We start from the raw sequence: 906,596 nt of genomic DNA on the forward strand, positions 1-906,596 counted from the left end.
GGTCGTCGCGCTGTCCTCCGGGGACTCCGGCGCCCGTGACTACCTGGCCGGCCGCTCCGACGTGGAGCTGGTCGAGTGCGGCGACGTCGCCGTCCCGGACGATGTCGACACCCCGGGGCAGCTGCGCCGCCTCGCCGGTACCTGAGCCGCAGCACCGGCCCCCGACACACGCGTGCCCCGGTCCCTCGCGGAGGGACCGGGGCATCGTCGTACCGGGATCAGGTGTTGATGACCTGGCCGGGGGTGATCAGGTGCCCGGCGCCGAGGCCCGGGTTCTTGGACAGCAGGTCCTTCCAGTTCGCGATGCCGTGCGCGGCCGCGATCTGTCCCAGGGTGTCGCCGGACTTCACCGTGTAGGTGCCGCCGGACGACGCCGCGGGGGCGCTGGCCTTCACACGCTCCGGGGCCCGGGTGCCGGTGTCGGTCTCCAGGGTCCGCGGCGTGGCGGACCCGGACGCGCCGGTCTTCGACGAGCACGACGGCCAGGCGTTCCAGCCCTGGGCGGCCAGGACCTTCTCGGCGACGGCGATCTGCTGGGCCCGGGTGGCCTGGTGCGCCGACGTGGCGTACTCGCCGCCGCCGTAGGCCTTCCAGGTGCTCGGGCTGAACTGCAGGCCGCCGTAGTAGCCGTTGCCGGTGTTCGCGGCCCAGTTCCCGGTGCTCTCGCAGTGCGCGAGCGAGTCCCAGGTGGAGTCGGTGGCGGCGTTCGCGGTGCCCACGACGGCCAGCATCGGGGCGCCGAGGACGGCACCGGCGACGGCGGTCCGGACGATCGTGCGGCCGGCGGTGCTCGGTTTACGGTGTTTCCCACGGTAACGAGGCATGGCAGGTCTCCCGCGTGACGCGACCCGAACCGCACCCGGGGAGTGGGTGCCCGTTCCGGCGGCCGGGGGAGCGGCCACCGATCCGTCTGACGATCGGCCCTGTCCCACACCGATACCTCGGGGGCCGGTGGACCGCCGGACAGGGAGCGTTGCGGCACCGGAGCCCGGCCGCATGGGGGAGTCGGCCGAGCCGGGACCGAAGGTAGGTCACGTCAGGACGACGCGAAAGTCGACGGCGACACGGCGTGGCGTCGGACGTACCGGACACATGATGTTCGGGCCCTGCGTTTGCGCAGGTGACGAGCCCCGATCACGAACGGGAAACGTTCGCGCAAACAGTGCGATCGGTTCCACAAACGTGATACAGATCACAGTCACTGGGCCATCCGGGGGCCTCGGTCCGTGCACACGGAGTGGCGGGGGCCACCCTACCGACGCCCCCCGTACTGTCGGGGTCGTGACCACCGAGCACAACCGGCCCGGCCCCGCGCTCAGCCACGTCGACGACGCCGGGGCGGCCCGGATGGTCGACGTCTCCGACAAGCGGCCCGGCCGCCGCGCCGCCGTCGCGACCGGGACCGTGCACACCACGGCCGAGGTCGTGCACCTGCTGGAGACCGACGGCCTCCCCAAGGGCGACGCGCTCGCCACCGCCCGCATCGCCGGGATCATGGGCGCCAAGCGCACCCCGGACCTCGTCCCGCTCTGCCACCCGATCGCGATCAGCGGGGTGACGCTGGACCTGACCCCGGCCACCGACGGCGACGCCGGCCGGGTCGCCATCCGCGCCGAGGTCCGCACCACCGACCGCACCGGGGTGGAGATGGAGGCGCTGACCGCGGTCGCCGTCGCCGGGCTCACCCTGCACGACATGATCAAGGCCGTGGACCCGGCCGCCGTGCTCGACGCCGTGCGCGTCGAGCGCAAGGAGGGCGGCAAGACCGGGCTGTGGGAGCGCGGGGCATGACCGCCGCGCGCACCGCCCGGGTCGTCACCGCGTCCAACCGCGCCGCGGCGGGCGTCTACACCGACCGCGGCGGGCCGCCGATCGTCGCCTGGCTGCGCGAGCGCGGCTACGACACCCCGGACCCGGTCGTCGTGCCGGACGGCGAGCCGGTCGGGCAGGCCCTGCGGGCGGCCGTCGCCGACGGGGTCGCGGTCGTCGTCACCACCGGGGGCACCGGCATCTCCCCCACCGACGCCACCCCCGAGGTCACCCGGGCCGTGCTCGACCACGAGATCCCGGGCCTGGCCGACGCGATCCGCCGCGCCGGGGAGGAGAAGGTGCCCACCGCGGTGCTCTCCCGCGGCCTGGCCGGGGTCGCGGGCCGCACCCTGATCGTCAACCTGCCCGGCTCCCCGGGCGGGGTGAAGGACGGCCTCGGCGTACTCGCCGGGGTCCTCGACCACGCGGTCGACCAGCTGCACGGAGGAGACCACCGATGACCGATCCCGCGACCACGCGGACCGCGACGGTCCTGCGTGCGGCCGTCGGCGAGGAGCCGCTCGACGTCGACGAGCACGCCCGCCTGGTCGAGCACGCCGCGGCCGGCGCGGTCGTCACCTTCGCCGGCGTCGTGCGCGACCACGACGGCGGGAAGTCGGTGCACGGGCTGGAGTACAGCGCGCACCCGACGGCCGCCCGGATCGTCGCCGAGGTCGCCGAGCAGGTGGCCGCGCACTCCCCCGGCGTCCGGGCGCTCGCGGTCAGCCACCGGGTCGGCCCGCTCGACATCGGCGAGGTCGCCCTCGCCTGCGCCGTCGCCGCCGAGCACCGCGGGCAGGCGTTCACCGCCTGCGCCGAGCTCGTCGACGAGGTGAAGCGGCTGCTGCCGGTCTGGAAGCACCAGCGGTTCGCCGACGGCTCCGACGAGTGGGTCAACTCGACCTGAGCCCGGCCGCGCACCCCCGGAACGACGGAACGGCCCGGGTCCGCCTCCCCGCGAGGGGAAGGGGACCCGGGCCGTCGTCCGCCGGGGCGGGTGCTGGGGACACCGCGCGCCCCGTGCCGTCCGTCCCGGATGGCGGTCCGGGGACGGTCGGCGGGATCAGCCGAGGTTCAGGACCTGGCCGACGCTGATCACGTTCACGTTGCCGATGCCGTTCGCGGCGGCCAGCTTCGCCACCGAGGTGCCGTGCGCGGCCGCGATCCGGCCCAGCGTGTCGCCCGACTTGACGGTGTAGCCACCAGCGGCCGGGGCGGCGGCCTTCTTCGGCGCGGCGGCGGGGGCCGACGCCTTCACACGCTTGTTGGTGTCGGCCGAGTAGCCGGTGATGCCCAGCTTCTTCGAGCAGGACGGCCACGCGCCCCAACCCTGGGCGGCCAGCACCTTCTCGGCGACGGCGATCTGCTCGGAGCGGCTGGCGTTGTACGCCGAGCCCTGGCCGCCGTAGGCGGACCAGGTGGACGGCGAGAACTGCAGCCCGCCGTGGTACCCGTTACCCGTGTTGATCGACCAGTTCCCGCCGCTCTCGCACTGGGCGAGCTGGTCCCAGACACTGTCCGGGGCGGCGTTGGCGGTACCGGCGATCGCAGCCGTCGCGCCGACCGCGACGACACCCGCCGCAGCCATGCGCAGGAGACTTCGGCCCTTGGGTCCCTTGGTCATCGTTTCGCTCCCACCGCGCCGTCCCGAGGACACGCACACTCCGCGCAGGAGGTCCCCAGGGCACAGTTGTGCCCACCGTGTCGTCGCGGGTGCGTCGATCGGGACCGGGGAGCGACGTCCATGACGCCCGCGGAGGTGGTCTCTCTCGTCCCCGTCCCGTTCCGTTTCCTCGACGGACCGGACAGCCGCGGGACGGGGGTGGTTCGGCGCGGCGGGTCCGGATGTGTGACTCGTTCAGGCGGCCGCTCCGGTGGACCGGCCGACGAGAAAGGTGAATGCGCGGAAAGAATTCGTCAATGAAGGGACCCGTGAGCGGAATCACTGTAACAACGATGTAATTATCAGATTCTCCCTAAACGCACTGGTCAACGGCTTCACATCACGGACCTATCTCGCGGTCGTGAACATTTCTGATCCGGAAGCAACTCGAACCTTCCGGGCCCCTCGTTCGTCTTCACGGGGAGGTCCCGGACCCGCCCGCGCGGTGAGGAGGGGCCCTCCTGGTGTGGCCGCGTTCACCGCTCGTCCTGCATGCTGGTTCGGTGAACGAACCCGCACCCGGCCCCGGGAGCCCGGACGAGCTCGCCGACGCGCTGCGCGCGACCGGCTACCTCGCCGACGACGGTCTCGCGACGGCGGCCTTCCTCGCCATGCGCATGAACCGTCCGCTCTTCTGCGAGGGCGAGCCGGGGACCGGTAAGACCGCGCTGGCCCAGGCACTGGCCGCCACGCTGGACGCACCGCTCATCCGCCTGCAGTGCCACGACGGTATCGACGCCGGTCAGGCCCTCTACGACTGGGACTTCCCCCGGCAGCTGCTGCACCTGCGCACCCTGGAGGCCGCGAGCGGGCGCGACGGGTTCGACCCGGACAGCGTCGAGGCCGGCCTCTACGACGAGCGCTTCCTGCTGGCCCGCCCGATCCTGCAGGCGCTGCGCACCAGCCCGTCGGTGCTGCTCATCGACGAGATCGACCGCGCCGACGACGAGTTCGAGGCCTTCTTGCTGGAGGTCCTCACCGAGCACGCGGTGACCATCCCCGAGCTCGGGGAGGTGCGCGCCGCGACGCCGCCGGTCGTCGTCCTCACCTCGAACCGGACGCGCGAGGTGCACGACGCGCTCAAGCGGCGCTGCCTCTACCTCTGGCTGGAGCACCCGAACATCGAGCGCGAGATCGAGATCCTGCACAGCAGGCTGCCCGAGGTGCCCGAGCGCCTCGCCGCGTCGGTCGCGCGGGCCGTGCAGAAGCTGCGCCACGCCGACCTGATCAAGCCCCCGGGCGTCGCGGAGACCCTGGACTGGGCCCGGGCGCTGCAGCTGATCGGTGCCCGGCACCTGGACCCGGAGTCGGCGGCGCGCACCCTCGGGGCCGTCCTCAAGTACCGGGAGGACGCCGACCGGGTCCACAAGCAGCTCGACACCCTGCTGGCGTCCTGACCCGGCCGCGATGACCGTCCCCCCGAGCCCGTCCCCGGCGGCCCCGCCACGGCCGCCTGCGGCGGAGCCCACCGGCACCACCGACGAGCTGCTGACCGGATTCGTCGGGTTCACCGAGGTCCTGCGCGCGGCGGGGGTCCCGGTCACCCAGGACCGGGTGACCGCCTACCTGCAGGCGCTCGACACCCTGGAGGTCACCGACCGCGACCAGGCGTACTGGGCCGGCCGGCTGACGCTGTGCGCCGACCCCGACGACATCGTCCGGTACGACCTGGCGTTCCCGTCCTGGTTCGAGCCGACCAGCAACCGCCCGTCGAGCAACCGCGACGACCGCCCGCCCGCACCCCCGAAGCTGGCCGCGCTGCTGCCCGGCAGCGAGGGCGGGGAGGACGACCCCGACGACACCGACGGCCCGCAGATCAAGGCCGCCGCGACCGGCGCGGAGATCCTCCGCAACCGCGACCTCGGCGAGCTCTCCCCCGCCGAGCGCGAGCACCTGCGCCGGCTGATGACCCTGCTGAAGCCGGAGCCGCCGACCCGGGCGTCGCGGCGCCGCAGGCGCAACCGGCACGGCGAGGCCGACCCGCAGCGCACGCTGCGCGCGGCGCTGCGCAACCAGGGCGAGATCTTCCGGCTGGCCCGGCGCGACACCTCGCGCCGGCCGCGCAAGGTCGTGCTGCTGATCGACGTCTCGGGGTCGATGGAGCCCTACGCGGACGCGCTGATGCGCTTCGCCCACGTCGTCGTCCGCCGCTCGCCGCGCTCGGTCGAGGCGTTCACCCTGGGCACCCGGCTCACCCGCATCACCCGTGAGCTGCGGCTGCGCGACCCCGAGCACGCGCTGCGCGCCGCGGGCAGGGCCATCCCGGACTGGTCGGGCGGCACCCGGCTGGGCGAGGTGCTGCAGGCCTTCGTCGACCGCTGGGGACGCCGCGGCGCGGCCCGGCGGGCGGTCGTGGTCGTCTTCTCCGACGGCTGGGAGCGCGGCGGCACCGAACTGCTCGGCACCCAGGCCGAGCAGCTGTCCCGGCTGGCCCACCGGCTGATCTGGGTCAACCCGCACGCGGGCAAGGACGGCTACGCCCCGGTCCAGGGGGGAATAGTCGCGGCCCTTCCGCACTTGGACGACCTGCTGGCCGGGCACAGCCTGGACACGCTGGAGAAACTGCTCGAGGTGGTGCGCAATGCGTGACGTGATCGACCAGCTCGAAGGCTGGTGGAAGAACGGTGAGCCGGCCGCGCTCGCGACGGTGGTCGGGACCTTCCGGTCCGCACCGCGCCAGCCGGGGGCATCGATGCTCGTCGGCCCGGCGGGCGAGGCCGTCGGCTCGGTCTCGGGCGGCTGCGTCGAGGGCGCGGTCTACGAGCTCGGGCAGCAGGTGCTGTCCGAGGAACGACCGGTGCTGCAGCGCTACGGCGTCTCCGACGACGACGCGTTCGCCGTCGGCCTGACCTGCGGCGGCATCCTCGACATCTTCGTGGAGAAGGTGACCCCGGAGACCTACGCACAGCTCGGCCGGATCGCCGAGGCGATCCGCGACGAGGACCCGGTCGCGGTGGCCACGGTCGTCGCGGGCCCCTCGGAGCTGCTCGGCAGGCGCCTGATCGTCTGGCCGGACCGGACCGAGGGCGGCACCGGCTCGGACCGGATCGACGACGCCGTGCGCGACGACGTCCGCGGTCTGCTCGACTCCGGCCGCAACGCGACGCTGACCTACGGCGTCCACGGCGAGCGTCGCGGGGAGGGTCTGCAGATCTTCGTCGAGTCGTTCGCGCCGCCGCCCCGCATGATCGTGTTCGGGGCGATCGACTTCGCCGCCGCGGTGGCCCGGATGGGCACCTTCCTCGGCTTCCGGGTGACCGTCTGCGACGCCCGTCCGGTGTTCGCGACCGCGAGCCGCTTCCCGGGGGCCAACGAGGTCGTCGTCGAGTGGCCGCACCGGTACCTGCAGGCCGAGGCCGACGCGGGCCGGATCGACCAGCGCACCGCGCTGTGCGTGCTCACCCACGACCCGAAGTTCGACGTGCCGCTGCTGGAGGTCGCGCTGCGACTGCCCGAGGTCGGCTACATCGGGGCGATGGGCTCGCGGCGCACCCACGACGACCGGCTCGAGCGCCTGCGCGAGCGGGGCGTGACCGAGGCCGAGATCGCGAAGATGTCGTCGCCGATCGGGCTGGACCTGGGCGCCCGCACCCCGGAGGAGACCGCGGTGTCGATCGCCGCGGAGATGATCGCCCAGCACTGGGGCGGCGAGGGCATCCGGCTGGCCGAACGCGAGGGGCCCATCCACGCGTCCTGAGTCCCTCCGCTTTCGGTCAGGACGGGGCCGGTCCGGACACCGGCCCCGACCTGCGGTCCGTTCTGCCGCCCGCCGATCGAGCAGGTCCGGGGAGGGGGTGTCCCTGTACCGTGGGCCACACGCTCGTGACCGAGCCGCTCGTCGCCGTCGTCGAGCGGCGAGTCGAAACGTGCAGCAGCAGGAGGAGGGCAACGTGGTCCTCACCGGTTCGGCCGGCTCCGTCGCCCCTGACCACGGGCACCGCGGGACCGTGCGACGGGAGACCGTTCTCGTGCTCGACGGGGAGACCGGCACGTCCGGCACCGACGAGGGCTACACCGTCCGCGCGGCCCACAGCCCGCGGGAGCCACGGCCGCGGCTGTCCAAGTTCCACGCCCCCGAGATCGTCTTCGGGCCGGACTCGCTGCCGGAGACCGCGCACGCCGCACTGCGACTCGGCGCGCGCCGCCCGTTCGTCGTCACCGACCCGGGGGTGACCGAGGCCGGGTGGCCCGCCGAGCTGCTGCGCCACCTGCGCGCCGCGGGCCTGCGCCCGCAGCTGTGGAACGAGATCACCCCGAACCCGAAGGACCACGAGATCCAGGCCGGGTTCGAGCGCTACGAGAGCTCCGGCTGCGACGTGGTGATCGGCGTCGGCGGCGGCTCGGTGATCGACGCCGCGAAGGGTGTCGCCCTGCTCGCGGCCAACGGCGGCACGATCCTCGACTACGAGGGCATCGACCGCATCGCCAACCCGATCCCGCCGCTGGTGATGGTGCCGTCGACCTCGGGCACCGGCGCCGACGTCTCCCAGTTCTGCATCATCACCGACACGGCGCGTCTCACCAAGATCACCATCATGGGCCGGGCCCTGGTCCCGGACGTCTCGGTGATCGACCCGCGGCTGCTCGTCACCATGCCGGACTGGCTCAACGCCGCGACCGGCCTGGACGCGCTCACCCACGGCATCGAGGCGTTCGTGTCACTGGCCCACGGCCCGCTGACCGACACCCACGCGCTGCACGCGGTCGCGCTCGTCCACGCCAACCTGCCGACAACGATGATCCGCCGCCACGACGACGGCCCCCGCACCGCGATGGCGCAGGCCGCGCTCGAGGCGGGCCTGGCGTTCACGAACGCGATCCTCGGCGCCACCCACGCGATGAGCCACCAGGTCGGCGGCATGCTCGACCTGCCGCACGGCCTGATCAACGGGGTGCTGCTGCCGCACGTGATCCGGTTCAACGGCTCGGCCTCCGACGCCGACGCGGCGCGCTTCGTCCCGATCGCCCAGGCCATGGGGCTGCCCGCCCGGCCGGGGATGCCCGGCGACGAGGCCGTGGACATGGTCGCGACCGAGGTCCGCAAGCTGGCCGACGAGGTCGGTGTCCCGACCGGGCTCGCCGCGATCGGGGTGCGCGAGGCCGACGTCCCGCGGCTGTCCCGGCTCACCCTCGGCGACGCCTGCCTGACCACCAACCCGCGCACGGCGAGCGTGGAGCAGATCGAGGACCTGTTCCGGGAAGCGCTGTGACGCCCGCACGGAGGCCCTCGCGGTGACCGCCGCCGCCCGCTTCCCGCGCCGCCGCACACCCGCACCGCCCTCGTCGCCGGCCGCCGGGGGCCGGGTCCGCCCCGACCTCGACCAGCTCACCGGCCTGCGGACCGGCAAGCCGTCGTTCTACCCGGAGTACCGCGAGGGGGCCGAGCGGCTGCGCCGGGTCATCCTCGCGCTGGACCGGATCTCGGCCGCGCTGGTCCGCACGATGGAGGGCTCCGAGGCGCTGGTCCGCGCGGTCGCCGACGCGGCCGCCGACCACCTGTCGGCGGACTGGGTGGTGCTCGGGCTCGTCGACGGCGAGCTGCCCGACGCCGCGCCGCGGCACGTCGTCCTCGGGCCGGACGGCGTCGAGTGGGCCGACCTGGGGTCGGTGCCCGAGCGCGTGCGCCGGCACGTGGAACGACTGCACGCCGGCGACGGCCACCACCATCACGACGACGACCCGCGCCCCCGGCACCTGCACGTCCCGATCCGGCTCGACGGCCGCACCGTCGGCGGGTTCGTCGCGTGGACGCCGCCGGAACGTCACATCGACGACACCGACCACTCGGTGCTGCGCATCCTGGCCGGTCAGACGGCGTCGGCGCTGCAGAACTGCGCGCTGCTGGAGCGGGCCGAGCGGCTGCATGCGCGCACCGCGGCCCAGGCCGAGGACCTGCGCGTCCGCAACGACGAGCTGATGCTCACCCAGCAGGCACTCGGCGCGGCCCGCCAGCGGGAGGTCCTCGACAACGAGCGGCACCGCATCGCCCGCGAGCTGCACGACAGCGTCACCCAGTACGCCCTGTCGGCCGGGATGCACATCGAGCTGTGCCGGTCGGAGATCACCGAGCCGGACCTGCTCCAGCACCTCGACACGGCCAAGGACCTGACGCGGCGCGCCGTCGAGCAGCTGCGGTCGGCGATCTACGCACTCAACGACGACGACCACGCCGACAAGGACCTGCCCTCGATGCTGCGGCAGCTGTCCACCGTGCACATGCCCGACGAGCTGCGGGTCGAGGTGACGATCGGCGGGGCCCCGGTGCCGCTGCCGCACGAGCACGAGCAGTCGCTGTTCCGGATCGCCGGCGAGGCGTTGTTCAACACGGCGATGCACGCGTCGGCCTCGCGGGCGGTGGTGCGGCTGGCCTACGCCGACGGCCGCGTCCGCCTGTCGATCTCCGACGACGGCGGCGCCTCCCCCGAGCAGATCCGCCGCACGCTGCGTGCGGCGTCGGTCCGCGGCCCCTCCGGGGAGCACCGCGGCCTCGTGAACATGGACGCCCGCGCCCGCGAGATGGGCGGGACCCTGCGGTTCCGCCGCTCGCGGATCGGTGGGCTGCAGGTGCAGGTGGACGTCCCGATCGGGACGCCGGGGAAGGAGCTCGGATGAGCAGCGGCACACGGACCGCCCCGGGAGGTCCCGGGCACGCCACCGGCGGCGCCGCCCGGGGCCGCACCGGCACGGACGCCCGCAGCGGCGGCGGACCGGATGCCCGCGGCGGGGCCGGTGTCGGCGCGCGCGGCCCCGGCCACGGCGGTGGTCACGGGGGCGGTCACGGCGGTGGTCACGGCATCCCCGGTCAGGCGGGCCCCGGGCAGGGCGGCGGGAACGCGCCGGGCGGCGGGATGCACGGGTCCGGCGGGACCGCGGCGACCCGCACCGGTCCCGGTCCCGCGGGCGTCGTGGCGCGGCCGATCCGGATCGTGCTGGTCGACGACCACTCGATCATGCGCCAGGGGCTGCGCGCGGTCCTGGAGCGCGAGGACGACCTGCGCATCGTCGGCGAGGCGGGCAGCGCACCGGAGGCGTTCGCCGCCGTCGCGACCGGCCGGCCGCAGGTGGTGCTGCTCGACCTCAAGCTGGCGTCCGGCCCGCAGACCGACGGTCTCGAGGTCTGCCGCAAGCTGTGCGCCGACCACCCCGGCATCGGGGTGCTGGTGCTGACGACCTTCGCCGAGGACCGCCTCGTCGTCGAGTCGGTGCAGGCCGGCGCCCGCGGCTACGTGGTGAAGGACGTCGACACCACCGAGCTCGTCCGCGCGATCCGCGCGGTGTCCCGTGGGGAGAGCGCGTTCGACGCCCGGTCGGCGTCGGCGATGGTGCGGTCGCTGTCCGGCGGGATGCCCGACCGGGAACGGCTGACCGACCGTGAACTGGACGTGCTCCGCCTGCTGGCCCGGGGGCTGTCCAACCGCGCGATCGGTGCCGAGCTGTTCATCTCTGAGACGACGGTCAAGTTCCACGTCGGCAACCTGATGCGCAAGCTGATGGTGTCGCGTCGTGCCGAGGCGGTCTACGCGGCCACCAAGCTCGGCCTCCTCTGACCCCGACGTCCCGGCCACCCCTCTCCGCCCGCCCTTCCTCACGTCACGGCGGCACAGCGGCACAGCGGCACAGCGTGAGGGTGCGGAACGGGCGCCGGCTCCGACCTGTCGGACGCCGGGAGGGCGGACGGGGCCACCACGTCACCCGCCGGGAACACCGGTCCGTGGGACGGCACGGGGAGCCGGCCGGTCGCCGTCGCCGCTCCGGAGTCGCACGGACAAGCCGAGCCGGACGATCCTCCGCGGGCCGCGGCCGGGCCGGACGCCGAGCAGGTGCTCCTGGACCTCGCGCTGGGCGGGACCGCGAGCCATGTCGAGACCGTCGTCCGGGCGGTCCGCCGACGCTGCGCGCCGCCGCGCGACGTCGCCGCCCGGCGTGGGGTGAGCTGGCACCACGACGTCGACGGGTCCCTGGTCGTACGGGCCCGGCTCACTCCCGAGGACGGCGCCCTCCTGGTCGCGGCGATCGAGGCCGGGGTCGCCGCCGCACGCCCGGCTCCCGCCGACCCCACCACGCCGCCCGGCGACGACGACACCGACGATCCGGCCGCACGTGAGGGCGACGGTCGGGATGGGACGGGCCCGATCCGCACGAACAGGCCCGCCGCACGGAGGAGCAGGCACCGGGCGCCGTCGTCGACACCCTGGCCGCCCGGCGGGCCGACGCCCTGCTGGACCTGGTCGTCCGCGAGCCGGGAGCGGCCGGTGGCGCGGTGGTGGAGCGGGGCGCGGCGCGGGTGACGGTCGTCGTCGACGCGGGGACCGGCACCGCGCGGCTCGCCGGCGGCCCCGAGATCGCCGCGAGCACCGCCGAGCGCCTGGCCTGCGACGCCCGGGCCCGCGTGCTGCTCACCGACCGCGCCGCGAACCGGATGTACCTCGGCCGGAGCAGGAGCCTGGCGAGCCCGGCGCAGATCGCCGCACTGACCGCCGACGGCGGCAGTTCCTGCCGGTTCCCGGGGTGCCACCACACCCGCCACCTGCACGCCCACCACGTCCGGCACTGGCTGCGGGGCGGGCCGACGGACGTCGACAACCTGGTCCTGCTCTGCTCGTTCCACCACCGGCTGGTGCACGACCACGGCTACCTTCTCCTGCGCCCACCCGGCGAGGACTGGCTGTTCCACCGGCCCGACGGCACTCCCGTCAAGGCCACGGGCAGACCGCTGGACGGCAGCGCCGAGTCCCTCGTCGAACGGAACACGCGGGCCCGGCTGCGGATCGATCGCAGCACCCTCAGCCCGGACTGGTACGGCGACCGGCTCGACCCCGAGCCGATCCTCGACGCCCTGCTCCCGCCCGGCACGACGGCTGCCGCGGCCTGAACCCCGCCGGTCCTCCGCCGGGCGGCCGAGCACGCACCCGGCCGGGAGCCGACGCGGACCGCAGCGCACCGGGCCGGCAGGAGATCGGCGCGGAACCGGCGCGAGCCAGGGCACGGACCGCGTTCCGCGGAACGCGACGTCGGCCCACCCACCCGGCATCCACGCCCGGACCGGGTCGGCGCACCCGTGACCGGCCAGGTCAGCGCGTCGCCTGGACGGTGAAGCTCAGTGGCACGTCGGGGAGGCCGTCGGTCACGTGCCACTCGCCGTCGTCGTCCTCGGCCATCCGGCCGGGCAGGGCCTCCCAGGGGACGGTCCGGTGCTCGGTGAGACCGGTCAGCGTCAGTCCCTGGTCGAGCAGCGCGGTGACGATCTCACCGAGGCCGTGGCTCCACTCGTGGGTCACGGTCGCGGTCAGGGGGCGTGCGGTGGCGACGTAGCTGCTGTCGTCGTCGAACTCCAGCGGTTCGGTCGTCTCGAACCAGGGGTGGCGGACGGCGAGGTGCTCGTCGAGGGTCCCGAGGAACGGGTGCATGTCCCGGACGAACAGCCAGCCGCCGGGCGCGAGCAGCCGGGCGACGACCGCCGCCCACCGGGTGACGCTCGGCAGCCAGCAGAGTGCGCCGATGCCGGTGTAGACCACGTCGAACCCGTGGTGCGGCAGGACCTCGTCGGCGCGCAGGACGTCGGACTCGACGTAGTCGATGTCGGCTCCGGCGCGGGCCGCGAGGGCGCGGGCCTGCTCCAGCGAGGCCGGGGAGAAGTCCAGGCCGGTGACCCGGGCGCCGAGCCGGTGCAGCGACAGCGTGTCGGTGCCGATGTGGCACTGCAGGTGCACGACGCGCAGGCCGGCGACCGGGCCGAGCCGGTCGGCGTCGAAGCGGACCACCCCGGACAGCCGTGCGGGATCGGCGACGAGCGCGTCCACGCCGTAGTCGGGGCTCTGCGCGTGCAGCGGGGCGCGGTCGTCCCAGGAGGCGCGGTTGAGCGAGAGCGAGCGGTCCACCCGCCCAGCAGAGCACGGGCGGGCCGCGGGGACGACCGGTTTCCGGCCCCGGTAGACAGGACCGATGCGCTGGTACGCCGAACGTCCCGACCGGATCGCCCGCCAGGTCGTCGCCGACGTCGTCGCGCTGCTGTGGACGGTCCTCGCCGTCACCGCCGGCGTGGCCGTGCACGACGGGCTGTCCGCGCTGCGGGGGCCCGGCGACTCGCTGGTCGTCGCGGGCGGGCGGGTCTCCGACGCCTTCACCGGGGTCGCCGGGGCGGTCGGGGCGATCCCGTTCATCGGGTCCGACCTGGCCCGCGCGCTGGATCCGGCCGCGGGGGCGGGCACCGAGCTCGTCGCGGCGGGGCGGGAGTTCGGCGACGCCGTCGGCACCCTCGCGACGGGGGCGCTGGTCGTCGTCCCGCTGGTGATGCTGCTGCCGGTGCTGCTCGGCTGGCTGCCGCTGCGGCTGCGCTACGCCCGGCGGGCCGGTGCCGCCGTCGCCGCGCGGGCCGCCGCGCCGGACCTGCTGGCCGTGCGGGCGCTGTCCCGGGTGCCGGTGTCGCGGCTGGTCCGGGTCGCGCCGGACCCGGCGGCGGCGTGGCGGTCCGGGGACCCGGCCGTCGTGGCCGCGCTGGCCGCGCTGGAGCTGTCCGACCTGGGCCTGCACGCGCACCCGCACGACTGAGCGACGGCACGACGACGACCGGGCGAGGACGCAACGACCGGGCGACGACGCGGTCTCGTTACCGACGGGCACCGCGGCGGGTGCGAAGCTGTCGACCATGCCGCTGTTCGCCCTGGAGGGCCTCTCCCCCACCGTGCACCCGGACGCCTTCGTCGCCCCGACCGCGACGCTCGTCGGGGACGTACGCGTCGAGGAGGGCGCCTCGATCTGGTACAACGCCGTGCTCCGCGCCGACCTCGGGCCGATCGTCGTGCGCGCCGGCGCCAACGTGCAGGACGGGTCGGTGCTGCACGGCGGCGACGACCCGGTCACCGAGATCGGCGAGGGCGCCACGATCGGGCACCTGTGCGTGGTGCACGGTGCCGTGATCGGGGCACGGGCGGTCGTCGGGAACGGCAGCACCGTGCAGGACGGTGCCCGGATCGGCGAGGGCGCGATGGTCGCCGCCGGGTCGACGGTCGCGCCGAACTCCGAGCTGCCCGCCGACCGGCTGATGCTCGGCTCCGCGGCGAAGGAGCGCGGCGAGCTGACCGAGCAGGCCCGCTGGTGGGTGCGGACCAACCCGGACTTCTACCGCGCCCTGGCCCGGCGGCACGCCGACGGCGTCACCCCCGCCTGAGGCCTCCCGATCGGTTCCGGCGCGTTCCGCGGAACGCGCCGGACCGTCAGTCCTCGCGTTCGGGGGAGCTCGCCTGTGCCCGGTAGCGGCGCGGGATCCGGCCGGCGTGCCGGGCGTCCCACCCCGCCTCCACCCCGCGGCGCATCGCGCGCGCCATCCGCTCCGGGTCGGCGGCGCGGGTGACCGCGGTGGCGAGCAGGACGGCGTCGCAGCCCAGCTCCATCGCCAGCGCCGCCTCGGAGGCGGTGCCGATCCCGGCGTCGAGCACGACCGGCACGCCGGCGGCGGCCACGATCATCTCGATGTTGTGCGGGTTGCGGATGCCCAGCCCGGTGCCGATCGGCGAGCCCAGCGGCATGACCGCGGCGCACCCGACCTGCTCCAGGCGACGGGCGAGGATCGGGTCGTCGTTGGTGTAGGGCAGCACGGTGAAGCCGTCGTCGACGAGCTGCTCGGCGGCGTCGAGGAGCTCGACCGGGTCGGGCAGCAGGGTCGTCTCGTCGGCGACGACCTCCAGCTTCACCAGGTCGGTCTCCATCGCCTCGCGCGCCATCCGCGCGGTGAGCACCGCCTCGGCGGCGGTCCGGCAGCCCGCGGTGTTGGGCAGCACGGCGATCCCGAGGCGGCGCAGCAGGTCCAGCAGCCCGGTCCCGCCCGCGACGTCGACGCGTCGCAGCGCCACCGTCGTCAGCTCGGTGCCGGACGCGACCAGCGCCCGCTCCAGGATCTCCAGGTTCGCGGCACCACCGGTGCCCATCACCAGCCGCGAGTCGAACAGGTGGTCGCCGAACGCGAGCTTGTCGGTCTGCACAGCCATGCTCATCCTCCCTGTACCGCGGTCAGGACCTCGACCCGCGCGCCGTCGGCGGGGCGGTGCCCGGCCCACGACGTACGCGGCACGACCTCCCCGTCGACGGCGACGGCGATCCCCCGCTCCGGCAGCCCGGCCTCGGCCAGGATCCGGGCGAGGTCGGCGCCGTCGTCGACGTCGCGGTGCTCGCCGTTCAGCACGATCCGCATCAGTGGTTCCCCTCCTCGCGTGCCCCGGCGGCGGCCGGGGCGAACCGTCGCGGGTCCGCCGCGCGGACCGGTTCCGGCACGTCGTCGCCGCGCAGCAGCGCCGCGACGGCCGCCGCGGTCACCGGTACCAGCAGCATCCCGTTGCGGCCGTGCCCGGTGGCCGCGATCAGCCCGTCGGGCCCGGTGCGCCCGATCAGCGGCAGGTTGTCCCGGCTGCCCGGTCGCAGCCCGGCGGCGGTCTCGGTCAGCGCGTACTCGGCGATCCCGGGCAGGATCCGCTCGGCGTCGCGCAGCAGGTCGCGCACCCCGCCGACGGTGACGTCGGTGTCGAAGCCGTTCTCCGCCGTCGTCGCGCCGACGACGAGGTCGCCGTACCCGGGCAGCGTCCGCGGCACGGCGTAGACCGGCCGCCCGTCGACGAGTGCCCGCACCGTCCGCGACGGCGGCGGCAGCGCCCCGGCGCGCCGGGTCAGCCGCAGGATCTCGCCCTTCACCGGGCGGACCAGCCCGTCGAGCACCGGGTGCAGCGACGACGAGTGCGCCCCCGCCGCGACGACGACCGCGTCCGCCGCGACCTCGGTCCCGTCCGCGAGCCGCACGCCGGTGACACGGGCGCCGTCGTCGAGCACGCGCGCGACCCCGCGGTCGGAGACGACGACCCCGGCCCGCCCGGCCGCGGTCGCCAGTGCGGCGAGCAGCCGCCGGTTGTCCACCGACGGGTCGTCGGGCACCGACAGGCCGCCGCGGACCTCCGGGCCCAGCGCGGGTTCGAGGCGGCGCAGCTCGCGGCCGGTCAGCCGGTGCACGTCGCGGCCGAGGGACTCCAGGTAGTCCGCGAGCGCGGTCAGCTCGGCGCGGTCCCCGGACCCGGTCGCGGCGACGACGGTGCCCTCCGGGTGCATCCCGGCGTCGGTGCCGGCGTCGGCGGACAGGGCCGCGGCGAACTCCGGCCAGCGTGCGACCGAGTCCAGCCCGAGGGCGAGCAGGTCCTCCTCGCCGGGCCAGGCCTCGGTGACCGGGGCGAGCATCCCGCCCGCCACCCAGGACGCGCCGCGACCGGGCGCCGGGTCGAACACCGTCACCGACCAGCCGTCGCGGGCCGCCGCGCGGGCGACGGACAGGCCGACGGCCCCCGCACCCGCGACGACCAGCCGTCCGGCACTCGCGCTCATCGGATCCACCTCACTCCCTGCGCCGGCATGACCCGGATCAGGTTCGACGGTCGGGACCGCGTCGCGGATCCCCTCTCAGCCCGCTGCCCGGGCTCCCGTGGTTCGTCGTCGTCCGGGGCCCAGGCTACGCCGTAGCCTGCGAGCCGTGTCCGACACCGATACCCGTCCCGGCACCGGCGACACCCGGCGCGCCCGGCTCGACGGCCTCACCGACGCCCGTCTCTACCTGTGCACCGACGCCCGCACCGCGCGCGGTGACCTGGCGGAGTTCGCCGACGCCGCGCTCGCCGGCGGGGTCGACATCGTCCAGCTGCGGGACAAGGGCGGGCCCGACGGGCCGCTGGAGGCGAGCGCCGAGCTCGCCGCACTGGAGGTGCTCGCCGACGCCTGCCGCCGGCACGGCGCGCTGCTCGCGGTGAACGACCGCGCCGACGTCGCGCTCGCCGCGGGCGCCGACGTGCTGCACCTCGGCCAGGACGACCTGCCGGTGGCGTGGGCGCGCCGGGTCGTCGGCGACGACGTGCTCATCGGCCGGTCCTCGCACAGCCCCGCCGAGACCCTGACCGCCGCCGACGAGGACGGGGTCGACTACTTCTGCGTCGGACCGTGCTGGCCGACCCCGACCAAGCCGGGACGCCCGGCACCCGGCCTGGACCTGGTGCGCACGGTCGCCGGACGGGCCCCGGCGCGGCCGTGGTTCGCGATCGGGGGCATCGACGGCGACCGCCTCGACGAGGTCCTCGACGCCGGTGCGGACCGGATCGTCGTCGTCCGGGCGATCACCGAGGCCGAGGACCCGCGCGCGGCCGCGGCGACGCTGCGGGCCCGTCTGGGCTGAGCCCGGCCCCGCGGCGCCGGGATCCGGCGCCGCGGGGACGCGGGTCAGTTCTGCGTGCCGGACCCCTGGCCCGAGCCCTGGTTGCCCGAGCCCTGGCCGCCGGAGTTCTGCCCGCCCGAGTCCTGACCCGACTGGCCGGAGCCCGGCTGCTGGGTCGGCAGGACCCGGTTCAGCCCGTCCTGCAGCGGGTTCGACGAGCCCGACCCGTCCTGACCGGAGTCCCGGTCACGGGTGCTGGTCGACGACTCCGACGTGCTGGTCCCCGACTCCTCAGTGGAGGTCGAGCTCGACGACGACGTCGACGAGTCGCCCCCGGAGCCCTCGCCCCGGTCGTTCTCCTGCTGGGCGGGGGGAGCACCGCCGCGGACGACGTTGCTCACCGAGGTCCCGGACGAGCCGGACAGCGACGAGCCCTTCACGAACTCGATGCCGGAGATCAGGAACATCGACACCGCGAAGGTGACGACGCCGAGCACCGCGGACACGATCACCGTCTTGCGGGTGACCCGGACCCGGCGGAACCGGCCGTGGCCCGCTCCGGCGGCGCGGGTGGTGCCGCCGGGTGTCTGCCACGGGTCCAGCAGCACCGTCTCCTCGCCGGTGGGCCCGGCGAGACCGTGGCCGGCACCGTTCTGCGCGGCGACCGCGGTGCCCTCGGCGACGCCCTTGCCGCGCCGGGTCGCCTTGTCCTTCAGCTCGAGCGCCTTGTCCTTGCTGACCTCGAGCGAGCGGGTGAACAGCGTGGTGGCCAGCGTCGAGATGATCGAGCCGAGCGCCGCGCCGATCACCGTGCCGACCGCGCCGAGGAACGAGCCGAGCACCGCCGTGACGATCGCCGCGCCGGCGCCGGCTGCGATCTTCGTCGGGCTGAGGTCGGCCTTGAGGCCGCTCGCCTTCGTGGTGTCCGACGAGGCGTCGCCGGAGCCGTCACCGGACCCGCCCGAGCCTCCGGACCCACCGGGCCCGTTCGGTCCACCGCCGACCGGGCCCACCGGACCGCCGGGACCGGCCGCGCGGGTCGTGTCCGACGCGGGCGGCAGCACCCGGGTGCGCGGACGCCCGCCGGGCGGGGTCCCGTCCGGCACGCCCGGCCCGGGCACGACCGGACTCACCGGACGGCCACCGGGCGGGGTCTGCGTGGTCCGGCCGCGGACGGTGCCCGAGGGCGGCTGCGGGACCCGGCCGCCGTGCGTGCGGGGCGGGTGCGCGGTGCGCTGGCGGGGCAGCCGCGGGGCGTCGGAGGCGGCCACCGGGCGACCGGTGCCGGGTCGGGGAGCGGACGGCTGGGCGGGGGGACGGGCCGGGCCGGGGACGCCACGGGGGGCGTCGCCGAAGCCGGGCTCCGGGGGGCGCTGGTGTGGCATGGCTCCTTGCAGTGATCGTCGGTGCGGCGGCTCGCCCCGGGGGAACGTCCGGGAGGCCACGATTGCGCCGGACGATCACCCGAAGTGGTGACCTTCACACGACCGAGCGAAGGTCACGGGAAGATCACGATTCTAGCGCTACCAGGTGTCAGAGTCTGTCACCGGGGGTGACGGATGCCCGGGTGATCGGCCGGCAGGGCCGTACGCAGCAACGGCCACGACACGAGCACGCTCAGCCCGACCAGCACCGGGCTCAGCACGGTCCGCGCGACACCCAGGAGCACGACCTGGTCGGCCGCCCACAACGGGAGGAACACCGACAGCCGCAGGACGTACTGCGCCACCCACGCCCACGACGCCCGCTGGTACCCACGGAGCAGGTCCGGGTCGCGCCGCCACCTCGTGCGCTGCCCCAGCAGCCCGCCGACGACGACCCCCAGCAGCGGCCACCGCACGACGATCGAGATCGCCCAGGCCAGGGCGCTGCCGACGTTGGACACGATCTGAACCAGGAAGAAGTCCGACGCCCGCCCGGTCACCAGCGCGATCCCGGCCGCGACGACGACCCCGGCCAGCCCGAACAGCACCGCCCGCGGCCGCCGGCCCCGGTACAGCCGCCACCCGGCCACGACGGCCCCCGCGACGATCGCCGCGCCGGCCCCCCAGTTGATCGGGAACGCCGACCCCGCCGCCCCCGCGACCACCCAGGCGAGCACGAACGCGACCACCGGTATCGAGGCGTCCACGGCACCGGCCCGGCCACCGAGCAGTTCGGCGAGCCTCGGGTCCTCCCGGGACGCGGTGTGCGGAGCGCGATCGGACGTCACCCCGCTAAGGGTGCCCTATCCCGCGCGCCGGGTCGACGGGATCCGATTGGCGGACAGCCCGGAACAGGGTGATCATCGGCGTAACACCGGACATCGTTGCAGTGAACAACAGACAAGGCACGCGGAGGACCGGGGACGAGAGGGGGGCCGTGCCGATGCACCAGCAGACGCACGCACAGCACCGGAGCTACGTCGCGATCGGCGACAGTTTCACCGAGGGGCTCGACGACCTCACCCCCGACGGCCGGGCCCGCGGCTGGGCCGACCGCGTCGCCGAGACCCTCGCCCACCGCCGCCCCGGCTTCGGCTACGCCAACCTCGCCGTGCGCGGGAAGGTCCTGGACCAGATCGTCGACGAGCAGATCCCGGTCGCCGAACGGATGCGCCCCGACCTGGTCACCTTCTGCGCGGGCGGCAACGACATCATCGGCTGGTCCTGCGACGTCGACGACCTCGCCGCCCGCTTCGACGCCGCGCTCGGCAGGCTGGTCGCGACCGGCGCCGAGGTGCTCATCTTCACCGGCTTCGACCTGCGCCGGATGCACCCGTTCATCCGCAGGCTGCGCGGCCGGATCGCCTGCTACAGCGAGGACATGCGGGCCGCCGCCGAACGGCACGGCTGCCGCGTCGTCGACCTGTGGGCGATGGACTGCCTCGCCGACCCGCGGGCCTGGGGGCCGGACCGGCTGCACCTGGTCCCGCACGCGCACGAGCGGGTCGCCTGGCGGGTGCTCGAGACCCTCGGCGAGCAGGCCCCGGACTGGCGTGGGCCGTGGCCGGAGCCCGAGGACGGGCCGGCACCCTGGACCGCGCGCCAGGCCGAGGACCTGCGGTGGGTCACCCACCACGTGATGCCGTACCTGCGCAGGAGGCTGCGCGGCACGCACACGTGGGACGACTACCGGCCCAAGCGCCCGGAGCTCTCACCCCTCCAAGGCGCCTGAGCGCGGGACCGCTCAGCGCACCGGGGAAAGGTCCCGGGCGGCGATGTGGGACGGCCGCGGTCGCGGGGCGGAGAACGGCGCCACACAGGCGTTCTCGACGCTGTTGAACACCAGGAAGATGTTCGAGCGTGGGTACGGGGTGATGTTGTCCCCCGACCCGTGCATGCAGTTGGAGTCGAAGAACGTGGCGCCGCCCGCCTCGCCGGTCATCATGGCGATGCCGTGGCGCTCGGCGAGCTTCGCGATCGACCCCGGGTCGGGGGTGCCGATCTCCTGCTCCGTCAGCGACGTCAGGTGGTAGTCCTCCGGCGTCTCGCCGACGCAGGACACGAACGTCCGGTGTGAGCCCGGCATGATCATCAGACAGCCGTTGAACGCGTGGTTGTCGGTCAGCGAGATCGAGCAGCTCACCGCGCGCGGGCCGGGCATGCCGTCCTCGGCGTGCCAGGTCTCGAAGTCGGAGTGCCAGAAGAAGCCCCCGCCGCCGAGCCCGGGCTTGTAGTTGATGCGGCTCTGGTGGACGTACACGTCGGAGCCGAGGATCTGACGGGCCCGCGACAGTACCCGCTCGTCGCGCACCAGCCGGCCGATCGCCTCGGAGATCCGGTGCACCTCGAAGATCGAGCGGACCTCGTCGGAGGACTTCTCGACGACGCAGCGCTCGTCGGCGCGGACCGCGGGGTCGTGGGCGAGCCGGTCCAGCTCGGCCTGGTACTCCGCGACCTCGTTGGACGTGAGCAGGTCCGGCACCTGTACGAAGCCGTCGCGCTCGTGCGCCTCCAGCTCCTGGGCGCCGAACATGCCCGCGCTCGCCCGGTCGCTCCAGACGGTGGGCTCGGCGCGGTCGATGAAGGCGGGGGTGCTGGAGACGCGGGTGGGGTAGCGGTCCGCGGTGGCGCACGCGAGACGCGGTTCGTCGTTTCCGACCGGTGCGGTCATGGACCCTCCTGTGAGTCGCTGTGGGTTTGGTGTCCCTTCGGATGGATGTCGTGTGAACGACCGCGAGGGGCGTTCCCGCTGTCACACAGCGGAAACACCCCTCGCGATGTCGATTCTGGGGACGGAGGTTCAGTCCTCCGTGATCAGCGGGTACACGCCGTTCTCGTCGTGCACCTCCCGACCGGTGACCGGCGGGTTGAAGACGCACACACACTTGATGGTGGTCTTCGGGCGGAGCTGGTGCTTCTCGTTGCCGCTCAGCACGTAGATCGAGCCCGGCTTGAGCTGGTACGTGACGTCGTTGTCCTTGTCGTAGAGCTCGCCCTCACCCTCGGTGATGAAGACGGCCTCGATGTGGTTCGCGTACCAGAAGTCGTTGACCGTCCCGGCCTGCAGGGTGGTCTCGTGGACCGAGAATCCCACCTTGTCGTTGGCGAGAACGATGCGCTTGCTGCGCCACTGCTTGTCCTCGGAGATCACGTCGCGCTCGGTGTCGGTGATCTCGTCGATGGTGCGGACGATCATGGTTGTTGATCAGCTCCCGATTACGGTCTTGACGGACTCGGCGATGATCGCAATTCCCTCGTCGAGCTCGTCGTCGGTGGTGGTGAGCGGGGCGAGGAGCTTGAGGACCTCGTCGTTCGGGCCGGCGGTCTCCAGCAGCAGCCGGTGCTCGAAGGCCTTGGCGGCCACCTTCTCGGCCAGCCCTTCGCCCTCGAACTGGATGCCCCGCGCCATCCCACGGCCCTTGGTGAACATCTCGGTGCCCTGGTTGTCACCGATGATCTTGTTGAAGGCCTCCTCGACCTTCTCGCCCTTGCGCAGGGTCTCCTTCTCCAGCGTGTCGTCGGTCCACCAGTTCCGCAGCGTGTGCGTGGCGGTGACGAACGCGGGGTTGTTGCCGCGGAACGTGCCGTTGTGCTCGCCCGGGCCCCACTGGTCGTACTCCGGCTTGATGAGCACGAGCGCCATCGGCAGCCCGTAGCCGGAGATGGACTTGGAGATGGTGACGATGTCCGGCTGGATCCCGGCGATCTCGAAGGAGAAGAACGGGCCGGTCCGGCCGCAGCCCATCTGCACGTCGTCGACGATCATGATGATGCCCTTGCGGGTGCACAGCTCGCGCAGGCCCTGCAGCCACTCGATGCGGGCCGGGTTGAGCCCGCCCTCGCCCTGCACGGTCTCGACGATCACGGCCGCCGGCTCGTTCAGGCTGGAGCCGGTGTCGTCGAGGACCTTCTCGAACCACAGGAAGTCGGGCATCTTGCCGTCGAAGTAGTTGTCGAACGGCATCGGCGTCGAGTGGACCAGCGGGATGCCCGCGCCACCGCGCTTCATCGAGTTGCCGGTCACCGACAGCGCGCCCAGCGTCATGCCGTGGAAGGCGTTGGTGAAGTTGATCAGCGCCTCCCGACCGCTGATCTTGCGCGCGAGCTTCAGCGCGGACTCGACGGCGTTGGCTCCGGTCGGGCCGGGGAACTGCACCTTGTACTGCAGGTTCCGCGGCTTGAGGATGACGTCCTCGAAGGTCTGGAGGAACTCACCCTTGGCCGAGGTGTACATGTCCAGCCCGTGGGTGATGCCGTCACGGGTCAGGTACTCGATCAGCGGCTTCTTGAGCACCTCGGGGTTGTGCCCGTAGTTCAGGGCACCCGCGCCACCGAAGAAGTCCAGGTAGGAGTGGCCGTCGACGTCGGTCAGACGGCTTCCCTTCGCCGTGTCGAAGACGACGGGCCAGTTGCGGCAGTAGCTCCGGACCTGGGACTCGAGATCCTCGAAAACGGTCATGTGTTCCCACCCTTGTCTGCTGCGATCGGGCCGATGAGATACAGGTTCTCCGGCTCGTGCTCGTCACCGAGCAGGTCGGGACCGAAGAGGTCCTCCCGCTCGATCGTCATGTCGTGGCGCTCCGCGAACTTCGTGAAGAGGCGGATCGAGGAGGCGTTGTCCGGCGTGATGGTGGTCTCCATCCGCTCGGCGCCCGCCTGGTCCCAGACGGCGTCCAGCAGCCGGCCGGCCAGACCGGCCCCGCGTGCCACCGGGTCGACGCACACCTGCCAGATGAGCAGGGCGCCGTTTTCCGGACGCAGGTAGCCGGTCACGTAGCCGACCGCGCGGCCGTCGTCGCGCCGGGCGATGACCGAGGTGCGCGCGAAGTCGCGGCACCACAGGACGTAGGCGTAGCGGGAGTTCGCGTCCAGCGTCCGCGCCTCCACCGCCAGCCGCCACATGTCCACCCCGTCCGCCGGGACCGGGGAGCCGATCTCGTACGAATGGTCACCGTCGGCGTCGGCCGCCGGCGCGGGTGCGCCGGTCGCGGCGTCCCCGTCCGGAACCGTGGACGCCCGAGGAGGAGCCTGTTCGGGAGCGGTCATGACTGGCGAGATTAGTGCCGTCGGGCGCACGTCGCAGCCGCTGACGACGGGCGGCGGCCCCCGGGGCCGTGATCCACGTGACCGGCGCCACAGCCGGGCCCGGCCCGGTGGCACCCGGTGTCCGCCCTGGAAGACACCGTGATCACCGGCCCGCCCGGACGGCGCCCGGGACCCCCGTCCGGAGCGGCCGGGGGCCCGACGTGGCGCTCACCACGCTCCGCGACCACCCGGGCGCACGTTCGGCCAATCGTGCGGATGCACTTGCATCTGCACCGCTGCGGGGTGACGATGGATACTCCGTCGAATCGTGCCCGGAGGAGCTGCCGTGTCGGTGACACCCGCCAGTACGCGCCCCGTGGCCGTGGCGACCGCGCCGGTCGAGGAGCAGACCGTCACGGTCACCTGCGCCCGCGACAGCCGCAGCCACGTCGTCGCACAGGCGGTCCTGGCCGACTCGCTCGCCGCCGGGACCGGCCACTGCACCGCGCTCTGCGGGCACGTGGTGCTGCCGGCGTCGCTGGCCTCCCCGCCCGGGGACGGGTGCCTGCTGTGTGCCGAGACCTCCGGGGCCGGGCGCCGTGCCCGCCGCCGCGGGCGGATCGGTTTCGGACGCTCGGCCCGCGCCGCCTCCTGAGCGCCGCCGCCGACCGCCGTCCACACAGCCGGTCCGTTCCCCCACCGCCGGCCGGGCCCCGACCCGCGCCGGTGGCCCCCCGACCGTCGGCTCAGCGCCCGCCGGACACGTCCAGCACGGCCCCGGTGACGTAGCTGGCCTCGTCCGACAGGAGCCAGGCGATCGCCGTCGCCACCTCGTCGGGGTGACCGGCGCGGCCCATCGGGATCGACGGCGCCATCCGTTCGATCCGCCCCGGCTCGCCGGCCCGGGCGTGGAAGTCGGTGTCGAGCAGGCCCGGCCGGACGGCCGCGACCCGGATCCCGTCCGCGGCGACCTCCTTCGCGAGCCCGACGACGAGCGCCTCGACCCCGGCCTTCGCGGCCGCGTAGTCGTTCCACTCGTCGGGCGAGCCGAGCACCGCCGCGCGGGAGGTGACGTGCACGAGCACCCCGCCCGCCCCGCCGTAGCGGGTGGACATGCGGTGCACCGCCTCGCGCGAGCACAGCAGCGCCGCGCGCAGGTTGAGCGCGACGACCTCGTCGATCCGGGCGTCGCTCATGTCCTCGAGCCGCTGCCGCGAGGGGGCACCGCCGGCGTTCGCGACCACACCGGTCAGCGGCGACGGCATGGCCGCCGCCGCGTCGAACAGCCGCTCGACGCCCTCGGTGCGGGTGACGTCGGCGGCGACCGCGTCGGCGTGCACCCCGGCCGCCCGGCACTCCGCGACGACGGCCGCGGCGTCCTCCGGTGAGGCCCGGTGCCCGACGAGGACGTCCTGGCCGCGGCCGGCCAGCAGCCGGGCGGTGGCCGCGCCGACCCCGCGGCTGGCCCCCGTCACGAGCACCGTCATGCGTCGTCCGTCCTGCGGTGTCAGGCCCGGTGGGTCTCGGGGCCGGGCTCCGGGCGGGCGGTGCCCTCCGGCGTCCCCGGCTGCCGGGTGCCGGGGTCACGGACCTCGGTGTCGGCACGGGTCGCGCCGCCGGGTCCGATCTCCCCGGGGCGCTCGTCGTCGTCGCGCAGGCCGCGCATCTCGCTCTTCAGGATCCGGCTGGACCGACCGACCGACCGCGCCATCTCCGGCAGCTTCTTCGCGCCGAACAGCAGGACCAGCACGACCAGCACGATCAACCAGTGGGTGGGGCTCATAGCTCCCATGACAGCCTCCTCGCTCGCCGACGGGATCAACGAACCATCCTCCGCCGGGGTTCCCTCTCGCAAGAACAGCCTCCCACGGCGCACGGAAACTGATCGCTCAGTCACTCACCGTTGATCCGGCGACGTCGAACGGGTTTGGATGACGGTGACACCGTGGGCGGCACCGGCGCTGCCCGGGCACGAAGGAGCTGATCCGTGCAGCCGACCGCACTCGCGGCCCCGCAGGAGCTCGACCCGGTCGACCTGACCCGCTACCCGGTGCACGAACCGGGCTCGTCCGGGTGGGAGGACGCGGTCCGCCGGGCCCGCGCCCAGCTCGCCGCCGACGGCTGCGCGGTGCTCCCCGGGTTCGTCCGGGCGTCGTGGCGGGATCGGCTGCGGACCGAGGGCGAGGCGGTCGCCCCGCTGGCGCACTACGAGACCGCCGTGGTCAACGTCTACAACACCGACCCCGACCCCTCGCTGCCCGCCGACCACCCGGCGCGGGTGCCGATGGAGCGGGGCAACGCCTTCGTCGCCCGCGACCGGATCCCGGCCGCCGCGGTGGTCCACCGCCTGTACCCGCAGCCCGCCTTCCGCGCCTTCCTCGCCGCCTGCACCGGCGTGGCCGAGCTGCACGAGCTGGCCGACCCGCTGGCCGGGCTGTGCCTGAACGTCGTCGGCGACGGCCGGTCGCACCCCTGGCACTTCGACACCAACGAGATCGCGATCAGCCTGCTCACCCGCGCGCCGGAGGCCGGTGGGGTCTTCGAGTACTGCCCGGACATCCGCAGCACCTCCTCGGAGAACACCGCCGACGTCGCCGAGGTCCTGCACGGCAGGGGCGGCGACCGCGTCCGACGGCTGGTGCTGCGCCCCGGTGACCTGCAGCTGTTCCGCGGCCGGTACTCGCTGCACCGGGTGACCGAGGTGCGCGGCGACACCGCCCGGCACACGGCGATCTTCTCCTACAGCACCCGCCCCGGGGTGGTCGGCAGCGCGGTCCGCACCCGCCAGCTGTTCGGGAGAACACTGTCCGAACACGGGGGGTCGCGCGCCGTGCGCGTCGACGGGCTGCTGGACTGATGCCCGTGACCACCACGTTCGCGGCCGACGACGACCTGCCGAAGGTGCCGCTCCCGACCCTGTCCGCCTCGGTCGACCGCTTCCTCGAGTGGTGCGCCCCGCTGCTCACCCCCGACGAGTACGCCCGCACCGAGTCCGCCGCCCGCGAGCTGCTCGCCGAGGGCGGCCCCGCGTCGGTGCTCCAGGCCGACCTCGAGCGCTTCGACGCCGGCGCCCACAGCTGGCTGGACGCGTTCTGGCCGTCGCGCTACCTGGGCCGGCGCGACCGGATCGCGCTCAACGCGAACTTCTTCTTCCTGTTCGGGCCGGGCCCGACCACCGACCCGTGCGAGCGGGCCGCGCAGCTCACCGTGGCCGCCCTCGGGCACAAGGCCGACCTCGACGCCGGGACGTTCCCGCCGCTGCTCAACCGCGACGTGGCGCAGTCGATGGACCAAAGCCGCCACATCTTCTCCACCACCCGCATCCCGGGCGACCCCCAGGACAGCGTCCGCACCCCCTACAGCGACGACTGGCCGGGCCCGTCCACCGAGCGGCACGTCGTGGTGCTGCACCGCGGCCGGATCCACCGCCTCGACGTGATCGGGCCGGACGGGGCGGCGCACACCGCCGAGGAGATCGCCGGCGCGCTGCGGGAGATCCGCGACGCCCACCCCGAGCGGGCCGCCACCGGCGACGCGGTCGGCGCGCTGACCACCCTGGCCCGCGCCGAGTGGGCCGCGGTGCGGGACCGGCTGACCGGGCTGGACCCGGCGAACGCCGAGGCCGTCGACCTCGTGGAGCGGGCGCTGCTCGCGATCTGTCTCGACGAGACCGACCCCGCCGACGAGGAGTCCGCCGCGCGGACCCTGCTGGCCGGGGACTCCGGTGACCGCTGGTTCGACAAGGCGCTGTCGATCGTGGTGCTCGCCGACGGCACCGCCGGGATCAACGTCGAGCACTGCGAGCTGGACGGCACGACCGTGCTCACCCTGGTCGACGCCATGTTCGCCGACCCGGTCGAGGTGCACGCCGAGCGGATCGGGACCCGCCCGCAGGGCGCCCCGCCGCACGGCGAGCTGCGGTTCGTCCTCGACGACGACCTGCGCGCCACCGTCACCCGCGCGCACGACGCGTTCGCGGCGTTCCTCGACGCCACCGCCACCGAGCTCGTCGCCTTCGACGACTTCGGCGCCCGCGACGCCAAGGCCCTGAAGTGCTCCCCGGACGCCTTCGTGCAGGCCTGCTACCAGGTCGCGCACCGGCGGGCCAAGGGCGTCACCGGGGCCACCTACGAGTCGATCGCGACCCGGCAGTTCCGGCGCGGCCGCACCGAGGCGATGCGGGTGATCACCCCGGAGATGGTGACCTTCGTCGACACCATGGGGGACCCGCTGGCCTCCGACGCCGACAAGGTCGACACCTTCCGGGCCGCCGCCGCGGCGCACGGCGCCCGCGCGAAGCAGTGCCAGCAGGGCGACGCGCCCGAGCAACACCTGTGGGAGCTGGACTGGATCCGGCGCCGTCGCGGGGCGGAGCTGGGCGTCACCGAGCAGCTCGCGGTGTTCGACTCCCCCGGCTGGACGATCATGCGCGACGACTGGCTGTCGACCAGCTCCGCGCCGTCGGACAACATCCGGTACTTCGGGTTCGGCTCGACCAGCTCGCGCTGCATCGGGGTGGCCTACGTCCTGCTGCCCGACCGCTTCCACGTGCACCTGTCCACCCCGGCCGACCAGGCCGAGGGGATGCACGCCTTCGCCCGGGAGCTGCGGACGGCGGTGACCGAGCTGCGGAACCTGCTTGCCTGAGCGGGTTCACTGGTGGGATGGAGCGGGTCCTCGTCACCGGCAGTTCCGGCCACCTCGGTGAGGCGCTGGTCCGCACGCTGGCCGGCGACGGGGTGCCCGTCGTCGGCCTGGACCGGCGGCCCTCGCCGTGGACCGCGGTCGTCGCGTCGCTGACCGACCGCGACGCCCTGCGGTCGGCGCTGCGCGGGGTCACCCACGTGCTGCACACCGCGACGCTGCACAAGCCGCACGTCGGCTCGCACAGCAGGCAGGACTTCGTCGACACGAACGTGTCGGGCACCCTCGCGGTGCTGGAGGAGTCCGCCGCCGCGGGGGTGCGGGGCGTGGTGTTCACGTCCTCGACCAGCGCCTTCGGCCGCGCGCTGACCCCGGCGCCGGGCGGGCCCGCGACCTGGATCGACGAGACCGTGGTCCCGCGGGTGCGCAACGTCTACGGCGCCACCAAGACCGCCGCCGAGGACCTGTGCGAGCTGGCCGCGCTGGACCCGGGGCTGCCGGTGGTGGTGCTGCGGACCTCGCGGTTCTTCCCCGAGGCCGACGACCGCGACGAGGTCCGCGCCGTCCACGACGACACCACGCTCAAGCTGGTCGAGTTCTGCCACCGGCGGGTCGACGTCGCCGACGTCGTGTCCGCGCACCTGGCCGCGGCCCGGCGGGCACCCGGGCTCGGGTTCGCCCGCTACGTGGTCAGCGCACCGACGCCGTTCCGCCGGTCCGACCTCGCCGAGCTGGGCCGCGACCCGGCCGCGGTACTGGAGCGGCGGGCCCCGGCCCTCGCCGCGCTGCTGGCCGACCGCGGCCGGCCGGTCCCGCCGGTGGACCGGGTGTACTGCCCGGACCGGGCGGTCGCCGAGCTCGGCTGGACCCCGGTCTGGGACGTCGACGCCGTCGTCGCGCGGGTGCGTGACGGCGGGCCGCCGGGCAGCCCGCTGGCCGAAGCCGTCGGGGCGAAGGGATACCACGATTCCCCGACCGGGGTGTACACCCGGTGATTTCACCTCGCCGGACCGGGTGACTGTAGGTCGTAAGGGCTAACGCCGTGGGTACGACCGGCGGTAGAGGTGACACAGCACGTGTCGCCGACCGTGACGCCGTACCCCGGAGGTCCTGCCATGACCGGCCCGCAGCACCGACCCAGCCCCGGCCCGCGCGGTGCCGACGCCGACCGCGCACGGCCGTCGCCGCGACCGCGGCACGGGTTCGACGACCACGAGTTCCCCGAGGACTCCTACCAGGGCGGCTACCCGGACCTGCGGTCGTCGCGGCCGGTGGAGCGGGCCACGCCCACCGACCCGGAGGGCTTCGGCGAGCTGTACGGCGGGACCGGTCCGCAGCCGACCGTCGGGCGGGGCGGGTACGCCGCACCGATGCGCTACGAGGGCTACGGCGCCCCCGTGCCGGCGGGCGGGTCGCAGCCGGGCGGCGACGACCCCGACGACGGCGGGTACGGCGCGTACGGCCGGGCCGCGCACCGCCAGCCCGAGGAGCCGGCCACCCCGACCCGGGCCGCCTACGGCGAGTACGGCGACCCCGAGTCCCGTGGCGGGACCGCGATCGACGGCGGGCCGCCCTACCCGGTCACCGCCGAGGAGGACGACGCCGCGCCGACCACAGTCGCGCCGGCCGCCGCAGCCCCGACCGCCGCAGCCCCGGCCGCCGCGTACGGCCGGGAGGAGCGCGCCGTCCACGGGGAGGCCGGCGGCACCGCGGTCGCCGAGCGCACTGCCCTCGGGACCGGGACCGGGACCGGGGCCGTTCCGGCGCCGCGGCCCCCGTCGGAGTCCGGCGGGCGTCGTCCGGCGACGGTGGCCGAGGCCGCCGCGGCCCGCTTCGGCGCGTCCGGCCGGACCGCCGCCCCGGCGCGGGACGAGCTCGCCGAGCGGACCGGGCCCCCGGCCCGGGCGACCGCACCGGCGGGACCGGGCGTCGAGGCGACCGGGCCGGTCACCACGGCGCACCGCCCGGCGGCCGCGGCGACCGCGGCGTCCGTACCGGCCCCGGTGACCGTGGCCAAGGACCCGACCGCGCTCACCGTGCTGCGGGTCATCACCTACGTGCTGGTGTCGCTGTCCTGCCTGGTGTTCCTGGCCTCGGCGGTCTACGGGCTCGTGATGTTCCTGGAGTTCCGCGAGGCCATGAGCACGTCACCGCTGTTCGGGGGCGGCACGCCGTTCGGGAGCTACTGACGACGCCGGGCGTGGCTCACGGCTCCGCGAGCCACGCCCAGGACAGCGGCGGGAGGTGGGCCCGCCCGCCCTCGGTGCGGACCGGCCCGTCGGAGGACAGCACCGTGTCCAGGCCGGTGACCAGGGCGGCGTCGACCGAGGCGGGCCGGTCCGCGACGTTGACCAGCCCGACGAAGCGGCCGCCGCGCGGGTGCCGCCGTGTCCATCCGAGCACGGCGGGGTCGTCGAGCTCGGGGACCTCCACCGGCGCCGACGCGTGCAGCGCGGGCAGCTCGGCCCGCACCGCGGCGAACCCGGTCAGCGCGCCGAACACCCGGCCCTCCACCGTGTCCGGGTCGTAGCGGCGGGCGAACGCGGCCTCGTCCATCGGGGGCCGGTGCATCCAGCGGTTGTCCGCGGCGCGCTCGGGGTCGGCGCGGTAGCCGGTGTCGTTGGCCAGTGCGAGCTCGTCGCCCATGTAGAGCAGGGGGATGCCGCCCCAGCCGTAGACGACGGCGTGCGCGAGCAGCAGGCGTCGCACACCCGCGTCGAGGGCGGCGGGGTCGTGGCGGGCGCGGGCGTCGTCGATGCCGCAGAGCGCCGCGGCGCTGCCGGAGATGCGGGCGTCCCCGGTGTCGGGGTCCTCCTGGAACAGGGCGCCGCGGGCGAAGCTGCCCGGGAAGCGCCCGGCGAAGAAGTCGTTGAGGAACCGCCGGTGCGACGGGCCGTCCCAGCCGACGGCGGCGGCGTCGACGTCGGAGACGGCCCAGCCGATGTCGTCGTGGCAGCGGACGTAGGTCGCCCACGCCGTCGCCGACGGGGCGGGGGTCATGCGGCGCAGCGCGTGCGCGGCGAGGCGGGCGTCGCGGGTGGCCAGGCTCGACCACAGCATCACCATGAGCTGGTTGTGGTAGGCCAGCTCGCACTCGGGGCGGTAGCGGTCGTGCGCGCCGAGGTAGCCGACGAGGTCGTCGGGCGCGACGATCGCCTCCGCCTTGAAGACCACCGCCGGGGCCGCGATCCGGGTGAGCGCGTGCAGCGCCTGCAGCACGTCGTGGGCCTCGGGCTGGTTCTGGCAGTTCGTGCCGAGTCGCTTGCCGAGGAACGGCGCCGCGTCCATCCGCAGCACCTCGACCCCGCGCCCGGCCAGGGTGAACACGGTGCCGAGCATCGCGGCGAACACCTCGGGGCAGGTCCAGTCGAGGTCCCACTGGTAGTCCCAGAACGTCGTCCACACCCAGCCGCCGTCGCCGCCGTTCGCCCCGGGCACCCAGCTGAACGATCCGGGCGCGCGGTCGGGGAAGACGTCGGGGATCGTCGCCTCCCAGGCGTCGGGCATCTCCCGGTCCGGGTAGGCGGTGTAGAAGCCGGCGTAGCGCGGGTCGCCGGCGAGCCAGCCGCGCGCCCACGGGTGCTCGGCGGCGGTGTGGTTGAGGACGAGATCCACGCACAGGCTCATCCCGCGCTCGCGCAGCGCCCCGGCGAGGGACTCCAGGTCGTCCATCGTGCCCAGCCGCGGGTCGACGGCGGTGTAGTCGGCGACGGCGTAGCCGCCGTCGTTCTCGCCGTCGCGCGGCTTGAGCAGCGGCATCAGGTGCAGGTAGCGCACGCCCAGGTCGGACAGGTGGTCCAGGCGGGTGCGGATGCCGCGCAGGGTGCCCGCGAAGCGGTCGGTGTAGGCGACGTAGCCGACGGTGCGGGGGTCCTGGAACCAGTCGCCGTCGACCTCGCGGCGGCGGTCGAGCTCGCGCAGCGCCTGCGGGCGGGCGGCCGCGGCGGCCAGCGCGGCGCGCACCAGCCGGGCGGTCAGCCCGCCCGGGTCGGCGACGGCGCCGTAGAGCGCGTCCAGCGGCAGGTGCGCGTCGGCGTACCAGCGTTCGGTGCGGGCGAGGAACCCCGCCGCCTCGACCGCGCCGAGCGCGGCGACCGCCTCCCGGGACAGCTGCGGCAGCAGGTCGTGCAGGGCGGCCCGGGCCCGGCGGCGGCGCTCGGAGTCGGGCCGGGCGCGGACGGCGTCGCCCGCAGCGGTCGTGCTGATCACCGCGCCATCCTGCCGAACCGTGCGGCCGCTGTCAGGTGCGCGCCAGCACCTCCCGCAGCCGGGCGACGAAACCGGCCGGGTCCTCCAGCCACCCGACGTGCCCGCCGGGGAACGGCTCCGGGTCCCGGCCCAGCTCCGCGGCCAGCGCCCGGGAGGTCCGGTCGCAGATCTGCCCGGCCGAGGCGGACCCGATGCCGACGACGACCCGGCGCCCGCGCAGCTGCTGCGGGTCCGGACGCCACCGGACCGTCTCGCGCATCTCGTGCAGGAAGAAGTGCCGTTCGTCGGCGGCCTGCTGCGCGGTCGCGTCGCCGTCGGTCGCGGGGAGCCCGGCGTCGTCGGCCGCGCTCGCCGGGGCGTCGTCGGGTGCCGCGCCCAACCCGGCCGACTCCAGGAACAGCGCCCAGGCCGCCGCGCCGCCCTGCTCCCGGTAGGTGCGGACGATCTGCTCGGTCGCCGCGCGGTGCTCCGCCGCGTCGGGCAGCAGCTCCTCCAGCGGCGGTTCGTGCGCGACGACGACCCCCACCAGCTCGGGGCGCTCCTGTGCCAGCGCGAGCGACACCACCGCCCCGCCGCTGGAGCCGAACAGGGTGACCGGGGCGCCGCCGACGTGCTCGACCAGCGCGGCGAGGTCCGCCGCCCGCAGCGCGACGGTGGAGTCGGTGTCCGGGTCGTCGGCGGGGCTGCGGCCGGTGCCGCGCGGGTCGAACGTGACGACGGTGTGGTCGTCGGCCATCGCGTCGGCGAGCGGGCCGAAGCCCTCGGCACCCATCGGCGAGCCGACGAGCACGAGCAGCGGGCCGGTGCCGCGGACGTCGAAGGTGATGCGGGCGTCCGGGCGGTCGAGCAGATCCGTGGTCACGACGGTCATGGGTGCCTCCTCGCGGGTGGTGTCGTGGTGTCGACCGTCGGCGGGCACCGGACTCATCGCCGTACCGTGGGAAGCACTCCGACAGAACGGACGAAGCCCCCGTGAAGACCCGCGTCGCCCCCGTGCTGGGCGTGCTCCTCGTGCTGGCCCTGCTCGCCGGCGGTCTGGCCTGGTTCGCCGGAAGCCGCGGGTTCACCTCCGACGACCTGCGCGACCTGGTCGACCCGCCCCCTCCGGAGCAGTGCGACCAGCCGGACCCGACGACGTCGGGCTGCCTCACCCCGTCCGCGCTGCGCCTGCACGACGCCCTCGTCGGGCGGTTCGGCGAGCCGGGCCCGGGGGCGCCGGTGCGGGCGGTCACGTGCTGGTCGGAGCACGCGTGGAACCCGTCGAGCGACCACCCCGCGGGCCGGGCGTGCGACGCCTTCCCCGCCCGCTACGGCGAGTTCCCCGCCGGGCAGGACCTGGAGGACGGCTGGGCGGTCGCGAACTGGGCCCGCGACAACGCCTCCGAGCTGCGGGTCCGGTACGTGATCTGGCAGGGCCGGATCTGGTACCGCGGCACCGGGGACTCCGGGGAGGGCCGGGAGAACTGGGGGCGGCCGTACAACGGCGGCGGGGTCTACGACCCGGAGGACGCCACCGGCGGGCACTTCGACCACGTCCACGTCAGCGTCCGCCGGTGAGCACCCCGCTCACAGCACGTGCTGGCCGTACATCTCCCCCAGCGGGTCGGCGATGAGCTCGATGCGGGCGCCGTCGGGGTCGCGGAAGTAGACCGAGACACCGGAGTGCACCTCGTGCTCCACCCCGGCCTCGGTGAGCCGCGCGACGAGCTCGTCCCACCGCTGCGGCTCGACGCTGATCGCCATGTGGTGCAGCCCGCCGAGGACCTCGGCGTAGGGGCCGACGTCGAGGCCCGGGAAGTCGAAGAACGCGAGCAGGTTCCCGTTGCCGATGTCGAAGAAGAAGTGCGAGGACCCCGGGTAGTCCCGGTTCTCGATCAGCTCGGTGAGCGGGAAGCCGAGGACGTCCTGGTAGAAGCGCACGGTCCGCTCGACGTCCGAGCTCACCAGGGCGGTGTGGTGCAGGCCGCGGGCGGTCGAGGCCGGCCGCTCCCCCGCGGGCTTCAGGTGGGCGGAGCGGATGCGGTCGCGGGCGGCGTCGAGGGCGGTGGTGTCGGTGGGGGTGCCGGTGTCGGTCATGGTGGTCAGCCCTTCAGCAGTGCGGTGAAGTCGGGGACGTCGTCGAACGCGTCGGTGCGGGTGGTGGCGGGCCGGGCCGCGACGGCGGACGCCAGCTCACCGGCGGCCCGCGCGACGCGGCCCTCCAGCGTGGTGCCCACCTCGGTCGCGCCCCAGTCCTCGGGCGCGGCGAACACCGCGGTCGGGACCGTCGCGGCCCGCAGGTACGCGAACAGCGGGCGCATCGCGTGCTCCAGGGCCAGCGAGTGCCGCGCCGTGCCGCCGGTCGCGGCGAGCAGCACCGGGGTGCCGGTGAGCGCGTCGCGGTCCAGGACGTCGACGAAGGTCTTGAACAGCCCGCTGTAGGACGCCGAGAAGATCGGCGTGACGGCGACGACGGCGTCCGCGGCGGCCACCGACTCCAGCACCGGCGCCAGCGCGGTGTTCGGGAAGCCGGCGACAAGGTGGTCGGCGAGGTCGCGGGCGTGCTCGCGCAGCTCCACGACCTGCACCTCGGCCCGCTCGCCCCGGTCGGCCAGTGCGGTGGTGACCGCGGTGGCGAGGCGGTCGGCCAGCAGCCGGGTCGACGACGGCGTCGACAGCCCGGCGCTGAGCACGACGATCCTGCGGGTGGTCATCACGCGACCTCCTTCTCCCGCGTCCCGGTGCTGCCGGTGTCGTCAGGGCTGCCGGTGCCCGCGGCGTCGCGGGCGGCGACCAGCGAGGCGTGGGTCGGCGCGTCCGGGACGCCCGGCGCACGCAGCGCGGCGAACTCCTTGCGCAGCACCGGCACGACCTCCTCGCCCAGCAGGTCGAGCTGCTCCAGCACGGTCTTCAGCGGCAGGCCCGCGTGGTCGATGAGGAACAGCTGGCGCTGGTAGTCGCCGACGTAGTCGCGGAAGCCCAGTGTCCGCTCGATGACCTGCTGCGGGCTGCCGACGGTCAGCGGGGTCTCGCGGGTGAAGTCCTCCAGCGAGGGCCCGTGGCCGTAGACCGGGGCGTTGTCGAAGTACGGCCGGAACTCGCGCACCGCATCCTGGCTGTTGCGGCGCATGAACACCTGGCCACCGAGGCCGACGATCGCGCGCTCGGCCGGTCCGTGACCGTGGTGCTCCCAGCGCTTGCGGTAGAACTCGACCATCCGCTTCGTGTGCGACGCCGGCCAGAAGATGTGGTTGTGGAAGAAGCCGTCGCCGTAGTACGCGGCCTGCTCGGCGATCTCGGGGCTGCGGATCGAGCCGTGCCACACGAACGGTGCGACGCCGTCGAGCGGGCGCGGGGTCGAGGTGAAGCCCTGCAGCGGGGTACGGAAGTGCCCCTCCCAGTCGACGACCTCGGTGTCCCACAGCTTCCGCAGCAGCGCGTAGTTCTCGACCGCCAGGTTCAGGCCCTGCCGGATGTCCTGGCCGAACCACGGGTAGACCGGGCCGGTGTTGCCGCGGCCGAGCATGAGGTCGACGCGGCCCCCGGCCACGTGCTGCAGCATCGCGAAGTCCTCGGCGATCTTCACCGGGTCGTTCGTGGTGATCAGCGTGGTCGAGGTGGACAGCTGCAGGGTCTCGGTGACGCCCGCGAGGTAGCCGAGCGTGGTGGTCGGCGACGAGGAGAAGAACGGCGGGTTGTGGTGCTCGCCGATCGCGAAGACGTCGAGCCCGACCTGGTCCGCGTGCTTCGCGATGGTCAGGACGTCCTGGATCCGCTGGGCCTCGGTCGGCGTGCGGCCGGTCGTCGGGTCCGGCGTGATGTCGCTGACCGTGAAGACTCCGAACTGCACGGCTTCCTCCTCTGCTCGTCGACGGACCGTTGGTTGATCCGTCATCTACATCGTGCAGCAACATAGGTGATGCGTCAACTATTCCGGTAGGGTGGGCCCCGTGACACGGTGGCTGGACGAGCGCGAGCAGGCGGCCTGGCGAGGGCTGCTCCGGATGCAGGCGCGCCTGCAGGGCGAGCTGCACCGGCGGCTGCAGGCCGGGTCGGGGCTCTCGATCACCGACTTCGACGTGCTGGTGGCGCTGACCGACCGGCCCGACGAACGGTGCCGGGTGCTGGAGCTGGCGACATCGCTGGAGTGGGAGAAGAGCAGGCTCTCCCACCACCTGGCCCGGATGCAGAAGCGCGGCCTGGTCGCCCGCGAGGAGTGCGACGACGACGGCCGCGGCAACTACGTCGTGCTCACCGGGGCGGGCCGGGCGGCGATCGAGGCCGCGGCGCCGGGGCACGTGGACACCGTGCGGGAGCTGGTCTTCGACGCGCTGTCCGACGACGACGTGGCCGCGCTGACCCGGATCACCGCCGCGGTGCAGGCCCGGCTCGACGGCCGCGACCCCGCCTGACCGGCCCGCGGCACCGGCCCACGACACCGCCCGGTCGCGTTCCGCGGAACGCGACCCGGCCCCCCGCGACGTCCGCCCGGCGCGTTCCGCGGAACGCGCGACGGCCCGCACCGGGCGTCGCCGGTACGGGCCGTCGTGAGCGTGACCACGAATAGAACAGCAGGTCAGGGCACCAGGATGGCGCGGCCCCTGACCTTCCCGGCGTCGAGGTCGTCGAGCGCGGACTGGAAGTCGTCCAGGGCGTAGGTGCTGGTGTGCAGCGTGACCCGGCCGCGGGCGGCCAGCTCCATCAGGTCGCACAGGTCGTTGTAGGACCCGACCAGGTTGCCGACCACGTTCACCTCGGCCGAGATCAGGTCGATCGTCGGGACGTCGACGTTCTCGCCGTAGCCGACGACGTGGTAGTCCCCGGCCCGCCGCGTCATCGCCAGGCCCTGGGCGGTGGAGCCGCCCTCGCCGACGAAGTCGATGACGGCCTCGGCGCCGTTCCCGCCGGTGCGCGACAGGACCTCCTCGACCTGCCCGCCGTCGGCGACGATCCCGTCGTCGGCGCCGATCTCCAGCGCCAGCTTCACCGCGTCCGGGTTGCGGTCGAGCACGACCAGCCGGGCCGGGGTCAGCGCCTTCAACACCTGGATGCCGATGTGGCCGAGCCCGCCCGCCCCGATGACGACGCAGGTGTCGCGCGGGCCCAGCCGGCGTGAGGCCTTGGCCGCGGCGTGGTAGGCGGTGAGGCCGGCGTCGGCGAGGGCGGCGACGTCGGCGGGCTGCAGCGACGGGTCCAGCTTCACGACGCTGCGCGCCGAGGTGCGCAGGTACTCCGCGTAGCCGCCGTGGGTGTCGATGCCCGGGAACGCCGAGGCGGTGCAGTGCACGTCGTCGCCGGAGCGGCAGGCGCGGCACAGGCCGCAGGTGGCGAGCGGGTGCAGGATGACGCCGTCGCCCTCGCGGACGTGGGTCACGGCCGACCCCACGGACTCGACCCAGCCCGCGTTCTCGTGGCCGATCGTGTAGGGCAGCGCGACCTGCGACTTCTCCGCCCACTGCCCCTCGAGGACGTGCAGGTCGGTGCGGCACACCCCGGCCCCGCCGATCCGGACGACGACGTCGAACGGGTCGACGACCTCCGGCTTCGGGACCTCGGTCAGCTCCATCGGCCGGTGGTAGCCGACCACCTGTACTGCTCTCACGACACGGATCCCTTCACGGACTCGGGGTAGCGGGTCTTCAGGAGCCCGCGGCAGAAGTGGGCGTTGCCCTCGATGGAGATCCGCACCGAGCGGGCCATCCGCAGCTTCAGCGGGACCTGCTCGGCCGGGTACGGGACGCCGTCGTGGCCGACCAGGACCGGCCGGTCGCCGCCGGTGGGCAGGCCGATCGCCGCGCGGCGGCGCAGCAGGGCGTCGGTGGCCGGGCCCGCGGGCAGGTCGGCCAGCGTGACGCCGTGCAGCGACTCGGGCGTCCGGTCCGGGTCGACCCGCAGCAGCCCGGTGAGCGAGCGCTCCATCGCGGCGGTGTGCGCCTTGCGCCGGAAGGTCTCGCGCAGCTCGTCGAGGTCGGACTCGGCCTCGTGCCGGAAGGTGCCCTTGTAGCCGGCGTCGGCGGCCAGCCCGGCGTTGATGAGGTCGGAGTCGTGGTGGTCGTCGAGCTCGACCACGACCTCGCCGGTCCAGTCCAGCGCGGTGAGCACGTCCTTCGCGTCCGAGCACATCAGGTACGCGAAGTTCGGCGCGCAGAACGCGGTGGGCAGGCGCAGGTGCACGGTGACCCGGTCGCCGTCGACGTCGAGGGAGCGGACGAACTCCAGGTCGGTGATCGGCTCGTCCAGCTCGGGGTCGACGACGGCGTCGAGCGCCCGGAACGCCTGGTCCGCACGCGAGGTGCGGGCGAGGGCGGGGGCGCTCACGACGCCACCGGGACCTCGGTCGGGGTCTCGTCGCGCAGCCGCAGCTCGGCGGGGACCTCGATGTCGTACATCGCCGCGGCGTTGAGACCCAGGATCTTCTTCTTCTGGGCGGTGGTCAGCGGCGCGTACTCGGACAGCTCGTCCGGGATCTCGAAGTCCACGAAGCGCTCGACCAGCCAGCGCGGGGTCCAGATCGCGTAGTCGCTGGAGAACTGGATGCGGTCCTCGCCCAGCCAGTACAGGAGCTCACCGATGATCTGGCCGAAGTACTTGGGCCGGGTGTGGATGAACGGCATCGCGACGGCCAGGCCGGCGTGCACGTTCGGCTCCTGGGTGGCGATCCAGCAGAAGTCCTCGAGGCGCGGCAGGCCGCAGTGCTCGATGACGAAGTTCAGGTCGGTGAAGTCGGTGGCGGCCTTGTCCACGTCGGCGACGTCGAACGCGTCGCGGTCCAGCGGGCGGATGGTGGGGCCCTTGTGGATGTGGATGTTGCGGATGCCCAGCTCCTGGGCCGCCTCGAAGTACTTGTAGGACCAGTAGTCGTCGAGCTTCCAGCCGCGGGACTCGCCGTGCCACTCCGCGGTGTAGAGCTTCGCGCCCTTCAGGCCGAAGCGCTTCGCGTCCTCGCGCAGCTGCCGCAGGCCCTGCTCGCCGTTGCGCGGGTCCCAGTTGTGGTTGTAGGTCAGCTTGTCCGGGTGGGCCTGCGCGAGGGCGAACGCCTCCTCGGTCCGGCCGAACCCGGCGGTGTAGAACTCGCCGAGGTGGGCGGGCTGGAAGACGGCGTGGTCGACGTGGCCGTCGGTGAACAGGTCCTTCATCAGCCGCTCGCCGCCCTGGTAGAGGTAGTCCTCGTAGGGCCAGACCTCGGACTCGGGGCTCAAGTTGCGGTGGTAGTCGTAGAAGCAGTCGATGAACTGCTTGCCGTGGATGTTGCGCTGGTTCTCCGGGCGTGCGTCCCAGAGCGCCACGTGGGCGTCCACGATGAAGTAGGACTCACCGTTCTTCGAGTACATCGTCGTCCCTCTCAGGTCGCGGCGAGGTGGTGGGCACCCCGCGACTGCGCGGGCCGGTGGGGATCCCGCGTCCGTCGGCGACGGTAGGAACGGCGGCGCCCCGGCGGTCGTGATCACCGTCTCAAGCTGAGACGAGACGGCGTCGCGACGGCGTCGCCGATGTGACACGGTCGTGAGCAGCAGGTACGAGGAGGTACGCGCGATGGGGCAGTCACTGGCTCCGGCCCGGATCTCGGCGTCCTGGGCGCGCAGCGAGACCTACGGCGCTCCCACCGAGGCGGTCGACCCGGCGTTCACCGGCGCCGTCGACGACGGCTCGCTGTTCGCCCGGTGCGGCGGCGAGGTGCTCGCCGGGCTGCACGAGGGGCTGCCGGGCGAGCCGATCTCGCTGATGCTGACCGACGCCGACGGCATCGTCGTCTCCCGGCTGTGCGACGAGCGCGCCCTGCTCGACGCGCTGGACCGCACCTACCTCGCGCCCGGGTTCGCCTTCGGCGAGCGGGAGGCGGGGACCACCGGGCTCGGTCTGGCCCTGGCCGACCGGGTCCCGTCGCTGGTCCGCGGGGACGAGCACTACTGCACCGGGCTGTGGGGCTACACCTGCGCGGCGGCCCCGGTGCTCGACCCCGTCGACGGGTCGCTGCTCGGCAGCATCAACCTCACCACCTGGTCGCAGCGCTCCGACGGTCTGCTGCTCGCGCTGGCGCGCACCGCCGCCGGGCAGACCTCGGCGCTGATGCTCGCGCACGGACGCGGCGCGAGCCCCCGGCGCGCGCCGCGCGGCGAGGTCTTCCGGGTCGCCCCGCAGCCCGTCGGCGGGACCGCGGCGCTCGGCCCGGCCTGGGCCGCCGCGCTCGACGAGGTCCGCGACGCGCTGCGCGACGGCGCCCGGGTCGGGGTGGTCGGCGAGCCCGGTGCGGGCAAGTCCGCGCTGCTCGCCGCGGCCCTGCGCACCGTCCGCCCTCGGCACCGGGTGCTGCACGCCCGCCCGCCGGCCGCCGAGGACGCGGTGTCCTGGCTGTCGCTGTGGTCCCCGGAGCTGGGCAAGGACGACACCGCGGTCATCGCGGGGCGGGTGCACGAGCTGCCCGCGCCCGTCGCGACCCGGCTGGCGGCGCTGGTCCGGTCGCTGCCGCGGGCGTCGCTGAGCGTCACCGCGGGCGGTGTCGACGGGATACCGGACGCGCTGTCACGGCTGCTCGACGTCGTCGTCGAGGTGCCGGCGCTGCGCCACCGTCCCGAGGACGTGCCGGTGCTCGCCGCGCACCTCGCCCGCGACGGCGTCACTTTCACCGACGCCGCCGCCCGCGCGCTGCGCACCTACTCCTGGCCCGGCAACGTCGAGCAGCTGCGCCGCACCGTGCGCGACGCCGCCGCCCGCAGCAGCCTCGTCGACGTGCGGCACCTGCCCCCGGAGCTGCTCGCGACCCGGTCGGGCTCGCTGACCCGGATCGAGTCGCTGGAGCGCGACGAGCTGGTCCGCTGCCTCACCGAGCACGGCATGAGCGTCACCCGGGCCGCGGAGACGCTCGGCATCAGCCGCGCGACGGCGTACCGGCGGGTGCAGCGCTACGGGATCACGACCTCCCGGTGAGACCGTTGCGGCATGATCGGTGACGTGCCGCAGACGGTCCTGGTCGCCGACGACGACCGCGCGATCCGGGAGTCCCTCGCCCGTGCCCTGGAGCTGGAGGGCTACACCGTCGTGGGTGCCGCCGACGGCGTCGAGGTCCTCACCCGGGTCCGCCGTGACCCCGTCGACGCGCTGGTGCTCGACGTGATGATGCCCGGCCTCGACGGCCTCGGGGTGTGCCGTGTGCTGCGCGCCGACGGCGACCGCACCCCGGTGCTGATGCTGACCGCGCGCGTCGAGACCCCGGACCGGGTCGCCGGGCTGGACGCCGGCGCCGACGACTACCTGCCCAAGCCCTTCGAGCTCGACGAGCTCCTGGCCCGGCTGCGCGCGCTGCTGCGCCGGGCCGCCCCGCCGGGCGACGAGCGGGGCGGCGCCCTCGCCGCGGGTGGGCTGCGGCTCGACCCGGCCGCGCGTCGCGCCTGGTGGGAGGCCACCGAGCTGACCCTGACCAAGACCGAGTTCGACCTGCTGGAGCTGCTGGTGCGCAACGTCGGCATCGTGCTCGACCACGCGGGCGTCTACCAGCGGATCTGGGGCTACGACTTCGGCGCCGACTCCAAGAACCTCGCCGTCTACATCGGCTACCTGCGGCGCAAGCTCGCCGCGGCGGGCGCCGGGGAGGTGATCCACACCGTGCGCGGGGTGGGGTACACGGTGCGCCGCGGATGACGCTCGGCACCCGGCTCGCGGTGGCGTTCGCGGTGGTCGCCGCCGTCGTCGCCGCGACGGTCGGGGTGCTCAGCTACCGCTCGGCGTCGGACCGGATCTCCGACGAGATCGACCGCAGCCTGCAGGCCACGACGACCGCGCTGGCCGGCGGACAGACCGCGGTGCTCGGCGAGCCGGTCGCCGAGCTGCCCGACCCCGACGGCCCGGGGCCCGGCATGCACGACTGGGACGACCCGCGCCAGCTCGTCGGGCGGCGGATCGGCGCCGACGGCACCGTCGTCCCGCTCGGCGGACGGGAGGTCGACCTCCCGGTGTCCGCGGCCGACCGGGCACTGGCCGCCGACCCCATGGGCGGGGAGGCGACGAGCACCGAGGTCCGGGTCGGTGACCAGACCTACCGGGTCCTCACCACCGCGGTCGGCGGCTCGGCGCTGCAGGTCGGCGTCGACGTCGACCGCTCCCGGCGGGTCCTCGCCGGGACCGCGCTGGAGATCGCGGTGGCCTCGGTCCTCGTCGCGCTGGTCGCCGCCGTGCTGGGGCGGCTGCTCGCGAGCCGGATCACCCGGCGCCTGGTCCGGCTGACCGCGCTCACCGAGCAGGTCGCCGAGTCCGGGCTGGGCGAACGCGTCGTGCCGGTGGAGGGCCGCGACGAGGTCGCCCGGCTCTCGGCGTCGGTCAACACGATGCTGCGCCGCCTCGCCGACGCCCGCGACGCCCAGGAACGCCTGGTCCAGGACGCGGCGCACGAGCTGCGCACCCCGCTGACCAGCCTGCGCACCAACGCCAGCGTGCTGCGCCGGATCGACCGGCTCCCCCCGGAGTCGCGCGAACGGCTCGTCGCCGACATCGACGGCGAGACCCGGGAGCTGGCCCGGCTGGTCGAGGAGCTGGTCGAGCTGGCGCTGGCCCGGCGCACCGACGAGCCGGAGACCGAGGTGGACCTCGCCGCCGTCGTCGGGGCGGCGGTGGAGCGCACCCGGCGGCGCACCGGGCGCACGATCACCGTCGACGACGACGGCGGCGGCGCCCCCCTGCTGCGGGGGCGGGCCTCCGGGCTGGAGCGGGCCGTGGGCAACCTGCTCGAGAACGCGGCGAAGTTCGACGCCGACCCCGACCACGTCGTCGAGGTGGAGGTGCGGGGCGGGACCGTGACGGTCGCCGACCGCGGCCCCGGCATCGACACCGGGGAGACCGAGCGGATCTTCGACCGCTTCCACCGCGCCGACGCCGCCCGCGCCCTGCCCGGCTCCGGGCTCGGACTCGCGATCGTGCGCGACGTCGCCCTCGCCCACGACGGCACCGTCTTCGCCGGCAACCGGCCCGGCGGTGGCGCCGCGGTGGGCTTCACCGTCGGCGCGCGGCGGCTCTCACCGGATTCCGACCCTTCTCATGCCGACACCTCACCGGACGCGACGAGCCTCGGAGGTACCTGACCGCCGAGCCCCCCGGGGAGCCGATGTCCACCCTCGCCGTCCGACCCGCTCCCCCACCCGCCCGGGTCGCCCCCGCCGGCCGGCGCGCCCGGCTCGACTCCCGGGTCCGTTTCGGGTCCGGGATCGCGCTCTGGGCCGCGCTCCTGCCGGTCACCTGGTGGTGGGCGGCCGGCGGCGGGCTGCGCGACCTGGGCGGCTGGGCGTCCGGGCTCACCTCGGCGGGCCGGCTGACCGGGCTGGTCGCCTCGGTCCTGCTGCTGGTGCAGGTGCTGCTCATGGCCCGGGTCCCGGTGCTGGAGCGGGCCTTCGGCCAGGACGGCCTCGCCGCCGTCCACCGCACCGTCGGGTTCGTGTCGTTCACCGGGATGCTCGCCCACATCGGGCTCGTGACCTGGGGCTACGCCGCCGGGGACCTGTTCGCCACCCCCGGCACGCTGTGGGACCTCACGTGGGACACGCCCGGGATGCTGCTCGCCGCGGCGGGCACCGCCTGCCTGGTGCTGGTCGTCGTGACCAGCGTGCGCGCCGCCCGGGTACGGCTGCGCTACGAGTCCTGGCACCTGCTGCACCTCTACGCCTACCTCGGCGCCGGGCTCGCGCTGCCGCACCAGCTGTGGACCGGGCAGGAGTTCACCGCCTCGACCGCGCGCACCGTGTTCTGGTGGGGGCTGTGGGGCGCCGCACTCGGCGCGGTGCTCCTCTGGCGCGTCGCGCTGCCGGTGGCCCGCTCGGTGCGGCACCGGATCGTGGTCACCGCGATCGTGCCCGAGGGCGACGGCAGCGTGTCCGTGCACCTGGCCGGGCACCGGCTCCACGCACTCGGCGCCCGCGCCGGACAGTTCCTGACCTGGCGCTTCCTGACCGGCAGCGGCTGGACCCGGGGCCACCCGTACTCGCTGTCGGCGGCACCGGACGGCCGCGCGCTGCGGATCACCGTCAAGGACCTCGGCGACGGCAGCGCCGCCGTGGCCGGGCTGCGTCCCGGGACCCGGGTCCTCGTCGAGGGCCCCTTCGGACGGCTGACCGCGCACGCCCGCACCGCGCCGGACGTGCTGCTCATCGGCGCCGGGGTGGGCATCACATCGCTGCGGGCGCTCGTCGAGGAGTTCGTCCACGACCCGGCGGGCCCCGGACGGGTCACCCTGGTGCACCGCTTCGCCGACGAGCCCCTGTTCGCCCGCGAGCTCACCGCCCTGTCGGCGGGCGGGCGCTGCGAGCTCGTCCCCGTCGCCGGTCCCCGTCGTCGCGACGACTCCTGGCTCGGCCACGGCGTCGGCCCGGGCGACGACCTCGCCGCGCTGCGCGCCCGGGTGCCGGACCTGGCCCACCGCGACGTCTACGTCTGCGGCCCCACCCCGTGGACCGCCCTGGTCGTGCGCACCCTCGCCGCGGGCGGCGTCCCCGCCGACCGCGTCCACGTCGAACACTTCGGATGGTGACTCCCGTGCGCCGCATCGTCGTCGGCCTCATGGCCACGCTCAGCGCCCTCACCCTGCTGTTCGGGTACCGGACCTCGACCTCCGGCCCGGAAGCCGCCGCGACCACCACACCGCTGCCCACCTCCTCCGGGACCTCCGCCCCGTCCGGGACGTCCACGACCGGCGCGGGCGCGACGACCGCGACCTCCGGCGGGACCACCGTCACCGGGGACGCCGCGCAGACCCGGTACGGACCGGTGCAGGTGCGGATCACCGTGGCCGGCGGACGGATCACCGCCGTCGACGTGCCCGAGTACCCCGACGGCGACGGCAGGGACCAGCGGATCAACGCCATGGCGGTCCCGCAGCTCGTCGACGGAACCGTCGCCGCGCAGGGCGCGGGCATCGACATGGTCAGCGGCGCGACCTACACCAGCGACGGCTACGTCACCTCGCTGCAGAGCGCGCTGGACCGGGCGGGGCTGCCGTCGTGACCGCGCCCGTCCGCCACGTCGACCACGTCATGGGGACGGCGGTGTCGCTGGCCCTGCGCGGCAGGCACACCGCCGACGCCGCCGCCCGCGACGCGTGGGCCCCCCTTCGTCGCCGACCTGCGTCACGCCGACGCCGTGTTCAGCACCTACCGCCCGGACTCCGCGGTCTCCCGGATCGGGCGCGGTGAGCTCACCGTCGCCGACGCACCGGCCGAGGTCGCCGAGGTCCTCGCGATCGGCGACGCCGCGGCCCGCGCCTCGGGCGGGGCGTTCACCGTCCGGCCGCACGGGCGGCTCGACCCCTCCGGCGTGGTGAAGGGCTGGGCCGTCGAACGTGCCTGCCGGCACCTGCGTGCCCTCGACGACACCGGCTGGTGCCTCGCCGCGGGCGGGGACCTCCAGGCCCGCGCCGCCGACGACGGGGAACCCTGGCGGATCGGGATCGAGGACCCCGCCGACCCGCGCCGGCTGGTCGCGACCGTCCCCGTCGTCGACGGCGCGGTCGCCACCTCCGGCACCGCGCACCGCGGACACCACCTCGTCGACGGCCGCACCGGCCGGGTCCCGCACGGGGTGGCCCAGGTGACGGTGCTCGACGCGTCGCTGACCCAGGCCGACGTCGACGCGACGACCGCCTACGCACTCGGGTCCGGAGCCGCGGGCTGGCTCTCCCACCGGGCCGGGCGCACCGCGCTCGTCGTCGGCGCGGACGGGGCCGCCGTCGCCGTCGCGGGCCCGCACCACCCGGACGGGTGACGCGCTCACCGGACCGGCGCTACCGGTGGCCGTGCTCACGGCCGTGGCGGGTGCTCCGGGCCTGCCGATCCCGGCCGACGGTGGGACGATCGATGTGCCGGGCAACGACGCCCCGGGAGACCCGGCGGCCGGCCCGGCCACGGACCTCGACACCGCCAGCCGACGGCGCGGTCACACCCGGTGACGAGGAGCCCGCGTCGTGCGACGACGGCGGGGCGCCCGCCGCCCGGTGCGGCACACAGGGCACCATTCGGTGTAGGACCTGATGGGAGGCGTTCGTGTTCGGACTCGCGGACACCGTGGCCGCACTGCTGGCCGCGATCCCTGCTGCGCCCGTCCGGTCGCTCCTCGTGATCGGGGTCGGGGCGTTCCTCGAGGGTCCGATCGTCACCGTCGCCGCCGCCGCGCTCGCCGGGGCCGGGCAGCTGCCCTGGTGGGGTGTGTGGCTGGCCGCGCTGGTCGCCGACGTCGTCGGGGACACCGCGCTCTACGCGCTGGGCCGCAACGGCGACCGGCCGGCCGTCGCCCGCGTACTGAACCGGCTGGGCCTGACCGAGGAGCGCCGCGAGGTGCTGACCCGCGAGGTCCACACGCACCTGCCGCGGATCGTCATCGGCGCCAAGCTCGTCGACATCGGTGCGATCCCGGCCTACCTGGCGGCCGGGCTGTCCAAGGTCGGCTACCGCCGCTTCCTGGCCTGGATCATCCCCACCACCGCGGTACGCGCCGCGGTGCTCGTCGGGATCGGCTACGCGGCCGGTGACCGGCTCGCCACCGACCTGGAGTCGCGGCCCTGGCTGCTCGTCGTCGGCGGGATCGCCGTCGGGCTGACCCTGGTCCTCGGCCGCACCGCGATCGTGCGGGCCACCGGCTCGCGACGCCGTGCCGACGCCCGGTCCTGACCGGGTCGACCCCCTCGCGCCGAACGTCCCCGACGTCCCGGGGCACCCCCGGCGTGTCGCCACACCCCGGACCACCCCCGGCGAGCACCGTCCGGGACGCACGGCCGGACCACGGGAGAGGACCACGCGGTGAGCACGTTGACCTGGGCCGAGGCGATCGTGATCGGGGCGATGCAGGGCGTCGCCGAGCTGTTCCCGGTCTCCAGCCTCGGCCACAGCATCCTGCTGCCCGCCGTCGTCGGCGGGAGCTGGGCGGCCGACCTCGACGTGAGCGCACCGCGGTCGCCGTACCTGGCGTTCGTCGTGGGGCTGCACGTGGCGACGGCACTGGCCCTGATCGTGCACTTCCGCGCCGACTGGGTGCGGATCGTGCGTGGGCTGGTGACCTCGGTGGCCCGCCGCGAGGTCCGCGACCCCGACCAGCGCCTGGCCTGGCTGCTGGTGCTCGCGACCGTCCCCGTCGGGCTGGCCGGGCTCGCACTCGACCGGGTCTTCCGCACCTACCTGGCGCTGCCCGTCCCGACCGCGCTGTTCCTCGTGCTCAACGGCGCCGTCCTGCTGGTCGTCGAGCACCTGCGGCGACGCCCCGCACCCGCCCCCGCGACGACGGCCGCCGGCGGCGGGGCCGAGCCGGGGACGGTGCTGCTCGCCACCGAGGTCGCCTCCGACCACCGCATCGCCCGGCTCCGCGTGCGTGACGTGGTGACCGTCGGCGCGGCCCAGATCGCCGCGCTGGCCCCGGGGATCAGCCGGTCGGGGTCCGCGATGACGGCCGGGCTGCTCAAGGGCCTCCCGCACGTCGACGCGGCGCGGCTGTCGTTCCTGCTCGCGACGCCGGTCATCCTGGCCGCGGGCGTGCTGAAGCTGGGCGACCTCGCCGGTCCGCTCGGGGACGGCATCCGGCCGCAGATCCTGGTGGGGAGCCTGCTGTCCGGGCTCGGGGCGTACCTGTCGGTGCGGTTCCTGTCCCGCTACTTCGAGACCCGCTCGCTGCGCCCGTTCGGGATCTACTGCGTGGTCGCCGGGCTCGGCTGCCTGCTGTGGTTCACCGTCCGCTGACGAGGAGCAGGATCGTGGTCATGAGCGACCCGTCGGCCGACCCGCACCGGCACGCCCTGGACGCCATCCGCCGCGAGCTGGACCGGCTCGGCGACGGCGGGCGCCGCATCGTGCCCGCCTGGAAGCGGGTCACCCCCGGCGAACACCGGTGGCCCGCCGCGGCGGCGATCGTCGTCGCGATCGGGCTGCAGCTGCTGCTGCCCGACCAGCTCACCCTGGTGTCGCGGTGGCTGCTGCCGTCGCTGGAGCTGGTGGTGCTGGTCGTGCTCGCGGTGGCCGGCCCGGCCCGGATGGACCTCGAGTCGGCGCTGCTGCGCGGCCTCGGGCTGGCCCTGGTCGGGCTGCTGAGCGTGGCGAACGCGGTGTCGGCGGGACTACTGGTCACCGCGATCCTCGACGGCTCCTCCGGCGGCTCGGCCGCCCCGCTGCTGGCCAGTGGGGCGGCGATCTGGCTGACCAACATCATCGCGTTCGCGGTCTGGTACTGGCAGCTCGACCGCGGCGGGCCGGCGGCGCGGGCGCACGGCCGCCGTCCCACCGCGGACTTCCTGTTCGTGCAGATGCAGAGCACCGACCCGCACGACGCCGACTGGGAGCCCCGCTTCGCCGACTACCTGTACCTGTCGTTCACCAACGCCACCGCGTTCAGCCCCACCGACGTGATGGCGCTGAGCCGGTGGGCGAAGATGCTGATGCTCGTCCAGGCGCTGGTGTCGCTGGTGACGATCGCGCTCGTCGTCTCCCGCGCCGTGAACGTCCTGGGCGGCTGAGTCCCGGGCGGAACTCAGCCTCCCAGGAGGGTCCGCAGCACCCCCGGTGCGTCCGACGGACCGGCGACCGGCGCCCACCGCGCGTTGCTGCGCGCGGCCAGCTCGGCCGCCTGCTCGTGGTCGGACTCCGGAGCCAGGATCAGCAGCTCCGGGACCCGCCGCGCCGCTGGGACCGGGTCGTGGTCGTCGGTGGCCCGGCAGTCCGAGAGCAGCACGACGATCCGCCGCTCCGCCCGCGTCCGTTCCAGCTGCGCGGTGGCCGCCCGCAACGCACCGGACAGCGCGGTCACCCCGTGCCCGCGCAGGCCCAGCACCCGGTCGACGACCGCCGACGGCGGACGGGTGGACCCGATGTCGCGCAGGACCTGGGTCTCGGCCGCGAACGACAGCACCGCGTGGTCACCGGGCGCCCGGAACGCGCAGGCCGCGGCGGTCAGCGCCGCCGCGGCGAGCCGGTCCCCGCCCATCGACCCGGACGCGTCCACCACCAGGCACAACGCGAGCGCGGGCCGCGCCCAGGTGCGCGCGGTCAGCTCGTCGAGCCCGACCGGTCGCCGCGCCGCGCGGGCCTCGGCGACCGCGCCCAGCGAGGCGTCCAGGTCCAGGTCGCCGCCGCGGTCCGCCGGGACCGCCCGCAGCCTGCCGATGCCGCGCCGGGTGACCCGGCCGGAGCGGCCGATCTCCAGCACGACCCGGCCGGCGAGCCTGCGGGCCGCCGCCCGCAGCTTCTCGTCGGTGGCCTTGCCCATGTCGATGAGCAGCGTCAGCGTCTCGTCGGGACGCTCGGCCAGCGCGGCGTCGAACGCGTCGACGTCGAGCACCCCGACCTCGGGCGAGATCTCGGTGAACCCCGGGTGGCCCGCCAGGGAGCTGCGGGCCACCGTGCGGTCCTCCGGGCGCGCACGCGGCCGGGACGGACGGGTGGAGCCGTCCGCGGGCCGGGGACCGCCCGCCGGTGGCGGGCTCAGGCTCCCCCCGACGCATCACCGCCGTCCGGTGCCTCGTCGGCGTCCTCGGCGGGTTCCCGGCCGAACTCGGCCGTGTACAGCTCGCGGACGATGTCCTCGGCGCTGCGGGAGCCGGACTCCGTGAGCCGGATCCGGCCGGACAGCGCGACCAGCGCCGCGTCCAGCCCGGCCCGCCAGTCGGTGGTCTTCCGGCCGCGCCGGGCGGCCAGCGCCGTGGTGATGCGGACGATGTCGATCGCCCCGCGTACCGAGGAGCCGACGTGCACGTCCGGGTGCTCCCGGGTCCGGCGGACCAGGGAGACGACCTTGGCCCGCCACTGCTCGTCGACCGCGGGGCCGCGCAGCGCGACGACCGCGGTCTCGTCCCCGGCGGTCTGGTAGCCCATCGCGATCCGGCAGACCCGGTCGTAGACGGCGGAGGAGATCCGGGCGGTGCCGACGGCGTCGAACGGGTTCATCGCGGCGACCAGCCGGAAGCCGCCGTGCGCGGTGATCCGGCCGAGCCGGGGAACGTGCAGCTCGCCCTCGCTCATCACGGTGATGAGGACGTTGAGGGTCTCCTCCGGGATCCGGTTGATCTCCTCGACGTAGAGCAGGGCACCGGAGCGCAGCGCCTCGGCCAGCGGGCCGTCGACGAAGGTCTCGGGGTTGTAGCCGCGCTCCAGCACCTGGGCCGGGTCGAAGTGCCCGACCAGCCGGGCCGGGGTGAGCTCGGCGTTGCCCTCGACGAACACGAACGGGAGCTCGGCCTCCTCGGCCACCGACCGCAGCAGCGTCGTCTTCCCGGTGCCCGGCGGGCCCTCCAGGACGACGTGGGCGCCGGCCTCCAGCGCCGCGACGAGGAGCTCGACCTCCCGGCCGCGGCCGACGACGGGGGTCCCCGCGGGGCCGGCCGCAGCCGGTCCCGCGGGGTTCGTGACAGACCCCATCAGTGCTCGTGGACGAGGACGCCGCGGACGTTCTTGCCCGCGAGCAGGTCGTCGTAGCCCTCGTTGACCTGCTCGAGGGTGTAGGTCCGCGTGATGATCTCGTCGAGCTTCAGGTCCCCGCTCTGGTAGAGGCCGAGGATCTTGGGGATGTCGACGGTCGGGTTGCAGTCGCCGAACAGCGAGCCCTTCACCGTCTTCTTGAACAGGGTCAGGATCGAGCCCGGCAGCTGGACGTTGGTCGTCGAGAGCTTGTTCAGGCCGGTCAGCACGACGGTGCCGCCCTTGCCGGTGTTCTCGAACGCGCCGGTGACGATCTCCTCGGTCACGATGCCCGCGGTGACGATCGTCTTGTCCGCGCCGTTGCCGTTGGTCATCGCGCGGGCCAGGTCACCGGCCTCGGCGGCGGTGGCGACGGCGTGCGTGGCGCCGAGCTCCATCGCCTTCTCGCGCTTGTTGGCCAGCGGGTCGACGGCGATGAGGTTCTTCGCGCCGGCGTAGCGGGCGCCCTGGACGGCGTTGATGCCGATGCCGCCGACGCCGGCGACGATCACCGTGTCGCCCGGCTCGACCTTCGCCGCGTTGACCGCGGAGCCCCACCCGGTGGGCACGCCGCAGCCGACGAGCACGGCCTTGTCCAGCGGGAGGTCGTCGTCGACCTTGACCACCGAGTTCTGGTGGATCGTGGAGTACTGGGAGAACGTGCCCAGCATGCACATCGCGCCGTACTGGCCCTTCGGCCCGGTGAAGGGGAAGCGCTCGCCCGGCAGGTAGCCCTCGAGGATGGTCGCGCCCATGTCGCAGATGGCCTGCTGCCCGGTCGCGCACCAGCGGCAGACCCCGCAGTTGGGGATGAACGAGCAGACGACGTGATCGCCCGGCTTCACCCGGGTGACACCCGGGCCGACGTCCTCGATGATCCCGGCGCCCTCGTGCCCGAGGACCATCGGCAGGCGCGCCTCGAGGTCGCCGTGCGCGATGTGGACGTCGGAGTGGCACAGCCCGGCGTGGGTGTAGCGGATGAGGACCTCACCCTGCTGCGGCCCGTCGAGCTCGAGCTCCTCGATCTCGATCGGCTTGCCGGCCTCGTAGACGACTGCTGCCTTGGTCTTCACGGGCACGCTCCTCTGCGCTGGTGACGTCGGTGTCGTCCCGATCCTGTCCCACCCGCGGGGGTGTGGCGTGTTCCACATGTGGACACGTGCGCACTGCCTCATACCCGGGCGGCGCTACGCCTCCGCCACGTCGAGCGCGCGCATCCGGCGGTACAGGGTGGTGCGGCTGATCCCGAGCGCCCGCGCGGCCTCGCGCTTGTTGCCGCCCGCGACCGTCAGGGCGTGCTGGATCGCGACCCGTTCGGCGCGCTCCCGGCCGCCGAGCCGGGTGGTCCGCGGGCCGGGCCGCAGGTGCTCCGGCAGGTCGTCGACGTCGATCCGGCGGGTCCCGGGCAGGTGCGCCAGCTCGGTCACGACCCGGGTCAGCTCGGTGAGGTTGCCCGGCCAGGCGTACGCGGACAGCGCCGCGACCGCGGACCGGGTCAGGATCAGCTCCCGGCCCGGCCGGACCCGCGCGGCGACGTCGGCGACCAGACCGGGCAGCTCGTCGCGGCGTTCGCGCAGCGGCGCGAGCTCGATGCGGCTCGCGCACCGGGCGACCAGCCGCGCCGCCGGGACGGGCAGCTCCCCGACCGGGCCGCAGGTGAGCACGAGACGGGTCGGGCCGGCGTCGAGCAGCGGGCGGAGCACGGCGCAGAGCTCCTCGGGCAGGACGTCCACGTCGTCGACGACGACCGCGGGCACCCCCTCCCCGACCAGCGCGGACAGCCGGGCCGCCCAGTCCCGGGACGGTCCGGTGAGGGCGTCGGTGGCCGCCAGCACGACCGGGTCGGCGATGCCGAGCAGCCGGGCCGCCTCGGTGCTGCGCCCGGTCCCGGGCTCGCCCGCGACCAGCACCGAGCGCCCGGTGGGGACCGGCCGCGCGGTGCGGCGGACCGGCTCGCGCGGCGCCGCACGGACCGGGACGAGGTGGAACAGCACGCCGTCCGCGGTGTCCGCGACGGTCTCGGCCCGCACCCGGATCCCGGCGCCGTCGGGCGCCTCCAGCACCCGGGTCAGCGGGCCGTTCTCGACGACCTCGGTCCGCAGCGTCGCGAGCAGGTCCATCCCGCCCTCGCCCAGCACGGTGACGGCGCTGCGGTTGGTCAGCACCACGTCCGAGCCGAGGACCGCGATCGGCGACGAGCGCCGCCGGGTGGCCTCCTGGAAGGCGAGGAACAGCCTGCGGTCGCCGTCGCGGGCGGTCTCGACGATCCGCTCCTCGATGTCCCGGGCGGCACGCGAGAGCAGCGGCGCGAACAGCGGGTGGGCGCGCCCGCCTACGACGGTGATGTCGAGGACGCCCTCGGTGCGGCCGCGCAGCGGGTGCCGGATCGGGTGGCCGAAGCAGCTGACGCCCTTGAGCCCGGCCAGGAAGTGCTCCTCGCCGTGGACCGCGATGCCGCGGCCGGTCTCGGCGGCCGTGCCGATCCCGTTGGTCCCCAGCACCTGCTCGTCGGCGGCCGCCCCGACCACCAGGCCGATGTCGTCGAAGGCCGAGTCGAGGGTGCGGTCGTCGCACCAGATGTCGAGGATCCGGCAGTTGCGGTCGGCGAGCTGCACCGAGAACGGCTCACCGGCGAGCTCGGCCGCCAGCGCCCGCAGCACCGGCTCCGCGGCGACGGCGAGCCGGCCGACCCGGTCGACCTCCGCGACCTCCGGCCGGTCGGCGCCCTCCGGGTCGATGCCCGCCAGCCGCGCACGCCGCCAGGACGAGGCGATGTGCTCGCGCACGCCCCCCGGGGCGGATCGGCCGACGGCTCCGTCGAAACCCATGGCGCACACCTTCCGTGACCGTGGTGACGGAGGCGACACTACCCGCGCCCGGCCGGGTCCCCGGTCGTGTGCGGGCGGGCGGGGTGCAGGATCGTCCGACATGGACCGACGCGTGCACGCGTTCACCGACGACGCCCTGGGCGACGACGACGGCGTCGCCCTCGCCGAGCGGCTGCGCCGCCGTGAGGTCGCGCCCGCCGAGCTGCGCGCCGCCGTCGCCGCGCGCGCCGCCCGGGTCGAGCCGCACCTGCACGGACTCGCCCTGGACCGCACCGCCGACCCCGTCACCGGGGACGCCGGCGGCCCGCTGGCCGGGGTGCCGACGCTGGTCAAGGACAACGTCGAGGTCCGGGGCTGGCCCGCGGGCCACGGCACCCGGGCGTTCGTCCCGGCCCCGTCGCGCGAGCACGCCGAGGTGACCCGGCAGCTGCTCGCGTGCGGGCTGGACCTGCTGGGCACGACCCGGATGCCGGAGTACGGCCTGAACGCCTCCACCGAGTTCGCCGACGCCGAGCCGACCCGCAACCCGTGGGACCCGCGCTTCTCGGCCGGCGCGTCGTCGGGCGGGGCGGCCGCGCTCGTCGCCGCCGGGGTGGTGCCGCTGGCCCACGCCAACGACGGCGGCGGCTCGATCCGCATCCCGGCCGCGGCCTGCGGGCTGGTCGGGCTCAAGCCGTCGAGGGGGCGGCTGGCGCCGAACGCGACCGGCACCCGGATGCCGATCGACCTCGTCGCCGACGGCGTGGTGTCCCGCTCGGTGCGCGACACCGCGGTGTTCCTCGGCGCCGCCGACCGCGGGCGCCGCAACCCGGCGCTGCCCCCGCTGGGCCTGGTCGAGGGCCCCGCCCGGCGACGCCTGCGGGTCGGGCTGCTGCTGGAGTCCCCCACCGGCGCGGCCGTCGACGCCGACACCCGCGAGACCGTCACCGCCGTCGCGGAGCTGCTCGCCAAGCAGGGCCACGAGGTGTCCGAGGCCGTCACCGGGGTGGGGACCCGGTTCGTCGACGACTTCCTCGACTACTGGGGGCTGCTCGCGTTCTCCGTGGTCACCGGCGGGCGGCTGCTGCACGGGCGCACCTTCGACCCGCACCGCCTCGACGGCCTGACCCACGGCCTGGCCGACCACTACCGTCGCGCGCTGGCCCGCACCCCGGTGTTCCTGCACCGGCTGCGCCGGGTCGCGGCCACCCACGCCGAGCTGTTCACCCGGCACGACGTGCTGCTCTCCCCGGTGCTCGCGCACACCCCGCCGGAGATCGGGTGGCTCGCGCCGACGGTGCCGATCGAGCAGCTCACCGCCCGGCTGCTCGACTACGTGGCGTTCACCCCGCTGGCCAACGTCGCCGGGGCGCCTGCGGTCGCGCTGCCCGCCGGGGCGACGGCCGGCGGCCTGCCGGTGGGGGTGCACCTGGAGGGCACGGTCGGCGACGAGCGGACGCTGCTGGAGCTCGCGTACGCGATCGAGGCCGACCGCCCCTGGCGGCGGATCCGGAACTGAGCCGCTCAGATGTTGCCGCGGCGCTCCTGCTCCCGCTCGATCGCCTCGAACAGCGCCTTGAAGTTGCCCTTGCCGAAGCCGAGCGAGCCGTGCCGCTCGATGAGCTCGAAGAACACCGTGGGCCGGTCCCCGACCGGCTTGGTGAAGATCTGCAGCAGGTAGCCGTCCTCGTCGCGGTCGACGAGGATCCCGCGGGACGCCAGATCCTCGATCGGCACCCGCACCGACCCGATCCGGGCCCGCAGCTCCGGGTCGGAGTAGTAGGCGTCCGGGGTGTCGAGGAACTCCACGCCGCGGGAACGCAGCACGTCGACGGTGGTGAGGATGTCGTTCGTCGCGAGCGCGAGGTGCTGGGCGCCGGGGCCGCGGTGGAAGTCCAGGTACTCGTCGATCTGGGACTTCCGCCGGCCGGGGCTGGGCTCGTTGAGCGGGAACTTCACGCGGTGGTTGCCCGACGCGACGACCTTGCTCATCAGCGCCGAGTAGTCGGTGGCGATGTCGTCGCCGATGAACTCGGCCATGTTCGTGAAGCCCATGATCCGGTGGTAGAAGTCCACCCAGGAGTCCATGCGCCCGTACTCCACGTTCCCGACGACGTGGTCGAGCGCCTGGAACAGCCGGCGCGGCGCGTCCGCGGGCCGGTCCACCGACGAGCTGCGGGCGACGTGGCCGGGCAGGTACGGGCCGGTGTAGCGGGACCGGTCGACCAGGGTGTGCCGGGTGTCGCCGTAGGTGGCGATCGCGGCGGAGCGCACGGTGCCGTGCTCGTCGGTCGTGTCGTGCGGCTCGACGAGCACGGTGGCGCCCTGGGCACGGGCGTGGGCGATGCAGCGGTCGACGTCGGGGACCTCGAGGGCGATGTCGACGATGCCGTCGCCGTGCCGGCGGTGGTGGTCGGCGACCGGGCTGTCCGGGTCGACGGCGCCACGCAGCTCGAACCGGACCGCGCCCGAGCGCAGCACGTAGGAGTGGTGGTCGCGGTTGCCGGTCTCCGGCCCGGAGTACGCGACGAGCTCCATGCCGTAGACGACCTGGTAGAGCTGCGCGGCCTGGGTGGCGTTGCCGACCGCCCAGACCACGGCGTCCCAGCCGGTGACCGGGAACGGGTCGGCGGAGTCGTCGTGCTCGACGAGGCCGACCAGGCGGTGCAGGGCGGCGGCGTCGAGGTCGGCGAGCTTCTCGGAGTCGGTGAGGATGTCCATCAGTGCTCTCCCGTCAGCGTGCGGGCGGCCAGGTCCTGCGCCGCGGTGACCGTGCTGGTGCCGTGCGTGCGGGCGTCGGCGAAGACGCCGGTCAGGGTGTCGCCGATCGCGCGGGTCCGGTCGGCGACGGCGTCGGCGCTCCAGCCGAGGACCTCGCGGCCGACCAGGTGGATGGCGCCGCCGGCGTTCGCGACGAAGTCCGGGGCGTGGACGATCCCGCGCCGGCGCAGGACCTCGGCCGCGTACGGGTCGGCGAGCAGGTTGTTCGCCGCGCCCGCGACCACCGCGGTGGGGACGGTCGCGGCGACCTCGGCGGTGATCAGCCCGCCGGTGGCGCACGGGACCAGCACGTCGCACTCGCGGGTGGTCACCGCTCCGGTGTCGACCACCTCGGCGCCCAGCTCGTCGGCGGCCGCGGCGCAGCGGGCCGGGTCGACGTCGGTGACGATCAGCTTGGCCCCGGCGTCGGCGGCGAGCCGGGCGACGTCGGCGCCGACCGCGCCGAGCCCCTGGACCAGCACCCGCAGCCCGTCGACGCCGTCGAACCCGGCCTCCGCGACTCCCGCGCGGATCGCGGCGAACACCCCGAGGGCGGTCATCGGGCCGGACGAGCCGGGCCCGCCCGCCGCGACCGAGCGGCCGAACACATGCGGGGTCAGGCCGGCGAGCACGTCCATGTCGGCCGAGCAGGTCCCGACGTCCGGGCCGGTGGTGTAGTTCCCGCCGAGCAGCTCCAGGTTGGCCGCGTGGATCTCCAGGATGCGCCGCCAGGTCGCGTCGCCGAGCTCGGCGCGCGGCGCCGGGAGCGCGATCACCGACTTGCCGCCGCCCATCGGCAGGCCCACGACGGCCATCTTCAGCGTCATCGCCCCGGCCAGGCGGCGGGCGTCGGCGACGGCGTCGGCGGGCGAGGGATAGACCATCGCGCGGGTCCCGCCCGACGCCGGGCCGAGCCGGGTCGAGTGCACCCCGATCACGAACCACGCGCCCGTCCCCCGGTCGTACCGGACCGAGGTCAGTTCGCCGTCCCACTCGGGCAGAGCCATCCCGCGCCTCCATCGCCTCGCTGGTGTGCAGCGAGGACACCCCTGACCCCGATATCTGCGCAACCGGCCCATCACGAGCTGCACATCGACGGCAGGTCACCGGGCCACAGTGCCGGTCGACCTGGACGGATCGTCCAGGAGACCGGCGTCACTCCCGGGGCCCGTCGCCCGCGTCCGTAACCTGGACCGGTGACGACCAGCGACGCCACGACGCCCGCCGACCTGCGCGGCAGGCCGCGACCGCCGGTCCACCCGCGGACCGCGCCGTCGGACCCGGCCGGGCTGGACCCCGAGCGCGCCGCGCTGCACGCCCGCATCGCGACCGGCCCGCGCCGCGCGCAGGCCCGGGTCCCGCTGGTCGACGACGCCGACCGCCTGCTCGGCCCGTTCGCGACGATGCTGTTCTCCCCGCGCATCGGCGACGCCGTGCAGCAGGTCGGCGCGGCCCTGCGCACCGACGACGACCTCCCGCCGCGGCTGCGCGAGCTGGCCGTGCTCGCCATCGCCGTGCACCACGGGTCGGCGTTCGAGTGGTCCGCGCACGAGGGCCTCGCCCGCGACACCGGGCTGTCCGGGGCACAGCTGCAGGCCCTGCTCGACGGCGGCGTCCCCGACGGCCTCGACGAGGCCGAGCGGGTCGCGCTGACCACCGTGCGGGCCCTGCTCACCCGGCACGACCTGGGCGACGGCGCCTACGCCACCGCGCTGCGGGCACTGGGCCGGGACACCCTCGCGGCGCTGGTGTGGCTGACCGGGTACTACTCGATGCTGGCCACGGCACTCGCCGTGTTCCGGCCGGAGTGAGGCCGGGTAACCCGCGTGGAGAGGGGAGGGTCGCGATGAGCACCGCACCGAGCACCGCACCGGACGGGGTGCGCGTGGCCGCGGCCATGCACACCTTCCCCAAGACCTGTGGACCGGCGACGACCGTCGCGCAGGCGTGGGCGGCGTTCGAGCGGCCCAAGGTGCACTCGCTGCTGGTCCTCGACGCCGGGCGGCTGCTCGCCGTGGTCGACCGGTCCGACCTGACCGGTGCCGGCCCGGACGAGCCCGCCGCGCCCCTCGGGACGCTCGGCGGGCGGGTGGCCCACGCCCGCGACGACCTGGCCTCGACCTGGGCGGCGATGGCCGACGCCGGGCGGCGGCGGGTCGCCGTCGTCGACGACGCCGGCCGGCTGCTCGGGCTGCTCTGCCTCAAGCGGCACGGTCGCGGGTTCTGCTCCGACGCGGGCATCCAGGCCCGGATCGACGAGCGCGCGGCGGCCCCGGACGGGCCGTGAGGCCGCCCACCGCGGGGAACACCGGCGCCGGGCCGGACGCTGGACGGGGTGACCACCTCCGACGCCGCCGTCGCCACCCGCAGTCGAGAGGACCCTCCCGGTGACCCACCCCGACGACACCGTGCTCCTGGACGGGGGCGTCGCCATGCCCCGTGTCGGGTTCGGCGTGTCCGAGTCCCGCGACGCCCGCGCCGCCGTCGCCGAGGCGCTCGCGCAGGGCTACCGCAGCATCGACACCGCCGCCGTCTACGAGAACGAGGCCGGCGTCGGCGCCTCGCTGGCCGGGTCCGGCCTGCCCCGCTCCGAGCTGTTCGTGACCACCAAGGTCTGGAACGTCGACGGCGACCGCCCCGACGCGCTGGGCGCGGCACGGCGCAGCCTGGACCGGCTGGGGCTCGACCACGTCGACCTGCTGCTCGTGCACTGGCCCAACGACGACCTCGGGCACTGCCTGTCGACCTGGGACGCGATGGAGCAGCTGCTCGCCGAGGGCCGCACCCGCGCGGTCGGGGTGTCGAACTTCCGGCCGTCGCACCTGCGTAGGCTCCGCTCGCTCGGCGGCCGGCTCCCGGCGCTCAACCAGGTCGAGCTGCACCCGCACCACCAGCAGCCGGAGCTGCGCGCGGTGCACGCCGCGCTGGGCATCGTCACCGGCGCCTGGAGCCCGCTGGGCCGCGGCGCGGTCCTCGGCGAGCCGGTCCTGGCCCGGATCGCCGACCGGCACGGCGTCACCCCCGCCCAGGTGGTCCTGCGCTGGCACCTGCAGCAGGGCACCGTCGCCGTCCCGAAGTCCGACGACCCGGGGCGCATCGCCGCCAACCGCGACCTCGCCGGGTTCGCTCTCGACCGAGCCGACCTCGACACCGTCGCCGCGCTGCACCGGGCCGACGGACGGGGCCGGATCGGCCCGGTGTCCGACCGGGTGGATCGCATCGCGTCCTGAGTGAGGTGTGTCACGTCCGCGTGAGGACGGCGGGGCGAGCATCCTCGAACGACCAGTCCATCGAGGAGGCAGTCGTGTCGTTCACCGACAAGGTCAAGAACAAGGCCGAGAACGCCGTGGGCGTCGCCAAGGAGAAGGCCGGTGCGGCCACCGGCGACCGGGAGCTCCAGGCCGAGGGCAAGGCGGAGCAGTCGAAGGCGTCGCTGAAGGACGCCGGCGAGAAGCTGAAGGACGCCGCCGGCAACGTGAAGGACGCGTTCGGCGGCTCGAAGGGCTGAGTTCGGCGGTGGCGTGACGGCGACGCACACCGCCGCGGCCCGGTCACGGCACGACGAGCACCTTGATGTCGTCGCCGGGCGCGGCGGCGAGCCGCGCGAACCCGTCGGTGACGGCGTCGGCGAGCCGGATCCGGCGTGTGACCAGGGCTCCCAGGTCCACGGTCCCCGACGCCGCGATCCGGATCGCCTCGGCGAAGTCCTCCGGGGTGTAGGCCAGGGCGCCGGTGACCGTCGGCTCGCCGAACAGCAGCAGGTTCGGGTGGAACGCGACCGGCTGCTCCCAGGCGGCGACGTTCACCACGGTGCCCCGCGGCCGCACCGCGGCCAGGACGGTGTCGAAGCTGGTCGGGGCCGCGGCGGCGTCGAACGCGGCGTCCACCCCGGTCCCGCCGGTCAGCTCGCGGACCCGCTCGCCGACGTCCTCGGTGAGCGGGTCCAGCACGGCGTCCGCGCCCAGTGCCGTCGCGGCGCGGGCCCGGGCAGGTGCCGGTTCGGCGACCAGTACTGTCGCGGCGCCGCGGGCCCGGGCCGCGACGACCGTCATCAGGCCGATCGGGCCGGCGCCCGCGACGAGCACCGTGCTCCCGGGCCCGATCCCGGACCGGGCGACCGCGTGCACCCCGGTCGCGAGCGGTTCGAGCAGTGCGCCCGTCTCGGTGTCCACCGCGTCGGGCAGCCGGTGGGCGAGGTAGGCGGGGAAGGTGTCCAGCGGGGCGAAGCCGCCCCCGCCGCCGCTGAGCCCGTGGAACCCGAGGGTGGCGCACAGCTGGGGCAGCCCGGCGGCGCAGGTCCGGCAGGTCCCGCAGCGCAGCACCGCGCTCACCGCGACGCGGTCGCCGACGCCGATGTCGCGGACCCCCTCCCCGACGGCGACGACGGTGCCCGCCAGCTCGTGGCCGAGGGTCACCGGGGCGCGCTGCCCGGTCAGCGGGTGGTCGGCGTCGACCGGGACGGCGATCGGCCCGCCCCGGTACTCGTGGATGTCGGAGCCGCAGATCCCGGCGGCCGCCACCTCGACGGTGATCTCGCCGGGTCCGGCGACCGGTTCGTCGACGTCGTCGAGCCGGACGTCGCCGCGGGCGTGCCAGCGCAGGGCCTTCACGGGGTGTCTCCTCGGTCCTCGGAACGGTGCGGGGTCGCGAACGCGCCCCGGTGGTAGAGCAGCGGCGGGTGGTCGGTCACGTCGAGGTCGCGTACGGCTCCGACGACGACGGTGTGGTCGCCGCCGTCGTGCTCGGCGTGCAGGTCGCAGTCCAGCCAGGCCGCGATCCCGGCCGGCCGCGGACGCCCGTGCGCCGAGGGCGCCCAGTCCAGGCCGGCGAACTTGTCAGTGCCGCTGCGCGACATCGCGAGCGCGACGTCCTCCTGCCCGGCGGCGAGAACGGCGACGCCGAACCCGCCCACGGCGCGGATCCGCGGCCAGGTGCTGGAGCTGCGCGCCGGGGCGAGCAGGACCAGCGGCGGGTCCAGCGACAGCGAGCTGAACGACTGGCAGGTCAGCCCGAGCGGTGCGCCGTCGGCGTCGAGTGCGGTGACCACGGTGATGCCGGAGCAGAACGCGCCGAGCACCGTGCGGAAGCGCTGCGGGTCGATGCTCATCGGGTGTCCTCCCGGCGTAGTGCGCGGCGCAGGATCTTCCCGGTCGCGGTCTTCGGGATCTCCTCGACCACCTCGACGATCCGCGGGTACTTGTAGGCGGCCATCCGCTCCCGCGACCACGCGATCAGCTCATCCGGGGACGGCGGGTCGACCACACCCGACCGGAACGCGACCACCGCCTTGACCGTCTCCCCACGCCGCTCGTCGGGCACACCCACCACCGCCGCGTCGACCACCGCCGGATGGGACAGCAACACGTCCTCCACGTCGCGCGGCCACACCTTGTAGCCGCTCGCGACGATCACGTCCTTCTTCCGGTCCACGACGTAGAACCAGCCCTCGTCGTCGACGAACCCGACGTCCCCGGTCCGCAGCCAGCCCTCGGTGAACGCCGCCGCGGTCTCCTCCGGCCGGCCCCAGTAGCCCGGCACGACCCGGGCGCCGCGCACCAGCAGCTCCCCGACACCGGAGTCGTCGGGCGCATCGATCCGCGCGACACAGTCCGGGACCGGGCGGCCCACCGACAACGCCCCCGAGCGGGGATCCACCGGGGCCCGCTCCCCCACCGGCACCGCATGCGTGGGCGAGGTCGTCTCGGTCATCCCGTAGGCGTTGTGCACGTACAGCCCGGTCGCGGCCTCGAACTCCGCGACCACCGCGGGCGCGATCGGCGCCCCACCCGAGGCGACCGCGGTGAACGAGGCGAACAGATCCCGCGGATCCGGGTCGGCCCGGCACAACGCCATCAACGCGGTGATCGCCGCGACCGTGAACGTCGGCCGGGTCACCCGCACCGCGTCGGCGACCACCACCGGGTCGAAGCGGTGGTCCAGCACCAGCGGTACCCCGGCCACCAGGGCCGCCGCGATGTGCCCGGACAGGCCGGTGACGTGGAACAACGGCGCGATCCCGAGAACCGCACCGGGTGCGGCGATCCCGTACCAGTCGCTGTAGGCGAGTCCACCGGACACCACGTTGCCGTGGGTGTTGCACGCACCCTTCGGCTTCCCCGTGGTCCCGGAGGTGTAGGTCAACACCGCCACATCACCCGGCTCCGGTGTGTGCGGCGGCGGCACCGCGCCCTCGTGCGCCGCGACCAGCGCGGCCAGGTCCCGGGTGCCCTCCGGAACCGACCGGGCATGACCGTCCGGGCGCAGCAGCGGGGCGTCGTCGTAGGGGTCGGTGGTCACCACGGTGACCACCGACGACCCCTCCACCGCGACCGCACCGTGGGTGCGGTGCAGCCCCGCCAACGCGACCAGCACCCGCGCGCCCGAGTCGTCGAGGATCAACCGGACCTCACGCGCGGTCAGCATCGGGTTCACCGCCACCGCGACGCCACCGGCCTTCCACACCGCGAGCAACGCCACCACGTACTGCGGATCGTTCTGCAGATACAACGCGACCCGGTCACCCGGGCGCAGGCCGCCGGCCAGCAACGCGACGGCGAACGCGTCCGAACGACGGTCCACCTCGGCCGCGGTGAGGTCGCGCCCGGGGCAGCGCAGCACGGGGTCGCCGGGGGTGGCGGCCGCCGTCGCGCGGAAGGCCTCGAGCACCGATGCGGGTGGTGCGGTCACGCGTTCCTCCTGGAGGGATCGGTCTGTTCGGACGACGGCCGGCCACCGGCGGCGGGCTATGATCGGACCCACACAGGGGTGTGTGGGGAGGTACGACGACGATGCGTGCCGCGGCTGCCTCGACGCTGTCCGCCGGCCAGCTCGGCCAGGTGTTCGCCGTGCTGGAGCGTGTGGACCGCGCGCACGACGTGTCCGGCTTCGCCGGCGCCACGCTGGAGGCGCTGGGCTCGGTCCTGGGCTTCCGCAACACCACGTTCTTCGTCGGCTCCACCTACAGCGGGCTGTTCCGGGACCCGGACCCGCTGCTCAACGGCCACCAGCGCACGCTGATCCGTGAGTACCGGGACCGCTGGGAACGCCACGACGTGTTCGCCCGCCCGCGGGAGGCGGCCGTCCTGCACCGCACGCACGCCGCCGCGATCGACGCCCGCGAACCGGTCGGTGCCGCCGACCGGGCCTACGTCGACTGGCTGGCCCACCACGGCCTGGGGAACCTGGCCGCGGTCCGGGTCGGGCCGGGCGGACGTGAGGCCCTGTTCGGGATCTTCGGCCCGCCCGGGACCGTGGGCCCGCAGGAGCTCGCGGTGCTGCGGCTGCTGGGCCGCCAGCTCGACGCGGTCGCCCGGCACCTGCCGGACCGGGCGGCATCCGCCGCGCCGTCGCTGCCGCCGCGGCTCGCCCAGACCGCGGACCTGGTGCGGCGCGGCATGACCAACGCGATGATCGCCCGGACGATGGAGCTGTCCGAGGACACCGTGAAGAAGTACGTCAGCCGGCTGCTGGAGCGGACCGGCGCGCAGAGCAGGACCGAGCTGGCCCTGCTGCTGCACGACGCCTGACCCGCGGGGTTCAGCCCAGCGCCGCGAACAGCGGCGCGAGCTGCGCGGTGTCGACGTACTCCTCGATCCGGGTGACCCGGCCGTCGTCGCCGGTGTGCACGACCAGCACCGCGGGCGCCCGGAACGTCGCACCGTCGGGCAGGGTGCCGCGCAGCGTGTACTGCGCGACCGACACCGGCCCGGCGTCGTGGGTGCGGACCCCGGTCATCGCGAAGTCCGGCACGACCGACCGGATGGCGCGGACCGATCCGAACGTGTCCGGCACCGTCGGCGCCTCGACCTCGTCGAAGCCGTGCCAGGTGACGGCGCCGGGAGCGAACAGGCTCTCCCCCGGGTCGAGGGTCATGAGCGCGTCGACGACGCGGGCGGCCGCGGTCACCGGGTGCGCTCCTGCTCGTACTTCTCGGTCATGTGGGCGACCGCGTCGAGCTGGGCCTTCGAGTGACCGTCGCGCATCTCCGACGCGCGGCGGGCGGCGTCGACGGTCGGCTGGGCCTGGCCCTGGAAGTGCGGGGCGACCTCACGGGCGAACAGCTCGAACGAGCGCTTCGTCGCGGCCGGGTCGGCCCAGTCCTGGCCCATCAGCAGCAGGCTGCCGAAGCCGCCCGCCTGGTCGACGAGGCGCTGCACCTGCGTACGGGCCTGGTCCGGCGTGCCGATGACGCCGATCCCGGCCTCGTTGATGAACTGGATCATCTCCTTGACGTTGTCGCCGGAGACCGCCATCTGCGGGAAGGCCGCGACCTTCTGGAAGTAGCCGAACCAGTGCTCGATGCCGTACTCGACCTCGCGGTAGGCCTGGTCGGCGGTCTCGGCGAGGTGGAACGGGCTGACCAGCCGCCAGCCGGAACGGTCGACCTCGGTGCCGGCCGCGGCGGCGCGCTCCTCCATCACGTCCCAGTGGTGGGCGAGGGCGTCGAAGCCGTCGGCGGACAGCGTCGCGCCGATGCTGAGCAGCCCGATCCCGTGCGTCCCGGCGAGGCGGGCACCGGTCGGCGAGGCGACCGCGGCGACCGCGATGTCGAACAGCGGGTCGGAGTAGGGCGCCAGCTGCAGCCGGGCGTCGAACAGCGAGTGGGTCGGGGTCTCGGCGGTGACGCTCTCCCCGCGCAGCAGACGCAGGATGATGTCGAGGTTGGTGCCGAGCAGCTCCCGGGTCTGGGTCGGGTTCAGCCCGATCATCGCCGAGTCGGTCGGCAGCGAGCCGGGCCCGACACCGAGCATCGCCCGGCCGCGGGTCATGTGGTCGAGCTGCACCATGCGGTCCGCCACCCACAGCGGGTTGTGGTACGCGATGGAGGTGACGCCGGTGCCGAGCCGGATCTGCCGGGTGCGCTGCGCGGCCGCGGCGATCATCAGCTCCGGGGACGCGTAGATCTCGCTGCCCGCGGAGTGGTGCTCGCCGAACCACGCCTCGTCGTAGCCGAGCCGGTCGAGGTACTCGATCAGCTCCAGGTCCTGCTCGAACAGCAGGGTCGGGTTGAGACCCGGGGCGTGCACGGGAGCGAGGAAGATGCCGAACTTCAGCCTGGCCATCGGAGGGGACCCTCTCGTCGGCGACGCGTCGTCGCGTCGCACCGTCGGTGACGTCGTGTGGTCACCGTGCTCCGGGCGGCCGTGGTCCGGCGAGTGCACGAAAGGGGACGCCCGGGTGTCCCCCTCGGTGCACTGTCCGGATCCGCCGGGGCGGGCTAGCGTCGGGCGCATGTACTTCCGGATCACCCCCGGCGACGTCGAGCTCGTCGACCCCGCCGACGTACGGGCCTTCCACGTCACCGCGCCGGCGGACCTGGGCGCGGATGACCTTGCGGCGACGGTGCGCGACACCGGTCTCGGCGAGGCCACCGCCGACGGCGGCCACGTCCTGGTGCGGGTCGACGCGGTCCGCAGGCTGGCCGCGGGCCGGGTCGGCCCGGGCTGGGAGGACGACCTCGCCGGGATGCTCGGCTACGCCCGCAGCAAGGGCTGGCTCTCCGACGACGGCGGCTCGGTGCGCGCTCACGTCGAGCGCACCTGAGGCACGTGCACCTTCGTGCACTTCACCGCCGGGTCCGGGTGGCCCTACCGTCGCGGTCATGACGGACTTCACGGGCAGGGTCGCCCTGGTCACCGGGGCGGCATCGGGTATCGGGGCGGCGATCACCGCGCGCCTGCACGCGGCGGGGGCGAGCGTGCTGCTCGCCGACATCGACGCCGGACGGCTCGCGGCGGGCCCGTCGGGTGAGCGGCTGCGCACCGCGGTCACCGACGTGACCCGGGCGGCCGACGTCGAGGCCGCCTGCGCCGCGGCCGTCGAGGCGTTCGGCGGGCTGGACCTGGTGTTCAACGTGGCCGGGGCCGCGCGGCTGGGCACCGTCCTGGACGGCGAGGAGGGCGACTGGCGCTCCACCGTCGACCTCGTGCTCGGCGGGACCTACCTGGGCATCCGGTACGGCGGCCGCGCGATCCGCGACACCGGCCGGGGCGGCGCGATCGTCAACGTCGCCTCGCTGAACGCGCACGTCCCGCTCTACGGCGGCAGCTCCTACGCGGCGGGCAAGGCCGGCGTAGAGATGCTGACGAAGAACGCCGCGCTGGAGCTGGCGCGCCACGGGATCCGGGTCAACGCGGTGCTGCCCGGTCTGGTGCGCACCCCGCTCACCGCGGGCTGGTTCGACGGCGGCCCGGTCGAGCAGGACTTCGCCGCCCGGATCCTCGCGGGCCGGCCCGCCGACCCGGACGAGCTCGCCGGGCCCGCCGTGTTCCTGGCCGGGCCGGACGCGTCGTACGTGAACGGGACCAGCCTCGTCGTCGACGGCGGCTGGGAGATCACCAACTACCCGGACATCTCCGCGGCCGTGCCGTCCTGACGCGGTCGCTACGGCAGCAGCGCCCGGACCCGTTCCGGGTCCGGCCCACCGGGTTCGACGACCACGACGGCGTCGTCGAAGCCCGCGTCGGCGTAGCGGAGCAGGTCCTCGCGCAGCCGGCCGAGGTCGACGCCGGCGGGCACCGGCAGCGCGTAGGCGACGGCGCGGCGTCCACCCGCGGCCCGGTAGCGGCCCAGCGCCTCCACCATCTCCGCGGGCGAGGCGCGGTAGCCCGAGGCCAGCCAGCCGTCGAAGGACCGGGCCGCCTTCTCGACGTTCGCACCCCAGGAGCCCAGCAGCAGCGGCGGCCGGGAGAGCGGCGGGTCGGCGAGCCGGGCGCGGTCGTCGCCGCCGCGTTCCAGCAGCTCACGCAGCCGGACCACGTTCTCGTCGAAGACGCGGAAACGGCTGCGGTGCTCGCGGTCGAGGGTCGCGTAGTCGTCGCGGGTGGAGCCGGGGCTGATCCCGAGGGCCAGCCGGTCCCCGCAGACGGCCTGCAGCGACAGCATCCGGTGCGCGAGCTCCGCGGGATGGTGCAGCGGGACCTGGATCGTGCCGGTCGCCAGCCCGACGCCGTCGGTGGCCCCGGCCGCGGCGGCCAGCGCCACGAACGGGTCCGGCACGAGCCGGCCGCGGCCGATGATCTCCGGCGCCCACAGGTGGGCGAAGCCGGCCCCGGTGAGGCGTCGCGCCCACGGCGCCACCGGGTACGGCGGCGCGTCGGACAGGTGCGCGAGCGTGGCCCCCAGGCGCACCGTCAGCCCTGCCGTTCGGCGGCGAAGCGCGCGTACCAGCGCAGCGCCTCGGGGTCGTCGACCGAGGCGATGTTGGCGGCCCGCTCCAGCGGGCGCCCGGCCATCAGCTTCTTGATCGGCACCTCCAGCCGCTTGCCGCTGAGCGTGTGCGGCACCGCGGGTGCCTCGACGATCTCGTCGGGCACGTGCCGCGCGGTGAGCCGGGTCCGCAGCGTCGTGACGATCTTCTCCCGGAGCGCGTAGTCGAGCGGGTGGCCCTCGGCCGGGACGACGAACAGGCCCAGCCAGTACCCGTCGTCGGGGAGGTCGACGCCGACGACCAGGGCCTCGGTGATCTCCTCCATCGTCTCCAGGACGTCGTAGAAGTCGCCGCTGCCCAGCCGCACGCCCTGCCGGTTCAGCGTGGAGTCCGAGCGGCCGTGGATGGAGACGCTGCCGTCGCCGTGCACGGTCACCCAGTCGCCGTGCCGCCAGACGCCGGGCCAGGTGTCGAAGTAGGAGTCGGTGTAGCGCTCGGCGCCGGGGTCGTTCCACAGATGCACCGGCATCGACGGCATCGGCTGGGTGACGACCAGGTCCCCGACCTCGTCGACGACCGGGTTGCCGTCGTCGTCCCACGCGGCGCAGTCGACGCCGGCCAGCCGCCCGCCGATCCGGCCCGCCCGGACCGGGGAGTACTCGTTCGCGCCGACGAAGGAGCCGGAGATGTCGGTGCCGCCGCTGGTGGAGTCGATCCGCAGGTCCGGTGAGACGTGCTCGTACAACCAGTCGTAGCCGGCCGGGGGCAGCGCGGAGCCGCTGACCATCACGTGCCGCACCCGGGACAGGTCGTGCTCGGCGCGCGGGGAGACACCGGTGTTCGCCGTCGCGGTCACCACCGCCGCCCCCATCAGGACGACGTCGGCGCCGGTCCGGGCGGCGGCCTCCCAGACCGCGCCGGGCGGGTGGCCGGGGCTGCCCTCGTAGAGCACGATGCTCGCGCCCTGGGTGAGCGCGCCGAGGTGCATGTTCCACAGCGCCCAGCCGGTGGAGGTGTAGGTGAACATGCGCTCGCCGGGCCGCAGGCCGCAGTACAGCCCGGACCACTTCAGGCCCTCGAGGGTGATGCCGCCGTGACCGTGCACGAGGCCCTTCGGCAGGCCGGTGGTGCCGGAGGTGAACAGCACCCACAGCGGGTGCGAGAACTCGACCTGCGCGAACTCCGGTTCGGCGTCGACGGCGAGCAGCTCGTCCCACGGCGTCGTGCCCTCGGGGGCGGGCCGGTCGAACACGTACGGGACGTGCACGACGTGGCGCACGGTCGGCAGCTCGGCCCGCAGCCGCGCGACGACGTCGGCGCGGTCGACCTGCCTGCCGTTCCAGTGGTAGCCGTCGGCGACGACGAGCACGGTCGGTTCGAGCTGGGCGAGCCGGCCGATGGTGCCCTCGGCGCCGAAGTCCGGTGAGCAGCACGACCAGACCGCGCCGACCGCGGCCGCGGCCAGCAACCCGATCACGGCGTGCTCGGTGTTGGGCAGGTAGGCGCAGACCCGGTCCCCGGGGCGCACCCCGGCCCGGCGCAGCCAGCCGGCGGCGGCCGCGACCGACCGGCGGAGCCCGCCCCGGGTGATCTCCCGGGCGGGCGCCCCGCCTTCCCGCACGCACACCAGGGCGGGGTCGTCGTCGGCGCCGCGGCGCAGCGCGTGCTCGGCCCAGTTCAGCCGGGCCCCGGTGAACCACCGGGTGTGGGGCATGTCGTCCGCGGTGCGGACCTGCTCCCACGGCGTCGAGAACGCGACGTCGTAGTAGTCGACGACCGAACGCCAGAACCGGTCGACGTCGGCGACCGACCACGCGTGCAGGGCGTCGTGGTCGTCGAACGGGCGGCCCTCCCGCTCGGCCAGCCAGTCGAGGTAGGCGCGCAGCGCGGACCGCTCGACGCGTTCCGCGGGCGGGGTCCAGAGGACGTCGTCGGCCATGCCGGTCACCTCTCGTGCCGTGCGGTGGCGGGCCGGCCCACCGGGGAACGGGCCCGCCACCGGCTCGTCCGTGTCAGGAGGCGAGGACCTTCGGCATGATGTCGTTCTTGATCCGCTTGAGGTCGTCGAGCGTCTTCGACACCGGGACGTCGGCGAACGGCGGCCAGATCAGCGGCATCGTCATGCCCGCCTCCTTGTACGCCTTGAGCCGGTCGGTGAGCTGCTTCTCGGTGCCCACCAGCAGGTTCGACGCGACGCCGTTGACGGTCTGGTCGACCTCCTCGTCGGTGATGACCGTCCAGATCATCGAGCAGATCTCGAGGTCCTTGGCCCGCTTCGGGCTGCCGATCTCCTCGAACTGCTCGTCGATGGCGGTGATCCACTTGGCGAGGCCCTCGGGCGAGTCCTGGATGCCGATCCAGCCGTCGAGGTCGTACTTGGTGATCCGGCGCGCCGAGCGCAGCGGGTCCTTGAGGCCGCTCATGAAGATCGGCGGGCGCGGGTCCTGCAGCGGCTTGTGCCCGAAGCCGCACGCCTCGAAGTCGGCGAACTCGCCGTGGAACTCGTAGTGGTCGGCGCTCTTGTCCCAGACGCCCTGCATGATCTCGATCGACTCGCGCACGTGCTTGTGGCGCTTCGGGAAGATGTGCGCGGCGCTCGCCGCGGCGAACTCCTCGGGCATCCAGCCGGAACCGACACCGACGTTGAGCCGGCCGCCGGAGAGGTGGTCGATGGTCGCCAGCTCCGCGGCGAGGACGCCGGGCGAGCGGAACGGCGTGTCGATGATGCTCATCCCGATACGGACCTTGGTGGTCTTCGCGGCGAGCCACGGGATCAGCGGGTAGCCCTGGAACCACTTGCCGCGCGAGGACACCGGCAGGGCGTTCGGCAGCCCGTCCATCATGCCGAACGAGTACTGCAGCTCCTGGCGGTCGGACTTCTCCGGGACGACGATCCGGTCGAGCGTCCAGACCGAGTCGAAGTCCAGGTCCTCGGCGAGCGCGGTGAGGTCCTCCAGCTCCTTGACCGTGACGAGGTCGCGGAAGTTGGGGAGGTACAGAGCGAGCTTCATGTGATGCTGCCTCCTTGCGGCATGACAGTGTCGCTAACGGGAGAGTGTGACCCTGATCTCGTTCTTCAGAACTTTACCCACAGTCGAGCGCGGAAGATCGGTCCAGATCTCGATCTGCTTGGGCGTCTTCACGGAACCGATGCGCGCCTTGACGAACGCGGCCAGTTCGCCGGTGTCGATCTCGGCACCGGGCTGGGGCTGGACCACCGCGGCGACCCGTTCGCCCCACTTCTCGTCGGGCAGGCCGACCACCGCGCAGTCCCGGACGGCGTCGTGCGCCATCAGGGCCTGCTCCACCTCGGCGGAGTACACGTTGAAGCCGCCGGTGATCACCATGTCCTTGGCGCGGTCGACGATGTGGAGGAAGCCGTCGTCGTCGAGCCGGCCGATATCGCCGGTGTGGTGCCAGCCGTGCGCGGACACCTCCGCGGTGGCCTCGGGATTGCGGTGGTAGCCGGCCATCACCAGCGAGCCGCGGACGCAGATCTCGCCGCGCTCGCCCCGCGGTACCGGGTGCCCCTGCTGGTCCAGGATCGCGACGGTGACCAGCGGTGACGGGCGCCCCGCCGAGGACAGCCGCTCGGTGTCGATGCTCCCGTCGGGCCTGCGGTGCTCGGCCGGGGACATCGTCGAGATCATCATCGGCGCCTCGGACTGGCCGAACAGCTGTGCCATCGGGCCGATCCGGGTCAGCGCCTCGGTCAGCCGGGCCACCGACATCGGGGCCGCGCCGTACCAGAAGCACTGCAGCGACGACAGGTCCGTCGCGTCGAGCGCCTCGTGGCCGAGGACCATGTAGATCAGCGTCGGCGGCAGGAACGTGTGCGTCACCCGGTGCGCCTCGATCAGCTCCAGGAACCGGCCGACGTCGGGCTTCGCCATGATCACGACCTCGCCGCCGCGGGCCATCACCGGGAAGCACAGGACGCCCGCGGCGTGGGTCAGCGGCGCCAGCGCGAGGTAGACCGGCCGCTCGTCGAACGGGTAGCTCATCAGCGTGATCGCCGACATCGTCTCGACGTTGCGGTCGGTCAGCAGCACGCCCTTCGGACGCCCGGTGGTGCCGCCGGTGCCGACCAGCGCCACGATCTCGTCGGGCGGTGCCGCCTCGGCGGACGGGTCGTCACGGGCGGCGTCGAGCCAGGCGTCGAAGGCCTCGGCACGGCCGTCCGGGCCGGGGTCACCGAGGCGCACCAGGGTGGTCAGCTGCGGGAGGTCCGGGGCGATCTCGGCGACCAGGCCGTCGAAGGAGGGCTGGTAGATCAGCGTGGTGCAGTCGAACAGGTCGAGCAGCTCGGCGGTCTCGCCCGCCGCGTTGCGCGGGTTGATCGGGCACCACACCGCGCCGGCGCGGGCGATGCCGAACACGCAGGAGAACGCGGTCGGGTCGTTCGCCGAGAGGATGCCGACCTTGTCCCCCGGCGCGACTCCGGAGCGTCGCAGCGCCCGGGCGACGGAGTGCGAGAGCTCGACGACGTCGCCGTAGGACAGCGTCCTGCCGTCGAGGGTCAGACAGGGGGCCGCGGGATCGAGGGAGGCGCCCTTGTCGAGGTAAAAGGTCAGCGACATCGCGGCTCCCCGGATCTGCACCGTTGCGGACAGCGACGACCGTGGCGGGAATCTGGACAGTTGTCAAGATTTCCTGCCCGACCGGAGTGGGGAACGCCGACGACGGACGGCCCGGGAGATCGGTCCCGGGCCGTCCGCCGTCGTGGTGCGGTGCGGGGGGTGCCTACGCCTGCCCGGTCAGCGACCCGGCCAGCGGGCCCAGCGGCGGCGCCCACTCGCGGATCTCGGCGCGGGCCACGACGCCGGCCGTGGAGAACGGGTCCGCGTCCACGATCGCCTGCACGGCGGCCCGGTCCTCGACGCGGAAGATCAGCAGGCCGCCCGGGTCCTCACCCGGGGCCCAGGCGCCGGCGACGAGCATCGTCCCGTCCTCGGCGAAGGGGCGCAGGTAGTCACGGTGGGCCGGACGCGTGGCGTCCCGGAGCTCCGTGTCGTCGGTGTAGGTGTAGATCAGCGCGAAGGTCGTGGCCACGGGGCGATCCTCGCACGACGGCGGCCACCGGTCAGCGGGCCGCGGCCGCGCGTGCCAGGTCGGCGGCCAGCCGGTCCAGCACGACCGGGATGGTGAGCGGGCTGGGTACGAGGGCGGCGAGGAAGGCGAGGTCCTCGGCCCCGTAGAGCGCGACCGCACCGGCCGTGACCGTCGGGAGCTGCCCCAGGACGGGCGTCGCCCGCAGGGACTCCGCGCTGCTCTCGGTGGTGTTGGCGACGATCACGTCGGCGTCGGCCTCCGCCGCGCGTTCCAGCGACAGGTCCGCGAAGAAGGCCCCGCCGGTGGCACGGTCCAGGGCGGCGACCCCGGGGGACGCGACGGGCCCGAGCTCGCCGATGAAGGCCACCCGGGGGTCGGCGGACAGGTAGACGAACAGGGAGTCGGCGGACCGCTCCAGGAAGGTGAACGTGAGCCCGTCCAGCTCCGGGTGCCGCTGCCGGACCGCCGCGATCCGCGCGGTGAGGGCGGCCTCGGTGCGTGCGGCGGCCGCGGACTCGCCGGTGACCGTGCCGATGAGGTCGAGCTGCCTGCGCCAGTCGACGGTCCACTCCCCGGACGACGACGCCACCGTCGGCGCGATCCGGCTCAGCTGCCGGTACATCGTGTCGTCCAGGGCGCCGTAGGTGAACAGGATGACGTCCGGCCGCAGCGCGGCGATCTTCTCCAGGTCGGCCGCGCCGTTCGGCAGGAGGGTGACCGGGCCGCGGTCGACGTGCTCACGCACCCACGGCAGGACCCCGTCGGTATCGGCGGCGGCGAAGGTCGGGAAGGTCGCCACCCCGACCGGGCGGATGCCCAGCGCGTAGACCACCTCGACGTCCGAGCTGCCCAGCGCGACGAGCCGTCGCGGCCGGGCGGGCACGGTGGTCTCGCCGAACATGTGCCGGACCGTCACCGGGAACGCCCCGTCCGCCCCCGGGCCGGCATCCGCGGGCCGCGGACCGGCCGTGCCCCCGGCGCACGCCCCGACGAGCAGGACCACTGCCAGCAGCACCGTCACCAGCACCGGACGACGAGCCCCCGACCACGGGGCCACCTGCCGACGTCGCTTCATCCAGGACTCCTCGCCACCATGGTTGACCGTTACCGGCGGCGAGATTAGTGTCGCCTAACCTCAGACGGAATGCGGTGATCCGGTCACCCGGTGCCGCGGGGAGGACACCCTCGTGGCCGGAACGCCGTATCGAGCATCGCTGCCGCAGGAGCGTCCGCCGACCGTCGGGCCGGGTCGGCCACTCCAGGGCATCCATGTGACGCGCGACACCCAGCGCGAGCCGCTGCACTTCGCGGCACACCGCCACGACGCCGACGAGCTCATGTGGGCCCGCCGGGGCCGGGTCGAACTCGGCACCGGTGCGGGACGCCCCTCGCTGCACGCCGGGCACCTGGCCTGGATCCCGGCCGGGACCGTCCACGCGGCCACCGTGTCCGCCGGCGGCGACCTGGTGTGCGCCCTGCTCGATCCCGTCCTGCGCCCGGCCGGAGACCGGTGGAGGGAACCACGGGTACTCGGGGCCGACCCCCTGGCCGGGGAGCTCCTGCTCTGGCTGCACACCGACCGGCCGGCCGCCGACAGGGTCGCGGGCCGCACCCTGCTGGGGCGGCTCCTGCTCGTGGCGGAGGAGCGGGACTGCGCCCTGCAGCTCCCCCTCGACCGGCGCGCCCGGACCGTCGCCGACGCGATCCGTCGGAACCCCGCGGACCGGCGGTCGGTCGAGGAGTGGGCCGCCCACGTCCGGACGAGCCCACGGACCCTCAACCGGATCTTCGCGTCCGAGACCGGGCTGTCACTGGGACGCTGGCGGACACGGGCGCGGGTCGACCACGCCGTCGACCTGCTGGCCGCCGGGCGGTCGGTGGACGCCGTCGCCGCCGGGGTCGGCTACGCGACGACGAGCGCCTTCATCGAGGTGTTCCACGGGATCCGCGGGGAGACACCCGCCGTGTACCGCAGACGCGTGGGCGGGAACCGGCGCTGAGCCGGTCCCCGCACCCACCGCGGGTCACTTCGCCGCGAGGCGCTCCAGGCGACGGGTGGTGGGCCAGCGGACGTTCGTCGCCCAGCCCGCCTTCTCGAAACCGCGGATGACCACGGCGGAGATGTCGATCTGCCCCTTCTTCACGCCGTGCCGGGCACAGGTCGGGTCGGCGTGGTGCAGGTTGTGCCAGGACTCGCCGCAGGACAGCAGGGCCAGCCACCAGACGTTGGCGGACCGGTCGCGCGCCGCGAAGGGTCGCTCGCCCCAGATGTGGCAGATCGAGTTGATCGACCAGGTGACGTGGTGCAGCACCGCGACGCGGACGAAGCCCGCCCAGAACAGCGCGGTCAGCGCACCCCACCAGGACATCGTGATCAGACCACCGAGCAGCGCCGGGCCGAGCAGGCTCGCGACGACGATCAGCGGGAACGCCTTGTCGACGCGCGCGATGTCGCGGTCGTCCAGCAGGTCGGGGGCGAACCGCTTCATGTTCGTGAGGTCGCGGTTGAAGATCCAGCCCAGGTGCGCGTGCCAGAAGCCCTTGACCAGGGCCATCGGGCCGGTGCCGTAGAGCCACGGCGAGTGCGGGTCGCCCTCCTTGTCGGAGAACGCGTGGTGCCGGCGGTGGTCACCGACCCAGTCGAGCACGCTGCCCTGCAGCGACAGGCTGCCCGCGATCGCCAGCGCGATCCGCAGCGGGCGCTTCGCCTTGAACGAGCCGTGGGTGAAGTACCGGTGGAACCCGACGGTGACGCCGAGGCAGCTCACGTAGTAGAAGACGACGGCCAGCACGACGTCGGTCCAGCCCAGGAAGCCCGCGCCCCACGCGAGGGGGACGGCCGCGAGCAGCGCCACGGTCGGCAGGACGACGAACAGCCCCACCAGGACCATCTCCCCCGGCGGCCGCTTCCCGTCGAGGAGGGGTGCGGGACCGCTCTTCGTAGGAGCCGGGGCCGCGTCGAGTGTTGTCATGGCTCCACCACACCGCGTGACGGGCGCCGGCACAGTGCGGCTGGCCCCCCTGTGTCGACGGGGGTATCTCCTGGACTGGGCCGTTCGCTCGATCGCGTACCCCCGAGAGCGGAACGACGCACGCCGTCAGTCGCACGTCCGCTCACCGGAGACGGCGGTGCGGGGCAGGCGTCCCGCCCGGGAGTGGCCGACGAGCGTGTCACCGGAGACGACCACGTCGTACTCGAGGTTCAGCCGCATCGGCCGGGTGACCCGCTGTCTCCAGGTGAGGCGCTCCCCCTCGGGCGTCGGGGTGCGGGCGACGTCGTCCAGCGTCGTCGTCTCGCCCGCGCCGACGGCGGTTCCGGTCAGGCCGCCGTCGGTCTCGGTGAACCGGTACTCGGCGGCGATGGTGCCGATCGGCGTCCTCATCCGCAGGTGCCAGGTCCCGGCGACGCCGCTGCTCACGCGACCCCCTCCACCGCGGCGAGGCCGGTGTTCCGCCAGGTGGTCCCCCGGCGCTCGTACTCGAACAGCGCCTCGACGGCGTGCGCGATCCGCGGGCCGAAGTCGCGTTCGAGCAGGTGGAGCCCGAGGTCGAGGCCGGAGGTGACACCGCCCGCGCTGACCAGGTCGCCGTCGTCGACGACGCGGGCACGCACGGCGGTGACGCCGGCGGCCTCCAGCAGGTCCACACCGAGGACGTGCGTGGTCGCCGTCCGGCCCTCCAGGAGCCCGGCCATGGCCAGCGCGAGCGACCCGCCGCAGACCGTCGCGACGGTGACGGCGGTGTGGTCCAGGCAGGCGCGCAGCAGCGGGGCGGCGGGCCCGGTCGCGAACCGGGACAGCAGCACGGGGATGGTGTCGATCTCGTCCGGGTCGCCGTCGACCGGGCCCGCGGCCCCGGGCACCACGACGTAGCCGGGAGCGGTCGGGTCCAGCGCCGCGGTGGCGGCGAGCGTGACGCCGGTGATCCCGGAGACGACGTCCCGGGGGCCCTCGGCGGACACGAGCCCGATGTCGAGCGCGCCGCCGAGGACGTCGCTCCCGGCGGTCAGGACCTCGTACGGGGCGATGACGTCGAGTGGGTCGAAGCCGTCGAAGAGCACGAACTGCACACGGGGGTGGGGCACGGCGGGTCCTCTCGCTGGAGCGTCCGTCGCCATCGTGCGCGCCGGCGACGGACGCGGCCACCGTCCATCCGGACATCCAGCACCTGTATCCGGCCACACGACGGCGGGCTAGCTTCGGTGCGTGTACACGGTCGTGGTGCTGGCACTGGAGGACGTGATCGCGTTCGATCTGGCCACACCGGTCGAGACGCTCGGGCGCGTGCGGCTGCCGGACGGACGACCGGGCTACCGGGTCGTCGTCGCCGGGCCGGAGCCGGAGGTCGGCGCGGGACCGCTGCGCATCGGCGTCGACGCCGGGCTCGACGAGGTGCGCCGGGCGGACCTCGTCGTGGTCCCCGGCCGCAACGACACCTCCGCGCCGACGCCGCCCGCGGTCGTCGAGGCGCTGCGTGCGGCCGCGGCCGCGGGAACCCGGCTGGCGTCGATCTGCGTCGGGGCGTTCACCCTCGCCGAGGCGGGGCTGCTCGACGGGCTGCGGGCGACCACACACTGGCTCGCCGCCGAGGAGCTCGCGCGCCGCCACCCTGCCGTCCACGTCGACGCCGACATGCTGTTCACCGACAACGGTCAGGTCCTGACGTCTGCGGGCGCGTCGGCGGGGCTCGACCTGTGCCTGCACATCGTCGAGCGCGACCACGGTGTCGCGGTGGCGGCCGACGCGGCCCGGCTGGCCGTCGCGCCCCTGCAGCGCAGCGGCGGCCAGGGCCAGTTCGTCCTGCGCAACCGCCCGACGCACCGGACCGCGACGCTGGAGGCGACCCTGGCCTGGATCGAGGAGCACGCACACCGGCCGCTCACCCTGGCCGACATCGCGGCCGCGGCCGGAACGAGCAACCGCACCCTGACACGGCGGTTCCACGCCGAGACGGGCAGAGCCCGATCCAGTGGCTCACCGGCGTCCGCGTCCGGCACGCGCAGGAGCTCCTGGAGCTCACCGACCACACCGTCGACCGGATCGCCGCGCAGGTCGGGTTCCCGTCGCCGAGCAACTTCCGCGCCCGGTTCGTCCAGACCGTCGGGGCCAACCCGGGCGCCTACCGCCGGACGTTCGGCCGAGCCTGAGCCGGCGGGTCGCCGGAGGGGTCGACGGCCCGGCCCGGTGCGGCCCGGGCCGAGGACGTCCTGAGGGTGGGGACCCTGATCCGGGAGATCCGCCGGTCCCGGTCCCGGTCCCGGTGGGCGTGCCGCGAGGTGCGGTCGACGGCGTCGTCCGGGTCCACCCGGTCCTGCTCGTCCCGGTTCCACGGGGACGTGGTTCGAGCCCGGGCGACCCGCATCCGGACCGGCCGGGCCCTGTGCCGAGGGCGTCGTCGGCGAGCAGCGCGCTCGCACCTCACGGTGGCGGAGGACCCACGCCGCACAGCTCGGACGTCGTCGCCCCCGGGGAGGGCGTCACGGACCACCCCGCCGCACCGGCTTGCACAAACGGAACCTTGTTCCGTATTATCCGGAACAAGATTCCATATCGGGCCCGCCGTGGAGCTCCCACCACCGAGACCGCCGCCCGCGCGGCATGAAGAGGACGAACCATGCAGTACCGCACACTCGGAAGAACCGGCCTGTCGGTCAGTGCGTTGGCACTGGGGACGATGAACTTCGGCCACCTGGGCCGGACCACACAGGACGACGTCGATGCCATCGTCGGCACGGCGCTGGACGCGGGGGTGAACCTGGTCGACACCGCCGACTTCTACTCGGGCGGACAGGCCGAGGAGATGCTGGGCAGGGCGCTGGCCGGGCGGCGTGACGATGTCGTACTCGCCACGAAGGCCGGGCTCCCGATGGACCGGAGCGGCCTGCGGCAGGGTGCGTCGCGCCGATGGCTGACCACCGCGCTGGAGGACAGCCTGCGCCGACTCGGCGTCGACCACGTCGACGTGTTCAAGGTGCACCGCTGGGACCCGGCCACCGGCGACGAGGAGACGCTGTCCGCGCTGACCGACCTGCAGCGCGCGGGCAAGATCCGCTACTTCGGATCCTCGACCTTCCCCGCCCACCGCATCGTCGAGGCACAGTGGGCAGCTCGCGAGCACCGCCTCGGTCGCTACACCGTCGAGGAGCCCAGCTACTCGATCCTGCAGCGCGGTATCGAGCGGGACGTCCTCCCGGTCGTCGAGCAGTACGGCATGGGCGTCACGGTCTGGAGTCCACTGTCGTCGGGCTGGCTGTCCGGCGCGGTCCGGGAGGGCCACGAGATCACCACTCACCGCTCGCAGCTCATGACAGCCCGTTTCGACGTCTCGCTGCCGCACAACCGGGCCCGCCTCGACGCCGTCGAGAAACTCGTCCCGGTCGCCGAGCAGGCAGGACTGAGCTTGATCCAGCTGGCGCTCGGGTTCGTCACCGCTCACCCTGCGGTCACCGCGGCGCTGATCGGACCGCGCACCGTCGAACACCTGACCAGCCAGCTCGCCGCGGCCGACACCGTACTGCCCGCCCACGTGCTGGACACGATCGACGACATCGTGGCCCCCGGTCTCGACCTGGCCTCCGGCGAGAAGAACGACACACCGCCCGCCCTGCTCGATGCGGGGCTACGCCGCCGCCGGTGACCGCGCTCGACCCCGGCCCCTCGCCGGGACCGTGACTCCCCCGATCCCCCCGGACCGGCTCACGGCCCGGGAGGGACCGATGGCCGGCACCCGGCACCGTGGCGAGCCGGTGCTCGTCATGGCGGCGGTGGCCCCGCTGCCGGTGCGCCTCGCGCCGTCCGCACGACGCCGGCTCGCACACGTGCCCCCTCGCGCACGTGTGCGAGCCCCCGTGACGAGCACCGCGGCCCACCGCAGCCGGTCCGCGCCCCGGGCGGGGCGGGTCAGAGCGAGGTCCAGATGGTCTCGGCGTCGATGATGCGGTTGTGCCGCCAGGTGACTGCTCGTTCCATGGCGGCGACGACACCGGCGACCGTGAGGGTCCCGAGCAGCCAGCCGGGTAGGAGCACCGGTGAGGTGAACGTCCCGAACCGGTCCGCCACCTCCGGGATCGAGGTGACCATCTCGAGCCATACGGGTGCGGCGAGGACGAGGTTGACCAGCAGGATCATCACGGCGGTGGCGGCGATCCCCCTGCTCAGACGAGGGTGGTCCCGGGTCAGGACTGCGCGCCGGTGCTCCAGGGTCCCCGGAGCCGGGGCCAGTCTGCGTTCCCGTCCGTCGGGCGTGACGAGATGGACCCGGGTGACGCCGTACAACCCGGCGTCGACCTCGATCCTCCCTCCGGGGACGGTGAAGGTGGCGGGCATCTCGGCCGTGCTGGTGCGCTGCCCGTCCCGGTAGAGCCGGGCGCGGTGGTCCTCGGTGGTGCGGGTCTCGACGGCCCAGACGGCCGGCCCGTCGGGGTCCGGCAGCGTGATCGTGTGGACGGTGCGGCTCAGTGCCTGGTGGAGTCGAACGGGTCGGAGGGCCATCGTCATCTTCTCCTGTCTGCGGGAACGGGGTCCCGAGCGGGTCAGAGGCTGCATCGGGCGTCGGCCGGCGGGGTCTCGAGGTCGAGGAGGTAGGCGTCGACCGCATCGTCGACGCAGGTGCTGCCACCCAGGAGGTAGGCGCCGTGCTGCTTGCCGTCGACGGTGAGCAGGCTCGCGCCGAGGGTTCGTGCCATGGAGACGCTGCCCTCGTAGGGCGTCGCGGGATCACCGGTGATCCCCACGACGAGCGTCTCGGGCAGGCCTTCGAGATCGGCGGGCAGCCACGGTTCGTCGCGTGTCGGCGGTGCGGGCCACGCCTCGCACTCGCTGTGATAGGTCCCCGCCGTCAGCAGGTCGATGTCGAACATCGGCGCGACGTTCCCGACCTCTCGCGCGTGCGCGGTCTGTTCCTCCGCGCTCAGGCGGGGCCAGTCCATGCAGCGCACGGCGATGTTCGTGTCGATGTCGGTGGTGTAGACGCCGTCGGCGGTGCGGCTGTAGAAGCCGTCGCGCAGGGCGAGGATCTCCTCGGCCCGCCCCGCGTCGAGCGCGGTCAGAGCGGAGATCAGCGAGGGCCAGTGGGCCTCCGCCGCCAGGCCCGCCGTGATGCCGAGGTAGACGTCCCAGACGCTCACGTCCCTGCCGTCGGCGGTGGGCGCCGGTGTCTCGACGAGCGGCGCGACGATCTCGTGCAGACGCTCGTTCGCCGCTGCGGGATCGGGGCCGAGGACACAGTCGGCCGACCGGGCGCAGAGCGCGGCGACCTCGTCGAACCGTGACTGGGAGGCGGTGAACTGGGCGAGGCGGAGCTCGCTCGGTGTCCAGTCGGGTCCGACGGCGCTGTCGAGCACGACGGCACGGACCTTGTCGGGGTGCGCGGCGAGGTACATGGCGCCGATCTCGGAGCCGTAGCTGTAGCCGAGGTAGGTCAGCCGCTCGTCGCCGAGGACCTCCCGCAGGATGTCCATGTCACGCACGACGTTCGCCGATCCGGCGTTGACGAGGTTCTCGACGCCTCCGGAGCCCTCGATGCAGCGCTGCGCGTGGTCCACCGCCTGCTCGGCGCTGGTGATGTCGTAGACGGCGCCGAACCGGGGAACATCTCCGGCGTCGTACTCCTCGTCGGTGTAGCAGTCGAGGGCCGGGGTCGACGCTCCGATCCCGCGCGGGTCGAAGCCGACGATGTCGAAGCGCTCGGCGACGGGACCGTTCTGCCACTGGGGCAGGAAGGACGCCACGAAGCTGGTGCCGGACCCGCCGGGGCCGCCGGGGTTGACCAGCAGCGATCCCTCGGCCTCTCCCCTGGCGGGGAGACGGGTGAGGGCGAGCTGTGCCCTCTCCCCCGCCGGAGCGTCGTAGTCGAGTGGGACCTCGACCGACGCGCACTCCAGTGCGGGGTTCGCGAACAGCTCGGCGTCCGCGGCGTTGGTCGCGGTGTCCGTACAGCTGCCCCAGTCCGGTTCCTGCGTCAGGTAGGCGGCCATGTCCGCCTGACCACCGGGCGCCGGCGGGGTCGTCGATGTGCAGGCCGCCAGCAGGACGACGGGGATGACGGCGATGGCCGCGGCGAGACGGGACGCGACCCGTCCCGATCGGTACGGGCGTCGGCGATACGAGGACATGTCTCTCCTGGGTCGGGTCGCAGGGTCGGCGACGGCGATGCGCGCCCGGCCGGGTCGACGACCTGCAGAGGAGGAAGGACCTGCCGGCCGTGACCGGGAGACGCCGGACGCGGATCGCTGTGGGCTCGGCGAGGACGGTGAGAGGTGGGCCCTAGTCCCTGGACGACACCGTTTCTAGCATGCGCATGCTAGAAATATAGCATGCTCATGCCATAACGGGACGATATTTTGGAGCCATGCCCAGACGCGTCGACCCGGACACCCGGCGAGCGCAGGTCGCCGACGCCGTGATCGACGAGATCGCCGCACACGGACTTCGCTCGGTGACCCTCGCGCGGATCGCCACCCGCTCAGGCCTGGCCATCGGGAGCATCCGGCACTACTTCGGCGACAACCTGAGGGAGGTCATGTCGTTCACGTTGGGGGTCCTGCTCCAGCGCGCCGAGCACCGCAACCCGCAGCTGTCCGGGGACCCGGCGAGCCGGGTCGCCGATCTGGTCGTGTTCGTCGCACCCACCAGCGAGCAGGAACGCAAGGAGAACATCGCGCTCGTCGAGTACAGGGTGATGGCGCGCACGGATCCGCAGTTCGCAGCCGAGGTCGCCACGACCTCGCTCGCGGCCGCAAAGGCGATCCGGGCACTCCTGCGCGAGGCACTCGCCGACCGCGTGATCGACGACGAGGCGCTGCACCGCGAAGCGCTCCTGCTGCTGACCCTGGTCGAAGGCTTCTCGCTCGGTTCGGCCCTGTCCTCGACCCCCCTGCAGGAGGCGGATGTCCGCGCCGTCGTGACGAACACCCTGCACCGCATAAGGGACGCCTACCCGCCTCGCCGGGAGGCACCGGTGGAGCGATCGGGGCCCTGAGCACGCCGGCGCCACCGACATCGCCGTAGCGCCACGTCATCAGGGGGCCGCGACGCCCGTCGTCCACTTTCAGCTCACGATCATCCGACTCCGCCGCCCGTACTCGTCCGGCGGCGCCGCATGCTCACCGGCCCGTGAGGCGGTTCCGGTTGGCCGCGAGGACCTCGTCCGACAGGTCGGGGGCGACGTCGGCGACCGCACGGGAGAGCAGGAGCGCGCCGACCATCTGGCTGAACAGCGCCACCGCCTGCTCCCTCGCCTCGGCCGGGGCGATCTCGGTACCGGACTCGCGGCCGTGCTCGATCACCATCTCCGCGATGGCCTCGAAGTAGCCGTCCAGGCCGCGGCGGTACTCGGCCTGCGCGGCGGCGTCGTGCCGCCCGGCGTCGGAGACGAGCGCGGCCGAGGGGCATCCGATCTCGGGGTGGTCGCGGTGCTCGGCGGCGATGTACTGGTCGACCATGCCGTGCAGGGCCGCGCGCGCCGAGCCGGCGTGCGCCGCGCGGATGGCGTCGAGCGCCGCCAGCGAGTCGACGAACCCCTGGTGCAGGACCTCGACGGCGAGGTCGCTCTTGGACGCGAAGTGGTTGTAGAAGCCGCCGTGGGTCATGCCCGCCGACTTCATCAGCCCTTCGATGCCCGTGCCGTCGATGCCGCGCAGCCGGAAACCCTCGCCCGCTGCGGCCAGGATCCGCTCGCGGTTGCGCTGCTTCTGCTCCCGTGTGACGCGGGGCACGTCGACCACCTCCCAGGCGAGAACCCGGGCGGAGTCTAGTCCGCAGTCGATGATGACCACCATCAAAACGGCCCGCCCGACTTGACGTCGCTCGCCTCCGGTCGTGTACTTATTGATGTGAGTCATCATCAAAAGGAGGTCGTCATGCGGTTCGGAACCATCGGCGCCGGAACGGTCGCGCAGGCCGTCGCCGGTCATCTGGTGGCGGCGGGGCACGCCGTGACCCTGAGCAACAGCCGCGGCCCCGGCTCGCTGCGCGATGTCGTGGCGCGGCTGGGGCCGTCGGCAGGGGCGGCGCCGGTCGACGAGGCCGCGCGGGCGGACATGGTGTTCCTGACCGTGCCGTGGCCGCGGGTCGGCGACGCACTGGCCGGGCTCCCGCCCTGGGACGGCCGCATCCTGGTGGACACGACGAACCGGATGACGGAGGCGACGGGCGTCGGTCCCGGTGCGGTGACGCCGAGCGAGCTCGTCGCGACGCTGGCCCCCGGCGCACGCGTGGTCAAGGCGTTCAACACCCTCTACGCCCGCTACATCGCCGCCGACCCCCGGCATCCGGAGGGACGGCAGCTGCTGTTCTACGCCGGCGACGACGCCGCGGCCAAGGCCTCGTTCCACGACGTCGCCGACCGCATGGGGTTCGCGCCGGTCGACGCCGGAACGCTGCGCGACGGCGGGCGGCTGATGCAGGTCGGCGGCCCGCTCTCGGCCCTGCACGCCCTGCGGCAGGACCCGGCCGGAGGAGCGCGGTGAAGGCACTCGCCTACGAACGGGCGCACCCGCTCGACGCGTTCGCCATCGACCTGGTCGACGTCGCCGAACCGCGGTTGCGCGCCGGTGACCTGCTGGTCGAGGTGCGGGCGATCGGCATCAACCCCGGTGAGGCGGCGATCCGGCGGACCCGCAGTGCGCCGCCGGGCGGCCGCGTCGTCCTCGGGTGGGAGTTCGCCGGCGTCGTCGTCGCGACCGGGCCCGCGGCCACCGGATTCGCGATCGGGGACCGGGTGATGGGCACCGGTGACATCACCCGCGACGGGAGCTGGGCCGAACGCGTTGCGGTCGACCACCGGGTCGTCGCCCCGATCGCCGACGAGCTCACGTTCGCCGACGCCGCCTCCCTGCCGATCGGCGTGCTCACCGCATGGGAGGCACTGGCCCGTGACCGCGACGCACCGCCCGCCGGTGTCGGGAGCGTCCTGGTCATCGGCAGCGCGGGCGGTGTGGGCTCGATGGCCACACAGCTGCTCGCGGCGTGGACGTCGGCGTTCGTGATCGGCACCGCGTCCCGGCCCGAGTCACGGGAGTGGGCCACCGCGATGGGGGCCGATCTCGTCGTCGACCACCACGGCGACCTCGCCGTCCAGCTGCGCGACGCCGGGATCGGCGCCGTCGACCTCGTGCTGTCCACCTCGGACACCGGCAGCCGGCTCGCCTCGATCGTCGAGCTGCTGCGCCCGTTCGGGCACCTCGCCTTCGTCGACGCGCCCGGGCGCTGGGACATGGAGGCGGTCGCCGGCAGGTCGCTGTCGCTGCACGGCGAGATGGTGTTCAGCACGATCGTCACCGGCGGCGATGCCGCTCGCCAGAGCCGGATCCTCGCCCGCGCCGCGGACGACGTCGCCGCCGGACGCCTGCGTCCGATCGGCACGACGACCCTTCGCGGACTGACCCCCGAGACCATGCGGACCGCGCACACGCTCGTCGAGAGCCGCCGGACGGTCGGCAAGACCGTGATCACTCTCTGACCCCGGCCCGTCCGGCCCGGGCCCCACCGACGGAAGGAACGACCCGACATGACACCGAACCTGCTGGACGGCGAGTACGCCCCCAGCTCCGACCCCGCCACCCGCGAACAGGTCGAGCTCTACGAGCGCACCGACGGCAGGGAGGGCGCGACCATGCTGGGCGGACCTGTCGTCATCCTGACCACCCGCGGCGCGCGGTCGGGCACGCTGCGCAAGACCGCCCTGATGCGGATCGAGCGCGGCGGCGTCTACGCCCTCGGCGCGTCGGCCGGTGGGCAGGCCCGGCACCCGGGCTGGTTCCACAACCTGATGGCCCACAACACGGCGCAGCTCCAGGACGGGGCCCGCCGAGCCCTGATGACCGCACGCATCGCCGAGGGCGCCGAGCGAGCGGACTGGCTCGCCTACGCCGACGAGCTGTACCCGTTCTTCGTCGACCTGCGCGAGCGCGCCGTCCACACCGGCGACCGCGAGGTGCCGTTGGTGCTGCTCGAACCCGTCACGGGCTGACCTGCCGACGAACCTCGCCACGGGGATCCACCGCCGGAGGTGACCGCAGGTCGGACATGGAGCCGGAGGTCGGGATCGAACCGACGACCTACCGCTTACAAGGCGGTTGCTCTACCACTGAGCTACACCGGCGGGCAGCCCCAGCCTAACCCGCCCCTCCGTCGCAACCGCTCACCCCGTCCGGCCGTCGGACGGTGCGAGGTCGGCCGACGCCCCGACGCCGGTCGGCGGCCCGCCCCTAGCCTGGTGGGCGACGCCAGACCCGCACGACGGAATGGAGGGATCGTGGCCGAGGAGACCCCGACGGCCGACCGGTTCGCACGGCGACTGCGCGGCGCGCTGCGGCGTGACGCGAAACGGCTGCTCACCCCGGGTCCGTCGACGGTGCCGATGCTCATGCTCGGCCCGCAGGTTCCCGACGACGCCCGCGTGCAGGAGGTCCTGGACCTCTGCATGCGGATCGGTGAGATCGAGCTGTCCTCCGGCGAGTCGGTCGACGAGGTCACGGCGACGATGCTGCGGCTGGCCAACCTGGCGGGCCTGCCCGCCGTCGACGTGGACATCACGTTCACCTCGATCACCATGTGCTGCCACCGGGGCAACGCCGCGCAGCCGGTGACGACGATGCGGCTGGTCCGCTACCGCACGCTCGACCTGTCCCGGCTGGCCGAGACCGAGGAGATCATCCGCGACGTCGAGGCGGGCCGGCTCGACGTGCGGGCGGCGTCGTCGAAGGTGTCGGAGGTCGTGCGGCACCCGCACCCCTACCCCCGCTGGGTGGCGACGTTCGGCTGGGCCGCGCTGGCCGCGTCGATCGCCCTGCTGCTCGGTGGCGGTCCGCTCACGGCGACGACGGCGTTCGTCACCACCGCGATCATCGACCGGATCGGCCGGATGCTGGCCCGGCGCGGGGTCGCGGCGTTCTTCCAGCAGGTGGTCGGCGGCTTCCTCGTCACCGCCTCGACGGTCGCGCTGGTGCAGCTGGAGGTGTTCCCGCCGGGCACCCGGGCGTCCTACGTCGTCGCGGCGGGCATCACGGTGCTGCTGTCCGGGCTGAGCGTGGTCTCCACCGTGCAGGACGCCCTGACCGGCTACTACCTGACCGCGGCCGCCCGCATGGTCGAGATCTCGCTGCTGTCGGCGGGGCTGCTGACCGGCGTCGTGCTGGGCCTGCAGCTCGGGCTCGCGATGGGCACCCAGATCGAGGTGTCCGGGGACCTGCCGTCCGGGCCGGGCCAGTTCGGGCTGTCGCTGGTCTCCGGTGCCCTGGCGGCCGCGTTCTACGCGCTCGCCGGGTACGCGCCACTACGGTCGCTGCCGATCGCGGGTGCGGTCGGCGCGTCGAGCTGGCTGGTCTACGGCCTGCTCACGCAGAACGCCGGCCTCGGGCAGGTGCCCGCGACCGGGGCCGCGGCGCTCGTCGTCGGCCTGGCGGCGGGTCTGCTGCGCCGGGGCACCCAGACCCCGCCGATGGTCGTCACGCTGGCCGGGGTCACCCCCCTGCTGCCCGGTCTCGCCGCCTACCGCGGCTTCTACCAGCTGGCGATCGAGGGCCCCTCCGAAGGGCTCGTGACGATCACGATCGCGCTGGCCGTCGGGCTCGCGCTGGCGGCGGGCGTCGCCCTCGGGCAGTTCGTGGCCAGCCCCCGGCGCCGTCCGGAGGACCGGCCGGGCGGAGCGGAGAACTCGCCCACCGGCGGCGCGGCCGTCGGTTCCCCGGTGTCGGACTCCACGGCCGACGGGGCCGATCCGAAGTAGGGTCGGCCGCGGGGCGAGCGTCGAGGAGGGCATGTGTCCACAGGGGAACCGGTGACCGCAGCGGATCTGGTGGTGGTGGCCAACAGGCTCCCCGTGGACCTGGAGCGGCACCCGGACGGCAGCACCACCTGGCGTCGCAGCCCGGGCGGCCTGGTCACGGCGCTGGAGCCGACCCTGCGGGCCCGGGAGGGTGCCTGGGTCGGCTGGCCCGGCGTCCCCGACGCCGAGGTCGAGCCGTTCGCCGAGGACGGCCTGTCGCTGTTCCCGGTGACGCTGACCGCGCAGGAGGTCACCGACTACTACGAGGGCTTCTCCAACGGCACGCTCTGGCCGCTCTACCACGACGTCGTCGCACCGCCGCAGTTCCACCGGCACTGGTGGCGCGCCTACACCGCGGTGAACCAGCGCTTCGCCGAGGAGGTCGCGAAGGTCGCCGCGCAGGGTGCGACGGTCTGGGTGCAGGACTACCAGCTCCAGCTCGTCCCGGGGAAGCTGCGCGAACTGCGCCCGGACCTGCGGATCGGCTTCTTCCTGCACATCCCGTTCCCGCCGGTCGAGCTGTTCCGCCAGCTCCCGTGGCGGACCCGGATCATGGAGGGCCTGCTCGGCGCGGACCTCGTCGGCTTCCACACCGACGGCGGTGTCCGCAACTTCCACTGGCTCGCCCAGGAGCTCGCCGGGGCCTCCACCGACCGCGACCCCGAGGCGCTCCACCACGGCGGACGGCGCATCCGGCTCGGCGCGTTCCCGATCTCGATCGACTCGCACCGGCTCGACGAGCTGGCCCGCACCCCCGAGGTCGAGAAGCGCGCCGCCGAGATCCGGACGGAGCTCGGGAGCCCGGAGAAGATCGTGCTGGGGGTCGACCGGCTCGACTACACCAAGGGCATCGACGTCCGGCTCCGCGCGTTCCACGAGCTCCTCGAGGAGGAGCGGGTGTCCGTCGACGACGCCGTGATGATCCAGCTGGCGACGCCGTCGCGGGAGCGGGTCGAGCACTACCAGCAGATGCGCGCCGACATCGAGCAGGCCGTCGGCCGGATCAACGGCGAGTTCGCCCGCGTCGGGCACCCGGCGGTGCACTACCTGCACCGGTCGCTGCCGCGCGAGGAGCTCGCCGCGTTCTTCCTCGCCGCCGACGTCATGCTCGTGACCCCGCTGCGCGACGGCATGAACCTCGTCGCCAAGGAGTACGTCGCCTGCCGACCCGACGACGGCGGCTGTCTCGTGCTGTCCGAGTTCGCCGGTGCCGCGATCGAGCTGACCAGCGCACTGCTGGTCAACCCGCACGACACCGACGGCGTCAAGGAGGCGCTCTACGCGGCGCTGACCATGAACGCCGAGGAGGGGCGCAAGCGGATGCGCACGCTGCGCCGCCAGGTCCTCGACCACGACGTCGACCGCTGGGCCACCGGGTTCCTGGAGGCACTCGGCATCCGGGTCGAGCAGTGAGCCCCGATGCCGCCCTGGAGCGGCTCGCCGGGGTGGGGCGGCTGCTCGTCGCCCTCGACTTCGACGGCGTACTGGCCCCGCTGGTCGACGACCCGTCGGCGTCGCGGCCGCTGCCCGCCTCGGCCGACGCCGTCCGGCGCCTCGCCGCGCACGACGCGACGACCGTCGTGATGCTGTCCGGCCGGGGCCGCGACGACCTCGCGACCGTCTCCGGGTTCGTCCCGCCGGTCGGGCTGGTGGGCAGCCACGGCGCCGAGTACGACGACGGGCTCGCCGCCCTGCTCGGGCGCGGCGGCCTGCTGACGCCCGAGCAGGAGCGCCGGCGGACCGCGCTGCTCGACGGGCTGCGCGCCCTGGTCGACGGGACCCCCGGGGCGCGGCTGGAGACCAAGCCCGCGGGCGGAGCGGTGCACGTGCGCGGCATGGACCCGGCCGCCGGGGCGGCGCTGCTGGAGCGGGTCGACGCCGAGTGGGTCGGTGACGGCGTGGACGCCGTCGCGGGCAAGGACGTGCTGGACCTGGCCGTCGTCGAGACCACCAAGGGCTCCGCGGTCGAGGCGCTGCGGTCGGCCCTGCACGCGGACGCGGTGCTGTTCGCCGGGGACGACGTCACCGACGAGACCGCGTTCCGGGTGCTGGGCGACGGCGACGTCGGCATCAAGGTCGGCGACGGCGACACCGCGGCCCGCTTCCGGGTCACCGACCCGCAGGAGATGGCCGGGGTCCTGGAGCGGCTGGCCGCGCTGCGCTGCGGGTCCTGACCGGGTCCTGACCGGGTCGCGGCGGCTCAGTCGAGGTCGGCCAGCGCGGCCGGTGGCTCGCGGCACGGGTCGTCGGCGGCGGGCAGGTCGGAGGCGTTGCCGGGGATCCCGAGGCCCTCGGTGGCGGCGAGCCCGCCCATCTGGGCATACCAGCGCGGGGCGCGCTCGCGGGCGTGCCAGTAGCCCTTCGCGCTGATCCAGCCGCGTTCGCCGGGGTCGGCGACGCCGTTGCCGTTGGTGTCGCCGAGGAAGCGCATGCCGCCGCCGGGGGCGCGTTCGACGTGCAGCGGGGACGGCAGCAGCCCGATGAGCTGGGCGGACTCGTCCACGCTGAGCGAGCGGCTGGACTTGCCGAAGTAGTACCAGGAGGCGGCGCAGACGCCGTAGACGCGCGGCGCGAACTGCGCGACGTTGACGTAGATCTCCAGGATCCGGCGCTTGGACATGACGAGCTCCATCGTCTCCGCCGGCGGGATCTCCAGCGCCTTGCGCACCGGTTCCAGCGGCGGGTAGCGCCCGGCCCACAGGAACAGGTTCTTCGACGTCTGCTGGGTGATGGTCGACCCGGACGGGTCGTCGGTGCCGTCCATGTACGCCTGCACGCGCGCCCACTGCATCCCGTAGTCGACGGCGAGGATGCGCTCCGGGAACTGCTGGTCCTCCTGCCCCATGACGACGACCAGGAAGTTGCGCGACACGTGCTCGGCGTCGGTCCACTGCGCGACGGTCGGCCCGAAGTTCCACAGCCGGAACATCGTGTACGGCGGGTTGACCAGGGTGAACAGCAGCACCAGGACCAGCGGGACGGCCTGGGCGACCAGGGCCCAGCGCAGCAGCCTGCGCAGCCGGGCCCGGGTCGACGGCGGCGGGGTCCCCGGCGGCCGCTGCGGCCGCAGCCGGCGCAGCCGGTCCCGCAGCGCCGCGATCTGCGGCCCGATCGGGCGGCGCGGGGCGCGGGTCTCCTCGGGGCGGGGCACGGGGACCGCTCCGCGACGCGGCGGCGGGCCTGTCCGGCGGGCGCCGCGGCGCGTGGGCAGTGGCCGCTGGGCCGGGTGGAGCACGTCCGGGCGGTCGGACGGTGCGGGGCGCGGGGCCGGGCGCAGGGCGTCCGGGCGGTCGGGCGGCGCGGAGGGTCGCGGGGCCGGAGGAGGTGGCACGGCGCGGGGCGGCCGCCCGCCCGCCGGCGGACGTCCGGACAGCGGGGGCGGCACGACGCGTCGCGGACCCGCGCCGGGGCGCGGGGCGGGTGGGGGCAGCGGTCGTCCGCGCCCGGCGGGGCCCGGGGGCGGCGGCGGTGGACGGCGACGGGGGTCGCGCTCGTCGTTCAGCGCAGCCTCCCCCTCGCCCCGGTCCGGCCACCCGGACGGGCGACCCGAACCCGACGATACCGACGGGGCGGGAGGAACCGTGGCCGGTCCGGGTCAGCGCGGCGGACCGCAGGCCGGGTCGACGGCGTCGAGCACCTCGACCTCGTCGCCGACGGCGATCTCCGCGCCCGGGTCGTCCGGGATCAGGTTGACCCCGAACCACACCTTGCCGTCGAACCGCCGGTGCCGGGCCAGGGTCGCCATCGGCTCGCGGCCCTTGACCGCCGTGTCCGGGTCGACGGTGGTGAGCACGCAGCGGGCGCAGCCCTTGGCCACCCGGAACTCCGCGGCGCCGATCCGGATGCGCCGCCAGCCGTCCTCGGCCCAGGCGGGTGCGCCGTCGACGACGGCGTTCGGCCGGAACCGGGTCATCGGCAGCGGCGCCTCGGCCGCGTTCGGGCCGTCGGCGACGAGTGCGTCCAGCGCGTGCAGCGAGGCCGTGGAGGCGAGCAGCAGCGGGTAGCCGTCGGCGTAGGAGACGCGGTCGTCGTCGTGGGAGAAGTCGGGGTCGGGACGGCGCCGGGCCGGGTCGTCGAGGTGGATCAGCCGGACCGGGTCGCCGAGCAGCTCGGAGAACCAGGCGTTGGCCTCCGGGCCGGCCGGGACGCCCGCGGTGTCCCAGCGGTGCACGCGGGCCGGCACCGGCTCGCCGTCGGGCACGGGGACGGTGAGCGGCGGCAGCCCCGGTCCGGTCAGGCGGAGCCCGTCGGCGGCGGGGGTGGGCGCGACGAGCACGAGCCGCGGGTGGGTGCGCGCGGTGACCATGGCGCCGTCGTCGCGGACCAGCATCCAGCGCCGGTCCCCGGCGAGACCGGCCCGTTCGACGACGGCGCGGGCCACGTCCGCGCCCCGGCAGGACTTGACCGGGTAGCGGCGCAGCCCGGTCAGGCTCACCATCCGGAGAAGAACTCCCCGGACTGGCGCAGCTCGCGGGTGGTCACCCCGACGATCAGCTCGGTCGGGAGCGTGACGTGCTCGGGGACGTGGCGGTCGCCGCGTTCGAGCAGCAGCCGCCCGGCCTCGAGGCCCTTCTCCCGGAACGGCTGGCGGACCGTGGTCAGGCCGACGCGCTCGGCCTCGGGCACGCCGTCGAACCCGGCGACCGAGAGGTCCTCGGGCACCCGCAGGCCGCGGTCGCGGGCCTCGCGCAGCGCGCCGAGGGCGAGGATGTCGGAGGTGCACACCAGCGCGGTGATCCCGGGGTGGGAGTCCAGCAGGGTGGCGGCGCCGTCCGCGCCGGCGTCGAGGGAGTGCTCGAACCGCTCGATGACCGGGACGTCGGCCCACTCGACGCCCGCCTCGGCGAGCGCCGCGCGCAGCCCGGCGAGGCGTTCGCGCTGCACGGCGTAGGAGCTGCCCTCCTGCCGGGCGACGTCGGCCCTGCCGTCGTGCCGGTGCGAGGACAGGCGCATGCAGAGCACACCGACGCGGCGGTGGCCGAGCTCGACGAGGTGCCGCCCGAGCGCGAGGGTCCCGGCGCGGTCGTCGACGCCGACGCGGTCCACCCCGGTGATCCCGGTGGGCTGGTCGCAGACGACGGTCGGCACCGGTCGCTGCAGGACGGCCCGGAAGTGCGGGTCGTCCTCGCTGACCGAGTAGACGACGAAGCCGTCGACCCCGGCCTGATAGACGGAGTCGACGTCGGAGTGCTCCGGGCTGACCGGGATCAGCAGCAGGCCGGTGCCCGCCTTCTCGCAGGCCAGCGCGAGCCCCTCCAGGAAGCCGGTGGCGCCCGGGTCGCGGAAGGCGTAGCTGAGCGCCTCGGTCAGCAGCAGGCCCACCGCTCCAGCGCGCCGGGTGCGCAGCGAGCGGGCGACCGGGTCCGGGCCCGGGTAGCCGAGCCGCCGGGCCGCCTCCAGGACGCGCTCGCGCAGCGGCGCGGACAGCTGGTCGGGACGGTTGTAGGCGTTCGACACGGTCGTCCGGGAGACCCCGAGCTCGGCGGCCAGCGACGCGAGCGTCGCCGGACGCCGCGGGTGCTGGGGGCCGGTCATTCCCCGAACGGTAGCGGCGCGGTCACGCACGTGAAAGTCCGCCCCGACCGGCCACGACGGGATCACACGCCGCGCGCGTTCCCGGCTCCCCGTACAGCGGTAGAGTGAATCTGAGAATGATTTCCAATAAATCTATGCCGATATGTTGATGGGAGTTCCGTCCGTGTCCCGATCCCCGCTCCGCCCGGCCGCGCTCGTGGCCGGGCTGGCCGCACTCGCCCTGGGTCTGACCGCCTGCGGCTCCGGCCAGGTCGACGCCCCCACCAGCGCCGACACCCCGCAGGTGAAGATCGTCGCCTCCACCGACGCCTGGGGCGCGGTCGCCCGCGCCGTGGGCGGCAACTACGCCAGGGTCGAGTCGATCATCAGCTCCCCCGACGTCGACCCGCACGGCTACGAGCCGACCCCGCAGAACGCGGCGACCGTCGGCGAGGCCCAGCTGCTGATCATGAACGGCGGCGGCTACGACGCGTTCATGACCGACCTCGTCGCCGCGTCCGGCAACAAGGCCCCGCTGGTCGACGCCGTCGAGGTCTCCGGCATCGAGGGGGCCCAGGAGGCCGCCGCCGACGACCACGGCCACGACCACGCCGCCGAGGCCACCCCCGCGCCCGCGGCCGAGGCGGACCACGAGCACGAGCACGGCTCGTTCAACGAGCACGTCTGGTACAACCCGGCCGCGGTCGGCCGCGTCGCTGAGCAGCTCGCCGACCAGCTCGGCCGCATCGACCCGAGCGCCGCGGAGTACTTCCGCACCAACGCCAAGACCCTCGAGGGCGGCGTCGCCCAGCTGACGTCGAAGGCCACCGAGATCGGCCGCGCGCACCCGGGGGCCCGGGTCGCCGTCACCGAGCCGGTGCCCGCCTACCTGCTGCAGGCCGCCGGGATCGCGAACGCGACCCCGCAGGAGTTCTCCTCGGCCGTCGAGGAGGGCACCGACCCGCCGGCCGCCGTCGTCGCGCAGATGCTGGGGCTGTTCACCGCGCAGCCGCCGGTCGACGCGCTGATCCTCAACAGCCAGACGACCTCGCCGACCACCGACCAGGTCCGCGACGCCGCCCAGAAGGGAGGCGTCCCGGTGGTCCAGATGTCGGAGACGCTGCCCGCGGGCACCACCGACTGGGTGCAGTGGATGAACGCCAACCTGGACGAGCTCTCCGCGGCGCTGAACCGCTGACATGGGTTCCTCGCAGCAGTCCGCGCTGTCGCTGCGCGGAGCGGGCCTCCGGTTCGGGGACCGGACCCTGTGGTCCGGCCTCGACCTGGACGTCGCACCCGGCGAGTTCGTCGCCGTCCTCGGCCCGAACGGCTCCGGCAAGACGACGCTGATGCGCGTCCTGCTGGGGCTGCTCCCGCTCTCCGACGGCACCGTGACCGTCGGCGGGCACACCCCGCGGCGCGGCAGCCCCGAGATCGGCTACGTCCCGCAGCAGCAGCCACTCGACCCGGACCTGCCGCTGCGCGGGCGCGACCTCGTCGGCCTCGGCCTCGACGGGCACCGCTTCGGTCTCGGCCTGGGCCGGCGACGGGAGCGGCGCGAGCGCGTCGACCGCGCGCTGGCCCAGGTCGGCGGGACCGGGTACGCCGACGCCCCCGTCGGGCGGCTGTCCGGCGGCGAGCAGCAGCGGCTGCGGGTCGCGCAGGCACTCGTCGGGGACCCGGCGGTGCTGCTGTGCGACGAGCCCCTGCTCAGCCTGGACCTGTCCCACCAGCGGATCGTGACCCGGCTGATCGACGAGCGCCGTCGCGCCGCGGGGACCGCGGTGCTGTTCGTGACCCACGAGATCAACCCGGTGCTGCCGCTGGTGGACCGGGTCCTCTACCTCGTCGACGGCCGGTTCTCGATCGGCACCACCGACGAGGTCATGACCTCGGAGACGCTGTCGCGGCTCTACCGCACCGACGTCGACGTGCTGCGGGTCCGCGACCGGCTGGTCGTCGTCGGGGCCGAGGACTCCCCGGTCACCCGGGACGAGCACGCCGAGCACGGCGTCGCGGTCGGGGGTGGCGCGTGACCGAGTTCCTGGCCCGGATCCTCGACCTGTCCGGCACCGGCACGCTGCTGGGCTACCCGTTCGTCCGCAACGCGCTCATCGCCTGCGCGGTGCTCGGGCTGGTCGCCGGGCTGCTCGCCCCGCTGATCGTCAGCCGCGGGATGGCCTTCGCCGTGCACGGCACCGCCGAGCTGGCCTTTACCGGGGCCGCGGCCGGGCTGCTGCTCGGCGTCGCCGTCGGGGTGGGGGCGGTGGTGGGCGCCGTCGTCGCCGCGGTGATCTTCGGCGTGCTGGGCCTGCGCCAACGCGAGCGGGACTCCGCGATCGGCGTGGTGATGGCGTTCGGGCTCGGCCTGGGCGTGCTGTTCCTGGCCCTCTACGACGGCCGCTCCTCCAACCGGTTCGGCCTGCTCACCGGCTCCATCGTGTCGGTCGACCAGCAGAACCTGTGGGTGCTGGGGGTCGTCGCCGTCGTCGTGCTCGTGACCCTGGCGCTGCTCTACCGGCCGCTGCTGTTCGCCAGCACCGACCCCGACGTCGCGCTGGCGCGCGGCGTGCCCGTCCGCGCGCTGACCCTGGTGTTCGGCGTGCTGATCGGCCTGGTGACGGCGCTGGCCGTGCCGATCGTCGGCGCGATCCTGGTGCTGTCGGTGCTGATCGTGCCCGGCGCCGCGGCGAACCGGGTCACTGCGAACCCGCTGCTGGCGACCGTCCTCGCGATCGTCATCGCGGAGGTCGCGCTGGTCGGCGGGACGATCCTGTCGCTGGCGCCGGGGCTGCCGATCTCGGCCTATGTGGCGACCATCGGGTTCGTCGCCTACCTGCTCTGCCGGCTGGTGGGCCGGCTGCGCGGCCGGGGCCCGGTCCGCGCCTGACCCTCGGCTCCGGCGGCGGTGATCCGCTGTCCGCGCGGTGATCCGCCCGTCGCGTGCGTCCGGACGCGCGCGGGGAGCGGATCACCGCGCGTCGCGGCGATCACGCGTCGGGTCAGCGGCCGACGCGACGGCGGCGGGCCACCTCGGCCAGCACCACGCCGGTGGCGACCGAGGCGTTCAGGGACTCCACGCGGCCGGCCAGGGGGATCGAGACGGTCACGTCGCAGGTCTCGCGGACCAGCCGGGACAGTCCCTTGCCCTCCGACCCGGTGACGATCACCAGCGGCCCGGTGGCCAGGTCGAAGTCGTCGAGGGAGACGTCGCCGTCGGCGGCCAGACCGGCGACCATCAGCCCGGCGGAGGCGTACTCCTGCAGGGTGCGGGTCAGGTTCGTGGCGCGCGCGACCGGGACCCGGGCCGCGGTGCCCGCCGAGGTCCGCCAGGCCACCGCGGTCATGCCCGCGGCGCGCCGCTGCGGCACGACGACGCCGTGCCCGCCGAACGCCCCCACCGACCGGACGACCGCACCCAGGTTGCGCGGGTCGGTCACCCCGTCCAGGGCGACGGCCAGCGCCGGGCGCCCGGAGTGCGACGCGGCCTCCAGCACCTCGTCGGGGTGGGCGTAGGCGTAGGGCGGCACCTGCAGGGCGAGGCCCTGGTGCAGCGCTCCGCCGCTGATCCGGTCGAGGTCGTTGCGCGGCACCTCCAGGATGGAGATGCCCCGCTCCGCGGCCAGCGCGACGGCCTCGGTGACGCGGTCGTCGGCGGACATGCCGGTCGCCACCTGCAACGCCGTCGCCGGGACGCCGGCCCGCAGGCACTCGACGACCGGGTTGCGGCCGAGCACGGTCTCCGGGGTCTCCCCGTCACCGCGACGGCCCGCGACCGGGCGCCGGCGCTGCTGCTGGTCCTGGGCGGCGCGGCGCGCGGCCGCCCTCGCCTTCGGGTGGCCGGGTCGCATCTCGCCGGGCGGGGTCGGGCCCTTGCCCTTCAGTGCGCGCCGGGGCTGGCCGCCGGATCCGACGACCATGCCCTTCTTGGTGCCTTCCTTACGGATCGCACCGCGGCGCTTGGAATTGCCTGCCATGAGTTCTACGAGTCCTAGTTGTCTTTGAGAGTCCAGGTGGAGCCGTCGGCGCCGTCCTCGACGGCGATCCCGGCGGCGAGCAGCTCGTCGCGGAGCCGGTCCCCGGTGGCGAAGTCGCGCTCGGCGCGCGCGGCCCGGCGGCGCTCGAGCATCGTCTCCACCAGGGTGCCCAGTGCCTGCCGGGCGGCGTCGCCCGACTCCTCGGCCACGCCGCCGGCTGCCAGCGGGTCCAGGCCGAGCACCTCGGTCGTCGCACGGACCGCGGACGCGGCCCGCAGCGCACCGGTGACGTCCCCGGCGTCGAGGGCGGTGTTGCCCTCGCGCACCAGGGTGTGCACGGTGCCGAGCGCGAGCGGGGTGCCCAGGTCGTCGTCGAGTGCGGCGGTGAACGCGCCGGGCAGCTCCGCCGCGACCTCGGGCAGGCCGTGCCGCTCACGTACCCGGTGCACGAACGACTCGATCCGCCGGTACGCGGCGACGGCCTCGTCCAGCGCGGCGTCGGAGTACTCGATCGCCGACCGGTAGTGCGGGCCGACCAGGTAGTAGCGCAGCTCGGCCGGGCGGACCCGCTCGAGCAGGTTCTCGATCGCCAGGGTGTTCCCCAGCGACTTCGACATCTTCTCCCCGCCCATGGTCACCCAGGCGTTGTGCAGCCAGAACCGGGCGAACCCGTCCCCGGCCGCGTGGCTCTGGGCGCGCTCGTTCTCGTGGTGCGGGAACACCAGGTCGAGGCCGCCGCCGTGGATGTCGAACTCCGGGCCGAGGTAGGCGGTCGCCATCGCCGAGCACTCCAGGTGCCAGCCGGGACGCCCGTTCCCCCAGGGGGTGGGCCAGCTGGGCTCGCCGGGCTTGGCGGCCTTCCACAGCGTGAAGTCCAGGGCGTCGCGCTTGGCGCCGCCCTCGCCCTCACCCTGGTGGACGTCGTCGACGCGCTGACCGGACAGCGCGCCGTAGTCGGGCAGGGTGCGCACGGCGAAGTACACGTCGCCGCCCGCGGGGTAGGCGTGACCGCGCTCGATCAGCCGCTCGATCAGCTCGACCATCTGCGTGATGTGCCCGGTCGCCCGGGGCTCCACCGACGGCGGCAGGCAGCCCAGCGCGTCGTACGCGGCGGTGAAGGCCCGCTCGTGGGTGGCCGCCCACTCCCACCACGGACGGCCCGCGGCGTGCGCCTTGCGCAGGATCTTGTCGTCGATGTCGGTGACGTTGCGGACCAGCGTGACGTCGTACCCGGACCGGGCCAGCCAGCGGCGCAGCACGTCGTAGTTCAGGCCCGAGCGGACGTGACCGATGTGCGGCAGGCCCTGCACCGTCGCCCCACAGACGTACATCGACACTGCTCCGGCCCGCAGCGGCGTGAACGCACGCTGCTCCCTGGTCGCTGAGTCGAGAAGTCTGAGGCTCACGTCACCAGGGTACGGGCCTCCGATTCGTCCACTACACGGGCGGTGCCGCTGCGGCAAGGTGTCCGACATGGCTGTTCAGCGGATGTACCCGCGGCTGGTCGTGCACGACGCCGACGCCGCGATCGACTTCTACCTCGCCGCGTTCGGCGCGGAGCTCGTGGAGCGCTACACCGACGGCTCCGGCGCCGTGGTGCACGCCCTGCTGCGGGCCGGCGGCGCGGAGTGGGCCGTCAAGGACGGCGACGACGTCGACCCCGCGCCGTCGGGGCCCGGCGCGGTGATCCTGGCCCTGGAGGTCGACGACCCGGACGCGGTCGCCGCGGCGATGGTGGAGCACGGCGGCCGGGTGCTGTTCCCGGTGACCGACCACGACTACGGGCAGCGCGGCGGCCGGCTCGCCGACCCGTTCGGCCACGCCTGGATGGTGGCGGCCCACGCCGACGACCTCACCCCGGAGCAGATCCAGGAGCGGACCGGGCGTCTCTAGCCCGCGGGCAGCAGCAGCGCCGTCGCGACGGCGGCGCGGCCCTCGCCGCGCCCGGTCAGCCCCAGGCCGTCGGTGGTCGTGCCGGACACCGACACCGGGCCGCCGACCACCTCCGACAGCACCCGTTCGGCCTCGGCCCGGCGCTTCCCGATCTTCGGGTCGTTCCCGACCACCTGGACGGCGGCGTTGCCGACGGTCCAGCCGTCGCGGGTGAGCAGGCGGCGGACCTCGGCGAGCAGGGTCGCCCCGCTCGCACCCGTCCACTCCGGACGGCCGGTGCCGAACACCGCGCCCAGGTCGCCCAGCCCCGCCGCGGACAGCAGGGCGTCGCACAGGGCGTGTGCGGCGACGTCGCCGTCGGAGTGCCCGGCGCAGCCGTCGGTCCCGGGCCACAGCAGACCCGCGACCCAGCAGTCGCGGCCCGGCTCGACCGGGTGCACGTCGGTACCGATCCCGACCCTCATACGTGTTCCTCGTGCTCGGTGACGCGGCCCGCCCCGGCGAGCAGCAGTTCGGCGATGCGCAGGTCCCACGCGGTGGTGACCTTGAACGCGAGCGGGTCCCCGGCGACGGTGGTGACCGGGTCGCCGAGCGCCTCGACCAGCCCGGCGTCGTCGGTGCGGGGGTCGGGTGTGCCCGCGTGGGCGCGGCGCAGGTCGGCCGCGCGGAACCCCTGCGGTGTCTGCACCGCACGCAGCTCGGAGCGGTCCACGGTGGACACGACGGTCCCGGCGGCGTCGACCCGCTTGACCGTGTCGGCCACGGGGAGCACCGGGATCACCGCGGGCGCGCCCGCGCGCACGGCGTCGACCACCCGGCGGACGACGTCGGGTGGTGTGAGCGGGCGCGCGGCGTCGTGCACCAGCACGACCTCGGCGTCCGGCCCGGTCGCGGCGAGACCCGCCGCGACGGAGGCGGTGCGGTCGGCACCGCCGGCGACGACGGTCGCCGGGCGTCCGGGCAGCATGGCGGCGGCGTCGTCCACCTGGTCCGCGGGGACGACGACCACCACGTGTCCGACGACGTCGGACGCGAGAAGGCCGTCGACCGCGCGTACCAGCATGGGAACCCCGGCCAGTCCGACGAACGCCTTGGGCACACCTGCACCCAGACGCACCCCGGAACCGGCCGCGGGAAGCACCGCGACGACACCCGCCCCGGAGGACGGTCCGTGCACGCCGGTCAGGCGTTCGCGGTGGCGAGCACCTCGTCGAGCAGGACCTCGGCCCGCTCCTCGTCGGTGCCCTCGGCCAGCGCGAGCTCACTGACCAGTATCTGCCTCGCCTTGGCCAGCATCCGCTTCTCACCGGCGGACAGGCCCCGGTCCTTCTCCCGCCGCCAGAGGTCGCGGACGACCTCGGCGACCTTGTTCACGTCACCGGACGTGAGCTTCTCCCAGTTCGCCTTGTACCGGCGCGACCAGTTCGTGGGCTCCTCGGTGTGCGGCGCGCGCAACACCTCGAAGACACGATCCAGCCCCTCCTGGCCCACGACGTCACGAACACCGACCACCTCGACGTTGTCGGCGGGGATGCGCACCGTCAGATCGCCCTGCTGGACCTTCAGGACGAGGTACTGCACTTCCTCGCCCTTGATCGTCCGGGTCTCGATCGCCTCGATGAGCGCGGCACCGTGGTGCGGGTAGACGACGGTCTCTCCGACCTTGAAAACCATGTGTCCTCTGGCCCCTTTCGCTGGGTCCAGATTAACACGTCGCCCGGGCGGGACGGTGACCGGCTTTCACCGTCGTCGCAGGTCAGGGGGTTGACAACGGCGGAGGAACGTGTTCCCCGCGGGTGTGGCGCCCATCCGGGGCGGCCCGGCCACGTGCCGGTCGCCGCCGCGTCACGTCCCGGACCACCGGGTCTGCCGCCCCACCGTCCGGCGGGGACGCGGTCGTCACACCCGGGTGCCCGACCGCGCAACGCGTCGGAGCGCGCGACTAGGCTGCCCCCCGACAGACCCAGCATGTGCGCCGGGGGCACTTCGGGGCACCGGCAAGGAAGGACACGACGACCGTGAGCCGCACCCGCCGTTCCGCCCGGACCCTGGCCGGCGTCGCCGGCGCCGTCGCCCTGACCGGCCTGCTGATCAGCGGCTGTGGAGCCGGGCAGATCGCGCAGACCGCAGAGCAGGTCGCCGCCGTCAACGGCGTCAACGCCTCGGTCGGCTCGGTCGACCTGCGCGACGTCCAGGTCGCCTACCCGACCACGCCCGCGGGACCGGACGCGCTCTACCGCCAGGGCGGCGCCGCACCGCTCGTCGCCACCCTGGTCAACACCGGCTCGGTCGCCGACCGGCTGGTGTCGGTGACCTCGCCGGCCGCGGCGTCGGTGCAGATCCAGGGCGACGCGACCATGCCGCAGGACATCGCGTTGGTCTCGCCGGGCAACCTGCAGCTGGCCCCGACCAACGCCAAGCGCGTGCAGCTCGTCGCCGAGGGCCTGACCCGCCCGATCCCCTCCGGCGCGCAGCTCCCGATGACGTTCGTGTTCGAGAAGGCCGGCTCGGTGACCGTCACCGTCCCGACCGGCGTGCCGACCGACACGAACTCGCCGGGGCACGCCCCGGAGCGGGCCTCGACCGGCACGGAGGAGTCGGGCACCAACGGCGCCGAGACCGGCGTCAACTCCGAGACCGGCGGCCAGGCCGAGGCCCCGCCGGTCGACCAGTCGAACCCGGTCCCGGCCGGCGAGGGCGCCCCCGTCGCGCCCGGCAACGAGGGCAGCGGCGCCGGCGGCGTCGCCGGCAACTGACCTCCCGGTCCCGCGCCGCCCGCTCGGGCGGCTACCGCTGCACCGAGTGCGACCACCGCACGGCGCAGTGGGTGGGGCGCTGCCCGGGCTGCCAGGCCTGGGGGTCGCTGGAGCAGGTCGAGCCGGTGCGCACCGGCGGGGGTGGCCGGACCGTCGTCGCCGGGGCGCCCAGCACCCCGGCCCGGCGGATCGCCGAGGTGGAGCTGGACTCCGCCCGGGCCCGGCCGACCGGCGTCGACGAGCTGGACCGGGTCCTCGGTGGCGGGCTCGTCCCGGGCGCGGTGGTGCTGCTGGCCGGTGAGCCGGGCGTCGGCAAGTCGACGCTGCTCCTGGAGGTCGCCGCGCAGGCCGCGGCCCGGTCCCGGGTCCTCTACGTCTCCGGTGAGGAGTCCGCGGGCCAGGTCCGGCTGCGCGCCGAGCGCACCGGCGGCGTCCACGACGAGCTCTACCTCGCCGCCGAGTCCGACCTCGAGTCGGTGCTCGGCCACGTCGACGCGCTGCGGCCGTCGCTGCTGGTGGTGGACTCCATCCAGACCATGTCCACCGCCTCGGTCGACGGCAGCCCCGGCGGGGTGACCCAGACCCGCGCCGTCACCGTGGGACTGACCGCGCTGGCGAAGGAACGCGGCCTGGCCGTGCTGCTCGTCGGCCACGTCACCAAGGACGGCGGCATCGCGGGTCCGCGGGTGCTGGAGCACCTCGTCGACGTGGTGCTGCACTTCGAGGGCGACAAGCACTCGGCGCTGCGGATGGTCCGCGGGGTGAAGAACCGGTTCGGCCCGGCCGACGAGGTCGGCTGCTTCGAGCTGCGCGACTCCGGCATCGTCGGTCTCGCCGACCCCTCGGGGCTGTTCCTCGGCCGGTTCGGTCAGGGCGCCGACGCGGTGCAGCCGGGGACCGCGGTGACCGTCGTGATGGACGGGCGACGGCCGCTGCTGGCCGAGGTGCAGGCGCTGGTGGCGGGGGCGAACATCCCGAGCCCGCGCCGCGCGGTGACCGGGCTGGACTCGTCCCGGGTGCCGATGCTGCTCGCCGTCGTCGAGCGGCGGGGCGGGCTCAAGCTGCACGACGCCGAGGTCTACACCGCCACCGTCGGCGGGATGCGGATCACCGAGCCCGCGGCCGACCTCGCGATCGCGCTGGCGGTCGTCTCGGCGAAGCGGGACGCGGCGCTGCCCGCGGACCTCGTCGTGCTGGGCGAGCTCGGGCTGGCCGGCGAGCTGCGCCGGGTGCACGGGGTGGACCGGCGCCTCGCGGAGGCCGCACGGCTGGGCTTCACCCGGGCGATCGTCCCCACCGGGGCCGAGGTCGGGCGGACCGGGATGCAGATCACCGAGGCGTCGTCGCTGCGCGAGATCATGGCCCGCATCCGCTGAGCGTCAGCTCATGAGCAGCGGGGCGGGCTCGCTCACGACCCGGTCGAGCCGGGCCAGCACCCGATAGCCGCCCGGGCCCACCCGGGTGCGCTCGCCCGCGCAGCCGGACTCCGAGGCGAGCCCGGTCCAGGTCACGGCGAATGCCACCGGCTGGCCGGGCACCAGGGTGCGCAGGTCGTCCGACGACGGGTTGGAGCAGTCGTTGGACGACCAGAGCTTGGTAGCCCCGTCGCCGCTCCAGACGGCGATCTCCTGCTGGGCGCCGTCGAGGTCGCGCACGCAGGGCTGGCCGGAGACGTTGGTGACGACCAGCCGCAGCTCGGGCCGCGCGCCGGAGGGGTAGGTCGGTTGCCCGGTCTCGGCGCGCACCTCGATCATCGCGTCGGTACAGGGCACCGGACCGGTCGGCGGGGAGGGTGCGGCCTGCGGCACCTGCACGGACGGGCGTGGTGTGTCGTCGGGGCGGACCGTCTCGTCCGCCGGGCCCGCGTTCGGGGTCGCGGGCCCGGCGGACGTCCCCGCCGCGGCGGCCGGAGGGGATCCGGGCGCGGCGGGGTCGGGGAGCGGCACGGACGCGGGTGCCCCCGTCCCCGGGGCTGGGGATGCCGGGGACGGGGACCCCGGGGGCGGCGCGGGTGCGGCCGTCCCTGTGTCCGGTGTGGTCTGCGACGACTGGGGGGTCGTCCGTGCGGCCGTCCCGGCGGGCTCGTCGGAGCCCCGCGGGATCAGCAGCCAGGTGGTGAGCCACAGCAGCGCGAAGAGCGCGAGCAGCGCGACGCCGACCGCGCATGCGCGCCGGCGCCAGTAGACCGACGCCGGCAGGGGACCCACCGGGTGCATGTCACCGACGGTAGATCTCCGGTTACACGAAGTCGCCGCCGCCGCGCCGGGACCGGACATGTCCGGCGAGGTCCACCCGGCGGGGCGACCCGCGCGTCCCGACCGGGTGAGCGCAGCGCCGGAACGACCGCGCGCGCACTCCCGGGACCGGCCCGGACGGGGGTCGGCGACCCGGATCGCCCGACCCCCGGGCGGGTGGCGGACCGACCCGGGGTGACCGGCGTCGTCCGGCGACAGGGTCCCGCCCGGCCCCCCGCGGACGGGAACCGCCCCGGTCGTGGCGCGCGCCCCGGTGGCGGGCGCGGTAGGGACCGTGATCCACACGCCGGCACCGGGACGGTCACCGGGCGACGCCGGCGGTGCCCGTTCCGTGATCACGGCGGGGTCGTCGCCGGGGGCCCGGCCGGGGCGCGCGACACTGGAGCGGTGGTGGCCGATCTGATCTTCCAGTGGTTCCGGGCGCACGCCCGCGACCTGCCGTGGCGGCGCCCGGAGACCACCCCGTGGGGCGTGCTGGTCAGCGAGTTCATGCTCCAGCAGACCCCGGTCGCCCGGGTCGAACCGGTCTGGCGGGACTGGATGGAGCGCTGGCCGGCGCCGTCGTCACTGGCCGCCGCGCCGCGCGCGGACGTGCTGCGGGCCTGGGGCAAGCTCGGCTACCCGCGCCGCGCGATCCGGCTGCACGACGCGGCAGCGGCGATCGCCGCCCAGCACGGCGACGCCGTCCCCTCCGACGTCGAGGCGCTCGAGGCCCTGCCCGGTGTCGGCTCCTACACCGCGCGGGCGGTGGCGGCGTTCGGCTTCGGGCTGCGCGCCGCCGTCGTCGACACCAACGTCCGCCGGGTCGTGGCCCGCGCGGTGCACGGTCAGGGCGACGCCGGACCGGCCCGCACCCGGGCCGACCTGGCCGACGTCGACGCACTGCTGCCCGACGACGACGCCGAGGCCGCCGTCGTCTCGGCCGGGCTGATGGAGCTGGGCGCGGTCGTCTGCACCGCCCGCTCGCCGCGGTGCGCGGACTGCCCGGTCGCGGCCCGCTGCGCCTGGGTGGCGGCCGGCAGACCCGCCTACGACGGTCCGCGCAAGCCGGTCCAGGGCTTCGCCGGCACCGACCGGCAGGTGCGCGGCAAGCTCATGGACGTGCTGCGCACCGCGCACGGGCCGGTCGAGCGGGCCGCGCTGGACGCCGTCTGGTCCGACGCGGGCCAGCGCGACCGGTGCCTGCACTCGCTGCTGGTCGACGGCCTGGCCGAGCAGACCGACGACGGCCGCTTCGCCCTCCCCGTCTGAGCGGGGGGACCGATGCCCAGCACCGTCCGCTTCCGGCTCGACGACGACGGCGCCGCCGCGCTCACCGCGCTGCGCGACCGGCTCGCCGCGGCCGGGATCCCGGTAGCCGCCGGGACGCCGCACGTGACCGTCGCCGCGGCGGGCACGGTCCCGCCGCCCGCAGTGCGGGAGCTGACCGCGGAGCTGCGCCTGGTCGCGCTGCCGGTGCTGTGGCTGGCCGGTCTCGGCTCGGTCGGGCCGGACGCGCCGGACGTGCTGGCGCTGACCGCCGTCACCGACCCCGAGGTGCTGGCCGTGCACACGGCGGTGCACGACGCGCTGGCCGGACGGGTGCGGGGCGCGCACGCCGCGCACCTGCCGGGCTCCTGGCTGCCGCACGTGGTGCTGGCGACCGGGCGGCCCGCCGAGGCGTTCGCGCTGCTGCACCCGGTCGAGCCGGTGCGGGCGCGGATCACCGCCGTCGAGCTGCACGACTCGCGCACCGGGGAGACGGCGGTCCTCGGAGCGCCGCCGGAGGACCGGCCCCGACGCCCCTAGGCTTGCCCCGTGGCGGACGAACAGGACGTGCGGCGGATCGCGCTCGCCCTCGACGGCGTCGTCGAGAACCCGAGTGAGGGGTTCGATTTCCGGGTGCGCGGCAAGGGCTTCGTGTGGTCCTGGCCGGAGCGGGTGCCCGGGAGACGACGGGTGATCAGGACCGACGTCGCGGTGCTGTACGTCGGCGACGAGGCGGAGAAGCAGGCCCTGCTGCTCGGCGAGCCCGACCTGTTCTTCACCGACGCCGGGCACGCGCCGTGGCCCCTGGTGCTCGTCCGCCTGGACGCGGTGGACGAGGCCCGGCTGGCCGAACTGGTCGGCGACGCCCGGCGCATGCGCATCGACGACGCCGGGCAGGGATAACGTGGCGGACATGGCCATTGTGAAGATCAACGCGATCGAGGTCCCGGAGAACGCGGGCCCCGAGCTGGAGAAGCGGTTCGCGAACCGCCTGCACGCCGTCGACGGGCAGCCCGGCTTCCTCGGTTTCGAGCTGCTGCGCCCGGTGTCCGGCGACGACCGGTACTTCGTCGTGACCCGCTGGGAGACCGAGGAGGACTTCCAGGCCTGGCGCGCGGGCCCGGCCGCCGAGGCGCACGCCGGTCAGCGCTCGCCGCAGCCGGTCGCCAAGGGCGCGTCGCTGCTGGAGTTCGAGGTCGTCGACCTGCAGCAGATCGCGGCGGGGTCCTGATCGACGCCCGCGAGGTCGCCGCGGCCTTCTCCGACGAGATCGCCGCGGCGGCCCGCCTGGTCCGCGACGCGGGCGCGCTGCTGATCACCGCCGGCGCCGGGATGGGCGTCGACTCCGGGCTGCCGGACTTCCGCGGCGGTGAGGGCTTCTGGCGGGCCTACCCGCCCTACGCGCGGCTCGGCCTGCGTTTCGAGGAGCTCGCCGACCCGGAGCACTTCGCCGACGACCCGGCGCTGGCCTGGGGTTTCTACGGCCACCGCCTGCACCTCTACCGGGACACGGTGCCGCACCCCGGGTTCGCGGTGCTGCGCCGCTGGGCCGGCCGGGTGCCCTCGAACGTCTTCACCTCGAACGTCGACGGCCAGTTCCAGCGGGCCGGCTTCGCCCCGGACGACGTCGCCGAGGTGCACGGCTCCATCCACCATCTCCAGTGCCTGCGGCTCTGCGGTCACGGCGTGTGGCCCGCCGACGGCGTCGAGGTGCACGTCGACGAGGACACCATGCGTGCCGTCGGCGAGCTGCCCCGCTGCCCGGGCTGCGGCGGCATCGCCCGTCCGGCGATCCTGATGTTCGGCGACGGCGGCTGGGACGACACGCACGCCGCGACGGCGCTGCAGCGGCACGTGGACTGGCTGGCGGCGCACCGGACCGGGGTGGTCGTCGTCGAGCTGGGGGCGGGCGGTGCCCTGCCCACGGTGCGGCGCCGCTCGGAGCTGGCCTCGGCCGCGACCGGCGCGCTGGTGCGGATCAACGTCCGCGAGCCGCAGGTGCGCCACGGCCGCGGGGTCGGCATCGCGGCCCCCGCGGCCGCGACCCTCGCCGCGATCGACGCCGCCCTCTGACCCGCCCGCCCCGCGCACCTGCGTGCCGCGGGGCGGGGCAGGGCTCAGGAGGGGACGGCCTTCTGGTCCGGGACGACGATCGCGGGCAGGTCGGCGAGGCCGGCCAGTGCCGCGTCGTGGACCTCGGCCGCCGCGACGGTGCCGTGCACGCCGGGCAGGGCCCGGGTGGCCGTGGCCGCCGCGACGACGGTCGGCACGTAGCCGCCGGAGAACGCGCTGCGCGCGGTGGAGTTCACGCACATGTGCGTCATGAACCCGGCGAGCACCAGGTCCTGGTAGCCCTCCAGCAGCTCCGCCAGCCCGGTGTGGACGAACGCGCTGGGGAAGTTCTTGGTCACCACGGCCTCGCCGTCGCGCGGGGCGACCGAGTCGTGGATGGCGCCGATCGGCGCGGTGACGTCGTACGGGCTGCCCTCGCCGGCGTCGTGCCGGATGTGGATGATCCGGGACCCGGCGGAGCGGGCGCGGTCGAGCAGCTCGGCCGCCTCCCCGAGGGCCGGCTCGACGTTCTCCAGCCGCATCACGCCCTCGGTGTAGGTGTTCTGCAGGTCGATCATGATGAGTGCGGAGCGGGACAGCGGGGCCGGTTCTGCCGGCAGGCCCATCAGCCCGCGCAGGGTGTGCGTCATCGGTGCTCCTCGGCCGGGGACGACCACGGCCCGGGACGGGTGTCCCGGGCCGTGGTGTGGAGTGGTCAGTCCTGCATCGCCCGGTACTCGTCGTCGGTGAACAGCCGCGAGCGGATCAGGAACCGGACGCCCTCCGGCGCCTCGACCGAGAACCCGCTGCCGCGTCCCTTGACGACGTCGACCGTGAGATGCGTGTGCTTCCAGTACTCGTACTGCGATGCCGACATCCAGAAGCCGATCGGCTTCCCGACACCGTCCACCTGTAGGTCTCCCAGGTGGACGTCCGAGTCGCCGGTCTTGAAGTCCCCGTCCGGGAAGCACATCGGGGCGCTGCCGTCGCAGCACCCACCGGACTGGTGGAACATCAGCGGACCGTGCAGGTCGGTGAGCCTGACCAGCAGATCGGCGGCGGCCGGCGTCAGCGTCACCCGCTCGGTCGGGGTGACGCCGACGTCCGGCTCACCCATCAGAAGAAGCCCAGCGCGTTCGGCGAGTAGCTCTGCAGGATGTTCTTGGTCTGCTGGTAGTGGTCCAGCATCATCTTGTGGTTCTCGCGCCCGATGCCGGACTGCTTGTAGCCACCGAAGGCCGCGTGCGCCGGGTAGGCGTGGTAGTTGTTCACCCACACCCGGCCGGCCTGGATCTCGCGGCCCGCGCGGTAGGCGGTGTTCGCGTCGCGGCTCCACACGCCGGCGCCGAGGCCGTAGAGCGTGTCGTTGGCGATCTTCATGGCGTCGTCGTAGTCGCTGAAGCGCGCGACCGACACGACCGGCCCGAAGATCTCCTCCTGGAAGATCCGCATCTGGTTGTTGCCCTCGAACACGGTCGGCTTGATGTAGTAGCCGCCCGCGAGGTCGCCGCCCAGCTCGGCCTTCTCGCCACCGGCGAGGACCTTGGCGCCCTCCTGCCGGCCGATGTCGATGTAGGAGAGGATCTTCTCGAACTGGTCGTTCGAGGCCTGCGCACCCATCATGACGTCGGTGTCGAGCGGGTTGCCCTGCTTGATCTGCTCGACGCGCTTGACGGCCTGCTCGATGAACTCGTCGTAGATGCCGCCCTGGATGAGGGCACGCGACGGGCAGGTGCAGACCTCGCCCTGGTTGAGGGCGAACATCGCGAAGCCCTCGAGCGCCTTGTCGTAGAAGGCGTCCTGCTGCGAGGCGACGTCGTCGAAGAAGATGTTGGGGCTCTTGCCACCCAGCTCCAGGGTGACCGGGATCAGGTTCTCCGAGGCGTACTGCATGATCAGCCGGCCGGTGGTGGTCTCACCGGTGAAGGCGATCTTGCGGATGCGCTTGTTCGACGCCAGCGGCTTGCCGGCCTCGACGCCGAAGCCGTTGACGACGTTCAGCACGCCCGGCGGGAGCAGGTCGGCGACCAGCTCGAGCAGCACGTGGATCGAGACCGGGGTCTGCTCGGCGGGCTTCAGGACGATCGCGTTGCCGGCGGCCAGCGCGGGGGCCAGCTTCCAGATCGCCATCAGGATCGGGAAGTTCCACGGGATGATCTGGCCGACGACGCCCAGCGGCTCGTGGAAGTGGTAGGCGATGGTGTCGGCGTCGATCTCCGACGAGGTGCCTTCCTGCGCCCGGATCGCACCGGCGAAGTAGCGCAGGTGGTCGACGGCCAGCGGGATGTCGGCGGCCAGGGTCTCGCGGCAGGCCTTGCCGTTGTCCCAGGACTCGGCGATGGCGATCAGCTCGAGGTTGGCCTCGACCCGGTCGGCGATCTTGTTCAGGATGTTCGCGCGCTCGCCGGCGGAGGTCTTCCCCCAGGCCGGGGCGGCGGCGTGCGCGGCGTCGAGCGCCTTCTCCACGTCCTCCGCGGTGCCCCGGGCGACCTCGGTGAAGTTCTCACCGGTGATCGGGGTCGGGTTCTCGAAGTACTGGCCCTTCACCGGAGCGACGTACTCGCCGCCGATGAAGTGCTCGTAGCGCGGCTTGAAGGAGACGACGCTGCCCGGCTGACCGGGGTTGGCGTAGACGGCCATGAATGGTCCTTCCCTGAGGTGCTTCGTCGAACCGAGGGCGCGGTGCGGAACGCACGTTGCGCGTGACCGCCGACACTAGGAAGGTGGGGGTTGCACGGAAGTTGCACGCAGATGCGGAACCTGACCCTCCGGTGAGTACCGATGACGCGGATTCGATTCAGGTAAGGCAAAGCTGACCGTAAGGTGAGGACGTGGCAGCGCAGCACGCGGATCGCCGGGTGTACGAGCGGGCGCGCGACGCCGTGCTCGGCGGCTCCCCCGGTGCGCGCGGCGCCGGGGTCCGGCCCGAGGTCCGCGCCTCCTGGGCCCGCTCGCTGGCCGCGGCGGTCGACCCGGAACGCTCCCGCCCTCCGCACGACTACGACCGCGCCGAGCTCACCGACCGGCGGGCGGCGCACCCCCTCGCGTCCGTGCTGCCAGTGCTGCGCGACACGCTCACCGACGCCGCCGAGCAGGCCCGGCACATGATGATCGTGACCGACGAGCAGGGGCGGATCCTGTGGCGTGAGGGCGCCCGCGCGGTGCTGACCCGGGCCGAGCGGGTCGACCTCGTGGAGGGCACCCGGTGGAGCGAGGACGCCGTCGGGACCAACGCGATGGGCACCGCGCTGGCCGGCGCCGCCCCGGTCCGCATCCACTCCGCCGAGCACCTGGTCAGCGCCTACCACCCGTGGACCTGCGCAGCCGCCCCGGTGCGCGACCCGGCGACCGGACGGGTGGTGGGCACCGTCGACGTCACCGGGCCGGAGGAGAGCTTCCACCCGACGACGCTGGCGCTGGTCACCGCGGCCGCGCGGCTGGCCGAGCACCGGCTGCTGGCCATCGCCGAGGCCCACGACCGGCGGCTGCGCGAGGAGTACTGGCCGCACCTGACCCGGCTCGGCGGCACCCCGGGCGCGCTGCTGTCCGCGCACGGGCGGGTGCTGGCCGCGTCGCCGGGCAGCGAGTTCCCGGAGCGGATCGCCCTGCCCGACGGCGGGGACCGGGTCGTCGTCGACGGCGTCGCGGTCGGCGGGGTGCCGCTGGGCGGCGGGCCCGTCGCGGGGGTGCTGGAGCCGCTCGGCGAGGGCTGGCTGCTGCGGCTGCCCGCGGGCGGACCCGTCCGGACGGCCCTGACGCTGCCGCTGCTCGGGGCGCGCACCCCCGTCGTCGCCCGCCGGGACGGGCGCCCGGTGCGCCTGGGCCTGCGGCACGCCGAGGTCCTCGCGCTGCTGGCGCTGCACCCGGAGGGACTGACCGCCGACCAGCTCGCCGCCGCCCTCTACGGCGACGGCGGCCGCGCCATCACCGTGCGCGCCGAGGTGCACCGGCTGCGCCGCGCCGTCGGCGAGGACACCGTGCGCACCCAGCCCTACCGGCTCGTCGCCGAGGTCGACGCCGACTTCCTGCGGCTGCGCGCGGCGCTGCGGGAGGGCCGGATCCGCGACGCCGCGGCCGAGGCCGCCCGCGGGCCGCTGCTGCCGACCTCGGACGCACCGGAGATCCGCCGGGCCCGCGAGCAGCTCGCCGTCGCCGTCCGGTCGGCGCTGCTGCGGGCCGACGACCCGGACGCGCTGTGGACCCTCGTCCGGGCCGGCCGGGGCGACGGCACCGACGACGAGGAGCTGCGCCACCGGCTGCGGGCGCTGCTGCCGTCGTCGGACCCGCGGCGCGACGAGCTCGGCTGAGCGCTCAGTCCGGGTCGGTGTGGTCGGGGATGCCGTCGTCGTCGGAGTCGGGCAGCCGCGGGTCCTCCTCACCGGCGCGCACCGCCTCCAGCTGCGCGGACAGCGCCACCCCGGCCAGCAACGCGATCCCGGTGATGTTCGCCCAGATCAGCAGGGCCATCACCGCCGTCAGCGGGCCGTAGGTCTCACCGAAGGTGTCCGCGACGGCGACGTAGAGGCCCAGCAGCCCGGACGCGACCAGCCACAGCAGCACCGTGACCGCGGCCCCGGCCCCCAGCCAGGACAGTCCCGGCTGGCGGCGGCGCGGCGCGAACCGCAGCAGCACCGTCACCGCGACGACGAGCAGCGCCAGCCCGACCGGCCAGCGCACGACGTCCCACACCGTCTCGGCGACCGCACCCCACCGGTACACCTCGCGCACCGCGTCCCCGAACGGCTCCCCCGCCACGATCAGCAGCAGCCCGGCCGCCATCGCGACGCCCGCGGTGGCGGTGAGCGCCGCGGCACGCGCGTACTTGGCGAGCGCGGGCCGGTCCCGCTCGGTGCCGTAGATCCGGTTCGCGCCCCGCTCCAGCTGCGCGAACGCCGAGGTCGCCGCGGCGAACGCGGTGAGCAGGCCGAGTGCGAGGACCAGCTCGCCGCGCTCGCCGGTGGGGGTGTCGTCGCGCTCGGCGGGCTCACCGGGGTCGTCCGGGTCGGCTTCCCCCGCCCCGGCACCGCGGACGGCGTCGGCGACCAGCTCGTCGCTGGTCCCGGGGGACAGCGCCAGCACCGTGCGGGCGACGACCTCCGAGGCCCCCTCGGCGCCCGCCGCGGCGGACAGCCCGACCCCGGCGATGATCAGCGGGACGGCGGCGAGCGCCAGCTGCAGGCCGAACGCGCGGGCGTGGGAGAAGCCGTCGCCGTAGCGGAAGCGCAGGAAGCCCGCGGACAGCAGGTGCCCGAGGCCGTAGCGGCGCAGCGTGTGGGCGGCGTCGTCGGCGGAGAGCTCCTCGCCGGTCATCAGCCGGGTCTCGGGGACCGGGCGCACCGAGCTCATGCGCAGAACCTAGCCGCAGGCGGGCGAGAATGACGCTCGTGGACACCCCGGCCCGGACCGACCGCTTCGACGAGCTGGTGGAGCGCGCGCGGGCGCTCGCCGCCGGACGACGACGGGCGGTGCTCGGCATCGCGGGCGCCCCCGGGGCCGGGAAGACGACCGTCGCGCTGGCCCTGGTCCGGGCGCTCGCCGCCACGCCCCCGGACGGGCACGGCCCCGGCTGGGTCACCCACGTCCCGATGGACGGCTTCCACCTCGCCGACGTCGAGCTGGACCGGCTGGGCCGCCGTCACCGCAAGGGCGCCCCGGACACCTTCGACGCCGACGGCTACGCCGCGCTGCTCGCCCGGCTGCGACTCACCCCCGACGACGGCGCGGGCCCGGTGTACGCCCCGGCGTTCGACCGCGAGATCGAGCAACCCGTCGCCGGGTCGGTCCCGGTGCACCCGGAGTGCCGGCTCGTGGTCAGCGAGGGCAACTACCTGCTCCTCGACACCCCCGGCTGGCGGGCGGTGCGGGCCGGGTTCGACGCCGTCTGGTTCCACGAGACCGACGAGGCGCTCCGGCTGGAACGCCTGGTCGCGCGGCACGTGCACTTCGGCAAGACACCGGAGGCCGCCCGGGCCTGGGTGGAACGGACCGACGAGCCGAACGCCCGGCTCGTCGAGGCGTCGCGGGACCGGGCCGACCTGGTCGTCGCGCTGCCCTCGGCGTAGGACCCGCACACGACGGCGGGCCGCCCCGGGAGTTCCCGGGACGGCCCGCCGTCGTCATGCGTGGGTCTGTCTCACTCCTCGCCGGCCAGCGCGGTGGGCGGGGAGTCCGGCACCGGCTCGGACGGCTTGCGCTCACCACGGAAGGTGAACTTGGCCTTGTCCGACCAGGCGTTGGAGCCCTCCTCCGCGGAGGTGTCGAGGCCCTCGACGTCGACGATGACGATCTGCCCGGCCTCGATCTCGCCGAACAGGATCTTCTCCGACAGCTGGTCCTCGATCTCCCGCTGGATCGTCCGGCGCAGCGGCCGGGCGCCCAGGACCGGGTCGAACCCGCGGTGGGCCAGCAGCTTCTTGGCGGAGTCGGTGAGCTCGATGCCCATGTCCTTGTTCGCCAGCTGCTTCTCCACCCGCCCGATCATCAGGTCGACCATCTGGATGATCTGTTCCTGGTTGAGCTGGTGGAAGACGATGATGTCGTCGATGCGGTTGAGGAACTCCGGCCTGAAGTGCTTCTTCAGCTCGTCGTTGACCTTCGTCTTCATCCGCTCGTAGTTCGACTTCTCGTCGCCGCCGGAGGAGAAGCCCAGCCCCACGGCCTTCGAGATGTCCTGGGTGCCCAGGTTCGAGGTGAAGATCAGCACGGTGTTCTTGAAGTCGACCGTGCGGCCCTGACCGTCGGTGAGACGGCCGTCCTCGAGCACCTGCAGGAGCGTGTTGTAGATCTCCTGGTGCGCCTTCTCGATCTCGTCGAACAGCACCACCGAGAACGGCTTGCGCCGCACCTTCTCGGTGAGCTGGCCGCCCTCCTCGTAGCCGACGTACCCGGGAGGGGCACCGAACAGCCGCGAGGCGGTGTAGCGGTCGTGGAACTCACCCATGTCGATCTGGATGAGGGCGTCGTCCTCGCCGAACAGGAAGTTCGCGAGCGCCTTGGACAGCTCGGTCTTACCGACACCGGACGGGCCGGCGAAGATGAACGAGCCGGACGGGCGCTTCGGGTCCTTCAGACCGGCGCGGGTACGACGGATCGCCTGCGAGACGGAGCGGACGGCGTCCTCCTGGCCGATGATCCGCTTGTGGACCTCGTCCTCCATCTTGAGCAGACGGGTCGTCTCCTCCTCGGTCAGCTTGAACACCGGGATGCCGGTCCAGTTCCCCAGCACCTCGGCGATCTGCTCGCCGTCGACCTCCGCGACGACGTCGAGGTCGCCCGACTTCCACTGCTTCTCGCGCTCGGCCTTCTCGCCGAGCAGGGTCTTCTCCTGGTCGCGCAGGTGCGCGGCCCGCTCGAAGTCCTGCGCGTCGATCGCCGACTCCTTGTCCCGGCGGACGTTCGCGATCTTCTCGTCGAACTCCCGCAGGTCCGGCGGAGCCGTCATCCGGCGGATGCGCATCCGGGCGCCGGCCTCGTCGATCAGGTCGATCGCCTTGTCCGGCAGGAAGCGGTCGTTGATGTAGCGGTCGGCCAGCGTCGCGGCCGAGGCCAGTGCGTCGTCGGTGATCGTGACGCGGTGGTGCGCCTCGTACCGGTCACGCAGACCACGCAGGATCTCGATCGTGTGCTCGACCGACGGCTCGGACACCTGGATCGGCTGGAAGCGGCGCTCCAGCGCGGGGTCCTTCTCGACGTACTTGCGGTACTCGTCGAGCGTCGTCGCACCGATGGTCTGCAGCTCGCCGCGGGCCAGCATCGGCTTGAGGATCGAGGCGGCGTCGATCGCGCCCTCGGCGGCACCCGCACCCACCAGGGTGTGGATCTCGTCGATGAACAGGATGATGTCGCCGCGGGTGCGGATCTCCTTGAGCACCTTCTTGAGGCGCTCCTCGAAGTCACCGCGGTAGCGGGAACCGGCGACCAGCGAGCCCAGGTCGAGGGTGTAGAGCTGCTTGTCCTTCAGCGTCTCCGGGACCTCGCCCTTGACGATCGCCTGGCCGAGGCCCTCGACGGCGGCGGTCTTGCCGACGCCGGCCTCACCGATCAGCACCGGGTTGTTCTTGGTCCTCCGCGAGAGGACCTGCATGATCCGCTCGATCTCCTTCTCCCGGCCGATGACCGGGTCCAGCTTGCCCTCACGGGCTTGCTGGGTGAGGTTGCGACCGAACTGGTCCAGCACCAGCGACGAGGACGGGGTGCCCTCGCCACGGCCACCGGTGCCGCTCTCCTGCGGCTCCTTGCCCTGGTAGCCGGACAGCAGCTGGAGCACCTGCTGACGGACACGGTTGAGGTCGGCGCCCAGCTTGACCAGCACCTGGGCCGCGACGCCCTCGCCCTCGCGGATGAGCCCGAGCAGGATGTGCTCGGTCCCGATGTAGTTGTGGCCGAGCTGCAGCGCCTCGCGCAGCGACAGCTCCAGCACCTTCTTCGCCCGGGGGGTGAAGGGGATGTGCCCGGACGGGGCCTGCTGCCCCTGGCCGATGATCTCCTCGACCTGCTGTCGCACGCCCTCCAGAGCGATACCGAGGGACTCGAGCGCCTTCGCGGCGACGCCCTCTCCCTCGTGGATCAGGCCAAGGAGGATGTGCTCGGTCCCGATGTAGTTGTGGTTGAGCATCCGGGCCTCTTCCTGGGCCAGGACGACAACACGTCGCGCTCGGTCGGTGAACCTCTCGAACAATTCGCACTCCTTGCCTGCTGCGCCTCACTGACGGCGCGACCAGCATCTCCGTACGGTCCGGGCTCGCCCGAACCGACACTGCGCCCTCGCGTGACACCGCGCCAGGCCACCCTCACGGGAGACCTCATACCACTGTATCGGTCGAAGGGGCCCCGGCGCCTCCACCTGACGTGCACCGGGGTACGTGCCCGCAGTAACACGGGTGACACCTGCCGTGTTCCCGGCAGACGTCAGCCGGTCGTGGCGGCGGCCTCCTCGCGTTCCCGCTCGGCCGCCTTGAACTGCCGGAACCCCTCCTCGTCACGCCCGCGGCGCCAGTACCCGGAGATCGACAGGTCGTCCTTGGCGACGCCGCGCTCGCGGGTGAGGTGCCTGCGGAGTTCGCGCACGGCGATCGCCTCACCGTGCACGAAGGCGTGCACGCGCCCGGGGAGGAACTCCAGATCCGCGACGACGGCGGCCAGCTGCTCCGAGTCCGGGTCGCCCCCGGCGTCGGTGCGGTACAGCCACCGCACGTCCACCCCGGGGCCCGCGGGCACGTCGATCTCGTCGCCGGGACCGTCCACCTGCAGGACGGCGACGGCCGGCCGCCCGGCCGGGATCCGCTCGAGCGCGGCGCAGATCGCGGGCAGCGCGGCCTCGTCGCCGACGAGCAGGTGCCAGTCGGCGTCCGGGTCGGGGGCGTAGGCGCCGCCCGGGCCGAGCATCCGCAGCCGGTCGCCCGGGCGGGCGGCGGCCGCCCACGGGCCGGCGAGGCCGGTGTCGCCGTGGTGGACGAAGTCGATGACGAGCTCGCCCGCGGCGTGGTCGAGCGAGCGGACGGTGTAGGTCCGCTGGGCGGGCCACCGGTCGCGCGGCAGCTCGGCGTGCACCCGGTCCATGTCCAGCGGCTCGGGGTACTCGACGCCGGGGAGCGGGAAGAGGATCTTGACGTAGCGGTCGGTGTGCTCCGTGACGGGGAACGCCGCCAGGCCGTCGCCACCGGCGACGACGCGCACCATGTGCGGGCTCAGGCGTTCGGTGCGGAGCACCCGGAGATCGGTGACGGGGCGGGCCATCAGGCTGCCTCCCAACGACGAGAGGGGAAGGGGCCGTCGCGACGGTACCCCTCCCCCGCACCGCTGGGTAAGGCAGACCTTAGTTCTCCTGGTGGTAGGCCTCGAGCACCTCGGCCGGGATGCGGCCGCGGTCCGAGACCTTCATCCCGCGGTTGCGGGCCCACTCGCGGATCGCCTGGTTCTGCTCGCGGTCGACCGACGGGCGGCGGGCCGCCCCGCCAGACGAACCGCTGCTGCGCCGGCGGGCCGCGCCACCGGCGCGACGGGCGGCCGCGACGTAGTCGGCGAGCACGTCGCGCAGCTTCTTCGCATTCCCGTCGGACAGGTCGATCTCGTAGTTGCGTCCGTCGAGACCGAACTCGATCGTCTCGTCAGCCGCGTCGCCGGTCAGATCGTCGACGAGCCGGACTTCCTTGATCTGCGCCATCTCCGCAGCCTCCCTGAATGGCCGAACACGTTCATGATGAGGGACCGGGGCGGACGTCGGCGACTGCGCGATGCAATAGCAGGACGCAATATGAGGCCACCGGGTACCGGTTCCGACTCGAATCAGAGAGTATCCGAGAAATGTTCGTGGCGTCGACCTGGGTACGAAGAATACGGCGAAACGAGTTCGACACCACTCGTACGGGTCCGACAAACACGACGTCCCCGGTCGCTCTTCGCGGCCGGGGACGTCGTCGGATGTGCGTTCGGAACCGGTTCAGGACTCGCCGCGGACCAGCGGGAACAGGATCGTCTCGCGGATTCCGAGGCCGGTCAGCGTCATCAGGAGACGGTCGATACCCATTCCCATCCCACCGGTGGGCGGCATGCCGTACTCCATGGCGCGCAGGAAGTCCTCGTCGAGCTGCATGGCCTCCGGGTCGCCCGCCGCGGCCTTGAGCGACTGGGCGTGCAGGCGTTCCCGCTGCTCGACCGGGTCCACCAGCTCGGAGTAGGCCGTGGCCAGCTCCACGCCGAAGACGATGAGGTCCCAGGACTCCGACAGCCGCGGGTCGTCGCGGTGCGCGCGGGTCAGCGGCCGCACCTCGACCGGGAAGTCGCGCACGAAGGTCGGCTCGTGCAGGGTGTGCTCGACCAGCTTCTCGAACAACTCGAGCACGATCTGTGCGGCCGTCGGATAATCGGTGATGTCGACGTCGTGGGTGTGCGCGATCCGCTGCAGTTCCGACAGTTCCGTGTCCGGCGTCACGTCCTGCCCGACGGCCTCGGACACCGATCCGTAGATGGTCACCGATCGCCACTCGCCACCGAGATCGTGCTCGGTGCCGTCGTGGTGGCGCACCGTGGTGGAACCGAACAGCGCCTGCGCCGAGGACTGGATCAGCTCCCGGGTCAGGACCGCCATGTCGTCGTAGGTCGCGTAGGCCTGGTAGGCCTCCAGCATCGCGAACTCCGGGGAATGCGTGGAGTCGATGCCCTCGTTCCGGAACACCCGGTTCAGCTCGAAGACGCGCTCGATACCACCGACCACGCAACGCTTCAGGAACAGCTCCGGTGCGATCCGCAGATACAGATCGGAGTCGAGTGCGTTCGCGTGCGTCACGAACGGACGCGCGGTGGCACCGCCGTGCAGGTTCTGCAGCATCGGCGTCTCGACCTCGATGAAGTCGCGGCCGGTGAGCGACTCGCGGACGGTCCGCAGCACGGTGGACCGCGCGCGCACGGTCTCGCGGGCCTGCGGGCGCAGGATGAGGTCGACGTAGCGCTGCCGGACCCGGTTCTCCTCGGAGAGCTCCTTGTGCGCGGTCGGCAGCGGCCGGACCGACTTCGCGGCGACCGTCCACTCGTCGACCATCACCGAGAGCTCGCCCCGTCGCGAGGTGATGACCTCACCGCGCACCGCGACGAAGTCACCCATGTCGACGACGGCCTTCCAGCCGGCCAGCGCCTCGGCCCCGACCCGGTCGAGCGAGAGCATGGCCTGCAGCTCGGTGCCGTCGCCCTCGCGCAGCGTCGCGAAGCACAGCTTGCCGGTGTTCCGCACGAAGATCACCCGGCCGGCGACGGCGACGGTCTCGCCCGTCGCGGTGTCCGCGGGCAGGTCCGGGTGGGCGTCGCGGACCTGGCGCAGCGAGTGCGTGCGGGGGACCTCGACGGGGTACGGGTCGGTGCCCGCGGCGATCAGCTCCGCGCGCTTGGCCCGGCGGACCCGCATCTGCTCGGGGAGGTCGGCCTCGGTCGCCGGGTCGGACGGGGTGCCGGGAGTGTTCACGACTCGTCAGGCTATCGGCGGTACCCCCGGGGCCCCGCCGTCACCCCCGCCTGCTGCTGGCGGGGTGTGGAGCACGGCGAGGGCGACCCGACGCGGGGCGCGGCGGTCTACCGTGCGAGGTGTGACCGACGAGGGGGTGGCACGGGGGCGCACGTTCGGGGCCGTCGCCCGTGCCTACGACGACCACCGTCCCGGCTACCCCGACGCCGCCGTCGACCTGGCGCTGGCCGGGGCCGGACCGGGACCGGTGCGGGTCCTCGACCTGGGCGCGGGCACCGGGAAGCTGACCCGCACCCTGCTCGCGCGCGGGCTCGACGTCGTCGCGGTCGAGCCGGACGCGGCGATGCTCGCGGTGCTGCGCGAACGCACCCCCGGCGCCGACGCCCGGACCGGGTCCGCCGAACGGATCCCGCTGCCCGACGGCGACGTCGACGCCGTCCTGGTCGGGCAGGCGCTGCACTGGTTCGACCTGGACGTCGCCGTCCCCGAGATCGCCCGGGTGCTGCGTCCCGGCGGGCTGCTGGCCGGGCTGTGGAACAGCGGGGATCCTGACGTCGCCTGGGTCCACGAGCTGGGCGGGGTGGGCGAGCGCGGGCGACGGGTTCCCGGTAATGCGGCCGGCGGCGGCGACCCGGCCCGGCTCCCCGACGAGCCCTGGTTCACCGACGCGCACCAGGAGCAGGTCACGTGGTCGCGGGCGACCGGCGTCGAGGAACACGTCGCCGACATCGCCACGCACTCCTGGGCGCTGCTCAGCACCCCCGCCGAACGCGACGCGGTGTTCGCCGCCGTGCGCGCCTTCCTCACCGGGCGGGTCGCCGACGCCGACGGCCGGTTCGCGATGCCGATGCGCACCATCGTGTGGCGGGCGCGCCGCGCCTGAGCCGGCTCAGCGGGCGCGGTGGTGGCGCAGGTGGGTCAGCCGCAGCCCGTGCAGCGTCAGGTCGGGGACGTGGTGGGTGACCGTGTCCGCGCGGCCGTACACCAGCTCCGCGAGACCGCCGGTGACGATCACGGTGACCGGCAGCGCGTCCGGGCCCAGCTCGGCGAGGATCCGGCGGACCAGCCCGTCGACCTGCCCGGCAGCGCCGTAGAGCACCCCGGCCTGGACGGCCTCGACCGTCGTCCGGCCGATCACCGAGCGCGGCTCGACCAGGTCCACCGGCCGCAGCGACGACGCCCGCTCGGCCAGCGCCTGCATCGCGATGTCGATGCCCGGGGCCAGCGCCCCGCCGAGGAACTCGCCCTTCGCGGTGACGACGTCGATGTTCGTGCAGGTCCCGAGGTCGACGCAGATGCAGGTGGTGCCGAACAGGTGGTGCGCGGCGAGCGAGTTCACGACCCGGTCCGCGCCCACCTCGCGCGGGTGGTCCACCAGCAGCGGCACGCCCGTCCGCACCCCCGGCCCGACGACGAGCGTCCGCATCCGGTCCGACCAGCGCGAGAGCAGCGTGCGCAGCTCCCGCGACGGCCCCGGCACCGTGGACAGCGCGGCGACCGCGGTGACCTCGGGGAAGTGCGCGCCGAGCATCCCGGTGACCGTCAGGTCCAGCTCGTCGGCGGTCGCGGAGGTGTCGGTGCGCAGCCGCCAGCGCCGCTCCGGCTCCGGGTCGAGCGCCTCCGCACCCGTCCCGGTGTCGGGGTAGAGCCCCAGCGAGACGTGGGTGTTCCCGACGTCGATGCAGAGCAGCACCGTGTCGTCCTCAGCGGGCCGCGCTGGTCAGCAGGCCCGAACCCGCCGGGGCGTGCCCGGGGTCGGCGCCCAGGTCGGCGATCCGGTTGTCGGCGTCGACGAAGACGACGCGCGGGGTGTAGTCGCGCAGCTCGGCCTCGTCGTAGGAGCCGTAGGAGATCAGGATGACCAGGTCACCGGGGTGCACCAGGTGCGCGGCGGCGCCGTTGATGCCGATCACCCCGGAGCCGGGCTCGCCGGTGATCACGTAGGTCTCCAGGCGGGCACCGTTGGTGATGTCGACGATGCTGACCTGCTCGCCCTCGAGCAGGTCGGCGGCCGCCATGAGGTCGGCGTCGACGGTGACCGATCCGACGTAGTGCAGGTCGGCCTGCGTCACGGTGGCGCGGTGGATCTTGGACTTCATCATCGTGCGGTTCACGGCGGTTCTCCTCGGGACGCGGTCAGAACGCGATGGGGGCGTTGTCGATCAGGCGGGTGGCGCCGACCCGGGCGGCGACGAGCAGGCGGCCGTCCCCGGCGCCCGGGGCGGGGGCCGGTCCGAGGTCGGTGTCGCGCAGCTCGAGGTAGTCGACGTCGACCTCCGGCTCGGTCGCCAGCTCGGCGCGGGCGGCGTCCAGCACGGCGTCGTGCCCCCGGACCGACACCGCGGCACCGGCGGCGAGCGCGCGCGACAGCACGGCGGCGGCGCGGCGCTGCCCGGGCTCGAGGTAGACGTTGCGCGAGGACAGGGCCAGGCCGTCGTCCTCGCGGACGGTCGGGACGCCGACGACCCGGGTCGGGAAGTCCAGGTCGCGCACCATCCGGCGGATCAGCGTCAGCTGCTGGTAGTCCTTCTCGCCGAACAGCGCGACGTCCGGGCCGACGATGTGGAACAGCTTCGACACGACGGTCAGGACGCCGTCGAAGTGCCCCTTCCGGGAGGCGCCCTCCAGCTCGTCGCCGAGCGGCCCGGCGGTGACGCGGGTCTGCGAGCCCGGCGGGTACATGTGCTCGACCTGCGGGGTGAACACCAGCTCGACGCCCTCGTCGCGGCAGGCGTCGAGGTCGGCCTCGATCGGGCGCGGGTAGCGGTCGAGGTCCTCGCCCGCGCCGAACTGCAGCGGGTTCACGAAGATCGACACGACCGGGACGACGGCGCCGGGGATCCGCTTCGCGTGCCGGATCAGCTCGCGGTGGCCCTCGTGCAGGGCGCCCATCGTGGGGATGAGGACGACCTTGCGGCCCGCGCCGCGCAGCGCGCGGGTGACCGCGGCGAGCTTCGCCGGGTCGGCGTGCACGGTCAGCCGGCCGGTGCCGTAGCCGTTCCGGGTGGAGCCGGGGGTGCTCACTTCTCCTCCAGTGCGGTCTCGATGTCGCGGACGCCGTCGGGGCCGAGGAGCCCGGCGGCGGCGGCGCGGTGGGCGGTGCGCCCGGCCAGCGCTCGGTAGACGGCGGCCAGGTCGGCGTCGGCGTCGGCGATGTGCTCCAGGTGGGTCCGGACGGTGCCGGCGTCGCCGCGGGCGACCGGTCCGGTCAGCGCGCGGTCGCCGTGGCGCAGCGCGTTGTCCAGCGCGGCCGACAGCAGCGGCGCGACGAGCCGCTCCGCGGGCCGGATGCCCGCGGTCTCCAGCAGCTGCACGCAGTCCCCGACCAGGGTGGTCAGGTGGTTGGCGCCGTGGGCGAGCGCGGCGTGGTAGAGCGGGCGCATCGCCTCGGGGATGCGGACGGGCTCGGCCGACATCTCCAGCACGAGTGCCTCGGCGACGCTCCAGCCGACGGCGTCGCGCGGGTCGCCGTGCTCCGGGTCGCCGGGCGCGGTGACGCCGATGCAGCAGGCGGCGAGCCGGTCGACGTCCTCGGGGCGGCCGGTCACCGTCATCGCCGGGTGCAGCGCCAGCGGCAGCACACCCCGCTCCGTCGCCGGGTCCAGCACCGCGACGCCGCGCGACCCCGCCGTGTGGACGGCGATCTGGCCCGGGCGGAAGCATCCGGCGGCGGCGAGGCCACGGACCAGGCCGGGCAGCACGTCGTCGGGGACGGCGAGCAGGACCAGGTCGGCGCGCGAGCAGACCTCGTCCGGCGGGAGCAGGGGGACGTCGGGGAGCAGGGTCTCCGCCCGGCGCACCGAGGCCTGCGAGACCCCGGAGGCGGCGACGACGTGGTGGCCCGCGCGGGCGAGCGCGGCGCCCAGCACCGCACCGACCCGACCGGCCGAGACCACCCCGACCGCGAGCCGCGCGGGGCGACCGCCATCGATCGCAGAGTCCATCACGAGAATCCGTTTCCTCCCGTTCCGGTCCTGGTGGGGTACCGGTCGGGCAATCCGCGGGTGGCGCGACCTCCGGTGGCCGCGCGCCGGACGCGAGGGTAGACGGGCGCCGGGTGGCGGGGCGTGCTCCTGAGACCGGCCTCACCCCGGCCCCGTCGGTGATCGACGGTTGTGGAGTTCAGCGCCCGCCTCGCGAACGCTCCGCTCCACAACCGGTGATCATGGGACGGGGTGGGGGCGGGCGGGCGGTCCCCGGCGCCCCGGATCGGCCCCGGATCGGCCCCGGATCGGCTCCGGATCGGCCCGGGTCACCGGGCGGCGGGACGGTCCGGGTCGTCGTCGGGGCGGAGCATCGGACGGGTCGGGCCGGGGTCGGACGGGTTGTCGTGGTGGCGGCCCCGGTGCTCGGCGGCGGGTGGTTCCGGGCGGCGGACGGCACGGGTGAGGTGCTCGTCGCCTCCCCCCGGGGCGGGTCCGGCTGCGCCGGGGACCGCGGGGCCCGGCGCCGGCGAGGCGGACGGTGCCGGACCGGACACCGGGGAACCGGGCTGCTGGTGGCCGGGCTGCTGGTGGCCGGGCTGCTGGTGTCCGGGTGACGGCGAGCCCGCTCCCCGGCCGCCGGGGACCGGACCGGGCCCGGCACCCGGGTGGCCAGGACGTCGGGCCGGCTCCTGCGGACGGCCGGGCACGCCCGGGCCGTCGGAGCGGGCCTCGGGATCGGCCGCCCCCGGACCGCGCGGGCCGGCGGGACGGGCGCCGCCGGGCGGCCCCGGGGCGTACGGGGCGGGCGGGGTGGGGGTCCGCGGCGCGCCCGACCACGGAGCGGCCCGCGGTCCCTCGGGGCGCCCCCAGGGCGCCGCGGTCATGAGTGTGTCCGGGCCGGGCGGGAGCGGCGGCACGGCGGGCCCCGCGGAGGAGGACGCGCCGCCGCCGTCGGGGAAGGTCGGGATGCGGAACTGGCCGGAGAAGCTGCCGTCCGGCGCGGCCGGGGGCGGCGGCTCCCAGCCCGACGGACGCTTCCGCGCCCAGGCCGCGACCAGCGCCTCCGGCACCCCGACGGCGACGGCGCGGGCCCGCAGCACCGCGGCCAGCTTCTCGTCGTGCAGGGCGTGGGCGCTCTCCCGCACCGCGCCGCGCGCGATCCGGTTCCGCATGAACGCCAGCTCGGTGACCGCGGACTGGTACTCGGCGACGGCCTTCGCCGCGGCCGGGCCGGAGCGGCGCCGCACCAGCGTGCGCCAGCCCTTCCGCCGGGACAGCCGGGCCAGCAGCGTCACCTCGCTCGGCGCGATCCAGCCCGCGGCGGCGAAGCCGGGCAGCTGCGCGGCCACGATCCGCGCCTCGCGGCGACGCGCGAACACCACGAGCAGGATCAGCCCGACGAAGATCGGGACCATCACGAACAGGTAGATCTGGAAGAAGCCGCCGGGCGTCGCGGCCAGCACCGACGCGCCGTTCCACAGCGCGTGCAGCACCACCGCGGCGACGTAGCCGGCGATCATCGCCAGCACCCTCACCCCGATGCTGCGGCTGGTCACCGCGATCCCGGCGGCGATGCCGATCATGCAGGTGAACAGCGGGTGCGCGAACGGCGAGGCGACGCCGCGGACGAACAGCGTCGCGAGCACGCCCGCCGACTCCGGCTCGGACACCGCGCGGCCCAGGTAGAGGATGTTCTCGCTGAACGCGAACCCGGCCGCGACGATCCCGGCGTAGACGACGCCGTCGACGATCCCGTCGAACTCGCGGCGCCGGAACACCAGCAGCCCGACCAGGAACAGGCCCTTGGTGAACTCCTCGACGACCGGGGCGACCACGACCGGGCCGAACAGGTCGCCCGCGCCGCGCCCGGCGGCCGCGTCGAGCACCGCCGAGGCGCTCGTGTTGATCAGCAGGGCGACCAGCGCGGCGAACCCGGCGCCCCAGAGGAACGCGCCCATCAGCATCCGCGGCGGCTCGGGCTCCCAGCGGTCCACCCAGAGGAACGCCGCCACCACCGGCACGACCGGCAGCAGCGCGGCCAGGGTCCCGACGATCACCCCCGGCGTCCCGATCGCGCGTTGCAGCACCCCGATCGTGATCACCGCGAGCAGGGCCAGCACCACCAGGCCCACGACCGGCAGCAGCACGCCCCGTCGCTTGGCGGACGGCGCCGGCACCGGGGCGTACGGGCGGCCGAGCGTCGGGGACGTCATGACCGTCCAGCGTAGAGAACCGGCCCGGTCCGCGCGGGGGGACGCGCCTCAGCCCGCGCGGATCCCACCGTCGGTGTCGTCCGGGTCGTCGGGGGACCGGCAGCAGTACTCCAGCCAGAACGCGGCGCCGACCAGCAGCAGCGCGCTGACCACGCCGACCCCGGCGACGACGCTGTCCCGGAACGCGGCCACCACGACCGCGGCCCGTGGCAGGGTGTGCATCAGCACGCCCACCCACAGCCCGGCGACCACCGCGCCGCCGACCGCGGAGGCCTTGGCGAGCAGCACCGCCCGGGCCGCGACGAGCGGCGGTACCGGGACGGCCCCGTTCCGGCGCTCGATCCGGCGCCGCAGCACGACCCCGCCCGCGGCCTCGGCGGCGGCGAGGACCGCGACGACCACCGCCGCGGCGACCGGCAGCGTCGGCAGCGACCCGTAGGTCAGCTGGACGAGAATGTTGCCGAGCAGGGCCGCGACCACGGCGATCGCGGCGACGTCGCGGACCCGGGTGGGGCGCACCGTCGGGCGCGGGTCGTCGTCCGGGCCGCGGCCGGGGCGCCGTCCGCCCGGTCCGGGCGCGGTCATGCCGGATCCCGCAGGACGACGTCGTCACGGCGGTGCACACCGGCACGGCCGTCCGGGCCGAGCCGGTCCAGCAGGTCGGCGACCGGCCCGTGCCCGTGCAGGACGGCGCCGGGCTCGGCGAGCAGCCACGGCAGCAGCACGGTGGCCCGGTCGGGGGTGCCCGGGTGCGGCAGGAGCAGCTCCGGGTCCTCCGAGGTGACCGGGGCGCCGTCGTCGGTCACCTGCACGACGTCGACGTCGAGGGTGCGCGGCCCCCACCGCTGCTCGCGGACCCGGCCCGAGGCGTCCTCGAGGGCCTGCCCACGGCGCAGCCAGCCCCACGCGTCGAGCGCCGGGTCGTCCGCGACCAGCACCGCGTTGAGGAAGTCCGGCTGGTCGGTCACACCCCACGGCGCCGTCTCGAACACCGGCGACACCGCCACGACGGCCGCCCCCAGGTCCGCGACGACCGTGCGCAGGTGCGCGGCCCGGTCGCCCAGGTTGGAGCCGAGGGACAGGACCGCGCGGGTCACGCCCGGCTCCGGGTCAGGACGACCGCGACGTCGTCGAAGGTCAGCGGGATCGGCGCCGACGGCTTGTGCAGCGTCACCTCGACGGCGGCGACCCGGGCGTCGGAGTCCAGCACGGCCTGCGCGATCTCCCCGGCGACGGCCTCGATGAGGTCCCGGGCCGGACCGCCGACGATGCCCGCGGCCAGCTCGGCGAGCTCGCCGTAGTGCAGCGTGTCGGCCAGGTCGTCCGAGGCGGCGGCGGGCGCGAGGTCGGCGTGCACCACCAGGTCGACGACGAACTCCTGGCCGTCGCGGCGCTCGTGGTCGAACACGCCGTGGTTCCCGCGGACCCGCAGACCCCGTAGCTCGATCCGGTCGCTCACCGCCCGGTCTCCCGCGGGGTGCGGGCGCGCGAGGCGCCGAGCCGGCAGGCGGCGGCGACCGCGATGGCGTCCATCGTGGACTCGACGTCGTGCACCCGCACGCCCCAGGCGCCCGCGTTGGCGGCGAGCGCGCTGACCGCGGCGGTCGCGATGTCGCGCCCCGGCGGGGTGCGCGGCTCGCCCTCGGCCGAGGCCAGCAGCTCGCCGAGGAACCGCTTGCGCGATGCCCCGACCAGCACCGGGAAGCCCAGGTCGACGAACACGTCGAGCCGGCGCAGCAGCGCCCAGTTGTGCGAGGCGTTCTTGGCGAACCCGAGACCGGGGTCGAGCACGATGCGGCCGGGGTCGACCCCGGCCATCACGGCGTGGTCGACCCGGGCGACGAGCTCGGACCGGACCTCGCCGATCACGTCCTCGTAGCCCGCGAGCTGCTGCATACCGGCGCTGTGCCCGCGCCAGTGCATGATCACCCAGGGCGTCCGCGCCTCGGCGACGACCGCGGCCATCCGCGGGTCGGCCAGACCGCCGGAGACGTCGTTGACCATCGCCGCACCGGCCTCGACGCAGGCCTGCGCGACCTCGGACCGGGTCGTGTCGACGCTGACCCGCACGCCCGCGGCGACGAGCTCCCGCACCACCGGCAGGACGCGCTCCCGCTCGGTGGCGGCGTCGATCCGCTGCGCGCCGGGCCGGGTCGACTCCCCGCCGACGTCGACGAGGTCGGCCCCGGCGTCGCGCATCGCGACGCCGTGCGCGACGGCGTGCGACCGGTCGACGTAGCGGCCGCCGTCGGAGAACGAGTCGGGGGTGACGTTCAGGATCCCCATGACCGCGCAGCGGCCGAGCTCCGGCAACGCCCCGCCGGGGGCGACCACGTCAGCGCCCCCTGATCAGCGAGAGCGCCTCCGCGCGGGAGGTCGCCGAGCTCTTGAACAGCCCGCGCACCGCCGAGGTGGTGGTGCGCGACCCCGGCTTGCGGATGCCGCGCATGGCCATGCACAGGTGCTCGGCCTCCAGCACGACGATCACCGCGCGCGGGTTCAGCTTGCGCACCAGGGCGTCGGCGATCTGCGCGGTCAGCCGCTCCTGGACCTGCGGGCGCTTGGCGTACAGGTCGACCACCCGGGCCAGCTTGGACAGCCCGGTGACCTGGCCGTCGACGGCCGGGATGTAGCCGACGTGGGCCACCCCGTGGAAGGGCACGAGGTGGTGCTCGCAGGTGGAGAACATCGGGATGTCCTTGACCAGCACGAGCTCGCCGTGGCCCTCGTCGAAGGTCTTCTCCAGCACCGTGTCCGGGTCGACGAACAGCCCGGCGAAGATCTCGCCGTAGGCGCGCGCGACCCGGGCCGGGGTCTCCTTGAGGCCCTCGCGGTCCGGGTCCTCCCCGACCGCGATCAGCAGCTCGCGGACGGCGCGCTCCGCACGGTCCAGGTCGACCCCGCCGGGTACGGCCTGGGTCACCCCGGCCGCCACCGCGGCGGACTCCACCGGTCCGGGGCGTCCGTCCGTCGTCGACGTGCTCAGTGTCCTGCCTCCGGGTCGTGTCCGCGCCGTTGCTCGCCGGCGCCGGGGTCGTTCGCACCACCCGGCGCGCCGTTGCCGTGCGCGCCGTTGCCGTTGCCGCCGTCGCCCGGTCCGGGACCGGGCCACGGACCACCCTGGGCGGGGCCCTGCGGCCCACCCTGCTGCGGTGGCTGCGCCCAGTTCGGCGGCGGCCAGCTCTGCCCCTGCGGGGTCGTCGCGGGCCGCCAGTCCGGCGGGGCGCCGTAGTTCGGGGCGACGGCCGGCGGCGGGGGCTGCCCCGGTCCGCCGTAGGACCCGGCCCGGCCGTAGCCGTGGGCCGGGGCGCCGTGCCCGTTGCCGGGCGCGCCGTAGCCGTTCCCGTTCCCGTTGCCGCCGTTGCCGCCGCCGTGGCCCGGGCCGCCGTCACCGGGGCCGTAGCCGCCGTCGTTCGGGGCGTCCGGGCGGCTCGGGACCGAGCCGCCCGCCGGGAACGGGGAGGCGCCGGGGGTGCCGGGCGCGTCGCCGTAGCCGTTCGCGGAGCCCGAGCCGACCTCGGCCAGGGTGCGCTCGTCCTCCTCGGGCGGCAGGACCTCACCGCGCTCGTACGCCAGCTCGCGCCGGGTCTTGATCGGCGGCTTCTCCGACGGCGTGCGCACGCCGAAGTCGTCGAACGCGGTGATCCGCGGCCGCTTCTCCACCGACCCGAAGATCCGCTCGAGGTCCTTGCGGTTCAGGGTCTCCTTGTCCAGGAGCTCCAGCACCAGGTCGTCGAGCACGTCGCGGTAGGTGTTGAGGATCTCCCACGCCTCGGTGTGCGCGGCCTCGATGAGCTTGCGCACCTCCTCGTCGATCTCGTGGGCGACCTCGAGCGAGTAGTCGGCCTGGTTGCCCATCGAGCGGCCGAGGAACGGGTCGCCCTGCTCGCGGCCGTAGCGGACGGCGCCGAGCTTGGCGCTCATGCCGTACTCGGTGACCATCGCGCGGGCGATCTTGGTGGCCTGGTCGATGTCGGAGGACGCGCCGGTCGTGGGCTCGTGGAAGACGAGCTCCTCGGCCGAACGCCCACCCATCGCGAACACCAGCCGCGCGATCATCTCGGCGCGGGTCATGAGGCCCTTGTCGTCCTCCGGGACGACGAGCGCGTGCCCGCCGGTGCGCCCGCGCGGCAGGATCGTGAGCTTGTAGACCGGCTCCAGGTCCGGCATCGCCCACGCGGCCAGCGCGTGCCCGCCCTCGTGGTACGCGGTGATCTTCTTCTCGCGCTCGGAGACGATCTTCGACTTGCGCCGGGGGCCGCCGACGACGCGGTCGACCGACTCCTCCAGCGCGGCGCCGTTGATCAGCGTCCCGTGCTCGCGGGCGGTCAGCAGCGCGGCCTCGTTGATCACGTTGGCGAGGTCGGCACCGGACATGCCCACGGTGCGCTTGGCCAGCGACTCGAGGTCGACGTCGTCGGCGAAGGGCTTGCCCTTAGAGTGCACGCTCAGGATCGCGCGACGGCCCGCCAGGTCGGGGGCGCCGACCGGGATCTGCCGGTCGAACCGGCCCGGGCGCAGCAGCGCCGGGTCCAGGATGTCCGGCCGGTTCGTCGCGGCGATCAGGATGATGCCGCCGCGGGCGTCGAAGCCGTCCATCTCGACGAGCAGCTGGTTCAGGGTCTGCTCGCGCTCGTCGTGCCCGCCGCCGAGGCCGGCGCCGCGCTGGCGGCCGACCGCGTCGATCTCGTCGACGAAGATGATGCAGGGCGCGTTCTGCTTGGCCTGCTCGAACAGGTCGCGCACCCGGGAGGCACCGACACCGACGAACATCTCGACGAAGTCGGACCCGGAGATCGTGTAGAACGGCACGCCCGCCTCGCCGGCGACCGCACGGGCCAGCAGCGTCTTGCCGGTGCCGGGCGGGCCGTAGAGCAGCACGCCCTTGGGGATCTTCGCGCCCAGGGCCTGGTAGCGGCCCGGGTTCTGCAGGAAGTCCTTGATCTCGTAGAGCTCCTCGACCGCCTCGTCGGCGCCCGCCACGTCCGCGAACGTGTTCTTCGGCATGTCCTTGTTCAGCTGCTTGGCCTTGGACTTGCCGAAGCTCATGACCCGGTTCCCGCCGCCCTGGGCGTTGTTCAGGAACCAGAACAGCAGGATCAGGACCAGCGCCAGCGGGATCATCGTGATCAGCAGCGTGGAGAGGAAGGAGTCCTGGCGGACGACGGTGTCGTACTCGGCGATCCCGGGGACCTGGCGGACCTGGTCGAAGATCTGACCGGAGATCTGCGCCGGGTACTGGGTGAGGATCTGGGTGGTCTCGTTGCCGTTGACCTCGATCGGGCGGTCCAGCGTGAGGCGGAGCTGCTGCTCACGGTCCTCGACGAGGGCGTCCTTGACGTTCCCCGACTGCACCTGGGAGAGCGCGACCGACGTCGTGACCTCGGTGTATCCGCGGGTGTCGTCGAACAGCTGGCTGAACCCGAGATAGATCAGGAGTGCGACGAGGATCCAGATCAGCGGGTTGCGGAGCAGGCGCTTGCGGTCCATGCAACGTCGGCCTGGGTGGCCTTCACCTTCCCGGGAGTGGTTCTCGGCAGCGGCGGCGGACGGTGTACCGCCCCGCCGGAGGGCCCTGACCCGCCAGGATAGCCCCACGGTGGGTGGAGTGCTCCGGACGGACCTGGCCGGACCGCCCGGTGAGCGGGCGGCCGATCCATGAACGAACCGGCGACCTGCCCGGTTCCCCCACAGGGGTGTCCCGACGCACACGTCGACACCGTGGTGTGGGACAACTGTGCAGCACGCTCGGTACCCGGACGGCGGCGGAGGGCAGCGGCGCCCTGCTCCGTCCGGTCCAGCGGCGATGGTCTGCGGGTCGGGAGGGACGATCGGATGGCGCTGCACGCGGTGGCCGGACCCCGGCGGACGGTGTCGGTGCTCGCCGCCGGTCTCGCCGCCGCGGCGGCACTGGCGGTGTTCACCGTGCCGGTGGGGACGGCCGTCGCCGTGCCCGTGATCCCGGCGCCCGCGGCCGCCGCACCGACGCCGCCGGTCGTGACCGCGCCGCCGGCGACCACCGCCCGGGCCGAGGCGAGCGACCTCGTTCCGCACCCGGCCGTCGTCGCGGGGCCGGGGTCGATCGGGCCGGGGACCGTCACCGAGACCACCGGCGCGGGCCTGTGCACGGCCGGGTTCGTGTTCACCGCGGGCGAGCGCACCTTCCTCGGGCAGGCCGCCCACTGCGGCGGCACCGGCGACGAGACCGAGACCGACGGCTGCACCTCCGACGCGGTGCCGCTGGGCACCCCGGTGCTGGTGCACGGCCGCGACGGCACGGTCACCGGGACGCTGGCGTGGAGCTCGTGGAACACCATGCAGGCCCGCGGGGAGCGCGACCCCGACGTCTGCGCCTACAACGACCTCGCACTCGTCGAGCTGCCCGCGGGCGCCCGCCCCTCGGTGGGTGCCGCGGTGCCGTTCTTCGGCGGTCCCGGCGCGGTCCGCACCGCGCCGCTGCCCGCCGGCACCCCCGTCTACGGCCTCACCAACCCGCCCGGCGCCGGCGGCGTCCGCACGGTCGGGGTGCGCGCCGGTGCGGCCGCCGCCGAGGTCGGTGGCGGCTGGGGGCACACGGTGTTCGCCGTGCAGGACGGCGTCGCCGGGGAGTCGGGCAGCCCGCTGCTCGACGCGCAGGGCCGCGCGATCGGCGTGCTGTCCAGCCTCACCACCACCGACGACCTGCCCAGCATCGAGTACACCGACCTGGCGAGGGCGCTGGACTACGCCGCCCGCACCGACGGTCCGGCCGGTCTGGCGCTCGCCGGCGGGCCCGCGTTCACCGCGGCCCCGGCCGGGGTGGACCCGCGGGCGCTGGCCACACCCGCCGGGCCCGGGCTCGGCTGAGCCGCGCTCAGGCGTAGACCGACGGGTCGAGCGTGCCGATGTAGGGCAGGTCGCGGTAGCGCTCGGCGTAGTCGAGGCCGTAGCCGACGACGAACTCGTTCGGGATGTCGAAGCCGACGTAGCGCACCGGGACGTCGACCTTCACCGCGTCCGGCTTGCGGAGCAGCGTCACGACCTCCAGCGACGCGGGCGAGCGGGTCTGCAGGTTGCCCAGCAGCCAGTTCAGGGTCAGCCCCGAGTCGATGATGTCCTCGACGATCAGCACGTGCCGCCCGGCGATGTCGCGGTCGAGGTCCTTGAGGATCCGCACGACGCCCGACGACGAGGTCGACGATCCGTAGGAGCTGACCGCCATGAACTCCAGCTGGGCCGGGATGGGCAGCGCGCGGGCGAAGTCGGTCATGAACATGACGGCGCCCTTGAGGACGCCGATCAGCACGAGGTCGGACTCGCGGCCGTCGCGCACGAGGTCGGCGTAGTCACCGGCGACCTGCTGCGCCAGCTCCGCGGTCTTCTCGCGCACCTGCTCCTCGGTGACCAGCACCGAGGAGATGTCCCCGTCGTACACCCGACCCCCTCGCACGGACCGTGTGACGGCCCGGTCGACGCCTCCACCGGACCCGCGGTCACGCCCGGTCACGCGGCCGGCTGCGGCGGCGCAGCACGAGCCTGCCACGGGCGCGGGTCAGCACCAAGCCGCCGCCCAGCGCCGGTCCGCCCTGCCCGCGCCAGGCCCCGACGAGGTCGTCGGCGGCCCGCAGCTGCGCGTCGGTGAGGGCCCGCGCGCCCGCTCCGGCGAGCCATTCCCGCAGGACCCGGCGTCGCACGGCGGGCTCGGCAGCGGCCAGGACCCCGGTGTCGAGCGCGGTGCCGACGGCCTCCCCGACCCCCGCCGCGACCCCGGTCGGGTCGGTCACGGCGGTACCCGGTGGTGAGCCGTTGTCGCCGGAATCACCCGGCCCGGTCTCCCCCGCCGGTGCACCCCGCTCACCGTCCGTGGCCACGCGGGCCGCCGACAGCAGCCGGGCCGCGGCGGCGGAGAGGGCGGCGTCGTCGTCGTGGAGCTGGTCGGCGGTGCGGGCGAGGGCGGCCGCGACCCCGCCGCCCAGGACGTCCTCCAGCAGCGGCAGCACCTCGTGGCGCAGCCGGGAGCGGGCGAAGCGGGGGTCGGCGTTGTGCGGGTCCGCCCAGACCGCGACGCCGGCGGCCGCGCAGGCGGCGACGGTGTCGGCCCGGCGCACCCCGAGCAGCGGGCGCAGCCACGGCTCGGTCCACTCACGCATCCCGGACAAAGACCGTGCCCCGGAGCCCCGGCCGAGGCCCAGCAGCACCGTCTCGGCCTGGTCGTCGAGGGTGTGCCCGAGCAGCACCGGCGACGACGGCGACGGCCGCGCCGCCCGCAGCGCCGCGTACCGGGCGGTCCGGGCCGCGCCCTCGGGGCCGCCCACGGCGCCGACGACGACCGGGTGCACCGTCGCCGTCACCCCGAGCCCGCGCAGCCGCGCGGCGAGCCCCGCCGAGCGCTCCGCGGACCCGTCCTGCAGCCCGTGGTCGACGACGGCGGCGTGCACCGGCCCCTCGACGGCCTCCCGGACGGCGAGCACCAGCGCCGTGGAGTCGGCACCGCCGGAGCAGGCGACCAGCGGCGGGGCGGCGGCCGCGTCACCGGGCAGCCGGTCCAGTGCGGCCCGCACGGCGCGCCGGACCCGGCCCGCCGCGGCGGGCCCGTGACCCGTCAGGCGACGCGGCGCAGCCACGCGGCGGGGTCGTCCAACTCGGCGCGGGTCGGCAGCGTCTCGGGCGACTCCCAGACCCGGTTGATCCCGGCCATCCCGGCCTCGCGCTCGACGGCCCGGCAGAACGCGGCGCCGACGGCGTACTGGCGCATCTTCGCCTCGACCCCGAGCAGCGCGCGCAGGATCCGGTCGATCAGCCCGCCGCCGCGGCGGCGCTCGGTGAACCGGCGCCGGATGAGCGCGACGTCGGGGACCACGTCCGGCCCGACGGCGTCCATGACGTGGTCGGCGTGCCCCTCCAGCAGGGTCGACAGGGCGAGCAGCCGGTCGAGCACGGCCCGCTGCTCGGGGCCCTGCAACAGCTCGACCAGGGCGAGCACGTCGGCCTTGCGGCCGTCCTCGCCGCGCAGCGCGCGGATCGCGTCGGGCAGCCGGGCGAGCCGCGCGGTGTCCGGTTCCTGCAGCGACAGCAGCTCGGTGACCAGCCCGGCGAAGTGGTCGCGCAGCCACGGCACCGCGGTGAACTGGAGCCGGTGGGTGGCCTCGTGCAGGCAGACCCAGAGGCCGAACTGGTCACCGTCGACGTCGAGCGAGCGCGAGGCGGCGTAGACGTTCGGGGCGACGACGATGAGCCGCCCCGCCCCGCCGGGCCCGCCGAACGGGTCGTACTGGCCGAGCACGCGGGCACCCATGTAGGCGAGCAGCGCGCCGAGCTGCACCCCCGAGCCCGCCGCGGTGACCGTGCGCAGCGGCCACGGCGAGTCGGGCAGCCGGGCGCCGGAGGTCAGCGCCTCCATCCCCCCGACGGCGGCACGCGCCCAGGCGGGCCGGTCCAGCACGTCGGCGGGCAGCAGCGGCAGGTCCGCCCCGAGGCCGGTGACCTCGCGGACGTGTCCCTCGGCGCGGGCGGAGTCGGTGCGCAGACGCTCCACCAGCGCGCCCGCCACCGCGGGGGTGGTGCGGGGCCCGGCGGGCATCAGCGAGGCCGCCGTCGACGCGGCCAGGGACCAGTTCACCGGTAGTCCGGCGCCGGTGCGGTCGGGCCGGCGGCCGGTGACCTGGCCGGTCGTGTCGGTCTCCATGCGTCCCCACGCTACCCGCGACGACGGGTGCGCGAGACCGGGTCAGCCGCGGCAGCCGCAGCGCGACAGCGTCGCCGCGATGCGGTCCAGCGCGGGCCGGGCGTCGGCGGGCGAGGTGCCGTTGGACAGCAGCGCGAACACCAGCAGCCTGCCGTCGACGTCGGTGACGACCCCGGCCAGGCTGGAGGCGCCGGACAGCGTGCCGGTCTTGGCCCGCACGACGCCGCGCCCGGCGACCGACCGCGGGTCGCCGAACCGGTCGGCGAGCGTCCCGCCACCACCGGCGACCGGGAGCCCGGTGAGGATCGGGCGCAGGAACTGCACGTCGGTCGGGCTGTCGGACTGGGCGGCGGCCGAGGACAGCACCGCGCCGAGCAGCCGGGCCGGGATCAGGTTGTCCCGGGACAGGCCGCTGCCGTCGGCGAGCTTCAGCCCGGACACGTCGTAGCCGGCCTGGACCAGCGCCTCGGTGACGGCCTTCGAGGCGCCGTCGAACGAGGCCTCGCCGTCCTTGGACACCGCGACCTGGCGGGCCATCGCCTCGGCGGTGACGTTGTCCGAGGCGGTGAGCATGTACTCGATGAGGCTCGCGATCGGCGGGGAGGACACGCTGCCCAGCACCGGCGCGTTCGCGGCGGCGACGCCCTCGCGGACGTCGGAGGCGCCGAGCGCGCGGGCCAGCGCCTTGCCGGCGGCCGCGGCGGGGTCGGTGCTGCGCGGGCCGTCCTGCTGCAGCGGGTCGGTGCGCCCGCCGTCGAGCATCAGCGCCGACATCGGGGCGACGTAGCCGTCCGCGACGTCGGTGGGCCCCCAGCCCGGCGACTCGGCCGGGCCCTTCCAGAGGCTCGCGTCGGTGTAGACCGTCGTGATCGGGCGGCCGACGGCCTTCTTCACCTGCTCGGCGAGGTCGGCGATCCGCGCGGGCTCCGGGTAGAGCCCGTCCTGCCCGTCGGGCAGCGCGGTCAGCGACGGGTCGCCGGACCCGACGAGGACGACCGAGTCCGGGGACGGGCCGGGCACGACCCGGGTCGCGAGCCGGTCGGTCGGGTTCAGCGACAGCAGCGCGGCCGCGGCGGTGAGCAGCTTCGTCGTGGAGCCGGGGACCATGCCGCGGTCGCCGTCACGCTCCCAGATCGGCTTCACCCCGCGCGGGGCCGCGGAGTCCATGACGACCCCGGTGACCTCGCCGAGCTCGGGCGCGTCGAGCTGGGAGGACAGGGCCTGGGTGATCCCGGCGGCGCTCGGCACCGGCGCCGTCGGCGTGAGCGGGCGCAGCGCGGGCATCGGGACCGGCGGGTACTGGGTGGCGGCGGTGCCGAGCCCGAACGAGCTGCGGGCGTCCGGCCCGGCCAGGGCGACGGCGCCGAACAGCGAGGCCAGTGCCATCACCGCGACCGCGACCACGGCGAACCGCCGGTAGCTGCGCTCCGGCCGGCGATGCCTGCGTCCCACGGACCCTCCTGTACCTGCTCGTCCGGCGGCCGACCTGCCCGCACGGTGGTGCGACGCGGGCCACATCGGCCCGCTCCGCCCTCACCGGCGTGCACCCGTGCCCACCCGGTCCCTCACACTAGGGGGCAGCACCGACACCGCCGGAGCGGGCGGGCCAGCGGCCCCGCCCCGGATCCGGTGGAGCCGTGACACAAGACCGCTGACCCTCTTCAAGGAGCAACGAACCGTGGACTTCGACGTCACCATCGAAATCCCCAAGGGCGGCCGGAACAAGTACGAGGTCGATCACGAGACCGGACGTATCCGGCTCGACCGCACCCTGTTCACCGCCACCCAGTACCCCGCCGACTACGGGTTCATCGACGACACCCTGGGCGAGGACGGGGACCCGCTGGACGCCCTGGTCCTGGTGCAGGAGCCGACCTTCCCGGGGTGCGTCATCCGCTCCCGCGCGATCGGCATGTTCCGGATGAAGGACGAGAAGGGCGGCGACGACAAGGTCCTCTGCGTCCCCTCGGACGACCCCCGCCAGGAGCACCTGCGCGACATCCACCACCTGGCCGAGTTCGACCGGGCGGAGATCCAGCACTTCTTCGAGATCTACAAGACCCTCGAGCCGGGCAAGAGCGTCGAGGGCGCGTCCTGGGTCGGCCGGGCCGACGCCGAGCGCGAGATCAAGGCGTCCTACGAGCGCGCGAAGAACGCCGGGCACTGACCGGTCGCCGGGGCGGCCGCGCACGGCCGCCCCGGGTACGGGTCACACCTTCTCGAACACCGCGGCGAGCCCCTGGCCGCCGCCGATGCACATCGTCTCCAGCCCGTAGCGGGCGTCGCGACGCTGCATCTCGCGGGTGAGGGTGGCCAGGATGCGGCCGCCGGTGGCGCCGACCGGGTGCCCCATCGAGATCCCCGACCCGTGCACGTTGGTGCGCTCGAAGTCGGCGTCGGTGAACTTCCACTCCCGCGTGCAGGCCAGGACCTGCGCCGCGAACGCCTCGTTCAGCTCGATCAGGTCGATGTCGGCCAGGGTCAGCCCGGCCACGTCCAGGGCCTTGGCCGTCGCCGGGACCGGGCCGATGCCCATCGTCTTGGGCGGGACCCCGCCCAGGCCCCAGGACACGACCCTCGCCAGCGGGCGCAGTCCCAGCTCGGCGGCCTTCTCCGGGCTGGTCACCACGCAGATCGCGGCGCCGTCGTTCTGGCCGGAGGCGTTGCCGGCGGTCACGGTGGCGTCCGGGTCGTCCTTGCCCAGGATCGGGCGCAGCGTCGCCAGCTTCTCGACCGTCGAGTCGGGGCGGACGTGCTCGTCGCGCTCGACGACGGTGTCGCCCTTCCGGCCGGGCACGGTCACCGGGACGATCTCCTCGGCGAACATCCCGGACTCCTGCGCGGCCGCGGCCCGGTGGTGCGAGCGGACGGCGTACTCGTCCTGCTCGGCGCGCGGGATCGCGTAGTCGCGGCGCAGGTTCTCCGCGGTCTCCAGCATGCCGCCCGGCACCGGGAAGTTCTTCCCGCCGGCGGTGACGCGGCCGCGGGCCAGCGAGTCGTTCAGCGTGACGCCGCCGCCCTTGACCCCCCAGCGCATCCCGGTGGAGTAGAACGACGCGCCCGACATCGACTCGGCGCCGCCGGCCAGCACGACCTCCGCCGCACCCGTCCGGACCTGGCCGGCCGCGTAGAGCACGGCCTGCAGGCCCGAGCCGCAGCGGCGGTCGATCTGGATGCCGCCCGCGGTCACCGGCAGGCCGGCGTCGAGCGCGGCGACCCGGCCGATCGCCGGGGCGTCCATCGTCGGGTAGCAGTTGCCCAGCACGACGTCCTCGACGACGTCGGGGTCCAGCCCGGTCCGCTCCATCAGGGCGCGGATCACCGTCGCGGCCAGGGTGTGGGCCGGGACGTCGCGCAGCGACCCCCCGAACCCGCCCACCGGGGTCCGCAGCGGCTCGCAGATCACCGCATCACGCATGGGGTCTCTCCTCCTAGACGAACTGCCGGGTCAGCCATTCGGCGACCAGGGCGGGCTTCTCGGATCCCTCGACCTCGACGGTCACGCCGATGGTGAGCTGGACGCCGCCGGGGACGTCGCTGACGTCGGTCAGCTCGACCCGGCCGCGGATCCGGCTGCCCACCGGCAGCGGGCTGGTGAACCGGACCTTGTTGAGGCCGTAGTTCACGCCCATCTTGACCCCGTCCACCTTGTAGACGGCCTGGACCAGCTTGGGCAGCAGCGACAGCGACAGGAAGCCGTGGGCGATGGTGGCGCCGAACGGTCCGGACGCGGCCCGCTCGGCGTCGACGTGGATCCACTGGTGGTCGTCGGTGGCGTCGGCGAAGCCGTCGATCCGCTCCTGCGTGACGGTCAGCCAGGGCGAGGTCCCGATCTCGGTCCCCTTGGCCGCCCGCAGCTCGTCCACTCCGTCGAAGACGCGCATCTGTCACTCCGTTCGTGGTGCGTGATGGGTGATCCGTTTCCAGCTTTCCCTACCGCACCGCGGGCCGCCGGGGGGTGCGACGTCGTCGAACACACACGCCCCGCACCACACGACCGGTGCGGCTTGGTTATGGTCACCCCGTCAGGAGCCGCCTTGAGCAGATGGGCACAGCTTCGACGTGGAAGGCCTACGCCCCATGACCCCGACCGCCCCCGACCGCCGATGACCGCCACCACCACCCCGCGTCCCGACCCGGACGGCCTCGTCCACCGGGCCGTGCCGTACCGGGATCCCGAACACCAGGCCGTCGCCCTCACCGCACCGGTGACCGAGGCACTGGAGGCGGGCCGTCGTGCGCTCGTGGTGGTCGACCCGCGGTGTGCCGCGGTGCTGCGCCGCTCCCTCGGCCACGACGCCGGGGTGGAGTTCCGCACGCCGGACCGGATGCACTCGGCCCCGCCGTTCACGGTCGCGGGGCGCTGGAGCCGCGCGGTGCGCGAGGCGCTGGCCGACGGCGCGTCCGGGGTCTGCACGGTCGGCCAGCCGGTCGAGCTGCCCGGTGCGGACGCCGCCTACTGGACCCGCCTCGACCTCGCCCTCTCGCACGCCCTGCGCGCGCTGCCCGTCGAGCTGCTGTGCTGCTTCCCCGACGTCGAGGCCGACCGCGCGCACGCCGGGGCCCTGCACGACGAGTTCCTCGTCGACGGCGCCCCGGTCCCGAGCGGCTGCCGGCGCGACGACCACGAGCTGCTGGCCGAGAACCCGCAGTGCCCGCCGGACGAGCTGGGGCCTGCGCTTGTGACGCTGCCGGTGACCCTGGACGACCTCGGGTCGATGCGGCGCGTCGTCGAGCGGCAGGCCGAGCTGTCCGGGCTGGGGCCCAGCCGGATCTCCGACCTCGTGCTGGCGGTCAACGAGCTGATCAGCAACGGCGTCGAGCACGGGTCGGGTCACCCGGTCCTGCGGATGTGGCGCACCGAGGCGGGGCTGGTCTCGGAGATGAGCGACGCCGCGACGTGCCGGCTCGCGTTCCCCGGGCTCGCCGCACCGCCGGTCGCCGGGAACCGTGGCCGGGGGATGTGGCTGGCCTCGGAGCTGTCGGACGTGCTGCAGGTGTGGACCGCGGAGGACGATCCCGGTCAGGTGACGGGCACGGTCGTGCGCGTCACGATGTCGCCCCCGTGAATCCCGGTACGGTCCCGGGGTGACCCGGCACGACCGCGCCGACCCGGTGACCCGCTTCCTGCGGATGGTGACCGGGCCCGAACCGCCGCTCGACGAGGCCGCACTGGCGATCGCCGCCGGCGCCGCCCCGGACCCGGAGGTCGCGGCGGTGTCCACCGCACGGGCCCGCGCGACGCTCGACGAGCTCGCCGACGGTGTCACCGGGTTCGAGTCGCTGCTGCACCGGCTGTTCACCGAGGCCGGGTTCCGCGGCAACTCCACCGACTACGCCGACCCGCGCAACTCCTTCCTGCCCGACGTCCTCGAGCGCCGCACCGGCATCCCGATCACCCTGTCGGTCGTCGCGATCGAGGTGGGCCGCCGGGCCGGGGTACCGCTGGAGGGCGTCGGCATGCCCGGGCACTTCCTGGTGCGGGTGCCCGGCACCCAGCGCCTCGTCGACGCCTTCGACGGCGGCAGGCGGCTCGACCCGGCGGGCTGCGAGGAGCTCTTCCGCGCGACGACGGGCGCCGGCCCGGAGGTGCCCTTCGACTCGGGCATGCTGCCGCGCACCTCGACCCGCCAGATCCTCGCCCGGATGCTGGAGAACCTGCGGGCGACCTACGGCCGCTCCCGCGACCACGACGGCCTGGAGTGGGTGCTCCGGATGCGGCTGGGCCTGCGCCACCAGGGCCCGGAGCTCATCCGCGAGCTCGGCGAGGTGCTCGCCGCGCAGGCCCGCTGGGACGAGGCGGCCCGGCTGATGGAGTCCTGGGTGGACGGTCCGGGGCGCGGATCGCGCTCGGGCGCCGAGGTGCTGGACGAGGTGCGCACCGAGGCGATGAAGCACCGGGCCCATCTCAACTAGGACCCCGGTCAGGTGTGCGGGGCCCGGGTCGGTGCGCCGGAGTCCTCGCCGAAGCGCCACGGCTGCCCGGTCGACTCCAGCACCGCCATCCACAGGTCGCCGTGCGGGTCGACCTGGTTGCGACGGCTGACGGCCAGGCTCATCGGGATGTGCACGAACCGGCGCCGCACCCGTCCGACCACCATCGCGGTGCGCCCGGACATGGCGGCGTGCACCGCGGCCTGGGACAGCCGGACGGTGTACACGCTGTCGTAGGGGTTCGCGGGGACGCTGCGGATGATGTAGCTCGGGTCGACGTAGCGGACGGTGGTCTCCATCCCGGCGTCGGCGAAGGAGTCGGCGATGCGCTCCTTGAGCCAGGGGCCGACGTCGGAGAGCTTCGCGTTGCCGGAGGCGTCGGTGCGCCCGACCGGCGGCAGCATCTCCTGCCCGGCTCCCTCCGCGACGACGACGACCGCGTGCCCGCGCTGGGACACCCGTCGTCGCAGGTGGTTCAGCAGACCGGTCTCGCCGTCCAGCTCGAAGGGCACCTCGGGGATCAGGACGGCGTCGGCGTCGGAACGCACGAGCGAGGCGTAGCAGGCGATGAAGCCGGAGTGCCGGCCCATCAGCTTGACCAGGCCGACCCCGCCGGGGGTGGACTTGGCCTCCACCGTGACCGACCGGATGGCCTCGCTGGCCTGGGAGAACGCCGTCTGGAATCCGAAGGACTGGTCGATGAACGGGATGTCGTTGTCGATCGTCTTCGGGATCCCGACGACGGCGATCCGCAGCCCCCGCTCCCCCACCACCCTGGCGATCTCCATCGCGCCGCGCATGGTGCCGTCGCCGCCGATCACGAACAGGACGTTGAGGTGCATCTGCTCGAGGCAGTCGACGATCTCCTCGGGGTCCTGCGGGCCGCGCGAGGTGCCGAGGAAGGTGCCGCCGTCGACCGGGATGTCGCGGACCGACTCCGGGCTCAGCTCGACGACGTCGTGGCCGTAGGAGGAGACGAAGCCGCGGTAGCCGTTGCGGAACCCGACGACCCGGCGCACGCCGTAGTGGTAGGTCAGGGTGCGGACCAGGCCGGAGATGACGTCGTTGAGCCCCGGGCACAGCCCGCCGCAGGTGACGATCCCGGCGCGGGTCTTCGACGGGTCGAAGTAGATCTGCCGGCGCGGCCCGCACGGCTCCAGGCCCGGCAGCTCCTCCGGTTCGACGCCGCGGGCGCGGATCCCGGCGGCGGTGTCGTCGAGCAGGACCCGGTCACCGGCGTCGACGTAGTGCTCGGTGGTGCGGCGGGCGTCGAGCAGCGGCGCCAGCGGCGAGGTGATGCGGGCCGGGCCGAGCGTGTCGATGGCCAGGTCCCCGGGCGTGATGCTGCTGTACTCCGAGGTGGTCACGCGCACACTCCGTCTGGATCGATTCGCCCGGGGGCCGGGCGATCATCGTGACGCACACCGGGCGAATCGTCGATCCGACCCCCGGGGACGACGCCGCGGGACCACCCGCGGGTGCGCCGGGTCCCGCCGATCGGACCATCGTCGTCGCCGCTGCGTCACCGGCCGGCCCGCGGACCGCCCCGCGTCGTTGCGGTGTGCATCGACAGACGTCACCGATTTCGCCCACCCTGTCGCACACGCGCTGTGAACGAAACGAGCACCCGGGGTGAACACCGCAGGTCGCGTAGGGCAAAATTCGTCCATGCGGAGCATCGACCCCCGTCACACCTGGTCCACCGGATTCGCCCGCACCATCGCCGAGGAGCTGCGCCACGGCGTCGCGACCGGCGCGGTCACCTGGAGCGAGGCCGACGAGCTGCTCAACCGCCTGCGCACGGTGATCGACCAGGCGCTGGACGTGCATCCGCAGCCGCTGTGACCGCGTCCGCGTCCTCGACGGTGACGCCGCGGTAGGCCCGTCCGACCCACACCAGGGGCCGGCCGCGACGGCGCAGCCCGAGCAGCTCGACGACCTCGGCCGCGACCAGCAGCGACGCCCCGACCTCGGTGACCGACAGGACCCGGCAGCGCAGCGCGGTGCCCACGTCGACCAGCCACGGCTCCCCGGTCGGCAGGGCCATCCACCGGACGCCCGCCCCGAACCGTTCCGCGCCCGGGACCGCGAACGCCGCCGCGAGGCCGGTGTCGGTGTCGTCGAGCAGGTGCACGACGACCGTCCCGCCCCCGGCGAGCGCACCGGCCAGCCGCGAGTCACGGGCGGTCGAGAACGACACCGCGGGCGGGTCCACCCCGACCGAGGCGACCGACGACGCCGTCATCCCGACCGGCCCGTCGAGCCCGGTCGCGGTGAGCACGGCGACCCCGGCGGGGTGCCCGCGGAACGCCGTCCGCAGGCCCCCGGCCGGATCGGCGACCGTCACGCCCGCGCCCGGGCGAACCGCTCGGCGGCGTCGGCCCAGTTGACGACGTTCCACCAGGCCGCGACGTAGTCGGGCTTGACGTTGCGGTACTGCAGGTAGAAGGCGTGCTCCCACATGTCGAGCAGGACGATGGGGGTCTGGCCTGCGGGGAGCTGGGACTGCTGGTCGTAGAGCTGGTGGATGAGCAGGCGTCCGCCGAGCTGGTCGTGGCCGAGGACGGCCCAGCCGGAGCCCTGGATGGTGGTGGCGGCGGCGGTGAAGTGGGCCTGGAAGCCGTCGAAGGAGCCGAAGTCGGCGTCGATGGCGGTGGCGAGATCGCCGGTGGGCTTGTCGCCGCCGTCGGGGGAGAGGTTGTTCCAGAAGGCGGAGTGGTTGACGTGGCCGCCGAGGTTGAACGCGAGGGTCTTCTCGAGTCCGACGACGGCGCCGAAGTCGTCCTTGTCGCGGGCGTCGGCGAGCTTGTCGAGGGTGGTGTTGAGGCCCCGGACGTAGGTGTTGTGGTGCTTGGAGTGGTGCAGCTCCATGATCTCGGGCGCGATGTGCGGGGCGAGCGCGGAGTAGTCGTAGGGCAGGTCCGGAAGCGTGTAGTCGGCCATGCCCGCAGCCTGATAGCTGAACCGGACTTCAGGTCAAGTGTGACGGCGGCCGCACGGCCCGGCCTCAGTTGTCGTCGCGCCCGGTGAGCGCGTGCTCCAGCTCGTCGGCGAGGTGGACGACCTGGCGGAACGGGAACTCGAACCCGTCCAGCGCGGCCGGGCCGAGCGGGATCGAGTGCCGGAACACCACGACGCCCTCCTCCGCGGCCAGCCCACCGACCACCGACGGCCCCGCGAGCTCCAGGGCGCGGCCGAGGTCGACCTCGCCGAGCCGTGCGACCGGGGACTCGATCTGCACCCACTCCTGGTCCGGGTCGGCGACCGCGGCCGCCGCGTCGGTGACCTCGACGCCGGGGCGGCCCGCGCCCTCCCGCACCCGCTTCACGACGACGAGCTGGTCCCGGTCCTCGGTCGTCGGCAGCCGGAACCGCAGCTCGTCCGCACCCTGGCGGACGATCTCGTACCGGACCACGACGTAGGCCTTCAGGTCCTCCCAGGTCGCCACGCCCGTCTCCCCCTCGATCGTCCGACGGGGCCCACCGGACCCCGTCGCCGACCCTAGCGTGATCCGGACCGCGCGCGGCCGGGCCTCGCCTCCCGGTGGGGCGCGTCTCCGATGGACCCCGCCTCCCGATGGGCCTCGTCTCTCGATGGGCCCAGTCTCTCGATGGGCCCCGTCTCACCCGGGGCTGCTCAGCGACGGACCGAATCGTCCGAGCCCGGCTTGATTCCACCGAGATGCGACTGAGGGTCGTCAGGCGGTCCGTGGACCGCCCCGAGCTGCATCTCGACGAACGGCCCAGCAGGCCGACGGATCGTCCGTGCTCGGATCACCGGCGCCGTGTGGCGGGCGCGGTGTGGCGGGCGCCCGGCCGGCCGCAACGGGAGTGCGGCACGGCGGGCCGAGCAGGGCGGGGGCGGTCCGCGCGGGACGGGGCGAGCAAGGCGAGGGCGGGCCGAGCAGGTCAGGCCGAGCGCGGCGGGGCGAGCCGGGCAGGGCGAGCCGGGCAGGGCGAGCCGGGCAGGGCGAGCCGAGCGGGGCGGGGCGGGGCGGGCGGGCCGGGCACAGCACCCCGGGGCGCGGAGGGGGCGGCGCCCTACCCCGTCAGCCCGGTGGTGATCAGCTGGTCCACCGGGGCGCGGTCGTCGGTCAGGACCGGCGTCCCCGCGGTGAACGCGGCGGTGCGGTCCGGGGCGAGGACCGTGCCGGCCGGTTCGGAGCGGGCGACGGCGGCGCCGAGGGCGGCCGGGTCGAGCGGCCGGTCCGAGGCGACGACCACGACGTTCCCGCCGCCACCGGGGGCGAACTCGTCGGGGAGGGCGAGGAGCATCGTCGTCGCGAACTGCGACTCGACGGTCGCGGTGGCGGCCTTGACCAGGTCGAGCGGGTACCGGTCGATCACGTTGAGGACGTAGAGCCCGCCCGGGCGCAGCACCCGCTGCACCTCGTCGAGGAACTCCGCGGTGGACAGGTGCCAGGGCACCGAGCGGGCGCCGAAGGCGTCGCCGACGACGAGGTCGGCGGAGTCGTCGGGCAGCGCGGCGAGGTTCACCCGGGCGTCGCCGGTGCGCACGGTGGTGCCGGGGATCCCGCCCGCGTCCAGGGAGCGGACGCCGAGGTCGATCACGCCCTGGTCCAGCTCCAGCACGGTCGAGGTGCTGCCGGGGCGGGTCGCGGCGAGCCAGCGCGGCATGGTCAGCGCGCCGCCGCCGATGTGCACCGCGTCGACCGGGCGCCCCTGCGGGAACGCGGTGTCGACGGCCGCGGCGAACCGCTTGGTGTAGGCGAACTCCAGGTGCGCGGGGTCGCCGAGGCGGACGTAGGAGTGGCGCAGGTCGTCGAGCACCAGATAGCGACCGGCCGGGTCCGCGGGGTCGGTCCGGACGGCGGCGCAGTAGTAGGTGGTGTCGGCGTCGCAGCGCCCCGGCAGCGCGACGAGCGCGACGGCCAGCAGCAGCGCCGCGGCACCGCCCTTCGCGATGTCCGAGCGCCGCCGCCGGGGTGCCAGGACGAGCCCGAGCACGAGGCAGGCGGCCGCGGTGACCAGCAGGATCGCGCTCACCGGCAGCAGCGCGACGAGCACGAACCCGGTGAGGAAGGTCCCGGCGAGCGACCCGAGGGTGCCCGCCGCGGACAGCCCGCCGACGACCTCGCCGGAACGGTCCAGCCCGGTCAGCCGGGCCTTGGTGACGGCCGGGGTGACCGCGGCCAGCGCCGTCACCGAGACCAGGGTGGACGCGGCGACGAGCACCACGGCGGCGTAGGGCCCCGCGCCGAGCAGCGGCCCGAGCAGCCGGACCACCGGCCGTACGGCGAGGGTGCCGAGCCCGCCGACGACCATCATCAGCGCGGCGACGGCGACCGGGTCGCGCTCGTCGGCCCACCGCCCGCCCAGCGAGGCGCCCGCCGCGATCCCCGCGAGGGCCACCCCGATCACGGCGGTGGTCGACTCGAGCGTCAGTCCGACGTAGGGCGCGACGAGCCGGGTCGCGAGGGTCTCGACGACGAGGATCGCCGCCCCCGAGACGACGACGGCGGTCCGGGCCATGGCGAGGCGCACCCCGCCATGGTGCCGGTCGGGATCAGGCCCGGTTCAGCCGGAGCACGAGCTTGCCGGTGTTCTCGCCGCGGAACAGCTTGAGGAACACCTCCGGGAAGTCGGACACGGCGCCGTCGACGACGTCCTCACGGCTGTGCAGGCGCCCGTCGGCGAGCCAGCCGGCGAGCTCGGTGCCGGCCTCGCCCCAGCGGGGGATGTAGTCCCCGACCAGGAAGCCCTCCATGCGGGCCCGGTTGACCAGCAGGTTCATGTAGTTCTTCGGGCCGGTCATGCCGCCCTCGGCGTTGTACTGGCTGATCGCGCCGCAGATGACGACGCGGGCGTGCATCGCGAGCCTGCCGAGCACGGCGTCGAGGATGTCCCCGCCGACGTTGTCGAAGTAGACGTCGACGCCCTCGGGGGCGAGCTCCTTGAGTCGCTGCGACACGTTGTCGGAGCGGTAGTCGATCGCGGCGTCGAACCCGAGGTCGTCAGTGATCCACGCGCACTTCTCGGGGCCGCCCGCGATGCCGATGACCCGGGCGCCCTTGACCTTCGCGAGCTGCCCGACCACCGACCCGACGGCGCCGGCCGCACCGGAGACGACGACCGTCTCCCCCTCCTTGAGGGCGCCGACGTCGAACAGCCCGAAGTAGGCGGTCATGCCGGTCATGCCGAGCAGCGCGAGGTAGCGCTCCGGCGGCACGTCCGCGGTCGGGGAGACCTTCTGCAGGCCGCGGCCGTCGCTCTCCACGTACTCCTGCACGCCGAGCACACCGGTGACGGTGTCGCCGACGGCGAAGTCGGCGTTCTTCGACGCGACGACCTCACCGAGGCCGAGCGCGCGCATCACCTCGCCGATCCCGACCGGGGGCGCGTACGAACGCCCCTCGTTCATCCAGCCGCGCATCGCCGGGTCCAGCGAGATGTGGCTGATCCGGACGACGATGCGGCCCTCGCCGGGCTCGGGCACCGGCTCGGTGGTGTGCTCCCACACCTCCGGGCCGGGGGTGCCCTGCGGGCGTGCGGCGAGCCGTACCTGGTGGTTGACCTCGTTGCTCATGACACCGGTCTACCCCCGTCACGCGCGCGGCACCGCATCACGGTCGTCACGCGCGTGACGGGAATGTCGTTCGGTGACCGAACGGATCGTCGCTACAGGCCCAGGTGCCGCGCGATCAGCATCTTCTGCACCTCGGAGGTGCCCTCGCCGACCTCGAGGATCTTCGCGTCGCGGTAGAACCGCCCGACCGGGTACTCGTTCATGAAGCCGTAGCCGCCGAAGATCTGGGTGGCGTCGCGCGCGTTGTCCATCGCGGCGTTCGACGAGACGAGCTTGGCGATCGCCGCCTCCTTCTTGAACGGCTCCCCCGCGACGAGCAGCCGCGCGGCGTGCTGCCAGGCCAGCCGGGCGGTGTGCGCGCGGGCCTCCATGTCGGCGATCTTGAACTGGATCGCCTGGTAGGAGCCGATGGTGTTCCCGAACGCCTCGCGTTCACCGGCGTAGCGGACGGACTCGTCGACGCAGCCCTGGGCCAGCCCGGTCGCCAGCGCCGCGATCGCGACCCGGCCCTCGTCGAGGATGGACAGGAACTGGGCGTAGCCGCGGCCGCGCTCGCCGAGCAGGTTCGCCTCGGGGACGCGGACGTCGTCGAAGAAGAGCTCGCGGGTGTCGGAGCAGTTCCAGCCGACCTTGGAGTACTTCTCGCTCACCGTGAACCCGGGCGTGCCCGCCGGGACGAGGATCGCCGAGATCTCCTTGCGGCCGTCGGGCTTCTCGCCGGTGACGGCGGTGACGGTGACGACCGAGGTGATGTCGGTGCCGGAGTTGGTGATGAAGCACTTCGACCCGTTGATCACCCACTCGTCGCCGTCGAGCCGGGCCGTGGTGCGGGTGGCGCCGGCGTCGGAGCCGCCGCCCGGCTCGGTGAGGCCGAACGCGCCGAGGGTGCGGCCCGCGGCCAGGTCGGGCAGCCAGCGCGCCTTCTGCTCGTCGGTGCCGAAGCGCAGGATCGGCATGGCACCGAGCCCGACGCCGGCCTCCACGGTGATCGCGACCGAGGAGTCGACCCTGGCCAGCTCCTCCAGGGCCAGGCAGAGGGCGTGGTAGTCGCCGCCCATGCCGCCGTAGGACTCGGGGACGGGCAGGCCGAACAGGCCCATCTCGCCCATCTTGGCGGTGATGTCGTAGGGGAACTCCTCGCGGATGTAGAGGTCGCCGATGACGGGCGCGACCTCCTTGCGGGCGAACTCCTCGACCGAGGCGCGCAGCGCCTCGTACTCCTCGGCGGTGGTGGTGTCCTGGGCGGTGGTCATGCCTGCTCCTCCTGGGTGGCGGGCTCGACCACGAGCAGCACCGCGTCCTTCGCGACGGTGGCTCCGGCCCGGGCCCTCAGCTCGCGCACCGTCCCGTCGACGGGGGCGGTGAGCACGTGTTCCATCTTCATGGCCTCGACGACGACCAACTTCTGACCTGCGACGACGGCGTCCCCATCGGCGACCTCGACGACGGTCACCGTCCCCGGCATCGGCGAGACGACCGGCCCGCCCGCACCGCCGGCGGCCGCGGCGGCCTCCGTCGGCGCCTGCTCGCGCACGCCCCAGGCGTGCCCGTCGCGGCCGATCCAGACGACCCCGTCGGCACCCTCGGCGACGGCGAACCGGCGGGTGCGGCCGTCCTGGGTGTGCTCCACGACCCCCGGTGCGACGGCGGCGGTGCGGCACCGGGCGGCGGCCGCGGCGGGTGTCGCCGACGCCGGGACGGCGGTGTCCCCCGCGTCCCCGTCCGCGGCTCCATCGGCGGCGGGCAGCGCCAGGTCGAACCCGGCCGCCCGGCCGCGGGCCCGCACCTCGACGGCACCGTCGGCACCCCCGGTGACCAGGCGGCTCACCGTCCAGGCGGGCTCCCCGACCCGCCAGCCACCGGGGACGTCGAACGGGTCCACCACGGGCCCGGCCGGCTCCCGGCGCAGCAGCCCGAGACCCGCGACCGCACCGAGGACGTCGGCGGGCACCGTGTCGTCGACGAGTGCGGCGCCGCGCCGGGCGATCAGCCCGGTGTCGAGGTCACCGGCGCGGACGTCGTCGTCGGCGAGCAGGGCCCGCAGGAACCCGATATTGGAGTCGAGCCCGAGCAGCACCGTGTCGCGCAGCGCGGCGTCGAGCCGGCGCAGCGCCTCGTCGCGGGTGGCGCCGTAAGCGATGACCTTGGCCAGCATCGGGTCGTAGTCGGACCCGACGACGGTGCCGGTCTCGATCCCGGCGTCGACCCGCACCCCGGGCGGCGGCGTCCAGTCCAGCACCGGCCCGCCGGAGGGGAGGAAGGTGAGCGCGTCGCCGGACACGGCGGTGGCCTCGGCGTACACCCGGGCCTCCATCGCGTGCCCGGTGAGCACCACGTCGTCCTGGGTGATCGGCAGCGGCTCCCCCGCGGCGACGCGCAGCTGCAGCTCGACCAGGTCCAGGCCGGTGACCTCCTCGGTGACCGGGTGCTCGACCTGCAGGCGGGTGTTCATCTCGAGGAAGAAGAACTCGTCGGGACGGTCCGAACTCACGATGAACTCGACGGTCCCGGCGCCGGTGTAGCCGACGCTGCGGGCGGCCTCGCAGGCGGCGCGGCCCATCTCGTCGCGCTGCGCGGGGGTGAGCAGAGCCGACGGCGCCTCCTCGATGATCTTCTGGTGGCGGCGCTGCAGCGAGCACTCGCGCTCGCCGAGGTGCACGACGGCGCCGTGCGCGTCGGCCATCACCTGGATCTCGATGTGCCGCGGCGTGGTGACCAGCCGCTCGACGAGCAGGGTGTCGTCGCCGAAGGAGCCGCGGGCCTCGCGGCGCGCACCGGCGATCGCGTCGGCCAGCTGCTCCGGGGAGTGCACCTCGCGCATGCCCTTGCCCCCGCCGCCGGCGGACGGCTTGAGCAGCACCGGGTACCCGATGTCGGCGACGACGGCGGTCAGGTCGTCGTCGGTGAGGCCGGAGCCGTCGGAGCCGGGCACGACCGGCACCCCGGCCTTGGCGACGGTCTGCTTGGCCCGGATCTTGTCGCCCATCGCCTCGATCGCCGACGACGGCGGCCCGACGAAGGCGATGCCCGCCTGTTCGCAGGCGGCGGCGAACGCGGTGTTCTCGGACAGGAAGCCGTAGCCGGGGTGGATCGCCTGCGCACCGGTCGCCCGGGCGGCGGCGATCACGTTCTCCACCGACAGGTAGGACTCGCCGGCGGCGGCCGGGCCGATCCGGACGGCCTCGTCGGCGGCGCGGACGTGCGGGGCCGCGGCGTCGGCATCGGAGTACACGGCGACCGACCGGACGCCCAGCGAGCGCAGGGTACGGATGACGCGGACCGCGATCTCGCCGCGGTTCGCGACCAGGACGGTGTCGAACAGTGCCGATCCCATGGGGGGCCTCACATCCGGAAGACGCCGAAGGCCGGGTCGGCCAGGGGCGCGTTGGCGGCGACGGACAGGGACAGCCCGAGGACGGTGCGGGTGTCGGCGGGGTCGATGACGCCGTCGTCCCACAGCCGGGCGGTGGAGTAGAGGGGATGTCCCTGCTCCTCGTACTGGGCGCGGATCGCGTCCGGGTCGGCGTTGCCGACGGTGCCGAGCACGGTGGCGGCCTGCTCGCCGCCCATGACCGAGATGCGGGCGTTGGGCCACATGAACAGGAACCGCGGCGAGTACGCCCGCCCGCACATCGCGTAGTTGCCGGCGCCGAAGGACCCGCCGATGACGACGGTCAGCTTCGGCACCCGGGTGGAGGCGACGGCGGTGACCATCTTCGCGCCGTTGCGGGCGATGCCGCCCGCCTCGTACTCGCGGCCGACCATGAAGCCGGAGATGTTCTGCAGGAACACCAGCGGGATGCCGCGCTGGTCGCACAGCTCGACGAAGTGCGCGCCCTTGGTCGCGGACTCGGAGAACAGGATCCCGTTGTTGGCGACGATCCCGACCGGGTGGCCGTGGATCCGGGCGAACCCGGTGACCAGGGTGGTGCCGTACTCGGACTTGAACTCGGCGAACCGCGAGCCGTCGACGACGCGGGCGATGACCTCGCGCACGTCGTAGGGGGTGCGGGTGTCGGTGGGCACCGCGGCGTAGAGCCCGGCGGGGTCGACGGCGGGCTCCTCGGTGGGGCGCACCTCCCACGGCCGCGGGGCGCGCGGGCCGAGCGTCGCGACGATCGCGCGGACCCGGGCGAGCGCATCGGCGTCGTCGACGGCGAGGTGGTCGGTGACGCCGGAGACCTTCGCGTGCAGGTCCCCGCCGCCCAGCTCCTCGGCGGTGACGACCTCGCCGGTCGCGGCCTTCACCAGCGGCGGGCCACCCAGGAAGATCGTGCCCTGGTTGCGGACGATGACGGCCTCGTCGCTCATCGCGGGGACGTAGGCGCCACCCGCGGTGCAGGAGCCGAGGACGGCGGCGATCTGCGGGATGCCCTGCCCGGACATCTGCGCCTGGTTGTAGAAGATCCGGCCGAAGTGCTCGCGGTCGGGGAACACGTCGTCCTGCTCGGGCAGGTACGCGCCCCCGGAGTCCACCAGGTACACGCAGGGCAGCCGGTTGTGCAGCGCCACCTCCTGCGCGCGCAGGTGCTTCTTGACCGTCATCGGGTAGTAGGTGCCGCCCTTGACGGTCGCGTCGTTGGCGACGACCACGACCTCCCGGCCGGCGACCCGCCCGACCCCGGTGATCATCCCGGCGCCGGGGGCCTGGTCGTCGTACATGCCGTTCGCGGCCAGCGGGGACAGCTCCAGGAACGGCGACGACGGGTCGACCAGCGCGTCCACCCGGTCACGCGGCAGCAGCTTCCCACGCTCGACGTGCCGGGCCCGCGAGCGCTCCGGCCCGCCGAGCCGGGTCCGCTCCAGCCGGTCGCGCAGGTCGGCGACCAGGGCGCGGTGCGCGGCGTCGTTCTCCGCGGCGCGCGGGTCGGCCGGATCCACCGCCGTGCCGAGCCGCGGGGCCTCCGGGGCCGGCGCGGGTGGGGCCTGCGGTGCCGTCATCGGACCTCCCGGGGAACGCTTTCTGTTAATGACCGTTAACAGGTTAGCGGTTGTTAACACGTGGCGTCCAGAGCGGGCGTCCCGCGGACTAGGCTGGGTGCGTGCGCCTGCTACTGGTCGAGGACGAGAAGCCGCTCGCCGAGCTGGTCCGCCGCGGCCTCGCCGGGGAGGGGCACGAGGTGGAGGTCGCGCACGACGGCCCCACCGGGCTGCAGCTCGCGCTGACCGGCCGGCACGACGTGGTCATCCTCGACATCATGCTGCCGGGCCTGTCGGGCTACCGGATCCTGCAGCACCTGCGCGACCGCGGCGTGTGGACGCCGGTGCTCATGCTGACCGCCAAGGACGGCGAGTACGACGAGGCCGACGCCTTCGACCTCGGCGCGGACGACTACCTGACCAAGCCGTTCTCGTTCGTCGTGCTGCAGGCGCGGCTGCGCGCGCTGCTGCGCCGGGCCGGGGAGGCCGCACCGACCGTGCTGCGGGTCGGGGACCTCAGACTGGACCCGGGCACGCACCGGGTGCACCGCGGCGAGACCGAGATCCCGCTGACCCCGCGCGAGTTCGGCGTGCTCGAGCACCTGATGCAGAACACCGGGCAGGTCGTGACCAAGACCGACATCCTGCGCTCGGTCTGGGACGCCCACTACGACGGCGAGGTCAACGTCGTCGAGGTCTACGTCGGCTACCTGCGCCGCAAGATCGACGCACCGTTCGGGACGCACAGCATCGAGACGCTGCGCGGCGTCGGCTACCGGATGTCCGAGCCCGCGCCCGCGCCGCCCCGCTGACCTGCGGGGACCCGCTCAGCGACGACGGTCGAACGGCCGCCGCGGCGACGGCGTCCCGACCGGCTCCCGCTCGGCCCGGGCGGGCTCGCGCCCGGTGTCCCGGGTGTCACGGGCCGTCTCCCGGCTGGCGACGGCGGTGCCGCCACGGCCCCGCTGCCCACGCGGCGTGACGACCGGCAACGGCCGGGTGGCGTTCTCGTCGAACGGACTGCCGACGGTGTTCGGCCGGATCGGCAGCGGGCCGGTCGGCGGGTCGAGACGACTGTGGGCGGGTGGTGCGGACACGTCGTCCTCCGGGTCGGGCGGGGTCGTCACCGGACCGCTGTCCGGGGTCCGACCGTCCGTGCCCGAGCCGTGGGTGACGGCCGGGTCACCGGGCGTGCGCATCATGCCATCCGCAGCGGCGGTCCCGCGCGCCGACGCGCCCGCCCCCACGGGGCCCTCGGGAGCGACCGCGGAGCCCATGACCGGGCGGACCGGAGCGGTGCCGCCCGACGCCGCGCCGCCCTGCGCCGCGCCGCCCTGCGCCGCACCGTTCCGCGCCGCACCGTTCCGCGCCGCACCGTTCCGCGCCGGGTCGGGCTGCGCCGTGCCGTTCTGCGCCGTGCCGTTCTGCGCCGTGCCGTTCTGCGCCGTGCCGTTCTGCGCCGTGCCGTTCTGCGCCGTGCCGTTCCGCGCCGTGCCGTTCCGCGCCGTGCCGTGCTCCGGTGTCCCGTGGTCGGCGCCGCCCTGCCCCAGCCACGCGTCCGGGCCGAAGTCGGCGGGCTCCTCGGCCCGTGCCCACGGCGACCGCGTGGTCACCCGCGGGATCGGACCGGAGGGCCGGTCGTCGCACAGCTCCGCGGCCGGCTCGCCGTCGAGCCCGGCCCCGGCGTGGTCGGCGTCCACCGGTCCGGAGGCCTCCTCCTCGGGCAGCGGTGCCGTCACGGCGGGCACGGTGACCCGGAACCGGGCCCCGCCCAGCGCGGGCGACGAGGCCGCCTCCACGGTCCCGCCGTGCGCCGCGACCAGCTCGGCGACGATCGCCAGGCCGAGCCCGGAGCCGCCGTCCCCGCGGGAACGGGCCTCGTCGAGCCGCACGAAGCGCTCGAAGACCCGGGCGCGGTCGGCCTCGGGGACGCCGTTGCCGTCGTCGTCGACCTCGATCACCGCGAGGTCGCCCTCGGCCCGGACCGACACCGCGACCGTCGACGACGCGTGCCGCTTGGCGTTGTCGACCAGGTTGCGCAGCACCCGCACCAGCTGGCCGCGGTCGCCGACCACCCGGACGGGCTCGCTCGTCACCCGGACCGCGACGGCGGTCTCGGCCGACGGACGCTCCCGCTCGGCGTCGGCGATCTCGTCGAGGTCGACCTCCTCGCGGCGCGGCGCGATGCCGCGCTCGTCGGCACGGGCGAGGAACAGCAGGTTCTCGACCAGGCCGGTCAGCCGCGAGGCCTCCCCGCGCAGGACGTCGACGGTGGCCCGGTCCGCGGACGCCTCCGGCATGCCCGAGCCGAGCAGCTCCAGACCGGTCGACACGGTCGCGAGCGGGCTGCGCAGCTCGTGGCTGGCGTCGGCGACGAAGCGGCGCTGGGTCGCCTGGGAGGACTCGATCCGCCCGAGCATCTGGTTCATGGTGCGGGCGAGACGGCCGACCTCGTCGCGGGCGACCGGCTCGTCGACACGCTGGGAGAGGTCCTTGTCGCCCATCCCGGCGACCCGGGACCGCATGTCCTCCACCGGGCGCAGCGCGCGGCCGGCGAACAGGTAGGTGAAGCCGCCCGCGACCAGCACCAGCAGCGGGACCCCGCCCGCGACGAGCCAGGTCACGAGGTTGACGGCGTTGTGCATCTGGTCGGTCGGCTGGGCGGAGTAGATCGTGATCGGCCGGTCGAAGGCCCGCACTCCGAGCCCGACGACCATCATGTTCTCGGTCTCGAGCGGGCCCGCACCGTCGTCGGAGCCGGATCCCGACTCGGGGCCGGCGACGTCGTGGAAGGTGACCGGCACGTCCATCTGGGCGCGCGACTCGTGCGGGGCGAGGACCCAGTCCACGAGCTTCGGCTGCCCGTCCAGCGGCGGGGAGGAGGCGAACACCTCGATGTCGCGCCCCTCGCCGTTCGACCCGACCCGCTCGTCGGGCGCCCCGGTGCGGTCGCTCCACGCGGTGACGACCTGCACGAGGTCGGTCCGCCGCGCGGTGGTGATCACCGCGTTCTCCTTGGCCGGGTCCCCCGGACGCCGCTCGGCGAAGTTGGCCTGGATCCGCTCGGCGACCTGCTGGGCGTTGGCCAGCAGCGCCTGCTCGGTGTTGCGCTTGAGCTGACTCTCCAGGATCAGCACCAGCGACACACCGGCGACGACGAGCACCATCGCGACCGCCGTCGCCGCCGCGAGGGCGGACGCGGCGCGCACGCCGAGACGCTCGCGCATCCGGCGCAGGGTCCTCATCACGCTCACGAGGGTATCGCCGCCGACCTGTGCGGAGCCTGAGACGGACCGCACGGGGCGTTAACAACCGTTAACCGACGACGCTACGATCGTCCGATGGTCGCAGCAGGACCCTCCCCCGCGGACGGCGCGGGCGCGCGCACGGAGGCTCCGTCGCGGCGCGAGCAGATCCTCACCGAGGCGGCCCGGCTGTTCGCCCGGCACGGCTTCCACGGGGTGAGCATCGCCGACCTGGGCGCCGCGGTCGGCGTCAGCGGCCCCGCCCTCTACCGGCACTTCCCCGGCAAGGAGGCGCTGCTCGCCGAGCTGCTCATCGACATCTCCGAGCGCCTGCTCGACGGCGGCCGCGCCCGCGTGCACCACGACGACCCCGGTGCCGCGCTGGCCGACCTCGTCGACTTCCACGTCGCGTTCGCGACCCGCGAGCCGGAGCTGATCGTCGTGCAGGACCGGGACCTGGCGAACCTGCCCGAGGAGCCGCGCCGCACCGTGCGGCGGCTGCAGCGCACCTACGTCGAGCTGTGGGTGGACACGCTGCGCCGGGCGCACCCCGACGTCGCCCCGGCCGAGGCCCGCACCGTCGCCCACGGGGTGTTCGGCCTGCTCAACTCCACGCCGTACGCACCGCGGGCCGAGCAGCCGTCCCCGCGCGGGGCGGACGCCCGGGCCGCGGTGCTGCGCCGGATGGCGCTGGCCGCGCTGGCGGTCGCCCCGGCCTGAGCAGGACCGGCCGGAGCACCCGTCAGGCCCCGACGCGCTCCCGTTCGGGATCCACGGCGACCGGCGCGACGGCGGCCCTGGCCAGCCGGTCCTCCCGGCGCGCGACGACGAGCAGCCGCAGCCCGTTCAGGCACACGAGCACCGTGGACAGCTCGTGCCCGGCGACGCCGACGACCAGCGGCAACGTTCCGAACAGGTCCCACCCGACCAGGACCACGATCACCGTGGCGGCGAAGGCCAGGTTCGCCCGCGCGATCCGCCGAGCCCGCCGGGCCAGCACGACCAGCGGGGCCAGCGAGCCGAGCGGGTCACGGGTGAGCACGCCGTCGGCGGCCTCCAGGGACAGCGCCCCCGCCCCCTCGGAGACCACGAGGCCGACGTCGGCCGACGCGAGCAGCGGCGCGTCGTTGATGCCGTCGCCCGCGGCGAGCACCCGGCGGCCCCGGGCCTGCTCGGCGCGGACGACCTCGACCTTGCCGTCGGGCAGCAGCCCGGCCCGCACCCGGGTCAGGCCGAGCCGCTCGGCGAGCACCCGGGCCGGGCGCTCGGCGTCGCCGGTGAGGACCTGCGGGTCGCCGCCGACCTCGCGGCGCAGCGCGGCCAGCGCGGTCGCGGCACCCGGACGCGGCTCGTCGGACAGCCCGACCACCCCGGCGGGCTCGCCGTCCACCAGCACGACGACGGCGGTCCGCCCCGCCTCCTGCAGCGCGGCGACCCCGGGGACCTCCACGTCACCGGCGAGCTCCGGGCGCCCGACGGCGACGCTCCGCCCGCCGACGACCGCCCGCACACCCTCGCCCGGGACCGCGGTGAACCCCTCGGCGTGGGGCAGGTGCAGGCCGCGCTCCAGGGCGTGCGCGCGCACCGCCCGGCCCAGCACGTGCTCGCTGCCGGCCTCGGCGGCCCCGGCCAGGGCGAGCAGCTCGTCGGCGCGCCGGGACCCGAGCGGGGTCACCGACACCACCTGCGGGCGGCCGGAGGTCAGCGTGCCGGTCTTGTCGAGCACCACGGTGTCGACCTCGGCGAGCGCCTCCAGCACGGTGACGTCCTTGACCAGCGTCCCGCGCCGGCCGGACACCGCGACCGCGGCGAGCAGCGGCGGCATCGTCGCGAGCACGATCGCGCACGGCGAGGCCACGATCATGAAGACGATCGCGCGCAGCAGCGTCTCCTGGAACGGGGCGCCGAGCAGCAGCGGCACGGTGAGCAGCAGCACCGTCCCCGCGACGACCAGCACCGAGTAGCGCTGCTCGACGCGCTCGATGAACAGCTGGCGGCCCGCCTTGGTCTCCGCGGCCCGCTCGACCTGCGCCGCGACCCCCGCGACGACGGTGTCCGCCGCGTCCCGCGAGACCCGGACCCGCAGCACGCCGGTGCCGTTCACGGTGCCCGCGAGCACCGCGTCGCCGGGGCCGGTGCGGGCCGGGACCGGCTCCCCGGTCAGCGCGGAGGTGTCGACCTCCGACACCCCGTCGAGCACGGTGCCGTCGCCGGGGACCCGCTCCCCCGGCCGGACGACCACGACCTGCCCCGCGACGAGCCCGGCCGCCGGGAGGGTGCGCTCGGTGCCGTCGTCGTCGGCGACGGTGGCCGTCTCCGGGGCGAGGTCGAGCAGCGCGTGGATGCCGGCCCGGGTGCGGGCGGTCATGACCGACTCCAGCGCGCCGGACGTCGCGAAGATGACGACGAGCAGGCCGCCGTCGAACCACTGTCCGATCGCGGCGGCCGCGACCGCGGCGACGATCATCAGCAGGTCGACGTCGAGCCGCTTCTCCCCGAGCGCGCGCAGGCCCTCGAGCGCGGGCTCCCAGCCGCCGAGGACGTAGCAGGCCAGGTACAGGCCGACGACCACCGCGGACGGCGCGCCGAGCAGGTCGGCCCCGAGCGCGGCCAGGAAGGCCAGCAGGGAGGCCCCGGCCCAGCGGACCTCGGGCAGGGTCAGAGCGGATCGCATGCGTGGAACCGTACCTGCGCATGCACGAAGATACGCAGCCAGCCATCCAGATGGTGAGACGGTGGACCATCCGCGCAGTCACGCAGGTATCCTCGGCGTCGTGCACGAGTCCATCCACGGCTTCGCGATGCCGCCCGAGGACGAGGTCCGCCGGGTGGCGGACGCGATGCGCATGCTCTCCGACCCGACCCGGGTCAAGATCCTCTGGGCGCTGCTGCAGGGCGAGTCCTCGGTGGCCTGCCTCGCCGACCTGGTCGGCGCCGCCCCCACGGCGGTGAGCCAGCACCTGTCCAAGCTGCGGCTGTCGGGCCTGGTCGAGAACCGGCGCGAGGGGACCTACGTGTACTACACCGTGGAGGACGCGACCGTCCGCGCCGTGCTGGAGCGGATGCTCGGGCAGGGCACGGCCGTCGACGGGTAGGCCCGCGGCGGGGCGGGTACGCGAATCGGGAGGACGCAACCGATCTTCCCGGAGGAGCACCCCATGCCCCAGCTCAGCATCGGTACCGAGAACGGCAGCCCGGTCGAGCTGCACTACACCGACCAGGGTTCTGGCGCCCCCGTCGTGCTGATCCACGGCTGGCCGCTGTCGGGGAGGTCCTGGGAGAAGCAGGTCCCTGCGCTGGTCGACGCCGGTCACCGGGTCGTGACCTACGACCGTCGTGGCTTCGGCCAGTCCTCCCAGCCCTGGGACGGCTACGACTACGACACCTTCGCCGACGACCTGCACGCCCTGCTCGTGCACCTCGACCTGCGCGAGGCCACCCTCGTCGGGTTCTCGATGGGCGGCGGCGAGGTCGTCCGCCACATCGCGCGGCACGGCACCGACCGGGTCGCCCGCGCCGTGCTGGCCGCGGCCGTCCCGCCGTACCTCTACCAGTCCGACGACAACCCCGACGGCGGTCTCGACGACGCCACGATCGAGCAGTTCCAGGGCGGCGTCACCGGTGACCGGATCGCCTTCCTGGAGGAGTTCACGTCGAACTTCTTCGCCGCGGGCGACCGGACCGACCTGATCAGCGAGCCGAACCGTGCCTACCACCGCGCGATCGCCGAGTTCGCGTCGCCGAAGGGCACCCTGGACTGCATCACCGCGTTCGGGCGCACCGACTTCCGCGACGACGTGCAGAAGGTCTCCGACGCCGGCATCCCGACCCTGGTCATCCACGGCGACGCCGACGCGATCGTCCCGTTCGAGGTGTCCGGCAAGCGCTCGCACGAGGCGATCGAGGGTGCTCGGCTCGTGCTGATCGAGGGTGGCCCGCACGGTCTCAACGCGACCCACCCCGACGAGTTCAACGCCGCGCTGCTCGACTTCCTGAAGGCCTGAGCGCCCGCCCCGGGTTCCGCTGTGGGCGGAACCCGGGGACCGCGGCCGCCGTCCGGCCCTACCGTGCCCCCATGAGCGAACCCCTCTGGCGGCACGCACTCGGTCGTGAGCTGCGACGACGGCGGCACGCCCGCGGCGAGACCCTGCACGCGACGGCCGGGCGCGCCGGGGTGTCCCCGCAGTACCTCTCGGAGGTGGAGCGGGGCCGCAAGGAGCCCTCCAGCGAGATGATCGCCGCCGTCGCCGGGGCGCTCGGGACCGACCTGGCCGGGCTGACCCGCGGCGTCGCCGACGGTCTCGCGACGGCCCCGCGGGCGCACGGGCCGCAGTGCGCCTACGCGCTGGCGGCCTGACCCGGCGCCGCTCAGCGACGCTCGCGGGTGCGCGGCGGCTGCGGTTCGAGCACGGTGTCGAGCAGGCCGTAGTCCCGGGCCGCGGACGCGGTGAACACGCGGTCGTGGTCGGTGTCGGCGCGCAGCCGCTCGACGGTCTGCCCGGTGTGCCGGGCCAGGATCTCCTCGATGTCGGCACGGATCCGGACCAGCTCGTCGGCCTGCAGGATCAGGTCCGGGATGGACCCGCGGCCCTGCGCCGCCGGCTGGTGCAGCACGACCCGGGCGTGCGGCAGCGCGCCGCGACGACCCTCGGTCCCGGCGGCGAGCAGCACCGCCCCCACCGAGACGGCCTGGCCGACGCACGTCGTCGCGACCGGGCAGCGGACGTGACGCAGCGTGTCGTAGATGCCGAGCATCGCGCTGGGGTCGCCGCCCCCGCAGTTGACGTAGAGCTGCACCTCGCGGTCGGGGTCGTCGGCCTCCAGGAACAGCAGCTGGGCGATCAGCGCGTTCGCCACGCCCGCGTCGATCTCGGTGCCCAGGTAGACGACCCGCTCGGTGAGCAGGTGGGAGTAGACGTCGAGGACCCGCTCGCCACCCGGGGTGCGGGCGATGACGTTCGGGATCGTGTAGGTGCTCACCGCCGTCACCGCCCCACGCCGAAGCCGGTCGGGACGGCACCGCGGCGCGGCACCACCTGGTCGAACCGGTCGACGACGGCGTCGACGAAGCCGTAGTCGAGCGCCTCGGCCGCGGAGTACCAGCGGTCGTGCAGCGAGTCGGTGAAGATCCGGTCCACCGGCTGCCCGGTGTCCTGGGCGATCAGGCCGAGCACGGTGTCGCGGGTGTGGCGCAGGTCGTCGGCCTGCAGCTCGATGTCGACGGCCGTCCCGCCGATCCCCGACGAGCCCTGGTGCATCAGCACCCGCGAGTGCGGCAGCGCGCGCCGCTTGCCCGGGGTGCCCGCCGAGAGCAGGAACTGCCCGGCGCTGTAGGCGATGCCGAGCACGAGCGTCGAGACGTCGCAGGGCACCAGCCGGAACAGGTCCCGCAGCGCCAGCATCGCCGGCACCGACCCGCCGGGCGAGTGGATCCAGAAGGCGATGTCGGCGTCCGGGTCGCGGGCGGCCAGCGCCACGACCTGGGTGGCGAGCAGGGTGCCGTTGTCGTCGTCGAGGGGGCCGTCGAGCACCACGACGCGCTGGTCGTAGAGGTCGCGGCGGGCGCGGTCGTCGAAGCGCGGGGTGCGCGGTGAGTCGCTCATGACCCCACCGTGGCCGGGGGACGGCCCGGTCCGCGCCCGGTTCTGCCCTGGGCAGCTCCGCCCAGGGCGAACGCGCCGGTCAGCCGGGGTGACCGCCGCCCGGGTGCCGGTCGGCGAACACGTCGTAGCCGGCACCCTGGTCGCCCTGGACCAGGCGGCGCAGCGCCTCCTGCGCCGCGGCCCGCGGGTCGGCGGCCGCCTCGCCGGTGACCGGCTGCGGGCCGGTCGAGGACGCGTCGAGGTAGGGCCGGGGCCGCGACGGCGGCGGGGCCGGCGCGGGCCGCGGCGGCGGGGCGTGCGCGTCGGGCGGGGGCGCGACCGGGTCGTCGGACCCGCCGCCGTTCCCGGCCGGGCGCGGGCGCGGTGCGACGTCGTCGGGACCGCGGTGGCGGGCCGCGGCCGACGGCTCCGGGGACGGCCGCGGCGGGGCGCCCTCCCGCCCGGTCGCCGCGACGACGATGCGGTCCCCGGCCGGGTTCCGGCCGGCGTCGACCGGGCCGGCGTCGCCCGGTTCCTCAGGCAGGTGGGCCAGCGCCTCGCGCAGGTCGGCCAGCGGCAACGGCCGGGTCGTCGTGACCGCGAACGCGACCCGCCCGGCCAGCGCGATGCCCGGCCAGCCCTGCGAGGCCAGCGCCAGCCGCTCGCCGACCCGGTCGCAGAGCCCGGCCAGGTGCCGGTCCGAGGCACCGGGCACGACCAGCGCGAACTCGCGCTCGGACAGCCGCAGGGCCGCGTCGACCGGGCCGAGCGGCTGGGTCATCGCCGCCGCGACCTGGTGGGCGGCGAACCAGGCGGCGCGGTCGTCGTCGTGCACGACGGAGCCGTCGAGGCCGGGCAGGTCGAACAGCGCGACGCCGACGGGCAGCGCCTCCGGCCCCGCCGGACCGGCGAAGCGGTCCAGGGCCTCGGCGGTGGGCAGGCCGCTCGCCGGGTCGACCGCGGCGGCGGCACGGGCGGCCGCGGCGCGCTGGGCGTCGGCCAGCTGGGACCGCAGCTCACGGGTGCCGGCCCGGGCCGACAGCAACCGGTCGATCATGTGGTTGAGCGAGGTCGTCGCCCACGCCTCGCCGGTGGTGCCCGCCGAGGCCGCCGGGTCGCCGCCGGTCGGCATCGAGGAGCCGAGCAGCTCGTCGACCGTGCGCCGCACCGAGGACGGCAGCCGGTCCCCCAGCGCGAACCGCAGCCGCGCGAGCTCGGTCCCGGCCTGGGCACGGGCGTAGCCCCAGCGTCCGAGGAACACCCGCCCGGCCTCGCCCTGCTCGCGCGGGTCGCGGGCGTACTGGTCGGTCGCGACCAGGAACGCACCCGCCCCGGGCCCGAGCGCGACGACGCTCCACTCCGACGCCAGCGGCTCGTCCGGGTCCAGCACCACGAGGTGGACGCCGTCCGGCACGTCGTGCACCCCGCCGTCGGCGAACGCGACGACGACGTGCATCCCGGCCTGGGCCATCCGCGCGTAGACCTCGCGCTCGCGGTCGAAGAAGCGCAGCTGCTGGAACAGCGCGACGACGACCGTCGGGTCCTCCCGCGGACCGGACATCACCGCGCGCTCGATGGAGTGCGACAGGTGCACGAGCAGCCGCTTCGACGCCGGCTCCGGACGGGCCCCCGAGGCCCGTTCCCAGGCCTCGCGGCGGCCCTCGGACAGCCCGTCGACATAGGCCTGCTCCGAGGCCACCCGGACGGCGTGGGCAAGCGGTCCCTCGGACATGGGTGACCTCCGGTCGTCGGACGGCGCCCCGGTTCGCGATACAGGATCACGCCGTGTGTCGAGCCAACAACCGCGGGTCGCCGGGGGCAACCGGTGGCCGGGTACGTCCGGTGGGACCACAGGTCACTGCGACCAGCGGCGTGACGGCCGCCGGTCCGTCCACCGCACGGCCGAGCGGAAGGACGGACGCGACGAACGGACGATCAGCCGTCGAGGGCGGCGACGGCCCGGCGGGCCGCGATCGGGTCGGCCGCGGCGCAGGCCGCGCGCGCCCGCTCCCGGCACTGCTCCACCGTCAGCCCGGCCAGGTTCGCCCCGACCGCGGCGAGCGCGCCCGAGCCCATCGACAGGCTCGCGACGCCGAGCCCCACCAGCACCGCGGCGAGCCCCGGGTCGGCCGCGGCCTCGCCGCACACCCCGACCGGGGTGCCGGTGCGCGCCGACGCCTCGCCGAGCAGCCCGATCAGCCGCAGCAGCGCCGGCTGCCACGGGTCGTTGAGCGCGGCCACCGGCCCGGACTGGCGGTCCGCGGCGAACAGGTACTGGGCCAGGTCGTTGGTGCCGACCGAGACGAAGTCGACCTCGGCCATGATCTCGTCGGCGGTGAGCACCGCGGCCGGGATCTCGATCATCACGCCGGCCTGCTCGATACCGTGCGCCCGGCAGCGCTGCACGAACCAGCGCGCCTCCTCGGCGGTGGCGACCATCGGCGCCATCACCTTGAGCGCGACGCCGGTCTCCTTCGCCGCGGCGGCGAGCGCGGCGAGCTGGCGCTCCAGCACGCCGTCGCCGTTGCCCGGGACGCGGGCGATCCGCAGGCCGCGCACGCCCAGCGCCGGGTTGGGCTCGCCGTCGAGCGACAGGAACGGCAGCGGCTTGTCCGCGCCGGCGTCGAGGGTGCGGGCGGTGACCGGCTTGCCCGCGAACGCGGACAGCACCGCGGTGTAGACCTCGCGCTGGGCGGCCTCGGTGGGTTCCTCGGCCGCGGAGAGGAACGCGAGCTCGGTGCGGAACAGGCCGACGCCCTCGGCCCGGGCGTCCGCGGCCCTCGCCGCGCCGGGGCCGTCGCCGACGTTGGCCAGGACCGGCACGACCAGGCCGTCGGCGGTGCGGCCGACGCCGTCCCACTCGGCGGTGACCGAGGCGGCGGCGGCGAACGCGGTGGCCTCGTCGAGGGTGGCGACCTCGACGACCTCACCGGTGCCGCCGTCGACGGTCAGCGCGGCACCCTCGGCGATCCGGGTCGCGCCCGCGCAGCCGACGACCGCGGGGATCCCCAGCGAACGCGCGAGGATCGCGGTGTGGCTGGTCGGGCCGCCCTGCTCGGTGACCAGTGCGAGCGCGACGCCCGGCTTCAGCCCGGCGGTGTCGGCCGGGGCCAGGTCGGTCGCGACGAGCACGGCGGGCGCGTCCAGGTCGGCGACGCCCGGCGCGGGCAGCCCCAGCAGCTCGGCGACGATGCGGTCGCGCACGTCGTGGATGTCGCGGGCGCGCTCGGCCATGTAGCCGCCCATCGACGTCAGCATCTCCGCGAAGGAGTTCGCGGCCTCCCACACCGCGCGCGCGGCGGGGCGGCCCTGGCCGGTGACCAGGTCCTGCGCGCTCTCCAGCAGGGCCGGGTCCCCGACCATCGTCACGGTCGCCTCGAGCACCTCCCGCGCGTCCCCGCTGACGGTCGCGGCGCGCGCGGTCAGGCGCTGCGACACCAGCTCGACGGCCGGCGCGATCCGCGCGGCCTCGGCGGAGGCGTCGGCCGGGGCGGGGCCGGCGGCCGGCTCGCCCGGCGGCTCGGCGACGCGGACGACGCGGCCGCCGGCACGGCCGGGGCTGGCGGGGATTCCGGTGAGGGCGGTCGTGCTCGGCATGAGTGGCTCCCGGGGTTACTTCGACGTGACCCGTTGACAAACACAGTAAAACCCACATACTCAGACACAAGCAAGCATCGAAGCGGGAGCGAACGAAGATGTACGCAGCGGAGCGTCAGCAGTGGCTGCTCGACCGGACCCGGGATCGGGGCCGGGTCGACGTGGCCGCTGTCGCCGAGGAGCTCGATGTCACCCCCGAGACCATCCGCCGGGACCTCGGGACCCTGGAGCGCCAGGCCCTCGTCCGGCGGGTGCACGGCGGGGCGATCCCGTCGGACCTGCTGAACTTCGAGCCCGGGGTCGGCCAGCGCGACAGCCAGTTCGGCGCGGAGAAGGAGCGGATCGCCAAGGCCGCCCTCGCCGAGCTGGGCACCGCCGCGACCGTCCTGCTCGACGCCGGGACCACGACCTCCCGGCTCGCGAGCACCCTGCCCCGCGAGCGCGACGTCACCGTCGTCACCAACTCGCTGCCGATCGCGTCCTCGCTGGCCGGGCGCCCGAACGTGGACCTGCGACTGCTCGGCGGCCGGGTCCGCGGGACGACGCTTGCCACCGTCGACGACTGGGGCACCGAGGTGCTGGCCGGTCTCACGATCGACGTCGCCTTCATCGGGACCAACGGCTTCTCCGTGGCACGCGGCCTCACCACACCCGACACCGGCGAGGGCGCGACCAAGCGGGCGATGCTGCGCGCCGCCCGCCGCACCGTCGTCCTCGCCGACGCCAGCAAGTTCGGCTCCGACCAGTTCGTCCGCTTCGGCACGCTGGCCGAGGTCGACACGCTGATCACCGACACCGGCCTCGACGCGGCGGACGCCGCCGCGCTGGAGGCCGCCGGCCCCAAGGTGGTACGCGCATGACACCCCGTTCCGTCCCCGCACCGCGGATGTTCGTGACGGTCACCCCGAACCCGAGCCTGGACCGGACCATCGCGCTGCCGCACCTGGTGCGCGGCGAGGTCCACCGGGCCGAGTCGGTCCGGATCGACCCCGGCGGCAAGGGCGTCAACGTCGCCCGCGCCCTGGCCTCGGCCGGGCACCGCACGGTGGCGCTGATGCCGTCGGGCGCGACGCCCGGCGAGCGGCTGGCCGCACTGCTGGAGCCGACCGACGTCACCACCGTCGCGGTGCCCATCACCGAGGCCACCCGGGTCAACATCACCCTGGTCGAGCCGGACGGCGTCACCACGAAGATCAACGAGCGGGGCCCGCACCTGGCCGCCGACGAGGTCGAGGCCCTGATGGACCGGGCCTGCGCGCTCGGCGCGGGCGCGACCTGGCTGGTGGGCTGCGGCTCGCTGCCGTCGGGCGTCGGCGACGACTTCTACGCCGAGCTGGTCCGGCGCTGCCGCCGGCCCGGCCTGCGGATCGCCGTCGACACCTCGGACGCGCCGCTGCACCACGCCGTCGCGGCGGCCCCCGACCTCGTGAAGCCCAACCACGCCGAGCTGGCCGAGCTCGTCGGGCGCCCCCTGGGCAGCCTCGGCGACGTGCTGCTGGCCGCCCGCGAGCTGCGTGCCCGCGGGATCGGCGCGGTCCTGGTCAGCCTGGGCGCCGGTGGCGCCCTGCTGGTCGACCGGTCCGGCGAGTACCACGCCCGGACCCCTCCGATCACCGTGCTCAGCACGGTGGGCGCCGGTGACTCCACCCTGGCCGGGTTCCTGGCCGCGGGTGGGGAGGGACCCGACGCCCTGCGGCAGGCCGTGGCCTACGGCGCCGCCGCCTGCCGACTGCCCGGCTCCGCCACGCCGGGTCCGGCCGACATCCGAATCGACGACGTCGAACTGGCCCCCACGCCGGACGTCACCCTCGCCCTCACCGGAGATGCCGCATGACCGCACTGATCACCGCAGATCTGGTCGACCTCGACGTGCCGTCGGCCGACCGCAGGACCGCCGTCACCGCGCTCGCCGAGCGCCTGGTGAAGGCCGGCCGGGTCACCGATCTCGACCGGTTCCTCGCCGACATCGAGGCCCGCGAGGCCCAGATGCCGACCGGCCTGGAGGGTGGCATCGGCATCCCGCACTGCCGTTCCGCGGCCGTCACCGAGCCGACGCTGGCCTTCGGCCGCGCGCCGTCGGGTGTCGACTTCGGCGCCGAGGACGGCCCCGCCGACCTCATCTTCATGATCGCCGCCCCCGAGGGCGGGAACACCGACCACATGACGGTGCTCGCTGCGCTGGCCCGTCGCCTGGTCCGTGCCTCGTTCAAGAACGAGCTCCGCAACGCCACCGACCCGGCCGCCGTCGCGACCTTCATCCAGCAGGAGGTGGGAGCGTGAAGCTCCTCGCCGTCACCGCATGCCCGACGGGCATCGCCCACACCTACATGGCCGCCGAGGCCCTCGAGGTCGCCGCCGAGGAGGCGGGTCACGAGATCGTCGTCGAGACCCAGGGGTCCGCGGGCTCGACGCCCTTCACCCAGGCCCAGCTCGACGAGGCCGAGGCGATCATCCTGGCCGCCGACGTCGAGGTGCGGGACAAGGAGCGCTTCGCGCACCTGCCGACCGTCACCTCCCCGGTCAAGAAGGCCATCGGCGGCGCGCCGGGCCTGATCGAGCAGGCCGTCGCGAAGGCGACCGCGCAGCCGAAGGGCTCGGCCGCGGCCGCCGTCCCGGCCCAGCGCGACGGGTCCGACCTGGACACCAAGAACTTCGGCGCCGGCTTCGGCTCGAAGCTGCGCGGCTGGCTGATGACCGGCGTCTCCTACGTCATCCCGTTCGTCGCGGCCGGCGGTCTGCTGATCGCGCTGGGCTTCGCCCTGGGCGGCTACCAGATCACCGAGGCGCCCGACGTCGTCTCCTTCGGTGACGACGGCGTCGCCTCGGTCGTGTTCGACCCGGGTGCCCTGCAGTCCTGGGCCGCGCTGTTGTTCCAGGTCGGTGGCCTGGCGTTCGGCTTCCTGGTCCCGGTCCTGGCCGGCTTCATCGCCTACGCCATCGCCGACCGCCCGGCCCTGGTGCCCGGCTTCGTCGGCGGCATGATCGCCGTGCAGACCCACGCCGGGTTCCTCGGCGGTCTGGTCGCCGGTCTGCTCGCCGGTGCGGTCGTCTACGGCCTCAAGCTGTGGCAGCCGCCGCGCGCCCTGGCCGGGATCATGCCGGTGCTGGTGCTGCCGCTGATCGGTACCGCCGTCGTCGGCGCGATCATGTTCCTGGTCGTCGGCACGCCCCTCGCGGCCGCCACGACCGGCCTGACCAACTGGCTCAACGGCCTCTCGGGCACCAACGCGATCCTGCTCGGCGCCCTGCTCGGCCTGATGATGGCCTTCGACATGGGCGGCCCGGTCAACAAGGCCGCCTACGCCTTCGCCGTCGCCGGGCTGTCCACCGGCTCCGAGACCGCGCTGATGATCATGGCCGCGGTCATGGCCGCCGGCATGACCCCGCCGCTGGCGCTGGCCCTGGCCACCGCCGTCCGCAAGAACCTGTTCACCAAGGCCGAGCAGGAGAACGGCCGCGCCGCCTGGCTGCTGGGCGCCTCGTTCATCACCGAGGGCGCGATCCCGTTCGCCGCGGCCGACCCGCTGCGGGTCATCCCGTCGCTGATGGCCGGGTCCGCGGTGGCCGGCTCGCTGTCGATGGCCTTCGGCGCGACCCTGCGGGCCCCGCACGGCGGCATCTTCGTGGTCCCGCTGATCGGCAACCCGTTCGCCTACCTGCTGGCGATCATCGCGGGCACCCTGGTCTCCGCCGCCCTGGTCGTCGGCCTGAAGTCGGCCCGCCGCACCCCGGCCCCGGCCGCCGCCGAGCAGACCGCCACCGCCCCGGCCGCCGCGCCGGTCGCGGGCTGACCCACCCGAGAGAAGGAGCACCCACCATGGCCGAGCGCCGTGTGAAGGTCGGTTCGTCGGTCGGGCTGCACGCCCGCCCCGCCAACCTGTTCGTGACCGCCGCCAAGGAGCAGGGGGTCAAGGTGAGGATCGGGACCGCCGACGGCGAGCGTGGTCCGGTCGACGCCGCCTCGATCCTGTCGGTGATGGGCCTGGGCGTGAAGTCCGGCGAGGAGGTCGTGCTGACCTCCTCCGACGACGAGCAGGGCGAGGCCGCCGTCGCGGCCCTGGCCGCGCTGCTGGAGCAGGACCTCGACGCGAGCTGACCCTGCGTCACCCGGTACGACCCGGACGCCCCGCCGCGCCTCCCGCGCGGCGGGGCGTCCGGCCGTCCGCACCCCGGTCCCGCCGAGACGCACGTGTCCGCCCTCCCGGGGGCCGGAACGTGCGGCTCGATCCCGCGGCTCAGTCCCGCAGGACGGTCACCCCGCGCGGGGGCAGGGTGCCGGCCGGGCCGGCGAGCACCTCCGCCGCGCCGAGCGGCCCCAGGTCGACGGGGGCGTCGGTCCGGTTGACGACGAACCGGAACCCGTCGCGGCGGACCAGCTCCACCCGTCCCACCAGCTCGCCGGGCAGCTCGGGGGCGATCCCGGCGGCGGCCAGCAGGCGTCGCAGCAGCGGGGCGCGGTCGGCGAGGCGGGTCGGGACGTAGGTCGCCGACCCGTCCCCGACCGGGCGGCGGGTCACCGCGGGCAGCCCGGCGAGGTCCCCCGCGGCCGGGTCGGTGCCGCCGCCGGTCCAGCGGGCGAGCACCTCGACGGCCGGGTCCACCACCTGCACGGCCTCGCTCCACAGGTCACCGGTGGAGCCGTCGTCGAGCTCGACGACGGCGCCCGGGTCGAGCGGCGCGAACTCCTCGACCCGGATGCCCAGCAGGTCGCGCAGCGCGCCCGGGTAGCCGCCGAGGACGGCGTGCGCGTCGTCGTCGACGGTGCCGGAGAAGTAGGTGGTGACCAGGTGCCCACCGGCCCCGACGTAGGCGGTCAGCGCGGCCGCCCGGTCCGGGCCGACCACGTGCAGCACCGGGGCGACGACCAGCCCGTAGCCGGACAGGTCCGCGTCCGCGGACGTGACGTCGGCCCGCACCCCGGCGTCGAGGAACGCCCGGTACCAGCCGAGCGCCTCGGCCTTGTAGCGCAGCTCGGTGGTCGGGGTGAACGGCTGCTCGGCGGCCCACCACGACGGCCAGTCCCACAGCACCGCGGCCGGCGCGGGGACCCGCCGCGCCCCGGCGACCGGGGCCAGGTCGCGCAGTGTCGCCCCGAGCGCGGTGACGTCGCGGAACAGCGCCGAGGCCGGCCCGGCGTGCGGCACCATCGCCGAGTGGAACTTCTCCGCGCCCGCCGCGGACTGGCGCCACTGGAAGAAGCAGAGCGCGTCGGCGCCGTGCGCGAGGTGGGTGAGCGCGTCGCGGGCGAGCTCCCCGGGGCGTTTGGCGCGGTTGACCGGCTGCCAGTTCACCGCCGACGTCGAGTGCTCCATCAGCCACCACGGGTGCCCGCCGGCGAGGTTGCCGGTGAGGTTGGCCGAGAACGACAGCTCGTCGCGGGCGTCCGGGCCGGGGAACACGTAGTGGTCGTTGGCGACGATGTCGACCTCGGGCACCCAGGTCGCGTAGTCCATACCGCTGGTCTCGCCCATCACCATGAAGTTGGTGGTCACGGGCACGTCCGGGGTGAGGTCGCGCAGCAGGTCCCGCTCGGCGCGCAGGTGGTCGAGCAGCGCGTCGGAGGAGAAGCGGGCGAAGTCGAGCTGCTGGGTCGGGTTCGGGTGGGTGCCCGGGCCGGTGCGGCGCGGGGTGCCGATCTCGTCCCAGTCGCCGTAGTGCTGGGACCAGAACGCGGTGCCCCAGGCGTGGTTGAGCCGGTCGAGGTCGCCGTAGCGGCGCTGCAGCCAGGCCCGGAACGCGACCCGGGCGTCGTCGGAGTGGTCGTGGACGTCGTGGCAGCCCAGCTCGTTGGACACGTGCCAGGCGGCGAGCGCGGGGTGGTCGCCGTAGCGGCGGGCGAGCCGCTCGACCAGGGCGAGGGCGTGGCGGCGGAACACCGGGGAGGTCGGGCGGTGGTGCTGGCGCCCGCCCGGCGCCAGGGTCCGGCCGTCGGCGTCGACGGCGAGGATCTCCGGGTGCCGGTGGTGCAGCCACGGCGGGGGTGACGCCGTGCCCGTCGCGAGGTCGACGGCGATCCCGCCCGCGTGCAGCAGGTCCAGCACGTCGTCGAGCCACCCGAGGTCCCAGCGGTCCGGCGCGGGCTGGAGCAGCGCCCAGGAGAAGACGCCGACGGTCGCGACCGTCACGCCTGCCTCGCGCATGAGTGCGACGTCGGACTCCCACACCGCGCGCGGCCACTGCTCGGGGTTGTAGTCGGCCCCGAACTCGATGCGGGGACGGGAGGCACCGGGGGTGCGACGCAGCCAGCGTGTCATGCGCCCAGTGTGACCCGCGACGATGTGCGATGTCGTGCGGATGTGTCCGGGTTCGTGCGGATCAGGTTTCCCCGGGGTTACGGGCGGCGCCAGCGATGGCCCCGGCCCGCGCCGGCGGGGGACGATGCCGCTGCCCGAACCCCGTTCCCGACGACGCGAGCGGCCCGTCCCGACCCGCGCCACCGCGCGGAGAACCGGAGAGCCTGCGTGAGCCCCTCGGAGACCACCGCACTCGCCCCCGACTCGCTGACCGCGCACTCGGGCGTCGTCAGCGAGAGCGAGCAGAAGGCGCTGCGCGCCGACATCCGGCGGTTGTCGACGATGCTCGGGCGGACGCTGTCCGACGAGTCCGGTCCCGAGGTCCTGGAGCTGGTCGAGCAGGTGCGCCGGGCGGCCCGGGACTCCGCGCGCGGCGAGGCCGGGCCGGACGTCGTCGCGGCCCTGCTCGACGGGATCGACACCGGCACCGCGGTGCTGCTGGCGCGGGCGTTCTCCCAGTACTTCCAGCTGGCCAACGTCGCCGAGCAGCTGCACCGGTCCCGTGAGCTGCGCGAGCTGCGCCCGGCCGACGCGCGACCGCTGCGGACGGTGCTGCGCCGCCTGGCCACCGAGGCCGACCCGGACGAGGTCGCCGACGTGCTGGCCCGGGCCGAGCTGCGCCCGGTGTTCACCGCGCACCCGACCGAGTCGACCCGGCAGTCGGTGCTGGGCATCCTGCGCCGGGTCGTCGACGCCCTCGACGACCGGGCGCCCGACGAGGAGCTCGCCGCGCTGGTCGACCTGCTGTGGCAGACCGACGACATCCGCCCCGGCAAGCCGATGGTGATCGACGAGGCCCGCAACGTCGCCTGGTTCGCGGCCCGGCTCGGTGAGCGGACCGTCCCGGACCTGCTGGGCGAGTTCGCCCGGGAGGCCGCCGAGGCCGGGCTGGAGATCCCCGACGACGCGCGTCCGCTCGTGCTGGGGTCGTGGGTCGGCGGCGACCGCGACGGCAACCCCAACGTCACCCCCGCGGTGACCCGCGAGGTGCTGGAGCTCAACGCCGACCGGGCGATCCGGATCCACACCGCGCTGGTGGAGAAGCTGGTCTTCGAGCTGTCGGTGTCGACGCGGGTGATGGGGGTGTCGGAGGAGCTGCGCGGCTCGCTGGCCCGGGACCGCCGCGCGCTGCCCGCGGTGCACGACCGCTACATCCGGCTCAACGCGCACGAGCCGTACCGGCTCAAGCTGTCCTACGTCGCGGCCCGGCTGGAGAACACCCGCCGGCGGATCGCGGCCGGCGCCGCGCACGAGCCGGGCGTCGACTACCTGGGGTCGGCCGGCTACCTGGAGGACCTGCTGGTCGTCGACCGGTCGCTGCGCGGCCACCACGGCGCCCGGATCGCCGGCGGCGCCCTGGTCCGGGCGATCCGCTCGGCCCGCGCGCTGGGCCTGCACCTGGTCGAGATGGACGTGCGCGAGCACTCGCAGAAGCACCACGACGCGCTCGGCGCGGTGTTCGACGGGCTCGGTGAGCTGGAGAAGCCCTACGCCGAGCTGACCCGCGACGAGCGCCGCGAGCTGCTCTCGGCGGAGCTGCGCAGCAAGCGGCCGCTGTTCCGCCGCCACTACGGCGTGCCCGAGGCCGCCGCGCCGGTGCTGGACCTGTTCGACACGGTGCACGCGCTGCAGCACGAGTTCGGCGACGAGGTCGTGCGGACCTACATCGTCTCGATGGCCCGCGACGTCGACGACCTGCTCGCCGTCGCCGTGCTGGCCCGCGAGGCGTACATGGTCGAGATCGGCGACGACCCGCGCTCCTCGATCGACCTCGTGCCGCTGTTCGAGACGGTGGAGGAGCTGTCGCGGGCCGGGGAGCTGCTGGAGGGGCTGCTGTCGGACCCGGGGTACCGGCAGCAGGTCCGCAACCGCGGTGACCTGCAGGAGATCATGCTGGGGTACTCCGACTCCAACAAGGGCGCGGGGATCACCGCGTCGCAGTGGCAGATCCACCGGGCGCAGCGCCAGCTGCGCGACGTGGCCGCCGAGCACGGGGTGCGGCTGCGGCTGTTCCACGGCCGCGGCGGGTCGGTCGGGCGCGGCGGCGGCCCGGCCGGTGAGGCCATCGCGTCGGCGCCGTTCGGGTCGGTCGACGCCACGATGAAGCTCACCGAGCAGGGCGAGGTCATCTCCGACAAGTACTCGCTGCCCAGCCTGGCGCACGACAACCTGGAGATCCTGCTGGCGTCGATGCTGGACGCGTCGCTGCTGCACCAGGCGTCGCGCTGGCCGGCCGAGACCCTGAAGCGCTGGGACGAGGTCATGGACTGCGTGTCCGAGGCGGCCACCGCGACCTACCGGACGCTCGTGGACGACCCGGGTCTGCCGCTGTTCTTCACCGCGGCGACGCCGGTGGAGGAGCTGGGGCGGCTCAACGTCGGGTCGAGGCCGTCGAAGCGACCGGGGCAGGGCGAGCCGACGCTCGACGACCTGCGGGCGATCCCGTGGGTGTTCGGCTGGACGCAGACCCGGATGGTCGTGCCCGGCTGGTACGGCCTGGGCTCGGGTCTGAAGGCCGCCCGCGAGGCCGGCTACGCCGACGAGCTGGCCGAGATGCGGGAGTGGGCGTTCTTCCGGAACCTGATCGGCAACGTCGAGATGACGCTGGCGAAGACCGACCTGCGGATCGCGTCGAACTACGTCGCGACCCTGGTGGAGCCGGAGCAGCAGGGACTGTTCGCGCAGATCCGGGCCGAGCACGAGCTGACCCGCCGCGAGCTGCTCGCGGTGACCGGGGAGGACCAGCTGCTCGCCCGGCACCCGGTGCTGCGGGGCACGCTGTCGGTGCGCGACACCTACCTCGAGCCGCTGCACCATCTGCAGGTCGAGCTGCTCGCCCAGCGCCGGGCCGCGGGCGACGACCCGGATCCCGACCTGGAGCGCGCCCTGCTGCTGACGATCAACGGGATCGCGGCCGGGATGAAGAACACCGGCTGAGCCCCGGCACCGGGCCGACCGGTACGTTCCGGACATGGAGCACGATCGGAACACACCCGGCCCGGAGGGCCCTGCGACCCGCCGGGTGGTCGCCTGGGTGCTGATCATCGCGCTGGCCGGGCTCCCGCTCAGCTACCTGGCCGGGACCGCGGGCCCGCAGATCGTCGGCGCGCTGGTGGTCGTCGCGCTGCTGGTCGGCGGCGTGGCGTTCTGGCTGCACCGCCGCACCCGCTGACCGGCCACCCGCCGGGACCGGTGCGGTCGCGGGCTGCTGGACTGCCCGGGTGCAGTACCGCCACGCCCCGGCCGCGAACCACGCGGCGCTCGACGCGGTGCTGGCGTCGGCGCCGGGCCGCCCGACCCTCCCGGTACGCCTGACCGTCGAGCTCGTCGGCCGCGCCCGCGCCCACCTGCCCGCCGACGCCCCGCTCACCGTGTGGGACCCGTGCTGCGGCGCCGGGGTGACCCTCACCGTGCTGGGCCTGCTCGTGCCCGGCCTCGCGCGGCTGGTGGGCACCGACGCCGACCCCGAGCCGCTCGACCTGGCCCGGCGCAACCTCGCCCTGCTCGACCCCGGCGGCCTCACCGCCCGCGCCGCGGACCTCGACGCCCTCGCGGCCCGGCACGACAAGCCGTCCTACGCCGACGCCGCGACCGCCGCCCGGACCCTGGTCCCGGCGAGCACCCCGGCCTGGTCCGTCGCCCCCGCCGACGCCCGGGACACCGCCGCCGTCCGCAGCGCGCTGGCCGGGACGGGTCCGCACGGGACCGGCCCGGACCTGGTCCTGGCCGACCTGCCGCACGGGCACCGGACGACCTGGGCCGCCTCCCCCACCCGGCCCGGCGCGGCCGACGCCCCGGCCCCCGACGCCGGGCCCGCCCGCGCCGCCGCCGCCGCCGACCAGGACCAGGACCCCGGGGTCGAGTTCCTGCGCGCGGTCGCGACCGTGCTCCGCCCGGACGCCGTGGTCGTGGCCGTCGGGCGCGGGCGGACGGTGCCGCTGCCGGGCGGGGTCCGGCCCCTCGACCGGGTCCGCGTGGGGCACCGGGCCGCCGTCCTGGTGCGGGCGGGCGCGCTGCGGGAGGGCTGACCGGGGGCAGGATCGCCCGGGGCAGGGCTGCTCGGCACCCTCGCGCCGGGGCAGGGCCGATCGATCCCCGTCGGTGCCTCGCCCCGGCCCCCTCGGTTCCGGGGAGGTCCGACGCCCGCAGAACCGTTCACGGGACGAACTGTCTCTCGTGGAACAGGGGTGCTGGCCGGGCGACGCGCCTCCACGCCTTGCAGGGACCGGGTGCCCGGCCACCCCCTCTTCTCCGAATTCGCTTACCGGGTAAGCGAAATTCGGAGAACCAGCACCCTGCCGTGCCCCGGCCCGGGCGAGGTGGCCCGATACCGGGCCGCCGGGCCCAGGAGCTCCGACCTCCGGGCGAGCCGGTACCGGTCACACTGGACCCCGGACCGACACCGACACCGACACCGTGAGACCGACACAGACACCGAGGACACGCCCGTGAGCACGATCGACCTGAACGCCGACCTCGGTGAGTCCTGGGGCCGGTGGACCCTCGGCGACGACGAGGCGATGCTCGGGCTCGTCACCTCGGCGAACGTCGCGTGCGGGTTCCACGCCGGGGACCCCTCGACGCTGCGGGTCACGACCACGGGGGCGGCCGGGGCGGGGGTCGTCGTCGGGGCGCAGGTGTCGTACCCGGACCTGCGCGGGTTCGGGCGCCGGTTCCTCGACATCGAGCCCGGCGCGCTGACCGACGACGTGCTCTACCAGATCGGCGGCCTCGAGGCCCTGTGCCGGGCCGCGGGCACCCGGGTCCGCTACGTGAAGCCGCACGGCGCGCTCTACAACGCCACGCGGACGCACACCGCGCAGGCCCGCGCGGTGGTCCGGGCGGTGCGGGCCTACGACCCGTCGCTGCCGGTGCTCGGGCTGCCCGGGTCCGAGCTGCTCGCGGAGGCCGAGCGGGCCGGGCTGCGCGCGGTGGGCGAGTTCTTCGTCGACCGCGGCTACACCGGTGAGGGCGGGCTCGTGCCGCGCGGCGAACCGGGTGCGCTGCTCGACGACCCCGCGGAGGCGGCTGAACGGCTCGTCCGCGTGGTCGGGACGGGGACGGTGCGCGCGGTCGACGGCAGCGACGTCGCGGTCCGTGCCGAGTCCGCCTGCCTGCACGGCGACTCCCCCGGCGCCGTCGCGACCGCCCGACGGGTCCGTGACGAGCTCGCCCGGGCCGGGATCACCGTCGCACCGTTCGTGTGAGCGATGATCGGGTCATGACGAACGACCCGCACGCCTGGCTCGAGGACGTCACCGGCACCGAGGCCCTGGAATGGGTGTCGCAGCGCAACGCCCGCACCGAGGCGCGGCTGACCGGCACCCCGCTGTTCGCCGAGCTGGAGTCGGGGATCCGCGAGGTCCTCGACTCCCGCGACCGGATCCCGTTCGTCACCGCCCGCGGCGGGCACTACTACAACTTCTGGACCGACGAGCAGCACCCGCGCGGCCTGTGGCGGCGCACCACCCCGGAGTCCTACCGGAGCGCCGACACCGAGTGGGAGGTGCTGCTCGACGTCGACGCGCTCAACGCGGCCGAGGGCGAGAACTGGGTCTGGCACGGCGCCCGGTTCCTGCGCCCGGACCTCGACCGCGCGCTGGTCGACCTGTCCCGCGGCGGCGCCGACGCCGACGTCACACGCGAGTTCGACCTCCCGACCCGCAGCTTCGTCGACGACGGGTTCTCCCGGCCCGAGGCGAAGGGCGGGATGAGCTGGATCGACCGCGACACCGTCTACCTGTCCACCGACCTCGGTCCGGGCACCATGACGACCTCGGGCTACCCGCGCACGGTGCGCCGGCTGCGCCGCGGCGAGGCCCTGGAGTCCGCCGAGCTGGTCTACGCCGGCGAGGAGACCGATCTCAGCATCTCGGCGTTCCGCGACCACACCCCCGGCTTCGAGCGGGACTTCCTGCGCCGGGCGCTGGCCTTCTACGCCGACGAGCTCCACCTGATCGGCGCGGACGGGACCCTCACCAAGATCGACGTCCCGGACTCCGCGATGGCCGACGTGCACCGCGAGTGGTGCACCGTCGAGCTGCGCGAGGACTGGGGCTCGTTCACCGCGGGCTCGCTGCTCGCCGCCCGCTTCGACGACGTCCTGGCCGGCGCCCCCACCTGGGAGGTGCTGTTCGAGCCCACCGACTCCTCCTCGCTCGCCGGGTACACCTGGACCCGCCACCACCTCGTGCTCGACGTGCTGGAGCACGTCGTCGACCGGCTCGTCGTGCTCACCCCGGGCGAGCAGGGCTGGACCCGCACGCCGTTCACCGGGGCGCCGGAGTTCGGCAGCGTCACCGTCGCCGCGGTCGACGCCGACGAGAGCGACGACGTCTGGCTGATCGTCACCGACTACCTGACCCCGTCGACGCTGTCGATCGCGACGGTCGGCGAACAGCCCCGTCCGCTGCGCAGCGCGCCCGCGTTCTTCGACGCGTCCCGCCACGTCATCGAGCAGCACTTCGTGACCAGCGACGACGGCACCCGGGTCCCGTACTTCCTGGTCCGGGCGAAGGACCTGCCCTTCGACGGCACCGCCCCCACCCTGCTCTACGGCTACGGCGGCTTCGAGATCCCCATGACGCCCGGCTACTCCGGTGGCACCGGCCGGTCCTGGCTGGAGCGCGGCGGCGTGTACGCGGTCGCGAACCTGCGCGGCGGCGGCGAGTACGGGCCGCGCTGGCACCGGGCGGCGCTGCGCGAGAAGCGGCCGCGGGCCTACGAGGACATGGCCGCCGTCGCCCGGGACCTCATCGACCGCGGCGTCACCTCGCGGGCACACCTCGCCGTGCAGGGCGGCAGCAACGGCGGCCTGATGGCCGGGAACATGCTGGTCCGCTACCCGGAGCTGTTCGGCGCGGTGGTGATCCAGGTGCCGCTGCTGGACATGAAGCGCTACAGCCACCTGCTCGCCGGTGCCTCCTGGATGGCCGAGTACGGCGACCCGGACACCGACGACTGGGAGTTCATCCGGACGTTCTCGCCGTACCACCTGATCGACGACGCGGCCGACTACCCGCCGACGATCCTGCTGACCTCCACCCGCGACGACCGGGTGCACCCCGGCCACGCCCGCAAGTTCACCGCCGCGCTGGAGGCCGCCGGTCACGACGTGACCTACTACGAGAACATCGAGGGCGGGCACGGCGGCGCCGCGGACAACGCGCAGGCCGCGAGGATGGCCGCACTGGCCTACGGATTCCTGTGGGAGAAGCTGGCATGAGCGACGTCGTGATCAGGGTGCGAGGCGAGCACGAGCGGCAGGTGCCCGCCGAGCGCGGCACCGCGCTCGTCGTCGTGGAGGCGCAGGGCCCCGAGGCCGCCCCGGTGCGGGCGGAGGTCGAGCGCGGCACCGCGGCGCTCGTCGCCGACGTGCGCGGCCTGCACGACCCCGACGCCGGGCCGGTCCGGCGCTACGTCGTCGACCAGGCCCGCAGCTGGGTCGAGCAGCCCTCCTTCGAGGGGCGCCCGCAGCCGCCGGTGCACCACGCGTCGGTGTCGGTGTCGGTGGAGTTCGACGACGTCGCACGGCTCGGCGCGTGGCTGTCCGGTGTGGACCGGTTCACCGGTGCGCAGGTCCAGGGGATCACCTGGGACCTGGCCCGCGACCACCGCCGCGAGGTCGAGCGCGCGGCCCGGCAGGACGCGCTGCGCCAGGCCGTCGAACGCGCCCAGGACTACGCCGACGCCCTGGACCTGGGCACCGTCGCCCCGCGCTCGGTCGCCGACACCGGGATGCTCGGCACACGGGCGGTCGCGATGAGCGCCCGGGCCGTGAGCGCGCCCGGCAGCTGGGGCGCCGAGTCCGCCGACGGCGGGCTCGGGACGCTGCTCGCCCCGGACGACATCACCGTCCGGGCCGAGGTGGAGGCCGAGTTCGTGGTCCGGCCGGGCTGCTGACGCCGGGGCGGGCTCAGCCCTCCCGGGCGGCGATCTCCGAGTGCTCTGTGCGCAGCTCCCGCTTGAGGATCTTCCCGCTGGGGTTCTTCGGGAGGGCGTCGGCGAACACGACGTACTTGGGCCGCTTGTAGCCGGCGAGCTTGTCCTTCGCGTGCGCGTCGACCTGCTCGCGGGTCAGCGTCACGCCGTCCTTCGGGACGACGACCGCGGTGACGGCCTCGATCCAGTGCGGGTGGCTGACGCCGAACACGGCGACCTCGGCGACGCCGTCGAGCAGGTAGAGCGCCTCCTCCACCTCGCGGGAGGCCACGTTCTCCCCACCCGTCTTGATCATGTCCTTCTTGCGGTCGACGACGGACAGGTACCCGTCGGCCGTCATCACACCCAGGTCGCCGGAGTGGAACCAGCCGCCGGCGAACGCCTCGGCGGTCTTCTCCTCGTTCTCGTAGTACCCCAGCGTTACGTGCGGGCTGCGGTGCACGATCTCGCCGACCTCGCCCGGCGGGACCTCGTTGCCCTCGTCGTCGACGACGCGCGTCTCGACGTTCAGCGACGCCCGCCCGGCCGACCCGGCGTGGCTGAGCTGCTCGTGCGGGGCCAGCAGGGTCGCCAGCGGCGAGGTCTCGGTCTGGCCGTAGAAGTTCCACAGCCGCACGTCGGGCAGCCGCCGGGACAGCTCCTGCAGCACCTCGACCGGCATCGCCGCCGCGCCGTAGTAGCCCTTGCGCAGGCTCGACAGGTCCCGGGTGTCGAAGTCCGGGTGGCGCAGCAGCGAGATCCACACCGTCGGCGGGCAGAAGAGCTTGGTGACCTTCTCCCGCTCGATCGTCTCCAGCAGCCGGGCCGGATCCGGCGACGGGAGGATGATGCTGGTCGCGCCCAGGTAGACGTCGACGGACAGGAAGCAGTCCAGCTGCGCGCAGTGGTAGAGCGGCAGCGAGTGCAGCTCGACGTCGTCGTGCTCCATCCCGCCGTCGACGACGCACGACACGTACTGGGTGATCAGCGACCGGCTCGGCAGCATGACGCCCTTGGGCCGCGACTCGGTGCCGGAGGTGTACATGAGGCGCAGCGGGTCGTCGTCGGCGATGTGCACGTCGGGCTCGCCGGGGTCGCCGTCGCCGTCGATCCAGGCGTCCAGGTCGGCCCAGTCGCCGGTCGGCGCCTGCCCGGACAGTCCGATCCAGGCCCGGACCGACGCCGGCGCCGACGACTGCGCGAGCGCCTTCTCCCCGGTGGCGGCCAGCGCGTCCTCGACGACGAACGCCGTCGCCCCGGAGTGGTCGAGGATGAACGCGATCTCCTCGGCGTTCAGCATGAAGTTGATCGGCACGAGCACGACGCCGAGCCGCGCGGTGGCGTAGACGAGCACCGCGAACTGGCGGCAGTTGTGCGAGAGCAGCGCGAGCCGGTCGCCCTTGGCCAGCCCCTGCTCCGCCAGGGCGGCGGCGCACCGGTTCACCGCCGCGTCGAACTCGGCGAACGTCCAGCGGGTGTCGCCGTCGACGACCGCGGTCTTGCCCGGATACCGGACGGCCGTGCGGTGCAGGAGGTCCCCGAGCGAGTGCCGGCGCACCCGCTGGATCGCCGCGGCGGTCTGCTCACTGAACTCGGTAGCACCGTTGCCCATGGCGGCATCCTGCCCGAGGACACCCCGACAGTCACGTACGACTGTTTTCCCCGGATCCGACGGGCGCGGCGGTGTCCCGGGCTGTGTCCCGGGCGGTGTCCTGGGCGTGCTCGGCCGGCACGCAGACGCCGGTCGGCTCGTCCCGTCCGCGCAGCGTCACCGACTCCCCGGCCCGCCACCGCGCGGCCTCCGCACCGGCGGCGTCGACGGCCCGCGCGGACGCGACGACCATCCCCGGCACCGACTTCGCCAGCTCGGTGAGCCGGGCGGCCTCGTTCACCGGGTCGCCGATCACGGTGTACTCGTAGCGGCGCGGGTCCCCGATGTTGCCGGCCACGGCGTCGCCCGCGGAGACGCCGATCCCGGCCTCGACCTCGGGCATCTCCTCGGCCAGGCGGGCGCCCAGGCAGCGGGCGGCGCTCAGCGCGGCGCCGGGGGCGTCGTCGAGGTCGAGCGGGGCACCGAAGACCGCGAGTGCGGCGTCGCCCTCGAACTTGTTGATCCACCCACCGGCCTGCTCGACGCACTCGACGACCACCCCGAAGAAGCGGTTCAGGACCGCCACGACCTCCTCGGGCGGGCGGCGGGCGGCCATCGTCGTCGAACCGACGAGGTCGACGAACAGCACGGCGACCGGGCGCACCTCGCCGCCGAGCCGGATGCCGTCGCCGCGTGCCGAGGCGGCCTCGGCGACGTCGCGGCCGACGTGGCGGCCGAACAGGTCGCGGATCCGCTCCCGCTCGCGCAGGCCCTCGACCATGCTGTTCGTCCCGGCCTGGAGCTGGCCGAGCTCGGTGTTGTCGTAGACGGGCAGGCGGACGTCGAGGTCGCCGTCCTGCACCCGGGCCAGCGCGCGGCGCACCGCCAGCACCGGGTCGGCGATGGCGCGGGCGGCACCGAGGGTCGTGATCAGCCCGACCCCGATCGCCGTGCCGCCCAGCGCGAGCATGGTGACCGCGAGCTGGGTGGGTGAGGAGTCGCCGAACACCAGCGCGACGAGCCCGGCCAGCATGATCCCGGAGATCGGGACCGCGGTGCCGAGCGCCCAGAACCCGACCGAGCGCAGCATGACCCCGGTGACCAGGCGACGCCGCTTCGGCGGCCGTCCGGACAGCACCCGGGCCGCGGCGCGGCGCAGCATCCGCTCGACCAGCAGGTAGGACAGCGACGACGTGGTCACGCCGCCGATGAGCACGGTGGCGGTGACCGAGAAGCCCAGCCGGCCGGAGTAGCGCAGGTTCAGGAAGCAGAACAGGACCGCGGCCACCGCCCACAGCAGCGCGACCATCGAGGTGATCCGGGCGGGTGCCCGCAGCACCAGCCGTCGCTCGTCGGCCTGCGGGTCGCGCGAGGAGCGGCGCACGGTCAGCTTCCGGCGGCCGAACCAGATCCCGACCGGGACCGCGACGAGCAGGTAGATCCCCAGCACGACGAGGTTGACCAGCCGGATCTCGACGGCGTCGAGCAGCTGCTCGCGGGGCAGCACGAAGGCCGCGATGACCAGCACCACGGCCGCGCCGATGACGTTCGCCGACGCCACGACGAGGGCGAGCAGGGCCCGTACCGGCAGCCCGACGACCTGGCGGCCCGGCCGCGTCGCGGGTCGCTGCGCATCCATGGGCCGGAGTCTAGGCCGATCGAGTGAGCCGGGCCGCCGGAGATCGGGACCGGATGCCGGACCCTCCCCGCGCCCCAGCCCGCCGGGACGGGGAACGGGCGCCACCACCGTGCTGCGCGACGGGATGGCCGCCCACCCTGCGCGGTCGGCCGCCTGGGCCGAACCCACTACGGCGGCTCCCCGTTCGCGTGTTCTCGTCGCCGCGACGTTGTGAGACCCAGCTCACGGGTACTGGCCCCGGGTAGGTCACACATCGGGACGGACCGGCTCCGGCGGGGCCTGTCACACAGAGGGGACAACCAGATGACCAGCACGTATGGCACCACCGGCCGCGGCGCCGTCGCAGGCGGACCGGCGGAGCACGCGGGCGCGGTGGCCCCCGGGCACGCCGACCCCGGGCACGCCGACCACCGGCACAGCGACCACGCCGTCACCGACCGCACCGTCACCGACCGCACCACGGTGGACCACCGGCCGGGCGTCGCGCACCACCCGGGCGGGGTACCGGTCGCGGGCAGCCCGCGGCTGGACCGCATCCGCTGGGGCGCGGTGTGGATCGGCGCGCTGACCACGTTCGCGACCAACATCGTCCTGCAGCTGCTGTTCTTCGCCTTCGGCTGGCTGGCCTTCGGCGGTCCCGGCACGACGACGGCGGCCGTGGTGTCGGTGGTCATCGGCCTGCTCGCGTTCTTCCTCGGTGGCATGGCGACCGGGTCGTCGACGCTGTGGGACAGCCCCGGCGACGGCGTGGTCAACGCCCTGGCGATGTGGGTCCTGACCACGATGCTGCTGGTCGCGCTCGCCCTCGCGGGTGGCGGCGCGCTCGCCGGCTACGCGGGCTCGGCGTTCGCCGGCATGAACGGCACGGGCGTCGTCGGCCTCGCGCGCGACGCCGCGGGCTGGTCGGTCCTCGGGATGGGTGTCACCGCCGCGGCCGCGGCGATCGGTGGCGCCGTCGGTGCCCGCCTCTGGCCGGGTGCCGCGCAGCGGACCGCCCGGATCTGACCGCGCCCGGCGCCGACCGGGCGCCGCACCGGCACACGACCGCCCCCGCCACCGTCGCCGCAGCGACGGGACGGGGGCGTCGCCGTGTCCGGGCCGGTGGGTGGAGAGCCGATCTCCACCCGGGGTCGGTCCCCGGGTGGATCCGGGAGGGGGTCCGCGCGCGGGACCGTCGTCGGGTCCGATCCGCCGCACCCCGGAGGCACCGATGACCCCGACCACCACACCGACGGCCACCCCGGCGCCCACCGCCCCCGCGGGCCGCGGCGCCGTGCTGCGGCAGACCGTGGGCTCGCTGCTGGTGGACGCGGCGCTGCCCTACCTCGTCTACGTCGTGCTGACCGGGCAGGGCATGTCCGACGTCGCGGCGCTGGCCTGGTCCGCGCTGCCGCCCGCGCTGAACGTGCTGGTGCAGGCGGTGCGGCACCGCAGGCTCAACCCGGTCGGGGTGATCGTGCTGGTCACCATCGCGGCCGGGCTGGCGACGTCGCTGCTCAGCGGCGACGCCCGGTTCGCCGTCGCCCGCGACGCGATCCAGAGCATCGCGTTCGGACTGCTGCTCGCCGGGTCGCTGGTGGTCGGGCGCCGCCCGCTGGTGTTCCACGTGTGCCGCTTCTTCGGCAGCGCCCAGCGCCCCGACCTGCCCGCGCTGATGGAGCGCCAGTGGGCCGCCAACCCGGTGTTCCGCCGGACGCTGCGCCGCGCGACGGGCGTCGCCGCGTGCGTGATGGCGCTGGAGGCGACCCTGCGGATCACGCTGGCCTACACGCTGGCCCCGGTGGTGGCGCTGCCGATCCTGTCGGTGCAGTCGATCGTGATGTGGACGGGCCTGTCCGCGCTGCTGGTGGTCAGTGTGAAGCGGGCGGTGCGGGCGGGCCGGTGACCTCCAGCAGGTCCCGCAGCCGCTCCAGATCCGCGACGACGGCGGCGACGTCCGCGGCGTGGTCGGCGTCCGGTGCCCCGGGGGTGCGCCGGACGCCGAACACGACCTCGGCGCCGCCGGGGTGCTCCACCACCCGCATCGGGTTGTGGAAGCGCTCCCCGGTCGCGGTCAGCACCTCGTGGTCGAGCACGCCCCAGGTGTTCTCGGGGGCGAACCGGAGCTCGATCCCCCCGAGCGGGCCGCCGGGCACGACCCAGCGGCCGTCGCGCTCCTCGATGCGGTCCCCGACGCCGGCCGCCCACCGCGGCAGGTTCCGCGGGTCGCGGGCGAAGGCGTAGACCCGCTGCGGGTCGGCGCCGACGACGACCGACACCCAGCTCGCGGCGACGCTCACGCCCGCAGCCCCGCGAGCCGCCCGGCCGCCTGCTCCAGTACGTCGTCGCGCTTGCAGAACGCGAACCGCACGAACGGCCGGTAGGCCCGCGCCGCGTCGGGCGACGGGCAGAACACCGACACCGGGACGGCGGCGACCCCGCACAGCCCGGGCAGCTTCCAGGCCAGGTCGACGCCGTCGTCGAACCCGAGGGGGCGCGGGTCGGCGACCACGAAGTACGTCCCGCGCGGGGTGAGCACGTCGAACCCGGCCGCCCGCAGCCCGGCGGACAGTAGGTCCCGCTTGCGGGCCAGGTCCGCGGTGAGGCCGGTGTAGAAGTCGTCGCCCAGGGCCAGCGCGTGCGCGACGGCGGGCTGCAGCGGGGCGCCGCCGTGGAAGGTCAGGAACTGCTTGACCGCCCGCGGCGCGGCGACGAGCTCCGGCGGGCCGTGCACCCAGCCGACCTTCCAGCCGGTCACCGAGAACGTCTTGCCCGCCGAGGAGATCGTGAGGGTGCGGTCGGCGAGTCCGGGCAGCGACGCCATCGGCACGTGCCGGGCGTCGTCGAAGACCATGTGCTCGTACACCTCGTCGGTGACGACGACGGCGTCGTGCGCGACGGCGAGCTCCCCGACCCGGGTCAGCTGGTCGCGGGTGAGCACGGCGCCGGTCGGGTTGTGCGGGGTGTTGACCAGCACCACCCGGGTGCGGTCGGAGAACGCGGCGGCCAGCGCGTCGTCGTCGAAGCCGAAGTCGGGCGGGAGCAGCGGCACGGTCCGCAGCGTGGCGCCGGCCAGCGCGACGGCGGCGGCGTAGGAGTCGTAGGCGGGCTCGAAGGCGACGACCTCGTCGCCGGGGCCGCAGAGCCCGAGCAGGGTCGCGGCGATCGCCTCGGTCGCCCCCGTGGTGACGACGACGTCGGCCGGGTCGACCTCGAGGCCGTACCAGCGGTGCTGGTGCGCGGCGACGGCCTCGCGCAGCGCGGGTACGCCCGGGCCGGGCGGGTACTGGTTCAGGCCGCGCTCGGTGATGTTGGCGGCGGCGTCGGCAAGCAGGGAGGCCGGACCGTCGGTGTCCGGGAAGCCCTGGCCGAGGTTGATCGCACCGGTCTCGACCGCGAGGCGGGAGATCTCGGTGAAGATCGTCGAGGTGAACGGGCGCATGCGCTCGACCAGCATGGGCCCGACACTATCCGGGTGGGCGGGTGGCGCAGCTCCTGATCGAGGGTCTGCGCGAACCCGTGCCGGTCCACGGACGCCGGTGGGTTCCACCGCGCCGGGACGAGCTCCTCCGCCCGACCTAGTCGAGTCCGCGGACGATGTGGGACTCGTCGTCGTGCTGCTCGTCGGTCTCGATCGAGATGTCCTCGTTCATCGCATGGCCTCCTCACGGATGTCGGATGACGAATGATGGACACAGAGGAAGACGTCCGTCATCGGGAAAACGTTGCTGTACCGGCCTGTGGACCGATCCAGAATCACTCGACCGGGTGAGCAGACCTGCCCACCCGGTCGGGGTCGTTCCTCGTCCATGCGTCAGGTCTACCCGCCGATGCGGCCGACCAGGTGGAGCTTTTGCGCGTCCTTGGCGCTGCGCAGGGCCAGTCCCCACGCACCGCCTGCGGCCTGCTCGGTCACGAGCTCGGCCTTCGCCGGGAGCAGCACCGGCTTGCGGAAGACGACGTCGTAGGTGCAGGCGTCGGGGACCCGGCCCTCCAGCGCCGCGGCGGCGTGCGCCGCGGTCCACATGCCGTGCGCGATCGCCCGCGGGAAGCCCATCGCCTTCGCGGTGAGCGGGTGCAGGTGGATCGGGTTCACGTCACCGGAGACGGCCGCGTAGCGGCGCCCGATGTCGCCCGGGACCCGCCACAGCGCGTTCGCCGGACCGGTGGGCACCGGCGGCTCGGCGATGTCGGCCGTGCCGTCGCCGCCCGCCGGGCCGTCCGGGGCCGTCGCCCCGCGGGCCAGGTAGGTGCTGCGGCCCTCCCAGACGGTCTCCCCGTCCGCGGAGACCTCGCCGATCAGGTCCACCTGCGCACCCTTGGGGTGGCGGGTGAACCGCTCGGCCCACACCCGGACGTCGAGCGTCCCGGTCGGGGCGATCGCCCGGTGCACGGTGATCCGGTTGGCGATGTGCACCAGCCCGGGCAGCGGCAGCGGGAACGACCGGCCGGCCATCAGCACGACCTGCAGCGGGAAGGTGAGCATGTGCGGGTAGGTCACCGGCAGGGCGTTGCCGACCCGGAACCCGCAGACCCGGGCGTAGTCGGCGAGGTGCCCCTGCTCGACGGTGACGCCGCGGCGGACCAGCTCGGTCGCGGGCAGCAACCGGCCGGAGCCGCCGGGCAGCGCCGCCCGGACGGCCGCGGAGGCGTAGTACGGCCCCAGCGACGGCGGGCCGGGCAGCTCGGTGACCTTCCGGTCCTCGGCCACGGTCATCAGGCCCCCAGCATCGACTGGCCGCAGACCCGCACGACCTGCCCGTTGAGCCCGCCGGACTCGGCGCGGCCGAACCAGCCGATGGCCTCGGCGACGTCGACCGGCAGCCCGCCCTGCTTGAGCGAGTTGATCCGGCGGCCGCCCTCGCGGGTGGCGACGGGCATCTTCGCGGTCATGTCGGTCTCGATGAACCCGGGTGCGACGGCGTTGATCGTCGCGCCGCGCTCGGCGAAGCGCGGGGCGAGCGCGCGGACCATCCCGATCACACCGGCCTTCGAGGCGGCGTAGTTGGTCTGGCCGCGGTTGCCCGCGATGCCCGACTGCGACGACACGCAGACCACGCGGCCGGCCTCGTGCAGCGGGGAGCCCTTCGCCAGCAGCGCCTCGTTGATCGTCAGCTGGGCGCCCAGGTTGACCCCGAGGACCGAGTTCCAGCGGTCCTCGGTCATGTTCGCGAGCAGCTTGTCGCGGGTGATGCCCGCGTTGTGCACCACGATGTCGACGCCGTCGTGCCGGTCGGCGAGATGCGAGAGCAGCCGGTCCGCCGCGTCCGACGCGGTGATGTCCAGCTGCAGCGCGGTGCCGCCGGTGCGGTTCGCGGTGCGGGCCAGGCCCTCGCCGGCCGCCGGGATGTCGACGGCGACGATCGTCGCGCCGTCGCGGGCCAGGGTGTCGGCGATGGCCGCGCCGATGCCCCGTGCCGCCCCGGTGACCACCGCGACGCGCCCGGCGAGCGGCTGCTCCTCGGCGCGCGGGTCGTCGACCTCGGCCGGCTCCCGCGGGTTCCCGACCGGGGCGGCGACGTGCGCTACCTGGCCGTCGACGTAGGCGGAGCGGGCCGACAGGAAGAACCGGACCGACGAGTCGATCGCGGCCGGGGTCACGTCGGAGGTCACGACGAGCAGGTTCGCCGTCGCGCCGAACCGCAGCTCCTTGCCGATCGAGCGGACCAGGCCGTCGAGCGACTGGGCGACGGCGGCCGCCTCGGCCCCGGACGCCTCGGCGGGCTCGGCGCCGATCAGCAGCACCCGGCCCGAGGGCCCGAGCCTCTTCACCGCGGGGGTGAGGATCTGCTGGGCGGCGGCGAGGTCGGCCAGCGTCCGCGCTCCCGACAGGTCGACGACGACGCCGTGCAGCCGGTCCTCGCCGACCGCCGTGAGCGCGGGGACACCCTGCTCCTCGACGAACGCGGTGACCGCCTTGGCGAAGCGGCCCTCGCCCACGGCCGCGACGAGCACGGGGCCGGCGAGCAGCGGGTCGCCGGGACGGTGCCGGCGCAGGGTCGGCACCGTGGGCAGCCCGAGCTGCTTGGCGATGCCGGTGTTGGACAGGGTCGCGAGCAGGTCGCTCATGCCTTCTTCGCCTCCAGGATCGCGACGACGCCCTGGCCGCCCGCGGCGCAGATCGAGATCAGGCCGCGCTGGTCCTTCTTCTCCGTGTCGGCCTTCTCCCGCAGGAGCTTGGCCAGGGTGGCGACGATCCGCCCGCCGGTCGCGGCGAACGGGTGCCCCGCGGCGAGCGAGGAGCCCGCGACGTTGAGCTTCGCGTCGTCGATCGCGCCCAGCGGCGCGTCGAGGCCCAGGCGCTCCTTGCAGAAGCGCGGGTCCTCCCAGGCCTTGCGCTGCACGAGCACGACCGAGGCGAACGCCTCGTGGATCTCGTACAGGTCGAAGTCCTGCAGGGACAGGCCGTTGCGCTCGAGCATCCGCGGGACGGCGAACACCGGCGCGGTGAGCAGCCCGTCCGGGCCGTGCACGTAGTCCACGGCCGAGGTCTCGGCGTCGACGACGTGGGCCAGCACCGGCAGCTTGTGCTCGGCGGCCCACTCGTCGGACCCGAGCAGGACCAGCGCGGCGCCGTCGGTCAGCGGCGTCGAGTTGCCCGCCGTCATCGTGGCGTCCGGGCCCTTCCCGAAGACCGGCTTGAGCTTCGCCAGCTTCTCCACCGAGGAGTCCGCGCGCAGGTTGTTGTCGCGGGTCAGCTTCAGGTACGGCGTGACGAGGTCGTCGAAGAAGCCGCGGTCGTAGGCGGCGGCCAGGTTGTGGTGGCTGCGCGCGGTCAGCTCGTCCTGCTCGGTGCGGCCGATGCCCCACTCCAGCGCGGTGCGCGCCGCGTGCTCGCCCATCGACAGGCCGGTGCGCGGCTCGGAGTTCTCCGGGATGTCCGGGACGATCTGGCCCGGCCGCAGCTGCCCGACCAGCTTGAGCCGGTCCACCGCCGTCTTCGCGGCGTTGAGCTTGACCAGCACGCGACGCAGGTCGTCGTTCAGCGCGATCGGCGCGTCGGACGCGGTGTCCACACCGCCGGCCACGCCGGACTCGATCTGGCCGAGCGCGATCTTGTTGGCGACGGCGATCGTCGCCTCCAGGCCGGTGCCGCAGGCCTGCTGCACGTCGTAGGCCGCGGTGGCGGGGTTCAGCCGGGAACCGAGGACCGCCTCGCGGGTCAGGTTGAAGTCGCGGGAGTGCTTGAGCACGGCGCCGGCCACGACCTCACCCAGGCGCTCGCCGGCCAGCCCGAAGCGGGCCACCAGACCGTCGAGCGTCGTGGTGAGCATGTCGAGGTTCGAGGCGGAGGCGTAGGCACCGTTGGCCCGCGCGAACGGGATGCGGTTGCCGCCGATGACGGCGGCGCGCCGGGTGCTGGCTGGCATGGGGGTCGTCCCTCCTGGATCGGGTCCCGCCCCACCCGATCGGGTCGCCGCGCTGCACGCGGCTCCGGGCGGGCGGAGCATCAGCTCGTGGTTCGTCGTTACCACGGGGTAGCCGGTACTCAAGGTACACGGTACTATAGGTTTCGTGAAGGCCGGACGAGACAGACGCGACAGCCGATGGGACGCCCACCGCGAGCAGCGGCGGGTGGCACTCGTCGGGTCCGCGATCGGAGCCATCCGCCGGCACGGCGCCGGCATCGGGATGGACGAGATCGCCGCGTCCGCCGGGACCAGCAAGACCGTGATCTACCGGCACTTCGGCGACCGGGCCGGCCTCTACACCGCGATCTGCGAGTCGGTGGCCGGCGTCCTGCTGGCCGAGGTCCGGCGGGCCACCGCCGAGGCCCTGTCCGACACCGGGCGCGGGCCGCGTGCGGCCGTCGCGGCCGGCATCGACGCCTACCTCAGGCTGATCGAGATCGACCCGGAGCTGTACCGGTTCGTGGTACAGCGACCGCTGCTCACCCAGGGCACCACCCGGCGTGCCCCCACCGCCGACACCGGCCGCACCGAGGCGAGCGACCCGGTCAACGACCTCGTGACCGTGATCGGCGACGAGGTGGCGGTGGTCATCACCGGCAACCTCGGCACCGCGGCGGGGGCCGGCACCGACCCGCGGGCCGCGGCCCGCATCTGGGGCCACGCGATCGTCGGCCTCGTCCGGGGGGCGGCCGACGACTGGCTCGCCCGCCCGGACGGCACCCCGCGCGAGCGGATCGCCGCCCATCTCACCGACCTGGCCTGGTCCGGACTGTCCGGCCTGGCATCGCACGTGCAGCAGGAGGTTCAGTCATGACCCGCAGCACCCTTCCGAGCCCCGACGCCGTCCCCGCCGAGGCGCTCCGCACCGTCGTCGACGGGCGCTGGGCCCGGGCCCGGCAGGAGACCCGCGAGCAGCTGGCGGCCAACGCCGAGATGCGCGCGGACCCCGACCTGACCTCGGCGCAGTACCGCGAGTGGATCACCGACTCGCTGAAGTTCCTGACGTCCTCGGGCCGCCCGCACACCGGGTTCGACCCGTCGGTCGGCGGCCAGGGCGACGTCGGCGGGGTCGTCGCCGCGTTCGCGATGCTCGCCTACGGCGACCTGTCGCTGCTGGTGAAGGCCGGTGTGCAGTGGGGCCTGTTCGGCGGCGCGGTCCAGGTGCTCGGCACCGAGCGGCACCACGAGCAGTACCTCCGCAAGATCATCGACGGCGAGCTGCTCGGCTGCTTCGCGATGACCGAGACCGGGCACGGCTCGGACGTCCAGCACCTGCACACCACCGCGACCTACGACCGGGAGGCGGGCGAGTTCGTCGTCCACACCCCGTACCCGCAGGCCCGCAAGGAGTACATCGGCAACGCCGCGCGGGACGGCCGGATGGCGGTCGTGTTCGCCCAGCTGATCACCGGCGACGAGAAGCCCGGCGTGCACGCCTTCCTCGTGCCGCTGCGCGACAGCGACGGCAAGGCCCTGCCCGGCGTGCAGATCGGCGACGACGGCCGCAAGGCCGGACTCAACGGCGTCGACAACGGACGGCTGGCCTTCGACCACGTCCGCATCCCGCGCGAGAACCTCCTCAACCGCTTCGCCGACGTCGCCCCGGACGGGACGTACTCGTCGTCGATCGAGAACGAGACGGCACGGTTCTTCTCCATGCTCGGCACGCTGGTCCGCGGCCGCATCTCGGTGGCGGGCGGCGCCGGCGCGGCGACCGAGAAGGCGCTCACCCTGGCCGTGCGGTTCGGCGAGCGCCGTCGCCAGTTCGCCAACCCGGCGACCGGCGAGGAGATCGCCGTCCTCGACTACCTCGCCCACCAGCAGAAGCTGCTGCCCGCGCTGGCGACCACGTTCGCCCTGCACTTCACCCAGGACGACCTGGTCCAGCGGATGCACGACATCCAGGCCCCGGGCGCCGGACCGGTCGGCGCACGCGAGCAGCGCACGCTGGAGCAGTCCGCCGCCGGGATCAAGGCGATCGCGACCTGGCACGCCACGCACACCATCCAGACCTGCCGGGAGGCCTGCGGCGGCGCGGGCTACCTGGAGGAGAACCTGCTGCCCGCCCTCAAGGCGGACACCGACGTGTTCACCACGTTCGAGGGCGACAACACGGTCCTGCTCCAGCTGCTGGCCAAGGAGCTGCTGTCGGACTACGGCCGCACGATCAAGAAGGGCAACCCGCTCGAGATCGCGCCGCTGCTCGGCCGCCAGCTCGCCGGGGTGCTGGCCGAGCACACCGGGGCCGCGTCGCTGACCCGGCGGCTCCCGTTCCGCGGGATCGACCTGACCGACCGCGCACGCCGCCGGGAGCTGCTCGCGGTCCGTCGCGAGGACACCCTGGCCGCCGCGATCCGCAACCTGGCACCGGCCATGCGCAAGGGCAACGACGAGTTCGCCGTCTTCAACTCCGCCCAGGACCTGCTGCTCACCGCGGCCCGGGCGCACGTGGACACGCTGGTGGAGGCGTCGTTCGCGGACAAGCTCGTGACCGTCGGCGACCCGGCGGTGCGCGCGCTGCTCGAGCGGGTCTACGACCTGCACGTGCTCACCGTGATCGACCGCGAGCGGGCCTGGTACCTGGAGACCGGCCGGCTCACCGCGGCCGAGTCCCGCTCGATCCGGCCGCTGGTCAACGCGCTGTGCGCCGAGCTGCGGCCCTACGCCCGCACGCTGGTCGACGGCTTCGGCGTCCCGGAGGAGTGGCTGGCCTGCCCGATGCTCGACGACGAGGCGTGGGCCCCCGCCCCCGGTCGTCCGGCCGAGCCGCTGACCGACCAGGTAGAGACCGGCTGAGCCGCGACCACCCCGCACGACCGACGGCCGGCCCCCGGAGCTCCCGGGGCCGGCCGTCGGTCGTGTGCCTCGGATGTTCGCGGGAGACCGGCGCCCCGAATTCTGGACAACTTACATCCTGGATATGTAGTGTCCGGATCATGCGGATGAGCCAGGGCGTCGAGTGGGCACTGCACTGCTGCCTGAACCTCGCCTGGGTCGGCGGGCCGGTGCCCGGCGCCCGGCTGGCCGGTTTCTACGACCTCCCGCCCGCCTACCTGAACAAGCAGCTCCAGGCCCTGGTCCGGGCCGGGGTCTGCGAGTCGGTGCCCGGCCCGCGCGGCGGCTTCCGCCTCGCCCGGGACCCGGCGGAGGTGTCCCTGCTCGACGTCGTCGTCGCGCTGGAGGGACCGGAGGAGGCGTTCCGCTGCACCTCCATCCTGGGCGCCGCACCCGGCGGTGACCCGTCCGCGGACTACTCGCGGTCGTGCGCGATCTCGTTGTCCATGCGCTCGGCCGAGCTGGCCTGGCGCCGTGAGCTGGCCGCGCGCTCGCTCGCCGACGTGAGCGCCGACGTCGTCCGGTCCGCCCCCGACGCGCCGCAGCGCGCGCGGGCAGCACTCACCCCCTGAGGAGACCATCGTGGAACCCCGCATCACCCGCCCCTACCGCCACGTCCCGGACGGCTACCGCGCCCTGACCGCGCTGGAGGCCTCCACCCGCGACGACGCCGTCCTCCCGCACGCCCTGCAGGAGCTCGTGCGGCTGCGGGCGTCGCAGATCAACGGCTGCGGCTTCTGCATGGACATGCACTCGCACGACGCGCTGGACTCCGGCGAGACCGTCGAGCGCCTGTTCTCCGTCGCCGCCTGGCGGGAGGCCCCGTGGTTCACCCGCGAGGAGCGGGCCGCACTGGCCCTCACCGAGGAGGTGACCCGGCTGGCCGACCGGCCCGACGCCGTCCCGGACGCGGTGTGGGACGAGGCCGCCGCGGTGTTCGACGAGCGGGCCCTGACCCTGCTGGTCACCACGATCGCGACGATCAACGCCTGGAACCGGATCAGCGTCGCCACCCGGCAGGTCGCAGGGAGCCACCGACGCACCGCATCCGCGAGTCGCGACTGATATATTAGTCGTCACCCACAGGCCCGCTGCGCGCCTGATCCTGCGCTGGGGCAACATCGTTTCCGAGCCCCGCACGCGTGGGTAGCCTGACTCGTTCTGCTGTCGTTGTGTTCCAGATGAGGTGCCCGTGTCCCCCACCCCGGTCAACAGCGCCCCGATCCACCCCCCGGTCGACACCGAGGAGTCCGATCTGCGCGTCTCGGAGCGGAAGACCTCCGCCGCCGGGGCGAAGGCCGTTGCGATCTCCATGAAGCGCTCCCTCGCCGAACAGGGCGTGGTGAAGACCGCCAAGAACCTGCTCACGATGAACCAGGTCGACGGCTTCGACTGCATGAGCTGCGCCTGGCCGGACCCGGCCCCGGGCGAGCGGCACACCGCCGAGTTCTGCGAGAACGGCGCGAAGGCCGTGTCCTGGGAGGGCGACCGCCGCCGGGTCACCCCCGAGTTCTTCGCCGAGCACTCCATCGCCGACCTGCGGGACCGCAGTGCGCACTGGCTGGAGAGCCAGGGCAGGCTGACCCACCCGATGGTCCGCCGGGCCGGCGGCACGCACTACGAGCCCATCTCGTGGGACGACGCGTTCGACCTGGTCGGGACCCACCTGCGCGCCCTGTCGAGCCCGGACGAGGCGCTGTTCTACACCTCCGGCCGGGCCTCGAACGAGGCCGCGTTCGTCTACCAGCTGTTCGCCCGCGCCTACGGCACGAACAACCTGCCCGACTGCTCGAACATGTGCCACGAGTCGACCTCGGTCGGCCTGGCCGAGGCGATCGGCGTCGGCAAGGGCTCGGTCTCGCTGCAGGACCTGCACGACGCCGACCTGATCGTCATCTCCGGGCAGAACCCGGGCACCAACCACCCGCGCATGCTGTCGGCGCTGGAGACGGCCAAGAAGAACGGCGCGCGGATCCTCGCGGTCAACCCGCTGCCCGAGGCCGGGCTGTTCAAGTTCGACAACCCGCAGACCCCGCGCGGCATGTCCGGCATCGGCACCCACCTGGCCGACGAGTTCCTGCAGATCCGCAGCAACGGCGACCTCGCGCTGTGGCAGGCGTTCGGGCACCTGCTGCTCGCCGCCGAGGACCGCAACCCGGGCAGCGTGCTGGACCGCGACTTCATCGAGCGGCACACGAACGGCTTCGAGGCCTACGCCGCGCACGTGAAGGACCTGGACCGCGACGCCGTCGTCGCCGCGACCGGGCTCACCTGGGGCGAGATCGAGAAGGCCGCGGAGATGCTCGCGACCTCGAAGCGGATCGTGAACTGCTGGGCGATGGGCATCACCCAGCACCGCAACGCCGTGAACACGATCAAGGAGATGGTGAACGTCGCCCTGCTCCAGGGCATGATCGGCAAGCCGGGCGCGGGCCTGTGCCCGGTCCGTGGTCACTCCAACGTGCAGGGCGACCGCACGATGGGCATCTGGGAGCGGGTCGCGGACAGCTTCCTCGACGCGATCCGCGACGAGTTCGGCTTCGAGCCGCCCCGCGAGCACGGCCACGACTCGGTCGCGGCGGTGCAGGCGATGGCCGACGGGCGGGCGAGCGTGTTCGTCGGCCTGGGCGGCAACTTCTCCCAGGCGATGTCGGACACCGGCGTCACCGAGCCGGCGCTGGAGCGCTGCGCGCTGACCGTGCAGATCTCGACCAAGCTGAACCGGTCGCACGTCGTCGCCGGGACCGACGCGCTGATCCTGCCCGCGCTGGGCCGCACCGAGAAGGACCTGACCGGCGGCCGGGCACAGCGGGTCACCGTCGAGGACTCGATGTCGGCGGTGCACGCCTCGCACGGCCGCTCCGAGCCGGCCGGTGAGCTGTTGCGTTCCGAGGTCGACATCCTGTGCGGGATCGCGCGTGCCACCCTCGGCGCGGACCACCTCGTCCCGTGGGCCGACTTCGCCGCCGACTACGACCGCATCCGCGACCGGATCGGCCGGGTCGTCCCGGGCTGCGAGGCCTACACCGAGAAGATCGCCCGCTCCGGCGGGTTCACCCTCGCCCACCCGCCGCGGGACAGCCGCACCTTCCCGACGGCGTCGGGCAAGGCGGAGTTCACCGTCAGCCCGCTGGAGGTGCTGACGCTGCCCGAGGGCCGCCTGGTCCTGCAGAGCCTGCGCAGCCACGACCAGTTCAACACCACGATCTACGGCCTGGACGACCGCTACCGCGGCATCCACTCCGGCCGCCGGGTCGTGTTCATCTCCGACGCCGACCTGCGCGAGCTGGGCTTCGCCGACGGCGAACGGGTGAACCTGGTCAGCGAGTGGACCGACGGCAGCGAGCGGCGCGCGGACGACTTCCGGCTGGTGTCGTACTCGACGCCGAAGGGCTGCATCGCCGCGTACTACCCGGAGACGAACCCGCTGATCCCGCTCGAGTCCTACGCGGAGTCCTCGCGCTGCCCGACGTCGAAGTGGGTGCAGGTGCGACTGGAGCCCGCCACCCGGTGATCGACGTGTGAGCGCGCTCACCCGTCCGGTGATGTCCGGGCGGAATCGGCGTCACCCCTCGTGAGGTTGCACCGTTCGGCCACACGAGGGGGGACGTCCGAGTGACCACCACTGCAGTCACCGCGCCGAGCCGATTACGGATCGCGCTGATCCTGGGCGCGTTGATCGCGCTCGGTCCACTGACGATCGACACGTACCTGCCCGCGCTGCCGGACGTCGGGCGCGACCTCGTCGCGTCCGAGCCGGTCGTGCAGCTGACGCTGACCGGCACGCTCGCCGGTCTCGCGCTCGGCCAGCTGGTGATCGGCCCGCTGTCCGACGCCTACGGCCGGCGCCGGCTCCTGCTCGCCGGCACCGCCGTGCACGTGCTGGCCTCCGCGCTGGTCGCGGTCGCCCCGAGCATCGAGGTGCTGGCGGTGCTGCGGGTGCTGCAGGGCGTCGGCGCCTCGGCGGGCGCGGTGATCGGTCTCGCCGTGGTGCGCGACCTGTTCACCGGCCGGGCCGCGGCGACCATGCTCTCGCGGCTGATCCTGGTGATGGGCGCCTTCCCGGTGCTCGCCCCGACCCTCGGCGCCGCCCTGCTCAACTGGGTCTCCTGGCGCGGGGTCTTCCTGTTCCTGGCCGGCTACGGCCTGGTCATGCTGGCCGTGGTCACCTCGGGGCTGCCCGAGACCCTCCCCGTCTCCCGACGCCGGTCGGCCCGGTTCGGCCCCACCCTGCGGACCTACGGCGGGCTGCTGCGCGACCGGACCTTCGTCGGGCTGGTGCTCGTCGCCGGGCTCGCGATGGGCGCGCTTTTCAGCTACGTCTCCGGCGCCGCGTACGTCTACCAGCAGCAGTTCGGGATGGACCAGCAGACGTTCGGCATCGCCTTCGGCGCCGGCGCGATCTGGCTGGTCGTCGGCACCCAGCTCAACCCGGTGGTGCTGCGCCGCTTCGAGCCCCGCCAGGTGATGTCGACCGCCGTCGCCGCGGGGGTGCTCGTCGGGCTCGTGCTGGCCGTGCTCACCGCGACCGGCACCGGCGGCCTGCCCGCCGTGCTCGCCGGGGTGTGGGCACTGCTGCTGGCCTGTGGCTTCGTCCTGCCGAACGCGCCCGCGCTGGCGCTGGCCCGGCACGGCGAGTCCGCCGGGACGGCGTCGGCGCTGCTGGGGTCGCTGCAGTTCGGGATCGGCGCCGCGACCTCGCCCGTGGTCGGGCTGCTCGGCAACGACGCGGCCGCGATGGGCACCGCCATGTTCGGCGCGATCGCGCTCGCCGGGATCGCGCTGGTCGTCGTCGCACGGCCGTGGACGCTGCCGGACCTGAACGAGGAGCCCGGGCTCGCGGCCGCGTGAGAGCCCGCACTTGACCTGAAGTCAACTTCAGTTCGTAGCGTGCCGCACCATGGACGCGAGCACCTGGACGGCCCTGCGCAACGCGAGCACCGAGCCCGGCAGGCGCACCCGCCCGGCCGGGGAGACGGCCCGTCGGATCCTGGCCTTCGCCCGGCCGCACCGGCGGCGGATCGCGGCGTTCCTCGCCGTGAGCACCGCCGCCGCCGTGCTGACGGTGGCGGTGCCGCTGCTGGCCGGGCGGGCCACCGACGCGGTGACCCGCGGCGAGCCGCTGTCGGTGCTCGCGCTGCTGGCCGGGCTGATGGCGGCCGTCGCGCTGGTCGAGGCGGCGCTGTCGATGCTGACCCGCTGGTACTCGGCGAACCTCGGCGAGAGCCTGATCCACCAGCTCCGGACCACCGTGTTCGACCACGTGCAGCGGATGCCGGTCGCGTTCTTCACCCGCACCCGCACCGGCGCTCTGGTGTCGCGGCTGAACTCCGACGTGCTCGGGGCGCAGCGGGCGTTCTCCGACACCCTCGCCGGGGTGGTGTCCAACGTCGTCGTGCTGGTGCTGACCCTCGCCGCGATGCTGGTGATCTCCTGGCCGGTGACCCTGCTGGTGACGCTGCTGCTGCCGGCGTTCCTGGTCCCGGCCCGGCTGATGGGGCGGCGGCTGGCCGCGCTGGAGCGGGCGGCCGCGGACCACAACGCGGCGATGAGCACCCGGATGACCGAGCGGTTCTCCGCGCCCGGCGCCACCCTGATCACGCTGTTCGGCCGCCCGGAGCGCGAGTCCGCGGAGTTCGCCGAACGGGCCGACCGGGTCCGTGCGATCGGGGTGCGCTCGGCGATGCTGCAGTGGACGTTCGTGACGGCGCTGACGCTCGCGTCGTCGCTGGCCGTCGCCGTCGTCTACGGGGTCGGGGGCGGGTTCGCGCTGGCCGGGGCGCTGTCGGCGGGGAACGTCGTGGCGCTCGCGCTGCTGCTGACCCGGCTCTACCAGCCGCTGACCGCGCTGGCCGGCGCCCGGATGGAGATCATGACCGTGCTGGTCAGCTTCGAGCGGGTGCTCGAGGTGCTCGACCTGGAGCCGATGATCACCGACGCCCCGGACGCGCGCCCGGTGCCGGACGGGCCGGTCGGCGTCGAGTTCGACCGGGTCTCGTTCGCCTACCCGACCGCCGACCAGGTGTCGCTGGCGTCGCTGGAGGAGGTCGCGACGCTCGACACCCGCGGCGGCGAGCAGGTGCTGCACGACGTCTCGTTCCGCGCGGCGCCCGGGGCGGTGGTGGCGGTCGTCGGGTCGTCGGGGGCCGGGAAGTCCACGGTCGCCCAGCTGCTCGCCCGCCTCTACGACGTCGGCGACGGCGCGGTCCGGATCGGCGGGGTGGACGTGCGCGAGCTGACGACCGCCTCGGTGCACCGCGCGGTCGGGTTCGTGACCCAGGACGGGCACCTGCTCCACGACACGGTGGCGGCGAACCTGCGGATCGGGGCACCGGAGGCCACGGACGCCGAGCTGTGGGCGGCGCTGCGCCGGGCCCGGCTCGACGGCCTGGTGGCGGCCCTGCCGGACGGACTCGGGACCGTCGTCGGGGAGCGGGGGTACCGGCTGTCCGGCGGGGAGCGCCAGCGGATGACGATCGCGCGGGTGCTGCTGGCCCGGCCGCGGATCGTGGTGCTGGACGAGGCCACGGCCAGCCTGGACACCACCTCGGAGGCCGCGGTGCAGGCGGCGCTGGCCGAGGCGCTGGACGGGCGGACCGCGCTCGTCATCGCGCACCGGCTGTCCACCGTCCGCCACGCAGACGAGATCCTCGTGCTCGAACAGGGCCGGATCGTCGAGCGCGGGGACCACGCCGGGCTGCTCGCCCGGGGCGGGCGCTACGCCGAGCTGTGGGCCGGGGCGCCGGCCGCGGCCTAGCGGAAGTCCTCCGGCGACACCTCGTCGATGAACTCGCGGAACTCCTGCATCTGCTGCTCCGGCGGGGCGTCCGCCGGGCCGGCGGTGGCCGCGCGGGCCTGCGCGGCGGCGCCGGTGGTGTCGTCGCCGTCGGGGGGCAGGACGTCGTCGACGGCCTGGCCGACCTCGTCGAGCACGTGCTCGGCCATCCCGATCGGCAGCCCCTCCCGGACGGCCAGCGACAACGCGTCCGACGGTCGCACGGCCAGCCGGGTGCCGCCGTCGAAGACCAGCTCGGCGGTGTAGACGCCGTCGACGAGGTCCGAGATCTCGACCTGTTCCAGGGTGCGGCCCAGGGCCTCCACGACCGGGAGCAGCACGTCCTGGGTGAGCGGGGTGCCCTCGTCGTCGCGCGGGCCCACGGCGATGACCTCGGCCTGCGGGGGCCGCAGGAACACCGGCACGCAGCGGTCGCCGTCGGCCTCGCCGAGCAGCAGCACCGGCTGGCGCGACCGGGCATGCACGATCAGGCGAAGGACGTGCATCCTCCGAGTCATTCGCACAGTGTCCCCCGCGACGGCAGGTGACGGAAGTCTCAGAAAGAGACGCCCCCTCAGCCCCGGGCGAGCCAGGGCATCGTCGTCGCCGCGACGGTCAGGAACTGCACGTTCGCCTCCGGCGGCAGCCCGGCCATGTAGACGACGGCGTCGGCGACGTGCCGGACGTCGAAGGTGGCCTCCGGCCGCACCGAGCCGTCGGCCTGCTTGGCGCCGGTCGCGATGCCCGCGGTCATCTCGGTGGCGGCGTTGCCGATGTCGATCTGACCGCAGGCGATGCCGAACCCGCGGCCGTCGAGCGAGAGCGACTTGGTCAGCCCGGTGATCGCGTGCTTGGTGGCCGTGTAGGGCGCGCTGCCCGGCCGCGGGACGTGCGCGGAGATCGAGCCGTTGTTGATGATCCGCCCGCCCTGCGGGTCCTGGGTCCGCATCGCCGCGAACGCCGCACGGGCGCAGAGGAACGAGCCGGTGAGGTTGACCGCGACGGCCGCGTTCCAGTCCTCGACGGAGATCTCGTCGACGGTGCCGCCCGCGCCGAACGTGCCGGCGTTGTTGACCAGCAGGTCGACCCGGCCCCAGCGCTCGTGCACCGCGGCGAACAGGGCGTCGACCGAGGCGGGGTCGGTGACGTCGGTGGGGACGGCGAGCGTCCCGTCGCGGCCCGCCGCGACCCCGGTCAGGGGCTCACGCCGGCGCCCGGCCAGTGCGACCCGCCAGCCGGCGTCGAGCAGGCCGCGGGTCACCGCCTCGCCGATGCCCGACCCGGCCCCGGTCACCACCGCCACCCCGCTCATGGGCCCACCCTGCCACGCGCCGACCGGTGACCCCGGACACAGATCGTCACGCGGGCGGCCCGGGCGGTGTCGGAGTCCCGACAGCGCACACACGGGAGGAGAGCGACATGGACGCGACGGTGCTGGTGGTCGGAGCGGGGTACGCGGGGGTCGCGGCGGCGAACCGGATCGCGGCGGGCGGGACGGCGGTCACGGTCGTCGACCCGCGGGAGGAGTTCGTCGAGCGGGTGCGGCTGCACCGGCTCGCCGCGGGCACCGGGGCGGCGACGGTCCCGCTGCGCGAGGTCCTGCACCGGCGGGTCCGCACCCGCGCGGCGCGGGTCACCCGGATCGGGGACGGCACGGCGACCCTCGACGACGGCGACGTGCTGCGGTTCGATCGGCTCGTGTACGCGGTCGGCAGCGGGGCGGGGACGGCCCCGGACGGCGCGCTGCGGGTGGACACCCTGGAGGGCGCCCGCCGGGTGCACGACGCCGCCGCGGCCCTGCCCGACGGGGCGGTCGTCGCCGTCGTCGGGGCGGGGCTGACCGGGCTGGAGACGGCCACCGAGCTCGCCGCCGCCCGGCCCGGCCTGCGCGTGCGGCTGCTGTCGGCGGGCCCGGTCGCCGCGGAGCTGCCCGCCCGCAGCCGGGACCGGGTCCGCGCCCGGCTGGCGTCGCTGGGGGTGGAGGTCGGTGAGGGCGTCACGGTGACCGACCCGGCCGCGCTCGGCGCCGAACTGGTCGTGTGGACCACGACGCCCGCGGTCCCGGGGCTGGCCCGGGACTCCGGCCTGCCCGTCGACGACGACGGCCGCCTGCGCACCGACGCCACGCTCACCTGCACCGGCGACGCCCGGATCGTCGGCGCGGGCGACGCCGTCGCCGCCCCGCCGGAGGTCGGGCTGGTCCGCGCGAGCTGCCAGGCCGCCCTCCCGCTCGGGGTCGCCGCGGCACGCACCGTGCTCGCGGGCCTGCGCGGACGCCCCGCACCGGCGGCCTCGGTGTCCTACGCCGCGCAGTGCCTGGCGCTCGGGCCGGACGCCGCGCTGATCCAGCTCGTGGACCGCCACGACGTGCCCCGGCCGGTCGCGCTCGGCGGCGGCGCGGCGGCCGTGGTGAAGGAGCAGGTGTGCCGCTACGCGCTGCGCCGGGCCCGGGGGCGGGTGGCCTGAGGTGGACCCGCTCGCCGAGTTCGACCGTCACCGCGGCCTGCTGTTCGCCGTCGCCTACGAGATCCTCGGCAGCGTCGCCGACGCCGAGGACGTGCTGCAGGACAGCTGGCTGCGCTGGTCGGCCACCGCGCACGACGAGGTGGGGAACCCGCGGGCGTACCTGGCGCGGGTGGTGTCGCGGCAGGCGCTGAACCGGCTGCGCACCGTGGCCCGGGCCCGGGAGACCTACCCGGGACCGTGGCTGCCCGACCCGCTGCCGACCGGCGACGACGGCGCCGCCGACCGCGCCCTGCGCACCGACGACGTGACCGTCGCGATGTTGCTCGTGCTGGAGACTCTCGCCCCGGAGGAGCGTGCGGTGTTCGTGCTGCGGGAGGCCTTCGGCACCGGCTACGACGAGATCGCCGCCGCGACCGGGCGCCCGGTCGCCACGGTCCGGCAGATCGCGCGCCGGGCGCGCGAGCACGTGCGGGCCCGCCGGCTGCGCTTCACCGTGCCCCCGGACCGGGCCCGTCGGGTGGCGGAGGCGTTCGTCGGGGCGGCGCTGGGCGGCGACGTCGCGGCGCTGACCGCGCTGCTGGCCCCCGAGGTCGTCTCGCTCGCCGACGGCGGCGGCGCGGTGTCGGCGGCCCGGCGCCCGATCCGCGGGGCGGAGAAGGTCGCGCGGTTCCTCGTCGGGCTGGCGGCGCGGCCGCTGCCGGGTGCGCTGACCGGCGCCGCGGAGTTCAACGGGCTCCCCGCGGTGGTGGTGCGGGGGCCGGACGGCGTCGACAGCGTCGTGCTCATCGAGGTGTCCGAGGTGGACGGGGCCGACCTGGTCACCGCGGTCTACGCGGTACGCAACCCGGAGAAGCTCGCCCACCTGTGAGCACCCGGGCCCGGGTGCCGGCCGGCGGCACCTCGGGCTCTCTCCCGCCGTCTCGCGCGCACGCTAGAGAAGCGCAGACGACCCGAGCGGGCGGGCGCACGTAGCGTTCTCTAGCCCTGTCTCGGATCGTCCCGAGAGCAGCGCAGACGAGTGCATCGACCGTCGATCCGACTCTGTACCGCTTTCTCGCACCAGCACTAGATAGCGTCATACGACGACATCGACGCACGCGCATGCCATCGCATACAGCCGTCTAGAACGGTCGCGAGAGATCCGGATACGGGACGATCGACCTGATGCGCTGCTCCTCTCACGGTGGCGTCGCCGCAGCGTAGCAGCCCTCTGTCGAACGTGTGTGCGAGGGCCCGGATCAGCTCCGGAAGGCGGCGAGGGCGTCGGCCGTGCCCGCGAGCCCGTGCCGGCGCACCCGTCCGGCGGGCTCCCCGACGACCCGCGAGAAGGCCCGCGCGAACGCCGCCTCGGAGCGGTAGCCGAACCGGTGGGCCGCCTGCGCCACCGTCCCACTCCCCCCTGACAGGAACTCGGCGGCGGCGTGCATCCGCCACCGGGTCACGTAGCCCATCGCGGACTCGCCGACGAGCTCGGTGAACCGGGCGGAGAACGCCGACCGCGACATGGCCGCCGTCGCGGCGAGCGCGGCGACCGTCCAGTCCCGCTCCGGCTCGCGGTGCACCGCGGCGAGCGCGCGGCCGATCCGGTCGTCGGCGAGCGCCCCGAGCCAGCCGGTGCGGGTGGCCGCGTCGGCCTGCAGCCGGCCGCGCACCGCCTGGAGGACCAGCACGTCGGCCAGCCGGGTGATCACCGCGTCGCTGCCGGGGCCGCCGTGCTCGACCTCCGCGGCCAGCAGCCGCAGTGTGTCCTGCACCCGGTCCCCGATCGGCGACGGCTCGACCCGGACGAGGTCGGGCAGGCTCGCGACGAGGTCGCCCGCGGCGGGGTGGGAGAACCGGACCGCGCCGCACACCATCCGGGTCACCGGACCGTCGCCGCCGTGCCGGAGCAGGGCGTAGCGCCCGTCGAGCATCGGGTGCGGGATCGACCGGATGTCCGGGGCGGACACACCGGGCGCGCTGCGCAGCACGTGCCCGGTCCCCCGCGGTACGACGACGAGCTCGCCGGGCCGCAGCGCGCGGTCGGCCCCGTCCCCGGTCCCGCCGCCGCCGGCGCCGGCGCCGGCGCCGTCGCCGTCGACGGTGAGCCGGCACCCGCCGGAGGTGACGACGTGGAACCAGAGGCAGCCCGGCGTCGGCGGCAGCGTCATCCCCCACGGCTCGCCGAGCTCGGAGCGGCAGTAGAAGACGCCGTCCATCCGCAGCACGTGCAGCGCCTCCCCGAGCGGGTCGGCGGCCGGGAACGGCGGCGCGGTGGACACGGTGCACAGCATGACAGTCCGTCCACAGCTCATCCCCACCTGTGGACGAACGAGCATCAGTTGTGGATCCATAGCCATTCTCCGTCCGGTCGACGGCGGTGATCGTGGACGGACACCGACGAGAGGAGTTCGACATGATCACCGTGCTGGGTGCGACCGGGAACGTGGGATCGCAGGTCGTCCGGGAGCTGACCGCGGCCGGGGTGGACGTCCGCGCCGTCGCGCGCCGCCCGGCCGTCGCCGCGCCGGGGGTGCGGCCGTGGCCCGGTGACCTGGGCGACCGGGCGTTCCTGCGCCGGGCGTTCGACGGCGCGGCCGCCGCGTTCGTGCTGCTGCCGTTCGACGTCACCGGGCCCGACCACGCCGCCCACCAGGCCCGGCTCGGGGAGTCGGTCGTCGCCGCGCTGCGGGACGCGGCCGTGCCCCGGGTCGTCGCGCTGAGCTCGCTCGGGGCGGAGGTCCCGGGCGGCCCCGACCTCGCCGCGACCGGCTACCTGGGCAGCCTGCACGACCAGGAGGCCCGGCTGGCGACGCTCGACGCGCACGTCACCCGGGTCCGGCCGGGCCTGTTCCTGGAGTCCTTCCTGTGGTCGGTCGACGCCATGCGGGCGCACGGGGTGCACGCGGACTCGGTCGACCCGGACGTCGCGCTGCCGATGGTCGCCACCCGCGACGTCGGCCGGGCCGCCGCCGCGGCACTGCTCGCCCCGGACGCGCCGGGGGTCGTCGAGGTGCAGGGCGCGGCGGACCGGACGGTGCCCGACGCCGTCGCCGCGCTCGGGCCCGCGCTGGGCCTGCCGGACCTGGCCTACGTGCGCGTCCCGGACGAGGAGATGGAGCGGCTGCTGCGCGGGGCCGGGCTGTCCGTGGACGGGGCGCGGCTGCACGTCGCGATGAACCGGGCGTTCAACCGCGGGGAGATCCGCGCGCACGGCCCGCGGGGCGCCGTCGACGGCGTGCTGACCGTCGAGGAGTGGGCGGCGGGGGTGGCGGGATGACCGGCGTCCTCGACGGCGCCACCCTCACCGGGGCCGGCCTGCTCGGCGGGGTCTACCTGGCCTTCTCGGTCGCGGTGCTCCCCGCCCTGCGTCGTCGCCCCGCCGCGGAGGCGGTCGCGGTGATGCGCGGGGTGAACCGGGTGATCGTGAACCCGGTGTTCGGGACGCTGTTCGCCGGCACCGCACTGCTCGCCGGCGCGGTGACGGTGGCCGGGGCGCTCGGCGGGCAGCCGCTGCGGATCGCGGGCGGGGTCGCGGTGCTGGCCGGGTTCGCCGTGACCGCCGCGGTGAACATCCCGCTCAACAACGCCCTGGAGCGCGACGGCGACTGGGCCGCGTTCGCCCCGCGGTGGAGCGCCGCGAACCACCTCCGGGGGGCGTTCTCGGCACTCGGCGTGGCCCTGCTGCTGCTCTGAGTCGAACGTGTGTGCGACATCTCGGGGACCCGTCTGGCGTCTGCCGGGGCGGGCGGGGCACGCTGGTCGCCGCGCCCGCTCCCCCGGGTGCGGACCGGCCGTCGCCCGCGACGGCTCCGCAGCGACGACCGGGGGAGCATGAACACCCACGAACGACGGCGGCTGGCCGCCCTGCGCACCGACCGCGAGACGGTGCTCGCCGCCGCGGCCGCGCTGCGGCACGAGGCCGTGCAGGCGCGCTACGCCGGACTCAGCCGCCCCGAGATCGCGTTCGGCCTGGCCTCGGTGCTGGAGATGCTGGCGATGCGGATCGCCGACCAGCCCCCGGACGTCCGCGCGCACGTCGTGCGGATCGCCCGGGAGATGGCCGGCGACACGATGGACTCACCGACGATCCGGCGCACCCGTCGTCGGTGATCCACCGGAGTTGTCCACAGGTGTGTGCACAGCTGGGGACGGATCGAACTGGTGTTCGACCGGGGCCTAGCGGACGCCCTCCATCAGGACCTTCAGCTTCGGCACCAGCGCGACGACGACGAGGCCGACCACGATCGCGGTCACCCCGGTGATGCCGAAGTAGGCCACCTCGGCGCCCTCGCTGTAGAGCTCCGCGAGCAGCCCGGACAGCACGGTGCCCATCGAGACCGACAGGAAGAACAGCGCCACCATCTGGGTCTGGAACGCCTGCGGCGCCAGCTTGGTCGACAGCGACTGCCCGACCGGCGAGGTGAACAGCTCGGCCAGGCAGAACACCAGCAGGATCCCGACGACCGCGAGCAGCGGCGTCCCGTTGGCGCCGGTGCCGGCGAACGGCACGAACAGCAGGAACGCGCAGCCGACGACCACGGTGCCGATCGCCATCTTCAGCGGCGACGACGGCTGGCGCGGCCCGAGCTTGGTCCACACCGTGGCGTAGACGCCGGCGAGCAGGATGACGAAGACCGGCTCGATCGACTGGGTCCAGGTCACCGGCATCTCCCAGCCGAGGATCGTCCGGTCCAGGCGCTTGTCGGCGTAGATGGTGAGCACGGTGAAGATCTGCTGGAAGATCGCCCAGAACATCACCGAGGCGAGCCACATCGGCAGGAACGCCAGCACCCGGCGGCGCTCGACGCGGTCCACCTTCGGGCTGGTCAGCATGAGCGTGAAGTAGGAGACGGTCGCGACCAGGACGATCCCGAACACGATCCACTTCAGCCGGTCGGCGGTGATCACGTCGGTGGCGATCAGGACACCGACGACGACCAGCAGCGCGACCGCGCCGATCCCGGCCCGGATCCGGGTGGCGGCCGGGAGCGGGTTCGGGACGACCCAGCCCGACTCCGGGAGCGCGCGCCGGTTGAACCAGTACTGGACCAGGCCGATCGCCATGCCGACCGCGGCGGCGCCGAAGCCGATGTGGAAGCCCCACGTCGACTGCAGCAGCCCGGTGAGCAGCGGCCCGCTGAAGGCACCGATGTTGACGCCCAGGTAGAAGATCGAGAACCCGGCGTCGCGACGGTCGTCGCCCGGGCCGTAGAGCGACGCCAGGATCGTCGAGGCGTTCGCCTTGATCCCGCCGCTGCCGAACGCGACCAGCACCAGGCCGATCGCGAGCCCGGGCGCACCGGGGACCAGGGCCAGCGCGATGTGGCCCGCCATCACCGAGACGGCGCTACCGAACAGCACCCGCTCGGGACCGAAGAGCCGGTCGGCGGACCAGGCCGCGAGGATCGTCGAGAGGTAGACGGTGCCGCCGTAGGCGCCGACGATGCCCGCCGCCACCCCCTCGTCCAGACCCAGGCCGCCCTGGGTGGCCGAGTAGTACATGTAGATGAGCAGGATCCCCTGCATGCCGTAGAAGGAGAACCGCTCGAACATCTCGACGCCGAACAGGGTCGAGAGCTGGACGGGGTGGCCGAGAAAGGTCCTCTCCCGGCGCTGGGATGTGGTCGTGGTGTCGGACACGCCGTTCGGTCTACTCCGCGACGCAACGGTCGTAAAGCGCTTGACGAGTGACCGTCACCGCATCGCAACCCGTCAGAGGGACGCCGGTCCCTCTTCCGGGACCATCCCGACCCGGTCGGCGACGGCGGCCATGACGTCCTGGACGGCGACGGTGTCCGCGAGCGGCATGACCGGGCTCTCGGTCTCCCCGGCCGCGACCCGGCGGGTCACCTCCTCGATCTCGTGCGCGTAGCCGCGCCCGGTGGCCGGCAGCACGATCTCCTCGGGGTCGGCGCCGTGCCGGTGCACCACGATCCGGTCCGGGTGGTGGAAGCGCGGCGGCACCTCGATCCAGCCCTCGGTGCCGATCACCCGGGCCGAGCCGGGCATCGCGCACTGCAGGCTGACCTGCAGTGCGGCGCTGCGGCCGTCGGGCCAGCCGAGCAGGATCGACTCCTCCAGGTCCACACCGGACGGCGTCAGCGCACCGCTCGCGGCGACCGTACCGGGGCTGCCGAGCAGCATCTGGGCGAACGAGACCACGTAGACGCCGAGGTCGAACAGGGCACCGCCGCCGAGCTCCGGGGAGAAGAAGCGGTCGTCGTCCGCGGTGCGGTTGCGCACGCCGAGGTCGGCCTGCACGGAGCGGACCTCCCCGATCGCGCCCTCGGCGACGAGCTCGCGCAGCCGGACGACGGCCGGGAAGAACCGCGTCCACATCGCCTCCATCACGAACACGCCCCGGCGGCGGGCGGCCGCGGCGATCTCGCGGGTCGCGACGGAGCTGACGGTGAACGCCTTCTCCACCATCAGCGCCTTCCCGGCCTCGATCGCGGCCAGGGCGATCGCGCGGTGCTGCGGGTGCGGGGTCGCGACGTAGAGCACGTCGACGTCGGGGTCGTCGAGGATCGCCCGGTAGCCGGTGTGCACCCGCTCGATCCCGTGCCGGCGGGCGAACTCCGCGCCGCGTTCCGCGGAACGCGACGCGACGGCGACGAGCTCGGCGCCGGGCACGTGCGCGAAGTCCGGCGCGACGGCGTCGGCGATGCGGCCCGGACCGATGATTCCCCACTTCACGCTCATGGCCCCGATCCTGCCCGGCCCCGGCGGGAAGTTCCCGGCGGCCGACCGATGAGTCCGGTCACCGCGCCCGGTCCACCCCTTCGAACGGCACCGGAACCTCCGGCGCCACGTCCACACAGGAGCCCGCGATGCCGAACATGATCTTCGTGAACCTGCCGGTCGCCGACCTCGGCACGGCGAAGGCCTTCTACTCCGCGCTCGGTTTCGGGCTGAACGAGCAGTTCTCCGACGAGCGCACCGCGTCGTTCGTGGTCAGCGACGCCATCGTGATCATGGTGATGGCGCAGGACCGGTTCCGGGAGTTCACCGAGCAGCCCAGTGTCGCCGACCCGCGGACCGCCCGCGAGGTCATCAACGCCTTCGGCGTGGAGAGCCGCGACGACGTCGACCGGCTGATCGACGCCGGTCTGGCCGCGGGCGGGACGCTGTCCGGCAAGACCGAGGACCACGGCTTCATGTACGGCCGCGGCATCGACGACCCGGACGGCCACCACCTGGAGTTCGTGTGGATGGACCCGTCGGCCGTCGCCGGGGGGTGACCGGCGCCCGGTCCGCCGCTGCCGCCCACGGGGGGTGCGGCAGCGGCGGTCCCGGTCAGACCGCGCGCAGCGGGCGCGCCTTGCGGACGAGCCCGTCGATGGCGAGTGCGTAGCCGTCGACGCCGAACCCGACGACGATCCCGGCCGCCACCGGCGAGACGAACGAGTGGTGCCGGAAGGTCTCGCGGCCGTGCACGTTGGAGATGTGCACCTCGACCGTGGGGAGCTCGGCGCCCTCGATCGCGTCGTGCAGCGCGACCGAGGTGTGGGTGTAGGCGGCGGCGTTGAGGACCAGGCCGACCGCGTCGCCGCGCTTCACCGCGGCACCGGCCTCGTGGATCCAGTCGACGAGGACGCCCTCGTGGTTGGTCTGGCGGAAGTCCAGCTCGAGATGGTGCGCGGCGGCCGACTCCCGGCACAGCGCCTCGACGTCGGCGAGCACGGTGGTCCCGTACACCTCCGGCTTGCGGGTCCCGAGCAGGTTGAGGTTCGGGCCGTTGAACACGAAGACGGTGGTCACGCCCGCGATCCTCTCAGCCGCGCCAGCCGGGGCGGACCAGGCCCGACTCGTAGGCCAGTACGACCAGCTGCGCGCGGTCCCGGGCGCCGAGCTTGGTCATCGTGCGGCTGACGTGGGTCTTCGCCGTCGTCGGGCTCATGTGCAGGCGGGCGGCGATCTCGTCGTTGGACAGCCCGGCCGCGACCTCGGCGAGGACCTCCCGCTCGCGGTCGGTGAGCTCGCCGAGCCGGACCGCGCCGTCGGGGCCGCCCCGGGAGCGCGCCGCGAACTCGGCGATCAGGGTGCGGGTGACCGCCGGGGCGAGCAGGGCCTCCCCGCTGTGGACGACCCGGATGGCGTGGATGAGGTCGGCCGGTTCGGAGTCCTTGACCAGGAAGCCGCTGGCGCCGCCGCGGATCGCGTCGAAGACGTAGGAGTCGTCGGTGAAGGTGGTCAGGACGACCACCCGGGTGCCGGCGAGGTCCGGGTCGTCGGTGATCTCCCGGGTCGCGGTGATGCCGTCGGTGCCGGGCATGCGGATGTCCATGAGGACGACGTCCGGGTGGTGCTCACGGGCCGCGGTGACGGCCTGTGCGCCGTCGGCGGCCTCGGCGACCACGTCCAGGTCGGGCTGGGAACCGAGCAGGGCGCGGAACCCGGAGCGGACGAGCGCCTGGTCGTCGGCGAGCAGGACGCGGATCACCTGTCGGCTCCCGGGGTCGTGGGGCGGTCGGTCGCCCCGGTCGACCCCACCCGTCCGGTCGCAGCCGGTTCCACGTGCGGCCGGGCGTCCGGGGCAGCACGGTCCGGGGCGGCGGCGTCCGAGGCGGGGGCGTCGGCCGGAGCGGCGGGGGCGCCCGGAACGGTGGGGTCGTCCGGGGCGGCGCGGTCGGCCGGGGGCGCGGGCAGGTGGGCGTGCACCCGGAAGCCCCGCTCCGGGCCCGGCCCCGCCTCCAGGGTCCCGCCGACCGAGCGCGCGCGCTCGCGCATGCCGGTCAGCCCCGTGCCGTCCACCGCGCCGGGCGCCGGGCCGGCACCGTCGTCGTCGACGGTCAGGTCCAGCGCGTCGTCGCCGAACCGGAGGGTGACCACCGCGGTGCCCGCCCCCGCGTGCCGACGCGTGTTGGTCAGCGACTCCTGCACGATCCGGTACGCGGCCAGGTCCACCCCGGTCGGCAGCGGCCGCGGGGTCCCCTCGGTGCCGCGGTGCACCGGCAGCCCCGCGACGCGCACCTCGTCGAGCAGCGCGTCGAGCCGGTCCAGGCCGGGGGTGGGCGCACGCGGTGCCTGCTCGTCGACCCCGCGCAGCACGCCGAGGGTGGAGCGCATCTCGCGCAGCAGGTCGCGGCTGGCCCGCTTGATCTCGGTGAGCGCGGTGCGGGCCTGCTCCGGGTCGTCGTCCATCAGGTAGAGCGCGACCCCGGCCTGCACGTTGATCAGGGAGACGTGGTGGCCCAGCACGTCGTGCAGCTCCTGGGCGATGCGCAGCCGTTCGGCGTCGGCGCTGCGCCGACGCTCGGCCTCGGCGGCCCGCCGGGCCTGCGCCGTGCGCTCGCGCCGGACCCGCCACAGGGCGCCGCCCGCGACGAGCGCCGCCAGCCAGGCCAGCACCGGCGCGGTCGCCGGCCACGGGATCGGCCGCCCGGTCAGGAGCAGCCACCCGGCCAGCACGGCCAGCGCGACGACGAGCACCGCGAGCGCCCGGTGGTGGCGCCCCGCGGCGACCGCGGACACCAGCGCCACGGCGAACGCGAACCCCAGCGGCCCCAGCAGCGGGTACCCCAGGCCCAGGTAGACGACGACCGCGGCCGCGCACACCGCGAGCGCCACGACCCGGTTCAGGTGCCGGAACAGCAGCGCGACCGGCCCCACCGCGAGCAGCACGGCGGCGAGCCCGTCGAGCGGGAGCGCCGTCGTGTCCGGGTCCGGGTACTGCGCGCTGCGGACGGCGTAGAACGCCGTCCCGCCCACGGTGAACAGGCCGACGACCAGCGCGGGGACGAGGATCCGCGCGATCCCGCCCCACCTCGGACGTCGGTCGGCGGGCACGCGGGACACCGTAGACCGGGGCACCGACAGCGGTCGTCGTCCGGACGGTGACCGGTGCCGTACACCCGCGGGAGTACGCGGGCGGCCGCTCCTTCCCCGGGGGCGGCAGCGGGATCGGCGACCGCGGGCGGACGCGCGCGCCCCCTCGGCACGGCGACACTGGCCGTCATGACAGCGACTCCGGACACCCGTCCCGCACCCGGACCGGCCACCGCACCGGCACCGGCCGCACCGTCCTCCGCCACTCCGTCCCCCGCCACACCGCTCCCGGCCGACACGGCCCCGACCGCGCCCACGGCGACGACCGCGGGCGGCCTCCCGCCCCGGTCCGACGCCCTGCTCGCCTCGGACGCCGAGCGCGAGCACGTCACCGCCCGGCTGCGGACGGCCGCCGCCGAGGGGCGCCTGACCCTCGCCGAGTCCGACGAGCGGCAGGCCGCCGCCTACGCCGCCCGCACCCGCGACGAGCTCGTCCCGCTGCTCGCCGGGCTGCCCCGCCCGCCGCTCCCGCGTCGCCCCCGGCGCGGTCCGCTCACCCCCCGCGCGCAGCGCAACCTGCGGATCCACGCCGGGGTGACCGTCGCCGTGCTGCTCCTGCTGGTGCTGGGCGCGGTGCTCGGCCCGGCGCCGCTGTTCGTCCCGATCGGGCCGGCGTTCTGGCTGGGCCTGATCCTGTTCGTGCACTCCCGGCGGGCCGAGCGCGAGGCGTCGCCGGACGAGGAGCTGCCCGAGGAACTGCGGTGACCGCCGTCGCCGAGTGGGCCGGACGGACCGCACCGCGGCGGCTCGCCCGGCGCCCGCGGGCCGCGCTGCGGACGGTGCACGTGCTGCTCGCGGTGGCCTGGACCGGCGCGTCGCTGGTGATGCTGGTGCTGCCCGTGGCGGTGCTGCTGCAGGGCACCGACGCCGGGTTCGCCGTCGCGGTGATGGGCACCGTCGGGAACGGGATGATCCCGTTCCTCGCCGTCGGCACCGTCCTCAGCGGGGCGGCCCTCGGTCTCGGAACGGCGTGGGGGCTGTTCCGGTACCGCTGGGTCGTCGCGAAGACCGTGCTGGCGCTGGCGGTGATCGTCTCGTCGGTCGCGCTCACCACCGGGTGGGTCGACACCGCCGCGGCCGGTGACCGGTCGGTCCTGCCGCTGCTGGTCGCGGCGTCGGTGCTGCACCAGGTGATGCTGCTGGGCGCGACGGTGCTGTCGGTGGAGAAGCCCGGCGGACGGCTGTCCCGGCAGCGGTTGACAGGCAACCGAATGGTTGCATAATTGGCCGCGTGACCGACGTGGACGCCGTCTTCCGCGCACTCGCGGACCCGACGCGGCGGCGCATCCTCGACCGGTTGCACGAGCAGGGCGAGTCGACGCTCGGCGCACTGTGCGAGGGACTGGACATGAGCCGGCAGGCCGTGTCCAAGCACCTCGCGCAGCTGGAGGCGGCCGGGCTGGTGACGACCCTGCGTCGCGGCCGGGAGAAGCTCCACCACCTCGACCCGGTCCCCATCCAGGAGATCCACGACCGGTGGATCGGGAAGTTCGAGCGCAGCCGGGTGCAGGCGGTCACCGCCCTGCGCGCGGCGCTGGAGGAGCACGATGAGCAGTGAGCGCAGGTTCGTCTACACGACCTACATCCGCAGCACCGCCGAGCAGGTGTTCCGGGCGCTGACCACGCCCGCGTTCACCATGCAGTACTGGGGCGGCGCGGAGCTGACCTCGGACTGGCGCGTCGGGAGCCCGCTGGAGGCGGTCCATCCCGACCGCGACGACTTCATCGGCGAGATCCTCGCCGTCGAGCCGCCGCACCGGCTGTCCTACACCTTCACCGGCCGCGCCGAACAGGCCGCGGGGCGGCCGCCGACCGTCGTCGAGTTCGCGGTCTCCCCGTTCGGCGACGAGGCGGTGAAGCTGCAGGTCGTCCACACCGGCTTCACCGACGACGAGCAGGGCGCGCAGGACGTCCGCGACGTCGGCGAGGGCTGGCCCGCGATCCTGTCCGCGCTCAAGACGCTGCTGGAGACCGACCGGCCGCTGGCCTCCCCCGGTCACTTCGCGCCACGGACACCGGCGACGCACGCCCGGTGAGTCCGCGCGCGGACCTGTCGCCCGGTGGTCTCCGGGCCGGAGGGTCCCCGACGGCTCTCAGCGGCCGAACAGGCGGGCCCACCAGCCACGGCGGGACCCCGGCGCGGGCTCCGCGGTGGCGGGCGGCGGCGCGACGGCCCGGGCGACGGCCCGCCGTCGCTCCCGGGCCGTGTGCCAGCGCGCGACGACCTCGTCGGCGTCGAGCCTGCGGATCGGCACGCGCGGGCCCATCGGGTGGCGCATGTAATCGACGACCCGGGAGTTGACCTCCTCGACGTGCTCGCGCACGCGGCGCTCGTCGACGAAGCGGGTGACGGTCTCGTCGATCCGGTCCAGCTCCTTGCGCAGCTGGATCGACGGCGGCAGCATCGCGTCGCCCGGGACGCCCTCCCGCTCCAGGTAGCCGCGGATCCACCAGTTCTCGTCGACCGGGCCGATCCGTCCCGCGCCGGGCAACGGCTTGCCCTTGCCGGGCAGGTCGTCGAAGTCGCCCCGCTCGACGGCCTCCCGGATCGTCCGGTCGACCGGTGACTCGAACCGCGGGTCCACACCGTTCATGGCTGCACCACCCCGTCGCGAGGTTACCGGCGAGCGCCCTTTCCTGTCGGTGGTCGGGTGCACACTCCGCGCCATGACGACGACACCCGCGACGACCCCCACGACCGACCGTTCCCGCGCGCTGGACCTGGCGCGCCACTACCCCGGCCGGCGGGTGGGGCACGTCGCCGCGCAGCAGCGGAGGGCGGGGTTCCCCGACCGGAACTGGCGCCTCGGCGCCGACGGCGAGCAGCGCACCGCGCACCTGCTGACCGCGCTGACGGGGCGGACCCGCCGGGACCGGCTGCTCGGCAGGCCCGCGGCGTGGCAGGTCCTGCACTCGGTCCCGCTCGACGGCGGCGCGGCCGATCTCGACCACGTCCTGATCGGGCCACCCGGCATCTGCGTCATCGACACCCGCCACCACCGCGGCCGCTCCCTGCTCCTCGACGGCGAGCGGCTGGTCGTCGCGGGGACGGCCACGGACGCGGTGCCGCGGGCCCGGGCCGAGGCGCAGCGGGTCCGCGAGCTGCTGCTCCCCCGGCTCGGGGCCGCCGCCGCGTCGATGCCGGTCCGCCCGGTGATCGCGCTGGTCGGGGCCCCGCTCCGGGTACGCCGCTGGCCCGACGACGTCGTGGTCGCCACCGAGGGCGCGCTGGTGTACGCCCTGCGTGGGCTGACCCCGGTGCTCGGCCCACGGGAGGTGGAGCGGATCCACGCCGTCGCCCGGCGCCCGGAGAGCTGGGGGTGAGGCGTGCGCCGGGTCACGGCGCCTTCCCCGCGCGGGGCCGGATCAGCATGCTCTCCCGGTGACCTCGACCGCCCCGGCCCGGACCGGGCTGCACCGTGTCCCGGTCCCGGACGGCGTCGCACCGTCCGGGGTGGCGGCGGCGGTGCGCCGGCTGGCCCACCGGCCGCGGCTGGTCGCCTTCGGCGGGAGCTGGTCGTGGGGGGCGCTGGTCGCCACCGACCCGGTGCTCACCGCGCCGGACGGGGCCGACCCGTTCGCCGTGCTGGACGCGCCGCCACGGTCCGCCGGCCCGGAGGCGAGCCCGGTCGCGGGCCCGGGCGCCGGGACGGACGCGGGGACCGGCGGGGCCGTCGGTGGCGGCTGGTTCGGACTCCTGGACCACGCCCCGCCCGGTGTGCGGCCGACGGCGGCGCTGTCCTGGTACCGCGACGTGCTGCGGCACGACGGCGAGCGCTGGTGGTTCGAGGCGCTGGTCGCCGGCGGAACCCCGCTACCGGGCCTGCCGGACCACCCCGGTGCGGTGCACCCCGACACCGGCTCGGCCGAGCGCCGGTACGCGCAGCTGTGCGCCGACCTCGCCCGCCCGGCGCCGGACCGGACGGCCCGGATCGCGGTCACCCGGTGGCCCGACCGCGACGCGCACCTGGCCGCGGTCGAGCGGTGCGTCACCGAGATCCGCCGCGGCGAGATCTTCCAGGCCAACATCGCGACCCGGCTGGAGGTGCGGCTCGACGGCGACCCGCACGAGGCGTGGGCCCGGCTCGTCGAGCCGGTCGCACCGGCCCGCGCCGCACTCGTCGTGACGCCGGAGCGGGCGGCGGTGGGCGCGAGCCCGGAGCTGTTCCTGCACCGTGCCGGGGACCGGGTCACCACCGCGCCGATCAAGGGCACCCGGCCGCGCACCGGTGGCGACGCCGACGACGCCGAACGCGCGCGGCTCGGCGCCTCGGTGAAGGACGCCGCCGAGAACGTGATGATCGTCGACCTGATGCGCAACGACCTGGCCCGGGTCGCACGGCCCGGCGGGGTACGGCCGGGGCGGCTGCTCGCCGTCGAACCGCATCCGGGGGTGTGGCACCTGGTGTCGCGGGTGCACGCGACGCTGCGCGACGACGTCACCGACGCCGACCTGCTCACCGCCACGTTCCCGCCGGGCTCGGTCACCGGCGCGCCGAAGATCCGGGCCTGCGAGGTGATCGCCGACTGCGAGGACGGCGACCGCGGGCTGTTCACCGGCGCCGTCGGCGGGGTGAGCCCGCTGGCCGGGCTGGAGCTGAACGTCGCGATCCGCACCCTCGACCTCGGCCCCGCCGGGCCCGGCGGCAGCCGCACCGGCCGGCTCGGCGTCGGCGGGGGCATCACCGTCGACTCCGACCCGGCGGAGGAGTTCGGCGAGGTCCTGACCAAGGCGGCCCCGGTCCTGGCCGCGCTGGACGGCCCGCCCCGGCCGGTCCGGCCGCCCGTCGCCCGACCCGCCGACCGGGCCGCGGGCCTGTTCGAGACGCTGGCCTGCGTCGACGGCCGGGCCCGCCGGGTCGGCGAGCACGCCGCCCGGCTGCGCCGCTCCTACCTCGCGGTCACCGGCCGCCCCCTCGACGCGCGGGTCGAGACCGAGGTCGCCGCGGCCGTCGCCGGACTGGCCGGGCACCACCGGGTCCGGGTCGAGGCGACGCCGGACGACCCGTCGCGGGTCACCGTGCGCGCGGTCCCCTGGTCCGGACCGGTCCCGCTCGACGCGCAGGGCGGGGTGGTCGCCGTCGTCCGGCGCGGCACCGACGGCGAGTCCCACAAGTTCGCCGACCGCCGCTGGCTCGACGCCCACGAGGCCGAGGTCGGGGACGGTGCGCCGCTGCTGTGCGACCCGGCGGGCCTGGTGCTGGAGACGACGCGTTCCGCCGTCGCCGCCGTGCACCGGGGGCGGCTGTGGGTCCCCCCGCTCGACGGCCGCATCCTGCCCGGCACCGGCCGCCGCGCGCTGCTCGACGTGCTGGGCCCCGGCGCCGTGCGGATCGCCCCGCTGCCCCTGGCCGCGCTCGCCGAGCCCGACGGGTTCCTGCTGGTCAACGCGCTGCGCGGGGTGCAGTGGGTGCGCCGGGTCGACGACGACGGCCACACCGTCGCCACGTGGGCGGCCCCGGACCCGCTGACCCACCGCCTCGCCGCGGCGCTGTCGCGCTGACCGAGCGCCGCGCCACCACACCGCCTCCGGGCGACCGCCGGTGCCGCCCCGCGGTCCCCGCCCGGCACCGGGCAGCGTCAGCGCGACCGGCGGCGCGACCGGCAGCGCCCCGTCGGCCACGGACCGCACGACCTCGCACCGGTTCCCCGCACCTCGCAGCCCCTGCAGACGGTGCGAGGTCCTCAGAAGGTGTGCGAGGTCGGCCCGCACCGGCAGGATCGGGTCGTGAGCACCGACCGGATCGCCGCCGAGCTGCGTCGCCCCCTGCGGTGGGTCCCACCGATCCCGCTGCACCGCCCCCGGCTGCTGCGCCTGCTGCAGCGGCTGTCCCGGCGCGGCAGGCCCGCCGCCGTCGACGGGGTCCGGTCCACCACCCACCCGGGCCCGCCGCTGCTGCGCGTGCACGTCCCCGACCACCGCACGACCCCCGCGGCGCTGCTGTGGTTCCACGGCGGCGGCCTCGTACTGGGCTCCCCCATGATCGACGACGTGCGGTGCGGCGAGCTCGCCGCGGACCTGGGGATCGTCGTCGTCTCGGTGGACTACCGGCTCGCGCCCGGTGACCCGTTCCCGGCCGCGCTCGACGACTGCCACGCCGGCTGGACCTGGCTGCGCGACGCCGCCGACCGGCTGGAGGTCGACCCGGCGCGGATCGCCGTCGGCGGGGCGAGCGCCGGGGGCTGCCTGGCCGCCGCGCTGGTCCAGCGCCTGCACGACGAGGGCGGACCGCAGCCGGTCGCGCAGTGGCTGGTCTACCCGATGCTCGACGACCGCACCGCCGCCCGTCGCGAGCTCGACCGGCCCCCGCACCGGGTGTGGAACAACCGCAACAACGAGGTCGGCTGGCGGGCCTACCTGGGGCGCCCGCCCGGGACCGGCGAGCCGGCCCCGTACGCGGTGCCCGCCCGTCGCGCCGACCTGTCCGGGCTGCCGCCCACGTGGATCGGCGTCGGCGACGTCGACCTGTTCCACGACGAGGACATCACCTACGCGCGGCGGCTACGGGAGGCCGGGGTGCCGGTCGAGCTCGACGTCGTCCCCGGCGCCCCGCACGGCTTCGACGGCTGGGGCAAGGGCGTCGCGCTCGCCGACGACTTCACCGGACGCTCGGTCGCCTGGCTGCGCGGCGCGCTCGGCGGCTGATCACCCGGCCAGGTCCAGCAGCAGCGCGGCCAGCTCGCGGGGCCGGTTCTGCGGCACGAGGTGGTGGGTGTCGATCTCGGCGTAGCGCCAGGCTTCGGAGGTCCGGGCGCGGTCGGCGGCCGCGGTGAACGGCCCGCCCGCGACGTCCTCCCGGGTGGCCCGCACGAACGTCCGGCCGCACGGCCACTGCTCCAGCGGCCGGGACAGCCGCACCGGCTCGGTGAGCGTGCGGACCGGCTGCGGGGAGCGTCGCGGCGCCGACCACGCGGCCTCGGCCGGGTCGTCGTAGTGCCGCTCCGGGCCCGGGACCAGCCACGACGACCCCAGTCCCGGTGCGCCCGGCGCCGGCACCGCGCCGGCGAGGCCGGGCGCCAGGTCCAGCGCGGACTCGCCGTCGGCGGGGACAAACGCGTCGAGGTAGACCAGCTCGCGGACACGGTCACCGATCTCGTCGAGCGCCCCGGTGACGACCATGCCGCCGTAGGAGAACCCGAGCAGCACGATGTCGCGCAGGTCCTCGTAGAGCACGGCGTTGACCACGTCGCGCACGTGCACGGACAGGTCGATCCACGGCCCCGCCAGGTGCGAGCGCTCCCCGATGCCGGTGAGCGCGGGCGTCAGCACGTCGTGGCCGGACGCGCGCAGCAGCGGACGCACCAGGTGGAAGGAGTGGGCGCCACCCCAGGCGCCGTGGACCAGCACGAACGTCGTCATGACGGCAGACTTCCATGACGATGAGCGATTTCCCCGACGGCTTCTTCGACCGCGCCGACCCGGTCGACGACCGCGAGTTCTACCTGCCCCCGCGCTTCGTCCAGCACATCGACGAGGGCGCGATCGCCGCCGCGTCGGCGTTCTACGACGAGATCGGCACCACCGGCCGGGTGCTGGACCTGATGTCGTCGTGGGTGTCGCACCTGCCGCGCCGCCCGGAGCACCTGACCGTGCTGGGCATGAACCGGGCCGAGCTCGCCGCCAACGAGATGGCCCACGAGGCCGTCCGCCACGACCTCAACGCCGACCCGGTGCTCCCCTTCGCCGACGCCGCGTTCGACGCCTGCGTCTGCACCGTCTCGGTCGACTACCTGACCGACCCGGTCGCGGTGTTCGCCGAGGTGGGACGGGTGCTGGTGCCGGGCGGGGTGTTCGCCGCCACGTTCTCGAACCGCTGCTTCCCGACCAAGGCGGTCCGCGGCTGGCTCGCCTCCGACGACAGGACGCGGGTCGCGATCGTCGGGGAGTACTTCCGGCGCAGCGGCGCGTTCGACGCCCCCTCGGCCCGCGACTGCGGCGCGCCCGGGGATCCGCTGTACGCGGTGTGGGCCCGCACCCCTACCGGCTGAGGAACTCGGTCACCGCCCGCTCGAACTCCGCCGGGCACTCCATGTTCGGGTAGTGCGCGGTCCCCGGCAGCGTCACGAGCCGGCCGTCCGGCACGGCCGCGACCGTGTCGGCGACGATCCGCCGGTGGCCCTCGGAGTCCAGGTCGCCGACGATCCCGAGCAGCGGCACCGCCAGGTTCCGGGTGCGGGCGAGGGCGTCGTCGAGGAAACCGATCGGCGGCGGCGGCGCGGCCGGGTCCGCGGGCAGGTGGTGGGCGAGCAGGTCCACGGCCATCAGCCGGACCTCGGCGAGCACGGCAGGGTCGACGTCGGCGGCCGTGCGGTACGGGCCGGGCACGAACTCCAGGAAGACCGCGATCCACCGCTCGGCGTCGAGGTCGATACGGGCCTGCTCCCAGCGGGCCATGGTGTCGAGCATCCACGGGTCCGTCCAGGCCGGCTCCCCGGCTCCGGCCCCGCAGACCACGACCCGGTCGACGAGGTCCGGGCGCTCCAGCGCGGTGTCGAACGCGGTCCGCGCCCCCATCGACAGCCCCACCAGGACCGCCGGGCCCAGGTCCAGGTGCTCGAGCAGCGCCGCGACGTCGTCGTGCGGGCGGTACCCCTCGGGGCCGGGGTCGGACGAGGCACCGTGCCCGCGGGCGTCCGGGACGACGACCCGGTGCCGGTCGGAGAGCGCGGCGACCTGCCGGGCCCACATCCGGCCGTCGAGCGCACCGCCGTGCAGCAGGACCAGCGGGGGCAGCCCGCCGGGGTGCGGACCGGTGTCGCGGTAGGCGATCCGGACGCCCGGCACGGTCAGGAACGTCGGGACGGTGGCCTGGGCGAGCGTGAGTGTCATGACAACCAAGGTGTCATAGCACACAGAGAATGACAACTGAGGTGTCATACTGCGGTGGTGACCGATGTCGACCGGGCCGCCGAGCAGCTCGCCGAGGTGTACGTGCTGGTGGGGCCCCTGTATCGGCGGGTGCTGCGCGAGGTCGAGGAGGCGGAGCCGGACAACCGGATGTCCGCCGGCGTGCGTGCGGTGCTCGACCAGCTGCGCCGCCACGGACCGATGACCGTGCCGGAGATCGGCCGGTCGCAGTCACTGAGCCGTCAGTTCGTGCAGCGCATGGTCGACGACGCCCTCGCCGCCGGCCTGGTCGAGCGGACCGAGAACCCCCGCCACCGGCGGTCCAAGCTCGTCGTCGCCACCGCGGCGGGCCGGGCGGTCATCGACGACGTCGTCGGGCGCGAGCACGCCCGGCTGCGGGCGGTCGCCGCGCGGCTGCGGCCCGGCGACGTCGACGCCACGTTGCGCGTCCTGGCGGCGATGGTCGCCGACCTGGCCGAGATCGAACCCGGGATCGGGCCTGAGCATTGACCGCCCCGGCCCCGTGACGCACGATCCGACCGAGATCGACCCCTCACCACTGGCGGTGCCCACGCATGTCCGACACGTTCACCTTCTCCGGCCGCGACGGCGCCGCCGTCACCGCCTACCGCTGGCTCCCCGCCGCCGCGGGCGACCCGGTGCGCGGGATCGTCCAGATCACCCACGGCATGGGCGAGCACGCCCTGCGCTACGTCGCCCTCGCCGACGCGCTGACCGCCCGCGGCTTCGCCGTCTACGCCCAGGACCACCGCGGTCACGGCGCCACCGCGGGTGGGCCCGAGAACTTCGGCGTCCTCGGCGACGACGGCTGGGGGCAGCTGGTCAGCGACATCGGACTGCTGTCCGCGCACGCCCGCGCCGAGCACCCGGGCGCCCCGCTGGTGCTGCTCGGTCACAGCATGGGCTCGTTCGCCGTGCAGCAGTTCCTCGTCGCCGACGGGACGCCGCCGGACGCGGTCGTGCTGTCCGGCACCGCGTTGCTCGACCTGATGGAGCAGGGCCTGGACCTGTCCGCACCGCTGGACCTGTCGTCGTTCAACGCGCCGTTCGAGCAGCGCACCGGTTTCGAGTGGCTCAGCCGCGACCCCGCGCAGGTCGACGCCTACGTCGCCGACGCCCGCTGCGGCTTCGGCCTCGACCTGCCCGGCACGCAGGCGATGTTCGCCGCCGCCCGGCCCCTCGGCGAGGTCGCCACGCTCAAGCGGATCGCGGGCGGGCTGCCGGTGTACGTCGTCGTCGGGGACGAGGACCCGGTCAACGCCGGGCTGGCCCTGGTGCGGCCGCTGACCGAGCGTTACGCCGAGGCCGGGCTGCAGGACGTCACGCTGAAGATCTGGCCGGGTGCCCGGCACGAGGTGTTCAACGAGACCAACCGCGAGGAGATCGTCGCGGACCTGCTGTCCTGGCTCGACCGTGTCGTCCCCGAGCAGCGGGGCGCTTGAGTTGCGCGTCGACACCACCGGCGGCTTCTCCGCCTCCCCGCTCGAGACCGAGGCGGCGGCCGTCGCCGCGGAGGCCGAGGGCTACGACGCCCTGTCGGTCCCCGAGACCTCGCACGACGCGTTCGTGTCGCTGGCGCTGGCCGCCCGGGCGACCAGCCGGATCCGGCTGCAGTCGGCGATCGCGGTCGCCTTCGCCCGCAACCCGATGACGCTGGCCTACCAGGCCAACGACGTGCAGCTGCTCTCCGGCGGCCGGTTCGACCTGGGGCTCGGCTCGCAGGTCCGCCCGCACATCGAGCGCCGGTTCGGGATGCCGTGGAGCCGCCCCGCGGCCCGGATGGAGGACTTCGTCTCGGCCCTGCGGGCGATCTTCGACGCCTGGGCCACCGGGGACCGGTTGCACCACCGCGGCGAGTTCTACTCCCACACCCTGATGACCGAGTTCTTCTCACCGGGGCCGAACCCGCAAGGGATCGCGCCGGTGATGCTGGCCGCGGTCGGCGAGCGGATGACCGAGGTCGCGGGCCGGGTCACCGACGGCCTGCTGGCGCACTCGCTGACCTCGCCGTCGTACCTGGCGGAGGTGACGCTGCCCGCGCTGCGCCGCGGACGCGGCCGCGACGACCTCACCGGCTTCGACGTGTGCCTGCCGGTCTTCGCGGTCCTGGGCGCCGACGCCGAGGCCCGGGCCGTCGCCGAGGCCGGGGTGCGCCGCCAGATCGCCTTCTACGCCTCCACCCCGCCGTACAAGCCGGTCCTGGAGCACCACGGCCGCGGCGCGCTCGCCGACGAGCTCAACGGACTGTCGCGCCGGCAGGCCTGGGACGAGATGGCCGGTCTGGTCGACGACGACCTGCTGGCCCTGTTCGCCGTCGCGGGCGACCCGGCCGGGGTGGCGTCCGGGGTCGCGGACCGCTACCGCGGCCTCGTCGACCGGGTCTCGCTCAACACCCCCTACGACGCCGACCCCGCCCTGGTGCTCGACGTCGTCACCCGGCTGCGCGCGGCGTGAGCACGCATCCGGAGATCCGGGAGGGGGTCCGCGCGGTCTGCTCCGGCTTCGGGGCGGAGTACTGGCGCACCTGCGACCGCGAGCACCGGTTCCCGCAGGAGTTCCACGACGCGATGGCCGCCGGCGGCTGGATCGGCGTCGCCATCCCCGAGGCCTACGGCGGCGGGGGCGCCGGGATCTCCGAGGCCGCCGCGGTGATGGAGGAGGTCGCCGCGTCCGGGGCGGCGATGAACGGGGCGTCGGCGATCCACCTGTCGGTCTTCGGGATGAACCCGGTCGTCCGGCACGGCTCGGAGGAGATGCGGCGGCGCTACCTGCCCCGGGTCGCCGACGGGTCGCTGCAGGTCGCGTTCGGCGTCACCGAGCCCGACGCGGGCCTCGACACCACCGCGATCACCACGACCGCCCGCCGCGACGGCGACCGCTACCTGGTCCGCGGGCGCAAGGTGTGGACGTCGAAGGCGCCGTTCTGCGACAAGGTCCTGCTGCTGGTGCGCACCACCCCGCGCGCGGAGGTGGCGAAGCGGACCGACGGGCTGTCGCTGCTGCTCGCCGACCTGCAGCGCCCCGAGGTCACGATCACCCCGATCGACAAGCTGGGCCGCAACGCGGTGGTGTCCTGCGAGGTCGTCTACGACGACCTGCCCGTCGACGCCGCCGACCTGGTCGGCGAGGAGGGCCGCGGCTTCCGGCTGATCCTCGACGGGCTCAACCCGGAACGGATCCTGATCGCCGCCGAGGCGCTGGGCACCGGGCGGGCCGCGCTGGCCGCCGCCGTCGCCTACGCGAAGGAGCGCACCGTGTTCGGGCGGCCGATCGGGCAGAACCAGGGCATCGCGTTCCCGCTGGCCGAGGCGCACATGCGGCTCCGGGCGGCGGCGCTGGTGATCGCCGATGCCGCGGCCCGCTACGACGCGGGCGAGCCGTGCGGCGAGCAGGCCAACACCGCGAAGTTCCTGGCCGCCGAGGCCGCGTTCTTCGCCGCGGACCGGGCGGTGCAGACCCTCGGCGGGTTCGGCTACGCCACCGAGTACGACGTGAGCCGCTACTTCACCGAGGCCCGCCTGATGCGCCTGGCGCCGCTGCCGCAGGAGATGGTGCTCAACCACGTCGCCGAGCACGTGCTCGGGCTGCCCCGCAGCTACTGACCCGACGCCGCCCTCGACTCTCCGGTGATCACGGATCGGGCACCGGACGAGTCGCCGGGCGACGTGATCGGTGCCCGATCCGTGATCACGACAGCGGCCGGTGACCCGAGCGGGTCACCGGCCGCCGTGCGTGCCGCGTACTACCGCAGGCCCAGCTTCTTGGAGCAGGCCGGCCACGCCTTCCAGCCCTGGGCGTCCAGGACGTTCTCGGCGACGCGGATCTGCTCGGACTTGCTGGCGTTGTGCGCCTTGCCCGACCCGCCGAAGGCCTTCCAGGTGGACTGCGTGAACTGCAGGCCGCCGGAGAAGCCGTTGCCGGTGTTGGTGTTCCAGTTCCCGCTGGACTCGCACTGGGCGAGCTTGTCCCACGTCGAGGTCGCGACGGACTGCGTGGGGACCGCGACGGCGGCGGAGGCGACCGCGGCGGAGGTCTCGGGGGCGGCCGTCGCGGGCCCGGCGAGGGCGAGCGGAGCGCCGAACGCCAGGACACCGGCGACGAGAGTTCCGACGAAGCGCCCACGGATGGACATGCGCGTGCTGCTCATTGTTGATCACCTGAGGTCCGGACCCACGGCTTTCCGGGCGGGCCGGTCGCGCGGGGAGCGCTGTGCCGGTGTCGTCGCGAGGGGACTCGCGGCCCGCGGCCCCGTCTCGGTCCGTGCAGGTCGACTGGCCGGGGACCGCGGGACGGGGCCGTGGTGGCGTGGCGGTTCCGGCGCTTCGGTGCGTGCCCGGCCCGTGTGGACCGGAGCGACCACGAAGGTCGCCGACCGGCCGAGATCAGGTCAAGCGGACGGCCGGTGACGTATCACACGGAGATAACGACCGATTACGTCGTCGCAGCTCAGGAGTACATTTCCACGATCACGGAACCGACAGGGAAGGCGCCGATGCTTTCGATCCGGAGATGTTCCACCGGCGTCAGCGGCGCGGCGCGCCCTCGGCCCGGCGCAGGGTGAACACCGCGATCCGCACGACCATCGCGTCTAGCAGCAGACCGCCGAACGCCCACGCGTCGAGCCAGGCGGTCCAGTTCACCCCCTGCGCGACGGCGAGGAGCCCGGGCACGAGGAACAGCGCGACACCGAGCCCGCCGGCGACGGCACAGGCGAGCAGCGCCGGGCCGTCGGCCCGGCGCAGCAGCAGGAGCAGCGACACGACGGCGGCCGCGGCGACGAGCCCGTCCAGCCCGGCCAGGACCGGCCCCGCGGCGCCGAACGCGAGCCGGACGTGCACAGCGGCCGAGAGCACCAGCAGCACGGTCAGGATCCGGCGCCCGGTCACCGGGCCGCGGTCGTCGCTCATGGGTCCATCCTCACCTACCGCACCCGCAGCACCAGGAGGCGGCAGTCGACCTGCTGCCCGGACCGGTAGGGCGCGACCTCGATCGAGACGGCCTCGAACACGTCGGCGGCGGCGAGCCGGTCGACCTCGGCACGGTAGCCCCCGGACTCCCAGACGTCGTCGAGGACGGTCGCGACCAGGTACCCGCCCGGCCGCACGACCCGGGTGAACTCCGCCAGCGCCGAGGGCCCGACGTGGGCGTGGGTGAGCGTCCCGACGCAGACGACGACGTCGTAGGAGTTGTCGGGCAGCGCGAGCGCGGCGGTGAGGTCGGCCTCGCGCAGCTCCCGGTAGGCGCCGGTGGCGCGGGCCCGCTCCAGCATCCCGGTCGACAGGTCGATCCCGTCGACGGTGGTCGCGCCGCGCTCGCGGAGCGCGACGCCGACCAGCCCGGTGCCGCAGCCGGCGTCGAGGATCTCCCCGCCGGGGCCCGCAGCCGCGACGACGGCGTCCGCGGTGACCGCGGGCGCGACGTAGCCCTGGGTCTCGCCGGCGAGGTCCGCGTCGTAGGTGGGGGCCCACTCGTCGTAGAGGGCCCGGGCGTCGGCCGGGCCGCTCAGCGAGTAGGCGCGTTCCAGGTGGGGGTCGCCCCCGGTGCTCGTGGCCATCGCCCGATCATGGTGGACGGCCCGCGGGCTGTCATGCGCGCCCGAGCAACCCCCGGCGCGGCGGGTCGGCGGCGAGCAGCGAGAGCGCGCACAGCGCGCCCCAGCCGGCGGCGACCATGGTCGCCTTCTCCCGGGCGTCGCGGTCGGGGAGCTGCGAGCCCAGCACCACGAGGTCGACGACGTCGGCGCCGACCCGCACCGCGATGGCGGCCTTGAGCGGGGTGCCGGCCGGGGCCAGCGCCATGGCCAGGCCGGACGCGAGGTCGCGCCCGCCGACCGCCCGCGCGAGCAGCGTGGTCCCCGAAGACGGGGTCCGGCCGCCGCCGGACAGCTTCGTCGGCGACAGCAGCACGTCCGGCTTCGCGGCGACGGCCGCGCCGTAGGCGGCGGTGGCGGCGCCCAGCAGGCGGGGGATCCAGGTCAGGTCACGACGGGGCATGTACCCGGTGTACCCGTTCCGCGCCGGTTCTCGCCCGCCCGCACGGACCGGCGACCGAGCGGCCGGTGAGCGTGCCGAGCGCGAGCACCGCACCCCACGGCCCGATCACCCAGATCGGCCAGAAGTAGCCGCCGCCCCCGCCGAGCGCGACGGCGGCCCAGACCGTCAGGACGATCACCGCGGTCAGCGCCCACGGCCCCCAGGTCGCGGCCAGGACGGTCCGGCGGACCCGGCGCTCACGCTCCGGGTCGGCGGGTCGCGGCAGCCGGGGCAGGTCCGCCTCGACGGCGGCGAGCTCGGACGCCGTGCGCGCCGCGGTCACCTGCTCGCTGCGGGTGGAGAACTCGGCGAGGTCGAGCCGCCCGTCCCCCACGTGCCTGCCGAGCCGTTCCAGTGCGCGCTCCCGCTCGGCGTCACCGATGCGTACGTCCACCATGACCACCCCTCCTGATCGGATATCGAGACTATCCGCTATCCGTGTCGGGAGCACAAGTCAGAGCTCGTCGAGGAAGGCCAGCGCCGCCTCCGCCGAGGTGCGCCGCCAGGCGGCCAGCATCCGGTCGAACTCGTCGGCGCCGTCGTCCCCCGCCCGCCCGGCCCGGTCCTGCTCGGCCCGCAGCGCCGCGACGATCGGGGCCAGCTCGCGACGCTGGGCGTCGACCAGCGCGGTCGCGTCCCGGCCGTGCCGGTGCAGCACCGCCAGCTTCAGCAGGAACTCCGAGCGCAGGTCCCGCACGTGCGGGACCGGGGTGCCCAGCCAGGCGTCGACGTGGCCGCGGCCGGTGGGGGTCGCGGCGTAGAGGGTGCGGGGCGGGCCGCCCTTCGTCTCGACGGCCTCGGCGGTGATCAGGCCGGCGTCGACCAGCCTGCCGATGGCCCGGTAGACGACCGGGCGCGGGATCTGCCAGACCCGGCCCAGCTCGCCGTCGGCGGCGGTGAGCGCGGCGACGGCGAAACCGTGCACCGGACGCTCGCCGGCCACGGCCAGCACCACCCATTCGGCGAGTCCCAGCCGCGGAAGCATCGGGCCAGCGTAGGGCCTCAGCGGTTGACGGCCGCCCCGTTGCCCTCGTCCCAGGAGAAGCCCCGGTCGTAGAGGAAGCGCAGCTCCTGGTCGCTCTCCAGCACCAGGCGCTGCCCGTCACCGGTCAGCTCCACCCGGCCGTCGGGCCGGGGCGTCCAGGTCAGCTCGGCGGTCCGGACGGCGGGCTCGACCAGGGAGGTCGCCCCGGACTGCGGCGCGTTCCACTCGACGCGGATCGTCCGGTCCCCGACGGGGCGCCACGTCCCCCGGACGAAGGTGCTGTCGGCGAGCCGGAGCGAGATCCCGGCCGAGCCGGACTGCGGGTAGCCGGGGATCGGGATCGACGGGCCGACGTAGGTCCACTGCCCGACGGCGACGTGCTGCCAGCGCCGGTCGTCGGCGAGCCGCGCGGCCGGGGCCGTCGGGTCCTCCACCACCCGGTAGACCCCGGCGAGCGCGACGTCGGAGCGTTGGAACGGGGGCTGGACCTGCTGGAACAGCACCCCCATCGCCGCGATCAGCACCAGCCCGAGCGCCGGGACGAGCCACCGGGTCACCCGGCGGACCCGCGGCCACGGCAGCAGCCGCGGGGACCCCTCGGTCGCCGCCGTCGGACGACCGGCCAGGAACCGGACCACCCGCGGCAGCTCGGGGGCCGCGACGAGCGCGAACCCGACCGTCAGAGCGAGGGCGAACTGCTTGACCGGCACGTCGTAGGTCATGTTCAGCAGGAAGACGGTGCCGAGAGCGACGGTCCCGAGCAGGCCGCCGATCCAGGCCGTGCGCCAGAACACCAGCAGCAGCACGACGACGAGCTCGGCGAACCCGGCGAGGAACTGGATCACCGGGGAGTAGGCCATGAGCCCCCACAGCAGGCCCATCGGGCTCTTCTCGCCGGTCATGACGAGCGCCTCGGAGTAGTCGGCCCGGCCCATCTGGGACAGGTTCAGCTTGGACCAGACGTAGGCCTGCATGAGCAGGATCAGGGCGAACCGCAGCAGCGCGTGCAGCGCCCAGCCCACCCGGTTCCACCACGGTCGCGGCGCCGTCGGCACCGCCGTCGTCGCGGCGGTGCCGGCCACACCGTCCTCCCGCCGCACCGCGGCGTCCCCCCTCGTCCCGGTCATGCGGCGACGGTAGGACGCCACGGCACGGTCGCGGATCCCTCCTCCGGCCGATCCTCGGCGCCGGCCCTCGTTCTCGAGTGGGAGACGTGAACCACAGCCCGCGACTGCATTGCGCACAACCGTTGCCGGGTAGCCACATGGCGATGCGGTTGTACGACGGCCGCCCGTCCCCGCCGCGGCACCGGAGCCCGGCCACCCCAGACACGACGTCCCCACGCGACGCCGACCAGGAGGAAACGTGCCCACGACCGTGCCCGCCATGACCACCGCCGGCCCGAACAAGCCGTTCGAGCGCGGGACCGTGACCCGTCGCGACCCGAAGCCGCACGACGTCGTCATCGACATCCGGTACGCCGGGATCTGTCACTCCGACATCCACCAGGCCCGCGACGAGTGGGGCGAGGGCATCTACCCGATGGTCCCCGGCCACGAGATCGCCGGCGTCGTCTCCGCGGTCGGCGACGACGTGACCCGCTACGCCGTGGGCGACACCGTCGGCGTCGGCTGCTTCGTCGACTCCTGCCGCGAGTGCGAGAACTGCAGGGCCGGCGAGGAGCAGTACTGCCTGAAGGGCGAGGTGCAGACCTACAACGCGACGGAGTACGACGGCGAGCCCACCTACGGCGGCTACTCCACGCAGATCGTCGTCGACGAGAACTACGTGCTGCGCATCCCGGAGGGCGTCGAGCTCGACGTCGCCGCGCCGCTGCTGTGCGCGGGCATCACCCTCTACTCCCCGCTCCACCACTGGAACGCGGGCCCCGGGAAGAAGGTGGCGATCGTCGGCATGGGCGGTCTCGGCCACATGGGCGTCAAGATCGCCGCGGCGATGGGCGCCGAGGTCACGGTGCTCTCCCGCACGCTGTCCAAGCAGGAGGACGGCAGGCGACTCGGGGCCGCGCACTACCACGCGACCGAGGACGAGGCCACCTTCACCGAGCTGGCCGGGTCCTTCGACCTGATCGTCAACACCGTCGCCGCGGTGATCCCGGTCGACGACTACCTCGGCCTGCTGAAGCTCGACGGCTCGATGGTCAACGTCGGCGTGCCCGAGGAGAAGCTGTCCTACCACGGGTTCTCGCTGGTCGCGGGCCGCAGGAGCCTGTCCGGCTCGAAGATCGGTGGCATCCGCGAGACCCAGGAGATGCTGGACTTCTGCGCCGAGCACGGCCTCGGCGCCGACATCGAGACGATCTCCTGCGACCAGGTCGACGAGGCCTGGGAGCGGGTCGTGCGGGGCGACGTGCGCTACCGCTTCGTGATCGACACCGCGACCTTCGCCTGAGGGGTCCGTCAAGCCCCGCGGCGTCGCACTTCGAGACGCCCGCGGTGCGGCGATCCGTGGAACGATCCCCGGCGACGTTGCCGACCAGAAGTGAACCGGAGGCTCACGTGATCCTCATCGTGCTCAAGGCCCAGATCCGCCCGGACAAGCGCGAGGAGTGGCTGTCCGGCATCTCGCAGTACAAGAAGGACGTGAACTCGGAGCCGGGCAACATCTCCTTCGACTACCACGAGAACGTCGAGAAGCAGAACGAGTTCGTGATCGTGGAGGTCTTCAAGGACAGCGCGGCCGGCGACGCGCACGTCAAGACCGACCACGCGCAGAAGTTCTTCGACTTCATGGGCTCGGTCGTGCCGGAGAAGCCGCTCATCAACTTCCAGAGCGAGGACGGCAAGGACGCCTGGGTCGAGATGGGTGAGGTCACCCCGCACTGACCCCGTCCCTCCCGACGATGCCGGCGCCCCCCACGGGTCGCCGGCATCGTCGTGTCCACCGGTGCCGCGAGCAGGTGTCCCGGCTGCGCCGGACGGACGGAGCCGGGCGGACCGGACATCGGAACCGAGACGGTCCTTCCGGGTGATCGGGACGGGAGCGCACCGCGTCCGGGCCGGTCGGGGCCGGGGTGCAGACTGGCCGCGCACGGCAGAGCTTTTCGTCACGCAACCTGGGCGCTCCCCGCGCGTCTCCCACGGTGACGGAACGATCACGTGGCGTCGCCGCCCCGGGCGACGCGGACGAACAGGAGCACCCCATGGACACCGTCCGACAGCGGCCCCGCCGCCTCGTCGCACTGGGCCTCGGACTGGCCACCATCGCGGGTGTCGCCGTCGCCGGGACGGCACTGGCCGGATCCCCCGCCGCCGAGCAGGCCCGCGCACAGCCGCTCGTCCCGGGCACCCCGTGCTCGATCACCGCCAAGGCCTGCGTCGACCTGGACTCGCAGAAGTCCTGGCTCATCCAGGACGGCAAGGTCATCCGTGGCCCGATCGGCATCTCCTCGGGCGGCAACGGCCAGGAGACCCCGGTCGGCCACTCGCTGCGCGTCTACCGCAAGGACGCGACCCACAAGAGCGAGGAGTCGCGGCTGCCGAACGGCGACCCGGCCCCGATGCCCTGGTCGGTGTTCTTCAACGACGGCGGCATCGCCTTCCACAGCGGCGACCCGAACCGCTCCTCGGCCGGCTGCATCCACGTCCCGCCGGCCGAGGCCAAGGCGTACTTCGACTACCTACAGATCGGCGACCAGGTGCAGGTCGTGAAGGCCTCCGAGGAGACCGCGGCCCGTAAGGGGCAGTGAGCGCGGAGTCACCGCATCGGGGATTGCTCGGGCGTCCGGCGTAACGCGGAGGTGGTCGTCCGGCGACACACCGGACGTATCACCCGTCCGTCCCCGGGAGCGCCCGATGGCCGAGAGCCGACCCGCCCGTCGCACGCCGATCGACCACGCCCGGCGGATCGCGCGGCTCTCCCTGAGCGGCGGCGCGCGTGCCGCCGCGGTCCCGGTGCGCAGCCTGGCCCGGCTCGGCCGCGACGAGCACGACCCGCGCTGGACCGGCCAGACCTGGCTGTGGCAGCCGGGCTGGGGCCGGCGCACGCACGACCGGCTCTACCGCAGCCCGGACCCGTACTCGATCGGGCTGTCGGCCTACGAGCAGCAGAAGTACGGCACCGTCATGGACGCGCTCGCCGGCCGCCGCTTCGACCGGGTGCTGGAGGTCGGCTGCGGCGAGGGTGACCTGTCGGTCCGACTCGCCGGGCACACCGCGGCGCTGCTCGGGGTCGACATCTGCTCGGCCGCGGTCCAGCGGGCCGCCGCCCGGGTGCCGTCGGGGACCTTCGTCCGCCGCACGCTCCCGCACGAGATGCCCGAGGGCGACTTCGACCTGATCGTCTGCTCCGACGTCCTCTACTACTGGGAGACGGTCACACTGCAGGTCGGCCTGGCCGCCCTGCTGGACCGCCTGCGGCCGGGCGGGATGCTGCTCGCCTACCACTACCGCGGGGCGTTCGGGCAGGCCGGGACGGCCGACCGGGTGCACGAGGCGCTCGCCGCCGCGGCGGCCGCCCGCGGGCTGACGGTCCGGGCGCACGAGACCGTCGACGGCGTCGGCCCCGACGGCGCCGGGGCCCGGTTCGACGTCGTCGTCCACCCCGAGGTCGCGGTGCCGTCCCCGCGCCGCCCGGAGCCGGGCGTCGCAGCGCGCGCACGTCGTTCCTGAGGGGTCGGCTGGGCCGGGTGGCGGTGCGACCGCTGGACCGTCCGGCCGTTCTCGTCAGGTCGACGTGGACCTGTCGTGACCGGGCGGTTCCTGGTTACCGTCCGGAGCCATGACGGTCGAAGCCGACGGACCCGCCGGGATGGCCGACGCACAGCGCGTGGTCACGATCCCCGAGCTGAGCGCACCGAGCTACCTGCAGGCGGTGCTGTCGATCGCCTACCGCGACGAGCGCAACAGCGTCCCGCTCACCGTCGCCACGCCGGCCGGGCTGGTGTTCGGCAACGCCGTGCACCCCTCGGCCTGGCTGCGCGGGCTCGGGGACCAGCTGCGCCGGCTCACCGCGGGCGACCCGGGCAACGAGTCCGCGGCGTCCATGGCCGACATGTTCGACGACATGGCCGACGGCCGCGGCGACGAGCGCCCCGGCCGGGACATCCCGGTGAAGGACATCCACTGGATCTACTTCACCGACGCGCTCGTGGTCCCGACCGCCGTCGGCGGGCCGAACTACGTCGAGCCGGCCTGCTGGCAGGTGGCGCTGCGCGACGTCACCGGCTGGACGATCGGCCTCCCGCCCGGCTGAGCGCCACGTCCGATGATCATCCGATCGTGTGATCGCAAAGCCGCCACTCCGACCCCCCTGCGGAGCCCTCCCGTCGCAGGTCAGAGGGTTCCTGCCCAGGTCAGCGACCCGTAACCCCGACCGCGGTGTGACGACGACCACCCGAAGTCGTGCGTGAGGATGCGCCACCGCCGGGCCTCCCATGTGTGTCGAGCGGATCGAGGGGGCACAACCGGTGCGAACCGGCCCCCCGATCCGGACCACTGTGAGGCCCGATACCGGGCCATGACCTGGAGGCGCACATGAGCACCACCGACACCAAGGCCCCGGCCGTCACCGGCACCCCGTCCGCCCTGCAGTCCGAGCACGGCAGCACCCGAATCGCCGAGACGGTCGTCTCGAAGATCGCCGGCCTGGCGGCCCGCGAGGTCAGCGGCATCTACGCCCTCGGCGGCGGCGCGGCTCGCGCGTTCGGCGCGCTGCGCGAGCGCATCCCGGGTGGCACCACCAACGCCTCGCAGGGTGTGTCGGTCGAGGTCGGCGAGAAGCAGGCCGCCGTCGACATCAACGTCGTCGTCGAGTACGGCGTCTCCATCGCCGACCTGGCGAAGGCCGTGCGCCGCAACGTCATCTCCGCCCTGGAGCGGATGACCGGGCTCGAGGTCGTCGAGGTCAACATCTCGGTCGACGACGTCCACCTGCCGTCCGAGGACGACGGCAAGGACGAGGAGCCGAAGAAGATCGAGTCCACCTCGCGGGTGGCGTGAGCGCCCGCGTCGCCGCGGACGGCGACGGGATCGTCGCCACGGGTGCGGTCGACACCGACCGGATCGCCGACGCGGTGCTGGGCTGCCCCGGCGTCGCACAGCTGCACGGCGGCCGGTTCGGTGAGATCGCCACCTACCTGCCCGGACGCCGGGTGAGCGGCATCCGCGTGGACCCCACGGCCCCGGCCGTCGAGGTGCACGTGGTCGGCCGCTACCCGGCCTCCGTGGCCGAGATCGACCGCCAGGTCCGCACCGCGCTGCTCCCGGTCGTCGGGGGCGCGCGGGTGGACGTGGTGGTCGGCGACTACGCCGGCCCCACCGAGTCGACGCCGATCCGGCCGTCGGACTCGGCACCCGCCACCGGCGAGCTCCCGGTCCCTCCCGCGGCCACCTCCTGATCCGCCCGGACGCCCGTCCACATCCCCGGACGTCCGGTACCTCCTCGTCTCGAAGGACGTGACTGTGATGTCCCTGTCCACCAACACCCAGATCGGCCTGATCGCCGGTCTCCTCCTGGCCATCGCCGGCATCGTCGGCGGCTTCGGCGGGTTCGTCCTCGCCCTGATCCTCGGCGCGATCGGCCTCGCCATCGGCCGCTGGCTCGACGGCGACCTCGACCTGTCCGAGCTCTCCGAGCGGTCGGGGCTGTCCGGGCGCGGCCGCGACAAGGTCCGGTGAACCCGGTGAGCACCGTCGAGCCGACGGGGACGGCGACCGGGGACCCGGACACGATCCGGGCCACCCGCCTCGCCCCTCCCCCGCCGGACGACACCCCGACCCGCACGATCGACACCGGCACCGGCTCCGCGGGTGCCGACGGCCCCGGCGGCACGGCCCCGGAGGACCGCGGCCGGGTCGACGTCGCCGACCAGGTCGTGCAGAAGATCGCGCTCGGGGCCCTGGAGGAGACCGAGGGTGTCGGTGGCACCACCGGCACGGTCGGGCGGATGCTCGGCCGCGACGACTCCGGCGGCCACCCCCGCGTCGAGGCGACCGTCTCCGGGCAGTCGACCCGGATCGACGCGCGGATCTCCGTCGCCTACCCGTCCCCGGTGGCCGCGGTCTGCGACCGCGCCCGCGCACACGTCGTGCGGCAGGTCGAGGCGCTGACCGGGCTGTCCGTCGCGCGGGTCGACGTCGTCGTCACCGCACTCACCGTCCCGGGCGCCGCCCGGCCGGCCGCGAGGGAGCTCGAATGATCCGCCGCCCCCGCAAGTCCCTCGCCGCGGGCATCGTGGCGCTGGTCCTGCTCGCGCTCTGCGTCGTCGTCGCCGTCGCGGTCGTGCAGCTGCTCCTCGGACAGCAGCCGATCGTCGACTTCGGCGTGCTGGGTTCCACCATCGCCGGGTTCACCGGTGCCGACGTGCCCGTGCTCGTCGTGTCCGGGCTGGTCGGGCTGGTCGGGCTGGTGCTCGTCGTGGTCGCACTGCGGCCGGGCACCCCGACCGTGTTCCCGCTGACCTCGGCGGGCGGTGCCGAGCACCTCGACTCCGGGATCACCCGGCGCAGCCTCGACCGGGCGCTGGCCGACGCCGCCACCGGCGTCGACGGCGTCACCAAGGCGTCGGTGAAGAGCACCGGGCGCCGCGCCGCCGTCACCGCGCACGCCGCGTTCGGCGACCCGAAGGACCTGCGCGACCGGGTCCGCAGCGCGGTCGCGCAGCGGCTCGACGCGGTGGGACCGGCCCGCAGCCCGAAGGTCACGGTGTCCGTGACCGGCACGAAGCAGCAGGAGGCGTGATGGCCAGCGCGACCCCACCGGCCCGGCTCAACCGGACCCTGCTGTTCCTGATCGGGCTCGTCCTGCTCGCCGCGGGCGTGTTCGGGCTGCTGTTCGGCACCGGCGTCCTGCGCCAGGTGCTCCCCGGGATCGACCCGTCGGTCCCGCTGCTGCCCGCCGGTCTCACGCTGCCCGAGTGGGCGCCGTGGGTGACGCTCGCCGTCGCCGTCGTGGTCGGGCTGCTGGCGCTGCGCTGGCTGCTCGCCCAGGCCCGGCGCAGGCCGCGCACCTCGGCGTGGACGCTGCCGTCGGCGCAGGTGGCGGGCCGGGACGCCGGGACGACCCGGATCCACTCCGACCACGCCGCGGACGCACTGGCCGCCGACATCGAGAGCTACGACGGCGTCCAGCGCGCCGCCGCCGCGCTCGTCGGCGACCGCCGCCGTCCGGAGATCCACCTGGACGTGACCGCGGACGACGGTGCCGACCTCGCCGCGCTGCGCACCCGGATCACCGACCACGCGCTGCCGCGGCTGCGGTCCGCACTGGACATCGAGTCCGGGCGCGCCGACCTGGTGCTGCGCCTGGCCGAGGAGAAGGAGCACTCGCGGGTGGGCTGAGCACCGCACGCACGCACGACGACGGGGCCCCGGATCACCGGGGCCCCGTCGTCGTGTGCGGGTGGGTCAGCGGGACCGGTCGACGAACCCGGCGCCGGCGATCCGCAGGCCGCTGCCGCCCGCCATGCGGAGCAGCCCGGCCATCGCGACGACCAGACCGACCATCTCGAAGGTCTCCTCGGTGCCGGCCAGGACGTTGTAGGCGAAGGACTGCACGTCACCGGTCTGCTCGAACAGGGCCCCACCGGCCGACTCCAGCCCGACCGCGCCGAGCAGGAACACCGCCGCCCCGGCGACGACGAGCCAGGCCCCCGGCCGGCGCAGCACCATCGGCAGGCACAGCGCCGCGACGACGGCGACGAGCACCACGGCCGGGATGATCCAGGCGTAGGTCAGGAAGCCGCTCGTGCCGAACGTGGTGTGGATGATCCAGCCGACCTGCTCGTGGTTGGCCGCGGTCTCGTCCATCGCGACGACCGCGCAGGACAGGCTGAGCAGGATCCAGCGCCACCGCTCGCGGCGCACCGAGTTCGCCGCGATCAGCGCGAGCAGCGCCGCGTTGGTCAGGTGCATCGCCGAGCTGAACCAGGTCGAGATGTTCAGCTCGGTGCCCAGCCGGATCGGGGCCGGGATCTCGAAGCCCGGCCGCCCGATGCCGTAGACGGCGGCGCCGTAGTGGGCCAGCGCCAGCACGGCGACGATCGCGGCGGCGGTGCCGACGACCGGCCCGCGACGCAGCAGCGCCAGGTGCGGTGCGCCGGGCGCGGCGGCCTGGGCCTCGGGCGACGGCTCCGCGCGGGCCGGGCTCGCGGCCCCGGGCGCCGCCGCGGGCCGCGGACCGGCCCCGGCGTCCTCGGTGTAGCGCGGGATGACGACCGTGGCCGGGTCGTCGTCGGCGCTGTGCGCGCCGCGGCCCTGGGCGCCGTGGCCCTGGGCGAGATGGTCCTGGGCGGTCATGTCCCCTCCTCCTCACCACGCGGCCGGGCGGCATCGGCGGGCGACGTCGGCGGGACCGCAAGGTGGCTGGAAGGTAAACGAGCGTATGTCCGCCGGGAAACGCGGGGTCAGCTCCAGGGGCGCGCGGAGCGGGTGGCCCAGTAGCGCTCGGCCGGTTCGGCCAGCGCAGTGAGCTCCTCGGCCGCGTCCGCGGGCAGCGTGAGCTCCGCGCCCGCGAGGTTCGACGCGAGCTGGTCGGTCCCGACCGGGCCGAGCAGCACCCGCCACGCCCACGGGTTCGCCAGCGCCGCGGCGACGGCGATCCGGTCCAGCCCGATCCCGGTCCGCGCGGCCAGCGCCGCGGCCGCGCGGGCGCCCTCGGTGCCGTCCTCCCCGCCCGGCGCGAGCCTGCCGTTCGCGAACACCTCCTTCACGATCACCCGGGCCCCGGCGTCGGCGGCCTCGGCCAGCGCCGGGCCCACCGAGGGTTCGAGCGGGTTCCAGGTGCTCTGGAACGAGGTGAACAGCGGCTCGCCGTCCACCCGGACGTCCAGCGCCCGGCGCACCGCGTCGGCCTGGGCGGGGCCGGAGGTGGAGATGCCGACCCGGATCCCCCGGTCGCGCAGGTGGGCCATCGCGCGGTGGACGCGCCCGTCGTCGAGGACGCCGGTGTCGAGCGTCGCGGAGTGCACGTGGTAGGTCCCGAGGTGGTCGCCGAGCAGCTCGTGGCTCAGCGCGTACTGCTCGGTGAAGGCGTCGAGCGAGTGGTCCTTGACCTCGTGGGTGTCGGCGTCGGTCCGCCACCCGCCCACGTAGCGGTAGCCCCACTTCGAGCCGATCTCGACGGGGTCCGCGCCGCCGGTGACCCCGGGCCGGTCGGCGAGCCAGCCGGCGAGGAACTCCTCGGCGCGGCCGTAGGAGCGGGCGACGTCGAGGTAGCGGACGCCCGCGGCGTACGCGGCGTCGAGCAGGGCGCGGGAGCGGTCGCGCAGGGTCGCGACGTCGCGGTCGTCGCCGAGCTCGTCGGCGCGGCCGGAGGTGATGTAGGCGGGGCGGGCGATGGCGGCCAGGCCGAGGCCGAGACGGTGGGCGGGGGCGGGCATGGCCCCAGCCTGCCGCACCGGGCGCCGGCGCCGCACCCGACGAAACACCTGTTGCATGCCGGTGCCGGCCGGTACCGTCCCCGGGCATGACCGACGCGCCGTCCGGTGGCTGGGTCCTGCTGCTCGCGCAGCTGCCCGCCTCCCCCTCGAGCCCCCGGGTCACGCTGTGGCGCCGGGCCCGCGCCGCGGGCGCGGTCGGCCTGCAGAACGGCGCCTGGGTGCTGCCGGCGACCGAGGAGCACCGCACGTTCCTGGAAGGGCTCGCGACCTACGTCCGCGAGTCCGGCGGGACCGCGTTCGCGCTCGACGTCGCCGCCGGGAGCAGCGACGACGGCATCGTCGCCCGGATCCGCGCCGAGCGCGGCAAGGAGTTCGCCGAGTTCACCGAGCGCGGCGACGCGCTGCTGGCGGAGCTGGAGAAGGAGTCCGCCCGGGACAACTACTCCTTCGCCGAGCTGGAGGAGAACGAGCAGGACCTGGAGCGGCTCACCCGCTGGCTGGCGACGATCTCGTCCCGGGACTTCTTCCCCGACGAGCGTGGCAAGGACGCCGAGGCCCTGCTCGACCGCTGCCGGCGCGCGCTCGACGCGTTCACCGCCGCCGTCTACCGCGCCGAGGGCGTGGCCCCCGACCTGCCACCGCGTACGGACTGAGCCCGTGAGCAGCCCGTGAGCAGCGGGGCGCACACCGCGACCGGCGCGGCCGTGGTCGACGACCTCGGTACGGACGCACTGCGGGGCCTCACCGGCGCCGAGGCCGCGGCGCGGCGGGGGCGGCACGGTCCCAACCGGTGGGTCGTCCCGCGCCGGGTCACCTTCCTGCGGGTGCTGGCCGACGAGGTCACCGAGCCGATGATGCTGCTGCTCGCGGCGATCGCGGTGCTCTACGGCGTCTGGGGGCGGCTCGACGACACCGTCGCCGTCGTCGTGATCATCGCGGCGGTCGTCGGGGTCGAGGTGTTCGCCGAGTTCCGCGCGAAGTCGGTCATCGCCTCGCTCGGCGAGCTCACCGCCCCGACGACGCCGGTGGTGCGCGACGGGAGCACCGTCTCGGTCGGGGTCGACGACGTCGTGCCCGGCGACCTCGTACCGCTGGCGGCGGGCTCGCGGGTGCCCGCCGACCTGCGCCTGGTCGAGACCTGGGGGCTGCGCGTCGACGAGTCGACCCTCACCGGGGAACCCGTCGCCGCCCCCAAGGACGCCGCCCGGGTGCTGTCCGGCGACACCGCGCTGGCCGAGCGGGCGAACCTGGTGTTCGCCGGGACGACGGTCGTCGCCGGGCGGGCCCGCGGCGTCGTCGTCGCGACGGGGACGGCCACCGAGCTGGGCACGCTGACCGGGCTCGTCGTCGCCGCGCGGCCGCCCCGGACCGCGCTCCAGCAGGCCATGCGCGAGCTCGCCGGCAGCCTCGCGACACTGGCGATCGCGTTCAGCGTGCTCGTCCCGCTGGTCGGGGTGCTGACCGGGCGGCCGTGGAGGGAGATGGTGCTGACCGGGCTCACCCTGGCCTTCGCGACGGTCCCGGAGGAGCTGCCGATCATCGTCAGCCTGGTGCTCGGGCTCGGCGCGCACCGGCTGTCGCGGCGGCGCGGGCTGGTCCGGCGGCTGCGCGCGGCGGAGGCCCTCGGGCTGGTGACGGTGCTCGCCACCGACAAGACCGGCACGCTGACCCGCAACCGGATGGCCGTCGCGCGGGTCGAACCGGCCCCGGGCGTCGACGACGACACCCTGCTCGGCCTCGGCGCGGCCTGCACCGAGACCGCCCCCGAGCCCGACGGCGGCTGGTCCGGCGACCCGACCGACGTCGCGTTCCTGGTCGCGGCCCGCGACCGGGGCCTGCCGACGCCCACCGAGTCGGTCGCCCGGTTCCCGTTCGACCCCGGCCGGGAGACGATGACGGTCGTCCTGCCCGCCGGCGCGTCCGGCACCGCCACGGTGGTGACCACCGGCTCGCCGGAGTCGGTCCTGGCCCGCTGCGCGGCGCCGTCGCCGGAGACCGCGGGCCGGGTCGCCGCGCTCGCCGCCCGCGGCCTGCGGGTGATCGCCGTGGCGAGCAGGCCGGCGTCGCAGGTCCCGGCGACGGTCGGCGACGCCGAGCGCGACCTCGTTCTCGCCGGGCTCGTGGCGCTGTCCGACCCGCCGCGCCCGGGCGCCGCCGAGGCCGTCGCCGCCGCGCGGCGGGCCGGGGTGCGGGTGGTGATGGTGACCGGCGACCACCCCGCCTGCGCCCGGGCCGTCGCCGCGGAGGTCGGGATCGACCCCGACCCGGTGCTGACCGGCCGCGATCTCGACGGTCTCGACGACGCGACGCTGGCCGCCGCCGTCGCGTCGACGCCGGTGTTCGCCCGGGTCACGCCCGCGCACAAGCTGCGCCTGGTCACCGCGCTGCAGGCCGGCGGGGAGGTGGTGGCGGTGACCGGGGACGGCGTGAACGACGCCCCCGCGCTCGCCCGGGCCGACGTCGGCGTGGCCATGGGCTCGTCGGGCACCGACGTGGCCCGCGAGGCGGCCGGGCTGGTCCTGGCCGACGACGACGTCTCCACCCTCACCCGGGCCCTGCACGAGGGCCGCACGCTGCACGGGAACCTGCGCAAGGGCGTCGCCTACTACCTGGCCTGCAAGGCCGGGCTGGTCGCGACCGTCGCCGCCGGGGTGCTCACCGGGATGGCCGTGCCGTTCACCCCGATCCAGATCGTGGTGCTGGAGATGTTCATGGACATCGCGGGCAGCGCGACCTTCGCCGCCGAACCCGCCGAGCGCGACGCCATGACCCGCCCGCCGCGCGACCCGGGCGCACGCTTCCTGGACCGGGCCCTGCTCGGCGACCTCGCCGCGGGGGCGGCGGCGCTGTTCGTCGCCGTCGGCGGGCTGTACCTGGTCACCGCCTCGCAGACCGTCGCGTTCGTGGGCTGGCTGTCCGGGCACCTGGCGCTGGCCTGGGTGATGCGCACCGAGCGGACGCCGGTGCTGCGGGCGGGGCTGTTCGCGAACCGGTTCCTGCCGTGGTGGACGGTGGTGACCGCCGTGGCGGTGTGGGTGGTCACGACGGTGCCGGTGCTGCGGGAGACGCTGCGGCTCACCCCGCTGACCGGTCCGCAGTGGACGGCGGCGGTGCTGGTGCCGGTGGCCGCGGTCGCGGTGCTGGAGCTGCGCAAGGCCGGGCGACGGCGGGCCGCCACGGGGCGCCCGGCGGGGTGATCCGTGCTAGACCACCGGTCGTGAACGGATCGGTCCTGTCCCGCCCGGCTCCCGAGCCGCCCCGCACCGTCGCCGTCGGCGACGACCCCGACCAGGTCATGGACCTGTGGCCGGACGGCGGGCCCGGCCGCCCGCTGGTCGTGCTGGTGCACGGCGGGTTCTGGCGGCCCCCGATCGACCGGACGCACCTGCGGTCGATGGCGGCCGCCCTGAACGCGCTGGGGCTGCCGGTGGCCTCGCTGGAGTACCGCCGGGTGCCCGGCGACCCGGACGCGACGGTCGCCGACGTGCTCGCCGGTCTGCGGGCCGCCCGCGCCGTCGCCGGTCCGGTCGTCGCGGTGGGGCACTCCGCGGGCGGGCACCTCGTGCTGCACGCCGCGGCCGTCGAGCCGTCGCTGGTGCGGGCGACGGTGCCGCTCGCCCCGGTCGCGGACCTGGCGCTGGCCGACGCGGAGAACCTCGGCGACGGCGCGGTCCGCGCCTACCTCGGCGGCCCGGCGGCCGGGCGCACCGACCTGGACCCGGCGGCGGGCCCGACCCCGCCCGGGCCGGTGACGATCGTCCACGGCGACGCCGACGACCGCGTCCCGCTGGGCGTCTCGCGCTCCTACGCCGGCCGGCACCCGTCGGTGCGGCTCGTCGAGCTGCCCGGCTGCGACCACTTCGCGGTGGTCGACCCGCTGTCGGCGGCCTGGGAGACGGTGACCCGGGAGATCCTGGCGGCGGCGACGTGACCGCGCCCGGCGGCCTGCCCCGCCACCAGCTCACGATGACCGTGCTGATGACGCCGGACATGGCCAACTTCTCCGGCAACGTCCACGGCGGCGCGATCCTGAAGCTGCTCGACCAGGTCGCGTTCTCCTGCGCGAGCCGCTGGGCCGAGACCTACGTCGTGACGCTCTCGGTGGACCGGGTCCGCTTCCGCGAACCGATCTACATCGGCGAGCTCGTGACGTTCCAGGCGTCGGTGAACGACACCGGGCGCAGCTCGATGGAGATCGGCATCCGGGTCACCACGGAGAACATCACCGAGCGGACCCAGCGGCACGCCAACAGCTGCTACTTCACGATGGTCGCGATGGACGAGCACCGGCGGCCGGTCCCGGTCCCGGAGCTGGTCCCGTCGACCGACACCGAGCGCCGTCGCCGGGACGAGGCGCACAGGCGTCGCGAGGCGCGCCGGGCCGGCGACTGACCCCGGACACGACGGTGCCCCGGGACCGCACGGTCCCGGGGCACGTCGAGGTACGGGGAGGTCAGTTGACCGAGTCGCCCGCGCCGGAGGTCTGGCCGCAGTTGTCGGACTGGTCGGTGGTCGAGTCGCCGGAGACCGCCTTGGCCTTGCCACCCAGGCCGAGGGCGCCGGTGAGGCCGCTCAGCAGGTTCGCGTCCTCGATCGGGGCCTGCACACCCAGCACGTTGACCGGGATGTTGTTGTTGCAGACCTGGATCGGCACGTTGACGTTGTTGCCGTTCAGGCCACCCGCAAGCAGGCCCTTGGCGTCCTTGTCGATGTGGCCCGACTCGTGCTTGCCGTGGTGCTTGCCGTCCTTGGCGGAGTCGCCCGCGTAGTCGCCGGCGAAGGCCAGCGGGGAGACGGCGAGCAGGGACGCGGCGGACGCCGCGACGATGATTCCGGCCTTCTTCAGCACAGTTCTTCTCCTGATGAGGTCTCAGGGCCGTGGTGAAGGCCCCGTTCCATGACGGCACGCTGACAAAAAGGGGGGAGCCCGTGCCGACTGGCTGCGAATCTAGCTGCGCGGGAGAGCCCGAACAATTCTTCTACCACCATCGGGTGGCCAAATTACTTTCCGTTCGGATACTCCCACGATCGGGTCGAATGCGATCGGGGCGAACCGCCCGGAGCGGCACCGGGGCCGGCGACGACGACCACGGCGGGTGGTCACGCGCCCCTGCCCCGGACACGGACGTGCCCCGGGACCGCGAGGGTCCCGGGGCACGTCAGCGACGAGGAGTCGGTCAGTTGACCGAGTCGCCCGCGCCGGCCTCCTGGCCGCAGTTGTCGGACTGGTCGGTGGTGGAGTCGCCCGACACGGCCTTGCCCTTGCCCGCGATGCCGGCGGCACCGGTCAGGCCGTTGCCCGCAGCGGCGTCCTCGACCGGAACCTGGACACCCAGGACGTTGACCGGGACGTTGTTGTTGCACGCCTGGACCGGCACGTTGCCGTTGTTGCCGTTGGCGCCCGCGACGATGCCCTTGGCGTCCTTGTCGATGACGCTGTCCGAGCCGGCGAACGCCAGCGGCGACAGGCCGAGCAGGGCGACGGCGGACACGGCGGCGACGAAACCGGCCTTCTTCTTCTGCACAGTCTTCTCCTGGTGAGTCACGGATCCATTCGGATCCGGGCACGTGCCGGCCCGACGACAAAGGGGGGAGCCCGAACCGGCTGAGAAGAACCGTAATGGCGGGAAAGGTACCCATCAAGCTCAGAACACCATCGTGGGGAACAATCACCGAGCGTCAGATATTCACACGATATGGTTTCGTCGCCGAGTCGGCGATTTCGCACGACGACGGGACCGTCGGTTCATCGCGGGGATGTCGTGGCCCGCACGGCCGCGGCCGCCGCGGCGGGCCAGGCGGCGTAGACCTCGGCCGACGGCGCGGCGGCGACCGCGGCGGCGAGCAGCGGGCGCAGGTCCGGGCGGTCGGTCCCGACGGCGAGGACGAGTGCGACCGCGCGGAGCTGCCACGGCCGGTCGAGCAGCCGCTCGTCGAGGTCGTAGCCGGGCAGGCCGCGGGCCCACCGGGCGTCCGGCGGCGCCGGGGACGGGGCGGGGTCGAGACCCCGCAGGGCCGCCCGGCTGACGCGTCCCTCCAGGTCGGCCGGGCCGTCGGTGCACCGCGCCGGCGCACCCGGGACGACCAGGTGGTGGACGCGGGCCGAGTCCGACCAGATCGCGGTGCGGACCCCGGGGCCGGTGTCCCCCGCGACGTCGAGCAGGTACTCCGAGCGCGGCCGGTACCAGCTCGGGGGCACCCCGAGCACCGGCCAGCCGCTGCACCCGGTCGCGGCGGGGAGCACCACGTTGCGGACGCCGGGGGTGTCGCGGTGGGTACGCCAGACCCGGCCGCACCCGCAGCGGCCGAGCCGGGCACCGGCCGCGTCCGCGGTGTCCGGCCGCCCGGTGCCGGTCCAGATCCGGGCGACTGCACGGGCACCGGCGCGGGGGCCGACCTCGTCGGCGTGGTGGTCGTACCAGCGGTCGATCGTGGCGGCGGTGGTGAGGCCGTGCCGGAGCACCGCGCGTTCGGCCAGGTTGACGAGCAGGTCCACGGTGCCGCCTCCGATCGGGGGGTCGGGAAGGACGTGCGGGACCGGTCCGCGGGGAGCGCGGACCGGTCCCCCACGCGTCGTTCAGCGGGCCGGGTCGATCGCGACCGGCTCGCGTCGTGCCTCGTGGTGGTTCGCGTTGCGCGGCGTGGCCAGCACCTGGCGGGTGCGGTCGTCGAGCGCGACGGAGTCGGACAGGGCCCCGCTTGCGGCGAGCGTGTGCTCGAGCGCGTCCAGCCAGTGCTGGTAGTAGCTCCAGGGCTCGCCGCCGTCGCCGTTCTCCCAGGCCTTGATCGCCTCGACCAGGGAGAGCTGGAACTCGCTCCACTCGTAGTGGCCCTCGTGGTACGCGGCGACCGCCATGGCGAAGGCCCGCAGCTCCCACGGCTCGGTGAACGGCTTGTCCGCCCCGGGCATGTCGCAGACGAGCTTCTCGATCCGGCGGCGGGCGTCGCCCAGCTCGGTGGCGTCCGTCCGGACCCCGGCGCTCATCCGCGGGCCGCCTGGGTGACGACCGGCTTCGCCTTACCGACGCCGATCATCGAGTCCCGGGTGACCAGCGCGGCCAGCTCGTCCTCGGAGAGGTGCTCGCTGCCGGCCGGGCGCTGCGGCAGCACCCAGTAGCGCAGCTCGGAGCTGGAGTCCCACACCCGGATCTCGACGCTGTCGGGCAGCGGCAGGTCGAAGTCCTCGGCCAGCACCTTCCGGGGCTCACGCACGATGCGGGCACGGAACGGCGGCGCCTTGTACCAGTTCGGGGGCAGCCCGAGCACCGGCCACGGGTAGCACGAGCACAGCGTGCAGACGATGACGTGGTGGACGTCGTCGGTGTTCTCGACGGCGACCATCTCCTCGCCCTGCAGGCCGCCGATCCCGAGCTCGCGGCAGGCCGCGGAGGCGTCCTCCAGCAGGCGCGCCTTGAACTCCGGGTCGGTCCAGGCCTTGGCGACTACCTTCGCGCCCAGCTGCGGGCCGACCTCGTTCTCGTAGACCTCGGCGAGACGGTCGACCGCCGCGGTGGTCATCACGCCCTTCTCGATCAGCAGCGACTCCAGGGCCTTGACCCGGGCGGTGATCTCCTCCTGCGTGCGGAGCGGGGTGTCGGTGGGCTTCGCGGTCATGGGTCAGGCTCCCTGGGTGGCGGGGACGAGCGAGAGGTACGGCTCCCACACGTCGAAGTAGTTGACGCCGTTCGGGTCCGCGTACTCGGCGCCCCACAGCTCGGTGGCGTCGAAGCGGACGGTGTAGAGGTGCTCGGGGCAGTCGCCGAGCCCGTTGCCGGCGGTGTCGGGGTAGAGGTAGGTGCCGTGGGCCGCGCTGATCACGCCGCGGCGGCCGCGGATGTAGCGGGCCCGGCGGGTGTGGCCGTAGGGGCTCTCGGAAGAGATGACGACCTCGTCGCCGACGGAGAACTGCGCGACCTTGTCCGACTCGCGGTGGGCCGGGAACCCGTTGGTGACCGCCCAGTCGACGAACTCGACGATCTCGGTGTCGGTCTCCCGCTCGGGCAGCGGCGCGTCGGGGTTCTCCAGGTAGTGCTGGGTCCGCGCCTCCAGCTCGGCCGGGTCGAGCACGCCCGCGGCCTCGGCGTAGTGCTCGACCGTGTGCATCCAGTGCTCGTAGTAGTTCGAGATCAGGTACTCGGCAGGGTCCATCTTCTCGATGCCGTGCCGGAACTGGTCCACGTTGAACAGCCCGGCGCGGGCGCTCTGCGCGAACATGGAGAAGGCGCGCTTCTCCCAGTCGGCGCGGAACACGGGCTCGGACATGTGGTCGTTCTCGACCTTGCCCAACCCGTCGGTGCCGCCGAGATCGAAGACTCCGTTCACTTCTGTCCTCCCACGGTGGTGAGGGCCGGCGGAGCGGGGAAGCCGCCGACGGCCTGCTCGAAGGTGTGCGCGACCCGCAACACGGTCGCGTCGTCGAAACGCCGGCCGACGATCATCAGCCCGGCCGGTAGGCCCTCGACCAGCCCGGCGGGGACACTCGCGGCGGGGTGCCCGGACACGTCGAACGGGGCACAGTTGCCGACCATCCCCAGCGCGGTGGGCAGGTAGGTGCCCAGGTCGGCGTCGAGACCGAGCAACTCGGGTGCGGTGTAGGGCAGGGTCGGCATGACCAGCACGTCGTAGCCGGTCAACGCCTGGTCGTAGGCCGCGCGCAGTTCCAGGGCCAGGTTGCGGGCCATCCCGTAGTAGGCGCCGCCGCCGTGGCCGAAGGTGTAGCCACCCGAGAGCCCGACGAGTTTGACGGTCTTGGACAGCTCCGACCCGCGGGCGTGGCGCTGGCGGTGGTAGTGGCCGATCAGCTCGGGGTCGTAGAGGCCGGGGTAGTTCATGCCGTAGGCGTTGCCGTCGACCATCTGGTGCGCGGCGCCCTCGGTGGCGATGACGTTCCAGACCGCCATGCCGTCCAGATGCCAGGGGATCGAGATCTCCTCGGCGACCAGCCCGGCGTCGGTCAGGGTGGTGATCGCGGCGCGCACGGCCTCGTCCACGGCCGGGTCGCTCTCCGGACGGCCGAAGCCCTCGGTGACGATCCCGACCCGCAACCCGGCCGCGGACTGCTCGAGCGCGGCGAGGTAGTCGACCGGGTCCAGCGTGGTGGGCTGGCGGGCGTCGAGCCCGTCGACCCCGGCCAGGACCCCGAGCATCAGCGCGGCGTCGGACACGGTGCGGGTGATCGGGCCGAGGTGGTCGATCGTGGCCTCGATGGGGAACGCCCCGGTGTAGGGGACCAGCCCGTGGGTGGGCTTGTGCCCCACGGTCCCCGAGAACGCCGACGGGATACGGATCGAGCCGCCCTGGTCACCGCCCACGGCCATGTCGACCGCGCCGGACCCGACCAGCGCCGCGCTCCCGGAGGAGGATCCGCCCGAGGCCCGGGTCGGGTCCCAGGGGTTGCGCACCGGCCACGGCCGGGAGGTGAAGCTGGCCCCGGAGAAGCACAGGTCCTCACACATCGCCTTACCGGTGATCGTCGCCCCGGCGGCGAGCAGCCGGGTCGCGACCGTGGCGTCACGGGAGGGCACGAACCCCTCGACGGTGGCCGACCCGTTGGTCATCGGCACCCCGGCGAGGGAGATGTTGTCCTTGAGTGCCACGGTCCGCCCGGCCAGCGGGCCCTGCGCGGCGCCGGGCACCGAGGTGGTGACGTACCAGCCACCCAGGGGGTTGTCCGCGGGCTCGGACCACTCCCGCTGCGGTGCCTGCGGCGCGGTGGCGCGGTAGAGCTCCTCGACCCGCTCCGAGGACGCGAGGGTCGCGGTCACCGCCGGGCCGAACTCGGCCAGCTCGGCCTCCGACAGGCCGAACGCGTAGTGCTCGTTCAGGGCCGCCAGACGGGCGGCGTCGGGAGGTGGAATCGCCATCGAGCGGTGCTCCTCACATCGGGGGGATGCGAGAAAGCTAGGGTTCATGCCTTCTCATGTCAATCAATACAGACGCATTGACACGAGGTCTGACGCGTCCGTTCCACCCCTGTCACATGCGCGTATTCACGACCGTCCCTCGCTGTCGTCCATCGAGCCGAAGGTCGCGCCGCGGGCGGTCGCGAGGTGCAGCGGCTGCTCGACGTGGTGGTGGCCGTCGAGCGCCAGGGTGCCCCGCGGCAGGTCGTAGCGGCCGAACCGGATCTCGTCGGCGACGGGCACCGGCTCGGTCGAGCGGACCCGGCGCGCCGCGACGGCCCACACGTGGATCGCCTCGAACATCGACTCCGACAGCGACGACAGCGGCGGCGCCCACTGCCCGAAGCGGGCCCGGTAGCGCTCCAGCAGCGTGCCGTTGCGCTCGGTCTGCAGGTGCTGGAAGTAGCCCGAGACCCCGTGGATGCCCTCCGCCGCCCGCAGCCCGACCCGCTCCAGGGTCGCCTCGTCCATCGCCGGGCCCAGGCTGACCGTCCGGTCCCGCAGCCCCATCGCGTGGCACTGGCGCTCGAACGCGGCGGCGTCGGCGCCCACGAAGGTGTTGAGCACGACGTCGGCGCCCGAGGCCGCGATCCGCTCGACCAGCGGGGCGAAGTCCCGGGCCCCGAGCGCGGCGTAGCCCTCGCCGACCAGCACTGCGCCGTGCGCCGGGAGCACCTCGCGCGCGGCGGTGTTGACCGCACGGGGCCACACGTAGTCGTTGCCCGCCAGGAACCAGCGACGCCCGCCGGCCGCCCGCATGACCGGCCCCGCGGCCGTCGCGAGCTGGGTCGCGGGCCGCTCGCCCAGCCGGATCCGCAGCCGGGACTCGCCGCCGCCCTCGTTCATGTTGGTGTGCACGACGAGCACGTCGCGGCCGGTCAGAGCGGTCGACACGGCGTGGTAGGTGGCCGACGTCGTCGTCAGGAAGATCGTCCGGCAGCCGGCCCGGGCCAGCCGCAGCGCCTCCAGCGCCCCGGTGCCGGGGTCGGTGGCGTCGTCGGCCTCCAGCAGGTCCACCGGCCTGCCGCCGACCCCGCCCGCCGCGTTGATCTCCTCGACGGCGAGCGTGGCCACGTTCGCCACCGCCGAGGCGAACAGCCCGCCCGAGCCGGACCGGCTGGTGAGGACCCCGATGCGCGGCCCGGTGACGGCGTGGTCGCGGACCGGGTGCCCGCGGCGGCGCATCAGCCACTCCAGCCCGCGCTCGTCGATCCCGGCGTCGAGCCGGATCCGGGTGCCGCCGGGTGCGGGGGTGAACCGCAGCCGGATGCGGCCCCGCCAGGGCTGGTCGTGGGTGATCGTGATGGTGCGCGGTCCGCGGAGCTCGCTGATCCGGCCTAGCACGTCGACCGGCGGCCCGCCGGCGATGGGCGCCCGCAGGGTGACCGGCTCGCCCACCGCGACCCGGTCGCACGCCGCACCGAACAGCCAGCCCGCGCCGGAGTCACGCCCGAAACGTCCGAAGACGACCGCCGGGTCGGCGGCGACGAACTCCTCCACCGCGAGCGCGATCGTCCCCATGGGGGTCAGTCTCCCCGCACGGAGGGGCCGGTCATCCGGTCGCGCCCTCCCGGTCCGTCGCGGGACGGCTCTCCACGGCGGACCCCACCTCGCCGAGGGAGGACTGGAACAGGGTGCGCAGCAACGCGATGACGTCGGCGGCCGCACCACCGGGCTCGATGGAGTAGTAGCGGTACCGGCCGGAACGGCGCTCGGTGATCAGCCCCGCGACGCGGAGCACCCGCAGGTGGGTGGAGACGGCGGTCCGGCCGACCGAGGTGATGCGGTCGGCCAGGTCGCCCGCGCTGACCTCGTCGTGCTCGGAGAGCACGGTCAGGATGCGGCGGCGGACGGGATCGGCGAGCGCGTCGAAGGCGGGGCCGGCGTCCCGGCCGGCCCCGGCAGACGCGTCAGGATCCGATGACATGATGCGGAGTCTAACGCGGACGGCCCGTCCGTCGGGTGTGACACCGTCAGGCGGGCGTCACCAGCGCCTCGGGGAGGTCCCCCGCGCACGCCGCCAGCGCCCCGCGGTCGAGGCCCTGCCGGGCGAGGGTGTCGACGAGCAGCGCCAGCGCCTCGGGTGGTGGCGGGGAGTCCGGCTGCCCGGCGTCGGAGGACAGCACGACGCGGTCGAGGCCGACGGCCCGCGCGTAGCCGGCGAGCGCCTCCGCGGTGCATCCGGGCTGGTGGAGGAGCTGGAAGGTGGTGATCTCGGCGACGGCGCCGAGGTCGGTCAGCGCGCGGGCCCGCGCGGCGGGCATGCCGGGGACGGTGTAGCCGGGGTGGGTCAGCAGGATCCGGCGGACACCGAGCCCGGACGCGGTCCGCACCAGCCAGTCGCACTCGTCGGCGCCGAGGTGCCCGGTCGCGAGGACGGCGTCGGCCTCGGCGACCGCGCGGCACACGGCCCGGACCGCGTCGGCCGTCGACGGGTCGACCGGCGGGACCGCGTACGAGGTCGCCGGGAGCTCGGGCCGCACGCAGCACAGCGCGGGCAGACCGGCGGTGCGCTGGGTGTGCGCGTCGGCCGTCGGCATCCAGACGACCCGGCCGCCGGACTCCAGGCACGCGACGACCGCGGCCGGGTTGATCCCGCCCACGTGCTGGTTGAGTGCGAGTCCCCCGTGGACGGCGAGCGGGGTGTCCCGGCCCGCGGCGGCGGCCCGCCCGACGGTCGACTCGTAGTGGCCCTTGAGGACACAGCCCCGGAACCCCGCCGCGGCGTAGGCGGCGACGGTGTCCCGGTCGTCGGCCCGCCGGGGGACGATGTCGGGCGCCGCGTGGACGTGCAGATCGAACACGCGCCCACCGTGGCGACGCCGCCCCCCGACCACAAGACCCGGTGCTCCGGGAGCAACGGTTCACCCGTCCGACCTGCGCAGATCGACCGTTCCGGGCATCGGTGACGGGCGGCGGCCCCGAGATGTTGCTGCACGGACAACTGCTCTTGATTCGCCGCGGGACGCTGCGCAAGCTTCTGCCCATGGCTACGGAGCGGCCGTCCAGCGTCCACCGGGCGGCGACCATCCTCGACCTGCTGGGCTCGGCCGGGGCGGTGGAGCGGGGCGGTCTCGGGGTCGTCGAGATCGCCCGCCGGGTGGGGCGCGAGAAGTCCCAGATCTCCCGGGCACTGCGCGTGCTGGAGGAGACCGGCCTGGCCGAGCGGGACCCGGAGACCCGGACCTACCGGCTCGGGCTGCGGATCGTCACGATGGCCCGCCACGCGGAGCGGCAGTGGCTGCTGGCCCGGACCCCGCCGGTGCTGGGCAGGCTCACCGCGCTGACCCGGGAGCGGGCGCACCTGTCGGTGCTCGACGACCAGGGTGTGCTCACCCTGCTGTCCCGGACCCCGACCCCGGTCCGTGATGACTGGGCCGGTCGGTTCGCGCCGGTCCACAACACCTCCTCCGGCCGGGCGCTGCTGTTCGACCACCCCGACGACGTGGCCCGCCGGCTGTTCGCCGGGGGCACTGCGCCGGCCGCCCTGCCCGCCGGGGTGGACCTCGACGAGCTGGTGGCACGGCTGCGCCGGGCCCGCAACCAGCGCTTCGCCTGGGTGGACGAGGAGTTCGAGCCCGGCCGGATCGCGATCGCCGCCCCCGTCCGCGACCTGCACGGACGGGTCTGCGCCGCGTTGAACGTCTCCGCGCCGAAGGCCCGGGTCGCGCCGCAGCTCGACGCCGTCGCCCGGCTCGTGCAGGCCGCCGCCGGACGGATCACCCGCGAGATGGCCGGGTCGCCCGCCGGTCCGCAGCGGACCCCCTGACGCCGCGCCGACACGCGCCCGCGCCGCAGCACCGACACCGGTCCCTGCACGACGGCGGGGTCCGGCACCCCCTCACGCCCGCACCACCGACCACGGAGGAACGCCGTGCCCGTCCGCCCCCTGCCCTTCTTCAGCACCGGCGCCCGCGTCGACGCCGATCTCCACCTCCCCGACGACGGCGGCTCCGGTGCCCCGTACCCGGTGCTCGTCGCCGCCTCCGGCTACCAGGGCCTGAAGGTGATCCACCCCGAGCGTTTCGCCAGGGCGCTGACCCCGCGCGGCTACGCCGTCCTGGCCTTCGACTACCGCGGATTCGGCGCCAGCGAGGGCGAGCGCGGCCGCCTGGTCCCCCAGGAGTGGGCGGAGGACGTGCGCGCCGCCGTCGACCGGGTCACCGTCGAGCCCGATGTGGATCCCTCCCGGATCGGGCTGCTCGGGTGGGGTCTCGGCGGGGGCGTCGTCGTCGCCGAGGCGGCGGAGGACCCCCGGGTCCGCGCGGTCGCCGCGGTCAACGGCATCGCCGACGGCACCCGGTCCACCCGCACCATGCACGACGAGAGCTCCTGGGCGAGCCTCGTGCGCCGGATCGCCGCCGACCGCGGCATCCGCGCGACGGCCGGACGGTCCGAGGTGACCTCCCCGTGGGACGTCGTGCGGCTCGACCGCGACGCCCGCACCGACGGCTACGTCGGCGAGGAGCTGTACAGGGCCCCCGGGTTCGGGGCCGGGGTGACCCTGGAGTCCGCCGACATGCTGCTGCGCTTCAGCCCCGAGTCCCTCGTGCACCGCATCGCGCCGCGGCCGCTGCTCGTCGTGCACGGTGCCGAGAACCGGCTGCACCGGCCGGAGGAGGCGCGGTCGCTCTACGACCACGCCGCCGAGCCGAAGCGGCTGGAGATCATCGAGGGTGCAGGCCACACCGAGTGGATGTTCGACGACAACCCGACCTTCGCGCACCTGATGGAGACGGTGGAGAAGTTCTTCGGCGACGCGTTCGCCCCGGTCGCCGTGGCCTGAGTCCCGCCGGTCAGGCGGCGGGCGTCCGCGTCCGGCGCAGGACCAGCAGCCCGCCGACGGCCGGGACGACCGAGAGCAGCCGGGTCGTCCCGGTCGTCGGCATCAGACAGGCGACGGCGATCGTGACCAGGTAGGCCAGCCCGTGCACCGGCCCGAGGACCGACGCGACCCCGGGCAGGTGCACGGTGGCCAGGTTCAGCAGCAGGACGGCCAGCGACGCCGTCTCGACCACCGACGCCAGGGCGAGCCAGCGGCGTTCCGCGGGGCCGGACACCGGTCAGACCCCCGTCGTGGAGCCGGGGCGGACGATCATCAGCACCACGACGACCACCCACAGCAGACCGAAGATCCCCGACGCCGCACTGAGCTTCCCGGCGCGCCGCGCCCACGTCGCCCGGTCGGTCGGGGCCGCGTCCGGGTCGGCGATCAGGTCCATCGCGCGCTGCTGCTCGGGCAGCACGACCAGGGCCAGCACCAGGGCGGCGGCGACGGTCAGGACCAGCGAGATCACCAGCCACGGGTCGGTCAGCACACCCATCTGCACCGCCAGCGCGATACCGAGGACCGGGACGCTCAGACCGGCGACCGCGTAGACGCGGCTGATCCGGTGCAGCAGCACCGGCACACCCTGTGCGCCGACGGGGCGCGGCCCGTCGCCGCCGACGCCCAGGGCGAGGCCCGCGTACCGGGGGAAGAGGCTGACCGCGACCGTCACCGGTCCGATCAGGACGATCGCCGCCACCACGTGCAGGCTCAGCAGCACCTTTCCCATCGCATGCCCCTCCCGGGTCCCACGTTCGACGTGCAGTCCGACTGAAACACGATGTTACAGTCCGACTGAAACTTCGGAGGAGGTACCCGTGTCACAGCCCCAGGACCCGCCCCGCCGCCCGGTCGCGGCGATGCTGCTCTTCCCCGGCCTGACCCACCTCGACCTCGTCGGGCCGCACGCCGTGCTCGCGACGGACATGGACGTGCACCTGGCCTGGAAGGACACCGATCCGGTCGTCTCGGACTCGGGCATGGCGATCCTGCCGACCACGACGCTGCGCGACTGCCCGCGCGAGGTCGACCTGCTGATGGTCCCGGGCGGCTTCGGGACGAAGGACGTGATCGCCGACCCCGAGCTGCTGGACTGGGTCGCCGACGTCGGCGCCCGCGCCGGCTGGGTGACCTCGGTCTGCACCGGGTCGCTCGTCCTCGGCGCGGCGGGCCTGCTGCGGGGCCGCCGGGCCACGACGCACTGGACGACCCGCCACCTGCTGGAGACGTTCGGCGCCGAGAACATCGTGGCGCGCACCGTGGTCGACGGCAACCGCATCACCGGCGGCGGGGTCACGGCGGGCATCGACTTCGGCCTCACCGTCCTCGCCGGGATGCTCGGCGAGGAGCGGGCCCGCACCGTCCAGCTCGCCCTGGAGTACGACCCGCAGCCCCCCTTCGACGCCGGGACGCCCGAACGGTCGACACCCGCGGCCGTCGCGCAGGTGCGGGCGATGGTCGCGGCGGCGAACGCCGAGATCGAACGGACGACGGCCGCGCGGGCGCGGTGACCGGGCGTTCCACCGCTACGACCCGCCGCCGGGAGCCTCTCCGGTGAACGCCTCCAGGAGGACCTCCGCGACACCGCGACGCAGCTCCCCCGGAACGTGACCGAACACCTCGTCGTCGAGCGCGTCGAGGACCGCACGGCCCCAGTCGTTCAGCTCCGCCCCGACGGCGGTGACGTGCAGCCGGGCCCGCCGCCCGCGCCCGGCGGGGGTGCGCCGCTCCACCGCCCGCAGCTCCTCGAGCTGCACCAACGTGGCCTGCATGCTCTGCGCGGTGACGCCGGCGCGGCGGGCGAGCTCGCTGTAGGAGCACCCCGGGTCGCGGGCCAGGTGCCCCAGCGCGGCGAGGTGGCGCATCGACAGGTCGCGTGCGCGCAGCCTCGTCTCGGCGGTCTCCCGGAGCCGACGACCGAGGGCCATGACCAGGAAGGCCGTCCGGGGCTCGGGGGGCGGTCCGCCGGTGTCGTCCGACAACTCATCTCCGCAGGAACGGTGGGGCCCGCCAGTCTCGCACGGGCACGCACCGGCCGTTCTCCTCGTCGGCTCCGGCCCGCTCGGCGTCGTGGTCGCCGGGGACCCGGTCAGCGGCTCCCCAGCACGCGGCCGAGCCGCAGTGCCGAGACGAGGAAGAAGACGCCGCCGAGCAGGGCGTAGCCGGCGACACCGGACAGGGATGCCCCCGCACCCGAGGCCATGACGACGAACGAAGTGCCCGCGACCACCGACAGGGACCCGCTGGCGATCATCGCGCCCTGCCCGCACAGCCGTCGGCGCCGCAGCGCGACGACGAGCTGCACGATCCCCGCGACGACCGCCCAGGCGCCCCACACCCGCAGCACCGCCGGCACGCCCGAGGTGAGGGCGACGGCGAGCCCGGCCGCGGCGAGCGCACTCAGGACGACGTTGACGTACAGCCCGGGGGCCACCCCGGTCGCCCGCGACGAGCGGGCGTCGACCACCGCGGCGGCCACGTCGAACAGCGGGTAGAGCACGAGCAGCGCCGCCGTCATCGGGCCGATGTCCGACGCGTTCAGGAACAGCAGGACCGCCCAGACCAGCGCGAACCCGGAACGCACCAGGTAGAGCCGCCGCAGGGCGGGCGCGTCGCCCTGCGCGGAGGACGGGCCGTTCGCCGTCCGGTCGGTGGTGTGGGTGCTCGCCATGACGCCTCCAGGTAGAAAGACCGTTCTTCCTTGCTGGGGCGAGCATGGCAGCGGGCGTCGCCGTCCGCAAGACCGATCGTTCTTTCTGCTAGCCTGCGCAGGTGATCCGCACGACGTCCGACACCCCCGCGGACAGCACCGGCACCGCCCCGGCGTCGACCGGACCGGGGCGCTCCGAGGCGCGTGAGCGCCTGCTCGCGACGGCCGGCGGGCTGTTCTACCGCGAGGGCATCCGGGCGGTCGGGGTCGAGCGGATCGTCGCCGAGACCCCGACGACGCGCGCCACGTTCTACCGGCACTTCCCGTCGAAGGAGGCGCTCGTCGTCGCCTACCTGCGCGGCGTCGACGCCCACACCCGCGCCGCCCTGCAGGAGGCCGTCGGGTCCGCGGCCACCGCGGACGGCGCCGTCCGCGCGATCGGCACCGCCCTGGTCGACGACCTGTCCCGGCCGGAGTTCCGGGGATGCGCGTTCCTGAAGGCCGCCGCCGAGTTCCCCGATCCCGAGGACCCCGTCCGCCGGGTCGTCGCCGAGCACCGCGCCTGGTACGTCGCCACCCTCACCGACCTGTTCGCGCAGGTCTTCGGCTCCTCGCCGCGACGCGGGCGGCCGGACCACGCGGCCCAGCACTTCCTGATGATGCGCGACGGGGCGATGTCCGGCGCCGACATCGACGGGGCGGCCCACGTCGGCGACGCGTTCCACCGCGGACTCGACGGCCTGCTCACGCTGCTGCACTGAGGACCTGTGCCGCACGCGACACCCGCCGGGGGTACCCCTGGGGGTACCTTCGTTCACACAGGGACCGCGCCGACCGCGGGCCGACACGAGACGAGGGAGCCCCCATGCAGGTCAAGACCGCAGAACTCACCGACGTGGTCAGCCGCCTGCGTCGCGTGGAAGGCCAGATCGCCGGTGTCATCCGCATGATCGAGGACGGCCGCGACTGCAAGGACGTCGTGACCCAGCTGGCGGCGGCGTCCCGCGCCCTCGACAAGGCCGGCTTCAAGATCATCGCCACCGGGCTCCGGCAGTGCGTGACCGAGAGCGCCGAGGGCGAGCAGTCGGTCGACATGGCCGAGATGGAGCGCCTGTTCCTGTCGCTCGCCTGACCCGGCCGAGCCCGCACGACCCCGTCCCCGCAGTACCGACGACTCGGTAGGACATACCCTACCGGGTAGGGAACCCACGATGACCGACATCGACATCCGCACCCTCGGGACCCCCGGTCTCGGGGACCGCAGCTACCTCGCGACCGACGGCACGACCGCACTGGTGGTCGACCCGCAGCGCGACATCGACCGCGTCCTGGACCTCGCCGCCGAGCTCGGCGTCACGATCGCCTGCGTCGCCGAGACCCACATCCACAACGACTACGTCAGCGGCGGCCTGGAGCTGGCCCGGCGGACCGGCGCCGTCTACCTGGTCGACGCGCGCGACCGGGTCGCCTTCGACCGCACCCCGGCGTCGGAGGGCGACGAGTTCGCGGTCGGCGCCATGCTGCTGCGGCCGATCGCCACCCCCGGCCACACCCACCACCACCTGTCCTACGCGCTGGCCGACTCCACCGGCGCCACGGTCGCGGTGTTCACCGGCGGCTCGATGCTCCACGGGTCCGCCGGCCGGACCGACCTGATCTCCGCCGAGGACACGGTCGAGCTGACCCACGCGCAGTACCACTCGGTCCGGCGCCTGGTCGCCGAGCTGCCCGCCGACGCCGCCGTCCTGCCGACCCACGGCTTCGGCAGCTTCTGCTCGGCCACCCCGACCTCCGGCGACGCCTCGACCGTCGCCGAGCAGGCGCGGGTCAACCCGGCGATGACCCAGGACGAGCAGGACTTCGTCGACACCCTGATCGCCGGCCTGGGCGCCTACCCGGCGTACTACGTCCACATGGGTCCGGCCAACGCCGCCGGTCCGGCCCCGGTCGACCTCTCCGCGCCGGAGCCGGTCGACCCGGCCGAGCTGCGCCGGCGCATCGCGGCCGGTCAGTGGGTCGTCGACCTGCGCTCGCGGACCGCGTTCGCCGCCGGGCACCTGCCGCGCAGCCTGTCGTTCGAGCTGGCCCGGCCCTTCGCCACGTACCTGGGCTGGCTGTTCCCGTACGGCGCCGCGCTCACCCTGGTCGGCGACGACCCGGAGCAGGTCGCGCGGGCCCAGCGGGAGCTCGTCCGGATCGGCATCGACCGGCCCTCCGGTGCGGCCACCGGGGAGATCACCGAGCTGGCCGGCGACGGCGGGCTCGCGTCCTACCCGGTCTCGGACTTCGCCGGGCTCGCCGCCCGCGGCCAGGACGAGGTGTTCGTCCTCGACACCCGCACCGAGGCCGAACGGCGCGCCGGCCACCTCGCCGGGTCCGCCCACGTCCCGCTGCACCAGCTCCCCGCACGACGCCACGAGGTCCCCACCGACCGCCAGGTGTGGGTCCACTGCGGCTCCGGCTACCGCGCCTCGGTCGCGGTCTCGCTCCTCGCCGCCGACCCCACCCGCCCCGGCCGCGACCTGGTCCTCGTCGACGACGACTGGACCCGCGCCGCCGGTGCGGGCCTGCGGCTCGCCGACACCGTCCGCGCCACGGCCGCGCACTGACCCGCCCGACCCGACCCCCGGAGACACCCACCCCATGAACGCCCCCACCGCGTCCACCGACGCGTCCGCCGTGAGCCCCGCGACCCTGCGGAGCTGGGTCGAGCAGGCCCCGGCCGGTACCGGCACCCCGATGGTGGTCGACGTCCGCAGCGCCGCGGAGTACCAGGCGCAGCACATCCGCGGCTCGTACCACGTCCCCGTCCGAACCCTGGCCGAGCACACCGCCGAGCTGGCCCGCCTGCTCGACACCGGCAGCGCGCCCGTCGTGCTCGTCTGCCGGTCCGGGGTCCGCGCCGAGCAGGCCCGCCGGCACCTGACCGGCGCGGGCCTGGACCACGCCCACGTCCTCGACGGCGGCGTCCCCGCCTACGCCGAGGCGGGCGGCGACGTCGTCCGGGGCCGGCACGCCTGGGCGCTCGAACGGCAGGTCCGTCTCGGCGCGGGGACCCTCGTGCTCACCGGGTTGCTCGCCGGGCGGTACCTCGCCCCCGCCGGGCGGCTGCTGTCCGGCGCCGTCGGCACGGGTCTCGTGCTCTCGGCGCTCACCGACACCTGCACCATGGGCGCGGTCCTGGCCCGGCTCCCGTTCGACCGGGCGGCGGCCGACCCCACCGTGGCCGAGACCCTGGCCGCGCTGGAACGCCGACCCGGCACACGCCCGTCATGACCACGGTCGCGCTCGCGGCCGCGTTCGGCGTCGTCATCGGGTCGCTGCTCGGGCTCGTCGGCGGGGGCGGCGGGATCCTCGCCGTCCCCGCCCTGGTCTACGGCCTCGGGCTGCCCCTGTCCGACGCGGTGCCCGGCTCGCTCGTCGTGGTCGGCCTGGCCTCGCTCGTGGCCGCCCTCCCCCGGGCCCGCACCGACGTCGACTGGCGGCTCGCCGTCGTCGTCGGCGCCGCGGGGGTCCCGGCCTCGCTGCTCGGCGGGGTCCTCCACCACCACCTCGACGACCGGTGGCTGATGCTCGTGTTCGCCGCCGTCATGGTCGCCGCGGGTGTCCACATGCTGCGGCGCGGCACCGGGACGGGCGGGGTCTGCGAGCTCCCGGACGGCGGCGTCGCCTGGCGACGCTGCCTCCCCCGCGCGATCCTCACCGGCCTGGCCGTGGGGCTGCTGACCGGGCTGCTCGGCGTCGGCGGCGGGTTCCTGCTCGTGCCGGCGCTGGTCGTGGCCCTCGGGCTGCGCACGACGACGGCCGTCGCCACCTCGCTGGTGATCATCGTGGTCGACTCGGCGGCGGCCCTGGTCCCGTACCTGGCGGCCGGCGGGCTGCACCTGCCGTGGACGGCGATCGGCCCGTTCGCGGTCGCCGCCGTCGCCGTGTCGCTGCCCGCGGGACGGCTGGCCCGCCGGCTGCCGGCCGCCCTGCTCGGTCGCGGGTTCGCCGTCCTCGTGCTGCTCGTGGCCGCCGGGGTGGGGGTGCGCAGCACGCTCGCGCTCCTCGCCTGAGGAGGCCCCGGCCGCCGGTCAGCCGTCGACGAGCGCCTCGGCGTCGATCGCCGTCCGGACCGCGTGCACCGCCCGGCGGAGCGCCTCGACCAGCGGCGACCGGTCCGCGCTGCGGGTGCAGAGCGAGATCGGGCAGGGCTCGACGTCGGCGATTGGGACGAAGACGACCTCCGGGTGCCGGACGCTGTCGACCACGGAGCTCCCGGTGATCGCGACGGCCGCACCGGCGGCGACGACCTCCAGCAGCTCGTCCATGGTGTGCACGGTGGGCCCGTAGGTGACGGGCACGCCGCTGGGCCGCGGGTCGCAGGCCCACCAGCGCACCCACTGCTCGTCGGTCCGGTCGTCGTTCGCGTGGGGTTCGCCGTCGAGGTCGGCCAGCTCGACGACGGCGCGGGCCGCCAGCCGGTGGCCGCGCGGGAGCGCGACGACGCGGGGTTCGAGCCGGACCACGTCGAGCCGGAGCCCGTCGGTGTCGGCGACGGGCGGCCGGACGAGCGAGGCGTCGACGGTCCCGGCGCGGACGGCGGCGGCCTGGTCGGGCCACGGCAGCTGCACGAGCTGGACCGACGCGGTGGGGACGTCGCGCTGCACCAGCTCGATGATGCGCCGGGTGTGGGTACCGGTCGCCGCGGTCATGAACCCGAGGCGGACGACGCCGGCGGCGGCGCGACGGTGTGCCTCGACCGCGGCGACGGCCCGGTCCGCGGCGTCGAGTGCCACGCGGGCCTCGGCGAGGAACCGGCGGCCCGCCTCGGTGGGGACCAGGGGGTGCGCGCTGCGGTCGAGCAGCTCGGCGCCGAGCTTGTGCTCCAGCGTCCGGATCTGCTTGCTCAGCGCGGGCCCGCTGACGTACAGCCGGGCCGCCGCCCGCCCGAGGTGCCCCTCGTCGACGACGGCCACGAGGTAGCGCACGAGGTGCAGGTTGAGGTCCACATCGACTCCCCTCCGTGACGCAGTGTCCCACGACACCGTCGACGAGGACCACTGAGCTGCAGTGATAACCGGATGGTTCACGGTCGCGCCGGGACATGTCATGGACGCACCCGGCCGCCCCCGGCGAGGCTCCGTCGCGTCCCACCACCGACGGAGGAGTACCCATGAGCCGCTACGAACAGGAGTTCGTGACGATGTTCGCCGGGCTGGAGAAGCAGCTCGAGAGCATCGACAACCCGCGCCACCGCGCGATCCTCAAGAACTACCGGCGGCACGGGCTGCTGGAGGTCGCCGGGCGCTACCACGAGCTCCTCGCCCCGGACATGACCGTCGAGCACCCGCAGTACCGGCTGCACGAGGGCGGCCAGTCGATCGTCCTCGACGGCATGGAGCAGGTCCTCGGGTTCTACGAGTCGCTGGTGGCCGCGAACGCGCTCGTCATGTGGGTGGCCGACCAGGACATCGCGGTCAACGACCACGGCTTCTCCGGCGAGGTCGTCTTCAACGCGTTCGTCCCCGCGCCGATGCTCGGCGAGAGCGCCTTCTCCGACATCCGGGCCGGCGACCCGGGCGAGATGTACCTGCTGCGCCGCACCCTCGCGTTCGTCTGGCCCTACGACGAGCGCGGCCGGCTCATCGGCGAGCACGTCTACGAGGACGGGGCGTCCCGCGAGATCATCGAGCCGGACCCGGCCGACGTCATCACCGCCGCCCGCGCCGCCGAGCTGCTCGCGCCCGAGATCGACCGGGTCCTGCCGTGAGCGCCGCATCCGGCGGCCGTCTGGCCGGGAAGGTCGCGCTGATCACCGGCGGAGCGCGCGGGCAGGGACGGTCGCACGCCGTCCGGCTCGCCGAGGAGGGCGCGGACATCGTCCTCGTCGACCACTGCGCCCCGGTCGCGTCGGCGCCCTACCCGACCGCCGGACCCGCCGACCTCGAACAGACGGTGAAGCTCGTCGAGGACCTGGACCGGCGCGTCCTGGCGGTCCGGGCCGACGTCCGCGACCTCCCGGCGCTGCGGTCCGCGGTGGCCGACACCGTCGCCGAGCTCGGCCGCCTCGACATCGTCCTGGCCAACGCGGGCATCGCCGGCTTCGGCCCCGCGCTGGAGATGGAGGAGGACGTCTGGCAGGAGATGATCGACATCAACCTGACCGGGGTGTGGAAGACCGTCCGCGCCGCCGCGCCCGCGATCGTCGACGGCGGCCGCGGCGGTGCGATCGTGCTCACCAGCTCCGTCGCGGGGCTGATGGGGTTCCCGAACCTCGCCCACTACTGCGCGGCCAAGCACGGCCTGGTGGGCCTGATGAAGGTGCTCGCGGTCGAGCTCGCGCCGCACAGCATCCGGGTCAACACCGTGCACCCCACCCACGTCGACACCGACATGATCCAGAACCCGGCGATCCACGGCCTGTTCACCGGGGGCGCGCCCGGTACCGACCCGGCGATGGCCGCCGCGGCGATGAAGGCGATGCACGCACTGCCGATCTCCTGGGTGGACCCGGTGGACATCAGCAACGCCGTCGTGTGGCTCGCCTCGGAGGAGGCCCGGTACGTGACCGGGGTGGCGCTCCCCGTCGACGGTGGGATCACCGCGCCGTTCAAGGTCCCGCACGACGCGGTCTGACGGCCGGCCGTCAGCCCATCGGCCTCGCCGACGCGAACTCCCACACCGCCGCCGACAGGTCGGGCCCGGCCCGGTCGGCGAACAGGCCGTCGGAGCGGGGCCCGGACCAGGCGTGCCCCATGCCCTCGACCAGGTGGTGGTCGACGTCCGCCCGGCCGGGGGCGCGGTGGACGGTGCGGGTCCAGGGGTGGCCGTCGGGCGGCTCGACGCGTGTGACGACACCGGGTGCGGTGTCGGCGTCGGGCCGCCCGGTGGCGACGAGCGCACCGAGCGCCAGCCACTGCCGCACCAGACGGTCGGCCATGAACGGGCGGACGACCTCGTCCCGGCCGCCCTGCACGACCAGCAGCGGGACCTGCCGGGCACGCGGGCCCATCTCGGCCTGCGCGAGACGGGCCGTGTCGACCGGCGTCAGGGTCGGGTCCTCCTCGAACCGGTGGAACCGGTACTCCCCACCCGCGACCGAGGTGACGGTCGCGACCAGGTCGGGGTAGGTGACCCCGAGGATCACCGCCGAGCCCGCACCGGAGGACGCCCCGGCGACGTGCACGCGGGCCGGGTCCGCCCCGTAGACCTCGACGACCTGCCTGATCGCGCCCGCCAGCAGCTCCGGCTCACCCCGGCCCCGCTGCTGGTGCTCCGGTGACAACGAGTTCCAGCACATCATCGCGTTGCGCAGGATCGACTGGGTCGGGTAGACGACGATGAAGCCCTCCCGGTCGGCGAGGTCGTCGAAACCGGTCATGGCCCGCATCGAGTTCAGCCCGGACCCGGTCATGCCGCAGCCGTGCACGGCCACGACGACCGGCGTCGCCCGGTCCGCACGCCACGAGGGCGGCAGGTGGACCTGGTAGTCGAGCCGGCCCTGCGAGCCGACGTAGCTGCCGTGCCGGTCCTGGCCGCCCGCCGGTTCCCGCGCCTCGGCGATCGCGGCGGGGACCAGGAGGGCGAGCAGCGCCAGCGCGGTCACCCCCGCGAGCAGGGCCGCGGGACGGCGGGTGGGTCGACGGTCGCGCATTCCGGCCTCAGCTCCTCGTTCCCGGTGGACGACGACAGTGCAGCCCGTGCCGTCGCGGCCGGGTCAACCCACGTCGGCACCGTCGGCTCAGATCGGCTGCGCCCTCCCCACGGTGCGGTCCAGGGCCGCGGTGAACGCCGCGTAGCCGATCTCGGTGGCGGTCCGCACCTTCACGGGGTCGATCGTCAGCGGACCGACCCCCGCGTCGGCCTCGGGACCGACCGTCAGCAGGTGGGCGTGCCGTCGGTGCGGGTGGTCGGCCTGTTCGAGGACGGCCCGGACCGGCCCCAGCCCGCTCTCGCTCTGCGCGATGTCGCCGAGCCCCGGGACCAGGCGGTTCAGTCCCCGGACCCAGAGCGGGGAGGGCGGGTCGGCCGGGATGCGACGGAGCTCCGGGACCGAGAGATTGATCAGCGCCAGTACGTGCGTGCTGCCGTCCCGCAGCGCCCGGAGCAGCGGCAGAGGCTCGGACACGGCCCCGTCGATCCACGAGCGGTCGTGCAGCCGCACCGGCCCGCCCGCAAGCAGCGGGATCGACGACGTCGCGCGCATGGCGAGCTTCCAGTCGGAGATCGTGCGCGGCTCGAGGACGTGCCCGCTCAGGTCGTCCACGGCCGTCGCGACCACGTTCAACGCGACGGTCGAGTCACGGATCCGGTCCCACGGCATGGGTTTCGAGTCCACCAGGATCCGGTCCACCAGGTGGTCCAGCGACACCATCGACCCGCGGCCGCAGAGCCGTCGCGGGTCGATGAAGTCCCGGCAGGCCATGTCCTCGAAGAAGATGCGTGCCGCGTTCGCACCACCCGCGTGGATCAGTGCGACGCCGATGTAGGCACCCGCCGAGCTGCCGTAGACGGCGTCGAACCCGCCGGCCAGCCCCGCGTCGTCGATCGCGTGGGCCATCCCGCCCGCGTAGGCACCGCGCATGCCGCCGCTCGCGATGACCAGTGCGACCCGGTGGCCGTCGTCGCGGCGACCGGTGTCGCGGCGACGCACCAGCGCCCGCAGGACCTCGCCGTCCTCGGGCAGCCGCTGAGAGGTACGGATGCCGCTCCCCCTCCGCCGACTCTCCGGGTGACGATCGCCGTCGGTGCTCGGCCGCCGTCCGGTGCAGGATGCCCCACCGCGTCGGGCGGGACACGGTGCACGTCGGAGATCACGACGAGGGCCGGAGGTCGATGACGCGGTGTCCCCGCGTGCGGCCGGTCCGGTCAGCGGGCGGCGGTGCGGCGCCGCGCCCTCGTCAGGACGTCGAGCTGCGCGGGGTTGTACAGGTCTCCGACGGCCCTCCGGACGTCCTGGCGCCCCGGTCCGGCCCCCCGCAGACCGGCCTCGATCAGCTGGAACTGGGTGAGGCGTTCCGCCGAGAGGCGCCGGAGGTGTTCGGCGATGCCGGTCGCCACGACCTCGCGGCTCGACTCGTCGGCGTCGCCGGGGAGGTTGTCGAAGGCGACGACGGCCGCGTGCGACCGGTACGGGGGCAGCAGGTCCAGGTAGGCCTCGAGCGGCCGCGGACCGAGCAGCCGGCTGAGGACGACGACGAGGCCCCGTTCGGCCGTGGGCAGCCCCTCGATCCGGCTGGCGATCCGGACGGGCACGTCGAGCGGCGTCTCCTGCTCGAGCATCGTCACGAGCTCCGCGCGGGTCCGCTGCAGACGGTCGATGTCGCGGGCGATCCCGGCCTCGACCTCGCGTAGCACCCCGGTGGGCAGCCGGTCGGCGTCCCCGACCGCGGCGACCTGCGACAACGACAGACCCAGCTCGGTGAGCCGACGGATCCGGATCAGCCGGACGAGGTGCTCCACCCCGTACTGCTGGTACCCGTTCGACCGCCGTTCCGGCTCGGGGAGCAGCCCCAGCTCGTGGTAGTGCCGCACCGCGCGACGACTCGTCCCGGCGAGCTCGGCCAGCCGGCGGGGGCTCCACACCACGGCACCGTCCTTCCCTCCGACCAGCGTGCGCGGACGCCCGGCCCGGGCGCGGTCGCGGCGCCGTCGGGGGACGGGGACGAACCGACCATAACCGGTGACCGGCGCCACACCGTTGCATCTTGAGGTGGCCGTGACGGCCAGGTGTGCGCTGCCCCTGCCCCGTCACCTGCTCGATCCGGAGTCGTCCTCGCCGTGTCCCGTCACCCACGCCTACGCCCGCTGATCACCTCCACCGTCCTGCTCGGTCTCCTCGCCGGGTGCGCCACCGCGCCGGCCACCGCCGGCGGGTCGGACCCCGCACCGCTAGCCGCCTTCCACACCCAGGAGCTCGCCTTCGGCCCGTGCGCCGGGTACGCCACCACCGAGCTCGACGCCCCCGTCCTCGGCGCGGACGGCCTCGAGTGCGCCCGGCTGACGGTCCCGCTGGACTACGACGACCCCGCCGGACGGACGGCCGAGCTCGGGGTGCTGCGCGTCCCGGCGACCGGGGACCGGATCGGCTCCCTGGTCGTCAACCCCGGTGGGCCGGCGAAGCCGGGGATGTCCTACGCCGCCCAGCTGGCGGGCTTCCCGGGCTCCGACCGGATCACCGAGCGGTTCGACCTGGTCGGCTTCGACATGCGCGGCACCGGGGCGTCCACCCCGACCGTGGACTGCTTCACCGACGACGAGCGTCGGGACGACCTGCTCATGGCCACCTTCCTGTTCGGCGGGGAGTCCTGGAGCGAGGACGTCACCCGGCACGCCGCGGCGAGCTGCGCCGAGGGCTCCGGCGGGGCGGAGGTCATCAGCCACCTCGGCAGCCGCGACACGGTCCGGGACATGGACGTCCTGCGCGCCGCGCTCGGCGACGACCAGCTCAACTTCCTGGGCGCCAGCTACGGCACCCGGCTGGGCGCGGTCTACGCCGAGACGTTCCCGCGCAACGTCCGGAGCATGGTCCTCGACGGCGGGATGGACCCGAATTTGGGCATCCGGGACAGGATGGTCCAGCAGTACGCCGGCTTCCAGCGTTCGTTCGACGCCATGGCGACCGCCTGCGCCGCGGCCGGGAACTGCCCGCTCGGGGACGACCCGCAACAGGCCACCGCCCGGTTCCAGGAGCTCGTCCGGCCGCTCGCCGACGACCCCGTCCCCACCGGCGGGGACCGCGGGCTGACCTACCGGAGCGCGGTCGAGGCCGTGCTGTTCGCCCTCTACTCGCAGGACAACTGGCCGACGCTCGTCCAGGGACTGACCGAGCTCACGGCGGGCCGGGGAGACCTGCTGCTGGCGATCCGCGACGGGGCCCACGAACGCCGGAGCGACGGCAGCTACCCCACGTTCATCGAGGGCGCCTTCGCGACCCACTGCAACGACCGCGAGCGGCTGACCCCGGACCAGGAGACGGCGATGCGCCGGCAGATGCTGCGGGCCGCGCCCTTCCTCGACGACGGCCGCGGGAGCGGGGCCCGCGACGGCTGCGAGCACTGGCCCGCCGGCCCGACGCTGGGGTCGCCCTACGCGACCGACGTCGACGGCCTGCCGCAGACGCTCGTCGTCTCCGTCACCGGCGACCCCGCATCGCCGCACGAGGGCGGCGTCGCCCTCGCCGACACCCTCGGATCCGGCCTGCTCACCGTCGAGGGTGAGCGGCACGGCGCGGTGCTCGTCGCCGGGAACGCCTGTGTCGACGACGTCGTCGCCGACTACCTCATCGACCTGACGGTGCCCGACGATGCCCGCTGCTCCCTCTGACCCGCTCTCCGGGCCCCGCCCGGGAAGGGGCGGCCCCGCAGCGCCCCGCCGGCCGCGCCTGGCCTCCGACGGCACCCGGTACCTCCTCACGACCGCGGTCACCGTCGTCCTCGCCGCCGCGTACGGCGCCGCCGTCCAGACCGTCGCACCCCACGACATCGGATCGCTGGGCTTCGTCGTCTCCGTCTACTTCGGAGCATGGAGTGTCTGGGCCGCGCTCTACGCGGGCCTGACCATCACGGTCCTGCGCCGGGCCGACGGGGCCGCGCTGGCCGGGTGGCTGACCGAGAACCGCTCGGGACGACTGCGCCGCCGACGCGTCGAGTGGCTCGCGGGCAGCGGTGGCCCGCTCGGCGCCCTCTCGTTCTGCACGGTGGCGATCGGGGCCGTGGTCGGCGCGATGGTGCTGCGGGAGCTGCGGGAGGACCCCGTCGTCGTCGGGCTGGCGGTCCTGGTGGTGAGCACCTCGTGGCTGCTCATCCTGACGGTCTACGCCGTGCACTACGCCCGGGAGAACGCCCGCGTCGGCGGGCTGGTCTTCGCGGGCACCGGTGACGGGCCACCTGGGTTCACCGACCACCTCTACCTCGCGATCCAGGTCGGCACCGCCTACACCAGCGCGGACGTCGCCGTGACGGGGCGCGCCATGCGGCAGACGGCGGCGCTGCACGCCGTCGTCGCCTTCGTCTTCAACACCGTGCTCATCGCGCTGCTGGTGTCGCTGCTCGTCACAGTCGCCACGTGATCGCACGCACGCGTCGTCGTCCCCGGGCGCGCCGTGCGACGCCGGTGTACATCGGCGCCCTGACCGCCGGTGGACGCCGGGCACCGTCCTCGCCGGTCAGCCGCGTCCGGTGAGCACGCGGACGGCCTCGGCGGGGCCGGGGGCACGGGCGATCGACTCGGCGACCGAGCGGGCCCCGGCACGGATCGCGGGATCGTCGAGCACCCGTGCGACGGCCGGCCCGACCGCCGCGAGATCGTCGACCACCACCCCCGCTCCCGCCATGGCGACGCCTGCCGCGATCGTGGGGTGGTCGGCGCCCCGGGGCCAGAGGACCAGCGGGATCGCGCGGCCGAGCGCGGCCAGGACGGTCCCGGCGCCGCCGACACCGACGACGAGGTCGACATCGTCGAGGAGTTCGTCGATCGGCACGAACCCGACGACGGTGACCGTGCCCCCTCCCGCACCGGTCCGGTCCCGGTCCACCGCCGCGGCGTCGCCCAGAGCCAGGCCGAGGGTCGCCACCACGTCGACGGGTGCCCCGGCCACCGCGTCGACCACGGCGGTGAGCATGTCGGCACCGGAGAAGATGGTGCCCAGCGTGACCAACACCCGCGGCCGCCCGGAGGACGACGGCGGCGGGGACCAGCGCGGCTCCGGACGGGGGCGCCGATGGGGAGTGGCCCGGACCGGCAGGACGTGTCCCGGGTCCGGGCGGGTCGCGATGGCGGGGTCGCGTAGCTCCACCGGCCACAGGTCGAGCACCGTGTCCGGGTCGCGCGGTCGCAGGCCGCGCCGCGCGTAGCGGCCCTCGGCGGCACGGGCGATCGCAGCGGCGAGCGGCGCCGGCAGCGGGGCGGTCATCCGGACCTCGTGCAGCGGGAGCTGCAGAGCGGTCGCGACCAGCGGTCCGACGGTGCAGTACAACTCGGACACCACCAGATCCGGCGACCACCGCCGCGCGGCGGCGAGGGCGTCGTCGGCGGCCAGGTCGAGCAGCACCCCGCCGAAGGTCTCGCCGATCCCGTCGACCGACGGCGCCATGATGTCCTCACCCGAGCGGCGCGCCGCCTCCGTGGCCAGCTCGACGGGCATCGGACCGGCCGGCAGGTGCTCCACACCGTCGGCGAGCTCACGGGCGACCACATCGCTCAGCCCGGCGCTCGTCACCAACGCCGCGGCGTGCCCCTGCTCCAGCGCGGCGGCGATCAGCGGCGCCAGCGGCAGGACGTGCCCGTGCGCGGCGACCGCGGTGAACAGGATGCGCATGGGAGGCCGGTCCTTCACGGGGGCGGGCGACAAGATCGTCATCGTCGGTTGTAGCAGCTTCCCGGCCGGAGCGTGATCCGGTCGCCGACGACGGCGACCTCACCGCGCTCGTCACGCCCCACCGGAGCACCCCCCGCGACCACCCCGGACCGCGCGGTGCGGCTCCGAGCCTCCGGGCCGTTCCGGCCGTCCGACCAGCTCAGGTCCGGCCGAGGACCGAGTCCGCTCCCGTCGTCCGCTCCGGTCGCGCCCGGCAGGTCGTGAGGTAGTCGAGGAACGACGCCTGCAACCCGGTGACATGCGTCTCGCGCAGCACCGCGGCGGTCACATCCGACGCCCGCCCGGTGCGCCGGAGACGGTCGAGGACGACGAGCACGTTCTGCCCGAGTCCACGGTAGACCGGGATGTCGCCGAGCAGCTCGACCTCGTTCACCGTGAGGTGCAGCCGCGCAGCGGACGAGCCCGCGCGGGGCTCCGGAGCGGCGTCGAGCAGGTCGAAGATCCGGCTGTCGGCTGCGATGACGCCGGGGCTCCCCGCTCCGAAGGTCGAGAACGGCGCCGCGCCGCGCAGCCAGGCGTAGAGGGTGAACAGCCCGCCGTAGGAGTAGCCGAACAGCCCGTGCCCGGTGTCGCCGACACCCAGCCGTGTCCGCAGACGGGGGTGGAGCTCGTTGGTCAGGAAGTCGAGGAAGTCGTCCGCGCGGGTGTCGGCGAGCTCGCGGAGGTAGACGTCCACCTGCTCCTGGGACATCGCGCCGGAGTCACGGGCGGCCTCCAGGGTGGACACCATGACCGGGCTGACCGGCTCACCCGGGGGTACGAGGTCGCGGTTGCGCAGGGTCTCCCAGCTCCCGGCGTCGTCGCCCGCGTAGCCGACGCTGACCTGGACGTAGGGGGCCACCGTCAGGTACGGGTCCGCCTGGGTGACGATGAGGGGGGCCGTGAGCCCGACGGAGAAGTTCCCGTCCAGCACGTAGACCAGTGGCAGCGGGTCCGCTGCGGCGGTGTACCCCGGGGGCGTGGTCACCCAGATGCCGTAGCGGCGTCCGTACGACGCCGTGATCTCGAAGTACTCCGTGCCGCCGAGGCAGCCGTGCAGCATGGTGCTCAATCCCGTGTCCTCTCGTGGTGACGATGCCTGCGGCGTGGCGGCCGTCAGCCCATGACGGTCCCCGGTCCCCCCGGACCGACCGGCCGTCGGCGGGAGAAGGCGCCCAGGTCGATCGTGGCCCCGGTGAGGGGTGCGGTGAACCGGGCGGGGGTGGTGTCGTGGTCGACGCCGTTCTCGACGCACTCGATGATCGTTCGCATGAACCGTCCGACGACCGGGGCGTTCTTGAACTGATTCCCGCTGGTCCCGATCGCGACGTAGAAGCCGGGGAGCCCGGTCCGGTCGTAGATCGGGGTCCAGTCGTCGGCGACGTCGTACACCCCGACGACGCCTCGGGCCCGGTTCGGCACCCCGAGGTCCGGCAGCCGCCTGGCGGCGCGGGTCACCTGGGCCTGGAACACCGCGGCCGTCGGTGCCGGGTCCACGTCGTCGGGCGAGTCGACCCAGTCGAACGGGTCGCACTCCGGTTCGGTGCCCCCGACCAGCATGCCGTCACCGACCTCTCCGCGGACGTAGATCCCCAGGTCCAGGTCCGCGAGGCTGGTACCGGCGGTCCCAGACGCGTTGTAGCCGCGGGGCGCCGCGACATGGGCGACCTCCTGACGCAGCGGCCGGGTCCGGACGGTGAAGTCGGACCCGACGCCGGCCAGCGCGTTGACCGTCGCCGACCAGGGGCCCGCGGCGTTGACCACGATGCTGCAGGAGACCCGGGTGCCGTCGTCGAGCCGGACCTCCGACGTCCGGCCGTGCCGGCACCCGATGCCGGTCACCGCGCGTCGTAGGAGGAACTCGGCGCCGTGCCGGCGGGCCGCGGTGGCCAGGTTCTGCGCAGCGAGCTGCGGATCGGACACGTAGCCGGCATCGGGGGTGAAGACCGCACCGAGCCGGGAGCGGGCGTCGGCCCAGAACCGTTCGTCGTCGATCCTGCGGGGCGGCCAGTAGCGACCGTTGTCGATGCCGGGGACCCGCCGGGCCAGGGTGTCGGCGTCCCACTCCTCGTAGGGGATGCCGGCGTCGTCGAAGAAGGGGAGGTAGGTGCTCCGTGGGGCGGCATCGACGTCGAGGGCCGCGAGGCCGGTGCGGACGTAGCGCGCCGTTCCCGCCGGGTCCGCACCGCCGAGGTGCTCGTCCCATCGCTCCCACGCAGCCCTCGACTCCCACGCTCCGGCCACCCCCGCCCACGTGGAGAAGTTGAACCGCACCACCGCGCTGGAGGCGCTGGTCGATCCGTGCCCCACCCCGCCCGCCTTGTCGACGACGAGGACGCCGTACCCCCCACGGGCCAGGTCCAGGGCGATCGACGAGCCGACGACGCCGGCGCCGACGACCACGACCTCCGACCGCACGGACGCACCTCCTCCTGGTCGCACCCGTGCCGCCGCCCCCACGGACGGCTCCGGGCCGGATGCCCGTTCCAGTCTCCATCGCGACCGGGCCACGAACATCGGCGAGCTGACGAACGTCGGGCCGCCGGCGCGCGACATCTGTCGCGGGCGCGCGCCGACGCCGGCGCATGACCCGACCGTCCCGCAGGCGACACACCCGTCCCCTCGACGGCCCGGCCCTGCGACCGGCGGTCTCGGTACGGTTCGGACCGGTCCGCCACCCGGACGCGCCCACCGTGCGGCCGCGACGAGCCCGGAGGAGCCCCATGCCCGACGAGGACCTGCAGCTGCTCGTCGACGACCTGGCCGGGCGGCTGGGGCGGTCGGTGGCGATCGACGATCCGGCGATCCGGCTCCTGGCCGCCAGCAGGCACTTCGGGGACGAGGACCCGACGCGGATCACGTCGGTGCTGAACCGGGCGGTGTCCGAGGAGGTGACCCGCGCGCTGCTCGCCCTCGGCATCGGCGGATGGACCCGGCCGGGCACGGTGGAGCTCGACCTGCCGGGGATCGGGAGGCGGCTCTGCGCTCCCGTGCGGTGCAACACCCTGCTGCTCGGTCACCTGTGGCTCATCGACAACGAGGCGAACCCGCTGACCGGCGCCGAGATCGCGATGGCTGAGGAGGCTGCGTCGCGCGCGGGAGTGATGCTCTATGCGCGTCTGCTGCTGCGCGAGCGGACGAACGTCCGGCGGGAGACGATCCTGCGGGATCTGGTCACATCCGACGAGGAGCTCAGGTCGCAGGCGGTGGACGACCTGCGGGCCGAGCAGGTGTTCGGCGGACGGACGACGGGCTTCCAGGTCGTCGCGGCGCAGAGGGGGCCCGCGGGCACGGCCGGGGGGCCGGACGACGTGGCGGTCGCCGCGGCGGTCCAGGACGGGTTGGCGAGCCTTCCCGACGGGGTCGGGCTGATGGTCGCGACCCGTTCCCGAGCCTGGCTGCTGCTCGCCGTCACGAGCGACCCGGCCCCGCGCCGGACCGACGCGCTCACCCGTACCGTGCTCGCCCGGTTCCGGCAGCTGAGCGGGCGCGACACCCGGTTCGTCGTCGGCGTCAGCGACGTCGTGGAGGAGCTCGACCAGGTCGTCCACGCCCACCGTCAGGCATTCGCCGCCGCACGCGCTGCGCTGTTGGTGCCCTCGCTGGGGGAGGTGGCGAGCTGGGGACGGCTGGGGGTCCACGACGTCCTGCTCCGGCTGCCGGCCGACGAGCTGGCGGCCGCCGCGCGGGTGCCGGCGTTGGAGGCCCTCGACGCCGCGGACGGGCGGCGGGTGCTCGTCACGACCCTCGAGACGTACCTCGACAGCGCCTGCGACGTCCGGCGGGCCGCGGGGCGCCTGTGCATCCACCGGGCGACGCTGTACCACCGGCTCCGACGCATCGAGGAGATCACCGACCACCGGCTCGACGACGGTGACGACCGGCTGACCCTGCACCTGGGACTCAAGCTGCGGGCGCTCGCCGCCTCGTCTGCGTCGCGAGCCGTCGGCGAGCAGCCATGACGTGGCGAGTGCGCCGCGACCGACGTCAGCGCAGGTCCTTCACGATCCTCCCGTTCTGGACGACGAGGACGACCGCGTCGGGATCCTCGAACAGCTCCGGGTCATCCAGCGGGTTCCCGGCGAACGCCACCAGGTCGGCGCGCTTCCCCGGTTCGATCGTTCCCACCTCGTCGGCGATCCCGAGGATCTCGGCGTTCACCCTCGTCGCCGCCTCGAGTGCCGCCTGCGGACTCTCGATGCGGGAACGTAGGAGCAGCTCCAGGCCGCGCCGGTCCTGGTTCGGGCCGATCAGGTCCGACCCCAGGCCCACCCGGACACCCGCGCGACGCGCGGCTCCGACGGCGTCCACCATTCCCTGGTAGGTGCCGTCGAGCCGCGACCGCATGGACTCCGGAAGGCCCGCCCCGGTGGTGCTCTCCGTCAGCAGACGCACGACGGACAGGGTGGGGACGAGCGCGACGTCGTGCGCCGCGAGCAGTGCGGCCGTCTCGTCGTCGACCATGGTCCCGTGCTCGACGCACCGCACACCGGCGGCGACCGCGTTGCGGATCCCCGCGTTGTTGTGGGCGTGCACCGTCACGTAGGTGCCGCGGGCGTCGGCCTCGCCGACGGCGGCGGCGATCTCCGCGACGGTGAACTGGGTGTCGGTCAGCTTGTCGTGGCGCGAGACGACACCGCCCGTCACACACATCTTGAGGAAGCTCGCCCCCCGGCCGAACGCCTCGCGGGCGTTCCTCCGGACCTCGTCGGGACCGTCACCGGGGAGCGCGACGAACCGCAGCCCGAGGATGTCGTGCTGGTGCCACAGCGAGGTCGGTTCCCACTCGGCCGCCTGGTACCCGTGGCCCGCGGTCTGGCAGAGCACCGGACCGCAGTGGATGATGTCCGGTCCGGGGATCTTGCCGCTCGCCACCACGCCCGCGAGTCCCGCGTCGATGCCCCCGGTGTCGCGGACCGTGGTGAATCCGGCGTGCAGCGTGCGGCGGCAGTTCTCGAACATGTCGGCGGCCAGCTCCGCGACCGATATCCGGAAGGCGAGGGCGTCGTCGATGTGGCTGGAGAGGCCGAGATGAACGTGGGCGTCGATCAGTCCCGGGACGACGGTCAGGCCGGTGCAGTCGACGACGTCGGACGGTGGGCCCGCTGCGGCCGGCCGGCCGACGATACGTCCGCCCGCCACCTCGACCGCCCGGCCGTCGATGGGCCCGTCCCCGGTTCCGTCGACGACGGTCGCTCCTACGATTCTCACGGTCGGATCGGCCTCTCGTCGTCGTCACGGAAGGGGGGCCGCACGACCGGGGACGCACGGTCCGCCGCCGTGGGACGCGGTGGGGAGAGCCTATCGAGTTCCTCCTGCGCCGCACCCGGTTCGCGATAGCCGCGCAGGACCACGATCAGCGCCACGACGGCGAGCACGACGACCAGCAGCGGGAAGGCCAGGCCGGAACCGGTGGCCGAGGTGAGCCACACGGCCATGAACGGGGTGAATCCGCCCACGACGACGGTCAGGTTGTAGGCGATCGCTCCCGCGGTGACCCGTACCCGGACCGGGAACAGCTCCGCCACGCAGATGACGGCCGGGGTGATGAGGACCGACAGGGGGACGACGAAGAGCAACGCGCCCAGCAGGGCCAGTGCCGGGGAGCCGGTCGCCCCCAGCAGGAACGTGGGAACGGTCACGACGGCGAGGGCGCCGATGCACGCGATCAGCAACGGCCGTCGGCCGACCCGGTCGGCCAGACCGCCCGAGAGGAGGATCCCGACGATGACGACGACGCCGCCGACGGTGTTGATCGCCAGAGCCGGGCCCGGTGGCATCCCGTTGACCTGCATGTACGCGAAGTAGGCGGTGAAACTGACGTAGACGGCGACGGAGTAGAAGCTGCCGAACCCCAGGTAGAGCAGTATCGCGCGGTGGTTCCGTCGGACCACCTGCCACAGGCTCAGGTGGTCGTCCCCGTGGTCGTCCGACTCGGCCTGCTCGCGCAGGGCGTGGAAGGCGGGGGTGTCGGTGAGCCGGCGTCGGATGTAGATGCCGACGAGGCCGAGCGGGAGCGCCGTGGCGAAGACCACGCGCCACCCCCAGGACTGCATCATCTCGGCGGGCAGTGCGACGGCGAGCAGGGTCGCCACCGCGGATCCGGAGACGATCGCGCAGAAGGTACTGGCGCCCAGGTAGCTGACCGTCCGGGCCCGGCGCCCGGCCGGCGCGTGCTCGTAGAGGAACGCCGTCGCCCCGGCGAACTCCCCGCCTGCGGCGATGCCCTGGGCGAGGCGAGCGCAGACGAGCAGGATCGGTGCCGCGATCCCCACCACCGCGTAGGACGGGATGAGGGCGATGGAGAACGTCGCGATCGACATCATCGCGATGGTGACGTAGAGGATGTGCTGACGACCATGCCGGTCGCCCAAGCGCGCGAGGAGGACGCCGCCGACCGGACGTGCCAGGAACGAGACCGCATAGGTCGCCCAGGTGTTCAGCATCGCGACGGACGGGTCGTCGGCGGGGAACATCGCTCGCGAGATGTAGGCCGCGACCACGCCGTATACCGCGAACTCGTACCACTCGACGTAGTTCCCGACCGCGGCGGCGAGAACGGTCCGGCGACGACCGGACGGCACCTCGACGAGGTCTTCGCGACGGGGCTCCGGAACGCTCATGCTAGGTCCCTTCGTCATCGGCGATCGCGACGACCCTGCGCAGCGCGGACCGACGGCTGAGGGGCCCAGCCTGGTGCGCCCGTCCCGGGCAGAGCAGTGGTCGTCGGTTGCGACTTGTGTGGCCGGGCCGCGACATGTGTCGCGCCCGGTTGCGGCACGGTCCGGCCGAGGGAGGACCAGTTCGCGGCGGTGATCGTGGAACCGGGTGCGCAGCGGCTGTACGCCGAGGGGGGGCGGTGACGCCGGCTGCGAGCGACTCGGCGGAGATCCGAGCCACGGTGTCGCGCCGCTACGGCCGACGCCTGCCGTAGCCGCACCTCCCGCGGTTGAGGACCGCGACGGCACTCCGCACGGAGCCACGAGCGCAGTCGCCCGAGCGGCAAGTTGATCACGATCGTCCGCAGGCGCGCTCCGTCGTGTTCGCTACACGCTGTAGCCGAACGGTCGAGCAGGGCCGAAGGGGATGGCACGGAAGCCGGGGGGTGGAGGGGATTTCTGCCCGCCAGGCCAAAGGGAAAGCTCCCGGCAGCGTCGCTACCAGGGGCTTCTCGGAGCCGCCTTGGGGGGTCGAACCCCAGACCTGCGCATTACGAGTTCTCCCGTCGTGGAACCAACCATGCGCAGGCGGTCCATCCGTGCACGTCAGGCGGAACACGGTGCACATCTGACACCAGCGGTAGACACCTTTGGAGGCCACGAGGGAGGCCACGACGGCCGCTGCGGCACCCCACTCCCACCCTGGATCCTCGACAACGTCACGAGTTCCTGCACCGCACATCGAGCGACCGGACTCTGCGCGCCACGCCGGACGCAGCGCCCTGGCCGCGATGTCGAGTGCGTCGATGAGTTTGCTCAGGCACATCTCGCGGGCGATCGTTGCGTCCTACAGGAACGACACCGTCACTGCTCTGGCCTCCCACCCGGCGCGTGCTGCGCCGGGCCACCGTCCAGTCCCGCTCGCGACCCATCTCCCGGCCCTCCCCTCTCGGCTGGCACAACCCGGTAGGGACAAGATCGTGTTGTCTCTAACCGCCCGTTGCCTGACCAACTGCGAGGCGCCACACACTTCGACGAGTTCCACGGCGCGAAGGTCAGCACGGATACGAATTCCCGGAGCACTGACAAAGTTGTCGTTGAGGTGACCGGGTGGCAGAAACGGCCCGCCTTGGGGCTGCTCAGCCGGTGAGGACGCCGACCGTGGCCGCGACGATGACGGTGTTGTAGAGGAACGCCAGCAGTCCGTGGAAGACCATCTTCGAGCGCATCTCCGTCGACAGCACGCTTACGTCGGAGGTCGCGAAGGTGAAGCCGACGGTGACAGCCATGTAGACGAACTCTGTGAGCGTCGGCTCCGTGCACCCGGGGAACTCGACGTGCTCGACGCCCTTGCTCCGGCCCAGCGCCCAGATCCGGGCGTACCGCTCCGCGTAGCTGAGGTGTAGCACGACCCAGGACAGGACGATCAGCAGGAGCGCCGACGCCGAGTACATCGAGACCAGGGCGTCCATCTGGTCCGGGTCACCGCCTTGCGCGACGAGCTCGGCGGTCGCCTTCTCCCCGGCGTCGCCGGTGAACTGCAGCAGCAGGATGATCGCGTTCATGATGGTGAGGACTGTCGTCGTGACGACGAGATAGCCCAGCCGGGTGTCCTGCAGCCGTCGCGTCCAGTTCACGTCGCCGCGCCGTGCGCGTCGCATCCGGTAGAGCCGGACGCCGATGAACGCGCTGGCCAGGACGATCCACAGCAGCGCGGTCACCTGGTAGACGACGTCGTCGATGTTCTCGTTGACCGACAGGTCGGCGAACATGACGATGGCGACGAGCAGCAGGAGCAGGTCGAGCACGCGCGTGCCCCACGACCCGCCCGTCGCGACGCTGTTGTCGGCAGTCGGTGTCTCGGTAGTGGTCATCTCAGTTCCCTCACCTTGTGAATCGATCTTCCGAGCGGTGCGAGGATCGCACCGCCTCGAGCTCGGCGACGCCGGAACCGGGCGATCGCGCCGGAGCGGTCAGCAGGTAGCGGCGACCACTGGGGTCAGCACGCCAGGTTGGCCGTGGCGAGGGCCGTGAGGTCGGATAACCCGTCCTCGGGCGTGCCCGGCAGGGCCCCGGCGGTGGCTCGCACCCGCTCGGCGATCCCGGCGGCGGCGTCGTACACCGGGTGCTGGCCGACGCCCGGGCCTCCCGCGACGATCACGTCGGCCTGCTTGCCGGGGGACAGGGTGCCGATGCGGTCGTTCATCCCGAGCGCGTCGGCACCGTGGACGGTGGCCCAGCGCAGTGAGTCGAGGCTGGCGGCCACGGCGTCACGGTGGTCGGTTTCGCGCTCTACCGCCTACCTGGGGTTGCAGCTCTAGCCGCGGATTGGGGACCTGAGCTAGCTGACCCCTACTGCGACCGTGCCTGGTTCGAGCGTTGAGGCGGCGTTCCCGCACGCCGGTCCGTTCCTGATCCGGCGGCTGAGTACTGCACTGATCGCCGAGCACTCGGATCGACCTGCTGCGCCTGGCCGGGGCGTTGAACTCGGTACGCGATCGCGTCGCATATCGGCGCACTGACGACTATCACGGGGAATCGCTGCTGGTGAGAGCAGATCCGCCCGAGAGTTGTCCGACGCTGCGGCGACCCTCAGGAGCTCGGCAAGTGGGGCATCCGGTACTGCTCGTAGTCATTCCGCCCGCGTCCGGGCTCGTCGAGCAACCCGACCCGGTGACAGTGGCACCGCCGCCTTGACTCTGCCCCGACGGCACACCTTCCACTGGTACGGCCGCGAGCAACAACCAACCGCGGTCGCCACACCTGTGCCCGCCCGTAGCCGGGGAGCACCCGCCGGACGCCACCGTGGCGACGGCCCGACTAGGAGGACGAGAGTGCCCAGGACACCGACCGGTGTGGCCACACCGCCCGGCGCTGCCGCACCGATGCACCGTGCGAGCGGACGGGCATGAGTACCGTCGCCGGTACGCCGACAGCCCGAGCCGTCGCGCCCGACCTCGCTCGGGGCGCGATGCTGCTGATGATCGCGCTCGCTAACGTCCATCTCTATCTCTACGGCTCCGCCGGGCTGCGTGGCTACCCGGCCGACCTGGGCCTGGCCGACCAGATCGTGGTCGTGTTCCAGATGCTGTTCGTCGACGGGCGGGCCTACCCGCTGTTCGCGATGCTCGTCGGATATGGCGCCGTCCAGTCCGCACGAGGGCGGGAGCCGGGCCGCGCCGTCGGGGTCCTGCGCCGCCGCGGGGCGTGGATGATTGCGATCGGTGCATTGCACGGCGTGCTGCTGTTCCCCGCCGACATCGTCGGCGCCTACGGTTTGCTGCTGCTCCTGTCCGCCGTGGTCGTGGTCCGCGCCTCGGACCGCACCCTGGGAGCGATCGCGGTCATCGGCCTGCTGATCGCAGGCGCGGTCGGGGCGACGTCGGGCCTGCCAGCGGGTCCCGCCTGGCCCAGCATGACGGCGACCGGCCCGACCATGGCCATGCTGCTGCACCTGCCCGAGTGGCTGGGCAGCACGGTCGTCGCAGCGCTCACCACGGTCGGGATGGTCGCCCTTGGCGCGCTCGCGGCCCAGCGCGGCATTCTCGACGAGCCCGGCCGGTACCGCCCGCTCCTGCGCCGAACCGCCGTCATCGGGATCACCGTCGCGGCACTGACCGGGCTGCCGCTCGCGCTCGCAGCCGTGGATTGGTGGCAGCCGACCATCGGACTCGCAATGGTCGCCGGGGTGCTGCACCAGACCGGAGGGCTCGCAGGCGGACTCGGGTTCGGGGCGCTGTTCGGCCTGTTCGCGACGCGTGCGGTCCCGCAGGCGCTGCTCGCCACCGGTCGGCGGTCGCTGTCGAACTACCTCGGCCAGTCCGTCGTCTTCTGCGCTCTGCTGCCCGCCTGGTCGCTCGGGCTGGGCGCCGACCTGACGGTGTGGCAAGCCTCGCTGCTCGGCCTCACGACCTGGCTGCTCGGGATCGCTCTCTCAGCGGCCCTCGACCGTGCCGGACGACGCGGTCCCGCCGAGGTGGTACTCCGCCGACTGACCCACGGCAAACGACCGGCACGTACCGGCTGACCTCGCCTGGACCCACGGGTCCGCCGAACAACCGTCATGCAGCCAAGCCGTGGCGCGGCCGAGCAAATTCGACGACAGGACCGGCGCAATCTCGGTGACATGCCCGTGGCAGGTAACCACAATGAGATGTAAAGGAAAGGTCAAATCATGGGACAGAAGAATTGTTGACTGTGCAGCTCGAACTCGAGAAAGCCGGCCAAGAGTATATCCGCAACCGGAACGAGCTGACACTCACGATCGGCTTGACCCAGAACGGACACCGGTCGATCTTCGCTTTCCGCTCACCGGACGCCCAGTACGTCACGGTGCCGGACGAGCGGACGCTCTACGAGATCGGGTCGTTCTCGAAGGTGTACACGACATCTGTACTCTCGATTCTCGTATCGCAGGGCGTGCTCTCCTTCACCGACACCATCGCTGACTACTTCCCGGATCTGAACATCAGGTCGGAGGTCGGCGAGATCACCGTGTTCGACCTTGCGACGCATACGTCCGGCCTGTCGGGGGACGGCGTGGTACTCGCTCGCATGATCAGCGAGGCGGTGTCGACGGAAGACCCCACGCGGTTCACGTACTACGCCGACTACACCAAAGCTCATCTGGACGAGGAGCTGGAGGCTGCCGAACTCGTCCGGCCGCGTGGTAGCGGTTGGGAGTACTCGCGTACCGGATTATCCGTGCTGGGCCACATCCTCGAAGTCGCATCAGGACAGACCTTCGAATCGCTCCTGAAGCGTCACCTCGGCGACCCCCTGGGTCTCGTCGACACCGCCTACACACTATCGACGGACCAATCCTCCCGATTGGCCCGAGGCTACTACGCAGATGGCACGCCGTCGCCGAACTGGTACTGGGACATCATGCTCCCGCAAGGGGGAATCCGGTCCACCATGGCCGACATGTTGACCTTCATCGAAGCCAACCTCGCACATGACGACAGCGAGCTGACGACGGCCCTGCGATTCGCCCAGGAGACAGAGTTCGAGTGGCCGGCGGGTTCTGATCCGGCGAACACCCCATACGGCAGTACCGCCGGCTTCCGGCAGGCAATCGGCTGGTGGAACCTGGACCATGGCCACGGTCCGGTTAGCCAACACGCCGGAGCGACGATGTCGTACCAGTCCTTCGGCGCTCTGCATCGCAAGTCGGGAACGGGCCTCGTGGCGATGACGTCAAGCGCGGAGAATCTCCAGGACGTCATGGAGTTCCCGCAAATGGGACAACGACTCATCGACTTCGCCGTCGATCGAGCCAGCGCTGTCGACGGCGGGTCCGGAGTAACCCCGTAACGACGGGGCGGGTTCCAGTCAGCGTCGCAACACGGGGACGTCCCGAAGGCTACTGAAAGCGGCCTGCGGGCTGGACCACCCGAGGACCTTGCGAGGGCGGGCGTTGTGCTCGGCGGCGACCTCTTCGAGATGGTCAACGGTATAGACGCTCAGCTCAGTGCCCTTAGGGAAGCACTCGCGGGGCAGCCCGTTGGCGTTCTCGTTCGTTGGGCATTGCCAGGCGAACGCAGATGGCAGAAATAGTCGGCAGACCGAGCGCTGCGGTGACGACCGGGCCGCAGCGTGAACTCGTTGCGGGGGCCCGCGCCCTCGCCGTCTCTCAGAACGTGTTTGAGAAGTCCGTGTGGCGGGAGGGAACACGTGCTTCTGCTGGCGTCGGGCATGCCCGCGATGGCGCGATGCGTCGGGTGGGTCATGGCCTGGACACGGCGCGGAGGCGCCTTTGGTCCCGGGCCGGGCGGCGGTGTGCGCGGCTCAGGAGATCCACCGCTCTCTACAGATCAGCAGGCGTGGGATCGTAGGTCCCCGTCCCAGTGGCTGGTCACGGGGTCAGGCACCGCGGACAGGCAGGCAATGCAGCCAGCCGACGTTAACTACCGGGAACGACGACGAGACGGCTTCGTCGGTCGGGATGGGCCTCTCCGCACCGTAAGGCGGCCGTGTCCGGGTGGTGCGCCGGCCGTGATGTCGACTGGTGTCCGCCCCACCGCCGCCGTGCGCACATCAGATACCGGCGGCGCGGCGCGTGATGTCGCGGACCATCTCGGTGGTCTCCTGGGGGTGCGAGAGGTGCACCGTGTGGAGGGAGCCGGGCCATATCGTGGCGACCGTTCCGAACGCCTCGGCGATGCGCCGATGTGCGGCCAGGCCCGCATCGGTCAGCTCGTTGCCCGGTGGGTAGTCCGCGCTGATGATCGCAGCCGGGATGTCGGGACGCAGACGTGTCTGGTCGAACGTCGCGGCGATGTCGCCCAGCCCTCTCGCGTAGTCGGCGAGGCGCGCCTTGTCGATCTGGAAGCTCCGTCTCATCGCCTCGGCCTGCGGCGGCCGCATCCGGTGGTTCTCGATCTCGGACTCGACCCAGGCGGCGGTGGCCTCGTCGATGTCGGCACGCGCGGCGGGGTCGGTGACGGCCGCTGCGCCGTCCATTAGCGACTGCTCGACCTGGCGCGTGACCCCTTCGGCGTTCACCGGTGTGCCGTCCAGGAAGACGATGCCTGCGACGTCGTCGGGGTAGTCGTGTGCCAGCAGGAGCGCGATCCCGCCCCCGAGGCTCTGTCCGACGACCACGACGGGGCCCATCCCGAGACGCCGGATGAGCGCATGCAGGTGGCGGGTGGCGCCGGCGATCGTGCCTTCGGTGCGTGACGAGCCCGTCCCCGGCCGGTCGTGAACGATCACCCGGGCGCCGGGATCGTCCAGCAACGCCTCGATCAGCTCCGGGTAGAAGCCGTCACAGGTGACGTTACCGCCCGGAATGAGTAGCACCGGCTGACCTGTCTCACCGTAGATGCGTACCTCGTCGTCCACCGTGCTCTCCTCCGTGTGTGCTGTTGCCTGTCGCGTCGGTGGGTCGACGCCCGTCCCGTTCACTGGGGCATGTGTCGCTCGAACCACGAGGCCACCCTGGTCAGGAGATCCGCACGAGCGGCGGGGTGCCGTACGCCGTGGCCTTCCTCCGGGTAGACGACGAGCGCGGACGGCACGTCGTGCAGCCTCAAGGCGCGGTGGAATTCCTCGGCCTGCCCCGGCGGGGTGCACCGGTCGTGCGCTCCGGCGACGAGCAGGCACGGCGTCCGCACCCGGCTCGCGTACGTCACGGGGCTCCTGGTGTGCAGGTGGCCGTCCCCGTCCTGCGGATCGGCCTGCAGGAACTGCAGTCCCCATCGCGCGATGTTCGTCGTGAATGTCTGGCTCGTCCAGTCGGTGACCGGGGACATCGGCACGGCGGCCGCGATGCGCGTGTCCAGCGTGGGGAGCCACGCGGAGAGGAAGCCGCCGTAGCTGCCGCCGATGAGCCCGACACGATCCGGGTCGGCCATGCCGCGGTCGACGAGCGAAGCGATCCCGGCGAGCACGTCGTGCGCGTCGGCGCCGCCCATGTCGCCGACGACGCGCTCGGCGAAGGCCCGTCCGCGACCGCTGCTGCCCCTCGGGTTCGGGCTCAGCACGGCGAAGCCGCGCGAGACGAGGAACGCCACCCAGGGGTAGGTCATGCCCTGCGTCTCGCGGAAACCCCAGACCGGCCCGCCGTGCAGGTTGACCACGAGCGCGAACGGGCCGGCACCGTCCGGGGTGCAGAGAATGCCGTCGATCTCGAGCCCGTCCGGCGCCTGCCACCGCACGGCGGCGGCGGTCCCGGCGATCGAGCGGAGGTGGTCGACGCCGGCGTGACGGTGCTCGTACAGCAGGTCGTCCCGGCCACCCGAGGTACGCACGATCCGCTGCGGCTTGACGTAGCTCTCCTGGATGGTGAGCACGTCGTCGCCGGCGAAGGCCGCCGCCGGATGCATTGACCCGCCGCCGAGGGAGCCCGTGCTCTGCACCTGTTCCTCGGTGGTCCACCGGGTCGTGTCGACGGTGCCGGCGACGCACTCCAGACGCCGCAGGCCCGCGTACCCGAGCCGCTGCGGGTCGATCCACCGCACGTCCGAGACGTCGGCGCCGAGCGTGTCCGGCATGTGGGTCTCGGCGGTGTCGACGTCGACGACGGTGAGCTCGCCGGCGGCGATACCGCGGTCGCTGCACAGCGCCTGCACGACGGCGATCCGACGGCCGTCCGGGGATCCGGTGGGCACGGCGAGCTGGACGTCGCTGGTGAGCAGGGTCCGGACGTCGCCGGTGCCGAGGTCGAGATGGTCGAGCGTCGCCCTGTACCAGGCGTCCTCGTCCGGGGAGCTCGAGGCGATCGCGACCACGGCGTCCGATCCGGCCCAGTCGGCCTCCCAGACGTTCCACCGCTCGGGGCCGACCCGCCGCAGCCCGCCGCTGTCGACGTCGACGACCCACAGCGTCCGCCACGGGACGTCGTCGGAGTCCGAGGTCACCCGGGGCAGCCACGAGGCACGATCGGGGTCGGGGCGTGCGGCGGTCGTTCCCGAGCCCGCCGCGGCGGCCCGGTCGGCTCCCTCGCCGGCCACCCCCAGCAGCAGGTGCCGACCGTCCGGTGACCAGCGCACGTACTCGACCGCGCCGGCCGCCACCGGTGCCGCCACGGCCTCGCCCAGGCCGGTCCGCAGCAGGGCGGCCTGCGCGGCACCGGGTGTCCGGCGGTCGGTGAGGAAGGCGAGCGTGCGGCCGTCCGGTGAGAACCTCGCGCCGTGCGCCGACCCGACGTCGGAGGTGAGCGGCTCGATCGACCCGTCGCGCACCGCGAGGATCGCGGCCCGGGGGGATGCGTCGGGTCCGTCGAGCACCGTCGCGGTCACGACGACCTGTGTGCCATCGGGCGACACCTCGAGGTCGCGGAGCACACCGGGCCGGCCGTACGTCGGCCCGAGGAGCCGGTCGAGGTGCTGCGCGACCTCTGCGTACAGCGGGGTGTCGCGGACGTCGGCGCCCATCCGAGCGTGCTGCTCCGGTCGTTCCTCGACGTCGGGCAGGCTCGTCTCGATCGCCGCCACCCGGTGCGCCGCTGCGAAGGCAGGACCGATCCGGTCGAGCACGGCGGGGTCGCCGTGGAGCGTGAGCGGATCGGCCGGTTCCTCGCCGCGGCGCCGTGCGGTCGCCGCTCGCATCACCGCGGCCCAGGTTCCGCGGTACACGAGGTCGGCACGGGCGGGATCGCCGAGATCGACGTGGACCCCGGCCTCCGGGTCGAAGGTCATCTGCCAACGGACCTGCTCGCCGCCGGGGCCGTCGTCGAGTACGTAGGTGATGCCGTAGCTGCGGTCGAGGTCGCGGCAGACCGCAAGCACGGTCGGCTCGTCGAGCAGCTTCTCGCGCATGATCGCGACGTGCTCGGGGGACATGAACTCCGGTGCGCTCACGCCGCACCTCGCGCATTGATCGACGCGATCCACCGTTCGACATCGCCCGAGGAACGCGGCAGCGCCACGGTCAGGTTCTCGTACCCGTCCTCGGTCACCACGACGTCGTCCTCGATCCGCACACCGATCCCGCGCAGGTGCCCTGGCACGTGCGCATCGTGCGGCGACAAGTACACACCGGGCTCGACCGTGATGACGTGACCGGGCTCGAGCGGCGCCGTCATCCACTCGGTCGCGACCGCCATGCAGTCGTGCAGGTCGACGCCGAGCATGTGGCCGATGCCGTGCGGCATCCACCGGACCGCCGTCTGCGCGTCGGTCAGCTCCCCGGCGACCTCGTCGGTGAGCACGCCGAGCCGGCGCAGACCCGCGCCCACGACGTCCATCGCGGCCGCGTGCAGGTCCCGCAGCGTCGCGCCCGGTCGGACGAGGGCGAGCGCGGCCTCCTGCGCGGCGAACACGACGTCGTAGACGGCCCGCTGCTCGGGTGTGAAGGAACCCGAGGCGGGGAACGTGCGCGTCACGTCCGCCGCGTACCGCTCGGCCCCCTCGACACCGGCGTCGACCAGCACGAGGTCGTCGGCCCGCACCGCACCGTCGTTGCGCATCCAGTGCAGCACCGTGGCGTTGTCCCCGGCGCCGACGACGCAGTTGTAGGCGGGACCGTGCCCCACCGTGCGCGCGTGCCGGGCGAACACACCCTCCAGGTGCGCCTCACCGAGCGCGACCGCCGCCGGTAGCGCCGCGGCGAGCGCCTCGAATCCCGCGACGGTGTCGGCGGCGGTCCGCCGGAGGAGAGCGATCTCGTGGGTGTCTTTCACCAGTCGCATCCGCGCGATCGTGCGCGGGAGCTCGGCGCTCGCATCGCTGGTCGGGATGGCGGCGTCGACGTCGGCATCGAGTCCGTGGATCGCCCGGACGGGGCCGGTGTCGGCGAGCACCCCGGGAAGCAGCGAGAGCGGGAGTACGGGCAGGCCGAGCTCGGCGGCGACGACCGGAGACGGCGTCGGCTGGCCGGCCCAGAACGCGCCACGGTGACCGTCGAGCAGCGACAGCGGATCGCCGAGTGCGGGACGTTCGTCGCGGTAGAGCGTGGACGCTCCCCAAGGGTCGACGACGAGCACCGACCCCGGCTCGTCGTCGCCGACCAGCCAGGTGAAGTCCGAGCCCGGCCGGAACGGATACAGCAGGTCGTTGCACCGGCGCTGCGGACGACCGCTGGGGACCACGAGCCACTCGCCGGGAAACGCGTCCGCGAGCTCGGCCCGCCGACGGGCCCTCGGCTCCGCGCCGGCCCACGGCACCGCACCCGGCGGCGGGGGCGCCCATCCCCCGACGAGCAGTCGCAGCTGGGCGCGGCACATGCCCGGGCGCGCGGTGAGCAGCGCGTCGAGCTCGGCGTCGGTCGGTTCGCACATGGGGTGACCTCCAGTTGAGGGTGCAATGGCGTAGGCGGCGAGCGGCTCGGTGGCGACGCCATTCCGTCGGGTCTGTGCCGCTCACGCACGGCTCGCGCTCTCGCGCACGACCGCGCGGATGACCTCGATCGTCTGCTCGGGCCGCTCGAGGTGAAGCCCGTGCGAGGTGCCCGGCCACCGCGTGACCGGCACGCCGAGCGCCTCGGCGATGCGAGCGTGGACGGCCCGTGCGCTGTCGCCGATGCGGCCCGGCTCGTGGTCGGCGCTCACGATCGCCGCCGGGACGCCACGGGGCAGGTCCGACTCGTCGAGATCCGCCGCGCGCGCGGTGAGTCCCTCGATCGCGCGCGAGAGCTCACGGACGTCGATGTCGGCGTTCGCCCGCGCCGCGTCGGCGTACGGGCCGCGCAGTCCGGTGTTCTCGATGGCGCGTTCGATCACGGCGCGCATCCTGCGACGCAGGAGCCATCGCACCAGGGGCAGACGGACGGCACGCGTTGTCCTGGCGTGCATGCCCTCGATCGTGGAAGCGAGCTCCACGTCGCCGCACGGCATGGGATCGAGCAGCACGAGGCCGGCGACGTCGTCGGGGAAGTCCCGGGCGAAGTGCAGGGCCACGTCGCCGCCGAGGCTCTGCCCGACCACGACGACGGGTCCCATCCCGAGCCGACCCACCAGCGCGTGCAGGTCCTCACTCGCGTCGGCGAGGGTCCCCGGCACCGGCGAGACACCCGTGCCCGGTCGGTCGTGCAGGATGACGCGCGCACCCGGGTCCGCGACGAGGGCTTCCGGGTAGCCGGGATAGAAGCCGCGGCAGCTGACGTGGCCTCCGGGCAGCAGCAGGACGGGAGGACCAGAGCTGCCGTGGACCTGGGTGCTCTCGTTCATGGGGCTCTCCGTCGCTTCCCTGACGCGAGGGCGGCGGATCGGGTCCGGGCCTCGCTCACCTGCACGTCGATGGCGCGACGCGCGCAAGATTTGGTCATCAATCGTCGGGCTATATTGTGGAACAATATGGAGGTGCACGCATGAGCGCAACCATCCGCGGGAACGACCGCGCGGAGACCGCAGCGGAGCGGGTCGCCGCCGTGCTGCGCGACGAGCTGCTCGACGGCGCACACCCGGTCGGCACCCGGTTCCGCGAGGAGAGCCTCGCGAAGCGGTTCGACGTCGCCCGGCACACGATCCGTGCCGCGCTGCGCCTGCTCGTCGACTCCCGTCTCGTCACCCACGAGCGCCATCGCGGCGTCGGCGTGGCACCGCTGAGCAGGACCCGCATCGACGAGGTCTTCGACTACCGCAAGGTGCTCGAGCTCGGCGCGCTGCGTCTCGCGCAGACCGCCGGCGCGGACCTGTCGGAGGTCGAGGCCGCCGTCGAGCACCTGGAGGCGATTGCCGAACGCGACGAGCCGCTCGCGTGGCGCGAGCTCACCATGGCGCACAGCGCGATCCACGAACGGATCGTCGCCGCATCCGGCAACCCACTGCTCATGGACAGCTACCGGCGCTGCGAGGACGAGCTGCGGCTGCTGCTGACCTTCGTCCGGCCCGACTTCGACGCGGCGGCGATGGCGGCCCTGCACCGAACGCTGTTCGAGCGCCTGCGTGAAGGCGGCGAGCCCGCCGTCGCCGCGCTCGCCGACGACATCGACCACACCGGTCGGGCGGCCCTGCTGCACAGCCTCGCCCGATCCGAGGACGCAGCACGCATGCTCGGCCGCTGACCCCTCGCACGACGTCACCGTCGACCACACCGCCCGACCGACACATCGATCACACGAACAGGAGCGCTGATGAACGAGACCATCCGCATCCACGGTGGCGACGGCCCCACGATGCTGCTGCTGGCCGGAGGTGCTGCCTCCAGCCACGGCTTCTTCCCGGGCCTCGTCAGGGGGCTGCGCGACGAACCGGGGTGTCGAGTGATCGAGTACGACCGCCCCGGGACCGGACTCTCCACCGAGCGCGGAACCTTCGCCGAAGCGTCGTCGCACCTGCACCGCATGATCACCGACCTGCAGGTCGGCCCGGTAATCGTTGTCGGCCAGAGCCTCGGTGGCGCCGCCGCCGCATCGCTCGCCCACGATCACCCCGACGATGTCGCCGGGCTCGTCCTGCTGGACCCCACCCCGGTCAACGACCCGACCGTCGCCGCGCGGCTGGAACGCGCCTACGGGATGGTCGCCGCCGCCGCCCGTCTCCCCGGCGTCCCGGCGCTGCTGAGGTACGCCACGCTCCGGTCCATCGACAGGTCGATCCGACGCCGCCCGCTCCGCCCCGACTGCATCGATGCCTACCGACGCCTCGCCGACACCGACCACCCCCAGCTACGGCGATCGCTACACGGTCTCGCGCGTACGGCCGACCAGTTCCGCGAGACCGACCTCCGCCACGTACCCACCGTCGTGGTGACCGCCGACCGCAAGGGCGGCAGGGTCAACGCCAGCCACCGCAGGCTGGCCGACGGCTTCGGCGGGACACTCGAGATCTGGCCGGGCTCGACACACGCGATGCATCTCGAGTTCCCGGACCGGACACTGGCCACGGTCCGCGACATGGTCGCCCGCACCGACCCTTGAGAGGGTGTTCAAGAAGATCAGCTTGTAGGTGCAAACTGGCGTCGTTGCTGTCGAATGGCGGAGCCTCCCCCGGGCCAGGCGGCGGGTCATGGTGTTGATCACTGCCCAGCGGACCATGGCCTCGGAGGAAGCTCGGTGACGTTCGTAGTCACGAGCCAGGCGGCGGTGCGCGGTGGGCCAGGCCAGGGTCCGTTCGACCGCCCACCGGCGGGGGATCACCGCGAACCCGCGCTGTCCTGTGGCTCTGCGAACGACCTCGATCCTGGTGCGTAGGAAGGTCTGGGCCCAGTCGAGCAGGCGTCCGGCGAACCGGCGTCGGCGAACACGAATCGGACCGCAGTCGCCAGATGCAGCCCGAGCAGTGTGGCCTTGGCGCCGTCGCGGGCCTGGCGTCCGGCCGAGCACACCGTGACCGTCAGCAGCAGACCGGTGGTATCGGTGACGATGAACCGCTTCCGGCCGTCAATCTTCTTCCCCGCGTCATAGCTCCGTGACCCGCTCCCGACGGTGTCGGCACCTTTCACGTTCTGGGAGTCGATGATCCTCGCGCTCGGCTCCCGATCACGACCCTCGCCTACCCGTACCTGCCCGCGCACGACCGGGAGGAGATTCTCGGTGACCCGCTGCCGCCCCCACCGGTTGAAGTACCAGTACACGGTCCGCCACGGCGGGAAATCCGCAGGCAACCCCCGCCACACACACCCCGCCCGCACGGCGTAGAGGATCGCATCCACCACGTGCCGGCCGGATGCTTCTCCGGACGCCCACCAGGCTCCGGCGCGGGCAACAACAGCTCGATCACCGCCCTCTGCTCGTCACTGGCATCCGACGGCTACCGCCAGCGTCGCCGTGTCATCACCGTCCACGGTGGATCACCACGGACTCGTGGTCAGGCAGACACGCCGACTCTTCTCAAACATGCTCTCAGTTCCTCTCGGTGTTCTCGGGACACGCGCATCAGTTCTGGCACCAGCGACACACGCATACCGGTGGAGGCCACGTCACCACGGCGCTGACCAGCACAGAGTTCAGCCATGGAGGCCACGCTGGTGTCCGGAAGCACGAACGAAGCCATCGTCAGGGCTCTGACCAGCGAAAATGGAGCCGCCTTGGGGAGTCGAACCCCAGACCTACGCATTACGAGTTCTTCCATCGTGGAAACACCCGTGCGCAGGCCGTCCGTTCATGCACGTCGTGCAGAACACGATGCCCATCCAGCACCATCGGTGGACACCGTTGGAGGCCATGAGGGAGGCCACGACATCATTCGGTGCACGGTCCCAGTTCAGGGCATCAAGCGCCGGCCTGACGCTGTGACGGTCGACTCCCTACCCGCCGTCCTCGGTCACGGTAGCCCTGCTCGCTCCGCGCGTCCGCGGGGTCAGGTCGGGCAGTCCCCGACCGACGATCTCCCGCATCAGTAGCGCAGCGACGGTGCTGACCATCGCGGTCCCCACGACGAACGCGGCCGGGAAGATCGGCGGACAGACCCTGCGCGCGACCATCCCGTTCCTCCAGCGCGTGGGCGAGCCACCCTGCCGACCGTCCGAGGTGGAACAGGACCTCCCCCGCACCGTGGACCAACCCGTGCACGTGACAGAGAGCGCCGAGGGCGAACTCGACGTTGGGGGACTCACCGCTGCGGCCGGCCACGAGTTCGAGGACGTCGCCCACGACGCGCCGCCGCACCGGATCGGCCGTGTCGTCGGCGAGCAGCTCGTCGAGCAGGTGGCCGGCGCGTGGATCGACCCCTTCGTAGCGGGCCTGACCGAAGCCGGGCAGCACACCACCGAGCGCGAGCTTGCCGGCAGACTGCACAGGCTGAGCAATTCGAGGGACACCAGCGAAGCGTTACGGGGATCATCGAGGCGAGCAAGGTGCCCGCGCCGACACCTTGGCTCGTCCCGTGTGTGGCTCCTCGAACCGGGGACGAGGCGGGTGGCGGCCTGGGACGCGGCGCGAGCCACCTTCTACCCTCTGGGGCGCAAGCGGCCAACTCGCTGACCGACTGCGGACCGAGCGCGGGCAAGAAGTGTCGGCTCCCTCTGCCCCTGTATCCAGGGCCCCTCGTCGCGGATGAGACTCTGCCGTTGATCCCCCACAGCGACACTCTTCTCAACGGGGCAGTACTCGGCGGGCTCGCAGTTCAGGTGCTCATGGAGGTGCCCGGCGAGGCTGTAGCGAAGTGGGAGGGGTACGCCGAAACCTGCGGGTTTGGCCACCAGACTTACGAGCTGGGCGAGCTGGGCGGCGCTGACGCTGGCGGACAGCAGGGCGACGTTGGGGCTTCCGCCTGTGGGGCGGCCAGCGCGTCGGATGTACTCGGGATCGTCGAGCAGGCCGCCCATGTCGAGGGTCGCCTCGTGCGCCGCGAGTTGTCGGGAGCACTGCAGGCATGTACGTCCGGGCACGAGCGTGTGGGCTCGCCAGCTCGCGCCGCGCATGCCCCCGTCGGGCCCGGGGCGGGTCTCGATGTTGATACCTCCGTCGATGACGGGGATGAGGTCGGCGTAGGCGAGGGTGTTGAGCACGGCGCGGGGCCACGGGCGGTCAACACAGGAGAAGATGATGTCGAAGTCGAGCGCCGCGGCCAGGCCCTCCGGCGAGCAGATGCTGGTGTTGAACCTCTCGATGGTCGGTGAGGCCGCGGTCGACGCGGCTCGCATGAGGCGGGCCGCCACGCTGGTCTTCTTTCGGGATCGCCGCGCGTCACGACGGGTCGTGCCGATCATGCGGTCGAGGTTGATCGGCTCGACCACGTCGTAGTCCATGACGCGATCGGGCTCGGGGTCAAGGCTGCGCACGCCGGCTACTCGGTCCTGTTCGACACCGCCAGCAACTGGATCACCAGACTGTCCGCCGCGCACCAGAGCGGACGGCTCGAGGCAGAGCTGAAGAAGATCCGCCGCTACAAACTGATCATCATCGACGAGGTCGGCTACATCCCGTTCGACCAGGACGCGGCGAACCTGTTCTTCCAGCTCATCGCCTCACGCTATGAACAGGGCTCGGTGATGGTCACCTCGAACCTGCCGTTCGGTCGGTGGGGCGAGACGTTCTCCGACGACGTCGTCGCCGCAGCCATGATCGACCGCCTCGTCCACCACGCCGAGGTCCTGACCCTGTCCGGGGACTCCTACCGCACCCGAGCCCGCCGCGAACTCCTGGCCAAGCACAACCGCGCCAGCAACGACTGAGAACCGACAGGGGGGTCAGTCCCAGACCGTCGTTACGGGGTCACTCCAAACCCACCGTTGACACTGCGCGGCGGACTTCGGCGTAGGTGTGCTCCGGCGGCCAGACCATGGGCGCGGAGTGCTCCCAGAAGCCCAGGCGTCTCCGGAGGTAGGCGTGCTGCACCGCACCGAACCCATGAAGCAGCACCTCTGGGAGTCGGGAGGTCCGAGCAAGACCGACCACAGCCACAACACCTCCCGGTGCGGTCAGCTCGGCGAACCGCAGCAACGTCGCTTCGAGATCTGGGAGATGGTGCATCGTGGCGACCGAGGCGACCACATCGAACGCGCCAAGCTCGAAAGGGTGACTCATGACGCCTCCCTGCACCCAGCGGACCGAGTCATCCTCCAGCCGCGCCGAGTCCAGAACAGTCGAGTCACAGTCGATGCCTGTCACGTTGGGGACTGCACGACGCAGTTCGGCTGCGAGCAGGCCGTTTCCTGTGCCCACATCCAAAGCCGAGCTAGGGAGTGTCTCCTAATCCGGTCGCGTGGCGCTGGGGGATGATCATCAGGTGTCGCGGCGAGCTGTCCTGAACGATGCCCAGTGGGCGAGGCTTGAGCCGTTGCTGCCGACCTCGGACGGTCTGCCGGATCGCCCGTTCGCCGATCACCGCCGGGTGGTCGAGGGGATCATCTACCGATACCGATGCGGGCTGGCCTGGCGCGATGTACCGGCCGAGTTCGGGCCCTGGCAGACGTTGTGGAAGCGGCATCGCCGCTACTGCGGTGACGGCACCTGGGATCACGTTCTCGCAGCTCTGCTGGCCGATGCCGACTCGGCCGGGCTCGTGGACTGGGCGGTGTCGGTGGACTCGTCGATCATTCGTGCTCACCAGCACTCCGCGACCCTCACGCGGGACACAGGGGGCAGGATCGAACTACAACAATCTGCGCGTCGAGCCGCCCGATCACGCACTCGGTCGGTCCCGCGGCGGGCTCGACACGAAGATCCACCAGCTCGTTGACGGCCACGGCCGCCCGCTGGTCGTGCTCGTCGGTCCCGGCCAGGCCGGCGACACCCCGATGTTTCTGCACCTGATGAGTCACCTGCGTATCGACCGGGCCGGGCCGGGCCGTGCGCGGACCCGCCCGGAGCGGGTCCGCGCAGACAAGGCCTACTCCTCGCGCGCGATCCGCCGGCATCTGCGCGAACGGCGGATCGTCGCGGTCATCCCCGAGCCCGCTGACCAACAAAGGCATCAGAAACGGCGAGGCTCACGCGGTGGTCGGCCACCGGTGTTCGACCGGGTCGACTACCGCGGCCGCAACGTCGTCGAGCGCGGGTTCTGTGACGTCAAGGAGTGGCGCGGCCTGGCGACCCGCTACGACAAACTCGCCCTGACCTTCCGTGGCGGGGTCGTGTTGAAGGCGATCATCACCTGGCTACGGGCATTGGGAGACACTGCCTAGGTGTAGTAGCGAAGTGTCGATCGCCCCCAGATCTTCGGGTCAGCTGGGTTCGGTGCGTCGCGCAACGGCACGGGCGATCACGGCGCGGGCCTCGTCGACCGGGACCCGGGCGCGCGACCGGCGGGCAGACCGGGTGCCGAGCGAGGATCGCCCGTGCCTGCGCATCACGACGCCTCGGCAGCGCGGGCCTTCTTGGCCTTGTCCTCCTGGTATCCGCGGTATCCGGCCCGGAACGACACCAGGACGACGAGCGCCAGCGTGATGTACAGCGCGTAGTCGTCGATCAGCAGCACGATGTCGACCGCGCTCTGGCCGACCCCGTACCCCAGTCCGGCGACCAGCCCGGTGATCAGCGCAGCCCCGATCGCGTCGAAAATCAGGAACCTGACCAGGCCCATCCCGCCGAGACCGGCGACGGCGAACACCGCCGGAGCCGGGATACCGGGCAGGGCCGCTCCCACGACGACCAGCGGCATGGCCCACGACGGCCAGGACCGAATCCGGGCCACAAGCCGCTTCGCGGCTTCACCGGGGGCGAAGAGCTCCACGATCTTGCTACCCCAGCGCCTGCCGGCCAGCCAGAACAGCCAGTCGAACTTGATCATTCCGAACACGCCCGCCGCGATCACCAGCCACAGCTGGCCCTCTCCGATCCTGGCGAATGCCGCTCCCGCACCGATCGCGGACAGGCTGCCGGTGACGGCGCTGAGCGCGACCGGGTAGGAGGCCAGCAGGAACGGTCGCACCGGCATCGTGGCCAACATGAACACGATCACGCCGAGGGTCGAGAAGGCCAGCACCTTGTCCGTGCGCGACATCGGGTGGTCCCACGGCATGGCGTCGCGCCATGCCTTCTTCGCCTCGGCGAGCTCCTCGGGTGAGTAGTCCTTGCTCCGCCACCGCATCCGCTTCGTCGTCGGACCCGTCCCCGGTGCCGGTCCGCCGGCCGGATCGACCTGCGGGAGCCGGGTCGTCTCGGCCTCGGTGTTCCCCAACCCATCCGGTCGCGGGCCGTCGTTGGTACCCGTCATCGCTGTCCCCCACGGTCGGCCGTCCGACACGGCACTGATCACGTACGGTTGAACCAGACACCCTGCCGTTACGGCAGGGTCAACACGTTTCACCCGTGCGGGTCATGGCAACGGCCCGGCGCTCGATCGGGACCGATCTCGACCTTGCCCGGTGGCATGGTTTGCACTGCCGGCATGTCGAACCCGTTCGTCATCCAGGTGGCGCTGCACATCCGGCCGGAGTGCCGCGAGTCCCACCGTAAGGCGCTCGCACGGGTCATCGGCCGGGTCCGGGCCCGGTCGGAGTGCCGCTACCGCCACGTGTTCGACTCCGCGGATGATCCGGACACCATCCGGTTTGTCGAGAGCTGACGGGTCCGGGACACGTGCTGAAAGAGATCCGCGCGCTCGACTTCTAGCGGGAGTACGCCGCGGTCGGCGAGGCGATTTACGCCACCCCACGGCACGTCGAGATCCTGATCCCCCTACACAGCAGCGAGCGGACGTGACCGGCAACGTGCGCGAACTCTGCCGGGCCCATCTCGGTGCGCTCAATGCTCACGAGTTCGACCGCATGGACGAGTTCGTCCACGAGCAGGTGAGCTTCAACGGCGAGCCGGTCACCCGCGATCAGCCGATCGCGGCCCCGCGCGCGCTCGTGGACACGGTGCCCGACTTCTCCTGGCATCTGGAGGACCCGCTCGTCGACGGCGTCCGGGTGGCGGCCCGGCTCACGCTCGCCGGCACCCGATACGCGACCGGCTCGGCCGGGCTCGGTCCGGAACGTCGTTCCGTTTCACCGAGTAGGGCATGTACGAGCTGCGCGACGACCGGCTCACTCAGCTGCGGAACTTCGTCGACGTCGACACGCTGCACCGGCCCGCTGTATGACCTACGCCACTCCTTCTTGAGGGTGCCGTAGCGGCATCGACTTCCCTCACCGCACACCATCGACCCGGGAGCTTCCGATGTCCACGATCAGCCGGTCTCCGGACCACGTCCGTCCCGACCTCAGCCCGGCCGCCCGGGTCGTCGTGTGGGCGTTCCGGCGCAGCACGAACCGCCTCGTCCCGAGCAGCCGATGAGCGCCCCGGCACGGTCCACCCGACCCGGCGTCGACGACTCCCGGCCGTTCGGCGCTCACCTGCGTATGAGCTGGTGGAAGCCGCTCGTCCTGATCGTGGCCTTGCCCCCGGTCCTGGTGGGACTGCAGGTCGTCTTCTTCCTACTCGCCGGTCTCGTCGAGGGCAGCGACGATCCGTTGTCCACCGTGTTCACGCCGTGGAAGGCGCTGGCCGCCAACCTTTCGATCGGCGTGACCGGGCTGGTGGCGGCCGGACTGCTGGTGTGGATGACCGGAGTGCCGTGGAGCTCGCTGCTTCGTCATCGACGGGCGTTCGACCGGCGGCGGCTGGCTCATCACCTGATCGGCGCGGCGATCGTCATGGGAACCGTGCTGACGATCACCGGTGTCGTGGCTCCGCAGTCCACGGGCTGGACCGGTTTCGGGATCACGGGCACGACGGTCGCGCTGCTGGCGGTCACCGTGCTCACCACCCCGATCCAGGCCGTCGGCGAGGAGCTGACGTACCGCAGCGCCCTGCTGCCCGCGGCCGCGAGCTGGGTGCGAGCCGTGCGCCCGGCCCTGGCAGTCGGACTCGTGGTCTCCGCCCTGGGATTCGCCGTGGCCCACGGCTCCGGCGATCCGTGGCTGTTCGGCTACTTCCTGGTGATCGCCGTGAACACCGGCCTGATCGCGATCATCAGCGGCGGCATGGAGGCGCCCATGGCGTTCCACGTGGCCAACAACGTCCTCGCCGGTATCGCCGGCAACCTCCTCTCCGGCGGCGGGAGCGCCACCATCGACCGCACGACCGACACCGGCGGCCCGGCGTTGTTGATCCTCGTCGCCGGGAACATCGCCATGGTCGTCCTGGTCTGGGCCTACGGACGACGCGCGCGCACGCCCCGACCGCCCCGGCCGACGACGACACGTCCTGACCACCGCCCCACACAGACGAGGAGCAACCGATGACCGCCACACCGACCGGGTCGACGACGGATCTGATCGAGCTCGAGGAGTTCTTCGCCGACCCGGCCTTCGCCGCTCCCTCGCTGTCCCCGGACGGCACCCGGCTGGCCTACTCGGCTCCGGCGGGCGGGCGGCTGAACATCTGGGTACGGGGTGTGGAACAAACCCATGACGAGGCCGTCCAGGTCACCGCCGACACCCGCCGCGGGATCTACATCCACCACTGGACCGACGACCCGCGGTGGTTGCTCTACCTGCAGGACACCGACGGCAACGAGGACTGGCACCTGTTCCGGGTCGATCTCGACGATCCCGGCAGCGCCGCCGTCGACCTCACCCCGATGGACCCGGGCTCACGCGTGCTGGGCGTCGAGCCGGTCACCTCGATCCCGGGCACCGTCCTGGTCTGGATGAACCGGCGGACGCTGTTCACCGACGTGTTCCGCATCGACGTGGCCACCGGTGAGACGACCGTGCACCTCGCGCAGGACGACCCGAGGGCGTCGGTGCTGCTCGACCGCGACGACCGGCCCGCCTTCCAGACCGTGCTGACCCCGCAGGGCACGGTGGAGGTGAGTGCCTTCGACACCGGGGCCGCCGGTCCCGGGACCGTCGACGCCGGCACGCCGCGCCTGCTGCGGACCGTGGGAGGTGCGGAGCATCCGATGGGCATCCACCCCCAGCTGGTCACCTCCGACGGGCAGGGCCTGCTCGTCGGCTCCTTCGGCGACGGCGACCACCTGCGGCTGGTCCGGATCGACCGAACGACCGGTGACGAGACCGTCGTCGCCGAGGTCGAGGGCCTCGACGTCGACATCAGCGGCACCGCGGTCCCCGGGGTCCTGCCACCGATGGTCTACACAGCCCGGCGCACCGGGGAGGTCCTCGCGGTCCGTTTCGTCTCCGACCGCCCGCACGTGGAGGTCGTCAACCCGGAGTTCGCCGAGGTCTACGCCGCGCTGCAGAAGCTCTCAGACGGCGTGCTCGGCCCCCTGTCCTCCGACGACGCCGGCCGGCGGTGGGTCGCCACGTTCGTGCACGACCGCGAGCCCGGCGTCACCTGGCTCTACGACCACGCCACCGGGCAGGCGCGGCTGCTGCACCGGCCCGTGCGCAGCTTCGGGCCCGACGACCTGGCCCCGATGACGCCGGTCTCCTTCCCCGCCCGCGACGGACTCGAGCTGCACTCCCAGCTGACCCTGCCGGTCGGCGTCGAACCCCGCGGCCTGCCCCTCGTGCTGGCCGTGCACGGCGGCCCGTGGATGCACGACTCCTGGGGATACAGTCCGGAGGCCCAATTCCTGGCCAACCGCGGCTACGCCGTCCTGCAGGTCAACTTCCGCGGCTCCACCGGTTACGGGCGCCACCACGTCACCGCCGCGATCGGCGAGTTCGCCCGCGCCATGCACGACGACCTGATCGACGCCGTCGACTGGGCCGTGGCACAGGGATACGCCGACCCCGACCGGGTCGGCATCTACGGCGGGTCCTACGGCGGCTACGCCGCCCTGGTCGGAGTCACCGTCACCCCCGACCGTTTCGCCGCCGCCGTCGACTACGTCGGCGTCTCCGACCTGGCAAACTTCATGCGCACACTGCCGGAGTTCCTGCGCCCACAGTTCGTCAACAACTGGTACCGCTACGTCGGGGACCCCGAGATCGCCGAGCAGGAGGCGGACATGGCCGCCCGCTCACCGATCACCATGGTCGACCGGATACGCACCCCCCTTCTCGTCGCCCAGGGCGCCAACGACGTCCGCGTCGTACAGGCCGAGTCGGACAACATCGTCGCCTCACTGCGCAAGCGCGGCGTCCCGGTGGAGTACCTCCTCGCCCCCGACGAGGGACACGGTTTCGCCAACCCGCAGAACCGCCGACGCCTCTACCTCGCCATCGAGTCGCATTTCGCGACCCACCTCGGTGGCCGCGCGGGCACCTCCGCGGGAACGCCCCCGGGTTCGGCCGGGGGACATCGGTGAGCTGCGCCGTCCTGGGCTGGACCGGTGTCGCAGCCGGCCACAGCCGCCCTGGAGCTCGCGTCCTCCTACTCGCCGTTCCGGTCCCGGCCGGTCGAGCTGGCGGAGGCAATCGCGCACGCGACGGTCGGGTCCGTGGCCGATCCGTGACGTGCCGGACGACATGGCACACCGTCCGAGGACCTCCTGCTGTTCCTCACCCCCGAGATATCGGTCCCGGCCGGCCCGCAGGGACCTGGCCGACCGACCGAGCCCGACAGGTACACCCCCTCACCGACAGGAGAACACCCGTGCCCGTGAAGCTGGTACACCCCGAGAACGTGAACCGGGTCGAGGTCCACCACCAGGTGGCCGTCGCACAGGGATCGCGCATCATCCACCTGGCCGGCCAGGTGTCCTGGGACACCGAGGGCAACCTCGTGGGCCACGACGACGTCGCCGCCCAGGCCGAGAAGTGCTTCCTCAACGTCGCCGCCGCCCTCGACGCCGTCGACGCGACGATGGCCGATCTGGCCAAGGTCACCGTGTACGTCGTCGACCTCGACGAGCAGAAGGCCGGACAGATCGTCGAGGGACGTGACCGGGCGGCCGCGGCGCTGGGTGTGGAGCTGCAGCAGCCGAGCACCTGGATCGGAGTCACCGCCCTGGCCGCACCGGGGTATCTCGTCGAGGTCGACGCCGTGGCCGTCCTGCCCTGAAACAGACGCACTAGGCCGGCCACAGTCGGGCTCGGGTCCCGCCGATGGCGCGCTCAACGAGCGCGCTATCGGCAGCCCCTACCGTGCAGAGAAAGGAACACCGATGACCGTCGCAGTGGTAGTCGGCGCCGGACCAGGGCTGGGGCTGTCCATCGCCCGGCGCTTCGGCGCAGCCGGGTACGACATCGCCCTCGTCGGGCGCACCCGCTCCACCCTCGACGCCGGCGCCGAGGAACTGGCCCGGACCGGCGTCACCGCCGGGTGCTTCGTCGCCGATGTGACCGATCGGCGTGCCCTGATCGACGCGTTCGAGGCGATCAGGGCGCAATTCGGCGACATCGACGTACTGGGGTACTCCCCGTTCCCGCGAGACACCACCGAGGCCACGGTGACCGGAGCGACCGAGGTCACCGCGGAGTCGCTGCAGCCGTATCTGGAGCTCTTCCTGTTCGGCGGGGTCACCTCCGTACGACAGGTGCTCCCAGGCATGATCGGTCGCGGCCGCGGCACGATCATCGTCACCACCGGCGCCTCGTCGGGCCCGGTCGTGCACCCGCCGCTCGGGAACATTGCCGCGGCGAGCGGGGCGCTCCGCAACTGGGTGCTCAACCTGCACGAGGAGCTCCGGGACACCGGCGTGTACGTCGCCCACGTCGCGCTCGCGACCTGGATCGGGCGCGCGGGCCCGGCGAGCATGCCGGACACGATCGCCCGGACCTACCTCGATTTGCACCGTGAGCGTCGAGTCGCCGAGGTGGTGTACGGCGAACACGGTGTCGGCTCCCCACCTCCTGCCGCCCCGGTGCGGTGACCCGGCCTATTCGGTTCCGGCCGCGCGGCAGGCGCCGGCCCGGACCCCGGCCGCTACACCGGCTCGTCGAGAGGGCGGGTGGTGATGGCGGTTCCCACTCAGCCGTACCCGGCCCGTGGCCGCCCCACCACCCGCGAGCAGTCTGCGGCCGTGGCGTGTCCACGATAGACACGACACAGCCGAGGTCGGCGAGGGCGAGGGGGCTGCGTTTCAGGGTGCCCTCGCCGACCGTGTCGAGGACGACGTCGGCACCGCCCAGCGCGCGCACCTGCGGTCCGTGGTCCGTGATCCGTGGTCGAACTCGGGATCGATCATCAACACCGTCGAAGGGACGGGCAACGTGGGCAGTCGCATCCGTTGGGACAGATGTTGGCGTTGATCACGGTCGGCAGGCTGCTGCGCGGACTGACGGGACTCACACAGACCTCTGATCCGTAGGTCGCGGGCGGGTGCGGCGGCGCCCGTCTAGCCTCGGGCCGACGACGCCGGAGATCGCCGGCATGATGGTGTTCCTGGCCTCGCCCGGCGCGGTCACCGCCGAAGCCGTCGGGGCGGCCGGGGCAACCATGGAACGGGTCCACTACCGAGGAGGCCGTCCCCGCGCATCGCCGGGCCCGGTGCGGATCGAACGAACCCGGCTTACGTACTCCCGTGGCGGCTCGCTGTGGAAGGCGGTGAACGCACGGCTGAAGTTCGACAGCCGGGTGTACCCGACCTGCCGCGCGACGCTGGTCGGCGTGGCGCCGCCGGCCAGCAGCTCACGGGCCTCGCGCATCCGCGCGGCCAGACACCACCGAGCGAACGTCATCCCGGTCTCACGGCGGAAGACGTCGTTCAGCGGCCTGTCCACGACGATGTCCGCAGTCTCCGGGGCCCGCCGCAGGACGGCCTCGGCCACGGCGCGGGCTGGATCGCTGCGCGGCATCGGGAGCGAGCGTGCGCGATCAGACGCGAGCTGCCCGCGGAACAGGTCGAGGATCGTCCGGTGGTCGTGGCCGTCCGGGCGCAGCGGGGTGCGCGCGCTCACCGAGCGGTGCAGCAGGTAGGCGTCCCAGCTCGGCGGGAACTCCACGCGCAGGCCGTCGAGGCCGTGCCCGTCCCCGGGATCGAGGTCCCCGAGCGGGAGCGCGATCGAGCCGGGATGGGTCCCGAACTGGTGCTCCCGCCCGGCCGGGATCCACATCGCGTCGCCCTGGCGGAGGTGGTGGGTCACCCCGTCGACGCGCAGGTAGCCGGATCCCCGGTAGAGCCAGCTGAGCACGTGCCTGCGGTTCGTGTGCGGCGGGGTCTGCGTGGCCGAGAGCGGACGCCCGCCGGCCGCCCCGCCCAGGACCCGGGCGAGGACCCCGGCCCGGGGGAGGTCGGGTGGCCGCTGCGACGGGTGGGTGTCCCGGGTCCGGGACCGCTCCCGGTACTCCCGGGGCGTGATGCCGTAGCGGCCGCGGAACGCGCGCGCGAACCCGTTCCGCCCGGCGAACCCGGAACGGACCGCGGCGCGGCTGACGTCCTCCCCCGCGGCGAGGAGCTCGCAGGCGACGGTCAGCCGGTAGGCGGTGCGCCACTGCGCGAACGTCATCCCCGTGTCGCGCAGGAACTCCCGGTGCAGCGTCCGGGTGCTGCACGCGGCCAGGTCCGCCCACTGCCCGGCGGTGTGGTCGAGCGCCGGGTTCCGCGCCAACCCCTCGGCGACCGACCGCGCGACGGGGCCCGCGGGCAGGGGCGGACCGCCGTTCGGTCCGGTGGAGGAACCCGCGGCGGTGTCGACGACGTCGAGGAGCGAGGCCCGGGTGTAGCCGAAGCTGGTCACGGGCGCGATGAAGTGCACGTAGTGCTGGATCAGCCAGTCGTGCCATTCCGGCCGGACGTCGAACCGGACGGGCTCCGCCGACGCGGTCCCCGGGGCGAGCTCCGGCGGCACGCCGTAGGGGAAGGCCACGGCGCCCGGACGGGTGCTGATCCGCCGGCCGTGCTCGGCCGGGACCCAGATCCCCTCGCCGGCGGCGAGCCGTTCGACGCGCCCGCACTCCAGCTCCACCCGGGCCACCCCGGTGTGCACCCACGCCAGCAGGTGCGTCCCCCGGTTCCACCCGGCCCCGGTGTGCGCGCCCGGGATCGGCGGTGGTGAGGCGGCGGTGAGAACGGCCACGGCCCTCCGTCCCGGTCGACGCCGTCGCTGACAACCATCTGGCAGTACGCGCACCATCACCTTAGCAATGGGATGCCTAAGTTACGGGTCGACGGACCGACTCACCCGACCGTCGCGCCATGCCGGTCGCGCACCGACGACATCGAGGAGAACCGTGCCGAAGACCTCGCGCCCCGTGACGGTGCACCCGATCAGCGTGCGCGAGCTCCGCGTCGCCCGCATCGAGGACCTGACCCCCGGCATGCGCCGGGTGACGCTCACCGGACCGCAGCTGGACGCGTTCACCTCGGCCAATGGCATCAAGCGGCCGGCGTTCACCTCGTCCGGCTTCGACGACTCGGTCCGCCTGATCTTCCCCTACCCCGGGGAGACGGAGCCGGTGCTGCCGATCCAGCGCGAGGGCGGGACCGCCATGCCTCCCGGCAGGCGACCCTTGTCCAAGGCGTACTCGGTGCGGCGCTGGGATCCCGCGACCGGCGAGCTGGATGTCGACGTCGTCCGCCACGGCGTCGGCGTCGCCACCACCTGGGCCTACCGGGCGGAGCCGGGGGACCGCATCCACATGGGCGGCCCCAGCTCGTCGATGGGCATGCCGGTCGGCGCGGACCGGCTGCTCGTCGTCGGCGACGAGACCGCGCTGCCGGCCATCGCGCGGCTGCTCGACGAGCTGCCGGAGACGGCCGCGGCACGGGTGCTGATCGAGGTCGCCGAGTCCTCGCACGTCCAGCCGCTGCGCGAGCTCCCCGGCGTCACGGTCCGCTGGCTCGTGCGCGACGGCGCCGAGGCGGCCACGTCCACGCTCCTGCTCGACGCCGTGCGCGACCTGGAGTGGCCCCCGGGCCGGCCGTTCGCGTGGGTGGCGGGCGAGCAGGCCGTCGTGCGCGACATCCGCAGGCACCTCGTCGAGGAGCGCGGGATGCCGAAGGAGGACGTCGAGTTCACCGGCTACTGGCGGCGCACCGAGACCGTCGCCCGCGCCGACGACGCCGCCGTTCCCGACGTCGAGCGGACCGCCGGCGCGTTCGACCGGTTCCACGAGCTCTCCGAGCTGGTCCCGCCGATCGCGCTGCGGGTCGCCGCGGGTCTGGGGATCGGCGACCTGATCTCCCGCGGCGTCACGGGGGTGGCCGACCTCGCCGCCCGGTCCGGCAGCGACGAGCGCGCGCTGGGCAAGCTCCTGCGGTACCTGCACACGGTCGACGTGGTGAACGAGACGGAGCCGGGACACTACGGGCTGACCGAGGTCGGGGAGTTCCTGGCCGCGGACCTCTGGATCGACGCGCTCGCCCCGGACGGCGTCGTCGGGCGGCAGTGGCTCGGCCTGTACGGGCTCGAGGACTCGGTCCGCACGGGTGGCCCGAGCTACGCGGCCGTGACCGGCCGGGACTTCCCGGCGCTGCGGCGCGACCGGTCCTACGAGGACCGGTTCCTGGACTCGGTCGCGGGCGCGACGACGTGGATCGCCGAGCCGCTGGCCAAGGCACCGGCGCTGGACGGGATCGACCACCTGGTGATCCACGCGGACGGCGCCGGGATCCTGGCCCGCGAGATCGCGACGGCGGGCCCCGCCGTGCGGATCACGGTCTGCGCCCTGCCCGCGCAGGCCGGCTGGCTGCGCCGGGACCTGCTTGGGTCGATCCCGGACGACGGGATCCGCGCGCGGGTCGACGTCGTCGAACAGTCGATCTTCGAGCCGTCCCCGGCCGCCGACGCCGCGCTGATCGTGAGGGCGCTGGGGCCGCTGCCGGACGCGGACGCGGCGCACGCGCTGCGCCGGGCGGCGCAGCACACCGGCCGGGTGCTCCTCGTCGAGGACACGTTCGACCCCGACGCGCTCGACGAGCACGACGCCGAGGCGGACCTGCTCGCCCTGACCCGGGACGGGACCGGTCTCCGGACCCCGGCCGAACTGCAGGCGGTGATCGAGCGGGCCGGGCTGCGCGTCGAGCGGACCGAGGGCCTCGGCTGGCGCAGCACGCTGCGGATCCTGCGATGACCGCCGTCCCGGACACGCTCGGCCCCGCGACCGAGCAGGCCCCGCGGCGACGCCCGATCGGCCGGGCGCTGGGTGTGCTGGTGCTCGTGCTCGCGGTCACGGTGCTGGCCAGTCTCGCGATCGGCGCCGAGACCCCCTCCCCCGTGCGGGTGCTGTCCGCCGCGGTGTCCGGATGGAACACCGATCCGGACGCGTGGACGCTCGTCGCGTACTACCGGGTGCCGCGCACCCTGGTGGCCGTCGCGGTCGGCGCCGCCCTCGGCGTCGCCGGGGCGCTGATGCAGGCCTACACCCGCAACCCGCTGGCCGACCCGGGGATCCTGGGGGTCAATGCCGGGGCGGGGCTCGCGGTCGTGGTGGCGATCTGGCTCGGGCTGGGCACCTCCGTGTCGTTCCTCGTGTGGCCCGCGCTGCTGGGCGCGGTGCTGGCCACGTTCGGCGTGCTGCTGCTGGCCGCGACCGGCCGCGGACCGGCGACGCCGGTGCGGATGACCCTGGCCGGCGTCGCGCTGGCCGCGGTCCTCGGCGGGATCACCACGACGATCCGTCTCGGTGACCCGGCCACCTTCGACCGCTTCCGGTCCTGGGCGGTCGGCTCGGTGGCCGGCCGCGAGGTGGGCGACCTGCTGGCGGTCACACCGTCCGTCGTCGTCGGGCTGGTGATCGCGGTGGCCCTGGCCAAACCGCTGAACGCGATCGCGATGGGCGAGGACGTGGCCCGGTCGCTGGGGGTGGACGTCCGCCGGACCCGGCTGGGCACGGTGCTCGCGGTGGCCCTGCTGGTGGGTGCGGGGACCGCGGTCGCCGGGCCGATCGCGTTCGTCGGGCTGATGGTCCCGCACGCGGTACGCCTGCTGGTCGGCAACGAGCAGACCCGGATCGTCCCGCTGTCCGTGCTCGCGGCGCCGTGCCTGCTCGTGGCGACGGACACGGCCGCGCGGGTACTGGTCCCCGGCCAGGAGGTCCCGGTCGGGGTCGTGACCGCGTTCGTCGGCGCCCCGGTCCTGCTCTGGCTGATCCGGGACAAGCGGGTGAACACGCAGTGAGCGTCCTGTCCGAGGTCCGGAGCCGGGTCGTGGCGGTGCGGGTCGGCCCGACGGTCTCGGGACGGACGACGGTCCGCTCCGCGCTCGTCTGCGCCACGCTGGTGCTGCTGACCGTCGTCGTGACCGGCCTCGCGCTGAGCCTGGGGCAGATCGTCTTCTCGCCGGCCGAGGTGCTCAGCGCGCTGGCCGGGCAGGCGCCGGGGCGGGTCGAGCTGTTCGTCGTCGAGTGGCGGCTGCCCCGCGCCGTGGCCGCCGTCGTGTTCGGCGCGATGCTCGGGGTGGCGGGCGCGCTGTTCCAGACGATCACCCGCAACCCGCTGGGCAGCCCGGACATCATCGGGTTCACCGCCGGGTCCTCGCTGGCCGGCACCGCGGCCATCGTGCTCGTCGGTTCCGGCTTCGCGGTGGTGGCCGGGGGTGCGCTGGTCGGCGGGTTCGCGGTCGCGGCGGCGATGGTGCTGCTCTCCCGCGGGGGCGGGGCGGCCGGGTTCCGGCTGGTGATCGCCGGGATCGCGCTGAACGCGATGCTGGTCAGCACGGAGCGCTGGCTGGTGCTCGTCGCCGACCTCGACGACGCGCTGGCCGCGGGCCTGTGGAACGCCGGGACCCTCAACGGCACCGACTTCGCCTTCGTCGGCTGGGCCCTGGTGCTGGGCGGGATCACGATGGCACTGGCCGTCGTGCTGCTGGGCCCGAGGCTCGACCTGTTCGACATGGGCGAGGACACGAGCTCGGCACTCGGCGGACGTCCCCGCAGTACCCGGCTGTACGCGATCGGCGTCGGAGTCCTGCTGGTCGCCCTGGTGACCGCGGCGGCCGGGCCGGTCCAGTTCGTCGCGCTCGCCGCCCCGCACATCGGGCGACGGCTGGCCGGGAGCTCCGGGAACGCGCTGGTCCCGGCCGCCTGCGCCGGGGCGCTGCTGCTCGCCGCGGCGGATCTGGCCGCGCAGCACCTGGTGCCCGGCCAGACCTATCCGGTGGGGGTGGTGACGCTGGTCGGCGGCGGCCTCTACCTGATCACGCTGATCGTCCGGGAGAACAGGAGGGCTGCGTTGTGAGCGACGCTGTGAGCGACCCGGCACCCGAGCACTCCGCCCTACGCGCGGTCGACCTCACGATGGCCTACGACCGCCGGGTCGTCGGCCGGAACCTCTCGGTCGACATCCCCCACGGCGAGTTCACCGTCATCATCGGGCCGAACGCCTGCGGCAAGTCGACGCTGCTCCGGTCGCTGTCCCGGCTGCTGACCCCGGCCGAGGGCACGGTCCTGCTCGACGGGCGGGACATCCACCGGATGCGCGCACGCGAGGTCGCGACCCGGCTCGGCCTGCTCCCGCAGTCGGCGATCGCGCCGCCCGGGATCACCGTGTTCGACCTGGTGCGCCGCGGCCGCTACCCGCACCAGTCGATCCTGTCCCGCTGGAGCGACTCCGACGAGCGCAGCGTGCGCGAGGCGCTGGCCGCGACCCGGATGACCGAGCTCGCCGACCGCGACGTCGACGAGCTCTCCGGCGGCCAGCGCCAGCGGGCCTGGGTGGCGATGGTGCTGGCCCAGGAGAGCCCGGTGCTGCTGCTGGACGAGCCGACCACGTTCCTGGACATCTCCCACCAGCTCGCGCTGATGGAGCTGTTCGCCGAGCTCAACCGGACCGCCGGCCGGACCGTCGTCGCGGTGCTGCACGACATCAACCACGCGGCCCGCTACGCCGGACACCTGATCGTGATGTCGGAGGGCCGCATCGTCGCCGAGGGCAAGCCGGTCGACGTGCTCACCGGACCGCTGCTCGCCCAGGTGTTCGGCGTCGACGCGGTGATCGTCGAGGACCCGCTCAACGGTGGCCCGCTGGTGGTCACCGCCCACCCCGGCCGCGACCGCGCGACCGGCGCTCCCGAGAGGACGGCAGGACGGACATGAGGAACAACGGAATCCGGCTCCTGACGGGGGTCCTGGCCGCGTGCGCGATGCTGCTCGCCGGGTGCGGGAGCGGCGGAGGCGAGGCGCAGAATGGCTCCGGCGAGACGCGGGTGGTGACCGACGACTTCGGAACGCAGGTCGCCGTCCCGGTACGGCCGGAGCGGGTCGTCGCCACGTTCTTCTCGCCGATGATGGGTCTGCTCGATCTCGGCGTGACCCCGGTCGGCGCCGCCGCGTGGCAACCGCCCCTGGTGACCTCGGCGTACGCCGACCGGCTGGCGGGGGTTCCGGTGGTGACCTCGCGAGAGGGCGAACCGGAGCTGGAGCAGATCGCGGCGCAGTCACCCGACCTGATCGTCGCGACCTCCTACACCAACGAGCAGGTGATCGGCAGGCTCCGGACGATCGCGCCCACCTACGTGGTCCGGCTCTCGGCGGGCGGGGCGAACGCGACCAGCTGGCAGGACCGGTCGAAGCAGCTCGGCGACGTGCTCGGCCGGAGCGCCGAGAACGACCGGCTCGCGGCCGACTTCGCCGCGCGCGTGCAGCAGATGAAGCAGACCTATGCGCCCCGGATCGCCGGCCGGACCGTCGCGATCGTGGCCGGTTTCCAGGAGAACAACGCCGCGGTGTTCTCCGCGGCCTCGGGTAGCGGCCGGATCCTGACCGATCTCGGGTTCCGGTACTCGGCGCAGGCCGACGCCGTGGCCGGCCGCGAGACGAATGGGCTCGCCCAGGTCTCGTTCGAGCGGATCGGATCGGTCGCCGGCGACGCCGACACGCTGTTCCTCGGATCCGACCTGCAGGGCCGGGTGAGCCCGTTCGTGACGTCGCTGCAGCAGACGCAGCTCTACAAGGACCTGCCGTCGGTGAAGGCGAACCGGGTCGGGGCGTTCAAGCCGCAGGTCACCGGCTACACCGACGCGAACTTCCTGCTGGACCAGGTCGAGAAGCTGCTGAAGGGCATGCCGGCTTGAGTGCGGACCCCGCGGGTCTCGGGCGCGGTCCGCTGACCCGACGGCTGCCGGTGCTCTGGCAGGCGGCGCGGGACACGCCGCCTGCCCGGCCCTACGACGTCGGGCCCGGTGACACCCCGCGGCGGTTCCTGCTGCGGGTGATCTTCTCGGTGAAGCGCCTGACGATCCCCGCCCTGGTGTGCGCGACCTTGCTGATGGTGGGTCAGTCGCTGGTGCCGGTGATCGTGGGCGTCGCGATCGACCGGGCGCTGGCCACCGGCGACGGGTCGCAGCTGCTGTTCTGGACGGCCGTCCTCGCGTTCGACTTCCTGGTGATCACCACGTGCTCCCGGTTCGGTCAGCAGCTGATGGTCCACGCCGCGCAGCTGGCGCAGCTGCGGCTGCGCGAGACCCTGTCCCGGGCGGTGCTGCACCCCGAGCAGCCCTCGGGGGTGCGGGTCGACGGCGGGGTGGTCTCGCTGATGACGAACGACGTGCAGCGGACGGCCGTCGTCGGGCTCGGGGTGTTCGCCCTGGCCGAGATCCTGGCGATCGGCTTCATCGCGGTCGCCCTGCTGTTCGTGCACCTGCTGCTCGGGGTGGTGGCGATCGTGGGGGCGGTGGTGGCGCTGTGGCTGACCGGCGTGGTCAGCGGCCGCTTCACCCGCGACAGCCGCGTCTACCAGAACCTGCTGGCGGGGACGGTCGGCCGGGCGACCGACCTGGTGCACGGCTACCGGGTGATCAAGGGAGTGCGTGCCGAGGCCGAGGCGACCCGGCGCTACCGCGAGGCGAGCGCCGAGACCCTGCGCGGGGCCTACCGCAACCAGGGCCTGCTCGGCCGCTTCATCGGCAGCAGCGGGGCGGTGAGCGGCGTCTACGTCGCGGTCGTCGCCTCGCTCGCCGGGCTGTTCGCCGTGCAGGGCGTGCTCTCGGTCGGCGGGCTGATCGCGGCCGTCGGGCTCGCCCAGGCGCTGCTGCCGCAGCTGTTCTTCATCTCGCGCAACGCGGTGCCCGGCTGGGTCGCCGGGCTCGCCTCGAGCGGGCGCGTCCTCGACGCGCTGAGGGCCGCGGGCGACGACTCGGCGCCCGACGACCGCACGACCCGGCCCGTCCCGGCCACGGGGGCGGCGGTCGAGGTGACGGTGCCCGGACGCGGTGCGGTGCGGGCCGGGCCCGGCGAGCTGGTCGGGGTGCTCGCCGACGACCGCACCGCTGCGGCCGTCACCGCGGCCGCGCTCGACCCGCACGGCACCGATCACGGCGCCGAGGACGGCACCGACGACCCGGGGGCCGGTGTCGCGGTGACGATCGGCGGAGTCCCGGCGGAGCTGGTGGGCCACACGGTGTACCGGGAGCACGTGCTGGTCGCGCCCCATCGGTCGACGCTGTTCAGCGGCACGGTCGCCGACAACCTGGACGTCCCCGGGTCGTCCGCGTCGACCCGCGCCGCGGCCCTGCGAGCGGCGGCCTGCGACGACTTCGCGGGCGGGCCGGAGGGCTCGGCCGAGGTCGGCGAGCTGGGCAACCGCCTGTCCGGCGGACAGGCCCAACGGATCGCGCTGGCTCGAGCGCTCGCCCGGGACGCGCCGGTCCTGGTGCTGCACGACCCGACGACCGCCGTGGACCCGGTGACCGAGGGCCGGATCGCGCGCGGCCTGCGCGAACGGCGTCGGGACCGGATCACGATCGTGATCGCGGCGTCGCCCACGCTGCTCGGTGTCTGCGACCGGGTCGTCGACCTGCGGTCAGAGCTGGTCGGGGTGGCCGGGGCCGCCGCCGACGGGGGCTCCCGATGAGCGGGGCGTTCCCCGTCGCCGACGCCGCGACGGTCCGCCGGGAGGTCGGACGGCTCGCCCGGCCGTACCGCCTGCGGCTGGTCGGCGTGGTGGTCCTCGGCGTGCTGAGCACCGCGACGACGCTGGTCACCCCGCTGGTCGTCGGCGATCTCGTCGACCGGGTCCAGGCCGGAACGGCGACGCTCGGCACGCTGGCCTGGACGGCCGCGGCGATGATCGTCACGACGGCCGCGGGCTCGATCGGGACCGGCGCGACGGTCGCCCTGGCGGGCCGCTGCTACCACGCCGTGCTCGCCGGGCTGCGCGAGCAGCTCGTCGAGCGTGGGCTGTCCCTGCCCCAAGCGGTGACCGAACGCGCCGGGACGGGGGACCTCGTGTCCCGCTCCAGCGACGACGTCGCCGAGATCGCCGACGCCGCGCCGCTGATCATCCCGGCCGTCACCACGGCGGCGTTCACCATCGTCGTCACCGTCGCCGGGGTCTCCACCCTGGACTGGCGCTACGGGGCGGCGCTGCTCGTCACCCTGCCGGTGTACGTGATGACGGTGCGCTGGTACCTGGGCACCGCACCGGCGGTCTACCGGGCCGAGCGGGCCGCGATGAGCGGCCGTGCCCAGCAGATCGTGGAGTCCCAGCGCGGGTTCGCGACCGTGCTCGGCTTCGGTCTCGCCGACCGCAGGCACCGCTGCCTGCAGGACGCCTCCTGGGTCGTCTCCGGGCACACGCTGCGTGCGCGGACCGTGCAGAACATGTTCGGCGCCCGGCTGGGCCTGGCGGAGTTCCTCGGCCTGGCCGCGATCCTGCTCGTCGGGTTCGTCCTGATCTCCGACGGGCGGTCCACCATCGGCGCGGCCACCGCCGCGTCGCTGATGTTCCTGCGCCTGTTCGGGCCGGTCTACGGCTTCCTGCTGGCGCTGGACCGGATGCAGTCCGTCCTCGCCTCGCTCGGCCGGATGGTCGGGGTCGGCACCGTCGCGGATCCGGGTCCGGATCACGCCGGGGGCGGGACGGTTGGCGGGTCGGTCCGGGTGGAGCGGGTCGGTTTCCGCTACGCCGCGGACACCCCGGTGGTGCTCGACGGCGTCGACCTGACGGTGCGGGCGGGCGAGCGGGTGGCCGTGGTGGGGGCGTCGGGCGCCGGGAAGACGACGCTCGCCGGGATCGTCGCCGGCATCCACGACCCGGTGACCGGGACCGTCACCCGCCCCGGGCGCACCGCGCTGATCACCCAGGAGTCGCACGTGTTCTCCGGGACGCTGCGCGACAACCTCACACTCGCCGCCCCGGACGCCCCCGACGACCGCATCCGGGACGCACTCGAGACCACCGGTGCCCACGCTCTCGTCGACCAGCTGCCCGAGGGACTGGACACCGAGGTCGGTTCCCGCGGCCGGGAGCTGACCCCGGCCGAGGTCCAGATGGTCGCGCTCGCCCGGGTGGTGCTCGCCGACCCCGACCTGGCGATCCTCGACGAGGCCACGGCCGAGGCCGGCTCCACCCACTCCGAGCAGCTCGACCGTGCCGCGGACGCCGCGCTGCGCGGGCGCACCGGTCTGGTCGTCGCCCACCGGCTGTCGCAGGCGGCGGCCTGCGACCGGATCGTCGTCCTGGAGCGCGGCCGGATCGTCGAGGACGGGGCGCACGACGAGCTCGTCGCCGCGGGCGGGCGCTACGCGGAGCTGTGGAACGCTTGGCGCGGAGGGATGCCGATCCGATCGGAAACACACTCTTGACAGAGACGATGGAGACCGCAGACCTCACTCCTGACCCCGCCTTGCAGAGGAAGGGACTGCTCTGACTGTGGTTGATCCGTGTCGGCGAGGGCGTGTCTCCTAACCTGGTCGGTCGGGGCTGCGCGATGATCGTCAGGTGTCGCGTCGTGCGGTCCTGACCGATGCCCAGTGGGCCAGGGTCGGGCCGTTGTTGTCCTCGTCGGACGGGATGGCGGGGCGCCCGTTCGCTGACCATCGTCGGGTGGTCGAGGGGATCATCTACCGGTTCCGGTGCGGACTGGCCTGGTGCGACGTCCCGGTCGAGTTCGGGCCGTGGCAGACGCTGTGGAAACACCACCGCCGCTGTGTAGGTGACGGCATCTGACGGCGATCCAGCCCCAGCGGATTGCGCGTTGGAACGCGCCGCTGAGAATCGCGTGGACGACGCGGATGCTCCCGGCGGCGAGCGGGACGCACACGTGCGCTCCACAGGCCCGGTCGCACCACCGACAGTCCGCGTTCGGGTTCCCGGTGACGTCCTTCTCGCACCGCCGGCGAGGAGAATGTTCGTCGCAGGCGTGCTCACGCGTCGTCCGGTGCTGGACGTACGACCTACCGCCGCAGTGGTCCCGGCAACGGCGCATCCGGGCGTAGAGGGTGTCCAGAGTCTCGGCCGTGACCCGGCCGACCTGGAGGCGACCGATCGTCGGCCGGATGTGCTTCTCGATCTTGCTGACGTACCCGGTGCGGGTCTTCCGCTCGACGTCGATGACGTCCAGCCAGCGGTCGATGAGCTGGTTCACCGTGACCTCGGTGCGCGGGCTACGGCGTTCGTCGACCTGGTTGAGCAGCCGGGTCAGGACCTTCTCGGCCTCGGCCGCGGTCTCGGCGTCCGTCCCGCGGGCGGGGACCGTCTCCCGCAGCCACATCTTCTGCCCGGTGAGGTGGTCGACCCCGCCGTACACCTTGACCCGGGCGGAGCCGCTCGGGAGCCAGGAGATGGTGCCCCGCCGACGTGGGCGTGGGCGCTTGGAGGGAGGCACTCCCCGAAGCTAGAGCGACCGGGAGGCCACAAAGGAGGCCACGGACCGGATTCAGAGGGGGTGTCAGAGGCCCGGATAAGGCCCCTGACCTGCGGAGCCGCCTTGGGGAGTCGAACCCCAGACCTACGCATTACGAGTAGGTCGCTCACCGGGTTCGGGGTGCTCGGCGGGCATCACCCCGCACGTCACGCGGTTCACCGTGCTCACCTCACACAAGCGTGCTCCGCAATTTCGTGCCACGACCCGTGCCACATCGACCCACCCCGACAGCATGCATTGGGGACCAGACCCGACCAACAGACTCGCGGAGTGTCGGTGACATCCTGGCGTGTCGCGATACCTTCCCTCCTGCGCGGTCTCCCCTCGTGGAGAAGCCCGATCCCGATCGAGTTCCATCAGGACGCGCCAGCCGCCCGATCACCATCCTCCAGCTCGGGCCAACGGATCGAGAAGAGGAGGCCGTCGCGGTGGGCCTGGATGTCAACCTCGTTCACGTCGAGAACCCCGGTACCAGCCCACGACGTCGCCGGCTCACCGTCGTCGACAGCGTGTTCGACGATGACGACATCTTCCGGAAGCTGTGCGGGCAGGCCAGGTCACCGACATTGCAGCGGGTACCCCCGTGGAGGGACCTGCGCCTCACCAGCAACGATATGCCCCAGCTGATCCACGAACTCGACGCGCTCAGAACGACCACGGGCGGCTCCGCGACACGCCACCTACTCGACGCCGTGCTGGTCCTCGCGCGTCGCTGCTCAGACCTTCCGGGCTCTGAACTCCACCTCGAGGCCGACTGATCCGCTGACTCGGGAGGTCACGGTGGGACGTCGCCAGGAAGGGCGAGACGCCCGCGGCGCGGCTGTCGTCGCGTTGGCCGAAGATTTTCTCGACGGTCGTATCAATGGACCGGCCTTCCAACATGAGTTCCTGGACCACTACCGCCGGGGAGCCCGCCACGGGTTCGGCCGGTTCGACGACACGATCGAGACCATGTGGGGGTCGGTCGAGGCCTACACCACCGACCCGGAACTGCACGACCCCGAGCTCGGCATCATCGATCTCGACGTGCAGCAGCTCCGCGACGAGGTCGCCGCGATCCTCTCCCGCGACGGCATCCGCCCCTCCGCGGTCCGGATCCCCGACCACCTGCTTGATCCCTTCACCGCAGCGACACGGCGGCTGATCGACTACGTGCGGCACGAACACGACGATCGAGCCCTCGTCACCGTCGACGGCGACGAGGTCGTCCTGCGTCCCCGATACGGGGACGGCATCGTCGTCGGCTGGGACGACTACTCGGAGAACCTCGTCGCCGTCGAGATCGGGTCACACCACTTCACGCTCCACCGCCACCGCGACCAGGTCGACTACCTGCGCGACATCGTCGACGCCGCCATCACGGGTCGGATCGTCGAGCTCCGCGGACCCGGCCGCTCGCGGCTGCTCATCCCCCGCCGCGACGGGACCACCGCCCGCGAGACCGGCTACAGCATCCTGCTCGGGCTGGTCCCGCTCCCCGACTGGCACCGTCGTGCCCACCGCACCACCTTCGCCCCCTACCTTCCGGTCCCTTCCTGAAAGAGACTGAATGAAGGTGCACCTGCTCCCCCACGACACGCGTCGACCCACACCGGCGCTGTTCGACACGTCCGGCCTCAGCGTTCGCGCGTTCGGCGACCGTGCCGATGCCTTCTGCCGATCCGACTCGCACGGAACCGTCAGGACCGACCTCGGGACGGCTACGGTCGCGGCGTGCGCCCACTCTCCGGAGCTGTCGGGGTCGTTGCCGTGCTCATCGTGTCGGTCGCTCTGCTGACCGGGTGCACACAGCATGAGGGAATCGCACCGATCATGACCGGACCACCGCCGACTCCGCCCGCCAGCGTGCCGCCGGTCCCCGTACCGACCAGCGTCCAACACATCCCCGGCCAACCGCCGCTCGTGCACTACGGCACCGTCCCCGATGCCCGACTCGGGGTCAGCTACGAGTACCACCTCTACGTCCACTGCGGAATCCGCACCGCGCAGTTCGCCGGCAGGACGTGGATCGCCCAGCCCGAGGCCACGGACCCTCTGACCCCCGAGACCGAGATCGGCCCCGACCAGTACCTGGAAGGGGCGATGTCGCTCCCCACTCCCGACATCGCGGTGTTCCGCTGGCCGGGAGGCACAGCTCAGTTCGAACCGGCCACGACCCCACAGGGACCGTGCGCCTGAGCCCCACATTGGCCCGGGAAGACGTCGCCCGACACGATGGGACGATGCGTCCCCTAGCGATAGTCCTCGGAGGATTCGGCGCGCTCCTCGGCCTTCTCTGCACCGTGCTGGCCCCCACGCTGTCCTACGAGGTGGTGTCCTACGGATCAGGACACAGCGACAGCGCCTACGAGTCTGTACTGAGCCTGAGCTACGACTGGTCCCCGGCGCTGCTGCTCATGCCCGCTGTCGGCCTGGTGTCGGGCATCGTGGTCGCCGCCGCCCTCCACCACCGACGTTGGACGCTCCGTCGTAAGTGAGTGTCTGCGAGCGGCCGGCACGGGTGCATCGGCGCGCGACCCGCGCCCCCGGGCGGGCGACGGCTCCTGGATCAGGAGAGGCCGCTTCAGGCGAACTCCCGGTTGCTGTGACCTGCCGGCTTCAGGTCAACTCGGTAGTCCCGGCCAGAGCGCGCGTTCGGCACCGTGAGGCTCAGGGCCACCACCGAGACGGTCCACGACGGTCGTCCGCACCGATGTCGCCGACACCGTCGTGCCCGCCGCGCACCCGGACGCATCGGGCCTGAGCAGGACGTCACGACTGCCGCGGAAGTCGCCAGTGTCCGCGTCGACCAGCATCTCCGAGCGGACGTCGCCGACATCTGCTGTGTAGAGCACCGTGCCCGCCGGGCCGGGCCGGCGTCGAACCCCGCTGAGTGAGTCGACGACCTCCAGGAGCGGACCACGGAGGTCGACCGTGACCCGCCCGCAGCCCAGCGTCCGCCGTGCGAGCCCGAACGGGTCGTTCCCGACCCCGCCCGACGCGGCGCTGTCCGCGCGCAACCGGGTGTCGAGCGCGGCGCGGGTGCGCGGGAGACCGGCGAGGAACTCCGGCGTCGGGAACGACCACCAGCCGTCCGGCGGCGCTGCCGGGCGACGGTCCGGCACGGCGAAGTAGTCGCCGAACGGGGCCCGCCACTGCCCGACCGGCCACATCGGGGCCCGGTCGACACCGGCTGCGCGGGCGGCGGCCTCGCTCCCCGCGAGCCAGACACGTCGGCCCGTCATCTCGCGCCGACACATCCACTCCGACGCAGGCTCCGTGGGCACCCACTCCGTGATCAGTTGCTCATCCAGGAACACCTGCGGGTCCACCCCGCGCGGGGTCATCGGGTGGCCTGACCACCACGCTGCGGTGTCGATCCGCCACACTTGCCCGACGCCCGCGGGTTCGTCGACCGCCCGATCGGTGCTCACGCCGAACCCGCTGCGAGGCGCAGGACGTCGTCGGCCCCGGGCAGTGCGAACCGGGCACGCGAATGCACCTGAAGGACTGCGTTGAAAGCGTCCGGATTGCTCGCGTCGTGCAACACCGCCCAGCCGGTGACGTGGGTACCGGTGCTCAACGTCGAGGCCCGGGCGGCAAGCTCGGCCTGCGGTGTCAACGCGCGGAGGGCGATCGACTCACCCGCCGCCGGATCCTCGGCGAGCAGCCCGGTCTCGCCGCAGACCCCCTCCGCGAGGGTCCAGGCCAGATCACGCAGGGCGTCGTCGGGCAGCGAACCCACGGCCTCCATGCCCGGGCCGCACAGCGACCCGGCCAGTTCTCGGCGTGTGCGGACATCGGACCCGGCGCTGGACGGGTAGTGATCGTCCAGCCAGGGCAGGATCCGGTGGGCACGATCGGCGTCCAGCACGGCATCCACGTCCGCCCGTCGGACGTGTCGCCCGGTGAACCGGGCGACGGCGACCAGGGCCCGCTCACGCTGGGTCCTCCAGTCCGAGAAGTCTAGACCGCTGATCGCCTCGACGACCGTGGAGTGTCCACCGGCGTCGATCGGAATCCATCCGTAGTCCGTCGTCGACGACAGCACCGCACCCGCCTCGGCGAACGACAGGGTCTGCACAGCGTTGACGTTCCAGTACACCGAGGCGACACGACCCGCTACCGAGACACGTCGCAACGTCGGCGCGTACGCCCCCTGCCAGCCGTTGTCCTCGAACGCCAGCACGATCCCGTCACCGAGATCAGCGACGGCCACCCACGGGTCGGTCGTGAACTCCTCGATGACGTCGCCCATCGGTTCCGACTCGTGGTGAGCGCTGAACGCATCCAGCACCTGCGCCCGCGTCAGCCCTGTGCACACGGTCAGAGTGGCGGCCTCGCTGATTCGAGACTCGCAGATCCAAGGGTCGCCCAACTCGTCGATCACCTGGACATCATTCCTCAATGTGTCGTGCAGACTTCCCGACGTGACCGATGTGAGATCGCCGCGCTCACGAGCACCGTTGACCGATTCCCACCTCGCCCGCCTCTCTGAGATCGCCGACGACGACCATCGCCACTTCACACGACCGACCGGCCGGCCCGAGTACCGAGATCGGCGAGTCGCCGTCGTCCTTGCTCAAGGCGGGGCGCTGCACGCCATCGACGAGACGACCGGCGTGAAGGATCTCGACGTGTGGACCTTCTACGCGACGATCCCGGGCGTTGCCTTTCGCTTCGGGCAACGCAAGCGTCAGGTGGACTTCGGCTCGTCGTCCCTCAGTAGGAATCTGTACCCGCCCGCCTTCGAGCACCCGCAGTTGAGACGCTGGCTCACCTTCGCGGGTCGACGCGTCGACCTGATGATCCGCAGCTTGCCCGTGCCTGAGGACGCCCCATACGACGCCGTGGCCGAAGCACTCCGTCAGTGGCTACGGAAGGGCGCAGTGATGCGACAACGCAACAGCGACGATGACATGCCGTCGAACTGGTGGCTCGCGCAGAAGGCCATGTTGACCATCGATCCGGAACACGCTCGGAGATCGATCGTCTGGCCGCCCGGTTGAGGATGGGCGGCGGAACGGGTCAGAACCGACGATCGCGATCGGCTGCAAGGACGTCGTCGACAACGGACACGTCCAGGCTGCGGTCCTCGTTGATCCCGGGAAACACGATCGCCGGCACCGAGTCGACCAGGAGCCTGTACTCCTGACAGCAGTCCTCGGCCGCGATCAGCGCGTGCAGCTCGTCCAGCGCGCGGCGGCGTGCGCGCGGCCAGTCCGGTTCATCGCCGGCGGCGGTCCAGTCGATGTTCTCCGCACCGTCCCGCAGGACACCCACCTGCCATCTCATGCCCGCGACGATGACGGGCCGGGGGCCGGTCGCGCCAGCGACCGGGCCCCGGTTGTCCACAGCCCGCGGCTACAGGTCGTCGCTGTCCACAGACAGCATCTGCTCGGCGAGCCTCCACCCCCGCAGCAGCGCCGAGTAGGCCTCGGCGTCGCACACCTCCCACACCAGTGGACCGACCCGCATCCGCAGCATCCGCGACGCCTCCGTGCCCGCCTGCGGCTCGATCACCCCGCCGGTGACGTTCGGGACCCCGTTGAGCCGCACCATGACCGCCGTCGACCACGGCCCCGTCGGGGCCATCACCTCGCGCCTGCGCCCCGCCAGGACGGTCGGCAGCGGCGCGACCAGCGGCGCCGCCGCGGCCCACTGCCGCGCGATCCGGGCCGCGACGAAGTGCGACCGCATATAGACCAGCACCGACCCCAGCGACAACCCGAGCTGGCGCTCCGGGGTCCCGGCGAACCGCATGTCGACCCGCACCGCGACCGGCCCGGCGACCCGCAGGACCATCCCCATCATCGCGACCGCGCCCGCGGCTCCCTCGCGCGCGGCCTGCTCCGCGTCGCTATGTCCGGTCTGGTGGGCGGTGTGCTGGCTGGTGTTCACGCTGGCCTCCCGATCGACGGTCGGGCCTGTCGGCCCGGGTACCCCTTGGGGTGGCGGGGCGCTTGCTCCCCGCCGCCGCAAGGCGTCCCACCGCGGCCGGCGAGGCTCGCGGTCAAGGGCCGGACGCAGTCCGGTCGCGCAGCGACGCACAGCGCCCTTGACCGGGAGACCGGTCGTGGTAAGCCACCGGGCCGTCAGGCCACGCCGTAGGCGTTCCACCGGGGTTCACGGCCGCGCGGCCCTGAGCGGGTCTCATCCGCCGTGGGACTCAGTACGCACCGGACCACCTGTGCGGCCGGCTCACATCCACGCCTCCAGCTCACGAGCGCGTGTGCGCATCCGGCCCACTAATAGTCGGTGCACGCGGCCGCGGGTGCGAACGCTCCAAACCACGGCGAAGGGCTAAGCCAGGGCCGCAGCGTGCAGCCGCCTGGACCGCTGACCGTATGCGTCTGCCTACCCGCATCGCCGCGATCCGACCACCCGTCGGGGTGGGTGCGCCGCGATCCACCGCTGCCAACGTTCATCTCGACTTGTTGCTGCTCACCACAGGAGTTGAGAGCGAATGGCTAACACCATGCGCGCGTTCGTCATGCCAGAGGTCGGGAAGACCGCGGTCGTCGACAAGCCGATCCCCGAACCCGGGCCGGAGGAGGCGATCGTCAAGACGACCGCCGCGCTGATCTGCACTTCAGACGTCCACACCGTGAAGGGCGCCCTGCCGGTCGCCCCAGGGGCCACACTCGGGCACGAGGCCGTTGGCGTGATCCACGCGCTGGGATCGGCCGTCGACGGGTTCACCGAGGGCCAGCGGGTCGCGGTCAACGCCGTCACCCCGTGCTTCCGCTGCTCCTACTGCCAGTCCGGGTTCACCAGCCAGTGCGGCGGCCCACTGGGTGGTTACCGCTACACGGCCCAGATGGACGGCAACATGGCCGAGTACTTCGTTGTCCCGGCCGCGAAGGGCAACCTCGCGCCGATCCCGGACGACCTGTCCGACGAGAAGGCCGCCTACTGCTGCGACATGCTGTCCACCGGGTTCATGGGCGTCGAGCACGCCCGGATCTCCCTCGGTGACACGGTCGTCGTGTTCGCCCAGGGCCCGGTCGGGCTGTCCGCCACGATCGGCGCGAACCTGCTCGGCGCCGGCCGCGTGATCGCCGTCGAGTCCCGTCCGGAGCGCCAGGCTCTGGCCCGTCAGTTCGGCGCCGACGACATCGTCGACTTCACCCAGGGCGACCCGGTCGCCCAGATCATGGAGCTCACCGGTGGCGAGGGCGTCGACGCCGCGATCGAGGCGTTCGGCTTCCCCCAGACGTTCGAGTCCTGCCTCCGGGTCACCAAGGCCGGCGGCCGGGTGTCCAACATCGGCTACCACGGCGAGAACCCGAACCCGTTGCAGCTCCCGCTGGACGCCTTCGGTCTCGGGATGGCCGACAAGTCGATCCACACCGGCCTGTGCACCGGCGGCAACAACCGCATGCAGAAGCTGTTCCAGCTGCTGCGGTCCGGCCGCGTCGACCCGACCCCGATGACCACGCACCGCTTCGGCTTCGACGAGATCGAGCCCGCCTTCCAGATGATGCAGGACAAGACCGACGGCGTGATCAAGCCGCTGATCACCTTCCCCTGACCGTCCGCGCGTCACGAGAACCCAGGAGGACCAGACCATGACTGCAGCGACTCCGTCGGCCGACACCGTGACCGACACCGTCGACGCGGTGATCCTCGGCGCCGGCGTGGCCGGGCTCTACCAACTCCACCAACTGCGCGAGCAGGGCCTGAACGTCAAGACGTTCGACGCGGCCGGCGACGTCGGCGGCACCTGGTGGTGGAACCGCTACCCGGGCGCCCGCTTCGACTCCGAGGGCTACATCTACCAGTACCTGTTCGACGAGAAGCTCTACAAGGAGTGGGCCTGGAGCCAGAAGTTCCCCGGCCAGCCGGAAATCGAACGGTGGATGCACTACGTCACCGACCGTCTGGACCTGCGCAGGAACATCCAGTTCAACACCAGGATCACCGCCGCGCACTACAACGAGGACACCGGTCGCTGGATCGTGCACACCGACCAGGGTGACGTCGTCGACACCCAGTTCTTCATCTCGTGCGCCGGGATGCTGTCCGCGCCGTTGAAGAACATCGAGGGCACCGACGACTTCAAGGGCGAGCTGGTGTTCAGCTCCTCCTACCCGGCGGAGGGGCTCGACCTAGCCGGCAAGCGCGTGGGCGTCGTCGGGGTCGGCGCGACCGGCATCCAGATCATCCAGACCATCGCACCCGAGGTCGGGCACCTGACGGTGTTCGCTCGGACGCCGCAGTACGCGCTGCCGATGAAGAACCCGACCTACACGAAAGCGGACCAGGACTGGTACCACAGCCGCTTCGACGAGCTGAAGTCCACGATCCCGCACACGTTCACCGGCTTCGAGTACGACTTCGAGCACGCGTGGGCCGACTGCACCCCGGAGCAGCGCCAGCAGATCCTCGAGGAGATCTACCAGGACGGCTCGCTGAAGCTGTGGCTGGCCGGGTTCGGCGAGATGTTCTTCGTGCAGGAGATCTCGGACGCCGTATCCGAGTTCGTCCGCAACAAGATGATCGAACGGCTGAACGGCGACGAGCACCTGATCGAGACCCTCGTCCCGACCGACTACGGGTTCGGCACCCACCGGGTGCCGCTGGAGAACGGCTACCTCGAGGTCTATCACCAGGACAACGTCGACCTGGTCAACGTCCGGAAGAACCCGATCGCCCAGATCACTGAGACCGGGATCCGGCTCTCCGACGGCACCGACCACGAGTTCGACGTGCTGATCCTGGCCACCGGCTTCGACGCCGGCACCGGCGCGCTGACCCGGATCGACATCCGGGGCCGCAACGGGCGCTCGCTGGCCGACGAGTGGGGCATGGACATCAAGACGACGATGGGCCTGGCCAAGCACGGCTACCCGAACCTGCTCACCACGGCAGTGCCGCTCGCGCCGTCCGCGGCGCTGTGCAACATGACCACCTGCCTGCAGCAGCAGACCGAGTGGATCTCCGGGGCGATCAAGGACCTGCGGGCCGAGGGGAAGTCGACCATCGAGCCGACCGAAGAGGGCGAGGACGCTTGGGTCGCCCACCACGAGGAGCTCGCGAGCGCCACGCTGGTCCCGAACACGACGTCGTGGTACCTGGGCTCGAACGTGCCCGGCAAGCCGCGCCGGATGCTGTCCTACATCGGCGGCGTCGGCACCTACCGGCAGAAGTGCGAGGAGGAGGCCGCGAACGGCTACCCGACGTTCGCGCGAACCTGACCGTCCCCAGCAGGCGGCGGCCACCGGGCCGATGGTCCGGTGGCCGCCGCCCGTTTCCCTCCCGGCCGCCGGATCCGACCGGCGCCGGTCACTCCCCTGCGACCCACGGAGGTCGAGCATGACAACGATCAACAGCGCCGCCATCGACGGCGTACTGAAGGCGGGCGTCGACGGTGGCTCGGTCCCGCACGTCGCGGCGATCGTCGCCGACCGCGACGGCGTGATCTACGAGGGCGGCTTCGGGCCGCGCGTCGCCGGCGAGTCCGGCGACGTTTCCACCTCGACGCACTTCCGGATCATGTCGATGACCAAGATGGTCGCGACCACCGCGGCGCTGCAGCAGCGCGAGCGCGGCGATCTGGACTTCGACGCACCCGTCGAGAACTTCGTCCCCGAGTTCGCGAACGTGCAGGTCTTGGACGGCTTCGACGGCGACACCCCGAAGCTGCGCGCCCCGAAGACCAAGGCCACCGTCAAGCACCTTCTGACCCACACCTCGGGGCTGGCGTACTGGTTCTGGGACAAGAACATCGGGCGGTTCGAGCAGGTCACCGGCACCCCGAACGTCGTGCCCGGTGACATGGCCGCGTTCGGCGCGCCGATGGTGCACGACCCGGGCGAGCGCTTCACCTACGGCATCAACACCGACTGGCTGGGCCGGGTCGTCGAGGCCGTCGCGGGCCAGACGCTCGACGTGGTGGTCAAGGAGAACATCACCGGCCCACTGGGTATGAACGACACGATGTTCGCCCTCGGCGACGCCCACCAGGGCAACAAGACCCCCGTGCACGTACCCGGTGAGGGCGGCTGGGCCTCGGCAGGCAACGTCCTGCCCGACAACCCGCAGTGGTGGGCCGGCGGACACGGCCTGCACTCCACCCCGCGTGACTACGTCCGCTTCACCCAGATGCTGCTGCGCAACGGGGAGCTCGGCGGTGAGCGCATCCTGACGAGCGAGACGGTGGACGAGGCGTTCACGAACCAGATCGGGAACCTCGATTTCCCGCATGCAATCCCGTCCGCGGACCCGGCGATAGTCGGGAGCCCGTTCGACCTCGGCCCGGGCTGGAAGTGGGGCTGGGGCCTTCTGCTCAACACCACCGACGTGCCGGGCGGACGCAAACAGGGCACCGGGGCGTGGGCCGGGCTGTTCAACACCCACTTCTGGGTCGATCGCACTACCGGCATCACCGCGTCGATCTACACCAACTCGCTGCCGTTCATCACGCCCGGGGCGCTGGGCCTCTACGCAGACTATGAGCAGGCGGTCTACGCCGCGCTGTGAGTGGTGAGCCCCGGGCCGGGGCTCCGACGCCCCGGCCCGGGTCAATCCAGCAGCCCGGTCCGCCGTCCGACTGAGACGGCCTGGGTACGGTTGGTGGCGCCGAGCTTCGCGTAGATGTTTTTGAGGTACCACTTCACGGTGTTCACCGTGACGTGCAGCGAGTCCGCGATGTGCTGGTTGCTGCTGCCCACGTCGAGCATCCCCAGGATCTCGACCTCACGGCCAGTGAGATCGAGGGACGGATCGTCCATCGATCGCTCGGCCACATCGAGCAGCCCTGTCACACGCTCGACCGGCAGCAGAGCGTCGTGCCCGGTGCTGTCACCGGATCGGGAGGCGAGCCGGCGCAGGATCGCCCGGATGTCGGAGCCGCCGTCGTGGACGATCTGTGGAACACCGGCGTCGAGGATGGAGCCCAGTACACCGCCGAGGGTGCGGTCAGCTGCCATGGGGCGCGCGGCCCGCTCCTGGATCCCCGCCAGTTGGACCGACAGCTCCGCGACATCACGATTCTGCCCGCGTGCGGTCGCCTCCTCGACGAGATTCTCCATCAGTGCGACGGCCCGGTCATGATCGCCCTCGGCCGAGTGCACCGCCGCCAGAGCAGAGGTGCGGAGCTGGTCGATCCTGGATCCGATCCCGCCGTGCCGCGAAGAGCCGTCGGGCAGTTCCCGAGCGATTCGGCGCGCGTCCCGGATCCGGCCTCGGGCCAGGAACTGCCTGATCCGCTCCGCTCCGATCGCAACACGCAGGCGCGTCAGGCCGAGGCGGTCGGCAACCTGCGTCCCCTCGGTCAGCAGCTCGGCCGCCTCGTCGGCCGCTCCGCGATGGGCCTTGGCCCGGGCGAGCAACACGAAGCTGGCGATCATGAAATCGACGACGCCGCTCTCTGCTCCGAGCTCGCTGCTCTCGCTCAGCAGCCGTTCGGCTTCGCCGAGCTCACCGCGGACGTAGTGCAGTTCCCCGAGCAGGGCGCCCGCCAGCTGGGCGGCATGCGAACGACGACCGGCGGACCCGCGAGCCAGTACGACCGCTCCGCGCAGCTGTTCCTCCGCACCGGCGAGGTCGAGTGTCGACAGGGCTGCGACGCCAGAGAAGCAACGCCCGTAGACACCGGCGAACGGTCCGGTCGTGCGGTCGTGGAACGGCCGTGCCCAGCGCTGCCGATCCCGCGCGGGCGCGAACCGTGCGGCGTGGATGTCGCAGAACGACTGGATGTTCGCAGCTACCGCCACCACCCACGGCCGGTAGCTGCGATGCCGGTCCAGGCTCACGGCGACCAGTTCCTCCGCCCGGTCGGTGCGGTCGCCGTAGATGTCGATGCAGGCTTGTACGACGTCGGCCTCGCTACGCATCTCCTCATGTTCGACGCCGTCGGGAAGGAGGGGACGCAGGAGGTTCAGAGACGACTGTGCCGCCTCCGTGCGCTGCAGTAGGCAGTTCGCCCATGCCACCGCCATCAGAAGACCGGGTCGGTCATCGGCAGCGGTCGGGGGCAGCCGACCGATAAGGCCGAGCAGGCTCACCATGCGGCTGTGCTCGACCAGGTACATCGCGTTCCGCTCGACCAGATCGGTCGCCGTCCACACGTCGCCTGCAGCCAACGCATGGGCGACGGCCTCGGACACGAGGTCGTTGCCCGCGAACCAGCGCGATGCACGGCCGTGCAGGACCGCAGCTCGCCCGGGATGATCGCGATCGAGACGACGACGCAGGTAGTCCGCGAAGAGATGGTGGTAGCGGAACCACTCCCGCTCGGTGTCCAACGGCCGGAGGAACAGGTCCCGCGTCTCCAGTTCCTCGAGCATCGTCTGGCCGTCGTCGCGCTCACCGAGCGCACCCGCGAGGTCCCCGCACAATCGGTCGCACACCGACGTCGCGAGCAGGAAGTCCAGGAGATCCGTCGGGAGAGCATCGAGCACGTTCTCCGCGAGGTACTCCCCCACGGAATGGTGTCGGCCAGAGAAGCCGCTGATCAGGCCGGCCGGGTCGGCACTGTCGCGCAGGGACAGCGATGCGAGCTGCAACGCTGCGACCCAGCCGTCGGTTCCGATCGACAACCGCTCGACGTCCGCACCCTCCAAGCACAGGCCGTTGAGTTCCACTAGGAACTCGCGACACTCGGCCAGATCGAAACGCAGGACGTCGGCGTCGATCTCGGTAAGGGCACCCCTGACCCTCAACCGGCTCAACGGCAGCTTCGGGCGACGGCGGCTGGTCAGCACCACCGAGAGGTTCGGCGGAGCGAAGTCCAGCACCTGGACAAGTGCGCGTCGCACGGCTTCGTCGTCGACGAGATGCCAGTCATCGAGCGCCAGCACCAGGGCCTCACCACTGGCGGCGACGAGCTCTAACAAGGCCGACAGGGTGAAACTCTGCATGTCCTCGGCGTTCTGCTCGATCAGCTCGACCAGGTCGTCGATCCCATCCGTCATCTCCGGTAGAGCCCGCCGCACGGCCTCCAGCAGATGCGACAGGAACCAGTGTGGGTCGTTGTCGTCACGATGCAGCCCGAGCCATGCCACCGACGCCCCGCCTGTCCGCAAAGCGTCAAGCCATTGCACCGCCAATGTGGTCTTGCCGTAGCCCGCCGGGGCATGGATCACGGTCAGCTGCCTGGCGCCGGCGGCCTCCAACTCGTCCAGCAGGCGGCGCCGGTTGATCACGTTGCGCACGTACTCAGGTGCACGGAAACGTGCGGCGTTGCGGCGCGGCAGAGGGCCCGTCGGGATGGTCGGCGACATTGCCGCTCCTGCCGTCGTCATTGACGTCCTCCGAACCGGCCCACCCGGGCTGCCGATCTGTGACGACAGCCACGTTCGCACGCGCACCCCGGACTTGACCCACCCGAACGGGTAGTTGGGCCGGTGATCAGCTTCGATCAGCACGAGCGGATCCTGATCGTTGCGGTGCACCCGAGTGGGACGAACAGAGTGTTCTACTCTTGGAGTCGACGATGACGAGGTGGTGATCGTGAGCTCGACCGGTTCGCGTACCGGGGGGCACAAGCACGCCGTCCCGAAGGGCCACTGGAACGCCATCCCGCGCCACGGACTGCTCGGCAGGATCGTCGCGCCTCCGCACGAACCCCGGCTCGTGGTGCTGCACGCTCCCGCCGGGCACGGAAAGACCTCGGTCATGGTTCAGGCGGAGTCTGCATGTCGCGCGCGTGGGGCGGAGACCGCTTGGCTCACCCTCGATGGGACCGATAACGACGCCGCGCGCCTGCACGAGCATCTGTCCCAGGTCGCCGACGTGCTGAATGGCGGCGCAGTCCGCGAATCGTTGTCCAGTGGCACTGGTGTCGCCGCCGATTTGGCTGCCGGTTTCGCCGCTGCGGGGCGGACGGCCGCGGTGTTCATCGACGACCTGCACTTCGTGCACAACACAGCGGCCCTCAATCTGCTCGCTGACCTCACGAACCGCCCCGTGCCGGGTCTCCGCTGGTTCGTCGGCACCCGCTTCCTGCCGCCGGTGTTCTCGTCGCGGCTGCTGTTGTCCGGTGAGGTGGTGCTGGTCGACGCGTCGGCCCTGCGGTTCGACGCGGTGGAGACGCGGGAGTTCTTCGACCAGTCCGTCGGGCCACGGCCCGGGGGGGCTGAGTTGCGCGCGATCGTCGATGCCACCGAAGGGTGGCCGGCCGCCCTGCAGCTGTACCGGCTGGCCTATGGATCGGGCGAGCTGTTGCCTCGGTTGGGGACGGCCGACGTGCCGAGCCGCGACTACCTGACCGAGTACCTGGCCGAGCACGTCCTTGGCTACCAGGAGCCGCACATACACGACTTCTTGCTGGCCACCTCGGTGCTCGACAAGATGCGCCCGGACCTGTGCGACGAGCTGCTCGGTCGTACCGACTCGGCGGACATGCTCCGGGCACTGGAGCAGCGCGGGCTGTTCGTCCGCCGACTGTCGTCGGACGCCGGTTGGATGACCTATCACGCGATCTTCTCATCCTTCCTGCGGTCGCACCTGATCCGCGTCGCCCCGTCCCGCGCGACAGAGCTGCATCGACGAGCGGCGGCCTGGTTCACCGACCAGCAGCTGTGGGAGGAGGCACTGCGACACCGCATCGAGGCCGGCGAGCAGGACGCCGCCGCGGACGTCTTCGACCGGTGGCTCGACGAGCTGGTACCGAGTGGCCATATGATCACCGTCGAGCGCTGGCTGGCCGTCTTCGAGGCCGATGTGCTGCGCCGCCGCCCGGACGTCGTCGTCAAGATCCTCTGGGCCCTGGCCTTCCTGTCCCGCCACCGCAAGCGCGACGAGCTCCTAGCCCTGTGGGAGCCCGCCGGCGGGGACACGTCCGCGGACCCGTCCGTAGCGCAGGGTGTGTTCGAGGTGCTGTCGGACCGCGTGGTCGAGGCTGAGCGCTGCTGGGGCGGGATCGATCCCGGTCGGGAGCAGGCCGCAACCCGGTTCCGCACGTTCGAGCTCGGCGTCGTCTGCAACGGCCGCGGCTACCGCCTGCTCGCCGAGGGAGACCTTCAGGGTGCGGTCGACGTCCTCGCGCTCGGTCGCACGCTCAACCGGCGGGCCGGCTCGCCGTTCGCGCTCGCGTACTCGGTCGGCAAGACCGCACTGGTGCGTTTGTCGCAGGGGCGCGCGACCGACGCACTCGATCTCTGGGCCGAGGCGAGGCAAGCGGCGATCCAGCCGTCGGACGGATCACTGTCCGAGGCCTGCCTGGTGTGCGGACACATCGCAGGGCTCTATGAAGCGGGCGAGTTGGATCGCGTACTGCTCGAGTTCGAGCGGTCTCGCGAACTCATCGAAGTTGGCGCCATCCACGACTACCTCGTGCTGGCCCATCGCGCGGTTGCGCGTACTCATGCTCTGCGAGGTGAGCCGGACGCGGCAACTGTGGTCCTCGAACGCGGTCAGGGCCTTGCCCACGCCCACCAATGGCCGCGTGCGGCCCGGCTGCTGGCGATCGAGCAGGCCCGAATGGACCTGATCGGCGGCTGTTACGAACGCGCCGCGCTCGTACTGGGCGCCCCAGCCATGGGTGGCACAGGCCCCATCGTCCGATGCTCGGAGGAGACGGAGGACGAGCACATCTCAGCCGCTCGGCTGCTCGTCCACACCGGACGCACGACCGAAGCGTTGGGCCTACTCGCTGAGGAGATGACAGTTGCTGTCCGGCAGGGCCGTGTACTACGGCAGATCAAACTGCTGGTCCTGACCGCTCTTGCGCACAATGCGTCCGGCGAGCGACGACTGGCCCAGCGACGTCTCGCCGTGGCCCTCGATCTGGCCGGCCCGGGCTGGTGCGTCCAGGGCCTGCTCGACGAGGGCGACCTGCTCTTAGAGCTTCTCGACGACCATCGCGCCGCGCTCGACACGGCCCCTCCGACGGGCGCAGCGGCCGACCGCCGTTCACTACTTGAGCGGCTCGTACCCGACTCGGACGACGCGTTACCGCCGTCCTCCGAGCGTCTCCGCGCTCCCTCGGCGCCGCACGAACCGCTGACTCCGCGGGAGGAGCAGATCGTATCGATGCTGAGTCACTCTATGACGAACGACGAGATCGCCCGCGCGAGTTTCGTCACCACGGACACGGTCAAGTATCATCTCAAGAACATCTACGCGAAACTCGGAGCACGGAACCGAGTCGACGCGGTCCAGATCGCCGCCAGCCGTCAACGGATGCGCTAGGACCCCGCAGGGTCAAGGTATCCGCCGCGGATGCGCAGCTGCATCTCTGCCACGAGCCGAGCCATCGGATCGGACAGGTCCAGCGACGTCAGTTCCTGCATCCGACGGAGACGATAGCGCAACGTATTCGGGTGCATGAACATGGATGTCGCCGCAGCACCGATGTCCCCGGAATGGTCGAAATAGGCCGAGAGCGAGCGGACGTATTCGGAGCGCCCGACCGCGTCCAGCTGGTACAAGGCATCGACGGGCCCGCGCAACAGATACGGATGCTCGGCCGCAGATTCGCGGAGCCGATCGATTACGTAGGCCGGCCACAGATCTGCGATCCGAGTCGCCCGCTGTCGCTGGTTCGTACGGTCGATCACGTCGTCAACCTCCTTGACCCTGCGGGGGACAGCGTCCCCGGTGACAAGATCGTCGAGAACCACAGCACGACGGATCGGGAGATCTGCAAGAGCAGTCAGCAGATCTGCGACCGACTCGGACCAGGGGCCGGGATGCGTGAGCCGAAGCGTGAAACGCTCGGCCGGGACACTGGCCGCCAGTTCGACCGACGCATGCGCGAACGCTCGAACGACGACGGCAGCGGCGTTTTCGAGATCTGACACGTCGTCGACCACGATACGAGCCAAACGAAATCGAGTCTGGCCGTCGCCACGATGCTCGTCGACGTCCGTGGCCGTCGACCGTAAGACCTGCTCGCCCACGAAAACATGCTCCATCGAGGTACAAGGGACCGCCCTACCCGAAGGAGTAGTCATTTCCGCTGACCTGGACATCGAATCAAGACAAGTGTCTTCACCCGGCCGGGAAGCAACTTTGTCTTGACGGACAATACAGCCGTCATTGTCCCCTAAGACAAATATTGTCGAGGTCGACAATATTTGCTTCGAACCGTCACGTCGACTCCGAACGACTCGTTCCGTCGGCAGCACACGATGCCGAAATCGTGTGCAGCTCCCGGGTGGACATCGAACGTCCGCCGCAATCTGCCTGCGGCGGGATCGGCGACTCCGGGCACATGAGTTCAGCAGGTCAAGGAGGACCGCACGTGCGGAGAAAACTGGAACGAGCGTGGCGCACCCGTCGCGCACGAGCGGGGACCATCGCGGCCGCGACTACGGCCGTAGCGCTGCTCGCCGCACCGCTGGCCATGGCAGGGCCCAACGGATTCGGTTCGGAGTCCGGCGGCCACGGCAGCGGTGGCGACGGCGACTGGGTCACGGCATGGTCGGCCTCACCGCAGGGCTCATCGACGTTGGGGAAGTTCGGCGCCGAAACGGTCAGCGGCACCAATCAGGCTGAGCTGCTGAAGCAGATCACCCCTCCGATCACGGCGTTCAACGACGAGACCGTTCGACAGGTCATGTATCTGCACCAGGGCGGCGATGCCGTGCGGATCCGCCTGTCCAACCAGTTCGGCAACCAGGACGTCACGTTCCCGACGGTCACCGTCGGCAAGCGCGCTGGCGACAGCGGCGCCGACGTCGAAGGCGCGCCCGTGCCGGTCACGTTCGACGGCAGCGACTCGGTCACCATCCCGGAGGGAGGGGACGTCCTCAGCGACCCCATTCCGCTGGAGACAGAGGCGCTCGATCACGTCGTCGTCAGCATGTTCGTCCCGGCAGGCCAGGGACCGGCGACCGTCCACGGAAACTCGATGCAGACCTTCTTCACCACACCGGGAGACAAGACGGCGCAGACCGACGACGCCAACTTCACGGAGAACGGTATCGTGCCGAACCGCTTCACCTCGTCCCTGACGACCGCGGTCTACTACGCCACGGGCATCCAGGTCGAGGGCGAGGAGGGCGACAAGACGATTGTCGCGTTCGGCGACTCGATCACTGATGGCTTTCTCTCCGACGGCAATACCGACGGCCGCTATCCCGACGCGCTCGCACGCCGCGTTCAGGAGAACCCGGACACAGCCAACTTGTCGATCACCAACCAGGCCATCAGCGGGGGTCGGGTGCTCAGCCAGGGCTTCGGGCCGTCCGCGCTGGACCGTTTCGACAAGGAAGTTCTCGAACAGCCGAACATCGGCGGCGTGATCTTCCTCCAGGGCATCAACGACATCGGCGGCGCGATCTTCCAGGACGGGCTGGGCACCGCCACGGCCGACCAGCTCATCCCCGCCTACAAGGAGCTCGCCGCACGGGCGCACGCCAAGGGCGTCCCGTTCTACATCGGCACTCTCACGCCGGCGGGCAACCTGCTCCGCCCGACGCCCTATGGCCAGTACTCGCTGCCGCAGGCAGTCGCCGAGCGCAACAAGGTCAACGAGTGGCTGCGCGGCGAGGGCAGCCGATACTTCGACGGCGTCATCGACTACGACGCCGCCATCCGGGATCCGCTGGTCCCGGACTGGATCGCGCTGCAGTTCGACGCGCTGGACAACCTGCACCCGAACCAGGCCGGGTACGAGAAGATGGCCGAGTCGATCCCGCAGGAGTTCTTGGATCAGATGGCGAACGGCTGAGCCACGCTGATCCCTCGATAGAGGCCGCTGCGGGAGGGCTCCCCCGCAGCGGCCTCGTCGTTCGAGACCGTGACCCAGAGGACGTATCCGTCGCCCGCGCACAACCGCGAACTGTCCCGGCACGGGTGTTCTCACCTTGGTAAACAGGACCAGTACGAGCGCGACGTCGACGTCTGGACCTACGCCCTGGTCATCTGCAGGGAGACCGAGAAGGAGGCCAGGGCCGCTCAGAAGGAGATCATCGACAACGGTGACTGGCCGGGCGCGCAAATCATCATGGACACCCTGGGTATCGAGAGCCAGTCGTTCGCGACCCAGATCCGTGAGATGCAGGAGCGCTTCATCGCCAGCTGGGGTGGACCGAACATCGTCGGGACGCCGGAGCAGGTCGCGGAGCAGCTGGCGGAGTACCAGGAGGCTGGCATGACCGGGGCGATCTTCGGCTTCCTGGACTATGCCAAGGAGGTCAAGCAGTTCGGCGAGGAGGTCATCCCCGCCATGAAGAAGATCGGCCTGCGCCACTGACGCAGCACCGCACGAGCCAGAGGGCCGCCAAGACGACGTGTCAGCGGCCCTCTGGCTCCTTGTTCGAGTGCTCTCGCTGCGGACACGGGAACGAGGCCACCAGATCTGTCGATCATTTCTGATCGACGCATGGTCTCCTACACTCGGTAGCTGTCAGACAACCGTTGCCGGAGGATCGGAGATCTCGTGCCTAGCACAGGTACCAGGCACCCGGCCCGGGGGGCACGCTCGACGGCCTACGATTGGATCCGCGACGAGATCGCAGGCGGTTCGCTACCGCCGGGCGAGTGGATACGCGAAACACAGTTGGCGGAGGTTCTCGGCGTCAGCAGGACGCCCGTGCGCGAAGCGCTCTACGCACTAGCGGCAGAGGGTGTCGTGGAGATTGTCCACAACCGCGGAGCTCGCGTCAGCGCGTGGACCGTCCGCGATGTCGACGAGGTGTACAGGCTGCGAGCCTTGCTCGAGGGAGAGGGCGCCCGACTTGCGGCGGTTCGCCCGTCGTCGAAGGTCGTATCCGCCCTGCGCGAGCACGACCGCGCATTCACTACGGCCAGCGAGCAGCTGTCCCGGCTACGCGCCGAGGGCCGCGAGGGATCGGACGCGGCTGAGTCGGCACTGGATCGGGCGGTAGCCGCGAACGGCGAGTTCCACCGCGCTGTTCTCGACGCAGCCGGCAGTGCTCGTCTTCGCGCCTTGCTCGTGTCCGTGTCGTCGACCCCACTGGTCACCCAGGCGTTCCACCACTACTCGGATGCCGACTTGCGCCGCAGCACCGCAGGTCATCACGACATCCTGGTCGCGTTCGAGCGACGCGATCCCGTCCTCACGGAAGCTGCGATGCGGTCACATATACTCGGTGCACGCCATGCCGCCGCTCAGAGCGCCCTGGACGCGCCCAGAGAGAGCACCACCAACGGAGACAACGCGTCGTATCAATAGCACTCGCGAGGCGGCGCTCGTCCATCAACTCTCGTTGACCGAATTCGACGTGGATCGCCCTGGTGCCGAGGCTGTACTCAATCACCGCCCGCTTCGCGTGCCAAAGAGGCTGGAGTAGAGGTTGGCGCCCCCGAGTGCGAGTGTCTCGCGGTCGGCATCGACGGATGCCGGAACGAGTTCTCCTGGCCATGTTGGCCATCAAGTACCGACAGAAAAGCGATATCGACAGCTCGCAGTTCCAGACTGGCGAGGCGCAGGATATAGCAGATCAATAGGTGTGAGGGCACTCGACCTCTCCCCGGTGGGGCAGCGCATTCTCTAATCGCTACCGCTGGCGTCGGGCCACCGGCGGAATGCGCTCGCCTCGTGTGAGCGCCAGGCCTCGACCCATCGCTTCGTCGATGAGTTCGGCCGGTTCGCCGACCGAGCTGGCGACGATGCGCACCAGCTCGGTGATGTCGTGGATGACGTACTGCGGTGGGCTGATCCAGATCTGAGGGCCCTCGTCGTCAGACGCGTCGTTGCGGATCAGCTGGGCGTAGTAGACGTCCTCGTCGCGGCCCCAGGTGCTGAGGTCTTCCCACCCCTCAAGGTGGAAGGCGTACATGCTCATGATCGCCGTCCTACTCGGTCATCGGCGCGACGGGCGTGGAGAACGCGGTACGCGGTGTCGGATCGCTGTGCCGGTGTTTCGGGGCGGCGCAGCGTGACGCTGGCGTCGGTGAGCATCCGCAGGTTCAGGTGCCAGGTTCGCGCGGAACGCTCGGTCCAGAGCCGACCGGCCTCATCGACGTGGCGGGACACTTGCTGGTCGGTCATGCCAGTGACTCGGCGCAGGTGGGTCAAGGCCTCGTCGGCGCGGCCGGTGACGTTGGCGTGCCCGAGGTGAGTGGTCAGGTGGCACGGCGAGCACAGGCAGATCAGCCGGCGCAGGGTCTGGGTGGCGGTGCGGTTGTCGTAGCTCCAGCGCTCGTGCGCCTCCAGCCACCGGCGCGCGGCGCGGTCCTCGGTCGTGCCGCACGCCTCGCAGCGGTGCCCGGCGCGGCCGAGGATCATCCGGCGCAGTCGCTCCCAGTCCTGCGGGGAGACGCAGGTCCGGACGTTGGTGAACCAGCAGGTCCGCGGGATCATGTCGACGAACAACCCGGACCCGAACGACCGATCCTCCCCCGGCAACAGGTCCGGGACGTCGGGCAGCGCCGCCCAGGGCTGGAGCCCGCCGGTGGGCGGCCGGGGGTCGTACCAGCGCTTCGCGGCCGGGTCCCAGCGGGCGCCGTGCGCCTTGGCCTGGTCCTTCTCGCTGAACGGCACGTCCAGCCACGCCCGCCTCTGCGGACTCCTCGTGGTCTCGTTCGTCGTCATCTGCGCTCCTCGACGCCGGCGGTCGTGGACCTGCCGAACCGAGGATGACAGCGGGCACCGACAGTTTGCGGCTCCGCCGGCCGACACCGATCAGGGCCGTTCCGACGCGGCGCCGATCGCGAACGGTGAACGCGCTGCGGACAGCTGTTCGGCCCCATCCCGGTCCAGAGCCGACTCGCAGCCCACAACGTCACCGTGACGGGTACTCGCTGTTCCCAGCGGTCCGGTCGACACTTGTACGGGGTGACCCCATCCGTTCCGGGAGGCCGTCGTGGACAAGGCTCGCCGTCGCGAACTGCGTGATCAGTACAAGCGCAGCGAGCGCGACGCCCGGATCGCCCACTGCGCCCTCACCGAGGAACAGCTGTCCGACCTCGTCGACGCGACCGACGAACTCGTCGTCGAGCAGGGCTGCTTCCACGACACCCGCCACGCCGAGCAGTGGGCCGAGCGCAACGGGATCGCTCCGGACTTCTTCCTCCCAGGACTTCGGGAGCTGGGGGGCTACTGCGACTGCGAGATCGTCATGAACTGCGATCCCGGCATCGTGTTCGACAGGTGATCGTGCAGCTCGCGCCGGGGTCGCTCACGAACGCGGGAGAGCCCGGTGCCGGTCCTGCCAGACCGCCTGGACGGCGTCGTAGCCGACGAGGTCGATGCGCTCTTCGGCGATGACGGTGCGCGCCCGGGACGAGGTCAGCCAGCTGTGGTCGCCGCCCCGGACTCGCCGGTCGTGCTCGTCGCCCTCAGCGACGTCGTCGTCGGACGCCGGGTGCACCGCCCACTCCGTCAGGCCTGCGGGGAGATCGCGTAGGAGACGTTCGTAGTGCTCGGCCCTGGCGGTCGGGGCGAGTGTGAAGCTGTCCAGGAACGGATGGTCCACCACCGGCAGGCCGGCGGCCCGTGCGCAGGTTCGGTTCGGTTCGAGCCACACCCGCAGTGCGCAGCCGTGCTCGGCGGCGAGACCGGCAGCAACGTTGAAGACGTCGGCCCGCCCGCCGTCGGCGAGGCTGTGGAAGTCTAGGTGGGTCGGGCTGATCCCGGTCCGCCGCACCGCCGCGATCTGGGCTCGGAACTCGATCTCCACCTCGTCTATCCGGGCGGTGCGGAGCAGCTCGGCCCGTCGGGACTGCAGGAACAGGCGTCCCTTGTCGTCGACGAGAACCGGACCCGGTCGACGCCGGCGTTCGGCCTCCAGTCGTCGGCGGGACGGTCACGTACCAGGCTCAGATGGACACCGACGGCTGTCCCGGGACGGCGGCTCAACGCCTCCAACGCCGACCTGCTGCCCGGACACACCGTCATCGCGCTGGTGGAGCGGACGATCCCGTGATCGAGTGCGTCGAGGATCCCGAGATCGACGGACGGGCGCATGCCGAAGTCGTCGGCGTTGACGAGCAGCACGCGGGCGCCCGAGTCGTAGCCGAGCAGCTCTGACGACAACGGATCCGCCACGGGTCGACTGTCCCGCCCACGTCAACCCGGTATCGATCCGACCGCGCGACGTGGGGCTCGGGCGTGGACCCGCGGTCGGAGCCCGCGAGGTGGGCCCCGACCGACGGCATCTGGGGTGCGGAACGCCTCGATCAGGGTGACGTCTCGTCGTCCCAGATCGCGTGGTCCGACTCGCGATCGGCGCTCGTGTCATCGGTGTGCCAGCGGGTGAGCTGTGCGGCGCGCTCGTTCTCGGGTTCGTCGACGGCGTCGCGGTAGGCGATCTCGTCGAGCATCCGGCGGGCGTGCTGGACCGACTGCTCGGTCTGCTCGGCCTCCGGGACCCGCACGACGTCCTCCCCGGTCTGGACCGGCGGGGCCTCGCGCACGTCCTCCCGCCGCGACTCGGCCACATCCCGGTCCTCGTCGGGTCGGGCGTCGTCGAGGTGGTCGGCGACGTCGTCCGCGGTGATCTCGCGGTGCCGGTCGTCGTCGGCGACGGCGGCGTCGTGGGCGGCCTTCCACTCGGCGGCGGTGACCCGGTCGTCGGGGTCGTCGTCGGCGTCGCGGGCGGACAGCTCGGCCTTGGACAGTTCGGCCTGCGCGCGGGTCTCTGCCGTGTGGGCGAGCCAGCGGCTACGGGCGTCGTCGACCTCGGCCAGCTCGGTCGCGCGCTGTGCCAGGACCGCGGCGAGCGCCGCGGCCTGGGCGGCCTCCTCGGTGAGGCGCTGCTGCTCGGCCGGGTCGGTCGCCGCGGCGGCTTCGGCGCGGCGCAGGGCGGCGTCCTGCTGGTAGCGGGTCGCGGCCTGGTGGGTGGCGGCGAGCTCGTTGGCGACGTAGCGAGGCGCGGCGGCCAACTCGCGGTCGTAGGCGCGGACCCGCATCCGGAGTTGACCGTTGGACAGCTCCAGGTGCTCGCGGTCGATCTCGGGCCGTCCGAGGTCGCGCCACGCCGCGCGGTAGGCGGCGAACTGCTCGACCTGCCCGGGCTGCGGGGCCGGTCCGAGGGCGTCGTCGGGGTCGTCGTGACCGCGGGCCTCGCGGTAGGCAGCGACCCGCCCGACCGTGTCGACCCACGCGGCGCGGGCGGGACCGTCGTCGGGGACCTCTCCGAACGCGGCGACCGCCCAGGGCTGCGGGGCGTCGGCCAGCTCGGCGCCGAGGGTGTGGGCGCGGTCGTCGGCGGCCTCGGCCAGCGCGCTCAGGTAGGCGTCCCACTCCTTGTCCTCGACCCGCGGGGTCCAGTCGGTCCAGCTCTGTCCGACGGGGTCGAAGCGGTGGCCGTCGCGGATGCGGGAGTAGAGGACGTTGGACACGGTGCGGGCGCCGGTGAGCGGGCCGCGTTCGACGGCGTCGCCCAGGACGGTGTCGGGGTCGTGCCCAGCGAGTTCCGCGCGGCGCAGGATGCGGGTCAGCGCGCCGGTGCCGTCCTCGGCGGCGATCCGGGTGCGCTGCTCGACGGTCAGCGCACCGGCGTCGACGAGCCGGTCGAGGGCGGCGTTGGTGCGCTCGGTCGCGGCGAGCTGGGCCCCCTCGGAGAGCAGGTCGGCCGCGGTGCGGGTGCTGAGGGCTTCGGCCACGGAATCGGCGGCGAAGGTGAGCGAGGAACGCTCGACGGCCTGCTCGCTCGTGTCGAGGATCCCGGCGAGGGTGGCGACCGGGTCGCGGTGCAGGCCGTGTTCGTGGGTGGTGCCCTGGGCCGCGTCCTGCGGTCCGGTGCGGGTGGCGACGTGCGCGGTGTTGGAGCTGCGGCCGCGGGACATCCCGACGTACAGCGCGGCGGCGGCGGTGTTCGGAGTGGCGACGGTGTGGGTGGTGTCGACGGTGGCGCCCTGCGCGGCGTGCACGGTGGAGGCGTAGCCGAGCGCGAGGTGCTCGGCGACGTAGTCCGCGGGCAGGACCAGCCGCTCCCCTCCGTCACCGACCGGGTCGGTGGTCACCTCCAGGGCGCCGTCGTCGCGGACGGCAGTGACGCGGTAGGTCTCGCGGTTGATCGGGCCGCGCCGGTTGCCCTCGACGCCGACCAGGTTCCAGCCGTTGCGGCGGGCCTGCACCAGATCCCCCACCCCGGCGAAGGTGCCCTGCATCCCGAGCGGGACCCCGTGCTCCTCCACCTGCCCGAGGCGGACCAGCTCGGTCCGCAGCTGCGCGGACAGCCGGGCGGCCTGGTCGTTGGTGTCGACCAGCAGCAGCGAGCGGCGGCCGTCGAGGGTGTCCGCCAGCCATCCCCGCGCGGCGGACGCCTCGGCGTCGTCCCGGGTGCCGGAGTCGATCAGGCGGCCGTGCTGGTGGTACTCACGTAGGACCGTCTCGTCCCCGGCCCGCAGCCGCAGGGACGCGGCACGTTCCCAGCCGTCGGTGAAGCGACGGGCGTCGGTGAGCTCGTAGCGCGACCCGGCCGCGGCGAGCATGTCCATGCCGCCGCCAGCGCCGACGGCGGCGAGCTGCTTGTGGTCCCCGACCAGCAGCAGCTTCGCCCCGGCCGCCGCGGTGTGGCCGTGGATCGCGGCCAGGGCCGCGGTGTCGGTCATCGCGGACTCGTCGACGACGACCAGGTCCCCGGCGCGCAGCCGCCACTCCTCGTCGCCGTCGACGGTGCGGCGCTCGGCGGGCGCGGCGGCGAGCCGGTCCTGCGTCACCAGCCACCGGGTGACGTTGCGCGCGGTCAGCCCTTCTCCGGTGAGGACGTCGGTGGCGACCTGGCTGGTCGCCAGCCCGAACACCCGTCGACCGGGCTCGTCCGGTGTACCGGCGGGGTCGGTCCAGGCGCGGGCGACGGTGCCGACGACGAAGGACTTGCCGGTCCCGGCCGGCCCGACGAGGGTCTCGACCCGGGCACCGGAGGTGAGGACCCCGCGGACCGCGGCGGCCTGGTCGGCCCCGAGGCGGACGCCCTCGTCGTCGAGGCGGGTCAGGAACGCGGCCGTGGCCTGCTCGGTGAGCGCGGCGCCGTCGCGGGCGGTGACGGCGGCGAGCAGGATGCGTTCGGAGCGGACCTGGTCGGGGGTGGAGTAGATCCGCCCGCCCGGGGCGCGCATGGCGGACTCGCCGTTGGCGAGCAGCAGGTCGGGCGGCAGCAGCGACTCCCCGGGGCGTTCGGCATCCATCGCGACCGCGTACAGGATGGCCTCGTCGGTGAGCTGGTCGAGCAGCGCCGCGACGTCGGTTCCGTCGGGGATCCCGAGGTAGTCGGGCAGGGCTGCGTTGACCGCGCGGGTGAGGTCCGCGCGGGTCCAGCCCGCCTTGCGGGAGGCGACGTCGGCCAGCGCGAGTTCGATGACCACCTGCGGGTTGAACGCCTGCGGCGCTACGTCCCCGGGGCGGGCGGCCAGGACGGCGTCGGCGACCGCGGCCAGGCCGCCGTCGATGTCGGCGCGCATCCGGTCGTTGATCCGGTCGAGGAACTCCTCGCGGGTCTCCCCGTCGTGCGACTTCGACGCCCTCGTGGCGAACGTGGCCTGCCGGGAGATCCGGTCCCGCTCGGCGGAGTTCGGGGCGCGCCCGTAGCGCTGCTCGAACAGGGCGAACAGCTCGCCGGTCTTGGCGGTGACCGCGCGGCGGCGCTGGGAGAACAGTGCCATCGTCTCCTCGGCGATGCCGACGACCTCGCGGGACTTCCCGTCCGGGCGGGTCGCGAGCAGCATCCCGAGCGAGTGGGTGATCCGCTCCTCGCACGTCCGCTCCGCGACCGCGGCGGCGGCCGGGCGCCACCGGTAGAGGCTGCGCCCGTCGAGGGTGCGCCAGACGCCGTCGGGGCCCTCGACGCGGTTGAGGATCGTGTCGTGGATGTGTAGCTGCGGGTCCCGGTCGCGGGAGTCGTGCTGGAAGAACGACGCGACGACGAAGTTGTGCGCGTCGACCCACCTGCCCGCGGCGCCGCCGTGGTGCCCGACGCGGGAGTAGCCGGCCTTGTCCTGCAGGTAGGCCAGGGCAGCGTTGTTACCCGCCCAGATCGCGTCCTCCACGGCCTGGCGGAACTCGCCCCACGCCGCCGCGGTCTGCTCGTCGCCGGCCTTGCGGGCGGCGACCTCGCGGGCCTCGAACGCGGTGTGCAGCAGCGTCACCGACTTCTGCACGGAGAACGTGACGTCGAGGAACGCGACGTTGTGCCGGGCCGACTTCCCCGCCTCGGTACGCAGCTCGGCCCGGCGTTCCGCCGAAGCGTCCGGCTCGCGTTCCAGCGCGGCGGCGTAGATCTCGTCCTCGGACAGGTACCGGCGTCCCGTGTGCCCCAGCGTCCCGACCTCGTCCCACCGGGACGGGTCGTGGAACCCCTCGTCCCGCGGGTCGAGGAACCGCTCGTAGACCGCACGCATGTCCTGGGCCTCGACCAGGCCGCGCAGCCCCAGCTTCTCCGCCCCGGCACCCCACCAACGCCCCGGCGGCTCCCCCTCGGCGACCGCGCCTGTGTAGTAGTTCTCCCGCCCGGCCGCGACCTCCTTCAACAGGTACTCCGGGCTGTAGCCCGACGCGATGCTCAGCACCCCGACCACCTCGACACGACCTTGCGGCGAGTCCCGTCGAGATCGACAGCGCACGGGGTCCGGCGTGGCCGGCCGGAGGCCGGCCAGCCCCCTCGGATCGTGATGCATCGGTGTGCTGCTTTTGATCTTGGGCTCTTGTTGCTCTGTTCGGGGTAGTCGCTCTCGGTTCTGGCGTTCTGCTCGGTCGCGGTGGTCTTCTCGCTGCTGGCGCTCATCGGGTGGTCCTGTTCTGGGGCTCGTCGGGGACGAGGTGCAGGCCGCTCGCGGCCTGCGGTGGGGTGTCGCGGAGCTGCTGGAGTGCTCGGGCAGCAGTGCCCCGGCCGACGTCAGCCAGGTCCTGCAGCTCGCGCACCGTCGGGAGGGCTCCGTGGCGCTGGCGGTGGGTCTGGGCGGTGGTGCGGGCGCGCTCCTGCGCGCCCGCACCCGACCCGCCCGTCCCACCGGGGCCGGAGCCGTCCGGCCGGACGGCGGGGCGCGGGGCGGGGTGGGACACCGGACGCGGCGGGCCCGGGATCACCGGCCCGTCCATGGCGGGCGGGACGGCCGGACCGTGTCCCACCTCGTCGGGCTGTCCCGCCGGTGTCCGGCCGGACGGCGGGACGGTGATCGTCGCCCGGACACGGCATCCGGCCGCGCCATCCGGCGCCTGCCGGTCGTGCTCAGGCTGCTCGTCGGTGTCGTTCTCGGCGAGGAGGTAGAGCAGGTGCGCGACGACGGCGGCCGCGATCGCGGGCCACGCCCCGACCCCGAACCGCAGCGCGGCGCTCACGGCCAGCTCCCCACCCGCGGTGACGGTGTCGGAAGCGAGGTAGACCGCCTGCGCGAGCCCCGACAGCCCGGCCGAGACGATCACCACCGACCAGGCGTAGCGGGCCGCCGACCCGGACAGCCGGGCCGTGGCGGTGTAGGCGACCAGCGCGAGGCCGTCGGTGATCAGCGGGTAGATCCAGGCGATCCCGGCCGGGACCCGCGCGGCCAGGGCGACCTCGAACAGGCCGTGCGCCGTCGCGACCGCGGCCCCGATCGCGACGGCCAGGCCCGGCAGCCAGATCGCGGCCCGGCCGGCGCGACCGCTCCGTGTTCCGGTGACCGTCATCCGAGCGCACCGCCGATCGGGCCGGACCCCGCGGCGGCGGTGCTCGCCGGCTCGGGTGGAGCCTGCTCGCGCCCGTCCGCCCACCACGCGGTGATCAGCGACGCGTGCTGCTCCCCCGGCACCGTCGGCGGAGCCCCGGGCGGGGCACCCCACCCGGGTCGGGTCTGGTGCCTTTCGATCGAGCACGACCCGACGGACTTGCGGAGCCGGTTGACCACCCCGGGTCGCTGGCGGTCGTGCCAGTCCCCCGCGAGCTGCACCGACGCGTCGGGCCCCTGGTAGGCCGCGCACCAGGCGTGCATGAGCCACAGCAGTTCCTCGACGACGTCGGCGTGCCAGGCCCAGCACTCCGGCACGACCGCGGCACCGTCGGGGTAGCGCAGGAACACCAGACGCAGCCACCCGGCCAGCTCGTCGAGCAGCACCGCGACCTTCTCCGGCTCGGTCGGGGCGAGCAGCCACGACGGGGCCGGGGCCGGCCGCCGCCGCGCGGCGACCGTCGCGAGGGTCTGGCTCAGCTCCGCCACGACCTGGGTCAACTCGTCGATCCGTCCGTTGACGGGACCGAGCGCGTCGAGCCTGCGGTTCAGGTCGTCGACCTGCCGGGCCAGCCCGGCGACGGCGACACCGGTCGGACCTTCCGCCTTCGAGGGGGTGGCGGGGTGCGGGGGCGTGTTCATCGGCCCCACTCCGTCGCGTCGTGGTCGGCCCGCGGGGCGGACAACGGGATGTCGTGCGGTGCCAGGTCGTCGGCCAGCGCCTCGGCCTGCGTCGCACGGACCAGCTCCGAGACCCGCCGCATCTCGGACTCGGTCAACGGCCGGACCCCGCCCTCCAGCGCCGGGTCCGGGGTGAACCACATGCCGTCGACGAACGCACCGGGCCCCTCGTCGAGGACCCGCTCGCGGTCGCCGCGCTCGTCGTCGTGGACCGGGTCGGGGCCGTCGTCGGTGCGGGCGGCCGCCTCCATCTCCGCGCACAGGGCGCGCATCGACGGGTGGTCGTCGGACAACATCCGCATCCGCCGCCCGGCCGGGGCGAAGGACCACCCCTCGTCGTTGTTGTGGTCGTCCGCAGCGCGCATCGTGTCGTCCTCCTCGGGCTCGTCGCTCCGCTGCTCGCGCGGATCGCGGTCGGTCTGCTGGTGATCGGCGTCGGTCGTCGACGCGGCGGCGGCCGCGGCTTCGGCGGCCAGGACTCGGGCGTCGTGGGCGGCGGTGGCCTCGCGGTGCGAGCGCTCCCGGCCCTCCCGGGCGACGGTCACGAGCCGGGGCTGCGGGTCGCAGCCGGTGGTGTTGGTCAGCTCGTCGAGCCCGACAGTGTGGGCGCGGTAGCCCCACATCTCCGCGTCGGAGTGCAGCCCGGCCAGCCGGTCCCGCTCGGTGATCGCCGACGTCCCCCGCGCCTGCCGCAGCGCCGCGACCGCCGCGGCATCGGCGCGGGTGCGGGCCTGGGCGACGGTCTCCCCGCCCGCGAAGTCGACCCACCCGAAGCGGGCGCGGGCGTCGTCGAGGTCGAACTCGTCGAGCCGCCAGCCCGACGACGGCCGGCCGTGGACGCCGGTGGCGTCGCGCAGGTAGGAGGCGACGACCTGCTCGGCATCCGCCCGCCCACCCGGCAGGTCGATGGCGAGCCGGTCAACCGCCTCGACCGGGGTCAGCAGCTCGTAGCGGCCGCTCATCGCTGCCACCGCCCGTCATCTGCGCCGCCTGCCGGTGGGCCGGGCGGTGCGACGTCGGGGCCGGGTTCGTGCAGCGCGGTCGCCTCGGCGGCCTGGCCCTGCGCCCCGCCGCGGCGGATCGCGCGCAGCTCGGCGAACATCCGGTTGGACGACCGCACCCGGTCCGCTGCCTCCCCGAACCGCCCCGGCCAACGGCCGGCGAGCGCGGTGAGGGCGTGTTCGAGCTGGAGGTCGGCCCACGTCCGGACCGCCTCGCCGCGGCGATGCCAGCGGGTCTCCGCCTCGATCCGACGCAGCAGCCGCGCCCGACGCCGCACATCGCGCCGCTTCCACGCCATCTGCGCCCGACCGATCACCGGAGCGATCCCGCGCCGGATCACCACCACCCGACCAGCCGGCAGATTCGCGATCTGCGCCGGCGCCAACACCGGCACCTTCCGCACACTGCGCGAGGCGACCCGGCCATGGTCATCGGTCGTGGTGACCCGCTCGTCCCGCTCACCAGCCAGGGTGGACCAGAACTCCAGGTCCGCCTTGTCCCGGGTCCCGCCGAAGATCATCACCGCGGCGGTGTTGTTCAGGATCGTCGCGGCCTTGTGCTCACCCCACCGGGCCAACAGCTGGGCGCGGGACTGGAACGCACACAAGATCGTCACACCACGACCGCCCATGTCCGCCGTCCACGACTCCAACGGGACCGGGCTGATCAGTGCCGCCTCGTCCAGGAAGAGTCCGAGCGGCGGGTCCAGCCGCCCCTTCGGCTGCCCGGCGGCCAGGCGGCGGGCCTCGCGGGCGATGTGCCCGGTCAGCGCGCAGACCAGTGGGGAGGTCTGGGCCTCCTCGGCGCCGAGCAGGAACACCGTCGCGCGGTCGTCGAGGAGGCGGGCGACGTCGAACCCCTCGCCCGGTTCGGCCGCCGCAGCCGCGGCGGGGTGGGTGAGCCAGCCGAGGGCGGGCATCACGCTGGAGGTGATCGAGGAGCGGGTGCGCTCGTTGGTGGTCAGGAACTGCATGACGTCCTGCTCGAACGCCGTCACCCCCGACCGGCGCAGCAACGCGGGGACCTCACGGCCGGCGGTGTCCGGGTCGGCGACCCACCCCAGGACGTCGGCCATCCGCTTGTGCCCGAGGGCGGCGGCGTGCAGCAGGGCGGCCAGGACGCGGCGCGCCTGACCGTCCCAGAACTCCCGATCCCCACCCGCACCGGACGCGACCGCGGCGAGCATGTCCGTCGCCCGCTCCGTCGCGGTCACGGGGTCGGTGCAGCCGGTCAGCGGATCGAACGTAATCGTCGACGCGCGGCCACCGAGGCCAGCCGGGTTGAACACGAACACCTCACCCCGGTCCTGACGGCGCAACGGCCCGCACAGGTCCAGCAGATCGGTGCGCGTAGACGTGACCAGCGCGGCGCCCGGCGCGTCCAGGACGCGCCCGGCCAGCCAGCCGGTCTTACCGGTGCGGGGCCCGCCGACGACGATCACCACGTCCTCGACCAACGCCCACACCCGCAACGCTCCGGTGCGGCACAGCTCGACAGCGGCCTCGCTCGTAGCGAGCCGGGCCCGCTGCCACCGCGGGAGCCCGGCCAGGGACGGACGGACGGTGCCGGTCCGGCGCCGGACGGCGAGGGTCCCGGCGTGGCGGACGATGTCCAGACTGGACGCCACCCCGACCTTGCGACGCGACCTCGCCGCCCACCGGGACACCGTCGCCGAGGAGCGCGACCAGCGATGCCACACGATCACCCCGGCCAGGCCGACCACGGCGAGCAGGGCGGGCCAGGACAGGGCGGTGACGATCGTCGCCGCGGGCAGCAGGGCGACCAGGGCGAGGCCGGCGGCCAGGGCGCGGGCGCCACGGGCCCAAGCGAGCAGCGCGCCCGCGGCGAACACCGCCAGAACAACGGCGGTGGAACTGAACAGGATCTCCATCAGAGCTCCCACCCCTCGTTCCACGCCCGCACCTCAGCGGCGTGACGGCTGCAGCCCTTGGCGTGGCCGTCCTCGCTGTTGGCCGGGTTCCCCTCGAACGGGCCGTGATCGGTCACCAGGCCCTCGCAGGTCGAGCACCGCCAGTACGCACACGGCGTCCGGAACGAGCGCACCCCGTCCGGCTCCGGATCCGGGACCCGGCCGCAGACCAGCCAGTCGAACGCCGCCTCCCCCACCACCGCGACCTCGTCGGTGGTGATGCCGAGCGCGTCAGCGACCTGATCCCAGGACCGGCCCGCCGCACGGGCGGCCCAGGCGTACTCGGCAAGCTGAGACTCCGCCACCGTGTGCACCAGCAGCGCGGCCCGGACACCGGCCAGCGGGTCGTCGAGACGGCGGTCGGTGAACACCGTGAACCCCGGGATCGGGACCTCGGACTCGCTCGCGGCGAACGCCTCGACGGCGATCCGGCGCACCAGCTCACGGACCCGACCGGACACAGCGGTCCTCGGGGACGCGTCGAACACGCTCATCACCGACCACCGCCCGGGGTCGTATCGGCGACGGACAGGGTCGCGGCCCAGCGGTCGACCGTGCGTCGCGACACCCCGAACGCCTTCGCGACCTCCCGTCGCGGGACGCCCCCCGCGAGGGCGGCCCGACCGTCGGCGACGATCGGGGACCGGCTCCGCGACGGGACCTGCCGGACTCCCACCGGAACCTCGAAGGTGACCTCACCCTGGCACGCGGTGACACGCCGGGCGGGCCGGACCGCGCGGGCCCGGCGACGCTCCGCGGCCGTCATCCCGCCGGCGATACCGTGCGGCTGGCACTCGATCGCCCACTCCAGGCACGCGGCCTGAACCGGGCACCGGCCGCAGACCCGCTTCGCGCGGGTGACCTGCCGCGAGTACGCGGCGCCGTCCTCCGCGACTGGGAAGAACAGATCGGGGTCCACCGACAGGCACGCCGCGCGCTCGCGCCATCGGTCGTCGTGTCGCTCTACCATCGTTTCCTCGCCTGCCTTCTGCTGATGTGCGGTGAGAGCGGCCCGGCGGCTGTGTCCCGCCAAGAACCCGTCGCCGGGCCGTCCCTCGTGGTGTGTGCTCGCCTCGGTCATCGCGTGTCCCTCCGGTCCGAGGTGCGGGCCGGGGCGGCGAACAACCCGGGCATCGCGTCCAGCTCCTTGCGCCGCAGGTCCCGGTCGGCGGCGCTGTCCTGGCCGACCCCGCGCGCGCCGGGGACGACGTCGGCCAGGTGCGCCAGCCGCGCCGGCAACGGCCGGTTCTCCAGCAGCGCGAGCGCCACTTGCCGCGACGGGCACTCCTCGCGGCGCTGTACGGGCCACCGGCAACCCGGGCACCGTCCGGCGGTCGGGACGTAGTGCTCGACGACGATCCGCAGCCGCTCCGTGCGTCCGGTCGGGGACAGCAGCCGCGGGTCCAGGTCGTCGGGCTGCGCGACCGGGTCTCGGGGCTCGGACGCCAGGTTGGGTCGGGTGCTCACGTCGACCACTCCCGGGCGACGTCCAGCGGCGCGCCGGAGCACTGCTCGGTGAGCGCGTAGCGCAGCCCGCCCGCCTCGACCGGCTCCGGGACGCGTCCGTTCTCGTCCGGGCACAGCACCGATCCGTCCTCGTGGGAGAACTCGGGCAGGTGACCGGCCCGGGCGGGCCATCCGGTCGGCGGGACGTCGATGACCGGGGACCAGCAGCCCGGGCACACCAGGTCCGCGACGTCGATGACGTCGTCACCGAGCATGTGGGCGACCGGGTACTCGGCCGCCGCGCTCACGACCCGCTCCCGGAGGTCCCGGCCTGCTGCGTCCCGTTCAGTGCGGGAGTCGCGGCCTGGTCGAACGCCGACATGAAAGTCCCGACGGCGGCCGGCACACCGGCCCCGACCGGCGTGGCGATGAACAGCACCAGGGCCAGCGCGGCGAACGCGACCGCGCCACCGGCCGAGCGGGCCTTGGCGCAGATGAACGCCCCGACCAGCGCGACGAGGATCAGCACTCCGACGCTGCCCATCACGCACCGCCCCGCAGGTCGGCGGGGACACCGGCGACGGCGTTCTCGACGAGGGTCTGGATGACCTGGGCCGGGACCAGCCAGCGGCCCCGCACGCGGACCGCCCGCAGCTCCCCGGTCGAGATCGCCCGGTAGACGGTCATCCGCGACATCTTCAGCATCGCGGCCACCTCCTGGACGTCGTAGAAGGTCGGCCCCGCACTCGGGGCTCCGGTCGTCGTCATCTCTGCTCTCCGTTCGTATCCATACACACATGGTGCACTATCTGCACATGGTGCACAAGGTTGCGTCTCGTTGCCTCCCGCCGTGCGTGGCGGCTACGCGCCCGTCACCGGGCTGCGTAGGCTCCCAACCGGAGGAGGCCGATGACTGAGCACACGGGGCGCCCGAAGTACCTACAGGTGGCCGACGAGCTACGCCGCGCGATCCGTGCCGGCTCCTACCCCGTCGGGAGCGAGCTGCCCTCGACGTCGCAGCTCACCCGCACCTACGAGGTGTCGACGACCGTCGTTCGTGCCGCGGTCCGCGAACTGCGTCAGGAGGGCGTCGTCCAGGGGCAGCCCGGCAAGGCCGTGTACGTCACCGCCGAGCCCGGCGACGAAACCGACGCCGACCGTTCCGACCTCGCCGTCCGACTGCGCGAGCTCGAGGACCGGACCTCGACCGCTCTCGCCGCGCTCGAAGCCCGGGTGGCCGAGCTGGAGGGCCGGACCTCCAGGCCGTAGCTCCCTGAACCGCCCTGTTTGCTTCTGCGATGCTCTCCATGCGAATCAGCAAACAACGTCGGTGCCCCTACCTACAGTGTGCTCAGGGGGTGCATCCGTGCACAGGGGGTGCACACGGGGTGCAGACAGCCCCTCCGGGCGGTGGAACGGATGGGCGGAACGACGCCGAACGTCGCGCTCGGACGCGCGATGACCGAAGCCGAGATGACCAACAACGGGCTCGCCCGCCGGGTCCGTGACCTCGCCGCACGTCGCGGCGTCCGCAGCGCCGCCGACCACGTCACCGTCAAGAGGTGGCTCGACGGCACACAACCCAGGGCCGATACCGCGGTCCTCATCGCGACCTGTCTGTCGGAGAAGCTCGGCCGCACCCTCACCCCGGCCGGACTCGGCTTCACCGCCGTCGTCACTGCCGAGGCAGAACCTGCCGCCGCCGTCGAGCCGGTCGTCTATCCCGACGACGCCGACACCGCGACCGCACGACTCGACTCCGTCGCCGCAGCCGACACCGCCGGCATCCTCGTCCCCGGCCCATACGCCTGGGACGGGTTCGCGACCCCGTCGATCATCACCGGCTACCTGTTCGACGACCACAGCGAGTACCGCCGACCCGACACCGACGACGCGCCGGTCGACGCCGAAGCGATCCGGCTCACGACTGCCCGGCTCATGGAACTGGACTTCCAGCTCGGCGGCGGGCACACCCGTGAGCTGCTGCTGTTCTACTTCCGCAGCCAGGTACTGCCGCTGCTCCGCTCGCTACCCCGTGGGGCCGGGCGCGCCGACATCCTGTCCGCCACGGCGGAACTAGCCCAGATGCTCGGGTGGAGCGCGTACGACGCCGGGCGCCACGCCGCCGCACAGCGCTACCTCACCTACGGCCTGCGCCTCGCCCGCGACGCGGGAGACGTCCTGCTCGGCGCGAGACTCCTCGCCAACCTCAGCCACCAGGCCAACTACCTCGGCCGCTACCGCGACGCGGTCCAGCTCTCCCGCGCGGCGATCACCACCAGCACCGGCATCCCGGCACCGGCCACCCTCGCCATGCTGCACGCGATGGAGGCGCGGGCCCTCGCGTCGCTATCCGACGGCCCCGGAGCCGAGCGGGCGCTCGGACGAGCCGAGGCGTCACTGCACCAGGGCGGCGACGCCGACCCGGCATGGATCAGCTACTTCGACCCTGCCGAGCTGGCCGGTGAGGCCGCCCACTGCTTCCGCGACCTCGGGCGGGGCGAGGAGACTCGCCACTTTGCCGGCCTGGCTGTCGCCTCCGACGCGACCCCGCCTCGGACCCGGGCGTTCATCAACATGGTCACCGCCGCCGGGGCGCTACAGGAGGGGTCGCTTGACGAAGCGGTCGCGGCGGCACGGTCGGCGATCGAACTGGCCGGGCCGCTGCAGTCCAGCAGGTACCGGCGCTACGTCGCTGACTTCGTCCAGCAGGTGACCGCGGCCCATCCACGAGATTGGCGTTCCGTCGAGCTGGCAGTCCTCACCGACCCACTACTCGGCGTACCAGAGGGGCGATGATCAGAACGGCGTCCAACAGCGCAGTGGCTCGCCGTCGCGAATCGTGCGCATCCGAAGTTCGTACTCGTCGCGAATCTCCTGAGATTCATTAATGTTCTGCATCAGCCAGGTAGTCATTTTGATCGCCTGAGCTTGCTTGATTACCTGAAATCCGGGCCATGTTGTGACGTCGAAGCCATACCCATCAACGAAACTCTGATACTGATCGTCAGACCAGAATCCTGCGACCTGCCACTCTGTCGCCGTCACGGAAAGATCCCACTCCGGCTGCCCGATGGAGATATTCTCTAGGTCGATAAGAACGGGATCGCCCCCCTTAGGAACCATAAGGTTCTGCACATGTGCATCGCCATGAATGATAGTGACCGGAAGCTGGAATTCTAGGGCCTCGATCTCGACAGAGATCCTGGCAAGGCTCTCGGAAAGAGAAATACGATCAGCTTCGCAGATTGGGGCGCACGCGATACGAGCAGCGACACGTCCTAGCGGATCGAATCTCGGTAGAAGCGCGTTCGCGCTCACTGGCTGCTCTAGCGAGTGGATATTGCGTAATAGCGTTCCGAGCTGGTATACGTCCTCGGGCCTGCCTCGTCGTCCGTCAATATACTGCCAGAAAGTGACGGGATGTCCCGAAACAGGGATCGGCTGAGCCATGTCGACCGTTTCACAAACACGAACTCCGTATGACGCCAGCCAACCCGAAGCCCAGACTTCCCTCTCGGCATCACCCCATCGCTCCATCGAACGTGCGATGCGAACAACTGGACCTCTAGGAACTAGACCAAAGATGGCATTTTCTCCAAGGCGAAGCATTATGGCATCCCGCACGTCGAGGTGCGTCACAACGCCCACCTCACGAAGCAAACCGAGCGCATAGTCACGCCCGAACTGCCAAGTCCCGCTACCAGCCTTCACAGTCGAACATCATACCGAAGCGCCGCAGCTGTACCCACGGATGGAGAGACTGACCCAAAATGTCCAGCGGCGAGCAAAAAGCGAAATCGCAGTTCAGATCCACCCAGAAAGAAGTCGATCGCAACTATGAGCACATCTTGGATCACCCTGAGGGGTCAATCCTCCGCTTCCAGTTGAATAATCTCATCGGTCTCGGCTAGGCGCGCAATCTGCAGCTCCACCCCCATGTCGCCGAGGCGCTGAGCACACCTCACTAGCGTGATCTTGGAGAATGTAAATATCGAATCCGCTACCGACCCGCCACCTGTGAAAGCAAGTATGACGCGCTCCGGCGAGTAGGTAGCAGGAAGGGAGAAGTCTCCGTTACTAATTTCATCGACTTTCCTTAGAAAAGCCACTCGGGCATCCGGTTGACGTCGGAGCGACTCCACCGCCACGACCGCTTGGTTGAATAGATGACTCGCTGAGACCGAATCGTCAAGGCGTTTAACGTGTACGAGCGTCCCGTCCTTATGGAGAAGGTCGCAGGCTTCGAACCCTCGCGGATGGAGCTCCGTCGAGATCATCTTCTTATCCATGCAGATGAGATCGGAGTCAGATCGCGCGGCCCATTCGTTGTAAGTGCCTTCGTTCGCGCGGTCGACGTATCGCTTTCCTGTGGCACGCTTGGTTTTCCACTCCCGCGGCCACTCCGGAAGATGGAGGTCAGCCTCTTCGGCAAGGACCTGCGAGACTTTTGTGTTCAGCATCTCAATATAGGCCTCGCCTATGTTGAACCATCGCCCGCGCTGCATGACGAATCTGCCGCCGTCGAAGTCACACTCAAATGAAACCCACTTGTCCACTGAGATCTTGCGCGACATGGGCCTGCCGTCATCGTTAAGGCCTTGTATATAAATTCTACGGAGCCGAGCGAGCTTCCCGGGGTCTGGATCCTCGGCGACCGGACGCAGGATCTGGTCAAGTTCGAGATCTGATGCCTCAATTCGACCTACCCCACCACCGCTAAGAAGATACTTTGCTGGCTCACCAACTTCTTCATTCCATTCCGCAGGCCAACTCAAGACAATACGTCCAGCCGCGATGTTCGCAACAACCTCGTTGAAACGATTTTCGAGAAGTGTGATTCGTGGATCACCCGGACGCAGAGGTCTCGTGTTCTCCAGATGCTCCAGCCCAGAAGCTGGCCTCTCGTTTCGGATGACAGAATCAATGAGACGCAGATCGGCGAGCGCGTCGTCAGACCTCTTGCCAAGGGGGACACTCAGAGCATCCGCGCCTTTTACGGAAACGAGAGTTGGCTCTCCTGGCTTATCACTTGAAAGTCCAGAAGCGGACACTTTTCCCACCAGGCGGCTGACGACCTCGCCAACCTCCTCCATCCCAAACGAGTTAATAGCCGTTCCACCGAATACAGATAGGCGAGCGGTCCTAGGAAGAGTATCTAATGCGTGCGTAGTCAGGGCGCTGACCTGCTCTGCGTCCGCTCGGCGTAGAGCAAAGCGAAGTCCGAAGCCATCGTCAATTACATCATTTGCAAGTAGTAGATGCCCCATCCCCCAGGTCATGCCGTATGCGTAATCTGCGTTATCGTCAAGGCGAAGCAGCAGCAAGCTGGCTGACGTGTTATTCGTGCACGGAGGACGGAAGTTCGTCAGCGACTGCGCGTGGTCGAGCCAGTCCGGAGAGTCATTAGGAATCTGCCCATAAATCAGCTCTGCTGGCCGTTCGCCAACTCGGACCGACTCGGAGGAGAACTCGTCGCGGTCGAGGTAGTCCGATTTGACAGCATCTAGTAGATTCATGCCAGCACTGATCTGAACGCGATACAGTGAGGTCTTACTCGCTTTTGACGGCTTCCGGGCCACTATGCCCCCTCTGCTACTTTGCGAGTAGATCGTCCAGGGCTACCCACCTGTTACAGCCCGTCTACTGAGGGTCATCTGCTGCCAACCTGTTGACGCACGTGCTGCTAGAGGTGAACAGCGGCTTAGCCCTACCTCCGCTGCATGGGCGGCCGCCGGCTCGCAAGCGCAGCGGCAGAACGTTGCTCGGACTCCAGCACGAACGCGGTGTAGGTCCGCAGCGTCGTCGACCCACCACCAGCGTGCCCGAGTCGCCCGGCGACCGTCCGGATGTCCACCCCTGCCGCGATGAGCTCGGTCGCCGAGTAGTGCCGCAGGCAGTGCAGGTGCGTCGTGATCCCGAGCCGCTTCACCATCCGCCCGTACCGCTGGGTCACGGTGTCCGGGTTCAGCTGCACCGACCCGTTGATCGCCGGCGAGAACACGAACCCGTCCCGCCGGACCGTCATGTCCAGCTCGGCCGCGCGGGTCTCGCACCGCTCGCGGTGTGCCATCAGCACCAGGACCAGCTCCGGGTCGATGGTGACCCGCCGGTGCTGGTGGGTCTTGGTGTCTTTCTCCCACACGTCCCCGGCGATCTGCCCAATACTCGACCGGAACACCACGACCCCGCGCTCCAGGTCGACGTCGGGCCACCGCAGCCCGCAGATCTCCCCGCGCCGCGCACCGGTGGTCATGGTCAGCCAGATCAGCGCGGACCAGTCCGGATCGCTCTCGGCCGCCTGCATGATCTGCGCGGCCTCCTCCGCGGTGGGCGGGTTCGGATTCGGCCGCGGCACGGACGGCGGGTCGACCTGATCGACCGGGCTGGTGACTATCCACCCCCAGCGGATCGCGCGCTGGAACGCGCCGCTCAGGATCGCGTGGACCACGCGCACACTCCCGGCCGACAGCGGCGTGCAGACGTGGTGACGACAGGTCCGGTCACACCACCTGCACGTCGCATCCGGATCACCGGCCACGATCTTCGCGCACTTCCGTCGGGCCGAGTGCTCGTCGCAGACGTGCTCGGCCGTCGTGCGGTGCTGGATGTACTTCTCGCCGTGGCAGTGGTCCCGGCACCGGCGGAGGCGTGCGTAGAGGGTGTCCAGCGTTTCCGCCGTCACCCGGCCGACCGGGAGCCGGCCGATCGTCGGCCGGATGTGCTTCTCGATCTTCCCGACGTACCCGGCGCGGGTCTTGCGCTCGACCTCGATGACGTCGAGCCAACGGTCGATCAGCTGGTTCACCGTCGTCTCTGTCCGCGGGCTCCGGCGCTCGTCGACCTGGTTGAGCAGGCGCGTCACGGCCTTGTCCGCCTCGCGCTCGGTCTCCCGCTTCGTGGCACGGGCGGTCACCGTCTCGCGGAGCCGGATCTGCTTCCCGGTGACCTGGTCGACGCCGCCGTACACGCTCACGCGGGCGGAGCCGCTGGGGAGCCACGTGACATTGCCGCGTGTGCGGCGGGGCTTCGAGGAGGCCATGCGCCGAAGCTAACGCGGATCTCGTGCCACAAAACGTGCCACGATCTTGCCTCTGAGCTGGTCAGAAGGCCCAGAAAAAGCCTCTGACGTGGAGCCGCCTTGGGGAGTCGAACCCCAGACCTACGCATTACGAGTGCGTCGCTCTAACCGACTGAGCTAAGGCGGCGTGGTGCGAAACCAGTGTAGCGGCGCCCTCCGCGCCCCCGGAGCACCCCCCACCGGCTCCCCCGATCGGCACGGCTCCGCGCAGTGCCCGACCGCGTCCCCGCCCCGGGATCATCCGGAAGTCGGACGCCCACTGCGCCGTCCGGAGGCAGGATCACCCCCGTGACGATGCGGCTGTTGGCGGTCCTGGCCCTGCTCCTGGTGAGTGCGGCGACGTGGCTGGACGGACGCGCACCACATCCCGTCCCGGCCGACGCCGACCCGGGCGTGTTCAGCGCGGACCGGGCGATGCGCACGGTGGACGACCTGGTCGACGGCCCGCGCCCGGGCGGGAGCCCCGCCGCCGTCGACGCCCGGGACGCGATCGCCGCCCGGCTGACCGCGGCCGGGCTGACCACGCGGCTGCACTCCTCGACCGGCGTCGGCGGGGCCGACGGCAGAATGGCCGCGGCGCCGGTCGACAACGTCGTCGCCACCCTGCCCGGCACCGATCCGACCGGGGCGGTCGTGCTGTCCGCGCACTACGACTCGGTCGCGAGCGGGCCGGGCGCCGCGGACGACATGGCGTCGGTGGCGGCGATCCTGGAGGCGGTGCGCGCGCTGCGGGAGGGCCCGCCGCTGCGCAACGACCTCGTCGTGCTGGTCACCGACGCCGAGGAGGTCGGTCTGCTCGGGATGCAGGCCTGGGTCCGCGACGAGCTCGTCCCCGCCGCGCGCCCGGCGGTCACCGTGAACTTCGAGGCGCGCGGGGTGTCCGGGCCGTCGCTGATGTTCCGGACCTCCCCGGGCAACGCCGGGCTGGCCCGGGTGTTCGCCGACGCCGTACCGCACCCGACGGGCGACTCGTCGCTGGTGGAAGCGTTCCGGCTGCTGCCCAACGACACCGACCTCACCCGGGTACTCGACGCCGGCCGGCCCGGTGTGGACGTCGCGTTCGTCGAGCAGCCGGTGCAGTACCACACGACGGGCGACGCCCCGGAGAACCTGAGCCCGGCGAGCGTGCAGGGCCACGGCGAGGCCGCGCTCGGCCTGGCACGCGCCCTGGGGAACCAGGATCTCGCCCCGCTCGACCCGGCTGCGTCCGGCGCCGCGCCGCAGGGCGACGCGACGTACTTCCGGTTCGCCGGGACGACCGTCGTGTACCCGTCGTGGCTGGTGTGGCCGGTGGCGGCGCTCGGGGCGGTCGCGGTCGTCGCCGCGGTGCTGGTCGCACGCCGGCGCGGGGCGACGACGGTGCCGCGCGTCCTGGGCGCTGCCGCGCTGCTGGTCGTGGCGGTCGTCGCCGCGGTGTCGGCCTCGGTGGGACTGTGGCGGGCGCTCCTGGCGGTGCATCCGGTGTGGGCGGACACCGGCCCGTTCCTGCACCGCCCGGTCCCGGTGCAGGCGGCCGCGGTGGCGCTGGCCGTCGCGGTGACGGCGCTGTGGTGGCTCGCGGTGCGCCGCTGGGCGGGCGCCGCCGGCGCGGCCGCGGCGGGGGTGCTGGTGCTCGCGGTGCTGGGCCTGGTCACCGCGGGCACGGTGCCGGGCGCGTCGTACCTGTTCGCGTGGCCCGCGGCCGCCGCGGGCGCCGGGCTCACCGTCGCGCTCGTGCTGCGGGGGCGCCCGGTCGTCGCGACGGCGGCCGCCACGCTGGGCGCGGTCCCGGCGGCGGCGCTGCTGGTGCCGCTGGGCTGGGACCTGTTCGTGCTGTCCGGTGTGTCCGACGGCGTCCCGGCCGGGGCGCTGGTGCTCACCGCCGCGGCCCTCACCGTCGTCCTCGTCTCGGAGGGAATGCAGCGCGCGACGGTCGGGGGTCCGCCCGGTCGCGTGTGGCCGGTGCCCGTCGCGGCGGCGCTGGCCGCGGTCGTCCTCGCCGGGGTGGGGGCGGCGGTGAACGGCCCGTCGGCGGAACGGCCGCAGGCCTCGCACCTGTCGTTCCTGCAGGACGACGAGGGTGCCCGCTGGGTCAGCAACCAGACCGTCCCCGCGGCCTGGACCGCCCGCTACCTGGACACCCCGGCACAGGAGGTGCCGGCCTGGCCGGGCCCGGACGAGGTCCGCACCGGGCCGGCTCAGCCGCTGGCCGTACCGGGCCCGCGGGTGGAGGTCCTGAGCCGCACCGCGGACCGGGCGGTGCTGCGTGTGACGAGCCCGCGCGGGGCGCCGGGGATCACGCTGCGACCGGACCGGGCGGTCACCACGGCGACCGTGACGCCCGCCGGACGGCCTGCCGTGTCGGCGGCGCCGGCGGACGGGCTGACCGAGATCCGGCTGCACGCGGTGCCGGCCGCGGGTGCCGTCGTCGAGCTGGTGACGGGGCCGGGGCCGCTGGGCGTGGCCGTCGCGGACCTCTCGCCGGGGCCGGCCGGGGTGCCGGGCTTCGTGCCGCGGCCACCGGAGCTGCGCGCGGCCCCGGACCGCACCGGCGACCAGGTGGTGCTGGCGACGCGGGTGGAGCTCAGCGGGTGAACGGGAAACGCGGGCCCGGCTCCCACGGCCCACCGTCGTAGCGCCACAGCGCCAGGCCGGGGACGCCGGCGTCCCACGGGGCGAACCCGGCGGCCAGGTCGTCGTGCAGCGCCCGGGCCGTGGCCGGGGTGACCTTGTTCTGGACGGTCACGTGCAGGTCGGTCTTCCCGGCGTCCTGCCGGGTGAGGCGGGACCGCCACCGGTCGGCGACGCCGCGGCGCAGGGTCGACAGGTCGGGGCAGTCGAGGGTGACGGCGACGCCGCGGCCGAGCAGCCGCAGGCCGGTGACCCGGGCGGTCATCGGGGCGCGGTCGGTCGCGGCGGTCAGGTCGGTGGCGAGCTCGGCGGCGGCGTCGCCGGGCAGGGCGTGGAACAGGGTCAGGTGCGCGGCGAGGTGGTTGCGCCCGGCCGGGAAGTGCCGTTTCCGCAGGTCGTCGAACCGGGCCTGGGTGGCGTCGTCGAGCAGGGCCGTGAGGATCAGCGGCCGGTCATCCACGGTGCAGGGCCGTCATCATGGCCTCGACGGCGATCCGCGGCTTCACGTTCTGCTCCAGCGCGTCGCGGCAGGCGAGCACCGCCTCGAGGCGACGCAGGCTCGACTCCGGGCCCCACTCGGCGGCGGCCACCCGGATCTCGCGGTCGCGGTCCGGGTTGGTCAGCGGCACCGTCGCGCCGGTCGCGGCGACGATCGCGTCCCGGTAGAAGCCGGCGAGGTCGACCAGGGCGCGGTCGAGCGCGTCCCGCTGGGTCCGGGTGGCGCGGCTCTTCTGGCGCTTCTCCAGGTCCCGCTCGGCCGCCTTCGCCGAGCGGGCCGCCGACGCGGCACCCTTGCCCGTGCCGCCGGCGCCCATCGCGACGGCCAGCTCCTCGCGCTCGGACTCGTCGCGGGAGGACCGCAGCTCGTCGGCCTCGGCCTCGGCCGCGCGGATCAGCACGTCGGCGTGGAAGAACGCGTCGCCGAGGCGGCGCAGCTTCGTCGGCACGCCGAGGATCTCCTCGCGCCGGGCACGGGCCTGCGGGTCGCGGGCGAGGCGCCGGGCGCGGCCGACGTGGCCGCCGCACACCGACGCGGCCCACTGGGCATGCTCGGGGTCGATCCCGTCGCGGTCGCGCAGCACCCCGGCGACGGCGTCGGGCGCCGGGCTGCGCAGGTGCACCATCCGGCAGCGCGACCGGATCGTGACGGGCACGTCGTCGGGGTGGTCCGACGGCGCGCACAGCAGGAACACCGTCTCCGGCGCCGGCTCCTCGACCGCCTTGAGCAGCGCGTTCGACGCGCCCTCGGTGAGCCGGTCGGCGTCGGCGATGATCACGATCTGCCAGGTCCCGGTGGCGGGCTTCCGCGCGGCGAGCTGGACGAGCGAGCGCATCTCGGCGACCGAGATGGACAGTCCCTCGGGGACGATCTCGCGGACGTCGGAGTGGGTGCCCGCCATGACGGTCCGGCAGGCCGTGCACTCGCCGCAGCCGTGGTAGCGGCACTGCAGGGCGGCCGCGAAGGCGCGGGCGGCGTTCGACCGGCCGGAGCCGGGCGGGCCGGTGAACAGCCAGGCGTGGGTCATCGCCGTCGGGTCCGACGCCGCCCCGTCCAGCTCGGCGACGGCGGCGGGCTGGCCCACCACGTCGTCCCACACGCTCACGACTACCCCTCCTCCGCCATCTGCCGGCGCGCGACGACGCCGACCACCGCCGCCAGGACGCCCCCGCCGGCGAGGACGAACCGCGTGCCGTCGACCAGCAGCGCGGTGTCGCCCACGGTCACCGTCCGCGTCGCCACGATGCCGACGACGACCGGCACCACCGACATCGCGCCCAGCAGCACCAGCCGCACCAGGGACTGGACGAACGCGTTGACCCGGCCGCGGATCCCGTCGGCGACCTCGGTGCCGATGATCGTGAGACCGGTCAGGAACGCGACCCCGGCGAACGCGCCGACGAACAGCACCGCGGCGATCGCCATGAACAGGTGCACCGCCACCGCCACGACGACGAGCGACACCCCGGCCCCGATGATCGCGCTGCCGAACAGGCGCCGGTGCGGCACCTGCCGGGCCAGCACCGGACCGGCGGCCATGCCCGCCGCGAGACCGGCGAACACCGACGCGAAGAGGATCGAGTACGCCGCGTCCCCGCCGCCGAGGCTCGACGCGTAGAGCTTGGCCGTGGCGATCACGGCGCCGCCCGCGGTGAACGCGCCGATGATCCCGATGACCAGCCCGCGCACGAGCGGGGTGCGGACGACGAAGGTGTAGCCGTCGCGCAGCAGGAACAGCATCGACGGCGGGGCGTGCCGGCGCTCGGCCTCGGTGGCCCGGCCGGAGATCTCCGGGATGGCGAAGTACACGACCAGCGCCGATGCCAGGAACGCGAACCCGTTGAGGCACAGCGCCGCGTAGACGGTGGTCGCCTGGTCCGCGCCGAACAGCGGACCGACCTTGCTGACCAGCGCGAAGAGCCCCGCGCCCCCGACGACGGCGACGCCGTAGGTCACCAGCAGGCTCAGCTGCGCCGCGCTCTCCATCTGCGCCGGGCTGCGCAGCAGGTTCGGGACCGCCGCGTCCTTCGCCGGGATCCAGAACATGGTGCACAGCTCGAGGAGCAGGGTCACGACCAGCAGCCACCACAGCTGCCCGACGAACGGGATCGACAGCAGCAGCACGAACTTCGTGAGGTCACAGGTCACCATGACCTTGCGCCGGTCGAAGCGGTCGGCGAGCACCCCGGCGAGCGGCCCGAACAGCAGCGACGGCACCAGCTTGGTCGCGACGACGCCCCCGAGCGCGAAGCTCTGCGCGGTGAACCCGGCGCCCGCGGTGAGGTGGGTGGCCAGCGACGTGAGCGCCAGCAGCGCCAGCCACTCGCCGGTCGCGGTGACCGCGGTGACCGACCAGAGCCTGCGGAAGGCGGGGATCGCGAGGACCGACGTCAGGCGGTGCGACGTCGACGACGGGGTCGTGATCGCGGCTCACCTCCTCCTCACCCGGCACGGCGTGCGGATCTTCAGGCTAGACCGGCCCACCGACGGCGGACGCGCTGCCTCAGACGATGGTGGACAGCGTCTGGACGAGGATCACCAGGTAGATCAGGACGAAGACGATCGTGAACACCCGGGCCCCGACCCGGCCGCGGGTGAGCCGGGAGAAGCCGAGCAGGCCGTTGTCGAGGTCGACCGGGGGCCGGGCGGACACCGCGGGCGGCCGGTAGACCGTGCCGACGGGCTCGTCGCCGTCCGCGCGGGGGCGGCGCGGGGCGGGCAGCCGGGGCACCGGGCCGGTCGGGGACCGCCGGGGCGCGGGCGGGACCGGCGACGACGGGGTGGGCGTCACCGGGCGGCGGGGGCCGGGGACCGGGTCGCCCGCGTCGTCGTCCGGGGTGGGGATGGCGGCGGGGCCGGGCCTGCGGCGCCGGACCGCGGTCAGGGTCCGCTGGGTGGGGCCGTCGACGTCGGGCTCGCGCGCAGCGGGCCGCTCCTCCTCCGCCGGCGGGTCGGGGTCCGGGGCCTCCGCGGGGGCGACCCGCTCCCGGGCGAGCCGGTCCGCCTCGCGCTCGGCGACCAGCCGCGCCACGCCCCAGCGCCCGTCGTCGGCGGGCGCCGGCGCGGGACGCCTGCTCCTCCACCGCACGGCCATGACGGCATGCTAGGCCGCGACCAGCGGTGATGCCTCGTTCCGACGGGGTATGGCGCGCGGTGCCGCCCGGCCGGGTGACCCGGCCGGACGGAGCGTCACCCGCCGTCGGGCGGCCGGTTCCCGTCCGGGCGGTCCGCCGGCGGGCCGCCGTCCTGCCCCGGGGCCGGGCCGGGCGTCGGGGTGCCCGGGGGCGGCGGCGGGGCCGGTACCGACCCGCTGCTGACCTGCAGGGTCACCTGCTCGCCCGGGAGCGCGGCGCCGCGGGGCTCCTGCCCGACGACCGTCCCCTCCGGGGCGTTGTTGTCGACGGTGCGGGTGGTGACCTGCCAGCCGGCACCCTCCAGCTCGCCGCGGGCGGCGCGGGCCGACCGGCCGACGACGTCCGGGATGCGGGACTCGGCGCCGCCGTCGAGGTAGCGCGGGTCGGTCGCGGGCAGCGGCGTCGGCGGGGTGTTCGCCACCAGCGGGGTCACCGCGCCGTACCAGGTCCGGGCCGGGGTCTTGCCGCCGAAGATGTTGCCGTTCCCGCAGGCGAAGGGGGCGCCGCCGCCGTCGCAGAGGGGTCGCGGACGGTTGGAGTTGTCGAAGGTGATGACCGCTCCGGCCATCTCCGGGATCGCGCCCATGAACGCGGCCGACTTGTGCTGCTGGGTCGTCCCGGTCTTGCCCGCCATCGGCCGGGTCCAGCCGGCGGCCCTCGCCGCGGCCGCGGAGGTGCCGGCGACGTCGTCCTTGCTCAGGCCGGTGACGAGGGTGTTCGCCAGGGCGGGCTCGACGGCCTGCTGGCAGGGCTCCTCGGTGATCGGGACGGGCTTGCCCTCGGCGTCGGTGATCGAGTCGATCGGCGTCGGCGGGCACCACTTGCCCTGGGAGAACAGGGTGGCGCCGACGTTGGCCAGCTCCAGCACCGACGTCGGGGTGACGCCGAGCGTGAACGACGCGAGCCGCTGGTCCTTGATCACCTCGGCGATCGAGCGGTCGGTGCGCTTGCCGGTGCCCGGGTCGACGAACGGCGTCGTGGCCAGGGACTTCATGCCGAGGCGGACGGCCATGTCGACCACGTCCGGCACCCCGGTGAACTCCTCGAGCTTGATGAACGCGGTGTTCGGCGACTGCGCGAGCGCGTCGGTCAGGCTCATCCGGCCGGGGTAGTTGCCGGCGTTCGCGACCGGGACGGGGCGACCGCTGCCGTCGACGTAGATCGGGGAGGCGTAGCCCGACGGCGGCACCTGCATCGAGTAGTTGATGCCGAGGCCCTTCTCCAGCGCGGTGGCCGCGGTGAAGATCTTGTACGTGGACCCGGCACCGAGGTTGACCGGCTGGTACGGCAGGCCGTAGCTGGTCTCCTCGGCGTCGGCGTTCAGGCCGAACGTGCGGCTCGACCCCATCGCGAGCACGCGGTGCTTGTCCTGGCCGGGCTGGACCAGCGACATCACGTTCGCGACGTTGGGGGTGTCCGGCGGCACCTCCTTGTCGAGGGAGCGCTTGACCTCCTCCATCGCGCGGCGGTCCAGGGTGGTGCGGATGGTGTAACCGCCGCGCTGGATCTGCTCCTCGGTGAAGCCGGCCTCGGTGAGGTACTGCGTCACGTACTTGCAGAAGAAGCCCATGTCGCCGGCGCCGTTGCAGCCGTTCGGCACGCGGACCAGCGGGTTCGCGACGCCGAGCGGAGCGGCCATGGCCTGCTTCGCCTGGGCGTCGTCGATCATCTGCTGCTGGCGCATCTGGTCGATGACGACGTTGCGCCGCTGCAGCGCGGTCTGCGGGTTCTGCACCGGGTCGAACTGGGTGGTCGAGCGGACCATCCCGGCGAGCATCGCGGCCTGCGGGACGGTCAGCTTGTCCGGCGTGGTGTTGAAGTAGGTGCGCGCCCCGGCGGCGACGCCGTAGGACCCGTTGCCCAGGAAGACGATGTTGAGGTAGCGGTTGAGGATCTCGTCCTTGGACAGCTGGCGCTCCAGCTGCAGGGCGATCCGCGCCTCCTTGAGCTTGCGGGCCGGGGTCTGCTCGGTGGCCTTGAGCCGCTCGGCCTCGCTCGTCGCGTCGACGTAGAGCATGTAGTTCTTGACGTACTGCTGGGTGATCGTCGAGGCACCCTGGACGACGTCGCCCGACGCCGAGTTCGCGACGACCGCGCGCAGCGTGCCCTGCCAGTCGACGCCGTCGTGCTCGTAGAACCGGCGGTCCTCGATCGCCAGCATCGCGCCCTTCATCGCGGTCGAGATCTGGTCGTTCGTGACCTCGGTGCGGTTCTGGTCGAACAGGTAGGCGATCGGGCGGCCGCCGGAGTCGGTGAGCGTCGTCGTCAGCGGCGGGCGGGTGCCGACCAGGTCCGCCGAGCTCGACGTGACGCTGTCACCCGCCTCGTTGGACAGCACGCCGAGGCCGCCGACCAGCGGGAAGGCCATGCCCGCCGTGACCACACCGAGCAGGATGCACAGGCCGGCGAGGACGCCGAGCGGGCGGAGCAGACGCCGGGGGAACCTCACAGGGGCAAGCCTACGGGCCGGGAGGTCAGGACACGGTCAGGCTCGTGTCCCCGGTTGCGTAGTTTTGCGCGCTGACCCGGGCACCCTCCGCGTCCGAGGATCGAGGCATCACGTCGCGGGCCACCGGGCCCGCCCCGGCCCGAGAGGCGACCCGATGCTCGACACCCTGCGTCCCGTCACCGGCAGGCCCCGCCTGCGCCCCGCCGTCGTCGTCCGCGCCTGCACCGCGGTCTGGAACTGGCGTTCGGCCGCACGCTGCCGCACCTCCGACGCCGAGAACCTGTTCGTCACCGGTGCCGACCAGCGCGAGGCCCGCGAGTTCTGCCTGTCCTGCCCGGTCCGCACCGAGTGCCTGGCACACGCCCTGGACCACCAGGTCGAGTTCGGCGTGTGGGGCGGGATGACCGAGCGGGAGCGCCGCGCACTCCTGCGCCGGCGCCCGGACGTGCGCGACTGGGCCGCGCTGCTCGGGCGCGCGCGCTCCGACCACTACGCCGGACGCAGCAGGAGCGCCTGACCCGATAGCGTCAGGCGCGTGCTCGAGTTCCTGGCCGGCCTCTACCGGACGCACGCCGACGACCTCGCCACGGTGATCGACCGGCAGCGGGAGCTCCTCGCCGACGGCACGATCACCCCGCAGCTCGACGACGTCGAGGCCGAGCTGACCTACCTGCTGCTGCGCCACCACCGGCCGTCGCAGGTGGTGGAGGTCGGCACCTACTACGGCTGGTCCACCACCTGGATCCTGTCCGCGCTGCGCGACAACGGGTCCGGTCACCTGCAGTCGTTCGACCTGGTCGACCACGTGTGCGGCACCGTGCCCGAGGAGCTGTCGACCGGGCGCTGGACGTTCCACCGCGGTGACCTGCGCGAGACCGTCGAGAAGGTCCCCGCCGACACGGGCTACCTGTTCGTCGACGCCGACCACGGACGCCGCTTCGCCCGCTGGTACCTGGAGCACCTGTTCGGGCGGATCGCGACGGGCACCCCGACCAGCGTGCACGACGTGTTCCACCTGCCCCGGGCGCGCCCGTTCACCGAGGGGTCCGAGGTGCTGCGGCACCTGGAGCGCAGCGGCACCGGCTGGTTCACCTCCTCGCGCGCGGCGGCGCCGCGGAACCTGCGCGCGCTCGACGCCGTCCGGGCCGAGCTGGGGATCACCGGCGTCCGCGGGACCTCACGCAACCCGATGATCTTCTTCTCGATGCCCTGATCAGGCGTGGGACGCCAGGACGAAGTGCGCGTTCCTACCTCGTGCGTCGCCGCGGACGAGCACACCGTCGGCCACGAGGCGCTCGAGCTGGGCTCTCGCTCCGTTGGTGGTCAGACCAGTGAGATACGCGTAGTCCCCGGATGTCATCCGGGCATGCTCGGCGAACCACTCGGCCGCCACGGACACGGGGTCATCCGGGCGTCGGTAGGTCAGAATCCCTCGAGCACGGAGTTCATCCGCCTCCGCAGAGCGCTCGACCACCGCAACGGCCCCGCGCGACAGGACCCACACGTCCTTGTAGCGCTCGACGAGTGGCGTCCCGTCCACCCGACAGTCCGCGGCCGTCTCCAGCGCCTCCTCCGCCTCTGCCGGGGTCCGCTGCAGGACCGGTGCCATGCCGGAGGCGGTCGCGAGCGAGTGTCGCAGCAGGTGGTCGACTACGAGCGCGACCCGCACGTCGCGGCGTCGAACCGTCGGATCGATCCGGCCGGTCAACGCCATGACCGGGATGACCGGATGCCCGCCGACCAGGCGAAGCCGGATCTGCGGCCCGGGCTCCTCGACGATGAGCGGTGGACGGTGACCGAGTACGACCATCTCCCGATACATGCGGTCGACGCCGAGACCTTGCTTCTCGACGAGGTCGAGCGCGCGGAACGCGTCGGCGAGCGCAGGATGGCGTGCATGCCGCGAGGTCAGGACGGTCTGAGCCGTCACTCCACCGGTGAAGCCGCCAGGGCTGATGACTTGCAGGGCCGAATCGGCCTGGACCCAAGTGATCGTCACCGGCTGTGGTGCCAGCCAGTCCCGGTGGACCAGTCCGTTCACGACAGCCTCGCGGATGGCGTCCATCGGTAGGCGTCGCACGCTGGGACGGGCGAACCCCGACCGCAACGTGATCTCCGTGTTGACCGCCTCCAATCGCTCCTCGCCCCGGGCCAGCTGCTCGATGACGCTGAGCCCGGAGAGGTCGGGAGGGCTGAGGAGGACATCTCCTCCTTCGACCTCCAGAACGGACACCGACAGATAGGTGCGGTCGGACGGGCAGAGCAGGAGCGCGCCCGCCTGTGTCAGACGATCGTCAGGCCTCAGCACTCCGAGCCGGCGCAGGAGATCGGGAGTCGGTTCCGCGGCCAGATCGGCGTGACCGCCCCGGTCGAGGTACCGCCGCACGGCGAGGACGGCACCCGGACCGACGTCGACCAGACTCCGGGTCGTGGCGACCGCCATGCTGTCGAATCCCCGGCGGTCCTGGCGGTGCAGCCACCATTCGGCGCGATCGACCGGCGCGCAGTGCGGGCCGACCCGCCAGCGCAATCGACCGCTGGTGTCCTCAACCGGTTCGTCGGCACCCGCGACGTAGAGAACGAGCAGCCGCACACCATCGACGACCTCGACTTCCACAGCCGGCGCGATGTCGACACGCGTGTAGATGGCGTGCCGGAGCCACTCCGCGTCGAGGGCCGTTCCGAGCAGCTCGCCGGACTTGTTCTCCACCCCGAGGAGGAGCGCGCCGCCTCCGGCCGTGTTGGCGAAGCAGGCGACCTCGTCGGCAAGATGCTCGGCCGCTGCCGTGTTCCGTTCCTGCCCCGGCAGCAGGACACCGCCGCGCCCCCGTCGACCGGCCTCCTCCTTGAGGTCGACCTGCTGACGCTCCACATCGTCGGGAAGCCGACCCGAGGAGAGCTTGTCCAGCACGGCTCGCACCGTCGATCGGAGTCGCGCCCGATCCTGAACGAGATCCGACTCCGGGTGAAAGGGGAGCATCCGACGCCACCGACCTCTAGGCTTCGTCTTTAGCGAGACTCTAAAGTACAAGCAGTCTGGCCGTGGCGTCGGATGCTTGCCCTTTCTTCTCAGCCCGCCGTCGCCGCGGCGCCGGTCTCGGCCTCGCCGGCCAGCAGCGCACCGACCCGGCGCAGCCCGTCGAGGTCGGCGATGTCGCCGGCCAGCGCGGGGACCCGCGTCACCGACACCCCGGGGTGCGCGGCGGAGAACCGGGTGAGCAGGTGCTCTTCCCGTTCGTGCAGGTCGACGCGGTCGGCGTGCAGCCGCAGCACCGCCGCCGCGATCTGCGACCCCGGCCCACCGACCTGCTCGGCCGCGGCCCGCGCACGCGCCGCGGAGACCGGCGCGAGCACCGGGTGGGTCCGGTTCAGCACGAGCCCGGCCAGCGGCATGTCCTCCGACGACAGCCGCTCGGTGAAGTAGGCCGCCTCGCGCAGCGCGTCCGGCTCCGGCGCGGCGACGACGAGGAACGCCGTCCCCTCCGAGCGCAGCAGCGCGTAGGTCTTCTCGGCCCGCTCGGCGAACCCGCCGAACAGGGTGTCGAAGGCCTGCACGAACGCCGACGCGTCCTGCAGCATCTGCCCGCCGATGATCGACCCGACGGCCTTGGCGAACAGCCCGAACCCGGCCTCGACGATCCGGCGCAGCCCGCGGCCGCCGGCCCGGGCGGGCGCGGCGAGCAGCCGGATCATGCGGCCGTCGAGGAAGCGGGACATGCGCTGCGGGGCGTCGAGGAAGTCCAGCGCCGAGCGCGACGGCGGCGTGTCGACGACGACGAGGTCCCACGTCCCGGCACCGGCCAGCTGGCCCAGCTTCTCCATCGCCATGTACTCCTGCGTCCCGGAGAACGAGGAGGAGATCGTCTGGTAGAAGGGGTTCTCGATGATCTTCTGCGCCCGCTCGGGCGGGGCGTGCGACTCCACCATCTCGTCGAAGGTGCGACGCATGTCCAGCATCATCGCGGCGAGTTCGCCGTCGACCGCCCCGACCGGGGCCGGGTCGTTGGACAGCTCGCTCACCCCGAGGGCCTGGGCCAGGCGACGCGCCGGGTCGATGGTGAGCACGACGACCTGACGCCCGCGCTCGGCGGCGCGCACCGCGAGCGCCGCGGAGGTGGTCGTCTTGCCGACGCCGCCCGAGCCGCAGCACACGATGACCCGGGTGCCCGGGTCGTCGATCAGGGCGTCCACGTCCAGGTCGGCGGTCATCGGCGGGCCTCCAGGTGCACACCCTGCGCAGTCATCGACTCGGCGAGCTCGTAGAGCGAGCCGAGGTCCACCCCGCCGAGCAGGGCGGGCAGCGTGAGCCGCGGCAGCGGCGGGGTCGGCTCGGTCTCCAGGCGGCGCAGCGCGGCGGTCTCCCCCTCGACGGCGACGGCGTGCTCCACGGTCTCGGCGACCAGGCCGTCGATCTCGGTGGGGGCCAGCTCGATCCCGGCGCTCTGCAGTCCGTTGCGGATCCGGGTCGCGTCGACCCGCCCGCCCGCGGCGGCGGTGACCGAGCGGTCGGGCAGCCACTGCTCGCGCATCCGGTTCACGACGACCGAGCCCAGCGGGATCCCGGCGGCGTCGAGCTCGGCGGCCGCGTCGAGCGTCTCGGTGACCGGCAGGTCCGACAGCAGCGTGACCAGGTGCACCGCGGTGAGCGGGGAGTGGATGAGCGCCTCGACGCCCTTGGCCTGCCCGTGGATGGGCCCGACCTTGGCCAGGTCGGCCATCGCCTTGGTGACGTCCAGGAACGACACGAGACGGCCGGTGGGCGGCGCGTCGAGGACCACCGCGTCGTAGGCGGGCAGGCCGTCGGACTCCGTGCGGGTGACGCACTCCTTGGCCTTGCCGGTGAGCAGCACGTCGCGCAGGCCGGGGGCGAGCGTCGTCGCGAACTCGATCGCGCCCATCCGGCGCAGGGTCCGCCCGGCCACGCCCAGCCGGTAGAACATCTCGAAGTACTCCAGCAGAGCGGCCTCGGCGTCGACGGCCAGCGCCCGCACCTCGCCCCCGCCGGGCGCGACGGCGATCCGGCGCTCCTCGTACGGCAACGGGGCGGTGTCGAAGACCTGCGCGATGCCCTGGCGGCCCTCCACCTCGACGAGCAGCACCCGCTTCCCGCCGCCGGCGAGGGCCAGCGCGAGGGCGGCGGCCACGGTGGTCTTGCCGGTGCCCCCCTTGCCGGACACCACGTGGAACCGCGCGCGGGAGAGCGCGTCGGGCCACGGGTCGGGGCGGGTTCCGGGCTCGGGCCGGACGGTCGTGGTCACGGATCCAGCCTACGAGCGCCCACCGACAGCGGCCCGTCGGCGAGGTGCGTCCCACAACGGACGAGGCGCGTCCCGCGCTCCGGCGGTGGGCGTCCGTCGCAGGGGGACGGCCATCCGTCGCGCCACGGCGGTTCGGTGTCGGGTGCCCGGGTTACAGTCCCGCCCATGAGCTCCCCGGTCGTGAAGTGGGAATACCTGACCGCCCCCCTGCTGATCCACAACACCAAGGCGATCCTGGACAACTTCGGCCAGGACGGCTGGGAACTGGTCACGGTGACGAGCGGCGCGAACGCCGAGCAGCTGGTGGCGTTCTTCAAGCGGCCGGTGCAGCAGTGAGCGCACTCGCCCGGCTGAAGGAGCTGGGGCTGACCCTGCCCGCGGTGGCCGCACCGGCCGGTGCCTACATCCCGGCCCGGCGCAGCGGGAACCTCGTGTTCACCGCCGGGCAGGTCCCGTTCGTGGACGGGAAGGTCGCCGCGACCGGCAAGGTCGGCGCCACGGTCACCGCCGAGCAGGCGTACGACCTGGCCCGGATCTGCACGCTGAACGCGCTCGCCGCGATCGACGGGCTGGTCGGCCTCGACAGCGTCACCGGCGTCGTGAAGGTCGTCGGGTTCGTCGCGTCGGACCCGTCGTTCTCCGGCCAGCCCGGTGTGATCAACGGTGCGTCGGACCTGCTCGGTGAGGTGTTCGGCGAGGCCGGGGCACACGCCCGGTCGGCCGTCGGCGTCGCGGTGCTGCCGCTGGACGTGCCGGTCGAGGTGGAGCTGACGGTCGAGGTCGGCGGCTGACATGGATCGGCTCGCCGGGGTCCCGGCCGGTCACGAGCTGCTGCTGCGGCTCGCCGGCCGGTTCCCCGACGAGCTGCTCTGGCGGCTGCGCGACTGGCTGGCCGCCGGGGACACCGCGGCGCTGGGCGCGGTCCTTCCGCGCACGCTGCTGCGGCACCGGATCGGGCTGACCGGGCACGAGCGCGCGCTGCTCGCCGAGGTCGTCGGGCCGGACGCGCCGTCGCGGCGCCTGGTCGAGGCGGTGCTGCCCGGCACTCCGCCCGCCCCGCCCGCGTTCACGGCGGGCGAGCCGGACCTGGCCGCGTGGTCGGCGCTGTCGGTCGTGCGCGACGAGGCGTCCGCGCTGCTGCTGGCCGTACGGGAGGACGGCGCCCGCGTACTGCTCGTGCGTGACGCGCAGCGGCCGCACCTGCTCGCCGCCGCGGTCGCGCGTCTGCTGCGCGTCCACGGTGACCGCGTCCCGCGCGTCGAGGCCCTCACCGGCGACGCCCCGACCGAGTACCACGAGGCCGCGTGCACCGCGGCGGCGTCGTTGTGGAGCCGCGAGCCGGTCCCCACCGGCTGACGCGGGACCGCGAAGGAGGCCCCCATGTCCGACCCCACGTACCGCCTGCTGCGGGAACTGGCCGGCCGGGTGGACGACGACCTGCTCGCCACCGGACGCGAGCTCGTCGCCGTCGGCGAGGAGGGGCACGCGCTGGAGCTGCTGGTCGCCGAGCTCGTCGCGGGACGGGCGGTGCTGCCGCACGCGGTGCGCTCCGAGCTGGTCGCCGAGGCCGCGGCCCGCCGGGTGCAGCCCGACGCCGACGCCTGCCTGCCGCCCGCCGCGGACGTCGCCGCCGGTCCGCACCGGTTCGACGGCGACGGCCCGCCCGGTGCCGCGGAGGCGGTCGCGGCCGCGCTCGCCGGCGTCCCGGTCCCGGAGTCGGGCTGGACGCTGGCCTGGCGCACGACGCCCGCCGGCGCCGCCCCCGGCCCGCTGCCGCAGCCGGTGCTGCTGGCCCGCACCGGGCCGCACGGCGCACCCGAGGTCCTGACCTACCAGGCCCAGTCGGCGCTGGCCCGGGCCGGACTGGTCGTGTCGGTCGAGGTCGGCGACGACGGCCCGGACCCCGGCTACCACCGCGCCGCCCGGGAGGTCGCGCGTCCGCTCCCCGCCGCTCCGTCCCGGGAGGACGTGTCGGCGTCCCTCCCCGGCGACGCACCACGGCCCACCCCCGACACGTCCCGGTCACCCCTCGTGGAACCCGGGGACAGGTTTACGGACGTCGACACGTCCGGCCCGCCGTCCCACCGGGTTCCCGACGACCGGCCCTCCGACCGGGTCGGGCTCCCGTCCTCGGCGGTCCCCCCGGCCCCGCGGCCCGACCGGGACGGGATCCCGGCCGCCGCCGGACCCGACGCCGTCGAGGACGCACCGGCCGGGCACCGCACCGACAGCTCCCCCGGCGACTTCTCCAACGGCTCCTCGGTCGACACGGACATCCCCGCCTCGGACCCACCACCCGCACCGGTCCGCGTCGACCGCCCCGCGCCGTTCACCGGGAGCCCCGCCACGGAGTCCCCGGAACCGGAGGACCGGCCCGGCCGGGCCGACCCGGAGCCGAGGACGGAGGGGTCCGCCGCGGCAGCCCCGTCGCCGGGAGCGGCCGGACCCGACGCCCGGCCGGACCGGACTCCGGACGCAGCCACGTCCGGCACCGGGCCGGACCCGGCTCCGGAAGCGGGCCCGCCGCACACCGGGGCGGACCCGATCCCGGGACCGGACGGGGTCCGTGTCGGACGGCGCCCGGCCTCCGACGCCGACCGGTCCCACAGCGAGGTACGTCCGGCCCCGGATCAGGAGACCTCCCTCTCCGGTGCGGGTCCGGCTCCGGCCGCGGAGGCCTCCTCCAGCGGGACCAGCCACGCCCCGGGCGTGGACGCCATCGGGATCGGCTCCCCGGCGAGCGCATCCGAGCCGACCGGATCGGCCTCGGAGACCGGCATCTCCGACGAGGCCGCTCCCGGCCCCGGGACCGGCACTGCCGATCCGGCCACTCCCACCCCGGAGACCGGCACCCCCGACGGGACCACTCCCGCCCCGGGGACCGGCACCTCCGACCCGACCACTCGCGGTCCGGGGACGGCCGCCTCCGACCCGGCCACGTCCGGTCCGGGCACCGACACGTCCGACGGGGCCGCTCCGGTCCCGGGGACCGGCACGTCCGACGGAGCCGGTCCCGGCCCGGCCGGGTCACGCGGCCCCGCGGCCCGACGCGTCGCGACACCCGCCGAGGGGGAGGACACGGCGCATCCGGCACCGCGGCCGTCGCCGCCGATCCGGGCGCTGCGGGAGGCCTCCGCGGGCGACTGGTTCGACTCTCCCCCGGAGGGCCACAGCCCGGACCCGACCCCGCCGAGCGGGGTCGGCGAGGTCCCCCGGCACCGGTTCGTCGCCGACCCCGGAGCCGCCGGCAACGGCCACCACCCGGACGCGAACGGCGCGCACCCCACTCCCGCGGGCCGCGGGCCGGTGGCGGGGCGTCCGGTCGGGCCCGCCGCGCCGCCGTCCGGGCGGCCGTCGGCCCCCTCCGACGGACCGCCCCCACCACCGGTCGCCCCCGCACCTCCCGGGATCCCTGCACACCCCGCCGCCTCGTCACCGCCCGCGGCCGCGGTGTCCCCGGCCGCGTCCGTTCCGCCGGTCGTCCCCGCGGACCCGGCCCCGACCGGCCCACGGGCGGCCCCGCGCGACCTCGGTGTGCCGCTCCGCAGGCGGGCCGGGGAGGTCCGTGCGCCCGCGGGCGGCGGGCCCGGTCCGGTCGTCGGGCGTCCGCCCGTCGGACCGCCCGCGGCACCGGGACCCGGCGAGGCGTCGTGGCTCGCGGACTGGGCCTCCGGTGCCTGGGCCGGAGAGATCCCGCCGCCGGAGACCGCGGCGCGGACCGACCGGAGCGACGTCGAGGAGACCGTCCCGGGCACGCCGCACGTCGTCCCCTCCGCGACCGCCACCGTGACCGTCGACGACCGCCGCGACGGCCCCGCGCATCCCGCCCACCACGTGACCACCGGCGACGACCCGGCCCGCCCCACCTCCGGGCCGGCACACCCGGGGCCCGGGTCCGACCGGACCCACGCCGGCACGTCCCCCGCCGGGACCGAGGCCGACGGAGCCGCACCGGCCCCGGAGGACGCCCCGGCCCACGCCGGACCGGCTCCGCACGCCCGGGCCGGACTCCACCGCCCCGCGGCCACCGGACCGGCCGGAACCGGGACGACCGGCTTCCCGCCCCCGGCCGACGGGGCCGACCCCGTCGACGAGGCCCCTACCCCGTCCCCGGGCATCCCGATCCTCCGTGCCCCGGCACCCCCGGCCCCGGCCGACGGGGAGCGCCGCCCCCGGCACCTCCTGCTCACCGACGACGAGCCGGACGAGTGGGACGCCACCGAGCGGGACAGCACGGAGCGGGACAGCACCGAGTGGGACGGCACCGAGGAGGACCCCACGGAACCGGCCGACGTCGTCGCACCCGCAACGGAGCACCCCGCACCGTCGACGGAACACCCCGCACCGGGGCCGGCACAGGACCCCACGACGGGGCCCGCGGACGACCCCGCGCCGAGGCCGCGGCCGCGACCCCGCCCCGCCGGGGGCCTGGCCGACCGGCTCACCCCCACCGAACAGGACCTGCTGCAGCGCCTGCACGAGGAGCTCGCGGCCCGCGAGAACGGCGGCGAGCCGACCCCGCGCAACGGCACCGCCCGCACCGACCGCGGCTGAGCCCGGCCGGGCCCGGAGGCCGGTGCGGGGGATCAGCCGACCGCGCGCACGATGCGGTCGATCACCCGCTGCAGGTGCAGCGCCCGTGCGGCGTCCACCGGCAGGTCGGCGCCGGAGCCGATCGCGTCGGCAAGGTCGTCGAGCAGCGCGCCGAAGCAGGCGACCGCGTCGGCCGGGCGACGGTCGAGCACGTACCGGCCGCGGCCGTCCTCCCCGAGCCCGCCGACCAGCGCCACCTCGAACTCGGTCGGGTCCACCGGGACGCGCAGCGACAGCACCACCGAGCTGCGGGCGCCGCCGTCGTGGACGAGGCCGATCCGCCACAGGTCGGGCTCGTCGCGGTGGGCGTGGTCGACGTCGACGACCGGGCCCAGCGCCGCGTCGAGCAGGTCCACGACGTGCGGGCCGACGTCGAGCAGCGCCCCGTGCTCGGCCCGCCACGACGACGCCGCGAACGGCCCGCCGAGCAGCGCCCCGGACAGCCAGCGGGCGGTCGCGGTCGTCCCGGGACCGCCGGCGCCGGCCGGGACCGCGTCGAGCCAGGCCCGGATCGCCGGGTCGAACCGCAGGGTCAGCATCGTCGCCGACCGGACGCCCGAGGCCGCGACCGCGGCGGCGGCCCGTTCCGCGGCGGGCAGGTCCGCGGCCAGCGGCTTCTCCAGCACGACGTGCTTCCCGGCGGCCACCACCCGCTCCAGCAGCTCGGCCTGCACGGCGGGCGGCACGGCGAACGCGACGGCGTCGCACGCGTCGAGCAGGTCCTCGACCGAGGCGTGCACCGGACCACCGGAGACCGCGGCGATCCCGGCGGCCGCCTCCGGCCGTCGCGCCCACACCCCGGCCGCCGACCAGCGGGGATGCGCCGCGATGGCGGGGGCGTGCACCTGGTGCGCCCACGGTCCGGCGCCGAGCAGTCCGATACGCATGCGGGCATTCTCACCGCCGACCGGCCCCGATCATGACCTAGGGTCGGCGGCCATGAGCGATGATCCGGCGGCGCAGCCGGTCGAGCCGAGGGCCGCCGCGACCGTCCTGCTGGTCCGCGACGAGCCGGGCACCGGTGACCTACAGGTCTTCCTGCAGCGGCGGGTGGCCGGGATGGCGTTCGCCGGCGGCATGACCGTGTTCCCCGGCGGCGGGGTCTCCGCCGGTGACGAGCCGGACCCCGCCCGCTGGCGCGGCCCGGAGCCGGCGCGGTTCGGCGCCCGGCTGGCCCAGCCCGCGGACCTGGCCGCCGCGCTGGTGACCGCCGCCGTCCGCGAGACGTTCGAGGAGTGCGGCGTGCTGCTCGCCGCCCCCGCCGGCACCGAGCCCGGCCCGCTGGACACCGCCGCGGCCTGGCGGGACGACCTCGTCGCCCACCGGACCACGCTGCCGGAGCTGCTCGCGGCGCACGACCTGGAGCTGCGCGCGGACCTGCTGGTCCCGTGGGCCCGCTGGATCACCCCGCCGCGCAACCCGAAGCGCTACGACACCGCGTTCCTCGTCGCCCGCGTGCCGGACGGCCAGGTCGCCGACGACGCCACCACCGAGGCCGTCGAGGCGCGCTGGTGGAGCCCGGCCGAGGCCCTGTCCGGCTACGACGACGGCGACCTCAAGCTGATGCCGCCCACCCTGCGGACCCTGCAGGAGCTGCACCGGCACGACAGCGCGGGCGAGGTGCTGGCCGCCGCCGCGGCGCGCGACATCGAGCCGATCACCCCCGAGGTGCGGCGCGAGGGACGGATCGTCACGATCACCCTGCCCGGCGACCCCGACTGGATCTACGAGGAGACGACCCGGTGAGCCACCCGCTCTACGGCACCCTGCGCGCCGCGCACCCGCTGGCATCGGTGCTGCTGCAGGACAACCCCGGCCCGATGACCCTGGAGGGCACCAACACCTGGGTGCTCGCGGCGTCGGACGCACACGACCGGATCGTCGTCGACCCGGGTGAGGACGACGGCACGCACCTGGAGGCGCTGGCCGACGGCCCGCCGGTGGCCGCGGTCGTCCTGACCCACCGCCACCACGACCACGCCGGCGGGATCGGCCGGTTCGTCGAGCTGACCGGGGCGCCCGTGTTCGCCGCGGACCCGTCGCTGGCGTCGGGGACCACCCCGCTGGTCGACGGCGCCGTCGTCGCCGGTGGTGGGGTCGAGCTGGAGGTGCTGACCACCCCCGGCCACACCTCGGACTCGGTGTCGCTGCTGCTGCGCGGCCCCGGCTCCGACGGCGTCGCGCTGCTCTCCGGCGACACCGTGCTCGGCCGCGGCACCACCGTCATCGCCCACCCCGACGGCACGCTCGGGCCCTACCTGGACTCGCTGCGCCGGATCGCGGAGCTGCCCGCGGGCACCCCGGTCCTCCCCGGGCACGGTCCGGAGCTCCCGGACGCCGCCGAGACCGCGCGGCACTACCTCGCCCACCGCGAGCAGCGGCTGGAGCAGGTGCGGGCCGCGCTGGAGCGGCTGGGGCCCGACGCCTCGGCACGCGACGTCGTCGAGGTCGTCTACGCCGACGTCGACACCTCGCTGTGGGACGCCGCCGAGCTGTCGGTGCGCGCGCAGCTCGACCACCTGCGGGGATGAACCCGGTCGGGTGGGGCGTTCAAGGGGCCGGGCCGACCCGCCTGTGGTCCCCTGCTCCCCACCGGGGTGTCGCGATCCGTCCTCCCCGTACCGCTCAGAAGGAGACCTCCGTGCGTCGCACGATCCTGGCCGTGGCCGCCGCGCTGCTGGCCCTCACCACCCTCGTCGGCTGCAGCAGCGGTAGCTCCGACACCCTGCGGATCGGCACCGAGGGGACCTACAGCCCGTTCAGCTTCCAGGGCCCCGACGGGCAGCTGACCGGCTACGACGTCGAGGTCGCCCGTGCGGTCGGCGCCAAGCTGGGCAAGGAGGTCGAGTTCGTCCAGACCCCGTGGGACTCGATCTTCGCCGCGCTCGAGTCGAAGCGGATCGACCTGGTCGCCAACCAGGTCACGGTCAACGACGAGCGGAAGGCCAAGTACGACCTCTCCACGCCCTACACCGTGTCCGAGGGCGTGATCGTCACCCGCGCCGACGACACCGCGATCCGGAGCCTGGCCGACCTGCGGGGCCGCACCACCGCCCAGTCCGCGACCAGCAACTGGGCCGAGGTCGCCCGCGGCGCCGGCGCGAACGTCGAGGCCGTCGAGGGCTTCGTGCAGGCCGTCCAGCTGCTCAAGGACGGCCGGATCGACGCGACCGTCAACGACACACTCGCCGTCGGCGAGTACGAGAAGTCGACCGGGGACAAGGGCGTCAAGGTCGCCGGCACCACCGGGGACACCAGCGAGCAGGCCTTCGCCGCCCGCAAGGACAGCGGCCTGATGCCCGACGTGGACCGGGCGCTGGCCGAGCTGCGGGCCGACGGCACGCTGAAGCAGCTGTCCGAGAAGTACTTCGGCAGCGACGTCAGCGGGAAGTAGATGGATCCCGCCACCTGGGACCTGATCGGCCGCAACCTGTGGCCGATGCTGAAGGCGACGGTCACGATGACCATCCCGCTGACGGCGATCAGCTTCGTCATCGGGCTGGTCCTGGCCCTGCTGCTGGCGCTGGCCCGGATCTCCTCGATCAGGCCGCTGTCCTGGCTGGCCCGCGCCTACATCTCGGTGGTGCGCGGCACGCCGCTGCTGGTGCAGCTTTTCATCGTGTTCTACGCGCTGCCGCAGTTCGGGCTGGTCATCGACCCGTTCCCGTCCGCGGTGATCGCGTTCAGCCTCAACGTCGGTGGCTACGCGGCCGAGATCATCCGGGCGGCGATCCTGTCGATCCCGAAGGGGCAGTGGGAGGCCGCGCAGACCATCGGCATGGGCTACCCGACGACGCTGCGCCGCGTGATCCTCCCCCAGGCCGCGCGCACCGCCGTCCCACCGCTGTCGAACACGCTGATCTCGCTGGTCAAGGACACCTCGCTGGCCTCGACCATCCTGGTCACCGAGCTGCTGCGGGTCGCCCAGCTGGCCGCGGCGCCGACGTTCGACTTCTTCGCCCTCTACGGCGTGGCCGCGGTGTACTACTGGATCGTCTGCCTGATCCTCTCGTCCGTGCAGGTACGGGTGGAGACGCGGCTGGAGAGGTACGTGGCGCGATGAGCGACCTGCTGACCGTCCGGGGCCTGCGGAAGTCCTTCGGGACGCTGGAGGTCCTGCGCGACATCGGGTTCGACGTCCCGGCCGGGACCGTCACCGCGGTGATCGGGCCGTCCGGTTCGGGCAAGACGACGGTGCTGCGTGCCCTGAACGCGCTGGACCGGGCCGACGCCGGGGTGATCACCATCGGCGACCTGCCGGTCGACTTCGGCGCCCCCGTCGACCGGTCCACGCTGGCCCGGTTCCGGTCCCGGACCGCGATGGTGTTCCAGTCGCACAACCTGTTCCCGCACCGCACCGTCCTGGAGAACGTCATCGAGGGCCCGGTGATCGTGCAGCGGCGCCCCCGGGCCGACGCGACCGCCGACGCCCGGCGGCTGCTGGACCAGGTCGGGTTGGCCGAGAAGGCCGACCAGTACCCGTACCAGCTCTCCGGCGGCCAGCAGCAGCGCGTCGGGATCGCCCGCGCGCTGGCCCTCGACCCGCAGCTGATGCTGTTCGACGAGCCCACCTCGGCGCTGGACCCCGAGCTCGTCGGCGACGTCCTGCGGGTCATCAAGGACCTGGCGACGGCGGGCCGGACGATGGTCATCGTCACCCACGAGATCCGCTTCGCCCAGCAGGTCGCCGACCAGGTCCTCTTCGTCGACGGCGGGGTGGTGGCCGAATCCGGTCCGCCGTCGCGGGTGCTGGTCGAGCCGGAACAGCCCCGTACCCGGCAGTTCCTGAAGCGGATCCTCGACCCGATCTAGACCCCGGGCGGGGCGCCGTCGTCGTCGCCGTGGGCGTCGACCCACTCCTCGCGGAACCGGCGCAGGAACTCCTCCAGGGCCGCGTGCCGCCGCTCGCCCATCTCGCGGCCGGCGGCGGTGCGCAGCTCGCCGCGCAGCCGCAGCAGCTTCTCGTGGAAGTGGGCGACGACCGAACCGGTCGGCCCGGACCGGTAGCCGCCGGTCGCGACGCCCGCGGCCGGGTCCCACAGGGGCTCGCCGATCGCCCCGCCGTAGGCGAACGCGCGGGCGATGCCGGTGGCGCCCATCGCGTCGAGCATGTCGGCGTCGTGCAGGCAGGCCGCGATCCGGTCCGCCGTGGGCGCCGACGCCACCTCGGAGAACGAGTACCGGCCGGTGGCCTCGACGGCGTCGAGCACCGGGTCCCACAGCCGCTCGGCGACCCCGCCGCGGCGCAGCGCGTCCCGGGCGTCGTCGCGGACCTCCGCGGGGGCGACGACGCGGCCGAGCCGGGCCTCGGCGGCCCGGTGGTGGTCGTGCACGTACGCGGCGACGGCGGCGACGAACCCGTCCAGGCCCTCCCGCACCGCGAGCCGGGCCGACAGCCCGGCGACCCGGTCGAGGTGCCCGAGGTCGTGCGCGACGTCCGCACCGGCCATGTCGCCGGCGACGACGTCGCGCAGCCGCCGCAGCTCCCCCGCGCTGCTCACGCCGGGCTCCCGGCCGCGACGACGCGGGGCTCGGTGTCGGCGACCGAGCCGCGGCGCAGCCACAGCAGCCCCGCGACCAGCAGCCCCAGGGCGCCGCCCGCCGCGTACCCGCCCGGCCCGACGAGGTCGATCATGACGCCGGACAGGGCCTGCCCGACCGAGACACCGAGCACCGCGGCCATCACCATCCAGTTGAACGCCTCGGTCGCCGACCCGGCCGGAGCGGTCTGCTCGACGCCGAGGGAGTGCGCGGTGACCTGCGGGGTGATCAGCGCGCCGGCGGCCATCATCACCACGGCCAGCAGCACCAGCGAGCCGAGCGGGGAGACGAGCCCCATCGCCGTCACCAGGACGGCGAAGCCGGCCAGCAGGACCGGCAGCCGCAGGTGCAGCGGCCGCGGCCAGGGCCGCATCCCGTAGAGCACCCCGGTCAGCACCGAGACCACCGACCAGAGCGAGAGCAGGACCCCGCCGGCGGCGGGCGACCCGGCGAACGCGGTCGCGGCGATCACGCCGACCTCGGCGGTCCCCGCCACCAGCCCGAACCCGAGCGACGCCAGCGCCACCGTCCGCAGCCCGGGGCGCCGGAACACCCCGAGCAGCCCGGCCTCGACCGGCAGCGACCCGTCGGCGCGCTCGGCACGGATGCGGGCCGAGCGGCGTCGGACGGCGGCGGTGAGCGCGAACCAGGTGGTGCCGACGATCTCCGCGGTCGCCGCGACGACGAGCGCGGTGCCCGGCCACGGCGTCGCCACCACCAGCACCGCGGCCAGCGCGGGACCCATGATGAAGAAGATCTCGAGGCTGATCGCCTCGTAGGTGTAGGCGGCCTCGCGGCGCGGCCCGGGCGGGGTCAGGTCCGACCACAGCGCCCGCGACGACCCCTCGAACGCCGGCGTCGCGAGCCCGGTGACGACCGCGACCGCGACGGTGAGCGGCAGCGCCGCCCGGGACTCGATGCTCAGCACCAGCCCGGTGACGCACAGCAGGTAGACCGCGACGAGCACCAGCATCGGCCGGGTCGGGCCCAGCCGGTCCAGCACCCGCCCCTGCACGACCGTGCCGACCGCGGTCCCGACCAGCAGCGCCGCGGAGACCGCTCCGGCGACGGCGTAGGAGCCGTGGACCTCACGGACGTAGAGCAGCGTGGCGAGACTGTGCATCGCGATCGGGAACCGACCGAGGACGGAGGCACAGACCGGCGCGGCCGCCCCGGGGGTGCCCAGGGCGGCGCGATAGTCGGAGAGAGCGGCGGGCACGCCCCAGCATCACATGATCTGGGACGCCCGTACCAGAGAATTCAGCGCGCGCGTCGCGCGAGACGCTCCGGCTCCAGGATCAGCACGCTCTTGCCCTCCAGCCGCAGCCAGCCACGGTGCGCGAAGTCGGCGAGCGCCTTGTTCACGGTCTCGCGGGAGGCGCCGACGAGCTGGGCGATCTCCTCCTGCGTGAGGTCGTGGGTGACCCGCAGCAGACCCGACTCCTGGGAGCCGAACTGGCGCGCGAGCTGCAGCAGCGACTTCGCCACACGGCCCGGCACGTCGGTGAAGATCAGGTCGGCGAGCATGTTGTTGGTGCGGCGCAGGCGACGGGCCAGCACGCGCAGCAGCTGCTCGGCGATCTCCGGACGCTTGCCGATCCACTCCCGCAGCGCGCTGCGGTCCATGGTGTAGCAGCGCACCTCGGTGACCGCGGTCGCCGACGACGTGCGCGGGCCCGGGTCGAAGATCGACAGCTCGCCGAACATGTCCGACGGGCCGGCCACCATCAGGAGGTTCTCCCGGCCGTCGGGGGACTTCCGGCCGAGCTTCACCTTCCCGCCCGACACGATGTACAGGCGGTCACCGGGCTCACCTTCGGAGAAGATGACCTGCCCGCGGGAGAACTCGGCAGTCTCCAGAGCTTCGGCCAGCGCCTCGGCGGCCTGGGGCTCCACACCTTGGAAGATCCCTGCCCGGATCAGAACCTCGTCCACTGCAATGCTCCTCGTTCACCGGCCGTGTCGTCACGGCGGGTCGTCGGCGCGTCAGTGTAGAGGTCTTCGCCACACACGTGCGCACCACTGGCCCGATCGGATTGACATCCGATCGGGTCCGATTCGTCGCGGGGCGCTGTCACGCACCCGTACGCGATCTTGTCAGGCCGACGGGACCTGGCTCCGACGAGCCCCCCGACGGCGCCGGTTGCGCAGCCGGAACAGCTCCAGCGCGCGGCCCGTGCCGGACCGGAACAGGGCACGGACCTCGTCCGGACGCGGCTGTTCGAGCATCTCGTCCAGCTCGTCCTGGCGCACGGTGGACTCCCGCATGCGGGACTCCACGCGCTCCATACCGAGCGCGAAGAACATCACGAGCAGCGGGACGAGAACGCTCAACCAGGCAGTCATGGCAACTCCGATCCTCCCGTACGGGTTCGCAGCTCGGCCGGTCGGGGGTGGCCGCGTCGGCGTCTTCGTGACGCGACCGTGACCTCGTAGCCCGTTCGGCGCACACCCGGCCGGGCGCGCGCACCGCTCGTCGGACGCGTCGCCGCGCCGGCCGGTCGAACACCCCCCGGCGTGGACCGGACCGCGCCCGGCGACGAGCGGTGCACGGCGCGACACCGTGACACGACTGTCGGTGCCCACCCGTACGCTCGGTCACGTGAGCACCTCCGCCGGACGGCCGTCGCGGGCGTCGCGGCCCACCCCCCGCGCCGCCGCCGGTCTGGCCGCACGCGTCGCGGCCGGGGAGAGCCCGATCGGGCGAGCGCGCCGGGTCAACCGCATTCTCCGGTCGCTGGCGGAGGCCTATCCGCACGCGCACTGCGAGCTGGACTTCACCACCCCGCTGGACCTCGCCGTCGCGACGATCCTGTCCGCGCAGTGCACCGACGAGCGGGTCAACCAGGTCACCCCCGCCCTGTTCGCCCGGTACCCCACCGCCGCGGACTACGCGGGCGCCGACCGGACCGAGCTCGAGGAGCTCATCCGCTCCACCGGCTTCTACCGGAACAAGGCGACGTCGCTGACCGGGCTGGGCGCCGCCGTCGTCGAGCGGCACGGCGGGGAGCTGCCGTCGACGCTGGACGAGCTGGTGAAGCTGCCCGGCATCGGACGCAAGACCGCGAACGTCATCCTCGGCAACGCGTTCGGCGTCCCCGGGATCACCGTCGACACCCACTTCGGACGCCTGGTGCGCCGCTGGGGCTGGACGACCGAGGAGGACCCGGTCAAGGTCGAGCACGCGATCGGCGAGCTCGTCCCGCGGCGGGACTGGACGATCGTGTCCCACCACGTGATCTTCCACGGGCGCCGGGTCTGCCACTCCCGCAAGCCGGCCTGCGGCGCCTGCACGCTCGCGGCGGACTGCCCCGCCTTCGGGCTCGGCCCGACCGACCCGGTCGAGGCCGCGGCGCTGGTCAAGGGCCCGGAGCGGGACCACCTGCTCGCACTCGCGGGGATCGCGGGGCCGCCCGGGGACGGCCGGTGACCCGGACAGGCGCCTCCCGCTCCGAGATCGTCTCGACCGTGGTCGTCGTCGTCCTGGTCGCGATCGCGGTCTGGGCGCTGTGGCCCTCGGGCCCCACCTCCGGCGGGAGCGGCGGCGCCGGTCCCGCGGCGAGCGCCGCCCCGGCGGACCGGCCCGAGACCGACCTCGCCGCCGCGGACCCGCAGGCGCTGGCCGCCGCGCGGGCCTCGGCCCGGCTGGCACCCTGCCCCGCCCCGTCCGGAAGCACCCCGGCCGGTCCGCTCGCCGGGATCACCGTGCCGTGCCTGGGCGCCGACGGCCGTACCGACCTGGGCGCGGCCCTGACCGGGCGGCCGACGCTGGTCAACTTCTGGGCGTCGTGGTGCGTGCCGTGCCGCGACGAGCTGCCCGCGCTGCAGGCCTACGCGCAGCGCCCCGGCGCACTGCCGGTGCTCACCGTCGACGTGCAGGACGACCCGGTGTCCGCGCTGACCCTGTCCGCGCAGCTGGGGGTCACCCTGCCGGCCGTGACCGACCCGCAGCGGGCCGTGCGCCGCGCGCTGGACACCCCGCCGCTGCTCCCGGTCAGCTACGTGACCCGCGCCGACGGCGGGGTCGCGATGGTGGACCCGCCCGTCCCGTTCCGCACCGCCGACGACGTCGCGGCCGCCGTGGAGCGGTACCGGTGACCGCGCAGGCGGGCGTGCCGCGGGTGCCCGACCCCGACCCCGCGGCGGCGCCGGCGTCGCTGCGCCCGCTCGTCGACGGGGCGCTGGGCCTGGACCCGGCCTGGTTCGGCTGGCGACGCCTGCAGCCCGACAGCGGCGAGCCGCGCCGGGCCTCGGTGCTGATGCTGTTCACCGACGGGGAGTCCGGCGGGCCGGACGTGCTGCTCACCGAGCGCGCGGCGACGCTGCGCTCGCACGCCGGGCAGGTCGCCTTCCCCGGTGGGCGGCTCGACCCGACCGACACCGGTCCGGTGCACGCCGCGCTGCGGGAGGCCCGGGAGGAGACCGGGCTGGACCCGTCCGGCGTCGTACCGCTGACCCTCCTGCCGGACCTGTTCATCCCGCCCACCGGGTTCCTGGTGACTCCGGTGCTGGCGCACTGGGCGTCGCCGTCGCCGGTGCGGGTGGTCGACACCGCCGAGGTCGCCCGGGTCGTCCGGGTCCCGGTGGCGGTCCTGACCGACCCGGCGAACCGGTTCACCGTGCGCGGCCCCAGTGGCCACACCGGCCCCGCCTTCGACGCCGCGGGCCTGATGGTCTGGGGTTTCACCGCGGGCCTGCTGTCCGCGCTGCTGCAACGGTCCGGCTGGGAGCGTCCCTGGGACGCCGGCCGGGTCCTCGATCTCGACGACGCCTGGGCCCGCGCCCGGCGGCACGAACCGGAAGGAGTCCGGGTGGACGACCACGGCGTGGTGGACCGGTGAGCATCAGCTGGGTCGACGTCGTCGTCGTGATCCTCGCCCTGCTGGCCGCGGCGTCCGGCTGGCGGCACGGGGTCGCGGTGGCGCTGCTGTCGTTCGCCGGCGTGCTGACCGGCGCGGTGCTCGGGCTGCGGCTCGCCCCGTTGCTGGCCGGGCAGGTGGAGTCCCAGCAGGGGAAGGTGCTGCTCGGGATCGGCGTGGTGGTGCTGCTCGTCGCGCTCGGTGAGGCGACGGGCGTCTACCTCGGACGGTTCATCCGCGACCGGATCCGCGGCGAGGGCACCCTCAAGGTCGACTCGACGCTGGGCGCCGGCGTGCAGGCGATCGCGGTGGTGGTGGCGGCCTGGCTGATCGCGCTGCCGCTGTCCTCGACGAGCTTCTCCACCCTGACCAGCGGCCTGCGCGACTCGCGGGTGCTCGCCGGCGTGGACGACGTGATGCCGGACGCGGCGCGCAAGCTCCCCGCCGAGCTGCGCCAGCTCCTCGACGACTCCGGCTTCCCCGACGTCGTCAGCCCGTTCTCGCGGACCCCGGTCGCCGCGGTCGGCCCGCCGGACTCCGCGCTCGCGCAGTCCCCGGTGGTCACCGAGGTCCGCGACCGGGTGCTGAAGGTCCGCGGGCGCGCCCCGTCCTGCCGTCGCGCCCTGGAGGGGACCGGGTTCGTCGTCGCCCCGCAGCGGGTGATGACCAACGCCCACGTCGTCGCCGGGACGTCGAGCACCACGGTCGAGGTGACGACGTCCAGCGGACGGGCCCGCCAGCTCGACGCCCAGGTCGTCTACTACGACCCCGAGGTCGACGTGGCCGTGCTCGACGTGCCCGACCTCGAGGAGCAGCCGCTGCAGTTCAGCCCGGACCCGGCCCGCGTCGGCGACGACGTGATCATCCTGGGCTACCCGCTGGACGGCCCGTACACGGTCACCCCGGGCAAGATCCGCGAACGGATCCGGCTGCGCGGCCCGGACATCTACGAGCAGGGCAGCGTGCTGCGCGACGTCTACACCGTCCGCGCGGTGGTGCGCTCCGGCAACTCCGGCGGCCCGATGATCGCCCCCGACGGACGGGTGGTCGGCGTCGTGTTCGGCGCCGCGCTGGACGACACCGAGACCGGTTTCGTGCTGACGGCCGAGCAGGTCGGACAGGCGCTGAACGTGGCCGCGAGCGGCGCGTCGTCCCCCGCCGACACCGGGAACTGCGCCTCCTGACCCACCGCACCCTGTCCCACGATCCGGGAACGAATGGCCGGATCGTGGGACGGATGCTTAGCGTGGGTACATGACCTCCGTCGACGTGACCCGTACCCGCCGTCGCTGGCTGGTGCTGGCCGTCGGGGTGTTCGCCCAGACCGCGGCCTGCTCGTTCGTCTACGGACTGCCGTTCGTGGTGCCGCTGCTGCGGGACACGGAGGGGCTGTCGCTGGCCCAGGTCGGCGCCTACGTCGGCGCCCCGACGGTCGGCCTGCTGTGCACCCTGGTGCTGTGGGGCGCCGCCGCCGACCGGTCCGGCGAACGCGGGGTGATGACGGTCGGGCTCGCATTGTGCGCGGCGGCCGTCGCGGGTGCGGCGCTGCTGCCGATCGGGCCCGGACCGCTGCTGCTGGTGCTGCTCGGCCTGGGCGGCGCGGGCGCGGCGTCGGTGTTCGCCGCCAGCGGCCGGATGGTGATGGGCTGGTTCGCCGCGCACGAGCGCGGCACCGCGATGGGGATCCGGCAGACGTCCCAGCCGCTGGGCGTCGCCGTGGCCGGGCTGACGCTGCCGACCCTGGCCGCGGCCGTCGGGCCGTTCCGGGCGCTGCTGCTGCCCGCGGTGCTGTGCGTCGTCGCGTCGGTGCTGGTCGCGACGCTGGCGCCGGACCCGCCCCGGGCCCCGCGGCCCGCGGGGGCCGTGCCGGAGCGCTCCCCCTACGGGACGTCGGTGCTGTGGCGGGTGCACGGCGCGAGCGCGCTGCTGGTGGTCTCACAGTTCGCGGTGGCGTCGTTCGCGACCGAGTACCTGGTCCGCGAGCAGGGGTGGCACGTGGCGGCGGCGGGCGCGTTCGTCGCCGGTGGGCAGATCGCCGGGGCGGTCGGCCGGATCGCGACCGGGGTCTGGTCGGACCGGGTCGGGTCCCGGCTGCGCCCGATGCGCCAGGTCGCGGCCGCCGCGGCCGCGGTGCTGCTGCTGTTCGCGCTCGGCGACGCCGTCGCCGGATGGCTCGCGGTGACCATGCTCGCCGTCGGGGCGGTGGTGACGGTCGCCCCGAACGGGCTGGCGTTCACCAGCACCGCCGAGATCGCCGGGCCGGCGTGGTCCGGGCGGGCGCTGGGGGTGCAGAACACCGGCCAGAACGCCGTCGCGTCGGTGGTGCCGGCCGCGCTCGGCGCCCTGGTCGGCGCGACCGGCTACGCGGCGGCGTTCGCGATCGCCGCCGCGGCACCGCTGGCCGCGATCCTGGTGACACCGGTCCGCGACGAGCGCCGGCGGTCGTCGTGACGCCGCCGGCGCAGCCGGTCAGCGGGTGATCGTCTGGTCCCGCCCGGGGCCGACGCCGATCGCGGACACCGGCGCGCCGGTGAGCTCCTCGATCCGCTGCACGTAGGCCTGCGCGGCGGGGGGCAGGTCCTCCCAGGTGCGGGCGCCGGAGAGGTCCTCGACCCAGCCGGGCATCTCCTCGTAGACCGGGACGGCGTGGTGGAAGCCGGTCTGGGTCATCGGCATCTCGTCGACGCGGTGGCCGTCGACCTCGTAGCCCACGCAGATCGGCACCGACTCCAGCCCGGACAGCACGTCCAGCTTGGTCAGGAAGACGTCGGTGATGCCGTTGACGCGGACCGCGTACCGGCCGATGACGGCGTCGAACCAGCCGCAGCGACGGTTCCGGCCGGTGTTGACGCCGACCTCACCGCCGGTCTTGCGCAGCCACTCGCCCATCTCGTCGAGGAGCTCGGTCGGGAACGGGCCGGACCCGACGCGGGTCGTGTAGGCCTTCAGGATCCCGATCACGCGGGTGATCTTGTTCGGGCCGATGCCGGAACCGACCGACGCGCCGCCCGCGGTCGGGTTCGAGCTGGTCACGAAGGGGTAGGTGCCGTGGTCGACGTCGAGCAGGGTGCCCTGCGAGCCCTCCAGCAGCAGCGTCTCGCCGCGCTCCAGGGCCTGGTTCAGCAGCAGCCGGGTGTCGACGATCTTGTCGGCGAACTCCTTCGACTGCTCCAGAACGGTGTCGACGACCTCGTTGAAGTCCAGCGCGCGCCGGTTGTAGACCTTGACCAGGACCTGGTTCTTCAGCTCGAGGGCGGCCTCGACCTTCTGGTGCAGGATCTTCTCGTCGAGCAGGTCCGCGGCGCGGACGCCGACCCGGGCGACCTTGTCCTGGTAGGCCGGGCCGATGCCGCGACCGGTGGTGCCGATCTTGGCCTTGCCCAGGTAGCGCTCGGTGACGCGGTCGATCGCCACGTGGTACGGCATGATCAGGTGCGAGTCGGCCGAGATCAGCAGGCCGGAGGTGTCGACGCCGCGCCGCTCCAGGCCCGCCTTCTCCTCGATCAGCGCCTCGGGGTTCACGACGACCCCGTTGCCGATCACGTTCTTCACGCCCGGGGACAGGATCCCGGACGGGATGAGCTTCAGCGCGAAGTCGCGGCCGTCCGGCGTGACGACGGTGTGCCCGGCGTTGTTGCCGCCCTGGTAGCGGACGACCCAGCCGAACTGCCCGCCCAGCAGGTCGGTCGCCTTGCCCTTGCCCTCGTCGCCCCACTGGGCGCCGATCAACACGATTGCGGGCATGTAAGAGACTCCAGTTCACACACGCTCGTCACGGTCGCGGGACCGGGCGTGATTTCCGGTTTCCGCGGCGAGGAGGGTACTCGATCAGTGGTTCCGACCGATCCCGAAGCGGTTCTCCTCGACTGCCTGCCGCAGCGGCGTCACCGGCTTCCCTTCCACGGTATCCGGCCCGGCGCGCGGCGTGAACGCCCACCGTCGTCGCTGGTGTCCGATCCCGCGGTGCGTTCGGTCACCGTGGGTCCGCGCCCCGGGAAGGCGGAGGTCGACGCCCTGCTCCCGGTGCCGCGGCTGATCGTCCACGGTGACGACGCCGACCTCGCCGCCGTGCTCCTCCGGCTGCTGCGCCGGGACGCGCTGGCGACCGAGGTCGCCTACCTGCCGGTGTCCCGGCGGTCGCGGGCCGCCGCGAACTGGGGCCTCCCGACCCGGTTCGACGACGCCGTCGCCCTCGCCCGGTCCGGCACCGCACGCGAGATGCCGCTGGTGCGCGACGACAACGGCGGCGTCCTCGCCGGCCGCGGGGAGATCCCCGACCTCTACGGCGAGGCCTACTGCGACGCGACGCGCGTGCTGCACGGCCGCGTGAAGATGCTCGTCGTCGACGCGGGGCCCGAGGGCGTGCACGTGCGGCCGGGCCGCGGGGTGACCGGCACGACCGGGCGGGCGATCCAGATCGGGACGACGGGTGCGACGCCCGTCCGCGACGGCGTCGCGCACCCGCGGGAGATCAAGCGGTGGGCCTGGTACCGGCACACCGAGCCGTGGCGGCCGGTGCTGCCGGGCTGATCAGCGGCCGGGGTCCTCGGGGGCGAGCACGGCGTCGGTCGCGGTGATCCCGACGTCGAACACCTCGTTGGTGGGGACGACGTAGCGGTTGCGGTGGTCCCGGCCCTCGCCGCGACCGCCCGGGACGCCGCCGGCCATCGGGCCGTAGCCGGCCCCGCCGCGAGCCTCCGCCCCCTTGGCGCCGGTCCACGGCTCGGCCGCGCCGCCGCTCCGCGGCCCGGGTGTGCGGGGCTCGGTGCCCCACGCCGTCCCGGCCCCGCCGCGGCCGCCGGGTCCGTGCGGTTCGGTCCCCGCGCCCGGCAGCCGCGTAGTGCCGCGGGACTCGCCGAACGGGGAGCCGACGCCGCCGCGGCCTGCTCCTGATCCGGCTCCGACTCCGAACGACCCGGTCCCGCTGCCGGGGCGGGTCTCCGTGAGGGGGCGGACGAGCTGCTGCCGACGTACCTGGTCGCCGAAGCGGCGCGCGAGGTCCTCGCGGGTACGGGCGGCGTCCGACGTCGGGGCCGGGCTCCGGGTCGGGGTCCGCGTGCGGTCCGGAGCGGGCGGTACGCGGGAGCCCGGCGCCCCGGTACCGCCTCCACCGGCGCCCGACGAGGACGCCGGTCCGCTCGGCAGGGGGACGACAGGCGAGGGCCCGCCACCGCCTCCGGCGCCACCACCCACACCACCACCGGGGCCGCCGCCTGCACCGCCGCCGCCCGACGGGCCGGCCGGCGCCGACCCCGGCTGCGAGGCCGACCCGACCGGGGGGAGCCCGACTCCGGCCGGTCCCGGTGTCGGGCCGGAGACTCCGCCGCCACCCGGAGCGACGGAGATGCCGGGCTGCGGTCCCGGCGAACCGCCGGGACCCGGCGTCGCGCCCGGAGATGTCGCGGGCGGGGGCGCGGCGGCCGCCTCGGTGGTGAAGCGGTCGTCGATCGCGGAGGTCTCGGACTCGTACTTCTGGAGCGCGCGGTTCGCGACCTCGTCGTTGATCTGGTTGTGCTCGGCGATGGTGACGTGGTCGGCGCCCCTGCCCCGGAGGGACTGCCAGGCCTCGCTGATGTTGTCGCCCGCGCGCTGGATCCAGGAGAACTCGGCCGGGTCCATGAACCGGACCTGGTTGCGCATGCGCTCGAACGCGCTGCCGTGGTCGAGCATGCGGTCGGCGCCGTTCCGGGCGACGGTCGCGGTGCCGTCGACGCCGGTCGCGGTGCGGTCCAGGGACTCCTGGGCGGCCTGGGCGGCGGGGCCCTGCCACGAGATGCCGAGATCGGCCATGCCGCGGTCGAGGGTCTGCTTGGTGGTCGCCATGTCGTCGACGAGCTTGCGGAGACCGTCGGACGTCTGCCGGCTGGCCGCGGCGCCGGGTTTGCCGAGGATCCACGCCGACTTGGTCGCGATGTCGAACGCCTCGTAGTTGTAGCAGCGAGGGAGGGGCATGCTCGGATCCCTAACGCTCGAGCAGAGGGCCGTTGTACGGCGAAGTGGTGGGTTTCAGGGTTGCCGCGTTCTCGTCCTCGATCAGGCCGTACTCCTGTGCCGCACTTTTCAAGCGGTCACGCGCCTCCACGACCTCGGTGACGTACTCCGTGTGTGTCCGCGTAATGGAGTCGATCTTGGGCTGGAAGACGGTCACTGCATCGAGGGAGACAGGGTCCTGTCCACACGGAGGAATGATCCTCAGCTGATCAGCTGTTTGGCCTCCACTTCGCAGGTTCCGAACCTGATCGTTCAGGCGCTGATACACCTTCATGACGTTCTCGATATTGACCTGAAGCATGAGGGAATCACTCGCTGACCCTCGTGGTTCATGGGCGGACGTGTGCATGAACGAATCGTATGCGCGCCATCTTTGATGGAGCGCGAATCACTCAGAAGCGTTCGCTAATGCGAACCAGTCAGCGTGAACGAGCAGCGATCAGGTAGCTCCGGGCCAGCACCTCTGCCCGACGACACGTGTCGTCGATCGATCCGCGAGTCTGCTCGTTGTAACCGACGTCTCGGACCTGAACACGGATGCCGGCCGTTTCCGCGGCGTCCAGATACAGCTCGCACAGCGGCGCGGTGTCCTCACTCTCCACCATCCTGACGGCTCCGAACCCGTCGACGACGGTGATCGTGGCACCCTGCGCCGTCGCAACCTTTGCAGCCGGCGTCTGAATCGTCTGCACGCTGTAGCTCTCAACGGTGTCGTTGTTGCCCCACCCACAGACACGACTGGGACCATCAGCGAGGGTGACGGTCGAAGGCTCGTCCCCTTCGACTCCCCATTGCTGGCGCAGTTCAGGGGTCATCGCGACACACGGGTCGACGTTCGCCACGTCGATCTCCGCCGGCCGCGCCGGGAACGGCCCCTCCGGCTCCGCAGCCCTACACCCCACGACCACCCCGCACACCAACAGCAGGACGACAACGAGTCGGACCACCGGCGACGCTCCCCCGGGACAGCAACAGGACGGCAGCAGGCTAGCCCGCCGCCGTCGCCCCCGGGCCCGTTCCGATCAGGCCGCGGCGGCCGAGTCGTCCGGGCGCCGGTGATAGCTGTCCACATAGGTCTGGCCGGACAGGTCCGCGATGGCGTCCATGATCTCGTCGGTGACCGCGCGCCGGATCGCCGGAGCGCCCTCCAGTCCCTCGTAGCGGCTGAACTCCAGTGGCCGCCCGAAGCGGATCTCGACCCGGGCCAGGCGCGGGAACAGCCGTCCGATCGGCTGCACGCGCTCGGTCCCGATCAGGCCGACGGGCACGACGACCGCCCCCGTCGACAGCGCCAGCGACGCGACGCCGGTGTGCCCGCGGTGCAGCTTCCCGTCGAGGGAACGGGTGCCCTCCGGGTAGATGCCGAACGCACCGCCGCACTCCAGGACCTCGCGTCCCGCGGCGAGCGCGGCGAGGCCGGCACGGGCGTTGGAGCGGTCGACCGGGATGTAGCCGAGCGCCCCCAGGAACGCGGCCATCAGGCGTCCGCGCAGGCCGCGGCCGGTGAAGTACTCGGCCTTGCCGAGGAAGGCGACCTTGCGCGGGGCGACGAGCGGGATGAACGCGGTGTCGACGGCCGCGCGGTGGTTCGCCGCGAGGATCACCGGCCCGGTGGCGGGGATGCGGTCCGCGCCGCGCACGCGGGGCCGCCACACGAGCCGGACGAGTGGCGCGAGGACGTAGCGGATGAACAGCTGCACCGTGAACCCCGATCAGTGAGCGACGTCCACAACTCCGTGCAGGGGGGACCGACGTCCCGGCGCCGAACGACGCCCGATTCTGCTCCGTGACCGGCCCGTGACGGAAGCCCTTCCGCCCGTTCAGTCCACGTGAGGATCGGTGAGCTGCCCGCGCAACGCACGCAGCGCCTCGCTGCGGGTCATCCCGGTCGCCTGCAGCAGGTCGACGGCGATCGAGCGGACCTGCGCGACCAGCACCGGTGCCGAGACCGCGGGCGCGGCGGCGGGCTGCCCCTCGACCGGCCGGGCGACGACCGCACCGGGGTCGGCGAGGACCGGTGCGTGCTGCACGGCCTCCAGGATCGGGCCGCGGGCCTTCTCGCGGTCGCCGTCCTGCCCGAGCTCCCCGATCAGCGCCTCGACGGAGACGGCGAGCTCGGTGATGGCGTCCGGCAGACCGGGCGGGACCGGTTCGCCGTCCTCGATCGCGGTCATCGCGCGCCGGGCGAGCACCCGGGCGTTGCGGTGGGCGTAGTCGGCCCGTTCGGCGAGCGTCCGGTAGCGGCGCAGCATCGCCCGGCGCGGCCGGTGCATCGGCGAGACCGTCACGACCTCGCCCGCGGAGCTGACGGCGGTGCGCAGCTCGTCGATGACGGCCTGGGTGTCGCGGGCCCGGGCCAGCGCCCGCGAGGCGCTGTCCCGGTCACCCTCGCGCAGCGCCGTCGCGATCTCGGTGAGCACGGTGACGAGGTCGTCGAGCACCCGGCGGGCGACCCGGCGCACGATCCGGACCGGGTGCGCGGGGATCACCGCGGCGACCAGGATCCCGGCGAGGCCGCCGATCAGGGCGTCGATGCAGCGGTCGATCCCACCGGTCTCGGTGGGCGGGAGCAGCGTCGTCACCAGCACCGCGGACACCGCGGCCTGGTTGACGAACAGCGTCCCGCCGTCGGTGAACACCGCGATGACCAGCGCGAGCGCGACGACGAGCACCAGCTGCCAGAGGCCGCCGCCGATCTGCGCGATCAGCAGGTCACCGATCAGGACACCGATGCTCACCCCGACCACGAGCTCGGCGGTGCGGCGCAGCCGCGAGTTCAGCGACATGCCCAGGCTGAGCACCGCCGCGATCGGCGCGAAGAACGGCCGCGTGTGACCGACCAGGTCACCGGCCACCCACAGGGCGAGGCCGGCGGCCATGGAGCACTGCAGGATCGGCAGCCACGACGCGCGGACGCGCCGGGCACCGGCCCGGCCGCGTGAGCGGACCCGGTCCCACGCGGCCACCGGCGTCAGGACACGCCGAGGGCGGCGAGCGCCTCCGGGTCCGAGTCGTTGATCAGCGTGCGCAGGCGCTCGACCTCGGGGGCCTCCCCGATCGCCGTGGCGGCGCGCAGCAGCGCCCCGCACGACCGCAGGAAGCCCTGGTTCGGCTCGTGCGACCACGGCACCGGGCCGAAGCCCTTCCAGCCGTTGCGACGCAGCTGGTCCAGGCCGCGGTGGTAGCCGGTGCGGGCGTAGGCGTAGGCGGCGACGGACTCCCCGGCGTCGAGGGCGCGCTCGGCGAGCACCGCCCAGGCGATCGACGACGACGGCGACCCCGCCGCCACCTCCGACGGGTCCTTCCCCGCGGTCAGGTCCGCCGCGGCGGGGTCGACCGGGAGGCGCGTGTCGTCGGGCTCGAGCAGGTTGCCGTGCAGACTCATGCCGCCATCCTCGCGCCCGGCCACCCGCCGTCGCCAGCGGGTGGCCGGGCGCCGCGGATCAGGACAGTGCCCTGCCGGCGGACTTCAGCGACTCGCACGCCTCGATGACGCGCTCGCTCATCCCGACCTCGGCCTTCTTCAGGTACGAGCGCGGGTCGTAGACCTTCTTGTTGCCGACCTCGCCGTCGATCTTGAGCACGCCGTCGTAGTTGGCGAACATGTGCGACACGATCGGCCGGGTGAAGGCGTACTGGGTGTCGGTGTCGACGTTCATCTTCACGACGCCGTAGGTCAGCGACTCGTGGATCTCCTCGAGCAGCGAGCCGGACCCGCCGTGGAAGACCAGGTCGAACGGCTTGGCGCCGGGGTCGAGGCCCAGCTTCTGCACGGCCACCTCCTGGCCCTGCTTGAGGATCTCCGGGCGGAGCTTCACGTTGCCCGGCTTGTAGACGCCGTGCACGTTGCCGAAGGTCGCGGCCAGCAGGTAGCGGCCCTTGTCGCCGGACCCGAGGACCTCGACGGTGCGCTCGTAGTCGCCGGGGGCGGTGTAGAGCTTGTCGTTGATGTCGTTCGCGACACCGTCCTCCTCGCCGCCGACGACGCCGATCTCGACCTCGAGGATGATCTTCGCCTTGGCCGCCTGCTCCAGCAGCTCGGCCGCGATCTTCAGGTTCTCCTCGAGCTCGACCGCGGAGCCGTCCCACATGTGCGACTGGAACAGCGGGTTCTGCCCCTTGTCCACGCGCTCCTGGCTGATCGCGATCAGCGGACGCACGAACGAGTCCAGCTTGTCCTTGGGGCAGTGGTCGGTGTGCAGCGCGATGTTGACCGGGTACTTGTCCGCGACGACGTGCGCGAACTCGGCGAGGCCGACCGAGCCGGTGACCATGTCCTTGACCCGGGTGCCGGACAGGAACTCCGCGCCACCGGTCGAGACCTGCACGATGCCGTCGGAGCCTGCCTCCGCGAACCCGCGCAGCGCCGCGTTGAGGGTCTCGGTGCTGGTCACGTTGATCGCCGGGTAGGCGAACTCGCCGCTCTTGGCGTTGTCCAGCATCTGGTTGTAGATCTCGGGCGTGGCGATGGGCACGGGGCCTGCCTCCTCGTCGTCGGCGGTCGCTGCTCCGCGCAGCGCTCCTTGTCTCCGGGTGAGTATCACGTACCCGCGGGGAAGGGGGAGCCATCGTCGGAATGGGCCTGGTCTCACCGCGGGCGACGCCGCCGACCGCTGCACCGGGTAATGCTGCGAAGCCTGTCGGTGGTGGTCGCTAGTGTGGTGGGCGTGGAGGAGGAGCGCGCCGAGAACGCCGTCGACCGGACGCTGGGCCGGTTGCGCGCCATCGACAGCCGACCGGCGCCCGCGGGCACCGGGCCGCACCCGTTCGCCCCGGGCACGGCGCAGGCCCCGGTCGACGGGCCGGGTGGTTCCGGGGCCCGGCAGGGCCCGGACACACCGCTGACGTTGGCCGATCTCTACCGCGACCACCGCCTGCGGCTCATGCGCCTCGCGATGCTGCTGGTGGACATCCCGGCCACCGCGGAGGACGTGGTGCAGGAGGCGTTCACCGGCCTGCACCGGCACTGGACCGGTCTGCGGGACGAGACGGCCGCCGTCGCCTACCTGCGTGCGGCCGTGGTGAACGGGTCCCGGTCGGTGCTGCGGCGCCGTCGCACGGCACGCGAGTACGTGCCGCCGCACGCGGCGAACGCCCGCTCCGCGGAGTCGCTGGCCATGCTGTCGGCCGAGCACCAGTCGGTCGTCGACGCGCTGGGCCAGCTCCCGCCGCGCCAGCGCGAGGTGCTCGTCCTGCGCTACTACGGCGGGCTGACCGAGTCCGAGATCTCCGAGGCCGCCGGGATGAGCCGAGGTACGGTGAAGTCGACCGCCAGCCGCGCGCTCGACGCCGTCGCCCGGATCATGGCCGAGCGCGCCGGGACCGAGGCCGTCCGGCGTCCGGGGGAGCTGCGATGACCGGCCCCCAGCCGCCGCAGCCCGGCCGCGACGACGCCGCCCGCCGGATCGGCGAGGCGCTGCAGGCGCAGGCCCGCGGGCGCCCGATGCCGCAGCGTCCCGCGGCGGGCCCGGCCCCCGTGCCGCCACGCGTCCCCGGCCGGATCCCGCCGCCGGTCCCGCGTCCCGGGCCGCCCCCGCAGCGCCGGCCGCAGCAGGCCCCGGCGCCGGAGCCCGCCCGGTCGGCGACCGGCCAGATCGTCTGGGCCGCGGTGATCGCGCTGCTCCTCGGCGCCCTGCTCGGCGGGGGTCTCGCGCTGGTGTCGGTGCTCCTGCCGGGTGCGCTGCCCGCCCTCGGCTGAGCCGCTCACAGCACCCCCACAGCGACGGCCACGTCGATCCACATCACCCGGCCGGTACCGTTTCTCGACGTGACGGTTCTCGCCGCGACGCAGACGCTCGCCCTCGGTCCCGACTGGCTCGACCCGGCGGTGATCATCGAGTCCCTGGGTCCGTGGGCCCTGGTGGGCGTCGCTGCGATCATCTTCGCGGAGTGCGGGCTGCTGCTCGGGTTCTTCCTCCCGGGCGACTCGCTGCTGTTCACCGCGGGCCTGTTCGTCGCGCAGGGCGCGATCGACGTGCCGCTGTGGTTGGTCTGCCTGGTGCTGGTGGTGTCCGCCTTCGCCGGCAACGCCGTCGGCTACGGCATCGGCTATCGCGCCGGCCCGGCGATCTTCGACAAGCCGAAGTCGAAGCTGTTCAACCCCAAGCACGTCGAGAAGACCCACGAGTTCTTCGAGAAGTACGGCAACCGGGCCATCGTCCTGGGCCGCTTCGTGCCGATCGTGCGGACCTTCATCACCGTGAGCGCGGGCGTCGCGCGGATGGACCCGAAGCGCTACATGACGTACTCGCTGATCGGCGGCGTCGCGTGGGCGGCGGGCGTGACGGTGCTGGGCTACTTCCTCGGCCAGTTCGCGTTCGTCCGTGAGCACATCGACCTGATCCTCATCGCGATCGTGCTGATCTCGGTGCTGCCGATCGTGTTCGAGGTGCTGCGGGCGCGGGCCGCGTCCAGGCGCGGGGGCCCCGCCGGCCCGGTCGACGGCGTCGCGGGTGCCGCGACCGGTGCGGCCGCCGCCACCGTCACCGGCCACACCGCCGACGACGACCCGGCCGCGGTCACCATGCAGATGCCGGCCGTCGGGAACGGCCCGGCGCCGCAGCACGGTCGTCCCCGCCCCGGACAGGCCCCGCAGCCCGGTCGTGCCCCGCAGCACGGCGGGGCCGCGCCCCAGCACGGTGGCGCCGTGCCGCCGCACGGCCCCGGCCCCCGCCCGCAGGACGGCACGGAGCCGCCGTACCGCCACACCACCGGCCGCCCCGCCATGCCGCCCCGGCACGGCAACTGAGCGTCGATCGGCACGTCTCCGCCCTGCCCGGGGCGGAAACGTGCTGGTCACCAGGCGTCGGACAGGTCCGCGTGCTCGCGGATCCATGCGTGCATCACGATCCCCGAGGCCACCCCGGCGTTGACCGAGCGCGTCGAGCCGAACTGGGCGATCGACACGACCAGGTCCGCGGCGTCGCACAGCTCCGGCGACAGCCCGGGGCCCTCGGCGCCGAACACGAGCACGCAGTCCCGCGGCAGCGACGTGGCCTCCAGCCGGACCGCGCCCGCGATGTTGTCCACCGCGACCACGGCCAGACCGTGCTCCCGGGCGAACGCGACGAGCCCGCCGGCCTCGGCGTGGTGGTGCAGCCGCAGGTAGCGGTCGGTGACCATCGCGCCGCGACGGTTCCACCGGCGTCGCCCGACGATGTGCACGCCGGCGACGCCGAAGGCGTTCGCCGTGCGCACCACCGTGCCGATGTTGTGGTCGTGGCCGAGGTTCTCGATCGCCACGTGGAACGGGTGCGCCCGCCGCGCCAGGTCCGCCGCGACGGCCTCACGGCGCCAGTAGCGGTAGCGGTCGACGACGTTGCGCCGGTCCCCCTGCTCCAGCAGCTCCGGGTCCCACTGGTCGCCCTGCGGCCACGGCCCGGCCCACGGGCCGACCCCGACCTGGCCGGGGACCGACCACTCGCTGGGCCCGGGCTCGCTCATCCCAGCTGCAGGTCCGCCAGCCCCAGCAGCGCGCGGTACGGCACGCCCTCGGCCTCGACGGCCTGCCGGGCGCCGGTGTCGCGGTCGACGACGGTGCACACCCCGACCACGTCGGCGCCGGCCTGGAGCACCGACCGGACCGCGGTCAGGACCGAGCCGCCGGTGGTGGAGGTGTCCTCGACGACCAGCACCGGCAGGCCGGTGATGTCCGGGCCCTCGATGAGCCGCTGCATGCCGTGCTTCTTGGTCTCCTTGCGGACGACGAAGGCGTCGACCGGATCGGTGTCCGGCTCGGCCGCCGCCGCGTGCAGCACCGCCGTCGCGACCGGGTCCGCGCCGAGCGTCAGCCCGCCGACCGACCGGTAGGTCCAGTCCGCGGTGAGCTCGCGCAGCAGCCGTCCGATCAGCGGGGACGCCTCGTGGTGCAGCGTGACGCGGCGCAGGTCGATGTAGTAGTCGGCCTCCGCGCCGGAGGAGAGCGTGACCCGCTCGTGGACGACGGCGATCTCCCGGACGAGCGCGGCGAGGCGGGAGCGGTCGGTGTGTGCGGAGCTCATGTGCGATCCCTGTCGAACGTCGCCGTGATGCGTCGCAGCAGGCTCCGGGGCAGCATCCCGGTCACCCCCACGATCGCCTTGTACTGCCTGGAGGGCACGGAGACGACCCGGCCCCGGTCGAGGTCGGTGAGGGCCTCGTCGACGACCTGGGAGGCCTCCAGCCACAGCGGGCCGCGGCGGGCGCCGACGTCGATGCCGGCCCGCTCGTGGAACTCGGTGCGCACGTAGCCGGGGCACAGCACCATCGCGCGCACCCCGGTGCCCTGCAGCGACGCCGCGACGCCCTCGGTGAAGGAGATGACCCACGCCTTGTCGGCCGGGTAGGTGGAGCCGCGCCCGGCCAGGAAGCCCGCGACGCTGGCGACGTTCAGCACCGCGCCGGTGCCGCGGTCGACCATCCCGGGCAGCGCGGCCCGGGTCAGCTCCAGCACGGCGGCCACGTTGACCTGCAGCTGGCGGGCCAGGTCGGCGGCGTCGTTCTCCAGGAACGAGGCGCCCAGCGCGAGCCCGGCGTTGTTGACGAGCAGGTCGACCGGCGCGACGTCGGGGTCGGCGAGGCGGCGCACGACCCGGGCCCGCTGGTCCGGGTCCGACAGGTCGGCGGGCAGCACCTCGACGGCGACGCCGAGGTCGCGGTAGCGCTGCGCGGCGGCCTGGAGGCGGTCGGCGTCGCGCGCCACGAGCACGAGGTCGCGGCCGTCGGCGGCGAGCCGATCGGCGAACGCGGCCCCGATCCCCGACGACGCGCCCGTGATCATGACGGAGGGCACGCGGGGAGCGTAGTGCGTCCGCACCCGACCGGTGCAGGCGCGACGGTTACCGACGGGTCGGGTGTGACCCGTGCGACAGGGGTGTCCGGCGACCTCGTGAGACGGGCCGCTCTCGCGTGCCGGTGCACCATGAAGCCTTTACCGTCGAGACCATGACGTCCGAGGCGCTGCCGATCCAGCGGCCGGTCGATCCCGCTTCCCCCGGCACCTCCGACGTGCCGAGCGGCCCGTCGCCCCGTCATTCGAGGGTCGCCGTCGTGGGTGCGGGGTTCACCGGACTCGCCGTGGGCCTGGCCCTGCTGCGGCGGGGTGTGCACGACTTCGTCCTGCTGGAGCGGGCCGACGACGTCGGCGGGGTGTGGCGCGACAACACCTACCCGGGGGTCGGCGTCGACACGCCCTCGCCGCTGTACCAGCTGCGTGCCATGACCAACCCGGACTGGAGCGACCTCTACGCGCCCGGCCACGAGGTGCAGGACTACGCACGGCGCCTGGCTCGCTCGACCGGCCTGCTCGACCACGTCCGCTTCGACGCCGACGTGCTCGCCGCCCGCTGGGACGCCGCGGACGCCCGCTGGCGGATCGCGACGCCGTCCGGGGAGTTCACCGCGGACGTGCTGGTCAGCGCGGCCGGGCTGGTCGCGGACCCGAAGCTGCCCGACGTCGAGGGCCTCGCCGAGTTCCCCGGCCCGGTGTTCCACTCGGCCCGCTGGGACCACGACACCGACCTCACCGGCTCGCGCGTCGCGGTCGTCGGGACGGGTGCGACGGCGATCCAGCTCGTCCCCGAGCTGCAGCCGCGCGTCACCGAGCTGCACGTCCTGCAGCGCACCCCGGCCTGGATCCTGCCCAAGCCCGAGCGGCCCGTCGGCGAGCGCACCCGTCGCACGCTGGCGGCGAACCCGCTGCTGTGCCGGATGCAGTTCGACGTCATCTACGTCGGCGCCGAGCTGCTCGCCGCGACCCGGCGCTCGCGGCTGCTGCGCGAGGCGCTCACCCGGGTCGGCCGCAGGCACCTCGCCGCCCAGACGCCCGACCCGCAGCTGCGCGCGCGGCTCACCCCCGACTTCGACTACGCCTGCAAGCGGCCGCTGGTCTCGAACGACTACCTGCCCGCGATGAGCGCGCCGAACACGACGCTGCACACCGGTGGGCTCGCCCGGGTCGAGGGGCGGACCGTCGTCTCCGGCGACGGCAGCCGCGCCGAGGTCGACGCGATCGTGCTGACCACCGGGTTCGAGGTCGGCGCGACCGCCCCGATCGCGCGCCGCATCCACGACGCCCACGGCCGGTCGCTGCACGACCACTGGGGCGCCTACCCGCGCGCCTACCTGGGGATGAGCTACCCCGGCTTCCCGAACCTGTTCCTCATGCAGGGTCCGAACGCGACCAGCGGGGCCAGCTCGACGCTGCTGTTCTCCGAGGCCCAGGCCCGCTACGTCGCCGACGCCGTGTGCCGGATGGCGGCCGAGGGCATCCGCGCGCTCGACGTGAAACCCGCCGTCGAGGAGCGCTGGACGCGGCGGATCCGCCGCCGCTCGGCCCGCACCGTCTACGAGACCGGCGGCTGCGCGAGCTACTACCAGAACGACGAGGGTGTCAACGTCGTCATGTGGCCGGCCAACACCGCGGAGTACCAGCTGCGGACCCGCCGGTTCCGGCTGTCGCCGTTCGACGTCCAGCGGGGCCGGGCCGGTGCCGGGCGCCCGCTGCACCCGTTGCGCCCGGTCCGGCTCGCGGCGACCGCCTGACGACGCGCGGCCCCGGGGTCAGTCCGCGGGCCGCAGGGTCGCGAACGTCCCCCGGTGGTAGAGCAGCGGCGCGCGGTCGGTCACGTCGAGGTCGCGCACCGCACCGACGACGATCGTGTGGTCGCCGCCGTCGTGCTCGGCGTGCAGGTCGCAGTCCAGCCAGGCCGCGATCCCCGCGGGCCGGGGGCGGCCGTGCGCGGACGGCGTCCAGTCCAGCCCGGCGAACTTGTCGGCGCCGCTGCGCGCCATCGCCGTCGCCACGTCGTGCTGCCCCTCGGCGAGTACCGCGACGCCGAAGCCGCCGGCGGCGCGGATCCGCGGCCAGGTGCTGGAGCTTCGCGCCGGCGCGAGCAGCACCAGCGGCGGGTCCAGCGACAGCGAACTGAACGACTGGCAGGTCAGTCCGACCGGGGCGCCGTCGGCGTCGAGCGCGGTCACCACGGTGATGCCGCTGCAGAACGCGCCCAGCACCTCCCGGAACCGCAACGGGTCGATCGCGGTGGTCACGGGGTCTCCCCACGCAGCGCGCGGCGCAGGATCTTGCCGGTCGCGGTCTTCGGGATCTCGGGGACGACCTCCACGATCCGCGGGTACTTGTAGGCCGCCATCCGCTCCTTGGACCAGGCGATCAGCGTCTCCGGCGTCGGCGGGTCGACGGTCCCGGGACGGAACGCGACGACCGCCTTGACCGTCTCGCCGCGGCGCTCGTCGGGTACCCCGACCACGGCCGCGTCGGCGACGGCGGGGTGGGAGAGGAGCACGTCCTCGACGTCACGGGGCCACACCTTGTAGCCGCTGGCGACGATCATGTCCTTCTTGCGGTCGACGACGTAGAACCAGCCGTCGTCGTCGACGACGCCCACGTCGCCGGTGCGCAGCCAGCCGTCGGTGATCGCGGCGGCGGTCTCGTCGGGGCGCTCCCAGTAGCCGGGGACGATCCTCCCGCCGGACACGAGCAGCTCGCCGATCCCGGAGTCGTCGGGCGCGTCGATGCGGGTGGCGCAGTCCGGCACCGGCTTCCCGACCGCCAGCGCACCGGAGCGCGGGTCCACCGGGGCACGCTCGCCGAGCGGGACGGCGTGGGTGGGCGAGGTCGTCTCGGTCATGCCATAGGCGTTGTGCACGTAGTGCCCGGTCGCGGACTCGAACTCCTCGACCACGGCCGGCGCGATCGGCGCGCCGCCGGAGGCGATCGCGGTGAACGAGGCGAACGTCGTCCGCGCGTCCGGGTCGGCCCGGCACAGCGCCATCAGCGCGCTGATCGCGGCGACGGTGAACGTGGGCCGGGTGGTACGGATCGCGTCGAGCACGACGCCCGGCTCGAACCGGTGGGTGAGCACCAGCGGCACCCCGGACACCAGCGCGGCCGCGATGTGCCCGGACAGCCCGGTGACATGGAACAACGGCGCGATCCCGAGCACGCCGCCGGGCGCGGTGATGCCGTACCAGTCGCGGTAGGCGATGCCGCCGCGCACGACGTTGGCGTGGGTGTTGCGGGCGCCCTTCGGCCGGCCTGTGGTGCCGGAGGTGTATGTAAGCATCGCGGTGTCGTCCGGGGCCGGGACGTGCTCGGGGACCGTCGCGCCGTCGTGCGCGGCGACCAGCGCGTCGAGGTCGACCGCCCCGTCCGGGGTGCCGACGACCGCGCCGGCGGGGCGGTGGTCGGGCGCGTCGGAGAACGGGTCGGTGGTGACGACGGTGGTGACCGTGGAGCCGTCGACGGCGGCGGCGCCGTGCGCCCGGTGCAGCTCCTCCAGCGCGACGAGCACCCGGGCGCCGGAGTCGTCGAGGATCAGCCGCACCTCGCGGGCGGTGAGCATCGGGTTCACCGCGACGGCGATCGCCCCGGCCTTCCACGCGGCCAGCAGCGCGACCACGTACTGCGGGTCGTTCTGCAGGTACAGCGCGACCCGGTCGCCGACGGCGAGGCCGTCGGCGCGCAGGGCGGCGGCCAGCGCGTCGGAGCGGCGGTCCACCTCGGCCGCGGTGAGATCGTGGCCCAGGAACCGCAGGACGACGTCGTCGGGCGCGGTGGCCGCCGTGCGGCGGAACGCCTCCAGGACCGACGCCGGCCGGACGGCGGTCGGGTGTGTGCTCACGGGGGATCTCCTTCGATCTCGCTGGCACCGGTCACGGTGCGTCCTGGGTCCCCCTCGGTGCGAGTGCACGAAAGAGGACGCCGGGGGCGGGGCCGCCTCGGCGGTGCGGCCCCGCCCCCGGTCCGGGGAGGTCAGGCCGCGAGGCCGGTCTCCCGCCAGTACGCGGCGAACTCCGGCGGGCAGCAGTCGGTGCTGCGCACGACCTTGCCGTCGACGAACTGGTGCGTGGTGACCATCGTGACGTCGAGGACCTTGTCGCCGAGCTTGCGGTAGATCCGGATCCAGGCGATCACGATCCCCTCGGGGGTGGTCTCGGTCCGGGTCACCTCGTTCGCGAACTCGTCCAGCTTCCCCAGGACGCCGAACGCCTCCAGGAACTCGTTCTTGGAGTAGACCTGCTGGGTGCCGGTGAGGGTGAACCCGGCCCAGGTCATGTCGTCGTGCATGAGGGTGACCAACGGGACGGCGTCACCCTTGTCGGCGGCGGCGAACGCGGCGGTGAGGGCCTCGGCATCGGACACGGCGGTGCTCCTTCGGGGGTGGGTCAACGGGTGGTGTAGCCGGCGAGGATCGGCCCGGCCGCCTCGACGAGGGTCATCGGCTCGACGAGCATGTGCTGGGCGCCGACGGAGATGTCACGCAGGCAGCGGCCCAGCACGCTGGGGGTCCGCAGCGACGCGCTGCCGCCCCAGTTGTAGGCGAAGGTGACGACGTCCTGGGCAACGGACTGCACCCAGGTCGTGACCTGGCGCAGCCGGGCGCGGTGCTCGTCGGTGATCTCCCCGGCGGCCGCGGCGGCCTCGGCGTCGGCGTGCGCGTCGTAGACGTAGCGCCGCGCGGCCTGCAGCAGCGCCTCGTTGGCGGCGAACTCGCGGCGGAACATGGGGGAGTCGCCGACCGGGCCGTCGTAGCCGGGGCGGGACTTGACCGCGGTGATCCGGGCGATCTCCTCCAGCGCGCGCTGCGCGATGCCCAGCGCCACGGGTGCGTGCCCGCCGACGCCGATGCCGAGCAGACCCAGCTTGTAGACGGCCTCGGGCCGCACCGGGACGGTGGAGAAGGTGTCCATGGTGTGCGCCTCGGGCACGAACACCTCGTGCACGGCGTAGTCGTCGGAGCCGGTCGCGACCATGCCCATCACGTTCCAGCCGCCGAGGAACTCGACCTTCTCGCGCGGGACGAACGCGACCCGGCAGACCGGGGTGCCGTCGACGACCTCGGGGTTGCCCTCGTCGTCGTGCACGACGAACCCGGCGCCGATCCAGGAGGCGTGGCCGGAGCCGCTGGCGAAGCCGTAGCGGCCGGTGACCCGGTAACCGCCGTCGACCCGGACGCCCGTGCCGGTCGGCAGGATCATCCCGGCGGTGACGCCCTTGTCGTCGCCGGCGAAGATCTCGCGGGCGCCCTCGTCACCGAGGAAGCCGGCCGCGATGCCGGTGCTGAACGCGTTCGCCATGACCGCCCAGCCGGTGGAGCCGTCCGCGCGGGACAGCTCCTCGATCACCTGCAGCGCCTCGACGATGCCGACGCCGCCGCCGCCGAACGCGCGGGGCACCAGCATCCAGAAGATCCGGGCGTCGGCCAGGGCGGCGACGACGGGCTCGGTGATACGCCGCTCGGTCTCCATCCGGTCCGCCTCGGCGTCGATCACCGTGGCGAGGCCGCGCGCGGCGGCCACGAGGTCGGTCGTGGCGGTGGGTTCGAGGGTCTGCGTCATGATGTCCTGACCTCCGTCGGTCGGGTCGGTGCTCAGAGCTTCTGGGTGGTTCCGGCGTCGACCGGCAGCGCGATGCCGGAGACGAAGCGCGACTCGTCGGAGGCGAGCCAGACGACGGCGTTGCTGACGTCGCGCGGGTCCAGCCACGGGGTCGGGAGCACGTTCATCCCGGACGACAGCGCCTCGCGGAAGTCCTCGTGGGTCGGCTCGGCCAGGTCGGGGCGGAACAGCCGGTACATGCCGACGTGGTCGATCATGTCGGTGAGCACGGACGTCGGCATGATCGCGTTGGTCCGGATGTTCTTCGGGCCCAGCTCGTTGGACATCGTGCGGGACAGGCCGATCACGCCGTGCTTGGCCGCGACGTAGTGCCCGAAGCCCGGGTGGCCCTGGACGCCACCGGTGGAGCTGATCAGGATGATCGAGCCGCCGCGGTCCTGCTCCAGCAACGTCGGGACGGTCGCCTTGACCGTCTTCCAGACGCCGGTCAGGTTGACATCGATCATCGTCTGCCACTGTTCCTCGGTGATCTCGTGCACCGGGGCGCTGGAGAAGATGCCCGCGTTGGCGACGACCACGTCGAGGCCGCCGAGCCGGGCGACGCCGTCGGCGACGGCGGCCTGCAGCGCGGCGAGATCGCGGACGTCCGCCCGGTGGGCGACGATCCGGCGGTCCAGCTTCTCGACCAGGGCGACGGTCTCGTCGAGGTCGGACGGGTCGGCGGGCTTGTAGCCGACCGTCTCGACCGGGGCGCACACGTCGACCGCGATGACGTCGGCGCCCTCTTCCGCCAGCCGGATCGCGTGCGACCGGCCCTGTCCCCGTGCGGCACCGGTGACCAGTGCGACCTTGCCGTCCAGCTTGCCCATGTGTCGGCGCCTCTCGTCGTCGAGTGGAGCGGGATCGTCCCGGACCCCGTATGACCGGGACCACAGTGATCGGCCGTGCGGGGGTCCGGCCAGCGGGCAGTCGCGCGGTCGCCGGATCCGCGGGTCCGGATCCGAATCCGACCCTCTGCGCTGCGGTGACATGGACACGTGCGACGGGGGGTCCGTTCACGACGCCGGCCACGGACCCCGTCCGGGGGCACCGGACCCCCGCGGACACGGGGGGTCCGCGCGTGGTGTCGATCCCGCACTCCGGCGGTCTAGGCTGGGTTCGGAGTGCGTCGACGAGGACGTGGGGGTCCGGCGGTGGACACGGCCACCTGGCACGACATCCGGGCGCGGCACGCGTCGGGTGAGGCGATCAAGGCGATCGCCCGCACCCTGGGTGTCTCCCGCAACACGGTGCGGCGCGCGCTCGCCGCCGACGGGCCACCCGACCGGCGCCCGCGCGCGGGGACCGTCGCGGACCCGTTCGAACCCGCCATCGTCGCGCTGCTCGCGGCGGAGCCGGGGCTGCCCGCGACCGAGATCGCCCCGCGGATCGGCTGGCCGCACTCGATGACGGCGTTGAAGGAACGGGTCCGGCTGCTGCGTCGCGACCCGGTCGCACCCGGTACCGGGAGCGGGCCGCGCCCCGAGCTGACGACGTTCGTCGGGCGCACCGAGGAGATCGCGGCCGTCGCCACCGCCGTCCGGCGGCACCGGCTGGTCACCCTCACCGGCCCGGGCGGGGTCGGGAAGACCCGGCTGGCCCGGCAGGTGGCCGCGGCCCGCACCGGCGACGTCGCCGACGGCGTGTGGTTCGTCGAGCTCGCGGCGCTGCACGACCCGGGGCTGGTCGCGCAGGCGGTGCTCGACGAGCTGGGCGTCGCCGCGGCGGGTGGCCCGGCCGCCGACGTGCTGCTCGGGCACCTGCGCGACCGCCCGGCGCTGATCGTGCTGGACAACTGCGAGCACCTGCTCGACGCGGTCGCCGGGCTGCTGCACCCGCTGCTACGGGCCGCCCCCGGGGTGAGCGTGCTCGCCACCTCCCGCGAAACCCTCGGGATCGCCGGTGAGCACGTGCTGCCGGTCGACCCGCTCCCCGTCCCGGACGGCCCGGTGCCCGACGCGCTGGACGTCCCCGCGGTGGCGCTGTTCGTCGACCGGGCCGCCTCGGTGCTCCCCGGTTTCACACCGGACGCGGCGACCCTGCCCGACGTCATCGAGATCTGCCGTCGCCTCGACGGCGTCCCGCTGGCCATCGAGCTGGCCGCGGTCCGGCTGCGGGTGCTGTCGGTGCACCGGCTGCTGACCCGGCTGACCGACCGCTTCGGGGTGCTGACCGACGGCGACCGGGCCGGGCCCGAGCGGCACCGCACGCTGCTGGCCACCGTCGCGTGGAGCCACGAGCTGTGCACCGCGACCGAGCAGACGCTGTGGAGCCACGCGACGGTCTTCCCCGGCTCGTTCGACCTCGACGCGCTCGACGCCGTGTGCGCCCGGTCCGCCGATCTGCCCTCGGGGGTGCCCGGCCCGGCGCTGCTCGACGCGGTGTCCGGCCTGACCGCCAAGTCGATCCTGATCCGCGAGGACGGCACCGGTGACGTCCGGTTCCGGATGCTGGAGACGATCCGCGAGTTCGGCCGCGACCGGCTGTCCGCCGACGAAGCCCGAGCGCTGCGCGACCGGCACCTGCGCCACCGCCTCGCCGCGCACGCCGAGCTGGCCGCCGCCTGGTTCGGGCCGGACCAGGCGGCGCTGGCCCGGCGGGCGAACGCCGAGCACGCGGACCTGCGTGCGGCGCTCGACCACGCCTCGGGCGACGGCGCCGACCCGGCGGCGGCGCTGCGGCTGCTCGGCTCGCCCTGGTTCCTGTGGGCGACCTGCCTGTCGATGACCGAGCACCGCCGCGGCCTCACCCGCGCGCTCGACGCCGCGCCCGACCCGACGCCGGACCGGGCCCGCGCCCTCGCCGCCGCCGGGCTCGTCGCCGCGCTCCAGGGCGATCCGCAGGCGGCGGCCGAGCTGGCCGCCGAGGCCGGCGGGACCGCCGACGCGGCCGGTGACCCGGGCCTCGCGGCGTTCGCGGTGCACGTCGCCGGGCTCGCCGCGTTCTTCTCCGACCGGTTCACCGAGGCCGCGGACCTGTTCGCCGACGCCGAACGCCGCTACCGGGCGGTCGAAGCGGGCGCCGTCCCGCTCGCCACGCTGGACGTGCACGTCGGGCTGCTGGAGATCTCCCGCGGCGCGCTCGACGCGGCCGAGTCCCGGCTGCGGGCGGTGCACGCGCGCAGCACAGCGGCCGGCGAGACGTGGTTCCGCAGCTACGCCGCCGACGGGCTCGGGTTCATCGCCCTGCTCCGCGACGACGTCGCCGAGGCCCGCCGCCGGTCACGGGAGAGCCTGGAGCTGGTCACCGGGTTCGACGACACGATCGGCCTGTCACTGGCGCTCGACCTGGCTGCCTGGACCGCCGCCGTCGACGGGCGGCACGAGCGGTCCGCGGTGCTGCTCGGCGCCGCGTCGGCCCGCTGGGGGTCCTTCGGCCAGCAGCTCTACGGCTCCCCGGACTGGCAGTCGCGCCGACAGGGCTACGAGCGGCGCAGCCGGGAGATCCTCGGTTCCACCGCGTTCGAGGCCGCGTTCCGGCACGGCGCCGCGCTGCGCCGCGACGACGCCCTCGGCTACGCCCTCGCACCGGCCGCGACGACGGTCCTGCCGGCCGAGGTGGTGCTGACCCCGCGCGAACGGGAGGTCGTGGCACTGGTCGCCCGCGGCCGCACCAACCGGGAGATCGCCGCCGAGCTCGTGCTCTCGCACCGCACCGTCGAGGGCCACGTCGGACGGATCCTGACCAAGCTCGGCTTCGCCCGCCGCACCCAGCTCGCGAGCTGGTGGTCGCACCCGTGAGCCGCGGTCACGGCCGCCAGGCGGCCACCTCCGCGAGCAGCCGGGCCTTGGCCGTGTCGTCCAGGAACGACGACGACACCGAGTTCGCCGCGAGGGTGCGCAGCGCGTCCTCGCCGAACCCGAGGCCCTCGCGGACCGCGGCGTAGTTCGCGTCGACGTAGCCGCCGAAGTAGGCGGGGTCGTCGGAGTGCACCGACACGTTCAGCCCGGCCGCGAGCATCTCCGGCAGCGGGTGCAGCCCGATGCCGGGGACGCAGGCGAGCCGGACGTTGGACAGCGGGCAGACCGTCAGCGGGGTGCGATCGCGGACCAGGCGGGCGACGAGGGCGTCGTCCTCGATCGCGCGGATGCCGTGGTCGACGCGCAGCACGCCCAGCTCGTCGAGGGCCTCGGTCACGTAGCCCGCCGGTCCCTCCTCGCCGGCGTGGGCGACCGGCTTGAGACCCAGCCCGCGGGCCCGCTCGAACACCGAGGTGAACTTCGACGGCGGGTGCCCGACCTCGGCCGAGTCGAGCCCGACCCCGACGATCCGGTCCAGGTACGGCTCGGCCGCCCGCAGGGTCTCCTCGGCCTCGGCGGCCGACCGGTCGCGCAGGAAGCAGAGGATCAGCCCGGCGGAGACGTCGTCGGCGTGGTGCTCGATCGCGTCGGTGAGCCCACCGATCACGTCGCCGATCGCGACGCCGCGGGCGGTGTGCGCCTGCGGGTCGAAGAACATCTCGACGTGCCGGACCCCCTGCTCGGGGCAGGTCCGCAGGTAGGCCGACGCGAGCGCGGCGAAGTCGTCGCGGGTCCGCAGGACGGCCATGTTGGCGTAGTAGACGTCCAGGAAGGACTGCAGGTCGGTGAAGTCGTAGGCGGCCCGCAGCTCCTCCACCGAGGCGTACGGGAGGTCGACGTCGTGCCGGCGGGCCAGCTCGAACACGGTCTCGGGTTCGAGCGTGCCCTCGATGTGCAGGTGCAGCTCGGCCTTCGGCAGCGGCGGGGTCCCGGTGGTCGTCACCGGGACATCATCCCGCGCCGCTCCGGGCGGTCAGGAGCTGGTGACCGTCGACGTCATGTAGGCCGAGACCTGGTGGCCACGGGAGCGGTCGCGGGCCGCGGCGCTCGCGCGGGCGCGCTGCGCCGCGGTGCGCACCGGACCGGCCGCCCAGTGCCGCCCGCAGTCCCCGGCGGCGACGACGGCGCGCCCCGCACCCGGGCGGGAGGGCAGGTCCGGCAGCCGGGACGGCTCCCGGTGCCCGGCACCGCCGAGCAGCTCCTCGGGCGTGGCGGACGGGGCGGCCGGGACCGCGGTGGCCGGGGTGGTGACGGCCGCCGCGCCGGTGGGCTCCCAGGTCGCGTCGGCGAACAGCTCGGCGCCGCGCCGGGCCGCACGGACCCCCGCGGCGACGGCGCGCCGGGCCGGGCCCGGGCGGGCCGGGCCGCTCTGCGGTGCGCTCACGAGCAGGCCCGCCTCGAGGTCGTCGAGCACCGCGTCGGCGGCGTCGGCGGTCCACTCCGGCCGGTCGTCGCCGCGGACGGCGACGACGTGCACGTCGCCGGTCAGGGTCGGGGCGAGCGAGGTGACGAACGAGACCGCCCACGCGGCCGACTGCTCGTCCCCGCCGATCGCGACGATCCCGCCGGCGCCGCGGCGCAGCATGCCGGGCAGCGCGGCGTGGGTGAGGCGCATCGTCGCCGTCATGCCGAGGTCGACGCTCGCCCGCCCGGCGTCCGGTGCGGCGCCGGCTGCGTCGGCGAGCGCGTCGTGCACGAGGACGTCGACGGCCGGGGCCTCCGGTCCGGCGAGGTAGGCCTCGAGCCGGAACAGACCGTGCCGGGTGCCGAGGTCCGCGAGGAGCACGTCGGCGCGGATCCCGTACCGGGCGGCGAGCTCCCGGGCGGTGGGGGCGACCCGCTCGGGGTCGCGGGTGACGAGCAGGAGGTCGTGTCCGCGCGCGGCCAGTCGGTCGGCCAGAGCCGCGCCGAGACCCGTACCGCCGCCGGTGATGAGAGCCATAGCCACACGATCAGGCTAGCCGTACCCGTTCGGCTTAACGCGTTCGGGTGGTCACATCGCGTTGCGGTGGATCAACGCTGCGTAGATACCCGCAGATCAGGACTCGATCGCGGGACGACGGGCGTGCAGCCCCTCCTCCAGAGCGGTGGCGACCTCGGCCAGATCGGCGAGCAGGTCCTGCATCCGATCGGCGGAGATGCCGACGGGCGCGGCGGCCAGCACCCAGGCGTCCTCGGCCCAGAGGAGCTCGACGTCCTCGCCGACCGCGTCGCTGGCGTCGGCGACGCGCGGGGTCAGCAGCGGGCGGACGGCGTCGGCGTCGCTGACGAAGGCGTAGCGCTCACCGACCGGCTCGAGCAGGTCGAGACCGGCGTCGTCGGGCAGCGGGGCCGAGGGCAGCCGCAGCTCGACGGCGGCGGGCAGCGACTCGTGCACCTGCACCGCGCAGAGCACCGAGCTGATCCGGCCGGCCTGCTCGTGGTCGAACGCGTAGGCCTTGCGCGGGCCGTCCGGGGTGGGGACGTCGCCCGAGACCAGGTTGCGGGCCACACCGGGGCCGCCCTGGTGGATCGTCCCGTAGCGCCAGCGGCTGGGCAGGACGGGATCGGACTCGAGGTACTCCCACTCCCGCATGGACGCCCAGCGGCGGCGGTCCCGCGTCGCGCCCCCGCGGAACCGGTCGAACAGCAGCAGACCGACACCGACGACGATCGCGACGAGGGCGATGACGAACCAGACCGACATGCCGGGCAGCGTAGTCCCGACGGGCCCCGTGGAGTGGTAACGCCACGGCTCCGGACGTGCACGTTCGTCGTACACGGAGCCTCAGCCGGCGGCCGGCTCGTCCCACTCCGCTGCCGTGGCCCGGCGGGCGGCGTCGTTCTTGCCGTACTCCAGCACGGCGTCCTGCCCCCGGGTCACCGTCTGTTCGACGGCCTCCCGCGCCGGCGACGTCGCGATCCCGGGCAGCAGACCGGTCCGCATGGTGTCCTCCAGCCTGTGTGCGACCGCGCTCGCCTTTTCCAGCAGGGAGACGACCTCCTCGACCCGGCGGACGATCGTGCGGGAGAGATCGACGGCGTCGAGGACGAGGACGGCGATGCCGACCGGGGCGGCGACCCCCGCGGTGACGGCCGCGCCCGCAGCCCACGCGAGCAGCTTCGGGACCAGCCACACGACGAACTCGGCGATCAGGTCGCGCACGATCGCCCGCTCGGTGCCGACGACGGACGCCGAGGTCAGCACGACGTCGGCGACCCCGTGGGCGGCCTCGGACAGGCGTCGTGCGGCGTCGACCTGCGTCGCGGCGGCCCCGTGGAACGCGCCCCCGGCGGTCCCGGTCCAGGCGTCCGGGGCCGCGAGGACGGTCTCGATCTCCGGGAGGAGGGCGGCCAGCTCCCGGGAGATCTGCTGCCAGTCCTTCGCCCGGGCCTCGATCTGCCGGGGGTCCCCGCAGAGCCAGTCGAGGGGCTCGCTCAAGAAGGCGAAGTGCTCGATGGCCCATCCGACCCCGGCCGCCCCGAGCTCCGACAACGGGTCGGCGACCAGGCCGAGCGTGTCGAGCCCGGCCACGGTGGCGGCGACGCCGATGCCGGCGCCGTCCTGTTCCCCCGCCGCCGTCCCGAGGTCCTCGATCGAGGAGAACACGCCCGCCCCGTCGAGGGGGCCCGGCCCCTCGACGTCCACCGGAGCCGTCACCGGTCCCCACCGACCGGGGCCGGGGCGGGCGGGACGTCGACCTCGCCGAACATGGTGGCCGCCCGGAGCTCGGTGTCGAGATAGGCCGCGACGGCCTCCCGGGCGGAGGTCGCCAGGTCGTGCAGTGCGGACGAGAGGGACTCCAGCGCCCGGACACCGGACCGCATGGCCGCGGTGGCGTCGGCCGAGAAGAAGTCCCCGATGACGCCGTAGGCGTCCGTGTCGAGCTCCGCGAGGGACGGGCGCATCCCGGCGACCGTGGAACCCGCGTCGTCGAGGACACCGGCGTGGGTCGCGACCGTGTCGGGGACGACCCGGATGTCCGGGGAGGTCACCGCCCGCCCTCCCGCGTCAGCGGCGCCATGATCCGTTCCACCTGCGCCGCCGCGTCCGCCGCGGCCTCCCGGCTCAGCCGCAGCACCGTCTCGGCGAGCCGGGCCCGCGGCATCTCCTCGGCGCGCACGCCGAACTGCAGGTCGGTGAGGCTCCCCGACGGGTCGACGGTGACCACGACCGCACCGTCGCGGGTGCGTGCGGTCGCGGTCACCGTCGCGACCCGGTCCCGGGCCTGCTCGGCCCGGACCCGGATCGACTCGATGCGGGTGCGGTACTCGTCCAGCCAGGTCCGCCCGGCGTCCGGCTGCTCGGCGGTGAAGTGCTCCATGGGCCCCGACGATGACGTGCACCGCCGGTGCCCACGGGCGAACCGGTGGATCAGTTCGCGATCGCGACCGCCGGGTCGGCGGTGGCCCCCACCGCCTTGCCCACGATCAGGCCGCCGGTGCCGCCGTCGGCCGACGGGTCCAGGTCGACCCGGACCGTGTCGCCCTCGCGGACGCCGCCGGACAGCAGCTCGCGGGCGAGCTGGTCGCCGATCGCGGACTGCACCAGCCTGCGCAGCGGGCGCGCGCCGTAGACCGGGTCGAACCCGTTCATGGCGAGCCACTCGCGGGCCGCGTCGGAGACCTCCAGCGACAGCCGCCGCTTGGCCAGCCTGCGCCCCAGCACCCCGACCTGGATGTCGACGATGTGGGTCAGCTCCTCGGTCGACAGCGCGTGGAAGACCACGACGTCGTCGAGCCGGTTGAGGAACTCCGGCTTGAAGTGCGACCGGACGACCGCCATGACGGCGTCCGTGCGCCCCTTCTCGTCCAGGGACTGGTCGGCGATGGCCTGGCCGCCCAGGTTGGACGTCAGCACGAGGATCGTGCTGCGGAAGTCCACCGTGCGGCCCTGGCCGTCGGTGAGACGGCCGTCGTCGAGCACCTGCAGGAGCGTGTCGAAGACGTCCGGGTGGGCCTTCTCGACCTCGTCGAGCAGCACGACGCTGTAGGGCCGCCGCCGCACCGCCTCGGTGAGCTGACCCCCCTGGTCGTAGCCGACGTAGCCGGGAGGGGCACCGACGAGGCGGGCCACCGAGTGCTTCTCGGAGTACTCGCTCATGTCGATGCGGATCATCGCCCGCTCGTCGTCGAACAGGAACTCCGCGAGCGCCTTGGCCAGCTCGGTCTTGCCGACGCCGGTGGGCCCGAGGAACAGGAACGAGCCGGTCGGCCGGTTCTCGTCCGCGACGCCGGCACGCGCCCGGCGGACCGCGTCGGACACCACGCGCACGGCCTCGGCCTGGCCGACCACCCGGTGGCCCAGCTCGTCCTCCATGCGCAGGAGCTTGGCGGTCTCGCCCTCCAGCATCCGGCCGGCGGGCACGCCGGTCCAGGAGCTGACGACGTCGGCGACGTCGTCCGGGCCGACCTCCTCCTTGAGCATCACGTCCTCGGCCCGCTCGACCGTCTCGGTGGCGGCGGCGAGCTCCTTCTCCAGCTGCGGGATGCGCCCGTAGCGCAGCTCCGCGGCCCGGCCCAGGTCGCCGTCGCGCTCGGCCCGCTCGGACTCGCCGCGCAGCTGCTCCAGCTGCTCCTTGAGCTCGCGGGTGACGTCGATGGCGCTCTTCTCGTTCTGCCAGCGCGCGGTCAGCGCGGCCAGCTCCTCGCGCTTCTCGGCCAGCTCGGCGCGCAGGGCGACCAGCCGATCCTTCGACGCCGCGTCGCTCTCCTTGTCGAGCGCCATCTCCTCGATCTCCAGGCGGCGGACGGCCCGCTCCACGGTGTCGATCTCCACCGGGCGCGAGTCGATCTCCATCCGGAGCCGGGAGGCGGCCTCGTCGACGAGGTCGATGGCCTTGTCCGGGAGGAACCGGGCGGTGATGTAGCGGTCCGACAGCGCGGCCGCGGCGACCAGGGCGGCGTCGGTGATGCGGACGCCGTGGTGCACCTCGTAGCGCTCCTTGAGCCCGCGCAGGATGCCGACGGTGTCCTCGACGGACGGCTCGCCGACCAGCACCTGCTGGAAGCGGCGCTCCAGCGCCGGGTCCTTCTCGATGTGCTGGCGGTACTCGTCGAGTGTGGTCGCGCCGACCATCCGCAGCTCACCGCGGGCGAGCATCGGCTTGATCATGTTGCCGGCGTCCATCGCGCCCTCGCCGGACGCGCCCGCACCGACGATCGTGTGCAGCTCGTCGATGAAGGTGACGACCTCGCCCGCGGAGTCGGTGATCTCCTTGAGGACGGCCTTGAGCCGCTCCTCGAACTCGCCGCGGTACTTCGCACCGGCCACCATCGACCCCAGGTCGAGGGAGACGACGCGCTTGCCGCGCAGCGACTCGGGCACGTCACCGGCCACGATGCGCTGGGCCAGGCCCTCGACGATCGCGGTCTTGCCGACGCCCGGCTCGCCGATCAGCACCGGGTTGTTCTTGGTGCGGCGCGACAGCACCTGGACGACGCGGCGGATCTCGGTGTCCCGGCCGATGACCGGGTCGAGCTCGCCCTCGCGCGCCCGGGCGGTCAGGTCCTGGCCGTACTTCTCCAGTGCCTGGTAGCTGCCCTCGGGGTCCGGGCTGGTCACCCGGGCCGAGCCGCGGACCTTGCCGAACGCCTCGCGCAGCGCGTCCGGCGTGGCGCCGTGGCGCGCCAGCAGCTGGGCGACCGGGCCCCCGGACCGCGCGAGCCCGACGAGCAGGTGCTCGGTGGAGACGTACTCGTCGCCCATCTCGGTGGCGAGCTGCTGGGCCGCGGTGATGGCGGCCAGCGCGTCCCGGGACAGCTGCGGCGCGCTCACCGACGACCCCGACGCCGACGGCAGCCGGTTGCCCAGCGCGGTCAGCTCGGATCGGACGGCGGCCGCGTCCGCCCCGACGGCGGCCAGCAGCGGCGCGGCGATGCCGTCGCCCTGGGCCAGCAGCGCACCCAGCAGGTGGGTGGGCCCGACGTCGGGGTTCCCGGCCAGCGTCGCGGCCTGGACGGCTGCGGAGATGGCCTGCTGGGTACGGGTGGTGGGGTTGAAGGAGTCCATGCTCCGCGTTCCTCCCGGTCCTTCTGAGGTCGATGGTCTGTGGATGGGGAGCGGCACCCCGGGCCGCTGCTCCACAGTCTGCCCGGCCGGTGCGCCTCTCGACAGGGTCAACCGCAGAAAAGTTGAGTCCATTCCACTCAACACCGGAATTTCCCGGGAACGACCGCGGCCCGCCCGGAGTGATCCGGACGGGCCGAGGGTGGAACGGGTGCGACGATCAGCGCTCGCTGTTGTCGATCACCGTGATGCGGTTGTCGTTGTCGCTGAAGTTGCCGTTCAGGTTGTCCCGGACGTTGTCGTTCAGGAAGTCGCTGCAGTTGCCGGCCTGGCCGATGTTCGAGCCGGCGATCGGGGCCTGGGCCAGGGCGTTGGCCGAGCCCTCGGTGACGATCTTGCCCTTGGCGTCGGCGTCGCCGCCCTCGAAGGCGCAGGCCTTCGCCGGGGCGCCGTGGTGCTCGCCCTTGTCGTGGCCGTAGTCGCCCGCGAAGGCGAACGGCGCGGCCGCGGCCAGCGTGGCGGCGGTACCGGCGACGACGAGGCCGAGCTTCTTCTTCGACAGCATGTCTGACTTCTCCTGTGGTGTTTCCGATGCAGGACGACGCGAGCGGCACCCGGAGCCCGTGGGTGTCGCCTGCCGTCCGATCGCCCGGGGGTTCGACCGAGCGTGCTCGGTCGGTGACGATCTGCTGCTGTCAACGACCGGGATCGACCGGGGTCACGGCTTCCGGTTCACTCGATCGGAGTATCCTCTGGTGCGCAACCGTCGCCCCAGGTCAGCGGCCGTGCGGGCGGCGCCGGAGCGTCCGCGAGGCCCCCGCGCCGAGGTGCGTCGTGCTCGGGAACCGGCGCCGGGAGGGCCGCGGCACCCGCGGCTCGGTCCCCTTGGCGCCGAAGAAGTCGCCACCCTTGCGGGCCGGGTCGTCGGTCCCCCAGGCGCGCCGCTGCGTCACCCGCTCCATCCGCGGGATGTGCTTGCGGCAGTGGATGTAGGCCTCCTCGACGTCCACCACCACCCAGCGCTCGGCGCGGCGGCCGGCGGCGTGGTCGCGCGCGTGCCCGGGGTAGACGGCGCGGAAGGCGTCGTCGTCCATGATCCGGGCGCGGCCGTTGACGTGCAGCCCGATCAGCGACTCGGTGAAGTCGACCATCAGCATCCCGACGTGCGGGTTCTCCACCAGGTTGCCGAGGCTGGCGTACACGCCGTTGCCCCGGTACTCGGGGTAGGCCAGCGTGTGCGGGTCCAGCACGTGCAGGAACCCGGGCGGGCCGGCCCGCAGCGAGCTGTCGCACTCGCCGTGCGCGTCGGACGTCGCGACGAAGGCCATCTCCATCCGTCCGACGAACTCGATCATCCGCGGCAGCAGCCGGTCGCGGAGCTGGTCGTCGTAGAACCGGCCGGCGCGGGCGGAGCTGCCCACCTCGGCCTGCAACGCGTGCTCACCCGCGGAGCCGGGCCGGTGCGGTCCGTCCGGGACCTCCGGGGCGTCGGGCACGCCGCGCTCCGGGGTCGCGGGGACGACCACCGGCGGCGTGGCCGGACGGTCCCGTCCGGGCAGGACGACGGCGGGGATTCGCAACGGCACAGGACAACCGTGCCATCCGGCGCGGCCAGGACCAAACGATCACGGCTCCGACCGGCCCGGGACACCGCCACGTCGGCATTCCGCGCGATGGACGCTATCCTGACCACGGCGCTACCCACGCCATGACGAGTGACCGCCGTCCCCGAACGGATGATGAGTGACAATGCGTACCCGCTCACCACACCCTGGCGGGTCGGTCGGCGTACGCCGTTCCGGCGGATGGAGTCTCTCGCGTACCCTAACCGGCGGAACGCGGGCGTCGACGCCCGGTGTCACCGCGGCACGGAGCACGACCGAGGAGAGTGTCCGCCAGGCATGACTGCTGACCAGCTGATCGCCGGCGACGTCGCCCCGCCGCGACGCCCCGCCTCGGAGGCGGACCGCACCGTCGAGCTCATCCGGACCAGCTTCGCCCTCGTCGAACCGCAGGCCGAGGAGATCGGCAAGCACTTCTACGCCACGCTGTTCAGCCAGGCGCCCGAGACGCGTGACCTGTTCCCCGTGAACATGGAGGTGCAGCGCAGCCGGCTGCTGCGCGCCCTCGTGCACGTGGTGCAGATGGTCGACCAGCCCGACGACCTCGTCCCGTTCCTGCAGCAGCTCGGCCGCGACCACCGCAAGTTCGGCGTGCTGTCCCAGCACTACGACGCGGTCGGCGCGGCGCTGCTCTCCGCGATCGCCACGTTCGCGGGCGAGAACTGGACCCCGGAGATCGAGAAGGCCTGGACCGGCGCCTACGGGATCGTCGCGGACGCGATGCAGCAGGCCGCCGCGGCCGAGCGCGGGCCCGCCTCCTGGCTGGGCCGGGTCGTCGAGCACCGCCGGATCGGCTGGGACCTGGCCGTGGTCACCGTCGCGACCGACCAGCCGGTGCCGTATCAGGCCGGCCAGTACGTCTCGGTGGAGACGCCGCACCGCCCGCGGCTGTGGCGCTACCTGTCCCCGGCCAACGCCCCGCGTCGCGACGGGACGATCCAGTTCCACGTCCGCGCCGTCGAGGGCGGCTGGGTCAGCCGCGCGATCGTCGCGCACAGCCGGGTCGGCGAGACCTGGCGGATCGGCCCGCCGATGGGCCGGATGGCCGTCCCGCAGAACACCCGTCGCGAGCTGCTGATGGTGGCCGGCGGCACCGGCGTCGCCCCGATGAAGGCGCTGCTCGACGAGGTCGGCCGGCGCCCCCAGCCGCCGCGCACCCAGGTGTTCGTCGGCGGCCGCACGTGGGACGACCTGTACGACTTCACCTCGCTGCGCAAGCTGTCCTACAACTACCCGTGGCTCGACGTCATCCCGGTCGTCGAGTACGAGGACGAGCCCTCCGGCGCCGAGACCGGCACCCTGGCCGACGTCGTGACCCGGTTCGGCGCCTGGAGCGACCACGACGTCCTGGTCTGCGGGTCGCCGTCGATGATCCGCTCCACGGTGTCGCGGATGCTGGTCGCGGGCACGCCGCTCGACCGCATCACCTACGACCCGTTCACGATGGACTGAGCAGGCCCGTACGCCACGACGGCCGCCCTCCCGCACCGGGAGGGCGGCCGTCGTCGTCGTGGGGGCCGGTCAGAAGGCCTCGGTGGTGCGCACCGACAGCACGTGCAGCTCCCGGCTGCCGGTGAACGCGTCGCGCCCGTGCAGGAAGCGGTAGTTGTCGAGGACCAGCAGGTCCCCGCTCTCCAGCCGGAACCGCGGCGCGGCCTCGAACGCGGTGGCGAGCACGTCGGCGTAGGACTCGATGTGCTCGAGGTGGGTGTCCCAGTACGGCTCGCGCGGCACCGGCAGCGCGTAGTCGCTGGCCCGGACGGCGCGCCGGCCGCCACGGGTGTGCTCGATCATCCGGCGCAGCAGCGGGGTCGACGGCACACCGCGCGGCGGGTTCGTCCGGCTGCCGAAGAAGTCCACGTCGGAGCCGGTCAGGAACCCGTGCAGCGACGGGTGCTCCGCGGCGAGCCGCTCGGCGAGCGCGTAGCCGTCGACGAGCACCGAGTCGCCCCCGGACGGCGCCGGGGAGGTGCAGTGCATGAACAGGAAGTCCTCGTCGGGGTCGCGCAGCCGCACGGTGCGGCCGTGCACGTCGGCCTCGAGGAACGCGCCGTCGTTGTGCAGGCCGAGGACCGGCGAGTCGGTCCCGCCCTGTGGCCGGATGCCGAACAGCTCGCGCAGCCGCCCGCCGAGCAGGGTGGCCGCGGCGACGACCATCGCCTCCGGGTCCGGGCCCGCACCGGGGATCCGGACGACGCCGTCGCGGGCCAGCACCTCCCGGGCCTCGCCGAGCGCCGCCGCGCGGGGCACGACCCCGGTCTCGTCCACCAGGCTCTTGAGCTCCGGTCGCGCCTCGCCCCTGCGCCGTCCGTCGGTTCCGGTCATCGCCACGACGTACCTCCTGCCGTTCATCCGTACTCGCAGCAGTCTGGCAGGAACGAAGCGATGTCAGAACTGTCCGGTCGGACCGGTCGTCCACCGGCGTTCCAGCCCGCGGCCCAGCGAGGTGACGAGCAGCGCCGTCCCGACGACGGCCAGTGCGGGCAGCAGGACGAGCTGCGGGGCGTTGAACAGGAACTGCCGACCGTCGGCGAGCATCGCCCCCCACTCCGGGGTGGGCGGCTGCGGACCGAGCCCGAGGAACGACAGCCCGGCCACGGTCAGCAGGACGTTCGCGAACCGCAGGCACAGGTGCGACAGCAGCGGCCGGGCGAGGTTCGGCAGGACGTGCCGGAACGCGATCCGCAGCGGCCCGGCGCCGACGGCGACGGCGCCCTCGACGTACTCGCGGGCGCGTTCGCGGACCACGAGCTGGTAGGTGAGCCGGGCGAACGGCGTCCACCCGGCGACGACGATCGCCACCAGCAGCGACCACACCCCCGGCGCCCCACCGGACGCGGCGACCACCACGAGCCCGATCAGCACCGCCGGGATCGCGACGAGCACGTCGATGGTGCGCTGGAACAGCTGCCCGACCGCCCGTCCGCACCAGGCGGCGAGCACGCCCAGCACCGTCCCGATCCCCGCGCACAGCGCGAGCGCGACCAGGGTGAACCCGACCGAGAGCCGGGCGCCGACGGCGAGCCGGGCGAGTACGTCGCGGCCGAGCTGGTCGGTGCCGAGCGGGTGCGCGGCCGACGGCCCGGCAAAGCGGTGGGACAGGTCGTTGGCGACCGGGTCGAGCGGCAGCAGGGCGACCACGACGAGCACCCCGAGCAGGACCAGCGCCCCCACCTGCCACCACGTCGAGCGCCGGGCGGTGCGCGCGGGTGCGCCCGCCGGGCGGGCCAGGGCCGACGCGGTCACCGGACGGCGCTCCGGGCGACCGGGTCCAGCGCGAGCGCGAGCAGCTCGGCGAGGATCCCGGCGACGGCGGCGACCAGCACGATCGCGAGCAGCCCGGCCTGCACGACCGGCAGGTCCTGGCCGAGCACGGCGTCGTAGAGCAGGCGCCCCAGGCCGGGGATCGCGAACAGCACCTCGACCACGACCGAGCCGCCGAGCAGCCCACCGAGGAACAGCCCGGACAGGGAGGTGACCGAGGTCAGGGCCAGGCGGCCGCCGTGGCGCCACAGCACCCGTCCGTCGCTGATGCCCTTGGACCGTGCGACGGCGACGTGTGGGCGGGCCAGCGCGTCGACGGTCTCGGCGCGCACCAGCTGGGCGGCGAGCGCGGCCGGGAACGCGGCGAGGGTGAGCACCGGCAGCACCGCCTGGTCCACGTCGCCCCAGCCGGTCGCGGGCAGCACCGGCACGGTGACGGCGAAGGCGAGCACCAGCGCCGTCCCGAGCACGAACTCGGGGATCGCGACGCCCAGCACCGAGCCGGTGGTCAGGACCCGGTCGAGCCGGCCGCCGGGACGGCGCGCGGCGCGCACCCCGAGCGGGATGCCCACCAGGGCCGCGAGCACCAGCGCGGCGACGGTGAGGGTCAGCGACACCCCGAGCGCGGGCCAGAGCAGGCCCGAGACGGGGGTACGGCTGGTCCAGGAGATCCCGAGGTCGCCGCGCAGCAGCGCGCCGGCCCAGCCGGTGAACTGGTCCCACCAGGAGCCGTCGAGGCCGTACTGCTCCCGCAGCGCGGCCAGCACCGCCGGGTCCGGGTCGGACTCCCCGGTCCGGCTGCGCAGGATCGCGAGCGCGGTGTCCTGACCGGAGAACCGCGGGAGCAGGAACACCAGCACCGCCGCGGCCGCGGCGACCAGCGGCAGCGCCAGCAGCCTGCGCGCGACGAGTGGGGTCACTCCGTCGTCGCCAGCCCGGGGACGACGAGCGACTTGGCCAGCGGGTCGACGGTGTAGCCGGTGACCCGGTGCCCGACGCCGTTCGCGTTGGTGTGCACCAGCGGGACCCCGACGACGTCGGCGTTCAGCTTCGCCGCGGCCTCGGTGAAGACCTTCTGCCGTGCGGCCGGGTCGGTCTCGGTGGCCAGCGGGGCGAGCAGGGCGTCGAACTGCGGCGAGCAGTAGTGGTTGAGGTTGTAGGAGCCCTGGCAGGTGTAGTCGGTGGTCAGCGTGGCGCCGGCGTCCGGCACGTCGAGCAGGTAGCTGCGCGAGAGCAGGTACATGTCGAAGTCACCGGCGAGCAGCTGCGGCTCGCGGGCGTCGTAGTCGCCGATGCGCACGGTGGCCTCGATGCCGGCCCCGCGGAGCATCTCCTGGACGGCGGTGGCCAGCGTCGGGAGCTCGGGGCGGGCGCCGTAGGCACCCAGCTCGATGCGCAGCGGGTTGCCCGGGCCGTAGCCGGCCTCGGTCAGCAGCTGCCGGGCGCGCGCCGGGTCGGCGGGCGGCGGGGCGTCCTGCGAGCCCCACGCCACGGCCGGGCCGAACAGCTCCGAGGCCGGGATCGCCGACCCGGCGAGCGCCTGCTCACCGAGCGCGGTGCGGTCGACGGCGGCCGCGACGGCCTGGCGGACCCGGATGTCGTCGAAGGGCTTGCGGGACTGGTTGAGGATCAGCGAGGCCGTCCGGGGCGCGGCGACGGTCTGGTTCACGTACTCGTCGCCGGTGAACTCCAGCGCGCTGGACTCGGGGAGCTCCTGGGCGATGTCGGCGTCACCGGCCCGCAGGGCCAGGGCGCGGGCGGCCGGGTCGGGCACGAAGTTCGCGGTGACACCGGCCAGCTGCGGGCGCTCGCCCCAGTAGCGGTCGTTGCGGGCGAGGGTCACCGACTGGGTGCCGTTCGTCTGGGTGATCGTCATCGGGCCGGTGCCGGTCTGCTGGACCGACGGCGGGGTGGCCCGGTACGCCGACGGCGCCAGGATCGCGGTGTTCGCGCTGGACAGCCGCAGCGGCAGGATCGGGTCGGGCTTCGTCGTCGTGACGCGCACGGCGTCCGCGCCGTCCGCGGCCGCCTGCAGGCCGATCCCGCGCACCGCGCGCGGCGGCGCGGCGACGCCGGCCACCCAGTTCAGGGCGGTCGCGGCGGCCTGCCCGGTGAGCGGCTCGCCGTTCTGGAAGGTCACGCCGGGACGCAGCTCGAACCGCCAGGTCCGCGGGTCGGACTGCTGGGCCCACGCCGTCGCCAGTGCGGGTCGCGGCTGCCCGTCCGGCCCGGACGCCACCAGGGACTCGGTCACACCCAGCTGGGAGACGACGAACGCGTCGTCGGTGTCCACCCCGTAGCCGGCCGACGGGCCGAAGGCCATCGCGATGGTGGCCTGCCCGTCCGGGACGACCCGGCCGCTCCCGCCGCCGGTGCCACCGCATGCGGTGAGGACCGCGACGCTCACCGCCAGGGCGGCGGCGACCCGCAATCGAGAACGACGGGGTGCTACGACGGCGCGCGCGGCGGGCATTGCGACCTGTCCTCTCCGGCGCCCTCGACCGTGTGTCACCCGGCGCCCGGAAGATCTTCGGTAAGCCTGTACACACGGTCAAGCATCTTCATGCATGCGCATATGTCGTTACTGCCATCGAGTCGCGACTGCAGAGGGCGACCTGGTACCACTTCGTGGTGCTCCGCAGTCTCCTCCGCCGACCCGCCGATCCCGAGTCGGACCCGCGTCCCGCGGCCCCGCTCCGCGTGGGTCGCTGGGCGCACTTCAGCGGGCTCCCGCCGGTCATGAAACTGCTGATCAGCACCCAGCTGGCCTTCAACGTGGGCTTCTACATGGTGCTGCCCTACCTGGCCACGCACCTGGCCGAGGATCTCGGGCTCGCCGCGGCCGCCGTCGGGCTGGTGCTGGGGCTGCGGACGTTCAGCCAGCAGGGGCTGTTCGTGATCGGCGGGACCCTGACCGATCGGTTCGGTGCGAAGCCGGTCGTGCTCGCCGGGTGTGCGCTGCGCGTGACCGGATTCATCCTCCTCGGGGCCGCCGGCACGCTGCCCGCGGTCATCGGCGGGGCGCTGCTGACCGGGTTCGCGGCCGCCCTGTTCTCGCCGGCCGTCGAGTCGTCGCTGGCGCGGGAGGCCGGGGAGCGGGAACGCGCCGGGGAGGGCCCGCCCCGGACCGAGGTGTTCGCGATGTTCGCCGTCGCCGGTCAGGTCGGGACGGTCACCGGGCCGCTGGTCGGCACCGCGCTCATGCTGGTCGACTTCCAGCTGGCCTGCCTGGTCGCCGCCGTCGGCTTCGTGCTGGTGGGGCTGGCGCACTGGCGGTGGCTGCCGTGGCGGGAGGCCGAACAGGCCGGACGGCCGATGCTCGCGGGCTGGGGCGAGGTGCTGGGCAACCGTCGCTTCATGCTGTTCGCAGCCGGCTACTCGGGCTGGCTGCTGTCCTACAACCAGCTGTACCTGGCGCTGCCCGACGAGCTGGAGCGCATCGGCCGCACCGCGGCACTGGGCTTCCTGTTCGTGCTGATGTCGGTGCTGGTCATCACCCTGCAGATGCGGGTGACGACGTGGGGCCGCCGGATCGGGGCCGGCCGCTCGGTGGTGCTCGGGTTCTTCCTGATGGCCGCGTCGTTCATCGTCGTCGCGGTGGCGCGGCTGCTGCCGGGCCTGCCGGGGTGGTGGGCGCTCGCACCCGCGGTGCTGATGGTGCTGCTGCTGACCTTCGGCGAGATGTTCGCCGTGCCGGTCGCGCAGGACCTGGTGCCCCGGCTGGCCGGGGAGCGCAGGCTGGGCGCCCACTTCGGGGTGCTGGCCTCGTTCGGCGGGCTGATGGTGCTCGTCGGCTCGACGGGCGTCGGCGCGCTGCTGGACCCGGCGTTCCCGCCGGCGCTTCCGTTCGCGGTGCTGGCCGCGGTCCCGCTGCTGGGCGCCGTGGTGCTCGGGCTGCTGGCCCGCCGCGGGGTCCTGACGGCCGCCTGAGCCGCCCGTGCCCGCACCATCAGGGGCCGTCGCACCCCGGATGCGGTCCGCGCACCCGTCGCGGTGGGTGCGGCGGCGCCCTGCGGGGTGCGGCGGGTACCGCGTGGGGCTCAGCCGTCGTCGGCGGGGCGCCAGCGCACGACGGCCTGGCGCCGGTCCACCGGCACGAGGTCGCGCCGGTAGGAGCGGTGCACCGCCGCCGTGGCCTGCGCGGCGGCGGCACGGACCGCGTCGAGCTCGGCGGTGGCCTCCTCGAGGCGTGCCGAGAGCTCGTCGACCATCTGCTCCAGCTCGATGATCCGCTTGACGCCCGCGAGGTTCACGCCCTCCTCCTGGGAGAGCCGCTGCACCTCGCGCAGCAGCGCGATGTCGCGCTGGGAGTAGCGACGCCCGCCGCCCGCGGACCGGCCCGGGCTGACCAGGCCGATCCGGTCGTAGCTGCGCAGGGTCTGGGCGTGCAGGCCGGACAGCTGCGCGGCGACCGAGATGACGAACACCGGGCTGTCGTGTGCCACGTCGACGGTCAGCGGCTCCTCCCCGTCCCGGGGGGTGCGTCGTCCGGCCACCGCCATCACCTCCTGGTGCTACCGAGCAGATCGGCCCGCGGGTCGAACGACAACGTCGCCTCGGCGTAGGCCTCCAGCGCGCTCGTCGCCGCCTCGTCCAGCTTCTGCGGCACCGCCACCTCGACGGTGACCAGCAGATTGCCCTTCTTCCCGTTCTTGCGCTCGACCCCACGCCCCGACACCCGGAACGTCCGGCCGCTGGCGGTCCCCGGCGGGATCCGCAGCGAGACGGTGCTGTCGAGTGTCGGCACCGTCAGGGTCGCACCCAGAGCCAGCTCGGGAAAGGTCACCGGCACGGTGAGGGTCAGGTCGTCGGAGTTCTTCGACGACCGCCCGAAGATCCGGTGCGGGGTGACCGAGACCGTGACGTAGAGGTCACCGGCGGGGGCGCCGCCGCGACCGGGCTCGCCCTGGCCCGCGAGCCGGACCTTCTGCCCGTCGTCGACGCCCGCGGGGACCCGCACCGTCAGCGACCGGGTCCGGGTGGACACGCCGTCGCCGTGGCACTCGGGGCACGGGTCGTCGATGATGCGGCCGGTCCCGCGGCAGTCGCGGCACGGCTCGGAGAACGAGAACGCGCCCTGGCTGCGGTTCACCAGACCCTGACCGGAGCAGGTCGGGCAGGTGCGCGGGGTGCTGCCGGGCCGGGACCCGGTGCCGCCGCAGCGCTCGCAGCGCCCCGGCGAGGACAGCTTGATCGGCACCGTCGCGCCGCGCACCGCGTCGTCGAAGGAGATGGTCAGGCTGCTCTCGACGTCCTGGCCGCGGCGGGCACCGGCCGTGCCGTACCCGCCCGCACCGCCGGCGTTGTTCCGCGCGGTGCGGCCGAAGATGTCGCCGAGGATGTCGCTGAAGTCGCCGGCCCCGGCACCGCCGGAGCGGCCGGCCTGGCCGAACAGGTCGTTGATGTCGAAGCCGCCCTGGCCGGCGCCACCGGGGCGCGCGCCGCCGGGGAAGCCGCCGCCGGTGCCGAACCCGCCGAAGCCACCGCCGCCCGCGAACATCGCGCGGGTCTCGTCGTACTCCTTGCGCTTGGACTCGTCGCCCAGCACGCCGTAGGCCTCGGAGACCGACTTGAAGCGGGCCTCGGCCTTCTCGTCGCCGGGGTTCGCGTCCGGGTGCAGCTCGCGGGCGAGCTTGCGGTACGCCTTCTTGATCTCGTCCTGGGACGCCGTCGAGGAGACGCCCAGCTCGCGGTAGAAGTCCTTCTCGATCCAGTCGCGCTGGGTCACTCCGCCTCCTTCCCGATCGGACCCGCGGTGCGGCGGGAGGCCGGTCGCCTCCCACCGCACCGCGCGGTCACGTCCCTGCCCGTCCTGGTCAGGCCGGGTTCTGCGGCTCGCCGTCGCCGGCGTCCGCGCCGCCCCCGGCCGGAGCCTCGGGGCGGTCCTGCACGGTCACCATCGCCGGCCGGAGGACCCGGTCGGAGATGCGGTAGCCACGGCGCAGCACCGTCGACAGCACGGTGACCGTGGGGCCGGAGCCCTCGGCCGGCTCGTGCTGCACGGCCTCGTGGAGCTGCGGGTCGAAGGACTCGCCCTCGGCCCCGAACGGCTCGAGACCGAGCTTGGTCAGCACCGTGGTGACCTTGTCGGCCGCGGCCTTGAACGGTCCCGTGAGGTCGCCGTGCTGGGCGGCGCGCTCGAAGTCGTCGAGCACCACCAGCAGGTCGTTCGCGAAGGAGACCTTCGCGTCCACCTTGGTCTGCTCACGGTCCCGGTCGGCCCGGCGCCGGTAGTTGGCGTACTCGGCGCTGACCCGCTGCAGGTCCGCGGTGCGCTCGGCGACCTCGGCCCGCAGCTTCTCGACCTCCGGGTCCTCCCCGTCGGCCGGGCCCGCGACCTGCTCGCCGTCACCGGCCGGGGCCGCCGTGTCGGCGGCCCCGGTCGCGTCGGCGTCGGGACGGACCTCGCCGGTCTCCGGGTCCACCTTGCGGCGGTCCCGGAACGTCACCGGCTCCTCCTGCTTCTGTTCGTCAGCCATGTCGACCGTCCTGTCGTCCCGTGGATGGCCGCCGGCCGTCACTTGTCGCCCTTGGCGTCCTTGTCGTCGTCCACGATCTCGGCGTCGACGACGTCGTCCTGCTGCTCACCGGCGGAACCGGCCGCACCGGCGTCACCGGCCGCACCCGCGGCGCCCTCGGCACCGGGCTGCGAGTACAGGGCGGACCCCATCTTCTGGGACTCGGTGGCGAGCCTCTCCATCGAGGACTTGACGGCCTCGTGGTCGGTGCCCTTCAGCGCCTCCTGGGTCTCACCCAGGGCGGCGTTGACCGCGTCCTTGACCTCGGAGGGGAGCTTCTCGTCGTTCTCCTTGACGAACTTCTCCGTCTGGTAGACGAGGGTCTCCGCCTGGTTGCGGGTCTCCGCCTCCTCGCGACGCTTGGCGTCCTCCTCGGCGTGCGCCTCGGCCTCCTTGACCATGCGGTCGATGTCGTCCTTGGACAGGGCCGACCCGCCGGTGATCGTCATCTCCTGGCTCTTGCCGGTGCCCATGTCCTTGGCGGACACGTTGACGATGCCGTTCGCGTCGATGTCGAAGGAGACCTCGATCTGCGGGACGCCGCGCGGGGCCGGCGCGATGCCGGTCAGCTCGAACATGCCGAGCTTCTTGTTGTACGCGGCGATCTCGCGCTCGCCCTGGAAGACCTGGATCTGCACCGACGGCTGGTTGTCGTCCGCGGTGGAGAAGATCTCCGAGCGCTTGGTCGGGATCGTGGTGTTCTTCTCGATCAGCTTGGTCATGACGCCGCCCTTGGTCTCGATGCCGAGGGACAGCGGGGTGACGTCGAGCAGCAGGACGTCCTTGACCTCACCGCGGAGCACACCGGCCTGCAGCGCGGCGCCGGCGGCGACGACCTCGTCCGGGTTGACGCCCTTGTTGGGCTCCTTGCCGCCGGTCAGCTCCTTGACGAGCTCGGTGACGGCGGGCATCCGGGTGGAGCCACCGACGAGCACGACGTGGTCGATCTGGTTCACCGAGATGCCGGCGTCCTTGATGACCTGGTTGAACGGGTTGCGGGTGCGGTCCAGGAGGTCCTGGGTGACCCGCTGGAACTCCGCGCGGGACAGCGTCTCGTCCAGGAACAGCGGGTTCTTGTCCGAGTCGACCGTGATGTAGGGCAGGTTGATGCTGGTCGACGACGAGCTCGACAGCTCGATCTTCGCCTTCTCGGCGGCCTCGCGGAGCCGCTGCATCGCCATCTTGTCCTTGGTCAGGTCGATGCCCTGGGAGGACTTGAACTTGTCGACGAGCCAGCTGACGACCCGCTCGTCCCAGTCGTCACCACCGAGGTGGTTGTCGCCGTTGGTGGCCTTGACCTCGACCACGCCCTCGGCGATCTCCAGCAGGGACACGTCGAACGTGCCGCCACCCAGGTCGAAGACCAGGATGGTCTGCTCCTTGTCGCCCTTGTCGAGGCCGTAGGCCAGCGCGGCCGCGGTCGGCTCGTTGACGATCCGGAGCACGTTCAGACCGGCGATCTGGCCGGCCTCCTTGGTCGCCTGGCGCTGCGCGTCCTCGAAGTACGCGGGCACCGTGATGACGGCGTCGGTGACCTCGTCGCCCAGGTAGGCCTCGGCGTCCCGCTTCAGCTTCTGCAGGACGCGGGCGCTGATCTCCTGCGCCGCGAAGGTCTTGCCGTCGATCTCCGACGTCTTCCAGTCGGTGCCGATGTGACGCTTGACCGAGCGGAACGTGCGGTCGGAGTTGGTGACCGCCTGGTTCTTCGCCGACTGACCGGTGAGGACCTCGCCGTTGCGCGCGAACGCGACGATCGACGGAGTGGTGCGGGCACCCTCCGAGTTCGCGATCACCGTCGGCTCGCCACCCTCGAGGACGGCGACGACGGAGTTGGTGGTCCCGAGGTCGATACCGACCGTACGAGCCATGGTGACTGCCTCCGAGATGTGTGGGGGTGTGAGTGCGTCCGGCTCAAGTTGTACCAGGCCGGGGAGCGCCTCGTGCATCGCCCTTGAGTGGGTCCTGCTCAACTTGCTCTCATGGGGGTCAACGGGCGACCCGGAAGACTTGTTCCCGGGTGACTCAACTTTTATCCACGACGTTCGCGGGTGGTCCGAACGGCCGTCGACGGGGGTGGGGCGGGCTAGCCTGTGGGCCGCTCGCTCGTCCTCGGAGGATCACCGTGCTCGGACCCGCTCCGCGTGGGGCAGCCGTCGCCGCAGTGCTCATCGGCCTCACGCTTCCGCTCGTCGGGTGCCAGCCGGCGCCGCGCTCCGGGGATCCGATGGCCGCAACGCCCCTGCCTCCACGACCAGCAGCCGTCGACGTGACCGGGCGCCAACCGTGCGACCTCGTCGACGACACCCGGCGCGCCGATCTCGGCCTGGATGCAGGGCGGCCCGGCGAGGTGACGATCGACGGCAAGCCATCGCCCACGTGCACCTATCTGGGACGCACCCCGAAGATCGACTCCAGCGTCCAGTTCCTGCCGGTTCCCGCTGCCGACCTGGCCCGGACTCCGGGGGTGGCGCTCGATTCGCTGGCCGGGTACGGGATGGTGCGGTCGTCCGACCGCTCCGAGACCCTTCCGGGGTGCGACATTGTCGTGGACATCGCCGACGACGCATCCCTGCGGACGCAGTCCCAGGCTCTGGCGACGAACCTCCGCGACGCAGGTCTGACGGACAGCGCCCTGTGTGACCGCTCCCAGGAGCTGGCGGACGCGGTGCTGGCGGAGCTCACAGCGCGCTGATGCAGCGTCGACCGGGGAGTTCGCGTGCGTGAACGCCTTCGTCGAAAGGGCCGTCGTGGATCGGCGACGTCTTTAACGTTCACCCATGTCTTCCGGGCCGTCCGCTTCCTCTCCGGCTGATCCCACCCTGCTGAGTCAAATCTCTCCCGCCACCGTGCTGCAGGTCGGCGAGACCCTCAATCGTCAGATCGACGACATGCGATCGGCGCTGATCACTGCACGCACCCGCCGGGTCGAACGTTGTGGAACCGATCCCATCTCGGAACTCGCCACTCCGGCGTTCGATGACAAGTACCAGCACATCCTCGAAGTTCACGCAGCCCACCAGGACGAACTCGAGCAAGCGGTCCGGGGCCTTCGTCTCGTGGCGGAGTCCTACCAGCTGAACGAGACCGACATCGAGAAGTCGTTCGGCCCGAAGGCGACAGGCGATTCGTGATGGCTTTCCACCAGCAGTTCAACTTCGCGGCCAGGACCCTCCAGGAGAAGTACGCCTGGGTGGTCGGAGAACCCGGCTCCACAGCGGTCGCCGATGCCGCAGCCGCACTCCGCACCGCGGACGCCGAGCTGCGCTCCGCATCGGACGAGGCCCGGAAGCGCATGGCCGAGCTGGGCATCTCCTGGCAGGGGCCCGCCGCGTCCGCCGCCCAGCAGTCCCTCGACGGCATCACCACCTCGATGATGTGCACCGCCCCCGTCACCGCGAACGGCGCGACCCAGCTGGACGCCTACGGGCAGTCCTTCGACCGCACCCAGGCCGCCATCGCCGCCCTGGACCCCACCCCGCCGGGCATCTTCACCAGCAGCGTCCGCAACCTCCACCTGCTGGCGAGCACCCCGATGACCGGGTTGAGCGCCACCGTCGCCGACTACGTCACCTCGCTCGAACGCGACCAGCGGCACAGCGAGGAGGCCGACCGTGCCCTCCAGGAGCACCTCGACACGGCGTCGGCGATCGACGACCGCTTCCGCACCGTCGACCCGGTGCCGGCCGCGACGCCCACCGGTGCCGGAGGTCCGGCGCCGGGCTCGGCCGGGGCCGGCGGTCCCGGCCCGGCCGGTGTCGGGGACGGCGGCGGAGCCACCCCCCTCGGCGGAGGCGGGCCGGGACTCGGCGCCCCGGATCAGCCGGGCGGCGGGCCCCGTCCCGGACCGGACGGCGTCGGTGCTCCCGGCGGGCCGGGGAACGGTGGGCCGGGGAACGGCGGATCGGGCTCCGGCACAGCGGACGTCGGGCGAACCCCGGGCCCCGGTGGTCCCGGTGGTCCCGGGACCACCGGCGACGGCATGGCCGACCGCGACCGCGGAACCGGGCTCCCCGAACCGGTCGACGTCGTCGCACCCCAGCACCTCGACCCGCCGGCCGCACCCGCCCCGGACCCGTACCGGCCGGCGGTGCCCCAGGGCCCGTACCCCACGACAGCACCGGGCCCCGACCCGCTCGCCACCCGCGTCGACCTCGGACGCCGGTTCGGCGAACGGACCCGGGCCCAGCCGCTCCTCCCCCCGTCGGCCCGTGGTCCCGGGTACGGCGACCGCCTCCCCGGCGGCACGGGATCCGGTGGAGGGCGGCCCTACGAGCCGTTCGGTCCCGGCGCCCGGACCGCCGAGCCGGCCTGGTCCGCCCGCCCCGGCGAGACCGCCGGACGCGGCGGCGCCCCCGGCGGCTACGGCCCGATGGCCGGCGGCGCGGGCAGCCGCGACGCCCGGGACCACCGCAACCGCTACGTCGTCCCCACCGACGAGGTGTTCGACATCGAGATCGCCGCGACCGACGCCGTCCTGGCCCCCGAGGAGCCCCACCGATGATCGACTGGAACCGCGCCACCGTCCTCACCGCCGCCGAGTTCGACGTCGCCCGGGACCTGCTCGACCTCGGTCGCAACCCCGCGGTCCTGGAGCTGCTCAGCCCCGGGTTCACCGATGTCGAGCGGGCCCGTGTCGTGCGGGAGTGTCTCGACACCCTCGCCGCGCGTGGCCTGTTCACCGGCACCGCGTTCGAGCCGAACCTGGTCGACGACCTGCGCACGGTCGTCGCACCGGAGTTCCAGCACGACCTCGTGGTCGCACCGCCGTCGTGGCAGCGGGCGCTGGTCGCGCGGCGGGCCGGGCGCGCGGTGCTGGCCACCCGGATCGGCGACGACGTCGCGCTGGTCCGCGTCCTGCCCGACGACGCGTCGGCCCTCCTGGTCGAGCTGCTCGGCGAGGTCGTGCCCGGCCCCGGGGCCGGGGTGCGGATCCCCGTCGCGGTGCTGGGTGAGGCCGCCGAGCGCGCCGACGGCGACGCCGACCGGCTCGTCCACGAGCTCCTGCGGCGGGGCTGCAGCGCGGCCGAGGCCGAGATGCTGCGGCGGATGGGGCAGGTCGAGGGCGTCGCCCAGCTCGGCGCCGGCCGGAAAGGACACGACCCGTGCCGCGCGCCGGGCGTCCTGCTGGTGCACGCCACCACGGACGGCTGCTACGTCCAGCGGCGCCCGACCCCGGACGTCGTCGGCGGCCCGCTCCCCGATGACGCCGTCGTGCACGCCGGTCCGGCCGACGCCGCGTACCTGGTCCGCGAGCTGGACCGGCTCGCCGACGGGGCGCGGCGCCGTCGCGCACCGGTCGGGACGCACCGGGCCTGGTGAGGGGTGGCCGGGAAATCGCTTACCGGGTAAGCGGATTCCGCGGGAGGTGTCCCTGCCGCACGCCGAGATGCAGCTCAGCGGGCCGTGGAGATCGACGATTCCCGCTGAGGTGCATCTCGGCGACGCCCCCGCGCACCGGGCCGGGCCCGACCGGCGCGAGCAGCGGAGCGGCGCGGCGGCGCGAGGTGCGGGGCGCGGCGGCGCGAGGTGCGGGGCGCGGTCAGCGCAGGACGACGGTCCCCCGCGGCACCTGCCCCGCCGACGCCGGCGGCACGGTGTCGGGCACCTCCACCCGGACGGGCAGCGATCCCGGGACGACGCGGTCGTCGGCGTCGCGGTACTCGAGGTCGCCGTCGGGACCGAGCTCGGTGACGTAGCCGTGCGTGGCGAGCTGGGCGTCGTCGAGCTCGGTCAACGGTTCGGCCCGCACCGCGGACACGGCGTACTCCGGCCAGTCGACGCCGGGGTAGGCGTCGTGCAGGTCGGTGAGCAGCCCGACGAAGACCTGCTGCCAGCGCAGCGGCATCGACTGGGCCAGTGACCGCGGCACGACGAGGTGGTCCGGGCAGGCACCGGGCGCCGCGGAGTCGAGGTAGTCCGAGAGCGGGGAGCGCATGCCGCCCATGATGGCGCCTCGACCCCGCTCAGGCGGGGTTCGGCGTGGTCCCCGGCCGGGTGGCGAGCGGGACGAGATCGCCGAACTCCCACGACACCGGCTGCACGCGGACGGGGAAGTTGCGGTTGGGCGCCTCGACCATCTTGCCGTCGCCCAGGTACATCATCACGTGGTAGATCGTGGTCGGGTCCGAGGTGTCGTGGGCGTAGAAGAGGAAGTCGCCCGGCTGCATGTCCCGGACCGGCAGGTGGCCGCCGGAGTTGTACTGGTCGCGCGACACCCGCGGGATCGTGACGCCGGCCGCCCGGTACGACGCCTGCAGCAGGCTGGAGCAGTCCCAGGAGTCCGGGCCGGTCGCGCCCCACACGTAGGGCTTGCCGAGCTCGCCGAGCGCGAAGCCGATCGCGGCCCCGGCGACGCCCGGGGGCAGCGCGCCGGTCGTGCCGGGGGCGCAGCCCGTCGGGTTGGCGACGTCGCCGATGTTCTCGACCAGCGACGCGGCCAGGCCCTCCCACTTGGCGTAGGCGTCGGGGAAGGCCGAGCGCTGCACGGTCTGCGCGGCCTTGGTGACCGGCATCGAGTCCCAGCCCGGCACCTCCATCAGCCGCTCGTAGAAGATCCGGCTGCTGTAGGCGGGGTCGGTGACCTGCGCGGGGGTGCCCCACCCCTGCGACGGCCGCTGCTGGAACAGCCCGAGCGAGTCCCGGTCCCCGTAGTCGATGTTGCGGAGCGTCGACTCCTGCATCGCGGTGGCCAGCGCGACCAGCCACGCCTTCGGCGGGAGCTGCATGTCCTTGGCGACCGAGATGATCGCGGCGGCGTTCTGCCTCTGCTCGTCGGACAGCGTCTCGAAGGTGGCTCCCCCGCCGCCACGGCCGACCGTCGCGGTCGAGATCCCGGTGTCGCACCAGGCCGCGTTCGACCGGCCGCCGCCGAGGTTGGGGCTGAACGCGAGGAAACCGACGGTCAGGAACAGCACCAGCGCCATCCCGATCGCGAGGAACGGCAGCAGCAGCCGCAGCGGCCGCAGCGCACGCGTCAGCGGGGTGCTCATGCCCGGTCGTAGCGGGACACCTTCCAGCCCGCCTCGGTGTCGACGACCAGGATCCGCAGGGTCAGCGTGTCGGTCGGCACGGTGACCTCGATGCTCTTCGGCGCGACCCGGGTCGGGGTCGCGGGCCCGGTGACCCGGGAGGCGGGCACGTTCGACGGATCGACGCCCGCGAGCACGCCGAGGAACTCGTCGGTCGTGTACGGCCGCAGCCCGGCGACCCACTGCTGGGAGGTCATCCCGTCGGGGTGGTTCACCCAGGCCGCCGCCCACACCCGCGCCGTCTCCAGCGCCTGCCGCGGGGCCTGCGACACGGGCAGCGCCTCGGGCGTCAGCTCGGGCACCGGCGGCAGCAGCGTCGGGGTGGGCGTCGCGGAGACGCCGGACGATCCGCTGTCCCACCGGTTGCCGCCGGAGCCGCCCCCGGCGATCAGGCCGCCGGACGCCGCCCCGCCGGAACCGCCGAGCGAGACCAGCCCGAACACGAGCCCGCCCAGGACCACCACCGTCACGGCGAGCCGGGCGGGGGAGCGCAGCGGCCACTGCCACACCGCGCGGTAGGCGCCGGCGCGGCCGCGGGAGGACCTAATCGGCACGGTCGCCGCCGGTGCGGGCCGCCCGCGGGCGGTAGATCTTGTAGACGGGCACGCCGTCGACGAGCTCCGGGGTCACCGGGGTCGGGTCGCCGGGGCGGCGGGGACCCGCGTCGTCGCGGCGGTAGATGGAGCGGTCGTCGACCTCGCCGGGGTCGACCCGCGTGGCGAACCCGGTGTCGGGCCGCCCGGACGCCCCGACCGGCAGCGCCCCGCGGCGCGGCTCGGCGATCCGGGCCGCCTGGGGGGAGGACACGTCCGGTGCCGCGCGACGACGGACCCGGGCGCCCGGTCCCGCCGCGGTCTCGGCCTCCGGTCGCGCCGCACCCGGGTCGCCGGACCCGCCGGGGCCGCCGCGCTCGGACCACCAGCGGGACTGGCGCTCGTCGGCGTCGTTCGGGCCGCGCATCCGGTTCCACACCCGCGACACCGGGCCGCCGTTGATGCCGGGGACGATCCCGCCGAACTGCTCACGGGTCAGCGTCACCATCGACACCAGCCGCCGGAACGGCCGCGCGACCGCCCACAGCACGAGCGTGACCACGCCGGTGACCAGCAGCGCGAGCCACAGGTCGACCCCGGATCCGGGGGCGAACAGCGACACGACCAGCAGCGCGTGCAGCCCGGCCAACGCCCCGACGACGAGCGTGTTCACGATCGCGGCGCCGCCGATGCGCAGGATCGCCGGGATGACGTCCGGTTTCAGCAGCGCGACGACGGCGATCGCCGGCGCCGTCACCACCATCAGCCGGATGATCAGCAGCGCGACCAGCACCAGGACCTTGGACAGCAGCTGGAACAGCGCGATGCACGCGGCCTGGATCAGCGCGAGCGTCCCGGCCCCGATCCGGCTGCCGGAGGCCCCGGTGAAGTACGGGTAGCGATCCCCCATGCGGTCGGCGAGCGCGGCGTACTCGCCCTTCTTGCGCTCCGCCGTCTCGGACGTGTCCTGGCCCTGGTCGATCTCGTCGATGGTGAACGCCTGCGAACGCAGCAGGTCCCGGCCCAGCTCCTGGGCCTGCGGGACGTCCGGCGCGCCGAACGTCCCGCGCAGCCAGTTCTGGTAGGCGACCTGGTCGACGAGCACCGTCGGGAGGGTGTCGCGGGTGCCGAGCCCGACCTGCCCGAGGAAGCCCTCCTGCATCTGCGTGACGCCGTCGAGCAGCAGGTTGTCCGCGGCGCGGGACCAGTCGACCGGTGCGAGGTAGGCGGCGGAGCCGAGCATCAGCGCGAGGACGGCGATGCCGGTGCGCTGGGCCTGGCGCGCGAGCTCCCCGCGCATCGCCAGCAGCAGCACGATGATCGCGAACCCGAGCAGGCCGAGGCCCACCCAGGTGGTGAACACGGTCTCGTACATCGCCCGGGTCGCGGTGGTGATGACCTGGTCGAGCGGCGCGAACAGCGACCCGCCGTCGGCGATGAGGTAGTGCGCCCAGTTCACCCCACCGACGGTCAGCTTCGCCAGGTTGAAGACCTGGTTGCCCAGCCAGGTGTCGGTGGTGACCGACGGGTTCAGCACACCCGACGTGGCGCAGCCCAGGTCGTAGTTGTGCCAGACGAGACCGGCGTAGCCGACCTCCTCGTAGACGCTGCCGGCCTCACCGTGCAGCGCCGAGGGCCGATCCAGCGAGCCGACCAGCCCGGTGCCGGGGCGGTCCGGTTCCGGCGGGGACTTGCAGTCCAGCGCCTGCGCCATGGCGGGCGAGCCGAGCAGCAGCGTGCCGCCGGCGATCGCGGTGACCACCAGGACCGCCGTCCGCCGGCGACGGCGGCGGATCACCCCGGGCGTCTGCGGCCTGCGGCGGCGGGTCTTCCGCACCGACACGACGACGGCCGCGAGCAGCACGCCCAGGACGACCCAGATGCCTGCGCCGCCGGACGGGTCGAGGCCCGCCGTCACCGTCCGTCCCCGTCGGGGGGAGCGGCCGCGGGATGGCCGTTCGTGACGGCGGACCCGTTCACCGGGCCGTCGCCGCTCGACGGGCGGGTGCCGTTCGTCGGGGCGGGCTCGTCGACCACCCAGTCGTCGTCGAGCTCGTCGAGCAGGTCGAGCTGCTCGTCGTCGTAGAGCTCCGCGCGGCCGACGGCGGCGTCGGTCGCGGCGACCGACACGACCTGCACCCCACCGGCACGGATCCCGCCGGCCAGGACCGGGTCGTCGTCGCCGGGGCCGATCCGGGTGTCGGTGCGCAGGTCGATCTCGTCGCCGTCGAGGTCGGGCAGCACCACGGGGGCCGGGGCGCGCCGCGCGGGCAGCGGGCTCGGCTCGTCGGGTGCGGTCATCTCGGGATGCCCGGGCGCGGTGATCGCCGGGCCACCCGGCGGGCGCGGGGCGACGACGCGGGCGGCGTCGGGGTTGGTGTCGAGCGCCTCGCGGATGTGCTCGAGGTGCGGCGCCTCCAGGTCGATGCGGACCTTCTCCACGCCGCCGTGGCCGTCGGCGAAGACGAACTGGCGGGGCGCGTCGTCGGGCCGGTCGTCGTGGCGGGGGCGCGGGGACAGGGTCCCGAGCATCTCCTCGTAGCCGACGTCGGTGGGCACGCGCAGCAGCCGCAGCGCCTCGGACTGGGCCTCCTCGTCGTCGGTCCGGCCGACGAACACGGCGTTGACCAGCGACGCGAAGCCCGACACCCGCAGCAGGTCGCCGGCCAGCTGGGAGGCGAACAGGGCGCGGACGTTGAACTTGCGGGAGTCGCGGGCGAGGCGGTCGATGAGCACCTTGCCGGTGGGCACCTGGGACAGGAAGTGCGTCTCGTCGAGCGCGACGCCCTTGCGCAGGTTGCGGTCGGCGTCGTAGATCGTGCGCTGGGTCAGCCAGGACGCCAGGTTCAGCAGCTCGACGCCGAGCGACTCGTTGTCGGTCCACTCCTCGCGCGGGCTGCCCGGGCGCGGCAGCGACAGTCCCTGCATCGTCAGCACGGTGAGCCGGTAGTCGCGGTCGGCCTGCCAGGGGTCGGCGCGGGTCTCGTCGGGGAACAGCAGCGCGGCCTGCGGCAGCTCGCGCCGCTCGTCGAGGAAGTCCGCGACGACGCCGGCGTGGTCCTCGCCCTCGGTCGCGTGCCGGCGCAGCGCGTCGATGACCATGCCCGGGTGCCGGTCGGGCGAGCCGCCGACCTCGCGGACCGCGCGGAGCAGCACGATCCGGGTGTGCGGCTGGCGGGCGATCTCGTAGGGCAGCAGCCCGGACAGCACGTCGAGCACCAGCCGGCGACGGGTGGCCGCGGCCAGCGAGCGCTCCCGCTTCCAGGCGCGCTCCGGGTCCTCGTCGTCGAGGAAGTGGTCCGGCCGCGGCTCGGCGACCACCCGGTACGGGTTGAGGATGCCGGGGTCGGCGCGGAGCAGGTTGATGTGCCGGGAGAACGGCGCCAGCTCCGGCAGCCGGGTCAGCTCGGCCAGCGGGCCGGACGGGTCGAGCACCGTCCAGCGGGCCCCGGCGCGCAGCGTCTTGTAGACGACCAGCCCGGTGAGGAACGACTTGCCCGAGCCCAGGCCGCCGACGATCGCGGTGAGGCCGGACGCGCGCCGCACCTCCTGGGCCAGCCACGGGTCCCAGGCGACCGGGCGGCGGGTCGCGGTGCAGGTCTCGCCGAGCATGATCCCGCGGCGGTCGCCGACGCTGGCCGTCGCGGCCGGGACCGCGGCGGCCGCCCAGGTGACCGACCCGCGTCGCCGGTAGGCCGTCGCGGCCAGCGGCTCGCCGGGGATGAACTCGCGGGCGTAGCGGTACTGCGCCTCGGGGTGCTCGATCTGCACCTTGGGCCGGTACAGGTCGACGACCTGCTGGGCGCGGGTGGTGGCCTCGGCCTCGTCGCGGCCGGAGACGGCGATCCGCCACCAGCCGTAGAGGCGGGTGTTGAGCTGGGTGAGCCCGGTGGTGAGCTCGTCCTCGACCTCCAGTACCCGGTCGGCCTGCCGCGCGAGCGACATGGGCGGGTCGAGGTCGTGGTCGTGGGTGTAGTGCCGGATCTGGCTGCGCACCTTGCCCATCTGGCGCTGCAGCTCGCCGGTGACGTCCTCCGGGCGGCGCACGTAGATCCGCGCGGACCACTCCACCGGGAACGGCAGCCGATCGGAGTGCTGCATCCACGGGTCGTCGATCTCGGGGATCCGCAGACCCTCCATCAGCCCGACGCTCAGCACCGCGACGTTGCGGGTGACGGTCTGGCTGCGCATCCGCCCGACGACCTGGACCGTCGGCGCGTACGGCTCCTGGTGCAGGTCGACACCCTCGGTGAACGCGGCGAGGTCCTCCGGCTCCCAGGTCGACACCCCGCGCGGGACCGAGGACAGCCCGCGCGGGGCGGGCAGCCCGAGGGCGACCGAGCGGTGCATCAGCCAGGCCATGTCCTCCGCGCTCGCGGGGACGGCGTCGAGGCCGGACCCGGCGACGAGCACGTCCAGGTGGTTGATCTCGGTCTCCAGCGCGGCGAGCTCGGCCTTGACCGCGGACGGCACGAGGCGGTCCAGGACGGGCGCGGCGCGCTCCACCCAGCGGTCGATCAGCCCGCGGCCGGAGACCTCGATGCCGAGGAAGACCTCCTTGTCCGCCATCGACAGCCCCATCAGGTGGCGCTGCTCGCCCTCCAGGAACCCGTCCCAGCCCAGGGCGCCGGGCACGTCGGGCATACGGCCGATCGCGTTCTGGTCGAACGACTCCGCCCACATGTGCACCGGGTAGGGCCGGGTCGTGACGCGCAGGTGCAGCCAGCGCCCCTGCAGCTCGCCGAGCTGCGCGGCGATCTGGCGGATCAGGACCTCGCGCTGGTTGTCGCTGCGGAAGCTCCACGCCTGCGCCGCGAGCCGGTACCAGGCCATGACCTGCCCATTGGTACGCGTGATGTGCCCGTCGATCGAGCGCAGCGCGATCGACGGGGTGTAGTCCGAACCGCCCTCGCCGGCACGGGCCCGGCCGCGCCGGGCCTTCGGCCGGGGGGTCCGCTCAGGTGCGGCCACGGTGGCCACTCCGGCGCCACGGGTCGGGACGGGGGGTGCGCGCGGGCACGCTCGCGCCGCGACCGCGGCCACCGCCGCGGGCCCGGCGGAAACGGCTCCGGCGCGGCGCGCTGCCCGGCTCCGGCAGCGGCGGGACCACGCGCGCGGGTGCGGCGACCGGCGCCTCGAGCCCCGGGACCACCGGAGCGGTGGTGGCGGGCGTGTCCACGACGGCGTCCACGGTGACCGGCGGCCGCGTCCCCGCGGCGTCGATCCGGGTGCGCTGCGCGGTGGACAGCGCGGGGGTCCGGCCACCGGCCGACGGGACGCCGGGGTGGGCACGGGTGGCGTGGACACGGACGTGTCCCGCGCGGACCGAGCCACCCGCGGCCTTCCGACCGGCCCGCGGCCCGGTCACCTCGGCCCAGAACTGGCCGAGGACCTGACCCAGCGGCCGCTCGTAGTCGATCTTCTTGCCGAGCAGGCGGGTGATCGCGACGGTGCCGACGAGCGCCCAGGCCACGGAGAAGAAGTCCAGGCCGATACCGAGCCGGCGCTGGACGAACATGATCAGCATCATGACGAGGAGTCCGACGCCGTAGCTGACGTAGCGGGCGCGCCAGGGAAAGGTGGCCCGTGGCGGCCCGAGCCAGACGGCGTCGACGCGGTAGACCTCGTCGTCCGTGCGAACGAGCACGGATCAGCCCGGGGTCACGAGCAGGTTGGCCAGCGCCTGTCCGATGGCCGGACCGCTGCCGGTCACGGCGATGCCCAGTGCGATCAGACCCACCAGCAGCCCGATGCTGCGCCGGGCCACGCCGGCGTTGTCACCACGACCACCGATCCACAGCAGGATGACGGCGATCGCGAGCAGGATCAGCGGCACGATGTTGTTCGTGATCCAGTCGCGGAGGTTGACCGTGGTCAGCTGTCCGCCCTGGGCCAGTACCAGCTGGATCGCCTCGTACGAGGTCTTCACAGCTCCTCCTTGCGGCAGTCCGCTTGTCCCGGTCGCTCCCGCAGGCGAGTAGACCACGAGACCCGTACGGGATCCTAGGGGCTGAGCCACCCGGCCCACCGGTGCGCCACGCTGCGCGATCGGGTCGACACGGTCGGACCAGCGTCGATCGGGCGTGACTCGTGTCTCCCCGACATCCCGACCCTGACCCGGGATGTCATGGTCGGCCTTGGCTACTGTTCGGTAACACGCGCGGCCGACCCCTGGTGAGGTCGGGCAACCCTCGGCCGGGCGCACTACCCTTCGCCCGACCGTCGTCGCGCCCCACCACACCAGCGCGGCGGCGAGGTCCGAGGAGGCACTGCGATGGAGAGGCCCGCCCCGTCCCGGCGGCACGGTACGCCGTGCGCCCGTGGACGCGCGCGCTCCGCCGCAGCCCCGGTGCCCCACCGGACCGGTTCATCGATTCCCGTCCCGTTCCGTCACGGCAGCACCACGCTCCGGCAGGGACCGCTGGGTGTTCTACAGGGAGGTTCCTCCAGATGACCTGGGTGCAGTACACGCTCGGCATCGTCACCGTGCTGTCGGCGATCGTCGCCGTGGCCCTCGTCGCGATGACCGTGACCCGGATGGTGAAGATCATCCGGCTCGGTGAGTCCGACCCGACGCGCAACGGCCCGTTCGGGCCGCGGTTCGCGACGATGCTCAAGGAGACCCTGGGTCACACCAGGATGCTCAAGTGGACCAAGGTCGGCATCCTCCACTGGCTGGTGATGGTCGGCTTCCTGGGTCTGATCCTGGCGCTGGCCGAGGCCTTCGTGGAGGTCTGGAGCCCCACCTTCCACCTGCCGATCATCGGCGAGTGGTCGGTCTACTCCCTCTACGTCGAGATCCTCGGCGTCGCGACCGTCGTCGGCATCGGCGCGCTGATCGTGATCCGCCAGCTGAACAACCCGCGCTCCCAGGGCAGGATGTCGCGGTTCTACGGCTCCAACATGGGCCGCGCGTACTTCGTCGAGGGCGTCGTGTTCCTCGAGGGCCTGGGCATCCTGGTCGTGCGGGCCGCGAAGATCTCGATGGGCGCGTTCGACGTGCCGGTCTGGTCCGCCCCGGTCTCCTACGCCCTGTCCGCGGTCCTGCCCGCGTCCCCGGCGCTGGTCTCGGTGTTCGCCGCGGTCAAGGTCCTGTCCGCGATGATCTGGCTGATCGTGATCGCCGCTAAGCCCACGATGGGAGTGGCCTGGCACCGGTTCACCGCGTTCCCGAACATCTACTTCAAGCGCAACGACGACGGCTACAAGGCCCTCGGCGCGACCCGGCCGATGATGTCGAACGGCAAGCCGCTGGACCTGGAGGAGGCCGACCCCGACACCGACACCTTCGGCGTCGGCAAGGTCGAGGACTTCACCTGGAAGGGCCTGCTCGACTTCACCACCTGCACCGAGTGCGGCCGCTGCCAGTCGCAGTGCCCCGCCTGGAACACCGAGAAGCCGCTGTCGCCGAAGCTGCTGGTCAACGCCCTGCGCGACCACGCCTACGCCAAGGCCCCCTACCTGCTCGCCGGCGGCAGCCGCGACATGGCGGGCGACGAGGTCGGCATCACCGGCGAGGGCGCCGAGGAGCGGCTCAAGGCCATCCCGGTCGACGCGCTGGAGGCCGCGGGCCGTCCGCTGGTCGGCGGCGAGGACGTCCTGGGCGTCATCGACCCCGACATCCTGTGGTCCTGCACCACCTGCGGCGCCTGCGTCGAGCAGTGCCCGGTCGACATCGAGCACGTCGACCACATCATCGACATGCGCCGCTACCAGGTCCTCATCGAGACCGAGTTCCCCACCGAGCTCAACTCGCTGTTCAAGAACCTGGAGAACAAGGGCAACCCCTGGGGCCAGAACGCCAAGGACCGCCTCGAGTGGACCAAGGGCCTCGACTTCGAGGTCCCGGTCGTCGAGGGCGAGCTGGACGCCGAGACCGAGTACCTGTTCTGGGTCGGCTGCGCCGGCGCGTTCGACGACGGCCAGAAGAAGACCATCCGGGCCACCGCGGAGCTGCTGCACCGCGCCGGGGTGAACTTCGCCGTCCTCGGCTCGGGCGAGACCTGCACCGGTGACCCGGCGCGCCGCTCGGGCAACGAGTTCGTGTTCCAGATGCTCGCCCAGCAGAACGTCGAGACCCTGAACACGGTCTTCGAAGGCCGCGAGACGGGCACCCGCAAGATCGTGACGACCTGCCCGCACTGCCTCAACACCCTGGGCCGGGAGTACCCCCAGCTCGACGGGCACTACGAGGTCGTGCACCACACCCAGCTGCTCAACAAGCTGGTGCGGGACAAGAAGCTGGTCCCCGTGTCCGCCCCGGCGGGCGAGGAGACCGGCCCGGTCACCTACCACGACCCCTGCTACCTCGGGCGGCACAACGAGGTCTACGAGGAGCCCCGCGCGCTGATCAACGCGACCGGTGCGGCCGGGACGACCACGCTGACCGAGATGCCGCGCCACGGCGACCGGTCGATGTGCTGCGGTGCCGGTGGCGCCCGGATGTGGATGGAGGAGCGCATCGGCAAGCGCATCAACTTCACCCGCGCCGAGGAGGCCGCCGAGACCCTCACCAAGGCCGGTGGCGGCTCGGAGCCGTCCGGCACGCTGGCGGTCGGCTGCCCGTTCTGCCGCACGATGATGACCGACGGTGTGAACCAGACCGCCGGTGAGGCCGTGCAGGTCCAGGACGTCTCGCAGATGCTGCTCGCCGCGGTCAAGCGGGGCGACGCCCCTGCCGACACCGCGCCGGAGCCGCAGCCCGAGACCGAGGGCCAGAGCGCGCCGACCACCGACGCCCCGGGGACCGCCACCCCGGCCGCCGAGGTGGCCGACGAGGCCGCGAAGCAGGACCCGACCCCGGCCGGTTCGGACGGTGCGTCGAGCACCGGGACCCCGGCGTCGTCGGGGAACGGAGCGGCGAACGGGTCGAGCAACGGGTCGTCGCCGGAGGACGCGACGCCGGAGCGCTCGAACGAGAACTGACCCACCACCGACGACGGCCGGGTACCCCCTGCAGGGGTGCCCGGCCGTCGTCGTGTGCGGGGTCAGCAGGGGGTGAAGGAGCTGACCTGGAACGTCGTCGTGGTGGTGCGGGTGAGGACGACGCGGCCGAGCTGCGGTGCGGCCGCTCCCCACGCCGAACCGCAGGCGTCGACGGCGGTGGTGGCGCCGACCGCCACCTCCGGGTCCGGACGCCGGTCCGGGACGGTGATCTGTGCCCCGGCGGGCATCCGCCCGTGCAGGACGGCGACGGCGTCCTCGCAGCCCGCCGCACCCGTCGCGGCGCGGAGCTGGTCGAGCGCGGCGGGCTGGACGAGGCGGCAGACCCGGGCCGGGTTCGGCGAGGCGACCCCGGTGTCCAGTGAGACGAGCGCGAGCTGCGGGCGGGCGACACCGAGGTCGGTACGGAACTGTGCGCCGGCCTGCGCGTCGACGCGGGTCTGGTCCTGCCGGATCTCGGCCGAGCGGAACGAGTAGCCGACCCCGGACACCACCAGCAGCACCACGCCGGCGGCGAGCACCGTCCAGCGCGGCAGCAGCAGCGCCCCGGCGACGATCACCCCCACCGACAGGGCCAGTGCCCACGCCCACGGGTTCTCCCGCGTCCCGTTCACCAGGGCAGCGACGAGCACGACCCCGGCGACGTGCGGTGCCCACCCCTGCAGCAGCCGGTCCAGCCGCAGCAGGGCCAGCAGCACCAGGGTGCCGAACCCGAGGCCGACCGGGACCCACCAGCGGCCCGGGTCGTCGAGGAAGGGCAGGAGCAGGACCGCGGCGCCCGCGAGACCGAGCGCGGTGGCGCCACGGACGGTGCGGGGGCGCAGGCGGCGCCACGGGGCCCAGGGGTCCCGGTCCTCCGTCCCGCGGTCCGCCTGTGGCGGGTCCGCGGGGGCGGGTGCGGGCCGTCGGGTGAGGGCGCGCGAGCCGGGGTCGGGCTCCGGGGGCGCCACGGGGGACACGACGAGCTCGGTGCCGGGGGGCGGTGGGGTGTCGGTCTCGGAGCGGGCCGGGCCGGGGCCGGCCGTGCTCTCACCGGCGGCCCTCTCACCGGCGGGGCCACGCCCGGCCGTGTCGGGTCCGGCCGTGTCGGCGCGGGCGGCGGCGCCGGTCGCGTCGGGTCCGGCGTCGTCCTGCCGGGGCGGACTGGCGCGGCGGACGCCGCGGTCGGGCCGGCCGCTCCGGCGGCGGCCGGTGGCCCACGGGTCCGGGGAGCTGCGGTCGGCGTCCATCACCGCCCAGGGTAGCGACGCCGTCACCCCCGGCGGGGCGACGAGCTCAGGCCCGCCGGGTGTCGGTGCGGTGGAAGTTGCGGAACGCGCGCGACGGCGTCGGACCCCGCTGCCCCTGGTAGCGCGACCCGACGCCCTCGGTGCCGTAGGGCCGTTCGGCCGGGCTGGACAGACGGAACAGGCACAGCTGCCCGATCTTCATCCCCGGCCACAGCGTGATCGGCAGGTTCGCCACGTTGGACAGCTCGAGGGTGATGTGGCCGGTGAAGCCCGGGTCGATGAACCCGGCGGTGGAGTGGGTCAGCAGACCCAGACGGCCGAGCGAGCTCTTGCCCTCCAGCCGGCCGGCCAGGTCGTCGGGCAACCCGACGCGCTCGAACGTGGAGCCCAGCACGAACTCGCCGGGGTGCAGCACGAACGACTCGCCGTCCGGCGTCTCCACCGGGGTCGTCAGCTCGTCCTGCTGCTGGGCGGGGTCGATGTGGGTGTAGCGCGAGTTCTGGAAGACGCGGAAGTACCGGTCCAGCCGGACGTCGACACTGGACGGCTGGAGCATCTCGACGTCCCACGGGTCGAGCACGAGCCGGCCGGACTCGATGTCCTTGCGCAGGTCACCGTCGGAGAGCAGCACGCCGACACCCTATCCAGGGCCCGCGGTCACGCCTCGGAGGACTCCTCGGAGTCCGACTCCACCTCGCCCGGGCTGTGCCGGCCACCGCCGACGAGGTCGTCGGGCAGCTGCGGCGAGCGGGTCAGCCCGAACATCCAGGCGACCGCCTGCTCGGCGCGGGCGGCCTCGAAACCGTCCGACGCGGCGGCGCGGCGCCCGTGGTCGCCGTCGAGCACCTGCGCGACGGCGGCGGCCGCGTCGTGCGCGGCGATGCTGCGGATCGAGTCGCCGGGCTGCGGCACGTTCGGCCCGTCGACCAGGACCGCGAGGGTGCCGAGACCGGGTGCGTCGACGACGAGTTCGTGGTCGTCGCTCACCAGGACGGTCGCCGCGGTGAGCACGGCCAGCTGGTCGGGCAGCGCCGGCTCGGCCACGACCGTCACCCGCGGGTGGGTCCCGAGCGACTGCGCCGTCTCCCCGGCGGCGAGCGCGCCGAACAGCACGATCTCGATCCGCGGGTACCGCTCCAGCAGGTCCGCGATCCCGCGCAGCACCGGCGACGACGAGGCCCTCGCCAGGTCGACGACGATCAGCCTGCGGTGCTGGTCGTGCATCCGCTCCAGCGCGTCGACACAGCCCTGGTGCTGCGGACCGGGCAGTGAGTTGATCGTGTCGCCGATCGTCAGCACGTTCGGGCCGAGCGGGCTGCCCAGCGCGGACCCGCTCGTGGTGAGGAACAGCGACGCGAGCTGGCCGATGACCCGCCGGTGCGCCTCCTGCGGGAACGGGCACAGCAGGTCGTCGGTACCCATCCCGGCCTGCATGTGCACGATCGGGATCCGTCGCCAGAACGCGACCGTCGCCGCGACCTCGGCCGCCAGCCCACCGCCGTGCACCAGCACCGCGGACGGGTCCTGGTCGACGAGCAGCTGGTCGAGCCGGGTGAACAGCGCCGCGGCGACGTCGGCCATGCCGGGCCCGGTCTCCAGCGGCAGCAGGATCGTGATGTCGGTGGGGACACCGAGGGCCTCGAACGCCTCGTGGACGGCCATCGGGTCCGGCCCGGTGGCGACGGTGATCCCGCGGATGCGGTCCGCCGCCGCGACGGCCCCGGCGACCGGGGCGAGCCGGGCGACCTCGGGACGGCTGCCGGCGATGAGCAGGACGTCGTGCTCGTGGTCCGGGGGGAACCCGGACACGTCGCCCGACGTCGGGTCGAACACCGTCATCGCAGTCGCCTTCCGGCCGAGGTCTGACCGACGGTGACGAGTGTGCGCGGAGCGGGCGGCCGGGTCGAGACACGCGCGCCCGGTGGTCGGATCGTGCGACGACCGGGCAGGGGAGGTCCGTGACAGGTACGCGGATCGTGGTGCTAGGGTGATCTCACGCCATGCGGATGTAGTTCAATGGTAGAACATCAGCTTCCCAAGCTGAATACGCGGGTTCGATTCCCGTCATCCGCTCCACACACGAAGGCCCAGGTCAGCGGCAGGTTTTCCGCCGAGCCTGGGCCTTCGTCGTTCCCGGGGAACGGTGCCTCGCGCCATTCCCGTGCGACGCCGGCCCGCGACCAGTGGCGCGTGGCGGTCGCCGTGCGGCCTCATGATCACCGGTTGTGGAGCGCAGAGGGCCGTGGAGTGCACTCCGGACTCCACAACCGGTGATCATGGAGTCAGAGCGCGGGCGGCACGTCCCGGCGGGCGACCCACCAGGTCGCGACCCCGGCCCCGGTGAGCAGCGGGAAGAGCACCAGCACCGCGGGGCCGGCGAACACCGCGACCACGCCCAGCGCGATCGCCGCGGTCCCCGCGCCGAGGCCGCTGGCCACGGCCAGCGCCGTCGCCCGCTCGCCGACCGGCTCCCCGGCCACCCAGGACAGCGTGCGGGCCACCCCGGCGACGACCACCGCCAGCACGATCCCCACGACCACCGCGGCCGGTGGCAGCGCGGCACCCGCCGCGAGCACGACCGGGATCGCGAGCGCGGTGAGGACGGCGGACAGCAGGGCGCGCAGGGATCGCCGCAGCGGCGGGACGGGGGGTGTCACGTTTCCCCATTGTGCAGGGTCTGACCTGCGGTTTCGATGTAACCTGCGCGACCCTCAGTAGAGCCGGGCCGCGTAGCCGGCACCGTAGTACTCCTCGATCTTCTCCAGTGGCTCGTCGGGACGGGCGAGCCGCTTGGCGAGCTGCGCGGTGGAGGGCAGCGCGCCCGGCGCGGGCCAGCTCGTCGTCGCCCACAGCTCGGAGCGCAGGAACGCCTTGGGGCAGTGGAAGTAGATCTGGTCGATCGCGACCTCGCAGGCGAGCAGCGGCCGGCGGCCCTTCACGGCGAGCTGGTCGAAGTACGGCGCGTCGCGGACGAGCCGGGCCCGGCCGTTGATGCGCAGCGTGTCGTTGCGGCCCGGCACCAGCAGGATCACGCCGACGTGCGGGTTCTCCAGGACGTTGCGCCAGCCGTCGACGCGGCCGTTGCCGGGACGCTCGGGGATCGCGACCGTGCGGTCGTCGACGACGTGCACGAACCCGGCCGGGTCACCCTTCGGCGAGACGTCGCAGGTGCCGTCGCGGCCCGACGTCGCCAGGAGCAGGAACCGGGACGCCGCCAGCCAGGCGCGGTGCACGTCCACGAGGTGGTCGCGTTCCTTCGCCAGCGCGGGCGCGATGGGCTGCCCGGTGATCTCCTGCAGCTCGGCGAGGGTACGGATCTCGGTGCCGTGCGCGTCGGAGGTCATGGGCCAACGGTAGGCGCGCACGCGGGCGGGGCCGAGTGGATTCCGGTCACGGGCGTCCGACGACGGGCAGCCGGGTCGTCGGGAGGTCGGGGACCCGGCCGGACGGGGCCGCCGGCGGCGGGGTGCCGGGTCGGAGCGGCGGCGGCCACGGAGCGGGGGCCGGGCGAGCCGGATCGGCGACCGGGGCCGACGGGTGCCCCGCGGGCCACGGAGCCGCGACCGGGGCCGGCGGGTGCCCGACGGCCCACGGGACCCCGGTCGTGACCCGCGGCGGCACGGCTGCGACCAGCCCGATCCGGGCATAGCCGAGGAACAGCAGCGCACTGAGCCCCTCCACCGCCGCCCAGGCGACGCCGTACTCCCCGGCGACCCGGTTGTTCAGCCCGTGCAGCAGCGCGGGGAGCCCGATCCCGAGACCCGCCAGGGCCAGCCACGGTCCGGCGTCGCGGTAGCGCGACGCGAGCCCGAGGAAGTAGGCGGACAGCCCCGCCCAGCAGGCGTGGACGATCGGGCCGGTCAGCAGGCGCCACGCGAGCGTCAGCCCCGACCGCGCGTCGTCGATGACCATGTAGTCGTTCGCGTACTTGACGGCCTCGACGGCGCCGAACACCAGGCCGCAGGTCGCGCCCAGGAACAGGAAGTCCCGCGGCGAGAGCGTGTGCCACGCCCGTCGGTGGACGAGGGCGAGCGCCGCGACCGGCAGCAGCTTCGCGAGCTCCTCCGGCACGGCCACGGTCACGATCCCGGCGAGCAGGGTGTCGGTGTCGGCCGCCAAGGCGCGTTCGAGGGCCATCGCGACCGGAGCCTCGACGACCAGCGCGATCCCGGCGACGAGCGCGAGCACCGGGCCCGTCACCCCGCCCGGCGCCACGACCTTCCACAGCACCAGGAACCAGGCCGCGGCGAAGTAGAACGCGAAGACGATCGACGGCAGCAGGATGTCGTCGGAGCCGGACGTCGGCAGGGTCGTCGCCAGCGGCGGCACCGCGATCAGCGCCACGAACACCCACGTCGTCCACGACCGGAACCACGGGTGCCGGGTCCACGCCCGCCACGGGAACAGCACGGACACGTCCGGCAGCGGCGTCCGCGGACGCGGCCCGTACGGCGCGCTCACCGGTGCACCGTCGATCCCTGCGGGCCGTCGCTCCAGGAGATCTTCTTGGCGAAGCAGTCGTCGGAGCCGAAGCCCTGGGCGTCGCACCAGGCGTTCGCACCGGCCGCGGTGGTGAAGGGCTGGGCGACGACCACGACCCAGTAGCCGCTGTTGCGGAAGACCGGCCAGTCGCCGGACCAGAGCAGCGCGGCGCCCGGGTACTGCGCGGCGAGGCCGCGGTAGTGGTCGAGGATGCCCTGCTCGTCGTAGGTGATGCCGCCGTCGCTGGTGCCGGCGCGCTTGGAGGACAGCTGCGGGACCCAGTAGCCGGCCGTCGCGGCCACGCGCGGGCTGTCGGCGGCGGCCTGCTCGGTGAGCGACGTCGTCGGCGAGGGGCTGTAGCCCGGCACGTAGGTGGTCGGCGGGATCACGACCGGCGCCGCAGCCGGGGCGACCACCACCGGCACCGGCGCGGCCGCCGGGGTCACGGTGGGCGCGGTGCCGGGGAGCAGGTCGGGTCGCAGGACGAGCAGCGCCGCCCCCGCCAGCAGCAGCGTCACCAGCACCAGCGACGCGACGACCCACGGCGTCCGCGACGGGGCGGGCGCCACCGGGCCCCATCCGGCCGGGGCGTCCCAGCCCGGCGCGTAGCCGGTCGGCTGCGGGCCGGCCCAGGCCGACGGGGCCGGCGCCGGCGCGGCGGGGCGGTACCGGTCGGCGGGGCTGCACCGGTCGGTGGGGCGGTACTGCGCCGTCGACGGGTGCTGCACGGCGGTCCGTCCCTGCGGCACCGGGGCCCCGGCGCCGACCGGCACCGCCCCGGTCCGCGGCCGGGGGACGACGGCCTGCGCCCGCGGCCGTCCGCACCCCACGCAGAAGTGCAGCGAGCCCAGCAGCTCCGCCCCGCACCGGCACCGCTCCACCATGACGACCCTCCCCGACGACGGCGGCCGGACCAGTCCGGCCGTGTTGCCTGCCCATCGCACGCACCACCCTGTCGTTATCGGTGGCCCTGCTCCGGACGGCGTACTTCATCTCTTGTGATGACGGGGCGAAACGGAGCAGCTCACCGGCCCGACAGGAGGGCGTCGCGGGCGCACCGGGTGCCCGCCGTCGGGGGGACGTGGGGACATGACGAGCACCGTCGAGCGGGGAAGCACCGGGCCGGAGCAGCCGTGGTGGGGTGGGCCGCTACCGCGCGTGCCTCAGCCGCCGCCGGCGTGGGCGGGACCGGTCGCGCCGGACGTCCCCGCCGGGCTCGGCCCGGTGCCCCCGGGACGACCCGTGACGGGGACCGGGCCACGCCGGGGCTGGGTCGTGCTGGGCGTCGTCGGGGCGCTGCTGGGTGTGGCGATGCTCGGTGCGGCCGCGGGGGCGCACCGCACCATGGACGTGACCGGTGCCGTGACCCTGACCAGCACCTACGCGACCCTGCCGCCGCACAGCGCGTGCAACGGGGCCGGGCTCTACAGCTGGCTCGACAGCGGTACACCCGTGACGATCACCGATGCGAACGGCGAGATCGTCGGCGCGGGCGTCCTCGGCGACGGGACGTCCGGCGCGGGGACGAGCTGGTCGGGCTACTCCTCGACGTGCACGTTCTCGTTCTCGATCGACGACGTCACCGCCCGGGACGACTTCTACCGGATCGCCGTGGGCAGCGGCGCGACCGGCGGCGTGCCGTTCTCCCGCGCGCAGCTGCAGGACGGGCCCGTCAGCATCACCTACTAGCCCAGGACGGGCGTCATCCCCGGCTCCCGCCCGGTGGCGGCGAGCGCGAGGGCGGTGTCGTCCCCCCACCCCGCGACGACGTCGGGACCGGCCAGCCGGGTCACCGTCTCCCGCACCACCGCGAGCCCCGACGCGGGCGGGGCCGGTGCGTCCGGCAGCGCGACGGTCATGTCCAGGTGGTGCACCACGACCTCGACGACCCAGGTGCCGACGAAGTCCCCGACGTCGAGGACGTGTCCCTGGAACTCCAGCCGGTACGGCGCGTCCAGGTCCGCGACGAGCCGGCGCAGGCCACGCAGCGTCATCGCGACGTGGACGATCTGCCCGGTCGGGCGGGCGTATGCGGCCGCGACGGCGCGGGCGAAGCGCTCGTGCGCCCAGCCCGGCGCCCCGGACCCGGGCGGCGTCGCGGTCCAGTAGGTCGCGAGGTCGACGTCGGCGGGGCGGTCGGTGCGGGCGGGGAACCCGGCGAGCATCTCGACCAGACCCAGGTGCAGGTGCGCGAGGACGTCCGCGGCGAGCCAGCCGTGGCAGCGGCTGCGGGCGTGCAGGCCGGTGTCGTCGACGTGGTCGAGCAACGCCGACAGCCCGTCGAGCGCGTCGAGGAACGCCCGGCGCGCCACGTCGAGCGGGTAGGCCGTCACAGCAGGTCCGCACCGGACCGCGACGCCGGCCGCTCCCCGGCCGCGGCCATCTCCTCGGCCACCCGCATCAGCTCGGTGTTGACCGGGGTCGCGATCCGGTGCGCCGCGCCCAGGGCCACGATCTCGCCGTTGAGGTAGCGGGCCTCGATGGAGCCGGTCCCGCGCTGCAGGCTCTGCCACGACGACGAGCCCCGCCGCGTCGCGCCCGCGACCGGCCGCTCGGTGATGGTGCCCTCTCGGCGGACGCGGTCGTCGTCGCCGGTCCGGGCGGTGATCCCGGCCGCGTCCAGGACGGCGCGGCCCTCCGCGGTCACGGCCTCGACGAGGCGGGGCGCGTCGGGGTCGTCGAGCCCGCAGACCGCGTCGACGGCGTTGGCCAGGTTCGTGAGCAGCTTGCCGTACTTCGCGGCCATCACGTCCGGGTCGGCGCGGGACGAGAACCCGGCCGCGGTGAGGTCGGCGACGATCGCCTCGGTCGTGGCGTCGACACCGGAGGGGAACCGGCCGACGTCGAGCACGCCCGGGACCGGCGACGACGACGCGACGACCACCCCCGGCTCGTAGTGCTCGGCCGGCAGGATCACCAGCATCGCCTGCACCCGGTCGGTGCGGCGCGCGGCGAGCCGCTCGTTGGCGACGCCGTTCTGCGCGCACACCACGGTGATCCCGGGGGCAGCCTTGAGCAGCGCGGCCAGCGGCGGCGGGGTGTCCTGCGACTTGACGGCGAGGATCGCGACGTCGTCGGGGGTGGGTCGGGCCTCGCCGACCGTGCCCACGGCCTGCACCGGATGGGTGGTCGACCCGTCCGGGGTGTCGAGACGCAGGCCGCGCTCGCGGATCGCGTCGAGGTGCGCGCCCCGGGCGACGACCACGACCTCCCGCCCGGCCGCGTGCAGCCGCGCCGCGATCGTCCCGCCGACGGCCCCTGCCCCGATCACCACGTAGCGCACGACGACGATCCTGGCTCAGTCGTCGCGCCGGCGCACCACCGACGGCGGGGCCTTCCGCCGCCACGCCTCCTCGACGAGCTCCGCGAGCTGCTCCGCGTCGACCCGGTCGAGGTCGACGAGGATCGAGCCGTGGCCGTCGTAGTGCGGGGTCGTGAAGTAGGCCGGATCGCCCGACGCGAGCAGCGCCTCCTTCTCCTCGAGCGAGCACATCAGCACCAGCCCGCCCTCGGCCTCGGTGCGCAGCCGGGCGAAGCCCTTGCCACGGACCTTCAGCGACGGCGTCCGGTACCAGGTCGACTCCTCGACCTCCGGCAGCCCGGACCCGATCCGCACCACGTCGTCCCAGCTCGGCATGGGGTCATGGTGCCCGCGGCGGGCGCTGCGCGTCGTGGAGGAATCAGACCAGGTGGGCCGCGAGGAACCGGTCGACGGCGGCGCGGCCGTCGGCGACGTGCGGCTCGACCTTCCACTGCTCGACCAGCTCCGCGCCCGGCGCGAGCCCGGCGAGGCGGCGCGACACCGGCTCCGGGTGGAAGGCGTCGATCCCCATCAGCACCAGCCACGGCGTCGCGACGTGGGCGAGCGCCTCGTCGGGAACGGAGTACAGCATCCCGCCGCCGCCCCACATGTTCGTGCGGAACGCGGCCCAGTCGTCGTCGGGGACCCCGGGGTGGTCGGCCTCGATCCCGGCGCGCCAGCTCTCGAAGCTCTTCTCGAACAGGTGCTGGTTGTCGGCGCGGCCGATGGGCTGCAGCGCGACCGCGGCCCGGACGCGTTGCGGGGCGGTGACCAGCAGGTTCGCGATGTAGGCGCCGCCGATGCACATGCCGAGCACCGCGCACTCGGAGACGCCGAGGTGGTCGAGCAGGGCGAGCTGGTCGGCGGTGTAGGTGTCCCAGCCGTCGCTGCCGTGGACCTCGGCGACCGAGGACCCGGCGTTGCGCTGGTCCATCGCGATGACGCGGTACCGCTGAGCGAGGTGGGCGACCGGGTCCCAGGGGGCGTTGCCCCAGGCCGCGATCGTCGAGTTCATGCCGCCCGGGGCGAGCAGCAGCACCGGGAACCCCGTGCCGTGCTCCTCGTAGTGCAGGGTCACACCGGGGCGCTCGAAGGAGGGCATGGCCCGAAACTAGGCCACCCGCGGGGGAGTCCGCTTCTCCGGACGGCGCCGCGCCAGGATGGAGGTGCCGTAGACGACGAGCGCCAGCCCGAGCAGCAGCAGCCACCACAGACCGGGGCGGACGGTGTCGTCGAGCAGGGTGATGCCGACCAGCCCGGGCACGACGACCTGGGTGACCATGTAGAGCGCGGTCACCGTGGAGACGTCGCCGAGCTGCAGCGCGCGGGCGTAGTTGTACAGGCCGGTCAGCGCCATGCCGACCAGGATGTAGACCAGCGGCTCGCGCAGCAGGCCGGCCAGGTCGACGCCCTCGGACACGTGCATCGCGCGGATGCAGACCGAGCCGCCGCCCAGCCCGAGCCCGGCGAGCACCGCCGACGGCCACGGCTTGGTCGAGTTCGTGATCGCCAGCGTCACACCCATGATCACGACCAGCGCCGCGATCAGGACGGCGACGGTCGTGCCGTGGCCGGTCAGGGCCTGCTTGCGCTCGGTCCCCGCGCTGCCGGCGACGAACGCGAGCCCGAGCATGCTGGCGCCGATGGCGAGCCGGTGCACCGGCCGCAGCCACTCGCCGCGGAAGTAGCGGGCGTACAGGGCGGTCATCGCGATGGCCCCGGCGAGTGTCGCCTGCACAGCGAAGATGGGGATGAACTGCAGCGCGACGACCATGCAGAGCCAGGTGACGATGTCCATCGCGATCCCGCCGAGGAACCGGGGGCGGGCCAGGACGGCGCTGGTGCGCCCGCCCTGGTTGGCCGCGTCGGCCTGGAGGATGGCGGCGACGGTGCTGCAGAGCATCGCGAACACCGCGAAGAGCATGCCGATCAGCACGGGCGGGCCCGGGTCAGGGCACGGGCGGCACGCAGGATGATCGGCACCGGCCGATTGTGACGTACTGCTACCGGGTGCCGGCCGGGCGGGCGTCCGACGGGGCGGGCCGCTGCTCGGGCAGCGCCGCGGGCATCTCGAAGAAGCCGCTCATCAGCCCGCTGCCGGGCTGCTCGTCACGCGTACCGGCGGCGGCCTGCCAGGGGGACGTGCCGCCCTGGGTCGCGCGGCGCTGCGCCAGCACGGCCCGCGGGCGCTCGGTGAGGACCAGGATGCCGACCGTCAGGGCCACCCCCACCAGCAGCGGCCCTCCGACCACCAGGATGGGCCAGCCCACCACGACATACGCGAGCACCAACGCACCCGCCGCCATGCCGATGACCGCCCCCGCCAACCGCGTCACCACGCGCCCCTCTCACACCGTGCCCGAACCGTGACGACCAGTGTTTTACCACGTCGGAGGGGGTGGACACGGGCGACGCGACGCGGTAGCAGTCACACCTTCGGGCACGGCCGTATCGCATAGTGCATGGGGCCGAGCCGGCGTGGGGGCTCCCGTGTCCACGCCGGCCCGGCGGTCCGAATCATCCCGCTCCGGGGTCCGGGCAGGACGGGGTGGGGGTCACTCGGCGCTGTCGTCGCAGCGCAGAGGGTGATCAGTGATCGATTCCTTGTCCGACAGGATGATCACGCAGCCGCACCCGCGGCCGGGGTGGTCGACGTCGGCGCGGGGGCCGTGGTCGTCGGGCCCGGGACCGGGGTGGTCGGGTCGGTGGTGGGCGGGGTGGTGACCGGCGGCGGGGTGGTCGGGTCGGGCGCGCCGTCCTTCACCGGAGTCGTCGGCGCCGGGGTGGTCGGCTTCACCGGGGTCGTCGGAGCCGGAGCCGGGACGACCGGGGCAGCGGGGGCCGGAGCCGGGGGGACGGCCGCGACCGGAGCGGCGGCACCCGCGGCGGGGCGGGCCGCAGTACCCCCGGTGGCCGTGCCACCCGAGGCACCGGCGCCACCGGTGGCGGCGTGTCTCCCGCCCACGGGGGCACCCGCGGCCGGACCGGCGGCGACGCCGGCGGCCGGGGCGGCCCCCGGGGCGACCGGGGCCGGCGCGACGGCCGGTGAGCTCAGCACGGGGGCCGCGCTCAGCTCACCGATCCCGGGGCTCGTCGTGGGCCAGAACAGCAGCGCACCCGCGATGGCGGCGGCACCGGCGAGACCACCGGCACCGACCACCAGGCGCTGCCGGGTGACCGTGGCGCGACGGGCGGTGGCCGGGGCGTCCCGGGTGACCAGGGTGTCCGGGGCGGGCCGCTCCGGGCGGGCGGCGGACGGTGCGGGCGGCTGTCCGGCCCCGAGGACCGAGGTCCGTGCGGGGGCGGGGGGCTGCGCCGTACGGGGGCGGGGGACCGCGGTCAGCGGGCCGGTCGGCGGCTCCGGGTCGAGCAGCGCGACGGCCGTGGCGGCCGCGGCGGGCTGCTCGGTCCGTGCGGTCCGCTCCCGCTCGCCGCGGGTCGGCCACGCCGGGGTGGTCCGGTCGGTGCGCTCGGTGGCGTCCGGCCCGGGCCGGTCCCACGGGCTGCGCCCGGCCGGGTCGACGGGCTCGCGGGGCGCGGGGACACCGGTCAGCGGCGCCATCCGCACACCGGGCCAGGAGGTCCCGGCCCCCGGAGCGACGGCCAGTGCGGCACCGCGGGCGGCGTCGGCCACCGGATCCGCGACGACGGCGACCGGGCGGCCCAGTGCCGCCGAGACCGCCTGCACCACGACCGGCATCCGCGCGGCACCGCCGGCGAGCAGCACCTCGGCGTCGGGGGCGGCGGCGACGACGTCCTGCACCAGGTCGGCGACCGGCTCGAGCAGCGGGCGGGTGAGCTCGTCGAGGTCGGAGCGGTGGATCCGGACCGCGGTCCGCAGGCCGGGCATCTCCACCCGGACGGTCGCGACGGTGTCCCGGGACAGCAGCTGCTTGGCGGCGCGGCACTCGTCGCGCAGGGCGGTCAGGGCGGCGACGGTCCGCGGGTCGTCGGGGTCGAGCGCGTCGAACGCGGCGGCCGTGGCCGGGGAGGAGGACCGGACGAAGGCGAACACCGCGTCGTCGACGTCGGCGCCACCGGTCCGGCAGCTCAGCGTGCGGCCGACGGCGTCGGGCAGCACCCCGGGTGCGGCCGCCGCCAGCACGGTCGCGGTGGTCCCGTTGCCTCCCAGGTCGACGACGGCGAGAGGCCCCCCGGCCGGCACGACGGCGCGGTGGGCGAGCGCGACGGCCTGCGGCGCGGTCACCAGGGAGACGGTCAGCCCGCGGCGACGCAGTGCGGCGGCCAGCAGGTCGCGCTTGTGGCGTCCCCAGCCCACCGGGCAGGTGACGCCGATCCGCGACGGCGGGCCGCCGTGCCGGGTGGACACCTCGTCGACCAGGACGCGCACCAGCCGGGCGCACAGGTCCTCGGCCGCGTAGGCGTAGCCGCCCAGCGAGAGCGGGGTCGGGTCCCCGACCCGGTCGAGGAAGCCGCGGGCGACGCGGTCCGGCTCGGCCGGGGCCCGGCGACGGGCGGGCTCACCGCACAGCAGGTCACCCCCGGGCGTCGCGACCAGCACCGCCGGGAGCACGTCGCTCCCGTCGCGGCCCCCCAGCCGCACGGGCTCCGCGGCACCGCCCGTGCGCAGCACGGCAGCGGTCACCGAGGTGGCCCCCAGATCGATCCCGAGCAGGTACGACATCACTGCTCCCCCCTCGTCGAACCGGCACGCCGGCGTAGTCCTCTCGCGAGACCCATCGACGGGGGCGGCCCCGGTGTTAGCCCGTGCGGCGCAGCAGTTCGAGGTTGGGGACCGATCCCCTAACGGCCCCCCTGGGGACCCGGAGCGATCCCCGATGGCCGGACCGGCCGGCGCCCCTAGCTTTCGTCATCAACACCGGTCGTCGCCGACGGACCGGTCACACCCCGAGCGACACCGGAGGCCGTCATGGCTGCACACGACATCTCGCTGATCGACTTCATCAAGCTCCTGCTCGGCAACGGCTCCGAGAGCATCCAGGTCCGCGACTGGTTCAACGACAACCCGAACGCGGTCCTGCAGCACTACGGCCTCTCCGAGCTGTCCCCGGAGGACGTCCGCGACGCGCTGGTCATCGCGCAGGACAACGACACCGTCTCCTTCGACCGCCACTACGACACCGGCTTCAACTGGGGCGGCGGCGACAAGGGCGGCTGGAGCGAGGGCAAGGGCGGCCACGGCGACCACGGCCACAAGGCCGCCGCGTCCCACGAGAACGTGCACGTCAAGGACGTGTGGCACACCGAGAACATCGACGACCGCGACACCATCGTCGACAACTCCGTGAACCAGCACATCGACACCCACGGTGGCGACTTCGACCAGGACATCGACATCCGGTCGACCTCCGCCTCCGGTGACGGCGCGGTGGCCGTCGGCGGCGACAACAACGCCCCGGTCACCACCGGCAACGGCAACGTCGTCGGTGACGGCAACCAGGTCGTGGCCGGCAACGGCAACACCACCGCCTTCGGCGAGGGTTCGGCCTACAAGACCGGCGACATCTCCGCGAGCAAGGGTGGCGCGGTCTCGCTGGGCGGCGACGCGAACGGCTCGCACGACGCGACCGACTCGTTCAACAAGACCTGGAACGAGTCGCACCAGACGACCGACATCAGCGACTCGTACAACACGGACAACAGCGTGGACACCCACACCACCGTGGACGACCACAGCCACACCGACATCGCCTCGCACAACGACGTCGACCTGTCCGTCGGCTGACCCAGCGCTCCGCCCGGTGACCGGGCCGGGACGCCCCCGACCCCGGCCCGGTCACCACCTCCCGCACCACCCGAACCCTCCGTCGAGCGCCCGAGCCCGGCGGCATCCCATGAGGAGAACGTCATGTCCGTCGAGAAGTCGCTGATCCAGTTCATCCTGGACCTGCTCAAGGACCCGAAGGCTCTGGCCGAGTTCAAGGAGGACCCGCACGGCATGCTCGCCCAGTGCGGCCTGTCCGAGGTCTCCGCCGACGACGTCCGGGACGCGCTCGTCCTGGCCCAGGACAACGACGACGTGTCGTTCGACCGTGACTACAACACCGGCGGCGGCCACGGCGGTCACGGCCACCACACCCCGCCCCCGCCGCCCGTCCACCACGGCGAGGACCCGGTCAAGTACATCGACAAGTACGTGACCAACAACCACTACACCACCAACATCGACGACCGCGACACCATCATCGACAACTCGGTGAACCAGAACGTCGACACCGGCGGCGGCGACTTCAACCAGTCGATCGACACCAAGACCACCGTCGCGTCCGGCGACGGCGCGGTGGCCGTCGGCGGCGACAACAACGCCCCGGTCACCACCGGCGACCACAACGTGGTCGGCGACGACAACCAGGTGGTGTCCGGCGACGACAACACCACCTCGTTCGGCTCGGGCTCGGCCTACAACACCGGCGACATCTCCGCCGACAAGGGCGGCGCCGTCTCCCTGGGTGGCGACGCCACCGGCTCGAACGACGCGTCGGGCTCGTTCAACGACACCCACAACGAGTCGCATTCCTCGGTCGACGTCGACGACTCGTACAACACGGACAACAGCCAGTACGCCGAGTCGCACACCGACGACCACAGCCACACCGACCTCCTGTCGCACAACGACGTCTCCGCCGACGTGGCCCTCTGATCCGGTAGCGCTGCTCCGGGCGGATCAGTAGGGTTCGCCCGCCCGGACCGGCCGGCCCCGGTCACCCACCCGTGGGTGACCGGGGCCGTCGTCGTTCGTGTATCCATGACGGGAACGTGACGGGTGGTGTGGGGCACCATCCGCGGAGCGACGGGGGGAAACGGTCGTGGCAGTGCCGGAGGCGGTCGCACTCGTCGACCTGGCCCTCAAGGCGGTGACTGCCTACGACCGCCCCGACCTGGCACCGCGGCTGCGGCAGACGAGGGCGCGCCTGACCGATCCGGTCGTGCGGGTGCTGGTCGTCGGCGAGTTCAAGCAGGGCAAGAGCCAGCTGGTGAACGCGCTGGTCAACGCCACCGTGTGTCCCGTCGACGACGACATCGCCACCGCCGTGCCGACGCTCGTGCGCTTCGGCGAGGAGACCTCGGTGACCCTCGTGCGCGAGGCCCCCGGCCCCGACGGGGCGGCGACCGAGCAGGCCGAGCGGACCGTCGTCGGGCTCGACCAGCTCGCCGAGCACGTCTCCGAGGCCGGCAACCCCGGTAACCGGGCCCGCCTCACCCGCGCCGAGGTGACGCTGCCCCGCAAGCTCCTGCAGAGCGGGCTGGCGCTGGTCGACACCCCCGGCGTCGGCGGGCTCGGGTCCGCGCACGGCGCCGCGACGATGTCGGCCCTGCCCACCGCGGACGCGGTGCTGCTGGTCTCCGACGCCAGCCAGGAGTACACCGCCCCCGAGCTCGACTTCCTGCAGGCCGCGCGCAAGCTCTGCCCGAACGTCGCCTGCATCGTCACCAAGACCGACCTGTACCCGCACTGGCGCCGGATCGTCGACCTCGACCAGGGCCACCTGCGCACCGCCCGGGTCGACGCCGAGCTGCTGCCGGTCTCCTCCGCGCTGCGGCTGCACGCGGCCCGCACCCAGGACCTCGACCTCATCGCCGAGTCCGGCTTCCAGGCGCTCACCAGCTTCCTGCTGCGCAAGGTCGTCGGTGCCGCCGACGACCTGGACCGCCGTTCCACCAGCCAGGACGTGCTCGTCACCTGCCAGGCCCTCGAGGCCACGATGCGGGCCGAGCTGATGTCGCAGAAGGACCCGGAGAAGGCCGGCCAGCTCGCCCGCGAGCTGGAGGCCGCGCGGTCCCGCGTCGACGAGCTGCGCCAGCGCTCCGCGCGCTGGCAGACCACGCTCACCGACGGCGTCGCCGACCTGATCGCCGACATCGAGTACGACCTGCGCGACCGGCTGCGCGCGGTCTCCCGCGACGCCGAGCAGCTCCTCGAGGACGCCGACCCGGCCGACATCTGGGAGCAGTTCGCCGAGTGGTTCCACAAGCAGGTGGCCCACGCCGTCGCCCAGAACTTCGTGTGGACGACCGAGCGCGCCCGCTGGCTGGCCGAGCAGGTCGCCGAGCACTTCGCCGAGGCCGTCGACGTGACCCTGCCCGAGCTGCGGGTCGCCGGCGGCTCGGTGGCCGGACTGGTCGACCCGCTGGAGATGCCCGCCGACGAGAAGTTCGGCATCGGGCAGAAGCTGTTCGTCGGGGCCCGCGGCGGCTACGGCGGCATGCTGATGTTCGGTCTCGCCTCCACCTTCGCCGGGATCGCCCTGCTGAACCCGCTGTCGGTCGGCGCCGGTCTGCTGTTCGGTGCCAAGACCGTGCGCGACGAGAAGAAGCGCATGAAGCAGCGGCGCCAGGCCGACTCGAAGAACGCCGTGCGCCGGCACATCGACGAGGTGACCTTCCAGGTCGGCAAGGACTCGCGGGACAACCTGCGCCGGATCCAGCGCGACCTGCGCGACCACTTCACCACCGTCGCCGACGAGCTGTCCGAGGCGCTGAAGGAGTCCGTCGCGGCCGCGCAGACCGCCCTGAAGGACGACGCCGAGCGCCAGCAGCGCGTCGCGGACCTGGAGGCCGAGCTGGAGCGGGTCACCGGCCTCGCCGAGCGGGCCAGGGCGCTGGCCGCCGCCGTGGGCACCGGGGCGTCGGCGTGAGCGCGCTCACCGAGCAGACCCGGGCGCTGCTGCGCCGCACGCTGGACGCCTACGGCGACTCCCCGCAGGCCGCGGGCTGGCTGCGCCACCACCTCGACCGGTTCGACGAGCCGCTGCGCGTCGCGATCGCCGGCAAGGTCAAGGCCGGCAAGTCCACATTGCTCAACGCCCTGGTCGGCGAGCGGATCGCCCCCACCGACGCGGGCGAGTGCACCCGCATCGTCACCTGGTACGCCGACGCGCCCGCGCCGGGCGTGCGGATGCACCTGCGCTCCGGCGCGGACCGCCCGCTCACCCTGGCCCGGCGCGACGGCGCGCTGCAGATCGACCTGCAGGGCGCCCGGGTGGAGGACGTCGACCGGCTGCACGTCGACTGGCCGTCGCAGCACCTGCGGCGCACCAACCTCATCGACACCCCCGGCATCGGGTCGCTGACCGCCGACGCGGCCGGCCGGGCCGGAGAGTTCCTGACGCCGGAGGACACGCCGTCGCCCGCCGACGCCGTCGTCTACCTGATGCGTCACCTGCACGCCGGTGACGTGCGGTTCCTGGAGGCCTTCCACGACCGCGGCGTCGCCCGCGCGACCCCGGTGAACACCATCGCGGTGCTGTCGCGCGCCGACGAGATCGGGGTCGGCCGGCTCGACGCGCTGATCTCCGCGCGCCGGATCGCACGGCGCTACCGCGGCGACGACAAGCTGCGGGGGCTGTGCCAGACCGTCGTCGCCGTCGCCGGGCTGCTCGCCGAGACCGCCCGCACCATGCGGCAGGACGAGTACGTCGCGCTCACCGAGCTGGCCGCGCTCCCGCGGGGCGACGTCGAGGCGCTGCTGCTCTCGGCCGACCGGTTCGGGCGCACCGACCTCGACCGGCCCGACGCCGCCACCCGGATCGCGCTGCTGGAGCGGTTCGGTCTGTTCGGCGTCCGGCTCGGGACGACGCTGATCCGCCAGGGTGTGAAGGACCCGACCGCGCTGGCCGACGACCTGGTGCGCCGCTCCGGTCTCGACGAGCTGCGCTCGGTGCTCGACACCCAGTTCTCCGAGCGCCGCGACCTGCTCAAGGCCCGCTCCGCGCTGCTCGCCGTCGACCTCGTCCTGACCCGCGAGCCCCGCCCGGCGACGGCCGCGCTGCGTGCCGAGGTGGAGCGGATCCTGGCCGGGGCGCACGAGTTCGTCGAGCTGCGGGCGCTGGCCGACCTGCGCGCCGGGAAGATCGTGTTCCCGCCCGAGGCACTCGCCGACGCCGAACGGCTGCTCGGTGGCGAGGGCGGCTCAGCGGCGGCCCGGCTCGGCCTCGACGGTACCGCCGGCCCGCGCGAGGTCCACGACGCCGCCTCCGAGGCGCTGCGCCGCTGGCGGCGGCGGGCGGAGAGCCCGCTGACCGGGCGGGCGTCGGCGGAGGCCGCCCGGATCGTGGTGCGGTCCTGCGAGGGGCTGCTCGCCGAGGCGTCCCGCCCGCACGCGCACCACTGAGCCCTACCCGCGGTCGCCCAGGATCCGGCGGAGCTCGTCGAGCAGCTCGCTGCGGCCGCCCACCCCGAGACGCTGACGCATCCGGGCCACGTGGTGCTCGACGGTCTTCGCCGAGATGAACAGCGCCTCACCGATCTCGCGTTGGGTGCGCCCCTGCACGACGAGCTCGGCGACCTCCAGCTCGCGCTCGGACAGCAGACCCGACGCGGACGGTTCCGGGGCGGCCTCGACGGGCGCCGGGGCCGCGGCGGCGGGCTCCTCCGCGACCGGGCCGGGCTCGTCCCCGGGGGGTGGGACGGTCCCCTGGCGCAGGTCCGTCCCCGCCGCCTGCAGGGCCCGCGCGCAGGCCAGCAGGGCCGACACCGCGCGCCGGTCCCCGGTCCGCAGCGCCGCCTGCCCGGCGAGGCGGCCGCCGTCGAAGGACAGGCCGACGGCGTGCAGCCCGCGGGCGGCGGCCTCGACCTCGGCCGCGTCGACCCGGTCCTCCAGCACGCCCACCCAGTGCGGGGCCGCCGTCGCCATGGCGTGGGCGAAGCGGCTGCCGCAGGCGGCGCTCTGCAGCTCGTCGGAGCGGGCGCGGGCGGCCTCGACGTCGTCGGTGAGCACCGCGGCCTGCAGCCGCGCCCAGTGCAGCGGGGCGGCCCACAGTGCCGGCCGGCCGAGCCGGTCGAGCAGCGCGTCGGCCTCGGCGAGGTGCGGGGCCACCCAGCTCTCCTCCCGCAGCCGCGACGCCGCGGTCACCAGCTCCCCGAGGGGCTGCAGCACGTAGAGGTCGACCGGGTGCCGGACGATCGCCTGCCGGGCCCGCGTCCAGGACCGCATGAGGGCGCCGAGGTCGGACTGGCGGCGGGCGATCGCGACCTGCAGCGCGGCGGCGAGGAACTCGTCGCGCGGTTCGAGGGGGTCGTCGCCCGCGTCGACGGCGGCGAGCCGCTCCGACGCCGGACCGGTCGCGCCGCGCAGCAGCGCGATCCAGCCGAGCAGCAGCCGGTGCCGAGCCCGGGCGGGCGCGCCGCCGAGCCCGGTCCGCAGGGCGCGGTCCAGTACGGACGCGGCGACGTCGAACTCCCCGGTGTGCACGGCCACCAGGGCGGCCAACGCGGCCGGGGTGTCGGGGAGCAGCGCGGCGCCGTGCGCGGTCTCCAGCAGACCGGCGGCGCGGGCCAGGCCGGACAGCGCGGCGGTCGGGGAGCCCTCGACCGAGTCGAGCATGCCGCGGGCGGTGAGGTCGTCGGCGCCGTCGACGAGGGTGGGCGCGCGGCCGGCGACGAACCCGGGACCGTCGCCGTCGACCCCGACGACGGCGCGGGCCTCCTCCAGCGCCCCGGTCCCGATCAGGACGGGCACGGCCGCCGCGGGCGGGCGCTCCCCGGACACCGCCGCGGTCCACCGGTACAGCTCGGCGCTGCGTGCCAGCAGCCCCCGCCGGGCGAGGACGGCGGCCGCGACCGACCCGGCGCGGACGGCGTCCTCGGCCTCGACGGCGTCGGTCGCGGACAGCACCGAGTCCGCGTGCCCGAGCGCGCCGTCGAGGTCCCCGGCGACCAGGTGGGCCTGCGCGCGGTGCGCGGCGACGGTCAGCGGGGGCGCCCCCGCGGCGACGGCCTCGGCGTAGAACCGGACCGCGTCCGGGCTCTCCGCGCGGGCCGCCTCGGCCGCGGCGGCCCGGAACACCGCGGCGGCGCGCTCCCCGGTGGCCCCGGACCCGCGGAGGGTGCGGGCGACGGCGAGCACGCTCCCGCCGCGGTCGAGCTCGATCTCGGCGAGGTGGCGGCGCAGCTCGGCCCGCCGGGCCGGCGCGACCCGGGTGCGGATCGCCTCGGCGACCAGCGGCACGACCCGCCCGTCGGGGGTGCAGAGCCCGGCGGCGACGGCCCGGCCGGACAGCTCGTCGAGCTCGGCGATCTCGGCGCCGACGCCGATGCCGGCCGCGTCGGAGATCCCGAGCAGCGGGACGAGCACCTCGCCGTCGACCGGGGCACCGAGCGCGAGCGCGGTGACCAGCTCGACCACCCGCGGGTCCTCGGCGTCGACGGCGTAGCCGATCTGCTCGGCGAGCTGCGGCGGCACCGGCCCGCCGACCCGTCCGTGGGCGAGCAGCCGGTCGACCAGCACCGGGGCCCCGGCGGTGCGCTCGGCGACGACCCGGACGGCCTCGTCGGAGATCCGCACCCCGGCGACGCGGGCGGCCCGGGCGGCGATCCCGGCGGCGTCGAGCGCACCCAGGACCAGCGGCGGCGCGGCGGCGGCCAGCGTCGCGCCGAGCCGGGCCAGCGCGCGGCTGCGCGGCCACGGACGGAACGCGACGACCAGCCGGGCGTCCGGACGGCCCGCGCGCCCGCGCAGGTCGGCCAGCTCGTCGTCGCCGAGCTCGTGGGCGTCGTCGACGACCGTCACGTCCTGCCCGGCTCCGGCCTCGGTCCACACCCGGACCAGCTCGCGCAGTACGGTCGACTTGCCCGCACCCGCCGGGCCGGTGACGGCCACCAGGCGCGGTGCGGCCGGGTCCTCGGCGACGGCCCGGACCAGCGCGACCGCGGCGGGGGCCCCGGCGAGCGGGCCGGTCGACGCGGCGGGCGTGGGGGACGTCGTCGGTGCCGCCATCCTCGTCCGCCCCTCCCGGTCGCCCGATCGGGTCGCCCGATCGGGGACGGCCGAGGCTATCGGGTGCGGTGTCCGGTTCCCCCGCCGGACCCGGCAGGATCACCGGAGTGCGTGACCACGTGTGGGCGATCGTGCTGGCGGGCGGCCGGGGGCTCCGTTACGGCCGGCTGAAGCAGCTCGACGAGCTGGCCGGGTCCCGGCTGGTCGACCACACCGTCGCCGCCGCCCGGCGCACCTGCGACCGGGTCGCGCTGGTGCTGCCGTCCGGGGTGGACTGGGACGGCGAGCCGGTCGACGCGCTCGCCGTCGGCGGGGACCACCAGTCGGAGTCCCTGCGGGCCGGGCTGGCCGTCGTGCCCGCCGAGGCGGGGGTCCTGGTGCTCGCCGACCCGGCGCACCCGCTCGCCGCCGACCGGATCTTCACCGCGGTGGTCGAGGCCGTGCGGGCGGGCGCCGACGGTGCGGTGCCGGTGGTCCCGCTGCTGGAGGTGGTGCAGCGGGTGCGCGACGGCGTCGTCGTCGACACCCTCCCCAAGCAGGACGCGGTGGTCACGCAGTCGCCGCAGGCGTTCCGCGCCGACGTGCTGCGTGCCGCGCACGCCGACGCGCCCCGGCCGGTGGAGAACTCCGGGATGCTCGCCGCGCTCGGCCACCGCGTGGTGACGGTGCCGGGGGACCCGGCGAACCTGCACGTCGCAACCCAGGAGGACCTGGCCGTCGTCCGGCGTCTGGTCAGATGAGCGTGCCGACGTCCTGTTCGACCAGGTCGTCGGTGGCCCGTTCGACGACGGCGGCGATCGTCATCGACGGGTTGCAGGCGGCCGTCGTGCCGGGCATCAGCGACCCGTCGAGCACGTAGAGACCGCGCTGGCCCCGCACCCGGCCCGCGACGTCGCAGACCGTGCCGATGCAGGCCCCGCCCAGCGGGTGCCAGGTGGTCGGCACCGCGTAGGTGGTGTCGAGGAAGGTGCCCCGCACCCCGGTGATGCGCCCCATCCGCTCGTGGATGCGCGCGGTCAGGGTGGCGTCGCCGTCGAGCGGCCAGTCGACGACGCCCTCCTGCCGGACCGGGTCCCAGCCCATCCGGCCGCGGCCGGCGCTGACGCCGTAGCCGACGAGCATCGTCGTGGTGCGGCCGAGGCCGAGCGGCAGCGGCGGCAGCGACGCCTGGATGACGGTGTTGGCCGTGGCCGGGTCCGCCCAGTCCTTCGTCCCGAACACCACCGGGCCGCCCTGGGTCGCGCCGAAGTCCTCGACCAGGGAGTTCCAGGTGCAGATCCGGTCGCCGTTGGTGCCCCAGTTCTCGCCGAGCGCGTCGGGCAGGTCCGGGACCGTGTCGTGCGCGCGGGCCCGCAGCAGCAGCCGGTTGGTGTTCTGGGTGCCCGCCGCGAGCACCAGCGCCGGAGTCGTGACGATCTTCTTCTCGAGCACGGTGCCGGTCTCGTCGATCCGGTCGACGTGCGCCTCCCAGCGCCCGTCGGCCGCGCGGACGACGTCGGTGACCTGGTGCAACGGGGCGACCGTGACCCGCCCGGTCGCCTCGGCGGCGGCGAGGTAGGTGACGTCGACGGTGTGCTTGCCGCCGTTGTTCACGCCGAACGCGGCGTCGCCGTTGGTGTAGGCGGGCGTCATCTCGCCCCGCAGCTCGGCCAGCGCGTAGTCCCAGTCGATCGGCATCGGGATCTTCTCGACCTCGTAGCCGGCGGCCTCGGCCCGGTCGCGGAAGACCCGCGGGGCGCGGTACGTCGGCGAGTCGATCAGCTCGTCCGGGGCGGTGTCCAGGCGGAGCATCCGCGCGACCCGCGGGTAGTGCTCGCGGGCGAGCACGTCGTAGTCCAACTCGCGGGGCATCGTCGCGGCGAACACCTCGGCCGAGGGCTGGAGCGTCATCCCCTGGTAGAGCAGCGAGCCCCCGCCGACGCCCGCCGCGCAGAACGCGTCCATCCCGTTGCCGCCGACGCGCTCCAGCAGGCCGGTGTAGCGGCCGGGGGACAGCGGGACGGCGCCCGGGGTGCTCGCGGTGGGGCGTCCGAGCAGCACCGACAGCGGGTTCGGCGGTCCGTCCAGGGGGTCGGCGACGGTGTCGAGCCAGAACAGCCTGCGGTCGGGGTCTGTCGTGACCCGGGGGAAGGTCTCGGCGTCCGGGCCGGTGGCCCACCGCCGTCCGCGTTCGAGGACGAGCACGTCCACACCGGCCTCGGCCAGGCGCAGCGCGGTGACCCCGCCGCCGAACCCGGAGCCGACGACGACCACCCGGCGCTCCTCCCGGGTCACGCGCACCCGGGACGGCGCGGCGGCGAGCGCGGTGCCCGCGCCGAGGACCCCCAGCCCGGCGACGCCGGCAGCACCCAGCAGGACCGACCTGCGGCTGATCGAGCGCATCGGGGAGCTCCTCTCGGAAAGACACCCGACTGGACACCTGTCCACCCGTAGTGGATCACGGTAGCGGCACCGCCCGGCGCCCCGGGACCGGGGCGGTCGACGGCTAGGCTGGGGCCGGTGGACGGAGCATTCTCCCGGCGGAGCGAGGTCGCGCCGGCGACCCGGGACCGGCTGCTCACGGCCGGGGCCGAGGAGCTCGCCGACAGCGGCGCCGCGACGTTGACCGTGCGCCGGGTCGCGCGCCGGGCGGGGCTGTCCGCGGCCACCGCGTACAAGGTGTTCGCCTCGAAGGAACACCTGCTCGCCGCGGTGTTCCTCGCCCACCTGCGCAGCGCACCGGGCGCCGAGCCCGCCGCGGACCTGCCGGTCGAGGAGCGCCTCGCCGGCTACGTCGACGGTCTGGTCGCCGCCCTCGACGGCGGCGGCGACCTCGACACCGCGCTGCGGTCGGTGTTCCTCGGCCACGACCCGGACGCGCGCCGGATCCGGGACTCGGTCGTCGCCGACTTCCAGGAGCGGTTCGACCGGGTCTGCGGCGACGACCTCACCGGCGACGCGCGCCGCACCGCCCGGCTGCTGCTCGCGGGCACGCTGGTGCTGACCGGGACCGGCATCGACGACGCCGCCGCGGCCCGTGCGGAGCTCGTCCGGGCCGTCCGCGCGCTGCGGCCGGCCCCGGCCGGTCAGACCGCGAGCAGCTCCGTCGACCCGAGCCCCAGCTCGTCGAGCGTGGCGCGCACCTCGCCGGTGTAGACCGGGTTCATCAGCAGCACCGACCGCGGGGGCGAGTCCAGCAGGTCCTTCGGGGCGCGGATCGGCAGCCCGAGCCCGCCCATGAAACGCCCCTGCAGGCCGGGGTTGATGTCGACGACCGCGCCGACCGCGCCGGTCCCCTCCGCCCCGCCCTCGACGACGTTGAGGAAGGTCAGCCCCTTCGCCCCGCCACCCCAGACGACCACCTCGTCGCCGGTCGCGGCCCGGCCGCCGAGCCACTCCCGCCAGCGTCCGACCTGGTCCGACACCCGGGTCGCGAAGTCCCGGCAGGCGCTGCGCAGCGCCTCGCGCAGGTGCGGCTCCAGCTCGGGCGCGCCCGGCGTCCCGTCCGGGCCCGCCTCGGCGACGACGTACTGGTCGGCGTAGGTCAGCCGCACCTGCGGGTCGGAGAAGCCGACCCCGGTCAGGAACGTCCGCATGGTCGCCGGGGTGAAGTAGGAGCAGTGCTCGTACTGCAGGTCCCAGAAGGCGCCCTCGTCGAGGATCCGGCCCAGGTCGGGCACCTCGGCGAGCAGCGCCCGGCCGCCGCCGCGACGCAGCCCGGCGTACAGCTCCGCGCCGAAGACGGCGAGGTCGGGGATGTGCTCCAGGGTGTGCCGGCAGACCAGGGCGGCGGTGTCCGGCTCGACCTGGTCACGGGCGAACTCCGCGGGGACCGCGGTGAGCCGGTCCGCCAGCTCCGGGCGGACCCGCTGCGGCACGAAGTGCGGGTCGATCCCGGTCACCCGGCCGACGCCGGCGCCGAGCAGCTCGGCGGCGAAGTCGCCGGACCCGCACCCCACCTCGACGACGTGCCGCCCGGCCAGCCCGAACCGCGCGACCCAGTCCGCGGTGATCTCCGCGGCGTAGGCGGCGAAGCGGGGGGAGTGGTGCTGGGACTCCTCGTGGTCGCCGGTGTAGTCGAGCAGCCCCGGGTCGAAGTCGCGGTTGAACACCAGCCCGCAGCGCTCGCACAGCACGAGCACCTGGTCACCGGTGGCCACGGAACGCGCCGAGACCGGGTCGGGCAGCACCGCGGTGCCGTGCACCGGCAGCCCGGTCGCGGAGAAGAACGGGTCGCTCGCGGGCGCGTCGCACGCGGGGCAGCGGTTCAGCACCGGGCGAGACTAGCGGCAGGCCGTCACCCGTCCGTGCGGGCGCTCCGCCCGGGACCGGGCCCTCAGCGGTTCAGCACGCCCTGCGGGTCCTGCGCGTCCGGGACGGCGCTGCCGGAGGTCCCGAGCAGCTTCTGCCACTGCGGGTGGTCGACGACGTCGGGCACGCTCTCCACCCGTCGTGCCGCCGCGAGCACCTCGACGGCACGGGCGGCGTCGTCCTCGGTGCCCGCGCGCACCGTGCGGGCCAGCTCCGGCCAGGTCTCCCCGCCGAGCAGGCCGTTGACGTCGTCGGCGCGGTGCGCGCGCTGGAACTCGGTCACCGCGGCCGCGGTGCGGTCGTCGAACCGGCCGTCGGGCTTCCCGGTCAGCGACCCGGCGTCGCGCAGCAGGTACTGGGCCGCCTCGACCATCGGGCCGCGGTCGCCGGTGCGCAGCAGCGGCCAGCTCGCCTTGGTCGCCTCGGTGCGCGAGAGCCGTCTGCCCAGCAGTCCCGCCACCTCGCGGCGCAGCCGGGGCAGCGCGGCGTAGAGACGGTCGCCCGGGCAGAGGGTGTTGCGGTAGTCGCGGTGGCCGTAGAGCTCGGTCGGGGCGATGCCGTAGCGCAGGCAGATGTAGGCGCAGGTGACGCGCAGCGAGTTCCACAGCGCCGGGGTCGGGTCGACCCCCATGTAGGTGCCCTCGTTCTCGATGCCGATCGCGATGACGTTCTGGCCGGGCGAGTGCGCCCCCTCGACGACGCGGCGGCCCCCGTTGAGCTCGCCGAGGCTCCAGAGCCTGCCCTCCATCACGTGCCCGCCGCGCGAGATCGTGAAGTGCTGCCCCGAGTCGAGCCAGCCGTTGCGGTCCATGTGGTAGCTCTGGATCGCCCTGGCCATCCGGTGCGCGGCGCCGACGCTGTAGTCGTTCGTGTTCGCCCCGGCCGTGTGGTGCACCAGGATCCGGATCGGGCGCCGGTCCCAGATCTTCGGCGGGAACTTCGGCTTGCGCGCGCCCCACTCGAAGCAGCGCGCGATGTAGGGGACCGGCACGCCCTCGGCGAGCGGCCCGGCACCGGCCGGGCCGGGCATGCCGTCCGGCCCCGGGACCGCCGACGGGCCGGGCACCGGGCCCGTGGCGGGCGGAGCGGGATCGGTGGTCGGCGGCGGCCCGGCGAACGCCCGGCCGGGCAGGACCAGGCCCGCGCCGGCGACCGCACCCCCGACCAGCAGCCCGCGGCGGCTCCAGCTCTGTCCCGGCTCGCCCATCGCTGCTGCCCCCCTCGGCGGCACCGCGCCGGCACCGCCTCCGTCACACACGCCACATACGTCCCGTGCGACTCCGCATTCTCTCGGTTCACGGGAAAAGGACGGCGCGGGCGCGCCGGTCGAGCGCGTCACACGGGTGGGCGGTCCCTGAACCCGCACCTGCACCTTGCTCCGGTTACCGGTCAGTAATACTCTGGAGTCAGTTACCGGCCGGTAAGTCGATCGGCCCTGGCACGAACGGCGGTGAAGGACGGATGGGCCACTACAAGAGCAACGTGCGCGACCTCGAGTTCAACCTCTTCGAGGTGTTCGAGGTACAGGATCACCTCGGGACGGGACCCTTCGAGGACGTCGACGTCGACACCGCCAAGGGCGTGCTGTCCGAGCTGTCGACCGTCTGCACCGGCCCGCTCGCCGAGCATTACGCCACGATCGACCGCAACCCGCCGGTCTTCCACCCCGAGGACCACACGGTCACCACCCCGCAGGAGCTCAAGGACGCCTACAAGGTCCTCTGGGACGGCGAGTGGTGGCGCCTCGGCCTGCCGAACGAGCTGGGCGGCATGGGCATCCCGCCGTCCGTGCAGTGGGCCGCCGCCGAGCTGATGTGCGGCTCCAACCCGGCCATCTTCATGTACATGGCCGGCCCGAACTTCGCCTCGATCCTCTACAAGAACGGCAACGAGGAGCAGAAGCGCTGGGCCCAGCTGATGATCGACCGCGGCTGGGGCGCCACCATGGTGCTGACCGAGCCGGACGCGGGCTCCGACGTCGGCGCCGGCCGCACCAAGGCGATCCGGCAGGACGACGGCAGCTGGCACATCGAGGGCGTGAAGCGCTTCATCACCTCGGCCGAGCAGGACTTCACCGAGAACATCATGCACCTGGTGCTGGCCCGCCCCGAGGGCGCGAAGGCCGGCACCAAGGGCCTGTCGCTGTTCCTGGTGCCGAAGTTCCACTTCGACACCGAGACCGGCGCGCCCGGCGAGCGCAACGGCGCCTTCGTGACCAACGTCGAGCACAAGATGGGCCTCAAGGCGTCGACGACGTGCGAGCTCACCTTCGGCGCGCACGGCACCCCCGCCGTCGGCTGGCTGCTCGGCGAGGTCCACGACGGCATCGCGCAGATGTTCCAGGTCATCGAGTACGCCCGGATGATGGTCGGCACCAAGGCCATCGGCACCCTGTCGACCGGCTACCTGAACGCGCTCGAGTTCGCCAAGGAGCGCGTGCAGGGCGCGGACCTGACGAAGATGACCGACAAGACCGCGCCGCGGGTCACGATCACCCACCACCCGGACGTCCGCCGCAGCCTGATGCTGCAGAAGGCGTACGCCGAGGGCATGCGCGCCGTCTACATCTACACCGCGACCTTCCAGGACAAGGTGCGCCTCGGTGGCGAGGACGCCGCGCTCGCGGAGAAGGTCAACGACCTGCTCCTGCCGATCGTCAAGGGCGTCGGCTCCGAGCGCGCCACCGAGCAGCTCGTGCAGTCGCTGCAGACCCTGGGCGGGTCGGGCTTCCTGCAGGACTACCCGATCGAGCAGTACATCCGGGACGCCAAGATCGACTCCCTCTACGAGGGCACCACCGCGATCCAGTCCCAGGACTTCCTGTTCCGCAAGATCGTCCGGGACAACGGCCAGGCGCTCGCGCACGTCGCGGGCGAGGTCCAGGCGTTCATCGACTCCGACGCGGGCAACGGCCGGCTCAAGGAGGAGCGCGAGCTCCTGCGCACCGCGCTGACCGACGTGCAGGGGATGCTCGGCACGCTGACCGGCTACCTCTACGGCTCCACCAAGGACGTCACCGAGCTGTACAAGGTCGGCCAGCACACCGTGCGGCTGCTGATGGCGGTCGGCGACCTGCTCGTCGGCTGGCTGCTGCTGCGCCAGGCCACCGTCGCGCTCGCCGCGCTGGGCACCGACGGCGTCTCCGCGAAGGACCGGGCCTTCTACGAGGGCAAGGTCGGCGTCGCGACCTTCTTCGCGAAGTCCGTGCTGCCCCGCCTGACCTCGGACAAGGCGATCATCGCGAACGCCGACAACGAGCTCATGGAGCTCGACGAGGCCTCGTTCTGATCCGGTTCCGATGACGAAGGGCCCCGGGCGCGGACTCCCCGCCCGGGGCCCTTCCTCGTCGTGCCCCTACTGCGCGATGTAGCTCTCCAGCTGCTCGCGCTCCTGCTCCAGCATGTCCATCCGGGCCTTGACCAGGTCGCCGATGGACACGATCCCGGCCAGCGCCCCGTCGACGATCACCGGCAGGTGCCGCACCCGGCGGTCGGTCATGATCCGGGCGAGGTCGCCGACGCCGTCGTCGGGCGAGCAGGTGACCACCTCGGTGGTCATCACCTCGGCCACCCGCGCGTCGAGCAGTGCGGCGCCGTGGCTGTGCAGCCGGCGCACCACGTCCCGCTCGGAGACGATGCCGACCAGCCGGTCGCCGTTGACGACGGGCAGTGCGCCGAGGTTCCGCTCGGCGATCGCGCGCAGCACCTCGCTCACCGAGTCGTCCGGTGCCACGGTGCTGACCGCGCTGCCCTTGCTCCTCAGAACGTCCGCGATGCGCATGGGGTACTCCGATCCCTCGCTGTCCGACGGCTGGAGGGATCAGGGTACGAATGTGACCTGGCTCTCGTCATCCCCTGACGGGAACGATCACCGGATCAGCCGCCGCACTGCACGATCGGCTGAGGGTTGTACTTGACCGTCCGCGTCTTGCTCGTCGTCTCCCCGGTCTGGATGTTGCGCATGGTCCGGGTGTCGGTCGCGGTGAAGCCCGGCGAGCCCTTGCTGGCGCTGCACGGCTGCCCCGCCGGGATGTTGACGACCTGCGGCTGGGTCGGGTTGGTCCGCGGCCCGGTCGCCGAGGTGACCTCGTACATCTTCTGGCCGAGGAACGAGACGGTGACGTTGCTGGGCGTCCACGTCGTCCGGATCAGCACGGCGGTCGGACCGTCGTTGCGGAACTTGACGTCGATGAGGTCGTTGAAGACCGTCGCCTCGCGGGCCACCGGGTAGCGGCTGATGTAGTAGCTGTGCTCCTTGTGCTCGACGTCGGTCATGCCGGCGAAGTACGACGCGTTGTACAGCGTCGTCGCGAGCTGGGAGACACCGCCGCCGACGCCGCGCGCCGGGTGGCCGTCCTCGATGATGCCGGCCTCGACGTAGCCGTTGGCGGCGTTGCGGGGGTTGCTGACGCCGTTGAGGCTGAACGTCTCGCCGGGCTGCACGATCTGGCCGTTGATGGCCTCGGCGGCGCGCTTGATGTTCTGCCCCGAGTCGGCGGCGAACCCGCCGGTGGTGAACGTCGAGATCTCGGTGGCGTTGCCCAGCGACTCCAGGTCGGCCGTGGTGATCTCGGCCGGCTTGTTCGCGTAGACCGCCGCGACGGTGCGCTCGCCCTGGCCGGTGAGGATCGGCAGCACGTTCGCGAAGGTCGCGTCGTAGTCGATGCCGCGCCCGTCCTGCGACGGGACGACCCGCGGCGGGGTCGCGGCGAAGTCCAGCTGGGCGTCGACGCCGGGCTTCTCGGTGCTCGCCAGCTGCGGCTGCGCGACGTCCTCGAGGGTCTTGTTCGCGATCACCGGCTTCAGCTTCACCGGGCCCTCCGGGTCCGCGGTGAAGCTGAGCGCGGTGGTGATGTCCTCGGGGGTGATGGTCGCGTTCGCACCCTCACCGGTGATCGTCAGCGGGCCGGCGACGGCGGGCTTGGCGACCTCGTCGATGGCCTTCTGCACGTCGGCCGGGGTGGTGACGGCCTGCTCGACGATCAGCGGGAGCTGCACCGGCTCGCCGGAGGCCCACTGCTCCTCGACGACGCCGACGGCCGCGTCGACGTCGAGCTGCTGGCCCGGCTCCGGCGCGACCGGGGTCGGGGTGACGCCCTGCCACTGGACCGAGCCCTCCTTGGGCTCCTTCATGACCAGCGGGGCCATCTGCTCCAGCGCGGTGCGCACGGCACGGTCGTCGGCGGAGTTGACCACCCCGACCTCGCGGGTGGTGAAGAACGAGGAGATCCGGGTGATCGGGTTCAGCGGCTGCTCGCCCGCCTCGTCGAGGGTGCGCGCGTAGTCGACCTGCAGGCCCGCGGCCTTCGGGTCGATCTCGGAGCGGACCTCACCGGCCTGGACCGGCACCGGCGCGGTGGAGCGGGGCTCGATCGCGGCCTGCAGCGTCTCGGTGGCCTGGGCGCGCGACATGCCGCCGATCTGCTGACCGGCGACGACGACGCCGCGCGGCACGCTGCCGGAGCTGAGCGCGAGGTCGCCGACGTAGCCGAGGACGAGCACGCCGAGCGCGGCGGCCGCGACGATCAGGCCGACCGGGCGCTTGCGCTGCGGGCCGTCACCGCCCTCGCCGTCGCCGTGCCCGTCACCGTCGCCACCACCGGGGCCGCCGGGGCCGCCGGGCCCACCGGGGCCTCCCGGCCCACCCGGACCGGTCGCGCCCGCGGGGCCGGTCGCGCCCGCGGCACCGAACGCGCCGGCGCCGAGGACCGCGGTGCCCGCGCCCGGGCCGCCGGTGTGGATGCGGGCGGTCTGCTCGGCGGCGCCGCCCGCGGGCGGCGCCGCGGCCGCGGCCGGGGTGACCCGGGGCAGGACCTGGGTGCGCTGCTCGCTGAGCGGGGCGACGCGGACGGTGTCCTGGTCCTGCCCCTCGGGGGCGGCGGGGACCGGGCGGGTCGCGTCCGGCGCGCCGGACGGCCGGGGGCCGGGCTGCGGCGCGGCGGGGCCCGCGGGGGCCGGGGCGCCGCCGGACGGCTGCGGGGCGGCCGTGCCGGACTCCGGGCGGGGCGGCGTTCCGGGCTGCTGCGGGGCACCGGTGTCCGGGCGCTGCGGCGCGGGGGACGGCTGGTGCGGGGCGGGCGACGGCGCGGCCGGGCCGTCCGCCGTGGTCGCCTGCCCGACGACGGTGCGGGCTGCGGGGGACTCCGGCGGCGCCTGCTCGGCGGCCTCGGCCGGGTCGGCGGGACCGGACACCTCGGCGGCCGGGACCTCGGTGGCGCCCTGCGGCGCGGGCGTTCCCTGCGGCGCGGCGGGGGCGGCGGGACCGGGCGAGGGACGGCGGGCGGGCATCACGGGGCGACCGGCACCGGCGGCGTCGCCGTTCTGCGGGTCTCCCGGCTCCGGCGCGGACGTCACCGGCTGCTCGTCCGCGTCGTCGGACGAGGGAGGGCGCTCGGGCATGACGTGGGACTTCCTTTCCGCACTGCCATCGACTCTGTCATCGAGACCGGCGTCGTCGCCTGCGTCGACACCGCTGTCGAACCGGGTGGGCCGCGGGTCCGTGCGGACCGGCGCGACCCGGGGATTCAGAGGTAGAGACCGGTCCCGTGCTGGGTGGCCTCGGAGGCCACCGCGTGCAGGTCCCGCTCACGCATGACCAGATGCCCGACGCCGGCGATCTCGACCTCGTACTGGTCCTCCGGGGCGAGCAGGACGCGGTCGCCGGCCTTCACCGTGCGCACGTGCTGTCCCACCCCGACCACCTCTCCCCAGACCAGACGCTTGGCGACCTGTGCGGTTGCCGGGATCACGATTCCGGCCGAGCTCCGTCGCTCGCCGGAACCCTCGACCCTCTTGATCATGACCCGGTCATGGAGCATCTGGATCTCGAGTTTGGGCTCGACCACCGGGCCGATGCTACGGGTGACCCCTGACGCCCCCGGCGGCGCCCGGCGCAGGCGAGAGCATGCCCCGAACGTGGAACGCCCCGCGGCGCTACCGAGTCGGGGGTCGGGTGGCGCCGCGGGGCTCAGCAGGGGTTTCGCGCCGACACGACGACCTGTTACACCGCAAACAGTTTTCACTCGTCCGGAGCAGCGGGGCTCAGGTGTTGGCGAGCAGGTACCGCCCGAAGTGCGGCACGGTGAAGGCGATCTGGCCGCGCTGGGCGGAGAACACCAGCCCCTTCTTGAGCAGGCTGTCGCGCGCCGGGGACAGCGACGACGCGCGCCGGTCCAGGTGTTTGGCCACCAGCGACGTCTCGACGGGGTGGTCCTCCCCGTCGGTCAGCTCGGCCATCGCCCGCAGGTACTCGCGCTCCGCGGGCGTCGCCCGCTCGAAACGCGAGCCGAAGAAGCCGACCGCGAGCTCGGCCTCGGCCTCGGGGGCGGCCATCTCGACGTCCTTCACACCGATCGGGCTGGTCGGCGCGGCGTCCCAGGCGGCCTTGCCGTAGGCCTGCACGAAGTAGGGGTAGCCGCCCGAGCGGACGTAGAGGTCGTCGAGGGCCTCCTGGTCGAAGGTCGCCTCCTCGCGCTCGGCCGGGGCGATCAGCGCGAAGTCGGCGTCCTTGCGGTCCAGCCGGTCGATCCGCGAGTACTTGAACAGCCGCTCCGAGTAGGACTTCGACGCCGACAGCACCGCGGGCAGGTGCGGCAGCCCCGCCCCGACGACGACGAGCGGCACCCGGGCCTGGGACAGCTCGTGGCAGGCGGCGCAGAGCGCGGAGACGTCCTCGGGCCGCAGGTCCTGCATCTCGTCGATCAGCAGCGCGATGCCGGAGCCGACGTCCTGGGCCAGCTCGGCGACCTCGGTGAACAGCTCGACGAGGTCGATCTCGATGTCCCCGGAGTCCGCGCGCCCGTTCTTCACCGGGACGTCGATGCCGGGCTGCCAGCGCTCCCGCAGCTTGGTGCCCTCCGGCGACGACCGCAGCGCGAACGCCTTGAGCACGCCCAGCACCTCGTCGATGCGCTCGGGCGCCCGGTGCCGGACGGCGAGGTCGCGGATCGCGCGGTGCAGCGCCGCGGACAGCGGACGGCGCAGGTCGGCGTCCGGGCGGGCCTCGATCTTCCCGGCGCCCCAGCCGGCGTGCATCGCCATCGAGCGCAGCTCGCCGAGCAGGACCGTCTTGCCGACGCCGCGCAGCCCGGTGAGCACCAGGCTCCGCTCCGGGCGACCGCGGGAGACCCGCTCCAGGACGATCTCGAAGGCGTCCACCTCGCGGTCCCGGCCGGCCAGCTCCGGCGGGCGCTGCCCGGCGCCGGGGGCGAACGGGTTGCGCACCGGGTCCATGCGAGGACGGTATCCGCCGCTCTTCGGAATTCCGTAGACGACGACGGCGTGTCGCGGCCCCGCCACCCGGGCGGCCCAGCGACGACGTCGGTCACCCAGCGTGGTCGCTATGCCCGTCCGGGCCGGCTCCGGCGTCGCCCGTGCGGTCCGCCGCGAACGCACCGTGCGAGCGGGACCGGTGAATGACAGTGTTGTCGTCACGATCCGGTGGCCCGCGCCCGGTGACCTTCCGCGACCGCGGCTGACCAGCGACACTCTGAGGCGTGCACCACCCTGTCGCACGTGACTACGCCCGGGAGGAGAGCGCTGTGGGCCGACACCGCGGACGGCACCGCGCCGACCGGATGCATCACTCGACGCTGCGGATGAAGCCGATCACGCTGCGTCGCCGACGGCTGGAGAGCCTGCGCAGCCTGCTCGCAGGAGCGCGCCCCGGCTGGTGAGAAGGACGGCGGGGGCGACCCCCGAACGCTCCCGCCGTCCACCACCCCGTCCCGGACCTGCCGCGCCCGGCCGTCGCACCCCTGGTGCCGCCGTCGCACCCTCCGCACGGGGTGCGGTGACCGCGTGCGGGGTGCGCCGGGCGACCACGCATCGCGGGGCCCGGTGACGGGTCAGGTGCGGTCGGGACCGTCCACGACCTCGCCGTCGACGACCGGGCCGGTGCCCGCGGCGGGGCCGGTGATGCGCGGGTACGCGGTCGCCGTGCGCGGCTCGGTGACGGTCTCGCCCTCGACCACGGTGGCGCCGTAGCGGATCCGCGCGGTGCGCAGGCTCGGTGCGGCCCGCTCGGCGGCGTTCACCATGCGACGCCGGACCAGGGCCCGCGTCGGGGGGAACACCAGGGCGAGACCGAGCACGTCGGTGATCAGGCCCGGCAGGAAGATGAGGATGCCACCGGCGGCGACGAGCAGCCCGTCGGTCGCCTCCTCGTGCGCCAGCTTCCCGCGCTGCACCGCGGTGGCGAGCGCGCGGGCGGCGCGGACGCCCTCCCGGCGGGCGAGCAGGAGTCCGACCACGGACCCGGCGAGCAGGACCAGCAGGGTCCAGCCCAGTCCGATCCACGCGATCAGCCCGGCGAGCGCGACGATCTCGAGCACGACGTAGAGCAGCACGAACGGCATGCCCGTACAACGCACGGGCACGCCGTTCTGCTCCCGGATCGCCCGAATTCCCCGGATCGATCTCCCGGGGCCCTCGGATGATCTCCCCAGGTCACCAGGTGAAGGCGACCCCGGGGTCGTGCAGCAGCGCGCCGACGTCGGCGAGGAACCGCGAGCCCTCGGCCCCGTCGACGAGGCGGTGGTCGAACGACAGCGCCAGCCGGCACACGGTGCGCACGGCCAGCTCGCCGTCGACGACCCAGGGGGCGGGCTTGATCGACCCGACCGCGAGGATCGCGGCCTCGCCGGGGTTGATGATCGGCGTCCCGGTGTCGACGCCGAGCACGCCGACGTTGGTGATCGTGAACGTGCCCCCGACCAGGTCGGCCGGGGCGGTCCGGCCCGCCCGGGCGGTGTCGGTGAGCGTCGTGAGCGCGTCGGCCATGCCGCGCAGGGTGAGGGTGTCCGCGTCGCGGATCTTGGGGACGACGAGCCCGCGCGGCGTCGCGGCGGCGATGCCGAGCTGGACGCGGGCGTAGTAGGCGATCTCGCCGGCGCGCTCGTCCCAGCTGGCGTTGACCGCAGGGGTCCGCGCGGCGGCGAGGCAGGCGGCCTTCGCGACGAACGCCAGCGGGGTCAGCTTGACCCCGGCGAACTCGCGCGAGGCCCGCAGCCGGTCGCGCAGGGCCATCATCTCGGTGACGTCGACGTCGAGGAACTCGGTGACGTGCGGCGCGGTGAACGCGCTCGCGACCATCGCCGCGGCGGTGGCCTTGCGGACGCCGCGGATGGGCTCGCGCCGGTCCTCGGTGGGCCGGGCGGTGGTCGTGCCCGCCACGGCGGCGACGGCCGATCCGGCCGGAGCCCCGGCGGCCCCGGTGCCCGGCCCGGCGGCAGCGCCCTGTCCGGCGGCAGCGCCCTGACCCGCGGCGGAGCCCTGACCCGCGGCGGAGCCAGGCCCGGCGGCGGAGCCAGGCCCGGCGGCCCCACCCTGACCCGCGGCGGTACCCGGTCCGGCGGCCGCGCCCTGGGCGGCGGCGGTGCCCCGCCCGGCGGCGGGCCCCGAATCGCCGGGGCCCGAGTCGTCCGGCGCGGCACCCGAGGTCGCGGCGCCGGCGAGACCCCCGGCAGCGAGACCCCCGGCAGCGGCACCCGCCGCGGCGAGGCCCCCGGCGACCGGCGACCCGGCGGGGGACGTCCCGGCAGCGCCCGCTCCGGCGCCCCGGCCGTCGGCCGCAGCGCCGTTCCCGGCCCCCGTGAGTCCGGCACCCGTGAGCCCGGCGCCCGCGCCCCCGGCCCCCGACGCGGCGGCGTGCACGTCCTCCCGGGTGATCCGGCCGTCCCGCCCGGTCCCCGTCACCGCCCGCAAGTCGACGCCCAGCTCCCGTGCGAGCAGGCGGACCGGCGGCGGGGCGAGCGGGACCTGCGCGGCCCGCGGTCCGACCGCGTCGCCCCCGGCCCGCCCGTCGGAACCCCCGGCCTGCCCGTCGGAGCCCCCGGCCCCCGGGTCGGCCCCGGTGGACGTCCCGGGAGCGGCCTGCTCGGGCGACCCGAGCGACTGCTGGGGCGACGGGACGGGGACCGCGCCCGGCCCCGGTGCATCCGGGCCCCCGGAGCCACCGGCGCCGGGGTGCCCCGCCGCGAACGACCCGGACGGGGCGGCGGGCGCAGCGGAGGCGGCGGGCGCAGGTGAGGCGGCGGCCTCGGCGGAGGCGGCGGGCTCGCGCCGGGGCCGTCGCCGGGCGGAGCCCTGCCGCGGCCCGTACCCGACGAGCGTCGCGATCCGTCCGTCCTTGCCCGCCTCACCGATCTTCGCGCCGGTGTCGGCGCCGGCGTCGGGCGCGGCCCCACCGGTGTCGATCGCGATGATCGGCGTCCCGACGGCGACGGTCGCGCCCGGCTCGGCCAGCAGCTCCCCGACCGTCCCGGCCCACGGCGAGGGCAGCTCCACGGCCGCCTTCGCCGTCTCGATCTCCACGATCACGTCGTTCACCGCGACCGTGTCCCCGGGCGCCACCCGCCAGGTGACGATCTCGGCCTCGGTCAGCCCCTCGCCGACGTCGGGCAGCTTGAAGTGCTCACGCATGTGCGGTCCTCACCAGGCCAGGGAACGGTCGACGGCGTCGAGCACCCGGTCCAGGTCCGGCAGGTACTCGTCCTCCAGCCGCGACGGCGGGTAGGGCGTGTCGAAACCGGTCACGCGCAGCACCGGCGCCTCCAGCGAGAAGAAGCACTCCTGCTGGATCCGGGCGGCGACCTCGGAGGTCACCGACGACTCCGCGGGCGCCTCGGACACCACGACCAGCCGGCCGGTGCGGCGCACCGAGTCCACGACCGGGCCGAGGTCGAGCGGGGACAGCGACCGCAGGTCGACCACCTCGAGCTCGCGGCCCTCCTCGGCGGCCGCGGCGGCCGCGTCGAGGCAGGTCCGCACCATCGGCCCGTAGGTGGCGACGGTCAGCGTCGAGCCCGGCCGCACCACCCGCGACGCGTGCAGCGGGTACGCCGACGCCAGGTCGGCGCCGTCGAGCTCGCCCTTCTCCCAGTACCGGCGCTTCGGCTCGAAGAAGATCACCGGGTCGTCGGAGAGGATCGCCTGCTGGATCATCCAGTGCGCGTCCGACGGGGTCGAGCAGGTGACCACCTTCAGGCCCGCGACGTGCGCGAACAGCGACTCGGGCGACTCGGAGTGGTGCTCGACGGCACCGATCCCGCCGCCGTAGGGGATCCGGACGACGACCGGCACCGGAACCCGGCCCTGCGTCCGGTACCGCAGCTTCGCCAGCTGGGACACGATCTGGTCGTAGCCGGGGAAGACGAACCCGTCGAACTGGATCTCGCAGACCGGGCGGAACCCGCGCACCGCGAGCCCGATCGCGGCGCCGATGATCCCGGACTCCGACAGCGGGGTGTCGAGCACGCGCTGCTCGCCGAAGTCCTTCTGCAGCCCGTCGGTGATGCGGAAGACGCCGCCGAGCCGGCCGACGTCCTCACCCATGACCAGCACCTTGGGGTCGCGCTCCATCGCGGCACGCAGGCCGTCGTTGAGCGCCTTCGCCATCGTGGTCGGCACGGCTCAGCCCTCCTCGTCCGCGAACGACGCGTGGTAGGCCAGGAGCTCCTCGCGCTGGCGCTCCACCGTCGGCGACGCCTCGGCGTAGACCTGGGAGAACATCCGCTCCGGGCCGGGCTGGGGCATCGCCCGGCAGAACGCCCGCATCCGTTCGCCCAGCGCGTCCGCCTCGGCCTCGACGGCGTCGAAGAAGTCGGCGCCGACGCCGTGCCGCCGGGCCAGGTGCACCCGGACCCGCTCGATCGGGTCCTTGAGCTTCCACAGCTCGACCTCGTCGGCGAGCCGGTAGCGGGTCGCGTCGTCGGAGGTGGTGTGGGAGTCCATCCGGTAGGTGAACGCCTCGATCAGCACCGGGCCGTTGCCGGTGCGGCACTCGTCGAGCGCCCAGCGGGTGACGGCGAGGCAGGCGAGGACGTCGTTGCCGTCGACCCGGACGCCGGGGAAGCCGTAGCCGCGGGCGCGCTGGTAGAGCGGCACCCGGGTCTGGCGCTCGGCCGGCACCGAGATCGCCCACTGGTTGTTCTGGCAGAAGAAGACCAGCGGCGCGTCGTAGGCGGCGGCCCAGACGAAGCCCTCGTGGACGTCGCCCTGGCTGGTGGCGCCGTCGCCGAAATAGCAGATGGTGGCCTCACCGGTGTCCCGGTCGCCGACCTTCGACTCGAAGCGCTGGCCCATCGCGTAGCCGGCGGCGTTGAGGCACTGGTTGCCGATGACGATCGTGTACGGGTGGAACCGGGTCGCGACCGGGTCCCAGGTGCCGTGGTCGGTGCCGCGGAAGATGCCGAGCAGCTCGGTCGGGTCGACCCCGCGGCACCAGGCGACGCCGTGCTCGCGGTAGCTGGGGAAGCACATGTCCTCGGGCGCGAGCGCGCGGCCGGAGCCGACCTGCGCGGCCTCCTGGCCGAGCAGCGGCACCCAGAGGCCGAGCTCGCCCTGACGCTGCAGGGAGTTGCCCTCGCGGTCGGCCCGCCGGACCAGGACGAGGTCGCGGTAGAGCGACTGCAGGTCCTCGGCGGTGATGTCGGCGGCGTAGCGGTCGAAGCGCTCGTCGGGCACCCGCTCGCCCTCGGGGGTGAGCAGCTGGACGAGCTCCGGCCCGCCCTCGTCGACGCCCTTCAGCCCGGCGACGACCTGGTCGTGGCTGGGCCGCGACCGCGGATCGGTCGGTATCCACGCCTGGGGTACGTCCACGGCAGACCTCCTCGGTCGCACCGGGCGGGGTCACGCCCGGGAGCGTCGGCTCCGGGCCCGTGCGGGTGGTGCGGACCCGGGACGCGCAGGCGCGTCACCACCGATCCTGGCACGTCACCGGCCCCGAGGAGAACCGGTGCCCCGCAGGTCGACGGGTGGACGACGGACCGTCGGACGTCCACATACGACGGTCCCGGCACCCGGCCGGGACCGTCGCGGGAGCGGGTCATGCGCCGTGCGGACGCTCCGGGTTCGGCGGCGGGAACGCCGGGGGCTGCTGCGGGGTGCGCTGCGTCGGCGCGTCCGCACCGGCCGCCGGGTACGGCGGGTTCCCGACGGCCGGGCGGCCCGGGGCGGGCGGCGTGGTGCCCGGCGCGCCGTAGCCGTAGCCGGGCTGCGGGATGCCCGCGACGTCCTTCGCCTTGCGCGCGGCCCCGGCGATCTGGTTCGTGTACTTGCCCTTGGTCTGCTTGTCGACGAACTGGGCGGCGGAGTCGAGGGCCTTGCCCGCCTTGTCCGGGTTGGACCGGGCGTAGCGGCGGGCGGCCTCGACCGCTCCTGCCAGGACGGTGAGTCTGCGGAACAGCGACATCTTCGAGGACCTCCGTGACGGTGCGGCACCGCGACGATCCCGCGGCACTCGGTCGTCGCACCAACAGTAGGCGAACGGGCACGGACCGGCGCGGCGTTCCACCGGAGTGCGACGAGCACGTAACGGATCGGTCGTGCGTGCGGCGGTGACCCGCCGGTAAGTGGCAGGATCCCCGCCGTTCGACCCCGCCTCACCTGGAAGGCAACCGCATGACGACCGCGAGGACCCGCAGCGTCCGCTCCCTGACCGGGATCGCACTGTCCGCACTGACCGCACTGGTCCTGACCGGCTGTGGGGCCGGCGGCGACGGCAGCGGGGGAGGCGGCTCCGCCGAGGCCACCGGCACCGACGCGCCGATCCCGGCCGTCGCCAAGGACGACCGGCTCGCGGCGATGGTGCCGGCCGAGGTGCGGCAGGACGGCACGTGGGTCGTCGGCACCGACCCGACCTATCCGCCGAACGAGTTCACCGCGCCCGACGGCACCACGATCATCGGGATGGAGGTCGACCTCGGCAACGCCATCGCCCAGAAGCTGGGGCTGACCGCGAAGTTCGAGCAGAGCCAGTTCTCCGGGATCATCCCGGGCATCACCGGCGGCCGCTACGAGGCCGGCATCTCGTCGTTCACCATCAACGACGAGCGCACCAAGGTGCTCGACATGGTCGGCTACTTCTCCGCGGGCACCAGCCTCGCCACCCGCAAGGGCAACCCGGACGGGATCGACCCGAACGACCTCTGCGGCAAGGCCGTCGGCGTCCAGCAGGGCACCGTGCAGGTCGAGGACGTGCAGGCCCGCACCAAGAAGTGCACCGACGAGGGCAAGCCGGCCATCCAGGTGACCGAGCTGCAGGCCCAGACCGACGTGACGCTCGCGCTGAACTCGAACCGGATCGTCGCGATGCTCGCCGACTCCCCGGTCGCGGCCTACGCGCAGACCACCACGAACGGCGCCGTCGAGGTCGTCGGGCAGCCCTACGACACCGCCCCGTACGGCGTCGCGCTCAAGAAGAACGACGGCCAGTACGCCCAGGCCGTGCAGGGCGCCGTCCAGTCGCTGATCGACGACGGCACCTACAAGAAGATCCTCGACAAGTGGAACGTCGCCAACGGCGCCATCGCCACGTCCTCGATCAACGGTGGCTGAGCCGGCGACCACCGGCGCCCGACCCGAGCCCCGCGACGCGGTCGCCGTCCGGCACCCCGGACGGTGGGTCGCGATCGCGGTGCTCGCGGTCCTCGGCGCGATGCTGGTCAACACGCTGCTGACCAACGAGAACTTCGGCTGGCCGGTCGTCGCGCAGTACCTGTTCTCCGCACCGGTGCTCAACGGGCTCGCCAACACCCTGGTGCTGACCGTGCTGTCGATGCTGATCGGCATCGTCGGCGGCGTCGGACTGGCCGTCATGCGGCTGTCGCCGAACCCGGTGCTCTCCGGGGTGGCCGGGGTGTACCTGTGGCTGTTCCGCGGCACCCCGCTGATCGCGCAGCTGCTGTTCTGGAGCTTCCTGTCGGCGCTCTACCCGAACCTGTCGCTGGGCGTCCCGTTCGGCCCGGAGTTCGTCGTGTTCGACACGAACTCGCTGATCACGCCGTTCCTGGCGTGCCTGCTGGGCCTCGGGCTGAACGAGGCCGCCTACATGGCCGAGATCGTGCGCGGCGGCATCCAGTCGGTCGACCAGGGCCAGAGCGAGGCCGCCGGGGCGCTCGGCATGACCCGCGCGCAGACGCTGCGCCGGGTGGTGCTCCCGCAGGCGATGCGGGTGATCATCCCGCCGACCGGCAACGAGACCATCGGCATGCTGAAGACGACGTCGCTGGTCGTCGTGATCGGCTACACCGAGCTGCTCACCTTGGTGCAGCGGATCTACTCGACGAACTTCCAGACCATCCCGCTGCTGATCGTGGCCGCGGCCTGGTACCTGCTGCTGACCTCGCTGCTCACCGCCGGTCAGCGGGTCATCGAACGCCGCTACGGCCGCGGTGTCGCCGGTGCCGTCACCGAGGCGACCCCGCTGGTGCGGCTGTTCTCGTTCCGGACGGGAGGGAAGACCTCGTGACCCCGATGGTCCGGGCCGAGACGGTCGGCAAGAGCTTCGGCGACGTCGAGGTGCTCCGCGGCGTCGACCTCGTCGTCGAGCCCGGGCAGGTCTGCTGCGTGATCGGGCCGTCGGGCTCGGGCAAGTCCACGCTGCTGCGCTGCATCAACCACCTCGAGACGATCGACACCGGGCGGCTGTGGGTGGGCGGCGAGCTCATGGGGCTGCGCGAGGAGAACGGGAAGCTCTACCGGCTGCGCGACTCCGCGCTCGGCAGGCAGCGCCGCGAGATCGGCATGGTGTTCCAGCGCTTCAACCTGTTCCCGCACCGCACCGCGGCGGAGAACGTGATGGAGGCGCCGGTCGTCGTCCGCCGGGAGTCCCGCGCGACCGCACGGAAGCGGGCCGTGGAGCTGCTCGGCCGGGTCGGGCTGGCCGACCGGGCCGACGCCTACCCGGCGCAGCTGTCCGGCGGGCAGCAGCAGCGCGTGGCGATCGCCAGGGCACTGGCCATGCAGCCGAAGCTGATGCTGTTCGACGAGCCGACCTCGGCGCTCGACCCGGAGCTGGTCGGCGAGGTGCTCGACGTGATGCGCGAGCTGGCCCGCGAGGGCATGACGATGATCGTCGTGACCCACGAGATGGGTTTCGCCCGCGAGGTCGGCGACGCGCTGGTGTTCATGGACGACGGCCGGATCGTCGAGTCGGGCGACCCGCGCGCGGTGCTCTCCGACCCGCAGGAGGAGCGCACCCGCGCGTTCCTGTCGAAGGTGCTCTGAGGCGACGGTCCGGGGGGCGTCGCGGAGTTAGCATCGCGGGATGTACTCGGCGACGGCCTCCTCCTTCGACGAGTGGAGCGCGATCGCCGAGACCGGCTTCGTCCCACTCCGGGTGCAGCCACCGGGCGGGCGGCCCGCGGCCTTCCGCGGCGAGCTCGTCGGGCGCGGGCTCGACGCCCGCCTGGACGTCTCCCGGATCACCGCCGACCCGTGCCGCATGACCCGCTCCGGGTCGCTCGACGACGCGCCGGACACGCTGTTCCTCTCGATCCAGGGCAGCGGCTCGGTACGCGTGTCGCAGGCGGGGCGGGTCGCCCGGGCCGTCGCCGGTGAGGCCGTGCTGTACCGCAGCCGCGACCGGCTGTCGCTGGTGTGCGAGCAGCCGACCACCTGCCTCACCCTCCAGGTGACGGAGGAGTGCGCGGAGCTCGACGGGGCGGCCGTCGCCGCGGCCCTCGCGCGCACGATCCCGGCCTCGACACCGGCACTGCGCGTACTGGCCGCCACCCTCGCCACGCTCGAGCAGACCGCCGACGGCCTGGACCCGGTGCCGGCCGCCCGGATGTCGTCGGCGGTGCTGCAGATGCTCGACGCCCTGCTCGGCTCGCTCGACGGCACCGAGGCGCTCCCGACCGGCCCGGTCGCCCTCGCCGCGACGATGCAACGGTTCGTCCTGGACCACCTCACCGACCCCGGCCTGTCCGTCGACGCCGTCGCCCGGCGGTTCGGGGTCTCCGGCCGCTACGTGACACGGGTGTTCGCCGACGCGGGCCGGCCGCCACCCGCCACGTTCCTGCGCGAGGAGCGTCTGCGGCGGGCCGTCCGGCTGCTCGACGGGGAGCACCGCCCGACGGTCGCCGCCGTCGCCGCGCGGTGCGGGTTCGCCGACACGACCACGTTCACCCGGGCCTTCCGGCGCCGCTACGGGGTCACCCCGGGGGCGTGGGGCCGTCCGGGGGCGTCCGACCGGCAGGTCGGGTCCCCGCGGCCGTGAGTACGGCCGCCAGGTCGGCGGCGATCGACGCCGCGTCCCGGGTGTCCGGCCAGAACCGGGCCGGGACGGCGGCGGGGTCGAGCAGGTAGGTCATCGCGGTGTGCTGCACGTCGTAGCCGTCCGGGGTGTCGCGGCGGCGGGTGAAGACGCGGAAGGCCGCCGCCGCGTCGCCGGTCTGCTCCGCGGTCCCGGTGAGTCCGGTGAACCGGGGGTGGGTGGCCGCGAGGTGGCTCCGCAGCCGGTCCGGGGTGTCCCGGCCGGGGTCGACGGTCACGTACAGCGGGACCAGCTCGGCGGCCGCCGCGCCCAGCCGGTCGAGCACGTCGTCGAGCAGGTCGAGTGCGCGGGGGCAGACCACCCGGCACGCGGTGAACCCGAACCGGACCAGCTGCCAGCGCCCGCGGTAGGTCGCCTCGGTGACCGGGACGCCGTGGTGGTCCACCAGCGAGTAGGTCGCGCGGATCGGCGGCGCGGTCACGGCGCGGCCACCAGGTCGACCGCCGCGCCGTCCGGCACCGCCAGCACCGACGGGGTGCGCGGGGTGACCTCGGTGCCGTCCAGGCGCAGCCGGGTCCCGGGTGCGAGGCCGGCGAGGGTCACGGTGCCCCCGCCGGGGACGCTCCGGTCGCGGCGCAGGCGGGCGTGCAGCACGCCGTCGACGACCTCGGCCCGGCTGACCTCGACGTCGCGGTCCACCTCGGCGAGCCGGGGCGCGTCGTGGTGCCCGGCCGGCCAGGGGTCGCGGTAGAGGCCCCGCAGGCCGTCCTCGACGTTGAGCCGCGCGTAGCCGAGCAGGACGTTGCCGGTCATCGGCTCGATCTCGGTGCGCCGCCCGTCGGCGTCGTGGGGTGTGTCGTTGCGCGGGTAGTACAGGCCGCCGTCGCGCTCGGTCGGGGCCATGAACCGGTCGGCGTGGGCGAGCAGGCCGTCGAGGGTCTCCCGGTCGCCCATCTCCGAGGCCCAGGCCGCGACCCAGCCGAAGTCGCAGGTGTCGGACACGATCTCCTGTCCCATGACCTGACGGGCGGGCGCGGAGGGCACCGAGAACGTGCCGTCGGGACCGGGTTCGAGGAAGTCGGCGACCTGCCGCCGGTAGTGCCGGCGCACGAAGTCGCCGTTCCAGGTGTTCATCAGCGCGCCGCACCACGCGTCGGCCCAGGGCGAGGGGAGGTCGTTGGGCCGCACCTCACGGGTGTCCTCGGAGATCATCATGGCGTAGTGGCCGCCCTCGTCGAGACGGCCGAAGTCGGCCCACGCCTTCTCGTAGCCGGCCACGACCTCGTCGGCGCGGGTGCCGCCGGTGATCTGGTCGTGCAGCCGGAACCCGAGGATCGCGGGCTGGTTGCAGATCTGGAACACGCAGTTCGGCTCGCACGCGACGCCGAGGTAGCCGGTCTCGACCATCTGCCAGTACAGGTGCTCGGTCAGCGAGTCCCGGTCGTAGGCGAACCGCTTCTCCTCCCCGCCCCAGAAGAACGACCAGTGCCGGAAGGTGAGCGAGCCGGGGGCGGCGAAGTGGTCCGAGCCGAAGAGCTGGTCGTGCAGCGTGGCGCAGGACTGCACGTACGCCGAGTACATGATGTTGTCCCGGACCACCGGGTCCCACTGCTCGGTGTAGCCGTCGGAGAGGTGGGCGTTGAACACCGAGCCGCCGCGCGAGACGTCGCGCCAGTAGAGCCACACCTCGGGCTCGAGCAGCTTCTCGACCAGCCGGCGGATCGTGGGGGCGAACAGGCCGGGCGCCGCGGGCAGCCGGTGCCGGTGGGTGAGGGCGAGCCCGTAGACCATGTAGGCGAGCTGGAAGCGGTAGCCGCCGAAGTCGTCCTGGCTGACGCCCTTGCCGTGCATCAGCGACCAGTCGTTGGGCAGCTGCCGGGACAGGTTGTCCCAGTGCCGCAGGTGGCCGAGCTGCTCGCGGGTCAGGATCCCGTGGGACACCGTCGTCCTCCCTCCGGCGGCCGCCCACGCGGTCCGCCGCGCCGGACCCTAGGCCGGTCCCCGGCAGCCGGGCCGTCGTTCCCGGAACCCGGGCAGGGCGTTCCGGGAACACCGGCCGCGGCGGCGGACCGGGCCCTCAGCTGCGGGGGATGCGCCCCATCAGGAAGAACTCCGGGTTCGGGCGCAGCGCGGTCAGGTGCGCGAGCCGGTTCGACATCGCGAACAGCGCGGTGATCGCGCCGACGTCCCAGATCTCGTCCTCGGACAGCCCCGCGGCGCGGGCGTCGTCGAGGTCGGCCTCGGTGAGCGCCTCGGAGTTCCGGGCGACCAGCAGGGCCAGGTCGACGATCGCGCGCTCGCGCTCCGACAGCTCGACGGCGTAGGGGTTGGTCGCGACGCGCTCGGCGATCTCCGGGTCCTTGTAGCGGACCCGGAGGATCGCGCCGTGCGCGACGACGCAGTAGGTGCAGTTGTTCGCCCCCGAGGTGGCGACGACGACCAGCTCGCGCTCGGCCTTGGACAGTCCGTCGTCGGAGTCCATCAGCGCGTCGTGGTAGTCCAGGAACGCCCGCAGCTCCCGCGGGCGCCGCCCCAGTGCGCGGAACACGTTCGGGACGAACCCCGACCGCTCCGCGATCGCGCCGATCCGCTCCGCCAGGTCCGGCGGGAGCCCGTCGGGGTCGACGTGCCCGAACCTGCTCACCTCGTGCTGTGCCATGACGCGGACGCTAGCCGTCCGGGCCGTCAACCGGGAGCGGCGACGCCGGTCCGGTAGGCCCACACCACGGTCTGCAGCCGGTCCCGCGTCCCGATCTTCGCCATCGCCCGGCCCAGGTGCGACTTGACCGTGGACGTCTCGACGACCAGCTCGTCGGCGATCTCGGCGTTGGACAGCCCGCGGGCCAGCATCCGCACGATCTCGGTCTCGCGCGGTGTCAGCGGGGCGACCCCGCCGTCCGGTGCGGCGTCCGGGGCCGGGCGGCGACGCGCGAACTCGGCGATCACCCGGCGGGTGACGGTCTGGTCGATCAGCCCGTCGCCGCGGGCGAGGCGGCGGACGGCGTCCACGAGGTCGTCGGGGTGGGTGTCCTTCAGGACGAACCCGCTCGCGCCCGCCTCCAGCGCGCCGAACACGTAGTCGTCGAGGTCGAAGGTGGTGACGACGAGGACCGCCGGGACCGGGTCGTCGAGGCCGGTGATCTCCCGGGTCGCGACGAGCCCGTTGCCGCCGGGCATCCGGACGTCCATGCAGACCACGTCGGGCCGGTGCGCGCGCACCAGCGCGACGGCCTCCGGCCCGCTCGACGCCTCGCCGACGACCTCGACGTCACCGGCCAGCTCCAGGAACATCCGGAACCCGGCCCGGACCACCGCCTGGTCGTCGGCCAGCACCACCCTGATCACGCGCGTCCCCCTCCGGTCTCCGGGCCGGGATCGTGCGGGACGACCAGGCGGACCCGCCAGCCGTCGTCGCCGGTCCGGCCCGCCTCGAACGTCCCGCCGACCAGCTGCGCCCGCTCGCGCATCCCGGCCAGCCCGAACCCGCGGGTACCCGGGGCACCCGCGGACGGTGCCGGGGTGCCGCGTGCGGGCCCGTTCACCACCTCGACGGCGACCCGGCCGTCGGCGTGGGTCACGGTCACCCGGACCGGGGCGCCGGGGGCGTGCTCACGGGCGTTGGCCAGTGCCTCCTGCGCCACCCGGTAGCAGGTGACGTCGGCGACCGGGGACGGCTCGCCCGGGTCCCCGCGCCGGACCAGCTCCACCGGCCCGCCCAGCTCCCGGGCCTGTTCCACGAGCCCGTCGAGCTCGGCGAGACCGGGGACCGGGGCGTCGGCCTCGGCACCGCCCGCGCCCGGCTCCCGCAGCGCCCCGACCACCAGACGCAGGTCGTGCAGGGTGCGGCGACCCTGCTCCCGCAGCCGCGACGCCGTCCGGCGCGCCTCGTCCGGGTCCCGGTCCACCAGCCGCTCGACCACCGCGGCCTGCACCACCATCGCCGACAGGTGGTGGGCGGCGACGTCGTGCAGCTCGCGGGCCATCCGGGCCCGCTCCCGGGCGACGGCGGCGTCCGCCCGTTCCCGGTACGCCGCGACGACACCGGCGGTGTGCACCCGGTCGAGCTCGGCGTAGCGACGCCGGGTCCGCAGGTACACGCCCAGCAGCAGCGGGCCGCCGTAGACCAGGACCGCCGACAGCACCTGGGCGACGACCAGCCCGACAGCGCCGAACAGCGCGTCGCCCGGCGGGCGGACCGCGATCCCGGTGAGCACCACGGCCGTCTCGACGACCGCCGCGACCCCGACCAGCACCCCGGCCCGCCACGCCGGGAGCCGGGACCCGCAGGTGCCGGCCGCGACCGCCGTCGCGGGGCCGCGCAGCGCCGCGCCCACCGGCAGCACGACGACGTTCACCAGCTCCAGCCCGACCGTCAGCGCCAGGCAGGCCGCCGGGGCGGTGCGGCGCAGCGCCAGCAGCAGGTTCTGCACGGTTACCACCCCCAGTGCCAGCGCCGCCGTGCCCGGCGCGAGGCCCAGCTCCGCGGCCGGACCCGGTGCCAGCACCACCGGGGCGACCACCGCGAGCGTCCCGGCCGCGACGAGCACGGCCAGGGCGGCGTCACGGCGTCGCGGTCCGGCCAGGCCGAGCGCGGTGAGCCGGGCGTCGAGCCGTTCCGCGCCCGTGCGGGGCGGCGGTTCGGGGTGCGGGTGCATGGGGTCTCCGGCCTCGGGTGGGGTGATCGTAGGGCTCAGTAGGTGAGGCTCGGCAGCAGCAGGCCCGCCACGACCGCCACCACCGCGACGCCGGCCAGCGCGACCAGCAGCAGCACCCGGCCGGTCACCGGCCATGCGCCGGCCCGGGCGCGCAGCGCGGTGACCACCCCGGCCGCCGCGACGGGCACGCCCGCCAGCCCGATCCACTGGAGCACCTGGAGCCCGCGCAGCACCGGGAGCGGCACGTCACCCAGCGACGCGATCGCGAGCACCGAGACCACCCAGCCCGTGAGGGCGACGAGCACGGCCGCCGCCGCGGCCCGGGTGAGGCCGTGCAGGACCCGGTCGGTCCGCGGCCGTGCCGCGACGACCACGCCGTACCGGCGCCGCCACAGCGCCCCCGCGGGCCAGGCGACCAGCGCGCCGAGCAGCACCACGACCGAGCCGGCCAGCACCGTGCCGAGCAGCGCCGCGTCGCGCAGCGGGCCGACCGGCAGCTCGGTGAACGCCGCGTCGTGGCCCAGCGCGGTGACCCGGCCGTCGGCGTCGGTGCGCACGGTCAGCAGCCGCTGGCCGCCTACCTCCCGCCACAGCCCGGGCCGGACCTCGGCGTAGGCGGCCGGGCGGACGTCGTTCGGGGCGGGCGAGACCAGCAGCGTGCCGTCCGGGCGGGCCGCCACCCGCATCTGCCCCAACAGGTTCATCGCCCCCATGAAGGTGCTCGCCGACCGGCGCGCCGACTCGTAGGTGCCCGCGATCGCGGCGGCCCGGGCCGGGGTGCCGGCGTCCGGGGCGGGCGCCGGGCCCGCCGCGCCGGGCAGGTAGCGGTCGGTGAACCCCTCGGTCACCGCACGCCGCAGCTCCAGCGTGTCCGCGCCGCCGCGACCGCTGCTGTTCGTCGTGACGAACACGCCGATCCGCTCGGCCGGGTACAGCTGCAGGTGCGAGTGGAACCACTGGGTGTCGCCGCCGTGGCCGAGGACGAGGTGGCCGTTGCGGCTCTCGTCGAACAGGCCGGGTGCCATCCGCGGGCCGTCGGCGAGCGCGCCGAGGGTGTCCGGGCCCAGCGCCGGGCGCTGCATCAGCGCCCATGCGGCGGGGGAGAGCAGCGGGGTCGAGCCCGCCGCGCCGAGCAGGGCGGAGGCGAACCGGCCCATGTCGGTGGCCGAGGCGCTGAGCGATCCGGCCGGGGCCGGGCTGACGATCTCGAACGGCGCCGGCGGGGCGTCGACGCTGGTGTAGCCCTCCGACATCGCCCCGGCGGCGGCCGCGGGCAGCGGCTGGTCGAAGGTCGCGGTCGTCATGCCGGCGCGGTCGAGCACCTCGCGCTGCACGTAGCGCTCGAAGGGCTCCCCGGTGACCCGCTCGACGACGTGCCCGGCCAGGCCGTAGCCGTAGTTGGAGTACGACGGCACGGTGCCGGGGGTGCCGACCTGCTCGGGCGGGTCGGTGGCGAGGAACTCCCGCAGCGACGGACCACCCGGCGCGGTGCGGATGAGGCCGCGGATCTGCTCCTCGAAGCCCGCGGTGTGGCTCAGCAGGTTCCGCAGGGTCACCGGGCCGCGGGGCATCGGCACGTCGATGTCGAGGTAGCGGCGGACGTCGGCGTCGAGGTCGACCAGGCCGCGGTCGGCGAGCTGCAGCACGGCGACCGCGGTGGCCACCTTCGACACCGACCCGACCCGGAACAGCGTCCGGTCGGGGTCGACCGGCCTGCCCGGTCCGGCCGAGCCGTAGCCGCGGGTGGCGAGGACCTGCCCGTCGCGGACGACGGTGACCGCGGCCCCGGCGATCCCGGCCCGGTCGAGCGCGGCGGGGACGAGGCCGTCCAGCCAGGCGTCGACGTCGGCCGGGGTGAGCGGGGCGGTCGGGACGGCCGCCCGCGGGGCCGGGTCGGGGGCCGGGGCGGCCGGGGCCGCGCAGCCGCCGACCAGGGCCGCGACCAGCACGACGAGCAGGGCGATGGCGGCGGAGCCGCGGCGGGGCGGGCCGCCGGTCCGGCGTGCGGTGATCATGCCGTCGAGCCTCGCCGGAACGGGTCCCCGGCACATCGGGCGCAGGTCGGCACTGCGGCCTACGACCTCCGACGGAGGCCGCCCTTCCCCGCGCGAGGCCCGATCGGGGACCATGTCGCGCCATGGGAGTCCCGGAGCAGGTCCGCACGCAGCTCGCGACCTGGTGCACCGAGCAGGTACCCGACGGCGAGAGCGACCGGCGCCGGATCGCCTACACCACGGCCGGCAGCACCGTTACGATCCTCGACCGGCGGCCGCCCGCCTTCCCGGAGCTGGGTGCGGCGTGGTCGTCGACGGCGCTGGCGCAGCTGCGGGCCGACGACCCCGGGCCTGGCAGCTGGACGCTGTACCGCGTCGCCGACCCCGGCTCGGGGCAGCGCTGGCAGCCGGCGGGGCCGCCGGACACCGACCCGTTCGTGCTGCTCGCGCAGGTCGCCGACGGGATCCGCGCGAGCAGCTGACGCTCAGTCCTCCCGGCCGCCCGTGACGGCCGGGCGCGGGCCCGGGGCCATCGCCGACGGCGTCGACGGGCGGGACGGCGCGTCGTCACGCGGCGCCGTGTCCGACCCGCGCGGGGCCGGGCGCGGTGCGGGCACCGGCGTCTCGACCGCCTCGTGGGCGGTGACCGGTCCGGCCTGCGCCGGGACGGCGACCGGGACCTCCGGTGCCTCCGCGGCCGTACGGGCGGCGGGCACCGACGACAGCGGCGGGACGACCGGGACCGCGGGGTCCGGCCGCACGGCGGCGGTGCGGTCCCCGGTGCCGCGCAGGAACCGCGCCGATGCCTGGTTCAGCACCTCGAGCAGGGTCGTCCCGGACGAGGCGGCCCGCGGCTCGTCCCCGACGACGGCGAGCATCCGCGGCGCCGCCGCGGTCAGCAGCAGCCCGTCGGCCTGCATCGCACCCGCACCCAGCACGACCACCAGGTCGGCGGTGTCCGCCGGGGGCAGCGTGCCGAGGACGTCGTCGACGGGCTCGGCGACGACCAGGCCGAAGCCCGGGACGCCGCGGCCCGCGTCGGCCGCCCAGGTCTCGGCGAGCTGCGGATGGGTCCCGGCGAGCTCGCCGAGCAGCCGGTCCAGCTCGTCGCGGTCGGCGACCTCGCGCCGGGCGCGGTCGAGCTCCTCGCACGCGTCGGTGTAGGCCTGCGGGTCGTGCGCCCGCAGCGCCGCGACGACGGCCTCGTGCTCCGGGGCCCGTGCCCCGTCGGGCACCCGGTCGGCGCAGGTGGCGGCCAGGCGCTCCAGCTCGTCGGCGGCCTCGGCGGGGTCGCCGTGCTCGTCGTAGTCGACGATCGCGCGGGCGACCCGCTCCGCGGCGGCCAGGTCCGGCACCGAGACCGGGGAGTCCTGCTGCAGGAACAGCACGTCGTGGCGGAGCGCGCCGACCGACCGTGCGGTCGCCGCCACCCGGTCCAGGGTGTCGGTGAGCGCGGGCAGCTCGGAGGGGTCCCGCGGGATCGGCAGCCCCAGCACCGAGCACAGCCGTGCGATCTCGTCGTCGCGGCGGGCCAGGTCGAGGTGGTGGACGATCGCGACCACGTGGTCGTAGTTCTGCGGGGCCTCACCGGCGACGCGGAAGCGGCGCAGGTGCGGCTCGGCGTCCTTCTGCTCCTGCGGGCGGAAGTAGGACCGGGTCCGGCCGCCGGAGTCGAGGAAGTCCAGGTAGCGGCGGACCACGTCGGCGCCGCCCTGGGGCAGCGGCTCCACGATCTCGATCGCGGGCCCCGCGGCGTAGCGGGCGCGGTCGTCGCGCTGCCGGGCGGAGTGGCCCTGGAGCGCCTCGAACTCGGCGCGCAGACCCTGGTGGACCAGGCGGCCGACGACCTCGCGCAGCCGGTCGGCGTCCGGGGCCGCGGCGATGGACTCCAGCGAGCGCAGCACGCAGCGGGCGACCTGGGTGACGGCCCCGCGCCGGTCGGCGTCGAGGTCGCGCAGCAGGCCGGGGACGATCCGGGCCTCACCGGTCTCGGCTCCGGCCACGACCCGTCCGGCCCGCTCGCAGCAGCCCGCGACGTCGGCCGGGTCGGGCATGCCGTCGGCGTCGGGGAGCTGCTGGCCGCGCCGGGCGGCGCGGTCGGCGCCGACCCGGGCGAGCAGGCGGCGCAGCCGCTGCAGCTCGGGGACCGGCAGCTCCGGGAACGACGTGGCGACGCGGCCCGCGACGCTCGCCGGCAGCGCGTCGTGCACCGCGGCGACGCGCTCGGCGGGCGCACCGGTCAGCAGGACGCGCATGCCGTAGCCGGTCAGCTCGGCCAGCGCCCTGGCGAGCTCGCCGGGGCTGGTGTCGGAGAGCACGACGAGCGGCTCCTCGGCCACCACGCCGAGCAGCGTCGACGGGTGGGCGGGGTCCTCCTCGGGGCGCGGCGGGGCCGCGGCCCCCAGCGCGGTCGACAGGGTCCGCAGACCGGCGGGCACCCGGCCGGCGCGCACGTCGCCGGTGATCCGCGCCGCCGCCGTCCGCGGTGCCGCGCCGCCGCGGCCGGCCGACGCCAGCCGTTCGACGAACGCGACGAGCGCGTCGATGTCCGTGTCCTCGGACACCCGGACGTCCAGCATCTCGCCTCACACCTCCGCCGTACCTGTGTCGTCGCCCCGGGGACGACGTTCACGGTGTGTATCGCCGTGGACGGCCCGGTGTTCCGCCTCCGCCGCGACTTTCCGGCCGGGACCGGTCGGCCACCGTCACGACGAGCGACGGAGCCGGGTCCCGTTCGGGGCACACGACGGGTGCGGGTTCGTCCACTCGGACGTCCCCGGTTCCCCGCGAGAGGCTACCTGCTGGGGCGCCACGCTGGGCCGATCTCGTCGACACCGTGCAACGACGCCCCCTTCGGCACCCTCCGCCGTCCACAGTGGGTGACCGAGTCCGTCCGGGCACTGCTCCATCGGAGTGAAATACCCGGGTCAGCAGCAGCGGGCGGACGGGACGCGGTCCTGACGGTCGGTCCGCTCCCGCCAGAACTCGCGCTCGCCCAGCACCGGCGCACCCGGATGGTGGGCCGCCCGATGGGCCAGGTACCGCTCGTAGTCGCGCTCCCCGGCGAGCTCGCGCAGGAACGTCCAGAACGCCCGGACCCGGCTCATCCGGAGCCCCCGGTCCGCGCGAGCTCGCGCTCCTCGCGGGTGGCGATGAGCCCGGCCGGCGCCTGGATCCGGGACTCGACGTACGGGTCCTCGGAGCCGCCGGGCAGCGGGCGTCCGCGCAGCGCGGCGACCCACACCCGGACCGAGTCGGCCAGCACGATCACGATGAGCACCGCGAACAGGGCGGTGAGCACGGTGTCGACGGTCGTGTTCACGACGACCTTCTGCATCGCCTCGACGGTCTTGGCGGTCCCCAGGCTCGTCTTCCCGGCGTCGAGGGCGGCCTGGTACTGGTCGCGCTGGGCCCAGAACCCGAGCTTGGGGTTGTCGGAGAAGATCTTCTGGTAGCTCGCGGTCAGCGTGACCACGGCGTCGAACACCAGCGGCACCAGCGTGATCCAGGCGTAGCGGGCCCGGCCGGTGCGGATCAGCAGCGTCGTGCAGACGGCCAGCGCAACCGCCGCGAGCAGCTGGTTCGCGATGCCGAACAGCGGGAAGAGCTGGTAGATCCCGCCCAGCGGGTCGTTGACGCCGGCGTAGAGCAGGTAGCCCCAGGCCCCGACGATGACCGCGCTGCAGATCCAGGCGCCCGGCCGCCAGCTCGTGTCGCGGAAGCGCGGCCAGACGTTGCCGATCGTGTCCTGCAGGATGAAGCGCCCGACGCGGGTGCCGGCGTCCACCGTGGTGAGGATGAACAGCGCCTCGAACATGATCGCGAAGTGGTACCAGAACGCGCGCATCGCATCGCCGCCGAAGACCTGGGAGAACACCGTCGACAGCCCGACGGCGAGCGTCGGAGCCCCGCCGGAGCGCCCGACCAGGGTCTGCTCCTCCACGGCCTGCGCGGCCGCGGTCAGGTCGGCGGGGGAGATGGTGAATCCGATCTGCTGCACCGCGGCGGAGGCGGTCTCGACGGTCGGCCCGAGCACCGTCGCGGGCATGTTCATCGCGAAGTACAGGCCGGGGTCGAGGATGCAGGCCGCGGCCAGCGCCATGATCGCGACGAAGGACTCGGTGAGCATCGCGCCGTAGCCGATGACCCGGATCTGGGACTCCTTCTGGATCAGCTTCGGCGTCGTGCCCGAGGCGACCAGGGCGTGGAACCCGGACAGCGCACCGCAGGCGATGGTGATGAAGACGAACGGGAACAGCGAGCCCGCCGCGACCGGGCCCTGCCCGTCGGAGGCGAACCGGGTCAGCGCGTCCATCTGCAGCGACGGCCAGGCCAGCAGGATCGAGGCGGCCAGCAGCACGACCACGCCGACCTTCATGAACGACGACAGGTAGTCGCGCGGCGCGAGCAGCATCCAGACCGGCAGCACCGAGGCGGCGAAGCCGTAGACCACCAGCGCGAGGGTCAGCTGGTTCGCGGTCAAGTGGAAGACCTCGCCCCACGACGAGTTCTGCACCCAGCCGCCGCCGACGATGGCCAGCAGCATCAGCGCGACGCCGACCACCGAGACCTCGATGATCTTCCCCGGTCGCAGGTAGCGCAGGTAGAAGCCCATGAACAGGGCGATCGGGATCGTCATCGCGAGCGAGAACGTGCCCCACGGCGAGTCTGCCAGGGCCTGCACGACGACCAGCGCCAGCACCGCCAGCAGGATCACCATGATCGCGAGGACGGCGACGATGGCCGCCGTCCCGCCGACCGGCCCGATCTCCTCGCGGGCCATCTGGCCGAGGCTGCGCCCGCTGCGGCGGGTGGAGAAGAACAGCGTGACCATGTCCTGGACCGCGCCCGCGAACACGACACCGACGATGATCCAGATCGTGCCGGGCAGGTAGCCCATCTGCGCCGCGAGCACCGGGCCGACCAGCGGGCCGGCGCCGGCGATGGCCGCGAAGTGGTGGCCGAACAGCACCCGGCGGTCGGTGGGCTGGAAGTCCTGCCCGTCGTCGAGACGCTCGGCCGGGGTGGCCCGGGTGTCGTCCACGCGCAGCGCGCGATGGGCGATGAAGCGGGAGTAGAAGCGGTAGGCGATCGCGTAGGAGGCGACCGCGGCGAACACCAGCCAGGCCGCGGAGATCTGCTCGCCGCGGGTGAACGCGACGATCGACCAGGCGATCGCCCCCACCACCGCCACCGCGACCCAGATCGCGATCTGCTTCGGGTCGCGACGACGGGCCGTGCCCGTCCCCCCGGCCCCTGGCTCTCCCGGTCGCTCCGTCGTGACCATGCCGCCCCCTGCTCGTGCACCGTGCGCGACCGACGCCGTCGTGGAGCCGGCCCGGTCGGGCACGTTACGTCGAGCAACGTTCGCTGTCACCGGTCGTGGGAACGCCGTTACCGAGTCTCGACCCGGGTCCCGTCCGCGGGGGACGGCGGACGGGACCCCGTGACGTGGTGCGCCGCTCAGCCCCGGGAGTCCTCCCCGATCCGGGTGATGTCGAGGTCGCGGGTCTCCCGCAGGAGCAGTACGGCGCCGCAGGCCGCGACGCAGACCCCGGCCGCGATGGACGACATCAGCACCCAGCCACCCCCGGCACCGGCGACGGCCGCGGCGACCAGCGGGGTGAACCCGCCGACGATCGACGCGACCCCCACCCCGAGCCCGATCCCGGTGACCCGCACCGTCGTGCCGAACATCTCGGAGAAGTAGGCCGGCACGACCCCGACGATCGCGGCCTGCCCGAACGACAGCGTCCCGAGCATCGCGGCCAGGATCAGCAGGAAGTTCCCGCTCGGCAGCACCGCGAAGAACGCGAACAGGAAGACGGCCTGGACGATCGCCCCGCCGATGAGCACCGGACGGCGGCCGACCCGGTCCGAGAGCGCGCCCCACACCAGGTTCATGGCGATGTTGGCGAGCGTGGTCAGCGTGACCGCGGAGACGACGAGCGCGGGCACCGACACGTCCAGGTTCGCCCGGGCGTAGGAGACCGAGTACACGGTGACCAGGTAGAACGCGATGACCTGGGCCGAGTAGACGACCACCGCGACCAGCGCGGGCCGGGCGTAGGTGCGCAGGACGCCGAGCAGCGGCAGGCGGGCCTGCACCGGCGCCGTGGCCGCGGGGCCCGCGGCGGGGTCGGCGACGGCGTCGACGAAGACCTCGGGCTCGGGCACCTTGCGCCGGATGACGAACCCGACCACCACGACGAGCGCGCTGAGCAGGAACGGCACCCGCCAGCCCCAGGCGAGGAACTGGTCCTCGGGCAGGGTCAGCACCAGGGCGAACACCCCGGAGCCCAGCGCGATCCCGGCCGAGGAGCCGGACATCGCGAACGCCCCGAAGAACCCGCGACGCCCGGGCGGCGCGTGCTCGACGGCCAGCGCCGACGCACCGCCGAGCTCGCCGCCGGCGGCCAGGCCCTGGGCCAGCCGCAGCACGACGAGGATCGCGGGCGCCCACACCCCGATCGCCGCGTGGGTCGGGAGCACACCGATGAGGAACGTCGCGACGCCCATCAACATCAGTGTTGCCACGAGGGCCGCCCGCCGGCCCATCCGGTCGCCGATGTGACCGAAGACGATGCCGCCGACGGGTCGTGCGAGGTAGGCGATCCCGAACGTCGCGAGCGCCAGCAGGTCCCCGCGGCCGGGTCGGCGTCGGGGAAGAAGACGTCGTTGAGCACCAGCGCCGCGGCGGTGCCGTAGATGAAGAAGTTGTACCACTCGACGACGCCGCCGATGAAGCTACCTGCGGCGGCGCGCGTCGAGGTGGCGGTGCCCGAGGGCTGCGTGCCGAGCGTCGTCGCGCCCGGGGCAGGGGTCCCGTCCATGCCGTGCCACTCCTTTGTGGTCGAGCCGGTCGGAGCCACCCGCGGGCTCCGGAAACGGACGCGACGAACAAACCACACCGCAGCGCACGAATCAACACTTTCGTTGACGACGCCGGTGTGGTCGGCACGCAGCACGGAGCCCCCGCACACCGGACGGCGTGCGGGGGCTCCGTGGGTCTCGCGCGGCCGGGGCCGCGGTGGGTCAGGCGCCGAGGCGCTGCTTCAGTGCCTCGAACTCGTCGCGGATCGAGGTCGGGAGGTTGTCGTCGCCGATCTTGGCGAACCACTCCTCGATCAGCGGGATCTCGGCCTTCCACTCCTCGACATCGACGGCCAGCGAGGCCTCGACGTCGGCGCGCTCGGCGTCGACACCGTCGAGGTCGAGCTGGTCGGCGGTCGGCACGAACCCGATGGGGGTGTCGACGGCGGCGGCCTTGCCCTCCAGGCGCTCGATGCACCACTTCAGGACGCGGCTGTTCTCACCGAAACCGGGCCACAGGAAGCGGCCGTCCTCGCCGCGGCGGAACCAGTTGACGTAGAAGATCTTCGGCAGCTTGTCCGCGTCCGCGCCCTTGCCGGTGTTGACCCAGTGCGCGAAGTAGTCGCCGACGTTGTAGCCGAGGAACGGCAACATCGCCATCGGGTCGCGGCGGACCTCACCGACCGTGCCGGCGGCGGCCGCGGTCTTCTCCGAGGACATCGTCGCGCCCATGAAGGTGCCGTGCTGCCAGCTGCGGGCCTCGGTGACCAGCGGGACCGTGGTCTTGCGACGGCCACCGAACAGGATCGCCGAGATCGGCACGCCCTTCGGGTCGTTCCACTCCGGCGCGACGACCGGGCACTGGTCGATCGGCACGGTGTAGCGGGAGTTGGGGTGCGCGGCCTTGGCGTCCGAGTCGGGCGTCCAGTCGTTGCCCTTCCAGTCCGTCAGGTGCTGGGGGTCGCCCTCGAGGTCCTCCCACCACACGTCGCCGTCGTCGGTCAGCGCGACGTTGGTGAACAGCGCGTTCCCGGCCTCGATGGTGCGCATCGCGTTCGGGTTGGTCTTCCAGTTGGTGCCCGGCGCGACGCCGAAGAACCCGAACTCGGGGTTGGTGGCGTAGAGCCGGCCGTCCTCGCCGAACTTCATCCAGGCGATGTCGTCGCCGACGGTCTCGGCGCGCCAGCCGGGCACGGTCGGCTGCAGCATCGCGAGGTTGGTCTTGCCGCAGGCGCTCGGGAAGGCGGCGGCGACGTAGTAGGCCTTCTCCTCCGGGCTGATCAGCTTGAGGATCAGCATGTGCTCGGCGAGCCAGCCCTCGTCGTGCGCCATGGCCGAGGCGATGCGCAGCGCGTAGCACTTCTTGCCCAGCAGGGCGTTGCCGCCGTAGCCGGAGCCGTAGCTCCAGATCTCCCGGGTCTCCGGGAAGTGGCTGATGTACTTGTCCTCGTTGTGCGGCCACGGGACGTCCGCCTGACCCTCGGCCAGGGGGGCGCCGATCGAGTGCAGGGCCTTGACCCAGCGGTCACCGGCCTCGTCGAGCAGCGGCAGGATGTGCGCGCCCATCCGGGTCATGATCTTCATGGAGATCACGACGTACTCGGAGTCGGTGATCTCGACGCCCAGCTTCGGGTCCTCGGCGTCGGTCGGGCCCATGCAGAACGGGACCACGTAGAGGGTCCGGCCCTTCATGCTGCCGCGGTACAGCTCGGTCATCGTCCGCTTCATCTCGGCGGGCGCGACCCAGTTGTTGGTCGGCCCGGCACCGCGCTCGGTCTCGGTACAGATGAAGGTCCGCTCCTCGACGCGGGCGACGTCGCCGGCGTCGGACGCGGCGTAGAAGGAGTTCGGCTTCTTCTCCGGGTCGAGCCGCACGATGGTGCCCTGCTCGACCAGCTGGTCGGTGAGCCGGGTCCACTCCTCGTCCGAACCGTCGCACCACACGACGCGGTCCGGGGCGGTCAGCTCGGCGATCTCCTGGACCCAGGCCGCGACGCCCTGGTTGGTGGTCGGTGCCTTGTCGGTGCCCGGAACGGTCGCTGCAGTCATGTCGTCCTGTTCTCCTCGCCGGCCCCGGCCCGTCACCGGGGGAACTACGACGGGCCCGCGACCGGAGTCGGCAACGGGCCCAGACGGGAAAAGGTGGTTTCCGAGGCTACCTGCGAAATAGTGCGCCACCCATGGGTGGAGTTGAGAGGTCAGGCACAGCACCGATCATGTAAATCGATCCAGTAGCCGACGGACGACGGCGATGTCCGCCCAGGTGACAGGCATGTCACACGAACGCAACCTGTTCCCGGTGACCGATTCGGCGACGATCCGTGACATCGGCACACACATTCCGGGAGAAGCGTCGCGGAAATTCACCCGCAGGCCGGAAGCGACCGTTTCAACGCGTTCCCGGAACCCACTTAGGGCTTTCAGGAACGGAAGTGGTCAGCGGGCGGAGGCGACGGCGCGCGCGAGCTCCGGGACCATGATCGGCAGCCGGTGCGCGGTCACCTGCCAATAGCGCGTGCCGGGATCACCGGCCCGCCAGGCGTCGGCGAGCCGGACGACGGCGTCCGGGTCGATCCGCCGGCGCGGCCGGGGCCGCATCCCGCAGCGCTCACGGACGCCGGCGTCGAGCGCACGCCAGGCGTCCTCGGCGGTGGTGTGGACCGAGACCTCCGGGCGGGCCGGGACGGCGTCGTGGTCCTCGGTGCCGGGATCCCCGGCGTCGCGGTCCACGGAGTCACCGGGGTGCTCCCCGAGCACCAGGGTGTAGGCGCTGACCACCTCGTACGGCACGGCTGTCTCCCGTGTGGAGTCGGCACCGGCAACCGGCACCGGTCGCCGCGGACGAGCCGTAGTGAACCAGCCGGGGCACACCGGATCCGCCGAACGAGCGTCCGACGGGGCCGCGCGTCGCCGGAACCACCCGTCCGGGCGGCCGGACGGTCACCCGTGACCGTCACGGGTGGTCACCCGATGCTCACACCCCGCGACGAGCGGTCAGCGGCGCGCGACCGCGTGCCCGGCGTCGGCGTCCACTGCGGAGGCACCGGCCGCCAGGACGTCCCGGTGCGCGCGGCGCAGACCGAGCCCGGCCGTCACCAGCACCACCGCGACGGCGACCGCCGCCACCCCGGACGCGACGTCCACCCCGTGCACGAACGCCTCCCGCGCGGAGGCCAGCAGGGCCGCCGCGGTGTCGGCGGGCATCGTCGTCGCGACGTCCGCCGCCCCGCCGAGGGTCTCCCCGGCCGAGGACGGCGTCCCGTCGGGGAGCACTACACCCGCCCGGTACACCGCGGACAGCACCCCGCCGACCAGCGCGGTGCCGAGCACCGCGCCGACCTCGTAGGCGGTCTCGGAGACCGCGGCCGCGGCGCCGGCCTTCTCCGGCGGGGCGGCGGCGAGGATCGCGTCGTTGGTGACGGTCTCGGACAGCCCGATCCCCGCGCCGATCAGCACCGCGGCCGTCATCAGCAGCACGACCGCCGAGTCCACCTGTAGGAACAGACAGACCACGTAGCCGGTCAGGACGAGCGCGAGCCCGGTCGCGACGAGCTGGTGCAACGCGAACCGGCGGGCCAGCCGCGCGGCGGCGAGCCCGGCCACGACCGTCACCACGAAGCCCGGCAGCAGGAGCAGGCCCGCCTGCAGCGGCGAGTACCCGACGACCAGCTGGAGGTACTGGGCGGAGAAGAACAGCAGCCCGGTGAGCCCGAACATGGTGGTGGCGTTGGCCAGCGCGCTGTGCCGGAGCACGGGGCGGGCGAACAGCTCCAGGTCGATCAGCGGGTCCAGGCCGCGCCGCACGCGTCGCCGGTAGTGGGCGACGAACGCGGCCCCGGAGCCGACACCCACCAGCACCGACGCGACGACGGCGGGCGTCACCCCGCCCGCGGACCCGGCCAGCTTGAGGGCCAGGACCAGCGGTCCCATCGTCAGCAGCGACAGCACCACACCGACCAGGTCGAGCCGGCCCGGCTCGGTCTCCCGCGACTCGGGCACCACCAGCGGCGCGACGACGAGCAGCAGCGCCATCGGCGGCACGCTCATCACGAAGATCGAGCCCCACCAGAAGTGCTCGAGCAGCAGCCCGCCGACGATCGGGCCGAGCGCCGCGCCCGCGGCGAACCCGGTCGCCCAGATCGCCAGCGCGAGCCTGCGGTGGGTCCGGTCGAGGAACACCGACCGCAGCAGCGCCAGCGTGGAGGGCATCAGCATCGCGCCGAACACGCCGAGCAGGGCGCGCGCCGCGACGAGCTGGGCGGCCGAGGTGGCGAACGCGGCGAGCAGCGAGACCGCACCGAAGCCGGCGACGCCGATCATCAGCAGCCTGCGGCGGCCGATCCGGTCGCCGAGGGTGCCCATGGTGACCAGCAGGCCGGCGAGCACCAGCGGGTAGATGTCGACGACCCACAGCAGCGTCGCCGCGTCCGGGCGGAGCGCGGCCGAGAGCTCCGGCAGCGCCACGCCGAGCACCGTGTTGTCGATCGACACCAGCAGCGTGGGGATGGCGAGCACCGCGAGCGCGAGCCAGGCGCGCGGCCCGGGTCGCGGCGCCACGTCCGGCCCGCCCCTGTCCATCGCCGCTTCCCCTGCGCCGACCTCCGGCCGTGACATCGCCGTTCTCCCTCGTACTCGTCGTCCCGTGGTGCCCTGATCCGGACGCAGCTTTACCGTCCGGACGGTACATCTTTATACCGTCCAGACGGTACAGTCCATTCCCGGCCGGGACTGTGAGGCGGGGCACGGGCACTAGGCTTCGCCCATGGCGTCCCACTCCGAACGACGGAACGCGGGGACACGGGGACCGGGCTCGGCCCGCGACCGGGTCCTCGACGCGTACGAGACGCTGCTGATCGAGCAGGGGCCCGGTGGCGCCACCCTCGACGCGGTGGCGGCGGCGGCCGAGGTGTCCAAGGGCGGGCTGCTCTACCACTTCAACTCCAAGGAATCGCTGGTCGGCGGCCTGCTGGAGCGGCTGCGCGAACGCAGCGCCCGGGACGCGGAGCTCATGCGCTCGGACGCGGCGGGCACCGTGGCCTACTACCTGCGCACCTCGATGCCGGGCAACACCTCGCCGGTCGGGCTGACCCGCACCTACCTCGCGACCCTGCGCATCGCCGACGGCACCACCTCCGGGGAGGCCGCGCGGAGCGCGCTGGCCGACGTCGACGCCGACGGGCTCGCCGCGCTCGGCGAGGAGATCCACGACCCGGTCGTGGCCTGGCTGGTGCAGCTCGTCGGGGACGGCCTCTACCTGCGCACGCTGACCGGCGCGCCGCTCACCGGCGGGGTGTCGACCGACGAGCTGCTCGACACACTGCGGGAGCTGCTCGCCGCCCGCTCCTGAAACGGATGAACACCTCGCGCGCAGAGCGCGTCGAACCGGTCGCGCGGGGTAGTCTCCAACCCTGCACACGCACGGGGAGGGGCCCACTGTGGAGGGAACCGGCGGCTATCTCGCACTGGTCGTGGTCGGAGTGGCGATCACGGTGGTCGTGGGCCAGATCCTGCTGCGCACCGGGCAGCCGTTCCTGGAGGACGTCTTCCAGAACACGGAGACGTCGCACTCCATCAACCGGCTGCTGGTGGTGCTGTTCCACCTGCTGACCCTCGGCGTCCTCGGCATGATCTCGGTGATCGACATCGACAGCATCACCGGCGTGCAGCAGATCGTGTTCAAGATCGGCGCCGTGCTGCTGATCGTCGGGATCGCCTACGGCGTCTCGATGCTCGTGCTGCTGCGCATCCGCGAGCGGCGCCGCCAGCAGAAGGTGTCCGCGGACATCGACCGCTCCATCGCCGAGCAGCGCCGCGGCGTCGGCCGGTTCCGGCGCGGCGCGAGCACCGACGGCGAGGGCCGCGCCCCGGCCGACCAGCCCGAGGACTGACCCCGGGACTCAACCGGGGTCGCCGGGAAGACCGGTCACCGCGTCGGCGAGACCGTCGCCGTCGAGGTCGGTCCAGAACTCCGGACCTCGCACCGTGTCGACGACGAGCGTCTCCGCCACGCCGTCGCCGTCGGCGTCGCGGGCGGCGGGCCCGGACACCGGGACCGACCCCACGACGCCGGAGCGGGCCCGCGGCACCCGCATCCACCAGGGCACGGGCAGCGCCGCCGCGACCACCGCGCCCGCCAGGACCGTGCTCCCGACCGGTACCGGCGGCTCAGCACGCACGGGCCGGCTCCCCGGTGGGGCGCTCCTCCGTGGGGCGCATGGGGTGCGGCGCCCGCTGCGGCAGGGCCCACCCCGTCGGCGACCGCTCCGCGTCCGAGATCCACCGCAGCAGCTCGCGGTCCGCGGCGACGAGCACCGCGTCGCGCACCCGCCGGGCCAGCGCACGGTCCCGGGTGGAGCGGACCGTCCGCACCCGGGCCGCGACGAGCGCGCCCACCAGCAGGACGAGCCCGGCGAGGGCGGGCAGCACCCCGGGGCCCGCGGCCGGGAGCAGCCGCGCGCCGGCCACGAGGAGCGACAGCACCGACACCGCCGATCCGGACAGGACCGCCCCGGACCACGCCCCGCGTTCCCGGCCCGGCGCGACGGCGAGCGCCCGGGCCGCCGCGGCGACGAGAGCCCCGCCACACGACGGTGACGGACCGTGAGTGACATGCGTCACGTGTGCGCCCTGATGTCGTAGCGCGGCCGCGGCCGCACGGCGGCGCAGGACCGGTCCGCTGCGGCGCGCCCAGGCGTCGTCGAGGGTGCGGGCGGGACCGTCGAGCGCGGCCGTCCACCACCGGACGTCGCCGGCCCGCCCCGCGCGCCGGGCCGCGTCCGCCGCCAGGCCGTCGACCTGCACCGACAACGTCGCCAGAAGATCGGCGCGGGCCTGGTCGAGCGCGGTGCGCAGCGGCGGTCCGATGCTGCCCGACAGCGGTTCCCGGTCCATGCCGGACAGTGTCGGAGGGACCGGTCCGGGACGGATCCGTAGGACTGCGCAGCGGACCCGGGTGATCGTCGTCCCTTCTCATGGGCAAGGCTGAACCGCAGCGTGGACACGGACGAATCAGCCGACCGGGGCAACCCCACGGGCTCCAGGGACGTCCACTGATCGGGCAATACCGAAGACGCCCGACACCAGAACCGCAACCGGACCGTGATCGCGTCGTTGGACGAGTAAGCGGACCTGTATGGAGGAAGTGTGAGCGCCGTTACGCCCGCCCGCCCGACCGTCACGCCCGATGCGAGCGCCCCCGCGCGCCCCGGGCGTCAGAACGGTGCCGGTGCCGGACAGTCGCCGTTCCCGGCGAGCCCTGCCCGACCCGGCGGGCGCGCTCCGCTGGCGCCGCAGCCGGAGGGACCCGAGGGCTTCCGTCGCCCGCGGCCCCGCCCGGCTCCGCGCCGCAGCGCGAACCCGGCGGTGTCGGTGATCGTGCCGACCCGCAACGAGGCCCGGAACCTGGAGATCGTGCTGCCGGCCATCGCCGCGGTGCGCCCGGCCGTGCACGAGGTCATCGTCGTCGACGGCAACTCGACCGACAACACGGTCGCCGTCGCACGGCGCACGCTGCCCTGGGCGCGCGTCATCACCCAGACCCGCAAGGGCAAGGGCAACGCGATGGCCTGCGGCTTCACCGCCGCGACCGGTGACGTCATCGTCATGTTCGACGCCGACGGCTCGGCCGACCCGAACGAGATCCCGGCCTTCGTGAACGCGCTGGTCAAGGGCGCCGACTTCGCCAAGGGCAGCCGGTTCTGCAAGGGCGGCGGCTCGGACGACATCACGCTGCTGCGCAAGTCCGGCAACGCCGGCCTGAACACCGTCGCGAACCGGCTGTTCGGCACCCGGTACTCCGACCTCTGCTACGGCTACAACGCCTTCTGGGCCGACCTGCTCCCGCAGCTCGAGCTCCCGGACCCGGCGGCGCCGCAGCCCGAGGACGGCTCGATGCTCTGGGGCGACGGTTTCGAGATCGAGACCGTGCTCAACTGCCGCGTCGCGGCCGCCGACCTGACGATCACTGAGGTGCCGTCGGTCGAGCGCGAGCGCATGTTCGGCGAGACCAACCTGCGGACCTTCGCCGACGGCACGCGCGTGCTGCGTACCCTGATGGCCGAGCACCGTCGCATGGAGCAGCGTCGCAAGGCCTCGGGGTACGCCCGCTAGGCCCCACGGCGCCGCCCGTTCCGGCCGCCCCCGCCGGATCCCGCAGCATGAGGAGCCCGAACGCCGTGAGCGCCCTGCCGACCGCCACCGTGGTCGTCTGCGTCTACACCGAGAAGCGCTGGTTCGACATCAAGGCCGCCGTCGACTCGGTCCTCGACCAGGACGTGACCCCGCTGGAGACGATCGTCGTCGTCGACCACAACGAACGCCTGCGCGAGCGGGCCGAACGCGAGTTCGGGCCGCTCGGGGTGGTCGTCGTCGCGAACGACAAGAAGCAGGGCCTGTCGGGCGCCCGCAACACCGCGGTCGAGCTGGCCTCCGGTGAGGTCGTCGTCTTCCTCGACGACGACGCCGCGGCCCGCCCCGGCTGGCTGCAGGCGCTCCTCGCCCCGTACGAGGACCCGGACGTCATCGGCGTCGGCGGGGTCGCGCACCCGAAGTGGCCCGACGGGCGTCCGCGGACGCTGCCCGGTGCCGCCCCCGGGGACCCGAACGCCACCGGTGAGCTCGACTGGGTGGTCGGCTGCACCTACACCGGCCAGCCCACCGAGCGCGCCGAGATGCGCAACCTCATGGGCTGCAACATGTCCCTGCGCGCCGAGGTGTTCACCCGCGTCGGCGGGTTCGCCGAGGACATGGGCCGGATCGGCAAGAACCCGCTGGGCTGCGAGGAGACCGAGCTCTGCATCCGGGCCCGGCAGGCCTACGTCGCCGACGGCCGGAACCCGCGCATCCTGTTCGAGCCGCGCGCCGCCGTCGACCACCGGGTGTCCGACGACCGCGTCTCCTGGCGCTACCTGCTGCGCCGCGGCTGGGCCGAGGGGATCTCCAAGGCCGCCGTGTCCAAGGTCGTCGGGACCGGGGACTCGCTGTCCACCGAGAGCAGCTACACGATGAAGGTGCTGCCCGCGGGCGTGATCCGCGAGGCGAAGGAGCGCAACGCCGCCTCCGCCGCCGCGATCGTCGCCTGCTTCGGCGTCACCGCCGCCGGCTACGTCCGCGGCCGGCTGCCCGGCGCGACCGCCCACGTGCGGCTGCCCGCGGGCCGGAACACCGGTGCCTGACCGGGCCACCGTCCCGGAGACCCCGCACCCGCACGACACCCGGATCCGCTCCTACGTCCACCAGCGTGTCCGGCTCTCCGAGGGCCAGCAGTCCGCCTGGGACCGGCTGTGGTCGACGTGGGGTTCCGAGGTCGACGACGTCGTGGCGTCCGGGGTGTGGGACCCGGCGGCGACGTTCGGCCGGACCGCGCCGCTCGTGCTGGAGATCGGGTCCGGCATGGGCGAGACGACGGCGTCGCTCGCGACGGCCGAGCCGGGGATCGACCACGTGGCCGTCGAGGTCTTCGAGCCCGGCCTGGCCCAGCTGCTCATGCGGATCGAGCAGGGCGATCTGTCCAACCAGCGGCTGCTGCGCGGCGACGCCGTGGAGCTCCTGACCCGGGTCGTCCCGCCCGCGTCGCTGGACGGGCTGCGCATCTTCTTCCCCGACCCGTGGCCCAAGCGGCGGCACCACAAGCGCCGGTTGATCCAGCCGGAGTTCGCCGCGCTGGCCGCGTCACGGCTGCGCCCGGGCGGGCTGCTGCACCTGGCCACCGACTGGCCGCACTACTCCGAGCAGATGCGCCGGGTGGTCTCCGCGGAGCCGTCGCTGCGCCCGGACGACCGCTTCCCGCTCCGTCCGGACGGCTGGCAGGACCGTCCGTCGTGGCGTCCGGTCACCAAGTTCGAGGACCGGGCCCGGCTGGAGGGACGACCGGTTCGTGACCTGCTGTACGTCGCCGACCACGCCCCCGGCACCGGTGACACACGGAGAGTGACCGACTACGGTCGGGAGCATCCCCGACCCGGATCCCCACCCGAGTGACCCCCGAAGGACGCCCGTGACGACGGTGGAGCACGGCAAGAACTCGCACCCCGCTCCCGCGGCACCGAAGCGGCCGGTCGACCGACCGCCCGGCTTCCGGCCGAGCCCGACGCCCCGCCCGATGACGGGCCCGCCGCCGGGCGCCCCGTCGGGTCCGGGTCAGGGTCCCGGCCCGGTGTCCGGGGAGTCCGGCGCGGAGCGGTCCGGCCGGTCGGTGTCGATGGTCCCGCTCGTCGGTCCGGTCGAAGGCCCCGTGCAGGCCACCATCGCCGTGGCGCGACCCGGGGTGGAGGCGACGACGGTCGTCGACCGGTCGCGGGTGCGGCAGGCTCCGCCACGGGAGCAGGGGCAGCCGCGGGAGCAGGGGCCGGGCGGGTCCGGGCCGCTGCGGGACCCGCAGGCCCCGGCCGAGCGGGCCACGGTCACGACGCCGCTGCCGGAGCGCGCGACCGTCGCGACTCCGGTCCCGGGAACGGCCCAGGCCCCCGGAGCCACCCCCGGCTCCGGCACCACCCCGGCCCCGGGATCGCAGCGCCCGGCCGCCGGCAGCCGCGAGCACCTCCTCACCCGGGTCGACGGCCCGGGCGCCGCGACCACGGTCGTCCGCGTCGCGCCCCCGGGGGAGAACCGCACCGCACCGCCGGCGGAGGGCCGCACCGCACCGCCGGTGGAGGGCCGCACCGCACCGCCGGTGGAGGGCCGTGGCGCGCCGTCGACCGGGAGCCGTGTCGCGCCCCCGGCCGAGGGCACCGGTGGCTGCCCGGTCACCGGGCACGGACGCTCCGGCGGACACCCGCCGCCCCCCGGCGTCGCCGACGAGCGGGACCCCGCCCCGGTCGACCCGGCCGTGGCCGAGGAGTTCCTGCGCCAGGTGTACGCCGAGACCGAGCCGGGCGTCCCGCTGCCGGAGCGGCTGCGCCAGGTCCGCGCCGAGATCGACCGCGTCGGCACCTACACCCACACCACGCACGAGCTGGTCTTCGGCACCCGGGTGGCGTGGCGGAACTCCGCGCGCTGCATCGGGCGCCTGTACTGGCAGTCGCTGCAGGTCCGCGACCTGCGCCACCTGCACGACCCGGCCGACATCGCGCAGGAGAGCGTCGGGCACCTGCGCGCCGCCACCCGCGGCGGGAAGATCCGCTCGACGATGACGGTGTTCGCGCCGGACGCCCCGGGGCGTCCCGGCCCGCGGATCCGCAACGACCAGCTCGTCCGCTACGCCGGGCACCGCAACCCCGACGGCACCGTCACCGGGGACCCGGGGCAGGCCGACTTCACCGACCACGTCGTCGGGATGGGGTGGCCGCGGCCGCAGCCGGCGGGCCGGTTCGACGTGCTGCCGCTGCTGATCACCGGCCCGGACGGGCGGTCCCGGCTGTTCGACGTCCCGCCGGACGCCGTGCACGAGGTCCCGCTGCGCCACCCCGAGCACCCGTGGTTCGCCCGGCTCGGGCTGCGCTGGCACTCGGTGCCCGCCATCAGCAACATGCCACTGGAGATCGGCGGGGTCGTGTACCCGGCCGCCCCGTTCAACGGCTGGTACCTCGACACCGAGGTCGGCGCCCGCAACCTCGCCGACACCGACCGCTACGACCTGCTGCCCGAGATCGCGAAGCGGCTCGGGCTCGACACCCGGTCGGTGCGCACGATGTGGCGGGACCGGGCGATGGTCGAGCTGGTCCGCGCGGTCACCTACTCCTTCGACGCCGACGGCGTCACCATGGCCGACCACCACAGCGAGGCCGAGCGGTTCATGACCTTCCTGGCGAAGGAGGAGGCCGCGGGACGGCGCTGCCCGGCCGACTGGAGCTGGATCGTGCCGCCGATGTCGGGCTCGCAGACCCCGGTCTTCCACCGCTACTACGACGAGCCCGACCCTGAGCTGCGGCCGGCGTTCCTGGAGCCGCACGGCCTGCGGCCCCGCGACGACCAGGGCTGAGGGCCGTTCAGGGCCGGGCGGCGACCGGGCTCAGGCCCGGCACCTGCCGGGTGCGTCCCCGGAACTCGGCGACGACCGTCCCGTCGGCGGTGCGGACGGTCACGTCGTAGAGCCCGGACCGGCCGCTCGCGGCGCGCTCGACGGCCTCGGCGGTGAGGACGTCGCCCTCGCGGGCCGGGCGCAGGAACGCGATGTCGGCGCCGCTGGCCAGCGCGGAGACGCCGTGGGAGTTGCAGGCGTAGGCCATCGCGGTGTCGGCGAGCAGGAACAGGTAGCCGCCGTGGCAGACCCCGTGCCCGTTGACCTGGTCGGGGCGGACGGTCATCGTCGCCGTCGCCCGTCCGGGGGCGACCGCGACGACGTCGACGCCCGCCGCACGGCTCGCCCGGTCGCCGTCGCGCATGATCGCGGCGGTCCGGGCGGCGACCTGGTCCGGCGCGGCCGGTGGGTTCTCCATGGGGACAGTCTCACCCGCGTGGGCGCCGGGCCGGGCGGGCGGGGCGACGGCGGCTAGGCTCCCCGGCATGAGCAGCGGGACGGGGCAACACGGACGCGGCGTTCCGACGGGCCCGCAGGAGCGCGTGCTGCTGGTGTGGGACGCGCCCAACATGGACATGAGCCTCGGTTCGCTGCTCGGTGCCCGCCCCACCTCGGCCTACCGCCCGCGGTTCGACGCCGTCGGCCGCTGGCTGCTCGACCTTGCCGGCCCCGAGGCCGAGGCCGAGGCCTGTGTGTTCACCAACGTCGCCCCGGGCAGCATCGACATCGTCCGGCCCTGGGTCGAGGCCCTGCGCAACGTGGGTTTCGCCGTCTTCGCCAAGCCGAAGACCAGCGAGGACTCCGACGTCGACGACGACATGCTCGCCCACATCGGCATGCGCTCGGCCGAGGGCAGGCTGCGCCACGTCGTCGTCGCCTCGGGGGACGGGCGGGCGTTCCGGGAGCCGCTGGAGAAGCTCATCGAGGTCGGCACCGACGTCACGGTGATCGGCTTCCGCGAGTACGCCGGGTTCGCGCTGGCCTCGGAGACGCTGTCGTTCCTCGACCTCGAGGACATCGACGGCGTGTTCCGCGAGCCGCTGCCGCGCGTCTCCCTGGAGACCCTGCCCGACGAGGGCGCCTGGCTGCCGCCGTTCCGGTCGCTGCGCTCGCTGCTCGACCGCCGCTGACATGACGGTCCTCCAGCGGCTCACCGCCCCGGTCGCGCTGCCCTGCACGCCCGGCTTCCCGGTCGTGCGCGACGCGGTCCTCGACGTCGACGACACCGGCCGGATCGCGTTCTTCGGCACGGCCTCCGACGCGCCGGCGACCGACGCCGTGGTGCGGCCGCTGCCCGGGCTGCTCATGCCCGGCATGGTCAACACGCACTGCCACACCCCCATGTCGCTGCTGCGCGGGATGGGCGGCGACCTGCCGCTGATGCCGTGGCTGACCGAGGTCATGTGGCCCGCGGAGGGCCTGCTGACCGAACAGGACGTGCACACCGGGATGCTCGCGGGCTGCCTGGACCTGCTGCGGACCGGCTGCACCACCAGCGTCGAGATGTACTTCTTCACCGACGCCCTGGCCGACGCCGTCCGCACCGCGGGCTCGCGGGCCGTGCTCACCCCGGGGATCATCGCCGCACCCGGCTGGGACCGGCTCGGGACCTGGGAGCAGATGCGCGACGACGTCTCCGCCCGGATCGACGCCCGCGGCGTGATCCCCGACGACGACGGCCGGATCGAGCTCGGCTACGGCCCGCACTCGGCCTACACGCTGCCGCCCGGCGCCCTGGAGTCGGTCGCCGCGGCCGCCCGCGAGCGCGGTGCGCTGGTGCACACCCACGTCGCGGAGTCCCGCGGCGAGGACACCCACGTGCGCGAGGCCCACGGCTCCGTCCCGGCGATGCTCGACGCCGGCGGCGCGCTCGGCGGGCGGGTGCTGGCCGCGCACTCGGTGCACCTGTCCGACGACGACATCGCCGTCTACGCCCGGCACGGCGTCGCCGTCGCGCACTGTCCCGGCTCGAACGCGAAGCTCGCGGCGGGCACCGCCCGGCTGCTGGACCTGCGCCGGGCCGGGGTCCGGGTGGGACTGGGCACCGACGGTCCCGCCTCCTGCGACGACCTGGACCTCTGGCACCAGGCGCGGCTGGCCGGGCTGATGGCGCGGGTCGGGGCCGACGACGCAGCCGCCCTCACCGCCGCCGACGTGCTGCTCATGGGCACCGCGGACGCCGCGCACGCGATCGGCCGCGACGACCTCGGCGCGCTGGAGGCCGGGCGGCGGGCGGACGTCGTGCACGTCGACACCGACGACTCCGCGTTCGTCGCGCCGTCGGACGACGCGCAGCTCGTGTCGAACCTGGTGTGGGCGGGCGGCTCCCGCCTGGTCCACGACGTGTGGGTGGGCGGCGAGCAGGTCATCGACGCCGGCGAGCCGACCCGGGCCGACCGCCGGGCGTCGCTCGCCGCGGTGCGGTCGATCTCGGCGCGGCTGCGCGGGCAGGTCTGAGCGGTCCCGCGCCCCGTCAGCGGCCGAGTACGGCCGCGAGGTGCGGGTCGGTGAAGCGGCGGTCGGGGTCGAACCGGTCGCGGACGGCGCGGAACGCCTCCCACCCCGGGTAGGCGACGGCGAGCTCGTCCGGCCCCCAGGCGTGCCGGGTGGTCCAGCAGGGCCGTCCGTCGGCGTCCTCGCAGACCGCGCCCGCGAGCCGGCGGACCGGCTCCTCGGCCGGTCCGCGGGTCCGCAGCCGCAGGTAGGCGGTGTCCCGGCCGGACGCCGGGTGCAGCAGACCGGTCTCGGCCCGTCCGGTGCGCACCCGCACGGGACGCAGCTCCCGCCCCCGCGCGGCGACGGCGGCCCCCAGCTCACGCAGGACCGTCCCGAGCGCGGCACGCGGCACGGCCCACTCGGACAGGTCCGGGTCCCACGGCTGCGGGTCCGGCAGGACCTCGTGCGGCGGCCCGGCCGTCCCGGGCGCCCAGCGCTGCGGCGGCGGCCACCCGGACCGCAGCCCCACCCCGGAGGACCACCACGACGACGCCAGCCGCGACACCGCCTGCCCCCAGCCGGCGCGCTCGACCGGACCGGTCGCCTCGGGCTCCGGCTCGGCCCAGCGCAGCACCGCGGACCCGGCGTGCACCGACGGGCCGACCGCGATGTCGCACTCGGTCCAGGCGTGCTCGCCGAGCAGGTCCTCGCCGAGCACCTCGTCGATGCCGACGGCGCGCTCGTGCACCTGCAGCCGGGTGAGCGGGACGGTGCGGAGCTCCAGCGCGGTCGCGATGCCCAGTGCGCCGAGCCCGCAGCGGGCGGCGTCGAGGTCGGGTCCGGTGACGTCGCGGACGGTGCCGCGGCCGTCGACCAGCCGGACGGCGCGGACCTGGTCGGACAGCGAGCCCTCCGCGGGGGCGCCGCCGTACATGCCCAGCCCGGTGGCGCCGCCGATGGTGGCGCGGGGCGCGTCGGGCACGGTGGCCAGCGCCCGGCCGGCGGCGGCGAGGGCGACGCAGAGGTCCGCGACGGTCTCCCCGGCCCGCACCCGCACGGTGTCCTCGCCGATCTCGACGACGCCGGTCAGCGCGGACACGTCGAGCAGTACGTCCTCGGTCCGGACGAGGGGTCCCGGGGCGCGGCCACCGGCGCCGGTGGGGCGGACGGTGGCGCCCCGTTCCGCGGCCCGTCGCACGGCCGTCACGACGCCGGCCTCGTCGAGCGGGCGGTCGGTGCGCCGGGGGCCGGTCGCGGCGGGATCGGTGCTCATCCCTCGCAGGGTAGAACGCCGTGGGTCACCGTGCGGAACGATTCGAGCACGCGTCGCGGCGCGTCGTACGGCCGTCCGGTGGGACGGCGGTGAACGTGGTGACGGGTGTGCCGGACGGGACGGCGCAAGCTGCGTCGAATGCCCTCTTGTGACCCGGACGGCCGCCCGATACGGTCACACTCCGTGGCGATCATGTCGCCACGCGAGTCCGGGACGAGGGTGTCCCGCACTCGGCCCCGTCGTACTGCCCGGAACCGCGCTCCCCACGGCTCCGGTCGGCTCCGACGGCGTCACCGGCGTCGCGCGCGCCACGCCGGTGGCCTCCGCACGCGCGAGGGCCGGGTGCGGTGGTCGGCTCCCTCCGACCATCGCCCCGGCCCTCGCCTTGCGTGCTGACGACCCAGCTCCCCAGCCGGTCGTCACCTCATCCCGCGGTCCCAAGGTGTGTCCGCGGGATGTTCTGGTGCGTCCTCGGCGCTCCCGGTCCCCACCGGTCCTGCCGTGCGGCCGTACGCCTGTGGCGTGCGGCTACTCCCCGGGACGCTCCGGGGGTGTCGTGGTTGCCTCGCGTGCCGATCCGATCCCGAAAGGGCGCCGAACGGCCGTACCGCGCTGCCCGTGCCGGCGGAGCGACCGGGCCGGATGCCCGTCCGGTCGCTCGGACGCCGCTCAGGCCGTGCGGGTCAGCCGGTGCCGCCCGGCACCGCCCAGCAGGTGGGCGATCGCGGCCCGGTCCGCGGCGCGCTCGGCGTCGCGACGGCGGCGCAGCATCACCATGGCGGCGTCGCCCGGTGCGTTCCAGGCGTCGTCGCCCTGCTCCTGCGGCGCGTGGCCGAGCGGCTGCGCCGGGACCGGTGCGACCTCGGCGTGGAACGCGGCGACCGTGTCCCCGGTCGGCCGGACCGCGCCACCGCGGCGGGTCGTGCGGACGGTGCCGCGGTGGACGCGGCGCACGGCGTTGCCGGCGCTCCCGCTCCGCCGGCCGTCCCGCCAGCCCCCGACGGTGAGGGCGTGGAAGATCGGCGTCTCCTCCTGGATCTCGTCGTGCGACTCGTGCCGGCCGGGGAACGGCCAGCTCTCCTGCGCGGCGCGTCGCGCCCGGATCGACGACTCGAGGCCACCCGCAGCGCTGTCGAACTCGTACACCCGCCGTACCTCCTGCTCGCCTGACATGTGGGGACCCACGGCCTGGTCCGTATCGCGTACATCTCGTACCGCCGTTCGGCCCACTCACCCGGTCAACGGGTGACACCCGAGAGGGGAAACGGGGGTGACAGTTCTGGTTCCGAGGTCCCCTCGTACGAGTGGCGTGACCGGCCCGGGACTCTCCGTGTTGTCTACGGAGCGTGTTCATCCGGACTCCTCCTGGAGCAGTCCGTGACCTCGGCGCGGAGTCCAGCTCGTCGGAAGCTTTCGGCGACAGGCCCTCGCATCGGCCCGGGCGACCAAGATCCGGCACGTCGCGGCCACCATGCGGCGGTGCGTGACCACGTCGCCACCCCTTCGTGCCGGTCCGGCCCGCGGGGTGTCGACTACACGGGTGTAGTTCGACGGAACGTCACGAATGGCCGCCCGGACTGCTCCGTCCGTTCCGGCGCTGGGCCGTCCGGGGTGCCGTGCTCGGGGGCCGGGCCGTCACCGTTGCGTGCACCGCGCCACCCCGGCCGATCCGCCGTACCGTCGTGTCATGACGGAGCGGACCGGGCGGCCCGCCGCTCCTGCCGGGGGCGGCATCCCGCACCCACGGCACGACGACGACCCTGCCCCTCGTGGGCGCGCGCCCGCGGACGGACACCACGCGCACCCGGCGCACGCCGCGGACGAGGACCCCGGCGCCGGGCACGCACGTGTGGTCGCCCCCCGGCCCGCCGATCCCGAGCCCGGCGCCCACCGGGCCACCCCGGCCCCGCACGACGACAGCGAGCCCCTCGTCGACGACACCGCCGACCACCACCACCGCGCCGCCACCTCCGGCGGGCGGACCGGGCCGCACATCGCGGACCCCGTGGCGCGGGCCGCCGGGGCGCGCCCCCGCCCGTCGCCGCGGGCGGAGATCCCGCGCCCGCTGCGGATCGCCTCCGAGGCCTGTGCCCGGATGCTCGTCATCGCCGCCGGGTTCGCGCTGCTCGTCTTCCTCGTGATCGAGCTGCGGGTCGTGGTCGTCCCGGTGGCGATCGCGGTGCTGCTGTCCGCGCTGCTCGCCCCGCTGGTCCGCTGGCTGCACGAGCGGCGGGTACCCCGCGGCATCGCGACGGCGCTGGTGATGGTCGGCGGTCTGGCCGCGCTCGGGGGGCTGCTGACCGCCGTCGTCAGCACCCTGGTCGACGGCACGTCCCAGGTGGTCGCGGAGGTCACCGACAACGTCGGCTCGCTGCAGGGGCTCGCCGACGCGACGCCGTTCCGGATCGACGTCGGTGTGCTCGGCGACCAGGTGCTGCAGGCGGTGCGCGACAACCAGCAGACGCTGACCTCCGGCGCGGTGACGACCGCCGCGACCGTCGGGGAGATCCTCGCCGGGTTCGCGCTCTGCCTGTTCGCGCTGATCTTCATGCTCTACGACGGCCGCCGCATCTGGGGCTTCGTCCGGCTGCTCGCCCCGCGGGCCCGGCGCTCGCGGGTCGACGTCGCCGCCCGCCGGGCGTTCGCCTCGCTCGTCGGCTACGTGCGGGCGACGGTGCTGGTCGCGATCGTCGACGCCCTCGGGATCGGCCTGGGCCTGTGGGCGACGGGTGTGCCGTTCGTGCTGCCGCTGGCCGCGCTGGTGTTCCTCGGTGCGTTCGTGCCGGTCATCGGGGCGGTGCTGACCGGCGCCGTCGCGGTGCTGGTCGCGCTGGCCACCGAGGGACCGGTGACCGCGCTGATCGTGCTCGGTGTCGTGCTGGCCGTGCAGCAGCTGGAGAGCCACGTGCTCCAGCCGGTGCTGATGGGCCGGGCGGTCCGGCTGCACCCGCTGGCGGTCGCGCTCGGCGTCGCGGTCGGGGTGGTCGTCGCCGGGATCGCCGGTGCGCTGCTCGCCGTCCCGCTGCTGGCCGTGCTGACCGCCGCGGTGCGGTCCCTGGTCGCGTCGCGCGAGGTCGCGCCGCGGGCGGTGGACCCGCTGCGCCCGCGCGAGGCGAACCCGCCGCCCGCCCTGCCGGGCTGAGCGCACGCCCTGCCGCGCAGGGCCTGCGGTGGGACGATCGCGACGTGCGTTATCTCGTGACGGGTGCGACCGGCTACATCGGTGGGCGGCTCGCGCCCCGGCTGCTGGGCCACGGTCCCGAGCCCGACCTCGTCCCGGACCCGTCCGCGGGCCCGGTCCACGTGCGCTGCCTGGTCCGCAACCCGGACAAGCTCGCCGACGTACCGTGGGCCGCCGACGCCGAGATCGTGCAGGGCGACCTGCTGGACCCGGACAGCGTCCGCGCGGCCTGCGAGGACGTCGACGTCGTCTACTTCCTCGTGCACTCGCTGTCGGACTCCGACTTCGCCGCCACCGACCGGCGGGCCGCGCTGATCCTCGGTGAGGCGGCGCGCGCGGCCGGGGTGAAGCGGATCGTCTACCTGGGTGGGCTGCACCCGGACACCGGAGCGGGGAAGCTCTCGGCCCACCTGGCGTCGCGGGTGGAGGTGGGGGAGACCCTGCTGCGCTCCGGGGTGCCGACGGTCGTGCTGCAGGCCGCGGTGATCCTCGGCTCCGGCTCGGCCAGCTTCGAGATGCTGCGCTACCTGACCCAGCGGCTCCCGCTGATGGTCACCCCGCGCTGGGTGCACAACCGGATCCAGCCGATCGCGGTGCGCGACGTGCTGCGCTACCTGATCCGGGTCGCGGAGATCGACGCGCCGGCCGCCGAGCTGAACCGGACCTTCGACATCGGCGGCCCCGAGGTCCTCACCTACTACGAGATGATGCAGCGCTACGCCCGCGTCGCCGGCCTGTCCCGGCGCCGGGTGCTGCCGGTGCCGGTGCTGTCGCCGTCGCTGTCCGCGCACTGGATCAACGTCGTCACCCCCGTCCCGAAGTCGATCGCGAAGCCGCTGATCGAGTCCCTGGTGCACGAGGTCGTCTGCTCCGAGGACGACATCAAGGCCCGCATCCCCGACCCGCCGGGCGGGCTGATCGGCTACGACCGCGCCGTCGAGCTGGCCCTGTCCCGCATCACCGACGGCGAGGTCGAGACCCGCTGGTCGGGCGCGACCGTGGCGAACGTGCCGTCCGACCCGCTGCCCAGCGACCCGGAGTGGGCCGGCGGCGACGTCTACCTCGACGAGCGCGAGCAGGCCTGCACCGCCACCCCGGAACGGCTGTGGACGGTCGTCGAGGGCATCGGCGGCGAGCGCGGCTGGTACTCGTTCCCGCTGGCCTGGTCGGTGCGTGGCTGGATGGACCGCGCGGTCGGCGGTGTCGGGCTGTCCCGCGGTCGTCGCGACCCGCACGACCTGCGCACCGGCGACGCGCTGGACTGGTGGCGGGTGGAGCGGATGATCGAGCCCGGCGGGGCCCGCCCGGCCGGCAGCGACCGCGACCCCGAGGAGGGGCTGCTGCGGCTGCGCGCGGAGATGAAGGTGCCCGGCCGGGCCTGGCTGGAGATGTCGGTGCGCCCGCGTCCGGGCGGGTCGACCTACCACCAGCGGGCGGTGTTCATCCCGCACGGCCTGCCCGGCTACCTGTACTGGTGGTCGGTCGCGCCGTTCCACGGGATCGTCTTCGGCGGGATGGTCCGCAACATCACCCGCACCGCCGAGCGCGACGGCGACGTCCCCGCCACGGCCGGCCGCCGTCCGGCCTGGCTGCGGTCCCGTCCGCACCGCGACCGGGCGGCCTGACCGCCTCCGGTCGGCGCTCTCCCGACGACGGTGGCCCGGTCGGCTCCGGGCGACGGCGTCAGCCGCGGTCGGGGCCCGAGAGGGCGGCGAGCAGCACGGCGGACTCGCGCTCGGACACCGAGCGCGCGAAGTGCAGGAGCACGGCCTCGGTGTCACCGGGGCCGTCGAGCAGGGCGCGCAGGGCGCGCGCGGTCTCCTCCTCGCGGCTCGCGGCCGGCGTGTAGAGGTAGGCGCGGCCGTCCAGCTCGCGCTGCACCCAGCCCTTGCGGTGCAGGTTGTCGAGCACCGTCATGACGGTCGTGTACGCCAGCGGACGGGCCGGGGCCAGGCGGGCGCGGACGTCGCGCACCCGGCAGGGACCCGCGTCGCCCCACAGCACGTCCATCACGGCGCCCTCGAGCTCGCCGAGTCGACCACGCATGTTGCCTCCCGGGTCCGAGGGTAACCGCAACCCCCCATGCTCCCCCGGTCGGTGGGCCGCCGGTTCAGCAGCCGGACAGAGCGTGCACGGGCTCCACCGCACGTGGTCCCGGGGCGAGCACGACCCAGCGACCACCCGCCGCCTCCACCTGCGGCAACGCGGCGCGGACCTCGTCGAGGAGCTCGGGCAGGAACAGCAGGACACGGTCCGGGCGCAGGCCGGCGAGCTCGTCGGGGGACACGACGGGCACGTCGCTGCCCGGCATGCGGTGGCCCTGCTTGGCCGGCGAGGCGTCCCCGACGGCGGCCAGCAGCGACGCGTCCAGCCCGGCGCGGCACACCAGCGGCACCGCGCGGGACGCCGCGCCGTAGGCGGCGACGGTGCGTCCCGCCGCCCGCTCGGCGACCAGCCAGTCGCGCAGCAGGTGGGTGTCGTCGGCGGCCGCCTGCAGCCGGGTGAACCCGGACGGCTCGGTGACGGCGAGGGCGCGCTCCTCGTCGACGAGGCGGCGGGTCTCGGCGTCGGGCTCGGCCCCGGCCCGGGCGGTGACCAGCACGGTCCCGCCGGCCAGCGGGTACCACCACGCCCGGTGCACGCCCAGGCCGTGCCGGCGCAGTGCGGTGTCCAGGGCGGGCAGCGACCAGTAGCCGTAGTGGCCGTGGCGCAGGTCGAACCACTGGCCGTCGCGCAGCACGGTGCCCAGCGACAGCAACTGGAGCGCGAGCGTCCCGCCGGGGGCGAGCAGCGCGACGCGCCGGGCGAGCGCATCGGCCTGGTCGGGCTCGTGCAGCAGCCCGTAGAAGTCGACGACGAGGTCGGCCCGCCCGGCCGCGGACACCGCGCCCGGATCGAGCGCGGTCATGCCGCGCCCGGTCAGCCGCGGCAGCCACGACCCGCCGTGCGGGCTGCCGAACTCCACGACCCGGCCGCCCGGGCGGACCAGGCCGGCGCGGGCGAGCCGACCGACCGAGCGGTCGCTCTGCTCGGCCATCGCCCGCGGTTCGACGCCGTGCAGCTCCTCGGCCACCGCGGCGTCGGTCTGCAGCTGGGCGAGACCGCAGCCGGCGCACAGCCACATGCGCAGCGGGGCGGCCGGGTCGGGCAGCGGGGCGTCCCGCGCGGGCATCCGGTCCCACGGCGGCTGCTCGCCCAGGTCGAGCACGACCGCGCCCGCGGCACCGCCACAGGCACGGCACCGGGTACCCGGCGTCGGGTCGTCGGTCATGCGCCACCCCTTCGTCGCAGCAGTACTAGCCCCGATAGTAGGTACCGGGCCTGAAAGCCCGCTGTGAACCCGATCGGAGCAACGTGGACTCGCGCAGCGTCACCGGGGCCGAGGCCGCTCGTTGTCGTCTCCGGTACCCCAACCGCAGCCCACCGCGCGCCCGTCGCACGCGGTGACCGGACCCGAGGGAGGTCGAGTGGACGTCGTACGGACCGTGGTGCCCGGCGCGCTGCTGCTCGACCCGACCGCCGCCGACGCGTCCGGCCCGGACCTCACCGCCTTCACCGTGCGACGACGGCGCCGCCCGGCCCGCGACGCCGTGCTCGGCCTGTTCGGCCATCCCGGCGACGCGGTGCTGCTCGGCGTCCCCCGCGGCAGCGGCTACGCCGTCGTCATCGACGCCCGGCCGGACGCCGACACCTTCGGCCGGCTCGCCGTCGCCCTGCTCGAGGGCCCGCAGCGGCTGCTCGTCCCGCCGGGCTGCCTCTACGGCGTCCAGTCCGTCGCGAGCGGGACCGTCGTCGAGCTGCGCAGCGCCACCCGGCTCCCGCGCCGGGAACGCTTCGACGTCGACCCGGACGACCCGGACCTCGCGGTCCGCTGGCTCCGCCCCCGGCCGTCCCGGACACCGGGGACGGCACGCTCGTGGGCCGCGCTGATCGCCCGCCTCGGGGCCCCCGCGGGCCCCCGCCGGGATCGCGTCTCCCTCTGGTGACCCCGGGCCCCGTCCCCGGTGTGAGGACGGGCGCATGTGAGCCGGGCGGCCCGGTCGGCGAGATCACGAATCGGTCACGTAACGTCGGTACCAGGCCGGATCGACGACGCCCGCGCCGGACGGCGGCACGACCGTGTCTGCCGGGACGTGGACACGAGGGGTTTCCGAGGTGCTGAGCGAGCGCGAGAACCGTCGACTGCACGAGATCGAGGTGCAGCTGCGACTGACCGACCCGCGACTGGTCCGCCGGTTCTCCGCACTGAACGCCGCACTGCACGCCCCGGCCCGCCACGGCGGACGGCTGCTCGCCGGGTTCGCCCGCGACCGGCGCACCGTGCACGGCTCGGGCCCGTTCCCGACGATGCTGCTGGGGATCGCGCTGATCGTGCTGCTGCTCGGTGCCGTGCTGGTGAGCGTGCCGGTCGTCGTCGCGGGGATCCTCGTGGCCGGCCTCGCCCTGGCCGTCGCGGCCACCACCGGGCCGCAGGCGCACCCCGGGACCGCCTGACCCGGCACCCCCGCACCGCGCACCGCGCGGTGCCTCCCCGGCGGAACCGCGCAGTGACCGGTGCCTCCCCGGACGGACGGGGTGGCCGTGGCGCGCGGTCGCGCGACCGGCGGCCTCAGCCGTGGGCGAGGTCGGAGAACCGGCTGTAGTGCAGCTGGTGGGCGACGGTGATCGTCGTGGTCGGGCCGTTACGGTGCTTGGCCAGGATCAGGTCGGCCTCACCGGCACGCGGGTCGTCCTGCTCGAACGCGTCGGGGCGGTGCAGCAGCACCACCATGTCCGCGTCCTGCTCGATCGAGCCGGACTCACGCAGGTCCGACAGCATCGGCCGCTTGTCGGTGCGCTGCTCGGGACCACGGTTCAGCTGGCTCATCGCCACCACCGGGACCTCGAGCTCCTTGGCCAGCAGCTTGATCTGCCGGGAGAACTCCGAGACCTCCTGCTGACGGGACTCGACCTTGCGGCCCGAGGTCATCAGCTGCAGGTAGTCCAGGATGATCAGCTTCAGGTCGTAGCGCTGCTTCATCCGGCGCGCCTTGGCCCGGATCTCCATCAGCGTCAGGTTCGGCGAGTCGTCGATGTAGAGCGGCGCCTCGGAGATCTCCGACATCCGCCGCGCCATCCGCGTCCAGTCCTCGTCCGACATCCGGCCGGCGCGCATGTCGGCCAGCCGGATCCGGGCCTCCGCGGACAGCAGACGCATGACGATCTCGGACTTGCTCATCTCCAGCGAGAAGAACGCGCTGGTCATGCCGTTCTTGATGGAGCAGGAGCGGGCGAAGTCCAGACCCAGGGTCGACTTGCCCAGACCCGGCCGGGCCGCGACGACGACCATCTGGCCCGGGTGCAGACCGTTGGTGACCTGGTCGAGGTCGGCGAAGCCGGTCGGCACACCCGTGGACTGGCCGCCCCGGGAGGCGATCGCGTCGATCTCGTCCATCGTGGGCTGGAGGAGCTCCTCCAGCACCGTGTAGTCCTCGGTGGTGGTGCGCTCGGTGACCTCGTAGACCGCGGCCTGGGCCCGGTCCACCGCGTCGTCGACGTCGCCGCCGTCGGCACCGTGGTAGCCGAGCTGCACGATCCGGGTGCCGGCCTCGACCAGCCGCCGCAGGACCGCCTTCTCGCCGACGATCTCGGCGTAGTACGCCGCGTTCGCCGCGGTGGGCACGGTCGCGATGAGGGTGTGCAGGTAGGGCGCGCCGCCGAGGCGGACGAGCTCACCGCGCCGCTGCAGCTCCGCCGAGACGGTCACCGCGTCCGCGGGCTCGCCACGGCTGTAGAGGTCCAGGATCGTCTCGTAGACGGTCTGGTGGGCGGGCCGGTAGAAGTCCTCCGGCTGCAGGACCTCCACGACGTCGGCGATCGCGTCCTTGCTCAGCAGCATGCCGCCGAGCACCGACTGCTCGGCCGTGAGGTCCTGCGGGGGCTGACGGTCGAACGTGGCGCCCTCGCCGGGTCCGGAGGCCTTCTCGCCGTCACGGACCGCACGGGGCTTGTTGCCGGGACGATCGTCCGTCAGAGCCATACGCAGCGTCACCCCCGGTGGACACAGTACCGAACGCACGTTCGACGCGCGAGTGGTACGTGCTGCCCACCCGCGACCGTCGTCGGTGATCTGCCGGCCGGCGCGGTGCCCGACGGACCGCGGCGGGCGCGGCCCGGGGAGCAAGGCGCTCGCGTACCGGTACGGCCGACACTAGGTCGGCCGTACCGCCCGTGGCGAACCGGCCTGGTGATCGAACTGGGGATGAACTGTGCACGGATGCCGCCCGTCCCGGGACCGTGCTGGGGACAACCTGGGGACAGCGCAGCGGAATGGGCCGTCTGCGCAGGTCAGAGGCATACTCACAGCTGTGGACAACTTTGCTCTGGCGTGTCGTCGCACGCCGCGTACGGGCGTGTCGGAGCGCCCGGCGGACCGCTCACCGCCCGGCGCGTCCACAGGCCCGCCCGACGAGTGGGTCGTCACCGCACGGCGTGTCGGCTGCGTGACAAGGCATCCGGTGTGGGGTCGTCCGATCGGTGTCGATCGTCCATCCGGGACTGCGCACCGTGTGCACGACGCCCCTCCGGCCGGCCCCGGACACGCGAAAGGGCGGCGCCCGGAGCACATGGCTCCGGACACCGCCCTGTTCACGCTCGGTGGTCGTACGACCACCGGACCGCTCAGCTCGCGACGACCGCGATCGGCAGCTCGGTGGTGACCTCCGGGTGCAGGCGGACCTGCACCTGGTGCTTGCCCAGGGTCTTGAGGTGACCCGGGACGTCGATGCTGCGCTTGTCCAGCAGCGGGCCGCCGGCCGCCTTGACGGCGTCGACGACCTGGGCCGGCGTGATCGAGCCGAACAGACGGCCGGTGTCGCCGGCCTTGGCCGGGACGGTCACGTTGATGTTGCGCAGCTGCGAGTCGACCTGCTGGGCGTGGCCCAGGTCGCGGATCTCGCGGGTCTTCTGGGCCCGGCGGATCTGCTCCACCTGCTTCTCGGCGCCACGGGTGGCGACGACCGCGAGCTTGCGCGGGAGCAGGTAGTTGCGGCCGTAGCCGTCCTTGACCTCGACGATGTCACCCGGGGCACCCAGGTTCGGGACGTCGGCGTTGAGGATGAGCTTCATGTGTCTCCCCTTCCTCAGCGAGCGGTCGAGGTGTACGGCAGCAGGGCGACCTCACGGGAGTTCTTCACCGCGACGGCGACGTCCCGCTGGTGCTGCCGGCAGTTGCCGGTGACCCGACGGGCACGGATCTTGCCGCGGTCGGAGATGAACTTCCGCAGCAGACCGGTGTCCTTGTAGTCGATCAGCTGGGCCTTGTCCTTGCAGAAAGCGCAGACCTTCTTCTTCGGCTTGCGCACGATGGCCTTGGCCATGGTGGTGCTCCTGGAGATCGTCCTCCGCCCGTCACGGGCGGAGAGGTACGTGGATCAGAAGGGGGGCTCGTCGTCGGACGCGGCGCCACTGCCCGCGGGCGGGGCCGAACCCCAGGGGTCGTCATAGCCGCCGCCGGAGTTGCCTCCACCGCCGGAACCGCCGCCCTGTCGGGCGCCACCGCCGCCGCCACCGTCGTAGCCACCGCCGCCGCCACCGAAGCCACCGGAGCCTCCGCCCCGGTTGACCTTGTTGACCTTGGCGGTCGCGTAGCGCAGGGACGGGCCGACCTCGTCGACCTCCATCTCCACGACGGTGCGCTTCTCGCCTTCCTTGGTCTCGAACGACCGCTGGCGCAGACGACCCTGGACCACGACGCGCGCGCCGCGGGTCAAGGACTCGGCGACGTTCTCCGCCGCCTGGCGCCAGATGTTGCAGCGCAGGAAGAGCGCCTCGCCGTCCTTCCACTCGCCGGACTGGCGGTCGAAGGTGCGCGGGGTGGACGCCACGGTGAAGTTGGCGACCGCGGCGCCGGACGGGGTGAACCGCAGCTCGGGATCCGCCGTCAGGTTGCCCACGACGGTGATGACGGTCTCGCCGGCCATGACGGCTCCAATCAGCCGGCGGCGGGCGCCGGCGTGCGGGTGACGTCCTTGCGCAGGACCTTGGTGCGCAGCACGGACTCGTTCAGACCCAGCTGGCGGTCCAGCTCGGTGACGGTGGCCGGCTCAGCGGTGATGTCGAGGACCGCGTAGATGGCCTCGCCCTGCTTCTTGATCTCGTAGGCCAGGCGGCGCTTGCCCCAGACCTCGATCTTCTCGACCGATCCGCCGTCGTTCTTCACGACGGTGAGGAACTGCTCCAGGGACGGCTGCACAGTGCGCTCGTCCAGGCCGCCGTCGAGGATGACCATGACCTCGTAATGACGCATGAGAACCACTCACCTCCTATGGACTCGAAACGGTCACGGCCCGGACGGCCGTGACAGGAGGTTCTCAGTGCACCCCGACAGTTTCCGGCGGATGCGCGGGAGCTGCGGGGATGCCGGTACAGCCTAGCAACGGCCGTTCCGGCCCCGACCTGCGGGTACGCGGTTCCCCAGATCGCTGGGATGGGTTCGGGCCGTGCCCGCGGAGACGCCGGTCGTCGTACGGGTGCCCGGTCCGCGGGCGCCGACGACCACGGGGGAGAGCTCGTGTCTGGCACCACCCACTTCCGCAGCCACGCCTGGATCCTGTCCGGGCTCATGAACACACCGGGGATCCTGGTCCTGGCCGACGGACGGCTGTCGTTCGTCGCCGACACCGGCCCCGTCTTCGACGAGCCGCTCGACGCCGTCACCGACGTCCGTTTCCCCTGGTACGAGTTCGGCGGGGGCTTCCGCGCCACCGTCGCCGGGCAGCTGCGGCGGATCACGCTGGTCCGCCCGAACGGCGCCGACACCGCGACCGCGGCCCTGTTCGACACCGCCGTGGGCGAGGCGTTCGTCGCGAGCCGGGCGGTGCACGACATCGCCACCGGGCGCACCGCGGGGAAGTCCTGGCGGGCGCTGCTGACCGGCGGTGCGGCGTGAGCGCGCCGCGGGCCCTCGCCGCGCTCGTGGCGGCCGCGGGGCTGCTGGCGGCGGCGGGCTGCTCCTCGTCGGTGCCGCGCGACCAGGTCGCCTCCACCATCGCGACCCAGCTGGGCGGGCAGGGCGTGGCGATCGACGCCGGCACCGTGACCTGCCCGGCCGACCTGGCCGCCGAGGTCGGACGGACCCTGCGCTGCGAGTTCACGACCGGCGGCCAGCCGGTCGACGCCGTGGCCGCGGTCAGCGCCGTCGACGGCGGCACGGTCAAACTTCGACATCACCACCGAGGCCCGGCAGGTGTCGCCGGAGGTGCTGGCGAGGACCGTCGGTGAGCAGGTCACCGCGTCCATGGGCCGGCCGGTCGAGACCACGACCTGCGACGGCGAGCTGGCCCCGCGCCCCGGCGCCGTGCAGACCTGCACCCTTACCGTCGGCGGCGAGCAGCTGCCGGCCCGGGTGACCGTGACCTCGGTGGAGGGCGGCCTGGTGAACTTCTCGATCGCCGACGCCTGACCGGCGGCCGACGGCTGTCGGGGGTCCTCGCTACCGTGCCCGTATGCAGATCGGAGCACACGTCCGCGACGCCGAGGACCCCCTGGCCGCGGCCGCCGAGGTCGGCGCCGAGGTGATCCAGCTGTTCCTGTCCGACCCGCAGGGCTGGAAGAAGCCGCCGCCGCACCCACGGGCGGCGGAGCTGGCCGCGTCGGACGTCGCGGTGGTGGTGCACGCGCCCTACACCGCGAACGTCGCGTCCACGAACAACCGGATCCGCATCCCCAGCCGCAAGATCGTGCAGCAGCACCTGGCCGGGGCCGCCGAGGTCGGCGCGTTCGGCCTGGTCGTGCACGGCGGGCACGTCACGAAGGACGACGACCCGGCCGTCGGGATCGACAACTGGCGCAAGTTCGTCGAGCGCCAGGCCGGGGAGCACGGCTTCGACATGCCCGTCCTGATCGAGAACACCGCGGGCGGGGACAACGCCATGGCCCGCCGGTTCGACGCACTGGGCCGGCTGTGGGACGCGGTGGGCGAGTTCGGCGTCGGGTTCTGCCTGGACACCTGCCACGCCTTCGCCGGCGGCGAGGAGCTGGCCGGGATCGTCGAGCGGGTCCGGGGGATCACCGGGCGGATCGACCTGATCCACCTGAACAACTCGCGCGACGCGTTCGACTCCGCCCGCGACCGGCACGCCAACATCGACGACGGGACGATCCCGCCGGACGAGCTGGCCGCCGTCGTCGCGGCGGCGGGGGCGCCGGTCGTGGTGGAGACCCCGGCCGAGGGGCAGGCCCGCGACATCGCGTTCCTGCGGGAGCACACCTGAGGCGGGCTCAGGCGGTAGGACCCTGGCGGTGAGCGGGCCGCCCGGATCGGCCCGAGCAGCGGAACGGGAGCGCCCCGTCCGTGGCACCGCCGAGGTCGGCCGGCCGCTCGGCGACGCCGGGCCCGCCGTGGGTGACCGCGCCGTCCCGACCGGCGACGGGCACCGCCCGGCCGCGCCCCGGGACGTCGGTCGGGTTCCTCAGCGCCAGGCGAACACCGGCTGCTCCAGGTGCGCGACCCGCGTCGCACGACCGTGCAGGACGACCTCGCGGAACTGGTGGAGCACCGCGCCGGTGGGGGCGTGGACGTAGCGGTCGAACAGCGGCACCTGGATCACCGGGGCGTCGGACTCGGGGATCGTGAGGAACCGGGGCTCGTGGTCGATCTCGGCCAGCGGCGGACGGTGCAGCTCGGCGACCTCGTCCGGGTTGGGCGTCGGCTCGCCCGCGCCGCCGGCCCACAGCACGACCGGGGTGATGACGTAGCCGGAGCGGGTCGGGTAGTCGTCGAGCAGGCCGAGCACGCGGTCCGGGCCGAGCTCGAGCCCAATCTCCTCGGACACCTCGCGGCGCCCCGCCTGCTCGGCGGTCTCCCCCGGGTCGAGCCGCCCGCCCGGGAGGGCCCACTGCCCGGAGTGCGCCCGCAGCGACCGGGCGCGCCGGGTCAGGACGAACGCGACCTCGTCGGCGAGACGGCCGTCGCCGGTGGCACCGGGGACCGGCAGCAGCGTCAGCGTGACGGCGGCGGCCCGCTTCCCCGCCCGATCCGCCTCCGACGCGGCCCGGCGCTCGGCCGGGGGGAGCGTCGTCAGCGCCGCCTCGACACGCTCCCGCAGCTGGCGCTGCACCGGTTCCGGGACCACCACGTCGTCGGCCATGCACCGATCGTCGCACCCGCCCGGGCGCCGCACAGGTTCCGTCGCCGCCGCACACGTCACACCCTGTGCGGCGCCACCACACCCTGTGCGGCGCCCGGCACCCGGCGCACGCGGTCGGCGCCCGGCCCTACGGTCGGCGCCCGACGGCACGGGCGGCGAGAGGCACGGGCGGTAGGCGGCACGGGCGGTAGGCGGCACGGGCGGTAGGCGGCACGGGCGGTAGGCGGCACGCCGCCGTCGCGCCGGTGCGCGCCGCACAGGCCCCGGTGCGCGCCGCCCGGGACGACCACGACGCCTGCCGTCGCACCCCGGACGAGGTCGTCGCACCCGCCGCAGAGGGTGCGGCGGCCGCACGAGGGGCGCGACAACGTCACCCGGGGTGCGACGACCGCCGGGGGACGGCGACCGCGGCGGGCTCCGACCGCGAGGGGCGCGGCGACCGCGACCGGGTGCGGCGACCGCGGGGGGCGACCGCGGGGGTGCGGCGACCGCCGGGGGCAGCAACCGCCGGCGTGCGGCGACCGCGAGGGAGCAACAACCGCCGGGGCGCGGCCACCGCACAACGGGTGCGGCGACGCGAGGAGCAGCCGCGGTTCAGTCCGCGGGGTCGCGCCGGGGGCGGGCCGCCCGGGACGGCCACGGCTCGGGTGCCGCCGCGCGGCCGGAGCGGCCGGAGCCCGCGGAACCTGCCGCACCACCGGACGGAGACATCCCGCCGGCCCGAGTCGCGCCACCGGGCCGGGACGCCCCGACGGAACCGGTGGCGCCGGAACCGCCGCCGTCCCCTCGCCGACGCCGCCCGCCCCGTGCGGGAACCGCCACGGCGGACGCCGCAGCGGCGGGCACGGCGGGAACGCGGGACCGGGAGACCCGCGGGCCGACCGGCCACACGGGCTCCGGGTCCCGGCCGGGGTCGGTGCCGGGCCGCAGGATCTGCCGGACGACGAGCACGCACAGCGCGACCACCACGGCGTCGCGGACCAGCACGGTCACCAGGAACGGCTCCGGCGGCAGTCCCTTGTTCGCGACACCCAGGTACTGGAACATCCGCGGCACCCAGACCAGCGCGTCGACGACCATCCACGCCAGCAGCAGCCGCCAGCGTGGCAGGGCGAGCACCGCGAGCGGGACCAGCCACAGCGAGTACTGCGGGCTCCACACCTTGTTGACCAGCAGGAACGCCGAGACCGTCAGGAAGGCCAGCTCGGCGACCGCGGGCGGGCGCTGCGCGCGCAGCGCGAGCCAGGCGATCGCGGCGAACGCCAGCACCATGAGCACCGCGGTGACGGTGTTGAGCACGGTGGGGGACTGCCCGTCGCCGAGCGGGCCGTCGAAGCCGGACCAGCCGGTGAACCAGTACAGCGAGTACCAGATCGAGTCCGGGTCGGCCGGGCGCGTGCGGTTGAGCAGGAAGAACTCGACCCAGCCGCGCGGCCAGGCCAGCGCGACCGGGAGGTTCACCGCCAGCCAGGCGAGGACCGCGGCGCCGATCGTCCACGCGGCTCGCGGGAGGCCGCCGTCGGCGCGGCGTCGCCAGCCGACGAGCAGCACCGGCAGCAGGAACAGCAGCGGGTAGAGCTTCGCCGCGCCGCCGATCCCGAGCAGCACCCCGGCCCAGACCGGACGGTCTCGGCGCAGCGCGAGCAGCGCCCCGGTCGCGAGCGCGACGGTGAGCGTGTCGAAGTTGGTGAACGCGTGCACCGCCACCAGCGGGGACAGCGCGACCAGCGCGGCGTCCCACGGACGTTCCGGGCGGAGCATCAGCACCGCCCACACCACCACCAGCCAGGCCATGGCCAGCCAGATCGCGGTGACGTCGAAGTAGACGACGACGTCGAGCGCGGTCGGCAGCGGCAGCCGCTCGGCCAGCCACTGCCAGCCGTCGGTCAGCTGCGCGTTGAGGTACTGGAACATCCCGGTGACCACCGGGTACTCCATGTACCGGGCGGTGCGGGAGCCGTCGGCGGCGGTCTCGAACCAGGCGTCGCGGTAGGGGACGGCGTCGTCGGCGAGACCTTCCAGCCCGTAGAGCGGGACGGTGTCGGAGTAGCACATCGCGACGTACTGACGGTCGTTGCGCCAGTCCAGCGCGAGCGCACCGTCGGGGGTGCGGTACTGCTGCAGGCAGGCCGCCTTGCCCAGCCAGCCCAGCGCCAGCACGACGACGGCGAGCAGCAGCACCACCCGCAGCGGGGTCCACCAGCGCGACCGTCCGACGAGTGCGTGCCGGCCCAGCGGGCCGCCGACGACCCGGCTGGCGGCGCGCGCCAGCGGCTCGGTCCAGGTCGGGATCTCCCGGTCCCGGACACCCGCCCCCGGCGCGTCGCGGGGGGCGGGCGGTGCGGCTCCGGGCCGGCCGCCTGCGGTCAGTTGTCGCCCCCGCGGCCCGGACGGTCCCGGCCCGCGTCGGAGCCGGGCGGACCGTCACTGTTGCCGTCGTTGCCGGGGTCGCCGCTGCTGCCGTCGCCGGATCCGTCACCGGAGCCGTCGCCCGAGGAGTCACCCCGGTCGCCGCGGTTCCCGCGGTCGCCCCGGTCCCCGCGGTCGCCGTTGTCGCGGCTGTCGCCGGGCTCCTGGGTGGTGGTCGGCTGCTGGTCGTCGCCCTGCCCCGAGTCGTTCGAGACGGCCCGGGCCGGGGCCTGGCCGATCGGCTCGAAGTCGGAGAACTGCTCCACCGGCGTCCCCTGCAGCACGTCGTTCATGAACGACTGCCAGATCGAGCCGGGCAGCATCCGCCCGTAGACCGGGCGGCCCGCGGAGTTCTTGATCGGGGTGTTGTCGTCGGTGCCGACCCACACCGCGGTGGACACCGACGGGGTGTAGCCGACAGTCCAGGCGTCGTTGTTCTGGCCCTGGACGCTGCTCTGCACGGTGCCGGTCTTCGCGGCGACCGGACGCCCGTCCAGCCCGATCCGCGAGGAGCTCGCGACGTCGGTCATGGACTCGGTGACGTTGCGGGCGACCTCGGCCGGCATGACCTGCTGGCCGTTGTCGGTGCTGCCGCGGTCGTAGATGACCCGGCCGTCGCTGGCGGTGACCTTCGCGATCAGGAACGGGTCGCGCTTCATGCCGTCGGCCGCGAACGTGCCGTAGGCGGCGGCCATGTCCTCGGGGTGGACCTCGCGGTCACCCAGCGAGATGCCGCCGGTGGGGTTCGGCAGCAGGTCGGCGGGGATGCCGGCCTGGTGCGCGGCGTCGGCGACCCGCTGCGGGCCGACGTCGAGGCCCATCCGGTAGAAGACCGTGTTGATCGACTTGGTCATGGCCTCCTTCACCGAGCACTGGCCGCAGCTCACGCCCTCGGAGTTGGTGACCGTGGTGCCGGCGAGCTCCTGGGGGGAGGAGCCGTCGTAGATCGTGCCGAGGCCGACCGGCGGGTTCGCCTGCAGCGCCGCCGCGAGCACGAACGGCTTGAACGACGAGCCGGGCTGCTTGAGCACCGAGGCGTAGTCGAGGCCGACGCCGTTCTCCCCGCCGAAGTAGGCAATGATCGCGCCGGTCTTCGGGTTCACCGACACCAGCGAGGACCGCAGGTTGCCGGGCTGGCCGTCCATGACCTTCTGGACGGCCGTCGCCGCGTCCTCCTGGGCCTTCGGGTCGATCGTCGTGGTGACCGTCAGACCCTGGGTGTTGATCTCGGTCTCGGAGATCCCGAGCTTCTCCAGCTCGGCGCGGGCCGCGTTGTAGATGTGGCCCTTGTCGTCGCCGGGGATGCCGCCGCCCTCGGCCGCGGAGGCCTCGCGCCACTGCGGGAACTTCTGCTGCGCCCGGTCGGCCTGGGTCATCCAGCCCTGGGCGACCATGCCGTCGAGCACGAAGTTCCACCGCTGCTGGGACATCTCGAGGTTCTTCGCCGGGTCCCAGCGCGACGGCGACTGGATCAGCCCGGCGATCATCGCGCCCTCGGAGGCGTTCAGGTCCTGGACGTTCTTCCCGAAGTACGCCTGGCTGGCGGCCTGGATGCCGTAGGCGCCGCGACCCAGGTAGATCGCGTTCAGGTAGTTGCCGAGGATCTGCTCCTTGGTCATCTCCTTGGACATCTTCGCGGCCAGCACGACCTCGCGGAACTTGCGGAACAGCGAGTACTGGTCGTTGCCGGTGGTCACCTTGATGTACTGCTGGGTGATCGTCGAGCCGCCGCCGATCCCGCCGGACAGCTGGTTGATCACCGCCCGCGCGATGCCGGTGATGTCGAAGCCGGGGTTGGAGAAGAACGTGCGGTCCTCGGCGGACAGCACGGCCTGCTGGACCGGCACCGGCACCTGGGACAGGTCGACGCTGGTCCGGTTGACGTTGTCCGGCCGGACGGTCGCCAGCGGGGCGCCGTCGGTGTAGGTGAAGGTCGCGACCTGGGTGACGGCGATGTCGTCGGCCTTGGGGACCGGGAACACCAGCCAGCCGATCGCGAACGCGACCAGCGGGCCGATCACCGCGAACGCGGCGAGCCCGATCACCCAGCGCCGGAGCCGGCGACGACGGCCGGGCTTCTTCCGCCCGTCACCGCCGTCCCCGGGACCGCGACCGTCGGGACGACCGGGCGGGCCGGGCGGGCGGCCGCCACCGCCGCCACGACGGGCGGCCGTGGCCGGTGCCGCCGCGGCCGCCGCGGCACCGCGGGCCGGCGGACGGCCGGTGCGCTGCGGGGCGGCCGTGCGCGGACCGGCCTGGGCGGGCCGGACGACGGGGTCGAAGTGGCCGACCCCGGAGTCGTCGTGGGTCAGCAGCGGCGGAGGGGACTGGGGGACCGGGCGCGGCGGCGGCCCCGCGGGTGCGGGACGGCCGCCCACCGGTGGACGACCGGGGGGCGGGGGCATCGGGGGACGGGGGCCCACGCCCGGTCGGGGTGCCGGCGGGGGCATCGGGGGACGGGACCGCGGAGGACCGGGGGGCGGGGGCGGCGGCGGGGTGCGCCGGGGGTCACGCTCGTCGTTCACCGGGCGGCTCCGTGGGATGCGGTGGACCGGATCCGCAGTGGCCCGGGCCGGGGGTGCCCGGGGCGGAGGGGATCCGGCAGCGGACCGGCGCGGTGCGCGCGGTCCGGGTGGTCGTGCTCGTCGGGCAGGGCGCCATCGGACTCAGCCACCCGCACTCCGCCGGCCGCGGCGGGGGCGGCCGGTGCCGAGGACGAACGAGCGGACCAGGTGATTCCAGCGGCACTCGGTGCACACCTCGACGACGTGCACGGAGAAGTCGGCGACCTGCGCCGCGAGCTGCTCGAGGTCCGCCGCGGAGCGGGCCGAGCCGGAGACGTGGCGCAGGCTCTCGCCGAACACCCACGAGACCTGGGCGAGCTCGTCGTGCCGGCAGACCGGACAGGCCCGACCGGCGGCCGTGCCGTGGAAGCGCGCGGCGCGGAGCAGGTAGGCACCCGCATCGCACACCTCCTCACGGCCGACCCGGCCGGCCCGGACATCGGCCAGCAGAGCACGGCGCTGCAGGGCGTAGTCCACCACCTGTCGCGGGCTGAGCACCCGACCAGGGTACGCGGGACGGACCCGCGGACCCATCGCCGTCCCGCACGGGCCCCTGCGGGCACGACCGTTCCGTGCCTGGTCGGGGCACTCGTCCGGTCCGTGACCGCCTGTGATGACGATCATGGAGGGGACGGATCGATGTATCGGACCGATAGGATGACCGGTCGGCGGTCCGCACGGAGGAGGTCGCGATGCTGGACTTCGCGGTCCTCGGCCTGCTCCAGGACGGTCCGCTGCACGGGTACGAGCTGCGCAAGCAGCTCGGCCGCAGGCTCGGCGGCTTCCGCGCGTTCTCCTACGGCTCGTTGTACCCGGCCCTGCGCCGGCTGCTCCGGGCCGGGTCGATCGCCGAGACCACCGACGAGGCGGGTGATCAGTACGGACGCGCTCCGGGACGGCTGCGACGGGGCAGGCGGGTCTACCGCATCACCCCGGCGGGCCGGGACCGGTTCGCGGCCATGCTCGCCGAGGCCGGCCCCCAGGCGTGGGAGGACGGAAGCTTCGACGTGCACCTGGCGTTCTTCGCGCGGACACCGGCGGAGACCAGGATCCGGATCCTGGAGGGCCGCAGACGGGCCGTCGAGGAACGCCGGGACGGTCTGCGCACCGCGCTCGGCAGGCCCTGCGAGGGGGTCGACCGCTACACCCGCGAGCTGCACCGGCTCGGGCTGGAGTGCTCCGAGCGCGAGGTGTGCTGGCTGAACGAGCTGATCGCGACCGAACGGGCCGAGCAGGGCGCCGCGGACGGCCGCGACGAGAGGACCTTCCCCGGCGGCGGGCCATCCCGGCCCGCGACCGGCGGGGTACGACAGGACGAGACAACAGGAGGAGCCTGACATGAGCCAGGTTCGGGTGGCGGTCGTCGGCGTGGGCAACTGCGCGGCGTCGCTGGTCCAGGGGGTTCACTACTACGCGGACGCCGATCCGTCGGCCCAGGTCCCCGGCCTGATGCACGTCGACTTCGGCGGGTACCACGTCCGGGACGTGACCTTCGTGGCCGCGTTCGACGTCGACGCGAAGAAGGTCGGTCAGGATCTCGCCGACGCGATCTCGGCCAGCGAGAACAACACGGTCAAGATCGCGGACGTGCCGCCGCTCGGGGTGACCGTGCAGCGCGGTCCGACCCTCGACGGTCTCGGCCGCTTCTACCGGGAGACCATCACCGAGGCCGACGGCGAGCCCGTCGACGTCGTGCAGGTGCTGCGCGACACCGGGGCCGACGTGCTGGTGTCCTACCTGCCGGTGGGCAGCGAGGACGCCGACCGGTTCTACGCGCAGGCCGCGCTGGACGCGGGCGTCGCGTTCGTCAACGCGCTGCCGGTCTTCATCGCCTCGGACCCGGAGTGGGCGGAGAAGTTCCGCGCCGCCGGCGTCCCGATCGTCGGCGACGACATCAAGTCCCAGGTCGGCGCGACCATCACCCACCGGGTGCTGGCGAAGCTGTTCGAGGACCGCGGCGTGCAGCTGGACCGCACGATGCAGCTCAACGTGGGCGGGAACATGGACTTCCTGAACATGAAGGAGCTCGAGCGGCTGGAGTCCAAGAAGGTCTCCAAGACCCAGGCCGTCACCTCGCAGGTGGACCGGGACATGGGCAAGGGCAACGTGCACATCGGCCCGTCGGACTACGTGTCCTGGCTGGACGACCGCAAGTGGGCCTACGTCCGGCTCGAGGGCCGCGCGTTCGGTGACGTCCCGCTGAACCTGGAGTACAAGCTCGAGGTCTGGGACTCCCCGAACTCCGCGGGCATCATCATCGACGCGGTGCGGGCGGCCAAGATCGCCAAGGACCGCGGCATCGGCGGACCGATCCTGTCGGCGTCGAGCTACTTCATGAAGTCGCCGCCGGAGCAGTACCGCGACTCCGAGGCGCGCGACAAGGTCGAGGCGTTCATCCGGGGCGAGATCGACAACTGATCCTTTTCTCGGCACAACGGCCCGGGGACGACCGTGCAGGTCATCCCCGGGCCGTTGCCGTACCGGAGACGTTCCGGAAGACGACATTACCGATCCGGAATGTTCTCGTTATTCGTCGTGAGCGCAGTCATGCAATGAATGTGCTCTGCGTCATTTATTCGAGCGATATCTGTTCGTAATGTGCGGTCCGGCCTTGTGCGACCACCGCCCATCCGGGGTGAGGGGTGCAGGGTCACCGCCGGGCGACGACGCGGGCGGGTCGTGAGTGCCGTCCGGTCCCACCGGAACTCCCCCTTCGTACCGGCGCCCACGGGTCCCGCCCCGACCGCTCCTCCGGTGGTGCAACATCCCGAGGACCCCACCGTGCCCCAGCGTCATTCCGCTCCGGCGCTCCGCGTCGCCGTCGTGGCCACCACCGCCGCCGCGGCCGCAGTTCTGTCCGTGCTCCCCGCCGCCACCGCGGCCCCCACGGACGCCGCCTCCGCGGCACCCGCCGCGGAGACCGTGACCCGTGACGTCGCCCCGGCCGCGAACGTCCTGCCGGCGCTGGGCGCGAACCCGGCCGCGCTGTCGGTCTCCTCCGCGGCGCAGGCCGCGGCCCCGGCCGCGCAGGCCGCCGCCGCGCGCAGCGGCGCGATGTCGACCGCGATGGCCCAGCTCGGCAAGCCCTACCGCTGGGGCGCCACCGGCCCGAGCGCGTTCGACTGCTCCGGCCTGGTCCGCTACGCCTTCGCCAAGGCCGGCAAGGACCTGCCCCGCACCAGCCGGGCCCAGGCCCAGGTGGGAACCCCGGTGTCGAAGTCGAACCTGAAGCCCGGTGACCTGGTCTTCTTCTACAGCCCGGTCAGCCACGTCGGCATCTACATCGGCGGTGGCCAGATCGTGCACGCCTCCACCAGCGGCCAGCCGGTGAAGATCTCCGACATCGACCGGATGCCGTTCAACTCGGCCCGCCGGGTCTGAGAGAAGCTTGCGGAACGAAGCTCAGCTCTGAGCGCGCACGCTCCCCGGTGCGACCGGCCCCGTCCTCGCGCAGGACGGGGCCGGTCGTCGTAGGTTCACCGGGTGACCGCTCCCCGCCGCCCGCTCGCCCTGATCACCGGTGCCTCCCAGGGCATCGGCGCCGCCACCGCCCGGCTGCTCGCGCCGCGCTACGACCTGGTCCTGGGTGGCCGGGACGAGAAGCGGCTGGAGACCCTGGCCGGCGAGCTGACCGAGGCGGGCCCGGTCGCGGTCCGCACCGTGGCGGTGGAGCTCACCGACGACGACGCGCTGGCCACGGCCCTCGACGGCATCGACCGGCTCGACGCGCTGGTCCACTCGGCCGGGGTCGGGGAGCTGGGCACCGTCGCGGAGACCACCGCGCAGACCTGGCGCCACCAGTTCGACGTCAACGTCGTCGCGGTCGCCGAGGCGACCCGGCTGCTGCTGCCCGCACTGCGCGCGGCGGGTGCCGACACCGGCGCCGACGTCGTGCTCGTCAACTCCGGCTCCGGGCTCACCGCCCGCGCGGGCTGGGGGTCCTACGCGGCGAGCAAGTTCGCGCTGCGCGCGTTCGGCGACGCCCTGCGCGCCGAGGAGTCCGGGCACGGCATCCGGGTCACCTCCGTGCACCCGGGCCGGGTGGACACCGCGATGCAGGAGCGGGTCGTCGCCCACGAGGGCGGGGAGTACGACGGCTCGCGGTTCCTGCGCCCGGAGTCGGTCGGTGCCGCGATCCTGGCCGCGCTGACCGCGACCCGCGACGCCCACCTCACCGACATCGTGGTCCGCCCCCAGGGCTGACCCGCGCCGGGATCACACCGGGGCCGGTCCCGCCGCCACCGCGGCGTGCAGCTCCGCCAGGGCCGCCTCCACCGGCGGTGCGGCGGCGACGGCGTCGCGGACGACGGCCAGGATCGACCGCACCGGGGTCGGCCGCACGACCGGCACCGCACACGTCCCGGCGGGGAGGTGGGCCGCCCCGAGGCGCGGCAGCACGGTGAGCCCGATCCCGGCGGCGACGAAGGCGAGCGCGGTCGGGTAGTCGTGTGCCTCGACGTGGAACGGCGGCCGGAACCCCGCCGCCGTGCACGCCTCGACGAGGTTGCGGCGGCACCAGCCGCGGGCGAAGTCGTTGTCCACCCAGCGCTCGCAGGCCAGCTCGGCGAGCTCGACCTCGTCCCGGCCGGCGAGCGGGTGCCCCGCGGGCAGGACCGCCACGTAGGGGTCGGAGAGCAGCGGGGTCACCGAGAAGCCGGGCCAGGCCGCGAAGTCCGGCCGTTCGACGGCGATCTGCACGTCGGCGCGGTCGGCCGGGTCGTCGGGCAGCCACTCCCGCAGCCGCAGGTCCAGCCGGACGCCCGGGAAGTCCCCGGTCAGCCGGCGCACCACGCGGGGCAGCCAGGCCGAGCCCACCGAGGCGAAGTAGGCCACCGACAGGGTGCCGGTCCGCCCGGCCCGCAGGTCGGCGACGACCGCCTCGGCCTCCCCGATCCGGGCCAGGACCAGGTCCGCCTGCTCGGCCAGCCGCACCCCGGCCGCCGTGGCCCGCAGGCCGCGCCCGGCCCGTTCGAACAGGGTCAGCCCGGTCTCCCGCGCGAGGGTGGTGACGTGCTGGCTGACCGCCGACGGCGTGTAGCCCAGGTTCGCGGCCGCGGCCTGGACCGAGCCGCTGGCGACGACGGACCGGAACACGCGCAGGCGGTGGGTGTCGAGCACGGCTCGACAGTACAGCGGCACTGAATCCAGGAGAAGGAATCATCGCTGGTGCTGAAGTGTCCGGAGCGCCAGGCTGGCCCCATGAACCGCTCGACCCGTGCTCTCCCGGCGCTCGCCGCGTCGGTCACCGTGGTGTTGTGGGCGTCGGCCTTCGTCGGGATCCGTGCCGTCGGGCACGACCTGTCCCCGGGCGCGCTCGCCGCGGGCCGGATGCTGGTCGGGGCGCTCACCCTGACCGCGATCCTCACCGTGGTGCGGGCACGGCGACGCGCCCCGGCCCCGCCGGCACCGCGCGGACGCCTGCTGGCGGCGGTGGCGATCTGGGGTGCGGCCTGGTTCGGCGTCTACAACCTCGCGCTCAACGCGGCCGAGCGGCACCTCGACGCCGGCACCACCGCGCTGCTGGTGAACGTGGCGCCGGTGGTCGTCGCCGTCCTGGCCGGGTTGCTGCTCGGGGAGGGCTTCCCCGCGCGGCTGCTGGCCGGGATGGGCGTGGCGTTCGCCGGGGTGGCCCTGATCGCGGCGGCCTCCTCCGCCGGGGGCGCCGACCTGTCCGGGGTGCTGCTGGGGCTGCTCGCCGCACTGGTCTACGCGGGCGCGGCCGTCGCACAGAAGCGGCTGCTGCCCCGGGTCGACGCCCTGACGATGACCTGGACGGGCGCCGTCGCCGGGGCCGTCGCGCTGCTGCCGTTCCTGCCGTCGCTGGTCGCCGAGCTCGCCACCGCGCCGCCGACGGCCGTCGCCGGCGTCGTCTACCTGGGGGTGTTCCCGACCGGTGTCGCGTTCCTGACCTGGGGGTACGCCCTGACCCGCACGACCGCGGGCCGGCTGGCCGCCACCACGTACGCGATCCCGCCGCTGGTGGTCGGGCTGTCCTGGGCGCTGCTCGGGGAGGTACCCGCACCGGCCGCGCTCGCCGGCGGTCTGCTGTGCCTCGTCGGCGTCGCCGTCGCCACCCGTCCGGCCCCGTCCCGGGGGCGGGGATCGTCCGAACGACAGACCCCGCTGGCCCGTCCTGTCGCTACGCTCGACGGGCATGGGGGAGTCCAGGGACGACGAGCGGTCCGTGATGCGGGTGTCGGACGCCGACCGCAGCGAGACCGCGGAACGGCTGAAGCTGGCGCACGACGAGGGCCGGCTGTCACTGACCGAGTACGACGAGCGGTTGCAGCAGGCCTACGCGGCGACCGTCCGCGCGGACCTCGCCCGGCTGGTCACCGACCTGCCCGCGGTGGAACGCACGACGTTGCCGTCGGTGCGTGCCGAGACGGCGCAGGTGGAGAAGGCCGAGGCGAGGCGTGAGCACCTCACCGAGTGGCGCTCGTGGGCCGGCACCTCGGTCATCCTGACCGGCATCTGGGTGGTCACCGCGTTCGCCTCGTCATCCGACGGGGAGGGCCTCCCGTTCTTCTGGCCGATCTTCCCGATCGGGATCTGGGGGGCGGTCCTCGTGGCGCACTTCTTCTTCGGCTCCGGGGAGAAGGAGGACGACTGAGGGTCCCGCGGCGGCTGCCACGCGCACCGGACCGGGCATAGAGTCGCCCCGTGCTCGACCCCGCCCGCCTCGACCTGTCCGCGCTCGCGGACGCGCTCGAGGACCGCACGCCGGAGGTCACCTGGTACCTCGACCCGGCCGACGCCGAGGTGCACGGCGTGTCCGGCGACGACCGGCCCGGTCCGGACTGGGTGGAGATCCGGCCGGTGACCAGCCGGGAGTCCTACCGGGACATGTCCGACTTCACCGCGGGCGTGCAGCACCGCCGGGCCGCGGCGCTGCTGGACCGCGCGATCGACGGCCGGGGCGCGTTCCGCCGGTTCAAGAACACGTTGTTCGAGTTCCCCGAGGTCCGCGACCAGTGGTACCGCTTCCGCGACGCCCGTTCCCGCCGGCGCGCGGCGGACTGGCTGGTCGCGGCCGGCCTGATCGGCGCCGACGACGGCGAGCGGCTCCGGGCACGCCACCCCGACCCGGACCCGTCCAACGACGACGTGCCCGCCGCCGTCGCCGACGACCTGGCCCTGCTCTACGGCCCCCGGCTGCGCCAGGTGCTGCTGTTCGGGTCCTGGGCCAGCGGGGAGGGCTCGGTCGAGTCCGCGATCGACCTGCTCGTGGTGCTCGACGACGACGGGTTCCCGATTCTGCCCTGGGAGGAGGTACGCGCGATGGACGACGTGCTGTGGCAGCACACCCGGCGGACCGGGCTGACGATCAGCGTGCTGCCGGTCGGCCAGGGCGAGCTCGTCCGCGCCGCCGACCCGACGGTCGTGCGTGCCCGCGCCGAGGCGGTGCGGGTCCGGTGACCCGGCGGGTGCACGGCGGGATCGCGCGGGCCCGGGTCGAGCTGGGCGGGGCCCGGGTGCTGGCCGAGAACGGCTTCGGCGACGCCGCGGTCTCCCGCGCGTTCCACGCCGCGTTCCGGGCCGCCGAGACCGCGCTGCTGGTGCTGGGGGAGACCCGCGCCGAGCACTCCGAGGTGGTCAGCGCGTTCGTGCGCCGGGTGGTGCGGGAACGGTCGCTGGACCCGCGGGCCGGGCGGCTGCTGCGGTCGCTCTACAACCGGCGGGCGCTGGCCGACCACTCGGACGTGACCGCTCCGGCGGCGGAGGCGCGGGCGGCCCTCGACGACGCCGCGTTCGTGCTCGACGCCGTGGAGGCCTGGCTCGCCGAGCCGGCCCTGTCCGGGCCGCCGGACCCGGGGAACGGGGCGACCCGGCGGCCGGAGAAGCCGGTCCGGCGCGGGTCCCGCGCCTGACCGGCCGGGTCCGGCCCGCTGCCTCAGCGGAACTGCGGCGGGACCCCGTACGGCCCGGCCTGCGGCGCGACGAACTGCGCGGGAGCACGCTCGGCGCGCTTCGGGTCGTCACCCCAGGCGTTCTGACGGTGCTCGCCGTCGGCCGCCAGCCACACGATCAGCAGCACCACCCCGACCAGCGGGACGAGGCCGATGAAGTACCACCACCCGCTGCGGCCGGTGTCGTGCAGCCGCCGCACCAGGAGCGCGATCGCGGGCACCAGGTGGACGAGTGCGACCACGGTCGCCAGCACCGGGGCGCCGAGCAGCTGCGTCGTCCCCAGGACCACGTCCAGGGTCCCGGCAACGAGGTAGATCCCCAGGTAGACCAGGGCGAACATCCAGTACTCGGCCCGCCGGGCGCGCCCCCGGAAGTCGGAGAACCCGCGCATCGCCTGCAGGTAGTACGTCATGACGTGGCCCCTCTCGCCGTGCGACCACGGGCTGGTCGCTCGGACGAGGGGATGCCGCCCGGGGGCCGGCCGTTACAGCGCGCGGGTCAGAAGAAGTCCCCGCCGAAGTCGGAGTCGTTGTCGAACAGGCCCCCGCCGTCGAAGCCGCCCTGGTCGGCGCCGTCGAAGCCGCCGTCGGCACCGCCGTCGAAGCCCGGGTCGTCGAGGGCGGCGCCGTCGGCGAACCCGTCGGCGTAGGCGGCCGGGTCGGCGCCGGCCATCCCGCTGAACAGCGAGGTGAACAGCAGCGCCGAACCGACACCCCAGGCCCCGGCGACGAGTGCGGGCTTCCACCACGGCTCGGAGTACCAGCCGCGCGGCACCGGACGCCCGGCGACGGTCCCGCCGGGGTAGTAGTGGCTGTTCCGGTCGGTCGGCCGCGGCGACGCGCCCAGGCTGCGGCCCTCCACCTCGACCTCGCGGTCCTCGGTGACCTCACCGGCGCGGGACTGGCCCGGCAGCGGCGGCAGCTCGGGCCCGGGGTCCATGGCCATCGCCGTGCGGGCGGCGCGGACGTAGTAGAGACCCTCGTAGGCGGTCTCGGTGACCTGCCGGCACTGCGCGGCCGTGCGCGCCTGCTCCATCTGCGAGCCCGCGGCGGTGTAGCGCTCGGCGGCGTCGGCCAGCGCCTGACGGCTCGGGTCGTCGGTCCCGGTCAGGGCCAGGACCTGGCCGCCGAGGCGTTCCACCCAGCGCCGGGACTCGGCCTGGGCGTCGGCCAGAGCGGCGGCCTTGTCCGCGTTGTGCCGCCGCACCAGCCAGACGACGGCCGCGACGACGGCCAGGACGACGATCAGGGTCAGGACTGCGCTCATGACGGACCTCCTGCCCGCTCAACGGGCAGGAGGTCGCCTGCGTTCCCTACCGGACGACGTTGACCAGGCGCCCCGGCACGACGATGACCTTCTTCGGCTCGGCCCCGTCCAGCGCGGTGACGACCTTCTCGTCGGCCAGCGCGGCCGCCCGGATCTCGTCCTGGCCGGCGTCGGCGGCGACGGTGACCCGCGAGCGGACCTTGCCGTTGACCTGGATCGGGTACTCGACGGTGTCCGCCACCAGGTAGCGCTCGTCGGCGACCGGGAACGACGCGTAGGTCAGCGTGTCCTCGTGACCGAGCTTCTGCCACAGCTCCTCGGCGATGTGCGGGGCCAGCGGCGCCAGCATCAGCACCAGCGCCTCCGCGACCTCGCGCTCCACCGGCGCCCCGCGCTTGGTCAGCGCGTTGTTCAGCTCGATCAGCTTCGCGGCGGCGGTGTTGTAGTGCAGCGCCGGGAAGTCCTCGCGCACACCGGCGATCGCCTTGTGCAGCGACCGCAGGATCTCCTCCGACGGCGCGTCCTCGACGACGGTCACCGCTCCGGTGCCCTCGTCGACCAGGTTGCGCCACACCCGCTGCAGGAACCGCTGCGGGCCGACCACGTCCCGCGTCGACCACGGCCGCGAGGCGTCCATCGGGCCGGTGTACATCTCGTACAGCCGGAAGGTGTCCGCGCCGTAGCGGTCGCACATGTCGTCGGGCGTCACGACGTTCTTCAGCGACTTGCCCATCTTCCCGTACTCCCGGGTGACGGGCTGCCCGTTCCACGTGAAACCGGCGCTCGTGCCGTCCTCGCCGACGACCTCGACGACCTCCTCCGCGGGCACGTAGGTCCCGCGGGCGTCGGTGTAGGCCCAGGCCTGGATGTAGCCCTGGTTGAACAGCTTCCGGAACGGCTCCTCGCTGCTCACGTGGCCCAGGTCGAACAGGACCTTGTGCCAGAACCGCGAGTACAGCAGGTGCAGCACGGCGTGCTCGACACCGCCGACGTACAGGTCGACACCGCCCGGGTCGGCGACCGACCGGGCCGCGTCCTTGCCGATCCAGTACTTCTCGGCCTCGGCGGAGACGAACCGCTCGGTGTTCTCCGGGTCCAGGTAGCGCAGGTAGTACCAGCACGACCCGGCCCACTGCGGCATCGTGTTGGTCTCGCGGCGGTACTGCTTCGGGCCGTCACCCAGGTCCAGCTCGACGGCCACCCACTCGTGCGCCCGGGACAGCGGCGGCTCCGGCTCGGAGTTCGCGTCGTCCGGGGCGTAGGTCTTGGGCGAGTAGTCGTCGACGTCGGGCAGGACGACGGGCAGCTGGTCCTCGGGCAGCGCGATCGGGCCGTGCTCGTCCCAGACGACCGGGAACGGCTCGCCCCAGTAGCGCTGCCGGGAGAACAGCCAGTCGCGCAGCTTGTACTGCACGACGCCCTCGCCGGCGCCCTTCGCGGCCAGCCAGTCGATGATCGTGCGCTTGGCCTCGTCGACGCCCAGCCCGTCCAGGCTGATCTCGTCGTTCGCGGAGTTGATGGTCGGGCCGTCGCCGGTGTACGCGCCGCCGTCCCAGTCCGACGGCGGCTGCACCGTGCGCACGTGCGGCAGCCCGAACGCGGCCGCGAAGTCCCAGTCGCGGGTGTCCTCGGCGGGCACCGCCATGATCGCGCCGGTGCCGTAGCCCATCAGCACGTAGTCGGCGACGAACACCGGCACCGGGGAGCCGGTGACCGGGTTGGTCGCGTACGCGCCGGTGAAGACGCCGGTCTTCTCCTTGTTCTCCTGCCGGTCCAGCTCCGACTTGCGGGCGGCCTCGGCGCGGTACGCGGCGACGGCCTCGGCGGGCGTCGCGGCGCCACCGGTCCAGCGCGGGTCGGTGCCGTCGGGCCACTGCCCGGGGGCCAGGGAGGACACCAGCGGGTGCTCGGGCGCGAGCACCATGTAGGTGGCGCCGAACAGGGTGTCCGGGCGGGTCGTGAAGACCTCGATCGCGTCGGCGCCGGACTGCACCGGGAACCGGACCCTGGCGCCCTCGGAGCGGCCGATCCAGTTGCGCTGCATCGCCTTGACCGACTCCGGCCAGTCGACCCGGTCCAGGTCGTCGGCCAGCCGGTCGGCGTAGGCGGTGATCCGCATCATCCACTGCTTCAGGTTGCGGCGGAAGACGGGGAAATTGCCGCGCTCGGAGCGTCCCTCGGGGGTGACCTCCTCGTTCGCCAGCACGGTGCCCAGGCCGGGGCACCAGTTGACCGGGGCCTCGGAGATGTAGGCCAGCCGGTGGCCGTCGACCACCGCGCGCCGCTCACCCTCGGACAGCTCCGCCCACGGACGGCCGTCCGGAGTGGCGCGACTGCCGTCCTCGAAGGAGGCGCGCAGCTCGGTGATCGGACGGGCGCGGTCGGCCGCGGCGTCGTACCAGGACTCGAAGATCTCGCGGAAGATCCACTGGGTCCAGCGGTAGAACCCGATGTCGGTGGTGGACACCGAGCGGCGCGGGTCGTGGCCCAGGCCCAGCTGGCGCAGCTGCTGCCGGTAGCGGGCGATGTTGGCCTCGGTCGTCGTCCGCGGGTGCGTCCCGGTCTGGACGGCGTACTGCTCGGCGGGCAGCCCGAAGGCGTCGAAGCCCATCGGGTGCAGCACGTTGTGGCCGTTCATCCGCAGGTAGCGGCCCAGCACGTCGGTGCCGATGAAGCCCAGCGGGTGCCCGACGTGCAGCCCCGCCCCGGAGGGGTAGGGGAACATGTCCATCAGGTAGACCTTCGGCTTCTCCGAGCCGGGCTGCCCCGGGTCGGGGGCGTGGAAGGTCTGCTCGGTCTCCCAGAAGTCCTGCCACTTCCGCTCGATCCGGGCGGCCATCTCGGCGTCGTAGCGGTACGCCGGTCGGTCCGCGCGCTGCTCGGACGCGGTCGTGGTCTCGGTGCTCATGTCCGTCTCACCTCGGGGATGCCTGTCGTGACGGCCCGACTCGGGGCCCGGAACACGTCGCGGCCCCTCGTGCGCATCACGCAGGAGGGCGCATCACGCAGGAGGGGCCGTCGCGGCGCCGTGTTGTGGCTACGACGCCGCGCCGGGAAGTCGGCGGGCCGTGCACATGTGACCAGGGTAGCCGGGGCGGGCATCCCCGTTCCCCCGGGTTCTACCCTGGTCACGTGCCCACGACGCTCCGCCTGCTCCTCGCCGCCCTGCTCCTGCTGGCCGGGGTGGTCCTCGTCGTCCTCGCCGTGCTGGGGGCGACCGGCCGGCTGCCGCGCAACCGCTTCGTCGGCGTCCGCACCGCGGACAGCCTGCGGACCGCCGACGCGTTCGCGATCGCCAACCGGGTGGCCGCGCCGCCGGTCGGGGCCGCGGGGGCTATCGCCCTGGTCGGCGGGACGGTGCTGCTGTTCCTGGACCGGACCGGCGCCGCCCCGTGGGTGCTGGGTGCGATCGCGCTGGTCGGGACGGTCGTGCTCGCCGGTCTCGGTGGCGCAGTCGGGGCGCGGGCCGCGGCGGCGGCGATCGCCGCGCAGGCCGCGGCCCCGAGCTGCGGCGGGGTCTGCGCCGGCTGCGACCTGGTCGCGGGCTGCCGCGACGCGACCGGCACCGAGCCGGGCTCGGAGCCCGGGGCCCGCACCGGGCTCACCCGCGAGGCCTGACCTGCGAGGCCCGACCTGCGGGGCCTGATCCCCGGGACCCGACCCCGGGCGGGCTACCAGCCGCGGGAGCCCGGCCCGCCCTTGAACGGGCCGACGACCTCGTCGGTGACCCAGCCGCCGTAGAACCCGCCGGGCTGCGGGCGGACCGTCTCCCCGTCGAGGGTGATCCGCTCGAACGGCGCCACGTAGACCGCGACCCGGTCGGTCAGCTCCGGGTAGCGCGCGTCCGGCCGCGGGTACCACCAGGCGACGTCGGTCAGCGGCGGCACGCCGCGGACGCGCACGTCGCAGTAGTGGGCGACGCCCTTCCACTCGCAGAACGTGCGCTGCTCACCGGGCACCAGCACGCCCTCGGTGAAGGCGGTGCGGGGCAGGTACCAGGTCGGCGGGTGGCTGGTCTCCAGCACCCGGACCAGGTCGTCCGACGCGGCGACGAGCGTCCCGCCGTGCCACAGCTTCGCGTGCCGGGGCACCCGCTCGGCCCGGGGCGGGCGCGGGTAGTCCCACACCGACTCCTGCCCGGGGCCGACGGGATCGGGCTGGGGACGACGGTCGAACAGCACGACCCCCACGGTAGGCCGGTCAGCGGTCCCCGAGCACGGTCGCGGCGAACTCGCGCTGCGCGGCACCGGCCGTGGCGTGGTCGAACACGTCGTAGCCGACGACCGGGAAGACACGTCCGGCGCGGGCGGCGGGGAGCCGGGTGAACAGCGGATGGGCCAGCACCGCGTCGACCGCGGGGAAGGTGCCCCCGTCCGGGCGGACCGGGTGGAGGATGTCGGTCGCGTCGCCGAGCCTGCCGAGCGCCTCGATCCCGATGGTGGTGAACGAGCCGTCGCCCGGCGCGGACGGGAAGTCGGCCAGCCGGACCCCGAACGCGGTCAGGATCGAGCAGTACGGGTTGTCGGCGTGCAGCACCGAGAACTCGCCGACCGTCCCGCCGAAGGTGATCGGGGCGATCCGGCGCCCGGCCAGTGCGGCGGCGTGCCGGGTGCGGAGCTCGTCGACGCCGGCGGCGTAGCGGGCCCGGGCGTCGACGAGGGTGTCCCCGGCGCCGACCGCGACGGCCACCTGCTCGGCGACGGTCAGCCAGTCGCCGTTGTCCAGGGGCGCGAACAGCGCGGTCGGCGCGATCCCGGACAGGACGCGCCACAGGTCCTCGTCGGCGTAGTCGGCCTCGCCCAGGATGACGTCCGGGCGGGCCGCGGCGATCCGCTCCGGCTCCGGGGTCACGACCGTCCCGACGGTGGGCAGCCCCTCCAGGAACGTCTTCTGGTCCGCGGTCAGCGCCGCGCGGCTGGGGGTGTAGTCCGCGACGGCGACCGGGCGCTTCCCGAGGGCCTGCATCTGGAACGGCGTGTAGTAGCCGACGCACGCGACCCGCGCGGGGTCCGCGGGCACCGCGACCTCGCCGTAGGCGGTCCGCAGCGTGCGGGTGGCCGTCCCGGCCGGTCCGCCGCCGGTGACGGGGGAGCAGCCGGTCAGCAGGCCGAGGCCGCCGAGCAGGGCCCCGCCGAGCAGCGTGCGCCGGTCGACGGCGCCGCGGGACGCGGACGAGACGGTGCGGGGGACGACGACCACGGGAACCTCCTGGATAAGGGTAGGCTCACCATAGGCCACGCACCGCTCGCGGGGACTCAGTTCCAGGCGGGATCACGCGGGAACGTGGCGAGCAGCGCCAGTGGGACGCCCTGGCGACGGAGCACCCGTTCCCACAGCTGGTCGTAGACGGTGGTCAGCAGGTCGTCGGGCAGTCCGGGGACGACGTACCAGTCGCCCCGGGCGATCTCGCCGCCCAGCTGGCCCGCGTCCCAGCCGGAGTACCCGGCGAAGATCCGCAGGCCGCGCAGCCGCTGCGCGAGCGGAGCCGGGTCGGAGTCGAGGTCGACCAGCTGCACCGGCGGCCGGACCGGCATCAGCCCGCCGAGCCCGCGGCCGGTCTCCCCGGTCCGCAGGGCGGCCAGGCAGAGCGCGGTGCGCGCCTCCACCGGACCGCCGACGAACATGGTCCCGGGGTCGCTGGTGAGCCCGGCCCACCGCGGGAGCACGTCCCGTACGGCCGCCTGGCCCGGCCGGTTGAGCACGACCCCGAGGCTGCCCTGCGGACGGTGCTCGATCATGTAGACGACCGTCCGCGAGAAGTTCGGGTCGCCCAGACCGGGGGCGGCGACGAGCAGACTCCCCGGCGTGACCGGGGGAAGAGCGGCGCCTCGCGTGGCGCGGTGTTCCCGCACGGGTCCATGGTCGCACCTCCGGCGCGGACGCGATGCCGCCACCCGTTCGCCGCAACGCCGTACACCGGACATGATCGTCCATACGTTCGTGTAATACGAACGTTCATCGATGTGTACGTCCGTACGGGACGCACGTCCGGATCAGAGGTTCTCGGCCGCCCAGGCCCGCAGGGCGACCTCGGCCTGCTCGGCGTCCATCGGCCCCTGCTCCATCCGCAGCGCCAGCATGTGCCGGTAGGCCTTCCCGACGGCCGGACCCGGCGGGATGCCCAGCAGCTCCATGATCCGGTTGCCGTCGAGGTCGGGGCGGATCGCGTCGAGCTCCTCCTGCTTGCGCAGCTCGGCGATCCGGTCCTCCAGGCCGTCGTAGTTGCGCTGCAGGGCCGAGGCCCGGCGCCGGTTGCGGGTGGTGCAGTCCGAGCGCACCAGCCGGTGCAGGCGCTCCAGCAGCGGGCCGGCGTCGGCGACGTAGCGGCGCACGGCCGAGTCGGTCCACTCGCCCTTGCCGTAGCCGTGGAACCGCAGGTGCAGGTAGACGAGCTGGCACACGTCGTCGACCAGGGCCTTCGGGTACTTGAGCGCCCGCAGCCGCTTGCGGGTCATCTTCGCCCCGACCACCTCGTGGTGGTGGAACGAGACCCGCCCGTCCGGCTCCTTGCGCCGGGTCGCCGGCTTGCCGATGTCGTGCAGCAGCGCGGCCAGGCGCAGCGTGAGGTCCGGCCCGTCGGTCTCACGCTCGATCGCCTGCTCCATCACGACGAGCGAGTGGGTGTAGACGTCCTTGTGCTGCATGTGCTCGTCGGTCTCCAGCTGCATCGCCGGGACCTCGGGGACGACGTGCCGGGCCAGGCCGGTGTCGCAGAGCAGCTCCAGGCCGCGCCGCGGGTGGTCGCCGATCATCAGCTTGGTGAACTCGGCCTGCACCCGCTCGGCGGTGATCCGGGTCAGCTCGTCGGCCATCGCCGTCATCGCGGCGGTGACCCGCGCGGCGGGGGTGAACCCGAGCTGGGAGACGAACCGGGCGGCGCGCAGCATCCGCAGCGGGTCGTCGGAGAAGGAGCGCTCCGGGGTGTCCGGGGTGTCCAGGACGCCCTGGGCCAGCGCGGCGAACCCGCCGTGCGGGTCGACGAAGCGGCGGTGCGACCCGGTCAGCTCGACCGCCATCGCGTTGACCGTGAAGTCGCGGCGCACCAGGTCGCCCTCGACGGTGTCGCCGAAGCGGACCTCGGGGTTGCGGGAGGTGCCGTCGTAGGTGTCGGCACGGAAGGTCGTCACCTCGAGGGTCTGCCCGTCGCGGCGCAGCCCGACGGTCCCGAACGCGATCCCGGTGTCCCAGACCGCCTCGGCCCAGCCGCGCACGATCGCGAGGATCTGCTCGGGGCGGGCGTCGGTGGTGAAGTCGAGGTCCCCGGAGTCCCGGGTCGACGCGCCGGTGCCGCGCAGCACCGCGTCGCGGACGCTGCCGCCGACGAGGTAGAGCAGGTGGCCGCGGGCGGCGAAACGGGCGGCCAGCTCGTCGGCGACGGCCGGGACGTCGAGCAGTGCGACCACGGCGTTCTCCTGTGCTCGCTGCAGCTCGTCCGGGTCCGGGGCGGATCCGGCCGGAGGTCGGGTCGGCCGGGTCACCTGTCGGGCGGTGGAGGACGGGGACGACGAGGACACGACGGGCCAGTCTAGGCAACGCGCCCGGCCGGTGGGCACGGGTCCTCCGGTCGCTCCGTACCGCTCGACCGCTGATCGACGGCGGGGCGACCGGGTGACGCCACGGCCGCTGGCGGCTCGTCGACCCCCCTTCGAGCCACCTCCTCGTTACCATCGCCACATGTCCACCTCCCGCGGCCGCTCCTCGGCAGGGCGCGGCGCGGAACCCGGCCGTGAGGGCCGGAGCGCACGCGCCGGCCGTGCCGGGCGCGCCGACCGGTCCCCGGACCGCCGTCGCCGGCTGCGCACGGTGGACGAGACGTCCGCCGGTGGGCTCGTCGTGCACCCCGAGACCGGCGCCGCCGCGCTGATCGGCCGGCTGGACCGCCGGGGCCGGCTGCTGTGGTCGCTGCCCAAGGGCCACATCGAGGCCGGTGAGACCGCGGAGCAGGCCGCGGTGCGCGAGGTGCAGGAGGAGACCGGCATCATCGGTGAGGTGCTGGCTCCCCTGGGCACCATCGACTTCTGGTTCGTCGCCGAGGACCGGCGCGTCCACAAGACGGTCCACCACTACCTGATGCGCGCGCTCGGCGGAGAGCTCTGCGACGAGGACGTCGAGGTCTCCGAGGTGGCGTGGGTGCCGCTCGACGAGCTCGAGGGCCGCCTCGCCTACGCCGACGAGCGCCGGCTGATCCGGCATGCGGCCAACCTGCTGGAGGAGACGGCGTGAGCCGGGTCGCGGCCCTGGTCGCGATCGTGCTCACCGCGGTGGTGGCGCTGTTCCTGCCCGCGGCGTTCCCGGCGGGCGCCCCGCAGGCCGCCGCCCGGGACCGCCCGGCGCAGCAGCCGGCCCAGCAGCCCGTCGCCCCGGTCCGGCTCGACGTCGGCACGATGACCCCGCGGGTGGTGACGTCGGCGGGGCCGGGCGAGCTGGTCGTCACCGGGACCGTCACCAACACCGGACCGGGGATCGTCGACGACCTGGCCGTCCGGGTGCAGCGCGGGCCGGTGCTCGCCGGCGAGGCGGGGCTGCGGACCGCGCTGGCCGGGGAGGCCGCGGTCGACGACGCGACGCCGCCGTTCGCCGACCTCGGTCCGCTCGCGCCGGGCGCGTCGGTCCCGTTCCGCTACGCCGTCCCGCTCACCGGGCCCCCGCAGTCGACGCTGGCGCTGCCCGGCCCGGGCACCTACCCGCTGCTGGTGAACCTCAACGGGACCGTCGACGGCACGCCGTCGCGGCTGGCCGGGGTCCGCACGATGCTGCCGGTGTCGTCGCTGCCGGGGGCCGCGCCGCCGTCGTCGCCGGTGGCCGCCGCGCCGGTCACGATGCTCTACCCGATCACCGACGCCCCGCGCCGGGTCCCGCCGCTGCCCGGCGAGCCGCCGCTGCTGACCGACGACGACCTCGCGACCTCCTTCGCCGACGGCGGCCGGCTGCGCGGCCTGGTCGAGGCGCTGGGCTCGGCCGCGCCCGCCGGGTCCCCGACCCGGGCCGCGCTCTGCCTGGCGATCGACCCCGAGCTCGTCGCCACCGCGGCCGCCATGCGCGACGGCTACGGCGTCGTCACCGGCCCCGACGAGTCCGTGCCCGGCCGCGGCGCGGAGGCGGCGGGCCAGTGGCTCGCGGCGCTGACCGCCGCCGCGCGCGGGACCTGCGTGATCGCGCTGCCGCCGTCGGACGCCGACCTGGTCGCCCTGGTCCGCGGCGGCCAGGCCGACCTCGCCCGGACCGCGCTGGACCGCGGCCGCCGGACCCTGTCCACCGAGCTGGGGACCACGGTCCTCGACGGCGTCGTGTGGCCCGCCGACGGCGTCGTCGACGAGGCGACGCTGGACGCCCTCGGCGGCGGGACCCGGCTGCTGCTCTCCGCCGACGGGGTGACCGGCACGGCGGCCTCCGGCCGGGTGCGCGTGGGCGGCTCCGACGGCACCGGCCGCGACGGCGACGACTCCGCGCTGCTCACCGACCCGCTGCTCACCGAGGCCGCGAGCGGACCCGCGGGCGTCGAGGTGCAGCAGGGCGACGTGGGCGGGCTCGCCGGCCAGGACCTCGCCGGGGCGCTCGCGTTCCGGGCCGGGGACGCCGGCGGCCCGCTGGTCGTCGCGCCGCCGCACCGCTGGGCCGCGGACGGGCCGGCCGCCGCCGGGGTGCTGACCGCCCTGACCTCGCTGATCGACGACGGCCGGATCGCCCCGACCGGCCTGTCCACCCTCATCGGCGGCGACGTGCAGGCGGGCGGGACGCAGCTGTTCTACCCGCCGCAGGCCGGTGGCGCGGAGATCCCGGGGACGGTCGTGTCCGGGGTGGCCGACCAGGTCCGGACGATCGAGGCGCTGCGGGCCGCGGCCGAGGCCCGCACCGGGGTCGGGGCCAGCCCCGCCGACGTGTTCGACCCGCTGGTGACCGGCACGCTGCGGGCGGTGTCGTCGTGGTGGCGGGGCGACCCGGCCCGCGCCGAGCGGGAGGAGACCGTCGTCGCCGACCGGATCGCCGAGATCCGCGCGTCGGTGCGTGTGGTGGAGCCGCCCAGCCCGTACTCGCTCGGGACCAGCGACGCACCGCTGCTGATCACCGTCGCCAACGGGCTGCCGGTGACGATGAACGTGCGGGTGGTGCTGTCGAGCACCACCGGGCTGCGGGTCGCCCCGATCGAGGTGCAGGCGGTCCCGCCGCGCGGCCGCGTCCAGGTGCGGGTCAGCGCCCAGGTCACCCGCTCCGGGGTGTTCAGCGTCGACGCGGGTCTGCTCACCCCCGACGGCGTCGCGCTCGGCCCGGACACCCGGCTACGGGTGCGGTCGACCGTCTACGGGACGGTCACGGTCTGGCTGACCGCGATCGCCGGCGGTGTCCTGGTGGTCCTGGTGGTCCGGCGGGTGCTGCGCCGGCTGCGTCCGGCCGCCGCACCCGGCCCGTCCGGTGGCCCCGGCGCCGGTCCCGGGCCCGACACGCCCCCGGACGTCCCCGTGCCACCGGGACCGGCGCCGTCCGGACGCGCCCACGGCTCCTGAGCCCGGGGGAGACAAGGAACACCGCCGTCGTTCGCCGTCCGGTATTGACCGCTCGTCGCAGCACAGGTGCTTCCCGGCGAATCCGGAGGGCCGGGAGGCAAACCGATCGGCCCCCGTCTCCGAAGACAGGGGAGACGGGTCCGGGGGCGTGTTCTCGGCTCGTCCACATCCGACCGAGTGCCGTAGGCTGACGCCGGACACGACACCGAGCGCCAGGGGAGGGCGAGGCCGTTGAGCGGGCAGATCGGCGAGCGCACTGCCCGGACCGGCCCCCACCCCGTCGAGGACGACGCGGCCCCCCGTCCGCACCCGTCGCTCGACCCCACCGACGCCACGGCGACCGCCGACGCGCCCGGGACCGCCGGGGTACCCGCCGACGAGCAGCCGACGGCCGCCGTGCCCGCGGTGCCGGCCCAGGCCCGGCCCACCGAGCGCATCCCGCCCGTCCGCGAGACCGCGGGCACCACCGCGGGCTCGCCGCTCACCGAGCGCTACGTGCTCCGCCAGCGCATCGGGTCCGACCCGGCCGCCGGGGCGGAGTTCTGGCGCGCCGAGGACACCGTGCTGCGCCGCCCGGTCGGCGTCACGCTGCTGCGCAGGCTCCCCGCCGACGACCGGTCCGACGACCCGGAGGGTACCGCCCGCGCCGGCGAGATGATCGTGCGTGCCCTGCGCTCGGGCTGCTTCGAGCACTCCGGCAGCGCCCGGCTGCTCGACGTACTGGCCCCGGGCACGCACGGCCTGCCGGCCGACGTGCTGGGCGCCGCCGTCGCCGAATGGGTGCCCGGACGTTCGCTGGCCGAGACCGTCGCCGAGGGCCCGGTCCGCGCGCAGCGGGCCGCCAAGGCCGTCGAGACCCTGTCGGCCGCCGCCACCGAGGCCCACCAGCAGGGCCTGGTGCTCGGCTGCGACCACCCGCAGCGGGTCCGGATCACCCCGGACGGCCGCGCCATGCTCGCCTTCCTGCTCCCGCGCCCGTCGGTGTCCGCCGCCGACGACGTCCGCGGGCTCGGCGGGATCCTCTACTGCCTGCTCACCCGGCGCTGGCCGCTGTCGGTGTCCGACGCCGCCCGCGCCGGGCTCGTCGCCGCCGACCGCACGCCCGCGGGCCGGCTGCGGCCCGCGTCGCAGCTGCGGCCCGGTGTGCCGCTGGAGCTGGACACGCTGTGCAGCGGCGCGCTCGGCCAGGGCGACGGCGTCAGCCGGGTGCACACCGCCGCGGCGATGCACCGGATGCTGGCCGACGTCGTCGCCGAGGACGCCGACCAGGCCTTCTTCCCGCCGGTGCACGACGGCGCCCCCGCCGAGCCCGACGACGTGTGGCAGGACTCCGACCGGCTGCCCGACACCCGCAACGACCCCCGGCGCCGCCGCAACCTGCGGATCGGTCTCGGGGTGCTCGCCGTCGGTGTGCTGATCGTGCTCGGGTACGTCGCCGTGCAGCTGGGCATGCTGTTCGGTGGCGGCGGCGCCCCGCCGGTGGTCATCCCGCCCGCGGCGAGCGCCCCGGTGCAGCAGCAGGTACCCGCCGCGCAGGCCCCGGCCGCGTCGTCCGGGACGGGTGCCGCGGTGCCGGACGTGTCGGCGACGGTGTTCGACCCGGTCGGCGACGCGGACAACGCCGGCACGGTCGGCAACGTCGTCGACGGCGACCCCTCCACCGTGTGGACGACGAGCCGCTACTTCCAGCCCTTCCCGGCGCTCAAGCCCGGGATCGGTGTGCTGGCCTCGTTCGACGCCGCCGAGCCGCTCACCGGGCTCACCATCGACTCGCCGACCGCGGGCGCGGTCGTGGAGGTCCGCTCGGCCCCGTCGGCCGAGCCGACGCTGGCGGAGACGACGCTGCTCGACACCGTCACCCTGTCCTCGGGACGGACGACGGTCGGGCTCGACCCGGGCCGCCCCACCCAGCACGTGCTCCTGTGGATCACGAACCTCGGGCCGAACAACCAGACCCAGATCGACGACATCGGGTTCCGCCGCACCGCACCCTGAGCCGCCCCCGTTCGCGATCGCGACGGACCGGCCCGGCAACGCCCGTGGGCACCCCCCTGCGCTGCCTACCGTGCGCGGGTGACGACCGTCGACCGGATCCCGGACCGGGCCCCGCCCGACCTGGACGAGATGTTCCGGAGGTACGCCGACCGGCTCTGGTCGGTGGCCCTGCGGATGCTCGGCGACCGGACCGAGGCCGAGGACGCGGTGCAGGAGGCGTTCCTGTCCGCGCTCCGCTCGCCCGGGTTCCGCGGTGACGCCGCGACGGGGACGTGGCTGCACCGGATCCTCGTGAACGACTGCGTCGACCGGCTCCGCGCGGCCGGGCGGCGACGGGACCGGTTGCGGGCCCTGGAGACGGTCGTCGCGGCCCGGGACCACGCGGGCGGGCTCGTGGTGCGGCTCGCCGTCTCCGACGCGCTGGCCCTGCTGCCCGTGGACCAGCGGGCCGCGCTGGTGCTCGTGGACGGGCTCGGCTACGGCGTCGCGGAGGCGGCGGAAATGCTGGCGGTGGCGCCGGGGACGGTGAAGAGCCGCCGGGCCCGTGCGCGGGCCCGGCTGGCCCCCGTACTGCGGGAGGACGAGGGATGAGCAGTTCTCACCGACCCGACGACAACTCGTTGAACGTCACTCGTCGGAACGACGACAACCCCCGGACACCTGCATCGTGTCATGTCGACGAGGAACAGTTCGCCGAGGTCGGGGCGCGGGTGGCCCGGGAGCTCGGTCCGGTGGCGATGCCGGACGACGTGGCGGCGCGGATGCGGGCGCGGCTCGCCGCGGAGGTGGCGCGAGCGGCTCCCGGACCGGAGCGGGGCGGGACTCCGGCGGCCGACGGCCCGCCGCCGGGCCGCCGCACCCCGTGGCGCGCGCTCGCCCTCGCCGCGGCGGCACTCGTCGTCGCCGGGATCGGGGTCGCCGCCCTCGTGCCCACCGCACCGGTCGTCGTCCCGGTCGCCGGGACCGCCCCGGAGGAGCTCCGGTCCGCCGCCGCCGGCGCGGACGTCCCCGTCGGCGCGCTCGACGACCCCGCCCGGGTCCGCGCCTGCCTCAGCGCGGCCGGCGACCCGCGACCGGACGCTCCGTTCCTGACGGCCCGCCCGCACTCCGTCGACGGCCGCCCGGCGGTCCTGCTCGTCCTCGGCGGGCCGGAACGGGGCCGCTACCGCCTCGTCGTCGTACCGCCGGACTGCGGGCCGGGCACCGCGCGGGTGCTCGCCGAGACCACCACCGGCTGACTCGGCCGGGCACCGGCGACGCCCGGGTCACGCGGCCCACGTCCCACGGCACCGACGAGCGGGAATGCCCCTGTCTAGGATCGCGTTCGAGCCATACGGCAGCCACGACGCAGGAGCCGGCCACCCGGGCCGGCACCCGCAGGCCCCGTCATCGCGCCCGTCGCCCGGGCGCGCCAGGAGGGATCGGTACCGGTGACCACCGACGACACGGTGCACAACCTGATCATCATCGGGTCCGGGCCGGCCGGCTACACCGCTGCGGTGTACGCCGCACGGGCCCAGCTCGCCCCGCTCGTGTTCGAGGGCAGCCAGTTCGGCGGCGCCCTGATGACCACGACCGAGGTGGAGAACTACCCGGGCTTCACCGAGGGGATCATGGGCCCCGAGCTCATGCAGCAGATGCGCGGCCAGGCGGAGCGCTTCGGCGCGGACCTGCGCCCGCAGGACGTCGACGAGGTGAAGCTCGACGGCGACGTCAAGGAGGTGCGGGTCGGCAAGGAGACCTTCCGGGCCCGCGCCGTGATCCTCGCGATGGGTGCCGCCCCGCGCTACCTGCACGTCCCCGGCGAGCAGGAGCTCCTCGGCCGCGGCGTCAGCTCGTGCGCCACCTGCGACGGCTTCTTCTTCCGCGACCAGAACATCGCCGTCATCGGCGGCGGCGACTCGGCTATGGAGGAGGCCACGTTCCTCACCCGCTTCGCCGAGACCGTCACGGTCATCCACCGTCGCGACGAGTTCCGCGCCTCGAAGATCATGTACGAGCGGGCGCAGAACGACCCGAAGATGCGCTGGCGCACCAACTCCGAGGTCACCGAGGTGACCGGCGAGGGCTCGGTGAAGCAGCTGCAGCTGCGCGACACCGTGACCGGTGAGACCAGCACGCTCGACGTGACCGGCATGTTCGTCGCGATCGGCCACGACCCGCGCAGCGCGCTGGTGGCGGGCCAGGTCGACGTCGACGACGAGGGCTACGTGCAGGTGGACGGACGTACCACCTACACGAACGTCCCGGGCGTCTTCGCCTGTGGCGACCTCGTCGACCACACCTACCGCCAGGCGATCACCGCCGCGGGCTCCGGCTGCTCGGCCGCGATCGACGCCGAGCGCTGGCTGGCCGGCCACGAGGTCAGCTCCGAGCTGGCCGGCGGCGGCTACGGCTCGGAGGAGACCGCCCCGGCGGCCGCCGTCGCCGACGCCGCGCACTGACCGCCCACCGGCACCCGACAGACCCGCATCCGCGACCGAAGGAGAACCCCATGGGCAACAACACCGTCGACGTCACCAGCAGCTCGTTCGACCAGGACGTCCTGAAGAGCGACAAGCCCGTCCTGGTCGACTTCTGGGCCACCTGGTGCGGCCCGTGCAAGATGGTCGCCCCGGTGCTCGACGAGATCGCCGGCGAGAACTCCGAGAAGCTGACCGTCGCCAAGCTCGACATCGACGCCAACCCGGAGGTCGCCCGCGACTACCAGGTCATGTCGGTCCCCACGATGATCCTGTTCTCCGGCGGCAAGCCGGTGAAGCAGATCGTGGGCGCGAAGCCGAAGGCGGCGCTCCTCGCCGATCTTGCCGACCACATCTGATCACTGTCCGTGCGCTGCATAGCGCACGGAGATAACGCTGCGTGTCCCGGTTGATCACAACCGGGACACGCGCGTATCCGCCCCGCTGCACTCCTCCGGGGGCGGGGCAGGGCACAATGAGTCCGGCACGCGTCCGGTCACCGGGCGAAACCGACCGATCACGGGCGTCGCACGGCGCCTCACGACTGCGAGCGAGGGGTGCATGCAGCTGCTCCGGCGCGGGGACTGCGGTCCGGCCGTACGCGAGATCCGGACGACGCTGGGACAGCTCGGTCTGCTCCCGGCGGTTCCGCCGGGCTCGCGCGCCCAGGACATGTTCGACGACGGCGTGGACCGCGCCGTCCGCATGTTCCAGCAGGGCCGTGGCCTGATCACCGACGGCATCGTCGGCCCGGACACCGCCCGTGCGCTGCGGGAGGCGGGCTGGAGCCTGGGCGACCGGATGCTGTCGTTCACGCTCTCCACCCCCACCACCGGCGACGACGTCGCCCACCTGCAGGAACGCCTGCTCGAGCTCGGGTACAACCCGGGCCGGCCGAGCGGGCTGTTCGACCAGCAGACCGAGCAGGCCCTGATCCGCTTCCAGCGTGACTACGGCATGACCCCCGACGGTGTCTGCGGCCCGGAGACGCTGCGCGCGCTGCGCCAGCTCGGCCGCAAGGTCACCGGCGGGCGTCCGCACCTCATGCGCGAGCAGGAGCTGCTGCGCCGGGCCGGCCCGCGGATGCGCGGCAAGCGCATCGTCATCGACCCGGGGCACGGCGGGCACGACCGCGGTGTCGACGTCGGCGGGGTCACCGAGGCCGACCTGATGTGGGACCTCGCCCGCCGGGTCGTCGGCCGCATGTCGGCCACCGGCATGGAGGCCCTGCTCTCCCGCCCGGAGAACGGCAACCCGCCGGACACCGAGCGCGCACAGTTCGCCAACGACGTCGGCGCCGACATGGTCGTGTCGCTGCACACCGACGCGAGCTTCAGCCCGCACGCGCAGGGTCTGGCGACCTACTACTTCGGCAACGGGTCGGGCACCACGTCGAACGTCGGCGAGGCGCTCGCCGGGCTGATCCAGCGCGAGCTGCTCACCCGGACCTCGATGCTCGACTGCCGCAGCCAGACGTGCACCTGGGAGCTCGTGCGCCGGACCCGGATGCCGGCCGTCCGCGTCGAGGTCGGGTACCTGACCCACCTCGGGGACCGCCGCAAGCTGCTCGACCCGGGCTTCCGCGACGTCGTCGCCGAGGGCATTCTCGTCGCCGTCAAGCGGCTGTACCTGCTCGGACAGGACGACCAGCCCACCGGCACGTTCACCTTCAACGACGTGCTGGCCCGCGAGTACGCGAGGGACGAGATCCGGGCCGTCTGAGGCCCGTCACGACCCGCAGTGCCCCGCCCGGCCCCCTCACCCGGGGCCGGGCCACCGAGGCCGTCCACGGCCCGCTCAGAGCGCCCTCAGATCGTCCCTGCGGGCGGCACGAACGAGAGCTGGCAGGACCCCGCGCGGGCCGGTGTCGCCGTCGGGCGCGGCGCCGCGGTCTGCATCGGGATGGTCACCGTGTTGAACAGCTGTTCGAGCGCGGCCTCGACGTCGGACTTCCACTCCAGCCCCGAGCGCAGCTCCATCCGCAGCCGCGGCCAGCGGTGGTGCGGGCGGACGGTCTTGAAACCGACCGAGCGGAGGAAGTCCGCCGGGACGACGCAGTCGGACTCGGTGCCGGGACGGGCGTCGCCGAACGCCTCCACGGCCTTCACCCCGCGCCGGGTCAGGTCCTTCACGACGGCCTGGGCGAGCGCCCGGCCCAGTCCCTCGCCGGCGAACTCCGGGGCCACCTGCATCGTGGTCAGTAGGACGGCGTCGGCGCTGACCGGTCCGGTCGGCATCTCGGTGGCACGGGGGACCGACGCCGGCGGCGCGAACAGCACGTACCCGGCGGGGGCACCGCCGACGTAGACGACCCGGCCGCAGGAGCCCCACTCGAGGAGCACCTCCGACAGCCAGGCCTCCTTCTCCAGGTCGGTCGTGCCGTACCCCTCGGCCTGGTCGGCGAGCTGGGGCGAGAGCTCCCAGTAGACGCAGTTCCGACACCGCTTCGGCAGATCGCCGAGGTTGTCGAGGTTGAGCGCGGCAACGTGCCAGGACACGGAATCCGACCTCCGGATGTCGTCGTCGCGCGATGCACGCGCTGCTGCGCGGCCCGGCCCGTCCGGGGCGTGGTCCCGACCCCGGCGCCGGAGCAGCCGTCCCCCTGGCCGCCCCCGGGTCCGGTGACCCCGCGCAGCCCGAGACTAGGTGGATTCTCGCGATCCCGTCACCCCGAGAGGGCCCACCGGTACGAACGTCACGACGAAGGGCGGGCCGATCACCCGTCGCGGTTACACTCGGCGAGCCTTTTCCCCTCGCAGAGGAGCACGCGATGACCCTGCCCGACCGCCCGCAGCAGCCCGACGTCCGCCGTTCCGCGGCCGCGGTGGCCGCGCAGGCAGCGGCGGCAGGGGAGGGGGCCGTGGTCCCGCTCGCCCCCACCGAGCGCTTCGCGACCCGCACCGCCGGGATGACGGCGTCGGAGATCCGGGCGCTGTTCGCCGTCGCGAGCCGTCCCGAGGTCGTCTCGCTGGCCGGTGGCATGCCGAACCTGGCGGCGCTGCCGCTGCAGTCCCTCGCCCGTGAGGTGGCCGAGCTCGTCGACGTGGACGGCATGTCCGCGCTGCAGTACGGCTCCGCCCAGGGTGTCCCGCAGCTGCGCGAGCAGATCTGCGAGGTCATGCGGGAGGAGGGCATCGAGGCCGATCCGAACGACGTCGTCGTCACCGTCGGCTCGCAGATGGCCCTCGACCTGCTGACCCGGATCTTCGTCGACCCGGGCGATGTCGTCCTGGCCGAGGGACCGTCCTACGTCGGCGCGCTGGGCAGCTTCGCCGCCTACCAGGCGCGGGTCGTGCACGTCGCGATGGACGAGCACGGGCTGGTCCCGGAGCTGCTGCACGAGGCGCTGGAGTCGCTGGCGCGGCAGGGGATCGTCCCGAAGTTCCTGTACACGATCCCGAACTTCCACAACCCGGCCGGCGTGACGCTGGCGCACGAGCGGCGCCCGCGGATCCTGGAGCTGTGCCGTCGCTACGGCGTGATGGTCGTCGAGGACAACCCCTACGGGATGCTCGGGTTCGACGGCGAGGTGCACCCGGCGCTGCGCTCGTACGACCCGGACGTGCTGTACCTGGGGTCGTTCTCGAAGACGTTCGCATCGGGGCTGCGGGTCGGCTGGGCGCTGGTGCCGCCGCTGGTGCGGGACCGGCTGGTGCTGGCCGCGGAGTCGGCGACGCTGTGCCCGCCGTCGTTCACGCAGATGCTGGTGTCGCGCTACCTGTCGCACCACGACTGGCGCAGCCAGATCAAGACGTTCAGCGAGAACTACCGCGAGCGTCGCGACGCGATGCTCGCCGCGCTGGAGACGTACCTGCCCGAGGGCTGCACCTGGAACGTCCCCGACGGCGGGTTCTTCGTGTGGCTGACCGTGCCGGAGGGCGTCGACACGAAGGCGATGCTGCCCCGCGCGGTCACCGCGCGGGTCGCGTACGCGTCCGGTACCGGCTTCTACGCCGACGGGTTCGGCAGCCGGCAGCTGCGGCTGTCGTTCTGCTTCCCGACGCCCGAGCGCATCACCGAGGGCGTGCGGCGGCTGGCGGCGGTGCTGGAGGCCGAGATGGAGGTCGTGCGGACGTTCGGGACACCGGTCCGCCCCGAGCTGACCCGGGGCACCCAGAGCCCGTCACCGGACACGACCTGACGCCGTCCGACGACGGCGATGTTTCACGTGGAACGCCCCGGACCGGCTCCCGGTCCGGGGCGTTCCCGTTCATGGCGCAGAATGCCCGCGTGAGCGATCGAACGGTGGCCGTGCTGGCCGGAGGCCTGTCCCACGAGCGTGAGGTGTCCCTGCGATCCGGTCGTCGACTGGCGGGTGCGCTGCGCGCGAACGGTGTCGACGTCCGCGAGTGGGACGTCGACGCGCGCCTGCTGGAGCGGCTCTCGACCGACCGGCCGGACGCGGTCGCCGTCGCGCTGCACGGGGGCGAGGGGGAGAACGGTGCCGTGCAGCAGGTGCTGGAGCTGCTGGGCATCCCGTTCGTCGGGACGCCGTCCGGGGCGTGCCGGCGGGCGTGGGACAAGCCGAGCGTGAAGACCGAGCTCGTCCGCGCGGGCCTGTCGACGCCGGACTGGGTCGCGCTGCCGCACTCGACCTTCCGTGAGCTGGGCGCACAGGGCGTGCTCGGTGCGATCGTCGAGCGCCTGGGCCTGCCGCTGGTACTGAAGCCGGACCAGGGCGGCTCGGCGCTCGGTGTGCAGGTGGTCCGGAACGCGGCGGACCTGCCGGCCGCGATGGTCAGCTGCTTCGCCTACGCCGAGACGGTCCTCGTCGAGCGGTTCGTCGCCGGGACCGAGGTCGCGGTGTCGGTCGTCCACGACGGCGAGGAGCCCCGCGCGCTGCCGCCGGTGGAGGTGGAGGTGCCGTCCGGGTTCTACGACTACACGTCCCGCTACACGCCAGGTGCGGCCACGTTCCACTGCCCGGCGCGGCTGCCGTCGGACGTGCTGGACGCGCTGGCCGACACCGCCCTGGCCGCACACCGGCTGCTGGGGATGCGCGACGTGTCGCGCACCGACGCGATCGTCGACGCCGACGGTCACGTGCACGTCCTGGAGATGAACATGTCGCCGGGCCTGACCGACACCTCGCTGCTCCCGACCGCGGTGGCCGCGGACGGTTCCGACCTCGCGACGGTCTACCTGGCGCTCGTCGAGCGCGCGGCGGCCCGACAGGGCTGAGCGATGTTCCACGTGGAACCACAGTGGTGTGGTTCCACGTGGAACATCAGCCGAGCACGCCGCCGCACGGCTCGGACGCCCGCCACAGCTCCAGGAGCGGGCTCATCCCGTCCCCGAGACCTGGCTGCTGGGGGACCATCGCGAAGCAGGCGACGAGCTGCACGAGCCGGGCCGCCTCGCAGAGGGCGAGCAGCTCGGCGTCGACGGGGCGGTCGGCCGCCCGCTCGTACGCGGCGACGACCTCGGGACCGGCGAAGGTCAGGTCCCACTCGACCGGTCCGACGCAGACGTGCTCGAGGTCGGCGTCGTACGGACCGTCCGGGGTCCGCAGTACGTTGTACGCCGGCGAGTCCCCGTGCACCGGCTGCGGTCGTGTGCTGGGGAACCGGTCGGCGCAGCCCGCCTCGTCGCCGAGCACCGGGAGGATCGTCGCCCACTCCCGCAGCGCGCGGTCGCAGTCGGTGGGGGAGACGTGGGTGGTGTCGTGCCGCAGCGCGTCGAGCATCGCCGCGACGGAGTCGTCGAGTGGGTGCATCCAGTCCAGCTCGACCGGACACGGTCGCAGCGCGGCGTGCAGCTGGGCGACCGTCGCGCCGCTCGCACCGGCGTCGGGCGGGCCGTCCGGGACGACGGTCAGGCGCTCCCAGAAGGTGAGGGACAGGTCCCCGGCGGCGACGGGTCGCTCCGGGCGCGCGGGCCGGACCACGGGGTGTCCCGCGTCCGACGCCCACCGGCAGACCGCGATCTCGCGCCGCTGCTGCGCCGCCTGCGCCGCCGGGTCGAGGCCGGGCGGGAGGACGGTGGGGACACGCACCACGACCGGCTCCGGCTCCAGCGCGACGACGACCGAGAACAGGTCGTGCAGGACGCGGGGCGTGCCGGGGCGGTAGCCGTGGTCCCGCGCGGCGGACACCGCGGTGTCGACGGCGCGGTCGGTGCGAGCGGCGAGCTCGGCGTCGGTGAGCACCGGGCCATCCTGGGGCATCGCGGTGTTCCACGTGAAACACACGCACGCGACGCCGGGCCCGGATCGGTCGGGTCGGCGGGGGCGGAGCTGCTCGGTGTGCGCCCGGGTCTGTCGCAGTGGGTCGCCTTGTCCTGCCCTGCCTCGCCCGGTCCTGCACCGCCCGGTCCAGCCCTGTCCGGTCCTGCACTGTCCGGTCCGCGACCCGGTCTCGCGCCTCCGGAGTTGTGCCGACCGGCCGAGCACTCCCAGGCCGCCGGGAACTCTCGGGTTGGACGCTCCGGGCCGAACGCCGGCGGTCCGGACATCGGGCAGCCCGGCGTAGGTGGGCCGGACGCCGGTGTCTGGGTTCAACGCAACGGCACGCGCGATCGTCCCGGATGTCGGCCGCCGCACACCGGGTCGACGCACCCGGGGCGGTCGTCCCCGACACCGTCGGCGGGATGAGACGTCGACCCGGTCGCCGTGTCCGTGCGGCGCGTACCGGGTCGCGTCGCGGCGGTCCGCAGCGTGGGCGGACCACTCAGGGGTTGCGACCCCCGTCCCGGGGCTGGGCCCGTGCACCGCGGGGGAGGACCGCACCCCCCGATCGGCACCGACAGACCGGACGCGCCATCAGAGCCGGACAGTGCCACCGGGCCGGGCAGTGCCGCCAGGCCGAGCCATGCCACCGAACCGAGCCGCGCCACCCGTCCGAGCAGCACCACCGGACCGGACCGCACCATCGAGCCGAGTCGTCTCCCCGGGCCGGACGGTGCCACCGGGTCGAGCTGCGTACACCGCTACCCCGCGTCCGGAGACCGGGACCGGGACCGGGACCGGGACCGGGACCGGGACGAAGCCTGCGAACCGACTCGCACCTGCAGACCGGACCCTAGGTCGCGGGGGGACAGCAGTACCGAGACACAGCACCCCGGATCTCCCACCGGACCCTGAGCCTCCCGCAGGCCGCCTCAGCCACGACCGAGTCCGACCCTCGACCCGGAGCACTCCGGCGCCCGACACGGCCTCCCGACGATGTTCCACGTGAAACAGCGACGCCGTCCGGACCACGCCCCGGACCGACACCGGGAGAGAAGCCGCGAACCCCGGCCCCACACGGACCGCAGAACCCCGGGGCAGGACGCTCCCGTCCCACTCACCGGCCGAGCCCGATCGATGACCACTCCGCACGACCGTCACCGGGGATCCACCACGAGCCGAACCACGCGCGACCACCATCGACGCCGCCGCGTTCAGGCGGACGTACGACTGATCAGGCCGTATCCTGGCCAGTCCGCACCCGACAGAGACCGAAGAGTCAACAAAGGCGACGAATCGGGCAGTCCAACCGGCTCAGTAGCCTCACACGCCTCCTGAGACCCACCCCGGCCTCCCCATCAACCGAGCCGGTACCGGAGACCTCAGAGGCCGTCTCAGGGCGCCCTCAGAAGCCTTCCACTGCGCCACACCCCGCAGCCACCCCGGGTGCCGGACAGACCGACGGCCGCCGTCCACGGGGACGACGGCCGTCGGTGAAGGGGAGTGGTGTCCGGTCAGTCGCGCTCGCTGATCCCCATCAGCCCGGTGATCCGGTCGAGGTCCTCGACCGATCCGAACTCGACGACGATGCGGCCCTTGCGCTGACCCATCTCGACCTTCACCCGGGTGTCGAACATGTCGGCCAGCCGGTCGGCGCGCTCGACGAACTCCGGGCGCTGGTCGCCGCGACGGCGGACCCGGCGCTCCCGCGGCGGACCCTCCTGCCGCGCGAGCACGACGGCCTCCTCGGTCGCGCGGACCGACATGCCCTCCGCGACGATCCGGGTGGCGAGGTCCTCCTGCTGCCCGGCGTCCTCGAGGCCGAGCAGGGCGCGCGCGTGCCCGGCCGACAGCACGCCTGCGGCGACCCGGCGCTGCACCGACACCGGCAGCTTCAGCAGCCGGATCATGTTGGTGACGACGGGCCGGCTGCGGCCGAGCCGGTCGGCGAGCTCGGAGTGCGTGACGCCGAACTCGGCGAGCAGCTGCTCGTAGGCGGCCGCCTCCTCGAGGGGGTTGAGCTGGACGCGGTGGATGTTCTCCAGGAGCGCGTCGCGGAGCATCACGTCGTCGGCGGTGTGCCGGACGATCGCGGGCAGCGTCTCCAGCCCGGCGCGCTGGGCCGCGCGCCACCGGCGCTCGCCCATGATCAGCTCGTAGTCGACACCGGCCCGCCGGACCACGATCGGCTGCAGCAGCCCGAACTCACGGATCGAGTGCTCCAGCTCGGCGAGCTGGTCGTCGTCGAACTGGGTCCGCGGCTGCTTGGGGTTGGGCACGATCCGCCGCAGCGGGATCTCGCGGTACTCCGCGCCGCCGTCGACGACCGGGGTCTCGGGGTCGTGGTCGTCGCGCCGGACGGCCGGGGCCGGGCGGTGCAGGGGTGCGCCGGGTCCGTTGTTCCCGGGCCGGTCACCGGACTCCGACGGGCCGGTGGGGATGAGCGCGGCGAGACCGCGGCCCAGTCCACCCTTGCGCTCGGCCATCTCAGCGACCGTCCGGGCGGTAGGCGCCGCTCGCCCCGTGCTCGGCGATCTCCCGGGCCGCGTCGATGTAGCTCATCGCGCCGCGGGAGCCGGGGTCGTAGGCGAGCACGGTCTGGCTGTAGCCGGGGGCCTCGGAGACCTTCACGCTGCGCGGGATGACCGTGCGCAGCGCCGTCGGACCGAAGTGCTGGCGGACCTCGGAGGTGACCTGGTCGGCGAGCTTGGTGCGGCCGTCGTACATGGTCAGCAGGATGGTCGACACGTGCAGCGAGGTGTTCAGGTGCGACCGGACGAGGTCGATGTTGGACAGCAGCTGCCCGAGCCCCTCCAGCGCGTAGTACTCGCACTGGATCGGGATGAGCACCTCGGACGCCGCGACGAGCGCGTTGACCGTCAGCAGCCCCAGCGAGGGCGGGCAGTCGATGAGCACGTAGTCGACGTCGAGCCGGGACAGCGTCTCGTCGTTCAGCGCCTGGGCCAGCCGGGACTCCCGGGCGACCATGCTGACGAGCTCGATCTCGGCGCCGGCCAGGTCGATCGTGGCGGGCAGGCAGAGCAGGTTCGGCGACGCGGTGCTGACCGCGACGGCCTCCTCGAGGGGGATCTCGCCGAGCATCACCTCGTACACCGACGGCGTGCCGGTGCGGTGCTCGACGCCGAGCGCGGTGGACGCGTTGCCCTGCGGGTCGAGGTCGATCACCAGCACCCGGATGCCGTGCAGGGCCAGGCCCGCGGCGAGGTTGACCGTGCTGGTCGTCTTCCCGACCCCACCCTTCTGGTTCGCGACGCCCATGATGCGGCGCGCGGCCGGGCGGGGCATGCCGTGCCGGTCGGGGTGCAGGACGCGTGCGGCCCGCTCGGCCTCGTCCGCGATGGGGGTCCATCCGGCACTCATGCGCGACCCTCGCTTCCTGGACGGTTCGTGCCCGGTCGGTGTTTCACGTGAAACGGCGCTCCGGCACCCATCATCGCCGTTCCTTCCTCCGGTTGCGGCGGGGCGCGCCGGTCCGCGGGATCTCGACCACCGTGGTCAGCGGATCGACCACACCGGCTCCGGTCTCGTGGATCCGGGGCTCGCCCCCTCCGAGCGCACGGACCGCCGCGGCGTCGCGGGCGATCTCGTCCGGGGCGGAGGCGCCCTTCAGCACCAGCATCGCACCCCCTTGCCGCAGCAGGGGCAGGCAGATGCCCGCGAGCCGGGCCAGCGGTCCGACGGCCCGGGCGGTGACGACGTCGGCCCCCTCCCATCGTCGCAGAACGGGCTTCTCCTCGGCACGCCCCCGTTCGACGACGATGTCCAGGCCGAGGTCGCCCAGCACCTCGTCCAGCCACTCCACCCGGCGGGCCAGCGGCTCGATCAGCACGATCCGCAGGTCGGGCCGGGCCAGGGCGAGCGGGATCCCGGGGAGCCCGGCGCCGGAGCCGACGTCGGCGACCCGGGCGTCGGCGGGCACGACCTCACCGAGGACCGCGCAGTTCAGCACGTGCCGGTCCCACAGCCGGTCCCGCTCGCGCGGGCCGATCAGCCCGCGCTCGATCCCGGAGGTCGCGAGGTGCTCGACGTAGCGGACGGCCAGCCCGGTCCGGTCGCCGAAGACCTTCTCCGCGACCTCCGGGGTCGGGATGGGGGAGGTGGTCACTTCTTGTGGACCACGACCTGGCGACGCGGCTCCTCGCCCTCGCTCTCGGAGACGACGCCCTTCACGGTGGCGACGGCGTCGTGCACGACCTTGCGCTCGAACGGCGTCATCGGTCGCAGCCGTGCGGACTCGCCGCTGGCCTTGACCTCCTGGGCGGTCTCCAGACCGAGCTCGGTGAGCTCGTCGCGGCGGTGCCGCCGCCAGCCCGCGATGTCGAGCATCAGCCGGCTGCGGCTGCCCAGCTGCTGCTGGACGGCCAGGCGGGCCAGCTCCTGCAGGCTCTCCAGCACCGAGCCCTTGTCGCCGACGAGCTTCTGCAGGTCGGTGTCGTCCTCGGCGCCCTCGATGCTGACGATGGCGCGGCCGCCCTCGACGTCGAGGTCGATGTCGCCGTCGTAGTCCAGGATGTCCAGCAGGCGCTCCAGGTAGTCACCTGCGACGTCGCCCTCCTGGATCAGCAGGCTCTCGCCGGACGGCTTGTCCTGCACGTCCGGACCCTCGGCGGGCTCCTTGGCGGTGGTGGGCACGCGCAACTCCTCTCGTCAACGGTTCGCGGTCCGTCGCGCCCGGGCCCGCGCGGCGGTGGGGTCCGCCGGGGCCGGCGGGGCGCGCCGGGGTCTGTCGGGGTGGTGCGGTGGGACGGTCAGCGACGCTTGCCGCGCCGGGCCTTCGCCCCCGGACGCTTCTGCACCGGCTTCGCCCCGGGCTTCTTCTGGCCGTTGCCGTTGCCGTTGCCGGATCCGTTGCCGTTCCCGTTGCGGGCCGTGCCGTTGCGCTGCCCGTCGGGGGTCGTGCCGGTGTCGGCGGAGGCGCCGTCGGATCCGGTGGCGCGGGCCTCGGACGCCGCCTCGGCGGCCTCCTCCTCGGCCGGCTGGATCGGCTCGTCGGCGATCTCGCGGACGTCCTCGGCGGTGCCGCGACGGACGTCGCGGAGCGGCTTCTGGCCGGGGCGCGGGGCGCGGGCCTTGGCGGACTCGGTGGCCTTCTCGGCCTTGTCCGTCTCCTCGGCGTCGATCTTGCGGTAGACGACGTACTGCTGGCCGAGGGTCCACAGGTTGTTGGCGACCCAGTAGAAGAGGACCGCGAGCGGCAGGAACGGCGCACCGACGACGACACCGATCGGGAACACGTAGAGCATCAGCTTCTGCATGATCTCGGCCTGCGGGTTCGCCGCGACGGTGCCGGCGGCGATCTGCGCCTGCTGGCGGGCGACCGAGTGGCGCGCGGTGATGTGGGTGAAGATGCCGGCCGCGATCATCAGCGGGATCATCACGATCCACTGCGAGACCAGGTTGCCGCCGAGCTCGGCGACCGAGGCGGTGTTCTGCAGCGGCCACACGGCCGAGCCCAGCTTCGCGCCGAACAGACTCGAGTCGACGAACGAGGCGTTCTCGGCCGCGTTGAAGACGTAGTTCTCGGTCTTGCCCGGCTTGAACTCGCGCAGCACGTGGAACAGACCGATGAACACCGGGATCTGCACCAGGATCGGCAGGCAGCCCATGAGCGGGTTGGCGCCGTTCTGCTGCTGGAGCTTCTGCATCTCGGTGGCGAGCTTCTGGCGGTCGTTCGCGTACTTCTTCCGGAGCTTCTGCATCTCCGGGGCCATCTCCTGCATCTTGCGCATGGAGCGGACCTGCACGACGAACGGCTTGTAGAGGATGACGCGCAGCGTGAAGACGAGGAAGACGACCGACAGCGCCCAGGCGAACCCGTTGTCGTCGCCGAGGACGAAGCCGAAGACCTTGTGCCAGACCCACATGATCCAGCTGACGGGGTAGTAGATGAAGTCCAGCACTGCTGCGTTGCTCCTCGTGGTCTCGGGCGGGGCCCGCGGGTCAGCGGTCCGTACCGCGTGAGAGGCCTTCGGTCCGGGGCGGGTCGGTGGACGTCTGCTCCGGCCCGGGATCGGGTTCGGTGCCGCTGCGCGGGACCCCGTCGCTGCGCCGCCGGCGCGGCGGCACCGGGTCCCACCCGCCAGGGTGCCACGGGGCACACTTCAGCAACCGCCACACGGTGAGGCCGAGACCGCGCACGAAGCCGTGCTCGCGGAACGCCTCGACCGAGTACGCGCTGCAGCTCGGGTGGAACCGGCAGCTCGGCATCAGGTTCGGGGAGATCCACACCTGGTACCAGCGCACCGCGGCCATCGCGGCCCGCGCGCCGACACCGGGCCGGGCGCCGGGGGGCCCTCCGTCGTCCATCGGAGCCTCCTCACCCGTCGGGGCCGCGTCGTGTGCCGTGCTCATCGCGGGCCGTCCGCGGCCGGGCGCGGACGGCGCGGCCGCTGCGTCGCGCGCAGTGCGGAGTCGAGGTCGGCCGCCAGCTCGGCGGACGAGGCGTCACCGGCGGGCGGCAACGCACGGACGACGAGTGCGGCGCCGGCGGGCAGCGCCGTCAGCCGGTCCGCGACCAGGTGCCGCAGCCGCCGGGAGACCCGGTGCCGGACCACGGCGTTGCCGACGGCCTTGCTCACGACGAAACCCGCCCTCGGCGAGGCGTGCTCGGGCACGCCGCCGGGGCGGGTCAGGTCGAGATGCACCACCAGCCTCGACCGGCCGGCACGTCGTCCGCGCCTGATCGTCGAGGCGAACTCGGGCCGGCGGGTGAGCCGGGCGTGTGCCGGCAGCACGGCGCGGGCCGGTGGGGGCGCCGGCCGTCAGGCCGAGAGGTTGCCGCGCCCCTTGCGACGGCGCGCGGCGAGGATCGCGCGGCCGGCGCGGGTGCGCATGCGCAGCCGGAAGCCGTGCGTCTTGGCCCGGCGGCGGTTGTTCGGCTGGAAAGTACGCTTGCTCACGGTCGGCTCCTGGTCGGCGGTTCGCAGGCGTCCTGCGACGCCGAGATGTCTACGGTCACTGGCTCGGGTTCGCGGGCCACCGGCCACACGGCACTCCGCAACAGATGCGGGGAGCCGCGTTCGACGGGCGCGACACGCCCATCCGACCAGGTGTCCGGTCGTCAAGGGTACGCAGCGCGTTTCGAGGGGGTCAAACCGCCCCCACCGGGCGCCGCGACCCCGCCGGACGGCCGCCACGACGGCTGCTGCTAGCGTCGCCGACCCCGCCCGGGACCGGCGCGGGAGTAACGACCGCCCGCACCCCGACCGAGACCTCCACACGACCGACGGCCGGCGCCCCGATGCGCACCGGCCGGAACCTGCTGCGTACCTTTACGCACAAGTGTGGACAACTCTGGGGATACATCGCCCCTGAGGCCGAGTCCTCGTGTCCGGACGGCTCATCGCCAGTGCTCCGGGGGGAGCAGACCGCCGACGGCGGTCGATCGGGAGGGGGAAACGCGGATGACCGACCAGCCGGGCGATCTCGGCGCGGTCTGGAACCGGGTCATCGCCGATCTCTCCGGCGCGTCGGCCGAGTCCGGCACACCCGCCCTCTCCCCGCAGCAGCGCGCGTTCCTGCGCCTGACCCGTCCCCTCGGCCTGCTCGACGGCACCGCGCTGCTCGCCGCGCCGAGCGAGTTCGCGAAGGACGCCATCGAGCGGATCCTGCGCAGGCCGATCAGCGACGCCCTCGGCCGCCACCTCGGTGTGGCGGTCAACCTCGCCGTCGTCGTCGACGCCTCCGCGGCGTCCGGCGGCACCGAGGTCCCCGACCCGCCCGGGTTCGGCATGCACCGCGGCGTCACCGCGGGGGACAGCGTCCGCGACACCGGCACCGGTGACCGGGCCGGCGACGACCCGGCCGCGGCGACCGACGGGGACCACGGCGCCCGTCCCGCACCCGACCACCCGGCGCGCGAGCACGCCCCCGCCGACGGCGCCGGTCCGGACACCGGGCCGCAGCCCGCCGTCGACGGCGGGTTCGGCAACGGCTTCGCCGGCGGGTCCCGCCGTGACGACGGCGGCCCCTCCGGAACCGACCGCGGCTGGTCGGCCGAGCCGGCGCCGTCGTCGTCCGGGGGATGGGCGCCGCAGCCCACCGGGCGCCCGGAGCCGGGCTCGCGCGAGGGCCAGACCTCGTGGCCTGCCTACACCGCACCGCAGGCGGGCGACCCGGTCGCGCCGCGGTCGCAGACCCGGCTCAACGAGCGCTACACCTTCGACACCTTCGTCATCGGTGCCTCGAACCGGTTCAGCCACGCCGCCGCGGTCGCGGTGGCCGAGGCGCCGGCGCGGGCGTACAACCCGCTGTTCATCTGGGGCGAGTCCGGGCTGGGCAAGACCCACCTGCTGCACGCCGTCGGGCACTACGCCCAGCGGCTGTTCCCCGGGATGCGGGTCCGGTACGTCAGTACCGAGGAGTTCACGAACGACTTCATCAACTCCCTGCGCGACGACCGCAAGGTCGCCTTCCAGCGCCGCTACCGGGACGTCGACGTGCTGCTGGTCGACGACATCCAGTTCCTGGAGGGCAAGGAGGGGACGCAGGAGGAGTTCTTCCACACCTTCAACACCCTCCACAACGCGAACAAGCAGATCGTCGTCTCCTCCGACCGGCCGCCCAAGCGCCTCGAGACCCTCGAGGACCGGATGCGCACGCGGTTCGAGTGGGGTCTGATCACCGACATCCAGCCGCCCGAGCTGGAGACGCGGATCGCGATCCTGCGGAAGAAGGCCGCGCAGGACCGGCTCGCCGTCCCCGGTGAGGTCCTGGAGTTCATCGCGGAGCGGATCGAGCGCAACATCCGCGAGCTCGAGGGCGCGCTGATCCGGGTCACGGCGTTCGCGTCGCTGAACCGGCAGGCCGTCGACACCCAGCTCGCCGAGATCGTGCTGCGCGACCTGATCCCGGACTCCGCGGCCTCGGAGATCACCGCACCGACGATCATGGCGGTCACCGCGGAGTTCTTCGGGCTCACACTCGACGAGCTGTCCGGGCCCGGCAAGACGAAGGCGCTCGCCCAGGCCCGCCAGATCGCCATGTACCTGTGCCGCGAGCTGACCGACCTGTCGCTGCCGCGCATCGGGCAGACCTTCGGCGGCCGGGACCACACGACCGTCATGCACGCCGACAAGAAGATCCGCAACGAGATCTCGCTCCGGCGGAAGACCTTCGAACAGGTGCAGGAGCTGACCGCGCGGATCAAGCTGCGCGCCCGGCACTGACCTCGGCCGGTGGCCCGCCGAGGCGGGTTGTCCACCGGTCGCACCGCTTCTCCACAGCCCCGGCCGGCCCCGCCGTGACCAGGCAGGACGCGTTCTCAGCGGTCACCGCGCGCACCGGGACCGATCCCGTGCAACCCACAGGGACCACGGCCCCCAGATCGCCGCTGCGGCGCGTTCCGGGCCGTCCCCGGGCGATCGGCACCCCCGCCGCCGCGGACGCCCGGGACACCGGGTCCGTCCGGCGCGGTACCGATCGGGTCCGGCGTGGCGTCACCCGCGTGTCGGTCCCACCACTCCCGTTCGTCGTCCGGTAGTGGGCACTCGGCGCTTCGCCACTCGTCCCGGTGATCGCTTGCGCTCACCCGCCGGTCACGCTCCGTCGATATTCTTGTGACGGGTGGGACGTCTGTGGGTTCATCGTGCAACGCGGGAGTGCCGAACGGTCTGTGCTCGCCATCACCCTGGGTCCACGATCCACCACGTTTCCACCCACATCTGGGGACAACTCTGTGGATGGATCGTCGCAGCCCCGTGGACGGATCGCCCGGGATCCGTGGACAACTCTGTGGTGAACCCGGGATGAACCGGGGACGGATGGGGGTCGACGCCGTCGGTCCACCGCTCCACAGACCTGTCAACGGGTGCCCCCACCGCCGTATCCCCAGCCGACGCGGCCTGCTGACCAGCGGGGATGCGCTCCATCCACACTGTGCACAGGACTTAGTACTACGACGGTTTATCTCTCTCTATCTCTTCTTCCTAAGAACACCTGTGTGGACCGACCCCCGGACGGGGGTCACGGACGGGGACACCGAACGGGCACCGGGGTGGCGTGGAAACTGTCGGGGCGAGGCTCTACCGTGAGCGTCCCGGCGAACCCCGGCTTCCGATCCCGTTCCGGCCACTCCGCTCCGCAGCCCCCTCCGGGCCACGGCGCCGGCCGGACCCGGAGGACGAACCGGTCCGCCGCCGCACCGCCGTCCCGTCGACGACCCGGCCCCGCGCCGTGGTCCGAGCCGGGCGCTACCGGGGAAGGTCTCCAGATGAAGTTCCGGGTCGAACGCGACGTCCTCGCGGACGCGGCCGCCTGGGTGGCGCGCAGCCTCCCGGCTCGTCCGCCGGTGCCCGTGCTCGGCGGGGTCCTCATCCAGTCCGACGGCGAGTCCGGCGAGAAGCTGACCGTCTCCGGCTTCGACTACGAGACCTCGGCGCGCGTCGAGCTCGACGCGACGGTCGGGGAGCCGGGCCGCACGCTCGTCTCCGGGCGGCTGCTGGCCGACATCACCCGCGCGCTCCCGTCCAAGCCGGTCGACCTGACCGTCGACGGCTCCCGCGCCACGATCAACTGCGGCAACTCCCGGTTCAGCCTCCCGACGATGCCGGTCGAGGACTACCCGCAGCTGCCCGACATGCCGCAGCGCGCCGGGTCGGTCGCCGCCGACGCGCTCGCCGCCGCCGTCGCCCAGGTCGCCGTCGCGTCCGGGCGGGACGACACGCTGCCGATGCTGACCGGCATCCGGCTCGAGATCGAGGGCTCGCAGCTCACGCTCGCGGCCACCGACCGGTTCCGGCTCGCCGTCCGCGAGCTCGAGTGGTCCCCGGAGGACGCCTCGATCTCGACCGCGGTGCTGATCCCGGCCAAGACCCTGGCCGAGGTCGCCAAGACCCTCGCCGGGTCCGGCACCGTGGAGATCGCGCTGTCGGCCGGGGACGGGATGCTCGGCCTCACCGGTGGCGGCCGCCGCTCCACCAGCCGGCTGCTCGACGCCGAGTTCCCGCGCTTCCGCCAGCTGATCCCGGCCGAGCACACCACCGCCGTCGAGCTCGACGTGGCGCTGCTGGTCGAGGCGATCAAGCGTGTCTCGCTCGTCGCGGACCGGGTCGCCCAGATCCGGATGGAGTTCGGCGAGGACGGGCTGCGCCTGGCCGCCGGCGGCGACGACGTCGGGTCCGCCGAGGAGGAGCTGCCCTGCGCGCTCGACGGCAGCCCGCTGACGATCGCGTTCAACCCGGGCTACCTGCTCGATGCGCTGGGCGCGCTGCACACCGACCGCGCCCAGCTGACGTTCACCACGCCGAACCGGCCCGCGCTGGTCCGTCCGGTGCCCAAGCCCGCCACCGACGACGCCGGCGAGGCGCCGTCGCCGGAGAAGTCCGGCTACCTGCACCTGCTGATGCCGGTGCGGCTGCCGGGCTGACCCCCGCCGGGCGGGCGTCCCGGCGAGGGGGAAGACTCGTCCCCGGTGTGATCGACGAGGGCCACCGGTGCCCTGCGGGGCATGCCGGCGGCACGGACGCGAAGGGGGCCACTGCCGTGCAGATCGGCATGATCGGACTCGGCCGCATGGGCGGCAACATGCGGGAGCGGCTGCGGGCCGCCGGGCACGAGGTGGTCGGCTACGACCCCCGCCCGGAGGTCAGCGACGTGGCCTCGCTCGCGGAGCTCGCGGGTGCGCTGGCCGCGCCGCGCGTCGTGTGGGTCATGGTGCCCTCCGGCGAGCCGACCCGGAACACCGTCGCCACGCTGGCGACCACGCTGGAGCCCGGTGACCTGGTCATCGACGGCGGCAACTCCCGCTACACCGACGACCAGCCCAACGCCGCGCTGCTCGACGCGCACGGCATCGGCTACGTCGACTGCGGCGTCTCCGGCGGGATCTGGGGCAAGGACAACGGCTACGGCCTGATGGCGGGCGGCGAGCCCGGGCACATCGAGCGCGCCATGCCGATCTTCGACGCGCTGCGCCCCGAGGGCGCGCGCGAGGAGGGGTTCGCGCACGCCGGGCCGGTGGGCGCGGGCCACTTCGCGAAGATGGTCCACAACGGCATCGAGTACGGCCTCATGCAGGCCTACGCCGAGGGCTTCGAGCTGATGGAGGCCAGCGAGCTGATCACCGACGTGCCCGGGGTGATCCAGGCCTGGTCGCGCGGCACCGTCGTCCGGTCCTGGCTGCTCGACCTGCTGGTCGACGCGCTCAAGGAGGACCCCCGTCTCGACCAGCTCGAGGGCTGGGTGGACGACTCCGGCGAGGGCCGCTGGACGATCGAGGAGGCCATCGCGCACGCGGTGCCGCTGCCGGTCATCTCCGCGGCGCTGTTCGCCCGGTTCTCCTCCCGGCAGGCCGAGTCGCCCGCGATGAAGGCCGTCGCCGCGCTGCGCCAGCAGTTCGGTGGGCACGCGGTGAAGAAGTCCGGGCCGGCCGGTGCCCCGGGCGACAAGGCGGGACCGTCGTCCGGCGGCGGTTCGACGCAGCAGTGACCCGGCGCCGAGCCGGACGGGAAGGGTGACCAGGCGGTGTACCTCAGGCGGTTCTCGGTCACCGACTTCCGGTCCTGGCCGGAGGCCGAGCTGGAGCTCGACCCCGGCGTGACCGTGCTGGTCGGGTCCAACGGCGTCGGCAAGACCAACCTGGTCGAGGGGATCGGCTACCTCGCCACCCTCGGCTCGCACCGGGTCTCCTCCGACGCGCCGCTGATCCGGCGCGGGGCCGAGCAGGCCGTCGTCCGCGGCGAGGTGCACCACCACGGCCGGAAGCTCGGCGTCGAGCTGGAGATCAACAACGGGAAGCAGAACCGGGCGCGGGTCAACCGCTCACCGGTCTCGCGGCCGCGCGACATCCTGGGGATCCTGCGCAGCGTGCTGTTCGCGCCGGAGGACCTGGCGCTCGTGCGGGGCGACCCGTCGGAGCGCCGGCGTTTCCTCGACGAGCTGCTCGTCGCGCGGTTCCCGCGCTACGCCGGCGTCCGCGCCGACTACGACAAGGTCCTGCGCCAGCGCTCGGCCCTGCTGAAGTCCGCGAAGCCGGCACTGCGCGGGGCCCGCGGCCGGTCCCGGGCGCCGGTGGCCGCGGACCCGGAGCTGCCCGACGACCTGGCGACGCTGGAGGTCTGGGACGGGCACCTCGCCCGTACCGGCGCGGCGCTGCTGGCCGGGCGGCGCGAGCTCGTCGTCGCGCTGGCGCCCTACGCCCGTGAGGCGTTCGCGGCGATCGCGCCGTCGTCGGACCCGATCGGCCTGGACTACCGGTCCAGCCTCGGGACGGCGGGGGTCGCGGAGCTGCCGTCGTCGACCGGGGACCTGGAGGCGCTGCTGCTCGACCGGCTGGCCGAGGTGCGGTCCCAGGAGGTCGAACGCGGGGTCTGCCTGGTCGGCCCGCACCGCGACGAGCTGGACCTCGCCCTGGGCGAGGGACCGGCGAAGGGCTACGCCAGCCACGGCGAGTCCTGGGCGTTCGCGCTGGCGCTGCGGCTGGCGTCCTACCGCCTGCTGCACGCCGACGACGTCGAGCCGGTCCTCGTGCTGGACGACGTCTTCGCCGAGCTGGACTCGGCCCGCCGGCGCGCGCTGGCCGGGCTGGTGGCCGACGCGGAGCAGGTCCTGGTGACCGCCGCGGTGGCCGAGGACGTGCCCGCGGAGCTCGACGGGGTCCGGTTCGCCGTCGGCGACCGGACGGTGAGCCGCGACGGCGAGGTGCCCGCGTGATCGCCCCGGCAGGTCTCGAACGTGTCACGGCATTCTGGGGACAAGGCTGTGGATACTGTGGATAACTCAGGAGCACCGGGGGACGGACGCCGTTCCGGAACCGGAAACCGGAGGACAGGACGCCGGGGACCGGGCACCGACGGCGCGGCGCCTGGGGACGGACGCGACACCGAACCCGGTCACGACGCGGTCACGGGCGGGGACGTACCGGGCGGCGGCGTCCCGGGGGAGCAGGGCGACCTGCTCGCCGGCGACCGCGCGAACCTGCGCGGGGCCGACCTAGCGCGCGAGGCGTTGCGCGCGGCCCGTGAGGCGTCGGCCCGCAAGGCCGAGGAGCGGGCCCAGGCCGACCGGCCCAAGCTGCGCGTGGTCTCCGGGCGGGGGCGCCGCCGTCGCTGGTCGGGGGCGGGGCCCGACGACCGGGACCCGCAGCCGTTCGGACGTCTGGTGTCGCGGGTGTCGGTGGACCGCGGCTGGTCGAACCGGCTGACCGACGCGACCGTGCTCGGCCGGTGGCCGCAGCTGGTCGGGCCGGACGTCGCCGACCACTGCACACCGGTCTCGCTGCGCGACGGCGAGCTGACCCTGCAGGCCGAGTCGACGGCGTGGGCCACCCAGCTGCGGACCCTGCAGCGTCAGCTGCTGACCCGGCTCGCCGCCGCGGTCGGGCCGGACGTCGTGCGCCGGATCCGGGTCGTCGGGCCGAGCGGGCCGAGCTGGCGGCACGGTCCGCGGCACGTCCGCGGCCGCGGCCCCCGCGACACCTACGGCTGAGCCCCCGTTCCGCACGGGTACCGACCGCCGACCGGGTGGTGCGAACCGGGTCGCTCACGTTGCGGACGCGTCACGGCGCCACGGACGCGTGTGGGGGCCCGGATCGGGTGGGGAGCTGCGCCGGTGCGCACCCGCCGCTCTCGTCGGCGGTGAGCGCGGGATGACACGGCCGCCGGTCCGCTCGGCCCCGCAGGGGCACGTCCGATCCCGCACCGGACGCCGTTCGCCCGTCTGTGGCGCTTCTGGGTGGGTCCGTCCCGCCTTTCCGTCGGTCCCGACGGGTAGGATCGACAGGTGTTTCCCGGGTGGCTCCCCAAGACATGACCAGAGCGCCCGGTCGGTGGAACCGCTCCGTCGTCGTCGCACCGGTGGTGCGCGCGTCACGCGGGCGGTTCACGTGGCGAGGAGAAGCAGCTACCCGTGGCTTCCGACAAGGCAGCGAACAACGCCTACGGCGCGTCGTCCATCACGGTCCTCAAGGGCCTGGAGGCGGTCCGCAAGCGGCCCGGCATGTACATCGGCTCGACCGGTGAGCGGGGCCTGCACCACCTGATCTGGGAGGTGGTGGACAACTCGGTCGACGAGGCGATGGCCGGTCACGCCACGAAGGTCGTCGTGACCCTGCAGTCCGACGGCGGCATCCGCGTCGAGGACGACGGTCGCGGCATCCCCGTCGAGATGCACCCGGTGGAGAAGAAGCCGACCCTCGAGGTCGTCCTCACCAGCCTGCACGCCGGCGGCAAGTTCGACGACAAGTCCTACGCCGTGTCCGGTGGTCTGCACGGTGTCGGCGTCTCGGTCGTGAACGCGCTGTCCACCGCGCTCGACGTCGAGGTCCGCCGCGACGGCCAGATCTGGCGCCAGCACTACGAGTACGCCGTGCCCGGCGAGCTCATCGAGGCCGGCACCACGAAGAAGGCCGACACCGGCACCACGATCACCTACTGGGCCGACCCGAAGATCTTCGAGACGACCAGTTACACGCTGGAGACGATCCGTCGCCGGTTGCAGGAGCAGACGTTCCTGAACAAGGGCCTCACCATGGTCCTGCGCGACGAGCGACGGCCGGAGAAGCCGGCGGGTGTCCCGTCGTCGGACGCGGTCGACGAGGACGGCAACCCGATCGAGGCGCCCGTCCCGGAGATCGACGCGGACTCCGAGCCCGACGCCGAGGGCTACGTGGCCAAGCCCAAGGAGTACGTCTTCCACTACCCGAACGGGCTGGAGGACTTCGTCGCGCACCTGAACAAGTCGAAGGACCCGATCCACCGCAAGATCGTCAGCTACACCGGCGAGGGCCCCGGCCACCAGGTCGAGGTCGCGATGCAGTGGAACTCGGGCTACTCCGAGTCGGTCTACACCTTCGCGAACACGATCAACACGCACGAGGGCGGCACCCACGAGGAGGGCTTCCGCCACGCGCTGACCGCGACGGTCAACAAGTACGCGCGCGACAAGAAGCTCATCAAGGAGAAGGACCCGGCGCTGTCCGGGGACGACATCCGCGAGGGCCTCGCCGCGATCGTCTCGGTCAAGGTCTCCGAGCCGCAGTTCGAGGGCCAGACCAAGACCAAGCTCGGCAACACCGAGGTCAAGTCGTTCGTCCAGCGTGTGTCGAACGAGTGGCTCGCCGACTGGTTCGAGCGCAACCCCACCGAGGCGAAGACGATCGTCACCAAGGCGGTCTCCTCGGCCCAGGCCCGCCTGGCCGCACGCCGCGCCCGCGAGCTCGTGCGCCGCAAGAGCGCCGGCGACATCGGCGGTCTGCCCGGCAAGCTGTCGGACTGCCGCTCGCGCGACCCGGAGAGCTGCGAGCTCTACATCGTCGAGGGTGACTCCGCGGGCGGCTCGGCGAAGGCCGGCCGCGACTCGATGCACCAGGCGATCCTGCCGATCCGCGGCAAGATCATCAACGTCGAGAAGGCCCGGATCGACCGCGTCCTCAAGAACACCGAGGTCCAGTCGATCATCACCGCGATGGGCACCGGCATCCACGACGACTTCGACCTGGCCAAGCTGCGGTACCACAAGCTGGTGCTGATGGCCGACGCCGACGTCGACGGCCAGCACATCCGGACTCTGCTGCTCACGCTGCTGTTCCGTTTCATGCGCCCGCTGATCGAGAACGGGCACGTGTTCCTGGCGCAGCCGCCGCTGTACAAGCTCAAGTGGTCCGGCCGCGGGGCCGAGCCGGAGTACGCCTACTCCGACCGCGAGCGCGACGGCCTGATCGAGGCCGGCCGGGCCGCGGGCAAGAAGCTCCCCAAGGACCAGGGCGTGCAGCGCTACAAGGGTCTCGGCGAGATGGACGCCAAGGAGCTGTGGGAGACCACGATGGACCCGACGAACCGGCTGCTGCTGCAGGTGAGCCTGGACGACGCCGCCACCGCCGACGAGCTGTTCTCGGTGCTGATGGGTGAGGACGTCGAGTCCCGCCGGTCCTTCATCACCCGCAACGCCAAGGACGTGCGCTTCCTGGACGTCTGATCCACACATCTGATCCAGACGCACGTATGAACACGCACGAGGAGACTTCGTGACGGACACGATCGACCCCGCCGCCCCCGCGGCAGGCGGCGGAGAGGGTGGGGGCCGGGTCGAACCGGTCGACATCCAGCAGGAGATGCAGCGCTCGTACATCGACTACGCGATGAGCGTGATCGTCGGGCGGGCGCTGCCGCTGGTGGAGGACGGTCTCAAGCCGGTCCACCGCCGCGTCCTCTACTCGATGGGGGAGAACGGCTTCCGGCCCGACCGCGCCCCGGTCAAGTGCGCCCGCGTCGTCGGCGACGTCATGGGCAACTACCACCCGCACGGCGACTCGGCGATCTACGACGCCCTCGTGCGGCTGGCCCAGCCCTGGTCGATGCGCTACCCGCTGATCCAGGGCCAGGGCAACTTCGGCTCGCGCGGCAACGACCCGGCCGCGGCCATGCGGTACACCGAGTGCCGGCTCTCGCCGCTGGCGATGGCGATGCTCCAGGACATCGACGAGGAGACCGTCGACTTCCTGGACAACTACGACGGCAAGACCCAGGAACCGGTCGTCCTGCCGTCGCGGGTGCCGAACCTGCTCATCAACGGCAGCTCCGGCATCGCGGTCGGCATGGCGACGAACATCCCGCCGCACAACCTGCGCGAGGTCGGCGCCGGCGTCGCCTGGTGCCTGGAGAACCCCGACGCCACCGACGACGAGCTGCTCGAAGCGCTCATGGAGCGCATCAAGGGGCCGGACTTCCCGACCCACGGCCTTATCGTCGGGCGCGACGGCATCGAGTCCGCCTACCGGACCGGGCGCGGCTCGATCCGGATGCGGGCCGTCGTCGAGGTCGAGGAGGACGCCAAGGGCCGCACCACCCTGGTGGTCACCGAGCTGCCCTACATGGTCAACCCGGACAACCTGATCGAGTCGATCGCGGGCATGGTCCGCGACGGCAAGATCGCCGGGATCTCCGAGATCGTCGACGAGTCCTCGGACCGCATCGGCATGCGGATCGTCGTCACGCTCAAGCGCGACGCGGTCGCCAAGGTCGTGCTGAACAACCTCTACAAGCACACGCAGCTGCAGCACAGCTTCGGCGCGAACATGCTGTCGATCGTCGACGGCGTCCCGCGCACGCTGCGCCTCGACCAGATCGTGCGGCACTACGTGCGGCACCAGATCGAGGTCATCGTCCGGCGGACCCGCTACCGGCTCCGCAAGGCCGAGGAGCGGGCCCACATCCTGCGTGGTCTGGTCAAGGCGCTGGACGCGCTCGACGAGGTCATCGCCCTGATCCGGGCGTCGGCCACGGTCGACGTCGCCCGGGCCGGCCTGATCGACCTGCTCGAGGTCGACGACATCCAGGCCCAGGCGATCCTGGACATGCAGCTGCGGCGCCTCGCCGCGCTGGAGCGCCAGAAGATCATCGACGAGCTCGCCGAGATCGAGCGCGAGATCGCGGACTACCAGGACATCCTGGCCCGTCCGGAGCGTCAGCGGGAGATCGTCCGCGACGAGCTCGCCGAGCTGGTCGAGGCCCACGGCGACGACCGTCGCACCCGGATCGTCGGCTACGACGGCGACGTCACCGACGAGGACCTGATCGCGGTCGAGGACGTCGTCGTCACGATCACCCGCACCGGCTACGCCAAGCGCACGAAGACCGACCTGTACCGCGCCCAGAAGCGCGGCGGGAAGGGCGTGCAGGGGGCGCAGCTGAAGCAGGACGACATCGTCAACCACTTCTTCGTGTGCTCCACGCACGACTGGATGCTGTTCTTCACCAACCGCGGGCGGGTCTACCGGCTCAAGGCCTACGAGCTGCCCGAGGCGAACCGCACCGCGCGCGGCCAGCACCTGGCGAACCTCCTGGCCCTGCAGCCGGAGGAGGAGATCGCCCAGGTCATGCAGATCAAGGACTACTCGGCACGGCCGTACCTGGTCCTGGCCACCCGCAACGGCCTGGTGAAGAAGTCGCGCCTGACCGACTTCGACTCCAACCGGGCCGGCGGCCTCATCGGCATCAACCTGCGCGACGACGACGAGCTGGTCGGCGCCGTCCTCTGTTCGGGTGATGACGATCTGCTCCTCGTGTCCGCCGAGGGCCAGTCCATTCGGTTCACCGCGTCCGACGACGCGCTGCGCCCGATGGGCCGCGCGACCTCCGGCGTGCTCGGGATGCGGTTCAACGAGGGCGACAAGCTGCTGGCCCTCGGCGTGATCCGCTCCGACACCTACCTGCTCGTCGCCACCACCGGTGGCTACGCGAAGCGCACCCCGATCGAGGACTACCCCGTTCAGGGCCGTGGCGGGAAGGGAGTGTTGACCCTCCAGTACGACCGTCGGCGTGGCACGCTGGTCGGTGCGCTCATCGTCGGTATCGACGACGAGCTGTACGCGATCACCTCCACCGGCGGGGTCATCCGGACCTCCGCCCGCGAGGTGCGGAAGGCCGGCCGGCAGACGAAGGGAGTCCGCCTGATGAACCTGGGCGAGAGCTCCACGCTGCTGGCCGTCGCCCGCAACGCGGAGGAGACCGAGGAGGACCCGGGCCAGCAGGCGTAGTGCACGTCGGGTGGCCGGTCCGCAGGACCGGCCACCCGGTACACGCCGTGGGACCGGAGCAGTACCGAGCGACGACCAGCGAGGAGAGCTCCCACTCGTGAGCACCGACGACCGCACCCCGTCGCAGGACGAGGCCCGCACCGTCGCCACCGACGCCGACCACGACCCGTCGACGACGGCGGCGGCCCCGGCCGACCACGTCCCCGGCCCGCGCGACGACGCCGAGCCCGCGGCCGACCCGGCTGCGGCCTCGCCGCCCCCGTGGCGCCGGGTACCCGACACCCACGACGACCGCGACGGCGGCTCGGTCGCGGACTCGCTGCTGAGCGAGGCCCCGACCGCGTTCATGACCGCCCCCGGCGCCGGTGCGGCCGGCGCGACGACCGCCGTCCGCGACCCGGAGCAGCGCGAGAACGGCACGGCTCCGGCGGACACGCCGCGCGCGTCGGTCCGCAACCGGCCCCCGCGCCAGGCGCTGCTGCAGCTCAAGCGGCTCGACCCGTGGTCGGTGCTGAAGATGGCCCTGGCGCTGGCCGTCGTGCTGTGGCTGGTGTGGATGGTCGCCGCGGGCGTCCTCTACGGCGTGCTCGGCGGGATGGGCGTCTGGGACCGGCTCAACGGCACCTACGCCGACCTGGTCACCTCGCAGCAGGAGACCGGGGGCTCGCTGATCAGCGTCGGCCGGGTCTTCGGGCTCGCCGCCGTCGTCGGCGCGGTGAACAGCCTGCTGTTCGCGGTGGCCATCACCGTGGTCGCGTTCGTCTACAACGTGGCCGCCGACCTGGTCGGCGGTATCGAGGTCACGCTCTCCGAGCGGGACTGACCGGAGCGTCGTCGCGCACCCCGCACGGGGCCGGGCGGAGGGGGACCCCCTCGTAACCCGCTCGACCCCGTGCGGTAGTGTTTCTCCTGTTGCACGGGCCTATAGCTCAGTTGGTTAGAGCGCATCGCTGATAACGATGAGGTCGCTGGTTCAAATCCAGCTAGGCCCACACCTTCCCCCTCCGACAGTCACTCGCGAGGAGACCTCCGATGAAGAAGCTGTTCGTGCTGGCCGTCGCCGCCGGTGCTGCGTACTTCGGCTGGTCCCGCTTCCGCGGCGTCGGGTCCGACGACCTGTGGCACGAGGCCACCACCCGCTGACCCCGCCTCCCGGGGTACCGTGATCGGGACCCACCAGGGGACATAGCTCAATTGGCAGAGCACCGCCTTTGCAAGGCGGGGGTTAGGGGTTCGATTCCCCTTGTCTCCACAGTTCCGACCGGTGTGAACGCCGGTCGCTCCGACCGCCGACGTCAGCTCTCCGCTGTGGCGGTCAGGACGAGGTGAGCACGCGGTGGTCGGCCTGTTCTAGACGGTGGACAGGGACAACGATGTCGTCGGGTCCGCCATCCACGGGCCGAAATTGTCGATCTGCTCGAACAGTGACTCGCCGTCGGTACGACGGGCGATACCGAGCAGCTCTGCGACGCCAGTCTGCGGGCCTGCTGCGATTCCCAGCCTCAGAGCATGCTCGAGCTGAGGAACGACGGCGACACCGATGCGAGCGGAGTTCTCGGCTCCCAGCGCCCGCTCGGCCTCGCTCAGGAGAAGCGCCATCTCCACGGCCGCATCCGCCTCGGCGTCGAGCAGCGACAGCGTCGAGTCACTCTGTCCCTGCGAACGGAGCACCTCCATCGCCATCTGAATGCCTTGTGCGACCACCGTGGCGGACACCTGGCCGACGAAGCCTCCGACGAGAGCTCCCAGAACCGGAACAGGGAACACCGCCTGGCCCACTGCTCCGCCCGCCCACGCCATCCCGGCCTGGAAGGTGACCTCCCCGGTGGTGGCGGCGAACTCCCCACGGTCGATGTCGCCGCACGCGAATGCGACCGCCGCGTCGGCGACACCGAAGACCGCCGATGCGACGGCTCCCGGTAGACCGTTCGCGACAACCGGGGCGGGGGCTTTCAGCGCCGTCATGGCGACCTTCGCGCCGGCACCCAGACCTGACAGGAGGCCAGCTCGGGCCGCGGCCCTCGCGGCGGCACCGGCTGCAGAACAGGCGGCCTCGACGGCTGTCGTCTCACCGGAACGCACGCGGGCGACCTCACGGATCGCCGCCGTCGCCCCGGCCAGACCTCCGCTCACTGCCGCGCCGGCAGCCGCAGCCGAAACGATCTCCCGCCCCGCCGCTCGGAGCGCCAGTCCGTCGCCCCAGCGGGCGATGTTCTCCGCGGCGCGGTGGACGTCTCCCGTGTCGACCGGGGTGCTCGTGACATCGCCGTGCGACACGATCTCCGCCAGGTGGGCACGCGTGTCCGAGTAGTCGTCCTGATAGATGCCGTCGGCGTCGCGCCGCAGCGCCTTGTCGAGGAGATTCTCGACCTGCTCGCGCTTGTCCGCCGCGACGAGGCGCTGCATCCCCGTGTACCGGGGGTGCGCCAGTGCACGGGCGGCAGCGGACGCGCGTCCGTACAGCTTGGCCTGGACCTCGCCTACGACGCGCCCGCCGTCGAGGATGCGCAGATCTGCGGCGGCGGTCGGCTCGCCGTCGGACGCGGTGACACGTGCACGTGCGGTCGCGTTCTTCGTGATGGCGTCGGTGTTGAAGCTGTGCTTGTGCCACAGCTCGAAGAGATGGCCGGCGCGATGTTCGACGCGGTGACCGTCGAACCTGACAGCCAGGGCGGCGGCCTCGTCGCGCATGGAGAACGCCTCCAGGGTGTGGGCTCTTGCCCTGCGGGTGATCGTATCGACCACCGCCTGCCACATCGCGTCACGTCCTGCGTCGTCGGTCCGCGGCTTCCGCTGCTCGCTCACGCCGCCGACCCCATGGCCGTCGGGTCGCCGCCCGTGGTCCGTACGGCGTCGAGGACCTCCCGGGCCCGGTCGATGATCCGAACGGAGTCGTAGCTGACCGAACCCGTGTCGTCCGTCAGCCGTGCCGACATGGTCCGCGATGCGGTGGAGACCAGTCGGACGATCGTCATCACCGCCGTCTGCTCCTCGGTGGAGTAGGAGGTGAAGTCGTCGTTCCGCTGCACCGACGACACGAACTCGTCGAGCCTGCCCGCGATCTGGTCCTGCAGCTCCGAGAGGACCATGCGCAACCGGCGGCTCCCTTCGATGATCTCCGCGTACCGCTGCTCGTCGGCCGCCATCGCCGATTCCCGGGTCGACAGCTGCTCCTCGACCTCGCGTTGGTCGCGGAGGTCCCGACGTCCCTTCCACTCGATGAACGCGGCCCCGACGACGAGTACGGGGGTGGCGGTGACTCCCGTCAGCACTGCTGATCCGGCGGCGACGCCCCCACCACCGGTGGCGAGCGAACCGCCCCCCAGCCACGCGAGGGTCGCGTTGGTGGCAGCGGCACCGGCGAGCGACGAGATCGGGGTTCCGGTCGATGCCGCCGCGAAGGCACCCACCCCGGCGAAGGCCGCGGACCCTGCTCCGGCGCCCAGTACCGCTCCTCCGACAGTCGCAGCGAGTCCGTGTACCGCCGCCGTCGTCCGGGTCGGACCGGCGGATTCAGCGGGCGAGAACGTCGTCGGACTCGGGAGGGTGATCTCCTCGAGGACGCCGAGGTCGACGTTCTTCAGTCGGAGGAAGGCGACGCAGAACGGCACGAGGGTCGTGTAGTAGAGGTACATCCGCCGAAGACCGTGGGCGTCACGCTCGATCTCGACGTCGGTGACGAGTCGCCGGTGTCTGTCCGCGAGCTGTCGGGCCTTGGTCCGGTTCTCCCGGGTCAGCCGCGCCGCCCGCATCATCGAGATCGCCACTGGTCGCCCTCCGTGTGTCCGTCTGGCGGGACTGTCGTTCGGCCGGACGGACGCGTTGCGGGTCGGCACCCGGTGTACTCAGGATTGAGGAGCCGGCGCCGTCGTCCGGCTCTCACACACAGACGACGAGGTGGTGCAGTACGCGGACGGCCAGGGCCGGATCTCCTCGTCCTCACCCGACGTCGCGGCGCAGGACGACCGTGTCCTCGGTCGCGACGGTGTCCCCACCGTCGAACGAGACCCCGGTGAGCTCCTGCGAGACCCGCCAGATGCGCTCGGCGTCGTCGGTGCTGCGCAGGGGCCGGTAGAGGCCCAGCTCGGCGGGCGCACCACCCAGACCCCCGAACCCGTCGGGCCCGTAGAACCGCCCACCGTGCGCGTCCGGGGAGGTCGCGGCGTACAGCGCGGGCAGCCCGGCGCTCTGCGCGGTCCCGACGAGGATGCCGCGGGCCGAGAGCGCGCCGATCACCCGTCGTCCCCGAGCGGGCTGCTCGCGACCGACCTCGGCACGCGCGGCGAGCAGGCTGGTCGGGGCGATCCCGGGGTGGGACACGTTGCTGGTGATGCCCCAGTGCCCGGCGCGGCTGCGGCGGTCGAGCTCGAGGGCGAACAGTCCGAACGCCACCTTCGACTGGGCGTACGCGGCCATCCCGTTGCCGTAGCCGACCTGCGCCTGCAGGTCGTCCCAGGCGATCCGTCCGCGGCGGGCGGCCACGCTGAGCTGGGAGGTCACCCGTGCCCGGCCCGCACGCAGCAGGGGCAGCATGTGCGCGACGAGGGCGACGTGACCGAGGTGGTTGGTGCCGAACTGCAGCTCGAACCCGTCGACCGTCGTCACCCGCCGCGGCGGGGTCATGACGCCGGCGTTGTTGACCAGGATGTGGATCGGGCGGCCCTCGCCCCGCAGCGTGGCGCCGAGCGCGGCGACGGAGCCGAGGGACGACAGGTCGAGCTCGCGCAGGGACACGGTCGCGCCGGGGGCCTGCGTGCGGATCGCGTCGACCGCGGCCTCGCCCTTGCGCCGGTTGCGGACGGGCAGCACGATCTCGGCTCCTGCGGCGGCGAGCCGGGTGGCGATGCCGAGCCCGATGCCGTCGCTGGCGCCGGTGACGACGGCGAGCCGGCCGGTGAGGTCGCCGATGGTGATGTCGCGGGTGCTGGACATGGTGTCTCCCTGGTGGGTGCGGTGTTCGAGGTCGGGCGGTGGTCAGGCGGTGGTGGCGACGGCGGTGGCGACGCGGGGGCCGATCGCGCGGCGGGCGGCGACGAGGGTGCCCGCGGCGAGTGCGGCGAAGGCCGGTACGGCGGCGACGCCGAGCGCGGCCAGGACGGCGGGCTGGTCCGCGAGGTAGGCCACGGCGCGCAGGGTGAGGTTGAGCGCGTGGAGCACGACGCCGGCCAGCGTGCTGACGGTGTAGACGCGCATCAGCCTGGTGTGTCCGCGCCAGTCCTCGGGGCCGCCGACCAGCCGGTTGAACAGGGTCCCGGTCACCGGGCGGCGGACGAGGACCGAGCCGAGGAACAGCACGCCGAGCGCGGCCGGGATCAGGGTGGGGAGCAGGAAGAACGCCCGGGCCTCCCCGGAGAACGCGGCGACGGCGGCGCACACGCCGGCCACCGCCAGACCGACGACGGCGGCCCGCAGGGACTCCCGGCGGGCCAGGCGCACCCCGAACGTCACCGGCGCGGCGACGGCGAGAGCGATGAACGCCCAGCTCAGACCACCCGCCGCGTCGGCGGCCACGAAGGCGACGGCGGGCGTGGCGGCGAGGAGGATCCCGACGGCGCCGCCGGAGCGGTCCAGGCTGGTCCGCATCGCCGCGGAGAGTGTCGAGGCCGGAGCCGGCTCGCCGGTGCGGTGCTCCTCCGGGCGGCCCGGCGGCACGGTGGTGGTCGGGTCGAGCGGGAAGAGTTCGTTCGGCACGGTGAGCTCCTCGGGTCGGTGGCCGTGTGCCGACCACGTTCGACCCCCGCGGCACCGGCAACCACGGCCTGACGATCCGAGGCTGAGCGGTCCGCCCCCCGGGCCGCCGGGGCGGATCGACAGTCCGTGGCTGCGTGCTGCGCGACCCGGTAGGAACGAGCCAGGAGCGACCGAGAGGCGGTACAGATGATCGACCGGGTGGGCCTGGCCCAGTTCCTGCGGCGGCGCCGTGAGGTACTGCAACCGGAGGACGTGGGGCTGCCGCGGGGGCAGCGCCGACGTACCAGCGGGTTGCGCCGTGAGGAGGCCGCGGCGCTGTGCCACATGTCGACCGACTACTACGCGCGCCTCGAACGGGAGCGTGGCCCGCGGCCGTCGGAGCAGATGATCGCCGCGATCGCCCAGGGGCTGCACCTCTCGCTCGACGAGCGCGACCACCTGTTCCGCCTCGCCGGGCAGCACCCGCCCGCCCGCGGCGCGACCAGCGAGCACATCGGCCCCGGCCTGCTGCGCATCCTCGACCGCCTCGTCGACACCCCCGCCGAGATCGTCACCGAGCTCGGGGAGACGTTGCGCCAGACCTCACTGGGGGTCGCGCTGACCGGCGACACCACCGGTTTCACCGGCCCGTCGCGGAGCATCGGCTACCGCTGGTTCACCGAGCCCGGCGCCCGTCTGCTCTACCCGCAGGAGGACCACGCGTTCCTGTCGCGGCGCTACGTCTCCGGCCTGCGTGCGGTCGCGGCCCGGCGCGGGCCGGGGTCCCGCGCGGCCCACCTCGCCGATCTCCTGTACCCGGAGAACGAGGAGTTCCGCGCGCTGTGGGACAGACACGAGGTCGGCGTCCGGATCGACGACGTCAAGCGCCTCCTCCACCCCGAGGTCGGCGCACTGGAGCTGCACTGCCAGACGCTGCTCGACACCGAGCAGTCCCAGCTGCTGCTGGTCTACACCGCCGTCCCGGGCAGCGAGACCCACGAGAAGCTGCAGCTGCTCTCGGTCATCGGGGCACCGTCCGCCGCCTGGCACCGGCACGGCGAACCGGTCGGCCCGCGGCCGGACGAGACGTGACCCGAGGGGGAGGGCCGGTCAGCGCGGACCGGCGCCGACCCCGCGGACCAGGCCGGACAGCAGCACCTTCGACAGCCCCTTCGCGAGCAGCGCCTCGCCCGCCGGCAGCCGCTTGTCGGCCTCGACCGCGTAGGTGATCTCGGTACCGGTGCCGACCGGGCGCAGCGTGACCTCGCCGCGGTAGTTCTTCAGCGGCACACCGGCCAGCGCCCGGTAGCCGAGGCGTCGCCCCGGCTCGAACGCGGTGACCTCCTCGACGATCGGACCGGGTGAGCCGATACCGACCTTGCGGACGGCGCCGACACCGTTGGGCTCCGGCGTCCCGGCCCGCGTCACCGCCACCTTCAGGCCCGGCGCCCACGCGGACATGCCCTCGTGGTCGGACAGCACCGACCACACCGCATCGGGTGTCGCGGACACGGTGCGGACGGACGTCGCTCTGATCATGTGCGGAACCTACTGACGGGTAGAAGAAAAATCGAGCGGACATGTCGAGAACGCGCGTCCGGTTCCGTCCCCGGGGTGAACGCGGCCAGGATGGGCCGCGACGAGCACCGAGGAGACCCACCATGGCCAAGTACCTGCTGCTCAAGCACTACCGCGGCGCCCCGGCCCCGAAGAACGACGTGCCGATGGACCGCTGGGCTCCCGAGGAGGTCACCGCGCACATCCGCTTCATGCAGGACTTCGCCGAGTCCCTGAAGGAGACCGGCGAGTTCGTCGACGCCCAGGCGCTGGCGCCGGAGGGCACCTTCGTCCGCTACGACGGCGAGGGCCGCCCGCCGGTCACCGACGGTCCGTTCGCGGAGACCAAGGACCTCGTCGCCGGCTGGATGATCATCGACGTCGACAGCTACGAGCGGGCCGTCGAGCTGACCGGTGGGCTGTCGGCGGCCCCCGGCGCCGGTGGGGAGCCGATCCACGAGTGGATCGAGCTGCGCCCGTTCCTCGAGGCCCCGCCGACCGTCACGGAGTGAGCAGCGAGGTGGTCGGTACCGACGCCGCGCTGCTGCGCGGTCTCGTACCGGAGGTCCTGGGGATCCTCGGCCGTCGCGGGGCGGGCTTCGCGGCGGCCGAGGACGCCGTGCAGGACGCGCTGGTCGAGGCCCTGCGGACCTGGCCCGCCGACCCGCCGCGGGACCCGAAGGGCTGGCTCGTGACGGTGGCCTGGCGCCGCTTCCTCGACGCCACCCGGTCGGAGACCGCGCGTCGTGGCCGGGAGGAACGGGCCGAGGCCGAGCCGGCGCCCGGCCCGGCGCCGGACCACGACGACGCGCTCGAGCTGTACTTCCTGTGCGCGCACCCGTCGCTGTCGCCGTCGTCGGCGGTCGCGCTCACCCTGCGCGCGGTCGGCGGGCTCACCACCCGGCAGATCGCCGCGGCCTACCTGGTGCCCGAGGCGACGATGGCGCAGCGGATCAGCCGCGCCAAACGCACTGTCGCGGGGGAGCGGTTCGACCGCCCCGGCGACGTCGCGACCGTCCTGCGGGTGCTCTACCTGGTGTTCAACGAGGGCTACTCCGGCGACGTCGACCTCGCCGCCGAGGCGATCCGGCTGACCCGGCGCCTCGCGGCGTCGGTCGACCATCCCGAGGTCGCGGGCCTGCTCGCGCTGATGCTGCTGCACCACGCCCGCCGCGCCGCCCGGACCGGCCCGGCGGGCGAGCTGGTGCCGCTGGCCGAGCAGGACCGCGGCCGCTGGGACACCGCGCTGATCACCGAGGGGGTGGCGGTGCTGCAGGCCGCGCTGGCCCGCGACCGGCTGGGGGAGTTCCAGGCCCAGGCGGCCGTCGCCGCCCTGCACGCCGACGCGCCGGCCGCCGGGGAGACCGACTGGCCCCAGATCGTCGAGTGGTACGACGAGCTGGTCCGGCTCACCGGCAGCCCGGTCGCCCGGCTGAACCGGGCCGTCGCCGTCGGGGAGGCCGACGGACCACGGGCCGGGCTGGCGGCTCTCGCCGATCTCGACCCGGCGCTGCCCCGCTGGACCGCGGTCAGCGCCCACCTGCACGAACGGGCGGGGGAGTGGGCCACGGCCGCGCGTCTCTACGCCGAGGCCGCGGCACTGGCGTCCTCCACGGCCGAACGGGACCACCTGACCCGGTGTGCCGCCCGTCTCCACACCGGATCGGCGGGCTGAACCGCATCGTCACAATTGACGATCACCCGGCCTCCGCGGTACACCGACAGGACGCTGGCGCGCCGCGGTGCAAGGATCACGCGAATGAGCCTGGTGTCGGATCCCGTTGCGGTCGCGGCACCGTCGCCGCTGGAGTCGCCGGCACGGCTGGCCGCGGTCCAGGCCACGCACCTGCTGGACACCGGGCCGGAGGAGGCGTTCAACCGCCTGACCCGGCTGGTCTCGGTGGTCCTCGGCACCCCGGCGGTCATGCTGACCGTCGTCGACGAGGTCCGGACCTTCCTCAAGGGCACCCCCGAGCCCGCGCAGATCGTCGGGCCGGACGGCGTCTGGTCGGCGCCCGTCGAGGACAGCGGGTGCAAGGTCGTCGTCGAGTCGGGCGGGGAGATCTGCGCCGGTGACGTGCGGGCCGACCCGCGGCTGCGCGACCTCTCGCTGATGACCGACTTCGGTGCGGCCGCCTGGCTCGGCGTGCCGGTGCGCGACCCCGCGGGCCAGGTCGTGGGCAACCTCTGCGCGATGGACGTCGTCGTCCGCGAGTGGACCCCGCTGCACCGCGAGACGATCCGCACCCTGGCGGACGCCGTCGAGGGCGAGATCGCGCTGCGCCTGGCCCTGCGAGAGACCGAGCGGCAGGCGTTCGCCGCCGCCCGCAACGCCGCCGAGACCGAGACGCTGGCCCGGACGCTGCAGGAGTCGCTGCTGCCGGCGCAGCCCCCGCGGCTGCCCGGGGTCGACATCGCGGCCCGCTTCCTGCCCGGCGGCTCCGGCGTGGAGGTCATGGGCGACTTCTACGACGCGGTCCCCACCCCCGACGGCGTCGCCGTGGTGATCGGCGACGTCCAGGGCAAGGGCGCCGGCGCCGCCCGGACGACCGCGCTGGCCCGCTCGGCCACCCGCACCGCCGCGCACTTCGAGAACGACCCGGCCGCCGTGCTCCGCACCGTCAACGACGTCCTGCACGTCTGGTTCGACGGTCGCATCAGCTTCGTCACCGCCGCGCTCGCGTCGCTGCGCCGCGGCCCCTCCGACACCTGGCACGCCGACCTCGCCTCGGCCGGTCACCCGCCCGCCCTCGTGCGACGGGCCGACGGCACCGCCGAGTTCCACGGCGGCGGCGGGCTGGTCCTCGGCATCGGCACCACCCCGATGGTGGCCGGCGAGGGTGTCACCCTCGCCGCGGGCGACAGCCTCGTCCTCTACACCGACGGCATCACCGAGGCGCACGTGCGCGGGCACTGGGAGCAGCTGGGGGAGGAGGGCGCCCGGCGCACGCTGGCCTCGCTCGACCCGGGCGCCGACGCCGACACGATCGCGCGCGCCCTCACCGACGCCGCCCTCGCGCACTGCGGCGGTCACCTCAGCGACGACGCCGGGGTGGTCGTCGTGCAGGTCGAGGAGCCCGGCACCGGCGACGCCGACCGGGTCGTCACCGAGCACGTCCCGCACGCCGGGGTCGGCCGGGAGACGCGGCGTTCCGCGGAACGCGTCCTCGTCGGCTGGGACCTCGCCCCCGGCACCCTCGCCGACGCGATGCTGGTCATCGAGGAGCTCGTCGCGAACGTCGTCGACCACGCCCGCACCGCGTTCCGCCTGACCCTGGTCCGGGGCCGGGACGCCCTGCGGATCGAGGTCGACGACGAGGGCGCGGGCGGCCCGCTGCTCCAGCCGCTCGACCTGCGGGCGGTGCGCGGGCGCGGCCTGCAGCTCGTCGACGCCGTCGCGCAGGCCTGGGGCTGCGACACCCGAGGCCGCGGCAAACGGGTGTGGGCCGAGCTCGCCGCGCGCTGACCCGACCTAGGACGCGTCCTCGCGCCAGGTCAGGTCGATCTCCAGCTGCCGGTGACCGTCGGAGGCGGTGCCGGTCGCGGACCGGCGGACCTCCGCGCGGCCGTCGCGCAGGGCGCGGGCGGCGTCCTCCAGGTGCGCGGCGAGGTCGTGCGCCGCGGTCGTCGCGTCGGGCCAGGACCATGCGTCGTCGGATGCGGTCATGCGCCCAGTGTGCGACACCCGCTCACACCCGGGTGAGGACCAACCAGGTCAGATAGGCCGCGTAGCCCAGTACCAGCAGCCCGCCCTCGGGCCGCGACAGCCGGGACCCGGTCCGCATCGCCAGCCCCGTCCCCAGGGTCGCGACGACCAGCAGCACCAGGTCGGCCTCGACGACGTCCGGCGGGACCGCGATCGTCGCGCCGGGTGCGGCGAGCACCGTCGCCCCCAGGACGAGCGCGATGTTCAGGACGCTGGACCCGACCAGGTTCCCGACGGCGAGCCCGGTCTCCCGCCGTGCGACGGCGACCAGCATCGTCACCAGCTCGGGTGCCGACGTGCCGAGCGCGACGACCGTCAGCCCGATCACCGCCTCGTCGACGCCGAGCACCAGCGCGCCCTGCACCGCGCCGTCGACCAGCAACTCCGCGCCGAGCACGACCAGCGCCAGGGAGAGCACCAGCACCAGCAGCTGCACCAGCGGGCCGCCGCGCCCGTCGCCGGCGTCGGCCTCGGCGGTGACGTCCTCGCGCGGGGAGGTGCGCAGCACCAGCACGACGTAGCCGACGGCGGCGAGCAGCAGCACGACCCCGCCGGCCGGGCCGATCGACCCGTCGCGCGACAGGGCGAACAGCAGCAGCGCGGCGGCGACCATCGCGGGCAGGTCGTAGCGCAGCGTGCGCCGGTCGAACGCGACCGGCCGCAGCAGCGCGCCCAGACCGAGCACGAGCAGCAGGTTCGCCAGGTTGGTGCCGACGATGTTGCCGGTGGCGATGCCCGGGCTGCCCGAGCGCGCCGCGTCGATGCCGATCGCCAGCTCGGGCAGGCTCGTGCCGACCGAGACGACGGTCAGCCCGATGACCATCGGGGACAGACCCAGCCGGGTGGCGAGCCTGCTGCCGGACCGGACCAGCAGCTCGGCGCCGACGAGCAGCAGCACGAGACCGCCGACCCCGAGGAGGACCGCGTCCACCGGCGCTACCGCGCCCCGCCGGAAACCACGGACCCAGCCTGGCCCACCGGGCGCCGCGTGTCGATCTGAGACAGGTCGGTCCGGCGACGTCCCTGATCGGCCACGCTGGGCCGGTGGAGGACGAGCACGACGTCGTGGTCGTCGGCGCCGGGGTCGCGGGGCTGTACGCGCTGCACCTGCTGCGCCGGCGCGGTCTGCGGGTGACCTGCGTCGACGCCGCGCCCGAGCCCGGCGGGGTGTGGCACCACCAACGGTTCCCGGGTGCCCGTGTCGACACCGAGGGTGCCGCGTACCAGTACCTGTTCTCCGACGAGCTGTACCGCGACTGGGGCTGGAGCGAGCGCTTCCCGGCCGGCTACGAGGTGCTGCGCTGGCTGCGGTTCGTCGCCGACCGGCTCGACCTGCACCGCGACCTGCGACTGTCCACACCGGTCACCGCCGCCCGCTGGGACGGTGGCCGCTGGCGGGTCCGCACCGGCGACGACGAGCTGTCGGCCCGGTTCCTGGTCCGCTGCACGGGGGCGTTCACCGCGCCCCGCACCGACGCCGTCCCCGGACGGTCGGACTTCACCGGGCCGGTCGTCCACACCGGAGCCTGGCCCGCCGGGGGACCCGAGCTCGACGGGCTGCGGGTCGGCGTCGTCGGCTGCGGGCCGAGCGCGGTCCAGCTGGTCCCGGCCCTGGCCGGGCGGGTCGGCCGGGTCACCGTCCTGGCCCGGACCCCGCGTTTCGTGCTGCCCGCGGCCAACCCGATGTTCGGCTGGCCGGAGCGCGCGGCCTACCGCGACCGGCTGCCCGCGATGCGCGAGGCGGTCCGGTCCACACCGTCCGGCACCGGGCATCTGTCTGTCCACAGAGGACTGAACAGTCTGGGGACGGTCTACGACGAGGACCCGCTGGCGCTGCACCCGGCCCGGCTCGCCGGGCTCGCGTCCGACCCGGCACTGCGGGCCGCGGCGGCCGCCGTCGTCCGGGACCGGATGCGGGCGCGTCTGAGCGACGACCGCCTCGCGGCGGCCCTGGTCCCGGACGGCGACGACTACGGCCTGCGCCCCGTCGCGACCGACCAGGGCTGGTTGGAGAGCTTCCACCGCGACGACGTCGAGGTGCTCCCCGTCGCCCGGAACCCGGTCACGCGGATCCGGTCGGAGGGGGTCGGGCTGGCCGACGGGACCGTCATCGGGCTGAACGCGATCGTGCTGGCCACCGGGTTCGACCCGGGCGCGACCCGGGCCGGGATCGACGTCGTCGGCCGCGACGGGCGGCTGCTCGGCACCGGGCCGGGCCTGCTCGGGATGGCGCACCCCGGCTTCCCGAACCTGTTCGCGCCGCTGGCGCCGACCCTCGGGTACGGCAACGACGCGGCCTGCCTGCAGGGACAGGTCGAGTGGGTCGACCGGGCGATCGGCGACCTCGACGCCGACGGCCTGTCGACGATCGAGGCGCTGTCGTGCCCGGCGGAGCCGGTCGCGCCGTACGCGGTGCCCGGCGGGGTCGCGGGCGTGCTGCGGGCCTGCGACGACGAGGCCGCCGCGGGCTACTCGTCGTTCGAGCGGCGCTGACCGTTCAGGCGGACGTCCGGGTCCGGCACGCCGAACAGCATGTTCCGCGACGACGCCGGCTCCTCGGGGATCCGGTCGACGACGTCGAACAGGTCCATCGCGCCGGTCACCTGGAGCGCGCGCCGTGCGGGCCGGCTCGACCCGCAGTACACCCGCAGCCGCTTGCCCTCGGAGCCCATCATGTCGCGCGACTGGAGCAGCGAGTTCAGCCCCGCCGTCCCCAGGAAGTCCACGCGGGTCAGATCGAGGATGAGCTCGGGGCCCGCCTCGGACCAGATGCCCATCTCCACCCAGAGATCGGGCGAGGTGTCGTCGTCGATGGCGCCGATCGCGTGCAGCACGGTGGCGCCCGCCGGGTGGCTGGACTGCTCGAAGCGCAGCGTCGGTCCGGGAACGGCGGCGTGCGCGGCGTCCGGAGCGGAGCGGTCGTCGTCCGCCATGGTCGGGCCCCCTTCCGCCACCGGGATCTCCGGAGCGTCCGACCAGCATCGCAGCGGGTGGCCGTCACCGCATGTGCTGATCGGCGGCGCCCCGGGCGCGTAGCCTTCGCACCCGACCGCCGACCACCCGCGGGGGCGATCCTCCCGCCGGGACCCGAAGGACCACCGTGAGCGCTACGACCCTCTCCGCCGCCGCGATCGCCGGGATGATCGACCACGCGATCCTCAAGCCCGAGCTGACCCGCACCGAGGTCGACGCCCAGCTCGACCTCGCCGCGCGCTACCGCATCTTCAGCGTGTGCGTGCGCCCGTCCGACGTCGCGTACGCCGCCGCCCGGCTCGCGGGGACCGGCGTCGCCGTCGGCACCGTGATCGGCTTCCCGCACGGCACGACCAGCACCGCGGCCAAGGTCGCCGAGGCGCGGCAGGCGATCGCCGACGGCGCCGCCGAGCTGGACATGGTGCTGAACATCGGCCGGCTGCGGAGCGGCCTGACCGACGACGTCGAGGCCGACATCGCGGCCGTCGTCGGGGCCGCCGACGGCCGCGTCGTGAAGGTGATCCTGGAGACCGCGTTGCTGTCCGACGACGACGTGGTCGCCGGCTGCCGGGCCGCCGAGTCGGCGGGCGCGGCCTTCGTGAAGACCTCCACCGGCTTCGCCGGCGGCGGCGCCACGCCCGGGCACCTCGCGCTCATGCGCGCCACCGTCGGACCGCAGGTGCAGGTCAAGGCCTCCGGCGGGGTCCGGGACCTCGACACCGTGCTGGCCTTCCACGCCGCGGGCGTCACCCGCTTCGGCACCAGCGGTACGGCCACGATCCTCGACGACGCCGCGGCCCGCGACGCCGGCGGCGACGCGACGGCCCGGGTGGACGACGCGTCGTACTGAGGGGGCTACCGAGCGGTACACCGGGCCGCCGGATCTGCGAAGCTGACCCGAGCACGTTCCCGTGAGCCCCGGAGGAGACCGATGGCGAAGCAGCCCCTCCCGAGCTCCTGGTCGCCCGCGGGCGTCACCGGGACCCTGATCGGCGCCGCGCTCGGCACGGTCGGCGCGGCCGTGGAGATCGGCCGCCGGCTGCCCGGCTGGCTGGCCGAGGCCCCGCGCGCGGTCGAGGCGATGCCATCGGTCGCGGCCGACGTCGCCGCGCTGCCGCGGCGCATCGCCGGTGTCGACGCCGCCCTGACCGGCCTTGCCCCGGTGCTCGACGACGTGCTCGGCCGGGTCGTGACGTTGTGGGACGACCCGGTGACCGTCGAGCGGATCGACCGGCTGACCGCGGCCGTGGTCGAGCTGGCCGGGGCCGCCGGACCACTGCGTGAGCTGGCCGGTGCCCGCGACGACCTGCACCAGCTCGCCGGGCTGCGGGAGGACCTGCACCACCTGGCCGGCGTGCGCGACGACCTGCACGAGCTGGCCGGGGTCCGGGAGGACCTGCACGAGCTGGCCGCGGTGCGGAGCGATCTGCACGAGTTGGCGGGGATGCGGGAGGACCTGCGGGAGCTGGCCGCGGTGCGGGGCGACCTGCACGAGCTCGCCGCCGCGGTCGGGCCGCTGCGGGAGCTGGGCGGGGCGGTGGCGTCGCTGCAGGAGCTGGCGGGGGCCGTCGGTCCGCTGTCGGAGCTGGCGGGTGCGGTGGAGGCGCTGCGGGAGCTCGGCGCCGCGGTGGGCCCGCTGTCGGAGCTGGCCGGGGCCGTCGCGTCGTTGCAGGAGCTGGCCGCGGCCGTGGGGCCGCTGTCGGAGCTGGCGGGTGCGGTCGAGGCGTTGCGTGAGCTCGCGACCGCCGTCGGGCCGCTGACCGAGCTGGGCACGGCGGTGGAGCCGCTGCGGGCGCTGGGTACGGCGGTGGAGCCCCTGCGCGAGCTGGGTACGGCCGTCGGCCCGCTGACCGAGCTCAGCACCGCGGTGGGCCCGTTGCGCGAGCTGAGCACGGCCGTCGGGCCGCTGTCCGAGCTGAGCACGGCCGTCGGGCCGTTGACCGAGCTCAGCTCGGCCGTGGGTCCGCTGTCGGAGCTGGCGGGGGCCGTGGAGTCGCTGCGGGAGCTCAGCGCCGCCGTCGGGCCGTTGTCCGAGCTGGCCGCGGTGCGCGGGGACCTGCACGAGCTGGCCGGTGCCGCGGCGCCGCTGCGGGAGCTGGCCCCGGCCGCGGGCGACCTCGCCGCGCTCGCCGGTGCCGTCACCTCGCTGCAGCGCCTTGCCGACGCCGTCGCCCCGCTCCAGGAGCTCGCCGCCACCCGCGCCGACCTGGCGCAGCTCGCCGGCGCCGTCGAGCCGCTGCGGGAGCTGGCCTCGGCCCGGGAGCACCTGGAGAGCCTCACCGGCGCCGTGCCCGCGGTGCACGAGCTGGCCGCGACCCGGGCCGACCTCGCGCGGCTCGCCGAGGCGGTCGGACCGCTGCAGGAGCTGGCCCGCACCCCCGGCGACCTCGCCGCCCTCGCGGGCGCGGTGGAGCCGCTGCGGGTGCTCGCCACCGTGCGCGAGGACCTCGCGACGCTGGCCGCCGCCACCGGAGACCAGGGCGCCGTCCGGCGGATCGCCGCGGCCGTCGCGGACGCCGACGCGGACGGGACCCCGCGGCTGGCCGCGCTGGACGTCAACCTCGCGCAGGCCGCGAGCCAGCTGACCGCCGTCGCCCCGGACCTGCGGTCGGTCGCGGCCCGGATCGACGCGCTCGACCGGCAGATCGGGGTGCTGGCCGACGCGCTCGCGCCGCTGCAGGGCACCACCGAGCGGATCGGCCGCATCGTCGACCGGCTCCCCGACCGCACCCGGCGCCTCGTGACGCGTCCGGCCACGGAGAGCTGAGGGCGGCCGGGCGGGGCGACCGGCTCACTGCAGCCGGTGCACCGTCCGGGCGTGGTCGAGCATCGCCTCGGAGGCCGCGGCCGCGAGCCCGAGCTCCGCGACCGGCGCCGAGGTCATCGTCATCGCCGCCCGTTCGGGAGCCGCGGCACGCCCGTCGAGGTCCCGGGCGAGCGCACCGAGCGTGCGCAGGTTGGTCTCCACCCGTGCCAGCTCGCCGGTGGCCGCCGCCAGATCGTCGACGGTCGGGGCCAGGACGTGCTCGGCGCGGCCCGCCGCGCGGTCCCGCGCGAGGTCGGCGGACTGGTTCCCGACGTGCTCGGCCAGCTTCACGGCGTTCCAGAGGGTCGCGGGCAACAACCGGTCCGGATCGACACGGGCCTGCTGCCAGGCGGACGAGGTGGCGACGGCCGTCGCGAGATCGCACAGGCGGGCCTGGTCCGTGCCGTCCCCGACGTCCAGGAACGGGTCGCCGCCGCGCTCCTTCCGGTACCGGGCGACGGGGTCCGGGAACACCGAGGTGTAGACCAGCGAGCCGGCGACCACCGCCACCGCGGTGGCACCCGCGCCCCAGAGCACCACCGACAGCACCCCGGTGGCCAGCAACAGCGGCACGAGGACGGCCGCCGCCACGACCACCAGGAGCAGCACGACGGCCCCGGCGCCGGAACCGGGGAGGTCGACGCCGCCGGAGGTGTTCAGCTTTCGGCTCGGCCCGCCGAGGACGAGGGGGTCGTGCACCCTGCGGGTGCCGTCCCGTTCCAGCACCGTCGGGAGGACGGTCGTGGCCCACTTCGATCGCGTGGCGGACATGAGCTCCTCCTGCACGGGTGGTCCGTCTGTCCGTTCCATCAGACCCGCGCGGGAATGCGTTACCGGCGCCCCGGACCCGCACGCCGGGCCCGGGTCACCCGCGCAGGCGTTCCAGTCCCGGCCAGACCAGGGCCATCAGCGTCGAGGCGAGGTCGTCGGGGTCCCCGCCGTCGCCGGCCCAGTCGGCCAGCCCCTCGGCCGCACCCGCCAGCGCCGCCGCGATCGGGGTGGTGACCGTCGCCGGGTCGACCCCCTCGGGGACGGCCAGCTCGGCGGCCAGCAGCTGTGCCACCCGGTCGACGATGCGGGTGCGCGCCGCGTGCACCTCGTCCGCGAGCGCCCCGATGCGGGCCTGGCGGTAGAGCACCGACCAGCCGTCGCGGTGGGTGGTCACGCTGGCGAAGAACGCCCGGAGGCCGCGGTGCAGGCGCACCTCGGCGTCGGCCGGTGCCCCGGCGGCGGCGCCGGAGACCGACACGAGCAGCCGGTCGGACTCGCGGCGGATGCACCGCCGCAGCAGCTCCTCCTTCGAGCCCCCGCCGTGCGTGTAGACCATCGGCTTCGACAGCCCCGCCTCGTCGGCGACGGCGTCCATCGACGCGTCGTGGAACCCGTCCCGGGAGAACACGCGCACCGCCGCGTCGAGGACCTGCTTCTCGCGCTGTGCGGGCGGGAGCCTGCGGCGGGGTGGGGGTGCCATCTCGACAGCTTAGCTACTGCTGCGTAAAGTACGCCCCGTCCGAGCCGGTACGGCGAGTACCGGACACTTGTGTGAACCACGGCGAGGTGGAGCGAGCGATGGCCGACACGGTCGACATCAACGAGCTGGGTCGCAGCGTCGACCCGAAGTCCCTGTCCGACGAGCAGCTGATCTCCACCCTCGGCACGGCCCTGCGTGACGGGAACGCGAAGGACGTCGACCCGTCGCTGTTCGCCCGCCTGGTCAAGACCGCGTCGAAGCAGCAGCTGGCGACCGTGATGTCGTCCGAGGTCCGCCGGCCGGTGCTGGAGGCGATCTTCGGCCGGATGAGCGAGTTCTACTCGTCGAAGGGTGCCTCCGGGAACCGGCAGGTCGTGCACTGGCACATCAAGGACGGCTCGACCACCGACAGCTTCCAGACCGTGATGCAGAACGGGACCTGCACCGTCACCGAGGGCACCGACGAGGACGCCCGGACCTCGCTGACCATGCCGGGCACCGAGTTCCTCAAGGTCGCCACGAACAACGCCAACCCGGTGACCCTGTTCATGACGCGCAAGCTCAAGGTCTCCGGCGACGTCGGCTTCGCGACCGCCCTGCAGAAGATGTTCCAGATTCCGTCCGCCTGACGAGAACCGCGACCGACCAGCGGAGAGCTGAGATGACTTCCTTCGAACTGTCCGAGGAGCACCGCGAGCTGCAGGAGTGGGTGCACGGCTTCGCCGCCGACGTCGTACGCCCGGCCGCCGCCGAGTGGGACGAGCGCGAGGAGACCCCGTGGCCGATCCTGCAGGAGGCCGCGAAGATCGAGCTCTACAACTTCGAGACCCTCGCCTCCTTCTGGGGTGACGAGACCGGCCTGTCCATGCCGCTGGTCAACGAGGAGCTCTTCTGGGGCGACGGCGGCATCGGCATGGCGATCTTCGGCACCACCCTCGCGGTGGCCGGCATCTTCGCCTCCGGCACGCCCGAGCAGATGGTCGAGTTCATCCCGCAGTGCTACGGCGACGCCTCCGAGCCGCAGGTCGGCGCGTTCTGCTCGTCCGAGCCCGAGGCCGGCTCCGACGTCTCGGCGATGCGCACCCGCGCCGTCTACGACGAGGCGAAGGACGAGTGGACCCTGACCGGCCAGAAGGCCTGGGCCACCAACGGCGGCATCGCGAACATCCACGTGGTGCAGGCCGTCGTCGACGCAGGCCTGGGGAGCAAGGGGCAGGCCGCGTTCGTCGTCCCGCCGAACACCCCCGGCCTGGAGTCCACCCGCAAGATCAAGAAGATGGGTCTGCGCGCGTCGCACACCGCGGACGTCTTCCTCGACGACGTGAAGCTCCCCGGCTCCTGCCTGCTCGGCGGCAAGGAGAAGCTCGACGAGCGGCTCGCCCGCGCCCGGTCGGGGGAGAAGTCGAAGGGCTCGGCCGCGATGCAGACCTTCGAGCTGTCCCGTCCGACGGTCGGCTCGCAGGCGATCGGCATCGCCCGCGCCGCCTACGAGTACGCCCTGGAGTACGCCAAGGACCGGGTCGCCTTCGGCCGCCCGATCATCGAGAACCAGTCGATCTCCTTCACCCTCGCGGACATGAAGACCGAGATCGACGCCGCCCGGCTGCTCGTGCACCGGGCCGCGTGGATGGGCCGCAACAACGTCCCGTTCACCGCGGGCGAGGGGTCGATGTCCAAGCTCAAGGCCGGCCGGGTCGCGGTGTGGGCCACCGAGCGCGCCATCCAGATCCTCGGCGGTGCGGGCTACTCGCGCGAGCACCCCGTGGAGCGGATGCACCGCGACTCGAAGATCTACGACATCTTCGAGGGCACCGAGCAGATCCAGCAGCTCGTCATCGCCCGCGCGATCTCCGGGAAGCACCTGGCGTGACCCCGGCCGGCCGGTCCGCTGCGACGATCAGCGGACCGGCCTCGCCCGGCCGGTCGTACCGCTGCCGGAGGCCCCGCCCGCCCACAGCGGACGGCCGACCGTCCGGCAGCGCTGTCGCCCGTCCGGGCCCGTCCGGGTGCCGTCCGTGTCAGGGTCGTGGCATCCGGTCCGGTGGCGCCGTCCGCTCCCCCTCGTGACGTGCCGCCGGGTTCCCCCCGACCCCGGAGGACGACACGTGGACCGCAGGACGTTCCTGACCGTCGGAGCCCTCACCGTGGCGGCCGGCCTCGCCGGGCGGGGCGTGGCCTCCGCCGCGGGCGACGCGCCGCTCGCCCTGATCCACCGCGGGCCGTCGGTCACCGCGCCGGGCTCGCCCGAGACGCTGCAGCGGCTGCTCGCCGCCGCGCCGCTCGGGTTCCGCACCGAGTTCGTCGGGTCCGGTGAGGACGCCGACCTCTCCCCGGAGGCACTGTCCCGGGCCGCGCTCTACGTGCAGCCCGGCGGCGGGACCGTCGACGAGGCGTGGCCGGTGCTGGAGCGCCACGCCGGCGCCGTCGCGGACTTCGTCCGGGGTGGCGGCACCTACCTGGGGTTCTGCCTCGGCGCCTACCTCGCCGGCCGTCGCTCGGGCTTCGGCCTGTTCGACGGCACCGTCCGGCCCGCCGACGGCGCCGGGGCCGAGGGCGAGACCGTCACCGTGGACTGGCGCGGGACGTCGCGACGGCTGTACTTCCAGGACGGGGCCGCCTTCGACCTGCCGTCCGGGAGCACGGCCGAGGTGCTCGCGACCTACACCGACGGCTCGGTCGCGGCGCTCGCGCAGACCGTCGGGCGCGGCCGGATCAGGCTGGTCGGGGCGCACCCGGAGGCCGACGAGACCTGGTTCTCGGGTCCCGGGTACGCCGACAACACCGACCTGGCGCGGGATCTGGTGACCACGGCGCACCGCAGCCCGGCCGCCTGAGGCGCACCCGGTCGTCGTCGGAGCGACGAGAACGCGTCACCGCAGGCCGCCGCCCTCGTTCACCGATCAGGAAGATCGACAACGGGGGAAGACATGGCTCGGACGACGAGGTCCACCCTGCTCGCGCTGGCCGTCACCGCGGCCTGCCTGACCGGCGTCGCGGGGGTGGCGGCGGCCTCCCCGGAGCGCGCCGCCGACCCCGGGCCCGCGCCCACCGCGCCCGGCCTGGACGAGAGCCTCACCTGCCACGGCGACCTCGCCGGCTCCGCGGGCGCCCCGGTCCTGCTGGTGCCGGGGACGACGCTGGACCCCGACGTCAACTTCGACTGGAACTACGCCCGCGCCTTCGCACAGGAGGGCCGGGCCTACTGCCTCGTGCAGCTGCCCGCGCACGCGACCGGGGACATCCAGGTCGCGGCCGAGCACGTCGTCCACGCGATCCGCACCATGCACGACGAGGCGGGCGGCCGGATCTCGGTCGTCGGGTTCAGCCAGGGCGGCATGGTCCCGCGCTGGGCCCTGAAGTACTGGCCGGACACCCGCGGCATGGTCACCGACATGATCGGGATCGACCCGTCGAACTACGGCACGCTCGACGCCTACCCGGTCTGCGGGCCCGGCTGTGTCCCCGCGTTCTGGCAGCAGCGCACCGGTGCGGAGTTCCTCGCCGCCCTCAACGACGGCCCGGACACCTTCGCCGGGATCGACTACACGGTCGTCTACACCGTGACCGACGAGGTCGTGGTCCCGAACCTGCCGCCTGCGGCGAGCTCGGAGCTGCGCCGTGACGGCGCGGGCCGGCTCGCGAACATCCCCGTCCAGTCGATCTGCCCGGTGCACGTCGCCGAGCACCTGACCATGGGCAGCACGGACCCGGTCGGGTACGCCGTCGTCGCCGACGCGCTGGACCACGACGGCCCCGCCGACGCGGGCCGGATCGACCGCGCCGTCTGCCTGGCCGACGTCATGCCCGCCGTCGACCGGACGCAGCTCCCGGTGAACGAGGCGCGGCTGCTGGGGCAGGTCGCGACCAGCATCGCGACCGAGCCGCGGGTGGCCGCCGAGCCGCCGCTGCGGGAGTACGCGCGCGGCTGACGACCGGCGGGGTGGGCGCGCACGCCGGGCCCCGGGGAGGATGGAGATCCAATCGGGTCCTGCAGCGGGCCCGCCCGTGCTGTGAGGAGACCACGTGCCGAGCGTGACGTTCCGTGGACGTACCTGGAACCGGGACCGGGCGATGGTCATGGCGATCGTGAACCGGACCCCCGACTCGTTCTACGACCACGGCGTCACCTTCGCCGAGCAGGCGGCCCGGGACCGGATCACCGCGGTCGTCCGGGAGGGTGCCGACGTCATCGACATCGGCGGCGTCCCGGCCAGTCCCGGCACCGAGGTCTCCGAGCAGGAGGAGATCGACCGGGTCGTGCCGACCGTGGAGTGGGCGCGCCACACGTTCCCCGACGTCGCGATCTCGGTCGACACCTTCCGCGCCGGGCCCGCCGACGCCGTCTGCGCCGCCGGGGCCGACCTGGTCAACGACAACTGGGCCGCCGCCGACGGGGCGATCCTCGACGTCGCCGCCCGGTACGGCGCCGGCTACGTCAGCGCCCACACCGACCACGTCACCCCGCGCACCGAGCCGCACCGGCCCCGCTACGCCGATGTGCTCCGCAGCGTCATCGACCAGACCGTCGCGCTCGCCGAGAAGGCCGTCGCCGCGGGCGTGCCCGCTGGGGGGATCCTCATCGACCCGGCGATCGACTTCTCCAAGAACACGCTGCACAGCCTCCAGGTCCTGCGCGGCATCGAGGAGATGGTCGCGACCGGCTGGCCGGTGCTGCTGGCGATGTCGAACAAGACCGTCGTCGGGGAGTCCCTGGCCGTGCCGCTGGAGGAGCGGCTGACCGGCACCCTCGCCGCGACGGCGCTGGCCGCGGACCGCGGCGTCGCCATGGTGCGCGCCCACCAGGCCCGGGCCACCCGGGAGACCTGCGAGATGGTCGCCACCGTCCGTGGCGAGCGGAACCCGTCGCGGGCGGTGAGACTGCTCGCGTGAGCATGATCCACCAGATCTTCCCGGCGGCCGACGCCGGACCGCTGTCGACCGAGCAGCTCGAACGGCTCTACGCCTACCCGGACGACCGCCTCCGGCTGTCGGTCAACTTCGTGTCCAGCGCCGACGGCGCCGTCGAGGTCGAGGGCAGCTCGGCCGGGCTGTCCACCCCGCCCGACCGCGCGGTGCTGGACCTGGGGACCGACCTGGCCGACGTCGTGCTCGTCGCGGCCGGGACGGCCACCGCCGAGGGGTTCACGGGCGTCAAGCACAACGACCGGATGGACGACCGGCGCCGCCGCTTCGGGATGTCGGAGCTGCCGTCGACGGCGGTCGTCACCTCGTCGGGAAAGTCGCTCGACCCGTCGGCGCCGGTGCTGACCGACACCGTGGTCCCCACGATTGTGCTCACCTGCGAGTCGGTCCCCGCGGACCTGCGCGGCCGGTGGACCGACGCCGGCGCCGAGGTCGTGCTCACCGGCGACGAGTCGGTCGACCTCGCCGTCGCCGTCGCCGCGCTGGGGGAGCGCGGGCTGCGCCGGATCAACTGCATGGGCGGACCCGCGCTGTTCGGCAGCCTGGCCGAGGCGGGCCTGGTCGACGAGCTGCGGCTGACCCTCGCGCCGTTCCTGGTCTCCGGCGAGGCCGGGCGGATCGCCCGCGGCGCGGGCATGGACCCCGCGCGTCTCGAGCTGGTCAGCGTCGTCACGGGGGACGACACGCTCCTCATGCGCTACCGGGTGCGCGCGGCGCCGTCGTCCTGACGGGGAACCCCGGAGGGGGAGGTCCCGATCACGCACGGCGACGTCTGGGGCAGGATGGTCGTGTGTCGCGTCCCTCGAACATGCTGGCGGACGGCGTCGTCGTCCTCAGTCCGCTCGGCTGGGACGACGTGACGGCCCACCTCGCGGGTGAGGACGCCGAGATCGTCCGCTGGCTCGGTGGCGCACCCGCGACTCCGGCGACCGCCCGCGCCCACGTCCGCCGTGCGATCGAACGCTGGGCCGACGACGGGCCGAAGCTGAGCTTCGGCATCCGGGTCGACGGCGGCGCCGTCCTCGTCGGGACCATCGACGTCGACCTCGATCCGGCGGGGGACCGGGCAGGTCTGTCCTACGGCGTCTACGCGGCGTACCGCCGTCGCGGCCTCGCGACGCGCGCGGTCCGGCTCGCGGCCCGCTACCTGGGCGAACGGGGCGACGTGCGGTGGATCTCGATCGACGTCGACCCGCAGAACACCGCATCGGTCGGTGTCGCGCGACGGGCCGGGTTCCGGTTCCTGCGCCACGTCGTCGACGACGAGGGGTCCTTCGACCGCTACGAGCTCCTCGTCCGCGCGCCGGTGGTGCCCGCGCCGCCGCCGCGTCCGCGGCACGGCCGGCCCTGAGCCCGTCCGCGTACGCGGCCGCCCGCCCGGTTCCCCGGTCGTGGGGGACACCGGACGGGCGACGTCGCGAGCGCCGGTCGGGGGTCCGGCGCTCGTCGGTCCGCCGTCAGGAGACGGTCGGGGCCTCGATGTACATCACGCCCGGGACCTCGAACACGGGAAGCGCGCCCGCGTCGTCGGCCGACGGGAGGTCGGCGTCGTCCGCCGACGGGAGCTCGGGGGCGTCGTCCGCGGACGGCAGCTCGGGGGCGTCGTCGGCCGAGGGCAGCTCCGGCGCGTCGTCGGAGGACTGCAGCGACGCGGTGTCCGGCCGCGAGTCCGTGCCCGGCAGCGAGTCGGCCGACGGGAGCGAGTCCGCGGAGGGGAGCGAGTCGGCGCCCGGCAGGCCGGGGAGCGCGTCGGCCGAGGGCAGCTCCGGCAGACCGGAGGTCTCGCCGTGCGGGGTCTGCAGCTCGCCGAAGGAGACGCTGTTCGCGTCGTTCGACAGGGTGCCGTCCTCGTAGGACGGCAGGGCGGAGGTGTCCAGAGCGGAGGTGTCCGGGGCGTCGGGTGCCTCGGGCAGTTCGGCGGCCGAGGCCTGGCCGACGACGCCGGCGCCGAGGGCGGCGATGCCGGCGCCGGCGAGGGACAGCCGCAGGGCGGTACGGGCGAGCGGGGTCATGCGCACGTCCTTCCAAGGGGATCGGGGAGCGGAGGGGCGACGGGCGCCCCTCGCCGGGGGACAACGAGATCCACATCGGTCAGTTGCGTTCCGCAGTCATCCGATAGCGATCTTCACCCGTACGAGTGGCAACCTGAGAGGGGGCTCGCACGTACGGCCCCTTCTCGTCACTCCAGCAGGCATCAGGTGGTCCGCTCGCGGCACCCGTACGCGGGGGAGCAGGATGAGTGTGTGCGCGCGCCGAGCTCCTCCGTCCGCCACTCCGTCCGTCGTTCGGCGCCCGTCGCGGGTGCGCTGGCCGGGGCCCTGGGCGGGGCGGGGGGCGCCGCCGCGGCCGCGATCGGCTGGCACTACTCGACGATCCTGCTGCACCCGTCGCCGCACCCGGGGCTGCCCGAGCGGGTCGTCGCCACCGGGGACGGCACCGTCGAGCTGGCGCGGACCCGGCTGTCCGCGCAGCCGGGTGTGTGGGGGCTGCGGGGCCCGGCCGGGCTCGCCGTCGTCGGTCCGGTCCTGGACCGCGGGCGCCGCACCGTCGTCCGGGAGCTGCGTGCCGGCCCGGTCCCGGCGACCGGCCCCGCGGTGCTCGACGCCGGCCCGTTCGACCCGGACCCGTCCGCGCGCGGGCTGCCCTTCGACGACGTCCGGGTGCCCACCGACCTCGGCCTCGCCCCGGCCTGGCGCATCCCCGCCCCGGACGGCGGTGACCCGGACACCTGGGCGCTGTGCGTGCACGGCCGTGGCGGGACCCGGCGCGAGGCACTGCGGATCCTGCCCGCGCTGCACGCGGCCGGGCTGACCCAGCTCGTCGTCAGCTACCGCGGGGACGGGACCGCCCCGGAGTCACCGGACGGGCGTTCGCACCTCGGCGACACCGAGTGGCGCGACATCGACGCCGCCGCGGCCTACGCACTGGTCCACGGCGCGCGCCGGCTGGTGCTGGTCGGCTGGTCGATGGGGGCCGCGGTGGGCGGGGCGTTCCTCGACCGGTCCCCGCACGCCGACCTCGTCGACGCCGTGGTCTGGGACGCGCCGCTGCTCGACTGGCGTCGCACGCTGCGCAGGCAGGCCCGCAACCGGGGTCTACCGCCGACCCTCGCCGGGGTCGCGGCCCGGTTCACCGCGCGCCGGATCGGGATCGACCTCGACCGGTTCGACCTGGTCCGGCGCCCGCCCGCGGTCCGCCCGCCGACGCTCGTCCTGCACAGCGACGCCGACACCGCCGTGCCGGTCACGCTGAGCCGGGACCTCGCCGCGACCGCCCCCGAGCACGGCTGGCCGGTCACCTACCGGGAGTTCTCCGGTACCGAGCACACCGGCAGCTGGAACGCCGATCCCGACGGCTACGAGGCCGCCGTGACCGGCTTCCTGCGGACCCTGCGGCCGGCCTGACCCGCCCGCTCCGGGACGGGCCCGGGGGTCAGTGACCGCTCGTCTGCGACCGGCCCTGGCCGATCGGCTTGCCGTGGATCTGGTCGTCGGTCGGCGGGGTCGTCGGCACCGGGGTCCCCGGGTCCACCTCGCGCTCGCGCTGCAGGACCGTCGCCCAGCCCCACACCGCGGCCGCGGTCAGCAGCAGGACGGCCACGATCCACGGGGCCCGGCGCACCCGCGCCGGGGTCGGCTCGACGACCTCGGCCAGCGCGTGGCGGGCGTCGTGCACCGAGCCGGACACCACGTCGGACAGGCCGGACAGGCGGGACGAGACCCCTCCCGCCACGGCGTCGGCGACCGCGCCACCGGCGATCCGGCCGGCGTCGGCGAAGGTGTGCACGGCCTCGGCCGCATCCTTGCGGGCACGGGCCCGCGTCCTCTCGGCACTCATGTTCCGGACCTGCTTCCCACGGATGCGGCTGCTTACTGGCACGATGGTAGCCGTGACGGAACCAGGAAACGCCAACACGACGGCCGTCCTGCACACCTCCGAGGGCGTCGTCCGCATCGTGCTGTTCGGCGACCACGCGCCGAAGACGGTCGCGAACTTCGTCGGCCTCGCGGAGGGCAGCAAGGACTACACGGGCCCGAACGCGAGCGGCGGCGACTCCGGGCCGTTCTACGACGGTTCGATCTTCCACCGGGTGATCAGCGGCTTCATGATCCAGGGCGGCGACCCGACCGGTACCGGTCGCGGTGGCCCGGGCTACCAGTTCGGCGACGAGTTCCACCCGGACCTCAAGTTCGACAAGCCCTACCTGCTGGCCATGGCCAACGCCGGGCCGGGCACCAACGGCTCGCAGTTCTTCATCACGGTGGGCAACACCCCGCACCTGAACCGGCGCCACACCATCTTCGGTGAGGTCGCCGACGCCGAGTCGCGGGCCGTCGTGGACGCCATCGCCCAGACCACCACCGGCCAGGCCGACCGGCCGCTGACCGACGTGGTCATCGAGAAGATCGAGATCGAGCGGTCCTGACCCCGCAGGTCTCCGACCACCGAGTGGACGGGCCGTGGTGAACGGACGACCCGACAGCAGCGGATCCGGGACACCCGGCGAGCCCGAGGGCGGGCCGGGTTCCCCCGGCCCCGCGGGCACGCCGTACTACCCGGCGCCGCCCGGCTACCCGCAGCCCCAGTGGCCGCCGCCGGGCGCGCCGGGCGGTCCGCCCTGGGCCGGCTCCGGCGCGGCGTACGGCGGGGCCCCGGACGGCGGTGCCACGCACGGCATGCCGCACGGTGGTCCACCGCCCGGTGGGGTCCCCGGGCCCGGTGCCGGTGCGGTCTGCGTCCGGCACCCCGACCGGCCCACCGGGCTGGCCTGCTCGCGCTGCGACCGGCCCGCCTGCCCCGACTGCCTGCGGCCGGCCCCGGTCGGTCAGCACTGCGTGGACTGCCTCGCCGAGGGCGCGCGGACGACTCCGCGCTGGCGCAACGTCGCCGGTGCGAGCCGCACCGGGAAGCCGGTGATCGTCCCCGGGCTGATCGTCGCCAACGTGGTGGTCTACGTGCTCACCGCGGTCACGGCGGGCAGCGTGATGTCCAACTTCCGCTCGCCCCTGTTCGACGCCGGGGGGCTCGTCCCGCTCCTGGTCGCCGACGGCGAGTACTGGCGGATCATCACCTCGGGCTTCCTGCACATCGGCCCGCTGCACCTGGCGTTCAACATGTACGCCCTGTGGATCATCGGCCGCGAGGTCGAGACGGTCCTGGGCCGGGCCCGGTTCGTCGCCGTCTACGGCGTCTCCATGCTCGGCGGTGCGGCCGCGGTCATGCTCTTCAGCTCCCCGGTCGGGGCGACCGCGGGCGCCTCCGGTGCGGTGTTCGGGCTGATGGGGGCACTGTTCGTCCTGTTGCGGCGGCTGAAGCTGCCGACCGGGCAGGTCGTCGCCGTCATCGCGATCAACGCCGTGATCAGCCTCAGCATCCAGGGGATCTCCTGGCAGGGGCACCTCGGCGGGCTCGTCTTCGGCGCCGCGGTCACCGCGGCGCTGGTCCACCTCGGGACGGGGTCCCCGCAGCGCAGGCGGACCCAGCTGCTGGCGGTCTCCGGGCTGGCCGTGCTCGCGCTGGTACTGATCGGGGTACGCGCCGCGGGGCTGCTCGCGGCCGCCGGCGTCTGAGGCGTCGCGCCGCCCGTACCCCCGCTCGCCGGTGGGTCTCCGTCGTTCGGGCTGCCCGCCGACCCGGGCCGTCGGGGGCCGGATCCGGTGCTCGCCGAGGTGCGGGTGGCGGGTCAGTGCCCGGGTGGGCCCGCGTCGCCGGGGCGGTGGCCCGGGCGCAGGGCGGCGAGGTCGTCGAACACGTCGACCGGGTCCGTGCCCAGCTCGGCCCGGCCGAGGATCACGAGCCGCTCGCGGTCGTCGACGTCGCGCAGCTCCAGCTCCAGCAGCACCGACTCGCGGCCCAGCCTGCGGGTCCGCAGCAGCCGCAGGTCGTCCACCCGCCCCCAGGGCACGTGCCGGGTCCAGGTCAGCCTGCGGACCGTCAGCCCCTCGGGGCCGGCCTCCAGCCGGGGCCGGGCACGGGTCCCCGAGGCCGCGGCCAGGGTGAGACCGAGCGCCGCGACGCCCGCGACGAGCGCGCCCGCCGCGTCCGCGCCGGAGACGAGCACCGTGACCGACCAGCCGGTCGCGGCGACCGCCAGCACCCAGAGCACGACGACCGCGCCCACCGGCGTCGACCACCGAAGTCGATCACCCTGTGTGGTCATGTGAAGTTGTCCACAGGCTCCATCCACATGGTGGACAACTCACATCCGTGTATTTCTGCTGGTCAGCGCCACCGCATCGTCATCAACAGGCCGATCACGATGAGTGAGAACCCGATGATGAAGTTCCAGTTGCCCAGCGCCAGCATGAACGGGATGGACGGACCGGCCAGATAGTTGATCACCAGCCAGGCCAGGCCGAGGACCCACATCGCGACCATGACGGCGATGTAGGCCGGGTGTGTCGGTCCCGCGACCTTCTGCGGGGTGCGGCTGACCGGGGGCGGGGTGTAGGCCGCCTTCTTGCGGACCTTCGACTTCGGCATCTGACCTCATCGCCTGTCGGAGTCGGACACGGGTCCGGCCGGTGCGCCGGCCGGGGGCGGGACCTGCGACGGGGCACCGTGGTCGGGGGACGTGGCGACCCGGACAGATCCGCCACCACGGTAGCGCGACCGCGTCGCCGTCCGGGTCACACCGGCGACACAGGCGTCACACGTCACGGGGACGTCGGGTGGTGCGGGCGGGGATCAGACCCCGGCGACCAGCCCGGCCATCTCGTCGGACAGCCGTACGACCAGGTCCTCCGGCACGTCGTAGCCGGCCTGGCGCAGCCAGTTCGCCAGCATCCGGTGCCCGCCCTCGGTCAGCACGGACTCCGGGTGGAACTGCACGCCGGAGATCGGGAGCTCCCGGTGCCGCACGGCCATGATCAGGCCGGTCTCGGTGTGGCCGGTCGCCTCCAGCTCCGACGGCAGACCGTCGGGCGCGATCGTCAGCGAGTGGTAGCGGGTGGCCGTGAACGGCGACGGCAGCCCGGCGAGCACACCGGTGCCGTCGTGGAAGACCTCCGAGGTCTTGCCGTGCAGCAGCTCGGGCGCGCGCTCCACGACCCCGCCCCAGGCGGTGGCCAGCGCCTGGTGGCCGAGGCACACGCCCAGCAGGGGTGTGCCGCGCTCCGCGGCGCGGCGGATGACCTCGACGCTGCGACCGGCCCGCTCCGGGGTCCCCGGACCGGGGCTGACCAGGACGGCGCCGACCTCGTCGAGCTCGTCGAGCTCGACCTCGTCGTTGCGCCGGACCACCGGGTCGGCACCGAGCTGGGCCAGGTACTGGACCAGGTTGTAGACGAAGCTGTCGTAGTTGTCGACGACGAGTACGCGCACGGTCCCTCCCGGGAAATCGTCAGTTGAACGGGAAGCCGTTGCTGCCGTTCTCCCCGTCGCTGCTGCTGCCACCGGAGTAGCTGCCGACGGTGAGGGTGACGGTCTGGCCGCTCGAGGCCTCGGACCCGCCGGACGGGCTCTGCTGCAGCACGACGCCGTTCTGCGAGGAGTCCGAGACGTCGACCTGGCGGATCGACGGGCTCAGCCCCGCCTCCTGCAGCGTGCTGATCGCGCTGTCGACGCGCTGACCGACGACGTTGGGCACCTGGTTCTGGTTCCCACGACTGATCTGGATCGTGATGGTCTGGTCGGGCGCGACCCGGGTCCCGGCCGACGGGTTCGTGCCGACCGCCTGGCCCGCCGAACCGCTGCTGTCGACCTCGGTCGTGGAGATCGACCGGAAGCCGGCGTTCTGCAGCGTCGCCCGGGCGGCGTCGGCCGACTGGCCCGCCACGTCCGGCACGGCGACGGTCTGCTGCTTGCGGCCCACCACCAGCGACACCGCGGTGTTGCCCGAGACCTGCTGGCCCGGCCCCGGGTCGGAGGTGATGACCTTGCCGACCTGGCTGGAGTCACTCGTGTCGCGCTCGGTGCGGCCGCCGACCTGCAGGCCGGCCTCCCGGAGCTTGGCCTCGGCCTCGTCCGGGGACAGGCCCTCCACGCTCGGCACCGTGACCTGCGCGGGCCCGCTGCCGACGTAGACCGTCACACGGCTGTTCTCGGCGACCTGGTTGCCGCCGCCGGGGTCGGTCCGGACGACCTTGCCGACCTGTGCGACGTCCGACGGCTGGTCCTGCTGGGAGAACAGCAGCCCGGCCTGGGTGATGGTCTGCCGGGCCTGGTCCGGGGACTGGCCGAGCACGTCGGGCACCGACACCTGGTCCGGGCCCGAGGAGGAGAACAGCTGGAAGCCGACGAAGCCGAGCAGGCCGATGACCGCGAGCGCGGCGACCCACAGCAGGGCCTTGCGCCGTCCCCCGCGGCCCTCGTCGTCGGCGTAGTCGGGGTGGTGCGGCGGCATCGTGTGCCGGCCGGTGGGCGGGCCGCCCGCGTCGAGCCGGCGCGTCGCCATGGCCTGGGTCGCGCCGTCGTGGGCCATCATGTGCGTGCGCTCGTGCTCGCTCATGACCAGCGGCGCGTGCACCGGCTCGCCGTTGCGCACGCGGACCAGGTCCGCCCGCATCTCGGCGGCCGACTGGTAGCGGTTGGCCGGGTTCTTGCTGAGCGCCTTGAGCACCACCGCGTCGAGCGCCGGGGGCACCGACGGGTTCAGCTCGGACGGGGCCCGGGGGTCCTCCCGCACGTGCTGGTAGGCGACCGCGACCGGGGTGTCCCCGGTGAACGGCGGCTCGCCGGTCAGGAGCTCGAACAGCACACAGCCCGCGGCGTAGACGTCCGAGCGGGCGTCCACGGCCTCGCCGCGCGCCTGCTCGGGGGACAGGTACTGCGCCGTGCCGATGACGGCGGCGGTCTGGGTGACGTTCTGGCCCTCGCCCAGCGCACGGGCGATGCCGAAGTCCATGACCTTGACCGCGCCGACGCCGTTGATCATCACGTTCGCGGGCTTCACGTCGCGGTGGATGATGTTGTGCCGGTGCGAGAAGTCGAGCGCGGCGCAGACGTCGGCCATCACCTCGACGACCCGCTGCTGGGTCATCGGGCCGGTCGTCTTGACGATCTCGCGCAGCGTCTGCCCGTCGACGAACTCCATGACGATGTAGGGCAGCGGCCCGAACTCGGACTCGACCTCGCCGGTGTCGTACACCGCGACGATCGCCGGGTGGTTCAGCGACGCCGAGTTCTGCGCCTCGCGGCGGAAGCGCAGCTGGAACTGGGGGTCGCGGGCCAGGTCGGCGCGCAGCACCTTGACCGCCACGTCCCGGCCGAGCCGGGTGTCGAGGCCGCGGTGGACCTCGGACATGCCGCCGTAGCCGAGCGGGTCGCCCAGCTCGTAGCGCTCGGAGAGCAGTCGCGGTGTCGTCATCGGTTCAGATTCCCGTACTCATCGAGTCCGTCGGAGGCGTGCTCATCATGCCGGTCGGCGCTCACTGCCGGTCCCGTACGGGCGACATGTGCGCCGGAGCGACCGTTCGGTGGGATCACCGGGACATCACCGGGCACCTCCGGTCGATCTTGGGCACGGGGGACGGCGAACGGCTCCGCCGGGACCGCCGGTCCCGTGGACCCGGCCGAGGGGCCGGCCGCGGTCGCCACGGTACCGGGCGCGACCCCCAGCGATCCGGGCCGCATGTCGTCGGGCGAGGCGCCCCTCAAGATCATCACGGCCAGGAGCACGGCGGCGAGCGTGAGGATCACGAACAGCACGGCCAGCCACGCCTTCGACCGTCCGGAGCGCTGCGGGCCGAGATCGAGCGGGCCGGACGGGTGCTGCTCGGGCATCCGGTCGGCGGAGGCGTTGCGGCGCACCGGCGGACGCGTCGGCGCCGATCGCTGCTGCCCCGGGACCCCGGGGCCGGTGGGTGGCCCGCCCGGACGACGGCCGCCCGGGAGACCGCCGCTGTGCGGCCCGGTGTGCGGCGGCCGCAGCGGGGCACCGTAGGGCGGCGAGCCCGGGGGCACCGGGACCGGCCCGGACCAGGACGGCGTGCCGCCCGGGGTGCGCGGTCCCTGCGGCCGGCCCGGCGCGCCACCGGGGTACGGACCGGTGACCGGGCGGGACACACCCTGGTCCGGTCCGGTGCGGCGGGCGCCGTCGGGGCCGGGGTCACCGGTGCGCGGACCGCGGTCGGCGGTGTCGGGACCGCCCGCCGACGGGCCGTCGTCGCCGGTCCCCGGCCCGGTCTCCTGCAGGGCGTGCCGCGAGCCGGTGCCGTCGTCGCCGCGGAAGTCGGGGGCGTACCCGCCGGGGGCGGGGATGCCGGGCGGCGGCGGCCGGTGCCCGCGCCGGACCGCGGCGACGGCGTCGGCGAACTCGGCGCCGTCGGCGTAGCGCTGCTCGGGGTCCTTGACCAGCACCGAGGAGACCAGCTCGCGGACCCGCTCGGGGATCTCGTCCGGCAGCGGCGGCGGGTCGTCGCGGACCTGCATCATCGCCACCGCGACCGCGCTCTCGGCGCGGAACGGCCGCACCCCGGCCAGGCACTCGTAGCCGACGATGCCGAGCGAGTAGACGTCGCCGGACGGCCCGGCCTCCTCGCCGGAGGCCTGCTCCGGGGCGATGTAGTGGGCGGTGCCCATGACCATCCCGGACCGGGTCACCGGGACGGCGTCGGCGGCCTTGGCGATGCCGAAGTCGGTCAGCTTCACGACGCCGTCGGTGCGCAGCAGGATGTTGCCGGGCTTGACGTCGCGGTGGACGAACCCGCGCTCGTGCGCGGCGAACAGCGCCCGGCCCGCCTGCTCGAGGATGTCGAGCGCCTCGTCGGCGGGGATGGGCCCGCGCCCGATCCGCGACGACAGCGGCTCACCCCGGACGAGCTCCATCACCAGGTAGGCGGTGCGCCCGCCACCGGTGGGGCTGTCGTCCTCGCCGTAGTCGTGCACGGCGGCGATCCCGGCGTGGTCGAGCGAGGCGACGGTGCGGGCCTCGATGCGGAACCGGTGCAGGAACTCCGGGTCGTCGGAGAGCTCCGCCTTGAGGACCTTCACCGCGACGCTGCGCCCGAGCCGGGTGTCCGAGGCCTCCCAGACCTCGCCCATCCCGCCGACCGCGATCCGCCGGTCCAGCTGGTAGCGCTCGGAGATCAGCTGCCCGGCCGACAGGGCGCTCACGGGGCCGCCGGGGACCTGCGCCGGGCCGGGTCCCGCGGGCTCACTGGGCGTCCCGCAGCGCCTCGGCGATCACGGCCCGCCCGATCGGGGCCGCGACCGAACCACCGGTCGCCTCCAGCGCCCGGTCGCCGCCGTTCTCGACGAGCACCGCCACCGCGACCTTGGGGTTGTCGGCCGGGGCGAACGCCACGTACCAGGCGTGCGGCGGGGTGTTCTTCGGGTCGGTGCCGTGCTCGGCGGTACCGGTCTTCGACGCGATCTGGACGCCGGTGATCTTGCCGCCGCCCGAGGTCCGGTCCTCCGAGCCGACCATCAGGTCGGTCATCGTGCGGGCCACGTCGGCCGGCATCGACCGCGACATCCGGTCCGGGTCGGTGGTGTCGACGACGTCCAGGGTCTGGCTCTGGATCTCCTTGACCAGGTGCGGGGCCATCGTCTGGCCGCCGTTGGCGATCGAGGCGCCGATCATCGCCAGCTGCATCGGGGTCAGCCGGACGTCGCGCTGCCCGATCGCGGACTGCTGGGTCGAGGGGGTGTCGGACATCGGGCCGACCTGCGACGCCGTGACGGGCATCGGGATCTGCAGGTCGGTGCGGCCGATGCCGAACGCCTCGGCCTGGGCCCGGAGCTTGTCCGGGCCGAGCTCACCGCCGAGCTGGGCGAACGCGGTGTTGCAGGAGCGCGCCAGCGCCTCGCGCAGCGATGCCGTCGCCCCGCCGCCGCAGGCCGAGCCGTTGTAGTTCTCCAGGGTGGTCGTGGAGTCGGCCAGCTGGATGTTGCGGGCGGCCGTGAGCTGGCTGTCCGGGGTGTAGCCGTTCTGCAGGGCGGCCGCGGTGGTGACGAGCTTGAACGTCGAGCCGGGCGGCTCGATCTCGTTGATCGCCCGGTTGGTCATCGGGTCCGGGTCGTCGGCGCCGTAGCGCTTCCACGCCTCCTGCTGCTGCGCCGGGTCCGGCGAGGCCAGCGGGTTCGGGTCGAACGACGGCGTCGAGGCCATCGCCAGGATCTCCCCGGTCTGCGGCACCAGCGCGACGACGGCGCCGGTGTACCCGCGGGAGGCCAGCCCGTCGTAGGCGGCGCGCTGCACCTCGGGGTCGATGGTGGTCACCACGTTGCCGCCCGCCGGGTCCCGGCCGGTGATGAGGTCCGACAGCCTGCGCACGAACAGCCGGTCGTCGGTGCCGTTGAGCACCTCGTCGGTGGACCGCTCGAGTGCGGTCTTGCCGTACACGGTCGACAGGAAACCGGTGATCGGCGCGAACATCTCGCCCTGCGGGTACTGGCGGGCGAACCGCAGCCGGCCGTCGCTCTCGACGCTCTGCGCGAGGACCTGCCCGCCGGCGACGATCTGGCCGCGCTGACGCGAGTACTCGTCGATCTGCGAGCGCTGGTTGCGGGAGTCGTCCCGGTACTGGCCGGCCATGACCACCTGCACGTAGGTGATGTTGCCGAGCAGGACCACGATCATCACCATCACGGCGAGCGCCACGCGGCGGACCGGGCGGTTCACGTCTCGCTCCTCTGGGCGGCGGTGTCGGCGCGGTTGTCGTCACGGGTGTCGGAACGGCCCGTCCCGGGACGCTGGACGAGCTCGGTGCTGGCCTCGGCGATCGGCGCCCGCGGCTTCGCGGGCCGGACGGGCAGCGGTGCCCGGGCCACGTGCGAGATCCGCAGCAGGATCGCCACCAGCACGTAGTTCGCCAGCAGCGACGAGCCGCCGTAGGACAGGAACGGCAGCGTCAGACCGGTCAGCGGGATCAGCTTCGTGACCCCGCCGATGACGACGAAGATCTGCAGCGCCACCGAGAACGACAGCCCTGTCGCGAGCAGCTTGCCGTAGGAGTCGCGCACGGCCAGCGCCGACCGCAGCCCACGGGTGATGAGCACCAGGTAGACCAGCAGGATCGCGGCCAGCCCGATCAGCCCGAGCTCCTCGCCGAGCGAGGAGAAGATGAAGTCGGACTCGGCGAAGGGCACGATGTCCGGCCGTCCGGCACCCAGGCCGGTCCCCCCGACGCCGCCGGTGCCGAGCCCGAACAGCGCCTGCGCGAGCTGGTAGCCGCCGCCGCTGAAGTCGGCGAACGGGTCCAGCCAGATCCGCACGCGGGTCTGGACGTGGTCGAACAGGTTGTAGGCGACGACGGCACCGCCGGAGAACGCCAGCAGCCCGATCACCATCCACGACACGCGTTCGGTCGCGGTGTAGAGCAGGACCAGGACCAGGCCGAAGATCAGCAACGAGCTGCCGAGGTCGCGCTGGAGCACGAGCACGCCGACCGACAGCCCCCAGGCGACGAGCAGCGGCGCCAGGTCACGGGCGCGGGGCAGCTCCATGCCCAGGAAGCGGCGGCCCGCGGTGGAGAGCAGGTTGCGCTTCTGGACCAGGTAGGCCGCGAAGAAGATGATCAGCAGGATCTTGGAGAACTCGCCGGGCTGGATGCCGGGGCCGCCCGGGATGCGGATCCACAGCTTGGCCCCGTTGACCTCGGAGATCGACGACGGCAGGAACGCCGGGATCGCCAGGAAGACCAGGCCGACGAAGCCCGCGGTGTAGCCGTAGCGGGCCAACGTGCGGTGGTCCCGGACGAAGAACAGCACCAGCGCGAACAACGCCAGGCCGGCGACGGTCCAGGTGATCTGGGCGCCGATCAGCCCGCTCGGCACCGGGCTCCCGGTGGCCTCCGCGCGGGCGGCCTTCGCCAGGTCGAGCCGGTGGATCATCACCAGGCCGATGCCGTTGAGCAGGGCGACCGACGGCAGGATCAGCGGGTCGGCGTAGGGCGCCAGGAAGCGCACCGCCACGTGCGCACCCGCGAACAGCACGAGGTACGCCAGACCCACCCACAGCAGGTCGGTCGTCAGCGACTGCTCCTGGTTCGCCTCCACCAGCACCAGCGCACCGGTGGTGAGCACGGCGGCCAGGCCCAGCATCAACAGCTCGATGCCGCGGCCGGTGGGCGTGGTCTGCTCCGCAGCGGAGCTGCCCGTGGCCATCAGCCGTCGAGCCGGCAGTTCCGGCCCGGCTCGGGGGTCGCGGTCGGCAGCGGGGTCGTCGTCACCGGCGGGGCGCCGGGCACCTGGACGACCGCGGGCGGCTGCGGCGGGTTCAGCGTGGAGCAGAGCGGGAGCATGCGCTCCCGCAGCCGGTCGACGGTCTCGCGGGCACCGGTCTCGCCCTCGTCGGAGACGATGCCGTCGGTAACCTGGCTACGGACCGCCTGCGGCAGGTCGTCGAGGCCGATGTCGGTGGACTCGGCCACCCGCTGCAACGGGACACCGAGCACGTTGCCGCGCACACCCTGGTAGATCGCGACCTGGTTCTGGTCGACGGCCACGTAGTACTGCTGCAGCACCAGCGCCCGGGCGACGAACACGCCCGCCACGAGCACCACGAGCACGCCCAGCAGGGCGAGCACCGGGCGCAGGCCGCGCCGGCGCCGCGGCTCCTCCGCGGCGGCGGGCTCCAGCCGCACCGGCTCGGTGCGGGGCAGCGTGGTGGCCGCGGCGCGCTGCGCCGAGGAGTGCGGGGTCCGCTCGTCGTGGCGGTAGTCGCCGTCGCCGGCGCGCGGGTTGCGGCCCGCCGAGCCGCCGATGATCGGGGCGTCGTCGGCGTAGTCGACGTCCACCACGTCGGCGACGATGCAGGTGATGTTGTCCGGCCCGCCGCCGCGCAGCGCCAGCTCGATCATGCGGTCGGCGCACTCGCGCGGGTCGGCGTAGTCGGTCAGCGTGTCGTGCAGCGTCTCGTCGCTGACCGGGCCGGAAAGGCCGTCGGAGCACAGCAGGAAGCGGTCCCCGGCGCGGGCCTCGCGGATCGACAGCGACGGGTCGACGTCCTGCCCGGTGATGGCGCGCAGCAGCAGCGACCGCTGCGGGTGCGTGTGCGCCTCCTCCTCGGTGATCCGGCCCTCGTCGATCAGCGACTGGACGAACGTGTCGTCCTTCGTGATCTGGGCGAATTCGCCGTCGCGCAGCAGGTAGCAGCGCGAGTCGCCGACGTGGACCATGCCCAGGCGCGAGCCCGCGAACAGGATCGCGGTCAGCGTGGTGCCCATGCCCTCGAGGTCGGGGGCCTCGGCGACGTGGCGGGAGATCGCCTCGTTGCCGTCGTGGGTCGCCTCGCGGAGCTCGGCGAGCAGGTCGTCGCCGGGTACGTCGTCGTCGAGCGGGGCCAGTGCGGAGATCACCAGGGACGAGGCGACCTCGCCCGCGGCGTGGCCGCCCATGCCGTCGGCGAGGGCGAGCAGGCGGGGGCCCGCGTAGACGGCGTCCTGGTTGTTCTGCCGGACCAGTCCGCGGTCACTGCGGGCCGAGTAGCGCAGCACCAGTGTCACGGGGCGGCTCCGGCTTCGGTCGGGGCACGTCGGGCGGATCCCGCGCCGCGGGACCGGTCGGACGGCCGCGGCACCGGGGGAGCGGTCGGTCGCGCCGGGCTCACGGTCGGTACCTCATGGTCGGTCCGTGTCCGTCACGATCGCAGCTCGATCACCGTCTTGCCGATGCGGACCGGTGTCCCCAGCGGGACCCGGGTGGGCCCGGTGACCTTATTACGTTCCAGATAGGTGCCGTTCGTCGACCCGAGATCCTCGACGTACCAGTCGTCGCCCTGCTGCGAGATGCGTGCGTGCCGGGTGGAGGCGTAGTCGTCGTCGAGCTTGAGGGTCGAGTCGTCGGCGCGGCCGATCAGGATCGGCCGGGAGTCGAGCGTGATGCGGCTGCCGGCCAGCGGGCCCTGGGTGACGAGCAGCTGGCGGGCCACCTTGCCGCGGCCACCGCCGCGGACCCTGGCGGCCCGGCCCCCGCCGGCACGGCCGGGTGCGGTCGTCCGGAGACCGGACGCGGCGTAGAGGTCGGAGCGGACCACCTGGAGCGCGAGCAGGACGAACAGCCACAGGAGGGCAAGGAAGCCGCCCCGGGTCAGTTGCAGTACCAGTTCCGGCACGTCGTCCTACTCGCCCTTCTCGTGTTCCTGCACGCTCCGCCCGCCCGGTGGATCACCGGGCGGGCGGGGACGCACCGCTGTCGCTGCGCGGACTCCGCTCCGCGGGTGTGGCTCAGCCCTGGGTGCGGAACACCAGGCTGGAGTGACCCACGCGGATCACGTCGCCGTCGGTCAGCTGGCAGGACTGCACCGGGGAGTTGTTCACCGTGGTGCCGTTGGTCGAGCCCAGGTCGTTCAGGGTCGCGACCTGGCCGTCCCAGGTGACCTCCAGGTGCCGGCGGGACACGCCGGTGTCCGGGAGCCGGAACTGGGAGTCCTGACCGCGGCCGATGACGTGGGTGCCCTCGGCCAGCTGGTAGTTGCGGTTCGACCCGTCGTCCAGGATCAGCATCGCGGTCAGCTGCGCCGGAGCGCCCCAGCCGCCCTGGCCGCCGTAACCCTGGCCGTCGTAGCCCTGGTCATAGCCGCCCTGCTGGTAGCCCGGCTGGGCGTAGCCCTGCTGCTGGCCGTAGCCGCCGTCGTAGCCCTGCTCGTAGCCACCCTGCTGCGGGTAGCCGGGCTGGGCGTAGCCCTGGGGCTGGCCGTAGCCACCCTGCTGGGGCTGGCCGTAGCCGTCGTAGCCCTGCTCGTAGCCCTGCTGGGGGTAGCCACCCTGCTGGGGCTGGCCGTAGCCCTGCTGGCCGTACTGGTCGTACCCGCCCTGCTGGGGCTGGCCGTAGCCGCCCTGCTGGCCGTAGCCCTGCTGCTGGCCGTACTGGTCGTAGCCGGGCTGCTGCTGCTGGTCGTACCCGGGCTGCTGCTGGCCGTAGCCCTGCTGGGGCTGGCCGTACTGGTCGTAGCCGGGCTGGCCGTAGCCGCCCTGCTGCTGCCCGTACTGGTCGTACCCGCCCTGCTGCTGCTGGCCGTAGCCGCCCTGCTGCTCCTGGTCGTACCCCTGAGGCGCGTAGGTCTGCTGGCCGTACCCGCCGGGTGCGCCCCGGTCGTATCCGTACTGCCCGTTCTCCTCGGGGTGGCCCGGTTGCTGGCTCATGGGTGCTTCTCCTGCGGTGCGTGCTCGGTTGGCGGCCCGACGGGAAGCGTCGGGGTCGACAGCGGAGCGGGTGCGGAATTGTCCCGTGTGCAGCGCCTCGGAGCGCTCCAGAAAGACTACGACCTCACCGTAGGTGTCCCAGCCCTGGTCGGTGAGTTCCTTCGCCACGTGCGACGAGAGGGATCGGACGACCCCGTCCTCGTCGCCCGCCATCCGGTCGAGATCGCTGGGGCTGAGCAGAACGGTGTACCGGTTGGGCGCCAGCTGGCGACCTCCGGCGAGCTGCTCGACGTTGTCCTCGGCTTCCCTCAGCAGTGCCTGTGCGACTTCCTGTGGGACGACACTGCCCCCGAAGACCCGCGCGAAGGCGTCGCCCACGAACCCCTGAAGTCGGCGCTCGAAGCGGTCCACGCGGCCCAAAAGATCTCCTCCATCCGCATCGGCGTGTCGGTGATGTGCGACCGATCGTATCTGTGTTATCCGCCGGGCACGGCGGGGCCCGGCACGAGCGGGCGACCGGCCCCGCAGTGCCACCGACGTGCTCCCCTCCGATCTACCCGGCCCGGAGCCGCGGCGCATCCCGGTGTCCCGCCCGCCGTGACCCCCTCCAGCTGGTGATCGACGGGCAGGGGACCCCCCTGCGAACGGCTGCCGAGCGGGGTGCTAACTTTCTCGTGTCGCTCGGGCGAGTGGCGGAATGGCAGACGCGCACGGTTCAGGTCCGTGTGTCCGAAAGGACGTGAGGGTTCAACTCCCTCCTCGCCCACCACCTCCCCTCATCGGGGATTCTCCCCCTCCGGCGGTCACCACCGCCATCGCGAGATCGGTTCCGGGTGTAGCCCGATCCGGTCTCGCTTTTCGTTTTCCCGGGTTCCGGCCACGCTCCGTGCCCGGACGCCGTGCGCCGATCAGGCGTCCCGCAGCGCCGGGCGGTCGGGATGATCGGCCATCACGAGCACATCGGCGAACGAACCGGGGTCGCCCTCGCTCTCGTAGCGGGCGTACGCGGCGGCCGTCCAGGCGTCGTCGGGGGGCAGCAGGCGGCGCAGCGCGGCCCCGCCGACGCGCAGGTGCACGGTCAGCTCGGCGGCCAGGCCCCGGCCCAGCAGCCGCCCGCCGGCGAGCAGCACCACCCCGTCCGGCCCGAGCGGCACCGGCTCGTCGCGGTAGGCACGGTCGCGCACCGTGTCGCGCAGCCGGGGCAGCACCAGGCCGCTGCCGTCGGGGCCCATCGGGGCGAGGACCTCGCGGCGCAGCGCGGGCTCGTCGAGCCAGCCGTCGAGGAACATGTCCGGGTCGGTGCGGCCGAGCTCCAGTCGGACCGACGCCGGTCGCAGGAAGTCGTCGGCGTCCACCGCCAGGGCCGGTCGGCCGCCGGAGCGCAGCCGCTCCGCGACCGCCCGGGCCAGCTCCAGCGGGGCCGCGGGCGGGGCGCCGTCGACGAGCACGCGCACCCGCCCCGACGGCTCCCCGGCGCGTTCGGCCAGGTGCGCCGCGAGCCCCGCCCGGTCGACGGGCCGGAACGCCCCTGCCATGTCGTCCTCCCGGTCCTGGCGTGCCCTCGGTCCCGCAGCGACACTAGGCGGATGGTCGGCGACGGCGCGGGAGCGGTGCTGCGCCGAGCGCTGCGGGTCCTCGAGGCGGTCGCCGAGGCGGGCGACGGGGTCAGCGCCAAGGCGCTCGCCCGCCGGCTGGAGCTGCCGTTGCCGACGGCGTACCGGTTGCTGGGGACGCTCGTCGAGGAGGGCTACCTGGTCCGCCTGCACGCCGAGCGCGGGTACGGGCTCGGCTACCGCGTCGTCGGGCTGTACCGGGGGATGACCGACCCGATCGTGCCGCCCGCCCCGGCCCGGGAGGTGCTCGCCGAGCTGCACACCACGGCCCGCGCGGCGGTGGTGCTGGCCGTGCTGCGGTCCGACGACGTCGTCGTCGCCCACACCGAGACCTGTGCGGCGCACCCGGGCCCGGGCGCGGTGACCGGGGAGCCGCTGCCCGCGCACGCGACCGCACCGGGCAAGGCACTGCTCGCCGGGCTCGACGCCGGACGGCTGGCCGACGTCCTCGGCGTCGGGCACGGGCCGCTGGCGCCGCTGACCCCGCACACCCTCACCGACCGGCGGCTGCTCGACCGCGACCTGCTGCGGGTCCGCTCGGCGGGGGTCGCGGTGGAGGTGGAGGAGCACGCCCGCGGCCGGGCCGGGCTCGCGGTCGCGGTGCCGCACCCGGGCGGCGGGGCCGCGCTGTCGGTCGTCGTCAGCCGGGCGGACTTCACCGGGCGCCGCTGGGAGCTCGAACGCGCGGTGCGCGAGGCCGCGGTGCCGCTGGCCCGGCACCTGGCCGCGGCGCCGGGGGTCGCCGCGTCCGGCTGAGCCCGCCAGGATGGTCCGATGGCCGACGGGGTGCGCTACGAACGCGACGGGCACGTCGCGACGATCACCTACGACCGCCCGGAGAAGCGCAACGCGATCGACGGGGACATGCGGCGCGCGATCAACGCCGCCTGGGACCGCTTCCGCACCGACGACGAGGCGTGGGTCGCGATCGTGACCGGCGAGGGGCCGGCGTTCTGCGCCGGGGCGGACATGCGCTCGACCACCGGCAACCCGGCGGGCGACTTCCCGGGCAGCTTCTTCGAGCGGCCGACGGTGAACTCGCTGGAGAGCGGCTGGGAGATCTTCAAGCCGATCGTCGCCGCGGTGAACGGGCCGGCCGTCGGCTACGGCGTCACGCTGCTGACCTGGTGCGACTTCGTGATCGCCTCGGACCGCGCCACCTTCTCCTTCCCGGAGGCCCGGCTGGGCGTCCCGACGATCGTCGGTGCCCTGCGGCTGCCCCGGATGATCGACCGGCAGTACGCGATGGAGCTGCTGCTCACCGGCGAGACGATCGACGCGCGGCGGGCGCACGAGATCGGCCTCGCCGGGTGGGTCGTGCCGCACGAGGAGCTGGGTGACGCCGCCCGCGACCTCGCCCGGCGGCTCACCGCGGGGGCGCCGCTGGCCCAGCGTGCGATCAAGGAGATGGCGGTGCGCGGCCCGGAGATGGGCACCACCGAGGCGATCCGCTTCGGCGAGACGCTGCGGAAGGTCGTCGCGACCACCGAGGACGCGGCGGAGGGTGCCGCCGCGGCCCGGGAGAAGCGGCCCCCGCACTGGCGTGCGCGATAGACCTTCCATTCTCCGGAAGTGACGTCGGCGGACATGCGGACACGGCGATACGTTCGCCCGATGCCGGAGAAGACAGTGGAGTCGCTCGTCCGCACCGTCCCGCCGTTCCGGGCCGACCACGTCGGCTCGCTGCTGCGCCCGCCCGCCCTGCTCGCCGCCCGGGAGCGGCACGCCGCGGGCGAGCTCGACGACGCGGGCCTGCGCGCGGCCGAGGACGCCGCGATCACCGACGTCGTCGCGCTGCAGGAGTCGGTCGGCCTGCGCTCGGCCACCGACGGCGAGTTCCGCCGCACCTCCTGGCACATGGACTTCATCTACGCCCTCGGCGGCGTCACGAAGACCTCCGGCCGGGTCGAGGTCGCGATGCGCAACGCGGCGGGCCAGAACAACTTCACCTCCGCCGGGATGGCCGTCGACAGCCGGGTGCACCTCGACGAACCCGTCTTCGCCTCGGCGTTCGAGTACCTCGCCGCGCAGGTCACCACGGCGACCCCGAAGCTCACGATCCCCTCGCCGAGCATGGTCTACGCCCGCGGCGGCCGGTCGGTCATCTCCACCGAGGTCTACCCCGACGTCGAGGAGTTCTGGTCCGACCTGTCGGCCGCGTACGCCGACCAGCTCCGCGCGATGTACGACCGCGGCTGCCGCTACCTGCAGCTCGACGACACCGCGCTGGCCTACCTGAACGACCCGGCGCACCGCGCGCAGCTGGCCGAGAAGGGTGACGACCCGGAGACCCAGCACCTGCGCTACATCCGTCAGATCAACGCCGCGATCGCCGACCGGCCGTCGGACATGTACGTCACGACCCACATGTGCCGGGGCAACTACCGGTCGTCGTGGGCGGCGGAGGGCGGCTACGACCACGTCGCCGAGGCGCTGTTCGGCACGCTGGGCGTCGACGGCTTCTTCTGCGAGTTCGACGACGAGCGCTCCGGTGGGTTCGCCCCGCTGCGGTTCGTCCCGAAGGGCAAGCAGGTGGTCCTCGGGCTGGTCACGACCAAGTCCGGGGCGCTGGAGGACCCGGACGCGCTCAAGCGCCGGATCGACGAGGCGGCGCGGTACGTGCCGCTGGACCAGCTGTGCCTGTCGCCGCAGTGCGGGTTCTCCTCCACCGTCGAGGGCAACGAGCTCACCGTCGACGACCAGAAGCGCAAGCTGGAGCTGATCGTCTCGGTCGCCGAGGACGTCTGGGGCCGCTGAGGGGGCCATACTCGCCCGGGTGGCCTACGACGAGGGTCTCGCCGCCCGCCTCCGCAGCCTGCTCGCGGGGCGGCCGGTGACCGAGAAGAAGATGTTCGGCGGGCTCGCGTTCCTGCTCGACGGGCACATGGCCGTCGCCGCGAGCGGGCGCGGCGGGCTGCTCGTGCGGGTGGCCGCGGACCGCTCCGCGGAGCTGCTGGAGCGCCCGCGGGCCGAGCGGACGGTGATGGGCGGCCGCGAGATGGCCGGCTGGCTGTGGGTGACCGGCGAGCCCGACGTCGACGACCTCGACGGCCCGGAGCTCGCCGGCTGGGTCGCCGAGGCGGTCGCGGTCGTGGAGACGCTCCCGCCGAAGCGGTGACCGCGGCGCCGGGCCGGACTAGCGTCGGAGCCGTGAGCACCGCTGCCGCGTCCCCGCTGTTCGACCGTGTCCTGGCGGGCGCCGGCCCGGGCTCGCGGCTGCTCGACGTCGGCTGCGGGGCGGGGCGGCTGCTCGCCGACGCGGCCGCCGCCGGGCTGGCCGTCACCGGCGTCGACACCGAACCCCGCGCGCTCGCCGCGGCGGAGCGGGCCGCGCCCGGGGCGGACCTGCGGGTCGCCGACGCCCACGAGCTGCCCTTCGCCGACGACGCGTTCGACCTGGTCACGCTGGTGCAGGTGCTGGAGCACCTCACGAACCCGGTGCTCGCGCTGCGCGGGGCGGGCCGGGTGTGCGCGCCGGGCGGCGCGGTGCGGGCCACGGTCTGGGGCACCCCCGACGAGTGCGACGCCGCCGTCATCGGCGCGGCGCTCGCCCCGCTCACCGGGGCCGCGCCCGCGCCGCCGCAGAACAACCCCGGGCCGGACCGCAGCGGCGTCGGTGCGCCCCCGCTGACCGACCCGCGGCGGCTGACCCGGCTGGCGGAGCTGGCCGGGCTCGTGGTGCGGGAGGTCGCCGTCGTCCGGGTGCCGGTGGTGCACCCCGACCCGGACGACCTCGTCGCCGGGGTGCTCGCGTCCGGGCCGGGGCGGCACGCGGCACGCCACGCCGGTCCCGCCGCCGTCCGCGCCGCCCTGCTCGACGCCCTGGCCCCCTTCGTGCACGGGGACGGCTACCGCCTCACCGACACCGTCCGGGTCCTGGACGCCGCCCCGCCCGCGCGCTGATCCGCTCCCCGCCGGTGACCACCGCGGACACGGACGGGCCGCGTCCCCCGGTGGAGGACGCGGCCCGTGTCGTGGTGGTGCGGTGTCAGTGCCCGGCGGCCGCGGCGGGTGCCTTGTCGCCGTAGCGGATCTTCAACAGGCCCTTGCAGTACTCCCCGTTGGTCTCGATCCCGACCCGCTGCAACCGCGCGCGACGCAGGTGCAGCGGGACCTGCTCGACGGTCACCGCGGTGCCGTCGGAGTGGACCAGCAGCGGTGCGTCGTCGCCGGCGGGCAGGCCGATCGCCCTGCGGCGGGTCCGCATCCGGGTCAGCTCCTCGGTGTCGGCCTCGGTCCCGACCAGCTCGCCGAGCGTCAGCCCGGCCAGCTCGTCGGGTCCCCGGCCGGCGTCGACGAGCGGGCGGGCCACCCGGTCCTGGCCGGCCAGCGCGGCCTTGGCCAGGAACGTGTGCCGCAGCTCGTCGAGCTCGGCCGCGGCCTGCCCGTTGATCGAGCCCTCGAAGGACTTGACGAACCCGGCGTGCGCCGCGACCCCACCGTTGATCTCGTCGGAGGCGTGGTGGTCGGCCAGCGTCACCTCCGCCCTCGTCACTCCCGGTACCGCGGTCACCGCGTCGTAGGCGTCGGCGACCATCAGGAACGAGAAGTTCGGAGCGCAGAAGAACGTCGGCAGCCGGAGCCCGACGACGACCTCACCGGCGGGCGAGACCGACCACGACTCGACGAAGTCGAGCTCGGTGATCGGCTCGTCCAGCTCCGGGTCGAGCACCGTCCCCAGCGCGGACCACACGGCCTGCCGGAGCGGGCTCTCAGCAGGCCGCGGGGTCACGCCTGCGCCCCCGCCTTGTTGTCGACGAGCTCCTCACCCGGGGCCATGGCCTCGTCGGCCGTGGTGTCGGGCAGCCGGCACTCGGCCGGGACCTCGAGGTCGTAGAGCTTCGCCGCGTTGAGGCCGAGGATCTTCTTCTTCGACGCGGTGGTGAGGCGCGGGTAGTCGGCGAACTGGTCGTCGTCGGGCATCTGCCAGTCGACCAGGCCCTCGACCTGCCACTTCGGCGTCCAGATGTTGTAGTCGCTGCCGAAGGTCATCTTGTCCTCGCCGACCCAGAACAGCAGCTCGCCCATCACCTTGGCGAAGAACTTCGGACGGGCGTGCATCAGACCGCCGACGACGACCGACAGGCCGGCGTAGACGTTGGGCTCCTGCACCGCCATGAAGCAGAAGTCCTCGATGCGCGGCAGGCCGACGTGCTCGACGATGAAGTTCAGGCCCTGGAAGTCGGTGGCCGCGTGGTCGACGTCGGCGACGTCGAACGCGTCCTTGTCCAGCGGCCAGATCGTCGGGCCCTTGTGGACGTGGACGTTCTTGATGCCCAGCTCCTGTGCCCGCTCCAGGAAGCGGTAGCACTCCGGGTCGGTGAGCTTGAAGCCGCGGGAGCTGCCGTTCCACTCCGCGGTGTAGAGCTTCACGCCCTTGTGCTTGTACTTCGCGCAGTCCGCCTCGAACTGCTTCATGCCCTCGTCGCCGTCACGCGGGTCGAAACGCCCGTTGACGATGATCCGGTCGCCCCACTTCTCCAGCAGCGCCGCGTTCTGGTCGGCGGTGTTGAAGCCGTTCTTGTACCACTCCTTGAGGTACGTCGACTGGAAGACCACGTGGTCGACGTGGCCCTCGATGAAGACGTCGCGCTCGAAGTCGTCCTGCGAGACCTTGAGGTAGTGCTCCCAGTCCCAGTGGGTCTCGGGCGGGCCGAGCTGGTGGTAGCCGTAGAAGCAGTCGATCCAGCCCTTGGCGTACTGCTCGCGACCCTCGACCCAGTTCTCCCGGGAGGCGTCCCAGAAGTGGCTGTGGGAGTCGACGATGAAGTACTTCTCGCCGTCCTTCTCGTACATGTGGTTCCTCCTGCGTCAGCAGCTCTGCTGATCGGTGGTGGGTCAGGGAAAGAACGTTCGTCCTGTACGTACGTATGACTGAGTTACGGAACGAGGATCGCCCGGCCGCGGACCTTGCCCGCGTCCAGGTCGTGCAGGGCCTCCAGTGCCTGGTCGAGCTTGTACTGGACGGTGTGCAGGGTGACCTTCCCGGCCTGGGCCAGGACCATGAGCTCGGCGAGGTCGTTGTAGGTGCCGACGATGTTGCCGATGATGTTCTTCTCGCCGGCGACGAAGTCCAGCGTGGGGGCGGAGAGGTTGCCGCCGTAGCCGAGGACGAAGTTGTAGCCGGCCGGGCCGGTCATCGCCCAGGCGTCGTTCTCCGCGCCCTGCTCGGCGACGAAGTCGAAGACCACCGTGGCGCCGCCGCCGGTGAGCTCCTGGACGGCCTCGACCTGGTTCCCGTCGGCGACGACGGTCTCCTCGGCGCCGATCTGCTTCGCCAGCTCGAGCGCGGCCGGGTTCTTGTCGACGACGATGATCTTGGTGGCGGTGAGCGCGGCGAGCGCCTGGATGCCGATGTGGCCGAGCCCGCCCGCACCCTGCACGACCGCGGTGGTGCCCGGGTACAGGAACGGGACCGCCTTGCGGACCGCGTGGTAGGCGGTGATGCCCGCGTCGGCGAGCGCGGCGACGTCGGCCGGGTTGGTGTCCGGGTTCAGCTTCACGCAGGACCGCGCGGTGGTGCGCAGGTACTCGGCCATGCCGCCGTCGTTGTTCGACAGGCCGGGGAAGAACGCGTCCCCGGTGCACTGCATGTCGCGCCCGTAGCGGCACATGGTGCACAGCCCGCACGACGGCTGCGGGTGCAGGATGACGGTGTCGCCGACCTTGACGTTCGTGACGCCGTCGCCGATCGCGTGCACCCAGCCCGCGTTCTCGTGGCCGATCACGTACGGCAGGTCGGGGTTCTGGATGTCGGCCCAGTCCCCGTCGATGATGTGGAGGTCGGTGCGGCACACGCCGGCACCGCCGATTTTGACGATGACGTCGAGCGGACCCTGGATCGTCGGTTCCGGGATGTCGTCGATCTGGGGGTCCTGCTTGTACGCGTGCACCCGCACGGCCTTCACTGGCGGTACCTCCGAGCCTCGGACGCGCGGCGTTGCGCATCGTGGTGGTGGGACTTGGTGTGCCTGCTGTCACACCGATCTCAACCCCGTTGTGCACGACGGACAAGGGGGTTCGTTCTCGCGCAGCGAGAATCGTGAGGAACCGGGCGTCGCTTTCGCCGGAGGTTACCGACGAGTAGGGTCGAGTCATGGCTGATGACGCGAGCTGGGTGGCCGACGCGATGACGCAGGCGGTGCCGTGGGTGGGCACCGCCGGGATCACCTTCGGGTCGATCACGACCGACCGGGTCGAGGCGTTCCTCCCCGACCGGTCCGACCAGCACAACCACGTCGGCGGACCGCACGCCGCGGTGATGTTCGGACTGGGCGAGACCGCCTCCGGTGCGGTCGGCCTGGCCGCGTTCGCCTCGGCCGGGGACCGGGCCGTGCCGCTGGTCGTCCGGTCCGAGATCCGCTACCTCAAGCTCGCCAAGGGCGACCTCCGCGCCGAGGCGGTGCTGACCCGTCCGGCCGGTGAGGTGCTCGCCGAGCTCGACGCCGGGACGCGCCCGGAGTTCGCCGTCGACGTCACCATCACCGACGCCCAGGGTGTGCAGACCGGGGCCATGACGATCGTCTGGACGCTCAAGCCGAACAGGCGGTGAGCGTCCGTCCGGCCTAGCGTGGCCGCATGGACGTGGTGATCGCCGGAGGACACGGACAGATCGCGCTGCGACTGTCCACACTGCTCACGGGGCAGGGACACACGGTGCGCTCGATCGTGCGCAACCCCGACCACACCGACGACGTGGCGGCGACCGGGGCGAGCCCGGTCGTGGCGGACCTGGAGAAGATCTCCGCGACGGACCTCGCGACGCACCTGACCGGCGCCGACGCCGTCGTCTTCGCGGCGGGGGCCGGGCCGGACAGCGGCGTCGAGCGCAAGGAGACCGTCGACCGGGACGGCGCCACCCTGCTCGCCGACGCGGCCGCCGGGGCGGGCGTCCGCCGCTACCTGCTGGTCTCCTCGCCCGGGGTGGACGCCGAGCCCGACCCCGAGCGCGGCGAGGTGTGGGCCGCCTACCTCCGCGCGAAGAAGACCGCCGAGGACGCGATCCGCGCCGACACGCGCCTCGACGCGACGATCCTGCGTCCCGGGAAGCTCACGAACGACCCGGGTACCGGGCGCGTCACCCTGGCCCCGCCGCCGGTGGAGTACGGCGAGGTGACCCGCGACGACTCCGCCGCGGCCGTCGCCGCGCTGCTGGCGGCGCCGGGCACGGCGGGCACGACGCTGGAGCTGCGCGGCGGCGACACCGAGCTGGGTGACGCGGTCGCGGCCCTGGGGTGAGTGCGGAAGGGTCGGCCCCATGAGCGAGCAGAGCTACGACGTCGTCGTGATCGGGGCGGGCCCGGTCGGTGAGAACGCCGCGGGCTACGCGGTGGACGCCGGCCTGTCCGCGGCGCTGGTGGAGGCCGAGCTCCTCGGCGGGGAGTGCTCGTACTGGGCGTGCATCCCGTCGAAGGCGCTGCTGCGCACCCCGCAGGCCGTCGCCGACGTCCGGCGGCTGCCCGGCGTGCGGGCCGAGTTCGACCCGGCGAAGGTCCTCGAACGCCGCACGACGTTCACCTCCGACTGGGACGACAGCGGCCAGGTGCGGTGGGCCGAGGGCGCCGGTGCCGCGGTGCTGCGCGGCCGGGGCCGGCTGGCGGGGGAGAAGCGCGTCGTCGTGACCGCGGCCGACGGCGCCGAGACCGTGGTGACCGCGCGCCACGCCGTCGTCGTCGCGACCGGCAGCGTGCCGGTCGTCCCGCACGTCGCGGGGCTGGACACGGTCGAGTACTGGGGCTCGCGCGAGGCGACCTCGGCGACGGAGATCCCGCGCCGGCTCGGCGTGCTCGGCGGCGGTGTCGTCGGCTGCGAGATGGCGCTGGCCCACGCCCGGCTGGGCGCGCAGGTCACGCTGTTCAACCACGGTGACCGGGTGCTGCCGGGGGCGGAGCCGCAGGCCTCCGAGCGGGTCGCGGCCGGGTTGCGGGAGGCCGGCGTCGACCTGCGGCTGGGTACGGGCCTGGACGAGGTGCGCCGGAACGGGGACGCGACGGTGCTGCGCGGCGGCGGGGACGAGGTCGAGGTGGACCGGCTGCTCGTCGCGACCGGGCGCCGTCCGGCCACCGACGGGCTGGACCTGGACTCGGCCGGGGTGGGCCTCGGGCGGCGCGGCGAGATCGTCGTCGACGACTCGGGGCTGGCCGCGGGGGACTGGCTCTACGCCGTCGGCGACGTCAACGGGCGCGCCCCGCTCACCCACCAGGGCAAGTACCAGGCCCGGATCGCCGCGCACGCGATCGCCGCACGCGCCGCGGGCCGCCCGCTCGACGACGCCGCCTGGGGCGAGGACGCGGCGACCGCCGACCACCACGCGGTGCCCCAGGTCGTGTTCACCGACCCCGAGGTCGCCTGGGTGGGCCGGACCACCCAGGCCGCCCGCGCCGAGGGGCTCGACGTGCGGGTGGTCGACATGGACATCGCCGTCGCCGGGTCCTCGCTCACCGCGGACGACTGGTCCGGCCGGGTTATCGCCGTCGTCGACCCGCAGCGCGAGGTGCTGCTCGGGGTCACGTTCGTCGGGCCCGGGGTGGCCGAGCTGCTGCACGCGGCGACGGTCGTCGTGGTCGGCGAGGTGCCGCTGGCCCGGCTGTGGCACGCCGTGCCCGCGTTCCCCACGATCAGCGAGGTGTGGCTGCGGCTGCTGGAGACCTACCGCGCCGGATGAGGTCGTCCTGTGGGCCCGGGTGTCGGCCGGGCCCACAGGAGCGGCGGTCTCAGGAGCGGACGCCCAGGTGGTCGAGCAGCCGCACCTCGATGCGGTCCAGGTCGGCCGACACCGTGCGGTACGCGGCCTTGCGCCGGGCGGCCGGCATGTTCTCCGCGGCCCGGACGGCGGCGGCGAGGTCGTGCAGCCGCGGCTCGGTCTCGTCGGCGAACCGCTTCGCGGCCTGGTCGCGCTCGACGGTCCCGTCCTCGCGCAGCTCGGAGATGGTGCGCGCGATCCGGGACAGCCGCGCGTGCAGCCGGCCGCCGGGCCCGGAGTAGCCGCCCAGCTCTTCCGGGGACACGCCGAGGCGCCGGGAACGGTGGTCGTCGAGGCGGTGGCGCAGCGACCCGGCCGCGGCCATCGCGTACGGCGCCAGCAGCGGCGCGAGGATCTTGGCGACGCCCAGGTAGCGCTGCACCTTCCTGGCGTTCCACTCGCGGGCGACGCGGTCGCGCTCGGCCTGCTTGGCAGCAAGGGTCTCGCTCTTGAGCCTGCCCTTCTCCGCGGCCTGCGCCGCCTTCGCCTCGGCCTTGCGGGCGCCCGCGTCGGCCTTCGCGGCCGCCTTGGCGACCTTCCGGTCGGCCGAGCGGGCCTTGAGGTCGGCCGAGCTCAGCAGGCTGTTCGCGGTGGCAGTGCCCTCGCCGACGGCGCGACGCGTGCTGCGCGCGGCCCGGCGGCCCGCCTTCTCCGCCCGCCGGGACGCCGCCTCGGCCTTCTTCCGGGCCTTCACCGCACGCTGGTGCAGCTTCTCGGCGGCCTTGTCGGCGGTCTCGCGGGTGTACTCGAGGGTCTGGACCGTGGCCGACTGCACCCGTTCCGACGCGTCGACCGCCGCCTCCTTGGTCGCCGCCGCGGCGCGCTCGCCCGCGCTCGGCTTCCTGCGCAGCAGTCCCATGTCGTGTCCTCCCGGGTCGGCTCGGCAGATGATCGCCGTGTCGACGCAGCCTAGGGCCCCGCCCACCGCACGCGCAGGACCGACACCACCCGGGTGGGGGAACGGGGCGTCACGCGGATCCGGTCCTGTCGGGGGTGGTCTCTACCCTCGGGAGCCGTGAGCACCTCGACCGGACCGCGTACCGCACCCCGTGTCCTGCTGGACGCGGCGGCGCTGAGCGGGTGCCGCCGCCGGGTGCACCTGGACCACGACCCGTCGGCGGCGGAGCGGCCGCGGGGGCTGCCGGACCCGGCGATCGAGCAGCGCCGGGCCGACGCGGGGGCGCACCGGGTACGGATCGGCGAGCTGCTCGCGCGCACCTGGGGCGCGGACTGGGCGAGCACCTGGCCCGACGGCGCGGCCGGGCCCGCCGGGGCCGGCGCCGGTCCGCGGGCGGCCCGGGCGGAGCGCACGGCCGAGCTCGTCGCGGCCGGTGCGCCGCTGGTCTGGGGTGCGGTGCTGCCCGTCGACGGCGACCGGCGCGGCACCGCGGAGCTGCTCGTGCGCACGCCCACCGGGGGCTACGTCCCACTGCTCGTCGTGCGCCGCCGGATCACCGATCCGGGTGAGGGCGCGCGCACCACCGCCGTCACCGACCCGTGGCCGCAGCGCGCCCGGCACGACCCGGACCGCAAGGTCCGCTCCCAGCCGCGCGACCTGCTGGCCCTGGCCCAGCTGACCCGGCTGCTGGAGGCCGCGGGCTGGGCGCCGCCCGAGTCGGCCCCGCGGCTCGGCGGGGTGATCGGGCTCGACGCCGACGTGGTCGTCTGGCACGACCTGCGGGCCGGGCACTGGCCCGGCGGCCGGTCCACGCTGGAGGAGTACGACGCGCGGTTCACCGACCGGGCCGCCGTCGCCCGGGCCGCGGCGACCGGCGGGCCCGCGCTCGCGGCGCCGTCGCGGATCACCGAGTGCCGCCGCTGCCCCTGGTGGCCGACGTGCGAGGCCGAGCTGGAGCAGGTCGACGACGTCAGCCTGGTCGCCCACGGCGAGACGGCGCGGCTGCTGCGGGAGTCGGGCGTCGCGACCGTCGCGGGGCTGGCCGCGCTGGACCCGGCGGACCCGCCCGCCGAGCTGACCGGCCCCCTGCCCGGGCCGCCGTTCACCGACCTCGTGGCGCTGGCCCGTGCGCGCCGTCAGGGCCTCGCCGTCGCCCGCCGGGTGCCGCGGGTGCCGGTCACCCGCGCCGACGTCGAGGTCGACGTCGACATGGAGAGCTTCGGCGAGTCCGGCGCCTACCTGTGGGGTGCGCTGCTGACGCTGCCCGGCGGTGCCCGTGACGGGGACCCGGAGCCCGGCTACCGGGCGTTCGCGACCTGGGACCCGCTGCCCACCCGCGACGAGGGCCGCTCGTTCGGGGAGTTCTGGACGTGGTTCGCGGGCCTGCGCGCCGCCACGCTCGCGTCCGGGCGCACGTTCGCCGCCTACTGCTACAACGAGCAGGCCGAGAACCGCTGGATGATCGCCTCGGCGCAGCGGTTCGCCGGGATGCCCGGGATACCGACCGAGGCCGAGGTGCGCGCGTTCGTCGCGGACCCGTGCTGGGTGGACCTCTACGGCGTGGTCTCCACCTGGTTCCTGTGCTCGCAGGGCAAGGGGCTGAAGAAGATCGCTCCCGCCGCCGGGTTCTCCTGGCGGGACCCGGAGGCGGGTGGGGAGAACTCCATGCGCTGGTACCGCGACGCCGTCGCGCTCGACGGCGGCGAGCCCGACCCGGTCCAGCGGGAGCGGCTGCTCGGCTACAACACCGACGACGTGCTGGCCACCCACGCCCTGCGCGAGTGGATGTCCTCGGACCGGGTGCTGGAGGTCCCGCTGGTGAGCGAGCTGCGCGACCCCGCCTGAGGTCCGCGGGGCACGCGCGAGCGTGTGAGGATCCGGGTCGTGGCACCCAGAGGACACGACCGGATCGGGCCGCACGGCGCGGTCAGCAGCACCCACCATCTCGGCACCGCCGCCGCGGCCACGGTGCTGGCGCGGGGCGGGAACGCCTTCGACGCCGCCGTCGCCTGCGGGTTCGTGCTGCAGGTGGTCGAGCCACACCTGTGCGGGCCGGGAGGTGAGCTGCCCGCCGTGTTCGTCACCGCGACCGACCCGGTCCCGCGGGTGCTGTGCGCCCAGGGCGTGGCACCGGCCGCCGCGACGGCCGACCGGCTGCGCGACCTGGGCTGCACGATCGTCCCCGGCACCGGCCTGCTCCCGGCGACGGTCCCCGGGGCCTGGGAGGGCTGGCTGACGCTGCTCCGCGACCACGGCACCTGGGAGCTCGCGGACGTCCTCGCACCGGCGCTCGGCTACGCCGCGGGCGGGTTCCCGATGGTCCCGCGGGTGCCCGCGGCCATCGGCACGGTCGCCGACCACTTCCGCACGCACTGGCCGTCGTCGGCGGCGACCTGGCTGCCCGACGGCCGGGTCCCCGCCGCGGGCGAGCTGGTGCGGCTGCCCGCGCTGGCCGCGACCTGGCGCCGGCTGCTCGACGAGGCCGTCGGCCCGAGCCGGGAGGCGCGCATCGACGCCGCCCGCGACGCCTGGTACCGCGGGTTCGTCGCCGAGGAGATCGGCCGGTTCGCCGCGACCCCGGTCCGGGACGAGACCGGGCGCGACCACACCGGCCTGCTCACCGCCGACGACCTGGCCGGCTGGTCGGCGCACTACGAGGACGCGCTCGTCGCCGACGCCGGGTCCGGCTGGTCGGTCGCGAAGTGCGGCCCGTGGTCGCAGGGGCCGGTCCTGCTGCAGCAGCTGCGGCTGCTGGCGGGCCTGGACCTGGAGCTGCCCGGCGGTGTCGCGACCCTCGACACGGTGCACGCCGCCGCCGAGGCCGCGAAGCTCGCCTTCGCCGACCGGGAGGCCTGGTACGGCGACGGCGCGACCCCCGACCTGCTCGCCGACCTGCTCTCCGACGCCTACACCGACGACCGGCGGGGCCTGATCGGCCCGGCTTCGGACGGCGGGCTGCGACCCGGCTCGCCGGGCGGGCGCACCCCCCGGATCGGGGACTATGCGGCGACCCCGGGCGCCGGGCGCGGCTCCGGGACGGACGGGCCGGGCACCGGCGAGCCGACGGTGTCGCGGGACGGCGTCGCCCGCGGGGACACGGTGCACGTCGACGTCGTCGACGCCGCCGGGAACATGATCTCGGTGACGCCGTCGGGGGGCTGGCTGCAGTCGTCGCCGACGATCCCGGCGCTGGGCTTCTGCCTCGGCACCCGCGGCCAGATGTTCTGGCTGGAGGAGGGGCTCGCGAGCACGCTGGCGCCCGGGCGGATGCCGCGCACGACGCTGTCGCCGTCGCTGGCGCTGCGCGACGGCGAGCCCGCGCTCGCGTTCGGGACGCCGGGTGGGGACCAGCAGGACCAGTGGCAGCTCGCCTTCCTGCTCGCGCTGATGCACGGCGGACTGGACCTGCAGGCCGCGATCGACGCACCGACCTGGCACTCGACGGCGTTCCCCGCGTCCTTCGCGCCGCGCGGCTGGGAGCCGCACGGGCTCGTCGTCGAGTCCCGGCTCGGGGCCGGCACCCTCGCCGGGCTGACCCGCCGCGGGCACGTCGTGGACGACGCGGGCGCCTGGGCGCTGGGCCGGATGTGCGCGGTCGGGACCGGCGCCGCCGTCCCCGGGGGCGGCGGGCCCGGGACGCTGCACGCCGCGGTCGACCCCCGGTCCGGGGTGGGCGCGGCGATCGCGCTGTAGACGGCGGAACGCCCCGCCCCTCCCGCGACGGGAGGAACGGGGCGTTCCACGTGGAACACGGACGGGTGGGTCAGCGGTGCGCCTCGCCGCGCAGACCCTGCTCGCCCTCCCGGACGTGCCGGCCGTTCTGCAGCCCGTTGCCGTTGCCGTTGCTCGACGCGGACCCGTTGCCGTTCGTGGACGCCTGTCCGTCGAGCGGGAGCGGGAACTCCACGTCGGAGTGGGTCACCCGGCCCGGCTCCAGCGCGACCACCGTCGCGACCGGGGCGTAGCCGCTGGTCGCGAGGGTGTAGCTGCCCGCGGGCAGGCCCTCGAACGCGAAGGTCCCGTCCGGGCCGGACAGCCGCGACCCGACGACGGCGCCCTCGGCGTCGATCAGCGTGGCCAGTGCGTGCGCCACCGGGTGCCCGTCGGGCGCCGCGGTGACCCGGCCGGTGAGCCGGGAGCGCTGCGGCAGCCGCAGGTCCTGGACCGCCGTGCCGGAGCCGGGAACCTCGACGCCGACCGCCACCGGGTCGACGCCCTCGCCGGCCGCGGTGAGCGTGTAGCGCCCGGCCGGGACGCCGTCGAGCGCCCAGCGGCCGCCCTCACCGGACCGGCCGGCCGCGGCGACGTCGCCGCCGTGGTCGATCAGCGAGACGGTGACCCCGGGCAGCGGGGTGCCCGCGGCGTCGAGCACGGTGCCGCGGATGCCGCTGCTGACCGACAGCCGCACGTCGTGGCGGACCGGCTCGGTGCCGACCGAGACCGTGGCGGCGTGCGGCGGCAGCGCCGCCGAGGCCGCCACCACCAGGAAGCGTCCGGGCTGGTCGACGGCGATGCGGTAGTGGCCGTCGCCGTCGGACGTGGTGCGACCGACCTGGTCGCCGGACAGCCGGGTGACGGTGACGACCGCCCCGGGGACCGGTGCGCCGGTGCCGCCCTGGACCCGTCCGGTGACGGCCGGGCCGTCGCCGTTGCGGGAGTGCAGGTGGTCCAGGCCCGCGGCCGCGGCGGCGTCACCGACGGTGCCGTTGTGCGGACGCGGCTGGGGCTGCGGCTGGGGCGCCGGGTGCGGCGGCTCCTGCCGGGCGACGACGGGCAGCGGCGTGGTGGGCGGCGCGATGTCCGCTCCGCGCCCACCGCCGTCGACCCGGCCGGCCGGGGCGGGGGCCGGGGCGACCGTCGCGAGCGCCTCGGTCGGGACCGACGCGGCGGCGCCACCCTCGCCCGCGGCCTCGGCCCGGGCGGCCTGCGCACCGGACATGGTGCGCAGCGGCAGCTCCTTGATGAACAGCACCAGGACGAAGGCCACCGCGATCACGCAGGCCGCGATGAGGAACGCCAGCGTCATCGCGCTGGTGAAGCCCTCCTGGAACGGTGCGGCCAGCCGCGGGTCGATCCGCTGCAGGAACGAGGAGTCGGCCAGCACCGAGGTGGACAGGCCGCCGGCCTGACCGGACTGCAGCGCCCCGACGACCTGCGCGTTGGCCGGGTCGGCCGCGACGGCGGGGTCGGTCAGCGCGGCCCGGAACGAGCTCGTGCCGAGCGCGGCGCGGATGGCGTCGGCGATCTTGTCGCCGGCGGTGGAGAACACCACCGACAGGAAGATCGCGGTGCCCAGCGTGCCGCCCATCTGCCGGAAGAACGTCACCGAGGAGGTGGTGACACCCATGTCGCGGGCGGGCATCGCGTTCTGCACGGCGAGCACGAGGGTCTGCATGCACAGACCCAGGCCGAGACCCAGCAGGGCCATGGTCAGGTCGAGCTGCCAGATCGGGATCGACGGCGTGACGGTCTGCCACAGCAGCACCATCGCGATCGTGATGAACGCGGTGCCGATCACCGGGAAGATCTTGTAGCGGCCGGTGCGCGAGGTCAGCTGGCCGGAGAGGATCGACGCGACCATGATCCCGCCGACCAGCGGCAGCATCATGAAGCCGGCCTCGATGGGCGTCGCGCCGTGCACGATCTGCAGGAACTGCGGCAGCAGCGCGATGCCGCCGAACATCGCCATACCGATGAGCAGGTTGAGCACCGAGGACAGCGAGAAGATGCCGGTGCGGAACAGCCGCAGCGGGAGCAGCGCGGCGTCGCCGTAGGCACGCTCGGCCAGCAGGAACAGCAGCAGGCCGACACCGCCGATGACGTAGCAGACCACCGCCGACGTGGAGCCCCAGCCCCACTCGCGGCCCTGCTCGGCGATGATCAGCAGCGGCACCAGGCACAGCGCCAGCGCCAGCGCGCCGGGCCAGTCGATCCGGGCGGGTCGCGGGACGTGCGGGATGTTCAGCACCCGGTAGACGACGACCAGCGCGACGAGCCCGATGGGCACGTTGACCAGGAAGATCCAGCGCCACCCGTCGATGCCGGCGATGGTGTCGACGCCGGACAGCAGGCCGCCGATGACCGGGCCGATCACGCTCGAGGTGCCGAACACGGCCAGGAAGAAGCCCTGGTAGCGGGCACGCTCACGCGGCGGCACGATGTCGCCGAGGATGGTCAGCGCCAGCGACATCAGGCCGCCGGCGCCGAGGCCCTGCAGCGCGCGGAACGCGGCCAGGGAGTACATCGACCAGGCCAGGGTGCAGGCCACGGACCCGATCAGGAAGATCGTGATCGCGGTCATGAACAGCGGCTTGCGGCCGAAGATGTCGGAGAGCTTGCCGTACAGCGGCGTGGTGATGGTGCTGGTGATGAGGAAGGCCGTCGTCGCCCACGCCTGCAGGTTGAGGCCCGACAGGTCGTCGGCGATGGTGCGGATCGCGGTCGAGACGACCGTCTGGTCCAGGGCGGCCAGGAACATGCCCAGCATCAGTCCACCCAGGACGGTCAGGATCTGCCGGTGCGTCAGCTCGCCGTCGCCGGAGGTGGCGACGGGGCGCTGCGCACTGGCGGCAGCGGTGGACATTCTCAGGACTCCTGTGCTTCGAAGGTCTGGTAGTCGTCGAGGAAACGGCCGAGCAGGCCGGTGAGGGCCTGCCGGTCGTCGGGGCTCCACGAGGCCAGCACGGTGGCGATGACGTGCGCGCGACGGCGTCGCTCGGTCTCGATCACGCGGACGCCCTCGTCCGTCGCGGCGAGAAGGGAGGCGCGCCCGTCGCCGGGGTCGGCGCGCCGCTCGATGAGACCCGCCTTGACCAGGCCGGACACCTGCCGGCTGATCGTGGAGGGGTCGGAGTGGAAGGTGGCGGCGACCTCGCCGGCCCGTTGCGGGCCGCCGAAGTGGAGGTGGGCCAGCACGTGGTAGCCGGCCATGTCGACGATCATCTCGGGTCGGTGCCGTTCACCGGACCGCTTCACCTGGCGGACCAGTAGGAACAGCTCCCGGACGATCGAGTCGGCGAGCTCCAGGTCGGCGTCGGCGGGCTCGGCGGTGGCAGCCTGTGCGGTGCTCATCGCGGACCCCCTCTCGGTAGTGCATGTATCACGCAACTAGTTGACTCGCGCAAGCATGCGCCGGTGCGTTGCGCAATGCAAAGCGATTGGCCGTGAGCTGCGCCACCTGATTACGGTGCGGATCGTGAGCACTCCACAGCGGATCCGGCTGCGTCGCACGAAGGGGTGGCGCAAACCCGACGGCGCGGTGCTCGTCACCCGGCCCGGACCGTGGGGCAACCCCTTCGACGTGCGCGAGATGGGGCGGGCGCCGGCCATCGCCGCGCACCGCCGCTGGCTGCTCGACGAGCGCCCCGACCTGGTCGAACGGGCCCGGACCGAGCTCGCGGGCAAGGACCTGTGCTGCTGGTGCGCCGAGGACGTGCCCTGCCACGCGGACACGCTGATCGAGGTGGCGAACCGGTGAGCGGCCCCGATGGGGTCGACCCGGACGGGATCGACACCGACGTGTTCGACCCGCGTGTGTTCGCCCGCGGGGTGCCGCACGACGCGCTGCGGCTGCTGCGCGACACCGTGCCCGTCTCCTGGCAGGACGAGCACGCCGTCGGCCCGTGGCCGGCCGGACCCGGGTTCTGGGCCGTCACCCGCTACGACGACGTCCGGCACGTCCTGCGCAGCCCGGCCGACTACTCGTCGTCGCTCGGGGCGACGCAGATCCGCGACCCCGACCCGGGCGATCTGCCGTTCCTGCGCCGGATGGTGCTCAACATGGACCCGCCGGAGCAGGTCCGGCTGCGGACGCTGGTCACCGGGGCGTTCACGCGTCGGCGGCTGGAGGGGTTCGCCGCCGCGGTGCAGCGCCGCGCCGACGCGCTCCTGGACGCCGTGCGCGTCGGCGGCGGCTGCGAGCTCGTCGGGCAGGTCACCGACGAGTTCCCGCTGCAGAACCTGTCCGACCTGCTCGGCGTGCCGGTCGAGGACCGCCCGATGCTGCTGCACTGGACGAACCGGGTGATCGGCTACCAGGACCCGGACCACGCGGCCGAGGGCCCGCCGGTGAACCCGCGCTCCCCGGCCGCGCTGGCCGACATGTTCGGCTACGCCGACGCCCTCGCCGAGCGCAAGCGCGCCGAGCCCGGCGACGACGTCATGACCGCGCTGGTGCACGCCGAGGTCGACGGCCGCGCGCTCACCGGCCCCGAGCTGCACATGTTCTTCTTCCTGCTGGTCATCGCGGGCAACGACACGGTGCGCAGCGCACTGCCGGGCGGGGTGCTCGCGCTCGTCGGGCACCCCGACGCCTACGCCCGGCTGCGCGCGGAACCGGAGCTGCTGCCGTCGGCGGTCGAGGAGATCCTGCGCTGGCACCCGCCGGTGCTGACGTTCCGCCGGACCGCCACCCGCGACCACGTCCTGAACGGGGCGGAGATCGCGGCGGGGGACAAGGTCGTCGTCTACCACTGCTCGGCGCACCGCGACGAGCGCCGCTTCGCCGACCCGGACACCTTCGACATCACCCGCACCCCGAACGAGCACCTGGCGTTCGGGCAGGGGCCGCACCTGTGCCTGGGCGCGCACTTCGCCCGGATGCAGATGCGGGCCTTCCTCACCGCGTTCCTGCGCCTGCCCCCGGCCCGGCTCGACGGCGAGGTGCGCCGTCTGACCTCCAACTTCATCAACGGGACGACCCGGCTGCCGCTCGCGTGGTGATCGGCCACTAGCGTGCGGTGCGATCACGCATCGCGCCCGGAGGGACACCGCCCGTGCCGCTCGCCCGTCACCTTCTCGGACCGGCCCTGCTGGTCGCGACCGCCGCCCTGCTCGCGGGGTGCGCCCAGCCGGGGCAGCTCGGCCACGAGTCCGACGCCGCACCCTCCGACGGGACGACCGTCGAGATCGTCCCGGCCGACCGGTCCGCGGCGCCGACCACGTCCGCGGCCGCCCCCGGTGGCCCCGAGGTTCCTGGTGCGACCGCGGCCCAGGCGGGATCCGACGCGGTGGGCCGCCTCGACCGCCCGGTCGACATCTCCACGCCCGGCCCCGCCGAGCTGCTCGTGCGCACCGAGGTGCTGCAGCCGGGCCAGGCCAGCGGCTGGGTCCGCCACCCCGGCACGGTGATCTCCGTCGTGCGGTCCGGCACGGTGACCGTGCAGCGCGCCGACTCCTGCGAGCCGCGCCCGTTCGGCCCGGGGGAGGCGTTCTTCCTGGAGGACGGCAGGCCCAACGAGCTGCGCAACGACGGCCCGGACCCGGTCGTGCTGACCCGCTCGGAGCTGCTGGCCCCCGGCGCCCCGGAACGCGAGCCCGCCGAGCCCGCCTGCTGAGGCCCCTTGCCCGTCCCCGCACCGCCGGGTGGCCCGCGCGCGGATACTCGGTTCTGTCGGCCCCCTGTGGGAACATCGTGGGCGGTACCGGGGCAGGGGAGCGGACACCTTGACGACGAAGACGGTCATCGCGGCGGACTACCGCGAATGGCAGGTGAGCCGGCGGATCGAGTGGACCACGCCGGCGGTCGGTGACGAGTTCGAGCACGACGTCGACGCGGGTAACGGCGCGGTCGTGCTGATCCTCGGCACACTGGTGTTCTTCTGGCTGGTCCTCATCGTCTGGGTGCCCAGCGGGGTGGTCTTCCCCTGGTTCTACTGGCTCGTCGTCATCGTCGGACTGGGCTTCTTCCCCTTCCGCTGGCTGCTGCGCAGGCCGTTCACGATCACCGCGAAGACCCAGGGCGGCTACGACCTGCCCCCGGAGAAGTGGACGGGCATGGTGCGCGGGCTCGCCACCGCACGCGAGGAGACCAAGGTGGTCGTGCGCAGCCTCAAGAACCGTTCGACGCCCGGCCACGCGGACAGCCCGCTGCAGCCGATCAACTAGGAGTCGCGGTGCCCGAACTGCCCGAGGTGGAGGCCCTGGCCCACCACCTGCGTGAGCACGCCGTGTACCGCCCGGTGGCCCGGGTGGACCTGGCCTCGATGAGCGCGCTGAAGACGTTCGACCCGCCGGTGTCGGCGCTGGTGGGCCGGGTGGTGACCGGGGCGTCACGGTTCGGGAAGTTCCTGTCGGTCGACTTCGACGACCGCCCCGACACCGGCCCGCTGCACCTGGTCACGCACCTGTCCCGGGCCGGCTGGCTGCGCTGGCACACCACCGCGGGCGTCACCCCGCCCAAGCCGGGCCGCGGCCCGTTGCAGCTGCGGGTGCACCTCGACCAGGTCGGCGGGCCGGGCTTCGACCTCACCGAGCAGGGCACCCAGAAGCGGCTCGCCGTCTACCTGGTGGACGACCCGGCGCAGGTCCCGGGCATCGCGAAGCTGGGGCCGGACGCACTGGAGCTGGGCCGGGCCGGTCTCGACGAGCTGCTCGACGGCGACAACCGCAGGCTCAAGACGCTGCTGGCCGACCAGTCCACGCTCGCCGGCATCGGCAACGCCTACTCCGACGAGATCCTGCACACCGCGCGCCTGTCGCCCTACGCCACCGCGTCCCGGCTCGACGCCGCCGCCCGGGACACCCTGTTCGAGTCGCTGCACGCCGTGCTGTCCGACGCGGTGGCCCGCTCGGTCGGCCAGGGCGCCGCCGAGCTCAAGGGGGAGAAGCGCTCCGGGCTGCGGGTGCACGCCCGCACCGGGCTGCCCTGCCCGGTCTGCGGCGACACCGTGCGCGAGGTGTCGTTCGCGGAGAGATCGTTCCAGTACTGTCCGACCTGCCAGACCGGGGGGAAACCGCTCGCCGACCGCCGCCTGTCCCGGTTGGTGCGCTAGTGGCGGGCGCGGGAACGGGGGTGCTCGCAGTCGTGGACGGATCCACCACGCTCACCCCGTCCATGGCGCTGCTGCTCGTGGTGGCGGTCGTCGTCGGCGTGGTCGCGGTGTTCTTCTTCCTGTGGCAGCGCAACCGGCGCAACACGATGGTCTCGCCGCTGGCCAAGGCCACGTTCTCCGCGCTGCACACGGTCGCGCTGGCCGCGCCGGTGCTGCGCGAGGGGCTGTCGTCGCGCTCGGCGTCGCAGGCGCTGCCGTACCTGCGCCAGCTGCTGGAGACCACGGCGATGGCGATGACCGACTCCCGCGGGACGGTCCTGGGCTGGGACGGCACCGCCGACCAGCACCAGCAGGACGTGCAGACGCTCGCCGACACGGTCGTCCGGACCGGCCGGATGGAGCTGATGAGCCACACCTCCATCAAGTGCAACCAGCCCGGCTGTGAGGTGCGGGGGATCGTCGTCGTCCCGCTGGAGAGCGACGGCAACATCATCGGCACGCTCGCCGCGCTCACCCCGTCGACGGCGGGACCCCCGGTGCTGCGGGCCACCGGCGAGGTCGCGCGCTACGTGTCCAGCCAGCTGGAGCTCGCCGAGCTCGACGACTCCCGGGCCCGGCTCAACCGCGCCGAGGTCCGCGCCCTGCGCGCCCAGATCTCGCCGCACTTCGTCTACAACGCGCTCACCACGATCGCCTCGTTCATCCGCACCGACCCGGCGCGGGCCCGTGAGCTGCTCATCGAGTTCGCCGACTTCACCCGGTACTCGTTCCGCTCGGCCGGTGAGTACACGACGCTGCTCGACGAGCTGAACAACATCGAGCGCTACGTCCGGCTGGAGAAGGCCCGCTTCGGGAACCGGCTCAACATCAAGCTCCAGATCGACCAGGAGGTGCAGAACGTCGTCCTGCCCTTCCTCGCGCTGCAGCCGCTGGTGGAGAACGCGGTCCGGCACGGGTTGTCCGGCAAGCCCAACGGCGGCACCGTCACCATCCGGGCGGAGAACGCCGGGTCGGAGTGCGTGATCGTCGTCGAGGACGACGGCGTCGGCATGGACCCGGCCCGGCTCAACGAGGACCTCGACGACGCCCACCTCTCCGGCGCGCACGTCGGCCTCGGCAACGTCGACGACCGCATGCGCTCGGCCTTCGGCGACAACTTCGGCCTCGTCGTCGACACCAACATCGGCGCCGGTATGAAGATCACGCTGCGGGTGCCGAAGTTCCGGGCGGGCATCCGGGCCTGACCGGCGGGCATCCGTGGGACCCTCCGGCGATCCGATGGGCCGTACGGGTGACCTGGGTGGTCGCGAGCTGTGCCGATCCGGTCACACCACGTCACCCTGTGCTCGCGCGTACGGTGGGACGGCATGGACGTCCTGCGTATTCCCGCGGCGGTGAGCTCCCGTCTGCCCGGCAGGCTGGGTGAGTCGGTCGGCCCTCCGGTGGTGTCGGTCGTGCGGATGCAGGGCGTCATCAGCGCCCAGGCCGCGCCGGTACCGCGCCAGGTGCTGAGCATCTCCTCGATGGAGAAGGTGCTGGAACGGGCGTTCGCGCCCGAGCGGCTCGCCGCCGTCGCACTGGTGATCAACTCCCCGGGCGGCTCGCCGACCCAGTCCCAGCTGATCGGGGACCGCATCCGCTCGCTGGCGGCGGAGAAGGACGTGCCGGTGCTCGCGTTCTGCGAGGACGTCGCCGCGTCCGGTGGCTACTGGCTGGCCTGCGCCGCCGACGAGATCTACGCCTGCTCCACCTCGATCGTCGGCTCGATCGGCGTGATCAGCGCCGGGTTCGGGCTCGACGGCCTGATCGAGCGGTGGGGCGTCTCCCGGCGGCTGCACACCGCGGGCGGGTCGAAGTCGAGGCTGGACCCGTTCCTTCCTGAGCGGTCCGAGGACGTCGCCTGGCTCACCGGCCTGCAGGAACAGCTGCACGACCGGTTCACCGGATGGGTGCGCGAGCGGCGCGGCGACCGGCTCGCGACCGGCACCGAGCTGTTCGACGGCGAGGTGTGGCTGGGCGAGCGGGCCCGCGAGCTGGGCCTGGTGGACGGCATCGGCAGCGCCCACGACGTCCTGACCGAACGCTTCCCCGACGCCGAGCAGCGCCCGGTGGAGCAGCGCAGGCCGCTGCTCGCCCGCCTCGGCGCGGGCGGGTCCGCGGCCCAGGCCGGCCTCTCCGGCGGTATCGCCGGGGCCGGGCACGAGCTGCTCTCCGCCCTCGAGACGCGGGCGGCGTGGGCCCGTTACGGGCTGTGACACCGGTGACCGTGCGTACCACGGCCGAGCTGCACCCCGTGTCCGGACGGTCACCGATCCGGTTCGTGCCCTGGCATCACGCGCGTCGGCACGTCACCATGGTCGCGGCGCCGGGCGATCATCGAGCGGATGGGCTTCCCGGCGCAGGCCCGGAAGCAGGATGAGGAGATCGTGGACAGCAACGACACCACTCGCGGACTGGTCGTTCTCGCGGTGGACGACGAGCAGCCCGCGCTCGAGGAGATGGCCTACCTGCTCGACGAGGACCCGCGCGTCGCGACGGTCCTCAAGGCCGGCGAGTCCACCGAGGCCCTGCGCATCCTGAACGGCCGCCGGGCCGGGGCGGCCGCCGGACCCGGAGCGGGGGGCGGCGCGGACGTCGCCGAGCAGACCGACATCGACGCCGTGTTCCTCGACATCCGCATGCCCGGTCTCGACGGCCTGGAGCTGGCCCGGGTGCTGCAGAACATGGCCGTGCAGCCGGCGATCGTCTTCGTCACCGCGCACGACGACCGCGCGGTCGACGCCTACGACGTCGGTGCCATCGACTACCTCCTCAAGCCGCTGCGCACCGAGCGCCTCTCCGCCGCACTCGACCGGATCCTGTCGACCCGGCGCAGCGGGCCGGTCGAGACCGTGCGCGAGGAGACCGGCGGCGACGACGAGGTCATCCCCGTCGAGCTGGCCGGCACCACGAAGCTGGTACCGCGGTCCGCCGTGCGCTACGTCGAGGCGCAGGGCGACTACGCCCGGCTGCACACCACCGAGGGCAGCCACCTCGTCCGGATCCCGCTGTCGGTGCTCGAGGACCGCTGGCGCGACGCCGGCTTCGTGCGCATCCACCGCTCGTTCCTGGTGGCGCTGCCGCTGGTCACCGAGCTGCGGCTGGCCGGGTCCGGCTACGTCGTGCGCATCGGATCCGGCCCGGAGACCGCTGAGCTGCCGGTCAGCCGTCGGCACACCCGTGAACTGAAGGACCGCCTCGTCCGCGCGACCAAGCAGGCGTGGAGCCAGAGGTGAGCAGGTCCACCGGCGGCGTCTCGCCGTCGGTGCGTCCGCAGTCCGACCGGGCCGCGGACGATCTCGACGGGTCCGACCGGCCCGGCACCGAGCCCGACGCGACGGTCGCCGGGTCCCGCGCGGACCAGGGCTCCGCCGCGCCCGAGGAGCGTCCGGACCCCGTACGGTCGCGCCCGTACCCCGACGGCGCCGTCGCCGGTCTCGACGCCTGGAACCCGGCGCTCGAGCACCGCAACCGCCGCGTCGCCCTCGCGCCGGAGCCGTCCGGGAACGCCATCCCGACCCAGCCGCGTGGCTCGTTCGCGTCCGGTCCGCACCCGCGGCCGGCCGGTGGCTACGGCGCGCCCGGGTCCGCCGCCCCGTCCGCCGCGCTGCCGCACGGCCCGGTGCCGGGGTCCGGTGTGCCTGACGACCGTGGGCCCGCGCCGGATCGGCCGGACGCCGGTGGCGCCCCGTCCGACCATTCTGCTCCGGGGGCCTCCTCCGGCCGGCCCGGCCCGGCCCGGCCGGTCGCCGGTGCGTCCGGCCCCGAGCGGTCCGGGTCCGACCGCGCCGGTGGCGGTTCCGTGCCGAGCCCCGGCCCCCGTCCGACCCCCCGCCCGGAACCGACCCCCCGCCCGGAACCGACCCCCCGCCCGGAACCGACCCCCCGCCCGGAACCGACCCCCCGCCCGGAACCGACCCCCCGCCTGGAATCGACCGCCGGTCCGGAATCGACCGCCGGTCCGGAATCGACCGCCGGTCCGGGACCGACCGCCGGACCGGGGCCCGAGGGGGCCGTCGCGCGCGCTGCCGGTGCTGCTCCGGCTGCGCCCGCACCCGCCGCGCCCGCACCCGCCATTGGCCCCGTCCCCGGCGGCCCGACGCCCGACAGCGCCGCGCCCGGTGACACCGCCTCCGCTTCCGCCCCCGGCAACCGCGTCCACGGCCGCCCGGATACCGGCACCCGGGCGCCCGGCACCCAGGGACCGGGCAGCCAGGGACCGGGTAGCCAGGGACCGGGTAGCCAGGGACCGGGCACCCAGGGGCCCGGCGACCCGGGCTCCGGCGACCGGGCCGTCGGTGACCGGGACGCGACCGCAGCGACCGGGGGCCGCGCCGCCCGCCGGGCCCGCCGCGCGGTCGAGGAACCCGCCGACGACAGCGGCGCCGGCTGGCTCCAGGCCGAGATCGCCCGTCGCGTCGCGGACCGGGCCGGGGGGACCGGCCGTCACGCCCGCGTCGACCCGGCCGGGACGCGGCCGCGGGACGGCGGGCAGCCCGACCACCACGACGCTCCGGCCCCCGATGTCGACCACACCGACCCGCCCCGCGGTGCGGCCGCCCGTGGCGTCGCGAACCCGGCCGGAACCGCTGCGGCCGCCGCGCCGTCGCCCGCCGCCCCGGCCGCCCCCCGCCCGCACGACGACGCCCGGCACGACGGCACCCCGCGGGACGACGCTCCGCGGGACAACGCCCCGCACGACGGCGTCCGCACCCCCGACCTCCGCGACCCGGATGCCCGCGACTCCGACGACCCCGACGCGCGCGAGACCTACGCCCGGCCCGTCCACCCCACCCGCTCCCGCCCGGCCCGGACCCGCACGAACCTCGTGCCGGACCCCTACGCCCCGGAGGGTGTGCGCCCCGGCGACGGCTGGCCGTCCGCCCCGGGCGTGACCCCGGCACCGGGCGTCGCCGACAGCGGGAAGCAGTGGCCCCCCTCGAGCGGCGGCTCCGGCCTGCCCCAACGCGTCCCGGGCGCGACGTCGTGGTCGAACACCTGGTCCCCCGACCGCAGCGCGCTCCTGGCGGGCACCACCGACACGACCGGCGCCCCCGGGACCGCGGGCGCGACCGGCACGGCCGACGCCACGGACAGCACGACCGGCGCCGACACGGCCCGCGGCCCGGACACGGCCGACACCCACGGCACGGACGGCACCGGGATCCGGGCCCGTACCGGGACCGGGGACACGACCGTCGTCGCACCGGCCGACCGGCCGCGTCCCGAGGAGTCCCCCGAGACCCGTCCGGTCCCCACCCGCTGGTCCGCGGCGGGACGGCGCGGCCCCGTCGCACCGATGCCGTACCGCCCCGCGGACTCCGACGACCGCTTCGGCGTCGAGGACGCCGCCGCCGACCGTGCCGACGACGAGCTGGACGACGACCTCCCCGACGAGGACGAGCTCGACGAGGAGCTCGACGAGCTGCGCGGCGGCCCCCTCGAACGCACCGAGGTCATCTGGCGCGCCCCCGAGGTCGACGTCGTCGCCCCGGCTCCCGAGCCCTCGGTCGAGCCCGGGCCGGAGCCGTTCGCCCCGGCCGCCGCCGCGCCCTACACCGGGGCCCGCCCGCGCCCGTTCTCCGCGGAGCCGACCGACCCGCCCGCCGCCGTCGAGGAGCTCGACGACGCCGACGGCGAGGGGCCCGGCGCCGGACGCGTCCGCGTCGTGCTCTCCGAACGCCGCTCGACCGCGCAGTCCTCGCGCGGGCTGTCCGACGTGCAGGACCCCGGCGCCGTCGGCACCCTGCTGCGCAACTCCCTGGTCCGCACCCAGCTGCTGCTCGCGCTGCGGGTCAGCGTCGTCGCGCTGATCGGGCTGGGCGTGCTGCCCGCGCTGTTCATCGCGGTCCCGGTGATCGGTCAGGTCGAGGTGCTCGGCATCCGGCTGCCCTGGCTGCTGCTCGGCGTGCTCGTCTACCCGTTCCTGCTGGGCCTGGGCTGGTGGTACGTGACCTCCGCGGAGGCGGCGGAACAGGACTTCGCCGACGACGTGGCCGATCGATGAGCCTGACCGCGATCCTGTCGCTGGTCGCGATCGTCCTGGTGGCGGTCGCGTCCGCCGTGATCGGCTCCGTCGCCCACCGGACCCGGTTGACCTCGGACTTCCTCGTCGCGTCCCGGTCGGTGCCGTCACGGCTCAACGCCGGCGCGATCTCCGGCGAGTACCTGTCCGCGGCGTCGTTCCTCGGCATCGCGGGCCTGATCCTCGTCCAGGGCGTCGACGCGCTCTGGTACGCCGTCGGCTACACCGCCGGCTACCTGTTCCTGCTGCTGTTCGTCGCCGCGCCGCTGCGCCGGTCGGGCGCCTACACCGTCCCCGACTTCGCCGACGCCCGGCTCGCCTCGCCGATGCTGCGCAAGGTGTGCGCGGCCGTCGTCATCGTCATCTGCTGGCTCTACCTGCTGCCGCAGCTGCAGGGCGCCGGGCTGACCGTCGGCATCGTCACCGGTCTGCCCGACTGGATCGGCTCCGGCGCGGCCGGGGTGATCGTGGTCGCCACCGTCGCGCTCGGCGGGATGCGGTCCGTGACGTTCGTCCAGGCGTTCCAGTACTGGTTCAAGCTGACCGCGCTCGCCGTGCCCGCCGTGATCGGCCTGGCCGTGTGGCTCGGCGACGGCCACACCTTCGCCCGTGACGAGCCGCCGGAGTTCCGCGAGCCCACGACCGTCTCGGTCGCGACGCCGGTGACGCTGGAGGCGCGGCTGGCCGTCGACGTCGTCGCCCGCGGCACCGTCGACGGTCAGGCCGTCGACGGCCCGCTGCGCTGGGTCGCCGGGTCCACCCACGAGGTCACCGCCGGGACCGAGCTGCGCTTCGCGGCGGGCGACCCGGTACCGGTCACCCGCGGCGCCCCCACCGACGACGAGAGCTGGCTGCGCCCGTTCACCGGCTCCGAGCAGCACCAGCTCCTCGCGACCTACTCGCTGATCCTCGCCACGTTCCTAGGGACCATGGGCCTGCCGCACGTGCTCGGCCGCTTCTACACCAACTCCGACGGCCGGGCGGCCCGGCGTAGCGCCGTGCTCGTCCTGGCGATGCTGGGCGGCTTCTACGTGCTGGTGACCCTGCTCGGCGTGCTGTCGCGGGTCTACACCCCGCAGCTGCTGGTCACCGGCCGCACCGACGCTGCGGTGCTGCTGCTCCCGACCGCGATCCTGGGCAGCGGGCTGCTCGGAGCGCTGGTGGGCGGCCTCGTCGCGGCGGGGGCGTGGGCCGCGTTCCTCTCGACGGCGTCGGGCCTGCTGGTCAGCCTGGCCAGCGTCGTGTCCACCGACGTGCTGCCCCGCCACGGCCGGATGACCCGGCGCTTCCCGCTGGCGACGGTGCTCGCCGGGGTGCCGCCGACGATCGTCGCGCTCGTGCCGACGGGCCTGAACTTCGCCGAGGCCGTCGCGCTCGTGTTCGCCGTCGCCGCGTCCACGTTCTGCCCGCTGCTGGTGCTGGGCATCTGGTGGCGTGGGCTGACCGACGTCGGCGCGATCGCCGGGGTCGTCGTCGGCGGGGTGGTGTCGGCCGGGGCGGTCGTCGCCGCGCTGGCCGGCGCCGACGTCTCCGGGCTCGGCCCGTCGGCCGGCTGGATCGGGGTCCTGCTGTACCGGCCGGCGATCGTCAGCGTGCCGCTGGCGTTCGCGACGATGGCGCTGGTCTCCTGGTTCACCCGGGCGCGCCGCCCCGCCGATGCCGGCCAGGTGCTCCTGCGCCTGCACGCACCCGAACGACTGGGTCTCATGCGGGACCGATTGGACGACAGGGCCTGACGGCTCTCCCCCGAACGGGTCTACACAGCGTCACCGTTCGGACGGGTCGGTTCGTCCGGACCGGGGTTCTTCGTCGGTAACGGCACGCAACGACGTTCCCCGATGCGATACCCCGTCGTTGTTCCGGGTGAAGTGTGTCCCCCGGGGGCGCGCCGCGGTCCCCCGGCCACGACGCGGCCCGGCTCCCCGCAGCACGACCCGAAAGGAACCGGCGCCATGAGCAGCCCCGCAGAGCGCTCGGCCGGCACGATCTACCAGCAGGTCCAGGCGAGTCCCGAGTTCCGGGCGTACCGCAGCCGTCTCCGGCGCTACGTGTTCCCGATGACCGCGATCTTCCTCGCCTGGTATCTCGCGTACGTCGGTCTCGCCAGCTACGCCCCCGAGTTCATGTCCATCCGGGTCGTCGGGACGATCACGGTCGGGCTGCTCGTCGGCCTCGGCCAGTTCGTCTCCACCTTCCTGATCACGACCCTGTACGTCCGGTTCGCCGAGCGTGAGATCGACGGCCCGACCGCCGAGCTGCGCGCCCGGGTCGAGCAGGCGGAGGTGCGCGCATGACCACGTCGGTACTGGCCCAGGCCGAGTCGGTCGGCTCGGTCACCGCGAACCTCGGGTTCTTCCTGCTGTTCGTGATCGTGACCCTGATGATCGTGCTGCGGGTCAGCCGCACGAACGCCACGCGTGCCGACTACTACACCGGTGGCCACGCGTTCACCGGCCCGCAGAACGGCACCGCGATCGCCGGTGACTTCCTGTCCGCGGCCTCGTTCCTCGGCATCGCCGGGGCCATCGCGCTCTACGGCTACGACGGCTTCCTCTACTCCATCGGCTTCCTCGTCGGCTGGCTGATGGCGCTCCTGCTCGTCGCGGAGCTGCTGCGCAACACCGGCCGCTTCACGATGGGCGACGTCCTGGCGTTCCGGATGCGCCAGCGCCCGGTCCGCGCGGCCGCCGCGACCTCGACGCTGGTCGTCTCGCTCTTCTACCTGATCGCGCAGATGGCCGGGGCCGGCGGGCTGATCTCGCTGCTGCTGCAGATCCCGAAGACCGACAAGCTGTCGCAGGCGCTGGTGATCGTCGTCGTCGGCGGCCTGATGGTCGTCTACGTGCTGTTCGGCGGCATGAAGGGCACCACCTGGGTGCAGATCATCAAGGCCGGTCTGCTGCTCACCGGTGCCGCCGTGCTCACCACCTGGGTGCTCGGCCGCTACGGGTTCAACCTGTCCGCGGTGCTGGAGCAGGCCACCCGGAACTCCGAGCACGGCGAGGCGATCCTCAACCCGGGCCTGCAGTACACGAACAAGATCGACTTCATCTCGCTGGGCCTGGCCCTGGTGCTCGGCACGGCGGGTCTGCCGCACATCCTGATGCGCTTCTACACTGTGCCCTCGGCCAAGGAGGCCCGGCGCTCGGTGGTCTGGGCGATCTGGCTGATCGGCATCTTCTACCTGTTCACGCTGGTGCTCGGCTACGGCGCGACGGCGCTGCTGCCGCCGGGGACGATCACCCGCGCCAACCAGAACGACGCCGCGCCGCTGCTGGCCTACGCCCTCGGCGGCGAGATCATGCTCGGCCTCATCTCGGCGGTGGCGTTCGCGACGATCCTCGCGGTCGTCGCCGGTCTGACGATCACCGCGTCGGCCTCGTTCGCCCACGACGTCTACGCCAACGTGCTCCGCCGCGGCACCGCCACGCCGGACGCCGAGGTCAAGGTCGCCCGCACGACCGCGCTGGTCATCGGCCTGGTCGCGATCGGCGGCGGGATCGTCGCCAACGGCCAGAACGTCGCCTTCCTGGTGGCGCTGGCGTTCGCCGTCGCCGCGTCGGCGAACCTGCCGACGATCCTGTTCTCGCTGTTCTGGAAGCGGTTCAACACGACCGGCGCGCTGTGCAGCATCTACGGCGGCGTGATCGTCTGCGTGGGCCTCATCGTGATCTCCCCGGCGGTGTCCGGGTCCCCGACCTCGATGGTGCCGAACGTGGACTTCGCGTTCTTCCCGCTGTCCAACCCCGGCCTGGTGTCGATCCCGGTGTCGTTCGCGCTGGGCATCATCGGCACCTTCCTCGGCGGCCGCGAGCGGTTCAACGCCGCCCGCTACGCCGAGATGGAGGTCCGCTCGCTCACCGGTGCCGGTGCGGTGCGCGCGACCACCGCGCCGAAGGAGGCGCCGAAGCCGACCGCCGTGCCCGCCGAGGACCTCATCGGGATCCCCCGGCGCGGGGCCGAGGGTTCCGGCCGGCACCGCTCGCAGCCGCGTCCGCAGCCCCGGCCGAACCCGGGACAGCAGCGGCCGCAGACCAGCCGCCAGGCCGGCGAGCTGTTCGGCAACACCGGGCTGACCGGCACCCAGCCCGCGGTCGGGGCCGACGGGCGTCCGGACCGGTTCGGGACGGGGCGCAGGCCCGGGCCGCAGGGCACCGGCGGGTACCGCCCCGCGCAGGCCACCGGCGGGTACCGGGCCGTCCAGCCGCCGCTGGACCCGAACGAGGTGACGATCCCGCACGGGTCGCTCTACCGCGACGACGGCCGCTGACCCGCGCCGCTCACGGCGGGTTGACGGGGCGGCGTGGCAGGATGGCGCCATGTCCGACCCGGTTCCCGCCGTGAGCGTGTCCGATCTCCCCGCCGACGCCCCGATGCTGGACGTCCGCGAGCTCGACGAGTGGACCGCAGGGCACGCCCCGCACGCCCGTCACCTGCCGATGTCCGAGCTGGCCGGCCGGATGGGCGAGGTCCCCACCGACGACCCGCTCTACGTCGTCTGCCGCTCCGGTGGCCGGTCGGCCCGGGTCGTCGCCTACCTGGCCCAGCAGGGCTTCCCGGCGGTGAACGTCGAGGGCGGCATGCAGGACTGGGCCGCCCAGGGCCGCACGGTCGTGACCGACGACGGCAGCGCCCCCCGGATCGCCTGACCCGTGTCCGCGCCGGCGTCCCGACGGCCGGGCCCGCCGTGCCCGCGCTGCGGCCGGACGGCGCCCCCCGGCGGGGGTGCGTTCTGCCCGTGGTGCGGCCGGTACCTGGCCGCCCTGGACTGGGTGGCGACGACGCCCGGTGGGCCGGCCGCCGAGCCCACGGCCCGGCGGGACCGCTACGCCGGCCCGCCCCGCTACCGCGCCGTCCCGCGCTGGGGTCTCCCGGTGGGGCCCTGGCGGATCACGCCGGTTCCCGGTGAGGGCCCGCTCCGGCCGGTCGACCGGGCCCGCGCGCTGGCCGCGCAGCTCGTGCCCGTGCTGTGGGTGGTCGTCGTCGTGTCGGGAGTCGCCGCCGTCGCCGAGGTGTGGCGGTACGTGCTGCTGCTGTTCAGCCGGTCCGACGCGTTGTCCCCGGAGGCCGTCGGCGTCTCCGACGCGCTGGTGTGGTTCGGCGGCTGGTCCTCGGTGGTGGCGACGATCGCCGCCGGGGTGCTGATGATCTCGTGGAGCCTGTGGACCTACCGGGCCGCCGCGGACCGCGCGGGGACGCGCGCCTGGCGGAGCCGCCGCTGGGTCGTCGCGGGCTGGGTGGTGCCCGGCTGGAACCTGGTCGCGCCCGGTTCGCTGCTGGCCGAGACCGAGCACGGCGCACTGGACCTGCCGCCGGAACGGCGGCCGTCGCCGTCGCGGGAGCTGCTGGTCTGGTGGGCGCTGTGGGCGGCGTGCGTGGTCCTCGGCGCGGTCGTCCTGGTGTGGCGGTTCCGCACCGGTACGCAGGCGCTGGCCGACGGGGTCGTCCTGCACGCCTGGGCCGACGTGCTCGCCGCGGTCACGGCGTGGCGCACGATCCGGGTCGTCCGCCTGCTCACCGCTCTGCTGGGGACGCGGGCGCAGGGTCCCCGGCAGCTGCTGGTGTCGGCGACGGCGGGTACGGCCGGCGCGGAGCCGGCGGTCCCGGTGGGAGCGGCGGCCCCGCAGGCAGCGCCGACGGCGGCACCGGTCCCGACCACGGCAGCGGACCCGGCGGGCTGAACCCGGGCGGGCCGGGCACTCTGGCGGCGTCCGGCCGCACCACCGGTGGGGATGCCGGTATGGGTGCCGGTGCGGGTGTCGGGTGAGCCGGCGGCGGCGCGGGGGTGACGGGCGTGGCCGCCCAGCCCGCCGAGCCGGGGCGGACCGCCGTCGACGGGCCCGCGGTCAGCGCGGCGTCGGAGACCTCCTCCAGCAGCTTGCGGACCCGCCGCACGGCCCGGTCGGGGCCGCGCACGACCACCGACAGGGCCAGCCGCCCGCCGTGCGGGTCGGCGACGGTGCGCAGCACGTGCCGGTCCGGGCCCGCCTCCAGGACGAGCCCGAGCCGCCCGCCCGCGTTCGGGGCGAGGGCCAGCGCGATCCGGACGAGCTCGGCGTGCGCCGCGCCGCGGACCTCGTCGCGGTGGTCGTGGGCCGCGGGGACGCCCCGGCCCGTCCGCCCGACGGCGGTGTCGGGCCCGCAGACGTCGAGGACCATCCCGCTGTCCACGTCGAGCAGGGCCGCCGAGCGGATCCGCGGGTCGAAGAACAGCGGCCCCAGTACGGCGGCCAGCCCGTCGGTGCGCACGGCGACGGCGTGCCGGTGACGTCCCATCGGTCGTGTGGGTCGCGGGGGCCTCAGCGCTGCTGGGCGGGGAAGAACGCCTGGCCCTGCTGCTGCGGCGCACCGGCCTGCGGCGAGGTCATCGCGAACTGCTGCTCGATGACGCGCAGGTCGCGGCGGGCCATCGCCAGGTTGGCCTGGGCGCGGTTGAGCACGAGGTAGAAGAACAGCTGCTCGTCGGTGCCGCGGATGATCCGGATCAGGTGGTACTGGGTGTCGAGGGTGATCAGGATGTCCTCGATGTTCTCGCGCAGCCCCAGCTTCTGCATGACCTCGAGCTTGGTCCGGACGACGTCGGAGTTGCCGGGCGCGGCGACGTCGAGGTCGAACTCGGGGCTTCCCCCGCGCGACCCCAGGGTCATGCCGCTGTCGAAGTCGACGATCGCGACCGCGAACGCGCCCTTGATGTTGGCGGCCATGTCCAGGGAACGATCGATGTTGTTCATCTCAGGTGCCTTCCGCGCAGCAACCGCCGCGACGATCTCGGGGAGCCCGCGCCGCGATCCTGTTCCGCATTCCGCGGAAAATGATCTCAGTTCTTTCCGGCGCCGGGGCGGACAACGATAACGCGCAATTCCGGAGCGTCAACACCCTGCCGTCACCCGGTGGTCGACGACGGGTCCAGACGGCGCAGCGCGGCGAGGATCCGGGCCATGGTGCCGAGGTCGTCGGCCCACCGGCCGCCCTCCGGGACGGCTCCGGCATGCGTGTCGTCACCGTCGGCTGCGGCAGGGGGCTCCGCCGGTCCGGACGGCTCGGCGGGGCCGGGTGCCCGTCGGGGGAGCGGGACGGCCGGTCCCGGGGTGCGCTCGGCGTCCGGCACGGGCGACGGCCTCGGCACCGCGATCGTCGCCGGTGGGGTGTCCGCGGGCTCGGGCGGCGAGACCGCGGGCGCGGCCGTGCGGGCCCGCATCACCGGCCGGACCGGGGCCGCGGCCGGGGCGACGGGTGCCGTCGTGACCTGCGGATCCGTTCGGACCGGGGTCCTGCCGGGTGGGCGCAGTGCCCGCCGGAGGAGCGCGACCGGGCTGCCGGACCGGTCGAGATGGGCGTAGGCGAGCAACGGGGCCGCGCCGTCGCGGGGCAGCGCCCGCAGGAGATGGTGGTCGCCCTCCCGGGTGGTGATCACCGCATCCTCGAACACCGGTCCCTCGGCGACGACCTGCGCGGCGCCCCAGCCGAGCACCTCGGCCAGGCCGGGCACGGCACGCCCGCCGGCGTCCGCGACGAGCTCGCCGGTGGCGGGGTCGGCGACGCAGGCGTACCCCGCCCCCGGCACGCCGAGAACGGTCCGCAGCAGTTCCGACCACGATTCCATCGCTGTCGATTCCACCACGTCGTCCGATGGTCGTCGACGTCGGTTCCGGTCGTTCCCGACGCCCCTTTTTCGTCGGTGATTGCGCGGCGCCGTCGACAATTCGCCGACGGCTCCCGGGAATGGACCGTTCGGCTCTCGGATCATTGCGGCATTCGGTTCATCGGACGGTGTGGGCGGCCAGTCGCAGCTCCGCCCAGCCGCGCATGACGAACCGTGGACGCCGGACCGGCGCGCCGTCGACGACGGCGTCGGGCAGGCGTCCCAGCAGCGCGCGCAGCACCTCGGCGATCTCCAGCCGGGCCAGCGGGGCACCCAGGCAGTAGTGCACTCCGGCCCCGAAGCCCAGGTGGGGGTTGGGGGAGCGGCCGACGTCGAGGCGGTCGGCGTCGTCGCCGAAGACGGACGGGTCGCGCCCGGCCGCGCCGAGCAGCGTCGCGATCCGGGTGCCCGCCGGGACCGGGTGGCCGGCCACCGTGGTGTCGACGACGGCGGTCCGCTCGAACAGCTGCAGCGGGGCGTCGAAGCGGATCAGCTCCTCGACGGCCGTTCCGACCAGTCCGGGGTCGTCGAGCAGCCGCTGCCACTGGTCCGGGTGCCGGAGCAGGGCGTGCACGCCGTTCCCGACGACGTTGACCGTCGCCTCGTGCCCGGCCATCAGGAGCAGCACCGCGGTGCCGACGAGCTCGTCCTCGTCGAGCCGGACGGACGGCGAGTCGGCGTCCCGGACGGCGAGCAGGTCGGTGATCAGGTCCGGTCTCGCGCCGGTGTCCGTGGCGGGGGCGGCGCGGCCGGACCGGCGCTCGTCGACCAGCTCCCGCAGCAGCGCCGTGAAGTCGGCCGACGCCCGCTCCGCCGCGCGACGGCCGTCGTCGCCGGGGTCGGGCTCGTACATCCGCACGATCGCGTCGGACCAGTCCCGCAGCGGCGCCCGGCGGTCCTCCGGCACCCCGAGCAGGTCGGCGATCACGGCGACCGGCAGCGGTGCGGCGACGAGCTCCACCAGGTCGGCGGGGGCGCCGTCGCGGATGCGGGCCACCAGGTCGTCGACCAGGGCCCCGGCCCGCGCCCGCACCAGCGGGGCCAGCCGCTCGGTGTGGCCGCGGGCGAACGCCGAGGCCACCAGGCGTCGCAGCCGGGTGTGCGGCTCGCCCTCGCGCTCCAGCAGCGAGTTGCGGTGCAGCAGGTTGAACGCGGCCAGCTCGGCCGCGGGCTCGGCGTCGGACCAGATGCGGCCCAGTCCGCGGTCGCGCAGCACGGCCGAGCAGGCCGCGTGCGTCACCGCGACCGGGACGCCCAGACCGGGGTGGTCGTGGACCGGCCCGGCGGCGCGCAGGGCCGCGTAGGCGGGGTAGGGGTCGGCGAGGAAACCGGGGTCGGCCGGATCGAAGACATGCACGACCCGCTACCTTGCCCGGCGATGGGTAAGAAGACGCGCAACCGTGCCAGCACCGCCGACGCGGGGGACAACCCGCGCCGGCCGTGCCCCTGCGGCTCCGGCAAGCGGTACAAGGCCTGCCACGGCGCCGGTGACGACGTGATCGTCATCCGGCCGTTCGAAGGCCTCGCGGCGGAGCCCGACCTCGTCGCCATGCGGGAGTTCCTCCCGTCGGCGACGGCGGCCCTCCCGGTCCGCTCCGGCGGTCCGGTCACGCTGGCCTCGGTGCTGCCGGGCGCGTCGGCCGCGATCGTGCGCGACAACGGCGAGGTCCTGCTCGGCATGCAGGTCCAGACCCGCTCCGGGGACCTCTCGGCCGACCTGGCCGGGGCGCTCGCCTGGGCGCGCTCGGCCGAGCCGGGATCGTCGCTGCCGGTCGTCGGCGCCGGGCGGCACACCGGTGAGCGGCTGCAGGACGTGCTGGAGCCCGGCACGCCGCTGGAGCCGACGGTGCACGCGGACTTCGCGTGGTGGCTGCCGTCGGAGAGCCCGGACCCCGAGGCCCAGGCGATGCTGGAGCGCGCCAACTCGGTGATCATGCCGACCGAGGCGGTCACCGCCGAAGGCGTGCGCGGCGCGTACTGGGTCGACACCGGGTCCAAGGCGCACGTGCGCTGGGTGCGGACCGAGGACGAGACGACGCTGATGGCGGCGCTGGCGCGGCTGTCCGGCCAGGGTGGCCTGGAGCTGGGCGAGGGTTCCCGCTACGCCGGGTCGTTCCGGGCGCACGGGCTGCTCGTGCCGGTCTGGGACGTCGACCGGGAGATGCACTCCTCGGAGTGGGCGGGTCCCGCCGCGGAGTTCGCGAAGCGGCTCGACGAGGCGGTGGCCGGGCTGGACGCCACGCCGCTGACCGAGTCCGAGCACCGGGCGCGCGACGTGCTCGCGGGCAAGCAGATCACCCTGCGCTAGACGGCCGCGAGCCCCGGCGCTCCTGCGAGGAGCGCCGGGACCCGGGTCGGACCGACGAGGGTTCCTACAGGGCGCCGCCCGCGGCGGCCGGGGCGGTCGCGTCGGCGGCGTCGCCGCGCGCGAGCTCGCGGGCCACGAAGTCCTCGACGTGGAACAGGTCGTCGCCGGCGCGGCGGACGATGGTGAGCAGCGTCGTCATCGAGGCGACCTCCTCCACCTGCTCCTTCAGGAACCACTGCAGGAACTGCTCGCCGAGGTAGTCGTCCTCGTCGCGGGCGGTGCGGGCCAGCGTGGTGATCTGCTCGGTGACCTGCTTCTCCTGGGTCAGCGCGAGCTGCACGAGCTCCTCGACCGAGGCGAAGTCGTTCTGCACCTCGCCGACCGAGGGGATGGTCGCCGTGAGGTCGTTGTCCAGCTGGTACTGGACCATCATCATCGCGTGGTTGCGCTCCTCGACGGCCTGCGCGTAGAAGTGCGCGGCCAGCTGGGGGAGGTCGGCGTCGTCGAGCCAGACGGCGATCGCGAGGTACTGCTGGGCGGCGGTGAACTCGCTCCGGACCTGGTCGCGGAGCAGGGCGTGGAACTTCGACTCGTCGGTCATGTCATCCAGGTTAGCGACTGGCGGCTCTTCCTGGAACGGCTCCAGAAAGGGTGTCTGTCTCAGTTGGACAGGGTCACCTTTCCGCTGGTGAGGGCCGCTTTCCCGGGTCAGAACGGGAGCACGCCACCGAGCAGTGCGTACCCCACGAACGCCACGACGTCGATCAGCAGATGGGCGCCGACGAGCGGCCACAGCCGGTTCGTCCGCTGCCAGTAGCGGGCGAACACCAGGCCCATGACGAGGTTGCCGACGAACGCGCCGATCCCCTGGTAGAGGTGGTAGCACCCGCGCAGGACGGCGGCCGCGAACGCCGACCGGTTCTCCGACCAGCCGAGCCGCCGCAGCCGGGTGAGCAGGTAGCCGATCATGACGACCTCCTCCGCCCAGGAGTTCGCCGCCGCGGACAGCACCAGCACCGGGATCCGCCACCACTGGTCGGTCAGCGTGCTGGGTGCAACGTCCGGAGTGATCCCGGCGAGCCGTCCGACCAGGTAGAGCCCCAGCCCGGGGAGGCCGATCAGCGCGGCCAGGCCCGCGGAGTGCGCCGCGTCGCGCCACGGCCGCCGCCCGTCGAGCCCGACCCGGCGCAGCGCGATGCCCGCCCGCAGCAGCAGGTACGCGGCCAGCGCGCCCCATCCGGCCAGCTGCAGCGCGCGGACGAGCTGGAACGCGAGGTCGATCCAGGCGTCGGTGGACGCGGGCGCGTTCAGGGTGACCTGCTGGTCGGCCAGCGGGGCGGGGTTCAGCAGGGCCTCGAGCAGCGACAGCGCGCTGCGTACCGCGGACAAGCCCAGCGTCACGGTCAGGACGACGGCGATCTCCAGGCCGATCAGCCGTCGCTCGCGGGGGTCGGTGGCGCCGCCCGGGAAGGACGGGGGCGCCGGGCTCAGCCAGTCCCGCAGGGCCCCACGCGGTCGTGCCGGGACCGGTCCGCTCGTCATGGGGCGATCATTGCACCGGGTGCCGGGGGGCTCCGCGGGCCGCGTCGCGGGGGTGCAGGCGGGGGCGTGGGCAGGGTGATCCACACCGCGGCTGATCGGCATCGCGGCCTGATCGGCACCGCGCGCGCTGATCCGCGGCTCGCGCGCGTCCGGACACGCTCGAGCCGCGGATCACCGCGCGGACTGGGGATCACCGCGCGGACTGGGGATCACCGCGCGGGTGGGGCACCACCGCGCCGGTGATGCATGGCCGCGCTGGCGGGGGTAACGGGCGGCGGACTGCGGGGCCCCGGCGTGCGCATCGGCCGGTGATCCACATGGCGCGCGCAGTTTCGTCGTTCGCGTGCGTCCGGACGCACGCGGTCCGCGGATCACCGCGCGAACTGCGGATCACCGCGCGCGGGAGCCCACCGTGCGGGCGAGCCCGCCGGAGGGGTGAGACCACCGGGCGGGCGAGGGACCACCGGGCGAGCGGGGAACCAGGGCGAGCAGGGAACCACAGGGCGAGCAGGGAACCACCGGGCGGGGGACCACCGGGCGAGCGAGGGGCCGCCGGGCGAGCGGGGGACCACCCGGACGGGCGACGAGCCGCCGGACGGGCGACGGACCGGACCACCGCGTGGGCGACGGATCGCGGCGTGGGCGACGGATCGGCGTTGCGGGTCGCGGGTCACGGGGCGGGCGGGGAGCGGCGGGGCGACCACGAGCCCGTCTGCGCACCACGGCGCCCGGGCCGGCGTGACCGAGCGCTCGTCGGGGCCCGGCCGTGGCCACGCCGGGGTGCGTACCCTGGTCGGCGTGATGCGGCTGCTGCTGTCCCCGAGGTGGATGGTCTGGCACGTCCTCACACTCGGCGCGATGGTCGCCTGCACCTGGCTGGCCATCTGGCAGTGGGGACGTGCGGGATCGGCGATGGGCTCGGCCCTCAACGTGGGCTACGGCCTGCAGTGGCCGCTGTTCGCCGTCTTCTTCGGCGTCATGTGGTGGCGCTTCCTGAGCATGGAGATCGCCGACCTGCGGGCGGCCGCGGACGGACCCGGCGGGACCGCGGGGACGCCGGACAGGGCGCCGTCGGCCGCGGAGGCACCCGTCGCCGGGACCGCCCCCTCCGCGGCCCCGACGCCGGCCACTGCGTCGGCGACGAAGGCGGCCACGAGGGCGGCCTCGAAGGAGGCAGCTGCGTCGGTCTCGACGCCGGCCACCGAGCCCGCCGTCCCGGCACCCCCGGCCGGGCCGTCGCCGTTCACGTCCCGCCCGGCGAACGCCGCCCCGCCCCGCAGCACCGACCCGCAGCTGCGGGCCTACAACGAGGAGCTGGCCCGCCTTGCGGCCCGGCACCGGGAGGAGTCCACCCCGTGACCGTCGCGACCGCTCTGAAGGCCTACCGGATCTCCGCGTGGGTCACCGGCGTCGGCCTGCTGCTGCTGACCTTCTACGCGATGCCGGCGAAGTACCTGTTCGACGACCCGCGGCCGGTCGCGCTGATCGGGATGGTGCACGGCTTCCTGTACATGATCTACATCGTGTGCACGCTGATCCTGGCCGAGCGCTGCCGGTGGAAGCCGGTGTTCGCCGTGGTCATCCTCGCTGCGGGCACCATCCCGGTCGCGTCGTTCGTCGCCGAGCGCAAGGTGACCCGGAAGGTGCAGGCCGAGCACCTGGCACCCGCCGGTCCCTGAGCCCGGCTCAGCGGCCCCCGGCCGTCGGGCAGCCCACCAGCTCGGCGAACCGGCGCTGCAGCTCCTCGGGCGTGTCCGCGGGCGCGGAGAACGCCAGCCGCACGTCCTGGGTGCCGGTCGCGGTGGGCACCCGCACGCGGAGCCCGAAGCGGTCCACGCCGACCGGGCGGACCCGGCCGCCGGTGAACCCCAGCCCGTCGGGCAGGTGGCGGCGCAGCGCGCACAGCATCTCCGGGTGCGCCCGGTCCAGGTGCTCCAGCCAGACCTGCTCGACCCGGCAGAACGGGTCGGGCTCGGCGGCGGCGAGCTCGGTCGGCGAGACCGGCGCGCAGCCCTCGGCGTCGGAGTAGACCGCCGACGACGGGTGCAGCCGCAGCAGCGTGGCGCCGCGCCCGGCGTCGAGGAGGTTGGGGTGCGGGGCCTTCTCGGCGAGCCGCAGCGCCCGTTCCCGGCCGGTCGTCGGGTCCGGCTCCTGCAGGGTCCCGACCAGCCACAGCAGCTCCCGGACCGGCTCGTCGAGCGGCACCGGCGTGCTGCCGGTCAGCTCGAGCATCACCGGGAGCCCGTCGAGGGTGAGCCGGGCGCGCTCGCGGAGCACGTGGTCGTCGGGCAGCAGCAGGTCGGTCGTGCCGTCCGGCCAGGTGTGGTGCATCAGCGGCGCACACGGTTCCGGCTCGCCGGTGCCGACGAGTGCCGCGCGGCCACCACGGGTGACGAGGCTGCGGGCTCGCTCGGCGACGGCGGGCGTCGGGGGGCGGCGCACTCGGGTCGTTCCCACTCTCACCTCCGATTAGGTAACCCTTACCTAATCAGTAGGAAGTATCGCCTGTCCAGTGGCTGTGGACACAGGGGGGCAACCCCCGTTGATGGGTCGCCGTGACCCGACCGTTAGCGTCTGTCGACGTGATGACCGTGCCCTCGGGTTCCTCAGCCGACCCGTGGCCGATCCGTCCGCTGCTCGCCGCGCTGGTCGACGACACCAGCCTGCTGCAGCCGAGGACCGTCGCACCGGGCGTCGACGCCGTCGTGTCGCGCTATCTCGCCGCCCGCGACGGCCACTACGGAGGCCTCGTCGGACGGCTGGTCTGCCCCGCGTCGCAGCTGCCCGCCGTCGTCACCGAGCTCGCCCGTTCCGCGCCGAGCCGGCCGGCGGAGCTGGCCCTCGTAGTCGACACCGGGCTGGGTGCGGTGCCGAAGGCGTTGTCGACCGTGTTCTCCCGCTCCAGCCTGCTCACCCCGAGCACCGTCGAGTGCGCCGCACCGCCGGACGTCGACGGCATCTGGCTCGAGCGCGTCTCGGAGTTCGTGCCGGACGAGGTGACCCCGGTCGTGGAGCCGCGCCGCCCCGTCGAGGGTGACGAGGAGGGCACGCTCGCCTGGCTAGCCGCCGTCCGCAAGGTCGCCGAGCACGGCTGCACCCCGAAGATCCGCCTCGGCGGGCCGCGCGCCTCCGACGTGCCGGAGATCGTCGACGTGCACAAGTTCCTGCTGGCCGGCCTGGAGAGCGGCACCGGCGGGATCTCGGCCCAGGGCATCGACCGGATCGTCCGCGAGGACTCGTCCGCGTCGACGCCCCGCGGCCGCCACGGCCTGCTGAACCTGATCGCCGCCGTCGCGCGGATGACCGGGGTCAGCGCCTCGCCCGACCCGGCCGAGGAGGCCCTGGCCTGCACCGACGGCGAGAAGCTCGCCCGGGAGCTCGACGAGCTGCCCGAGGCCGCCGTCGAGCAGGTCCGCACCGTCCTGCCGCGCTGCGGCGTCGACCCGGAGCCGGTCCCGATCGCCGACCTCGTCGCCCTCGGGCTGCTGGACTGATCAGGACGGATCGGATGCGGATCGGATTCCTGGGGCCGCACGCCACGTTCACCGAGCAGGCCCTGCTGACCCTGCCCGAGTCGCGTGGCGCCGAGCTCGTGCCGCTGCCCGGCGCCCCCGCGGTGCTGGCGGCCGTCCGCGACGGCTCCGTCGACGCCGGCTGCGTGCCGATCGAGAACACCGTCGAGGGCGCCGTCCCGCCGGTGCTCGACGGGCTCGTCGCCGACCCGCCGCTGGTGATCGCCCGTGAGGCCCGGATCGCGGTCCGGTTCTGCCTGATGGGCCGTCCGGGCACCACGCGTGACGCGATCCGCTCGGTCGCCTCCCACGGCCACGGCATCGCCCAGACCCGCGGCTGGCTCGCCGAGCACCTGCCCGCCGCCGAGATCCGGGTCAGCTCCTCCACCGCGGAGGCCGCGGCCCAGGCCGCCCGGGGCGAGGTCGACGCCGCCGTCGCCGCCCCGCTCGCGGCCACGCAGCACGGGCTGGAGGTGCTGGCCGACGACATCGCCGACAACGCGGGCGCCGTCACCCGCTTCGTGCTGCTGACCCGCCCCGGCCCGCCACCGGCGCCGACCGGCTGGGACCGCACCACCCTCGTCGCGACGACGACGAACCGCCCCGGCACCCTGCTCGGCCTGCTCACCGAGATCGCCGTCCGCGGCATCGACCTGACCCGGATCGAGTCCCGCCCGGTGAAGGACCGCCACGCCGAGTACTGGTTCCACCTCGACTGCTCGGGTCACGTCGCCGACCCGGCGATGGGGGAGGCCCTGGCCGCGCTGCACCGTCGCTGCGACCGGCTGATCTACCTCGGGTCGTTCCCGCGATCCGATCCCGCACCGGACGCCCCGGCGGCCGGGGTGGGGAGCCCGGTGGCGGCGCTCGGCGTCGCCACCGCCGACGACTACGCCGCGTCCGAGCGCTGGCTCGCCGCGGTCCGACGGGGAGCCGACACGTGAGCCACCAGACCGACGACGAGCACGACGGCGCCGCCTCCTTCGCGGCCGTCGGCACCGGCACCCGGACCGCACAGGTCCCGCCGGACGACGGCGCGCTGCGGCTCGTGCTGGTCCGGCACGGCCGCACCCCGTCGAACGTGCGGCACCGCCTCGACACCGCGCTGCCCGGCCCCGGGCTGGACGAGCTGGGTCACGCACAGGCCGAGGAGGTCGCCGGGCTGCTCGCCGGGTGGCCCGTCCGGGGCCTGTACGCGTCACGGGCGACCCGGGCGCAGGAGACCGCCGCCCCGATCGGCCGCGCGCTCGGACGCGAGGTGGAGCTGCTCCAGGGCCTGCACGAGGTGTTCGTCGGGGACCTCGAGGGCCAGGAGGGCGACGACGCCCGCGCCGCGTTCGACGAGGTCTTCGAGGCCTGGTGGGACGGCGACGTCGACCGCGCCATGCCCGGCGGCGAGTCCGCCCGCGACGTGTGGGACCGGGCGCTGCCCGACCTCGCTGCGGTGACCTCCGGGGTGGCGGACGGGGCGGTCGTCGTCGTCAGCCACGGGGCGGCGATCCGGATCCTGTCGCTGGCGCTGCTCGGCGGGCACGACGGCTCCGGCGCCGGCCACGGCGAGGTCACCTACGGCCGCGAGCGCCCGGTCCCCAACACCGGCCGGGTCGTGCTGCGTCGGGACCGCGGCGGCTGGGTCCCGGAGCTGTGGGACGCGATGCCCGGCGGGCGGCGCGCCACCCACCGGTAGGGGGTCAGCCCCAGCCGAGCTCGTGCAGCTTCTCCTCGGAGATGCCGAAGTGGTGCGCGATCTCGTGGACGACGGTGATCGCGACCTCGTCGATGACCTCCTCCTCGTCGTCGCAGAAGTCGAGGACGGCGTCCCGGAAGACGGTGATCCGGTCCGGGAGCTCGCCCGCGTAGTCCGCCGTGCGCTCGGTCAGCGCGACGCCCTCGTAGAGCCCGAGCAGGTCCGGCTCGTCGAGGTGGCGCGGCTCGACCAGCACGACGACGTTGTCCATCGCCGCGGCGAGCTCGGCGGGCACGAGGTCGAGCGCCTCGCCGACCAGCTCGTCGAATCGGTCGGCGGGCATCGCCACCGGCACGTCAGTTGCCCGACAGCCCGGGCAGGCCGGGCGGGATGTCGAGGTTCGGCTGCCCGGCGCCGCTGTCGGGTGCGGCGGGCTGCTCGGCGTCGGGCTGCTCGACCGGGGCCTGCGAGCCCGGCGCCGGGGTGGCCGCACCGTCGGCCGGGGCGCCGTCCGGTCCGGCGGGGGCACCGGGCGCGGACGGCGCCGGGGCCGCGGGCTGCCCGGAGACGACGAGGTTGCCCTTCACCGAGCCGGTGATCGAGGCGAAGCCGCTGTTGTCCGGCAGCAGGGTGCCGATGTTGCAGTTGACCTTGCGGCTGCCGGCCTTCCAGGACTCCTCGGAGAGGTTGCCCCAGTAGACGGTAAGTCCCTTGGCACCGATCACCTGGTCGTTGCCGGCGAACGTGTTGGCGGCGTCGGTGCAGGCGGGCTGGAGGAACTTGTCCTGGTCCTCGACGGCCGGCCAGTCCTCCTTGAACTCGGTGCCCAGGTCGACCAGCCCGACCGCCTCGACGGCGTGCGGCCCGGCGCAGTCGGTCGGGTCGCCGACGGTGCGGCCGTCGATGCCCAGGCAGGTGCCCACCGGCTGCACCGCGGACTGGTCCTGCGCGGCGACCTTGCCGGTGATCGGGAACATCTCCCCGCTGCGCGAGGCCATCTGCAGGCCGCAGCGCATGCCCTTGTCGCCGCCGTCCCAGCGCTGCTGCGACGGCTTGAGCGCGCCCACGCGGAACTTCCCGTCCGGGTCGAACTTGCCGTCCAGGTACTTCGTGACCACCGGGGTGCAGCGGTCGGCGACGAGCTTCTGCCAGGCCCCGTCGGCCGGGAACGTCGGCTGGTCGGTCAGCGCGACCCGCCCCGCTTGCTCGAACAGGTGCGGCCGGGCGCAGTCGACGGCGGCGGTGTCGGTCGCGTCGGAGCGGGTCCAGTTCAGGCAGGTGCCCGCGGTGTCCGGCGGGGGCGGCAGCGGCGGGGGCTCCTCCACCTTCGGCACCCCGGAGGACGCGAACGAGCCCAGCACCGGCACCTCGGCGCCGAGCAGCGAGTCCACCGACGCGACGGTCAGCATCAGCAGCGCGCCGACGAGGATCCCGATGCCGACCCGGCGGGCCCCGAGGAGCCCGCCCCGCCCTGCGCCCGCCCCTCCGGAGGCCTCCGACGACCGTCGCCGACGGGTCGGGACCACCGGGGTGGCCGACGGCCGGGACAGCACCGAGGTCGTGCCCTGCCCGCCGTGGACGGCGGTGCGGCCGGTCGCGTCGGGCCGGTCGGAGCCGGCGGGGGAGCGGGAATCCATGACGTCCCCATCATGCAGCCGGGGTCGGCCCGGCTTCACCCGGCCGGTGCCCCGGCGCGGCGGTCGGTCGGCCGGATGCTGTGAACGTGCAGGTCCGCCCGGTGCGACGGGGTGCCGCGACCACTCGTCCGGGCGGGCGTGGGTGAAACGCAGCCGAATCGTCATCCGGGAACGGCCGGTGGTCGTCGGCCGGTCCCGGTACGGTGCGCGCGGGGGACGAGAGTGACGATGGGGGACCAGCGATGACCGACGGACCGCGCGCCGGCGGCGGCCCGGACGACAGCACGCCGCCCGCCGGTACGCCGAGGGCGACACCGGGCGGCGCGACACCGCAGCCGCCGGAGCCGCAGTCGACGACGCCGACACCGCAGACCGACGGACCGGCGACGGCGCCGTGGGCGAACGCGCCCGCCGAGCAGCCCGCCGAGGCGCCGCGCGGCCGGATCCGGCAGCAGGACGGCAGCACCGCGCCGCGCGAGCCCACGCTCGCCGAGAAGCGTGCCCGCGAGCAGAAGCTGCGCGCGGACCGCGAGGCGGTGCGGCTCAAGGAGGCCCGCTCCAAGACCACCAAGCGGGTGCTGATCGGTGCCGGCGCGACCGTCGGCGTCGTCGCCCTGATCGCGGCCGTCTACGCCGGGTCCGGTGGCGGCAGCGAGTCGGTCGAGGCGCGCTGCGTCGACGACCAGGGCGTCGTCGTGCCGGACGACAACTGCAGCGGGCCGGAGAGCCAGGGCCAGGTCTCCAACGGGGGCGGCGGCTTCGCCTTCGTCCCGATCTTCCTGGGTGGCGGCGGCCGCCAGTACCACTACAACTACGGCGGCACCGGCGGTGTCGGCCAGGTCGCGACCGGCGGGAACGTGTCCCCGCCGCCGAGCGGCACCACGGTCCGCAGCGGCACGACCGGCTCGACCATCGGCTCGGCGAACCGCAGCGGCACGATCTCCCGGGGCGGTCTCGGCGTCGGCGGCGGGTCGTCGTCGTCCTCGGGCGGGTCCGGCTCGTCCAGCGGGAGCTGAGGCGTGCGACGCGAACGCGGCACCCCCCGTCCGGACTGGCAGCGCACCGTCGCCGAGCAGGGGCTCGCCTTCGGCACCCCCGGCCGGGACGGCTCGGGCAACGAGCGGCCCTACTGGGACGAGTCGGTGCACTACGTCTTCGAGATGGACGAGGTCCTGTCCCTCGAGGCCGACGTCGAGGTGCTCCAGTCCATGTGCCTGTCGGCGGTCGACCACGTGGTCACCACCGAGCGGTTCGAGGACTTCGCGCTGCCCGAGTGGTGCTGGGAGCAGGTCGCGCAGTCCTGGCGCCGCTCCGACCCGCACCTCTACGGCCGCTTCGACCTGCGCTACGACGGCTCCGGCCCGGCCAAGCTGCTCGAGTACAACGCGGACACCCCCACCTCGCTGCTGGAGGCCTCGATCCTGCAGTGGCACTGGCTGCAGGACGTCCACCCCGGCGACGACCAGTGGAACTCCCTGCACGAGAAGCTCGTCGAACGCTGGGGCGAGCTGAAGGGGCTGCTGCCGTCGTCGGAGGTGCACGTCACCTGGTCCGGCGCCGAGTCCACCGGCGAGGACCACATCACCGTCGGCTACCTGCAGGAGACCGCCGCCGAGGCGGGCCTCGACACCGTCGGACTGTCCATCGAGGACATCGGCTGGGACTCCGCACTGGACCGCTTCGTCGACCTCGAGGAAGCTCCGATGTCGACGGTGTTCAAGCTCTACCCGTGGGAGTGGATGCTGTCGGACGAGTTCGGCAAGCACGTCACCCGCAGCCTCCCCGAGACGCTGTGGCTCGAGCCGCTGTGGAAGACCCTGCTGTCGAACAAGGCGCTGCTCGCGGTGCTCTGGGAGATGTACCCCGGGCACCCGAACCTGCTGCCCGCCTCGCTCGGCAACCCCGGGATCCTCACCGAGTACGTCCGCAAGCCCCTGCTGGGCCGCGAGGGCGCCAACATCCAGATCGTCGCACCCGACTACGAGACCGCCACCGGCGGCGTCTACGGCGACGAGGGCTTCGTCTACCAGATGTTCGACCCGCTGCCCGAGTTCGACGGGTTCCGTCCCTGCCTGGGCGCCTGGCTGGTCGGTGACACCGCCGCCGGGCTCGGCATCCGCGAGACCGCCGGCCTGATCACCGACGACGGCGCGGCCTTCGTGCCGCACCGCATCCCCGAGTCCTGACCCCCGTTCCCGCACCAGTTCCTGCACACCCCCGCTCCCCGGAGGTACCTCCCGTGATCCTCGCCCAGGCGTTCGACGCCACGTACTGGGGCTTCCTCGGCCGCGGTGTCGGCGCGATCCTGCTCTATGCCGTGATCGGCACCCTGCTCATGCTGGTCGGCTTCTGGGCCATCGACCTCACCACGCCCGGCAAGCTCCCGGCGATGGTCCGCGGCGGCCTGCCGAACGCGGTCACGATCACCTCGGCCGGCATGGTGTCGATGGCGTTCATCATCGTCACCGCGATCTACGGCTCGTACGGCTCGCTGCTGCAGGGCGTCGTGTCGTCGCTGGTGTTCGGCCTGATCGGGATCATCGCCCAGGTCGCCGCGGTGCGGCTGCTGGAGTGGGTGACCGGCATCGACATCGGCGAGGTCATCCAGTCCGACGAGCCGCGGGCGGTGGCGAAGGTCGTCGCGGCCGCGCACGTCGCGCTCGGCCTGATCGTCGCGGTCGCCGTCTTCTAGACCCCGGTCCCGGCGCCGCTCAGGCCAGGGCGGTCAGCACCTCGACCCTGGCCTGCGGCGTCGGCATCGCGGCGATCTCGGCGCGGACGTCGCGGGCGGCGGCCGCGAGCTCGCCGTCGTTCAGCAGCCTGCGCAGGGTGTCGGCGGTGAACGGGCCGCCCAGCCCGGCGCCGCGGGCGGCGACCAGCTCGGCGTTGTGCCGCCGGTCGCCGGGCCCGGGCAGCGCGAGCTGCGGGACGCCCGCGGCGAGCGCGGCCAGCACGTGCGCGGCGCTGCCGTCGTGCAGCACCGCCGCGCAGGCCGGCAGCAGCTCGTCCAGCGGGACCCGCCCGACGGTGCGCACCCCCGGCCCGTGGTGGCGCAGCAGCCGCGCCGGGGGACGGACGAGCACGAGCTCGCAGTCCGGGCCGTCGGCGCGGACGCCCTGCAGCGCGCGCACCGCGGAGGACTGCAGGTCCCCGCGCACCGGTCCGCCGCCGCGCAGCACCAGCACCCGCGGGCGGACCGAGGGGCCGCTCAGCCAGGCGGGCAGCGAGGACCGTCCGGAGCCGCGGGCCCGGCCCGGCCGCACGGCCAGCGCGTCGCGCGCCCCGACCAGGCTCGACGGGGCGATGGTCAGCGCGATCGCCGGTGGCGGGACCCCACGCAGCCCGTGCCGCAGCCGGGCGCGCTGCAGCGGGCGGGAGTCCAGCAGCGTGCGGACGAGCGCGAACCCGTCGAGCAGGCCGTTCTCGTGCAGCACCGCCGGGACGTCGTGCCGGGCTGCCGCGAGCGCCCCCGCGACCGCGAGGGGCTCGTACACCACGACGTCGGGCCGCCACTGCTCGGCGACGGTCACCAGCGCGTCGGTCAGCTCCTCGTTCACCGGGCCGAACAGCGAGCGCACCCCGGCGTCGCCGCCGCGCCCGGCCAGCTCGGCCCGCGCGGTCACCGGGTGCGCGACGAGCGAGCGCGCGGCCAGCCTGCCCACCCGCAGGCTGCGGGCGACGTCGATGAACGGCAGCGGGTCCGTCCCGGGGAGCGGGTGCGCGTCGCCGCCGCCGGCGAGCAGCACCTCGTGCCCGGAGTCCCAGAGCGCGTGGGCGAGCGGCAACAGCGGTGTCAGGTGTCCCGACAGCGGGGCCGCCACCACCAGAACGCGCACCGTTCGAGGGTAACCGCCACGCGGTCGTCCGGGGGCGGTCTCCGCGCGGTTCCGTACGCTCTGGGTGTGATCGTCGAGAACGCGCCCCGGCTCGTCGCCACCGACGTCGACGGGACCCTCCTCGACGACGGCGGCGCGGTCACCCCGCGCACCGTTGCCGTGCTGGAGCGGGCGGTCGCCGCCGGCGCCGGCTTCGTGCTGGTCACCGGCCGCCCGCCACGCTGGATCCCGCCGGTGCTCGCACGGCTGCCCGAGGGCCTGGTGCGGCTGTGCGTGTGCGCGAACGGCGCGGTGCTCTACGACGCCGCCGACGACGTCGTGCTCGGCGCGCACACCCTGGAGCCCGCCACGATCCGGGAGCTCGCCGGCCTCGCCGCGGAGCTGTTCCCCGGCTGCGGGTTCGGCGTCGAGCGCGTCGGGAACGCCGAGGGCGACGACGGCGTGCGGGGCGTCGTCGACGAGTTCCTCACCGACCCCGGCTACGTGCACGCCTGGGGCGAGCACGACGGCGGCTCCACCAGCCGCGAGGACCTGCTCGGCCGCCCGGCGACGAAGGTGCTGATCCGCTCCCCGGAGCTGACCAGCGAGCAGATGATGGACGCGCTCGCACCGAAGGCGGGCGGGCTGGCCGACCTGACGTTCTCGCACTCGTCGGGGCTGCTGGAGGCCTCCGCCCCCGGGGTCACCAAGGCGACCGGCCTGGCCGAGGTCGCCCGCCGGCTCGGCGTGACCGCGGCGGACACCGTGGCGTTCGGCGACATGCCCAACGACCGGGAGATGCTGCGCTGGGCCGGGCTCGGCGTCGCGATGGGCAACGCCCACCCGGACCTGGTCGGGCTCGCCGACGAGGTGACGGCACCGCACACCCACGACGGGCTCGCCGAGATCCTGGAGCGCTGGTTCTGAGCGCACCCGGCGCCGTTCACCTGCCCGTCGACGAGCGGTCATGCCCGGTCCCACGGGCCGCCCCGACCCGGCCCACGACCCCGCCCGCGCGTACCATCACCGGCTGTCATCGCCCGCGAGCCGGGTGCCAGCGCCCGCGCCAGGAGGCCCCCACCCGTGGCTGACACGGCAGACACCCTGGACCGTTCCGGTCCGCAACCGCCCGCCGACGTCCCGCCCACCGGCGAGGTCGCCGTGCTGGCGTCCGTGCAGGGCGCTCTCGCGAACGACAGCACCGTGCGGGTCGCCCGCGGGATGTCGCTGTTCGGCGAGCACGCCGCGGGCTGGCTGGCGATCGGCGTCGTGGGTGCCGCGCTGGACCGCCCCCGCCGTCGCGAGTGGCTCGGCTCCGCCGCGGCCGTCGCGTTCGCGCACGGCGCCTCGATCGGCATCAAGCGCGTCGTCCGGCGCCGCCGCCCCGACCACCCCGCGGTCCGGGTCCTGGTGGGCACCCCGAGCCGGCTGAGCTTCCCGTCCTCGCACGCCACGTCCACCACCGCCGCCGCCGTGCTCTACGGCGGCCTGCTGGGCAGGCGCTCCCGCCCGGTGGCCTCGGCGGGTGTGGGCCTGATGGCGCTGTCGCGCCTGGTCCTCGGCGTGCACTACCCGACCGACGTCGCCACCGGCACCGCGCTCGGCGCGGCCGTCGCCGGTACCGCGCGTCGCGTGATCTCACGCAACCCCACCACCGGAGGGTGAGCGCATGACCAGCACCGACCCCACGAAGGTCGACCGCGACGACTCCGAGAAGGAGAAGGTCGCCCGGGCCGCCGACCCGCAGACCCCCGTCGTCCCGGACGCCCCCGACGACGCGGGCGCCCCCGAGGGCCACGAGGCCGACGCGGCCCCGGCCGCCGTCGCCGCCGAGCACGCCCCGCACGTGCCGATGGACCCGTCCGAGCGCACCACCACGATGGTCGCCCGCGGTCTGCTCAAGACGATGCGCCCCCGCCAGTGGGTGAAGAACGTCCTGGTCTTCGCCGCGCCGTTCGTCAGCGGCCAGCTGTTCGACGTGCCGGTCCTGATCGACTGCGTGATCGCGTTCGTCGCGTTCTCGCTGGCCGCGTCCGGCGTGTACCTGGTCAACGACGCGCTCGACGTCGAGGCCGACCGGGCGCACCCGACCAAGCGCCGCCGCCCGATCGCGTCCGGCATCGTCCCGGTGCCGCTGGCCTTCGTCGCGGCGGGCGTGCTGTTCGCCGGGTCGATCGCGCTGTCGTTCGCGGTGACCTGGCAGCTGATCATCGTGCTCGCCGTCTACGTGGCGGTGCAGCTGTCCTACTGCCTGTGGCTCAAGCACCAGCCGGTGCTCGACATCTGCATCGTCGCCTCCGGCTTCCTGATGCGCTCCATCGCCGGTGGTGTGGCCACCGGCATCCCGCTGTCGCAGTGGTTCCTGCTGGTCACCGGGTTCGGCTCGCTGTTCATGGTCGCCGGCAAGCGCTACGCCGAGATCAACCTCGCCGAGCGCACCGGGGCCAAGATCCGCAAGTCGCTGGAGAACTACACGGCGTCCTACCTGCGCTACATCTGGTCGCTCTCGGCCACCGTCATGATCGTCATGTACGGGCTGTGGGCGTTCGAGATCCGCGAGGACCACAACTCGGTGTGGTCGGTGCTGTCGATCGTGCCGTTCGTGATCGCGGTGCTGCGCTACTCGGTGGACGTCGACCGGGGCACCGGCGGAGAGCCCGAGGAGATCGCGCTCGGCGACCGGGCGCTGCAGGTCCTGGCGCTGGCCTGGATCGCGATGCTCACCCTGGCCGTCTACAGCTGACGCCGGCCGCTGCCCGGGCCCGGTTCCCCGCACAGGGGGCCGGGCCCGCGGTGTGTCGGTGCCCGGTGTGTCAGCGCCCGGTGTGCCAGGCCCAGGTGTGCGCGAGGCCCTCGGCGAGCGGGGTCGGCGCGGGCAGGCCGAGCGCGGCGATCCCGCGCGACGGGTCGAGGCAGCTGCGGCGCAGCTCCCCGGCCCGGGCCGGGAGGAACTCCGGCGCGAACGCCTCCGGGGCGAGCCCGGCGATCTCCCCGATCGTCGTGGCCAGCTCGACGACCGTGGACTCGGTGCCGGTGCCGACGTTGAACACCTCGCCGGCCAGCTCCCCGGCCGCCAGCCGGTCGGCCGAGGCGAGCGCCGCCCGGGCGACGTCGCCGACGTAGAGGAAGTCGCGGGTCTGGCCGCCGTCGCCGAACACGGTCGGCCGCAGCCCGGTGCGGGCCCGGTCGCAGAACAGCGAGACCACCCCGGCCCCGCCCGCCGGGTGCTGGCGCGGCCCGTAGACGTTCGCGAAGCGCAGCACCAGCGCCGGGAGGCCGTGCGCCCGCACGAAGAACCGGGTGTAGCGCTCCGCGGCGAGCTTGCTCATCCCGTACGGCGACTCCGGCTCGGCCGGCTCCGCCTCGGTCGTCGGCAGGGGCGCGCCGTCGCCGTAGATGGCGCCGCCGGTGGAGCAGACGACGACCGCGCCCGCGCCCGCGTCCCGGGCCGCCTGCAGCACGCTCAGTGTGCCGAGGACGTTGACCGAGGCGTCGTGCACCGGGTCCTCCATCGAGCGGCGCACGTCGATCTGGGCGGCCAGGTGGAACACCGCGTCCGGGCGGTACTCCGCGGCCAGCGCGGTGAGCGCGGCGGTGTCGCGGATGTCGAGCTCGGCCACCGTGACGCCCGGGGCGAGGTTGTCCCGGGTCCCGGCGGAGAGGTCGTCGACGACGAGGACGTCGTCGCCGCGGGTGAGCAGGGACTCGACCAGGGTGGAGCCGATGAAGCCGGCTCCGCCGGTGACGAGCGCGCGCATACCTGCCTTCCTCCGGGGCGGACGGTGTGTGCACCCGGCTGCGCGCACACGGTAACCGCGGGTGTCCGGGGCGCCTCAGCCGGTGGAGCGGGCGGGGTCCGCGCCGCAGGCGGTGATCCGGTAGAGCGTGCTGCCGCCCCCGGAGAGGACGGGCTCGAACCCCGGTGCGCGGTCGATCTCGGACAGCCCGGGGTAGGTGTCGGCCCGCGGGTCCCACGGCCACCAGGTGACCGGGCCGTCGATGACGTAGCCGACGCCGGTGGCCCGCAGGGCGGGACAGACGACGGGGTCGCGGGCGACGTCGTGCAGCCGCATCCGGACCAGCTCCTGGTCGGGCGTCCAGGTCCCGGACAGGTGCGGGAACAGCACCTGGCGCCCGGTCAGCGGGTAGAGCAGCCCGTTGCCGGTCCACGGGTTCGCCGCGACGACGGCACCCGGTGCGGTCGCCCGGCCCGCCGCCTCCAGGAACTCCCGCTGGCCGGGCTGCAGCACCCGGCCGGTCTCGTAGCGGTAGGCGTCGGCGATCACGGCGGCGTGCACCCCGATGCGGAGCCCGTCGGTGAGTAGGACCAGCGCCGCGGCGAGGACGGCGACGGCCGGGACGGCCAGCAGCCGTCGTCGCTCCGGGGTGGTCTCCGTCCGCCGCAGCGCGGTCACCGCCCGGACCGCCAGGCCGGCCGCGCCGAGCACGCCCAGCGTCGCCAGCGGCACCCCGGTGATCGGGACCATCGCGGCGAGCCGGTGCGAGTCGTTGTACCACGCCCCGGTCAGTGCGGTGACCAGGTCGCCCTCGCGGGCGACGGCGAGGGTGTAGAGCAGCGCCGAGGTCAGGTGCGCCGGCACCAGCCACGCGGTGCGCGCGTGCCGCAGCGCCAGGACGGCGCCGACCACGACCAGCACCGACACCACGACCAGCTCGGGCCGCTTGTTCATCCCGTTCCACAGCACGCCGGTCAGCGCCTCGCGCGCCCCCATCGAGGCCTGCCAGTCGAACGCCCGCACGCCGTCGAGGTAGGGCGACCACGCCAGCAGCCAGACGACGGCGGCGACCGCGGCCAGCGCGCCCGCGGGGGCGAGGGCCGCGGTGGCGAAGCGGCGCTCGCGGACGTGCCGGACCGTGGTGGTCGCGGCCGCGACCACCACGGGGGACAGGCCCAGCACGAGCAGGCTGACCGCGGCGTTGGGGTGCGCCAGCGCCAGCGCGGGGACGGCCGCGGCCCCGAGCAGCAGCGCCCGGAACCGGCCGACCACGCTGTCGCGGGTCAGCCCCAGCACGGTGACGACGGCGGCCAGCCCGGCGGGCACCAGCGCCAGCCCGAGCAGGTTGGGCCACAGGACGCCCCAGTTCAGCAGCAGCCACGGCATCGCGGTGAACGCCGTCGCGAGCACCGGGGTGACGAGCAGCGCCCCGGCCCGGCGCCCGACGACCTGGCGGACGAGCAGCGTGCACGACAGCGGCCACACGACGGCCGCCGCGGCGAACGCGGCGAGGTTCGACGCGGCCGGGATCGACGTGCCGGTGCTCGCCACGACGAGAGAGACGACGTCGTGCCAGGCGGCGGGGTAGGCCGAGGGCCGCCCGGGGCTGTTCAGCTCACCCAGCGTCAGCGACGAGGCGTCGCCGGTCTGCAGGATCCGGGCGACCGCGCTGTAGTGGTAGATCGCATCGTAGGTCGGTGAGATCGCGTCGACGGGCCCGAACGCGAGCATCACGGTCAGCCAGCCGATCGCGACGGTGACGGCCGTCCCGATCGCCAGTGCGATCCCGCCGAGGGGGCCGTCGGGTCCCGCGCGCAGCAGGAACGGCGGACGGTCGCCGGGGTCCCCGCCGGGCTCGGCCCGGTCCCGGCGCACCCACCGGACGGCGGCGCTCACCGCGGCGCACAGCAGCGCGAGCACGGCGGTGGCGCCCAGCACCGGCCACGGTCCCCACGGCACCCCGGCCCGGCCGGCCAGCACCGCGGTGGTCGCGATCAGCGCGACCGACACCAGCGGCCCGGCGCCCCAGCAGACCGCTCCGCGCAGTCCCGCGGCGCGGGCGACGAGTGCCCCGGGCAGTACGCACCACGCCGCGGTCACCAGTGCCACGGGGACGGCCTGGGCCCACGTCATCCCCGGCTCCGCGCGTCGTCGATCGGCAGCCGCATCCGGCGCACCCTACGAGCGTCGTGCCGCAGGCCGGGACGCACGGCCGACGTGTCACCGTCTGCGACCGGATCGTGACCCGCGCGGATCGCCGCTCAGCTCCCGGTGGAGCGGGCCGTCCCCACCTCGTCGGCGGATGCGGTCGCGGCGGGCTCGGTGGTGGCGGGCCGGTGGCCGTTCGTCGTCGCCTGCTGCTCCAGCGCGGTCAGCCGCTGCTCCAGGTCGTTCTCCCGCCGGGTCAGCTCCGCGTCCCGGACGGCGATCTGGCGGGCCAGGTTCGTCAGGTGCTGGCTGATCTCGCGGTCCCGCAGGTAGGTGTTCAGCATGCCGAACACGAACGAGACGACGAGCAGGTAGACCAGCAGGTCCGTGCCGCGGCCGATGCCCACCGCCCGGGCCAGGTAGGTCAGGTCGTCGGGGCGCAGGACCGCGTAGATGTTCAGCACGATGAACGCGCCGAAGGCGATCCGCTTGCTCGCCCGCACGCCGACGCTCTGGCCGCTGCGCACGAAGTAGACGAGCGCGCCGACCGCGGCGGCCAGGAGCAGGATCTGCAGGATCACGGTGTTCGCCTCCTGGGTCATCGCTGCCGTACCGACAGGTCGAACAGGATGTTCACCCCGTTGAACAGCGACTGGCCCTTGGATCGTGAGTACTCGGTGTAGCGGATCGTGACCGGGACCTCGCGGATCCGCCACGACGACCGGGCCAGCGACGCGACGATCTCCGACGCGTGTGCCATCCCGTTCATGGTGATCCGCAGGTCCTCCGCGACCGCCCGGTTCATGGCCCGCAGCCCGTTGTGGGCGTCGGTGAGCTTGAGCTTGCGGCTGGCCGGGGACAGCGCCGCGACGGTGCGCAGCACCAGCCGCTTGAGCGGCGGGACCGGCTCGGTCGACTCCAGGAAGCGCGACCCGAGGACGACGTCGGCCTTGCCGCTGCGCAGGATCGCGGCCATCCGGACGGCGTCGGCGACGTCGTGCTGACCGTCGGCGTCGAAGGTGACGATCCGCTCGGCGCCGTTCAGGAGCGCGTAGTCGATCCCGGTCTGCAGCGACGCGCCCTGCCCGAGGTTGATCGGATGCCGCACCAGGTGCGCCTCGGTGCCGGCGATGCGTTCGGCGGAGGAGTCCCGGCTGCCGTCGTCGACGCACACGACGTTCGGGAAGCTCGTGCGGATCTCCGCGACGACGTCGGCGATGACGGTGTCCTCGTTGTACACGGGGACCACCACCCAGGTGCCGGTGTCGGCGACCACGTCCCACTCCCTCGTCACTGACCGGCGGCCGTCCACAGCCGCACCGCAGAGGCTATCGGTCCGGGGACCCGGGCCGTGCGACGGTGGGTCACGATCGGGGCGAAGGTGATGTTCCGTACCGTTCGTCACATGGACCCGAGGACGCTGCTCGAGCTGATGCTGGCCGACCTGGACAGCGCGCCGGAGCTGTACCGGCCGACGGACTTCTGGAAGACCGGCCTGGAGAAGGTGGTCGCCGACCTGCGGGAACGCGGGTTCGCGGAGTTCCGCAGGCACCCCTCGGCGACGTTCTTCTACGCCCCGCAGTACGCGCCGGTGTCCCGCCCGGCGGCCGCCCTGTCGCGGGCCTTCGGTCTGGCGGGCGGCCCCGGGACGCTGCTGCGCGAGCGGATCGACCAGGTGCCCGTCGCCCGGGCCCACCACGCCACGGTGACCGCGCTCGACCCGGCCGACCGGTCGCCGTCGCTCGCCGGGTTCAGCGAGTCGGCCGCCGGCGCCCCGGCCGAGCAGCTGGTGTTCGACGGCCGCCGGTTCAGCCGGTCGTCGCTGAACTACCTGCGCGGGCTGGTCATGCTCAAGCGCGCCGTGCCGGACCTCGACGTCTCGACGGTCCTGGAGATCGGCGGCGGGTTCGGCACGCTCGGCGAGATCCTGCTGTCGGGCAACCCCGGGCTGCGCTACATCGACGTCGACATCCCGCCGGTCGCCGCCGTCGCCACGCACTACCTGCGCGAGGCGCTCGGGCCGGAGAAGGTCCTGGACTACGCCGCCACCCGCGAGCGCGAGAAGATCGTGATCGACGAGCTGGAGCAGCCGGCGACGGTGCTCTGCTCCTGGCAGCTGCCCCGGCTCACCGGGACCGTCGACCTGTTCGCCAACTTCATCTCCTTCCAGGAGATGGAGCCCGACGTCGTCGCGAACTACGCGAGCCTGGTCACCGACCTGGGCGCCCGCTGGCTGCTGCTGCGCAACTCCCCGACCGGCAAGCCGAACGTCCGCGAGCCCATGCTGCGCCACCGCTACCTGGAGATGTTCGACCGGTTCGAGCTCGTCGACTCCGACGCCGGGCTCTACGGCCAGGACTCCGAGGGCACGGTGTCCGAGGTGATGGTGCTCGCGCGGCGCTCGTAGGGTGGCGCGCATGCGCACCCCGGACCCGATCGAGATCGGCGGCCACCGCGTGGGCCCCGGCGAGCGACCGTTCGTCATCGCGGAGGTCTCCGGCAACCACAACGGCTCGCTGGACCGGGCACTGGAGATCGTCGACGCGATCGCCGGCACCGGGGCGCAGGCGGTGAAGTTCCAGACCTACCGGGCCGACACGATCACCATCGACGCCGACGGCCCGGCCTTCCGGATCCGCGACGACCACGGCCTGTGGGGCGGGCGGAACCTCTACCAGCTCTACGAGCAGGCGCACACGCCCTGGGAGTGGCACGAGCCGCTGTTCGCCCGGGCCCGTGAGCACGGGCTCGTGCCGTTCTCCTCGCCGTTCGACCCGACGGCGATCGAGCTGCTGGAGTCCCTCGACGCGCCGGCGTACAAGGTGGCCTCGGCGGAGCTGGTCGACCTGCCGCTGATCCGGGCGATGGCCGCGACCGGCAAGCCGATGGTGATCTCCACCGGGATGGCGACGCTGGCCGAGATCGACGCCGCCGTCGCCGCCGCCCGGGAGGGCGGTGCGACGCAGATCGTGCTGCTGGCCTGCACCGCCTCCTACCCGGCGGACCCGGTCGACGCGAACCTGCAGACGATCCCCGCGCTGCGCGAGGCGTTCGGCGTCCCGATCGGGCTGTCCGACCACACCCCGGGCATCGGGGTGCCGGTCGCCGCGGTCGCGCTCGGCGCGGTCGCGATCGAGAAGCACGTGACGCTGCAGCGCGCCGACGGCGGCGTCGACTCCGACTTCTCCCTGGAGCCCGCCGAGCTGGCGTCGCTGGTCACCGAGACCGACGTGGCGCGACGCGCGATGGGCCCGGCCCGGTTCGGCCCGCGCGAGTCCGAGCGCGACACCCTCGCGCTGCGCCGCTCGCTGTGGGTGGTCGCCGACGTCGCCGCGGGGGAGCAGGTGACCGCGGACAACGTGCGGTCGATCCGCCCGGCGGGCGGTCTGCACACCGACACGATCGGCACCGTCCTGGGCCGGACCTTCACCCGCGACGTCGCCCGCGGCACGCCGCTGACCTGGGACCTGATCTGACCTGACCGGCCCGGCCGTCCCGGCCGGGTGCCGGTCGGACCCAATTACGATACGATACAGACTCGTATCGGAAGGGGAGTCGTGGTGGGACGCGTCGGACCGGGACGGCCCAGGGACACGACCCGGGGCGAGGCCATCCTCGGGGCGACCCGAGGGCTGCTGGTCGAGCTGGGCTACGACCGACTCTCGATCGAGGCGGTCGCGGCACGGGCCGGGGTCGGGAAGACGACGGTCTACCGCCGTTTCCCCGGGAAGCCCGAGCTGGTGGCCGCGGCGGTCGAGGCCGGGGCGGGAGCCGGACTCCCGGCGCTGCGTGCGCGCGACCTGCGCGGGGCGCTGCTGGAGGTGCTGCGGTGGCTGGCCGACGGTGTCGCGGGGCAGGACGGGGGTCTGGTGGGGGCGATGCTCTCGGCCATGCGCACCGAGCCGGCCCTCGCGGCGGTGATGCGCCGCGTGCTGGATCGCGACGTGGCCGCCATGGCCGACACGGTGTTCGGCGCCGCGGCGCCCGGTGAGACCTCCGGGCCGGGCGCGCGGGAGCTGTTCGCGCAGATCGCCCCGGCGGTGATCGTGCACCGGACACTCGTCGTCGGCGAGCCCTGCGACGAGGACTTCCTGGTGCACCTCGCCGACGACGTCCTGCTCCCCCTGATGACCGTGCCGGAACCGACCGAGGAGAGTTCATGATCATCATTACGGGTGCGACCGGCAGTCTCGGGGCGCGGATCGTCGAGCACGTCCTGGCCCGGGTCCCTGCCGGACGGGTCGGAGTCAGCGTCCGCGACCCCGAGCGGGCGCGGGAGCTGGCGGACCGGGGCGTCCGGGTGCGTCGCGGCGACTTCTCGGAGCCGGCCACCCTCGACCGCGCCTTCGAGGGTGCCGACCGGGTTCTGGTCGTGTCCCCCGACGTGCTCGGTCCCGACGGCGTCGCCCGCAGCGTCGCCGCCGTCGACGCCGCGTACCGGGCCGGCGCCGAGCGGGTGCTCTACACCGGCCACCAGGCCGCGGCTCCGGACTCGCTGTTCGCGCCCGCTCGCGACCACGCCGCGGTCGAGGCCCGTCTGGCCTCGACCGGACGGGCCTGGACGTCGTTGCGGAACGGGTACTACGCGACGAGCCTGCTGTTCCATCTCGGCGACGCGGCCTCGACCGGTGAGCTCCTCGCACCGGCCGACGGACCGGTGGCCTGGACGACGCACGACGACCTCGCGGAGGCGGCCGCCGCCCTGCTCGTCGGGACGGATGTCGCCGACGGGCCGACCCCGCCGCTGACCGCGTCCGAGGCGGTCGACCTGGAGCAGGTCGCACGGACCCTGTCGGAGCTGACGGGACGCACCGTCCGCCGGGTGGTGCTCGACGACGAGGACTTCGTCGCCCGGCGGGTCGCGGCGGGGGTCCCGGAGGCCATGGCGAGGGCGCTGCTGGGCAGCTACCTCGCCGCTCGGCGGGGCGAGTTCGCCACGGCCGATCCCTTCCTCGCGACGCTGCTGGGCCGACCGGCGACCCCGGTCCGCGTCACGCTGCAGGGCATGATCGGGACCGGGACCGCCTGACGGTCAGTGCAGGGTGCCCAGTGCGGCCTTGCTGAACGGCACCAGCTCGGACTCGCGGCCCTCGAGCACCTTCCGCGCCCACTCCGGGTCCGCCAGCAGCGCGCGGCCGACGGCGACGAGGTCGAACTCGTCGTCCTCCAGCCGGTCGAGGAGCTTCTCGACGCCGCTGACCCCGGCGTGCGCGTCGCCGCCGGCGAACATCTCCGGGGCGAAGACCTGGTCCAGGCCGACCGAGCCAACGGTGATCGTCGGCAGGCCGGTCACCTTGCGGGCCCAGCCGGCGATGTTGAGCTCGGCGTCCCACTCCGGGAACTCCGGCTCCCAGTAGCGGCGCCCGGACGCGTGGAACGCGGTGACCCCGGCGTCGGCCAGCGGGGTGAGGACGGTGCCCAGCTCGTCGGGGGTGTGGGCCAGCTTCGCGTCGTAGTTCCCGCCCTTCCACTGCGAGAACCGGAACACGACGGGGAAGTCCGGCGAGACCTGCTCGCGCACCGCGGCGACGATCTCGGCGGCGAACCGGGCCCGCTCGGCCGGGCCGCCCGCGTAGCCGTCGGTGCGGCGGTTGGTGCGGTCCCACAGGAACTCGTCGATCAGGTAGCCGTGCGCGCCGTGCAGCTCGACGCCGTCGAAGCCGATCCGCTCGGCCTGCCGTGCCGCCTCGGCGAACGCGCCGATGATCCGGTCCAGCCCGGCCGCGGTCAGCGCCTCGCCCGCGCCCTCGGTGCCGTCCAGCGCGACGCCGGACGGGCCGACCGACGGGGCCTCCGGGAAGGGCGCCTTGCCGGCCTCGCGGGTGATCCCGACGTGCCAGAGCTGCGGCATGATCCGGCCGCCCGCCCCGTGCACGGCGGCGACGACGTCCGCCCAGCCCGCCAGCGACGCCTCGCCGTGGAAGAACGGCACGGTCGGCACGTCGCCCGCGGACGGGTCGTCGATGTAGGTGCCCTCGGTGATGATCAGGCCGGTGCCGGCGGCGGCGCGCCGGCCGTAGTAGGCCGCGACGTCGGCGCCGGGGACGCCGCCGGGTGAGAGCGCCCGGGTCATCGGGGCCATGACGATCCGGTTGGGCAGCTGCGCGGAGCCGAGGGCGTAGGGACGGCCGAGAAGCCGTGCGGCACGTGTGGACACGGGTCACTCCTGGGGTGAGGCCGTCCAGGCACGTCGGTGGGTCCGGGCGGAGGCGTCAAATGGTTCTGATCAAAGATACATATGACCCGGCGAACTGCAACAGTGACCACCACCTTTTCGGCCGCGGCGGGTACGCTGGCGGCCCGTGACGGGAGGTGAGGTCGTGCTGGACATCCGGTTCTCCAGTGCCCTGCAGGCGATGCTGTACCTCGCCGCCGCGGCCGAGGGCGACAGTCCGACGGTCAGCTCCGGACGGCTCGCCGAGGCCCTCGGGACGAACGCCAGCGTGGTGCGCAAGCTGCTGGTGCCGCTCGGCGTGCACGGCCTCGTCGAGTCCAGCAGGGGGCGCAGCGGGGGTGCCCGGCTGGCCCGGCCGGCCGCGGAGATCACCCTGGCCGAGGTCTACCGCTGCGCGGTGGGGGAGAAGCCGCTCTGGGCGTGCCGCCCGGAGGGCGAGCGCGTCTGCCCTGTGACGACGAACGCCGCGGAGTACTTCGCCCGGCTGACCGCCGAGGTGGAGGGGGCGGTGCTGCAGTCGCTGGGGTACCGGACCCTCGCCGACGCGCTGCGCGAGATGCGGGGCCTGGACCGCGCGGCGACCTAGCCGTCGAGGAACTCCCTGACCAGGGCGTTCACCTCGTCCGGGGACTCCCGGTTGGACCAGTGGCCACGGCCGGGCAGCACCACGAACCGGGCGCCCGGGACGGCCGCGGCCGCCGCGCGCGTCGTCGCGACGGGGACGCCCGCGTCCCGGTCGCCCTGCACGAACAGGGCGGGGCAGCGGATCTCCGCGAGCCGGGGGCGCAGGTCGACCCGCATCCTGCGGAACCCGATCGAGTCGTTCTGCCAGTCGGAGCTGCCCGCGTTCCCGGCCCGGGCCTCGGCCAGGATCTGATCGACGATCCCGTCGAGGTCGGCCACGCGGCCGGCGTCGCCGAAGAGCACGCGCCGGGTGAACGCGGTGACCGCCGCCCGGCTCCGGAACGCCAGGTTCGGCAGGGTGCGCGAGAGCAGCGGCACCCGCGCGGTCAGCCACAGCAGCTGGTGGAGCCCCGGCGGGAAGCTCAGCGTCCCGGCCGGTGCGAGCGCCACGACGCGCTCCACCCGCTCCGGGTGCTCGATCGCCGTGGCCAGCGCGAGGGCGCCGCCCTGGGAGAGCCCGACGACCGCGGCCCGCTCGACGCCGAGGTCGTCCAGCACGTCGACGACCGTCCGGAGCAGCACGTCGTGGCCGGCCCGGCCCCGCCACGGGCGGCTGCGCCCCTGCTTCGGCCAGTCGGGGGCGATGACGCGGTGGTCGCGGGCGAGGTCGGGGATCAGGTGGTGCCAGCTGAGCAGCGCGTTGTCGAGGCCGGCGCCGGAGAGCAGCAGCACCGGGGGGCCGGTGTCGCCCGCGAGGTGGACGTGCAGGTCGCCCTCGGGGCGGGGGATCACGTGGTCGCGCAGGGCCGTCATCGGTGTCTCCCGTTCCGGTGTGCCTCCCAGCGGTCCCAGAGGGCCGGGAGCTCGGCCTCCAGGAAGGCGTAGAGCTCGTGGACCCGCAGGAGCCGCTCCCGCCGCTCCGCGGGGGCGTCGGCGAGCACGTCGAGTCCGTGTTCCAGTACCTGCCGGAACGCCGTCGTGCGGCCGTAGCGGGCGGCGAGCATCCGGCTCCAGCCGTCCGGGGTGATCCGGAACAGCTCCACCCGCGAGTCGCGGGTGCGTACCCGCTCGACGAGCCCACCGGGGGTGAGCATCCGTGTCGCCGTGCTGATCGAGCTGCGGCTGACTCCGAGGGCCTCGGCCAGCTGGGCGGCGCTCTGCTCCGGTGGGTCGCTGACGAGGAGCCAGCCGATCACCCGGCCGGTGATGAGCGGCAGGCCCTCCCGCTCGAACGCCGCGGCGATCTCGTCGACGAGGTCCAGTTCCCGTTCGGTGGGGCCCACGGACCCGACCTTACAGTCTTTGCAGCAATCACTGCACAGAGTCGTCGTCGCCCCACCCGCGCGCGGCCAGTGCCTCCCCGAGCGCGTCCGCGTGCCGCAGTGTCCGCACCAGGAACGGCACGGCGAACGCCGTCGGGGACCGGTCCGCCCCGCGCGCCTTCGCCGCGGCCCGGACCTGCCTGGCGATGCCGGACAGCGTCCCGATCGACTGCACCGTCAGTCCGACGAGAAGGCCGAGGCGCTCGGGTGCGAGACCGAACCGGCGCAGCGGGCCGAGCCCCCGCTCCACCGCGCTGACCAGGTCGTCCACCCGGGTGGTGAGGGTGAACAGGGTCGCCGCGCCCATCGCGGCGACCAGTCGGAGCACGATCACCAGCGTCCGTTCCGGCCCGAGCAGCCACCACTGGACCGCCCCGAGGAGCACCGCCAGCAGCACCAGCGTGCGCAGCACCGGCCGGACCCGGTGCCACGGGATCCGGGCGACCACGTACCCGGCGGCGACGGCCAGGCACAGCCCGCCGAGCACCCGCGGGTCCTCGGTGAGCACCGCCCCGACCGCGAGGGCCAGCACCACGAGCAGCGACGGCCCGGCGGGCGCCCGGTGCAGCAGGCTGTCACCGGGCGCGTAGAGCCCCAGCGGGGTCACGAGCCGCAGAGCCTGCGGTAGTACGCGACGGCCGGACCGGGCTCGTCGTCGGCGACGACCCGCCCGCCGTCGAGGACGACGACGCGGTCGAAGCTCCTCAGCAGGTCCAGGTCGTGCGTGGCGAGCAGGACCTGCTGGCGCAGCCCGGCGAGCCGGTCGGCGAAGGCGTGCTTGTTGCGCAGGTCGAGCAGGGTGGTCGGCTCGTCGCAGACCAGCACGTCCGGGTCCAGCACGAGCACCGCGGCCAGCGCGAGCAGCTGCTTCTGACCGCCGGAGAGCTGGTGCGCGGGGTGCTCGACGTGGTCGCCCAGCCCGAACCCGGCGAGGGTCTCCGCGGCGAGCCGGGCGCGTTCGGCCCGGTCGCGCACGGTCCGGCGCAGCGAGAACGCGACGTCCTCCCCGGCGGTCGGCATGACGATCTGGGAGTCCGGGTCGCTGAAGACGAACCCGACCCGGCGGCGGACGGCGGCGCCGTCGCGGGCGGGGTCGCGGCCGTCGACGCGGACGCTGCCCGAGCTCGGTGCGACGAGCCCGTTCACGGTCCGGGCCAGGGTGGACTTGCCGGAGCCGTTCGCCCCGACCAGCGCGACCCGGGGCTCGGCGAGGGTGAGGGTGACGCCGTCGAGGACGGTGCGCTCGCCGTAGCGGTGCCCGACCGCCTCGAACTCGATCACCGGACCACCCGCCAGCTCGTCGCGACGCCGAGGCCGCCGCCGGAGGACAGCGCCGCGATCCCGGTCTCGCCGCGGCCCTGCACGACGAGCCGGTGGAACAGCCGCACGACCAGCACCGCGCCGGAGGCGCCCCAGGGGTGGCCGAGCGCGATCGCACCGCCGTCCGGGCTCACCCGGTGCTCGTCGATCCCGGCCGCGTCGAGGCAGGCCAGCGCCTGCCCGGCGAACGCCTCGGTGAACTCGACGGCGTCCGGGGCCGCCGGTCGGTCGCGGAGCGCGGCGAGCGCGGGGACGGCGCCGAGCCCGAGGTCGGCCGGGGGGCAGCCGCGGGTGGCGGCCGAGACCAGCGCGAGGCCGGGGACGCCCAGCTCCCGGCGTCGCCACTCCGGCACCAGCGCGACGGCGGCGGCACCGTCGTTCACCCCGCAGGAGTTCGCGGCCGTGTGCACACCGCCGGGGGTGAACGCGGGCCGGAACCGGGCGAGCCGCTCGGGGGTGAAGCGGTCGCGGGGACGCTCGTCGGCGAGCACCGCACCGACCGGGACCAGCTCGTCGTCGAAGCGGCCGGAGCGCTGCGCGTCGACGGCGCGGGCGTGGCTGCGGGCGGCGAAGGCGTCGAGCCGCGCGCGGGACAGGCCCGCCCGGGCGGCGACGTCGTCGGCGGCGGGCCCCATGTCCGGGTCGGGGTCGCCGGCCGGGGCGAACGGCGCGCGGGTGTAGACGGTGCCGTCGGCCCGGGTCCGCGTGGGCGCGGTCGACGGCGACTCGGCGCCCCCGGCGAGGTAGCCGGCGCCGTCCCCGGCGCGGATGCCCGCGGCGGCGGTGAGGATCGCGGCCAGCCCGCTCGCGCACTGCCGGTCCACGGTCATGCCGGGCACGTCGTCGCCGAGCCCGGCGGCGAGCGCCGCGACCCGGGCCGGGTTGCCGCCGGGGCCGAAGACGTTGCCGAGCAGCACGTCGTCGACCGGGGCGCCGAAGGTCCCGGCCAGCGCGGCGAGGACGGGCGCGGCGAGCGCGTCGACGGTCACCGCGCGCAGCGCGCCGCCCGCGGTGCCGATCGGGGTGCGCCGCGCGGCGACGACGACCGGGGTGTCGTCGCCGGGGCCGGTCACTCTGGGCCCCCGAGCGGGACCGCGTCGAGGGTCCCGTCGCGCAGTGCGGCGTCGACGGCGGCGCGGGCGGGCTTGCCCGAGCCCAGCCGCGGCAACGCCCGGGTGACCAGCCAGCGGCGCGGCCGCTTCGCCGGGGACAGCCCGGCCCGCGCCGCGGCGCGCAGCGCCCGCCGGTCCGGGACACCGTCGCGGGCCTCGACGACCGCCGTGACCACCATCCCCAGCGACGCGTGCGGGGTCCCGGCGACGACGACGTCCCCGACGCCCGCGACGCCGCGCAGCACCTGCTCGACCTCCTCGGCGGCGACCAGCGTGCCGCCGGAGGAGATGGTGGTGGCGGCGCGGCCGAGGACGGTCAGACCGCCGTCGCCGGTGAGCTCGGCGCGGTCCCCGACGGTCGTCGGGCCGGGGCCGGCCGGGACGAGCCCGCCGCGGGTGAACCGGCCGCGCACCGACTGCGGGCTGTCCACCCACAGCACGTCGTCGCGCACGGTGAGGTGCACGCCCTCGACGGGGCGCAGCGGCCCGGCGTCGCGGCGGGTGGCGATCAGCGAGTGCTCGGCCGAGCCGTAGTACTCGAGCAGCGTGGTGCCGGGCAGCAGCCGCGCGACCCGCTCCCGCATCCCGGGGGCGACGTGCGCGCCACCGCACACCACGACCCGTGGTGCGGGGCCGCCCGGGCGGCGCTCGCGCTCGTCGAGCAGGGCGGTGAGCTGGGCGGGGACGAGATGGACCGAGCCGCCGTCGGGCAGGTCGGTCGGGTCGAGCCGGCCGCGGGTGACCAGGCCCAGGCCGTGGTGCAGCGCGTGCAGCGCCCCGAACAGGTACAGCGTCGAGGACGGCGGCCCCGGCACGAGGACCGGTCCGGGCAGCGCACCGAGGATGTCGAACCCGATCCGCCAGGAGCGCCGGTCGCGGGCCAGCACGGTGGGGACGCCGGTGCTGCCCGAGGTCGTCGGGAGCAGGAACAGCCCGGGTGTCCGCGCTCCGCCGTCGGCGGTCGCGGTCCGGCCGTCGGTGCCGACGACGTGGTGCGGCGCGGCGTCGGCGAGCACCGCGTCGCGTTCGCGGCCGGTCCAGCCGGCGTCGGCCAGCAGCGACGCCGCGCCCAGCCGGTCCGCGGCGAGCAGGTAGGGCAGCACCGCCCAGCGGGCCCGGGTGGGGGTGTCGAGCACGACGCGTTCCCCGGCCCGCACCCCGAGCCGGGCGAGGCGCTCCCCGGCCGCGGCGACGGCGTCGGCGAGCCCGCGCGGGAGCCAGGGGGCGGGGACGACGGGCGCGGCCGCGTCGTCGGCGGTCTCGCGTTCCGCCCCGCTCACCGGACCCGGGGCTCGGACGACGCGGAGCGGACCGGCAGCAGGTCCGGCAGGGCCCGGTGCACCAGCGACGCGATCAGCGCGGCCAGCACGATCTTGATCAGGTCACCGGGCACGAAGACCAGGGACTGCACGATCCCGCCGGTGACATCGCCGATGTAGACACCCAGCCACGGCATGCCGACCACGTAGTCGGCGAGCAGCCCGGCCAGGCAGGCGAGCAGCAGCACGGGCAGCGACCGCGACCGGAACCGCTGCACGACCAGGCCCGCGACCAGCGCGGACAGCAGCCAGCCGACGAGGAAGCCGCCGCTGGGGCCGAAGAACGCGGCGCCGTTGCGGCCACCGGACAGCAGCGGCAGCCCGACCGCGGTGAGCACCAGCAGCAGCGCGACCGAGGCCGTGCCGAGCCGCCACCCGAGGATCACACCGGCCAGGATCGGGCCGACGTTCTGCAGGACGATCGGGACCCCGGCGACGCCGGCGAAGCCGGGGAACAGCCCGAGGACGGCGATGAACGCGGCGAACACGACCACGCGGGCGAGGTCGGCCGCGGGGAGCGCGGGACGGGATCCGGACACGCGCGAAGGGTAGGCCACCGGTACCGTCCCCAGGCAGGTGTTGCGCGCGGCATCACCCCGGGCCGGGTGACGGCCGGGCGGCACCGGGTCACAGCGAGAGCTTGTTCCGGATCCGCTGCCCGCGGCTGAGCCGGGAACTCCGCTCCCGCTCCTGCAGCGAGGTCGCGTAGACCTGCTTCGCCCGGTCGATGTGGTGTCCCAGCACGGTGACGAGACCGGTGACATCACGGCCGGCCACCAGCTCGACCACGGTGTGGTGCTCGCGCATCGACTCGTCGAAGGCGCCCGCGGTCCGGACCGACAGGTGCACCCGGATCGCCGAGATCTGTGCGTAGATCAGGTCGTAGGCGCTGCGCAGGTAGCGGTTGCCGCAGCAGTCCAGGAACGCCAGGTGGAACTGTGCGTCGAGCTGGTTGTAGCGCAGGAAGTCGGCGGCGTCGAGCGCCTCGCGCATCGGGGCCAGCAGCTCGTCCAGAGTGGACCGCAGCCGCTCGGGATCGGTCTCGAGGGCGAGCTCGATCGCCGCGCACTCCAGTCGCAGGCGGCACTCGCACAGTTCGTGGAGCTGCTCGACGCTCGGCCGGAAGATGTAGGTCCCCGATTTCGGCACGATCTCGACGAGCCCCTGGGTGCGCAGCGTCCTGAGTGCCTCGCGGACCGGGGTCCGGGAGACCCCGAACGCGGAGGAGACGAGGTCCTCGGACAGGGCCTCACCCAGCTCGAAGGCCCCGTCCATGATCGCGGTCCGGAGCCGGGCGGCGACGTCGGCGGCCAGCGATCCGGAACCGTCGGGGCGTCGCGCTGGCATCGCTGGTGTCCCTTGCTCGACCGCGGTGACCGCGGTGCCGGATCTCGGCCCCATCATCGCATCACTACTTGCATCCTAGTTTTCTCCTATCTAGGGTCTCAGTCGCCCGGCGGGATGATCCCGTCGTCCGTGTCGCCGTCGAGCAGCACCGGGCCCGGGTGCACGACGACGATCCGCCCGCCGACGATGGCGTGGCTGTAGGAACGGATGGGGCATGGACGCCGCAACCTTCAGTCCCGAGGACAACCGCCGGGCCCGCCGGGCCGCCTTCGGCAGCTTCGCCGGGGCGGTGATCGACTGGTACGACTTCATCCTGTACGGCCTGGTCGCCGCCCTCGTCTTCAACTCCCAGTTCTTCCCCGGGATCAGCCCGGTGGCCGGCACCCTGGCCGCGTTCGCGACCTTCGGGGTGGGCTTCCTCTTCCGCCCGCTCGGCGGCGTGGTCTTCGGGCACTTCGGTGACCGGATCGGCCGGAAGCAGATGCTGGTCCTGACCATGATCCTGATGGGCTCGGCCACCACGCTGATCGGTCTGCTGCCGACCTACGACTCGATCGGCTGGTGGGCTCCCTTCCTGCTCGTCGTCCTGCGGGCCGTGCAGGGCTTCGCGGTCGGTGGCGAGTGGGGCGGCGCGGCCCTCATGGCCGTGGAGAACGCCCCGCCGAAGCGGCGGGCGCTCTACAGCAGCGGTGTGCAGGTCGGCTACTCCGTCGGCCTGATCATCGCCACCGGCCTGATCCTGCTCATGCGTGCGGTCACCACCGACGAGCAGTTCCTGGCGTGGGGCTGGCGGGTGCCGTTCGTGGCCAGCGTCCTGCTCGTCCTGGTCGGACTCGTCGTCCGGGCCCGGGTCCAGGACTCCGAGGAGGTCGCCGAGCGGGTGGAGCAGGCCGAGCGGGTCGCGGGCGGCCGCCGGGTCCCGCTGCTGGAGGCGCTGCGCAGCCACCCCGGCGCCTTCGGCCGGATCTTCGGGCTCCGCCTGGTCGAGCTGGTCTCCGGCTACATCGTGATCACGTTCGCGGTCAGCTACGCCTCCGACGAGCACGGGTTCTCGAAGGACTTCATGCTCAACGTCGGTCTGCTGGTCGGCGCCCTGGGGATCGTGTCGATCCCCACGTTCGCCTGGCTGTCGGACCGGTTCGGCCGTCGCCGCATCTACCTGACCGGGTCGGTCGTCGGCGTGCTCGCGGCGGTGCCGTTCTTCCTGGCGATCGAGAGCGGTTCGCAGATCGCCGTCGCGCTGCTCGCGGTCATCCTGTTCAACATCGCGCACGACATGGCGGTGAGCGTGCAGCAGCCGCTGTTCACCGAGATGTTCGGTGCGGAGTTCCGCTACAGCGGCGCCGGGGTCGGCTACCAGGTCGCCAGCGCGATCGCCGGTGGGTTCACCCCCTTCATCGCCGCGGCGCTGGTCGTCGCGACCGGGGGCTCCTGGTACCTGGTCGCCGCCTACCTCCTCCTCAGCTGCCTCGTCTCGGCCGTCCTGGCCTGGCGCATCGAGCGCCCCGCGGCCGCGACGACGCCCACCGCCGCCACGGTTGCCTGACCCACCCGGAAACGGAGAGAGACATCATGCTTCCCAGCCCCGCCGCCGCGCTGCGCCGGCTGCTCGCCGGGCCGGACATCGTGCTCGCCCCCGGCGCGGCGGACTCGGTGACCGCCCGCCTGGTGCAGGCCGCCGGCTTCCCCGCCGTCTACATGACCGGCTTCGGCGCGACCGCCAGCCGCCTGGGCACCCCCGACATCGGCCTGCTCAGCCAGACCGAGATGACCGAGCACGCCCGCAACATGACCCGGGCGGTCGGGATCCCGGTGGTGGCCGACGCCGACACCGGCTACGGCGGTCCGTCGAACATCGAGCGCACCGTCCACGAGCACCTGCAGGCCGGCGTGGCGGCCATCCACCTGGAGGACCAGGTCGCGCCGAAGCGGTGCGGCCAGATGGCCGGCGTCCGGCTGATCGACGCGGAGGAGAACGCGGCGCGGCTGCGCTGCGCCGTCCGGGCCCGCGGTGAGCACGACCTGGTGATCATCGGCCGTACCGACGCGCTGCAGTCCGCCGGTGTCGACGAGGCGCTGCAGCGGGCCGCCCGCTACGCCGACGCCGGGGTCGACCTCGTCTTCGTCGACGGGGTGAAGACCGTCGCGGAGGTCGAGAAGATCGCCGCCGGGGTCCCCGGGCCGAAGGTCGTCTCGCTCGTCGACGGGACCGACGCCGCCCGGCTCACGGCGTCGGACCTGCAGGAGCTGGGCTTCGACCTGGCGCTCTTCGCGGTGACCACGCTGTTCGCCGCCACCCGCGCCGCCGCGGACGCGCTCGCGGGCATCGCCGCCACCGGATCGCTCGCCGGCGGTCCGGCCCGTCACACCTACGACGAGTTCACCCGCGTCGTCGACCTCGCCCACCACCAGGACCTCGACCACTCCTTCGGAGCGTGACCGCTGTGCCCACCGTCGTCGTCACCGACTACGAGTTCCCCGACCTCGAGCTGGAACGGACCCTCGTGGAGGATGCCGGGCTGCGGTTCGTCGCCGCCCGTACCCGCACCCCGGACGAGATCGTGGCCGCCTGCGCCGGTGCGGACGGCATCATCAACCAGTACGCCCAGCTCACCGCCGACGTGATCGCCCGGCTGCCCCGGACCCGGGTCATCTCCCGCTACGGGATCGGGCTGAACACGATCGACGTCGACGCGGCGACACAGGCCGGCATCCTGGTCACGAACGTGCCCGACGGCTCGCTCGACGACGTCTCCGACCACGCCGCGGCGATGATCCTCGGTCTCGCCCGCGGGCTGGGCCGCCAGGACCGGTCGATGCGGGCGGGTGGCTGGGACTACGCGGCCTCCGGACCGCTCTACCGGCTGCGGGACCGCGTGCTCGGCCTGGTCGGGTTCGGCCGGATCCCGCAGCGGCTGGCTGTCAAGATGCAGGCGTTCGGGATGCGTGTGCTGGCCACCGACCCGCACGCGGACGCGTCCGCCGCCGCGGCCGCCGGGGTCGAGCTCGTGGAACCCGGGGAGCTCTACCGCCGGGCGGACGTGGTGTCCGTGCACGCCCCCCTCACCCCGGAGACCAGCGGCATGGTGGACGCCGCGGCGTTCGCGGCGATGAAGCCGACCACCTACCTGGTCAACACCGCGCGGGGCCCGGTCGTCGACGAGGCCGCCCTGGTGGAGGCACTGCGCACCGGCCGGATCGCCGGCGCCGGGCTCGACGTCTTCGAGAGCGAGCCGCTCGCCGCCGACCACCCGCTGCGGGGGCTGGACTCGGTCCTGCTGAGCCCGCACTGCGCGTGGTACTCGGTCGACTCGGAGGCCGAGATCCGCACCAAGACCACGCAGAACGTCATCGACGTCCTCACCGGACGGCTACCGGCCTACCCGGTCAACCGACCGGAGACCCCGCGGGCCGCGACCGCGGGCGGCTGACCGGGCCGCGCGGGCTCACAGCGTGCGGTGGAGTGTCCGGAAGCCGTCGTCGTCGGGCGGAGTGGGATCGGCGTAGCCCGCCCGGGCGAACAGCCGTGCCGAGGCGTCGTTCCCGGTGTGCACGACGGCGGTCACCGCGGTCCCGGCGCCGGTCCGGGCCCGCAGGGCGTCCTCCCCGGCGCGCAGCAGCGGCCCGGCCAGCCCCGCGCCGCGGCGCTGCGGGGCGACGGTGATCGAGACCTCCCAGCCGCTGCCGTCGCGGTCCCAGCGGACGGTGCCGACCGGGCCGCGGACGTCGTCGACGACGAGGAGCAGCCGGTCGTCGCGCTCCAGCGAGCCGCTGAGCCAGCGGCGGTGGGCGGCGAGGCCGACCTCGTCGTGGCTGCGCGACCAGCGACGGGTGTCGGGGTCGTTGCGCCAGGCCAGGAGCAGCTCGGCGTCGTCGGTCCGGGCGCGGCGGGCGCGGAGCACCCCGGCGAGCACCCGCTCCTCGGCGGCGACGCGTGCCTCCCGGCCGGAGGACGTGCCCACCGCGGTGGCCAGGGCGTCGACGACCCGGCCCGCGCCCTCGCCGTCGACGACGGTCGCGGCCCGCCCGGCGAGCGCGGCGCGGGCGTCCGGGCCGGTCAGCAGGGCGCGCAGCACGGCCGCGGCTCCGGCCGGGTCGGTGAGGTCCCCGGTCCCGCCCAGCCCGGCGGCGGCACCGGCGTCGACGACGGCCCGGTAGCCCTCGGTCTGGTTGTCCGCGGCCCGGACCAGCGCCATCGGGACGCCCACGCAGCACAGCTCCCACACCGTCGTCCCGGCCGCGCTGACGACGAGGTCGGCCTCGGCCATCGCGGCGGGCAGGTCGGACAGCGGCGGGACCGCGCGGAACGTGGCGGGCCCGCCGGCGGGCAGGTCGAGGGGCCGCCCGCCGGGGACGACGACGTCGACCGCGGCGGGGGCGTCCGCGGCGGCGAGGGCGGCGACCACCCGGGGCAGCAGCCCGGCGGCGTCGGTCCCGCCCATGACGACCAGCACGCGGGGCGGCCCGGTGCCGGGGCCGTCGGCGGTGCGCAGGGCCCGCCGGGTGCGGGCACGGCGGGCCGCCAGCCGCAGCGGGGCGTAGCCGGGGCCGCGGAGCAGGACGGGGGAGCCGTCGTCGGGGCGGGGGTGGTCCCCGGCGCCCATGTTGGGGTCGACCACGACGTCGCCGGGACGCCGGCCGGTCGCGAAGTCCTCCACCGTGGACAGCACGACCCCGGCGTCGTACAGGGCCGGACGCAGGTCGTCGCCGAGCAGGTAGTGGTCGACGTGCACGGCGTCGATCCGGTGCTCACGGGCCAGCGCGGCGAGCCCGCCCGCGGTGTCGGCCGGGGGCAGGACGGGTCCGGGCTCCCGGACCAGCCCGGACCACAGCCAGTCCAGCCCGTCGAGCCGTCCCGACCAGGACACCTCGTGCCCGGACAGCAGCGCGGCCTCGGCGACCGCGGCACACCGCACGGCATGCCCCACCCCCGTCGACGGCCCGGCGTCGCAACGCAGCAGCAGACGCACGGTCAGCCCTCGGTGAGGGACTTCTGGCGGACGTGCGCGTTGCGCTCCACCAGGTCGGGTCGCGACCGCAGCACCGCCACCACCGACCGCCAGTCGCTCCGGCCGCCCAGTGCCTCCACCAGGCCCTGCAGGGCGTGCAGGTCGTCGGCGGTGTCGAGGGTGACGCGCAGGTCGTCGGCCGCCGGGGCGACGACGAGCCCGAGGCAGCGGAACCGCTCCGGGTCGCCGTAGAGGCCCGACGTCACGTGGATCCGGTCGTGGCCGGTCGCGGTGCCGGCCAGCTCGCGCAGCGCGCCGGTGCGGGCCAGCTCGACGTCGAGGCCGCGGGGCAGGGTGCGCACCAGGGTGGTCGCGACGTAGTCGTGGCCGGGGGCGTCCCGCCAGGTCGCGGCGACCAGCGACACCAGCGCCGGGTCGAGCAGCGGGCAGTCCGCGGTCAGGCGCACCACGGCGTCGCAGGGGTGCTCGTCGACGGCCTGGACGAAGCGGGCCAGCACGTCGTCCTCGGAGCCGCGCACCACCGGGACGCCGATCGCCGCGGCGCGCTCGGCCACCGCGTCGTCGCCCGGGGCGGTCGAGGTCGCGACCACCACGCGGTCGACACCCTCGGCGGCGCGGGCGGCCGCGACCACCCGGTCGAGCACCGGTGTGCCGCCGAGGTCGGTGAGCACCTTGCCCGGGAGCCGCGTCGACCCCGTCCGCGCCTGGATGACCGCGTTGACCCGCACCCGTACCTGCTTCGATTCGTCCGATCGATCGCGTGCCATCATGCCGGGCGGAAGAAATTCCGCAGATCTGGAGGCGTGATGTCGGTACTCAAGGGCTCGTCGGTCCTGGTCACGGGCGGGACGGGGTCCTTCGGGAAGGCCTTCGTCCGCACCCTGCTCGACCGCTACGAGCCGCGCCGGCTGGTGATCCTGTCGCGCGACGAGCTCAAGCAGTACGAATGCCGGTCGCTGTTCGGCGACGACCCGCGGCTGCGCTGGTTCCTCGGTGACGTCCGGGACCAGCCGCGCCTGCGCCGCGCGATGCACGGCGTCGACTACGTCGTGCACGCCGCCGCGCTCAAGCAGGTGGACACCGCCGAGTACAACCCGTTCGAGTTCATCCGGACCAACGTCGAGGGCTCGCAGAACGTCGTCGAGGCCGCGATCGACGCCGGGGTGAAGAAGGTCGTCGCGCTGTCGACGGACAAGGCGTCGAGCCCGATCAACCTCTACGGCGCCACCAAGCTGTGCGCCGACCGGCTGTTCGTGAGCGCGAACCACTACGCCGCCGCCTACGAGACCCGGTTCGCCGTGGTCCGCTACGGCAACGTGCTCGGCAGCCGCGGCTCGGTGGTGCCGCTGTTCAAGAAGCTCGCCGCCGAGGGCCGGTCGCTGCCGATCACCGACAAGCGGATGACCCGGTTCTGGATCACCCTGCCGGACGCGGTGCAGTTCGTCATCGACTCCTTCGACGCGATGCAGGGCGGCGAGCTCTACGTGCCGCGGATCCCGTCGATGCGGATGACCGACCTCGCCGAGGCCATCGCCCCCGGCGCCGCGACCCACGAGATCGGGATCCGGCCGGGGGAGAAGCTGCACGAGGAGATGATCGCCGCCGACGACTCGCGGCGGACCCTCAAGCTGGCCGACCGCTACGTCGTCGAGCCCTACATCGCCGGCTGGGGCTACACCTCCCCGGCCGACGGCGAGCCGGTCCCGGACGGGCAGGCGTACCGGTCGGACACCAACGACCTGTGGCTCTCGCCCGAGCAGCTGCGCGCGATGGTCGAGGCGCTCGACTGATGCTCCCCTACGGCCGACAGTCGATCTCGTCGTCCGACGTCGAGGCGGTCACGGCGGTCCTCGGGACCGACTGGTTGACCACCGGCCCGGCCGTGACCCGGTTCGAGGACGACCTCGCCGCGGTCTGCGGGAACCCCGCGGTGGCCGTGACCAGCGGGACCGCGGCGCTGCACGTCGCCTACGCCGCGGCCGGGGTCGGCCCCGGCCAGGACGTCGTGGTCACCCCGCTGACGTTCGTGGCGACGGCGAGCGCCGCGGCGCTGCTCGGCGCGAACGTCGTGTTCGCCGATGTCAGCCCCGACACCGGCAACCTCGACCCGGACGCGGCGAAGGCCGCGCTCACCCCGGACACCACCGTCGTGGCCGGGGTCGACTACGCGGGCCACCCGATCGACGCGGAACCGCTGCGGTCGCTGGCCCACGAGGCCGGGGCCCTGCTGCTGGAGGACGCCGCGCACTCCGTGGGTGGCATCTGGCACGGCCGCCCGGTCGGTGACCTGGCCGACCTGACGACGCTGAGCTTCTTCCCGACCAAGAACCTCACCACGGCCGAGGGCGGCGCGGTCGTGTCCCCGCGGGCGGATCTCGTCGCGGGCGCCCGGTCGTTCCGCAACCACGGCCTCGTCCGCGACAAGGCCGAGCAGCGCTTCCCCGACGAGGGGCCGTGGCACCAGGAGGTGCACGCGTTCGGGCTGAACTACCGGCTGCCCGACCTGCTCGCCGCGCTCGGGTCGTCGCAGCTCACGCGGCTGGCCGCGTTCACCGCGCGGCGCAGGGAGATCCACGCCCGCTACGACGCCGCGTTCGCCGACGTGCCCGAGGTCCGCACCCCGGTCCGCCGCGACGGCGCCGAGCCCGCCTGGCACCTCTACCCGCTGCGCGTACTCGACGGCCGCCGCCGCGCGCTGTTCGAGTACCTGCGCGAGCGGGGCATCGGGGTGCAGGTCAACTACATCCCCGCCTACTGGCACCCGGTGTTCGCCGACCTCGGCTACCGCCGCGGCCTGTGCCCGAACGCCGAGGAGTACTACTCCCGGCAGCTCTCGCTGCCGCTGTTCCCCGATCTCACCGACACCGACGTGGACCGGATCGCCGCCCTGGTCCGGGAGTTCTTCGGGCACTCCGCGTGAGGGAGACGTGAGCGTGGACGCCAGCCGGGAGGTACTCGGGCGCGGCTCGCTCTACACCCTGGGCAGCGTCGCCCCGATCCTCGCGAACGTCGTCGTCACGCCGTTCGTCACCCGGCTGCTGGGCGACGCCGAGTACGGCGTCGTCGCCGTCGGGCTGATCCTGGTGCAGGTCGGCGCGATGGTCGTCGGGTTCGGCCTGGCGTCGTCGATCACCCGGCACGGGATCCTGGAGAGCTCCGGCGCCGACGGCGCGCGGGCGCTGGTGCTGCAGGGCAGCGCGCTGTCCCTGGCGGTGGTCGTCGTCGCGGTACTGGCCGGGCCGTGGTGGAGCGTCCCGGTGCTGTCGGTGCCGTGGCGGGTCGGGCTCGTCTGCGCCGGGCTCGCCGCCGCCGGCTTCGTCGTGGTGCTCAACGCCCAGGCGTTCCTGCGGGTGCAGGACCGGCCGGTGCCGTTCGTGGTCATGTCCGGGGTGGCGACGCTCGGCGGCCCGCTCGCCGGGCTCGCCCTCGTCGCGTGGCGGGCCAGCGACGCCGACGACTACCTGTTCGGCCTGCTGCTCGGCTACCTCGCCGCCGCGGTGATCGGGCTGGTGCTGGCCCTGCGCGGTGGCCGTCCGCGCACCGCGCGGGGTGACTTCGGCCGGGCGCTTCGGATCGGGCTCCCCGCCGTCCCGCACCTGGTCGCGCTGCTGCTGGTGCAGAACGCGCTCGTGCTGATCGTGAACCGGTACTTCGGGGTCGCCGACGGCGGCCGCATGCAGATCGCGCTGCTGCTCGGCTCCGCCCCCGCCATGATCGTCTCGGCGCTGAACAACGCCTGGGCTCCGGTGATCTACCGGACGCCGCCCGAGGCCCGCGGCGCCGCCCTGGAGCGCACCGCCCGCGACGTCGGCGTCGTCACCGCCGCCCTGGCCGGTGGGGTCGCGCTGCTCGCGCCGTTCCTGCTGCGCATCCTCGCCCCGGCCTCGTTCGCCCCCGAACAGCTGGTGCCGGTCACCGCGGTCGCGACGCTCGGAGCCGTGGTCAGCGTCGTCTACCTGGCCAACGTGCACCTGGTCTTCGCGTCCGGGCGCAGCGGCGGGCTGGCCTTCGCGAGCCCGGTCAGCCTGGTGCTCGGGGTGGTCGCGGCGGTGCTGCTCGCCCGGACCGGGTCGCTGACCGCCGTCGCCGCCGGGTTCCCGCTGATCTACCTGGCCCTGGCGGCCGGGACGTCGCTGCTGCGCCGCCGGGTGTCGCCGACCCGCTGGCGGGAGGCGGTGCTGGCCGGGCCGCTGGCCGTGGGCGTCGTCGTGTGCGGGGCCGGTGTGCTGCTGCCGTCCGAGGGCGTGCTGTGGCTGTCGGTGCGGTTCGTGCTGGCCGCGCTGCTCGGGGTGGCGCTGCTGGTGCTGGTGCGCCGGATCTTCCGAGCGTCGTGACCGCCCCGGTCAGGCGTCGAGGGGCTCCTCGGTCGTGACCGGCGTGGGCAGACCGCGCGGCAGCGGCTTCGGCAGCGCGGCCAGCGGGTGGCGCAGCCACAGCAGCGGGTTCGAGCTGCCCGCCGACATCGCCTGGGTGCTGGCCTCGGAGCGCTTCGTCAGCCCGAGCACCATCGCGGCCTTCGCCAGCGGCGACGCCGCGTAGTACTGCAGGCCGGGCCCGACGCCCGGGGTGCGGCCCCAGCCGAGCGCGGTGCGCAGTGCGTCGGGGGCGAGCAGGTGCTCGGCGCCGAGCTCGCGGCGGGCGAGCGCGGTCGCGGCGGCGTCGGCCTCCGCGGCGCCCACCTCCGGCCGGGCGCCGTCGGTGGGGTCCACCGTGTGGAACTCCGGCCAGGTCGCGCGCAGCTCGTCCACAGCCGACGACGACTGGGCCCCGAACGTCAGCGGGTCGCCCCACACCGCGGCGGGGGTGCCGACGGCGGCCGCGTACAGCACGGCCGTCGACAGCCGGTTCGACGAGACCCGGCTCGCGTTCCCGACCAGGTGCATGATCCGCAGCAGGAAGTGCGGGTCGTCGCGCCGCCCGGCGGTGACCAGCGTGTGCCCGGCGTCGCGCCAGGCCGTGGTGATCTCCGGGTCGGTCATGTCCTCGTGGTGCAGGCACACCGTCGACGGGCCGTCGACCTTGGCGACCTGGCGGGCGAGGTCGGCGTGCGCGCCGGTCACGCGGACGAGCCGGGTGCCGTGGAACGGGACGAAGACCGGCCCGAGCCGGTCCGACGGCGTCCAGCCCTGCGACCGCAGCAGCGCCTCCAGGTAGAGCACCGGCGCCCCGACCGGGGTGGTCGCGCGGTCCTCGTCGGCGGGGGACCAACCGCGGCAGTCGTGCGACCACACCAGTAGGCGTCGCTGCCGGGGATCGGTGCCGACCTTCGGGAAGTCCGCGAAGTGCGCGGCGACGGGCGAGACCGCGGTCCAGCCGTGCTGCAGCAGGCCGGCGATGTGCCGGGGCCGGGACAGTCCGGCGTAGGCGGCGAGGACGGCCGAGTGGCCGTAGTAGTGGTTCTGGATGTCCATCGCCGTGCTCCGGGTCGTCGCTGGTGAGGCCGGGTGATCCTAGCCAGGGGGCGGCTCGCTACCGTCGGGTGCGTGCCCGTCGACGTGATGCTCCCCTTCTACGGCGACCCGGAGCTCCTGCGCCGCGCGGTCCGCAGCGTGCAGGAGCAGCGCCGCACCGACTGGCGGCTCACCGTCGTCGACGACGGCTACCCCGACGACTCGATCGGCCCCTGGTTCGCGGGCCTGGGCGACGACCGGATCCGGTACCGCCGCAACCCCGAGCGGCTCGGCGCGCAGCCGAACAACCGGTACTGCATCGAGGCGGTCGAGCTGCCGTACTTCGTGATGATGGGCGCCGACGACCTGATGGAGCCCGACTACCTCGACACCGTCCTCGCGCTGCACGAGCGCTGGCCGGACGCCGCGGTGGTGCAGCCGGGCGTCGCCGTGATGGACGCCGACGACCGTCCGGTCCGTCCGCTCGCCGACCGGGTCAAGGCGCTGCTGGCGCCGTCCGGGTCGGGCCCGCGCCCGGTCGGCGGCGAGGACCTGCTGGTGAGCCTGCTGCGGGGGAACTGGCTGTACAACCCGTCGCTGTGCTGGCGGACCGACGCGCTGAAGCGGGTCGCGATGCCGGAGTCCGCGGACGTGTTCGACCTGGCGCTGCCGGTCGCGGTGATCGCCGACGGCGGCACGATGGTCGTCGACGACCACGTCTGCTTCCGCTACCGGCGGCACCGCTCCAGCGACTCGGGGTCGGGCGCCGTCGCCGGGAACCGGTTCGCCGAGGAGCGCCGCTACTTCGCGGCGGAGGCGGACCGGATGGACGCCCGGGGGCTGCCCCGGGCCGCCCGCGCCGCCCGGGCGCACGTGTCGTCGCGGCTCAACGCCGCCGTCCAGCTGCCCGGGGCGGTGCTGCGCCGCGACGCCGCCGCGCTGCGCGCCCTGGCCGGGCACGCCCTCGGTCTCAGCTGAGCCCGAGGATCCGCTCCAGCCAGCGGGAGTAGCCGGGGTCGAGGCGGGCGTCGGTGACCGCGCGGCCCTCGGCGAGGCGCCGGTCCAGCGCCGCCCGGACCTGCGGGGCGACGTCCGGCTTCGCGAACACGAGCTGGAAGTACTCCGGGCGCATCTGCGCGACGCCGACGAGCTCGCGGCCCGCGAGGACCGGAGTCAGATCCGTCCGCCACGACGCGGCCGGCGGCCTGGGCGAGGAACTGGTGACGACCACCACGGACGGGTCGTCGGCCTGCAGGACCTCGGTCGGATCGGCGCCGTGCGCGATCCGTCCGTCGTTGAGGCCGATGTAATCGGTGGCGGTCCACCCGGAGAAGTACGGGATGGCTCCGGCATCGGACACCGCGACGGTCCGTCGGTCTGCCGGCAGGTCGGTGTCGGCCAGGGCGAGACCGACGGCGATGTGTGCGCGCCGGAGGTCGTTCCCGTAGTTGACCATGCTGGGGCCGTCCGGCGCGAGGAAGCCTGCAACCGTCGTCCAGCCGACGGCGACCACCGCCGCCCCGGCCGCGACCCGGCGCAGGTCGACCGTGTCCAGCGCCCACGCCGCGGCCAGGCACACCAGCGGGAACCCGTGCCAGGCGAACCGGGACAGGTAGTCCATCGCCGGTGCGGACAGCGCCGGGATGATCCACAGCGCGGTGCAGCTCGCCAGCACCAGCGCGGCCGGGCCCGCGGTGCGCGACCGGAACAACGCGGCGACGGCGAACGCGAGCAACGGCAGCAGGGTCGCGGCTGTCAGCTCGATCCACTGGCCGTCTGTCGTGGCCTCCACCCCGACCTTCACGTAGAAGGTGTTCGGCAGCGGATGGCCGTAGTAGGCCCATCGCGCGGCCACGTAACCGGCGCCCAGTGCGCCGCCCACCGCGGTCCACAGCCAGGTCGACCTCCGGGAACGGCGCAGCCACAGCCACACCAGCAGTGCGGGGCCGACGCCGAGGACTCCGTCGGGGCGGAGGGTTCCCGCGAGCAGCAGCAGCGCCGGCATCTCCCAGGAACGGACCATGACGTCCGGGTCGCGCAGCAGCCGCGCGGCGAGGACGACGGCCCGCAGCACGACCAGCGCGAAGGGTGCGGTCTCCAGCCCGGCATCGACGTGGACCCAGGTCGGGAGGAACAGCACGAAGCTCCCCGCGGCCACCACGGCGCCGCTGCGGGTGCGAGGCTCGGTGACGAGCACCCACACGATCGCCGCCGCACAGGCGGCCGCGGTCAGCTTCGACACCACCGGCAGCGGTACACCGAGCCACACCCACGGCGCGTGCCACACCATCCACGCGAAGTTGGTGAAGCCCTCCACCGGAGTCCGCCCCGGATTCCAGACCGGCCCGAACCCGTGCGCGAGGTTCGCGCTGTACCGGTAGGTGATGTAGGCGTCGTCGACGGTCACCGACCAGCACGCCCACACCCCGACGGTCAGGGACGCGAGGGCAGCGGCCAGGAGGATCCTGCGGTCCGGGGAGAGCCGGCCCGTGTCCTGGCCGCGGTCCGCAGCCTGTCGGCGCGCGCGCAGCATGGCCGTCAGTGTTCCGCGAACCGCGTCGGGCCGTGGACCGAATCGGTCACAGTCACGCGCGGACGTGGGTCGTGGCCCGCACCGATGAGTTCCGCCGAGCGCCGCGGTCGTACCGGGCATGAGCACACCCACCCGCCGTCCCACCACCCTGAACAACATCGGCGTCGTCATGTTCACCGTCGCCGACCAGGACGCCGCCCTGGACTTCTACACCCGCGTGCTCGGGTTCGAGGTCCGCGGCGACACCCGGTTCGGCGAGAACGACGAGTACCGCTGGCTCGAGGTCGCCCCGCCCGGCTCGACCGCGCGGCTCGCGCTGAACCCGCCGATGTACGACGAGCCCGGCGGTAGCGCGATCGGCGTCGAGACCTCCGACCTGGCCGCCGAGCACGCCCGGCTGACCGAGCTCGGCGTCGCCGATCTGGAGCCGCTGCCCACCGACGACACCCCCGGCGTCCCGCGGCTGTTCATGCTGCGCGACCCGGACGGCAACGTGATCACCGTCGTCGAGGTCTGAGCCGTCAGGGCACCGGGGGGACGTCGGCCCGCACCAGCACCGCGTACGGGCCGACGTCACGCCGCTGCCAGGCCGGGTCGTCGAACAGCTGCGGCGCGAACACCGCCGGGTCGGCGCCCTGGCGGGGCTCGGGGAACCGGTCCTGCGCCAGCGGCAGCCGCAGGGTCCCGTCGGCGGCCCGCTCCAGCACGAACACCGAGGGCGCCCGCACCGGGCTGCGGTCCAGCGCGGCGAGCAGCCGGCCCGGGTCGGCTGCGGCCGCCCACCGGCGGGTCTCGTCGGTGCGGGCCGGGTAGTCCGCGAGCGGGTTCGCGTACTGCGGCTGCGACGCCTGGAACGCGAAGTACGGCACGTAGCTGAGCAGGGTCGCGTTCGCGCTCGCGACGACGACCTCCCGCGGCGGGCGGCCGGTCAGGCCGTCGATCGTCGTGCGCAGGTCCCCGAGCCAGGCGTTCGCGTCCGCCGGGTCCCGCGAGCCGTCGGGCCGCGTCCCGTCGGGCCGGTAGTCCTGCGCCGTCCCGGTCCACGCGTAGTCCTGCGGCACCGACTGCACCTGCCCGACGACGACCGCCGCGGCCAGCACCGTCACCACGGCCGCGCAGGCCCCGGCGCGCACGCCCCGGTCGCGCAGGACGCCGGCCAGTGGGACGACCGCCCACACCGCCCCGCAGGCCAGCGCCGCGGTGAGGATCGGCTGGATGCGGAACGCGAGCAGCGTGCTCCCGAACGCCAGCGCCGCCGTCGACAGCAGGTACCAGGCGTAGCCGCAGGCCACGGTGACCCCGAGGCCGCGGGCGACCGGGTCCGTGCGGAACTGCGCCACGATCCACACCGTGCCCAGCAGGCACAGCGCCCCGACCGGGGTCGCCTCCAGCATCGGCAGCGGCCAGCGCGACCCCGCCTCGGCGAGGAAGTGCTGGCCCGCGCTGTAGGTGGGCTGCCCGGCCGAGGCCAGCAGGTACGGCAGCCAGTGCACCAGGGTCAGCGGCAGCGCCGCGGCGACGACCACGCCGACGGTCACCGCGAGCGTCGCGGGCCGGGCCGTCCGCGTCACCAGGCCGTCGACGGCCAGCATCGTGAGCACGAACCCGGCGAACACCAGGATCTGGGTGTGGGTGACCGCGGCCAGCCCGAGGACGAGACCGGCGAGCAGGGCCGTCCGGACCCACGAGCCGCCGGTCCGGCGCACCAGCCGCAGCCCGAGCACCGCCAGCGGCGGGACGAGCGCCGCGGTCAGCCACGAGTACGGCGAGTACGCGGCCAGCGTCACGAACCCGGCGAGAGTGGTGGCCACGGCCGCCCCGACCGCCCGCGGGCGGGACGTCACCAGCGCCCACAGCGCGTAGGTCAGGACGGCGGTGACCGCCAGCGTCGCGATCGAGAACGGCTTGTGGAACGCCCAGGCGTCGACACCCAGCAGCGCCGCGGCCCGCCCACCGAGCCAGAACCACGCGGCCGGGTAGTACGGCGGCATGTCCGCGTAGGCGAAGTCCGCCAGCCGCGCCGAGTCCGCGAACCGGGTCAGGAACGCGACCCGGAACTGCTGGTCGCCGCCGACCCCGAACAGGTAGTGCGGGGTGTTCGCCAGGAACAGCGTGAGCGGCAGCGCGGGCAGCGCCGCCAGCCCCACCCACGCCAGCGGCGCGGCGACGAGCGGCGACCGGCTCCACGCGGCGGCGGCCAGCACCGCGGCGACGAGCGCGCCACCGGTCGCGGTGAGCGCCAGCCCGACGTTCGACCCGGCCGGGACCGTGATCCGGTCCGCGAGCAGCAGCCCCGCGGCGACGACCCCGACGGCGACGACCGGGCCGACGACCAGGTCGGCCGCGGCGAGTAGCCGTCGCGTCACGGTCAGGTCTGCTTCTTCACGGCGACGACGAGGAACGCCTTCGAGATCGCCCACAGCGGCGGGAACCGGCGCAGCGCCGCCACCCCCAGCGAGTACAGCCGCGACCCGCCGCCCTCGGCGAGGCTGACGTCGCCGGGCACGGTGAACCGGGCGTCGAGGTCGGGGCGCCGCGCGAGGAGCCGGCGCATCCGCAGGTAGCCGGGCGCGTAGCTGGCGTCGGTGTAGTCGCTGCCGCGCCCCGACCAGCGCAGGTAGCGGGTCGCCAGCGGCAGCGGCAGCCACGCCAGGAACGGCAGCGAGTAGTGCGCCTCGATCGGCCACCACCGGTTCGGCACCAGGATGTAGGCGACGCCGCCGGGCCGCAGGCAGGACGCGATCCGCTCCAGCGCGTCGGGCTGGTCGTCGAGGTGCTCCAGGACGTTGTCGAGCACGGCCACGTCGAAGGCGCCGGCGTCGTCGCCGTGGCCGAAGTCGCCGATGCCCTGGACACGGAACGTGAAGTTGTCCCGGCCGCCCTCGGCGGCCAGCCGGGTCGCCTCGGCGGCCAGCGCACCGTTCGGCTCGATGCCGACGACCTCCCGGCACAGGCCCGCGAGCTCGAGTGCGGTGTAGCCGTAGCCGCAGCCGAGATCGACCACCCGTGCGTCACGGAACGGCACGTCGAGTGCGGGTTCGGTGGTGATCGCGATCTGCTTCGCGAAGCCGGTCGCGAGCCTGCGGCGCTCGACCATCCGCAGGGAGCGTTCGTACTCGGGGAGTTCGGTCACGTGGGCTCCGTCGAGGGCGTCGGGGGGTCACCCACCGTACGGGGACGGGGCCACGGCGCCGGGACCGGGCGGGGCGAACGCCTGGGCATCCGGGGCGGCCGGCGCGCCCGGCGTGCAGGCCGTCAGCCGCCACAGCTCCTGGCCCCCGCCCGTCGCGACGAGCTGGAAGCCGGGCACCGGCGCGATGTCGTGCAGCCCCGGGTACCAGCGGGCGCCGCCGTGGTTCGGCCAGAACGTGATCGGCCCCGTCAGCAGCCAGTCGACGCCCAGGTCGGCGGCCGCGGTGCAGATCGCCGGGTCGGTCCCGACGTCGCGGAACCGGGTCGCCAGCAGCGTCTGCTCCGGGGTCCAGTTGCCGATGAGGTGCGGGAACAGCACCCGGCGGCCGGTCAGCGGGAACAGCAGGGAGTTGCCGGTGAACGGGTCCGCGGCCACGACGTCGTCGGGGCCGACGATCCGGCCGACCTCGTCGAGGAACTCGCGCTGCCCCGGTTCGAGGATCGCGTCCGACGGCCGCTGGTACGGCCCGGCCAGGACGTCGGCGTGCGTCGCCACCGACATCCCGCCGGTCGTGGCGACGACGACCGCGAGCAGCACCGCCGCGAGCGCGGGCGCGACCACCCGCCGACGGGCCAGGGCCGCGGTCGGCGGGATCCGCAGCAGCACGTGGCGCACGACCGACGCGACGGCGCACAGCCCGACCACGGCCAGCACGGCCCCGGTGACGGGCACCATCGCCGCCAGCCGGTAGGAGTCGTTGTACCAGGCACCGGTGAGGGCGGCGGAGGTCTTGCCGTCGTCGGCCGCGGCCAGCACGTACAGCGCGCCGGAGGCGACGTGCGCGGGCACCAGCCACGACGTCGCGACGTGCCGCAGCGCGGCCACCGCGCCGATCACGACCAGCACCGACGGCACGACGAGGTCGGGTCGGCCGTTGGAGGAGTTGAACAGCACCTGCAGGATCGCCGTCGGCACGTCGGTGAACGCGGGCCAGTCGAAGCTGCGGACACCGGCGGTCAGCGGCGAGGCCGTCATGAACCACAGGACGGCGGCGACGATCCCGGCGACGCCGACCGTGGCCAGCACCGGCTGCCAGAACCGGCGGGTGAGCAGCCGTCGCCGGGCCAGCACGCCGATCCCCCACAGCACCGGGAACAGGCCGAGCACCGCGAGGCTGAACAGCGCGTTCGGGTGGGCGAGACCGAGCGCGGGCAGCGTCAGGACCAGGGTGGTCGCCGCGCCGGCCGCGCCGATGACGCTGCGCTCGGCCACCCCGACGACGGCCAGCAGCAACGTCAGGTACCCGGGCAGCAGCGCCACCCCGAGCAGGTTCGGCCACAGCACCCCGAACGACATGAGCGCCCACGGCAGGGCGGTGAACCCGGTGGCCAGCACCGGCGCGACCAGGGCGGCACCGGGCGACGGGCCCATGACCTGGCGGCTCAGCGCCGCCACGGACAGCGGGAACACCACGCCCGCCACGACCCAGGCCGTCAGGTTGGTGGCGACCGGGACCCCGCTGCCGGACAGCATCGCGACCAGCGACACGAGGTCGTGCCAGCCCGCCGGGTACAGCGCCACCGCCGACGACGGGTTCGTCAGAGAGCCCAGCGTCAGCGACGACGCGTCGCCGGACTGCAGGATGTGGGCGACGGCGTTGTAGTGGAAGACGCCGTCGTAGGTCGAGGACAGGGCGTCGACCGGGCCGAACCCCAGCACCACCGTCCACCACGCCAGCCCGGCGGCGACGACGACGCCGGCCGCGGCGGCCACCCCGGCCCGGCGGCCGTCGGTGCCCGCCCGCTGGGCGGAGGTCCGCCACACCTGGGGCATCGCGGTCGTCATCGGTTCGGGGCGCTTCGCGAACCGGCCCTTCGGGGTGCGGAGACGGGCCAGGGAGGCCCGGATCCGCCGGCCCGGGGTCCACGACCGCAGCGCCGTCCGCCAGCCCCGGTGCAGCGCGCTGCCGGCCGGGCGGCGGGCGACGAAGGCCCGGAACAGCCCGCCGAGCAGCGCGAGCACGACCGCGACGCCCAGCGGCACCCACGGTCCCCAGCGCACCCCCACGAGCTGTGCGAGCACGGCCGAGGACGAGACGATCGCGGTCGACACCAGCGGGGACAGGCCCCAGGCGGTGATCCCGCGGACCCCGCACGCCCGCAGCACGAGCAGACCGGGCCCGACCACCCAGAACACCGCGACGAGTGCGGTGGGCAGCGCGGACAGCCAGGTGGGTCCGGCCATCGAGGTCGCGGCTCCTCTCCCGGCGCCGAACCCGGAGCCGTCGACGACCCACCGGACCCGATTCCCCGGCGCTGGCCGGTCTCGGAGACTACCGGCGGTCGTACGGCCCCGCCGGTCCCGTGCCCGACCGGGTGATCAGGACCCGACGACCCGGCCGGCGTCGCAGGCGGTGATGCGCCACAACGCGTTGTCGCCGTCGCGGGCGAGCAGCTCGAACCCGTCGGCGTCGGCGAGGGCGTCGAGACCGGGCCACTGCGCGGCCAGCGGGTCCGGCTGCCAGAACGTCGGCGGGGCGGTGATCACGTACCCGGTCCCGGTCTCGGCGACCGCCGCGCACACCGCCGGGTCGTTCGACGCGTCGCGCAGCCGCTCGGCGATGATCCGCTGGTCCGGCGACCACACCCCGGTGAGGTGCGGGAACAGCACCTGTCGGTCGGTGAGCGGCCACAGCATCGCGGTGCCGGCCCACGGGTTCTGGGCCACCACCGCGTCCGAGGGCAGCAGGTCACCCGCCTCGCGCAGGAACCGGGCCTGCTCCGGGCCGACCAGCACCTCCTCCGGCGTCTGGTAGATCGCGGCGAGCGAGTCGATGTGCGAGCGCTGGTAGAGCCCGCCCGAGGTGACGACGACGGCGATCACCCCGATCGCGACGAGCACCGCGGCCCGGGGCCGGGGCAGCCCGGCGACGGCGGGCGCGGCCCGGGTGAGACGGTCGCGGACCAGGCAGGCGAGGGTGCGGGCCAGCGAGCACAGCGCCACCAGGCCGAGCGCGGCCAGCGGGGCCGCGGTCACCGGGACGAGCGCGGCGATCCGGGGCGAGTCGTTGTACCAGACACCGGTCCACACCGAGGACCACGTGGTGGCGCCGACGACGTAGAGCGTGCAGACCAGCAGGTGCGCCGGGACCAGCCAGGACGTCCGGGCCCGGCGCAGCGCCCACACCGCACCGGCCACCGTGAGCACCGCGATCGACCAGGCCGGGGCGTTGTCCTCGGGGTTGTGCAGCACCGCGTTCCACACGGCGTCGGTGACCGAGACCTCCGGCTCCCAGTAGTAGCCGCGGATCCCGTCGAGGGCGGGGGAGACGAACATGAACCAGCCGAGACCGCCGAGCGCGGCGAGCACGACCGGTACCGCGACGACCGCGCGCACGGTGGGCCACACGCCGCCGCGCAGCCCGCGGCGCACCGCGCCCGCGAGGCCCCACAGGATCGGCGGCACCGCGACGACCACGGCGCCGAACAGCGCGTTCGGGTGCGCGAACCCCAGCGCGACGACGGCGGCCCCCGCCGGGAACCAGCGCGCCACCCGTCCCGGGGGGTACGGGCCCGGCCGGGCGGGCGACACCGGGTCCGGGCCGAGACCCGGCCGCGCGGCGAGCGCGACGGTGCCGCTGCCGGGCCGGGCTGCCGCCGCCACGCTGGCCAGCGCGGCCGGCACCAGCGAGACGCCCAGCAGGTTCGGCCACAGCGCGCCGTAGGTGACCAGCGTCCACGGGAACGCGACGAACCCGAGCGCGAGCACCGGCGCGGCCAGCGCGGCCCCGGCCGAGCGCCCGACCAGGGTGCGGACCAGGAAGAGCACCGACAGCGGCCACACCAGCAGCGTGGTGACCAGCGCGACCACGTTCGACGCGACGACGATCCCGCCCGGCCCGGTGGCCAGCGGCGCCACCAGCGAGACGACGTCGTGCCAGGCCGCGGGGTAGAAGCCGGGGGAGTTGACCAGGCCGCCGACGGTGAGCGACGACGCGTCGTGCGTCCCGAGGATCCGGGCGACGGCGTTGTAGTGGAAGTTCGCGTCGAAGGTCTGGGACAGCGCGTCGGGCCGGTCCATCCCGCGCAGCACGGCCCGCAGGCCCAGCACCGCGGCGATCGTCAGCCCGCCGAGCGCGGCGAGCCCGGTCCAGCGCCGGTCGGGTCCGCCGCGGAGCAGCGTCCGGACCGACTCCCCGACGGCGGCCCGCACCACGGTGGGCCGCGGCAGCAACGGGCGGCGCAGCACCAGCCGTCGCACGCCCACCACGAGCAGCGCGAACGCGGCCGCCGCGGCGGCCGGTGCGGCCCCGCTCCAGGGCACACCGAGCATGCTCGCGCCGACGGCGGACCCGGCGATCACGCCGACCGACAGCATCGGGGCGGCGCCCCAGACGGCGATCCCGCGCAGGCCGGCGGCGAGGCCGACGACCAGTCCCGGGAGCGTGACCCAGGCAGCGGCCAGCACCACGAGGGGGACGGCGGACAGCCAGCTCACGCCATCTTCTCCTCGGGCCACGACGGTGCCGGATACGTCCGCTTCTCCGACCTGTCTGCGAGGGTACCGAAGCCGCCGGGTGCCCCGGATCACGCCTGCCCTACCCTCGATGGCCGTGAGCGTCGACAGTGCCGACCTGAACGGTTACGACCTGAGCAGCTACGACCTGATCGTCGTCGGGTCCGGGTTCTTCGGACTCACCGTGGCCGAGCGCGTGGCCGACGGCCTCGGGAAGCGCGTCCTGGTCCTGGAGCGCCGGAACCACATCGGCGGCAACGCCTACTCCGAGGCCGAGCCGGAGACCGGGATCGAGATCCACCGGTACGGCGCGCACCTGTTCCACACCTCGAACGAGCGCGTGTGGGCCTACGTCAACCGGTTCACGAGCTTCACGAACTACCAGCACCGCGTGTTCGCCCGGGTCGGCGAGCAGGTCTACGCGTTCCCGATGAACCTCGCGCTCATCAACCAGTTCTTCGGGAAGGCCCACACCCCCGACGAGGCGCGCTCGCTGATCGCCGAGCAGTCCGCGGAGGTCGAGACCGGGCAGGCGGCGAACCTCGAGGAGAAGGCGATCTCGCTGGTCGGGCGCCCGCTCTACGAGGCCTTCGTCAAGGGCTACACCGCCAAGCAGTGGCAGACCGACCCCACCGAGCTGGACGCCTCGATCATCACCCGGCTCCCGGTCCGCTACACCTACGACAACCGCTACTTCAACGACACCCACGAGGGCCTGCCGACCGACGGCTACACCGCGTGGCTGGAGCGGATGGCGGACCACGACGACATCGACGTCGTCCTCGACACCGACTACTTCGCGGTGCGCGAGCAGCTGCCCGCCGACGTGCCGGTCGTCTACACCGGCCCGCTGGACCGCTACTTCGACCACGCCGAGGGCGAGCTGGGCTGGCGCACCCTGGACTTCGAGATGTCGGTCGAGCCGACCGGCGACTTCCAGGGCACCTCGGTGATCAACTACAACGACGCCGAGGTCCCCTTCACCCGGATCCTCGAGTTCCGCCACATGCACCCCGAGCGGGACTACCCGAAGGACCGGACGGTGATCGTGCGGGAGTACTCGCGCTTCGCCGAGTCCGGGGACGAGCCGTACTACCCGATCAACACCCCCGACGACCGGGCGAAGCTGGACCGCTACCGCGAGCTGGCCCGCAAGGAGACCGCGAACCGGGGCGTGCTGTTCGGCGGGCGGCTGGGGACCTACAAGTACCTCGACATGCACATGGCCATCGGGTCGGCGCTGACGATGTACGAGAACCGGCTCGTCCCGCACTTCACCGAGGGGCGCCCGCTGTCGGGCACCGAGGCCGAGGACTGATCACGCCCCGTCCATGATCACCGGTTGTGGAGCGCAGCGTCCGCGAGGCGGGCCGCCCGCTCCACAACCGGTGATCATGGGGCGGAACGCCCCGGCGTCCACCCCAGCTCCGCCGACACCGCGGCCGCGGCGGCCGCCGTCGCCCGGCCCGTCTCGTCGAACCGGCCGTCCAGCCGGGCGGTCGGCCCCGAGACGTTGAGCGCCGCGACGACCCGGCCGCGGAAGTCGCGCACCGCCGACGACACCCCCGACACCCCGGGCTCGAACTCGTCGCGCGACTCGGCCCAGCCGCGTTCGGCGGCCTCGTGGATCGCCCGCCACAGCTGCGGCACCGTCCGCACCGACGAGTCCGGGTAGTCCGGGACGAGGTCCTCGACGGCGCCGAAGCGCACGAACAGTTCGTCGGGCGTCGCGTCGGAGAGCAGCACCCGGCCCGCCGACGTGCACGGCAGCGGCGCGCGCCTGCCCTCCCAGCCGGTCGTGCGGAACGAGTGCCCGGACACCGTCCGCGCGGTCAGCAGCGCGTCGTCGCGGAGCACACACAGGTGCACGGTCTCCTCGGTCTCGGCGGCCAGCCGGTGCAGCTCCGGCTCGGCGACGGCCGTCAGCCGGCTGTCGGTGCCCCGCGCGGCCAGCGAGAACAGCCGCCACCCGAGCCGGTAGACGAGCGTGTCCTCGTCCCGCTCGACCAGACCGGCGTCGGCGAGGGTCCGCAGCGCGCGCGAGACCTGGCTCTTCTCCCGCCCGGTCAGCCGGGCGACGGCGGTGACGCCCAGCCCGTCGGTGCGCACGGCCTCGTCCGACGCGAGCGCCTCCAGCAGCCCGATGTCGCGGCCGAGACCGTAGCCGTTGCGCACCCCGGCCACGCTAGTCTCGGTTGCCCTGAGCGCAACCATGATCTCGATTCCCGTCCGGACCTGGCCGTGGCCGCGCGGACTTCCTTAGATTCTGCGCTCAACCGGCTCGGGGCGCACCGCCCCCGATCGCGCCCCGAGCCGGAACCAGCTCCCGACACGATCCCGGACCGATGAAGATCACCGACATCACGCTGGACCGGGTGCGGCTCCCGCTGGACCCGCCGCTGCGCGCCGCCTGGGACCCCGACCCCCGCACCGTGTTCGACGCGACGGTCGTCCGCGTCCACACCGACGACGGCGTCGTCGGCATCGGCTCCGGCGACACCATGGACGGCTTCGACGCCTACCGGCACCTGTTCGTCGGCACCGACCCGCTCGCGATCGCCCGGCACGTCCGCGCGATCGAGACCTGCGCGCTGCACGGCGGCCACTACTGGCCGCTGGAGGCCGCGCTGTGGGACCTCGCGGGCAAGGTCGCAGGCCTGCCCGTCGCGACCCTGTTCGGCGGCACCTACGACGCCGTGCCCGCCTATGCGTCGTTCTGCGTGCTGCGCCCGCCCGCCGAGCGCGCCGAGGTGGCGCACCGGGTCGCGGAGGAGGGCTTCCGCGCGGTCAAGATCCGGGTCGACCGGGACCGGGCCGACGAGGGCGTCGCCGCCGTCGCCGCGGTGCGGGAGGCCCTCGGCCCGGACTTCGCGATCATGGTGGACCTCAACCAGGCGTGGCGGATGGCCGGCGACGTCGCCCCCGCCACCGACCTCGCCGCGACCCGGCGCCTCGTCCGGCGGCTCGCCGACCTGGACGTGTTCTGGGTCGAGGAGCCCCTGCCCTACGCCGACGCCGACGGCATGCGCACCCTGCGTGCCGACAACCCGGGCCTGCGGATCGCGGCGGGGGAGATGCAGCGCTCGTTCGGCGAGCTGCTGCGCCTGCTCGACGGCGACGCGCTCGACGTCCACCAGCCCGACGTCGTCCTGGCCGCCGGGATGAGCCGGGTCCGCACGCTCGCCGAGCTCGCGCTGCTGCGCCACCGCGCCTTCACCCCGCACAGCTGGACCAACGGCATCGGCGTGCTCGCGAACCTGCACGTCTGTGCCGGCGTCGGCGGCGGACCGTACTTCGAGTTCCCCTACGACCCGCCGGACTGGACCCCGGCGCGTCGCGACTTCCCGCTGGCCGAACCCCTGACCGTCGGCGACGACGGCATGCTGGCGGTCCCGAGCGCCCCCGGCCTCGGGTTCACCCTCGACGAGGAGGCGATCGCACGGTGGCGGGTCCGGTGAACGGGTTCACGGTCGAGGCGACCTGCGCCCTGGAGTTCGGTCCCGGCGCGGTCGCCCGGGTCCCCGCGCTGGTCGACGGCCTCGGCGGGGCGGCGGCGTTCGTCGTCACCGACGCCGGGCTGCGCGCCACCGGCATCGTCGACCGGGTCGTCGGCGACCTCACCGCGGCCGGGCTGTGGACCGAGGTGTTCGACGGCATCGGCCCCAACCCGTCGACGACGGCCGTCGAGCACGGCGCGACGGCGCTGCGCGCGTTCGGCTCCTGCGTCGTCGTCGCGATCGGCGGCGGCTCGGTCCTCGACGCGGCCAAGGGCATCGCGCTGCTCGCCACCCACCACGGCGCCCGCGCGACCGACGACCTGTGGTCCTCACCCGTCGCGGGGCTGCCGCTGATCGCGGTCCCCACCACCGCCGGGACGGGCGCGGAGACCAACGGGTTCGGCGTCGTCGAGGACACCTGCGCCAAGCGCAAGGTCTACCTGGGCCACGCCTCGGTCCGGCCGCGCGTCGCCGTCCTCGACCCCGAGCTCACCGTCGGCCTGCCGCCCGCGGCGACGGCCGCGACCGGCTTCGACGCGCTCGTCCACGGCGTCGAGTCGCTCGCCTCCCGCGGCGCGAACCCGATCTCCGAGGCCGCCGCGGCCCAGGCCGTCGCGCTGGTGGGCCGGTGGCTGCCGGTCGCCGTCGACGACGGCACCGACCTCGAGGCCCGCGCACAGCTGCTGCTCGGCGCGCACCTGGCGGGCCAGGCGCTGACCGTGTCCGGGCTCGGCCTGGTCCACGGCATCGCGCACGCGGTCACCGCGCACACGGGCACCCCGCACGGGGTCGCGCTCGCCTCGGTGAACGAGCAGGTCATGCGCTGGAGCGCCGACGCGGCGGCGGAGGCGTACGCCCGCGCCGGGGCCGCGCTGGGGACCGCCGACGCCGTCGCCGGGATCGCCGCGCTCGTCGAGGGCATCCGCGTCCGGCGCCCGCTGCACGAGCTCGGCGTGGACCGGGAGCTGCTGCCGGTGCTGGCGGCCGCGGCCGTCGTCGACCCGGTGACGGCCAACGCGCCGCGCACTCCCACCGAGGACGACGTGCGGGAGATCCTCGACGCCGCCTGGTAGCGGCTCAGAGCCGGGCGGCGACCGCGGCGACGAACGCGTCGAGGTCCGACAGGTCCGCGAGCCGGGCGACGACGATGTCGTCGTCGACGTCCACGTAGTCGTGCACGAGCACGTTGCGGAAGCCGACCGCCCGGGCGACCTGCTGTGCGACGTCGTCGTCGACGAAACCGTGCCGGCCGAGCAGCCGCACCGCGTCGGCGTTCGTCGCGGGTGGGCCCCACCCCTCGGACGAGCACACGTGCTGGGCGACGTCGACGCAGCCCTCGATCGCCGTCACGAACAGGTACTTGACCCCGCTGAGCCACAGCCGGTCGGCCCGCCGGTCGCGGTCCGCGGCCGACTCCGCCCGCAGGACGGCGAGGTCGTCGGTGACCGACCGGAGCAGCCGGGCCACCCGCGCCTCATCGACCATGCCCGCCCCGCACGGCGTCGAGGAACTCCCGGTGCGCGCGGGTGATCCGGGGCAGCTCGTCGGCGTAGATCTTGCGGGTGGTCGCGACCCAGCGCACCCGTGCGGGCGGGTCGTCGTCGAGGAGCAGCTCGCCGTCCATCGCCACCCGGCCGGCGAGCTCCAGGGGCGCGGAGTTCAGGACGAGCAGGTCCACGTCGTCGGGGAGGTCGACCTCGAACGACGCCGGGGCGGAGTCCCGCCACCAGGCCGCCACGTCGAGGTCGGAGGCCGCCCGCGGGCGGCCACCGGCCGCCCGGCTGCCGTGGACGAACGCGAACCGCGCCCCGGCGCCGCGCAGCACCGCTGCGACCTCCGCCCGCCGGGCCGGTTCGTTCATGTCGTCAGTCTGGCACGCGGCGCGGCGGAGAACCGGACGATCCACACCGCTTCCCCGCCGCGCCCGCCCGCCTCCCGGCTCCCGCACCGCGCGCGGCTACGCTCGCGCACGACTCCACCCGGACCCGGGCGGACCGGCAGCGCCGCCGCCCGGGACCCCCGCGCCCCCGCGACGACAGAGGCAGCTCCTGCGATGACCACGACGGACCAGCGAGGTCAGGTGTCCCCCACCACCCCGGCCACGACCAGCGGCGAGACGCTGCTGCAGCGGGTGGTCCTGCCCCGGCCCGCCGACCCCACCGCCGTCCGCGCGCTCTACCTCGACGAGCGCCCCGGCACCACGCTCGCCCCGGTCGAGCCGCTCGCCGACGAGGACGCGCGCCCGCTCTCGCTGACCGTGTCGACCATCGGCGGCCGCCGCACCCGCATCCTGGACCGCACCAGCGCCACCGTCCCCGCGGCCACCGAGGTCTCCTTCGGCGCCTACTTCAACGCCTTCGCCGCCGGCTACTGGCGGGCCTGGTCCACGCTCACCAGCATCGAGCTGCGCCTGGACCTGGAGGGCTCGGGCCGCGTCGACGTCTACCGCACCAAGGCCGACGGGTCGCAGATCGTCGTCGCCGGTGAGGTCGTCGAGGGCCGCCGCCGGGTCACCCTGGAACTGGACCTGCGCCCCTTCGAGGACGGCGGCTGGTACTGGTTCGACCTGTCCACCGACGACGCCGACCTGACCCTGCACGGCGGCGGCTGGCACGCCCCGCACGACGCGCCCGGCCGCGCGGCCGTCGTCGTCGGGATGCCGACGTTCAACCGGCCCGCCGACTGCGTCGCCACCCTCACCGCGCTCGGCTCCGACCCGCAGGTGCTCGAGGCGATCACCGCGGTGATCCTCCCCGACCAGGGCACGCGCAAGGTCCGCGACGAGGCCGGCTACGAGCAGGCCGCGGCCGCGCTCGGGGACCGGCTGCGGATCATCGACCAGCCCAACCTGGGCGGCTCCGGCGGCTACGCCCGGATCATGTACGAGGTCCTGCACGGCACCGGCCCGCACGCGGGCGGGATCGACTGCGAGCAGGTCCTCTACATGGACGACGACATCCTGCTCGAGCCCGAGTCGGTGCTCCGCGCGATCGCGTTCAGCCGGTTCTCCCGCGAGCCGATGCTCGTCGGCGGGCAGATGCTGTCGCTGCAGGCGCGCTCGCAGCTGTCCACCATGGGCGAGGTCGTCGACCGCAACCAGTTCCTGTGGCGCCCCGCCCCGGACACCGAGGCCCACCACGACCTCGCCGCCCGCACCCTGCGCCAGACCCGCTGGCTGCACCGCCGCGTCGACGTCGACTACAACGCCTGGTGGATGTGCCTGATCCCGCGCCGCGCCGCGGAGCAGCTCGGGCTGCCGCTGCCGCTGTTCATCAAGTGGGACGACGCCGAGTACGGCCTGCGGGCCCGCGCCGCCGGGTTCCGCACGGCGACCGTCCCGGGCGTCGCGATCTGGCACATGTCCTTCATCGAGAAGGACGACTCCTCGGACTGGCAGGCCTACTTCCACTACCGCAACCGGCTCGTCGCCGCGGCCCTGCACGGCCCCGACGACCCGCGCGCGATGCTGAAGGAGACCTTCAAGCGCACCCTGCGCCACCTGATGCTCATGGAGTACTCGGCGGTCGCGCTGCAGATCAAGGGCTTCACCGACTTCCTGGCGGGCCCCGAGGCGCTGTTCCCGAAGCTGCCCGTGGTGCTCGACGAGATCCGGGCCCTGCGGGCGCAGTACGACGACGGCCGCCCGCTCGACTCCGCGACCGAGGTGCCGCTCGCCGACCTCGACGCGCTGGGCGCCCAGCTGTTCCCGAAGCCCCCGGTGGGCCGGGCGAAGGCCGCGGTCGGACTCGCCCGCGGGGTGCTGCGCAACCTGCGCACCCCGGACCCGGCGCTGCGCGAGCGCCCGCAGCGCAACGTGCCGTGGAAGAACGCCCAGTGGTTCGTCCTGGCCGGCCTGGACTCCGCGACGGTGTCCACCCCGGACGGCCGCGGGGTGACCTTCCGCCGTCGTGACCCGGCGATGTTCAAGGAGATGGTCGCGGAGTCGTTCCGGCTGCACCGCGCCGTCGCCGCGGACTGGGACGGCCTGCGTGCCCGCTACCGGGCGGCGGCGCCCGTGCTGACCGGCAAGGACGGTTGGAAGCAGATCTTCGAGTGAGCCCCGCCCGCCGGGGGCCGCTGCTGCTCCTGCTCGGCGTCGTCACCTGCCTGCTCGGCCTGGCCGCCGCGCTCGCCCCCGTCGACGCCGAGGACCCGGTCGTCACCTGGCCCCGGGCGGGACAGGCACCGGCGAGCACGGTGCTGCCGCTCTCGCCGTACCGGCCGCTGGAGTTCTCCGCGACCGTCCCGTGCGCCGCGGCGGCCGCCCTGGGCGAGGGCGACGTGCTGCGGACGATGCCCGCCGCCGAGGAGAACCCGGTGACCGCGCCGGGCTTCGTCGCGAGCGTGGCCGGCGGGACGCTCACGCTGCGCACCGGCGACCGGGTGCTCGCCACCGCGCCCGCCGGGTCGGGCTGCGTGTTCGAGGTGACCTCCGCGGACGGGGGCACCGTCGTCGCCCGCGACGGCGCGATCCTCGCCGAGCGCCTCGACATCGCACCGCCGCAGGTCGCCGAGCTCGCCACCGACGTCACCGGGCCCGCCGCGGCCGGGCTCGCGGTCACCCTGCACACCGACGCGCGCTACGCGTCGTCGCCGTCGCCGCTGAAGGTCGCGCTGCTCGTCGCGCACCTGCTCGCGCTGGCCGCCACCCTCGCCGTCGCCGTGCGGACCTGGACCGGCACCCGCCGGGTGTTCGACGCGCCCGTCCGCCCCGGCCCGGCCGACCTCGTGGTGCTGGTCGTGAGCTGTGCCTGGGCGGTGCTCGGGCCGCTCAACATCGACGACTCCTGGTACGCGCTGATGGCCCGCCAGGGCGCGCGGACCGGGACCATCGGCAACGCGATCTACCAGCTCGACGTCACCGAGGCGCCGTTCGCGACCAGCCAGTACCTGCTGCAGTGGTGGGGGAGCCTCGTCGGCTGGGGCCTCGGGCCGCTGCGCGTGGTGCCGGTCGTGCTGGGCCTGTTGACCTGGGTGCTGCTGCGGTACGCCCTCGCCGCGCTCGCGGGCCGGGCCGGCGTCCGGCCCGGGGTGGTCGCCGCGCTCGCCGTCGCGCACCTGGCCTGGTTCCTGCCCTACGGCATCGCGCTGCGCCCCGAGCCCGCCGGGACCGCGGCCGCCGCCGGGGTGCTGCTGCTCGTCGCCGCCGCCCGCCGCACCGGGGCGGTCGGGCTGCTCGCGCCGGCCGTCGTCGTCGCGGTGGTGGGGGTGACGACCGCGCCGACCGCGCTGGTCGCCGCGATGCCGCTGCTGCTCGCGCTGCCGCTGGTGTGGTGGCACCTCGCGCACGCGCCGTGGGCCACCCGGCTCGCGACGGCCGCCGTCGCGTTCGCCGCCGCGAGCGCGGCCGTGCCGCTCGGGCTGGCCGACCAGACCCTCGCCGACGTCCGCGAGTCGTTCGCCGTGCACCGCTGGTACTACTTCCAGTACCAGTGGTATGCGGAGTTCGTCCATTACGCGAACCTGCTGGGCCCCGACGACCAGGGCACCTGGGGACGACGCCTGCCGGTCCTGCTGACCGTCGCCGTCGTCGCGCTGGGCGCGGTGCGGCTCGCGACGCGCCGCGGCACCGGCGGCCCACTCGGCTCGGCGCTCGGGTTCGCGCTCGCCGCGACCGCGCTCGGCCTCGTCGCCGTCGCCGTCAGCCCGACGAAGTGGGTCAACCACTTCGGCGCCGTCGCCGCCCCCGCGACGCTGCTGCTCGGCATCGCGCTCGCCCGCGGTCCGCTGCCGCGGCGCGCCCCGGCCCGGCTCGTCGCGGTGGGGACGGCCGTGCTCGGCGTCGTCGCCGCGGTGATCTACGCCGGCCCGAACCTGTGGCGCCCGTTCTCCGACTGGGGACAGCCGTTCGGGAACCACTCGGTCGTCGACGCCCCGATCCACCAGCAGGTCCTCGCACCGCACCTCGGACCGCTGTACCTGCGCAGCCCGCTGCTGTGGCTGCTCGTGGTCGCCGCCGCGCTGTGGTGGGCCCGGCGGCGGGGGAGCACGCCCCGGCCGGACCGGGCGGTGCTGCGCGTCGCCACGGCGGGCGGCGTCGCGCTGATGCTCGCGGTGTTCGTCGTCGCCCCGGTACGCCAGGCCCCCGGCGCGTCGGTGGCCTCGATGAACCTCGCCATGCTGACCGGCGACGGCTGCGGGCTGGCCGACGCGCTGACCGTCACCGTCCCCGGTGACGCGACGCCCGCGCTCCCCAGCGACCCGCCCCGCCTCACCGGGGTGATGCGGGACGGCCCGCCGCCCGACCGCCCGTCGATCCCCGGCCCCGTCTGGCACACCGAGGACGCCGGCACCGGCACCCTCGACGCCGGCTGGTTCCCCGTCCCGGCCGGGACCACCCGGCTGCTCCTGCCGCTGACCGGGGACCTGCGGAGCGACCAGACCGTCCGGGTCTACACCGGCGCGGGCACCGTCACGGTCGACCTGCCGGGGGAGCGGACCGGCGACTGGCGGGACGTGGTGGTCACCCTGCCCGCGCCCGCCGACCGGGTCCGGCTCGTCGTCGACGACCGGACCGACGGCCCCGACACCTGGCTCGCCGTCGGCGCCCCGCAGCCCGCCCGCGACCTGCCCGCCCGCACGGTGCTCGGCGACGCCCCGGTGTTCGCCGACCAGGCCTCGGCGGTGCTGTGGCCCTGCCAGGACCAGATCGCGGTGCGCCACGGCATCGCGCAGGCCCCGCAGTGGCGGCTGCGCACCGGCGACGACCTGGAGGGCGCGACCGAGGCCACCGCGTTCTTCCCGGCGAACGGCGGGACGCTCGCCGGGATCGGCCGCACCGCGACCTTCGACGAGCTGCCCTCGCGGCTCGACCCGCCCGGCGGGCGCGCGATGTTCGCGCCCGCGCACGTCGAGCGGGTGCGCTACGAGCACCCGACCGACGGCTGGGACCTCACCGTCGGCACGCAGCGACGGTGGGGCTGGGAGCGGCTGCCGACCCTGGCCGACAAGGACTACACCGGACGGGACTTCCTGGGCTGAGACCGGTCACCGACCGATTACTTGGACACTCCGACTACTGGATGATCCATGTATATTCGAGCCGTGGACGACGACGGAGCGCGTGAGCTGATCGACCGGATACTCGCCGCGGGTGACCGGATCCGCGACGACCTGCGGACGGTGTGCGACGGCCTCGACCTCACCGATGCCCAGATCGGTCTCCTGTGGCGCCTCGCCCGCGAGCCGGACGGACTCACCAGCCGGGCCCTGGCCGATCGGCTCGGTTGCGATGCCTCCACCGTGACCTCGTTGGTGGACCGCCTGGAACGCCACGGGGTCGTCGTTCGCTCGCCGCATCCCCGGGACCGCCGTGCGAAGCTCGTGCAGCTCACCCCGACGGGGTGCGAGCTGCGTGATCGGGCGGACGCCTGGTGCCGTGACGCGTCGTCGGTCGCGGCCCTCCCGCCCGCCGATCGGAGGACGCTGGCGGATCTGCTGAACCGAGTTCTGGATCCGGACGGGACCGGGCGAGCCGCAGGCGGCGGTGACCGGCGGTGACCGGTGGGATGGACGGCGTCACGGTGGTCGTCACCGGGGCGACGTCGGGGATGGGACGTGCGATGGCACGGGACCTGGTCGGGCGCGGAGCAGACGTGATCGTCGTCGGACGCGACGCGCGCCGCGTCCGCCGCACCGCCGACGAGCTGGGCGGGCATCGCGTGGTGGGCCGCTACGAGGCGGACCTGTCCCGGCACGCCGAGGTCCGTGGGCTCGCCGTCGCCCTGGCGGCCGACGGCCACCGCGTCGACGTGCTGGTCAACAACGCAGGGGCCGCCTTCGACCGCTACGCCCTCACCCCGGACGGGGTCGAACGGACCCACGCCCTCAACCTGCACGCACCCGTCCTGCTCAGCCACGCCCTCGCCGCGAACGGTGTGCTGGTCCCGGAGGCACGGGTGATCACGATGTCGAGCTTCATGGAGAAGCAGGGGCGGGTCGCCCCGACCGATCCGGATGTGCGGGGCACGTCGTGGGCCGGGCGTCGGTGGTCCCAGAACCGGGTCTACGCGACGAGCAAGCTGCTCGCCCTGCTGGCCATGAACGGGTTCTCCCGGTCGGCACCGGGCCTGCGGGTCTACAACGCCGACCCCGGCATGGTCCGGACCGGGTTCACCGGCACGGCCGGCGGGGCGATGGCGCTGGTCGCACCGCTGACGCGGCTGTTCGCGCGCACTGTGGAGGAGGGCGTCGCGACCCCCCTCATGCTGGCCACCTCCCGGCCGGCACCGGCGGCCGGCGACGGGTACTTCGCATCCTCGCGTCCCGCGACGCCGTCGCGGACGGCGCGGGACGCGGCACTCGCCGAGCTCGTCCACCGGCGTACCGCCGAGGCCGTCGGGATCACGCCGTGAGCCGCCGCCCCGGGCCGGTCAGCCCGCGTCGTAGAGCCGCGCCCAGGTCTCCCGCGAGGTGAGCCGCGGCTCCGCGGCCTTCCACTCCCGGGCGACCTGCGGCCCCTCGTTCCACAGCCGGCGCACCGTGTGCACCCCGCGGGTGGTGAGCTCGCGCAGCCGCTCCTGGTCGCGGGTCCGGATGCGGACGCCGTTCTCGGCCATGTCGGTGACGATCGCGCGCTCGAACAGCGACACGTGCCACCAGTGCGCCTCACCGGCCGGGACCATCCCGGAACGGAACGGCACCCGCCCGGTTGCCTGCAGCAGGGCGCGCTTCACCCAGGTCCGCACGATCTTCGACGGCTTGCCCCCGGCGAGGTGCACCACGGACTCGCGCACGTCGAGCCCGGCCTCCGCCAGCGGCACGGCCGTCGTCTCGGGGTAGGCGGCGCGGATCCGGCGGATCTCCGCCGCCGCGGAGGCGGAGCCGTCGTCGAGCACCGACGGGCCGCGCAGGAAGTCCTCCACCGCCGTCAGCAGCGTCGCGGCCAGCCCGTACTGCATCGCGACCAGGTACTGGGCCAGCAGCTCGACGACCGTCGCGGACACCGTGCGCCGGTCGAAGCCGGTCCGCAGGGCGGCGGTGATCAGGCCGTTGCGCTGGTTGAAGTAGCGGTGCCACTCGTCCCAGTCCTTCCAGCCGAAGTCGGCGTGCCACACGCCGGCCCCGGGCAGCGACACCGTGGCGAAGCCGCGCTCGCGGGCGCGGTAGCCGAACTCGACGTCGTCCCACTGGAAGAACAGCGGCAGCGGGTAGCCGACGGCCCGCACGATCGGCGCGGGGATCAGGCAGGACCACCAGCCGTTGTACTCGGTGTCGACCCGCTGCTCCTGCACGATCGGCAGCAGCCGCTCGTCGCGGCCGAGGAGGAAGCCCTCCTCCAGGGCACCGGGGACGGGCTTGCCGACGCGGAGCTTCTCGGGCTCGGCGTACTCGGCGGTGATGTGGACGTGGCCCGGGTGCAGCAGGTTCAGCATCTGCCCGCCGACGATCGTCGGCGCGGTGGTGCAGGCGGCGAACCCGGTCAGCCGGACGACGATCTCCGGGTCGAGGAGCACGTCGTCGTCCATGAGCAGGACGTCGTGGTCGTCGGCCGGGTCGCCCGCGGTCGCCTCGTACAGGCCGCGGGTGAAGCCGCCCGCGCCGCCCAGGTTGGGCTGGCGCTGGTAGGCGAGCCGGTCGCCGAACGCGGCCGCCAGCGGCGCGAACCGGTCGCGCGACTCCAGCGGGTCGCTGCCCTGGTCGACCACGCGGACGATCGCGACGCGGGCCAGTGCGGCCGGGTCGTCGAGCAGCGCCTGCAGCGTGTCCAGGCAGTCCTCGACGCGGTTGTAGGTGCAGATCGTGATCGAGGTGGGCCGCGGCGGGCGGGGCACCGCGACGGTCCACTCGACGTCGGACACGGTCAGCGTGCCGGTGTCGGTCGCGAACTCCAGCCAGAGCCCACCGCCGTCGACGAAGCGGTCGATCGCCCCGGTCAGCTCGACGGTGGTGCTCCCGGTGGCGTCGACCCCGGTGGTGGCGACGGCACGGGCGACCTTGTTGGTGTCCGAGGCCATCAGCCACACCCGGCCGCGGCCCGCGGCGCGCAGCGTCACCCGGACCTCGGGCACCGCGGTCCAGCGCTGCCAGTAGGTGGCGTGCAGCCGCCCCCAGTAGGTGTTGGTGGTGACGTGGGTGGCCGGGACCAGCTCGATCAGGTCCCGCTCGCGGCGGGCGGCGCCGCGCAGGACCTCGGCGTAGAGGTCCTCGGGCACCAGGTGCGTCGGCCCGGTGAAGGGGCCACGCTGCACGACCAGCCGTCCGGGGCGGGTCCCGCCGGCGGGGTCGTCGGCCGGGGCGGGCTCGCCCCCGCGGAGGGGCCGGGCGGTGTCCAGCATGGCTCTCGCTCTCGCCTCACTTCTCGGATCGGACATCACGGAGTCTGCCGGGGCCTCAGCCCGGCAGCGGCGTCGGGTCCGGCGACGGGGCCCCGGCCTGCCCGACCTGCTGCCAGCCCCACAGGGTCCGGTCGCCCTCCTGCACCGGGGCCGGGACCGCCCGCGGGTCGTAGGGCTCGACGAGCCGGATCTGGCCCCAGTCGAAGTCCCAGGCCCCGGGAAGGTAGGTCGGGACGTAGCGCTGGGCGGCGGTCCGGAGCAGCCAGCCCTGGGGGCCGCCGAACCGGCTGCGGCCCCACTCGTCGGCGACGGTGCGCTGCTGCGGGTCGGCGAGCATCCGGAACACCGGTACGTCGGCGATGCCCCGGTGCACGCCGAAGCGCTTCACACAGGGGTGCACGAACGACGTCGCCCAGTCCAGGTACGCGGTGCCGCGGGCGGCGATCGTGGTCAGCGGGGTCAGCCGCGGGACCCGGGGCTGGGCGACGGCGACCCACGACCCGGCCCCGATGCCGCGGTCGGACACGACCACCCGCACCCGGTCGGCGTCGGCGGCCGGACGGCCCGCCAGGTCGACGCGCAGGTCCCGCCACCCCTGGCCGCCCGAGGCTCCGCCGGAGTAATCCGAGGTGCTGGTGACGGCCCCGCCGGGCTCGAACTCGTCGACGACGGCGCCGTCGCGGGCGAACTGCAGCGTGACCGTGTTGCCGCCGCCGATCGTCCCGGCGACGCCGAGCACCAGCGGCGCGGAGCCGTCGCGGGCCGCGGCGGGCAGCGCGTGCCACACCGAGCGGTAGTCGCCGACGTTCTCCGGGTTCGGCGACCAGCTGCCCATGACCGGCCCACCCAGCGGGCCGGTGCCGGTGACGCCGGGCCGGTCGTCGCCGTCGCCGGAGTTGTCGCGCAGCGACCCCGGCCCGGTCGGGGGCAGGCCGTCCGGCGTGAAGCCCTCGGCCAGCGGACCGGGATCGGGGACGCCGGCCGGTTCCGGCGCGACGGGCAGCACGTTCGCGGCCGGGTCGGTCTCGACCTGGATGCGCCCGGCGAGCCCGCAGCGCGACCCGGTCGGGTCGGTGAGGATGTCGGCGCCCAGGGAGTAGGAGCCCTCCTGCTTCTCCATGCCCTTGGCCATCGAGGCGACCTGGAACAGCACCATGAACGCGCAGATCACCGCGATCGGCGCCGACCCGAGCCGGACGGCCTGGGCGGTGCCGATCCGGCCGCGCCGACGCCCGAGGGTCCGCCGGACCGGGCGCGGCACCCCGGAGGTCGAGCGCAGGTGCTCCACCCCGGCGACGACGAGCGACAGGAACGCCAGGACCAGCAGCACCGTCGTCGCCTGGATCCCGCTCACCGACACCGGCTTGTCGAACCACGGCACGCCCCAGTTCGAGACGTACCACCAGGTGTTCGGGCCGCGGAACGCCAGACCGGTCACCGCGAGCACCGCGCCGAGGAACAGCGCCTGGTTGCGCCGCGAGCGCAGCACACCGGTGCTCGTCGCCAGCGCGGCCAGCGCCGCGACGCCCGAGGCGAGCGCGGCGAACGCGCCGAAGTGGTGCGTCCACTTCGTGGGGGTCAGTGCCAGCACCGCGAACGACAGCGCGGTGCTCGTGAGCAGCCGCCGGGAGAACCCGAGCGCGGCGCCCGGGATGCGGCCGCGGCGCAGCAGCACGATCGTCGAGACGATCATGCACAGCCACAGCAGCAGGACCGGGAAGCGGCGCTGCAGCGAGCCGTCGCGGCTGTCGCTGAACAGCAGGTCGTAGCGGGCGAGCTCCTGGTACCAGGGCAGGTTCGGGCCGATGTCCTGGCGGACCCGGGTGGCCTCGGCGACGGTGGCGAGGGTCTGGTCGCCGAAGACGGCGGTGAGCACGATCAGCCCGGCCGCGAGCAGTGGCCCGAGGGTGGCCGTCCACCCGGTGGTGCGGATCCGCTCGGTGAACAGCCGCAGCAGCGGCCGGGCCGCGGCCAGGAACGGGGCCAGCGCGATGAGACCGGTCGGCGTCGCCGCGACGGCGAACGCCCCCGCGACGAGTGCCCCCGCGACCGGCAGCAGCCGCCGGGTGGCCAGGGCGCGCTCCAGCATCACGAACGACACCAGCGCCGCGATCACGACGACGGTCTCCGGGCGGAGCCCGTTGTTGAACGGCAGCCAGAAGCACAGGAACACCCCGGCCGCGGCCCAGCTCGCGGAGCGGCTGCGCCGGACCCGGGTGCCGAGGCGCGGCAGCAGCGCCCGGCTGATCAGGAACCAGGACGCGACGCCCATCGCCAGCGCCGGGATGCGCAGCCACAGCACGGACTCCGAGACCCCGCTCCACAGCGAGTACAGCTGGTAGAACCAGCCGAACGGCGCCTCGGGGACGTCGAACCAGCGGTGGTAGTTGCCGATGTAGCCGGCGGTGTCGTTGCCCCGGGAGATGTCGAGGATGTAGCCGTCGTCGCTGGTCATCGACCCGATGAGGGCCCACACGACCAGTACGCCGACGACGACGGCGTCGCGCAGGTCGTCCTGCCCGCGCAGCCGGCGCGCCAGCCGGCGGCCGTGCACGACGCGGCGGGCGTCGGCGTCGTCGATCCGGCGCAGGAAGAACAGCGAGCCGAACAGCGCGACGATCGCGACACCGCCCGCGCCGAGCTTGAGCGTCGAGGCGTCGGTGTCGTAACGGTTGTCGGTGTCGAACCGGACGCTCGTGCCGCCCATCGGGTCGCGGGCCGCGTCGAGGTCGGAGTAGATCCCGGTGAGCTGCGGACGGCCGTCGCCGGCGAACTCGTAGAGGGTGGCCCCGCCCAGGGTCGCCGTGGTCGCGTCGAAGTCCGAGGTGAACGTGAGCGCGCAGGGCGCGCCCGGCGGGGGCAGCGGCGCGGTGGCGATGCGCTGACCGCGGTTGTCGAGGGTGACGACCCCGTCGGCGACGGCGATGCGCAGCCCGACCGTGTCGCCGTCCGGGGCGCCGGTGGGCGTCGTGGACAGCACGGTCGCGCGGTCGGGTTCGCGGTCGTCGAGGCTGCGGATCGCGTCGCAGCCGATCGTCGCGGTCAGGCTCTCCGGCCGGTACGCGACCAGGGGGGCGTTCAGCGGCGCGGTGCCGGTCGTGGCGTTCGGCCAGCTGACGGTCGCCGTGTTCTGCACGACCGGCAGGAACGGGATCGCCAGCGCCAGCACCGCCGAGAGCAGGCCCAGCGCGGCGGCGAGCAGGCGGTCGGTCGGACGCGACCGGCGGTCGGTGGGGCCGGATCCCGGACGGGGATCCGCCTCCGTGTCGGCGGTCAGCACACGACCGAGGCTAGACGCCACCCGGTGATCAACTGTGATCCCCCCGTGACCCCCGACCGTCCACCCGTCCGGCGTAGTCCACCCACCCGAGGTCTCAAGGTCGGTCACTCCGGGTTTCGATCACTGTGTGTGACCAGCTGCGACATTCGGGCACTGTTCGGGTGTCACCGGTGACGGTGGTGATCTCGCCTCGTTGGCCCCGGTGTGAGCATCTGCACCGATTCGCGAGCGACGGCCGACGACCCGGCCACCGCCGCGTCCGCCGCCGGCGGCACCACCCCGGAACAGGGGGGTTCGTCCGTCCGATGTGGAGGCAACGGTGGCGGTGAGGTGCTCGCGCTGACCGGTCTTCGGATCGTCGCCGCGCTCTGGGTCGTCGCGTTCCACTTCCACTTCACCCCGATGGCGGGTGTGGAGACGGTGAACGGCTGGCTCGGACCGCTGATCACACAGGGTGCGCTCGGCGTCGACCTGTTCTTCGTCCTGAGCGGCTTCGTCATCGCCTGGACCTACCTCGACCAGCTCGGCCCGCGGCTGCGACTGCGGGACGCGGGCGGGTTCGTGTGGGCCCGCGCGGCGCGGATGTGGCCCGCCTACGCGGTGGTGTTCCACCTCTTCGGCGTCTGGCTGGTGGCGCGGCTGGTGTTCGGGTCGACGACCGACGTCGCCTACCAGGCGGTGCAGCCGTCGTTCGGCGTCGGCGCGTGGCTCGAGCAGCTGTTCCTCGTGCAGATGTGGGACGAGCAGTACCTCGACGGCGCGTCCTGGGTCGGCCCGACGTGGTCGATCAGTGCCGAGTGGCTGGCCTACCTGCTGTTCCCGCTGCTGGCGCTCGGGTTCTTCCGGCTGCGGAACCTGCCGTTCGCGGTGCTGGCGGCGGGGTCGCTGCTGTGCACCGCGCCGATGGCGGCCGCGTTCCTCGTGGTCGGGTCGCCGTACTACCCGTACAGCTGGCTGGTCCGGATCCTCGGCGGGTTCTCCGCCGGTGTCCTGGCGATGCTGGCCGTGCGGCGGCTGCGCGCCACCGAGCGGGTCCGCTCCGCGGCCTCGGCGACGGCGACGTTCACCGTCGCCACGGTGCCGTTCGTCCTGCTGGCGGGGTCCGTCGTCGGCGGCGGGCTGCACGGCCTGGCCGTCGTCGCCTTCCCGATCCTGGTCGGAGCCCTCGCGCTCGCCGACCGCGGACCGGTGCACCACCTGCTGACCCGTGGCCCGATGGTGCACGGAGGGCGGATCTCCTACGCCCTCTACCTGGTCCACATCCCGATGTTCGAGATCTTCTGGTTCCTGAGCGACTCCGGTGTCCTCCCCCGCGGCGGGGAGACGGGGCACCTGATCGCGCTCACCGTCTTCGTGGGGACTCTGCCCGTGGCACACCTGCTGTACTCGCTCGTCGAACGTCCCGCGCGCCGGTGGATGCGGGGCCGGACCCGGCCCGCCCCCGAGGCCGTCGAGGCGGTCGTCGCCCCCGACCCGGTCCCGGCCGCCCGCCGCGTCGTGGACAACGACGAGGCGCGCCGTGACCCGGAGACCTTTGTGCTGCCGATGATCACCGACGAGCCGGTGACCTCGGTGCTGCCGGTCGTGTCCGCCGCCCCGGCCGCCGATCCCGCCGCAGCGGCTCCGGCCGTGCCCGCCCGGCGGGTGGCGCCGCGGTCCGTGCCGTCGCAGCCGTCGCAGCCGTCGCAGCCGTTCGCGCCGATGCAGGAGGGCGACGTGCCCTCGGTGACCGAGGCGCTGCCGGTGGTCCGCCGCCGCCCGGCGGGCCCCGCCGTCGCCACGACCTCGGGCTGGACCCCCACCACGGCGCCGGAGCAGGCCCCCGCCGACGACGCGCTGACCGCCGCCATGCCGGTCGTCCGGCCCGTCGCGGCCCCGTCCGCGCCGGTCGCCGAGCCCGAGCCCACCGCCCCGGCGTCCGAGCCGGCCCCGGCCGACCCGATCGTCGTCCCGGCGCCCGCGCTGCCCACCCGGGCACCGCGACGCCCCGAGGCCGACCCCGCCGACGTGCCCGCCGCGGCCGAGATCGACGTCCCGGCCCCGGCCGGTTCGGCCCGCTGGGTGCTGGAGCGCCTGGCCGCGGCCCGTGCCGCCGACTTCGACGGCGCCGGGCACAGCGACCTGTCCGCCGACCTGGTCGCCGTCGCCCGGATGCGCAGCGGCGGCGCCGGCACCGGCGGGGACCTGTTCACCCCGGTCGTCGAGGGCACCGGCACCACCACCGGCGTCGACCGGATGGAGCGGCTGCGGTCGCTGCACATCGCGGCCCGCGGGCTCGCCGACGACCGCGGTGTCGTCCCGGCGCCGCGGGCGATCCGCTCCGCGTCGGCGCTGCCCGGCACGCGGACCGGTGCCGAGAACTGCGGGCGGGCCGGTCGTCGTCGCGACGACGCCCATGCCAGCGCCGCGACACCGATCGTCGCCGCCTCGGGTGCGGCCGCGGCCCGTCGCCGCCGGAAGAAGCCGGCACACGGGGCCTGAGACGCCGCTGGGGAGCGGGGAACACCGGGCGTGCCCCCGGACCACCGTCGTGGTCCGGGGGCACGGTCGTGTCCGCCGTGCACGACCCCCCGCCCGGGTCCGCCGGCTGCGGCGGACCGGGCACGGGCCCGGCGACCGCGCTGCGATGCCGGTACCCGGGCACGGCGGTGCGCCGCGTCGGTGACAATGGACGGGCCCGCCCGTCGCGACCAGGACGGGCCCCGCCCACCGACGCGATGGACCGATGATCCCCACGACCCCGCCCCTCGCCGACCTGCCCGAGCCCGCCGGTGCCGCACCGCCGGAGCGGGCCGCGCTGCACTGGTACCTGCGCCTGGCCCGCCACCACCTGGGCCGCGGCCCCTACCTCGACGTCGCGGGCGCCGGTGGGGCCCTGCTCGCCGGGCTGGCCCGGCTCGGCCCGGTCTCGGGGCTGGCCGGCTCGGAGGCCGAGGCCCAGGAGATGCGCGCGGGTGCGCCGGGCTGCCCCGTGCACCTGGGCCTCGACGCCCTGCCGGGTCCGGTCGCGTCGCTGACCGCGGTGGAGGTGCTCGACCGGCTCCCGGACCCCGCGCTCGCCGGTGACCTCGGGCCGGGCGGCTGGTTCCGGGCGCTCGAACCGGGCGGGCACGCACTCGTCGTCGTCGCCGACGCCGAGGGCCGCGGCCGTGAGCTGGCCGGTGCCCGCTGGGTGCCGCCCCGCGTCCCGCGCGGGCACCTGCGGATCCGGGAGATCCTCGTCGACGCCGGGTTCGAGATCGTCCGGGAGGGCTCCGACGGGCTGACCCGCGGTCCCTACGGCGGTGTCCCCACCTGGGCCGACCCGCGTCTGGCCGCGACCCGTGCGCAGCGGTCCGCGGGGCGCCTCACGTGCGAGGCGGGCGCGGGGGAGCGCGCGGTGATCATCGCGAGGAGACCGGCGGCGCCGTAGCGTGCAGGGCATGAGCGATGTGCTGCCCCTCGGGCCCGACGAGCTGCTCACCACCACCCGATCGGTCCGCAAGCGCCTGGACCTGGAGCGTCCGGTCCCGCTGGAGGTGGTCCGGGAGAGCCTCGAGGTCGCGCTGCAGGCCCCGAGCGGCTCCAACCAGCAGGGCTGGCACTGGCTGGTGCTCACCGACGCCGAGAAGCGCAGGGCCGTCGGCGAGTACTACCGGAAGGCGTTCACCGCCTACCGGAACTCCTCGCAGTACCCGACGACCCGCTCCCACGGCGACGCCGACCGCGACGCCACCCAGCTCCGCGTCGCGGACAGCGCGCAGTACCTCGCGGACCGGATGGGCGAGGTCCCGGTGCTGGTCATCGGCGCGATGAACGCGAAGGCCGAACTGCCGGCGTCGAACCAGGCCGGGATGTGGGGGTCGCTCCTGCCGGCCGCGTGGAGCCTGCAGCTCGCGCTGCGCGCCCGCGGCCTGGGCAGCGCCTGGACGACGCTGCACCTGCAGTACGAGAAGGAGATCGCCGAGCTGCTGGGCATCCCGGAGAACGTGCGGCAGGGCGTCCTGCTGCCGGTCGCGTACTACACCGGTGACACGTTCAAGCCCGCGAAGCGCCAGCCGCTCGACACCGTCCTGCACGTCGACGGCTGGTAGGCCGCCCCGCGGATCAGATCGGGAGCTTGCGGAAGATCGGCCGGGGCACGTGGCGCAGGGCGCTCATCACGAAGCGCATCGGCGCCGGTGCCCAGACCAGCTCCTTGCCCGTCCGCACGGCGTCGACGATGACGTCGGCGACGGCCTGAGGGGTCGTCGCGAGCGGTGCGGCGTCGAGGCCCTCGGTCATCTTCGAGTGCACGAAGCCGGGCCGGACGATCGTCACGGTCACGCCGAACTCGCGCAGCGCCTCGGTCAGCCCGGTGTAGAACGCGTCCATCCCGGCCTTGGTGGAGCCGTAGACGAAGTTCGAGCGGCGGGCCCGCTCCCCGGCGACCGAGGAGATCGCGACGAGCGAGCCGTGGCCCTGCTCGCGGAACCGCTCGGCCAGCGCGACCCCGGTGGAGACGGTCGCGGTGTAGTTGACCTGCGCCAGCTCGACGGCGTGGTCGACGTCGGTCCAGGCCTTCTCGTTGTCGCCGAGCAGCCCGAACGCGACGACGGCGACGTCGATGTCCCCGCCCGCGAAGGCCTTCTTCACGACCTCGGGGTGGGTCTCGATGTGCTTGGCGTCGAACTCGACGGTCTCCACGCCGCACCCGAGCGCCTCGAGCTCGGCGCGGGCGGCGTCGAGCCGGGGGCCGGGGCGGGCGGCGAGCACGACCCGCAACGGGCGGTCCGCGGCGAACGCGCGCACGGTGGCCAGGCCGATCTCGGAGGTGCCGCCGAGGAGCAGGATGCTCTGCGGGTTGCCGACTGCGTCGATCATGATGGTGCTGGCTCCGGACGTCAGAGGGTCAGTGCGAGGCGGCGGGACATGTCGGAGGCGAAGACGCCGGCCGGGTCGACGCCGTCGCGGATCGCCTTCCACTCGGCGAACCGCGGGTAGCCGGCGGCGAAGGCCTCCGGCGACGTGCGCGACTCCTTCGCCAGGTACAGCCGCCCGCCGGCGGCCAGCACCATCTCGTCGAGCTCCGTGCAGAACCGGGACAGCCCGTTCGCGATCGGGAAGTCGACGGTGATCGTCCAGCCCTTCGTCGGGAACGACAGCGGTGCGTCGTTGCCCGCGCCGAAGCGCTTGAACACGTTCAGCCCGGACTTGTGCGGCGACGCCGCGATCTTCTCCAGGATCCGGCGCAGCTCGGTCTCCGCCCCCATCGGGACGACGAACTGGTACTGCAGGAAGCCCTTCGAGCCGTAGACCCGGTTCCAGTCCCCGAACACGTCGAGCACCTGGTAGAAGGCCGTGATGTTCTGCACCGAGCCGCGCTGGCGCTTCGGGGCCTTGCGGAACCACAGCTCGGAGAACGCGGTCAGCGACAGCTTGTTGGCCAGCCCGTTCGGGAAGACGTCCGGGAAGGTCAGCAGCTGCGGCGCGTCGAACTTCAGCGGCTCGGAGCGCAGCTTCGCGGGGAGCTGGTCGACGGTCGCGAGCGAGCCGCGGGTCAGCACCGACCGGCCCATCCGGGCTCCGGTCGCGGTGGTGTCGAACCAGGCGGCCGAGTAGCCGTAGGTGTCGTCGGAGCCGTCGGTGAGCAGCTCCAGCAGGCCGTCGAGGTCGTCGGTGCGGTCGGTGTCGACCACGAAGTACGCCGACTCGGTCCGGTGCAGCCGCACCTTCGCCCGCACGATGACGCCGGTCAGGCCCATCCCGCCGACGGTCGCCCAGAACAGCTCCGAGTCCGGCCCGGACGGGGTCAGCTCGCGGACCGAGCCGTCCGCGGTCACCAGCTGCAGCCACTCGACGTGGTTGCCGAAGCTGCCCTTGGTGTGGTGGTTCTTGCCGTGCACGTCGGCGCCGATCGCCCCGCCGATCGTGACCTGGCGGGTGCCCGGCAGCACCGGGACCCACAGCCCGAGCGGCAGCGCGGCCCGCATGAGCTGGTCCAGGCTGACGCCCGCGTCCACGTCCGCGACGCCGGTGTCCGGGTCGATGGCGTGGATCCGGCTCAGGCCCGGCATGTCGAGGACGACACCGCCCGCGTTCTGCGCCGGGTCGCCGTAGGAACGGCCGAGCCCGCGGGCGATCACGCCGCGCTCGCCCGCCGTGCGGACGGCCTCGGCCACGTCCTCGGCGTCGCGCGGGGTGACGAGCTGGGCGATCGTCGGTGCGGTCCGTCCCCAGCCGTGCAGGGAGGCGGTCCGTCGCGCGGGGGCGTCGGTCCTGGTGCTGCTGGGAACGGTCGTGTCCGTCATCGTCGCCAGGGTAGCGAGGCGCACCGACGACGACGGGTGCGACCCTGGGCGGGTGCTCGACGAGCGGCAGGTCCGCCTCCCGCTGCCACCGGCGCGGCGCCGGGGCGCGACCGCGGGGCTGTACGTGCTGCTCGGGCTCGGGTACCTGCTGGTCTCGCTGTGGCTGCAGCGCCGCGTGCTCGCCGACCCGGGCGGCCTGCTGATCGGGCACGTCACCGCCGACGCCGACATGTTCGCCTGGTGGATCCACTGGTTCCCGTTCGCCGTGACGCACGGACAGAACCCACTGGTCACCGACTGGATGCACTGGCCGTACGGGCTGAACGCGCTGTGGAACACCGCGGTGCCGCTGCTGGCGCTGGCGCTCGCCCCGGTGACCCTGGTCGCGGGCTCGGTGACCGCGTTCAACGTCGGCCTGGTCCTCGGTCCGGTCGTCTCCGGCCTGGTCCTGGTCGCCGCGCTCGGCCCGTACGTGGGCCGGACCGGCCGCGGCTGGGCCGCCCGCGGGATCGCCGGTGCGCTGTACGCCTTCTCCCCGTTCCACCTCGCGCACGCGATCGCCGGGCACCTCAACCTCACGTGGTCGGTGCTGCCGCCGCTGCTCCTGCTGCTCGCCCACCACCTGTTCGCGCGCGGGCCGCTGCGCCGGCCGTGGCGGGTCGGCGCGCTGGCCGGGCTCGCCCTGGTCGGGCAGCTCGTCCTCTACACCCAGACCCTCGCCATCGGCGTGATCTTCCTGGTCGTCACCGCGGTGGTGCTCGCGCTGCGGTTCCCGCGCCGGGTCCGCGCGCAGCTGCCGGGGCTGGTCCGGGCCGGGCTGGCCTGCGTCGGGGTGTTCGTGGTGCTCGGCGCGTACCCGCTGTATCTGGTGCTGGCCGGGCCGAACCGCCCGCGCGGCGCGATCCGCAACGTGCACGCCACCGGCGCGGACCTGGCGAACCTGCTCGTCCCGACCCGGCTGACCGCCGTGCGGACGACGCCCGACGGCGTCGACACCGAGCTCGGCGGCCACATCGGCGAGCAGGGCGGCTACGTCGGTCTCGCCGTGCTGGCGCTGGTCGTCGTCGCGGTGCTGGTCGTCCGGTCGACGACGCTGCGGGTCGTCGCCGCGGTGGGGTTCCTGTCCTGGGTCGCCTCGCTCGGCACGAGCGTGGTGCTGCTGGGCGACTACACGGGGATCCCGCTGCCCTGGCTCGGGTTCGCCGAGGTGCCGCTGCTGTCGGAGGTCGAGCCGGTCCGCATCCAGGTGGTGACGGCGCTGTGTGTGGCCGTCGTCGTCGCGCTGTGGGTGGACCGGATGCCGCTCGACACCCCGGCGACGGCTGTCGGTGCCGTCACCCTGACCGCGCTGGCGGTGGTGTCCTGGCTGCCCGCCGACGCCCAGGAGGTCCGGCCCGCGCCGGTGCCCGCCTTCTTCGCGGCCGGGGCGGCGCCGCTGGGCCCGGCCGACGTCGTCGAGATCTACCCGCGGATCACCGCGGCCTGGGACGACGGCGCGCAGGGCCTGCGCTGGCAGGCCGCCTCCGGCCCCGCGTTCCGCATCCGCGGCGGCTACTTCATCGCCTCCGACCCGCAGGACGACGTCGCGATCCAGTCCCGCTGGAACCGCTACCAGATCGGCGCGCAGTGGGTCGCCGACGGCAAGAACGACCCCAGCGACGACTACACCGCCGCCGCCCACCGCGAGCTGCGCGACCTGGGGATCACCGCCGTCGTGTTCGTCCCCGGGTACGCCGGCGGCGACGAGGCCCGTGCGCTGGACTGGACCCGGCGGGTCACCGGCGACCCCGGCCGGTTCGACGGCGGGGTGTGGCTGTTCCGGTTGCCCGGCACGGCCCCGGTCGGCTGACCGATCTAGGCTGGACGGGTGACCGGTCCGGGGAGCCACGAGATCAGGATCTCCGACGCCGACCGCGAACGCGTCGCCGAGCGGCTCAACCGCGCGATGGCCGAGGGCCGCATCTCGGTCGACGAGCTGCAGGAGCGGCTGTCGGTCGTCTACGGAGCCCGGTTCGGCTCCGATCTCGTGCCGGTGCTGTCCGACCTGCCCGGCGACCCGTTGAACCTCTCGGCGGACGTTCTCGCCACCCCCGTCGGCCCACCGACCGTGCTGCGCGGCGGCGTCGGCGGGGTCAAGCGCCGCGGCGACTGGGCGGTCCCGGCCCGGCTGCGGGTGCAGACCTCGCTCGGCGCGGTCCTGCTGGACTTCTGCGACGCGCAGCTGCCCATGCCCGTCGTCGAGGTGGAGCTGGAGCTCGGCGCCGGGTCGGCCCGGCTGCTGGTCCCGGAGAACGCCACCGCCGACGTCGACGGCCTCGTCTCCCAGTACGGCTCGGTCCGCTCGAAGATGCCCAGCCGCGCCGTCCACGGCCGCCCGCACTTCCGCGTCTACGGCCGGACGGCCGCCGGCTCGGTCACGGTGCGGCCCCGCTACACCTTCGCCGGCCGCCACTTCTGAGCGCCGGGCTCATCGGAAGCGGCGCCCCTCGTCGCGGCGGTACGCCCAGCCCACCAGCAGCGCCAGCCCGACCGTCCACACCGCGAACGCGCCCAGCGCCAGACCGCTCGGGACCGGTCCGCCGAGCGACCAGAGCAGCAGGTCACGGGCCCCGCGGGTGGGCAGCACCTCGGTCGCGCGGGCCAGCCAGCCGGGGAACAGCTCCGGCGGCAGCAGCAGCCCGCCACCGAAGGCCATCGGGAAGAACGCCAGCTGGGTCACCGGCAGCGCGGCCTTGGTCGGCAGCGAGTAGCCGATCGCGAGCCCGCCGAACAGGAACGGCAGCCCGGCCACCAGCAGCGTCACGAACGCGAGCGGCAGCCGCACCGGTTCCACGTACGCCGGCGTGAGCAGCGCCCCCAGCACGACCACCGGCAGCATCCCGAGCAGCGCGAACAGCGCCCCGACCGCGAGCCGCCCCAGGACCCGGGCCGACGGCGGCGCCGGCAGCGTCCGCAGGTACGGGTCCCACGGCTTCTCCCGGTCGTCGGCCACGCCCACGCCGAAGGTGAACAGGAACCCGCTGAGCACGCCGAACAACGCGAGCTGGGCGACCGCGCGGGTCGCCGCGGCCGGGTCGTCGCCCCAGTCGAACGGCAGCACGAAGAAGCACAGGGTCAGGGCCGGGAACAGCGCGGTGGACAGCACCGCGACCGGGATCCGCAGCTGCTCCAGGATCAGGTAGCGGGCGTGCGCTGCGGCGATGCTCACGACGGGCCTCCGGTCAGGGTCAGGAACGCGTCCTCCAGCGACGCCCGGGACACCGACAGGCCGGTGAAGGGCACGTCGTGCCGGACGAGGGTGCGGACCAGCTCGTCGGCGTCGGCGGTGTGCAGGGTGACGTGGTCGCCGTCGCGCTCGGTCCGCTCGACGCCGGGCAGGTCGGGGAGGGCCGCCGCACGGAAGGACACCCGCCCGACCCGGACGGCCCCGCGGACGGCGTCGACGTCGCCGTCGGCGCGGATCCGGCCACCCGCCAGGACGACGACGCGCTCGGCCAGCGACTCGATCTCGTCCAGGTAGTGGGTGGTCAACAGGACCGTCCCGCCGCCGGCGTGGAACGCGCGCACGGTGTCCCACAGGGCACGGCGGCCCTCGACGTCCAGGCCGGTCGTCGGCTCGTCGAGCAGCACCAGCCGGGGGCGGCCGATGAACGCGAGCGCGAGTGCGAGGCGGCGCTTCTGGCCGCCGGACAGCCCGCCCGCCTGGCGTCGTTCCAGCCCGTCGAGGCCGAAGCGCTCCAGCAGCTCACCGGCCCCGACCGGGTCGGGGAAGTGGGCGCCGACGAACCGGACGATCTCCCCGACGCGCAGTGTGTCCGGCAGCCCGGTCTGCTGCGGGGTGGTGCCCAGCGCGACCCGGTTCGCCGCGTCGCGCGGGTCCCCGCCGAACAGCCGCACCGTGCCGGTGTCCGGTCGGCGCAGCCCGGACACGAGGTTGACCAGCGTCGACTTGCCCGCCCCGTTCGGTCCGAGCAGGCCGGTCAGACTGCCGGGCTCCAGGACGAGGTCGACGTCGTCGAGGGCGACGGTGTCGCCGTAGCGGCGGGTCACCCCGTGCAGCTCCACCGGTGCGGTCACGACGGCACCTCCGACGGGTCGGCGGCCGGGTCGAGCAGCGTCCGCAGCGCGGCCGTGTAGTCCTCGAAGGCCCGCCTGCCCGTTCTCGTCAGCTCGACGAAGGTCACCGGGGTGCGCCGCTGGTGGGTCTTGGTGATCGCGACGTAGCCCGCGTCCTCCAGCTTGCGCAGGTGGGTGGACAGGTTGCCCGCGGTCATGCCGAGCAGCTCCTGCAGGCGCGGGAAGGTCATGCGGTCGCCGTCGTCGAGGGCGGCGAGGGTGGCGGTGACCCGCAGCCGGGCCTGGGCGTGGATGACGGGGTCGAGCTCGGTCACCGGACCGCCCGCGCCCGCGTCCACAGCCCGGTGGCGACCGGTGCGCCCCCGCCGACGACGGCCAGTGCCAGCGCGTGCCACGGCGCCGGGACGAACGGCAGCGCCGCGCCGAGCACCAGCAGGCCGAGCCCGAGCGCGTAGTCGGGGATGTTGCGCCAGACCGCGGCCCCGACCGCGAACAGACCGCCGGTGACGAACACGAACAGCGCGGGCATGGCGAACCCGACCGGCGCCCCGAGCCGGCCCAGGCCGACCGTCAGTGCGACGACGCCGATCATCGCCACCGGCCACACCCAGCCGTAGAGGGCGCCGTGGAGCTGGCTCGGCCCGGTGACGCCGCGTCCCATCCGGGCGGCGACCAGACCGCTGCCGATCGACCCCCCGGCGATCGCCAGCCCCGTGAGGACGCCCGCGGTGGTCGCGGTGACCGCGCCGGTCCCGTTAGCGAACCAGGCGAGCCCGATGACCGCCCAGGCCGCGCCCCAGATCAAATAGAAGATCCAGTACGGCGGGATCTGCCGGGCCTGTTCGCGTTCGATGATCGCGAGCGCGTCGGCCGGTGAGCGCGGCGGCTGGTCGTCGACGTCGGTGTCCGTCCGGTCCTGCATGCTTCCCCCACTACCAACTGGTTTGCTCTGTCATCAACTTTGTACGGCAAAGTGCACTGTGTTGTCCACGGCCGCGTACGGATCGGCAGGTCGGAGGGGTACGACCTGCGCTCCGGTGGGTCGACGCCGTCGTTGCGGCGCGCGCCGCTACCCTCGATGGGTGACCGCCACCGAGCCCACCCGGGCCGAGCCCCCGGCCACCGGTCCGGCCGACGCCCCGGCCCCGCGCCTCGGCCTCGTCCGCCAGCTGGGCAGCTTCGTCGCGATCGGTGTGCTCTCCGCGATCGTCGACTTCGGCGTCTACCACCTGCTCCTGAACGCGGGCCTGTGGGTGCCGTTCGCCAAGGGCATCAGCTTCATCCTCGGTACGACGACGGCGTACCTGCTCAACAAGCGCTTCACCTTCACCGGCGCGAACACCGGCGGCCGCGCGAGGTTCGCCGGCTTCGTGGCCCTCTACGGCACGACCTTCGCCGTGAACGTCGGCGTGAACTCCCTGGTCCTGCACCTGCTGCCGCCGCTGACCTACGACACCAGCCTCGCCTGGCTGGTCGCGCAGGGTACGGCCACCGCGATCAACTTCGTCATGCTGCGCTGGGTCATCTTCAAGAACTGACCCCGCATCGAGCGTGGCGACCGGTCACGTCGCGCGGCGACCGCCGCGTGGGGTGCCACGCGACGTGACGGGGTGCCGTGTGGTCCCGAGACCGTGGGCGAGGCGGGCGACCATGCTGCCGTCGGCGAGGTCGGACCAGACCCATCGCACGACGGTCAGGCCCGCGGAACGGATGAGGTCCTCCCGCCGCTTCTCCTCCCAGAGCACCTCACCGAGATCCTGACCGGACCGCAGCGAGCGGCCGTACTTGACCCGGCCGTCGAACTCCCCGACCACTCCGTGCTCCGGCCAGGCGAAGTCGGTGCGGAACGGCAGACCGGGGACCTCCCACTGGGTCGCCGGGGCCGGGAGGCTCGCGAGGTGCATCCGGAACCGGCTACGCGATTCACCGGGGCTCTCGGAGCGGGCGTCCGCCAGCGCGATGACACGCCGTGCCGCGGGCGTGCCGACGCGTCCGCCGAACCGGGAGAGCACCTCGGACAGCTCGTCGACCGTGGTCGCGCCGGCCGGCCGGGGCTCGGACCGCGGTCGCGGCCGGACGTGCTGGTGCAGGGCCGCATCGACCGTCACCAGCGTCTGCTCGGCGGGTACCGTCCGAGCCAGGTCGACGAGTGTCCGGGCCGGCGAGGTGACCAGCAGGCCGTCGAGCTCGCGGACGTCGTCGGCCGGTAGCGGAGCCCGGTGCACGGAGGTGCCATGGCGGTTCCGGCCGCCACCGGTGCTGCGTTCCCGTACGGCGTGCACCCGGTCGAGAGGCAGGTTCCAGACCGGGAGCCCGAGGACGAGGGCCGCGGTGACATGGCCGAAGACCGAGCCGGGAGCGAGGTGCGGCGCGGTGGCCCGGGCTCGGAGCAGGTGGGCCTGCACCGGCGAGCGCGGTTGGTCGTCACCGAGCCGGTAGGAGCCCCGCCGGACCGGGACGAGCACGCGGGCGCGGACGAGGCGGTCGATCTCGTCGACGGCGAGGCCCGCACCCAGCAACGCCGACCGGTGCAGGAGCCCGGCCGGATCCGGAGGCAGGTGGTCGAGGCGATCCATGCCCCCGACACTGCCGCCGCCCGACACCGGCCACCGACAACCCCACCGCCCTGTGGATGAACCTGCCGGTTGTGGACAGGTTCGTGGCGACCCGTCACATCCCGCGGCACCCGCCGCGGTGGTCGCCGCACGACGTCACCGGTCGCCACGCCAGATCGTGGGCTGTGGGGGCGACGGTCAGGGGGCGCGGTGGAACTGTTCCCGGCGGCCCTGTCTCAGGAGGGTGAGCCAGTCGCGGAACCCTCGGGGGTCGCGTTTCGTGACCAGGAAGTACCAGGCGAACCGCGGCAGCTCCAGGAGGCCGATCCTGCGCATCCCGGGCTGGGACATCAGGTAGCCCCGGTTGCGGTAGGTGTAGTAGCGCTTGACCTCGTCGCCCGGGTCCTGGGCGTGCAGCCGCCCCCCGAGCATCGGCTTGAACTCGTCGGAGCCGTAGGGGTGCAGGTAGGTGGCCTGCAGCGCGGTGCCGAAGGGCAGCCCGGACCGGACCATCCGGCGGTGCATCTCCACCTCGTCGCCGCGGACGAACAGGCGCAGGTCCGGCACCCCGATGACCTCCAGCGTGGAGGCCCGGAAGAGGGCGCCGTTGAAGAACGAGGCAATCCCGGGGAGCAGGTCGTCGGGGCCCAGCGCCGAGCGGGACCGGTGCCAGGTGACGCCGCGGCGCAGCGGGAAGGCGAGGCGGTCCGGGTCGGCCTTGTCGGCGACCACCGGTGACACCGCGGCGAGTCCGTGCCGCGACGCGACGTCGAGCAGCGTGGCGAGGGTGGACTCGTCGGCGGCGTGGCCGTCGTCGTCGGCCAGGAAGATCCAGTCCGCGCCCATGGCGAGTGCGTGCAGCATCCCCAGGGCGAAGCCGCCCGCGCCGCCGAGGTTGGACCACGAGGGGAGCCACGTCGTCGGCAGCGGGCAGGCCTCGACGGCGTCGCGCGCGGGCAGGTCCGGCCCGTTGTCGACGACGATCAGGTGCGCCAGCGGGTGGGTCTGCTTCGCCATCGCCGCGAGCGAGTCGACGAGCAGCTCGGCCCGGTGCCGCGTGACGATGACGCCGACGACCGAGCCGGGCGGGAGCGGTCCGGTCACGACGGGGTCCGCCCCTTGTAGTGGTCGAGGACGTCGTGCAGTGGGCCGTACTCCTTGATCGTCCCGTGCTCCATCCACAGCGCGGTGTCGCACAGGTCGGCGAGGAACTCGTCGGAGTGCGAGGCGAAGACCAGGATCCCGGAGCGGTCGACGAGCTCGTGGAGCCGGTCGCGGGCCTTGTTCAGGAACTCCGCGTCGACGGCGCCGATGCCCTCGTCGAGCAGCAGGATCTCGGGGTCGATCGAGGTGACGACGCCGAGCGCGAGCCGCACCCGCATGCCCGTCGAGTACGCCCGCAGCGGCATCTCCAGGTAGTCGCCCAGCTCGGTGAAGGCGGCGATGTCGTCGATCCGCGCCTCCATCTGCTTGCGCGTCATGCCCAGGAACAGGCCGCGGATCAGGATGTTCTCGTAGCCGGAGATCTCCGGGTCCATCCCGACGGCGAGGTCGAAGACGGGCGCGACCTTCCCGCGGACCAGCGAGCGGCCGCGGGTGGGCTCGTAGATGCCGGCCATCAGCCGCAGCAGCGTGGACTTGCCGGCGCCGTTGTGCCCGACGAGCGCGACGCGGGCGCCCTTGTCCAGGCTGACGGTGATGTCGCGCAGCGCCTCGATGATCGGCACCTTGGCGTCGGTGCCGATCCGGCCGCCCGCCTTGCCGAGGACGGCCTTCTTCAGCGACCGCGTCTTGGCGTCGAAGATCGGGAAGTCGACGGCGGCGCGGTCGATCCGGATGCGGGGTTCAGTCACAGAGGTTCACACCCAGTACGCGACGCGGGAGCGGTAGTTGCGCAGGCAGATCAGGGCCGCGGCCCAGCCGACGATCGTGATCACGCCCGTGACCAGCCAGTACCGGCCGACGATCTCCTGGCCGAGCAGCGGCTGGCGCACGATCTCGACGAAGTGGAAGACCGGGTTCAGCTCGACCAGCTGGGCGCGCTCGCGCGCGGCCGGGTTGTCGCTGAGGATGTCGACCGACCAGACGATCGGGGTCAGGTAGAAGACCAGCTGGGTGACGCTGGCGATGATCGGGGGGATGTCCCGGAACCGGGTCGCGAGGATCCCGGCGAGGATCGCGACCCAGGCGCCGTTGATCGCCAGCAGCACGAACGCCGGGATCGCCAGCAGCGTCGACAGCCCCAGCGGATGCGGGAACACGATCATCAGCACGACCCAGACGACCAGGTTGTGCAGGAAGAACAGCGTCTGCCGCCACACGAGCCGGTAGATGTGCAGGCTCAGCGGGGCGGGCAGGAACTTGATCAGGCCCTCGTTGGCGATGAAGACCTCGCTGCCCTCGAGGATGCAGCCGGACACGAAGTTCCAGATCAGCAGCCCGACGGCGACGTGCGGCAGGAACGTCGCCAGCGAGATCTGGAACAGCGCCGAGTAGAGGATCCCCAGGCCGAGGGCGATGACGCCCATGCTGATGGAGATCCACAGCGGTCCCAGGACGGAGCGGCGGTAGCGCTGCTTGATGTCCTGCCAGCCGAGGTAGCCCCACAGCGGCCGTTGCCGCCAGCCCTGGGCGAGGTCCGCGAAGGCCCGCCGCCAGCTGCGCGGGCTCGACACCTCGGACGGGTCGACGACGTCACCCGGCTCGTCGGTCACGGTCACGGCCACCCGGTGAGGGTACTCAGACGCCGTCCGCGGGCCCGGCAGGGGAGGCCCCGGCCGGGACACCGCGAAACCGCAGGTCGTCGACGTGCGTCAGAGGTACTGCCCGGTTCCCCGGCCCATGCCCTCGGGGACGCCGCCCTGCTCCGGCCCACCGCCGACGCCCGGGGGCAGCCCGCGACGCATCTGCTCGAGCTGGGCACGGGCGGCCATCTGCTGGGCGAACAACGCGGTCTGGATGCCGTGGAACAGGCCCTCCAGCCAGCCGACCAGCTGGGCCTGGGCGATCCGCAGCTCACCCTCCGACGGGATCTTGTCCGCCGTGAACGGCAGGCTGAGCCGCTGCAGCTCCTCGCGCAGCTCCGGCGCGAGGCCCTCCTCGAGCTCCTTGACGGAGTTCTCGTGGATCTCCTTGAGCCGCTCGCGGGACGCCTCGTCCAGCGGCGCGGCCTTCACCTCCTCGAGCAGCTGCTTGATCATGGTGCCGATCCGCATGACCTTCGCGGGCTGCTCCACCATCGACGCGGGGCTCTGCCCCTCGTCGTCCTGCGGAACCGAGGCCATGCCCACCGGACGCCCGTCGGCGCCGACCACCACGACCCGGTCCTCGGGGGTCTCCTGCTCGTCGCTCATGCCCGCCATTCTGGACCCGCCCGCTCAGGAGTTCACGAGGAGGAGCTTGCCGGTCACACCACCGGCGTCCAGCCTGCGGTGCGCGTCGGCGGCGTCGGACATCGCGAACCGCTCGAAGATCACCGGCTTCACCCGGCCGTCGGCGAACAGCGGCCAGACGTTCTCCCGGACGCCGTCGACGATCTCGGCCTTCGAGTGCGGACCGTCGACCGGGCGGCCGCGCAGGCCCATCGCCGAGACGTGGCCGCGCTTGGCCAGCAGCGCGCCGATGTTGAGCTCCGCCTTCACCCCGCCCTGCATCCCGATGATCATCAGCCGGCCGTCGCGGGCCAGCGCGGACAGGTTGTTCGCCAGGCCCTTGGCGCCCATGTTGTCGAGGATGACGTCGGCGCCGTGGCCGTCGGTGGCCTTCTTCAGCTCCTCGGCGATGTCGTCGTGGTAGTCGATGACGATGTCGGCGCCCAGGTCGCGGCAGAACCGCATCCGGTCGGCGTGGCCCGCGGTGGCGGCGACGCGCGCGCCGAACGCCTTCGCGACCTGGATCGCGTGCGTTCCGATGCCCGACGAGCCGCCCTGGACCAGGAACGTCTCGCCCTCGGCGAGCCGGCCCTCCAGGAACACGTTCGACCAGACGGTGCAGGCGACCTCGGGCAGCCCGCCGGCGTCGGTCAGGGAGACGCCCTCGGGGACCGGGAGCAGCTGCGGGGCCGGGACGGCGACCTTCGTCGCGTAGCCGCCGCCGGCGAGCAGGGCGCACACCTCGTCGCCGACCGACCAGCCGGTCACGCCGTCACCGAGCGCGGCGATCCGGCCCGCGCACTCCAGGCCGAGGATCTCCGACGCGCCGGGCGGGACCGGGTAGTTCCCCTGGACCTGCAGGAGGTCGGCCCGGTTGACGGCCGAGGAGACGACGTCGAGCACGACCTCGCCCGGGCCGGGCTCGGGGTCGGGCACCTCCGCCCACGTCATCTGCTCGGGTCCGCCGTACTCGGTCAGGGTGATCGCCCACATGGGAGCCGACGGTATTCCGTGGCGCGCCCGTCGGCGATCCGGCACGGTCGACCGATGGACGTGCTCCCCGCGCCGATCGACCCGGTGCCCGACCCGTGGCCGATGTCCGGGCTGACCCTGCGGACCCCGCGCCTGGAGCTGCGCGTCGAGGACGACGCGTCGGTCCGGGAGCTGGTCGCGGCCGTGCACGAGAGCGGGATCCACCCGTCGTCGGAGATGCCGTTCCGCGTCCCGTGGACCCGCGCCGACCCGCGGCACCTGGGGCGCGGGATCGCGCAGTACGTCTGGTCGAACCGCGCGAAGGCGTCACCGGACTGGTGGACGCTGCAGTTCGTCGTGCGCGCCGAGGGCCGGGTGGTCGGCCTGCAGGACGTCGTGGGGGACCGGTTCGGCGTGCGTCGCGAGGTCGCGACCGGCTCGTACCTGGTGCGACGGGCGCAGGGGCGCGGCTACGGCACCGAGATGCGGGCCGCGGTGCTGGCCTTCGCCTTCGACCATCTCGGCGCGCTGGCGGCGCGCTCGGAGTACGTCGAGGGCAACCCGAGGTCCGCGGCCGTGTCGGCCCGGCTCGGGTACCGCGACGACGGCACCGCCACGATCGACCACGGCGACGCCCGGGTCACCGAGTACCGGGTGCTGCTCACGCGGGAGGCGTTCGTGCGGCCCGGGTGGCGGCTCGGCGTCGACGGGTACACCGCCGACCTGGCGGGGTTCCTCGCTGCCGACCCGCCGGTCAGCTGAAGATCAGCTCGCGGTGGCGGGGCAGTCGCAGCCACACCTGCCCGCCGACGAGCAGCACCGCCAGCACGGCGAACCACTGCACGGCGTGCACCGCGGGCACCACGTCGACCGGCAACGTGTACGCGATCAGCACCCGCAGCGCGGCGTCGAGGAACAGGCCCGTGGCCCAGCCGGCCGTCAGCCACCGCCAGATCCCGCGGAACCGCGCGGAGGAGGCCCAGCGGCGGTCCCAGTCGTCGGGGCTGTGGCCGGCCTCGGTGAGCGTGAGCCTGCCGATCGTGAACAGCACCGGCCGGGCCGAGGGCACGCTCGCGAGCATCACCACGCCCAGGGCCGCGGTCACCAGGGCCTCGCGGGCGAGCAGGACGCGGTCGCCGCCGCCGAGCAGCGCGGTCGTCGCGCTCGCCACGCACAGGACGAGCACGAGCACCGCGAACCACTCGACGCGCCGGTGCCGCACGAGCCCCCACAGCGCCCGTGCCGCCGGGACCGCGGCCCCGGCGAGCAGCGCCGGCCCGGCCGCGACGCCGACCGCCCGCAGGCCGTAGAACAGCACCAGCGGCGCCACGACGTCGCCGACGACGGTGGTCACGAGCTCCCGGCGCCTCACGACGCCGCCACCAGCGACGACAGCCGCTCGGCGACGCGCTCCGGGAACTCGCCGGGCAGCGCGTGCGTGGCGTCCGGCCACACCTCGACGGTGCCGCGCGGCAACAGCGCGGCCTGCGCACGGGCCCGGCCGGCGTCGAGCATCGTGCTGCGCCCGCCGAGCAGCACCAGGCTGCGGACCCCGACCGCTGCCACGTCCCGGGCGCTGGGCAGCGGTGGCAGCGGGACCGCGGAGGCGTAGCCGGACAGGCCCGCCTCGATCAGCCGGGCGACCGGGTCGTCGGCGACGTCGGCGCCGCCACCCAGCCGGGCGACGAACCGGCGGCGCAGCCACGACGGGGCACCCGGCAGCGCACCGAGCGAGGCGGCCACCGTGCCGGCCGGGATGCGTGTGAAGGTCAGGGCCGGGTCGAGCAGGGTGAGCGTGCGGATCCCGGCCGGGGAGCGGCGGGCGACCTCGAACGCCAGACGCCCACCCATCGAGGTCCCGACGAGGTGGCACGGGCCGAGCGCGTCGAGCACCCCGCGCAGCCAGCGGACCTGGTCGCCGACCGACCGGAGCGGCACGTCCTGGGTGCTCGCCCCGGGGCCGCCGAGCGGGTCGACGAGGTGCACGGTCGCCCGGCGGCGCAGCGCGGGCACGTTCGGCGCCCAGCCCACCCCCGGCGAGCCCGCCCCGGGCAGCAGGACGAACGGTGTCCCGGGTGGCCCGTCGCAGGTCAGGACGCGGACGACGCCGTGCGTGGTGGTGATGTCACGGCTGCTCGTCGGCCCCAGGGCGGCGACCGCGTCGTCGTGGAGCGCGCGGAAGCGGTCCCGGGCCGCGGTGTCGGTGAAGTGTCCGGTGCGCATCGTCCCCCCGTTTCGCGATACGATCGGACTGTAAAAGCGGACGGAGCTTTTTGCAAGCCGATCGGACCGGAACGAGGTGGAGATGCCGAGGGTGGTCGACCACGGGCAGCGCCGTGGGGAGATCGCGGAGGCGCTGTGGCGGGTCGCCGCGGCCGAGGGGCTGGAGGCGGTCAGCCTGGCCCGGGTCGCGGAGGAGGCGGGGGTCTCGAAGGGCCGGGTCCAGCACTACTTCGCCTCGCGCGACGAGCTGCTGGACTTCGCCGCGCAGCAGCTGCAGCTGCGGGTGGACGGACGGGTGCGCGCCCGGATGGCGGCGGCCGCGCCGTCGTCGCCGCTGGGGGAGGTCCGCGCCCTGCTTACCGCGCTGCTCCCGCTCGACGACGACGCCCGCACCGATGCCCGCGTCGGCTCCGCCTTCCTCATCCGGGCGCTCGGCGACGACCGGCTGCGTGAGACCTACCGGACGGGCAACCGCCTGGTCCACACGGCCGTCGCCGAGCGGCTCACCGCGGCCCGCGACGCCGGTGAGCTCACCGGGCTCGACCCGGCCCGGGAGGCGACCGTGCTGCTCGCGCTGGCCGGTGGCCTCGCGGAGTCCGTCCTGCTCGGCGACGCCGACGGTGCCGGTGCGCTCGCCGTGCTGGACCACCAGCTCGGGCGGCTGCGGCCCTAGCCGAGGCTGCGCGCGGCGAAGGTGTCGCAGGAGTCGGGGTTGCCGCTCTGCAGGCCGGTGGTGAACCACTTCTCGCGCTGCGCGGAGCTGCCGTGGGAGAACTGCGACTCGTCGACCCGGCCGCCACCCAGGTTGGACTGGATGTAGTCGTCGCCGATCCGGGACGCGGTGTCGAGGGCGGCGTCGATGTCGGACTGGTTCAGCTCGCTGATCAGCGGCCGCCCCGACGGGCCGGGCGTCGTCGTCGCGTGGTTCGTCCAGACGCCCGCGTAGCAGTCGGCCTGAAGCTCCAGACGCACCGAGCCGGAGGTGGGGCCGGTGTCGTTGCCGGCCTTGCGGTTGGTGCCGAGCAGGTTCTGGATGTGGTGGCCGTACTCGTGGGCCATCACGTAGGCCTGCGAGAACGGTCCGCCCTGCGCGCCGAAGCGGGTCTGCAGCTCCTGGAAGAAGGTGAGGTCGATGTAGATCTCGGAGTCGGCCGGGCAGTAGAACGGCCCGCTGTCCGACGACGCCGAGCCGCAGCCGTCGGTGCTCACCCCACCGGAGAAGAAGTTCGTCCGGGGTTTCGTGAAGCCGGAGGAGAACTGGGTGGCCCAGAAGTCGTCGAGGGAGTTGACGACGGCGACGACGCGGCAGTCCGTCGAGGTGTTCGCCGAGGCGCCGGTGGCGCAGTTCTGCTGCAGCGACGAGTTGTCCGCGGTCTGGCCGGAGCCGACCTGGTCGAGCCCCGGGTAGCCGCCGCCCGCGCCCATGCCGGACATGTCGACGCCCGCGAAGTTCGACAGCAGCAGGTACAGGATGACGCCGACGAGGCCCAGGCCGCCGCCCGCGCCTGCCACCCGGCCGCCGACCCCGCCGCCCCGGCCACCGCCGGATCCGCGCAGGTCGTCCACGCCGGACGTGTCGAGCCGGGCGTTCTCGTCGAACCGCACGTCGTCCTCCCGAGATGAGACCGGGGGAATCCCACCACACCGCGCCGGACCGCACCGGCGCGGACGTCCCCCGCCACCCGTCAGGGGGTCCCTGAGCCGGCCCGCCAGGTCGCGGCGCTGACGCCGTGCGCGGCCCGGAAGCGGCGGGCGAAGTAGCCGGGGTCGGGGTAGCCGACCCGGGCGCCCACCTCGGCGACCGGGAGGTCGGTGGAGGCGAGCAGCCGCCGTGCCTCCCGCATCCGGCGCTCGGTGATCCACTGCTGGACGGTCCGCCCGGTCCCGCGCCGGACGACGGTCGTCAGGTGCCCGGGGGTGAGCCCGACGGCCGCGGCGACGTCGCGCAGCGACAGCTGCCCGGCGAACCGCTCCTCGACGACGGCGAACACCGCCGCGAGCAGCGGGTCGCCCGACTCGGCGGGTACGTCGTCGACGAGCCGGCCGAGCGCCACCAGCAGCAGGGTGAGGTGGGCGCGGGCGGCCTCGGCGTGACCGTCGCGGCGGCGGGTCAGCTCGTCGTCGAGGTCGACGAGGCGGGCCCGCCAGGTCGCCCGGTCCGCCGGTGGGACGCCGATCCGCTGCCCGCCACCACGGTGGCGCCCGACGAACGGTGCGAGCAGCGGATGGTCCTGCCAGGACGCGGGTGCGACCGCCTCCGCGGGGAAGACGACCGACCACAGCTCGCCGGGTGGCGCCGAGGTCTCCGCGGCGTGGTCGACCACGGCTCCGGGTGCGATGACGAACGCATCGCCCTCGGCGAGCCGCCAGACCTGCCCGTCGACCTGGTAGGTGCAGGTGCCGCGCACGACGTGCACGAGGGTGAGGAAGTCGTGCGCGTGCGGCCCCTGCACCCGCGGGAGCTGCACCGGCCCGTCGACGCGGTACGCCGCGATCGGTACCGGCGTGTGTGCGAAGCCGATCAGCGGGATGTCCGAACTTCGTCCCATCACGGCCACGGATAGTGCCTTGTTACCTGCTCGGAGGCCAGGGAGAGTCGATGGAGAACACGAAGTTCGTCCGAGGGGATCCGATGACCACGCACGCCCACACGCCCGCGCTCGTCAGCTCGCGGCTGCTGCCCGGCTACGACACCGTGGCCCGGCTCAGTGGCGCCGTCCCGATGTACTGGCGGCTGCTGGCCCAGGCCGGCATCGGCTCGCGGGACCGCGTGCTGGAGATCGGCTGCGGGACCGGGAACGTCCTGCTGCGCGCCAAGGAGGCCGTGCCGACGGCCACCGTGCGCGGCGTCGACCCCGACCCGGAGGCGGTCGCCATGGCCCGCCGCAAGGCCGCCGAGGCCGGCGTCGAGCTGGAGCTGCAGGTCGGTGTGGCCGAGGACCTGCCCCTCGACGACGGCAGCGTCGACCGGGTCCTCTCCTCGCTGATGCTGCACCACATCGCCGCCGACGCCCAGGTCGCGGCGCTGCGGGAGGCGCACCGCGTCCTGGCGCCGGGCGGGAGCCTGCACCTGGTCGACCTCGACCACGACCCGCGCACCGGCGGACGGATGCGCACCGTGAACAAGGCGCTGTCGCTGCTGGCCCGCCTCGACCCGGCCCACCGCCGCTCCCGGCACGGCGGTCACGGCGACCACGGTCACGGCGGTCACGGCGGTCACGGCGGTCACGGCGGTCACGGCCACGGGCACGGACACGGGCACGGGCACGGGCACGGGGCGCAGCCGGTGCCGGAGCTGCTCACGGCCGCGGGATTCACCGGCGCGACGGTGGTCGGGCACGGGACGACCAGGATGGGGCCGGTCACCTACTACCGCGCGGAGCGCTGAGCGGTCCCGTTACCCTCCCGTGCGGAAGCGTGGCAGAGCGGCCGAATGCACCCGCCTTGAAAGCGGGCGTCCGAAAGGACCGGGGGTTCGAATCCCCCCGCTTCCGCCAGACCGCCAGGTCACGGGCCTGGTTCGGTCCGCATAGTGGCACTCGGCGGTTCCACCGGACCCGGGATGACGACCGCCTACAGGCGTGCTCTCCGCCGGTCCCGGTAGGACCGTGCTCACTCGACCGCTCTGCGACTGCTTCCGCACGGTCGACGACGGAGCATCTGATGCGCCAGGCCTCTGCCCCATTGCCCGGTGCTCGCGGACCAGGGCTCGGACTCCGGTGTGTCGTACGGTGTCCGGCCGTCGCTCCGACAGCGGGTGACCTCGTCCTGAACCTCAGCAGCGGTCCGGTCACCCCCTGGCTCATGCCCTGTCTCTCGGGGCACTCTCGTATTAACACGGTATGTCAATCCGTTAGGCCGATACGGCAAGTCAAGCCGTGTATATTGTGCGCGTGGGCACACGGAAGACGAACCAGGTGGTCGACGGATGGTCGATCACAGCGATGTACGACGACCAGGTCAGTAGCCGTGGGCCGGCGCGATTGGTGATCGAGCCTGCGGAGGGAGCCGACTGGTACGCCACGGCCGGGGGGATCAGCTCCACCGTGCTCCGTCAGGTCGTCTTCACTCCGCCGACGGAACCGAGCGATCAGCAGGAGCGGGCCCACGTCCTCCTGAAGTACGCGGCAGCCGCGTTCGGCCCCTCGACTCCGGAGTACCTGTCGGTGTTGGCCATGGCGTACTCGTGCACCACGAACGTTCACAACCCCAGCGGAGTCCTGGCAGAACTCACGGGTCGGTCTCCCGGCACCGTCAAAGCGCACTTGGTCGCGGCCCGGAAAGCGGGTCTGTTGACCACTATCCCGCACCGCGCCGGGGGTGGACTGACGCATGAGGGAGCGATCATCCTGTCCAGGGTGATCAAGACCGCGAACGCACAGTCGTCGTCTACTACGGCGTTCCCGGAGGTTAGCCACGGGGCTCGATCCTGAGATGACGGTCGCTCCACCGCAGTTCCGCGCTCGCGCGACGTTCCCGCTCCGGTCGTCGGCCGGCACCGCGCCCGAACGCCGACACGGTCGTGACCTGCCAGTGCCCGGGCACGTCGAACTCAGCTGCGAGGCCGTCCCGGTCGAACGCCCGGAACTGGCGGGTCGCCAACCCGAGCGCCGCGGCCTGGACCGTCATGTGGGCCACGGCCTGGCCCAGGTCGTAGAGCGCGAACTCCGAGTACTCCCAGTCGGTCTCCTCGACGAGAACGTGACAGAGGTTGACGACGAGGACCGCCGCCGTCGGTGCCCAGTCGCGCGAGGCTCCGAGTACGTGCCGGACGATGCGGCGGTGCGTGTCGTCGCCGCGGCGTCCGGCGACGAAGGACCAGGGCTGCGAGTTCCCGGCGGACGGGGCCCAGCGGGCGGCCTCGATCAATAGCGCCACCTCGTCGTCGGACACCTGGTGGTCCTCGTCGAACAGGAGCGGGCTGAAGCGCCGGGACAGCAGCGGGTGCAGCCGGGGGGTGTCGTCCACGCGCCGATCATTCCGCTCGCACTACCAGCCTCGCCGCTCCAGCACGAAGGTCAGCAGCGCCGTCCCGTCGTCGAGCAGGGTCACCGTGTGCGATGCCATCAGCCACTCCTGGCCGAACGAGTCGAGCGGGTCGCCCAGCTCCAGCTCAGTGGCTCTGCCGGGCGACAGCGCGAGATCGTCCTGGGCGACACGCATCGTGATCAACCGGCGTTTCACCAGCTCAGCCTAGGCTCTCCGCCGGACCGCGTTCCCGTGCTTGCGGACGGCGAAGTCGTACGCGTCGTCGAGCAGCTCCCGCACCCGCGGCCAGGTCGTCTCCGGCTCCACCACCGCCACCCAGTGGTGGGCGGCGTAGACGGGGTGCGGGAACAGCACGTCACGGGTCGCCGGGTCGATGCCCGGATCGGTCGGGAACAGCTCCCGGTAGCGCGCGGTGGGCAGCCCCATGTTGAGCCGGAACGCTCCCGGGCGGTCGAGGTCGGACGCGGTGTCGTTCACGTCGGACCGCACCACGGTCGCCCAGCCCTGCCGGGGGCGCTGCTCGTAGTCGTGGTCCGGGTCGTGGATCGCGAACGCGTCCCCGTTGCCCTCGACGATCCGTGTGCCGGGGAACCCGGCCAGAACGGTGATCACCTGCTCGGCATCCATGCCGCCAGGTCAGCACCTTTCCATGATCGTTCGTCCGCCGGAAGTGTCGCGGATCACATCTTCTCGGCGGCTACGGCGAGCCGGTCGAGCGACGCGCGCAGCCGGTCGGCGGTGGTGTCGCGGGCCCGCTTCTGCCGGAACGTGTCCTCCGGGTCGAGCCCGCTCCAGTCGTAGGTGCAGGTCACACGGGTCCGGCCGGCGTTGAGCGGCTCCAGCTCCCACCGCCACAGGTGCCCCGGCGGCGGGCTGTCCGGCACCGACGGCAGCCAGGCCACCAGGCGTCCCTCGGTGAACTCGACGACCCGGTTCTCCCGCACGGTGCCCTGCGTCAGCAGCATCGAGAAGACGTCGCCGACGGCGCGGACCCGCTGGCCGGGGGCGGCCTCGGCGAGGTTGTCGTTGCCGTCCCACTCGGGCTGGCGGGCGGGGTCGGCGATCAGTTCGAAGATCGTTTCGGGCGCGGCGTCGATCTCCCGGCTGCTGCGCACCACGGTCGGCGGAGTGTCGGTCACGACCGCAGTGCACCACCGCCCGGCCGGGAGCGGAAGATGTCGGACCCCGCTGTCACGATCACGGGCATGACCGACCGCGCACACCCCCCGATGCAGGCCGACGCCCTCACCACGCTCACGGCCTGGCTCGACTTCTACCGCGCCACCCTGGTCGGGAAGTGCGACGACCTGACCGACGAGCAGCTGCGGACGGCGTCGGTGCCGCCGTCGTCGCTGACGTTGCTGGGCCTGGTGCAGCACCTGGCCGCCGTCGAACGGAACTGGTTCCGGCAGGTCCTGGGCGGCGAGGACGTGCCGCCGCTGCACCCGCGCGAGCCCGGGACCGGCCACGACGGCGGGTTCGAGCTCGGGAGCGCGGGCATCGTCGAGGCCCGCGCCGCCTGGGAGGAGGAGGTCGGCCGGGCCCGCGAGGTCGTCGAGGCGGCCGGGCCGGACGGCACCGGTTCCCTCGGTGGGAACGCGGTGTCGGTGGTCTGGATCCTCACCCACGTCATCGCCGAGTACGCCCGCCACGTCGGGCACGCCGACCTGGTCCGCGAGCGGATCGACGGGAGCACCGGCGTCTGAGACCGCCCGGCCGCGTTCCGCGGAACGCGCCCTCAGCAGAACCCGCGGAACGTCCGGTCGGGCTGCAGCTCCGCGTGGTCGGCGTGGTCGGCGAACCCGGCGCGGGGCGACGGGAAGCCGGAGAGCACCGCGGCGGCGATCCGGAACGTCCGACCCGGCTCACCCCGCAGGTCGGCGACGACGACCGGGAAGTCGTGGTCGGCCAGTGCCCGCTCGTCGACGACGAGCAGCAACGGGTGCCGCACGGGCAGCCCGTCCTCCAGCGCGAACGTCACCACCCGCTCCACCGACCAGTCGGTGAACATGTCCTCCATGACGACGTCGAACGACGTGCCGGTCGCCAGCAGGATCCCGAGCAGCTCGTTCCACAGGCCCTCGCCGGTGTCGGTGCACGTCCGGACCAGCGGCGTACGACGCGTCTCGGGGAACTCCACGGTCGTCATCCTCCGTGACAGGGTGTCCGGGTGAGCAGCGCACCCAGCGTGGACGGCCGCCGGTTCGCCGGCGTGAGCAACTCCGGGGACGGTGAGGTCGGGCGGACCACCGTCTTCGACTACCACGAGGCCGACGGCCTGATCTGGGCCGAGTACGCCGGTGGCGCCGTCCGGCTGGGCCGGCTGGCCGGTACCCGCGACGGCGACGTCCTGCGCTTCCGCTACGTGCACGTCTCCACCGACGGAACCTCCAGCTCGGGTCGCTGCGAGGCCCGCCTCGAGGTCCTCGACGACGGCCGGCTGCGTTCCTATGAGACCTGGGCCTGGGAGTCGCGGCCGGGCACCGGGGAGAGCGTCGTCGAGGAGATCACGGGTCGAACGTGAGGGTGAGCGAGCTGCGGTGGGCCCCGGACGGGCCGTCGTCCTGCGGGGTCGGCCGCGTTCCGCGGAACGCGACGCCGTCCTGCTCACCCGGCCGGGCGGGACGAGGGACCGTCGGTCACCCGGATTCCGCGGCCGCACGGCTGCTCCGCACCAGCCGTCGCGCCTCCTCGATCTCCGGCGGCCCCGGCACGGCCGGCAGCACCCCGGTGGCGGTGCGGAGCCCGCGCAGCGTGAGCGTCGTGGACCAGTCGGTCGTCGGCAGGCCGGGCAGCCCGTAGAGGCGCCGGGCCCAGCGCGGCAGCGTGGCCAGGGCGAGGGTGGACAGGCCCGCGATCCCGAGCCGCACCTGCAGCGGCGCCGCGCCCTGCGGGGCGAACAGGTTCCCGGCCGCGCGGCGGGCCTCGTCGGTCATCCGCAGCCGGGGGCGCACCGCGGCCATGTACTCGGCCATCTCGGCCACCGACGACGGCACGGTCGCCGGGTCGATGCCGACCACCTCGGCGGCCCGGACGCTCTCGGCGACGTAGGCGTCCGCCGCGTCGTCGTCGAGCAGGCCCGACCGGCGGGCGACGTCCAGGTAGGACTCGATCTCCGCGGCGTGCACCCAGAGCAGGCCCTCCGGGGCGTCGATCCGGTAGCTCTCCCCGCTGTCGGGGTCGTGCCCGCGCAGCCCGGCGTGCAGTCGCCGGACGCGGGCGCCGGCCCGGTCGACGTCGGCCAGCGGTCCGAACGTGCGGGTTCCGACGAACTCGACGGTCCGCTGGAACCGTGCGTAGGACTTCTTCGGGTCGAACAGCGCCGAGTTCTGGTACGTCCCGCGCATCACCCGCGGGTCCAGCGACTGCAGCAGCAGCGCGCGCATCCCGGCGACCCACATCACGGGTTCGAGGTGCACCCGCCAGGTCACCGAGCGGGGGCCGAACAGACCGTGATCCACCATGTGCTCCAGGACACCCCGCGCGGAGCGGGAGCGCACGTCGATCACCGGACCCGGGGTCGGCCTCCGGGACATCCCGGAGGGGGAACCGGCCGGCTCGGGCATGCTGGAACCATGCTCCGCCTCATCCTGAACGTGGTCTGGCTGGTCCTCTCCGGCTTCTGGCTGTTCCTCGCCTACACGGCCGCCGGGATCGTCGCCTGCGTGCTGGTCGTGACCATCCCGTTCGGCATCGCCTCGTTCCGGATCGGGCTCTACGCGCTGTGGCCGTTCGGCCGCGACGTCGTGCGCCTCCCCACCGCGGGGGCCGCGTCGACCATCGGCAACGTGCTGTGGATCGTGCTGTTCGGCTGGTGGCTGGTGATCGGGCACATCGCCACCGCCCTCGCGCTCGCCGTCACGATCATCGGGCTGCCGCTGGCCTGGGCGAACCTGAAGCTCATCCCGGTCTCGCTGCTGCCGCTGGGGTCGCGGATCGTGGACAGCGACACCTACATGCCGGGGCAGCCCGTGCTGCGCTGACCGCGGGCCTCAGCCGGCGTCGGTCAGGAACTCCACACCCGCCCGGGCCAGCAGGCCCGGGTCGTGCACCCCGCACAGCTCGCGCGCCGAGTGCATCGACAGCACCGGGATGCCGACGTCGACCGTCCGGATGCCCAGCCGGGTCGCCATGATCGGCCCGACGGTGGACCCGCACGGCACCGTGTTCTTCGAGACGAACACCTGGTTCGGCACGTCCGCGGTGCGGCAGGCCCGCTTCCAGGCGGCCGCGCCCGGCGCGTCGGTGGCGTAGCGCTGCACCGCGTTGACCTTCAGCGACGGCCCCCGGTTCGGCACCGACAGGTGGTCCGGGTCGTGCTTGTCCAGGTGGTTGGGGTGCGCGGCGTGCGTGACGTCCACCGACAGGCAGCGCGACCGGGAGAACACCGCGTGCCGCTCGTCGAACCCGCCGGCCAGCCGGGTCAGCACCGTCTCCAGCAGCGGCCCGGCGGCGCCGGTCGCGCTGGCCGAGCCGATCTCCTCGTGGTCGAACCCGACGAACACCGGGACGGTGCCCGGGTCGCGCTCGACGGCGGTGAGCAGCGCGCTGATCCCGGCGTGCACCGAGGCCAGGTTGTCCAGCCGCGGGGCGGCGAGCAGCTCGTCGTCGCGACCGAGGGTGGCCGGCGGGGTCAGGTCGTAGGTGAACAGGTCGTGCGCCGCGACGTCCTCGGGGTCCTCGCCGACGCGCACGGCGAGGAACTCCACCAGGTCGCCGCCGTCCGGGTCGCCGAGGCCCCAGATGGGGAGCAGGTGCCGCTGCGGGTCCAGGGTCAGGCCCTGGTTCACGCCGCGGTCGAGGTGGATCGCCAGCTGCGGGATGCGCAGCAGCGGCCGGTCCACCCGGACCGGGACGACCCGGCCGTCGTAGAGCGCGAGGCGCCCGGCCAGGCCGAGGTCGCGGTCCAGCCACGAGTTCCACAGCGCACCGCCGTAGACCTCCACCCCGACCTGGCGCCACCCGGCCACGCCGCCGTCGGGGTTCGGCTTGACCTTGAACCCGGGCGAGTCGGTGTGCGCGGCGAAGATCCGCAGCGGGGCGCCCGGACCGGACGCGGGCTGCCACCAGGCCAGGACCGTGCCGTCGCGGACCAGGTAGCGGCCGCCGGGACCGTCGGCCCACGGCTCGTCCTCGCGCTGCTCGGTGAAGCCCGCCGCGGACAACCGGCGGACGGCCTCGGCCACCGCGTGGTACGGCGACGGGCTCGCGGTGAGGAACGAGGCGAGGTCACGTGCAGCGTCGGTCACGTGGGGCATCCTGGCAGCAATGACCGAGAGCTTCGACGTGGTGGTGGTGGGTGCCGGGTCCGCCGGGTGCACGCTCGCGGGCAGGCTCGCCGGGCGCGGGCTGCGGACGGCGCTGGTCGAGGCGGGTGACGTCGTCGTCCCACCGGACTCGACGCCGATCGCCTCGCTCGCCGCGACCGCCCCCGGCCACGTCCTGAACTGGGCCTACCGGGCGACGCTGTGCCAGGGCCGGGAGTGCACCGTGCCGCGTGGACGCGTACTGGGCGGTTCCGGCGCGATCAACGGCGGCTACTTCGTGCGGGCCGTCCCGGCCGACTTCGCGGACTGGGGCGTCCCGGGCTGGTCCTACGACGACGTCCTGCCGTTCTACCGGCGGCTGGAGCGCGACCTCGACTTCTGCACCTCCGACCGGCACGGCGACGCCGGTCCGCTGCGCATCTCGCGGCCCTCGGGCCGGCTGCGGGCCGCGACGACCGACCCGTTCCTGGCCGCCTGCCTCGCGCTCGGCTACCCCGAGGAGCCGGACAAGAACGCCGGTGGCCCACCCGGTGCGGGTCCGATCCCGACCAACGCCGTCGACGGGCGCCGGGTCAGCGCCGCCACCGCCTACCTGCCGCCGCCGTGGGGGAACGCGGAGTGGAAGGACGCGCTGACCGTGTTCGGCGGGACCCCGGTCGAGACCCTGGTGCTCGACGGCGACCGGGTCATCGGCGTGCGCGTCGGCGGGCGCACCCTGCACGCGGCCGAGACCGTCGTGACCGCGGGCGCGGTCGGGACCCCGGCGCTGCTGCAGCGCTCCGGGATCGGGCCGGAGGACACCCTGCGGGCCGCGGGCGTCGCAGTGGCGCACGAGCTGCCCGGGGTCGGGCGTGGCTGGTCGGACCACCCCGCGGTGTTCCTGCCGTTGCGCAGCGGGCTGCCGGACCCGCCCGCCGACGCCGTCGCCGCGCAGGCCGCGCTCAACCTCGACTCCGGGACCGACCCGGCCGGTGACCTGGAGATCCTGCTGTTCGCGCACCCGTTCGCACCCGGCGGGCCGGCGCACCTGATGTGCGCGGTGCAGCGCCCGGACAGCCTCGGGATGCTCGCCATCACCTCCCCGGACCACGACGACCCGCCCCGGCTGGACTTCCGCTACCTCCGCACCACCTCCGACCGGCACCGGATGCGGGCCGCGGTGCGGATCGCCGCGGAGATCCTGCGCGCCGCGGGCTGGGACCGCGCGGGCCCCGACGACGGCGGCCCCGCCGGCTGGGAGCTCGGCAACGACACCCGGCTCGACGGCTGGATCCGCGACCACCTGACGACCTCGGTGCACCTGTCCGGCAGCGCCGCGATGGGCACCGGGCCGGACGCCGTCGTCGACGCCGGCCTGCGGGTGCACGGCCTGACCGGGCTCCGGGTGGCGGACACCTCGGTCCTGCCCCGCGCGCCGCGGCGCGGACCGGCCGCGACCGCGATCATGATCGGGGAGCGCGCCGCCGACCTGGTGTGCGGCATCGAGGGGGAACACCGTGCATGACGAGGTCACCGTCCACATGGCGGCGCCGGCCGAGCGGATCTGGGAGCTGGTCTCCGACATCCGCAACACCGGCCGGTTCTCACCCGAGACCGTCGACGCCGAGTGGCTGGGCGGCGCGACCGGCCCGGCCGTCGGTGTCCGGTTCCGCGGCAAGGTCGTCCGCAACGGACGCGGCCCGACCTACTGGTCGGAGTGCCGGATCACCGCCTGCGAGCCGGGCTCGGAGTTCGGCTTCGTCGTGCTCGTGGCCGGGCGGCCGATCAACCACTGGCACTACCGCTTCACCCCGGCCGCCGCTCCGGACGGTACCGACGGCACCGACGTCACCGAGTCCTTCCGGCTGGAGCCCTCGGCCGGCACCCGGCTCTACTGGGCACTGCTGGGGTGGGCCCGCGGGCGCACCAACCGCGAGGGGATGCGGACGACCCTGGAACGCATCCGCGCGGTGGTGGAGGATCCCGCGGTGTGATCCGTCCCGCCCGCGTCGCCGACGTCCCCGCCCTGCGTGAGATCGAGCGCGCCGCGGGCGAGCCGTTCCGGGAGATCGGGCTCGACGTCGTCGCCGACGAGGAGCCGCCACCGGCCGCGGTGCTGGCCGCGTACGTCGTGGCGGGGCGGGCGTGGGTGGACGAGAGGAGCGCAGGCGCCGGGCTCGTCGGGTACCTGATCGCCGACCTCGTCGACGGCTGTGCGCACGTCGAGCAGGTGTCGGTGCTGCCGTCGCAGCGCGGACGGCGGATCGGGGAGGGCCTGGTCGAGCACCTCGCCGGCTGGGCCCGTGACCGCGGGCTGCCCGCGCTGACCCTCACCACCTACCGGGACGTGCCGTGGAACGGCCCGCACTGGGTGCGGCTCGGCTTCCGTGAGCTGATCGCGCCCGGCCCGGGGCTGCGCGCGATCCGGGAGCACGAGGCCGCGCGCGGTCTCGACGTGTGGCCGCGGCTCGCGATGCGCCGTGAACTGGCCGGTTCCTGACGGTCCCCGGCCGTAGGGTCGGGCCCATGAGCAACCCGTTCCTCGCCCCGAGCGCGCTGCCGTGGGGGCTGCCCGACACCTCCCGGATCACCGACGAGCACTACCTGCCCGCGTTCGAGGCCGGGACGGCCGAGCAGCGCGCCGAGGTGGCGGCGATCGTCGCGGGGGAGGGCGGGCCGACCTTCGACGACACCGTCGTCGCCCTGGAGCGCTCCGGTGCCACGCTGGACCGGGTGGCGCGGCTGTTCTACACGCGCGTCTCGGCGGACTCCTCGCCCGCGGTGCGCGAGATCGAGGCGCAGGTCGCGCCGATGCTCGCCGCCCACGCCGACGCGATCGCGCTGGACCCGGGCCTGTTCGCCCGGATCGACGCGCTGTACGCCCGTCGCCACGACCTCGGTCTCGACGCCGAGTCGCTGCGGCTGCTCGAGCGCCACCACCGCGACATGGTGCGTGCCGGGGCCCGGCTCGGCCCCGACGAGCAGGCCCGGCTGCGGGAGCTGAACGCGGAGCTGTCCGGGCTCACCACCCGGTTCGGTGCGGCGCTGCTGGCCGGGGCGAACGCCGCGGCCGTGCACGTCACCGACCGCGACCGGCTCGGTGGCCTGTCCGACGACGCGGTCGCCGCCGCCGCGACCGCCGCGGCCGAACGCGGCCACGACGACGGCTGGCTGATCACCCTGGTCCTACCGACCGCGCAGCCCGCACTCGCGGTGCTCACCGACCGGTCGCTGCGCGAGGAGCTGTTCCGTGCGTCCACCGGGCGCGGGCAGGGCGGCGAGCACGACACCCGTGACACCGTCCTCGCGATCGTGCGGCTGCGCGCCGAGCGGGCCGCGCAGCTCGGGTACCCCGACCACGCGTCGTACGTGATCGACGACGCGACCGCGGGGACGGCGGAGGCCGCCGTCGCGATGCTGGAGTCGCTGGTCCCCGCCGCCGTCGCCAACGCCGACCGGGAGGCCGCGGAGCTGGCCGGCGGTGTCGAGGGCGACCTGGAGCCGTGGGACTGGGCGTTCGAGGCGGAGCGGGTGCGCCGCGAGCGCTACGCCGTCGACGACGCCGCGCTGCGCCCGTACCTGGAGCTCGACCGGGTGATCACCGACGGCGTGTTCCGCGCCGCGTCCGGGCTGTACGGGATCACCTTCACCGAGCGCACCGACCTGCCCGCCTACCACCCGGACGTGCGCTGGTGGGAGGTCCGTGACAGCGACGGCGAGCCGCTCGGGCTGTTCGGCGCCGACCTGTGGGCGCGGCCGTCGAAGCGCGGCGGGGCGTGGATGAACTCGCTGGTCGACCAGTCGTCGCTGCTCGAGACGCGGCCGGTCGTGCTGAACACGCTGAACCTGAACAAGCCTCCGGCCGGGGAGCCCGCGCTGCTCACCCTCGACGAGGTCCGCACGCTGTTCCACGAGTTCGGGCACGCCCTGCACGGGCTGTTCTCCGAGGTGGAGTACCCGACGTTCTCCGGGACGTCGGTGCCGCGCGACTTCGTCGAGTTCCCCAGCCAGGTCAACGAGATGTGGCTGGAGGACCCGCAGGTCCTCACCTCGTTCGCCCGCCACCACGTGACCGGCGAGCCGCTGCCCGACGAGCTGCTGGCCGCGTCGCAGTCCGCCCGCGGGTACGGCGAGGGCTTCGCGACGACGGAGTACCTGGCCGCGTCGCTGCTGGACCAGGCGTGGCACCGGCTGTCCCCGGCCGAGGCCGCCGGGATCACCGACGTGCTCGCGTTCGAGCAGCAGGCGCTGGAGGCGGCCGGGGCCGCGCACCCGCTGGTCCCGCCGCGCTACCGCAGCACCTACTTCAACCACGTGTTCGGCGGCAGCGGGTACGCGGCGGCGTACTACTCCTACATCTGGGCCGAGGTGCTCGACGCCGACACCGTCGCCTGGTTCGGCGAGCACGGCGGCCTGCGCCGGGAGAACGGCGACCGGTTCCGCCGCGAGGTGCTGTCCCGCGGCGGTGCCGTGGACGCGATGGAGGCCTACCGCGCGTTCCGCGGCCGTGACCCGGAGATCGCGCCGCTGCTGGCGCGGCGCGGTCTGGCCGGCTGACCCGGTACACACGACCGCCCGCCGTCCGGTGGGGAGCGCCGGGCGGCGGGCGGTCGTGGTGCGGAGTGCTACTTGTACTGGCGCATCCAGGCGACCCGCATCTCCGACGGCTCCGGCGAGCCGCCGTCGGGGAAGTAGTCGAGCTGGATCGTGGCGTGCATCGGACCCGGGGGGAACGTGTTCGGGTCCTCGGAGCGGAACCACTCGACGCCGTCGACGTAGCCGACGATCGCGTCCGGGGTCCACTCCACGGCGTAGTTGTGCCACTGGGTGATGTCGAGCTGCTTCTTGGCGTCCTTCTGCGAGTTCGAGCTGCCGTAGTGCAGGAAGAAGGACACGTCGTCGCTGGCGCTGGTGGTCTCGGCGAAGTCGATCTCGCCGCCCTCCGGCCAGGACACCTCGCTCGGCCACAGCAGCAGCACCGGGTGGTACTGCTTGTCGCCCTTGGGGAACTGGGCGCGCATCTCCCACTTGCCGTACTTCTGGGAGGTGCCCCAGGCCATGCCGCCGGTGTTGCCCTGCGAGTCGCCGCGGATGACGAGGTTGCCGTTCTCCACCGAGATCGCGTCGGAGGTGCGGCGGCCCTGGCCGTCGTGGCCGGCGCCGTTGTACGGCGACCAGTTGCTCCCCAGGGTCGACCCGAGGAACTCGTCGCCACCGATGGCCTGCCAGCCCATCTTGAGCGCGGCCTGGATGCCGTCGCCGGCGACCTGGACGGCGCCACCGACCGGACCGGCGGCGGGGGCTCCGCCCGAGTTCCCGGAGCTCCCGGAACCGCCGGAGCTCGCGGCGGCGCGTGCCCGCTCGGCGGCCTCGCGGCGGCGCTCCTCGGCGCGACGCTCGGCGGCCTCCTGCGCGGCGAGGGCCTGGCCGATCTGACCGGACGCGCCCTGCGCGGCGTCGCCGAGTGCGGAGCCGCCCCCGTTGGCCAGCACCGGCCCGGCGGACAGCGCGGTGTCCGACGCCGACCGGCGCGACGAGTCGTTCACCATCGCCGCGGACAGCGACGGGTCCTCGGTGCCGGGCTGCAGCAGCGTCAGCACCATCGTCGCGGCGAGCACCGCGGCGGCGCCGACGCCCAGCGGGGCGAACCGGCGGACACGGGATCGGGCGGGGCGTGACCGGTCGATCGCGACGACCGAGCCCGTCCCCGACACCTCGGGTTCGTGCAGGCCGGCGATGGCCCCGCCGGTGACCTCGGTGCGCGGCGCGGGCACCTCGGCCTGCGGGGCCACGGGCTCCTCGGCCGGGGACGACCCGCCGAACAGCTCCACACCGGACAGTCCGGCCGCCGACGACGGCGCCGACCGCCGCGCCCGACGACCCGGGGTCCGGGTGGTGGGCACGGCGTGCGCGCCCGTCCCGGTCACCGCGGTGTCCCCGGCGGCGGCGTGGGAGCCGCTGCCGGTCGCGCCGCCGCCCGGCGCCCACGGGCCGGGGTCGGCCGTGGCGGCCCAGGTGATCCGCCCGGCGTCCGCCGTCGTGGCACCGGTGGGGGAGTCCGCCGTGACGGCGGCACCGGTGTCGTCGGGGGTGTCGGGGTCGGTGTGGTCGTACCCGGCGTCGAGGACGCGGTGCCGCCCGGAGGCGCTCACCCGGTCCTCGAGCAGGGTGGCCGCGGGCACGGCGGATCGGGCCGCGTCGTCCGCCGGGGCGGAGGACACGGCATGCCTGCCCCGGGGAGACGGCACAGAGGGGGAGCTGTGCTCGGCGGCGAGTCGCGCGATCAGGTCGCGGGGGTCGACCTGATCAGCCGCAGCGGAACTCTTCCGTCGCATGAGGAGGGACTCTAGGTAGGGTGACCGAGTGTGAACACCCTCGCTGAGAAGGGTGGTTGCGTCTCCGCGCCGACAGGTCGACGGAGAGCGCCGAAGAGCAAGATCCCGCCATTTCGGCAGTAATGCTGGGCCGAACAGAGCAACGGGACTCTCAGTATCACTCGTTCGGGCTAAGCGGTCACGGTACGTCGCACCGTTAGCCGATTGTGACGGGCTGCCGGTCGAGGAACAGTGGCCGTGCCTCCCCGGTGCTCCCCGCACGACCTCCCGAGCTCCCCGCTCCCCGACCTCCGCAGGATCTGTGAACGATCACGCTCCCCCCGTCTCGCCGTCCCTCCCGATCCCCGCACCCCGTGCCGAGATGCGCGCGCTCAGCGTGCTGCTGGCCCTGCCGCCGTCGGCGGGCACCGCCTCGCTCGGCCGCGGGCTGCGCCAGGACCTCGCCGCCGAGGGCGTGGACCTCGTCGTCGTCGCCGACGGCATCGAGCTGCTGGACACCCTGCGCTCCCGCGGCGCCGACCTGCTCGTGCTCGACATGGAGCTGCCGGGCCCCGAGCCGTCGGTGCTGCTCGGGGCCGTGCAGTCCGAGTCCCCGCCGACCCCGGTGATCACCGTCGTGCCGCGCGAACGGCGGGCCGGGGTGATCGGCATGCTGCGCGGCGACCGCGACGACTTCCTAATCCGGCCGTTCGTCCCGGACGAGCTCGCGTCCCGGATCCGGCTCCGGCTGCGTGCCGCCGCGGGGCTGCCCGCACCGACGGTGCTCGGGCACGGCGGCCTGTCCGTCGACGTCGACGCCGGCCAGGTGTTCGTCGACGGCCGCCGGGTCGCGCTGTCCCCGACCGAGTACGCGCTGCTGCTCGCGCTGGCCGAGCAGGCGGGCGAGCCGGTCGCGCTCGACGACCTGGGCCGCCGGGCCTGGACCGAACCGGTGTCGGCCAACCTGGTGCAGGTCTACGTGTCCTACCTGCGGCGCAAGATCGGTCCCGAGCGGATCAGGACCATCCGGGGGCTGGGCTACCAGCTGGACGGCTGAGTCGGGGCTCTCAGGATCCGAAGGACGACGCGACGTCGAGCAGCAGGTCGTTCTCCTCCGGCGTGGACACGGTGACCCGCACCCCGTCGGTGGCGAACGGGCGCACGATCACCTTCCGCTCGCCGCAGTGCGTCGCGAACGCCGCGGTCCGGTCCCCGAGCGGCAGCCACACGAAGTTCGCCTGGGTCTCCGGCACGGTGAACCCGGACCCGCGCAGCCCGGCGGCCACCCGGCCCCGCTCGGCGACGACGGCGGCGCAGTCGGCGAGGATCTCCTCCCGGTGCTCCAGCGCGGCGACGGCACCCGCCTGGGCGACCGAGCTGACCCCGAACGGCGGCGCCACCTTGCGCAGCGCGGTCGCGATCTCCTCGGAGGTCAGGGCGTAGCCGACCCGCAGCCCCGCCAGCCGGTAGGCCTTGGAGAAGGTGCGCAGCACGACCAGGTTCGGGTGGTCGTCGAGCAGCGGCCGGCCGCTGACGGCGTCGGGGTCGGTGACGAACTCGGCGTAGGCCTCGTCGAGCACCACCAGCACGTCCGACGGCACGGCGCCCAGGAACCGGACGAACTCGTCGCGGTGCACGGCCGGGCCGGTCGGGTTGTTCGGGCTGCACACGAACACCACCCGGGTCCGCTCGGTGACGGCGGCGGCCATCGCGACGAGGTCGTGGCGGAAGTCGGGGTCCAGCGGCACGGTGCGGATCTCCGCCCCGCCGATCTGGGTCACGATCGGGTACGCCTCGAACGAGCGCCAGGCGAACAGCACCTCGTCGCCGGGGCCCAGGCAGCCGATCTGCACGAGCTGCTGGCACAGCGTCACCGAGCCGCAGCCGACCGCGACCCGCTCGGGGGCCAGGGCGTACAGGTCCGCGATGCGTCCGGTTAGCTCGACGACGCCGAGGTCCGGATACCGGTTGCCACCTGCGGCGGCGCGGGCGATGGCCTCCAGCACCGCTGGAGCGGGCGGCGCGGCGACCTCGTTGCTCGCGAGCTTGATCGCCCCGGGGACGGTGCGACCCGGCACGTAGGCGGGCAGGGTGTCCAGATCGGGACGGATCAGCGTCATGACGGCAACGGTATCCGCCGGGGGTCGAACCCGGGCCCGTGCTCTGGTTGAGTGACGTCATGACGACGACCGCTGTCCGGACCGAGGGCGTGCCGCTGACCGACGGGGGCGAGCTGCGCCTGACCGTGGCCGAACCCGACGGTCCGGTCCGCGGCGGTGTCGTCGTCCTGCAGGAGGCACGGGGGGTCACCGACTCGATCCGGCTGCTCGTCACCGGCCTCGCCGCGGACGGCTGGCTCGCCGTCGCCCCGCACCTCTACCGCGACGCCGGCGCGGGCGGCGACCTCGCCGACGGCTCCGACGCCGAGGTCGCCGAGCACGTCGGCAGCCTCGAGCCGCGCCAGGTCATGGACGACTGCGACACCGCGTTCGGCTGGCTGGGCGACGTGGGCATCGAGGCCGACCGGATGGGCGTGCTCGGGTTCGACCTCGGGGGCACGGTCGCGCTGCACGTCGCGGCCAACCGCACCCTCGGCGCGGCGATCACGGTCGCGGGTGGCGGGATCGAGTCGTCGCCGTGGTCCAGCCTGCCCGCCCTGGTCGAGACCGCACCCGAGCTGACCTGCCCCTGGCTGGGCATCTACTCGGAGGCCTCCGACACCGACGCCGTCGCCCGCCTGCGCGACGCCGCGGCGTCCTCGGGGAAGGCGACCGACGTCGTGATCTACCCGAGCACCGGCTACCGCTTCGACGACGACCCGGAGTCGGCCGCCGAGGCGTGGCAGCGGGTCCTCAACTGGTTCGACGCCCACCTGCGCTGACGAACGCCCCGGCCCGCGCGGCGGCTGCGGCCACGGCGGCCGCGCGGTGGGCGTCCGCGGTGTCCGGCTGCGCCCCCCTGGTGAGGAGCTGGTGGTAGAGCGGGGCGGAGACCGCCCGGACGACGGCGGCCGCGTCGGTGCCCGCCGGTAGCTCGCCGCGCGCCACCGCGTCGGTGACACACGGCTCCCAGACCGCGGTCCGGGCGTCGTAGAAGCCGCGCAGCGCCCGTGCGGTCCCGGCGTCGTCGACGGCGGCGCAGATCAGCGCGGTGAGCAGCCGTCCCTGCCGTGGGTCGGCCAGGGTGGACCGGACCAGCTCGGCGTTGGCCAGGAGGTCGCCGTCCAGCGTCCCGGTGTCCGCCCGCGGCGCGGAGGTCTCGACCATGTCCGACACGAGGTCGGCCAGCACCGCGGGGACACTGCCCCAGCGCCGGTAGACCGTCGTCTTGCCGACGCCGGCCCGGCGCGCCAGCTCCGCGAGGTCCAGGCCCGGCAGCCCGAGCTCGATCAGGGCGTCGCCCGCCGCGGACAGCACGGCGGAACGGACCCGCGCGGTCCGGCCCCCCGGCCTGCTCATCTCCGGTGCCACGGCCCCCACCCTAGCCCTTGACGGGACCGGGGTTCCGTTTGGCGTGCCCGTGGGCTAGCTTCAAAAGGAACCAGCGTTCCGTTAGTGAGGAGTGGGCATGGAGTACCGACGGTTGGGCCGCAGCGGGTTGCAGGTTCCGGTCCTGAGCTTCGGCGCCGGCACGTTCGCCGGGCGCGGCGACCTGTTCGGGGCGTGGGGGTCGGTCGACGTCGCCGGCGCGCGCCGGATGGTGGACCGGTGCCTCGACGTGGGGGTGACCCTGTTCGACACCGCCGACGTCTACTCCGACGGCGGGTCGGAGGAGGTCCTCGGGGCGGCGCTGCGGCACCGCCGCGACGAGGTCCTGATCTCGACCAAGGCCGGCCTGCCGACCGGCCCCGGCCCGAACGACGCGGGCACCGGGCGTTCCCGCCTGGTCCGCGCCGTCGAGGACGCGCTGCGCCGGCTCGGGACCGACCGGATCGACCTGTTCCAGCTGCACGCCTACGACGCGGGTACCCCGCCCGAGGAGGTGCTCGCGACCCTGGACGTGCTCGTCCGGTCGGGCAAGGTGCGCTACACCGGCGTCTCCAACCACCCCGGGCGACGGCTGGTGCGGACCCTGGACCTGGCCGACCGGCACGGCTGGCCGCGGCCCGTCGCGCACCAGGTGTACTACTCGCTGGTCGGCCGCGACTACGAGTGGGACCTCATGCCGCTGGGTCACGAGGAGGGCGTCGGCGCCCTGGTCTGGAGCCCGCTGGGCTGGGGACGGCTCACCGGCCGGGTCCGGCGGGGCGCCCCGCTGCCCGCGGGCAGCCGGCTGCACACCACCGCCGAGGCGGGCCCGCCCGTCCCCCACGACCTGCTGTTCGACGTCGTCGACGTGCTCGACGCGATCGCCGCCGAGACCGGCCGCACGGTGCCGCAGATCGCGCTCAACTGGCTCACGACCCGCCCGACCGTCAGCTCGGTGATCGTCGGCGCGCGCGATCTCGGTCAGCTGGAGGACGACCTCGGCGCGGTCGGCTGGCGTCTCGACGACGACCAGGTCGCCCGTCTGGACGCGGTCTCGCACCGTCCTGCGCCGTACCCGTACTTCCCGTACGAGCGGCAGGAGGCCTTCGCCCGGCTCGCGCCGCCGCCCGTCGGCGCCCCGGCCTGACCGTCCCCATGTGACGGGCACCCTGTCCCGGGGGGCCGGAGTGGGGTCCGGCCACTGGTGCGCGGCCGGGGCCGTCGGGGATGCTCGGGGCATGCCGCCCGTGTCGTCGCCGCAGACCGTCACCGATCCGGACACCCCCGAGCTCCTGTGGAGCCCGGACCCGGACCGGTTGGCGGACACCGAGATCGTCCGGTTCGCGACCTGGGCGCGTGACGAGCGGGGCGCCCCGCTGTCCGACGTCACCGACTACGCCGAGCTGCACACCTGGTCGGTGACCGACCTGGAGGGCTTCTGGTCGGCCGTCGCCGAGTACTCCGGCGTGCTGTTCCACGACGAGCCGACGGCGACGCTCGGCTCCCGCGACATGCCCGGCGCGCAGTGGTTCCCCGGCGCGACCCTCAACTACGCCGAGCACGCCCTGACCCCGGGCCCGGGCCGCGCCGACGACGACGTCGCGGTCGAGTTCGTCCGCGAGGACGGCCTCGAGCGCACCGTCACCCACGCCGAGCTGCGCGACCAGGTCGCCCGCGCCCGCGCCGGGCTGGTCCGGGCCGGCGTCGGGCAGGGGGACCGCGTCGTCGCGCTCGCCCCGAACAGCGTCGAGACCCTCGTCGCGTTCCTGGCCGCGGCGAGCCTCGGCGCGATCTGGTCGTCCTGCTCGCCGGACTTCGGGGCCCGCGCCGTGCACGACCGCTTCGCCCAGATCGAGCCCGCCGTGCTCGTCGCCGTCGACGGCTACCGCTACAACGGCAAGGGCTTCGACATCCGCGACAAGGTCGCCGACCTGCGCGGACAGCTGCCGACGCTGCGCGCGACCGTCCTCGTGCCCTACCTCGACCCCGACGCGACCCTCGACGGCACGACGACCTGGGCCGAGTTCACCGCCGAGGCCGGCCCGCTGGAGTTCACCGCGGTCCCGTTCGACCACCCCCTGTGGGTGCTCTACTCCTCGGGCACCACCGGCCTGCCCAAGGGCATCGTGCACGGCCACGGCGGCATCGTCGTGGAGCACCTGAAGGCGATGCGCCTGCAGCACGGGCTCGGGCCGGGGGAGCGGTTCTTCTGGTTCACCACCACCGGCTGGATGATGTGGAACTTCCTGGTCGGCGGCCTGCTCGTGGGCGCGACGATCGTGATGTTCGACGGCAGCCCCGGCCACCCCGACCTCGGCGCGCTGTGGGCGCTGGCGGCGAAGCACCGGGTGTCGCTGTTCGGTGTCTCCGCGCCGTACGTGCAGTCCTGCATGAAGGCCGGCCTGCGCCCCGGCGACGACCACGACCTCTCCTCGGTGCGCGCCCTCGGCTCCACCGGCGCGCCGCTGTCGGTCGACGGGTTCCGCTGGATCGGGGAGGCGGCCGGGTCGCACATCCAGATCTGCTCGGTCTCCGGCGGCACCGACGTCTGCGCGGCCTTCCTCACCAGCGCCCCCACGGTGCCGGTGTGGCTGGGTGAGCTGTCCTGTGCGGCGCTCGGCGCCGACGTCCGGTCCTGGGCCGAGGACGGCACCGACCTGCTCGACGACGTCGGCGAGCTGATCATCACCACGCCGACCCCGTCGATGCCGGTCATGTTCTGGAACGACCCGGACGGCACCCGTCTGCGCGAGTCCTACTACGAGGACTTCCCCGGCAACTGGCGGCACGGCGACTGGGTGCGCCGCACCCCGCGCGGCTCCTACGTCATCTACGGCCGCTCGGACTCCACGCTCAACCGTGGCGGAGTCCGGATGGGCACCGCGGACTTCTACGCCGTCGTCGAGAGCGTCGACGGGGTCGCGGACTCCCTGGTGATCGACACGACCGCGCTCGGCGAGCGCGAGGAGGGGGCCCTGCTCTGCTTCCTCGTCCTCGACGACGGTGTCGCGCTCGACGACGTCGAGCCGACCCTGCGCTCGCTGCTGCGCAAGGAGCTCTCGCCGCGGCACGTGCCGGACCGGTTCGTCGTCGTCGACGCGGTGCCGCGCACCCTGAACGGCAAGAAGTGCGAGGTGCCGGTGAAGAAGATCCTCGCGGGCACCGCGCCGGAGAAGGCGGTGTCGGCCGGCGCCCTCCAGAACCCCGACGCGCTGACCCCGTTCGTGGCCCTCGCAGGGTCCTGACCTGCGCCGGACCGGGGTCCCCCGGCCAGGGGGACCCCGGTTCCGGGCGGCCGGAATGCCCGTGTAGTGTTGCCTTCGCTGGTGGCCGTCAGGCACCGGGGAGGCTTCGCCTAGTCTGGTCTATGGCGCCGCACTGCTAATGCGGTTTGGGGTAACCCCCCATCCCGGGTTCAAATCCCGGAGCCTCCGCACCGGCACGGCGGTGGGGACACCGGTCGCCGGCCGACAACTGAAGATTGCTACGCTGGAGACAGCAACGCGCCCGTAGCTCAACGGATAGAGCATCTGACTACGGATCAGAAGGTTAGGGGTTCGAATCCCTTCGGGCGCACACATCGAGATCCGGCCCTGACCAGCAGTGATGGTCAGGGCCGCTTTCTTTTCCGGCCCCACGGCCGGCCAGGCCTCGGTCATGATGGCGGCCGGGACCCGTGGCCCGAGAAGGTGGGCGAGCAGATGAAGATCGGTGAGCTGGCGGAACGCACCGGCGTCAGCGTCCGGATGCTGCGGTACTACGAGCAGCAGGGCCTTCTGGCCTCCACCCGCAGCACCGGTGGTCAGCGCCTGTACGGCCCCCACGGGCCCGAGCGGGTCGAGCTGCTGCGCACGCTGTTCGCGGCCGGGCTGTCGAGTCGCACCATCGCGAGCCTGTTGCCGTGCGTGGACACGCCGGGTCCGCAGACCGCCGACGAGGCCTACGCGACGATGCGCCGTGAGCGGGACCGGCTCAGTGCCGCGATGGCGACGCTGGCGACCGCGCGGGACGCCCTGGACGGCCTCATCGCCTGCAACTCCGAGCACCGGGCCACGCTCGCATCGACACGACGCACCGCCTGAACGTCCGCCCACCGCGATGACCCGGGTCACGATCGCTGGCACCTGACACTGATGTCAGGTCCTAGCGTCGGCGACGTGATCAACGCATATGGGTACCGCACCTTCGGGGGACCCGAGGTCCAGGAGTTCCTCGACCGTCCCGACCCCGTCCCGGCCGCCCACGAGGTGGCCGTCGCCGTCGCCGTCGCCGGGGTCAACCCCCTCGACCACGTGCTGCGTGCCGGCCTCATGCCCGGGCTGAACGGTGCCGTGCCGTTCCCGCAGGTCCTCGGCATGGAGGCGGCGGGCGTGGTCACCGCCGTCGGGTCCGAGGTCCGGGGACTGGAGGTGGGTGACCGCGTGTTCGGGTTCGCGCTCACCGGGGCGGGGACCTACGCCCGCACGACCGTCCTCCTCGGGTCCGCCACGGCCCGCACCCCCGACGGGCTGTCGGACCGGTGGGCGGCCACGATCCCCGTCGCGGGGACCACGGCACTCGACGCGCTCGACCAGCTCGGCCTCCCGCCCGGCGCGCGTCTGCTCGTCAACGGGATCGGCGGCGGGGTCGGTATCGCCACCGCCCAGCTCGCCCGCGCCCGCGGACTCCGCGTCGTCGGCACCGCCGGTGGAACCAAGCGGGCGACCGTCACCGCCACCGGTGCAGCCTTCGTCGACTACACCACCGCCACGGCCGAGGCCGACCTGCGCGCGTTCGCGCCCGACGGGTTCGACGGCATCGTCGACCTCGTCGGCGGGGCCTCGTTGCGCGCCGTGGCACCGCTGGCCGCCGCGGCGACGACGGTGGTCTCGGTCGGAGACCCCACGGTGGTCGAGATCGGCGGCGCCATGGTCGAGCGCCACACCGACCGCCCCACCCTGGAGCGGGTGGCCGACCTGATGGTGCAGGGGGTCCTCGATCCGCACATCACCGCCGTCCACACCCTCGACGAGGCGGCGCAGGCCCTGGCGAGCGTGGAGAGCGGCCACTCGACGGGCAAGACGGTCCTCGACCTGACCGGCTGAGCGCCGACGTCCGGGCGTGGTGTGCTCCGGGAGCCGGCTTGCAACGCGCCCACTACGGATCGATCAGCCAGGCGCGCAGCGCCGTGGCCACGGCGGCGGGGTTCTCGTAGGGCGTCAGGTGCCCCACGTCGTCGAGCACGACGACATCGGGGTGGTCGGGCAGCCTGGACCGGAGCTCGTAGGCCTGTCGGAGCGGGATCCAGGGGTCGTCACGGCCCCAGCCGATGCGCGTCGGACACCGCGTGGCACCCAGCTTCTCCGCCACCGCACACGTGTCGGCAGCGCTCAGTGCGGCGATCTGGAGGTAGAACGCGGCCTGCCCGCCAGGAGCCGTCCACGGGGACACGAGTGCGTCGACGTCCCGGTCCGGCAGCTCCCGCGAGAGCGCACCGGTGACGTACCCCCTCACCAGTGCGGAGTGCAGGTCCGGGGGGAGCCGCGCGAACACGTCGGTGTTCTCGGCCACCAGCCGGAAGAACGGCGAACCCCACGGGTCGAGCGTGACGATGTCCCAGAGGAACAGATCGGCGTAGTCGGCCCCGTGCAGCAGGTGGGCTCCCAGCGCGACCGCACCGCCGATGTCGTGGGCGACCACATGCGGGCGGCGGAGGTCCCAGACGCCGAGGAGGGAGACCAGACGCTCCGCCTGGGTGCGCAGGTCCGTCGCGACCGTCGGACCCTTCTCCGATTCCCCGTAGCCCGGCATGTCCCAGAGGAACACGCGGTGGTCGCGACCCAGCTCACGGGCGACGCGACCCCATACCTGCGAGGACCACGGAGTGCCGTGACACAGGACGACGTCTCCCCGAGCCTGCTCCGTGGGCTCCAGGACCCGGGTGGCGACCGTGGTCCCGCCGACGGCGACCGGGATCGGGTCGGGCAGCAGCGGCTCGTGTGTCAGCATGGGGCGACGCTAAAATCTCAGGTCGACCTGAGGTCAAGCCGGAAGGACGTGGGGGGTTGAAGATCGGCGAGGCCGCCCGGAGGGTCGGCGTCGAGGTGCACGTCCTGCGGCACTGGAACGACGAGCGGGTCGTCGTTCCCGACCGTGCCGCGTCGGGCCATCGGGAGTACTCCGAGGAGCACGTCCGCCGTCTCCGCGTCGTCCAGGCCTGTCGCGATGTCGGTATGAGCCTCGCCGAGATCCGGCTCGTGCTCCACCGGGGTGAGGCGGGCCGTGCCGGGGCGATCGAGCGGAGGCTGCGCCGGATCCGTGCGCAGCGCGCCCAGCTGGCGGACGCGGAGAGATTCCTCGAACACGTCGTCGACTGCACGCACGACCTGCTCACCCGGTGCGAGGACTGCACGGCCTACGCCGCGACGGTCCCGGAGCCGGTCGACGGGACCGGACCGGACGCGGGGCACGGCCCGTAGCCGGGACCCGGCCGCGCGGGGGTGGCCGCACCTCGGCCCCGGCCACAACAGTGGCCGGGGCCGGGGCAGGAGCGCGGTCAGTCCTTCTTGAAGGCGTCCTTGACCTTCTCGCCCGCCTGCTTGAGGTTGCCCTTGGCCTGGTCGCCCTTGCCCTCGGCCTCGAGCTTCTCGTCGTCGGTCGCCTTGCCGACGGTCTCCTTGGCCTTGCCCGTGAGCTCCTCGGTCTTGTTCGCGACCTTGTCGTCCGCTGCCATGGGTTCCTCCTCGGCTGGTGACACACCGCGACGACCGCCGGATCGACGCCGTCGCACAGGACCGGGTACCTCCGCAGCGGCAGGGGAAACGCGTTCTGCGTATCCCTGCGGATCCGGCGTCGCCGCGTCCGGCGGTAGGAAGGCACCTGGCGGGAAGGCACCGGGCGGACACGGGAGGGGTGCGGGACATGGACGGGGAGCTGGTCGTCGGGTCGGTGCTGGGCGACTTCGAGATCCGCGGGCGGCTCGGCGCCGGGGGCATGGGCGTGGTGCTGCGGGCCCACGACCGCCGCCACGGCGGCGAGGTCGCGCTGAAGGTGCTGCCCGCGAACCTGGCCGGGGACCCGGTCGTCGTCGAGCGGTTCCGGCGGGAGGCCCGCGCCGCGTTCGAGCTGCGTGACCCGCACGTCGTCCCGGTCCACGGGTTCGGCGAGGTCGACGGCAGGCTCTACCTGTCCATGCGCCTGGTCGACGGCGAGGACCTGGCCCGGATCCTCGCCCGCCGGGCGCCGCTGGAGCCCCGCCGGGCCGCCGGCATCCTGCGCCAGGCCGCGCACGCCCTCGACGCCGCGCACGCCGCCGGCCTGGTGCACCGGGACGTGAAGCCGGCGAACCTGCTCGTCGTCGAGAGCCGCGACGACTTCACCGCGCTCACCGACTTCGGCATCGCCCGCGCCGTCGGCCCGGACCCGGACACCGCGCTCACCGAGACCGGCGCGACCGTCGGCACGCTCGCCTACCTCGCCCCGGAACGTCTGTCGGGCACCGGCACGGTCGACGGCCGGGCCGACGTCTACGCGCTGACCTGCGTGCTCGTCGAGATGCTCACGGGGCGGCCCCCGTTTCCCGAGGCGGACCCGGCGGCCGTGCTCGCCGCGCACCTGATGACGCCGCCGCCCCGGGTGTCCGTGCTCCGGCCCGGGCTCGACCCCGGCTGGGACGACGTCGTCGCCCGCGGGATGGCGAAGGACCCCGCCGCCCGGTTCGCGACGGCCGGTGCGCTCGCCGCCGCGGTGCAGCGCCTGCTCGGGCCGGCCCCCGGGCCGGAGACCCCTGCGCCGACCCGGCCCGCGACCACCCCCGGACCCGGACCCGCGTTCCCGGCCGTGACCGGCCCCGGGCTCGCCGCCGCGCGCGGACCCGCGTACCCGGCCCCGACCGGCGCCGGGTTCCCGGCCGCGGCCGGTGCGGCGCCCCGGGTCCGGTCGCGACGCCTGCCGGTGCTGATCGGGGCCTGCGTCACCGGGGCGGCGGTCGCGCTCGGGGCTACGTGGATGCTGCTGACCGGGCCGGCGGACCCGCCGGCGACCGGCACGGTGCAGCCGGCGGAGGCCACGACCACCCTCGCCGACGGCGACCTCCGGCTCGGGCGGCCGATCGCGCCGGTGTCGTGCGCGCGTCCGGCGGACCTGGTGGTCGTCGGTGCGGCGGTCGACCCGGCGCGGCACCGCGAGGACGTCGCCGAGCAGCTGCGCGCCCACCCCGGGGCGAACTACCTGCTCGCCGGGGACAGCTGCGTGCCCTTCCGGTCGCGCACCGCGGAGGGGAACCCGATCTACGTCACCTACCTGGGCCCGTTCGACGACCGCGGCGACGCCTGCGCCGCGCTCGCCCGGACCGGTGGCGACGCCTACCTGCGCCCGGTCACCGGGCCGTCCCCGGTGGCGACGGGCGCGCGCCCCTGCTGACCGGGCCCACGACCGTGACCCGGTGTTCACCGGCGGACACGTCGTCGTACCCGGGCCCGGTCATGCTCGTCCCACCCCGGTGGCCCGGACGTCGGGCCCTGGGCCGCGCCCCGCCGTCACGATAGTGTCCTGGGTCACGACGACGGCGCCGTGCAGCCGGGTCGACACGTCGAGGAGGCCGGGGTGCGCTACTGGACCACCGACGACCGACCGGCCCGCGAGCAGTTCAGCTACTGGCGCGAGGTGATCTGCGAGGCGTTCACCCCGCTCGCCGCCGAACGGCCCCGGGTCCGGCACGCGGGCCCGGCCGACCCGGGGGCGATCCGGAGCTGGGTGCGGGCGACCCGGCTGACCGCCACGAACTGCGCCGAGGTGTCCTCGGCGACCCAGCTCATCACCCACGGCCGCGACGAGATCCGCCGCACCACGACCGACCACGTCTTCGTGAACCTGCAGGTCAGCGGGCACTGCGTGGGGACACAGGCCGGCCGCCGCTGCGTCGTCGAACCGGGGGGCTTCGCCCTGTTCGACACGACCCGCGAGTACGGCCTCGAGTTCGTCGCCGACGACGACACCCAGGACTGGCGGTGCGTGTCGTTCCGGGTGCCCCGCGCGCAGCTGGTGCCGCTGGTCGCCGACCTCGACGGCGCAACGGCGGTGACCCACGACGGCGCCGCGCCGGGGATCGCCCGCGTTGTCGCCTCGACCATGCTCGCCACCTGGAACGCCGTCGACACCTTCGACCCGGCCGCGGCCGCGGCGGCCGAGACCGCGTTCACCACCCTCCTCGCGGCCGCGACCGGCGGCTCCGAGGAGCTGCGCGACACCGGGCGGGAGCACCTCGACGCCGGCCTGCGCGCGGCCGTCAACCGGCACCTGGCCGCGCACCTGCGGACCGGCGACACCTCGGCGGCGGCGGTCGCGGCGCGCTTCGGCGTCTCGGTCCGCAAGCTGCACCAGCTCTACGAGGGCACCGGTCTGAGCTTCGCCCGCACCGTCATGGCCCTGCGGGTCGACGGCTGCACCCGTGAGCTCGGCGCGCCGGGCCCGCCCGGCACGCTCACCGAGCTCGCCGCGCGGTGGGGCTTCGCCGACCTGTCCCACCTCAACCGGGTCTTCCGCGCCCGGCACGGCTGTCTGCCCTCGGAGTTCCGCGACCGCGGCCCGGCCGGATCGTGCACACCGGTACCGACCGGCGTGCGCGCCGGTTCGATCCCCGGGCCCGGCGTCCCGGCCACGCTCCCTCCGAGCCCCTGACACCGGTCGCGTCGGGGCCCGAGCGGAAGGCATCCGACGATGACACTGGACTTCACCCTCGACGACGCGCAGCTGGGCCTGCGTGAGCAGGCCCGGCAGTTCGCCGACAGCGTCCTCTCCGGTGTGGAGGCGGCGATCGCACCGTTCCCGGAGCCCGCCCAGCGGTTCTCCGCCATCGAGCCGTTCTACCGGCAGATGGTCGACGCCGGGTTCGTGAAGGCGCTCGTCCCGGCCGAGTACGGCGGGGGGAGGTTCACCTCGCTGCAGTTCGTGCTCGCCGTCGAGGAGATCGCCCGGGTCGACGTCAACGTCGCCTCCGCCATCCTCGGGACGGGCCTCGGGCTGTACCCGATCGTGCACTTCGGCTCCGAGGAGCAGAAGCAGCGGTGGCTGCCGGCGTTCTGCGGGTCCGAGCCGAAGCTCGCCGCGATCGCCTACACCGAGGTCACCGGCGGCGCCAACTACGACTCGCCCGACCCGAAGGTCGGCATCCAGACCTTCGCCCGGATCGAGGGCGACGAGATCGTCCTCAACGGGGCCAAGCACTACACCACCAACGGCTCCGGCTGGGACGGCGGCGGAGCCGACCTCATCTCGGTCGTCTGCCGCACCGACCCGGCACTGCCGCCGCAGGAGTCGCTGGCGATCGTCGTCGTCGAGCGGGGCACGCCCGGGGTGGAGATCACCGGGATGCTCGACACCATCGGGCACCGCGCCACCAACTCGCCGCGGGTGGAGTTCCACGACGTCCGCGTGCCGCTCGCCAACATGATCGGCGGGCCCGGTGACGGCATGGAGATCGTGAAGAGTGCGTTCACCTGGACCTGCGCGCCCATCGGCGCGGCCTGCGTCGGGCGGATGCGGGCGGCCTTCGACTACGCCTACGAGTTCGCGCGGACCGACAACCGCTCCGGCCCGCACCCGGTGATCGAGTACCAGAACGCCGGCTACATGCTCGCCGACATCAAGATCCGCATCGAGGCCACCCGCTACCTGGCCTGGAAGGCCGCCGACCACTTCGACCGGACCGGCGGCAAGGACCGCGAGCTCGCGAACATCACCAAGATCTACGCCTCGGAGCGGTCGGTCGACGTCGTCTACGACGCGATGCGCCTGGTCGGGGTGGACGCCTACACGACCGAGACGCCGATCGCGGGGATCATGCAGGACGTCCTCTGCTTCCCCGTCTACGACGGCGGCAACATGGGCGTCCGGCGACGGCACCTGCACGAGATGCTGATGGAGCCGAGCTACGACCCGCTGGCCTCGGCCGAGAACCGGCTCGCCACCGGCTCCTGACCGCCCCGGGCCGGTCCCCGGCGCGACGGGGACCGGCCCGCTCCCGTGCTCAGGCGTGCGCGGCGACCGGGTCGTCGGCGGCCTCGGGCAGGATCTCGCCGTCCTCCAGCACGTTCGCGCCCGGCACCTCGTGCAGGAAGATCGCCACGTCGGTCTTCGCGTCCCCGGTGACCGCGCACCACGCGTCGGCGATCCCGTGCAGCAGCCGGGCCCGGACCTCGGGGGAGCGGCCGTCGCGGATCAGCCCGACCATCCGCGGGCCCTCCACCGGCTCCCCGGCCACGAAGACACTGCCCGGCGGGACCTCGGTGAAGGTGCAGTGCACGTAGCGGGCGGGGGCACCGGTGACCTCGCTGTGGACCCTCGTCACCGCCGCGGCGACCTCGGCGCGGTGGGCCAGCGTCGCGTTCCCGGTGGGGACGGTGAAGCGGTAGTAGGGCATCGTCGACCTCCGTGGTGGGACTCGAATCGAGTTCGACCGTAACGGGACGCCTGTGGCCCCGCAAGCTCGAAGGACTCGAAAAGTGTCCTAGTATCGGGCGCTGTGAAGCACGACGAGCTCGGCGCCGCGTACTGCTCGGTGGCCCGCACCTGGGCGGTCCTCGGCGAGCGGTGGACGATGATGATCCTGCGCGAGTGCTTCCGCGGCGAGCGCCGCTACGACCACTTCCGCGACAAGCTCGGTCTCGGCAGCAACGTCCTCAACGACCGGCTGCGCGTGCTGGTGGAGGAGGGCGTGCTCGACCGCGTGCCCTACCAGGAGCGTCCGGTCCGGCACGAGTACCGGCTCACGCCGAAGGGCGCCGACCTCTACCCGGTGCTGGTGGCGCTGATGAACTGGGGCGACCGGTACGCCGTCGACGTCCCGCCGGTCCGGCTGGTGCACCGCGGCTGCGGCCACCCCGCCGAACCCCGGCTCACCTGCGCGCACTGCGCCGAGCCGGTGGCGTGGCGGGACATGACCGCGGAGGTCGAGCCCGGCGCCTGGTGAGCGTCACGACGTCGTCGCGGCCGGAGGGTGTCGCCCGTCGCCCGCCACGAGCAGGGCGTCGGCGGTCGCCGCGTCGCAGACCAGGGTGTGGACCAGACCCGAGCGCAGTACGGCGCGGGTGGCGTCGGCCCGCTCCGGGTCCCTGACCAGCGCGATCACGTCGCCCGCGGCCCGCAGGTCCGCCTCCCCGGCCGCGACGAGCTGGTGCGCCGGCCCATTGTCGAGGACCCGGCCGGTGCGGTCGACCAGCAGCCCGACGACCTCGCCGACGGCACCGCCCTCGGCCAGCCGTCGCCGCTCGGGGGCGGTCAGCACGTCGTGCACGGTGGAGTGCCCGGCCCGCCACGCCCCGATCCCGACGACGGCGGTGTCCAGCGCGGCGCAGCGGGCCAGCGCGTCGGCGACGCCCGGCTGGGCCCGCACCGCGCGGGCGGTGTCGGCGTCGGGCAGCAGCAGGGGCGCGTAGACCGGGTAGGCGTCGCCGCCGCACAGTGCGGCGGCCCGGAACACCGCGGTGGCCGAGCCGTCGCGCCGCCACGGCAGCGAGTAGGCGCCGCACAGCTGCACGACGGTGCAGCGCGCGAGCCGGGGGAGGAGCCCGACGACGTCGTTGACCGTCCGGGACCAGGCCAGGCCCAGGACGTCACCGGTGCCGACGGTCTCGGCGAGCAGCGCGGCGGCGAGCGCGGGCACCCCGCCGCCGTCCGGGTGGGTGTCGTCGTCGCGGGCGACCAGGGCGCGGCGCAGCCCGTAGGCGGCGCGGACCGCCGCCGAGCGCGCCGCGTCGACGTCCCCGCCGGGGTCGATCGCGACCCGGACCAGCCCGCGCTCGCGGGCGGCGTCGAGCAGCCGGGCCACCTGGAACCGGCTGAGCCCCAGCTCGGTGCCGACCGCGATCCGGGACCGCCCGTGCAGCAGCACCTGCTCGGCCACCTCGGCCGCGAGCACCCGGCGGGCCGGGCCCCAGGCGGGTGCGTCGTCGTCACCGCTCATCTGAGCACCGTAGCGCGCGCATCGGCCGGTGATGTTGACCTTCCGTGCCCGCGGCCGTGTACTCGACGGTGTTCGGACCGCTCAGATGAGTGGAGGCACGCCATGACCGCGACGATCGGCACGACCCCGGCAGCCGCGCACCACCCGGCGCCGGAACCGGCCCCGGTGTCGCGCCAGCTGCTCGTCGGCCGCGACGACGGCTACGGCGACCTCGCCCTGGAGCGGTTCGCGCTCGCCCCCGGTGCCGGGGCGTGGCACGCCCCGGCCGCGCCGTGCGACCGGCTGCTCGTCGTCCTCGCCGGCCGGGCCCGGGTGGGCGTCGCGGCCGGCGGGCCGTCGGTGGAGCTCGCCGCGGACGAGGTCGTGCACGTGGCGGGCGGGCACGCCCACCGGGTCGAGGTGCTCGCCCCCGGGCCCGGCGGGTGCCTGGAGTGGATCCTGCTGGCGGGGCCCCGGCCGGACCCTCAGCCGTAGAGGTCGGGGCGGCGGTCGGCCAGGTAGGGGTTCGCCCGTCGTGACACCGCCAGCGCGGACCGGTCCAGCTCGGCCACCAGCAGCTCGGGGTCGCGGCCCGCCCGCACCACGGCGCCGTCCGGCCCGGCGACGCAGGACAGCCCGCCGTAGGTCAGCGACCCCTCGGTGCCGCACCAGTTGGCGTAGGCCACGTACACCTGGTTCTCCCACGCCCTGGCCGGGACGAGCACCCGGGGCACGTGGTCGTAGGGGAGCATGTTCGCGGTCGGGACCAGCACGGCGTCGGCGCCGGCCAGCGCCAGCGCGCGGACGGTCTCGGGGAACTCGACGTCGTAGCAGACCAGCAGGCCCAGGCCCCAGCCGTTCCAGGTCACGACGGCGGGCGGGGTGTCCGAGGCGGTGAAGCAGGCCCGGTCGAGCGCGCCGAACAGGTGCGTCTTGCGGTACCCGGCGAGCCGGGTCCCGTCCGGCCCGACCAGCGCGACGGCGTTGGCGACCCGTCCGCCGTGGCGCTCCGGGTAGCCGTAGAGCACCGCCGTCCCCGACGCCCTGGCGATCGCCGCGACCGCGTCCGCCGACGGCCCGTCCGCCGGCTCGGCGAGCTCGGCCACCGCATCCGCGCCGATGTCGTAGCCGGTCAGGAACATCTCCGGGGTGACGAGCAGGTCCGCGTCCGCGGCGGCGCACGCCTCGGCGAGCCGGGCGAGGTTCCCGGCCACGTCGCGCGGCCGGGAGACGGTCTGCAGCAGCGCGACGCGCATCAGTCCGGCAGCGCGGGCGGCGCGAGCTCGGCGAACCGGTCCCCGGGACCGGGGTTGTCCGGCGGGGTGGACCCGCCCAGATGCGCGACGATCCCCCAGACCGCGTTCAGCGCGGTCTGCACCGCGCCCTCCGCCCAGGCCGGGGTCCACGACACGTCGTCGCCCGCCATGAAGATTCCGCGCTCGGCGACGGGCAGGTCGTCCTGCACGAAGTGGCAGTACATCCGCCGGTTGTAGCGGTAGTGCCCGGGCAGGGCGCCCTTGAACGCACCGAGGCTGTGCGGGTCGGACTCCCAGGTCACGGTGATCGGGTCGCCGATGACGTGCGCCCCGACGTCGACGGTCGGGTAGATCTTGCGCAGCGCGCCCAGCGCCAGCTCGACCCGCTTCTCGACCGGGTACGGCAGCATCTTCAGCGAGTCGCTCATCCACGAGTACGACAGGCAGATCACCCCGGGCCGGTCCGGCCCGTTGTCGAACAGGTACGTGCTGCGGGTGAGCCGGTCGGTCAGCGTCGTGGACATGACCTCGCGCCCGGTCGCCGGGTCGACGTCGCGCCAGAACGGCCGGTCCACCATCACGAACGTCTTGGTCGACTGCATGTAGCGGGTGCGGTCCAGGGCCATCCACACCTCCTGGCCGAACAGCGACTCGTCGGTGTCGATCTGGGTGGACAGCAGCCAGCTCTGGCAGGTGGTGAGCACCACGGACACGTCGCGGGTGCCGCCGTAGACGTCGGTGACGCGGATCGTGTCCGCGTCGAGGCGGTGCAGCCGCGCGACTCCCGGGCGGGTCCCGCCCCCGTGCAGCGACGACAGGCTGGTCCCGGCGGGCCAGTGCACCAGGTCGTCGGGGGTGCGCGTCCACAGTCCCTGCGGCACCTGCTCCACCCCGCCGACGACGAGCAGCTGGTCGTCGTCGCAGCCGGTCAGCACCACCCGCAGGATCTCCAGCATCGAGTTCGGGAAGTCCGAGTCCCAGCCACCGGTCCCGAAGCCGACCTGGCCGAACGCCTCGCGGTGGGCGAAGGTCAGGTCGGAGAACGCCTTCGAGGTGGACACGAAGTCGTAGAAGGTGCGGTCGTCCCAGACCTCGACGAGCTCCGCCCACAGCGCCCGGATGCGCGGGACGTCGCGCTCGCGGATCGCCTGCTGCAGGTCGGTGAAGCCCGCTCCCTCCTCCAGCGCGCTCGCCCAGGCGTCGGCGACCTCGGTGAAGAACGGGGGCAGGTCGGCCAGGGTCCGGCCGTAGTACGTCCGTCCGTGCAGGTCGATCACCGTGCTGCCGGCCGCCTCCGTCAGCGGGTTCGGGAACGGCGCGGTGGGCAGCCCGAGCAGGTCGACGTAGTGGTGGAACGCCGTCGAGGAGCGGGGGAAGCGCATCCCGCCCAGCTCGGCGACGATCCCGTCGGCACCCTCGAAGGGCTGCGAGCGCAGTCGTCCGCCCAGGTGGGAGGACTCGTACACGATCGGCCGCAGCCCGATGCGCATCAGCTCGTAGGCGGCGACGAGCCCGGCGATCCCGGCCCCGACGACCACGACCTCGGCCCCCAGCCGGTCCGGTGGGACCCGGCCGAGACCGGCCGGGTGGGCCAGCCAGTCGTCGTAGGGGAAGGGGAAGTCCGGGCCGAACGCGGTGACGGGTGGCTGCTCGGGGCTCATGGGTGGGCTCCTCGGGTCGTGTGCCGGGGATCACCCGGCCCCGCGACCCTATCCAGGACCCCCGCCCCGGATCAGCCCTTTCTGCGCCGCGAGCGCACGACGCCGGTGACGATCCGCTGGTAGGTGGTCGGCAGCAGCCGCACCATCGAGTCGATGGCCCACGCGTCCGGTCCGATGAGGACACGACGCTGGTTGCGCCGCACGCCGTCCAGGATGGTCTTCGCGGCCCGGTCCGGGGTGGTGGTGAGCATCCGCTCGAACTCGGCGGTGGCGTCGGCGGCCGGGCGGCCGGTGGCGGCGGCGACGCTGTCGTCGACCCGGGCGGCCTTCGCGATGTTGGTGCGGATCCCGCCGGGGTGCACGCAGGTCGCGGACACCGGGGACCCGGTGAGCTCGAGGTCCTGGCGCAGCGACTCGGTGAAGCCGCGGACCGCGTACTTGCTCGCGTTGTAGCCGCTCATCAGGGGCTGCGCGGCGACGCCGAAGATGCTCGACAGGTTGACCACGTGGCCGGCGCCCGCGGCCTCCATGTGCGGCAGGAACGCCTTGGTCCCGTAGACCACGCCCCAGAAGTTGATGTCCATGATCCAGCGGTAGTCCTCCAGGGACAGCGCCCCGGTGGTGCCCGACAGCGCGACGCCGGCGTTGTTGACGATCATGTGGACGGCGCCGTGGTCGGCGACGACGGCGTCGGCCCAGCCGTAGACGGCCTTCTCGTCGGAGACGTCGAGCTCGGCGGTGGTGACCCGCACCTGCGGCCCGGCGAGCGCGGCGGTCTCGGCGAGGCCCGCGGCGTCCCGGTCGGCCAGGGCGAGATGGCAGCCGTCGCCCGCGAGGCGCAGGGCCAGCGCGCGCCCGATGCCGGATCCGGCTCCGGTGATCGCGGCGGTACGACCGGTGAAGGACTTCATCGTCGGCTCCTCACGAGCGGGTGTGGTGGGCGACCCTAATCTGATGACGCGTGATTCCACATGGCGGGGTGACCGGCGTCATCCCAGGCCGGTGCCGCCCACGAGGAAGAGGGCGAGCGCGTCCGTGACCCGGTCCCGGGGCGGGTCGAACCCGCTCACCGTCCAGGTCATGACGACGTGGCTGATCCCGCCGATGACCGCGTCGGCGCGCAGCCGGGTGGCGGTGGCGTCGGCGGGGGAGGGGGCGGCGTGGTCCGCGGTGAGCGCCAGGAGTAGCCGCCCGAAGCCGGACATGGTCTCCAGCGAGGTGCGCTCGACCTCGGGGCTCACCCCGAGCACCTCGAACCAGACCACCCGGGCGAGCCGCGGGTCGTCCTCCACCACGCGCAGGAACGCGTCGAGGCCGGCCCGGGCCAGCGTGAGCGGGTCGGTGCCGGGCGCCGCGGCCAGTGCGGGGGGCACCGCGTCGCGGAGGCGGGCGGTGCACCCGGCGTAGACGGCGAGCAGCAGCGCCTCGGTGCCGTCGAAGCACTCGTAGAAGTACCGGTCGGCGACGCGTGCCTCCCGGCAGATCCGGCGCACGGTGGCCGCCCGGTAGCCGTCGGTCCCCAGCACCTGCAGTCCCGCGTCGAGCAGGCGGCGGCGACGGTCCTCGGCGCGGTCCGATGCGGACGCGCCCGCGTAGGTCCGGCCGGTGCTCACCCCGCCATTCCAGCACGGGCGGGCCGGACCCCCCGGGCTCCCCGGTGCGGCGACCGGACGGGGACGGCCCGTGTGCGGCCCCGCCCCGTCTACCCCGACCGGGTGAACCTGCCGTGTGCGACCGGCGTGGCGCACGACGCCCCGAGAAACAGTCCGGGCGTTCGGTTTCTCCACCCGCCGTGACCGGATGATGCGACCGAGAGGGGCATTCACCAGCGTGTTCGGGTGGCGATGGTCCCGCGGATTTGCCATACACGTGACCCGCGTCGCATCCTGAAACCGTCATGCGTGACCGGAAGTGGGGCCGGGCTGCGGGTGCGGACGGTCGCATCCAGGCCGTTGCCGTCTCGTTGCACGGGTGAGCAACGCACCCGACGGCGACGTCCGGTCGATGCCACCTCGAGGAGGAGGAGGAACGGTATGGGCGAGAGCACGAGCCGCGTGGCCTACATGCGCCGCTGTGACTCCGGCGACCGTTGGCCCGGACAGGGACGCCGGATGCCGCGGGCCCAGTCGTCGCGCGTGGTCGACCTCCTGCTGGCCGCCCGCCGCCTCCTCGACGACGGCCGCCTCCCGCACCCCGAGCACGTCGTCGACCTCGGGTCGGCCCGCGCGGTGCTGCGGTCGGTGTGGGCCGAGGCCATGTCCTCGCTCGGCTCCGGCTCGGCCCCGTCGCCGGAGCTGGTGAGCATGCTCGGCGAGGTCAAGGAGATCGACGAGCAGCTCCTGCTCGATCAGCTCGCGCACCAGGACCGCGCGCTGCAGCGCGTCCGCGCCGCGCTCGCCCAGCTCGGCGAGGCCCGCACCAGCACCGCGCTGCTCGACACCGCCGCCTCGACCGCCTGCGGCCTCGGCTTCGACCGCTCGATCGTCTCGCGTGTGGCGGACTCGCTCTGGATCCCCGAGCGCGTGCACGTGGAGCGCGACCCGGCCTGGGCCGAGGAGATCCTCGCGATGGGCCGCACCCACCCGCAGACCCTCGACGGCCGGATCGTCGAGACCGAGATGGTCCGGCGCCGCACCTCCCTGCTGGTCGACGAGGTGCAGGAGCGCCCCGGGGTCAACCGGCCCATCGCCGACGCCTCGATGTCGCGCAGCTACTGTGCCGCGCCGATCGTGGTGCACGGCGTCGTCGCCGGGTTCGTCCACGCCGACTGCTACTACCAGCAGCGCAACGTCGACCCGCTCGACCGCCAGCTGCTCACCCTCTACGCCCAGGGGCTCGGCCAGGCCCTGTCCCGCACGATGGTCCTCGACGAGATGGACCAGATCCGGGCCGACGTCGACCGGCTCGCCCGCCGCGTCACCGACGCCCGTGAGGGCGACCTCGGCGACGGCTGGTGGGGCCACGGCGAGAACGGCCGGATCACCGAGGGCGCCCCGGTCACGCACACCGGCCCGCAGCGCAGCGTCGTCGACGGCTTCCTGCGCTCCGCGCCGGTCGACCCCTCGCTCACCCGCCGCGAGGTCGAGGTCCTGCGGCTGATGGCCACCGGCGACACCAACGCCCGCATCGCCAGTCGCCTGGTGATCTCCGAGGGCACGGTGAAGTCGCACGTCAAGCACATCCTGCGCAAGCTCGGCGCGGCCAACCGGGCCGAGGCCGTCTCGCACTGGCTGCGGGCCGAGCACGACCGCTCCGGGCGGGCCGCCGCCGGTCCGGCCGGGTACCGGTGACCGCCGGCGCCCGGGTGTCGCGGGGCGCGCTGCCCACCCCCCTGCGGGAGTACCTGCACCGGCTCGACGTCGCCGCCCGGCACCTGTCGTTCACCGCCCGCCAGGACCTGCGCTCGCACGTCTGGACCGAGGTGGCACGCACCGCCGGTCCCGCACCGACCGAGGACCGGCTCGTCCGCGCCCTCGACCGCCTCGGCCCGCCCGAGGCCCTCGTTCCCACCCCCGCGGGGGGTACCTCCCCGGTACTCCGCGACCCCGTGGTGGTGCACCTGCTCGGCTGTTCCCTGCTGACCGCGGGGGTGACCGGGCTGATCGGGCTGGTCCGGGTCTGGCGTGCGCCGACCTGGCCGGTCCGCGACGCGCTGACCGCCACCGTCCTGGTGGTGGCCGGCGCCGTCGCACTGCCCCTGCTGACCGGGATCCACCCGGTCGCCGGGGCACTGCTCGGCGGCCTCGGGGCGGGAGCCCTGTCGGCCGCGCTCGTCCTCGGTGCGGTGCTGTTGATCCAGCGTCGGGCCCAGCGCAGGGCACTCCGTACGGAGCACGCCGCAGAGCCGGTCGCCGGTACCACCGATACCCCCCCAGGGGGAGGGTGATCCGCCCCCCACGGGAGGTGTGACCCCCTCTCCCGCGGAGCGACACTTCCGATCGGTGGACCCGGACTGTTTCCGGCCCCGCACTCGAAGGAGAGTTATGACCACGCCTGGGACCCTCACCCAGACGCCCGACGAGACCGTCGAGGTACCGCGCAGGACGGCGGGTTCCGGCGGGTCGGGCGTGCTCAGGAAGGTCGCCGACCCGTTCGTCACGGCCGGCGAGATGTGGCAGCTGATGGTCAAGGTGTTCGTCCTTGCCGTCCGCAAGCCCGTCGGCTTCTGGGCCGACACCCGAGACCAGTGCTTCGACATCCTCAAGCTCACCTGGCTCCCGATGTCCCTCGCGGCGTTCGGGTTCGGGTTCGGTGCCCCCGGCCTGACCGGTGGGGCGATCTTCTACACCTTCGGCATCCCGTACCGGCTCGGCGCGTTCTTCGAGTTCGCGTCGGTCCGCGAGTTCGCCCCGTTCATCAACGGGATGGTCGTCGCGGGTGTCGTCGGTACGGCGATCACCGCCGACCTCGGCGCCCGCCGCATCCGCGACGAGATCGACGCCATGGAGGTCCTCGGCGTCGACCCGATCCGGACGCTGGTGCTGCCGCGGGTGCTGGCCTGCACGATCATGACCGCCGTCCTGGACATCCTGGCGCTGGTCGTCGGCCTGGTCAGCGGCTACGTCGCGGCCGGCCCGATCTTCGACGCCAGCTACGCCGGCTACTACGGCTCCCTGTTCGACCTGCTCAACACGGTCGACCTCTGGGGCAGCGTCGTGAAGTGCGCGATCTACGGCCTGATCATCGGCGTCGTCTGCTGCTACGTCGGGCTCAACGCCAAGGGCGGCCCGATCGGCGTGGGGAAGGCGGTCAACCAGGCCGTCGTCATCTCCTTCGCCGGCATCTGGGTCATCAACTTCGTGTTCACGCTGACCATGCTCGGCCTGAACCCGCAGATGAGCGTCTACAAGTAAGGGAGGTGTCACGGACATGACGCAGCTCGACGACCGGGGGCCCCAGGGCGACCCCGACCGCACCGAACTCCGGGCACCTGCCAAGGAGGGCGTGGACGTCAGCCTCGGCTCGATCACCGGCAAGCTCAAGACCGGTCTCACCGAGGCCGGCGACATCGGCCGCTTCACCGCCGACGTCGTCCGGGACTTCCCGGACATGTTCCGCCGCTACGTGCCCGAGGTGTTCCGCCAGGCGGGCATCCTGATCTTCAGCTCCGCTCTGATCATCTGGTTCATGATGTTCATCATGGGCGGGCAGTGCGGCCTGGAGGCCAGCTACACGCTCAAGCAGATCGGCGCCCCGCTCTACTCGGCGGTGTTCGACGCCTACTGCGGCCTGCGCGAGCTCTCGGTCTACATGTGGGGCTGGATCCTCGCGGCCAAGGTCGGGTGCGGCTACGTCGCCGAGATCGGCTCGATGCGGATCTCCGACGAGATCGACGCCATGGAGGTCATGGGCATCAAGTCCAAGTCCTTCCTGGTCGGCACCCGGATCGCGGCCACCGTGATCGCCGTGCCGTTCATGTACTTCGTCGGCCTGGCCATCCTCTACGTGGCGATGTACCTGGTCACGGTGGTGAACCTCGGCGGTGTCTCACCCGGCGGGTTCCTCTACCTGTTCTGGCTGTACCAGAGCCCGTACGACATGTTCGCGGTGATGGTCAAGATCATGACCGAGTCCATCGTGATCGTCGGCGTGGGTCTGTACTACGGCTACAACGCCAGCGGGGGACCGGTCGGCGTCGGCCGGGCCACCGCGAAGTCGATGATCATCAACCTGGTGCTGATCTCGGTCATCGGGACCATCGGCACGCTGGCCTTCTGGGGGCTCGAGACGAACTCCCCGATCGCCAACTGAGTCCCTCCGGGGCCCGCGCCGCCACATCCCCTGCGGCCGGGCCCCGGAGCCCCGCACCCCGACGACATCCCCCGCCCCCGACGAAGACTCCCCCCGCCACGGCCCGGCCCTCCCCAGCCGGCCACGGACCGGACGTCGCTCCCCGCCGCCCGGTCCATCGCACCGCGCCCGCTCCCCGGATCGCAGTGCTCGTTCCCCGCACCACCGCAGGACGCGGACGCCGCGTCCACGGTCCCCCGGAAGCCTCCGGGGACCGCTCCCGCAGCACGTGATCCGCGTGCCGGCTCCCCCGCGCCGGCACGCGCCAGGTCGTCCAGGAGGATCAGTGACCTCGCCGAACCAGCCGCGGCACACGCCATCGGGCTCCGAGTACCCCACCCAGCAGATTCCACCCGTCCACGACGGGGGGACCCAGGCCACGGCCACCCGTGGCCCCGGCTGGTCGACCGAGACCCGGGAGTTCCGGTACGGGACCGACCCGATCCTGCAGGTCGAGGGGCTCGCCAAGTCGTTCGGCAGCACCCAGATCCTGAAGAACATCAACTTCAACTTCCAGCACGACGCCATCACCACCGTGCTGGGCCCGTCCGGTACCGGTAAGTCGGTGCTGATCAAGCACCTGGTCGGCCTGCTCGCCCCGGACCGCGGCGCGGTCTACGTGGGCGGCGTCGACATCTGGTCGATGAGCGAGAACGAGCGCTACGACATGCGGACCCGGTTCGGCGTCTGCTGGCAGGACGGCGCGCTGTTCGGCTCGATGAACCTCTACGACAACGTCGCCTTCCCGCTCCGCAAGCACACGCGGATGTCGGAGAAGGAGGTCGAGAAGACGGTCATGACCGCGCTCGACGAGGTCGGTCTGGCCAAGGCCGCGCACAAGGCGCCGAACGAGGTCTCCGGCGGCATGAAGAAGCGCGCCGGCTTCGCCCGCGCGCTGGTGATGAACCCCGACATCGTGCTGTTCGACGAGCCGGACTCCGGTCTCGACCCGGTCCGCACCTCGCTGCTCTGCGACATCATCATGGACGTCCACAACCAGCACGGCGGTACGTACCTGCTGGTCACGCACGACATCAAGACGGCCCGCAAGGTCAGCGACTACGTCGGCCTGATCTGGAAGGGCGAGGTCGTCCACTACGGACCGGCGCACGAGGCGTTCGAGCACCAGGACCCGTTCGTCAAGCAGTTCCTCGCGGGGCAGTCCGCCGGACCCCTCGGGATGGACTGAGCGATGAGCGGAATCCTGGGCAAGCTCGCCGCCGGTGTGGTGGCGCTGCTCGTGATCGGGGGTGTGTTCGTCGCCGTCGGCGGCACGCAGCCCTACACGGTCAGCGCCGTCCTGCCGGCGGGCAACCCGAACCTCATCCCCGGTGCGCCGATCTACATCGACGGCTTCCAGGCCGGGAAGATCTCCTCGGTCCGTCCCGAGGAGGGCCACGCGGTCGTCGAGTTCACCGTCGACGACGGCCTCGCCCCGCTGCACGCCGGCGCGTTCGTCCACGTCCAGTGGAAGGCCGTCGTCGGTGAGCGCCTGCTGTTCGTGCAGGACGGACCCAAGGACTACGCCGAGATCCCCAGCGGCGGCATGGTGCAGGGCGACTTCCCGAAGCCGACCGAGGTCGCCGACGTGCTCGCCGCCCTCGACGAGCCCACCCGGGCGCGCCTGACCAGCCTGGTCGGGACCCTGCAGAACACCGTCACCGGGCACGAGCAGGACCTCAACGCCACCGTGAACACCGCCGGACCCGCGCTCGCCGCGGTCGGCAACGTGCTGCGCGGCATCGGCACCGACGGTCCCGCGATCTCCAAGCTGGTCACGGACCTGAACGGCACCGTCGACACCCTGGCCCAGCGCCAGCAGGACCTCGGCGCCGTCGTCGACGAGCTGGGCACCAGCACCCGCGCGACGGCCGCCCAGCGCGAGCAGCTGCGCGCCGCGCTGGCCAAGCTGCCCCCGACGCTGCGCACCGCGCAGGGCACCCTGAACAAGGTCCCCGGCGTCACCGACGAGGCCCTGCCGCTGCTGGAGGACCTGCGTCCGGCGACGGAGAAGCTGCCCGGCGTGTCCGAGCAGCTCGCCCCGCTGCTGCAGGACCTGCGGCCGCTGGTCGCCGACCTCAAGCCCACCCTCGAGGCGGCGTCGGCGCTGCTCGACCGCACCCCCGGCCTGCTCGACTCCTCGAACCGCGCCCTGCCGGGTCTCGCCGAGACCGCGGGCGGCTACGCGCCGGTGCTCGAGGCGCTGCGCCCCTACACCCCCGAGGTCGTCGGGTTCCTCTCCACGTGGGGCTCCGCCGCCCAGAACTTCGACTCGAACGGCCGTTACATGCGGATCTTCGCGCAGGCCGGCCCCGCCACGCCGGTCATCTACCCGCCGGGCGTCACGCCGCCGGGGATCGTCCCCAACCTGAACCCGGCCCCCGGCTCGGCCGATGAGACCTCCGGCAACGGCAAGCAGAACCCGGGCGCGCCGCTCCTGCCGCAGCTCGGTGACGCCAGCGGGGAGGGCCCGCGATGAGCTCGACCCTGGGCTTCTCCCGCTGGCGGATCCTGGCCGTCGGCCTCGTCGCGCTCCTCGCGGGCACCGGCGCCGCGGCCGGCATCTCGAACGCCGAGTCCGGCCGGATCGTGATCGCGGAGTTCACCGACGTCAGCCCGATCCTCGCGGGCCAGCAGGTCAAGATCAACGGCGTCACGGTCGGCGAGGTGGGCCAGCTGCAGTTCGACCCGCAGCGCAAGGTCGCCGAGGTCCCGCTGCGCGTCGACGCGCGTGCCCTGCCGATCCACTCCGACGCGAAGGTGACCGTCGCCCCGGTCTCGCTGCTCGGTGAGCGCTTCCTCAACCTGAACACCGGCACCCCGGGCTCGCCCGAGCTGCCGATGAACACGCCGATCGGTGTCGAGCGGACCGGCCAGGAGGCCGACCTGCAGAACATCCTCGACACCCTGGACGACCCGACGGCCGGCGCGCTGGCCGCGCTGGTCACCACGCTCGGCCAGGGCACGCAGAACAACGGCGAGAACATCCAGAAGACCCTTGCCGCGCTCGCCCCGGCCATGAAGGACACCAACCAGCTCGTCGGCGTCCTGTCCGACCAGAACGAGCTGCTCGGCCGGGTCATCGACCAGGTCGAGCCGGTCACCGGCGCACTCGCCGTCGACCAGGGCAGGCGGCTCGACGGCCTGGTCGCCTCGACCACGTCGCTGCTCGACACCACCGCCGCCCGCGACGCGCAGCTGCGCGGCACCCTGCAGGAGCTCCCCGGCACCCTGGCCGCGGCCCGCGCCACCCTCGGCGAGCTCGCCGGCACGGCGCAGTCCACCGCGGTCACCCTGGGCAACCTGCGGCCGACCACCGACAACCTGGTGGACATCAGCCGCGAGCTGCAGCGCTTCGCCGACTCGGCGGACCCGGCGCTGGCCTCGGCCGACCCGGTCCTGGACCGGGCGAGCGAGCTGCTCGACCAGGCGCAGCCGGTCGCCGCGGAGCTCCGGGCCGCGGGCCCGGACCTGCAGCGCACCGTCACCGGCGCCGAGCCGATCGTCCGTGACCTCAACGGCAACCTCGGCAACGTCCTCGGCTTCATCCGGAACTGGGCGCTGACCACCAACGAGAAGGACGGGCTGTCCCACTACTTCCGGGCCAGCTACGTGCTCAACGGCGACCCGGTCACCGGCTTCGTGCCGGGCGGGCTGCCGGACATGGCGCCCGCGCCCGCCCCGGACGCCACCCCGAACCAGCAGGTGAACGAGCCCGCCCCGTCCCAGCCGGGACCGGGGACCGCGGCCCAGCCGGGTCAGGACTCCAACACCCTGCTGCAGAGCCAGCCCACCCCCGAGAGCAGCGCCACCGGGCTCAGCCCCGAGCAGGAGCAGGGCGCGCTCGGAACACTGCTGGGAGGCCAGTGATGGCGAGTGCCAAGCCCAAGCGCGGCGCGCGCTTCCGGTCCGGCCTGATCGGCCTGCTGATGTTCGTCGCGGCCGGGTTCTTCCTCTACGTCGCGCTGAACGCCCAGAAGGGGCTGCCCTTCGCCCAGCACGAGTTCCGCACCGCCGCGGTGTCGGACACCGGTGACCTCGCCGTCGGCAACGACGTCCGGGTCGGCCAGGTCCGCGTCGGGCGCGTCGACGACATCACCGTCGCCGACGGCGTCCCGCAGGTCCGGATGCAGCTCGACGACGCCGCGACCGAGGTCTTCAAGGACGGCTCGGCCGCGGTGACCGGCCGGTCCGGTCTCGGCCAGCAGTACCTGGACCTCGACATCGGGCACGAGCAGGCCGGCCTCCTCGGCGAGGACGACGTCCTGCCGGTCCAGCGCTCCCGCGGCGCGGTGCAGCTGCTGGACCTGGCCAAGGTCTTCGACCCGGCCACCCAGGACGCCACCCGCGGTGCCCTCCAGCAGCTCGGCAACGGCGCCGCCGGACACGGCCAGGACCTGCAGGACGTGGCGAAGGCCGGTCCGCAGATCCTGCCCTCGCTCGGCACGACCGCCCGGTCGCTGTCGGTCGACGGCGGCCGCGACCTGACCGGCATGCTCCAGTCCCTGGAGAGCCTGTCGTCCCGCTTCCAGGGCCGCGAGCAGGAGATCTCCTCGCTGGTCGGCCAGCTCGACACCACGTTCGCGGCGATCAACGCGGACAAGGGCAAGGCGCTCGGGGACACCCTCGACATCGCCCCCGAGGCGCTGCCGGCCGCCCGCAAGGCCCTGGAGGACCTGCAGCAGCCGCTCGCGTCGACGAACTCGGCGATGACGCAGCTGCAGACCGGTGCCCGCTCGCTCGGCGACGCCACCCCGGACCTGCGGGGCGTGCTGGTCGAGGCCCCGCAGCCGCTGGACAAGCTGCCCGGTGTCTCCGACTCGGCCGAGCCCGCGCTCGGCTCGCTGACCCCCGCCGTCGCCGACGCGCGCCCCGTCGCGCCGAAGGTGACCCAGGGAGTCGGCTTCGCGAACACCCCGCTGCAGGTGCTGGCGCCCTACTCGCCGGAGATCGCGCAGTGGTTCACCAACGCCAGCTTCGCGCTGTCCGACGGTGACGCCGCCGGCCACCACCTGCGGTTCACGCTGATGGTCCGGCCGGAGTCCTTCGCCGGTGCGGCGGGTCTGCCCGACCCGACGCGGGCGGGCGACCCCTACCCGGCCCCCGGCCAGGCACCGAACGACGCCTCGCTCGGCCTGCTGCCCGCCCCGGGCCCGTCCAACCGGACCCCCCAGGAGCAGCCCGGCCAGGGCGACAGCGCCGCCGGCGGCGGCCTTCTCGGAGGTAACTGATGAGCGCCCCCGCACAGGGCACCACCGCCACGCCGCGGCTGCGGCGCCGCCTCCCGCTCTGGGTGGCCGCGCTCGCCGTCATCGGCCTGATGCTGCTGTCGCTGGTCCTCGGGCTGTTCAAGCCGCAGGTCACGACGCTGCTGATGAAGCTGACCGGGTCCGAGACCCGCACCATCCACTTCGCCGCGAACCAGTTCCTGTTCGAGGACGCGTCGAAGGCGAAGGTCGCCGGTGTCGACTCCGGTGTCGTCAGCTCGGTCGACCCGGCCCCCGACGGCGGCGCGATCGTGACCGTCGTGGTCGACCCGAAGGTCGTGAACACCGTCGGCGACCAGCCGTCGGCGCGCCTGCGGCCCACGACCCTGCTGTCCGGCCTGTTCTACATCGACATCGTCCCCGGCGGTGACCGCACCGCGGAGTGGACCCAGCAGATCCCGGTGGACCGCACCCGGCTGCCCACCGAGGTCGACGACGTCGCCGAGCGCCTGCAGCCCGACGCCCTGGAGGGCGCGAAGGTCGCGGTCACCCAGTTCGACGAGACCCTCGGCAACGCCGGCGGCAACGAGGCGCTGCACGAGCTCCTCGCCGCGGCGCCGGGGACCCTCGGCCCGGGCGCCGGGGTCATCGAGTCCCTGCGCGGCACCCAGCCGGAGAAGGACCTGACCGAGGTCGTCCGGGGCCTGCAGCGGACCACCGGCACGCTCAACCGCGAGCCCGGCCAGCTGGACGGCATCGTCGCGAACCTGCAGGACACCACGCAGGTCATGGCCGAGACCTCCGGGCCGGTCGCGGACGCGATCAACAAGCTGCCCGGCGTCCTCGACACCACCGACGCCGGCCTCAAGCGGCTCGACGTGTCGCTGGACAAGCTGCGCGACACCGCGGGCCCGGCCCGGCCGACCGTCCAGGAGCTCGACGGGTTCCTGGGGCGCGCCGAGCCGGTGCTCGCCAACGCCCGCCCGCTGGTGTCCGACCTGCGCGGCGCGCTGGTCGACACCCGGCCGCTGGTCGAGGGCCTCATCCCGGCCAGCGAGGGCGCCACCAGGGTCTTCGACGACCTGCCCGCTCCGCTCGAGCGGCTCAACGGTCCGGTCCTGGACTCGCTGAACACCCCGTTCGTCGGGGAGGGCCCCTACTCCGCGGTCGACAACCGCGGTGTCCCGCTCAAGGACGAGGTCGGCCACATGTTCTCGAACCTGAACAAGACCGGCGCCTACGTCGACCCCAACGGGCACGCGGTGTCCTTCCACCCCGGTCCCGGGCTCGGCACCGTGCCCGGCCTGGGCTCGGTGAGCCTGGAGAACATGTTCCAGCAGATCTTCCACGGGACGGGTGGTCGATGATGACGGCAACTCCCACACCTGCACCGGAGGCCCCGCGGGGCCTCGGCGCCCGGGTGCGGTCCGGTCTGGACCGCGTCCGGAACGAGCCGGGGCTGGGCCGCAACGTCATCGCGCTCGGCGTGGTGATGGTGCTCGGGCTCGTCTGCGGGGGCTACATCCTGTCCCAGCAGCGGTTCGTCGCTCCGTGGGCGAACGAGAAGATGGTCTACGCGACCTTCTCCGAGACCCCGGCGCTCGCTCCGGGCCGCGGCCAGGAGGTCCGGATGTCCGGCGTCCCGGTCGGCGACATCCGCTCCTCGGAGCTGACGCCGGAGGGCACCGCCCGGGTGCTGCTGGCGATCGACCGCAACGACTACGACGGCCCCGTCTACGACAACGCCACCGTGGTCCTGCGGCCGAAGAGCCCGCTGAACGAGATGTACATCGAGATGGACCCCGGCACCCCGGCCGGCAAGGTCCTCGACGACTACGGCGTGCTGCCCGTCGCCAACGCCAAGCCGCCGGTGCAGATCGACGCGGCACTGGCCCACCTGGACCAGAACGCGCTGGCCGCGGTGCAGTCGCTGCTGGAGGCCTCGGACGTCGCGCTGGCGACGGCGCCGCAGGACCTCCCGCAGGGCGTGCGCGCCACCACCGAGGTGGTCAACCGGCTCAAGCCGGTCGTCGACCAGCTCGACCGGCGCCGCGACAACCTCGCCCGCCTGGTCACCTCGATCGGTCAGCTGTCCACCGCCGTCGGCGGCGACGAGAAGCGCCTCACCACCCTGGCGAACTCGCTGTCGACCACGCTGAAGACGGTGTCCGCGCAGAGCCAGGCCCTGCGCGACTCGCTGAACCAGCTGCCCGGCGTCGTCGACAACCTGGGTGCGGCCACCGGCAACGTCCAGCAGCTGTCCGACCAGCTCGACCCGACCCTGGACAACGTCCGGGCCGCCTCGGAGCAGCTGCCGGACGCCCTGGACCGGCTGACCGACACCGTCGACACGCTCGACACCACCGTCGACAAGGCCCGCCCGGTCGCGCAGAAGCTGAAGCCGGTCGCGGCGGACCTGCGCCCGTTCGTGAACGACCTGAACGGGACGCTGCCCGCGCTGAAGGAGATCTCCGGCCGGCTCGACCCGGTCACCGCGGGTCTCCAGCAGTACCTGCCGGACCTGAACGCCTTCGTCTACCAGACGTCGTCGGTCACCAGCCTGCGCGACGCCAACGGCGGCATCCTGCGCGGTCTGCTCCAGTTCGGCCCGACCACCATCCCGGCGCCCGGCGCCGACGAGCTCACCCAGACGCCCCGGTAAGGAGGTGACCCCCGGATGAAGATCCCCCACTCCGCGCTCCCCGCGATCAGGACGACGATCCTGCTCGCCTTCACCGCGGCGTCGGCGTTCGTGTTCCTGTTCTTCTGGACCTCGGTCGGCGGCTACGTGCCCGGATACACCCAGAAGCAGTACACGACGGCGTTCCACGTCGACAAGGTCAACAACCTGGTCCCGCAGTCCGACGTCACCCTCAACGGGGTGAAGGTCGGCAAGGTCCTGACCGTCGAGGCGACCCCGGACGGGCGCGCCGACGTGCTCGTCAACATGACCGACGCCGACGCCATCCCGCTGCACGAGGGCGTCACCGGCCGGATCAACTCGAAGACCCTGGTCGAGGAGACCTACGTGTCCCTCGTCGACGGCCGCGGTGCCGAGCTGCCCGACGGCAGCCGGCTCCCGGACGGCGCCGTCCAGTCGGCGGTGCTGCTCGACGACCTGATCCGGACCCTGCCCGAGGACCGCCGCGTCGCGCTGGCCTCCACCCTGCAGTCGCTGGGTGCGGCCACGAAGGACTCCCAGGCCGGCGTCGACGGTGCCCTGGCCGGCCTCGGCCAGCTGGGCCGCGAGGGCGGCACCGCCCTCGACGCGCTCGCCGCGCAGTCGAAGGACCTGGAGCAGCTGTCGCAGAACACCGCCGCGGTGCTCGCCGCGCTGGACATCCAGCGCGGCCGCATCGCCGACCTGGTGACCGACGCCAACCTGGTCACCGAGGTCACCGCGAACAGCCGCACCGACCTGGAGAACACCATCCGGGAGCTGCCGCCGACGCTGAAGGCGGCCGACGACGCCAGCGACGACCTGTCCCGGCTCGCCGGCGGGCTCGGCCCGGTCGCGGCGAACCTGGACCGGGCGGCACCGGCGCTCAACGCCGCGCTCAACGAGCTCCCGGCCACCACCCGCGACCTGCGGGGGCTGCTGCCCTCGCTCGACGCGACCCTGGGCAAGGCCCCGGTCACCCTGGACAAGGTCCCGCAGTTCTCCGACGACCTGCGTGCCCTGCTGCCCGAGGCCGACCGCGCCCTGCTCCAGCTCAACCCGATGCTGGAGTACCTGAAGCCCTACGGCGGCGACATCTACCAGTTCTTCACCAACTTCGGTGAGACGGTGTCGCGCGGCGACGCCAACGGCACGCTCCTGCGCGTGATGCTGGTGTTCCACGCGCAGTCGTTCGCGGGGAACCCCGTCCCGCTGAACGAGATCCCGCCGCTGGACGACAACAACCCGTACCCGCGGCCGGGCACCCAGAACAGCCCGGAGGACGACGCGCCCCCGCCGCAGGTGGCCGACCCCGGACCGGCGAACCAGTCGCCGCCACCCGGACCGGCTCCCACGGTCGGGCCGCAGCCCGAGGGCGACGCCGCCCGGGGCAGCCGGCCGGCACCGGAGCCGGAGCCGTCCGGTGGTGGACTGTTCGGGCTGGGCGGATGATCCGCCGCCTCCGCACGACCCTCGAAGGGCGTAGCGCCGCATCCGCGGCGCTGCGCCCTTCGGGGCGTTCCGGCCTCGTCCTGATCATGGTGCTGGTCCTGGCGGCGCTGACCGCGGTGGGCGTGTCCCGGGTGAAGGTCGAGACCGGCGTCGAGTCGTTCCTGCCCTCGTCGGACCCGTCGGTGCAGCGCTACGCCGAGCTCGCCCGCTCCTTCGGCGGCGACCCGATCGTCGTGCTGCTGCGGGCCCCGCAGGCCCCCGGCCTGCTCGACCGGGACGTGCTGCCGCAGGTGCTCGGCGTCGAGGGCAGGCTGTCGCAGCTGCCGGACGTCGCGTCGGTCTACGGCCCGGCGACGACGCTGAACCAGCTGGCGTCGCAGTCGCAGAAGCTGCTCGCCGAGCTCACCGGCCGCCGCGACGGGCTGCAGCGCGCCGCGGCGATCACCGCCGAACAGCGCGGTGAGGACCCGGTGGCGGCCGGCAACGCGGCCGTCGCCGCCTTCGACGCCCGCTACGGCCCGCTGATCGTGCAGGGCCTGCCCGTCGGGCTGCCGACGCTGCGCAACCAGCGCTTCATCGACCACTCGATCATGGGATCGGGCGGTGAGCCGCGACCGCAGTGGCGCTACGTCGTCCCCGACGACCGGTCGCTGGCGATCCTGGTCCGCCCCCGTGAGGGACTCGACCAGGCCGGGACCGAGCAGCTCGTCGCCGCGGTGAACGACACCGTCGCGCAGGCCCAGCTGCCCGCCGAGGCGACCGTCTCCGGCGTCCCCGCGATCACCGCCTCGCTCGGTGTCGCGGTGGACCGGGAAGCCCCGGTCCTCGGTGCCGTCGCGGTCGTCGCGATCGGCCTCTGTCTGTTCCTGGTCCCGTGGACCCGGCGGCGACGGCGGCTGATCCCGCTGGCGGTGACCCTCGCCGCGACGGCCGCGACGCTGGCCGTGCTCGGCTGGGCCGGGCGCCCGGTCTCGCTCGGGGTCGTCGCGTTCCTGCCGGTGCTGGTCGGGCTCGGCAGCTACTACCCGACCTACTTCGCCCGCGGGGCGCGGCCGCGGACGGTCGTGGTCGTCGCGGCGGGCACGGCGGCCGGGTTCGGCGCGCTGCTCCTCTCGCCGCTGCCGTTCGTGCGCGACCTCGGGTCGACCCTGGCCCTGGGTGTCGCGTTCGCGGTGGCCCTCGGCTGGTTCGTCTACCGGCCCGGAGGCTGGGCCGGCCCGGACCGGCCCGCGTCCGACGCGCAGGCCGACCCCGCGACCGACCCCGCACCCGATGCCGCCGCCGACCCGGCCGACCCGGCCGACCCGGCCGACACGGCCGACACGGACCCGGTCGCCCCCGACGCCGACCCGGCCGACGCCGGTGCACCCGCCGGCGACGACGCGGCGGCGCCGGACGGGCCCGGGCCGGTCACCCGCCCGGGCCGGTCGCGGCTGGTCGCGGTCGTCCTGGCCGGGCTGGTCGCGGTCGGCGGCTGGGCCACGCTGCCCTTCCTGCCCCTGCAGACCAGCGTCGACGCGCTCTCGGCGGGCCTGCCCGCCGTCGACGACGCCACCCGGGTCGAGCAGGTCCTCGGCTCCGGCGGCGAGCTCGCCGTCGTCCTGCGCTCCACCGACGGGACGGGCGACGTGCTCACCCCGCAGGCCTGGGAGTGGATGACCACGGCCCAGCAGCAGATCGTGCGGCTGCACGGCGACGAGGCCCGGCCCGCGCTGTCGGCGCCGTCGCTGCTGTCGTTCCTCGGCCCCACCCCGGACCAGGAGCAGATCCGCGCCGGGGTCCGGCTGCTGCCGCCGTACCTCACCGGGGCCGTGCTGCGGCCCGACGGCGAGGTCGCGGTGCTGTCGTTCGGTGTCCGGCTCGACGACCTCGACCGGCTCCGCCGGCTGACCGACGCCATCACCGCCGAGCTCCCCCCGGCCCCGCCCGGCTTCGTCGCCGAGGTGTCCGGGCTGCCCGCCGTCGCGGTGCAGGGCTACGAGCTCGTCTCGGCCGACCGCTACCTCGCCGGCACCGCCGGTCTGGTCGCGGCGGCGCTGGTGCTCGCCGTCGGGCTGCGGCACCGCCGCGACGCGCTGCGCGCCGCACTGGCCGCCGTGCTCGCGACGGGCGCCAACCTGTTCATCCTCTGGGCGTTCGGCATCCCGCTGAACCCGCTCACCGTCGCGCTCGGGTCCCTGACCGCCGCGGTCGGCTGCGAGTTCACCGTCATGACCTGCGACGCCGTCCGCTCGCGCGACCCGCGCCTGCGGACCGCGGTGACCCTGGCCGCCCTCACCTCGGGCACCGGGTTCGCCGTGCTGGCGCTGTCCGACCTCGCCCTCATGCGCGAGTTCGGGCTGCTGCTGGCGCTGTCCGTACTGCTGTCCTACCTGGCCGCGCGGCTCGTCGTGCGGGCGTTCCCGCCCGCGCACGGCACGGCCGGACCCTCCCGGAGTACCCCCGCCCGGGAGAAGCTCGTTGGAGTGATGTGATGCGAGTGAAGTCCACACTGGCGTGGATCGCCGGCGCCGCCCTCGACCGGATCCGGACCACCTGGACCGGCCGGATCGTGGCGGGCGTCCTCGTCCTCGCCCTCGTCGCCGGGATCGGCGGCGGGGTCTGGTGGAAGATGCAGCAGGTCCCCGACGGCGCGGCGCTGGCCGTCGGCGACCGGGTCGTGACCGTCACCGACCTCGACGACCGGGTGCAGACCCTGCGGGCGCTCTACGGCGTCCAGCCCCCGGTCGAGGACCCGGTGAAGATGGACGGCTTCCGCCGGGACGCCGCCAAGGCCGTCGCGCTGAGCATGGTGCTGGAGGACCGGGCGACCGAGATGGGCGTCGGCATCGCCGACGCGAAGGTCCGCCAGACCCTCGACCAGTACATCACCCAGCAGCTCGGCAACGGCCCCGGCGCGCGCGACGACTTCATCAAGGTCCTCGGCAACGTCGGCACCACCGAGGACAAGGTGATGACCGAGGTCCGCCAGCAGATGGTGGTCGGCGAGCTGTTCGACCGGGTCACCAAGGACGTGACCGTCACCGACGACGACCTGCGCGCCGAGTTCCCGAAGTACGCCGAGCGGCTCGGGACCCCGGAGAAGCGCGACCTGTCCAACATCGTCGTCGCCAGCAAGGAGGCCGCCGAGAAGATCGCGGCCGACCTGCGGGGCGGCGCCGACTTCGCGACCGTCGCGCGGGCCAGCACCATCGACAACGCCACCCGCGCGAACGGCGGCGCACTGGGCCCGATCAGCGCCGACCAGCTCCAGCCCGACTACGCGAAGGCCGCCTTCGGCGCCCCGGCCGGCCAGGTGTTCGGCCCGGTGCAGAACCAGTTCGGCTGGAACGTCGGCCGGTCCGGCGCGGTGACCCCGGGCGTCCCGGCGAACTTCGACCAGGTCAAGGACCGGCTCCGCGAGCTGGTGCTGTTCGACCGCCGGATCAGCCTCTGGGGACAGTGGATGACCGACTCGCTGGCGAACGGCGACGTCCGCTACGCCGACGACTACCGCCCCGCCGACCCGGACACCGCCCCCACCGGCGCGAGCCCGGGCCTGCCGTCGGGCACGCCGCAGACGGTCCCGCCCGCGCCGGGCGGTGGCGGGTGAGTCCTGCCTGGACCGTCCTGACCTTCGCGGGTCTCGGCGTCCTGCTCGCCCTGATGGGGCGGGCGGGACGCCGGCACGCGGCGGGCCTCGGCGCCGTCCCGGGGATGCCCGCCGAGCTGCAGCAGCACCGGGTCGCCGTCATCCGCCGCGGCGCGACGGCCTGCCTGGTGGTCGGCGTCGCGTTCGTCGTGATCGGGGTGCTGGCACCGCTGCTGTGAGGCCGTCACGGCACCGCCGACACGGGAGAGCCCCGGCCGGGATCCGGCCGGGGCTCTCCCGTGCGGGTCAGCGGACGGTCGCCGCCGGGACCGGGTCGCCGTTCGGGTTCAGCGGCATCCAGGTCCCGCCGAAGGCCTCGACGCCCTGGCCGGTCACCGCACCCGGGGCCGCGTCGCCCGCGAAGCGGTGCAGGAGGTGCCCGGCGTAGGTCACGACCTGCTCGCCGCCGGCCGTCGGGGTGGTGCCCAGCACGTCGGTGCGCAGCGGGTTCAGCGCCGCGTCGGCGGGGTGCGGTACGCCCTCGGCGACGTAGGCCGGCCACTGCGCGAGGCAGTCACCGGTGCAGTCCCCGGCCGGGACGCGGGCGTACAGCACCCGGCCCTGCCCGTCGGCGAGCACCGCGCCGGCCGCCGAGGTGACGACGTCGACGGTCGTGTCGCCGCCGGCGAGGGTGAACCGCTCCTCGGGGGCCGCGGGCCCGGGGGACGAACAGGCGCCGAGGGTGAGGGCGGCCGCGGCGAGGAGCAGGGCGGCACGGTGGCGGGACGGGGTGGGCACGGTTCCTCCGGACGGTGGGGGTCGGTGGGCTGGGGCTCAGCGGGTGAGCAGCAGGAAAAGGCAGTACGAGGTGACCAGCGCCAGCACCACGAGTGCCGGCACCAGCAGCCGCGGGTCCAGCTCGATCGTGCGGGAGCCGCGGCGTGGTCCGTCCAGCTCGGCGCGGGTCGCGTCCGGGTCGGGCGGGCCGAGGAAGTCCGAGATGCGGAAGCGGCGGTCGAAGTCGTCGGAGTCGGTGACGCCGTGCAGCAGCTCCGACGGCGGCCCGCAGGCCACGATCCGGCCGTGGCACAGGATCGCGACGGTGTCGGCCAGCTCCCGGGCCAGCGCGATGTCGTGCGTGGTGACCAGCACCGTCGCCCCCGTGCGCTCGTGCTGCTCCCGGACGGCCGCGACGAGCGTGCCCGCGTGCGCGGCGTCCAGCCCGGTCTCCAGCTCGTCCAGGACGAGCACCGGGGCCTCGACGGCGAGCGTGCGGGCGATCGCCAGCCGCTTGCGCCCGTGCGCGGGCAGCTCGGCGGGCAGCGCGTCGGCCCGGTCGTGCAGCCGCATCTCGCGCAGCCGGTGCATCGCGACCCGCTCGACCCGCTCCGGGGACAGGCCGCGGCCGTCGAGGGCGTAGGTGAGGTTGTCGTAGGCCGACAGCGACCCGAACAGCGACGACTCGAACACCGACGGCCCGCCGAACAGCACGCTCATGCCGCGCCGCAGCCGTCGCAGCTGGGCCTCGCCCGCCGCGTGCACGTCGACGCCGTCGACCGTGACGGTGCCCCGGCCCGGGGCGACGAGCCCGGCGAGGTGACGGACCAGGGTGGTCTTGCCCGAGCCGGACGGTCCCATCAGGACGGTGACGGTGCCGGGCGCCAGGTGCAGGCCGAGCCGGAACAGCACCGGGGTGTCGTCGATCATCGTCGTGACGTCGGTGAAGTCGATCGCGGGCCCGCGGGGGGACTCGCCGGACACGGGTCCCGTCATCGCACCAGTGGACGCCGTCGCGGCGGGCCGCTCGTCTCCCGGGGGTGGTGACTCCCTCTCCCGTAGTGGGTGTCCCTGCGCGTGGAGGGGTCCGTACGGCCGGACGGGCGCTCTAGCCTGCGGCCATGAGCGAGCAGGTGCGGAGCCGGTCCACGATGCCGTGGGCACTGGTGGTGTCGGCCGCCGCGTGGATGCTGACCGCGGTGCTGCTGGCCGTCGCGTGGGCGGGGTTGCGGCCGGAGTCGACGGTCGACGAGGACACCGCGAGCACGCTGGCCGGGCAGGGCGCCCCCGTCGTCGAGGTCGGGACGACGGCGCCGTACCCGGCGTGGCTGCTGCTCCTGCTCGCGGTGCTGCTCGTCGCGGCGGGCGCCGGCCTGGCGCTGCGCCGCCGCGTGGCCCGTTACCCCGCGGTCGTCCTGTCCGTTGTGTCGGTGGTGCTCCTCGCCTCGGCGGGGCGCTGGGAGACCGTCCCGGCGATGGTGCTGCTGGTGGTGGGGACCGTCCCGCTGCTGACACCCTCCGCGCTGCGACACCTGCGCTGAGCCGACCGAAGGGAGACCTCGTGGCCGTCCCGGGGTTCGACTGGTTCTCCGACCGCGTGGACTGGGTCAGCCTGGTCCGCGGCGCCTCGCTGGCGTTCAGCGTGCTGGTGATCGGCGGCCTCGCCGCGCCGCTGGGCTCGCAGATCCCGGTGGTCGGCCCGGCCTGGCTGATCATCACCGCGGTCGTCGCGTTCGTGCTGGCCGGCTACCGGATCGGCGACGCCGTCGACCCGCGGGTGCACGGCGCCGGCGCGGCCGTCGCGGGGTACCTGCTCGTGCTGCCGCTGGTCGTCCTCGGCACCGGGGGCCTCGACCCGACACAGCTGGTCCTCACCCTGCTGACCGCGGTGGTCATGGGCGCGATCGCCGGGCATCTCGCGGGCCGGACCCGGGACCGCCGCCCCGCGTAGGCGGCGGCCCCGGGTCTCACCTCCCGGTGGCGACGGCCGCGGCGTGCTCCTCGCGGCGGGCGCCCTTGAGGCTGTACCCGCGGCTGACCTCGTACGGGTCCCAGTCCGGGCCGTGCTCGGGCAGGGCCGCGACGTCGGTGATGACCTCACCCCGGTGGAACCGCCGGAGCAGGTCGGTGCCGAGGATCTCCGACGCCGTCCCGACCCCGCCACGCATCGTGAACGCGATGCCGTACATGTAGGTCGTCGAGGCACCGGCCAGGTACAGCCCGCGGATCTCGGTCGTCGCGGCGATCCGCCGGCCCGGGCCGATCTGGTCCCTGGCGTTCTCCGGGCCGTAGGGCATCCGGGACAGCGTGAAGCGCTCGTGGGTCAGCGGGGTCGCCGACTCCTGCCACAGCACGTGCCCCCGGAGCTCGGGCAGCGCCTCGAGCATCCGCTCCATGACGACGCCCTCGATCTCGGCCTTGCGCTGCTCGTAGAGCGGGGAGTGCTTGTACGACGGACCGCTCATCGGGTCGCCGCCGCCCCAGAAGTCGTACTCGCCGGGGACGGAGCAGAACGCCTCGATGCTGCTGTGCCCGGGCGGGCCGAAGTGCTTGCGCCCCCAGGTCTTCAGCGTCGGTGAGCTGATGGCCAGCCAGCCCTCGGGGTCCCAGCCGCCGCGGTCCATGACGTCGTAGGTCGTCTGCATGTCGTAGCGGCCGTGCAGGACGAAGTTGGTGGCGGGCCGGGTCCTGGCCAGCTCGATGTCGGCCGCGACGTAGGTGGAGAAGATCGAGTATCCGCGCCGGAACCGGCGGATCCGGTCGAGGGTGCTCCGCTTCAGGTGCTGCGGCTCGATCAGGTCCTGGAAAGTCCTGTGCACGTCGGCGTTGCTGACGACGACGTCGGCGTGGATGCGCTCGCCGTCGGTCAGGGTCACCCCGGTGACGCGGCCGGACTCGACGTCGATCGAGCGCACCCGGGCGCGGGTCCGGATGACCCCGCCGTGTGCCTGGATCACCTCGGCCAGGTTGGCCGCCAGGACCTGCCCGCCCTGCTCGGGGAAGTAGGCCCCGGCCTTGAAGTAGTGGCGCAGCAGCACGGCCAGCAGCAGCGCGGGCGTCCGGACCGGGGCGGTGTTGTGCAGGTGCACCAGCGCGAGCAGCGCGGCGCGGGCCTCGCGCCCGAGCTTGTGCCGGTCGAAGAACGCCGAGATCGGCTGCTCCAGGCTGCGGACGATCGCCGCGACCTCCCACGGGCGCTTCCCCAGCGGCAGGATGGCCTTCACCGAGTGCGGCACGTCGTTGATCCGGTCGGCGCTCTCGCCGACGTAGCGCAGCTCGGCGATGGCGGAGCGGAGCCCGTCGGCGTCGGACGGGTAGGTCTGCGCCAGGTTGTCGGCGAACCGGTCCCAGTCGGTCGGGACCCGGAACGCGTGGTCGGGGAACTGGACGGTGTCCATGCCGTCGTCGTCCATCCGGGACCAGGCGATCCGGTCCTCGACGCCGAGGCCGCGCAGCACGGTGGGGATCAGCCCGTCCGAGCCGGGTACGCAGCCGCCGACGTAGTGCACGCCGCAGTCGAACTCCCAGTTGCCGCGGCGGCGGAACACCTGGGAGCAGCCGCCGAGGATCTCGTGCTGCTCCAGCAGCAGGACCGACTTCCCGGCGGCGGCCAGGCAGGCGGCGCTGGTGATGCCGCCGAGCCCGGACCCGACGATCACGGCGTCGTAGCGGCGCACCGGGTGCCCGCCGCCCGCCGCGGCGGCGACGAGGTCGGGGACCGTGGTCAGCTTGCGGCGCGGCCGGCCCTCGGTGGCGCCCGCGGCGCGCTCGGCGCGGTCGATGCCCTGCCACCCCGCCAGGTCCACCGGGCGGGGGAGCAGCGCGTCGACGGAGCGGCGGTCGAGGGTCCCGGAGCGCGGGAGCCGACCGGCGTCGAGGTCCTCGAACAGGGCGCGCACGGTGTCGCGGGCACACTTCTTGTTGGTGCCGATGATCCCGGTGGGGCCGCGCTTGATCCAGCCGGTCACGTAGGTCCCCGGGCGGTCGACGACCCGGCCGTCGGTGTGCCGGACGATGCCGCGGTCGCTGTCGAACGGCAGACCGGCGGGCGGGGTGCCGCGGAAGCCCACCGACCGCAGCACGAGCCCCGCGGGGATCGTCTCCTCGACGTCGGTCGGCACGGCGCGGGCGACCCCGTCGACGTCGCGGGCGATCCGGTTGCGGACGGTCCGGACCGCCTCGACCCGGTCGGTCCCGAGGATCTCGACCGGGGAGGTGAGGAAACGGAGCACGATCCGGCGCGGGGCGCCGGTGAGCGGACGGCCGGCCCACCCGGTGAGGGTGTCGTGCTTGCGCCGGACGGCGCCGGCCGGGATCGAGGCGGGGTCGACCCCGGCCAGGTCGCGCTCGTCGACGACGAGGTCGACACCCGCCACCTCGGCGAGCTCCTCGAGCTCGGGGTTCGCGAAGGCCGCCTCCAGGTGGCTGCGCCGCCCGAGGACGACGACCTCGCGGACCGTGCCGGCGCGCAGGACGTCGAGGGCGTGCCCGGCGATGTCGGTCGCGGCCAGCCGGTCCGGTGGGGAGGCCAGGATCCGGGCCACGTCCAGGGCGACGTTGCCGTTGCCGATCACGACCACACGCTCGGTGGCCGAGAGGTCGACGTCGAGGTCGGCCAGGTCGGGGTGGCCGTTGTACCAGCCCACGAACTGCCGGGCCGAGAAGCTCCCGGGCAGGTCCGAACCCGGCAGGTCCAGCGGGGCGTCGCCCCAGGCCCCGACGGCGTGGACGACGCCGTCGTACCAGGTGGAGAGGTCGTCGACGGACACGTCGCGGCCGACCTCGACGCCGCCGAGGAACCGGAATCCGGGCCGGGTCGCGATCGACTGGAACAGCTGGCCGACCAGCTTCTTCTCCGGGTGGTCCGGCGCGACGCCGGCACGGACGAGGCCCCACGGGGTCGGGAGCCGCTCGAACATGTCGACCTCGACGTCACGCGGGGTGACCTCGACGGTGCGGCCGTCGACGAAGGCGCTGCCGGTGCCGCCGAGCAGGTGGTCGGCGGCGTACATGCCGGCCGGGCCGGAGCCCACGACGGCGATGCGGATCGGACGGTCAGACACGGGAGGCCACCTCGAAGTGCTCGCGGTTGATCCGGGCGTAGTGCTTCCAGCGCTCGGGGAGCTGTTCCTCGGCGTGGATGGCGTCGACCGGGCAGGCGTCGACGCAGGCACCGCAGTCGATGCACGCCTGCGGGTCGATGAAGAGCTGTTCGACCGTGTCGAAGTCGGGATGGTCCGGATGCGGGTGGATGCAGGAGACCGGACAGATCTCCAGGCACGAGTAGTCGGCGACACACGGCGCTGTGATGACGTAGGCCTAGATGGGATCCTCTGGTGGGAAGGCAGGTCCGCAGGTCTCGGTCGAGAACGGACCGGACGGGATCATCGGAAGCTATCGCCGCAGGTCAGGGCGTTCCATCACGTCGCGGCGGTAGATCCCTACCCCCGCCGGTGTAGGGCGGGTCCCATCGGCCCGCAGGAGCAGTGCGGCTCACCCGAGGAGGACGCGATGCCCCAGTCCCTGGGGAGGCGGTTGACGGCGCCCGGTACGGCCGACCCGGCCCTCGACGAGGACGGGGCCGACGGCCGCACCGCCGAGCACCGTCGTCTCCTCGCGGCACTGGGCGCGGTCCCCGAGGCGCTCGCCGCCGCGCCCCGCCACGACTCGCTGGACGCGGTCCTCGGATGGCTGGCGCGCGAGGCCGTCGACCGGTTCGGGTTCGACCGGGTGATGGTGCTCGGCCTGGAGGACGACCGGCTCGCGGTGCGCAGCACCGTGTTCCGCGACCGGCCCGAGGAGGCCGCGGAGGCGCACGAGAACGCCTGCCGGTACCCCGTCGAGCTCCGTCCGGGCGGTCTGGAGGTCGAGATGCTGCGGCGCCGGGCGCCCGCACTCGTCGACACCCGCGACGACGACCGGGTCTGGCGGCCGATCGTCGACCACATCCACACGCCGGGCTACGTGGCGAGCCCGGTGCTGGCCTTCGACCGGGTGGTCGCCACCATCCACGCCGACGCCTGCTACTCCGGCCGGGAGTCGACGGTGCCGGACCGGAGCGTGCTCGGGCTGCTGGCGCAGGTGAGCGGGGTGATGCTGGAACGCGCCCTGCTCGCCGAGGAGCTCACCCGGCTCCGTACGGCGGTGCGCCTGAGCGCCGGGCAGATGCTCGCGCTGACCGCCGCCGACGGCCTCGCGGAGCCCGCGGCGGCGACGCCCGTCGCCGGCGCCGCGCCGGCGGCACCGGACCGGTCGGGGCTGACCGCACGGGAGCGGGAGGTCCTCGAGCTGCTGGCCCGGGGGATGACCAGCGCCGAGATCGCCCGCCGCCTGGTCGTCTCGGTCGACACCGTGAAGGTGCACGCGCGCAACATCCTGCGCAAGCTCGGCGCGTCCACCCGGGCCGAGGCGGTCGCGCGGTTCCTGCGCGGCTGACCCCTGCGCCCGAGCGGGGGAGGAACCACCCCCTCGGGAGGGATGCCGGGTCACCCGGTGTGCCGACACGATGCGGGCTGCGACGGCGGTGCCTCGCCCCGGCGCCGTTCCGACCCACTCTCGAAGGGGAGAGCAGCCCGTGTTCCCAGGGACCCATGCGCGCACCCGGCCCGACCACCCGGCGGTCGTCCAGCCCGAGACCGGCCGTACCACGACCTACGCCGAGCTCGACGACCGTTCGCGCCGGATCGCCCACGTCCTGCGCGACGCCGGACTGCGCCGCGGCGACCACGTCGCGTTCGTCTCCGACAACGCCCCCGAGGTCTTCGAGATCTACTGGGCCGCGCTGCGCTCGGGTCTCTACGTCACCGGGATCAACCACCACCTGTCCCCGGACGAGGCCGCCTACATCGTCACCGACTGCGGCGCGCGGGTGCTGTTCGCCTCGGCCGCCAAGCGTGAGCTGGCCGAGGCGCTCGTGGACCGGACGCCCGGCGTCGAGCGCCGCTTCGCCTTCGGGGGAGCGGTCGAGGGCTACGAGGCCCTCGGCGCGGCCATGGAGCTCGCCCCCGACGAGCCGCTGCCCGAGCAGCCCCGCGGTGCGGACATGCTCTACTCCTCGGGCACCACCGGCCGGCCGAAGGGCATCAAGCCCGCGCTGCCGACCATCCAGGTCGACGAGCCCGGTGACCTCTACACCGCGGTGTTCGGCCCGATGTACAAGTTCGGCGAGGACACCGTCTACTACTCCCCGGCGCCGGTCTACCACGCCGCGCCGCTGCGGTTCGGCGGCATCGTGCACGCCCTCGGCGGCACCGTCGTCATGGCGCAGAGGTTCCGGGCCGAGGACACCCTGGAGCACCTCCAGCGCTACCGGGTCACGCACGGGCAGTTCGTGCCGACGATGTTCGTGCGCATGCTCAAGCTCGACGACGAGGTCCGGAACTCCTACGACGTCTCGTCGCTGCGGGTGGCCGTGCACGCGGCCGCCCCGTGCCCGGTCGACGTCAAGCAGAAGATGATCGACTGGTGGGGCCCGGTCCTGCACGAGTACTACTCCTCGACCGAGGGCAACGGCGTCACCTTCATCGACTCGGCGGCCTGGGCGGAGAAGCCCGGCAGCGTCGGCAAGGCGGGCCTCGGCGTCATCCGGGTGTGCGACGACGACGGCAAGGAGCTCCCGACCGGCGAGGTCGGCACCGTCTACTTCGAACGCGACGTCCCGCCGTTCGAGTACCACAACGACCCCGAGCGGACCCGCGACGCGCGCCACCCCGAGCACGAGAACTGGTCCACCACCGGCGACGTCGGCTACGTCGACGACGACGGCTACCTGTTCCTCACCGACCGCAAGGCCTTCATGATCATCTCCGGCGGGGTGAACATCTACCCGCAGGAGGTCGAGGACGTCCTCACCCTGCACCCGAAGGTCTACGACGTCGCCGTGATCGGCGTGCCCGACCCGGAGATGGGCGAGCAGGTCAAGGCCGTCGTGCAGACCCCCGAGGGCGTCGAGGGCTCCCCGGAGCTCGAGGCCGAGCTGCTGGAGTTCGTCCGCGAGCGGATCGCGCACTACAAGGCCCCGCGCAGCGTCGACTTCGCCGCGGAGCTGCCCCGCAGCGCCACCGGGAAGCTCGTCAAGGGCGAGCTGCGCAAGCAGTACACCGAGGTCGCCCCCGCCTGACGGACGCGCCGCGACGGTCACCGCGCGGAACCGTCCGTCACGCACCGTGCATCCGTAGGGAGCACGGAACCACCCCCCGGGAGCGATGTGACCCCCCTCGCTCCCGGACAGCATTCGTACCACCGACGGCGCCCACTTCCGGGTGTCGGCACCAGCACTCAACGAGGAGATCGAGATGGGCTTCTTCGCCGACAGCAACGAGGTCGACAAGTACATCGGCGGCGTCTTCCGCGCGGCCAACGACCACCCGGAGTCGGGCCCGAAGATGCGCGCCGCGGACATCAACCTGCGGGTGCTCTACACCGACCCCGACACCGAGATGTGGGTCAAGATGCACGAGCCGGCCCTGGACGTGCACACCGGCGCCGACGAGGACAAGGCCGACATCACCCTGATGATGCGCGCCGACACCGGCGACAAGTTCTGGCGCGGTGAGTACAACCTCGCCGTCGGGCTGGCCAAGGGCGAGGTCAAGGCCAAGGGCCCGGTCAACAAGATCCTGAAGCTGGTCCCGCTGACCAAGCCGCTGTTCCCGATGTACCGCGAGCTGGTCGCCGAGAAGGACGCCTCCGCGAACGCCTGACCCACCCGACGACACAGGAAGGGACGCCGACGAGATGGCGACCATGAAGGCGGTCGTGCTCCGCGAGCCGCACAAGATCGAGGTCATGGAGGTCCCCAAGCCGGAGATCACCGACCCCGGTGACGTGCTGATGCGCGTCGACCTCACCGCGATCTGCGGTACCGACCTGCACCCCTACGAGGGCCGGATCGTGATCGAGGACGACGTCGTCCTGGGCCACGAGTTCCTCGGCACCGTCGAGGCGGTCGGGTCCGGGGTCAACCTGATCTCCGAGGGCGACCGGGCCGTCGCGTCGTGCGTCGTGAGCTGCGGGAGCTGCTACAACTGCCGCCGCAACCGTCCCGGCCAGTGCTTCGGCACGATGATCTTCGGTCTCGGCGTGACCTTCGGCAGCCTGTCCGGCGGCCAGGCCGAGTACGTGATCGTGCCGAACGCCGACCGCACGCTGCGCAAGCTCACCGACGAGGGCAAGGGCAACGACGAGGACAAGCTCTTCGTCGGCGACATCATGGCCACCGGCTACGAGGCCGTCCGCAAGTTCATCCAGCCCGGTGACACCGTCGCCGTGGTCGGCGCGGGCCCGGTCGGGCTCTGCGCCGCGATGGCCGCGAACGTGCTCGGCGCGTCCCAGACCGTCGTCGTGGACAAGGTCGCCTCCCGGCTCAAGGAGGCGGAGGCCATCGGCGCGATCCCGGTCAACGCCGACGAGACCGACCCGGCCGACGCCGTGCAGGACCTCACCGACTGGCGCGGCGCGGACGTCGTGATCGACGCCGTCGGCCACCCGTCGGCGCTGCTCTCGGCCTGCTCCCTGGTGCGCTCCGGCGGCGCCATCTCGATCCCCGGCGTCTACACCGAGGACTCGATCGAGCTGCCCTTCGGCGACCTCTACCTCAAGGGCGTCACCATCTCCCAGGGCGTCGCCAACATCACCAACTACATGGACGAGACGCTCGCGCTGATCGCCGCCGGCAAGCTCGACCCGAGCCGGTTCATCTCGCACCGGATGCCGATGTCGCAGGCGACGGAGGCGTACCGGATGTTCGAGGAGCGCGAGGCCACCAAGATCGTCCTGGACCCCACCGCATGACCGCCGGGACGACCGTCCGCCACTTCCCGATGCGGATCGGTGGCAAGGACGTGGACTCGAACGACCACCTGGAGATCCGCGACCCGCAGAACGGCGAGCTCGTCGCCACCGCGGCGTCGGGCGGGGCGGCGGTCATCGACTCCGCCGTCGACGCGGCCCAGGCGGCCTTCGACGACGGCGGCTGGTCCCGCGCCACCCCCGCACACCGCGCGTCGGTGATGCGGGCGATCGCGGACCGGCTCGGCGAGCGGCTCGACGAGATGGTCGAGCTGGAGATCATGGCCAACGGCGCCACCGTGCGGCAGGCCACCGGTTTCCACGTCGGCTACTGCGCCCCGCACCTGGAGTACTTCGCGGGCCTGGCGGAGCGCTACGAGTTCGAGACGCCCATGCCGCGGGCGACGTTCCCGGTGCTCGGCCAGTCGACGCTCCGCAAGGAGCCGATCGGCGTGGTCGGCGCGATCGCACCGTGGAACTTCCCGCTGCTGCTGTCGCTGTGGAAGTTCGCTCCGGCCCTGGCCGTCGGCAACTCGGTGATCCTCAAGCCGGACGAGAAGACGCCGCTGTCGGCGCTGGAGTTCGCCCGGATCGCCGAGGAGTGCGGGCTGCCGCCGGGCGTGTTCAACGTCGTCCCGGGCCCCGGCCCGGACGCGGGTGCCCGCCTGGCGTCGCACCCGGGCGTCGGCAAGATCGGCTTCACCGGGTCCACCGACGTCGGGCGCGAGATCATGCGCCTGGCCTCGGGCACGGTGAAGGCGGTGACCCTGGAGCTCGGCGGCAAGTCGCCGGCGCTGGTCCTCGACGACGCCGACCTGGACATCGCCGTCGACGGCGTGCTGTACGGCTGCATGCTCTACTCCGGCCAGGTCTGCGAGTCGATGACCCGGCTGCTGCTGCCGGACTCGCTGCACGACGAGTTCGTGGAGCGCATGGTCGCCCGGGCCTCCACCATCCAGCTCGGGGACACCCGGGACTGGGAGACCGACATGGGCCCGGTCGTCTCGGCGAAGCAGAAGGACCGCATCCTCGAGCTGATCCAGTCCGGCAAGGACGAGGGCGCCACCGCCGTCCTGGGCGGCGGAGAGGCCCACGTCGAGGGCTACGAGGGCGGCCACTGGATCCAGCCGACCATCTTCACCGGCGTCCGCAACGACATGCGGATCGCCCGCGAGGAGATCTTCGGCCCGGTGCTGTCGGTCATCCGCTACGGTTCCGAGGCCGAGGGCGTCGCCCTGGCCAACGACACCCAGTACGGGCTCGCGTCGTCGGTGTGGAGCGCGGACAACTCCCGCGCCCTGGACGTCGCCGAGAAGATCCAGGCCGGCTCGGTCTGGATCAACGACGCACACCAGATCAACTGCGAGGTGCCCTTCGGCGGGTACAAGCAGTCCGGTGTGGGCCGCGAGCTCGGCCCGCGCGCGCTGGACCCCTACGTCGAGGAGAAGAACGTCCACCTCGACCTGTCCGGCACCCGCGACGCCCGTCCGTACGACGTGCTGCTCAGCCACGCCGAGGACTGAGCACCCTCTCGGGCCCTCCCCGGCAACCGCCCGTGCCGGGGAGGGCCCCTCCCTCTCCCGTTGGGGGTACGACGTCGCCCTCCCGGGGTGACGCCCGCCCCCCACCCGTCTCCGCACACTGTTCCCCGACCGTGTGTCGCCAGCTTTCCGCCCGCGGAGCAGACCGCAGGGCTCGGAGGAGATCCGATGACCGCCACCTTCGACGCCACCGACTTCGAGTCGGAGATGTACGACCCGGACGCCGTGAACATGATCCCGGCCACCAGCGAGGGCAAGCCCGAGCACTACCCGGTCGACATCTCCACCAAGGCGTTCTGGAACCAGACCTCCGAGCAGCGTGAGGAGACCTTCAAGGTCCTCCGCGCCGAGCAGCCGGTCTCCTGGCAGCGTCCGGTCGACGACGCCGTCACCCCCGACCCCGACGACCCGGGCTACTGGGCCGTGGTCAGCCACGCCGACATCGTCGCCGTGAGCCGGGACAACGACACCTACGTCTCCGGCCAGGGCGTGCTGTTCGACCTGCTCCCGCCGATCTTCCTCGAGCTGACCCAGTCCTTCCTGGCGATGGACAACCCGAAGCACGACCGGCTGCGCAAGCTGGTCGCCTCGGCGTTCACCCCCAAGCAGATCAAGCTGATCGACGACAAGATCGCGCTCGCCGCGAAGGAGGTCGTCGACGGCGTCGTCGCCGAGACCTCCGGCGAGATCGACTTCGTCACCAGCGTCGCGAAGGTCCTGCCCACCCGGATCTTCTGCGACATCATGGGCATCCCGGAGCACCTGCGCGAGGCCACCGAGAAGAACGCGGCGGACATCGTCGCCTGGGCCGACGACGAGGTGCTCGCCGGCCGGCAGGCCGACGAGGTGCAGGTGCAGGCCGCGACGAACCTGCACGACATCGCCACCGAGCTGATCGAGCTCAAGACCGCCGAGCCCTCCGACGACCTGATCACCTCGCTGATCAACGCCGAGGTCGACGGGCAGAAGCTCGACGAGTTCGAGATCGGCTCGTTCTTCGTGCTCATGGCCGTCGCCGGCACCGACACCACCCGGCACACCTCGTCGTTCACCGTCCGCGCCTTCACCCACTTCCCCGAGCAGAAGCAGTGGCTCATGGAGGACTACGACGGCCGGATCAACAACGCCATCGAGGAGTTCGTCCGGTACGCCTGCCCGGTGATGACCTTCCGTCGCACCGCGGTCGTCGAGACCGAGCTGGGCGGCAAGAAGATCGTCCCCGGCGACAAGGTCGTCATGTTCTACCCGTCGGGCTGCATGGACGAGAAGGTCTTCGACAACCCGGAGAAGTTCGACCTGTCGCGCGAGAACGCGAAGGCGCACACCGGGTTCGGCGGCGGCGGTGTCCACTTCTGCCTGGGCAACCAGCTCGCCAAGTCCATGCTGAAGGCGCTGTTCCGCGAGCTGCTGTTCCGCATCCCGCAGTTCGAGGTCGGTGAGCCCGAGCTGCTGGGCACCAACTTCATGCGCGGGGTGAAGCGCATGCCGTTCCGATTCTCCCTGGAGAAGTGATGGGTCTTCGTATCGAGCTGGACGAGAGCAAGTGCAGCGGGCTCGGCCTCTGCGAGGCCGAGGCGCCGGAGCTGTTCGAGGTGCGTGACGACGGGTCGCTCGACATCCTCGACGCCACCCCGTCCGACGAGCACCGCGCGGCCTGCGAGGCGGCGATCGCCTCCTGCCCGACCGAGGCCCTGCGCCTCGTCGAGAGCTGACCCCACCCCGTCACACCACACCGCAGACGCCGGGGGCCGCCACCCCCGGCGTCTGCTCGTTCCCGAGGAGGACCACCGTGGAGCACCTCGTCGTCGTCGGGGCGTCGCTCGCCGGGATCCGTGCCGTCGAGTCCGCCCGCCGGGCCGGCCACACCGGCCGGATCACGCTGGTCGGTGCCGAGCGCCACCTGCCCTACGACCGGCCCCCGCTGTCCAAGGCGTTCCTGGACGACACCGGCGAGGAGCCCGCCGACCCGCGGTACCGGACCGAGGAGCACCTGCGTGAGGAACTGGGGGTGGAGCTGCGCCTGGGGAGCCCGGCCTCGTCGCTGGACACGGACGGGAAGCTGATCGGGATCGGCGACGGCTCCGAGCTGTCCTACGACGCGCTCGTCGTCGCCACCGGGGGAGCGGCCCGGATGCTGCCCGGCACCGGGCAGCTGTCCGGTGTGCACGCCCTGCGGACCTGGGACGACGCGCTCGCCGTGCGGTCCGCATTGGACGCGGGCGCCCGCACCGTCGTGATCGGTGCCGGGTTCATCGGCTCGGAGGTGGCGAGCTCGGCGCGCAAGCGCGGCCTGTCCGCCACGATCGTCGAGACGCTGCCGGTCCCGCTGGTCCGCTCGGTCGGCGAGGACATGGGCAAGGCCTGCGCGGACCTGCACCGCGAGCACGGCACCGACCTGCGCTGCGGCGAGACGGTCGACGGGCTGGAGTCCTCCGCCGACGGTGCCGTCACCGGCGTCCGGCTGGGCTCGGGCGAGGTGGTCCCGGCGGACCTGGTGGTCGTCGGCATCGGCGTGTCGCCCTGCACGGACTGGGTGGAGGGCTCCGGCGTCGAGCTGCACGAGCGGGACCGGGGCGTCGTCGCCGACGCCACCCTGCGCGCCGCCGACGGCGTGTACGCCGCGGGCGACGTCGTGCACTTCCCGAACCACCTGTTCGACGGCGAGGTCATGCGCCTGGAGCACTGGACGACGGCCGCGGAGCAGGGCGCGCTGGCCGCGAAGAACGCGCTCGACCCGGAGAACGCCACCGAGCTCGGGACCGTGCCGTACTTCTGGTCGGACTGGTACTCCAGCCGGATCCAGTTCGTCGGCCGCCCGGCCGCCGACGAGATCCGGGTCGTGTCCTCCGAGCTGGGCGACGACCGGTTCCTCGCGCTCTACCGGCGCGGCGACCGGCTCGTCGGGACGATCACGATCGACCGGCCCACACAGATCATGAAGTACAAGCGGCTGATCTCGAAGCGCGCGAGCTGGGCCGAGGCGCTGGAGTTCGCCGGCGTCTCCTAGCCGTCGGTGCCGCCCGCCGGGTCCTCGTCGGGAACGTCGAGCATCCGGCGGGCCAGGCGTTTCCAGCTCGGGAGGTGCGGCTCGGTCACCGGGTCGCGGGGGTGGATCGCGTAGGTCATCGCGACCCCCCGCATGCTGGTGAACAGCAGGTCGCGGCACTCGTCGAAGTCGGGGTGGCTGGACAGCACCGGCCCGAACATCGTCGCGACCACGTGGGTCAGCGCGATGCCGAGGCGCCGCTCCGCGGGGAGCAGCTCGGCCCGGATGTCGGCATTGGTGCGGGCGGCGGCCCACAGCTCCATCGACGCCCAGAAGTACGGCTGCAGGAACGTGTCCCACAGCAGCTCCACGGCCCGGTCGCAGCGCGCGGGGCCGGTGGTGCGCCCGTACTCCGAGCCCAGCACCCACTGCTCCATGTCGGCGATCCGCTCGACGACCAGGTACTGAGCGGCGGCGATGAGCAGCGACTCGCGGCTGGGGAAGTGGTGCAGCAGCCGCCCGCGCGACACCCCGGCGCGCCGCTGCACGGTCACGGTCGTGGAGTGCGCGTAGCCGTTCTCGAACAGCTCCTCGAGGGCGGCGGCGAGGATGATCGCCCGGCTGCTGGCCCGGCGTTCGCCCTGCGTGCGGCGGGGCCGGGGCGGACGCGGTTCGTCCGCGGGGGAGACCATGCGGGGCAGGGTAGCCCCCGGCCGCACAGCGGATGTCTGTACACGCTGCTCCACCCGACCCTATGGTTCGTCACCCGAGGGGGTGACGATGATCGACGACGTACTGGTCCCGACGGCACCGGCGGTCTCGTTCCGCGCGGTCCGGATGTCCTTCGACTCCGAGCCCGTGCTCGAGGGGATCGACCTGGAGCTGCCACCCGGCCGCACGACCGTCCTGCTCGGTCCGTCCGGCGTCGGCAAGACGACGCTGGTGCGGATCCTGCTCGGGCTCTACACGCCCGAGTCGGGCGAGACCCTGGTGGACGGCCACGTCGTCGCCGGTCTGCGCGACGCCGAGCTGGCCGGGCTGCGCCGCCGGATGGGGGTCCTGCTCGGCGGGTCCTCGGTCTACGACGCGTCGCTGTTCGCGTCGCTGACGCTGTTCGACAACGTCGCCTACCCGCTGCGGGCGGCCGGGGCACCCTACGCCGACGCCGCGACCTGGCGGATCCTGCACGAGTTCGACCTGGCCGACCACGCCACCGCGCTGCCGTCGGCGGTGTCGGCGGGGCAGCGCCGGCGGGCCGCGCTCGCCAGGGCACTGGTCGGCGCGCCGCAGCTGCTGGTGCTCGACGACCCCGGGCCGGCCATGGACCTGCACAACCGCGAGCAGGTCGTGCGCGCCGTGCGCCGGCGCGCCGCGGACGCGACGGCACTCGTCGTCACCCACGACCTGGACCTGGCCCGCGACCTGGGCGACCGGGTCGCGCTCCTGCTCGGCGGCCGCATCGTCGCCGACGGCCCGGCCGAGGAGGTGCTCGGCGGGATCACCACCGCCGCCGACCTGGACGCCCGGTTCGGCGTGCGGGCGTCGCTGCCGGTGGCCTCCGCGGCCGAGCAGGCGGCGCTCGCGCGGCGGGCCCGGCGGCAGGGGCTCGGCGAGGCGTGGCTGCTCATGGGGGTGCTGTTCGTGATGCTCGCGTTGCTGTCGATCGCGCTCGGCTCCGGGATGCTGGCGAACCCCGCGATCTGACGACCGCCGGTCCGGCACGTCCGCTCACATCGTGGGACGGGACGTAACACTCACGGGTATCCGCTTCGATCACCAGAGTGACGTCGGACGTGAGGCGGGTGGATGGACGGCACCGGACCGTACGAGCGGTACTACGCGGAGCGCGCCGCAGCAGGTCAGCGCACCGTGCTCTGGCCGTGGGTGCTGTTGGCGCTGGTCGTGCCGGTGGTGCTGGTCGGGGTGTTCGTGCACGGCGACGACCGTGCCGAGGCGACCGCCGTCCACCAGGCCGCGCCCGTCCCGGTGCGGGAGGCGGCCGAGGGCGTGTACCGGGCCGGTCTCGACCTCGCGCCGGGCACCTGGAGCACCGACGGGCCCGCCCCGGGCCGGGAGTGCTTCTACACGCGCACCGGGCCGGACGGCGCCGAGGTGTCCCGCGGGGTCCTGCACGGCCCGGCCGCCGCCCGGATCCTCGCCGGCGAGGCGGTCGTCTTCACCGGCGCCTGCACCTGGTCGGTCCGCTGACCCACCGGCCCGGGTCGCCTGCCCGGGGGGCCGCGACGGTCCGGTCCGTACATTCACCAGGGTGCGTGACGCCGAGGCCGGACCGGTCCCCGGACCCGCCGTGCTCCGCCGCGAGCCGGGACGGCTGCTCTGGGAGCAGCTGCTCGAGGACCTGCGCCGCCGCCTGGACTCCGACGCGTTCACCCACGGCTTCCCCGGCGAGCTCGCCCTGGGCCGGGAGTACGGCGTCAGCAGGCACACCGTCCGTCAGGCGGTGAAGGTGCTGCGCGACGAGGGCCGCGTCGTCGGGACGCGGGGCCGGCCGTCGCGGCAGGCGGCACCGGTCGAGACCGCCCAGCGCCTGGGTGCGCTCTACAGCATCCACGAGTCCGTGCGGGCCATGGGCCTGGAGCAGCGCAGCGTCGTGCGGGCCCTGGACGTGCGCGCCGACGGTGTCGTCGCGGCGCGGCTCGGGCTGGAGGAGTCGACGCCGCTGGTGCACCTGGAACGGCTGCGGCTCGCCGGTGGTGAGCCGCTCGCGCTGGACCGGGTGTGGCTCCCGTACGACCTGGCCGCCCCGCTGCTGCACGCCGACTTCACCGGGGTCGCCCTCTACCAGCGCTACGCCGAGCTGTGCGACGTGGTGCTCACCGGCGGCGAGGAGACCATCGCGCCGATCCTGCCGACCCCCGCCGAGCACCGGCTGCTGGGCGGGAGCCCGTCGACCGCCGCGTTCTCGGTGTCGCGGCTCGGCAGCGCGAAGGGCCGCCCCGTCGAGTGGCGCCGCACGCTGGTGCGCGGCGACCGCTTCGTGCTGCGGGCCGACTTCTCCACCCGCGACGGCTACCAGCTCGACCTGCTCGGGTCCCCCGACCGGAGCGACCCGCGCCGCTGAGGGCGCCTCACGCGGGGTCGAGCAGGTTCGGAGCGGACGAGCGCACCGTGCACGGTCCGGGCCCCGACGACGAGCCAGGCCGCCACCAGCAGCACGTACAGCGCCGTCGCGACGACGGTGAGCGCCGGCGTCCCCAGCCGCGCCACCAGCAGGTTCGTGCCGGTCACGCAGGTCCCCACCGGGAAGGTGAAGCTCCACCAGGTCAGCGTGAACGGCAGCCCCCGCCGGACGGTCCGCAGGGTCACCGCGGCCGCGAGCGCCAGCCACAGCATCGCGAACCCCCAGACCGGGACGCCGTAGACCACCGCGACCACCGCCGCGGCGCCCGCGTACGGCTCGGGCAGGCTGCCCGGCGCGGCGTTCGCCAGGAGCCCGGCCGCGGTGACCGACTGGCCGAGCGGGCCGAGCACGATCCACAGGGTGGGGACGGCCGCCGCCGGTCCGGTCCCGTGCACGACGAGCCGGTTCCAGATCTGCGGGAGCAGGGCCAGCGTCGCGAACAGGCTCATCCCGAACAGTGCGACGCAGGCGAGCAGCAGCGTGGTGCGGCCCGTGCCCGGCGCGAGGTGGACGACGAGCAGCGCCCCGTCCGCGGCCGACACCATCGGCGGCACCACCGGCAGCAGCCAGGCGGGGGACACCGCGTCCGGTGCGACCGTGTGCCGGGTGATCATCAGGTACGGCACGCCGACGGCGGTGACCAGCCCGAACGCCGTCCCGGTCAGCCACAGCGCCCCGCTCGTCGCGAGCGCGGCCGGGGTGCCGAGCACGGCCGGGCCGAACTGGACCGCGCCCGCGCCGACCGTCATGAGGGCCATCGCGACGGCGCCGTAGGACTGCACGGCCACCGGGTCCGCGGCGTGCGCGCGGGCCCGCTCGGGGAACCGCACCCGGTGCGCCACCGTCGCGGCCACGAGCACCACCAGCAGCGCCGAGGCCAGGCCCCACACCCCGGTCGCCCACGCGGTCAGCCACGGGGAGCGGAACGGCAGCGTCGCGGCCGCCCCGCCGACGATCCCGGTGCCCATCACCGCGGCGAACCAGTTCGGCCCGAACGACCGGACCGCGTCGCCCGGGGTGCCGAGCTCGCGCAGCAGCCCGAGGCGGGCGAACGCGTGCGGCGCCGGCGGGGCGGCCGCGGCCGGGGGGCTGAGGTGCGTCGTCATGCCTCCACGGTCGGCCGGTCGGCGGCCCGGCGGTACCCGTCGCGAGGTTGCGGAGTCATAATCGGAGGTTGTGACCCTGTCCCCGCGCGTGGCCGACCTCGTGCCCTACGACCTGCTGGTCTCGGTCGCCACCCTGGGGAGCATGGGCAGGGCCGCGGCGGCCCACGGCATCTCCCAGGCGGCGGTCAGCGCCCGGGTCAGGACTCTGGAGGCCGCACTCGGGCTGACCCTGCTGGAACGGTCGCCGCGGGGCACCCGGCTCACCCCGGACGGGGCGCTCGTCGTCGAGCGGGCGCGGGCCGTGCTGGACGCCGCGCACGCCCTGGACGAGGGCGTCGCCGCGCTGCGCACCGACCGGGCGGCCCGGCTGCGGGTGGCCGCCAGCTTCACCGTCGCGGAGTACCTGCTGCCCCGCTGGCTGGTGGCGCTGCGGGCCGAGCTGCCCGGCACCGCGGTCACCCTGACCTCGCACAACACCGCCGAGGTGGTCGACGACGTCCGCTCCGGCGACGCCGACCTGGGGTTCGTCGAGGGCCCGGACCTGCCCGCGGACCTCGACGGGCAGGTCGTCGGGCGGGACCGGCTGGTGCTCGTCGTCGCGCCGGACCACCCGTGGGCCCGGCGCCGCGCGGTCGACGCGGCGCGGCTCGCGACGACGCCGCTGGTGGCCCGCGAGCCCGGGTCGGGCACCCGGGAGTTCCTGGAGCGCGCGCTCGGGACCGTCGCGTCGCCGGTGCTGGAGCTCGGCTCGACGACGGCGATCAAGAACGCGGTCGCGGGCGGCGCGGGCCCCGCGGTGATCAGCGGTCTGGCCGTGGCGGCCGAGGTGGCGGCCGGGACGCTGCGGACGGTCCCGGTGCGCGGCGCCGACCTGCAGCGACGCCTGCGCGCCGCGTGGCGGCGGGGCCGCGCGCCGTCCGGTCCCGCGCTGGTCCTGGTGCGTCTCGCGGCCCGCCGCTGACCGGTCCCGGGGGGGGCGGCGGCCACGCCCCGGGACCGGCCGGTCAGGCGGCCGAGGGCTGCTGTCGCACCACCTCGGGCCGGTAGCGCTCGATGATCTCCATGAACTCGGTGTGCTCGGCCGTCGGCACCCCGCAGAAGCTCAGCGTGGACGCGATCTCCAGGGCCACCGCGTCGAACTGCTCGTCGGTGATCGCCAGGGTCTCGTGGGCCGCGACCATGTCCAGACCGGGGTAGCAGGGCGGGCCGCCCGCGGCCTGCACCGACCAGGCCGTGACCAGGAACTTGTAGCCGGGGGCGTTGGCGGGCTCGCCGTGGTGGGCGTGCACCCCCTCGTTCGCGTTGACCGAGGCGTTCGCGAAGAGCCGGTCGACGAGGACGTCGACCGCCCCGGCGATCGCGTAGATGCCGCCGAGGCGGTCGTACAGGGACTGCTGTTCGGGCATGACGTCGCTCCAACTCCGTTGTCGGGACCGGATCACGGTCCCTTGCGGAGGGGGTCTCGTCAATAGTGCACAACCGATCTCGGGGCGTCGGGTCAGTCGTCGACGGCGTGCTGACTGCGGCGCCGGCCGTAGCCGGTCAGCGACGGGACCTGGGCCCGCAGCCCGGACGGCAGGTGTCGGGCCAGGTCGTCACGGGCGTCCGCGCCGAGGCTGCGGGCCAGGGTGTCGAGCACCGCGACCGAGGCGTTGGTGGCCCAGGCGACGTCGTGCAGCTCCAGGTACTGCTGCACCCGGGACAGGAACACCTCCTCGGTGAACGGCTGCGTCAGAACGGGCACGACCGACACCGGGACCGCGGGCTCCGCCGGCGCCGACGCCCGGTGGTCGGGCACCGGGGCGCCGTCCGCCTCCGGCTCGGCCGGGTTGCCGCCCCAGCGCTCACCCGGGGCCACCTGCTCGCCCTTCATCAGGAACGAGTCGGCGGCCAGCGTCGCGCCGTCGCCGATGTCGGTGGAGTAGTGCACGAACGCCCGCACGCCGACGGACACGCCGTCGCCGACCCGGATCCGGCCGGACTCGAACCGGCCGTCCTCCAGCGAGTGGCACTGCAGGACCGACCCGGAGTTGAGCACCACGTCGTCGCCGAGGGAGACCAGGCTCTTCTCCGGCATGGCGGCACCGTCGTCGAAGACGCGCCTCCCGGCGCTCAGACCGGCCAGGCGGTTGCGCCACACGAGCAGCGGGGTCCCGGCCAGCACCGGCCGGACGTAGAGCTTCCAGAGCCGCTCGTGGAACCAGAAGTAGCGGTCGTAGATGGACGCGGTGCGCGGCTGCAGGCCACGGAAGCCGAGCGTCGCGCGCTCCAGCAGCGCCGACCACACCATGAGCAGCAGCGGGCCGAGGAACACGGCCGGGCCGAGGGCCCACAGGCCCCACGCCGGCCAGAGCGCCACCGAGATCCCGAGCGGGACCAGCGCGACCGCGACGCCGAGCGCCCGCAGCAGCACCGTGACGACCACGGTCGAGGCGTTGTAGCGGTTCTTCGAGCGCAGCCGGCGGGCCAGCTCCTCGTCGGTGGCCGGGTGGTTCGGGTGCGGCCCCGCGCCGGTGCGCGGGATCTCCATCGGCGGCGAGCCGAGCAGGCCCACCCCGGTCCGCACCGGCCCGTCGACCGGGACCATGACCTTGGTCGCGAGCAGCACGTCGTCGCCGATCCGGGCGTCCGGCGGCAGGTGCACGTCGTTGCCGACGAAGTTGTCCCGGCCCAGCCGCACCGGGCGGATCCGGAACGAGTCGTGCGACAGCTCGGTGTTCATCATCCGCAGCCCGTCGGACACCATCGTCCCGGCGCCGACACGGGCGTGCCGCGGCGACTCCTGGCGGAGCTGGGTGCCGAAGTTCGACCCGGTCTGACGCAGGTCGTCCAGGTCGTAGCCGAGGCCCTTCAGGTAGCCGGTGATGAACGAGCTGTCGCCGAGCAGCAGCACCAGGAACCGCGCGTTCGACACACCGGTCACGATCTGCTGCGCGACGTGGCGCACGCCGTAGAGCGGGAAGGTGCGGTCGACCGGCACGAACAGCGCGGCCAGCCGCGGCAGCGTCAGCACGGCGAGCACGCCCACCAGCAGGGCGAGCACGACCAGCGTCACCACCGCGATCGCGCCGATCAGGAAGAACCACCAGTGCGTGCCCATGTCGGCACCGGTCAGGCCGATCAGCCCGGCCACCTGCGGCGCGAAACGGGCGAACAGGCCGACGAGCAGCGCGAACACCGCCGTCGCGACGGCCCAGGACAGCCCGGCGAACACCGCCGAGTAGACGACCCGGCGCAGCCGCCCCGCACCGACGGCGTCGGGCCCGCGGTAGTCCGAGTCGGACGGACCGGCGGGGGAGCCGTGCCAGACCTCCCCGGCGGGCACGGTGACACCCGGCCGCAGGGCCGAGGCGTGGCCCAGCTGCGACCCGTCCTGCATCCGGGTGCGGACGTCGAGCACGGCGGCCTCGCCGACCACGCAGTCGTCGCCGACGTCGACCGGGCCGAACTCCAGCGCGCCGGGCACGGCCCGGTAGGCCTGCAACGACGCCTCCGGGTGCACGATCGTGCGGGCACCGACCCGGACGAGGTCGGTGGCGACCGGGACGGCCCCGAACAGGGCGCTGCCGCGACCGATCCGCGCGCCGAGCAGCCGCAGCCAGCCGGTGTACAGCGGGGTGCCGACGGCCAGCGCCATCGGGTTGGTCCGGATCAGCGTCGAGACGACCCAGAACCGCAGGTGGGCGGCGCCCCACAGGGGCACGGTCCGTTCGCGGAAGCGGCCGACGAGCGTCCACTTCGCGAGCACCGGCAGCAGCACGACGGCGACGAGCACCCCCGCGGTCCACAGCGCGGCCCGGCCGGTGAGCGACACCGCGTCGGGCGCGGCGGAGACCCAGCGGTAGCCGAGGACCAGCACCGCGGCGACGGCGAACCCGGACGCGAGCAGGAACAGCAGCTGCGCGACGCCGGTCAGCGCGTGCGCCACCGGGCGGGCGCGCACCGGCTCGACCGGCTCCGCGGCCACGGTGGGCACGACGTCGCCGAGCGCGGCGGCGAGCCGGCGCACGGTGGGGTGGCGGTAGACGTCGCGTGCGGACACCGACGGCAGGTCGTCGCGACGGCGCACGGCGGCGGCGAACCCGGCCAGCAGCAGCGAGGTGGCGCCGAGCTCGTCGAAGAAGTCGGCCTCGACCGAGATCTCGGCGGGTTCGACCCGCAGCGCGGTGGCGAGCTCGGCGACCAGGCCGCGCTCGACGTCGGTCGCCGGGCCCACGACCGGGCCGGTCGCGGCCACGCGGCTGCCGGTCGGCGCGGGCAGGTTCCTGCGGTCCGCCTTGTCGCTGGTCGTCATCGGGATGAGCTCGAGGTGCTCGAGGTAGGCGGGCACCATGTAGGACGGCAGGCGGTCCTGCAGGCGGGACCGCAGGTCGGTCGGCGGTTCGGCACCGCGGACCAGGCTGTAGTAGCCGACGAGCTCCTTCGTTCCGGGCGTCGGCTCGTAGGTGTCCACCACGGCCATCGCGACCGACGGGTGGTCCTGCAGCACGGCCTCGATCTCGGAGAGCTCGATGCGGTAGCCGCGGATCTTGACCTGCAGGTCGATGCGGCCCCGGTACTCGATCTCGCCGTCGGCGTTGATCCGCGTGAGGTCACCGGTGCGGTAGATCAGCCCGGACGGGTTGTTCGGCAGGTCGACCGGGGCCGGGACGAACACCTCGGCGGTCTTCTCGTCGCGGTTGAGGTAGCCGTCGGCCAGCCCCACCCCCGCGACGGCCAGCTCCCCGGTCTCGCCGAACGGCAGCACCCGGGTCGGGTCGGTGGTGTCCAGGACGAGGGCGGCGTAGGTCGGCAGCGGCCGCCCGATCGTCACCGGACGGTCCGGGTGGACCTGCGCCATCGTCGCGGTGACGGTGGCCTCGGTGGGGCCGTAGACGTTGAGGAAGCGGCGCCGCGGGGTCCACCAGCGACGGATGAGGTCCTGCGGGCAGGCCTCGCCGGACACGAGCAGGAAGCGCAGGTCGTCGAGGTCGGCCTCGACGGTGGCGAGCAGCGTCGGCACCACGCACATCGCGGTGACGCGGCGCTCGACCAGGAAGTCGTGCAGGTCCTCGCCGACCAGCGACACCCCGGCCGGCTTGGGGACGAGCGTGGCGCCGGTCAGGAACGAGGTCCAGATCTCCTCGACGGAGAAGTCGAAGGCCAGGGTCAGGCCCTGGTACATGCGGTCGTCGGCGCGGACGCCGTACTCGTCGGCGGCGACCCGCACGAAGTTGCAGATCGCCGGGTGTCCGATCACGACGCCCTTGGGCCGGCCGGTGGAGCCGGAGGTGTAGATCAGGTAGGCGGGGTGCTCGCGGCCCGGTGTGCGACGGCTGTCCGGCCCGAGCCGCTCGTCGGAGCAGGCGGCGATGTCGGCGGCCGCCGCACCGGTGACCGAGAGGATCTCGACGTCGCCCTCGACCGGGTCACCGACCTTCGCCAGCGCGCTGTCGGTGACCAGCAGCAGTCCGGCCGCGGAGTCGGACAGGATGAACGCCACGCGGTCCGCGGGGAAGCCCGCGTCCATCGGGACGAAGGCGGCCCCGGTCTTGAGCACCGCGAGCATGGCGGTGTAGCTCTCCACCGGGTCGTCGAGCAGCAGCCCGACGACGTCGCCGGGGCCGGTGCCGCGCCCGCGCAGGTGCCGGGCGAGACGGTTGGTGCGCCCGTCGAGGTCGCGGTAGGTCAGCGTGGCGTCGCCGGTGTCGACGGCGACGGCGTCCGGGTGGTGGTCGACGGCCTCCTCGAACACCTCGGCGAGCTGCTCGCCGGGCCGGGCCCGCGAGGCCTCCAGGGTCGCCCCGGGGACGAGCACACGGTCGTCGAGTGTCCGGGGACGCGGGGTCGGCACCGGTCGTTTGGTCGGCGACGGGCGGTAGGGGAGGTCCCGGCGGATCACCTGGGGCTGTCCCGGCTGTGTGTTGCGGCTGTCGCCGCCGTCGACCCCACCGGTGAGGGCCGACCGGTTGGACACGTCGGACATGACTCCGGCCTACCCCTTCCCGAGGGGACGAAAAGTGCAGGTCGGGCGTGGCGATCATCACTCGCAAACCGGTGAACCCCGGTCGGGTGGAGTGCGTAGCCAGACGAGGGGTCCGCCGTCGTCAGGACGGCGACGACGACCCGTGGACCGTCCTGACCAGCGTGTCGACGAGGTCGATCCCCAGGTCATGATCATGGTCGGCCGGGAGGTCGACACCGTGGTCGTGGAACCACGAGGGCGGGGCCTCGGGGTGCGGGCCGACGACTCCGACCGCGCCGTCACCGCATCGGGTCACGCAGGCGGCCACCGTGCCGTCGGTGTATGTGGCGAGGATCTCGGTCTCTGCGAGCGCCCGGCGTGTCGGCCGGATCACGCCCCCGTCCTGGAAGTACATCCGCCGTTCGGCTCCACGCCACCGGACCGTGACCAGGGCCGGGTCCGGGGTGGACGGATCGGCCCCCGGGCGGGACCAGTACTCGTCGACGGCGAGGCCGACGAGGTTGAGGAAGCCGTGCTCCACCAGGAACGCGCCCATGCAGACGCCCAGGTAGCACCCGCCCCGGTGGACGAACCGGCGGATCGCGCCCTTGTCCGCGCGCAGCCGCCGGAACGCGGCCTCGTCGTCGCCGGAGGCACCGGGGTGGGCGAACAGCATGGTGTCCGGGTCGGAGAGCGCCTCGCGCAGTGGACGGTCGCCCGCCGGGCCCGCGGTCCGGACGTCGAACCCGTGACCGCTGCGGCGCAGCAGGTCGGCGACGGCCTCGGTGTCGTCGGTGTGGTCCTCGGCCGACGGCCGGGTCCAGGCGTCGGCGAACACGACGGCGACCGGCCGGCTCATCCGGAGCGCTCCGGTACGGCCGGGGCGTCCACCAGGCGCGCGAGCAGGTCCGGGACGCCGCCGGGCACGGCCACCTCCACCGGCCGCCACGACGACGGCACCCGCTCCACCGGCAGGAAGGTGTCCGGCCCGCGCCGCCCCTGCGCGAACAGCGCGGCGCCGGAGTTGATCCGGGTCACGAGCACCCGGTCGCCGTGCGCGGCCAGGAGCGACGCGGTGTCGACGGTGAGGACGACGTGCTCGGTGTCGGCGTAGCGGGGCAGCGCGTGCAGCCGGCGCAGGCGGGCGGGGTCCGCCCACAGGAACGCGCAGCCGTTGATCCGGCGCAGGTAGTCGGCCACACCGAAGCCGGACCCCGGGTCGAGCATCCGTCCCAGGGCGGCGGGGTTGAGCGGGCGCTGGTCACGCAGCCAGGCGGTGCCGTGTTCGGGGTGGTGCAGCCGCACCGCCCGCGGGCGACGCGTGGTCAGCAGCCGTTCCCGCTCGTCGCCGGTCACCCCGAACAGGTCGAGCAGCCCCGCGACCGGCAGCAGTCCGTGCGTGGCGATCCCGGGCCACGACGCGGCGGGCGTGGTGTGGAACAGGCGCGGCGCGCGGCGGACGAGATCGTCGGGGTGCAGGCTCAGGCCCCCAGGGCCGTGTCGAGGTCCGGGTACCAGGTGATGACCTGGTCCAGCCCGGTCATCCGCACCGGCCGGATCACCGCACGGTTGCCCGGGCCGGTGACCCCGTCGAGACGGACCCCGGCCTCACCGGCCGCCCGGGAGGACCGGACCACCGCGGTCAGACCGTGCGACCCGAGGAACCCGACGCCGGACAGGTCCAGCAGGGCCCGCGCCGGTCGCGTCTGGTGGAGCATCTCCGACATCCGGGCCCGGATCGCCTCGGCCTCGGCGAGGTCGACGTCACCGATCACCTCGAGGACGGTCACACCGGGCGCCGGGGTGTGCTCGCGCAGGCTCACCCGGGAGTGCGGCTCCGGCCAGCTTCCCGTGTGGCCGAGCCGCCGGCGGCCGGGCTCGGCGGACGTCACGACGGCCGCCCGGCTCGGGGCACGCCTCGCCCACGACCCCGCCTGCCGGATGGTGCGGGGCCGCGTGTCCGGGGACGTACGGCCGAGTTTCCGATGGGTTCACCGTACCGGGCCCCGGGCCGTTGTCCACCGGTCGACCTGCGGGATCCCGGCCGGGGAGAGAGTCTTCACCGGGTGACCACCTCCGCATCACCGCGCCCCCCGGACCCGGCCGACGACGGCGCCGTGACCGTCGTGCGGCGCGCCCGCGTCCCCGGCCACGACGGCGCCGTCGACATCGTGATGTCCGGCGGCAGGATCCGGTCGGTGGGTGCCCCGGCCCCCGCCGGGGCACCCGGTACCGACGCGGGGGACCGGCTCGTCGTCGGCGGTCTCGTCGACGCGCACCTGCACCTGGACAAGGCGCTCACCGCGGACCGCTGCTCGTGGTCCGGCGGCACCGTCGACGACGCGATGGCCGAGACCGCGGCGATGAAGGCGGACTTCACCGTCGAGGACGTCGCCGCCCGCGCCGGGGCCGTCCTGGCGTCCTGCGTCGCGCACGGCACCACCCGGGTGCGGACCCACGTCGAGCTCGACCCGACCGTCGGGCGGCGCGGGCTGGAGGGCGTGCTGGCGGCCGCGGCGGAGTGGGCGTGGGCCGTCGACGTCGAGGTCTGCGTGTTCGCCCAGGACGGCCTGACCGGCTCGCCGGAGACGGCCCGGCTGCTCGACGAGGCGCTCGGCGGGGCCCGCGCGGCGGGCCGGCGCGCGGTCGTGGGCGGCGCCCCCTACGCCGACGACGACCCCGCGGGCCAGCTGGACCGCGTGTTCGGGCTGGCCGCGGACCACGACGCCGACGTCGACCTGCACCTGGACCTGTTCGACGGCACCGCCGAGGGCGCGCTGATCGGCACGCTGTGCGACCTGACCGAGCGCGCCGGGCTCGGCGGCCGGGTCACCGCGGGCCACGGCACGGCGTGGTCGTTCCTGGAGCCGGACCGGCGCGCGGCGGTGCTGGACCGGTGCGCCGGGACGGGGGTCGGCGTGGTCTCCCTGCCGTCGACGGACCTGTTCCTCACCGGCCGGGAGACCGGCGCCGGGGCGCCGCGCGGGGTCGTCGTGCTGGACCGGCTCGTCGAGCGCGACGCCGCGGCCGCGGTGGCCACGAACAACGTGCGCAACGCCTTCACCCCCTACGGCGACGGCTCCCTGGTCCGGATGGCGAACCTCTACGCCAACCTGACCCACCAGGCGTCGCCGGAGCAGCTGGCGGCCTGCCTTGACCTGGTCGGCCCGCGCGCCGCCCGGGTGCTCGGCACCCCGGCCGCCGCCACCGGGGTCGTCGCGGGTGCCCCGGCCGACCTGGTCTGCCTCGACGCACCCGACCCGGGCACGGCGGTCGCCGCCGTCGCACCGGTCCGCTGGGTGCTGAAGGGCGGCCGTCGGACCGTCTCCGGCGCGGCCGTGGAGCTGCACCCCCCGGTGTGACCCGGCTCATCGGTGCAGGCCGTCGCGGAGCGGGAACGCTGCCCGACATGAGCACACGTGAGGGCAGGGCCGTGCGGTACGACCGCTACGGCGGCGTCGACGAGCTGTACGTGACCGGTGTCGGGTTCGAGGACCCCGGTCCGGGCCGCGTCCTGGTCGAGGTGCACGCGGCCGGGATCAACCCGGGTGAGGCCGCGCTGCGCGAGGGCGTGTTCGCCGACGCCTGGCCCAGCACGTTCCCCAGCGGGCAGGGCAGCGACTGGGCCGGGGTCGTCGCGGCGGTCGGGGAGGGCGTCACCGACGTCGAGCCCGGCAACGACGTCTTCGGCTGGACCGACGACCGCGCCGCCCAGGCCACCCACGTCGACGTGCCCGCCGAACAGGTCCTGCGCCGCCCGGCCGGTCTCGACGCCGCGACGGCCGGCGTGCTCTACATCGCCGGGACGGCCGCGGCCGCGTCGGTCGCGTCGGTGGACCCGCAGCCGGGGGAGACGGTCGTCGTCGCCGGTGCCGCGGGCGGGGTGGGGCAGATCGCGGTGCAGCTGCTGACACTGCGCGACGTGGAGGTCGTCGGGATCGCCTCGGAGCGCAACCACGACCGGCTGCGCGAGCTGGCCGTGACCCCGGTCGCCTACGGGTCCTCGCCCGAGGAGACGCTGGCGAACCTGCGCGCCGCGACGCCGGACCGGGTGCACGCCGTCGTCGACCTGTACGGCGGCGGCTACGTCGCGCTCGCCCGCGAGCTCGGCGTCGCCCCGGAGCGGATCAACACGATCATCGACTTCGAGGGTGCGCAGGCCCACGGCGCCGCCACCCGGGGCACCGCCGACGCCGCGGGCCGCGACGACCTCGCCGCGCTCGGCGCGCTCGTCGCCGACGGGGCCCTGCAGGTCGCGATCGCGGCCCGGTACCCGCTCGACGGGGTCCGCGAGGCCTACACCGAGCTGGAGAAGCGGCACACCGCGGGGAAGATCGTCCTGCTGCCGCAGGAGTGATCCGACGCCTGCCGGGAATCCCGCCGGGGCACCCCCGAGGAGAGGACACCCGTCGTGCAGATCGGCTTCAAGCTCTTCGCCGAGGCCCACACGCCGCAGGAGATGGTCCGCCAGGCCGTCCGGGCGGAGGAGGCCGGTTTCGACTTCGTCGAGATCTCCGACCACTACCACCCGTGGCTGGAGAGCCACGGGCACTCCGGGTTCGCCTGGTCGATCCTCGCCGCGATCGCGATGCGGACCGAGCGGATCGGCCTGGCCACCGGGGTGACCTGCCCGACGATCCGCTACCACCCGGCGATCATCGCCCAGGCCGCGGCGACGACCGCGCTGCTGTCCGACGGCCGGTTCACCCTCGGTGTCGGCTCCGGCGAGCAGCTGTCCGAGCACGTAACCGGACACCCGTGGCCGGTCGTCGGGGTGCGGCACGCGATGCTCCGCGAGGCGCTGGAGATCATCCGTCTGCTGTGGAGCGGCGGCTACCGCACCTACCGCGGCACCCACCTGTCCATCTCCGACGCGCGGGTGTTCGACCTGCCGGAGACGCTGCCGGACATCGTCGTCGCCGCGGGTGGGCCGAAGGCGGCCCGGATCGCCGGTGAGCTGGGCGACGGCCTGTTCGCCACCGAGCCCCGCATCGACCTGATCGACGCCTACACCACGGCCGGTGGCACCGGCTCCCGCTGGGCCGAGGTCCCGCTGGCCTACGCCGGTACCGTCGACGCGGCGCTGGAGTCCGCGCACCGGCTGTTCCGGTTCGGCCCGACCGGCTGGAAGATCCAGGCCGAGCTGCCGAACGTGCGCAACTTCGAGGCCGCGACGGCCTTCGTCCGCAGGGAGGACATGGCCGACGCGTTCGGGGCGGGCCCGGACGTCGAGACCCACGTCGCGACGGTGAAGGGCTTCGCCGACGCGGGCTACGACCGGCTCGCGCTGATCAGCGCCGGACCGGACGTCGAGGAGTTCTTCACCTTCTACGAGAAGGAACTCGCCGGGCGCCTGCACGACCTGCCCGGCCGGTGATCACGGATCGGGCACCGGACGGGTCGCCGGGCGACGCGAACGGTGCCCGATCGTGGATCACGGCCGGTCCGGCCCCTCCGGTCGGACGGGGTGCACGGGCCGGGCCGACCGGCAGGGTGGAGGGCATGAACAGGGTCGTTCGCTTCACCGAGCTCGGCGGGCCCGAGGTGCTCACGGTCGTCGAGGAGCCCGTGCCGCAGCCGGGGCCGGGGGAGGCCGTCGTCGCCGTCGAGGCGATCGGGCTGAACCGGGCCGAGTCGATGTTCCGGCGCGGTGAGTACATCGAGCCGACCCGGCTCCCGGCCGGTCTGGGCTACGAGGCCGCGGGCACCGTCGCCGCCGTCGGCGCGGGCGTGGACCGCTGGTCGGCGGGGGACCCGGTGAGCATCGTCCCGGCGTTCTCGATGAACGACCACACCGTCTACGGCGACCACGCCCTCGTCCCGGCCCGGGCCCTGGTCCCGCGGCCGGTGGACGCGGTGACCGGGGCCGCGACCTGGATGCCGTTCCTCGTCGCCTACGCCGGGTTGCTCGAACCGCGCGTCCTGCAGCCGGGCGACCACGTGCTGGTCACGGCGGCGTCGTCGAGCGTGGGGCTGGCGGCGATCGCGACCGCGAACCGGATCGGCGCCGTCCCGATCGCCACCAGCCGCAGCCGCGCCAAGGCGCAGGCGCTGCTCGACGCCGGCGCCGCACACGTCGTCGCCACCGGGGAGGAGGACCTCGTCGCGCGCTGCCGGGAGATCACCGGCGGGCGGGGCCTGGACGTCGTGTTCGACGCCGTCGCCGGACCCGCCGTCGAGACGATGGCCGACGCGGTCCGCCCGGACGGCACGATCGTCATCCACGGCAGGCTCTCGGGCGAACCGACGATCTTCCCGACGGCGACGCTGCCCGACCTCGTCGTCCGCTCGTTCACCCTGTTCGCGATGACCCGCGACGCCGAACGCCTGCGCCGGGCGGCCGCGTTCGTCGCCGCGGGGATGCGCGGCGGGGACTTCGCCCCGCAGGTGGACCGGGTGTTCGACGGCCTCGACCAGGTCGTCGCCGCGCACGAGCACCTGGAGTCCAACGCCCAGGTCGGGAAGATCGTCCTCCGGCCGTGATCGGACGGCTCAGCCGTCCAGCTTCGACGGGTCCAGGGCCGCGTTCTTCACCCCGAGCCTGCGGTTGAGCAGCAGGGTGATCGCGTAGAGGACCAGGCCGAGCAGGAGCAGCAGCCCGGCCAGCTCGTACTGGATCGTGTCCCGCCCGGAGAACGGCAGGACCAGGTACAGGCTGGCGACGGCGCCGACGACCGGCAGCCCGGGCGGGGCCCGGAAGTGGTCCTCGGCGATCCGGTCGCGGCGCAGCACCAGCACCGCGATGTTGACGATGGTGAAGACCGCGAGCAGCAGCAGCGACGTGGTGCCGCCGAGCGCGGAGACGACGTCGGAGTCAGAGTCCAGCGACACGTAGCTGATCAGCGCGAACGAGATCAGCGTCGTGAAGATGATCGCCACCCACGGGGTGCGGCGGAACGGGTGCACCCGGGCCAGCGGCTTGGGCAGCACGGCCTGGTTGGCCATGCCGTAGAGCAGCCGCGAGGCCATCAGCATGTTGATCAGCGCCGAGTTGGCGACGGCGAACATCGAGATGAACGGCAGCACGACGTCGGCCGGGATCCCGGGGGCGCCGGCGCGGACGACCTCGACCAGCGGTGTCTCGCTCCCGGCCAGCGGGCCGACCGGGACCAGCGCCACCGAGCAGATGGCGACGAGCACGTAGATGACCCCGGTGACGGTCAGGCCGGTGATCATGATCTTGGGGAAGATGCGGCGCGGCTCGTGGCACTCCTCGGCCATGTTCACCGAGTCCTCGAAGCCGACCATCGCGAAGAACGCCAGCGAGGTCGCCGAGGTGACCGCGAGGAACACCCCCTTGTCCTCGGGGGTGTCGAAGGCGACGACGCGCGACCAGTCGGCGTCGCCGCCGGCGATGGCGTAGATCCCGATCAGGATCACCAGCAGCAGCCCGGACAGCTCGACCAGGGTGAGCACCACGTTGAGCTTCACGCTCTCGCCGACGCCGCGGAAGTTCACCAGCGCGACCAGCAGCATGAAGCCGAGCGCGATCAGGACGATCCCGCCGTTGCCCAGGTCCAGCCCGAAGCCCTCGTTCAGGTTCGCCGCGAACGCCCGCGACGCCGTCGACGCCGAGGTGATCCCCGAGCTCATCACCACGAAGGTGACCATGAACGTCAGGAAGTGGATGCCGAACGCCTTGTGCGTGTAGAGCGCGGCGCCCGCCGCCTGCGGGTACTTGGTGACGAGCTCCAGGTAGGAGAACGCGGTGATCATGGCGATGGCGAAGGCGACCAGGAACGGCACCCACGCCGCCCCGCCGACCTCCTCGGCGACCTGGCCGACCAGGGCGTAGATGCCCGTGCCCAGGATGTCGCCGATGATGAACAGCAGCAGGAGCTTGGGCCCCATGACCCGCTTCAGTGCGGGCCCGTCCTCCGCCGTCGACGTCGTGACGTCCGCCATCGTGGTGCGCTCCCCTCCGCGGCGGCCCGTGCCGCCAGCGACCGGCACAGCCTGGTGGGGGGTTCGTGCCGTGTCGAGTCGAAAGGGTGGAGTGTTTCATCTGGATTGAGCATGTGTGACCCCGCTCACGTGGCGTTCACTGTCCGGCGTCCGCTCGTCGCAGGAGCCGGAGGTCGCCGTGCGTACCGCCTACCGAGTGATCGCCTATCTCGTCGCGCTGGAGGTCCTGATCCAGGCCGCCGCGATCGCCTACGCCGTGTTCGGTCTGTCCACCTGGATCGAGGGCGGCGGGGTCCTCGACAAGGCCGGGATGGAGAGCGAGACGACCGACTTCACCGGGGTCGGCGGGTTCGCGCTGCACGGCATCAACGGGCAGATCGTCGTCCCGGTGCTGGCGCTGGCACTGCTGGTCGTCGCGTTCTTCGCGCGCGTCCCGGGTGGGGTGCGATGGGCGGGGATCGTCGTCGGGCTGGTCGCGCTGCAGGTGCTGCTCGGCATCCTCGGGCACTCGGTGACCGGGCTCGGGGCGCTGCACGGGCTCTGCGCGCTCGCGCTGTTCGCCGGCGCGGTCGTGGCGGGGTACCGGGCCGGTACGCGGTCCGGTGCCGCCGCGACGGCCGGCGAGCGGGTCGCCTGAGCCCGGGAGCTCCGCCATCACCGCCGACCCCGCACCGCGGCCCCCGGACACGCGTCCGGGGGCCGGCGTGGGTGTACCGGCTCCGCGGCAGCCCGTCGGCACGGCGCCGCCGGGGCCCGGCTCCGCCTCCACGGCACCGCCGGAGCCCGGAGCGCCGCTCGGTCCGCTGGTGGAGCTGCCGCCCGGACCGCCGGACGGCCCGCCCGCACCGCCGCGGCCCGGGCGTCGCCGGGTGGTGGTGGCGGTGCTCGCGACGCTCGCCCTGCTGGCCCCGATCGGCTGGCTGTGGTGGGGGAGCCTGCTGCCGGCCCCGTACGCGGTGACCGACATGGGCTACGTCGACACCGGCGGCGGCGCCCCGGTCCCGGAGATGCACGACCACCACGGGGCGGGCGTCGACACCCTGCGCGAGACCTCGACGGCCGCCCCCGCCGTGTCGCTGACGCTCACCGCCCGCAGGCAGGCGATCCCGCTGCCCTCGGGCCGCACCCTCGACGGCTACACCCTCAACGGGATGTCGCCCGGCCCGCTGATCCGGATCCGGCAGGGCGACGTGCTGCAGGTCCGGCTGGTCAACGCCGACGTGCCGGACGGCATCACGCTGCACTGGCACGGCGTCGACGTCCCGAACGGCGACGACGGCACCGCCGGCGTCACCCAGGACGCCGTCGGGCCGGGTGGGGAGTTCGTCTACCGCTTCGTCGCCCGCGACGCGGGGACCTACTGGTACCACTCGCACCAGGTCGCGAACACCCAGGTGCAGCGCGGCCTGTACGGGGTGCTGGTCGTCGAGCCGCGCGACGGCCCCACCGGCCCGGACGTGGTCGCCGCTGCCCACGTCTACGAGGGCGCACGCCTGCTCGACGGCCGCCGCGCCGTGCTGCCCGTCCCCGCCGCGCCCGGCACCCGGGTCCGGGTCCGGATGGTCAACACCGACAACGGCCCGACCTCGGCGTGGGTGACCGGGGCGCCGTACCGCCTCGTCGCGATCGACGGGGCCGAGGTGCACGACCCGCCCCCGGTGACGGGGGAGTCGGTGCTGCTCACCGCGGGCGGGCGGCTGGACCTGGAGGTGACCGTGCCGCCCGGCGGGGCCCGGGTGGAGATCGGCGGCAACGCCGCGGTCGTCCTCGGCGACGGCCCCGGCCCGGCGGCGGCACCGCGCCCGGACCGCGTGCTCGACCCGCTGGTCTACGGCATGCCCGCGCCGCTCGGGTTCGACCCGGCCGCCGCGGACCGCCGCTTCGACTACGACATCGGCCGCCGCCCCGGCTTCGTCGACGGCGTGCCCGGTCTGTGGTGGACGGTCAACGGGCACATGTGGCCGGACGTGCCGATGTTCATGGTCGCCCGCGGCGACGTGGTGCGGATGCGGATCGCCAACGGCAGCGGCGAGGTGCACCCCATGCACCTGCACGGGCACCACGCCGTCGTGCTGTCCCGCAACGGGGTGCCCGCGACGGGCAGTCCCTGGTGGATCGACTCGCTCGACGTCGCGGACGGCGACAGCTACGAGATCGCCTTCGTCGCCGACAACCCCGGGGTGTGGATGGACCACTGCCACAACCTGACGCACCCGTCGGAGGGGCTGATGGCGCACCTCATGTACGAGGGCGTGACCACGCCGTACCGGGTAGGCGGGCCGTCGGGCAACGACCCGGAGTGAGCGGGCTCAGCCGCGGTGCCGGGACCGGCGCGGGGTGTCCGGGTAGGGCTCGGGGAAGCCGTCGTCGACCGGGCCGGGCTGCGGCGGCTGCGACGCGTGCGGCGGCGGCACCGGACGGCCCGGCGGCGGGCCGGGCGGCATCGGCGGCGCCGGCACCGGCGGCTGTCCGACGGCGCGGGGTGCCGGGGCGAGGGCCCGCTCGCGGTCCCGCTCGGCCTGGTCGCGGAGCAGGTCGCGGATCTCCTTCAGCAGGTCGAGGTCGGTCTCCAGGGCCGGGTCCTCGGAGTCGCGCTTGCGGCGCTCCTGGAGCCACTTCATCGGGAAGACGACCAGGAAGTAGATGACCGCGGCGGTGATCAGGAAGGTGATGACGGCGTTGAGGAAGCTCGCGTAGTCGAGCTGCACCTCGTCGGTCAGCGGGATCGTGCCCGGGGGCACGGCGTTCTCCCCGCCGGAGAACAGCCGGAGCAGCGGCTCCAGGAACGCCTTCGTGAAGGCGGTGACCACGGCCGTGAACGCCGCACCGATGACGACGGCGACCGCCAGGTCGATCACGTTGCCACGCAGCAGGAATTCCTTGAAGCCCTTCAGCACGCCGGAGCACTCCTCGAGATCGGGTCGGGGGCGGGGGGTGGGTCCGGCGAAGGAGGGTAACCGGACCGTGACCTCCGTGCCGGGCCTGCGCCCGCACCGTGCGGCCCGGCGCGGCGGACGGGACGCGCCGGTCGACGGGCGGCCCGGGTGCGGGGTCGCGGGTCAGGCGGTGGGGCCGGCCCCGGCGGGGCCCTGCGGGGTGACCGGGCGGGCGGCGATGAGCCGGTCCAGGAAGTCGCCGGCCTCGCGGGCGGCACGGTCCACGTCGCCGTCGGCGATGGCCTCGACGATCCCGGTGTGGGAGATGTCGTCCTCGGTGCCCGCGGTGCCGGGCATCGTGGTCTTCACGCTGTCCGCGACCGCCTCCACCACGCCCCGGTAGAGCTCGACGAGCAGGCTGTTGCCCGCACACCGGACGACGGCCACGTGGAAGTCGGTGTCCGCACGGGCCGCACGCTCCAGGTCCGCGGTGTCCGGCTCCTCCCCGCGACGGCCGTGGGCCGCGACGGCCGCGACGGCCCGGTCGCGCTCGGCCAGCGCCGTCCGCAGGACGGTCAGGTCGGCGTCGGTCCGCCGGGCGGCCGCCATCCGGGCCGCCTCGACCTCCAGGGTGCGGCGGACCTCCAGCACCTCGCGCAGCTCCGGGCCGCACAGCGTGCGCAGCGCCCCGGACAGCTCGGTGGTGGCCCGCACGTAGGTGCCGTCGCCCTGGCGCACCTCCAGCAGGCCGCCGTGGGCGAGGGCGCGGACGGCCTCGCGGACGGTGTTGCGGCCGACCTCCAACGACGACGCCAGCTCCGACTCCGGCGGTATCCGGGCACCGACCGGCCACTCACCGCCGGTGATGGCGGAACGGAGCTGGTCGATGACCTGGTCGACCAGTCCACCGCGGCGCGCTGTGACGAGAGGCACCGGATCATCCTTCCATCCGAACATCCTACGTCTGTAACAATACTGTTTCGTGAGCATTGCTGAGCAGGAGACACGCGCGGAGGAGACCATCGCCACCGGACGGGCCGAGGAGACCGGGCCGTCGCGCCGCGGTGCGCTCGTCGGGACCCCGCTGCTCGTCGTGGGGGTGGCACTCGCCGCCTCGAACCTCCGCCCGGCCGTGACCTCGATGTCCTCGGTGCTCGGCGAGGTCCGTGACGGCCTCGGCGCCTCCGCGGTCTGGACCAGTGTGCTCACCGCGGTGCCCACCATCTGCTTCGGCCTCGCCGCGATCGCCGCGCCGCTGCTCTCCCGCCGGCTCGGCATGGCCCGCGCGATCGGCCTCGCGATGGCGGTGCTGACCGCCGGGCTCGTGCTGCGCGTCGTCGACGGCCCGTGGGTCGTGCTCGGCGGCACCTTCGTCGCCGCGGCGGGCATCGCGATCGGCAACGTGCTGATCCCGGTCGTGGTGAAGCAGTCCTTCCCGCACGCCGTCGGCCGGGTCACCGGCATCTACACCGCCGCGCTGGCCGCGGGCGGTGGGATCGGCGCCGCGTTCACGCCGCCGCTGGAGCCGCTGCTCGGCGGCTGGCGCGGCGCGGTCGGGGCGTGGGCGCTGCTGTCGCTGGCCGCGCTGGTCGTCTGGACGATCGGGGCCCGGCACGGTGAGCCGGAGCCGGTCGTGCGCGCCGCCGACGCGGGGGAGCGGCGCCCGATGGTGCGCCGCCCGCTGGCCTGGGTGGTCACCGCGTTCTTCGGGCTCCAGGCCTGCGTCGCCTACGTCGCGATGGGGTGGCTCTCGGAGCTGTTCGTCTCGGTCGGGGTCACCCGCACCGACGCCGGGCTGATGCTCGCCCTGATCAACCTGATCGGCATCCCGCTCAGCTTCGTCATCCCGCCGATCGCGCTGAACCGGGCGTCGCAGTCGGGCTGGATCGTCGGGCTCGCCTGCTGCTCGCTGGCCGCCGTCGCCGGGCTCGCGATCGCCCCGGCCGCCGCGCCCTGGCTGTGGACGGTCCTGCTCGGCGTCGGCATGGCGGTCTTCCCGCTGGGGCTCGGCGTGATCGCGCTGCGCACCCGGGAGGCCGCCGAGACCACCGACCTGTCGGCGATGGCACAGGGCTTCGGCTACCTCATCGGCGCGACCGGCCCGTTCCTGTTCGGGATCCTGCACGGGCTCACCGGGTCCTGGACGCCGTCGCTGGTGCTGCTCGGCGCGGTGATCGTCGCCGAGATGGTGCTGGGCTGGGTCGCGGGACGCCCGCGCTACGTCTGAGGCCCGCCCGCGCGGCGCCGGGCCGCTGATATATGAGAGCCCCCGGTGCCGCGTCCGGCGTCGTGGGCCCGGTGTACCGTCGTGACTGCCCGATCTCCCGGCGCATCCCCGCCCGGCGGCGGCCCGAGATCGGGGTCCTCGATCCGTCAGGGAGTACTCGTGACCGACACCGCCCTTCCCCCGGCCGGGGACACGGCGCGGCTGGTCGACCAGACCGGCCCGTACTTCGGCCGCTTCGGCGGCCGCTACGTCCCGGAGGCGCTGGTCGCCGCGCTGGACGAGCTCGAGCAGGCCTACCACGCGGCCATGACCGACGAGGCCTTCCAGGCCGAGCTCGCCGAGCTGCACCGCACCTACTCGGGCCGCCCGAGCCTGGTCACCGAGGCGCCGCGGTTCGCCGCGCACGCCGGTGGCGCGCGCATCCTGCTCAAGCGCGAGGACCTGAACCACACCGGCTCGCACAAGATCAATAATGTGCTGGGTCAGGCGCTGCTCACCAAGCGCATGGGCAAGACCCGGGTCATCGCCGAGACCGGCGCGGGCCAGCACGGCGTCGCCTCGGCCACGGCCGCCGCCCTGATGGGCCTGGAGTGCGTCGTCTACATGGGCGAGGTCGACACCCGGCGCCAGGCGCTGAACGTCGCCCGGATGCGGATGCTCGGCGCGGAGGTCCGCCCGGTCACCTCGGGCACGCGGACCCTCAAGGACGCGATGAACGAGGCCATGCGTGACTGGGTCACCAACGTGGCCGACACGCACTACCTCATCGGCTCGGTCGCCGGGCCGCACCCGTTCCCGGCGATGGTGCGCGACTTCCAGCGGATCATCGGCGTCGAGGCGCGGCAGCAGGTCCAGGACCTCACCGGTGCCCTTCCCGACCTGGTCTGCGCCTGCGTCGGCGGCGGCTCCAACGCGATGGGCATCTTCCACGCCTTCCTCGACGACACCTCCGTCGAGCTGGTCGGTTTCGAGGCCGGCGGCGACGGCGTCGACACCCCGCGGCACGCGTCGTCGATCGGCGGCGGCGACGTCGGCGTCCTGCACGGCTCGCGCAGCTTCATCCTCCAGGACGAGGACGGCCAGACCCGCGACTCGCACTCCATCTCCGCGGGCCTGGACTACCCGGGCGTCGGCCCGGAGCACTCCTGGCTGCACGACCTGAAGCGCGCCCGCTACGAGTCGGTCACCGACGCCGAGGCGATGGAGGCCTTCCGCCTGCTCTGCCGCACCGAGGGCATCATCCCGGCCATCGAGAGCGCGCACGCGCTGGCCGGTGCGCTGCGCGAGGCGAAGCGCCTGGGCGAGGGCAAGGTCGTGCTGGTCAACCTGTCCGGCCGCGGCGACAAGGACGTCGACACCGCCGCGAAGTACTTCCAGCTGATCGACGACGAGGGCAACGCCGTGACGGACGGAGCGGTCTGATGGGCAGCGTGCAGCAGCGGATCGAGGCGGTCCGGGCCGAGGGCCGTGCCGCGCTGGTCGGGTACCTGCCGGTCGGCTACCCGACCGTCGAGGGCTCGGTCGAGGCGATGCGGGCCATGGTCGCCGGCGGCGTCGACGTCGTCGAGGTCGGGCTGCCCTACTCCGACCCGCTGATGGACGGGCCGGTCATCCAGCGCGCCACCCAGCAGGCACTGGACAACGGCGCCCGCTCCCGCGACGCGTTCACCGCCGTCCGCGGGGTCGTCGACGCCGGCGCCCCGGCCGTCGTCATGACCTACTGGAACCTGATCGACCGCTACGGCGTCGAGCGGTTCGCCGCGGACCTGGCCGAGGCCGGCGGGTCCGGCCTGATCACCCCGGACCTGCTGCCCGACGACTGCGACGACTGGCTGGCCGCGTCGGAGAAGCACGACCTGGACCGGATCTTCCTGGTCGCGCAGACCACCACCCCGGAGCGCATGCGGATGACCGTCGAGTCCAGCCGTGGCTTCCTCTACGCCGCGTCGCTGATGGGTGTCACCGGCGTCCGCTCGGTCGGCGTCGAGGCCCGTGACCTGGTCGCCCGCGCGCGCGAGGTCGCGACCCTGCCGGTGTGCGTCGGCCTGGGCGTGCGGACTGCGGAGCAGGCGGCCGACGTCGCCTCCTACGCCGACGGCGTCATCGTCGGGACGGCGTTCGTGCAGGCGCTGGAGACCGGCGGGCCGTCCGCGGTCGAGTCGCTCGCCCGCGAGCTCGCCGAGGGCGTCCGCGCCGCGGAGCGCGTCTCCGCCTGACCCTCCTCCACCGGCCGCGTCCGTCCTCGTGGGCGGGCGCGGCCGTCGTGCGTCCGGAGGGCGTCGGCAGCCGCCGGGTCACCGCTCCCGACCGGCCACCCGCCGATCGACCCGGCGGTCCGGATAGGCCCCGCCGGTCTCCGGAGCGCCCGGGGGTCCGGGCTCCGGCCGTGCCGGCGTGCCCGCCCGCGCCGCCGGAGGCCGACTGCGCGGGACCAGCGGTGGTCGCGCGCGGTGAACGTCGTGTTCCTGAGAGTCATCGCGCCGGTCGGTCGTACGTCCGTACTCCGACCGGAGCGATCGGTCCCCGCCTGCCGGACACCGGCGACCGGACGGCGGTGCGCGTTCTCAGGAACGCAACCCCGTCCCGGTGGGGTTCCTATGTTCGTGTCACCGCACCGCGGCCCGCTCCCCCTGGATGCCGCGGCGGTGGCCGGGGCTCCCCACCCGGCCGGTTCCACGAACCGGAGTGATCCGATGACCCGCCCCGCCCTGCGCGGACGCGCCCCCGGCGTCCGCCCGACCGTAGCGTCGCACCCGCGACCGGCCCGAGGCCGGTCCGTGACGGTCCACCGCTCGCGCACCCACCACCCCCGCCCGCTGCGGGCACCCTCACCGGCCGGGCGCACGCCCGGCGACCGGTGACCCGCCCGGTTCCGCATCCGGTCACCGCACCCCTGCGGCGGGACACCCCGCCGCCCGCCGACGCCTGGCTGGCGCACCGCCGCGCCCGCACGGTGTGGGGATCCGTGCTGGTCACGGTCCTCGTCGGCCCGTCGCTGATCTGGATGCTCCGTTCCGGACCGCAGCCGCTGCTGCACCAGCTCTCGGTGCTGACCGGGCTGCTCGCGCTGTCGGCGATGGTGATCGTCGCGGTGCTGCCGTCCCGGGTGCGCGGGCTCTCCGGCGCCCTCGGCCTGGAGACCCTGCTCGGCCTGCACCGCAGGCTCGGCGTGCTCGCCGGGGTGCTGGTCGCGCTGCACCTCGCCTGCGTGGTGGCCGACCACCCGGAACGTGTCGGGCTGCTCGTGCCGCTCGCCGCACCGGCCCGCGGCCAGGCCGCCACCCTCGCGACGATCGCGGTCGTCGTGCTGCTGGTGCTCGCGCTGCGCGGTGTCCGGTCCGGCTCGCACGAGGTGTGGCGCTGGCTGCACCTGAGCCTGGCCGCGGTCGTCGTCGGCGCGTCGTCGCTGCACGTGCTGTGGCTGAACAACCTGGTCGGCGACGCCGTCATGGGGCCCGTGCTGGGCGGGCTCGGCCTGCTGCTGGTCGCGGTGCTGGTGCTCCGCTGGGGCGCCCGCGCGGCGACCGGCGAGTTCCGGGTGCACGTCGTGCGCCCGGAGAGCCCCACCGTGTCGACGCTCGTCCTCGCCCGGCCCGGCCGGCACGCCGGACCGTGGTTCCGGCCCGGCCAGTTCGCCTGGCTGCGGCTGGAGCGGATGTCGGTGGAGGAGCACCCGTTCACCATCGCGTCGTCGGCGTCCGACCGCGGGCGGGTCGAGTTCACCGTGCGGCACACCGGCGACTTCGCCGGGCGGCTGCGCGAGCTGCGCCGCGGCGACCCGGTCTGGGTGGACGGACCGTACGGCTCGTTCACCCCGGACTCGGTGCCGTCCACCGGGCTCGTGCTGATCGCGGGCGGCGTCGGGATCACCCCGATGATGAGCATGCTGCGCACCGCCGCCGACCGCGGCGACCGGCGGCCGTACCGGCTGGTCGTGCACGCCCGCGACCGCGCCGACCTGCTGTTCCGGGCCGAGCTCGCGCACCTGCGCACGCTGATCGACCTGCAGGTCACCGAGGTGCTGCGACGCCCGTCGGCGGACTGGTCCGGGGCGACCGGGCCGATCGACACCGCGCTGCTCGCCGCCGTCCTGACCGACCTCGACGACCCGGCCCGCCGGCTCGACTACTTCGTCTGCGGCCGACCGCAGCTCGTCGGCGACGTCCTCGCCACCCTCACCGCGCTCGGTGTCCCGGACGACCGGGTGCACACCGAGCAGTTCGCCCAGGTCTGAGAAGGGGAGGAGAACCCATGTCCCGCCGGATCCCCGGCCCGCTCCGCTGGTCGGTGCTCGCCGCACTGGCCGCGGTCGCCGCCGTCGTGCTCGCCCAGTACTGGGTGGCGACGTCGGCCGCCACCGACCAGCAGCAGGGGTGGACGCAGACCCGGTGGGGTCCGCTCGGCCCCGCCGACCGCGACCTGCTGCAGAAGGTGCGCCTCGCCGGTCTCTGGGAGGCCCCGACCGGGCAGCAGGGCGAGCAGCAGGCCACCTCGCCCGCCGTCCGCGAGGTCGCCCGCAAGCTCGGCGTCGAGCACCACGACCTCGACGAGCTGGTCCGCTCCACCGCCGAACAGCTCGGGGTCCTGCTGCCCAGCAGGCCCAACGACCAGCAGATCGGCTGGATGAACGACCTGACCGCCCGCACCGGGACCGACTACGACCGCCAGTTCGTGCAGATCCTGCGCGCCGCGCACGGCTCGGTCCTGCCGGTGATCACCGACGTCAAGGTCGGCACCCGCAACGAGCTCATGCGGCAGTTCGCGAACGAGGCGTCGGTGTACGTCACCCGGCACATCGGCTACCTGGAGTCGACCGGGCTGGTCGACTACGCGGCGCTGCCCGCCCCGCCCGACCCGGTGCCGACCGGGACCCGCACCGCGTCCGACGTCGTCGTGCCGGCGCTGGTGGTCGGGGTCGCGCTGCTCGCCGCGGGTGGGCTGCTCATGACCCTGCACCGGCGCGGCCGCCCGGCCCCCGGCCCGGCCGCCGCCCTCGTCCCCGCCCCGCGCCACCCCCGCGACGGCGCCCGGCGGGCCCTGCCGGTCGGCCCGCCCGACCCCTGGGACGAGCTGGCACACGTGCCGCCCGTCCGGCCGCAGCCCGATCCCGAGCCCGGCCTCACCGACGCCACCCCCCACGACCTCGACCTGGACACCGACACCGGAGCGCCGCCCTCCCGCACCACCGGAGCGCACCGCACCGCCCCGAGGAGCCGATACCGATGAGATCCACCACCAGCCGCAGCAGGACGATCGCGGTCACCGCGCTCGCCCTGGGCCTGCTCGTCGCCGGGCCCGCCGCCTATGCCGCCGGGGCCGCCTCCGCCGACCGGAGCGACCGGCCGGCGAACGTCGCCTCCGGGCCGTCCGACTCGACCGGCTCGTCCGGCTCGTCCGACGGCGCCTCCGGGTCCGCGGGGTCCTCCGGGAGCGGCGGTTCGTCCGGGGGCGGGGGGCACGACCACTCCGGGCACACGGGCTCCGGCTCGTCGGGCTCCGGCTCATCGGGCTCCGGTGACGGGTCCGGTGACGGCGCCGGGGCCGGGGCCGGCGGCGGCTCCGCCGACCAGGGTTCCGGCGGCGCGGGGGACAAGCCCGACGCGGGCAAGGACGGGGAGAAGAAGGGCGCGCAGTCGGCGCTCGACATCCTCGCCGTCGACTGCTCCGGCAGCCGGCTCACCGCCCACGACGGCTTCCAGAAGGCGCCCCGCTGCGTGTCCACCGCGTTCGGCGAGGTCGCCGACGCCGACCGCAGCCCGTCGCTGCTCATCACCCAGGCCCCGACGAAGGTCCGGCCCGGGGAGGCGTTCCGCCTGACCGTCAGCACCCGGAACCTCGTCCGCGACCGGTTCCTCCCCGCGGCCCAGGGCGGCTACTACGCCGAGGCGTCCCTGCTCAACGGCCAGGGGCTCCAGCGCGGCCACTTCCACACCGCCTGCCGGATCCTGCCCGACCCGGGCGAGGCACCGGACTCGTCGCCCGATCCGCTGTTCTTCCAGGCCACCGAGGACGGCGGCGGAGGGGCACGGCCGGACAGCGTCACGATCGACGTGCCCGGGGTCGAGCAGACCGGCGAGCTGCAGTGCTCGTCGTGGGCGGGGGACGGGTCGCACCGCACCCCGATGATGCAGCGGGCCAACCAGACGCCCGCGTTCGACTCGGTCCGGATCGAGGTGGGCTGACATGCGACTCTCCGGACCCCTCCTGACCATGGTCGCCGTCGGCGCGGTCGCCGCCGGGGCCGCGACGGCCAACGTCGTGCTCACCGCGGAACCCGAACCGCTGCCCGCGGCGGCCCCCGCCGCCGTCGAACAGGCCGCGGGCTCGCTCGCCCTCCCGGCGGCGCCCGCTCCGACGGCCGCCCCGGCACCGGCCGCGACCGGCAAGGTCGTCTACAAGGGCCGGTCGACGAACGGGAAGGTCACCGTCGACATCTGGGTCACCGACGGCGCCGTGAAGGCCTACGTCTGCGACAACCGCGGCATCGAGTCCTGGACCAAGGGCACCGCCACCCCCGGCGGCACCACCCGCCTGACCGGCAAGGACGGCGCGGAGGTCGAGTACACCGTCGCCGACGGCGTCGCCACCGGCACCGCCCGCGCCGACGGGAGGTCCTGGGACTTCACCGCGGCCCGGACCGACGCGTCCGACCCGGCCCCGGCTGCGACGCCGGCCCCCGCACCCGCCGAGGCCCCGGCCCCGGCCGAGGCGCCGGCTCCGTCCACCGGCGGCAGCGGCTACGGCGGGGGGTACTGATGTCCCCCCGCGCGCGGCACGCGGACCGCGAGCTCACCGACCCGGTCGGGTTCGCCCCGGTCTCCGCGGACATCCCGACCCCCCGCGGCCCCGAGCACAGCGGCGGCTGGGCCGCCGTCCCGGAGCCGTCCTGGGCGCCCGACCACGACCCCGACGGCGGCGCGGACCGGTGGGCGGGCACCGCCGACCGTCGCCGCGACGCCGTCGCGGGGGACCTGTTCACCCCGACCGGCCCGCTCACCCCGCCCCCGGGCGGCGGTTCGGGCGCCCACGGGGTCACCACGCCGCGCCGCCCGGCGCGGGACGCCGGGACCGCGGGTCCCGGCCGCCCGCGCCGGGCCGCCGGTGACCTCCCGCCCTCCGGATGGGCTGAGGGCGCCGACGACACGGCCTGGTCCGGGAGCACCCCCGGCCGCTCCCGGCCCGCCGGCGCGGACCGGCTGCACTGGTCCGACGACGTCGACCACCGCGGCCGGCCGGCCGGCACGGCCGACCACCCCGACGCCTACGAACCGCTCGCCGGCTACGCCGAACCCGGCCGCTACGACCGGACGGGCGACTGGACGGCCGACGGGGCCGATGCCGGCGCCCCGGCCGAGGACCCGGCCGCCGCGTACCGCGAACGCCCCGCACGCCCCGCCGTCCGCGACCGGGCCGACGGCGACGACGGCCCCGGCCGCCGGCCCGGTCGGCGCGGCCCCGGCCGTCGACGGTCCCGCGCGACGGCACCCGACCCGGCACGCGCCCGTCGCCTCCCCGTCGCCGAGGCGGCCCACGACGTCGCGCTCCCGGCGGAGGGCCTGTCGTGGCGGGTCGTCGCCCTCCCCGTCGTCATCGGGTCGCTGGTCGCGGTCGCGCTCGGCGTCTGGGCCCGCCAGCACGTCGGCACCGGCGTCGCGGTCAACCTCGCCGGGTTCTCCAGCGGCGCCGCGGCCAAGGCGTGGCTCGGTTCGGCCGCCCTGGTCCTCGCGATCGTCCAGGGCGTCACCGGCCGGATGATGATGCGCGGCTACGCCGACCCGGTCACCGCGGTCGCGCACCGCTGGTCGGGCCGCGCCGCGGTGCTGGTGACCGTGCCCGTCGCCGTGCAGTGCCTCTACGCGTTCGGCTGGTCCGGCGCGACGACGTCGGCGCTGCTGCACTCGGCGCTCGGCTGCCTGTTCTACGGCGCGTTCGTCACCAAGATGCTGCTCCTGCGCCGCCCCGGCGTGCCCGGGTGGCTGCTCGCCGTCGCGGGCGGGGTGCTGCTCGCCGTCCTCGCCGGGGTCTGGCTGACCTCGGCGCTGTGGTTCTTCGCCGGCCACGGCCTGTCGTTCTGACCCCCCCGACCGCTCCCACCGTCCCCCGGAGGTCCCCCGTGTCCCCGATCCCGCGCCGCCGGCTCCTCGCCGGCGCCGGTGCCGCCGTGGCCTGCTGCGCCGCGGGCTGCGCCACCTACGGAACCCCGCGCGACACGGCACCCGCCGCGCCCGCGCCGACCACCTCCGCCCCCGCGGCGGCCGCCCCGAGCAGCAGCGCCGCCGCGGCGCCCGCCGGCATCGCCGCCGTCGACGACGTCCCGGTCGGCGGCGGCCGGGTCTTCGCCGAGCAGAAGGTCGTCGTGACCCGCCCGGACGCGAACACCGTCCTGGCGTTCGACGCGACCTGCCCGCACCAGGGCTGCCTCGTCGACCAGGTCTCCCGGTCCGGCATCTCCTGCCCCTGCCACGGCAGCCTGTTCGCCGTCTCCGACGGGGCCCCGCTCGACGGCCCCGCCAAGGCCCCGCTCACCTCGCGACCGGTGCGGGTCGAGGGCGGGCAGGTGGTCCTGGCCTGACGGTCCCGACGTGACGCCGCCGACGTGACGGTGGGCCCGCACACCCCCCGGTGCGCGGGCCCGCCGTCGGATGCGGTCAGGCCACCCGGCCCGCCGCGACGACGTCCGGGGACCCGCGGCGGATCATCCGCACGCCGAGCACCATCAGCGGCGCGCCGCACAGCACGGTCAGCGCGGCCGTCGCGACGACGCCGACCATCGAACCCAGCATCGGCGCGAGGAACCACATCGCGAGCCAGCCCGGCACCGCCCACCAGCCGATGACGCCCGCCCGCGCCAGCCCGGCCATCAGCACGGCCGGCCCCAGCAGGCCGAACACCTTCCCGGTGAGCAGCCAGACCTGCACCCACGGGACGCCCGCGTCGAGGCTCTCCAGCACCGCACCGGCGACGTCGGGTCCGACCCGGTTCGACATCGACGCCAGGTAGTGGTCGCTCAGCAGGAGCCCGGACATCTGCACCGCGCCGAACGCCGTCGCCGCCGCACCGACGGTCGTCAGGCCCCGGCCCCGGCGACCCCGCACCATCGCGACCGCGGCGAACGCCCCGAACACGAGGGCGACCCACCCGTAGTGCAGGAAGGCCGCGGAGATCCCGGTGACCACCGGGTCCGCGCCGAGCGAGGCGGCGTAGTCGGACCCGGAGTTGCTCGCCTGCGGCGGTGAGGTCGCGAACCCGCCCGCCACGAGCAGCGGGGTGAGCACGAGCAGGCCGCCCGCGATCCGGAGCGGCCACACGGAGGCCGCGGCCCGGTCGGCGGCGGCGTCGGCCGGAACGGCGGTGGCGGGCGTGGTGGTGGACATCGGTGGACTCCCCGTCCTCGGCGGGCCCGCCGGTCGCGGCGCCCTGAGCAGCGACGACGATGCCGCCGGACCCCGCCCCGGCGGATCGTCCCGGTCGGCCGACCCGGCGGGCCCCGGAGAGGACCCGGGCGGCCCCGGGGTCCTCCGTGGAGAGGATCCGCAGGGCCCGGATCGCCGCTAGCGTCGCGGGCGTGCGCCTGCCGAAGCCGTCGATGCCGTGGGCGTTCGCCGTGCCCGCGGCCGGGCTGTGCGCGGCGGCCGTGCTGGCCGAGGCCGGCGGCGACCCCGAGGGCGTGGGGCTGGTGCCGTCGACGTGGGGGCTGGCCGCGTTCGTCGCCGCGGTGTTCCTGCTGGCCGCCCGCGTCCCGGTCGCCGGGCCGCCGCTGATGCTGGTGCCGTTCGCGTGGCCGCCGCTGTTCGGTGGCGGCGCGGGCGGTGCGCAGCTGATCGCGCTGATGCTGCTGCTGGGCCACCTCGGCTACCGGTGCACCGGGCGGGTCGCGCTGGGCGTCTACGCCGCCACCGCCGGGTCCGCCGGGCTCTACGTCGGCATCTGGCTCGGCTCGCCCTGGGAGATCGCGTTCTACCCGTTCGTCCTCGGCGCGGCCACGGCGATGGGGGTGCTGCTGCGCCGCGAGGAGCTGCGGTCGGCGCAGCTGCGGGCGATGACCGCCGAGCTCGCCGCGCAGCGCGACGCGCTGGCCGAGGCCGCCGTCGCCCAGGAACGGGTGCGGATCTCCCGGGAGCTGCACGACGCCGTCGCGCACACCGTGTCGGTGATGACCCTGCAGGCCGGGGTGGTGCGCCGGCGGATGCCCGACGGGTCGGCCGAGCGCACCGCGCTCGAGTCGGTGGAGCAGCTGGGCCGCCGGTCGGTGGACGAGCTGCGCCGCGTCGTCGGGCTGCTGCGCGAGGAGACGCCCGGTGCGGCCGAGCCCGCGCCGTCGCTGGCCCGGCTCGAGGAGCTCGCCGCCGACGTGCGGGCGGCCGGGACCCCGGTCGTCGTCGACGTCCGCGGGCGGCTGCGGGACCTGCCCGACGACCTGGACCGGTCGGCGTACCGGATCGTGCAGGAGGCACTCAGCAACACCGTCCGGCACGCGGGGACGGCGACCGCGCACGTCGTCGTCGACCACTCCGACGGCACGCTCGTCGTCTCCGTCCACGACGACGGCACCGGCGCCCCTGGACCGGACCGGGCCGGGTACGGGCTGGTCGGGATGCGGGAGCGGGTCGAGCTGTTCGGCGGCGAGCTGGCGGCCGGGCCGCGCCCGGGCGGCGGGTTCGCCGTGCACGCCCGCTTCCCGCTGGAACGGGGGACACCGTGATCCGGGTCGTGCTCTGCGACGACGAGGCGCTGGTCCGCGCGGGCCTGCGGATGCTGCTCGACGGTGAGACCGACGTCGACGTCGTCGGGGAGGCCGACGACACCGCCTCCGCGGTCCGGGCGGTGCGGGCCCTCGACCCGGACGTCGTGCTGATGGACGTCCGGATGCCCGGCGGGGGCGGGCTCGCCGCCGCCGCGGAGCTCGCCGCGGCCGGCTCGACCGTCCGGGTACTGGTGCTCACCACCTTCGACGACGACGCCGTCGTCGACGCGGCACTGCGCGCGCGGGTGGCCGGGTTCCTGCTCAAGACCTCCCCGCCGGAGCAGCTGCTCGACGCGGTCCGCCGGATCGCCGCCGGCGGAGGACAGCTCGACCCGGCCGTCGTGCCGCGGGTGATCGCCCGCTACGCCGAGGCCCCCGCCCCGTCGGCCCGGGCCGAGGAGCTGTCCCGGCTGACCCCGCGGGAGACCGACGTGCTGCGCGAGGTCGGACGGGGCCTGTCGAACGCCGAGGTCGCCGCCGCCCTGCACCTGGGCGAGACGACGGTGAAGACCCACCTCGGACGGGTGCTCGACAAGCTCGGCCTGCGCGACCGCGCCCGGGCGATCGCCTTCGCCCACGAGAGCGGGCTGCTCGGCGACCGCTGAGAACCCTGCGCGCGAACGACGGGCTCGGCTGGTCCGGACGGTCGAACGCATTCCCATCCGTCGCGCTCGCGGGTCCGTCCACCGGTCGGGGTCTCAGCTCGCGAACAGCGTCCCCCACCGGTCCGTAGCGTGCGGTCCGCACCGGTTCCGTGGTCGCTCCCCGACTTCCGCGCCGCGCGACATGCCGCCGGATCCGGCGACGCTCCCCGTCGCCGGACCCGCGCGTCCTGGCCGCGGTGCCGGAGGACCGCCGTGCCCGGGACCTCGACCCCGGGCACGGCGGTGCACACCGCCGACGGAAGGCCCCCATGAGCACGTCCGAGACCCGTACCGACACCCCCGCCGCCCGCGTGCCCGCCCCGCGTCGTGCCGACCGCGGCGAGCGCTGGACCGAGCGGCTGGGCTGGGAGGAGTCCCCGGATCGGGGGTCCCGGGTCAGCCGAGGGTGAACGGGTCGCGGGTGCCGCCGGACAGCTCCACCCACACCGACTTGTTCTCCAGGTACTCCTCGACGGCCGCGACGCCGTTCTCCCGGCCGAGCCCGGAGTGCCCGAACCCGCCGAACGGGACGCTCGGCGCCACCACCCGGTAGGCGTTGATCCACACCGTGCCGGCCCGGATCCGTCCGGCGACGCGGTGCGCCCGGTGCACGTCCTTCGTCCACACCGCGCCGGCCAGGCCGTACGGGGTGTCGTTGGCCAGCTTCACGGCCTCGTCCTCGTCGGTGAAGGTGAGCGCCGCGAGCACCGGGCCGAACACCTCCTCCCGGTAGACCGTGGACTCGGGCGTCACCCCGGTGATCACGGTCGGCTGCACGAAGTAGCCGCCCAGCCCGGACTCCGCGGCCCCGCCGTAGGCGACGGTGTTGCCCTCCGCCTTCGCCGTCTCCAGGTAGCCGAGGACCTTCTCGTACTGCGGCCCGTTCGCGACCGGACCCATCTCGGTGTCCTCGGCGTTCGGGTCGCCGAGTGTGATCGTCGCCGCGCGCTCGGCGATGAGCCGGACGAGCTCGTCGTGGACGTCGGCGTGCACGATCAGCCGCGACCCCGCCATGCAGGTCTGGCCGGTCGCGGCGAACACGCCGGCGATGATCCCGTTCGCGGCCGCCTCCAGGTCGGCGTCGGGGAACACGACCTGCGGGGACTTGCCGCCCAGCTCCAGGGTGACCTTGTTCAGGTTCTCCGCGGCGGCCTTCGCGATCGACCGCCCGGTCGCGGTGGAGCCGGTGAACGCGACCTTGTCGACGCCCGGGTGCCCGGCCAGGTGCGCGGCGGTGTCCCGGTCGTTCGTGGTGACGACGTTGACCACGCCGGCCGGGATCCCGGCCTTCTCGATCAGCTCGGCCCACTTCAGCGTCGAGGCGGGCGAGTGCTCCGACGGCTTCACGACGATCGTGCAGCCCGCGGCCAGCGCGGGCGCGACCTTCCAGGTCATCAGCAGCAGCGGGGAGTTCCACGGCGTGATCGCCGCGACGACGCCGACCGGCTCCTTGCGCGTGTAGACCAGGTAGTTCGGGTTCGGCGCGGGGATCTGGCGGCCCTCGATCGTCGGGGCGATCCCGGCATAGTAGTGGTACCAGCCGCCGAGCCCGTTGAGCTGGCCGATCATCTCCCGGTACAGCTTCCCGGAGTCGTTGACCTCGGTCCGGGCCAGCGCCTCGGCGTTCTCGGTGATCAGGTCGCCCAGCCGGCGCAGGCAGGCGGCGCGGGCGAACGGGGTCATCGCGCTCCACTCGCCGTCGAGCGCGGTGCGGGCGGCGGCGACGGCGGTGTCGACGTCGTCGGGGCCGCAGTCCGGCACGGTCGCCCACGGCGCTCCGGTGAACGGGTTCTGCGTCTCGAAGGTGCGGCCGGACGCCGCGTCGGACGGCTTCCCGCCGATCAGCATCCTGAAGGTCTCGAGCTCGGCCATGGACGGTCCTCTCTCCAGCGGCTCCGGTGGCGCACGTCCTCGCCGGTGACCCTACGAACCCGGGCCGCGATCCGCAGCCGGTGCAGGATGGGCACATGGCACTCGATCTGCACCACGTCGTGGACGGTCCGGCCGACGCACCGGCCGTGCTGTTCGGCCCGTCGCTGGGGACCGACCTGCACCTGTTCGACGCCCAGGTGGCGGCCCTGTCCGACCGCTTCCGCTGCGTCCGGTTCGACCTGCCCGGGCACGGCGACTCGGCCCCCGCCACCGGTGACCTCACGATCTCCGAGCTCGGCCGCGGCGCGCTCGCCGCCGCCGACGCCGCCGGGATCGGGGACTTCCACTACGTCGGCGTCTCGATCGGCGGGGCGATCGGCCAGTGGCTCGGCGTGCACGGCGGGGAGCGGGTGCGCAGCGTCGCGGTCCTGGCGACGGCGGCGCGCTTCCCGAACCCGGCCTCGTGGCCGCAGCGCGCGGCGACCGTGCGGGCCGACGGCACGGCCGCGATGGTCGGCTCCCGGCCCGGGACCTGGTACGTCGAGACCTGGGCGCAGCGCGACCCGGCCGGTGAGCAGCGGCTGCTGGACATGCTGCGCGCCGCCGACGACGAGAGCTACGCCGCCTGCTGCGCCGCCATCGGCGCCTTCGACATCCGCGCCGAGCTGGGGGCGGTGTCGGTGCCGGCGCTCGTCGTGGCGGGGGCGGACGACCCGGCGACGCCGCCGTCGTCGCTGCACGAGATCGCCGACGCGATCCCCGGCGCCCGCTACGCCGAGGTCGCCGACTCGGCACACCTGCTGAACTACGAGCGCCCCGACGAGGTCAACGCCCTGCTCGCCGAGCACCTGCCCGGCAGATGACGTCGATCAGTACCCGAGCGCGGTCCCGACCGGGGCGCACCGCGCTCAGGTACTGATCGACACGGCGGGGACGGGGTGTCAGGGCGTCCGGGTGGCGCGGCGGGCGCGGTAGGCGGCGACGTGCGCGCGGTTCGCGCAGTTGCCGGTGTCGCAGAACCGCTTGGACCGGTTGCGGGACAGGTCGACCAGCACGGCGTCGCAGTCCTCGGCGGCGCAGCGGCGCAGCCGGGACAGGTCGTCGCCGCGCACCAGGTCGACGACCGACATCGCGATCTCGGCGCCCATCCGGTCCGCGAGCGGCGCGTCCTGGGGCGTGACGTGCAGGTGCCAGTCCCAGCCGTCGTGCCGCGCGAGGTGCGGGCGCGCGTCGGTCTCGGCGAGGATCGCGTTGACCAGCGTGACGGTGCCGTCGCGGTGGGGGCCGTCGTCGTCGCCGTGGGCGGGCCACAGCCCGGCCAGCCGCTCGCGGAGCGCACGGACGGCCCGGCGCTCGTCGTCGGAGCCGGAGCGGCGCCCCGAGTACGGCTGCTCGGCCAGCCACGCCGCGAAGCCCGGCACGTCGTCGAGCGGGTCCGGCTCGACCCGACGGGTGTTCACCAGCGCCGCGGCCGCCGCGAGCAGCACCTGGGTGTCATGGGCGAATTCCATGTTGACCCCTGACATGGTCGGTTCCTAGTGTCAGGAGTCTATGGGTGCTTCGGTCGTGACACGGGATCACATGGTCCGCGGGCTGATGTGGGCGCTGGTCTCGGCCGCCGCGTACGGCTTCTCCGGACCGCTCGGCGCGGCGTTCCTGGAGGCGGGCTGGTCGCCCGGGCTCACGACGCTGCTGCGCATCGCGGGCGCCGCCGTCCTGCTGCTCCCGGTCACGGTCGTGATGCTGCGCCGGCACCCGCTCAGCGCGCCGAACGCCCGCAAGGTCCTGCTCTACGGTCTGGCCGCCGTCGCCGGTGTCCAGCTGTGCTTCTTCCAGGCGCTGCAGCACCTGTCGGTGGGCGTCGCGCTGCTGCTGGAGTTCCTCGCGCCCGTGCTGCTCGTCGGCTGGACCTGGGCGCGGACCCGGCGCACCCCGGCCGCGGTGACGCTCGTCGGCTGCCTGGTCTCGCTCGCCGGACTCGTGCTGGTCGTCGACCCGTTCGGGCCCCAGCGCGTCGACCTGACGGGAATCCTGTGGGGCCTCGGCGCGGCGGTGTGCGTCTGCGTCTACTTCCTGCTGCCCGGCGGCGACGACGAGGGCGGCGTCCCGCCGTTGCTGATGATCTCCGGGGCGATGGTCGTCGGCGCGGTCACGCTCACCGTGACCGGTCTGCTCGGCATCACGCCATGGCGGGTGGGGGAGTCCAGCGGCCGGCTGGCGGGCGTCGACGTGCCCTGGCCGGTGCTGCTGGGGATGCTCGTCGTGCTCGCGACGGCGCTGCCGTACCTCACGGGGATCATCGCCATCCGGCGGCTCGACACGCGCGTCGCGTCGTTCGTGGGGCTGTCCGAGGTGATGTTCGGGGTGCTGGCGGCCTGGGTGCTGATCGCGCAGGTGCCGACCCTGGTCCAGGTGGGTGGTGGGATGCTGATCCTCGGGGGGATCGTGCTGATCCGGCGGGCCGAGAACCGGGTCGCGGCGACGCCGAGTGAGATCGCCGCCCAGGGTTGAACCCCTCGTCGTCCGACTGCCGCTCTCGGCCGCGCGTCACGGGCGGGCGACGGCTGCGGAATGCCGCTAACGGACCGAGCGCCCGGAACGAACGAGTGAACAACTCGCCCGGCCCCCACTCGTTGTGCGAGACGTCGGTGCTGCTCCCCCTCGCCGACAGTGCTGCCGGCCCCGACCGGCGAGATGCGAAGCCGAGGTCGAGAGTGTCCGACGGTCAGTTCGTCACCAGTTCCTTCTGTGCGAAGGGTGAATGCGTGGCCGTCGCGGCCGACGCGACCGGTGTGCGCGTCCGGTCGACGACCGCGGAGGCGGTCGTCGGATTCACCGACGACGAGTGGTCGGCCTTCGTCCGTGGGGTCAAGAACGGCGAGTTCGACCTCGACCGCCTGCGCGGTTAGGACCGTCCCGCGAATCTCCGGTCCAGCATCCTCCGGCTGTCGTCCGGCGACATGGCCTGGTCGAGGAGCCGCTGCCAGATCTGCTGGTAGTCGGCGACAGCCTGTGGAGTGTCGATGAAGACGTCGTTCTCCGTGCCCTCGACGTTCACCATCGGCCAGTCCGTCTCGGGATGGCGAGGCGTGAAGACGGAGAACGTGCTGGTCGCGCTGGTCCAGCCGGCGCGGAACGGCAGGATCTGCAGCGTGATGTTGGGCTGGTCGCCCCGGCGGACCAGCTCGCCGATCTGTCCCCGCAGCACCTCCTCGTCGGCGCACCGGTGCAGGGCGACCTCGTCGAGCAGGACGTGCAGCTCGAGGGGTGGGGCCTCGGTCCGGTCCGGTTCGATCACGTTCTGGCGGCCCATCCGGATCTCCACCATGCGTTCGATCTCGACGCGATCCTGCCCGGCGAACACCTCGGTCAGGAGAAGCCGGGCGTAGTCCTCGGTCTGCAGCAGTCCGGAGATGGGGATGCTGAAGGTGCTCTTGGCGCGCGACTCCGCCTCCAACGAGATGAGCATGTTGAGGTCCACCCCGGACGGAGCAGGACCCAACGGTTCCCACCAGCCCGGAGCCTTCGCATCGTTCGCCCATCCGAGAATGCGATCGCGTTCGGTGTCCGAGGCCCCGTAGATCTCCAGCAGATCGCGGACGTCACGGAACTTCGGTTCCACCTGACCCGTCTCGATGCGGGACAGCTTCGAGGCCGACACCTCGAGGAGTTTCGCGATCTCCGAAAGCTGCCGATGGCGCGCCACGCGAAGCTGCTTCAGGGCCCAGCCCAGACGTTTGCGGATGACGAGTGGGCCGTGTGCCGCGGTCATGACCACACGTCCTCCGGTGATTCCTGCGGATGGTCCCTGGGATGCTATCGCGGATGCAATTGCAGACCGGATGTTGCTTTCAGTCTGGTGCATCCGGGCGTTCGCACCGCATACTCAGCTCCCAGATCCTGGACAGCGGTCACCACCGCTGAAGGGGGTGCGCCATGCACGACCATGACGGCACCACACACAGTCCCGAGATCCCCACCCCGTCGCACCGGAGCGGAGGTGGCACACCATGACCACCTCGCTGATCCTCGTCGGCGGAGTCCTCGCCCTCATCTGGTTCTCCGTGCTCATCGGCATGTCGATGGACACCGAGGCCCAACGACGCCAGTGGAAGCGGGTCGCCCGCGAACGCCGGGACCGCTGGGAGGAACGGCAGCTGCTCCTCCGCAGCTGCCCCCGGCTGGACTGCCCGCTGCGTCGGCCCGGGTGAGCGGTCCGCCGACGTGCCGGACGCCCGGCGCTCACCAGAACCCGACGGCGAACCGGACGGCGTGCCACCGGTCGTCGTCGAGGCGCAGGTGGACGTCGAAACGGGTGTAGCCCTCGGCGTGCGGGTCGTCGTCGGGGGTCACGGTGAGCCCGAGTGTCACGTCGCCCCGCTCGGGGAGGGGCTCGGGGTGCACCTCGGCGAACTCCGGGTGGAACGCCTCCCGCGCGAACCGGGGCGCGAGGTAGCGGCCCAGCATGTCCAGCGCGACGGCGACGGCCTGCGCGCGGTCGGCGAGCAGCGCGTCCGCCACCCGGTCCCGCTCCGGGCCGCCGTGCACGGTGACCTCGAACCCGTCGGGGCAGCGCCGCAACCTCTCCACGGCCCGAGTCTGCCCGCCTAGGCTGCGGGACGTGATGGAGGTCGTCGACCACGAGCCGCACTGGTGGTTCCTGCTCCGCGACGGCGACCGGCTCTACCTCGATGTGAACTGCGAGCACAGCTTCATCGGCTACGCGATGCTCGTCGAGCTCGACGACGGCGAGCGCCGTGCACACGAGGAGGGCGGGCACGCCTACCTCGACCGCCTCGCCGAGGACATCAACGCGAGCGCTCCGGTGCTGCGCGACAGCCGTTCGCCGTACCGGGGCAGGGACCTCACGCGGTCGCTCGGCCCCGCGGTGACCGATGCCGTCCGCCGGTGGCGCGCGACGGGCGACATCGCACCCTGACGGTTCCCACGGGCAACGGGATGACCGCGGCAGCGCGGCGCTGGGGTGGCGCGGCGATCCGGGCCGCGCCACCCCAGGTTCGGGGCCTCAGCCCGCGGCGACCGCCTGCTGGAGGGCCTGCGGGGTCGCGTCGACCTGGGTGCCGTCGACCTTCACGGTCGGGGTGCCGGACACCCCGTCGCGCAGCGCCTGCTGGGTGATCTGGCCGACCCACGGCGCGTAGCGCTGGTCGTCGACGCACTGGGCGAAGTCGCCGCCCGCGCCGGCCTTCTGCCCGAGCGCGACCAGCTGCTCGTTCGGGAGCCCGGCGCCGCCCTCGGCGGGCTGGTTGTCGTAGAGCTCCTTCTCGAACTGTGGGAACACCCCGGCCGCGGCGGCGCATCCGGCCGCGGCGCCCGCACGGGTCGAGTACCGGGTCGACGACGCCCGGTCCAGGATGGCGATCGGGTGGTAGACGATCTTCGCCTGGCCGGAGGACACGATCTGGTCGAGCGTCTGCCCGGACTGTGCCTCGAACTGCTTGCAGATCGGGCACTGGAAGTCGAGGTAGATGTCGATCGTCTTCGGGGCCGCCTCGTTGCCGACGGTCACGCCCTGCGCGGACGCGTTCGCCGGTACCGCGATCCCGCCGCCGGAGTTCTTCCAGTAGACGCCGACACCGACGACCGCGGCGAAGGCCACCACGACGATCAGCGCGATCACCGTGAACTGCGACGGTCCCTTCCTCGCGGTGAGCGGGTTCTTCGCCGCCGCCTTCCGCTTCCCGGTGGCCATCAGGGTTCCTCCTCGGACGTCCGCGTGCCCCCACTCCCGACGACCAGTTGTACGCCCTGTCGCCCCGCAACGGTTCGGCGGGGCGCCGGTCCGCCGCAGGTCAGGGGCCCGGGTGGCGGATCTTCGATCGCGTGTAGAACCATGGGGTCGTGAGTACCGACAGCGCCGTGGACCGGGCCGTAGGGGAGACGGACGTCCGTACGGTCGAGCTCAAGATCGACGGCATGACCTGCGCGGCCTGCGTCGGACGGGTCGAGCGCAAGCTCGGCAAGCTCGACGGCGTCGACGCGACCGTCAACCTCGCCACCGAGCGCGCGCTGGTCCGGTACCCGTCGGCGACCCCGGTCGCGACCCTGGTCGAGACGGTCCGCAAGGCCGGCTACGGCGCCACCGAGATCCGCCCGACCGACACCGGCGACGAGGCCACCTCCGACGACACCGCGCTGCGGCGGCTGCGGACCCGGATGGCCGTCGCGCTCATCCTGTTCATCCCGCTGGCCGACCTGTCGCTGGCGATGTCGCTGGTCCCGTCGCTGCGCTTCCCGTACTGGCAGTGGGTGGTCGTCGCGCTGGCGCTGCCCGTCGTCGGCTGGGCGGCGTGGCCGTTCCACCGCACCGCCGTGCTGAACCTGCGCCACGGGACGACGTCGATGGACACCCTCGTCTCGCTCGGCGTGATCTCGGCGTCGGCCTGGTCGCTGGGCGAGATGGCGTTCCTCGACACCCGGCAGACCCTCACCGGGTGGGACGCGGTGCTGCACCCGTCCGGCCCGCTCTACCTCGAGGTCGCCGCCGGGGTCACGACGTTCGTGCTGGCCGGGCGGTACTTCGAGGCCCGCGCCCGCCGTACCGCCGGGCGTGTCATGCGCTCGCTCGCCGCGCTGGAGACCGACGAGGTCACGGTCCTGTCCGGGGGGACGGAGTCCCGCGTCCCCGTGCGACGGCTGCGGGTCGGCGACCGCTTCCTGGTGCGGCCGGGCGAGCGGGTCGCCGCCGATGGCGTCGTCGAGACCGGGCGGGCCGCCGTCGACACGAGTGCGATGACCGGCGAACCGGTCCCGGTCGAGGTCGGGCCGGGCGACGCCGTCACCGGCGGCACGATCGCCTCGGGCGGGCGGCTGGTCGTCGTCGCCGAGCAGGTCGGCGCGGACACCCGGCTCGCGCGGATGATCGCGGCCGTCGAGCGGGCGCAGACCGAGAAGTCCGCGACGCAGCGGCTGGTCGACCGGGTGTCGTCGGTGTTCGTGCCGGTGGTGCTGGCGCTGGCGCTGCTCACCCTCGGGGGCTGGTTGCTGGCCGGCGCGGGCTGGGCCGGCGCGCTGGCGCCCGCGATCGCCGTGGTGATCATCGCCTGCCCCTGCGCGCTGGGGCTGGCGACGCCGACCGCGCTGATGGTCGCGACCGGCCGCGGCGCCGAGCTGGGCATCTTCGTGAAGGGGCACCGGGCGCTGGAGACCACCCGGGCCGCCGACACCGTCGTCCTCGACAAGACCGGCACGCTGACGACCGGGCGGATGGCCGTGGTCGAGGTCGCCGCCCTCCCGGGTGCGGACGCGGCGCAGGTGCTGGCCCGCGCCGCCGCCGTCGAGAGCGGGTCCGAGCACGCCATCGCCGCCGCGATCCGTGCCCACGCCGGACCGGACGTCCCGGCGGTGGAGGACTTCGTCGCGCTGCCCGGGCTCGGCGCCCGCGGCACCGTCGACGGCCGCACCGTCTCCGTCGGGCGCCCCCCGGAGGACGCGGGCGCGCTCGCGCCGCGGCTCGCGGAGTGGGAGGCGGCCGGGCACACCGTCGTCGCCGTGCACGTCGACGACGCCCTCGCCGGGCTGGTCGCGCTGGCCGACCCGGTGAAGGAGTCCGCGCCGGTCGCGGTGGCCGAGCTCGTCGCGATGGGGCTGCGCCCGGTGCTGCTGACCGGTGACCGGCCCGCCGCCGCGCACGCCGTCGCCCGGGCCTGCGGGATCACCGAGGTCGTTGCCGGGGCGCTGCCCGACGGCAAGGTCGATCACGTCCGTGCGCTGCAGGCGCAGGGCCGCACCGTCGCCATGGTCGGCGACGGGGTGAACGACGCCGCCGCCCTCGCCGCGGCCGACCTGGGCATCGCCGTCGGCTCGGGCACCGACGTCGCCCTGGAGGCCGCCGACGTCGTGCTCGTACGCGACGACCTGCGCGTGCTCCCGGCGACCGTCGAGCTGGCCCGCGCCACGATGGGCACCATCCGCGGGAACCTGTGGTGGGCGTTCGGCTACAACACCGCGGCGATCCCCATCGCGATGGCGGGTCTGCTGAACCCCCTGCTCGCCGGGGCCGCGATGGCGCTGTCGTCGTTCCTGGTGGTCACCAACAGCCTGCGGCTGCGGAAGGCGGCGAGCTGGGCCGACGGCACCCTCGGCGGGACGCGCACCCCGGTCGGCGAGGAGTCGACCGACTACGTGGAGCCCGCGGTCCACACCCCCTGACCGGGCGGGCGTGGTCGCCGGAATACGGCGGCCCGTCCCGCGGCTGATCCAGGGGTGACCGCACCCCTTCCCGATGCGATCGACACCCGTCTCGACCGGATGCTGGCCGGCATGGTGTGGGAGCTGCAACGGTCCCGCCGCTCCCGGGTGACCGACGGCGCGACGGCCACGGTGCTCCGCGACGCCGCCGGGTTCGTCTTCCTGCACGAGGGCCGCGTCTCGGTCCGCACGACGACCGGCTGCTGGACGACCGTCGTGGCGGGGGACCTCGTCCTCGTCCCGCGGCCGGGGGACCTGACGGTCCGCGGCGAGGACGGGGCGGACCTCACCGCCGTCGTGTTCGCCGGGGCACCGGCCCGCCCCCGCGACGACGGCACGCTCCCGCCCGCACTCGTCGCCCGCGCGTTCGGGCCCGCCGAGCCCGGCATGGCGACGCTCGTGCGCGGGATGGAGTGCGGGTGGAGCACCGTCGGCGGGCGGGTCCGCAGCGGCGACACCGTGATCTGCAGCCGGATCGCCACCACGATCGCCGTGACCGCGGTGCGGATGTGGGTCGAGCAGCAGCCGGCCGGTACCGACCGGTGGCTCGCCTCGGCGCTCGACCCCCGGATCGCCCGCGCCCTGCACGCCATCCACACCGACCCGGCCCGCCCCTGGACGGTCGCCGACATGGCCCGGGAGGCGACCATGTCGCGGGCGGTCTTCGCGGCCCGCTTCGCCGAGGTCGTCGGCCGGACCCCGGCGGACTACCTGGCCGCCACCCGGGTCGACGCCGGCCGGGCGCTGCTCGCCGACGGCAGCGCCACGGTCGCCGAGGTCGCCCACCGGGTCGGCTACCGCTCCGAGCTCGGGTTCGCCCGGGCGTTCCGCCGCGAGTCCGGGATGTCGCCGTCCCGGTGGCGCTCGTCGGTCCGGTCCTCGCCCGCGTCGTAGGGCGGGTCCTGCGGGGCGGAGCCGAAGGTCAGACCGCCGACCGCGGCCGCGACGGCCGCACCGGCGAGGGTCGCGCGCACCCCGAGGCCGTCCACGAGGAGCCCGCCGGCGGCGGCCCCGATCGTGATGGCGAGCTGGAACCCGGCGACGAGCAGGCCGCCCCCGGCCTCCATGCGGGTCGGCGCGACCCGGGCGATCCAGGTCGTGACCACCGTCAGCCACGCCCCGAACGACAGCCCCCAGACGGCCACGCCGGCGACGACCACCGGCAGCACCGCCGGGAACGCGGCCACCGCGGCGACGCCGGCCGCGAGCGTCGCCGGGACCGCGAAGCGCACGACCCGCAGGTGGCGGTCGACGACCAGCCCGACGACGACGTTCCCCACCACGCCGCCCGCGCCGAACACCGCCAGCAGCACGGCCACCCCGCCTGCGTCGAGACCCGGGACTGTCCCGAGCGCCGGGCGGATGTAGGTGAACGCGGCGAAGTGCCCCAGGACGGTGAGCACGTGGCCGGTGAGCCCGCGCCCGATGCCGGGCGCCCGCAGGGTGTCGAGCAGCGGACGGAGACCGTCCGAGGCGTCCGGGGCCACGGTCGGGAGCGCCGACCGGATCGCGACCGCGGTGACCGCGGACAGCACGGCGACGCCGACGAACACGGCCCGCCACCCGGCCACCGACCCGAGCAGGACGGCCAGCGGCACCCCCGCCACCGTCGCGACGGTCGTCCCGGTGTTCACGAGCATCACCGCGCGGCCGAGCCGCCCGGGCGTGCTCAGCCGGGCCGCGACGGCCAGCGACATCGCCCAGAACCCGCCGATCGCGGCCCCGAGGAGCAGCCGCGCCAGCAGCAGCACGACGAAGTTCGGCGCCACCGCGACCGCCAGGTTGGACGCCGCGGCGGCCACGGCCAGCGCGGTCAGCAGGGCCCGGCGGTCGAGCCGGGGCAGCAGCACCCCGATCGTGGGGGCGACGAGGAGCCCGACGAACGCCGTCGCCGACACGGCCTGCCCGGCCTGGCCCTCGGTGATCCCGAGCGCGGCGGCCATCGGGGTCAGCAGGCCGGGCGGGAGGAACTCGGCGAGGACGAGCACGAAGCTCGTCATCGCCATCACGGCGACCGCGCCCCAGGCGGTGCGTTCGGGGCGGGTCGTCGGTACGAGGGTGTCGGTCATGCCCCCAGGTTTCGCTACGGAACGGTCGTCGGCCCATCGGATCGTCCGGCGGAGCAGACCGAGCGTCCGGATCCCGCTACGGTCGCCGTCGTGAGCAGCTACGTCGTCGAGCGCCGGACCGTCGTCGACGCCCCCGCGGACCGGATCCACGACCTGGTCGCCGACCTCCACGCCTGGCGGTCCTGGTCGCCGTGGGAGGACCTCGACCCGGCCCTGGAACGCCGCTACGACGGCGCCGAGCGTGGCACCGGCGCCCGCTACTCCTGGTCGGGGAACCGCAAGGCAGGCCGCGGCACGATGGAGGTCGTCGCCGACACCCCGGAGCGGATCGAGGTCCTCGTGCGCTTCGAGAAGCCGTTCCGTTCCACCAGCACGTCCGCGTTCCTGCTGGCCCCGGCCGGTGCCGGGACCGAGGTCGTCTGGCGGATGACGGGTGAGCAGTCCGGGGTGGCCGCGCTGGTCGGCCGGATCGTGCCGATGGACCGGCTGCTCGGCGGGGACTTGCAGAAGGGCCTGGCCCGGCTGGCGACGGCCGCCGGCACGGGGTGAGCGGCGCTCAGCCCCAGTGCGTGCCGTACCGCTCGGCCAGCTCGCGGGCCTGCCCGTCGTCGAGCCACCGGGCCTCGCGCCCGCCCAGCAGCACGGTCACCCGCGCGGCCTCCTCCAGCTCCACGGCGGCGTCGACGGCGCGGTCCAGGTCGGCACCACCCGTCAGCGAGCCGTGGTTGCCGAGCAGGGCGGCGGTGAACCGCCCGGGCAGCCCGTCGAGGCTCGCGGCCAGCTCCTGGGAGCCCGGCGGGGCGTAGGGCGCCAGCGGGGTGCGGCCGACCCGCATGACGAAGTACGGGGTGACCGGCGGCAGCGCCGAGGCCGGTGACCAGGGGGGCAGGCAGGACGCGGCGACCGCGTACGGCGAGTGCAGGTGGACTACCGCCGCGACCCCGGGCTCGCTGCGGTACAGCGCCAGGTGCAGCGGGACCTCCTTGGACGGCCGCGCCCCGGTCACCGGCGCCCCGGTGGTGTCGACGACGGCGAGCCGGTCGGGTTCCAGCTCCCCGAGTCCGAGCCCGGTCGGGGTGACGACGACCAGGTCCCCGACCCGCTCGGACAGGTTCCCCGAGGCGCCGGGGCTCAGCCCGGCCGCGACGACCTGCCGGCCGGCCGCGCAGACGCGGTCCGCGGCCGCGAGCAGGTGCCCGGGAAGCGACCCGGTCACCGTGCCCCGTCCGGCGCCGCGTCCCAGGCCCGCACGAACAGGTCCGCACCGCCGAAGTTGCCCGACTTGAGGACCAGCCCGAGCGGCTCCTCGTCGGGGCCGCGCTCGGCCCGGGCCCAGGCCACGCCCGGGTCGAGCCGTGGCCCGACCACGAGCCCGCGGACCCCGAGCGCCGCGACGACGGCCCCGGAGGTCTCACCCCCGGCCACGACCAGGCGCCGCACCCCGCGCTCGACCAGCAGCCGGGCGACGGCGCCGAGCGCCTCCTCGAACAGCGGCGCGGCCTCGGGACCGGACAGGTCGCCGTCGTCGCCGGTCGCGTAGACCACGACCGGGCCGTCGGCGGGGGAGCAGGCGAGCGCCTCCTCGGCGACGGCGCGGTGGGTGCCCGCCGGGTCCCGGCGCAGCGCGGCGGGGTCGAGCCGGATCCCGCGGCCCGCGGCGGCACCGGCCCGGACCTGGGCCCGGGTGGCCTGCGAGGCGCTGCCCGACAGCACCACCCGGGGCCCGTCGCCCGCGGCGGGGATCGCGGCCTCCGCGGCCGCGTGCGGTCCGGCGAGCCCCTGGGCGACGGCGCTGCCCCCGGTGAGCAGCGGCAGGTCGGCGGTGGCCTCGACCAGGGTGACCAGGTCGGCGTCGCACACGGCGTCGACGACGACGTGCCGCGCCCCGGCGGCGGCCTGCCCGTCCAGCGCCGCACGCAGGGCGGCCGGCCCGGCCGTCACCGCGGGGAGCGGGACCAGGCCCACGGCCCCGGCGCCGCCGCGGACCTGGGGGGCGAGCAGCCGGGGCAGGCTGGAGTCACGCATGGGGGTCAGCGGGTGGTCGCGCATCGGCGACTCGTCGAGCGGGTCGTCACCGACGAACAGGTGGCCGCGGTAGACCGTGCGCCCGTTCGCGGGGAACGCGGGCGCGACCACCGTCCACGGGGCGCCGAGCGCGTCGAGCAGGGCGTCGGCGACCGGCCCGATGTTGCCCCCGGGGGTGGAGTCGAACGTCGAGCAGTACTTGAACAGGATCCGGTCGCAGCCGTGGGCGCGCAGCGCCGACAGCGCGGCCAGCGAGCCCGCGACGGCCTCGGCGGGCGGCGCGGTCCGGCTCTTGAGGGCGACGACCACCGCGTCGGTGCCGTCGGCGGCCGGGGGCAGCCCACCGGACACGGCCTCGCCGGGGACGACGGCGGTGCGGAACCCGGCGGCGGTCAGCACGATCGCGAGGTCGGTCGCGCCGGTCAGGTCGTCGGCGATGGCGCCGATCGTGGTCACGGTCGTCCTCCTGGGGTGGGGGGCGGTACGGGGGTCGTCACACGACACCGACGGCGATCAGGACGTTGAGCACCGCGAAGCCGGTCACGCCGGAGATCACCGAGGCGACGCCGATCGAGCGGATCCCCTGGCCGACGGTCATGTTGGACAGCGTGGTGGTGACCCACCAGCCCGACGAGTTGGCGTGCTTCATGATCTGGGCGCCGGTGGCGCAGGCCAGGTAGATCGCGATCGGCGCGAGCCCGAGCACGTCCACCAGCGGCTGCATGATCGCCGCGGCGGTCATGACACCGAGGATGTTCGACCCGGTGATGGTGCAGACCGCGGCCGCCACGAGGAACGGGATGATGATCGGCGAGATGCCGATCTGCTGGACGCCCTCGGCCACGCTCTCGGCCACCCCGGTCTCCCGGATCGTGGCCGCCAGCGCCCCGCCGACACCGGTCAGCGCGAGCGGCATCGCGGCGATCCGCAGGCCGCTCTCGAACAGGTCGGTCAGGGTCTCCTTGTCCCGCCAGCGCCCGCGGAACAGCGGCAGGGACAGCACGCAGGCCAGGAACAGCGCCATCGTGGGCTCGCCGACGAACTCCAGCGCCCCGCGCACGGGGTTGTCCTCGGCCATCAGCGGCCCGAGCAGCGAGGCGCCGCTGATCAGCACGATCGGCGCGACGATCGGGGTCAGGCAGGCGAGCAGCGACGGCCCGCGGACGGCGGTCCGCTCGGTCACGGCGGTGTCGCCGGAGGGTCCGCTCCCGCCGGTGGCCAGGTGCTCGACGAACTCGGGCTTCGGGTCGACGTGGGTGCGGATGGTCGTGAGGTAGAGGGTCGCGGCGAGGATGCCCGGCACGCCGACGGCGAGGCCGAGCAGGATCGCCTGGCCGGTCGGGACCCCGAGCAGCGCGGCGGAGGCCAGCGGGCCCGGTCCGGGCGGCACGACCGAGGTCATCACGTAGGCGCCGATGTAGAGGATCGGGCCCAGCTTCATCATCGAGATCCCGGTGCGGGCCGCGAGCGCCGAGACGATCGGGATCAGCATGACGACGACGGAGTCCGCGATCAGCGGGATCCCCACCACCGACGACGCGAGCGCGACGGCCCAGGGGACCTTCCGCTCGGAGAACAGCCGCAGGCACCGTTCGGTGATGGCCTCGGCGGCGCCGGAGAGCTCGAGCATCTTTCCGAGCACGCAGCCGAAGATGACCAGCAGGCCGACGCTGGCGAGGGTGTTGCCGAAGCCCTCGGTGACCAGGTCGATCGTCCCGGTCCCGCCCATGCCCAGCGCGAGGCCGAGCGCGACGACCACGACGAACAGCGTCGCGACGGGGTGGACCTTGAAGCGGGCGATGAACAGGACGAGGACGACGAGCGCGAGCAGGAACGCGCTGAGGACGTAGATGTCCGACACGACGATGTATCCGATCGGGGAAGGGGAGGGCGGGGTCAGCCGGTCGCGCCGGTGCGCCAGGCCGCGAGCAGGTGGGGGTCGGGGTCGGCGAGGTCGCCGATCCGCACCGGGGCACCGGCCGGTACGTCCCGGGCGAGCGTGGTGTGCGCGGCCAGGTAGAGGGGTGCGACGTCGTCGGGCGCCTCCGCCGCGGCGAACAGCACCGGGGCGACGCCGTCGACGTCGTGGTGGTGCCCGCCCATGGCCAGGGTGCGGCCGGTGGCGAGGCCGGTCCGGGCGCGCCCGGCGAGCACGACGTGGCGACCGCGGTCCGGGGGTGCCGCGGCGGGGCCGCGCTCGGCGACGGCGAGGACCGACAGCGGCGTCTCGACGCCCATGAGGTGGTAGGGCAGGTAGAGGCAGGCGTAGCGCCCGTCGCGGCTCACGACGTGGCCCTTGCCGGACAGCGTCTCCCAGGTCACCGGGTCGTGGGTGCGCACGACGACGAACACCCCGCCGGCGAAGCTCGCCTCGTCCGGGCGGCGCAGCACGGTGAACACGTCGACCACGCCCGGCCGCCCGGTCACGCCGCCGTCCCCGGCGAGGGCGTAGACGTCGGCGAGCTCGGCGACGCGGGCCACCGGGTAGTGCAGGGTCTCGACGTCGGGGACCAGCCCGGTGGCGTCGGCGACGACGGCCATCTCGCACAGGTCCGCGGCCGCGCTGCGCCGGATCGTGGCGACCGCGTCGGCGCGCGCGTCCAGCGTGCCGCGGACGCCGCCCGGCTCCGGCGGGGCGAGCAGCCGCTCCGGGTCGGCGACGTCGATCTCCTGGTCGAGGTGGCGCAGCCGGCCGGTCGACGGGTCGAGCACCAGGTCGTACTCGCCGGACTTGCCGGCCGCGACGACCTCCAGGCCGAGTTCGCGGGTGCGGGCGTACCACTCGACGAGGTTCGCCGGCTGGTCCCCGGCGCCGGGCACGTAGCCGAGGCCGCGGTCGGCGGCGCGCCGGGCGAGGTCGGTGCCGACGACCGTCTCGACCTCCTTGGACACCATCACCACGTGCCGGTCGTGCTCCAGCGCGTCGACGGCGGCGCGGTACCCCGCGGCGGGGCTGCCGGTGGCCTCGACCAGGACGTCGTGCCCGGCCCCGGTCAGCAGCGCCAGGTCCGGGACGACGGCGACGGTGCCCGCCGGGCGGGCGGCGACCTCGTCGGCGGTGCGGCACACGGCCAGCTCGTCGGCGCGGAAGCCGAGCTCGCGGCACATCGTGACGGTGCCGTCGACGTCGAGGTCGCACAGCGCGTCCGGGACGACCCGCGGGGTGTGCCGGGTCTGGGCGAGCAGGGTCCGGCCGAAGCCGCCCCGTGCGCCGGTCAGCGCGTAGCGCACCGGTGGTGCTCCGGACGGGGGCATGCGACCTCCTCGAACGCCGGTGGCGACAGCACGGCGTTGTCGACGACCGCCCGGCGGCGCGGCGGACGCTAGCACAGCAGTTCACACGAGAGTCAATATTCTTCACGCAGCGGCACATGCGCTATCGTCCGCAGGTCCGTCGGCGAGTTCGACCGCAGGTGTCCGGAGGCCGTCCAGTGATCCCCGACCAGCGCCGCGAGCGGCTGCTCACCGAGCTCCGCGGAGCGGGCGTGCTGTCCGTCCGCGAGCTCGTCGAGCTGCTGGGCGTCTCGCACATGACGGTGCGCCGGGACATCGCCTCGCTGGAGGCCGAGGGCCGGGTCTCCTCGGTCCCCGGCGGCGTCCGGTCGGTGGAGAAGCTGCACAGCGAGCCGACCTACCGCGCCAAGGTGTCGGTCCGGCCCGCGGAGAAGCGCGCCATCGCCCGCGAGGCGGTCCGGCTGATCGGCGACGACCAGGTCGTCTACCTCGACGCGGGTACGACGATCGGGCAGGTCGCGGCCCTGCTCTGGGGGCACACCGGGCTGACGGTCGTCACCAACGACCTGACGACGGCCGTGCTGCTCAGCGACCACCCCGGCCTGGAGCTGTACCACGTCGGGGGCCGGGTCGACCGCGGCAACCGGTCCACCGTCGGCGAGCTGACCGCCCGGGCCGTCCGCGAGCTGAACATCGACGTCGCGCTGATCTCGTCGAGCTCCTGGGACGACGCCCGCGGCAGCACCACCCCGGTCGAGGCGAAGGTGCCGGTCAAGCGGGCCGCGATGGCGTCGGCCGAGCGCTCCTACCTGGTCTCCGGCTCCGACAAGTACGGCGCCGTGAGCACCTTCCGGGTCGCCGGGCTCACCGACTTCGACGCCGTCGTCACCGACGCCGGGCTGCCCGCGGGCGCGGCCGCGCGGCTGCGCGAGCAGGGTGTGACGGTGCACGCCGCCGAGCCGGACGGGACCGCGCTGCCGGGCTGAGTAGGCTCAGCCGCCCCGGCGCATCTGCTCCAGCATCGCGTTGTAGGCCTTCAGCTCCGCGTCGTCGTCCCGGTCGGCCTGCCGGTCCTTGCGGGTCGCCTCCCGGGAGTCGTCGCGCGACCACTGCACCACCAGCGTGACCATCACCAGCAGCATCGGGATCTCGCCCGTCGCCCAGGCGATGCCGCCGCCGGTGCGCTGGTCGTCGAGCAGGTCCAGCCACGGCAGCCCGACCTGGCGGTAGAAGTTCTCCCCGAGCACCGTCGAGGAGCTCATCACCGCGACGCCGAAGAACGCGTGGAACGGCATCGTCGCGAGCATGACCGCGAGCCGCCCCAGGTGCGGCAGCCGGTGCGGGGCGGCGTCGACGCCGATCAGCGGCCAGAAGAACAGGTAGCCGACGAGCACGAAGTGCAGGTTCATCAGCTGGTGGGTCCAGTGGAACCGCAGCGCCCCGTCGAACAGCGGGGTGAAGTACAGGACGTAGAACGAGCCGACGAACAGCACCGCCGCGAACGCCGGGTGGGTCATGACCTTCGCGACGCGCGAGTGCACCGCCGCGAGCAGCCACTCGCGCGGGCCGGGCGGGTTGCCGCGGCCCGCCGGGCGTAGCACCCGCAGCGCGAGCGTGACCGCGCCGCCGAGGCTCAGCAGGATCGGCGCGAGCATGTTCAGCGTCATGTGGCTGATCATGTGGACGCTGAACATGGACGGGGAGTAGAAGCCCAGCCCCGACGACGTCGCCAGCAGCAGCGTCGCGCAGCCCAGCAGCCAGGCGACGGTGCGCCCGACCGGCCACACCACCCCGCGGGCCGCGAGCCGGCGCACGGCCACCAGGTACAGCCCGGCCAGCACCAGCGCACCGGTGCCGAACAGCAGGTTCCAGCGCCAGTCGGTCAGCACCGCGAGCGCGGAGAACGGCCGGACGATGTCCCAGCCGATCAGGGTCTGCAGCGCCGAGTCGTCGGCGACGACGAACCGCGGCGGCACCAGCCGGATGCTCGCGACGCCCAGCGTCGCCACCGCCGCCCCCAGCACCGCGACCACCGGCAGCAGCCGGCCCGGCACCGACCCGGCCGGGGCGGCGACGAGCCCGCGGACCAGCAGCGCGGTCAGCGGGACCAGGGCTGCGAGCAGCACCGCGACGACCACGGCGACCCGCACGTAGGCCGACCCGCCGAGCGGCCCGGCGTCGGTCACCACCAGCTGGAAGATGATCTCACCGGTCAGGTACACGACCCCGCCGACGGCGAGCAGCCCGCGGACCCGGCCCGCCGTCCGTCCCTCGATCACGCCGCCGTGCGCGCGGAACGCGACCAGCGCGGCGACCAGCCCGAGCCAGGCGGTCCCGGCGACGGCGCGCAGCACGTTCGCGTCCCCGCTCCAGTCGTGCCCGGCCCCGGTCGCGGCCGGGTGGACCGCTGCGGGCACCGCCATCGCGCACGCGGCGACCAGCCCGAGCGCGGCGGCGGCCTTCCAGCTCAGCGAGAACGCCGACCCGAGGGCGACGAGCAGCAGCAGCGCCCCGGCGAGCGCCCAGCCCAGCGGCTCCTCGATGGTCGCGGCGGCGCCGAGCCACCCGAACGGGCCCACCGACGCCAGGACGCCGGGGGAGTTGCCGGTCATGTCGGCCACCGACAGCCAGCCCGCGGCGATCGCCGACACCCCGGCGACGGTGGCGGCCAGGGTGCCCCGGCGCAGCGCGCGGTAGCCGTGGACGTCGACCGTCCCGGACCCCTGCGGCGCCGCGACCAGGCCGCCGACCAGCAGCGACCCGGCGGCGAGCGCGGTCGCGGCGACGGCCAGGACCTTCGCGACGACCGTCGCGGCCTTCAGGCCCGGCTCGGGCACCGGCAGCCCGCTCTGCCGCCAGAAGCCGTCGTCGCCGATCGAGACGGCGACCGCGAGGCCGGCGCACAGCAGCACCACGGCGACCGTGAGCGCGGTCAGGAGCCCACGGCGGTCGCGCCGCGCCGGCACCGCCGGTGCGGGCGGCGCACCACCGGCCGCGTCGGTCGTCGCCTGCTCCGTGCTCGCGCTCACCGAGAACCCCTCCGCAGGTGGTCACCGGGCACGTACCGCGCCCGTGTCACCCCCGATGGTCCCCGTCCGGCCCGGCGCGCGCCGCACCGGGTCGGACGGGTCACTCAGTTGCCGGTGATCCCGGACCACCAGCGCTGGATCGACTCCCAGAAACCCTGCGCGTCCTGACCGATCTGGCCGGGGTCGGGCAGGTTCGACGGCAGCGACGGCAGCTCGCTCGGCAGCGACGGCAGGTTCGACGGGAGCGAGGGCAGACCCGACGGCAGACCCGGGATGTTGCTCGGCAGCTGGATGCCGCCGTTGTTCTCGCTGGTCGGGGCCTCGGTCGTCGTCTCGGTGGTGGGCGGTGCGCTGGTCTCGGTGGTCGGCGGGGCCTGGGTGTCGGAGTCGCCGTTGCCGAACAGCAGGAACCCGAGCAGCAGGACCAGCAGCGCGACGACGAGCGCGCCGATCGCGATCCACTTCCCGATCCCCGACGAGCCGAGGTCACGCGGCTCCGGCTCCGGCTCCGGTGCGACGACCGGCGGAGCGACGGCGGCCGGCTCCGAGAGGATCTCGGCGACGCGGCGGGCGTCCGGGCGTCGCTGCGGGTCGGTCGCGGTGGACTGGGCGATCGCCGTCCGCACCGGCTCGGGCACGTCCGCGGGCACCACCGGGGCGCGGTTCACGCGCTCGGCGGCGCCCTGCAGCCCCTGGCCCTGGTACTCCTGCCGCCCGGTCCAGGCCTCCAGCAGCACGAGGCCGAGCGCGTACACGTCGGTCGGCGGCCCGACCGGTCGGCCCTGGACCTGCTCCGGCGACAGGTACGCCGGCGTCCCGATGATCTCGCCGGCCGCGGTGTGGCCGTCGGCGCCGAGCAGGGCGGCGATGCCGAAGTCGGCGAGCCGGGCCCGGCCGTCGGAGTCGACGAGGATGTTCGACGGCTTGATGTCGCGGTGCGTGACGCCCTGCGAATGGACGTAGGCCAGGGTCTGGGCGACCTCGGTACCGATCCGGCGGATGTCCTCGGGCGGCAGGTCCTCGCGGGCGATGACGTCCTTGAGCGTGGGCCCGTCGACGAGCTCCATGACCAGGTAGGCGCGGTCGGCCTCGACGGCGAAGTCGTGCACCGCGACCAGACCCGGGTGGCGCAGGTTCGCCATGACCTGCGCCTCCTGCTCGAAGCGCTGGTCGGCGCTCGGGTCGTCGGCCGCACCGAAGATCTTCACGGCGACCGGCCGGTTGAGCCGGGTGTCGGTGGCCCGGTGCACGTCGGACATCCCGCCCTGGCCGAGCAGCCCCTCCAGCCGGTACCGGCCGCCGAGCAGCTCGGGCTCGGTGATGGGTGCGGGCATCATCCGGGTCGCGTCCGGGCGCGACGGGCGCGGCGCGCCGTAGGCGGCGGTCGGCGGGGCGCCGAGGTGGTGGGTCGGGGCCTCGCCGGGCCCGAGGCGCCGGGTGCCGTCCGCGGGGGCACCGGGCCCACCGGGGCCCGGGCGGCCGGGGCCGGGGGGCGGGCCGACCCGGCGGGTGGCGTCCGGCGCGTTGCTGCGGGTCGCCGGGTCGTCGTCGGCGCGCCGCGGCGCGGGCCGGGCCCCGCCGACGCGACGGGTCGGGTCGGGCGCGGGACCGCCCGGCGGCCGCTGTCGGCGGTTCCCCGTCCGCCACGGGTCGGACGCATCCCTGCGGGTGCGCTCCGGATCGTCGCCGCGGGTCACGGGCCCTCCCGGTCTGCTGGTGCAGCCGGGCCGCGGGCGCGCGCACCGGCCGTCCGCCGTCGTGGCGGACCTCCTGGCGGCGACCGTACCGTCCGGAACCGGTCACCCCGGTGGACGGCGCGCTGCCACCACCCGGTGATCCTCCCGCCCCGGAGCCCTCAGCGCGCCGCGACCGGTGTGCGCAGGTCGGCGGCGGGGAACGGGGGCCGGTCGTCGAGGCGGACCGACAGCTTCCCGGCGGCCCGCCAGGCACGGGCGGTGAGGTCGCGGTCCTCGTCGGTCACGAGGTTGCCCATCACCCGCAGCGCGACGGTCATCAGTGCCCGCGACCGCATCCCGACCGGCCCGGCCAGCGGCAGCAGCCGGGGGATCGTGATCAGCCCGGCGAGCCTGCGGGCGATCGAGAACGCCAGGCCGTAGTGCGAGCGCAGGGTCGCGGGCCAGGCGCGGTCCAGGTCGGCGCCCGACGCGAGCAGCTCCGCGACCAGCCGGCCGGTCTCCAGGCCGTAGTCGATGCCCTCGCCGTTGAGCGGGTTCACGCAGCCCGCCGCGTCGCCGATCAGCGCCCAGTTCGGGCCCGCGACCCCGGAGACGGCGCCGCCCATCGGCAGCAGCGCGGACCTCACCAGCTCGACCTTCGGGCCCAGCTCCCACTCGGCGCGGCGGGCGTTCGCGTAGTGCTCGATCAGGCCGCGCAGCTTGATGTTGGCCGGGCGCCGGTCGGTGGCCAGGGTGCCGACGCCGATGTTGACCCGGCCGTCGTTCAGCGGGAACAGCCAGCCGTACCCGGCCAGGACCTCGTCGGCCTCGCCGCGCAGCTCCAGGTGCGAGCTGATCCACGGGTCGTCGTGCCGGCCGGAGGTGACGTAGCCGCGGGCGGCGACGCCGTAGGCGGTGTCCTGGTGCCACTCCCGGCCCAGCACCCGCCCGAGCGTGGAGCGCGCCCCGTCGGCGACGACGAGCCTGCGGCACCGGACGGAGCGGCCGTCGTCGAACAGCACGGCGTCGACCCGGCCCCCGGCGAAGGTCACGTCGACGGCCTTGGCGCCCTCCATCGGGGTCGCGCCGGCCTCCAGGGCGACACGGCGGATGCCCGCGTCGAGCTCGGTGCGCGGGATCGCCGAGCCGTGCGCCGGCAGCGACCCGCCCGGCCACGGCAGCTCCAGGACCTGCCCGAACCCGTGCGCGCGCAGTCCCTGGTTGGTGCCGTGCGAGTCGACCCAACCACCGAGGCCCAGGTGCCCCAGCTCGGCGATCGCGCGCGGGGTCAGCCCGTCACCGCAGGCCTTGTCCCGGGGGAAGGTCGCGGAGTCGGCGAGGACGACGTCGAGCCCGTGCCGCGCCGCCCACGCCGCCGCCGCCGACCCGGCCGGTCCCGCCCCGACGACGAGCACGTCGGTGGAGTCCGGAGTGGTGGCGGGCGGGACGGGGCCGGTGCTCATGACCCCAGTGTCGCAACCCGGCCGGGCGACCGCCGCCGAGCGTGCCCCCGGTCACGACCGGGGCCGCTACCGTGGCACCCGTGACCGGACCGCAGACACAGGACCCGGCCCGGCTCGACGCCGTCCGGGCGGTGGCGGCCCGGGTACCGGGGCTGACGCTCCTGCTCCTGCACGGGTCGCGCAGCCGCGGTCAGGAGCATGCCGGGTCGGACTGGGACCTGGGCTATCGCGGCGACGCCGACCCGGCCACGCTGCTCGACGCGGTCGCGTCGGCGCTGGGTACGGACGCCGTCGACCTCGTGGACCTCGACCGGGCCACCGCGCTGCTCCGGTACGAGGCCGCCCGTGACGGCGTCGCCCTGCACACGACCGGCGACGCGTATCGCGACTTCGTGCTGGAGGCCACCCGCTTCTGGTGCGACGCCGGTCCCGTGATCCGGCGTGCGCAGCAGGACGTCCTCGCGGGGCTCGGGCGGTGAGCGGGGCGATCCGGCCGGAACTGCTCGCCGAGCGCGCGGCGACAGTCCGCCGGCACCTCGATCGTGTGCGGGACCGGCTGCCGTCGGACCCGGACGGGCTGGCCCCGATGACCGACGCGACCGACGCCGTCGTCCTGCACCTGTGGCAGGCCATCCAGGTCGTCATCGACACGGCGGTGTCGGCCTGCGTGACATCGGGGCTGGGCTCCCCGCCCACCTACGGTGACGCGTTCCGCCTGCTCGGGAGGCACGGCGTCGTCGAGACCGGACTGGCGAACCGGCTGGCCAGGGCCGCTGCGTTCCGCAACCTGCTGGTCCACGCCTACGGCGAGCTCGACCTGCGCCGGGTCCACGCCATCGCCTCTCAGGGCCCTGCCGACCTGCTCGCGTTCCTGGCGGCCCTGCGCGACGCGTGAGCGCCGGTCACGACCGGGTCAGGTGCCAGAGGATCACGTCGTGGGCGTGGCGGGCCTTATCGTCGCCGCGGAAGGCCACCTCGTGCACGGCCGCCCCGACGGTGATCGCGATCTGGCTGGAGCTCGCGAACCGGCCCAGCAGGTTCCGGTCGGCGACGAACGAGACCGAGGAGATCCGGCCGTAGGGGATCGAGGTGATCGCGGTGCGCTTGCCGACGAAGGAGTTGTCCTGCAGGACCGCCCGCAGGTCGGTGAGGCCGAGGAAGCCGGTGCCGGCGCCGATCGCGTCGTAGACGGCGATGATCCGCTCGCCCTCCAGCAGGCCGGCGGCGACCTTGTCGAGCTGGTCGCGCTTGTCGAAGACGGGTTCGCTCATGGCTCCGATACTGCCCGGCGGGCGAGCAGCGTCCGCGCCGTCCAGACCAGCGCGGAGACGGCGAACAGCACGACGGTCAGCCACACCCACCGCATCCGGTACGGCTCCTGGTCCAGCCCGGTCGCGTTCAGCGTGCTCAGCGCGCCCTGCCGGATGATCCCGGGCAGGAACATCAGCAGCGCGAGCCCGGAGCCGAGCACCGGGATCCGCACGTGGTTGACCAGCGGCACCCGGGTGCGAGGCAGCGCGAGCAGCAGCAGCCGGTCCCCGGCGGCGTAGAGCGGGAACAGCACGAGGTCGTGCAGCAGGACCGCGCCGGCGAACCACCAGGCCATCGTGACCAGGTCGGGGGACCCGCCGACGATCGCGTACGCCGCCCACCCGGCGAGCGCGAAGCAGCCGAGGGCGGCGAGCAGGCGGCTACCGAGGAGCAGCACGGGAGAACCCGATCGTCGCGACCCACTTGGTGTTGTGCACCCCGGGCAGCGCCGGGACGATCAGCCGCGCCGGGTACCCGTGGTCGGGCGACAGCTCGGCGCCGTTGACCCGCAGCGCGAGCAGCGAGTCCGGCGACAGCGTCTGGGCGCGGTTGAGCAGCGACCGGGCGAACGGGCTCCCCACCTCGACCGACCGCACCTCGGCCGTCGCCGGGTCGGTGACGCCCGCGGCGCGGGCCAGGTCGGTCAGCCGCACACCCGTCCACACCTGCGAGGTCGACCAGCCCTCGACGCAGGCGATCGGCAGCTCCGCGGTGTGCTGCGGCAGCGCGGCCAGCGCCGCCCGGTCGAGCACCACCGGTGCCGTGCCGCCGGTCAGGGTCAGCGTCCAGGCGCTCCCGACCGCGGCCGGGGCGATCCCGGACGCGACGAACGTGCGGTTGACCGGGAAGTCGTTCGGCCCGCCCCGCTCGGTGCTGTCGGGCGCCGTCGTCCGGCCCCGGGGCAGCAGCAGCGCCGTCGACCGGAGCCGGTCGGTGAACTGCCCGACGGTCAGCGCCGCGACGAACAGCATCCCGCCGCCGACCAGGGCGATCGCGCCGCGCCGCGACATCGTCGGTGGGTCCGGGTCCGGCGCGACCAGCGGGTGCGCCGGCTCGGACCGGGTGGCCGCGAGCGGCGTGGCCAGCTCGGAGCGCAGCGAGCGGCCCCGCAGCGAGCGGACCATCGTCGGGAGCTTCGTGACCACGTGCAGCGCGAACGAGGCCAGGAACACCCAGGCCGCGGCGTAGTGGCCGTCGTAGAAGGAGAAGCCGAAGACGTAGTCGTACTGGACGTTCATCAGGCCGGTGACGATGAGGAACAGGATCGAGCCGACCAGCAGCACCAGCGACAGCCGCTCCAGCAGCTTCACCGGGTTGCGTTCGGGCGCGGTGAACAGCTTCGGGATGACCGACCACAGCTTCGCCAGGACCAGCGGCACCAGCACGATCCCGAGCCCGACGTGCAGGCCCTCGGTGAGCCGGAACAGCCAGGCCGGCGACACCGGCCAGTCCACCCAGGGCAGCTGCAGCCCGCCGACGGCGTCGGCGGCCGGGATGGCCTGCTCCCGGCCGTAGGCGAGCCGGTCGAGCAGCCCGGTGAACGCCACGATCGGCAGCCCCACCAGCAGCGGGAGGGCGAACATCGAGGTCAGCCAGGGTCCCCGGATCGGGCTCCGCCACCGCATCACGCGCTTCACGGTCCGGTCAGCTCTAGGAACACCCGCGCGCCGAGGTGCACGTCGGTCACGCGCAGGCCGGCGCGACCGGCCGTCACCGCGAGGGGGACCGCGCCCTGCGCGGCCCACGGGATCGGCTCGCCCGCACCGCTGCCGCACAGCACCCGGGCGGTACCGCGCCACGTGTGTTCGGGGCGCGGGTCGGCCTCCACCAGCACCGTCCCGCCGTGGGTGAGCAGCCGGGCGGCGCGGGTGAGCAGGGCGACCGGGTCGCCGCCGATGCCGATGTTGCCGTCGGCGAGCAGCACATGGGACCAGCTGCCCTCGCCGGGCAGCGGGCCGAACAGGTCGGCCTGGACCATCGCGACGCTGCGGCGGTGGCACAGCACCCGGGAGACGGCGGAACCGTCGACGCCGAGGGCGGCGATCCCGCGCGCGGCGAGCGCGACGAGCAGCCGGCCGGGTCCGCAGCCGAGATCGAGGGTGGGGCCCGTGCAGTGGCGCAGCAGCCAGTCGTCGCAGCCACCGGCGGCGTCGGCCCAGCGGTCGACGTCCAGCGCGATCTCGGTGCCGTCGTCACAGAGCAGGCGGGAGGGGGCGCCGGACAGCGGCATGTCGAAGCCCTCGGCGGTCACGGTCACGCCGACACCTCCGGACATCGCAGCCTCAGCTCGGCGACGGCGCGGGCGAAGCGGCTCCCCGGGACCTGCGCGGCGACGGCGACGGCCTCCGCGGCCGTGTCGACGTCGGTCAGCGGCTCGGCGAGGGCCACCCGCAGGCCGGCGGCCCGCAGCGCGTCCAGCGTCCGGCCGCCGGTCTCGGCGGTCGACATCGGCACGCCGTGCAGCGCGGTGGCGGCGAGCGGGTCGCGCAGGCCCAGCACCCACCAGCCGCCGTCGGTCGCGGGGCCGAGGACGGCGTCCACACCCGGTTCGGCGAGCCGGTCCGCACAGTGGGACAGCAGCCCGGCCGTGGCCTGCGGGGTGTCCATCCCGACCTGCAGGGTCGGGCGGCCCGGGTGCAGCGCGGCGGCGTCGGCGTGCGCGGCGGCGATCCGCGCGGCCAGTCCCTCCCCGCGCTGCGCGACGACGGCGAGCCCGTCCAGCGCGGCGGCCAGCTCGGCCGCGCCGACGGCGGCGGCCCGGTCCCCGGTCATCGCGACGACGGTGTCGCCGGCCACCCCGGCGGCGGCCTCGAGGGTGTCGAGCAGCGCCGCCGAGGCGATCGCCGCGGCGAGCTCCGGCGTCGCGGGCGGACACAGCCGCGTCTTGACCCGGCCCGGCTCGGGCGCCTTCGCGAGGACGACGGTGGTGACGGGGCCGGTCATCGCAGCAGCCGGATCATGTCGCGCCCGGCCCGGACGGTGCCCTTGACCGAGCCGGAGACCTTGGACCGCCCGCCGGCCCGCCGGGAGTAGGCGACCGGGATCTCGTCGAACCGCCAGCCCGCCCGGCCCGCCCGCAGCAGCAGCTCCAGCGGGTAGCCGAACGCCCGGTCCTCGACCCGCAGGTCCAGCAGCGCCTGCCGGCGTGCGACCCGGATCGGGGCGATGTCGTGCACCGGGACCCCTCGGGTCCGCAGCATCCCGGCGATCACCGCGTTCGCCGCACGGGCGTGCCAGGGCCACACCCCGACCGTGTCCGGCACGCGCCGTCCGACGGCGATGTCGGCGCGGCCGGACGCGACGGTCTCGGCCATGCCGGGCAGCACGTCGGCGTCGAGGGAGCCGTCGCCGTCGAGGAAGGCCACGAGTTCACCGGTGGCCGCCTCCAGCCCGGCGTGCACGGCCGCGCCGTAGCCGCGACGTGGTTCGACGACCACCCGCGCCCCGTGCCCGCGCGCGACCGCCGCGGTGTCGTCGGTCGACCCGTTGTCGACGACGATCACCGGCCAGTCGTCGGGCATCCGCTTCAGGACGTAGGGCAGCGCCTCCGCCTCGTCGAGGCACGGCAGCACGATCTCCGGGTGCACGTCGCGATCTTCACCTCTCCGCCGGGCCGCCGCCCGCCGAATGCGGGAGGGTCCCGCAGGAGGTTCGAACGGCGCCCCTCAGCGGTTCGTGGTGATCGGTGAACGGAGTGGGTCGGTCGCGAACGCCGTCACCCCGTCGGTGAAGGTGGTCCGGGCGCGGAAGCCCAGCCGGGCTGCGGCGTAGGCCGGATCGGCGACGACGTGGCGCACGTCGCCGGGCCGGGCACCGCCGACGATCACGGGCTCGGGGCCGTCCATCGCGCGGGCCAGCTCGGCGGCGAGGTCGCCGATGGTGTGCGGCTCGCCGGAGCAGACGTTCGCGGCGCCGAAGCCGGTCGGCTCCGGGTCGGCGACGAGCGCGGCGGCGTTGGCCGCGGCGACGTCGGTGACGTGCACGAAGTCCCGGCGCTGCCGGCCGTCCTCCATCACCCGCGGCGCCTCACCGCGCTCCAGCGCGGACCGGAAGATCGACGCGACGCCCGCGTAGGGGGTGTCGCGGGGCATCCGGGGGCCGTAGACGTTGTGGTAGCGCAGCGACCACACCGTCCCGCCGGTCTGGCGGGCCCAGGCGCTCGCGAGGTGCTCCTGGGCGAGCTTGGTGGCGGCGTAGGTGCTGCGCGGGTCGACCGGCGCGGACTCCGGGACGAGGCCGGACTCGAGGTCCTTGCCGCACTCCGGGCAGCGGGGCTCGTACCGGCCGGCCTCGATGTCGTCGGGCGCACGCGGCCCGGGCCGGACCACGCCGTGGTCGGCGCAGTCGTAGCGGCCCTCCCCGTAGACGACCATCGACCCGGCCAGCACCAGCCGGTCCACCTCCGCGGCGTGCATCTGCGCCAGCAGCACCGCGGTGCCGAGGTCGTTGTGGGAGGCGTAGTCGGGGGCGTCGGCGGGGGAGACACCGTGCCCGACCATCGCGGCCTGGTGGCAGACGGCGTCCACCCCCGGCAGGAGCCGGGACAGGGTGTCGGCGTCGCGGACGTCGCCACGGACCAGCTCGTGGTCGAGCTCGGGGGCCTCGCCGCCGTGGGCCTGTGGCAGCAGCGCGTCGAGCAGGACGACCTCGTGGCCGTCCGCGACGAAGCGGTCGGCGACGTGGGACCCGATGAATCCGGCACCGCCGGTGACGAGGACGCGCATGCCCGCAGACGCTAGGGCGTGCCGGTCCCGCCCGCCGGGTGCGCCTCGGGCCCGGTGCCCGCCCGACCCGCGTCCCAGGTCTCGGCGGCGGCCACCGCCAGGCCGAACAGCCCCGCCCGGGCTTCGCGTGCCCCGGTCCAGCCGCGGTGCTCCCACTCCGGCCCGGCGAGCGAGTCCGCGGCGAGGAACACCTGGCCGTAGCCGACCCCGATCCGGCGCGCGGCCGCGACCAGCGCGGACGCCTCCATGTCGACCACCGCGCAGCCCTCGTCGCGGCGCCGCGCGACCCGTGCCGGGGTCTCCCGGAACACGGCGTCGGTGGTCCAGCACCGCCCGACGACGTGCGGCACCCCGGCGCCGTCGAGCACCCGGACCACCGCGTCGACGCCGTCCGGGTCGGCGTCGATCGTCCGCGACGGCGGCTGGTAGTGGAACGAGGTGCCCTCGTCGCGCAGTGCGCTGCCCAGGACGACGGCGTGCCCCAGCGTCAGCTCGTGCCGCAGCGCCCCGGCCCCGCCGACCCCGACGACGGTGCGGACGCCCAGCGCCGCGAGGTGCTCCAGGAACATCGCCGCCAGCGGCGCGCCGACGCCGGGGTGCAGCACCGCGACCGGTGTCCCGCCGGGCCCGGTCGTGCGCCACACCGGGCTGCGGCCGAGCTCGCTGCGCAGCACGGTCACCGCCTCGGAGCGGGTCCCGACGTCCTCGACGACCTCGGGGAACCAGCACAGCACCGCCGCGGCCGGCATGTCCGGGCGGTGCGGGGTGATCGCCGACGCCCGGATCACGCCCTCGGCGTCCAGGTCGTCCTCGTGCAGGGGGAGGTCCATCGTCGACGATCATCCCCCGCGCACCCGGTCGGGTGGAACACCGCAGGTGGACGGGGTGACCCTCTCGCCCGGCGTCCCGGGGACGACGGCGCGCAGTATCGTCGGCCACGAGTGCCCAGGATCCGGGCCGATCGGAGGGTGGCACAGGCATGGCCGGAGACTTCCGCGGCCCGCCCCCCGCGGGCGGGCGTCCGCCGCAGGGCGAGCCGCCGCGCGGCGGCCGTCCCGCGCGGCCCGGCAGTCCCGGCTGGACGAACCAGCCCCGCAACCCCCTTCCCGGGCACGGGGGCCGTCCGCTCCCGCCGCCGTCCCCGCCGCAGCAGCCGCCCGTGGCCCCGCCGTCGCGCGGGGGCCGCGGACCGCTGCGCAAGCCGCCGCCCGGCCGCCCCGCCGGGGCGCCGCCACCGGCCCGGGCCGCCGCGCCGACGCGTGGTCCGGTCATGCCGCGTCCCGCCGGAGCCGGAGCCGGAGCCGGGGGCGGGGGCGCCGGGGTGCATCCCGCGTCGCAGGCCCCCCGCGACGGCCGGGTCACCCGCGGCCCGTCGATGCCGGACTGGCGCCGCGTCCGCCGTGCCACCCGCGGGCGCTGGAAGGCCGTGCTGATCCTGCTGCTGGTCGCGTTCGTCGGGTTCGGCGTCTACCTGGACCAGAACATGACCCGGGTGCAGGCGCTGCCCGCGGACTCCCAGGCGTCGTCGTCGGGGACGAACTACCTGATCGTGGGCTCGGACAGCCGCGAGGGGCTCTCCGCCGAGGACGAGGAACGCCTCGCCACCGGCGACGCGGCGGGCCAGCGCACCGACACGATCATGCTGCTGCACACCGGCAGCTCCGGCAGCGTGCTCGTCTCCATCCCCCGTGACTCCTACCTCCCGATCCCCGGGAGGGGCAGCAACAAGGTCAACGCGGCGTTCGCGTTCGGCGGCCCGGAGCTGCTCGTCGAGACCGTCGAGGGTGCCACCGGCCTGCGCATCGACCACTACGTCGAGGTCGGCTTCGGCGGGTTCGTCGGCGCCGTCGACGCCGTCGGCGGGGTGGACATGTGCGTCCCCCGCGCCATCGACGACCCGAAGGCCGGGCTGGACATCCAGGCCGGCTGCCAGGAGCTCGACGGGACGACCGCGCTCGGCTACGTCCGCACCCGCGCGACGCCCGGCTCGGACTTCGACCGCGTCAAGCGGCAGCGCGAGTTCCTCTCCGCGCTGCTCGGCAAGGCCACCAGCCCGCTCACCCTGATCAACCCGTTCCGGATGGTCCCGCTGGCGTCCGCGGTGACCGGCACCATCACCGTCGACGACTCCGACCACATCTGGAACCTCGCCGGCCTGGCCTGGGGGATGAAGGGCGTCTCCGGCGGCGACGGCGTGCAGACGACCGTCCCGATCGGCGGCAGCGCGGGCGGGTCGAACCTGCGTTGGGACCGCACCCGGGCCCAGGCGCTGTTCGGCGCCCTGCAGAACGACCAGGCGCCGCCGGAGTCCAGCTTCGGCCCCTGAGGGGCGTCGGTCAGGCGGTCTTCTTCGTCGACCGCCGACGTGTGGTGGCCGGCTTCGCGGGCTTCGCGTCGTCGGTCCCGGTGTCCTTCTCCCCGGTCTTCTCCGGCTCCTCGGTCTTCTTCGACCGGGAGGACGACCGCCGGGCCGGGGCCTTCTTCTCCGTCGACCCGGAACCCGACCCGGCATCCGACTTCGTCGACCGGGCCGCGTCCACACTGGCCTGCAGTGCCGACAGCAGGTCGCTCATCGAGTCCCCGCCGTCGTCGGCGGCCTCCGCGGCGGGCGCCGGGCGGGCGTCGCCGTCGGAGCGCTTCTCCTCGATGAGGTCGGCCATCGCGTCGCGGTACTCGTCGTGGAACTCCGACGGGTCGAAGTCCGCGCCCATGCTCTCGACCAGCGACGACGCCATCTTCAGTTCCTGCGGCTTGAGGTCGACCTCGTTGTCGAGGATGTCGAACTCCGGCTCGCGGATCTCGTCCTGCCAGATGAGGGTCTGGAGCACGATCGCCTTGCCGCGCACCCGCAGCAGCGCGAGGGTCTCGCGCTGGCGCAGCGCCACCTTCACCACGGCGGTGCGGTCGGTCTCCTCGAGCGCCTCGCGCAGCAGCGCGTAGGGCTTGGCGGCCTTGGTCTCCGGCTCCAGGTAGTAGCTCTTGTCGAACAGCATCGGGTCGATCTGGTCGTTCGGCACGAACTCGATGACGTCGATCTCGTGCCCCGTCTTCACGGGCAGCGACGCGAGGTCGGAGTCGTCGAGGGTGATCAGCTCGCCGTCGGGGGTCTCGAAGCCCTTCACGATGTCGGCGTAGGTGACCTCCTCGCCGCACACCTCGCAGGTCCGCTTGTAGCGGATGCGGCCGCCGTCCTCACCGTGCACCTGGTGGAACCGGACGTCGTGGTTGGACGTCGCCGAATAGACCTTGATCGGCACACTGACCAGCCCGAAGGACACGGCCCCGCTCCAGATCGCGCGCATGCGGTCCCCCCTCGCGTGCCGTCCGGAGTGACAGCATGACGGTGTGCAGCCCATGCTCGCCACCCCCGGACCCCTGCCGACCGGGGCCGGCTGGTCGTTCGAGGTCAAGTGGGACGGCATGCGCGTGCTGGCCGAGGTCACCGACGGCGGTGGCGACCCGGCACTGCGCCTGCGTACCCGTTCCGGCCGCGATGTCACCGCGAACTTCCCCGAGCTCGCCGGTCTGGTGGACCTGGCCCCCGACGTGCTCCTCGACGGCGAGGTGGTGCTGCTCGACGGTGGTGTCCCCAGCTTCGCCGCGCTCGCCCACCGGATCCACGGCCCCGCGGGCGGCCGCCCGGTCACGTTCATGGTGTTCGACGTGCTGCGCCTCTACGGGGTGCCGCTGCTCGACCGCCCGCTGGCCGAGCGCCGGGCCACCCTGGAACGGCTCGACCTGTCCGCGACCCCGCACGTCGAGACCTCGCCGCTCTACCCGGACGGGGCCGCCCTGCTGGAGGTGACGGCGTCGCGGGGGCTGGAGGGCGTCGTCGCCAAGCGGGAGGACTCGCGGTACCGGCCGGGCCGGCGCAGCCCGGACTGGGTGAAGATCGCCCACCGGCACTCGCAGTCGTGTGTGGTGGGTGGCTGGAAGCCCGAGAGGTCCGGTGGTGCGGGGCGGATCGGGGCGCTGCTGCTCGGTGTCCCCGGGCCGGACGGGCTGGAGTTCGCCGGCCGGGTCGGGTCCGGGCTGGCCGGGGCGGCGGTGCAGGAGCTGCTCACCGCCCGGCTGACCGGGGCACCTGAGTCGCCGTTCGCGCAGGTCCTGCCCCGGGTCGACGCCGCGGGCGCACGCTGGTGCTCCCCGACGGTCGTCGCCGAGGTCGCCCACCTCGGGTGGACGGCGGCCGGCCGGCTGCGGCAGCCGGTCTTCCGCGGGATCCGCGACGACGTCGACGCCGCCGACGTCCGCCGGGAGCCCCGCTGAGGACGCCCGATCATCACCCGTTCGCGTGGTCCGTGCGGCGATGTGGTTCGGTGTGCCCGACATCGACGACCCGGAGGTGACGCGCGTGGCGGTCATGCTGACCTGGCGGTCCGACCCCGAGACCGACGGCGCCGCGGGCATGGAGTCGGCGCGCATCACGACCAACGGCGGCGGCTTCCGTGCCGTCGGCCGGATCATCCGCGGCGGGGCGGGCGGGGTGCTCACCGCATCCTACCGGCTCGTCGTCGCCGGCGACGGGACGCTGTCGCGGCTCGCCGTCGACGTCGCCACCGCCGAGGGGGAGCAGCAGCTCACGCTGTCGCGCAGCACCGACGGCGTCTGGCTGGTCGACGACGGCTCCGGCGGCAGCCGCGGCCACTTCGGCGGCGCCCGCGACGTGGACCTCGCCTTCAGCCCGGTGTTCAACGCGCTCCCGGTCCGGCGCCTCGCCCTGCACCGCGAGCCCGCCGAGCACGTGCTGCCGATGGTGTTCGTCGACCTCCCGACGCTGACCGTCGAGAACACCGAGCAGACCTACCGCACCGTGACGGCCGGGTCGCCCGGCACGCCCGCGGTCGTCGGCTTCGCCGCGGGCTCGTTCGCCGCCGACATGACCGTCGACGACGACGGCTTCGTCCTCGACTACCCGGGCATCGCGTCCCGGGTGACGCTCTAGCGCTTCACCGGCTCGACGACGTCGCCGCGGCGGCCGAGCTCGCGCAGCTCGGCGAACACGTCCGGCGCGCCGAGGTCGACCGGCACCTCCAGCGGCTCGCGGGTCGAGGCCCACCGCATCCGCGCCTCGTGCCCGGAGCGCACGGTCGCGGCCAGCCCACCGGTGGAGGCCAGCGCCCCGCGCATCGCGCCGAGCCTGCCCAGCGCGTCGTCGACGGCGGCGAGCAGCGCGCCCCGGTTGCCCTCGCACATCGCCAGGACCAGCTCGGGACGGGTCCCGGCGACCCGGGTGCCGTCGGCGAACGAGCTCGCCGACAGGGCGAGGGCGAGGTCGTCGCCCTGCTCACCGGCGCCGACGGAGGCGAGCACCGCGGCGAACAGGTGCGGCAGGTGCGAGATCCGGGCGACGGCGACGTCGTGCTCGTCGACGGCCGCGGGCACCACCCGGGACCCGCAGTCCCAGGCCAGCTCGGCGACGTCGCGCCACACCTCGACGTCGAGACCGTCGTCGGCGGCGACCACCCAGGCGGCGTCGGTGAACAGGGCCGCGGACCCGGCGGGCCAGCCGGACTCGGCGGTGCCGGCCATCGGGTGCCCGCCGACGAACCGGGTGCGGGGCGCGAACTGGGCGACCGCGTCGGCGACCGGCACCTTCACGCTGACCGCGTCGGTGAGCCGGCAGGTGGGGGCGACCGCGTCGACGCGGCGCAGCACCGCTTCCAGCGCGGTCAGCGGGACGCACACGACGACCAGCGCGTCGGCCTCGGCGGCCCGGGCCAGCGCGGCGTCGGTGTCGGTGGTGACGTCGAACCCGTCGGCGACGGCGGCGGCCGCGGTCGGCTCGGACGCGGCGGTGCCCCACACCTCACGCCCGGCGCGGGCCGCGGCCCGCAGCAGCGACCCGCCGATCAGTCCGGTCCCCAGCACGCACACCGCTCGCATGCGTCACGAGGGTAGAGACCGTGGTTCCCGGCCCCGCGCGGACTCCGCTCGTCGCACCGCCCGACCCGGTGATCACCGGTTGTGGAGCGCAGAGGTACGGAAACCGCACTCCGGACTCCACAACCGGTGATCATGGACGGGTGGGCGGCGCGGCCGTCACCGCAGCGCGCGCTCCAGCGCCCGCGCCAGGCCCAGCAGCACGTCCTCGCCGACGGTGATCCCCACCAGCTGCACCCCCGCGGGCAGCCCCGGCACCGGGACCGGCAGCGCGACGACGGGCCGGTCGAGCAGGTTGAACGGCGAGGTCAGCTGCAGCATCGACGGCAGCACCGGCACCCCGCCGTGCTCGGTCGCGCCGATCGGCGTGGCCCGCAGCCGGGTGGTGGGGCAGAGCAGCACGTCGCAGGAGGCCCCGAGCCGGTCGAGCAGGGCGCGCCCGACCCGGCGGCGCTCGCGCCGGGCGTCGACGTAGAGGTGCTCCGGCGCCTCGGCGTGCGGGGCGAGCCGGGCGGCCGTCGCGGGCTGGTACTCGTCGCGGCGCTCGGCGAACCAGCGCCGGTGGGTCGCGTAGGCCTCCGCGCCGGTGATCACCGGGTAGGTGGCGGCGAGCTCGGCGACGCCGGGGGTGTCCTGGGCGGCGACGGGTGCGCCGAGCGCGGTGAGCGCGTCGGCCGCGGCCCGGACGGCGTCGGCGATCACCGGGTCGTGCGGGCGCCACCAGTCGTCGTCGGCGACGCCGATCCGGGGCAGCACCGCCGCGGCCGACGCGCCGGGCTCCCCGAGCGCGGTCCGGGCGACGGCGAGCGAGGCGGCGTCGGCGGCCAGCAGCCCGACCGTGTCGAACGACTCGGCCAGCGGGAACACCCGCTCACCCGGGATGGCCCCGCGCCGCGGCTTTAGCCCGGCGACGCCGCACAGCGCGGCCGGGGTCCGCACGCTCGCCCCGGTGTCGGTTCCGACGGCCAGCGCGAGGTGCCCGGCGGCGACGGCCGCGGCGGACCCGGACGACGAGCCGCCCGTGATCCGGGCCGGGTCGTGCGGGTTGCGGGCCGGGCCGGTGGCGGCGACGTCGCCGGTGGGGCCGTAGGCGAACTCGTGGGTGTGGAGCTTCGCGACGACCACGGCCCCCGCGGCCCGCAGCATCGTCACGACCGGTGCGTCGGCGGTCGCGGGAGCGGCGTCGGCCAGCAGCCGCGAGCCGCACCGGGTCGGGAGCCCGGTGACGTCGACCAGGTCCTTGATCCCGACGGCGACGCCGTGCAGCGGCCCCAGCCGTCGTCCCGCCGCGGACAGCGCGGTCAGCTCGGCGGCCCGCTCGCGGGCCCGGTCGGCGTCGAGGGCGACCACGCAGTTGGTCGTGTCGGACTCCAGCCGGGACAGCACGTCGTCGACGTGCTCGGACGGCGAGAGCTCCCCGGAGTCGAGGGCCCGCAGCAGATCGGGGAGCGGCAGCACGCGCTCAGCGTGCCGTCGCTCCCCGACTCCGACAACCGGTGGTCAGCGCGCGGCGTGCATCGTCGCCGCGATCTCGCGCGCCTCTTCCACCGACCCCGCCGACGGCTGCGAGTCCCGCAGCGGCCGGTTCGCCGTCTCGGGGAGGAACAGCAGCGTCACGACGCCGATGACCCCCGCCGCGATCAGGTAGTAGCCGGGCCACAGCAGGTCGCCCGTGGACAGGACGAGCGCCGACATCACCAGCGACACGGTCCCGGCGAACGCCGACACGAAGATGTTGAACGCGATCGACAGTCCGCCGTAGCGGATCTGTGTCGGGAACAGCGCCGGCAGCGTCGACGGTCCGGTGGCCGAGAAGCAGATCAGCAGCAGCCCCATGACCAGCAGGCCGAGGAACACCGCGGGCACCGACCCGTTCTGCATCAGCAGGATCATCGGGATGCCGAGCACGATCAGCCCGCCCGCACCGACCCACATGATCGGCTTGCGCCCGGTGCGGTCGGACAGCCGCCCGAGCAGCGGGATGATGAACACCGCCAGCCACAGCACCGCGATCTGCAGCCACGACGACGTCGTGGAGTCGATCGAGGTGCCGCCGTGCTGGTCGACCGTCGTCTCCAGGTAGGTCGGCATGTAGCTGGTCAGCATGTAGTTCGTGACGTTCCAGGCGACGACGACGCCACCGACCATCACGAAGGTCGGCAGGTACTTCGTGAAGATCAGCTTGAGGCCGTCCTTCACCTGGGTGCCCTCGCGCTCCTCGGACTCCGAGAGCAGGGTCTGGAAGGCCGGGGTCTCCTCCAGCTTCACCCGCAGGTACACCCCGACGATGCCCAGCGGCAGCGCGACGAAGAACGGGATCCGCCAGCCCCAGCTCGACATGTTCTCCGGGCTGAGCACCAGCGGCAGCACCGAGGCGATGGTGGCGCCCAGCGCGTAGCCGACGAACGTGCCCAGCTCCAGGAAGCTGCCGAAGTATCCGCGACGACGGTCCGGGGCGTACTCGGCGATGAAGGTCATCGCACCGGCGTACTCACCGCCGGTCGAGAAGCCCTGCAGGACGCGGGCGGCGACGAGCAGGATCGGCGCGGCCAGCCCGATCGAGGCGTAGGACGGGATGAGCCCGATCAGGAACGTGCCCAGCGCCATCAGGATGACCGTGATCGACAGGACCTTGGTCCGGCCGATGCGGTCCCCCAGCGGGCCGAAGAACAGGCCGCCCAGCGGGCGGAAGAAGAACGCGATCGCGAACGTCGCGAACACGGCCACCTGGGACAGCGGCCCGGGTGGGAAGAATTCGGCCTCGATGGTCGTGGCGAGATAACCGTAGACACCGAAGTCGAACCATTCGGTGATGTTTCCGACCGCGGCCGCCGCAACAGCGCGGCGCATGGTTGCCGGGTCGGTGACGGTGACGCCGTCCACCGTCCCCTCTGCTGTGTCGTCCACGTCGTTCCCCCTGACGACAGGGCACGTCACGGCGACGCTTTCGTCAGGAAACTGTCGATCCGTGGCGTTCTGTCCGTTTCGTTGAATGGTTCTCCCCGACGTTAACGAGACCTCGCTCCCGGTGCCGGACGGGGCATGTCCGGTATCTGTGAGCGGAGTCATCCGATTCGGTGCTCCGGCAGGCGGGACAGTGCTTTCCCGGCGTGGGACCGTGGTCGGCGGGCGCAGGCAGCGCCCGTGGGACTCGCAAGCGCCGCGACTCCGCCCGGGTCATCCGGACCCGGTCACCGGACCCGGCGCGTGCCCGTGTGAGGAGGAGCCGTCATGGCTGTGTCGAGCGCCGTTTTCCTGTCGATCATCGCGAGCACGGGGGTGGGCCTGGCGGTCACCTCCGCGCTGGCCGCCTACGCCCAGCGCAACTGGAAGGGCTACGGCCGCGTGGCCCCGGCCGTGCAGGTCGAGGAGACCGTCTGAGCGTCCGCGCTCCCGGCGCCGCATCCCGCAACGGGGTGCGGCGCCGTCGCGTACCGGGCGGGGCTCAGCCGGTCGCGGCCAGCGCCAGACCCGCGTGGACGGCGACCCCCGCCGGGAACGCGGCCTCGTCGAACACCACCCGGTTCGAGTGGTTCGGCGGGGCGAGGGCCGGGTCGACCGACGGCGGCCGCGCCCCCAGGAAGGCCAGCGAGCCCGGCACCCGGTCCAGCACGTAGGAGAAGTCCTCCGAGCCCATCAGCGGGTCCGGCATGGCGACGCAGGCGCCGCGGCCGAGCACCTTCTCCGCGACGCGCACCAGCCCGGCGGTCGCGCGGTCGTCGTTGCGGGTGACGGGGTAGCCCGGGACGATCTCCGCCTCGGCCGTGCAGCCGTAGGCCAGCGCGGTGTGCCGGCAGTGCTCGGTGACCGCCCGGTGCAGCAGCGTGCGCACCGGCTGTGACAACGTCCGCAGGGTCCCGGTCAGCTCCGCGGTCTCCGGGATGACGTTGTCGGTGGTGCCCGCCTCGATGCGGGACACCGTGAGGACCGCGGACTCCTGCGGCCCGACCCGGCGGGTCAGCAGGGTCTGCAGGCCGCCGACCATCGCCGCGGCGGCGGGGACCGGGTCGCAGGCGTCCTGCGGGGCCGAGGCGTGCCCGCCGCGGCCGGTCACCCGGACCCGCAGCACGTCCGCGGCCGCCATGATCGGGCCCGGCCGGTGGTGGAGCTGCCCCGTCGGCACCGTCGAGGTGATGTGCAGGGCGTAGGCCAGCTCGGGGTCCTCGTCGAGCACGCCCTCGTCGATCATGTGCCGGGCGCCGTGGAACCCCTCCTCGCCCGGCTGGAACATGAACACCACCCGGCCGGCGATCCGGTCCCGCCGGTCCGCGAGCAGCCGCGCGGCCGAGGCGAGCATGGCGGTGTGGGTGTCGTGCCCGCAGGCGTGCATGGCGCCGGCGGTGCCCGAGGCGAAGTCCAGTCCGGTGTCCTCGGACAGCGGCAGCGCGTCCATGTCGCCCCGCAGGAGCACCGTCGGCCCGGGACGGTCGCCGTCGAGGACGGCGGTCACCGAGGTGCAGGACCCGCCCGTGCGGATCCGCAGCGGCAGCCCGTCGAGGGCCCGCAGGACCGCGTCCCGGGTGCGGGGCAGGTGCAGTCCGAGCTCCGGTGCCCGGTGCAGCTCCCGGCGCAGCGCGACCGTCCGCGGCTGCAGGACGCGGGCGGCCTCGAGCAGGCCGCCGGGGAGCCCCGCGACCGAGGCGGGCGTGATGGGCATGGACCGATCGTCGCTGACCGGAGCCCGTCCGGCGCCCGCGGGCCCGGTGTGACCACGCGTACCTGGTCGTGGCGTGACTCACAAGCCCGGAGCGACGTACCGTTGGCGCGTGGCCACACAGAGCGTCGAGGCAGCCCCGGACACCCGTGGCGCCGCCCTGCCCGGATTCGCGGTCGCCGCGATCCGGGAGGAGGGCCGTTGGCGCTGTGTCCGGCTGGATTCCGAGGCGCTCGTGGACCTCGACGCGGCGATCACCGCGTTGCGCGCGCAGCGCTCCACCGGTGCGGTGCTCGGCCTCCTCGACGTCGACGACGAGTTCTTCGTCCTCCTCCGCCCGTCCGCGGGCGGGGTGCGGCTGCTGATCTCCGACGCCGTCGCCGCGCTGGACTACGACATCGCCGCGGACGTGCTCGACCTGCTCCGCGTCGAGCTCCCCCCGGACGACGACGCCCTCGACGACGCCTGGCCGGAGGGCGACCTCGGCATCCTGGCCGACCTCGGCCTGCCCGCCGACGAGCTGGAGATCCTCGTCTCCGACCTCGAGCTCTACCCCGACGAGCAGCTGGACACCATCGCCCGCCGCTGCGGGTTCGCCGTCCAGCTGGACGAGCTCGTCGGCTCCTGAGTTGTTCCGCCCGGCCGACCGGCTCGCGCTGGGCCGTGCCCTCGACGTCGCGCGCGGTGCCGCGGCGACCGGGGACATCCCGATCGGTGCGGTCATGTTCGCCGCCGACGGCACCGAGCTCGCCGCGGCCTGCAACGCCCGCGAGGCCACCGGTGACCCGACCGCGCACGCCGAGGTGCTCGCCCTGCGCGCCGCCGCGGCCGTCGTGGGGGAGTGGCGGCTGACCGGGACGACCCTCGCCGTGACCGTCGAGCCGTGCACCATGTGCGCCGGCGCGATCGGGCTGGCCCGGGTCGAGCGCGTCGTGTTCGGGGCGTGGGAGCCCAAGACCGGCGCCGCGGGCTCGCTGTGGGACGTGCTGCGCGACCGGCGGCTCGCGCACCGTCCCGAGGTCGTCGGCGGGGTCCGCGCAGGTGAGGCGGCCACCCTGATGCGCGAGTTCTTCGGCCGGACCCCGTGCGCCGACCGCGACTGAGCTTCTTGTAACCTAGTCGGCGGTAGCGTGTCCGAGCGGCCGAAGGAGCGCGCCTCGAAAGCGCGTGAGGTTCACGCCTCCGTGGGTTCAAATCCCACCGCTACCGCTGGTCAGAGGGCCGGATCCCCGAGTCGGGGGTCCGGCCCTCTGTCGTCGGTGGCGGTGACGGTGGCAGCCGGGCCGCCGGGGCCCACCGATGAGATCGGCGGCCGGGCCGGGTCGCTACCGGCATGCGAACCGTGCACCCCATGGCGGCGGACGAACGCCGCGCCCAGGTCACCCTCTACTCCGGCCTGTCCGACGACGAGTGGGACGTGCCGTCGCTCTGCACCGGCTGGCGGGTGCGGGACGTCCTGGCCCACACGACGATGCCGTTCCGCTGGTCGGTCCCGCGGTTGCTGCTCGGTGTGGTGCGGGCGCGGGGGTCCTTCGACCGGTTCGCCGACCGCGCCGCGCGCGACGACGCGGCGGCACTCACCCCGGACGAGCTGCTGGCCTGTCTCGACGCGCACGTCGAGGACCCGTGGTCGCCACCCGGCGGTGGCCCGGTCGGCGCGCTCTCGCACGACGTGATCCACGGCCTGGACGTCGCACTCGCACTGGGGCGCCTCGAGCACGTGTCCCCGGAACGTGCGACGACCGTGCTGGCGTCGATGCGCCCGGAGCACCTGCGCTCGTTCGGGACGACGATCGACGGGTTGCGACTGGTCGCGACCGACACCGGCCCGGTACGCGGCGACGGCGCCGAGGTACGCGGCCGGGCGGCCTACCTGCTCGCCGCGGTCTGCGGCCGACGTGTCCCCGAGGAGGCACTCACCGGCCCCGGCGCTGCCCGGCTCGCGTAGCCGACGGCGCACCGCGGGACGGGGCCGGGCGGTCGGTGACGGGCGGAGTGATCTCCGGTCGTCTCCGACCGTGGTCCGACGCCGTGGATCATTCCCGGCTCCGATGTGGCCGACCCCGGTCCGGAGCGACAGTGGGTGCACACCCCGACACGAGGAGCAGGAGATGACCACGATGACCACCACTCCGCACGACCACGCGACCCCGGAGCCCGCCCGCCCCGGCGACCCGGACGCGTACCCCGTCCTCACCGTCCTGATGCTGATGCTCGGCGGCTTCGTGCTGCCCGTCGTCGGCTGGCTCGCCGGAGTCGTGATGCTGTGGACCGGGCGCTCCTGGACGGTCGGGGAGAAGTGGCTCGGCACGCTGGTGTGGCCGGGGATCGTCGCCGTCCCGGCGCTGGTGCTGGTCGCGGGCCTCGCGGCGACCCCGGAGCCGGGCGCCGGGCACTGGGCGATCATCGTCGCCGGGATCGCCGGTGTCCTGGGTGCGCTGGTCGTACTGCCCTGGACCTTCGTGAAGCTGCTGCGCGCCGGCCGCCGTACCCACTGAAGTTGGTAGTGATGCTCGCTCGAACAGGTGAACGGAATATCCGGCACGCAACCTCCTGATTCGGACCTGTGAGACACACCGGACCCGCATCTGCGGACACGTCCCTGCCGATCGTCGACGTCGTGCGGATCTCGCCGGGTTCCGCACGTCACATCGGCGGGCGCATCACGACGGCCGCCCTCTCGTTCCGCTCTCCAACGGACTCCGTCGGCCGCTCCCCAGGGCCACGGAGCGAAGGAGAGGACAACGATGTCTGCCCCGACTCGTGCACGCACCGGACGCCGTGACGTCAGCCGTCGCCGATTCCTCGGCTACCTGGTCGCGGCCCCCACCCTCGTCGTCGCCGCCGAGGTCGGCCGCCAGCAGCTGTTCGCCCCGCCGGGGGCCTCGGCCGCGGCCATCCCGTCGCCGCCCCAGCTCGCCGACACCTACGACCTGCTCGACGCCATCCGGGACACCTCCCGGCCGACCTCGGCCCTGATCCGGGTGGAGGTGAACCGGGACGGCACGGTGTCGTTCCAGCTGCCGCGGTCGGACAACGGGCAGGGGATCATCACCTCGACCGCGATGATCATCGCCGAGGAGATGGACCTCGACCCGGACCAGGTGAAGGTCACCCTGGCCGACTCGCGCCCGGAGCTGGTGTTCAACCAGCTCACCGGCGGCTCCAGCACGACGTTCTCGACCTACACCCCGATCCGGGTCGCCGCGGCGATCGCCAAGGGCCGGCTGCTGGACGCGGCCGCCGCCCTCCTCCAGCAGGACGCGGACACCCTCACCAGCCGCGCCGGGCTCATCACCGGCGCCGGGGGCAGCGCCATCCCGTTCGGCGAGCTCACCGAGGCCGCGGCCGTCGACGCCACCCGCTCGGTCGAGGTCGTGCTCAAGCCGCGCGAGGAGTTCACGGTCATCGGGACCGACCGGCGCAACGCCCAGGCCCACGACATCGTCACCGGCCGCAAGCAGTTCATCGCCGACCTGAGGATCCCCGACGCGCTGCCGACGGTGATCTGCCGCGGCCCGAACCTGAACTGCGCCCCGGTGTCGGTCGCCAACGCCGACGAGGTGCGCTCCATGCCGGGCGTCACCGACGTCGTCGAGTGCGCCACCGGCGTCGCCGTGCGCGCGCACACCTACGGCCAGGCCGTCGACGGCGTGAACGCGCTTCGCGTGCGGTGGGACGCCGGCACCGTCGAGGGCGAGAACGACGAGTCGGTGCTGCAGAAGGTGCGGGCGGCCGAGCTGCCGCTGGCGGTCCCGTCGGTGGCGGGGGAGACCGTCGAGGGCGACTTCACCTTCTACTTCCGCAGCAGCTCGGCGCTGGAGACCAACACCGCGATCGCCGACGTCCGGGACGGCCGGTGCGAGATCTGGACCTCGCTGAAGATCCCGATCACCGTGCAGCACGACATCGCCGAGCAGCTCGGGCTGCCGGTCAACGCGGTCACCATCCACATCGTCCCGGGCGGCGGCTCCTTCGGCCGCCGGCTGTTCGGCGACGCGGCCAAGGAGGCCGCCGAGATCTCGCAGAAGCTCGGCAAGCCGGTCAAGCTGATCTGGTCGCGCGCCGACGACTCCCGCCAGGGCCGGGTGCACCCGATGGCCACCTCCCGGATCCGGGCGGTCGTCTCCGGCGAGTCCGTCGTCAGCTTCGAGCAGCGCCACACCGGCGTCACCTGCGACTTCGGGCACGGCTTCGGCGACGCCGTCACCGCGGCCGCCGCGAAGGCCCCGCTCGGCCAGCTCTCGGTCGCGGAGTCGATCTGGGAGCTGACCCAGGCCACGCCGTACGACTTCGGTGCCCAGACCCGGGTGCTCAGCGAGGTCGACATGCGGTTCAACACCGGCTCGATGCGCAACGTGTACTCGCCCGACGTCTGCACCGCCCGTGACCTGATCGTCGACCGCATCGCCGAGAAGATGGGCAAGGACTCCTACGAGTTCCGCCGCGAGTTCCTCCGCAACGACGCCATGCGCGCCGTGCTCGACAGGGTCGCGGAGGAGGGCGACTGGGGTCGGTCGATGCCCGACGGCACCGCGCAGGGGATCGGGTTCCACGTCGAGTACAAGGGCTTCGCCGCCTGCCTGGTCGAGATCGACTGCCGCCCGCAGACCGTGGACCGGAAGGTCCGCCAGGCGAGGACCGGTCCGCGCGTGACCAAGGCGGTCTTCGCCGTCGACGGCGGTCTGGTCATCAACCCGCTCGGTTTCAAGGCCCAGATCATGGGCGGGATCAACGACGCGATCGCGATGACGCTGACCGCGGGCCTGCACCTGGTCGACGGGCACTTCGTCGAGGCGAGCTGGGACAACTACTTCTACACCCGGCAGTGGAACACCCCGCTCGACCTGCAGGTCCACCTGGTCGACAACGGCCGGCCGGAGCCCGGCGGGGCCGGTGAGTTCGGCGTCGCCCCGACCTGCGGGGCCATCGCGAACGCCTACGCCCGGGCCACCGGCCGGGTGCCGGACCACTTCCCGATCCTGCACCACGAGCCGCTGCCGTTCGAGCCGTACCCGACCGTCCCGCCGATCCCGCCGTCGCCGACCAACGGTCTCGACTTCGCCCGCTGAGGAGCCCGACATGTCTTCCCACACCTTCACGGTCAACGGCGAGAAGGTCACCGTCGACGTCGAGGACGACGTCCGGGTGCTCTGGGTCCTGCGTGACCTGCTGGGCGTGACCGGTCCGAAGTACGGCTGCGGGATCAACGTCTGCAAGGCGTGCACGAGCCACATCAACGGCAAGGCGTTCAACCCGTGCTCGGTGCCGGTGGGTGCCCTGTCGGAGTCGGACGAGATCACGACGATCGAGGGCCTGGCCAAGGGCGAGGAGCTGCACCCGATGCAGCAGGCCTGGATCGACAACGACGTGGCCCAGTGCGGGTACTGCCAGCCCGGCCAGATCATGGCCGCGGTGGATCTGGTGAAGCGCTGCTCGGCCGAGGGCCGCTCGATCGACGACGAGGCCCTGGACGAGATCCGCAACATCTGCCGGTGCGGCACCTACAACCGCATCCGCGAGGCGATCAAGGCCGGCGCCGACAAGATGTGAGGGCGAGCGCCCGCCGCACGGGTCCGGGCGGCGGGCGCACTCCCCTCGGTGGCGCACCCGTCCCGGGCCTGCCGGGCTCGACCTGATCACCCGTACGAGTGGTGTCCCTCCCAGTAGAGCAACCTCATCCTGCGGACTTTGCGGCGGCGAGTCATCCGCATCTGCGGGTAAGGGGACCCTGAGCGCCAACTCGTTGACCTGCCAATCAAGGTATCTCCGACGGTCCGGCAGCGGATTTCCCATGACACGTAGCGCGCGTACCGACGCGTATCCGTCGAATCAGGCACGTCGTTGATCGCCCGAATGCCCCGCAGCCGTCCCCCGCTCCCCGCACCGGACGTCGCATCGGGTCGTGCACCGCAGCACATTCGGAGAGGACAACGATGCCCGCTCACAGCGCCACCGCCCCCGAGCGCCCGGCGTCCGGCGACGGCCGCAAGAACGTCAGCCGCCGGCGGTTCCTCGGCTACCTGGTCGCCGCCCCCACGCTGGTCGTCGCGGCCGAGATCGGGCGCCAGACCTGGTTCCCCGGAGTCCCGCAGGCCAACGCGGCCGCGGTTCCGTCGCCGCCACTGCCCGCCGAGCTGTACGACCTGCTCGACGCGCTGCGCGACTCCATGCGCCCGACCGCGAACCTCATCCGCATCGAGGTCAACCGCGACGGCACCGTCTCCTTCGCCCTGCCCCGGTCCGACAACGGTCAGGGCATCATCACCTCGACGCAGATGATCATCGCCGAGGAGATGAACCTGGACCCCGACCAGGTCATCGTCACCCAGGCCGACGCGCGCCCCGAGCTGGTGTTCAACCAGCTCACCGCCGGGTCGAGCACGACCTTCTCCACCTACACCCCGATCCGGGTGGCCGCCGCGCTGGCGCAGAAGCGCCTGCTCGACGCCGCGGCGAACGAGCTGCGCCAGGACGTGAACGTGCTGCGCAGCCGCCAGGGCCTCATCACCGGCAACAACGGTGAGGAGCTGCCGTTCGGCGAGCTCACCGAGCTGGCGTCGAGCGCGGCGAACGAGGCCGTCGACGTCGTGCTGAAGGACCGCGAGCAGTTCACCGTCATCGGGACGCCGCGGACCAAGTCCGATGCGCGCGCCATGGTCACCGGCAAGAAGCAGTTCGCCACCGACCTGCAGATCCCCGACGCCCTGCCGACCGTGATCTGCCGCGGCCCGAACCTGAACTCGGCCCCGCAGGGCGCCAACAACCTCGACGAGGTCCGTGGGATGCCGGGCGTCACCGACGTCGTCGAGATGACGACCGGCGTCGCGGTGCGGGCGAAGACCTTCGGCCAGGCGATCGACGCCGCGAACGCGCTCGACGTCTCCTGGGACGGTGGCACCGTCGAGGGCGAGAACGACCGCTCGGTCCTGGAGAAGCTGCGCCAGGGCGAGCTGCCGCTGGCCGTCCCCCAGGTCCCCGGTGAGACGATCGAGGGCGACTTCACGTTCTACTTCCGCAGCAACTCCTCGCTGGAGACCAACTGCGCGATCGCCGACGTCCGCGGCGGCACCGCCGAGATCTGGGGCCCGGCGAAGAACCCGATCGCGGCCCAGGCCGAGATCGCGAAGAAGCTCGGCATCCCGCAGAACGCCGTCACCTTCCACGTCACCCAGGGCGGCGGTTCCTTCGGCCGCAAGCTCTTCTTCGACGCCGCGGAGGAGGCCGCCGAGGTCTCCCAGCTGATGGGCAAGCCGGTCAAGCTGATGTGGACCCGCGCCGACGACTCCCGTCAGGGCCGGGTGCACCCGATGGCCACCAGCCGGGTGCGGGCCCAGGTCAGCGGGGACACCGTCACGAGCTTCGAGATCCGTCACACCAGCGTGGCCACCGAGGGCAACCCCGGTCTCGGCGAGGCGATCACCGCGGCGGCGCAGAAGGCCCCGGGCGGCAACTACACGGTCTCGCAGAGCCTCTACGTGCTCACCCAGACCAACCCGTACAACGTCGGCGTCGCGACCTCGCTGCTCAACGAGGTCGACATGCGGTTCAACACCAGCTCGATGCGCAACATCTACTCGCCCGACACGGCGACCGCGCGGGAGCTGATGGTGGACCGGGTCGCGGAGAAGATGGGCAAGGACCCGTACGAGTTCCGGTCCGCCTACACCAAGCTGACCCGCTGGAAGAACGTCGTCGACCGGGCCGCCCAGGAGGCGGACTGGGGCAAGTCGATGCCGAAGGGCACCGCCCAGGGCATCGCGATGCACGTCGAGTACAAGGGCGTCGCCTGCGCCGTCGTCGAGCTCGACTGCCGCCCCGAGACCGTGGACCGGAAGATCCGTTCCGCGCGCACCGGTCCGCGCGTCACGAAGGTGACCTACGTCGTCGACGCCGGCTTGATCATCAACCCGCGTGGCTACGAGGCCCAGATGATGGGCGGCATCAACGACGGCATCGCGATGACGCTGACGTCGGGCCTGCACCTCGACGACGGGCACTTCATCGAGGCCAGCTGGGACAACTACTTCTACACCCGGCAGTGGAACACCCCGCCGGAGATGAACATCGTCCTCATCGAGGATTCCGAGTCCCCCGAGCCCGGCGGAGCCGGCGAGTTCGGCGTGGCCGCGACCTGCGGCGCGATCGCCTGCGCCTACGCCCGCGCGACCGGGAAGGTCCCGACCGAGTTCCCGATCCTGCACAACGAGCCGCTGCCGTTCGAGCCGTACCCGACCGTCCCGCCGATCCCGCCGTCGCCGACCAACGGCCTCGACGTCGCCCGCTGAGAGGACTGACATGCCTTCCCACACCTTCACGGTCAACGGCGAGAAGGTCACCGTCGACGTCGAGGACGACGTCCGCGTGCTCTGGGTCCTGCGCGACCTGCTCGGGGTGACCGGTCCGAAGTACGGCTGCGGGATCAACGTCTGCAAGGCCTGCACCAGCCACATCAACGGCAAGGCGTTCAACCCCTGCTCGGTGCCGGTCGGCGCCATCTCCGAGTCCGACGAGATCACCACCATCGAGGGGATCGCGAAGGGCGAGGAGCTGCACCCGATGCAGCAGGCCTGGATCGACAACGACGTCGCGCAGTGCGGCTACTGCCAGCCGGGCCAGATCATGGCCGCGATCGACCTGGTCAAGCGCTGCTCGGCCGAGGGCCGCTCGATCGACGACGACGCCCTGGACGAGATCCGCAACATCTGCCGGTGCGGTACCTACAACCGCATCCGCGAGGCGATCAAGGCCGGCGCCGACAACATGTGAGCCCGGTGCGGCGTGCTCCGTATGCCGCATCGTGTTAGGCCGTTAGTGTGAACGGTCTGCTCCCCGCTACCGAAGGACGGATTCGATGAAGAACCGGATGCGACGCTCGCTGATCGCCGTCGGCGCCCTGGCGGCCGTGGCTTTCCCGCTGGCCGGGATCGCCGCCGCCGACACCGACGAGGGTCACGGCTACCCCAGCACACAGAGCCCCACCCAGGGCCTCGACGCGGTGGGAGCCACCGTCGGGACCTTCGGGGCGAGCTTCCTCGACGCCGCCGACACGTTCTCGCCGAGCAACCGGCCCGACGGCGTCAACGGCACCGACACCGAGATCCCGCAGCCTGACCCGCGCTTCGTCGAGGGTCCGGCCGGCGGGCTGGTGAAGGACGGACCCTTCGAGTAAGGGGCTCCCAGACGGCGGGGCCGGCGCTCCTCACGGGGGTGCCGGCCCCGTCGTCGTACCGGGGGTCAGTGCAGGACCTTCAGCCCCACCACACCGGCGACGATCGCGAGCAGGCACAACAGCCGCGCCGTCGTCGCCGGCTCGCCGAGGGCGGCCATGCCGTAGAGCGCGGTGCCGACCGCGCCGATGGCGACCCACACGGCGTACGCGGTGCCGACCGGCAGGTCGCGCAACGCCAGGGCCAGCCCGCCCATGCTCAGGGCCAGCGCGCCCGCGAACAGCAGCGACGGGCCGAGCCTGCTGAACCCGCGGCTCTGCGACAGCGCCGCGGCCCACACCGTCTCCAGCACACCGGAGACCACGAGGTAGATCCATGCCATGACGAGCTCCTCCCGGAAGGGATGCGTCGTCTTGGCGTTCCGGGTACGGCGCGTCTCGTCCGGGGAGCCGCCGGGCGGGCGGTCCGGTACCAGGATGGCGGACCGCCGGGCCCGGGTCGAGTGATGGTGACCGGTCGGACCGCCGCCTACCCTTCTCGGGTGCGCCTGCTCGCCGTCGTCGCGGGGTCGTGCCTGTTCACCGGCGGGATGGTGCTGCTGCCGTCCTGGCTGGACCGGGTGCTGCCCGATCCGGACGACCAGCCGTACGTGTACTACCTCCCGCCCGGCGCCCCCGACCCGCCCGGTCCGGACCTGACCTGGCCGATCCTGGGAGCGGTGCTGGTCGGCATCGGCCTGGTCTGCGGGGGAGCGGCGCTGCTGTGGCTGGTGTTCCGGCTGATCTCCCGGCTGCGCTGAGGCTCGAGCCGCATCGATCCCGCTACCGTCGTCGCATGCTGGTCGTCGGCTCGATCGTCCTGCGCGTCACCGACCTCGCACGACAGGTCCGGTTCTGGACCGAGGCGCTCGGCTACGAGGCGTGCACCCCCGCGGACGACGACTTCGTGCTCCTCCGCCCGGGCGACGGCCGCCCCGGCCCGAACGTCTCGCTCGACGTCGCCCCGTCCGAGCGGGTCCTGCCGCCGCGCATCCACCTGGACCTCTACGCCGACGACCAGCAGGCCGAGGTCCGGCGCCTGGTCGCCCTCGGCGCGCAGGAGGTCCCTTGGGGCAACCGGCCGGCCGACGCCGACTACGTGATCATGCAGGACCCCGAGGGCAACCGGTTCTGCGTCGTCGACGGTGGGGACCGGCGGCCGTGACCGGTGTGGACGACGGGCGGTCGTCGACGCGTCCGCCCGGACAGGACGAGGTGCTGACGGTGACGGAACCCGGAACCCTGATCCGCGACGTCCGCGTGTTCGACGGCCGGGCCGTCGTCGCCGCCGACTCGGTCCGTGTCGCGGGCGGACTGATCACCGAGGTGGGCGAGGGTCTCCGGCCGGCACCGGACGAGCAGGTCGTCGAGGGTGCGGGGGCGACACTGCTCCCGGGCCTGATCGACGCCCACACCCACGTCTTCCCGGGCAGCCCGGAGCAGGCGCTGCTGTTCGGCGTCACCACCGAGCTCGACATGTTCGCCGACCCGGCGGTGGCCCGGGACCTGCGCGGCGCGGCCTCGTACCGGGACGACATGGCCGACCTGCGCTCGGCGGGTACCGGCGCCACCGCGCCCGGCGGGCACCCGTCGCACCTGGTCGACCAGGGCATCTACCCGCCGTTCCCGACGCTCGCACCGGGCGGCGACGCCGACGGTTTCGTCGCTGCCCGGGTCGCGGAGGGCAGCGACCACCTCAAGATCGTCGTCGACGACGGTGCGGTCTTCGGCTACCCCCGGCCCACGCTGGACCGGGCGACGGTCGCCGCGCTCGTCACGGCCGCGCACCGTCGCGGCCTGCTGACCGTCGCCCACCCCGGTGGGCTCGCCGACGTCGAGCTGCTCGTGGAGGCCGGTGTGGACGGTCTCGCGCACGTCCCGGCGGACCGGCCGGTCGGCCCCGGGCTGGCCGCACGCATCGCCGGGCGGGACATGTTCGTCGTCCCCACGCTCGGGGTCGGCGACGCCGCCTGCGGTTGCGGAGCGGGCCCGCAGCTCGCGGTGCGGCCCGATCTCGCGCCCTATCTGGACCGGATGTCGACGATCATGCTCACCGTCCTCGACG

The 906,596-nt window shown here is 74.1% G+C and carries 883 protein-coding genes, 10 tRNA genes, 10 pseudogenes and 2 riboswitches (2 of these 905 cut by a window edge); of the genes and pseudogenes, 450 read left to right on the forward strand and 453 right to left on the reverse strand.

Annotated elements, in window-relative coordinates:
* A protein-coding gene (locus DMP17_RS23985) for a nucleotidyltransferase family protein (RefSeq protein WP_073576670.1) crosses the window boundary here: on the forward strand, positions 1–145 show its 3' end. Its footprint begins 458 nt before the window's first position; the window shows 145 of its 603 coding nt (coding positions 459–603); its start codon lies beyond the left edge, outside the window; it ends in the stop codon at positions 143–145.
* Positions 146–218: 73 nt separating this feature from the next.
* On the opposite strand, the gene DMP17_RS23990 is transcribed toward DMP17_RS23985, so the two are convergent.
* Positions 219–824 carry a LysM peptidoglycan-binding domain-containing protein gene (locus DMP17_RS23990; protein ID WP_226354041.1) on the reverse strand — a complete coding sequence of 202 codons (606 nt, stop codon included), beginning with the start codon at positions 822–824 and terminating at the stop codon, positions 219–221.
* Between the two features lie 457 nt (positions 825–1,281).
* On the opposite strand from DMP17_RS23990, the gene moaC reads away from it, so the two are divergent.
* Genes moaC through DMP17_RS24005 form a run of 3 tightly spaced genes read left to right on the forward strand, consistent with a single transcriptional unit; the run spans position 1,282 to position 2,716 of the window.
* Positions 1,282–1,791, forward strand: a complete 510-nt coding sequence (moaC, locus tag DMP17_RS23995) for a cyclic pyranopterin monophosphate synthase MoaC (RefSeq protein WP_226354042.1) — start codon at positions 1,282–1,284, stop codon at positions 1,789–1,791.
* Positions 1,788–2,270 carry a MogA/MoaB family molybdenum cofactor biosynthesis protein gene (locus DMP17_RS24000; RefSeq protein ID WP_062403845.1) on the forward strand — a complete coding sequence of 161 codons (483 nt, stop codon included), beginning with the start codon at positions 1,788–1,790 and terminating at the stop codon, positions 2,268–2,270. Before moaC ends, DMP17_RS24000 begins: the two co-directional genes overlap by 4 nt.
* Positions 2,267–2,716 (forward strand): molybdenum cofactor biosynthesis protein MoaE, encoded by a 450-nt coding sequence (locus tag DMP17_RS24005; protein ID WP_226354043.1) that lies wholly within the window; start codon positions 2,267–2,269, stop codon positions 2,714–2,716. Before DMP17_RS24000 ends, DMP17_RS24005 begins: the two co-directional genes overlap by 4 nt.
* 156 nt (positions 2,717–2,872) lie before the next feature.
* On the opposite strand, the gene DMP17_RS24010 is transcribed toward DMP17_RS24005, so the two are convergent.
* Entirely contained in the window at positions 2,873–3,397 is a 525-nt protein-coding gene (locus DMP17_RS24010; protein WP_226354044.1) for a transglycosylase family protein, read from the reverse strand.
* A 578-nt stretch (positions 3,398–3,975) separates the two neighbouring features.
* Here DMP17_RS24010 and DMP17_RS24015 point away from each other — a divergent pair.
* The 8 genes from DMP17_RS24015 to DMP17_RS24050 all read left to right on the forward strand — a co-directional run bounded on the left by DMP17_RS24015 (position 3,976) and on the right by DMP17_RS24050 (position 12,344).
* Positions 3,976–4,869: an AAA family ATPase gene (locus DMP17_RS24015; RefSeq protein WP_226354045.1), complete on the forward strand. Its 894-nt coding sequence runs from the start codon at positions 3,976–3,978 to the stop codon at positions 4,867–4,869.
* A gap of 10 nt (positions 4,870–4,879) precedes the next feature.
* A complete protein-coding gene (locus tag DMP17_RS24020) occupies positions 4,880–6,061 on the forward strand; it encodes a vWA domain-containing protein (RefSeq protein WP_337830672.1) in 1,182 nt (393 codons plus the stop codon).
* Complete coding sequence (locus tag DMP17_RS24025) at positions 6,054–7,169, forward strand: XdhC family protein (protein WP_226354047.1); 1,116 nt, start codon at positions 6,054–6,056, stop codon at positions 7,167–7,169. Before DMP17_RS24020 ends, DMP17_RS24025 begins: the two co-directional genes overlap by 8 nt.
* Before the next feature lie 169 nt (positions 7,170–7,338).
* Complete coding sequence (locus DMP17_RS24030) at positions 7,339–8,682, forward strand: iron-containing alcohol dehydrogenase (protein ID WP_226354048.1); 1,344 nt, start codon at positions 7,339–7,341, stop codon at positions 8,680–8,682.
* Positions 8,683–8,704: 22 nt separating this feature from the next.
* Positions 8,705–10,084: a MadS family sensor histidine kinase gene (locus tag DMP17_RS24035; protein ID WP_308253052.1), complete on the forward strand. Its 1,380-nt coding sequence runs from the start codon at positions 8,705–8,707 to the stop codon at positions 10,082–10,084.
* The gene (locus tag DMP17_RS24040; protein ID WP_308016853.1) at positions 10,081–11,019 is read left to right on the forward strand and encodes a MadR family response regulator transcription factor; all 939 of its coding nucleotides are present in this window, start codon (positions 10,081–10,083) and stop codon (positions 11,017–11,019) included. Before DMP17_RS24035 ends, DMP17_RS24040 begins: the two co-directional genes overlap by 4 nt.
* A gap of 273 nt (positions 11,020–11,292) precedes the next feature.
* On the forward strand, positions 11,293–11,760 hold the full coding sequence (locus tag DMP17_RS24045; protein WP_337830673.1) for a hypothetical protein: 468 nt from the start codon (positions 11,293–11,295) through the stop codon (positions 11,758–11,760).
* Entirely contained in the window at positions 11,697–12,344 is a 648-nt protein-coding gene (locus DMP17_RS24050) for an HNH endonuclease signature motif containing protein (protein ID WP_443217972.1), read from the forward strand. Before DMP17_RS24045 ends, DMP17_RS24050 begins: the two co-directional genes overlap by 64 nt.
* A 199-nt stretch (positions 12,345–12,543) precedes the next feature.
* Here the strand turns inward: DMP17_RS24050 and DMP17_RS24055 are convergent, their stop codons facing one another.
* The gene (locus tag DMP17_RS24055; RefSeq protein ID WP_337830675.1) at positions 12,544–13,350 is read right to left on the reverse strand and encodes a class I SAM-dependent methyltransferase; all 807 of its coding nucleotides are present in this window, start codon (positions 13,348–13,350) and stop codon (positions 12,544–12,546) included.
* A 64-nt stretch (positions 13,351–13,414) separates the two neighbouring features.
* On the opposite strand from DMP17_RS24055, the gene DMP17_RS24060 reads away from it, so the two are divergent.
* Both DMP17_RS24060 and DMP17_RS24065 read left to right on the forward strand, forming a co-directional pair.
* Positions 13,415–14,020 carry a hypothetical protein gene (locus DMP17_RS24060; RefSeq protein ID WP_337830676.1) on the forward strand — a complete coding sequence of 202 codons (606 nt, stop codon included), beginning with the start codon at positions 13,415–13,417 and terminating at the stop codon, positions 14,018–14,020.
* Between the two features lie 97 nt (positions 14,021–14,117).
* Entirely contained in the window at positions 14,118–14,639 is a 522-nt protein-coding gene (locus DMP17_RS24065) for a gamma carbonic anhydrase family protein (protein ID WP_226354052.1), read from the forward strand.
* 46 nt (positions 14,640–14,685) lie between these two features.
* On the opposite strand, the gene DMP17_RS24070 is transcribed toward DMP17_RS24065, so the two are convergent.
* The 3 genes from DMP17_RS24070 to thiO form a co-directional block, all read right to left on the reverse strand.
* Positions 14,686–15,456 (reverse strand): thiazole synthase, encoded by a 771-nt coding sequence (locus DMP17_RS24070; RefSeq protein ID WP_226354053.1) that lies wholly within the window; start codon positions 15,454–15,456, stop codon positions 14,686–14,688.
* Between the two features lie 2 nt (positions 15,457–15,458).
* On the reverse strand, positions 15,459–15,659 hold the full coding sequence (gene thiS / locus DMP17_RS24075) for a sulfur carrier protein ThiS (protein WP_062398305.1): 201 nt from the start codon (positions 15,657–15,659) through the stop codon (positions 15,459–15,461).
* The gene (gene thiO / locus DMP17_RS24080) at positions 15,659–16,831 is read right to left on the reverse strand and encodes a glycine oxidase ThiO (protein ID WP_337830677.1); all 1,173 of its coding nucleotides are present in this window, start codon (positions 16,829–16,831) and stop codon (positions 15,659–15,661) included. Before thiO ends, thiS begins: the two co-directional genes overlap by 1 nt.
* A riboswitch (TPP riboswitch) is annotated at positions 16,829–16,937 on the reverse strand. Its footprint overlaps the gene before it by 3 nt.
* 30 nt (positions 16,938–16,967) lie before the next feature.
* On the opposite strand from thiO, the gene thiE reads away from it, so the two are divergent.
* Entirely contained in the window at positions 16,968–17,669 is a 702-nt protein-coding gene (thiE, locus tag DMP17_RS24085; RefSeq protein WP_443217973.1) for a thiamine phosphate synthase, read from the forward strand.
* 44 nt (positions 17,670–17,713) lie between these two features.
* Here thiE and DMP17_RS24090 read toward each other — a convergent pair whose 3' ends face one another.
* Positions 17,714–19,033 carry a hypothetical protein gene (locus tag DMP17_RS24090; RefSeq protein ID WP_337830679.1) on the reverse strand — a complete coding sequence of 440 codons (1,320 nt, stop codon included), beginning with the start codon at positions 19,031–19,033 and terminating at the stop codon, positions 17,714–17,716.
* Between the two features lie 158 nt (positions 19,034–19,191).
* Positions 19,192–19,860 carry a DUF3159 domain-containing protein gene (locus DMP17_RS24095; protein WP_226354057.1) on the reverse strand — a complete coding sequence of 223 codons (669 nt, stop codon included), beginning with the start codon at positions 19,858–19,860 and terminating at the stop codon, positions 19,192–19,194.
* Between the two features lie 155 nt (positions 19,861–20,015).
* Between DMP17_RS24095 and DMP17_RS24100 the strand changes: the two genes are divergently transcribed.
* A complete protein-coding gene (locus tag DMP17_RS24100; protein WP_337830680.1) occupies positions 20,016–20,804 on the forward strand; it encodes an SGNH/GDSL hydrolase family protein in 789 nt (262 codons plus the stop codon).
* A gap of 12 nt (positions 20,805–20,816) precedes the next feature.
* Here the strand turns inward: DMP17_RS24100 and thpD are convergent, their stop codons facing one another.
* The 4 genes from thpD to ectA all read right to left on the reverse strand — a co-directional run bounded on the left by thpD (position 20,817) and on the right by ectA (position 24,118).
* The gene (gene thpD / locus DMP17_RS24105; protein WP_337830681.1) at positions 20,817–21,743 is read right to left on the reverse strand and encodes an ectoine hydroxylase; all 927 of its coding nucleotides are present in this window, start codon (positions 21,741–21,743) and stop codon (positions 20,817–20,819) included.
* Between the two features lie 129 nt (positions 21,744–21,872).
* Positions 21,873–22,268, reverse strand: coding sequence for an ectoine synthase (locus DMP17_RS24110; protein ID WP_337830682.1), 396 nt, complete (start codon positions 22,266–22,268; stop codon positions 21,873–21,875).
* 9 nt (positions 22,269–22,277) lie between these two features.
* On the reverse strand, positions 22,278–23,531 hold the full coding sequence (gene ectB / locus DMP17_RS24115; RefSeq protein ID WP_337830683.1) for a diaminobutyrate--2-oxoglutarate transaminase: 1,254 nt from the start codon (positions 23,529–23,531) through the stop codon (positions 22,278–22,280).
* Positions 23,528–24,118 carry a diaminobutyrate acetyltransferase gene (ectA, locus tag DMP17_RS24120; protein ID WP_226367778.1) on the reverse strand — a complete coding sequence of 197 codons (591 nt, stop codon included), beginning with the start codon at positions 24,116–24,118 and terminating at the stop codon, positions 23,528–23,530. The genes ectB and ectA overlap by 4 nt, the downstream gene beginning before the upstream one ends.
* Positions 24,119–24,443: 325 nt before the next feature.
* On the opposite strand from ectA, the gene DMP17_RS24125 reads away from it, so the two are divergent.
* Positions 24,444–24,752 carry a hypothetical protein gene (locus tag DMP17_RS24125; protein ID WP_337830684.1) on the forward strand — a complete coding sequence of 103 codons (309 nt, stop codon included), beginning with the start codon at positions 24,444–24,446 and terminating at the stop codon, positions 24,750–24,752.
* A 91-nt stretch (positions 24,753–24,843) separates the two neighbouring features.
* On the opposite strand, the gene DMP17_RS24130 is transcribed toward DMP17_RS24125, so the two are convergent.
* Together DMP17_RS24130 and tatA are read right to left on the reverse strand one after the other, a co-directional pair.
* Positions 24,844–25,584 carry an SDR family oxidoreductase gene (locus tag DMP17_RS24130; protein WP_226354064.1) on the reverse strand — a complete coding sequence of 247 codons (741 nt, stop codon included), beginning with the start codon at positions 25,582–25,584 and terminating at the stop codon, positions 24,844–24,846.
* A gap of 20 nt (positions 25,585–25,604) precedes the next feature.
* Positions 25,605–25,880: a Sec-independent protein translocase subunit TatA gene (gene tatA, locus DMP17_RS24135; RefSeq protein WP_443217974.1), complete on the reverse strand. Its 276-nt coding sequence runs from the start codon at positions 25,878–25,880 to the stop codon at positions 25,605–25,607.
* 204 nt (positions 25,881–26,084) lie between these two features.
* Between tatA and DMP17_RS24140 the strand changes: the two genes are divergently transcribed.
* From DMP17_RS24140 to DMP17_RS24155, 4 genes are all read left to right on the forward strand, one after another.
* Positions 26,085–26,954: a HalD/BesD family halogenase gene (locus DMP17_RS24140; protein WP_337830686.1), complete on the forward strand. Its 870-nt coding sequence runs from the start codon at positions 26,085–26,087 to the stop codon at positions 26,952–26,954.
* Positions 26,955–26,959: 5 nt separating this feature from the next.
* Positions 26,960–28,744: a choline/carnitine O-acyltransferase gene (locus tag DMP17_RS24145; protein WP_443217902.1), complete on the forward strand. Its 1,785-nt coding sequence runs from the start codon at positions 26,960–26,962 to the stop codon at positions 28,742–28,744.
* A gap of 17 nt (positions 28,745–28,761) precedes the next feature.
* A complete protein-coding gene (locus DMP17_RS24150; protein WP_337830688.1) occupies positions 28,762–29,736 on the forward strand; it encodes an NAD-dependent epimerase/dehydratase family protein in 975 nt (324 codons plus the stop codon).
* 120 nt (positions 29,737–29,856) lie between these two features.
* Entirely contained in the window at positions 29,857–30,930 is a 1,074-nt protein-coding gene (locus DMP17_RS24155; RefSeq protein ID WP_337830689.1) for a hypothetical protein, read from the forward strand.
* A 16-nt stretch (positions 30,931–30,946) separates the two neighbouring features.
* Here the strand turns inward: DMP17_RS24155 and DMP17_RS24160 are convergent, their stop codons facing one another.
* Both DMP17_RS24160 and DMP17_RS24165 read right to left on the reverse strand, forming a co-directional pair.
* Complete coding sequence (locus DMP17_RS24160; protein WP_226354070.1) at positions 30,947–32,950, reverse strand: alpha-amylase family protein; 2,004 nt, start codon at positions 32,948–32,950, stop codon at positions 30,947–30,949.
* Between the two features lie 31 nt (positions 32,951–32,981).
* Entirely contained in the window at positions 32,982–33,821 is an 840-nt protein-coding gene (locus DMP17_RS24165) for an alpha/beta fold hydrolase (protein WP_337830690.1), read from the reverse strand.
* A 101-nt stretch (positions 33,822–33,922) separates the two neighbouring features.
* Here DMP17_RS24165 and DMP17_RS24170 point away from each other — a divergent pair, with 101 nt between their 5' ends.
* Positions 33,923–34,507, forward strand: coding sequence for a hypothetical protein (locus DMP17_RS24170; protein WP_226367789.1), 585 nt, complete (start codon positions 33,923–33,925; stop codon positions 34,505–34,507).
* A 9-nt stretch (positions 34,508–34,516) separates the two neighbouring features.
* Here the strand turns inward: DMP17_RS24170 and DMP17_RS24175 are convergent, their stop codons facing one another.
* From DMP17_RS24175 to DMP17_RS24185, 3 genes are read right to left on the reverse strand one after another with little or no spacing between them, the layout of a single operon-like run.
* The gene (locus DMP17_RS24175; RefSeq protein ID WP_226354073.1) at positions 34,517–35,026 is read right to left on the reverse strand and encodes a VOC family protein; all 510 of its coding nucleotides are present in this window, start codon (positions 35,024–35,026) and stop codon (positions 34,517–34,519) included.
* A 5-nt stretch (positions 35,027–35,031) separates the two neighbouring features.
* On the reverse strand, positions 35,032–35,643 hold the full coding sequence (locus DMP17_RS24180; RefSeq protein WP_226354074.1) for a CE1759 family FMN reductase: 612 nt from the start codon (positions 35,641–35,643) through the stop codon (positions 35,032–35,034).
* Positions 35,643–36,779, reverse strand: coding sequence for an LLM class flavin-dependent oxidoreductase (locus tag DMP17_RS24185; RefSeq protein WP_337830691.1), 1,137 nt, complete (start codon positions 36,777–36,779; stop codon positions 35,643–35,645). Before DMP17_RS24185 ends, DMP17_RS24180 begins: the two co-directional genes overlap by 1 nt.
* Before the next feature lie 100 nt (positions 36,780–36,879).
* Between DMP17_RS24185 and DMP17_RS24190 the strand changes: the two genes are divergently transcribed.
* Positions 36,880–37,341 carry a MarR family winged helix-turn-helix transcriptional regulator gene (locus DMP17_RS24190; RefSeq protein WP_226354076.1) on the forward strand — a complete coding sequence of 154 codons (462 nt, stop codon included), beginning with the start codon at positions 36,880–36,882 and terminating at the stop codon, positions 37,339–37,341.
* A gap of 164 nt (positions 37,342–37,505) precedes the next feature.
* Here the strand turns inward: DMP17_RS24190 and DMP17_RS24195 are convergent, their stop codons facing one another.
* Genes DMP17_RS24195 through DMP17_RS24205 form a run of 3 tightly spaced genes read right to left on the reverse strand, consistent with a single transcriptional unit; the run spans position 37,506 to position 40,260 of the window.
* Positions 37,506–38,531, reverse strand: coding sequence for an NAD(P)-dependent alcohol dehydrogenase (locus DMP17_RS24195; RefSeq protein WP_226354077.1), 1,026 nt, complete (start codon positions 38,529–38,531; stop codon positions 37,506–37,508).
* Positions 38,528–39,247: an iron-sulfur cluster assembly protein gene (locus tag DMP17_RS24200; RefSeq protein ID WP_226354078.1), complete on the reverse strand. Its 720-nt coding sequence runs from the start codon at positions 39,245–39,247 to the stop codon at positions 38,528–38,530. Before DMP17_RS24200 ends, DMP17_RS24195 begins: the two co-directional genes overlap by 4 nt.
* A complete protein-coding gene (locus DMP17_RS24205; RefSeq protein ID WP_226354079.1) occupies positions 39,244–40,260 on the reverse strand; it encodes an amidohydrolase family protein in 1,017 nt (338 codons plus the stop codon). The genes DMP17_RS24200 and DMP17_RS24205 overlap by 4 nt, the downstream gene beginning before the upstream one ends.
* Before the next feature lie 172 nt (positions 40,261–40,432).
* On the opposite strand from DMP17_RS24205, the gene DMP17_RS24210 reads away from it, so the two are divergent.
* The 10 genes from DMP17_RS24210 to DMP17_RS24255 all read left to right on the forward strand — a co-directional run bounded on the left by DMP17_RS24210 (position 40,433) and on the right by DMP17_RS24255 (position 49,397).
* Positions 40,433–41,854: a helix-turn-helix domain-containing protein gene (locus DMP17_RS24210; protein WP_337830692.1), complete on the forward strand. Its 1,422-nt coding sequence runs from the start codon at positions 40,433–40,435 to the stop codon at positions 41,852–41,854.
* Between the two features lie 12 nt (positions 41,855–41,866).
* Positions 41,867–42,565: a response regulator transcription factor gene (locus DMP17_RS24215; protein WP_255656658.1), complete on the forward strand. Its 699-nt coding sequence runs from the start codon at positions 41,867–41,869 to the stop codon at positions 42,563–42,565.
* Entirely contained in the window at positions 42,562–43,998 is a 1,437-nt protein-coding gene (locus DMP17_RS24220; protein ID WP_226354081.1) for a HAMP domain-containing sensor histidine kinase, read from the forward strand. Before DMP17_RS24215 ends, DMP17_RS24220 begins: the two co-directional genes overlap by 4 nt.
* A 23-nt stretch (positions 43,999–44,021) precedes the next feature.
* Positions 44,022–45,437, forward strand: coding sequence for a ferredoxin reductase family protein (locus tag DMP17_RS24225; RefSeq protein ID WP_337830693.1), 1,416 nt, complete (start codon positions 44,022–44,024; stop codon positions 45,435–45,437).
* 5 nt (positions 45,438–45,442) lie between these two features.
* Positions 45,443–45,910, forward strand: a complete 468-nt coding sequence (locus DMP17_RS24230) for an FMN-binding protein (protein ID WP_337830694.1) — start codon at positions 45,443–45,445, stop codon at positions 45,908–45,910.
* Positions 45,911–46,045: 135 nt separating this feature from the next.
* On the forward strand, positions 46,046–46,666 hold the full coding sequence (locus DMP17_RS24235) for an FAD:protein FMN transferase (RefSeq protein ID WP_337830695.1): 621 nt from the start codon (positions 46,046–46,048) through the stop codon (positions 46,664–46,666).
* Between the two features lie 25 nt (positions 46,667–46,691).
* Positions 46,692–46,850, forward strand: a complete 159-nt coding sequence (locus DMP17_RS24240; RefSeq protein ID WP_337830696.1) for a hypothetical protein — start codon at positions 46,692–46,694, stop codon at positions 46,848–46,850.
* 94 nt (positions 46,851–46,944) lie between these two features.
* Positions 46,945–47,568: a DedA family protein gene (locus DMP17_RS24245; RefSeq protein WP_208822936.1), complete on the forward strand. Its 624-nt coding sequence runs from the start codon at positions 46,945–46,947 to the stop codon at positions 47,566–47,568.
* 129 nt (positions 47,569–47,697) lie between these two features.
* Positions 47,698–48,627, forward strand: coding sequence for an undecaprenyl-diphosphate phosphatase (locus DMP17_RS24250; RefSeq protein ID WP_337830697.1), 930 nt, complete (start codon positions 47,698–47,700; stop codon positions 48,625–48,627).
* 20 nt (positions 48,628–48,647) lie between these two features.
* Positions 48,648–49,397, forward strand: coding sequence for a hypothetical protein (locus DMP17_RS24255; protein ID WP_337830698.1), 750 nt, complete (start codon positions 48,648–48,650; stop codon positions 49,395–49,397).
* A gap of 14 nt (positions 49,398–49,411) precedes the next feature.
* Here the strand turns inward: DMP17_RS24255 and DMP17_RS24260 are convergent, their stop codons facing one another.
* The 4 genes from DMP17_RS24260 to DMP17_RS24275 form a co-directional block, all read right to left on the reverse strand.
* Entirely contained in the window at positions 49,412–50,278 is an 867-nt protein-coding gene (locus DMP17_RS24260) for a vWA domain-containing protein (protein WP_226354087.1), read from the reverse strand.
* Positions 50,279–50,361: 83 nt separating this feature from the next.
* Positions 50,362–51,294, reverse strand: coding sequence for an AAA family ATPase (locus tag DMP17_RS24265; protein ID WP_226354088.1), 933 nt, complete (start codon positions 51,292–51,294; stop codon positions 50,362–50,364).
* The gene (locus tag DMP17_RS24270; RefSeq protein WP_226354089.1) at positions 51,294–52,406 is read right to left on the reverse strand and encodes an NDMA-dependent alcohol dehydrogenase; all 1,113 of its coding nucleotides are present in this window, start codon (positions 52,404–52,406) and stop codon (positions 51,294–51,296) included. Before DMP17_RS24270 ends, DMP17_RS24265 begins: the two co-directional genes overlap by 1 nt.
* 114 nt (positions 52,407–52,520) lie before the next feature.
* Positions 52,521–54,161, reverse strand: coding sequence for a sigma-54-dependent Fis family transcriptional regulator (locus tag DMP17_RS24275; protein WP_337830699.1), 1,641 nt, complete (start codon positions 54,159–54,161; stop codon positions 52,521–52,523).
* Between the two features lie 100 nt (positions 54,162–54,261).
* Between DMP17_RS24275 and DMP17_RS24280 the strand changes: the two genes are divergently transcribed.
* Complete coding sequence (locus DMP17_RS24280; RefSeq protein WP_337830700.1) at positions 54,262–55,659, forward strand: amidase; 1,398 nt, start codon at positions 54,262–54,264, stop codon at positions 55,657–55,659.
* Positions 55,660–55,664: 5 nt separating this feature from the next.
* On the opposite strand, the gene hppD is transcribed toward DMP17_RS24280, so the two are convergent.
* The gene (gene hppD, locus DMP17_RS24285; RefSeq protein ID WP_337830701.1) at positions 55,665–56,861 is read right to left on the reverse strand and encodes a 4-hydroxyphenylpyruvate dioxygenase; all 1,197 of its coding nucleotides are present in this window, start codon (positions 56,859–56,861) and stop codon (positions 55,665–55,667) included.
* On the reverse strand, positions 56,861–57,907 hold the full coding sequence (locus DMP17_RS24290) for a Glu/Leu/Phe/Val dehydrogenase dimerization domain-containing protein (RefSeq protein WP_337830702.1): 1,047 nt from the start codon (positions 57,905–57,907) through the stop codon (positions 56,861–56,863). The genes hppD and DMP17_RS24290 overlap by 1 nt, the downstream gene beginning before the upstream one ends.
* A 189-nt stretch (positions 57,908–58,096) precedes the next feature.
* Here DMP17_RS24290 and DMP17_RS24295 point away from each other — a divergent pair, with 189 nt between their 5' ends.
* The 4 genes from DMP17_RS24295 (at position 58,097) to DMP17_RS24310 (ending at position 60,408) form a co-directional block, all read left to right on the forward strand.
* A complete protein-coding gene (locus DMP17_RS24295) occupies positions 58,097–58,711 on the forward strand; it encodes a carboxymuconolactone decarboxylase family protein (RefSeq protein WP_226354094.1) in 615 nt (204 codons plus the stop codon).
* A 35-nt stretch (positions 58,712–58,746) separates the two neighbouring features.
* Complete coding sequence (locus tag DMP17_RS24300) at positions 58,747–59,187, forward strand: CBS domain-containing protein (RefSeq protein WP_337830703.1); 441 nt, start codon at positions 58,747–58,749, stop codon at positions 59,185–59,187.
* Positions 59,188–59,287: 100 nt separating this feature from the next.
* Positions 59,288–60,130 carry an aldo/keto reductase gene (locus tag DMP17_RS24305; RefSeq protein WP_443217903.1) on the forward strand — a complete coding sequence of 281 codons (843 nt, stop codon included), beginning with the start codon at positions 59,288–59,290 and terminating at the stop codon, positions 60,128–60,130.
* Between the two features lie 74 nt (positions 60,131–60,204).
* On the forward strand, positions 60,205–60,408 hold the full coding sequence (locus tag DMP17_RS24310) for a CsbD family protein (RefSeq protein WP_208822960.1): 204 nt from the start codon (positions 60,205–60,207) through the stop codon (positions 60,406–60,408).
* 43 nt (positions 60,409–60,451) lie between these two features.
* Here the strand turns inward: DMP17_RS24310 and DMP17_RS24315 are convergent, their stop codons facing one another.
* Genes DMP17_RS24315 through DMP17_RS24325 form a run of 3 tightly spaced genes read right to left on the reverse strand, consistent with a single transcriptional unit; the run spans position 60,452 to position 63,587 of the window.
* On the reverse strand, positions 60,452–61,510 hold the full coding sequence (locus tag DMP17_RS24315) for a zinc-binding dehydrogenase (protein WP_226367802.1): 1,059 nt from the start codon (positions 61,508–61,510) through the stop codon (positions 60,452–60,454).
* Positions 61,507–62,007, reverse strand: a complete 501-nt coding sequence (locus tag DMP17_RS24320; protein ID WP_337830704.1) for a flavin reductase family protein — start codon at positions 62,005–62,007, stop codon at positions 61,507–61,509. Before DMP17_RS24320 ends, DMP17_RS24315 begins: the two co-directional genes overlap by 4 nt.
* Complete coding sequence (locus tag DMP17_RS24325) at positions 62,004–63,587, reverse strand: class I adenylate-forming enzyme family protein (RefSeq protein WP_337830705.1); 1,584 nt, start codon at positions 63,585–63,587, stop codon at positions 62,004–62,006. The genes DMP17_RS24320 and DMP17_RS24325 overlap by 4 nt, the downstream gene beginning before the upstream one ends.
* Positions 63,588–63,688: 101 nt before the next feature.
* Between DMP17_RS24325 and DMP17_RS24330 the strand changes: the two genes are divergently transcribed.
* Entirely contained in the window at positions 63,689–64,426 is a 738-nt protein-coding gene (locus DMP17_RS24330; RefSeq protein ID WP_337830706.1) for a helix-turn-helix transcriptional regulator, read from the forward strand.
* A gap of 10 nt (positions 64,427–64,436) precedes the next feature.
* On the opposite strand, the gene DMP17_RS24335 is transcribed toward DMP17_RS24330, so the two are convergent.
* The gene (locus DMP17_RS24335; protein ID WP_226367806.1) at positions 64,437–64,805 is read right to left on the reverse strand and encodes a nuclear transport factor 2 family protein; all 369 of its coding nucleotides are present in this window, start codon (positions 64,803–64,805) and stop codon (positions 64,437–64,439) included.
* Entirely contained in the window at positions 64,802–65,962 is a 1,161-nt protein-coding gene (locus DMP17_RS24340; RefSeq protein ID WP_337830707.1) for an LLM class flavin-dependent oxidoreductase, read from the reverse strand. Before DMP17_RS24340 ends, DMP17_RS24335 begins: the two co-directional genes overlap by 4 nt.
* A gap of 169 nt (positions 65,963–66,131) precedes the next feature.
* Between DMP17_RS24340 and DMP17_RS24345 the strand changes: the two genes are divergently transcribed.
* Together DMP17_RS24345 and DMP17_RS24350 are read left to right on the forward strand one after the other, a co-directional pair.
* Entirely contained in the window at positions 66,132–66,443 is a 312-nt protein-coding gene (locus DMP17_RS24345; protein ID WP_337830708.1) for a hypothetical protein, read from the forward strand.
* A 58-nt stretch (positions 66,444–66,501) separates the two neighbouring features.
* Positions 66,502–67,275 carry an SDR family NAD(P)-dependent oxidoreductase gene (locus DMP17_RS24350; protein ID WP_337830709.1) on the forward strand — a complete coding sequence of 258 codons (774 nt, stop codon included), beginning with the start codon at positions 66,502–66,504 and terminating at the stop codon, positions 67,273–67,275.
* 8 nt (positions 67,276–67,283) lie between these two features.
* Here DMP17_RS24350 and DMP17_RS24355 read toward each other — a convergent pair whose 3' ends face one another.
* The 6 genes from DMP17_RS24355 to DMP17_RS24380 all read right to left on the reverse strand — a co-directional run bounded on the left by DMP17_RS24355 (position 67,284) and on the right by DMP17_RS24380 (position 74,176).
* Positions 67,284–68,030, reverse strand: a complete 747-nt coding sequence (locus DMP17_RS24355) for an LLM class flavin-dependent oxidoreductase (protein ID WP_337830710.1) — start codon at positions 68,028–68,030, stop codon at positions 67,284–67,286.
* A 2-nt stretch (positions 68,031–68,032) separates the two neighbouring features.
* Positions 68,033–69,988 carry an acetoacetate--CoA ligase gene (locus tag DMP17_RS24360; protein WP_337830711.1) on the reverse strand — a complete coding sequence of 652 codons (1,956 nt, stop codon included), beginning with the start codon at positions 69,986–69,988 and terminating at the stop codon, positions 68,033–68,035.
* 73 nt (positions 69,989–70,061) lie between these two features.
* Entirely contained in the window at positions 70,062–71,060 is a 999-nt protein-coding gene (locus DMP17_RS24365) for an LLM class flavin-dependent oxidoreductase (RefSeq protein WP_208822968.1), read from the reverse strand.
* Positions 71,061–71,093: 33 nt separating this feature from the next.
* Positions 71,094–72,629, reverse strand: a complete 1,536-nt coding sequence (locus DMP17_RS24370; protein WP_337830712.1) for an acyl-CoA synthetase — start codon at positions 72,627–72,629, stop codon at positions 71,094–71,096.
* A 163-nt stretch (positions 72,630–72,792) separates the two neighbouring features.
* Complete coding sequence (locus DMP17_RS24375; protein WP_226354107.1) at positions 72,793–73,101, reverse strand: YciI family protein; 309 nt, start codon at positions 73,099–73,101, stop codon at positions 72,793–72,795.
* 31 nt (positions 73,102–73,132) lie between these two features.
* Positions 73,133–74,176: an ABC transporter substrate-binding protein gene (locus DMP17_RS24380; RefSeq protein WP_226354108.1), complete on the reverse strand. Its 1,044-nt coding sequence runs from the start codon at positions 74,174–74,176 to the stop codon at positions 73,133–73,135.
* Positions 74,177–74,288: 112 nt separating this feature from the next.
* Here DMP17_RS24380 and DMP17_RS24385 point away from each other — a divergent pair, with 112 nt between their 5' ends.
* The gene (locus tag DMP17_RS24385; protein WP_337830713.1) at positions 74,289–75,101 is read left to right on the forward strand and encodes an AraC family transcriptional regulator; all 813 of its coding nucleotides are present in this window, start codon (positions 74,289–74,291) and stop codon (positions 75,099–75,101) included.
* 24 nt (positions 75,102–75,125) lie between these two features.
* Here the strand turns inward: DMP17_RS24385 and DMP17_RS24390 are convergent, their stop codons facing one another.
* The 3 genes from DMP17_RS24390 to DMP17_RS24400 form a co-directional block, all read right to left on the reverse strand.
* Positions 75,126–76,073: an acyl-CoA desaturase gene (locus DMP17_RS24390; protein WP_337830714.1), complete on the reverse strand. Its 948-nt coding sequence runs from the start codon at positions 76,071–76,073 to the stop codon at positions 75,126–75,128.
* 126 nt (positions 76,074–76,199) lie between these two features.
* On the reverse strand, positions 76,200–76,520 hold the full coding sequence (locus tag DMP17_RS24395; protein ID WP_337830715.1) for a hypothetical protein: 321 nt from the start codon (positions 76,518–76,520) through the stop codon (positions 76,200–76,202).
* Entirely contained in the window at positions 76,517–77,185 is a 669-nt protein-coding gene (locus DMP17_RS24400; protein ID WP_337830716.1) for a DJ-1/PfpI family protein, read from the reverse strand. The genes DMP17_RS24395 and DMP17_RS24400 overlap by 4 nt, the downstream gene beginning before the upstream one ends.
* Before the next feature lie 121 nt (positions 77,186–77,306).
* Here DMP17_RS24400 and DMP17_RS24405 point away from each other — a divergent pair.
* A pseudogene (locus DMP17_RS24405) lies at positions 77,307–78,247 on the forward strand (GlxA family transcriptional regulator).
* A gap of 467 nt (positions 78,248–78,714) precedes the next feature.
* Positions 78,715–79,737: an aldo/keto reductase gene (locus DMP17_RS24410; protein WP_337830717.1), complete on the forward strand. Its 1,023-nt coding sequence runs from the start codon at positions 78,715–78,717 to the stop codon at positions 79,735–79,737.
* A gap of 263 nt (positions 79,738–80,000) precedes the next feature.
* Here the strand turns inward: DMP17_RS24410 and DMP17_RS24415 are convergent, their stop codons facing one another.
* Positions 80,001–80,591 (reverse strand): hypothetical protein, encoded by a 591-nt coding sequence (locus tag DMP17_RS24415; protein ID WP_337830718.1) that lies wholly within the window; start codon positions 80,589–80,591, stop codon positions 80,001–80,003.
* 41 nt (positions 80,592–80,632) lie between these two features.
* Positions 80,633–82,213, reverse strand: a complete 1,581-nt coding sequence (locus DMP17_RS24420) for an alpha/beta hydrolase (protein WP_337830719.1) — start codon at positions 82,211–82,213, stop codon at positions 80,633–80,635.
* 236 nt (positions 82,214–82,449) lie between these two features.
* On the opposite strand from DMP17_RS24420, the gene DMP17_RS24425 reads away from it, so the two are divergent.
* On the forward strand, positions 82,450–83,079 hold the full coding sequence (locus tag DMP17_RS24425) for a TetR/AcrR family transcriptional regulator (RefSeq protein ID WP_337830720.1): 630 nt from the start codon (positions 82,450–82,452) through the stop codon (positions 83,077–83,079).
* A gap of 124 nt (positions 83,080–83,203) precedes the next feature.
* Here DMP17_RS24425 and DMP17_RS24430 read toward each other — a convergent pair whose 3' ends face one another.
* Positions 83,204–83,815 carry a TetR/AcrR family transcriptional regulator gene (locus DMP17_RS24430; RefSeq protein WP_337830721.1) on the reverse strand — a complete coding sequence of 204 codons (612 nt, stop codon included), beginning with the start codon at positions 83,813–83,815 and terminating at the stop codon, positions 83,204–83,206.
* 144 nt (positions 83,816–83,959) lie between these two features.
* Here DMP17_RS24430 and DMP17_RS24435 point away from each other — a divergent pair, with 144 nt between their 5' ends.
* From DMP17_RS24435 to DMP17_RS24445, 3 genes are read left to right on the forward strand one after another with little or no spacing between them, the layout of a single operon-like run.
* Positions 83,960–84,568 (forward strand): NADPH-dependent F420 reductase, encoded by a 609-nt coding sequence (locus DMP17_RS24435; RefSeq protein WP_443217904.1) that lies wholly within the window; start codon positions 83,960–83,962, stop codon positions 84,566–84,568.
* Complete coding sequence (locus DMP17_RS24440; protein WP_337830723.1) at positions 84,565–85,560, forward strand: alcohol dehydrogenase catalytic domain-containing protein; 996 nt, start codon at positions 84,565–84,567, stop codon at positions 85,558–85,560. The genes DMP17_RS24435 and DMP17_RS24440 overlap by 4 nt, the downstream gene beginning before the upstream one ends.
* Before the next feature lie 48 nt (positions 85,561–85,608).
* A complete protein-coding gene (locus DMP17_RS24445; RefSeq protein ID WP_337830724.1) occupies positions 85,609–86,070 on the forward strand; it encodes a nitroreductase/quinone reductase family protein in 462 nt (153 codons plus the stop codon).
* Between the two features lie 57 nt (positions 86,071–86,127).
* Here the strand turns inward: DMP17_RS24445 and DMP17_RS24450 are convergent.
* A tRNA-Thr gene (locus DMP17_RS24450) sits at positions 86,128–86,202 on the reverse strand.
* Between the two features lie 153 nt (positions 86,203–86,355).
* Here DMP17_RS24450 and DMP17_RS24455 point away from each other — a divergent pair.
* The 3 genes from DMP17_RS24455 to otsB are packed head-to-tail and all read left to right on the forward strand — an operon-like array spanning position 86,356 to position 90,041.
* Entirely contained in the window at positions 86,356–87,828 is a 1,473-nt protein-coding gene (locus DMP17_RS24455) for a threonine/serine ThrE exporter family protein (RefSeq protein ID WP_337830725.1), read from the forward strand.
* Between the two features lie 33 nt (positions 87,829–87,861).
* The gene (locus DMP17_RS24460) at positions 87,862–89,280 is read left to right on the forward strand and encodes an alpha,alpha-trehalose-phosphate synthase (UDP-forming) (protein ID WP_443217905.1); all 1,419 of its coding nucleotides are present in this window, start codon (positions 87,862–87,864) and stop codon (positions 89,278–89,280) included.
* Positions 89,277–90,041, forward strand: coding sequence for a trehalose-phosphatase (gene otsB, locus DMP17_RS24465; protein WP_226354123.1), 765 nt, complete (start codon positions 89,277–89,279; stop codon positions 90,039–90,041). Before DMP17_RS24460 ends, otsB begins: the two co-directional genes overlap by 4 nt.
* A gap of 26 nt (positions 90,042–90,067) precedes the next feature.
* Here the strand turns inward: otsB and DMP17_RS24470 are convergent, their stop codons facing one another.
* The 3 genes from DMP17_RS24470 to DMP17_RS24480 form a co-directional block, all read right to left on the reverse strand.
* A complete protein-coding gene (locus DMP17_RS24470; protein WP_337830727.1) occupies positions 90,068–91,018 on the reverse strand; it encodes a transglycosylase domain-containing protein in 951 nt (316 codons plus the stop codon).
* Positions 91,019–91,462: 444 nt separating this feature from the next.
* On the reverse strand, positions 91,463–92,305 hold the full coding sequence (locus DMP17_RS24475) for an MOSC domain-containing protein (protein ID WP_337830728.1): 843 nt from the start codon (positions 92,303–92,305) through the stop codon (positions 91,463–91,465).
* Positions 92,299–93,402: a LacI family DNA-binding transcriptional regulator gene (locus tag DMP17_RS24480; RefSeq protein WP_226354126.1), complete on the reverse strand. Its 1,104-nt coding sequence runs from the start codon at positions 93,400–93,402 to the stop codon at positions 92,299–92,301. Before DMP17_RS24480 ends, DMP17_RS24475 begins: the two co-directional genes overlap by 7 nt.
* 163 nt (positions 93,403–93,565) lie before the next feature.
* Here DMP17_RS24480 and DMP17_RS24485 point away from each other — a divergent pair, with 163 nt between their 5' ends.
* The 3 genes from DMP17_RS24485 to DMP17_RS24495 are packed head-to-tail and all read left to right on the forward strand — an operon-like array spanning position 93,566 to position 96,271.
* Complete coding sequence (locus DMP17_RS24485; RefSeq protein ID WP_337830729.1) at positions 93,566–94,579, forward strand: metal ABC transporter solute-binding protein, Zn/Mn family; 1,014 nt, start codon at positions 93,566–93,568, stop codon at positions 94,577–94,579.
* A 1-nt stretch (position 94,580) separates the two neighbouring features.
* Positions 94,581–95,417 (forward strand): metal ABC transporter ATP-binding protein, encoded by an 837-nt coding sequence (locus DMP17_RS24490; RefSeq protein WP_178375751.1) that lies wholly within the window; start codon positions 94,581–94,583, stop codon positions 95,415–95,417.
* 8 nt (positions 95,418–95,425) lie between these two features.
* Positions 95,426–96,271: a metal ABC transporter permease gene (locus DMP17_RS24495; protein ID WP_226356592.1), complete on the forward strand. Its 846-nt coding sequence runs from the start codon at positions 95,426–95,428 to the stop codon at positions 96,269–96,271.
* Positions 96,272–96,383: 112 nt separating this feature from the next.
* Here DMP17_RS24495 and rlmB read toward each other — a convergent pair whose 3' ends face one another.
* Positions 96,384–97,358 carry a 23S rRNA (guanosine(2251)-2'-O)-methyltransferase RlmB gene (rlmB, locus tag DMP17_RS24500; protein ID WP_226354128.1) on the reverse strand — a complete coding sequence of 325 codons (975 nt, stop codon included), beginning with the start codon at positions 97,356–97,358 and terminating at the stop codon, positions 96,384–96,386.
* A gap of 14 nt (positions 97,359–97,372) precedes the next feature.
* On the reverse strand, positions 97,373–98,764 hold the full coding sequence (cysS, locus tag DMP17_RS24505) for a cysteine--tRNA ligase (protein ID WP_337830730.1): 1,392 nt from the start codon (positions 98,762–98,764) through the stop codon (positions 97,373–97,375).
* A 67-nt stretch (positions 98,765–98,831) separates the two neighbouring features.
* On the opposite strand from cysS, the gene DMP17_RS24510 reads away from it, so the two are divergent.
* Positions 98,832–99,251: a VOC family protein gene (locus DMP17_RS24510; RefSeq protein ID WP_226354130.1), complete on the forward strand. Its 420-nt coding sequence runs from the start codon at positions 98,832–98,834 to the stop codon at positions 99,249–99,251.
* On the opposite strand, the gene ispF is transcribed toward DMP17_RS24510, so the two are convergent.
* From ispF to DMP17_RS24525, 3 genes are read right to left on the reverse strand one after another with little or no spacing between them, the layout of a single operon-like run.
* Entirely contained in the window at positions 99,248–99,715 is a 468-nt protein-coding gene (ispF, locus tag DMP17_RS24515) for a 2-C-methyl-D-erythritol 2,4-cyclodiphosphate synthase (protein ID WP_226354131.1), read from the reverse strand. The genes DMP17_RS24510 and ispF overlap by 4 nt on opposite strands.
* Positions 99,712–100,428: a 2-C-methyl-D-erythritol 4-phosphate cytidylyltransferase gene (ispD, locus tag DMP17_RS24520; RefSeq protein ID WP_337830731.1), complete on the reverse strand. Its 717-nt coding sequence runs from the start codon at positions 100,426–100,428 to the stop codon at positions 99,712–99,714. Before ispD ends, ispF begins: the two co-directional genes overlap by 4 nt.
* A 5-nt stretch (positions 100,429–100,433) precedes the next feature.
* The gene (locus tag DMP17_RS24525; protein WP_020625956.1) at positions 100,434–100,925 is read right to left on the reverse strand and encodes a CarD family transcriptional regulator; all 492 of its coding nucleotides are present in this window, start codon (positions 100,923–100,925) and stop codon (positions 100,434–100,436) included.
* A gap of 344 nt (positions 100,926–101,269) precedes the next feature.
* Between DMP17_RS24525 and DMP17_RS24530 the strand changes: the two genes are divergently transcribed.
* A complete protein-coding gene (locus tag DMP17_RS24530) occupies positions 101,270–102,007 on the forward strand; it encodes a copper chaperone PCu(A)C (protein ID WP_337832723.1) in 738 nt (245 codons plus the stop codon).
* Positions 102,004–103,383: a DNA repair protein RadA gene (gene radA / locus DMP17_RS24535; RefSeq protein WP_337832724.1), complete on the forward strand. Its 1,380-nt coding sequence runs from the start codon at positions 102,004–102,006 to the stop codon at positions 103,381–103,383. The genes DMP17_RS24530 and radA overlap by 4 nt, the downstream gene beginning before the upstream one ends.
* A gap of 3 nt (positions 103,384–103,386) precedes the next feature.
* Here radA and DMP17_RS24540 read toward each other — a convergent pair whose 3' ends face one another.
* The gene (locus DMP17_RS24540) at positions 103,387–104,223 is read right to left on the reverse strand and encodes a hypothetical protein (RefSeq protein WP_337830732.1); all 837 of its coding nucleotides are present in this window, start codon (positions 104,221–104,223) and stop codon (positions 103,387–103,389) included.
* Positions 104,224–104,649: 426 nt separating this feature from the next.
* On the opposite strand from DMP17_RS24540, the gene DMP17_RS24545 reads away from it, so the two are divergent.
* The 5 genes from DMP17_RS24545 to DMP17_RS24565 all read left to right on the forward strand — a co-directional run bounded on the left by DMP17_RS24545 (position 104,650) and on the right by DMP17_RS24565 (position 107,583).
* Complete coding sequence (locus DMP17_RS24545) at positions 104,650–105,513, forward strand: A/G-specific adenine glycosylase (protein ID WP_337830733.1); 864 nt, start codon at positions 104,650–104,652, stop codon at positions 105,511–105,513.
* Positions 105,514–105,525: 12 nt separating this feature from the next.
* On the forward strand, positions 105,526–106,050 hold the full coding sequence (locus DMP17_RS24550; protein WP_226354136.1) for a 2'-5' RNA ligase family protein: 525 nt from the start codon (positions 105,526–105,528) through the stop codon (positions 106,048–106,050).
* A 9-nt stretch (positions 106,051–106,059) separates the two neighbouring features.
* A complete protein-coding gene (locus DMP17_RS24555) occupies positions 106,060–106,413 on the forward strand; it encodes an MmcQ/YjbR family DNA-binding protein (RefSeq protein WP_337830734.1) in 354 nt (117 codons plus the stop codon).
* A gap of 10 nt (positions 106,414–106,423) precedes the next feature.
* Positions 106,424–106,741 (forward strand): antibiotic biosynthesis monooxygenase family protein, encoded by a 318-nt coding sequence (locus DMP17_RS24560; protein ID WP_226354138.1) that lies wholly within the window; start codon positions 106,424–106,426, stop codon positions 106,739–106,741.
* 101 nt (positions 106,742–106,842) lie between these two features.
* On the forward strand, positions 106,843–107,583 hold the full coding sequence (locus tag DMP17_RS24565) for an SIR2 family NAD-dependent protein deacylase (protein ID WP_226354139.1): 741 nt from the start codon (positions 106,843–106,845) through the stop codon (positions 107,581–107,583).
* A gap of 44 nt (positions 107,584–107,627) precedes the next feature.
* Here the strand turns inward: DMP17_RS24565 and DMP17_RS24570 are convergent, their stop codons facing one another.
* The 3 genes from DMP17_RS24570 to exaC form a co-directional block, all read right to left on the reverse strand.
* A complete protein-coding gene (locus DMP17_RS24570) occupies positions 107,628–108,212 on the reverse strand; it encodes a cysteine hydrolase family protein (RefSeq protein WP_226367857.1) in 585 nt (194 codons plus the stop codon).
* Positions 108,213–108,277: 65 nt separating this feature from the next.
* Positions 108,278–108,679 (reverse strand): DUF779 domain-containing protein, encoded by a 402-nt coding sequence (locus tag DMP17_RS24575; RefSeq protein ID WP_226354141.1) that lies wholly within the window; start codon positions 108,677–108,679, stop codon positions 108,278–108,280.
* Positions 108,679–110,202, reverse strand: a complete 1,524-nt coding sequence (gene exaC / locus DMP17_RS24580) for an acetaldehyde dehydrogenase ExaC (RefSeq protein ID WP_062398441.1) — start codon at positions 110,200–110,202, stop codon at positions 108,679–108,681. The genes DMP17_RS24575 and exaC overlap by 1 nt, the downstream gene beginning before the upstream one ends.
* A gap of 191 nt (positions 110,203–110,393) precedes the next feature.
* Here exaC and DMP17_RS24585 point away from each other — a divergent pair, with 191 nt between their 5' ends.
* On the forward strand, positions 110,394–111,869 hold the full coding sequence (locus DMP17_RS24585; RefSeq protein WP_226354142.1) for a helix-turn-helix domain-containing protein: 1,476 nt from the start codon (positions 110,394–110,396) through the stop codon (positions 111,867–111,869).
* Positions 111,870–111,873: 4 nt separating this feature from the next.
* On the opposite strand, the gene DMP17_RS24590 is transcribed toward DMP17_RS24585, so the two are convergent.
* Positions 111,874–112,908: a YihY/virulence factor BrkB family protein gene (locus DMP17_RS24590; protein ID WP_337830735.1), complete on the reverse strand. Its 1,035-nt coding sequence runs from the start codon at positions 112,906–112,908 to the stop codon at positions 111,874–111,876.
* A 29-nt stretch (positions 112,909–112,937) separates the two neighbouring features.
* Here DMP17_RS24590 and DMP17_RS24595 point away from each other — a divergent pair, with 29 nt between their 5' ends.
* Positions 112,938–113,624 carry a nucleoside/nucleotide kinase family protein gene (locus DMP17_RS24595; protein ID WP_226354144.1) on the forward strand — a complete coding sequence of 229 codons (687 nt, stop codon included), beginning with the start codon at positions 112,938–112,940 and terminating at the stop codon, positions 113,622–113,624.
* Between the two features lie 71 nt (positions 113,625–113,695).
* Here DMP17_RS24595 and DMP17_RS24600 read toward each other — a convergent pair whose 3' ends face one another.
* From DMP17_RS24600 to lysS, 4 genes are all read right to left on the reverse strand, one after another.
* A complete protein-coding gene (locus DMP17_RS24600; RefSeq protein ID WP_226354145.1) occupies positions 113,696–116,239 on the reverse strand; it encodes an ATP-dependent Clp protease ATP-binding subunit in 2,544 nt (847 codons plus the stop codon).
* Positions 116,240–116,469: 230 nt separating this feature from the next.
* Entirely contained in the window at positions 116,470–117,297 is an 828-nt protein-coding gene (locus DMP17_RS24605) for a siderophore-interacting protein (protein WP_226354146.1), read from the reverse strand.
* A 79-nt stretch (positions 117,298–117,376) separates the two neighbouring features.
* The gene (locus DMP17_RS24610) at positions 117,377–117,724 is read right to left on the reverse strand and encodes a histone-like nucleoid-structuring protein Lsr2 (RefSeq protein ID WP_073576759.1); all 348 of its coding nucleotides are present in this window, start codon (positions 117,722–117,724) and stop codon (positions 117,377–117,379) included.
* Positions 117,725–118,000: 276 nt separating this feature from the next.
* Positions 118,001–119,458, reverse strand: a complete 1,458-nt coding sequence (lysS, locus tag DMP17_RS24615) for a lysine--tRNA ligase (protein WP_226356594.1) — start codon at positions 119,456–119,458, stop codon at positions 118,001–118,003.
* 178 nt (positions 119,459–119,636) lie between these two features.
* Between lysS and DMP17_RS24620 the strand changes: the two genes are divergently transcribed.
* The gene (locus DMP17_RS24620) at positions 119,637–120,398 is read left to right on the forward strand and encodes a class I SAM-dependent methyltransferase (RefSeq protein ID WP_337830736.1); all 762 of its coding nucleotides are present in this window, start codon (positions 119,637–119,639) and stop codon (positions 120,396–120,398) included.
* Between the two features lie 6 nt (positions 120,399–120,404).
* Here the strand turns inward: DMP17_RS24620 and DMP17_RS24625 are convergent, their stop codons facing one another.
* The 11 genes from DMP17_RS24625 to ftsH all read right to left on the reverse strand — a co-directional run bounded on the left by DMP17_RS24625 (position 120,405) and on the right by ftsH (position 131,144).
* On the reverse strand, positions 120,405–121,208 hold the full coding sequence (locus DMP17_RS24625; protein ID WP_226367863.1) for a type III pantothenate kinase: 804 nt from the start codon (positions 121,206–121,208) through the stop codon (positions 120,405–120,407).
* A 10-nt stretch (positions 121,209–121,218) separates the two neighbouring features.
* The gene (gene panD / locus DMP17_RS24630; RefSeq protein WP_226354149.1) at positions 121,219–121,629 is read right to left on the reverse strand and encodes an aspartate 1-decarboxylase; all 411 of its coding nucleotides are present in this window, start codon (positions 121,627–121,629) and stop codon (positions 121,219–121,221) included.
* Positions 121,630–121,651: 22 nt separating this feature from the next.
* A complete protein-coding gene (gene panC, locus DMP17_RS24635) occupies positions 121,652–122,539 on the reverse strand; it encodes a pantoate--beta-alanine ligase (RefSeq protein WP_226354150.1) in 888 nt (295 codons plus the stop codon).
* Positions 122,536–123,459, reverse strand: coding sequence for a Rossmann-like and DUF2520 domain-containing protein (locus DMP17_RS24640; RefSeq protein ID WP_226354151.1), 924 nt, complete (start codon positions 123,457–123,459; stop codon positions 122,536–122,538). Before DMP17_RS24640 ends, panC begins: the two co-directional genes overlap by 4 nt.
* A 308-nt stretch (positions 123,460–123,767) precedes the next feature.
* A complete protein-coding gene (locus tag DMP17_RS24645; RefSeq protein WP_337830737.1) occupies positions 123,768–125,654 on the reverse strand; it encodes a PrsW family glutamic-type intramembrane protease in 1,887 nt (628 codons plus the stop codon).
* Between the two features lie 48 nt (positions 125,655–125,702).
* Positions 125,703–126,239: a DUF3180 domain-containing protein gene (locus DMP17_RS24650; protein WP_226354152.1), complete on the reverse strand. Its 537-nt coding sequence runs from the start codon at positions 126,237–126,239 to the stop codon at positions 125,703–125,705.
* Positions 126,236–126,751: a 2-amino-4-hydroxy-6-hydroxymethyldihydropteridine diphosphokinase gene (gene folK, locus DMP17_RS24655; protein ID WP_337830738.1), complete on the reverse strand. Its 516-nt coding sequence runs from the start codon at positions 126,749–126,751 to the stop codon at positions 126,236–126,238. The genes DMP17_RS24650 and folK overlap by 4 nt, the downstream gene beginning before the upstream one ends.
* A complete protein-coding gene (gene folB, locus DMP17_RS24660) occupies positions 126,748–127,113 on the reverse strand; it encodes a dihydroneopterin aldolase (protein ID WP_073576766.1) in 366 nt (121 codons plus the stop codon). Before folB ends, folK begins: the two co-directional genes overlap by 4 nt.
* Positions 127,110–127,940, reverse strand: a complete 831-nt coding sequence (gene folP / locus DMP17_RS24665; protein WP_337832725.1) for a dihydropteroate synthase — start codon at positions 127,938–127,940, stop codon at positions 127,110–127,112. Before folP (DMP17_RS24665) ends, folB begins: the two co-directional genes overlap by 4 nt.
* Positions 127,941–127,989: 49 nt before the next feature.
* Entirely contained in the window at positions 127,990–128,604 is a 615-nt protein-coding gene (gene folE, locus DMP17_RS24670) for a GTP cyclohydrolase I FolE (protein WP_226354155.1), read from the reverse strand.
* 32 nt (positions 128,605–128,636) lie between these two features.
* Entirely contained in the window at positions 128,637–131,144 is a 2,508-nt protein-coding gene (gene ftsH / locus DMP17_RS24675; RefSeq protein WP_337830739.1) for an ATP-dependent zinc metalloprotease FtsH, read from the reverse strand.
* Positions 131,145–131,489: 345 nt separating this feature from the next.
* Between ftsH and DMP17_RS24680 the strand changes: the two genes are divergently transcribed.
* Positions 131,490–132,500, forward strand: a complete 1,011-nt coding sequence (locus DMP17_RS24680; protein ID WP_226354157.1) for a S1 family peptidase — start codon at positions 131,490–131,492, stop codon at positions 132,498–132,500.
* A gap of 7 nt (positions 132,501–132,507) precedes the next feature.
* Here the strand turns inward: DMP17_RS24680 and hpt are convergent, their stop codons facing one another.
* The 4 genes from hpt to dacB form a co-directional block, all read right to left on the reverse strand.
* Positions 132,508–133,068 (reverse strand): hypoxanthine phosphoribosyltransferase, encoded by a 561-nt coding sequence (hpt, locus tag DMP17_RS24685; protein ID WP_073576928.1) that lies wholly within the window; start codon positions 133,066–133,068, stop codon positions 132,508–132,510.
* Positions 133,069–133,126: 58 nt separating this feature from the next.
* The gene (gene tilS, locus DMP17_RS24690) at positions 133,127–134,239 is read right to left on the reverse strand and encodes a tRNA lysidine(34) synthetase TilS (RefSeq protein WP_226356596.1); all 1,113 of its coding nucleotides are present in this window, start codon (positions 134,237–134,239) and stop codon (positions 133,127–133,129) included.
* Positions 134,236–135,213 carry a zinc-dependent metalloprotease gene (locus DMP17_RS24695; RefSeq protein WP_235975617.1) on the reverse strand — a complete coding sequence of 326 codons (978 nt, stop codon included), beginning with the start codon at positions 135,211–135,213 and terminating at the stop codon, positions 134,236–134,238. Before DMP17_RS24695 ends, tilS begins: the two co-directional genes overlap by 4 nt.
* A 147-nt stretch (positions 135,214–135,360) precedes the next feature.
* A complete protein-coding gene (dacB, locus tag DMP17_RS24700; RefSeq protein WP_226354159.1) occupies positions 135,361–136,770 on the reverse strand; it encodes a D-alanyl-D-alanine carboxypeptidase/D-alanyl-D-alanine endopeptidase in 1,410 nt (469 codons plus the stop codon).
* Positions 136,771–136,996: 226 nt separating this feature from the next.
* Here dacB and DMP17_RS24705 point away from each other — a divergent pair, with 226 nt between their 5' ends.
* Positions 136,997–137,485, forward strand: a complete 489-nt coding sequence (locus DMP17_RS24705; RefSeq protein WP_073576771.1) for an inorganic diphosphatase — start codon at positions 136,997–136,999, stop codon at positions 137,483–137,485.
* Positions 137,486–137,527: 42 nt separating this feature from the next.
* Here the strand turns inward: DMP17_RS24705 and DMP17_RS24710 are convergent, their stop codons facing one another.
* Together DMP17_RS24710 and DMP17_RS24715 are read right to left on the reverse strand one after the other, a co-directional pair.
* The gene (locus DMP17_RS24710; protein WP_226367869.1) at positions 137,528–138,736 is read right to left on the reverse strand and encodes an acetyl-CoA C-acetyltransferase; all 1,209 of its coding nucleotides are present in this window, start codon (positions 138,734–138,736) and stop codon (positions 137,528–137,530) included.
* 13 nt (positions 138,737–138,749) lie between these two features.
* Positions 138,750–139,202, reverse strand: a complete 453-nt coding sequence (locus tag DMP17_RS24715) for a MaoC family dehydratase (protein WP_226354161.1) — start codon at positions 139,200–139,202, stop codon at positions 138,750–138,752.
* Positions 139,203–139,424: 222 nt separating this feature from the next.
* Here DMP17_RS24715 and DMP17_RS24720 point away from each other — a divergent pair, with 222 nt between their 5' ends.
* Both DMP17_RS24720 and DMP17_RS24725 read left to right on the forward strand, forming a co-directional pair.
* Positions 139,425–140,387 carry an ATP-binding protein gene (locus DMP17_RS24720; RefSeq protein WP_226354162.1) on the forward strand — a complete coding sequence of 321 codons (963 nt, stop codon included), beginning with the start codon at positions 139,425–139,427 and terminating at the stop codon, positions 140,385–140,387.
* A 19-nt stretch (positions 140,388–140,406) separates the two neighbouring features.
* Positions 140,407–141,234, forward strand: coding sequence for a SirB1 family protein (locus tag DMP17_RS24725; RefSeq protein ID WP_218622750.1), 828 nt, complete (start codon positions 140,407–140,409; stop codon positions 141,232–141,234).
* A gap of 8 nt (positions 141,235–141,242) precedes the next feature.
* On the opposite strand, the gene DMP17_RS24730 is transcribed toward DMP17_RS24725, so the two are convergent.
* Positions 141,243–142,619 carry an ATP-dependent 6-phosphofructokinase gene (locus tag DMP17_RS24730; protein ID WP_224401228.1) on the reverse strand — a complete coding sequence of 459 codons (1,377 nt, stop codon included), beginning with the start codon at positions 142,617–142,619 and terminating at the stop codon, positions 141,243–141,245.
* A 301-nt stretch (positions 142,620–142,920) separates the two neighbouring features.
* On the opposite strand from DMP17_RS24730, the gene DMP17_RS24735 reads away from it, so the two are divergent.
* Positions 142,921–143,097: a hypothetical protein gene (locus tag DMP17_RS24735; protein WP_168172146.1), complete on the forward strand. Its 177-nt coding sequence runs from the start codon at positions 142,921–142,923 to the stop codon at positions 143,095–143,097.
* Here DMP17_RS24735 and DMP17_RS24740 read toward each other — a convergent pair.
* The 8 genes from DMP17_RS24740 to DMP17_RS24775 all read right to left on the reverse strand — a co-directional run bounded on the left by DMP17_RS24740 (position 143,039) and on the right by DMP17_RS24775 (position 152,739).
* Positions 143,039–143,599: a flavin reductase family protein gene (locus tag DMP17_RS24740; protein WP_226367872.1), complete on the reverse strand. Its 561-nt coding sequence runs from the start codon at positions 143,597–143,599 to the stop codon at positions 143,039–143,041. The two genes, DMP17_RS24735 and DMP17_RS24740, sit on opposite strands and share 59 nt — an antisense overlap.
* Entirely contained in the window at positions 143,596–144,195 is a 600-nt protein-coding gene (locus DMP17_RS24745; RefSeq protein ID WP_337830740.1) for a superoxide dismutase, read from the reverse strand. The genes DMP17_RS24740 and DMP17_RS24745 overlap by 4 nt, the downstream gene beginning before the upstream one ends.
* 64 nt (positions 144,196–144,259) lie before the next feature.
* Positions 144,260–144,700: a hypothetical protein gene (locus DMP17_RS24750; protein WP_226354166.1), complete on the reverse strand. Its 441-nt coding sequence runs from the start codon at positions 144,698–144,700 to the stop codon at positions 144,260–144,262.
* Positions 144,701–145,292: 592 nt separating this feature from the next.
* Positions 145,293–146,756, reverse strand: coding sequence for a fused MFS/spermidine synthase (locus tag DMP17_RS24755; RefSeq protein ID WP_337830741.1), 1,464 nt, complete (start codon positions 146,754–146,756; stop codon positions 145,293–145,295).
* A gap of 22 nt (positions 146,757–146,778) precedes the next feature.
* The gene (locus DMP17_RS24760) at positions 146,779–147,798 is read right to left on the reverse strand and encodes an NADP-dependent oxidoreductase (RefSeq protein WP_226354168.1); all 1,020 of its coding nucleotides are present in this window, start codon (positions 147,796–147,798) and stop codon (positions 146,779–146,781) included.
* A 92-nt stretch (positions 147,799–147,890) separates the two neighbouring features.
* The gene (locus DMP17_RS24765; protein ID WP_179761627.1) at positions 147,891–149,051 is read right to left on the reverse strand and encodes an acyl-CoA dehydrogenase family protein; all 1,161 of its coding nucleotides are present in this window, start codon (positions 149,049–149,051) and stop codon (positions 147,891–147,893) included.
* Entirely contained in the window at positions 149,048–151,132 is a 2,085-nt protein-coding gene (locus DMP17_RS24770; protein ID WP_337830742.1) for an acetyl/propionyl/methylcrotonyl-CoA carboxylase subunit alpha, read from the reverse strand. The genes DMP17_RS24765 and DMP17_RS24770 overlap by 4 nt, the downstream gene beginning before the upstream one ends.
* 8 nt (positions 151,133–151,140) lie before the next feature.
* On the reverse strand, positions 151,141–152,739 hold the full coding sequence (locus DMP17_RS24775; RefSeq protein ID WP_226367877.1) for a carboxyl transferase domain-containing protein: 1,599 nt from the start codon (positions 152,737–152,739) through the stop codon (positions 151,141–151,143).
* A 101-nt stretch (positions 152,740–152,840) separates the two neighbouring features.
* Between DMP17_RS24775 and DMP17_RS24780 the strand changes: the two genes are divergently transcribed.
* Positions 152,841–153,530, forward strand: a complete 690-nt coding sequence (locus DMP17_RS24780) for a response regulator transcription factor (protein WP_337830743.1) — start codon at positions 152,841–152,843, stop codon at positions 153,528–153,530.
* 354 nt (positions 153,531–153,884) lie between these two features.
* Positions 153,885–154,160 (forward strand): annotated as a pseudogene (locus DMP17_RS46440) (hypothetical protein); the annotation flags it as partial.
* Positions 154,161–154,469: 309 nt separating this feature from the next.
* Here the strand turns inward: DMP17_RS46440 and DMP17_RS46445 are convergent.
* Positions 154,470–154,814: pseudogene (locus DMP17_RS46445) on the reverse strand (sensor histidine kinase); the annotation flags it as partial.
* A 108-nt stretch (positions 154,815–154,922) separates the two neighbouring features.
* Positions 154,923–155,963: pseudogene (locus DMP17_RS46450) on the reverse strand (histidine kinase dimerization/phospho-acceptor domain-containing protein); the annotation flags it as partial.
* Positions 155,964–156,059: 96 nt separating this feature from the next.
* On the opposite strand from DMP17_RS46450, the gene DMP17_RS24790 reads away from it, so the two are divergent.
* Positions 156,060–156,683, forward strand: a complete 624-nt coding sequence (locus DMP17_RS24790) for an SACE_7040 family transcriptional regulator (protein ID WP_308817283.1) — start codon at positions 156,060–156,062, stop codon at positions 156,681–156,683.
* A 22-nt stretch (positions 156,684–156,705) separates the two neighbouring features.
* Here DMP17_RS24790 and DMP17_RS24795 read toward each other — a convergent pair whose 3' ends face one another.
* Positions 156,706–158,637, reverse strand: coding sequence for a heavy metal translocating P-type ATPase (locus DMP17_RS24795; RefSeq protein WP_337830744.1), 1,932 nt, complete (start codon positions 158,635–158,637; stop codon positions 156,706–156,708).
* 100 nt (positions 158,638–158,737) lie between these two features.
* On the opposite strand from DMP17_RS24795, the gene DMP17_RS24800 reads away from it, so the two are divergent.
* From DMP17_RS24800 to DMP17_RS24810, 3 genes are all read left to right on the forward strand, one after another.
* The gene (locus DMP17_RS24800; protein ID WP_226354174.1) at positions 158,738–159,058 is read left to right on the forward strand and encodes an ArsR/SmtB family transcription factor; all 321 of its coding nucleotides are present in this window, start codon (positions 158,738–158,740) and stop codon (positions 159,056–159,058) included.
* A 63-nt stretch (positions 159,059–159,121) separates the two neighbouring features.
* Complete coding sequence (locus DMP17_RS24805) at positions 159,122–159,967, forward strand: alpha/beta fold hydrolase (protein WP_337830745.1); 846 nt, start codon at positions 159,122–159,124, stop codon at positions 159,965–159,967.
* A 71-nt stretch (positions 159,968–160,038) separates the two neighbouring features.
* The gene (locus DMP17_RS24810) at positions 160,039–160,320 is read left to right on the forward strand and encodes a helix-turn-helix domain-containing protein (RefSeq protein WP_226354176.1); all 282 of its coding nucleotides are present in this window, start codon (positions 160,039–160,041) and stop codon (positions 160,318–160,320) included.
* A gap of 11 nt (positions 160,321–160,331) precedes the next feature.
* On the opposite strand, the gene DMP17_RS24815 is transcribed toward DMP17_RS24810, so the two are convergent.
* From DMP17_RS24815 to DMP17_RS24830, 4 genes are all read right to left on the reverse strand, one after another.
* Positions 160,332–160,943: a ClpP family protease gene (locus DMP17_RS24815; protein WP_062403890.1), complete on the reverse strand. Its 612-nt coding sequence runs from the start codon at positions 160,941–160,943 to the stop codon at positions 160,332–160,334.
* Between the two features lie 5 nt (positions 160,944–160,948).
* Positions 160,949–161,566 carry a ClpP family protease gene (locus DMP17_RS24820; protein WP_062398509.1) on the reverse strand — a complete coding sequence of 206 codons (618 nt, stop codon included), beginning with the start codon at positions 161,564–161,566 and terminating at the stop codon, positions 160,949–160,951.
* 79 nt (positions 161,567–161,645) lie between these two features.
* Positions 161,646–163,277 (reverse strand): DICT sensory domain-containing protein, encoded by a 1,632-nt coding sequence (locus DMP17_RS24825; protein ID WP_305080725.1) that lies wholly within the window; start codon positions 163,275–163,277, stop codon positions 161,646–161,648.
* Between the two features lie 203 nt (positions 163,278–163,480).
* Positions 163,481–165,142, reverse strand: a complete 1,662-nt coding sequence (locus DMP17_RS24830) for a putative PEP-binding protein (protein WP_337830746.1) — start codon at positions 165,140–165,142, stop codon at positions 163,481–163,483.
* 98 nt (positions 165,143–165,240) lie between these two features.
* Between DMP17_RS24830 and DMP17_RS24835 the strand changes: the two genes are divergently transcribed.
* From DMP17_RS24835 to DMP17_RS24855, 5 genes are read left to right on the forward strand one after another with little or no spacing between them, the layout of a single operon-like run.
* Positions 165,241–166,002: a DeoR/GlpR family DNA-binding transcription regulator gene (locus tag DMP17_RS24835; protein WP_226354178.1), complete on the forward strand. Its 762-nt coding sequence runs from the start codon at positions 165,241–165,243 to the stop codon at positions 166,000–166,002.
* 26 nt (positions 166,003–166,028) lie between these two features.
* On the forward strand, positions 166,029–166,976 hold the full coding sequence (gene pfkB / locus DMP17_RS24840) for a 1-phosphofructokinase (protein ID WP_226356598.1): 948 nt from the start codon (positions 166,029–166,031) through the stop codon (positions 166,974–166,976).
* Positions 166,973–167,422: a PTS sugar transporter subunit IIA gene (locus DMP17_RS24845; RefSeq protein WP_226354179.1), complete on the forward strand. Its 450-nt coding sequence runs from the start codon at positions 166,973–166,975 to the stop codon at positions 167,420–167,422. Before pfkB ends, DMP17_RS24845 begins: the two co-directional genes overlap by 4 nt.
* A complete protein-coding gene (locus DMP17_RS24850) occupies positions 167,419–168,933 on the forward strand; it encodes a PTS fructose transporter subunit IIC (RefSeq protein WP_337830747.1) in 1,515 nt (504 codons plus the stop codon). The genes DMP17_RS24845 and DMP17_RS24850 overlap by 4 nt, the downstream gene beginning before the upstream one ends.
* A 26-nt stretch (positions 168,934–168,959) precedes the next feature.
* On the forward strand, positions 168,960–169,238 hold the full coding sequence (locus DMP17_RS24855) for an HPr family phosphocarrier protein (RefSeq protein WP_226354180.1): 279 nt from the start codon (positions 168,960–168,962) through the stop codon (positions 169,236–169,238).
* 139 nt (positions 169,239–169,377) lie between these two features.
* Here DMP17_RS24855 and DMP17_RS24860 read toward each other — a convergent pair whose 3' ends face one another.
* Positions 169,378–171,396: a beta-galactosidase gene (locus tag DMP17_RS24860; protein WP_337830748.1), complete on the reverse strand. Its 2,019-nt coding sequence runs from the start codon at positions 171,394–171,396 to the stop codon at positions 169,378–169,380.
* A gap of 207 nt (positions 171,397–171,603) precedes the next feature.
* Here DMP17_RS24860 and ppc point away from each other — a divergent pair, with 207 nt between their 5' ends.
* From ppc to DMP17_RS24890, 6 genes are all read left to right on the forward strand, one after another.
* Complete coding sequence (gene ppc, locus DMP17_RS24865) at positions 171,604–174,372, forward strand: phosphoenolpyruvate carboxylase (RefSeq protein WP_337830749.1); 2,769 nt, start codon at positions 171,604–171,606, stop codon at positions 174,370–174,372.
* Positions 174,373–174,406: 34 nt separating this feature from the next.
* The gene (locus tag DMP17_RS24870) at positions 174,407–174,607 is read left to right on the forward strand and encodes a hypothetical protein (RefSeq protein WP_062398523.1); all 201 of its coding nucleotides are present in this window, start codon (positions 174,407–174,409) and stop codon (positions 174,605–174,607) included.
* 49 nt (positions 174,608–174,656) lie between these two features.
* A complete protein-coding gene (locus tag DMP17_RS24875) occupies positions 174,657–175,463 on the forward strand; it encodes an rRNA methyltransferase (protein WP_337830750.1) in 807 nt (268 codons plus the stop codon).
* A gap of 420 nt (positions 175,464–175,883) precedes the next feature.
* On the forward strand, positions 175,884–176,642 hold the full coding sequence (locus DMP17_RS24880; protein WP_337830751.1) for a LamB/YcsF family protein: 759 nt from the start codon (positions 175,884–175,886) through the stop codon (positions 176,640–176,642).
* Between the two features lie 14 nt (positions 176,643–176,656).
* Entirely contained in the window at positions 176,657–178,660 is a 2,004-nt protein-coding gene (locus DMP17_RS24885) for a prolyl oligopeptidase family serine peptidase (protein WP_226354185.1), read from the forward strand.
* Entirely contained in the window at positions 178,657–179,337 is a 681-nt protein-coding gene (locus DMP17_RS24890; protein WP_226354186.1) for an SIMPL domain-containing protein, read from the forward strand. Before DMP17_RS24885 ends, DMP17_RS24890 begins: the two co-directional genes overlap by 4 nt.
* A 13-nt stretch (positions 179,338–179,350) precedes the next feature.
* Here the strand turns inward: DMP17_RS24890 and DMP17_RS24895 are convergent, their stop codons facing one another.
* Positions 179,351–180,967: an acyl-CoA synthetase gene (locus DMP17_RS24895; protein ID WP_226354187.1), complete on the reverse strand. Its 1,617-nt coding sequence runs from the start codon at positions 180,965–180,967 to the stop codon at positions 179,351–179,353.
* A gap of 31 nt (positions 180,968–180,998) precedes the next feature.
* Positions 180,999–182,585 carry an adenylate/guanylate cyclase domain-containing protein gene (locus DMP17_RS24900; RefSeq protein WP_226354188.1) on the reverse strand — a complete coding sequence of 529 codons (1,587 nt, stop codon included), beginning with the start codon at positions 182,583–182,585 and terminating at the stop codon, positions 180,999–181,001.
* A gap of 303 nt (positions 182,586–182,888) precedes the next feature.
* Here DMP17_RS24900 and DMP17_RS24905 point away from each other — a divergent pair, with 303 nt between their 5' ends.
* Complete coding sequence (locus DMP17_RS24905; RefSeq protein WP_226367888.1) at positions 182,889–183,590, forward strand: hypothetical protein; 702 nt, start codon at positions 182,889–182,891, stop codon at positions 183,588–183,590.
* 205 nt (positions 183,591–183,795) lie between these two features.
* Complete coding sequence (locus tag DMP17_RS24910) at positions 183,796–184,470, forward strand: VC0807 family protein (RefSeq protein WP_226354190.1); 675 nt, start codon at positions 183,796–183,798, stop codon at positions 184,468–184,470.
* Here the strand turns inward: DMP17_RS24910 and DMP17_RS24915 are convergent.
* The 5 genes from DMP17_RS24915 to DMP17_RS24935 all read right to left on the reverse strand — a co-directional run bounded on the left by DMP17_RS24915 (position 184,436) and on the right by DMP17_RS24935 (position 189,934).
* Positions 184,436–184,864, reverse strand: a complete 429-nt coding sequence (locus tag DMP17_RS24915) for an SRPBCC family protein (protein ID WP_226354191.1) — start codon at positions 184,862–184,864, stop codon at positions 184,436–184,438. The two genes, DMP17_RS24910 and DMP17_RS24915, sit on opposite strands and share 35 nt — an antisense overlap.
* The gene (locus tag DMP17_RS24920; protein WP_226354192.1) at positions 184,861–186,021 is read right to left on the reverse strand and encodes a pyridoxal phosphate-dependent aminotransferase; all 1,161 of its coding nucleotides are present in this window, start codon (positions 186,019–186,021) and stop codon (positions 184,861–184,863) included. The genes DMP17_RS24915 and DMP17_RS24920 overlap by 4 nt, the downstream gene beginning before the upstream one ends.
* Before the next feature lie 363 nt (positions 186,022–186,384).
* The gene (locus DMP17_RS24925; RefSeq protein WP_337830752.1) at positions 186,385–187,281 is read right to left on the reverse strand and encodes a MaoC family dehydratase; all 897 of its coding nucleotides are present in this window, start codon (positions 187,279–187,281) and stop codon (positions 186,385–186,387) included.
* Positions 187,281–188,633, reverse strand: a complete 1,353-nt coding sequence (locus DMP17_RS24930) for a 3-oxoacyl-ACP reductase (RefSeq protein WP_226354194.1) — start codon at positions 188,631–188,633, stop codon at positions 187,281–187,283. The genes DMP17_RS24925 and DMP17_RS24930 overlap by 1 nt, the downstream gene beginning before the upstream one ends.
* Entirely contained in the window at positions 188,630–189,934 is a 1,305-nt protein-coding gene (locus DMP17_RS24935) for an acetyl-CoA C-acetyltransferase (protein WP_226354195.1), read from the reverse strand. Before DMP17_RS24935 ends, DMP17_RS24930 begins: the two co-directional genes overlap by 4 nt.
* Before the next feature lie 145 nt (positions 189,935–190,079).
* Here DMP17_RS24935 and DMP17_RS24940 point away from each other — a divergent pair, with 145 nt between their 5' ends.
* The 7 genes from DMP17_RS24940 to DMP17_RS24970 all read left to right on the forward strand — a co-directional run bounded on the left by DMP17_RS24940 (position 190,080) and on the right by DMP17_RS24970 (position 199,568).
* Positions 190,080–190,790: a TetR family transcriptional regulator gene (locus DMP17_RS24940; RefSeq protein WP_337830753.1), complete on the forward strand. Its 711-nt coding sequence runs from the start codon at positions 190,080–190,082 to the stop codon at positions 190,788–190,790.
* Positions 190,787–192,772 carry an acyl-CoA dehydrogenase family protein gene (locus tag DMP17_RS24945; RefSeq protein WP_226354197.1) on the forward strand — a complete coding sequence of 662 codons (1,986 nt, stop codon included), beginning with the start codon at positions 190,787–190,789 and terminating at the stop codon, positions 192,770–192,772. The genes DMP17_RS24940 and DMP17_RS24945 overlap by 4 nt, the downstream gene beginning before the upstream one ends.
* Before the next feature lie 140 nt (positions 192,773–192,912).
* Positions 192,913–193,383, forward strand: coding sequence for an RrF2 family transcriptional regulator (locus DMP17_RS24950; RefSeq protein WP_337830754.1), 471 nt, complete (start codon positions 192,913–192,915; stop codon positions 193,381–193,383).
* 10 nt (positions 193,384–193,393) lie between these two features.
* Positions 193,394–193,876: a carboxymuconolactone decarboxylase family protein gene (locus DMP17_RS24955; RefSeq protein WP_337830755.1), complete on the forward strand. Its 483-nt coding sequence runs from the start codon at positions 193,394–193,396 to the stop codon at positions 193,874–193,876.
* 127 nt (positions 193,877–194,003) lie between these two features.
* A complete protein-coding gene (locus DMP17_RS24960) occupies positions 194,004–196,325 on the forward strand; it encodes an FdhF/YdeP family oxidoreductase (protein WP_337830756.1) in 2,322 nt (773 codons plus the stop codon).
* Between the two features lie 101 nt (positions 196,326–196,426).
* Entirely contained in the window at positions 196,427–197,662 is a 1,236-nt protein-coding gene (locus DMP17_RS24965; RefSeq protein ID WP_226354201.1) for a multidrug effflux MFS transporter, read from the forward strand.
* Positions 197,663–197,711: 49 nt separating this feature from the next.
* The gene (locus tag DMP17_RS24970) at positions 197,712–199,568 is read left to right on the forward strand and encodes an ABC transporter ATP-binding protein (protein ID WP_226367898.1); all 1,857 of its coding nucleotides are present in this window, start codon (positions 197,712–197,714) and stop codon (positions 199,566–199,568) included.
* On the opposite strand, the gene DMP17_RS24975 is transcribed toward DMP17_RS24970, so the two are convergent.
* Together DMP17_RS24975 and DMP17_RS24980 are read right to left on the reverse strand one after the other, a co-directional pair.
* A complete protein-coding gene (locus DMP17_RS24975; RefSeq protein WP_226354203.1) occupies positions 199,565–200,092 on the reverse strand; it encodes a bifunctional nuclease family protein in 528 nt (175 codons plus the stop codon). The genes DMP17_RS24970 and DMP17_RS24975 overlap by 4 nt on opposite strands.
* A 68-nt stretch (positions 200,093–200,160) precedes the next feature.
* Entirely contained in the window at positions 200,161–200,898 is a 738-nt protein-coding gene (locus DMP17_RS24980; RefSeq protein ID WP_337830757.1) for an SDR family oxidoreductase, read from the reverse strand.
* A 107-nt stretch (positions 200,899–201,005) separates the two neighbouring features.
* Here DMP17_RS24980 and DMP17_RS24985 point away from each other — a divergent pair, with 107 nt between their 5' ends.
* Complete coding sequence (locus tag DMP17_RS24985; RefSeq protein ID WP_226367900.1) at positions 201,006–202,052, forward strand: FAD-dependent oxidoreductase; 1,047 nt, start codon at positions 201,006–201,008, stop codon at positions 202,050–202,052.
* 1 nt (position 202,053) lies between these two features.
* Complete coding sequence (gene sigJ / locus DMP17_RS24990) at positions 202,054–202,920, forward strand: RNA polymerase sigma factor SigJ (protein WP_337830758.1); 867 nt, start codon at positions 202,054–202,056, stop codon at positions 202,918–202,920.
* Between the two features lie 370 nt (positions 202,921–203,290).
* Here sigJ and DMP17_RS24995 read toward each other — a convergent pair whose 3' ends face one another.
* Positions 203,291–204,313, reverse strand: coding sequence for an AraC family transcriptional regulator (locus DMP17_RS24995; protein WP_337830759.1), 1,023 nt, complete (start codon positions 204,311–204,313; stop codon positions 203,291–203,293).
* Positions 204,314–204,447: 134 nt separating this feature from the next.
* Here DMP17_RS24995 and DMP17_RS25000 point away from each other — a divergent pair, with 134 nt between their 5' ends.
* The 3 genes from DMP17_RS25000 to DMP17_RS25010 all read left to right on the forward strand — a co-directional run bounded on the left by DMP17_RS25000 (position 204,448) and on the right by DMP17_RS25010 (position 206,144).
* Complete coding sequence (locus tag DMP17_RS25000) at positions 204,448–205,311, forward strand: NmrA family NAD(P)-binding protein (RefSeq protein ID WP_337830760.1); 864 nt, start codon at positions 204,448–204,450, stop codon at positions 205,309–205,311.
* Positions 205,308–205,727 (forward strand): anthrone oxygenase family protein, encoded by a 420-nt coding sequence (locus DMP17_RS25005; protein ID WP_226354209.1) that lies wholly within the window; start codon positions 205,308–205,310, stop codon positions 205,725–205,727. The genes DMP17_RS25000 and DMP17_RS25005 overlap by 4 nt, the downstream gene beginning before the upstream one ends.
* Positions 205,728–205,865: 138 nt before the next feature.
* Positions 205,866–206,144: a hypothetical protein gene (locus tag DMP17_RS25010; RefSeq protein WP_062398562.1), complete on the forward strand. Its 279-nt coding sequence runs from the start codon at positions 205,866–205,868 to the stop codon at positions 206,142–206,144.
* 66 nt (positions 206,145–206,210) lie between these two features.
* On the opposite strand, the gene DMP17_RS25015 is transcribed toward DMP17_RS25010, so the two are convergent.
* Both DMP17_RS25015 and DMP17_RS25020 read right to left on the reverse strand, forming a co-directional pair.
* Positions 206,211–207,674: a peptide MFS transporter gene (locus DMP17_RS25015; RefSeq protein WP_226367904.1), complete on the reverse strand. Its 1,464-nt coding sequence runs from the start codon at positions 207,672–207,674 to the stop codon at positions 206,211–206,213.
* Positions 207,675–207,746: 72 nt separating this feature from the next.
* Positions 207,747–208,736 (reverse strand): Gfo/Idh/MocA family protein, encoded by a 990-nt coding sequence (locus DMP17_RS25020; protein WP_337830761.1) that lies wholly within the window; start codon positions 208,734–208,736, stop codon positions 207,747–207,749.
* Between the two features lie 128 nt (positions 208,737–208,864).
* Here DMP17_RS25020 and DMP17_RS25025 point away from each other — a divergent pair, with 128 nt between their 5' ends.
* Positions 208,865–209,275 (forward strand): VOC family protein, encoded by a 411-nt coding sequence (locus tag DMP17_RS25025; RefSeq protein WP_226354212.1) that lies wholly within the window; start codon positions 208,865–208,867, stop codon positions 209,273–209,275.
* Between the two features lie 55 nt (positions 209,276–209,330).
* Here DMP17_RS25025 and aroQ read toward each other — a convergent pair whose 3' ends face one another.
* From aroQ to DMP17_RS25040, 3 genes are read right to left on the reverse strand one after another with little or no spacing between them, the layout of a single operon-like run.
* A complete protein-coding gene (aroQ, locus tag DMP17_RS25030; RefSeq protein WP_337832728.1) occupies positions 209,331–209,804 on the reverse strand; it encodes a type II 3-dehydroquinate dehydratase in 474 nt (157 codons plus the stop codon).
* Positions 209,805–209,808: 4 nt separating this feature from the next.
* Positions 209,809–210,477, reverse strand: coding sequence for a response regulator transcription factor (locus DMP17_RS25035; RefSeq protein ID WP_226354213.1), 669 nt, complete (start codon positions 210,475–210,477; stop codon positions 209,809–209,811).
* Entirely contained in the window at positions 210,474–211,823 is a 1,350-nt protein-coding gene (locus DMP17_RS25040) for a sensor histidine kinase (protein WP_337830762.1), read from the reverse strand. The genes DMP17_RS25035 and DMP17_RS25040 overlap by 4 nt, the downstream gene beginning before the upstream one ends.
* Before the next feature lie 168 nt (positions 211,824–211,991).
* Here DMP17_RS25040 and DMP17_RS25045 point away from each other — a divergent pair, with 168 nt between their 5' ends.
* Genes DMP17_RS25045 through DMP17_RS25060 form a run of 4 tightly spaced genes read left to right on the forward strand, consistent with a single transcriptional unit; the run spans position 211,992 to position 213,898 of the window.
* On the forward strand, positions 211,992–212,567 hold the full coding sequence (locus DMP17_RS25045) for a DUF1707 SHOCT-like domain-containing protein (RefSeq protein ID WP_337830763.1): 576 nt from the start codon (positions 211,992–211,994) through the stop codon (positions 212,565–212,567).
* Positions 212,564–213,085 (forward strand): hypothetical protein, encoded by a 522-nt coding sequence (locus tag DMP17_RS25050; protein ID WP_337830764.1) that lies wholly within the window; start codon positions 212,564–212,566, stop codon positions 213,083–213,085. Before DMP17_RS25045 ends, DMP17_RS25050 begins: the two co-directional genes overlap by 4 nt.
* Positions 213,086–213,093: 8 nt before the next feature.
* Entirely contained in the window at positions 213,094–213,420 is a 327-nt protein-coding gene (locus tag DMP17_RS25055; RefSeq protein ID WP_073575964.1) for an ArsR/SmtB family transcription factor, read from the forward strand.
* Positions 213,410–213,898, forward strand: a complete 489-nt coding sequence (locus DMP17_RS25060; RefSeq protein WP_308016859.1) for an SRPBCC family protein — start codon at positions 213,410–213,412, stop codon at positions 213,896–213,898. The genes DMP17_RS25055 and DMP17_RS25060 overlap by 11 nt, the downstream gene beginning before the upstream one ends.
* A 57-nt stretch (positions 213,899–213,955) precedes the next feature.
* Here DMP17_RS25060 and DMP17_RS25065 read toward each other — a convergent pair whose 3' ends face one another.
* Positions 213,956–214,456 (reverse strand): J-domain-containing protein, encoded by a 501-nt coding sequence (locus DMP17_RS25065; RefSeq protein WP_337830765.1) that lies wholly within the window; start codon positions 214,454–214,456, stop codon positions 213,956–213,958.
* Between the two features lie 73 nt (positions 214,457–214,529).
* Between DMP17_RS25065 and DMP17_RS25070 the strand changes: the two genes are divergently transcribed.
* From DMP17_RS25070 to DMP17_RS25080, 3 genes are all read left to right on the forward strand, one after another.
* A complete protein-coding gene (locus DMP17_RS25070; RefSeq protein ID WP_337830766.1) occupies positions 214,530–215,186 on the forward strand; it encodes a nuclease-related domain-containing protein in 657 nt (218 codons plus the stop codon).
* A 58-nt stretch (positions 215,187–215,244) separates the two neighbouring features.
* Positions 215,245–217,365, forward strand: coding sequence for a chorismate-binding protein (locus DMP17_RS25075; RefSeq protein ID WP_337830767.1), 2,121 nt, complete (start codon positions 215,245–215,247; stop codon positions 217,363–217,365).
* 225 nt (positions 217,366–217,590) lie between these two features.
* Entirely contained in the window at positions 217,591–218,508 is a 918-nt protein-coding gene (locus tag DMP17_RS25080; RefSeq protein ID WP_337830768.1) for an alpha/beta hydrolase, read from the forward strand.
* Here DMP17_RS25080 and DMP17_RS25085 read toward each other — a convergent pair whose 3' ends face one another.
* Entirely contained in the window at positions 218,509–219,222 is a 714-nt protein-coding gene (locus DMP17_RS25085) for an alpha/beta hydrolase (RefSeq protein WP_337830769.1), read from the reverse strand.
* Positions 219,223–219,242: 20 nt separating this feature from the next.
* On the opposite strand from DMP17_RS25085, the gene DMP17_RS25090 reads away from it, so the two are divergent.
* Positions 219,243–219,851, forward strand: a complete 609-nt coding sequence (locus DMP17_RS25090; RefSeq protein WP_226354222.1) for a class I SAM-dependent methyltransferase — start codon at positions 219,243–219,245, stop codon at positions 219,849–219,851.
* On the opposite strand, the gene DMP17_RS25095 is transcribed toward DMP17_RS25090, so the two are convergent.
* Positions 219,841–220,692, reverse strand: coding sequence for an alpha/beta fold hydrolase (locus tag DMP17_RS25095; RefSeq protein ID WP_226354223.1), 852 nt, complete (start codon positions 220,690–220,692; stop codon positions 219,841–219,843). The genes DMP17_RS25090 and DMP17_RS25095 overlap by 11 nt on opposite strands.
* Positions 220,693–220,749: 57 nt before the next feature.
* Here DMP17_RS25095 and DMP17_RS25100 point away from each other — a divergent pair, with 57 nt between their 5' ends.
* From DMP17_RS25100 to DMP17_RS25115, 4 genes are all read left to right on the forward strand, one after another.
* The gene (locus tag DMP17_RS25100) at positions 220,750–221,220 is read left to right on the forward strand and encodes a MarR family winged helix-turn-helix transcriptional regulator (protein ID WP_337830770.1); all 471 of its coding nucleotides are present in this window, start codon (positions 220,750–220,752) and stop codon (positions 221,218–221,220) included.
* Positions 221,221–221,285: 65 nt separating this feature from the next.
* Positions 221,286–222,173: an alpha/beta fold hydrolase gene (locus DMP17_RS25105; protein ID WP_226354225.1), complete on the forward strand. Its 888-nt coding sequence runs from the start codon at positions 221,286–221,288 to the stop codon at positions 222,171–222,173.
* Position 222,174: 1 nt separating this feature from the next.
* Positions 222,175–223,185, forward strand: a complete 1,011-nt coding sequence (locus DMP17_RS25110; protein ID WP_337830771.1) for a TIGR03617 family F420-dependent LLM class oxidoreductase — start codon at positions 222,175–222,177, stop codon at positions 223,183–223,185.
* Complete coding sequence (locus tag DMP17_RS25115) at positions 223,182–224,333, forward strand: acyl-CoA dehydrogenase family protein (RefSeq protein WP_337830772.1); 1,152 nt, start codon at positions 223,182–223,184, stop codon at positions 224,331–224,333. Before DMP17_RS25110 ends, DMP17_RS25115 begins: the two co-directional genes overlap by 4 nt.
* 140 nt (positions 224,334–224,473) lie before the next feature.
* On the opposite strand, the gene DMP17_RS25120 is transcribed toward DMP17_RS25115, so the two are convergent.
* From DMP17_RS25120 to DMP17_RS25150, 7 genes are all read right to left on the reverse strand, one after another.
* Positions 224,474–224,878: a transglycosylase family protein gene (locus DMP17_RS25120; RefSeq protein WP_337830773.1), complete on the reverse strand. Its 405-nt coding sequence runs from the start codon at positions 224,876–224,878 to the stop codon at positions 224,474–224,476.
* Positions 224,879–225,254: 376 nt separating this feature from the next.
* Positions 225,255–225,638: a hypothetical protein gene (locus tag DMP17_RS25125; RefSeq protein WP_226354228.1), complete on the reverse strand. Its 384-nt coding sequence runs from the start codon at positions 225,636–225,638 to the stop codon at positions 225,255–225,257.
* Between the two features lie 14 nt (positions 225,639–225,652).
* On the reverse strand, positions 225,653–226,285 hold the full coding sequence (locus DMP17_RS25130) for a class I SAM-dependent DNA methyltransferase (RefSeq protein WP_337830774.1): 633 nt from the start codon (positions 226,283–226,285) through the stop codon (positions 225,653–225,655).
* A 31-nt stretch (positions 226,286–226,316) separates the two neighbouring features.
* Positions 226,317–226,724, reverse strand: a complete 408-nt coding sequence (locus DMP17_RS25135; RefSeq protein ID WP_226354230.1) for a hypothetical protein — start codon at positions 226,722–226,724, stop codon at positions 226,317–226,319.
* Complete coding sequence (locus tag DMP17_RS25140) at positions 226,711–227,160, reverse strand: DUF1707 SHOCT-like domain-containing protein (protein ID WP_226354231.1); 450 nt, start codon at positions 227,158–227,160, stop codon at positions 226,711–226,713. Before DMP17_RS25140 ends, DMP17_RS25135 begins: the two co-directional genes overlap by 14 nt.
* Positions 227,161–227,217: 57 nt before the next feature.
* On the reverse strand, positions 227,218–227,748 hold the full coding sequence (locus tag DMP17_RS25145) for a PadR family transcriptional regulator (protein ID WP_226367918.1): 531 nt from the start codon (positions 227,746–227,748) through the stop codon (positions 227,218–227,220).
* 17 nt (positions 227,749–227,765) lie between these two features.
* A complete protein-coding gene (locus tag DMP17_RS25150; protein WP_337830775.1) occupies positions 227,766–228,875 on the reverse strand; it encodes a hypothetical protein in 1,110 nt (369 codons plus the stop codon).
* Between the two features lie 259 nt (positions 228,876–229,134).
* On the opposite strand from DMP17_RS25150, the gene DMP17_RS25155 reads away from it, so the two are divergent.
* The 11 genes from DMP17_RS25155 to DMP17_RS25205 all read left to right on the forward strand — a co-directional run bounded on the left by DMP17_RS25155 (position 229,135) and on the right by DMP17_RS25205 (position 236,048).
* A complete protein-coding gene (locus DMP17_RS25155; protein WP_226356600.1) occupies positions 229,135–230,160 on the forward strand; it encodes an NAD(P)-dependent alcohol dehydrogenase in 1,026 nt (341 codons plus the stop codon).
* Positions 230,161–230,267: 107 nt separating this feature from the next.
* Positions 230,268–230,594, forward strand: a complete 327-nt coding sequence (locus tag DMP17_RS25160) for a putative quinol monooxygenase (protein WP_226354234.1) — start codon at positions 230,268–230,270, stop codon at positions 230,592–230,594.
* Between the two features lie 317 nt (positions 230,595–230,911).
* Positions 230,912–231,457, forward strand: coding sequence for a L,D-transpeptidase (locus tag DMP17_RS25165; RefSeq protein ID WP_226354235.1), 546 nt, complete (start codon positions 230,912–230,914; stop codon positions 231,455–231,457).
* Positions 231,458–231,563: 106 nt separating this feature from the next.
* Positions 231,564–232,379, forward strand: coding sequence for a class I SAM-dependent methyltransferase (locus DMP17_RS25170; RefSeq protein WP_226367921.1), 816 nt, complete (start codon positions 231,564–231,566; stop codon positions 232,377–232,379).
* 109 nt (positions 232,380–232,488) lie between these two features.
* Positions 232,489–232,962: a hypothetical protein gene (locus tag DMP17_RS25175; protein WP_226354237.1), complete on the forward strand. Its 474-nt coding sequence runs from the start codon at positions 232,489–232,491 to the stop codon at positions 232,960–232,962.
* Positions 232,963–233,243: 281 nt separating this feature from the next.
* Positions 233,244–233,708: an Asp23/Gls24 family envelope stress response protein gene (locus DMP17_RS25180; RefSeq protein WP_226354238.1), complete on the forward strand. Its 465-nt coding sequence runs from the start codon at positions 233,244–233,246 to the stop codon at positions 233,706–233,708.
* Complete coding sequence (locus DMP17_RS25185) at positions 233,705–234,106, forward strand: hypothetical protein (protein WP_202968050.1); 402 nt, start codon at positions 233,705–233,707, stop codon at positions 234,104–234,106. The genes DMP17_RS25180 and DMP17_RS25185 overlap by 4 nt, the downstream gene beginning before the upstream one ends.
* A 67-nt stretch (positions 234,107–234,173) precedes the next feature.
* The gene (locus tag DMP17_RS25190; RefSeq protein WP_179761584.1) at positions 234,174–234,386 is read left to right on the forward strand and encodes a hypothetical protein; all 213 of its coding nucleotides are present in this window, start codon (positions 234,174–234,176) and stop codon (positions 234,384–234,386) included.
* Between the two features lie 5 nt (positions 234,387–234,391).
* On the forward strand, positions 234,392–234,907 hold the full coding sequence (locus DMP17_RS25195; protein WP_226354239.1) for an Asp23/Gls24 family envelope stress response protein: 516 nt from the start codon (positions 234,392–234,394) through the stop codon (positions 234,905–234,907).
* Positions 234,904–235,449 (forward strand): DUF6286 domain-containing protein, encoded by a 546-nt coding sequence (locus tag DMP17_RS25200; protein ID WP_337830776.1) that lies wholly within the window; start codon positions 234,904–234,906, stop codon positions 235,447–235,449. The genes DMP17_RS25195 and DMP17_RS25200 overlap by 4 nt, the downstream gene beginning before the upstream one ends.
* Entirely contained in the window at positions 235,449–236,048 is a 600-nt protein-coding gene (locus DMP17_RS25205) for an alkaline shock response membrane anchor protein AmaP (RefSeq protein ID WP_179761582.1), read from the forward strand. Before DMP17_RS25200 ends, DMP17_RS25205 begins: the two co-directional genes overlap by 1 nt.
* 66 nt (positions 236,049–236,114) lie before the next feature.
* Here the strand turns inward: DMP17_RS25205 and DMP17_RS25210 are convergent, their stop codons facing one another.
* Positions 236,115–237,005 carry a hypothetical protein gene (locus DMP17_RS25210; RefSeq protein ID WP_337830777.1) on the reverse strand — a complete coding sequence of 297 codons (891 nt, stop codon included), beginning with the start codon at positions 237,003–237,005 and terminating at the stop codon, positions 236,115–236,117.
* A gap of 107 nt (positions 237,006–237,112) precedes the next feature.
* Positions 237,113–238,087, reverse strand: coding sequence for an aldo/keto reductase (locus tag DMP17_RS25215; RefSeq protein WP_337830778.1), 975 nt, complete (start codon positions 238,085–238,087; stop codon positions 237,113–237,115).
* Between the two features lie 86 nt (positions 238,088–238,173).
* Between DMP17_RS25215 and DMP17_RS25220 the strand changes: the two genes are divergently transcribed.
* Genes DMP17_RS25220 through DMP17_RS25235 form a run of 4 tightly spaced genes read left to right on the forward strand, consistent with a single transcriptional unit; the run spans position 238,174 to position 242,479 of the window.
* A complete protein-coding gene (locus DMP17_RS25220; protein WP_226367925.1) occupies positions 238,174–238,740 on the forward strand; it encodes a Chromate resistance protein ChrB in 567 nt (188 codons plus the stop codon).
* Between the two features lie 15 nt (positions 238,741–238,755).
* The gene (locus DMP17_RS25225) at positions 238,756–241,284 is read left to right on the forward strand and encodes a cation-translocating P-type ATPase (protein WP_337830779.1); all 2,529 of its coding nucleotides are present in this window, start codon (positions 238,756–238,758) and stop codon (positions 241,282–241,284) included.
* A gap of 20 nt (positions 241,285–241,304) precedes the next feature.
* Positions 241,305–242,018: an alpha/beta hydrolase family protein gene (locus DMP17_RS25230; RefSeq protein WP_226354245.1), complete on the forward strand. Its 714-nt coding sequence runs from the start codon at positions 241,305–241,307 to the stop codon at positions 242,016–242,018.
* Entirely contained in the window at positions 242,015–242,479 is a 465-nt protein-coding gene (locus DMP17_RS25235) for an acyl-CoA thioesterase (protein WP_337830780.1), read from the forward strand. Before DMP17_RS25230 ends, DMP17_RS25235 begins: the two co-directional genes overlap by 4 nt.
* 61 nt (positions 242,480–242,540) lie before the next feature.
* On the opposite strand, the gene DMP17_RS25240 is transcribed toward DMP17_RS25235, so the two are convergent.
* The 10 genes from DMP17_RS25240 to DMP17_RS25285 all read right to left on the reverse strand — a co-directional run bounded on the left by DMP17_RS25240 (position 242,541) and on the right by DMP17_RS25285 (position 250,793).
* Entirely contained in the window at positions 242,541–242,936 is a 396-nt protein-coding gene (locus tag DMP17_RS25240) for a hypothetical protein (RefSeq protein WP_226354247.1), read from the reverse strand.
* Between the two features lie 328 nt (positions 242,937–243,264).
* Positions 243,265–243,612 (reverse strand): hypothetical protein, encoded by a 348-nt coding sequence (locus DMP17_RS25245; RefSeq protein ID WP_226354248.1) that lies wholly within the window; start codon positions 243,610–243,612, stop codon positions 243,265–243,267.
* Between the two features lie 221 nt (positions 243,613–243,833).
* Complete coding sequence (locus DMP17_RS25250; RefSeq protein ID WP_337830781.1) at positions 243,834–244,583, reverse strand: nitrile hydratase subunit alpha; 750 nt, start codon at positions 244,581–244,583, stop codon at positions 243,834–243,836.
* Positions 244,584–244,664: 81 nt separating this feature from the next.
* On the reverse strand, positions 244,665–245,072 hold the full coding sequence (locus DMP17_RS25255; RefSeq protein WP_062398650.1) for a nitrile hydratase accessory protein: 408 nt from the start codon (positions 245,070–245,072) through the stop codon (positions 244,665–244,667).
* Entirely contained in the window at positions 245,069–245,701 is a 633-nt protein-coding gene (nthA, locus tag DMP17_RS25260; protein WP_226354250.1) for a nitrile hydratase subunit alpha, read from the reverse strand. The genes DMP17_RS25255 and nthA overlap by 4 nt, the downstream gene beginning before the upstream one ends.
* Before the next feature lie 3 nt (positions 245,702–245,704).
* Complete coding sequence (gene nthB / locus DMP17_RS25265; RefSeq protein ID WP_226354251.1) at positions 245,705–246,409, reverse strand: nitrile hydratase subunit beta; 705 nt, start codon at positions 246,407–246,409, stop codon at positions 245,705–245,707.
* Positions 246,406–247,950 carry an amidase gene (locus DMP17_RS25270; protein WP_337830782.1) on the reverse strand — a complete coding sequence of 515 codons (1,545 nt, stop codon included), beginning with the start codon at positions 247,948–247,950 and terminating at the stop codon, positions 246,406–246,408. Before DMP17_RS25270 ends, nthB begins: the two co-directional genes overlap by 4 nt.
* A 126-nt stretch (positions 247,951–248,076) precedes the next feature.
* Positions 248,077–249,510 (reverse strand): substrate-binding protein, encoded by a 1,434-nt coding sequence (locus DMP17_RS25275; protein WP_226354253.1) that lies wholly within the window; start codon positions 249,508–249,510, stop codon positions 248,077–248,079.
* Between the two features lie 31 nt (positions 249,511–249,541).
* Positions 249,542–249,916 carry an ArsR/SmtB family transcription factor gene (locus DMP17_RS25280; RefSeq protein WP_226354254.1) on the reverse strand — a complete coding sequence of 125 codons (375 nt, stop codon included), beginning with the start codon at positions 249,914–249,916 and terminating at the stop codon, positions 249,542–249,544.
* Between the two features lie 46 nt (positions 249,917–249,962).
* Positions 249,963–250,793: a DUF6282 family protein gene (locus tag DMP17_RS25285; RefSeq protein WP_226367931.1), complete on the reverse strand. Its 831-nt coding sequence runs from the start codon at positions 250,791–250,793 to the stop codon at positions 249,963–249,965.
* A 182-nt stretch (positions 250,794–250,975) separates the two neighbouring features.
* On the opposite strand from DMP17_RS25285, the gene DMP17_RS25290 reads away from it, so the two are divergent.
* Positions 250,976–251,758: an IclR family transcriptional regulator gene (locus DMP17_RS25290; RefSeq protein ID WP_337830783.1), complete on the forward strand. Its 783-nt coding sequence runs from the start codon at positions 250,976–250,978 to the stop codon at positions 251,756–251,758.
* A 105-nt stretch (positions 251,759–251,863) separates the two neighbouring features.
* Positions 251,864–252,775: an alpha/beta hydrolase gene (locus DMP17_RS25295; RefSeq protein WP_226354257.1), complete on the forward strand. Its 912-nt coding sequence runs from the start codon at positions 251,864–251,866 to the stop codon at positions 252,773–252,775.
* 10 nt (positions 252,776–252,785) lie between these two features.
* On the opposite strand, the gene DMP17_RS25300 is transcribed toward DMP17_RS25295, so the two are convergent.
* Entirely contained in the window at positions 252,786–253,049 is a 264-nt protein-coding gene (locus tag DMP17_RS25300) for a hypothetical protein (protein WP_337830784.1), read from the reverse strand.
* A 3-nt stretch (positions 253,050–253,052) separates the two neighbouring features.
* Positions 253,053–253,547 carry a hypothetical protein gene (locus tag DMP17_RS25305; protein WP_337830785.1) on the reverse strand — a complete coding sequence of 165 codons (495 nt, stop codon included), beginning with the start codon at positions 253,545–253,547 and terminating at the stop codon, positions 253,053–253,055.
* Between the two features lie 88 nt (positions 253,548–253,635).
* Here DMP17_RS25305 and DMP17_RS25310 point away from each other — a divergent pair, with 88 nt between their 5' ends.
* Positions 253,636–254,328, forward strand: coding sequence for a DJ-1/PfpI family protein (locus DMP17_RS25310; RefSeq protein ID WP_337830786.1), 693 nt, complete (start codon positions 253,636–253,638; stop codon positions 254,326–254,328).
* Positions 254,329–254,343: 15 nt separating this feature from the next.
* Here the strand turns inward: DMP17_RS25310 and DMP17_RS25315 are convergent, their stop codons facing one another.
* Together DMP17_RS25315 and DMP17_RS25320 are read right to left on the reverse strand one after the other, a co-directional pair.
* On the reverse strand, positions 254,344–254,799 hold the full coding sequence (locus DMP17_RS25315) for a MarR family winged helix-turn-helix transcriptional regulator (protein ID WP_226354261.1): 456 nt from the start codon (positions 254,797–254,799) through the stop codon (positions 254,344–254,346).
* A gap of 107 nt (positions 254,800–254,906) precedes the next feature.
* On the reverse strand, positions 254,907–255,488 hold the full coding sequence (locus DMP17_RS25320; protein ID WP_337830787.1) for a hypothetical protein: 582 nt from the start codon (positions 255,486–255,488) through the stop codon (positions 254,907–254,909).
* A gap of 101 nt (positions 255,489–255,589) precedes the next feature.
* Here DMP17_RS25320 and DMP17_RS25325 point away from each other — a divergent pair, with 101 nt between their 5' ends.
* The 5 genes from DMP17_RS25325 to DMP17_RS25345 all read left to right on the forward strand — a co-directional run bounded on the left by DMP17_RS25325 (position 255,590) and on the right by DMP17_RS25345 (position 259,525).
* Positions 255,590–256,228 carry a TetR/AcrR family transcriptional regulator gene (locus DMP17_RS25325; RefSeq protein WP_337830788.1) on the forward strand — a complete coding sequence of 213 codons (639 nt, stop codon included), beginning with the start codon at positions 255,590–255,592 and terminating at the stop codon, positions 256,226–256,228.
* Between the two features lie 104 nt (positions 256,229–256,332).
* Positions 256,333–256,599 carry a metal-sensitive transcriptional regulator gene (locus tag DMP17_RS25330; RefSeq protein WP_226354264.1) on the forward strand — a complete coding sequence of 89 codons (267 nt, stop codon included), beginning with the start codon at positions 256,333–256,335 and terminating at the stop codon, positions 256,597–256,599.
* 79 nt (positions 256,600–256,678) lie between these two features.
* Positions 256,679–258,076 (forward strand): MBL fold metallo-hydrolase, encoded by a 1,398-nt coding sequence (locus DMP17_RS25335; RefSeq protein ID WP_337830789.1) that lies wholly within the window; start codon positions 256,679–256,681, stop codon positions 258,074–258,076.
* Positions 258,077–258,110: 34 nt separating this feature from the next.
* Complete coding sequence (locus tag DMP17_RS25340) at positions 258,111–258,743, forward strand: rhodanese-like domain-containing protein (RefSeq protein WP_337830790.1); 633 nt, start codon at positions 258,111–258,113, stop codon at positions 258,741–258,743.
* On the forward strand, positions 258,740–259,525 hold the full coding sequence (locus DMP17_RS25345; protein WP_337830791.1) for a sulfite exporter TauE/SafE family protein: 786 nt from the start codon (positions 258,740–258,742) through the stop codon (positions 259,523–259,525). Before DMP17_RS25340 ends, DMP17_RS25345 begins: the two co-directional genes overlap by 4 nt.
* An 18-nt stretch (positions 259,526–259,543) precedes the next feature.
* Here DMP17_RS25345 and DMP17_RS25350 read toward each other — a convergent pair whose 3' ends face one another.
* The gene (locus DMP17_RS25350) at positions 259,544–260,461 is read right to left on the reverse strand and encodes a LysR family transcriptional regulator (protein WP_337830792.1); all 918 of its coding nucleotides are present in this window, start codon (positions 260,459–260,461) and stop codon (positions 259,544–259,546) included.
* A 164-nt stretch (positions 260,462–260,625) separates the two neighbouring features.
* Here DMP17_RS25350 and DMP17_RS25355 point away from each other — a divergent pair, with 164 nt between their 5' ends.
* Positions 260,626–261,222, forward strand: a complete 597-nt coding sequence (locus DMP17_RS25355; protein ID WP_337830793.1) for a hypothetical protein — start codon at positions 260,626–260,628, stop codon at positions 261,220–261,222.
* Positions 261,219–262,088 carry a mycofactocin-coupled SDR family oxidoreductase gene (locus DMP17_RS25360; protein ID WP_337830794.1) on the forward strand — a complete coding sequence of 290 codons (870 nt, stop codon included), beginning with the start codon at positions 261,219–261,221 and terminating at the stop codon, positions 262,086–262,088. Before DMP17_RS25355 ends, DMP17_RS25360 begins: the two co-directional genes overlap by 4 nt.
* Positions 262,089–262,098: 10 nt before the next feature.
* On the opposite strand, the gene DMP17_RS25365 is transcribed toward DMP17_RS25360, so the two are convergent.
* The 3 genes from DMP17_RS25365 to DMP17_RS25375 all read right to left on the reverse strand — a co-directional run bounded on the left by DMP17_RS25365 (position 262,099) and on the right by DMP17_RS25375 (position 265,148).
* On the reverse strand, positions 262,099–263,106 hold the full coding sequence (locus tag DMP17_RS25365) for an extracellular catalytic domain type 1 short-chain-length polyhydroxyalkanoate depolymerase (protein WP_337830795.1): 1,008 nt from the start codon (positions 263,104–263,106) through the stop codon (positions 262,099–262,101).
* A gap of 87 nt (positions 263,107–263,193) precedes the next feature.
* The gene (locus tag DMP17_RS25370) at positions 263,194–264,105 is read right to left on the reverse strand and encodes a patatin-like phospholipase family protein (protein ID WP_337830796.1); all 912 of its coding nucleotides are present in this window, start codon (positions 264,103–264,105) and stop codon (positions 263,194–263,196) included.
* Between the two features lie 215 nt (positions 264,106–264,320).
* Complete coding sequence (locus DMP17_RS25375; RefSeq protein ID WP_337830797.1) at positions 264,321–265,148, reverse strand: MerR family transcriptional regulator; 828 nt, start codon at positions 265,146–265,148, stop codon at positions 264,321–264,323.
* Positions 265,149–265,232: 84 nt separating this feature from the next.
* Here DMP17_RS25375 and DMP17_RS25380 point away from each other — a divergent pair, with 84 nt between their 5' ends.
* Both DMP17_RS25380 and DMP17_RS25385 read left to right on the forward strand, forming a co-directional pair.
* Positions 265,233–266,777, forward strand: coding sequence for an alpha/beta hydrolase (locus DMP17_RS25380; RefSeq protein ID WP_337830798.1), 1,545 nt, complete (start codon positions 265,233–265,235; stop codon positions 266,775–266,777).
* Positions 266,758–267,522, forward strand: a complete 765-nt coding sequence (locus DMP17_RS25385; protein WP_337830799.1) for a DUF1345 domain-containing protein — start codon at positions 266,758–266,760, stop codon at positions 267,520–267,522. The genes DMP17_RS25380 and DMP17_RS25385 overlap by 20 nt, the downstream gene beginning before the upstream one ends.
* Before the next feature lie 96 nt (positions 267,523–267,618).
* On the opposite strand, the gene DMP17_RS25390 is transcribed toward DMP17_RS25385, so the two are convergent.
* The 3 genes from DMP17_RS25390 to DMP17_RS25400 form a co-directional block, all read right to left on the reverse strand.
* Positions 267,619–268,770 carry a nucleotide disphospho-sugar-binding domain-containing protein gene (locus DMP17_RS25390; RefSeq protein WP_337830800.1) on the reverse strand — a complete coding sequence of 384 codons (1,152 nt, stop codon included), beginning with the start codon at positions 268,768–268,770 and terminating at the stop codon, positions 267,619–267,621.
* Positions 268,771–268,969: 199 nt separating this feature from the next.
* Positions 268,970–269,872 carry an alpha/beta hydrolase gene (locus DMP17_RS25395; protein ID WP_337832729.1) on the reverse strand — a complete coding sequence of 301 codons (903 nt, stop codon included), beginning with the start codon at positions 269,870–269,872 and terminating at the stop codon, positions 268,970–268,972.
* A gap of 53 nt (positions 269,873–269,925) precedes the next feature.
* Positions 269,926–271,227 (reverse strand): NAD(P)/FAD-dependent oxidoreductase, encoded by a 1,302-nt coding sequence (locus DMP17_RS25400; protein WP_337830801.1) that lies wholly within the window; start codon positions 271,225–271,227, stop codon positions 269,926–269,928.
* 305 nt (positions 271,228–271,532) lie between these two features.
* Between DMP17_RS25400 and DMP17_RS25405 the strand changes: the two genes are divergently transcribed.
* Entirely contained in the window at positions 271,533–272,771 is a 1,239-nt protein-coding gene (locus tag DMP17_RS25405; RefSeq protein WP_226354278.1) for a PucR family transcriptional regulator, read from the forward strand.
* A gap of 25 nt (positions 272,772–272,796) precedes the next feature.
* Here the strand turns inward: DMP17_RS25405 and DMP17_RS25410 are convergent, their stop codons facing one another.
* From DMP17_RS25410 to DMP17_RS25425, 4 genes are all read right to left on the reverse strand, one after another.
* Positions 272,797–274,020 (reverse strand): metal-dependent hydrolase family protein, encoded by a 1,224-nt coding sequence (locus tag DMP17_RS25410; protein WP_226354279.1) that lies wholly within the window; start codon positions 274,018–274,020, stop codon positions 272,797–272,799.
* On the reverse strand, positions 274,017–275,432 hold the full coding sequence (locus tag DMP17_RS25415; protein ID WP_337830802.1) for an MFS transporter: 1,416 nt from the start codon (positions 275,430–275,432) through the stop codon (positions 274,017–274,019). The genes DMP17_RS25410 and DMP17_RS25415 overlap by 4 nt, the downstream gene beginning before the upstream one ends.
* Positions 275,433–276,607: 1,175 nt before the next feature.
* Positions 276,608–277,342 (reverse strand): DUF1345 domain-containing protein, encoded by a 735-nt coding sequence (locus tag DMP17_RS25420; RefSeq protein WP_226354281.1) that lies wholly within the window; start codon positions 277,340–277,342, stop codon positions 276,608–276,610.
* 125 nt (positions 277,343–277,467) lie between these two features.
* Complete coding sequence (locus DMP17_RS25425; protein ID WP_226354282.1) at positions 277,468–277,734, reverse strand: amidohydrolase family protein; 267 nt, start codon at positions 277,732–277,734, stop codon at positions 277,468–277,470.
* A 642-nt stretch (positions 277,735–278,376) separates the two neighbouring features.
* Between DMP17_RS25425 and DMP17_RS25430 the strand changes: the two genes are divergently transcribed.
* Both DMP17_RS25430 and DMP17_RS25435 read left to right on the forward strand, forming a co-directional pair.
* Positions 278,377–279,495 carry a DUF418 domain-containing protein gene (locus tag DMP17_RS25430; RefSeq protein WP_226354283.1) on the forward strand — a complete coding sequence of 373 codons (1,119 nt, stop codon included), beginning with the start codon at positions 278,377–278,379 and terminating at the stop codon, positions 279,493–279,495.
* A 170-nt stretch (positions 279,496–279,665) separates the two neighbouring features.
* Positions 279,666–280,784: a serine hydrolase domain-containing protein gene (locus DMP17_RS25435; protein ID WP_337830803.1), complete on the forward strand. Its 1,119-nt coding sequence runs from the start codon at positions 279,666–279,668 to the stop codon at positions 280,782–280,784.
* Between the two features lie 723 nt (positions 280,785–281,507).
* Here the strand turns inward: DMP17_RS25435 and DMP17_RS25445 are convergent.
* The 4 genes from DMP17_RS25445 to DMP17_RS25460 all read right to left on the reverse strand — a co-directional run bounded on the left by DMP17_RS25445 (position 281,508) and on the right by DMP17_RS25460 (position 287,079).
* Complete coding sequence (locus DMP17_RS25445; RefSeq protein WP_337830804.1) at positions 281,508–282,314, reverse strand: alpha/beta fold hydrolase; 807 nt, start codon at positions 282,312–282,314, stop codon at positions 281,508–281,510.
* A gap of 59 nt (positions 282,315–282,373) precedes the next feature.
* Positions 282,374–284,773, reverse strand: a complete 2,400-nt coding sequence (locus tag DMP17_RS25450) for a S9 family peptidase (RefSeq protein WP_337830805.1) — start codon at positions 284,771–284,773, stop codon at positions 282,374–282,376.
* Positions 284,770–286,191: an aminopeptidase P family protein gene (locus tag DMP17_RS25455; RefSeq protein WP_337830806.1), complete on the reverse strand. Its 1,422-nt coding sequence runs from the start codon at positions 286,189–286,191 to the stop codon at positions 284,770–284,772. The genes DMP17_RS25450 and DMP17_RS25455 overlap by 4 nt, the downstream gene beginning before the upstream one ends.
* Before the next feature lie 81 nt (positions 286,192–286,272).
* Complete coding sequence (locus tag DMP17_RS25460) at positions 286,273–287,079, reverse strand: alpha/beta fold hydrolase (RefSeq protein ID WP_337830807.1); 807 nt, start codon at positions 287,077–287,079, stop codon at positions 286,273–286,275.
* A 140-nt stretch (positions 287,080–287,219) separates the two neighbouring features.
* Between DMP17_RS25460 and DMP17_RS25465 the strand changes: the two genes are divergently transcribed.
* Both DMP17_RS25465 and DMP17_RS25470 read left to right on the forward strand, forming a co-directional pair.
* Positions 287,220–287,915: a GntR family transcriptional regulator gene (locus DMP17_RS25465; protein WP_337830808.1), complete on the forward strand. Its 696-nt coding sequence runs from the start codon at positions 287,220–287,222 to the stop codon at positions 287,913–287,915.
* A gap of 69 nt (positions 287,916–287,984) precedes the next feature.
* Complete coding sequence (locus tag DMP17_RS25470) at positions 287,985–288,770, forward strand: alpha/beta fold hydrolase (RefSeq protein WP_337830809.1); 786 nt, start codon at positions 287,985–287,987, stop codon at positions 288,768–288,770.
* 215 nt (positions 288,771–288,985) lie between these two features.
* Here DMP17_RS25470 and DMP17_RS25475 read toward each other — a convergent pair whose 3' ends face one another.
* The 3 genes from DMP17_RS25475 to DMP17_RS25490 all read right to left on the reverse strand — a co-directional run bounded on the left by DMP17_RS25475 (position 288,986) and on the right by DMP17_RS25490 (position 291,541).
* Complete coding sequence (locus tag DMP17_RS25475) at positions 288,986–289,507, reverse strand: transposase (RefSeq protein ID WP_443217906.1); 522 nt, start codon at positions 289,505–289,507, stop codon at positions 288,986–288,988.
* 556 nt (positions 289,508–290,063) lie between these two features.
* A complete protein-coding gene (locus DMP17_RS46455; RefSeq protein ID WP_443217907.1) occupies positions 290,064–290,588 on the reverse strand; it encodes a citrate/2-methylcitrate synthase in 525 nt (174 codons plus the stop codon).
* Positions 290,589–290,740: 152 nt separating this feature from the next.
* On the reverse strand, positions 290,741–291,541 hold the full coding sequence (locus DMP17_RS25490; RefSeq protein WP_443217975.1) for a ThiF family adenylyltransferase: 801 nt from the start codon (positions 291,539–291,541) through the stop codon (positions 290,741–290,743).
* On the opposite strand from DMP17_RS25490, the pseudogene DMP17_RS25495 reads away from it, so the two are divergent.
* Positions 291,539–291,967: pseudogene (locus tag DMP17_RS25495) on the forward strand (ATP-binding protein); the annotation flags it as partial. The gene DMP17_RS25490 and the pseudogene DMP17_RS25495 overlap by 3 nt on opposite strands.
* A gap of 40 nt (positions 291,968–292,007) precedes the next feature.
* Here the strand turns inward: DMP17_RS25495 and DMP17_RS25500 are convergent.
* Positions 292,008–292,463, reverse strand: a complete 456-nt coding sequence (locus tag DMP17_RS25500) for a class I SAM-dependent methyltransferase (RefSeq protein ID WP_337830812.1) — start codon at positions 292,461–292,463, stop codon at positions 292,008–292,010.
* Between the two features lie 58 nt (positions 292,464–292,521).
* Between DMP17_RS25500 and DMP17_RS25505 the strand changes: the two are divergent.
* Positions 292,522–293,419, forward strand: a pseudogene (locus DMP17_RS25505) (IS5 family transposase).
* Between the two features lie 164 nt (positions 293,420–293,583).
* On the opposite strand, the gene DMP17_RS25510 reads toward DMP17_RS25505, so the two are convergent.
* Positions 293,584–294,450, reverse strand: coding sequence for a DedA family protein (locus DMP17_RS25510; RefSeq protein ID WP_226354293.1), 867 nt, complete (start codon positions 294,448–294,450; stop codon positions 293,584–293,586).
* 174 nt (positions 294,451–294,624) lie between these two features.
* On the opposite strand from DMP17_RS25510, the gene DMP17_RS25515 reads away from it, so the two are divergent.
* The 7 genes from DMP17_RS25515 to DMP17_RS25545 all read left to right on the forward strand — a co-directional run bounded on the left by DMP17_RS25515 (position 294,625) and on the right by DMP17_RS25545 (position 299,946).
* Positions 294,625–294,801 carry a hypothetical protein gene (locus tag DMP17_RS25515; protein ID WP_337830813.1) on the forward strand — a complete coding sequence of 59 codons (177 nt, stop codon included), beginning with the start codon at positions 294,625–294,627 and terminating at the stop codon, positions 294,799–294,801.
* Positions 294,802–294,934: 133 nt separating this feature from the next.
* Positions 294,935–295,351 (forward strand): ester cyclase, encoded by a 417-nt coding sequence (locus tag DMP17_RS25520; protein WP_226354295.1) that lies wholly within the window; start codon positions 294,935–294,937, stop codon positions 295,349–295,351.
* 159 nt (positions 295,352–295,510) lie between these two features.
* Positions 295,511–296,464: a CPBP family intramembrane glutamic endopeptidase gene (locus tag DMP17_RS25525; RefSeq protein WP_337830814.1), complete on the forward strand. Its 954-nt coding sequence runs from the start codon at positions 295,511–295,513 to the stop codon at positions 296,462–296,464.
* The gene (locus DMP17_RS25530; protein WP_337830815.1) at positions 296,461–298,440 is read left to right on the forward strand and encodes a S9 family peptidase; all 1,980 of its coding nucleotides are present in this window, start codon (positions 296,461–296,463) and stop codon (positions 298,438–298,440) included. The genes DMP17_RS25525 and DMP17_RS25530 overlap by 4 nt, the downstream gene beginning before the upstream one ends.
* A 24-nt stretch (positions 298,441–298,464) precedes the next feature.
* On the forward strand, positions 298,465–298,587 hold the full coding sequence (locus DMP17_RS25535) for a hypothetical protein (RefSeq protein ID WP_337830816.1): 123 nt from the start codon (positions 298,465–298,467) through the stop codon (positions 298,585–298,587).
* A gap of 140 nt (positions 298,588–298,727) precedes the next feature.
* A complete protein-coding gene (locus DMP17_RS25540; RefSeq protein WP_337830817.1) occupies positions 298,728–299,135 on the forward strand; it encodes a RidA family protein in 408 nt (135 codons plus the stop codon).
* Between the two features lie 103 nt (positions 299,136–299,238).
* On the forward strand, positions 299,239–299,946 hold the full coding sequence (locus tag DMP17_RS25545; RefSeq protein WP_337830818.1) for an SDR family NAD(P)-dependent oxidoreductase: 708 nt from the start codon (positions 299,239–299,241) through the stop codon (positions 299,944–299,946).
* Positions 299,947–300,526: 580 nt separating this feature from the next.
* On the opposite strand, the gene DMP17_RS25550 is transcribed toward DMP17_RS25545, so the two are convergent.
* A complete protein-coding gene (locus DMP17_RS25550; RefSeq protein ID WP_337830819.1) occupies positions 300,527–302,092 on the reverse strand; it encodes a helix-turn-helix domain-containing protein in 1,566 nt (521 codons plus the stop codon).
* Positions 302,093–302,246: 154 nt separating this feature from the next.
* Here DMP17_RS25550 and DMP17_RS25555 point away from each other — a divergent pair, with 154 nt between their 5' ends.
* The 12 genes from DMP17_RS25555 to DMP17_RS25610 all read left to right on the forward strand — a co-directional run bounded on the left by DMP17_RS25555 (position 302,247) and on the right by DMP17_RS25610 (position 315,075).
* The gene (locus tag DMP17_RS25555; protein WP_337830820.1) at positions 302,247–304,088 is read left to right on the forward strand and encodes a siderophore-interacting protein; all 1,842 of its coding nucleotides are present in this window, start codon (positions 302,247–302,249) and stop codon (positions 304,086–304,088) included.
* Positions 304,085–305,134: a FecCD family ABC transporter permease gene (locus DMP17_RS25560; protein WP_337830821.1), complete on the forward strand. Its 1,050-nt coding sequence runs from the start codon at positions 304,085–304,087 to the stop codon at positions 305,132–305,134. Before DMP17_RS25555 ends, DMP17_RS25560 begins: the two co-directional genes overlap by 4 nt.
* Positions 305,131–306,192: a FecCD family ABC transporter permease gene (locus DMP17_RS25565; RefSeq protein WP_337830822.1), complete on the forward strand. Its 1,062-nt coding sequence runs from the start codon at positions 305,131–305,133 to the stop codon at positions 306,190–306,192. The genes DMP17_RS25560 and DMP17_RS25565 overlap by 4 nt, the downstream gene beginning before the upstream one ends.
* Positions 306,189–307,049: an ABC transporter ATP-binding protein gene (locus DMP17_RS25570; RefSeq protein ID WP_443217908.1), complete on the forward strand. Its 861-nt coding sequence runs from the start codon at positions 306,189–306,191 to the stop codon at positions 307,047–307,049. The genes DMP17_RS25565 and DMP17_RS25570 overlap by 4 nt, the downstream gene beginning before the upstream one ends.
* Entirely contained in the window at positions 307,046–308,026 is a 981-nt protein-coding gene (locus tag DMP17_RS25575; RefSeq protein ID WP_337830823.1) for an ABC transporter substrate-binding protein, read from the forward strand. Before DMP17_RS25570 ends, DMP17_RS25575 begins: the two co-directional genes overlap by 4 nt.
* The gene (locus tag DMP17_RS25580; RefSeq protein ID WP_337830824.1) at positions 308,023–309,804 is read left to right on the forward strand and encodes an ABC transporter ATP-binding protein; all 1,782 of its coding nucleotides are present in this window, start codon (positions 308,023–308,025) and stop codon (positions 309,802–309,804) included. The genes DMP17_RS25575 and DMP17_RS25580 overlap by 4 nt, the downstream gene beginning before the upstream one ends.
* A complete protein-coding gene (locus DMP17_RS25585) occupies positions 309,801–311,537 on the forward strand; it encodes an ABC transporter ATP-binding protein (RefSeq protein WP_337830825.1) in 1,737 nt (578 codons plus the stop codon). The genes DMP17_RS25580 and DMP17_RS25585 overlap by 4 nt, the downstream gene beginning before the upstream one ends.
* A gap of 208 nt (positions 311,538–311,745) precedes the next feature.
* Complete coding sequence (locus DMP17_RS46460) at positions 311,746–311,901, forward strand: transposase (protein ID WP_374203857.1); 156 nt, start codon at positions 311,746–311,748, stop codon at positions 311,899–311,901.
* 1,023 nt (positions 311,902–312,924) lie between these two features.
* A complete protein-coding gene (locus DMP17_RS25595; RefSeq protein WP_337830827.1) occupies positions 312,925–313,356 on the forward strand; it encodes a hypothetical protein in 432 nt (143 codons plus the stop codon).
* Positions 313,357–313,378: 22 nt separating this feature from the next.
* Entirely contained in the window at positions 313,379–314,137 is a 759-nt protein-coding gene (locus tag DMP17_RS25600; RefSeq protein WP_337830828.1) for a hypothetical protein, read from the forward strand.
* 210 nt (positions 314,138–314,347) lie between these two features.
* Complete coding sequence (locus DMP17_RS25605) at positions 314,348–314,776, forward strand: hypothetical protein (RefSeq protein WP_337830829.1); 429 nt, start codon at positions 314,348–314,350, stop codon at positions 314,774–314,776.
* A gap of 44 nt (positions 314,777–314,820) precedes the next feature.
* Complete coding sequence (locus DMP17_RS25610; RefSeq protein WP_337830830.1) at positions 314,821–315,075, forward strand: hypothetical protein; 255 nt, start codon at positions 314,821–314,823, stop codon at positions 315,073–315,075.
* A 126-nt stretch (positions 315,076–315,201) separates the two neighbouring features.
* Here DMP17_RS25610 and DMP17_RS25615 read toward each other — a convergent pair whose 3' ends face one another.
* Positions 315,202–316,011, reverse strand: coding sequence for a hypothetical protein (locus DMP17_RS25615; protein WP_337830831.1), 810 nt, complete (start codon positions 316,009–316,011; stop codon positions 315,202–315,204).
* Positions 316,008–316,967, reverse strand: coding sequence for a hypothetical protein (locus DMP17_RS25620; protein ID WP_337830832.1), 960 nt, complete (start codon positions 316,965–316,967; stop codon positions 316,008–316,010). Before DMP17_RS25620 ends, DMP17_RS25615 begins: the two co-directional genes overlap by 4 nt.
* Positions 316,968–317,043: 76 nt before the next feature.
* On the opposite strand from DMP17_RS25620, the gene DMP17_RS25625 reads away from it, so the two are divergent.
* Positions 317,044–317,586, forward strand: coding sequence for a hypothetical protein (locus DMP17_RS25625; RefSeq protein ID WP_337830833.1), 543 nt, complete (start codon positions 317,044–317,046; stop codon positions 317,584–317,586).
* Positions 317,587–317,605: 19 nt separating this feature from the next.
* On the opposite strand, the gene DMP17_RS25630 is transcribed toward DMP17_RS25625, so the two are convergent.
* Together DMP17_RS25630 and DMP17_RS25635 are read right to left on the reverse strand one after the other, a co-directional pair.
* Positions 317,606–317,872: a hypothetical protein gene (locus tag DMP17_RS25630; protein ID WP_337830834.1), complete on the reverse strand. Its 267-nt coding sequence runs from the start codon at positions 317,870–317,872 to the stop codon at positions 317,606–317,608.
* 69 nt (positions 317,873–317,941) lie between these two features.
* The gene (locus tag DMP17_RS25635; protein ID WP_337830835.1) at positions 317,942–318,478 is read right to left on the reverse strand and encodes a hypothetical protein; all 537 of its coding nucleotides are present in this window, start codon (positions 318,476–318,478) and stop codon (positions 317,942–317,944) included.
* Positions 318,479–319,043: 565 nt separating this feature from the next.
* On the opposite strand from DMP17_RS25635, the gene DMP17_RS25640 reads away from it, so the two are divergent.
* The 3 genes from DMP17_RS25640 to DMP17_RS25650 all read left to right on the forward strand — a co-directional run bounded on the left by DMP17_RS25640 (position 319,044) and on the right by DMP17_RS25650 (position 323,062).
* Entirely contained in the window at positions 319,044–320,111 is a 1,068-nt protein-coding gene (locus DMP17_RS25640; RefSeq protein ID WP_337830836.1) for an NAD(P)-dependent alcohol dehydrogenase, read from the forward strand.
* A 37-nt stretch (positions 320,112–320,148) separates the two neighbouring features.
* Positions 320,149–321,777, forward strand: coding sequence for a flavin-containing monooxygenase (locus DMP17_RS25645; RefSeq protein WP_337830837.1), 1,629 nt, complete (start codon positions 320,149–320,151; stop codon positions 321,775–321,777).
* 118 nt (positions 321,778–321,895) lie between these two features.
* Complete coding sequence (locus DMP17_RS25650; protein WP_337830838.1) at positions 321,896–323,062, forward strand: serine hydrolase domain-containing protein; 1,167 nt, start codon at positions 321,896–321,898, stop codon at positions 323,060–323,062.
* 41 nt (positions 323,063–323,103) lie between these two features.
* Here the strand turns inward: DMP17_RS25650 and DMP17_RS25655 are convergent, their stop codons facing one another.
* The gene (locus DMP17_RS25655; protein WP_337830839.1) at positions 323,104–325,950 is read right to left on the reverse strand and encodes a LuxR C-terminal-related transcriptional regulator; all 2,847 of its coding nucleotides are present in this window, start codon (positions 325,948–325,950) and stop codon (positions 323,104–323,106) included.
* Positions 325,951–326,035: 85 nt separating this feature from the next.
* Between DMP17_RS25655 and DMP17_RS25660 the strand changes: the two genes are divergently transcribed.
* The gene (locus tag DMP17_RS25660) at positions 326,036–328,717 is read left to right on the forward strand and encodes a LuxR C-terminal-related transcriptional regulator (protein ID WP_337830840.1); all 2,682 of its coding nucleotides are present in this window, start codon (positions 326,036–326,038) and stop codon (positions 328,715–328,717) included.
* Here DMP17_RS25660 and DMP17_RS25665 read toward each other — a convergent pair.
* The gene (locus DMP17_RS25665; protein ID WP_337830841.1) at positions 328,714–329,427 is read right to left on the reverse strand and encodes a PucR family transcriptional regulator; all 714 of its coding nucleotides are present in this window, start codon (positions 329,425–329,427) and stop codon (positions 328,714–328,716) included. The two genes, DMP17_RS25660 and DMP17_RS25665, sit on opposite strands and share 4 nt — an antisense overlap.
* A 344-nt stretch (positions 329,428–329,771) precedes the next feature.
* Between DMP17_RS25665 and DMP17_RS25670 the strand changes: the two genes are divergently transcribed.
* From DMP17_RS25670 to DMP17_RS25680, 3 genes are all read left to right on the forward strand, one after another.
* Positions 329,772–331,202: a GDSL-type esterase/lipase family protein gene (locus DMP17_RS25670; protein WP_337830842.1), complete on the forward strand. Its 1,431-nt coding sequence runs from the start codon at positions 329,772–329,774 to the stop codon at positions 331,200–331,202.
* Between the two features lie 69 nt (positions 331,203–331,271).
* Positions 331,272–331,727, forward strand: coding sequence for an LLM class flavin-dependent oxidoreductase (locus tag DMP17_RS25675; RefSeq protein WP_337830843.1), 456 nt, complete (start codon positions 331,272–331,274; stop codon positions 331,725–331,727).
* Positions 331,728–331,913: 186 nt separating this feature from the next.
* Positions 331,914–332,669: a GntR family transcriptional regulator gene (locus DMP17_RS25680; RefSeq protein WP_337830844.1), complete on the forward strand. Its 756-nt coding sequence runs from the start codon at positions 331,914–331,916 to the stop codon at positions 332,667–332,669.
* A 325-nt stretch (positions 332,670–332,994) separates the two neighbouring features.
* On the opposite strand, the gene DMP17_RS25685 is transcribed toward DMP17_RS25680, so the two are convergent.
* Together DMP17_RS25685 and DMP17_RS25690 are read right to left on the reverse strand one after the other, a co-directional pair.
* A complete protein-coding gene (locus DMP17_RS25685; RefSeq protein WP_337830845.1) occupies positions 332,995–333,282 on the reverse strand; it encodes a hypothetical protein in 288 nt (95 codons plus the stop codon).
* Positions 333,279–334,031 (reverse strand): DUF5710 domain-containing protein, encoded by a 753-nt coding sequence (locus DMP17_RS25690; protein WP_337830846.1) that lies wholly within the window; start codon positions 334,029–334,031, stop codon positions 333,279–333,281. Before DMP17_RS25690 ends, DMP17_RS25685 begins: the two co-directional genes overlap by 4 nt.
* Before the next feature lie 271 nt (positions 334,032–334,302).
* On the opposite strand from DMP17_RS25690, the gene DMP17_RS25695 reads away from it, so the two are divergent.
* Positions 334,303–334,593 carry a DUF2695 domain-containing protein gene (locus DMP17_RS25695; protein ID WP_337830847.1) on the forward strand — a complete coding sequence of 97 codons (291 nt, stop codon included), beginning with the start codon at positions 334,303–334,305 and terminating at the stop codon, positions 334,591–334,593.
* A gap of 24 nt (positions 334,594–334,617) precedes the next feature.
* On the opposite strand, the gene DMP17_RS25700 is transcribed toward DMP17_RS25695, so the two are convergent.
* From DMP17_RS25700 to DMP17_RS25760, 13 genes are all read right to left on the reverse strand, one after another.
* A complete protein-coding gene (locus DMP17_RS25700; protein ID WP_337832732.1) occupies positions 334,618–335,229 on the reverse strand; it encodes a ChbG/HpnK family deacetylase in 612 nt (203 codons plus the stop codon).
* Complete coding sequence (locus tag DMP17_RS25705; RefSeq protein ID WP_337830848.1) at positions 335,124–335,486, reverse strand: ChbG/HpnK family deacetylase; 363 nt, start codon at positions 335,484–335,486, stop codon at positions 335,124–335,126. Before DMP17_RS25705 ends, DMP17_RS25700 begins: the two co-directional genes overlap by 106 nt.
* A gap of 131 nt (positions 335,487–335,617) precedes the next feature.
* Positions 335,618–339,949 (reverse strand): MobF family relaxase, encoded by a 4,332-nt coding sequence (gene mobF / locus DMP17_RS25710; RefSeq protein ID WP_337830849.1) that lies wholly within the window; start codon positions 339,947–339,949, stop codon positions 335,618–335,620.
* Between the two features lie 211 nt (positions 339,950–340,160).
* Positions 340,161–341,045, reverse strand: a complete 885-nt coding sequence (locus DMP17_RS25715) for a hypothetical protein (protein WP_337830850.1) — start codon at positions 341,043–341,045, stop codon at positions 340,161–340,163.
* Entirely contained in the window at positions 341,042–341,725 is a 684-nt protein-coding gene (locus tag DMP17_RS25720; RefSeq protein ID WP_337830851.1) for a hypothetical protein, read from the reverse strand. Before DMP17_RS25720 ends, DMP17_RS25715 begins: the two co-directional genes overlap by 4 nt.
* Positions 341,722–342,726, reverse strand: coding sequence for a hypothetical protein (locus tag DMP17_RS25725; RefSeq protein ID WP_337830852.1), 1,005 nt, complete (start codon positions 342,724–342,726; stop codon positions 341,722–341,724). Before DMP17_RS25725 ends, DMP17_RS25720 begins: the two co-directional genes overlap by 4 nt.
* Entirely contained in the window at positions 342,723–344,657 is a 1,935-nt protein-coding gene (locus DMP17_RS25730) for a type IV secretory system conjugative DNA transfer family protein (RefSeq protein ID WP_337830853.1), read from the reverse strand. Before DMP17_RS25730 ends, DMP17_RS25725 begins: the two co-directional genes overlap by 4 nt.
* Positions 344,657–345,190 carry a hypothetical protein gene (locus DMP17_RS25735; RefSeq protein ID WP_337830854.1) on the reverse strand — a complete coding sequence of 178 codons (534 nt, stop codon included), beginning with the start codon at positions 345,188–345,190 and terminating at the stop codon, positions 344,657–344,659. Before DMP17_RS25735 ends, DMP17_RS25730 begins: the two co-directional genes overlap by 1 nt.
* A complete protein-coding gene (locus DMP17_RS46465; protein ID WP_443217909.1) occupies positions 345,190–345,777 on the reverse strand; it encodes a WhiB family transcriptional regulator in 588 nt (195 codons plus the stop codon). The genes DMP17_RS25735 and DMP17_RS46465 overlap by 1 nt, the downstream gene beginning before the upstream one ends.
* Positions 345,774–346,163 carry a hypothetical protein gene (locus tag DMP17_RS25745; RefSeq protein WP_337830855.1) on the reverse strand — a complete coding sequence of 130 codons (390 nt, stop codon included), beginning with the start codon at positions 346,161–346,163 and terminating at the stop codon, positions 345,774–345,776. Before DMP17_RS25745 ends, DMP17_RS46465 begins: the two co-directional genes overlap by 4 nt.
* Positions 346,160–346,450 carry a hypothetical protein gene (locus tag DMP17_RS25750; RefSeq protein WP_337830856.1) on the reverse strand — a complete coding sequence of 97 codons (291 nt, stop codon included), beginning with the start codon at positions 346,448–346,450 and terminating at the stop codon, positions 346,160–346,162. The genes DMP17_RS25745 and DMP17_RS25750 overlap by 4 nt, the downstream gene beginning before the upstream one ends.
* Complete coding sequence (locus DMP17_RS25755) at positions 346,447–346,686, reverse strand: hypothetical protein (RefSeq protein ID WP_068797313.1); 240 nt, start codon at positions 346,684–346,686, stop codon at positions 346,447–346,449. Before DMP17_RS25755 ends, DMP17_RS25750 begins: the two co-directional genes overlap by 4 nt.
* Positions 346,686–346,910, reverse strand: coding sequence for a helix-turn-helix domain-containing protein (locus DMP17_RS25760; protein WP_226367843.1), 225 nt, complete (start codon positions 346,908–346,910; stop codon positions 346,686–346,688). The genes DMP17_RS25755 and DMP17_RS25760 overlap by 1 nt, the downstream gene beginning before the upstream one ends.
* A 141-nt stretch (positions 346,911–347,051) precedes the next feature.
* Here DMP17_RS25760 and DMP17_RS25765 point away from each other — a divergent pair, with 141 nt between their 5' ends.
* Both DMP17_RS25765 and DMP17_RS25770 read left to right on the forward strand, forming a co-directional pair.
* Complete coding sequence (locus DMP17_RS25765; protein WP_337830857.1) at positions 347,052–347,411, forward strand: winged helix-turn-helix domain-containing protein; 360 nt, start codon at positions 347,052–347,054, stop codon at positions 347,409–347,411.
* A gap of 150 nt (positions 347,412–347,561) precedes the next feature.
* A complete protein-coding gene (locus DMP17_RS25770; protein WP_337830858.1) occupies positions 347,562–348,941 on the forward strand; it encodes a hypothetical protein in 1,380 nt (459 codons plus the stop codon).
* On the opposite strand, the gene DMP17_RS25775 is transcribed toward DMP17_RS25770, so the two are convergent.
* The 4 genes from DMP17_RS25775 to DMP17_RS25790 form a co-directional block, all read right to left on the reverse strand.
* Positions 348,942–349,784, reverse strand: a complete 843-nt coding sequence (locus DMP17_RS25775) for a phosphotransferase enzyme family protein (RefSeq protein ID WP_337830859.1) — start codon at positions 349,782–349,784, stop codon at positions 348,942–348,944.
* Positions 349,785–350,011: 227 nt separating this feature from the next.
* Positions 350,012–351,724: a DUF6119 family protein gene (locus tag DMP17_RS25780; protein WP_337830860.1), complete on the reverse strand. Its 1,713-nt coding sequence runs from the start codon at positions 351,722–351,724 to the stop codon at positions 350,012–350,014.
* Between the two features lie 128 nt (positions 351,725–351,852).
* The gene (locus DMP17_RS25785) at positions 351,853–353,184 is read right to left on the reverse strand and encodes a site-specific integrase (protein ID WP_337830861.1); all 1,332 of its coding nucleotides are present in this window, start codon (positions 353,182–353,184) and stop codon (positions 351,853–351,855) included.
* Positions 353,185–353,273: 89 nt separating this feature from the next.
* Positions 353,274–353,350: transfer RNA gene (locus DMP17_RS25790), tRNA-Thr, on the reverse strand.
* Positions 353,351–353,517: 167 nt separating this feature from the next.
* On the opposite strand from DMP17_RS25790, the gene DMP17_RS25795 reads away from it, so the two are divergent.
* Positions 353,518–355,797 (forward strand): M20/M25/M40 family metallo-hydrolase, encoded by a 2,280-nt coding sequence (locus DMP17_RS25795; protein WP_337832733.1) that lies wholly within the window; start codon positions 353,518–353,520, stop codon positions 355,795–355,797.
* On the opposite strand, the gene DMP17_RS25800 is transcribed toward DMP17_RS25795, so the two are convergent.
* From DMP17_RS25800 to DMP17_RS25820, 5 genes are all read right to left on the reverse strand, one after another.
* Positions 355,787–356,293, reverse strand: a complete 507-nt coding sequence (locus DMP17_RS25800) for a 2'-5' RNA ligase family protein (protein ID WP_337830862.1) — start codon at positions 356,291–356,293, stop codon at positions 355,787–355,789. The genes DMP17_RS25795 and DMP17_RS25800 overlap by 11 nt on opposite strands.
* Positions 356,286–357,437: a DNA polymerase III subunit delta' gene (locus DMP17_RS25805; protein ID WP_337830863.1), complete on the reverse strand. Its 1,152-nt coding sequence runs from the start codon at positions 357,435–357,437 to the stop codon at positions 356,286–356,288. Before DMP17_RS25805 ends, DMP17_RS25800 begins: the two co-directional genes overlap by 8 nt.
* A 2-nt stretch (positions 357,438–357,439) precedes the next feature.
* The gene (locus tag DMP17_RS25810; RefSeq protein WP_308016890.1) at positions 357,440–358,756 is read right to left on the reverse strand and encodes an MFS transporter; all 1,317 of its coding nucleotides are present in this window, start codon (positions 358,754–358,756) and stop codon (positions 357,440–357,442) included.
* Between the two features lie 79 nt (positions 358,757–358,835).
* A complete protein-coding gene (locus DMP17_RS25815) occupies positions 358,836–359,426 on the reverse strand; it encodes a hypothetical protein (RefSeq protein ID WP_226367953.1) in 591 nt (196 codons plus the stop codon).
* 95 nt (positions 359,427–359,521) lie between these two features.
* Entirely contained in the window at positions 359,522–361,915 is a 2,394-nt protein-coding gene (locus DMP17_RS25820) for a penicillin-binding protein (protein WP_226354312.1), read from the reverse strand.
* Positions 361,916–362,069: 154 nt separating this feature from the next.
* On the opposite strand from DMP17_RS25820, the gene DMP17_RS25825 reads away from it, so the two are divergent.
* Together DMP17_RS25825 and DMP17_RS25830 are read left to right on the forward strand one after the other, a co-directional pair.
* Positions 362,070–362,432 (forward strand): WhiB family transcriptional regulator, encoded by a 363-nt coding sequence (locus tag DMP17_RS25825; RefSeq protein ID WP_226354313.1) that lies wholly within the window; start codon positions 362,070–362,072, stop codon positions 362,430–362,432.
* Between the two features lie 18 nt (positions 362,433–362,450).
* Entirely contained in the window at positions 362,451–363,128 is a 678-nt protein-coding gene (locus DMP17_RS25830; protein WP_226354314.1) for a class I SAM-dependent methyltransferase, read from the forward strand.
* Here DMP17_RS25830 and DMP17_RS25835 read toward each other — a convergent pair whose 3' ends face one another.
* From DMP17_RS25835 to DMP17_RS25845, 3 genes are all read right to left on the reverse strand, one after another.
* A complete protein-coding gene (locus tag DMP17_RS25835) occupies positions 363,129–364,826 on the reverse strand; it encodes a DUF5635 domain-containing protein (RefSeq protein ID WP_337830864.1) in 1,698 nt (565 codons plus the stop codon).
* A gap of 158 nt (positions 364,827–364,984) precedes the next feature.
* The gene (locus DMP17_RS25840; RefSeq protein WP_226354316.1) at positions 364,985–366,124 is read right to left on the reverse strand and encodes an ArsA family ATPase; all 1,140 of its coding nucleotides are present in this window, start codon (positions 366,122–366,124) and stop codon (positions 364,985–364,987) included.
* Positions 366,121–367,173: an ArsA-related P-loop ATPase gene (locus DMP17_RS25845; RefSeq protein WP_337830865.1), complete on the reverse strand. Its 1,053-nt coding sequence runs from the start codon at positions 367,171–367,173 to the stop codon at positions 366,121–366,123. Before DMP17_RS25845 ends, DMP17_RS25840 begins: the two co-directional genes overlap by 4 nt.
* Before the next feature lie 165 nt (positions 367,174–367,338).
* Here DMP17_RS25845 and DMP17_RS25850 point away from each other — a divergent pair, with 165 nt between their 5' ends.
* Genes DMP17_RS25850 through DMP17_RS25865 form a run of 4 tightly spaced genes read left to right on the forward strand, consistent with a single transcriptional unit; the run spans position 367,339 to position 371,727 of the window.
* Positions 367,339–367,509, forward strand: coding sequence for a DUF4177 domain-containing protein (locus DMP17_RS25850; RefSeq protein WP_139282840.1), 171 nt, complete (start codon positions 367,339–367,341; stop codon positions 367,507–367,509).
* A complete protein-coding gene (locus tag DMP17_RS25855; protein ID WP_073576022.1) occupies positions 367,506–367,964 on the forward strand; it encodes a RidA family protein in 459 nt (152 codons plus the stop codon). Before DMP17_RS25850 ends, DMP17_RS25855 begins: the two co-directional genes overlap by 4 nt.
* A gap of 1 nt (position 367,965) precedes the next feature.
* The gene (locus DMP17_RS25860; RefSeq protein WP_226354319.1) at positions 367,966–368,529 is read left to right on the forward strand and encodes a hypothetical protein; all 564 of its coding nucleotides are present in this window, start codon (positions 367,966–367,968) and stop codon (positions 368,527–368,529) included.
* 24 nt (positions 368,530–368,553) lie between these two features.
* Entirely contained in the window at positions 368,554–371,727 is a 3,174-nt protein-coding gene (locus DMP17_RS25865; protein WP_337830866.1) for a hypothetical protein, read from the forward strand.
* Positions 371,728–371,759: 32 nt separating this feature from the next.
* On the opposite strand, the gene DMP17_RS25870 is transcribed toward DMP17_RS25865, so the two are convergent.
* Positions 371,760–372,653 (reverse strand): Gfo/Idh/MocA family protein, encoded by an 894-nt coding sequence (locus DMP17_RS25870; protein ID WP_226354320.1) that lies wholly within the window; start codon positions 372,651–372,653, stop codon positions 371,760–371,762.
* A 52-nt stretch (positions 372,654–372,705) separates the two neighbouring features.
* On the opposite strand from DMP17_RS25870, the gene DMP17_RS25875 reads away from it, so the two are divergent.
* The 5 genes from DMP17_RS25875 to DMP17_RS25895 all read left to right on the forward strand — a co-directional run bounded on the left by DMP17_RS25875 (position 372,706) and on the right by DMP17_RS25895 (position 376,578).
* On the forward strand, positions 372,706–373,512 hold the full coding sequence (locus tag DMP17_RS25875) for an NUDIX hydrolase (RefSeq protein ID WP_226354321.1): 807 nt from the start codon (positions 372,706–372,708) through the stop codon (positions 373,510–373,512).
* A complete protein-coding gene (locus DMP17_RS25880) occupies positions 373,509–374,297 on the forward strand; it encodes an MBL fold metallo-hydrolase (RefSeq protein ID WP_226354322.1) in 789 nt (262 codons plus the stop codon). The genes DMP17_RS25875 and DMP17_RS25880 overlap by 4 nt, the downstream gene beginning before the upstream one ends.
* Positions 374,298–374,407: 110 nt before the next feature.
* Positions 374,408–375,160 (forward strand): amino acid ABC transporter substrate-binding protein, encoded by a 753-nt coding sequence (locus DMP17_RS25885; protein WP_337830867.1) that lies wholly within the window; start codon positions 374,408–374,410, stop codon positions 375,158–375,160.
* Positions 375,161–375,829: an amino acid ABC transporter permease gene (locus tag DMP17_RS25890; RefSeq protein ID WP_337830868.1), complete on the forward strand. Its 669-nt coding sequence runs from the start codon at positions 375,161–375,163 to the stop codon at positions 375,827–375,829.
* On the forward strand, positions 375,826–376,578 hold the full coding sequence (locus DMP17_RS25895; RefSeq protein WP_337830869.1) for an amino acid ABC transporter ATP-binding protein: 753 nt from the start codon (positions 375,826–375,828) through the stop codon (positions 376,576–376,578). Before DMP17_RS25890 ends, DMP17_RS25895 begins: the two co-directional genes overlap by 4 nt.
* Here the strand turns inward: DMP17_RS25895 and DMP17_RS25900 are convergent.
* From DMP17_RS25900 to DMP17_RS25915, 4 genes are all read right to left on the reverse strand, one after another.
* Positions 376,575–377,267, reverse strand: a complete 693-nt coding sequence (locus DMP17_RS25900) for an HD domain-containing protein (RefSeq protein ID WP_337830870.1) — start codon at positions 377,265–377,267, stop codon at positions 376,575–376,577. The two genes, DMP17_RS25895 and DMP17_RS25900, sit on opposite strands and share 4 nt — an antisense overlap.
* Positions 377,264–378,526: an MFS transporter gene (locus DMP17_RS25905; protein ID WP_226354326.1), complete on the reverse strand. Its 1,263-nt coding sequence runs from the start codon at positions 378,524–378,526 to the stop codon at positions 377,264–377,266. The genes DMP17_RS25900 and DMP17_RS25905 overlap by 4 nt, the downstream gene beginning before the upstream one ends.
* A gap of 41 nt (positions 378,527–378,567) precedes the next feature.
* Positions 378,568–379,242, reverse strand: coding sequence for a Crp/Fnr family transcriptional regulator (locus DMP17_RS25910; protein WP_020628211.1), 675 nt, complete (start codon positions 379,240–379,242; stop codon positions 378,568–378,570).
* A 162-nt stretch (positions 379,243–379,404) separates the two neighbouring features.
* Entirely contained in the window at positions 379,405–379,653 is a 249-nt protein-coding gene (locus DMP17_RS25915; RefSeq protein WP_043282623.1) for a hypothetical protein, read from the reverse strand.
* Between the two features lie 352 nt (positions 379,654–380,005).
* Here DMP17_RS25915 and nth point away from each other — a divergent pair, with 352 nt between their 5' ends.
* From nth to DMP17_RS25940, 5 genes are all read left to right on the forward strand, one after another.
* Positions 380,006–380,737, forward strand: coding sequence for an endonuclease III (nth, locus tag DMP17_RS25920; RefSeq protein ID WP_443217976.1), 732 nt, complete (start codon positions 380,006–380,008; stop codon positions 380,735–380,737).
* Positions 380,734–381,405 carry a TlpA family protein disulfide reductase gene (locus DMP17_RS25925; RefSeq protein ID WP_337830872.1) on the forward strand — a complete coding sequence of 224 codons (672 nt, stop codon included), beginning with the start codon at positions 380,734–380,736 and terminating at the stop codon, positions 381,403–381,405. Before nth ends, DMP17_RS25925 begins: the two co-directional genes overlap by 4 nt.
* Complete coding sequence (locus DMP17_RS25930; protein ID WP_412763113.1) at positions 381,402–382,148, forward strand: NUDIX hydrolase; 747 nt, start codon at positions 381,402–381,404, stop codon at positions 382,146–382,148. The genes DMP17_RS25925 and DMP17_RS25930 overlap by 4 nt, the downstream gene beginning before the upstream one ends.
* 2 nt (positions 382,149–382,150) lie before the next feature.
* Positions 382,151–383,350, forward strand: a complete 1,200-nt coding sequence (locus tag DMP17_RS25935; protein WP_226356606.1) for a MarP family serine protease — start codon at positions 382,151–382,153, stop codon at positions 383,348–383,350.
* A 70-nt stretch (positions 383,351–383,420) separates the two neighbouring features.
* Entirely contained in the window at positions 383,421–384,617 is a 1,197-nt protein-coding gene (locus DMP17_RS25940; RefSeq protein WP_226354329.1) for an MFS transporter, read from the forward strand.
* A gap of 18 nt (positions 384,618–384,635) precedes the next feature.
* Here DMP17_RS25940 and DMP17_RS25945 read toward each other — a convergent pair whose 3' ends face one another.
* Positions 384,636–385,910 (reverse strand): adenylosuccinate synthase, encoded by a 1,275-nt coding sequence (locus tag DMP17_RS25945; protein WP_226354330.1) that lies wholly within the window; start codon positions 385,908–385,910, stop codon positions 384,636–384,638.
* A 204-nt stretch (positions 385,911–386,114) separates the two neighbouring features.
* Here DMP17_RS25945 and DMP17_RS25950 point away from each other — a divergent pair, with 204 nt between their 5' ends.
* Positions 386,115–386,696, forward strand: a complete 582-nt coding sequence (locus DMP17_RS25950; protein ID WP_226367965.1) for a hypothetical protein — start codon at positions 386,115–386,117, stop codon at positions 386,694–386,696.
* On the opposite strand, the gene DMP17_RS25955 is transcribed toward DMP17_RS25950, so the two are convergent.
* From DMP17_RS25955 to fbaA, 7 genes are all read right to left on the reverse strand, one after another.
* Positions 386,697–388,118 carry a WXG100 family type VII secretion target gene (locus DMP17_RS25955; RefSeq protein ID WP_337830873.1) on the reverse strand — a complete coding sequence of 474 codons (1,422 nt, stop codon included), beginning with the start codon at positions 388,116–388,118 and terminating at the stop codon, positions 386,697–386,699.
* Between the two features lie 10 nt (positions 388,119–388,128).
* The gene (locus DMP17_RS25960) at positions 388,129–388,458 is read right to left on the reverse strand and encodes a hypothetical protein (RefSeq protein WP_337830874.1); all 330 of its coding nucleotides are present in this window, start codon (positions 388,456–388,458) and stop codon (positions 388,129–388,131) included.
* Positions 388,459–388,576: 118 nt separating this feature from the next.
* Positions 388,577–389,104, reverse strand: a complete 528-nt coding sequence (locus DMP17_RS25965) for a DUF3558 family protein (RefSeq protein ID WP_226367968.1) — start codon at positions 389,102–389,104, stop codon at positions 388,577–388,579.
* A 75-nt stretch (positions 389,105–389,179) separates the two neighbouring features.
* The gene (locus DMP17_RS25970; RefSeq protein ID WP_337830875.1) at positions 389,180–389,857 is read right to left on the reverse strand and encodes a lysophospholipid acyltransferase family protein; all 678 of its coding nucleotides are present in this window, start codon (positions 389,855–389,857) and stop codon (positions 389,180–389,182) included.
* 120 nt (positions 389,858–389,977) lie between these two features.
* Positions 389,978–391,123: an FUSC family protein gene (locus DMP17_RS25975; RefSeq protein ID WP_337830876.1), complete on the reverse strand. Its 1,146-nt coding sequence runs from the start codon at positions 391,121–391,123 to the stop codon at positions 389,978–389,980.
* A 5-nt stretch (positions 391,124–391,128) separates the two neighbouring features.
* Positions 391,129–391,542: a DUF3151 domain-containing protein gene (locus tag DMP17_RS25980; protein ID WP_073576038.1), complete on the reverse strand. Its 414-nt coding sequence runs from the start codon at positions 391,540–391,542 to the stop codon at positions 391,129–391,131.
* A 58-nt stretch (positions 391,543–391,600) separates the two neighbouring features.
* The gene (fbaA, locus tag DMP17_RS25985; protein WP_226354339.1) at positions 391,601–392,632 is read right to left on the reverse strand and encodes a class II fructose-bisphosphate aldolase; all 1,032 of its coding nucleotides are present in this window, start codon (positions 392,630–392,632) and stop codon (positions 391,601–391,603) included.
* 192 nt (positions 392,633–392,824) lie between these two features.
* On the opposite strand from fbaA, the gene DMP17_RS25990 reads away from it, so the two are divergent.
* From DMP17_RS25990 to DMP17_RS26000, 3 genes are all read left to right on the forward strand, one after another.
* The gene (locus DMP17_RS25990) at positions 392,825–393,514 is read left to right on the forward strand and encodes an RNA polymerase sigma factor (protein WP_226356608.1); all 690 of its coding nucleotides are present in this window, start codon (positions 392,825–392,827) and stop codon (positions 393,512–393,514) included.
* Positions 393,511–393,855, forward strand: coding sequence for a hypothetical protein (locus tag DMP17_RS25995; protein WP_226367971.1), 345 nt, complete (start codon positions 393,511–393,513; stop codon positions 393,853–393,855). The genes DMP17_RS25990 and DMP17_RS25995 overlap by 4 nt, the downstream gene beginning before the upstream one ends.
* 69 nt (positions 393,856–393,924) lie before the next feature.
* Positions 393,925–394,905 (forward strand): VTT domain-containing protein, encoded by a 981-nt coding sequence (locus DMP17_RS26000; RefSeq protein ID WP_337830877.1) that lies wholly within the window; start codon positions 393,925–393,927, stop codon positions 394,903–394,905.
* 47 nt (positions 394,906–394,952) lie between these two features.
* Here the strand turns inward: DMP17_RS26000 and DMP17_RS26005 are convergent, their stop codons facing one another.
* From DMP17_RS26005 to DMP17_RS26015, 3 genes are read right to left on the reverse strand one after another with little or no spacing between them, the layout of a single operon-like run.
* Positions 394,953–395,600 carry a TrmH family RNA methyltransferase gene (locus DMP17_RS26005; protein WP_226354341.1) on the reverse strand — a complete coding sequence of 216 codons (648 nt, stop codon included), beginning with the start codon at positions 395,598–395,600 and terminating at the stop codon, positions 394,953–394,955.
* Entirely contained in the window at positions 395,597–396,157 is a 561-nt protein-coding gene (gene pyrE, locus DMP17_RS26010; RefSeq protein WP_226354342.1) for an orotate phosphoribosyltransferase, read from the reverse strand. Before pyrE ends, DMP17_RS26005 begins: the two co-directional genes overlap by 4 nt.
* The gene (locus tag DMP17_RS26015; protein ID WP_337830878.1) at positions 396,154–396,927 is read right to left on the reverse strand and encodes an SDR family NAD(P)-dependent oxidoreductase; all 774 of its coding nucleotides are present in this window, start codon (positions 396,925–396,927) and stop codon (positions 396,154–396,156) included. Before DMP17_RS26015 ends, pyrE begins: the two co-directional genes overlap by 4 nt.
* 152 nt (positions 396,928–397,079) lie before the next feature.
* Here DMP17_RS26015 and DMP17_RS26020 point away from each other — a divergent pair, with 152 nt between their 5' ends.
* A complete protein-coding gene (locus DMP17_RS26020) occupies positions 397,080–398,678 on the forward strand; it encodes a flavin-containing monooxygenase (protein ID WP_337830879.1) in 1,599 nt (532 codons plus the stop codon).
* 18 nt (positions 398,679–398,696) lie between these two features.
* Here the strand turns inward: DMP17_RS26020 and DMP17_RS26025 are convergent, their stop codons facing one another.
* The 5 genes from DMP17_RS26025 to DMP17_RS26045 form a co-directional block, all read right to left on the reverse strand.
* Positions 398,697–399,185, reverse strand: coding sequence for a flavin reductase family protein (locus DMP17_RS26025; protein WP_337830880.1), 489 nt, complete (start codon positions 399,183–399,185; stop codon positions 398,697–398,699).
* Positions 399,182–400,777 carry an AMP-binding protein gene (locus DMP17_RS26030; RefSeq protein WP_337830881.1) on the reverse strand — a complete coding sequence of 532 codons (1,596 nt, stop codon included), beginning with the start codon at positions 400,775–400,777 and terminating at the stop codon, positions 399,182–399,184. The genes DMP17_RS26025 and DMP17_RS26030 overlap by 4 nt, the downstream gene beginning before the upstream one ends.
* A gap of 131 nt (positions 400,778–400,908) precedes the next feature.
* The gene (locus DMP17_RS26035) at positions 400,909–401,298 is read right to left on the reverse strand and encodes a hypothetical protein (RefSeq protein WP_337830882.1); all 390 of its coding nucleotides are present in this window, start codon (positions 401,296–401,298) and stop codon (positions 400,909–400,911) included.
* A 23-nt stretch (positions 401,299–401,321) separates the two neighbouring features.
* Positions 401,322–402,494, reverse strand: coding sequence for an acyl-CoA dehydrogenase family protein (locus DMP17_RS26040; protein WP_337830883.1), 1,173 nt, complete (start codon positions 402,492–402,494; stop codon positions 401,322–401,324).
* Between the two features lie 32 nt (positions 402,495–402,526).
* Positions 402,527–403,363, reverse strand: a complete 837-nt coding sequence (locus DMP17_RS26045; protein ID WP_337830884.1) for a mycofactocin-coupled SDR family oxidoreductase — start codon at positions 403,361–403,363, stop codon at positions 402,527–402,529.
* Between the two features lie 324 nt (positions 403,364–403,687).
* On the opposite strand from DMP17_RS26045, the gene DMP17_RS26060 reads away from it, so the two are divergent.
* Complete coding sequence (locus DMP17_RS26060; RefSeq protein WP_443217910.1) at positions 403,688–406,273, forward strand: ATP-binding protein; 2,586 nt, start codon at positions 403,688–403,690, stop codon at positions 406,271–406,273.
* A 7-nt stretch (positions 406,274–406,280) separates the two neighbouring features.
* Here DMP17_RS26060 and DMP17_RS26065 read toward each other — a convergent pair whose 3' ends face one another.
* The 9 genes from DMP17_RS26065 to DMP17_RS26105 all read right to left on the reverse strand — a co-directional run bounded on the left by DMP17_RS26065 (position 406,281) and on the right by DMP17_RS26105 (position 414,907).
* Positions 406,281–407,276, reverse strand: a complete 996-nt coding sequence (locus DMP17_RS26065) for an adenosine deaminase (RefSeq protein ID WP_337830885.1) — start codon at positions 407,274–407,276, stop codon at positions 406,281–406,283.
* A gap of 30 nt (positions 407,277–407,306) precedes the next feature.
* Positions 407,307–408,275 carry an SDR family NAD(P)-dependent oxidoreductase gene (locus DMP17_RS26070; RefSeq protein ID WP_226367973.1) on the reverse strand — a complete coding sequence of 323 codons (969 nt, stop codon included), beginning with the start codon at positions 408,273–408,275 and terminating at the stop codon, positions 407,307–407,309.
* 96 nt (positions 408,276–408,371) lie between these two features.
* Positions 408,372–409,019: a hypothetical protein gene (locus DMP17_RS26075; protein WP_062403935.1), complete on the reverse strand. Its 648-nt coding sequence runs from the start codon at positions 409,017–409,019 to the stop codon at positions 408,372–408,374.
* 81 nt (positions 409,020–409,100) lie between these two features.
* Positions 409,101–409,973: a WXG100-like domain-containing protein gene (locus tag DMP17_RS26080; RefSeq protein ID WP_226367974.1), complete on the reverse strand. Its 873-nt coding sequence runs from the start codon at positions 409,971–409,973 to the stop codon at positions 409,101–409,103.
* The gene (locus tag DMP17_RS26085; protein ID WP_226367975.1) at positions 409,970–410,308 is read right to left on the reverse strand and encodes a type VII secretion target; all 339 of its coding nucleotides are present in this window, start codon (positions 410,306–410,308) and stop codon (positions 409,970–409,972) included. Before DMP17_RS26085 ends, DMP17_RS26080 begins: the two co-directional genes overlap by 4 nt.
* A complete protein-coding gene (locus DMP17_RS26090) occupies positions 410,305–410,637 on the reverse strand; it encodes a YbaB/EbfC family nucleoid-associated protein (RefSeq protein WP_337830886.1) in 333 nt (110 codons plus the stop codon). The genes DMP17_RS26085 and DMP17_RS26090 overlap by 4 nt, the downstream gene beginning before the upstream one ends.
* 50 nt (positions 410,638–410,687) lie before the next feature.
* Positions 410,688–413,324, reverse strand: coding sequence for an ATP-dependent chaperone ClpB (gene clpB, locus DMP17_RS26095; protein WP_226367977.1), 2,637 nt, complete (start codon positions 413,322–413,324; stop codon positions 410,688–410,690).
* A 217-nt stretch (positions 413,325–413,541) separates the two neighbouring features.
* Positions 413,542–413,886 carry a hypothetical protein gene (locus DMP17_RS26100; protein WP_226367978.1) on the reverse strand — a complete coding sequence of 115 codons (345 nt, stop codon included), beginning with the start codon at positions 413,884–413,886 and terminating at the stop codon, positions 413,542–413,544.
* 211 nt (positions 413,887–414,097) lie between these two features.
* Positions 414,098–414,907, reverse strand: a complete 810-nt coding sequence (locus tag DMP17_RS26105; protein ID WP_337830887.1) for a pyridoxamine 5'-phosphate oxidase family protein — start codon at positions 414,905–414,907, stop codon at positions 414,098–414,100.
* A 315-nt stretch (positions 414,908–415,222) separates the two neighbouring features.
* Here DMP17_RS26105 and DMP17_RS26110 point away from each other — a divergent pair, with 315 nt between their 5' ends.
* Positions 415,223–416,395, forward strand: coding sequence for a globin domain-containing protein (locus DMP17_RS26110; protein WP_337830888.1), 1,173 nt, complete (start codon positions 415,223–415,225; stop codon positions 416,393–416,395).
* 69 nt (positions 416,396–416,464) lie between these two features.
* Here the strand turns inward: DMP17_RS26110 and DMP17_RS26115 are convergent, their stop codons facing one another.
* From DMP17_RS26115 to DMP17_RS26130, 4 genes are all read right to left on the reverse strand, one after another.
* Positions 416,465–417,268: a TauD/TfdA family dioxygenase gene (locus DMP17_RS26115; protein WP_337832736.1), complete on the reverse strand. Its 804-nt coding sequence runs from the start codon at positions 417,266–417,268 to the stop codon at positions 416,465–416,467.
* Positions 417,269–417,331: 63 nt separating this feature from the next.
* Positions 417,332–418,189, reverse strand: a complete 858-nt coding sequence (locus DMP17_RS26120) for an ABC transporter permease (protein WP_226354359.1) — start codon at positions 418,187–418,189, stop codon at positions 417,332–417,334.
* The gene (locus DMP17_RS26125; RefSeq protein ID WP_337830889.1) at positions 418,186–419,127 is read right to left on the reverse strand and encodes an ABC transporter permease; all 942 of its coding nucleotides are present in this window, start codon (positions 419,125–419,127) and stop codon (positions 418,186–418,188) included. The genes DMP17_RS26120 and DMP17_RS26125 overlap by 4 nt, the downstream gene beginning before the upstream one ends.
* Positions 419,124–420,680 carry an ABC transporter substrate-binding protein gene (locus DMP17_RS26130; protein WP_337830890.1) on the reverse strand — a complete coding sequence of 519 codons (1,557 nt, stop codon included), beginning with the start codon at positions 420,678–420,680 and terminating at the stop codon, positions 419,124–419,126. The genes DMP17_RS26125 and DMP17_RS26130 overlap by 4 nt, the downstream gene beginning before the upstream one ends.
* 266 nt (positions 420,681–420,946) lie before the next feature.
* Here DMP17_RS26130 and DMP17_RS26135 point away from each other — a divergent pair, with 266 nt between their 5' ends.
* Entirely contained in the window at positions 420,947–422,137 is a 1,191-nt protein-coding gene (locus DMP17_RS26135; RefSeq protein ID WP_337830891.1) for an MDR family MFS transporter, read from the forward strand.
* 110 nt (positions 422,138–422,247) lie between these two features.
* Here the strand turns inward: DMP17_RS26135 and DMP17_RS26140 are convergent, their stop codons facing one another.
* The 4 genes from DMP17_RS26140 to dnaK form a co-directional block, all read right to left on the reverse strand.
* Positions 422,248–422,703 (reverse strand): heat shock protein transcriptional repressor HspR, encoded by a 456-nt coding sequence (locus tag DMP17_RS26140; RefSeq protein ID WP_301549047.1) that lies wholly within the window; start codon positions 422,701–422,703, stop codon positions 422,248–422,250.
* Between the two features lie 5 nt (positions 422,704–422,708).
* Complete coding sequence (locus DMP17_RS26145) at positions 422,709–423,935, reverse strand: DnaJ C-terminal domain-containing protein (RefSeq protein ID WP_337830892.1); 1,227 nt, start codon at positions 423,933–423,935, stop codon at positions 422,709–422,711.
* 88 nt (positions 423,936–424,023) lie between these two features.
* Positions 424,024–424,686: a nucleotide exchange factor GrpE gene (gene grpE, locus DMP17_RS26150; protein ID WP_226354363.1), complete on the reverse strand. Its 663-nt coding sequence runs from the start codon at positions 424,684–424,686 to the stop codon at positions 424,024–424,026.
* Positions 424,687–424,724: 38 nt separating this feature from the next.
* The gene (gene dnaK / locus DMP17_RS26155; protein ID WP_337830893.1) at positions 424,725–426,593 is read right to left on the reverse strand and encodes a molecular chaperone DnaK; all 1,869 of its coding nucleotides are present in this window, start codon (positions 426,591–426,593) and stop codon (positions 424,725–424,727) included.
* Positions 426,594–426,886: 293 nt separating this feature from the next.
* Between dnaK and DMP17_RS26160 the strand changes: the two genes are divergently transcribed.
* The 4 genes from DMP17_RS26160 (at position 426,887) to DMP17_RS26175 (ending at position 430,044) form a co-directional block, all read left to right on the forward strand.
* A complete protein-coding gene (locus tag DMP17_RS26160) occupies positions 426,887–427,417 on the forward strand; it encodes a DUF3558 family protein (RefSeq protein ID WP_337830894.1) in 531 nt (176 codons plus the stop codon).
* Positions 427,418–427,502: 85 nt separating this feature from the next.
* Positions 427,503–427,856, forward strand: a complete 354-nt coding sequence (locus tag DMP17_RS26165; RefSeq protein ID WP_337830895.1) for a PE domain-containing protein — start codon at positions 427,503–427,505, stop codon at positions 427,854–427,856.
* A complete protein-coding gene (locus tag DMP17_RS26170) occupies positions 427,856–429,226 on the forward strand; it encodes a PPE domain-containing protein (RefSeq protein WP_337830896.1) in 1,371 nt (456 codons plus the stop codon). The genes DMP17_RS26165 and DMP17_RS26170 overlap by 1 nt, the downstream gene beginning before the upstream one ends.
* Positions 429,223–430,044 carry an ESX secretion-associated protein EspG gene (locus DMP17_RS26175; RefSeq protein ID WP_337830897.1) on the forward strand — a complete coding sequence of 274 codons (822 nt, stop codon included), beginning with the start codon at positions 429,223–429,225 and terminating at the stop codon, positions 430,042–430,044. The genes DMP17_RS26170 and DMP17_RS26175 overlap by 4 nt, the downstream gene beginning before the upstream one ends.
* 220 nt (positions 430,045–430,264) lie before the next feature.
* Here DMP17_RS26175 and DMP17_RS26180 read toward each other — a convergent pair whose 3' ends face one another.
* The 7 genes from DMP17_RS26180 to DMP17_RS26210 are packed head-to-tail and all read right to left on the reverse strand — an operon-like array spanning position 430,265 to position 438,215.
* Complete coding sequence (locus tag DMP17_RS26180; protein ID WP_226367990.1) at positions 430,265–430,660, reverse strand: hypothetical protein; 396 nt, start codon at positions 430,658–430,660, stop codon at positions 430,265–430,267.
* A gap of 28 nt (positions 430,661–430,688) precedes the next feature.
* Positions 430,689–431,714, reverse strand: a complete 1,026-nt coding sequence (locus DMP17_RS26185) for a C40 family peptidase (protein WP_226354370.1) — start codon at positions 431,712–431,714, stop codon at positions 430,689–430,691.
* Positions 431,711–432,307: a hypothetical protein gene (locus tag DMP17_RS26190; RefSeq protein WP_062398831.1), complete on the reverse strand. Its 597-nt coding sequence runs from the start codon at positions 432,305–432,307 to the stop codon at positions 431,711–431,713. The genes DMP17_RS26185 and DMP17_RS26190 overlap by 4 nt, the downstream gene beginning before the upstream one ends.
* Positions 432,297–434,204, reverse strand: a complete 1,908-nt coding sequence (locus tag DMP17_RS26195) for a hypothetical protein (protein ID WP_337830898.1) — start codon at positions 434,202–434,204, stop codon at positions 432,297–432,299. The genes DMP17_RS26190 and DMP17_RS26195 overlap by 11 nt, the downstream gene beginning before the upstream one ends.
* Positions 434,201–437,257 (reverse strand): ATP-binding protein, encoded by a 3,057-nt coding sequence (locus tag DMP17_RS26200; RefSeq protein ID WP_337830899.1) that lies wholly within the window; start codon positions 437,255–437,257, stop codon positions 434,201–434,203. Before DMP17_RS26200 ends, DMP17_RS26195 begins: the two co-directional genes overlap by 4 nt.
* Positions 437,244–437,933 carry a hypothetical protein gene (locus DMP17_RS26205; protein WP_337830900.1) on the reverse strand — a complete coding sequence of 230 codons (690 nt, stop codon included), beginning with the start codon at positions 437,931–437,933 and terminating at the stop codon, positions 437,244–437,246. The genes DMP17_RS26200 and DMP17_RS26205 overlap by 14 nt, the downstream gene beginning before the upstream one ends.
* 3 nt (positions 437,934–437,936) lie before the next feature.
* A complete protein-coding gene (locus DMP17_RS26210; protein ID WP_020622502.1) occupies positions 437,937–438,215 on the reverse strand; it encodes a hypothetical protein in 279 nt (92 codons plus the stop codon).
* A gap of 521 nt (positions 438,216–438,736) precedes the next feature.
* On the opposite strand from DMP17_RS26210, the gene DMP17_RS26215 reads away from it, so the two are divergent.
* Positions 438,737–441,211, forward strand: a complete 2,475-nt coding sequence (locus DMP17_RS26215; protein ID WP_337830901.1) for a heterodisulfide reductase-related iron-sulfur binding cluster — start codon at positions 438,737–438,739, stop codon at positions 441,209–441,211.
* 62 nt (positions 441,212–441,273) lie between these two features.
* Here the strand turns inward: DMP17_RS26215 and DMP17_RS26220 are convergent, their stop codons facing one another.
* Genes DMP17_RS26220 through DMP17_RS26230 form a run of 3 tightly spaced genes read right to left on the reverse strand, consistent with a single transcriptional unit; the run spans position 441,274 to position 444,297 of the window.
* A complete protein-coding gene (locus tag DMP17_RS26220) occupies positions 441,274–442,458 on the reverse strand; it encodes a hypothetical protein (protein WP_337830902.1) in 1,185 nt (394 codons plus the stop codon).
* Positions 442,459–442,504: 46 nt separating this feature from the next.
* Positions 442,505–443,089 (reverse strand): dCTP deaminase, encoded by a 585-nt coding sequence (gene dcd / locus DMP17_RS26225; RefSeq protein WP_062398841.1) that lies wholly within the window; start codon positions 443,087–443,089, stop codon positions 442,505–442,507.
* 26 nt (positions 443,090–443,115) lie between these two features.
* The gene (locus tag DMP17_RS26230; protein WP_226354376.1) at positions 443,116–444,297 is read right to left on the reverse strand and encodes a UDP-N-acetylglucosamine 2-epimerase; all 1,182 of its coding nucleotides are present in this window, start codon (positions 444,295–444,297) and stop codon (positions 443,116–443,118) included.
* Positions 444,298–444,460: 163 nt separating this feature from the next.
* On the opposite strand from DMP17_RS26230, the gene DMP17_RS26235 reads away from it, so the two are divergent.
* Positions 444,461–444,534: transfer RNA gene (locus DMP17_RS26235), tRNA-Gly, on the forward strand.
* A gap of 206 nt (positions 444,535–444,740) precedes the next feature.
* Here DMP17_RS26235 and DMP17_RS26240 read toward each other — a convergent pair.
* From DMP17_RS26240 to DMP17_RS26255, 4 genes are read right to left on the reverse strand one after another with little or no spacing between them, the layout of a single operon-like run.
* Positions 444,741–445,115, reverse strand: coding sequence for a hypothetical protein (locus DMP17_RS26240; protein WP_337830903.1), 375 nt, complete (start codon positions 445,113–445,115; stop codon positions 444,741–444,743).
* A gap of 54 nt (positions 445,116–445,169) precedes the next feature.
* Entirely contained in the window at positions 445,170–445,802 is a 633-nt protein-coding gene (locus tag DMP17_RS26245) for a pyridoxamine 5'-phosphate oxidase family protein (protein WP_337830904.1), read from the reverse strand.
* Between the two features lie 46 nt (positions 445,803–445,848).
* The gene (locus DMP17_RS26250) at positions 445,849–446,919 is read right to left on the reverse strand and encodes a PrsW family glutamic-type intramembrane protease (protein WP_337830905.1); all 1,071 of its coding nucleotides are present in this window, start codon (positions 446,917–446,919) and stop codon (positions 445,849–445,851) included.
* The gene (locus DMP17_RS26255) at positions 446,916–447,824 is read right to left on the reverse strand and encodes a hypothetical protein (RefSeq protein WP_337830906.1); all 909 of its coding nucleotides are present in this window, start codon (positions 447,822–447,824) and stop codon (positions 446,916–446,918) included. The genes DMP17_RS26250 and DMP17_RS26255 overlap by 4 nt, the downstream gene beginning before the upstream one ends.
* A 205-nt stretch (positions 447,825–448,029) precedes the next feature.
* Here DMP17_RS26255 and DMP17_RS26260 point away from each other — a divergent pair, with 205 nt between their 5' ends.
* Positions 448,030–448,629: a hypothetical protein gene (locus DMP17_RS26260; protein ID WP_337830907.1), complete on the forward strand. Its 600-nt coding sequence runs from the start codon at positions 448,030–448,032 to the stop codon at positions 448,627–448,629.
* Here DMP17_RS26260 and DMP17_RS26265 read toward each other — a convergent pair.
* The 7 genes from DMP17_RS26265 to DMP17_RS26295 form a co-directional block, all read right to left on the reverse strand.
* The gene (locus tag DMP17_RS26265; RefSeq protein ID WP_226354382.1) at positions 448,626–449,273 is read right to left on the reverse strand and encodes a maleylpyruvate isomerase N-terminal domain-containing protein; all 648 of its coding nucleotides are present in this window, start codon (positions 449,271–449,273) and stop codon (positions 448,626–448,628) included. The two genes, DMP17_RS26260 and DMP17_RS26265, sit on opposite strands and share 4 nt — an antisense overlap.
* Entirely contained in the window at positions 449,270–450,223 is a 954-nt protein-coding gene (locus tag DMP17_RS26270; RefSeq protein WP_337830908.1) for a ketopantoate reductase family protein, read from the reverse strand. The genes DMP17_RS26265 and DMP17_RS26270 overlap by 4 nt, the downstream gene beginning before the upstream one ends.
* 15 nt (positions 450,224–450,238) lie before the next feature.
* Positions 450,239–450,577, reverse strand: coding sequence for an MmcQ/YjbR family DNA-binding protein (locus tag DMP17_RS26275; protein ID WP_337830909.1), 339 nt, complete (start codon positions 450,575–450,577; stop codon positions 450,239–450,241).
* Between the two features lie 43 nt (positions 450,578–450,620).
* Positions 450,621–451,343: an alpha/beta fold hydrolase gene (locus tag DMP17_RS26280; RefSeq protein WP_337830910.1), complete on the reverse strand. Its 723-nt coding sequence runs from the start codon at positions 451,341–451,343 to the stop codon at positions 450,621–450,623.
* Positions 451,344–451,352: 9 nt separating this feature from the next.
* A complete protein-coding gene (locus DMP17_RS26285) occupies positions 451,353–452,177 on the reverse strand; it encodes a hypothetical protein (protein WP_337830911.1) in 825 nt (274 codons plus the stop codon).
* A gap of 67 nt (positions 452,178–452,244) precedes the next feature.
* A complete protein-coding gene (locus tag DMP17_RS26290) occupies positions 452,245–452,577 on the reverse strand; it encodes a hypothetical protein (RefSeq protein ID WP_226368003.1) in 333 nt (110 codons plus the stop codon).
* 284 nt (positions 452,578–452,861) lie between these two features.
* Complete coding sequence (locus tag DMP17_RS26295; protein ID WP_337830912.1) at positions 452,862–454,886, reverse strand: Hsp70 family protein; 2,025 nt, start codon at positions 454,884–454,886, stop codon at positions 452,862–452,864.
* Positions 454,887–455,132: 246 nt separating this feature from the next.
* Between DMP17_RS26295 and DMP17_RS26300 the strand changes: the two genes are divergently transcribed.
* From DMP17_RS26300 to DMP17_RS26315, 4 genes are all read left to right on the forward strand, one after another.
* The gene (locus DMP17_RS26300; protein WP_226354389.1) at positions 455,133–455,948 is read left to right on the forward strand and encodes a hypothetical protein; all 816 of its coding nucleotides are present in this window, start codon (positions 455,133–455,135) and stop codon (positions 455,946–455,948) included.
* Between the two features lie 123 nt (positions 455,949–456,071).
* Positions 456,072–456,863 carry an IniB N-terminal domain-containing protein gene (locus tag DMP17_RS26305; RefSeq protein ID WP_226368006.1) on the forward strand — a complete coding sequence of 264 codons (792 nt, stop codon included), beginning with the start codon at positions 456,072–456,074 and terminating at the stop codon, positions 456,861–456,863.
* A gap of 166 nt (positions 456,864–457,029) precedes the next feature.
* Positions 457,030–458,859: a dynamin family protein gene (locus DMP17_RS26310; RefSeq protein ID WP_337830913.1), complete on the forward strand. Its 1,830-nt coding sequence runs from the start codon at positions 457,030–457,032 to the stop codon at positions 458,857–458,859.
* Positions 458,856–460,334 carry a dynamin family protein gene (locus DMP17_RS26315; protein WP_337830914.1) on the forward strand — a complete coding sequence of 493 codons (1,479 nt, stop codon included), beginning with the start codon at positions 458,856–458,858 and terminating at the stop codon, positions 460,332–460,334. The genes DMP17_RS26310 and DMP17_RS26315 overlap by 4 nt, the downstream gene beginning before the upstream one ends.
* Before the next feature lie 3 nt (positions 460,335–460,337).
* Here the strand turns inward: DMP17_RS26315 and DMP17_RS26320 are convergent, their stop codons facing one another.
* Positions 460,338–462,938, reverse strand: a complete 2,601-nt coding sequence (locus tag DMP17_RS26320; RefSeq protein WP_337830915.1) for a helix-turn-helix transcriptional regulator — start codon at positions 462,936–462,938, stop codon at positions 460,338–460,340.
* Positions 462,939–463,045: 107 nt separating this feature from the next.
* On the opposite strand from DMP17_RS26320, the gene DMP17_RS26325 reads away from it, so the two are divergent.
* A complete protein-coding gene (locus DMP17_RS26325) occupies positions 463,046–463,678 on the forward strand; it encodes an IspD/TarI family cytidylyltransferase (RefSeq protein ID WP_337830916.1) in 633 nt (210 codons plus the stop codon).
* Here the strand turns inward: DMP17_RS26325 and DMP17_RS26330 are convergent.
* Entirely contained in the window at positions 463,671–465,320 is a 1,650-nt protein-coding gene (locus DMP17_RS26330) for a GMC oxidoreductase (RefSeq protein ID WP_337830917.1), read from the reverse strand. The two genes, DMP17_RS26325 and DMP17_RS26330, sit on opposite strands and share 8 nt — an antisense overlap.
* Before the next feature lie 117 nt (positions 465,321–465,437).
* Between DMP17_RS26330 and DMP17_RS26335 the strand changes: the two genes are divergently transcribed.
* Positions 465,438–466,073 (forward strand): helix-turn-helix domain-containing protein, encoded by a 636-nt coding sequence (locus DMP17_RS26335; RefSeq protein ID WP_337830918.1) that lies wholly within the window; start codon positions 465,438–465,440, stop codon positions 466,071–466,073.
* Here DMP17_RS26335 and DMP17_RS26340 read toward each other — a convergent pair.
* Together DMP17_RS26340 and DMP17_RS26345 are read right to left on the reverse strand one after the other, a co-directional pair.
* Positions 466,004–467,191: a class I SAM-dependent methyltransferase gene (locus tag DMP17_RS26340; RefSeq protein ID WP_226354395.1), complete on the reverse strand. Its 1,188-nt coding sequence runs from the start codon at positions 467,189–467,191 to the stop codon at positions 466,004–466,006. The two genes, DMP17_RS26335 and DMP17_RS26340, sit on opposite strands and share 70 nt — an antisense overlap.
* A gap of 62 nt (positions 467,192–467,253) precedes the next feature.
* Complete coding sequence (locus DMP17_RS26345) at positions 467,254–468,435, reverse strand: peptidoglycan recognition protein family protein (protein ID WP_337830919.1); 1,182 nt, start codon at positions 468,433–468,435, stop codon at positions 467,254–467,256.
* A gap of 254 nt (positions 468,436–468,689) precedes the next feature.
* Here DMP17_RS26345 and DMP17_RS26350 point away from each other — a divergent pair, with 254 nt between their 5' ends.
* Positions 468,690–470,516 carry an acyl-CoA dehydrogenase gene (locus tag DMP17_RS26350; RefSeq protein WP_337830920.1) on the forward strand — a complete coding sequence of 609 codons (1,827 nt, stop codon included), beginning with the start codon at positions 468,690–468,692 and terminating at the stop codon, positions 470,514–470,516.
* 66 nt (positions 470,517–470,582) lie between these two features.
* Here the strand turns inward: DMP17_RS26350 and DMP17_RS26355 are convergent, their stop codons facing one another.
* The 4 genes from DMP17_RS26355 to DMP17_RS26370 all read right to left on the reverse strand — a co-directional run bounded on the left by DMP17_RS26355 (position 470,583) and on the right by DMP17_RS26370 (position 475,459).
* A complete protein-coding gene (locus DMP17_RS26355) occupies positions 470,583–471,008 on the reverse strand; it encodes a CBS domain-containing protein (protein ID WP_337830921.1) in 426 nt (141 codons plus the stop codon).
* Positions 471,009–471,103: 95 nt separating this feature from the next.
* Entirely contained in the window at positions 471,104–473,626 is a 2,523-nt protein-coding gene (locus DMP17_RS26360; protein ID WP_337830922.1) for a VanW family protein, read from the reverse strand.
* 125 nt (positions 473,627–473,751) lie between these two features.
* On the reverse strand, positions 473,752–474,072 hold the full coding sequence (locus DMP17_RS26365) for a GroES family chaperonin (RefSeq protein WP_062398895.1): 321 nt from the start codon (positions 474,070–474,072) through the stop codon (positions 473,752–473,754).
* Positions 474,073–474,268: 196 nt separating this feature from the next.
* Complete coding sequence (locus tag DMP17_RS26370; protein ID WP_226354400.1) at positions 474,269–475,459, reverse strand: ATP-binding protein; 1,191 nt, start codon at positions 475,457–475,459, stop codon at positions 474,269–474,271.
* A 308-nt stretch (positions 475,460–475,767) separates the two neighbouring features.
* Here DMP17_RS26370 and DMP17_RS26375 point away from each other — a divergent pair, with 308 nt between their 5' ends.
* Positions 475,768–475,902: a hypothetical protein gene (locus DMP17_RS26375; protein WP_255497807.1), complete on the forward strand. Its 135-nt coding sequence runs from the start codon at positions 475,768–475,770 to the stop codon at positions 475,900–475,902.
* A 171-nt stretch (positions 475,903–476,073) separates the two neighbouring features.
* Here the strand turns inward: DMP17_RS26375 and DMP17_RS26380 are convergent, their stop codons facing one another.
* From DMP17_RS26380 to DMP17_RS26405, 5 genes are all read right to left on the reverse strand, one after another.
* Positions 476,074–476,604 (reverse strand): FxsA family protein, encoded by a 531-nt coding sequence (locus tag DMP17_RS26380; protein WP_337830923.1) that lies wholly within the window; start codon positions 476,602–476,604, stop codon positions 476,074–476,076.
* A 70-nt stretch (positions 476,605–476,674) separates the two neighbouring features.
* The gene (locus DMP17_RS46470) at positions 476,675–478,648 is read right to left on the reverse strand and encodes a dihydrolipoamide acetyltransferase family protein (RefSeq protein ID WP_443217911.1); all 1,974 of its coding nucleotides are present in this window, start codon (positions 478,646–478,648) and stop codon (positions 476,675–476,677) included.
* A gap of 9 nt (positions 478,649–478,657) precedes the next feature.
* Entirely contained in the window at positions 478,658–479,623 is a 966-nt protein-coding gene (locus tag DMP17_RS26395) for an alpha-ketoacid dehydrogenase subunit beta (RefSeq protein WP_226368282.1), read from the reverse strand.
* A 15-nt stretch (positions 479,624–479,638) separates the two neighbouring features.
* Positions 479,639–480,826 carry a pyruvate dehydrogenase (acetyl-transferring) E1 component subunit alpha gene (pdhA, locus tag DMP17_RS26400; RefSeq protein WP_337830924.1) on the reverse strand — a complete coding sequence of 396 codons (1,188 nt, stop codon included), beginning with the start codon at positions 480,824–480,826 and terminating at the stop codon, positions 479,639–479,641.
* A 226-nt stretch (positions 480,827–481,052) separates the two neighbouring features.
* Positions 481,053–481,418, reverse strand: coding sequence for an antitoxin (locus tag DMP17_RS26405; protein WP_337830925.1), 366 nt, complete (start codon positions 481,416–481,418; stop codon positions 481,053–481,055).
* Positions 481,419–481,627: 209 nt separating this feature from the next.
* On the opposite strand from DMP17_RS26405, the gene DMP17_RS26410 reads away from it, so the two are divergent.
* Genes DMP17_RS26410 through DMP17_RS26425 form a run of 4 tightly spaced genes read left to right on the forward strand, consistent with a single transcriptional unit; the run spans position 481,628 to position 485,228 of the window.
* Positions 481,628–482,563 carry an ABC transporter substrate-binding protein gene (locus tag DMP17_RS26410; protein WP_178373119.1) on the forward strand — a complete coding sequence of 312 codons (936 nt, stop codon included), beginning with the start codon at positions 481,628–481,630 and terminating at the stop codon, positions 482,561–482,563.
* A complete protein-coding gene (locus DMP17_RS26415; protein WP_337830926.1) occupies positions 482,556–483,476 on the forward strand; it encodes an amino acid ABC transporter permease in 921 nt (306 codons plus the stop codon). Before DMP17_RS26410 ends, DMP17_RS26415 begins: the two co-directional genes overlap by 8 nt.
* Before the next feature lie 5 nt (positions 483,477–483,481).
* Entirely contained in the window at positions 483,482–484,234 is a 753-nt protein-coding gene (locus tag DMP17_RS26420; protein ID WP_226356612.1) for an amino acid ABC transporter ATP-binding protein, read from the forward strand.
* Positions 484,235–484,274: 40 nt separating this feature from the next.
* Positions 484,275–485,228, forward strand: coding sequence for an AraC family transcriptional regulator (locus tag DMP17_RS26425; protein ID WP_226354404.1), 954 nt, complete (start codon positions 484,275–484,277; stop codon positions 485,226–485,228).
* Here the strand turns inward: DMP17_RS26425 and DMP17_RS26430 are convergent.
* The 6 genes from DMP17_RS26430 to DMP17_RS26455 all read right to left on the reverse strand — a co-directional run bounded on the left by DMP17_RS26430 (position 485,164) and on the right by DMP17_RS26455 (position 491,895).
* Positions 485,164–485,706, reverse strand: a complete 543-nt coding sequence (locus DMP17_RS26430; RefSeq protein WP_226354405.1) for an SCO family protein — start codon at positions 485,704–485,706, stop codon at positions 485,164–485,166. The genes DMP17_RS26425 and DMP17_RS26430 overlap by 65 nt on opposite strands.
* Positions 485,703–487,166 (reverse strand): linalool dehydratase/isomerase domain-containing protein, encoded by a 1,464-nt coding sequence (locus tag DMP17_RS26435; protein WP_226354406.1) that lies wholly within the window; start codon positions 487,164–487,166, stop codon positions 485,703–485,705. The genes DMP17_RS26430 and DMP17_RS26435 overlap by 4 nt, the downstream gene beginning before the upstream one ends.
* A gap of 136 nt (positions 487,167–487,302) precedes the next feature.
* Positions 487,303–487,884 carry a peroxidase-related enzyme gene (locus DMP17_RS26440; RefSeq protein ID WP_226354407.1) on the reverse strand — a complete coding sequence of 194 codons (582 nt, stop codon included), beginning with the start codon at positions 487,882–487,884 and terminating at the stop codon, positions 487,303–487,305.
* 26 nt (positions 487,885–487,910) lie between these two features.
* A complete protein-coding gene (locus tag DMP17_RS26445; protein ID WP_073576097.1) occupies positions 487,911–488,570 on the reverse strand; it encodes a response regulator transcription factor in 660 nt (219 codons plus the stop codon).
* A complete protein-coding gene (locus DMP17_RS26450; RefSeq protein WP_337830927.1) occupies positions 488,567–489,880 on the reverse strand; it encodes a sensor histidine kinase in 1,314 nt (437 codons plus the stop codon). The genes DMP17_RS26445 and DMP17_RS26450 overlap by 4 nt, the downstream gene beginning before the upstream one ends.
* Before the next feature lie 35 nt (positions 489,881–489,915).
* A complete protein-coding gene (locus tag DMP17_RS26455) occupies positions 489,916–491,895 on the reverse strand; it encodes a serine hydrolase domain-containing protein (protein ID WP_337830928.1) in 1,980 nt (659 codons plus the stop codon).
* Positions 491,896–492,017: 122 nt separating this feature from the next.
* On the opposite strand from DMP17_RS26455, the gene DMP17_RS26460 reads away from it, so the two are divergent.
* Entirely contained in the window at positions 492,018–492,356 is a 339-nt protein-coding gene (locus DMP17_RS26460) for a DUF3024 domain-containing protein (RefSeq protein ID WP_208822755.1), read from the forward strand.
* Positions 492,357–492,359: 3 nt separating this feature from the next.
* Here DMP17_RS26460 and DMP17_RS26465 read toward each other — a convergent pair whose 3' ends face one another.
* The 8 genes from DMP17_RS26465 to DMP17_RS26500 form a co-directional block, all read right to left on the reverse strand.
* Positions 492,360–494,453, reverse strand: a complete 2,094-nt coding sequence (locus DMP17_RS26465) for a hypothetical protein (RefSeq protein ID WP_226368021.1) — start codon at positions 494,451–494,453, stop codon at positions 492,360–492,362.
* 348 nt (positions 494,454–494,801) lie between these two features.
* Positions 494,802–494,981 (reverse strand): YbdD/YjiX family protein, encoded by a 180-nt coding sequence (locus tag DMP17_RS26470; protein WP_073576102.1) that lies wholly within the window; start codon positions 494,979–494,981, stop codon positions 494,802–494,804.
* Positions 494,978–497,161, reverse strand: a complete 2,184-nt coding sequence (locus DMP17_RS26475; RefSeq protein ID WP_337830929.1) for a carbon starvation CstA family protein — start codon at positions 497,159–497,161, stop codon at positions 494,978–494,980. The genes DMP17_RS26470 and DMP17_RS26475 overlap by 4 nt, the downstream gene beginning before the upstream one ends.
* Before the next feature lie 176 nt (positions 497,162–497,337).
* The gene (locus DMP17_RS26480) at positions 497,338–498,513 is read right to left on the reverse strand and encodes an MFS transporter (RefSeq protein WP_337832737.1); all 1,176 of its coding nucleotides are present in this window, start codon (positions 498,511–498,513) and stop codon (positions 497,338–497,340) included.
* Positions 498,399–498,707 (reverse strand): hypothetical protein, encoded by a 309-nt coding sequence (locus DMP17_RS26485; RefSeq protein WP_337832819.1) that lies wholly within the window; start codon positions 498,705–498,707, stop codon positions 498,399–498,401. The genes DMP17_RS26480 and DMP17_RS26485 overlap by 115 nt, the downstream gene beginning before the upstream one ends.
* Positions 498,708–498,909: 202 nt before the next feature.
* Positions 498,910–500,736: a phosphoenolpyruvate carboxykinase (GTP) gene (locus DMP17_RS26490; protein WP_226354414.1), complete on the reverse strand. Its 1,827-nt coding sequence runs from the start codon at positions 500,734–500,736 to the stop codon at positions 498,910–498,912.
* A gap of 387 nt (positions 500,737–501,123) precedes the next feature.
* A complete protein-coding gene (locus DMP17_RS26495) occupies positions 501,124–501,477 on the reverse strand; it encodes a hypothetical protein (RefSeq protein WP_226368023.1) in 354 nt (117 codons plus the stop codon).
* A gap of 204 nt (positions 501,478–501,681) precedes the next feature.
* Positions 501,682–503,301, reverse strand: a complete 1,620-nt coding sequence (locus tag DMP17_RS26500) for an MFS transporter (protein ID WP_337830930.1) — start codon at positions 503,299–503,301, stop codon at positions 501,682–501,684.
* 148 nt (positions 503,302–503,449) lie between these two features.
* Between DMP17_RS26500 and DMP17_RS26505 the strand changes: the two genes are divergently transcribed.
* Positions 503,450–504,034: a TetR/AcrR family transcriptional regulator gene (locus DMP17_RS26505; protein WP_226354417.1), complete on the forward strand. Its 585-nt coding sequence runs from the start codon at positions 503,450–503,452 to the stop codon at positions 504,032–504,034.
* An 88-nt stretch (positions 504,035–504,122) separates the two neighbouring features.
* Complete coding sequence (locus tag DMP17_RS26510; RefSeq protein WP_226354418.1) at positions 504,123–504,575, forward strand: hypothetical protein; 453 nt, start codon at positions 504,123–504,125, stop codon at positions 504,573–504,575.
* Between the two features lie 9 nt (positions 504,576–504,584).
* Here the strand turns inward: DMP17_RS26510 and DMP17_RS26515 are convergent, their stop codons facing one another.
* Positions 504,585–504,863: a DUF6802 family protein gene (locus DMP17_RS26515; protein ID WP_226354419.1), complete on the reverse strand. Its 279-nt coding sequence runs from the start codon at positions 504,861–504,863 to the stop codon at positions 504,585–504,587.
* Positions 504,853–505,578: a hypothetical protein gene (locus DMP17_RS26520; RefSeq protein WP_226354420.1), complete on the reverse strand. Its 726-nt coding sequence runs from the start codon at positions 505,576–505,578 to the stop codon at positions 504,853–504,855. Before DMP17_RS26520 ends, DMP17_RS26515 begins: the two co-directional genes overlap by 11 nt.
* A 252-nt stretch (positions 505,579–505,830) precedes the next feature.
* Between DMP17_RS26520 and DMP17_RS26525 the strand changes: the two genes are divergently transcribed.
* The 4 genes from DMP17_RS26525 (at position 505,831) to DMP17_RS26540 (ending at position 510,604) form a co-directional block, all read left to right on the forward strand.
* Positions 505,831–506,796, forward strand: coding sequence for a glycosyltransferase family 2 protein (locus DMP17_RS26525; RefSeq protein WP_226354421.1), 966 nt, complete (start codon positions 505,831–505,833; stop codon positions 506,794–506,796).
* Positions 506,797–506,861: 65 nt separating this feature from the next.
* Positions 506,862–507,860, forward strand: coding sequence for a glycosyltransferase family 2 protein (locus DMP17_RS26530; protein ID WP_226354422.1), 999 nt, complete (start codon positions 506,862–506,864; stop codon positions 507,858–507,860).
* Entirely contained in the window at positions 507,853–508,665 is an 813-nt protein-coding gene (gene trmB / locus DMP17_RS26535; RefSeq protein WP_337830931.1) for a tRNA (guanosine(46)-N7)-methyltransferase TrmB, read from the forward strand. The genes DMP17_RS26530 and trmB overlap by 8 nt, the downstream gene beginning before the upstream one ends.
* 847 nt (positions 508,666–509,512) lie before the next feature.
* A complete protein-coding gene (locus tag DMP17_RS26540) occupies positions 509,513–510,604 on the forward strand; it encodes a nitric oxide synthase oxygenase (RefSeq protein WP_308016892.1) in 1,092 nt (363 codons plus the stop codon).
* 7 nt (positions 510,605–510,611) lie between these two features.
* On the opposite strand, the gene paaI is transcribed toward DMP17_RS26540, so the two are convergent.
* A complete protein-coding gene (gene paaI, locus DMP17_RS26545; RefSeq protein ID WP_443217912.1) occupies positions 510,612–511,061 on the reverse strand; it encodes a hydroxyphenylacetyl-CoA thioesterase PaaI in 450 nt (149 codons plus the stop codon).
* A 67-nt stretch (positions 511,062–511,128) separates the two neighbouring features.
* On the opposite strand from paaI, the gene DMP17_RS26550 reads away from it, so the two are divergent.
* Both DMP17_RS26550 and DMP17_RS26555 read left to right on the forward strand, forming a co-directional pair.
* Positions 511,129–511,773, forward strand: a complete 645-nt coding sequence (locus DMP17_RS26550) for an NYN domain-containing protein (RefSeq protein ID WP_073576110.1) — start codon at positions 511,129–511,131, stop codon at positions 511,771–511,773.
* Between the two features lies 1 nt (position 511,774).
* Positions 511,775–513,100: an amidohydrolase family protein gene (locus DMP17_RS26555; RefSeq protein ID WP_226354424.1), complete on the forward strand. Its 1,326-nt coding sequence runs from the start codon at positions 511,775–511,777 to the stop codon at positions 513,098–513,100.
* Between the two features lie 16 nt (positions 513,101–513,116).
* Here DMP17_RS26555 and DMP17_RS26560 read toward each other — a convergent pair whose 3' ends face one another.
* Together DMP17_RS26560 and DMP17_RS26565 are read right to left on the reverse strand one after the other, a co-directional pair.
* On the reverse strand, positions 513,117–514,352 hold the full coding sequence (locus DMP17_RS26560; RefSeq protein ID WP_226354425.1) for a D-arabinono-1,4-lactone oxidase: 1,236 nt from the start codon (positions 514,350–514,352) through the stop codon (positions 513,117–513,119).
* A gap of 669 nt (positions 514,353–515,021) precedes the next feature.
* The gene (locus DMP17_RS26565) at positions 515,022–515,498 is read right to left on the reverse strand and encodes a hypothetical protein (RefSeq protein WP_226354426.1); all 477 of its coding nucleotides are present in this window, start codon (positions 515,496–515,498) and stop codon (positions 515,022–515,024) included.
* 541 nt (positions 515,499–516,039) lie between these two features.
* Between DMP17_RS26565 and DMP17_RS26570 the strand changes: the two genes are divergently transcribed.
* Positions 516,040–517,494, forward strand: a complete 1,455-nt coding sequence (locus DMP17_RS26570) for an AI-2E family transporter (protein WP_226354427.1) — start codon at positions 516,040–516,042, stop codon at positions 517,492–517,494.
* Positions 517,495–517,538: 44 nt separating this feature from the next.
* The gene (locus tag DMP17_RS26575) at positions 517,539–519,158 is read left to right on the forward strand and encodes an SDR family oxidoreductase (protein WP_226354428.1); all 1,620 of its coding nucleotides are present in this window, start codon (positions 517,539–517,541) and stop codon (positions 519,156–519,158) included.
* Positions 519,159–519,216: 58 nt separating this feature from the next.
* Here DMP17_RS26575 and DMP17_RS26580 read toward each other — a convergent pair whose 3' ends face one another.
* Together DMP17_RS26580 and DMP17_RS26585 are read right to left on the reverse strand one after the other, a co-directional pair.
* Positions 519,217–519,579 carry a BlaI/MecI/CopY family transcriptional regulator gene (locus DMP17_RS26580; RefSeq protein WP_337830932.1) on the reverse strand — a complete coding sequence of 121 codons (363 nt, stop codon included), beginning with the start codon at positions 519,577–519,579 and terminating at the stop codon, positions 519,217–519,219.
* A gap of 64 nt (positions 519,580–519,643) precedes the next feature.
* Positions 519,644–520,804 (reverse strand): class I SAM-dependent methyltransferase, encoded by a 1,161-nt coding sequence (locus tag DMP17_RS26585; RefSeq protein WP_337830933.1) that lies wholly within the window; start codon positions 520,802–520,804, stop codon positions 519,644–519,646.
* A gap of 196 nt (positions 520,805–521,000) precedes the next feature.
* On the opposite strand from DMP17_RS26585, the gene DMP17_RS26590 reads away from it, so the two are divergent.
* Both DMP17_RS26590 and DMP17_RS26595 read left to right on the forward strand, forming a co-directional pair.
* Positions 521,001–521,519, forward strand: a complete 519-nt coding sequence (locus tag DMP17_RS26590) for a dTDP-4-dehydrorhamnose 3,5-epimerase family protein (protein WP_226354431.1) — start codon at positions 521,001–521,003, stop codon at positions 521,517–521,519.
* A 169-nt stretch (positions 521,520–521,688) separates the two neighbouring features.
* Positions 521,689–522,027, forward strand: a complete 339-nt coding sequence (locus tag DMP17_RS26595; RefSeq protein WP_337830934.1) for a DUF3040 domain-containing protein — start codon at positions 521,689–521,691, stop codon at positions 522,025–522,027.
* A gap of 115 nt (positions 522,028–522,142) precedes the next feature.
* Here the strand turns inward: DMP17_RS26595 and dnaB are convergent, their stop codons facing one another.
* The 5 genes from dnaB to rpsF all read right to left on the reverse strand — a co-directional run bounded on the left by dnaB (position 522,143) and on the right by rpsF (position 525,820).
* Positions 522,143–523,552 (reverse strand): replicative DNA helicase, encoded by a 1,410-nt coding sequence (dnaB, locus tag DMP17_RS26600; RefSeq protein WP_062403954.1) that lies wholly within the window; start codon positions 523,550–523,552, stop codon positions 522,143–522,145.
* A gap of 641 nt (positions 523,553–524,193) precedes the next feature.
* Complete coding sequence (gene rplI, locus DMP17_RS26605) at positions 524,194–524,640, reverse strand: 50S ribosomal protein L9 (RefSeq protein WP_226354433.1); 447 nt, start codon at positions 524,638–524,640, stop codon at positions 524,194–524,196.
* Between the two features lie 14 nt (positions 524,641–524,654).
* Positions 524,655–524,891, reverse strand: coding sequence for a 30S ribosomal protein S18 (rpsR, locus tag DMP17_RS26610; RefSeq protein ID WP_085915038.1), 237 nt, complete (start codon positions 524,889–524,891; stop codon positions 524,655–524,657).
* Positions 524,892–524,945: 54 nt separating this feature from the next.
* Complete coding sequence (locus DMP17_RS26615; protein ID WP_208822721.1) at positions 524,946–525,494, reverse strand: single-stranded DNA-binding protein; 549 nt, start codon at positions 525,492–525,494, stop codon at positions 524,946–524,948.
* An 11-nt stretch (positions 525,495–525,505) separates the two neighbouring features.
* Complete coding sequence (rpsF, locus tag DMP17_RS26620; protein ID WP_062398960.1) at positions 525,506–525,820, reverse strand: 30S ribosomal protein S6; 315 nt, start codon at positions 525,818–525,820, stop codon at positions 525,506–525,508.
* 264 nt (positions 525,821–526,084) lie between these two features.
* On the opposite strand from rpsF, the gene DMP17_RS26625 reads away from it, so the two are divergent.
* From DMP17_RS26625 to DMP17_RS26640, 4 genes are read left to right on the forward strand one after another with little or no spacing between them, the layout of a single operon-like run.
* Positions 526,085–526,462, forward strand: coding sequence for a hypothetical protein (locus tag DMP17_RS26625; RefSeq protein WP_337830935.1), 378 nt, complete (start codon positions 526,085–526,087; stop codon positions 526,460–526,462).
* Positions 526,459–526,794 (forward strand): DUF4333 domain-containing protein, encoded by a 336-nt coding sequence (locus DMP17_RS26630; protein ID WP_337830936.1) that lies wholly within the window; start codon positions 526,459–526,461, stop codon positions 526,792–526,794. Before DMP17_RS26625 ends, DMP17_RS26630 begins: the two co-directional genes overlap by 4 nt.
* Positions 526,772–526,975, forward strand: coding sequence for a DUF4333 domain-containing protein (locus tag DMP17_RS26635; RefSeq protein ID WP_337830937.1), 204 nt, complete (start codon positions 526,772–526,774; stop codon positions 526,973–526,975). Before DMP17_RS26630 ends, DMP17_RS26635 begins: the two co-directional genes overlap by 23 nt.
* A 43-nt stretch (positions 526,976–527,018) precedes the next feature.
* Positions 527,019–527,786, forward strand: coding sequence for a deoxyribonuclease IV (locus tag DMP17_RS26640; protein WP_337830938.1), 768 nt, complete (start codon positions 527,019–527,021; stop codon positions 527,784–527,786).
* Between the two features lie 198 nt (positions 527,787–527,984).
* Here the strand turns inward: DMP17_RS26640 and DMP17_RS26645 are convergent, their stop codons facing one another.
* The 4 genes from DMP17_RS26645 to DMP17_RS26660 all read right to left on the reverse strand — a co-directional run bounded on the left by DMP17_RS26645 (position 527,985) and on the right by DMP17_RS26660 (position 534,133).
* A complete protein-coding gene (locus DMP17_RS26645; RefSeq protein ID WP_226354436.1) occupies positions 527,985–528,662 on the reverse strand; it encodes an NUDIX hydrolase in 678 nt (225 codons plus the stop codon).
* A gap of 594 nt (positions 528,663–529,256) precedes the next feature.
* Positions 529,257–531,032: a glycosyltransferase family 87 protein gene (locus tag DMP17_RS26650; protein ID WP_443217977.1), complete on the reverse strand. Its 1,776-nt coding sequence runs from the start codon at positions 531,030–531,032 to the stop codon at positions 529,257–529,259.
* Positions 531,029–533,476, reverse strand: a complete 2,448-nt coding sequence (locus DMP17_RS26655; protein ID WP_337830939.1) for a transglycosylase domain-containing protein — start codon at positions 533,474–533,476, stop codon at positions 531,029–531,031. The genes DMP17_RS26650 and DMP17_RS26655 overlap by 4 nt, the downstream gene beginning before the upstream one ends.
* 261 nt (positions 533,477–533,737) lie before the next feature.
* Positions 533,738–534,133 (reverse strand): DUF5318 family protein, encoded by a 396-nt coding sequence (locus tag DMP17_RS26660; RefSeq protein ID WP_226354438.1) that lies wholly within the window; start codon positions 534,131–534,133, stop codon positions 533,738–533,740.
* Between the two features lie 194 nt (positions 534,134–534,327).
* Here DMP17_RS26660 and DMP17_RS26665 point away from each other — a divergent pair, with 194 nt between their 5' ends.
* From DMP17_RS26665 to DMP17_RS26680, 4 genes are all read left to right on the forward strand, one after another.
* Positions 534,328–534,972 carry a PadR family transcriptional regulator gene (locus tag DMP17_RS26665; RefSeq protein WP_226354439.1) on the forward strand — a complete coding sequence of 215 codons (645 nt, stop codon included), beginning with the start codon at positions 534,328–534,330 and terminating at the stop codon, positions 534,970–534,972.
* Between the two features lies 1 nt (position 534,973).
* A complete protein-coding gene (locus tag DMP17_RS26670) occupies positions 534,974–536,053 on the forward strand; it encodes an inositol-3-phosphate synthase (protein ID WP_226354440.1) in 1,080 nt (359 codons plus the stop codon).
* A 363-nt stretch (positions 536,054–536,416) separates the two neighbouring features.
* The gene (locus tag DMP17_RS26675; protein ID WP_226354441.1) at positions 536,417–537,016 is read left to right on the forward strand and encodes a C40 family peptidase; all 600 of its coding nucleotides are present in this window, start codon (positions 536,417–536,419) and stop codon (positions 537,014–537,016) included.
* Between the two features lie 102 nt (positions 537,017–537,118).
* A complete protein-coding gene (locus DMP17_RS26680) occupies positions 537,119–537,838 on the forward strand; it encodes an SDR family oxidoreductase (protein WP_226354442.1) in 720 nt (239 codons plus the stop codon).
* Between the two features lie 12 nt (positions 537,839–537,850).
* Here DMP17_RS26680 and DMP17_RS26685 read toward each other — a convergent pair whose 3' ends face one another.
* A complete protein-coding gene (locus tag DMP17_RS26685) occupies positions 537,851–538,753 on the reverse strand; it encodes a LysR family transcriptional regulator (protein ID WP_337830940.1) in 903 nt (300 codons plus the stop codon).
* 81 nt (positions 538,754–538,834) lie between these two features.
* Between DMP17_RS26685 and DMP17_RS26690 the strand changes: the two are divergent.
* The 5 genes and pseudogenes from DMP17_RS26690 to DMP17_RS26710 all read left to right on the forward strand — a co-directional run.
* Positions 538,835–539,695: pseudogene (locus tag DMP17_RS26690) on the forward strand (DMT family transporter); the annotation flags it as partial.
* 127 nt (positions 539,696–539,822) lie between these two features.
* A pseudogene (locus tag DMP17_RS26695) lies at positions 539,823–539,921 on the forward strand (DUF1707 SHOCT-like domain-containing protein); the annotation flags it as partial.
* Between the two features lie 87 nt (positions 539,922–540,008).
* Positions 540,009–540,248 (forward strand): hypothetical protein, encoded by a 240-nt coding sequence (locus tag DMP17_RS26700; RefSeq protein WP_226368292.1) that lies wholly within the window; start codon positions 540,009–540,011, stop codon positions 540,246–540,248.
* 50 nt (positions 540,249–540,298) lie between these two features.
* On the forward strand, positions 540,299–541,054 hold the full coding sequence (locus DMP17_RS26705; protein WP_226354444.1) for a UPF0158 family protein: 756 nt from the start codon (positions 540,299–540,301) through the stop codon (positions 541,052–541,054).
* Positions 541,051–541,506, forward strand: a complete 456-nt coding sequence (locus tag DMP17_RS26710) for a HEPN domain-containing protein (RefSeq protein ID WP_226354445.1) — start codon at positions 541,051–541,053, stop codon at positions 541,504–541,506. Before DMP17_RS26705 ends, DMP17_RS26710 begins: the two co-directional genes overlap by 4 nt.
* Before the next feature lie 23 nt (positions 541,507–541,529).
* On the opposite strand, the gene DMP17_RS26715 is transcribed toward DMP17_RS26710, so the two are convergent.
* The 3 genes from DMP17_RS26715 to leuS form a co-directional block, all read right to left on the reverse strand.
* Positions 541,530–541,958: a DUF805 domain-containing protein gene (locus tag DMP17_RS26715; RefSeq protein ID WP_226354446.1), complete on the reverse strand. Its 429-nt coding sequence runs from the start codon at positions 541,956–541,958 to the stop codon at positions 541,530–541,532.
* Between the two features lie 86 nt (positions 541,959–542,044).
* Positions 542,045–542,812: a hypothetical protein gene (locus tag DMP17_RS26720; protein ID WP_337830941.1), complete on the reverse strand. Its 768-nt coding sequence runs from the start codon at positions 542,810–542,812 to the stop codon at positions 542,045–542,047.
* 46 nt (positions 542,813–542,858) lie between these two features.
* Positions 542,859–545,720: a leucine--tRNA ligase gene (leuS, locus tag DMP17_RS26725; protein ID WP_308253061.1), complete on the reverse strand. Its 2,862-nt coding sequence runs from the start codon at positions 545,718–545,720 to the stop codon at positions 542,859–542,861.
* Between the two features lie 224 nt (positions 545,721–545,944).
* Here leuS and DMP17_RS26730 point away from each other — a divergent pair, with 224 nt between their 5' ends.
* The gene (locus DMP17_RS26730; RefSeq protein ID WP_337830942.1) at positions 545,945–546,430 is read left to right on the forward strand and encodes an SdpI family protein; all 486 of its coding nucleotides are present in this window, start codon (positions 545,945–545,947) and stop codon (positions 546,428–546,430) included.
* Between the two features lie 53 nt (positions 546,431–546,483).
* Here the strand turns inward: DMP17_RS26730 and DMP17_RS26735 are convergent, their stop codons facing one another.
* The 4 genes from DMP17_RS26735 to DMP17_RS26750 form a co-directional block, all read right to left on the reverse strand.
* Positions 546,484–546,993 carry a DUF427 domain-containing protein gene (locus DMP17_RS26735; protein ID WP_337830943.1) on the reverse strand — a complete coding sequence of 170 codons (510 nt, stop codon included), beginning with the start codon at positions 546,991–546,993 and terminating at the stop codon, positions 546,484–546,486.
* A gap of 19 nt (positions 546,994–547,012) precedes the next feature.
* A complete protein-coding gene (locus DMP17_RS26740) occupies positions 547,013–548,011 on the reverse strand; it encodes an ABC transporter substrate-binding protein (protein ID WP_337830944.1) in 999 nt (332 codons plus the stop codon).
* Positions 548,012–548,067: 56 nt separating this feature from the next.
* The gene (locus tag DMP17_RS26745) at positions 548,068–548,664 is read right to left on the reverse strand and encodes a YqgE/AlgH family protein (RefSeq protein ID WP_073573695.1); all 597 of its coding nucleotides are present in this window, start codon (positions 548,662–548,664) and stop codon (positions 548,068–548,070) included.
* 141 nt (positions 548,665–548,805) lie between these two features.
* Positions 548,806–550,290 carry a CCA tRNA nucleotidyltransferase gene (locus DMP17_RS26750; protein ID WP_374228798.1) on the reverse strand — a complete coding sequence of 495 codons (1,485 nt, stop codon included), beginning with the start codon at positions 550,288–550,290 and terminating at the stop codon, positions 548,806–548,808.
* 196 nt (positions 550,291–550,486) lie between these two features.
* Here DMP17_RS26750 and DMP17_RS26755 point away from each other — a divergent pair, with 196 nt between their 5' ends.
* The 8 genes from DMP17_RS26755 (at position 550,487) to DMP17_RS26790 (ending at position 559,493) form a co-directional block, all read left to right on the forward strand.
* Positions 550,487–551,035 carry an NUDIX hydrolase gene (locus DMP17_RS26755; RefSeq protein WP_202417219.1) on the forward strand — a complete coding sequence of 183 codons (549 nt, stop codon included), beginning with the start codon at positions 550,487–550,489 and terminating at the stop codon, positions 551,033–551,035.
* Entirely contained in the window at positions 551,032–553,314 is a 2,283-nt protein-coding gene (locus tag DMP17_RS26760; RefSeq protein WP_337830945.1) for a DUF6049 family protein, read from the forward strand. The genes DMP17_RS26755 and DMP17_RS26760 overlap by 4 nt, the downstream gene beginning before the upstream one ends.
* Before the next feature lie 231 nt (positions 553,315–553,545).
* Positions 553,546–555,309 (forward strand): protein kinase family protein, encoded by a 1,764-nt coding sequence (locus DMP17_RS26765; RefSeq protein ID WP_337830946.1) that lies wholly within the window; start codon positions 553,546–553,548, stop codon positions 555,307–555,309.
* 78 nt (positions 555,310–555,387) lie between these two features.
* On the forward strand, positions 555,388–555,900 hold the full coding sequence (locus DMP17_RS26770) for a sigma-70 family RNA polymerase sigma factor (RefSeq protein ID WP_073573699.1): 513 nt from the start codon (positions 555,388–555,390) through the stop codon (positions 555,898–555,900).
* Positions 555,897–556,547, forward strand: coding sequence for a hypothetical protein (locus DMP17_RS26775; protein ID WP_337830947.1), 651 nt, complete (start codon positions 555,897–555,899; stop codon positions 556,545–556,547). Before DMP17_RS26770 ends, DMP17_RS26775 begins: the two co-directional genes overlap by 4 nt.
* A gap of 192 nt (positions 556,548–556,739) precedes the next feature.
* On the forward strand, positions 556,740–557,753 hold the full coding sequence (gene trxB, locus DMP17_RS26780; RefSeq protein ID WP_073573701.1) for a thioredoxin-disulfide reductase: 1,014 nt from the start codon (positions 556,740–556,742) through the stop codon (positions 557,751–557,753).
* A gap of 50 nt (positions 557,754–557,803) precedes the next feature.
* Positions 557,804–558,130 carry a thioredoxin gene (gene trxA / locus DMP17_RS26785; RefSeq protein ID WP_020622767.1) on the forward strand — a complete coding sequence of 109 codons (327 nt, stop codon included), beginning with the start codon at positions 557,804–557,806 and terminating at the stop codon, positions 558,128–558,130.
* A 202-nt stretch (positions 558,131–558,332) separates the two neighbouring features.
* Entirely contained in the window at positions 558,333–559,493 is a 1,161-nt protein-coding gene (locus tag DMP17_RS26790) for an N-acetylmuramoyl-L-alanine amidase (protein WP_073573702.1), read from the forward strand.
* Between the two features lie 86 nt (positions 559,494–559,579).
* On the opposite strand, the gene DMP17_RS26795 is transcribed toward DMP17_RS26790, so the two are convergent.
* Entirely contained in the window at positions 559,580–560,269 is a 690-nt protein-coding gene (locus DMP17_RS26795) for a GNAT family N-acetyltransferase (protein ID WP_224401046.1), read from the reverse strand.
* Positions 560,270–560,541: 272 nt separating this feature from the next.
* On the opposite strand from DMP17_RS26795, the gene DMP17_RS26800 reads away from it, so the two are divergent.
* Both DMP17_RS26800 and DMP17_RS26805 read left to right on the forward strand, forming a co-directional pair.
* Entirely contained in the window at positions 560,542–561,912 is a 1,371-nt protein-coding gene (locus DMP17_RS26800; RefSeq protein WP_337830948.1) for an aminotransferase-like domain-containing protein, read from the forward strand.
* Between the two features lie 89 nt (positions 561,913–562,001).
* Entirely contained in the window at positions 562,002–562,952 is a 951-nt protein-coding gene (locus tag DMP17_RS26805; protein WP_337830949.1) for a D-alanine--D-alanine ligase family protein, read from the forward strand.
* A gap of 46 nt (positions 562,953–562,998) precedes the next feature.
* Here the strand turns inward: DMP17_RS26805 and DMP17_RS26810 are convergent, their stop codons facing one another.
* From DMP17_RS26810 to rpmH, 9 genes are all read right to left on the reverse strand, one after another.
* The gene (locus tag DMP17_RS26810; protein ID WP_337830950.1) at positions 562,999–563,937 is read right to left on the reverse strand and encodes an aminoglycoside phosphotransferase family protein; all 939 of its coding nucleotides are present in this window, start codon (positions 563,935–563,937) and stop codon (positions 562,999–563,001) included.
* A gap of 1,514 nt (positions 563,938–565,451) precedes the next feature.
* Positions 565,452–566,423 (reverse strand): ParB/RepB/Spo0J family partition protein, encoded by a 972-nt coding sequence (locus DMP17_RS26815; RefSeq protein WP_226354456.1) that lies wholly within the window; start codon positions 566,421–566,423, stop codon positions 565,452–565,454.
* Between the two features lies 1 nt (position 566,424).
* Positions 566,425–567,318 carry a ParA family protein gene (locus DMP17_RS26820; protein WP_060713924.1) on the reverse strand — a complete coding sequence of 298 codons (894 nt, stop codon included), beginning with the start codon at positions 567,316–567,318 and terminating at the stop codon, positions 566,425–566,427.
* A gap of 70 nt (positions 567,319–567,388) precedes the next feature.
* Complete coding sequence (gene rsmG, locus DMP17_RS26825; protein ID WP_062399027.1) at positions 567,389–568,063, reverse strand: 16S rRNA (guanine(527)-N(7))-methyltransferase RsmG; 675 nt, start codon at positions 568,061–568,063, stop codon at positions 567,389–567,391.
* Positions 568,060–568,551, reverse strand: a complete 492-nt coding sequence (locus DMP17_RS26830) for a Jag family protein (protein WP_443217978.1) — start codon at positions 568,549–568,551, stop codon at positions 568,060–568,062. The genes rsmG and DMP17_RS26830 overlap by 4 nt, the downstream gene beginning before the upstream one ends.
* Before the next feature lie 155 nt (positions 568,552–568,706).
* Positions 568,707–569,858 carry a membrane protein insertase YidC gene (gene yidC / locus DMP17_RS26835; protein WP_337830952.1) on the reverse strand — a complete coding sequence of 384 codons (1,152 nt, stop codon included), beginning with the start codon at positions 569,856–569,858 and terminating at the stop codon, positions 568,707–568,709.
* A 40-nt stretch (positions 569,859–569,898) separates the two neighbouring features.
* Positions 569,899–570,264, reverse strand: coding sequence for a membrane protein insertion efficiency factor YidD (gene yidD / locus DMP17_RS26840; RefSeq protein ID WP_337830953.1), 366 nt, complete (start codon positions 570,262–570,264; stop codon positions 569,899–569,901).
* 41 nt (positions 570,265–570,305) lie between these two features.
* Positions 570,306–570,692, reverse strand: coding sequence for a ribonuclease P protein component (rnpA, locus tag DMP17_RS26845; protein ID WP_337830954.1), 387 nt, complete (start codon positions 570,690–570,692; stop codon positions 570,306–570,308).
* Between the two features lie 27 nt (positions 570,693–570,719).
* On the reverse strand, positions 570,720–570,857 hold the full coding sequence (rpmH, locus tag DMP17_RS26850; protein ID WP_020622600.1) for a 50S ribosomal protein L34: 138 nt from the start codon (positions 570,855–570,857) through the stop codon (positions 570,720–570,722).
* 504 nt (positions 570,858–571,361) lie between these two features.
* Here rpmH and dnaA point away from each other — a divergent pair.
* The 11 genes from dnaA (at position 571,362) to DMP17_RS26905 (ending at position 584,681) form a co-directional block, all read left to right on the forward strand.
* Positions 571,362–573,125, forward strand: a complete 1,764-nt coding sequence (gene dnaA, locus DMP17_RS26855; protein ID WP_337830955.1) for a chromosomal replication initiator protein DnaA — start codon at positions 571,362–571,364, stop codon at positions 573,123–573,125.
* A gap of 1,043 nt (positions 573,126–574,168) precedes the next feature.
* Entirely contained in the window at positions 574,169–575,323 is a 1,155-nt protein-coding gene (gene dnaN, locus DMP17_RS26860; protein WP_020628488.1) for a DNA polymerase III subunit beta, read from the forward strand.
* A 116-nt stretch (positions 575,324–575,439) separates the two neighbouring features.
* On the forward strand, positions 575,440–576,384 hold the full coding sequence (gene gnd / locus DMP17_RS26865; protein ID WP_226354462.1) for a phosphogluconate dehydrogenase (NAD(+)-dependent, decarboxylating): 945 nt from the start codon (positions 575,440–575,442) through the stop codon (positions 576,382–576,384).
* Positions 576,385–576,420: 36 nt separating this feature from the next.
* On the forward strand, positions 576,421–577,608 hold the full coding sequence (gene recF, locus DMP17_RS26870) for a DNA replication/repair protein RecF (RefSeq protein ID WP_337830956.1): 1,188 nt from the start codon (positions 576,421–576,423) through the stop codon (positions 577,606–577,608).
* A gap of 57 nt (positions 577,609–577,665) precedes the next feature.
* The gene (locus DMP17_RS26875; protein ID WP_308253064.1) at positions 577,666–578,382 is read left to right on the forward strand and encodes a DUF721 domain-containing protein; all 717 of its coding nucleotides are present in this window, start codon (positions 577,666–577,668) and stop codon (positions 578,380–578,382) included.
* 420 nt (positions 578,383–578,802) lie between these two features.
* Positions 578,803–580,869 (forward strand): DNA topoisomerase (ATP-hydrolyzing) subunit B, encoded by a 2,067-nt coding sequence (gene gyrB, locus DMP17_RS26880; protein WP_226368050.1) that lies wholly within the window; start codon positions 578,803–578,805, stop codon positions 580,867–580,869.
* Between the two features lie 49 nt (positions 580,870–580,918).
* Positions 580,919–583,429 (forward strand): DNA gyrase subunit A, encoded by a 2,511-nt coding sequence (gene gyrA / locus DMP17_RS26885; protein ID WP_337830957.1) that lies wholly within the window; start codon positions 580,919–580,921, stop codon positions 583,427–583,429.
* A gap of 97 nt (positions 583,430–583,526) precedes the next feature.
* Entirely contained in the window at positions 583,527–584,252 is a 726-nt protein-coding gene (locus tag DMP17_RS26890; protein WP_226354466.1) for a DUF3566 domain-containing protein, read from the forward strand.
* Positions 584,253–584,347: 95 nt separating this feature from the next.
* Positions 584,348–584,421, forward strand: a tRNA-Ile gene (locus DMP17_RS26895).
* Between the two features lie 40 nt (positions 584,422–584,461).
* Positions 584,462–584,572 carry a DLW-39 family protein gene (locus tag DMP17_RS26900; protein WP_208820446.1) on the forward strand — a complete coding sequence of 37 codons (111 nt, stop codon included), beginning with the start codon at positions 584,462–584,464 and terminating at the stop codon, positions 584,570–584,572.
* 36 nt (positions 584,573–584,608) lie between these two features.
* A tRNA-Ala gene (locus DMP17_RS26905) sits at positions 584,609–584,681 on the forward strand.
* A 98-nt stretch (positions 584,682–584,779) separates the two neighbouring features.
* Here DMP17_RS26905 and DMP17_RS26910 read toward each other — a convergent pair.
* From DMP17_RS26910 to DMP17_RS26925, 4 genes are all read right to left on the reverse strand, one after another.
* Positions 584,780–586,234: a hypothetical protein gene (locus DMP17_RS26910; protein WP_337830958.1), complete on the reverse strand. Its 1,455-nt coding sequence runs from the start codon at positions 586,232–586,234 to the stop codon at positions 584,780–584,782.
* Entirely contained in the window at positions 586,231–587,196 is a 966-nt protein-coding gene (locus tag DMP17_RS26915; protein ID WP_337830959.1) for a hypothetical protein, read from the reverse strand. The genes DMP17_RS26910 and DMP17_RS26915 overlap by 4 nt, the downstream gene beginning before the upstream one ends.
* Before the next feature lie 172 nt (positions 587,197–587,368).
* Positions 587,369–588,361: an SDR family oxidoreductase gene (locus DMP17_RS26920; RefSeq protein WP_337830960.1), complete on the reverse strand. Its 993-nt coding sequence runs from the start codon at positions 588,359–588,361 to the stop codon at positions 587,369–587,371.
* Positions 588,362–588,403: 42 nt separating this feature from the next.
* Positions 588,404–589,120, reverse strand: a complete 717-nt coding sequence (locus DMP17_RS26925; RefSeq protein WP_337830961.1) for a DUF3159 domain-containing protein — start codon at positions 589,118–589,120, stop codon at positions 588,404–588,406.
* 186 nt (positions 589,121–589,306) lie between these two features.
* Here DMP17_RS26925 and DMP17_RS26930 point away from each other — a divergent pair, with 186 nt between their 5' ends.
* Positions 589,307–590,191: a helix-turn-helix transcriptional regulator gene (locus DMP17_RS26930; protein ID WP_337830962.1), complete on the forward strand. Its 885-nt coding sequence runs from the start codon at positions 589,307–589,309 to the stop codon at positions 590,189–590,191.
* 18 nt (positions 590,192–590,209) lie between these two features.
* On the opposite strand, the gene DMP17_RS26935 is transcribed toward DMP17_RS26930, so the two are convergent.
* Positions 590,210–590,638: an SRPBCC family protein gene (locus DMP17_RS26935; protein WP_337830963.1), complete on the reverse strand. Its 429-nt coding sequence runs from the start codon at positions 590,636–590,638 to the stop codon at positions 590,210–590,212.
* Positions 590,639–590,760: 122 nt separating this feature from the next.
* Here DMP17_RS26935 and DMP17_RS26940 point away from each other — a divergent pair, with 122 nt between their 5' ends.
* From DMP17_RS26940 to DMP17_RS26950, 3 genes are all read left to right on the forward strand, one after another.
* A complete protein-coding gene (locus DMP17_RS26940) occupies positions 590,761–591,168 on the forward strand; it encodes a YciI family protein (RefSeq protein WP_178376542.1) in 408 nt (135 codons plus the stop codon).
* On the forward strand, positions 591,165–592,331 hold the full coding sequence (locus DMP17_RS26945; RefSeq protein ID WP_337830964.1) for an RNA polymerase sigma factor: 1,167 nt from the start codon (positions 591,165–591,167) through the stop codon (positions 592,329–592,331). Before DMP17_RS26940 ends, DMP17_RS26945 begins: the two co-directional genes overlap by 4 nt.
* A gap of 84 nt (positions 592,332–592,415) precedes the next feature.
* Positions 592,416–594,122: an ATP-binding SpoIIE family protein phosphatase gene (locus tag DMP17_RS26950; protein WP_337830965.1), complete on the forward strand. Its 1,707-nt coding sequence runs from the start codon at positions 592,416–592,418 to the stop codon at positions 594,120–594,122.
* A 6-nt stretch (positions 594,123–594,128) separates the two neighbouring features.
* On the opposite strand, the gene DMP17_RS26955 is transcribed toward DMP17_RS26950, so the two are convergent.
* Both DMP17_RS26955 and DMP17_RS26960 read right to left on the reverse strand, forming a co-directional pair.
* On the reverse strand, positions 594,129–594,323 hold the full coding sequence (locus DMP17_RS26955) for a hypothetical protein (protein ID WP_337830966.1): 195 nt from the start codon (positions 594,321–594,323) through the stop codon (positions 594,129–594,131).
* Between the two features lie 22 nt (positions 594,324–594,345).
* Positions 594,346–595,293, reverse strand: a complete 948-nt coding sequence (locus tag DMP17_RS26960; protein WP_337830967.1) for a calcium/sodium antiporter — start codon at positions 595,291–595,293, stop codon at positions 594,346–594,348.
* A gap of 113 nt (positions 595,294–595,406) precedes the next feature.
* Between DMP17_RS26960 and DMP17_RS26965 the strand changes: the two genes are divergently transcribed.
* Positions 595,407–596,855, forward strand: a complete 1,449-nt coding sequence (locus tag DMP17_RS26965) for a flavin-containing monooxygenase (RefSeq protein WP_337830968.1) — start codon at positions 595,407–595,409, stop codon at positions 596,853–596,855.
* Here the strand turns inward: DMP17_RS26965 and DMP17_RS26970 are convergent.
* Complete coding sequence (locus DMP17_RS26970; protein ID WP_226354478.1) at positions 596,831–597,295, reverse strand: STAS domain-containing protein; 465 nt, start codon at positions 597,293–597,295, stop codon at positions 596,831–596,833. The genes DMP17_RS26965 and DMP17_RS26970 overlap by 25 nt on opposite strands.
* A 167-nt stretch (positions 597,296–597,462) precedes the next feature.
* On the opposite strand from DMP17_RS26970, the gene deoC reads away from it, so the two are divergent.
* Both deoC and DMP17_RS26980 read left to right on the forward strand, forming a co-directional pair.
* Positions 597,463–598,185, forward strand: a complete 723-nt coding sequence (gene deoC, locus DMP17_RS26975) for a deoxyribose-phosphate aldolase (RefSeq protein ID WP_337830969.1) — start codon at positions 597,463–597,465, stop codon at positions 598,183–598,185.
* A gap of 81 nt (positions 598,186–598,266) precedes the next feature.
* Positions 598,267–600,102, forward strand: coding sequence for a hypothetical protein (locus tag DMP17_RS26980; protein WP_337830970.1), 1,836 nt, complete (start codon positions 598,267–598,269; stop codon positions 600,100–600,102).
* Between the two features lie 24 nt (positions 600,103–600,126).
* Here DMP17_RS26980 and DMP17_RS26985 read toward each other — a convergent pair whose 3' ends face one another.
* Together DMP17_RS26985 and DMP17_RS26990 are read right to left on the reverse strand one after the other, a co-directional pair.
* Complete coding sequence (locus tag DMP17_RS26985) at positions 600,127–600,912, reverse strand: hypothetical protein (RefSeq protein ID WP_337830971.1); 786 nt, start codon at positions 600,910–600,912, stop codon at positions 600,127–600,129.
* A 94-nt stretch (positions 600,913–601,006) separates the two neighbouring features.
* Complete coding sequence (locus tag DMP17_RS26990; RefSeq protein WP_337830972.1) at positions 601,007–601,612, reverse strand: TetR/AcrR family transcriptional regulator; 606 nt, start codon at positions 601,610–601,612, stop codon at positions 601,007–601,009.
* A 98-nt stretch (positions 601,613–601,710) separates the two neighbouring features.
* Here DMP17_RS26990 and DMP17_RS26995 point away from each other — a divergent pair, with 98 nt between their 5' ends.
* From DMP17_RS26995 to DMP17_RS27025, 7 genes are all read left to right on the forward strand, one after another.
* Positions 601,711–602,241: an SCP2 sterol-binding domain-containing protein gene (locus tag DMP17_RS26995; protein ID WP_226354483.1), complete on the forward strand. Its 531-nt coding sequence runs from the start codon at positions 601,711–601,713 to the stop codon at positions 602,239–602,241.
* Positions 602,242–602,273: 32 nt separating this feature from the next.
* Positions 602,274–603,482, forward strand: coding sequence for an acyl-CoA dehydrogenase family protein (locus tag DMP17_RS27000; protein WP_337830973.1), 1,209 nt, complete (start codon positions 602,274–602,276; stop codon positions 603,480–603,482).
* Between the two features lie 235 nt (positions 603,483–603,717).
* On the forward strand, positions 603,718–604,446 hold the full coding sequence (locus tag DMP17_RS27005) for a BPL-N domain-containing protein (RefSeq protein ID WP_337830974.1): 729 nt from the start codon (positions 603,718–603,720) through the stop codon (positions 604,444–604,446).
* Positions 604,447–604,539: 93 nt separating this feature from the next.
* Complete coding sequence (locus DMP17_RS27010; protein WP_337830975.1) at positions 604,540–605,541, forward strand: esterase/lipase family protein; 1,002 nt, start codon at positions 604,540–604,542, stop codon at positions 605,539–605,541.
* A gap of 94 nt (positions 605,542–605,635) precedes the next feature.
* Positions 605,636–606,502, forward strand: coding sequence for a dihydropteroate synthase (folP, locus tag DMP17_RS27015; RefSeq protein WP_226354487.1), 867 nt, complete (start codon positions 605,636–605,638; stop codon positions 606,500–606,502).
* A 2-nt stretch (positions 606,503–606,504) separates the two neighbouring features.
* Positions 606,505–607,263 (forward strand): dihydrofolate reductase family protein, encoded by a 759-nt coding sequence (locus tag DMP17_RS27020; RefSeq protein ID WP_226356618.1) that lies wholly within the window; start codon positions 606,505–606,507, stop codon positions 607,261–607,263.
* Between the two features lie 62 nt (positions 607,264–607,325).
* The gene (locus tag DMP17_RS27025) at positions 607,326–607,886 is read left to right on the forward strand and encodes a GNAT family N-acetyltransferase (protein ID WP_337830976.1); all 561 of its coding nucleotides are present in this window, start codon (positions 607,326–607,328) and stop codon (positions 607,884–607,886) included.
* Positions 607,887–607,992: 106 nt separating this feature from the next.
* Here the strand turns inward: DMP17_RS27025 and DMP17_RS27030 are convergent, their stop codons facing one another.
* Entirely contained in the window at positions 607,993–608,547 is a 555-nt protein-coding gene (locus tag DMP17_RS27030; protein ID WP_226354488.1) for a hypothetical protein, read from the reverse strand.
* A 231-nt stretch (positions 608,548–608,778) separates the two neighbouring features.
* Between DMP17_RS27030 and DMP17_RS27035 the strand changes: the two genes are divergently transcribed.
* Positions 608,779–609,939 carry an alpha/beta hydrolase family protein gene (locus tag DMP17_RS27035; protein WP_226368070.1) on the forward strand — a complete coding sequence of 387 codons (1,161 nt, stop codon included), beginning with the start codon at positions 608,779–608,781 and terminating at the stop codon, positions 609,937–609,939.
* A gap of 28 nt (positions 609,940–609,967) precedes the next feature.
* Here the strand turns inward: DMP17_RS27035 and DMP17_RS27040 are convergent, their stop codons facing one another.
* Positions 609,968–610,372 carry a hypothetical protein gene (locus DMP17_RS27040; RefSeq protein WP_226354490.1) on the reverse strand — a complete coding sequence of 135 codons (405 nt, stop codon included), beginning with the start codon at positions 610,370–610,372 and terminating at the stop codon, positions 609,968–609,970.
* Between the two features lie 43 nt (positions 610,373–610,415).
* On the opposite strand from DMP17_RS27040, the gene DMP17_RS27045 reads away from it, so the two are divergent.
* Both DMP17_RS27045 and DMP17_RS27050 read left to right on the forward strand, forming a co-directional pair.
* On the forward strand, positions 610,416–610,961 hold the full coding sequence (locus DMP17_RS27045) for a peptidylprolyl isomerase (protein WP_226354491.1): 546 nt from the start codon (positions 610,416–610,418) through the stop codon (positions 610,959–610,961).
* 37 nt (positions 610,962–610,998) lie between these two features.
* On the forward strand, positions 610,999–612,105 hold the full coding sequence (locus DMP17_RS27050) for a rhomboid family intramembrane serine protease (RefSeq protein ID WP_337830977.1): 1,107 nt from the start codon (positions 610,999–611,001) through the stop codon (positions 612,103–612,105).
* A 113-nt stretch (positions 612,106–612,218) separates the two neighbouring features.
* Here DMP17_RS27050 and DMP17_RS27055 read toward each other — a convergent pair whose 3' ends face one another.
* The 10 genes from DMP17_RS27055 to DMP17_RS27100 all read right to left on the reverse strand — a co-directional run bounded on the left by DMP17_RS27055 (position 612,219) and on the right by DMP17_RS27100 (position 623,982).
* Positions 612,219–612,695 (reverse strand): PH domain-containing protein, encoded by a 477-nt coding sequence (locus tag DMP17_RS27055; protein ID WP_255656684.1) that lies wholly within the window; start codon positions 612,693–612,695, stop codon positions 612,219–612,221.
* A gap of 62 nt (positions 612,696–612,757) precedes the next feature.
* Positions 612,758–613,018, reverse strand: a complete 261-nt coding sequence (crgA, locus tag DMP17_RS27060; RefSeq protein ID WP_226354494.1) for a cell division protein CrgA — start codon at positions 613,016–613,018, stop codon at positions 612,758–612,760.
* 204 nt (positions 613,019–613,222) lie between these two features.
* Positions 613,223–613,858, reverse strand: coding sequence for an aminodeoxychorismate/anthranilate synthase component II (locus DMP17_RS27065; RefSeq protein WP_226354495.1), 636 nt, complete (start codon positions 613,856–613,858; stop codon positions 613,223–613,225).
* 19 nt (positions 613,859–613,877) lie between these two features.
* Entirely contained in the window at positions 613,878–615,842 is a 1,965-nt protein-coding gene (gene pknB / locus DMP17_RS27070; RefSeq protein WP_337830978.1) for a Stk1 family PASTA domain-containing Ser/Thr kinase, read from the reverse strand.
* Complete coding sequence (locus DMP17_RS46475) at positions 615,839–617,590, reverse strand: protein kinase domain-containing protein (protein WP_443217913.1); 1,752 nt, start codon at positions 617,588–617,590, stop codon at positions 615,839–615,841. Before DMP17_RS46475 ends, pknB begins: the two co-directional genes overlap by 4 nt.
* Before the next feature lie 40 nt (positions 617,591–617,630).
* A complete protein-coding gene (locus DMP17_RS27080; RefSeq protein ID WP_226354497.1) occupies positions 617,631–619,100 on the reverse strand; it encodes a peptidoglycan D,D-transpeptidase FtsI family protein in 1,470 nt (489 codons plus the stop codon).
* Complete coding sequence (locus DMP17_RS27085; RefSeq protein ID WP_226354498.1) at positions 619,097–620,584, reverse strand: FtsW/RodA/SpoVE family cell cycle protein; 1,488 nt, start codon at positions 620,582–620,584, stop codon at positions 619,097–619,099. Before DMP17_RS27085 ends, DMP17_RS27080 begins: the two co-directional genes overlap by 4 nt.
* Entirely contained in the window at positions 620,584–621,924 is a 1,341-nt protein-coding gene (locus tag DMP17_RS27090) for a PP2C family protein-serine/threonine phosphatase (protein ID WP_062399101.1), read from the reverse strand. The genes DMP17_RS27085 and DMP17_RS27090 overlap by 1 nt, the downstream gene beginning before the upstream one ends.
* A gap of 134 nt (positions 621,925–622,058) precedes the next feature.
* Positions 622,059–622,532 carry an FHA domain-containing protein FhaB/FipA gene (locus tag DMP17_RS27095; RefSeq protein ID WP_226354499.1) on the reverse strand — a complete coding sequence of 158 codons (474 nt, stop codon included), beginning with the start codon at positions 622,530–622,532 and terminating at the stop codon, positions 622,059–622,061.
* Between the two features lie 112 nt (positions 622,533–622,644).
* The gene (locus DMP17_RS27100; protein ID WP_226354500.1) at positions 622,645–623,982 is read right to left on the reverse strand and encodes a DUF3662 and FHA domain-containing protein; all 1,338 of its coding nucleotides are present in this window, start codon (positions 623,980–623,982) and stop codon (positions 622,645–622,647) included.
* Between the two features lie 263 nt (positions 623,983–624,245).
* On the opposite strand from DMP17_RS27100, the gene DMP17_RS27105 reads away from it, so the two are divergent.
* Positions 624,246–624,331 (forward strand) — tRNA-Leu (locus DMP17_RS27105).
* Positions 624,332–624,470: 139 nt separating this feature from the next.
* Here DMP17_RS27105 and DMP17_RS27110 read toward each other — a convergent pair.
* Entirely contained in the window at positions 624,471–625,097 is a 627-nt protein-coding gene (locus DMP17_RS27110) for a uridine kinase (RefSeq protein WP_226368075.1), read from the reverse strand.
* Positions 625,098–625,148: 51 nt separating this feature from the next.
* Between DMP17_RS27110 and DMP17_RS27115 the strand changes: the two genes are divergently transcribed.
* Genes DMP17_RS27115 through DMP17_RS27135 form a run of 5 tightly spaced genes read left to right on the forward strand, consistent with a single transcriptional unit; the run spans position 625,149 to position 629,078 of the window.
* The gene (locus DMP17_RS27115) at positions 625,149–625,931 is read left to right on the forward strand and encodes an IclR family transcriptional regulator (RefSeq protein WP_208820399.1); all 783 of its coding nucleotides are present in this window, start codon (positions 625,149–625,151) and stop codon (positions 625,929–625,931) included.
* Between the two features lie 18 nt (positions 625,932–625,949).
* Complete coding sequence (locus DMP17_RS27120) at positions 625,950–626,729, forward strand: enoyl-CoA hydratase/isomerase family protein (RefSeq protein ID WP_337830979.1); 780 nt, start codon at positions 625,950–625,952, stop codon at positions 626,727–626,729.
* 60 nt (positions 626,730–626,789) lie between these two features.
* The gene (locus tag DMP17_RS27125) at positions 626,790–627,932 is read left to right on the forward strand and encodes a 5-methyltetrahydropteroyltriglutamate--homocysteine S-methyltransferase (protein WP_337830980.1); all 1,143 of its coding nucleotides are present in this window, start codon (positions 626,790–626,792) and stop codon (positions 627,930–627,932) included.
* A gap of 19 nt (positions 627,933–627,951) precedes the next feature.
* Positions 627,952–628,293, forward strand: coding sequence for a TfoX/Sxy family protein (locus DMP17_RS27130; RefSeq protein ID WP_226354504.1), 342 nt, complete (start codon positions 627,952–627,954; stop codon positions 628,291–628,293).
* A gap of 32 nt (positions 628,294–628,325) precedes the next feature.
* A complete protein-coding gene (locus DMP17_RS27135; RefSeq protein WP_226354505.1) occupies positions 628,326–629,078 on the forward strand; it encodes a class I SAM-dependent methyltransferase in 753 nt (250 codons plus the stop codon).
* Positions 629,079–629,163: 85 nt separating this feature from the next.
* On the opposite strand, the gene DMP17_RS27140 is transcribed toward DMP17_RS27135, so the two are convergent.
* The 3 genes from DMP17_RS27140 to DMP17_RS27150 all read right to left on the reverse strand — a co-directional run bounded on the left by DMP17_RS27140 (position 629,164) and on the right by DMP17_RS27150 (position 632,083).
* Positions 629,164–629,907 (reverse strand): iron-sulfur cluster assembly protein, encoded by a 744-nt coding sequence (locus DMP17_RS27140; RefSeq protein WP_179761465.1) that lies wholly within the window; start codon positions 629,905–629,907, stop codon positions 629,164–629,166.
* Positions 629,904–630,971: an amidohydrolase family protein gene (locus DMP17_RS27145; protein WP_226354506.1), complete on the reverse strand. Its 1,068-nt coding sequence runs from the start codon at positions 630,969–630,971 to the stop codon at positions 629,904–629,906. Before DMP17_RS27145 ends, DMP17_RS27140 begins: the two co-directional genes overlap by 4 nt.
* A gap of 83 nt (positions 630,972–631,054) precedes the next feature.
* Positions 631,055–632,083, reverse strand: coding sequence for an NAD(P)-dependent alcohol dehydrogenase (locus tag DMP17_RS27150; RefSeq protein WP_226354507.1), 1,029 nt, complete (start codon positions 632,081–632,083; stop codon positions 631,055–631,057).
* A 188-nt stretch (positions 632,084–632,271) separates the two neighbouring features.
* Here DMP17_RS27150 and DMP17_RS27155 point away from each other — a divergent pair, with 188 nt between their 5' ends.
* From DMP17_RS27155 to DMP17_RS27165, 3 genes are read left to right on the forward strand one after another with little or no spacing between them, the layout of a single operon-like run.
* Complete coding sequence (locus DMP17_RS27155) at positions 632,272–632,727, forward strand: DUF4442 domain-containing protein (protein ID WP_073573749.1); 456 nt, start codon at positions 632,272–632,274, stop codon at positions 632,725–632,727.
* A gap of 26 nt (positions 632,728–632,753) precedes the next feature.
* Positions 632,754–633,413 carry an NAD(P)H-binding protein gene (locus tag DMP17_RS27160; RefSeq protein ID WP_337830981.1) on the forward strand — a complete coding sequence of 220 codons (660 nt, stop codon included), beginning with the start codon at positions 632,754–632,756 and terminating at the stop codon, positions 633,411–633,413.
* 19 nt (positions 633,414–633,432) lie between these two features.
* On the forward strand, positions 633,433–634,839 hold the full coding sequence (locus tag DMP17_RS27165; protein ID WP_337830982.1) for a dihydrolipoyl dehydrogenase family protein: 1,407 nt from the start codon (positions 633,433–633,435) through the stop codon (positions 634,837–634,839).
* Between the two features lie 49 nt (positions 634,840–634,888).
* Here the strand turns inward: DMP17_RS27165 and DMP17_RS27170 are convergent, their stop codons facing one another.
* Positions 634,889–635,776, reverse strand: coding sequence for a DUF6474 family protein (locus DMP17_RS27170; RefSeq protein ID WP_337830983.1), 888 nt, complete (start codon positions 635,774–635,776; stop codon positions 634,889–634,891).
* Positions 635,777–635,932: 156 nt separating this feature from the next.
* Between DMP17_RS27170 and DMP17_RS27175 the strand changes: the two genes are divergently transcribed.
* Both DMP17_RS27175 and DMP17_RS27180 read left to right on the forward strand, forming a co-directional pair.
* The gene (locus DMP17_RS27175) at positions 635,933–637,660 is read left to right on the forward strand and encodes a TM0106 family RecB-like putative nuclease (protein ID WP_337830984.1); all 1,728 of its coding nucleotides are present in this window, start codon (positions 635,933–635,935) and stop codon (positions 637,658–637,660) included.
* Between the two features lie 39 nt (positions 637,661–637,699).
* Positions 637,700–639,508, forward strand: coding sequence for a gamma-glutamyltransferase family protein (locus tag DMP17_RS27180; RefSeq protein ID WP_337830985.1), 1,809 nt, complete (start codon positions 637,700–637,702; stop codon positions 639,506–639,508).
* 70 nt (positions 639,509–639,578) lie between these two features.
* Here DMP17_RS27180 and DMP17_RS27185 read toward each other — a convergent pair whose 3' ends face one another.
* Both DMP17_RS27185 and DMP17_RS27190 read right to left on the reverse strand, forming a co-directional pair.
* On the reverse strand, positions 639,579–642,398 hold the full coding sequence (locus DMP17_RS27185) for an MFS transporter (protein WP_337830986.1): 2,820 nt from the start codon (positions 642,396–642,398) through the stop codon (positions 639,579–639,581).
* A 2-nt stretch (positions 642,399–642,400) separates the two neighbouring features.
* Positions 642,401–642,886 carry a MarR family winged helix-turn-helix transcriptional regulator gene (locus tag DMP17_RS27190; RefSeq protein WP_226354514.1) on the reverse strand — a complete coding sequence of 162 codons (486 nt, stop codon included), beginning with the start codon at positions 642,884–642,886 and terminating at the stop codon, positions 642,401–642,403.
* 124 nt (positions 642,887–643,010) lie between these two features.
* On the opposite strand from DMP17_RS27190, the gene DMP17_RS27195 reads away from it, so the two are divergent.
* The 14 genes and pseudogenes from DMP17_RS27195 to DMP17_RS27260 all read left to right on the forward strand — a co-directional run bounded on the left by DMP17_RS27195 (position 643,011) and on the right by DMP17_RS27260 (position 658,332).
* Positions 643,011–643,292 carry a DUF4326 domain-containing protein gene (locus DMP17_RS27195; protein WP_226354515.1) on the forward strand — a complete coding sequence of 94 codons (282 nt, stop codon included), beginning with the start codon at positions 643,011–643,013 and terminating at the stop codon, positions 643,290–643,292.
* Positions 643,289–644,536, forward strand: a complete 1,248-nt coding sequence (locus DMP17_RS27200; RefSeq protein WP_226354516.1) for a cytochrome P450 — start codon at positions 643,289–643,291, stop codon at positions 644,534–644,536. The genes DMP17_RS27195 and DMP17_RS27200 overlap by 4 nt, the downstream gene beginning before the upstream one ends.
* Positions 644,537–644,589: 53 nt before the next feature.
* Complete coding sequence (locus DMP17_RS27205; protein WP_337830987.1) at positions 644,590–645,150, forward strand: cupin domain-containing protein; 561 nt, start codon at positions 644,590–644,592, stop codon at positions 645,148–645,150.
* Positions 645,151–645,259: 109 nt separating this feature from the next.
* On the forward strand, positions 645,260–645,700 hold the full coding sequence (locus DMP17_RS27210) for a hypothetical protein (protein WP_226368088.1): 441 nt from the start codon (positions 645,260–645,262) through the stop codon (positions 645,698–645,700).
* An 8-nt stretch (positions 645,701–645,708) separates the two neighbouring features.
* Positions 645,709–646,587, forward strand: coding sequence for a DNA-formamidopyrimidine glycosylase family protein (locus DMP17_RS27215; protein WP_062399136.1), 879 nt, complete (start codon positions 645,709–645,711; stop codon positions 646,585–646,587).
* Between the two features lie 32 nt (positions 646,588–646,619).
* Positions 646,620–647,831, forward strand: a complete 1,212-nt coding sequence (locus tag DMP17_RS27220; RefSeq protein ID WP_224401013.1) for a sensor histidine kinase — start codon at positions 646,620–646,622, stop codon at positions 647,829–647,831.
* Between the two features lie 123 nt (positions 647,832–647,954).
* The gene (locus DMP17_RS27225) at positions 647,955–648,842 is read left to right on the forward strand and encodes a S49 family peptidase (protein WP_337830988.1); all 888 of its coding nucleotides are present in this window, start codon (positions 647,955–647,957) and stop codon (positions 648,840–648,842) included.
* A 171-nt stretch (positions 648,843–649,013) separates the two neighbouring features.
* Positions 649,014–649,862: a LytR/AlgR family response regulator transcription factor gene (locus DMP17_RS27230; RefSeq protein WP_374228799.1), complete on the forward strand. Its 849-nt coding sequence runs from the start codon at positions 649,014–649,016 to the stop codon at positions 649,860–649,862.
* On the forward strand, positions 649,859–652,633 hold the full coding sequence (locus DMP17_RS27235; protein ID WP_337830989.1) for a hypothetical protein: 2,775 nt from the start codon (positions 649,859–649,861) through the stop codon (positions 652,631–652,633). Before DMP17_RS27230 ends, DMP17_RS27235 begins: the two co-directional genes overlap by 4 nt.
* Complete coding sequence (locus DMP17_RS27240) at positions 652,630–654,387, forward strand: sodium/solute symporter (RefSeq protein WP_226354523.1); 1,758 nt, start codon at positions 652,630–652,632, stop codon at positions 654,385–654,387. The genes DMP17_RS27235 and DMP17_RS27240 overlap by 4 nt, the downstream gene beginning before the upstream one ends.
* 216 nt (positions 654,388–654,603) lie before the next feature.
* On the forward strand, positions 654,604–654,945 hold the full coding sequence (locus DMP17_RS27245; RefSeq protein ID WP_062399142.1) for a DUF485 domain-containing protein: 342 nt from the start codon (positions 654,604–654,606) through the stop codon (positions 654,943–654,945).
* A pseudogene (locus DMP17_RS27250) lies at positions 654,942–656,534 on the forward strand (solute symporter family protein); the annotation flags it as partial. The gene DMP17_RS27245 and the pseudogene DMP17_RS27250, both read left to right, overlap by 4 nt.
* A gap of 436 nt (positions 656,535–656,970) precedes the next feature.
* The gene (locus DMP17_RS27255) at positions 656,971–657,300 is read left to right on the forward strand and encodes a rhodanese-like domain-containing protein (protein WP_062399145.1); all 330 of its coding nucleotides are present in this window, start codon (positions 656,971–656,973) and stop codon (positions 657,298–657,300) included.
* Positions 657,301–657,303: 3 nt separating this feature from the next.
* A complete protein-coding gene (locus DMP17_RS27260) occupies positions 657,304–658,332 on the forward strand; it encodes a DUF4328 domain-containing protein (RefSeq protein WP_337830990.1) in 1,029 nt (342 codons plus the stop codon).
* A 618-nt stretch (positions 658,333–658,950) separates the two neighbouring features.
* On the opposite strand, the gene DMP17_RS27265 is transcribed toward DMP17_RS27260, so the two are convergent.
* The 3 genes from DMP17_RS27265 to DMP17_RS27275 all read right to left on the reverse strand — a co-directional run bounded on the left by DMP17_RS27265 (position 658,951) and on the right by DMP17_RS27275 (position 661,650).
* The gene (locus DMP17_RS27265) at positions 658,951–659,382 is read right to left on the reverse strand and encodes a hypothetical protein (protein ID WP_226354526.1); all 432 of its coding nucleotides are present in this window, start codon (positions 659,380–659,382) and stop codon (positions 658,951–658,953) included.
* 152 nt (positions 659,383–659,534) lie between these two features.
* Entirely contained in the window at positions 659,535–660,272 is a 738-nt protein-coding gene (locus DMP17_RS27270) for a hypothetical protein (RefSeq protein WP_337830991.1), read from the reverse strand.
* A 139-nt stretch (positions 660,273–660,411) separates the two neighbouring features.
* Positions 660,412–661,650 carry a cytochrome P450 gene (locus DMP17_RS27275; RefSeq protein ID WP_337830992.1) on the reverse strand — a complete coding sequence of 413 codons (1,239 nt, stop codon included), beginning with the start codon at positions 661,648–661,650 and terminating at the stop codon, positions 660,412–660,414.
* A 21-nt stretch (positions 661,651–661,671) separates the two neighbouring features.
* Between DMP17_RS27275 and DMP17_RS27280 the strand changes: the two genes are divergently transcribed.
* Complete coding sequence (locus DMP17_RS27280) at positions 661,672–662,601, forward strand: DUF5926 family protein (protein ID WP_337830993.1); 930 nt, start codon at positions 661,672–661,674, stop codon at positions 662,599–662,601.
* 64 nt (positions 662,602–662,665) lie between these two features.
* On the opposite strand, the gene DMP17_RS27285 is transcribed toward DMP17_RS27280, so the two are convergent.
* Positions 662,666–663,202 (reverse strand): ferritin, encoded by a 537-nt coding sequence (locus DMP17_RS27285; protein ID WP_083657986.1) that lies wholly within the window; start codon positions 663,200–663,202, stop codon positions 662,666–662,668.
* A gap of 107 nt (positions 663,203–663,309) precedes the next feature.
* On the reverse strand, positions 663,310–664,143 hold the full coding sequence (locus DMP17_RS27290) for a CPBP family intramembrane glutamic endopeptidase (RefSeq protein ID WP_337830994.1): 834 nt from the start codon (positions 664,141–664,143) through the stop codon (positions 663,310–663,312).
* 738 nt (positions 664,144–664,881) lie between these two features.
* Between DMP17_RS27290 and DMP17_RS27295 the strand changes: the two genes are divergently transcribed.
* Both DMP17_RS27295 and DMP17_RS27300 read left to right on the forward strand, forming a co-directional pair.
* The gene (locus tag DMP17_RS27295) at positions 664,882–665,502 is read left to right on the forward strand and encodes a hypothetical protein (protein ID WP_337830995.1); all 621 of its coding nucleotides are present in this window, start codon (positions 664,882–664,884) and stop codon (positions 665,500–665,502) included.
* Entirely contained in the window at positions 665,499–665,822 is a 324-nt protein-coding gene (locus DMP17_RS27300; protein WP_226354528.1) for a DUF3817 domain-containing protein, read from the forward strand. Before DMP17_RS27295 ends, DMP17_RS27300 begins: the two co-directional genes overlap by 4 nt.
* Positions 665,823–665,829: 7 nt before the next feature.
* Here the strand turns inward: DMP17_RS27300 and DMP17_RS27305 are convergent, their stop codons facing one another.
* Entirely contained in the window at positions 665,830–666,600 is a 771-nt protein-coding gene (locus tag DMP17_RS27305; protein WP_337830996.1) for a DUF2470 domain-containing protein, read from the reverse strand.
* A gap of 128 nt (positions 666,601–666,728) precedes the next feature.
* On the opposite strand from DMP17_RS27305, the gene DMP17_RS27310 reads away from it, so the two are divergent.
* From DMP17_RS27310 to DMP17_RS27320, 3 genes are read left to right on the forward strand one after another with little or no spacing between them, the layout of a single operon-like run.
* Positions 666,729–667,637, forward strand: a complete 909-nt coding sequence (locus DMP17_RS27310) for a hypothetical protein (RefSeq protein WP_226356620.1) — start codon at positions 666,729–666,731, stop codon at positions 667,635–667,637.
* 14 nt (positions 667,638–667,651) lie between these two features.
* Complete coding sequence (gene pheA / locus DMP17_RS27315) at positions 667,652–668,599, forward strand: prephenate dehydratase (protein WP_226354530.1); 948 nt, start codon at positions 667,652–667,654, stop codon at positions 668,597–668,599.
* Complete coding sequence (locus tag DMP17_RS27320; protein WP_226354531.1) at positions 668,596–669,342, forward strand: histidine phosphatase family protein; 747 nt, start codon at positions 668,596–668,598, stop codon at positions 669,340–669,342. The genes pheA and DMP17_RS27320 overlap by 4 nt, the downstream gene beginning before the upstream one ends.
* 4 nt (positions 669,343–669,346) lie before the next feature.
* Here DMP17_RS27320 and DMP17_RS27325 read toward each other — a convergent pair whose 3' ends face one another.
* Together DMP17_RS27325 and DMP17_RS27330 are read right to left on the reverse strand one after the other, a co-directional pair.
* Positions 669,347–669,697, reverse strand: a complete 351-nt coding sequence (locus DMP17_RS27325; RefSeq protein WP_337830997.1) for a metallopeptidase family protein — start codon at positions 669,695–669,697, stop codon at positions 669,347–669,349.
* Position 669,698: 1 nt separating this feature from the next.
* Positions 669,699–670,979: a septum formation family protein gene (locus DMP17_RS27330; RefSeq protein WP_226354533.1), complete on the reverse strand. Its 1,281-nt coding sequence runs from the start codon at positions 670,977–670,979 to the stop codon at positions 669,699–669,701.
* A gap of 242 nt (positions 670,980–671,221) precedes the next feature.
* Between DMP17_RS27330 and DMP17_RS27335 the strand changes: the two genes are divergently transcribed.
* Genes DMP17_RS27335 through DMP17_RS27345 form a run of 3 tightly spaced genes read left to right on the forward strand, consistent with a single transcriptional unit; the run spans position 671,222 to position 673,671 of the window.
* Positions 671,222–671,995 (forward strand): hypothetical protein, encoded by a 774-nt coding sequence (locus DMP17_RS27335; protein ID WP_226354534.1) that lies wholly within the window; start codon positions 671,222–671,224, stop codon positions 671,993–671,995.
* Between the two features lie 3 nt (positions 671,996–671,998).
* A complete protein-coding gene (locus tag DMP17_RS27340) occupies positions 671,999–673,165 on the forward strand; it encodes a glutathionylspermidine synthase family protein (protein WP_337830998.1) in 1,167 nt (388 codons plus the stop codon).
* Between the two features lie 53 nt (positions 673,166–673,218).
* On the forward strand, positions 673,219–673,671 hold the full coding sequence (locus DMP17_RS27345) for a DUF350 domain-containing protein (RefSeq protein ID WP_226354536.1): 453 nt from the start codon (positions 673,219–673,221) through the stop codon (positions 673,669–673,671).
* 19 nt (positions 673,672–673,690) lie between these two features.
* Here DMP17_RS27345 and DMP17_RS27350 read toward each other — a convergent pair whose 3' ends face one another.
* A complete protein-coding gene (locus DMP17_RS27350; RefSeq protein WP_337830999.1) occupies positions 673,691–674,815 on the reverse strand; it encodes a nucleotide disphospho-sugar-binding domain-containing protein in 1,125 nt (374 codons plus the stop codon).
* 66 nt (positions 674,816–674,881) lie between these two features.
* Here DMP17_RS27350 and DMP17_RS27355 point away from each other — a divergent pair, with 66 nt between their 5' ends.
* The 3 genes from DMP17_RS27355 to DMP17_RS27365 all read left to right on the forward strand — a co-directional run bounded on the left by DMP17_RS27355 (position 674,882) and on the right by DMP17_RS27365 (position 677,537).
* Positions 674,882–675,721: an HAD family hydrolase gene (locus DMP17_RS27355; protein ID WP_226354538.1), complete on the forward strand. Its 840-nt coding sequence runs from the start codon at positions 674,882–674,884 to the stop codon at positions 675,719–675,721.
* A gap of 156 nt (positions 675,722–675,877) precedes the next feature.
* A complete protein-coding gene (locus DMP17_RS27360; protein ID WP_337831000.1) occupies positions 675,878–676,459 on the forward strand; it encodes a phosphatase PAP2 family protein in 582 nt (193 codons plus the stop codon).
* Positions 676,460–676,463: 4 nt separating this feature from the next.
* Positions 676,464–677,537 carry a decaprenyl-phosphate phosphoribosyltransferase gene (locus tag DMP17_RS27365; RefSeq protein ID WP_208818715.1) on the forward strand — a complete coding sequence of 358 codons (1,074 nt, stop codon included), beginning with the start codon at positions 676,464–676,466 and terminating at the stop codon, positions 677,535–677,537.
* Positions 677,538–677,607: 70 nt separating this feature from the next.
* Here DMP17_RS27365 and DMP17_RS27370 read toward each other — a convergent pair whose 3' ends face one another.
* The 4 genes from DMP17_RS27370 to DMP17_RS27385 form a co-directional block, all read right to left on the reverse strand.
* A complete protein-coding gene (locus DMP17_RS27370) occupies positions 677,608–678,552 on the reverse strand; it encodes an NAD-dependent epimerase/dehydratase family protein (RefSeq protein ID WP_337831001.1) in 945 nt (314 codons plus the stop codon).
* Positions 678,553–678,627: 75 nt separating this feature from the next.
* Positions 678,628–680,664 (reverse strand): DUF6541 family protein, encoded by a 2,037-nt coding sequence (locus DMP17_RS27375; RefSeq protein ID WP_337831002.1) that lies wholly within the window; start codon positions 680,662–680,664, stop codon positions 678,628–678,630.
* 128 nt (positions 680,665–680,792) lie between these two features.
* A complete protein-coding gene (locus DMP17_RS27380; protein WP_337831003.1) occupies positions 680,793–681,260 on the reverse strand; it encodes a DUF2304 domain-containing protein in 468 nt (155 codons plus the stop codon).
* A 17-nt stretch (positions 681,261–681,277) separates the two neighbouring features.
* On the reverse strand, positions 681,278–681,955 hold the full coding sequence (locus tag DMP17_RS27385; RefSeq protein WP_337831004.1) for a glycosyltransferase family 2 protein: 678 nt from the start codon (positions 681,953–681,955) through the stop codon (positions 681,278–681,280).
* Positions 681,956–682,084: 129 nt separating this feature from the next.
* Here DMP17_RS27385 and DMP17_RS27390 point away from each other — a divergent pair, with 129 nt between their 5' ends.
* The 4 genes from DMP17_RS27390 (at position 682,085) to DMP17_RS27405 (ending at position 685,708) form a co-directional block, all read left to right on the forward strand.
* Positions 682,085–683,086: a putative sugar O-methyltransferase gene (locus DMP17_RS27390; protein WP_337831005.1), complete on the forward strand. Its 1,002-nt coding sequence runs from the start codon at positions 682,085–682,087 to the stop codon at positions 683,084–683,086.
* Positions 683,087–683,096: 10 nt separating this feature from the next.
* Positions 683,097–684,155 carry a pseudaminic acid synthase gene (gene pseI, locus DMP17_RS27395; RefSeq protein ID WP_062403997.1) on the forward strand — a complete coding sequence of 353 codons (1,059 nt, stop codon included), beginning with the start codon at positions 683,097–683,099 and terminating at the stop codon, positions 684,153–684,155.
* A gap of 84 nt (positions 684,156–684,239) precedes the next feature.
* The gene (locus DMP17_RS27400; protein ID WP_226354546.1) at positions 684,240–684,842 is read left to right on the forward strand and encodes a TetR/AcrR family transcriptional regulator; all 603 of its coding nucleotides are present in this window, start codon (positions 684,240–684,242) and stop codon (positions 684,840–684,842) included.
* A complete protein-coding gene (locus DMP17_RS27405; RefSeq protein ID WP_337831006.1) occupies positions 684,839–685,708 on the forward strand; it encodes an NmrA family NAD(P)-binding protein in 870 nt (289 codons plus the stop codon). The genes DMP17_RS27400 and DMP17_RS27405 overlap by 4 nt, the downstream gene beginning before the upstream one ends.
* A 3-nt stretch (positions 685,709–685,711) precedes the next feature.
* On the opposite strand, the gene DMP17_RS27410 is transcribed toward DMP17_RS27405, so the two are convergent.
* Positions 685,712–686,836: an NADH:flavin oxidoreductase gene (locus DMP17_RS27410; protein WP_337831007.1), complete on the reverse strand. Its 1,125-nt coding sequence runs from the start codon at positions 686,834–686,836 to the stop codon at positions 685,712–685,714.
* A gap of 145 nt (positions 686,837–686,981) precedes the next feature.
* Here DMP17_RS27410 and DMP17_RS27415 point away from each other — a divergent pair, with 145 nt between their 5' ends.
* Positions 686,982–687,440, forward strand: a complete 459-nt coding sequence (locus DMP17_RS27415; protein ID WP_337831008.1) for an RrF2 family transcriptional regulator — start codon at positions 686,982–686,984, stop codon at positions 687,438–687,440.
* Here DMP17_RS27415 and DMP17_RS27420 read toward each other — a convergent pair.
* The 9 genes from DMP17_RS27420 to DMP17_RS27460 form a co-directional block, all read right to left on the reverse strand.
* Positions 687,437–688,291: an alpha/beta fold hydrolase gene (locus DMP17_RS27420; RefSeq protein ID WP_337831009.1), complete on the reverse strand. Its 855-nt coding sequence runs from the start codon at positions 688,289–688,291 to the stop codon at positions 687,437–687,439. The genes DMP17_RS27415 and DMP17_RS27420 overlap by 4 nt on opposite strands.
* Positions 688,288–688,761, reverse strand: coding sequence for a GbsR/MarR family transcriptional regulator (locus DMP17_RS27425; RefSeq protein ID WP_337831010.1), 474 nt, complete (start codon positions 688,759–688,761; stop codon positions 688,288–688,290). The genes DMP17_RS27420 and DMP17_RS27425 overlap by 4 nt, the downstream gene beginning before the upstream one ends.
* A 28-nt stretch (positions 688,762–688,789) precedes the next feature.
* A complete protein-coding gene (locus DMP17_RS27430; protein WP_337831011.1) occupies positions 688,790–689,407 on the reverse strand; it encodes an energy-coupling factor transporter transmembrane component T family protein in 618 nt (205 codons plus the stop codon).
* The gene (locus DMP17_RS27435; protein ID WP_337831012.1) at positions 689,404–690,081 is read right to left on the reverse strand and encodes an energy-coupling factor ABC transporter ATP-binding protein; all 678 of its coding nucleotides are present in this window, start codon (positions 690,079–690,081) and stop codon (positions 689,404–689,406) included. The genes DMP17_RS27430 and DMP17_RS27435 overlap by 4 nt, the downstream gene beginning before the upstream one ends.
* Positions 690,078–691,193, reverse strand: coding sequence for a thiolase family protein (locus DMP17_RS27440; RefSeq protein ID WP_337831013.1), 1,116 nt, complete (start codon positions 691,191–691,193; stop codon positions 690,078–690,080). The genes DMP17_RS27435 and DMP17_RS27440 overlap by 4 nt, the downstream gene beginning before the upstream one ends.
* Entirely contained in the window at positions 691,190–692,512 is a 1,323-nt protein-coding gene (locus tag DMP17_RS27445; RefSeq protein ID WP_337831014.1) for a class I adenylate-forming enzyme family protein, read from the reverse strand. Before DMP17_RS27445 ends, DMP17_RS27440 begins: the two co-directional genes overlap by 4 nt.
* A complete protein-coding gene (locus DMP17_RS27450; RefSeq protein WP_226354556.1) occupies positions 692,509–693,090 on the reverse strand; it encodes a biotin transporter BioY in 582 nt (193 codons plus the stop codon). The genes DMP17_RS27445 and DMP17_RS27450 overlap by 4 nt, the downstream gene beginning before the upstream one ends.
* A gap of 88 nt (positions 693,091–693,178) precedes the next feature.
* Complete coding sequence (locus DMP17_RS27455) at positions 693,179–693,955, reverse strand: GntR family transcriptional regulator (protein WP_337831015.1); 777 nt, start codon at positions 693,953–693,955, stop codon at positions 693,179–693,181.
* A gap of 41 nt (positions 693,956–693,996) precedes the next feature.
* Entirely contained in the window at positions 693,997–694,125 is a 129-nt protein-coding gene (locus tag DMP17_RS27460; protein WP_255625202.1) for a hypothetical protein, read from the reverse strand.
* On the opposite strand from DMP17_RS27460, the gene shiA reads away from it, so the two are divergent.
* From shiA to DMP17_RS27475, 3 genes are read left to right on the forward strand one after another with little or no spacing between them, the layout of a single operon-like run.
* Entirely contained in the window at positions 694,113–695,444 is a 1,332-nt protein-coding gene (gene shiA, locus DMP17_RS27465) for a shikimate transporter (protein WP_226354558.1), read from the forward strand. The two genes, DMP17_RS27460 and shiA, sit on opposite strands and share 13 nt — an antisense overlap.
* A 26-nt stretch (positions 695,445–695,470) precedes the next feature.
* Positions 695,471–696,337 (forward strand): isocitrate lyase/PEP mutase family protein, encoded by an 867-nt coding sequence (locus DMP17_RS27470; RefSeq protein ID WP_337831016.1) that lies wholly within the window; start codon positions 695,471–695,473, stop codon positions 696,335–696,337.
* On the forward strand, positions 696,334–697,329 hold the full coding sequence (locus DMP17_RS27475) for a C-terminal binding protein (protein WP_337831017.1): 996 nt from the start codon (positions 696,334–696,336) through the stop codon (positions 697,327–697,329). The genes DMP17_RS27470 and DMP17_RS27475 overlap by 4 nt, the downstream gene beginning before the upstream one ends.
* A 15-nt stretch (positions 697,330–697,344) precedes the next feature.
* Here the strand turns inward: DMP17_RS27475 and DMP17_RS27480 are convergent, their stop codons facing one another.
* Positions 697,345–698,868, reverse strand: a complete 1,524-nt coding sequence (locus DMP17_RS27480) for a bifunctional UDP-2,4-diacetamido-2,4,6-trideoxy-beta-L-altropyranose hydrolase/GNAT family N-acetyltransferase (protein WP_337831018.1) — start codon at positions 698,866–698,868, stop codon at positions 697,345–697,347.
* A 2-nt stretch (positions 698,869–698,870) separates the two neighbouring features.
* A complete protein-coding gene (locus DMP17_RS27485) occupies positions 698,871–699,596 on the reverse strand; it encodes a cytidylyltransferase domain-containing protein (RefSeq protein ID WP_226354562.1) in 726 nt (241 codons plus the stop codon).
* Positions 699,597–699,674: 78 nt separating this feature from the next.
* Between DMP17_RS27485 and pseB the strand changes: the two genes are divergently transcribed.
* From pseB to DMP17_RS27500, 3 genes are read left to right on the forward strand one after another with little or no spacing between them, the layout of a single operon-like run.
* On the forward strand, positions 699,675–700,658 hold the full coding sequence (pseB, locus tag DMP17_RS27490) for a UDP-N-acetylglucosamine 4,6-dehydratase (inverting) (RefSeq protein WP_226368114.1): 984 nt from the start codon (positions 699,675–699,677) through the stop codon (positions 700,656–700,658).
* Complete coding sequence (locus tag DMP17_RS27495; RefSeq protein ID WP_337831019.1) at positions 700,658–701,788, forward strand: DegT/DnrJ/EryC1/StrS family aminotransferase; 1,131 nt, start codon at positions 700,658–700,660, stop codon at positions 701,786–701,788. The genes pseB and DMP17_RS27495 overlap by 1 nt, the downstream gene beginning before the upstream one ends.
* A gap of 13 nt (positions 701,789–701,801) precedes the next feature.
* Positions 701,802–703,202, forward strand: a complete 1,401-nt coding sequence (locus DMP17_RS27500; RefSeq protein WP_337831020.1) for a lipopolysaccharide biosynthesis protein — start codon at positions 701,802–701,804, stop codon at positions 703,200–703,202.
* A gap of 9 nt (positions 703,203–703,211) precedes the next feature.
* Here DMP17_RS27500 and DMP17_RS27505 read toward each other — a convergent pair whose 3' ends face one another.
* Entirely contained in the window at positions 703,212–704,279 is a 1,068-nt protein-coding gene (locus tag DMP17_RS27505) for a hypothetical protein (protein WP_337831021.1), read from the reverse strand.
* Between the two features lie 72 nt (positions 704,280–704,351).
* On the opposite strand from DMP17_RS27505, the gene DMP17_RS27510 reads away from it, so the two are divergent.
* Positions 704,352–705,236: a glycosyltransferase family 2 protein gene (locus tag DMP17_RS27510; protein WP_226354567.1), complete on the forward strand. Its 885-nt coding sequence runs from the start codon at positions 704,352–704,354 to the stop codon at positions 705,234–705,236.
* Here DMP17_RS27510 and DMP17_RS27515 read toward each other — a convergent pair.
* Positions 705,229–706,791, reverse strand: coding sequence for a hypothetical protein (locus DMP17_RS27515; RefSeq protein WP_337831022.1), 1,563 nt, complete (start codon positions 706,789–706,791; stop codon positions 705,229–705,231). The two genes, DMP17_RS27510 and DMP17_RS27515, sit on opposite strands and share 8 nt — an antisense overlap.
* Before the next feature lie 118 nt (positions 706,792–706,909).
* On the opposite strand from DMP17_RS27515, the gene DMP17_RS27520 reads away from it, so the two are divergent.
* A complete protein-coding gene (locus DMP17_RS27520) occupies positions 706,910–707,308 on the forward strand; it encodes a VOC family protein (RefSeq protein ID WP_337831023.1) in 399 nt (132 codons plus the stop codon).
* A 4-nt stretch (positions 707,309–707,312) separates the two neighbouring features.
* On the opposite strand, the gene DMP17_RS27525 is transcribed toward DMP17_RS27520, so the two are convergent.
* The 4 genes from DMP17_RS27525 to DMP17_RS27540 form a co-directional block, all read right to left on the reverse strand.
* Positions 707,313–709,157: an arabinofuranosyltransferase gene (locus tag DMP17_RS27525; RefSeq protein ID WP_337831024.1), complete on the reverse strand. Its 1,845-nt coding sequence runs from the start codon at positions 709,155–709,157 to the stop codon at positions 707,313–707,315.
* A gap of 2 nt (positions 709,158–709,159) precedes the next feature.
* On the reverse strand, positions 709,160–709,924 hold the full coding sequence (locus DMP17_RS27530) for a class I SAM-dependent methyltransferase (protein ID WP_226354571.1): 765 nt from the start codon (positions 709,922–709,924) through the stop codon (positions 709,160–709,162).
* Between the two features lie 27 nt (positions 709,925–709,951).
* Positions 709,952–712,168 (reverse strand): DUF6541 family protein, encoded by a 2,217-nt coding sequence (locus DMP17_RS27535; protein WP_337831025.1) that lies wholly within the window; start codon positions 712,166–712,168, stop codon positions 709,952–709,954.
* Positions 712,169–712,303: 135 nt separating this feature from the next.
* Positions 712,304–714,421: a DUF6541 family protein gene (locus DMP17_RS27540; protein WP_337831026.1), complete on the reverse strand. Its 2,118-nt coding sequence runs from the start codon at positions 714,419–714,421 to the stop codon at positions 712,304–712,306.
* A 109-nt stretch (positions 714,422–714,530) separates the two neighbouring features.
* Between DMP17_RS27540 and glf the strand changes: the two genes are divergently transcribed.
* Positions 714,531–715,757, forward strand: coding sequence for a UDP-galactopyranose mutase (glf, locus tag DMP17_RS27545; protein ID WP_226368122.1), 1,227 nt, complete (start codon positions 714,531–714,533; stop codon positions 715,755–715,757).
* Positions 715,758–715,831: 74 nt separating this feature from the next.
* Here the strand turns inward: glf and DMP17_RS27550 are convergent, their stop codons facing one another.
* The gene (locus tag DMP17_RS27550) at positions 715,832–716,614 is read right to left on the reverse strand and encodes an IclR family transcriptional regulator (protein WP_337831027.1); all 783 of its coding nucleotides are present in this window, start codon (positions 716,612–716,614) and stop codon (positions 715,832–715,834) included.
* A 170-nt stretch (positions 716,615–716,784) separates the two neighbouring features.
* Here DMP17_RS27550 and DMP17_RS27555 point away from each other — a divergent pair, with 170 nt between their 5' ends.
* Complete coding sequence (locus DMP17_RS27555; RefSeq protein WP_226354576.1) at positions 716,785–717,897, forward strand: mandelate racemase/muconate lactonizing enzyme family protein; 1,113 nt, start codon at positions 716,785–716,787, stop codon at positions 717,895–717,897.
* Positions 717,882–719,009, forward strand: a complete 1,128-nt coding sequence (locus tag DMP17_RS27560; protein WP_226368125.1) for an iron-containing alcohol dehydrogenase family protein — start codon at positions 717,882–717,884, stop codon at positions 719,007–719,009. The genes DMP17_RS27555 and DMP17_RS27560 overlap by 16 nt, the downstream gene beginning before the upstream one ends.
* A 4-nt stretch (positions 719,010–719,013) precedes the next feature.
* Here DMP17_RS27560 and hepT (DMP17_RS27565) read toward each other — a convergent pair whose 3' ends face one another.
* A complete protein-coding gene (hepT, locus tag DMP17_RS27565) occupies positions 719,014–719,421 on the reverse strand; it encodes a type VII toxin-antitoxin system HepT family RNase toxin (RefSeq protein ID WP_226368126.1) in 408 nt (135 codons plus the stop codon).
* Positions 719,411–719,797 carry a nucleotidyltransferase domain-containing protein gene (locus tag DMP17_RS27570; protein WP_337831028.1) on the reverse strand — a complete coding sequence of 129 codons (387 nt, stop codon included), beginning with the start codon at positions 719,795–719,797 and terminating at the stop codon, positions 719,411–719,413. Before DMP17_RS27570 ends, hepT (DMP17_RS27565) begins: the two co-directional genes overlap by 11 nt.
* Before the next feature lie 192 nt (positions 719,798–719,989).
* Between DMP17_RS27570 and DMP17_RS27575 the strand changes: the two genes are divergently transcribed.
* From DMP17_RS27575 to DMP17_RS27590, 4 genes are all read left to right on the forward strand, one after another.
* Positions 719,990–721,993 (forward strand): glycosyltransferase, encoded by a 2,004-nt coding sequence (locus DMP17_RS27575; RefSeq protein ID WP_062399243.1) that lies wholly within the window; start codon positions 719,990–719,992, stop codon positions 721,991–721,993.
* A complete protein-coding gene (locus tag DMP17_RS27580) occupies positions 721,990–724,917 on the forward strand; it encodes an arabinosyltransferase domain-containing protein (protein WP_337831029.1) in 2,928 nt (975 codons plus the stop codon). Before DMP17_RS27575 ends, DMP17_RS27580 begins: the two co-directional genes overlap by 4 nt.
* 63 nt (positions 724,918–724,980) lie before the next feature.
* Positions 724,981–725,436 carry a MarR family winged helix-turn-helix transcriptional regulator gene (locus DMP17_RS27585; RefSeq protein WP_226368128.1) on the forward strand — a complete coding sequence of 152 codons (456 nt, stop codon included), beginning with the start codon at positions 724,981–724,983 and terminating at the stop codon, positions 725,434–725,436.
* The gene (locus tag DMP17_RS27590; protein WP_337831030.1) at positions 725,433–726,290 is read left to right on the forward strand and encodes an SDR family NAD(P)-dependent oxidoreductase; all 858 of its coding nucleotides are present in this window, start codon (positions 725,433–725,435) and stop codon (positions 726,288–726,290) included. Before DMP17_RS27585 ends, DMP17_RS27590 begins: the two co-directional genes overlap by 4 nt.
* A gap of 18 nt (positions 726,291–726,308) precedes the next feature.
* Here DMP17_RS27590 and DMP17_RS27595 read toward each other — a convergent pair whose 3' ends face one another.
* Complete coding sequence (locus tag DMP17_RS27595) at positions 726,309–728,213, reverse strand: glycosyltransferase (protein WP_226368130.1); 1,905 nt, start codon at positions 728,211–728,213, stop codon at positions 726,309–726,311.
* Between the two features lie 55 nt (positions 728,214–728,268).
* A complete protein-coding gene (locus DMP17_RS27600) occupies positions 728,269–731,493 on the reverse strand; it encodes an arabinosyltransferase domain-containing protein (RefSeq protein WP_337831031.1) in 3,225 nt (1,074 codons plus the stop codon).
* A gap of 330 nt (positions 731,494–731,823) precedes the next feature.
* On the opposite strand from DMP17_RS27600, the gene DMP17_RS27605 reads away from it, so the two are divergent.
* The 3 genes from DMP17_RS27605 (at position 731,824) to DMP17_RS27615 (ending at position 735,566) form a co-directional block, all read left to right on the forward strand.
* Positions 731,824–733,974 carry an acyltransferase family protein gene (locus tag DMP17_RS27605; RefSeq protein ID WP_337831032.1) on the forward strand — a complete coding sequence of 717 codons (2,151 nt, stop codon included), beginning with the start codon at positions 731,824–731,826 and terminating at the stop codon, positions 733,972–733,974.
* A 244-nt stretch (positions 733,975–734,218) separates the two neighbouring features.
* Positions 734,219–734,905, forward strand: a complete 687-nt coding sequence (locus DMP17_RS27610) for a hypothetical protein (RefSeq protein WP_226368133.1) — start codon at positions 734,219–734,221, stop codon at positions 734,903–734,905.
* Between the two features lie 10 nt (positions 734,906–734,915).
* Positions 734,916–735,566: a nitroreductase family protein gene (locus DMP17_RS27615; protein WP_226354587.1), complete on the forward strand. Its 651-nt coding sequence runs from the start codon at positions 734,916–734,918 to the stop codon at positions 735,564–735,566.
* Between the two features lie 13 nt (positions 735,567–735,579).
* Here DMP17_RS27615 and DMP17_RS27620 read toward each other — a convergent pair whose 3' ends face one another.
* A complete protein-coding gene (locus DMP17_RS27620) occupies positions 735,580–736,335 on the reverse strand; it encodes a decaprenylphospho-beta-D-erythro-pentofuranosid-2-ulose 2-reductase (protein WP_337831033.1) in 756 nt (251 codons plus the stop codon).
* A 20-nt stretch (positions 736,336–736,355) separates the two neighbouring features.
* Positions 736,356–737,762, reverse strand: a complete 1,407-nt coding sequence (locus DMP17_RS27625) for an FAD-binding protein (RefSeq protein ID WP_226354589.1) — start codon at positions 737,760–737,762, stop codon at positions 736,356–736,358.
* Here DMP17_RS27625 and DMP17_RS27630 point away from each other — a divergent pair.
* On the forward strand, positions 737,752–739,611 hold the full coding sequence (locus DMP17_RS27630) for a hypothetical protein (protein WP_337831034.1): 1,860 nt from the start codon (positions 737,752–737,754) through the stop codon (positions 739,609–739,611). The genes DMP17_RS27625 and DMP17_RS27630 overlap by 11 nt on opposite strands.
* A gap of 18 nt (positions 739,612–739,629) precedes the next feature.
* Positions 739,630–740,220: a DUF1707 SHOCT-like domain-containing protein gene (locus DMP17_RS27635; RefSeq protein ID WP_226354591.1), complete on the forward strand. Its 591-nt coding sequence runs from the start codon at positions 739,630–739,632 to the stop codon at positions 740,218–740,220.
* 9 nt (positions 740,221–740,229) lie between these two features.
* On the opposite strand, the gene DMP17_RS27640 is transcribed toward DMP17_RS27635, so the two are convergent.
* Genes DMP17_RS27640 through DMP17_RS27655 form a run of 4 tightly spaced genes read right to left on the reverse strand, consistent with a single transcriptional unit; the run spans position 740,230 to position 742,761 of the window.
* Complete coding sequence (locus DMP17_RS27640) at positions 740,230–740,970, reverse strand: ABC transporter permease (protein ID WP_226354592.1); 741 nt, start codon at positions 740,968–740,970, stop codon at positions 740,230–740,232.
* A complete protein-coding gene (locus DMP17_RS27645) occupies positions 740,967–741,839 on the reverse strand; it encodes an ABC transporter ATP-binding protein (protein WP_226354593.1) in 873 nt (290 codons plus the stop codon). Before DMP17_RS27645 ends, DMP17_RS27640 begins: the two co-directional genes overlap by 4 nt.
* Positions 741,836–742,153 (reverse strand): transcriptional regulator, encoded by a 318-nt coding sequence (locus DMP17_RS27650; protein WP_226354594.1) that lies wholly within the window; start codon positions 742,151–742,153, stop codon positions 741,836–741,838. The genes DMP17_RS27645 and DMP17_RS27650 overlap by 4 nt, the downstream gene beginning before the upstream one ends.
* Positions 742,150–742,761, reverse strand: a complete 612-nt coding sequence (locus DMP17_RS27655; RefSeq protein ID WP_337831035.1) for a hypothetical protein — start codon at positions 742,759–742,761, stop codon at positions 742,150–742,152. The genes DMP17_RS27650 and DMP17_RS27655 overlap by 4 nt, the downstream gene beginning before the upstream one ends.
* A 160-nt stretch (positions 742,762–742,921) precedes the next feature.
* On the opposite strand from DMP17_RS27655, the gene DMP17_RS27660 reads away from it, so the two are divergent.
* Positions 742,922–743,377, forward strand: a complete 456-nt coding sequence (locus DMP17_RS27660; protein ID WP_308016874.1) for a GtrA family protein — start codon at positions 742,922–742,924, stop codon at positions 743,375–743,377.
* Positions 743,378–743,401: 24 nt separating this feature from the next.
* Here DMP17_RS27660 and DMP17_RS27665 read toward each other — a convergent pair whose 3' ends face one another.
* From DMP17_RS27665 to DMP17_RS27690, 6 genes are all read right to left on the reverse strand, one after another.
* A complete protein-coding gene (locus DMP17_RS27665; RefSeq protein ID WP_337831036.1) occupies positions 743,402–744,415 on the reverse strand; it encodes a hypothetical protein in 1,014 nt (337 codons plus the stop codon).
* 177 nt (positions 744,416–744,592) lie between these two features.
* Positions 744,593–745,498 carry a galactofuranosyltransferase GlfT1 gene (glfT1, locus tag DMP17_RS27670; RefSeq protein WP_337831037.1) on the reverse strand — a complete coding sequence of 302 codons (906 nt, stop codon included), beginning with the start codon at positions 745,496–745,498 and terminating at the stop codon, positions 744,593–744,595.
* On the reverse strand, positions 745,495–746,247 hold the full coding sequence (wzt, locus tag DMP17_RS27675) for a galactan export ABC transporter ATP-binding subunit Wzt/RfbE (RefSeq protein ID WP_226354598.1): 753 nt from the start codon (positions 746,245–746,247) through the stop codon (positions 745,495–745,497). Before wzt ends, glfT1 begins: the two co-directional genes overlap by 4 nt.
* A 6-nt stretch (positions 746,248–746,253) precedes the next feature.
* Complete coding sequence (wzm, locus tag DMP17_RS27680) at positions 746,254–747,120, reverse strand: galactan export ABC transporter permease subunit Wzm/RfbD (protein WP_179761407.1); 867 nt, start codon at positions 747,118–747,120, stop codon at positions 746,254–746,256.
* An 87-nt stretch (positions 747,121–747,207) separates the two neighbouring features.
* Positions 747,208–747,756, reverse strand: coding sequence for a bacterial proteasome activator family protein (locus DMP17_RS27685; RefSeq protein WP_226354599.1), 549 nt, complete (start codon positions 747,754–747,756; stop codon positions 747,208–747,210).
* A 15-nt stretch (positions 747,757–747,771) separates the two neighbouring features.
* On the reverse strand, positions 747,772–748,758 hold the full coding sequence (locus DMP17_RS27690) for an NAD(P)H-quinone oxidoreductase (RefSeq protein ID WP_226354600.1): 987 nt from the start codon (positions 748,756–748,758) through the stop codon (positions 747,772–747,774).
* 54 nt (positions 748,759–748,812) lie between these two features.
* Between DMP17_RS27690 and DMP17_RS27695 the strand changes: the two genes are divergently transcribed.
* Entirely contained in the window at positions 748,813–749,499 is a 687-nt protein-coding gene (locus tag DMP17_RS27695; protein WP_337831038.1) for a GNAT family N-acetyltransferase, read from the forward strand.
* Here the strand turns inward: DMP17_RS27695 and DMP17_RS27700 are convergent.
* On the reverse strand, positions 749,492–750,091 hold the full coding sequence (locus tag DMP17_RS27700; RefSeq protein ID WP_337831039.1) for a VC0807 family protein: 600 nt from the start codon (positions 750,089–750,091) through the stop codon (positions 749,492–749,494). The genes DMP17_RS27695 and DMP17_RS27700 overlap by 8 nt on opposite strands.
* Before the next feature lie 14 nt (positions 750,092–750,105).
* A complete protein-coding gene (locus tag DMP17_RS27705) occupies positions 750,106–750,960 on the reverse strand; it encodes an alpha/beta fold hydrolase (protein ID WP_226368143.1) in 855 nt (284 codons plus the stop codon).
* A gap of 82 nt (positions 750,961–751,042) precedes the next feature.
* Here DMP17_RS27705 and DMP17_RS27710 point away from each other — a divergent pair, with 82 nt between their 5' ends.
* On the forward strand, positions 751,043–751,633 hold the full coding sequence (locus DMP17_RS27710; protein WP_226354604.1) for a TetR/AcrR family transcriptional regulator: 591 nt from the start codon (positions 751,043–751,045) through the stop codon (positions 751,631–751,633).
* Here DMP17_RS27710 and ypfJ read toward each other — a convergent pair.
* Together ypfJ and DMP17_RS27720 are read right to left on the reverse strand one after the other, a co-directional pair.
* The gene (ypfJ, locus tag DMP17_RS27715; protein WP_337831040.1) at positions 751,630–752,565 is read right to left on the reverse strand and encodes a KPN_02809 family neutral zinc metallopeptidase; all 936 of its coding nucleotides are present in this window, start codon (positions 752,563–752,565) and stop codon (positions 751,630–751,632) included. The genes DMP17_RS27710 and ypfJ overlap by 4 nt on opposite strands.
* Before the next feature lie 80 nt (positions 752,566–752,645).
* Positions 752,646–753,509, reverse strand: coding sequence for an AraC family transcriptional regulator (locus DMP17_RS27720; RefSeq protein ID WP_337831041.1), 864 nt, complete (start codon positions 753,507–753,509; stop codon positions 752,646–752,648).
* Positions 753,510–753,592: 83 nt separating this feature from the next.
* Between DMP17_RS27720 and DMP17_RS27725 the strand changes: the two genes are divergently transcribed.
* From DMP17_RS27725 to DMP17_RS27735, 3 genes are all read left to right on the forward strand, one after another.
* Positions 753,593–754,348, forward strand: a complete 756-nt coding sequence (locus DMP17_RS27725) for a class I SAM-dependent methyltransferase (protein WP_337831042.1) — start codon at positions 753,593–753,595, stop codon at positions 754,346–754,348.
* A gap of 23 nt (positions 754,349–754,371) precedes the next feature.
* Positions 754,372–754,457: transfer RNA gene (locus tag DMP17_RS27730), tRNA-Ser, on the forward strand.
* Between the two features lie 396 nt (positions 754,458–754,853).
* Entirely contained in the window at positions 754,854–755,393 is a 540-nt protein-coding gene (locus tag DMP17_RS27735) for a hypothetical protein (RefSeq protein WP_226354608.1), read from the forward strand.
* Here DMP17_RS27735 and DMP17_RS27740 read toward each other — a convergent pair.
* Genes DMP17_RS27740 through DMP17_RS27755 form a run of 4 tightly spaced genes read right to left on the reverse strand, consistent with a single transcriptional unit; the run spans position 755,371 to position 757,088 of the window.
* Positions 755,371–755,928, reverse strand: coding sequence for a nitroreductase family protein (locus tag DMP17_RS27740; RefSeq protein ID WP_226354609.1), 558 nt, complete (start codon positions 755,926–755,928; stop codon positions 755,371–755,373). The genes DMP17_RS27735 and DMP17_RS27740 overlap by 23 nt on opposite strands.
* Positions 755,929–755,949: 21 nt before the next feature.
* Positions 755,950–756,144 (reverse strand): hypothetical protein, encoded by a 195-nt coding sequence (locus DMP17_RS27745; protein ID WP_226354610.1) that lies wholly within the window; start codon positions 756,142–756,144, stop codon positions 755,950–755,952.
* Between the two features lie 9 nt (positions 756,145–756,153).
* On the reverse strand, positions 756,154–756,576 hold the full coding sequence (locus DMP17_RS27750; protein WP_337831043.1) for a DUF6194 family protein: 423 nt from the start codon (positions 756,574–756,576) through the stop codon (positions 756,154–756,156).
* Between the two features lie 53 nt (positions 756,577–756,629).
* Positions 756,630–757,088, reverse strand: a complete 459-nt coding sequence (locus DMP17_RS27755) for an SRPBCC family protein (protein WP_226354612.1) — start codon at positions 757,086–757,088, stop codon at positions 756,630–756,632.
* A 66-nt stretch (positions 757,089–757,154) separates the two neighbouring features.
* Between DMP17_RS27755 and DMP17_RS27760 the strand changes: the two genes are divergently transcribed.
* Complete coding sequence (locus DMP17_RS27760; RefSeq protein ID WP_226354613.1) at positions 757,155–757,655, forward strand: DinB family protein; 501 nt, start codon at positions 757,155–757,157, stop codon at positions 757,653–757,655.
* A gap of 32 nt (positions 757,656–757,687) precedes the next feature.
* Here DMP17_RS27760 and DMP17_RS27765 read toward each other — a convergent pair whose 3' ends face one another.
* The gene (locus DMP17_RS27765) at positions 757,688–758,089 is read right to left on the reverse strand and encodes a DUF6924 domain-containing protein (protein WP_226368149.1); all 402 of its coding nucleotides are present in this window, start codon (positions 758,087–758,089) and stop codon (positions 757,688–757,690) included.
* A 30-nt stretch (positions 758,090–758,119) separates the two neighbouring features.
* Between DMP17_RS27765 and DMP17_RS27770 the strand changes: the two genes are divergently transcribed.
* Positions 758,120–758,473, forward strand: a complete 354-nt coding sequence (locus DMP17_RS27770; RefSeq protein ID WP_226354615.1) for a hypothetical protein — start codon at positions 758,120–758,122, stop codon at positions 758,471–758,473.
* Between the two features lie 115 nt (positions 758,474–758,588).
* Here DMP17_RS27770 and DMP17_RS27775 read toward each other — a convergent pair whose 3' ends face one another.
* Positions 758,589–759,413 (reverse strand): oxygenase MpaB family protein, encoded by an 825-nt coding sequence (locus tag DMP17_RS27775; protein WP_337831044.1) that lies wholly within the window; start codon positions 759,411–759,413, stop codon positions 758,589–758,591.
* Between the two features lie 111 nt (positions 759,414–759,524).
* On the opposite strand from DMP17_RS27775, the gene DMP17_RS27780 reads away from it, so the two are divergent.
* The gene (locus DMP17_RS27780; protein ID WP_226354617.1) at positions 759,525–759,932 is read left to right on the forward strand and encodes a YccF domain-containing protein; all 408 of its coding nucleotides are present in this window, start codon (positions 759,525–759,527) and stop codon (positions 759,930–759,932) included.
* Between the two features lie 9 nt (positions 759,933–759,941).
* Here DMP17_RS27780 and DMP17_RS27785 read toward each other — a convergent pair whose 3' ends face one another.
* The gene (locus tag DMP17_RS27785; RefSeq protein ID WP_226354618.1) at positions 759,942–761,198 is read right to left on the reverse strand and encodes a M18 family aminopeptidase; all 1,257 of its coding nucleotides are present in this window, start codon (positions 761,196–761,198) and stop codon (positions 759,942–759,944) included.
* Positions 761,199–761,217: 19 nt separating this feature from the next.
* Between DMP17_RS27785 and DMP17_RS27790 the strand changes: the two genes are divergently transcribed.
* The 4 genes from DMP17_RS27790 to DMP17_RS27805 are packed head-to-tail and all read left to right on the forward strand — an operon-like array spanning position 761,218 to position 765,752.
* Positions 761,218–762,720 (forward strand): GMC family oxidoreductase, encoded by a 1,503-nt coding sequence (locus tag DMP17_RS27790; RefSeq protein WP_226368152.1) that lies wholly within the window; start codon positions 761,218–761,220, stop codon positions 762,718–762,720.
* Positions 762,713–763,189: an SRPBCC family protein gene (locus tag DMP17_RS27795; protein ID WP_226354620.1), complete on the forward strand. Its 477-nt coding sequence runs from the start codon at positions 762,713–762,715 to the stop codon at positions 763,187–763,189. Before DMP17_RS27790 ends, DMP17_RS27795 begins: the two co-directional genes overlap by 8 nt.
* Positions 763,186–763,695, forward strand: a complete 510-nt coding sequence (locus DMP17_RS27800) for a GNAT family N-acetyltransferase (protein WP_226354621.1) — start codon at positions 763,186–763,188, stop codon at positions 763,693–763,695. Before DMP17_RS27795 ends, DMP17_RS27800 begins: the two co-directional genes overlap by 4 nt.
* Before the next feature lie 26 nt (positions 763,696–763,721).
* On the forward strand, positions 763,722–765,752 hold the full coding sequence (locus DMP17_RS27805; protein ID WP_337831045.1) for a M3 family metallopeptidase: 2,031 nt from the start codon (positions 763,722–763,724) through the stop codon (positions 765,750–765,752).
* Between the two features lie 68 nt (positions 765,753–765,820).
* Here the strand turns inward: DMP17_RS27805 and DMP17_RS27810 are convergent, their stop codons facing one another.
* Positions 765,821–767,416, reverse strand: coding sequence for a family 16 glycosylhydrolase (locus DMP17_RS27810; RefSeq protein WP_337831046.1), 1,596 nt, complete (start codon positions 767,414–767,416; stop codon positions 765,821–765,823).
* 475 nt (positions 767,417–767,891) lie between these two features.
* Here DMP17_RS27810 and DMP17_RS27815 point away from each other — a divergent pair, with 475 nt between their 5' ends.
* Entirely contained in the window at positions 767,892–768,566 is a 675-nt protein-coding gene (locus DMP17_RS27815; protein ID WP_218899298.1) for a response regulator transcription factor, read from the forward strand.
* Positions 768,567–768,576: 10 nt separating this feature from the next.
* On the opposite strand, the gene hisC is transcribed toward DMP17_RS27815, so the two are convergent.
* Positions 768,577–769,629 carry a histidinol-phosphate transaminase gene (gene hisC, locus DMP17_RS27820; RefSeq protein ID WP_337831047.1) on the reverse strand — a complete coding sequence of 351 codons (1,053 nt, stop codon included), beginning with the start codon at positions 769,627–769,629 and terminating at the stop codon, positions 768,577–768,579.
* Between the two features lie 59 nt (positions 769,630–769,688).
* Between hisC and DMP17_RS27825 the strand changes: the two genes are divergently transcribed.
* Positions 769,689–770,390, forward strand: a complete 702-nt coding sequence (locus tag DMP17_RS27825; protein WP_226354625.1) for a dienelactone hydrolase family protein — start codon at positions 769,689–769,691, stop codon at positions 770,388–770,390.
* Here DMP17_RS27825 and DMP17_RS27830 read toward each other — a convergent pair.
* Positions 770,362–770,979, reverse strand: a complete 618-nt coding sequence (locus tag DMP17_RS27830) for a TetR/AcrR family transcriptional regulator (RefSeq protein WP_226354626.1) — start codon at positions 770,977–770,979, stop codon at positions 770,362–770,364. The two genes, DMP17_RS27825 and DMP17_RS27830, sit on opposite strands and share 29 nt — an antisense overlap.
* 97 nt (positions 770,980–771,076) lie before the next feature.
* Between DMP17_RS27830 and DMP17_RS27835 the strand changes: the two genes are divergently transcribed.
* The 6 genes from DMP17_RS27835 to DMP17_RS27860 all read left to right on the forward strand — a co-directional run bounded on the left by DMP17_RS27835 (position 771,077) and on the right by DMP17_RS27860 (position 776,060).
* Positions 771,077–772,123 carry an aldo/keto reductase gene (locus tag DMP17_RS27835; RefSeq protein WP_337831048.1) on the forward strand — a complete coding sequence of 349 codons (1,047 nt, stop codon included), beginning with the start codon at positions 771,077–771,079 and terminating at the stop codon, positions 772,121–772,123.
* Between the two features lie 91 nt (positions 772,124–772,214).
* A complete protein-coding gene (locus tag DMP17_RS27840) occupies positions 772,215–774,221 on the forward strand; it encodes an acetoacetate--CoA ligase (RefSeq protein WP_337831049.1) in 2,007 nt (668 codons plus the stop codon).
* Between the two features lie 99 nt (positions 774,222–774,320).
* Positions 774,321–774,410: transfer RNA gene (locus DMP17_RS27845), tRNA-Ser, on the forward strand.
* Between the two features lie 69 nt (positions 774,411–774,479).
* Positions 774,480–774,552 (forward strand) — tRNA-Arg (locus DMP17_RS27850).
* Between the two features lie 125 nt (positions 774,553–774,677).
* Positions 774,678–775,058, forward strand: a complete 381-nt coding sequence (locus DMP17_RS27855; RefSeq protein WP_226354629.1) for a MerR family transcriptional regulator — start codon at positions 774,678–774,680, stop codon at positions 775,056–775,058.
* A gap of 75 nt (positions 775,059–775,133) precedes the next feature.
* Positions 775,134–776,060: an NADP-dependent oxidoreductase gene (locus tag DMP17_RS27860; RefSeq protein ID WP_337831050.1), complete on the forward strand. Its 927-nt coding sequence runs from the start codon at positions 775,134–775,136 to the stop codon at positions 776,058–776,060.
* 52 nt (positions 776,061–776,112) lie between these two features.
* On the opposite strand, the gene DMP17_RS27865 is transcribed toward DMP17_RS27860, so the two are convergent.
* The gene (locus DMP17_RS27865; protein ID WP_337831051.1) at positions 776,113–776,964 is read right to left on the reverse strand and encodes an alpha/beta fold hydrolase; all 852 of its coding nucleotides are present in this window, start codon (positions 776,962–776,964) and stop codon (positions 776,113–776,115) included.
* Between the two features lie 56 nt (positions 776,965–777,020).
* Between DMP17_RS27865 and DMP17_RS27870 the strand changes: the two genes are divergently transcribed.
* Positions 777,021–777,434, forward strand: coding sequence for a helix-turn-helix domain-containing protein (locus DMP17_RS27870; RefSeq protein WP_337831052.1), 414 nt, complete (start codon positions 777,021–777,023; stop codon positions 777,432–777,434).
* Positions 777,435–777,511: 77 nt separating this feature from the next.
* Here the strand turns inward: DMP17_RS27870 and DMP17_RS27875 are convergent, their stop codons facing one another.
* Positions 777,512–777,688 carry a CsbD family protein gene (locus tag DMP17_RS27875; RefSeq protein WP_226354633.1) on the reverse strand — a complete coding sequence of 59 codons (177 nt, stop codon included), beginning with the start codon at positions 777,686–777,688 and terminating at the stop codon, positions 777,512–777,514.
* 188 nt (positions 777,689–777,876) lie between these two features.
* On the opposite strand from DMP17_RS27875, the gene DMP17_RS27880 reads away from it, so the two are divergent.
* From DMP17_RS27880 to DMP17_RS27890, 3 genes are all read left to right on the forward strand, one after another.
* Positions 777,877–779,376: a protein kinase domain-containing protein gene (locus DMP17_RS27880; protein ID WP_337831053.1), complete on the forward strand. Its 1,500-nt coding sequence runs from the start codon at positions 777,877–777,879 to the stop codon at positions 779,374–779,376.
* A gap of 150 nt (positions 779,377–779,526) precedes the next feature.
* Positions 779,527–780,633, forward strand: coding sequence for a helix-turn-helix domain-containing protein (locus DMP17_RS27885; RefSeq protein ID WP_337831054.1), 1,107 nt, complete (start codon positions 779,527–779,529; stop codon positions 780,631–780,633).
* A 39-nt stretch (positions 780,634–780,672) separates the two neighbouring features.
* Positions 780,673–781,932, forward strand: coding sequence for an acyl-CoA dehydrogenase family protein (locus DMP17_RS27890; protein ID WP_337831055.1), 1,260 nt, complete (start codon positions 780,673–780,675; stop codon positions 781,930–781,932).
* Between the two features lie 49 nt (positions 781,933–781,981).
* Here DMP17_RS27890 and DMP17_RS27895 read toward each other — a convergent pair whose 3' ends face one another.
* Positions 781,982–782,374 carry a tautomerase family protein gene (locus tag DMP17_RS27895; protein ID WP_226354637.1) on the reverse strand — a complete coding sequence of 131 codons (393 nt, stop codon included), beginning with the start codon at positions 782,372–782,374 and terminating at the stop codon, positions 781,982–781,984.
* A 102-nt stretch (positions 782,375–782,476) separates the two neighbouring features.
* Between DMP17_RS27895 and DMP17_RS27900 the strand changes: the two genes are divergently transcribed.
* Complete coding sequence (locus tag DMP17_RS27900) at positions 782,477–782,923, forward strand: winged helix-turn-helix transcriptional regulator (protein ID WP_226354638.1); 447 nt, start codon at positions 782,477–782,479, stop codon at positions 782,921–782,923.
* Positions 782,924–782,926: 3 nt separating this feature from the next.
* Here the strand turns inward: DMP17_RS27900 and DMP17_RS27905 are convergent, their stop codons facing one another.
* Entirely contained in the window at positions 782,927–783,916 is a 990-nt protein-coding gene (locus tag DMP17_RS27905; protein WP_337831056.1) for a sugar-binding transcriptional regulator, read from the reverse strand.
* A gap of 102 nt (positions 783,917–784,018) precedes the next feature.
* On the opposite strand from DMP17_RS27905, the gene DMP17_RS27910 reads away from it, so the two are divergent.
* Entirely contained in the window at positions 784,019–784,390 is a 372-nt protein-coding gene (locus tag DMP17_RS27910) for a hypothetical protein (RefSeq protein WP_226354640.1), read from the forward strand.
* On the opposite strand, the gene DMP17_RS27915 is transcribed toward DMP17_RS27910, so the two are convergent.
* From DMP17_RS27915 to DMP17_RS27930, 4 genes are all read right to left on the reverse strand, one after another.
* Entirely contained in the window at positions 784,381–785,151 is a 771-nt protein-coding gene (locus DMP17_RS27915) for a carbon-nitrogen hydrolase family protein (protein ID WP_337831057.1), read from the reverse strand. The two genes, DMP17_RS27910 and DMP17_RS27915, sit on opposite strands and share 10 nt — an antisense overlap.
* Positions 785,151–786,812: a flavin monoamine oxidase family protein gene (locus DMP17_RS27920; RefSeq protein ID WP_337831058.1), complete on the reverse strand. Its 1,662-nt coding sequence runs from the start codon at positions 786,810–786,812 to the stop codon at positions 785,151–785,153. The genes DMP17_RS27915 and DMP17_RS27920 overlap by 1 nt, the downstream gene beginning before the upstream one ends.
* Before the next feature lie 71 nt (positions 786,813–786,883).
* Positions 786,884–787,723 carry an SDR family NAD(P)-dependent oxidoreductase gene (locus DMP17_RS27925; RefSeq protein WP_226354643.1) on the reverse strand — a complete coding sequence of 280 codons (840 nt, stop codon included), beginning with the start codon at positions 787,721–787,723 and terminating at the stop codon, positions 786,884–786,886.
* A 78-nt stretch (positions 787,724–787,801) separates the two neighbouring features.
* Complete coding sequence (locus DMP17_RS27930) at positions 787,802–788,425, reverse strand: TetR/AcrR family transcriptional regulator (RefSeq protein WP_337831059.1); 624 nt, start codon at positions 788,423–788,425, stop codon at positions 787,802–787,804.
* Positions 788,426–788,845: 420 nt separating this feature from the next.
* Between DMP17_RS27930 and DMP17_RS27935 the strand changes: the two genes are divergently transcribed.
* The 14 genes from DMP17_RS27935 to DMP17_RS28000 all read left to right on the forward strand — a co-directional run bounded on the left by DMP17_RS27935 (position 788,846) and on the right by DMP17_RS28000 (position 805,730).
* Positions 788,846–790,102: a LuxR C-terminal-related transcriptional regulator gene (locus DMP17_RS27935; protein WP_226354645.1), complete on the forward strand. Its 1,257-nt coding sequence runs from the start codon at positions 788,846–788,848 to the stop codon at positions 790,100–790,102.
* Positions 790,099–790,698, forward strand: coding sequence for a hypothetical protein (locus DMP17_RS27940; RefSeq protein WP_226354646.1), 600 nt, complete (start codon positions 790,099–790,101; stop codon positions 790,696–790,698). Before DMP17_RS27935 ends, DMP17_RS27940 begins: the two co-directional genes overlap by 4 nt.
* 97 nt (positions 790,699–790,795) lie before the next feature.
* Entirely contained in the window at positions 790,796–791,665 is an 870-nt protein-coding gene (locus DMP17_RS27945) for an MlaE family ABC transporter permease (protein ID WP_226354647.1), read from the forward strand.
* Positions 791,666–791,681: 16 nt separating this feature from the next.
* On the forward strand, positions 791,682–792,563 hold the full coding sequence (locus DMP17_RS27950) for an ABC transporter permease (protein WP_178376681.1): 882 nt from the start codon (positions 791,682–791,684) through the stop codon (positions 792,561–792,563).
* 481 nt (positions 792,564–793,044) lie between these two features.
* Positions 793,045–793,791 carry an ABC transporter ATP-binding protein gene (locus DMP17_RS27955; protein ID WP_051050105.1) on the forward strand — a complete coding sequence of 249 codons (747 nt, stop codon included), beginning with the start codon at positions 793,045–793,047 and terminating at the stop codon, positions 793,789–793,791.
* Between the two features lie 3 nt (positions 793,792–793,794).
* Entirely contained in the window at positions 793,795–795,081 is a 1,287-nt protein-coding gene (locus DMP17_RS27960; protein ID WP_178376682.1) for an MlaD family protein, read from the forward strand.
* Entirely contained in the window at positions 795,078–796,472 is a 1,395-nt protein-coding gene (locus DMP17_RS27965) for an MlaD family protein (RefSeq protein WP_226354648.1), read from the forward strand. The genes DMP17_RS27960 and DMP17_RS27965 overlap by 4 nt, the downstream gene beginning before the upstream one ends.
* A complete protein-coding gene (locus DMP17_RS27970) occupies positions 796,472–797,833 on the forward strand; it encodes an MlaD family protein (protein WP_226354649.1) in 1,362 nt (453 codons plus the stop codon). Before DMP17_RS27965 ends, DMP17_RS27970 begins: the two co-directional genes overlap by 1 nt.
* Complete coding sequence (locus DMP17_RS27975; protein ID WP_226354650.1) at positions 797,833–799,176, forward strand: MlaD family protein; 1,344 nt, start codon at positions 797,833–797,835, stop codon at positions 799,174–799,176. Before DMP17_RS27970 ends, DMP17_RS27975 begins: the two co-directional genes overlap by 1 nt.
* Complete coding sequence (locus DMP17_RS27980) at positions 799,176–800,471, forward strand: MlaD family protein (protein WP_226354651.1); 1,296 nt, start codon at positions 799,176–799,178, stop codon at positions 800,469–800,471. The genes DMP17_RS27975 and DMP17_RS27980 overlap by 1 nt, the downstream gene beginning before the upstream one ends.
* A gap of 15 nt (positions 800,472–800,486) precedes the next feature.
* Positions 800,487–801,920: an MlaD family protein gene (locus tag DMP17_RS27985; RefSeq protein WP_337831060.1), complete on the forward strand. Its 1,434-nt coding sequence runs from the start codon at positions 800,487–800,489 to the stop codon at positions 801,918–801,920.
* On the forward strand, positions 801,917–804,394 hold the full coding sequence (locus DMP17_RS27990) for an RND transporter (RefSeq protein WP_337831061.1): 2,478 nt from the start codon (positions 801,917–801,919) through the stop codon (positions 804,392–804,394). Before DMP17_RS27985 ends, DMP17_RS27990 begins: the two co-directional genes overlap by 4 nt.
* A gap of 5 nt (positions 804,395–804,399) precedes the next feature.
* Positions 804,400–805,512 carry a peptidyl-prolyl cis-trans isomerase gene (locus DMP17_RS27995; RefSeq protein ID WP_226354654.1) on the forward strand — a complete coding sequence of 371 codons (1,113 nt, stop codon included), beginning with the start codon at positions 804,400–804,402 and terminating at the stop codon, positions 805,510–805,512.
* Positions 805,509–805,730: a hypothetical protein gene (locus DMP17_RS28000; protein WP_337831062.1), complete on the forward strand. Its 222-nt coding sequence runs from the start codon at positions 805,509–805,511 to the stop codon at positions 805,728–805,730. Before DMP17_RS27995 ends, DMP17_RS28000 begins: the two co-directional genes overlap by 4 nt.
* 67 nt (positions 805,731–805,797) lie before the next feature.
* On the opposite strand, the gene DMP17_RS28005 is transcribed toward DMP17_RS28000, so the two are convergent.
* Positions 805,798–806,289 (reverse strand): COG4315 family predicted lipoprotein, encoded by a 492-nt coding sequence (locus DMP17_RS28005; protein ID WP_226354656.1) that lies wholly within the window; start codon positions 806,287–806,289, stop codon positions 805,798–805,800.
* A 36-nt stretch (positions 806,290–806,325) separates the two neighbouring features.
* Positions 806,326–807,264 (reverse strand): ABC transporter ATP-binding protein, encoded by a 939-nt coding sequence (locus DMP17_RS28010; RefSeq protein ID WP_226354657.1) that lies wholly within the window; start codon positions 807,262–807,264, stop codon positions 806,326–806,328.
* 125 nt (positions 807,265–807,389) lie between these two features.
* On the opposite strand from DMP17_RS28010, the gene DMP17_RS28015 reads away from it, so the two are divergent.
* The gene (locus tag DMP17_RS28015; protein WP_337831063.1) at positions 807,390–807,809 is read left to right on the forward strand and encodes a hypothetical protein; all 420 of its coding nucleotides are present in this window, start codon (positions 807,390–807,392) and stop codon (positions 807,807–807,809) included.
* Between the two features lie 20 nt (positions 807,810–807,829).
* Positions 807,830–808,219: a hypothetical protein gene (locus DMP17_RS28020; RefSeq protein ID WP_337831064.1), complete on the forward strand. Its 390-nt coding sequence runs from the start codon at positions 807,830–807,832 to the stop codon at positions 808,217–808,219.
* 16 nt (positions 808,220–808,235) lie between these two features.
* On the opposite strand, the gene DMP17_RS28025 is transcribed toward DMP17_RS28020, so the two are convergent.
* Both DMP17_RS28025 and DMP17_RS28030 read right to left on the reverse strand, forming a co-directional pair.
* Positions 808,236–811,331: an FAD-dependent oxidoreductase gene (locus DMP17_RS28025; protein ID WP_337831065.1), complete on the reverse strand. Its 3,096-nt coding sequence runs from the start codon at positions 811,329–811,331 to the stop codon at positions 808,236–808,238.
* Entirely contained in the window at positions 811,324–811,578 is a 255-nt protein-coding gene (locus DMP17_RS28030; protein WP_337832740.1) for an indolepyruvate ferredoxin oxidoreductase subunit alpha, read from the reverse strand. Before DMP17_RS28030 ends, DMP17_RS28025 begins: the two co-directional genes overlap by 8 nt.
* Positions 811,579–811,779: 201 nt before the next feature.
* Between DMP17_RS28030 and DMP17_RS28035 the strand changes: the two genes are divergently transcribed.
* The 8 genes from DMP17_RS28035 to DMP17_RS28070 all read left to right on the forward strand — a co-directional run bounded on the left by DMP17_RS28035 (position 811,780) and on the right by DMP17_RS28070 (position 820,605).
* Positions 811,780–812,703, forward strand: coding sequence for a LuxR C-terminal-related transcriptional regulator (locus DMP17_RS28035; RefSeq protein WP_337831066.1), 924 nt, complete (start codon positions 811,780–811,782; stop codon positions 812,701–812,703).
* 139 nt (positions 812,704–812,842) lie between these two features.
* Entirely contained in the window at positions 812,843–814,387 is a 1,545-nt protein-coding gene (locus DMP17_RS28040) for an acyl-CoA synthetase (RefSeq protein WP_337831067.1), read from the forward strand.
* 142 nt (positions 814,388–814,529) lie between these two features.
* Positions 814,530–814,970: an SCP2 sterol-binding domain-containing protein gene (locus tag DMP17_RS28045; RefSeq protein WP_226354661.1), complete on the forward strand. Its 441-nt coding sequence runs from the start codon at positions 814,530–814,532 to the stop codon at positions 814,968–814,970.
* 34 nt (positions 814,971–815,004) lie between these two features.
* Positions 815,005–816,060, forward strand: coding sequence for an alcohol dehydrogenase catalytic domain-containing protein (locus DMP17_RS28050; RefSeq protein WP_226354662.1), 1,056 nt, complete (start codon positions 815,005–815,007; stop codon positions 816,058–816,060).
* The gene (locus tag DMP17_RS28055; protein WP_337831068.1) at positions 816,057–817,580 is read left to right on the forward strand and encodes an aldehyde dehydrogenase family protein; all 1,524 of its coding nucleotides are present in this window, start codon (positions 816,057–816,059) and stop codon (positions 817,578–817,580) included. Before DMP17_RS28050 ends, DMP17_RS28055 begins: the two co-directional genes overlap by 4 nt.
* A 186-nt stretch (positions 817,581–817,766) precedes the next feature.
* Positions 817,767–819,110, forward strand: a complete 1,344-nt coding sequence (locus tag DMP17_RS28060) for a cytochrome P450 (RefSeq protein WP_226354663.1) — start codon at positions 817,767–817,769, stop codon at positions 819,108–819,110.
* The gene (locus DMP17_RS28065) at positions 819,110–819,310 is read left to right on the forward strand and encodes a ferredoxin (protein ID WP_062399393.1); all 201 of its coding nucleotides are present in this window, start codon (positions 819,110–819,112) and stop codon (positions 819,308–819,310) included. The genes DMP17_RS28060 and DMP17_RS28065 overlap by 1 nt, the downstream gene beginning before the upstream one ends.
* A gap of 77 nt (positions 819,311–819,387) precedes the next feature.
* Positions 819,388–820,605 carry an NAD(P)/FAD-dependent oxidoreductase gene (locus DMP17_RS28070; RefSeq protein WP_337831069.1) on the forward strand — a complete coding sequence of 406 codons (1,218 nt, stop codon included), beginning with the start codon at positions 819,388–819,390 and terminating at the stop codon, positions 820,603–820,605.
* Here DMP17_RS28070 and DMP17_RS28075 read toward each other — a convergent pair.
* Entirely contained in the window at positions 820,602–821,276 is a 675-nt protein-coding gene (locus tag DMP17_RS28075) for a TetR/AcrR family transcriptional regulator (protein WP_337831070.1), read from the reverse strand. The genes DMP17_RS28070 and DMP17_RS28075 overlap by 4 nt on opposite strands.
* A gap of 88 nt (positions 821,277–821,364) precedes the next feature.
* Here DMP17_RS28075 and DMP17_RS28080 point away from each other — a divergent pair, with 88 nt between their 5' ends.
* The 3 genes from DMP17_RS28080 (at position 821,365) to DMP17_RS28090 (ending at position 823,666) form a co-directional block, all read left to right on the forward strand.
* Positions 821,365–822,288, forward strand: a complete 924-nt coding sequence (locus DMP17_RS28080) for an ATP-binding cassette domain-containing protein (RefSeq protein ID WP_337831071.1) — start codon at positions 821,365–821,367, stop codon at positions 822,286–822,288.
* Positions 822,289–822,390: 102 nt separating this feature from the next.
* Complete coding sequence (locus tag DMP17_RS28085; protein WP_337831072.1) at positions 822,391–822,792, forward strand: hypothetical protein; 402 nt, start codon at positions 822,391–822,393, stop codon at positions 822,790–822,792.
* Positions 822,793–822,853: 61 nt separating this feature from the next.
* Positions 822,854–823,666, forward strand: coding sequence for a GntR family transcriptional regulator (locus tag DMP17_RS28090; protein ID WP_226354668.1), 813 nt, complete (start codon positions 822,854–822,856; stop codon positions 823,664–823,666).
* Here the strand turns inward: DMP17_RS28090 and DMP17_RS28095 are convergent.
* Positions 823,615–824,832: a TDT family transporter gene (locus DMP17_RS28095; protein ID WP_226368175.1), complete on the reverse strand. Its 1,218-nt coding sequence runs from the start codon at positions 824,830–824,832 to the stop codon at positions 823,615–823,617. The two genes, DMP17_RS28090 and DMP17_RS28095, sit on opposite strands and share 52 nt — an antisense overlap.
* A gap of 70 nt (positions 824,833–824,902) precedes the next feature.
* Between DMP17_RS28095 and DMP17_RS28100 the strand changes: the two genes are divergently transcribed.
* Positions 824,903–825,793, forward strand: a complete 891-nt coding sequence (locus DMP17_RS28100; protein ID WP_374203824.1) for a LysR family transcriptional regulator — start codon at positions 824,903–824,905, stop codon at positions 825,791–825,793.
* A 43-nt stretch (positions 825,794–825,836) separates the two neighbouring features.
* On the opposite strand, the gene DMP17_RS28105 is transcribed toward DMP17_RS28100, so the two are convergent.
* The 5 genes from DMP17_RS28105 to DMP17_RS28125 form a co-directional block, all read right to left on the reverse strand.
* Positions 825,837–826,238, reverse strand: coding sequence for a group I truncated hemoglobin (locus DMP17_RS28105; RefSeq protein ID WP_226354670.1), 402 nt, complete (start codon positions 826,236–826,238; stop codon positions 825,837–825,839).
* Between the two features lie 92 nt (positions 826,239–826,330).
* Positions 826,331–830,797 (reverse strand): Pls/PosA family non-ribosomal peptide synthetase, encoded by a 4,467-nt coding sequence (locus DMP17_RS28110; protein ID WP_226354671.1) that lies wholly within the window; start codon positions 830,795–830,797, stop codon positions 826,331–826,333.
* Between the two features lie 121 nt (positions 830,798–830,918).
* Entirely contained in the window at positions 830,919–831,635 is a 717-nt protein-coding gene (locus DMP17_RS28115; protein ID WP_226354672.1) for a hypothetical protein, read from the reverse strand.
* Positions 831,632–832,294 carry a DUF7002 family protein gene (locus DMP17_RS28120; protein ID WP_443217979.1) on the reverse strand — a complete coding sequence of 221 codons (663 nt, stop codon included), beginning with the start codon at positions 832,292–832,294 and terminating at the stop codon, positions 831,632–831,634. The genes DMP17_RS28115 and DMP17_RS28120 overlap by 4 nt, the downstream gene beginning before the upstream one ends.
* A complete protein-coding gene (locus DMP17_RS28125; protein ID WP_083658628.1) occupies positions 832,258–832,668 on the reverse strand; it encodes an STAS domain-containing protein in 411 nt (136 codons plus the stop codon). The genes DMP17_RS28120 and DMP17_RS28125 overlap by 37 nt, the downstream gene beginning before the upstream one ends.
* 174 nt (positions 832,669–832,842) lie before the next feature.
* Here DMP17_RS28125 and DMP17_RS28130 point away from each other — a divergent pair, with 174 nt between their 5' ends.
* From DMP17_RS28130 to DMP17_RS28145, 4 genes are all read left to right on the forward strand, one after another.
* Entirely contained in the window at positions 832,843–834,138 is a 1,296-nt protein-coding gene (locus DMP17_RS28130; RefSeq protein ID WP_337831074.1) for an amidohydrolase family protein, read from the forward strand.
* A 47-nt stretch (positions 834,139–834,185) separates the two neighbouring features.
* Positions 834,186–835,133 carry an NADP-dependent oxidoreductase gene (locus tag DMP17_RS28135; protein WP_337831075.1) on the forward strand — a complete coding sequence of 316 codons (948 nt, stop codon included), beginning with the start codon at positions 834,186–834,188 and terminating at the stop codon, positions 835,131–835,133.
* Positions 835,134–835,187: 54 nt separating this feature from the next.
* Positions 835,188–836,153, forward strand: coding sequence for a TIGR03557 family F420-dependent LLM class oxidoreductase (locus tag DMP17_RS28140; RefSeq protein ID WP_337831076.1), 966 nt, complete (start codon positions 835,188–835,190; stop codon positions 836,151–836,153).
* 125 nt (positions 836,154–836,278) lie between these two features.
* Positions 836,279–837,259 (forward strand): zinc-dependent alcohol dehydrogenase family protein, encoded by a 981-nt coding sequence (locus tag DMP17_RS28145; RefSeq protein ID WP_073575685.1) that lies wholly within the window; start codon positions 836,279–836,281, stop codon positions 837,257–837,259.
* A gap of 9 nt (positions 837,260–837,268) precedes the next feature.
* On the opposite strand, the gene DMP17_RS28150 is transcribed toward DMP17_RS28145, so the two are convergent.
* Positions 837,269–838,681, reverse strand: a complete 1,413-nt coding sequence (locus DMP17_RS28150) for an APC family permease (protein ID WP_337831077.1) — start codon at positions 838,679–838,681, stop codon at positions 837,269–837,271.
* Positions 838,682–838,796: 115 nt separating this feature from the next.
* Between DMP17_RS28150 and DMP17_RS28155 the strand changes: the two genes are divergently transcribed.
* Both DMP17_RS28155 and DMP17_RS28160 read left to right on the forward strand, forming a co-directional pair.
* Positions 838,797–839,318, forward strand: coding sequence for a DUF6220 domain-containing protein (locus DMP17_RS28155; RefSeq protein ID WP_337831078.1), 522 nt, complete (start codon positions 838,797–838,799; stop codon positions 839,316–839,318).
* A gap of 67 nt (positions 839,319–839,385) precedes the next feature.
* Positions 839,386–840,984, forward strand: a complete 1,599-nt coding sequence (locus DMP17_RS28160) for a multicopper oxidase family protein (RefSeq protein ID WP_308016881.1) — start codon at positions 839,386–839,388, stop codon at positions 840,982–840,984.
* 216 nt (positions 840,985–841,200) lie between these two features.
* On the opposite strand, the pseudogene mscL reads toward DMP17_RS28160, so the two are convergent.
* Positions 841,201–841,578: pseudogene (mscL, locus tag DMP17_RS46480) on the reverse strand (large conductance mechanosensitive channel protein MscL); the annotation flags it as partial.
* A gap of 162 nt (positions 841,579–841,740) precedes the next feature.
* Positions 841,741–842,490, reverse strand: a complete 750-nt coding sequence (locus DMP17_RS28170) for a FadR/GntR family transcriptional regulator (RefSeq protein ID WP_337831079.1) — start codon at positions 842,488–842,490, stop codon at positions 841,741–841,743.
* Positions 842,491–842,539: 49 nt separating this feature from the next.
* Here DMP17_RS28170 and DMP17_RS28175 point away from each other — a divergent pair, with 49 nt between their 5' ends.
* The 9 genes from DMP17_RS28175 (at position 842,540) to DMP17_RS28215 (ending at position 852,356) form a co-directional block, all read left to right on the forward strand.
* On the forward strand, positions 842,540–843,784 hold the full coding sequence (locus DMP17_RS28175) for a CynX/NimT family MFS transporter (RefSeq protein WP_308253066.1): 1,245 nt from the start codon (positions 842,540–842,542) through the stop codon (positions 843,782–843,784).
* A gap of 159 nt (positions 843,785–843,943) precedes the next feature.
* Positions 843,944–845,206 carry a tryptophan synthase subunit beta gene (trpB, locus tag DMP17_RS28180; protein ID WP_226354682.1) on the forward strand — a complete coding sequence of 421 codons (1,263 nt, stop codon included), beginning with the start codon at positions 843,944–843,946 and terminating at the stop codon, positions 845,204–845,206.
* Complete coding sequence (gene trpA / locus DMP17_RS28185; protein ID WP_337831080.1) at positions 845,206–846,000, forward strand: tryptophan synthase subunit alpha; 795 nt, start codon at positions 845,206–845,208, stop codon at positions 845,998–846,000. Before trpB ends, trpA begins: the two co-directional genes overlap by 1 nt.
* 641 nt (positions 846,001–846,641) lie before the next feature.
* Positions 846,642–848,018, forward strand: coding sequence for a ferredoxin reductase family protein (locus DMP17_RS28190; protein ID WP_083658629.1), 1,377 nt, complete (start codon positions 846,642–846,644; stop codon positions 848,016–848,018).
* Between the two features lie 17 nt (positions 848,019–848,035).
* Positions 848,036–849,010 carry a DUF4142 domain-containing protein gene (locus DMP17_RS28195; protein ID WP_226368187.1) on the forward strand — a complete coding sequence of 325 codons (975 nt, stop codon included), beginning with the start codon at positions 848,036–848,038 and terminating at the stop codon, positions 849,008–849,010.
* Positions 849,007–849,966, forward strand: coding sequence for a hypothetical protein (locus DMP17_RS28200; protein WP_337831081.1), 960 nt, complete (start codon positions 849,007–849,009; stop codon positions 849,964–849,966). Before DMP17_RS28195 ends, DMP17_RS28200 begins: the two co-directional genes overlap by 4 nt.
* A 1-nt stretch (position 849,967) precedes the next feature.
* A complete protein-coding gene (locus tag DMP17_RS28205; RefSeq protein ID WP_226354686.1) occupies positions 849,968–850,540 on the forward strand; it encodes a hypothetical protein in 573 nt (190 codons plus the stop codon).
* Positions 850,540–851,859: a DUF6529 family protein gene (locus tag DMP17_RS28210; protein WP_337831082.1), complete on the forward strand. Its 1,320-nt coding sequence runs from the start codon at positions 850,540–850,542 to the stop codon at positions 851,857–851,859. Before DMP17_RS28205 ends, DMP17_RS28210 begins: the two co-directional genes overlap by 1 nt.
* Before the next feature lie 38 nt (positions 851,860–851,897).
* The gene (locus DMP17_RS28215; protein ID WP_337831083.1) at positions 851,898–852,356 is read left to right on the forward strand and encodes a Rieske (2Fe-2S) protein; all 459 of its coding nucleotides are present in this window, start codon (positions 851,898–851,900) and stop codon (positions 852,354–852,356) included.
* 76 nt (positions 852,357–852,432) lie between these two features.
* Here DMP17_RS28215 and DMP17_RS28220 read toward each other — a convergent pair whose 3' ends face one another.
* A complete protein-coding gene (locus DMP17_RS28220; protein WP_337831084.1) occupies positions 852,433–853,158 on the reverse strand; it encodes a hypothetical protein in 726 nt (241 codons plus the stop codon).
* Positions 853,159–853,349: 191 nt separating this feature from the next.
* Between DMP17_RS28220 and DMP17_RS28225 the strand changes: the two genes are divergently transcribed.
* From DMP17_RS28225 to DMP17_RS28235, 3 genes are all read left to right on the forward strand, one after another.
* Complete coding sequence (locus tag DMP17_RS28225) at positions 853,350–854,486, forward strand: sensor histidine kinase (RefSeq protein ID WP_226368191.1); 1,137 nt, start codon at positions 853,350–853,352, stop codon at positions 854,484–854,486.
* Positions 854,483–855,133: a response regulator transcription factor gene (locus DMP17_RS28230; protein ID WP_337831085.1), complete on the forward strand. Its 651-nt coding sequence runs from the start codon at positions 854,483–854,485 to the stop codon at positions 855,131–855,133. The genes DMP17_RS28225 and DMP17_RS28230 overlap by 4 nt, the downstream gene beginning before the upstream one ends.
* 308 nt (positions 855,134–855,441) lie before the next feature.
* A complete protein-coding gene (locus DMP17_RS28235) occupies positions 855,442–855,582 on the forward strand; it encodes a hypothetical protein (protein ID WP_208826422.1) in 141 nt (46 codons plus the stop codon).
* On the opposite strand, the gene DMP17_RS28240 is transcribed toward DMP17_RS28235, so the two are convergent.
* A complete protein-coding gene (locus DMP17_RS28240; RefSeq protein WP_337831086.1) occupies positions 855,569–857,044 on the reverse strand; it encodes an aldehyde dehydrogenase in 1,476 nt (491 codons plus the stop codon). The genes DMP17_RS28235 and DMP17_RS28240 overlap by 14 nt on opposite strands.
* 95 nt (positions 857,045–857,139) lie before the next feature.
* Between DMP17_RS28240 and pcaD the strand changes: the two genes are divergently transcribed.
* Positions 857,140–857,907: a 3-oxoadipate enol-lactonase gene (gene pcaD, locus DMP17_RS28245; protein ID WP_337831087.1), complete on the forward strand. Its 768-nt coding sequence runs from the start codon at positions 857,140–857,142 to the stop codon at positions 857,905–857,907.
* 78 nt (positions 857,908–857,985) lie between these two features.
* Here the strand turns inward: pcaD and DMP17_RS28250 are convergent, their stop codons facing one another.
* Positions 857,986–858,555 (reverse strand): CGNR zinc finger domain-containing protein, encoded by a 570-nt coding sequence (locus DMP17_RS28250; protein WP_337831088.1) that lies wholly within the window; start codon positions 858,553–858,555, stop codon positions 857,986–857,988.
* A gap of 55 nt (positions 858,556–858,610) precedes the next feature.
* Here DMP17_RS28250 and DMP17_RS28255 point away from each other — a divergent pair, with 55 nt between their 5' ends.
* On the forward strand, positions 858,611–859,555 hold the full coding sequence (locus DMP17_RS28255) for an EamA family transporter (RefSeq protein ID WP_337831089.1): 945 nt from the start codon (positions 858,611–858,613) through the stop codon (positions 859,553–859,555).
* 203 nt (positions 859,556–859,758) lie between these two features.
* Positions 859,759–859,953, forward strand: a complete 195-nt coding sequence (locus DMP17_RS28260) for a DUF397 domain-containing protein (RefSeq protein WP_337831090.1) — start codon at positions 859,759–859,761, stop codon at positions 859,951–859,953.
* Here DMP17_RS28260 and DMP17_RS28265 read toward each other — a convergent pair.
* On the reverse strand, positions 859,950–860,816 hold the full coding sequence (locus tag DMP17_RS28265; RefSeq protein ID WP_337831091.1) for a helix-turn-helix domain-containing protein: 867 nt from the start codon (positions 860,814–860,816) through the stop codon (positions 859,950–859,952). The two genes, DMP17_RS28260 and DMP17_RS28265, sit on opposite strands and share 4 nt — an antisense overlap.
* A 238-nt stretch (positions 860,817–861,054) precedes the next feature.
* On the opposite strand from DMP17_RS28265, the gene DMP17_RS28270 reads away from it, so the two are divergent.
* Entirely contained in the window at positions 861,055–861,255 is a 201-nt protein-coding gene (locus DMP17_RS28270; RefSeq protein ID WP_337831092.1) for a hypothetical protein, read from the forward strand.
* 31 nt (positions 861,256–861,286) lie between these two features.
* On the opposite strand, the gene DMP17_RS28275 is transcribed toward DMP17_RS28270, so the two are convergent.
* Positions 861,287–861,634, reverse strand: coding sequence for a hypothetical protein (locus DMP17_RS28275; protein ID WP_337831093.1), 348 nt, complete (start codon positions 861,632–861,634; stop codon positions 861,287–861,289).
* A gap of 31 nt (positions 861,635–861,665) precedes the next feature.
* Here DMP17_RS28275 and DMP17_RS28280 point away from each other — a divergent pair, with 31 nt between their 5' ends.
* Positions 861,666–861,983, forward strand: coding sequence for a hypothetical protein (locus DMP17_RS28280; RefSeq protein WP_226354699.1), 318 nt, complete (start codon positions 861,666–861,668; stop codon positions 861,981–861,983).
* An 87-nt stretch (positions 861,984–862,070) separates the two neighbouring features.
* Here DMP17_RS28280 and DMP17_RS28285 read toward each other — a convergent pair whose 3' ends face one another.
* The gene (locus DMP17_RS28285) at positions 862,071–862,757 is read right to left on the reverse strand and encodes a DsbA family protein (RefSeq protein WP_337831094.1); all 687 of its coding nucleotides are present in this window, start codon (positions 862,755–862,757) and stop codon (positions 862,071–862,073) included.
* A gap of 149 nt (positions 862,758–862,906) precedes the next feature.
* On the opposite strand from DMP17_RS28285, the gene DMP17_RS28290 reads away from it, so the two are divergent.
* Positions 862,907–865,216: a heavy metal translocating P-type ATPase gene (locus DMP17_RS28290; protein ID WP_337831095.1), complete on the forward strand. Its 2,310-nt coding sequence runs from the start codon at positions 862,907–862,909 to the stop codon at positions 865,214–865,216.
* Positions 865,217–865,270: 54 nt separating this feature from the next.
* Positions 865,271–866,149, forward strand: coding sequence for a helix-turn-helix transcriptional regulator (locus tag DMP17_RS28295; RefSeq protein ID WP_337831096.1), 879 nt, complete (start codon positions 865,271–865,273; stop codon positions 866,147–866,149).
* On the opposite strand, the gene DMP17_RS28300 is transcribed toward DMP17_RS28295, so the two are convergent.
* Positions 866,050–867,324: an MFS transporter gene (locus DMP17_RS28300; protein WP_337831097.1), complete on the reverse strand. Its 1,275-nt coding sequence runs from the start codon at positions 867,322–867,324 to the stop codon at positions 866,050–866,052. The genes DMP17_RS28295 and DMP17_RS28300 overlap by 100 nt on opposite strands.
* A gap of 90 nt (positions 867,325–867,414) precedes the next feature.
* On the opposite strand from DMP17_RS28300, the gene DMP17_RS28305 reads away from it, so the two are divergent.
* Positions 867,415–867,873 (forward strand): SRPBCC family protein, encoded by a 459-nt coding sequence (locus DMP17_RS28305; RefSeq protein ID WP_337831098.1) that lies wholly within the window; start codon positions 867,415–867,417, stop codon positions 867,871–867,873.
* A 7-nt stretch (positions 867,874–867,880) separates the two neighbouring features.
* On the opposite strand, the gene DMP17_RS28310 is transcribed toward DMP17_RS28305, so the two are convergent.
* From DMP17_RS28310 to DMP17_RS28325, 4 genes are read right to left on the reverse strand one after another with little or no spacing between them, the layout of a single operon-like run.
* Positions 867,881–868,540, reverse strand: coding sequence for a class II aldolase/adducin family protein (locus DMP17_RS28310; RefSeq protein ID WP_226368204.1), 660 nt, complete (start codon positions 868,538–868,540; stop codon positions 867,881–867,883).
* A complete protein-coding gene (gene otnK, locus DMP17_RS28315) occupies positions 868,537–869,805 on the reverse strand; it encodes a 3-oxo-tetronate kinase (protein ID WP_337831099.1) in 1,269 nt (422 codons plus the stop codon). Before otnK ends, DMP17_RS28310 begins: the two co-directional genes overlap by 4 nt.
* Positions 869,806–869,842: 37 nt before the next feature.
* Entirely contained in the window at positions 869,843–871,210 is a 1,368-nt protein-coding gene (locus tag DMP17_RS28320) for a GntP family permease (protein WP_226368206.1), read from the reverse strand.
* A gap of 35 nt (positions 871,211–871,245) precedes the next feature.
* On the reverse strand, positions 871,246–872,604 hold the full coding sequence (locus DMP17_RS28325; protein WP_226354708.1) for a homoserine dehydrogenase: 1,359 nt from the start codon (positions 872,602–872,604) through the stop codon (positions 871,246–871,248).
* A 176-nt stretch (positions 872,605–872,780) separates the two neighbouring features.
* Between DMP17_RS28325 and DMP17_RS28330 the strand changes: the two genes are divergently transcribed.
* Complete coding sequence (locus DMP17_RS28330) at positions 872,781–873,569, forward strand: DeoR/GlpR family DNA-binding transcription regulator (RefSeq protein ID WP_226354709.1); 789 nt, start codon at positions 872,781–872,783, stop codon at positions 873,567–873,569.
* Positions 873,570–873,575: 6 nt separating this feature from the next.
* On the opposite strand, the gene DMP17_RS28335 is transcribed toward DMP17_RS28330, so the two are convergent.
* From DMP17_RS28335 to DMP17_RS28345, 3 genes are all read right to left on the reverse strand, one after another.
* Positions 873,576–875,612 carry a cytochrome c oxidase assembly protein gene (locus DMP17_RS28335; RefSeq protein ID WP_337831100.1) on the reverse strand — a complete coding sequence of 679 codons (2,037 nt, stop codon included), beginning with the start codon at positions 875,610–875,612 and terminating at the stop codon, positions 873,576–873,578.
* Positions 875,613–875,716: 104 nt separating this feature from the next.
* A complete protein-coding gene (locus DMP17_RS28340; RefSeq protein WP_337831101.1) occupies positions 875,717–877,309 on the reverse strand; it encodes a serine/threonine-protein kinase in 1,593 nt (530 codons plus the stop codon).
* 158 nt (positions 877,310–877,467) lie between these two features.
* Positions 877,468–878,751: a geranylgeranyl reductase family protein gene (locus DMP17_RS28345; RefSeq protein ID WP_226354712.1), complete on the reverse strand. Its 1,284-nt coding sequence runs from the start codon at positions 878,749–878,751 to the stop codon at positions 877,468–877,470.
* A gap of 80 nt (positions 878,752–878,831) precedes the next feature.
* Between DMP17_RS28345 and DMP17_RS28350 the strand changes: the two genes are divergently transcribed.
* Entirely contained in the window at positions 878,832–879,230 is a 399-nt protein-coding gene (locus DMP17_RS28350) for a nucleotidyltransferase family protein (protein WP_226354713.1), read from the forward strand.
* Positions 879,227–879,646: a type VII toxin-antitoxin system HepT family RNase toxin gene (gene hepT, locus DMP17_RS28355; RefSeq protein WP_226354714.1), complete on the forward strand. Its 420-nt coding sequence runs from the start codon at positions 879,227–879,229 to the stop codon at positions 879,644–879,646. Before DMP17_RS28350 ends, hepT (DMP17_RS28355) begins: the two co-directional genes overlap by 4 nt.
* A 7-nt stretch (positions 879,647–879,653) precedes the next feature.
* On the opposite strand, the gene DMP17_RS28360 is transcribed toward hepT (DMP17_RS28355), so the two are convergent.
* From DMP17_RS28360 to DMP17_RS28395, 8 genes are all read right to left on the reverse strand, one after another.
* Positions 879,654–880,022, reverse strand: a complete 369-nt coding sequence (locus DMP17_RS28360; protein ID WP_062399487.1) for a hypothetical protein — start codon at positions 880,020–880,022, stop codon at positions 879,654–879,656.
* Complete coding sequence (locus tag DMP17_RS28365) at positions 880,019–880,459, reverse strand: hypothetical protein (protein ID WP_073575718.1); 441 nt, start codon at positions 880,457–880,459, stop codon at positions 880,019–880,021. The genes DMP17_RS28360 and DMP17_RS28365 overlap by 4 nt, the downstream gene beginning before the upstream one ends.
* On the reverse strand, positions 880,443–881,687 hold the full coding sequence (locus tag DMP17_RS28370; protein ID WP_337832741.1) for a molybdopterin-dependent oxidoreductase: 1,245 nt from the start codon (positions 881,685–881,687) through the stop codon (positions 880,443–880,445). Before DMP17_RS28370 ends, DMP17_RS28365 begins: the two co-directional genes overlap by 17 nt.
* An 8-nt stretch (positions 881,688–881,695) precedes the next feature.
* A complete protein-coding gene (locus tag DMP17_RS28375) occupies positions 881,696–882,319 on the reverse strand; it encodes a class I SAM-dependent methyltransferase (protein ID WP_337831102.1) in 624 nt (207 codons plus the stop codon).
* Positions 882,316–883,005 carry a TIGR04282 family arsenosugar biosynthesis glycosyltransferase gene (locus DMP17_RS28380; RefSeq protein ID WP_062399495.1) on the reverse strand — a complete coding sequence of 230 codons (690 nt, stop codon included), beginning with the start codon at positions 883,003–883,005 and terminating at the stop codon, positions 882,316–882,318. Before DMP17_RS28380 ends, DMP17_RS28375 begins: the two co-directional genes overlap by 4 nt.
* The gene (locus DMP17_RS28385) at positions 883,002–883,649 is read right to left on the reverse strand and encodes a glycosyltransferase family 2 protein (RefSeq protein WP_062399497.1); all 648 of its coding nucleotides are present in this window, start codon (positions 883,647–883,649) and stop codon (positions 883,002–883,004) included. Before DMP17_RS28385 ends, DMP17_RS28380 begins: the two co-directional genes overlap by 4 nt.
* A gap of 78 nt (positions 883,650–883,727) precedes the next feature.
* Entirely contained in the window at positions 883,728–884,786 is a 1,059-nt protein-coding gene (locus DMP17_RS28390) for an NAD-dependent epimerase/dehydratase family protein (protein ID WP_337831103.1), read from the reverse strand.
* Positions 884,787–884,797: 11 nt separating this feature from the next.
* Positions 884,798–885,616 (reverse strand): nucleoside phosphorylase, encoded by an 819-nt coding sequence (locus DMP17_RS28395; RefSeq protein ID WP_337831104.1) that lies wholly within the window; start codon positions 885,614–885,616, stop codon positions 884,798–884,800.
* 149 nt (positions 885,617–885,765) lie between these two features.
* Between DMP17_RS28395 and DMP17_RS28400 the strand changes: the two genes are divergently transcribed.
* Entirely contained in the window at positions 885,766–887,112 is a 1,347-nt protein-coding gene (locus DMP17_RS28400; protein WP_337831105.1) for an LCP family protein, read from the forward strand.
* A 10-nt stretch (positions 887,113–887,122) separates the two neighbouring features.
* On the opposite strand, the gene ku is transcribed toward DMP17_RS28400, so the two are convergent.
* The gene (ku, locus tag DMP17_RS28405; RefSeq protein ID WP_226368215.1) at positions 887,123–888,088 is read right to left on the reverse strand and encodes a non-homologous end joining protein Ku; all 966 of its coding nucleotides are present in this window, start codon (positions 888,086–888,088) and stop codon (positions 887,123–887,125) included.
* A gap of 52 nt (positions 888,089–888,140) precedes the next feature.
* Here ku and ligD point away from each other — a divergent pair, with 52 nt between their 5' ends.
* Complete coding sequence (ligD, locus tag DMP17_RS28410) at positions 888,141–889,055, forward strand: non-homologous end-joining DNA ligase (protein WP_226368289.1); 915 nt, start codon at positions 888,141–888,143, stop codon at positions 889,053–889,055.
* Between the two features lie 52 nt (positions 889,056–889,107).
* On the forward strand, positions 889,108–889,731 hold the full coding sequence (locus DMP17_RS28415) for a putative glycolipid-binding domain-containing protein (RefSeq protein ID WP_226354725.1): 624 nt from the start codon (positions 889,108–889,110) through the stop codon (positions 889,729–889,731).
* On the opposite strand, the gene DMP17_RS28420 is transcribed toward DMP17_RS28415, so the two are convergent.
* The 3 genes from DMP17_RS28420 to DMP17_RS28430 form a co-directional block, all read right to left on the reverse strand.
* On the reverse strand, positions 889,728–890,672 hold the full coding sequence (locus tag DMP17_RS28420; RefSeq protein ID WP_226354726.1) for a prephenate dehydrogenase: 945 nt from the start codon (positions 890,670–890,672) through the stop codon (positions 889,728–889,730). The two genes, DMP17_RS28415 and DMP17_RS28420, sit on opposite strands and share 4 nt — an antisense overlap.
* Before the next feature lie 156 nt (positions 890,673–890,828).
* Positions 890,829–892,127, reverse strand: a complete 1,299-nt coding sequence (locus tag DMP17_RS28425; protein WP_337831106.1) for an amidase — start codon at positions 892,125–892,127, stop codon at positions 890,829–890,831.
* Positions 892,128–892,169: 42 nt separating this feature from the next.
* Positions 892,170–893,576, reverse strand: a complete 1,407-nt coding sequence (locus tag DMP17_RS28430; protein WP_443217914.1) for an MFS transporter — start codon at positions 893,574–893,576, stop codon at positions 892,170–892,172.
* Between the two features lie 324 nt (positions 893,577–893,900).
* Here DMP17_RS28430 and DMP17_RS28435 point away from each other — a divergent pair, with 324 nt between their 5' ends.
* A complete protein-coding gene (locus DMP17_RS28435; RefSeq protein WP_226354728.1) occupies positions 893,901–894,050 on the forward strand; it encodes a hypothetical protein in 150 nt (49 codons plus the stop codon).
* A 64-nt stretch (positions 894,051–894,114) separates the two neighbouring features.
* Here DMP17_RS28435 and DMP17_RS28440 read toward each other — a convergent pair whose 3' ends face one another.
* Positions 894,115–895,326: a M20 metallopeptidase family protein gene (locus DMP17_RS28440; RefSeq protein ID WP_226368218.1), complete on the reverse strand. Its 1,212-nt coding sequence runs from the start codon at positions 895,324–895,326 to the stop codon at positions 894,115–894,117.
* A gap of 109 nt (positions 895,327–895,435) precedes the next feature.
* Between DMP17_RS28440 and DMP17_RS28445 the strand changes: the two genes are divergently transcribed.
* The 10 genes from DMP17_RS28445 (at position 895,436) to DMP17_RS28490 (ending at position 904,495) form a co-directional block, all read left to right on the forward strand.
* On the forward strand, positions 895,436–895,951 hold the full coding sequence (locus tag DMP17_RS28445) for a tRNA adenosine deaminase-associated protein (protein WP_226354730.1): 516 nt from the start codon (positions 895,436–895,438) through the stop codon (positions 895,949–895,951).
* Position 895,952: 1 nt separating this feature from the next.
* Positions 895,953–896,426, forward strand: coding sequence for a nucleoside deaminase (locus DMP17_RS28450; protein ID WP_337831107.1), 474 nt, complete (start codon positions 895,953–895,955; stop codon positions 896,424–896,426).
* Positions 896,427–896,447: 21 nt separating this feature from the next.
* Positions 896,448–896,532, forward strand: a tRNA-Ser gene (locus DMP17_RS28455).
* A 142-nt stretch (positions 896,533–896,674) separates the two neighbouring features.
* Complete coding sequence (locus DMP17_RS28460; RefSeq protein WP_337831108.1) at positions 896,675–897,271, forward strand: maleylpyruvate isomerase family mycothiol-dependent enzyme; 597 nt, start codon at positions 896,675–896,677, stop codon at positions 897,269–897,271.
* 163 nt (positions 897,272–897,434) lie between these two features.
* Positions 897,435–897,821 (forward strand): hypothetical protein, encoded by a 387-nt coding sequence (locus tag DMP17_RS28465; RefSeq protein ID WP_337831109.1) that lies wholly within the window; start codon positions 897,435–897,437, stop codon positions 897,819–897,821.
* A gap of 249 nt (positions 897,822–898,070) precedes the next feature.
* A complete protein-coding gene (locus DMP17_RS28470; protein ID WP_337831110.1) occupies positions 898,071–900,395 on the forward strand; it encodes a molybdopterin cofactor-binding domain-containing protein in 2,325 nt (774 codons plus the stop codon).
* Positions 900,396–900,405: 10 nt separating this feature from the next.
* Positions 900,406–900,876, forward strand: coding sequence for a (2Fe-2S)-binding protein (locus DMP17_RS28475; RefSeq protein ID WP_226354735.1), 471 nt, complete (start codon positions 900,406–900,408; stop codon positions 900,874–900,876).
* Between the two features lie 383 nt (positions 900,877–901,259).
* Positions 901,260–903,611 carry a molybdopterin cofactor-binding domain-containing protein gene (locus tag DMP17_RS28480; RefSeq protein ID WP_337831111.1) on the forward strand — a complete coding sequence of 784 codons (2,352 nt, stop codon included), beginning with the start codon at positions 901,260–901,262 and terminating at the stop codon, positions 903,609–903,611.
* A 10-nt stretch (positions 903,612–903,621) separates the two neighbouring features.
* Positions 903,622–904,092, forward strand: a complete 471-nt coding sequence (locus DMP17_RS28485; RefSeq protein WP_251783118.1) for a (2Fe-2S)-binding protein — start codon at positions 903,622–903,624, stop codon at positions 904,090–904,092.
* Positions 904,093–904,177: 85 nt separating this feature from the next.
* Entirely contained in the window at positions 904,178–904,495 is a 318-nt protein-coding gene (locus DMP17_RS28490; protein WP_226354738.1) for a hypothetical protein, read from the forward strand.
* A 65-nt stretch (positions 904,496–904,560) separates the two neighbouring features.
* Here DMP17_RS28490 and DMP17_RS28495 read toward each other — a convergent pair whose 3' ends face one another.
* Complete coding sequence (locus DMP17_RS28495; protein WP_337831112.1) at positions 904,561–904,875, reverse strand: DMT family transporter; 315 nt, start codon at positions 904,873–904,875, stop codon at positions 904,561–904,563.
* A gap of 20 nt (positions 904,876–904,895) precedes the next feature.
* Positions 904,896–904,962, reverse strand: a riboswitch (guanidine-III (ykkC-III) riboswitch).
* A gap of 72 nt (positions 904,963–905,034) precedes the next feature.
* Between DMP17_RS28495 and DMP17_RS28500 the strand changes: the two genes are divergently transcribed.
* The 3 genes in view from DMP17_RS28500 to DMP17_RS28510 are tightly spaced (at most 59 nt apart) and all read left to right on the forward strand, a layout consistent with a single transcriptional unit that may run on beyond the window.
* A complete protein-coding gene (locus DMP17_RS28500; RefSeq protein ID WP_226354740.1) occupies positions 905,035–905,292 on the forward strand; it encodes a hypothetical protein in 258 nt (85 codons plus the stop codon).
* A gap of 35 nt (positions 905,293–905,327) precedes the next feature.
* Complete coding sequence (locus DMP17_RS28505; RefSeq protein WP_337831113.1) at positions 905,328–905,696, forward strand: VOC family protein; 369 nt, start codon at positions 905,328–905,330, stop codon at positions 905,694–905,696.
* 59 nt (positions 905,697–905,755) lie between these two features.
* Positions 905,756–906,596: the 5' portion of an amidohydrolase family protein gene (locus DMP17_RS28510; RefSeq protein WP_337831114.1), read on the forward strand. Its footprint extends 407 nt past the window's final position; 841 of the gene's 1,248 nt are visible here — the first part of the coding sequence; the start codon lies at positions 905,756–905,758; its stop codon lies beyond the right edge, outside the window.

Source organism: Pseudonocardia sp. TMWB2A, from assembly GCF_017312135.1.

What these genes read in the sequence shown, in the direction of transcription:
- DMP17_RS26275 (WP_337830909.1), bottom strand. Translation starts at nt 450,577, where the DNA reads ATGCCGAGCTGGGACGACGTGGTGCGGATCGGGTCCGGGCTGCCGGAG.
- DMP17_RS24890 (WP_226354186.1), top strand. Translation starts at nt 178,657, where the DNA reads ATGAGCGACGTCGTGATCAGGGTGCGAGGCGAGCACGAGCGGCAGGTG.
- DMP17_RS27655 (WP_337831035.1), bottom strand. Translation starts at nt 742,761, where the DNA reads ATGCAGGACCGGACGGACACCGACGTCGACGACCAGCCGCCGCGCTCA.
- DMP17_RS26560 (WP_226354425.1), bottom strand. Translation starts at nt 514,352, where the DNA reads ATGAGCACCGATCCCGCCGCGACCGGCCCCCGGCGCACCGACCGCCCG.
- DMP17_RS27265 (WP_226354526.1), bottom strand. Translation starts at nt 659,382, where the DNA reads ATGAACAACATCGATCGTTCCCTGGACATGGCCGCCAACATCAAGGGC.
- DMP17_RS27610 (WP_226368133.1), top strand. Translation starts at nt 734,219, where the DNA reads ATGATCCCCACGACCCCGCCCCTCGCCGACCTGCCCGAGCCCGCCGGT.
- DMP17_RS25000 (WP_337830760.1), top strand. Translation starts at nt 204,448, where the DNA reads ATGATCACCGTGCTGGGTGCGACCGGGAACGTGGGATCGCAGGTCGTC.
- DMP17_RS24595 (WP_226354144.1), top strand. Translation starts at nt 112,938, where the DNA reads ATGACGCTCGTGGACACCCCGGCCCGGACCGACCGCTTCGACGAGCTG.
- DMP17_RS27875 (WP_226354633.1), bottom strand. Translation starts at nt 777,688, where the DNA reads ATGGCAGCGGACGACAAGGTCGCGAACAAGACCGAGGAGCTCACGGGC.
- pyrE (WP_226354342.1), bottom strand. Translation starts at nt 396,157, where the DNA reads ATGAGCTCCGCACACACCGACCGCTCCCGCCTCGCCGCGCTCGTCCGG.
- DMP17_RS27185 (WP_337830986.1), bottom strand. Translation starts at nt 642,398, where the DNA reads ATGTCCACCGCTGCCGCCAGTGCGCAGCGCCCCGTCGCCACCTCCGGC.
- DMP17_RS24570 (WP_226367857.1), bottom strand. Translation starts at nt 108,212, where the DNA reads ATGACGCACACCCTGCGCGGGCTGATGGGCCTGCCGGCAGAACCGGCC.
- DMP17_RS27665 (WP_337831036.1), bottom strand. Translation starts at nt 744,415, where the DNA reads ATGGATCGCCTCGACCACCTGCCTCCGGATCCGGCCGGGCTCCTGCAC.
- DMP17_RS27290 (WP_337830994.1), bottom strand. Translation starts at nt 664,143, where the DNA reads ATGACGAGCGGACCGGTCCCGGCACGACCGCGTGGGGCCCTGCGGGAC.
- DMP17_RS28095 (WP_226368175.1), bottom strand. Translation starts at nt 824,832, where the DNA reads ATGACGACGCACCTCAGCCCCCCGGCCGCGGCCGCCCCGCCGGCGCCG.
- DMP17_RS27815 (WP_218899298.1), top strand. Translation starts at nt 767,892, where the DNA reads ATGCGCGCGCTCAGCGTGCTGCTGGCCCTGCCGCCGTCGGCGGGCACC.
- DMP17_RS24330 (WP_337830706.1), top strand. Translation starts at nt 63,689, where the DNA reads ATGCGTGCCGCGGCTGCCTCGACGCTGTCCGCCGGCCAGCTCGGCCAG.
- DMP17_RS25525 (WP_337830814.1), top strand. Translation starts at nt 295,511, where the DNA reads ATGAGCGCCCCGGCACGGTCCACCCGACCCGGCGTCGACGACTCCCGG.
- DMP17_RS24005 (WP_226354043.1), top strand. Translation starts at nt 2,267, where the DNA reads ATGACCGATCCCGCGACCACGCGGACCGCGACGGTCCTGCGTGCGGCC.
- DMP17_RS27085 (WP_226354498.1), bottom strand. Translation starts at nt 620,584, where the DNA reads ATGGCCACGGGCAGCTCCGCTGCGGAGCAGACCACGCCCACCGGCCGC.
- DMP17_RS24370 (WP_337830712.1), bottom strand. Translation starts at nt 72,629, where the DNA reads ATGTCGCTGACCTTTTACCTCGACAAGGGCGCCTCCCTCGATCCCGCG.
- DMP17_RS26395 (WP_226368282.1), bottom strand. Translation starts at nt 479,623, where the DNA reads ATGGCGAAGGCGCTCAACGACGGCCTGCGTGCCGCGATGGAGCGCGAC.
- DMP17_RS26220 (WP_337830902.1), bottom strand. Translation starts at nt 442,458, where the DNA reads ATGGACGCCGACCGCAGCTCCCCGGACCCGTGGGCCACCGGCCGCCGC.
- DMP17_RS25045 (WP_337830763.1), top strand. Translation starts at nt 211,992, where the DNA reads ATGACAGCGACTCCGGACACCCGTCCCGCACCCGGACCGGCCACCGCA.
- DMP17_RS24605 (WP_226354146.1), bottom strand. Translation starts at nt 117,297, where the DNA reads ATGGCCCGCCCCGTCACCGATCTCCGGGTGCTCCGCACCGAACGCCTG.
- DMP17_RS24350 (WP_337830709.1), top strand. Translation starts at nt 66,502, where the DNA reads ATGACGGACTTCACGGGCAGGGTCGCCCTGGTCACCGGGGCGGCATCG.
- DMP17_RS27520 (WP_337831023.1), top strand. Translation starts at nt 706,910, where the DNA reads ATGAGCACACCCACCCGCCGTCCCACCACCCTGAACAACATCGGCGTC.
- dnaB (WP_062403954.1), bottom strand. Translation starts at nt 523,552, where the DNA reads ATGGCTCTGACGGACGATCGTCCCGGCAACAAGCCCCGTGCGGTCCGT.
- DMP17_RS26355 (WP_337830921.1), bottom strand. Translation starts at nt 471,008, where the DNA reads ATGCGCATCGCGGACGTTCTGAGGAGCAAGGGCAGCGCGGTCAGCACC.
- pknB (WP_337830978.1), bottom strand. Translation starts at nt 615,842, where the DNA reads ATGACGACACCGCGACTGCTCTCCGAGCGCTACGAGCTGGGCGACCCG.
- DMP17_RS26130 (WP_337830890.1), bottom strand. Translation starts at nt 420,680, where the DNA reads ATGCCCGCCGCGCGCGCCGTCGTAGCACCCCGTCGTTCTCGATTGCGG.
- DMP17_RS28470 (WP_337831110.1), top strand. Translation starts at nt 898,071, where the DNA reads ATGTCTGCCCCGACTCGTGCACGCACCGGACGCCGTGACGTCAGCCGT.
- DMP17_RS26775 (WP_337830947.1), top strand. Translation starts at nt 555,897, where the DNA reads ATGAGCAGTTCTCACCGACCCGACGACAACTCGTTGAACGTCACTCGT.
- DMP17_RS25915 (WP_043282623.1), bottom strand. Translation starts at nt 379,653, where the DNA reads ATGACTGCCTGGTTGAGCGTTCTCGTCCCGCTGCTCGTGATGTTCTTC.
- DMP17_RS26420 (WP_226356612.1), top strand. Translation starts at nt 483,482, where the DNA reads ATGGTCCGGGCCGAGACGGTCGGCAAGAGCTTCGGCGACGTCGAGGTG.
- DMP17_RS26425 (WP_226354404.1), top strand. Translation starts at nt 484,275, where the DNA reads ATGTACTCGGCGACGGCCTCCTCCTTCGACGAGTGGAGCGCGATCGCC.
- DMP17_RS27710 (WP_226354604.1), top strand. Translation starts at nt 751,043, where the DNA reads ATGCCGAGGGTGGTCGACCACGGGCAGCGCCGTGGGGAGATCGCGGAG.
- DMP17_RS27160 (WP_337830981.1), top strand. Translation starts at nt 632,754, where the DNA reads ATGGACGTGGTGATCGCCGGAGGACACGGACAGATCGCGCTGCGACTG.
- DMP17_RS27865 (WP_337831051.1), bottom strand. Translation starts at nt 776,964, where the DNA reads ATGCTGACACACGAGCCGCTGCTGCCCGACCCGATCCCGGTCGCCGTC.
- lysS (WP_226356594.1), bottom strand. Translation starts at nt 119,458, where the DNA reads ATGCGGGTCCGCCGGGCCAAGCGCGCGGAGCTGATCGCCGCGGGCACC.
- DMP17_RS25220 (WP_226367925.1), top strand. Translation starts at nt 238,174, where the DNA reads ATGACCGACGCGCCGTCCGGTGGCTGGGTCCTGCTGCTCGCGCAGCTG.
- DMP17_RS24155 (WP_337830689.1), top strand. Translation starts at nt 29,857, where the DNA reads ATGACCGGCCCGCAGCACCGACCCAGCCCCGGCCCGCGCGGTGCCGAC.
- DMP17_RS25995 (WP_226367971.1), top strand. Translation starts at nt 393,511, where the DNA reads ATGACCGGCCCCCAGCCGCCGCAGCCCGGCCGCGACGACGCCGCCCGC.
- DMP17_RS26450 (WP_337830927.1), bottom strand. Translation starts at nt 489,880, where the DNA reads ATGCACCCGCACCCCGAACCGCCGCCCCGCACGGGCGCGGAACGGCTC.
- DMP17_RS28135 (WP_337831075.1), top strand. Translation starts at nt 834,186, where the DNA reads ATGAGCACACGTGAGGGCAGGGCCGTGCGGTACGACCGCTACGGCGGC.
- DMP17_RS27945 (WP_226354647.1), top strand. Translation starts at nt 790,796, where the DNA reads ATGACCACGCCTGGGACCCTCACCCAGACGCCCGACGAGACCGTCGAG.
- DMP17_RS26460 (WP_208822755.1), top strand. Translation starts at nt 492,018, where the DNA reads ATGGGAGTCCCGGAGCAGGTCCGCACGCAGCTCGCGACCTGGTGCACC.
- DMP17_RS26175 (WP_337830897.1), top strand. Translation starts at nt 429,223, where the DNA reads ATGATCGACTGGAACCGCGCCACCGTCCTCACCGCCGCCGAGTTCGAC.
- DMP17_RS25155 (WP_226356600.1), top strand. Translation starts at nt 229,135, where the DNA reads ATGACCACCGCCGGCCCGAACAAGCCGTTCGAGCGCGGGACCGTGACC.
- DMP17_RS24715 (WP_226354161.1), bottom strand. Translation starts at nt 139,202, where the DNA reads ATGCGCGTCTTCGACGGAGTGGACGAGCTGCGGGCGGCCAAGGGGACC.
- DMP17_RS26570 (WP_226354427.1), top strand. Translation starts at nt 516,040, where the DNA reads ATGACGGAGCGGACCGGGCGGCCCGCCGCTCCTGCCGGGGGCGGCATC.
- DMP17_RS28400 (WP_337831105.1), top strand. Translation starts at nt 885,766, where the DNA reads ATGGCCGGAGACTTCCGCGGCCCGCCCCCCGCGGGCGGGCGTCCGCCG.
- DMP17_RS25280 (WP_226354254.1), bottom strand. Translation starts at nt 249,916, where the DNA reads ATGTCATCGGATCCTGACGCGTCTGCCGGGGCCGGCCGGGACGCCGGC.
- DMP17_RS27780 (WP_226354617.1), top strand. Translation starts at nt 759,525, where the DNA reads ATGCTCCGCCTCATCCTGAACGTGGTCTGGCTGGTCCTCTCCGGCTTC.
- DMP17_RS26940 (WP_178376542.1), top strand. Translation starts at nt 590,761, where the DNA reads ATGGCCAAGTACCTGCTGCTCAAGCACTACCGCGGCGCCCCGGCCCCG.
- DMP17_RS25145 (WP_226367918.1), bottom strand. Translation starts at nt 227,748, where the DNA reads ATGCTTCCGCGGCTGGGACTCGCCGAATGGGTGGTGCTGGCCGTGGCC.
- ku (WP_226368215.1), bottom strand. Translation starts at nt 888,088, where the DNA reads ATGCGCGCGATCTGGAGCGGGGCCGTGTCCTTCGGGCTGGTCAGTGTG.
- hepT (WP_226368126.1), bottom strand. Translation starts at nt 719,421, where the DNA reads ATGGTCGATGAGGCGCGGGTGGCCCGGCTGCTCCGGTCGGTCACCGAC.
- DMP17_RS25335 (WP_337830789.1), top strand. Translation starts at nt 256,679, where the DNA reads ATGACCGACATCGACATCCGCACCCTCGGGACCCCCGGTCTCGGGGAC.
- DMP17_RS26995 (WP_226354483.1), top strand. Translation starts at nt 601,711, where the DNA reads ATGGCCGACACGGTCGACATCAACGAGCTGGGTCGCAGCGTCGACCCG.
- DMP17_RS46465 (WP_443217909.1), bottom strand. Translation starts at nt 345,777, where the DNA reads ATGACCGAGGCGAGCACACACCACGAGGGACGGCCCGGCGACGGGTTC.
- ectA (WP_226367778.1), bottom strand. Translation starts at nt 24,118, where the DNA reads ATGACCGCTCCCGAACAGGCTCCTCCTCGGGCGTCCACGGTTCCGGAC.
- DMP17_RS26820 (WP_060713924.1), bottom strand. Translation starts at nt 567,318, where the DNA reads ATGAGTGCCGGATGGACCCCCATCGCGGACGAGGCCGAGCGGGCCGCA.
- DMP17_RS24790 (WP_308817283.1), top strand. Translation starts at nt 156,060, where the DNA reads ATGGTCGCAGCAGGACCCTCCCCCGCGGACGGCGCGGGCGCGCGCACG.
- DMP17_RS24480 (WP_226354126.1), bottom strand. Translation starts at nt 93,402, where the DNA reads ATGACCGGCCCCCAGCACCCGCGGCGTCCGGCGACGCTCGCGTCGCTG.
- DMP17_RS24885 (WP_226354185.1), top strand. Translation starts at nt 176,657, where the DNA reads ATGACGAACGACCCGCACGCCTGGCTCGAGGACGTCACCGGCACCGAG.
- DMP17_RS27145 (WP_226354506.1), bottom strand. Translation starts at nt 630,971, where the DNA reads ATGTACGAGAAGGACGGCGAGAAGTACTTCATCGTCGACTCCCACAGC.
- DMP17_RS26180 (WP_226367990.1), bottom strand. Translation starts at nt 430,660, where the DNA reads ATGCGCTCCCCGCTCTCGGACTACCTCGACTCCGCGGCGCCCGGTGCC.
- DMP17_RS24060 (WP_337830676.1), top strand. Translation starts at nt 13,415, where the DNA reads ATGCGCTGGTACGCCGAACGTCCCGACCGGATCGCCCGCCAGGTCGTC.
- DMP17_RS25730 (WP_337830853.1), bottom strand. Translation starts at nt 344,657, where the DNA reads ATGGAGATCCTGTTCAGTTCCACCGCCGTTGTTCTGGCGGTGTTCGCC.
- DMP17_RS24695 (WP_235975617.1), bottom strand. Translation starts at nt 135,213, where the DNA reads ATGCCCGCCGGGCCCCGCACCACCCCCGCGGTGGCGGGCGCGCTGGTG.
- DMP17_RS27045 (WP_226354491.1), top strand. Translation starts at nt 610,416, where the DNA reads ATGGTAGCCGTGACGGAACCAGGAAACGCCAACACGACGGCCGTCCTG.
- DMP17_RS24710 (WP_226367869.1), bottom strand. Translation starts at nt 138,736, where the DNA reads ATGCGTGATGCGGTGATCTGCGAGCCGCTGCGGACCCCGGTGGGCGGG.
- DMP17_RS26305 (WP_226368006.1), top strand. Translation starts at nt 456,072, where the DNA reads ATGTCCGTCGAGAAGTCGCTGATCCAGTTCATCCTGGACCTGCTCAAG.
- DMP17_RS25355 (WP_337830793.1), top strand. Translation starts at nt 260,626, where the DNA reads ATGAGCCGCTACGAACAGGAGTTCGTGACGATGTTCGCCGGGCTGGAG.
- DMP17_RS24845 (WP_226354179.1), top strand. Translation starts at nt 166,973, where the DNA reads ATGACCGCACTGATCACCGCAGATCTGGTCGACCTCGACGTGCCGTCG.
- DMP17_RS24340 (WP_337830707.1), bottom strand. Translation starts at nt 65,962, where the DNA reads ATGGCCAGGCTGAAGTTCGGCATCTTCCTCGCTCCCGTGCACGCCCCG.
- DMP17_RS25020 (WP_337830761.1), bottom strand. Translation starts at nt 208,736, where the DNA reads ATGAGCGTGAAGTGGGGAATCATCGGTCCGGGCCGCATCGCCGACGCC.
- DMP17_RS24360 (WP_337830711.1), bottom strand. Translation starts at nt 69,988, where the DNA reads ATGGCCGACGACGTCCTCTGGACCCCGCCCGCGGAACGCGTCGAGCGG.
- DMP17_RS25005 (WP_226354209.1), top strand. Translation starts at nt 205,308, where the DNA reads ATGACCGGCGTCCTCGACGGCGCCACCCTCACCGGGGCCGGCCTGCTC.
- DMP17_RS24805 (WP_337830745.1), top strand. Translation starts at nt 159,122, where the DNA reads ATGCCCCAGCTCAGCATCGGTACCGAGAACGGCAGCCCGGTCGAGCTG.
- DMP17_RS46470 (WP_443217911.1), bottom strand. Translation starts at nt 478,648, where the DNA reads ATGCGTGAGCACTTCAAGCTGCCCGACGTCGGCGAGGGGCTGACCGAG.
- DMP17_RS25795 (WP_337832733.1), top strand. Translation starts at nt 353,518, where the DNA reads ATGCGGCTGTTGGCGGTCCTGGCCCTGCTCCTGGTGAGTGCGGCGACG.
- dnaK (WP_337830893.1), bottom strand. Translation starts at nt 426,593, where the DNA reads ATGGCTCGTACGGTCGGTATCGACCTCGGGACCACCAACTCCGTCGTC.
- DMP17_RS27190 (WP_226354514.1), bottom strand. Translation starts at nt 642,886, where the DNA reads ATGAGCACCGCACAGGCTGCCACCGCCGAGCCCGCCGACGCCGACCTG.
- DMP17_RS25865 (WP_337830866.1), top strand. Translation starts at nt 368,554, where the DNA reads ATGTCCGACCCCACGTACCGCCTGCTGCGGGAACTGGCCGGCCGGGTG.
- DMP17_RS28085 (WP_337831072.1), top strand. Translation starts at nt 822,391, where the DNA reads ATGGACGGCACCGGACCGTACGAGCGGTACTACGCGGAGCGCGCCGCA.
- DMP17_RS28495 (WP_337831112.1), bottom strand. Translation starts at nt 904,875, where the DNA reads ATGGCATGGATCTACCTCGTGGTCTCCGGTGTGCTGGAGACGGTGTGG.
- pseI (WP_062403997.1), top strand. Translation starts at nt 683,097, where the DNA reads ATGCGCACCCCGGACCCGATCGAGATCGGCGGCCACCGCGTGGGCCCC.
- DMP17_RS24900 (WP_226354188.1), bottom strand. Translation starts at nt 182,585, where the DNA reads ATGGATGCGCAGCGACCCGCGACGCGGCCGGGCCGCCAGGTCGTCGGG.
- DMP17_RS24180 (WP_226354074.1), bottom strand. Translation starts at nt 35,643, where the DNA reads ATGACCACCCGCAGGATCGTCGTGCTCAGCGCCGGGCTGTCGACGCCG.
- DMP17_RS28065 (WP_062399393.1), top strand. Translation starts at nt 819,110, where the DNA reads ATGGGTCTTCGTATCGAGCTGGACGAGAGCAAGTGCAGCGGGCTCGGC.
- DMP17_RS27615 (WP_226354587.1), top strand. Translation starts at nt 734,916, where the DNA reads ATGAGCGATGTGCTGCCCCTCGGGCCCGACGAGCTGCTCACCACCACC.
- nthA (WP_226354250.1), bottom strand. Translation starts at nt 245,701, where the DNA reads ATGACCGCGAAGCCCACCGACACCCCGCTCCGCACGCAGGAGGAGATC.
- DMP17_RS27925 (WP_226354643.1), bottom strand. Translation starts at nt 787,723, where the DNA reads ATGAAGTCCTTCACCGGTCGTACCGCCGCGATCACCGGAGCCGGATCC.
- DMP17_RS25955 (WP_337830873.1), bottom strand. Translation starts at nt 388,118, where the DNA reads ATGCCCCTCCCTCGCTGCTACAACTACGAGGCGTTCGACATCGCGACC.
- DMP17_RS27595 (WP_226368130.1), bottom strand. Translation starts at nt 728,213, where the DNA reads ATGCTGGACACCGCCCGGCCCCTCCGCGGGGGCGAGCCCGCCCCGGCC.
- DMP17_RS27915 (WP_337831057.1), bottom strand. Translation starts at nt 785,151, where the DNA reads ATGCGCGTCGCGCTGCTGCAGACCGTCTCCCGGCCGCGCGACGTGGCC.
- DMP17_RS24380 (WP_226354108.1), bottom strand. Translation starts at nt 74,176, where the DNA reads ATGAAGCGACGTCGGCAGGTGGCCCCGTGGTCGGGGGCTCGTCGTCCG.
- DMP17_RS24820 (WP_062398509.1), bottom strand. Translation starts at nt 161,566, where the DNA reads ATGAGCGACTCACCGCGCACCCCGCGCTTCGACGACCGCGCCCGCCGC.
- DMP17_RS25215 (WP_337830778.1), bottom strand. Translation starts at nt 238,087, where the DNA reads ATGCCCGCCCCCGCCCACCGTCTCGGCCTCGGCCTGGCCGCCATCGCC.
- DMP17_RS25390 (WP_337830800.1), bottom strand. Translation starts at nt 268,770, where the DNA reads ATGCGCATCCTGTTCACCGCGGTCGCCGCGCACGGGCACGTCCTGCCG.
- DMP17_RS26405 (WP_337830925.1), bottom strand. Translation starts at nt 481,418, where the DNA reads ATGTCGCTGTTCCGCAGACTCACCGTCCTGGCAGGAGCGGTCGAGGCC.
- DMP17_RS26475 (WP_337830929.1), bottom strand. Translation starts at nt 497,161, where the DNA reads ATGGTCACGACGGAGCGACCGGGAGAGCCAGGGGCCGGGGGGACGGGC.
- DMP17_RS26485 (WP_337832819.1), bottom strand. Translation starts at nt 498,707, where the DNA reads ATGGACGGGACCCCTGCCCCGGGCGCGACGACGCTCGGCACGCAGCCC.
- DMP17_RS26075 (WP_062403935.1), bottom strand. Translation starts at nt 409,019, where the DNA reads ATGTCGGTCTGGTTCGTCATCGCCCTCGTCGCGATCGTCGTCGGTGTC.
- DMP17_RS25365 (WP_337830795.1), bottom strand. Translation starts at nt 263,106, where the DNA reads ATGCGCGACCGTCGACCCACCCGCCGTCCCGCGGCCCTGCTCGCGGGG.
- DMP17_RS26920 (WP_337830960.1), bottom strand. Translation starts at nt 588,361, where the DNA reads ATGTCCAGCACCCGCGACATCACCATCGGCGACCTCACCGGCCGGCTC.
- DMP17_RS28240 (WP_337831086.1), bottom strand. Translation starts at nt 857,044, where the DNA reads ATGGCCGAGCTCGAGACCTTCAGGATGCTGATCGGCGGGAAGCCGTCC.
- DMP17_RS26550 (WP_073576110.1), top strand. Translation starts at nt 511,129, where the DNA reads ATGAGCAGCGGGACGGGGCAACACGGACGCGGCGTTCCGACGGGCCCG.
- DMP17_RS24065 (WP_226354052.1), top strand. Translation starts at nt 14,118, where the DNA reads ATGCCGCTGTTCGCCCTGGAGGGCCTCTCCCCCACCGTGCACCCGGAC.
- DMP17_RS28360 (WP_062399487.1), bottom strand. Translation starts at nt 880,022, where the DNA reads ATGAGCGAACCCGTCTTCGACAAGCGCGACCAGCTCGACAAGGTCGCC.
- DMP17_RS27405 (WP_337831006.1), top strand. Translation starts at nt 684,839, where the DNA reads ATGATCATCATTACGGGTGCGACCGGCAGTCTCGGGGCGCGGATCGTC.
- DMP17_RS24935 (WP_226354195.1), bottom strand. Translation starts at nt 189,934, where the DNA reads ATGCCAGCCAGCACCCGGCGCGCCGCCGTCATCGGCGGCAACCGCATC.
- DMP17_RS26815 (WP_226354456.1), bottom strand. Translation starts at nt 566,423, where the DNA reads ATGGCCGAGCGCAAGGGTGGACTGGGCCGCGGTCTCGCCGCGCTCATC.
- DMP17_RS27965 (WP_226354648.1), top strand. Translation starts at nt 795,078, where the DNA reads ATGAGCTCGACCCTGGGCTTCTCCCGCTGGCGGATCCTGGCCGTCGGC.
- DMP17_RS27685 (WP_226354599.1), bottom strand. Translation starts at nt 747,756, where the DNA reads ATGGCGGGCATGAGCGACGAGCAGGAGACCCCCGAGGACCGGGTCGTG.
- DMP17_RS27390 (WP_337831005.1), top strand. Translation starts at nt 682,085, where the DNA reads ATGGACCCGAGGACGCTGCTCGAGCTGATGCTGGCCGACCTGGACAGC.
- DMP17_RS28390 (WP_337831103.1), bottom strand. Translation starts at nt 884,786, where the DNA reads ATGCGCGTCCTCGTCACCGGCGGTGCCGGATTCATCGGGTCCCACGTC.
- DMP17_RS24525 (WP_020625956.1), bottom strand. Translation starts at nt 100,925, where the DNA reads ATGGTTTTCAAGGTCGGAGAGACCGTCGTCTACCCGCACCACGGTGCC.
- DMP17_RS25825 (WP_226354313.1), top strand. Translation starts at nt 362,070, where the DNA reads ATGCTCGACACCCTGCGTCCCGTCACCGGCAGGCCCCGCCTGCGCCCC.
- folP (WP_337832725.1), bottom strand. Translation starts at nt 127,940, where the DNA reads ATGGGGATCCTGAACGTCACCCCCGACTCGTTCTCCGACGGCGGCCGC.
- DMP17_RS27695 (WP_337831038.1), top strand. Translation starts at nt 748,813, where the DNA reads ATGGACGTGCTCCCCGCGCCGATCGACCCGGTGCCCGACCCGTGGCCG.
- DMP17_RS26655 (WP_337830939.1), bottom strand. Translation starts at nt 533,476, where the DNA reads ATGCCCCCGCCCCCCGGTCGTCCACCGGTGGGCGGCCGTCCCGCACCC.
- DMP17_RS28325 (WP_226354708.1), bottom strand. Translation starts at nt 872,604, where the DNA reads ATGCCCCCGTCCGGAGCACCACCGGTGCGCTACGCGCTGACCGGCGCA.
- DMP17_RS24320 (WP_337830704.1), bottom strand. Translation starts at nt 62,007, where the DNA reads ATGAGCATCGACCCGCAGCGCTTCCGCACGGTGCTCGGCGCGTTCTGC.
- DMP17_RS24590 (WP_337830735.1), bottom strand. Translation starts at nt 112,908, where the DNA reads ATGAGCTCGGTGCGCCCGGTCCCCGAGACCCGGCTGATGACCGGCGAG.
- DMP17_RS27855 (WP_226354629.1), top strand. Translation starts at nt 774,678, where the DNA reads ATGAAGATCGGTGAGCTGGCGGAACGCACCGGCGTCAGCGTCCGGATG.
- DMP17_RS24720 (WP_226354162.1), top strand. Translation starts at nt 139,425, where the DNA reads ATGACCGCCACCACCACCCCGCGTCCCGACCCGGACGGCCTCGTCCAC.
- DMP17_RS24910 (WP_226354190.1), top strand. Translation starts at nt 183,796, where the DNA reads ATGACCCCGACCACCACACCGACGGCCACCCCGGCGCCCACCGCCCCC.
- DMP17_RS24300 (WP_337830703.1), top strand. Translation starts at nt 58,747, where the DNA reads ATGAGCACCGCACCGAGCACCGCACCGGACGGGGTGCGCGTGGCCGCG.
- DMP17_RS28460 (WP_337831108.1), top strand. Translation starts at nt 896,675, where the DNA reads ATGGCGGCGGACGAACGCCGCGCCCAGGTCACCCTCTACTCCGGCCTG.
- DMP17_RS28475 (WP_226354735.1), top strand. Translation starts at nt 900,406, where the DNA reads ATGTCTTCCCACACCTTCACGGTCAACGGCGAGAAGGTCACCGTCGAC.
- DMP17_RS24650 (WP_226354152.1), bottom strand. Translation starts at nt 126,239, where the DNA reads ATGACCGCGCCCGGACCGGGCGGACGGCGCCCCGGCCGCGGCCCGGAC.
- rpsF (WP_062398960.1), bottom strand. Translation starts at nt 525,820, where the DNA reads ATGCGTCATTACGAGGTCATGGTCATCCTCGACGGCGGCCTGGACGAG.
- trpA (WP_337831080.1), top strand. Translation starts at nt 845,206, where the DNA reads ATGGGCAGCGTGCAGCAGCGGATCGAGGCGGTCCGGGCCGAGGGCCGT.
- DMP17_RS25515 (WP_337830813.1), top strand. Translation starts at nt 294,625, where the DNA reads ATGTCGAACCCGTTCGTCATCCAGGTGGCGCTGCACATCCGGCCGGAG.
- DMP17_RS25640 (WP_337830836.1), top strand. Translation starts at nt 319,044, where the DNA reads ATGGCTAACACCATGCGCGCGTTCGTCATGCCAGAGGTCGGGAAGACC.
- DMP17_RS24070 (WP_226354053.1), bottom strand. Translation starts at nt 15,456, where the DNA reads ATGGCTGTGCAGACCGACAAGCTCGCGTTCGGCGACCACCTGTTCGAC.
- DMP17_RS24680 (WP_226354157.1), top strand. Translation starts at nt 131,490, where the DNA reads ATGGCGCTGCACGCGGTGGCCGGACCCCGGCGGACGGTGTCGGTGCTC.
- DMP17_RS24645 (WP_337830737.1), bottom strand. Translation starts at nt 125,654, where the DNA reads ATGACGTCCCCGACGCTCGGCCGCCCGTACGCCCCGGTGCCGGCGCCG.
- DMP17_RS24795 (WP_337830744.1), bottom strand. Translation starts at nt 158,637, where the DNA reads ATGCGATCCGCTCTGACCCTGCCCGAGGTCCGCTGGGCCGGGGCCTCC.
- DMP17_RS26670 (WP_226354440.1), top strand. Translation starts at nt 534,974, where the DNA reads ATGAGCCAGGTTCGGGTGGCGGTCGTCGGCGTGGGCAACTGCGCGGCG.
- DMP17_RS27750 (WP_337831043.1), bottom strand. Translation starts at nt 756,576, where the DNA reads ATGGATGCCGAGCAGGTGATCACCGTTCTGGCCGGGTTCCCCGGCACA.
- DMP17_RS24110 (WP_337830682.1), bottom strand. Translation starts at nt 22,268, where the DNA reads ATGATCGTCCGCACCATCGACGAGATCACCGACACCGAGCGCGACGTG.
- DMP17_RS25395 (WP_337832729.1), bottom strand. Translation starts at nt 269,872, where the DNA reads ATGCTGCACGGCTGCCTCGGCGGCACGGAGTACTTCGAGATCACGGCG.
- DMP17_RS25510 (WP_226354293.1), bottom strand. Translation starts at nt 294,450, where the DNA reads ATGACGGGTACCAACGACGGCCCGCGACCGGATGGGTTGGGGAACACC.
- DMP17_RS28435 (WP_226354728.1), top strand. Translation starts at nt 893,901, where the DNA reads ATGGCTGTGTCGAGCGCCGTTTTCCTGTCGATCATCGCGAGCACGGGG.
- DMP17_RS27985 (WP_337831060.1), top strand. Translation starts at nt 800,487, where the DNA reads ATGAAGATCCCCCACTCCGCGCTCCCCGCGATCAGGACGACGATCCTG.
- DMP17_RS25085 (WP_337830769.1), bottom strand. Translation starts at nt 219,222, where the DNA reads ATGACGACGTTCGTGCTGGTCCACGGCGCCTGGGGTGGCGCCCACTCC.
- DMP17_RS26720 (WP_337830941.1), bottom strand. Translation starts at nt 542,812, where the DNA reads ATGAGCGCAGTCCTGACCCTGATCGTCGTCCTGGCCGTCGTCGCGGCC.
- DMP17_RS26955 (WP_337830966.1), bottom strand. Translation starts at nt 594,323, where the DNA reads ATGACCGCATCCGACGACGCATGGTCCTGGCCCGACGCGACGACCGCG.
- clpB (WP_226367977.1), bottom strand. Translation starts at nt 413,324, where the DNA reads ATGGACTCCTTCAACCCCACCACCCGTACCCAGCAGGCCATCTCCGCA.
- DMP17_RS28420 (WP_226354726.1), bottom strand. Translation starts at nt 890,672, where the DNA reads ATGCGAGCGGTGTGCGTGCTGGGGACCGGACTGATCGGCGGGTCGCTG.
- DMP17_RS27255 (WP_062399145.1), top strand. Translation starts at nt 656,971, where the DNA reads ATGTCCGACCCGGTTCCCGCCGTGAGCGTGTCCGATCTCCCCGCCGAC.
- DMP17_RS27285 (WP_083657986.1), bottom strand. Translation starts at nt 663,202, where the DNA reads ATGACCGACGAGTCGAAGTTCCACGCCCTGCTCCGCGACCAGGTCCGG.
- DMP17_RS26115 (WP_337832736.1), bottom strand. Translation starts at nt 417,268, where the DNA reads ATGACCGGAACCGACGGACGGCGCAGGGGCGAGGCGCGACCGGAGCTC.
- DMP17_RS25190 (WP_179761584.1), top strand. Translation starts at nt 234,174, where the DNA reads ATGTCCCTGTCCACCAACACCCAGATCGGCCTGATCGCCGGTCTCCTC.
- grpE (WP_226354363.1), bottom strand. Translation starts at nt 424,686, where the DNA reads ATGGCTGACGAACAGAAGCAGGAGGAGCCGGTGACGTTCCGGGACCGC.
- DMP17_RS28075 (WP_337831070.1), bottom strand. Translation starts at nt 821,276, where the DNA reads ATGGTCTCCCCCGCGGACGAACCGCGTCCGCCCCGGCCCCGCCGCACG.
- DMP17_RS27935 (WP_226354645.1), top strand. Translation starts at nt 788,846, where the DNA reads ATGGGCGAGAGCACGAGCCGCGTGGCCTACATGCGCCGCTGTGACTCC.
- DMP17_RS25725 (WP_337830852.1), bottom strand. Translation starts at nt 342,726, where the DNA reads ATGAGCGGCCGCTACGAGCTGCTGACCCCGGTCGAGGCGGTTGACCGG.
- DMP17_RS27805 (WP_337831045.1), top strand. Translation starts at nt 763,722, where the DNA reads ATGAGCAACCCGTTCCTCGCCCCGAGCGCGCTGCCGTGGGGGCTGCCC.
- DMP17_RS28055 (WP_337831068.1), top strand. Translation starts at nt 816,057, where the DNA reads ATGACCGCCGGGACGACCGTCCGCCACTTCCCGATGCGGATCGGTGGC.
- DMP17_RS28490 (WP_226354738.1), top strand. Translation starts at nt 904,178, where the DNA reads ATGAAGAACCGGATGCGACGCTCGCTGATCGCCGTCGGCGCCCTGGCG.
- thpD (WP_337830681.1), bottom strand. Translation starts at nt 21,743, where the DNA reads ATGACCGCACCGGTCGGAAACGACGAACCGCGTCTCGCGTGCGCCACC.
- pfkB (WP_226356598.1), top strand. Translation starts at nt 166,029, where the DNA reads ATGTTCGTGACGGTCACCCCGAACCCGAGCCTGGACCGGACCATCGCG.
- DMP17_RS25645 (WP_337830837.1), top strand. Translation starts at nt 320,149, where the DNA reads ATGACTGCAGCGACTCCGTCGGCCGACACCGTGACCGACACCGTCGAC.
- DMP17_RS25870 (WP_226354320.1), bottom strand. Translation starts at nt 372,653, where the DNA reads ATGCGTATCGGACTGCTCGGCGCCGGACCGTGGGCGCACCAGGTGCAC.
- DMP17_RS26370 (WP_226354400.1), bottom strand. Translation starts at nt 475,459, where the DNA reads ATGGACCCGGTGCGCAACCCGTTCGCCCCCGGCGCCGGGCAGCGCCCG.
- hppD (WP_337830701.1), bottom strand. Translation starts at nt 56,861, where the DNA reads ATGGACATCCTCACCGACTCCGAGAAGCTCGCCGACCTCGACGCCGCC.
- DMP17_RS26990 (WP_337830972.1), bottom strand. Translation starts at nt 601,612, where the DNA reads ATGGCACCCCCACCCCGCCGCAGGCTCCCGCCCGCACAGCGCGAGAAG.
- DMP17_RS24760 (WP_226354168.1), bottom strand. Translation starts at nt 147,798, where the DNA reads ATGAGCAACGAGGTCAACCACCAGGTACGGCTCGCCGCACGCCCGCAG.
- DMP17_RS24550 (WP_226354136.1), top strand. Translation starts at nt 105,526, where the DNA reads ATGCCCAGCACCGTCCGCTTCCGGCTCGACGACGACGGCGCCGCCGCG.
- DMP17_RS28035 (WP_337831066.1), top strand. Translation starts at nt 811,780, where the DNA reads ATGCCCCAGTCCCTGGGGAGGCGGTTGACGGCGCCCGGTACGGCCGAC.
- DMP17_RS24150 (WP_337830688.1), top strand. Translation starts at nt 28,762, where the DNA reads ATGGAGCGGGTCCTCGTCACCGGCAGTTCCGGCCACCTCGGTGAGGCG.
- DMP17_RS24945 (WP_226354197.1), top strand. Translation starts at nt 190,787, where the DNA reads ATGACCCGCAGCACCCTTCCGAGCCCCGACGCCGTCCCCGCCGAGGCG.
- DMP17_RS25815 (WP_226367953.1), bottom strand. Translation starts at nt 359,426, where the DNA reads ATGGCCGTGCGGTGGAGGAGCAGGCGTCCCGCGCCGGCGCCCGCCGAC.
- DMP17_RS28370 (WP_337832741.1), bottom strand. Translation starts at nt 881,687, where the DNA reads ATGCGGTGGCGGAGCCCGATCCGGGGACCCTGGCTGACCTCGATGTTC.
- DMP17_RS25530 (WP_337830815.1), top strand. Translation starts at nt 296,461, where the DNA reads ATGACCGCCACACCGACCGGGTCGACGACGGATCTGATCGAGCTCGAG.
- pseB (WP_226368114.1), top strand. Translation starts at nt 699,675, where the DNA reads ATGTCGGTACTCAAGGGCTCGTCGGTCCTGGTCACGGGCGGGACGGGG.
- DMP17_RS27455 (WP_337831015.1), bottom strand. Translation starts at nt 693,955, where the DNA reads ATGATGGGGCCGAGATCCGGCACCGCGGTCACCGCGGTCGAGCAAGGG.
- DMP17_RS25545 (WP_337830818.1), top strand. Translation starts at nt 299,239, where the DNA reads ATGACCGTCGCAGTGGTAGTCGGCGCCGGACCAGGGCTGGGGCTGTCC.
- DMP17_RS27240 (WP_226354523.1), top strand. Translation starts at nt 652,630, where the DNA reads ATGAGCCTGACCGCGATCCTGTCGCTGGTCGCGATCGTCCTGGTGGCG.
- DMP17_RS27950 (WP_178376681.1), top strand. Translation starts at nt 791,682, where the DNA reads ATGACGCAGCTCGACGACCGGGGGCCCCAGGGCGACCCCGACCGCACC.
- DMP17_RS25105 (WP_226354225.1), top strand. Translation starts at nt 221,286, where the DNA reads ATGTCCGACACGTTCACCTTCTCCGGCCGCGACGGCGCCGCCGTCACC.
- DMP17_RS26350 (WP_337830920.1), top strand. Translation starts at nt 468,690, where the DNA reads ATGGGCCACTACAAGAGCAACGTGCGCGACCTCGAGTTCAACCTCTTC.
- DMP17_RS28195 (WP_226368187.1), top strand. Translation starts at nt 848,036, where the DNA reads ATGTCCCGCCGGATCCCCGGCCCGCTCCGCTGGTCGGTGCTCGCCGCA.
- DMP17_RS26555 (WP_226354424.1), top strand. Translation starts at nt 511,775, where the DNA reads ATGACGGTCCTCCAGCGGCTCACCGCCCCGGTCGCGCTGCCCTGCACG.
- DMP17_RS27020 (WP_226356618.1), top strand. Translation starts at nt 606,505, where the DNA reads ATGATCCACCAGATCTTCCCGGCGGCCGACGCCGGACCGCTGTCGACC.
- DMP17_RS24280 (WP_337830700.1), top strand. Translation starts at nt 54,262, where the DNA reads ATGGACCGACGCGTGCACGCGTTCACCGACGACGCCCTGGGCGACGAC.
- DMP17_RS28210 (WP_337831082.1), top strand. Translation starts at nt 850,540, where the DNA reads ATGTCCCCCCGCGCGCGGCACGCGGACCGCGAGCTCACCGACCCGGTC.
- DMP17_RS25610 (WP_337830830.1), top strand. Translation starts at nt 314,821, where the DNA reads ATGCGTCCCCTAGCGATAGTCCTCGGAGGATTCGGCGCGCTCCTCGGC.
- DMP17_RS27505 (WP_337831021.1), bottom strand. Translation starts at nt 704,279, where the DNA reads ATGGACATCCAGAACCACTACTACGGCCACTCGGCCGTCCTCGCCGCC.
- DMP17_RS25735 (WP_337830854.1), bottom strand. Translation starts at nt 345,190, where the DNA reads ATGAGCGTGTTCGACGCGTCCCCGAGGACCGCTGTGTCCGGTCGGGTC.
- DMP17_RS24970 (WP_226367898.1), top strand. Translation starts at nt 197,712, where the DNA reads ATGGACGCGAGCACCTGGACGGCCCTGCGCAACGCGAGCACCGAGCCC.
- DMP17_RS26330 (WP_337830917.1), bottom strand. Translation starts at nt 465,320, where the DNA reads ATGCGCTCGATCAGCCGCAGGTCGGTCCTGCTGGGTGCTGCCGGCGTC.
- DMP17_RS27790 (WP_226368152.1), top strand. Translation starts at nt 761,218, where the DNA reads ATGACCGAGAGCTTCGACGTGGTGGTGGTGGGTGCCGGGTCCGCCGGG.
- DMP17_RS25275 (WP_226354253.1), bottom strand. Translation starts at nt 249,510, where the DNA reads ATGGGGACGATCGCGCTCGCGGTGGAGGAGTTCGTCGCCGCCGACCCG.
- DMP17_RS24225 (WP_337830693.1), top strand. Translation starts at nt 44,022, where the DNA reads ATGTCCACCCTCGCCGTCCGACCCGCTCCCCCACCCGCCCGGGTCGCC.
- exaC (WP_062398441.1), bottom strand. Translation starts at nt 110,202, where the DNA reads ATGGCCGTCTACGCCAACCCCGGTCAGCCGGGCAGCGTCGTCTCCTTC.
- DMP17_RS25575 (WP_337830823.1), top strand. Translation starts at nt 307,046, where the DNA reads ATGAGGAACAACGGAATCCGGCTCCTGACGGGGGTCCTGGCCGCGTGC.
- DMP17_RS25385 (WP_337830799.1), top strand. Translation starts at nt 266,758, where the DNA reads ATGCCCGCTGCTCCCTCTGACCCGCTCTCCGGGCCCCGCCCGGGAAGG.
- DMP17_RS27125 (WP_337830980.1), top strand. Translation starts at nt 626,790, where the DNA reads ATGCCGGAGAAGACAGTGGAGTCGCTCGTCCGCACCGTCCCGCCGTTC.
- DMP17_RS27620 (WP_337831033.1), bottom strand. Translation starts at nt 736,335, where the DNA reads ATGATCGACGCAGTCGGCAACCCGCAGAGCATCCTGCTCCTCGGCGGC.
- DMP17_RS27055 (WP_255656684.1), bottom strand. Translation starts at nt 612,695, where the DNA reads ATGACCACACAGGGTGATCGACTTCGGTGGTCGACGCCGGTGGGCGCG.
- DMP17_RS24985 (WP_226367900.1), top strand. Translation starts at nt 201,006, where the DNA reads ATGGACGCGACGGTGCTGGTGGTCGGAGCGGGGTACGCGGGGGTCGCG.
- DMP17_RS28300 (WP_337831097.1), bottom strand. Translation starts at nt 867,324, where the DNA reads ATGACCGACACCCTCGTACCGACGACCCGCCCCGAACGCACCGCCTGG.
- DMP17_RS25850 (WP_139282840.1), top strand. Translation starts at nt 367,339, where the DNA reads ATGAGCTCCCCGGTCGTGAAGTGGGAATACCTGACCGCCCCCCTGCTG.
- DMP17_RS24825 (WP_305080725.1), bottom strand. Translation starts at nt 163,277, where the DNA reads ATGTCCGAGGGACCGCTTGCCCACGCCGTCCGGGTGGCCTCGGAGCAG.
- ispF (WP_226354131.1), bottom strand. Translation starts at nt 99,715, where the DNA reads ATGAGGGTCGGGATCGGTACCGACGTGCACCCGGTCGAGCCGGGCCGC.
- DMP17_RS24510 (WP_226354130.1), top strand. Translation starts at nt 98,832, where the DNA reads ATGGCTGTTCAGCGGATGTACCCGCGGCTGGTCGTGCACGACGCCGAC.
- DMP17_RS24870 (WP_062398523.1), top strand. Translation starts at nt 174,407, where the DNA reads ATGGAGCACGATCGGAACACACCCGGCCCGGAGGGCCCTGCGACCCGC.
- DMP17_RS28270 (WP_337831092.1), top strand. Translation starts at nt 861,055, where the DNA reads ATGACCACCTCGCTGATCCTCGTCGGCGGAGTCCTCGCCCTCATCTGG.
- DMP17_RS26410 (WP_178373119.1), top strand. Translation starts at nt 481,628, where the DNA reads ATGACGACCGCGAGGACCCGCAGCGTCCGCTCCCTGACCGGGATCGCA.
- DMP17_RS27420 (WP_337831009.1), bottom strand. Translation starts at nt 688,291, where the DNA reads ATGACGGCCCTGCGCGACCACGTGATCCCCCGCCCCGAGGGCGACCTG.
- DMP17_RS27535 (WP_337831025.1), bottom strand. Translation starts at nt 712,168, where the DNA reads ATGGCCGGACCCACCTGGCTGTCCGCGCTGCCCACCGCACTCGTCGCG.
- DMP17_RS28150 (WP_337831077.1), bottom strand. Translation starts at nt 838,681, where the DNA reads ATGGCGGACGTCACGACGTCGACGGCGGAGGACGGGCCCGCACTGAAG.
- DMP17_RS25090 (WP_226354222.1), top strand. Translation starts at nt 219,243, where the DNA reads ATGAGCGATTTCCCCGACGGCTTCTTCGACCGCGCCGACCCGGTCGAC.
- DMP17_RS26135 (WP_337830891.1), top strand. Translation starts at nt 420,947, where the DNA reads ATGAAACTGCTGATCAGCACCCAGCTGGCCTTCAACGTGGGCTTCTAC.
- DMP17_RS25785 (WP_337830861.1), bottom strand. Translation starts at nt 353,184, where the DNA reads ATGGCCTCCTCGAAGCCCCGCCGCACACGCGGCAATGTCACGTGGCTC.
- DMP17_RS26100 (WP_226367978.1), bottom strand. Translation starts at nt 413,886, where the DNA reads ATGCTGTCGAAGAAGAAGCTCGGCCTCGTCGTCGCCGGTACCGCCGCC.
- DMP17_RS26020 (WP_337830879.1), top strand. Translation starts at nt 397,080, where the DNA reads ATGACGTCCGAGGCGCTGCCGATCCAGCGGCCGGTCGATCCCGCTTCC.
- DMP17_RS28250 (WP_337831088.1), bottom strand. Translation starts at nt 858,555, where the DNA reads ATGGAATTCGCCCATGACACCCAGGTGCTGCTCGCGGCGGCCGCGGCG.
- DMP17_RS24220 (WP_226354081.1), top strand. Translation starts at nt 42,562, where the DNA reads ATGACGCTCGGCACCCGGCTCGCGGTGGCGTTCGCGGTGGTCGCCGCC.
- DMP17_RS25330 (WP_226354264.1), top strand. Translation starts at nt 256,333, where the DNA reads ATGCAGGTCAAGACCGCAGAACTCACCGACGTGGTCAGCCGCCTGCGT.
- DMP17_RS24640 (WP_226354151.1), bottom strand. Translation starts at nt 123,459, where the DNA reads ATGGACTCTGCGATCGATGGCGGTCGCCCCGCGCGGCTCGCGGTCGGG.
- DMP17_RS25770 (WP_337830858.1), top strand. Translation starts at nt 347,562, where the DNA reads ATGGGCGGAACGACGCCGAACGTCGCGCTCGGACGCGCGATGACCGAA.
- DMP17_RS27010 (WP_337830975.1), top strand. Translation starts at nt 604,540, where the DNA reads ATGGCTCGGACGACGAGGTCCACCCTGCTCGCGCTGGCCGTCACCGCG.
- DMP17_RS28265 (WP_337831091.1), bottom strand. Translation starts at nt 860,816, where the DNA reads ATGACCGCGGCACACGGCCCACTCGTCATCCGCAAACGTCTGGGCTGG.
- DMP17_RS28115 (WP_226354672.1), bottom strand. Translation starts at nt 831,635, where the DNA reads ATGAGCCGGCCGGTCGCCGTCGTGTTCGCCGACGCCTGGACCCGGCCG.
- DMP17_RS25320 (WP_337830787.1), bottom strand. Translation starts at nt 255,488, where the DNA reads ATGGCGAGCACCCACACCACCGACCGGACGGCGAACGGCCCGTCCTCC.
- DMP17_RS28010 (WP_226354657.1), bottom strand. Translation starts at nt 807,264, where the DNA reads ATGACGGGACCCGTGTCCGGCGAGTCCCCCCGCGGGCCCGCGATCGAC.
- DMP17_RS24275 (WP_337830699.1), bottom strand. Translation starts at nt 54,161, where the DNA reads ATGGGTTTCGACGGAGCCGTCGGCCGATCCGCCCCGGGGGGCGTGCGC.
- DMP17_RS24770 (WP_337830742.1), bottom strand. Translation starts at nt 151,132, where the DNA reads ATGGGATCGGCACTGTTCGACACCGTCCTGGTCGCGAACCGCGGCGAG.
- DMP17_RS26245 (WP_337830904.1), bottom strand. Translation starts at nt 445,802, where the DNA reads ATGACCTCCGACGCGCACGGCACCGAGATCCGTACCCTCGCCGAGCTG.
- DMP17_RS24255 (WP_337830698.1), top strand. Translation starts at nt 48,648, where the DNA reads ATGAGCGACCCGTCGGCCGACCCGCACCGGCACGCCCTGGACGCCATC.
- ligD (WP_226368289.1), top strand. Translation starts at nt 888,141, where the DNA reads ATGCTCGCCACCCCCGGACCCCTGCCGACCGGGGCCGGCTGGTCGTTC.
- DMP17_RS27000 (WP_337830973.1), top strand. Translation starts at nt 602,274, where the DNA reads ATGACTTCCTTCGAACTGTCCGAGGAGCACCGCGAGCTGCAGGAGTGG.
- DMP17_RS27470 (WP_337831016.1), top strand. Translation starts at nt 695,471, where the DNA reads ATGCTTCCCAGCCCCGCCGCCGCGCTGCGCCGGCTGCTCGCCGGGCCG.
- ftsH (WP_337830739.1), bottom strand. Translation starts at nt 131,144, where the DNA reads ATGGACCGCAAGCGCCTGCTCCGCAACCCGCTGATCTGGATCCTCGTC.
- DMP17_RS27625 (WP_226354589.1), bottom strand. Translation starts at nt 737,762, where the DNA reads ATGACGGACACGACCGTTCCCAGCAGCACCAGGACCGACGCCCCCGCG.
- DMP17_RS25135 (WP_226354230.1), bottom strand. Translation starts at nt 226,724, where the DNA reads ATGCCCCGTCGTGACCTGACCTGGATCCCCCGCCTGCTGGGCGCCGCC.
- DMP17_RS25140 (WP_226354231.1), bottom strand. Translation starts at nt 227,160, where the DNA reads ATGGTGGACGTACGCATCGGTGACGCCGAGCGGGAGCGCGCACTGGAA.
- DMP17_RS26230 (WP_226354376.1), bottom strand. Translation starts at nt 444,297, where the DNA reads ATGACGGTGTTCGACCCGACGTCGGGCGACGTGTCCGGGTTCCCCCCG.
- DMP17_RS25765 (WP_337830857.1), top strand. Translation starts at nt 347,052, where the DNA reads ATGACTGAGCACACGGGGCGCCCGAAGTACCTACAGGTGGCCGACGAG.
- DMP17_RS26790 (WP_073573702.1), top strand. Translation starts at nt 558,333, where the DNA reads ATGCAGCTGCTCCGGCGCGGGGACTGCGGTCCGGCCGTACGCGAGATC.
- DMP17_RS46460 (WP_374203857.1), top strand. Translation starts at nt 311,746, where the DNA reads ATGGCGGGGCGCCCGTTCGCTGACCATCGTCGGGTGGTCGAGGGGATC.
- DMP17_RS28105 (WP_226354670.1), bottom strand. Translation starts at nt 826,238, where the DNA reads ATGCCCGAACAGCAGTCCCTGTACGACCGCCTCGGCGGCATCTACGCG.
- DMP17_RS24930 (WP_226354194.1), bottom strand. Translation starts at nt 188,633, where the DNA reads ATGAGCGACCTGCTCGCGACCCTGTCCAACACCGGCATCGCCAAGCAG.
- DMP17_RS28050 (WP_226354662.1), top strand. Translation starts at nt 815,005, where the DNA reads ATGGCGACCATGAAGGCGGTCGTGCTCCGCGAGCCGCACAAGATCGAG.
- DMP17_RS25125 (WP_226354228.1), bottom strand. Translation starts at nt 225,638, where the DNA reads ATGAGCGACGACCGCGGCCCGGTGACCGGGCGCCGGATCCTGACCGTG.
- DMP17_RS25840 (WP_226354316.1), bottom strand. Translation starts at nt 366,124, where the DNA reads ATGACCGCCGACCTGGACGTGGACGCCCTGATCGACGACCCGGGCACC.
- DMP17_RS26360 (WP_337830922.1), bottom strand. Translation starts at nt 473,626, where the DNA reads ATGCCCGAGCGCCCTCCCTCGTCCGACGACGCGGACGAGCAGCCGGTG.
- DMP17_RS27910 (WP_226354640.1), top strand. Translation starts at nt 784,019, where the DNA reads ATGACCGCGACGATCGGCACGACCCCGGCAGCCGCGCACCACCCGGCG.
- DMP17_RS25895 (WP_337830869.1), top strand. Translation starts at nt 375,826, where the DNA reads ATGAGCGACCTGCTGACCGTCCGGGGCCTGCGGAAGTCCTTCGGGACG.
- DMP17_RS26580 (WP_337830932.1), bottom strand. Translation starts at nt 519,579, where the DNA reads ATGCGTGGTCGACTCGGCGAGCTCGAGGGCGCCGTGATGGACGTGCTG.
- trxA (WP_020622767.1), top strand. Translation starts at nt 557,804, where the DNA reads ATGGGCAACAACACCGTCGACGTCACCAGCAGCTCGTTCGACCAGGAC.
- DMP17_RS23990 (WP_226354041.1), bottom strand. Translation starts at nt 824, where the DNA reads ATGCCTCGTTACCGTGGGAAACACCGTAAACCGAGCACCGCCGGCCGC.
- DMP17_RS26040 (WP_337830883.1), bottom strand. Translation starts at nt 402,494, where the DNA reads ATGACGCAGACCCTCGAACCCACCGCCACGACCGACCTCGTGGCCGCC.
- DMP17_RS27835 (WP_337831048.1), top strand. Translation starts at nt 771,077, where the DNA reads ATGGAGTACCGACGGTTGGGCCGCAGCGGGTTGCAGGTTCCGGTCCTG.
- DMP17_RS25025 (WP_226354212.1), top strand. Translation starts at nt 208,865, where the DNA reads ATGCCGAACATGATCTTCGTGAACCTGCCGGTCGCCGACCTCGGCACG.
- DMP17_RS25405 (WP_226354278.1), top strand. Translation starts at nt 271,533, where the DNA reads ATGCCCGACGAGGACCTGCAGCTGCTCGTCGACGACCTGGCCGGGCGG.
- DMP17_RS28220 (WP_337831084.1), bottom strand. Translation starts at nt 853,158, where the DNA reads ATGTCCACCACCACGCCCGCCACCGCCGTTCCGGCCGACGCCGCCGCC.
- DMP17_RS24175 (WP_226354073.1), bottom strand. Translation starts at nt 35,026, where the DNA reads ATGACCGACACCGGCACCCCCACCGACACCACCGCCCTCGACGCCGCC.
- DMP17_RS25755 (WP_068797313.1), bottom strand. Translation starts at nt 346,686, where the DNA reads ATGGGCAGCGTCGGAGTGCTGATCCTCGTCGCGCTGGTCGGGGCGTTC.
- DMP17_RS26255 (WP_337830906.1), bottom strand. Translation starts at nt 447,824, where the DNA reads ATGGTGGAGCGGTGCCGGTGCGGGGCGGAGCTGCTGGGCTCGCTGCAC.
- DMP17_RS28395 (WP_337831104.1), bottom strand. Translation starts at nt 885,616, where the DNA reads ATGGACCTCCCCCTGCACGAGGACGACCTGGACGCCGAGGGCGTGATC.
- DMP17_RS24920 (WP_226354192.1), bottom strand. Translation starts at nt 186,021, where the DNA reads ATGCTGGTCGAGCGCATGCGCCCGTTCACCTCGACGATCTTCACCGAG.
- DMP17_RS26985 (WP_337830971.1), bottom strand. Translation starts at nt 600,912, where the DNA reads ATGTCCGCCACGCGATCGAAGTGGGCCACGACCGTCCTCCCGACGGTG.
- DMP17_RS27575 (WP_062399243.1), top strand. Translation starts at nt 719,990, where the DNA reads ATGACCACGACGGACCAGCGAGGTCAGGTGTCCCCCACCACCCCGGCC.
- DMP17_RS25345 (WP_337830791.1), top strand. Translation starts at nt 258,740, where the DNA reads ATGACCACGGTCGCGCTCGCGGCCGCGTTCGGCGTCGTCATCGGGTCG.
- rlmB (WP_226354128.1), bottom strand. Translation starts at nt 97,358, where the DNA reads ATGGCAGGCAATTCCAAGCGCCGCGGTGCGATCCGTAAGGAAGGCACC.
- DMP17_RS26170 (WP_337830896.1), top strand. Translation starts at nt 427,856, where the DNA reads ATGGCTTTCCACCAGCAGTTCAACTTCGCGGCCAGGACCCTCCAGGAG.
- DMP17_RS24925 (WP_337830752.1), bottom strand. Translation starts at nt 187,281, where the DNA reads ATGACCGTGGCCGAGGACCGGAAGGTCACCGAGCTGCCCGGCCCGCCG.
- DMP17_RS24980 (WP_337830757.1), bottom strand. Translation starts at nt 200,898, where the DNA reads ATGAGCGGGGTGGCGGTGGTGACCGGGGCCGGGTCGGGCATCGGCGAG.
- DMP17_RS26440 (WP_226354407.1), bottom strand. Translation starts at nt 487,884, where the DNA reads ATGGCACAGCACGAGGTGAGCAGGTTCGGGCACGTCGACCCCGACGGG.
- DMP17_RS25465 (WP_337830808.1), top strand. Translation starts at nt 287,220, where the DNA reads ATGAGCGCAACCATCCGCGGGAACGACCGCGCGGAGACCGCAGCGGAG.
- DMP17_RS27040 (WP_226354490.1), bottom strand. Translation starts at nt 610,372, where the DNA reads ATGAGTGCCGAGAGGACGCGGGCCCGTGCCCGCAAGGATGCGGCCGAG.
- DMP17_RS27495 (WP_337831019.1), top strand. Translation starts at nt 700,658, where the DNA reads ATGCTCCCCTACGGCCGACAGTCGATCTCGTCGTCCGACGTCGAGGCG.
- DMP17_RS25585 (WP_337830825.1), top strand. Translation starts at nt 309,801, where the DNA reads ATGAGCGGGGCGTTCCCCGTCGCCGACGCCGCGACGGTCCGCCGGGAG.
- DMP17_RS25270 (WP_337830782.1), bottom strand. Translation starts at nt 247,950, where the DNA reads ATGGCGATTCCACCTCCCGACGCCGCCCGTCTGGCGGCCCTGAACGAG.
- DMP17_RS27375 (WP_337831002.1), bottom strand. Translation starts at nt 680,664, where the DNA reads ATGACGTGGGCCCAGGCCGTCCCCGTGGCACTGGTGACCGCGGCGTGG.
- tatA (WP_443217974.1), bottom strand. Translation starts at nt 25,880, where the DNA reads ATGAGCCCCACCCACTGGTTGATCGTGCTGGTCGTGCTGGTCCTGCTG.
- DMP17_RS27165 (WP_337830982.1), top strand. Translation starts at nt 633,433, where the DNA reads ATGAGCGAGCAGAGCTACGACGTCGTCGTGATCGGGGCGGGCCCGGTC.
- DMP17_RS28235 (WP_208826422.1), top strand. Translation starts at nt 855,442, where the DNA reads ATGAGCACGTCCGAGACCCGTACCGACACCCCCGCCGCCCGCGTGCCC.
- DMP17_RS27960 (WP_178376682.1), top strand. Translation starts at nt 793,795, where the DNA reads ATGAGCGGAATCCTGGGCAAGCTCGCCGCCGGTGTGGTGGCGCTGCTC.
- DMP17_RS24165 (WP_337830690.1), bottom strand. Translation starts at nt 33,821, where the DNA reads ATGACCGTCGTGACCACGGATCTGCTCGACCGCCCGGACGCCCGCATC.
- DMP17_RS25130 (WP_337830774.1), bottom strand. Translation starts at nt 226,285, where the DNA reads ATGGCCACGAGCACCGGGGGCGACCCCCACCTGGAACGCGCCTACTCG.
- DMP17_RS25630 (WP_337830834.1), bottom strand. Translation starts at nt 317,872, where the DNA reads ATGAGATGGCAGGTGGGTGTCCTGCGGGACGGTGCGGAGAACATCGAC.
- leuS (WP_308253061.1), bottom strand. Translation starts at nt 545,720, where the DNA reads ATGAGCACCGAGACCACGACCGCGTCCGAGCAGCGCGCGGACCGACCG.
- DMP17_RS26345 (WP_337830919.1), bottom strand. Translation starts at nt 468,435, where the DNA reads ATGGGCGAGCCGGGACAGAGCTGGAGCCGCCGCGGGCTGCTGGTCGGG.
- DMP17_RS26005 (WP_226354341.1), bottom strand. Translation starts at nt 395,600, where the DNA reads ATGAGCGAGCCCGGGCCCAGCGAGTGGTCGGTCCCCGGCCAGGTCGGG.
- DMP17_RS26045 (WP_337830884.1), bottom strand. Translation starts at nt 403,363, where the DNA reads ATGGGCAAGCTGGACGGCAAGGTCGCACTGGTCACCGGTGCCGCACGG.
- glf (WP_226368122.1), top strand. Translation starts at nt 714,531, where the DNA reads ATGGCCGTGAGCGTCGACAGTGCCGACCTGAACGGTTACGACCTGAGC.
- DMP17_RS28440 (WP_226368218.1), bottom strand. Translation starts at nt 895,326, where the DNA reads ATGCCCATCACGCCCGCCTCGGTCGCGGGGCTCCCCGGCGGCCTGCTC.
- pcaD (WP_337831087.1), top strand. Translation starts at nt 857,140, where the DNA reads ATGGCACTCGATCTGCACCACGTCGTGGACGGTCCGGCCGACGCACCG.
- DMP17_RS24895 (WP_226354187.1), bottom strand. Translation starts at nt 180,967, where the DNA reads ATGGGCAACGGTGCTACCGAGTTCAGTGAGCAGACCGCCGCGGCGATC.
- DMP17_RS25460 (WP_337830807.1), bottom strand. Translation starts at nt 287,079, where the DNA reads ATGAACGAGAGCACCCAGGTCCACGGCAGCTCTGGTCCTCCCGTCCTG.
- DMP17_RS28505 (WP_337831113.1), top strand. Translation starts at nt 905,328, where the DNA reads ATGCTGGTCGTCGGCTCGATCGTCCTGCGCGTCACCGACCTCGCACGA.
- DMP17_RS25120 (WP_337830773.1), bottom strand. Translation starts at nt 224,878, where the DNA reads ATGAGCAGCACGCGCATGTCCATCCGTGGGCGCTTCGTCGGAACTCTC.
- DMP17_RS25180 (WP_226354238.1), top strand. Translation starts at nt 233,244, where the DNA reads ATGAGCACCACCGACACCAAGGCCCCGGCCGTCACCGGCACCCCGTCC.
- DMP17_RS24855 (WP_226354180.1), top strand. Translation starts at nt 168,960, where the DNA reads ATGGCCGAGCGCCGTGTGAAGGTCGGTTCGTCGGTCGGGCTGCACGCC.
- DMP17_RS26505 (WP_226354417.1), top strand. Translation starts at nt 503,450, where the DNA reads ATGGCGTCCCACTCCGAACGACGGAACGCGGGGACACGGGGACCGGGC.
- DMP17_RS27880 (WP_337831053.1), top strand. Translation starts at nt 777,877, where the DNA reads ATGGACGGGGAGCTGGTCGTCGGGTCGGTGCTGGGCGACTTCGAGATC.
- ectB (WP_337830683.1), bottom strand. Translation starts at nt 23,531, where the DNA reads ATGACCGTTTTCGAGGATCTCGAGTCCCAGGTCCGGAGCTACTGCCGC.
- DMP17_RS26715 (WP_226354446.1), bottom strand. Translation starts at nt 541,958, where the DNA reads ATGACGTACTACCTGCAGGCGATGCGCGGGTTCTCCGACTTCCGGGGG.
- DMP17_RS24575 (WP_226354141.1), bottom strand. Translation starts at nt 108,679, where the DNA reads ATGGGTGAGCCGGACGTCGGCGTCACCCCGACCGAGCGGGTGACGCTG.
- DMP17_RS26455 (WP_337830928.1), bottom strand. Translation starts at nt 491,895, where the DNA reads ATGATCACCGCACGCCGGACCGGCGGCCCGCCCCGCCGCGGCTCCGCC.
- DMP17_RS24000 (WP_062403845.1), top strand. Translation starts at nt 1,788, where the DNA reads ATGACCGCCGCGCGCACCGCCCGGGTCGTCACCGCGTCCAACCGCGCC.
- DMP17_RS24215 (WP_255656658.1), top strand. Translation starts at nt 41,867, where the DNA reads ATGATCGGTGACGTGCCGCAGACGGTCCTGGTCGCCGACGACGACCGC.
- DMP17_RS25305 (WP_337830785.1), bottom strand. Translation starts at nt 253,547, where the DNA reads ATGGGAAAGGTGCTGCTGAGCCTGCACGTGGTGGCGGCGATCGTCCTG.
- DMP17_RS24860 (WP_337830748.1), bottom strand. Translation starts at nt 171,396, where the DNA reads ATGACACGCTGGCTGCGTCGCACCCCCGGTGCCTCCCGTCCCCGCATC.
- DMP17_RS25940 (WP_226354329.1), top strand. Translation starts at nt 383,421, where the DNA reads ATGACCTCCGTCGACGTGACCCGTACCCGCCGTCGCTGGCTGGTGCTG.
- DMP17_RS24810 (WP_226354176.1), top strand. Translation starts at nt 160,039, where the DNA reads ATGAGCGAACCCCTCTGGCGGCACGCACTCGGTCGTGAGCTGCGACGA.
- DMP17_RS25210 (WP_337830777.1), bottom strand. Translation starts at nt 237,005, where the DNA reads ATGACCGCCCAGGACCATCTCGCCCAGGGCCACGGCGCCCAGGGCCGC.
- DMP17_RS24020 (WP_337830672.1), top strand. Translation starts at nt 4,880, where the DNA reads ATGACCGTCCCCCCGAGCCCGTCCCCGGCGGCCCCGCCACGGCCGCCT.
- DMP17_RS26810 (WP_337830950.1), bottom strand. Translation starts at nt 563,937, where the DNA reads ATGCCCCAGGATGGCCCGGTGCTCACCGACGCCGAGCTCGCCGCTCGC.
- DMP17_RS26520 (WP_226354420.1), bottom strand. Translation starts at nt 505,578, where the DNA reads ATGGACCGGGAACCGCTGTCGGGCAGCATCGGACCGCCGCTGCGCACC.
- DMP17_RS24425 (WP_337830720.1), top strand. Translation starts at nt 82,450, where the DNA reads ATGCCCAGACGCGTCGACCCGGACACCCGGCGAGCGCAGGTCGCCGAC.
- DMP17_RS26615 (WP_208822721.1), bottom strand. Translation starts at nt 525,494, where the DNA reads ATGGCCGGCGAGACCGTCATCACCGTCGTGGGCAACCTGACGGCGGAT.
- DMP17_RS27370 (WP_337831001.1), bottom strand. Translation starts at nt 678,552, where the DNA reads ATGCGCGCGCTCGTCACCGGCGGAGCCGGCTTCATCGGCTCCACCCTG.
- DMP17_RS25720 (WP_337830851.1), bottom strand. Translation starts at nt 341,725, where the DNA reads ATGAACACGCCCCCGCACCCCGCCACCCCCTCGAAGGCGGAAGGTCCG.
- DMP17_RS27975 (WP_226354650.1), top strand. Translation starts at nt 797,833, where the DNA reads ATGAGCGCCCCCGCACAGGGCACCACCGCCACGCCGCGGCTGCGGCGC.
- DMP17_RS28110 (WP_226354671.1), bottom strand. Translation starts at nt 830,797, where the DNA reads ATGTCCGACGTGTCCAACCGGTCGGCCCTCACCGGTGGGGTCGACGGC.
- DMP17_RS28345 (WP_226354712.1), bottom strand. Translation starts at nt 878,751, where the DNA reads ATGAGCACCGGCCCCGTCCCGCCCGCCACCACTCCGGACTCCACCGAC.
- DMP17_RS25010 (WP_062398562.1), top strand. Translation starts at nt 205,866, where the DNA reads ATGAACACCCACGAACGACGGCGGCTGGCCGCCCTGCGCACCGACCGC.
- DMP17_RS26165 (WP_337830895.1), top strand. Translation starts at nt 427,503, where the DNA reads ATGTCTTCCGGGCCGTCCGCTTCCTCTCCGGCTGATCCCACCCTGCTG.
- DMP17_RS25470 (WP_337830809.1), top strand. Translation starts at nt 287,985, where the DNA reads ATGAACGAGACCATCCGCATCCACGGTGGCGACGGCCCCACGATGCTG.
- DMP17_RS24130 (WP_226354064.1), bottom strand. Translation starts at nt 25,584, where the DNA reads ATGACGGTGCTCGTGACGGGGGCCAGCCGCGGGGTCGGCGCGGCCACC.
- DMP17_RS27760 (WP_226354613.1), top strand. Translation starts at nt 757,155, where the DNA reads ATGACCGACCGCGCACACCCCCCGATGCAGGCCGACGCCCTCACCACG.
- DMP17_RS27515 (WP_337831022.1), bottom strand. Translation starts at nt 706,791, where the DNA reads ATGCTGCGCGCGCGCCGACAGGCTGCGGACCGCGGCCAGGACACGGGC.
- rplI (WP_226354433.1), bottom strand. Translation starts at nt 524,640, where the DNA reads ATGAAGCTCATCCTCAACGCCGACGTCCCGAACCTGGGTGCCCCGGGT.
- DMP17_RS26110 (WP_337830888.1), top strand. Translation starts at nt 415,223, where the DNA reads ATGACTGCTGACCAGCTGATCGCCGGCGACGTCGCCCCGCCGCGACGC.
- DMP17_RS24010 (WP_226354044.1), bottom strand. Translation starts at nt 3,397, where the DNA reads ATGGCTGCGGCGGGTGTCGTCGCGGTCGGCGCGACGGCTGCGATCGCC.
- DMP17_RS24610 (WP_073576759.1), bottom strand. Translation starts at nt 117,724, where the DNA reads ATGGCGCAGATCAAGGAAGTCCGGCTCGTCGACGATCTGACCGGCGAC.
- crgA (WP_226354494.1), bottom strand. Translation starts at nt 613,018, where the DNA reads ATGCCGAAGTCGAAGGTCCGCAAGAAGGCGGCCTACACCCCGCCCCCG.
- DMP17_RS27170 (WP_337830983.1), bottom strand. Translation starts at nt 635,776, where the DNA reads ATGGGACTGCTGCGCAGGAAGCCGAGCGCGGGCGAGCGCGCCGCGGCG.
- DMP17_RS28380 (WP_062399495.1), bottom strand. Translation starts at nt 883,005, where the DNA reads ATGACCGGCCCCGTCACCACCGTCGTCCTCGCGAAGGCGCCCGAGCCG.
- DMP17_RS25340 (WP_337830790.1), top strand. Translation starts at nt 258,111, where the DNA reads ATGAACGCCCCCACCGCGTCCACCGACGCGTCCGCCGTGAGCCCCGCG.
- DMP17_RS24765 (WP_179761627.1), bottom strand. Translation starts at nt 149,051, where the DNA reads ATGACCACCGCCCAGGACACCACCACCGCCGAGGAGTACGAGGCGCTG.
- dnaN (WP_020628488.1), top strand. Translation starts at nt 574,169, where the DNA reads ATGAAGTTCCGGGTCGAACGCGACGTCCTCGCGGACGCGGCCGCCTGG.
- DMP17_RS27725 (WP_337831042.1), top strand. Translation starts at nt 753,593, where the DNA reads ATGACCACGCACGCCCACACGCCCGCGCTCGTCAGCTCGCGGCTGCTG.
- DMP17_RS24345 (WP_337830708.1), top strand. Translation starts at nt 66,132, where the DNA reads ATGTACTTCCGGATCACCCCCGGCGACGTCGAGCTCGTCGACCCCGCC.
- DMP17_RS27920 (WP_337831058.1), bottom strand. Translation starts at nt 786,812, where the DNA reads ATGAGCCCCGAGCAGCCACCCGTCACCGCGTTCGGCCCGGACTTCCCC.
- DMP17_RS24745 (WP_337830740.1), bottom strand. Translation starts at nt 144,195, where the DNA reads ATGGCCGACTACACGCTTCCGGACCTGCCCTACGACTACTCCGCGCTC.
- DMP17_RS27555 (WP_226354576.1), top strand. Translation starts at nt 716,785, where the DNA reads ATGAAGATCACCGACATCACGCTGGACCGGGTGCGGCTCCCGCTGGAC.
- DMP17_RS25165 (WP_226354235.1), top strand. Translation starts at nt 230,912, where the DNA reads ATGGACACCGTCCGACAGCGGCCCCGCCGCCTCGTCGCACTGGGCCTC.
- DMP17_RS24490 (WP_178375751.1), top strand. Translation starts at nt 94,581, where the DNA reads ATGGGTTCCTCGCAGCAGTCCGCGCTGTCGCTGCGCGGAGCGGGCCTC.
- DMP17_RS26185 (WP_226354370.1), bottom strand. Translation starts at nt 431,714, where the DNA reads ATGAGCACCCCGCTGACGCGTGCGCTGCGGCCGCTGCGGCTGCTGCTG.
- DMP17_RS24775 (WP_226367877.1), bottom strand. Translation starts at nt 152,739, where the DNA reads ATGACGGCACCGCAGGCCCCACCCGCGCCGGCCCCGGAGGCCCCGCGG.
- DMP17_RS26640 (WP_337830938.1), top strand. Translation starts at nt 527,019, where the DNA reads ATGCAGATCGGAGCACACGTCCGCGACGCCGAGGACCCCCTGGCCGCG.
- DMP17_RS26930 (WP_337830962.1), top strand. Translation starts at nt 589,307, where the DNA reads ATGATCGACCGGGTGGGCCTGGCCCAGTTCCTGCGGCGGCGCCGTGAG.
- DMP17_RS26755 (WP_202417219.1), top strand. Translation starts at nt 550,487, where the DNA reads ATGTCCACCTCCCGCGGCCGCTCCTCGGCAGGGCGCGGCGCGGAACCC.
- DMP17_RS24365 (WP_208822968.1), bottom strand. Translation starts at nt 71,060, where the DNA reads ATGAAGCTCGCTCTGTACCTCCCCAACTTCCGCGACCTCGTCACGGTC.
- DMP17_RS27330 (WP_226354533.1), bottom strand. Translation starts at nt 670,979, where the DNA reads ATGGATTCCCGCTCCCCCGCCGGCTCCGACCGGCCCGACGCGACCGGC.
- DMP17_RS27110 (WP_226368075.1), bottom strand. Translation starts at nt 625,097, where the DNA reads ATGGCAGGGGCGTTCCGGCCCGTCGACCGGGCGGGGCTCGCGGCGCAC.
- DMP17_RS25095 (WP_226354223.1), bottom strand. Translation starts at nt 220,692, where the DNA reads ATGACACTCACGCTCGCCCAGGCCACCGTCCCGACGTTCCTGACCGTG.
- DMP17_RS25415 (WP_337830802.1), bottom strand. Translation starts at nt 275,432, where the DNA reads ATGAGCGTTCCGGAGCCCCGTCGCGAAGACCTCGTCGAGGTGCCGTCC.
- DMP17_RS25150 (WP_337830775.1), bottom strand. Translation starts at nt 228,875, where the DNA reads ATGACCGGGACGAGGGGGGACGCCGCGGTGCGGCGGGAGGACGGTGTG.
- DMP17_RS25065 (WP_337830765.1), bottom strand. Translation starts at nt 214,456, where the DNA reads ATGAACGGTGTGGACCCGCGGTTCGAGTCACCGGTCGACCGGACGATC.
- hisC (WP_337831047.1), bottom strand. Translation starts at nt 769,629, where the DNA reads ATGACGCTGATCCGTCCCGATCTGGACACCCTGCCCGCCTACGTGCCG.
- DMP17_RS25490 (WP_443217975.1), bottom strand. Translation starts at nt 291,541, where the DNA reads ATGGACTACGACGTGGTCGAGCCGATCAACCTCGACCGCATGATCGGC.
- DMP17_RS24835 (WP_226354178.1), top strand. Translation starts at nt 165,241, where the DNA reads ATGTACGCAGCGGAGCGTCAGCAGTGGCTGCTCGACCGGACCCGGGAT.
- DMP17_RS27225 (WP_337830988.1), top strand. Translation starts at nt 647,955, where the DNA reads ATGGACGTCCTGCGTATTCCCGCGGCGGTGAGCTCCCGTCTGCCCGGC.
- DMP17_RS27690 (WP_226354600.1), bottom strand. Translation starts at nt 748,758, where the DNA reads ATGTGGGCGATCACCCTGACCGAGTACGGCGGACCCGAGCAGATGACG.
- DMP17_RS26300 (WP_226354389.1), top strand. Translation starts at nt 455,133, where the DNA reads ATGGCTGCACACGACATCTCGCTGATCGACTTCATCAAGCTCCTGCTC.
- DMP17_RS26950 (WP_337830965.1), top strand. Translation starts at nt 592,416, where the DNA reads ATGAGCCTGGTGTCGGATCCCGTTGCGGTCGCGGCACCGTCGCCGCTG.
- thiS (WP_062398305.1), bottom strand. Translation starts at nt 15,659, where the DNA reads ATGCGGATCGTGCTGAACGGCGAGCACCGCGACGTCGACGACGGCGCC.
- DMP17_RS24540 (WP_337830732.1), bottom strand. Translation starts at nt 104,223, where the DNA reads ATGCACCCGGTGGGTCCCCTGCCGGCGTCGGTCTACTGGCGCCGGCGC.
- DMP17_RS24975 (WP_226354203.1), bottom strand. Translation starts at nt 200,092, where the DNA reads ATGCACGTCCTTCGCCTGATCGTGCATGCCCGGTCGCGCCAGCCGGTG.
- DMP17_RS24100 (WP_337830680.1), top strand. Translation starts at nt 20,016, where the DNA reads ATGCACCAGCAGACGCACGCACAGCACCGGAGCTACGTCGCGATCGGC.
- DMP17_RS24560 (WP_226354138.1), top strand. Translation starts at nt 106,424, where the DNA reads ATGGCCATTGTGAAGATCAACGCGATCGAGGTCCCGGAGAACGCGGGC.
- DMP17_RS28285 (WP_337831094.1), bottom strand. Translation starts at nt 862,757, where the DNA reads ATGGCCACCGGGAAGCGGAAGGCGGCGGCGAAGAACCCGCTCACCGCG.
- DMP17_RS26465 (WP_226368021.1), bottom strand. Translation starts at nt 494,453, where the DNA reads ATGCTGGACGTCCGGGTGTCCGAGGACACGGACATCGACGCGCTCGTC.
- DMP17_RS25980 (WP_073576038.1), bottom strand. Translation starts at nt 391,542, where the DNA reads ATGAGTCTGCACGGCAACCTGCTCGAGCCCGACGACACGCGCCTCCCG.
- DMP17_RS26320 (WP_337830915.1), bottom strand. Translation starts at nt 462,938, where the DNA reads ATGGCGGCACCGACGACGTCCCCCACGCCCGCCGCGTCGACCGGCCCG.
- thiO (WP_337830677.1), bottom strand. Translation starts at nt 16,831, where the DNA reads ATGAGCGCGAGTGCCGGACGGCTGGTCGTCGCGGGTGCGGGGGCCGTC.
- DMP17_RS25255 (WP_062398650.1), bottom strand. Translation starts at nt 245,072, where the DNA reads ATGAGCGCCGGGGTCCGGACGGACGCCACCGAGCTGGGCGACGCCCGC.
- DMP17_RS28480 (WP_337831111.1), top strand. Translation starts at nt 901,260, where the DNA reads ATGCCCGCTCACAGCGCCACCGCCCCCGAGCGCCCGGCGTCCGGCGAC.
- DMP17_RS27705 (WP_226368143.1), bottom strand. Translation starts at nt 750,960, where the DNA reads ATGCGCACCGGACACTTCACCGACACCGCGGCCCGGGACCGCTTCCGC.
- DMP17_RS25060 (WP_308016859.1), top strand. Translation starts at nt 213,410, where the DNA reads ATGAGCAGTGAGCGCAGGTTCGTCTACACGACCTACATCCGCAGCACC.
- DMP17_RS25960 (WP_337830874.1), bottom strand. Translation starts at nt 388,458, where the DNA reads ATGCTTCAGGTCAATATCGAGAACGTCATGAAGGTGTATCAGCGCCTG.
- DMP17_RS24830 (WP_337830746.1), bottom strand. Translation starts at nt 165,142, where the DNA reads ATGCCGAGCACGACCGCCCTCACCGGAATCCCCGCCAGCCCCGGCCGT.
- DMP17_RS27310 (WP_226356620.1), top strand. Translation starts at nt 666,729, where the DNA reads ATGACCGTGCCCTCGGGTTCCTCAGCCGACCCGTGGCCGATCCGTCCG.
- DMP17_RS25175 (WP_226354237.1), top strand. Translation starts at nt 232,489, where the DNA reads ATGACGGTCGAAGCCGACGGACCCGCCGGGATGGCCGACGCACAGCGC.
- yidD (WP_337830953.1), bottom strand. Translation starts at nt 570,264, where the DNA reads ATGGACGACGGAGGGCCCCCCGGCGCCCGGCCCGGTGTCGGCGCGCGG.
- DMP17_RS25715 (WP_337830850.1), bottom strand. Translation starts at nt 341,045, where the DNA reads ATGACGGTCACCGGAACACGGAGCGGTCGCGCCGGCCGGGCCGCGATC.
- DMP17_RS25685 (WP_337830845.1), bottom strand. Translation starts at nt 333,282, where the DNA reads ATGAGCATGTACGCCTTCCACCTTGAGGGGTGGGAAGACCTCAGCACC.
- rpsR (WP_085915038.1), bottom strand. Translation starts at nt 524,891, where the DNA reads ATGGCCAAGGCCATCGTGCGCAAGCCGAAGAAGAAGGTCTGCGCTTTC.
- DMP17_RS26280 (WP_337830910.1), bottom strand. Translation starts at nt 451,343, where the DNA reads ATGCCCTCCTTCGAGCGCCCCGGTGTGACCCTGCACTACGAGGAGCAC.
- DMP17_RS26970 (WP_226354478.1), bottom strand. Translation starts at nt 597,295, where the DNA reads ATGGCGGACGACGACCGCTCCGCTCCGGACGCCGCGCACGCCGCCGTT.
- DMP17_RS27990 (WP_337831061.1), top strand. Translation starts at nt 801,917, where the DNA reads ATGATCCGCCGCCTCCGCACGACCCTCGAAGGGCGTAGCGCCGCATCC.
- DMP17_RS26900 (WP_208820446.1), top strand. Translation starts at nt 584,462, where the DNA reads ATGAAGAAGCTGTTCGTGCTGGCCGTCGCCGCCGGTGCTGCGTACTTC.
- DMP17_RS28485 (WP_251783118.1), top strand. Translation starts at nt 903,622, where the DNA reads ATGCCTTCCCACACCTTCACGGTCAACGGCGAGAAGGTCACCGTCGAC.
- DMP17_RS28465 (WP_337831109.1), top strand. Translation starts at nt 897,435, where the DNA reads ATGACCACGATGACCACCACTCCGCACGACCACGCGACCCCGGAGCCC.
- DMP17_RS28080 (WP_337831071.1), top strand. Translation starts at nt 821,365, where the DNA reads ATGATCGACGACGTACTGGTCCCGACGGCACCGGCGGTCTCGTTCCGC.
- DMP17_RS26090 (WP_337830886.1), bottom strand. Translation starts at nt 410,637, where the DNA reads ATGGAGCACTTCACCGCCGAGCAGCCGGACGCCGGGCGGACCTGGCTG.
- DMP17_RS25455 (WP_337830806.1), bottom strand. Translation starts at nt 286,191, where the DNA reads ATGTGCGAACCGACCGACGCCGAGCTCGACGCGCTGCTCACCGCGCGC.
- DMP17_RS25420 (WP_226354281.1), bottom strand. Translation starts at nt 277,342, where the DNA reads ATGACCACTACCGAGACACCGACTGCCGACAACAGCGTCGCGACGGGC.
- DMP17_RS25200 (WP_337830776.1), top strand. Translation starts at nt 234,904, where the DNA reads ATGATCCGCCGCCCCCGCAAGTCCCTCGCCGCGGGCATCGTGGCGCTG.
- DMP17_RS24950 (WP_337830754.1), top strand. Translation starts at nt 192,913, where the DNA reads ATGCGGATGAGCCAGGGCGTCGAGTGGGCACTGCACTGCTGCCTGAAC.
- DMP17_RS26070 (WP_226367973.1), bottom strand. Translation starts at nt 408,275, where the DNA reads ATGGCTCTCATCACCGGCGGCGGTACGGGTCTCGGCGCGGCTCTGGCC.
- DMP17_RS24265 (WP_226354088.1), bottom strand. Translation starts at nt 51,294, where the DNA reads ATGGGGTCTGTCACGAACCCCGCGGGACCGGCTGCGGCCGGCCCCGCG.
- paaI (WP_443217912.1), bottom strand. Translation starts at nt 511,061, where the DNA reads ATGGAGAACCCACCGGCCGCGCCGGACCAGGTCGCCGCCCGGACCGCC.
- DMP17_RS24735 (WP_168172146.1), top strand. Translation starts at nt 142,921, where the DNA reads ATGCGGAGCATCGACCCCCGTCACACCTGGTCCACCGGATTCGCCCGC.
- DMP17_RS25690 (WP_337830846.1), bottom strand. Translation starts at nt 334,031, where the DNA reads ATGACGACGAACGAGACCACGAGGAGTCCGCAGAGGCGGGCGTGGCTG.
- DMP17_RS26645 (WP_226354436.1), bottom strand. Translation starts at nt 528,662, where the DNA reads ATGGCCGACGACGTGGTGGTCCCGGAACCGGTGCAGCGCCAGCTGCGG.
- DMP17_RS25760 (WP_226367843.1), bottom strand. Translation starts at nt 346,910, where the DNA reads ATGACGACGACCGGAGCCCCGAGTGCGGGGCCGACCTTCTACGACGTC.
- DMP17_RS24905 (WP_226367888.1), top strand. Translation starts at nt 182,889, where the DNA reads ATGACCAGCACGTATGGCACCACCGGCCGCGGCGCCGTCGCAGGCGGA.
- DMP17_RS26585 (WP_337830933.1), bottom strand. Translation starts at nt 520,804, where the DNA reads ATGACCGACGACCCGACGCCGGGTACCCGGTGCCGTGCCTGTGGCGGT.
- pheA (WP_226354530.1), top strand. Translation starts at nt 667,652, where the DNA reads ATGCGGATCGGATTCCTGGGGCCGCACGCCACGTTCACCGAGCAGGCC.
- DMP17_RS28145 (WP_073575685.1), top strand. Translation starts at nt 836,279, where the DNA reads ATGAACAGGGTCGTTCGCTTCACCGAGCTCGGCGGGCCCGAGGTGCTC.
- DMP17_RS27335 (WP_226354534.1), top strand. Translation starts at nt 671,222, where the DNA reads ATGACCGACGGACCGCGCGCCGGCGGCGGCCCGGACGACAGCACGCCG.
- DMP17_RS27030 (WP_226354488.1), bottom strand. Translation starts at nt 608,547, where the DNA reads ATGACCCCGCTCGCCCGTACCGCCCTGCGGCTGTCCCTCGCCGGCGCC.
- DMP17_RS28200 (WP_337831081.1), top strand. Translation starts at nt 849,007, where the DNA reads ATGAGATCCACCACCAGCCGCAGCAGGACGATCGCGGTCACCGCGCTC.
- DMP17_RS27115 (WP_208820399.1), top strand. Translation starts at nt 625,149, where the DNA reads ATGGTCGGCGACGGCGCGGGAGCGGTGCTGCGCCGAGCGCTGCGGGTC.
- DMP17_RS27720 (WP_337831041.1), bottom strand. Translation starts at nt 753,509, where the DNA reads ATGGGACGAAGTTCGGACATCCCGCTGATCGGCTTCGCACACACGCCG.
- DMP17_RS24420 (WP_337830719.1), bottom strand. Translation starts at nt 82,213, where the DNA reads ATGTCCTCGTATCGCCGACGCCCGTACCGATCGGGACGGGTCGCGTCC.
- DMP17_RS25890 (WP_337830868.1), top strand. Translation starts at nt 375,161, where the DNA reads ATGGATCCCGCCACCTGGGACCTGATCGGCCGCAACCTGTGGCCGATG.
- DMP17_RS25430 (WP_226354283.1), top strand. Translation starts at nt 278,377, where the DNA reads ATGAGTACCGTCGCCGGTACGCCGACAGCCCGAGCCGTCGCGCCCGAC.
- DMP17_RS24445 (WP_337830724.1), top strand. Translation starts at nt 85,609, where the DNA reads ATGACACCGAACCTGCTGGACGGCGAGTACGCCCCCAGCTCCGACCCC.
- DMP17_RS27980 (WP_226354651.1), top strand. Translation starts at nt 799,176, where the DNA reads ATGACGGCAACTCCCACACCTGCACCGGAGGCCCCGCGGGGCCTCGGC.
- DMP17_RS25945 (WP_226354330.1), bottom strand. Translation starts at nt 385,910, where the DNA reads ATGCCCGCAATCGTGTTGATCGGCGCCCAGTGGGGCGACGAGGGCAAG.
- DMP17_RS27775 (WP_337831044.1), bottom strand. Translation starts at nt 759,413, where the DNA reads ATGGTGGATCACGGTCTGTTCGGCCCCCGCTCGGTGACCTGGCGGGTG.
- DMP17_RS24475 (WP_337830728.1), bottom strand. Translation starts at nt 92,305, where the DNA reads ATGGTGAGCCTGACCGGGCTGCGCCGCTACCCGGTCAAGTCCTGCCGG.
- DMP17_RS26260 (WP_337830907.1), top strand. Translation starts at nt 448,030, where the DNA reads ATGACGAGCACCGTCGAGCGGGGAAGCACCGGGCCGGAGCAGCCGTGG.
- DMP17_RS27905 (WP_337831056.1), bottom strand. Translation starts at nt 783,916, where the DNA reads ATGAGCGGTGACGACGACGCACCCGCCTGGGGCCCGGCCCGCCGGGTG.
- DMP17_RS24290 (WP_337830702.1), bottom strand. Translation starts at nt 57,907, where the DNA reads ATGGCTCTGCCCGAGTGGGACGGCGAACTGACCTCGGTCCGGTACGAC.
- DMP17_RS28060 (WP_226354663.1), top strand. Translation starts at nt 817,767, where the DNA reads ATGACCGCCACCTTCGACGCCACCGACTTCGAGTCGGAGATGTACGAC.
- DMP17_RS25070 (WP_337830766.1), top strand. Translation starts at nt 214,530, where the DNA reads ATGACGACGACACCCGCGACGACCCCCACGACCGACCGTTCCCGCGCG.
- DMP17_RS25170 (WP_226367921.1), top strand. Translation starts at nt 231,564, where the DNA reads ATGGCCGAGAGCCGACCCGCCCGTCGCACGCCGATCGACCACGCCCGG.
- DMP17_RS27280 (WP_337830993.1), top strand. Translation starts at nt 661,672, where the DNA reads ATGGGTAAGAAGACGCGCAACCGTGCCAGCACCGCCGACGCGGGGGAC.
- DMP17_RS24040 (WP_308016853.1), top strand. Translation starts at nt 10,081, where the DNA reads ATGAGCAGCGGCACACGGACCGCCCCGGGAGGTCCCGGGCACGCCACC.
- DMP17_RS26500 (WP_337830930.1), bottom strand. Translation starts at nt 503,301, where the DNA reads ATGTCACGGCCGGAGGTCGGCGCAGGGGAAGCGGCGATGGACAGGGGC.
- DMP17_RS27365 (WP_208818715.1), top strand. Translation starts at nt 676,464, where the DNA reads ATGACCAGCACCGACCCCACGAAGGTCGACCGCGACGACTCCGAGAAG.
- DMP17_RS24090 (WP_337830679.1), bottom strand. Translation starts at nt 19,033, where the DNA reads ATGCCACACCAGCGCCCCCCGGAGCCCGGCTTCGGCGACGCCCCCCGT.
- DMP17_RS24025 (WP_226354047.1), top strand. Translation starts at nt 6,054, where the DNA reads ATGCGTGACGTGATCGACCAGCTCGAAGGCTGGTGGAAGAACGGTGAG.
- DMP17_RS26980 (WP_337830970.1), top strand. Translation starts at nt 598,267, where the DNA reads ATGGCGAAGCAGCCCCTCCCGAGCTCCTGGTCGCCCGCGGGCGTCACC.
- DMP17_RS27825 (WP_226354625.1), top strand. Translation starts at nt 769,689, where the DNA reads ATGACGACGACCGCTGTCCGGACCGAGGGCGTGCCGCTGACCGACGGG.
- dnaA (WP_337830955.1), top strand. Translation starts at nt 571,362, where the DNA reads ATGACCGACCAGCCGGGCGATCTCGGCGCGGTCTGGAACCGGGTCATC.
- DMP17_RS26295 (WP_337830912.1), bottom strand. Translation starts at nt 454,886, where the DNA reads ATGTCGTACCTGCTCGGGATCGATCTGGGGGCCACCTCGGTGACCGCT.
- DMP17_RS27570 (WP_337831028.1), bottom strand. Translation starts at nt 719,797, where the DNA reads ATGAACGAACCGGCCCGGCGGGCGGAGGTCGCAGCGGTGCTGCGCGGC.
- DMP17_RS24410 (WP_337830717.1), top strand. Translation starts at nt 78,715, where the DNA reads ATGCAGTACCGCACACTCGGAAGAACCGGCCTGTCGGTCAGTGCGTTG.
- DMP17_RS25560 (WP_337830821.1), top strand. Translation starts at nt 304,085, where the DNA reads ATGACCGCCGTCCCGGACACGCTCGGCCCCGCGACCGAGCAGGCCCCG.
- DMP17_RS24435 (WP_443217904.1), top strand. Translation starts at nt 83,960, where the DNA reads ATGCGGTTCGGAACCATCGGCGCCGGAACGGTCGCGCAGGCCGTCGCC.
- DMP17_RS25290 (WP_337830783.1), top strand. Translation starts at nt 250,976, where the DNA reads ATGGCTACGGAGCGGCCGTCCAGCGTCCACCGGGCGGCGACCATCCTC.
- DMP17_RS27890 (WP_337831055.1), top strand. Translation starts at nt 780,673, where the DNA reads ATGACACTGGACTTCACCCTCGACGACGCGCAGCTGGGCCTGCGTGAG.
- DMP17_RS24205 (WP_226354079.1), bottom strand. Translation starts at nt 40,260, where the DNA reads ATGTACTCGAAGAACGGTGAGTCCTACTTCATCGTGGACGCCCACGTG.
- DMP17_RS28205 (WP_226354686.1), top strand. Translation starts at nt 849,968, where the DNA reads ATGCGACTCTCCGGACCCCTCCTGACCATGGTCGCCGTCGGCGCGGTC.
- DMP17_RS26800 (WP_337830948.1), top strand. Translation starts at nt 560,542, where the DNA reads ATGACCCTGCCCGACCGCCCGCAGCAGCCCGACGTCCGCCGTTCCGCG.
- DMP17_RS26215 (WP_337830901.1), top strand. Translation starts at nt 438,737, where the DNA reads ATGACCTGGGTGCAGTACACGCTCGGCATCGTCACCGTGCTGTCGGCG.
- DMP17_RS26665 (WP_226354439.1), top strand. Translation starts at nt 534,328, where the DNA reads ATGCTGGACTTCGCGGTCCTCGGCCTGCTCCAGGACGGTCCGCTGCAC.
- DMP17_RS27895 (WP_226354637.1), bottom strand. Translation starts at nt 782,374, where the DNA reads ATGCCCTACTACCGCTTCACCGTCCCCACCGGGAACGCGACGCTGGCC.
- DMP17_RS25650 (WP_337830838.1), top strand. Translation starts at nt 321,896, where the DNA reads ATGACAACGATCAACAGCGCCGCCATCGACGGCGTACTGAAGGCGGGC.
- DMP17_RS27245 (WP_062399142.1), top strand. Translation starts at nt 654,604, where the DNA reads ATGAGCAGCCCCGCAGAGCGCTCGGCCGGCACGATCTACCAGCAGGTC.
- DMP17_RS24390 (WP_337830714.1), bottom strand. Translation starts at nt 76,073, where the DNA reads ATGACAACACTCGACGCGGCCCCGGCTCCTACGAAGAGCGGTCCCGCA.
- DMP17_RS26490 (WP_226354414.1), bottom strand. Translation starts at nt 500,736, where the DNA reads ATGACTGCAGCGACCGTTCCGGGCACCGACAAGGCACCGACCACCAAC.
- DMP17_RS26935 (WP_337830963.1), bottom strand. Translation starts at nt 590,638, where the DNA reads ATGATCAGAGCGACGTCCGTCCGCACCGTGTCCGCGACACCCGATGCG.
- DMP17_RS25205 (WP_179761582.1), top strand. Translation starts at nt 235,449, where the DNA reads ATGGCCAGCGCGACCCCACCGGCCCGGCTCAACCGGACCCTGCTGTTC.
- DMP17_RS28015 (WP_337831063.1), top strand. Translation starts at nt 807,390, where the DNA reads ATGAGCGAGCAGGTGCGGAGCCGGTCCACGATGCCGTGGGCACTGGTG.
- DMP17_RS24415 (WP_337830718.1), bottom strand. Translation starts at nt 80,591, where the DNA reads ATGGCCCTCCGACCCGTTCGACTCCACCAGGCACTGAGCCGCACCGTC.
- DMP17_RS24565 (WP_226354139.1), top strand. Translation starts at nt 106,843, where the DNA reads ATGGGCGTCGACTCCGGGCTGCCGGACTTCCGCGGCGGTGAGGGCTTC.
- shiA (WP_226354558.1), top strand. Translation starts at nt 694,113, where the DNA reads ATGGACGCCGCAACCTTCAGTCCCGAGGACAACCGCCGGGCCCGCCGG.
- DMP17_RS27970 (WP_226354649.1), top strand. Translation starts at nt 796,472, where the DNA reads ATGGCGAGTGCCAAGCCCAAGCGCGGCGCGCGCTTCCGGTCCGGCCTG.
- DMP17_RS25875 (WP_226354321.1), top strand. Translation starts at nt 372,706, where the DNA reads ATGAGCGATGATCCGGCGGCGCAGCCGGTCGAGCCGAGGGCCGCCGCG.
- DMP17_RS27120 (WP_337830979.1), top strand. Translation starts at nt 625,950, where the DNA reads ATGGCCGACGGGGTGCGCTACGAACGCGACGGGCACGTCGCGACGATC.
- DMP17_RS26470 (WP_073576102.1), bottom strand. Translation starts at nt 494,981, where the DNA reads ATGAGCCGGGTCCGGGCGTTCTGGACGTTCCTGCGCGAGCTCGCCGGG.
- DMP17_RS25860 (WP_226354319.1), top strand. Translation starts at nt 367,966, where the DNA reads ATGGATCGGCTCGCCGGGGTCCCGGCCGGTCACGAGCTGCTGCTGCGG.
- DMP17_RS27155 (WP_073573749.1), top strand. Translation starts at nt 632,272, where the DNA reads ATGGCTGATGACGCGAGCTGGGTGGCCGACGCGATGACGCAGGCGGTG.
- DMP17_RS27840 (WP_337831049.1), top strand. Translation starts at nt 772,215, where the DNA reads ATGCCGCCCGTGTCGTCGCCGCAGACCGTCACCGATCCGGACACCCCC.